A 922,746-nucleotide genomic window follows, 5' to 3' on the forward strand; every position below is an offset into this window, starting at 1 on the left:
TGCGATGCTGCGGACGCATTTTTAAGAACCTGGGATTTTGAGCGGTGGAAGGCAAAATACCGGGATTTAATCGGATGACATGAGCCTTATTTATAGTATTTTAGCTGATATACAGGATCTTTACATCTCCCAGGATCCGCTTTATCTCCGCGCGAAGGAAGCTTTCTGCCTCTGCCCGCGCCTGTGGGTGATAGCAGTAGCGGCCTCTGCCGCGGCCGGTCATGAGCTGGCTGTCATATAAGTCCGGCGCCGCGGGAAATGCCTCGCTGTTGATGGCGCGGTGGATATATGAGTAGGTCATCAGGATGATTTCCAGAAACATCTGTTTTTTCATTTTTTCAGTCAGGCCGTCGCGGAGCTGTTCCAAAAGTTCCGTGTACATTGCCCTCCAGCCATCCACCAGGATGACCGGGGCGATTAAAAGGCCGCAGGGATAGCCGGCCTCGCACATGCTGTTTACGGCTTCTATCCTCTTTTTCAGGCTTGAGGTGCCCAGTTCGATCCGGCTGATCAGCGGCTGGGGATTGACGCTCATTCGGAAGATCACTTTCCCGCGGTGGGGAAGGGTTAGCAGGCTGTCCACCATATGGAATTTTGTGGGGAAGGTCAGAAAACCGCTGCCCTCCTCAGCAAAGCGGGGAATGGTATACAGAAGATTGCCGGTTATGGTATTTTCCAGGACCAGATCGCTGTTGCTGCCGATCTCAAAGGTCAGAGGAGCCTCACTGCCGGAACTTTTTTTAATGATGCGGTCCAGCATCTGTTCCCGGTTGACAAAGAGACGGAGGTATGCGCATTTATTGTAGTTGCAGACCAGATAGCAATACAGGCACATAGCAGTGCAGCCCGATGAGGTGTAGGGGACCAGATAGTCGGATACTTTATGGTTTTCTGTGTACTTATGAGTTTTTCTGATGCCGATGATCAGGTTGCGTTTCATCCTGCCGAATTCGGCATTTTCTTTTTCCTGCATTTCTTTGATAGAATTGTGGCTTTCCACCGGAATCCATGGCAGGTCGGAAAATTTTTCCTTCAGCTGCTTTCCCAGCTCGTAGGAAAGGCTGGCTTCTTCAAAATAAACTGCTTCAAATTTCATGAGTTCCCCTTTCACGTCTCCCCTGGATCAGATGGAGCCCGGGTTTTTGTGATAGTATGTGCATACGGGCGGCGTTTATGTGAAACAGGAGCTTTTTGTAAATTTGACCTCTTCATTCTGCGGATTTTGTGTTATGATATATTGTAAAAGGATGGAATCCATATGTTGCGATGAACTACAGACGAAGGAGGACTTTGCCGTGTTAAAAGACTTATTAAAAAAGAACCGCAGTTACCGGGGGTATGATGAAAGCCGGAGGTTTACGAGGGAAGAACTGGCAGAACTGGTGGAGTATACCCGCCTCTGCCCGTCGTCCGCCAATATGCAGCCGCTCAAGTATTACCTGGCCTGGGAGCAGGATGATGTCAATAAGATCCAGATGATGACCAGGTGGGCGGGGGCGATCACAGACAGGAAGCTGCCTTATGATGGCATGTGCCCCACAGCCTTCATTGTGGTCTGCCAGGATACGCATATCAGCGAGAATATGACAACCTTTTTAAAGGATGTGGGCATTGTGGCGCAGACCATGCTGTTAGCGGCGGCAGAGAAGGGATTTGGTGGATGTATGATCGGAAGCTTTAATAAAGAAGGCGTGAGGGAGTGCCTGGGGCTTGCAGATCATCTGGCGCCCCATCTTGTGGTGGCCCTTGGCGCTCCTGCGGAGGTGGTGGTTTTAGAGGATGCGCCGGAGGGCGGCAGCGTCAAGTATTACCGGGATGAAAAGGATGTCCACCATGTACCCAAGCGGATGCTCTCGGAGCTGATCCTGTAGCAGGCCGGCTTTTAAATGCAGCTTGTGCATGCAGGATCAGGCGCGCAAAATCTGTGTTAAGATTCAGGGACAGCTCTGGATATTTTTCGGAATATCTGATATGCTGTACATATAAAAGGGAGTAGTTGGCATCCGGCAGGATGTTTACGAGGCCGTCAGTACGATTTTACCTGGTACAGGAAGATCCGGTTCGTAACTAAGCAGCGAGACTTTTGTTGTAATGATATATTGCAGCAGAAGCCTCGCTTTTTTGCTGCACATTTACGCAGAATGCGAAGGAGGAACTGAGATGGAAATGTTTTTGCAGGTAGGAATGCTGGCGGTTGGATTCGCCATGCTGGTGAAGGGAGCGGACTGGTTCGTGGACGGTACCGCCGGGATCGCGGACCGGTTTGGGGTGCCGCAGCTTGTGATCGGCCTTACGATCGTAGCCATGGGGACCAGCGCTCCGGAGGCTGCGGTCAGTATCACGGCGGCCCTCAAAGGGAATGCGGAGATCACCATAGGAAATATTGTGGGAAGCAATATATTAAATATCCTGATTATCCTGGGGATCACATCGACGATCGTTTCGGTGGCAGTGGCAAAGTCCACGGTGCGTTATGAGATCCCTTATATGATGCTGATCACGGGGATGCTGTTGTTCTTCGGCTATACGGGAAATGTAGTCAGCTTCTGGGAGGGCGTGATTTTGTGGGCAGCGTTCCTTTTGTATCTGGGTTACTTATTCCTTATGGCCCTGCGGGATAAAACAGAAGTGGTGGAGGCCCAGGAACAGACACCCATATGGAAGATGGCGGCGATCGCCGTGGTTGGACTGGTGCTGGTAGTATGGGGCAGCGACGTGACAGTGGACGCGGCCACCGGAATCGCACAAGCGGCGGGACTCAGCGAGCGTTTTATCGGGCTTACGATCGTGGCGCTGGGTACGTCCCTTCCGGAGCTGTTCACCTCGGTATCCGCCGCCATGAAAGGGAAAGCGGATATCGCGATCGGAAATATCGTGGGAAGCAATATTTTCAACATCCTGTTTGTGGTGGGGACCACGGCCCTGATCACGCCGGTGGTGTTCCAGCCGGGATTTTTGATCGATACGGCGGTAGCGATCGCTGCGGGAGCAATGCTCCTTTTGTGCGTGTGCCGCGGATTTAAACTTACGCGCCCTGCGGGCATTCTGATGCTGGTCTGCTATGGAGGGTACTTTGTTTACCTGCTGAGATAGCAAAAAGGCTTATCTGGCAGTGCGTGGAAAAAGTGGAAAAAGAAGAAACCTCTGTCTTGACGTGAGCCTGTTTGCATCCTATAATATAAAGGTCTGTACCCACGGCACAGCGCCGAAAAACGAAGACTGGGAGTACAGTCAGAAAGCAGGTTGATTCATGAATCAGAAATGGAAAGCAAACATCTGCCGTGCAGTGTTTGCGGTGATGTTTGGACTGGCAGCGGCGGGTACGGCGCTGGCGGACGAAGCGGACACCACAAGATTTGTACAGGGGACTTCCGTAAATGGGCTGGGGATCGGAGGACTGACTGTGGATGAGGCGGCAGGCCGCATCGGAAGCTTTTACTCCAGCGAATACAAACTGACGATAAAAGAGCGGGGCAGGGAAGAATACATAAATGGTCCGGATATCGGATTTACAGTAGGGATTCCCGACGGCTTCCTACAGGAGATACTGAACCAGCAGAATGCCACAGGAAGGGCATCTGGTCCCGATGTAGACAACAGGCACCGGGTGGAGATGGCCAATACTTTCAGTGCCGACGCTTTGACGGCAAAGATCAATGAGCTGAACTGCATAAACGGAACCAGTATCGTGACGACTGCCGATGCCCATGTATCCGCTTATCAGGAAGGACAGCCCTTTACCATTGTCCCGGAGGTCAGGGGCAATAACGTTTACCCGGAGAAGGTGGCGGAAGCAGTTCGTGCCGCAGTAACAGCCGGAGGCACAGAGGTAGATCTGGAGGCGGCAGGCTGTTATTATCAGATCCAGGTGTATAAGGACGATCCCCAGTTAAAAGAACTGTGTGACACCATGAACCGGTGCCGGGATATGAACATCACCTATCTGTTTGGTGAGAACAGCGAGATCCTGGATGCGGCGACGATCTGTTCCTGGATCACCGGGACAAAGGATGGGCAGATCGAGCTGAACCGCGACCAGGTAGCAGCGTATGTGCAGGGCCTGGCGGACAAGTATAACACCGCAGGGACCACGCGCACCTTCCGCACAGCGACCGGAAGGGATGTGAGCGTCAGCGGGCCTTATGGCTGGAAGCTGAACCAGAATGCTGAGATCGATGCGATTATCGGCATGGTCCGCACCGGCGAGAGCCAGTCGAGGGAACCGGAATATACTTCCTCGGCGGTGGACCACACGGCACAGGAGTGGGGAAACACCTATGTGGAGGTGGATCTGACCGGACAGCATGTCTATATGACAAAGGATGGCGCCGTTGTCTGGGATGCGCCCTGTGTGACCGGCAATTCAGCGAAGAATTACGATACGCCGGCAGGCATCTATTCCCTGACCTACAAGGAGCGGGACAGGGTGCTCCGCGGAGCCAAGCAGGCGGACGGGACTTACGAGTATGAAAGCCCGGTATCCTACTGGATGCCGTTTAACGGAGGCATCGGCCTCCATGACGCCAACTGGCGGGGCAGCTTCGGAGGCACCATCTATAAGAACAGCGGAAGCCACGGCTGCGTGAATCTCCCGCCGTCCAAGGTACCGGCCCTCTATGATATGGTATATAAGGGAATCCCGGTTATCTGTTACCACTAAGAATTTCAGATACAATCCTAAGAGAAGAGCTTCTCCCATGAATGCGTCCTGATCCGGATGCTTCTGTGAGAGAAGTTCTTTTTTGTCTTTCTTTCCAGAAAAAGAAATCTTACATCTTTATGAAACCAGAGGAAAAAAATGCGCAGATATGGTATACTATGAACACTTAGCGAGGATTTGCGAGCTTAGTGAGAATGCATGCCTGGACACTTAACGAGAGCGAGCCGCAGGCGATGGACGAGTTTAGTGACCATGGTATACTATGAACACTTAGCGAGGTACAATAGAATGTGATCCGGAGGAAGATTTTAATATATGACAGAACTCAACAAAAAGAAGGAATCGGCGGATGTGACTGAAACCACCAGAAGAAGCCGCAGGCTCCCAGCCGGAAGAAAGCGGACGGCTCTGATCGCAGGCGCAGTGGTACTGGTAGTGCTGGCGGCATCAGGCGGCATCTATGCAGGGCTGGGGCAGAAATACAAAACCGTATTTTTCCCCAATACCCTGATCAATGATATGGATGTTTCCGGGCTTACGGTAGAGCAGGTGAAGGAGCTGATCGCTTCCGGCATAGACGGTTATACGCTGACGCTTTTAGAGCGGGGCGGTTTAAAAGAGCAGATAACCGGTGAAGAGATTGGGCTGCATGCAGAGTTTGACGGGACACTGGAGCGGATCGTGGCAGAGCAGCAGCCGCTTGAGTGGGGGCTGCGTTACAGCGAGGCTGACAGCTACTGGATCGAAGCCATGATGGCTTATGATAAGGACAAGCTGGCGGCGGAAGTGGACAGTCTGGAGTGTTTTACTGAAGACCGGATGGCAGAGCCTCAAGATGCATACATATCAGAATACATAGAAGGAACCGGATACCAGATCGTGCCGGAGGACCAGGGGAGCACGGCAGATGCCCAGAAGGTACTGCAGGCAGTATCAGACGCTATCCTGGGCCTTAAGGAGCAGGTCAATCTGGAGGAGCATGATGTATATGAAAAACCGCAGATCACGTCTGAAAATCCTCAACTGCAGGCGAGGGCGGAGAGCTGGAACCGTTATGTCCATACCACTGTTACCTACAGGTTTGGCAGCCGCAGTGAGGTGCTGGATGGGGATACCATCCACTTGTGGCTGACAGATGACGGGCAGGGCGGGGCGCTTCTTGATGAGGAGAAGATCGCGGAATATGTTGCCGGTCTTGCCAAGACCTATAATACGGCCTATAAGCCTAAGCAGCTGAAAACTTCTTATGGAGATACGGTGACCATCACAGGAGGGAATTATGGGTGGCGCATCAACCAGAGTGCGGAGACTGCGGCGCTTACCCAGATCCTCCGTTCCGGCGAGAGCCAGGAGCGGGAGCCTGTCTATTCCCAGACAGCCGCCAGCCACGACGGGAATGATTATGGAGATACTTATGTGGAGATCAACCTGACGGCCCAGCATTTGTATTATTACAGGAACGGACAGCTGGTCACGGAGTCCGACTTCGTATCGGGCAACGAGTCCAGGGGCTGGAGCACTCCCGCAGGAGCTTATCCCCTGACCTACAAGCAGCGGAATGCTACCCTGAAGGGGGAAGGCTACGCAACCCCGGTTTCCTACTGGATGCCGTTCAATGGAGGCATCGGCATGCATGACGCAGGCTGGCGTGGAAGCTTCGGCGGAAACATATACAAGACGAATGGTTCCCATGGCTGTATCAATCTGCCGCCGTCTGTAGCGAAAACCATCTATGAGAGTATTACATCCGGAATGCCGGTTTTGTGTTACCATCTGGAAGGGACCGCAAAGGGCAGTTCTACGGCAGCGCCGGCAGAGACCACTGCACCAGCGGAGACTACTGCACCGGTAGAGACCACTGCAGCAGAGACTACTGCGCCTCAGACAGAGACTTCGGCACCGGAGGAGACGCTTCCGGCAGAGACGACCCAGGCAGAGACGCAGCCTTCTGTGGAAGGAGGAGGACCAGGTACGGAGACTTCGCCTTCTGTTTCAGAACATGGGCCGTCCACAAGCCCGGTTCCTGATACGCAGACACAGCCTCAGGTACAAGAGACCCCGGGACCGGCAGGGACCACCGCGCCCCACGATATGTCAGACGGGCCGGGAGGGACTGCGGCGGAACAAGATTCCGGCGTAGTCAGTGGGCCGGGGATGTAGATGATGAAACTGACAAGCTTTGCCGGTGAACCCAGCGCTCTCCAAAAGAGCGCATGACATTTCCCTGCCGCTGTGGTAAACTGTTGGTATCTCAACAAAAAGGCGGTGAGGCCATGTCAAAAAAGGGCTATTCCAAGGAAGAACGGGAGCAGGTGAGGCGGGATTTGCTGGAGGTGGGGCTGGAAATGCTGTCCCAGCGGGGACTGAAAGGCACCACCCTCCAGGACATCCTCCAAGCTGTCGGCATCTCCAAGCCGTTCTTTTACGGGAACTATTATACCTCCCTGGCCGAGCTGGTGATCCACATCATCAACTACGAGATCACGCTTTTGCTCCGGGAAGTACAGCAAAGCGCGGAAAACCAGGATATGAGCTTGGAAGAAATGATTCATCATTTTTTGGATATGGTCACACATAGCCGCCAGCACCATTTTTTTGTGATGACCCAAGAGGAGGAAATGTGGGTATATAAGCATTTAAACCCAGAGGAGTTTGAAACTTACCAGCAGGGGCAGGCGCGGTTTTATGAACAGGTGCTGGCTCTCTGGCAGATCCCTCAGGAAAAATGCACCCCTAAGGAGTTGGGCAATCTGATCCTCTCCGTCATCCTGATTTACAACTCGGCGGCCCGGTCTCTCCCGTTCTTTTTCCCGGAGGAATTGGAGCGGACGGCCCAGGCCCAGGCAACCGCCCTTTCCCGGTATCTGGCCTCTTTGGCCGACACAGACAAATAACAGCACGCGGCGCATCGTCCAAACGGTGCGCCGTTTTTCTATGCACGGGGACTTGCTTTTTTTCAAGTGTTCAGGTATAATTCAATTAAATACTATCGAAATTATAAAAGTAATTAAGATACTTGCGGTCACACTGGCCACAAGCGGCAGAGCAGTTAGCGGGTATTAGTGTGAAGTATGTTTGTGTCTTTGATCCAAAGGCATAAAATCATTTTAAAATATTATCATGGGAGGATTTTTAGGATGGGACTGTTTGGAAATCTGTTTAAGGGGCCTCAGGTAGATATGGCAAAAAGTGATGCCAACCGTAAAAAAATGCGTGTTCTGTTCAATCAAGTGGTAGAAAACGGCGACGACTACAAAGTACTTTTTGGCTACACGGAAGATGTTAGCCGTTTCAATTACGGTATCGTCCACGGCAGCAAAACCAAGATCGGCAATCTGATCGTAGGCTGGAACGAGGCCAGCCAGACCATTGTTGTAATTCCGACTGTTCCCGATCTGTCGGGCTGCGGCGATGCCGCTTTCTACCGGAGGAGCGACATTTTGAAGGCGTATCAGAACAAGTTCCCCACAGATGAATTTATTATTTACCCTGACGGGAAGAGCTATATCGGGATCGGTGTATGTGAATGGCTGGAGGACGAGAAACTGTATGTCTATGTTTCCCAAGACGAGGAGGTAAAGGCGTTCACCGATTTCTTCTTGAAGCAGTTCCAGAAAAAATAAGGGGGTGCTTTCATGCCATGGGGACAAATTGGAGCCGTGCTGGCCGCGCTGGTGATCGTATTTGCCGCTGGAAAGCTATCTGGGTTATCTGACGGATGCCGCCATTGACTTGCTCTGGCTATAGTGGCGCTGTTTCTGCCGGGGGCTTCCGTGTCTCCGTCTCTCGGCATTTTGGCGAGAAGGGATATCGCATCCTGCTTTGATTTTTTCTCACTATATGATATTTGCGTGCTGTTTTCTATAAGCATCATTATCCTTTGCTTGAAGCTCGGCATCTAACTGTGCCAGGCGTCTTTCCAGATCAGCCTGTTTGTCTGCGTTTTCATCAGCTTTCTTAAGCTGTTGGATAATTTGCCGTTTTTCTTCTCTCAATTTCTTTATTTCAGCGTCTACCTGATCCGTATTCGTTGTGCATTGGGTTATCTCAGGTTCATTTTCTGAAGGATGATATATCCCGGATTCTGATGCAGACAATTTTTCATCGCTGATCTCGCAGGTGTCAAATCTTGCTTTATTTTGTTTCAATTCCTGAGTGTTACCGGTAGTTGCAGCCGGTCGTTTTGACAGGGAACCTCCGGATACTGATGGATGTGTAACTGGGCTAATGGTCATGTTCTTATCCTCCTCGTGCATTGCAGCGTTTTCCATTTCTATTTTAACCAATTGATAAAATATATCAATGAGGGCTGCATGAGATGTCGCCAAAACTTCGCGAGATGACAAGTAAAACATTCAGGATGAAACAGCCCTCCTGTAGTTGTGTTGTTACAGCGCCGTTATATTTCTCAGCAACAGCTTCTATATTGGATAATCCGGTTCCTTTTTTATACACACTTCCACAAGGACAGCTATTTTCGATCTCAAGCATAAAAAAGTCTCCCTTCTGTTTTCCGGAGATATAGATGAAGCTGTCTGATCCTTCTTGTTGCCGGCAGGCATAAACCGCATTGTCCACAGCATTTGAAAAGAGAACACACAGGTCCAGATCATCCAGATTGCAGGATGATGGTATTTTCACCGTACATTCGACGCGAATTCCATATTGGCCCGCTATGCTTAGTTTACTGCTCAGCAGGGTATCTACTACCGTATTTCCTGTTTTACATGGGTAAGAAAGCTGTTCCGGTATCCTTTCGAGTTTATCTAAATAATCCTTTGCCATTTGTACTTCGCCCTGCTCCAACAATCCGTTTAAGACCAGAAAATGCTGCTTCACATCATGCCGGAAGGATTGGGTTTGCAGATAGCGTAAGTTTGATTCTTCTACATAAACCCGCTGTGATGCAATCTCTTGTTCCAATAATTGACAGCGCATACGATTTGAAAAATCTTCTGATAATTTTTGACAGGCATACAGGATGCTAAATAAACCCAAATATGCGAATAATTGTATCATCAATATCTGCCAGTTATCTGCGATTGGCTTTGTGATTTTTTCACCTTCAATGACAATCGTCATACCATAGACCTGATTAAGGATATATTGTTCTACGATCACGACCAGAGAAACGGGGAGGAAAAAAACTGCCAAATATTGACTGGGCAGGCCGCCGCGCCATAAAAACTTTTTAAGGATGATCTGATAGATAGTTGCTATCATAATGAAAGTAAAAAAAGACTGTACTATGCCCAGCGCCGCCCAGTCGGATTTTGCTTGAATCCAGAGCGGGGCAATTAAAAACGTTATAGATGCGCTTGTACCGCTTGCCAGATATGCGACCAATTTAGTGATCGTAGCCCCTAAGTTTGTTGAATAACATCATTGACACACTGACCATGATCCCTTATATTGTGCCGGGATCGGTCGTAGGTATCTCCATGGTGATGGCGTTCAGTACCGGAAGGATCGTGTTGACCGGAACCGTAGCGATCATGGTGATAGCGATCAGTATACGCCGGATGCCCTATACCATACGAAGCAGCGTTGCGGCGCTCCAGCAGATCCCTATTACGGTGGAAGAGGCGGCGGAAAGCCTGGGCTCTTCCAGAATAAAAACATTTGTGGAGATTACCATCCCTATGATGGCGAATGGTATCATATCAGGAGCTGTCATTAGCTGGATCACCATACTGACAGAGCTGTCATCATCGATCATCCTGTACAGCTCAAAGACTACGACACTGACGCTGTCAACGTACATCTTTGTCTCCAGAGGAACCTACGGTGCGGCTGCGGCTTCCGCATCTATTTTGACATTGTTCACGGTAGCCTCTCTGCTCCTGTTTTTCAAGCTGTCCAAAACGGATGAGCTTACCTTATAGAAATACCCGGAAGGCGCCGTTTTATGGCGCTTTCTGAATGCAGCCCATGCACGTCTGATCATAAAGCAATGACATAAGCGAACAAAAGTTATATAATGGAACAAAGCCCTAAGAAGATGAGGTGTTGGAATGAAGAAAGAAAAAGCTTATGTTGAGAACCGGAGAATGCAGATCGTAGAGATTGTGAAGAAAAACCCCACCGTCAGGGTGGAATATCTGGCCCGGCTGTTCGGGGTGTCGCTTATGACTATCCGGAGAGACTTGCAGGAGATGGAGAACAAAAAGCTTCTGACCAGGACCCATGGAGGCGCTGTATTGGCAGAGCAAACGGAGGACGAGGTGCAGATGTGCCGCAGACGTATCGCCATGTTTGCGGCTTCCCTGGTGGAAGACGGGGATTCCCTGTTTATCAACACCAGCCGCAATGCACTGCAGATGCTGGAATACATTCAGTGTGAGAATGTAACGGTGATCACCAATAACGGAAAAGCCATATACAGTGAGCACTCCCCGGAGGTCAGCGTGATCCTTTCCGGCGGCGAGCTGCGCCATCCAAAGGATGCCATGGTAGGAGATTTTGCACTGCGCAATCTACAGACTATTTATGCGAAGAAAGCATTTGTGGGCTGTTCCGGGATCAGCGCACAGACCGGTATGACAACGGAGATATTCAACGAAGTCAGCATCAATGAACTGATGATCAACCATGCGACACAAGATGTATATCTGTTGGCAGATCACACAAAGATCGGAAGCAACAGCAGTTTTATCAGCTGCCCCATTGAGAAGATCAATTATCTGATCACGGATGAGAAAGCACCTGAAGATGCGCTTGAGATGATACGGGAAAAAGGTGTGCAGGTTTACCAGGTATAATACAGTTTCCATGAAAAGGCAGGATTTTTCACAGAAAGGCGGCCAGGTTGCAATTGACAAAATAAAACATGGGTTGTATGATATAAAAAGCTGTATAATGGACGTATTTGTAAGACAAAGAAGCCTTTAACCTTGACAGGGGCTTCTTTGTCTGTTTATACTGTCCACAGGGGGATGTATCGGAAGCAGTTTTCCGATATGCCCGGGAGCAATATAAACAGGCACTACAGGAGGAAAACAATTATGAAAAAGAACATGAAGAGAGTAATGGCAGCAGGGATCGCGGCACTGATGGCTGTATCCATGACCGCTTGCGGCGGCGGCAGCGCCGAGTCCACCACAGCGGCGCAGAAATCAGAAACAGCGGCAGCCGGCAATGAAGCGGCCGGAAGCGAAGGGGCAGGAGCTACCGAAGCATCTGGAGAGAAAAAGGTTTTGAAGGTTGCTATGGAGTGCGCCTATGCGCCATACAACTGGACACAGCCGGATGATAAGAACGGCGCGGTGCCGATCGCTGACAGCAATGAATTCGCTTACGGCTATGATGTTATGATGGCGAAGAAGATCTGTGAGGAGCTGGGCTACGAGCTCCAGATCGTCCGTCTTGACTGGGATTCCCTGATTCCGGCTCTGCAGAGCGGACAGGCGGACTGCGTGATCGCGGGACAGTCTATCACCTCAGAGCGTCTGCAGGCAGTGGATTTCTCAGAGCCGTATTATTATGCTACCATTGTGACCCTGGTAAAGAAGGGCGGCAAATACGAGAATGCTGCCAGTGTTACGGATCTGGCAGGCGCTACGGCTACCTCCCAGCAGAGCACGATCTGGTATGACAGATGCCTTCCGCAGATCCCGGATGCCAACATCCTGTCTGCTACAGCTAACGCACCGGATATGCTGATGTCCTTAAACGCAGGCAAGTGCGATATTGTGGTGACTGACCAGCCTACCGGAAAGGGCGCTCTGGTTGCTTATCCGGATTTTAAGATGATCGAGTTTGGCGGCGGAGACGCTGATTTCCAGGTGAGCGATGAAGATATCAACATCGGTATCTCCATGAAGAAGGGCAATACAGAATTAAAGACCGCCATCGACAGCGTGCTGTCCAAGATGACAAAGGAAGACTATTCTGCCATGATGGATGAAGCGATCTCGGTTCAGCCGCTGGCAAACTAAAGGGAAAATGTGTAACTGTTCAGTACCCTCACAGTTACGAAAATGTTGAGATAAGAAGGAGAGAAGGATATGCCAACAGACTTTTTCGGCCGTGTCATGGTTGTATTTGAGCGGTATGGAATGTCCATGCTGCAGGGCGCGGGATCCAGCTTAAAGATCGCGATCGTGGGTACGGTTGTGGGCTGCATCATCGGTTTCGCAGTGGGTATCGTGCAGACGATCCCGGTAGAACAGAAGGACAACCCGGTAAAAAAGGGAATCTTATGGGTGGTCAAGCTGGTCTTGAATGCCTATGTGGAATTTTTCCGCGGCACCCCGATGATGGCGCAGGCGATGTTTATCTATTATGGCCTGCTTCCACTGATGAGTTTAAACCTGACCATATGGCAGGCAGCTTACTTTATCCTGTCTATCAATACAGGCGCTTACATGGCTGAGACGGTCCGCGGCGGTATCCTTTCCATTGATCCGGGACAGACGGAGGGGGCCAAGGCCATCGGTATGACCCATGTGCAGACCATGCTGTTTGTGATCCTGCCCCAGGCGCTGCGCAATCTGATGCCGCAGATCGGCAATAACCTGATCATCAATATCAAGGACAGCTGCGTGCTTTCCGTGATCGGTGTTGCAGAGCTGCTTTACAAGACGAAAGCGGCGGCAGGCGCCCTGTATCTGAATTTTGAGACCTATACCATCACCATGATCATGTATTTTATCATGACCTTCGCCTGTTCCCGCCTCCTGCGCTGGGTAGAGAACCGGATGGATGGTTCGGACAATTATGACCTGGCGACGACAGACACGCTGGCCTACACCAGCGGTATGCACCGTTACAAGGAAAAGAAGAAGGAGGAAGACTGATGGCCAATCAACATGTACTGGAAATCCGCCACTTGAGCAAATCCTTCGGAAAGCATGTAGTACTGCGTGACATTGATTTCAATGTGGATACCGGGGATGTGACCTGTATCATCGGGGCTTCCGGTTCCGGCAAATCCACGCTGCTTCGCTGCATCAACATGCTGGAGACCCCGACTACGGGAGAGATCCTTTACCATGAGAATGATATTACGGGAGCGGGAGTGGATGTCCCCGCATACCGGTCCAAGGTAGGGATGGTGTTCCAGAGCTTTAACCTGTTCAACAATATGACAGTCCTGGAAAACTGCATGATCGGGCAGACAAAGGTCCTGAAAAAGTCAAAAGAAGAAGCACATAAAAATGCCATGAAATATTTGGAAAAGGTTGGCATGGCGCCTTATATCAACGCGAAGCCGAAGCAGATATCCGGCGGACAGAAGCAGCGTGTGGCGATCGCCCGCGCCCTGGCTATGGAGCCGGAGGTGCTTCTGTTCGATGAGCCGACCTCGGCCCTGGACCCCCAGATGGTGGGCGAGGTGCTGGCGGTTATGAGGACTTTGGCAAAGGAAGGGATCACGATGATCATTGTGACCCATGAGATGGCCTTTGCCCGCGATGTGTCAAACCATGTGGTGTTCATGGCGGACGGCGTGATCGAGGAGGCGGGGAGACCGGAGGAGATCTTCGGGAATCCTAAGAAGGCTAAGACGCAGGAGTTTTTGAGCCGGTTCCGGCAGGGGTAAGATGGCGCTCGGCGGGGGGAGTTTCCGCATTTTGCGGCGGCGGCAGCCCACCGACTGAGCAGCAGGTTTTTGTTCCGGTTTCGACCATAAGAGTATGTAAATGCCCGGGGTTTTCTTAAAAGCCTGACAGGGGAAGGGGCAACTCGCTTGCGCTCAGACAACCCCTTCCCCTGTCAGAACAGAAAATCCCGGGCATTAACATACTCTAATGGTCTGCAAAGTCACAAAAACCTGCGGCTCAGCCGGTGGGCAGCCGCCGCCGCAAAATGCGGAAACTTACGCGGGCGCGGGGGAGAAAAGCAATAGAGCTTGCAGCAGATGGATTGCTGAGTCGGATGGAAAACTACGCGGGCGGCAGGTAGACGAGTAGGCCGGCTATGCCGCTGATAGTCATGATGGCGATGGGGTTGGTTTTGTGTTTGCGCAGCAGACGGAGCATAATGATGAATATAACCAGGGCGGGCAGGTTTAGATGGGGCGCGGCCTGAAGGGTGCTGGTGCCGAAAAAGGCCAGCAGGAGGATAGTGGCTGCGGCGGAGATGATCAGGCCCAGGGAGGCGGATTTTAGGCCGTTTAGGATCTCGAATATATAGGTGGACTGTCTGTGCTTCTGGAAAAAACAGTACAGGAGCAGGGACAGGATCACACCGCACAGGACACAGCCGAGGGTGGCGGCGATTGCGCCCCCGATCCCGCCGATCTGGAGGCCTACAAAGGTGGATGTGTTGACGGCCAGAGGGCCGGGGGTCATCTGGGATATGGTGATGATGTCTGTAAACATGGTTTCACTGATCCACCCGGCCTGATCTACCACCTGTTCTTTGATCAGCGGGATGATGGCGTAGCCGCCGCCTATGCTGAACAGGCCGATCTTTATAAATGTATATAGCAGGTTCCATATGATCGTCATTTTATTTTCTTCCTTTCCTGGAATACGCGCATTGCGCACAGGGCGCAGCAGGTCAGCAGGATCAGCGCCACATTGATCCCCAGTACAAAGTTAGCGAGAAATGCGGCCGGTATCAGGGCTGATAAAAACAGGGAACGCTCTTTTAGGATCATGGCGCACATGTCGATGATGAGATCCACGATCAGGGCCGCTACGCCGGCCTGCATTCCTTTCAGTATCGCTGATACAACCACATTGGACATGAAGGCGGTATAGAATGCGGACACAAGTCCGAGGATCACAAGCGGGGGAATGACGGCTGCGGTGCAGCTTAAGACTGCCCCTGGCGTGCCTGCCACACGGTAGCCGGACAGGGCCGACAGATTGATGGCAATGGCGCCTGGAGTTGACTGGGCCACGGCTGCCATCCCTGCCAGGTCTTCTTCTGTAAAATACTTTTTTTGTTCCACAAAATAGCGGCGGATCATGGGCACGACCACATAACCACCGCCGAAGGTAAAGGTGCTGATGAACAGGTTGACGGCTAAAAGCCAGGCATAAGGTTTTTTGGTGTTTTTCAAGATGGAAATCCTTTCTTCTCTATCGTTTCTCAAAGTCTTCATTCATTATATCTCTTGATGACCAATCTGTAAAATGATATAATTCTATGTAACTGATTAGTTTTATTCATGTCTGATGGTACGGCTGCGTTTGGACAGAAAGCAGCCTGGTGAGAAGGAGCGTATGTGTATGAATCTGCGATATCTGGAGATTTTAGAAGCGATAGAAGAGACCGGGACGTTTACGGGCGCGGCAAAGAAACTGCATCTGACCCAGTCGGCAGTGTCCCATGCGATTGCAGAGCTTGAGGCACAGACGGGGACAGCGCTGTTTGACCGGCTGCCCCGCGGCGTATGTCTGACTGGCTGCGGCGCAGCGCTTTTGGAGGAATCCCGGGGAATTCTGGCTGCCTGCCGGAGCCTGGACAGACGGATCGGGCATCTGGAAGAACATACGCCGGTGAATATTGTATCCAGTATTACCATAGCGGCATTTCTTCTTCCCAGGATATTGGGCGTTTTAAAAGAACAGATGCCGGAGCTTCCGGTCAATGTCCGCGTGGTGAGCGCGGCCTGTTCTATGGATATCCTGCAGGGCGGTGAGGCGGATATTGCATTCTGGGAAGGTGCAGAACCTCAGGGGGCGTTTCGCACGGTTTTGTTGGGAAGTTATGGGCTATGTGCGGCCTGTGCGCCGTCCTTTCCTGTGGAAAAGAAGACCCTGGCGCCCCGCGAACTGTGTGCATATCCGCTGCTTTTGCGGGAACAGGGCAGCGCTATCCGGGATACCTTTGACGGAATGCTGTCACTGGAGAATCTCAAAGCTTATCCCATCTGGGAAAGCGTGAATTCCATGGCGCTTATCAAGGCGGCGGAGGCAGGGCTTGGTATCACGGTGCTGCCGGATCTGCTCCTGGCGGAGCCCATAACCCAGGGGAGGCTCAGGCCCGTATATCTGGAGGGCGTGGATATGAGAAACAACATGCTGGCAGTACTGCACCAGGATAAATATATCACCCGCCCGCTGCAGACTGTCCTGGATGTTATAAGCAATGTGGCGGAGCCGGATGACAACCTTCCACTATGACACCAGGCTTTTGTCCTGTGATATAATCCGGCACAAAGGAGGCAAAAGCGAATGAAAACTTACAGGACTTCAGAGATCGCAGCGATCACAGGCATCCACCCCAACACCGTAAGGCTCTATGAGGAGCTGAATCTGATTCCGAAGGTGAAGCGAAAGCCCAATGGCTACCGGGTATTTACAGACTATCATGTAGAACAGATCCGGCTCGCACGGCTTGCTTTTCAGATCGAGGTGCTGCAAAATGGACTGCGTAAAAAGATCGTGCAGATGGTCAAGCGGTCTGCTGCAGGGGATTTTGACGGGGCGATCCTGCTGACTGGAGAATATCTGGCGCAGGTCAGGCAGGAGCGGGCCAATGCGGAGGAGGCGATCCGGCTGGCAGAAGAGATCCTGCACGGGGAAGCCGGGGGGAATGAGCATTTCCTGAAGCGGAAAGAGGTTTCGGAGTATCTTGGGATATCCATGGATACGCTGCGGAACTGGGAAATGAATGGCCTTTTGACGGTAAAGCGGAAACAGAATGGCTACCGGGTTTACACAGATGACGATATCAGGCGGTTAAAGATCATCCGTTCTCTGCGCTGTGCAAACTACTCGCTTGAGGCGATTCTGCGTATGCTTTCCCGCCTCTGCGAGGACCCGGACGCGGATATCCGGGAGGCGCTTGATACGCCGAAGCAGGATGAAGACATTATCGCCGTCTGTGACAGGCTGATCACGTCTTTGTCAGGGGCAGAGGAAAATGCCGAAGCATTGCTTGGAAAACTTAATAATATGAAACAGGAATTTTCATGACTGCGTTCATCAACCCTCCATTTTACCACCAGAGTTTATCCTGGTGGTATTCTTTTTTATGCGGCATTCCTGTCAGCCGCACAAATAGGGAGTCCCGGTTACCGGGCTCTGATAAAATGAGGAGGAAATGATATGCAGGATGTAATAAAAGTGGAACAGCTGGAAAAATCCTACGGAAGCTTAAAAGCGGTGGACAGACTCAGCCTGTCGGTGGGGCGGGGTACGGCCTTTGGGCTTTTGGGAGCCAACGGCGCCGGAAAGAGCACCACGATCGAGTGTATGCTGGGGACCAGGAGGGCGGACGGAGGGATCATAAAAGTCCTTGGAATGGATCCGGTAAAAGACCGGAAACGGCTGTTTGAGAAGGTTGGAGTGCAGTTTCAGGAAACCAGTTACCAGGAGACCATCACGGTGGAGGAGCTTTGCCAGGTCACGGCGTCGCTGTACCGGGAGCCTGCGGACTGGTCCGGCCTGCTGGCTGCGTTTGGGCTTTCAGAAAAAAGAAAGGGTGCGGTGAAAGAGTTATCCGGCGGGCAGCGGCAGCGTCTGTTCATCGTGCTGGCGCTGATACCGGACCCGGAGGTGGTGTTTCTGGACGAACTGACCACAGGGCTTGACGCCAGGGCGCGGAGAGAGGTGTGGGGGATATTGCAGAAACTGAAGGAAAAAGGAGTGACCATATTCCTGACGTCTCATTTTATGGATGAAGTGGAAGTGTTGTGTGACTGCATCTGCATTTTGAAAAAGGGAAAAACCGTCTTCTACGGAACGGTTGCAGATGCGGTGAAGGAAAGCCCATATGACAAACTGGAGGACGCGTATCTCTGGTTCACAGAGGAGGAGGACGATCATGAAATCATTTAAGACTATGCTGAAAACTGAACTGAAATTGTCTCTGCGGGGGATGGATATGCTGATCTTTGCAATCTGTCTGCCGGTGGTGGCGCTGGTGATCCTGGGGATCATCTTTGGGAACAAGCCGGCTTTTCCGGGGGCAGATCACACGTTCCTGGAGCAGTCCTTCGGAGCGCTTGCTACGATCTCTATCTGTGCGGGAGGGGTGATGGGACTGCCGTTAGTGGTATCCGATTACCGCCAGAAAGGCATCCTGAAACGTTACCGGGTCACGCCCGTCAGCCCATCTAAGATCTTAGTGGTGCAGGTGACCATATATACCCTGTATGCGGTGGCTTCCCTGGCGCTTTTATACCTGACGGGAACGCTGTTTTTTCATTATCAGTTCCGCGGGAGTGCCGTGGGATTTCTCTGGGGGTATCTTCTGGTGATCGTTTCCATGTTCAGCATCGGCATGATGGTGGGCGGCATTGCGCCCAATACCAAAATAGCGGGAGTGGCTGCGAGCCTTCTGTATTTCCCGATGCTGATCTTTTCCGGAGCGACCCTTCCTTATGAGATCATGCCGGAAGCCTTGCAGCGGGTGGCGGATATCCTGCCTTTGACCCAGGGCATCAAGCTCTTAAAGGCCGCTTCTCTGGGACAGCCGGTGGAAGAAGCCTGGATTCCCGTCCTTGTAATGGCGGTGACGGCAGTGGTATGTACCGGAATCGCGGTTAAGCTTTTTAAATGGGAGTAGGAGAGGCAAAAAAAGTATAAATCGGTATTGACAATTGTCTGCTTTGCCAATATAATCAAATTAGAAACTGTAAACGTTTTCTGTAAGCGTTTTCTGCAAACGCTTACAGAAATACGGATAAGGTCAGGAGGCAGAGTATGAACAGTACGATTGTTGATATAGCCCGGAAAGCGAATGTATCCATTGCAACCGTATCCCGGGTGATGAATGGGACGGGGCAGGTTTCAGAAAAGACAAGGAAAAAGGTGCAGAAGGTCATCGATGAGAACCATTATGTGCCGAACAGTGTGGCGCGCAGCCTGGTGATGAAATCCACCAGGATCTTCGGCGTGATCGTAGCCGATATTTTGAACCCGTTTTATGCGGAGATCATACGGTCCATACAGGATGAGGTTGACAAGGCCGGGTATTCCATCATCACATGCAACTCGGATGAGGATATGGAGAAGGAAAAGCAGTGTATCCAGATGCTGATGGAGAAGCATGTGGATGCCATCATTCTGGCAGGCGGACGCGGCAAGGGGGAATTTTTTAATGCCCATGTGCATGCGGCAGCCAGACAGGTCCCCGTAGTGCTGGTCAATGAACACCTGGATGGGGAGAATATTTATTCCATCGTATGCAACAAGAAAAAAGGCGCGTTTTTAGGGGTTAATTATCTTTTGGAGCTGGGACATGAGAAGATTGCGATGATCACCGGATATGAGGATTACAAGCCCAGCATCGAGAAGCTGAACGGATATAAGAAGGCTTTAAAGGAAGCGGGGATCCCGTTTCGGAAGGAGTATGTCACTTACGGGGATTACCATCCCGACGGCGGGAGCAAAAACGTGAGGGAACTGATGGAGCTTCCCAATCAGCCCACGGCGATCCTGGCAGCCAACGATCTGATGGCCATGGGGGCGGTCCGGACTCTGTGCGATATGGGGTATCGCGTTCCGGAGGATGTGTCGGTGGTGGGGTTTGATGATATTACCATGAATCAGTATTTTATGCCGGCGCTCACCAGTATCCGCCAGGAGATGAGGCTGCAGGGCCAGATGGCGGTGGAACTTTTAAACCAGCTGTTCAGGGAGGAAACGGGGATCAGGAAGAAGCAGGTGGTTGAACCGACGCTGGTGATCAGAAACACATGCGCGGCTCCGAAGAAAGAGAGCTGACAAAAGAACAAACCCGCTGCAGGATAAATACAGTCAGTAAAAAAACCTCCATACAGCCCCGGTCGGACCGGAGGCTGTGCGGAGGCATATAAGTACGCCATACTTATTTTAGCATTTGAGGGATGTGAAGTAAATATGCCAATCTGTATTTTGGCAAATTCACATGGAAAGGAGGACAGTTCACGCCATCAATTGTTTATTTTTTACAAGACTGTTATTTATAGAAAAGAACAGGAGAAGAGAACAATGATGAAAAAGAAATATGCGTGGATGTCTGCAATATTAATTGGAACCATGATGCTTGGCGGCTGCGGCCAGTCCGCCTCTCCCGAGGCAGGGCAGACGCCCGGAGAGAAAAAAGTGATAACGATCTGGTATGAGGGCGGCGACGCCAGGCTGCCGTTTTTTAAAGCGGTGGAGGCGGAAATGCAGAAGGACCACCCTGAGTACTCGATCAATGCGGTCACATTTGACAACAGTACGTTTATGACCAAGGTCCTTCAGGCAACGACGGCTACCGGGGGAGTAGACCTGGTGTTTAACGACGCTTCCCGTATCCTGGAGATCGACCAGCAGACGGATCACGGTTTTATGGATCTTACCGAGGTCCTGGAGGCCAATCCCAACAAGGATCTGGTGACGGACGGCGACAGGCTTCTGTCTTCTGTGGAGGGTGCTCTGACGGTTATGCCGGTGAACCGCACCATAGCGGGACTGGGCGTAAAAACGGATGTGGCTGGAGTTGAGGTGAACGAGGACACCATGCCGGTGGACTGGGACCGGTTTAAGGCTCTTGGAGAGGCGTATCAGAAAGCAGGGATACCGGGATTTACCATGCATCTCGGGGCGGACCCCGGACAGGCCTTCAACTTGTTTATGTGCGGCTCCGGCATGAAGGACGTATTGTTAAACGGCGTTCCGGAGAGCCAGATTGGAAAAAATAAAGAGTATTTCACAGAGATCATATCTATTTATGCGGGGGAACATGCATTTTGGGATAAGGATGCCCCAAGTGAAGATTTTGCGGCCATGTATAACAAGATCCAGAGCGGCAGCGTAGGCATGTTCCGTGTGGGCAACTGGAATGCCGGCAATTGGGACAAGGAAGACAGCGGGGTGGGAGAATACACAGTTACCACATTCCCGAGCATGAATGGAACCGAGGGCGGGCTGGTCTTATTGAACACCAGAGGGTTTGCGATCCCGAAAAATGCGGAGAACGCCGAGGCGGCCAAAACCTATTTAAGCTATGTGCTGGATAAAGAACCTCAGACCAAAAGCTTTGAGACCATGGGATCCTGTATCGACAACAGCGTAGTAGATCAGGGCACGCTCACCAAGAACCAGAAGATCTTTTTCGACGGGGATGTAAAGATGTATCCCATCGATAATTATGTGGCGGAATTTTCGTACTATAATGCGATCAAGGACGCCTATGAGAAGGGCCTGATCAATGCGTTCAATTCCAAATCCGGAGATGAGATCCCGGCAAATGTGGATAAGCTTGATGAGAATATAACGAAGGTAATCGGGGAAAGCAAATAACATGAAATGAGGGAGATTTGTGAGATATCGACTGGGTCTTATTAAAAAATTTTGGCCGCTGTATCTGTTTATCGGGGGTTTCGGAGTCTTGTCGGTGATCTTCGGACTGTATCCGCTGCTGAAGAGCATGGTACTGTCGCTGGTGGATTCCCATACGGTGTTCACCTCACCGAAGTTTGTGGGAATAGACAATTATATCAGGATATTCCGGGATCCCTATTTTTGGAATTCGTTTCGTGTGACGGTGATCTTTACGGTCTGTTCTGTGACGCTCAATCTGGTGAGCGCGCTTCTGCTTGCACAGCTTCTTTCCTATAAGGGGATCAAGCGCGGACTGCTCTTGTTCAAGCTGGCGGTATTTATTCCGTTTATCACGCCGGATGTGGTGGGCGCCGTCGTGTGGAAACAGTTTTTCAACTCCAATGGAGCGTTGAACCAGCTGCTTGGCCTGCTGGGACTTGAGCCGGTGGGATGGCTGACCACCGGGTGGATCGCGGTCTGTGTGCTGATCTTTATCGAGCTGTGGAAGCACGTGGGACTGTATACGATCATTTTCCTGACCAACTATCAGCTGATCGATACGACCATGTATGAGGCCGCAGATATTGATGGGGCAACTTCCTGGCAGAGGTACCGCTATATCACGCTTCCGACTTTAAAGCCTGCGTTTGTGCTCAACTGTGTCTATGCGGTCATTCAGTTTATGAAGACGTACACCGTATCCAGGATCATAACCTTTGGCGGCCCTAATTATGCGACGAATTTTGTTTCTTATTATGCGTACACCAACTATGAGAAAATGGATTTTGGAGCGGCTACGGCGATCGCAACGGTACTGTTTCTGGTGATCATCATACTGACACTGGTGGGAATGAAGTTAGGAGGGGACGAAAATGAGAGATAAGAAGCTGGTTACGGTCCTGGTATATGCGCTGCTGATCGGCATTACCGTTATCATGATCTATCCGTTTGTATGGATGCTGTTCGGCTCCTTCAAATCGAATACGGAGATCATCCAGAATCCCCTGGCGCTTCTGCCGAAAAAATGGTCTCTGGACGGATACCGGGCGATCGCTTCTTTGGGCGGTTATTCCATCTGGCATTATTTTGTAAACAGTGTGATCATTTCGGTAGGGACGACGGTGCTGGTGGTATTGTCCACGGCCCTGGGCGGTTACGCCCTGTACCGGAAACGGGATCTGCCCCTGTTTGGATTTTTTGAGAAGGTATTTTTGATCAGTTTGATGTATCCGGCGGTACTCCTTCTCATACCGCTTTATGTGATCATTGTGGAAAGTAAGGTTTTATATGGGACCGGGAATTTCTGGGGGATCATTTTAGCTTCCGCTACGGGTGCGTGGGGAGCGGCTCTTCCGTTTTTCCTGTTCAAGCAGTTTTTCGCTTCGGTCCCCTATTCCCTGGTAGAAGCGGCTACGATCGACGGAGCTTCAGAAACGGCGATCTTCTTCAAAGTCATGTGCCCGGTGATGAAGCCGGTATTCTCCACTTCAGTGCTGATCTCGTTTTTGACCAGCTGGGGATTGTGGCTGCCGGTGCTGATGCTGTCTAAGGATATGAGTACGTATACGCTGGCCGCCATGCTGGTGAACCTGAATTCGGATCTGGGAGTGGATCTGTCTCAGACTGCCGCATTGTCAACGGTTGTGACGATTCCCGTGGTATTGATCTTTTTGCTGACGCAGAGAAAGGTCATGGAGGGGATCGCGGCTGGTAGTGTAAAAGGTTAACAGGAGAACAAGATGGATACAAAACAGATGATAGAACAAACATTGGAACGGGCGCAGGATTTTCTGCTTCACGCGGCCCAGTTACCGGAGGAACGGTTTGGAGTGAAGCGATGCAGTTCCTTTCATGATACTAAGGCATTCCCGGATATGTGCCTTCCGGCCACCTATAATGCCACCCATGCGCTGATCCTGATGGGGGCTTATGGGAATCTGGCGGCGGACAAGCGGGAGGGGCTGATCGGCTTTTTTAATTCTTACCAGATGGAAAATGGATTTTACCGGATGCCGCAGATGCGGGATGACCAGGTATGGAAGGGCCGGGATCTTTACTACACCTGGCAGTACATAGATTTTCACGTGACGAACTATACATATGGAGCGGTGAAGAGCCTGGGAGGAACCTGCCGGTATCCGCTTGGGTTCCTGAAAAACTATATGGAGCCGGACGTTTTAAAACAGTGGCTGAATGAGCGGAACATGGAGGACCCCTGGCTGGAAGGGAACAACATTGTCAATCTGGGCAGCTTCCTGATCGGAGAGCTGGAAGGGCAGGATGGCGGCAGGCTGAAGGAACTCGGAGATATTTTCCTGGACTGGCATGATGCCCGCCAGGACCCGGAGACCGGATACTGGGGGACCAATCATCCGGCGCATCCGGCGTCGCAGATGGCCGGCATGGCGGGGGCTGCGCACAACTACCATCTCTACTATTATTTTAACAGGGAGATCCACTACGTGGAAAAGATCGTGGATTATTGCCTGGACTTTGCAAAAGGCGGCGTCCGCTCCGCCTGCCTGGATGTGGATGTGATCGACGTGCTGGTAAATATGCTTCCTTATCATTACCGGGAAGAGGAGATCCTGGAATGCCTGGCGGAGTTTGCCGGATGGCTTGTGAGCTTTCAGAATGAGGACGGCGGATTTGCGGATGAGAAGAGCAACGGGGTACGGAGGATGGACGGCTGGGCAGGCGGCTATTTTGAGCCTCAGGGCCTTAGCAACTGTTTTGCAACCTGGTTCCGCTCCGCCACGCTGGCGATGATCCACTGTGCGCTGTTTCCAAAAGAGCAGGACCGCTGGACGTTTCGGAATACCATTGGGATTGGATATTTTAATAAACATTATCTGAGATAGGGGAGTGGGACCATGGGTAAAATGCTGGAGGATTACGATCATTTACTGAATATCGATTATAAAAGGCCATACCTGCTTCCGCTTACCGGGCCGGAGAGCCTGATCCATACGGGCGGGAGAAAAAAGGTAAGGCTGGACGGGGTGTGGAATTTCAGCCTGGATGTGTATGATACATTTCTCAGAAAGAAGTTTTTTGAGGAGAGGTATCACGACGAAGAGGGCAGGGACATCCCTGTGGACTGCGAGTTTGACCAGTGGGAGAAGACGCCGGTACCGTCCTGCTTCAATGTGCAGAAGGAGGCCTACACCTATTATGAGGGAACCGGCGTTTACACCAGAAGGTTCCAGTATCATGGAAATGGGACCGGCAGGACGTTTTTGCGGATCGGGGCTGCGAATTATGAGAGCAGTGTGTGGCTTAACGGGGAGCAGATTGCCAGGCACGAGGGCGGATTTACGCCCTACATGGTGGAGGTGACGGGGAAGCTTAAGGCAGAAAACCGGATCATCATCACGGCGGACAATACAAGAAAGCTGGAGCAGATCCCTTCGGTCAACTATGACTGGTTTAATTACGGCGGTGTGTTCCGGAGCGTGGAACTGGTCGAGACCCCGCTGCGGTATATCAAATCCGTGTTTGTGTATCTGGTTCCGGACGGACAGTATGACAAGATCTGTCTGCAGGCAGAGACGTCCGGCTTTGAGGCCGGGGAACGGCTCAGGCTGGAGATCCCGGAGCTGGGCATTGGACAGGAGTTTATCCTGGACGGGCACGGGAAGGTGAAGGAAGTGGTATGCGCCAAACCCAGGCTGTGGAGCTGTGAGGATCCGTATCTGTATGAGATCGCGGTGAGCGCCGGTGAAGACCGTGTGGAGGACCGGGTCGGTTTTCGACAGGTCAGCACAGAAGGAACACATATTTTGCTCAATGGCAGGCGGATTTTCTTAAAAGGGGTCTGCTGCCACGAGGAGAGTCTGGAACATGGCCGGGCCCTGGACGATGAGGAGCGGCTGCAGATTCTTCACACGGCGAAGGAGTTGGGCTGCAATGTGATGCGGCTGTCCCATTATCCGCACAGTGAGCGGATGGCGCAGCTGGCGGATGAGTTGGGGATCATGCTGTGGGAGGAGATACCGGTATACTGGGCGCTGATGTTTCAGGAAAAGGCGACTTACACGGCGGCGGCGAACCAGCTTGGGGAACTGATCCTGCGGGACCGCAACCGGGCCAGCGTGATCCTGTGGGGGATCGGCAACGAGAATCCGGACACGGATGAGCGTCTGGAATTCATGAGCTCTTTAAACCGCCTGGCAAAGGAGCTTGATCCGAGCCGCCTTACCACGGCAGCCTGTCTGGTGAATATTGATTCCATGAAGGTGCAGGACCGGCTGGCCGCCTGTGTGGACGTGGTGGCGATCAATGAATATTATGGCTGGTACTACAGGGATTACCTGGGGCTAAAAAAGATCCTGGAGCAGTCAAAGCTGGACCGTCCCCTGGTGATCTCGGAGACAGGGGCGGATGCGGTGGCCGGACAGTTCGGAGACGAGGAAGAGCTGTTTACGGAAAATCATCAGAGCAAGATGTACCAGAAGCAGTTTGAACTGTCTGATGGATACGTGGAAGGGATCTTTCCCTGGATCTTGTTTGATTTCCGCTCCCCGGTGCGGCTGAATCCGAAACAGGGAGGGTTTAATAAGAAAGGGCTGGCAGCGGCGGATAAAAAGTATAAGAAAATGGCGTTTGAGACAGTGAAAGAGTATTTTAGCAGAAAGTAGGGTTATAAGGGGCAAAAGCCGGATTCCACGGGTGAGAGGCGCGATGTGGGATCCGGCTTTCTCTATATCGGAAGAATCTCACATATATCCTCATAACCGCTCATGTCTTTGCTATGAAAATTTAAACAGGGCGGAAGTGTGGCTAAGCCAGCTCCCGCCCCGTTATTTACTATCCTAAGATGGTTCTCCGTACTGCTTACCGCTCGACAGAATCATAGGGTACAGCGATGTGTGCAAAGGTGCAGGTGGTGTTCCGGGGTTCATACAGATTGGGATTCCTTTCGTCCCCCGTCCGGCCCAACCTCATAACCGTCAATCTTTGTACTGACCGCCATAGAGCCGTCCGCGCAGAGATAGTACCATTTGCCGCCGATCTGCTTCCAGCCGCCGGACTGCATGATGCCAGCCGTATCGAGGTAATACCACTTGCCGTCCACCTGCTTCCAGCCGGTGACAGGCTTGCCGTTTTCGTAATACAGCCACTGGCCCGCGTCGTTCTGCGTCCAGCCCTGCGCTGTGGCCGGATCGATGACCAGCTCCACATAACGGTGGAGGACTGCGGCCACCTCGGCGCGGGTGGCGTTGCCGGTGGGGTCGAAGCGGTTTCCGTCCTTGCCGCCTATGATACCAGCCATCTGCATGGCCTTTGCCGCGTCCTTCGCCCAGCTTGCGATGCTGGAGTTATCCGCAAAGGTCACGGCCTCACGGGTCTTGGGAACGGTGTAGCCCAGCACCTTTGCGTAGTTTGCCATGATGACCGCCATCTCCTGACGGGTCACGGCGTTGTCCGGGGCGAAGGTGGTTGCCGTGGTGCCGCTGACGATGCCCTTTTCCGCCGCCCAATTCACATAGGGGGCATAGTAGGCCTCTGCTTTTACATCGGTGAACTTGCCGGTTTTATAGCCAGCCGGGTCGATACCGGCCAGCCGCCCCAGCGCCGTGACGAACATTCCACGAGTCATGTCGGTATTGGGGCTGAACTGGTTGTTCCCGGTGCCGGAGAGCAGACCCCGCGCCGCCACGAAGTCGATGTCGTCCTTCGCCCAATGGTCTGCGGTGTCGGTGAACGCAGGGGCATCTGCCTTGTAGCCCACGCCGTAGACCGAAAAATGCCCGGTTCTGGCGATCAAGGCTTTGGTGTTCGGGTCATAGCTGGAATCCGTTAAATAGGTTACGCCGCCGTTATCATCCACATAGACCACACAGAGCTTCCCGGTGTCCTCGCCCTTTTGCGGTGTGTAGGGAATGGCGATAGCCGCCGAGCCGCCGCCGAAATTGCTGACCGGCTTACCGCCGCTTTGCAGCGTGAAGCTGAACACCGGGCGGTTTCCGATGGCGTTCTGTGCCGCCGCCGACAGGGTATTCGCCGCCACCGGCTTTGCGGAAACAGTGATCGCGCCGCCTGCCGTGGCCTGAGCCGCTTTCAGTGCGGGAAGGTCGAGGGTGATACTAACAGCGTCGCCCTTGATCTGTACCTGGATGACGCCCGCTTTGATGAGGGCGTCCACCGATTGTTCGGTCAGGGTCGCTGTCATGTCGCTTGCGCCCTTGCCCGTGGTGGCGTCGATGGTGACGGAGACGCCGTTTTTCTCTGTCCCCGCCTTTTTCGCCGCGTCCTGCGCCGCTTTGATGGCATCGGTGATGGACTTTTCAGGCACGGTGACGGTGGCGCTGCCGTTTGCATCCACAGTAGGCGTCACCTTGGTTTCCGCGTTGGTGGCCGTATCCGGCTTGCCGGGGTCGGTAGGGGTAGCGGTTGTCGTGCCGCGGCTGGAGGACGAACCGCCCCCACCGCCGCCAGAACCGCCGCTGCTGGTATAGGTAGAAACGCTTACGGTGCAGCTGGCAGTATAGCCGCCGTCCGTGGTGGTGACTGTGATGGTAGCTGTTCCGTTGCCCACTGCCGTAACCTTGCCGTTCTGGTCAACGGTTGCCACAGCCGTGTTGCCGCTTGCCCACGTCATTGTCTTGTCGGTGGCGTCTGCCGGAGAAACCGTGGCAGTGAGGGCAGCGGTGTTTGGTGTGGAGTTGCTGTAGAGAGAAAGGCTCGACTTGTTCAGTGTTACTCCGGTGACCGCCGTTGCGCCTGCCGGGATGCTCTCATAGGCAACCGTTGCGTTCACCGCTTGTGCGGGCATGGTGAATTTTGCGGTTTGGCTGGCCTTGCTTGTGCCCTCTGCAAAGGTGACCTCTGGGGAAATGCTCCACTCCTTGAAGCGCTGGCCGTCCGTGGCCGCGTTTGCCGTGATGGTGACGGTTGCGCCCTCGGCATAGCTGCCGCCGCCGGTGCCGTCTGTGACGGTCAGGGCGTAGGTATCGGAGGACGGTGGCGGCGTGAAGGTACCGGTTCCCGTCGGGGTTGCTCCCGTATAGGTGCTGCCCGAATGGTTGGTGATCGTGCCGTTGTTGACGATCGTACCGTCGTTCACAATCACGCCGTTGTTGGTGATTGTCCCGGTATTGTTGACGATAAGGGTGCCGCTTTGGGGAACGGTAAGGGTGCCGCCCGCGTTTACGGTTATGGTGGCTGGCCAGCTATCGGTGCCGCCCACAGTGCCGTGTATGGCAACATTGCCTGTGACGACAATGGTGCCGCTGGAAACAGCCCTTGCGCCGGGATTGGCAATTATCATGCCGCCGGCAAGCGTTATACTGCCGTTATACACGACCATCGCAGCATTGCCGTTTTCGCTGCCGCCGGTGATCGTGCCGCCGTTGATGATGACATCATTGGTAGCTTGAATAGCCGCGTCACTTGTGCTTGTGATCGTACTTCTGGTATTGATGGTGACATTTTCTGCATAAACACCATATAATTGCCCGCTGACAGTACCGCCCGTGACGACGGCGTCGCCGGAGACTGAAATCGCAGCAGCATTAGTAGTGCCTGTATTGATAATCGCGCCGGTGATTTCGATTGTGCTGGTTATGGAACCGCTAGTTCGAACCAACGGGCCATTGTCACAGCTGCCGGTATAGCTTGCCGCCCAAATTACCTTTGCCCCTGCGCCAAGATTTAACGATACCGGTTTCGCGTCTGTAACGGTACCGACTATCGTAACCGTCGCGCCTGCGGGAATGGCGAGGGTACCGGTAGCGGTGTTTGTTATGGCAACGGTATCGCCGTCGGCAATATTAATCAATCCGCCGTCGCCGTTCCATGTGGCGTCGCTTTTTTTGGTGAAGTACGTGCCGTCCCAGATGTAATCCCCTGCTGTGAGCGTTTTGTTGGTGGCGGGGCCGTTCTCCGCCGTCACGGTGACGTCGTCCCGACCGTGATAGACGCTGCCCCGGTCGCTGAATATTTCTGTGCCGCCCAGATTCAGGATTACCCCTTCCACGAGAGTCAGTGTTTCGCTGTCCATGCCAACCACCGAAGCGTCGATGGCGCTCACCCAAAGCGCCCTGCCGCCGCTGGGTGCGGTGGCCTCCATGGTGACGGTCGCGTTATCGATAATCAGCTTTTTGTGACTGCCGATGTTCAGCCCCGTGCCGCCGGTGTTTTTCAGCGTGAGGGTGCTGTCCTTCAGGTTAAATGCCCCTCCCTCCCAGCGTGGGAGCATGTCAATGCCATTGCCGCCCGAGTTGGCGACTGTCACGGTGCAGCCATCCATGGTCAGCTCCTCGATCCTCAGGCCGTTGCCCACCGTGTTGATGATGTTCACAGTGCTTTCCGTGACCGATACTTCGTCCAGCTGTATTCCGCTGATGTTTGTGCCCTCATTCGCCAGGGTCAGGATGCAGCCGCCTGCAATCGTCACATTTTTAACGCTGTCGATTCCGTAGCCCGCCGTGTTTTCCACCATCAGGCTTCCGCCGGTGAGTGTTAGGGTGGCGCTGTTTCTATCGATAAGACCACTAATGCCTGAGCTCGTCTCTCCGCTGTTGCTGATGGTGATGATGCCGCCGTCGCTTTCCAGTATACCAGAGGCGTCGCTGAGGGGGGTGCTCAGAGAAACGCCGATGGAGGATTGCCCGCTGTTGGCGACAACAAGCCTGCTGCCACTGGATAGCTTGAGTGTTCCCAGCACAAAAATTGTGATTTTGGAAGTGTCCGTTGCGCTTATCTCCAGCGTGCCGGTTCCGGTCAGGGTCAGGGTTTTGCCCACGGGAATGGTGAGCGTATTATTTCCGGTGGAGACGGTTTTGCCGTCGGCTATCTCCAGCGTATGATCCGCGCCCACGGTGTAGCTACCGCCCAGCCCCGCGATGTTTTCCGTCACGCTGATGGTAGCGGGGGTGTCGGCTTCCAGTGCCGTTTTGAGCGCCTCGGCGGTGGTGACGGTAGTGCTCGCGCCGCCTGTGAGGGTAACGGCAAGTTCAATTTTCCCTTCCACCGCGTCGATGGTAAGGGTCTGGCCGGTGCCGGTGATGGGGCTGTCGCCGTGTGTACCGCTCCATTCGTAGGTGTAGCTGTCCGCCCCCTCGCCGGTGGCGGTGAACACCACCTTGTCGCCCCTGAAGAAGACTGTGTTCGAAGCGGCAGAAATTTCACCGGACTCACCGCCCGGGCCGGTAACGGTCGCACTCAACGTGGCACTGTTGACCGTACCCGTATAGCTGATGCTGGGGCTGAGGGAATATTGGTCGAACCGCCCGGTGACCGCCCCGCCGTTTACGGTGATGTCCACGCCGGTGTAGCCGCCGCCAGCCATATGCACCTCCCAGATGCCATTGGGGACGCTGGCGGTTCTGGTCGCGCCCGTGTCGGTCATCTGGACAGTCGTAGCCTTATTGTCCTTGAGCTTGAGGGTGAAGATGTTGGAGTAGGACCCCGTCTCCGCCACGTTGTCCATGTAGATATTCAGCGTGACGGCGTAGGTGTCAGAGGCCGCCGGGGCGGCGAGCGGGCTTGCAGTCACCGCACCGTCGCAGTCACCCTCGTGTCCGTCCTCAAGCGTACAGCCATCGGTACGAGTGCAGGACGTGGGGGTCGGGCCGGGCTGTCCGCTGTGGTCCAGGCAATCATCTCTGTCGGCTTCACCGCCATTCACCTTATCATTCGCGCATTCCCCGCACACAAAGGCGCAGGGTGTTCCCGGTGTCCCCTCGGTGTAGCCGCAGTCCCCGTCGTGCTCGTGCTGACAATCCAGTTCTTCTGCAACGCACCCGCTTTCTTCATCGCAGATGTGGGCGCAGTTTACCGGCTCCACCGCGCCGCTGTCGGTGGCGGTGGGAATCTCGTCCCCGTAGCACTCATCCGTATGGGTGTGGGTGCAGTCGGTCGCTTCCCGATAGCACTCGTCCGTGTGCTCATGGGTGCAGGGCGTTCCCGGCGTCCCCTCGGTGTAGCCGCAGTCGGCGGTATGCTCCTTGTGATGCTCACACAGGCCGGACGCGCCGACGGCCGGGCCGCCTTCCAGCGCAAACACCGTATTCATCCCCGTCATGCTGAACAGCATGGCGACGGAGAGAACGATGGATAGCGTTCGTTTCCATTTTCTTTTCATCTCAGAACCCTCCTCGTGATTCGTTTTGTCTTTTTTCTCCCAATCAATCTCCATTGCGTAAGTTCCACATATTGCTACGATAAATGCAGGTATCGTCAGAACTGATCCTGCTCCACCTCCGGTACGACAGTGTATTCCCACGCATCCTTCAGCGGCGTCACCCGCCTGATCTCTGGTATCGGCTGATCCGTTGCTCTGTAAGCCACAAAAAATCCGCACCTTACAGTTTCATTGTAAGGTGCGGAATAAAATTTGTATGTAGACAAAACTCACGCTTTCAAACTTTTTTATAAATTCAGGAGCAAAAGCTGGGTTCTGTTGGACACCTCCGCTTTTTGATATAGACGCGAAAAATTATTGTTCACGGTTGAAATCTTAATGCCAAGCCTTTCAGCTATATCTTTGTTTTCAAGTCCCTGCTTCGCCAGTTCAAGAATCTCCCTTTCCCGCGCCGTAAGTTCGATTTTCTTTTCCTTCAGAAGCGTCAGAGACCTGCTCAGCCGATCTGCAAGCTGACGGATATTCTCCATACCCGCTCGCTCCCTGATCCCGGAGGCAAGGGCGTCTTTGATACCCTCATAATTTTCCGCAAAGGGCAGGTATATCCGATCCGGCAGCGCCATTTCAAGCGCTTCGGTCAAAAGCTGCGCCGCCTCCCCGCGTTTTCCTCCGGCGTCTAATGCCTGGGCCATGTATATCTTCATATAGAGTTGTGGCAGGAGATTGGGGAAGATGGAGGAAATCCCCATCACATAGCCACCCATGCCCAGCAGCTTTTTGTATTCCTTTTTTTCCAGCAGTACCCGCCCATAGATGATGTGGGCGAAAGGCTGGGACATGATGACCAGCCGCCGCTCGTCGATCCTGCCCTCCGCCAGCCACGGTGCGACCGCCTCCGGATTGCCCAGCAGCAGGGAGAGATAGCCGTTTGCCAGATCATAGGTATAGCGGCACAAGTCCTCTGTATTGCGGTAGGAACGGTCGCGCAGGGTGGTAAGGCTGTCCTTCAAAAGCTCCCTGTCCCCATGCAGCAGGGCGAGCCTTGCCAGCGTGAATACCCCGCATTGGGCTATGCTGTTCTGGCGCTTGCTGTCGGCGGTAAAGATGGCCCGGTGGCAGAGGATTTCTGCATCGTCCGTCTCGCCCCGGTGCAGATGAGCCTCTGCGCGCATGATCAGCTCCGCTCCGGTGCCGTGTCCTCTGGACAGCCGGTAGTAATACGGCATACACTCGTCCATCTGCTCCAGTTCTTCATTCAGCTTTCCGCTCTCCCGCCAGTACATATACAGCACCGAGGGGGAGCCGAACGTCCATGTGCTTTTGCTGTTGATGAGTGTGGCCGGGCCGCCCAGCAGCTTAAGCGCCCTGCGGTGGCGCTCGCTCATGGCGTCGATGCGGTTATACTCCAGAAAGGACAGCAGCAGCTCCAGCTCGCCCCGCATGGCGTCCTTTTCTTCCTCCGAAACGGAGCATTCTTCAATGACGCTTTCAATCTCGTCCTTCTGGCGGAGCAGTTCCTCGTTCTGCCCAAGGAAAAAGAGGGTAAAGGCCAGCGGCACCAGCGATTTTGGGTAGCGGACTTTCATCTCATGGGTGGTGTGTTCCATGATATCCAGGATCATCGGCGTGGTGGTCTCGTCGATGGTGTCCGCAATGTCATAGCTGGTGAGCGGCATGGCGTACAGCCGTTCCCATGCCCCCGCGCGGTAATAGAAGCGCAGGGTATTCATCCGGTCGCCCGTTTTTTCGGCCAGGCCGCCGCCCTTTAAGTAGATTTCCCTCTGCCGTTCTTCGGGCAGGTGGGCGAATTTTTCCTCCAGCATTTTTTGGAGCTGGGTGTGCATGGTGTAGCAGGAATGATCCCGGTCATAACGGATAAAGAAACGCTTCTCCCGCAGACGGTTTTCCGTCCCCTCCATCGTTAAGCCGGAGAAAGCCTGTGCCTGGGAAAGTGTGAACGTCGGGAAGATGGACACTTCCAGCAGAAAGTTTTTTTCCTCCTCGGACAGACCACCCCAGAATGTTTTCTGCATGAGGGCCGTCATACCGCCCTGTTCAAATTTCCCCGTTCTGACAAAGGCGTCCATCTGGATATACAGGGCCATGACCCATCCGCCTGTTAAGTGCATGACTTCTTCAAGCTGGACGCCCGTGAGGGGAAGCCCGGCCCCCCGGTAATAGGCGTCCGTATCCTCATGGGAAAAGGCAAACGCCTCCTCCTGTAAAAGATACAGGAGGCCGCTCCGCATCAGGCCGCCCCGATCCTCCTTGGCATAGGGGTGGGTCGCCACAACGATATGCAGCTTTTTCCCGCCGTGGCCGGACAGGTATGTCAAGAATTCGCATGGACGGTACAGCTCCCACAGCTGAAAGTTGTCCAGAAGCAGAAAGGTTTCACGGTCGCAGGAAATACCCTGTATCGTCCGGGCGATCTCCGGCAAGGTATCCTCGTCCGGCATTCCGATGACGGTAAGCTTTTCCGCGCTTTCCTTGTCAAAGGCGGCAATCAGGCCGCAGAAAATCTTCCATGCCTCCGCCGGGGTCTCGGAGTGGAACTCATGCTGGTGAAGCGGATATGCTTCCGGGTTGCGGGTATCGAAAAAATGCTGGAGCGCGGTTGATTTCCCGAAGCCGGAATCCGCCTCCAGAAGCGTCATGGGGAAAGACTTGATATTCTCCAGCCGTTCCATCAGCGCCTTTGGGTAATATCTGATATCCTGTTTCAGTTGTCTGGTTCGTGGCATAATCGCATATTCCTTCCTGTGCCGCAAAGCTACTGCAACATAATTCCTGTTTTGTTGTAGCCTTGCCAGCTTATTGCGTTCCCTGTGTTTTATTATACTACGCTTCCCCCAAATACGACAGTGAATCTTGTGAAAATCCAAGGACGCACTCGCTGCGCGTCAGTTCCCTGCTCTCGTCACAGACCATGGATTTCTGGATTTTCAAGGGTTTCACTTTCCAGAATAGGGGATTTTTATTTGTTTGTGTTTTCTGTGACACGATGTTATAATTCCGTTAAGTGGTAAGTGGAAGTTTATGAATACTAAAAAAGGAAACGAAAAGTCAAGGTTTAGGCATAGCCTGGAAAAGAGGATCTGTTATGGCAGAGATAAAAAGCAATATAACACCGTGGTCTGAAATCCGCATGAAGAATTACCAGTGGCTGGATGAATACTTACAAAAACAGCCATCCACGGAAAAGGAATACCAGCCGGCATGGCAGGCATACAAATACCTGCTTTGTGGCAAGATGTACGCCTACATCGGGGTTGATGACAGAAATGGACGTCCTGTGATCACCTTGAAACTGGAGCCTGATTTCAGTGACATGCTGCGCAGCAAGTACGAAGACATTGTGCCAGGTTACTATATGAACAAGAGGCATTGGAGCACGGTGTATCTTGACGGTAAGGTGCCGCAGGACGTACTTGCAGATATTGTATATGCATCTTACAAATGGGTACGTTCATCATTAAGCAAAAAAGCACAGCAGGGAATACTGGGAGATTAGAATCTGAAGGGAGATAAAGGCAAAATATGATACAGCTAAGAGAAATGGAACTTTCGGATCTGGAGATTTTTAAGAAATGGCTTTATGAGCCGCATGTAGCGAAATGGTATCATGATCCGCAGGATTGGATCAACGAAGTAGAGAATCAGAAAAGCGAGTTTTGCTGGATCCATCATTTTATTGTGGAGCATGAAGGAAAGCCCATGGGCTTTTGCCAATATTACGCCTGCCAGGACAGTGATGAGGAGTGGGAAGGCTATACAGCGTTGGGCGGTTCTTACAGCATCGACTACATGATCGGGGAAGTTGACTGCCTTCGCAGAGGCTTTGGCAAAATGATTGTGTCAGAACTTATAGACAGGATCGCCCGGCAGGCTGACGCCAAACGGATCGTGGTACAGCCGGAGCCGGAGAACAAGGCTTCCTGTGGCCTTTTATTGTCCTGTGGCTTTACGCTCGACAGAGAAAAAGAGATTTATGTAAAATCTTTGCCTGAAGCGGCGGACAGGACCGGAGCGGGCAGCTGCGCGGCGCTCAGGCTTGTGGGATGGAACGTTGTTCTGGATTCTGACCATGCAGACGAGCTGGCTGCATTTTACGAAAAACTGCTTGGCTGGACGCGGTTCCCGGGCGAAGAGTATACCGTCTTAACGAACCTGCACCAGCAGGGGCTTCCAACCTGGATCACCATTCAGCAGGTGGATGATTATGTGCCGCCTGTCTGGCCTGCAACGCCGGAAGAACAGCAGCAGATGGCACATTTGGATTTCCATGTAGAAGATGTGGAGGAAGCTGTGGAGCATGCTCTGTCATGCGGTGCAGCCATTTCTGAAAGTCAGTTTGATGATCGATGGAGGGTAATGATTGACCCTGCGGGACATCCGTTCTGCATCCTGCCACCTATCATGCCCTGGATGTAAACTTATAAATCCGCAAGTATTTTACCCGTAATATATGGAGGAATGATATGAAGATCAAAAAAATCGATCATGATTTTTCTGTGTGTAAAGTGAGTGATTACCTGCAGGTTGACCTCGAAAAAGAGTTCTGTTTTATCGGTAAAACAGACCAGGAAAAATCACTGGTCTGCATAACCGATGATGTGCCAGATCATGTGATCGAATGCGATCATGGATGGAGAGCGTTACGGATCGAAGGGACTTTGGATTTTTCACTTATTGGGATATTATCTAAAATATCGACGCTGCTGGCAGAAAACAGTATCACTATATTTGCTATCTCAACCTATAATACGGATTATATCCTGACAAAAGAAAACGACTTTGATAAAGCGGCTGATGTGCTGTCCGATGCGGGGTATCAAGTTATATAAAAGAACAGATCCCATAGCACCCGGACCAAGAGAAAATCTTGGAGAAAAACATGGACTGTCAACAACTGAAAGAAGGACTGGAGAACTACTACGTCCTGTATCAAAAAGGACTTAAAAAACAGGCCAATCAATACATAGAACACTTAGCCAAAGAGATCCAGGCGTTGGGCCATACAGAAAAAGAAACTGTTTTATACCGTTTTGCGCAGGATCTGTGTGATAAAAACGAATATCAATACTTAGAAAACCGCGGCAATGGCAGCATCCCGTTTGCCCTTTCCCAATGCCTGAAAGAATGGCTCTATCCGCGATGTTTAGAAAATAGAATGCCCGAGCTGCGCTGGTTTTACCAATTATACAGCCATGACAGAACCGGATGTCAATATGCATTTGAATTTCTGGAAAAAGCATATAGGCATCAGCAATGTGATGCCAAAACAGTCAAGCTGTTATTTGCCGCTCACATAGCCACCTTAGCCTGGGGCGCCCATCATTTTCCGGAAGGTTGCATCATCACCCCGGAGACAAGAGAAGCTGCGTTTTTCAATTGCAGGAAAATATCAGTAGAAAGATCCGTTGATAACCGCCTCCAGGCCCAGTTGGATTTCTACACGGTCTTATATTCCTGCTATGACAACTATGTAAATGATGGGAGATCAAAAGACTTTACCCAATATTGTGACGAAGCCAATCTGAAATTTTACGAGTCGAAGGCATACTATTACGAAAAATAACAAAACCATTTTGAAATTTCAGATAGATTTCGGACCGGGCTTCAATCAAAAATGATGGAGATAAAAACGATAATGAATAAATGGATGGATTTGGCGATCCGGGTGCAGAGCATTGCTCAGGCCGGACTCGCTTACGGAGAAAATGACTACGACATTGAACGCTATGAAGAGCTTCGGAATATTGCGGCGGAGATGCTGGCTTGTGAGAGTGAAGTCCCCGTTGAGACAATAAAATCGTTTTTTTGCAATGAAACAGGATATCAGACACCAAAAGTTGATACCAGAGCAGCCATATTTAAAAATGACAAAATTCTGCTTGTCCACGAAAAAAACGGCACATGGTCTTTGCCCGGCGGCTGGTGCGATGTGAATCAGTCTGTAGCCGCCAATGTGATAAAAGAGACCAGAGAAGAAGCCGGATTGAATGTATATGCAGACCGGATCATTGCTGTACAGGATTGGCGCAAACATAACGCCTGCAATTTACCATATGGAGTGGTAAAAATATTTATTCTTTGTAACGTGATCAGCGGAGAGTTTCACAGAAATACCGAAACTACCGAGACCCGGTATTTTAGAAGAAATGAGCTTCCATCTGATCTTGCAAATGAAAAGACCACAGCAGAACAAATCCTTATGTGTTTTGACGCCAATGACGCAAAAGAAGACTGGAAAACGCAATTTGATTAAAACGATAAGGAAGGATGGAGCTGATCATGAGTCCTGTCAGTTACATATCCTACGGTGAGGATGAGAAAAAAATAATAAGAGAAGGGATTGCCTCAATACGTGAAGTCCTTATGGGAAAAGACACCAATAAAAAGAAAAGCCTGCTGTTTGCTTTAGACTGGTTTATGGATCCATATTATAAGCAGGATATTTCAAATCTTCACGATGATCTGATCACTCTTCTTCAGGAAGTTATCATTTCATCAGAAGATGACGAGGTTTCAGAAGACGCATTAAATCTTCTGTCTTCGTATGAATGGCCGCCCTTTGAGATTCTTGAAAAGAACCTGCACAAGGTATCTGAGCGATTAAGGGCAGATGCATTATATGTGATCAACATGGATAAGGAAAATAAGTAATTCCAGACAATTATGTTTTATCCTCCGCGCCCAGTCCCATTCCGCCAATACCCTTGGCAGGGATAAGAAGCTCCCCGGGGTGGCGGAAAAAGATTTCTAAGTGTTCTTCCGTTCGTAGACAGAAAAAGGCTGGAGTCGTGTGGATAGCGGACTGCACGCATTATGTGCTGTCCGATAGCCGCATGGCTCCAGCCTTTCTCTGTCGAAGACAGGAAGACACAGAAACTTTTTCCGCCGCTCCGGGGAGCTTCTTATCCCTCACAACCTCACTCTTCGGAACGCCAGCATTTCCTAAAAAAATTTATTTCTTACAGATCAAACCCAAAATACTTCACCGCATTATTATAGCAGATCCCTTCAACGATGGTCTTTAACGCCTTCTGATCATCCGGATATTCCCCGTTCTCAACCCAGCCGCCGATCAGCTCGCACATGATCCGACGGAAGTACTCATGCCTGGTATAGGAGAGGAAGCTTCTGGAGTCGGTCAGCATACCGATAAAGTTGCCCAGGCAGCCAAGGTTTGCCAGGCTGGTCATCTGGTTGGTCATGCCCACCTTGTGGTCGTTGAACCACCATGCGGAGCCGTGCTGGATCTTGCCGGCGGCAGCGGTATCCTGGAAGCAGCCGATGATGGTTCCGATGGAAGCGTCATCGTTGGGGTTCAAGGAGTACAGGATGGTCCTCGGGATCTCGTTGGTTGCGCTTAAAGCGTTCAGGAAATCAGCCATCTGCGCGGACGGAGCATAGTTGTTGATGCAGTCAAAGCCAGTGTCGGCGCCAAGCTGCTCATACATATACGCGTTGTTGTCGCGCTTGCAGCCATAGTGGAGCTGCATCGCCCAGTTCATACGGTTGTATTCTTTGGCAAGGAACAGCATGAACTCAGTCTTGAAGTTCAGCTCCTCCTCCTTGGTGATATCCTGCCCGTCCAGTCTCTTTGCGATAATGGAGTCAATCTTTTCTTCGGAAGCCGGATAGTACATCACATACTCCAGGCCGTGGTCGGAAACGCTGCAGCCGCACTCTGCAAAGTAAGCCATACGGTTTTTGATGGCTTCTTTGAGGGAAGCAAAATCCTTCACGGTAACACCGCTCACCTCAGAGAGCTTGCCCATATAGGAAGCGAATTCCGGTTTCTCGATGTTGGTGGCCTTGTCCGGTCTCCATGCCGGGAGCACCTGTACGTCAAAGGTGTCGTCAGCAGCGATCTTCTTGTGCCACTCCAGAGTGTCGATCGGATCGTCGGTGGTGCAGATCAGGGTTACGTTGGAAGCCTTGATCAGGCTGCGGACGGTCCATTTGTTCTGAAGCTGCTCGTTGCAGAGGTTCCAGACCTCCTCGGCGGTATCGCCGCACAGATGGCCGGTGTAGCCGAAGTATCTCTGCAGCTCCAAGTGGCTCCAGTGGTACAGCGGGTTGCCGATCAGCTTCTCCAGGGTCTCAGCCCATTTCTGGAATTTCTCACGGTCGGAGGCGTCGCCGGTGATGTATCTCTCGTCCACGCCGTTGGAGCGCATCTGGCGCCACTTGTAATGGTCGCCGCCCAGCCATACCTGGGTGATGTTGTCGAACTTGCGGTCCTCGGCGATCTCCTTCGGGTTGATGTGGCAGTGATAGTCCAGAATCGGCATCTTCTCAGCGTAGTTGTGGAACAGCGCTCTGGCAGATTCGGTGGTCAGCATGAAGTCCTTGTCCATAAACTGTCTCATTGGGTAAATCCTCCTTTAATATAAGAATTAAAATTTGGTTGTTGCTCTTTTTATCAAATCGGCGGCAATGGTTGTCCGGCTGGGGACGTTGCCACCGTTGAAAACGCCCATAAGGGTATTGATCGTGGTGGTGCATAAGGCTTCCACCTTGCTGTCGATGGAGGTCAGCTCCGGATCGGTGCAGACGGCATAGATGGAATTGTTGTAGCCCACAATGCTTAGATTATCCGGAATGCTCCGTCCGGTTATGTGGGCATACTTGACAGTACCCACAGCCAGTGTATCATCGGAAGTCAGTACCGCATCAAAATCCAGCCCCGATTCATGCAGGGCGAGCAGCAGGTCCCTGGCTGCCAGTACGTCCTTCGGGCACTGGCGGATGTATTCCTCCCGCACAGGAAGGCCGTGCCCGCTCAGTGCATCCCGGTATCCCTTCATCTTATTGGTGCCGCTGTAGGACTGGCTGGTAAACAGATACAAGATCCTGCGGCAGCCGGAAGCGATCAGCTGGCTGGTAGCCTGATGGGTTGCCATACGGTCGTCGCAGAGCGTGCAGTAGATGTTCTCCCCCTCAAGATAACCGTTGACCAGCATCACCGGAATCTCGCCGGAGGCTTCTACAATGTAGGAATTGTCCTTTGCCTTCTGTTCAATGAATTTAGAACCGGCCAGGATGATGGCATCCACCTTCTTGGAGCGCAGCAGGTCGAAATACTGACGCTTGGTCTCTAAGGAGTTGCCGGTACAGCAGAGGATAGAGTCGTATCCATTGGACCGCAGACCCTGTTCCAGATAATAAATGGCGTGAGCCAGGTAGGGGTCTGAGGAGTCTGAACACATGATGCCGATGGTCTGGATCGTGCCGAGACCCAATCCTCTCGCAAATACATTTGGAGTATAGCCCAGTTCCTCCATGACGTCAAGTACCCGCGTCCTGGTTTTCTCACTGACGTTGGGATTGCCGTTCAATACCCGGGAAACGGTGGCGATGGAAACCCCCGCCTTTTTTGATACATCATAGATATTGATAAAATCACCCCCCGTTTCTGTAAGTACTTACAATCTAAGGCTATTATACCTGCCGAAACTGGATAATGCAAGCGGATTTATGTAATAATTGCAATATTTCGTATATTTTAACGCAATTGTGCACATAAGAAATGTTTGGCTTATTTTTATTTATAAAGGTTTTTCCTTGACTTCTTCCTCTGGATTTTGTAGAATAATTGTAAGTACTTACATTGCGTTTTATGACAGATCATTTACCATCAACCATACCAATAATAAGGAGAATTGAGACATGCAGGATTTTATCAGGATTCACGAGGATGATAATGTTGCAGTAGCGCTGCGCCCGATCGCGGCTGGAGAGACGCTGACGGTCGGACAGTATCAGGTGACCACGCTGGAGGAGATCCCCCAGGGCCACAAGTTTGCACTGAAGCCGGTCCCGAAGGACACGGAGGTGGTCAAGTACGGGTTCCGCATCGGATATGCGAAGGAAGATATCCCCGCGGGCGGATGGGTGCATGTTCACAATCTGCGCACGGCGCTGGGGGAGGTGCTGGATTACACCTACGAGCCGGTGGCTTCCGGACTGAAGGAATCTGAGCATGCCTATTTTGACGGGTTCCGCCGTGCAGACGGCAAGGTGGGCGTCCGCAATGAGATCTGGATCATCCCGACGGTGGGCTGTGTCAATTCCATTGCACAGGCCCTTGAGAAGAAGGCGCAGAAGTTTGTGAAAGGAACGGTGGAGGATATCATCGCGTTCCCCCATCCTTACGGCTGCTCCCAGATGGGGGACGACCAGGAGAATACCCGGACCGTCCTGGCGGATATGGTGCGCCATCCCAACGCAGGCGGCGTGCTGGTTTTGGGGCTTGGCTGCGAGAACAGCAATATCCCTGTGCTAAAAGAGTACATCGGCGAGTATGACGAGCAGCGGGTGAAGTTTTTACAGTGCCAGGATGTGGAGGACGAGCAGGCGGAGGCGATGAAGCTTTTAGAAGAGCTGGCTGCCTACGCAGGTGCTTTTGAGCGTGAGACGATCGACGCCGGAGAGCTGGTCATCGGGATGAAATGCGGCGGTTCCGACGGACTGTCCGGCATCACAGCGAATCCGACCGTCGGGGCATTTTCCGACCTGCTGATCGGGAAAGGCGGAACCACGATCCTGACGGAGGTTCCGGAGATGTTCGGCGCGGAAACCCTTTTGATGAACCGGTGCGAGACTCCGGAGCTGTTTGAGAAGACCGTGGATCTGATCAATGATTTTAAGAATTATTTTACCAGCCACAACCAGACGATCTATGAGAACCCATCCCCGGGCAATAAAAAGGGCGGGATCTCCACGCTGGAGGACAAGTCCCTGGGCTGCACCCAGAAGTCCGGCAGCGCACAGGTGAAGGGCGTGCTGGCTTACGGCGAGCCGGTGAAGGTAAAGGGCTTGAACCTTTTATCCGCTCCGGGCAATGACCTGGTGGCATCCACGGCGCTGGCGGTATCCGGCGCCCACATTGTCCTGTTTACGACCGGACGCGGGACTCCGTTTGCATCTCCGGTGCCGACGGTCAAGATATCCAGCAACTCGAAACTTGCAGGCCATAAGGATAATTGGATTGACTTTAATGCCGGACGTATGGTAGAAGATAAGAGTAAGGAAGAACTGGCTCAGGAACTGTTTGATTATGTCCTGGCAGTGGCTTCCGGCAAAAAAGTAAAGGCAGAGGAAGCCGGGTTCCACGATATGGCGATCTTCAAACAGGGCGTGACCCTGTAAAGATGACCGGTAAGGACTGCGTGTACCGTGGGACAGAACATACCGGGTTTTGCTGCTGACAGAAAAGAAAGGCGTGACAACATCCATGAAACTGAACAGAACGACGCAGAGAACTGTAGAGATCCTGAAACTGGTATCGAAGAACCCCGAGGGCATCACCCTGGATGACATCTGTGAGAGCCTTAAGCTTCCCAAGACCAGCGCTTACGATATTGTGACCACACTGGTGGAGATGGGGATGGTCAATGTGGACCGGGGACAGCGGCAGCGCTATACCATAGGCCTGACTGCATACCGCATCGGCATCAATTACACCAACAACATGGATTTCATCAGCGTGATCGAGCCGGAGCTGAAGGCGTTTGCCAAGGAAGTGGGGAAAACTGTGTTCTTTGGGGTGCGTTCTGACCATGAAGTGGTGTATATATGCAAGTCAGAGCCGGAAAATCCCATTATAACCACGGCCACGGTGGGGACGAAGAATCCCATGTACTGCACGTCGCTGGGCAAGGCCATCCTTGCCTTCAGCGATGATGAGACCAGGGACCAGGTCATAAGCCGCATCAAGTTCCGCCAGAAAACAGGACGCACGATCCTTGACCGGGAATCTCTTTTAGAAGAATTGGAGAAAGTAAAGGAGAAGGGTTATGCGCTGGACGCCAGGGAAGTGGAGGAACATATGGAATGCGCCGGAGCGCCGGTTTTTGGTTCCGACGGCAGCGTTGTGGGGGCCATCAGCGTGTCCAGCCTGTACAAGCCAACGGAGGATTATGAGCGGTTGGGACGCCTTGTTTCCGAAAAAGCGAAGGAAGTTTCAAAATTATTAGGATTTATCGGAAAAATATAAGGATTACCTGTTGACAAATGGCTCGGTAACTATTAATATTTAATTATAAATCGTATTTGTGAAAAGGAATCGCATATACGAACAAAGTAAAGGAGAAGAGGAATCATGAAAAAAGAACAGGTATTAACAAGAATGAAAGAGGATTGTCTGGTAGCTGTTGTTCGTGCGAAGAATTTAGAGCAGGGCGAGAAGGTTGTTGACGCGATCATCGAGGGCGGCATCAATTTCATCGAGATCACCATGACCATGGACGAGGGCAACCCGATCGAGTTCATCTCCGCTATGGCTAAGAAATATAAAAACAACGACAGAGTCGTGATCGGCGCAGGCACCGTTCTGGATCCGGAGACCGCAAGACAGGTGATCCTGGCAGGCGCAAACTACGTGGTGAGCCCGGGCCTCAATGTAGAGACCATCAAGCTGTGCAACCGCTACAGAGTGCCGATGCTTCCGGGTGTTATGACCCCAACCGAAGCCATTACCGCTATGGAAGCCGGCTGCGACATCATCAAGATCTTCCCGGGCAACATTGTGGGACCGGCAGCGATCAGCTCCTTTAAAGGCCCGCTTCCGCAGGGTGAGTTCATGCCGTCCGGCGGTGTTGACGTGGACAACGTGGACAAGTGGATCAAGGCTGGCGCATATGCAGTGGGCACCGGCAGCAGCTTGACCAAGGGCGCTAAGACCGGCGATTTCGCGGCAGTTACCGCAAAGGCAAAAGAGTTTGTCGAGGCAGTGGCAGCAGCACGCGCAAAATAAAGGAAAACAATAACTCATATAATAAAGGAGAAAAGAACAATGGCAAAAGTAGTAACCATGGGCGAGATCATGCTGAGATTATCTACCCCGAATAATGAGAAATTCATCCAGGCAGACGAGTTTGACGTAAACTACGGCGGCGGCGAGGCCAACGTAGCAGTATCTCTGGCTAACTATGGACATGACGCGCAGTTCGTGACCGCAGTACCGGCCAACCCGATCGGCGAGTGCGCAGTAGCGGCTTTAAGAAAATACAACGTAGGTACCAAATTCATCTCCAGAAGCGGAGAGAGACTGGGCATCTACTACTTAGAGACCGGCTCTGCAATGAGAGCTTCCAACGTGGTTTATGACCGCGCTCATTCCTCTATCTCCACAGCAACCGCTGATGAGTTTGACTTCGACGCGATCTTCTCAGACTGCGACTGGTTCCATTTTACCGGTATCACCCCGGCAGTGAGCGATGCAGCGGCAGAACTGACCGAGGCGGCTTGTAAGGCAGCGAAGGCTCACGGCGTGACCGTTTCCGTGGACTTAAACTTCCGCAAAAAACTGTGGTCTTCTGAGAAGGCACAGAAGGTTATGACCAACTTAATGCAGTATGTGGATGTATGCATCGGCAACGAGGAGGACGCAGAGAAGGTTCTCGGGTTTAAGCCGGGCAACACCGATGTTACCTCCGGCGAGCTGGAGCTGGCTGGTTATGTGGACATCTTCAACCAGATGGCAGACAAGTTCGGCTTTAAGTATATCATCAGCTCCCTGCGTGAGAGCCATTCCGCTTCCAACAACGGATGGTCCGCATGCATTATGGATGGTAAGACCCGTGAGTTCTACCATTCCAGAAAATACTCCATCACCCCGATCGTGGACCGTGTAGGCGGCGGCGACTCCTTCGCAGCTGGTCTGGTATGCGGACTGCTTGACGGCAAGGATATGAAGGCAGCCCTGGAATTTGCAGTGGCAGCTTCTGCTCTGAAGCACACCATCCCTGGCGACTTCAACCTGGTTACCCGTGCAGAGGTTGATAACCTGGCAGGCGGCGACGGTTCAGGCCGTGTTCAGAGATAATCACGTTCAGAGAACGGCTGACAGATAATTGACAGAAGGTAAATGGCTAATTTCCGGTAAACGGAGTTAGCCATTTTATCTATGGGTAACTTTGATAGAATCTTCACAGAACCTCTATTTACAGGAAGGGAAACGATTATGGAAAACAGCAGGAATTTTGATCTGTTAACGCTTGGCCAGGTACTTCTGCGTCTGTCACCGCCAGGCAATGAACGTCTGATGCGCGGCGACACCTTTATGAAGCAGGTGGGCGGTGCGGAGCTGAATGTGGCGGTTGGCGTATCGCTTTTGGGACTTCACACCGGTATCATCTCCAAACTGCCGTCCCATGATATCGGAGCGTTTATGAAAGGGAAGATCCGCTCCTATGGTATCAGCGATGATTATTTTATTTATGACAATTCGCCAAATGCCCGTGTTGGTATTTACTACTACGAGAATGGGGCGTATCCACGGAAACCAAAGGTGATCTACGACCGCGTGGGCAGTTCCTTCTACTCCTTAAGCATTGACGATATCCCGGAGGACGTGTACACTGCAACCCGGTGTTTCCATACCAGCGGGATCACTCTGGCGTTAAGTCCTCAGATCCGGGAGACTGCCGTTGAGATGATCAAACGGTTCAAGGCGGCGGGCACCCTGGTTTCCTTTGACGTGAACTTCCGCGGAAATCTGTGGACCGGACCGGAGGCCAAAGAGTGTATCGAGCAGATCCTTCCCTATGTGGATGTTTTCTTCTGCTCTGAGGATACGGCGCGGCTGACCTTCTTAAAGACCGGTACGGCCCGGGAGATGATGAAAAGCTTTGCGGAGGAGTATCCTCTTTCTATCGTGGCGGCGACCCAGCGCACGGTCCACAGCCCGAAGCGCCATACCTTCGGCTCGGTGATCTATGATGCGAAAAATGACACTTATTATGAAGAAGAGCCTTACCGCGATATCGAGGTGGTGGACCGGATCGGCAGTGGTGACGCGTATATTTCCGGCGCTCTGTATGGACTTCTTGCCTATGATTTTGACTGTAAAAAAGCGGTGCAGTTCGGCAATGCCACCAGCTCCGTGAAGAACACCATACCGGGCGATCTGCCGTCCTCGGATTTAGAGGAGATTGAAAACATCATCAAGGCCCATAACCAGACGGGACCGCAGCTTGAGATGGCAAGATAAGTTAACCGGGAAGCTGCTTAACGGTTATAAGATAAAACAAATCACAGGGGGAAATTTATTATGAAATCCGTTATGGGAAACGTTATCGTAGGCCAGTCCGGCGGACCGACCGCCGTCATCAACTCCAGCCTTGCAGGGGTCTACAAGACTGCCAGGGATCGTGGCGCTAAAAAAGTCTACGGCATGCTTCACGGCGTTCAGGGGCTTTTGGAGGAACGGGTGGTAGATCTGTCCGAGCATATCCGCAGCGATCTGGATATCGACTTATTAAAGCGCACTCCGTCATCCTTTTTAGGCTCCTGCCGGTACAAGCTGCCGGAGATCAAGGACGGCAGAGAGGTGTATGACCGGATCTTTGAGATTTTGGATAAGCTGGAGGTGGAGTATTTCTTCTATATCGGAGGAAATGATTCCATGGATACGATCAAAAAGCTGTCTGATTATGCGATCTTGAATGGAAGCAGTATCCGGTTTATGGGCGTACCCAAGACCATTGACAATGATCTGGCGGTGACCGATCATACGCCGGGCTTCGGCAGTGCTGCCAAGTATATCGCTTCCATCACCAAGGAAGTGATCCGGGACGGCCTGGTGTATGACCAGCAGAACGTTACCCTGATTGAGATCATGGGCCGGAATGCAGGCTGGCTGACCGGGGCGGCGGCTCTGGCTGCGGGCGAGGACTGCGAGGGGCCGGATATGCTGTTTTTGCCGGAGATGACCTTTGACGTGGACAAGTTCATGAAGAAGGTGGCAGATATCCATAAGGTGAAAAAGTCCGTTGTCATTGCCATTTCCGAGGGTGTGAAGGTGGCTGACGGGCGATATGTCTGTGAGCTGACGGACAATATTGATTATGTGGATGCGTTTGGACACAGGCAGCTTACGGGAACGGCAAGGTACCTGGCTGAGAAGATCTCCAAGGAAGTGGGCTGCAAGACCAGGGCGATCGAGTTTAACTCCCTGCAGCGGTGCGCGTCCCACATCGTAGGCCGTGTGGATATCACGGAGGCGTACCAGGTGGGCGGAGCTGCGGTCAAGGCCGCTTTTGAGGGGGAGACCGGTAAGATGATCATCTTAAAACGGGTTTCCGACGATCCGTATCTGTGCGTGACGGATATTTATGACGTACATAAGATCGCCAATGTGGAGAAGAAGGTCCCCAGAGAGTGGATCAATGAAGAGGGGGACTACGTGACTGAGGAATTCTTAAATTATGTGAGGCCGCTGATTCAGGCGGAGCTGACCCCCATGATGGTGGATGGGCTACCGCGGCATCTCAGACTTGAGGATGCTTCTTACCTGGGGCGCGGGTGATATAAGGGGGGACGCAGCCGTTCGGGGATGAAGGTGGTTGAGGATCAGAATGCCCCCGGAGGCCGGAGGAAAAGAGTTTTCTATGTCTTCCTGTTTACGACAGAGAAAGGCCGGAGCCATGTGGCTAGCGGACAGCACGGTAAACCTGTGCAGTCCGCTTTCCACACGACTCCGGCCTTTTTCTGTCTCCAAACGGAAGACATTTAGAAAATCTTTTTCCTCCGGCCTCCGGGGGCTTTCTGATCCGGCAAGGTTTTCGCGGGAACGGCTGCTGGGGGCTGGGACTGCCAGGGAAGGTCAAGGGCAAAGCATTTTCATATTGGAAGCATTATTTGATTTTTATTGGCAGTATCCAGTGTTCCATATACGCACAATCATCTGTGACAGGATAATACATTTCTCCTGCAAAATCAGTAGTGGTTAACTTGTGTTTTTTCATCCAGTGCGTCATAAAGGTCTGCGCTTTATAGACAGCTGAATTTGTTAATTCTTCAAAGTTTTCGGCTTCAAATCCGCAGACAAGATACTCTGCACTTGGGAGTTCAAAGACTGCAAAGCCATCTTCAATAGAGCCATATTCGGCTTCGGCTCCTGCCATATAGGTGCAGTAACCCTCCTGAGCTTCGCCCATATAAAGTGCACCAAATTCATTGCCATCTGCAAGCAAATGTGGAATTTTAGGTTTTACTTTATGAAATTCATCCCATAGTTTTGCGGCAAATGAAACACTTGTATCGGTGCCGCCCATTAACTCTGTAATAGGTATTTCCTTTGCTATTCCGATAAAAGTTCGTGGTGCGGTTAATTGCCTGCGCATGACTTCAAGCACAATACCATCTGTAACTAATGGAACATTCTCATCAACCATTACATAATTTAAAACCAACTCTGGTTTTACAAATTGATTGAGATGGACGCCCGTTATACGGTATTCGTCGGGTGTGATCCCATACGTCTCTTTAAACGCTCTTGTAAAGCTGGCATGACTGGAAAAACCGTAGTCCAATGCGATGTCAAGTATGCGGCTGTTTTTTACTTTCAGGTCATTTACTGCCTGTGCTAACCTGCGAAGTTTTATATATTCGCAGACAGGTCTCTTGACTAAGCGGGAGAAAAGTCTTTGAAAATAAAACGGTGACAAGTTGGCGGTCTCTGCCAGTTTGTCTATTGGTATTTCCTCTGTTAAGTTGTTTTCAATATAGTCAACCGATTTTTGAATCGCTTCCCATGCGTGCATATGTTCATCCTCCTTTGTTTCTTTAAATATATCAGAAAAATTTCACATAGGCTTTTCACACAATGCTTTTTTACAAAATTAGCTGCATATACGCTAAACCATAGCCAGCAGGTTTTCTATCCTGCGCACTGAGAATGCTTCGCCGGATAAGAAAGCCCTCGGGGGACGGCGGAAAAAGTTTTCTATGTCTTCCGTTTGGAGACAGATTGAGGCCGGAGCCGTGTGGAGAGCGGACTGCACAGGTTCATTGTGCTGTCCGAATCGCCACATGGCTCCGGCCTCAATCTGTCGTAAACAGGAAGACATAGAAAACTTTTTCCGCCGTCCCCCGAGGGCTTTCTTATCCCTCCAACATCTCAATCCATCAAACTTACTGCGGCCCCAGATACTGATCCCCGCTGAACCCAAGAATCAGGATAAAGATCGGATTCAAAAAGATCAGGCCCAGTGTAAACCCAACACCGTGACCAAATGCCAGGGACAGCTTATGCATGCCAATGATGTTGACGATGTATCCGGCTAATGCGATAACGCCTCCGATGATGGAAACAGCGCCATCCATGTTGGTCATGAATGTTCCAACGATCGTAGCGGCCAACCCAACCCAGAACATGGTAGTGTTCCAGGTGATCTTGTACTGTGTGTAGCCGTTATAAAACGGGATCAGGGACTTCCAGCCGGCTTCGCCTGCTTTGGTAAAGATCCTCCATAAGGCAATTGCCTGGATTACATACCACCCGAGCACACAGACGAGAACAAGGCCCATGGACGCTAAAAGGATTCCTACTGCTGCTGATTCACTCATAATGTTGTACCTCTTTCCTTAAGTATAAAAATTTTATAAACTTTATAAAAAATACATTTTCATTATAAGGTAAGGAAGGGGGTACGTCAACCCGATTTTGTGATACATTTATACACATTTTCCATTATAATCAGATAAAATTGAAATTTGTCGTTTTTGTAAGAATTCAGAACCAATTTCTTACGTCTTCTTACGGATTCCTGACTTCCCTTGACCCTGGAACCGTTCCATGGTGTAGAGTGATGTCATCGGAGGGAAAACCGATAAACACGCAGATTGCGAAAGGAGATAAAGGACATGAAAAAGCAGACAAAGAGATGGTTGATCCCCTGTGCTGCGGCAGCATTTACGATAGGAGCATCGATGATGTCGTTCGCAGCTACCGGATGGCAGCAGGAGGACGGCGAGTGGCGCTACTATGACAGGAGCGGAAGTCCGGTTGAAAATGAATGGAAGAAATCAGGAAACTCCTGGTTCTGGCTGGATGAGAATGGTTATATGGCCACAAGCCAGTTGATCGAGGATGAGGACAATTACTACTATGTAGATGAAAACGGCATCCAGGTAAAGAATCAGTGGAGAGAGCTGGAGAATGAAGATCCGGGAGAGGATGACATGGATACGGCATGGTATTACTTCGGACCGAATGCAAAGGCATACAAAGCTCCTGATTCCGGCAAGACTACATTTAAGACGATCGTGAAGGCCAACGGGGCCAGCAAAAAGTTTGCATTTGATTCAGAAGGACGGATGCTTTACGGATGGGTCAATGACCAGTCCGAGCGGGTGACCGGAGAGGACGCATGGCAGAACGCAGAGTACTACTTAGGCGGATACGGCGACGGCGAAATGCGTGTGAACCAGTGGGAGAAGCTGGATGTAGAGGATGACGAGCAGGAGGACGATGACTTTGACGGCTGGTACTGGTTCTACTTCAGAAGCAACGGTAAGAAGACCGTGGACGGGACCAAGACCATCAACGGCAAGAAATACCGCTTTGAAGAGCACGGCAACGCAGTGTTCAACTGGTTTGCAACTGCAAGTAACGCCACTGCCACACCTGGCGATATGTTCTACAGCCAGCCTCAGGACAGCTGGTTATCCACTGGCTGGTTCAAGACGGTACCGGGTGAGGATGTAGATCCGGAGGGCTATGCAGATGGTGATGAGCGCTGGTTCTATGCTACCAAGGACGGCGAGATCGTTAAGAGCGAGATCAAGAAGATCAACGGTTACTACTATGGATTTGATGAATACGGCAAGATGCTGGAGGGCCTCTACAAACTGAGCGTCAACGACAGGAATATCACCTCCTACGAGGAGATTGAGACCGAAGACGACCTGCCTGAGGCAGATGAAGGCTGGGATGTATATTACTTCGGCGGCAGTGCAAAGGACGGCGCCATGAAGACCGGCACCGCTACCATCGACATCGACGGCGAGAAGTACACCTACAACTTCCGCAAATCCGGTGATGACCGCGGTAAGGGCTACAACGGGATCAACGACGGCGTTATCTATGAGAAGGGGAAACGGATTGAGGCTGACAAGGATGAGAAGCTGAAAGTAGTGACCCTGGACAGTGATGATGAGGACGAGAGCGGAGACTTCCTGGTAAATACCTCCGGTAAGATCCAGAAGAGCAAGAAGAACGTCAAAGACGGCGACGACCGCTACTACTGCACAGACAGCAAGGGCAGAGTTACCTATCAGGGTACCGAGAAGTGGACCGCTGATATGGATAAAGAATAATCTTAACATCACACAACTTTAAATAGAAATGCATTCTCTCACAATAGAAGGCCGGATGCCAGGTGATCTCACCAGGGCATCCGGCCTTCTGAATATAAAAATGGATTAAAAAACGGGAAGATACAGCTGAAGATAGTAAAACTGCTTTCCTCTCTCCAGCCCCTGCATGGCAAAGGTGCAGTAAAGCTGGTGGGAGATCATCAGTCCCTGGTCTTCTGCCCAGGAGATCATACTGCGGATATTTTCATCTGGCGGAACCCGGGTGGGGGATACGCAGAATGAGGAGACGCACAGGGAAGGCTGAGTGAGCGTTGGGGTGTTGGCCGGAATGTCATAATCCACGTATTCCGCCAGCTCCTGTTTGAGTACCAGCTGTGAGTTCTTATAATCTATGGTAATGGATTCCCCGGTCTGCTGCCAGGCATACTCGTCATAGACATACATCATGTCCAGGCCGGGATAGTTCCGGGCGTACTCAAACCACAGTTCAATCCCGTCCTTGAAACCGGCGTGGGGAACGATGATATAAGCGGCAGGGATGTTGCCCAGCATCACTTCATTTAAATGATTGCGGATATTTTCGCAGTCGTTCTGGGTTAAGTGCAGCCGGGCAATGGTCTGCTGGTGGCGGCGGATCTCCTGCTGTTCCTCCGCCAGCCGGTTCTCCAGCAGTCCGGCCAGATGGTCGATGCCGGTGTCACTGGTCCACAGGGTCGTGATATCGTCCAGCCCCAGATCCATCTTCCTCTGATAGAGGATGCTAAGAAGCCTCGCAATCTCAATATCTGTATAGTAACGGTAGCCGTTGTCCCCCTTTTCTGAGGAGAGGATCCCGCGTTTTTCATAATAGCGCAGCGTGTCCCTGCTGAGTCCCATCAGGTTTGCCACGTCTCCGATCAAATATTTCGTCTTTTCCATAAAATTTCCACCTCCATTACAAGGTATAACAGGATGGAACCTGAAAATCAATGAATGTAATAAAACTGTAATAATGTGTAAGAGTCTTTAAGATTTGTTAAATAATACCGGCTGTGATATAATAAGGTCATGATCGGAAGAGGTGGGAGTATGAAAACGATAGAGAAAAAGGGGCTGATCCGGACGGGAGGCAGCCGGGAATATGAGCCGGGTGATATCCTGATCACAGGCATGGGGATGGAGGAATTCAAACAGACAGAGCACGATCTGCCTCACCGGATCCAGCTGTTGCAGGATATGGAGCGTCTCCAGTACTGCAAGGCGGAGCTTTATCCGGGATGTATCATGGGGACCATGGCGATCCCGGTAAAGGCAGATCTTTCCGGGAAAAAGAAGGAGCTTGGGTACTATATGGACGGGCAGCATTTTTTGCTGGTGGGGGAGGATACTGACCAGATCCTGGATCGGATGGAGGCCCACACCCTCCGGGATGGTGGAACCCCGGTAGACGTGCTGGCTGATTTTTTAAACCTGCTGATCGAGGATGAGGTGCCATTTCTCCAGCATATGGAAGAAAAACTGAGCCAGATTGAGGAAGGGCTGCTGAATCACATTCCGAAGAACTTTTACCAGATCGTCATCCGGTACCGCAGGCAGCTTTTGGTACTTCATACCTATTATGAACAGCTCATTAATATGTCGGATATGATCGAGAATAACCATGGCGGCCTTCTGGATGACCGGGAATGCCAGCGTTTCACCTCCTTCGAGGCCCGTGCGGAGCGTCTGCACAACCACGTGGAGATGCTGCGGGAGTATGTGCTCCAGATCCGGGAGATGTACCAGACCCAGATCGATGTGAGCCAGAACCATGCCATGAACCTCCTTACTGTAGTTACCAGCCTGTTCTTACCTTTGAGTATCCTGGTGGGCTGGTATGGCATGAACTTTATCAATATGCCGGAGCTGCGGTGGGCGTACGGTTATCCGGTCATGATCGGCCTGTCTGTGGGGATATTGATTCTGGAGATCTGTTTTTTCAAGAAGAAAGGGCTTCTGTAGGGATTGGTGAAGAAGGGGCGTGGAGGAGGATTATGGAATATACATTTACAGAAAAACTGTTTCAGGAGAGGCACATGCACCAGGGAGCTGGATGGATACTGCTGAAAAAGTAAAAAATGTGTGGTGTAAATTGCTTTGGACGAATAAAACAAACCTTGCCCGGCTGTTGAGAGATTCTCCCAATTGAGAAAATCTCACCACCGGGCTTTCTTGACATTTATAGTTAGCACGTGCTAACATATAAGTGCATTACAGAAAATGCATGAAAGCTTATGGATGGTCCACCGGCAAAACTGGATCAAATATAAGCCGCCGGAACATAAGCTGGCAGAACATAAGCAGCGATGATTCCGGGGATACTGAAAGTATCCTTTAAGTGTAGAAAATGTGATGGAGACAGGAGGGAACCGTGATGTCGGCGGAAGCGATGCTCTCATTTTTACAGAATTGTACTCCGGAGGCAAGGCTGGGATTTAAAGTAGTGACCCAGTGCGCGCCGGTGTTAAAAGGCGTGAAGATATCGAATCTGATCACTGTAAAGCCGGGCGGTTGGCAGCAGATCCGGATGTTTTTAAGGAAAAGTCGGATCATCTGCATCCCGCTCTACGCAGATCAGGACAGGGAAGTGCTGTTTTTGTACCGGTATGAGCAGCTGGAGGCTCATTTAAAGCGGCCTGAGGTACGCAGGTTTCTGCGGCGGTTCGGATATGGATCTTTTGAGATCGCAGCAGTGTTAAAACAGCTTAAACGGCGGTATCAGCAGTATGCCGGTATGGGGAGAGAGTTTCCTCATGAGCTGGGAGTCCTTTTAGAATATCCGGTCGGAGATGTGGAAGGTTTTATTGCCAACCGGGGAGAGAACAGCCTGGCGGCCCGGTACTGGAAGGTCTATGAGAACCCGCAGGAGGCGGAACGCATCTTCCGCCTGTATGATGAGGCCAGGGAACAGGCGCTTGAGGAGATCATTCAAGGATACCCGTTGTATCAGGTAGCGGTTTCCTGATATAAAGATGTTATAATAATAAGGAGGCAGGAAAGATGAAAGACGTATATGTAGTATATTGGAGCAGTACAGGTAATACAGAGGCGATGGCGAACGCAGTGGGCGAAGGGATCAACGAAGCAGGCGGTAAGGCCCATGTGGTGGAGGTATCCGCCGCGGATGCGTCCGTACTGAAGGATGCGGACTGCTTTGCGCTGGGAGCGTCCGCCGCTGGCGCGGAGGAACTGGATTCGGATATGGATGATTTCGTGACTCAGGTGGAGGCTTTTGCTGCAGGAAAGACCATAGGGCTATTCGGCTCCTATGACTGGGGCGACGGCGAGTGGATGCGCCAGTGGACAGAGCGGATGACGACAGCAGGCGCGTCTGTGGTGAATGGAGAGGGTGTTACTGCGAACCTGGCGCCGGAGGAGGATGCTTTGGAGGCATGCAGGGCGCTGGGGGCGGCTCTGGCAAAATAGCTTTCAGGCAGAAGAAAATCAGGCGTAATGAAGTGCAATGAAAAGAGAAAGCCGATTTCCTGAATTTTGGGAAAGACTTTCTCTTTTTGCATGTTATATGATAATATGAATCAATGAGGCGGACTGAAATGTGAGAAAGAAAGCATGAAACGCAAAGTTTGGGAAAGTACTTATTATATATGGAAATATATGTAGAAAAAAAGAGCGATTGCGTGAAACCTGCGCAAAGTCCGCATAAAGTTACCATAAAGGTTACGCGGTCTTTCCTTTGCCTCCTTTCCTTTGCTGGAGAATTGTGGTATACTGTTTCAATGCGTTTATAGAAAGTGAGATTCACCGCAGAATGAAAAAGATCAAACAGTTTTATGTTTTAATAGCAGCCGTGTTGATCATGCCGGTCCTCTTGACTGCCTGTGCCGCGCCAAATGCCGGCGTAAAGCAGGAGGAGCCTGGCGGGCGGCTGAACGTCGTGACGACCTTGTTTCCCTACTATGATTTTGCGCGTCAGGTCGCAGGTGATGATATTGATCTGACTCTGGTGGTCCCGGCCGGGATGGACAGTCATTCCTTTGAGCCGACCCCGGCGGATATGCGCACTATCCAAAATGCAGACATCCTGATCTGCAACGGCGGAGCCATGGAACACTGGCTGGATGAGGTGCTGGACTCCATTGATACCTCCGGCATGACGGTGGTGACCATGATGGATCACATCAACGCCGTGGAGGAAGAACATGTGGAAGGCATGGAGGACGCCGACCATGACCACGATACGGGGCGTGACCACGATGTGGACCAGGAGGTGGACCCGGGACATGAGACCTACATTGACTACGACGGCCATCAGGTGGAGATCGAGTATGATGAACACATCTGGACGTCCCCGGTCAATGCGATGAAGCTGACGGAGGTTATCCGGGACACCTTAGAACAGGCGGACCCGGACCATGCAGATGGATATGAGTCTAATGCCGCCGCTTATTTAGAGCTTTTATCCCAGATTGACGCCGGGTTCCGGGAGGTTTCCGGCGCCCGTGTCCGCAATATGATCGTGGTGGGGGATAAGTTCCCGTTCCGCTATCTGGCAGACGAGTACCGGCTGGATTACCGGGCGGCTTTTTCCGGATGCAGCACCGATACGGAGCCGAGCGCGAAGACCATCGCCTATCTGATCGACAAAGTACGGGATGAGAAGATCCCTGTGATATATTATCTGGAGCTGAGCAGCCGCCGTGTGGCGGAGATCATCTCGGAGGAGACGGGGGCAGAGCCTCTGCTTCTTCATTCCTGCCATAATGTGACCCGCGCCCAGTTTGAGGCCGGCATCACCTATGTGGAGCTGATGAGGCAGAATATTGAGAATTTGAGAAAAGGACTGGACGAATGAAACCGTTTATAACCTGTGAACACGTAGATTTTGGATATGAGAACCACGACGCGGTCATCGATTTAAACCTGGAATTATATCCGGGGGATTATCTGTGCGTGGTGGGCGAGAACGGCTCCGGCAAGAGCACTCTGATCAAGGGCCTTCTGGGACTTTTAAAGCCCACTGCCGGGACGCTTGTGGTGGCAGAGGAGTTAAAACGCGGAGGCATTGGATATCTGCCCCAGCAGACTGCGGCCCAGAAGGATTTTCCGGCTACCGTGCAGGAAGTGGTGCTGTCCGGCACCTTAAGCCGCCGGGGCAACCGGCCTTTTTACTCGGAGGCGGAAAGGAAGCTGGCCCTCGGCAATATGGAGCGTCTGGGGATCACTGGCCTGAAGAAAAAGTGTTACCGGGAGCTTTCCGGCGGGCAGCAGCAGAGAGTGCTGATCGCACGCGCGCTGTGTGCCACGGAACAGCTGCTGATCTTAGATGAGCCGATCACCGGTCTGGATCCCTCGGCGATCCAGGATTTTTACCATCTGATCCGGAAGCTGAACAGGGAGGATCAGATCACGATCATCATGGTCTCCCATGACATCCGCAACGTCATCACCCAGGCCGGTAAGATTCTGCATATGCAGCAGAGGATCTTGTATAACGGCACGGCAGAGGGATACCGGAACAGTGCAGCGGGAAAAGAATTTCTGGGAGGTGACGAGCCGTGGATATGATCCGGGAAATGTTATCCTACCCGTTTGTGGTGCGCGCGCTGCTGGGCGGCATTATGGTGTCCCTCTGCGCGGCGCTTTTAGGCGTCAGCCTGGTGCTGAAACGTTACTCAATGATCGGAGACGGGCTGTCCCATGTGTCCTTCGGCGCCCTGTCGGTGGCTGTGGCGGTAGGCTGGTCGCCGCTTAAGGTGTCGATCCCCGTGGTGATCCTCGCCGCGTTTTTCCTCCTGAGGATCACGGAGCACGGTAAGGTAAAGAGCGACGCGGCGATCGCCATGATATCTGCCAGCGCCCTGGCTGCCGGTATTATCGTGACCTCTCTGACCACCGGCATGACCACGGATGTGAGCAGCTACATGTTTGGGAGCATCCTTGCCATGAGCAGGGAGGATGTGATCTTAAGCGCCGGCCTGTCACTGGTGGTGCTCTGCCTGTTTGTATTTTGTTACAACAAATTGTTTGCCGTGACCTTTGATGAGAATTTTGCCAAGGCCACCGGCGTGAGGGTGGAGCTTTACAATATATTGATCGCGGTACTGACGGCGGTGACCATCGTTCTGGGGATGCGGATGATGGGGGCCATGCTGATCTCCAGCCTGATCATCTTCCCGGCGTTGACCTCCATGCGGATATTCAAAAGCTTCCGCGGGGTGGTGCTCTGCTCCGGGGTGCTGGCGGTAGTGTGTTTCTGTATCGGAATCATTTTATCCTATGGTTTGTCCACACCGGCGGGAGCCAGCGTGGTTATGGTAAACCTGGCGGCGTTTCTTTTATTCACCGCAGCTGCCGCGCTTTTAAGAGGGCGGGGCAGGAGCCAGGGATTATAACTGTATAACGGAGGAAAGGTAAAAAGGGATATGGGAAATCTATTTGTTAAAAAGCTGTATCAGATGCGCAGTCATCTGACCCAGACCCAGTTCATTGCATACGGATTCATAGGAGTGATCCTTACGGGGACGCTGCTTTTGATGCTTCCGGTTTCCAGTAAGAGCGGCACCGTCAGCCCGTTTCTGAACTGCCTGTTTACGGCAACCAGTGCATCCTGTGTGACGGGGCTGATCGTGTATGATACCTGGACCCACTGGTCGGTATTTGGGCAGCTTGTGATCATCACCCTGATCCAGATCGGCGGACTGGGGTTCATCACCATCGGCGTGTTTCTGTCCATGGTCCTTCGGCGCAAGATCGGTCTGAAGGAACGCGGCCTGATGCAGGAGAGCGTGAATACCCTGCAGATCGGCGGCATGGTCAGGCTGGCAAAAAAGATCATCATCGGAACAGTATTGTTTGAGGGGACCGGGGCGCTGATCCTGGCGCTTCGGTTTATCCCTGAGCATGGCATTATCAAAGGTACTTACTATGGGATATTCCATGCCATATCCGCATTCTGCAACGCGGGCTTCGATCTGATGGGGTGGCAGGGGGAATACAGCTCCCTGGTGAATTTTTATGACGACTGGGTGGTGAATCTGGTCATCATGTCCCTGATCGTCATCGGAGGCATCGGCTTTGTGGTCTGGGATGATGTGAGCCGGAAGGGGCTGAAGGTACACAAATATATGCTGCACACGAAGATCGTTCTTCTGACTACATTCGTTCTGGTATTTGGCAGCGCCTGGCTGTTTTACCGGTTTGAACAGAACAATCTCCTTGTGGGAATGAACACCAGCGGAAAGATCCTGACATCCCTGTTCAGCTCGGTCACGGCCAGGACGGCGGGGTTCAATACGACGGACACTGCGTCCCTGACAGATGCCAGCAAGCTTTTGACGGTGATCCTGATGTTTATCGGAGGAAGCCCCGGTTCTACAGCAGGCGGCGTCAAGACGACTACCATCATTGTCATGTACTTATACCTGTGGTCCACCATCCAGCGTACTTATGGAGCCAATGCTTTTGGCAGACGGCTGGAGGATGACGCTATCAAGCGCGCCAGCACGATCTTTATCATCAACCTGACCCTTGCGCTTGCGGCCTCGGTATATATTATGGCGTCGCAGCAGCTTCCCATGTCGGATGTGTTGTTTGAGACGTTTTCGGCCATCGGCACAGTGGGGATGACCACGGGGATCACCCGGGCGCTTTCTCCCATGTCGCGGCTGACGATCATTTTTCTGATGTATTGCGGACGGGTAGGCAGTTTGTCCTTTGCCCTGTCCTTTACCCAGCATAAGCGGGTGGCTCACGTGCAGCAGCCGGTAGAGCGGATAACGATTGGTTAAGGAGGATATGGATATGAAGTCGATTTTGATTATTGGAATGGGGCGTTTCGGACGCCATCTCTGCATGAATCTGTCCACTCTGGGCAACCAGGTAATGATCGTGGACGAGAAGGAGGAGAATCTGGAAGAGCTGCTTCCCTATGTGGTCAGCGCGAAGATTGGCGACTGTACCAATGAAGCGGTGTTGAGGAGCCTGGGTATCTCCAACTTTGATCTGTGTTTCGTGTGCATCGGCACCAATTTCCAGAGCAGTCTGGAGATCACCAGCCTGGTCAAGGAATTGGGCGGCCGCCATGTGGTCAGCAAGGCTAACCGGGATATCCATGCCAAATTCCTGCTGCGCAACGGCGCCGATGAGGTGATCTACCCGGACCGCGATATCGCTGAAAAGCTGGCGGTGCGTTATAGTGCGAACCATGTATTTGATTATATCGAGCTGACGGATGAATATTCCATTTACGAGATCCCGCCGCTGCCGGGCTGGGTGGATAAGAGTATCAAGGATCTGGATATCCGCAATAAGTACCATATCAGTATCCTGGGGACCAAAGAGAACGGCAAAGCCAAGCTGATGCCCGGCGCTGATTACATGATCCGCCACGACGAGCACCTGATGGTGATCGGCAAGAAGACGGATGTGGATAAGATCTTAAAGGAGCTGCCGTAACGGCGGCTCCTTACAGCCTGCGGTTCTTATATTCCTTTGGGCTTATCCCCGTATACTTTTTAAATATGGCGGAGAAATACGCAGGGTCGTGAAAACCAACCTGTTCAGCTACTTCATAATTTAAGCTTTCTGTGTCGGAGAGCAGTTCTTTTGCTTTTTCGATCCGGGCAAGGTTGATGTATTCAGTCAGCGCCTGCCCGGTTTCTTTTTTGAAGGTGCGGCTGAGATAGGACGGATTGATGGGGATCTCTCCGGCTATCTGGTCTAAGGACAGGCTGGAGGCGAGATTGCTGTCAATATAGGACATGGTCTGTCTCACGATCCTGCTGAAGCCTTCTTCTTTCACCAGAGCATTTCTCAAATGATCCAGGAATTCTGTGATGATTACCTCCAACTCAAAAATATCCGTAGAGCTTTCAATCTTTTGGATGACAAAATCGCTGTTGCCGGTTTTTCCCTTTTTCACAAGCGCACGGAGCCCAATATAATAGATCATGGTGCAGATGTTTTTTACATCTGCTGATTTGGCGAACCTGCTTTTCATGCGGATGAACATGGAATTGACCACGGAGAAAGCGGCTGTAAAGTCGCGGCCTATGATGGCGGTCTCCAGTTCGTTTAAGGAGAGGGCTTCCTCTGCCGTGAGCGCGTCGCCGGATCTTACGGGCAGGTTGCCGCGGTAATATGCGATGGAACCGGTGGAATAGAAATTCTGTGTCAGGGCGTTGATGGATTCTGAGACAGCGGCGGAATACCCGGCTCCCGTACTGTGAAGGGCGCTGATACCGACGGAGACTTCCATACCGTACATGGAGCGTGCCGTCTCCTGGATCTCACGGCATCTGGCGCGGAGTGGGTGGCTGTCCTGGGATGATACGATGCCACAGGGCGGAACATTGCCGGTGTGCGGTCCATTGGCTCCAGGGGGAGTATTGTCGTTTGTTGTTTCCTCTCTGTAAATACTCAGGACCAGGTTGTTATACCGGCAGCAGCCTGCCCATGGATGCGACCCAACAAGCTCTTTCAGCACTGGGATGTCCCCTCCGGGCGGGAGCAGCTGGAAGGCCGCTACGCGGAAGCAGTCCAAACGGATCCCGTATTCCCGGATACGTTCCAAAAGCTCTGCATTGTCCGGATGGTCGGTCAGCTCCTGCAAAAGCTGGTCCTTTAAAAAGGCCAGATCCGACTGTTCCATGTGCCTCTGCTGTCTGGCGGTTATGATCTTTTTCTGGGCATTTTGTACGGCGGCGATGACCTGTTCCTTGGAGATGGGCTTTAACAGGAAATCGCTGACATTGTACTGGATGGCGGTCTGGGCATAGGTAAAGTCGGCGTAGCCCGTCAGGATGATGACCTTGATACCGGGATAGTGTTCGCTTATATATCTGGCCAGATAAAGCCCGTCCGCTTCCGGCATACGGATATCGGTGATCACAATGTCAATGGGATGGTCCTTCAGCTTCTCGATGGCCTCCAGACCGTCGCTGGCGGTGTCGTCGATGGTACAGTTGATGGCCTCCCAGTTGATAAAACGGGAGATCCCTTTGCGTATGGGGGCTTCGTCGTCAACGATCATCAGATGAAATATCATGTTTCCTCCTTTATATCCCGGTTTAGCGGAACATGGAATGAAATGGTAGTGCAGACCAGGGGAACGCTTGTGATGGTGAGGCAGGCGCTGTCCCCGAATAAAAGCCGAAGCCGGCGGTCTAAGTTGCGCAGTCCGATGTGGGTGTGGCTGTCCTCGGCGGACGGCTGGATGGCCTGGATATCAGGGATGGAAGGAAACCCGATCCCGTTGTCTAAAACGTTGATCTCCAGCTGGCTCTCCTGGAGAATCACGTTGACAGCCAGCTTCCCTGCGCCTTTTTTCGGCTCCAGGCCGTGGACAAATGCGTTTTCCACCAGAGGCTGGATACAGAACCGGGGGATCACGTAGCCGTAAAGGTCGGGGCTTACCTGGATCTCCACAGAGATCTTATCCTCGAACCGCATCTTCTGGAGGTAGGTGTAGAGCCGTACATATTGAAGCTCCTCGCCCAGGGTGGTGTAGTTGGACTGCTTTGCCACCACATTGGTCTTTAAAAGCTCACCCAGGGAAATGACCATCTGGTAGATCTCCTCATCGCCTGTCATCTGGGCCTTCCATGCGATGGTATTTAAAGTGTTGAACAGAAAATGCGGGTCCATCTGAGCCTGCAGGGATCGGATCTCCGAATTCTTGAGCAGCAGCTGTTTTTCCATGTTGTCCTTGTAGTAGGTATTTAACTGCTCCAGCATATGGTTGAAGGCTTCGGCCAGGGCGTTGAACTCGGAATACATTTCCACGGGCGGCATGGGGGTTTCCCGGCTGCCCTTTGCGATCATGTTGATATGGCTGATCATGTGGCGGATGGGGGTGGAGATGGCGCCGCTGATGCTTAGGGAGGTCAGTATGGCAGCGCCTGCGCAGGCTAAGAGCACCAGCCAGTATATGCGGAGGGTCTGGTTTAGCTGTTCCACCATCTGGTTTTTGGGGGCGATGACCATGGAGGTGATGTCCGTATTGGCGACCCGGGTGGATGCCGCCAGATAATCCTGGCCTCCCGCAGAGACCTCCTCCGGGAACTGGCTGCTGCCGCCCTGGCCTGCCTGGGCGGACAGTTCCGCTTCATATGGCTCCATAAGCGGCTTTGTGACCATGGACATCTCACTGTTGTACAGGCAGACCGCCCACTGGTCGTCCATGTTGGAATTGAAGTAGCTGCTCCAGGCGTCCTTGTCAACGCCAAACACAATGGCGGCAATCGGTTCACCGGTGTAAGTGCTGTAAATATTCCGTATAAAATAGATGGCGTCCTGTCCCATCCCGGCGCTCCGGATGACCAGGCTGCCGTTGTCATTTGGCACCGACTCTGCAGCCTGCCGCATACTGTCCAGTTCTGCGGCCGTGCCCGTTACCGACACATGATAGTAGTGGTCGGGGGAGAGGAAGATACAGGCGGAATTGATCATGCCTTCATGCCACAGGTAGTTGTTGATCAGCAGGTAGCCCATCTGCTTTTCTACCGCCAGCCGTTTGCGGGCGTCGTGGGTGATCGGCTCCACCTGGTCCCGGATCAGCGTGTTGGACATGAACTGGCTGTTGAGGGAATCGATGAGCCGGATCTGTTCCCCGACTTTTTCGTTGACTCTCCCCAGCTGCTGCATGAGCTGTTCAGTCTGGCTTGAGGTCAGAAGCCGGGCTGTCTTATCATAAAAGAAAATACTGCAGAATATCAGGATGCATGTCACGGTGCCCGTAATGGTCAGGGTAATGTAGGCGCGCAAAGAATGGAGCCTTTTTTTCTTTATGGACGGATTATTCATGGTCGGTCCTCTCGGTCTTTTTAAATATCTTGATCACCTCTCATTATGTCACATTTTGACGGCGGATTCAATTCCTGTGGAATTTTGGACATGAGGTTTATAGAAAAAGTAAAAATATTCATAGAAAAGGCATACGAACTTCCAGCGGTGTTAAATACAGGAAAAATCATATCAAAATATTCCAAAAACAGGTAAAATGACTGTATTCAAAATAAAATAGATCCACTTTATAATAAAATCATCTTGAACGAGGAGGAAGAAACAATGAAAAAAAGAGTATGGAGCGTGCTGATGTGCACCGCTGTGGCGGCGTCTTTGCTGGCTGGCTGCGGAGGCGGCAAGAGTGCGGGAGACGGTGCAAATGGAGCCGCGCCGGCAGCGGGAGAGCAGAAATCTGCGGAAGGCAAGGTGGTACTGAATGTGATCAATTATCATGTGGGTACGGACTATGCAGCGGAATATTATGATTATCTGTTCACCGAATTCCAGAAGACGGAGGAAGGGAAAAATATCGAGTTTAAGTTTGAGGAGATCCCGACCACAGATGCTTATAACCAGAAGATCAAGCTGCTGATCTCCAGCGGGGATCTTCCCGATATCGTTTTTAACGGTGGAAACAATATCACGGAGCTGGCGGTAAAAGCCGGAAAAGTACAGGATCTGACCCCGTTTTTTGACGAAGATCCGGAGTGGAAGGCCCTGTTTGATGAGGAGTCCTTAAAATTCAACTCGGTGGACGGGAAGATATACGGAGTGCCTGTATCCAAGGAGATTTCTTATATCTATTATAACAAGGATCTGTTTGCCCAGGCCGGGCTGACCCCGCCGGAAGTAGCATATGAGACCTGGGATGAGTTCTTTGCGGCCTGTGACACCTTTAAGGAGAAGGGCATAACTCCGCTCGGCATGGATACCGCAGACTTGGGCTGGCTGTCCAACTTATGGTACAGCGGCCTCATCGGAACGAACGGGCAGGCAGGCAACGACTTTATGAATACCATGTATCCGACTGATTACAGCACGCCGGAGGTCTTAAAGGCCACAGAGAGCCTCCAGAAGATGCTGGCCCAGTATACCACGGCAGACGCGGTAGGAGGCAAGTACGATACTATGGCGACTCATTTCTTCAACAGCGAGGTTGCCATGATCCCCAACGGCCCCTGGATGATCCCGGATATCCGCAGCACGGAGAAAGCGCCGGAGGGCTTCTATGACAAGGTTGGCATCATGCTGCTGCCGGAGTACGGCATGGAGATGGTACCTACCCCCGGGGATATGGTAGGAGCGAAGGACCCGGAGAAGATCAAAGCGGCGGTTGCGTTCTTAAAGTTCGAGACCACAAAAGCCAACCAGCTGAAAGGCCTTGAGATGGCAGGGCTTCAGCCGGTATCCACGGATATCGAGATCCCGGCATCCCTCACAGAGGCTGACCCGCTGATGGCGGAGGTGCTGGACATCCAGTCCAAAGCCAAATGGACCTATGGGCAGAACCAGGCATACTGGTATCAGAACGTGATCGATACCTTCTCCACCCAGCTTCCGGAGCTGGCATATGAGAATATCTCCGTGGAGGATTTCTGCAAAAAGCTTTCCGAGGCTGCGCAGAAAAATTAAAACGGACTGCGGTATTGCAACGCGACTCTAAAACATTGACACACTGGTACGGCAGGCGGTATTTTCCGCCTGCCATCTATGTGACCGGAAAGGAGATAAAACGTGAGCACAAGAAATAAAAAACTGTGGATCGCCCTGTTTATTATCCCGTGCATGATCCTGTTCTGCATCGTATATGCGGCTCCGATCGTGACCGTTCTCTATACCTCGCTCTGTGAATACAGCGTTTCTGTGAAACCGAAATTCCAGGGCCTGGGGAATTTTATTGCGATCTTTCAAGACGAGGATTTTATAGAATCCATCAAAAATACGCTCCTGTGGGTGGTGTTACAGAGCACGGTCCATGTGACCATCGGATTTGTTATGGCCCTGATCCTGCGGAGAAAGCCTCACGGCTGGAAGGTGGTGCGCACCGCCTATATGATCCCCAATATCATACCGACGGCGGCTACGGGCGTGATGTTCACCCTGCTGTTAAACCCGTCCTTCGGCGTGATCAAGTCCCTCTGGACAGCTATTGGTATGGATGCGTCCCGGATTCCAAACCTGTTTGGTAATTCCCGGTATGCATTCTGGACTGTGACCATGACCTGGATCCTCTATTCTGGTTTCAACACGATCATCTTTTTGTCGGAGATGGGAGCGGTGGATCCGGCTATCTATGAGGCGGCAAGGGTGGATGGTGCAAAGCCGTGGCAGATGGACCGTTTTATCACGATCCCGCTGATGAAAAATATCTTCGGCACCTGCGTGATCCTGGCGTCTGTCGCCATGGTTTCCCAGTTTGATATCATCTACATGACTACCAAGGGCGGCCCCGGTAACTCGACTTTGAACCTGCCGATCTACCTTTACAAGGCGGCCACTCTGGAAAACAACTTCGGCAAGGCCAACGCGGTCGGCGTGGTCCAGATCGTCCTAGGACTGACCCTGGTGCTGCTGATCCAGAGGCTGTTCCGTGAAAAGAAAGAAAAGAAGGAGGCGTGAGCATGAAAATAGATTCCAAAGCAAAAAAGTGCCTGCTTAGCATTCCCCTGTACCTGTACATGATCTTCTTTGTACTCATCGCCATCGGACCGATGGTATGGGCATTTTTAAGCTCCTTTAAGACATATGCCGAGATCAACTCGTCGGCTGTGTCCCTGCCGTCCACATTCAATTTCAACAACTATAAAGACGCGTTCAAATATGCCCCGATCGCAAAATATTTTATGAACAGTGTGATGATCGTTGGGGTCAGCGTACTGGTGACGGTTTCGGCGGTAGCCATGTGCTCCTATGTGGTATCCCGGTTCAACTTTAAGCTGAAGACCGTGATCATCCTGCTGATCTCCGCCTGCCTGATGCTTCCGGCCCAGGCCATATCCCAGCCGCTCTTTACGATTTTCAAGAATCTGGGTATTTTTGATACCAAGCTGGGACTGGTCATCGTGTACTCCGCCATGGGAATTCCCATGTCCTTCTTTGTCATGACCAGCTACTACGCAACGATCTCCACGGCCCTTGAGGAGTCGGCCTACATAGACGGCGCAACCTTTTTACAGACCTTTTTCGGAATTATCCTGCCCCTTGCCAAGCCGGGGCTGGTGACGGTGGCGCTCCTGCAGTTTATCAATACCTGGAATGAGTTTTATTTCGCACTCATGCTCACCAGCGGCGATACGGCGCGAACCGTTCCGATCGCGCTGAATTATTATATGGGGACGTTTGCCAACAACTATTCGGCGCTGTTTGCGGCGGTGGTCATGACCGTGCTGCCTACGATCGTACTGTTCATCATACTTCAGCGTCAGGTGATGGAGAGCCTGACCGAGGGCGCTGTGAAAGGATAAGCTTATGGACTTGAATAAAAAACCAATCTATCCTGTGGAGCCGTGGAACATCAGGGAGACGGAATTCACCACAGAGTACAACTACAGAAACGAAACAACCTTTGCCCTGTCAAACGGCTATATCGGGACCCGGGGGACCCTCGAGGAGGATTACGGATTTGATGTGGATACGGGGTTGGAGGGCAACTTTATCAATGGGTTTTACGAGAGCGAAAAGATCCGGTACGGGGAAGCTAACTTTGGCTCCCCCGAGTACAGCCAGTCCCTTTTAAACCTGCCGGATTTAAAGAAGATCCGGCTGGAGATCTGCGGGGAAGTCTTTGATATGAGGCAGGGATCCATGGAATCCTATTCCCGGACGCTGGATCTGAAGAATGGGGTACTGGAGAGAAGCCTGTTATGGACCTCTCCGCAGGGACGTCAGGTGAAGCTGTGCATCCGGCGGCTGGTATCCTTCCGGTGCAAGAATCTGATGGAGACCAGCTACGAGGTTATCCCGGTCAATTTTTCCGGAACAGTCCGTTTTACTTCGTATCTTCATGCCGACGTGGAAAACCACACAAGGAAGACCAACCCCATCGTGGATTATGGGCCATTTGGAAGGAAGCTGGAGCCGGTCGGGCTTTCCGCTGCCGGGACGGGCATCTATTACGAGGGGATTACCCAGAACAGCAGGCTGACTATGGCCTGCGGGTGTGAACATGCGGTGCTGTATGATGGGAAGCGGGCTGCGGCAGAAGGGTCTGAGGAAGCGGAAGCCGGTCAGGTTCCGGTGTTGAAGGTAAGTAGCCGTGAGGCTCAGCTCGACGCAGACATTACCCTGCAGCTTGATGCGGAGGCCGGTCATTGTGTGACGCTGGAAAAGTATATGGGCTATACATCCTGCCTTGACATGCCGGAGGGAGAGCTTGCCGCCTGCGTGGAACAGGTATTGGCGGAGGCTGCGGCCCTTGGATTTTCGGGGGAGCGGCAGTGCCAGCGGGAATATATGGATTCCTTCTGGGCGTCCGCGGATGTGCAGGTGGATGGGGATGAACAGCTGCTTCAGGGAATCCGCTTCAACCTGTTCCACATCATGCAGGCTGCGGGACGGGACGGAAGGACCGGCATGGGAGCAAAAGGGCTGACCGGAGAGGGGTATGAGGGGCATTATTTCTGGGATACGGAAATGTATATGCTGCCGGTATTCATCTACACGAAGCCGGAGCTGGCAAGAACGCTTTTGGACTACCGCTACAATACCCTGGATCAGGCGAGGGCCAGGGCGAGGATTCTTGGACATGATACGGGGGCCCTCTATCCGTGGCGGACCATCAACGGCGAGGAAGCGTCCACCTATTATCCGCTGGGCACGGCCCAGTATCATATCAACGGGGATATTGCCTATGCGCTTTGCCTGTATCTGGACGTTACCGGGGATGTGGAATATCTAACGGAGAAAGGTGCGGAGATCCTGATCGAGACGGCGCGGGTGTGGGCGGACGTGGGGAGCTTTGCGGAGTGCCGCGGCGGAAAATACTGCATCTGCTCTGTGACGGGACCAGATGAATACAATGTACTTGTGGACAACAATTTTTACACAAACCTGATGGCGAGAGAGAACTTGAGAGCTGCCATAAAGGCAGTGGATTATATGAAAAACCACGCATGCAGAGCGTATGCTGCACTTGCAGAGCGGATTCATTTTGACTGGAATGAGACGCTGTTATGGGCAAAGATCGTGGATAATATGTATTTTCCTTATGATGAGAAACGGGGAGTCTACCCGCTGGATGACGGTTTCATGATGCGCAAGCCTTGGGATGAGAGCAGGATACCTCCCGAGAAGCGGGCGTGGCTCTATGAGAATTACCATCCGCTGTTCATCATGCGCCACAGGATGTCGAAGCAGGCGGACTCCATGCTGGGAATGTATCTGTACAGCAATCTGTTTACGGAGGAGGAGATCCGGAGAAACTATGATTTCTATCAGGAGGTGACTCTGCATCATTCTTCCCTCTCCACCTGTATCTTTGGGATCGTGGCGAGCCAGATCGGATATCACAGGGAAGCGTACGAGTACTTTTCCCAGTCAGCCAGGATGGATCTGGACGACTACCACAACAATGTCTACGCCGGGATCCACGGCGCCAATATGGCGGGGACCTGGCAGGCGATCGTCAACGGGTTTGCAGGGCTTCGGACCAACGCTTCCAGGCTGAGCTTTGCCCCGCATCTGCCTGAGGAGTGGAACGGGTACACGTTTAAGATCACTTACCGTGGCAGTCTTTTGAAGGTGGACATACGGCGTGGAGCGCATGGAGCTGAAGCGGCTTATACGCTGTTAAAGGGACCGGGACTGGAACTGTTTTCCGGAGGCAAAAAAATCGTTTTGGAGAAGGAAGGAGACTGCTGCTGTGAAAAAATATAAGGCAATCTTTTTTGACTGGGACGGCACAGCCGTGCTGTCCCGGAAGGCGCCCACCGGGCAGGTGGCGGAGCAGATGAAACGTCTGTTGGGACAAGGAGTCTGTCTGGCGGTCATCAGCGGGACCACCATAGAGAATATCGGCGGTGGAAGGCTCCATGAGGCATTTACACCTGGAGAGCGGAAGAATCTGTTTTACGGTCTGGGCCGCGGAGCCTACAATTATCACTTTACAGATGCCGGAGAGCCAGAGATCTTCTGCAATATGGTGCCGGACCGTCCGACCATGGTCAGGGTGCACCGGGCCTGCTATGATATCCATGAGCAGTTGTTTTCGGAGTATGGGTTTGAGACCGACATCATATTCAGCCGCCCCAATTACTGTAAGATAGACTTAATGGTAGGCAATGACCGGGGCGAGCACTTGTTTTTCCAGGATGACGAGCTTGGAAGACTGAAGGAGAGTATGAAAAACCACGGGATCAGGTCAGGGCTGACCGGGCTTCTTGAGCTGGCAGTCCAGGCAGGCAAAAAGCAGAACCTTCAGCTGTCTGCCACCACCGATGCAAAATATCTGGAGGCAGGTTTGACGAGTAAGAGCCATAATGTGGATATCATCCTGGATCATTTAAAAGAGACCCGCGGGATTCTTCCAGAAAACTGTGCTTTTTGGGGGGATGAATATGTGGGAATGGATGAGGGGCTTTTTGGCAGCGACAGCTTTATGATGACAGAAAAATCATGTACAGGAGATTTTTATGACGTGTCGGAAGCTTCCGGGAAACGTCCGGACGGCGTGAACGTGCTGGGCGGCGGTGTCGGGACATTTTTAGAGTTTTTGGAGGAACAGGGGGGAAGTTGGAAGAATAAGTGATAGTAATATTGAGATTGTGGCAGAAGGCCAACACCATAGACACATATGTTTGTTAAAGTACATCAAAAATCAGGAGGAAGTCTATAAAAGAGGATTTCCCCTGATTTTTTCTATATATAGCGAACATTACCTGAACACTATCTATGTATCCCTGCTGATACAGATTTGGTTTTGCTGAGATTTATGTTTTTCACGTTTCCGTAACACATACTTTGGTAAAATGAAAAAATATAAATCAGAAGGGAACTGGAAAATATGAAGGTACTGGGAATAAAACAAAGCTGGAGGCAATGGATAGCCGCCATACTGGTTGTGGTGATATCCGTCATGACCCCGTTTCAGACTGTGGCGGAGCATGGAAACAGCTTCCAGGCGGTTAATGATGTTGAGGAAGATGAAATCTTACTGGTCGATGACAGGGCGTTTGGCAATGTCTGGCAGGGCCATACTCCCTCTGATTCAGAGTTGGATGAGGAGGAGGATTGGGGGCATAGTACACCTTCTGATGCTGAATCAGAGGACGATATGGAACTTAGTACGCCCTCCGATTCCGAACTGGGAGAGGACATAGAACTGGAACGAAGTACACCGTCTGATATCAATCTGATGAGTGCAGATAACTTATATTGCGTCAAGTTTTATGTGGATTCAGAACTATGGGATGTGCAGGATGTTGAACGGGGCGGGCGGGCCCAGGAACCAGATCGTCCTTCAAAGGATGGCTATACTTTTGTAGGATGGAGCGCTGATTATACCAATGTAGCCAGGCATTTATCGGCAAGAGCTCAGTTTGTAAAAGGAACTTATGAGACACATAGAGTAACTTTTATTGATTATGACGGAAGCTGGTTAGCGAATGCACAGTATGTCATTAATGGACAGGATGCCTCTCGTCCAAGCAGCCCCAAACGGGATGGATATACATTTGTGGGCTGGGATAACCAGCGATTCTGTATTAAAAAGGATACTGTTATCACAGCACAATACCAGAAAGGGGACCTGAAAACCTATTTTCTTCAATACAAGGGCCGCTGTCCAGATAAAGACGGATCTTATAATCTTTTGAAAGAGGAATGGGTAGTGGAGGGGCAGGATGGTTCCCCACCGGAGTCGGAAGTGATACCTGGCTATACGTTTTGCCGCTGGCCTGATTCTGAATTCTACACGAATGTTCGGAGAGACTATACAATCCACGGTAAATATTATACTGGAGATGTTGAAACCTATAAAGTGGAGTTTGTCGACTACGACGGCCGCATGTTGTACGCCCCTCAGCAGATAGCCTGCGGACAGGATGCCTCTCGTCCAAGCAGCCCCAAACGGGATGGATATACGTTTGTAGGCTGGGATAACCAGCGATTCTGTATTAAAAAGGATACTGTTATCACAGCACAATACCAGAAAGGAGACCTGAAAACCTATTTTCTTCAATACAAGGGCCGTTGTCCAGATAAAGACGGATATTTTAATCTTTTGAAAGAGGAATGGGTAGTGGAGGGACAGGACGGTTCCCCACCGGAGTCGGAAGTGATACCTGGCTATACTTTTTGCGGCTGGCCTGATTCAGAATACTATACAAATGTCCAGGAGGACTATACAATCCGTGGTGAATATTATGCTGGAGATGTTGAAACCTATAAAGTAGAGTTTGTCGACTACGACGGCCGCATGTTGTACGCCCCTCAGCAGATAGCCCGCGGACAGGACGCCTCTCGTCCAAGCAGCCCCAAACGGGATGGATACACGTTTGTGGGCTGGGATAACCAGCGATTCTGTATTAAAAAGGATACTGTTATCACAGCACAATACCAGAAAGGAGACCTGAAAACCTATTTTCTTCAATACAAGGGCCGTTGTCCAGATAAAGACGGATATTTTAATCTTTTGAAAGAGGAATGGGTAGTGGAGGGACAGGACGGTTCCCCGCCTGAGTCGGAAGTAATACCTGGCTATACGTTTTGCCGCTGGCCTGATTCTGAATACTATACAAATGTCCAGGAGGACTATACAATCCGTGGTGAATATTATGCTGGAGATGTTGAAACCTATAAAGTGGAGTTTGTCGACTACGACGGTCGCATGTTGTACGCCCCTCAGCAGATAGCCCGCGGACAGGACGCCTCTCGTCCAAGCAGCCCCAAACGGGATGGATACACGTTTGTGGGCTGGGATAACCAGCGATTCTGTATTAAAAAGGATACTGTTATCACAGCACAATACCAGAAAGGGGACCTGAAAACCTATTTTCTTCAATACAAAGGCCGCTGTCCAGACAAAGACGGATTTTATAATCTTTTGAAAGAGGAATGGGTAGTTGAGGGACAGGACGGTTCCCCACCGGAGTCGGAGTTAATACCTGGCTATACGTTTTGCCGTTGGCCCGATTCTGAATTCTACACGAATGTTCGGAGAAACTATACAATCTTCGGTAAATATTACACTGGAGATGTAGAAACCTATAAAGTGGAGTTTGTCGACTATGATGGGCGCATGCTGTATGCCCCTCAATATATAACAGAAGGAGCTGAACCGGACGTTCCCAAAAATCCAACAAGGGATGGGTATACATTCACCGGATGGGATAAAACATTCTACCAGATAACAGCCCCAATAAAGATTCGGGCAGTGTATATACCGGGGACACATAATACCCATAAGGTTAAGTTTTATGGTAAAATAACAGGGGTGCAATCATGGGTAGTACTAAAAGAAGCACAGGTTCCAACCGGATATGATGCCTCTGCTCCCATTCCTCCAGTATATGCAGGTTATGTATTTACGGGATGGGACAGCAGCTATACAAATATCCAGTCCAACAAATACATTTATGCAAGTTACCAATCAGAAGATTCCGTAACCGGAACAAACAAGCTTAGGATATATAAAACCCTGCTGTCAAAATTAGACTTATCGGACGAGCTTGAAGATGCCCTAATTCAGTTAGGCGAATATCTGGCAAACGCTGATAATGACGGACCGACCTCCAGGTCACTTGTGGTCAGCGGTGAATTAATTGTACTTATTGCTACGCTTATATACTCATGTGGAGTGTATCTGGCCAGGCCTCTGTTCAAAAGTATAGCGAATTGCATCACTACGTGCTTTGGACATGTTGCTGACGCGGTTGTGGATGCGATAGAGGCTGAACTTGAAGTGCTTATAAACGAGGGGGAATCTGAGGCTATAGCCATTGGCTTGGGAGATATTGCAGGACAATATGGTCTTTTTGAATGTAAAGAAGCGGCTGATGCCATGGCTGAGTACTTGAGAAAACAGAAACAGGAATTTAAATTTATTACGATGAAATATCCAGCCTATTCAAGTGGTTATATTATTTCTTTCACTAGAGAAGCACTTTTTGGCATTAATAGTGAAGAGTCTATAATAAGCAAAAATGGCTATCATTATGGTATTGAATATTACGGAATAGTTTATTGTAATGTTCACCCATTGGGTTTGCCAAGAGCGGTATGGGAGGCTGATTTCTGGGGAGATGGGCAGGCCGAAAGAACAATTACACCACCTTAAATTAAATCTGAAAAAAGGAGTCGGAATATCTTCCGAAATAAGAGATGAAAGAATTAATAGATGTATTATATCTAATAAAAGAAAATCCTGATGAATATATAGGAAAAAGGAGTTTGGAAAGATTATATTGTTTTATTCATGGTTATGTTAAGTGCCAATATATAAAAGATTGTACTACCCCTATATGGCTAGAAAAATTTATGATATATTTGCAAGAAAAATACAGTGAAAAAAGGTGTATTGAAGTTCCATCTATAATACGCCAAATTACTTTATCAGATGAAGAGGCGTTTGATAAATACTATGAACTTTTAGAAGATTTCTTCCAAAATGTTTGAAAGGTGGTGTATGAATGAATTATATGAAAGATGTACTATATGAAATGAGAAACAGACCTATAGTGTACTTGGGTAAAAATGAAATTGAATATTTATATGCATATATAAATGGCTATATGTATCGACTTTTTCAAGAAGAAGATACCATACCAGAATTTTATCCAGGATTTCAGGAATACATCGAAACAAAATACAATGTAACCACCGGGCAGCATTGGAGCAAAATTCTTGATTTCTATTCTGAGAGTGAGGAAGAGGCATTAAAAAAATTTTTTCAGCATTTAGATGAATACACACAGATTGATGAGAATGGAAAAAAGAACAATTAATGTATCCTAGTATTCACCCGGCTTTGCCGGGCGATGTCCCTCGGCGTGGGTGGCGCAAAGCCACCCAGCCTTTAACCCGCACACAATTCGACCTTACCAATTTCAAGACAAGAAGTGAGATTTTCGGCAAATTAAACAAAGCTATTGTAACCCTGTTTTTAAATTGCCCTACAAATCCAGAATACTGCGGCACTGGCATATCTTCAGGTGGCTACCAAAAGCGGCACACTGGGCGATACGGTGCGTCACGTACGGCAATTACATCTGTGATGGTTCTTGCGGTTTTCTCTCTGTGTATGATCAAGTAAAGGAGGATGCTCGTGCATGTTTCACCAGTAAGAAACCGGTAAGGGAAATGCAAGAATCCGTAAGTTGACCATTCATAATCTTTCATAGTAATATTGCGCGGAAGAGGGGGTACGGGGGAAATGAAATACCAGAAAATAATACGTCACGAATCTATAAGAAATATATTTTCCCAGCCCTTTATGCGGCATTATTCCATAAATCTCCCTGCAGTTTCTGCATCACATTCCACAAATATTAAAAACAATCGAAAAATGACTTGAAAGCATCATCAATCAGAGCTAACATACACCACACCCTGAAAGAAATAAGTTCCCTTTGCCTGGCAGCATCACAGGCTCGGCTCTGAGCCGCAAACAGAAATAAGGCAACGTTTTTGGCTTTTTTTGCGTTTGAAATGGTTGTATTTAAAGCGAATATGGAAAAAATTTCAAATAAATTTTAAAAAGTTGTTGACGGCTAACTTTAGTTAGCGTATACTAATTCATGTCAAATACAATCCAGAGGATCTGATAAATTTTGAGAAAAGAGGGTGAACATATGCCGCTTACAATGATGCCGGCCGGAGAGGTGAGCAGGATTCACAGAGTTGGTGGAAACGACGAGACCAGGAGATTCCTTGAAAATCTGGGATTTGTTTCCGGAACGGAGATTACAGTCATATCAGCGATCGGAGGGAACGTGATCGTGAACGTTAAGGACTCCAGGGTCGCGGTCAATGAGGATATGGCGCGGCACATTATGGTTTAGGATATCATTTTATGGATGCCGTATCATATGAGAGATCAGTCATAAGGAAGGGGATATAAGCGATGACGTTAGGTGATGCAGAGGTTGGAAGCACCGTTATGGTAAAGAAGATCACAGGTGACGGCGCGTACAAGCGGCGGATTATGGATATGGGGATCACGAAGGGAAGCGAGCTTTATATCAGGAAGCTGGCGCCGCTTGGCGATCCGGTGGAGATCACCGTGAGGGGGTATGAGCTTTCTTTGAGAAAGAACGACGCTCAGTGTGTGGAAGTGGAGTAAGACCTGATCATATTGTTTGAAAAAATGAACAGAGAAAAGAACGGCTCATGGGAGGAGAAAAGAGATGGCGATAAAGATTGCACTTGCCGGAAACCCGAACTGTGGAAAGACCACAATGTTCAATGCGCTGACCGGGGCAAACCAGTATGTTGGAAACTGGCCGGGGGTTACCGTAGAGAAAAAAGAAGGAAGGTTAAAGTCAAAAGGGAAACATGAGGACGTCATCGTGACGGACCTGCCGGGAATTTACTCCCTTTCTCCGTACACATTGGAGGAAGTGGTAAGCCGTGATTACCTCCTGAAGGAGGATCCGGATGTGATCGTGAACCTGGTGGATGCGACGAATATCGAGAGGAACTTATACTTGACCACCCAGCTGGTTGAGACCGGGATCCCGGTTGTGATCGCTCTGAATATGACGGACCTTCTGGAAAAGAGAGAGATCAGGATCGATACGGAGCGCTTATCCATGCTTATGGGCTGTCCGGTCATCGAGACATCTGCTCTGAAGCAGACAGGTCTTGACCGGCTGATCGACGAGGCTGTGGTTGTTGCAAAGAAGCGCACTGCCGACGTACCGGGGGAGATTTTTTCAAAGGAGATGGAGCGCGCAATCGCTGAAATACAGGATGCGTTGCCGTCAGAGCTTGCAGAGAACCAGAAAAGGTGGTATGCTGTTAAGTTACTGGAGAACGACAGCAAAGTGGTGGAGAGCATACAGCTTTCCGGTGCTGGAAGGACTGCTGTGGAAAAGGTGAGAAAAGCACTGGAGCAGCAGCGCGATGATGATATGGAAAGTATTGTAACCGATGAGCGTTACCGATATATCCAGAAGATCGTCTCCACTTCCGTGAAAAAAGGAAAAAACAAGATGACGGTCTCCGATAAGATCGATCAGGTGGTGACCAACCGGATCCTGGGAATCCCGATCTTTGTGGCCGTGATGTTTGTGGTTTATTACATATCTGTTACTACCATCGGTACTCTTGTGACTGACTGGACCAACGACACCTTTGTGGGGGCGGTCCAGGGAGTTGTGGGTGATTTCCTTGTGAGCGTGGGTACCAGCGATGTGATCCAGAGCCTTGTGGTGGATGGTGTGATCGGCGGTGTTGGAGCGGTGCTGGGCTTTGTGCCTCAGATGGCGATCCTGTTTTTATTCCTCTCCATCCTGGAGGACTGCGGCTACATGGTGCGTATCGCATTTGTTATGGACCGCGTATTCCGCCATTTCGGGCTTTCCGGAAAGAGCTTTATCCCGCTGCTGATCTCTTCCGGCTGCGGTATTCCCGGGATCATGGCGTCCAGGACGATCGAGCAGGACAACGACAGACGCCTTACGATCATGACGGCTACGTTTATCCCCTGCGGCGCGAAGCTGCCGGTCATCGCTCTGATGGGCGGCGTTATGGCGGGTTACGCTACGGGGAGCTATGAGGCAGGCGGTTTGATCGCCCCGGCCATGTATTTTATCGGGATTGCGGCAGTTCTGGTTTCTGCGATCATGCTGAAGAAAACAAAACCGTTTTCCGGCAAACCGGCCCCGTTTGTCATGGAGCTTCCGCAGTACCATCTTCCGTCTGTAAAGACCGTGCTTCTGCATGTGTGGGAGAGGCTGAAAGGGTTTATCATTAAGGCAGGTACGATCCTGTTCCTGGCCTGTGTCGTTATGTGGTTCCTGGGCGGTTTCGGGTTTACTGAGGGCGGCTTCGGTATCGTGGAGGACAGTGCAGATAGTCTGCTGGCATTAGTCGGCGGCGCGATTGCGCCTCTGTTTGCACCCCTGGGATTTGGCGGATGGCAGCCTGTGGCAGCCTCCCTGTCCGGTTTTACGGCAAAAGAAGCGATCGTGTCGACCATGGGCGTGCTTGCCAATGTGGCAGGTGACACCGAGGATGCGGTAACCGTTGCTCAGGCGGTACAGATGTGGTTCCCGACCACTCTGGCGGCATTTTCCTTCCTTCTGTTCAACATGCTGGATTCACCGTGTCTTGCGGCGATCGCTACCATGGCACAGCAGCTTCAGTCCAGAAAATGGTTTTGGTTTGCGATCCTGTTCCAGAACATCTTTGCATACATGGTATGCTTAAGTGTATACCAGATCGGTTCCTTTGTAATGGGAGGTGCATTTGGACTGGGTACTGTTGCGGGGATCGCGGTGGCGCTGGTGATTCTGTTCATGCTGTTCAGGCCAGATCCATATAAGGATCAGAAAACTTCTTACAGGAGTTCTGTTCAGGCAGCGTCTTAGTCTTTCCTGGCAGAGAAAGGTGATAGAATGATAGTAGATATTGTGATTGCAGCCCTGATATTCGGGTACTGTGCATATGTGATCTACCGACAGCGCAAAGACCGTCAGGCGGGCGGATGTACCGGCTGCTGCGGCAGCTGCGGAGGCTGCAGCCATGCCTGTACGCCAACACATGGAGTGCCGGCACATGGCGCAGCTGACGGAAAAAGGAGCTGACGGTCATGGGGAATTCGACAGGTTCCATGTTCTATATGGTGGTGATCCTTAGTGGAGCCTATCTGGCGGGAATGCTGCTTTTTGAAGGATATCGTTTCTTTAAGAAATGGCGGGACAGGAGACGGGACCGCCGGTTTGGCGAAGAGAAAGGCTAGAGGGGTACAGCGTGGCAAATGTGATTGTATTGCTTTTGGTTGTCATGCTTTTAGCGCTTGCGCTGAAAGGCACGATAAAGCATTTTAAGGGAGAAGGCCCCTGCTGCGGCGGAGGGGCCTGCGGCCTGCCTCCCACAGCGGAAAAGAAGCTGGAGCAGCCCGTTATGGAGAAGATGACGATCCATGTATCCGGCATGCACTGCCAGAATTGTGTGAATACCCTTACAAGAGCTATTGACAGGATTGACGGAGCATCCGCCAGAGTCAGTCTGAGCCGGCAACAGGCAGTTGTTTCCTGTGACCGGAAGATCGGCGAGAGTAGCCTGCGCAAAGCAGTGGAGGATGCCGGATATCAGGTGGTTTCCATAGAATCCCAGTAAAAGTTGCAGGAAAAACAACTTGACATTTTCTCTGAGTTAGCGTATGATAACTATGAGAATGATAATCAGTATTACATAACTGATTTTGCTGCCAGATGAAAATGTAAAGAGGAGGTTCGCTTATGTCTGTTGAGGCAAAAAAAGGATTTATTATACAGGAACTGAAAAAGAACGGATGCAGGATCACCAGTCAGAGACAGCTTTTGATCGATATTATTCTTCAGGATGAATGCAGCTGTTGTAAGGAGATCTATTACAGCGCGGCCAAGCTCGATCCGACCATTGGTATGGCAACGGTTTACCGCATGGTGAAGACCCTTGAGGATGCCGGGCTGATAAAGCGGAAAAATATGTACCGCATTGATTGTGAGAGTGCAGCCGCCAGTGCATAGATATGTGAAGTGACAGATTGGTCATAAGGATATTGCAGTAACGAAAACAGGATTTTCAGCGTAAAGCGAAGGTCCTGTTTTTTTGTTGGCACACCGGATTTTCTGCGGTCTTTTAATTCTGGTCTGAAAGGGAATCGCTTCTTGTTTTTGCAGGAATAATAGCATATAATGAAAAATACGGAAGCAGTTTGTATCAATAAATAAAATACAGGGATTGGAAACAGATCAAGATGGATATTACTGCAATTAAGTATTTTTTATGTCTGGCAGAGTGCTTGAATTTTTCGGAGGCGGCAGAGCGGAATTATATCTCTCAGTCCTCATTCTCAAAAACCATCATAAAATTGGAGAAAGAGATCGGCGTAAAGCTGGTGGACCGGAAACATCATCCGATCGCTTTGACCAAGGGCGGGGAGTGCTTTTACCGGCATTTTAAAGCCATGGAGCCTGTGTATAGAGGAGCCATGGACGACCTGATGCGTTATTCGGACAACGAGGAGATCAGTGTGCTCATCTGTCCCAAATCTTACGCTTTTAAAGATGCGCTGAACGATTTTGTCATCAATACGGCAGGTGCCAGCGTTCGTTTTATGGAGACAACGAACTACAGGGAGATCATAGAAACCATGCTTTCAGGCGATTATACGTTCAGCATCAGTTCCCGTCCGCTGATCGTCCCTCCCCAGCTTAAGGTCACGGAATTGTATGACGACTCCCTTTATCTGGCTGTGCCCAGGGATTCTGTATTTGCGGGTAAGAAGATGGTCTCTTTGACAGAGCTGGATGGGGAAGTTCTGGTAGAAAGCAGCTTTTCCAAATGTCTTGTGGAAGAACTGATGGAACAGTTCCCATTCCGTCCCCGTCGGATCATACCGGACGACGGGACGGAAATGCGGCGGGAAGAGATGTTCCACAGGGTTATGGTAGGCGTGGGTGCCAGTATCAATCCGGGCAGAGATATTACCGCCTTTCGGGGAAGTAATATCGTCTGCGTACCGATCAAAGAAATGCTGGAATTCCCGGTGGTCCTGCTTGAGCAGGCAGGAGAACCGGATTCGCTGGTGAAACAGCATTTCCGCAGCTGGATGAGAAAAAATCTGGAGGGGTATGTTTACAGCAAACTGGAATCCCTGGAGACTACTGAAACGTAATGTGGTCAATCTGAATGCGGCCGGAGAGGATCTCAATCTTAATACAGTGCCGCCGGCTGACCGGCAGGGACAGGCTTTCGATTTCCTTAAAACTGCCGCTGCCTGGGATCTGCACCATATAACCGCCATTGCCGTTGCTGATCTGAATGGAAGAAGGTTCTGCTGCGCGCAGAGTCAGATACACTCTGCATTTCTCTCTCACATCAAAAACGGTATAGGAGACGTACTCGCCGGTATTCAATTCCAAAAGCAGGTTTTCCAATGGCCTTTGTACAGGAGCGGGGGAAGGATCGAAGGCCATGGAGCGGCGGGGTGGGAGCTTCCCGTCTTTTAATACCAGCTTGATCCGGTCTTCCGTTCGGTAATCAAATACATTTCCATAATCCCACCCTCCATAGAAAGAGTGGGGGGCGGAATCGTAAGCGGCGGCAGGCACCTGCCTTCCGGGTTTCCGAAGGATGTACGCGTGCTGCTCGGGGGACAGGATGCAGTTTTCAAATTTCATGTTCTCCAGCATTTCGTCAAAGATAGCCTGGCATTCTGTATAAGATGGACGGGGGGCGCCCTCGTTTAAGCAGGCCAGTATGGTGTCCCAGTTTCTGGGGAGCCGGTACTGTACCGGGTCCCGCCGGAGCGATCCATCCGGAAGCGTGGATACCTTCCAGCTCCAGAGGTTAAAACCGATGCCCAGGCAGTCTGCTGCCTCCAGCAGTGCGGCGATGTCCTGATAAGGCCCGCCGCCTTCGCCCATCCAGACCGGAACATTGAGCCGGAGGCCTGGCTCCAGATACCGGAACAGAGAACGGCGTTCCGGAGAAAGACCATAATAATGGATATGGATGCACCAGTTATTGCATGCCGGGTCAAAATTGTGGTCAAATATTTCGGTGTTGGTGGCAGCCTGTGCGCCTTCTAAGGTGAGCATGTGGTTTTTGTCAATAGCGCGGATCCGTTCTATCAGCTGGTCGTAGAAAGTGGACAGCCTGGGCATCAGGTACAGGGAGTCTGATGATGCCAGCGGCTCGTTGAGCAGATCGTAGCCGCCCACGATCCACCGGTCTTTGTAACGTCTTGCGATTTCTTCCCATAAAAGCATTGTGCGTTCCATGCTCTCTTCCTCAAGAAAAAAACGGGGGAAGTATTCCAGGCCGTCATCGCACCGGATACCGGATTGTCCTCCCGGCGCTGTGTGCATATCGAGTATTGCATAGAGCCGGTATTTTTCGCACCAGTCCAGGACCGTTGTCAGCATCTCAAAGCCATCCTCATTCCATTGGATCTCTGATTCCTCCGGAAGGAATACCCTGGCATTTAAGGGGAGACGGATGGAATTATATCCGTATTGTGCCATCGCTTTGATATCGGCTTCTCCCAGATGGTTATGATACCATTTGGGCCAAAATTCACGTGCATATTTACTGCCGCACAGCAGGCGGATGCTGCTTTCTATGGTCCGGGCCCGGTCAAAGCGCTCCGGTACCTGGTGGGGATCTTTACCTGACCAGGGGCGCGGATAGTCCCCGCACAAAAACCCCTCCGGATTGGTCCAGTTTCCGGCTCCCCAGCCCCGCAGCAGGATCTCTTCTCCATTTCCATTACACATCCTGCGCCCGTCGGCGTGCAGAAAACCAGAAACACGTTCATTGGAATATATATCCATAATCATACCTCCATTCTGATTTCTATTAGTTAAAGTATAATATAGGTCTCAGCTGCCGTTCAATTCAAATATAGCGGTGCAGGTGATTCCAAAATGGAATACAAAAATGCGTGATGCCACAGACAGTTACCGAGAAGCTGTTAAGCGGCATTATTTTTTGTATAAGGAAAAACACATTATTCTGTTTTGGAATAATTGACGCATGGAAAGATGAATTGAGATGCGATCGCTTTTTTGGTAGTATAAAAGCACGAAATGAATCCATAAAACGACAAAAAAATGGTGGAATTTACCATTATCTCCATTGCTGGCACAGGGGATTGTCGGAAATGTGCCGAATCACTGAGACGGTTCCTTGAACGGGAGCGTCCGGAAAAAGAGAAGGAGAGGGTACTTTATGAAAAGGAACACATGGAAACGGGCAGTTAGTATGTTTGCAGCGGCAGGGCTTGCAGCCAGCCTGCTTGCCGGGTGCGGGGGCAGCAGTTCCCAGGATCAGCCAGCGGCGGCTGTAAAAGGTACGAAGGATGTTGATCCGGAAGGTACAGCAGCAGTGAAGAACGTGGCGTTTGCAATCTCCTCCGACAACGGAGACCTGTCGCCATTTGGCGGTGACAGCGGCGGGCGTCATCATACCTACCGGATGCTGTATGATTGTCTCTGTGCAAGCTACGGCCTGGGCCAGAGCGTGGAAGATCTTCAGGGGCAGATCGCAAAATCATGGACGGTTGTGGACAGCAGGACAGTGGATGTGGAGCTGTATGATTATGTAAAGGACAGCCAGGGGAACGAGATCAAGGCCAGCGATGTGGTTTACAGCTATGAGCAGGCCATAGCAAGCGGAACGATGGAAAAGTTAAACGGTTATTTAGATGAGGTCAAGGCGACCGGAAACTATACGCTCCGGATCACCCTGACAGGAAGCTCCAAAGGCGCGATGGAGTGGTGTCTTACCACGGTCCCCATTGTCAGCGAGGCCTGGTTCTCGAAAGCCTCGGATGCTGACAAGACCAACAACCCGGCAGTCACAGGTGCGTATATCCTGGCAGAAAATGTATCCGGCGCACATACCACGCTGAAGAAAAATGAAGATTACTGGCAGACAGACGAATCCCTGCGAAGTTATTATGACACGCAGACCTTTGATACCATCACCATCAATGTGCAGAAGGAATCCAGCATGAGAGTGATCGCGCTGGAGAATGGGGAGGTGGACATTTCACAGAATATCCTGTCCTCAGACATCGCCGCATTCATGAACGAGGATGGGACCCCGGTGGACGGATGGAACGTGTACCCGGATGAGAATGGGCGGATGAACGTGATGATGTTCAACAACGATAACAGTGTGTTCGCGGATAATAAGGAACTGCGCCAGGCGGTTTTATATGCCATAGATTTTGAGGGAGTGCGCCTCGGCTACGGCAACGCGGCCTTCAACGGTTCTGTGTGCCATGATTTTTCGCCGGATGTGGCATCTGATTATATCGATTCCTGGAAAGAGGAGGATTACTACGATTACAACGTGGAAAAGGCGAAGGAGCTGCTGGCGGCAGCGGGTCATCCGGACGGAGGCTTCCCGGTTAAGCTGATGTATCAGAACAGTACGACGGCCACCGCAGGACTGACCGTGTTACAGAGCTATCTGGCGGAAGTGGGCATTGACTGTGAACTGATGCCGGTAGATCAGGCGCTGTTCAACAGCTATAAATATGACAATACCAAATGGGATATCATCGTAGATTCCAAAGCTACCTCCGATTATGTTACATCTGTCTGGGAAAATGTGTTTGACACCAGGGCATTCCAGAACGGGAGCGCATGCTTTACCCATGACGACAAGCTGCAGACCTTATTGGAGACTGCTGCCAACACAGAGACCACCAGCGAGGCGGCCCTGCAGGAATTTCATGATTATCTGAAGGACCAGGCCTACGCAGTCGGCATGTTCTGGAATTACTCCTACTATGTGGCGCAGGACGGGATCACAGAAATTCCCCAGGACGGGTTCGGCAATGTGACGGCGTCAACTTTGGGGATCGCAGAAGATTATGTATCGGTGACAGACCGGTGATCTGGAGGATGGAATGGGAAAATATATTTTAAAACGGGTTATGCTGATGATTCCCATACTGCTTGGCGTATCCATATTGATCTTTACCCTGATGTATTTTGTGCCGGGAGACCCGTGCGAGATCATACTGGGGGCGGCTGCAACGGAGAACCAGGTGGAGGAATTAAGGCAGCAGCTGGGGCTGAATGATCCATATATCGTCAGGCTTGGTAATTTTTTAAAAGAATTGATTGTGCACCAGAGCTTTGGAAAGTCCTATATTTTCGGGACGGATGTCGGCGCAGAGCTGATGGCAAGATTTCCCAAAACCCTGACCCTGGCGGCGTTCAGTATCCTGCTGTCCATGCTGGTGGGCATCCCGCTGGGGATCAACGCGGCTATCCATGCCAATAAGACCCAGGATCATATTTCCATGTTTGTTTCGATGGTCGGCGTGTCCATGCCAAACTTCTGGCTGGCGCTGATGCTGGTGCTTTTATTTTCCTTAAAGCTGCACTGGCTGCCGTCCAGTGGCGACAAGGGCTGGGTCTATTATATCCTTCCAGTGCTGGCAAATGCACTGGGAGGGATCGCGGGGATCGCAAGGCTCACCAGGTCCAGCATGCTGGAGGTCATCCGGGCGGACTATGTGACCACGGCGCGGGCGAAGGGCGTTTCTGAGAGGCACGTTATCTGGAGTCATGCGCTGCCCAATGCCCTGATCCCGATCATCACCATCTGCGGCGGCAGATTTGGCGGCCAGCTGGGTGGGACGATGGTGATCGAGACGGTGTTCTCCATCCCTGGCATTGGTTCCTATCTGATCAACAGTATCAATAACCGGGATTACAATGCGGTGCAGGGCAGCGTGCTGTATATCGCCTTTACCTTCGGTGTGGTCATGCTGCTGGTGGATCTGATCTATGCCTACGTGGACCCCAGGATCAAGGCGCAGTATGAGGGACAGAGCAAGAAGAAAATGAAAAAGAGCAAGGGGGTGCAGGCTGGTGCTTAACCGTACAGAAGCAGCAAAAAAGCAGAAGCAGATGCCAAGGACCGGTTCTGCGGCTTACGTTTGGATGAAGATCTGCAAGAATCCGCTTGCCCTGGCAGGCGTGGTCATCCTGATCGCCCTGGTAGCGCTTTCGGTCCTGTCCCCTTTTATCATGCCTTATGACTATGCAAAGGCAGAGATGGCAAACGCTTATATGAAGCCAAATGCCAGCCACTGGTTTGGATGTGATGAACTGGGCAGGGATATCATGGCGCGTATCTTTTATGGCGCCCGGTATACGCTGAGCGTCGGCGTGTTGTCGGTACTGATCTCAGCCACGCTGGGAATCCTGTTGGGAGCTCTTGCCGGATATTTCGGCGGCGTGGTGGACCAGATGGTCATGCGTTTTCTGGATATTATGGCTGCATTCCCCCAGCTTCTGCTCGCAATTGCCATATCAGCAGTTTTGGGGACCGGATTTGACAAGTGTATTTATGCGCTGGGTATTTCAGGTATTCCTCATTTCGCACGGATGATGCGGGCGAATATCCTGACGATCCGCAACCAGGAATTCGTGGAGGCGGCCACCTCCATCACCTGTTCCAAAGCAAGGATCATCATAAAGCATGTGATCCCCAATGCGATCGCTCCGCTGATCGTCGAGATCTCCATGTCGATCGCAAGCGCAGGCTTATCCGCATCCTCCTTGAGCTTTATTGGGCTGGGTGTGACGCCGCCTACTCCGGAATGGGGCGCAATGCTGGCGTCTGCACGGAACTATATCCGCTTATATCCTCATATGATCATGTTTCCGGGGGTATTTATCATGATGAGCGTTTTGAGCTTCAACCTGATCGGGGATGCGATCCGTGACGCCCTGGACCCGAAACTGAAGGATTAGGAGATGGAGGAGGAAAGACAATGATAAAAAAAGAAGTGAATAAAGACGTATTCCTCTCCATCCGTGACCTGGTGGTGGAATATCAGTCAGAGGGAAAAACAGTCCATGCAGTGAACGGAGTATCCTTTGACCTGGAAAAAGGAAAGACCATTGGTCTGGTGGGAGAGACCGGCGCGGGGAAAACCTCCATTGCCAAAGCGATATTAAGGATTCTGCCGGATCACGCCACAAAGCGGGCCGACGGGGTTGTATGGCTTGACGGACGAGATATCATGGAGATCCCGGAAACAGAAATGCAGAAATTGCGCGGACATACTCTGTCCATGATCTTTCAGGATCCCATGACGGCCTTAAATCCTGTAAAAACAGTGGCGGACCAGATTGCTGAAGTGGTAAAGCTCCACACCAGTTTGGGAAAGGCAGAGTCTCTGGAGAAAGCAAAGGAAATGCTTGGAATGGTAGGGATCTCGCCAGACCGGGCAGGGGAGTATCCGCATCAATTTTCGGGAGGCATGAAGCAGCGGGTGGTCATCGCCATGGCGCTGGCATGCAGTCCACAGGTCCTGATCGCGGACGAGCCGACAACGGCTCTTGACGTGACCATCCAGGCCCAGGTGCTGGAGATGATCAATGAGCTGAAGGAAGAATTGCAGACTTCCATGATCATGATCACTCATGACCTGGGTGTGGTGGCGGAAACCTGTGATACGGTTGCGGTGACCTATGCAGGACAGATCATCGAGTACGGTACCCTGGAAGATATCTTTGACCACCCGGCGCATCCCTATACGATAGGGCTGTTCCGCGCGCTGCCCAACATGAACAAGGGAGTGGAACGTCTTTCCCCCATAGAGGGTCTGCCGCCTGATCCTACCGACCTTCCGGCCGGGTGCAGCTTCTCGCCGCGGTGCCCTTATGCATCAGAAGCGTGCCGGAGTGGGGAGATAAAAAATATACAGATCACCGATACACATGAGTGCCGTTGTATCCGCGTGAAAAAAGAGGAGGTATGACATGGCTCCGCTGCTTGAAGTACAACATTTAAAAAAATATTTTCCTACCAGCAAGGGCGTGGTCCATGCGGTTGATGATGTGACATTTCGTCTGGATGCAGGCAGGACCATGGGGGTTGTAGGCGAATCCGGGTGCGGCAAGTCCACGCTTGGACGGACTGTGATCCACCTCCAGGGAAGTACCGACGGGAAGATCATTTTTGACGGCAAGGATGTGACCCGTGTGAAAGGAAAGGACTTAAACGCGCTGCGCAGCGATATGCAGATTGTGTTCCAGGACCCATATTCCTCATTAAATCCCCGTATGTCTGTCCATGATACGATCATAGAGCCGCTGATCCTGTCGAAAAAATACAAGACCACGGCGGAGGTGGAGAAAGAGGCTGACCGCCTTATGGACATGGTGGGCATCGAATCCCGGCTGAGGGGCGCCTATCCCCATGAGATGGACGGAGGACGACGCCAGCGTGTGGGTATTGGAAGGGCTCTGGCCTTAAATCCCAGATTTATAGTCTGTGATGAACCGGTCTCAGCGCTGGATGTATCGATCCAGGCGCAGGTCTTAAATCTGCTCATGGATCTGCAGAGAGACTTGAATCTTACCTATATGTTCATCACCCATGACTTATCAGTGGTGCGCCATATATCCCATGATATCTGTGTCATGTATCTTGGACAGCTTGTGGAGACCTGCAGTACAGAGGAGTTGTTTGAGCATCCCTGCCATCCTTATTCCAGGGCGCTGCTTTCAGCAATCCCGTCCGTGGATATCCATAACCCGCCAAAACGGATCGTTATCAAGGGCGAGCTGGTTTCGCCGATCGATCCCAAACCGGGATGCCGTTTCCTTGCCAGATGTCCCTATGCAGGGGAAGAATGCAGGAAGCCGCAGGAACTGACGGAGATAGGGGCGGGGCATTTTGTGTCGTGCTGCAGGGCAAAAGAGATCAATCAGAGAAAGGTGTAAAAAATATGCAAAAGGAAATGCGACCGATTGAGTCACAGCTGAAGTCCAGAAGGATAAAATTTGAAAAGCCGCAGAATACCATCAGCCGTGCATTCATGAAAGAACTGCGGGAACACAACAAAACCAGAAGGATCTACGACATCAATCCCTATGTGGAGGTGTATCAGTTCCGGGACAATCTGTTCGGCCTGTTTGCCGAAAACTGCGACGGGATGGGAGACGTCTGGATGTACCTGATCATCGGCCCGCAGAGGGCCATGCTGATCGACACCGCTTACGGGCTTGGAGATTTAAAAGGGCTTGTGGGCCAGCTGACGGGAGGAAAGGAACTGATCGTTGTCAATACCCATGACCATTTTGACCATGCATATGGAAACTGCAGGTTTGAAACGGTATACTGCCATGAGCATCTCGTGCCAAACCTTGAAAACCAGCATGCCCATATGTGGGATTATCTGTTCGATGCGTGGGGGAATAACATCTGGCTGGAATTCGACCGCAGCGATCTGCCGATGTTTAAAAAGTATGAGATCATCGGCGTCCCGGACGGGTATACATGGGACTTGGGAGACGGGTATGAGGTGGAACTTGTACTTACGGGAGGCCACGCTGCGGGCCATGCAGCTTATCTGGATAAGCATGACCGTATTCTCTTTGGCGGGGACAATATCTGCTCAGATGTATCGGGCTGCGGCAATGTGGGAAGTCCACGGATAGCCGGGCCCTATGCGGAAGATACGCTTCTGTCCTTCTACCGGGAGCGGGTAAGTGATCTGGTGGACCGTATGGATGAGTATGATTATATTTTCCCACAGCACTTTATGAATAATCTGGAAAACAATCTGATGCCGGAGATCCTGGCGGCCCTGGATGCAGTCTTAAAAGATCCGGAAGCCTATGATTATAAAGAAGAGACCTGGGGGAAAATGAGGGATCAGAAAAATACACGTTACTATAAATATATCAGGGGATTCAGCGTGATCGCATATGGTATTGGCAGCGGGAAGGAGCAGCGATAGAGATGCAGAAAGAGATAATGCAGGGACAGATGTGGCCGATCAGAGGGCAGTCTAAGGCAAAACGCATTGCATGGGGATCGCCTCAGAACCAGATCAGCTGGGCATATATGAAGATGCTGCGCGAGGGAAACAGCACATGCAGGATCTATGGCTGCAACCCTTATGTGGAGGTATATCAGTTCCGCGACAATCTGTACGGCCTGTTCAACCAGAACAATGACGGGGCGGGGGATGTGTGGATGTATGTACTGATCGGGCCGGAAAAAGCCATGGTGATCGACACGGCCTGCGGACTTGGGAAACAGCGGGAGCTGGTGGAGGAGATCACAGGCGGAAAACCCTATATTGTGGTCAATACCCACCTGGGGCCGGATCATTCCTACGGAAATATCCATTATGACCGGGTATACTGTCACGAGTACGAGGTGCAGAACATAAAAGACCGGGTAAAACCGGGCATGTTCGACTATTTGTTTGATGAGGACGGGGCGCCCATCTGGCTGGAGTTTGACCCGGCGGATCTGCCGGAATACAGGGATTATGAGCTGATCGGCGTCCCGGACGGACATATATTTAACCTGGGTGGAGATTATGATGTGGAGCTTGTTTGGACCGCGGGCCATGCTGCCGGACATGCCATGTACCTGGATAAAAAGGGACGGATGCTCTTTGCGGGGGATGACGTGTGCAGCGATGTGATCGGCTGCGGCTCCGGTCCCAGGGAGGGCATGCATTACCAACAGTATACCAATGTCCAGTCTTACCGGGACCGCTTAGAAAAGCTGTGCGGCCGTCTGGATGAGTTTGATTACATATTCCCGGGACATTTTATGGTGAATCTGGATAATACCCTGCTGCCGGATATCCTGGAGACTTTAAATGCAATATTAAAGGATCCGGAGAATTGTGATTACAAGCTGGACTCTGTCAGCGGGATGGGGGGAGATAAGAAGACCAGGTATCACAGGTTTGTAAAAGGATTTGGAACAGTCGCATATTCGTTGAACGGCGTGTACCAGCCGAAGGACTGGAAGGAATGAGGCGGGAGGAGTGGCTTACATGGGACAGGCAGTGGGTAAGACAAAGATTGGGATCAATCTGACAGAAGGGCCGCTTATGAAAAGCCTCCTGCTTTTCGCATTCCCGATTGTGCTGACGAATCTGGTCCAACAGCTTTATTCGATGGTGGATCTGATTGTCATTGGCCAGTTTGTGGGAAGCGTGGGCACGGTGGGGGTGAATACGGGAGGCGAAGTTGCGGATCTTTTAAGCCCTGTGGCGATGGGATTTTCCACAGCGGGGCAGATCTATATCGCTCAGCTTATGGGAGCGGGAGAGGATGGGAAAATCAAGAAGACAGTAGGGACCCTGTTAAGCTTTATGCTGGCAGCGGCATTGGTGCTGGGCGGGGCGGCGATCCTTTTCTGCCGTCCGGTTCTGGGGCTTTTAAACTGCCCGGGGGAAGCACTTGGACAGGCGACAGCCTATATGATCATCACTGCCCTGGGAACCCCGTTTGTGTTCGGCTATAATGCGGTCTGTGGGATTCTGCGAGGAATGGGGGAATCCAGGCGCCCGCTGTATTTTATCCTTGTAGCCGCGACGGTGAATATTGTGCTGGATCTGATCCTGGTTGTAGTCTTTCATCTGGAGGCGGCGGGAACGGCCATTGCCACGACGGCCTCCCAGATGGGTGCTTTTTTTGCGGCCTTTTTCTTCCTTTGGAAGGAGCGGGAACGCTTTGATTTTGAGGCGAGATTGTCTTATTTTAAGATCGATAAGGATATTCTTAGGATACTGGTCCGCCTGGGAATCCCTCAGGTGGTGCGGAGCCTGTTTGTACGCTTCGGCATGCTGTGGGTCAACTCCAGCGCAAACGCCTATGGCCTGGTAGTATCTGCCACCAACAGTGTAGGAAACAAGCTGCAGAAATTCCTGGAGGTATTTGTGCAGGGCATCGATACGGCATCTGCGTCTATGGTTGGCCAGAACCTTGGCGCGAGAAAGACGGACCGGGCGGGAAAGACAACTCTGTGTACCGTGGCGGCAGCCCTTGTATGTGCTGTATTTTCCGGGATGCTGTGCCTGTTTTTTCCTCATCAGATCTTTGGTATATTTACATCGGATGAACAGGTCATCGAGTTGGGGGCTGTGTTCTTAAGAATCTTTATCCTTCACTTCTTTGCCTCTGCCGTCACCGGATCGTTCCAGGCCATGGTCACGGGATGCGGGTTTGTGGAGTTGGGATTTGTCCTGGGAATTTTAGACGGCGTGATCTGTAAGGTGGGGCTGGGTATGCTGTTTATCTATGTTTTTCACATGGGCTATCTGGGATTATGGTGGGGCGTTGCCTGCTCCCGGATCCTGCCGGGCTGTATCTGTATCGCGTATTATGTCAGTGGAAAATGGAGGACCAGAAAGTTGTTGACGGAGTGAACGGAGGAGCGGGGCCTTCCTGATATCTTGGAAAAATGATATCGGGAAGGCTTTGTTCCTGCTTATTTTTCCCCCAGGGTACTAGACGTAAAAAGGAAATTCGTATATGATAATAAGATAAAACAATGCAGGGAGGTTTTATAATGCACGAATCAGGGGAAAACTATCTGGAAACCATATTGATGTTGAAGGAAAAAAAAGGGACGGTGCGTTCCATTGACATAGCCAGGGAACTGAATTTCAGCAAGCCGAGCGTCAGCCGTGCCATGGGGATCCTGCGGGAGGAAGGCTTTATTGTCATGGAGAATTCCGGTGAGATCCAGCTGACAGAAGCGGGGAAAGCGAAGGCGGAATCTGTATACGGGCGCCATCGTCTGCTGACTGCTTTTCTGCGTGAGGTGGCAGGGGTCCCGGCGGAGATGGCAGAGGAGAACGCCTGCCGTATGGAACATATCCTCGACCAGGAGGTTGTGGATGGGATCAAGCGCTTTATGGAGGACCGGGCGTATTGACTTTCGCCGGTGTTTGTGACACAATAGACTATTGCAGACAAGTGTAAAAGAAAAGAAGGTAAGAAGATGACGAAGATTGATATTATTTCCGGTTTTTTGGGCGCCGGGAAGACCACGTTTATTAAAAAACTTCTGGAGGAAGCGATCGCAGGCGAGCAGGTGGTGCTGATCGAGAACGAGTTTGGCGAGATTGGTATTGACGGTGGATTTTTGAAGGATGCGGGCATTGAGATCCGGGAGATGAATTCCGGCTGTATCTGCTGCTCCCTGGTAGGTGATTTTGGCAAGTCTTTAGAGGAAGTCCTGACCAAGTATCAGCCTGAACGGGTGATCATCGAGCCGTCCGGAGTAGGCAAGTTGTCAGATGTGATGAACGCGGTCCGCGATGTGGCGAAGAACCTGGATGTGAAGCTGAACAGCGCCGTGACCATTGTAGATGCAAGCAAATGCAAGATGTACATGAAGAATTTCGGCGAGTTTTTCAATAACCAGGTGGAGAATGCAGGTACGATCGTGCTGAGCCGCACGGATGTGGCTGACGCGAAGAAGGTGCAGGCCGATGTAGAGCTTCTGCGGGAACACAATGCTGCTGCGTCGATCGTCACGACCCCGGTTGACCAGCTGAGCGGTGCCCAGCTTTTGGAGCTGATCGAGAAGCCGGACAGGATGATGGAAGAGTGCTGGCCCAGGTAAAAGAGGAGCATGAGCATCATCACCATCATGACCACGGAGAGGAATGCGGATGCGGGCACCACCACGAGGACGGTGGGGAGTGCGGACATTATCACGGCCCGGAAGAAGGCCATGAGCATCATCACCACGGCCCGGAAGAGGAGCATGAACATCATCATCACCATGGTCCGGAAGAGGAGCATGAGCATCATCATCACGGCCCGGAAGAAAAGCATGAGCATCATCACCACGGTCCGGAAGAAGAGCATGAACATCATCACCATGGTCCGGAAGAGGAGCACGAGCATCATCATCACCACGGTCCGGAAGAAGGCCACGACCATCATCACCACGACCACGGTGAGGAGTGCAGCTGCGGCTGTCATGACCACGATCACCACCACCATCATGCAGACGAGGTGTTCAGCAGTTGGGGGCTGGAGACGATCGTTCCCTGTGACAGGGAAGGACTGAAGGCGGTCTTAGAGGAGCTGGCGTTCGGCGACCAGTACGGCGATGTGCTGCGCGCCAAGGGTATGCTGCCCAGCGAGAATCCGGGTGAGTGGTATTATTTTGACCTGGTACCGGAGGAATATGAGATCCGTACCGGAGCACCGGATTACACCGGAAAAGTATGCGTGATCGGCGCGAACTTAAAAGAAGAAGAGCTGAACCGCGCATTTGGCAGACGCTGACCAGGCGGACAGCGGAAAACAGTTTATGACGTATAGAAAGGTCGGAGAGTGATATGGGACCGATGATTGAAGATGATATAACACCAGTATTTTTGATAAATGGATTTCTGGAAGCCGGGAAGACGGAATTCCTTTCCTTTACTATGGAACAGGAGTATTTCCAGACAGACGGCAAAACCCTGCTGATCGTCTGTGAGGAGGGAGATACGGAATATGACGAGGAGCTTCTAAGGGAAACCAGCACCTCGGTCGTGTATGTGGACAGCCTGGAGGATATCTCTCCGGACAGGCTGACAGAGCTGGAGCTTCTGCACAATCCGGAGCGGGTATTGATCGAGTGGAACGGCATGTGGAATCAGGATGATTTAAAGCTGCCGGCCGACTGGATGATCTATCAGCAGATCACGATCATAGACATGTCTACCTTTGATCTCTATGTAAAGAATATGAAGCCGTTGCTGGCAGCCATGGTACGGAACACGGAGCTGATCATCTGCAACCGCTGCGACGGCATTGAGGACCTGGAGCGGTATAAACGGATGCTGAAATCCATGAACACCAAATGCGATATAGTTTTTGAGGATGAAGATGGGGAGATTGATGAGATCTCTGAGGAAGACCTGCCTTACGACTTAAGCGCCGATGTGGTGAAGATCAGCCCGGAGGCATACGGCATCTGGTATATCGACTGTATGGACAAGCCGGAGCGGTACGTGGGAAAAGTGGTGGAGTTTACAGCGATGGTGCTGAAGTCCCCAAACTTTCCGAAGAATTATTTTGTTCCGGGGCGTATGGCGATGACCTGCTGTGCGGACGATATGACGTTCCTTGGCTATATCTGCAAGGCAAAAGAAGCGCGGAATTTAGAGACGAAGCAGTGGGTAAAGGTGCGCGCAAAGGTGGCGCTGGAATTCTGGCAGGATTACGACGGGGAAGGCCCGGTGCTTTATGCGGAGGAAGTGGTACCAGCGCAGCCTGTTGAGGAAGTGGTGCAGTTCGGATAAGGTATCTTTGGATCCCAAATGCTTTATGAAAAGTTTATAATTAATATATTGACCACCTGGTCTGTTTTGACTATAATAAAAAACAGACCAGGTGGTCAGTTTTTCTTTTTAAAATGGATCGTGGAAAAATGGTTGATCATCTGGGGATTGTGAATATACAGGAGGTTGTTTATATGAAGCGTGAGGAAAAGAATCTGCAGAGCCGGCAGAAGATTATGGAGGCGGCGCTGGAGGAGTTCGGTGCCAGGAGTTATACGGAAGCATCCATGAATACCATATGTAAGGAAGGCGGAGTCTCCAAGGGAATTATATACCATTATTTTAAGGATAAGGATGAGCTGTATCTTGCGTGTCTGCAGGAATGCTTTGATGCTCTGACAGACCATCTGCGTACCGGGCTGGGGGAGGAAGAAGCTGCGGAAGTGATGATACAGCGGTATTTTGACAGCAGGATCATTTTTTTTGACAAGTATCCAGCTTATTTGAGGCTGTTCTGCAGCGCAGTCATCACTCCGCCCGCGCATTTGGCAGAGGAGATCGGGAGGATCAGAAAAGGGTTTGACGATCTGAATCTGCATGTGCTCACATCGATGCTTGAGAAGGTTTCTCTGAGGAAAGATATTACGGCTGCGGAGGTGGTGGAGGAGTTTAAGCTCTATCAGGATTTTGTTAATGCCCAGTATCAGATGCAGACCTTGGACCAGGTGGGGATCGAAGAACATGAAAAGCGCTGCAGCCGTACTTTGAAGATCCTGTTATATGGCGTGGTGGAGAGGGGGCCGTCCCATGAATCCTGAGACCAGGCTTCCCAGAGAATCAGTTTTGGCATTTTTAAAGCCGTCCAAGGCTATCATGCAGCTGGCAGTCCCGGCTACGATCGCCCTGCTTGCGAAGGCTGTTTACAATATTGTCGATACGGCGTATATTGGACTTTTGCACAGTGAAAATGCGCTGGCAGCGGTGGGAGTGACCCTTCCTTTGCTGTTGATCTTTGTCTCTGTGGAGAATATTTTTGCAGCGGGGGCAGCAGTCCTGGCAGGCCGGCAGTTGGGAGCGGGAGAAAAAGACAATGCAGGTGTGACGGTTTCTACGGTGGTCGCAGCATCTGTAGTGGTGGGCGTGCTTTTATGCGTAGGTGGAATCCTGTTTATGGAACCGTTGCTGCGCACCTTTGGCGCATCGGAGGCAGTCATGCCTCTGGCAAAGGATTATGCGTTCTGGATGTTCATCGCGGCTTTGGCCAATCTTCCGGCTCAGAGCTTAAACTGTGCAGCAAGGGCAGAGTCGTCTGTGAAGATATCTTCCATTGCCGTGATTACAGGCGCAGTTTTAAATATTGTATTGGACCCGGTATTTATGTTTGACTGGGGATTAGGCATGGGGGTGGGAGGTGCGTCGCTGGCGACCACGATTTCCCAGGTTGTCACCTTTGGGATACTCCTGTGGTTCTATCTGGGCGGACATTCGATCATCAGGCTGAAGCTGGATTTTATTAAACCGACGGCAAAGCTGTTTCGTGAAATTATCCAGATCGGAGTGCCCACAGCGGTGATCCAGATCTGTCTGGCAGTGGCTACTTCTTTGACCAATGTAGCGGCGGCATCCCTGCCGGACAGTGACCTTATCATTGCAGCGTATGGGGTGGTACAGCGTCTGATACTCATCGGCTGTTATGTGGTCATGGGATTCATGCAGGGATATCAGCCGGTTGCTGCTTATGCCTTTGGCAGCAGAAACAAAGAGCGGTTCCACGAATGTGCACGATTTGCCATGAAGCAGACCCTGCTTTTGTCTGTGGGAGTCGGTGCGGTTTATATCCTTTTGTCAAAACCGCTTATTATGCTGTTTAACCGGAATCCTGCTGTGGTAGCTTACGGGGTGCGGCTTTTGGCATCCCAGGTGATCCTTTACCCCGCGTTTGGTCTTTGCTACATGATGACAATAACGTTCCAGACTATCGGGGCAGCCAGGTTCGGACTGTTTCTGTCCACGGTCAGACAGGGTTTATTTTACATTCCGGTGATCCTTGTGCTGCCGGGGATGATCGGGGTAAATGGTATTTATTTCGCCCAGCCGGTGGCAGACGTACTGACCCTGGCAGTATGCCTGGTCTCTTACCCGGCGCTCACGCGGCTGGCAACACTTAATATGGAAAAGGAAAGGAAAGCATAAAAGAAAAGAAGAGAATAACGAAAAATAACAGGCGGTCTGTGCAGTTTGGCTCAGGCCGCCTGTTTTAAAGCTCTGGATGGTAGCAGATGTTTCGGTGTGAATGGTTACCGGATCGTGGTGCCGGCCCGGCCCTCAACACTTTCCTGGGCATTTGCCATGGATGTGATGATGGCGCTGCGGTCCCTGCCAGCTTTGATAAAGGAGACTGCAGCTTCTACCTTCGGCAGCATGGAGGATGCCTCAAAATGTCCCTGAAGGATGTATTCTTCCGCTTCTTCGACTGTCATGCGGGAGACCGGCTGCTCCTGCGGGGTGTTGTAGTTTAAGGAAACATGATCCACGCTGGTGAGGATCATCAGAACATCAGCGTCCACTTCCTGTGCCAGAAGTCCGCTGACTAAATCCTTCTCGATCACGGCGCTGGCGCCTTTTAAGTCGGAACCCTGTTCCAGGACCGGAATGCCGCCGCCTCCGCAGGAGATGACGATCTGGTCCGCATCCAGCAGGGCGCGGATCGCGTCGATCTCAACGATGGCAACCGGCTTTGGGGCGGATACGATACGCTGGAAGCCTTTGCCGGGAATCTCAGTTACATAGTTGCCCTTTGCTTCCTCGGCGTCCGCCTCCTCGCGGGTCATGAAACGGCCGACTTTTTTAACAGGATTGTAAAAGGTATCGTCATACGGGTCTACGGTGACCTGGGTAAGGACCGTGGAAACCGGCTTGTAAATGCCGCGTTTTAAAAGTTCGGAGCGGATACCGCTCTGTAAGTCATATCCGATATAACCCTGGCTCATGGCGGAGCAGACAGACATGGGGGCGGGCGTATATCCTTCGTCCTCATGGTTCTTGCACAGTTCGTTCATGGCAGTGTGGATCATGCCCACCTGAGGAGCGTTGCTGTGGACTACGGCAACCTGCCAGCCGTTCTGGATAAAATCGGCGATCACCCTGGCGGTGGGGCCGACGGCTGCCTTCTGCTCGGGGAGGTTTGTCCCCAGTGCATTGTGGCCCAGAGCCATGACGATTCTTTTCTTTGCCATATATAATACCTCTCTTTTCGCGAAATATTGTCTAAATTTTATATACATTATAGTGTTTCCACTGGAAAAATGCAACCGGTTTGTGTTATACTGTGAACAGTCTGGGAGAGTGAGGACAGGATAGGGAGGGGATTTTCATGGCAAAGCGCGTAAAACAGGCGCTGCTCTTTTTTTGGCGCATGATATATCCGCTGCTTTTATATCAGGCACTGACGGAGCTGGTTTTTGCCGGATACCATCAGGTGACTGGAACGGTTTCCGAAGACAGGATCCTTCAGCTGACAGCGGCGGGGGCGTTATTAGCCCTGATCCCGCTGGGACACCTGTATTATCAGCTTCGGGCATCCGGACAGGACGGCGCGGCAGAGGACAGCCGGCGGCATTTGCCCGTGACGGGCTGGGTGATCGTGTGGTGTGTGGCTGCCGGCATCTCAGCCAGTCTGTGCTTCAACAACCTCCTTGCGCTGCTTCCTTTGCCGGTGGGGCAGGCGGAGAATGTGATGGATCTGTTAAGCCGTCCATCCTTTGTGATGCAGCTGTTCTGTACGGTCCTGATTCTGCCTTTGACGGAGGAACTGATCTTTCGGGGCCTGGGATACTGGAGGATGCGAAAGGAGCTGCCTTTTTTATGGGCGGCGGTTTTGTCAGCTGTGTATTTCGGGTTGTATCACGGGAACCTTTACCAGGGGATTTATGCGGCCTTCCTGGGGGGATTTCTGGCGCTGTTATTTGAGCGGACAGATCGTCTTTTGGCTGTATGGACCTTCCATGCGGCGGCGAACCTGATATCAGTCACGGCCAATGCCATGGCGTGGGACAGGGGGATATTTGAATATACAGCGGTCAGAGTGGCAATATTTACAGCATCAGGACTGCTGTTAACATTTTCATTTTATAAGCTGAGAGAGGACGGAAGAAAAAGTGAAATTACTATCCATAGCGATACCCTGTTATAATTCGGAAGGGTACATGAGGCATTGTATCGAGTCACTGCTGCCGGGCGGCGACGAGGTGGAGATACTGATCGTGGACGACGGCTCCACAAAGGACAATACGGCGCAGATCGCAGATGAGTATGAAGCCCGTTACCCCGGGATCTGCCGGGCTATTCATCAGGAGAACGGCGGTCACGGCGAGGCGGTGAACGCAGGGCTCCGGGAGGCTTCCGGCATTTATTTTAAGGTGGTTGACAGCGACGACTGGGTCAATGAGGAAGCATATGCAGAGGTGCTCAAGACTCTGCGGGATTTCGTGATGGGCAACCAGACCCTGGATATGCTGATCACTAATTTTGTCTATGAGAAGCAGGGGGCGAAGCATAAGAGGGTCATGCAGTACAAGACAGCCCTGCCCAAACGGCAGCTCTGTACCTGGAAAGACGTTAAGATGTTTATGCTGGGCCAGTATATCCTGATGCATTCCGTGGTTTACCGGACAGAGATGCTGAAGGGCTGCGGGCTGGAGCTGCCGAAGCATACGTTTTACGTGGATAATATTTTTGTTTTCCAGCCGCTTCCTTATGTGAAGACCTTTTACTACCTGGATGTGAATTTTTACCGGTACTTTATCGGCAGGGAGGACCAGTCGGTCAATGAGCAGGTGATGATCGGGAGGATTGACCAGCAGATCCGGGTGACCAAGCTGATGCTGGGGTATTACCATGAGTCGAAGATCACTAATTGGAAGCTGCGCCATTATATGATCCGCTATCTGGAGATCATGATGACCGTATCCTCCATTCTTGCCATCAAATCCGGTACTGAGGAGAATATGGAGAAGAAGCGTGAATTGTGGCAGTATCTGAGAAAACAGGACTGGGCGCTCTTTCTGCGTCTGCGCTGGGGTTTTTTGGGACAGGGCATGAACCTGCCTGGTAAGAGCGGCAGGACTGTATCGATCGCCGGATATAAGATCAGCCAGAAGTTTTTTGGATTTAACTGAGGAAAGATGGAAGAGATCAGTATCAAACGGTTGCAAAGTGGGACAATGAGGACTGGATCAGCAGGAATTACGGATTCGGTCCTTTTTCCTGTCAACAGCATAAGAAAAAGGTACTCAAACAGAAAATGAAAAAACCCTTGATTTTTCAAGGGTTTTTAAGTAGCGGAAGGGAGATTTGAACTCTCTGAGCCGCCCTCAAACACTTAGAAAAGAAAGGTTCTGCACGTCCTCAAATATAGAGGTACTCAAGCAGGTACTCAAATCTATCCAGCACGAAAAAAGCATAGCAGTAAGCGGAAAACCTGTCAAGAATCTGCAAAAGCAGACAACGCTTGTTCTTGACAGGTTTTTGTTGTGGTCGGAAAAATCCCCATTATAGAAAGGGGCTAGATTAGAAGCAGTATTTTCTAATCTAGCCTTGATTACTGTAATAATATCACTACCGCTAAACTAGCAGATAAAAATCGCTTAAACGTGACACTCATTAGTTAAAGTACTCAGCATACGCTCCCATGAGAATTTCACCAACAGATTGAGCTTCCATGTCAGTGGGTGTGTCAATTATCTTAACCTCAAAAGTATCACTCGATGAATATCGAACATCACCCTCTATTGTAGCCATAACATACACTGTCCACTCATTAGATGTTCCGCGATGGATAGTGTTAGCGATACCGTTCTTAGTAAGAATTGTATGCAGAAGCGTTGCGGGCTGTATACCGGAATGAGCGATACCACTTGCGACGTAATCTGTGTTCATCCTCTGGTCATAAGCATATCTTGTACCCACGCCTCCGTACTGTGAGAACGTCCTCGTGTAGTGTTCATCAACGGCCTTCACAGCACTTGTAAAAATAGCAGACTGCGACGAAGTGTCAATTTTAGGCTGTAAAGTTTCTGCAACCTCTGCATACTTCTGCTTAAAATACTCGGGAGTAACAACCTCGAACGACGCTAAGTATTTATCATATCCACCATAGGCTTCCATCAAAGCTTTATTGTCCTCAATGGACCCAGGGTCCGGCAAGTCATCTTCCACAATCATGGCCCCGACCTCTGAAGGCGTTGGTGGCACATAACCACCAGTGTCCCAGTCCGCATTTCCGGCCTGCACCGGAATGGCAACCGTAGTGGCTATGAGTACTGTTGCTAGTGCTGTAATCAACTCTTTTTTCATAAACTTACCACCTTTCTTGAACTTCCCTATCTAAAATTATACCTGATTACCTGTAAATGTCAAAAAAATAATAACATATTTTTATGAATTACGCAAGCGCGTATACGTTGTTGCGTATAAAAATATAATCTTTCTATATTACGATAGTAGAGAGGTATAAATATTCATGAACGCAAAAGACGCAACTGCAAAAAGAATTGATATTCTCTGTAAAGAGCGAGGAATTGCATATAATGATTTAGCCAATATATGTGGCTTAACGCCGTCCACCGTTTATAGTATTTTTAATCCAAAGCGAAGAAACATAAAATTATCTACAATTAAGAAAATTTGTGATGGTTTTGAAATTACACTTGGGGAATTTTTCACGCACCCTGTTTTTGACAAATTAGAGCAGGAAATTCAATAATTATAAAAATTATAAAAAAAATATAAATTCCAAAAAAGTGCTTGCTTTTCTGGAAAAGTTGTGGTAAATTAATGCTAAGTTCAGAAAGTTAGACTTTACTTTTTGAAGTCGATTTGCGGGTGGGGCGTAATCCCCGGACCGTTGTTATTTTACAGGATATTTTTACTACCCTGTGGGAAGATTCGTCAATATTTTGACGTGATTGTAACCGCATTGGGTAGTTTTTTTGCCCTTTGCATAACGCACAGGGCATTTATTATGCCCAAATTTCAAAGGAGGTCATGAAATATGGCAAATTCAATTAAGCTGACTTGGGCGCAAACATTCCCCAAGGGCGCCTACCTTGCCAGTGTGTACCCGCATTACGAATACGTGGGCGGCAAGCGAAGCGAAAATCAAGTAGGGTGGACATATTGTCTCGTGAATCGCGCTGGCTATGACAAAATCAATGTCAAGGTAGTTGAGCACGCGCCAATTTGTACACAGGAGGAGATTGAAAAATCTGATACAGACATTCAAGTCATTGCAGATGGATTCGTCGGTTCTGTGTATAACAGTGACGGCCGGATCGCAATTTCTGGCAAGGCTGAGAAGGTGGTGTTGGTATGAGGAAAATCATCGAGAAACTTATGAATTACATCGAGGCGGAGGACGTCAAGGGCCTCGTAAGGTTCTGTTTGATTCTCTCCCCCTTCGTAGTGGGAGTCCTATGGGCAGTGGGAGCTCTTATAAAATACATCACCTTTCATCAGCAGGCTCTTATCATCGTTGGAGTCGCCGCTTGTATGATTATACCTGCATTGATGGGAAAGAAAACGACACCACCTCCCCCAACGGTTGCGGCAAACGACAACTTGCTATTTTTTGACCGTTTATTGCTAAAGGGATTGTTTACTATTTTCACAAACTATTCCCGCCAGTTTCAGGTGATAGCGCCACTTCGCTTTTCTGATTTGCATGACACTTTGCCATCGGGGATTGACCAAGGGAGAAATATCGCAATTTACCGTTTTAAAGTGGTTGCAGATGGTGAACCGCTCTCCCAGGCAGATTTCCATGAAATTCTGACAGTTCACCTTGAAGAACGCCTTGCAAGCGGAGAACTGGCTCTGGGGAAACCAACCGCAGAATTTGGGGGGAAAATATATCCAAAAGTCTATATTGACGAATGCCTATACGCTGGTGGGGTATGGCACATTACGCTTATAGTCTGTGACAATGAGAAGGTTGCAAATTATATTGACCATAAGGCCCAAACCCTGTTAATGCGAAACAGCCGTATTTCAAACCAGTATGAGGACAATGATTTTTGATGGGGCGTATAAATGTTTGCCTTGATGAAGAAATGTGCGCGGTAGGCTTAGAACGTTGGCTGTCCCTCGATTGCATTTTAAACGAGGGGCAACGCCTTCTAATTATTGGACCCAGTGGAAGTGGCAAAACCGTTTTTGCCACTTCCTTGTTGGGAAAATTGTCACTCTATATGTCGAATCCGACCATCTTTATTATAGACCCAAAAGGAATCGATTTTCGTTTTTGCGAGGGCTGTTCTAATTATTATTCAGTAGATAACGCGCAGGGTGGAATAGAAAATTTCTTTGTCCTTTTTGAAAATAGATTGAGAAACCAGCAACCATGCAAGCAACCAGTGATTCTTTTTATTGATGAATTAAGCAGCTTAATATTATCGCTTCCTAAAAAGGAATCAGAGGCGTTGAAAAATAAAATGGCGAGAATTTTAAATCTTTCACGAGCACTGAATATTTCTGTAATCACAGCACTTCAACGCGCCGACGCGGTACTGTTCGATAACGGAGCAAGGGACAATTATAATATACGGTTTCTCATGGGTAACATAGCCAATAATAAGGATTCGGTGGCGATGGTAGCCAGCGAATACAAGGATTTTATTAAGCCATGTCATACCGGAATCGGCTATATGATTACAGATAATGGAATTAAGAAAATTCGTTCTGTTATGCCAAGGAATACCGAAAAACTGCATAAGGTAATTTGTGAAGCTGTAAACAGGGAACCGCAAGGCGGTGCGGAGCAATAGCCTTGCAGTTCCCGGGAGTGCTCTGCGTGCAGGGCACTCCATTAACTTGATTAACAGGTGATATTATGCCATGATAGAAAAACAGAAAATTGAAGTACCTGAATACATTGATAATCGACGCCCGGTGTCTGTAAAATCAATGGGAAATATCAAGCAGATAACAATATCTGATAGACAAAATATAGGAGCAACTATCAAACCAATATCAGGTAAAGAATACATGATTGTTGCAACTGGTGAGATTAAGGAGATTACACATCATGCTCACGACAGAACGGAGAACGTAAGAAACCTTGAAAAGACCATGCGGAATCTGCGTGATTTAATCAATACGAATGTAACACCCTATAATATCAAACGAGTGCGCTTTCTAACTTTGACATATCGAGATAACATGCAGGACGCACAAAAACTGTATACAGATTACCGCGATTTCAACAAGCGTTTAAAGCGATATATCCAAAAAGAATATGGTTTGTCTTACGAGTATATTGTGTGTGTGGAGGCACAAGGCAGGGGTGCTTTTCATCTGCATGTGATAGCAATTTTCTCTAAACCGCCGCCTTTTATCGAGAATACAGTATTGGCGGATATATGGAGACATGGCTTTGTCAGCATTAAAGCACTGGACAGCAATATAGATAATATAGGCGCGTATTTGACGGCGTACCTCTCCGATTTAGATATTGAAAGCGGTGTTCCGTTGTCTCACGATTTACTACAAGGCGAGATTCGGGAAGTCCAAACAGAGCAGGCGGAAAATAAGCACGTTATAAAGGGGGCACGCTTGAAGCTACTTCCGGTAGGATTGAATATATATCGGTGTAGCCGTGGGATAAAAAAACCGCTTGTGGAAAAGATGAGTTATGGAGACGCATTAGAGGAAATATCGAGTACAGGCTATAAAAAAGTACATGAATCGGCTGTTAAAATCAAAGATTCAGAACGTGATTTTTCCAGCACATACATAAGCCAGATATATAAGAAACATATTAACACGGAATTTCGGTGTAATGGTTCAGATAAAAAAACAGAGAACTCAAAAAAGAAAAAATCAGAAAAGAAAAATATCACTTAAAACAACAACCAAACATTCTAAAATCAAATCAAGAAAAATCCCAAACACAACGATAGAATCTTACACCACCTAATTAAGATAAAGGTGGATTATGAAAGAGGTCACAAATAAAGATTTAGCTATCTTGAAAGAAGCTCTTGCTAATGGTATAATCAACGTCGAGGACGTGCAACAGGTACTTAATATGAAAAAGGAAGAATATTATTTATCGTTGCACAAATATGACATATATGAAGGGAAGGACGGCAAATGGTATACGTATCTGCCGGATAAAACCCAAAAGCAGGGGAGGCGAAAGCTAAAACGCACCACAAAAACCGCTATTCATCGGGCCGTTATAGATTTCTATAAAGAGCAGGAGAAAAGGGAACAGGGGAAGGAATTGACCTTGCGCTTGCTATATCCAGAATGGATAGAGTGGAAAGGCGCTCACACACGCGCTACGACGTCTATACGGCGTTTTAACTGCGACTGGAAGAAGTTTTACCTGCCCTATCCAAAAATCATAGATAAGCCCATTGTAGAGCTTACAGTGAGTGAATTAGATATCTGGGCACACAAACTGATAAAACAGTATGATATGACGAAAACCTGCTATTACACCATGACAATCTTAATACGGCAGATGTTAGATTATGCGGTGGAACAGTTGGAGATCATCACGGTAAATCCATTCCGGCAAATTAAACTGCAAAAGAAAATGTTGCGAAAGCCAGTAAAAAAGAACGATGAATCGCAGGTATTTCTTTTAGACGAGACACCTAAAATTATAGAGGCGGCTCTGGCGGATTTTAACAGCAATCCTTTGAATACCGCTCCTTTGACTGTGGTTCTCGGCTTTCTCACAGGTTTACGCCTTGGTGAGATGGCGGCAATCAAGGAAACGGATATTATGGGGAATATACTTCATGTTCGGCATATGGAGGAAGAAGTTTATGATTATTCCGATTTGGAGCATATCCGGCTGGTGGAACGGGCAGTTATCGACAGCACAAAGACCGAGGCCGGCGTGCGTGAGGTTCCATTGGTTCCGCAGGCCCTCAAGGTTATTGAAGCGGTGAAAGTCTCCAACCAGATGAACGGCTGGCATGACAAAGGATTCCTTTTCCTGAATGCTGGAAAGCGCATGACAACGCGGACGGTCAAATACCGGATATCAAAATACTGCAAGCAGTGCGACATAATGGCAAAGAGTTTCCACAAAGTAAGAAAGACCTATATTTCCGCATTGATTGACAGCGGTATCAATATCAATGAAATTCGCAAGGCGGTAGGGCATACCGATGAGCGTACCACTTACGGAAATTACTGTTATAACCGCGCAGGAAAGCAGGAAACAACGGTGGCGTTTGAAAATGCTCTGGTGAGCGGAAATGGAATAGCAGATTGCAGGATAGCAATTTGAGGTACTCAAAGGTACTCAAACAGAAAATGAAAAAACCCTTGATTTTTCAAGGGCTTTTCAGTAGCGGAAGGGAGATTTGAACTCTCGACACCACGGGTATGAACCGTGTGCTCTAGCCAACTGAGCTATTCCGCCATATTTGGTTTTATATGGGACCTATAGGGCTCGAACCTATGACCCTCTGCTTGTAAGGCAGATGCTCTCCCAGCTGAGCTAAGATCCCATAATCGCCTCTGGAGTGATGTCTCACTCAAGACTGCCTACGTAGTATACCCTTTGTTGTGTCAATTGTCAAGACTTTTTCTACAATTTTTTTCAAATTTTTGAGTTGATTTTTTTGAACCGGATATTTTTCGGGAAAAGAACATATACTAAAGGAAAGCCTTTTTCCGAAAACCTGTCAATTCTAACGGTTTTCTAAAGATTTTCAAAACTGTATTGTACTCCCAGTTTGAGTGTGATATAATCCGGAAAAGTTGAATGATTTTGAAAGGGAGATGTCAAGTGAAGAATCTGTTAAAGAAGTACGGGCATGTCTGGGTGATGGGTTACATCTTGATTTATCTGCCCTGGTTTTTTTATCTGGAACGAACCGTGACCGGCCGGTATGCGGTCATGCATGTGGCGCTGGATGATTATATCCCGTTTAATGAGTATTTTATCATCCCGTATCTGATCTGGTTTTTATATGTAGCAGGAGCTGTGCTGTATTTCTTTTTTACCAGCAGGCAGGATTATTACAGGCTGTGTACCTTTTTGTTTGTGGGCATGACCATCAGCCTGGTGATCTGCACTTTTTTTCCAAATGGAACGGATTTAAGGACAGTGGTAGACCCGAATAAGAACCTGTGCAGTTACCTGGTTTCCCTGATCCATGCTTCGGATACTCCGACCAATGTTTTTCCCAGCATTCATGCGTACAACTCGCTGGGAGTCCATTTTGCCATCACAAACAGCAAAATGCTGAGGGAGAAGAAGTGGGTAAGGAGGACGTCCTTCCTTCTGATGGTTGCCATCTGCCTGTCCACAGTATTTTTAAAACAGCATTCCGCTATCGATGTGCTTGGGGCTTTTATACTGGGATATGTGATGTATCCGTTTGTTTTCGGCATGAGTTATGCGTCCGGCAGGAAGACGGCCGGGCAGAAAGCCGTCAGTTAAATACAGCCGCTGAAGAAAAAGACCGGTTTGTCATTCGGTCTTTTTTTATATAAATTTTCTTAGGTGTTTTACGGATTTTATGGTATACTCTATAATAGTAAACTATGGGAGGTTTCCATGTACTATTTTATCGTGAATCCGAATGCCCGGCACGGGCTTGGAGAAAAGATATGGAAAAAACTGGAACGTCGTATCATACATTCCGGTATAGAATACGAAGTGCAGATGACCAGAGGGCAGGGAGATGCAAGGCGGCTGGCTGCAGAACTGACGGAGAACAGCGAGGGACCTCATACGATCATTGCGGTAGGCGGAGACGGTACGGTCAACGAGATCTTGAACGGTCTGAGCTTTGACGGGCCGGTCACGCTGGGCTATATTCCAACCGGATCCGGCAATGACCTTGCGCGCAGCTTAAGGCTTCCCAAAAGCCCGGCGCGCTGCCTGAAGCGGGTTTTGAGCCCCAGGTATTACCGCTGTCTGGATTATGGGATCCTGTCCTATGAGAAGGAAGCGCCGGTACACCGGAGATTCATTGTCAGCAGCGGGATCGGAATGGATGCAGCGGTGTGCCATGATCTTTTGGACACCGGCAGAAAGCGCAGGCTTTTGTTGTTTGGCGGGCGGCTGCGCTATGTGCTTCTGGGCATCAAGCATCTGGTCCTGACGAAGCCGGTGAAGGGGCATCTGGTCCTGGACGGTGTGAAAAAGGTGGAATTCAACCATATTTATTTTATTTCCAGCCATATCCATCCTTACGAGGGAGGCGGCTTCAAATTCTCCCCGAAGGCGGATTACAATGATGGACAGCTTGAGGTATGTGTGGTGCACAATTCCTCCAAGCGGCATTTGGTCCCGGTCCTGGCTGACGCGCTGACGGGCAGGATGGGACATCACAGAGGCGTTCGTTTTTACCGCTGTAAGGAGATGGCAGTCCATGTAGACAGGCCGCTGCCTGTGCATGTGGATGGGGAGAGCTGTTTTTGTCAGACGGATATCCATCTCAGGTGCGTGGAGAAAAAGCTGCGCATGATAGTATGACAGGACTGCAGATACAGAATGATTATGACATAAAGGAGATTTGAATCTATGCGGATCGGACAGGGATATGATGTCCATAAATTAGTAGAGGGAAGGGATCTGATCCTGGGCGGCGTGACAGTGCCGTATGAGTTGGGGCTGCTCGGCCACTCGGACGCGGATGTGCTGGTACATGCGGTCATGGATGCGCTTTTGGGGGCGGCTGCGCTTGGCGACATTGGACAGCATTTCCCGGATACAGACCCTGAATATAAAGGGATTTCCAGCATTGCTCTGCTTGAGAGGGTGGGAGCGCTTCTGGAGGAGAAGGGCTACGTGATCGAGAATATTGACGCGACAGTCATTGCACAGCGGCCCAAGCTGGCGGCTTACCGTCCCCAGATGGCGGAAAATATCGCGAAGGCGCTGCGCCTGGAGGTGAACCGGGTCAGTGTCAAGGCTACTACAGAAGAGGGGCTTGGCTTTACCGGCTCCGGCGAGGGGATCTCCTCACAGGCAGTCACCCTTTTGACGGATGTGCGGGATTATGCTTTTGACGACCGTATGCAGTCCCAGGGCAGAGACTGCGGGGGATGTCCGGGCTGTTGCAGCAGGACAGACCAGGACGCATAAAATGCATAAGAGAAAAAGCTGAGAAAAGGAGCAGACTGACATGAAGATTTTTAATACATTGACGAGGACAAAAGAAGAATTCAAACCGCTTGAACCGGGAAAGGTGAAGATGTACGTATGCGGACCTACCGTATATAACTTCATCCATATCGGCAATGCAAGGCCGATGATCGTGTTTGACACGGTGCGGAGATATTTTGAATATAAAGGTTACGAGGTGAACTACGTTTCCAATTTCACCGATGTGGATGACAAGATCATCAAAAAGGCGATCGAGGAAGGCGTGGATGCGGATACCATATCCACGCGCTATATCGAGGAGTGCAGGAAGGATATGGCGGCGATGAATGTGAGGCCCGCCACCACCCATCCCCAGGCGACCCAGGAGATCTGCGGTATGCTGGAGATGATCGGGACCCTGATCGAGAAGGGGCATGCCTACGCCGCCAAGGACGGCACGGTATATTTCCGTACCAATTCCTTTAAAGAATATGGGAAGCTGTCCCACAAGAATTTAGATGATCTGCAGTCCGGTTTCCGTGAGATCAAGGTCACCGGGGAAGAGGGCAAGGAGGATCCGTCCGATTTTGTGCTGTGGAAGCCCAAAAAAGACGGGGAGCCTTTCTGGGAGTCGCCGTGGTGCGAAGGGCGTCCGGGCTGGCATATTGAGTGCTCCGTGATGTCCAAAAAGTATCTGGGCGACCAGATCGACATCCATGCAGGCGGCGAGGACTTGATCTTCCCTCACCATGAGAATGAGATCGCACAGTCGGAAGCAGCCAATGGCAGACCGTTTGCCACATACTGGATGCACAACGCATTTTTAAATATCGACAACCGGAAGATGTCAAAATCCCTCGGGAATTTCTTTACAGTCAGGGAGATCAGTGAAAAGTATGACCTCCAGGTGCTGAGGTTCTTTATGCTGAGCGCCCATTACAGAAGCCCGCTGAATTTCAGCGCGGAGCTTATGGAATCTTCCAAGAACGGTCTGGACCGTATCCTTACGGCTGTGGAACGGCTTAAGGAATTAGGCAGCAGGGCGGCAGACGGCGCTATGAGTGAAGGAGAGCAGTCCTGCATGGCTGAGGCGGGAGCGCTGGTGGAGAAGTACGAGGCGGCCATGGATGATGATTTCAACACGGCAGATGCGATCTCGGCAGTCTTTGAGCTGGTGAAGCTGAGCAACAGCACGGCTTCGGAGGAGAGTACCAGGTCCTATGTGGACTATTTAAAGAATACAATTGAGTCCCTTTGCGATGTTCTTGGCATCATTACCGAGCGGAAAAAGGAAGCGCTGGATGACGAAGTTGAGGAGTTGATCGCAGCCAGACAGCAGGCCCGGAAGGAAAAGAATTTCGCTCGCGCGGATGAGATCCGTAACCAGCTTCTGGATATGGGAATCATCCTGGAAGATACCAGGGAAGGTGTGAAATGGAAACGGGCTTAAAGAATACCATGGAGGATGCCTTAAAACAGGCACTGAATCTCCAGGATGTAGATGTGAGCGCCTATTCTCCTCTGGTGCTGGCCTATATCGGCGATGCGGTGTATGAGCTTTTGATCCGCACGAAGGTCATCAACCAGGGAAGCATGCAGGTAAATAAGATGCACAAGAAAAGCTCCAGCCTCGTGAAGGCGGAGACCCAGGCGAATCTGGTCAAGGTCCTGCAGGAGGAGTTTACAGAGGCGGAGATGGCGGTCTACAAGCGGGGGCGGAACGCCAAATCCGTTTCCACGGCAAAGCATGCTACCATGATCGATTACCGGATGGCCACAGGATTTGAAGCCCTGGCAGGCTATCTGTATCTGACGGGCAGCTATGAACGGCTGCTCACGCTGGTGCATGATGGATTAGAGAAGATTGGAGAACTTACATGAGATACGAGGAACTGACGATAGAGGGAAGGAATGCGGTGATGGAGGCATTCCGTTCCGGCAAGCCTGTTGACAAACTGTTTGTACAGGACGGCTGCAAGGACGGCCCGATCCAGAGCATTACCAGGGAAGCCCGCAAACACGATACCATCATAAACTATGTGCCGAAGGAACGTTTGGACCAGATGTCTGAGACCGGGAAGCATCAGGGCGTCATTGCCTATGCTGCGGCCTATGAATATGCGGAGGTGGAGGACATCTTAAAGGCAGCGGAGGAAAAAGGCGAACCGCCGTTTATCTTCCTTTTGGATGGGATCGAAGATCCGCACAACCTGGGGGCGATCATCCGTACCGCGAACCTGGCGGGAGCCCACGGGGTCATTATCCCGAAGCACAGAGCATCCGGACTGACTGCAACGGTGGCGCGGACCTCTGCGGGGGCGCTCAACTATACTCCGGTTGCGAAGGTGACGAATCTCTCTGCAGTCATTGAAGATCTAAAAAAGCGCGGGCTTTGGTTTGTGTGCGCTGATATGGGCGGCGAGCTGATGTACCGCATGAACTTAAAAGGCCCGATCGGCCTGGTGATCGGAAATGAAGGAAGCGGGGTCAGCAAGCTGGTGCGGGAGCGGTGCGATATGATCGCGTCCATTCCTATGAAGGGGGATATTGATTCCCTCAACGCATCCGTAGCGGCCGGCGTACTTGCGTATGAGATCGTCAGACAGAGACTTGGCTGACGAAGGTTATATTTATAGGTGACAGGATGGAGGAATCTCATGAAAAGAAAACAGTGGATCGCATTTCCCTGCGCGGTGGTGATCGCAGCGACGGCACCGGGGATCTGCCTGGCAGGTCCCCACAGAGCTGAGGGGCAGGCGGAAGCGGTGCTGACAGTGATCGAGGACGAGGCTGTACCGCTCTATTCCAAACCTGCGGGGAGTCATGTGAGAACGCCTCAGGCCAGTGGGACTGTAGTTTACGGCAATGGCAGGGCGACTATCGATGCTTCCAATATCAGTGAGGGTTATGTGATGATCAAATATACCGGAAGCCGGAACCGGATCAAGATCCAGATATCCAAGAGCTCTACGGTATATACCTATGACTTAAATGTCAGGGATGCCTATGAGGTATTCCCCTTTACGGAGGGAAATGGGACGTATTCCGTCAAGATATTTGAGAATGTTACAGGCAACCAGTACACCCAGGTGTTTTCAAAGGATATTGCGGTTTCCCTGACAGATCAGTTTGCGCCGTTCCTCACGCCCAATCAGTATGTGAATTTCACGTCGGGCAGCGCGGCGGTACAGACCGGGGCGACCGTAGCGGCATCTGCAACAGACGCCATAGGCGTCGTGACCAATGTCTATGAGTACGTGATAAAGAATATTGCTTATGATACAGCGAAGGCGTCCAGTGTCCAGAGCGGTTATCTTCCGGATGTGGATGCGGTGCTGGCATCGAAAAAGGGTATCTGTTTTGATTATGCGGCCCTGATGACGGCGATGCTCCGTTCCCAGGATGTTCCGACCAAACTGGTGATCGGATACACAGGCAGCCTTTATCATGCCTGGGTAAACGTATATATCGACAATGTGGGATGGGTGGATAATATCATTTATTTTGATGGACAGAACTGGTCCCTGATGGACCCGACCTTTGCAGCATCCGGCGGGCAGGATGAGAGCGTAAAGCAGTACATAGGAAACGGTGCGAACTATCAGGCAAAATACACTTATTAGAATATGATCCGCACATAATAGATACCCCGGCGAAGCCCTGAAGGCAGCGCCGGGGTAATAGGGTTGAAAGAGGAGATAAAAGGTTATGGCAGTAAAAATATATTCCAGCCGGGAGCTGTCGGCGTTCTGCCTGCAGGTTTCCCTGCTTTTAAAGGCTGCAGTGCCGCTGGAAGAAGGCCTGTCCATCATGGCGGAGGATGCCGTGTCGGAGGAGGAACGAAAGCTCCTGCAGACGATGGCGGAGGATGTAGAGCTGGGGGATCCCTTTTACACCGCCATGGAGCGGAGCGGAAGCTTTCCGGCCTATGTGGTGCGGATGGCGAAGCTGGGGCAGCAGAGCGGCACGCTGGACCGTCTGATGGAGTCCCTTTCCGTTTATTACGAAAAAGAATATTTTATGATGAAGAATATCCGCAATGCCATCACCTATCCGGTTATGATGGTGGTGATGCTGCTTGTGGTTCTGTTTGTGCTGTTCACAAAGGTGATGCCGGTGTTTGAGGAAGTGTATGCCCAGCTGGGAGTCCAGATGTCATCTCTTTCCCGGGCAGCGTCCAGGTTTGGCGGAATCTTCAGCGGGGCGGCGCTGGTCGTGTTTGCAGCTCTGGCCCTGATCCTTCTGGCAACAGCCGCGGCAGCCGGTGCGGGGCACAGCTTCAAGTGGGCTGAGAAGGTAAAAGACTGGTTTAAGAGCAACAGTGGGACGGCTCTTGCAGTGGCAGGGCGCAGATTTACGGCAGTGCTGGCTCTGACCCTTCAGAGCGGCATGGAGCTTGAAAAGGGCATGAGTATTGCAGCGGAGCTTGTGGACAATAAAAAAGTGGCGGAACGGATCAATGAATGCGCCGAAAAGCTGCAGGCAGGTTCAGGGTATTATGATGCGATGAAGGAAACGGGACTTTTCAGCAAGTTTCATATCCAGATGATAAAAGTGGGGACCCGCAGCGGACGCCTGGATGAGGTGATGGACAATATCTCCGGGGACTATGAACAGCAGGCCGACGCTTCCATCGACAACATGATTGCCCGTCTGGAACCCACACTGGTGGCAGTGCTGGCTGTGGCGGTGGGACTGATCCTTCTGTCTGTTATGCTGCCCCTTGCAGGCGTACTCGCCAGCGTGGGCTGACGGGAGGAACGCAGATGAGAGTTCATACCAAGAATAGAAAGAACAAAGCAGACTGGCGCTTTATAAGCGGCTGTGCAACTGCGGCTGTGGTATTTGGCCTGGTGGTTGCGGTTTTTTTGAGCGGCGTGTCATCTTTCCTTGAGCGGGCGGAGACGGAAGGGGCGGAAACCCTGAGGAACGCCATTTCCAGGGCAAGCGTCCAGTGTTATGCGATCGAAGGCAGATATCCGCCCAGTGTCGGTTATCTGGAAGAGAATTACGGAATCCAGATCGACCGGGAGCGGTACAATGTATTTTACGACGGTTTTGCTTCCAACATCATGCCGGAGATCACGGTGGTCCCGGTGGAAGGAGGCGAAGACGATGGCAGGTAACAGGAATGCCCCAAACCAGGCTGTCGGAACGCTGTTTACCATGCTGTTGTTCCTGGTGTTTGTGCTGTGTGCGCTTTTTACCGTGCTGACAGGCGGAAAAGTTTATGAAAATATCAGCACCCGGATGGAACAGACCTATACGGGCAGTGTGGCGCTCCAGTATGTAGCCAATAAAGTCCGCCAGGGAGACCTGGCAGGCCAGGTGTCCGTAAAGGAGATGGAGGGTGCCCAGGTCCTTGAACTGATCCAGGAGATAGAGGGTGAGCGTTATCTGACCTGGATCTATTACAGGGATGGGAGTATCCGCGAGCTGTTTACCTATGAGGACAGCGGCCTGACACTGCAGGATGGACTGGAGATCCTTAAGTGCGGGGGACTTTCCTTTTCGAAAGAAGGCCGCCTGATAACCGTGGAAACTTTGGGAGAAGGGGGCGGCCGCCTCACGCTGTCTCTCAGGAGTGCAGGAGGTCAGGATGAATAGAAAGAGTGGTTCCGGCTCCGGGATCTTTCTGATGGAGATGATCGTAGCCGTGTTCTTTTTTATGATATGTGCTTCAACCTGTATTCTGGCGTTTGCGAAGTCCGACCGGATGAGCCGTCTGGCGACGGAGCGGGACCAGGCTGTCAGCGCGGCTCAGACCGTGGCGGAGGTCTGGAAGGCCGAGGGTACAGAAGGGCTTATGGAGCGGATGGATGCATACAGGATCCCGGCAGGGCTCACAACCCGCAGCGGCAGTGTTACGCGGGAGGGTGGATACCGTATCTACTGGGACGAAAACTGGCAGTGCGTGGACGCTTGGCCGACGGATGATGCCCGGACAGAGGACAGCTCCCAGCCGGAGGAGGATACTCAGCCGGAGGATAATGTCTGGCCGGATTACAAATATACGGCAGAACTGCGTGAAAACACAGCGGATGACGGTATGAGGACATTGTGGATCCATGTGCAGGAAGGGGAGTATTTTGCTCCCGCCCTGTTTGAACTGGAAGTATCCCGGTATGGGGATGTGAGGCCGTGACCTCCGCCTGTGGCGGCAGAGGCAAAACAGGAATGAGAGCATCATATTTTGCGGCGTTGGAGGATGATATATGGCGAATTATGAGATCAGGCGGAGAGCCAGCATTGGCAGTGCGTCCCTGATATTGATCTTTATCGTGCTTTGTCTGGCTACGTTTAGCATCCTGTCTCTGGGAAATGCCCGGAGGGAGGACGCCTTATCAGAGCGCAGCGCGGCGGCAGTGAAGGCTTATTATCTGGCTGACAGCCAGGCGGAGGAGTTTGTGGGCATGGTAGACCGGGCGCTGCTCAGCGCAGATACGAAAGCTGCGGCGCAGGCCGCTGTGGGGGCGTACTTTCAGCAGGATACAGGCGCCGTGCTGACGGATATCCCCATGGATGCAGGCCGTGCGCTACGGGTCGAGCTGGCTGTGGACTGGGATGAGCGGACTTACAGGGTGCTGGCGTGGAATGTGTATGAGCGGGAAGCCTATGAGATAGACAGCTCTACGCCGGTCTGGACTGGGAGCGGCTCATAAAGGCAGGACTGTTGGAGACAGAGTTGATAAAGACAGGATTAATACAGGAAACAGATGGAGGAAGAATGAGTATGAAGACGGAAGAACTGCTGCGGGAGGCGGTAGAAAGAGGGGCGGCGGATATCTTTCTGATTCCGGGCATGCCGTTGTCTTACCGGATCGGAGGCAGGATCATCTACCGGTCTGAGGATAAGATCTATCCCAGGGAGTCTGAAAGCATTGTGGAAGAGATCTACCAGCTTGCAGGCAACCGGGATATGACAAAGGTACGTACTCATGGAGACGATGATTTTTCCATGGCGATTGCGGGAGTGTCCCGGTTCCGTGCCAACGTATTCCGTCAGAGAGGTTCTCTGGCGGCGATCATACGTGTGATCACCTTTGATCTCCCGGATTTTGGCGAACTACATATTCCCAGCCCGGTTATGGATGTTGCCCGGATGACAAAAGGGTTTGTATTGGTGACCGGGCCTGCAGGCAGCGGAAAGAGCACCACTCTTGCCTGTATCATAGACGAGATCAACCGAACGAGGAATGTGCATGTGATCACATTAGAGGACCCGATCGAGTATCTGCACCGCCACAACAAGAGCGTGGTGACCCAGAGGGAGATCGGGATTGATACGGACAGCTATGTGTCAGGGCTGCGGGCGGCTCTCAGGCAGGCTCCGGATGTGATCCTGGTGGGGGAGATGCGCGATGACGAGACCATCAAGACGGCGATGACGGCGGCGGAGACAGGCCATCTGGTCATCTCCACGCTGCATACGGTCGGGGCAGCCAATACCATCGACCGTATTATAGACAATTTTCCGCCGGCGCAGCAGCAGCAGATCCGTGCGCAGATATCCATGGTCATGCAGGCGGTGATCTCCCAGCAGCTGATCCCGGCGCTGGACGGCACAGAGGTGCCTGCTTTTGAGATCATGTTTTTTAACAATGCGATCCGCAATCTGGTGCGTGAGGCAAAGATCCATCAGATCGACAATATCATTTCCACCTCCCAGGATGAGGGGATGATCACCATGGATAACAGCCTGATCAGGCTTTACCGGGAAGGGATCATCAGCCGGGATAATGCGGTCATCTACAGCAACAACAGCGAGCTGATGGAAAAGAAGCTGGCAAGGCTTTAAAATTCAGAAACGAAGGAAATATGCTCAGGATGACATAGGAGCCTGTCTTTGCGGATATAATAAGGCAGACAGGAGGTCATTATGAGAACAGAAAAAAGAAAAGTAGTGTTGATTGGAACCGGCATGGTGGGTATGAGCTATGCCTACAGTATGTTAAACCAGAACGTCTGTGATGAGCTGGTACTGATTGATATTGATAAAAAGAGGGCGGAAGGTGAGGCAATGGATCTAAACCATGGCCTTGCCTTTTCCGGCTCTCATATGAAAATCTCCGCGGGGGATTACGGGGACTGCCGGGACGCGGACATTGTGGTCATCTGTGCAGGAGTGGCTCAAAAACCTGGAGAAACCAGGCTGGCGCTTTTAAAGCGAAACAAAGAAGTGTTCCGCTCCATTGTAGGTCCAGTCACGGAATCCGGCTTTAACGGGATATTTCTGGTGGCAACAAATCCGGTGGATGTAATGACCCGGATGACCTATGAGCTGTCAGGCTTTAATGCCAGGCGGGTGCTGGGGACCGGTACGGCTCTTGATACAGCGCGCCTGCGGTACCTGCTTGGCGAACATCTGCATGTGGACCCGCGCAATATCCATGCCTATGTTATGGGAGAGCATGGGGACAGCGAATTTGTCCCCTGGAGCCAGGCGATGATCGCGACCCGGTGTATCCGCGATATTGTGGAGGAAGGGGAAAATCCGGTCCAGATGGATGAGCTGAACCGGATCTCCGAGGAAGTAAAAGGCGCTGCGTACCGTATTATCGAGGCAAAGCACGCCACCTACTACGGCATTGGCATGGCGATGACCAGGATTACCAAAGCGATCCTGGGAGATGAGAACAGTGTGCTGACCGTATCTGCACTGCTGTGCGGGGAATATGGCCAGACCGGCGTCTTTGCAGGGGTGCCCTGCATCATCAACCAGAATGGGGTGCAGCGGGTTCTCCAGCTGAACCTTTCGGAGGAAGAGTTGGATCGATTTGCCGCTTCCTGTGATATCTTAAAAGAGAGCTATCAGGGACTGGAGCAGGATTAGTCCTCTACCGTGAAGGCGACCAGCCCGGTATCAGACCAGGTGTTGCCGATCATATAGGTGGTGTAGTTCTGTCTGGCGTTTATGTCGGCCTGGAAGGATACCAGCGGCTGCTGGATATTGGCCGTGGTGCCGATGGCGCCGACAATGATGATCGGCAGCTCCCGCAGGAAGGCATAGGTATTGGAGTTTGTCACGTAGAACTGGTAGGAACCGGCCATCGCCTGTTTGTATGGGGTGACGGTCTGGAATCCCACATTCCGGAACACGGTTTCGCCGCCGTAGAGCAGCAGGTCAAACCTGGAACCGCTGTAAGCCATGTTGGCGAACCGGTAGCATCCGGAGTTGTAGGGCATATTGCTGCAGCCGGTATCGATGACCCGTACCATATCAAGCCCGCCGGAAGCGGAGTCTGTCAGGACCAGAGTGACTTTCTGCCCCGCCACAAACGGGAAATTCTGCTGCAGAAGGATGGACCGCATCCCGGAAGCGCGGCGGACGGTCACTGTATGGAAACCATCGGAAACCCAGTCATAGTTTGAGATGGTGCCGAACCGGGAATTGATGGCGTATGCAGTGCCATCAATGGAGATGTTCACCGGAAAGGCGTTGGTGGATGCATTTAGGAAACGCACCTGCCCGTAATTCTGCGGAGAGATACCGGGAAACGGCGGGAAATCCGGAAGCCAGCCGGGGCCAGGTATGACAGGGCCGGGACCTACCGGTCCGCCTTCTCCGGGGTTGGGGAGCGGGATGACCGGGACGTTGCTGCCGTCGCCGGGATAAACCGGTCCGCCCTCCCCCGGGTTTGGAAGCGGGACAACCGGGATGTTGCTGCCGTCGCCGGGATTTACCGGCCCTCCCTCGCCTACATCCGGTAGAGGTACTGCTGGCGTATTGCCGCCATTGCCGGAATCTGTTGGACCTCCTTCCCCATATTCCGGGAGGGGCGTGGTCAGCCCGTAATTGTCGTTCGCCCGCATCTCCCCGTTATCCATCTGCGTATTCATGTCGGAGGTGCCATTGTAATGTGTATCGCTTTCAGCCATAAAATGCCTCATTGTTTTTTTACTTTACTGTATGTGATGAGATTTTGCCAGGTGCCAAAAAATGTAAAAATGGGACAGAATTTTTCGGGTTAGCAGTTGACAAAGGTAAAAACCCATGATACTATATCTAAGGTTTCGCAGGCTGAAAACGAAGCTTGGGATAAAGATGCTGCTGTGGCTCAGTCGGTAGAGCGTCGCATTGGTAGTGCGGAGGTCACGGGTCCGATTCCCGTCAGCAGCTTTTGGTTTTATAAGCAGAACTTTATATTTTATAAAGTTTTCTGCTTTTTTTGTATCTGTGTTTAAATGATGGAATTCAGATACAGAATATGGTATACTTACATTTATTCTATACGAGCACATGCCCTGTAGACCGGCATGAGGGAGCGGAGGAGCTTAAACGATGGAAAAAGACAAAGAAGTGTTAGCGGCAGAGACTGCAGAGAAAGAGGTGGTTTCCAAGAATTTTATCGAGCAGGAGATCGACAAGGACCTGGCAGAGGGCGTTTATAACCATGTTCAGACCCGTTTTCCGCCGGAGCCCAACGGATATCTGCATATCGGACATGCCAAGTCCATTCTTTTAAACTATGGACTGGCCCAGAAGTACGGCGGCAAGTTCAACCTGCGTTTCGACGATACCAACCCGACGAAAGAAAAGACGGAATTTGTGGAATCTATCATGGCGGATGTGAAGTGGCTGGGAGCTGATTTCGATGACAGGCTGTTCTTTGCATCCAATTATTTTAAACAGATGTATGACTGCGCAGTTTTTCTGATCAAGAAGGGAAAGGCGTTTGTCTGTGACCTGACAGCGGAGGAGATCCGTGAGTACCGTGGTGATTTTACCACGCCGGGTAAGGAGAGCCCGTACAGGAACAGGAGCGTGGAGGAGAACCTGCGCCTGTTCGAGGAGATGAAGGACGGGAAGTATCAGGACGGGGAGAAGGTCCTGCGTGCGAAGATCGATATGGCTTCCCCCAACATCAATATGAGGGATCCGGTGCTCTACCGCGTGGCCCATATGACTCATCACAATACCGGGGATGCATGGTGCATCTATCCGATGTATGATTTTGCCCATCCGATCGAGGATGCCATAGAGCATATCACCCACTCGATCTGTACGTTGGAGTTTGAGGACCACAGGCCGCTGTATGACTGGGTGGTGAAGGAGTGCGAGTTCGAGAACCCGCCCCGCCAGATCGAGTTTGCAAAGCTTTATCTGACCAATGTGGTCACCGGCAAGCGTTATATCAAAAAGCTGGTGGAGGACGGCATTGTGGACGGCTGGGACGATCCGCGGCTGGTGTCCATCGCTGCGCTGCGCAGACGCGGTTATACGCCGGAAGCCATCCGCATGTTTGTGGAGCTGGTGGGCGTTTCAAAGGCAAACAGTTCTGCTGACTATGCGATGCTCGAGTACTGTATCCGCGAGGATCTAAAGCTGAAAAAACCGCGTATGATGGCGATCCTGGATCCGGTGAAGCTGGTGATCGACAACTATCCGGAGGGGCAGACCGAGATGATGGAGGTGCCCAACAATCTGGAGAATCCGGAGCTGGGTTCCCGCATGGTGCCTTTTGGCAGAGAGCTTTACATTGAGCGTGAGGATTTCATGGAGGAACCGCCGCGCAAATATTTCCGTTTGTTCCCGGGCAATGAGGTACGCTTAATGAGCGCGTATTTTGTGACCTGCACCGGTTTTGAGAAGGATGAAAGCGGCAAAGTGACCGTGGTCCATGCGACCTATGACCCGGCGACCAGAAGCGGATCGGGATTTAGCGAGCGCAAGGTCAAGGGGACGATCCACTGGGTAGCGGCGGAGACTGCAAAGCAGGTGGAATGCCGTCTGTATGAGAATATTGTGGATGAGGAGAAGGGCAAGTTAAACGCTGACGGTTCTCTGAACTTAAATCCCAATTCCCTGACTATTCTGAAGAACTGCTATGTGGAACCGGCGCTTGTGGATGTGGAACCTTATGACAGCTTCCAGTTTGTAAGAAATGGTTATTTCTGCGTGGATTGTAAGGACAGTAAACCTGGGGCGCCGGTATTTAACCGGATCGTTTCTCTTAAGAGTTCCTTCAAGATCCAGAAGTAAGAACTTAACGGCTAAAACGTCAGGGACGGGCAGGAAGACTGCCTGTCCCTGTTTTTTAGGAGGTGCGATATGGAATTGCTGATCCCGCTGGATATCCAGTCGAAAAAACCGCTGTATGAACAGATTTATGCCTATATCCGCAGGGAGATCCGCTGCGGGAGCTTGAGGACAGAGGACAGGCTGCCTTCCACCAGGGTGCTGGCGGACCATTTGAAGGTCAGCCGGAGTACGACCCAGATGGCATACGACCAGCTTCTCGCAGAGGGATATATTGAGTCCCGTCCCTGCCGGGGATATTTTGTAGCCAGGATGGAGGAACTGGTAGAAGCAGGGCCGGAGAAGGAGGCTGCGATGGAGACCAGCGAGCCTGTCCGTCCGGACTGTCTGGTTGACTTTTCCCCCCGGGGTATCGATCTGGAGAGCTTTCCCTACAATACCTGGAGAAAACTGAGCCGGAACACCCTGGTGGATGACAACAGGGAAATGTTCCATTCCGGAAACCATCAGGGAGAGCCTGGATTTCGGGAGGCGATCCGCAGCTACCTGCATTCTGCCCGTGGAGTCAGCTGCAGTGCAGAGCAGATCATAGTAGGAGCGGGAAGTGAGTACCTTCTCATGCTTCTGTCCCAGATATTGGGCCGGGAAAAAAAGATCGCCATGGAAAACCCGACCTATAAGCAGGCGTACCGGGTATTCTGCAGCCTGGGCTATTCGGTGTGCCCGGTGGAGATGGACAACTCCGGGATGGATCCGGAGCTCCTGGAGCGCAGCGGCGCGGATGTGGCGTATGTGATGCCCTCCCATCAGTTTCCCACCGGGGTCGTTATGCCCGTGGGACGCAGGCAGGAGCTGCTCAAATGGGCGGCGGCCGGGGAGGACCGGTATCTGATCGAGGACGATTATGACAGTGAGTTCCGTTACAAAGGAAAACCAATCCCCGCGCTTCAGGGGATGGACCGTACCGGCAGGGTGATCTATCTGGGGACGTTTTCCAAATGCATTGCGCCTGCTATCCGTGTCAGCTATCTGGTGCTGCCCATGGAGCTTTTAAAACGTTACCGGAAGCAGGCAGGGTTCTATGCTTCCACTGTTTCCCGGATCGACCAGAATATTTTGTACCAGTTCCTGTCACTGGGGCATTTTGAAAGGCATTTGAACCGGATGCGCGCCATTTACAGGGCAAAGCATGATATGCTGCTGGCGGCGATCCGTCCGCTTGAGCAGGATTTTGAGATACGGGGGGAATTTGCCGGGATCCATATCCTGCTGACGGCGAAATATGAGATTGCGGAGGAGGAGCTTATCCGTCAGGCAGAATCAGCAGGCGTCAGGGTATATGGGCTCAGTGGATATTATATCCATCAGGAGCATGATCACAGACCTTCCACCGTGGTGCTGGGATATGCCAGTTTGAGCGGAGCGCAGATCACGCGCGGTGCAGAGGCGCTTTTGGCCTGCTGGAGGCGTCACGGCTGAGTGTGAAACGGGCCGTCCCAGCGGGAGTATGCGTCATAATGGAAGCGGTGTGCTTCAGTAAATGAATGATGCAGAGCACGTAAAAAAGACCGGATAGTTTCCGGTCTTTTTTAGAGGGAGATCGTCTGTGCAGCCCCTGACAGCCCTTTCACATGTTGTCATGTCTTTTATCCTTGATCAGGACGGAATATCCTCGGTATCTACAATGATGGTGGTCACTGCGTCGGCAGCTTTATCAGCGGTCTTTTCAGCGGCATCTTTTGCAGTATCGGCAGCTTTTTCGGCAATGTTTTTTGCAGCGCCGGCCGTTTGTTCCATAGCATCCTTTGCGGCGTCGGCAGCTTTATCAACGGCATCCTCCACAAGATCCGAGACGCTTTCTACAATGTCTTCCGCCATATCCTCAAAATCGTCCGAGTCCTCGGTGAAGGAAACCTTTGCGGCAGCAGCAGTATCTGAGACTGCGGTAACAGCCTCCCGGGTACTGTCAGCTACGATCGCAGCAGCATCCTTAACAACGTTTTTGGCAGCTCCAGCCACATCCTTTGCCGCGTTCAGCATGTCCCCGGCAGCGACGAGAAGCTCATCCTTATCAGCATGAAGGGAAACGTAGTTACGGTTCATGGTGCTGTCCGGAACCGGGCCGTCCTCCTCCTCATCTTCAAAATCATGGAAATCCTCATCCAGTTCCTTGTTAAAGGACTGATATTTCTTCAGATAGGATATCCCCGCAACAGCCGCACCAGCGACGGCAGCCAGTGCAACAATCTTTCCCAATCCTTTTTTTGCCATACCTGCACTCCTTTCTGTCGGCGGTTTTCGTACTGCCAACCAATCTTAATGAATATTGTAATACGAATGTGGGAAAAAAGAAAGGGGACAACTGTAAAAAATTTATAAAATTAGCACTCAACTATTGACAGTGCTAACAATGCGTGGTATAAATTGTATTGTGAATCAAAAAGGGATATTTTTTCAGTCCCGTGATTGAAAAAAAGCATTTAGAATAAGGAGGAATCATCCATGAAATTAGTACCATTATTTGACCGCGTTGTATTAAAGCAGCTGGTTGCAGAGGAGACTACAAAATCCGGTATTGTATTACCGGGGCAGGCAAAGGAGAAACCACAGCAGGCTGAAGTCATTGCAGTAGGCCCGGGCGGTGTGGTTGACGGCAAGGAAGTGACCATGCAGGTCAAGGTCGGAGACAAGGTGATCTATTCCAAGTATTCCGGAACCGAAGTGGAAGTGGAAGATGAGAAGCTTGTAGTTGTGAAACAGAACGATATCCTGGCGGTTATCGAGTAAGACGATCAAAGCGGATTTATTTGTGGAAGATTCAATCATTGACTATTTATAATATTTGGAGGAATGAACTATGGCAAAGCAGATCAAACATGGCGTAGACGCCAGAAAAGCCCTGGAGGCAGGTGTTAACCAGCTTGCGGACACAGTCCGTGTGACCCTTGGACCGAAAGGAAGGAACGTTGTACTGGATAAGTCCTTCGGCGCTCCGCTGATCACCAACGACGGCGTGACCATCGCAAAAGAGATCGAGCTGGAGGATGCGTTTGAGAACATGGGCGCACAGCTTGTAAAAGAGGTCGCTACCAAGACCAACGATGTAGCCGGTGACGGTACTACCACCGCTACGGTCCTGGCTCAGGCAATGATCAACGAGGGGATGAAGAACCTGGCGGCAGGAGCTAACCCGATCGTTCTGAGAAAAGGTATGAGAAAAGCGACGGATGCAGCAGTTGAGGCGCTTGCCAAGATGAGCCAGCCGATCGAAGGCAGGGACAGTATTGCAAGAGTAGCAGCCATTTCCGCAGCAGATGATGAGGTTGGCGAGATGGTAGCAGAGGCTATGGAGAAGGTTTCCAACGACGGAGTTATCACCATCGAGGAGTCCAAGACCATGAAGACCGAGCTGGATCTGGTGGAAGGCATGCAGTTTGACCGCGGCTATGTATCTGCTTATATGTGCACCGATATGGATAAGATGGAAGCGAACCTGGACGATCCGTATATCCTGATCACCGACAAGAAGATTTCCAACATCCAGGAGATCCTGCCGGTTCTGGAGAAGATCGTACAGTCCGGAGCGAAGCTTCTGATCATCGCAGAGGATATTGAGGGCGAGGCGCTGACCACCCTGATCGTGAACAAGTTAAGAGGCACCTTCACCGTTGTGGGCGTAAAGGCTCCTGGCTACGGCGACAGAAGAAAAGAGATGCTCAAAGATATCGCGATCCTGACCGGAGGTACCGTGATCTCCGAGGAGCTGGGCCTGGATTTAAAAGAGACCACCATGGATCAGCTTGGACGCGCCAAATCCGTTAAGGTTCAGAAAGAGAACACCATCATCGTGGACGGCTGCGGCGACAAGAAAGAGATCAGCGCGCGCGTTGCACAGATCCGCGCACAGATCGAGGAGACCACTTCCGAGTTTGATAAAGAGAAGCTTCAGGAGCGTCTTGCCAAGCTGGCAGGCGGCGTAGCAGTGATCCGTGTGGGCGCTGCAACTGAGACTGAGATGAAGGAAGCAAAACTGCGTATGGAGGATGCTCTGTCCGCAGCGAGAGCAGCGGTTGAGGAAGGCATCATCGCAGGCGGCGGTTCTGCATATGTGCATGCAACCACCCAGATCAAGCCGGTTGTGGATGCTTTAGAGGGTGACGAGAAGACCGGCGGCAAGATCATCTTAAAAGCGCTGGAGGCTCCGCTGTTCCACATTGTTGCCAATGCGGGACTGGAAGGCTCTGTTATCATCAATAAGGTGAAAGAATCTGCGGTAGGTACCGGTTTTGACGCTTATAAAGAAGAGTATGTGGATATGATCAAGGCAGGCATCCTGGATCCGGCAAAGGTTACCAGAAGCGCTCTGCAGAACGCTACCAGCGTTGCTTCCACCCTGCTGACCACAGAGTCTGTCGTAGCCAACATCAAGGAAGATGTACCGGCTATGCCGGCTGGCGGCGGCATGGGCGGGATGATGTAAAGTTAATCAGAGACAGAGTCCTGAGTATATGATCGGGACGCAGGGGAAAACCGGATGAAACCGGGTTTTGCCCTGCGTCCTGTCGCTGTATAAAATGAAAGGAGTTTTTTAACCCCATGAACGAAAATTATGCTGAGCAGTTGATTAAACGAAGGACTCCGGCTTATGCCTACGCGCTGACCGGCGTGTTGGGAGCAGTGACCGCGGTGACGGTTGTGCTTGCCATGACCACCGGGGTGCTGGCGGTGATCCTGATGTTTTTAGCGGGATTTGTTACATATCTGTCTTACCGGAACACCCATGTGGAGTTTGAGTATCTGTTTGTGGGCGGAGAATTGTCGGTGGACAAGATTTTGGGAAGGTCGAAAAGGAAGAAGGCCTTTGAGTGCAAGATGGAGGAGATCCAGATCGTGGCTCCGGCAGATTCTTATGTGTTGAATGATTATAGGAATGTGAAGAATACCATAGACTTCTCTTCGCATATGGAGCATGCGAAAATGTATGCGATGATCGTGCAGACAAAAGGCGAGCAGACAAAGGTCTTGCTTGAGCCGGGCGAGAAGATGCTGACCTGCATGAGGCAATGTTCCCCACGTAAAGTAGTGGTATAGAAAACCTGGCTTTCGGCATTTTGCGGAGGCGCCCGGCTGGTAATTGAGCGGCACGGCTTTGTGACTTTGCAGACCATTAGAAGGCGTTAGCATCCGGGATTTTCTGTTCTGGCAGGGAAAGGGGTTGTCTGAGCGTAAGCGAGTTGCCCCTTTCCCTGTCAGGCTTTTAAGAAAATCCCGGATGCTTACACCTTCTTATGGTCGAAACCGGAACAAAGCCGTGCCGCTCAATTACCAGCCGGGCGCCTCCGCAAAATGCCGAAAATCCCGCAGATTGTGTTTGACAAGCGGACAGAAATTTGCTACACTATGTAACTAATAACTGCCGCAGGATTTATTCCGGGAGGTAAAACAAAAGAAAGAGAGGAAGAATTTAATGGGTACAATTATTGGCGACGGCATTACATTTGATGACGTACTTCTCGTGCCGGCTTATTCTCAGATTATTCCGAATCAGGTAGATCTGACCACGTATTTGACCAAGAAGATTAAACTGAACATTCCGCTTATGAGTGCAGGCATGGATACGGTTACGGAGCATCGCATGGCGATTGCCATGGCGCGTCAGGGCGGGATCGGTATTATTCATAAAAATATGTCGATCGAGGCACAGGCAGAGGAAGTTGATAAGGTAAAACGTTCTGAGAATGGCGTCATTACGGACCCATTTTTCCTGTCTCCGGAGCATACGCTTAAGGATGCGGACGAGCTTATGGCAAAGTTCCGTATTTCCGGCGTTCCGATCACTGAGGGGCGCAAGCTGGTAGGTATCATTACCAACCGCGATCTGAAGTTTGAGGAAGATTTCAGCAAGAAGATCAAGGAGTGCATGACCTCCAAAAACCTGGTGACAGCCAGGGAGGGCATTACCTTAAAGGAAGCCAAACAGATCCTTGCGAAGGCGAGAGTGGAGAAGCTTCCGATCGTGGACGACGATTTCAACTTAAAGGGACTTATCACCATCAAGGATATTGAGAAGCAGATCAAGTACCCGCTGTCCGCCAAGGACGAGCAGGGGCGGCTTTTGTGCGGCGCGGCAGTGGGCATCACAGCCAATGTGCTGGACCGTGTAGGGGCGCTGGTGGACGCCAAGGTGGACGTGGTGGTCCTGGATTCTGCTCATGGACATTCTGAGAATGTACTGCGCTGTGTGCGGATGATCAAAGAGAAGTATCCGGAGCTTCAGGTGGTTGCAGGCAATGTGGCTACAGGTGAGGCGACGAAAGCTCTGATCGAAGCTGGTGTGGATGCGGTCAAGGTAGGTATCGGGCCTGGTTCTATCTGTACTACCCGTGTCGTTGCAGGGATCGGCGTTCCGCAGATCACCGCAGTGATGGACTGCTATGCAGTGGCGAAGGAGTATGGTATTCCGATCATCGCAGACGGCGGTATCAAGTATTCCGGAGATATCACCAAGGCCATCGCAGCGGGCGGCAATGTCTGCATGATGGGTAGTCTGTTTGCCGGATGCGACGAAAGTCCGGGTACCTTCGAGCTGTATCAGGGAAGAAAATATAAAGTATATCGCGGCATGGGTTCCATCGCGGCTATGGAGAACGGCAGCAAGGACCGTTACTTCCAGTCCGACGCCAAGAAGCTGGTGCCGGAGGGCGTGGAAGGACGCGTTGCATATAAGGGGCTGGTAGAGGACACGGTGTTCCAAATGCTGGGCGGCCTGCGTTCCGGTATGGGTTACTGTGGAGCGGGAGATATCCCGACCCTTCAGGAGACCGGACGTTTTGTGAAGATTTCCGCTGCATCCCTGAAAGAAAGCCATCCGCATGATATCCATATTACAAAAGAGGCTCCAAACTATAGCGTTGATGAATGATTTAGGGTGCTGCCGTGTTTTACACGGCGGCACTTTTGTGTTATACTGAAAACAGCCGGTGTGGTATTTTTGATGAGATAAAACAGGTACGGGAAAAAGGAGACAGGATATGAATTACGGAATGCGCTGCCACGATCTGTGTAAAAAAGCAGATATGGATACTGTGTTTGATACGGTAAAGGAGAATGGGATCCGCCAGATCCAGCTCGCTTTTGGCAAGTCTATTGAAGGTTATGATTTTTCTGCGGGACATTACAGCCCGGGACTGGCTCACATGATCGCGGACAAGCTGAAAGCGCGTGATATCCATGTGGCGATCCTTGGGTGTTATATCAATCCGACGGATCCGGATGAGGACAGAAGAAAAGCGTCCGTGGCAAAGTTCATCGAGCATCTGAAATATGCCAGGATCATTGGCGCCGATATGGTCGGGACGGAGACCGGAAGATACAGCGGAGATTTTAAGGTTGTGCCGGAGACCTACACAGAGGAGTGTTACCAGCTTTTGCTGAAAAGCATGCGGGAGATCGTGGATGCGGCGGAAAAGCTGGGCATGATAGTAGGTGTGGAAGCTGTGCATGACCATACCCTCTACAGCCCGGAGATGATGCGGCGTTTTCTGGATGACATGGATTCTCCGAATGTGGAGGCGATCCTGGACCCGGTGAACCTGATCAGTGCAGAGAATTATCAGGATCAGGATGCGGTCATCGCCCGTGCATTTGAGCTGTATGGTGACCGGATCTCCATGGTGCATATCAAGGACTTCCGCATGGAAGGCGGGGAGCCTCAGTTTGAACATGTTGGGGACGGCCTGTTCCACTATGAGCCGCTTCTCCAATGGATTAAAAAAGAGAAGCCATATATTACCATGCTGCTTGAAAACTCCAACAGGAGCCGATACCACAGTGATATTGCATATCTGCAAAAAATATATGAGGAAGTATAGCGTCAAAGAGATAATTATGGTATACTAAACGGGTATGCTTTAGGATGATGAGGAAGGGCTTATGCTGAACGAAGACAAGATTAAATTAATGACCGGAATCGCCTTATTTGAAAAGAAGGAAGGGAAAGCGATCTTCCCTGCGAACCGTTATTTCAAAAGCGACTATATCAGCAGCCGCATGCTGCGGTCTTTCTTTTCCTATACCCTGTGCTATATTCTGTGCGTGTTAGTCTGGGTGCTTTACAGCATTGAACGGCTTTTGAACGCCATGAATCTAGATGAAGTGATCAAAATGGCAACGGCTGCGGCGATGTTTTATGTGGCGGGGCTGATTGTCTATCTGGTCATAACTTTTTTTGTATACAGAAGACGTTATGAATACGCCAGACGGGGCATGAAGGTCTACGTGGCAAAGCTGAAACGGCTGGAGAAGCGATATGAGTTCCAGAGCCGGACCAAAGAATTGACGAAGGAGGGCAGCCGCTATGATGATGTTTCTCGTACTTAAAGAACGGCTGAGATCATTTTACGGAAAGTATGGGGCATTTACAAACGGCGTCATCAAGTTTGGCTACAGCCTTATGGCGATCCTGATGCTGAACCAGAATATCGGGTTTATGACAAAGCTCAAGAATCCCTTTGTGCCTCTGGTATTGGCACTGGTATGTGCATTTTTGCCATCCGGGGCGATTGCGTTTTTGCTGGCAGCCATAATGCTGATGCACATCTATACAGTTTCGTTTGAGATCGCCTTGATCACTGCGGTATTTCTGATCATTGTGGCGCTTTTGTATTATGGGTTCCAGCCGGGCGACAGCTATTGGCTGGTGCTTACGCCGGTGGCGTTCATTTTAAAGATCCCATTTGCAGTCCCGCTTCTGGCCGGACTTTCCGGGAGCCTTGTGACGGTGATCCCGGTGAGCTGCGGCGTGGTGATCTACTATGTACTGATGTATGTAAAACAGAATGCCGGTGTCCTGACCAACGATGCCAGTGTGGACATCACGCAGAAGTTCGTACTGATCATCAAGGCGCTGGTGTCCAATAAGTTCATGCTTGTGATGATCTGCATGTGTATGGTGGGGATCCTCGTGGTTTATCTGTTAAAGACCCTTTCCATAGACTATGCCTGGATCCTGGCGATCATCCTGGGGACCATTGTACAGCTGGCAGCCGTGTTTGTGGGAGACTACCTGTTTGACGTTTCCATACCGATCGGGGAGCTTGTGGTGGGCGCAGTGATCGCACTGGTATTGGCGGGACTTTATCATTTCTTTGTCTTCGCGGTGGATTACTCCAGGACGGAGTATACCCAGTTTGAGGACGATGATTATGTTTATTATGTGAAGGCGGTGCCGAAGGTTGCGGTATCCAAGCCGGATGTGCGCGTACAGCGGATCAACAATCCAGGAAAAGCGCGCCGTATGAGGGAATAAGACAGAAAGAGAGGAGCATCTATGGCAGGCATCATCCAGGATCTGGGGACGGTTTTTCAGGGAGTACGTTCCTGGCTCTCATTTTTGCCGCGGATTTCAGTTGCCAACTTTATAGAGATAGTCATCATCGCGGTCCTGGTGTATTATGCCCTGCTTTGGATCAAGAGTACGCGGGCGTGGTATCTGCTGAGAGGTATTGCCATGATCCTGCTGTTTGCGATCCTGGCGGCGTTCTTCCATTTTGATACGATCCTGTGGATTCTGGAAAAGACGGGCGCGATCGCGGTGACCGCAGTGGTGATCATCTTCCAGCCGGAGCTTCGGAAGGCGCTTGAGCAGCTGGGAAGCAAGAATTTGATATCAGATCTGCTTTCTTTTGACGACGGTAAGGAGAATCAGGGATTTTCTGAGAGGACGGTCAATGAGATCGTCAAGGCAACATTTGAGATGGCGAAGGTGAAGACCGGCGCGCTGATCGTTATTGAGCGCAATGTCTCTTTGAGGGAGATTGAGCGGACCGGGATCGAGATCAACGGTCTGGTCAGCAGCCAGCTTCTGATCAATATTTTTGAACACAATACGCCGCTTCATGACGGGGCGGTCATTATCCGGGGTAACCGTGTGACGGCGGCAACCTGTTATCTGCCGCTTTCGGACAGTATGATGATCAGCAAGGATCTTGGCACCCGGCACCGGGCGGCTGTGGGCATCAGTGAAGTGACGGACAGCATTACCATTGTCGTTTCGGAGGAGACCGGGCGGGTATCTCTTGTGGAGAACGGAAGTCTCCGCAGGGTCAGCGACGCGGAGAGTCTAAGAACGGCCCTTGCGAGGATGGAGGAGCAGGAAAGCACCGGGAACAACCGGTTCAGGATTTGGAAGGGAAAACGGAAGAATGAAAGAAAAACTGATTAATAATCTGGCTCTGAAGCTTCTTTCTATCTTTTTGGCATTTTTTGTCTGGCTGGTTGTGGTGAATGTTTCCAATCCCGAAGTGCGCCGCAGCAGGGATGTGACGCTGGAGATTGAGAACGAGCAGGTACTGGCAGCCGCAGGCAAGACCTATGAAATCAGCGGCAAAAGTACGGTCACCGTATATTTTGACGCAAGGACAAGGGATGAATATAAGGTCAGCGCTTCAGATTTCCGGGCTTATATCGATCTGGCGGAGCTTTATGATGTGACAGGTTCCGTACAGGTGAAGGTGGAGGTTCTGAACAACAAGCAGCTGATCTCCAATGCGGAGGCGAAGCCGGGAGTTGTCAGGATTGAGACAGAGGATCTTCAGAAGAAGCAGTTTGAGCTGGATGTTGCTGCGATCGGAGAGCCGGAAGAGGGCTATGCTGCGAATGGAATCACTCTTTCACCGTCTTATGTGGAGGTGGAAGGGCCGGTATCCAAGGTTGGCCTGATCAGCTATGCAGGAGTGGAGATTGACTTAAACGGACTGTCAGGGAATGATGAGGGCGTAGTGAAGCCGATTTTCTATGACGCCAACGGCAATGAACTGTCGGTCAGTGACAAGATAAAGGTCAATACATCGGAGATCCAGTACAAGGTTGTGGTCAATAAGGTCAAGACCCTGGCTCTGGATTTTGAGGTGTCAGGGACTGTGATGCCGGGATATCAGTTTACCGGCGTGGAGTGCGCGGTCAGGAATATTTCCGTGAGCGGACTCAAGAGCAGCCTGGCTTCCATCAACAAGATTACGATTCCGTCATCGGAGCTGAACATCAATGGATTGTCGAAAGATAAGGTTGTAGCAGTAGATTTGAGGAAGTATCTGCCGGAAGGCGTGGAGCTTGCCGAGTCTGAGAATCCGCAGGTGGAGATCCGCCTGAAGGTGGAAAAGCTGGTGAACCGTACCATTACTCTTACAGACGGGGAGATCAGGAGAGAAAACGGGTCAGAGGAGCTGCGTTACCGTTTGGCACCGAACCGGGTAGACGTGACCGTTCAGGGGCTTGAAGAAGAACTGGAGAGTCTGCGCGTAACGGATTTAGGAGCAGTAGTCGATCTGGCAGGACTGCAGGAGGGAAGCCATCCGGGCGCCCTGCTGTTTGCAGACAGTGATATGTTCAGAGTAGTCACCTATTCGGATTTCAAGGTTGAGGTGACGCCGGTGGCAGGTGCGGCGGACAGCAGCAGTACGGCTGCGCCGGACAGCACGGAAGCCGGAACGTTAGAAAGCTCTGAAGAAGAAACAACAGAGGCGGAGACTACGGTTCCTGCAGAGGGGACCGGGACAGCCGCCGGGTGATGGAAAGAGGGATAATGTGGTCAGCAAAAAAGTGATAGTAGGGAATGTATCGGGGCTGCACCTGCGGCCCACGGGCCTTCTGTGCAACGAGGCGATAAAATACCAGTCGTCTGTCAAATTCATATCCACAGGACGGTCGGGTCCTGCCACCACCAATGCGAAAAGTGTTTTGAGTGTGCTGGGAGCCTGTGTCAAATGTGGGGATGAGATAGAGTTTATCTGTGAGGGACCGGACGAGGAAGAGGCGCTTGCCGCTGTTATCCGCCTGGTGGAGAGTGGGCTGGGAGAGTAGCAGCCTTTGAAGTTTGTATGAAGCATCAAACGGGGTGCAGTTTGTTTTGCGCGCCGGGAGAGTTTTTCATAAAAAGGGACTGAGCAGGACAGTGTCCAGAGCAGTCACCATAATGAATAAGGAGGACGTGTTATGTTGAAGGGAACCAGTGCTTCTTCCGGTATCGGTATCGGGAAGGTTGCGATTGTAGAGGAAGCGGAATTAGTGATCAAGCGGGAAGCTGTTGCGGATGCGGCGGCGGAGGTGGCGCGCTTTAAAGAGGCGCTTGAACAGACCATGAAGGATACGGAGGCGCTTGCGGCTGATCTTGCAACCAGGGTAGGGGAGAAGGAAGCTGAGATCATGCAGGGACATCTGATGCTCCTTATGGACCCGATGCTGACAGGTGAGATCGAGAATACCATTACCGGTGAAGGAATCTGTAGTGAATATGCGATCGAGCAGGTCTGCTGCATGTATGCGGACATGTTTGCGTCTATGGATGACGAGCTGATGCAGCAGAGAGCCACGGATATGCGTGATATCAAGACACGTATGCAGAAGGTGCTTCTGGGTGTTGCTTCAGTAGATATATCTGCCCTGCCGGCAGGGAGCATCCTGGTGGCGGTGGATCTGACCCCGTCTATGACTGCAGGGATCAATCCGGACAATGTGGCAGGTATCGTGACGGAGCTTGGCGGCAAGACCTCCCACAGTGCGATCCTGGCCCGTGCCCTGGAGATTCCGGCAGTGGTGGCGGTATCTGATTTCTTAAATCAGGTAAAGGATGGCGACACGGTGGTCCTGGACGGTTCTGAGGGCGTGGTTTACGTGAACCCGGACCAGGCGGTTGTGGATGAGTATACAAAAAAGCGTGAGAAGTTCCTGAAGGAGAAAAAGGAGCTGGAGCAGTATATCGGCAAGCCGACCGTGACAAAGGACGGTGTGCACATTGAGCTGGTTGCCAATATCGGCAAGCCGGAGGATGTGGAAAAGGTACTCCAGTATGACGGCGAGGGCGTAGGCCTGTTCCGTACCGAGTTCCTGTTCATGGACCGCACATCCATGCCGACAGAGGACGAGCAGTTTGAGGCATATAAAAAGGTTGCGGAAGCATTGCAGGGTAAACCGGTGATCATCCGTACCCTGGATATTGGCGGAGACAAAGAGATTCCGTACATGGGCCTTAAGAAGGATGAAAACCCATTCCTGGGTTATCGTGCTATCCGGTTCTGCCTGGACAGGAAGGAAGATGTGTACAAGCCCCAGCTTCGTGCACTGCTCCGTGCCAGCGCCTTTGGCAATATCAAGATCATGATCCCGCTCGTCACCTGTATCGATGAGTACCGCGAGGCGAAAGCGCTGATCGAGGAGCTTAAGGCTGAGCTGGATGCAAAGGGCGTTGCATACAATAAAGAGATCCAGGTAGGTATCATGGTGGAGACTGCGGCTGCATCTTTGATCGCGGATATTTTTGCAAAAGAAGTGGACTTCTTCAGTATCGGTACCAACGACTTGACCCAGTATACCATGTCTGTGGACCGTGGCAATGACAAGGTTTCTTATCTGTACTCCACGTTCAACCCGGCAGTGCTCCGCAGCATCAAGCGGATCATCACCTGTGCAAGGGAAGCTGGTATCATGGTGGGCATGTGCGGCGAGGCTGCAAGCGATCCGATGATGATCCCGCTGCTGCTTGCCTTCGGTTTAAACGAGTTCAGTATGAGCGCTTCCGCGATCCTTCAGTCCAGGAAGCTGATCACCGGTTACAGCACTGAGGAGCTTCAGGCTGTGGCTGAGAAGGCTCTGAGTTTTGCTACCACGAAAGAGGTAGAGGATTATATGAGATCATTTGCAGGATAAGGATATCTGGCTGCCGCTACCATTAGCGGCAGCCATTTCCTAAACTATATGTAACTGTTCAGGATCCCCGCAGTTACAACTATATAACAAAAGACAGGATGGGAAGTACATGGTAGTTTATTTGATCTGTTATGCGGCAAGTTATTTTCTGGCAGGAGGAGAGCATTATCTGCTGTCCGGCGCTGCGCTGATATTGGCGGCGCTATGGCTGTATATTTCTGATTACCGGAAATCAAGGAACCTGATACATCTGAGGGCCCTGTTTTCTCTGTTCTGGGTTGGCGGGCAGGGGATTGCCTGCTTGAAGCTGAGCCACCTGCAGGGGGACTGGGAGCTGAAAACCTGGATATGTCTGGCGTTGGCTTATGTGGGATTCTGGGTGGTATTTGAAGTGCTCACCCGGATCTATGGCTCTGGTCATGACAATTACGGCAGATGGAGAAGCTTCTCCGGTAACCCGATCCCTGTCTTTCACATGATCTGTGCAGTCACGGTGGTGTCTGTGGCCTGCTTCATCCTGGAGGCGGTGGCGCTGGGATATGTGCCGCTGTTTATGAGAGGGGTTCCTCATGCATATTCGGAGTTTCATCTGACGGGGGTGCATTATTTTACGGTATCCTGTGTTTTAGTTCCGTCTTTGACTGTGCTGTATTTTCATATGGCGCGGGGACGTGGAAGTGAACGGAAGCTGCTGGCGGCTATCGTTATGACGGTGATCGCTCTGCTGATCCCGATCCTTTGTGTCTCCAGGTTCCAGTTTGTGTTTGCAGTCATGCTGGCGGCATTTACTTATATTTCCCTTCAAAAGACGTTTAACCCATTGTATCTGCTGGGACTTTTTGTGATCCTGATCCCGGTATATCTGATCCTGACCGTGGCGCGGAGCCATGATGTGGAATATTTAAACGGGATTTTCGAGATGAAGAATGCAGAGCTGCCGATCTTTATCAGCCAGCCGTATATCTATATTGCAAATAACTTTGACAATTTCAACTGCATGGTGGAGGTGCTGCCGGAGTACAGTCTTGGTCTTAAAAGCCTGTTCCCGCTGTGGGCGCTGACGGGCCTCAAGTTCTTTTTCCCGCAGCTCATCAATTTCCCGATCTATGTGGACAAGAAAGAGCTGACCACCCTGACGTTGTTTTATGATGCCTATTATGATTTTGGCTGGATCGGTGTACTGCTGTTTTCCTGTGCGCTGGGGCTGGTGGCGTACCTGCTGGTGGTGAAGCTGCGGGAGATGCGCAATCCTCTGGGTTATCTTTTCTATGCGCAGATTGCAGCATATCTGATGCTGTCGTTTTTTACGACCTGGTTTTCCAATACCACCACCTGGTTCTATCTGATCCTGACCGGCCTGATGGCGGTGTATTACAGTATAAATGCCCACCGAAGGTAGCGGGCACAAGAGACTATGACCTGCAAGGAGGACAGAAACATGATATCTGAAAAAATGAGACCGCTGGTAGAGAACAATTCCGTGATCCGCGTGATGTTCGAGGAGGGGAAGCGCCTGGCGGCCATCTACGGCGCGGAAAACGTGTATGATTTCAGCCTGGGCAATCCCAATGTGCCTGCGCCGGCAGAGGTGGAGCAGGCGATCCTGGATACTTTAAGGGATGAAGATTCCACCTTTGTCCATGGATATATGAGCAACTGCGGTTATGAGGATGTGCGGGAGACCATCGCGCAGTCCTTGAACAAGAGATTCGGCACTGCATTTGGCGTTAACAATATCCTTATGACCGTGGGAGCGGCAAGCGGACTGAATGTCATATTGAAGACGATCCTTGATCCGGAGGATGAAGTGATCACCTTTGCCCCTTATTTTGTGGAGTATGGCAATTATGTCCGCAACTATGATGGGACTCTGGTGGTTGTTCCTCCGAATACGGTGGATTTCCAGCCGGATCTGGAGGCGTTTTCCGCCAGGATTACCGAAAGGACCAAAGCGGTCATCATCAATACGCCCAACAATCCCACGGGCGTGGTGTACTCCGATGCCACATTAAAACGCATGGCGGATATCCTGAGGGCGAAGGAGGCGGAATTTAAGACCACGATCCTGCTGATCTCCGATGAACCCTATCGGGAGCTGGCCTATGACGGAGTGGAGGTTCCTTATGTGACAAAATACTATGCTGACACGGTGGTCTGCTACAGCTACAGCAAGTCCCTGTCCCTTCCGGGGGAACGGATCGGTTATCTGGTCATCCCGGACGAACTGAAGGACAGCGCGGACATATTTACCGCAGCGACCATTGCTAACCGAGTGATTGGCTGTGTCAATGCACCTTCCCTGATGCAGCGGGTCATCAAGCGCTGTATTGAAGCGGGGGCAGCGGTGGACTTGGAGGCTTACGACCGGAACCGGAACCTGCTTTACAACAGTTTAAGGGAATATGGGTTTTCCTGTATCAAGCCGGAGGGAGCTTTCTACCTGTTTGTTAAGTCCCCGGTTGCAGATGAAAAAGAGTTCTGCGCGCAGGCGCAGAAGCACAACCTGCTCCTGGTGCCGGGCAGTTCCTTTGCGTGTCCCGGTTATGTACGGATCGCCTACTGCGTGTCCTATGGGCAGATTGAGCGGTCATTGCCTGCATTTAAGGCGTTGGCGAAGGAGTATGAGCTGAGGTAGACTGGCTTGTGGAAGACAGGGCAGGATCACGTGAGACCAGACAGCATGAGATCAGATAAAATGTACAGGAGGGCAGGGACATGAGGGCCTGGGAAGCAAATATAAGGAAAGTAGTACCATATGTGCCGGGGGATCAGCCAAAGGGCGACCGGCTGGTGAAGCTGAATACCAATGAGAATCCATATCCCCCGGCGCCAGGTGTGGAGCGCGCACTCAGGGAGATGGAGTTTGACCGTCTGCGCAAGTATCCGGACCCGGCTGCATCGGATCTGGTGCATATCCTGGCGGAGTATTATGGCGTGGGGAAGGATCAGGTTTTTGTGGGTGTTGGTTCCGATGATGTGATCGCCATGAGCTTTCTGACGTTTTTTAACTCCCCCAGGGCGGTTCTTTTCCCGGATGTGAGCTACTCTTTTTATAAGGTGTGGGCAGATCTCTTCCAGGTGCCCTATGAGACTCCGGCGCTGGATGAGGCGTTCTGCATTTGTCCGGAGGATTATTATAAGGAAAATGGCGGAGTTATTTTTCCAAATCCCAATGCGCCCACAGGTCTTTTAATGCCGCTTTCACAGGTGGAAGATATTATTTCCCACAATCAGGATGTGGTAGTGATCGTGGATGAAGCATATATTGATTTTGGGGGAATGTCCGCTCTGGAGCTTTTAGATCGATATGAGAACCTGCTGGTGGTGCAGACATTCAGCAAATCCCGCTCCATGGCGGGAATGAGGATCGGATTTGCCATCGGGCATCCGGCTCTGATCAAGGCGCTGAATGATGTGAAATATTCCTACAATTCCTATACAATGAACCTGCCGTCGCTGGTTTTAGGCACAGAAGCGGTAAAGGACGATGCATATTTTAAGGAGACCCTGAAGAAAATCATAAATACCAGGGAGTGGTCAAAGGAGAGGCTTAAGGAGCTTGGTTTTACCTTTCCGGACTCCATGTCCAACTTTATTTTTGCATCTCATGAAAGAGTCCCTGCAGAGCAGATTTTTGAGGCGCTGCGGGCGGAGCAGATCTACGTGCGCTATTTTAAACAGCCGAGGCTGGACAACTATTTGAGGATATCCATTGGCACAAGGGAGGAGATGGAAACCTTGTTTGCATTTTTGGAGGATTACCTGGCGAAATATTGAGTGGAGTAACCGGAAACAATCAACAGGCAAAGCAGGTGAGTGGATGGAGAGCGTAAAGAAATATGCGAGGATTATCCTGAATATTGTGATTCCGTTGGCAGAGATCCTGTTGGTCTGCCTGCTGGGGCCGAAGCTTCTTCGATTTTTCATGCCGTTTGTGATCGGGTGGGTGATCGCTATGATCGCCAATCCACTGGTCCGTTTCCTGGAGAGCCGGGTCCGGATCGTGCGGAAGCACAGCTCGGTGATGATCGTGGTTGTGGTTCTTGCGGCGATCATCGGCCTGGGGTATTTTTTGATCTCCCGTCTGTTCTGGCAGGCGTTTGAGCTGGCGAAGGACTTGCCGGAGCTGTATGACCGGGCGGCTGTGGAGATTCAGGCCATATTCCTGCGTTTCGACGATGTTTTCCGGATGCTGCCGGCCAATATACAACAGGCGTGGCAGCAGTTTGCGGGAAATGTGGGCCAGACTATCAGCGTGCTGGTCCAGAAGATCGCTTCCCCCACAGTGGAGGTGGCGGGCAGTGTGGCGAAGGGAATTCCCAATGCGCTGGTCAATGTGGTGGTCACGATCCTTTCGTCCTACTTCTTTATTGCAGAGCGGGATAAGATCATTGAATTCTGGAAACGGTATATTCCACAGAATGGCGGTCGGTATTACCGGAACTTAAAAGGGGATGTAAAACGTCTGATCGGCGGATATTTTCTAGCTCAGTTTAAGATTATGTTCGTTGTGGCAGCGATCCTGATGGCGGGGTTTCTTGTGCTTGGAATCGATTATGCATTCCTGCTGGCAATCCTTGTGGCAATCCTGGATTTTCTGCCGCTGTTTGGGACAGGAACCGTCCTGATCCCATGGGCGGTTGTCAAGCTTTTGTCGGCGGATTATGCGCTGGCGGCTGGCCTGGCGCTCCTGTACGTACTCACCCAGGTGGTGCGGCAGGTGATACAGCCAAAGATCGTTGGAGATTCCATGGGTCTGCCGCCGCTTATGACTTTGGTGTTTTTATATCTGGGCTTTAAGCTGCACGGAATCTCCGGCATGATCCTGGCGGTACCGCTGGGGATCCTGGTTCTGAACCTTTATAAATACGGTGCGTTTGATTCTATGCTTGACAGCATGAAGCTGTTGGTCTCAGATGTGAGGAAATTCCGGCTGGGGGATAACAGCCATCAGCAGAAGGATACACAGGGACCGGATGAGTGACAGGATATGGCGTGACAGGAGAGTTGTATAGACTGATAAAAAAGTACCGCGATGATCTGGGCGTTTGCCCGTTTGATCATCGCGGTTTTTACAGGTATAAAATCTGGGCGCTGTTTAGGGCTTTTGTATTTTATTGCTGGTCCTGCTGCTGGGCATCCTCTTTTTTATCTGCGCTGGTCTGGGCCTTCATAGGCGGAAGCTGCGGTTTTACAGCAGATTTGCCGCGTTTTTTTAAGGCTTTGCGGGAAATCCGGTGCAGCAGGAAGGTGACTGCTGTAACAATCACTGCGAATACCAACAGGACCGGCAGGCTGGATACGAACCATACAAAGAAGTTGACTGCGCTGTTGCCTACGCCTTCCAAATTGCGGCTGAAGCCTTTTTGAATCCTGGTCATGACGGAATCAGGTGCTGTTGGGGTAAATACCTTGACTTCGTTGATGCTTAAATAAACGGAGCTGTAGTCAACCTGATTGTCAAAGGTGCGGAGCTGGGACTCCATGGATTCCAACTGGTAGCGGATCTCAGAGAGGCGGGATTCCAGGGCGATGACTGCGTCCATGGAATCTGCTTTGGCAAGCAGGTCCCAAAGCCGGTCCTGTTCCACAGCCAGGGTCTTTTTGCGGCTCTCGATATCAGAGTACTGAAGCGTTACATCCTGGGTATTTTCAGATTTGTTGGTGATATTGCCCTTCTCATCTACCTGGGATACGAAGGAATCCAGCTTGTTTGAGGGTACTCTGGCAGTCAGCCAGGCATAGCGGCGGCTTCCCTGCGCGTCTGAAATACTGTTGCCGGAAATATCAGACTGTTCGATGTAACCGCCCATGGAGGCAACGGTCTGGGTAAGGGTTGCTAACAGGGAGTCAAATTCTGTGGTTTCCACATCTAAATTTACGGTTCGGATCAGTTTCCTCGAAGAATTAACTGGTTGGATCGCTGTGCCAGATGTAAGTCCTCCATCCCCGGCGCCGGCTTCCGCAGCGGTATCGAATGCAGCCGCTTCTGTTTCACCGTAGACAGCTCCTGAAGCCTGCTGGGCAGACCGGTAGGATTCTGGAGCCTCTCCGGGCATGGCTTCCATGGCCGCTGCGGTGGTCTCAGCCATGGCTCCGTTAGCAACTGATTTGGGGCTTCCTGCCGCGCATGCTGATAGAGCAGCAGCTGTGGCAGCCAGGATCAGACCGGAAGTGAGCAGTGTGCAAATACGTTTTTTCATAAGATTACCTCCCTTAAAATTCAATCTTGTAGGTGAACCGATAGTTCTGGTACAGTGTTTTTATCTGTTGTTATAAACGATACGGATCAGGACGGGGAATTTATGGTAATTTATTAAAATATTTTTCAGGGCAGATTGTATGGAATTTTTGGCATATATGCGAAAATTTTGGAAGGCTCGGAGCCGGGGAATTTTGGTACAGACACTTGTATAGTGAAAGCAAATTAGGTATAATATCCCCTGATACATTAAGAAAAGAACCAGGAGGAGATCTCGTGAACAGAGAGAAGATCATCGTAATTGACTTTGGCGGGCAGTACAACCAGCTTGTGGCGCGCCGGGTACGGGAATGCAGCGTGTATTGTGAAATTTACTCTTATAAGACAGATATTGAAAAGATTAAGGAGATGAATCCCAAGGGTATCATTCTGACCGGAGGCCCCAACAGTTGTTATGAAGAGGGAGCGGCAACTTGTGAGAAGGAACTGTTCGAGCTGGGTATCCCGGTGCTGGGCTTGTGTTATGGCGCGCAGCTGATGATGCATGTGCTGGGTGGACATGTCTGTAAGGCTCCTGTTCGTGAGTATGGTAAAATAGAGGTAACTGTGGACCGCTCCAGCAGCCTGTTTTCCGATGTGTCTGAAAAGACCATCTGCTGGATGAGCCATAACGACTATATTGAAAAGATTGCCCCGGGTTTTGAGATCGTGGCACATACCCCGGACTGCCCGGCAGCGGCGATGCAGTGGGCGGAGAAGAATCTGTATGCCATCCAGTTCCATCCGGAGGTGCTGCACACGGCAGAGGGCACGAAAATGCTGTCCAATTTCGTTTACAAGGTCTGTGGATGCTCCGGCGACTGGAAGATGGATGCATTTGTGGAGAACACGATCCAGGCGATCCGGGAGAAGGTCGGAGACGGCAAGGTGCTCTGTGCATTATCCGGCGGTGTGGATTCTTCCGTTGCGGCTGTTATGATGTCGAAGGCGGTGGGAGACCAGCTGACCTGTGTGTTTGTGGACCATGGCCTGCTGCGTAAGGATGAAGGCGATGAGGTAGAGGAGATCTTTGGACCGGCCGGTTCCTATGATTTGAATTTTATCCGTGTCAATGCTCAGGAGCGTTTTTATGAAAAGCTGAAGGGCGTGGAGGAGCCGGAGCGCAAGCGCAAGATCATCGGAGAAGAGTTCATCCGTGTCTTTGAGGAAGAGGCAAAGAAGATCGGAACGGTGGATTTCCTGGTTCAGGGAACCATCTACCCGGACGTGGTGGAGAGCGGCCTGGGAGGCGAGTCTGCTGTGATCAAGTCTCATCATAACGTAGGCGGCCTGCCGGATTATGTGGATTTCAAGGAGATCATCGAGCCGCTGCGCGACCTGTTCAAGGATGAGGTGCGCAAGGCCGGTCTGGAATTAGGTATCCCGGAGAAGCTGGTATTCCGCCAGCCGTTCCCTGGTCCGGGGCTGGGCGTCCGCATCATCGGTGAAGTGACGGCGGAGAAGGTCAAGATGGTGCAGGAAGCAGATGCCATCTACCGTGAGGAGATCGCCAATGCCGGACTGGACCGGCAGATCGGCCAGTATTTTGCAGCTTTGACCAACATGCGTTCCGTGGGGGTTATGGGCGATGAGAGAACCTATGACTATGCTGTGGCGCTGCGCGCGGTGAACACCATCGACTTTATGACGGCTGAGGCCGCGGAGATCCCGTGGGAAGTGCTTGGGAAGGTGAGCAGCCGGATCGTGAATGAGGTGCAGCATGTGAATCGGGTGCTGTATGATTTTACGGGGAAGCCGCCGGCGACGATTGAGTTTGAATAGCGGACAGAACCTTGGAAATGCTGATAGAATGGGCATTTCCGGGGTTGCTTTATATGGGCAGGTATCATGATACCTGCTTTAGACTGTAGACAAAGTTGGTGTTGGTGCTTTAGTTCCAGCACCACTTTCTGTTTTTATAAGGTTTTTGAGAGTTTTCCTAAATTTTTCAGCAATCACTCAAACATTATCTTCTCATATTTCTTTTCGAATTCATCCACATGTTTTTCATAAGGACTTCGATTTCACGGTTGGCAGACCGGGCATTATAATCAGCTACAAAACGAAACTTCTTTAGTAATTCAGCATCGATTCTTAATGTAAACTTCGATAAATCAGACCGTATATGCCATACCTCCATAGAATCATAATGACTTTATTATAATGTTTAAATGACGGCAAAATATCTATTGACGGCATTATGACGGCGCAACATGATAGAATTATTTTAAAATGATAAAAGAGGCAGGTCATATAAAATGCCTAAACTCGATGATTTGTTAAAAGAGCACGGCTAAATATATCTGACGAAGCAAAAGAAAAATAATCACCCATTCTCCGCACATTTCTCCAAAATTGTGTACAGTCAACCTCAAAGTTGTCATCCTCCTGCTAAAGTGCTATAATCAAACTAATAGACAGAATCTCAATCCCTGGAGGAATCAGCATGGAAAAGACAGATATCATCAAGTACTTCTACGAAACGCTTGTTTCAAAAAACATCCTGGATGAACTGCCCCTATACATTTCTGAGGACTGTGTCCTGAAGATCGGAGAAAACGTGATACCCATAGGTCTTGACGGCATGAAGCAGCATCTGACCGACGTAAAGAAGACTTACCCGGATTATAGTATGAAGATTATCCGTCAATACACTGACGGAGATTATGTGATATCTGAGTTTATTATGGAAGGGACACATGAAGGAGAGTGGATTGGGATAAAACCGACCCACAGGAGATTGACGTTCACAGGAGTAGATATAGATAAGGTGGTGGATGGGAAGATTGTCGAGCACGGTGGTGCAGTGAATACATTTGACACTTTATACGAGCAGAACCTGATCAAACCAGTATAACACAGAAGGGATATCCAATGGAGAAGCGTTCCAAATATAAAGCGGCGGCGATAGCTGGCGCCGTGATGACAGTTTTGCTGCTGGCCCTCCTGTCCGGCTGTGCCAGAGTGAAAACTGTGGAAAACAGACCGGCAGTAGGGATAGAAGAGCCATTATATGAGTGGGGAAAAGTGACTGGCAAAACCATATCCGTCTGGGGTCGGGAGACAGATTTAACCCGGGGATATATGATACGGGCATTCCAGCGCTATGAGGATCTTACTGGGAATACGGTCCGGACAATGGCGATTCCACCGGAGGAGATAGAAGCCCGCGTGGCTGATGCGCTTAAGGATGGCGGCTCCGGTATGGATGTGCTCCTGTATTACGGCGGTACCAATATTGAGGCTTTTGATCCGGATGAGAATTTCTACGATTTTAGTAAAGCAGACTGGGTAGATGATCTGACAAATGTATCGATCAATCAGGCTATTTACCATGGAAAGGTCATTGGACTGCCCCACTGGGAGGCTTCCGTTTCCGGTACCCTGTATAATAAGAAGATTTTTAAAAAGCTTGGAATTACGCCGCCGGAAACGCAGGAGGAATTTCAGCAGGTCTGTCGGATCATGAAGGACAATGGGATCATACCACTGTACCTGCCAGGGGCGGCGCCTACTATGCTGCTTTACCAATTTCCCTTAGATACGGTTATAAAGGGAGAGGGGATTCTTGGAGCGCTCAATCAGGGGGATCTGCATTATGAAGATCTGCCGGAGATGCATACCGTTGTGGAGTGGTATTGCAGTATGGCTGAGAATGGATATCTGGGAGATTATCTGAAAAATGACTGGGAGGGTATGAATGATGCGATGGAGAGTGGAAGGTACGGCATGATGCTGTGCTGGGATACCTGGCTCTATACGGATTTCAGGGGAGATGCATCTGATTTCGGGCTTATGCCTGCATTTGTGGGAGTGCCGGAGGAGGGCACTTTTGAAGGGCCGAATCTTGCACTATTGTTGGTGAACCGCAAAGGGAAACAGGTGGACGCTGCGCTCGATCTGATCTCGTTTATGGCCGATCCATACAACTATAACAAAGCATTTGAGGGGATATATACGGCTCCTGTCTTTAAAAAGCAGATGGCAAGTATTTCAACGCCGCAGTATGTGGAGGCGGCAAGCTGGATCGAGAAAAATTATCATGATTCTACAGCCTGGATGAGCATCAGGGGATTTTCGCAGTCAGATGCGTCCTGCATTCTTGAATGTATGTCCGGGGACGGGTACACGGTGGAGCAATGTCTGAGAGATATGGATGAACTCAGGATGGGGCGGACAGGAATCAGGCAGAACTGAAGAAGGAAACAGTTATATGAAAAAAACACACGGGAGCAAAACACATTTTTCACAAATATTGGCGGTATCGCTTGGTATCATCATTGTTTTTAGTGTGCTTTTTTTCGGATATATCCGCAACTTTGAACAGACACTAAAAGAAGAGAATCGTGTCCGGCTTTCGGAAGTGTCGGTTTACATTGCTAATTATATGGAAAAAATGCTTTCAGAGCAGCAAGTGGAGCTTGAGATTTTAGTATCTGCTGTGTCGGAGATGGAAGATGAGGACGCGCGGGTACAGTATCTTGGAGAAATGTCCGGGCAGCTTGGGTATGAGTATATCGGAATAGCCGGGGAAGATGGGCTGCTCCATTCTACTGCATTTCAGAAACCGGAACTCATGGAGGATCAGGCATTTTATAGGGCGCTGGTCAATGACGAGCCGTATATTTCAGATATTACACGTCAGATATTTTATGACAGGGCGGCAGGCGGTATTGTCATGGGAGTCCCGATCCTGGGAGGGCAGAAACAGATGCTCGTCGCGATGATAAGTACGGAGAAGCTTGGCGAAGACGTGCAGGTGGAGAGTTTTGGCGGAAAGGGCTACACCTACATCATAAATACGAACGGCGATCTGGTCCTGCATGCCAGAGCTATGGAGTACAATAATCTGTTTCAAAGTATGCAGAATGTGAGTTTTACATCAGGTTACAGCCTGGATGCAATGAAAAATGACATCGCAGATCAGAAAGAGGGAATGACGGAATACCGTGATTTCAATGTGGAGAAGTACGCTTATTACCGTCCGATGGGGATAAATGGATGGTATGTGGTCAGCACAGTTCCTGCCGGTGTGATCACGGCCAGAACGGCAGTTTTGTCCCAGAATCTGATCATGCTCTGTATTGCATCCATGATCGTATTTTTGGTTCTTATTGCGGCAGTCTGCGTCATGTTCCTCAGAATGGAGGGCAGAAGGCGGGAGACTCAGGCCAAGTCAGCGTTTCTTGCCAATATGAGCCATGATATGCGGACCCCGATGAATGCCATTATAGGAATGACGTCAATCGCCGGCGCCCATGCAGATGAACCGGATACGGTCCGGGATTGCCTGAAGAAGATCTCATTTTCCAGCAATCATCTTCTCGGTCTGATCAATGATCTGCTGGATATGGCAATGATCGAAAGCGGAAAGATCGAGCTTAAGAATATGGGATTTTCTTTTGCAGATGTTTTTGAAAATGTCATAGCAAATATATATCCGCTGGTCAGAAACAAGAACCAGCATTTCGCTGTCCGCCTCCATCATATGGAGCATGAACAGTTTTTGGGCGATGAACTGAGGCTTACCCAGATCTTTATCAATATCCTTACAAACGCTGTGAAATTCACTCCTGAGGGCGGAGAGATCACGGTGGATGTGGAAGAACTTGAGAAAAGAGATGGGGGCCGGGTATGGTTTCATTTTTCATTTACAGACAATGGGATCGGCATGAAACCGGAATTTTTGGGACGGATCTTCCATGCTTTTGCGCGGGAACAGGACAGTAAAGTCAGCAAGATCGAAGGAAGTGGGCTTGGCATGGCCATAACCAGGCAGATCGTGGATCTGATGGAAGGTCAGATCACTGTTGAGAGTGAGGAGGGGAACGGGACAGTATTCCATGTGATCCTGCCTTTCCAGGCTTGTGAAGAGCGGAATATGGAAGCGCCGTTGCTTTATTCACCAGTCCTTCTGGCAGGGGGAGATGAGAGCCAGGCGGATGAGACGGTAAGGCTGCTGGGGAAATACGGAGTGAAAGCCGACTGGGCGGCCGATATAGAGGAGACCATACAGTATCTCAAAAAAACAGGCCAGGCCAGGTACCAGGCGGTGTTGATCGACCGGGAATTTTTGGGACATGACGGAGCAGAACTCATAAGCCAGGTGAAATACATAAGCGATGCATGTGGAAACGATACAATATTGATCCTGGCAGACTATGACTGGAGCGATATCCGTTTCAGGGCGGTGAGGTCCGGCATAACCGCATTTGTACAAAAACCGTTGTTCGGGTCTTCGCTTAAACGCTGCCTGCAGGCGTCGCGGGATGCGGTCAGCGGGCCAGAATTCACGGAACCGGGAAGCTATGATTTCGGTGGAAAAAAGATCCTGATTGCGGAAGACAATGAGATGAATCTGGAGATCATCCAGAGTATCCTGACAGAGACAGGCGCCTTGGTCAGCAGCACGAAAAACGGCGCAGAATGTGCAGCGGCATTTAGGCATAGCCGGGAGGGGGAATTTGATCTGATCCTGATGGACATCCAGATGCCGGTCATGAACGGCTATGAAGCGGCCCGGCAGATCCGCGCCATGGAACGGCCGGATTCTGATATCCCAATATTTGCTATGAGCGCCAATGCCTACGCAGAAGACAAACAGAAAGCGGCTGCCGCGGGGATGTCAGGTTATCTGACAAAACCCATAGACTTAAAGGTTTGGCTGGAAGAGATCCGCCGCTGTCTGTAGAGAAAAGTCTGAAGGTAAAATTGGAAGTTTTATAATTAGTAGTATAAGAACAGTTGTTCTTGATACTACTTTTTTTAAATTTCAGGGATTCGTAAAAAGTCCATACGTTTGGACATTTTGCACAAAACAAAAGGAGGATGTAAGTAATGAGTGATACGAAAAGAAATGAGTGTCTGGGTGAGTTGAATGCCCCTACACAAGCAATGTTGAACGCTATTCGCAACAATTATGTTGCTTCTGGTGCTCGTCAGAACATGCTCACTGTTTCTGTTAAACTGATGCAATTGGGCTTGTTGGACGAGGCAGGGGCTATTGATACTTTGGCATCATCGTTATTAGCTGAGGCGTGTCTTTACGATCTGTTTGATGATAAAGAGTTTTTCAAGGCATTACTTATGTATGCATTTGATGCTACCGATTTTAACCAGATCGCCCATATTCTTCTTGATGAAGAACATGGCCGGGTTTTGCATGAATCTAAAAATCTCAAGGAAAGCGCGGTGGTCTGACATGGCACTTGATGGTTATATTGATGTTACCGTAGAACAGATATTGGCCTTCTTTGATGCAACAAGCAAGTTTGGCCCATGTCCGTATCAATCCAGAAAAGATTTGGATTGCCTGTTTCTTGATGAAGATTGGTCTGTTGATGAAACTTGCATGGCCTGTGTCCGTGTACGTGGTTTGACCGAAAAGCAATTACAGCTTGCTAAAATACATTTGGGTTAATTTCAGAAAGGAGAATTTTATCATGAAAAATAATACAGCTTACAAGGACGTCACGGAAGAAGTTTTTGGAACAAAGAGTACAGCGGAAGCGTCTTCTGGGTTGTCAGCAGTTTCTGACAAGTCCGCCGCTTCTGCTAAGCGTGTCCCGCCTGTACCCGGAGTCAAGCATGTTTCTGAACTTAGCAATCCGGTAAGTATGCCAGTTCCGGTTGAGACTTCATCTGCCCGTCTTGCAACGAAAGGTGTTGTATCTGCGGAGACTACAGAAAGCTTAAAACAGTTAGATAAATTGTTTCGTAGCCAGACAAAAGATTTTGTTGCTATCGGTTATGAGCTTCTCCAGTTCCGGCAGAACAAGCGGTACAAGGAATTAGGTTTTGCAACTTTTGAAGATTTTATTTCTGGTGAAATGAAGCTTTCCAAATCTGCCGCGTACAACTACATTAATGTGTGTTGTAAGTATTCTGTCCGTGATGAAAATAACAAACCTACGGCGGTACTTGGTAAGGAGTACTCCCGCTATTCCAGCAGTCAGTTGATCGTGATGCTTTCCCTTGATAAGGATAAGGTCATCGCAATCGATCCGGATACCAGTATTAAGGAAATGAAAAAACTGACTGCAAAGGAAAAACCCGCAAGTGCTGGCGGTGCGGATTTTTCCGATACGGAAACAGAAAAAGGCGGTTCTGTTGGAAGTAATAACGCTAAGAAAAAGAATACGCGTGATATGACTGTTCCGGTTAACCGCCTTAGCATGGCATCCGGGTTGCGTTGGGAGGATGTTGTCACAGACAAAACCAAAAACGCCTGTCTTGCTTATCTGACAGATGACCGCCGTGCGGCTGATGGTAAGGAATATAAGATAGAGATCTGTATTACTTACCCGGATACTGGATCAATGTAGTTCCGGAGGAACTGTTGATATATGTAATTTATTAATCATAATACCCTCCCTAGATGGGGAGGGGCGAAAGAAAGAGAGGAAAGAAATATGATCTACATCGAAATGACTGCTGAAGTAATTGGCAAACCGGAGCCGCGCCCATGGGAGAACAATGGTCAGAAGGGCGTTACCCACAAGCTTAACCTTGCCCAGAACGATGGGCGCGACATGTCCACCGTTAAATGTCCCCAGTCCGTTTATGATACCCTTCGACGTGGTGACACGGCTACCCTGCGCTGTTCTTATGCAGAGTATGGCGATAGAGCCGACTTTAAGGTTGTTGACTTGATCACCTACAGTTCTACGGATTCCAAGACTGGGGCCGCAAAGCCTGTGGGCATGAAATAGGTATCTGGCGCCTGTTTCCCTTTCTGGACTGGCGCTTGATATAGTCGGCGGCAGGTGGGTTTTCTCTACCCTCCCGCCGCCGCATCCCTGACAGACTGTTTATAAGGAGGTGTATCTGATATGCCTATATCTGTTATTTTTTTGGTTTTGTGCGCGGCTCTTTTCTTAGATGCCCTGTCTGATGCCTGTCGTTATTATCTCTTTGGAGCATATGGCGAGGATGATTATATTGACGGCTTTTTAGAGGCTTCCATGGTAAGCAAGGAAGCCTTGCGGGGTAGCCGATACCATAGTTCGCGCGCTGTGCAAACTTACCGCCGGGTGCCCTCTGGGCGGCGGTGATTACTTCGGTTTTTCCGGTGTCTGGTGGTTGCCGATACGGTGGCTTTTAGACACCATGAGAAATAACCCCTCCCCGCCTTGATTACCCATAGTGCCAAGTACATGAGTGGCAGATATTCCTCGTGGTGCGGAGGTATGAGGAACTATCAATCTTGAAAATGTCCAAACGTTTGGACGTTTTCGGTAAATCAGAAAGGAGATTTTCATGGCATCTGTTGTGCTTCTTTTAATGATTCTGTTTTCCTTCGTCGTAAGCTGTCTTGCGGTTGTGAAGTGGAAAAAGGAAAAGTAGTTTTTGGTGCCAGATTTATCTGGCAGATTTGGCAGCATTGTTATATCTCCTACTTGTTGTAGGGTGAAAGATATAAAGTCTAGGAAAGGAGAAATTCCGGCTATGACTAAAAACCTCATTGGACGGGTGAGAAATGCAGTAGCTTCTCACATTACCGCTGTGAGAACTGCGGGCGCGGCGACTGCCATGACCGTGGTTCCGGCAATCACCGCCTTTGCGGCAGAAGGAGACATTTCTTCCGGCATTAGTATTAACTTTGATACCGCGCAGATGTTTTCCTTCGCTAATGTCATCATCACGAGTATGATGCCCGTGGTCTACATCACGGCAGGTCTGGGCTTAGGCTTCATGATCATCAACTCGCTGAAAGCGGCATTCCGTTAGGGCGGCGGCACCCGCAGGGTGCGCTTGCCAAGAGTGGTACAGGGCGCAACCCTGTACCACTTATTTTTTTGGAGAAAGGAAAGTTTTATGTATGGGAAGATTATTCTGGGCGTTGGTGTCTCTGCTTCAATCCATGCGCCGCGGTTATTATGCTTTAAAGAAGATATGGAGGACTATGACGGGATAGACAGTGAATTTTACGAGGGAGATATTGACCTTATCAATGACTTATATGGTGACTATGCCACTCCTTCTAATGCCTCTGCTTCTAATGCCACCTTACTGACCGATGTCCAGCCAGATACTTTTGAGTGGGCTGTGATTGACAGATTAAATGTAATTTCAATCTCTGCCATACTGGCAACTTGTTTTTTGTTTTTGATTCTGATTCGTAGGAGGTGACAGGGTGGAAGTACTTGATTATTATTTATGGGTCTTTACGATGCTTCTTGTAGCTGATTCAGCGTTTTTTGGTGTAGGCAAGTTAGTTAAGGTGTTCCGGTTTAGGAAGGAGTAATTTATGGTCTCTGCTTTGGATTATCAGGCTATCTTTGGTCTCGTGCTTGGCCTGTGTGTCATCGTTTGTGCATCTGATGTTTTTAAGTCATTATAAAGTCCAAACGTTTGGACGTTTTAAGGAGGATTTTATGTATATCGTGATTACTGACAGTAAGGTCTACAAGGGAAAGACTTTATCCCTGCTCAATAAAGAGATTGGCGGACTGATGGAGGATGATGAATTTAAGAGTATCGGCGGTGATATGGTCTCTATCCTGACCACTTGCGATCTGGATTTTGTGCAGGATAAGCGTAAGCTTTCCTCTATCATGTTTGGCAATTTCTTTAAAAAGGATTTGTTACCACGCAATCTGATGATTGCAAATCTTATATTTACGTTTATCATCTTGACCCGCATTATGGGTATGGGTTAAAGGAGGTTTTTTATGGAATTCGTATTGATGTGTACGTTTATTGTCTGGCTTTCCTGTGTGCTTGTGTTTGCTTCTTTCGTGTTCCTTCTGTATCTGTTATATAGATGGCTTACATGGTGTCCGATTAAGGAGGTAAAGCATGGCGCTTGAATTTACGTTAATTTGCTGTTCTCTTTTCTGCATGTTTTGTTTGGCTATTAGTACTTTATTTTTAGATTTTTTATATTTTCATCGTAGTTCGTCTACTAACAGTTTAAATGAGGAGGTGAAAGACGATGCCAGAGATTGATTTTGATAAAGTTCTTGGTTCCATGTCTATTCCAACAGCAGATGGCGACCCGATAAAAAGCATCTATGAGATTATCCCCTGCATGGATTCCGTGCAGATGCATCTCAAATTTCAACTTATGTATTTCATTGAGAAATACAATCTTGTGGAGTGGAAAGCCGTGTTTGAGGAAATTGATAACCAGCTTCGTGGGAATAAAAATATTTCATTTATGTCAAGCCAGAATCTTCGTGCTTTGCTTGGTGCTTATACGCAAAATGAACTTTTGCGCGGTATCAAGATTCAGTCTATGAATAATGTGAATGGAGGTGATAAGTAATGCCAGGTACGATACTCGGCATTTTAGGGAAACAGCGTTCCGGTAAAACCCTTCTGGCGTATAAGATTGTCAGATTCTTTTCCAAGGAATTAGACATCCCTGTTTATACAAACATCTTTTCGCCGGATGATGGTTTCTATTGGATAAATTCGATAACAGAGTTTCCTCTGGACCTTGAGCCAAAGATTTTGTTTATCGATGAAGTGTATAATGGCATGGATTCACAAGATTATCGGTTGCTCAAGGATGTATCTATCTTCATCAATACTCTTGGTAAACAGAACTGCCTGTTTGTTTATACAACCATAGATTCCTCTATGGTGTATAACCGTTTGAGGAATCAAACGCAATATGCGGTTATGGTCAATTCTGACGCCGATAATATCTATTATCGGTGGGCGGATATATCAAGGTCTTTCTACCGCGACTTTTCAGTTCCTAAAATACCAGAGCTTTTTAAAGACGTGAATTATGATACGCGCTTTATCCCTCTGGATTTTGATTGGAAAATGGGCGCATGGAAAGATAAACTGGCTTTCTTCTATTTGGAAAATTATAACCTTGATATGCGCAAATATATCATATGATTTCTTTTGTAATTATCGAGGTGCGGCTGTGTGGCTTTTCTTTAGCCGTAGGCAAAGAAAAGCCATAGGCGAATATTACATAGACAGAAAATGTCCACACGTTTGGACGTTTTGGAAAGGAAGGTATTATGAAAAAGCAGTTAACACTCTATGCAAAACAGGCAGTTGCCATGTTTCTTGCAGTTATAACATTTTTAAATATTCCTTTGTATGCTTATGCAGATGTGCATACTTCTTCTGATTCACAATATAATGAGGAACCATTTTATTACGATGAAAATGGTACTAAGATTTATGATTCTGATATTGATTGGTCACAGTATCGGTCAGAGCCGGATTATTCAGATATCCTTTGGACGTTTGAAGAATATCCGGAGACGATGATGACGAATGGGGAGGCAAGCACTTATGTGATTGGCATAGATGATGCCGCTGTAGCTGTTATAGTAGTTGCCTGTGCCGCTTGTGGGTATTATATTGCAAAATCAGATATTCCTGAATTTGTTTCAAAGGGTTTTGAGCCATGGCTTCGGCGTAATAAAGGGGCTGATGTTGCTTCTATGAGTATGTGGCAAGATGTTTTATCTTCGAAACTTGCTACTGAATTTACTAAAATGACATTATTGATTAAGGCTATTAGGGAGTATTTGGATACACTTAAGATAGATTCAGGGGCTATTACTGTACCGATAAACTCAAGTACATGGAATGTGACTTCCCCCCTTCCAGACTGGAATAAAAATTTTGCTGATAGATATTTTCCTATTGAAAATTATTACGTTTCGTCTGATTCTAGTATTAAATATATTACTAGTGCTTTTGCCTTAAGCTCTCTTAATTCTATTGTAGCTGGTTATGTTAATGGCAAAAATAGTGATGGTTCATATTTTGTTGTTCTATTTACAAGTCTAACAAGTAGCTCATATATTAAGTTATCTGAAATTTATAATACTTTGACAGATGGTTATTGGAGATCCCAACAAAGTAACGTTCGTACTGGTCTCACTCCTGATATACCATTAGATTTTATATATTCGTTGACTGTTCCAATTTTTGTTAATGCTGAGGCTTATAATTCGTGGAAAGCGTTTGGCACTACTGGCGGTTTGTTAAATGGCAATGCAGATGATTTTCTAACAATTAATACCGCAAACCAGTGGACAGATTTACAGCAGAATTTTTTTACAAAGTATGCTGTTTCTGATGTATTAAAGCTTCCCGAAACACAAGCGGAGTTTGATGCTCTTATTGATTCTTTATCAAAAGTTCAAACTGGTGCAGATGTTATCACAACATTAAAGCCTGTTTGGGACATTACGGAAAATACAGGAGGCGGCGATATTGTAGTTGTTCCTTCTGTTGCGTATTCTAGTTTGTGTTATATAATATCTGCTATTGCCAGTTATTGCGGAGCTTCATTAACAGATGAACAAAAAAATACTTTTATTTCTAGTTTTTATACCAGTAATATCGATGGTACTTCGGCGTTGGTTGAGGAGCAAGCACAAGAAATCATACGTAATTTTGTTGTTATTAATGGTGGTTCGCAAAAACCAGATGATAATAATGATAACAATAAATATAAGATCTTAAAAAAATTGGCAGTATCGGTTGGCGCTTTTCTTGTTTCTGTTGGTTTAGTATCGGACATTCCTGATTTTGAAAATGAACCTTCTGTATCAAATAATGTTCAGGTAGTGGAAAAGCAAGATAGTGGTGGTTCTACCTCGCCTGATGCGAATATAGATTTATCTGGCATTTTGAATTATTTAAAACAGTTTTTAACGATTTTAAATAATTGGTCAAATCCTTTAGCTTTAATGGATTCGTTGATTTCTAAGTTAGGCTTGTCAAGTTTAATTGATGGCATTAAAACTGCAATTAATAACGTGCCTAAATTAATATCTGGTGAATTGTCATTACCTGAATTATTTGGAAACGTGACGGATGCTATATTTTCTATGCCGCAACAAGTTGCTGATGCTATTGCAAAAGCTCTTGGTTTAGAAAAAGCTCTTGATAATTTAGGATTATCAGAATTATTTGATAATATTATAGAGCTTTTACCGGGTGAACTTGTTGAAGGTTTTGCGTTGCCAGATTTATTTTCTAGTTTAGGTACTATTGTTGGTTCGATTCCGTTGGAAATTTCTAAGATATTTGGTTTAGTAAATGGTTTTTCGTTAAATGATTGGCTAAATAATATTTTGCAAAGTATTCAAAATTTACCTTCTGCTTTTGCTGAAAAATTCCCTTCCTCTGGTGGGTCTGATAATTCAGGAAAGGAAGATGGTGGTGATTCTGGTTTTCGTAAATTTATTAATGCATTGATATTGCTTGCGCTTATACTTGTTGTTTTATTGATTTTCTTTTTGAATTGCTTACGATTTATTGTTTTGCTTTTTCAGATTCCCGCAAGTGCTGAATTATTTAATGAGGATATTTTGGCGGGTATGAATTTTTTAAGAACTACTATGCTGCCAGTTTTTAATGTATCTCTTTATTCATTACTTATGGGAGCAGTTTATTTTGTGGTTTTTATGAGCATAATTGGTGCTATTCGTAAAAAGATAAATCATCTTAGAATCCCTGCAAATTAAGGAGGTTTTTATGGGTATTTTAAATACAATTGTTCCGCCTACAGTTGATGATTTCACTAATGGTAATTTGTTCGATATCGCAAAGAAATTTATTGATTTTATTTTTGCCTTTTTGGGAAATTTATTTTCTGCTTTGGTTCAGTTTTACAATACCATAATTGAAGCAAATAATTATGTCAATTCTTTAATCGAAGGTGCGTCTTCTGGTTCTGTTCAGGGCTTGCCTTTGCTTCAAATAATTGGTGCTTACAGGTATCTTGTTACTGACCCGATTTTCTATTTGACCTATATGTCTATATTGATAGGTTGTCTTTTTACCATTTATCAATTAGTGCTTTTGTTGATTGGTGCTTTTAATTACTTTAAAAAATCCGTTTCTAGTGGTGGAACTTCTGAGGGTTTCATAAATATAATTAGTAAATTTTTTCATTCTTAATGCAGTGCTAGATATATAATTGTGATTAAAATTGCGCCAATAATAAAACATACAATGCATTTTCCACAAAAAATAAATAGTTTAGCAAAGAATCCTAATATTCTTATAAATAGTGGTTCTTTAACTTTGTTTACAATTTTATTTGCTTGATATATTTTTTGATTGTGATCGTATGTTTTGGATGTTTTATAAAGTTCATTCATGATTGCATCCAATTGTTTTTTGTTTGCGATTTGTTTATTGGTTGGTTCGTCTAATCCTTTTAGGCGTTTCCAAATTTTATCACTTTCTTTTTGAGAAGTGTTTTTTTGAGGTTCTTTCCAGTAATCCCTATCATATGCACCCATGATATTATCCCCCTCGTTTGTTATATGGGATAATTATATCAAATTCAAATTTCATTGTCAAAATTATCAATGAAATTGTGGTTTTCTTGTAAGTGATACAGGAAAATCGGGTGTTGTGAATTATATTTTTTTAAAACGTCCAAACGTTTGGACGTTTTAGATAATCAGAAAGGAAAATAAAAATGAATGATAATACTTCTGTTTTTAAATTTTCATCCTGCTTCTTTTTATGTATTTTATTAGTAGTTTTTGCTTTTTGCTTTTTTAGCAATGAAACAGATAAAATTTCTTTGGTTAATAGTTGGATATCTTCGGATTATGAAATCTATATAAATGGAAATCCAGTTATTAATGATTATGATGCTTTAGGGCTTTATACGAATTGCTACATAACTGGTTTTCCTGACAAAAAAAAGATAGTTTGTGAAACCAAATCTAACTCGTCTTTGTTTGCACTTGATGAAGCACTGAGCCAACAATATACAGTTTATATTGATGGCGTAAAATCTGAAGGAGTATTTTATACGGGTGATTTTCTATTTAAAAATTATAAGGTCTCTATCAACAATGAAGCCCGACAGATTTTATGTGTAAAGAAACCGGAAATAGTTAGAAGTCCGGTTTATTTACCAATTCCCATTAGATATTAAGAGGGGTTGAATTATGGATTGTAAATATTTCCGTTGTATGAACTGGTATTGTAAATCTTATAAGCTGTGTCTGGCGGAAGGGGCAAAATGTAATGCGTCTTGCTCCATCTGTCAGATAAATAAAACCTGTCTCTACAATTTTTCTATGGAGACAGGAAGAAAGGAAAAATAACTATGTCAAGATTAGTTTCTCCAATAGAGACTGAATTTCGTTTATATTATGGTTGTTACCCGTATGAGTATTATATGAAGCGGCGTACCCACGGTCATACCCGTGAGGAAGCCGTCGCGAAGATGCAGGCCGCAATCGATAAGATATGGTCTGATATGCGGCATGCGTGTAATAAACAACCCGCGAAAGGGATACCAAGGTGTGACCGCAAAGCGGATCACGCCCTGGTATTCATGGAGCAGGAAAATGATTTAGATTCTGACGACAATTATTTTACATATATTGTCGGAGAATATAATCCATTTTTAGATTTTAATTAAGGAGGATAACAATGACTGATAAGCGGTGTTTAACTTGTAGTTGGTATGACCCTGAATTTGATTGTACATGCCCGTGTTCTGATATGTGGTATTGTTGTCCGCTTAATCCAGAACCGGAGAAGTTAGAGGAATTTATAAGATACTACGAGAATCGTTAATCACGTGTGCTATACTGCGAAGAACCGAAGCCGGAACAATCTTGAAAACTGTTAACGGGTTACAAAATCAATTTAAAGCATGGTTATTGCGTTTGTTACGATTGATATAAGTCATTCTATAAGCGCTCTCAACACTTCTAGTAGTTGGTTTATGTTGAAATCAATCTGCAACATAATATCGCCCCCTTTCATCAGGGAGAATGGATTGAACCGGCTTCTTAGTATTTAGTATAGCACACATATCAAATTCAGCCAAATGGCTATGGGTGTTGCCTACTTGACTATGGCAACACTTAGGGAGCAAGTTTTGCTTCCAAAAAGGTATCTAAAAAGTCCAAACGTTTGGACTTTTTAGAGTATTATCACAAAAACTAGAAAGGGCATCTTTTTTATGTATAATGTAAAAATTTCTGAATATCTGGAGAGTACCGAAGTTGTACTTTATGATATCCCGATTCATGGTCGTGAAAAAGAAAAAGATGGATTTATTATTGAACGTGATGACAGGGAATTGGAAATATATAGCTATCTGGCTTTTGATTCTGTGAGGTCTTTAACCGATGATGAAAAACAGGAAAATGCACTTCGCTCCTATTTTGTTTCTTTTAATCGTACAAAGAACAAAATATATAATTATGCCCGTGCTAATAAGTGGGAATGGTTTTTGACTATAACCTTTAATCCCGCTTATGTCGATTCATATGATTATGACAATGTTTGTGCTTTTATGAAATGGTGGTTAAATAGTATGAATCATATAAATAAATCCGGTAAGCTGACATATCTGATTGTCCCTGAAAAGCATAAATCCGGCAGGTATCATTTGCATGGCGTATTTTCAAACATGGATATGTCAGTCTGGAAGTTTAAGTTTTCCGGGCATTTTACTAAAGGTGGTATCCCGATTTTTAATATTGGTGCATTCCCGTATGGTTTCACTACCGCTACTCAAGTACAGAGTACAACCCGCGTATCCCATTATATATCTAAATATATAACTAAAAGTATGTTTGATTCAATCAAGAATAAAAAGCGGTATTGGGTAACGCGCAATGCTTCCGATGGTATCCATAGCACTTATGTTATGTCCCCTTCGGAAATTGAGATACTTCTCAATAGCTTTGGGGAATGTCAATATGTGAAATCGGTTCAGACACCGTATAATGAAATGAAGTATTATCAATTCTAAAAAAGTCCAAACGTTTGGACTTTTTACGGATTCCTCGGATGTGCCAATTTAAGCCCGTGGCGGGGAAGGGGTATGGCGTTTGAATCAGGGTTTTTCAATAAGAAAAGGGGGTTTTTCCCCTCTTTTCTTATATCATTTTTTCTAAATCGGTTATAAGTTTTTCAGCTTCTTCGATTTTCATTTTATAGTCAGTTATGTTATTTGTATATGCATCGATGTAATACTGTTCTTCATTTGCTCGATATTGTTCGAGACGTTCTTGGTCCTTTTTTGTACTTTCTTGGAGACTTTCTATTTCCGCGTTAAGTGAAAATAGTAAATTTCTTAAAAGTTCCAGTCTCTTGATTTTTCTTTCAATTTTGTTTTCCTTCATAGCGTTATCCCCTTTTCCTGTGATTGACTGTATTTGGTTGTCAATGTGCTTTTGTTACGGCACTATGTATAAAACCTTTATAAGCTGAACGGAAAGGGGCATTTCTAATATTTTAAAAATTTTTGATATATCTCTCTTTTGTATATATCTGTATAAAAAATTTTTCAAATATTTGAAATGTACATTTTACCCCTTGTAGTGAGGTGTTAAAGGTTTATAGTGCCATAGTAACAAAGTGCATTGACAACAAATGCAGTCAGTCACGGGAAAAGGTGATGTAACGTCATAAGGAAAACAGAATTGAAAGAAAAATCAATAGACTGGAAGCCTTGCGAATATGTGAACCAACAAGCGGGGGCATCCAGTGAATGCCCCAAAGCAACCCCAAGGGGTTGCCCCTCGTCCGTCCTCCGGCGGACAACGCATACACGGCAACAGAAAAGACCGGAAAAATCCGGCCTTGTATCATTCAATCAATTTCACCGTACATTTCATTATGTCTTGTTTCAAACTCGATATCTTCTAATTGTGTTTTTAACCTGTGGAGAAACAGCCATGTTCCGTTGATATAGTCGTACTGTCTGTTTATTTCCGCATTGACAGGCCTTTGATAGCATGGCCAACCATTGCCTTGTGAATCGGCACCGCGAAAATGGCATGTTACAATCACGTCCATTTCGTCGAGATAATAGCGGCACAGGTCTCTAAGTGCGGAAGTAACTGCTCGCTGTTCGTCGCTGTTCATTTTTTTGAATTGATTAATTGTCATGGTATTTATCCCCTTTCTGGTTTATGGAATATGACAATCATACATTTACTTGTGGAGTGCAACAAAATTTAAAAGTTTTTTCGCCCTTGTAACGGTACATCTTAAGTGGAAATTAGAAAAAAGTTTTCAATTTTGTTGCATGGAATCAAGGAAAGGTATGATAGGCTTATGGAATAAAACAGACAGGGGTAAATGCTATGCCAATTCAGCAAGTCAGAGAAATGGGCAGTGATGGACAGTGGGCAGTCACTGTCTGCATCAGTGGCCTGTGCCGTTATTAGCTTGATGAAGTGGGCGTGATTGTAGCGTGCCATTTTTGTGGTGACGTGCAAGGCAGTGGTTAGCTATGTTATCGAATGCCTGTCAGTGCAGAAATAAGCGGACGGTGACTATATAGGAGCGTGGCTGTTTCTTTACTGATTAAAACACAATTAGAAAATATTGGAGATAAAACAAGATATAATGAAATTCAGTAAAATTTATAGAATATACAAGCAACGGTAAAGTGGTCAGTTTTTGTCTTGCCTGCCGTCGGAGACTAGCCCGGTTGGAAGTGCGAACGTCGGGGCGCTCGCGGTGCGCGGCAATGAGCGGGGAGCGATAGCAGGGACGGGATAAAAGGGCGCGTTTAGTGGGTTTTTTGTGATAGGGCGGGCCGCGGGTAACGGCAACACGTTAGGGGCGCGGCGTAGCAAAATGCTACGCTGTTTCAAATCTTGCTTTTAAGATTTCCAGTAGGGGGGATAAATGGGGAATTTGATATCGTAAGATATCAAATTTGGGATTTTGAACAATGGATTGTTCACTTAGGATTTTTGTATAAAAATCCCAGTTGGGGGGATTGAGGGGATGACGGCTCACCTTTTGCTTTCAACGCACCCACTAAGAGCCGCCGTGTCAAGGGCAAAACGGCCTGTTTAAACGTCCACACGTTTGGACGTTTTGGGCGAAGCCTTTACCCTTTACACGGCGGCCCTTAGTGGGTACGCTGAAAGTGAAAGGAGTTGATTACATGGGCAAAAGAAAAGACCTGACCGAAAGGGAACGATATAACATTGAATTGCTTTTAAAAGAAAAGAAGTCAATTAGCCAGATAGCAAAGATTTTAAACAGGCACTATCAAACCATTTATCGAGAGGTTAAGCGCGGTACAGTTGAGCTTTTAGGTCCTGAACTAAAACTATACAAGTGTTATTGTGCCGATCGCGGGCAAATGATAGCTGATGAAAATAAACGTGAAAAGGGCCGTGAACTGAAGGTTGCTAATGACCTTGAATTTATCCGCTTTATTGAGCATATGATTTTGGAAAAGCATTATTCTCCTTCAGCGGCCCTTGCTTATATCCGTAATAATGGGCTGAATTTTAAGACGTCCGTTTGTTACACAACCCTCTATAGTTATATAGAGAAGGGGTTGTTGTTGAATGTAACAAATAAAGATTTGCCTGTTAAGAGTAAACGCAAAAAGAAAAATATGCACCGCATTCAAAAAATCAATACAAAGAACCTAAAGGGACGTAGTGTTGAAAAACGCGATGAAAATATCCTTGACCGTGCCGATATAGGCCATTGGGAAATGGATACTGTAGTTGGAAAACAAGGCGGTACTAAGGATTGTTTACTTGTTCTGACGGAACGAAAAACACGGTATGAGTACATAATCAAGATACCGGATAAGACGCAAGTAAGCGTTGTAAAAGCATTGGACGACTTGGAACATATATATGGTTATGATTCTTTCCGTGATTGCTTTAAAACAATCACAATGGATAATGGCGTGGAGTTTCTTGATATGATAGGTATTGAACGGTCTTGTCTGGAAAAAGGTAAACAGCGGACAGAGGTATACTATTGTCATCCTTACTGTAGCTTTGAGCGTGGAAGTAATGAGAATCAAAACAAGTTCGTGCGCCGTTGGATACCAAAGGGTGAAGATATCAGTCAGTTTGATAATGACTACATACAACGTATGCAGGAATGGATAAATGATTATCCTCGAAAGCTGTTTGATTGGAAATCTGCCCGTGAAATGCTGTTTATGGAGACAGCCTGAAAAAATGCAAACGTTTGGACTTTTTCAGCATACGTTGATTCGTATGCTTATTTGGCGTGAAGGAAAAGTTGTTTTATAGGAATCCATAGCAATATCCATTACGGATATTTGTGCAATATGCACAATAATGGCTTATTTAACTATGATTAAAACGCCATTTATTGTGCATATTGCTATTTCGCATTTATTTTACATATTATTCTTGACATTTACCGTCTGAAGGTAAAATAAAGAAAAATATACAATTTGAAGAAAAATTGTGGTATACTATGAACACTTAGCAGCACATCAAAACCAAAGAAAAGGAGAACACAAAAGTGAAACAGGACATGATAGTGATTCTGGACCTTGGCAGCACAGAGAATACCGTACTTGCCAGACAAATCCGTGATTTGGGAGTATATAGCGAGATTCACCCCCACGATATTACAGCCGATGAGTTAAAAGCCCTGGACAATGTAAAGGGGATCATTCTCAACGGAGGAGAGAACCGGGTCGTAGACGGGAAGGAAGTGGAGGTGCTCACAGAGCTGTATGACTGCGGCTATCCAATGATCTCCATCGATTACCCCTTATCCAAGTGTGGGAAGCAGTATGACAGCCTGCCGGATGAGGATGACCTGAAAGCCTTTATCTTTGAGGAGTGCCAGGCTCAGCCCAACTGGAATATGAAGAACTTTATCGAGGACCAGGTGGAGCTGATCCGCAAGCAGGTGGGAGACAGAAAAGTACTTCTGGCTCTGTCCGGCGGTGTGGATTCGTCTGTGGTGGCAGCGCTTTTGATCAAAGCCATTGGACAGCAGCTTGTCTGCGTACATGTGAACCACGGCCTGATGCGCAAGAATGAGTCGGAGAGTGTGGTGGAGGTGTTCAGGAACCAGCTCCATGCCAACCTGATCTATGTGGATGCAACCGAGCGCTTCCTTGGGAAGCTGGAGAATGTTGCCGATCCGGAGCAGAAGCGCAAGATCATCGGCGGCGAGTTCATCCGCGTATTTGAGGAGGAGGCCAGAAAGCTGGAGGGGATTGATTTCCTCGGCCAGGGGACCATATATCCGGACATCATCGAGAGCGGGACCAAGACAGCCAAGATGGTAAAATCCCATCATAACGTGGGCGGACTGCCTGAGGACTTAAAATTTGAGCTGGTTGAGCCGCTCAAGCAGCTGTTCAAGGATGAAGTGCGGGCCTGCGGCGTGGAGCTGGGGCTTCCGGCGTCCATGGTATACCGTCAGCCGTTCCCGGGACCGGGGCTGGGCGTGCGGTGCCTTGGCGCGATCACAAGAGACCGTCTGGAAGCGGTACGTGAGTCTGATGCGATACTCCGCGAGGAGTTTGAGAAGGCAGGGCTTAACAAAAAGGTATGGCAGTACTTTACGGTTGTGCCGGACTTCAAGTCTGTGGGCGTCAGGAACAATGCCAGGAGCTTTGAGTATCTGGTGATCATCCGCGCTATCAACACGATCGACGCCATGAGCGCGACCATCGAACGTGTGGACTGGGATGTACTTCAGGTGATCACAGACAGAATTTTGAAAGAAGTGGCTAACGTAAACCGCGTATGCTTTGATATGTCCCCGAAGCCGCCGGCAACCATTGAATTCGAGTAAGCATGCAGGTGTTTGTACTTATTCTTGGGCTGTCTGTATTTGTGAGCCTCTTTGCAAATGCGGGATTGAAGCTTTTTATTTGGCTGCGGCCTCTTTTAAGCGGCGTTAGTCCGCTTATATACGGCATTGCATATGGTGCAGTAGTTGTGGCGGTATTGGGGTCTTTTATCATCAGCCGCATCCCGGACAATGGGCTTCCACACATCCTGATTGCCGCCGGGCATTACATGCTGGGTTTCCTTGTATATCTGGTCATGCTGGTCAATATTGTGGATCTTTTGTTGTTTCTGGGCCGGATCATCCGTTTGTTTCCAGGATCTCTCCCGTCACAGGTGATGCTTGCGGCGGGAGGAGCGGTAATCCTGGTTGCGGCGGGGGTGTCGGTCTATGGGGCTGTCCACGGGCTTGCCATTCAGACACGAAGTTATGAGGTACAGCTTCGCCAGGCAGAGGGCACGGACGAAGGAGATATCCTCCAGATCGCGCTGATCAGCGACCTGCATCTGGGGTATATTGTTGATGGAAAACACCTTGAGAAAATTGTCACAGCGGTAAATGCAGCATCTCCGGATATTGTCTGTATCGCAGGGGATATTTTCGATGGTGATATTACTTCCCTGGAAGACGACAGCAAAGTTCAGCGTCTGTTTGGAGAATTTCGCGCACCCTACGGCGTTTATGCATGCCTTGGCAATCATGATGCAGGACCCGGTTATGAGCAGATGCAGGAGTTTTTGTCAGGCGCAGGAGTTTCTGTACTGCAGGATGAGGCGGTCGTGATCGACGGCCGGTTTGTGCTGGCAGGGCGCAGGGATTCTTCTCCTATCGGCAGCCAGGGAGACAGGCGGACGGAACTGACCCTGCCGGCACAGGCGGAAAATCTGCCCGTGATCGTGCTGGATCATCAACCGGGAAATATCGGCGAATATGATGCGGGTACGGACTTGATTCTTTGCGGACATACTCACCGCGGACAGATGTTTCCATTCAATCTGGTCACAAGCGCTGCATTCGATGTGGATTATGGGTATTATCAGAGACCGGAGGACGGAGTGCAGGTTGTGGTGACTTCCGGAGCCGGGACATGGGGACCTCCTCAGCGGGTAGCTACGGACAATGAGATCGTGATGATCCGCGCAGCACTTCCAGCAGCAGGCCCGGCAGAAATGAATTGAATATCGTTGGATATCTTATTATCCAGTTATGGAATACACCCTCAGCGGCAAATGAGGGTGTTCTTTTTTTTCTTATTTCAGCAGCTTTTCAAACTTCCAGCAAAAATGAAAATGGCGAAAACAGGCTGATTTTGGCGAAAATAGAGCTTGACAGATAATGCCTGGAAAAATTGGTCGGTTTTTTAGAAAAATTGGTAATACAAAAGGCTCCGCAGGCAGAGTTTATTTCTTGTAAATCCGGTACAATCTTCTTGAAGGAGGGCGACGTAATGTACCGTATCGATAAGCCGACTGCATAGGACCTTATCGGGAGTATAATATAATTGAACTATATGTGCAGGGTGTCGAATAATGTCGAGCAAAAACAGTTGATTTCCATGATTTTCCAAATTAACATTGCAACGAGGGAAAAGCGGGGGCAATTGCTATGTACGAAAGAAAAACAAAGAGTTTCCTGCAATATTTTGGGGTGGGTGATACCTATCTGGGCTTTCATTTCTGCGCATATAGCGTAAAGCTGGCAACGGAACATCCAGAGTGGCTTCGCAGTGTGACAAAGAGCATTTATCCGGAAGTGGCAAAGAAATTCGGGACAAGCTGCGGCTGCGTGGAGCGGAATATCAGAACAGTCGCGGAGGTGATCTGGCAAAAAGGCGGAAGAGAGTATTTTAAAAAGATGACGGGCCGTCCAACACCAGACCGGAGACCGACAAACTCAAAATTCCTGGAGCTGCTGGCAGGTTATGTACTGTCTGAAAATGATATAGACCCGGAAATGGATCATGATTTGCTGAACAACTGTGAGAGCCTGTATGATTGCCGGCAGAAGATCATCCGACTGGATAAAGAAAACAGGGAACTGCAGAGGACTGTAGACAGGATGCAGGATATGATTGGAGAATTGGAAAAGGAATTGAATGAATGCCGGAGACCAGATTCAGAAACGGATGAGTAAAGAGGTGAACAGGCAGGGATATACGCTGGTGGAACTCATAATCGTTCTTGTGATCCTGTCCATAATGGCAGCCATTACGGTCCCGCCTTTGACAGGTTTCATAGAACAGGCTGAGAAGGAGCGTTATGTGTTGGAGGCACAGGGCGTGCGGCGTGGGATCGAGTACTATCTGCTCGATCACTATGGTGAGGAGCTGGATACGATGGCCCTGTTGTTTGATTTTACATCGACCAGACTGGACTCACCGAAGAATCCGCTGGCAGGTTATCTTACTGTGGGTATTACCAAAGGGGCGAAACTGGAAGGGATGACTGTGGATACATCTGCGTGCAGGGTGGCCGGGATTATTTACCGGGTGGCTGGATACCGGATTGAGATTATAGAAGACGACATATCCGTAGACCGGGCAGATTAATCCCCTTTGAGTTTCCCCATTTTGCAGCGGCGTCGGGCGGCGGTCCGGATAAACAGGTTTTTGTTCCGGTTTCAGTCTTAAGAAAATGTAAGCCCTCAGAATTTTCTTAAAAACCTGCCAGTGGAAGGGGCAACTCGCTAACGCTCAGACAACCCCTCCGCTGTCAGAACAGAAAATCCTGATGACTAACATCTTCTAGAGAACTGCAAAGTCACAAAAACCTGTTTATCCGGACCGCCGCCCGCCGCCGCAAAATGCGGAAACTCAAGAAATCTCCGGCTTGCCAAACCACATAAAAATCGGTATAATATTTTGTGAAAACGAAGATTGTAAGCACTGGAAAGAAGGATCAGGATGGGTAAGCAAAACGAAGTATGGCTCCATGCGGAACTGGCATACAGCGACGCCTGCATGGAGTAGTGACTGGTCGCTGAACAGATATGCCGGTTCTGCCGTTAGATGATATGCATACGGAGGGAGCCAGCATGAAATATATAAACGCAAGATCAGTTCTTCCGGACAGTCTGATCAGGGAGCTGCAGGATTACATCCAGGGAGGGTACCTTTATATACCTGCGGACCAGGGACAGCAGAAGCGCTGGGGAGAATTATCCGGGTACCGGAGAGAATTGCAGATAAGAAATAAAAAGATTATAAATGATTACCGGGATGGACTTTCCATGGAGGTTTTAGCAGACAGATATTGTTTATCTGTCTACACCATCCGGAAGATCATTTACCAGAAATAACGGTGGGAGGCCGCCGCGCTGAGGGATCAGAGATACCAGCGCGGCGGTCTCTCTCTGCATATACAGGGAAAAACGATGTCTGATCTTGTAGAAGGATAGCGAAGGAGCCGTGACCAAGAACAGTGCAGAATTGTCTGGTGTATTGAAATGGTGCGGAACAGGGCATAGAATATAGAGGTACAGCAATCGGCTGAATGATAAACAACAAGGGAGAAGAACTATGAACAGGGAAGAAGATCAGATTTATCCCCGCACGGGAGACCGGGAGACGGTTTATCTCAAAAATGTCATTACGGATTCCAGTATAGAAGTAGGGGAATACACCATGTACAATGATTTTATCCATGATCCGGTGATGTTTGAAAAAAATAATGTATTTTACCATTATCCCATCAATCACGACAGGCTGGTGATCGGGAAATTCTGCTCCATCGCATGTGGCGCAAAATTCCTTTTCAACAGCGCCAACCATACCCTGAAATCCCTGTCCACCTATCCATTTCCTCTGTTTTTTGAAGAATGGGGGCTGGACCGGGCGCATGTTACGGATTCCTGGGACAATAAAGGGGACATTGTGATTGGGAATGATGTGTGGATCGGGTATGAAGCGGTGGTGATGGCTGGGGTTACCATCGGTGACGGGGCGGTCATTGGAAGCCGTGCGGTGGTGACGAAAGATGTGCCTCCGTATACGATCGTGGGCGGAGTTCCGGCCAGGCCGATCAGGCGCCGTTTTCCGGAAGAGATGGTCCTGGCCCTGCTTGAGATCAAGTGGTGGGACTGGCCGAAGGAAAAAATTACAGAATATCTCGCAGCGATCCAAACTGGGGATATCGACAGGCTGACGAAGCAGGATTAATTTGTTTAAGATCAGGAGGAAAAGATCATGTGCACAAGATTTATTTATAATGGGAAGGATACCATAAGCGGATTTAACTTTGAAATCGACCTTTCTGTGTGGGAGCATACGGTCATCAAGGATACCGACCGGTTTTATATTGGGATCAAAAGGCCGGATGGTGAGTATCACTCCTTTCATGGAGTTAACAAAAACGGAAATGTGGGGACCCTGCTCTATGTACATGGAAACGCGGCAGGGGAATATTCTGAAAGCGGTCAGTGCTGCACCATTGCAGATCTGACAGAGCAGTTTATAAAAGGTGAGATTTCCCTGGATGACGCCCTGGACATCGTCGAGAGGAAAAAGCTTGTCTATGCGCCGGACGCCACGATGCAGGCCATGTTGTCGGACGCAGGGGGACGTGCGCTGATCATCGAACCGGGAATTGGTTACCGGCTGGAAAAGAACAGGTATTCGCTGATCACCAATTATTCCCTGCTGCAGCCGGAGACAACGAAGCCATTTCTCGTTCCTGGGGATGACCGGTATGAGAGGACAAGAAAACTGCTGGATGGCTTCGGAGTGGATTTTTCAGCCTCTGATGCACTTGGCGTGCTGAGGGAAGTGCATCAGGAGGGCGAGTGGGCAACCAGGGTTACGTTTGTCTATTCGGTGAAGGAAAAGCGGGTGTACTATGTGCTGGATAATGAGTTTGATAAGGTTTTTGAGGCTGGGTTTTAAGTATGGCCCAACGGCGCCTTCTAAAACTGTGGGAGCGGCATTTCACATGGCGAATGAGTTTTTCCGGTTGATCCATGCGGTGGAGGCGTCCATGGCTGTACGGCAGGCATTTGTCTGATCCAGAGAATTGAGCATGACAAAATCATGGATAATACCCTGTACCCTTATGGCGGTGACCTCCACACCTGCACAACGTAGTTTTTCGGCGTATGCCTCTCCTTCACTGCGGAGCACATCTGCCTGGCCGTTTATGATCATGGCCTCGGGGAGGCCTTTGAGGATCTGGGTGTCAGCACGCAGAGGAGAAGCGGTGATCTGGCTGCGTTCTGCCTCGCAGGAGGTGTACTGCTGCCAGAACCACTGCATTCCAGCACGGTACAGGTAATAATCCACAGCGAACTTACAGTAACTGGGGGTGTCAAAGCAGGCGTTTGTCACCGGATAGTACAAAAGCTGTTTTTGAATGTAGGGGCCGCCCCTCATTTTAGCCATAAGAGTCATGGCGATCGTCATATTTCCTCCCACACTGTCCCCGGCCACTGTCAGGGTGCGCCGGTCGATATCTGGGAAGGAGGGAGAGAGGATATCCCACAGCCGGGAAAGTATAGAATAGCATTGTTCGATAGCAGTCGGGTACTTTGCTTCTGGGGAACGGGAATATTCCGGGAAGACTACGAGAGAGTTGGTTCTTGCAGCCAGCTCTCTTACCAGTTTTTCATGAGTGTGGAAGCTTCCGAACACCCATCCGGCGCCATGGATGAAAAAGATCACATTTTGAATGGGAAGCGGACATTGGGGTGAGATAAAATAAACCGGTATGGCTCCCCAGCTGCCGGTATCAATCGTGCAGGCTGCGATATTTGCCGGGTATTTATATACCGGCGCGTCCTGTGCCTGCTCCAGAACTTCCCGTCCCTGGGCGGGAGGAAGCTGGAAGATCAGCGGGGGGACCGCGCTTTGGTCACAGACTGCCTCTGCCGCTTCTTCCAGTGGAACACATCGTTTCATAAAATTTCTCCTTAAACCTGTAAGATCTCTTAACAGGGTAAGCAAGAGAACAGGTCCGATTTCCAGAAACATATGTAAATTACATGGCACGTTTCTGCAGGTTGTCTGTAACATAGTCACGGAAAAATATCTTTCTGTACTGTATGTTAGATACAAGAAAACAGGGAGGTATTTTTTATGTCTGATAAAAGAAAATTGAAAAAGGCATTTGTTTCCCGAACGGAATGTGTGGCATGCGGCTGCTGTGTGAAGGTGTGTCCCAGAGCGGCAATCCATATTGTAAAGGGGATCTTTGCGGACATCGACCAGGAGCTGTGCGTTGGCTGCGGCAAGTGCGTCCGGGAATGCCCGGCATCTGTGATCGAGGTAAGGGAGGAGGCATCATGAAAAAACACTGGTATGACTATCTCTGGATATTTTCCACGGCATATCTGCTGCTGGGTTTTTGGAATATCCTTTTTGCCTGGTTGGGACTGCTGTGCTTTTTCATTCCGCTGATCATGTCCATTGCAGGCGGCGGCAAAGGATACTGCAACCGTTATTGCGGGCGCGGGCAGCTTTTTCACTGCTGGGCGGACGGTTTGGCCTGTCCCGCAGAAAAGACCCGCCCAAATTCCTGCGCAGCAAATGGTTCCGGTACGGATTTTTGGTCTTCTTTTTTATTATGTTTTTCCAGATGCTGTGGAATACCTGGCTGGTCTTTAGCGGGGTGCACAGCCTGCGGCAAGTGGTGACGCTTCTGTGGACCTTCAAGCTGCCATGGCACTGGGCGTACCATGGGACGGCGGTTGCGCCGTGGGTCGTCCAGTTTGGATTTGGATTTTACAGCGTCATGCTGACTTCTACAGTGCTGGGCATGATCACGATGGCGCTTTTTAAACCAAGATCCTGGTGTGTTTACTGTCCCATGGGGACCATGACGCAGCTGATCTGCAAGGTAAGGGATGGCAAAAAGGTGGATTTATGATATACTCTGATAAGCGGTGGAGAAAACGGAAGGTTTTCCTGCTGTAAATCAAACGGAGAGAGGACCGGTCTGTGAGTGCGGCTGGCCTTAAAGGATCATAAATGAAACCACAACATACAGAAACAAATAAATTTTCCCAGTATCCACTTTCAGATGAGATCGTGGAGGCGCTGACCCTGTTAGGATATACAGAGCCAACCCCCATCCAGCAGGAGGCCATCCCCCTGATCCTGGAGGGAAAGGATTTAGCCGCCAAATCCCAGACCGGCACCGGAAAGACGGCAGCGTTTGCCATTCCCGTCTGCGAGAAGATCATCTGGGAGGAAAATCTTCCCCAGGCCCTGGTTTTGGAGCCTACACGGGAGCTGGCGGTGCAGGTGCGGGATGAGATATTTTACATCGGGAGAAAAAAGCGGCTGAAGGTTCCTGCCGTGTTCGGCGGCTTCCCCATCGACAAGCAGATCCAGACCCTGCGGCAAAAGTCCCATGTAGTAGTGGGAACACCGGGGCGTGTGATGGATCTGGTACGCCGGGAAAGCTTGAAGCTCAGCCAGGTGGGGTGCCTTGTCATCGATGAGGCGGATCTGATGTTGGATATGGGATTTTTGGAGGATGTGAAACAGATCATATCACTGCTTCCGCCGGGACGGCAGATCTTACTGTTTTCCGCCACCTTGGAAAAATCCGTAAAGACCCTGATCGAGGAGTATATGACAGATGCGGTGTCCGTCATCCATGAATCTGAGACAGAAACAGCGCCGGAGATCGGGCATGTGGTTTACGAGGTGGAGACAGACGATAAATACAGCGTATTTCTCAAGATACTGATGCAGGAAAATCCGGAGAGCTGCATGATCTTCTGCGGGACAAGGGAGATGGTGAACGTCCTGTATCAAAAGCTGAAGCGGGACCGTATAGCCTGCGGGATGATCCATGGAGAGATGGAACAGCGGGACCGGTTAAGGACCATCGACCAGTTCCGCACGGGCGGCATCCGCTATCTGATCGCCACGGACGTGGCTTCCAGAGGCGTTGATTTTGAGAATATGACCCATGTGATCAACTATGATTTCCCTACAGGCAGGGAGACCTACGTCCACCGTTCAGGCAGGACGGGGCGGAATGGAAGATGCGGGAAAGCGATCAGCCTGGTGTGCCCGTTGGACGAGAATATGAGAAGACAGGTGGAAGCGTACATCGGCATGGAGCTTCCTGTCCAGGAGTGCCCACAGGTAAACGAGACGGATCGCAAACGGTTTTGGGAAAGCCAGAAGAGGACGGTGAAGCCGAAGGCGAGAAAGGGCGCGGCCCTCAACAAGGCCATAACCCGGCTGTCCATCGGAGGCGGCAGAAAGTCCAAGATGCGGTCCGGGGATATTGTGGGAGCTGTCTGCAGTATCGATACCATGAGCCCGGAGGATATCGGGATCATTGATGTCAGGGACAGCCTGACTTATGTGGAGATCTTAAACGGAAAGGGCAGCCTGGTTTTGGAGGCATTGCAGGACAAGCCGATCAAAGGAAAACTCAGGAAGGTGAGAGTGTCCAGATAAACGGTACAATAACAGAATAGAGGTCAGATCAAAAAAAGCGCAGGTTTTTGTCCCTGCGCTTTTATAATCCCATGAACATGCAGATACTTACAGTACCTGGATGCGGAATGCCGTCGTCTGCGGCGGAATGCTTGCCGTCTGGAAGTTTGCGTGGGTGATCCGGACTGTCTGGCCGGGGCGCAGCAGCCTTAAGGGGATCGGAAGCCCGTTCCGGTTCTGGATCAGGGTTGAATTCGTCACGACGTATCGTGTCTGGCTGTTTAAATTGCCCGGAGTACCGGTATAGAGAAGATTGTTGGCTGCATCCACCCTTGCGATCCGTCCTGTGGTCGTATTGGTGCGGGGCGGGAAAGTCTGCGGCGGAACTATTTGAGGCGGAAAGGTCTGAGGCGGGCGGGTTTGGGGCGTACGCCTTACAATGATCATGAATGCATTCGCCTGAGGTGGGATGCTCCTGGTCATGGCGGAGGAGAAGGTTACGTCGATCCACATCCCCTTCCGCAGATCACAAAAACACATCGGCAGGCCGGACTGGTTCAGGATAACGGTATTGTTATTTATATTCAGTTGAAGTTGTTCTATGGAAGTCAATCCATTTGGCATGGAAGAAGAGTAGGAGATTATGATATATCCGGTGTTCCTGGTAGAAAAAGAAACGTCCTCCACCAGCGCATTGTTGATCCGCAGGAAATTGCCCTGCCGGATGATGGAACCTCTGTTGTCGTTAGCCATCTTTTACCTCATGAAAAAGAAAATATGTTTCTATATTATATGACCAGCAAGCCAGATGTTTCGGAAAATGGAGGAAAACACGCGGATCAGGAACCGGAACCTAAAAATAATTTAAATAAACGTTGACTTTATAAACTGTTACTATTATAATAACAGATATAAAAATAAAACAGATTGGGCGGTGAGCGTATGTGTTCAGAGATGAAAGAATTGCAGAAGCAGGAAGCTGCGAAAGCGGCAGCGGCTCAACTGTGTATTATTTGATTCCAGGACAGGAGGAAAAGATAAGATGACATCGAATGCTATAGACGGATATATCGGGACATACTATTCAGAGAAGAGCAGGGGGATCTACCATTTCTCTTTCGATCCGGAGAGCGGCAGGATGACGGAGCCGGAGCTGTTTTACGAAGCGCCCAATGCAAAGTGGGTCTCGGCGGAGGGCAATTGCCTGGCTGTGCCGGTTGAGCGGCAGGGACGTGCGGGAACCTGTTTTCTGGAACTGGTGGACGGTGCGGTGAGCCGGGAGGAGGAGATCCTTAAGGAGCATCAGACGCCGTGTTATATCCTGCAGAAGGACGGTTATGTATATACGGCCAATTACCACGAGGGAAATGTGATGGTGTATCATCTGGGAGCGGGAAAGCCATCCCTGGTGAAACGGATAGAAAACGGAGAGCGGGCGGGCTGTCACCAGATCCTGCTGCATGAGGGGGATCTGATGGTCCCCTGTCTGGAACAGGACCGGATTCGGATCTTTGACAGAAAGCGCGGCTTTGAACCGGCCGGAGAGATCCGGTTTCCGGAGGGCAGCGGCCCCAGACATGGTGTTTTTAACCGGGAGCATACCAGATTCTATGTGGTGAGCGAGTGGAGCAATGAGCTGTTTTTGTTCACCGTGAAAGGGCGCGGGTTTATACTGGACCGGGTCCTGCCCGTTCTGCCTGAGGATGGGAAGGAGAGAAACGCTGACGCGGCGTCGGCAGCCATCAGGCTTGCGGGGAATGAACGGTTTTTGTATATTTCCGTCAGGGGAGCCGACCTTGTGGCGGTGTTTGAAATCAGGGAAGATGCGGCAGCGGGCACCAGGATCAGGCCCATCCAGTATGTATCCTGCGGAGGGGTGCATCCGAGGGATATGATCTTAAGCGCCGATGAACGGTTTTTGCTTGTGGTGAACCGTTATGAGGGCGGGATCGTATGTATGGAGAGAGATATGGAAAGCGGGCTTTTAGGAGCGGTCCGGCACCGCATTCTTTTACCGGAGGGTGTGGCGCTGGCATTTGGAAAGAAGGACAGACAGGAGGCAGTCATATGAGAGAACATAGTGGGAACAGGACAGAGATCGGGGTGATCGGGCTGGCGGTGATGGGCAGAAGCCTTGCCCTCAATATGGCGGATCATGGATTTAAGGTGGGCGGCTACAACCGGAGCAGAGCGGTGACGGATGCAGTGGCGGCGGAGCATCCTCATGAGAATTTTGTGCCGTTTTACGATCTGGAGGAGCTGGTGCGGTCCCAGGACAGGCCGCGGAAATTCCTCATTATGGTCAAGGCGGGGAAGCCTGTAGATATGGTCATCGGGCAGCTGGTCCCGCTTCTTGAGGAGGGGGATGTGATCCTGGACGGCGGGAACTCATTTTTTGAAGATACAAGGAGACGGGAAAAAGCCTTAAAGGAAAAGGGGATCTATTATTTTGGCACGGGGGTTTCCGGCGGGGAGATGGGAGCCAGGTTCGGCCCGTCCATTATGCCGGGCGGGGACAGAGAAGCTTATGGGTACATTGCTCCGATTCTGGAGGCGATCGCGGCGAAGGCCCAGGGAGAGCCGTGCTGTGCCTATATGGGTGCGGACGGCGCGGGACATTATGTGAAAATGGTCCACAACGGGATTGAGTATGCGGATATGCAGCTGATCGCGGAGGCTTACCTGCTTTTAAAATATGCCGGAGGATTTAAAAACCGGGAGCTGGCAGAAGTATTCTCTGAGTGGAATGAAGGGGAGCTGAAAAGCTACCTGATCGGGATCACCGCAGATATTTTCCGGGAGAAGGATGATTTCTCAGACGGGGAGCTGGTGGATTATATCGCGGACAGCGCGGGGCAGAAGGGGACCGGCCGGTGGACCAGCCTGGAATCCTTAAAGCAGGGGGTGAACGTGTCCATGATCACGGCAGCCTGCAACGCCAGGATCATGTCAAACCGTTTAAAAGAGAGGAACGAGGCGAGAACTCTGTTTGAAGCTCCGGAAGTGAAAACTGCGGAGGACAAAAAGGCATTCGGGGAGATGGTGAAAAAAGGGCTTTATACGGCAAAGATCGCGGCCTATGCCCAGGGCTTTGACCTTCTGTCCCACGCATCCGCAGAGTATGGCTGGGAGCTGGATTTTGGCAGGATCGCGGCGATCTTCCGGGCGGGCTGCATTATCCAGGCCCGGTTCCTGGATGATATCACAAGAGCATTCGGAAGAAACAGGGAGCTGCAAAATCTGATGATGGATCCGTTTTTCCGGGACGGGATCAACCGTGGACAGGAGAGCCTGAGAAATATTTTGAGTACGGGTATATTAAGTGGGATTCCCGTGCCGGCCATGAGCCAGGCGGCGGCGTATATTGACGCGTTCCGCGGAATGCCGGTGGGCGCGAACTTGATCCAGGCCCAGAGGGATTGTTTTGGAGCCCATACCTATGAGCGGACGGACCGGGAGGGAACATTCCATCACGAGTGGAGGGTTTAACATGGAAAAAGAACAGGTATTTACAATCTTTGGAGGGACCGGGGATCTGACCTTCAGAAAGCTTTTGCCGGCCCTTTACAATATTGAGGCGGCAGAGGACAAGGAGCTTTGTACCAGGATCGTGATCATCGGAAGGCGGGATTATACCAGCGAGATGTACCGGGATCTGGCTAAAGGATGGGTAGAGAAGTTTGCAAGGCTGCGTTTCCGTGAGGAGATATACAAAAAGCTGGCGGGCAAGATCGTATATTATCACATGGATTTTACAGATGAGGATGCTTATAAGGGGCTTGACGCCTTTTATAAGAGCATGAAAGCGGAAAATCATATTTTTTATTTCGCGGTTGCACCCAGATTTTTTGGCACCATTGTCAATGGGCTTCAGAAGGTAGAAGGAGCCGGGGACGGCAAGGCTGTGATAGAAAAGCCATTCGGGGAAAATCTCCCGGCTGCTGCCGGGCTTAATAAAGCGATGGAGGCGTTTTTCAGACCGGACCATATTTACCGGATCGATCATTATCTTGGAAAAGAGATGGTGCGGAATATTCAGATCATCCGCTTTGCAAACCCCATATTCAGCAATGTATGGGACGCGGACCATGTTGCCTGCATCCAGATCTCAGCGCTGGAGGAGGTGGGGGTGGAGACCAGGGGCGGTTATTATGACCACAGCGGGGCCTTAAAGGATATGGTGCAGAACCACCTGTTCCAGATCCTCTCCATTGTGGCGATGGAACGTCCGGCAAGCCTTGCGGTGGAGGATATGCACAAGGAGCAGATCCGGGTACTGCAGTCCCTCCACGTACCGGAGGATATCGCAAAGGACATGGTGCTGGGCCAATACGAGGGTTACCGCAGTGAGCCGTCTGTGGATCCGGATTCGGCAACGGAGACTTACGCCGCCCTGCGGCTTTTCGTGGACAATGACAGGTGGCGGGGGATGCCCTTCTATGTCCGCACCGGGAAAAAACTCGGAAAGCGTGAGATGGAGGTGGCGGTTGTATTTAAAAGCCCCGCAGAGGGCGTGGAGCCGGATATCTTAAATATCAAGATCCAGCCTACGGAGGGCGTATATCTTCAGTTCAACATCAAGCGGCCGGGGGAGACAGAAGAGATCGTTCAGGCAAAGATGGATTTCTGCCAGAACTGTTCTCTGGCGAACCGGATGAATACGCCGGAGGCTTATGAGCGGCTGCTTAGCTCATGTATGCGGGGGGAGCGCTCCTGGTTCTCCCAGTGGGACCAGGTGGAGACCAGCTGGAAGTTCGTGGATCAGGTGCGGGAAGCGTACCGCGAAAAAGGGCTTCCGGCATACCCTTACAGCCAGGGCAGCAGCGGCCCGGAGGAGGCGGACAGGCTTCTTTCTCAGCACGGACACAGCTGGTTTGAGTAGTACCGCAATCAGAGATGAGGTGGAGCGCCGCGGATGGTGAACCCACATAAAAATGCTGTTAAAATCATACCGTCCGCATTGACAGAAGAGGGAAATGACCCATATAATGGCATCGTAATCGGAGGAATACCAGCCTTTGGAAAGGATGACCGGCATATATGGAAGTGACTGGCAATGATGGCGGCTTAGGCTGTCACAACGGCAGACAGATATTTCAGCATAAACATGCAGCAGAATAGAGGGCATAACCCGCGCCTTAGAGAACGCGGGCTATGTCTTTTTGTATTCTGGTAAAGTTACAGAATATGCGGCAGACTGATGAAAGGTGGCGCTCCGTGAACATCACGGATACAGGGAGGGAAAAATTGAAGATGCAATCGGTTTTCGGCCTGCTGGGCGGGCTGGCATTGTTTTTGTATGGAATGCAGATGATGAGCGTGAATCTGGAGACTGCGGCAGGCAGCCGCATGAAGCAGATCCTGGAGAAGCTGACGGCCAACCGGCTGCTGGGGGTCTGCGTCGGGGCGGGCATCACTGCGGTGATCCAGTCCTCGTCGGCGACAACGGTCATGGTGGTGGGGTTTGTCAATTCCGGGCTTATGACTTTAAAGCAGGCGGTCTGGATCATCATGGGCGCCAATATCGGCACGACGATCACCGGGCAGCTGATCGCTCTGGACATCGGCGCGCTGGCGCCGCTCATCACCTTTGTGGGTGTGGCGCTGGTCTTATTTGTCAAAAGAAAGAATATCCAGTTTGCAGGCGGGATCGTGGCTGGTCTGGGTATCCTCTTTTTAGGGATGGGAATGATGGGGGACGCGTTGGTTCCCATGCAGGATTCAAAAGCCTTTGTACAGCTGATGACCACTTTTTCCAATCCATTTTTAGGGATCCTGGCAGGAGCCGCTTTTACTGCAGTCATCCAGTCCTCGTCGGCTTCGGTGGGAATCCTGCAGGCGCTGATGGTGAGCGGGCTGATCGGGATTGACAGTGCTGTGTTTGTACTGTTCGGACAGAATATAGGGACCTGCATCACAGCTGCACTGGCATCCATCGGGGCGAGCCGGGATGCCAAACGCGCTACGCTGATCCATCTGATGTTTAATATGATCGGTACGGCGGTATTTACCATGATCTGCCTGGTCTGGCCCTTTGCCCACATGGTGGCGGGCCTCACGCCGGACAACCCTGCCGCGCAGCTCGCCAATGTGCACACCCTGTTTAACGTGGCTACCACCTTGATGCTGCTGCCTTTTGGCGCGCAGCTTGCGTGGCTGGCGAGAAAGCTTCTGCCGGATAAGCCGCGTCAGCAGGCGGAGGAGGAGCGCTGGTTCGAGGAGCTTTTGTCCTCCGATCATGTTCTGGGCGTGTCAGTGATCGCGAGAAAGCAGCTGAATGAAGACATTGGCCGTATGGTACGTCTGGCCGCAGAGAATGTAGAGAAGAGCTTTTTGGCGTTTGAGGAGAAAAGCCGGGAGGAGCTGGAGAGAATCTGGGAACGGGAGAATACGATCGATCTTATGAATGCCCGGCTGTCAAGGAAGATCTCGAAAGTTCTCACGGTGGAGCATTCTCCATATGAGGTGGATGCCCTGCACCGCATGTTTACGATCACGGGAAATGTGGAGCGGATCGGGGATCACGCGAAAAATATTGCGGGTTATGCGGAAACGATGATGGAGCAGGGGCTGGAGTTATCTGAGCAGGCGAAAGCGGAGCTTGCGCTGATGCGGATATCCTGCAGCCGGGCCATGGGGCTTCTCTGTGATACGGGATGGATGGGGACTGAAGAATGGTTCGGTGGTAACGGGCAGGAGGAAATCCAGAGCAGGGTGCGGCTTGCGGGGGAACTGGAGCAGTATATAGATGATCAGGCCGAGGAATTCCGCGCCAACCAGATCCGGCGCATGGGTAACGGAAAGTGCCATGTGGAAACTTCCATCCTTTATTCGGAGATCCTGACGGATTTTGAGCGGATCGGGGATCATGTGCTGAATATTGCGCGGGCGGGGAGAGGATGACAAGAATTAAATTGACGATGGGCAGCTGGTTATGTTACTATGAAACAAAATCAGTACTTGTTTTCTAAGGAGGCGTGACATGGCATTTTATTATGAAGAACCATCCAGAACGTTCAGTGAATATCTTTTGATTCCGGGATATTCGTCTACAAAGTGCATTCCTTCGGAGGTAGATCTAAAGACTCCCCTGGTCAGATTCAGGAAAGGGGAGGAACCGGCTCTTTCCATCAATATCCCAATGGTCTCCGCGATCATGCAGTCTGTCTCGGACGACAGGCTGGCAGTGGCGCTTGCCCAGGAGGGCGGTATGTCCTTTATCTACGGGTCCCAGCCGGTTGAGGAGCAGGCGGCCATGGTAAGACGGGTAAAGCGTTACCGTGCCGGGTTTGTGGTAAGCGATTCCAATGTTTCTCCGGAGATGACGCTGTCAGACGTGCTGCGGCTGACGGAAGAGACCGGGCATTCCACCATAGCGGTCACGGAGGACGGAAGTCCCAATGGAAAGCTGCTGGGCATCGTCACCAACAAGGATTACCGTGTCAGCCGCATGACCCCGGACACCAAAGTAAAGGAATTCATGACAAAGCTGGAGCACATGGTCTATGCAGATGAGGATACCACACTGAAAGAGGCCAACGATATCATCTGGGAGCACAAGATCAACTGCCTGCCGCTGGTCAACAAGAATCAGGAGCTTGTCTATCTGGTGTTCCGCAAAGACTATGACACCCACAAACAGAATGAGAACGAGCTGATCGACAGTTCCAAGCGTTACATGGTGGGCGCAGGCATCAATACGAGAGATTATGAGGAGCGCGTCCCGGCTCTTATAGAGGCAGGTGCGGATGCGCTTTGTATTGACAGCTCAGAGGGATTTTCCGAGTGGCAGAAGATCACCATCGACTACATCAGGAAGAATTATGGCGACGCTGTAAAGGTAGGCGCCGGCAATGTGGTGGATGCCGAAGGATTCCGTTTCCTGGCGGAAGCGGGAGCGGATTTTGTCAAGGTCGGGATCGGCGGCGGAGCGATCTGCATCACCCGGGAACAAAAGGGAATCGGCAGAGGCCAGGCGACGGCGCTGATCGAGGTGGCGAAAGCCAGGGATGCCTATTATGAGGAGACCGGCATTTATGTTCCGATCTGCTCTGACGGGGGGATCGTCCACGATTATCATGTCACTCTGGCACTTGCCATGGGAGCTGATTTTGTCATGCTGGGCAGGTATTTCGCCCGGTTCGATGAAAGCCCGACCAAGCGTGTCAATATCAACGGAAGCTACATGAAGGAGTATTGGGGCGAGGGCAGCGCCAGGGCGCGGAACTGGCAGCGGTACGATATGGGCGGAGAGAAGAAGCTTTCCTTCGAGGAGGGCGTGGATTCCCTGGTGCCTTATGCAGGAAGCTTAAAGGACAATGTGAATTTAACCTTGAGCAAGGTGCGCTCCACCATGTGCAACTGCGGCGCGCTGACGATCGCGGAGCTGCAGAAGAAAGCCAAGATCACGCTGGTTTCTTCCACCAGTATTGTGGAAGGCGGAGCACATGATGTGATGCTGCGCAATCCCAAATAAACGATCCTTTCGATTTGGACACAGAGGGTATCTGCAAATGCCTTCTGTGTCCATTTGTTTATAAAGCCAGTACTGTTTCTCCGGTTTTATGGATTTACAGCGTTATTAATTTTTGTTAAATGTACAGATTATGAAGAGGAATATGACAGCAGATGTCAGGTTTTATCTGGTATGATATAACCACAGTCTCAGATGACGGAATCTGCACAAATGAAATATGCAGGAGCAGAAAATATAGGAACAGAAAATGTAGAAGCAGAAAATACAGGAACAATAACGAGGAGGAAGCGCCATGCTGGAACTACCGGAAGTACGAAACATCTCATCCCAGCTTCAGAATTATGTCACAGGAAGAACAGTCGTCCAGGTCCTGCCGCCGACGAAGAAGCATAAGTTCTGCTGGTTCAACGGAGAACCATCGGATTATGACGGAGTTCTGGCCGGGAAAAAGATCATCGGGGCGCAGGGGTTTGGAATATTTGCAGAAATCCTGTTTGAGGAGGGATACAAGCTAAGCTTCAACGACGGCGTGAATGTGCGTCTTTTGCAGGCAGAAAAACTGCCGAAGGACTATCAGCTCCTGGCAGTCTTGGATGACGGCAGTGCGCTTGTATTCTCCGTAGCCATGTATGGCGGTATCATTCTTCACCGGGATAACTATTATAATGAATATTATGAGAGCAGCAGGTATGCGGTGTCTCCGTTTGAGCCGGAGTTTGCCGCTTATTATCACAAGGTTTTAAACGAGAGCAAGCCGGGACTCAGCGCCAAAGCGCTTTTAGCGGCTCAGCAGCGTTTTCCTGGGATCGGCAACGGCGTACTCCAGGACATCCTGTTTGAAGCAAGGATACATCCCAGAAGAAAATTGCAGACACTGACGGCTGAGGATCGTGACAGGCTGCTCACCTGCACGGTCTCTGTCCTGCGCGAGATGACGGAAAAAGGAGGACGGGATACAGAACGTGACCTCTTCGGCAACCCCGGAAGATACCTTACAAAGATGTCAAAACTCACCTGGACCGCCCCCTGCCCCGTCTGCGGCGGTCCCATTACCAAAGAAGCATACATGGGCGGCTCGGTCTATTATTGCCCGGCCTGCCAGCCGTAACGATCGCTATCCGCGTTCTCCCGTCGTCAACAAACTTCCCTGCGCCGAACTGCAACCCAACCTCCCCCTAGGTAAAATCCTTCACAATCTTGATATACTCTGTCGCGTGATAATTCAGATAAGAATTCTTCCGATAAGCGGCAACGAAATCAATCAGGGTGCGGTGGCGTCCGAAGGAGAAGCAGGCGATCTTGTCACTGATATTCATGTGCTTTAAATGGGTGTCGGTGACAAATGCGATCCCGTATCCTTTGGAGGCAAGTTCAGCTCCCGCATGGATATTGCTGGTCACCAGCGTCCGGCGGGGGCTGATATTTAAATCCTGGAAAACCAGGTCTACCACCTGTCTTGAACGCTGTCCCGGCTCCTGGAGAATGAAGATATCATCGCTCAGCCGGGATAAGTCAAACCATGGATAACGGTAGCCTTCCCTCCGGATCCCCTGGTCTGCCAGGGGGTGGCGTGTGGACATGACTAAAAGCATCTCCTCGCGGCTGATGATCTCGCAGTCCACCTCCCGGCTTTTCACAGGCGCATTGAAGAATGCCAGATCTGTTTCTCCTGACAGGATCATGGCCTCTAAGGAGGAGGACGCTGACTCTTTGATATTGATCTGCACGTTTGGATAGAGGCTTTTAAAAATAGGCAGGGTACAGGGAATCAAGTAGGTTCCCCTCATCATGGGGAATGCAATGTTAAGAACGCCGATATCACTTTTGATAATATCCGACATCTCGTTATCCAGCTCTTTCTTGAGCTGAAGGATCTCCCCCGCCTTTTCCACATAGCGCTCTCCGGCATAGGTGAGCAGAAAACGGTTGCCTGACTTTTTAAACAGCTTTTGGCCCAGGCTCTGTTCCAGATTCTGAAGGAATTTGGTCAGCGTGGGCTGTGTGATATATAAAGAGTTGGCGGCCTTTGTGATATTCTGGTATTTGGCAACGGCTATGACATAGGAAAGATCTTTAAAATCCATTGAGTACCTCCATCTGAGAATCATTTTACAGGTATATCTTATCCCACTTTTTCCAAAGATGCAAGAAGTTATGGTTAAAAACTATAATTTATATGAAAAACATGAATTAGACTTATAAACCCTTGCGTGGTATAGTAGATTTATCAAATGAGTGATGTGTCGATTAACCGCGGAAATGAGATATGTCCAATAAAAAGAGGAGCAGAGTATGAGCCATATTGATATTATTTCGATTGTTTTTCTGTTTGTGATAGTGGGTATTGGATTTGTAAAAAAATGTAATATCGGCGTTCTTGCAATTGGTTCCGCCCTTATTCTGGGGAAGCTCGGGGGGCTTAGCGACAACGCTGTCCTGGCAGGATTTGATGCGAAGCTGTTCATCACCCTGGTGGGCGTATCCTTCCTGTTCAGTGTTGCTCAGGTAAACGGTACTTTGGAGCTGGTGGCGCGAAAAGGGATCGGACTTGCGGGAAAACGCACCTGGCTGGTGCCGATCATCATTTTCCTGGTGTCCGGTATCCTGACGATGATCGGGCCGGGCAATATCCCGGTAGGCAACTTAATGACGGTCGTAGCAGTGACCGTGGCGGTCAGCATGGGTGAGAACCCGATCCTGTTCGCTTTGGCTGCAAAGGTGGCTGCAAATGGTTTTACCCTTTCCCCCCTGACACCGCCGGGCGTACTCATGAACACACTGGGAACTGAGGCGGGGTATACGGATTTTGCCATGCCGGTTATGTGGAACTGCATTATCTGGGCGGTGATCCTGATGGTCGGATTCTCCATTTACTATAAGATATGGAAGATCAAACCCGGCAGCGCCAATACCGGCGTGCTGGAAGCAAAGACAAAACTGAGCCGCCCGCAGTGGATCACCGTACTGGGTATCGTGATCATGGTGATCATGGTGGTTGCGCTTGGGTTTAATGTGGGGCTGTCCTCCTTCTTTGTTGCTGCACTGCTTGTGATCGCCGGTGTTACGGATGAAAAGAAAGCGCTGACAAAGGTGCCGTGGGGGACCCTGATCCTGATCTGCGGTGTCGGCACTCTGATGAATATTGTGATCGAGCTGGGCGGTCTGGCGGTGATGTCGGATGCACTTTTGTCCATTATGACGCCAAAGACGGCGGCGCCGATCATTGCGGTGACTTCCTCCATCCTGTCCTTCTTCAGCTCCACCACTGGCGTGGTCATGCCTTCCATGATCCCGACGCTGGGGCCGATCGTAGAGACGCTGGGAACCGGATCTGCGGGATTTGCCCAGCTGGCAAGCGTTGTGATCACTTCTTCCCTGTCGGCTGCATTCAGCCCGGCATCTACAGGAGGCGGACTGATCATGGCTGCATACATGACCGCATCGGATTCCGAAGAGAAGGATAAGGAGCAGAACAAACTGTTTGGCCGTCTGTTCATCATTGCGGTGGTGTGCGTGCTTGCCAATGCAGTACTGTCTGCAATCGGGATCTATGGAATCATTGTTTAAAGAAGAATGGCCGGAAGCCATAGCGAGGAGAGAAAAACATGCTGGATCAGAATAGAAGAAGGATTCCCTGCACCATCATGCGGGGCGGCACCAGTAAAGGTGTGTACATATTGGAAAATTATCTGCCGAAGGAAGAGAAGGAGAGGAATGACCTGCTTTTGAAGATCATGGGAAGCCCCGACCTAAAGCAGATCAACGGGCTGGGAGGCGCGGCCTCTGTGACCAGCAAGGTAGCTGTTGTGGGTGTTTCCAGTCGTCCGGATGCGGATGTGGATTATACCTTTGCCCAGGTTGCAGTGGATAAGCCGGTGGTCAGCTACAAGGGCAACTGTGGGAATATTTCCTCCGGTGTCGGGCCGTTTGCCATCGAGCAGGGACTGGTGAAGATGACGGAGCCGGTCACCCGGGTAAAGGTGTACAACACCAATACCGACAAGATCATTGAGGAAGAAGTGGTCGTGGAGAACGGCGCAGTCAAATATGACGGGGATTTTGCCATTGCCGGAGTGACAGGGACAGCTTCCCCGATTAAATTAAAATTCTTAAACCCGGCGGGCAGTGTGACTGGAAAGCTTCTTCCTACGGGAAATCCCGTAGATGTGCTGGAAGTTCCTGGCCTGGGTCCTGTATCCGTGTCCATAGTGGATGCCGCCAATCCGTTGGTGTTTGTGAAGGCGAAGGATCTGGGGCTTACGGGTAAAGAACTGCCGGCTGAGCTGGATGGAGATGAAGAGAAGCTGGATCTTCTGGAAACTGTCCGTGGACTGGCAGCGGTAAAGCTTGGGCTGATCGACGATTACAGGGAGTCAGCCTTTAAGATGCCGGGAGTTCCCAAGATGACCTTTGTGGCAGAGCCGGAGGATTACATGGCAGCGGGTGAAAAGCAGGTGAAGGGGGAGGACATTGACATTCTGTCGCGTATGATGTCCATGCAGAAGGCCCATCCCACCTACGCCATGACAGGAGCCATGTGTACGGCGGTGGCGGCAGTCATTCCGGGCAGCATCGTGAATCAGGCGGTGAGGCCGGGCGTTGACCCGGAATTCATCCGCATCGGCCATGCCGGCGGCGTACTGGAAGCCGGGGTGGAATACCGTGAGAACGATGGGGCGATTGAGGTGGAATCCGCATTTGGATTCCGGACTGCGAATTTAATACTGGAAGGTTTTGTATATTGCTGAGAAAAGAAAAATCCGGGATTCGTTTCCGGATTTTTCTTGTTTTATGGCTTTAAATAAATCTATCTATAAAGGTTAGGAATATATGGTCCGGCCGAAGTGGCAGGCTTCTTTTAGGTGCTGGGTTTTAGTTATCTGGGGGGAGCCGTTGGTGTCGCCGCAGCCGCCGGCCAGGAGCGTGCCTTTGTTGTGGAAACCGATGTAGTTGATCAGGGTATAGTTATAGTAGGAGAGGGCCTGCTCGAAGGTCCAGAAATAATTATCTGCGGAAGTCATGAGCAGGGCGCAGTCGTGTACGGGGTACTTTTCATAGCGGCCGTAGGGTGGATCCTGGTCTTCTTCTGCCAGGCAGTAGAAGCGCTCGATGAAGGCTTTGAGTCTGGAGGAGATGGTCCAAAAGTACAGGGGGGAGGCAAATGCGATCAAGTCGGCTTCTTTTATTTTGGGTATGAGCTGGTTGAAATCATCTTTTTGTACGCATGGTTTTCCATAGCGGCAGGCGTTGCAGCCTGTGCAGCCGTTTACCTGGAGTTTGTTTAGGTTAATGTGTTCTGTCTGGTGTCCGGCTTCGGTTGCTCCTCTTATGAATTCATTTATCAGTTGGGCGGTATTGCCGTTTGGCCGACCGCCGCCGGAGATGATCAGGATCTTTTTCATGATTGGTTTCCTTTCCTGGGGAGTAGGGTTTTCGTTGAGGTTTTGAGTGCTTTATGTTATTCTAGAACTATAATGATGGAATTACAAGTACGCACTTTTTTGACAAATACTATCTGAAAGGAAAGTGTCAATATGAGTATGGAACAGTTTGAAAAAAGGATCGTATCCCTGACGGATACTCCGTTTGGTTATACGTTGTCGATGATCGGAGGGAAATGGCGGCTGGTGATCCTTTACTGGCTTGTGGAATACGGGACGCTCCGGTTTAATGAACTGCAGCGGAAGATCGGAACGATCACGTATAAAACGCTGAGCGTGCAGCTGAAGGAGATGGAGACGGACGGCCTGATCATCCGCAGGGAATACCCTCAGATTCCTCCGAAGGTGGAATACAGCCTTTCGGAGAAGGGCCGCTCTCTGCTCCCGGTCATGGAGGCTATGTGCCAGTGGGGGATGGAGAACGGGAATAACAAAGAAACGATATAGAGAAACAAGCATATAGAAAAATTGGAATTGATAGAGGCGAGCAGTTTATGAAAATGGAATATAGACAAGCTGATATAGCAGATGCAGAATTGCTGATTGATATTTATAATGCTTCGTTTTATAGCGATTATATCAAATATGGTGAATGTCCTGCGTATGGAAAAACGAAAGAAATGATGGAAAAGTCAATAATAAACTATCCTAATTTTATTATACAATGTGACAGTAAACCGATTGGTTGTATCTCATGCAAAAAGTTGGAAAATCATACATATGAAATTGGATGTTTATGTGTTATTCCGACCTATCAAGGTAAAGGAGTAGGCACGCAGGCAATGGAATACATAAAATCTTTATATAAAGATTGGCATAAGTTCACTCTAATAACACCAGCAGATAAACAAGAAAATGTAAAGTTTTATACAGAAAAATGCGGATTTGATATAGCGTCGTATGAAATGGATGGAAATGTTGAAGTGGCTCGATTTGTTTTAGAACGATAAATTTATATTTTGAAGGGGAGGTACAATGATGCCGCTGGAAAAAAGTTTACGATTATTTTCACAATTATGATAAGCAGACTTATCAGGTTGTGGCTTGTATGGGGAATGAGCCGTCAGAACAGGATATAAAGGATTTTTAGAACCTGATCGCTTTTTATGCACTGTAAGCTATTGGAACTGTCATATTGTATGTGAGGATGATGAGTGAAACATCATATATTTGGTGAGCTGGAATTCAATCCGGACAAAGAAGAATATGAGACGAAGAAAATTTTATGTTTTGGTGGAAAGGAAATGGAAGTTGGGGAGATACAGATCATACTAACAGCTTTCTAAAGTTTGAAACTGCACAGGATGTTCTGGACAATACGGAGCTTTATGGGATACAAATAGAAACACAATCGCCGGATAACCAAGACGACAGATACGTTGTGTTGCTGTTTAACGCCGAGTGGGTAAATGATGATTATAGAATTCTAAGTGTAGCTCTGGTTAACGAAAAAGTAGACGAAGTTACAGATCAAAACTTGACGGATTAAATAGACAATCCTGTTTGCAGCAATTGGTTTTATGCGGAGGCATCATTCGCATATTGCTATTGCATTGTTTATGCTATAATGAGCATTATGCAGTCTTTGAAAGCTCACGGAAATGAGCGAGAAAGGTGGATTTATGTCAGACTGGATTGTGAAAATCGTACCTCAAGACCCATTGTATAAGATTCCAGAGCATCTGCTCAAAAGAAGCAGAGATTTTCTTAAATCGAAATTGGATTGTGAGTCAATTGAGATCCAATGCACCTTGACACCTGTTTTTGTTGATTGCGGCAGTAATCTTGAACGTATCGTCTGTCCTGACTGTCATTCAGAGCTTCTTTTTGACTGGTGGGCTAAAGCCATGGATCAGGCTGGTGAAAATGAATTTGTATCATTAGAAACAGTGTTGCCCTGCTGCGGGAAAACGGTTTCCCTGAATGATTTGGAATATCATTTTCCGTGCGGGTTTGCATGTTGTGTGATAAATATACTTAATCCTGTCTGTGATGTTGAAGATGGCGTCATAGATTCTATTCAAAAGATACTTGGTACCCATGTCCGCATTATAAAGGCACATATATAATTTTCTATAGGGTGAGTTGGGGGCTTATGGAGGTGATGCAGATTGAATCATATAAAGGCAGTAAGCGGATTATCTCCGTATATGGGCAAAAATGAACATTTATCAATTTATATTGATGACAAACGCCTCGATGAAATACTGTCACAAGAAGTTCAAAAGGAGTATTTAGGCTTAATACCGGCGTGGCTGAATTTTTATGACAAAGCGTTTGCTCCGAGTATGAAGGAAAAAGAGTATGTGTGGAAGCAAACGCAGTTATCCGACAGGCCTGTAGTTTTACCGATATTGCTTTGTCCTGATGATTTTGATTTTAGCTGTACGGTTATTGTAGTAGAAGTTGTATACATTGATGATAAGGTTATTTGGCGTAGATTTGGAATGGATATCACACCATATGATGCAGATGAAACTGAATTGCCAAAATATATTGGGAAAAAGGTTGACTGGTTTCATGATCTTGGCCCTTTTGAGTTTTCTAAAGAGGAGTATTTGCAGTGCGTTTCTCAATTCAGGATGTTGGACAGATCACCTTTTCAGAGTGTGGAGTGAACTATGGAATTAAATATAAACCAGCCTGCTTATTTCAAAGAGCATTATGGTATAGATGATGAAGTACATAAATTCTGCCAAAAGGCACAGCTCCACGAGAAGTATATGACAGCGGAAAATGGAAAGAAAGCGCAAAATTCCTTTGCAATAAAAGTGTTGTTTGCATAACAATTAGAATGAATTTTGAGAATTACTACAAAGCAGATAGTTTAGGGAAGATAGAGCAAACAAAAGAAATGGTTTTTACAGCAGTAAATCGGATCAAATCTAAAGTGATGAGGTTTTTATTTTGGGTTTTATGCTGAGAGGAGTTTTATGAAAAAATATACAATATACAAGCATATAGGAACTATATCTCATCCAAATAATGGTTGGATAAAAGAATTAAATTATATTTCATGGGATGACAGAGAACCTGTCTACGACATAAGAACGTGGAACTTAGAACATACCCAATATGGCAAAGGCGTCACAATAACTGCAGGCCAAATGGTAGCTTTAAAAGAATTACTAAATCAAATAAGAGTGTTCTAGCATTTAACTTGCTAACGCTTTTGTTTTTCTTCCCCAGCGGAGCCAGGAAACAGTCGGGGAATGGGGGCAGGGCGGGACGGAGGCGGAGAATGGCATATTGCGGAGGTTCGGAAAAACTTAGTCTGCAAAGCCGCCAAAACTGGGGCCGGAGCCTGACGCTGGGCGTCAGGCGGAGAGGGGACCGAAGATGAGAAGTCCATCAGGAGTTCTCATCGCCTGTCCACAGTGCCCCGGTTTTGGCGGCTTTGCAGACTTAGATTTTCCTACCGACGACAAACAAGCCATTCTCCGCCTCCGTCCCGCCCTGCCCCCATTCCCCGACGTATCCCCTCCGCCCCCCAGTTATGATACCCTCAGACAAAGTGCCGTATTGGGAGCAATGATTACAAGATTCTGTCATATAGAGAAATGTAGGAAACAGATAGGGGTTTTTGAAGAAGAGGATCTCTTTCTGGGAATCCTGCTGTTCCTGGTTTTTGTTGGCATTCTGCTGATCGCCGCAGTCAGCGGGATTGCGTTTGCGGGATATGGGATTATCTGGATGTTTTGTGGTATTATGAACGTTATGTAAAAAAAAATCCGGGGAAGAATCAATTGGTCCTTCCCCGGATTATATGGAACTTAGCTTGGACTCCGTCTTTGAATCAATGTCAGGGCGCGGCAGTCTTTTTCTTCTTTAGATAAAGCACTCCTCCGGCTGCTGCCATGACTATGACCAGCACAATGGTAGAAACTGTATCGGAGGTTTCCTTCATGAATTCCAGCCGGAATTGACGCAGTCCGGCTTCTTCATTCTTTTCGATGCGGATCTCCACGGCCACGGATGTTTCGGTGGAACCAAGCCGTGAAAAGTCAAACAGTCCGCCCATATGGTGCAGATAGACCTGCCCGTTTTCCTGGATCGGCTGCCAGTCGGCGGGGGCCTCTGCCTCGTCAGATATTACGCGGACGGAGACGACCGGATTCTGATCACTCTCCCAGAATACGGCGACGCGGTCGAAGGGGTCTGTCACGATCCGGGTCAAAAACGTGCCGTCCGCTTCCTGTGAAAATGCAGAGCCTGGTATTGTGAGCGAACGGCTTTCGGCGGCAGATGCAGGCAGGGCGGCAGTGAGAGAGAAGGCACAGGCCATCATCAGGGCGCAAGCCAGCGCCAGGGGCCTGGCACAGTCCCGGGTCCTGGCACGGGAACTTCTAATAGCCATAGGCCAGCGCTCCTCCGTCCAGAGCGTAGTCCTGCCCGGTGATATAGCTTCCGTTCGGACCGATCAGCAGTTTCGCCATGGCGCCCAGATCGGCGGTGTCGCCAAGAGCGTGCATGGGCATTCTTGCGAGGATCTTTGCGCCCCGTTCATCATCCATGATATCATCCAGCATTTTGCTCCGGAACCAGCCGGGGGCAATGCTGTTGACGCAGATATTGTCACCGGCCCATTCCACGGCCAGGCCCCGGGTCATACCGCAGACGGCAGCCTTGCTGGTGCTGTAGGGCACCACCTGGGAGAACCCCAGATGAGCGCTCATGCTGGAAATATTGATGATCCTGCCTTTGTGCGGACTTGCTTTTAAGTAAGGATAGCAGATCTGGCACATCCGGAATACGCAGGTCACGTTCACATTGAGTACCCGTTCAAATTCTTCCATCGGAAAATCCTGCGCCAGGCACTTGTAGGTGGCGCCTGCGTTGTTCACAAGGAAATCCAGATGTCCGTCATGACGCTCTGCCAGCTCTTTGCAGAGCTGTTCCATGGAAGAAAAATCACTGATATCCCCTTTAATGTTAATGGTGCCAGGTATGCTTTCTCCAAAGCCTTCTTTTGTTTTGCCGGTCCGGCTGATAATATATACGGTGGCCCCGGCCTCTGCCAGAACATTGGCGATCGCCAGGCCAATTCCGCTGCTTCCGCCGGTGACAATGCCGGCGCGTCCTTCTAATTCCTTCATAAGAGATTCCTCCTCGCTCCCTGCTGCGATGGCGCAGCGTGATGATGGCCTGTTATCAAAGCTCCAGCTTGCGGTGGCTGCGGCAGGCTTTTTCAATCAGTTCCCAGTCTAATTCCACACCGACCCCGGGACCCTCCGGCGCCGTGATCACCCCGTTTTCAATGGGCAGCAGCCCCTTCATGGGAAGCTGGTAATTCTCCTCAGGGACAAAATATTCAAAGTATTCACAATTGCGGATCGCACAGCTTACATGAAGATTCACAATATCCATGTAGTTCATGGTGGTGGTGTGGATCTCGCAGTTCATGCCGAAGCCCTCAGCCATGTGAGCGATCTTTAAGGTGCCGGTAATGCCGTCCTTCCAGCTTACGTCTGCACGGACAATATCGGCGGCGCGCTGGGCGATCACCTGCGCCACACCCCAGTGGGCCCCGCGGGTGGTCTCCGTTGCCGCAATGGGGATATCCAGGGTACGGCAAAGCTCGGTGTATTTATAGAGCTCGAAGTCCCGGAAAGGCTCTTCCAGCCACTTGAAGTTTAGCCGTTCCAACTGGCGTCCGACAGCTACGGCGTCGCCCATGGTATACTCGCCTACCGGGTCGCTCATCAGCACGTAGTCCGGGCCGACAGCATCCCGAAGGGCCTGATGCACTTCCATGTCAAAGCTGACCGGCCCTGCAGGATGAGCCTTGTAGCCCGGGATGCCAAGGGCCTTGTAGTGAAGGGCCTCGTCCACATATTCCTGCACAGTGCCGTGAAAATTGCCGCTGGCGTAGGCTGGAAGGCTGTTGCGGTAAGCGCCTATGTATTTATAGAGCGGGAGCCCTGCTTCCTTTGCACAGATATCCCACAATGCCACATCGACCGGTCCCGGCAGATAGACAGGAAAGAAGGTTAAGTGGCGGTCGATATTCCAAAATTCATGCCAGATGGCTTCCCGGTCATGGGGATCCCGGCCCATAAGGACCGGCGCAATGTTGTCATAAAGATAGTTTTCAGTGACGGCTCCGCTGCGGGCGGCAAGACAGGTGGCGATTCCGTCAATCCCTGCATCAGTGCCAATCCGGATAACCATAACATCCCAGTCCATGGATGCCCCTCCCTGGCGTTTCTTGTCAAAAAGGCAGTGTTCCCTGCTGACCCACCAGGTTTCGAATGATGTGATCTTCATAATCATACTCTCCATTTCTTTTAAAGTGTTACATAGCTCTTGATTTGAATACTATCACAGGAAAATAGAAATGTAAATGCTAAAACGTTTTTTATTATATAATCTACAAAATACACAAAAAGCACGAACGATATTTACAAAAAATAAGATAAAAAGACAAAAGATAAAAATATAGCCATAAAAATACATCTTAACATCAAATTTATGGACAAAAATACAATTAAAGTTTACTCTTAAAACGCAAATAAATTAAAACGTTTCAGAAAGTGTAAAATCAAGACAGGAGGAAGGCGGTATGAAAAGAAAGGTTTTAGTAATTGCGCTGGCGTCGGTGCTGGCAGTTGGGTTGACTGGCTGCGGGGGTGGGAACCAGGCGGCGGGCGGAACTGGAGCGGGGGCCGGCGCTGCAAAAAGCGGAGATGCCAAGGCGGCGGATGGGCCGCAGGCGGGCGGCGCGGCGCCGGAGATCGTATTGAAATACGCGGAACTGAACAGTGACGACAATATCAATACGCGGGTGGGGTACGAGTTTGCAAATTATGTGGACGAAATGTCAAAAGGGCGCATCAGGATCGAGGTTTACCCCTCATCTACCCTGGGAGATGAAAAAACCTGCTTAAACGCGTTGCAGATGGGCGGCGGTACGGTGGATATGTACAGAGGGAACACCAATTCCCTGTCGGACTACGGATTTAGAAAACTCAATATGTTTGGGCTTCCGTTCATCTTTACAGACCGTGAGAGCATGTGGGAGGTCCTGGAGCATGAGGAGCTTGGACAGGCTTTTCTTACAGAAGGCGCAGAGGCAGGTGCGGGTATGGTTGGCGTTTTCTATATGGACGAGGGCGCCAGAAATATGTTTACGACCAAAACGATCGGCGGCCTTGGGGACATCCGGGATATGAAGATCCGTGTTCCTGAGACGGAACTGATGATGGATACCATGAAAGCCCTGGGCGCACAACCGACCCCCATATCCTACAGTGAACTGTACAGCTCTCTGCAGTCAGGCGTAGTGGATGGCGCAGAGAACGGATACCCGGGGTATTCGTCCAATAAGTTTTATGAGGTGGCGCCCTATTATCTGCTGAGCGGACACACATTCAGCCCGGGCATTGTGCTGATGGCGGAGGCGAAATGGAACGCCCTCAGCCCGGAGGATCAGCAGATCCTGCGCGATGCGGGGCAGAAAGCTTCTGAGTGGAATAAGGCTGCGATCGAGGAGGAGGAAGTGGCTATACGCAAGGACTTGGAAGACAAAGGCGTGACCATTGTGGAGCTGACCTCTGAGGATAAGGCTGCGGCCCAGGCAGCTTGCGAACCGGTATGGGCGGATTACACGGATGGGATTGAGGGGCTGCTTCAGAAGATGATCGAGGTTCAGCGCTAAGGAGGAAATGGAATGAAAAAGTTTTATGATGCAGTCTATTGGCTGTTTATGTCGTTCTGCAAAATGGTTTTTATTGCATCGATCTGTATTACTACCTGGGTGGTGTTCTGCCGCTATATACTGCACTCTACTCCGCGGTGGGGGGAGCAGGCGATCCTGATGTGCATGGTATATATGGCCCTGATCAGCGCCTCCCTTGCGGTCAGGACGGATACGCATATCCGGGTCATGCTGATCGATTATCTGCTGCCGAAACGGGCGATCGGTCTTTTGAAGGGGATGAGCCATGTGATGATATTTGGGTTCAGCCTGTTTATGATCATTTACGGCATCCAGTTTACGGCTTTGATGGGCAGGAGCGTGATGTCCGGCCTGGGCTGCAAGCAGAGCTTTCTGTATGCGTCGGTGCCGATCGCCGGTATCTGCATGCTGCTGATGCAGAGTGAAAAATTGTTTTTATTTGTTATGAGGCGGATGGGGAACGTGCCGGAAGCGTATCTGAAAGAAGGGGGAGGTATCAATGATTAGTGAATCTGTGGCGATTGGAATCTTACTGATAACATTTTTCGGGTTTATTGCATTTCGCATGCCGGTGGCCTATGCGATCGGTGTGTCCAGCGTGATCACCATGGCATATTTGCGGCTGCCGCTGATGCAGGTGGTACAGCTGATGGTAAAAGGGGTATTCTCTTTTTCTCTGATGGCAGTTCCGTTCTTCATTATTGCTGGTGAGATTATGGGGAAAGGCGGTATTTCTGATAAACTGATCGAGCTGTCGGATGCGCTGGTGGGGTGGATCCGCGGCGGACTGGCTATGGTCAATATTGTGGCTTCCATGTTCTTTGGCGGTATTTCCGGGTCTTCTGCGGCAGATACGGCTTCGCTGGGGACTATCCTGATCCCGATGATGGTGGATCAGGGCTATGATGATGATTTTTCAACCAATGTTACGATGGCCAGCTCGGTGCAGGGCATCCTGATCCCTCCCAGCCATAACATGGTGATCTACGCCACGGTGGCGGGCACTGTATCGATCGGGCGGCTGTTCCTGGCGGGCTTCGGGCCTGGTATTTTGCTGGGGATCGCACTGATGATCTACAGCTACTATGTATCTGTGAAAAAGAATTATCCGAAAGGTGCGCCGTTCAGCCTGAGGACCCTGGTGAAAGCTGCCGGCAGTGCGGTCTGGGGGATGTTCACGGTGATGATCGTGGTTGTGGGCGTGGTCATCGGTATTTTTACGGCAACGGAGTCAGCCGCGGTAGCGGTGGTGTGGGCGCTGATCGTGTCCATGTTCATATACCGGAAAATGACGCTGAAGGATTTCTGGCAGGTATTGGAGAATGCGCTGAACACCCTCGCGATCGTTTTGATCCTGATCGCAACCTCCTCGGCCTTTGGATGGCTGCTGACTTATCTGAAGGTCCCGGCTATTGTGTCCGGCGCGATCATGGGATTTACCACCAATAAATACCTGATCCTGGTGATGATGAATATCCTGATGCTGATCTTCGGGACCATGATGGATATGAGCTGCATCATTCTGGTGCTGACTCCGATCCTGCTCCCTATAGCGACCAGCATTGGTATTGATCCGGTGCATTTCGGCGTTATCATGATCGTGAACCTGGGGATCGGCCTGATCACCCCGCCGGTCGGATCTACTCTGTTTATTGGCGCTGCGATTTCCAAGATACCGATTGAACGGCTGTCCAGGACTCTTGTCCCGTTTTATCTGGTCATGCTGGTTGTACTGCTCATGGTTACCTATATTCCGGCGTTTGTCATGTTCCTTCCGAACCTGGTCATGCCGGTTTAAAAGGCGGGATCATGGAATTATAAAACGTTTTTTAGTGCAAAATATACAAAAACAGGGGGTGATATAAATAATATAGAAAGATAACGTTAAGATTTTGCAAATGAATATACGGAATAGCCAATTTTGCGTGGTGAATCAAGAACTATATTGACAAAATGACAGCCATGGTATAAGCTAAAACTATCAAATAAATGAAACGTTTTAGTAACGCGGAGGCATGGACTGCGACAGAACGTTTCCTACAAAATCTAACGTTATCAGGAGGAAGTGTTTTATGAAGAAGAAATTACTGGCACTCACAGTTGTATCAGCTCTGGCAGTCAGCCTGGCAGGCTGCGGCGGCGGAAGTACAGCGGCAACTACAGCAGCGGCGAAAGCGCCGGAGGCAACCACAGCGGCAGGTGCGGCAGCAGATACCACAGCAGCAGGCAGCGATGCGGCGGCAGCGCCGGAGATCGTTTTAAAATATGCCGAGTTAAACAGCGATGACAATATCAATACCAGAGTTGGATATGAGTTCGCAAAATATGTAGACGAGATGTCAAATGGACGTATCAAGATCGAGGTATATTCCTCCTCGACCTTAGGAGATGAGAAAACCTGCTTAAACGCTTTGCAGATGGGCGGCGGCACCGTGGATATGTACCGCGGCAACACCAATTCCCTTTCCGATTACGGTTTCCAGAAACTGAATATGTTTGGCCTTCCTTTCATCTTCACCGGACGTGACGGCATGTGGAAGGTTCTGGAGGATGAGGAACTGGGACAGGCATTCCTGACAGAGGGTTCTGAGGTTGGGGCCGGTATGGTCGGCCTGTTCTACACCGACGAGGGCGCCCGCAACATGTTTACCACAAAAGAGATCAAGGGTCTTGGCGATATCAAGAGCATGAAGATCCGCGTGCCGGAGACCCAGCTGATGATGGACACCATGAAGGCCCTGGGCGCTGAGCCGACCCCGATCTCCTACAGCGAGCTGTACAGCTCCCTCCAGTCCGGCGTTGTCGACGGCGCTGAGAACGGATATCCGGGATATGCTTCCAACAAATTCTATGAAGTAGCTCCTTACTACCTGCTGAGCGGCCATACCTTCAGCCCTGGCATTGTCCTGATGGCAGAAGCAAAATGGAACGCACTCAGCCCGGAAGACCAGCAGATCCTTCTGGATGCAGGCCAGAAAGCATCTGACTGGAACAAAGGCGAGATCGATGCAGAGGAAGAAGTACTGCGCAAAGACCTGGAAGACAAGGGCGTTACCATCATCGACATGACTCCGGAAGATACTGCAGCCGCACAGGCAGCATGTGAGCCGGTATGGGCTGATTACAGCAAGGGTATTGAGGATCTGCTGACGAAGATGGTTGAAATCCAGAAATAATAACCACTGATCGGACGAAAGCAGGAGGAAGACCCATGAAGAAGTTTTATAATGCAGTATACTGGCTGTTTATGTCATTTTGCAAACTCGTATTTATTGCATCCATCTGTATCACCAGCTATGTGGTATTCTGCCGGTATATCTTACACTCCACTCCCCGGTGGGGTGAGCAGGCTATCCTTCTCTGCATGGTTTACATGGCTTTGATCAGCGCCTCTTTAGCGGTACGGACGGATACCCATATCCGTGTGATGTTGATCGATTACCTGCTGCCAAAGAGAGCGATCGGCTTTTTGAAGGCCATGAGCCATGTGATGATCTTCGGCTTCAGCCTGTTTATGATCATCTATGGTATCCAGTTTACTATGCTGATGGGCAAGAGCGTCATGTCCGGTCTCGGATGCAAGCAGAGTTTTCTGTATGCATCCGTGCCCATAGCCGGAGTATGCATGCTGCTGATGCAGAGCGAGAAATTTATCCTGTTCTTCTTAAAAATGATGGACAAGGTGCCTGCTGATTATAAAGAGGAAGGAGGGGAAAGCAAATGATTAATGAATCCATAGCGATAGCGATCCTGCTGATCTCATTTTTTGGTTTTATTGCTTTCCGTATGCCGGTAGCTTACGCGATCGGCGTGTCCAGTGTGATCACGATGGCTTATTTACAGCTTCCGCTGATGCAGGTGGTCCAGCTGATGGTAAAAGGCGTATTTTCCTTTTCTCTGATGGCAGTGCCGTTCTTCATCATTGCTGGTGAGATCATGGGAAAAGGCGGTATCTCAGATAAACTGATCGAGTTGTCGGATGCGCTGGTGGGCTGGATCCGAGGCGGTCTGGCGATGGTAAATATCGTGGCGTCCATGTTCTTTGGCGGTATCTCCGGTTCCTCTGCAGCAGATACGGCTTCACTGGGAACGATCCTGATCCCCATGATGGAGGAGCAGGGGTACGACGGGGACTTTGCCACAGATGTTACCATGGCAAGCTCTGTACAGGGCATCCTGATCCCGCCAAGCCATAACATGGTCATCTACGCAACGGTTGCAGGCACCGTGTCTATCGGGCGTCTGTTCCTGGCAGGGTTTGGTCCCGGTATCATCCTGGGCGTGGCCCTGATGATCTACAGCTACTACATATCAGTAAAGAGAAATTACCCGAAGGGCGAACCGTTTTCCATCAGGAACCTGGTGAAGGCCGCGGGCAGTGCGATCTGGGGTATGTTCACGGTGATGATCGTAGTCGTAGGCGTTGTCATCGGTATCTTTACCGCCACCGAATCTGCGGCGATCGCAGTGGTGTGGGCGCTGTTCGTGTCCATGTTTGTATACAAGAAGATGAATTTAAAGGATTTCTGGCAGGTGCTGGAGAATGCGCTGAATACGCTGGCGATCGTGCTCATCCTGATCGCGACCTCCTCAGCCTTTGGATGGCTGCTGACCTACTTAAAGGTGCCGGCGATCATCTCCACCGCGATCCTTGGTTTTACCACCAATAAGTATCTGATCCTGATCATGATGAACATTCTGATGCTGATCTTCGGGACCATGATGGATATGAGCTGCATCATCCTGGTGCTGACTCCGATCCTGCTTCCCATAGCGACCAGCATTGGGATCGACCCGGTACATTTCGGTGTTATCATGATCGTGAACCTGGGGATCGGTCTGATTACCCCGCCGGTTGGATCGACGCTGTTCATCGGCGCGGCGATCTCCAAGATCCCGATCGAAAAGCTGGCCAAGAGCATGCTCCCGTTCTATCTGGTCATGCTGATCGTACTGATCTTTGTAACCTACATTCCGGCGTTTGTCATGTTTCTTCCGAACCTGATCATGCCGGTGTGATAAAAGAATACTGTAAATCTTATGCTGCTGTGGTGCCTTCGGGCGCAGCAGCAGTATTTTTAGAAGGAGAATTTTAAAATGGCTTTGTGGAAAAACGATGAAGAAATGTTCCAGCTTATGAAGGATAAGCTTTATACCCCGGTGGTGGGTGATATTCTGGACCAGATGGGATATCCCCACCAGTTCCTGCCAGCAGAGATCCGCCCGCTTGCAGCGATGGTGCCTACAGCGCCCTTTGTGAACGGGGAAGAACCGGACAACCGGCTGAAGATGGCCGGTTTTGCCTGTACCGTCCTGGAAAATGACGTGTATGGCGAGCCGGAGAAGCCCTTTGGCCTTCTGACCGAGGCACTGGACCAGTTAAGGCCCAATGAGATCTATGTAGCCACCGGCGCTCACAACAGCGCGCTGTGGGGCGAGCTTCTGACCACCACCGCAAAGACCCGGGGAGCATCCGGCGCGGTGCTCGACGGATACACCAGGGATACGCCCCAGGTGCTGGGACTCAACTGGCCGGTGTTTGCCAGAGCCTGCTGGGCGCAGGATTCCAGTATCCGTACCTACGTGTTTGATTTCCGCTGTACCATCGAGATCGGACAGGTGACCATCCATGACGGCGACCTGGTATTCGGGGATGTGGACGGCGTGCTGATCATCCCGAAGGAAGTCTATGTGGAGGTGCTGGAAAAGGCGCTGGAGAAAGCTGCGGGAGAGAAGAAGGTGCGCAAAGCGATCGAGGACGGCATGAGCGCGACCGAGGCGTTTGCAACGTTTGGGATATTGTGACCGCGGGGCTGCGGTAAAGCCGGGCTTGGGCCGCAGCTTGAATGAAGGGAAAATGCAGCAGGAGGAATGACAGTGACGGCATTTCAGATTGATTTGAAAGATAACGTGGCGACGGCCTTAGAACCGCTGCAGCCAGGCAGGATCACACTGCGGGGCGATTCTGCGGAGCAGTTTATGACGGCGGTGACGGAGATCCCGGCAGGCCACAAGATCGCGCTCCGTGAGATTGCGGCTGGTGAAGATATCGTCAAGTACGGCGTCCGGATCGGCCGGGCTACGGAGGACATTAAAAAGGGAAGCTGGGTCCATCTTCACAATATCCGCAGCGTATATGACGAGCGTTCCAGCCATTTGGACGCGGTGACGGGTGCGCCCAAAGACACCCGGTACGAGTAGGAGGGATGGAGCGTATGGAGCCGATAACAGGAATGGAGCAGAATGGAACAGATATGCTTCGCCAGATGCGATGGCAGGGATATGCCAGAAAAAATGGCGGCAAGGGGATCCGCAACCGGGTCCTGGTCATCTACACCGTAAAGTGCAGTGAGCATGTGGCGCGCAGGATCGCAGAGCTGGCGGATCACCCGGATGTGGAGGTGTTGGGCTTCGATGGATGTACGGACAACCAGTATGCGGTAAACTTACTGATCAGCCTGATCCGCCATCCCAATGTGGGGGGCGTGCTGGCTGTGGGGCTTGGCTGTGAGTATGTCCAGCCGGAATGGCTCGCCAGGATCGCCGGAGAGGAAGGAAAGGAAGCGGACTGGATGTTCATCCAGGAGGCGGGCGGAACCAGGGCCGCGGTGGAAAAGGGGCTTTTAAGCGTGAAAGGGATGCTGGAGGCGCTGTCCCATACGCCGCGGGCCGACATGGGGTTTGAGGACCTGATCATCGGCGCAGAGTGCGGCGGGAGTGATTATACCAGCGGTCTTGCCGGGAATGTGGTGGTGGGACGTTTCTATGACAAGCTTGTGGATCTGGGGGGTACCGCCATCTTTGAGGAGATCGTGGAGGCGGTGGGGCTTAAATGTCTGCTGACCAGCCGGGCGGCGGATGAGAAAGCGGAGGCGGAGATCGCCTACACCTACGACAAGGCCCTTGATTACTGCAGGTCGGTCCGTCAGTATTCTGTCAGCCCGGGCAATTTTGCAGGAGGCCTTTCCACCATTGAGGAAAAGAGCATGGGCGCTGTCGTCAAGAGCGGGAGCCGCCCGATCCAGGGCGTCTTAAAGGTTTCGGTACCGGCGGTGAAGCCGGGGCTGTGGCTTTTAGACTCCACGCCGGACCCGTACTGGATGCAGTTTGGTATCACCAATCCCAACGACAATGAGGGCCTGATGGACCTGATCAGCTGCAACGCCCACATTGTGTTTCTGGTGACAGGGCGCGGCAATGTGGTAGGCAGTGCGGTCAGCCCGTGTATCAAGATCACCGGGAACCACCAGACCTTTGTGCGGATGGAGGAGGACATGGATTTTGATGCCAGCCCGGTGCTGGAAGGGGCATGCAGCCAGGATGAACTGGCGGTCCGTCTGGCCCGGATGGTGGCTGGAGTTGCCGGGGGAACGCCCAGCAAGAGCGAGGCTCTGGGACACAGGGAGTATTTTGTCCCGTATAAATATCAGGAAAAGCAGGTGGGCGCAAAGCGTGCCTGTGAGGATATATAAGACAGCATTTTTAGATGACATGGCGGCAGAGAGCGCTGTGTATTTGAGGAGGATGAGAAATATGGCAGCATTTACTGAGCAGCAGATGAAGGAATTTTCCATGGAGAAATATTATTCCCTGGACGGGCAGACTGCGGTGGTGACAGGCGGTTCCACCGGTTTGGGGCTGGCAATCACACGCTGCCTGGTCAGCGCAGGGGCGAAGGTGGCAGTGCTAAGCATGGAGGCGCCGGAGCAGGCGGCGGAGGCCTTAAAGGAGTTTGGGGACCAGGCGGTATATTATCAGTTCAACATCACTGACACGGACAACACCCAGGCTATGGCAGACAGGATCGTGGCGGAGCAGGGACCGGTCAGCATTCTGATCAACAATGCGGGAAACCACTGCAAAAAATTCATCTGGGAGATGAGCGTGGAAGAGTACGTGAGCGTGCTGAATGTCCATCTGGTGGGAGCCTTTGCCCTGACCAAGGCCCTGGTGCCGCAGATGAAGGAGCTGGGACATGGGAGGATCATCTTCCAGGCCAGCATGACAAGCTACATCGGCCAGCCGCAGGTGGCGGGATATTCCACTGCAAAGGCGGGCTATCTGGGCCTGATCCATACCCTGACGGCGGAGCTTGCGGAGTACGGGATCACAGTCAATGCCATTGCACCGGGCTGGATCGATACTCCGATGTTCCACAAGGCAACGGACAATGACGCCCCTCGACTGGCAAAGATCATGGGGCGCATTCCGGCAAAGACCGTGGGCGACCCGATGGATGTGGGGATGTGTGCGGCCTTTTTGTGCAGCGATGCGGCACGCTATATCAGCGGGACCTGCGTGCCGGTGGACGGCGGAGCACTGATCGGATTCTAATGCATTTCGGGAAAACAGTAGGAGGTTATATACATGAATACACGTTTCAGCGAGGAGCTTTGCCTGACCAACCAGACCGGGCGGGAGCTGTACCATAATTATGCAGAGCACATGCCGATCATCGATTACCACTGTCACCTGCAGCCAAAAGAAATCTTTGAGAACAGGCAGTTTGAGGATATCGGGGAAATGTGGCTGTCCGGGGACCATTACAAATGGAGGGCTATGCGCACCTTCGGGATCGAGGAAAAATACATCACAGGGAAGGAGACTTCCTATTATGAGAAATACATGGTTTTTGCGGGCATCCTGCCCCAGTTGGTGGGCAATCCCATCTACATCTGGTGTGCACTGGAGCTAAAGCGTTTTTTCGGGATCGACGAGCCGCTCTGCGCGGACAACGCAGACGAGATCTATCACCGGACAAAGGAGATGATCGCAGAGAAGAACATCACGCCGCGCTGGTGTATGGAGGTCTCCAATGTGGAGCTGGTGAGCACTACAGAGGACCCGGTGGATGATCTCCGTTACCACATTGCCATGGCGAAGGATGAGACCATGAAGACCAGGGTCATCACCGCATTCCGTCCGGATAAGGCGATGTTTGCGGCAAAGCCTGGATTTGGGGACTACATGGATGCCTTGAGCCAGGCGGCAGATATGCCGGTAAGTAGTTTTAAGGAGATGCTCACGGCCCTGGAGAACCGTCTTAAATTCTTTCAGGAGACCACAGGAACCACGGTTTCTGACGACGGGATCCCGGATTTTACTTGGGCAGATGCGTCGGAGGAGGAAGTGGAGGCGATCTTTGCAAAAGCGAAACGCGGAGAAATGCTGACTAAGCTGGAGGACGACAAGTACCGTACCGCTTTCCTGCATGAGATGGGCAAAATGTACTGCCGCAATGGTTATGTGATGCAGCTTCATATCGGCACTTATTTAGATGCCAATACAAAGTATGTAAACCAGGTAGGCCAGAGCACCGGCTTCGACTGTGCGGATGATACCACCAGAGTCCAGAGCGTGGGCGAGCTTTTGAACCGCCTGACCCAGGAAGATATGCTCCCAAAGACAATTTTATATTGTCTGGACGGTACAAATATGGAAAATTATGCTATACTGGCAGCAGGATTCTGCGAAAAAGGGACAAAGGCCAAGGTTCAGCTGGGAGCCCCATGGTGGTTCCACGACCAGATCTACGGCATAGACCGTCAGTTCCGGGCTGCGTCCAACCTTTATCCCATAAGCCTGTCAGTGGGGATGCTGACGGACAGCCGGAGCTTTCTTTCCTATCCGCGGCATGAGCTTTACCGCCGGGTTCTCTGCAATTTCCTTGGGGAACTGGTGGAGCGCGGGGAGTATTTTTCCGGAGAGGCAGAGCTTAAAAAAACAGTCCAGAATATCTGCTACAATAACGTAAAAGAGTATTTTGGATTTTAAAATGGAGGTTTGTTATGGCAAAAAGGGCGACGATCAAGGACATTGCATTGAAAGCAGGCGTTTCACTGGGAACGGTGCATCTGGCACTCAGTGACAAGACGGGGGTCAGTGAAAAGACCCGGGAAAAAATACGTGCGCTGGCAAAGGAACTGGATTATCACCCCAATGCTGTGGCGGCATCATTAAAAAGGAAAACGCTGCGTCTGGCGGTCTGCTTCCCGGAAATGGAAGGGGACAACCGGTTTTATTATCCGCAGCTGTGGAACGGGATCAATGCATGTCAGGAGACTCTGCATGACTTTAATATTTCCATGCAGAAGTTCGAGTATCCGGAGGACTGGAGAGAAAACCGCAGGGAGGGCAGAAAGATCCCTTCCCTGGAGGAAGTGACAGGACTTTTGGATGCCGGCGAGCTGGACGGGCTGGTGGTGCACGGCAACCGGTGCCCGTTTACGCCTGAGCAGCTGAAAGGCTATGTGGAACGGGGGCTTGCCCTTGCGCTGGTGGATACGGATATTCCGGACAGCGGAAGGCTGTGCTGTGTGGCGGCGGATTACGACAGTATCGGGCGGACCATGGCAGAGCTGGTGCTTGGAAGGATCCCATCCTGCGGCAGCATCCTTATGTGTGCAGGGAAAGCGGAATATCCTTCCCATAGCCTGATCGTGGAGGGATTTGAAGCTTATATGCAGGAGAATGGACATGAAAACCTGATCTACATGGAGCATTCCAACCAGGTCAGCGACGAGGCCTACCAGAGTATCCTGGAATATGTGAAACGCCCGGATGTTGCGGCGGCCTGCAGCGTTTCTTCGAGATCCACCCTGATGCTGGGGAAGGCCCTGGAGGAAACAGGGCGCGCCGGGAAGGTGATGGCGGTGGGGAGCGATTTGTTTGACGAGAGCAAGGATTTTCTGCGGCGGGGGACTTTTCAGAACCTGGTACAGAAGAATCCCTTTGCCCAGGCTTATATGGCGACCCGTTTTCTGACGGATTATCTTTTACGGGATGTGCAGCCGGAGGAATTGTTTGTGGTAGGGAGCCAGATCGTGTTCCGGAGTAATCTGAGCCTGTTTGAGAAGAATTCCGTACGGTTTTTGGAATAGAAGGAGGAAAAATTATGGGACAGAAGCGGCAAAACGGGCGTATGCTGGTCGGTGACTGTCTGGGGCGCCAGGAGTTTAATACGCAGCTTCTTTATTTTACCTGCTCCTCACTGGGGGCCAGTGACGAGCGGATTTTTATGATAAGTGATCAGGGCGGCAGCCCCAATGTGGTGGTGCGTGATATGTTCACCGGAACAGAGAAGACGCTGACGAAAAATACAAAGGGAATCTTAAAAAGCTATGTGTATTTTGACGGGACCTTTAACGAAGGGCTGGGAAAAGCCAGTGTCTGCCTGGATTGCGAGCGGGAGGCCATCTATTATATTCAGGATGACGAAATCTGCAAAGTGGACCTGGATGGAACCATCACAATACTTGGCAGGGTGCCGGACGGCAGGATGACAGCGTTTACCCATGTGAGCGCCGATGGAAAACAGCTTTGCGTGCCGATGACGGACGGGAGATGCCTGGATTTTGATCCGGAGACAGAGGGGTGCGGTCTGGATAAGCGCCCTGTATACGATATCGACGGGCGGGTGCAGGAAGAGGATTTGAGCAGCTATCTGTGCGTGTACGATACGGCTGGAGGCGGCCTGCTCTATGAAAAACAGGTCCCCAAATGCTGGATCACCCATGTTCAGTTTAACCCCCGCAACCCGGAACAGATCATGTATAACCACGAGTGGTCCAGCTTTGACTGCGGCATCCGCCGGATCTGGCTCTACGACCACGCCGCGGATACGATCACTCGGATCAGGACCGAGGGAGATGATACCCTGGGGAACCCTGCGGGATATGCGAGAAAAGCGGGCGACTGGGTCTGCCATGAGATGTGGAGCGACGACGGAACCTCCGTCATCTATCACGGCGGATACGAAAACGGCCCCGCCATGGTGGGCAAATATGAGTGCTCCACCGGCAAATATTGGGAGATCGCGCTGCCGGAGGACTATGACGCCTACGGGCATTTCACCATGGACCACAAGGGCAATCTGGTCTGCGACGGGTATTTTAAGTATCCCTGGGAGGTCAAGAAGGTCCGCGAAAACAGCACGGACAACGGCCCGGATCCCCACAAGAAGGATGCAGAATACATCTGTAAGGTGGAGCCGGACTGGGGGAACGGGACGCTGACCTGGATCCCGCTCTGCAAGCATGAGAGCGACTGGCTGGGCCAGGACGCACATCCGCATCCCATCTACAGCCATGCCGGCGACCGGATCTTCTTCAACAGCCGGATGGACAAAAAGGTGAATGTGTACTGCGTGTCCGCCAGGACGCCGCAGACGGTGGAGTAGGGGAGCGAACAGAAGAAGATACTTGAATGAAGCAGTAAAAGAAAGCACCCACTCCAAAAGTGGACGCTCTCGGTCAGGTGCTAAATGTACTTATGGACACCGCCCATCCTGGTTGCAGACAGGATGGGCAATTTTATTTCTTTCTATTTCTCTTATTGAGAAAGGCAAGGAACGCAATTATAAGACCGCCAAAGGATATGAGCAGCTGTCTCAGTGGCCTCGTAGATCAAACTCTGAAAATGGAAACATACCGTCTCCCCAGGTATATATAATATAGCAGTTTCCTTCGGGTGGCATGCCCGCCTGGAAAGCAATCTTACGATGTTCGATAAATACGACCTCAGATCCGGTCTGTTCCTCTATGAAAATATCCCAATCAGATTTCCTGAAATTATTATAATATTCATCCAGTTCGTCTAAAGACAGTTCGCTTTTTATAAGGATAGCCCCAAAATACTGCATGCCATTTCCGTTGCCGACCAGCTTTGCTGCAGCGGATGTAGAATCGAGATATTCTGTATTTTCCGGCAGGGGAAGCGTTTGTAGTGCCCTGGCAATATCAGCGGCTGTGTGGTTGTTTATGAATGGCGAGAACAGATAGAGCAAAATCAGGACCAGTATAGGAATCATAAAAATGATTTCCAATAGGTGTAAAGTCTTTTTTAGTGTTTTCAACAGTTGTCAGTTCCTTTCAATTTCAACAGATCATCAACAGAAATGTCAAATAATTTCGCAAGGGCCAGCAGATTGCCGGTACTGGGGACAGACGCGCCCATTTCCCACTTGGATACAGCCTGTCTGCTGACACCGATTGCTTCTGCTACAAATTCCTGTGTCATACTGCATCTGGTTCGATGTGCCTTCAGAGTTTCTCCTAAAGATTTTTGAGGTGCGGAAGCGTCACCTTTTTCGTTTTTCGACCGGAGGTATTTTAAAAGCGCCCGTATCATAAGGACAATCAGGCAGATATAAAGGAGAAGCAGAGCCAGGTTGATCACTGTGATAATACCATCCCAGACTAACATAATATGATAAATTCCTCTCTTTCCATAATGATGTCTCCACTTTATCAAAAATGAACAGTTGCGGCAACCAGCTATTACGCAACTTCCGGTTGCGCACTGTTTGGCATTCCCCCTATGAATCAAGTCGATTATATCATTCAACAGATGAAATAACAAATCTTTTTGACATCATGGGATTTGAAGCGTAAAATAATGTTGAAAAATTATAAATACAAACAACTGGAGGACATCCTTATGAAAATCACCATTAGAGAATACAGAGAAACCGATCTGCCCGCCATGATCTGCATCTGGAATGAGGTGGTGGAGGAGGGGATCGCCTTTCCGCAGGAGGAATGCCTGGATGAAAAGACCGGCAGGGAATTTTTTGCAGGCCAGAGTTATTGCGGCGTTGCGGAAGATTCCGAAACTGGAAAGATTCACGGGCTGTACATCCTGCATCCCAACAATGTGGGGCGGTGCGGACACATCTGCAATGCCAGTTATGCGGTCAGCTCAGAGAGCCGCGGACGCCATATCGGGGAACTGCTTGTGAAGGATTGTCTGGAGCAGGGAAAGGAGCACGGGTTTGGCGTGCTCCAGTTCAATGCGGTGGTAGAAAGCAATATTCATGCAAGGCATCTGTATGAGAGGCTTGGCTTTGTGCAGCTCGGGACGATTCCGGGCGGGTTTCGCATGAAGGACGGGCATTATGAAGCCATCTGTCCTTACTACCATATACTGCAGCGCGATGAAGGAACGGTCTGCTAACAGTCTGAGGCAGGGCATTCAAACCAGAACAGGTTCCACCCATCCGCAGAATCCACGCCATAGTCCATTCCGTGTGCCTGCAGGATCGTGCTGACAATGGAAAGGCCGATCCCGGTGCCGGAGCGCCGCCCGCTCTGATGCTGGCTGCGCCGATAACGCTCCCAGATCAGTTCCCGGTCTTTTTCCGGGATGGGAGGTCCTGGATTGGCTACCGATACGCGGAAGCCATCGGGTGTTTCCGTGATCCGGACCAGGATCTCCCCGCCCTCGGCAGTATGATTGATGGCGTTGTTTAACAGGTTTCTGACTACCTGACTGATCTTAATGGCGTCAAGGGTCAGCTGGATGTCCGAGGAAGGGCTTAACAGTTCCAGACGGATGCCGTGTTCCGCTGCTTCCTGACGGCAGTGTGCGATCTCTGATTCCAGGATATCATAAAGGTTGTACCAGCTTTTCTTGAGCTGGATGTAACCGGCCTGGAACTGGGAGTAGTCCAGGATATCGCTCACCATCTCGCTCATGCGGTTGGACTCGCTGATGATCAGGTTCAGATTTTCATTGCGTTGTATATCGTCATGCCATGTGATGTCGCGCACCATTTCCGCGTAGCCGGTGATCAGGGAGAGCGGAGAGCGCAGCTCGTGGGAGACATTGGCGATGACCTCCTTGCGCAGCACATCCACCCGCTGAAGCGCCTGGCCCAGCTCTGTTACGGAATGGGACAGCTGCCCAAGCTCGTCATCCCGGTCCAGTTCAGGGGCGATGGAAAAATCATTCCGGGTCAGTTTATCCACCGAATCCTTGATCTCATAGATGGGCCGTGTAAACTGACGGGACAGCACCCCGGCCAGGACCGCAGCGGTGGCGGTGAGCAGGATGCTTAAAAATGTGAGCTGACGCCTGTTTAGGTCCAGCACGGTCCGGGTCATCAGGATATTGCGCATGATCATATAGCACCGTTGTCCGCTGTAGGTGACCGGGAATCCCAGCTCAAAGCCGATAATGCGGTTTCGGTGCCGCTCGATATAGCGGTAGGGCACACCATTTAACAGATTTTGAAATTCCGGTTTTTTCCGCACGGAATCCCAGATAAACTGCTCCTCACGGTTGTCCCTCTGATTCACCAGATGACCGGAGGAGTACATCTGGATCATCTTCCCATCCTCGCCGAGCAGGTACAGTTCCCCATTCATGTGGCTGATATAACCGAGAAGACGGTCATCGTTTCCGATATCCTCCGTGACCAAGTCTTCCATGACCGGGGCCAGCCGGTCCAGCGCTTCTTTCAGGGAGGCGTCTGCGTAGTTCTGTTCAAATAGAAAAATCTGCACAAACCACATAAATCCGATGCCAAACATTACAAGCACCATCATGATCGCCCAGAGCCGGAATACCATCCGGCTTTTTAAGGCGGAAAGCTTACGTTTCATCCATGTATTCAAGTTTATACCCCACTCCCCAGACGGTCTGTATCAGTTTCCGGTATTCTCCCAAATGCTCCCGGAGGGATTTGACATGGGTGTCCACCGTGCGGACATCTCCATAATAGTTGTAACCCCATACGGTCTCCAAAAGCTTTTCCCGGCTCAGCACGATCCGTTCATTCTGCGCCAGCTTTAATAGAAGGTCAAATTCCTTGGGCGGAAGGTTCAGACGTTTTTGGCTCAGGGTGACGGTCCGGGAATCGGGAATGATGCACAGTTCTCCGAATACCAGGGACTCTATGGGGCGGCGTTCCTGTTTCAGACTGCTGCGGCGCAGTACTGCTCCGATCCGTGCCATCAGCTCTTTTGGACTGAACGGTTTTGACACATAATCATCGATCCCGAGGTTAAAGCCTAAAAGCTTGTCGTATTCTTCATTTCTTGCAGTCAGCATGATGACGGGGACGCTGCTTGTTTTCCTGATCTCTGCAAGAGTTTCAAAACCGTCGGGCCCGGGCATCATCACATCCAGGACCACCAGATCAAAGTCGTTCTTCTGCAGGGCGGCGAGCGCGGCGGGACCGTCTCCTGCCTCCTCACACTGATAGCCCTCCAGGTCTGCATAGGTGCGCACCAGTTTTCGCAGATGCAGATCATCATCGGTGATAAGTAAACGCGGCATGCTGGATATCCTCCTTTTTTGCCAGTCAGATTCTATAAAGCCAGTATAGCACGTTTGAAAAAATTCGAAAACAACTCTCACAGAAATCTGCGTAAATCCTCACAAATCTCTCACATTTTTCCAATAAAGTAAGTATCAGTCAAAATATCAGGAAGGGGGCTTTCGAATGGAGTGGTTTACGATGAGAAGAAAACGGCTGCATTCCGCGGGTGGGCAGGAGCATACATGCGGAAGGTGCCGGAACGCGGCTGCGTTTTATGGGCTGGTCTGCATCCTGGCGGTTGCAGCTTCTAAAATGGCTCAAACCCTGATATCGGAATATCCGGCGGCGCTTACCAGGGCGCTTATCTTCCTGATCCCCGGAGGCGCTGCGGTATTTCTGGCTTTGGCCTGTCTGCAGCCCGCGGTGGAAACGTCGGAGTATTTCCGGGTGTTTGAATGTCTGTACCACCCGGGAATCTGGCTGTTAGCTGGAACCTCGTTCCTGGGAAAAGCCGGAACGTGGAACGAAACTGTTGCGGAGTTTCTGCATATGGCGTATATCGCCGGGGGGACCCTGCTTGCAGCAGGCATTATCATACTGATCTTGATCATGAAAGAAAAACATAGTAAAAGGAGCGCATCATGGAAAGGAAAAAGAAGATCATAGCGGGAGCCGCTGTCTGTGCAGTCGTTGCGGCAGGTGCGGCGGTTTTCCTGGGAGGAAGCAAAGGCAGTTTGGAAAGCTTTGGAGGCAGCGGCGGCCCGGGCGGAATGGGCGGCCCGGGCGGCATGCAGACGGCAGTGGCAGCTACCGTGGTAAAGGCCTCGGAGCCTGTAACCGGAGACTTAAATCTGTCAACCAGTTTAACCGGAACGGTTGAGGCTGCAGACGTGGTTTACGTCTATGCAAAGGCTTCCGGCGACGTCACGTCGGTGAATGTGAAGGCGGGGGATGTGGTGGCCCAGGGCCAGGTGCTCTGTGAGATCGATACAGAGCAGGTGGATTCTGCGAAGAATTCCATGGAATCGGCGTCTGTCAATCTGTCGGAGGCAAAGAGCAATTTGAGCAGGATGCAGATCCTTTACAGCGGCGGGGATATCTCGGAACAGGAATATGAGCAGTACACGAACGCGGTTAGATCGGCCCAGCTCCAGTACGAGTCTGCAAAGCTTGCCTATGAGAAGCAGGTGGAATACAGTACGGTCACAGCGCCCATAGCAGGCCGGATCGAGAGCTGTGATGTGGAGGTTTATGACCGTGTGTCCCAGTCCGGGCAGCTCTGTGTGATCGCAGGCGAGGGAGGAAGCCGGATCACGTTCTATGTGACCCAGAGAATGTTAAAGAACTTAAACGAAGGAGATGCTCTGGAGATCATCAAGAACGGCTCGGCTTATGAGGGCCATATCAGTGAGATCAGCAGCATGGTGGACTCCGAGAGCGGCCTGTTCAAGGTAAAGGCAGAGATGGAAAATACAGATGAGATCGCCATCGGCAGCACCGTAAAGATCAATCTGGTGACGGAGCGGGCAGAGAACGCCATGCTGGTCCCGGTGGATGCCATTTATTACAGCAACAGCAACGCCTATGTCTATCTGTACCAGGACGGCGTGGCAAAGATGGCGCAGGTGGAGGTGGGCCTCTATGATTCTGAATCCGCGGAGATCCTTTCAGGGCTTTCCAGGGACGATGTGGTTGTGAGCACCTGGAGCTCCAATCTGTATGAGGGAGCGGTCATCCGACTGCAGGACGGTGAGGGGGCATAAGCGATGGGAATAACCAGATTTGTATTAAAGCGTCCGGTTACGGTCGTTATGGCGCTGCTCTGCCTGATCGTGTTCGGCATTTCCTCGGTATTTAACGCGAAGCTGGAACAGATGCCCGACACGGACCAGCCGATGCTGATCATATCGGCCAGCTATTCCGGCGCCGGTCCGGAGGATATGGATGAACTGGTGACAAAACCCATCGAGGACCAGGTCAGCACTCTGGAAGGAGTGGAGAGCATGACCTCGTCCACCAGCGAGGGACGCACCATGGTCATGCTGGAATATGATTATGATACGGATATCGATGAGGCATATGATGAACTGAGCAAGAGCCTGGACAGTATCCGGGATCTGCCGGACGATGTGGAACCCCGGATCATGCAGATGAACAACAATGCCCAGGCCAGCATCATGCTGTCCATTGCCAATGCATCCCAGGAGAACCTGTACGATTATGTGGACCAGACGATCGTGCCGGAGCTTGAACGGCTCAGCACGGTGGCAGAAGTGGAGATGCGGGGCGGTTCTTCGGAATACATAAGGGTTGAACTGAACTCGGAACTGATGAAGCAGTATCATGTTACCATGAGCGATATCTCATCTGCCATGAGTGCCGCAAACCTGACCTATCCTTCCGGAAGCGCGGTGTCCGGGAATCTGGAGCTGTCTGTTTCCACCATGATGGAAAATGATACTCTGGACGATCTTTTGAGAGTTCCGATCACGACTGGCAAGGGTAAGTTCGTCTATTTGGAGGATATTGCCACTGTCTATACGGCGGAGGAACAACAGGGCGGCGTGTCGCGCTACAACGGGGAAGATACCATCTCCATCTCTATTACAAAGCAGCAGAGCAGTACGGCGATGGATCTTTCCAATCAGGTAAACAAGGCAATCTCCAGCCTGCAGGCCGATGACGCGGATTTGCAGATCCAGGTGGCGAGGGATGAGGCGGACACGATCATGAGCTCCCTTAAGGATGTGGCGGTGACCATGGTCCTTGCGGTTGTCATTTCCATGATCATCATATTTGTCTTCTTTGGGGACTATAAGGCGTCCCTGATCGTCGGAAGCTCGATTCCGACCTCGATCCTTATGAGCCTGATCGTCATGACGCAGGCCGGATTTACACTGAATATCATCACCATGAGCGGGCTGGTCCTGGGCGTCGGGATGATGGTGGATAACTCCATCGTAGTGCTGGAAAGCTGCTTCCGTGCGACCGAGGCGGAACGGGACAAGGGAATCCTGGGCTATGCCAGAGCGGCTTTAGATGGGACCAATGTCGTGATCCAGTCTATTATTGGTTCCACGGTCACCACCTGCGTGGTGTTCATACCGCTGGTATTTTTAAATGGGATGACCGGGCAGATGTTTGGGGCCATGGGCTATACGATCGTATTCTGTATGTGCGCGTCCCTGTTGTCGGCCATCTCGGTGGTCCCTCTGTCTTATATGATGTATAAGCCCCAGGAGCGGGATCAGGCGCCCATGTCCAGGCCGATCGTCCATCTGCAGAACGCGTACCGCAGGATGATGCCAAAGCTTCTGCACCACAAGGTCCTTGTTATGGCAGCTTCCGTGGGGATCATCGCAGCGACCCTCATTCTTGCAAACGGTATGGAGACCGAGCTTATGACGGCGGATGACACCGGTACGATTTCGGTCAGTATCGAGACCAGGCCGGGACTTTTGTCGGACCAGGCGGATGAGATGCTTGAGAAAGCGGAGCAGATCGTGGCGTCCCATGAGGATGTGGAATCCTATATGCTCCGTTATAACAGTGACAGCGGGTCGATCACCGCCTATTTAAAGGATGACCGGAAGATGGGGACGGATGAGATCGTGGAGCAGTGGGAGAAGGAAATGCTGGACATCGACAACTGCACGATTGAGGTGAGCGCTTCCACATCCATGAGCTTTATGGGACGCAGCCGCGGCTATGAGGCCATCATCGAGGGAACGCAGTACAGTGAGGTGCAGGAGGTCAGCAGCCGGATCGTCCAGGAACTGATCGCGCGGGACGATGTGATAAACGTCCATTCCAGTATTGAAAATACGGCTCCGGTGGTGGCGGTTAAGGTGGACCCGGTGTCAGCCTCCACGGAAGGGCTGACGGCAGCCCAGATCGGGACCCAGGTGAAACAGTACCTGGATGGAGAAAAAGTGGCGACGCTGGATATTGACGGGCAGGAGGTCAGTGTGAAGGCTGAGTATCCGGAGGAAGAGTACCGGACCGTGCCGCAGGTCCAGCAGATGATCCTTTCAAAACCGTCCGGCGGCTATGTGGCGCTGGAGGACGTGGCGGAGATCTATTACCGTGACAGCCCATCCTCCATATCCAAGTCAGACAAAGCGTATCAGGTCACGATCACGGCAGATTATGCGGGCGGGAATGTGAAGGAGGCCCTGGACAGCGAGGTGGTGAACCCCAACCTGACAGGGACCATCACCCGCGGCACCAATTCCAGGGACCGGATGATGCAGAGCGAGTTTTCGGGGCTTTACAGCGCCATAGCAGTCGCGCTGTTCCTGGTGTTTGTGGTTCTGTCGTCCCAGTTTGAATCACCGAAGTTTGCTTTTATGGTGATGACCACGATTCCGTTTTCCCTGGTGGGTTCTTTTGGGCTTTTGAAAGTGACAGGCGTTACCATCAGTATGACCTCCGTCCTGGGATTCTTGATCCTGATCGGAACGGTCGTGAACAATGGCATCCTGTATGTGGACACGGTGAACCAGTACCGGGCGGAAATGCCGCTGGAAACGGCATTGATCGAAGCGGGGGCCACCCGTCTGCGCCCGATCCTGATGACCAGCTTGACGACCATCCTTTCCATGATCCCTATGGCCCTGGCATTCGGGGACAGCGGCTCCACCACCCAGGGACTTGCGGTGGTAAATATCGGCGGCCTGACTGCCGGTGTGCTGGTGGCACTGCTTATCCTGCCGGTTTATTATGCACTGATGAACGGCAGGAGGGAGAGGACAGTCTTGGATATTTGACAGGAAAGGAAGTATTAGATGAAAAGATGGGGTATAACAGGCGCGGCATCTGCAGCCATGTTTCTGATCCTGCAGCCCATGCAGGCCTATGCGGGAAGCCCGGAGTTTGCCTACACGGCTGAAAAATGGGCGGCGCTGCGGGATGATAAGCTGGAGTATGACGAGATCGCAGACCTGGTGCATGAATACAACAATACAGTGATCCAGAACCAGATCGCTTATAAAGAGGAGAAGGATGACGACCGGGATGATGTGGCGCAGGATTACTACGACCGTGCCAATGAGATCTATGATAATATCACGTACCCGGATTCTGACGACGCAAACTACGGCAGCCAGATGGCGGCGGCGCTCCAGAATGAACAGCAGGCGGAAGCGCTGATGAAGCAGGGGGATGAGAGCACGGATGACAGCGAGACCAAAAAGCTGGGATACGATAAGACAGAGGCGGCTCTTGTCAAACAGGCCCAGGGACTGATGATCACTTACTGGAATCAGTACTACAGCCTGGACAGCCAGCGGGAGAAGAAGGCGCAGGCGGAGGCATCCTATCAGTCGGAACAGAACAGATTGGCAGCCGGCATGTCCACCCAGGCTAAAGTGCTGAGTGCGAAGGAGGCGGTCTCCACGGCGGAGGCCTCCATCCTGTCGGGTGAGAGCAGCCTGGAAAAGACAAAGGAAAGCCTGTGCCTGATGCTGGGCTGGACTTACGGTTCCGATGTGGAGATCGGAGAACTGCCGGAACCAGATATGGACCGGATCGCTGCGACGGACATCGATGCGGATATCCAGGCGGCAGTGGAGAATAACTACACTTACAGGATCACGAAAAAACAGCTTGCCAATGCAAGAACCTCTACAGTGAAGGAAAAACTTACCCAGACTGAGAAAAACCAGAGGGAAGCCATTTCTACCAATGTAAAGGCGGCATATTCCAGCCTGATCCTGGCCCGCTCCAATTATGAGCAGGCGATAAAGGCGCTTGAACTGGAGCAGACGAACATGGCTTCTGCTGAAAATAAACTGCAGGCCGGCACCATAACCAGGACTTCCTACCAGAATCAGCAGTCCGTCTGCCTGACGGCGGAAGTGACCGTGCGCACCCGGAAGCTGGATCTGCTTCAGGCATTGGTGGATTATGACTGGGCTGTAGGCGGCCTGGCTGCTGTTTCCTGACGGTGGGACGATACTTTTAGGACATTTTGATCCAGCAGGAGGTTTTATGGACAGGAGAAAATTGGCAGGAAAATTGGCAGCGGCGGCGATCTGTGTATCGGCAGCGGCGGCAACAACAACCGGCTGGAATATCCCGGCATTTGCCGGTGAAGAAGCGGCGATCGGTGAAGAAGCTGTGGTGATTGAATATGGGAATCTAAGCCAGCTGGTAATGAATAATCAGGATTTACAATCGGAGACGGAGAACTACAACACGACCATTGAAAATTATCAGAGCCTGTTGAAAAGCCTGGAGGAGGAGCGGGACTATATGAAGTTCCTGGCAGAAAAATACGAGGATGATGCGGATGCAGAGGGTTCCTACAAGTCAAACGCAGCAATCCTTAACAATTCCATCAGCCAGATCAACCGCAGGCTGTCGGCGCAGTACCGGAAGTCCGGGACCATATCGGTGGAAAAAATCGTCGATTCCTACACGATCACGGCTCAGACCCTGATGAATACCTACAACCAGATGGCGCTCAATGTGGATGTGAAGGAAAAGGCGGTCGAGGCGGCCAAAGCCGCTTATGAGGCGGCGGTTAACAGCCAGGCCTCCGGTATGGCGACCGCGTCTGAGGTCCTGGAAGCTTCCGACAGCCTGGCCAGGGAGCGGAATCTGCTGGAAGCTTACCGTCAGCAGGAGACGCAGGCGAGATTTGACCTTTTGTCCACGCTGGGGATAGAGGACAGCGGACAGGTGACAGTCGGGAAGATCCCGGAACCGGATCTGGAAGCGATCGGCGCCATTGATTTTGAGTCGGACAGGGAAACGGCAGTCAATAATAACAAAACGGTGCAGAACGCCCGCCATGCAAACGCCGGTACCTATACGGAACAGGCGCGCAAGGCGGGGACAGAGGCGGAGGCCGAAGGGAATGCCAGAGCCTCTATCCAGGCGGCCTGGCAGGAGATCCAGTCCTCCATGCTTTCCTATGAGGCGGCGCTGGATTCTTTTGAGAGTGCTTCCATGATCTACCAGTCCTTGCTTCGCAGAAACCAGGAGGGGATGCTGACCCGGGCGGAATTTTTAGAGGGGGAGGCAGCGTACCTTCAGGCCGGTGCTGACAAGGAAACAGCGTCCATGAATCTGTATCAGGCATGGGAAACGTACCGGTGGGAGGTGAAGGGCGTCTCGTGACGAGGCTTCCTTTCCGGCCCTTGCGGCAGCTTTATTTCGGGCATCGTCAAATCCGGGATTTTGTGATATACTTATGAAAAACAGGAACTGTTGAACGCCAGAATCCCGGAGAAGCCTTATGTACCAGTATATCAGAAACCTGTGGCTTTCTATCACAATGAAACAGAAATTAGGTTTTTACACAGCTATGGTCATTTTGATCATGGCTCTTTCTGTTGTGTTCAATGTACATGTGATGGATTTTGCCCTGGGCGGCTTTAATGAGATCCTGGATGACAATTCCAGGTGCCATGATTTCCAGGAAGCTATGGAACTGGAGGTCAAGGCATTTGAACGTTATGTCAGGGAGCGCACGGTGGAGAACCGTGAGGAGTATGTGCTGGCCTGCGTCCGTTCGGAGCGATGTATCCGCTCCCTGCCGTTTGATTATGACCGGATCGGGGAGGAACGCTACGCCCGGACGTGGAACGTGAAAAACGGATATGAGAACTACAGCGCGTCACGGGAGGATATCCTGAATATGGATACCCGGAGCGAGGGATTTATCAGCAGGCTTTATAAGGTTTACGGGATGCAGGGATATATCCAGGATTATTCCCGCAGACTGGTGCAGGTGACGTTGAAGGAAGGCAACGAGAACTACCAGAAACGGGTGCCGGTCTTTTATAACATGCCTTACCTGATCCTTCTGTTTTCCGTGGTGATGATGGTCGTGGCGATCTGTCTGACCCGGCTTTTGTCAGGGACCCTGATCCAGCCCATCCTGCGGCTCGCCCACTGTTCCAGGAAGATCGCGCGCAACGATTTCAGCGGCGAGGATCTGACGGTCCCCAATAAAGATGAGATGGGCGAGCTGGTCAGCGCCTTCAACAAGATGAAGCATGCCACTGAGGGGTATATCAATACTCTGAAGAAGAACAACGAGATGGCGGAGCTGTTACATAAGGAGGAGATGGAGCGGGTAGAGATGGAGAAACAGCTGGATACCGCCCGGCTGGATCTTTTAAAAAGCCAGATCAATCCCCATTTTTTGTTTAATACGCTGAATATGATCGGCTGCATGGCCAAGCTGGAGGATGCATCCACTACCGAGAAGATGATCTTCAGTATGGGCAATCTCTTCCGGTACAATCTAAAGACCTCAGAGCAGTTTGTGCCGCTTGAGCAGGAGCTCAAGGTGGTCCAGGACTATGTCTATATCCAGCAGATGCGGTTCGGCGGCCGGATCCGGTATGACAGCAGTATCGAGGTGGACGCCGGAAAGGTGATCATTCCGGCCTTTACGCTTCAGCCGGTGGTGGAAAATGCGGTCATCCATGGACTGTCAAAAAAGGAATCGGGAGGACGCCTGCATCTTCGGATCTGGCAGACGGAGGAGTTTGTCACCATCTCGGTGGCAGATACCGGCCTGGGCATGACGAAAGAGCAGTGCAGGCAGCTGGAGGAGGCGCTTAAGGGCAGGAAGACCTCTCGGGTCGGCATTGGCCTGGGCAATATCTACAAGCGCATCCACATCCTTTATGAACACGGGGATATGCGGATATACAGCCGCGCGGGCTGCGGAACTGTGGTCCAGATGGTGATCCCCCAGGAGGAGCCGCCCGGGGAGGATACAGAAGGAAGCTGAAACTGAGATTAGAGACAGAAGGGTACGGAAAGAATGAGTGAAGACAGAAAATACAGACTGCTGATCGCAGACGATGAGATGATCGAACGGAAGGTACTCTATAAGACATTAAAGGCCCGGCTGGGGGATCAGTGTGAGATCTTCCAGGCGGAGAACGGACGTGAGGCGGTCCGCATCCATCAGGAGGAGAAGATACAGATCGCGATCCTGGACATTGAGATGCCGGGGATCAATGGGATCGGTGCTGCAGAAAAGATACGGGAGACGGACCGGGACTGCTGCATTATCTTTCTGACTGCATTTGATGAGTTTTCTTATGCAAAAAAAGCGATCACGGTCCGGGCTTTGGACTATCTTTTGAAGCCATATGAGGAAAAAGAGCTGATGCTGGTATTAGAAGAAGCCATGCGCCTGACGGAGGAGCGCATGACTTTAGCTGATCCGTCAGCGGGATCTGCCGTTTTGGAAGCGGCTGCGGCGAAATCTGATCCGTCAGCGGAAGCGCTCTATGAGGATGAACACGCCGAGGTGGAAGCGGCGCGGCTCTCCAGGGTGATGAGTATGATATCCGGCTATATCCGGGAGCATTATATGCACGAATTCTCCATGCAGGATGTGGCCCGGATCATGAATTATTCGGAGGCGTATTTCTGCAAGCTGTTCAAACAGTGCTTCGGACAGAATTTCACTTCCTACCTTACGGAGTACAGGGTTAATGAGGCGAAAAAGATGCTGGAACAGCCCACGGTCAACGTAAAAGAAGTGGGAAAGGCGGTGGGGTATGGTGATGCCAATTACTTTGCGAAGGTTTTTAAAAGGATCACAGGCCAGAGCCCCACGGAATACCGGCAGGAGATATTTCAGAAAATGCCTCCGTCATTATAATGCATAAATTAAATGAGAAAAAATTGTCATATTGTGTGAAGTGCATAAAGAAAAAATAGTGAACAGGTTAAAATTGTACTATGATTAACAAAAAATTACCATTTCCATTTGGAAAGCGTTAATTTATAATAAAGATAACGTAAAGATACGTTGAAATGAAATCCAAATATGTATTAGAGGAGGAACAGCAACATGAAAAAAAGATTTGTAAGCGCAGCGCTGTGCGCAGCAATGGTAGCAGGTTCTCTTGCGGGATGTGGTTTAAAGACCCCGGAGACAACCACCGCAGCAGCAACCGAGGCAGCTAAGACCGAGGCAGCAAAAGAGGGTGAGACCACCGCAGAGGCAGCAGCTCCGGCTGAGTCCGCAGAAGCAGAGGTTACCCTGGTTATGGCAGAGGTTAACCCGTTAGACACCATCGTTGGCCAGACTGATACCGCTTTTAAAGAGAAGGTAGAGGAGCTGTCCGGCGGCAAGATCAAGATTGACTTACAGGCAAGCGGCGTGCTTGGTTCTGAGAACGATGTTCTGGATACCATGCTGGGCGGCGGCGGCACCATCGATATGTCCCGTATCTCCGCATTTGCACTGACCAGCTACGGCGGTGAGAAGTCCTCTCTGCTGTCCGTACCGTATACATTTGTAAACCGTCAGCATTTCTGGAACTTCGCTGAGAGCGATCTGGCGTCTGAGTTCCTTATGGAGCCGCACGAGAACGGCGCTGGCGTAAGAGGCCTGTTCTATGGCGAGGAAGGTTTCCGTCACTTCTTTACCGTAAAAGAAGTTAAGAGCCTTGAGGACTTAAAGGGCATGAAGCTTCGTGTGTCCAACGACCCGATCATGAACGGCATGGTAGAAGGTCTTGGCGCAAGCCCGACCGTAGTATCCTTCAACGAGCTGTACTCTGCACTGCAGACCGGCGTTGTTGACGGCGCTGAGCAGCCGATCGCAAACTACAAGTCCAACGCATTCCCAGAGGTTGCCAACAACCTGATCCTGGACGGCCATACCCTTGGCGCAATCCAGGTTATCATCACCGACGAGGCCTGGGACAAACTGACCGAAGAGCAGCAGAACATCCTGATGGAAGCTGGTAAGTACGCTTCTGAGTACAACAAGAAGATCTCTGAGGAAGCTGAGAACAAGGTTCTTGAAGAGCTGAAGGCAGAGGGCTGCAACGTTGTTGAGGTTACCGACATCGCTCCGTGGCAGGAAGCTTGTAAGGACATCATCGAGTCCTCTACTGCCAACAACAAAGAGCTGTATCAGCAGATCCTGGATCTGAAATAAATCTTACTTAAAATGCAGTAACGTTTCACGTTGATAAGTCTTTTGGGAAAGAGGCTAAAGGGCACAGAGGTCACAATTCGCTTCTGTGCCCGGTTTTTTGAAAGGGGATAAAAGTATGCCAGCAATTTTTGAAAAGATTGACAAAATCAAGCCAGCATATGATATGACATATAAATTCGTTATGTTTATCTGTAAAGTGCTTCTGGTTGTCGATATTGCGATCACCTGTATGTCCGTTGCAGGGCGTTACATTCCGTTCATACCGGACCCGGCATGGAGTGAGGAAGTGGTCCTGACCTGTATGTCCTATATGGCGGTGCTTTCTGCCGCGCTTGCGATCCGCAGAGGCGCTCATATCCGTATGACTGCTCTGGATCCGTATTTACCGAAAAATCTTGTGAAAGCTCTGGACATCATTGCAGATTTTGCAGTGCTGATCCTGTCTGTTATTATGATTACCGTGGGCTGGCAGTATGCCTCCGGTATCGGTTCAAAAGGCTCTTATGTCAGTATGCCGAACGTGTCCAGGTTCTGGATGTATTTCCCGGTCCCGCTGGCAGGCGTGGCAATGCTGATCTTTGAACTTGAGGCATTATACAACCATATTAAGGGAATCTTTGTAAAGGAGGGAACAGAGGCATGAGTGGAGAGACATTAGCGATTGTAGTATTACTTGCCAGCTTTTTCATCATGGTTTTCCTGCGGTTCCCGATCGCATATGCGGTGGCACTGTCCTCCGTACTGTGTTTGATGACCCAGGGACTCCCGCTGACCACCATCTGCCAGCAGATGGTAAAAGGTATCAGCTCTTTCAGCCTGATGGCAGTTCCGTTCTTTATTACCATGGGATGCCTGATGGGCTCCGGCGGTATTTCAGAGAAGCTGATCGCCCTGGCGAATGCCTGTGTAGGCTGGATGCGCGGCGGTATGGCGATGGTTAACATCGTTGCTTCTTACTTCTTCGGCGGCATTTCCGGTTCTGCATCTGCAGATACCGCATCCCTCGGCTCCATCCTGATCCCGATGATGGTGGACCAGGGGTATGACGCAGACTTTTCTACGGCTGTAACCATCACCTCCTCCTGTGAGGGTCTGCTGGTTCCGCCGAGCCATAACATGGTTATCTATGCGACAACCGCAGGCGGTATTTCTGTAGGAAGCCTGTTCCTGGCTGGATATGTGCCGGGCGCGCTGCTTGAGCTACCCTTATGATCGGTTCCTACATTATCTCCGTAAAGCGGAATTACCCGAAGGGTGAAAAGTTCAGCATCAAGAATCTGATCAAGCAGCTGAGCGTTTCCTTCTGGGCTTTGGCTGCTGTACTGATCGTAGTATTCGGCGTAGTCGGCGGCATGTTCACGGCTACGGAGTCTGCGGCAGTGGCAGTTATCTACAGCCTGCTTGTAAGCGTATTTATTTACCGGGGACTTGACTGGAAGGGCGTGTGGAGAGTCTTAAGCGACTGCGTGGACACCTTATCCATCGTATTGATCCTGATCGCGACCTCCAGCATCTTCGGATACTGCCTGACACGTCTGCATGTGCCGGATCTGGCAGCCAATGCGATCACTGGACTGACCAACAATCCGATCATCCTGGCACTGCTTCTGAACCTGATCCTTCTGGTTCTGGGCTGCATCATGGATATGGCTCCGATCATCCTGATCGCAACGCCGATCCTGCTTCCGATCGCAACCTCCATCGGGATCGATCCGATCCAGTTTGGTATCATGGTAGTGTTAAACTGCGGTATCGGCCTTCTGACTCCTCCGGTTGGAGCAGTACTGTTTATCGGCTCCGCAGTTGCAAAGGTACCTATGGAGAAGGTTGTAAAAGCAACCCTGCCATTTTACCTGTGCATGATCGTTACGCTGCTGCTGATCACATTTATCCCTGTGATCAGCCTGGGGCTGCCGGCGCTGCTCAGCTAAGGACCCGGATAAGTATGGTCTGGTGACCATCCGTTAAGTATCATAGAATTACCGTCAGGCATTAACTTTCCGGTTAATGCCTGATTGTGCAATAAAGGAGGAGCAATTCCTGTGAAAAAGAGGATAGGGCTTCTGTTTCTGTGCACGGCGGCACTGACGTCACTTACGTTATTGACATCATGCGGAGGCAGAAGGGAAGCGGCAGAGGATACCGGTACGCCGGAATATGTACTGACTTATGCGGAGAACCAGGCGGAGGATTATCCGACCACCAAGGGGGCCTACCGTTTTGCAGAGCTGGTGAAGGAGCGAACGGAAGGGAAGATCATCGTGCAGGTGAATGCGGGCGCAGTCCTGGGGGATGAACAGTCCGTGGTGGAACAGATGCAGTTTGGCGGGATTGATTTTACGCGGGCATCGATCTCTTCCATGGGAGAGTTTTTGCCGAAGATAAATGTACTGCAGATGCCTTATCTCTATACGGGACCGGAACATATGTGGAAGGTGCTGGACGGAGAGATCGGAAATGAGTTCCTTGAGTCCTTTGAGGAGATCGGTCTGATCGGGCTGTCCTGGTATGATGCGGGTGCAAGGAACTTCTATAATTCTGTCAGGCCCATTCAGAAGCTGGAGGACTTAAAAGGCATGAAGATCCGTGTCCAGGAGTCCAAGATGATGGGCAGGATGGTGGAGCTGCTGGGGGCATCTTCGGTGCCCATGACCTATGCAGATGTGTATTCAGCACTGCAGACCGGGCAGATAGACGGGGCGGAGAACAACTGGCCCTCCTATGAGTCCGAGCATCATTATGAGGTGGCAAGATACATGACTGTGGACGAGCATACCCGTGTCCCGGAGGTGCAGATCATAGCTAAGGCAACCTGGGAGAAACTGACGCCGGAATACCAGACGATCATCCGGGAATGTGCCAGAGAATCTGCCGAGTATGAGAGGATGCTATGGAACCAGAGGTCGGAGGCTTCACGGAAAAAGGTGCTTGAGGCCGGCTGCGAGGTGGTGGAATTAAGCCCGGAGGAGAAGCTGCGTTTCCAGGAGGCGGTGACTCCGATCTATAATGAGTTCTGTGGAGACTATGTGGATCTGATCGACCAGATTGTGGCGGCGGGGCGGTAAAATGTGGTAAAATGTTGTGAAAAATCCTTGACAAACTGGTTATAACCAGTTAAGATAGAGACATAGAGGAGCGAGAGATTATGACACATTATGACCGTCTGCCGTTATATTGTAAACTGGCCGATATTATTGAAGAGAAGATTGATTCGGGTGTCTGGAAGAAGGGGATGATGATTCCTTCCGAAAGAGAGCTTTGTAAACAGTATGACATGTCCAGAATTACAGTCCGCAATGCGATTGACGGTCTGGTCCGCCAGGGGAAGCTGGAGAAGGTGCAGGGGAAAGGGACATTTGTACAGGGGAAAAGCATTATCCAGAACCTGGGCAATGTCTACAGTTTTTCCAGGGAGATGGAGAAACAGGGGAAGATATCCTCTACGAAGCTGGTCTGCCGGGAACTGATGGGAGCGAGCTCTAAGGTTGCCCGTGAACTGGGGATTGAAGAGAATGATGAGGTGATCTATATAGAACGTCTCCGTTGTGCAGAACATGTTCCGATTATGCTGGAGAAGAGCTATTTTCCAAAGGAGACCTGCGGCTATGTGTGGGAGATCGACTTAGACCACAAGCATCTTTATAAGACGCTGGAGGAGCAGTACGGGGTTGTGATCAATAAAGCGATCGAGACCTTCAAGGCTTGTGAGCTGAACAGTTATGAGTGCAAGTTACTAAAGTGTCAGCCCAAGCAGTACGGTCTTTTAGTTAAGCGTACTTCCTACAGCAATGACAGAATCATTTGCTATTCATCCATCGTCTCTAAAGGGGATGCATTTGAATTTACCGTGAAACTGGAATCTTAAAAATATGGGATATTAGCAATAATATCCTGTATTTTTACAGATAACTGGTTATGATGATATAACCAGATAAAGAAAGGGGGAAGGGGCATAGGTGGAGGAAATACTGAATGATCGTGTTGTCAGGACAGAAGTGGAGTGTCAAAGTTGGAGAGACTGTGTGAAAGCCTGCGGAGATTTGCTGGTTGCAGAAGGAAAGATAGAACCATCGTTTATCGATTCTATGATTCAGACGGTAGAAGAACTGGGGCCTTACATGATTTTGATTCCAAAGGTCGCATTCTTTCACGGGAGACCTTCGGAAGCTGTGCACAAGGCCTGTCTTTCGCTGATCACGTTAAAAGACAGTGTCAGATTTGAGGAATTTGAAGGCCAGGAGATTTCCTGCGCATTCGGATTCGGAGCGGTAGATGCCGACAGCCATGTGAACATGCTTGTGAAGGTTGCAAAGCTTTTGCAGGATGAGGATTTTGTTAGACTGATCACTCAGCATGGAACCAAAGAAGCAATTATGGAGAAAATAAATCAATATCAGGAGGGGTGTATGGAATGAAGCATGTAGAGTTTTACAACACAGTTATGGAACAATTGCAGCAGCAGTTCCATGAGGAACAAAGCCACATTGAGGAGTCGTCGCTGGCCTGTGCCGAATCGGTTAAAAAAGGTCGCCTGATTCATGTATTTGGATGTGGACATTCTCAGATGTTCGCGATGGAGGTGTTTTACCGGGCAGGCGGACTGGTGCCGGTCAATGCACTTTTGATTCCTCATCTGGCCTTGTTTCCCAAAGCGAAGTTGAGCACTTTGCAGGAGCGTGTAGAAGGATTTTCCGGGGAATACTTAAGGCTTGAGAATGTAAGTCCGGATGATACTATGATCATCGTTTCCGTCTCCGGACGGAATGCGGGAGTTGTGGATATGGCCTTGGAAGCAAAGCAAATCGGAATGAAGGTAATCGCTTTGACCTCAGAGAAATTCTCTGGCAGCGTGACTTCACGGCATTCTTCCGGTAAAAATTTAAAAGATGTGGCGGATATCGTGATAGATATCAAATGCGTAGAGGGAGACGCGTGCTTAAGCCTTCCCCAGATGGAGGCAAAATTTACCGGAACCAGTACGATACTGGGAATGACAGTTATGGACTGTATCATGGCGAGAACCGTGGAGCTCTGTGTGGAAGCGGGGGTGATTCCGCCGGTTTATGTCAGTTCCAATCTTGACAGGGGAGACAAGATCAATGCTGAGTACATAGACCAGTACCGGGAACTGATTGACTGTTTGTAGGGGAGGCAAAAAATGTTGAAGATTATTACGGTATGCGGGTTGGGAGTGGGATCCAGTCTAATCTTAAAAATGACGGTAGATACCGCCATGCAGCAGTTGGGAATGAAGTGTTCTATTGAACATTGGGATATGGGGACAGTCAAAGGCCGCGACTGCGATCTGATTGTGACCACAGAAGGATTCCGAAAGAATTTCGCGGACAGTAACAATGTGGTATTTGTCAACAATATCGTGGATGTCAATGAGACAAAGGCCAGACTTGAGGAGTACTTTAAGACAAAAGAAATGTTATAGTTTTAAACCAAAGGGGGAGTTATAATGCTGGATTTTTTGTTAAATATTATTAAGACACCTGCAATTATTCTGGGAATCGTTGCACTGATCGGCCTGCTGCTTCAGAGAAAGAGTGTGGGACAGGTATTTTCAGGAACGGTTAAGACCGCACTGGGTATGTTGGTGCTGGGGGCAGGCTCCAGTCTGATCGTTACGGAAATCCTTCCGTTTGTCGATCTGTTTTCTGCTGTTTTTCATCTTCAGGGATTTGCAACATCCTCTGAAGCAGTTGTGGGAGCCATGCAGTCGGCTGTACCGGTGATTGCGTCTACCAGTGCGATCATCATGGCGGTGGGATTTCTGGTAAACGTACTGATTGCCCGTTTCAGCCCGCTCAAGTACATATTCCTGACGGGTCATATGATGTGGATCCTGTCTGTAGCCATAGCCGGAAGCCTGTATAGCGCCGGATTCAGCGAGACGATGATCCTGGTGCTCGGGGCCGTGCTCCAGGGAATGCTGATGGTAATATTCCCGGCGATCGGACAGCCAATGGTCCGCAAACTGACTGGAAATGATAATATTGCAATTGCACATCTTACTACATTAGGTACTGTTTCAGCCGCTTATATTGGTGGGCTTCTAGGGGACAAATCCAAGAGTGCGGAAGATATTAAGCTTCCGGAATCGCTGGAATTTTTTAAAGATACATCCATGTCCGTTTCCATTGTTATGGGGCTGTTCTATTTGATCGTGGTCATTATGGCAGGACCGGCTGCTGTTGCGCCCTACGCAGGAGAGACGAATTATATTATATATGGAGTGTTAAAGGCGTTGGGATTTACCGCCGGTATCCTGGTACTGCTTCAGGGCGTCCGGATGTTCCTTGGAGAGTTGGTTCCTGCATTTAAGGGGATCTCAGATAAGCTGGTACCAGGAGCGATTCCTGCACTTGATGTGCCTGCGATCTTTGCATTTGCACCGAACAGTCTGATGATTGGTTTTGTGACGGCTGTAGTTGGCATGATTATTGGTATGGTTGTTTCCTCCGCGGTATTTAAGGTGGTTCCTCTGGTCTCGATCATAGGCGCTTTCTTTACCGGAGGTGTGGCAGGAATCTTTGGTAATGCAAACGGCGGACGAAGAGGAGCAGCGATTGCAGGACTGATCTATGGGTTCCTTTTGATCTTTGGTTCCGCACTGCTGTTCACGATCTTTGATTATGCAGCATATGGCGCTGCTGGAGTTGGTCATGACTGTATCGATGTGATGGTGACGATGGCGTTGCTGAAGATTCCGTATATTGGAATTGCGATAACTGTTGTGGTATTTGGTTTGTTGTGCTGGGGGGAGACAAAGAGAAAGAAATAAAATTATCTTAAAGAACCATAAAATGAACTTGGCAGAATGAGCAAATTATATTACGTTATTATCAACGAAATAAATACAAATAAATACGGTCGGAATGGAGACCTAAAACCCATTTCCAGTGCAGAATAAACTGTGAAAAATTAGGGAACAGGATGGCGCAAGTCATCCTGTTCTTTTACAACAGGAGGTCTATGTCGTACGATTATTCTTTTCATCAGCGTGTACGGGATACGATTATAGAGTGTGCCAGGTCATATAAATGTATCTTTTTTGATTATGAGTATCTGCTTTGTTCTGAGGCGTTCCAAGTCCATGATTATTATATTGTTGATGCCCGAGAGGATAATTATAAGCATTTGACGAGATCATCCATGGTATTCCAGTAGACCTGGTTAAATACCAGTTGTTCATCGGAAGCATGCTGATCCGAACGCTGGAACTGGAATTTTCCGGCAAAACCGGACGAAATATACAAAACGCAAAAATCTTCTTGACTTTTCAGAACCACATGGCTAGAATAATACATAGATTTCAAAATCAGCAATGACAAAAGCAAGGATCGTGTTCAGTAGTGCTTTATTTTCTGCCAGAGAGAAGGGGTCACCGGCTGCAAGCCTCTTTCAGTTCAGATAAACGCATGAAATTCCCACGGGAGCTGCACAGCCGAACAATGAGGTTAGATCAGGTAAGCTGTGACGGGTCATGCACGTTACGCATAATGAAGTGTCCGCCGTATGTGAGAAGCACAGGCGGGAATCTGGGTGGTACCGCGATTGTAGATAGTCGTCCCTTTGTAATGAGAATTGCAAAGGGGCGTTTTTTAATTCATAGTAAATATGGCAAATACATCAATGCTGATGCATCAAAAAGCGTACCAAAGGAACAGAGAAAGGAAGGAAACCATGAAAGAGCAGTTAGAAAAGATTAAAGCAGAAGCACTCAGACAGATTGAGGCTTCCGATGCCCTGGAAAAATTAAACGATATCCGCGTCGCTTACCTGGGCAAAAAGGGTGAGCTGACCAGCGTGCTGAAAAGCATGAAGGATGTTGCGCCTGAGGACCGGCCGAAGGTTGGGCAGATGGTCAATGAGGTCAGGGAACTGATTGAAGCCAGGCTGGAGGAGACCAGGACCGGACTGGCAAAGAAGGCGCGTGAGGAGCAGTTGAAGCGCGAGGTCATCGATGTGACCCTTCCTGCGAAGAAAGCGAATATCGGACACAGCCATCCGAATATGGTGGCGCTGGAGGAAGTGGAACGCATTTTCGTGGGCATGGGCTACGAGGTAGTGGAGGGACCGGAGGTGGAGTATCAGGACTACAACTTCACCAAGCTGAATATTCCGGAGGACCATCCGGCAAGGGATGAACAGGATACGTTCTTCATCAACCCGGAGATCTGCCTGCGCTCCCAGACTTCACCAGTGCAGGCCCGGACTATGGAAAAGGGCAAACTGCCGATCCGCATGATCGCTCCGGGGCGTGTATTCCGCTCCGATGAGGTGGACGCTACCCATTCCCCATCCTTCCATCAGATCGAGGGTCTTGTGATTGATAAGCATATTACATTTGCGGATCTGAAAGGAACACTGGCAGAGTTTGCCAGGGAGCTGTTCGGCGAGGAGACAAAGGTCAAGTTCCGGCCCCACCATTTCCCGTTCACGGAGCCGAGTGCAGAGGTGGATGTGAGCTGCTTCAAGTGCGGCGGCAATGGCTGCCGGTTCTGTAAGGGTTCCGGCTGGATCGAGATCCTGGGCTGCGGCATGGTGCACCCCCACGTGCTGGAGATGTGCGGCATCGATCCGGAGGAGTACACTGGATTTGCGTTTGGTGTAGGCCTGGAGAGGATCGCACTCTTAAAATATGAGATTGATGATATGAGACTGCTGTACGAAAACGACATCCGGTTCTTAAAACAGTTCTAAACCGCAGTCAACGCAGACAAAGATAGAAAATAAAAGGAGAAACGTAACATGAATACAGCGTTATCATGGATTAAAGCATATGTTCCGGATCTGGACGTAACAGCTCAGGAATACACCGATGCGATGACTTTGTCAGGCAGCAAGGTGGAGGGCTATGTCTGTCTGGACAAGAACCTGGAAAAAATCGTAGTAGGACAGATCACAAAAATAGAGCGTCACCCTGATGCAGATAAGCTGATCATCTGCCAGGTGGATATTGGCAAAGAATCCATCCAGATCGTTACCGGGGCGCCAAATGTAAAAGAAGGGGATAAGGTGCCGGTGGTTTTAGACGGCGGAAAGGTGGCTGGAGGCCATGACGGCGGACCACTGCCGGAGGATGGGATCCGCATCAAGTCCGGCAAGCTGCGCGGCGTTGATTCTTACGGTATGATGTGTTCCATCGAGGAGCTTGGTTCCTCCAGAGACATGTACCCGGACGCCCCGGAAAGCGGGATCTACATTCTGCCGGAAGACTCCGAAGTGGGAGCGGATGCCATCGGGGTATTGGGGCTGCATGATGTGGTTTTTGAGTATGAGATCACTTCAAACCGTGTAGACTGCTACAGCGTAGTAGGTCTGGCAAGGGAAGCGGCGGCTACCTTCCGCAAGGAATTCCATGCACCGGTCATCACAGCCACCGGAAATGATGAGAGCATTGACGACTATCTTCAGGTGGAAGTGCAGGATACAAAGCTGTGTCCGCGCTACTGTGCGAGGATGGTAAAAAATATCAAACTGGCCCCGTCGCCGGAGTGGATGCAGAAAAGGCTGGCAGCCAGCGGTATCCGTCCCATCAACAACATTGTAGACATCACCAACTATGTGATGGAGGAGTACGGTCAGCCGATGCACGCATTCGACTATGACCAGATCGCAGGACATAAGATCGTGGTGAAATGTGCGAAAGACGGAGATGAGTTCCAGACTCTGGACGGACAGGTAAGAAAGCTTGACAGCACGGTGCTGATGATCAACGACGGCGAGAAGGAAGTCGGCATTGCCGGGATCATGGGTGGAGAGAACTCCAAGATCACCGATGATGTAAAGACCATGGTCTTTGAGGCGGCATGCTTTAACGGCACCAATATCCGCCTTTCCTCCAAAAAGATCGGGCTGCGCACCGATGCGTCCGGCAAGTTTGAGAAGGGCCTGGATCCCAACAATGCTGAGGAGGCCGTCAACCGCGCCTGCCAGCTGATCGAGGAACTGGGAGCAGGAGAAGTGGTCGGGGGGATCATCGATGTTTATCCGGTGAAGCGCGAGCCGGTCCGCATCAAATTCGATGCTGACAAGATCAATGACCTGCTTGGTACCCAGATTGACGCGGAGAACATGAAGCAGTATTTTGCAAAGATCGATCTGGGATTTGATGAGACGGCCCAGGAGGTGATCGCTCCAACCTTCCGTCAGGATCTGCACTGTATGGCAGATCTGGCAGAGGAGGTTGCCCGGTTCTTTGGCTATGACAATATCCCTACGACCCTGCCGTCCGGCGAGGCCACCACGGGAAAACTCTCTTATAAGCTGCGGATTGAAGAGATGGCCCGGGAAGTAGCGGAGTTCTCCGGCTTCAGCCAGAGCATGACCTACTCCTTTGAGAGCCCGAAGGTGTTTGACAAGCTGCTGCTTCCGGCTGACTGTAAGCTGCGCCAGACTGTGAACATCTTAAACCCGCTGGGCGAAGATTTCAGCATCATGCGGACCAGCCCGCTAAACGGCATGCTAAGCTCTTTGTCCACCAACTATAACCGCAGGAACAAAGACGTGAAGCTTTACGAGCTGGCGAATATTTATCTGCCGAAGGCGCTGCCGCTCACGGAGCTTCCGGATGAGAGGATGCAGCTGACCCTGGGGATGTACGGCGAAGGCGATTTCTTTACCATGAAGGGTGTTGTAGAAGAACTGTTTGACAAGCTGGGTATGGTGAAAAAGGTACATTATAACCCGGACTGCAGCCGTCCTTACCTGCATCCCGGCAGAAAAGCCGATATCGTATACGAAGGTGTGACCCTTGGATATGTGGGAGAGCTGCACCCGGATGTGGCTGACAATTACAAGATCGGCGAGCGTACCTACGTGGCAGTACTGGATATGCCGAATGTGATCCCATTTGCCGATTTCGACCGCAAGTATACCGGGATTGCCAAATATCCGGCGACCAGTCGTGATATCAGTATGGTGGTTCCGAAAGAGATCCTCGTGGGGCAGATCGAAGATATCATCGCCCAGAGAGGCGGCAAGATCCTGGAGAGCTACAAGCTGTTCGATATCTACGAAGGCGCACAGATCCTGGCAGGGCATAAGTCCGTCGCGTATTCCATCACGTTCCGGGCAAAGGATCACACCTTGACCGACGACGAGGTGAATGCAGCGATGAAGAAGATCTTAAACGGACTGGAGGGCATGGGCATCCAGCTCCGCGCATAAATGAAGGACGGCAGATACAGCCGGACAGCAGATAACACCGCATAGAAATTAGAAAAAATGGCTATCCTTACCACAGTAGACAATATTGAGGTAAGGAGGCCATTTTTATGTACAATGATTTTGAAATATCGGGCGTGCATGCCCGGGAGATCCTGGATTCCAGAGGCAATCCAACGCTGGAGGTGGAGGTGCGCCTGGAGGGAGGCGCAGTGGGACGGGCGGCGGTGCCGTCGGGAGCTTCCACTGGTAAATACGAGGCGGTGGAGCTGAGAGACGGAGGTCCCCGTTATCACGGAAAAGGTGTTATGCGCGCAGTGGAGTATGTCAATACAGTGATTGCTGAGGTCCTGCTGTTTGAGGACGCTTTCAACCAGACGACGATCGACCGCATTCTGAAAGAAGCGGACGGTACAGAGAACAAATCCCGTTTGGGAGCCAACGCGGTCCTGGGAACGTCCCTGGCGGTGGCGAGGGCATGTGCCGCCCAGCAGGGGATCCCTCTCTACCGGTATCTGGGCGGCGCCAATGCCAGAACTCTCCCGGTTCCGATGATGAATGTCTTAAACGGAGGCGTCCACGCGGACAATACGGTGGACTTACAGGAGTTTATGATCATGCCGGTGGGGGCAAAGACCTTCTCTGACGGGTTAAAAATGTGTTCAGAGGTGTATCATACCCTGAAAAACCTGCTGAAAGTGGGGGAATACAGCACTGCAGTGGGAGATGAGGGCGGATTTGCCCCAAACCTTAAAAACTCTGAGGAGGTGCTTACCTACTTAACAGATGCAGTGAAGATGAGCGGATATGAACCGGGAAAAGATTTTCAGTTTGCGATCGATGCGGCGGCCAGCGAGCTGTACGATGAGGAGTCCGGGAGATATGTATTTCCGGGAGAGAGTAAGATGAGCGGTATTTCTGTGTCCCGCAGCGCGGAGGAGATGGTGGACTACTTTCGGCGGCTGGTGGAAGGTTTTCCCATCTGTTCGATTGAGGACGGACTGCAGGAAGAGGACTGGGATGGCTGGAAGCTTCTGACAAAAACTCTGGGAGATACCGTGCAGCTTGTGGGGGATGATCTATTTGTTACGAACACGAAGCGTTTGGAAAAGGGAATAAAAGAAGGGGCTGCTAATTCCATATTGGTTAAGGTTAACCAGATTGGAACCCTGACAGAAAGCTTAGAGGCCATCGAGAGGGCGAAAAAGGCCGGATATACAGCGGTGATCTCCCACCGGTCCGGGGAGACGGAGGATACCTTCATCGCCGATCTGGCGGTGGCGGTGAACAGCGGGCAGATCAAGACCGGTGCGCCCTGCCGCTCAGAGCGTGTGGCAAAATATAACCGTCTGCTGCGGATCGAAGAACAGCTTTTCTCGAAAGGCAACTGAGATCCTGCAGCAGTCCTACAGTTTTTGTGGTGTGATTTGTTTCTTCATATAAAGCAACAGGCGGTAAATCTGGTCCCCGGAAGCCATGAACTGGTTGGAAGGCTGTAACTTATCCAGAAATTCCAGGCGGTCGCGCTTCTGGATCTGGTAGCCAAGCTGTTGTATCTTGGAAAGCACCGTCTTCTCCTGGAGATTTTGTCTCAGCGCAGGTTCTACCGGGGAGTGAAACGAGAAAATATCATACAGCCGGTTTACAAAGATACAGCTTGTGCCTGGATGAGTGTAAGGGTCAGCCAAATCCAGTGCAAATGCATTCCGATACCATGCAAGGTCCGTGGATGCTCCAAAATCGATGAGTTGGTCCACCGTATGCCTGCGTATGGGAATGTCCTCATAGCTGCAGCAGAGCAGGACAATATTTTTGTGGCAGGAGCAGCGCCGCAGTGCTTTCTGTAGGAACCGATGGCGGCGGATGTCATAATCCACGGCGAGATATATGGCATTGTCAGGAATCATCTCATAGGTATTGCGCAGGAAGAACCCAAAACCGCTTCCCAGTTCTAAAATAACTTTCAGATCGGGGATATCCTTATAAAGGTACGATTTCATCCATTTTATATTCTGGAGGATGGAGACCATCTGATTCGGGTCTGCTTCCGCAATAAAAGAGTCATAGGAGTCATAGCTGTTGATGACCTTTTCTGTGGAAGTGGCAATGAGAATTCCATCTGCTACCTCCAGTCTATAGGCGCAGTCCGGGCAAATGAATGCCCCGGAGAGAATCATGCCCTGTTCAATGCAGTTGCTCTGCAAGAGAAGCTGGCTCTGACAGTGCGGACATGCCAGAAGAGGGATCAGGTTTAAACTGATCCCTGCCCTGTCTGCGCTTGCAGGCTGCGGATAGGAGAGGGATTCCAGCTTTTGGTCCAGGAAGCTCCTGGCACGGTTTAAATCTTCCATCAGTGCTGTGATCTCCTCTCTCTTTTGCAGAAAAAGCTCCCTGCATTTTTCTGCCCGCTCCTCAGGCGCAAACCGGCTGACATTTTCCGATAAAATAAGAAATTTAATATCCTGGAGAGAAAAGCCTGCGTCTTTTAACTGTATAATATTTGAAAAATCTTCGGAGCACTGCTGGTCAAACTGATAATGGTAGCCGTCTTTGACGGGAACCAGCAGACCTTCATTTACATAGAATCGCACGGTGTCAGTGCTGACGTTGTGCAACCTGGAAAATTCACCGATCTTCATAACACATCTGCATTCCTTTCCTTTATAATCATGGAAGTCTCCTTGCAGTATAGCATAATGCACAAAAAAAGTAAAAAAATATTTTGCATTATGGAAAAAGTGTAGTCCACTCCACATTGATGAAAAAATTGAAATTATAAAAAGGTTTTAGGGAATTGAAGTGAAGTGGGCTTTATCCTGTAAAATGAGTACAAAGAAAAACATTGTAAAAGGAGGTTAAAATGGGGGTAGAAACCAGAATCAAAGAATTATGTGCCATGCAGGAACCGTATGTGAAAGAGCTGCGTCGTTATTTTCATGAGAATCCGGAGACCAGCTTAAAAGAGTACGGCACCCATCAGCGAATTGTTCAGGAATTGGATGCGCTGGGCATTCCCTGGAAACGCGTTGGAGAATGCGGGATCATAGGCGTGCTGGATTCGGGGAAACCAGGCAGGACCCTGGTTCTCAGATCCGACATGGACGCGCTGCCGATTGTGGAGAATCCGGAAAATCTGGCAGGTTCGAGGGTCTGTATCTCAAAGAAAGAGGGCGCGGCACATCTGTGCGGTCATGATGGTCACATGTCAATGACGCTGGGAGCAGCTAAGGTGTTAAACGCTATAAAAGGAGACTGGCGCGGCAGAATTTTGCTGTGCTTTGAACAGGCAGAGGAAAACGGAGGTGGGATTGACGATATGCTAAAGGCCCTGGAGGCCTATGAGCTGGACGGATGTTGGGCAATCCATCTGTATGCAGGACTGGACAGCAAAAAAGTCTCATTGCAGGCGGGGCCGCGGATGTCATCCGTTGCGGGGTACGATATCCGTATCGTCGGCAGGGGCGGGCATGGGAGCCGCCCGGATCTGTGCAGAAACCCGGCAGGATGTATCGTAGATATCATCTCCCTGGTCCCTGGTATGATGAAAGCGAGACTAAATCCGGCTTATCCCGTGGTATTCTCCATAGGGGAGATCCATGTGGGAACCAAGGGCAATATTATAGCTGAGGACGGGTATTTTTCGGGGACTCTGCGTTATTTTGATTATGAAGCGGGAGTTAAGGCCATGGAGATCCTTTGCAGCGTTTCCGAGGAGATTGCCCGTCTGCATGGGTGCAGTGTGGATTATATGCGGAAGATCATCACTGACAATGCCGTGATAAATGATGAGAAGCTGTCTAATATGGCTGAGCTTTGCGTGAGGCGCGATATGGAAGATTTGGAGGTGGTCCGTACAGAACCATGGTATGCGACAGAGTCCTTTGGACGATACCAGCACCGTTGTCCGGGCGTGTTGGCATTGCTGGGGATACGGAACCCGGAAGTAGGTTCGGGGGAGGAACACCATAATCCCAGATTTGATATTGATGAAGCAGTTCTGGTACCTGGGGTTGAGATGACGGTACGGTTTGCGGCAGAATTCCTGCAGTGACATATAAGATACGGAAACGATAGGAGAAGAAAAATATGAAATGGACGTTAGCTACAGCTCTTGCAGTGGTGTTTGTTGTGATGTATATTGCGGAGATTATTACAAAAAAGACGAAGGCCAGGGTTCCGTCCCTGCTGATCGTATCGATCATTTTCCTAATCGGGTACTGGAGCAACCTGTTCCCGAAGGATATCCTGGATATCTCTTATGTCAATCAGATACGCCAGGTGACTTTGCTGTTCATCCTGCTTCATGTAGGTACCATGTTCGACATCAATCAGATAAAACAGGACTGGAAAACCGTTGTGATCACGCTTGCTGCGGTGGGTGGGATCGTGGTGATCGTGGGAGCGTTGGGGATGATGGCCTTCGGGAAAGAGATGACGGTCGCGGCGATCCCACCGCTGACAGGCGGAGGCATGGCTTCGCTCCTGATGAGTGATGCGGCTCTGGCCCGCGGTCTAGACCAGATCGCCATGCTGTCGACACTGGTATTTGTGTTTCAGGGATTTTTTGGCTTCCCTCTGACCAGCTTCTTCTTGCGGAAAGAGTGCAGGAACATGCTGGACGGCTATCACGCAGGAACCTCAGAATGGAAGATTGTGGCGAAAACGGATGTTTCCAGCAGCGGAGCGGGAGCCAAAAGAAGAACCTTAAATGACATGGTGCCGGACAAATATAAAACCTATACATATTATCTTGCGAAACTGAGCGTATTGGCCCTGATCGTTTATTTTATCAATATCCATACAGGCAAATATTTCAGTGATACGATTCTCTATATTACATTCGGTATCCTGGGGGTTGTGTTCGGCTTCCTGGAAAAAGAACCTCTGCGGAAGGCAGAATCCTATGGAATCCTTCAGATCTGTCTCACTGCATCCTTCATGAGGAATTTTGCCGGTTCCACTCCGCAGCAGCTTTTGGAGCTGATTGTTCCAATCGTGGGATTTTTATGCATGGCTGCTTTGGCGATTCTGATTGCTTCCGTTTTAGCTGGAAAAATACTGAAGTATTCCACGACGCTTTCTATCTCAATTGGACTTAACTGTTTTCTGGGATTTCCGTTCAATTATATTATAACGGAGGAGGCGATTGCGGCGTCGGCGGAGACAGAGGAAGAACGCCAGTTTTTAAACAGCATTCTGATGCCAAAGATGATTATTGCCGGAATTGTAGCAGTTTCTATCGTCTCTACGATTGTGGCAGGCGCATTCTTAAATCTGATGTAGCATAGCCAGAGGAGGCAGAGGATATGGATTATAGTTTTGAAAACACCTGTGACAGGAGAGGCACGGGCTGTATAAAATGGGACAGCTGTCCGGACAGCACCTGTGCGGATGTGCTGCCGATGTGGATTGCTGATATGGAGTTTTCGGTGCCGGATTTTGTGCTGAGCGGAATAAAAAAACGCCTGGAACATCCGGTATTCGGCTACTTTGAGCCAGACAGCCGTTTTTATAGAGCAATTGGGAACTGGCACAGGAGCAGATACGGCTCTGACGCAGTACAACCGGAACACATATACTACCAGCATTCTGTCCTGGGTTCCATTGCAACGGCTTTGAAGCTGCTGACGGATGTGGGGGATGAGATCCTGGTGCAGGCCCCCGGATATGCCAAATTTAAGGAGATCATAACTCAGCATGGCAGGAAGGTTGTGATGAATCCGCTTCGTTATGATGGAGAAAAATACCGGATGGATTTTGAGAATATGGAGGCAGCCTTAAAGGAAGGACAGATTAAGGTGGCTATCTTCTGTTCCCCCAATAATCCCACGGGAAGGGTGTGGGAGAGGGAAGAACTCCTGCAGTATATTGAACTGTGCAAAACGTATCATGTAACGATCCTGGCGGATGAGATCTGGGCGGATTTTGCCTACGGCAGAAAGCATATTCCGCTTTATACCGTGGCGGGTGAATGGAGAGACCGGGTCCTGTCATTTTATTCCCCGACAAAAACCTTCAATCTGGCGGGGCTTGTTATCTCCTATGCGGTGATCTTTGACAAGGAACTGGGGAGGCGGTTTCAGGATCATGCGGACGCGACCCATTATAACAACTGCAATGCCCTGTCCGTGGAAGCGCTGATAGCCGCATACGAGGGCGGTGCTGAGTGGGTGGAGCAATTAAATGCTTACATAAAAGGAAATGTGGATTTTGTAGAGCGTTACTTACAAGAATATCTCCCGGAAGTGCGTTCTTCCCATCCGGAGGGAACGTACTTGATCTGGCTGGACTTTAAAGCGCTGGGGTACAATATGGAGGAGCTGGCCGACCGTTTCGTTAACCGGGCGGGAGTTATCTTCAATGACGGCAGAACCTGCATCGGAAACGGAGATTTTTGTATGCGCATGAATGCTGCGGCGCCAAGGGCGATGATCGAGGAGTGTATGGAGCGTATACTGCATGCATTAAAAGCGTGAAGCAAAGACCGTGGATATGATGAAGCCGTGTAGTACCAGAATCCCGATATTCCCTGATGACAGAGCAAGTATTTGCAAAAATTACGCATCCGTACTATAATAAAACGTAGTGCCAAATTTGCAAATGGGGAACGGGAATGGCGGAAAAGAACAGATTTCAGCAGGAACTGGAAAAGACTGCATTAAAACAGATCATTACGGTCATATTGATCGGCTGCCTGTTTTTCTGTGTGGCGATCGTCGGTATTTTTGTGGTGGAAAAAAGGATGCAGCGGGAAGGGCATCTGGATGCGGTGACAGAGGCATTTGACAGGATCTACAGCTCCGTGGAGTCTTTTCTTGAGGATGAAGACAACACGGGGCTTTTCCTGGGTTGTGCTTCGGGAGAGACTGACAAGAGCCGGGTCCAGTATCAGGTGACGGAATTTAATCTGGCTGCGCCGGTGGGGATCAATATGATACTGACAGACGCGGACCAGAATGTGGTATACTCCAGTTTTCCTGGCGAGCTGCTGAACCTGCACCGGCTGGAGTTCAACCGGATCTCCGGAGAGAATGCGAGATCACAGAAGGAAGGGCTGTACCGCACGGTTTATTATATCGCGGGTGAAACCTCCGAGTATGTCATGGTGCGCCCGCTGTATCAGGACGGTGTTTATGCAGGCTGCGCCGCCGCATATTTAAAGCCTGGGGAGTGGGGACGCCATTTTCTCAAATACCAGTACGACACGATCCTGACAGACCGGAACGGGAGCGTGATCTACTGCTCCAACTACAGCTTCCTGCAGGGCTACACCCTCAACAAATATGTCCCGAAAACGGCCGATACCTACCGTTTCGTCAACGAGAGCCGGTACCTTGCCAGCACCAGGTTTTTGGAGAGCCAGGAGGTATACCTTTACTCATTTATCTATTATCCGGGATATACGGGCTATATCATTATCGGCGTACTGGTGATCCTGGGACTTGGCTTTATCTGGACTCTGATGTTTTTCCATCTGCTCCAGATGATGGCGGAGAAGACGGCAGGCTCCGTGGGGATGCTGGTAGAAGAGATCCGTATCATCCGCAAGCAGGACCCGGAGCATGTGATCCATATTGAGACGGACGATGAGATCGAGGAGATCGCCGGGCAGATCAACAAGATGATGGCCAGCATCCATGAGCTGAACCAGAAGAATGTGGATCTTTTACAGGTGAACAGCCGGATGGAGATGCAGAATTTACAGGCGCAGATCAACCCGCATTTTATTTATAATACCCTGGACAATATCCGGTATCTGATCGTACAGGACGCGGCGAAGGCGGATGAGCTGATCGAGCGGTTTACCCATATCCTGCGCTACAGCATCAACAATACCAAACGGAAGATCTGTCTTTTGGAGGACATGGAGTACATAGAGGATTACCTGATGATCCAGAAAACCCGGTTTGGCGAGCGGTTCCAATATGAGATCGAGATAGAAAAGGAATGTTACCAGATCCCCGTCCCCAAACTTCTCTTACAGCCGCTGATCGAGAACAGTTTAAAATACGGGTTCCGCAAAAAGCCACGCATCTTCGTGACCGTCCGGGGATGGCTGGAGCACGGGTATCTGTATCTGCAGGTGGAGGATGACGGCCCGGGACAGCCCAAGGCCATGCTGGAGACTCTTCGCGGCATCCTGGGAAGGGAAGAGATCGACACGACTCATAACGGCCTGCAGAATATCAACCGCAGGATCATCCTGGAATATGGGCAGGAGAGCGGCATCAGCCTGGACAGCCAGGAGGATGAAGGTTTTACAGTGACGCTGAAAATGTGGACAGGGAGAGGGGCGTAAATGTACCGAGTACTTTTGGTGGAAGATGAGGATATTATCCGCAGGGGGATCAGAAATTCCATTCTGTGGGAGGAGCTGGGCTGCCATGTGGTTGGGGAGGCGGCCAACGGAGAGGAAGGGGTTGAGGCCATAAAAGAGCTTCAGCCGGATATCGTGATCACCGATATCACCATGCCGGTGATGGATGGGCTTGCCATGATCGCCGCGACGAAGATCGAATATGATTACGCGGCCATCATCCTGTCCGGCTATTCGGATTTTGAATACGCCAGAGAAGCCATCCGCCACGGCGTGTCCGGTTATGTGTTAAAGCCGCTCAACATGAATGAGATGAAGGAAGCCTTAAAACAGGCCATTCTGGAGCTGGAGAAGATCCATTCCTTAAAGCAGCAAAATGAAAAAGCAGAGCAGATGGGAAGCATCTCGCTGCTGGATCTAAAAAAGACGTATCAGGACCCGGTGGTGGAGCAGGTGCTCACCTATATCGCTGAGAATTACCGGAACAAGATCACGCTCTCAGATCTGGAGCAGGAGGTCCATTATTCCGAGCGGTACATAAACCAGAAGTTCCAGAATGAGGTGGGAACCACCGTCATCGAGTATTTAAACCGCTACCGCATCCAGAAAGCCTTAAGCCTGATCAAAGAAGGAAACACCCCACTCTCCGAAGTGGGCTGGGAATGCGGCATCGGCGAATACAAGTATTTTAATTATGTTTTTAAAAAGTATATTGGCTGCTCATCCAAGGAATACCAAACCAAAATCTTAAGCTAGAATTTAGCATTTGTTTTTTTCTTTTTGGTTTTTTACCCAGCAAAGAGAACACGTTGGCAGGGGAGAGCCCGGATGAGGGGAAGGTTTTGGAACCGTTGGAGCCCATCGGCACTTAAGCGCCGTATTTTGGCGCTTTAGTACCGCTATGCGCTCCATCGAGCGAGAGCGCGTTCCAAAACCTTCCCCTCATCCGGGCTCTCCCCTTCTAATCCATTCCCCTTTGCCTCCATTTGTTCGGTATTTTTTCCGTTTGTTCGGAAATTCGGGTGTCGAAGAAACCAGATAATAATTATAATTGTGTTATCAATAAATACTAGGAGGTATTATTATGAAAAAAAAGGGTTTAGCATTATTACTTGTAACAGCAATGGCAGCAGGCCTGGCAGGCTGTGGCGGCGGTTCATCCACAGCGACTACGGCAGCTCCGGCTGCAGACGCCGCGAAGACAGAAGCGGCTGCTGAGGGTGCGAAAGAGGAGGCAAAAGAGGAAGCGAAGCAGGGCGGCGGCAATCTGGTTGTCTACTCACCAAACTCCGAAGGATTACTGAATGCGACTATCCCGCTGTTTGAGGAGAAGTACGGCGTGGAAGTAGAGCTGATCCAGGCTGGCACCGGCGAGCTGGTAAAGAGGATCCAGTCCGAGAAAAATGATCCTTACGGAGATGTGCTGTTCGGTGGTTCCTGGTCCCTGATGGCAGACAACGAAGACCTCTGGGAGCCGTATGTATCTGTAAACGATGTGAACGTAGTAGATGCATACAAGAATAAATGCGGATTTATCACCAGCAACGTTTTGGACGGCAGCGTCCTGATCGTCAACACAGATTTGATCGGCGATATCAAGGTAGAAGGCTATGAGGACCTCCTGAATCCGGAATTAAAGGGCAAGATCGCTACCGCAGACCCGGCAAACTCCTCCTCCGCATTCGCACATCTGACCAATATGCTTTTAGCTATGGGCGGCTATGAGGATGACGCGGCATGGGAGTATGTGAAGAACCTGTTTGCCAACATTGACGGCAAGATCATCGAGAGTTCCAGCGGCGTATACAAAGGCGTAGCAGACGGCGAGTATATCGTGGGCTTATCCTACGAGGATCCCTGTGCACAGCTGATCAAAGACGGCGCTCCGATCAAGATCGTTTACCCGAAGGAAGGGACCGTTTATCTTCCGGCATCTGCAACCATCATTAAGGGCGCAAAGAATATGGACAATGCAAAGCTGTTCATGGACTTTATCTTAAGCGAAGAAGTACAGAACATCTGGGGCAGCACCCTGACCAACCGTCCGGTTATGAAGGATGCCCAGACCAGCGAATTCATGACACCATTGTCCGAGATCTACGTGATCGAGGAGGATATCCCGTATGTAAGTTCCCATAAGCAGGAGCTGGTTGACAAATATACCGAGATTTTCACCGATTTGCAGAGCAAATAAGATTTTTTAAAAACGGCAGGCTGTGGAGGATAAGATGAGTAAGATTTCAGTAAAACATGTTTTAAAAAAATATGGTGAGACAACGGTTATCCCTGATCTGAGCGTGGAGATTGAGGAGGGTGAGCTTTTCACCCTCCTGGGACCGTCGGGCTGCGGAAAAACCACACTGCTGCGGATGATTGCCGGGTTCAACTCGATTGAGGGCGGGGATATTTATTTTAACGAGACCCGCATCAACGACATGGACCCGAGCAAGAGGAATATCGGCATGGTTTTCCAGAACTATGCGATCTTCCCCAACTTATCCGTGCGCGGCAACGTGGCATTTGGCTTAAAGAACCGAAAGGTAGATAAACAGAAGATCCAGCAGGAGACCGATAAATACTTGAACCTGATGCAGATCATGCAGTATGCGGACCGTATGCCGGAGCAGCTTTCCGGCGGTCAGCAGCAGCGTATCGCACTGGCCCGCGCCCTGGTCATCACACCGGATGTGCTTTTGATGGATGAGCCGCTGTCCAACTTGGACGCCAAGCTCCGTCTTGAGATGCGGACGGTGATCCGCCACACCCAGAAGAGCGTTGGGATCACCACCGTGTATGTAACCCATGACCAGGAAGAGGCCATGGCGATCAGTGACAAGATCGCGGTCATGAAGGACGGCGTCATCCAGCACATCGGAAAGCCCAAGGATATTTATCAGAGGCCGAAGAATGTGTTTGTCGCCACCTTTATCGGAAGGACCAACATTGTGCCGGCCCGGATCGCCGGAGGCCGGCTGGTGTTTTCAGACGGCTACACAGAGGACATTGAGATCCTGAAAAATGCAGAGGACCAGGATGTGCTCTGTTCCATCCGCCCCGAGGAATATGTGATCTGTAAGGATGGAGGAGAGGGCGTCCACGGAACGGTCAAAGAGTCTACCTACCTTGGGCTTAACACCCACTACTACATTGAGACGGCTGACGGGCAGACCGTGGAGATCGTGGAGGAATCTTCTCTGGAGGACGATTTAAAAGAAGGGCAGCAGGTAGTGCTCCGGGTAAAGAAGAATAAGATCAACGTGTTCAACCAGGCGGGAGACATCAATCTGGTAAGGAGCGAGGCCTATGAAAAACAATAACAAATTCCGGCTGGATGTATGGGGAATGATTACCCTCGCGATCATCTTTCTGTATGTGCTTTTTATGATCTATCCCATGGGATATCTGATCCGCCAGTCTGTGCTTGACGCCAAGACCGGTGAGTTCACCATGGCGAATTTTTCAAAGTTCTTTTCAAAGAGCTATTATTTTGACACACTGTTTAACAGCTTTAAAATATCCATAGCGGCGACTGTCCTGTCTCTTGCGATCGGGACTCCCCTTGCCTATATTTTTACAGCGTACAAGATCAAGGGAAAAGGGCTTTTGAGCATCCTGATCGTGGTGGCGTCCATGTCGGCTCCGTTCATCGGAGCGTATTCCTGGATCCTGCTGCTGGGAAGAAGCGGTGTCATCACTACCTTCTTAAAAAATATCGGCATCACGATCCCCGATATCTACGGATTCGGCGGAATCGTGCTGGTCATGACGCTGCAGTTGTTCCCGCTGGTATTTTTATATGCCAGAGGCGCGCTGAAAAACATCGACAATTCCCTGATCGAGGCGTCCGAAAACCTGGGCTGCTCCGGCGTCCGGTGCTTTATCAAGGTAGTCGTGCCGCTCATCATGCCGACCCTTCTGGCAGCGGCTCTGCTGGTATTCATGAGAGCCTTTGCAGATTTCGGTACCCCGATGCTGATCGGTGAGGGCTTCCGTACCTTCCCGGTTGTACTGTATTCAGAATTCATCAATGAGGTGGGAGGAAACGACGGATTTGCAGCCGCGATCGCAGTCATCGCGATTGTCATTACGACTGTGGTATTCCTGGCGCAGAAATATGTTTCCAACCGGAAAGCATTTTCCTTAAACGCCCTTCATCCCATGGAGGAAAAGACCGCAAAGACCGGCTCAGGCATCCTGATGCACCTGTTTTCCTATCTTGTGATCGGGATCGCAGTCCTGCCCCAGTGCTACGTGATCTACACCTCCTTCAAGAATACCCAGGGCAAGATCTTCGTCGACGGTTATTCTTTAGAGAGCTATGTGACCGCCTTTGGGAAACTGGGCAGAAGCATCCAGAACACCATCATCATCCCGATGTTAGCCCTGGTTGTGATCATCCTGCTGGCCGTCCTGATCGCATACCTGGTAGTACGCAGGAGAAATGCATTTACCAATGTAGTGGATATCCTTTCCATGATCCCCTACATCGTACCGGGAACCGTACTTGGTATCGCCCTGCTGATCGGCTTTAACAAGCCGCCGATCCTGATCAGCGGCACCATGCTGATCATGGTGGTCGCCCTGGTGATCCGGCGTCTGCCCTACACGATCCGTTCCTCCGTGGCGATCCTGCAGCAGATCCCGATGAGCATTGAAGAAGCTGCGATCTCCCTTGGTGCATCCAAGATGAAGTCCTTTTTCCGCATCACCGTACCCATGATGACAGCCGGCATCGTATCCGGCGCGATCTTAAGCTGGGTAACGATGATCAGCGAGCTGTCCACAGCGATCATCCTTTACACCGGCAAGACCAAGACCCTGACCGTAGCCATCTACACCGAGGTCATCCGCGGCAACTACGGCACCGCCGCAGCCCTGTCCACGATCATGACCGTACTGACGGTAGCATCACTTTTGTTATTCAATGCAGTGAATGGCGGGAAAGACTTGAGCCTGTAAGTACCTGTATTAGACATTGTTTATACAAATCATGACATCCTCCGTGGTGTATGTGCATGGCTTCAAAGCTGCACGGATGGACAGATGGCGTAACCTGTAACCATGCGCGGGTGATTGTAAAGAGGGGATCATTCCCCTCCGCCATATTTGAGGTGCCTTATGCACCGCTATGCGTTCCACTAAAAAAACCTGCCACTGGCAGGTTTTTTTACACTGAGGAGAGATCGTTCACTGTAAGAATCTATCAGCCTGCGTCCTCTTGCCAATTTCCTCAGCCTAAATCTATAATGCATAAAACGGATTTATCTGATCAGGAATATTTTACTTCATAATTGACATATCTGTTATTCAGAGATATAATTTTAATATAATTCGGCAAAAAAAGAAAAATGCCGAAAAACATTTAAAATATAATTTGGAACAATGGGAATGCTTCCATCGAGGTGATATAAATGGATTATGAATTTAGACTTCCAGAAGATCAGATGATAGTTTCAGTTGATGAACTAAAAGCGGCAGGTTTTTCCCACTATAAAATCAATAAACTGGTTGAAAATGGTACGCTGCTAAAACTGAATAAGAAATATTATGAAAATACAGGCTATCGGGGGGAAGAATCGGATTTTTACTATGTTCCGGCATATGCTTCAAACGGTGTAGTCTGCCTGATGAGCGCAGCGTCTTACTATAATCTGACAACTTACAGGCCGGATTCTATAGATGTGGCTATTCAGAGAAAAGCCAAGATTTCTACGATGCCAGATTGGCCGGCGCTGTCTGTGTATTATTATGCAGATGACCGCTTTGAAATTGGAGTTGAAACGGTAAGGGAAGGCAGGAATCAATTCAAAATATATGATGTTGAAAAAACGGTTGTTGACATCGTTTATTTCCGTGAAAAGGTAGGCATTGAGGAAACAAAAGAAATACTTGTTAATTATCTCAGACGGAAAGATAGAAATCTCAACAGATTGCTGAGATATGCAGAACTTCTTAAGTGTGGAGATGTGATGAAAACATATCTGGAGGTACTTGTATGATAAGCGCAAGATCCGTAAAGGCCAGATTGAAAAATCAAGCTAAAGAAGATGGAAGAACGATGCAGGACGAATTATTGACTTATGGATTGGAGCGAGCAATCTATAGGTTGTCAATTTCAGAATATGCGGAGCGATTTACCTTAAAAGGAGGTATTTTTTTGTATGCATTGTTTGATGGGAATTTTGCGAGAGCAACAATGGATATAGACCTTCTTGCTCATCATATCCCGAATGATGCCAAAGAAATGAAGAAAGCATTCTATCATATTTTTTCCATAGAATGTGATGACGCATTACGATTTGATCTGGACTCGTTAGAAGTAATTAACATTACTGAATTTAAAGAATATCACGGTGTAAATGTTTCGATTATGGGATACTTAGACCGCACGAAAGTGCCGGTATCTATCGATATTGGATTTGGAGACGTGATTTATCCGGAGCGTATGCGAATGAGTTTTCCAGTGTTGCTGGATATGGAGGCTCCAAAAGTATATGTCTATTCAATTTATTCTGTAATTGCAGAAAAGTTTGAAGCCTTTGTATCTCTTGGTCTTGCAAATGGAAGATATAAGGATTTTTATGATATTTTTGTATTGTCAGCAAATTATAATCTGGATGGCAGTGAGTTAAAAAATGCAATTCTAGAAACATTTGCACATAGAAACACAAGTTTTGATGATATCGTTGTTTTTGAATCTGATTTTACAGAGGATCCTGTAAGACAGAGAAGATGGAAGGCGTTCGTCAAGAAAAAGAAAGCAATGATAAAAGTTGGATTTGCAGAAGCAATAGAACAATCTAAAAAGCTTTTGATGCCGATTGTAGAGGCAATAGAACAGAATAGAGAGTTTCATTGTCAGTGGAATAAAGATAGAAAAGATTGGATTTAAGTACATAGAGTCCCCTCGGACCGAAAACTCCAATGCATAAAACCAGCAAATTAAGGCAAAATAATGCTTGTACTTTCATCAATTCTGTGCTAAACTAACTGTGTTTGACTATTAGGAGGTGCATTTTGATGCTGAAGACGATTTTATCCGTGATTTTCGTTCTTATATGTGTGGCTTTGACCGTGATCGTACTGCTTCAGGAAGGAAAATCCGCAGGGCTTGGTTCCATCAGTGGTATGGCAGATACCTATTGGGGCAGGAACAAGGGCCGTTCCATGGAGGGCAACCTGGAGAAGTTTACAACATTTGCAGCGATTGCTTTTATGGTACTGGCAATCTTGATCAACGTACTGTAAGGAAAGATAAGGCACTCTTGGGAACAAGGGTGCTTTTATTTTTGCACAGGAATAAAGGAGTAATATGACAGAGGAATTATTAAAACAGAGAAAAGAAACCATGCAGAAGCTGATCCAGGATCCAACCTATGTCCCCATGAAGCTCAAGGAGCTGGCGATGCTTCTTGGCGTCCCCAGGGAACAGCGGGACGAGTTAAAAGAGGTGATGGACGCCCTGGTTGCAGAGGGAAAGGTGGGGATTTCCAAACGCGGCAAATACGGAAAACCGGAGGCCTTTGCCCTGGTGGGAACTTATACGGGCAATGCCAGAGGCTTTGGCTTCGTGACCATCGAGGGACAGGATCAGGATATCTATATTCCGTCCGACAAAAATGGCGGTGCCATGCACGGAGACCAGGTACAGCTCGTGGTGGAGCCGGCACGCTCAGGACGCAGGCCAGAGGGGACCATCGTGCGGGTGCTGGAGCATGCGAACCGGACGGTTGTAGGGTATTATCAGAAAAATAAAGGCTTTGGTTTTGTGATACCGGACAATCAAAAGATCGCTACTGATATCTTTATCCCCCAGGGCAAGGATATGGGGGCTGTGACCGGACACAAGGTGGTGGTGACCATGATAGAGTACGGCGGTGAGAGAAAGAAGCCGGAGGGCATTATCACGGAGATCATCGGCCATGTGAATGACCCGGGGACAGATATTCTGTCCATTGTGAAGGCATATAATATTCCGGAGGAGTATCCGCCGGAGGTGATGCGCCAGGTGAGCCGGATGCCGGACGGAGTACTGCCGGAGGACATGGCAGGGCGCAAAGATATCCGTGGCTGGCAGACCGTGACCATCGACGGGGAGGACGCCAAGGACTTAGACGACGCGATCACACTCAGCCGTGAGGATTATGGCTATAAGCTGGGGGTCCATATTGCAGATGTGAGCCATTATGTGACGGAGGGCAGCCCTCTTGACGAGGAGGCATTAAAACGGGGGACCAGCGTGTATCTGGTGGACCGTGTGATCCCGATGCTGCCCCACAAGCTGTCCAATGGCATCTGTTCCCTGAATGCGGGAACGGACCGTCTGGCGCTCAGCTGTATCATGGAGATCGATCCGCAGGGGCGGGTGATCGGACATGAGGTGGCGGAGACTGTGATCAATGTGGACCGCCGGATGACCTATACGGCTGTAGATGCGATCGTCACCGGGCGGGATGAGGCGGTCATGAAGGAGTATGAGGGCTTCGTGGAGATGTTTGACCTTATGAAGGAGCTGGCGGATATCCTGCGGGAGAAACGGACCCAGAGAGGCTCCATCGATTTTGATTTCCCGGAGACGAAGATCATCCTGGATGAAAAGGGAAAACCGGTGGAGATAAAGCCTTACGACCGCAATGCGGCGACGAAGATCATCGAGGACTTTATGCTGATGGCCAATGAGACTGTGGCGGAGGATTATTTCTGGCAGGAGCTGCCCTTTGTGTACAGGACTCATGACAATCCGGACCCGGAGAAGATGAAGCGGCTGGGTGTTTTTATCAACAACTTCGGCTACAGCATCCGTACCCAGAATGGGGAGGTGCATCCCAAAGAACTGCAGAAGCTCCTTACAAAGATTGAGGGGACGGAGGAGGAGGCTCTGATCAGCCGCCTGACCCTGAGGTCCATGAAGCAGGCAAAGTATATGCCCATGTGCACCGGGCATTTTGGACTGGCGGCGAAGTATTATACACACTTTACTTCCCCGATCCGGCGTTATCCCGATCTGCAGATTCACAGGATTATCAAAGAAAATCTGCATGGACGCTTGACAGAGAAGCGGATTGCACATTATGATAAGATATTGACAGGTGTGACGGTGCAGTGCTCAGTTACGGAACGGCGGGCGGAGGAGGCGGAGCGGGAGACTGTGAAGCTGAAGAAATGCGAATATATGGCAAAGCGTATCGGGGAAGTGTTCGAGGGTGTCATCTCCGGCGTCACAAACTGGGGCTTTTATGTGGAACTGCCCAATACGGTGGAGGGCCTTGTGCATGTGAGCGAGCTGCACGGCGACTACTATATATTTGATGAGGAGAGGATGGAACTGCGGGGAGAGACCGGCGGGGAGATCTTCAAGCTGGGTCAGAAGATCGCGGTGCAGGTGACAGGAACCGACCGATTGATGAAGACCATCGATTTTCTTCCGGCAAAGGAGGAAAACAGGGAGGAATAAAGGCGTGAAGGATGCGTTTAAACTGATTGCCAACAACAAAAAGGCATATCATGAGTATTTTATCGATGAGAAATTCGAGTGTGGGATAGAGCTGTTCGGAACGGAGGTCAAGTCCATCCGTATGGGACAGTGCAGCATCAAGGAGGCGTTTGTCCGGATCGATAAGGGGGAGGTGTATGTGTACGGCATGCATGTGAACCCTTACGAGAAGGGCAATATCTTCAATAAAGACCCGTTAAGGCCAAGAAAGCTTCTGATGCACCGGAGCGAGATTGCAAAGCTGGAGGGGAAGATCAGGGAAAAAGGCTATACCCTGGTCCCGCTCCAGGTGTATTTTAAAGGCAGTCTCGTCAAGGTGGAGATCGGGCTGGCCCGGGGCAAGAAGCTCTATGACAAGCGGCAGGATCTGGCAAAGAAGGACCAGAAGCGTGAAGTGGAGAGGGAATACAAAGAAAAACTAAGATAAGAGGGGGAACTAAAATGGTATTTGAACCGGATGCAAAGCTGAAGAAAAAGATGGATAAGGACGGAAGCGTACTAAAGTACATGTACGGCGTGGGCGGCGCAGGCAAGGGGCTGATCGCCGGCGGCGGAATGTTTTCAGCGATCGGTGTGCTGCTCGTATTTGCGCTGAAGTCGATCGACATGCATATGGCGCTGATCACCGGGGCCGGGTGCGTGGTACTGGGGCTCCTTATGGTCGTGGGGGGCATGGCGCTCCAGAACCGGAAGATGAACCGCTGGCTGCATACATACTGTAAAACGACCGGATTATCAGAAGAGGAGATCCACAATGCAGATGCAGAATTCAAGCAGCCGGGTACGGTACTGTTTGCGCTTGAAAAGGGGAAAGATAACAACAGTTTGAAAAAGATGGGTTTTATCACTCCGCACTACATAAAGTTTCCAGGGATCACCCCGTCTTTAGCGCGTCTTGAGGATGTGGTTGCGTGCTTTTATACCAAAAAGTTTCTCTGTAAGGACGGAGGGTATGATAAAGTTCTGACTGCGTATTCCAGGGACAAAAAAATGGCATTCATGTTTACGAACCCTAACGAAAAGGCGGCGCAGGAGATTGTGGATACCATTGCAAAATATAATCCGATGATCATTCATCATCATCATTTTCAATATGGGGACAGAGCCTACGATGCGGCAAGGGATATGGATGAGGTGATCAGGCTTCATGACCAGATCCGCGCAGAACGGGGGTCTGCAGGGACAGGACGATGAAATTTACAGAGCTGAAATGTTCCGCATGCGGCGGAACCATGAAAATTGACAAACAGAATCCCAATTATGCGGTCTGTGAATATTGCCGCAGCAGATTTACTGTTGAGTGGGATATGACGCCACTGAACGGAACGATTCCGGGTGACGGAGATGGGATCCCTCATTTAACGCCGCTCAAGGAAAAGATCGACTATGTGCCGATCGAACCAGTAGAACACAAGGGCAATGGATGGGGACCGTATGGCTGGAAAAGGATCACCGCTGTGGTCTCGGTTGCGATTGTGCTCTTAGCCATATACTACGGGCCAAAGATCTATGCAAGATACCAGATGGACCATGCATCGTCAGAGGTTGGAAATGATATAGCAGGAGCTTTGGGGAATGAAGAAGAGGTGCAGCCGGCGGTAGAAGCACATCCCTTAGGCGGCATTCTGGAAGCCTTTGCCAGCCAGGTTTTTGACCGCCCGGCGGGGCAGCTCACGGATGTTGATCTGGCAAAGATCAAGTGGCTGGAGATCCAGACAGGCGCGGATGACAGAAAGTTCGGTTACAGTTTTTCCGATCCATGGGAGGATCCGGAGGCGGCGCTCACCTGGATCAGTTTTCCGAAAGAGGAATTTTATGAGGTGGATCTGTCATGCCTTCCGGCCTTTACCGGCCTTAAGCGGTTAAAGACAAACACCAGTATCCGGGCGGAGAATCTGGAAGGGCTGTCCCTTCAGGGAATCAGCGGTTATTTTGACAGCCTGGAGGCAGTCGCAGCCGTAACAGGGAACCCCGGGGAGCTTCGCCAGCTTACCATGCGGGGGGATAAGCTGTCCCTTCAGGGGGCGGAACAGTTCCCGAAGCTGGAAGAACTTAATATGAACTGCGATCAGATCGATGATCCCAAGATGCTGGTGAATATGAAGTCTCTGAGGACCGTTTCGGTTGATATGTATGACAGCGGTATGGATTTTTCCATATTTGGGATGATGCCATGGCTGGAAAAGCTGACGATCAGCTCCGAAAAGGTGCGTGACCTGAATTTCGTATCCGGGATGGAAGGGCTGAAGGAGTTTCATATTACCTACGGCACATTTTTGACGCTGGATCCCTTGAAAGACCTCACGGGGCTTGAGGCGTTCACTGTAGAGCGGTGCGATGAGCTGAAGGATATGTCGGCGCTCTCCGGTCTGACAGGTTTAAAGCGGCTGAGCATAGACCTGCCCTATCAATGTCCCATACCGGACTTGAGCGGCCTTACGGCGATGGAAGAGCTGTATCTGTCCGGGTTTGACAATACGGGATTTTTGAGGAACATGACGGCACTGAAGACGCTGACCCTGGACGGATGCAGGGTGGACGCGCCGTCTGACTTTGAAGGTCTGGTGAATTTGACGACATTAAACTGTACATCCTTTGCGGCGACGGCGCGGGATTATGGTTTTATCACAAGGCTTCCGGCGCTGGAACAGTTAAATCTGCGCGGGACAGCTACCTATCAGGACATTTCCGGGATCTTCAACCTGCCGACATTAAAGCATTTGGACATCAGCGGAATGCAGTGCGAGATCAATTTTGACCGGATCCAGGAAAACACATCGCTGGAATCACTGGCGATCGATAAGCTCAAGCTTTATAAAAATGTGGATGTCCGCGGAGGCGGCGGTATCTACTCCGTAAACTGGGATGATGTGAGCCTGGTGGATAACCTGTCCTTTTTAGGAAGGTTAAAAGGCCTTCGAAGTCTGAGTATCCGGGAAAATGAGCTGGTGGATGTGAGTTTTGCCGCCTCTTTAGAGGCCTTGGAGGAGATCGACTTCTCTGACAACTATGTCACGGATCTGGCTCCGCTTTCCGCGCTCAAGATGCTCAAGAAAGTCAATTGTGCTGAAAACCCCATATCCAATTATGAGGTTCTAAAAGAATCAGTGCGCATTATACGGGAATAAAAAACTGCTGTCAGGCGATAGGGTGCCTGACAGCAGTTTTTATTCCGCATTCTGTATGGACAGCAGATCTGAGGGGGAATCCAGACGATAGTCCGCATCGATCGTTTTATCCAGGCAGCCCCACAGGGCCAGTGCAAAATCCACGTGGGCGCTTCTGGCGCATTGGGAGTCGTAGATGCTGTCGCCGATATAGAGGATCTCACTGCTGTCGGTTCCGGTCAGCTCCATGTATTTGAGGAGCGGTTCCGGCGAGGGCTTGTGGCAGACTGTGTCACTGGCACAGACTATGGTCTTAAAATAAGGAGTAAGCCCAAGGCGCCCAAAATCGAGGGCAAGCTCATCCTGCGTCTCAGAAGTCACTACGCCAAGCTCACATCCGGACCGGAGCAGTGCGTCAAGGACTTCCGTAATGCCTGCAAATATATGGATGGTGTGGCGGTAGGCGCCCATGTTCTCCTCCCACAGCGCCATGGAAGCTTCAACGTCCGGAAGTTTCAACTCCTTTAGGGTGTCTCTTCCGGGGATTCCCAGGGAAAATGTAAGTCCGTCAGTTTCATATTCAGTTCCCGTGACGGTTTTTAACGTGTCGCGCAGGGATAACAGGACCGCTTCTTCTGTAAAGATCAGAGTTCCGTCTATGTCAAATATAATCTGTTTATACCTCATGGTATCCTCCTGATTTCCTGTAATAAATATGGAACTATTATAACACAGAGACGGCTGTTGGAAAAGAAAAATCGCCGTAAGGATCAAATGGAGGGATCATTTGGAAACCCTCCGCACAGGTTATAACAGAGACAGCAGCCAGAAAAACAGGTTATGCCAGCCATAAGGGAACGGTATAATAAAAATCAAAAACAACCATTGATTTTGCAGGGTAATAAGACTATAATGATTCTCAACACAGATATCTCATTACGGAATGGAGGAAGCAGTATGGAAAAGAAGAATTTGGACTGGAGCAATATCGGATTCAGCTATATGCCGACGGATATGCGGTATGTTGCAAATTATAAAGATGGAAAGTGGGATGAAGGCGGCCTGACTTCAGATTCCAACGTGGTGATCAATGAATGCGCAGGGATTCTGCAGTACTGTCAGGAATGCTTTGAGGGGCTGAAGGCCTATACAACCGAGGACGGCAGTATCGTTACCTTCCGGCCGGACTTAAACGCGGAACGTATGATGGATTCCGCAGCATGGCTGGAGATGCCGCCATTTCCAAAGGAGCGGTTCTTAGAGGCTCTGGACGAGGTGGTGAAGGCCAATACCGCCTGGGTTCCGCCCTTTGGAAGCGGCGCGACCTATTATATCCGCCCATATATGTTTGCATCTGGCCCGGTGATCGGCGTAAAGCCGTCTGACGAATATCAGTTCCGCATGTTTGGAACTCCGGTAGGACCGTATTTTAAAGGAGGCGTGAGACCGCTGACTCTCTGTGTCAGCGATTTTGACCGTGCGGCTCCCCGCGGGTCCGGTCATGTGAAAGCGGGGCTTAACTACGCTATGAGCCTGCATGCGTCTATGACAGCTCATGCGGCAGGATATGATGAGAATGTATTTTTGGATCCGGCGACCAGGACCTGCATTGAGGAGACCGGCGGAGCCAACTTCCTCTTTATCACGAAGGACAACGAGGTGGTGACGCCCAAGTCAGACTCCATCCTGCCATCCATCACCAGACGTTCCCTGGTCTATGTGGCAGAGCATTACCTGGGACTTAAGGTGTCCCAGAGACAGGTGAAGCTCTCAGAGCTTTCAGATTTTGCAGAGTGCGGCCTGTGCGGTACGGCAGCTGTGATATCCCCGGTTGGGAAGATCGTAGATCACGGCAGGGAGATCTGCTTCCCCAGCGGCATGACCGAGATGGGGCCGGTGACCAGGAAGCTCTATGACACTCTCACGGGCATCCAGATGGGCAGGATCGAGGCTCCGGAGGGCTGGATCCGCAAAATGGTATAGGCCCGCAAATATGCATTCCAATTCCTCTCAAGATGGTTTATAATAGAATCAGAAGAGAAAGACGCGTGATTTGTTTCAGTGAGAGGGGGGGATCGCATGAAGTGGAATCCGGTAGTTGCGATTGGCAGACAGTTTGGGAGCGGCGGACATGAGATTGGCGAGCGTGTGGCAAAGGAGCTGGGAATCCCTTGCTATGACCGTGAGCTGGTAGACCAGGCTTCTGAGAAGCTTGGGGTGGACCAGTATGATTTGGAGCAGGTGGACGAGGCGTCTTTGAATGAATTTTTGGCGTCTTATCAGATTCCGGCAGATTCTAATCCTGTCACGGGATATGGTTTGACGCTGAATGACAGTCTATATCTGGCCCAATGCGGGATCATCGAGAGCCTGTCCATGAAGGGTCCCTGTGTGATCGTAGGCCGCACTGCGGAGACAGTCCTGCAGAACAACCCGAAGTGTATCAGTATTTTTATTTCCGCATCGAAGGAAGACCGTATCAGGCGGATCGCTGCCCGCTATGGGCTTTCGGATCGTGAGGCAGCCGATGCAGTGCGCCGTGTGGACAGGAAGCGGAAGTTCTACTATGAGAGCCATACCGACAAGACCTGGGGCAGCCCGGATTCTTATCAGGTGATGCTGAACGTAAGCCTGCTTGGTATGGAGCGTACTGTGGACTGTATCAAGGCTATTTACCGGCAGATCAGCGGGAGCGGGCCGGAAAACTAAGATATGGAGCAACAGCTCAGACGGCGGAGGATATGCCGCCTGAGCTGTTACAATATGGAAATGTTGTAAGAATAACGTAAGCACAGGCATCTTGACATCGCCGCCCGCCGGTGTTACAATAAGGTTCCACCGATGAGTCGCGGTGAACCAGTGAGGGGTTGTACTGGTTTCGACGGGGGTCATGCAGCTGGTGAAGCTATCCGCATGCGGTGCGTTAAACGGCAAAATTAAAATTAAACGCTGAAGACAATTTAGCATACGCAGCCTAATGGCTGCTGTCAGCCTTAGTGCACTCACACATTAAGAATCTGGCATCGACTATGTGAGAAACGACTTACACTAAGCTTTGCGTGTATGGGCGTATCATGAAGCTACTGAAACCGTAAGGGTGTCTGTTCCCGTGCGGCAGAGGGAAAGTTAAATAACCGACTATGATAGTAGAAGAACAGGGAATTGGTTTTCGGACAGGGGTTCGATTCCCCTCAGCTCCACTTAAAAAAAGCCATAAGGATAGATGTTGTTTCTTTCAACACCTATCCTTATGGCTTTTTTGTACTGGATTGTACTGGACTAATATTAAAACGAAGACAAAGCTACGAAAACCCCAGTTTATGCAGCTCATCCATAAATATGTTCATTTTTACGGGCCGCAGAACCAGAGTTACGCTCTGCGGGACCTCCATGCCTGGCTGCAGGCCGGTGAAGCTTTTTCTGCCAACATAACAAAAATACTCGATATCTTCCAGCAATGATTTCGCCATGTTTATCGAGGCGCCGGCCAGACCACTTAAATTGCCGGGCATATTTGTGGTTCGGAATTCAAGTCCCCAGTATAAGATCTGAGCGTATACCGATGTAATGTCATTAGAAGCCCTGACTAGTCCAGCGGCATCGCCTGGTAAACCGGGCAGACCCAGTGCCTTTTGCAGATCACAGGAAAAAATGCGGTTCAGGGAAGCGGTACATTCCGGAAGCTTCTGTAGTTTTTGGTTCATCCACTTTATGTAAGGCAGCAGGTTCCTTTCAGATTCGTTCCCCAAAAACGGTATGGGACTGAATAATTCCGTTTTGAGCCCGTGTGCCTTATGGATACCGGAAGCGATCACGGCAAAAATCAGTTTGTGTTCCCAGGCATAGGGCCTTGCGGAAAGAATGTGCTGGATCTCGCCATCTAAACTGGTGCTGAGTGATATCTCATCATCTATTAGAGAAGAACCGCAATAATCGCAAATGCCATAATGCAAAGACGCTTCATAATGTACGGGGGCGCCGCAGTTTTTACAAATATATGTTTTCAAAATACAGTATCCTTCTTTCTATGATTGGCATATGGCTATTATAGCAGATGATATGGTGATTTTCCATATATTTGGATTGGTAACGGCTGATCATGTATTACCCTGGATTTCCGGCTCGTCAGTAGGACCAGGGGATACGGGCCCTGGCCTCTGCCGGAAGGGCGTATCCCGGTCCTCCGGCTTTTTGGACAGCTGCTCATTTATATACTGCCTTCCGCGCATCAGCCTCATGCGGCAGGCGGGTTCTGAGATTCCCAGGATCTGGCTGACCTCCTTCATTGGTCTCCCCTGGATCAGGTAAAGCAAAAAGATGATCATCCAGTCATTTTTCATTGCTTTCAATATATCCAGGATCTCCTGGCGTTTTTGGCGTTCCAGCACGATATCAAGCGGATTTTTCTCTGGCGGCGTACCCAGGGATTTCCCTTCCACGGCTAGGATGGCGGAATCTACATAGATGACAGGATGGGTGCCTTGTCTTCTGAAATAGTCGGTACAGAGATTGCGTATGATCCGGGCAAGCGACGCCCGTATCTTGTATTCCGGCCATGTGACCGGATAATGGGTATAAAAAGACGTGAAGGTTTCCTGCACCAGGTCATCGATCTCGTCGTATGGAATGGATTTACGGCTGGCGATCAGACGCAGCAAGGGCATGTAGCGGTCGTATATAGCGCGAAATCTCTCTTCTGTATTTTCCATGCTTCTTCCCCCTCGTCTTATTTCTGGTTACATTTTATCACATGCAGTCATATTTTGAGTTGATATGTTGAACCAGCCTTAATGTCAGTTGCCAATGAAAAATTCCTGCAGCTTGCCATTTTGATGAATCCGCGTTAAAATAATACCAGTATATGATTTGGAATGGAGATGCGGTTATGCAGGAGCAGGGGGAGTCAAGAAACGATTTTTCCAAGGGCAGTATTATCATGAATATTTTGAATCTGGCAGTGCCGATGACGCTGGCACAGCTGATCAATGTGCTCTACAATATAGTGGACAGGATCTATATTGGACGCATACCGGGGCATGACACCCTGCCGCTCACGGGCCTGGGCCTGTGCCTGCCTATTATTTCCATGGTGATCGCCTTTGCCAACCTGTTCGGGATGGGCGGCTCTCCGCTGTGCTCCATTGAGCGCGGACGGGGACGCAACGATGAGGCGGAGCGGATCATGGGGAATTCGTTTTGTCTTCTTCTGGTATTTGGCGTGGCGCTTACGGTTCTGGGGCTGATCTTTAAGCGTCCGATGCTGTATCTGTTCGGCGCCAGCGACCAGACCTTTCCCTATGCGGACAGTTATGTGAGCATTTACCTGCTGGGCAGCACCTTTGTGATGATCGGACTTGGGATGAACAGCTTTATCAACTCACAGGGATTTGGGCGTGTGGGGATGATGACGGTCCTTTTGGGGGCTGTCACCAATATCATCCTGGACCCTGTCTTCATCTTTGCGCTGAATATGGGGGTTCAGGGGGCGGCGCTTGCGACAGTGATCTCCCAGGGATTGAGCGCGGCCTGGATCGTATGGTTTTTGACAGGAAAGAAGACGATCCTGAAGCTGAGAGTCTCCTGTATGAGGCTTAAGAAGGAGCGTGTGAAAAATATCGTAGCGCTGGGATTTTCCGGATTTACCATGGCGATCACCAACAGCCTGGTGCAGATCATGTGCAACGCCACGCTCCAACAGTATGGAGGGGATCTTTATGTGGGCGTTATGACCGTGATCAATTCGGTGCGGGAGGTGGTGTCCATGCCGGTTCAGGGTATCACCAACAGCGCCCAGCCGGTCATGGGCTTTAACTATGGAGCAGGAGAGTACCGGCGGGTGAAAAAAGCCATTGCTTTCACATCAGTAAGCGCCATTGTCTATACCACATTTATGTGGATGCTGATCCATGGATTTCCAGAGTTTTTTATCCGTATTTTTAACAAGGATGCGGACCTGGTGGCGGCGGGGGTTCCTGCCATGCAGATTTATTATTTTGGTTTTTTCCTGATGTCTCTGCAGTTCTCAGCCCAGGCGGTGTTTGTGGCGTTGGGTAAGGCCAGGCGCGCGATCTTTTTCTCGATCTTTCGGAAGGTGATCATCGTGATACCGCTGACATGGCTGCTCCCTCAGATCGGAGGGCTTGGCACCAACGGCGTATTTGCTGCGGAGCCGGTTTCCAATCTTGTGGGCGGATTGGCGTGCTTTATCACGATGCTGGTCACTCTGCTTCCGGAGCTTCGTGAGGAACCTGCCGGTATTGACAAAAAACGGCTTGTGCCTTAAGATTCAATAGAGAATGCCCGGCATTGGAAACGCCGGCAAAGAATACGTGGGGACGGGATATGAAAAAGAACAAAAGATACCGGAAAATATGTGCGGCGGCGTTGGCTGGCATTCTGCTGGCAGGCTCCTGTCTGCTGCAGAATGCGGAGGCGGCGCCGCCGTCTTATTTAAAGGCAGCCACCTATGTGTCGGACGCCTGGGTCTCCAATTTCTGGAATACGGAAAGTGACCATATGGAGGAGGAGCTGGCGCAGATTGCGGCAGACGGATTCAACAGCATTATTCTCGTGATTCCGTGGCGGGAATTCCAGCCGACGATGGTTCCCATAGCGTACAATGACTACGCCTTTAAAAAGTTTGATAAGGTGATGCGTGCTGCGGACAATCAGGGGCTTGGTGTGGAGCTGCGGATCGGCTACACCTGGGATTATTACGGGGACGACGCATCTGCCCTCCGGTTCCGTGAGCTTTTGCGGGACGCAGGCGCAAAAGAGGCGTGGATGGATTATGCCAGGAAGCTGTACCAGATCGCATCGGCATATCCCTGTTTTCATGGCGGATTCATTACCTGGGAGGATTTCTGGAACTATGTTGAGGACGCTTCCGGGTTCGGTACCGGCCAGTACAGCCGGGACGAAGCGAAGAAGATCGGATATCAGTCCTATTTAAAAGAGCATTACACTCTGGAGGAGCTGAATGAGAGCTACCGTCCGTCTGAGCCGTTTACCAGCTATTCGGACGTGTATATCCCACGCAGGAGCCAGTATGCGTATAAGTTGTTTTATGAGTTTTATGATGATTTTCTGCTGGGGCTTCTTAAAGATACCCAGAAGGTGTTCCCGAACCTGTCCATGGAGGTCCGTCTGGATGTGGATCCGGTGGACAGTAAGGACGGTTCCGGAGGAAAAGAGGGGGTACCCCATTACCAGACGTTCTCCTGCGGGGATTCTGCGTACACCTCTTTGATGTACAGCGTGTCTATGGGACACGATTTTAACCAGAGCATCTCTGCGGCGGAAGCGATCAAGACGATGAACGAACAGCTTGCTGTGGTCCGGGAACATAACGGGGGCAAGCCGATCTTTATTGACCAGCTGCTTTATATGGACGCGACGGAGAATTTCAGTCACAATGCGCGGCTGCACGAGTCTCACCGCGGTCCGTTTTTGACAGCTCTGCCGGACACGCTCCGGACTTATACCAATGGATACGCCATATGGACGTATCGGAATTATACCAACAATCCGGTCTATAACAGCCAGTTTGCACTGGGAGCCCGCGGCTGGGAGGTGAGCCGGGGGACGACCACAGAGCGAAACGGAAGTACCATGATGAGGCTGCAGGCAGGCGGTAAGATCTCGCAGAAGGTCGGTCACCGCATTTCCGGACGGAATACCCATGAGAACCATGTGCGGTTTACCGTGGACAGCGATGCACCGGCAACTGTGACGGTGACTCTGGGCAGGACCAGCAGGCAGGTGGAAGTGGATGGCGCTCAGCAGTTTGATATCAACTTTGGCGAGGTGAGTTATTACGAGGTCAGCTTCAGCACGGACGGTGAGGTGTACCTCGATAATATCCATGTCTATAATTTTGTCCAGGACGGGCAGCTTTATGATATTGACGGCAATGAACTGAGCTGTCTGCCGTCCATGCGGACGCTGAACGGGTCCATGAACTGATGCTGCCCGGTCCCCCGCCTGCCGCCGCTGCAAATTGCGGAAACTCAGGGTGAATTTTACCTTGACATATTTTTAAGCAGTGCTATAATCAGATTCAGATATGATAATGCGTTGATGAGACCAGTAGCCTGATGGAAGCGCTCAGAGAGAGGTGCATTTGGTGTGAGCACCTTGCGGGGAGATCGGGGGAAGACCAGCTCGGAGCGGTCCTTAATCGGACACGGTGACACCGTTATCGTCAGAATGAAGAGGTTACAGGCAGCTATTTGGATGCAGCCGGTAGCAAGCAGGGTGGAACCGCGACAGACACGACAGAACGTGTATCGTCCCTTACTATGTATCAGTTGATTTGTGATACATGGTAAGGGGCTTTTTTGATTCAACAGTATAAATTCAGAAGGAGAATGAGAGATGAAGATTACCTTAAAAGATGGAAGTGTGAAAGAGTATGCAGCCGCGATGACAGTGATCGATATTGCAGCGGATCTAAGCGAGGGGCTGGCGCGCATGGCATGTGCCGGGGAGGTTGACGGCAATGTGGTGGATCTGCGGACTGTGGTGGACCAGGACTGCGAGGTGAACATCCTGACAACGAGAGATAAGGCGGGGCTGGCGGCCTACCGCCATACCTGCAGCCACGTGCTGGCGGAAGCGGTGAAGAACTTATACCCGGAGGCAAAGCTGGCGATCGGTCCGTCCATTGACACCGGGTTCTACTATGATTTTGATATGCCGTCCTTAAGCCGCGAGGATCTTGATAAGATCGAGGCTGAGATGAAGAAGATCATCAAGAAGGGGGAAAAGATCGAGCGTTTCACTCTGGAGCGGGATGAGGCGATCCGGTATATGGAGGAAAAGGGCGAGCCGTACAAGGTGGAGCTGATCAAAGACCTGCCGGAAGGGGAGACGATCTCCTTCTACAGCCAGGGTGAGTTCACGGATCTGTGTGCAGGCCCCCATCTGATGAGTACAAAACCGATCAAGGCGTTCAAGCTGATCTCTTCCTCAGGCGCGTACTGGAGGGGCAGCGAGAAGAATCAGATGCTGACCCGTGTATACGGTACGGCCTTTGCAAAGAAAGAGGAGCTGGAAGAATATCTGACCTATCTGGAAAATGTAAAAAAGCGTGACCACAATAAGCTGGGACGTGAGCTGGAGCTGTTCACCACAGTGGACGTGATCGGCCAGGGCCTGCCGCTCCTTATGCCAAAGGGAGCAAAGATCATCCAGACCATGCAGCGCTGGATCGAGGACGAGGAAGAAAAACGCGGTTACATGAGGACCAAAACGCCTCTGATGGCCAAATCGGATCTGTACAAGATCTCCGACCACTGGGGCCATTACAAGGAAGGGATGTTCGTGCTGGGAGATGAGGAAAAGAACGAGGAAGTATTTGCACTGCGCCCCATGACCTGTCCGTTCCAGTACTATGTGTACAAGGCGAGCCAGAAATCCTACCGCGACCTGCCCTGCCGTTATGGGGAGACCTCCACTCTGTTCCGGAATGAGGATTCCGGCGAGATGCACGGCCTGACCCGCGTCCGTCAGTTTACCATCTCCGAGGGACATCTGGTGATCCGCCCGGATCAGCTGGAGGAGGAGTTCAAGGGCTGTGTGGATCTGGCAAAATACTGCCTGACCACCCTGGGACTGCAGGATGATATCACCTTCCGCATGTCCAAATGGGACCCGGAGAATCCGGACAAATACTTGGGAACGCCGGAGCTTTGGGATCAGGTTGAAAATATGATGCGCACGATCCTGGACGACATCGGGATCGAGTATACCGAGGAGAAGGGCGAGGCCGCTTTCTATGGCCCGAAGCTGGATATCCAGGCGAAAAATGTGTATGGCAAGGAAGACACCATGATCACGATCCAGATCGATATGTTCCTGGCAGAGCGTTTCGATATGACCTATATCGATAAGGATGGTGAGAAGAAGCGTCCGTACATCCTGCACAGGACTTCCATGGGCTGCTACGAGAGGACCCTGGCATGGCTGATTGAAAAATACGAGGGAGCCTTCCCGACTTGGCTGTGCCCGGAGCAGGTGAGAGTACTTCCGATCTCTGACAAATATCTGGACTATGCAGGGAAAGTGGAGGAGCAGCTCAAGGCGAACGGCATACTCTGCACGGTGGACCGCCGGTCGGAGAAGATCGGCTATAAGATCCGTGAGACCCGTATGGAGAAGATTCCCTACATGCTGGTAGTCGGCCAGAAGGAAGAAGAGGACGGGACGGTGTCCGTCCGCAGCAGGTTCCTCGGGGATGAAGGCGCGAAGCCGCTGGATGAGTTTATCGATACGGTCTGCAAAGAGATCAGGACGAAAGAGATCAGGAAAGTAGAAGTACAGCCGGAGCAGAAATAGAGGAGATCATAGAATGAAGATTACGTTAAAAGATGGCAGTATAAAGGAATACGCTGCGCCAGTGTCAGTACTGGATGTGGCGAAGGATCTAAGCGAAGGTCTTGCGCGCATGGCGTGCGCAGGCGAAGTGAACGGAGAGGCCGTGGACTTGAGAACGGTGCTGGATCAGGACTGTGCGCTCAATATCCTGACAGCCCGGGATGAAAAAGGCCTTGCCGCTCTGCGCCATTCTGCCAGCCATGTGATGGCCCAGGCGATCAAACGTCTGTATCCGGGGGCAAAGCTGGCGATCGGCCCGTCCATTGCAGACGGATTTTATTACGATATGGATTTTGAGACCCCGATCACAGCGGAGGATTTAGAGAAGATCGAAGGGGAGATGAAAAAGATCGTCAAGGAGGCTCTGCCGATCGAGCGGTTTACCCTGCCGAGGGCAGAGGCGATCGCATTTATGAGCGAAAAGGATGAGCTCTATAAAGTAGAGCTCATCGAGGATCTGCCGGAGGGCGAGGAGATCAGCTTCTACAGGCAGGGAGAGTTTACCGACCTTTGCGCCGGCCCCCATCTGATGAATACAAAAGATATAGGAAAGGCATATAAGCTGCTTAGTATCGCAGGTGCATACTGGAGAGGCGATGAGCACAACAAGATGCTGACCCGCATCTATGCTACGGCATTTGCAAAGAAGGAAGAGCTGGAAGCTTATCTGACCATGATGGAGGAGGCGAAGAAGCGCGACCACAGGAAGTTGGGCAGAGAGCTGGGACTTTTCATGATGCATGAGGCTGGACCGGGATTCCCGTTTTTCCTGCCGAAAGGTATGGTGCTCAAAAATACGCTTCTGGATTACTGGCGTGAGATCCACAAAAAGGCAGGCTATGTGGAGATATCCACTCCGGTGATCTTAAACCGCAGTCTGTGGGAGACCTCCGGCCACTGGGATCATTATAAGGATAATATGTATACCACGGTCATCGATGAGCAGGACTACGCCATCAAGCCGATGAACTGCCCGGGCGGCGTTCTGGCTTATGCCTCTGAGCCTCGTTCCTACCGGGATCTGCCGCTGCGCATGGGCGAGCTTGGGCTGGTGCACCGCCACGAGAAATCCGGCCAGCTTCACGGCCTGATGCGTGTGCGCTGCTTTACCCAGGACGATGCCCACATTTTCATGACTCCGGATCAGATCAAGGACGAGATCAAGGGAGTGGCACGGCTGATCGACAGCGTTTACAAGCTGTTTGGATTCGAATACCATGTAGAGCTTTCCACCAGGCCGGAGGACAGCATGGGCAGCGACGAGGACTGGGAGATGGCTACCGACGGCCTGCGCAGTGCGCTGGATGAGCTGGGGCTTGACTATGTGGTCAACGAGGGCGACGGCGCATTCTACGGGCCGAAGATTGATTTCCATCTGGTGGACGCCATTGGAAGGACCTGGCAGTGCGGGACGATCCAGCTGGATTTCCAGCTTCCCCAGCGTTTTGAGCTGGAATATATCGGCGCAGACGGGGAGAAGCACCGCCCGATCATGATCCACCGGGTTGCTTTTGGCTCCATTGAGCGGTTTATCGGTATCCTGATCGAGCATTTTGCAGGCGCATTCCCGACCTGGCTGGCTCCGGTGCAGGTGAAAGTCCTGCCGATCTCCGACAAATACTTAGATTATGCAGGCAAGGTAAAAAAAGAGCTGGATGACGCAGGCATCCGCGCAGAACTGGATACCCGTTCCGAGAAGATCGGCTACAAGATCCGCGAAGCGCAGAAGAGCAAGATCCCTTATATGCTGGTGGTCGGCCAGAAAGAGGAGGAGGACGGCGTTGTGGCGGTCCGCAGCCGCTTTAAAGGCGATGAAGGACAGAAAGCCCTGGATGCATTTGTTTATGAAATAAAAGAAGAGATAGCGAAAAAAGAAATCCGGAAAATGGAAGTGAACCAGGGATAAATTCTTTCAGATAAATGCATACTAACCTTGATATTGGATGATATCAACATTCTACAAATCAAGGAGGTATGCATTTATTATGACCAAATTAGAGTGCAGCGTAACAAACTGTCTCCACAACTCCGATCACTGCTGCTGCAAGCAGGCGATCATCGTGGACGGACATGAAGCTAAGGAAAAATGTGAAACCTGCTGCGGAAGCTTCGATGAAAACCGCGAAGGCTTTTTCAAAAACGTATTTAAGACCCCGGAGAGCCGTCTGGAGATCGATTGTGAGGCAGTAAAATGCATTTACAACGAGAACCGTCACTGTGTAGCAGAGCACATTGGAATCGCAGGAGACGGGGCAAGCAAAGCAGAGCACACGGAGTGCGCGACATTTAAGGCACGGTAGGCATGGCAGTGCCGGGGAATGGTCATGGCTGTTTCCCCGGTTACATAAAAAACGGGGAAATTGCTGATGAAGTAAAAAAAGTCCTTGACATTTCCAAAGGAAGATAGTATAGTAAATAAAGTTGTGAAAACAACAACAGGAAAGTAGGTATCCACCTCACCTCGGCACGAGCAAGTGACCCTGGTTCATAGTTAAGAAACACGGATAAGCGGCGGCGACGTCCTATGTGATACTTGATACTTAGAGGGTGGATAGAATATTCTATCTACTTTTTTTACGCTCCGGCGTAAGGAAAGACCGGCGTTGACGGTTTTTCAAAAGCAGTGAAACAAAACATGCAGAATTCTATTAGGAGGTGCACGACAATTAGCGATTTAATGATTAACGAACAGATTCGTGACAAAGAAGTTCGATTGATTGGTGAGAACGGGGAGCAGCTGGGAATCCTGCCACTCATAGACGCGCTCAAGATGGCGCGGGAGGCAGAGCTTGACTTAGTAAAGATTGCGCCGACGGCAAAGCCACCGGTTTGTAAGATCATCGATTACGGCAAGTATCGTTACGAACTGGCAAGAAAAGAAAAAGAAGCTAAGAAAAAACAGAAGGTAATCGAGGTAAAGGAAGTGCGGTTATCCCCGAACATCGACACCAATGACTTGAACACCAAGATGGGTGCGGCACGGAAGTTCCTTGAAAAGGGCGATAAAGTCAAAGTTACCTTACGTTTCCGTGGTCGTGAGATGGCACATATGTCCAAGTCCAGATATATCCTGGATGATTTTGCCGAGAGCTTAAAGGACATTGCAACCATCGACAAGCCTTCCAAGGTAGAAGGAAGAAGCATGGTTATGTTTTTAACTGCTAAAAAGTAAACGTAAGATTGATTAAGGAGGAAGAACAATATGCCTAAATTAAAAACAAGCAGAGCAGCTGCAAAACGTTTCAAAAAGACCGGTACCGGTAAGCTGGTAAGAAATAAAGCATACAAGTCTCACATCTTAACTAAGAAGTCTACCAAGAGAAAGAGAAATCTTAGAAAAGATATCGTTACGGACGGCACCAACGCTAAAGTAATGAAGAAGATTTTACCATATCTGTAATAGACTGATTCGTGTAAGAAGGAGGAAAAAACCGATGGCAAGAATTAAAGGCGGTATGAACGCGAGAAAGAAACACAACAGAGTGCTGAAGATGGCAAAAGGCTACAGAGGCGCACGTTCCAAACAGTATAGAGTAGCAAAGCAGTCCGTTATGAGAGCGCTGACCAGCTCTTATGCAGGCCGCAAAGAGAGAAAGAGACAGTTCCGTCAGCTGTGGATCGCACGTATCAACGCAGCAGCAAGGATCAACGGCCTGTCCTATTCCAAGTTCATGTACGGCTTAAAGCTGGCTGGTGTTGAGATGAACCGCAAGGTCCTGTCCGACATGGCGATCAACGACGCAGAAGGCTTTGCAAAGCTGGCTGAACTGGCAAAGTCCAAAGTGGCTTAATCATAGTAAAACGCAAAGGAGGTTCCTCAGAGGGACTTCCTTTTTTGATGCGTTTTTATTGCATTAAAGATATGGAAATGCTATAATTGGTTAACAGATTATGTGTTTGCAGGTTATGGGAGAAGGAGACGTAAAATGCGCAAAGCGGTTTGGAAAAGCGTGCGGCACTGGTGGCAGTGGGCACTGATCCTATTGATATCCTTTGCGGTCATGAGCGGCGGTTACTGGCTGTTTTACCGCAGTATCGGACAGGCAGTTTACTCCACGACGCTCTCATTTATGGAACAGATCGCGGATCATGACCACCTGAATATAATCAATCAGATGGACAGCAAGTGGGAGTATCTTAAGACGATCCTTAAACGCATCGAAGCAACAAGAGACAGCCAGATCGAGGATGTGGTCTACAACCTGGGCGTTGAATCCAATATGACGACCTTTGATACGCTTTATCTGATCACTGAGGATGAAGATGTATACAGCAGTTCTTATTTAAAAACCTCCCTTGAGAAGATGCCATGGGCGGAGGACTTCCGGAATGCCGGCAGCAATTTTGTGACCAGGTATGATGAAGTCACACGTGAACGGTGGGGCGAGTTTTTGGTCTATGGAGTACGGCTCCAGGTTCCGGTCCAATGCGAAGAGAAAAAGATAAGTGGTGCAGTTGGCCTTGTGCCAATCTCGGAGATCGCGGACCAGATGCGGATGGAGAGCTTTGACGGGCGCGGATTTGCTGTTGTCATGCAGAAGTCCGGTGATATTATCACGGCCAGTCAGCAGTACCTTACATCGGATAATAATTTTTTGTCCCCCTTAGAAGCTGCACAGTTTAAGAATGGCAGCTCTTTAGAGGCCTGCCGTCAGGCGGTGCAGAGCGGCGAGACGCTGTTTATTGAATACAGTCTGAACGGCGACGCTTATTATGCCTTGTTTCAATCTCTGGATCATCACAGCGGGAATGACTGGTATCTGGTGGTCTGTGTTTCAGCTAAGGTCACGGAAGAACAGGTGAAAACACTGATCACTCGTTCCCTTCCGTTCTTTTTTATGCTTGGAATCTTGCTGCTTACGATTACATATTTTATATACCACAGCATGGACTCCGTGAAGATCGCCCGTGCTTCAGAACAGGCGAAGTCGGCTTTCCTGGCAAATATGAGCCACGAGATCCGGACACCGCTCAACGGTATCGTCGGCCTTCAGTATCTGATGAGGCAGAACCTGGACGACAAAAAGAAACTGGAGGAGTACTTGCAGAAAGCGGAGATATCCGCTTCTTATTTGAAGAACGTGATCACGGATGTTCTGGATATGTCCAAGATTGAGAGCGGACAGCTGGAGATCTACAAAAATGAGACGGATTTAAATACCCTGATCAGTGAAGTGAAGATCCTTTTGGAGAGCCAGACTGTGCAGAAAAATCTTCAGTTTGATATTGAGTGTGAGGAACTGCCGGCTCCCCGCATGTGGGGAGATGCACTGCGGATCAAACAGGTCCTGACTAATCTGCTGGGCAATGCCGTGAAGTTCACGCCCGAGGGAGGGAAGATCACCTTGTCCGTAAGACAGGAGATATCGGGTGATACAGTTAATACGGTATTTCAGGTGAAGGATACCGGATGTGGTATGGACCAGGAGTTCCTGTCGAGGATCTGGCAGCCCTTTGAGCAGGAAAGGCGGGTTGCCTCACAGAACGGAACCGGACTTGGAACAACACTAAGCAAGACCCTGGTTGAAAAGATGGGAGGATCCATTTCCGTAGAAAGCCAGCAGGACAAGGGGACTGTGTTTACCTTCTCGATTCCTTTCAGGCTCACGGAGCTGCCCAAAGAACGTCCTGCACAGGAGATCAGGGAGGACCGGCACCCGCTTAAGGCAAAGCGTATCCTGGTGGCGGAAGATAATGAGATCAACCGGATGATCGTTGTTTCTATTCTGGAGGAGCAGGGCTGCAGACTGACGGAGGCGGAAAACGGACAGGAAGCCCTGGATGTCTTTGCGCAGAGTCCGCCTGACTTTTTTGATCTGATCCTGATGGATATCCAGATGCCGGTGCTTGACGGATACGAGGCTACCCGGCGCATCCGGGCTATGGAAAGGAATGACGCGCGGACTGTTCCGATCATTGCCATGACGGCGAACGCATTTCGTGAAGATATAGAAAAAGCATTGTCAGCCGGTATGGATGATGTGGCGACAAAGCCGCTGGATATTAAGCTGCTGATCGAAAAGATAGAGCAGGTAAGAAGTGGGGAGGGACCGACGTGAAGAAAAAGCGCCTGTTGTGGGCCGTTGTTGCAGCTTTCTTGTGCGTATCGCTGGCCGGCTGCCGGGCGAAGAAAGAGGAGCAGCCGGAGAAGGTGACGCTGATCGTGAAGATGGCTCCCATAGGACTGGGAGATATACCGGGAGTGGGGGAAGCGGAAGTCTATGATCTGATGGCTGCTGCTGCGGAGCGTTTCCAGGCGCAGTATGATAAGTATGAGGTCGAGTTTGTACTCAGCCGGTATGACTATATGGACGAGCAGAAACAGCTGGCCGACAAGCATGGAACACCGGAGGCGGCTGACGTGTTTTTCTCCGGCTCTTATAATGTTCCTCTGTATGTGAAACGGGGATGGATGGTCCCGCTGGATGATATCATTGATGAAAAGCTCCGCAAGGATATCGATATCTCGATCTGGAACCAGAATTCTGTCGACGGCAAGGTCTATACGATGCCATTCCACCAGCTTCAGAATACCTTGATAGTGAACAGGGAGATGATGGAGGCGGCAGGCCTGGAAGATTATATACCCACAGACGATACGGTTGCATGCTGGACTACGGAGGAATTTAATCTGATCTGTGAAAAGCTGACGGAGTCTCTTACGGATGAGAATACCTTTGCATTCATGATGTATGCAGAAAATTATCAGGGCGACAGCCATATTATGACTTTGCTGCGGGCATATGGCGGTACGCTTTATGATGAGTTGGGGGATTTTGCTGTGAACACTCCAGAGGGCATCCGGGCCCTTACATGGATCAAGGAGATGGACCGGAAGGGGGTTACGCCGCGGGGAGCAGAGAATCTGGAACTGTTAGACTGTATCAATCTGTTTTATAACCGGCAGCTTGCGATCTGTGTCGGCAACCTGACCAATATGTGGGATGCGAGAAACCGTGGGATCGACGTATTTCCGGCTAATTTCCCCAGCATGTCCGGAGACGGTTACTGCACTGCATCTTCCAACGGGTTTTGTATTTTTGATAATGGGGACGAAAAAAAGATCCAGGCGGCAAAGGATTTTCTGGCCTATATTTACACGGATGAAGAATTGATGAAGTATGCCCTCGGCACGATACCGGTCAATGATTCAGTCATTAAGCAGTATCAGGATGATATATGGCTGATGAAGGCCTACGGTGAAAATACGTCCCATACTGTGGATAATATCCAGAACAATTTAAACTGGCAGGGAGTCAGAAATGTCTTTTACCTTCAGATACAGGATTTGCTGCTCGGGGAAAAAACACCGCAGGAAGCGGCCGCAGCCATCGACGATACCTGCAATGCAGCTTTGAGGGAGGGACGTGCCGAAGGTGACTGAAGGATCAGGTGGGCAGAGATATTGAATTACCGGAAGGGAAAAGGTTATTATGAAAAGAAACAGAAAGAAAAATAAAGGTGTAAAATGGGAGATATCATTTACACCTATCACACGCTGCGGTGCGGTATTCTGTGCTCTGGTTCTGGTCATTGTTTTTCTGGGAGGTGGTATCCTGTCTGTAAAACGGATGAAAGCAGACGCAGAAGCGTCTCTGGCGGCAAGTCATGCCAGGATATTCCAGAAAGTAGACGGAGCGGTCAATCTGCTGGAGTCCCTGGCCAGCCTTCCGGAATTTTACGATCCAGAGCTTCCGCCCATTGATAAAGTCAAAAAACTGGATCGGATGAGTCCATATTTTGGATATATGATGATCTGCTATGTGGATTCCGATATTGTAGTCTATTCTGACGGCTCGGAGCCGGCCAGCCTGGCCAGCCGGGATTATATGCAGCGGCTGTTTTCTACAGGACAGAGACAGGTGACAGACAGTTTTGCAGCGGGAGCGGACGGCTCCACGCTGAATTATACGGTGGCAGTGCCCCTGGTGGATGAGCAGGGAAGGATCACAGGATGTCTGTTCTGCGCTATCTATTTTGATGAGGTGTCTGAGATCCTGGGACAGTCTGCTGATGCCGGCAGTTCAGAACTGACTCTGATCGGGAGCCGTGGGCAGGTCATGTCCTCCACGGCTGGTCTACCCTATGGGGATTCCGTCATGGATGTGCTGCGTGAAAGAGTGCTGTTTTCCACTACCCCGGACAGGTTGGAGGAAGAGATGCTGGCGGCCCGTTCTGGACACTTCTGGAGTGTGAGGGACGGAAGCCTTTGCTATTCCACTTTTCAGAGAGTAGAAAATACAAACTGGGATATTATATGTACAGTGGATTTCTGGACATTTTTCGGCGAGCTGGTTTCGACGCTTGTCCTGGTGTCGGGGCTGACCGTGCTGCTCTATCTCGGCCTTCTGCATGTTGTGCGCCGCTATATCAGGAGAGAGATGGAAGTGGTGGATATGCTTGTCCATTCGGTGGAGGAACTGGAGAAGAGGATCTATCAGGATGAAAAGCCGGAGAATGTGGATTTTGAGGAGGTTCTGCGCCTTACAAGCAACGGACTGTCCGACAGCCTTACGGGTGTAGTCACCCGTTCGGTGTTCTTAAACCAGGCGTCGTCTCTGTTGAAAAAAGCAGATCCGCAGCAGCTGCAGGCTCTTTGCTTCGTTGATATGGATAATCTGAAACAGATCAACGACAGCTGCGGCCATGCGGGCGGAGATATCGCGCTCAAGAGCATAGGGTATACACTGCGGGAATACGAGAAAAAATATGACGGCGTGGTGGGGCGTTACGGCGGAGATGAATTCGTTATGCTGCTGACCAGCCTGGACGATAAGGAAGAGCTGAAGAATGTTCTGGATGAACTGGTGCTCCGTTTTCAGAACAGTGTACAGTCTGGAGGGCAGAGCATTCCGGTCCGATGCAGTATTGGCGTGTCTGTCTGTCGTCCGGGGGATGAGCTGGAGCAGGCGATCGCCGATGCGGACGAGGCTCTTTACTATGTAAAACAAAATGGAAAAGGATATTACCATATCCACCAGAATTGAGGACCATATGAGCAGATTTATCAGACAGAAGTATAAGTGTTTGATTGCAGCATTGCTGATCGTATCGCTGACGATCGCATTGGGGGTTGGACTGCGCGGTTCTTTTATCAGAAACCGCCATCGGGAAGCAGAGAATATCCTGTTCTATTATAGTCAAAAAATCCTGCTGCAGATGACGGGATCTATGAATGAGGCGGAAGCACTGGCACAGACAGCCTATGTACTGGAATCGGGGCAGTCGGATACGAGCGGCTGGTTTGAGCGTGCGGCAGCCCATCTGCTGGATCGTCCGGAGGTCCGTATGGTCAGCCTGTTTGAAGGGGATGTGATGGCAAACGCCATGCCCAGGGACCGTTTTGGAGATCTGGTGGGGCGGGAGCTGAAGGATTTTTCATACATATATACGATGGCAAAAGTCGTTAAAGATCTGGTGGTGGAAGGCCCGATCGTGCTGGACAGTGCGAAAGGAGACCAGGAGGTATTCCTGTTTTTACAGCCGGTTGTAGAGCAGGGGGCTTATCTCGGCCAGGTGGCAGTAGCACTGGACCGGGACTATGTGCTGGGGCAGCTCAGGCTTGAAGACCTGTATGCGCAGGGGTATGATTACGAACTCTGGAGGGTGGAGCCTCAGAACGGGAATAAGGAGGTTGTTGCTGCTTCCCGCCCGGGCGTGGATTTCTCCGGGGCACAGAAAACGGTTTTTTATTTGCCGACCCAGTGGACTTTAAGTATCCAGCCGGTGAACGGATGGATCAATACAGAGCAGATACTGGGCCTGGTTCTTTTGTGCTCTATGACGGCAGCAGTCCTGCTGATGCTGGCTTATCTTTTGTGCAGGAATATGAGCCAAATACAGAAACTTAAGAAGGCCGAATATACGGACAGGGCTACGGGGCTTTATAACCGAAAGGGGTTTACCGCTGCGCTGGATGGATGGCTTTTGGACGGAAGCAGCCCGGTTACACTGTTTTATTTTTCCCTTGAGGGTTATGCGCAGGCGGCCCGTTTGATCGGACCGCAGGAGGAGGAGGCTTTCCTGCGGAGTATACCATCGCGTCTTGATGAATATATTCACAGCGCTTTTCTTGCCGGCAGTCTGGATGCGGGCAGCTATATTATCGCAATTCAGGAGGAGATGGGGGAGGAGCAGAGGGATCATTTTGCAAAGGGCCTGTCCTTAGAGCTTCTTTTAAAGGTGCGCATCAACGGGGAAAAGAGCTTTTTGATAGCACGCTACCAGTATGCCTGCTGCCGCCCGGAGGATTTTAAGGGGGAAGGCAGCAGGGCGGAGAAGGCGGTTGCCGACCTGATCCATGCCTATTATATCCGCGTGGCTGAGGAATCCCCGATCCGGATGCTTACGGAGAAATGCCGGCAGCTTATGGAGGGGAACAGCGAGGTGGTATTTGACGAGTACACGGATTTAGAGATGATGGAGCTGTCCAAGGCGTTCAGCCGGTACCGCAAACAGGTGGAGCAGCTTGCCTATTCCGATCCGGCCTTTAGCGTGGGGAACCGGCTGAAATTCCTGCGTGACACCAATATGCTGATCTCCTATGACAAAAAAAGGAGATTTAGTTTGTATTGCGTGGATATCTGTTCATTCAGCCAGTACAATGAGCTGTTCAGCACCAGCATCGGAGATGAGATATTGAAAGAGGTTGTTCGCCGGCTGTCGCGTCCATTTGGATCCTATCTCTACCGGATCAATGGCGATGTATTCCTGGGCATATCTCTTTCTGCGGAGAGCGCTCACTTTTTTGCCGAAAGGCTTTTAACCTTGTTTGAGGAGCCTGTTGATATCGGGAATCTGTCTCTGCCCCTCCAGATCAGGATTGCGGCGTGCACTTATCCGGAATACGGAGAGACTCCCGGGGAGCTGCTGGATCATATCCAGTCAGCTCTGAGATTTTCAAAAGAGTCAGATCAAGAGGTCATCATATACAATGGAGATCTGGATGGGATGATCCGGACGGAAGCGGATATCCTGGGCCGGTTAAAGGATTCCATCTGCCAGTCCACGCTGGAAGTATGGTATCAGCCCATCATGCATCTGGAAAGCGGCATGTACCGTGTGGCGGAGGCCCTTGTGCGCCTGCCTGATGGGAACGGCGGATATTTTTCAGCAGGTCAGGTGGTATCCCTGGCCGAGCGCAATGGTATTGTGGAATCCCTGGGGGATTATGTGATCGTCCAGGCATGTGAATTTATGCAGAAACACGCAGACCGTCTGGGGATCACGAGGGTAGGGATCAATATTTCCGTGCAGCAGCTTCTGGTAGGTAACAGCACAGAACATATACTGCGTCTGATCAGGAACTCTGGAGTAGAACCCCGGAGGATCACCCTGGAGATCACGGAGAGTGTCCTGATCCAGTCCATGGACCGGGCGGCAGAAGCTTTGGAAAACTTAAGGAAGGCGGGGATTCATATTGCGCTTGATGATTTCGGCGTGGGTTACAGCAGCCTCAACTATCTCTCCAACCTGCCGGTGGATATCATCAAGATCGACCGTTCCCTGACCCAGCAGATCCTGACCAGCCCCAAGCAATATGCGCTGTTAAAGTCTATTGTGGACATGGCCTCCATCAACGGACTGACTGTTGTGGCGGAAGGGGTGGAGACTCTGGAGGAGCAGAAGGCCATAGCGGCCTCCGGGGTGCAGTTTATCCAGGGATACTATTATGCACGGCCCATGGATGGTGAGGCGTTGAAAAAGTTTCTGGAATAGAACCGTGTCTGGCGGTGGCAGACAGATAACAGTCCGGGCGGAATTCATTTGGATTCCGCCCGATTTTATATTACAATGGATATAGATTATAATTTGATTTAAGGAGGAAGGCAGGATGCTGATCGAGCTGAACCAGGAGATCTTGGAAGGATTATCAAAGACAGAGAGGGAGATCGTAGTATTTATCAATGAAAATGAAAAGCGGCTGGCACAGCTGTCTATCGTGGATATCGCCTTTGATACCTACACGTCCCCGTCCACTGTGTCACGCGCCATCCGGAAATGCGGGATCAACGGCTTCAATGAACTGCGGTACCGTCTGACGGAAAAAGGCGCCGACAAGGACATACAGAATATGGGGGAGATCTTAAACAAATCCCTGATCGAAGCCCAGAGGGTGTTGGAGCAGATATCTCTGGCCTCTGTTCTGGAGTTTATCTCTGTCATCAAAGGGGCAAGCAGGGTTTTCGTGCTGGCGAGAGGGCTGACGGAGTATGTGGCGCAGGAATTCACCCTGAAGCTGCAACTTTTGGATTTTAACGCGGTATTTTTCAGCGATCCCAACATTATGCGGAAGAAGTCAGAGACCATGCGGGCGGATGAGGCGCTTGTCATCTTTTCTCTAAACGGCGGTACGAGGGAGCTGATCGAGTCGGCCCAGAATGCCAACCACAGGAAAGCAAAAGTAGTGACCTGCTGCTGCAATGAGAATTCCGAGCTGATCCAGGTATCCAATGTCAACCTGATCGGATTCAAGCACCGGCATGACGCGATCACCGAATATGAGGTGGCATCCCGCGTGTCCCTCCACATGATGGCGAGGATCATCATCGATTATCTGGTGGAGGAGCAGGGGAAAACCGTTTTCAGAACATGAAAAGATTTTCACGCCGTTCTCTGGTATAGTAAAAACATCAAGAGGAGATAAAATAAAAAGGAGGACGGCACTATGATCTACACGTTGACCACAAACCCTGCCATCGACATGAATATCATGACAGACGGGCTGCGGCCCCAGGTCGTGAACAGGACTTTTGGCACGGTGTACACCCCCAATGGAAAGGGGCTCAATGTCAGCTATGTACTGCAGCATTTTGGCATACCATCTGCGGTGCTTGGCTTTTTCGGAGGATTTTCCGGGGACTACATTGTGAAGGAAACGAAGGCGCGGGGATTTGAGATCCATCCGGTCTGGGTGGAGGAACAGACCCGCATCAATATTTTCCTAAACGACGGGACCTCGGAGTACAAATTCGTGAACGCGGGTTCCTTTGTCAGCCGGGAAAAACAGGAGGAAATGCTGGCAATACTGAAAGGCGCCCGGGATATGGACTACCTGTCCATCAGCGGAAGCCTGCCTCCGGGCATCGAGCCGGAGTATTATGAGGAGATCCTGACCCTCTGCCGGGAAAAGGAGACCAGGGTGATCCTGGATGTAAGCTCAAAGAAACTGAGGGAGCTTTTGGAATACAGGCCGTACCTGATCAAACCAAACGATGAGGAGATAGCGGATATTTTTGGGATCGTCATGAGGGATGAGGCGGATATCCTGGATGCCCTGGAGTTTTTACACGAGAAGGGAGCGGAGAATATCCTGCTGACCCTGGGGGAGCGGGGGGCTTATTTCTCTGATGGGAAGGCGGTTTATTATGTATCGGCATGTCCCGTCCGTCTGCTGAGCTCTGCCTGCGCAGGGGATTCGGCGCTGGCAGCATTTTTGAGCATCTGGCTTGAGAGGCCGGAGGATGTTGAGACGGCTTTAAAGCGCTGCGCCGCAACGGGAGCAAACGTGGCGGAGAGCAACGGGATCGGGGATCTTGAGAAGGTAGAAGCGTACATGGAAAAGGTTTGTGTCAGGAGGGTGAGATAAATGAAAAAATTATTGGCGGTTACAGGATGTCCTACAGGCATCGCCCACACGTTTATGGCGGAGGAAGCATTAAAACAGGCGGCAGCAGAGTTGGGCTGCGGGATGAAGGTTGAGACAAACGGAGCGATCGGCGTGGAGAATGCGCTGACAGAAGAGGATATCCGGCAGGCGGACGCGATCATCGTGGCCTGTGACAAGAACGTGGATATGGACCGTTTTCACGGCAAGCCGGTGATCGAAGTGCCGGTATCGGACGGGATCAACAAGGCGAAGGAACTGATCCAGAGGTGCCTGGACGGAAAGGTCCCTGTGTATCAGAGCAGGAATGCAGGTTACCAAAAAGGATCGTCTGTGGACAGCGGCGTGGTGAAAGAGCACGGTTCCCTGGGCCATACCATATACAAGCACCTGATGAACGGCGTTTCCCACATGCTTCCTCTGGTGGTGGCAGGCGGTGTGCTGGTGGCGATCTCTTTCTTGTGGGGGATCTTTTCGGCAGACCCTGCATCGGATCAGTATAACGTGATCGCTGCCACACTCAAATCCGTAGGCGGATATTCCATGGGACTGATGGTTCCGGTGCTGGCAGCATTTATTGCCCAGTCTATTTCCGGCAGACCGGGTATGCTGGCAGGCCTGGTAGGCGGTATGATCGCATCGGAGACAGGCTCTGGTTTTATCGGCGGTATCCTGGCAGGCTTCCTGGCCGGTTATGTGGTGGAAGGCTTTGTTAAGCTTTTAAAGGGGATGCCGAGACAGCTGGAGGGACTCAAATCCATCTTTGTGGTACCGATCGTGACGGTGGGTATTGTGGGGATCGCCATGGTGCTGATCGGAGGGCCATGTTCAGCGCTTAACCAGGCGATGATGGATTTCCTTGCAGGTCTGCAGAACACCAGTCCTGTCGTTCTTGGGATCGTGGTAGGCTGTATGTCTGCGTTTGATATGGGCGGTCCGGTCAACAAGGCTGCATACGTGACGGGAACCATGCTTCTGGCACAGGGCAACTATTACTTTATGGCAGGCGTGTCTGCCGCATGTATCACCCCTCCGCTTGTCATTGCGCTTGCGGCAACCTTCTGCAAGAACCGTTTTACTCCGGATGACAGGACCGCAGGCCTGGTAAACTATGTACTGGGATGTACCCATATCACAGAAGGCGCGATCCCCTTTGCAGCTAAAAATCCTTTGAAGGTGATCCCGGTCCTGATGGCTGGTTCCTCCATCTCTGCGGTGCTGACTTACATGATGGGGATCACGGTCCCGGCCCCTCACGGCGGTTTTCTGATCCTGGGCCTGGTCAATAATCCTCTGGGATGGGTGGTCTGTATTTTAGCCGGTTCCGCGGTTGGCGCATTTCTTTATGTACTGGTTACTCCAAAAGTGAAGCAGCCGGAGCAGGTAAAGCAGGAGACAGCGAAGCCGGTAGAAAATAATACGTTATTTTTCGAGGATGCTGTGACTCTTGATCTGCACGGCAAGAATAAGGAGGAAGTGATCAGGGAGATGGCAGGGCTGTTAGCAGACGCAGGAGCCCTGCGTGATCCGAAGGCTTACCAGGAGGAGATCTGGAACCGGGAGCATCAGTCGACCACAGGCATCGGTATGGGGATCGCGATTCCCCACGCAAGGACCTCAGCGGTAAAGAAACCTATGGTTGCGGTCGGCGTTTCAAAGAGTGGGTTTGACTATGAGGCGCTGGACGGAGAGCCGGTAAACCTGATCTTTATGATCGCGGCGGGCGATGGTGACGGAGATCTGCACTTAAGGATCCTTTCCGAACTGTCAAAACGACTGATGCATCCGGAATTTGTGGAAGCGGTCAAGAAATGCAGGACCAAAGCAGAGCTTGTGCAGGTGTTAAGACAGGCAGAATAAAGCTGTTTGTAAGTATGCTTATAGAGATTGCCGATGGTCATTATGAAAGGAGAATAAACGTATGCCTTTAGTTACAACTGGTGGGATGTTGAGAAGGGCTCAGGACGGCCATTATGCAGTCTGTGCCTTTAACGTGGAGAACATGGAGATGGTTATGGCAGTCGCTGAGGCGGCGGAGGAACTGAAGGCGCCGGTCATCATGCAGACGACGCCCTCTACCGTGAAATACGCAGGACTGGATTATTTTCTTGCTAATGTTAAGGCGGCTCAGACGCGGGCCAGCGTACCGATTGCGATGCATCAGGATCATGGCTCCAGCTTTGGCCTGGCGATGCAGGCACTCAGGGAGGGCTACACATCGATTATGATAGACGGCTCCCATGAGAGCTTTGAGGAAAATATCGCTGTTACCAAAGCGGTTGTGGATGCCTGTTCTCCATCCGGTATCCCGGTAGAAGCGGAGCTTGGTAAAGTGGGCGGCAAAGAGGATGATCTGGATGGCGGGGAGGGGAATGGATTGACGGACCCTCTGGAAGCGCGTGAATTTGTGGAGCGTACAGGGGTATCCTCGCTTGCGATAGCGATCGGTACCGCTCATGGGATCTACAGGGGGAAACCGAAACTGGATCAGGAGCGGCTTTCCCAGATCCGCGAGGTGGTGGATGTCCCGCTGGTACTGCACGGAGCGTCCGGCGTCCCGGACGAGGCGGTACAGGAGGCCATCCGTCGTGGGATATGTAAGGTAAACTACGCTACGGAGCTGCGGATCGCATACAGCGATGGAGTGAAGGAAGTGCTGAAAACAGATCCCGACACCATCGATCCGAAAAAATATGGAGCGGCAGGGAAAGCCCGTGTGAAGGCTTTTGTCATGGAAAAGATGAAGAACTGCGGATGCGCAGGAAAAGGCTGAACTGGTATATTGATCCAGAAAAATGGCAGCGAGTTTGTTAAGCAGTTTTAGACCTTGTAATATTCCATTTTGTCGAATATAATAAGAATATGCTTGCAATTAGCGATCAGATGATTAGTCCATATATTGGGTGAATGTACAGAGAGGTAACATATGAAGATAAAAAAGGTGTCGGTTGTGGATCAGGTCAGCGAGGCCCTGAAGGAGAAGCTTCTGAATCATACATGGGAGCCGGGGGATAAGCTTCCCTCGGAAGGAGAGCTGGCGGATACATTTGGCGTAAACCGGTTGAGTGTGCGTATGGCGCTGCAAAAGCTCAATACGCTGGGACTTTTGGAGACCAGGGTAGGTGAAGGGACCTATGTCAGGGAGTTTTCCATGGCGCCTTACATGGATGAGATTGCGGACATCTATCTGGATGAAAAGCGCCTGAATGATGTGAGGGAGCTTCGGAATCTGTTGGAGGGCGAAGCCATGAGAATCGCGGCCGCCAGCTCCACCGTGGAAGAACAGGAGGAGTTGAAGCGCCGTCTGAAGGTGTATGAGGAAAAGCGCAGCCGCGTGAAGGAAGACCCGGAGAGCGAGACGGCACTGGATGAGATGGCAGAAGCGGATTTTGAGTTTCACCATCAGGTGATTCGGATGAGCCACAATGATCTATATGTGGATATTTATCTCATGACAAAAAAAGTGATCGTACGGCATATACGGGATCTTCTGAAAAGCAGGGTCAGTAAAGAAATTGAACTGGAGAAGAAGAGCGGCAGACGCGTAGATGAGCATTACGAAGTGATCAATGGAATTTGCAATGGGGACGTGGAAGCCCTGACCAGATCCAGGGAACGGATGCTTCGGATCCGGCCGATTCCTGATTTTGGGGAGTAGGGACAGATTTCTGCCATTAGATTCGGGTAAAGAGAAAATGCATTGTGTAACGGAATGATAAGTTCCTGCACAATGCATTTTTTTGTGCATTTGGCACAATGAAGATTGTTTAAAATGATGAAACTTAAAAAAGTATCACAAAGCGCTTGCATTATATATTGAACTGATGTATTATCTACCTAGCGAACAAGTGAATAAGCAACCAAGAAAAAGAGGAGGATTCTATATGGAGAAGGAAAGCAGCAAAGTTACATATGTTCCCGCCCCGCCCCCGGGCATCCTGAAGCGGCCGGAGTTGTACGCGCTGTCGATCGGCCAGGTCATTGGAGCGGGCGTTATCACTCTTGTAGGCCCTGCCCTGTCCCTGACCGGGTACTCGGCGTGGCTGGCCTATGGAGCAGCCATTATATGGGGGTTTTTGATGATCATGCCCGTGGTGTGGGTCACATCTACCTTAAGGCTTGGGGGCGGTTACTATTCCATGCTTGCGGGGCTTGCCAATGAGAAGGCAGCGGGCATGTATGCGGTGGCGTTTCTTTGGCAGACCATGAGTATTTCCCTGTTCGGCGTTTCACTGGGAGTATATGCCAACTCTCTGTGGCCCCAGCTCAATCCCCGGGTGGTGGGGATCGCGTTCCTGACTTTGTTCTATGTGATCAATCTGGGCGGTGTGGATATTATGGCAAAAGCCCAGAAGGTAATGACGTGGATCTTGATCGCAGTGCTTCTCATGTTTATTGTGGTCGGCGGAACAAAGCTTCAGACGCCGGTGCTCCAGTTTACGGATCCTGATTTTATCCGCCATGGAGGAAAAGGGTTTGTTGCGGCTATTTTTCTGTTTGTGTATTCTACCAACGGATATTCACTGACCATGAACTATGGCAGGGATGCCAACAATGCCAAGCGGGATATACCATGGGCAATTCTCATGTCGGTGCCGACACTGGTCATCCTGTACTGTGGCGTTGCTATCGTGGCAGGCGGCGTCCTTCCGCTGGAGATGGTGGAGAACCAGCCTTTGACTCTGGTGGCAAAGACTGTATTGTCCCCGGCCCTGTTTGTAATTTTCATGGTAGGAGGCCCGATCATGGCCCTGATGACAACCATGAATTCATCCCTTGCTTACAACTGCGTTCCCATTGCCCAGGCATGTACGGACGGCTGGCTCCCTAAATCCCTGGCAAAGAAGAACAAAAGAGGAGCTTACCAGCGTATCCTTACCATTGTATATCTGATCGGCCTGATACCGCTGTTGTTGGATTTCAGTGTGACAACCATAACCAACAACATTATGCTGATCAATTCCTCGCTGTCATTTCTGTATGCCTATGCATATTACCAGCTTCCGAAGCGGTATCCGGAAGCGTGGAAGAAATCCAGGCTCCATATGCCTGACAAATTGTATTATGTGATGGTTACGATCAGTGTCATTGCCTATACCTGTGTATTTATCAATTCCTGCCTGACACTGACGCCGCTCATTACCATTGCAAACATTATTATCATCGGAGCATGCTTTGCATTTGGATTTATCCGCAGCAAGAGCCCTTACGTCCATATTGAATCGTCTGTTTGGGACGATTGATATAGAAACCATTAATATATTATTAAAGGAGGATTTTATTTATGAAGATAACAAGTGTAGACCTGTACCAGGTAACCAGTGGTAAGCCCAGCGTGGCGGGTACATATTGGAAGGCGTCTATTTGCCGGATCAATACCGACGAGGGGATCTCAGGCTTTGGCGAGGCCGGCGTCTGCTATAGCAGCGGAAGTGACGCGGCACTGGGGATGATGAAGGACTTTGCCCAGATGATTATCGGCATGGACCCCATGAAGAATGAGCAGATCTGGAATAAGCTGCACCGTGATACCTTCTGGGGCATGGGCGGCGGAACCATTATTTTCTCCGCTATGAGCGCCATCGACATCGCTCTGTGGGATATCAGGGGCAAGGCGCTCAATGTTCCGGTATACCAGCTTTTAGGCGGCAAGACCAATGACAGGCTTCGTGCTTACGCAAGCCAGATTCAGTTTGACTGGGGTCCTGTCTGCGCTCCCATGGTGAAGCCTGAGGATTACGCCAATGCTGCAAGAAAAGCGATGGCGGAGGGATATACAGCCGTTAAGGTGGATCCGGTTGGGTTTAACATGAAAGGGAACTGGATGGAGTGGAGCAACTATGGGCTTCTGGAATACGATCAGTTAAAGGTTGCAGTAGACCGTGTAGCCGCCATAAGGGAAGCAGGTGGCCCAGGTCTTGATATAATCATTGAGCTGCATTCCCTGACCGATACCAATACTGCGATCCAGCTTGGACGTGAGCTTGAGAAGTACAGATGCTTCTATTACGAAGAACCCACTCAGCCGCTCAACCCGGCCTTGTTCCGGGAGATTGCCAATCATGTAAGGATCCCCATGGCTTCCGGAGAGCGCATCTATTCCAGATGGGGCTATCGTCCATTCTATGAGGATCGCTCCTTAAGCATTATACAGCCGGATCTTTGCAATACCGGCGGCCTGACGGAGGGCAAGAAGATCTGTGATATGGCCCACACCTATGATATCGGCGTGCAGATCCATATCTGCGGCAGCCCCATCTCCACAGCCGCAGCCCTGCAGTTGGAGGCTGTGATCCCGAACTTTGTGATCCATGAGCATCATCAGGCGGCTCTGATTCAGGAAAATATCGATATGTGCAAGTATAACTACCAGCCGGTGAACGGGTATTTTGAAGTTCCGGATAAGCCAGGAATCGGTCAGGAGCTGACAGAGGAGACCATGGAGAAATCATTGTTCTGCACAGTAAAATAAGAGAACGATTCAGGCAATCGGACTATCCCGTGGAACATAATATGATGAGGGGACAATTTCACGGGATAGTCCTATCTGTAGTTGTAATCCAGGACTATTTCATAGTTTAAAAAAATTTTTAAAAAATCTAAAAAAAGTAGTTGCCAGATTTTCAAGATTATGCTATACTATGAAAGTTCGCGGGAGTGCTGGAATTGGCAGACAGGCTAGACTAAGGATCTAGTGGCAGTTATGTCGTGTGGGTTCAAGTCCCATCTCCCGCACGCATTGAGTGCTTAGTGAGGATTACCGAGCTTGGCAGTCAAGCGCACCTGTGAAGCGAGCGCCTTTTGTGTGCGACGCTGAACATGTGTGTATTCCTCGATAGCTCAGTCGGTAGAGCACGCGGCTGTTAACCGCGCTGTCGTAGGTTCAAGTCCTACTCGGGGAGTTTTGCAGAAGTGGCGGAATTGGCAAACGCGCACGGTTCAGGTCCGTGTGGTAGCAATACCTTGTGGGTTCGACTCCCATCTTCTGCATAGCAAGAGTCTGGTGTTTGCCAGGCTCTTATTTTTTTGAATAGTGAAAAAGTAAATTTTTCCAGAAACGGTTGACAAATGAAGACAATTTAAGTATAATATGGCGTGTTGGTCGGGCAGGGAGTCCTGTGAGGCTGATGGTTCGCAGAAGTGGCGGAATTGGCAGACGCGCACGGTTCAGGTCCGTGTGGTAGCAATACCTTGTGGGTTCGACTCCCATCTTCTGCATGATGAAAACGAGGGAGCTGATTCCTCGTTTTTTTTGATTCATAGGAAATTGCGAATTGTGAAAAATTTGGCTGTCTGTTATAATAGAAGACGCAGACAAGATTTTGGACGGAACAGAGAGGAATAGGGATTTGGATATCTTAGATTATTACAAAAAGCTGGTAGAATTTCTGGGACAGGTGCTGGGCGAGCATGCGGAGGTGGTCTTAAGGGACTGCCGCAAGCCCAATCATGACATCATCGCGATCGCCAACGGGCATGTCAGCGGCCGTACTATTGGAGCGCCCATCACAGATTTTACCTTATCGGTCCTGGCGAATGAGGAGTGGAAGGAAAAGGATTATGTGGCTAACTACGTTGGTAAAGCGGCGCCCAACAAAAGACTCCGTGCGTCCACGTATTTTATCCGGGAGGAGGGGGTACTGGTCGGCCAGCTCTGTATCAACATCGACATGACTCCTTATGAGCAGGTGATCGACGGCGTAAGGCTCTTGAGCGGCATGAACCTGATGCGGGGGATTGACAATACGGATCTGGTCTGCGAGGGACCTGTTGAAAACTTTTCCGAGGACGTGATCGGGGATATGATGAGCAGAACGGTCGTTCAGGTGGTTGGCTCCAGCGAGCCGATCGTGAGAGAGCGGCTGACCCAGGAGGACAGGATACAGATCATCAGTGAACTGAACCGGTCCGGGCTGTTTCAGTTAAAAGGGGCTGTGGGAGCTGTGGCGGAGTATCTGTATTGCTCCGAGGCGAGCGTGTACCGGTATCAGGCCAAGCTGCAGAAGAAATCATAAAAGCATAAGGAAAACGATGGCATCTGTGAGGTGAAAACTTCACAGATGTTTTTTTTACCAATAATTTATTATTGCAATAAAAAATTATTATCATAATGATTGACAAATTGTTCAAAATGCAATACAATCACGGTAGGACATTTATAAAATTTTTATAAATATTTGGGAGGTGCAGGATGGATAGGACAGGGATCCAATATCAGACTTATGTTCAGATCTTGAAAGAAGAACTGGTCCCGGCTATGGGGTGTACGGAGCCGATCGCGCTGGCGTACTGTGCGGCAAAAGCCAGGGAGGTGCTCGGGCAGCTGCGGACCGCTGCGTGGTGGAAGCCAGCGGGAACATTGTGAAAAATGTAAAGAGCGTGATCGTGCCGAACACCGGAGGCCTGAAGGGGATTGAAGCCGCGGCAGCCGCAGGAGCGGTGGCGGGAGACGCGGGAAAGGTGCTGGAGGTTATCTCTGCGGTGACGGAGGAAGAAAAGGAGCAGATCCGGGAGTTCCTTCAGACCGTTCAGATCACCGTAGAACCTCTGGAGACGGACGAGATCCTGGATATGATCGTGACCCTGTATCACGGGGAGTCCTGTGCGAAAGTGCGGATCGCCAACTATCACACCAATATCGTCCTGATCGAAAAGGACGGGGAAGTGCTTTACCAGATGGGCGTGGTGGCAGAGGAGAAAGCCCAGATGGCGGACAGAAGCCTTCTGAACGTAGAGGATATTTATGATTTTGCCAGGACGGCGGATCTGGAGGATGTGAGGGAGATCATCGGGCGGCAGATCGCCTACAATACCGCGATCTCCGAAGAAGGCTTAAAGAACGACTGGGGCGCCAATATCGGAAGCGTGCTGAGGAAAGCCTATGGGGATGAGGTGCAGGTGCGTGCGAGAGCGGCTGCGGCGGCAGGCTCCGACGCCCGTATGAGCGGCTGTGAGCTGCCCGTTATCATCAACTCCGGAAGCGGAAACCAGGGTATGACGGCATCCCTGCCGGTGATCGAATACGCGAAGGAGCTGGGCTCCGGCGAGGAGGAGCTTTATCGCGCGCTTCTGCTCTCGAACCTGATCACGATCCATCAGAAGACCGGGATCGGCAGATTGTCTGCTTACTGCGGAGCCGTGAGCGCGGGCTGCGGGGCAGGCTGCGGCATCGCCTATCTCCTGGGCGGGGACTTTAAGGCCATCGCCCACACGCTGGTCAATGGCCTGGCGATCGTTTCCGGCATCATCTGCGACGGTGCGAAGCCGTCCTGCGCAGGCAAGATCGCGGCGGCTGTGGACGCGGGGATCCTGGGTTACCAGATGTACTTAAACGGGCAGCAGTTTAAGGGCGGAGACGGTATCATATCAAAGGGCGTGGAGAATACGATCATCAATATCGGCCGTCTGGGAAAAGATGGAATGAAGGAAACCGATAAGGAGATTATCCGGATCATGACGGATTGCTGACAGAAAGGAACATGAAATGAAAGCACTGGAGTTTTTAGGAGTATCACATTGGGGGAGCCTGGCGGGCGTGGTCGTATTCTTTGCCATGTTGTTTGGGATCAGCCGGCTGCCCAAGAAAAAGTATAGTTTTGCGGTGCGGGTGCTGATGGGAAGCGGTGCGGGGACCGTATACGGCCTGGCTGCGTGGGCGCTTTCGGGAGGCATTGCGGGGCGTGGGCAGACGACGGCCCCGTTTGCGGCGGACCTGGGCCGGTGGTTTAGCCTGATCGGGAACGGGTATGTTTCTCTGTTCCAGTTTTTGATCACCCCGGTTATCGCGGTAGCGGCGGTCCGGCTTGTGATCAATACGCCATCCGCCAGGGAGATCACCCCGCTGATCCGCTGGAAAAAATGGGTCAACACCCTGATGCTGGCAGCCAGCGCCCTGATCGCTGCTGTCCTGGGACTGTATTTTAAGGTTGGGGCAGCCCCAGGGGCGGACGGGCAGATCTTTGCCTGGGATGTAGAAGCGGGGCGGCAGGTGACCGACGCGGTATCCCGCCTGATCCCGTCCGGATTGGGCCTGGATCTTTTGACCGGCAATGTGGCAGGGATCTTTGTATTTGCGATTTTTGTTGGGATTGCAGCCCGGAGGATGTCCGGTAAATATATGGATACCGTCAAACCGTTTTTGGATCTGGTAAATGCGGGATTTTCCGTGGCTACCAGCGTGTGCAAGGCGGTTATCGCCTACAAGCCCATGGGGGCGGCCGCGGTTATGGCTTCCCTTACTGCGGTTTACGGACCGGCTTCCCTCTGGATGCTTTTCAAGCTGCTGCTGGTGCTCTGTCTGGCGGCGTTTGTAATGTTTGTGTTACAGCTGATACTGTGTGCGCTGTCCGGCGTAGGGCCGGCTGCATTTATCCGTGCAGGAAAAGCCGCCATGAAGAAGGCTCTTGTGACCCGTTCCGGGTCTGCCTGTCTTCCGGAGGCACAGCAGGCGCTGGCAGAAGGGCTGGGGCTTCAAAAGGAGATCACCGATGAGGTGAGCGCCTATGCCATTTCCTCCGGTATGCAGGGCTGCGGGGCACTGTTCCCGGCCATGGCCGCTGTATTTGCCGCAGGCATTTGCGGGATCACCATGACACCTGAGCTGGTCTTTTTGCTGGTCGTGGTCATCACGCTCTGCTCCTACGGTATTACGGATGTGCCGGGAACGGCCACCATGGCGGAATTTGCCGCGGTGCTGGGATCAGGCATGGGCGGCGCGGCTGCGGGACTTGGACCGATGATCGCGATCGATCCCATCGGCGACGTGCCCAGAACCCTGATCAATGTGACTGGCTGTATCACAAACGCAATTATAGTAGAAAGAAGGGTGAGAACGTGAAAACAGTTATCATCGGCGGAGTTGCCGCCGGAATGTCGGCAGCATCCAAGCTGAAACGGCTTTTGAAGGACGACGTGGAGATCGTGGTATACGAGAAGGGCGGCGAGGTTTCTTATGGCGCCTGCGGAATCCCATTTTATATCTCCGACCATATCAAGCAGGGAAAGGAGCTGATCGCCAGGACCGCGGAGGAATTCTCCCAGAGCGGGATCCCGGTTAAGACCTATCATGAGGTGACAGCCGTGGATACGGATGAAAAGACCGTCACCGTGAAAAACCTTCACACCGGCGAAGTATTTACCGATACGTATGATAAGCTGGTGATCGGAAGCGGCGCGGGGGTACGCCATTTCCCGCCATTTGACAAGGCCTATGACAATCTCTTTGAGATCCGCGATGTGGCGGATGGGACCAGGGTGAAAAAGGCCCTGTTCGATGAAAGCCAGAAGAATGTGGTGATCGTGGGCGCCGGATTTATCGGGCTGGAAGTGTCGGAGGCATGTAAGCATTACGGGAAGAATGTGACGGTCGTGGAGCTGGCGGACCATATTCTGGCTTCCTTTGACGAGGAGGTCAGCGAGGCGCTCAAGGCGGAGCTGGAGAAAAACGGCGTGACCGTTTTGACAGGCACCGCGGTAAAGAGCCTGGCTGCTGAGAATGGACGCATTACGAGAGCTATAGTGGAGAGCGGCGGCATGACCAGAGAACTGCCTGTAGATATTCTGATCAACAGCGCCGGGATCGCGCCGGCTACCGCATTTATCACCAATGTAAAGAAGGCGAAAAACGGAGCGATCTATGTAAATGAGCGGATGGAGACCAGTGTTGCGGATGTCTATGCAGCCGGGGACTGCAGCATTATGCGGTCCGCCATCACGGGGGAGTATACCTATGCTCCTCTCGGGACCAACGCCAACAAGCAGGGCCGTATCATCGGGGACATCCTGGGAGGAGCTGAGCCAAAGCCGTTCAAGCTGATCGGAAGCTCCGCGCTGCGCCTGTTTGGGATGGATGCCGCCAAGGTCGGACTTTCCGAAAAGGAAGCCAGGGCCAACGGCCTGGATTACAAGGCCCATATGATCACGGGCAACAGCTATGCCTCCTATTATGGAGGGGAGAAGCTGAATATCAAGCTGATCTATGATGCGAAGACCCGCAGGATCCTGGGGGCTGAGACCTATGGACAGGGGATCGTAGTGCCGAGGGCCAACTATTATGCCATTGCCATCTATGCCGGCCTGACGGTGGATGAGATGGGATTTATGGATCTGTGTTACTCACCGCCATTTTCCGGCGTGTGGGATGCAGCGCTGATCGCGTCCAATACTGCCAGATAGGCAGAGGGAAATATACATTAAAGGAGAAAGGGTATGAAAAATACGAATCAGACCAAAAAACGCAACTGGATCCTCCGGTTCCTGGATAAGATCGAGGTTGCAGGCAACAAGCTTCCGACACCGCTGACGATTTTCTTTTATCTGGCAGTGTTTGTAGTCGTGCTCTCCGGGATCGGCAAGGCCATGGGGTGGAGCGCCGTAGGAGAGATGTACAATTCCGGCAAGGGAACTGTGGAGGAGACGACCATAACCGTTGTCAGCCTGTTCAGCGTGAAGGGGTTACAGTACATGCTGACTTCCGCAGTCACCAATTTCACCAATTATGCGCCTCTGGGCTTCACCATCGTGATCATGCTCGGCATCGGCGTGGCGGAAAGCTCCGGTTATTTAAACGGGTTGATCCGCAAGGTAGTGAAGATCACACCTGCACAGCTTGTCACGCCTATGGTAGTATTCATCGGCGTCATGACCAACGTGGCGGAGAATGCGGGCTATGTTGTGTTCATTCCGCTGGCAGCCATGATCTTTAAGGCCTACAAGAAGCATCCGCTGGCTGGTATCGCGGCGGGATTTGCCGGTGTATCCGGCGGCTTCTCTGCAAACCTGCTGATCGGTTCTGCGGACGCCACACTGTCCGGATTTTCCACCGCGGCAGCTCAGACGCTGGATCCTGCATATAATGTTACTCCGCTGTCCAACTGGTTTTTCATGATCGCTTCCACGATTCTGATCACCATAGTAGGCACCATCATTACGGAAAAGATCGTGATTCCGCGTCTTGGGCCGTATAAAGAGAACGGGGACGGGACCCTGGAGGAAGTGTCCAGCCAGATTACTTCCAAAGAAGAATATGCGCTTAAGATCGCCAACTGGGTATTTGTGGGCATTGCACTGTTTTACGTGATCTGCTGTATTCCGCAGAACTCCTTTATGAGAAATCCGGAGACCGGCAGCCTGATCGACGGCTCTACCCTGATGAACGCGATCATTCCGCTGTTTACCCTGCTGTTCTTTATTCCGTCCTTTGTATACGGAAAGCTCTGCGGCACCTTTAAGTCTGATAAGGATGTGGTGGCTTCCTTTAACAAGTCGATCGCGTCGATATCCGGCTTTGTTGCCATGGCGTTTGTGGCGGCGCAGTTTACAAACTATTTTAGCTATACCAATATTGGCCGTATCCTGTCCTTCAAGGGGGCGGATCTGTTGAAGAACCTGAATGTGAACTCTGTGGTCCTGATGATGTGCTTTATCCTGGTGGCTGGATTCGTGAACCTGTTTATGGCTTCCGCTTCCGCTAAATACGCGATCTTTGCGCCGGTATTCGTGCCGATGTTTATGAAGCTTGGCCTTTCTCCGGAGCTGACCCAGGTGGCATACCGGATCGGCGACAGCACCACCAATATCATTGCCCCGGTCATTGCCTGGATCCCGTATATCCTGACCATCATGAAGAAGTACGACAAGGACAGCGGCTGGGGAACCCTGGTGTCCTCCATGCTTCCATATTCCATGGCATTTTTGCTCAGCTGGTCCCTGATGCTGGCGCTGTGGATGGTGCTGAATCTTCCGCTGGGACCGGGAGCACCTGTATTCTATATGCTGGGATAATACCGACGGAGAGGGGGATTTACCATGTTTGAGGAGAGAGTTGCCCGAGTACTTAAAAATATGGAGGAAAAGGGGCTGGAGCAGATGCTGATCAGCGACCCGCCGTCCATCTTTTATCTGACCGGCAGATGGATTTTGCCAAATGAGCGTCTGCTGGCGCTGTATCTAAACCGGAACGGCAGCCACAGGCTGTTTGTCAACAAGCTGTTCACGGTGGACGGGGATATTGGCGTGGAGAAGGTCTGGTTTTCTGATACAGATCCGGGGTGCCAGATCATTGCGGGCTGTACGGACCATGAAAAACCGTTGGGTATCGACAAAAAGATGGCTGCCAGGTTCCTTTTGGAGCTGATGGAGCTTGGAGCCGGAAGTTCCTATAAAAATGCTTCTGAATGTGTAGATAAAGCCCGCAGGATCAAGGATGAGGACGAGAAGGAGAAGATGATCCTGGCTTCCCGGCTGAATGACGAGGCGATGCTTCAGTTCCGCAGCCTGATCCGGGAGGGTGTGACGGAGCTTCAGGTGGCTGCCGGAATGAACGCTATCTACAAGGAGCTTGGCCCGCTGGTAAGCTTTGGAGCCAATGCGGCGGTCGGCCATCACAAGCCGGACAACACCGTGCTAAAAGAAGGGGACTGTGTACTGTTTGACGTGGGATGTAAGAAAAACAGCTATTGCTCCGACATGACCAGGACCTTCTTTTTTAAGAACGTCAGTGAAAGGGCCAGAGAGGTGTACGAGATTGTAAAGAAAGCAAATCTTGCGGCACAGGCGGTCATGAAGCCTGGCATGAGGTTCTGCGAGATCGACAAGGTGGCCCGTGATATTATCACGGAAGCCGGTTACGGCCCGTACTTTACGCACAGGCTGGGACATTGCATCGGGATCGAGGTACACGATGCGGGGGATGTGTCCGCCGTCAATCAGGATGTGGTGGAAGAGGGGATGATCTTTTCCTGTGAGCCGGGGATCTATCTGCCGGGCGAACTGGGTGTGAGGATCGAGGATCTGATGCTGATCACCGCGGACGGCGCAGTCAGCCTGAATAAGGACTCCAAAGAACTGGAGATTATCAACTGAAATAGTATCTGATAAAAGCCGCCTCTGATTTAGGGGGCGGCTCTCATCTTCTTGATGGTACACTGCCTGAACGGTTACTTTGAATTGTATGAAAAATTTATATTTTTCCAGAAACAGTTGACAAATGGGAACAATTTAAGTATAATATTTCATGTTGGCTAGGCAGGAAATCCTGTCAGGCTGATGGTTCGCAGAAGTGGCGGAATTGGCAAACGCGCACGGTTCAGGTCCGTGTGGTAGCAATACCTTGTGGGTTCGACTCCCATCTTCTGCACGAGCAGGGCGAGGAACTTGGTTCCCCGCTCTTTTTGATATGTTGGGCTCCATTCTTTTGACAACCGGTATCTTATAAAATACAGGTAAATTACTGGTAAATCAGAGTGAAATGGTATATAATAGCAGATACGAGTCTTAAAACAGGTATTATATCATATTGGAGGACGTCATGCTGACATTAGAAAACGTGTCTTTTGAGGTACAGGCGGAAAAAGGACAGAAAGAGATCATCAGGAATATGAACCTGACGATAGACGACCACAAGTTTGTGGTGATCACCGGGCCAAACGGCGGCGGCAAATCGACCCTGGCGAAGCTGATCGCAGGCATTGAGAAGCCCACAGCAGGTAAGATTTATTTTGATGGGACAGATATCACAGAGAAAAATATAACGGAACGGGCCAACATGGGTATCAGCTTTGCATTCCAGCAGCCAGTGCGTTTTAAAGGCATCCAGGTGCTGGATCTGATCCGCCTGGCGGCGAAGAAGAGGCTGGCCCCGGTGGATGCATGTAAGTATCTGTCTGAGGTGGGGCTGTGCGCCAAGGATTATATCAACCGGGAGGTGAATGGAAGCCTTTCCGGAGGAGAATTAAAGCGGATCGAGATCGCCACGGTGCTGGCGCGGGAGACGAAGATGTCCGTGTTTGACGAGCCGGAGGCAGGGATCGACCTGTGGAGCTTCCAGAACTTAATCCAGGTGTTTGAGCGCATGAGGCAGAAGACGGATGGTTCGATCCTGATCATTTCCCATCAGGAGCGTATTTTAAATATCGCGGATGAGATCGTGGTGATCGCAGACGGAAGGATCACCAAGCAGGGGCCGAAGGACGAGGTGCTTCCGCAGCTTTTGGGGACCACATCTGCCGTAGATGCCTGTGAGAAGTTTTATCAGGGAGGTGCAGTAAAATGATGGACCAGATCCAGCAGAGAATACTTGAGGAGGTCGCAGATCTCCACACGGTACCGGAGGGAGCTTACAATATCCGCTCCAACGGACAGACCGCAGGAAGAAATACGACTGCGAATATAGACATTACATCCAAGACCGACGGAAGCGGGATCGATATCCGCATCCAGCCGGGCACAGTGCATGAGAGCGTGCACATTCCGGTGGTCTTGAGCGAGAGCGGATTAAAAGAGATGGTTTACAACGACTTTTATATCGGTGCGGATTCTGACGTGGTGATCGTGGCTGGCTGCGGCATCCACAACTGCGGCGACCAGGATTCTGAGCACGACGGCATCCACCGTTTTTATGTGGGTAAGAATGCCAAAGTGAAGTATGTGGAGAAGCATTACGGCGAGGGTGACGGCAATGGAAAGCGCATTTTGAATCCAGGCACCGAGGTGTACATGGAGGAGGGCAGCTCCATGGAGATGGAGATGGTCCAGATCAAAGGCGTGGATTCCACCGTGCGCACCACCACGGCAGAGCTGGCGGCAGGCGCCAAGCTGGTGGTGAGGGAGCGTCTTCTGACCCATGGAAGCCAGGAGGCAGTCAGCGATTATGCCGTGACCTTAAACGGGGATGACGCCAGCGCGGATGTGGTATCCCGCTCCGTAGCCAAGGACCAGTCCTTTCAGAAGTTCGACTCCAGGATCATCGGCAATGCCAGGTGCAACGGTCATACGGAGTGTGACGCCATTATCATGGGTGACGCCCGTATCCTGGCGATCCCTCAGCTGGAGGCCAACAACATCGACGCGGCCCTGATCCACGAAGCCGCCATCGGTAAGATCGCAGGGGAGCAGATCATCAAGCTGATGACCTTAGGCCTGACCGAGGAGGAAGCGGAGAACCAGATCGTCAACGGGTTTTTGAAATAGAAGAAAATACAAGAAAAGATACGCCAGACATTTTACCGGCAACCGGTGGATGCCCGGCGTTTTCCTTTCCGTAAACAAACGTGACCATTTATGCGCGTCTGAACTGTTACAGACTGGAGGAAGCAAAACCTTATAAAATAGCAAAAATAGTGTTAAAAATTCAGAAAATATGATATACTTATATCTAACTATGAGATTTTCCGGGAGGAGGCGGAGCGTATGAACATCAGGGAGACGAGAGAAGCGTGGGAAGCCAGGTATTTAAGCCCCTATGCTGCCATGAGCAGCCGTACGCTGGGACGTGATGTACCAGAGGAACCCTGTGATATCCGCCCGGAGTACCAGCGGGACAGGGACCGTATCCTGCACTGCAAGGCGTTCCGCCGTTTAAAGCACAAGACCCAGGTATTCCTGGCTCCGGAAGGCGACCATTACCGGACACGCTTAACCCATACCCTGGAGGTGTCACAGATTGCCAGGACCATTGCCCGGTCCCTGCGCCTCAATGAGGATTTAACGGAGGCGGTCGCCTTAGGGCATGATCTGGGACATACGCCGTTCGGCCATTCGGGAGAGCGGATCTTAAACGAGCTCTGCCCATCTGGATTTGCCCATTACAAGCAGAGCGTACGGGTGGTGGAGGTGCTTGAGAAGGACGGGAAGGGGTTAAATCTTACAAAGGAAGTGCGGGACGGGATCTTGAACCACCGCACCAGCGGGCATCCATCCACCTTAGAGGGCTGTGTGGTGCGCCTGTCGGACAAGATAGCCTACATAAACCATGATATCGATGACGCGATCCGTGCAAAGATCTTTTCAGAGGGGGAGATACCGGCAAAGTACACGGACGTGCTGGGGCACAGCGTGCGGGAGCGGCTCAATACGATGATCCACGATATCATCTACCAGAGCATGGACCAGCCGGAGATCCTTATGTCCCCGGGGATGGAAGAAGCGATGCAGGGCCTGCGTTCCTGGCTGTTTGAGCACGTATATAAGAACGAGATCCCCAAGGCGGAGGAGGGGCGGGCGCGCAGCTGATCGTGTCCCTGTACCGGTACTATATGGACCATGTGATCGAGCTTCCGCAGGAATATCTGTTTATGATGGTACAAAAGGGTGAGGAGAAGGAGCGGGTGGTCTGCGACTATATCGCAGGCATGAGTGACAGTTACGCCATCGACAAATTTGAGCAGTTGTTTGTGCCGAAGGCGTGGAAGGCATAGAGCAGGATGACAGAAAGGGGAACTTCATGTATTATCCGGAAGAAGTCGTAGAAGAAGTGCGAACAAGAAATGACATCGTGGATGTGATCTCGGGGTATGTGAAGCTGCAGAAAAAGGGCAGCAATTATTTTGGGCTGTGTCCGTTTCACAATGAGAAATCACCGTCCTTTTCCGTGTCCCCGCAGAAGCAGATGTATTACTGCTTCGGCTGCGGGGCGGGAGGCAATGTCATCACCTTTGTGATGGAATATGAGAACTATACTTTCCCGGAGGCGCTGAAGGTGCTGGCGGACCGGGCGGGGGTCAAGCTGCCGGAGGTGGAGTATTCCAAAGAGGAGCGGGCAAAAGCGGATAAACGTTCGACGCTTTTAGAGATCAACAAGCTGGCGGCGAACTATTTTTATTATCAGCTCCATAAACCCCAGGGAAAGACCGGATACGACTATTTTAAGAACCGGGGGCTGACGGATGACACGGTGCGCAGGTTCGGCCTTGGTTTTGCCAATAAGACAAGCAATGACTTATACCAGTATCTGCGGTCCAGGGGCTACGGGGACGATATCCTGAAGGATTCCGGCCTTGTGACCATGGAGGAGCGCGGGACCTACGACAAGTTCTGGAACCGTGTCATGTTCCCGATCCTGGATGTGAACAACCGGGTGATCGGGTTTGGCGGCAGGGTCATGGGGGACGGGACGCCCAAGTACTTAAACTCCCCGGAGACCATGATCTTTGACAAGAGCCGGAACTTATACGGACTCAATTATGCCCGGACCAGCCGGGAGAAATATATGCTGGCCTGTGAAGGCTATATGGATGTGATCGCCATGCACCAGGCGGGCTTCACCAATGCGGTGGCGTCCCTTGGAACCGCCTTTACGACCCAGCATGCGACTCTTTTAAAACGGTACACGGACACCGTCGTGCTGACCTATGACAGCGACGGGGCGGGGGTGAAAGCGGCGCTGCGCGCGATCCCGATCTTAAAAGAGGTGGGGATCTCCACAAAGGTGCTGAACTTAAAGCCTTACAAGGATCCGGACGAGTTTATGAAGAATCTGGGGGCGGATGCATTTAGGGAGCGGATCGCCCAGGCGCAGAACAGTTTTCTGTTTGAGATCGATGTGCTGAAGCGGGAATACCAGCTTGAGGACCCGGAGCAGAAGACGAAGTTTTACAATGCGACGGCCAGAAAGCTTCTGGAATTTACGGAGGCGCTGGAGCGGGACAACTATATCCATGCGGTAGCGCAGGCTCAGTTCATCCCTTATGAGGACTTGAGGCGGCTGGTCAACCGGCTGGGCAACCAGCTTGGCCCGGTACCAGTAAAGCAGCGGTCCGAGGAGCACGGGGAACCGCGGGAAATGAAAAAGAAAAAAGAGAAGGACGACGGTATCCGCCGTTCCCAGAGGCTTCTTTTGACCTGGCTGATCGAACGGCCGGAACTGTTTGAGAAGATTGAAGGGATCGTGGGACCGGACGATTTTAGGGAACCGCTGTATCACAAGGTGGCAGAGATGGTATTTGAAGGCTACCGGCAGGGCAGCGTAAATCCGGCGGGAATCCTGAATCATTTTATCAATGATGACGAACAATACAAAGAGGTGGCGGCTCTATTTAATGCCAACCTAAAAGAGTCTTTGAACAACGAGGAGCAGCAGAAGGCGTTTTCAGAGACCATATACCGGGTGAGAAAAAACAGCCTCGATGAGGCGAGCAGGAATGCGACAGATATTGGGGAGCTGCAGCGGATTATCAGAGAGCAGGCAGCGTTAAAGACGATCCAGATTACTATCGATTAGTGAATGGCACGGGGAAAGGGCGGATAGAGATGGAAGAACGCACTCAGACGTTTGATGAGAAACTGGTATTGCTGCTGGAGGAAGCGAAGAAGAAAAAGAATGTCCTGGAAAACCGGGAGATTCTTGACTTTTTCCGCGGGGAGATCTTAGACCCGGACAAACTGGACCGGATCTATGATTACCTGGACAACAATAACGTGGATGTACTGCGCGTCGGCGAGGACGATGAGATCGATCCGGATCTGTTCATCGAGGAAGAGCTGGACGAGGAGGAAGAGATCGATGTGGAGAAGATCGATCTGTCGGTGCCTGAGGGCGTCGGTGTGGAAGATCCGGTCCGCATGTATTTAAAGGAGATCGGCAAGATCCCGCTTTTGTCTACCGAGGATGAGATCGAGCTGGCAAAGAAGATGGAGCTGGGGGATGGGGAGGCCAAGAAGCGGCTGGCGGAGGCAAATCTCCGTCTGGTGGTCAGCATTGCCAAGCGCTATGTGGGCAGAGGAATGCAGTTCTTAGACCTGATCCAGGAGGGCAACTTGGGTCTTATCAAGGCGGTGGAGAAGTTTGATTACCGCAAGGGCTATAAGTTTTCCACTTACGCAACCTGGTGGATACGGCAGGCAATCACCCGGGCGATCGCTGACCAGGCGCGGACGATCCGTATCCCGGTCCATATGGTGGAGACTATCAACCGGCTGATCCGGACCTCCAGGCAGCTTGTGCAGGAGCTGGGGCGGGAGCCTACCACCGAGGAGATCGCGGCGCGCATGGACATTCCACCGGAACGGGTGCGTGAGATCCGCAAGATCTCCCAGGACCCGGTGTCTCTTGAGACGCCGATCGGCGAGGAGGAGGACAGCCATCTGGGAGATTTCATCCAGGACGACAATGTGGCTGTGCCTGCGGACCAGGCCACCTTTACTCTTCTGCATGAACAGCTGATGGAGACGCTGGAGACGCTGACCGAGAGGGAGCAGAAGGTGTTGAAGCTGCGGTTTGGGCTGGATGACGGCAGGCCGCGGACACTGGAGGAGGTCGGAAAAGAATTCCACGTGACCAGGGAGCGCATCCGGCAGATCGAGGCGAAGGCGCTGCGGAAGCTGCGCCATCCCAGCCGGAGCAGAAAGCTGAAGGATTATCTGGACTAAGGCGCAGGCCATAGCAGAGCAGTTAGATTATAGGGATTAAGGTAAGGAGTTTAGCATACGAATGAAGTTATCGAGACGACTGGAAACGATCGCTGCCATGGTGCCGTCATGCGGCTGCGTGGCAGATGTGGGGACAGACCACGGGTTTGTGCCGATCCGTCTGCTGGAGCTTTTAAAGGCGGAGCGGGCGATCGCCATGGATGTGCGCAGAGGGCCGTTAAAGCGCGCGGAGGAGCATATCAGCCAGTTTGGGCTGGGAGACCGGATTGAGACGCGGCTCTCCGACGGGCTTTTAGGGCTGGAGCCGGGCGAGGCGGACGTGGTTGTCATAGCCGGCATGGGGGGAGAGCTGATGCTGCGTATCCTGCGTGACGGAGAACATGTCCGGGATACGGTCGGCTGTTTTATCTTATCTCCCCAGTCTGAGTTATCCCTGTTCCGACATGGGCTGGAGGAGCTGGGCCTTGCCATTATGGAAGAGACCATGGTTGAGGAGGACGGCAAATATTACACGGTGATGGCTGTGAAGCCGGGGACCATGCACTATGAAGAAGAATACCGCTACCGGTACGGGGACTGTCTGATCCGGCAGGGTTCCGCCGTGCTTTCCGAGTTTTTAGATCGGGAGAAGACGCAGTACCAGGCCATTCTGGCGCAGCTTGCCGGGCAGTCCGGGGAGGGCGCAAAGGCCCGTTATCTGGAGCTTGAGAAAGAATTACATGAGATTGAGGAGGCTTGCCATGCAATGCAGGGAACTGATAGGACGGCTGGATGAGCTGGCACCGCGGGCGTATGCCTGCGAGTGGGACAATCCCGGTTTTCTTGCCGGAAGGGAAGAAAAAGAGATTAAAAAGATCCTGGTGGCGCTGGACGCCACGGACGAGGTGGTGGAACAGGCCATCCGGGAAGGCGCGGATATGCTCCTTACCCATCATCCGTTGATCTTTAAACCGTTAAAACAGGTAAATGACCAGAATTTTATCAGCCGGCGCATCGTAGAATTAATACAGGCGGATATCTGTTATTTTGCGATGCACACGAATTTCGATATCGCGCCGGGCTGTATGGCAGATCTGGCGGCTGAAAAGCTGGGCCTGATACCGGAGGAGCCGCTGGAGGTGACCGGAGAGGCAGACGGCGCAGCCATCGGAGTGGGGAAGATCGGCAGCCTAAAGGAGCCTGTGAGCGTGGAAGCTTTGGGACGGAGGGTGAAGGAGCTGTTCGGTCTTCCATTTGTGACGGTGTACGGCACAGAACAGGTGACCGGCCCGGTCAGCCGCGTGGCAGTCTCTCCCGGCGCGGGCGGCAGCATGATCCGGTATGGGATAGAGAAGAAGGCCCAGGTGCTTGTGACCGGGGATATCGGACATCACGACGGCATTGATGCGGCTGCAAACCATATGGCGGTGATCGATGCGGGGCACTACGGGCTGGAGCATATCTTTATACCGTTTATGGCGGACTATTTAAAACAGATGCTGCCGGGCGGGGTTGAGATTGTGACGGCGCTTCCGGCATTTCCGGCGAAGGTCATCTGCTGATAGGCAGGAAGGTTCAAATTCTGAGAACAGGAGGAATTTATGATTCGTTTGACAGTAGAAGGGGAAGTCAGGGAATACGAGGAGGGGACGCTCTTAAAGGATGTGGCGTCAGAGTTCCAGGAGAAGTTTCCCTATGACATCCTGCTTGCAACGGTGAACGGCAAGCTTCAGGAGCTGCACAAGAAGGTGAAAGAGGGGACGCAGGTGCATTTCCTCACGGCTAAGGACAAACCGGGGATGCAGACCTACAAGCGCAGTGCGATCCTGGTGATGCTGAAAGCGTTTTATGAGGTGATCGGAGCGGAGAATCTGACCAAGGTCTCCGTGGATTTCTCCATTGGGAACGGTCTGTTTGTGGAGCCGGTGGGCGAGTTTACGCTGAACCAGGATCTGGTGGACCGGATCAAGGCGCAGATGAACTCCTACGTGGAAGCCTGCATTCCGATCATGAAGCGCAATGTGAACACGGACGAGGCGGTGGAGCTGTTCCACAAGCACCGGATGTACGACAAGGAGCGGCTGTTCAAATACCGTCGGGTCTCCAGGGTGAACATCTACAGCATCGGCGGCTTTGAGGACTACTATTACGGCTACATGGTGCAGAATACCGGCTATATCAAATACTACGATCTGCTCCTGTATCATGACGGCATGATGCTGATGCTTCCCAAGGAAGCGGATCCGTCCCATGTACCGGAGTTTCAGCCCAGGGAAAAGCTTTATACGGTGCTTAAGGAGGCGGAGAGCTGGGGGCGGACGCTCCAGATCCCCAACGTAGGCGCCCTCAATGACCAGATCAGCCACGGCAGGATGAACGAGCTGATCCTGATCCAGGAAGCCCTGATGGAAAAGAAGATGGGCGATATCGCGGAGATGATCGCATCCATGACCGAGAAAAAGATCGTGATGATCGCCGGTCCGTCGTCCTCCGGGAAGACCACCTTTTCCCACCGGCTGTCCATCCAGCTTAGGGCCAAGGGGCTGGTGCCCCATCCGATCGCGGTGGACAATTACTTTGTGAACCGTGTGGACAGTCCGAGAGACGAGCACGGCAACTACAACTATGAGGTACTGGAATGCCTGGACGTAAAGCTGTTCAATGAAAACATGACGGATCTGCTTGCAGGAAAGACGGTTGAAATGCCCACCTACAATTTTGTCACCGGAGAACGGGAATACCGTGGGGATTTCCTGACCCTGGGTCGTGAAGATATCCTGGTCATCGAAGGCATCCACTGCCTGAATGAAAGGCTGTCCTACAGCCTTCCCAAGGAGAGCAAGTTCAAGATCTATATCAGTGCGCTGACTCAGTTAAACATCGACGAGCACAACCGCATTCCCACCACCGACGGCCGCCTGATCCGCCGTCTGGTCCGCGATTCCAGGACCCGCGGCGCCTCCGCCCAGGACACGATCCGTATGTGGCCGTCCGTGCGCAGAGGCGAGGAGGAAAACATCTTCCCCTACCAGGAAGAAGCCGACGTCATGTTCAACTCTGCACTGGTCTATGAGCTGGCAGTGCTTAAACAGTACGCCGAACCAATCCTCTTTGGCGTCCCCCGTGACAGCGCCGAGTATATAGAGGCCAAACGCCTGCTGAAATTCATGGATTATTTCCTGGGCGTCAGCAGCGAGGACATCCCCAAAAACTCCGTTTTACGTGAGTTCATCGGCGGAAGCTGTTTCAAAGTCTAAAATAATGTCAACGTCAGTACCGTCAAGCCAGCGCCAATACCGCCGCCACTACCATTTTTTTGCAGCGGCAGAGAACACGTTGGCGAGGAAGGGCTGGGCTGGAGGAATGCTTACGGAGGCGTTGAAGCCCATCGGTACTTAGGCGCTGTATTTCAAGCGCCTTACGTACCGTTATGCGCTTCACCGAGCGAGAGCGCCCTCCGTAAGCATTCCTCCAGCCCAGCCCTTCCCTATCCAAAAACGTAAACATTGACACCCCCCAAAAACAATGGTAAAATAAAAAAGCTTGAGTAAGACAGATGGTCGCTGCCGCATGGCCGAAAGGCGGCGGGAGAGGAAAGTCCGGGCTTCACAGGGCAGGGTGCCAGATAACGTCTGGCGGAGGCGACTCCAGGGACAGTGCAACAGAAATATACCGCCGGTCTCAGGCCGGTAAGGGTGGAAGGGCAGTGTAAGAGACTACCGCCCGTCTGGTAACAGGCGGGGCACATGTAAACCCCATCCGAAGCAAAACCGAACAGAAAGCATAAGGCGGCCCGTCTGCTTTCGGGTAGGTTGCTTGAGCCAGGTGGCGACATCTGGCCTAGATAGATGACCATCCAACGACATAACCCGGCTTACCGTCTTGCTCACAACATGATTATGAGGGCTCTCCGCTTTGGCGGAGGGCTGTTTTTCCATATAAAGGCCTGTTGATACAGGCAGGGACAGAGAAGACAGGGACATACATATAGAGATATGCAGGCAGGAAGGATTGAGTGCCCGTGAAAAAATACAGGATATTTCCGCTTGTCCTGGCAGCGGTGATGGCAGTGCCGGCATTGCCGGTGATACCGGGGGCAGGACAGGCATTTGCCATGTCGGCGCCGGGCAGCGGGGGAGCCAACTGGCATTACAGCGACAGGGACCACCATTGGTATTATTATGACGAGGATCAGACTCCGCATACGGGCTGGCTCAAATATGAGGGCGAATGGTACTGGTTTGACCCGTCCGGCTGGATGGCAGATGGCGGGAGCCGGGGCATCGACGGGGTGACGTACCATTTTTATGCAAACGGGCATATGACGTGGAACCAGTATATCGGACTGAAATACTACGATGCGGATGGACAGCCGGATGAATCGCATGACATCCGTGTGATCGGTTCGGAAAATCCCACATCAGAGGATAAGGACCTGATCACGGATTATCTCTACGAGGTGCCCAGGTCCTGGATTGCCCAGTTTGTAAAGGACGGCTGGCAGTTCATGTTTTACAAGAAAAAGAAATATTTTGCGGCGCCCAGTACAGATATGGGGGTCTATTACGTTTATCACAGCGTGGACACCCATTACAAAAAGGCGAAGTTTACGGACGCAGATTCTATCCTGCAGGCGTTCGGCGAGTACGTGGGATATGCCGCGGGCTGCTATCAGGAGGGGGATGTGCGGATGCAGGAACTGTGGAATGATTACAATGCGCTGCACAGCCTGCTGGAGATACCGGATTACTATTCCAATGACAGCCAGTTCTACTTCGGAAAGCTGTTTGCGGCGTATCTGGATGGGGAGACGAAGGAGGATATGCTGCGCAATGCTCCCAGAGCCTGCGAGGTGCTTGAGGAGATCCTGCACATGAAGGACGACGAGGAGACCAGGGCCAGGCTGAAAGCAAAACGGGAAGCGGAGCGGAAGGAGGCTGCGGAGCGGGCGGCCAGGATCGCGGCGGAAGAAGGCTACGGGCCTGGTGTGAAAAGGCCGGAGGAAAGTACAGAAGCGGCAGAATAGATCAAAAGAGTCATAGAAAAGAAGAGCCGGCAGTTATTCCGCCAGCTCCTCCCACTGTTCATAGAGTTCTTCCAGCTTTGTCTGGATGGACTCTTTTTCATTGTTAAGTTCTAAAAGCTTATCCACATCCGTGTAGATCTCCTCCAGGGTTAAAAGCCCGTCAATCTCTGCATCGCGGGTTTCAAGGCGGTGGATCTCGTCCTCTGTTTTCTTTAGATCGTTCTGGCGTTTGCGGATGCGCGCCTGCTCCTCCTTCTGGGCTTTCCAGTCCTGCTTGACTTCAGATACGGCTTCTCCATTGCTGGAGGAAGAAACTCCGGAAGCCATAACAGAGTCGCCGGAATCAGCAGCCGGGGTCACGTAGAGGCTTGTCATCAGTTCTTTTTTCTCTAAGTAATAGTCGTAATTCCCGATATAATTAAGCAGCGTCCGACCAGTCAGCTCCAGGATCCGGGTGGCAGTCTGATTGATGAAATACCGGTCATGGGACACGTACAGAACTGTGCCGGTATAATTCTGCAGCGCATCCTCCAAGATCTCCTTGGAGGTAATATCTAAATGGTTGGTCGGCTCGTCCAGGATCAAGAAGTTCGCCTCCGAGAGCATCAGCTTTGCGAGGGAAACACGTCCCCGCTCCCCGCCGCTTAAATCGGAGATTCGCTTAAACACATCGTCGCCCGTAAATAAAAATGCGGCAAGGATATTGCGCACCTGGGTGTTGGTCAGGTTAGGGTAGGCGTCCTGGACCTCCTCAAACACAGTCTTTTCCATGTGGAGCACATGGTGCTCCTGGTCGTAGTAACCGACATGGACCTTGGAACCGAGGGTGATGGTCCCGGTATCGGCGGGCAGCATCCCGTTGATCAGCTTTAAAATGGTGGTCTTCCCGGTACCATTGTTGCCGATGATGGCAACCCGCTCGCCTCGTTTCACATCCATATCGATGTGGTCAAACAGCTTCTGGCTGCCAAAGGCCTTGCTTAAATCCCGGATGGTCAGCACGTCGTTGCCGCTGGTGATATTGGGCTCCAAAGCGATATGCATCTCATCATTGACTTCCACGGGCTTTTCAAGGACCTCGATCTTGGCAAGCATCTTTTCCCGGCTCTCCGCGCGTTTAATGGACTTTTCCCGGTTGAAGGATTTGAGCTTGGTGATCACTTCCTCCTGATGCCTGATCTCCTGCTGCTGGTTTAAATAGGCTTTCATCTGGGCGGCGCGGACCATGGCTTTTTTCTCGCTGTAGGCGGTGTAGTTGCCCTGGTAGACGGCGCTGCGGCCCTGTTCCAGCTCCACGATCTTTGTGACCACGCGGTTTAAGAAATACCGGTCATGGGCGACGATCACGACAGCCCCGTTGTAGTTTAAGAGATAGGTCTCAAGCCATGCGATGGATTCCATATCCAGATGGTTGGTCGGCTCGTCGAGAAGGATCACATCCGGGCGGGAGAGCAGGAGCCGGCCTAAGGATACGCGGGTCTTCTGGCCTCCCGACAGAGTAGTGACCTTTTTGTCAAATTCGTCCTCGCAAAAGCCCAGACCCTTTAAAACGCCGGTGATCTCACTCTGCCAGGCGTAGCCGTTTTCCAGCTCGAAGGTGTGGTTTAAGCGGCTGTAGGCGGAAAGCATCTGTTCCAGCTCTTCTCCCTGCGCATCCTTCATCTTCAGTTCCAGGCTGCGGATCTGCTGCTCCATCTCGATGATGGGGCGTTTTACTTCCTTAAGCTCCTCGTAGATGCTGCGGGAGCTGTCAAGATCCTGGTGCTGTGCCAGATAACCCAGGGTTTTTCCTTTGGACAGGACCACTTCGCCCTGGTCAGCAGCAAGTTCGCCGACGATGATCTTCAGCAGGGTAGATTTGCCGGCGCCGTTGATACCGACGATGGCGGCCTTTTCCTGGTCTTCTATATGGAAGGACACATCGGACAGGATCTGGTCTGTGCCGAATGCCTTGTTTATGTGATTGCACGATAATATCATAGGATATCACTCCGTTTCCTGCAGTATGTTTAAGTACAACTATTATATCTCAAGCTAGTATAATATAGCCTGCACTTTTTTTCAACATTTCTTTTCCCTTGAGTTTTTGCATTTTGCAGCGGAAACTTAAGCTCCTTTCCTTGTATAAATTTACAAACCTGCCGGAAATGTATGAAAACATATTTGACATAAAATTGACGAAAAGGTATAATAAAAGGAAGTTGATTGAATGAGAGGTGAATATCATGGAAGGTAGAGAGATATCTAAGGCGGTCATAACACGGCTTCCGAGATATTACCGTTATCTGGGGGAATTGCTGGAATCGGGGGTGGAGCGGATCTCGTCCAACGAGCTGAGCGTCAGGATGAGAGTGACGGCATCGCAGATCCGGCAGGATTTAAATAATTTCGGCGGCTTTGGCCAGCAGGGATATGGCTATAATGTCAAATATCTTTATACGGAGATCGGGAAGATACTGGGGATCGACCGGCAGCACAACCTGATCATCATCGGGGCCGGGAACCTGGGCCAGGCTATCGCCAATTATGCCAATTTTGAGAAGCGGGGATTTATCATCAAGGGAATGTTTGATATCAATCCCAGACTGATCGGCCTGGTGGTGCGCGGCATAGAGATCCGTGGTGTGGATGATCTGGAGCAGTTTATAAGGGACAACGATGTGCAGATGGCGGCGCTGACGATCCCCAAGACCAAAGCTCCCGAGATTGCCGACCGTCTGGTTGACGCAGGCATCAAAGCGATCTGGAATTTCGCCCATGTGGACTTAACGGTACCGGACGATGTGGTGGTGGAGAACGTACACCTGTCAGAGAGCCTGATGCGCCTGTCTTACCGCGTGTGCAGCATGCAGGACCGGATCGATGAAGAGAAGGAGCAGACAGAGATGAAACCTGCCAGGCAGGAAAAAGACAGTACAAGATCCTGATATATTGGGCATGCAAAAATATTCATAAAAATTCTCCGTGTGAGTTTGTTCACAAAGGAAAATTTTTATGAATATTTTTATAGGGCGGAAAATATCCCCGCTTCCACTTCAAAGGAGGTTTCGAGATCATGAAATACGCAGTAACCGGCAGCCAGATGAAGCAGATTGACAAGGATACCATAGACCGGATCAAAATCCCGTCCCTGGTTCTGATGGAGCGCGCAGCGCTGGCGGTGGCCGATGCAGCAGAGCGTATCCTTTCCCCGTCCTCTGCCCGCGTTCTGTCTGTCTGCGGAACCGGCAACAACGGCGCTGACGGTATTGCGGCAGCGCGTATTCTTAAATGCAGAGGATACGATGTGACGGTTCTTTTAGCAGGCAGCTTAGAGCATGCCTCACACGAGCACAGGGTCCAGCAGCAGATTGCGGAAAACCTGGATGTTCCGATGGTGGAGTACAGTGATTTTGTCCCGGGAAGCTGTGACGTGATCGTGGACGCTTTGTTCGGGATCGGATTGGGCAGGGAGATCGAGGGTGAATACCGAGAGCTTCTTAAGATGCTTGCTGAAAAACGCAGGTCGGGGGAAGCAAAGGTGGTGGCAGTAGATATCCCATCCGGCATCCATGCAGATACCGGTGCCGTTATGGGCGCTGCACTGCCGGCAGATATTACCGTGACTTTTGGATATTTAAAGACAGGCCTGATGCTGTATCCCGGCAGGAGCTATGCGGGGGCGGCAGAGGTGGCCGATATCGGATTTTCCCAGGTGAGCTTAACCTGCGCAGGCTGGGACGGGATGATACTGGAGCCGTCGGACCGGAGCCGGATTCCGGCGCGCCAGGCAGACGGCAATAAGGGAACGTTCGGAAAGCTGCTTGTCATAGCAGGTTCTGTGGGCATGAGCGGTGCCGCTTATTTAAGCGCGCTTGCCGCCTACCGGGCGGGAGCAGGGCTGGTGAAGATCCTGACGGTCCCGGAGAACCGGGCAGTCCTCCAGGCCCAGCTTCCCGAGGCGATCGTAGAGACCTGCGATCCGGAAGCGATCACACCTTACAGCGATGCAGAAGATGGGGAGAGCTTCCGGACGGTCCTGGAAAGCCAGTGCGACTGGGCGGATGCCATTGTCCTGGGGCCGGGCCTGGGCCAGGAAGCTTATGTGGAATACCTGGTGGAGGCTGTGCTTTCCCACGCCTATGTGCCGATCGTGCTGGATGCGGACGGACTGAATACAGTTGCGGCCCATCCTTATCTGACCCGGTATTTTACGGAAAATATCATTATCACCCCTCACATGGGAGAGATGGCGCGGCTGTGCGCCTGTCCGGTGGAGGAGCTGAAGGCGGACCCGGTGCGGGCGGCAAGGGAGTACAGCGGCAGGTACGGTGTGGTCTGTGTGATGAAGGATGCGGCCACGGTGACCGCCGATAAGGACGGCAATGTGTATTTAAATCCCAGCGGCTGCAGCGCCATGGCGAAGGCTGGTTCCGGGGATGTACTTTCAGGCACGGTCGCCGGGCTGTTGGCGAGAGGGATGGAGTGTGCGGAGGCAGCGGCCTTCGGCGTTTATCTCCACGGGCTTGCAGGAGAAGCCGCAGCAGCAGAATACGGTGAGAACGGCCTGCTTGCACACAATATCGCGGACTGCTTACACTGTTAGGAAGGATACATGAAAAGGGAGAATGACATGAAGACCTATACAAGAGTCTATGCACCCATAGACCTGGATGCAGTCGTTTATAATATGGAGTCCATGAAAAAGAATATCTCACCGGATACGGGGATGATCGGCGTGGTGAAAACGGATGGTTACGGGCATGGGGCCGTGCCTGTAGCGCAGGCTGTTGACCCATATGTAGCGGGATATGCGGTGGCGACCATCGACGAGGCGCTGAACCTGCGCCGCCATGGAGTTGTAAAACCGGTCCTGATCCTGGGTGTGACACACGTAAGCCGATATGAGGAGCTGCTGGAGCATGACATCCGCCCTGCGGTCTTTACCATGGAACAGGCAAAGCCCCTGTCAGATCTGGCGGTGCGGGCTGGAAGAACGGCCAATATCCATCTGGCCCTGGATACCGGTATGAGCCGCATCGGCATGACCCCGGATGAGCAGGGAGCGGACCTGGCAGCAGGGATCGCAGGACTTCCCGGCATCCGGGCGGAGGGATTGTTTACCCACTTTGCCAGGGCGGATGAGACCGACAAAAAAGAGGCACAGGCCCAGCTCTCGCGCTATCTGCATTTTGTGGAGCTTTTAAAGGAGCGGGGAGTGGACATCCCGGTAAAGCACTGCTCCAACAGCGCCGGGATCATCGACCTGCCTTCGGCGAATCTGGATCTGGTGCGGGCGGGCATCTCCATATACGGCCTGTATCCGTCTGATGAGGTGGATAAAAACAGAGTGCCTCTAAAGCCCGCGATGGGGCTAAAGAGTTTTGTGACTTATGTAAAGACTTTAGAGCCGGGGCAGGCAGTGAGCTATGGAGGCACCTTTGTGGCGGAGCGATCCATGCGGGTTGCGACTATTCCTGTGGGCTACGGCGATGGGTATCCCCGGAATCTTTCCGGAAAAGGGCATGTGCTGATCCATGGGAAACGTGCGGCGATCCTGGGCCGCGTCTGCATGGACCAGTTCATGGTGGATGTGACGGACATCCCGGATGTGGATGTGGATACAGAGGTGACTCTGATCGGAACAGATGGGAAAGACCAGATCCGGGTGGAGGAGCTTTCGGATCTATGCGGGCGGTTCCACTATGAACTGGTATGCGATATTGGAAAACGGGTGCCGCGTGTTTATATCCGGCATGGAGAGGTGGTTGGAACAAAGGATTATTTTGACGATCCGTATCCAGGCTTTGGTCTGGACTGACGTTTGGAGCATTTTTCTATTAACAGGACTTCCGTCTGAGGCATAAATTAATCATGGAGAGGTATACGCCGGTCAAAAAGAGGTAATAATACCCTTGAAGAAAATTGACGGAGTGTGAAACTGTGATAATCAGACGAGGAGATATTTATTATGCAGACCTGCGTCCGGTGGTGGGCTCAGAGCAGGGCGGAGTCCGTCCCGTGCTCATCATCCAGAATGACGTTGGCAATAAACACAGCCCCACAGTGATCTGTGCGGCGATTACATCCAAGATGAACAAGGCGAAGCTGCCGACCCATGTGGAACTGGACACGCGAAAATGTGATATGATAAAAGATTCGGTGATCCTTTTGGAACAGCTCAGGACAATTGACAAGCAAAGGCTGAAAGAACGGATCTGCCATATTGACGACGAACTGCAGGAAAAGGTGAATCGAGCATTGATGGTGAGCCTGGAACTGACTACATAGTTCGTTTGAGACTGGTATTTCGTCATTGACGAAATACCAGATATTTAGTAAAATGTCCACGTAGGCAGCAGGCGGCGCGATGAGGCGGCCGTACATTACAGCCCCGTTTTACCCGGCACAGGGCACGGCGGAATGATAAAAGGAGTATGAAAAGCAGATATGGACGATGGCTATTCGGGCCTGGGAATGATCCTGGGTATAGCGGCAGTCGTTTTGATTGTCGTCTATCTCTTCTGGAGATATAAAAAATCCAAAGAGGAAAACGTAACAGAAGAAGATATCATGACGATGGTCAATGAGGGACATGAGCAGGGGGTTTTAGAGTCCAGCGAGGCGGAGATGATCACCAACATTTTTGAGTTTGATGACAAGGAAGCCAGCGATATCATGACCCACCGGAAGAATATTATAGCGCTGGATGGATCTGTAACTTTAAAAGAGGCGGCCCGGTTCGTTTTGAAGGAAGGGAAGAATTCCCGTTTTCCGGTATACGGCAAGGATCTGGACGATATCATTGGCACTGTACATATGCGGGATGTGCTGATCCACGCGGAGAATTCACAGGAGTCCCGGATGGCCCTTGCCAATGTTCCAGGTGTTCTGCGACCGGCACACTTTATCCCGGAGACACGCAATATCAACTCTCTGTTCAAAGAGATGCAGTCCCAGAAGATCCATATGGAGATTGTCATAGATGAGTACGGCCAGACCGCGGGCCTGGTCACCATGGAGGATATCTTAGAAGAGATCGTGGGGAATATCCTGGACGAGTACGATGTGGACGAGGAGTTCATCGTGCATGGGGAGGGAGATGCCCTGATCATGAGCGGAATGACGCCTCTTGAGGACGCCCAGGATGAGCTTAAGATTGAATTTCCTGAGGAGGATCTGGATAACTATGATACCATCAACGGACTTTTGATCTCCAAGCTGGACCGTATCCCGGATGAGGACGAGCAGCCGGAGGTTCGGTATTTGGGTTATCTTTTCTCTGTTATCAAGGTGGAGAACAAGATGATCCATTCTGTCAGAGTGACGAAGCAGCCGGAGGCGGAGCAGAGCGCGGAGGTGGAATCCGGGGAAGGCGTTTTCGAGGGCAGGGACAAGAGAGACCGGGACAAGAAAGACTGAGAGTAAGCTTTATAAACAGGGCTGCATTTGGCCCGGACAGAGGAAACGCCTTTTCCTGACAGATAAAGGCGTTTCTTTTGCGGTAAAACAAAGAACAAGCAGATATATAACATTCAGACAGATAGGATAAAATATGAGACAGATGATACAGGATACAAAAGACATGCTGCGGGATAAGACATTTCTGCAGAAGGCGCTCACGATCGCATTCCCCGTGGCGATGCAGGGGATGTTAAACACCATCGTCAACCTGGTGGATACCATGATGATCGGGACCTTGGGTGAGACGGCGATCGCGGCGGTGGGACTGGCAAACAAGGTATTCTTTGTGTTTTCCCTGCTGGTATTCGGTGTGGTCAGCGGCTCCGGCGTGCTGGCGGCACAGTACTGGGGCAACCGGGATGTGAAGAACATCCGCAAGGTACTGGGGCTTGCACTTATGATCTCCGTTTTTGGGGCGCTTTGTTTTGTTGTTCCGTCAGAGCTGCAGCCGAAAGCGGTAATGAGGATCTTTACTACAAGTGAAGGTGCGATCGCAGTAGGAGCGGCATACCTGGCGGTAGCAGCCCTGTCCTATCCGTTTACGGCGGTCACCAATACCTATGTGGCAATGCTGCGTGCGGTGGGACAGGTGAAGGCGCCTGTGATCATAAGCTGCATGACCATTTTGATCAATATCACCTTCAACTATATCCTGATCTTCGGGCATTTCGGCGCTCCGGCCATGGGAGCCGTGGGTGCGGCGGTAGCGACGCTGTTAGCCAGGGTGGTGGAATGTACGGCGATCATTGGTGTGACTTACTATACCCGTTCTCCGATCGCCTGCCATGTGAGGGATCTGTTTGGCTACAGCCAGGCATTTATCAGACAGTTTGTCTCCACCTGCAGTCCGGTGATCGCCAACGAATTCATGTGGGGGCTTGGGACGACCATGTATTCTCTTGCCTATGGACGGATGGGAGATAACGCGGTAGCGGCTATTACCATAGCAACCACCATCCAGGACATTGTTGTGGTCCTGTTCCAGGGCCTGAGTGCAGCGACAGCTGTCATACTGGGTCACGAGATGGGCGGCGGGCATTTAAAGCGGGCGGAGAAATACGCAAAGAATTTCTTTATTCTCCAGTTTTTAGTAACGCTGGCTGCCATGGCTATCTGCTATGGGATCCGGGGAAATATCATCGGCATGTACCGGATCACCCCGGAAGTAGCCAGGGACGTGAACCTGTGCCTGATGGTATTTATCCTCTATATGCCGGCGAAGATGTTCAACTATGTCAATGTGGTGGGCGTACTCAGAAGCGGCGGTGACACCAGGGTCTGCCTGTTTATCGACACCAGCGGAGTGTGGTTTATCGGGATACCCATGGCGTTTATCGGCGGTCTGTATTTAAAACAGGCTATCTATGTGGTATATGGGATGGTGATGATCGAAGAGATATACAAAGCAATCATCGGCTATATCCGCTACCGCCAGAAGAAATGGCTCAGGAACTTAAACGCAGAACTGCAGGGCTGAGCGACAGCTTTTAATGGCTGACGAGGCGGTCTGGATACGGAGGATCTTACATGAGGGAACCCTAAATGCAGCAGAAATACTTGATATTCTGTAAAAATAATGCTAGAATAGAAAAGATGTTTTTTGAACAAGGACGAAAAGAGAAGGATAAGGAGCTGTGAGTTATGTCAGGACATTCAAAGTTTGCCAATATCAAACACAAAAAAGAGAGAAATGATGCTGCAAAAGGCAAGATTTTTACCGTGATCGGCCGTGAGATCGCTGTGGCTGTAAAAGAGGGCGGTGCGGACCCGGCTAACAACAGCCGTCTGCGTGATGTGATCGCCAAGGCAAAGGCCAACAACATGCCAAATGACACCATTGACCGCGGCATCAAAAAGGCCGCTGGAGATGCCAATGCAGTTAACTACGAGGTACTGACCTACGAGGGTTACGGCCCGAACGGCGTGGCGATCATCGTAGATACCCTGACCGACAACAAGAACCGTACCGCGGCTAATGTGAGAAGCGCATTTACCAAGGGCAACGGCAACGTAGGGGCACAGGGCAGCGTGTCCTTCATGTTTGACAAGAAGGGACAGATCGTTATCGACAAGGAAGAGTGCGATATGGATCCGGATGAGCTGATGATGCTGGCGCTGGATGCCGGGGCTGAGGATTTCGCCGAGGAAGATGACAGCTATGAGGTTATCACTGATCCGGATGATTTCAGCAAGGTGCGCGAAGCGCTTGAGGCGGAGAAGATCCCGATGATGCAGGCGGAAGTGACCATGATCCCGCAGACCTGGGTGGAGCTGACCGACGAGGAGGATATCAAGCGGATGAACAAGCTTCTTGATCTGCTGGATGACGACGATGACGTACAGGCGGTCTATCACAACTGGGATGAATAAGATCTGAGCGTATTATAGCCATAAGAGAACCATGATCACATGATCAAATTGACGAGAGGCTTTGCCCATGATGGGAAAGCCTCTTTTTTTACGGGGTATTTGTGGTCGCGTCCGGCAGCCGCAGATACTCATGAAGCTTTTCACAGACGACAGGATGCGTTGCGGAGATCAGATTCCGATGCTTTCCCCTGGACACCATATTCGCTGTTTTTATGCGGGTGCGGTACTGGGCGGGCGAATAACCAAAGATGTCGCGGAAGCGCTTATTAAATGTCTTCAGATCGGGAAATCCGTTCCCGATTGCTATCTCGGTCAGGGTCTTGTCGGTGACAGCCAATTCCATGACGGCCTCCTGGAAACGGATCCGGATCAGGTACTCATAGAAATTAATTCCGGTGGTGTGTTTAAACAGGGTGGAGATGTAGGTCCGGTTGTATTGAAAATAGGCGGCAAGGTCCTCCAGGGTGATCTTCTCCCGGTAATGCTCCTCCATATAGAGGATCAGCCGGTGTATGATCTCCTGATGCTGTTCCCCCTGATCCTGCCGGATCGGTACCATCTGCGGATCAAACATGCGGCACAGGGTTGATACCAGAAGTTCCAGGCTGGCCTTGGCGGTCAGCGATGCATAGGGACCGCCTGATGCCGCCGCGTCCAGGATCTGTGCGGCATAAAAGCGCAGGAACTGATATTCTGGCTTATTTCTTGTGTCATTGGTGGACAGGCATTGGGGAAAGACAAACCGGTATCCTTTTTTCAGAAACGGTTTAAAGACTGCCTGTGAAAAACGCAGCACCAGGGCGCTTGTATGTTCTTTCTGTGCCAGTGAGGCGTGTCCGGTGCCCGGCCCCGTCAGGACCACGTCATCCTCGCACATGATAAACTTTTCCGTGCCGCGGCAGAATTCCTGCTCCCCGCTCAGAAGGATATCAAGCTCAAACTCCGTCTGGTGCCAGTGATAGCGGTAATTCAATATCTCATGGGCGTAGCACGATAAGTAGATATTGTCCCTGGGCCACTGCAGATCATAATAATCCTGTTCCATATATCCCTCCAAAATAAAAAATCCAAATATTTTCCCTGTTCAAAAAGTTTGAGACGATATTTGCCCATCCTCTTTTGTTCCCATACTATCGCATAAAATATGGTTTGTCAAGCGTTTGAATTTTGGTTAAAACTGATAATTCCAACACACTGTTTTTGTTATAATCGCAAAAATAAAAACTGTTTAAAAGAGAATACATACAGGGATAATGTTTGGATAAAATTGTATCCGGAACTGCGCTTTTTAATGAGATTTAAACGAGAGAGCAGGAATCTCTCTTTTTTTATTGCAAATACTCCCAACGACAGGATGGAAATGTTCTGGTAGTTTATAAAAGAACGGTCGTGCATGGGCCCGCCGGCCGGTAGTAGAAACGCAAAAAAGCAAAAGAAGGAAAGAGGGAGTGGACGTATGAATGAACAATTAATTATCTGTATTGTGATTTTTGCAGTAACCTTACTCAGCTACATTTTAAACAGGATACCCATGTGGGTTACATCCCTGTTGTCGCTGGCAGCCCTGTATGTTACCGGATGCATAGATTCTGCCGGGGCGTTGTCCGGCTTCTCCAACACGAATACGATCTTGATGGGTACCATGTTTGTTGTGGCTGCCGGATTCCGCCGGACTTCCATGGTGGATACCATGTGCAAAGGACTTATGAAGATGACCCGCGGCTCGTTCCGCATGGCTTATCTTGGATATTTGATCCTGGCAGCCATCCTGACGAATTTTATTGCAAGCCCCATGGTCGTTTATGCGATCGTGTCCCCGCTTTTGGCGGCTCTCTGCGATAATACGGGAACCAGCCGGTCCAAAATGATGTTTCCCATGATGGTCGTCTGTGTATCCTGCTGTGGGATACTTCCGCTTCCGACTGCGATCCAGATGGCAGGGCAGTTCAGCGGATTTTTAGAGACTTACGGTTTTGATATGGTGTTCCAGCCGGTGAATTTCCTGATCGGGGCATGGCCGGTCCTGTTTGTATCCATTCTCTGGGCGCTGTTTTTAGGACCGAAATTCTGTCCGGAGGAACCGGTGCTTCCGATCACCACAAAAGCGGACAAGGGACAGACTGGGCAGCAGAAGCTTTCTCCTTTTGCGGATAAGGCAGGAATCCTGATCTTTTTCGTGACGATTTTTGCACTGATCTTTTCGGCCCAGCTTCACCTGGCTACCTGGCTGATCGCTCTGGTGGGAAGCCTGCTGATGGTCTTGGTGGGAACCGTGGACCAGAAAGCGGCTCTCCGGGATATTCCGTGGGATATGCTGATGTTGTTTGCGGGAGCCCTTGCACTTGGAAACGGTCTGACAGCTACGGGAGCAGGTGATGCCATCGGCAACTGGCTTGCAGTCGCAGTGGGTGGAACACATAACAACTATGTGTTAGGCGCGTTGTTCTTCCTTATTCCGTTCTGCATTACACAGTTTATGCTGAACCGTGCGGTGTCGGCTGTATTTGTCCCGATCTGCCTGCTCACATGCCAGGCGCTGGGCGCCAATCCCATTGGACTGATCCTTCTGGTCAATGCGGGAAGCCTGACCGCTTTCCTGACTCCCATGGCAACCCCGGCTGTTGCCATGTGTATGAGCGACGGAGGATATGATCTGAAGACGATTATAAAAAGTGGTTCCCTGATCACGCTGATCCTTCCCGTTGTGTATATTTTTTATACCATGACGGTGTTCCCGGCGTTTTAACAGGTGATGGCAGCGGGAGGAGAACCGACAAAATTTCACAGGGAATATATCATTTCAGGAGGTCACAGATGAAAATAACAGACGTGAAACTTATATTTGCAAAGCATTATCTTTTTGTCCATGTCTGCACCGATGAAGGAATCACCGGTCTGGGCGAGGCGGGAAACTGGGGGTATCTGGATGCCACGGCGGCGGCTGTCAGAAAGTTCATCCCCTATTTGATCGGAAAAGATCCATTTCGCATCGAAGACATCAATCAGAATTTATACCGTTCCGTGTATTTCCGCGGTTCCGTGATCATGAGCGCCATCTCTGCGATCGATATTGCCCTCTGGGATATCAAGGGCAAAAAGCTGGGAGTGCCGGTCTTTGAGCTGTTGGGGGGAAGGGTTCGGGAGAAAGTCCGTGTATATGCCTCGCCCATGAGTAAAGCCACGGATCCTGACACGCTGGTATCCGGGTACCGGGAGCTGAAAAAGCAGGGATTTAACGCTGCAAAGATCTTTGTAAACGGTCCGGTGCGCAGTCAGGATGGACGGGACGAGTTCTTTTCCGGACGGGTGGAGGATGAACTGGAGAAGGTCCGAATCTGCCGGGAGGCCGTGGGCCCGGATTTTGATCTGATCCTGGAGGTTCACCGGGGAATGACTATGCCGGAAGCAGTCGCCTTTGGCCGTGAGGTTGCAAAATACCGTCCGATGGTGTTGGAGGACCCGGTTACCCCGGATAATATTGATACCATGGCGGAGGTGGCTTCCAGGGTCCATGTCCCCATCGCCACAGGGGAACGGTTCATAAACTTAAAGGAGTTTGAGATGCTTCTGTGCCGTCATGCGGCCCAGTATATCCGTCCGGATGTATGTGCCGTGGGCGGGATCACAACCAGCAAAAAGATCTGCGCGGTTGCGGAGGCCCATGACGTGCTTGTCATACCCCACAATCCTTTAGGGCCTGTGTCCACAGCTGCCTGCCTTCAGATCTGTGCTTCGATTCCCAACCTGGGGATCCAGGAGCTTCCGGAATTCTGCTTAAACGGTGCAGAGGATGCAATGGTGAAGCAGCCCCTGCGCTTTGAGAACGGCTGCATGCTGATCCCTGATGCACCAGGTATCGGAGTTGAACTGGCGGAGGATGCCCCAGAGCGCTATCCGGCAAACGAGAGAGGGAGCAATGAAGCAAGAAGGGCTTTTGACGGAGCGGTCAAAGACTGGTGACCGGTTGGAAGGGAGCTTAAAAAAGAAGGGTAAGAGGGTGTTGGTATGAACACAGATATGCTGACTGCAGTCAGTTGTTCATTTCGCTGGATCAACTGCCAGTGCTTTGAGATCAGGCTGCCAGGTGGAAAAACGATCATTACGGATCCCTGTTATGATTATCCGGAAAACCCGGACTCACCTCTTGCGGATCTGTTCCGCTTGAGAGGATTTACTACAAATGACATAGACGCCTGTGATTATATTATCTTAAATCATACACATGGCGACCATATTGCCAATCTCGGAGAATTGATCGGGCGGTACCAACGACGGCATGGACGAGCGGCTGAGAGAGCTTTGCCCCAATATTGCCCTGCGCAACAAGATCACCAACGATCTGGATGTGGAACAGGTTGCCGGAGACTGGTATCAGTTTATGGCCCAAAGCCGCGCGCAGTTTGTGATCCCCATGCATTTTGAGGTGTGGGAAAACCAGGAGCCGGGTTTTGCAAAACAAACCTTCCGGCGTGCAAATGAAAAAGCGGAGCAGTCCGGAGTGCATTGCAGGATCATGTCGCCGGAGCGGACACAGTGGTATCAGGTGTCCATGGGGATCGGTAAGTAGATATCAGAAAAGAAAAAGGATGGCGTGAGTCATCCTTTTTTAACCTTTGCCTGATAGGCCTCCCCCCAGTTCCACATCGCGTCTAAAATGGGTTTCAGGCTATGTCCTGTCTCGGTCAGGGAATATTCGACTCGCGGCGGAACTTCCGCATAGACTTTGCGGTGAACGAGACCCTGCGCTTCCATGTCCCGGAGCTGAGCAGTCAATACTTTTTGCGACACATGGCCAATAGACTTTTTTAATTCGCCAAATCGTTTCGTACCTGGCAGCAGATCCCGCAGGATGAGTATCTTCCATTTATTTTCGATCAACATCAGCGTTGTTTCTACAGGGCAGGCCGGCAATTCTGTTTTCTCCAAATCCTCACATCCCTTCCAATAGTATCTTTTTGATATCTGGGGTATAATTTTATCCTTACCATATATTTATACCCTACAACCTTATTATAAGAGTGGAAAGAGCAAAATACAAGCTCTCTAAAATCATTTTAAAAATAAAGGTAACCGTAATGAACGATGTTGTGAAGCTTTTGGAAGTTAACCCGCCCCAAGAGTACATACTGTAAGCAGATATAGAAGAAAGCCCCGTAAGCGATGCGCTTATGAGGCCTTTTCTGGTTGTAGCCATATGGTTTTGCAGAGACTGATCGTTATCCGTTCATTCTGCTTACTGCATGATCAGGTTGATATTCCGGAAGGTTACATCCGCGCCCCGTGCCACGAACATCCCCACATACACATTGCTGGAATCCAGTGCGGTCAGAGGGAAATCAAAGCCTGCGGAAACCGGCGGGTTGTCGCCGAAGATGCAGGTGTAGCCGTCTGAGGACTTGCGGATCTCCATATGGACGGTCTCGCCGGCGCTGTAGGTCTTGGTGGCAGTGGTGCCGCCGATCAGCTCGCCGTTTTTGCGGGCAAAGCAGTTCCAGGGCTGGTCGGAGGCGGACATCAGAGGACCGGCGGCAACATAGTCGCCTAAGGTGTCGTTGAGTACCGTATCCAGATAGATGTCATCCCGGACCATCAGGCCGAAGGAGTTTAAGTTGGTGTTGTTTAAGCTGTTGATGGTCACATCTGTGGTCAGGGTAAAGTTCCTGTCTGCGGGAACCGCCTGGTAGTACATGGCGATGCCGTCACTTCCCGGAGCGATCTTGCCGACCGGATAATTGCGGATGGCGGAGGAGTTTACACCCACTGCCATCTGGATGGAACCGTCGCTGTTTGGCTGCATCTGGAAATACATGTTGTTCAAATATTCATAGCCGTCTACATCTCCGAATACAGTTCCTTTCCAGTCGCCTGCAGGGGACCAGAAGGAGCTTAAGGAAGTGGGTGCGGTAAATGACCGGCCCGCGTAGTTAGGATTCAGGGAGGTGTCGGAATATACCGGCGGCTGCGGATTGGCGATCACGTAGTTTTTAAGGTCGCAGTTAGTCTGAAGCAGCTCGTCCACAATAAACCAGGCGTTGCAGGCCGCGCCGTAAAGGTTGGTGTGGGTGTTGTCGATGCTGACTTCCCTCTCGGAAGTCCATGCATGGCGGTTCTTCACGCCGTCGGCGCCCAGGCGCTCGTAGACGTCTCGGGTGCGGGCGGTTAAGTCCAGCACTGGAACACTCTTGCCAACACCCAGCTTTTTGATGGCTTTGGCATAATCGCCGCCGGAGAAATTTCCTTCTTCGTTCTTAACATCGGAGGTGATATGGCCGCTTTCACCGGTGTAGTTGTTGCCGCGGTCCCGGCGCACGATCGGAGTGCATAAGATCGGGGTGACGCCCCGTTCTCTTGCTTCCTGAATGTATTTGTCAAAGAGGTAGTTCTGGAAGGACCCGACGATGCTTACGGAACCGTTCGGGTTGGTGTAGCGTCCCAATTCCGCCCGTTCGTCATTGTGACCGAAGCCGATGATCAGGTAATCGCCCTTCTTCATGTTCTGGAGCAGGTGGCTGTACTGTACGGTGTCCAGATAGCTTTTGGAGCTGGTTCCGGATACGGCCAGGTTCTGGATATTGATACCGTTAAAATACTGGCCCAGCTGGGTGCCCCAGCCGTAGCGGGGGGAGTAGTAGGTATCGTCCTGGAAGGCCGCAGCCGTGGAGTCTCCCACGATCCACAGGGTAGGCTGGTTCTGGACGGTCCCGGTGACGCCTGTGGGGCCGCCGCTTAAAGGCGAGGGACTGGAAGGCCCCTGGCCGGACTGGTTTGTTTCAGACGGAGCCATGCCCGCCGTTACGGATGCCAGTGCGGGGACTGCGGAAAATGCGGTGGTCACTGCACAGGCGCAGCCTATCAGAAGTGCTTTGATACGGGTGAGTCTTTTCTTCATGTATGTATTCTCCTAAGCTAGATTTTAATTCCAATATTCCACATTATACATGATTGGGGTTTGATTGCCAAGCGGTTTGGGAGATCGTAAGATTTTTTTAATGAACGGCGGAGGGGAACGTCCGCAAATGGGGGCAGGGGATGAAATCGGGGACCGGAGGCGGATTGTCGTCGGCGGGAAATCCTAACTTTGTGGCAGCGGCGAAACCGGGGCGCCGGGGACAGTCGAACCGAATTCTTGATGAATTCGCTTCTCCGGTCCCCTCTCAGCCTGACGTGGTGCGTCAGGCTGAGTCCCCGGTTTTGCCGCTGCCGCAAGCTAAGGATTTCTTCGCCTCCGCAATATGCCTCCGGTCCCCGATTTCATCCCCTGCCCCCATTTGCGGACTGTGCCCTGGCGGCCGCTGGGAAGGAAGGGCAAAACCTAAGAGCAAAAACTTAAAAGCAGAGTTTGATTGGTTTAATGTTTTAGGCGTTCTAAGTCGGTGTAGAACTCTGGGTAGGAGATGTTGACGCATTCGGCGCCCAGGATCTCGGTTTCGCCGTCGGCGAGGCAGGCGGTGACGGCGAAGGTCATGGCGATGCGGTGGTCCAGTTTGCTGTCGATGACGGCGCCGTGGAGTGGTTTGCCGCCGTGGATGATCATGCCGTCTTCGGTTTCTTCTACGTCGGCGCCCATGGCGTTTAGGTTGCGGACCATGACTTCGATGCGGTTGGATTCTTTGACTTTTAGCTCGGCGGCGTCGCGGATGATCGTGTCGCCTTCTGCGAAACAGGCCATGGCGGCGATCATGGGCAGCTCGTCGATCAAGGTGGGGATGATGGGGCCGCTTATGACTGTGCCGTGGAGGGCGCTGCTGCGGACCAGGAGGTCGGCGGTCGGTTCTCCGTCGGATCTGGGGTTTAGCAGCGTGATGTTGGCGCCCATGTCGCGGCATACGTGAAGGATGCCGTCACGGGTCGGGTTGATGCCTACGCCCTGGATCAGGATCTCGGAGCCTGGGATCAGAAGGCCGGCGGCTATGAAGAAGGCGGCGGAGGAGATGTCGCCTGGGATCATGATCTGCTGGCCGTATAGTTCGGAGGCTGGGCGGATGATGGCTGTGGTGCCTTCGGTGCGGACGTCTGCGCCGAAACGGGAGAGCATCAGCTCTGTGTGGTTTCGGGAGATGTAGGGTTCGGTTACCCTGGTGTCGCCGTCGGCGTAGAGACCGGCCAGGAGAATAGCTGATTTGACCTGGGCGGAGGCTACGGGTGACTGGTAGTGGATGCCGTGGAGGGGGCTTCCTGTTATCTCAAGGGGGGCGCAGCCATTTCCGCGTAAGCTGCGGATCTGGGCGCCCATCTGGGCGAGTGGGTCTATGATCCGTTTCATGGGGCGCTTCTGGATGGAAGCGTCACCGGTCAGGGTTACGGTGAAATCCTGGGCCGCCAGGATGCCGGAGATCAGTCTTGTGGTGGTGCCGCTGTTGCCGCAGTCTAAGGTGGAATGCGGTTTTTTTAAGCCGTGAAGGCCGTTTCCGTGTATCAGGACGGCGGAGCCGTTATTTTCTATCTCGACGCCCATGCTGCGGAAGCAGGATATGGTGGAAAGGCAGTCTGCACCCTGTAAAAAATGATGGATCTCCGTGGTGCCTTTGGCGATGGAGCCAAACATGACGCTCCGGTGGGAGACGGATTTGTCGCCGGGAATGGTGATCTCTCCTCTGAGAGCACTGCATTTGCTGAATTTCATGTGGTTGTCCTCCTGGTCCTACTGGGTCTTTATTAGTTCGTAGTTGTATTTTTTGAGCTGCTCCCATGCCTGGTTCATGGCCTGTTCGTCGTAGAAGGTGATCCTCAGGGCCCCTTCCCCGTGCTCGCGGTTGTGGTTGATGCCGATGTTGCAGATGCTGATTCCCCGTGCGCTTAAGATGCAGGACAGGGTGGAGATGCCGCCCGGCTCGTCCACGATGTCTACAGTGAAGGAGTAATCCGGCGTCACGGAGCCGCGGGTGGCATCGGAGATGGAACTGCGGTAGGCCCGGGAGGTGTCAAACAGGCTGTGGACGGCGGAGCTGTCCCTGTTTTGCAGGTCGTTGTAAATCTGCTGCAGGGAGGATATGTAGGCTTCGAGCATCTGAAGGATATTGTCGGTGTTGGTCATGCAGATCTGCTCCCATACCTCAGGGGAGGAGGAGGCGATCCGCGTGATGTCCTTAAAACCGCCTGCCGCAAGGCGTTTCATCAGGCCCTCCTGGTTGTCGCAGTCTTTTACCAGGTTTACCAGGCTGGATGCGATCAGGTGGGGCAGATGGCTGATGGCTGCCGTGATCCGGTCATGCTCCCGGTAGTCTAAAACGATCGGGATGGAGCCAGTCAGCTTTGCCACGGCTACCATGCGCTCTGTGTCTGCCTCGCAGGTCTTTGCGGTCGGGGTGATGATGTAGTAGGCGTTTTCCAGAAGGTGGTCGGTGGCGTTTTCATAGCCGGTCTTCTCGGAACCGGCCATGGGATGGCCGCCGATAAACACATCCTCCATGCCAAGGTCTGTTACTACCTGATGGATGTTGGTCTTGGTGCTGCCCACGTCTGTAAGGATGGCGCCAGGTTTTAAGTATGGGCGGATAGAGGATAAGTACTGGGCATTGTATTCCACCGGGGTGCATAAAAAAATAATATCACATTCCAGGAGCTCCGCCCCCACGCCGTCCAGGATCACATCCACGATACCGTCCTGGTGTGCCTGCTCAAGCTTGGAGCGGGTGCGCATATAGGCAAGGATCTTCGCGTCCGGGCAGGAGCGCCGGATCCCTTTTGCGATCGAGCCGCCGATCAGCCCGAAACCGATAAAGCCAAAGGTAGAATCTTTCACAGTAAATTCCTCCGTTGTAATCACTATAATAACTGGTATTTTACCCTATGGGGACGGGGGTGTCAATACTTCAATACGTTACACTTCGACGCTTTAAAGTGAATGAATAAAATAATTTGTGCAAATCGTCTGTTTTGCTTGAAATTTTCTAACTTTTTTAGTAAAATGTCATCATAAGACTAATTTTGAAGCACAGGAGGGAATTTTATGAACGTTTATGGAACAAACAAGATCCGTAACGTCGTGTTGCTCGGTCATGGCGGGGCGGGTAAGACGACGGTTGCAGAGGCGCTGGCACTGGTAACCGGAGTCACCAAACGTATGGGCAAGGTCACGGATGGCAATACCATCAGCGATTTTGACAAAGAAGAGATCAAACGTCAGTTTTCCATCTCCACCTCTCTGATTCCGTTAGAGTACGAGGGCGATGACGGTATGATGAAGATTAACATCCTGGATACGCCGGGATATTTCGATTTTGTCGGTGAAGTGGAGGAGGCGGTCAGCGTGGCCGATGCCGCTATCATCGTTGTGAACTGTAAGGCAGGCATTGAGGTAGGCACAGAGAAGGCATGGGAGATGTGCGATAAGCTGAAACTGCCCCGTATCATTTTTGTCACCAATATGGATGACGACCATGCAAGCTACAGGGAGCTGGTGCTGAAGCTGGAGAGAAGATTCGGAAGAAGCGTAGCGCCGTTCCAGCTGCCGATCCGTGAGAATGAAAAGTTTGTCGGGTACGTAAACGTGGTCAAGATGGCCGGCAGACGTTTCACCAATCTGAGTGATTACGAAGAATGTGAGATTCCCGAGTACTCCATGAAGAACTTAGGCATTGCAAGAGACGCGCTGTTAGAGGCGGTGGCTGAGACCAGCGAGGAGTATATGGAGCGCTATTTCTCAGGGGAGGAGTTTACCCAGGAGGAGATCCAGGGCGCGCTTCGGGAACATGTGATAGATGGATCGATCGTCCCGGTGCTGATGGGTTCCGGTATCAACTGCCAGGGCTTCAAGACCCTGTTACAGGTGATCGACCGTTATCTGCCCACCCCGGATAAGTTTGAGTGTATCGGTGTGGACGTATCTACAGGCGAGCGTTTTACCGCCAGGTACAACGACGAGGTGTCCTTATCCGCCAGAGTGTTTAAGACCATTGTGGACCCGTTTATCGGCAAATACTCCATGATGAAGATCTGTACCGGTATCTTAAAGCCGGACAGCACGATCTACAATGTCAACAAGGATGCTGAGGAGAAGGTCGGCAAGGTTTACTTACTCCGCGGCAAGGATGTGATCGAGGTTCCGGAGCTGAGAGCCGGGGATATCGGCGCTGTGGCAAAGCTTAACGTGACCCAGACCGGCGATACCATTGCGCTCAGAAGCGCACCGATCGTTTACCACAAGCCGGAGATCTCCACGCCTTATACCTATATGAGATATAAGACCGTGACCAAGGGAGACGAGGATAAGGTGTCCACCGCGCTTGCGAAGCTGACCGAGGAAGATTTGACCTTAAAGCCGGTCAACGACAAAGAGAACCGTCAGCTTCTTCTGTACGGCATCGGCGACCAGCAGCTTGAGGTTGTGGTCAGCAAGCTTCTGAACCGTTACAAAGTAGAGGTAGAACTGAGCAAGCCGAAGTTTGCATTCCGTGAGACCATCCGCAAGAAAGTGGAGGTTCAGGGTAAGTACAAGAAGCAGTCCGGCGGACACGGGCAGTACGGGGATGTCAAGATGTCCTTTGAGCCGTCCGGCGATCTGGAGAAACCGTACATATTTGAGGAGCGCGTATTCGGCGGGGCAGTTCCGAGAAACTACTTCCCGGCGGTTGAGAAGGGCGTGCAGGAGAGCTGCGTGAAGGGTCCGCTTGCGGCATATCCGGTGGTAGGCGTGAAGGCAACCCTGCTGGATGGTTCCTATCATCCGGTGGATTCCTCTGAGATGGCGTTTAAGACAGCTTCCATGATGGCGTTTAAGAAAGGCTTTATGGATGCCAATCCTGTGCTCTTAGAGCCGATCGCATCCCTGAAGGTGACAGTTCCGGATAAGTTCACCGGTGATATTATGGGCGATTTGAACCGCAGGCGCGGCCGCGTGCTGGGAATGAATTCCAACCATAACGGCAAGCAGGTGATCGAGGCGGATATCCCCATGTCCGAGCTGTACGGATACAATACAGATCTGCGTTCCATGACCGGCGGCATCGGTACGTATGAGTACGAGTTTGCACGTTATGAGCAGGCTCCTGGCGATATCGTGAAGAAGGAAGTGGAAGCGAGAGCGTCCAAGGTAGACAAATTAGATGTTTAATGATATGATGAATTAAGGTTTTACAGTGAGAGAAGCAGGTGTATGCCTGCTTCTTTTTCTAAAGATACGGCAGAAAACGATACAGGATGCAGACATGATTGAGGAGAACGATGAGCGAGAGAAAATATTTTTCCAGGATAGGCTGGGTTTATGCGGTTTATATTCTTGTGACGATTGGGGCGCAATTAGGGATCGGCGCGCTGATAGCACGGTTTCAGGATATCCTTCCTATGTGGATCTATGATGGGAACATGCTGCTTTTATTGTCCCAGGCGGTCATGTACGTCATAGCATTTCCGGTATTTGCGCTGATGATGAGGCGGATCCCGCCATGCCGGATGACCGAGCCGAAGACCATAGAATTTAAGCGGTTCCTGGTCCTTCTGGTTGTCTGTTTCGGTGCTGTCTATATTGGCAATATGGTAGGCACAGGCCTTATGAAGATTGTGGAGATCCTGACGGGGACGAAGAATATCAATCCGGTGGACGACCTCCTGGGCGAGATGAACCTGGCTGCGGTGGGGCTGACTACTGTCATCATTGCACCGGTCATGGAGGAACTGATGTTTCGGAAGTATCTGGTGGACAGGCTGGTCCCCTATGGACAGAAGACCGCCGTGGTCATGTCCGGGCTGGCGTTTGCCCTGTTCCATGGAAACTTTTACCATTTTTTCTACGCAGCGGTCCTGGGTATGATATTTGCGTACATATACAGCAGTACCGGGAAGCTCCGGTATACCATTATCCTGCACATGATCATCAACTTTGTGGGCGGGGTCCTGGTCCTGCTCCTGTCGCGGGGGATCGACAGAGGGATCTCTGCGGCATATACCTTATCGACATTTCTGGGGATCTTCTGCCTGGTGAGTATCATCGCGGCAGTGGTGCTCACCTGTGTTTATTTTAGGCGCCTTTCCTGGTTTAAAGGCTGGGAGGAGACGGAGCGAGGCGTGGTGCTCACAGTCCTTAGCGCGCCGGGGATGTGGGCGTTCATGGCAGCAGGGATATTATTGTTTCTGCTGGGATAACAGGAATCGTCTGCGCTGGTGCTGGTGTTTTAGCTTGAAACAGGGCGCCTGATCCTAAGACGGTAATGAGAGCCGGATTTACAAAAAATATTGGGATAATTCGGCTGTGCATTTTGTAGAAAAGGATATGTAAAAGATTATTTATGGGGAGCCTTACAGCTCCCCGGTCAAAAACATCGTAAAGTTGGCAGTCGCCACAAGCTTTCCATCCTCGTTAGTAATATTCACCTGGTTCACCACGGTCCGCCTTCCTTTGTGGATCGCATTGGCCTCAATATAGATGGTCCCCTCGGAAATCCCCCGCAAAAACTGGATACTGCTGCACTGGGTCACATTGGCAACCCCGTAGGCGTAGGCCGCCATTCCTGCCGCCGTATCACACAGGGCGAAGATCGCGCCTCCGTGCAGATTGCCATAGAGATTTAAAACGCCCTTTGGGATCGTGAATGCAAGCCGGGAATGTCCCGGCGAGATCTCCAGGATCTGTGTTGTCTCAAGTCCGTCCAGGGACTGGACGTGGCGGCGGATGCCTTCCATAATCGATTCATTGATGTTGCTGTTATTGATATTGTCCAAGGTTTTTGTCTCCTTTTTGTCAAAATTATATCATGAATAATCCCGATAAATACAATATCCTGCAAATCCTGCATATTCTACCGAAATATAGTAAAGTCAAAGCATAGCTGCAAAACCCCTGAATTTTAGGCAATATTACGGGATCGCGAATGGAATATCTGTACTATATTACCATAAACGAGCGCATCTTACAATGGATGAGGCCAATTATAGAAAGAACCTATCAATCATGCACAAAACTCATGTGAGCGCCGATTGGATATTTCCGGCGTGGTCATTTATAATAAAACCATCGAGATTGTAAAAAAAATAACAAGAATACAATCCATAAGAAAGAAGGAGGTTCACCAGATGAGCAAATTATCAAAAGAACAGTTCCAGGCATATTTAAAGCAGATCAGGGAGCTGGCAGAAGGGCCGCTTGAGGAGATCCAGAAGGAAGTGGAAGTGACCAACAAATTCCCGCAGGAGTTCTACGACCTGGCGATTCAGAATGATCTATACCGCTGCGCGCTGCCGGAGCAGTACGGCGGTTACGGATTGTCCGAACTTGAGATCTTACAGGTACAGGAGGAGTTCTCCAGAGGACCGGGCGGCATGAGAATGCACCTGCACTACGCAATGGATCTAAACTGGAGAATCCTGGATGACTACGGCAATGAAGAATTGAAGAAAGAGTACATGCCGAAATTCCAGGATAAGAGCGTATTCACCTGCTTCGCCCTGACTGAGGCGACCGGCGGTACCGGCGCAGACTTACACTGCATGGCTCTGCGCGATGGCGACGACTATGTGTTAAACGGTGAGAAGACCCTGATCTCCCACACCGACTGCTGCGAATTTGCATATGTGATCGCAGTGACCAACCCGGATTCCGATAAGGCCGACCGCCTGTCCGCATTCTTCGTACCGATGGATGCACCGGGATTTGAAGTGATCAACATGCCGCACATGATGGGCTGCCGCGGCGCAGGACATGGCGACTTAAAATTCACCAACTGCCGCATTAACAAGAAATACCTGCTGGGACAGGAAGGCCAGGGCCTTGAGATCGCGCTGCATTCCTTATCCGTATCCCGCGCACACATTGCAGCCAGCAACTTGGGGATGGCTCAGAGAATGCTTGAGATGTCCTTAAAATACGCAGCAGACCGCGTGACCTTCGGAAAACCGATCATCACCCGTCAGGCCATCAAGATGAAACTGGCCAATATGCAGATGAATATCCACGGGCTGCGCTGCATGGTATATGACTTTGCCAAAGACTACGAGGTAGATCCGGAGGGCAAGTACATAGAGGAGAAGGCTGCTATGTGCAAGCTGTTCAGTATTGACACCGTGCGCCTTGTCAGTGACGAGATGCTGGAGATCTTCGGCGGAGTAGGTTACTTTGAGGATAACCCATACGGACCGGTAGAGCGCATGTACCGTGACTGCCGCGCAATGTGGCTGGAGGAAGGCGCGCCGACCGTCCAGAGGATCACCATTGCAAGAAACGCGGTGAAATTTGGCGGACAGGTAGAGTACGAGGTATAAGACCAGCCGGCATCCCCCACCCGGTTAAGACAGGCCGCCAGGTTCGATGGGACCTGGCGGCCTGATTCCGGTATCAGAGGCAGCTTCTGCGAAAAGCGCAGTTCCATGTGAGAAATAAAGTGAACGTAATTGATTGGAGGAACATATGAAACCATTGCAGGGAGTCCGCGTGGTGGACTTGACAACCTATCTGGCAGCCCCGACCACAGCCCGCGTGCTGGCCGAGTGGGGCGCCGACTGCATCAAGATTGAATCCGACAAGGGAGACCCGGCGAGGACCCAGGGAGCGGTGTTCAACATGCCCTATGAGGATGATGAGAACCTGGCCTTCGACGTGGCAAACATGAACAAGAAGTTCATCACCCTGAACTTAAAAACGGAAAAAGGAAAAGAGATCGCCTATAAAATGTTAGCTGAGGCGGACGTATTTGTAACCAATACAAGGACCAAATCCTTAGTGAAGCTGGGGCTGGATTACGATACCTTAAAGGAGAAGTTTCCGAAGCTGGTCTTTGCCCAGGTGCTGGGCTACGGGGAGTTCGGGCCGGAGAAGGATACCGCCGGTTTTGACGTGACCTGCTACATGGCAAGGGGCGGCGTGTTCGGCACCACCGTGAACCGGGGCGACGCGCCCATGATCCCCACCAACGGCTTCGGCGATTTCCAGGTTTCCTTAAGCCTGGCCTCCGGCATCTGTGCGGCGCTGTACGCCAGGGAAAAGACAGGGGTGGGCGACAAGATCACCGTTTCCCTGCACCACGCGGCGGTATATGCCTTAAGCACCGGCGTCATTTCCGCCCAGTACGGGAACCAGTACCCCAAGAGCAGGAAGGAGGTCCCCAACCCGTTCAACAATGTGTTCCGCACAAAGGACGGCAAGTGGGTGGTCATCTGCTGCCCGGAATACGACCGGGATTATGAGAAGATCATGACCCTGATCGGAAGGGGGGATCTGGTGGGCAACCCGCGCTACATCCACTGCGCTGAGGTCAACAATAACGGCCTGAACCATGAAGTGACCGATATCCTGGATGAGGCGATCGGAACCTTCACCAGGGACGAACTGCTAAAGCTGTTTAAAGAAAACGACCTGGCCTGTGAGGCGGCCTATGAGCCTGTGGATATGTACACGGATGAACAGGTCTGGGCCAACCATATCATTGCAAAGATCCCGTATCCGTCGGGCGAGCGCTTCATGCCCACCAATCCGGTGAACTTTAAGTCTCTGGGAGTTCCGGAGTACCATATCGGCGGTTCCCAGGGAACCCATACCGTGGAGATCATGGAGCATTTGGGCTACAGTGAGGCGGAGATCGCGGACGCGCTTGCAAGCGGGGCGGCGACCGGGGAAACGAAGCTTAGGAAACTAGAAAAATAAGGGAAGGTGAATCAGAATGGCATTATTATATACCGAGGAACAAAAAGAACTGCTTGCCCTGGTACGTGAGATGGCGGAGAACGAGATCAAGCCTTTTGTCCAGGAAGCGGATGAAAAAGGCGAGTGCCCGCGGGAACTGTTCGACTGGGGCTTTAAGATGGGGCTGCATATGCTGGAGATCCCGGAGCAGTACGGCGGAACGGGCTTAAGCTATGAGACCACGGCCATGATCTTTGAGGAGCTGGCAAAGGTAGATGCGGGATATGCGATCACCTTTGTGACCACCTTCGTTGCCCTGCGGAACGTGATCCTGGCGGGGACGCCGGAGCAGGCGCAGTATTTTGCCGACGTGGTGAAAAAGGGAAGCTTCGCAGGCTTTGCGCTGACAGAGCCGAATGCCGGTTCCGACCCGGCCGGTATCCGCGGAACCGCGGTTTTGGACGGCGACGAGTATGTGCTCAACGCGACCAAGACCTTTATCACCAACGGCGAGCTGGCGGATATCTATGTGGGATTTTTCAAGACCACCCCGGAGGCAGGCCACAGAGGGATCTCCGCATTTATCATTGACCGGAACACGCCGGGCGTATCCGTGGGAGCCCATGAAAACAAGATGGGCCTGCGCCTGTCCAACACCACGGACCTGATCTTTGAAAATGTCCGCGTGCCGAAGGACCGGATGCTGGGACCGGAAGGCTCAGGCTTTAAGCTGGCACTCAACGCCCTCAACTTATCCCGGGCGTTTGTGGCAACCCTGGCGGTGGGCATCATGCAGAGAGCGCTGGACGAATCTGTGAAGTATGCGAAGGAGAGAAAGCAGTTCAACACCCCGATCATCAAATTCCAGATGGTGCAGGCGATGTTAGCGGATATGGCGATCAAGGTGGAGGCTTCCCGCTGCCTGGTGAACAACACCATGAAGCTGATGGATGCCGGGAGCCTGGTACAGAAGGAAGGCTCCATCACCAAGACCTTCGTCACAGACTGCGCCCAGGAAGTAACCTCCAACGCCGTACAGGTTTTCGGCGGATATGGCTACAGCAAGGAATATCCGGTGGAGAAGCTGATGCGGGATGTAAAAGTGTTCCAGATCTTCGAGGGCACCAACCAGATCCAGCGCATGACCATTGCCAATGTGCTGGATAAGGAATATAAGTAAGGAGGAGAAACCATGAAGATAGTTGTATGTGTAAAACAGGTTCCGGATACCACTGAGATCAAGATCGATCCGGTGAAAAATACCCTGATCCGTACCGGAGTCCCCAGCATCTTAAATCCCTTTGACCGGAATGCAGTGGAGACGGCCCTTCAGTTAAAAGACAATTACGGCGGGACTGTGACTGTGATCTCCATGGGGCCGCCCCAGGCGAAAGCGGTGTTAAGAGAAGCTCTTGCCATGGGCGCGGACGACGCGTACCTGATCACGGACCGGGCGTTCGGCGGCTCTGATACCTACGCCACCAGCTATATCTTGTCCAGCGCGATCCGCCACTTGGGCGGCTTTGATGTGGTGCTGGGCGGCAAGCAGGCCATTGACGGGGATACGGGACAGACGGCTCCCAGTATCGCAGAGCATCTGGGACTGACCCGTTTAACCTATATCCTGGATATGGAAGTAAAAGGAGACAGCGTGATCGCAAGGCGGCAGGTGGAGGAAGGCGTCGAGGTCATCGAGGCAAAGATGCCGGTGCTGTGCACGGCCACCAAGGAGAGCAACAAGCCGCGCTACGCGACCATCCGCGGAAAACTGGATTCCCTGAAAGCGGAGATCAAGGAACTGACCCTTGCAGACATGGCAGATATCATCGATACCACCAAGATCGGATTAAAAGGCTCCCCCACCAAGGTGAAGGCAACCTTTACGCCGCAGCGCACCGCAAACGGAGTGAACATTGAGGGCGATGCAAAGACGATGGCGGTGACGCTTCTTGATAAGCTGACCGAATCGAAAATCCTGTAGGAAAGGGGTAGAAGGACATGAGCTTTGAACAGTATAAAGACGTATGGGTATTTGTCGAGTGCTTCGGCGGCGTGCCGAAAAGTGTGGGCCTGGAGCTTTTGGGACAGGGACGCAGGCTGGCGGACGGCTTGAAGCAGAAGCTCTGCGGCGTAGTCATCGGCAAGGATGTGGACGCGGCGGTAGCGGCGGCGCAGGAGGCCGGCGCAGATAAGATCTATGTGGTGCAGGGGGAGGAATATGAGCATTATTCCGCGGACGGATACGGCCATGTATTCCTGGAGCTGTGCAAAAAATACAACCCCAACACGATCCTGGTAGGCGCCACCGTAAACGGACGCGATTTGGGCTCCAAGATCGCGGTGAGCCTTAGGACCGGCCTGACTGCCGACTGTACGGCCTTAAGCGTGGATGAGGAGACTGGCAACGTGGTCTGGGAGCGTCCTGCTTTCGGCGGCAATCTTTACGCCCAGATCCTGTGTGGGGAGACCCGCCCGCAGATGGGCACGGTGCGGCCCGGCGCATTTAAGAAACCGGCTCCCAATCCGGAGAACCGGTCGGAGATCATCCGTGAGGACATCCATACCGACAACATCCGCACCCAGGTGATCGAGTTCATCAAGGCCTGTGAGGACGGCGGTATCCCGCTTGCAGATGCGGACGTGGTGGTTTCCGGCGGGCGCGGCATGAAGAATGCAGAGAATTTTACCATCCTGCAGCAGCTTGCCGATCTGCTTGGCGGTACTGTGGGCTGTTCCAGAGCGGCTGTGGATTCCGGCTGGATGCCGCAGACGAAGCAGGTCGGGCAGACCGGCTCCACCGTATCCCCGAAGCTCTACATCGCCTGCGGGATCTCCGGGGCTGTGCAGCACGTGGCGGGCATGAGCGAGTCCGGAACTATTGTGGCGATCAACAAGGATGCGTCCGCGCCGATCTTTGAGGTGGCAGACTATTGTCTGGTGGGCGATCTGTTTGAGGTGGTGCCTGCACTGATCAAGGAACTGGAAGCCCGCAGACAGGCGTAAGCATATGGACGGTATTAAAGTCAACGAGAGGCTGAAAGAGCAGTACATAGAAAAAGGCTATTGGACCCATGAGACGCTGTTAGACCGGTTTTACCGGACCGTGGAGCGCTTCGGGGACCGGGAATATGTGGTGGACGACCGTGGGAACCGTTATACATACCGGCAGATGGACGAGGCATCATCCGTCCTGGCGTCATACTTAAAAGAGGCGGGAGTGAAGCCGCATGATGTGGTTTCCTTCCAGATCCCCGTCTGGAGCGAGTTTGTGCTGATCGCTGTGGCCTGCATGAAGGCCGGGGCGGTGATGCACCCCATCGGGCTCAGCCACGAGGAGGCGGACCTGGTCTACGGGATGAATAAGACAGGCTCAAAGCTGTATTTCGGCGTCACCTTTTTTAAGAACAAGGATTATGAAACAAGGATCCTCTCTGTGAAAGACCAGATCCCGACCCTGGAACAGGTGGTCCTCCTGGACGGCACAAGACCGGCAAAAAGCGGCTGCATTACCCTGGCTCAGATCATGGAGACCAGGAAGCCGCTGCCCAGGGAACAGTCCGGCGGCATGGACGGGTTTGATGTGGCGCTGGTGCTCTGCACCTCAGGGACGACCGGAGGCAATAAGGGCGTGATGCTGACCCACAACAACATTATCTTCAGCGAGGATATGTTCAACCGGGAGCTGGGGCTTGACGAGAATGACATCATGTTCATGCCGGCGCCCCTCCACCATGCCACCGGCTTCCATCATGGGGTCATTGCCCCGATGCTTATGGGAGCGAAGCTGGTGCTGGAGGAGAAGTTCACCTGCCAGGGAGCCATCGATCTGATGAACCGGGAGAGATGCACCTATTCCATGGGGGCAACGCCGTTTATCTATGATATCCTGCGCCATATGGAAGAGCAGGGAGGCAGCCTGCCGCACTTAAAGTTCTACCTGTGCGGCGGCGCTCCGGTCCCGGGTTATATGGTGAGAAAGGCGGACGCCTACGGAATCCGCCTCTGCGAGGTCTATGGCTCCACGGAAAGCGTCCCCCACGTTTTTGTGAGGCCGGATGAGGCCCTTGATTTAGACGGGCGGACCTCCGGCAGGGCCATGACCGGCGTGGAGGTCCGGGTGGTGGACGAAAGCGGCCAGGATGTGCCGCCCGGAGTGACGGGCGAGGAGATTTCCCGCGGGCCGAATGTGTTTGTGGGATATTTAAAGGATCAGGAGGCCACGGACCGGGCGCTTACGGACGACGGCTGGTTCTACAGCGGCGATCTGTGCGTCAGCGACGGGAAGGGCAACATCCATATCGTCGGACGGAAAAAGGATATGATCGTCCGCGGCGGTGAGAACTTGAATTCCAACGAGATCGACAACGACATCGAAGGCTGTCCCGGCGTGCGGGATCATGCGATCGTAGGGATGCCCGACGAGCGGATGGGAGAGCGCATCTGCGCTTTCGTGGTGACAGAGCCGGGGGTTACGGTGACATTGGAGGATATGACCCGGTATATGATCGAAAAGCATGTGCAGAAACGCTACTGGCCGGAGCGGGTGGAGATGACGGACAAGATCCCCCGGACCGCCAGCGGCAAGGTGAAAAAATATCTGCTTTTAGAAGAATTAAAGCGCAGGGGGTGTGAGTGATGGCAGTGCAGGAATATGGGCCGCGGCGAAGCCGCGCCACCAGAAAGCCGTCCATCCAGTGCCCGGACGTGGTGTTTTACCGGTGTGACCGCTGCGGGATGATCCATGAGCGGATCGGGCGAGCAGAGACAAAGCCGGAGATCCGCTGCTGCGGACAGGTTATGGAGGAGCTTAAACCAGTTCCGGTTTCCGGGGCGGGAGAGGGGATTTCCATCACCTACCAGATCGTGGGAGGCTACAACGACAATGCCGTGCGGGTCTCCTGGAAACTGGATGCCCCGTATGAGCTGGAATGGCTGTATTTAAAAACTTACACCGGCGGATACATGAAGTACTTAATCCCGGGGAAGCGCCCGCCCATGGTATTTGCCCTGGCGGATGAGGACGCGTTTGCCTACTGCGACGAAAGCCCCTGCCTGGAGTGTGTATTCTGGTGTAAACGAGGGTTTGTGATTTACGGTTATGTGAAAGAAAAAGGATTGATCGAGGTCCCGATTGACAAGGCGAATGCCTACTGGCAGTCCGGCGCGAAAAAATAAGAGTGTTATTTTTTACATCGATATGTTAAAAAAATAACAGAATTAGGAGGCTTTATATGAGTAATGGGGAAAATGCCAAGACGATTGGCGCAGGGAAAATTGACTGGAGAACGGTGATCATATTCGTGTCGATCGCGTTCAGCTCCCAGTGCGGAGGAGGGTTCGCGGCAGGCTCCACGCCCTGGTCCTACTTTTTTGCCAACACGGGCTTTTACGGGATGCTGCCGGAGGTGACGCAGCCGTATTTCTGTCTGTTCATGCCCTTTGTGGTGGCGGCGATCAACTGTTTTATGATCTACTTCTTTATGAAATTCGCTATGGATTTCAGGACCTTCGACTACGGCAATTTCCTGGCGAAATACGGAGAGCGTTTCCTGGGCGGGAAGCTGGCGAAGCCCATGCAGATCGTGTATGAGTTCAACTTCAACTGGCTGCTGATCGTGTGCATGGCGTTGGCATACTCCTCCTCCGGCTCCGCACTGGCAGAGCTGACCGGGATGCCGTACCTTTTAACCACCTTTATCGTTGGGATCATCATGTTCGTTCTGTGTATGAAGGGCAGCGACATGGTGCGGAAAAATGCAGTGTTCATGAGCGCGGTTATCTTTGTGGCGCTGATCGTTGTAAACGTGCCGAACCTGTTTTACAATATCGCAAGCGGGCATCTGACCACGGAGATGGCAGTGATGTCTGATAAGATGAATGCCGGGATCGCGGCGGGAGCGGGCAGCTTCATTAAGTACCTTCTGATCGCATTTGCCTGGGCCTACATCTTCTCAGGACAGAACCTGGGCGGCTTCGGCGCTTACGTGAACCACGCGCAGCTTTTTACCAACAAGCGCACCCTGCGCTGGGCCGTTGTTTTATCCGTTGTCTTAAACTGGGCCTTTTTGCAGATGACCGTCGTGAACCTGGCTGCAAACTATTCTGAGGTATATGCAGGCTGGGAGGCAGGCAAGGCGGTGTACACGATCCTGGTGGTGCAAAACGGCGTGGGAAGCGGCGTGATAAAAGGTATCATGCTGACCCTGATCACCGTAGCCATCTTCTTTGCTACGATCTCCACGGCCATCAACTATGCCCAGGGCTTTAACGACCGTGTGCTGAACTGGTATCAGAAGAAAATAAACGAGGCTCCGGAGGTTTCCGCCCAGAAGAGAAACAAGCGCGGCGCGGTCCTGACCCTGGTCTATATCTGCCTGACCTGGGGCGTTTCCCAGGCGGGGCTGACTGCTCTGGTATCCAAGGGACTGACCCTGGTATCCTTTATCAACCTGTTTACGCTGATCATGCCGACGATCGTCAATGTGGTGATCGGATGGCCGGATGCGGATTACTCCAGGCTGAAAAAGCTGAAATAGCGTGAGAGGGGCTTTATGAAGATCAAGGGAAATCGTATTGCCGTATTTATTGCAGGTTATGCCTGCGTGCTGGTCATTGCCATCACCAACGTGTGGAGCGTGTTTGTGAATCCGCTGGTGGAGGCCAATGGCTGGCAGAAAGCGGATGTGCTCAATGCATATGCCTATTACTCTGTGGTGATGGCGGTATTTGGCGTGGTGGCCGCCCGCCTGATCCGCAGGTTCCCCACCAGGGTGGTGCTGTATGCCGGGTCCTTTATGATGGCGGCAGGCATCTTCGGCATCGGCCTGGTGCGCAGCATCCCGGGGCTTTATCTGACCTTCAGCGTGCTGATGGCGGTCGGCGGGGGATGCACTTATAATTTATCAATCACCAACACCTTAAAATGGTTCCCGGACAGAAAGGGGCTGGCCTCCGGGCTTTTGCTCAGTGGGGCGTCCTTAGGCGGCATGATCTTTGCGCCGGTGATGAACAGCCTGTTTGTGCGGTTTGGCGTCCATCAGGCGTGTATGATCATGGGAACACTCTTTGCGGTCCTTTTAGGGCTTACGGTGTGGATGGCCCAGGTGGCGCCGGAGGATTACTGTCCGGAGGGCTGGAACCCGGCTATGGCGCAGACGGCGGCAGCAGGACCGGGACGGGATTACGTCTGGACGGAAATGGTGCGGACGCCGCAGTTTTACCTGATCTTTTTCATGTTTATCTGCGCCAATACGGGCAGTGCGATGATGATCAGCTCCGCGTCGGTGATCGGACAGTCCTATGCGGGCCTAAGCGCCGCCCTTGCTGCAACGGCGGTGGGTTTCATGTCCTGTTGTAATTTCGTGGGAAGGATGTTCTTTGGATGGCTGTCGGACCGGATCGGCAGGTACCGTGCGCTGATGATCTCGATCTCCATCTGTACCTGTGTGATGTTTGTGCTGTTTTTAACCGGCCAGCCGGCGGTATTTATCGGCGGCATGTGCCTGACGGGGATGTGCGGCGGTTCGATCCTGGCGCTGCTCCCGTCCATCTGCTCGGATGCGTTCGGCGTGAAACACTCCACGATGAATTACAGTATTTTGTTCCTGGGATTTGCGGGCAGTTCCTTTTTGGCTCCGCGGATTGCGGCGAAGTTCGCGGGAGGATACCAGATGGCGTTTCTGACTGCGGGCGTGCTGTGTGCGGCAGGGCTGGGGCTTTTGTTTGTGATCAGCGGAAGGCTGAAAAAGCAGTCAGCGTCTGAAGCGCTGGCATAAAATGAAAAGACTGCCGGAGAACCGGATAACAGGAAAGACCTCCCTCCCCGCAGGTTAACGGGGGATGGAGGTCTCCTTTGTTTTTACATATTCCAGGAAGCTTTCGAGGGCTTTGGTCTGGTAATTCTTTTTGCTGTACACCATATACACCAGCCGGGTGTCGGCGCGGATGTTCAGCTTTAGGTAGTCCAGGCTGTCGAACTGCCGAAGGAAGGCTGTGTTCGCTGCAATGCCCACGACCGGGTTGGTGGATACGTAGCCGCCCATGCTGATCTCATCCTCGAACTGGAAGGATGCGGTCAGACCGTGCTCCTTCAACAGGTTGGCGACGATCCCGCCGATGGGGATGGACTGGCGGTAGGTGACCAACTTCTGCTGCGCCAGCTCCGGGAAGCTGACGGCCTGTCCGCTGCGGGAGGCAAGCGGATGCTCATGGTTGATGATAGCGACCAGCTCCTGAGCCAGGATGGGGATGAACTCTAAGTCCGGCTCGCGGTCCACCTTTGAGCAGAACCCAACGTCATAGGCTCCGCTTTTGACCTGTTCAATGATCTGCAGGGTCATGGCGGTATAGATGTTGAAAGTAACCTTGGGATTGCGGGTCTGCTTGTAGCCGTTGGTGGCCTTGGGCAGGAAATCCCCGCAGAGCGTCGGGATGCATCCCACATCGATCACTCCTCCGATGGCCCCCGCCTTCTCGTGGGCCGCCTCAATCCCTTTTTCCAGCTCGCTTAAGGCGGCGCACACGTAGGTGTAGAATTCCTGACCGTGCTTGGTCAGCCGGATGTTCCGTCCCTCCTTTTGGAACAGGGCGATCCCCAGCTCCTTTTCCAGGGAGGAGATGGAGTCGCTCAGGCTGGGCTGGGTGATGTAGAGCTCTTTTGCAGCCTTGGTATAATGCTGGAGCTGCGCCAGCTTGCGGAAATAGTAAAGCTGTGACAGATTCATATAGTGCCCCCATGATTTTCCGTTGTCTCCGCCTGATCTTACGCTTAAAGATCAGGGCGGGGATGTCTGTATACTGCATGTTAAAAAAATAACATAAGGTATCTATCATTATACATGATATTGGATGAAAATTCCAGATATAAATCAATATACCAGACTCATAACAATTCCCTGTGGATAGTCTCCATATTTTTCTCCAAACAAATTGATACCCCCTATGTTATGGGCAGTTTCCTTTATCTGTATGCGGAGTGAGATATACTGCTGCTCATTGAGTTTGAGCTGCTTAAGGCCAAGCTGCTGATTCACAAGCGCACCGTCGATATAGCCGCCATGTTCCCGCACGGAAAATGTCTTTAAAATGCCGTACTGTGTCCGTCCGTTGGGCCAGCATAAAGGGGTGAGATTGCCCCTTCTTGCGCCGTAATCTCCCGGGGAGCAGTAGGTTCCTACCTCATGACCGTTGATGGAGATGGTAATATCAGAGGGCCAGTGCTCTAAATATCCCGGGGCCTCAGAGCAGATTTCCATCTGAAAGGAGATCTCGCTGGGGGACAGGAGCGGATTGCCTATGTTAGGAAAGCGGTATTCAATGTATCCGCTGTGAAACCATAGAAGCTGCGCCCTCCCACGTGCAGGGGAGTAAAAAGTACGGACATCATCGTAACCGTCAATAATACCATTTTCATCAGCCAGGCCGCAGGTGGGCTGGATATCCCACTGATAATAGTTGCCCACAGGCATATCCATAAAGATGCTGTTGCTTGCGGAATCGGCATCTGTATCGGAATTCTGAAGAAAAAAGGATTGCATCGAACAGGTGCATACCCGCATGGAGCCGTGCTTTCCCGGTTGTGTTTCGGTGATTATAAGGCCGGCTTCCTCAAGGTTTTTGATATGCAGTGCGGCGGAGGATATCGGGATATGCAGTGTGTCAGCCAGCTCCTGCACGGACATCACTGCGTTTTTTAAGAGGCCAAGGATCTGCAGGCGGGCAGGAGAAGAAATCGCCTTTCCAATCTGACAGATTCGTTCATGGTGTTCCTGGTTACTTAAGTGGAGGCTGATGTTGCGTTCTCCGATAATCCGGACCGGTTTTTTCTCTTTCTCTGACATCACAGGAGTTCCTTTCTTTTAGAAATGCTGTTAATAGTTGATGTAATTATACCCTATTATTACATAAAAATCAAAATAAAAAAAGAAAATACAGTAAAAAGATAGAAATATTTGTTTGTTATATACAAAAATAATCGTGTTAAACGGTTATATATTGAATGAATGTACAAAATATGATAATATTAATCATGTAATAAATAAGGAACGTGATGTGAATTTCACTACGAAGGAGGATTGTTATGAAAAGAAGATTGATTTGTTTAGCGATGGCATCAGCGATGGTGGTTTCTCTGACTGCATGTGGCTCAAGTGAGGCAAAACCGGCGTCAGAGACAAGTGCGGTACAGACTCAGGCGGAAGCGCAGGGCGGTACCGCTGCTGTTGAGGGAGCCAAAGACAAGGAAGGAAGCACAGCTTCGACTCAGATTTTGGAAGGAAAAACAGTTGGTTTTGCCCAAACGGACAGTATGTCGGCATGGCGGACCACGGAGACGGATTCCATAAAGGAATATGTGGAGGCGGCAGGAGGAACCTTTATTGTTAAGGATGCGGGAGGGGATATTGCAACCCAGGAGACAGATATCCGCGATCTGATAGCGGCAGGGGTTGATTATCTGGTTGTGGCGCCCCTGGAAGATAATGGACTTCAGGGAGCTCTTCAGGAAGCCATGGAAAATGAGATACCGGTAATTCTGGTGGACCGTTCCATTGCAGGGGAGCCGGGAACCCATTATACCACGGCTATTATGTCCGACTTTGTGTGGGAGGGCGAGCAATGCGCGAAGGCTCTGGAAGAAGCGCTGCCTGACGGTGGAAACGTTGTTATTATCAATGGCGGCTATGACTCCTCCACATCAACGGATCGTCAGGATGGTTTCGTCAAGAATTTGGACACATCCAAATATAAGATTGTGGCGGAGCAGGACGGCGAGTGGCTTATGGATAAAGCGCAGTCTGTTATGGAAAATATCATCCAGGCTCAGGGCGGAGAAAACATTGATGCGGTATTCGCAGTGACAGATGATATGATCCAGGGAGCAAAGACGGCGATCGAGGCTGCAGGCCTGGAACCTGGAACGGATATCCTGACGTTAGGGATCGATGGGACAAGAGCTGCATTTGAGGATGTGGAAGCCGGAAAACAGCTGGCGTCAGTAACCTGCTCTCCGTACTTTGGCCCGGTTGTGGTGAATACTCTTTCTAAGATTATTAACGGAGAAGAGGTGCCTCAGCACATAACAAACGAGGATACCCTTTATACAAAAGATAATGTTGTGGTTGAGCTTGGATTTTAAAGCTTCTATGTTTGTCCGGAACCATTCCTGCATGGCAGGGGTGGTTCCTTTTGAAAGGAGATGCTATGTCTGAATTTTTATTAGACATTCAGGGATTGGAAAAATCATTTCCGGGGGTGAAGGCATTAAAAGGGGTTAACCTGCAAATCAAAAGGGGAGAGGTACATGCCTTGATGGGAGAAAACGGTGCGGGGAAATCCACTTTGATCAAGGTACTGACCGGGATTTACCAAAAAGACGCAGGGGAAATCCGGTTTGATGGAGAGTTGATTCATGCGAGGACGCCGATCGAGGCAAATGAAAAAGGAATATCAACCATTTATCAGGAGCTGAATCTTGTGTTGTTCCAGACCGTATATGAGAACCTGTTTTTGGGCAGGGAGATCAGGAACAGGTTCGGAGGCATAGACAGAAAATCCATGATAACAGAGGCAAGGCGGATTATGAGCGAGCTTGGGATCGATGTCGATGTGACCAGACCCCTTCGCAGCTATTCGACGGCAATCCAGCAGATGGTAGCCATTGCACGCGCTGTGAGTATCCAGTCGAAGCTGGTTATCATGGATGAACCTACCTCATCCCTGGATACGAATGAGGTAAAAGTGTTGTTTGGTATCATCCGTCAGCTTAAGGAGAAAGGGATCAGCGTACTGTTTATCAGCCATAAGCTGGATGAGATTTTCGAGATATGCGAGAGGCTTACTGTATTTAAGGATGGTGCTTACGTAGGGGATTATGATGTGAGCGAGCTGGACCAGTTAAAGCTGATATCTCTGATGATTGGAAAAGATACGGTAAAACTGGAGCGTACCAGAAACGGATATGCGTTTGATAAAGCGGCGGTTATCCTGGAAGCAAAAGACATCAGACAGGGGATGCGGCTTAACGGAATCGGAATCACTATCAAAGAGGGGGAAGTGGTGGGCCTGGCGGGACTCCTTGGTTCTGGCAGAACGGAGCTTGCCCGGACGATATTTGGTGCGGAACAGCCGGATAACGGAGAGATATTCTGGTATGGTAAGCCGGCGAAGCTGAGAAGCCCTGCAGACGCGATTAAGATGGGGATGGGCTTCTGCACGGAGGACCGCAAGGTGGAAGGGATTATTCCACATCTGTCCGTAAAGGAGAACATAACGATTGCACTGCTTCCGCGTCTCAATACGTTTGGCTTTGTCAGGGCGGGGGAACAGAACAAAATCGTCGAACATTACATTAAAAGATTGAAGATCAAAACTCCGTCACCAGAACAGTCAATCTGTAATCTGAGCGGAGGAAATCAACAGAAGGTTCTGCTTGCGCGCTGGATGTGCATGAATCCGAAACTGATCATTATGGATGAGCCGACACGCGGCATTGATGTGGGCGCCAAGGTGGAGATCGAGCAGCTTATTCAGGAATTTTCAAAAACAGGTATTTCGGTGCTGATGATTTCTTCAGAGCTTGCGGAGCTGGAACGCAATTGTGACAGGATTATCGTTATGAGGGAAGGCCTGAAACGGGGAGAGCTGATTGGTGATGAAATCAGTCAGGATCAGATCATGGAGACCATTGCAGAGGGAGGAAGAGAGGTGGATGATGACTAGAAACGAGTGGTTTGAGGCAGCTAAAAAATACAGTGCAGTTTCTCTTCTGGCTTTGTTTATACTCTTAAACACCATTGTCACGCCAAATTTTTTCAGGCTTGGCAATTTAAACAATATTATTACACAGATCTGCCCGATTATTCTGTGCGGGATGGGGATGACACTGGTGATTTCTACTGGAGGAATTGATATTTCCGTGGGATCGGTCATGGCTCTTGCAGGTGTAATGACGGCTAAGCTCATGACAGGAACAGGACTTCTTGCTGCTGTGGCAATCGCCCTGTCAGTATCGGCTGCGATCGGCTGCTTAACCGGGATCATGGTTGGCAAACTGCGGCTCCAGGCAATGGTTGTGACTCTGGGGCTTATGCTGGGCTTAAGAGGCGTCGCGCAGGTGCTCTGCGGCGGGAGGGATATCTATTTTAATAAACTTGGAGTTGTGGGAAGCAGCCTTTCTTTGTGGGGAACTTACAAAATCGGCGGTGTGCTTCCGGTACAGATTATCCCGATTGTACTGTCGATCCTGTCAGTTTGGGTGTTGGCGGAAAAAACGGTGATCGGACATCAGATCCAGGCTGTAGGTGACAACATTCGTTCCAGCGCGCTTTCCGGAATCAACACGGCGGGGACGATGATGATAGTCTACGGGATCAGTGCGGGACTTGCGGCCCTTGCAGGTGTATTTCAGGCTGCGAAAGTGTCGGTTGCAGCCGGTAGCTCTCTAGGGCAGCTTGCAGAGCTGGATGCGATTGCGGCAGTGGTGATTGGCGGTACCCCCATGAGCGGAGGAAAGGCCCATGTGATTGGAACGGTAATTGGCGCTTTGATCATGCAGATGATCACGCTGACCTGTGTGATGAACAATATCCCGGACCAATACGCCCAGGTGTTTAAAGCGGTAATTATTGTGTTTGCGGTGTTTATCCAACGTGAACGTCTGAAGTAGGAGGAAGACATATGAAGACATTAAAGAAAATTTATGGGTCCTTTTATTCAAAAAGTACCATCCTCGCATTCCTGCTTCTGGTGTTTGCAGCCGGAATCCTTTTTCGGGACAAGAACTTTTTAACGATGGGAAATATGTTTAATATCCTTTTGAAAGCGTCGAAAAACGGCGGGTATCTGGCGCTTGGAATGACATTTGTGATTCTTTGCGCGGAGATAGACCTTTCTGTAGGTGCGGTTTTTGCTCTCAGCGGCGTAGTGATGGGACTTGTCGGACAGATTAACCCGTGGCTGGGAATTGCGGCGGGGCTGGCAGTGGGTGCGGTGTCCGGGATGCTTGTGGGTTTTATGGTGACGAAAATGCGGATTTCATCCTGGATCGCGTCTCTGGCTATGCTGTTTGCGCTCAGGGGGATGATCCTGATCGTGGCAAAGAAATCCGTTGCAATCACTGGAACCGTGATGACCTTTGGCAACGCGAAGATTTTAAAAGGGGTATTTCCGGGAATGAAAAGCGGGATTTCCATATTGATTCCATTGCTTTTTATCCTTACATTCCTGTGTATGTACCTGTCCAGGTATACGAAGTTCGGCATGGGCATGTACGCGGCAGGCGGAAACGGCGAGGCGGCCAGAATGATGGGGATTGACGTGGACCGGATCAAAATGAAGGCATTTTTATGCAGCGGACTGATTGCGGCCTTCTCGGGAGTGCTTCTGGCGTCCAGTTCAGGGAGCGCAACCTTAAGCGCAGGCAATACATACGAGACCTATGCGATCGCCATGTGTGCAATCGGAGGCGTCAAGCTCACTGGTGGGGAAGGAAAGTTTTCCGGAACCTTCTTTGGTATTTTGATCTATTTTATCATCAATACGATATTTACCTATCTGCCTTCGGGAATATCCGTACACTGGCAGTCTGTTATCATGGGGCTGCTTGTATTGATATCTGTTGGAGTGCAGACTGATGTGATAAAAAATATCCGTCTGAAAAAGGGCAGAAATGAGGGCGTCTTATGAGGCAGTTGTGTTCCCTGTGGGGAAAGACAGTTGAAGCGAGGAGTGTGTTGTCTGAATATCCCCGGCCCCAGCTTGTGCGGGACAGTTATTTCAGCCTGAATGGTGAATGGGAATATGCCATAAGAAAAACGGGACAGGCGGAAACCTATGACGGGACCATTCTGGTGCCGTTTTCACCAGAATCAAGACTGTCAGGAGTGGACCGGATCCTTCAGCCGGATGAATATCTGCATTACAGGAAATGCTTTATTCTTCCGGATGGATTTAAGAAAGATAAGGTTTACCTGCACTTCGGCGCAGTGGATCAGGAATGCAGAGTGTTTTTGAATGGAACGATGCTTGGGGAGCACAAGGGCGGATATCTAGCGTTTTCATTTGAAATAAGTGGTTTTCTTGCAGAGGGAGAGAACATACTGACTGTATCTGTGCGGGATTATACAGAGCATGCTCCTCACGCCCGAGGAAAACAGAGACTAAATCCAACCGGGAAATATGCCTCGCTTTTTTATACCCCCAGCAGCGGGATATGGAAGCCTGTGTGGATGGAAAGCACAGCTGCCTGCCACGTTTCAGAAATCAAATTCACACCATATTTTGATGAACAGTCAATAGGTGTCTTTGCGGATGTGTGCGGCGAGTCAGACAGTGCTCTTGTCAGGATTTCACAGAATGGGGAAGTCATTGGCTCATGGACAATAAAAACAGGTACGGAAAATAAGCTTCTTTTGGAGAAGTTCAGGCCGTGGTCACCAGAAAAACCGGATTTATATGACGTGGAAGTCAGTTATATAGAAGATAAGGTGACCTCTTATTTCGGAATGAGGAAGTTGTCGGTTTCGCAGGACCGGAAAGGAGTAATGCGTTTTTTTCTGAATAATAAGCCATTCTTCTTTAACGGTCTTCTGGATCAGGGATACTGGCCGGAAAGTCTGATGACGGCGCCGGACGACAAGGCGCTGCTTTATGATATCAGAAAACTGAAATCGCTGGGATATAATACCATAAGAAAGCATGTGAAAATCGAGACAGACCGGTTTTATTACCACTGCGACCGACTGGGGATGATGGTATGGCAGGATATGCCGAATGGGGGTGGAACGTACAATATGTTTTTTGTGACGGAGCTGCCAAATACTTTCGATTGGTTTTGCCGGAGGGTGAAGGACAACAGATACCGCCCGTTTGCCCGAACCGACGCTGCCGGCAGAAAACAGTATTATGAAGATCTGGAAGATATGGTAAAGCAGCTGTACAATCATCCTTCCATCGCTGTCTGGGTTCCCTTCAATGAAGGCTGGGGACAGTTTGATGCACGCAAGGCAACGGAAAGAATCCGCAGGCTTGACAGGACCAGGTTGGTCAATGAGGCCTGCGGCTGGTTTGATCAGGGCGGAGGGGATATGTACAGTATTCATAATTACAGAAGGATTTTAAAGGTGAAGCCTGTGAAAGACAGGGTGGTAGCGTTGACGGAGTACGGTGGATATTCCCTTCCGGTTAAGGGGCACATGGAATGCGACAGGGCGTTTGGATACCAAACGTATAAAACGGTTGAGGAGCTGACAGACAATTATAAGCGCCTTTGGGAGCAGGAGATTTTTCCCAATCTTGAACGGGGGTTGTGCAGTGCGATTTATACTCAGGTCAGTGATATTGAGGAAGAGATAAACGGCGTTATGACCTATGACAGGAGAGTGGACAAGTTAGACGGTGAGATTGTCAGGAACTTAAACGAAAAGCTGTACAGGATGTTTCGGAATATGGTTTAACCAGATGGCTTGTGCTAATTCTGCGCAGCAAGGTAAATTTCTTGATGGGACAGCGGGGAAGCGGTATAATACAGATAGTATAGTGAGACGCGCTTTTAGCGGCCAGAAGGAGGATAAAATATGGTATACACCATAACTGGTAAGATTTTGACCATGCACAGGACCATGGAGGTGACGGATGCGAATGAGGCCCTGTTCTACAAAGCCACATCCAAAGCTATAAGCATTACTGACAAATCCCGCATAGAAGATGCAGAAGGGAATCTGGTGGCAGAGTTCCACCGGAAAGTCATGAGTATTCATGCTGTCCATTATATAGAGATGGCAGACGGGACAAAGATGACAATGAAGTCCGAGCTCTTCCATCCATTTCATCAAGTGATTGATGTGGAGGAGAAGAACTGGAAGATCAAAGGCAATTTTGCCAGCCACGAATACCAGATTCTGGATGCCGACGGAGGAGTTCTGGCAGAAGTGCGCCGCCCATGGCTTTCAATCCATGATAAATGTGAGCTGAATGTGGTGGATGAGGGACAGGAGAAGGAGTTGCTTGCGCTTACGATAGTACTTGAGCATATGCTGATTGATGAGCGTGTGGCTGCGGAGAGTACGGCGGCAGCCGGGGCAGGTACGGCGGCAGGAGCAGCGGCAGCAGAAAACTCCGATGGAGGTCAGCAGGCGTAGAGAAACCACAAACTAAGCCCTGTTTGACAATAGCCAGTCAGAACTTTGCCGGAACTTAAGCTTTTAGGCTTGACACCATTTCCCAATTATGCTACATTTAGAATTAATGCAAATGCAGGGAAGGGAAAGAGTACGCGTTCGGAACATGCACAGAGAACTGCCGGCTGGTGCGAGGCAGGGATGGACGATGGCGGAACTGGTCCCGGAGCAGCCTGCCCAACGGAGACAGATGATAAGCCGGATTTTATATCTGGTGATAACCGGCGGTCTCCAAGTAAGACAGGACGGATTCCCACCGTTACAGGGGAAGGCGGGCGCTGCCGCGGTCTGAGAGGACAAAGGCTTAGGCGCTGGCTGTATGAGAGCATGCAGACTGCATGAATCAGAGTGGTACCGCGCAAGGCTGATACAATAAAAGTATACACGCCCTGCGTCTCTGGATAACAACCGGGGGCGCAGGGCTTTTTGTATGGTGATCCATAAACACCTGGCGGTTGCCCGGCAGTGCATAAGCTGTTTTACAGAATCAGGAGGAGAAATCATGGCAAGCTACAATCACAGCGCGATTGAGAAGAAATGGCGCGAAAACTGGGAGAAAGATCCCATCAATGTCAACGACGGCAAGAAGCCGAAATATTACTGTCTGGATATGTTCCCATATCCGTCCGGCAGCGGTCTGCATGTAGGCCACTGGAGAGGTTACGTGATCTCCGATGTATGGAGCCGTTACCAGATGCTGAAGGGCCATTATGTGATCCATCCCATGGGCTGGGATGCATTCGGCCTCCCAGCTGAGAACTATGCGATCAAGATGGGCGTCCACCCAGCCAAATCCACTGCGGAGAACGTAGCCAACATCAAGCGCCAGATCGGCGAGATCGCGGCCATCTACGACTGGGATATGGAAGTGAATACCACAGATCCGGATTTCTATAAGTGGACCCAGTGGATCTTTGTTAAAATGTTTAAAGAGGGCCTGGCATACGAAAAAGAATTCCCCATCAACTGGTGCCCGTCCTGTAAGACCGGCCTTGCCAACGAGGAAGTGGTGAACGGATGCTGCGAGCGCTGCGGCGCTACCGTTACCAAGAAGAACCTGCGTCAGTGGATGCTTAAGATCACCGCCTATGCGGAGCGTCTGTTAAATGACTTAGACAAGCTGGATTGGCCGGAAAAGGTGAAAAAGATGCAGACCGAGTGGATCGGCAAATCCTACGGCGCAGAGGTGGATTTCCCCGTGGAGGGCAGAGACGAGAAGATCACGGTTTATACCACCAGGCCGGATACGCTCTACGGCGCGACCTTTATGGTGCTGGCTCCGGAGCATGCCCTGGCAAAGAGCCTGGCGACCGATGAGACCAGAGAGGCTGTTGAGAAATATATCTTTGATTCTTCCATGCGTTCCAACGTGGACCGCATGCAGGATAAGGAAAAGACCGGCGTATTTACAGGCAGCTATGCCATCAATCCCTTAAATGGCGAAAAGACTCCGATCTGGCTGTCTGATTATGTGCTGGCTGATTACGGCACCGGCGCGATCATGTGCGTACCGGCTCATGATGACCGTGACTTTGAATTTGCAAAGAAGTTCAATATCCCGATCATCCAGGTCATTGCAAAGGATGGCAAAGAGATTGAAAATATGTCCGAAGCCTACACCGAGGCCAGCGGGACCATGATCAATTCCGGCGAGTGGAACGGCATGGAGTCCTCTGTGCTCAAAAAGGAAGCCCCGGCTATGATCGAGGCAAGAGGCCTGGGCAAGAAAACGGTCAACTACAAGCTGCGCGACTGGGTCTTCTCCAGACAGCGTTACTGGGGCGAGCCGATCCCGATCGTACACTGCGAAAAATGCGGCAATGTGGCGGTTCCAGAGGAGGAGCTTCCATTAAGGCTTCCGGAGGTGGAGAGCTATCAGCCCACCGGCACCGGAGAGTCACCGTTAGCGGCGATTGAGGACTGGGTCAACTGCACCTGTCCGCAGTGCGGCGGCCCGGCAAAACGCGAGACCAACACCATGCCCCAGTGGGCAGGTTCTTCCTGGTATTTCCTGCGCTATGTGGACAGCCACAACGACAAGGAACTGGTATCCCGGGAAAAGGCCGACAAATACCTTCCGGTCGATATGTATATCGGCGGCGTAGAGCATGCGGTGCTGCACCTTCTGTACTCCCGTTTCTACACCAAGTTCCTGCATGATATCGGCGTGATCGATTTTGACGAGCCGTTTAAAAAGCTGTTCAACCAGGGTATGATCACAGGAAAGAACGGAATCAAGATGAGTAAATCCAAAGGAAATGTGGTCTCTCCGGACGATCTTGTTCGGGATTACGGCTGCGATGCCTTAAGGATGTACGAACTGTTCGTAGGTCCGCCGGAGCTGGATGCGGAGTGGGATGAGCGCGGGATCGAGGGCGTATCCCGGTTCCTCGGCAGGTTCTGGAATCTGGTTCAGGACAGCAAGGACAAAGACGTGGCGGAGACCAGAGAGATGGTGCGCCTGCGCCACAAACTGGTATTCGACATTGACCAGCGGTTCAGCCAGTTCAACTTGAATACCGTGATCTCCGGATTTATGGAGTACAACAACAAGTTTATCGATCTGGCCAGGAAGACCGGCGGCATCGACAAAGAAACCTTAAAGACCTTTGTGGTCCTGCTGGCTCCGTTTGCCCCGCACATCGGCGAGGAACTGTGGCAGCAGCTTGGCGGCGAGGGCAGCGTGTTCCATGCCCAGTGGCCGGAGTGCGATAAAGAAGCCATGAAGGACGACGAGATCGAGATCGGCGTTCAGGTCAACGGCAAGGCCCGCGGCGTGGTTTCCCTTCCGGTGGATGTATCGAAGGAAGACGCGATCGCAGCAGGCAAAGCGGCTGTAGCGGACAAGATCACAGGAACCATTGTGAAGGAGATCTATGTGCCGGGCAAGATCATCAACATTGTCTGTAAATAAACTGTAAGAAAAAGGGCAGAGAGCTGTTATGGCTATCTGCCCTTGAATGTGTTATACTCCAGATTAGGGAAAAACAGCCATTAGAGGAAGATAAAGGAGTGACGGCAGATGAGAAGACAAAACAGAGGCGGCGGGAGGATTCCGGAAAAGCTGACGTCGGCAGCGAAGGCAGCGTTTGCGGCAATATCCCCGGGAGCAGGGAGAAGTACATGGACAGCCGTGTCCGTGGCGGCAGGGATCACCGCGTTTGCGGCAGTGGCGGTGCCGTCAGGAATTACAGCGTTTGCGGCAGGATCAGCGCCGTCAGGGATCACTGCATTTTCGGCAGGGTCAGCGCCGGCGGAGATTACCGCGTTTGCGGTGGAAACCGGCGGGGCGTCCAGCCGTGTCATAGAGGCGGGGAATCCCGCTGATACAGGAGGACAGTCAGCTATGAAGAATACAACAGCCGGGTCGGCCCAGGCACCGTCCGCCCAGCCGGCCCCCAATGGGCTGGGGATCGTCCTGGAGGATCTGGATGCAGCTGCAAATACCGACCAGCTTGTGGTGGTAGTGGGAAGCGGCATGGACAGTTCCAGGGTGAAGGTCGGCTATTATACGAAGTCTGTAGACGGTGCCTGGTCTGAGCAGTTTATTGCAGACGGGTACTGTGGTCATAACGGGATGTCCACCGACAAGCGTGAAGGCGACCGCCGGACGCCGACGGGGACATATTCCTTTACCCAGGCTTTTGGAAGCCTGAAAGATCCAGGCAGCATACTGCCTTACAAGCAGCTTGACGAATATGACTACTGGGTGGATGATCCGGCCAGCGCCTATTACAATCAGATGGTCAGCACGAAGACCGTAAAGAAGGACTGGAATTCGGCGGAACACTTGATCGGTGTTATGCCCCAGTACCGTTACAGCCTGGCTGTCAGCTACAATACGGCGGACCGGGTGCCGGGGAAGGGCTCTGCAATCTTTCTGCACGGCTATCACACCTGGAAGACGTGGACGGAAGGCTGTATTGCCATTCCAGAAGAAGATATGCGTCTGCTTGTGCAGCAGCTGGACGCGGATGCACAGATCGTTATCATGCCCAAACGGCCGGAAGCCGTTAAGGAATGAGGTTTTATCTTATCAGAAATGTTGCGGCTGTCAGGAGGACCTGGCAGCCAGTTTTTTTGCCAGAAGCCGGAGCGTTTCCAGCTTCTTTTTTTCTGCCGGCGACATGCGCGAGCTGATGACGGAGACCAGTAAGTCGGTCTCAGAGTCGGAAAAGCTTATGTTTTTCTGAGACGTCTCCATCTGCATCGCCATAAATGCGGGCATTAACTGCTCTTTGGGCAGATGGGAGATCCTGTCGGCGAAGTCTGTGAGATACTGTAATTTTTCCGGGCTCATTTCTGCCAGCCTGGGGTCCTGTTTCCAGTCTTTCTGTTCCATAATACCTCCTGAGAATGATGTGGGTTATGTTGAGGTCTGCATTGCCTGCATCATGATCTGCAGGTTTTCAAACATCTCGATCATGTCGCGTTCTTTCGGTCCGGCAAAAGGCTTCATGGCCTGGAGGATTTCCACAGGCGAGGATTTTTGCCCGCCAGCCGGTGAAAGTCCCATGGCGGATACTTCTCCGCCGGAAAACAGATTCCGGGTATGGTTCAGCTCCTGCATTTTAACAAGCATGGAGATAATGCGCTGCTGAGGCGGCTGCATATAGGGTATAGCGGCTTTTATCATTTGAAGCTGTGGGTCGGCGACCAGATAGTCAAAATCAGTCAGCCGGATATCTTTTCCCGTTTCTTCATTCATAGACAACAGGTCCTTCTCTTTTTGAAACAATATATGCTCCATTCAAGGAAAACATACCGGATGCATATATTACTCATACAGGAGAGTGATTAAATCATGAGTACCAGATTAATTATAGAGGGAAATGCAGTTTACGAGATCGATGAGGACTGTGTGGAGTGCCAGAAACAAAAAGGCAGGTTCCAGAGCAGGATGAAAAAACAGGCTGCGGAGAACGGCTCCGGCAGCAAAGCAGATTCGGATGTAAAACATCCGGCAGAGAAATAAATAACAGAAAAATGCCCCCTCCGTGAAAGAGGGGGCAGATTGATTAGCAGAAGAAGCCGCCGCCGTTACCGCCGCCGCAGCAGCAGAGAAGCAGGATGATCCAGATCCAGTCACATCCATTGCCGCATCCACAACCGCTATGTTCGCCGCATCCGCATCCGCCGCCAAAACCGTTGCCGCCGCAGCAGCACAGGATCAGGATCAGCCAGATACAGTTGAACCCGCTTCCTCCCGAATTACAGTTACAGTCACATCCACAACCGCAGTTTGTTGCCGCCAAATCACTCATCTTAGTTCCTCCAAAAATTATTTACACTTAATCATATGTCGGGCTGCATGTCACTGTTTCCGGTTTTTTAGAAAGATTTTAGAAAGTTTTTTGTTGCAGTGGGAAACAGCTTGTGTATAATAGAGGATATGGTTGGAAACATCAATAAAAGCAGTGATAAGAGAACAGGGAGAACAGGAGCAGGTATGGACTTGACGCAGGATACAGTAAAAAAGATACGGGGACTCATCGTGTTCGCGGTGGCGGTGGTTGTGGCTGGAATCAATTACCGGAGCGTGCTGCTGGTGTTTATGAGATTTGTGGGGATGCTGGCGCCGTTCCTCCTTGGGGCAGCTATCGCATTTGTGCTGAACGTTCCGATGCGCTGGATCGAGAACCATATCCGGACCGGAAAATCCGACAGGGTACGGCGGGCGGTGAGCCTGTCACTTGCACTTCTGGCAGTGGCGGGAATCCTGTCTGTTGTGATGGTGTTAGTGGTGCCGGAGGTATTCCGGACCCTTTCAAGCCTTCAGCGCAACGTCCCGGTGTTTTTTGCCGGTCTGCAGGCACAGCTGGAAGCGTTCTTTTCCGACAATCCGGATGTGATTGCCTATATAAACAGTGTTGAGATAGACTGGGAGCAGCTGATGCAGCAGATTGTCGCGTTTTTAAGTGATGGCGCAGGCACGGTGCTGTCCACTACGTTTTCTGCCGCCATGAGCATTGTAAACGGCGTGACCTGCTTTGGCATCGGTCTGATCTTTGCCATCTATATCCTTCTGCAGAAGGAGACGCTGGAACGCCAGATGAGAAAGGTGCTGCGAGCCTTCCTGCCTGGGAGGACGGCTGCGAGGGTCCTGGAGGTGGCGGCGCTTACGGAGCGGACCTTCTCCAACTTTTTGACGGGGCAGTGCGTGGAGGCTGTGATCCTGGGCCTGATGTTTTTTGTGACGCTCACTGTCTTTCGGATGCCCTATGCACTTCTGATCGGGGTTCTGATCGCGTTCACGGCGCTGATCCCTATTTTTGGGGCGTTTATCGGATGCGCGGTGGGAGCGTTTTTGATCCTGATCATGAACCCGGTTCAGGCGCTGGTGTTTATCGGTATTTTCCTGGTGCTCCAGCAGATCGAGGGGAACTTGATCTACCCCCATGTGGTGGGCAATTCCGTGGGCCTTCCGTCCATATGGGTTCTGGTGGCAGTCACCCTTGGAGGAAGCATGATGGGCATCCTGGGCATGCTGATATTCATTCCGCTGGTGTCTGTGATCTACAGCCTGTTCCGGGATGAGGTGAACGCCCGGCTGAAGCGGAGAGGGCAAAAGAGTTAGGGAATCCGCAGGACATCTGCATGGAAAAAGGCACAGCCGCTGAAACTGGCTGTGCCTTTTATGATGACATTATTTATGTATCAGCTATTTAAGCTCCCTGGTACATATACTTGATCAAACGCTCCACATCCTCTTTGTCCTGGGCAACCAGGTCCAGCTCCTTGATATAGCCGTTGGAGAAGATCGTCGCCATGGACAGGTACTGGGACAGCTTGGATTTCAGATTGATACGGTCCCCTTCCGGAGATACCAGCTCAACCGGTCCCCTGCACTCATCAATGATCTTAAAAAAAGCATCTACATCCTGGATATTCTGAATCTTCATATTGATTCCCTCCATATCATTTATCATTCTATTAACGGGTTATTCTTTTAACAAGTACAGTATACCAGTGATTTCCAGTTCAGGCAATCATGAAAACTCATAAAAAGCATCTGGTTTTGAGTGTAAAAAATGTGGAATAAAAATAGGAAATACGCAGTATCTGCGTCCTTTCTGCAAGGGCTTTTGTGAAATGGCACAAAAACAAATGTACATAAAAAAATAAAGTATTTTTTCATAAAATTGTTAGTTCTTTTTTTGAAAAGTATGCTATACTGTCTTAGTGTGCAATCAGGCGAAATTGAACAAAAGAATTTACAGGTGACATTATGAATCAGTATGAGAATCAGAGAGGCTCAGGGACCGGGCGTTCCAGGGCAAAGGGAAGTTCCCACAGCAGGAATACATCTGCCAGGAGCCGTTCAGGCCGTTCAGGCGCATCAGGCGGGGGCAGAAGCAGTTATACAAGGAATTCGTCTTCCTCCGGAAGACGGAGCTCCGGCAACCGCGGAGGCGGTTCCGACTTTGACTATATGAAGCTGGCTGTCGGCGGGGTGATCCTGATCATAGCCATTGTCTGCATTGTGTTCCTGGTAAAAGGAATGACAGGAAAGAGCGGCGAGACGGAGACGGAGACCACCACGGAAGCGGAGACTGAGCTTTTGAAGGAAGTGACCGTGGACGGGATCAATATCACCGGCATGTCCAGAGAAGATGCAAAACAGGCGATCCTGAAGGATTTTGCCTGGGGGATGAAGGTGACCTGGCAGGATCAGAGCTATGATGTGGCAGACTTAATGGCTGGTAAGGTGGATTCTCTTCTGCAGGAGATCTATGCAGGGGAGCCGAAAGAGAGCTATTCCCTGGATACCAGCGGGCTTGAGGATGCTGCGGCTGCCGAAGCGGCAAGCGTGGCGGCCCAGTGGGACAAAAAGGCGAAAAACGGATCGATCTCCAGTTATGATGCGGAGAATGACAAGTTTTTATTTACCGGTGCGGAGAACGGCCAGGCTGTGGACCAGGAGAAGTTAAAGAATGATATCCTGGCGGCCCTTGGCCGGAAAGATTTTGACGCGGTGATCGAGGCTTCCGTCAATGCGGTGGAGCCGGAATTCTCTGAATCTACTGCCCGTGAGAAATACAAGACATTATCCAGCTTCACCACGAATACCACATCCAACAGCAAGCGGAATACCAACGTGAAGCTGTCTGCACAGGCGATCAACGGCATTGTCCTGCAGCCCGGGGAGGAGTTCTCTTTTAATGACCGGGTAGGAGAGCGGACCGAGGCAAAGGGATATAAAGGCGCTGCTGCTTACAACAACGGCGAAGTGGTGGAGGAGATCGGCGGAGGAGTCTGCCAGGTATCCACCACGCTGTACAATGCAGTCGTGAGAGCAGGGCTGAAGACAACGGTGAGACGTTCCCATACCTATGAACCGTCTTATGTAACTCCGGGTATGGATGCCACCGTGAGCTGGGGCGGGCCGGACTATAAGTTTGTGAATAATTCCAGCGCTGCAGTCGGAATCCGGGCCAGCTATTCCAACCAGACGGTCACTATATCAATTTATGGGATCCCCGTGCTGGAGGAGGGCGTTAAGTACGATTTGAAATCTAAGAAACTCAAAGATATGGATCCGCCGGCGCCTGCCTATGAAGAGGATCCGACCCTTGAGCCGGGGATAGAGAAAACCAAGAGCTCTGGCAGCCGGGGCAGCTACTGGGAGACCAGGCTGGTCATCACAAAGAACGGGGAGGTGGTCAGCCAGGAGGTAGACCACAATGTGACATACAAGGGCCATGCGCCGGTTATCTTAAGGAATACATCCGGGACAGTGGCAGCTACGGAACCGTCAGAATCGATTCTGGAATCCGGAGTCATCGATCCGAGCGGAGAGTCTTCGACGCTTGACGGAGATCCGGTTCAGACTGGTCCTGGAGGCGGACCTGGTGTATCTGTGGGTCCGGGAGGAAGCAGCGGCGGACAGTCCGGCCAGAACCAGAACGGCTCTGTGAATGGACCGGGAGGAGGTGCGGTGACCAATCCGGTGCCGTCCACAACCCCGTCGCCGACCACAACACCGACGCCCAGCCAGGCCCCGTCGCCGACTACGGCCCCCAATCAGGCTCCTTCGCCCACTCCGGGGGGAGGCAGCGCGCCCACAGCTGGCACCGACGGGCCTACCATCGCACCGATGCCGGGTGCATAAGGCGATTTATAAGCTTTTGATAAAACCAGACAGGAGATGTTCCGCAGATTGTGGACATCTCCTTTTTCTGTAGATTGTATGCAAAATAATACGTGATTTTGTTGTTTTCTTGTTTGCAAAACGGTGAAAAGTTGCTATAATGGTTAATAGGTCAGTCTCTGTTCAAAGAGGGACTCAAATTTCCGGTATCACCGGAGGGATATTTTCCGGAAGGCCTTTCCGGGACAAGCAATATTCACATTTGTAGGAGGAAAATCAAATGGCAAGAAAAATGAAAACCATGGATGGTAATCAGGCTGCTTCCCACGCGTCATACGCGTTTACCGATGTAGCTGCGATCTATCCGATTACCCCGTCTTCCGTTATGGCTGAGCATACGGACGAGTGGGCAACAGAGGGCAGAAAGAATATTTTCGGCCAGACTGTTCAGGTGACTGAGATGCAGTCTGAGGCTGGTGCGGCAGGTGCCGTACACGGTTCTCTGGCAGCAGGTGCATTGACCACCACCTATACCGCTTCTCAGGGTCTGTTACTGATGATTCCTAATTTATATAAGATTGCAGGTGAGCAGCTTCCGGGCGTATTCAACGTATCAGCCCGTGCGATCGCAAGCCATGCGCTTTCTATTTTCGGAGATCATTCCGACGTATATGCATGCCGTCAGACCGGCTGCGCTATGCTGTGTGAATCCAGCGTTCAGGAAGTTATGGACTTAACCCCGGTTGCTCATATGGCAGCGATCAAGGGCAAGGTTCCGTTCATCAACTTCTTCGACGGTTTCCGCACCTCCCACGAGATCCAGAAGATCGAGGCATGGGACAATGACGATTTAGCTGAGATGGTAGACATGGATGCGATCGATGCATTCCGCAAGAATGCCCTGAACCCGAATCATCCGTGCCAGAGAGGTTCTGCACAGAACCCGGATATCTTCTTCCAGGCAAGAGAGGCATGCAATCCGTACTACGATGCATTACCGGCTGTTGTACAGGAGTACATGGACAAGGTAAACGCCAAGATCGGTACTGATTACAAGCTGTTCAACTACTACGGCGCTGCAGATGCAGAGCACGTTATCGTAGCAATGGGTTCTGTCAATGACACCATTGAAGAGACCATCGACTACATGATCCAGACCACCGGCGCAAAGGTCGGCGTGGTTAAGGTCCGCCTGTACAGGCCATTCTGCGCAGAGGCCCTGATCAATGCGATCCCGGATACGGTTAAGAAGATTTCCGTTCTGGACAGAACCAAAGAGCCTGGTTCCTTAGGCGAGCCGCTGTACTTAGATGTTGTTGCAGCGCTGAAGAACACCAAATTCGATGCAGTTGAGATCTTCTCCGGCCGTTATGGTTTAGGTTCCAAGGATACCACTCCGGCACAGATCGTTGCTGTATTCGAGAACAACGAGAAGAAGAGATTTACCGTTGGTATCGTGGATGATGTAACCCATCTGTCCCTGCCGCTTGGCAAGCCGTTAGTTACCACTCCGGAAGGCACTACCAACTGTAAGTTCTGGGGTCTGGGCGCTGACGGTACCGTTGGTGCAAACAAGAACTCCATCAAGATCATCGGCGACAACACCGACATGTATGCTCAGGCATATTTTGACTATGACTCCAAGAAGTCCGGCGGCGTTACCATGTCTCACCTGCGTTTTGGCCACAAGAAGATCAAGTCTACATACCTGATCAAGCAGGCCAACTTCGTAGCATGCCATAACCCGGCCTATGTGCGCAAGTACAATATGGTTCAGGAGCTGGTTGACGGCGGTACCTTCCTGCTGAACTGCCCGTGGGGCGCTGAGGAGCTGGAGAAGCATCTGCCGGGTCAGATGAAGAAGTTCATCGCTGACCACAACATCAACTTCTACACCATCGATGGTGTTAAGATCGGTATCGAGACCGGTATGGGCCCGACCCGTATCAATACGATCCTGCAGTCCGCATTCTTTAAGCTGACCGGTATTATTCCGGAGGAGAAGGCGATCCAGCTGATGAAAGATGCAGCTCAGAAGACCTACGGCCGTAAGGGTGAGGATGTTGTTAAGAAGAACTGGGCAGCAATCGATGCTGGCGCTCAGGGCGTAGTTAAGGTAGAGGTTCCGGAGTCCTGGAAGGATTGCGGTGATGAAGGCCTTGATTACAAGATGATCACCGATGGCAGAAAGGACGTTGTTGATTTCGTAAACAATATCCAGACCAAGGTAAGCGCTCAGGAAGGCAACAGCCTGCCGGTATCTGCATTTACCGAGTATGTAGACGGTTCCACTCCGTCCGGCTCTTCCGCATATGAGAAGCGCGGTATCGCTGTCAATGTTCCGGTATGGAATCCTGACAACTGTATCCAGTGTAACTTCTGTTCTTATGTGTGTCCGCATGCAGTTATCCGTCCGGCAGCCATGACTGCTGAGGAAGCAGCTAACGCACCGGAAGGCATGAAGATGCTTGATATGACCGGTATGCCGGGTTACAAGTTCGCTATCACCATCTCCGCACTTGACTGTACCGGATGTGGTTCCTGTGCAAACGTATGTCCTGGCAAGAAGGGCGAGAAGGCTCTTACCATGGATACTCTGGAGAAGCATTTGGACGAGCAGGCGATCTTCGACTTTGGCGCTGAGCTTCCGGTCAAGGATGAGGTTATCACCAAGTTCAAAGAGACCACCGTTAAGGGCAGCCAGTTCAAGAAACCGCTGCTTGAGTTCTCCGGCGCATGCGCAGGCTGCGGCGAGACTCCTTATGCAAAACTGATCACCCAGCTGTTCGGTGACAGAATGTACATTGCAAATGCAACCGGATGTTCCTCTATCTGGGGTAACTCCTCACCGTCCACACCTTACACTGTGAACGAAAAGGGTCAGGGCCCGGCTTGGGACAACTCCCTGTTCGAGGACAACGCAGAGTTCGGTTACGGCATGCTGCTGGCACAGAACGCGATCCGCGAAGGCTTAAAGACCAAGGTAGAGGCTGTTATGGCTTCTGATGCATCCTCTGAGGATGTGAAGGCTGCCTGCAAAGAGTGGCTGGATACCTACGGCATCGGCGCTACCAACGGAACTGCTACCGACAAGCTGGTTGCAGCGTTAGAAGGCATCGACTGCCCGACCTGCAAGGAGATCGTTAAGAACAAAGACTTCCTGGGCAAGAAATCCCAGTGGGTATTTGGTGGTGACGGATGGGCTTATGATATCGGTTTCGGCGGCGTTGACCATGTACTGGCAAGCGGCAAGGACATCAATATCATGGTTTATGATACCGAGGTTTATTCCAATACCGGCGGTCAGTCCTCCAAGGCTACCAAGACCGGCGCTGTGGCACAGTTCGCAGCAGGTGGTAAGGACACCAAGAAGAAGGATCTGGCAAGCATTGCAATGAGCTATGGCTATGTATATGTAGCACAGATCTCCATGGGTGCTGACTATGCGCAGACCGTTAAGGCCATCGCAGAGGCAGAGGCTTATCCGGGACCGTCCTTAATCCTGGCTTACGCTCCGTGTATCAACCACGGCATCAAGAAGGGTATGAGCAAAGCTCAGACCGAGGAGAAGCTGGCGGTTGAGACCGGTTACTGGAACAACTTCCGTTACAACCCGGCTGCAGAGAAGAAGTTCACTCTGGACAGCAAGGCTCCGAACATGGAAGGCTATCAGGACTTCTTAAAGGGCGAGGTTCGTTATGCATCCCTGGCTATGAAGAATCCGGAGAGAGCAGCAAACCTGTTCGCTAAGAACGAGGCTGAGGCTAAGGAAAGATACGAGTATCTGACCAAGCTGGTTACTCTGTACGGCAACGACTAATCTGATATAGACTGAATTTAAGCTCCCCTGTGTCGAAAGATACAGGGGAGTTTTTGTCAAAGCACTTCCTTCTAAGAACAGAGGTTTCACAGTTTGATCAACGGATTACAGACATGGCGGAGGAAATATGAAGCACAAAATGGATAAAACCTGCCCGTGGTGCAGGGAAGAGCTGAAGAACCCGAAAAAGTTTTCCGGAACCTGTGAGCATTGCGGACTGCCTTATCACAGCGTGGTCTATCAGCGGTGGGGGAACCGTCAGAACGAGGATACTCCCTACTGGAGCGAGTCTTCCCTGCTTGGATGGAAGATGGTACATGCTGCAGCAGTTTTGGTTGTATTTGTTATTCTTTTCAGGGGGATGGATGTTTACAGCAGAAACAGGGAGTTCCTTTTGAGGGCGGTGCTGTTACTGATGGCTTATGTCAGCGGGCTTGTGTTTACACCAGGCAGCTACCGGGTGAAGGACAGAGAAAAGGCCAGGGATACAGGGCAGGCAGTGAAGAGCCAGGACAGGAACGTATTTTTGAGTGGTTCCTATGCAGCCAATCTGTTTCATGGAATATACCAAATGACTGCCAGGGACCCGGTTACGGGAGCCTGGCAGGAACCCTGTCCGGTCCGGCTCAATACGGAGAAGAACACCAAAATCCCCACACTGGAGGTTACAGAGCATACCTCGAAGGTGCTGCTGCAGGAAGGGGTAGAGTTCTTTTTGGAGGATGACAGCGGGGAGCCGATGGTTACCGGACTGATCTGCGATCTGTTTGAAGAAGTAACGGATACCTTCCTGGTTGTGTTTGACCGTTCCGATGAGGCGGAGCCGTTGGATATCACCCGCCATTATGTGGCATATATGCGCGTGGACGGAGAGGAAGTCCCATTTTATATGGTCCTGGAAGGCCGGGATGTGATAACCAGTGCCTATAACCGCAGAATGACTTATACAGCCAGGCTTTTTTGTCATGACCGGAAAGCCAATACTTTGCCGATTCCAACCTGTTTTTCACTGCAGACTCCGGAAGGGGAAGCGGTGACTACCGGCACTGTGACGGAGTATTTCCGTACCCAGGCATTGATCAAAAAGATTGCAAAAGAGGCGAAAAGACCGGAAAATATGAACTGGTATTAGGCTGGCTGACGCAGTAGAAATCCAGGAAGACAATAGTAAAACCAGAGACAAAACAGAGAAAGACCAGGAGAAAGACCAGTTAATGGGAAAGCCATTGACAGTGGTCTTTCTCTGGTTTATACTTAGTACAAGCTTCGCGGGAGATTCTCTTCCGCAGAGTCTGATGATTTTTCTATGCATCAAAGCGTGTGTTCACGCAAACTTCAAAAACTGGCAGTTCTGAGAGAAGAATGTCTAAGGCAGGTGATGTGGTAAAATGTGTCGATTTTTCGACCGAACTATTGAAAACTAACATTATGATAAGGTATAATGGAGGAAAGGCTATATGAGTGATATCGCATATCAGAATAAGGACATTACGTCCAAGGTGACGGCAGAATCCCTGTTGGGAAACAGTCTGGCGCCGTTTGGACTGCCGGATTTGAAGGTAATAGGGCTGCTGCCTACGAACCTGCCGGCCATTGAGAGCAACGAGCTGCGTCTGGATCATTTGTTTTTGCTGGAGGATGGTTCCACAGCTATCATCGATTATGAGTCAAAGTTTACCAAAGAGAACTTTGTCAAATATTTGAATTATGCAGCGAGGGTGATCAAGCGTTATGCGGACCAGAACCAGCTGGAGGATTTAAAGAGCATTAAGGTACTTGTCATCTACACGGCAGATGTAGAATGGGCCAAAGAGGTTTATGATTTTGGCGATCTGGTCCTGCGGGTTGAGGCCTCGTATCTGGTGAAACAGGATTCGGATGGGATTTATGAAGCTTTGAACCACAAGATCCATGCAGGAGACAGACTTACAGAGGAAGAGCTCGCAAGGCTTATGATCCTGCCCCTGACGGTGAAGGGGAAAGCGGAGAAGCAGGTGTATATTGAAAAGGCGGTAGAGCTGGCAAAGCGGATATCGGACCGGAGCCAGTCGGTTCGTGTGCTGGCCGGGATCCTGACTTTTACGGACAAGGTCATTGATCCGGAGTATGCGAAAAAAGTGAAGGAGGAGTGGCAGATGACTCAGATTGGGAAATTGATATTTGATAATGGTTATAAGGCGGGAGAGGAGCAGGGGATTGAACGAGGTGTAAAAGCGTTAATTCTTGATGGCCTTGAGGAGAATGCTACGGAAGATAAAATCATTTCAAAGCTGATGAAGCTGTTTGATCTTACGGATACTCAGGCGCATGAGTACATGGAAAAGTATAAATAATAAATGAAAGTAAAAAGGAGACCAGAAGTGGAAAATGAAAGAACTATTTTTCACTTCTGGTCTCCTTGTATTTGTAATGAAATCGTTTTGTCTCTTATTTTTCGCCCAGAAGATAAGTAACTACGGCTCCAACAATAAAGATCAGGATACCGCCCAGGATCATGAGCAGGTTCAGCTGATCCAGTTTCCCGAACAGGCCGGTATTGTAAAAGATAGCAAACGGTGAAGAGAGGATCAGGCCGAGGATCGCGCAGTAGGTCTGCACTCCATACTTTTCAAACAGGAAGGTGATCAGTTTGGCTATCAGGAAGATGCCCAGCAGGATGCCGATACCCAGCGGGAACAGGATCAGAAAGCCATTGGTCAGAGCCGGGATATCAAAAACCTTCAGCGCCTCCAAAAAATCTTTGATAGACCCGATAATGCCGTAGTAATAACCGAGGATCATCAGTACCAGGGAACCACTGACGCCAGGAATGACCATGGTTGCAGAGGCGATGATACCAATAAAAAACATTATGACCATAAGCTGCGGCGAGGCGGTCAAAGTCTTTAAAACTTCCTCCTCAGAACCAAACAGCGGAAGGATAATGGCAAAAGCGAACAAAATCACAAAAGCCAGAACACCGGAGATCCCGACGGAGCCGCCGTGTTCTTTCGTCTTACTGAGGAGCTGCCGGATCAATACGGGAAGCCCGCCAAGGATCAGACCGATAAATGCCATACAGGTAAAAAATGTGTGCTCTGAGAGCAGGTATTCGATGGCGTAGGTAAAACCGATCAGGCCGAGGCCGCAGCCCACCAGGATCGGCAGAAGAGTGATGATGCTTTTTTTCCAGTCCTTTAAAAAATTGGAGACAGCGCCGATCAGCTTGTCATAGATGCCCATGGACAGGGCGATCGTACCTCCGCTGACGCCAGGTATGATATTGGCGATGCCGATAAACACACCTTTGATAATATCCGTAATGAATGTCATGAGGAAATTCCTTTCTTGCTTTTTCTCTTTTCTTTTTCTGTCATGATTTTGACCAATATGAATCCAACATGCTACATTATAGAGGCAGGCGCGCGGAAAGTCAAGAAAAGGCCGGGCGCAGGGAGTAAAGAAACTGTGAAACTTTGCGGGAAATCACGTTATTTTTATGTAAAATAGCTATGTTCCTTTCCGGCAAAATATGATAGACTATAGCCGGATTGAGGACGGTTCCGCTAAATGGGCGGAGACAAAAGAGGAGATTTGGATTAATAATGAAAAGACTTTGGAAGCTTTTGGGGCAGCTTGCGGTGATCGCGCTGCTTTTAAATATTGTGATCGAACTGCTTGGCAGAAAGTCAGTTCCGGGACTGGCGAAGTACATATTCGGCAGCCCGCATGTGTTTCTGCTGAATGGGCTGCTGTTGCTTGCGCCGTTTTTGCTGGTGTTTTTTACTAGGAGAAAGGTGTTTTTGGCATCTGTCCTGGCGCTCGTGGGATTGACAATGGGGATTGCCAATGGGGTCCTGCTCATATTCAGGACGACGCCCTTTACAGCAGCGGACTTACGTCTGGTAAAATATGCGGCAAGCCTGCTGACCACGTATCTTTCCTGGTGGCAGATCGTGCTTGGAGCTGTTGCGCTTGTTCTGGCGGTTGTTCTCTGTATGATGATCTGGAGGAAGGCCCCGGCGGATACAGAGAAGGTGAACGTTACCGAGTCTGTGTGTGTGGCAGCGGTTGCTATGGCAGTGATCTGGGGAGGCTTAAATCTGGCGATCATGAGCGGGGCAGTAGCGCTGCATTTTGGCAATATTGGTCAGGCTTTCCAGGACTACGGGTTTGCCTACTGCTTTGCCAATTCTGCTTTCAATACAGGGATCTCCAAGCCGGACACCTATGACAGCCAGGTGGTGGCAGAATTAAAAGCGGAGGATCTGGTGCCGGAGGATGTGTATGCTTTAAAGGATAACCGTACGCCCAATATCATCATGGTGCAGCTGGAGTCTTTTTTTGATCCGATGCTGTGGGAGAACAGCCCTGTGGAAAAAGATCCGATCCCCTTTTTTCGTTTTCTGATGCGGAATTTCCCGTCTGGATATTTGAGCGTGCCGTCTGTGGGAGCGGGAACGGCCAATACGGAATTTGAATGCATTACCGGCATGAACCTGGATTTTTTCGGTCCGGGAGAGTACCCTTATAAGACAGTACTGCAGAAGACGGTCTGTGAGAGTATGGCGTTTGATATGAAAAATCTGGGCTATAAGGCCCATGCCATCCACAACAATGAAGCCACCTTCTATGACAGGCACAAGATATTTGCACAGTTAGGGTTTGACACTTTTACACCGATAGAATACATGTATGAGACCCGGCGCAATCCAACCGGCTGGTGTAAGGATACGGTTCTGGTGGAAGAGATCGAAAAGGCACTTGATTCTTCTCTGGGGCAGGATTTTATCTATACGATCTCAGTCCAGGGACATGGGAAATACCCTTCCTTTGAATATTACTGCCAGCAGATCAATGAGATGGACCAGTTTGTCAGCCGTCTGATCAGTATGCTGAACGGGCGGAAGGAGCCGACGGTGCTGGTGCTTTACGGGGACCATCTGCCGGGCTTTGAATGGACTCCCGAAGAGATGAAGAACCGTTCTCTGTTCCAGACGGAGTATGTGGTCTGGAATAATATGGATCTTCCTAAGGTAAACCGGGATATAGAGGCATATCAGCTGACTTCCCATGTGCTGAACATGCTGGACATTCATGAGGGCACCATGATCCGGTTCCATCAGCGCCATCTGGATAAGAGAGACACTTCTGCCCAGAGCTATCTGGATGCCATGCAGATCCTGGAATATGATATTTTGTATGGGGATCAGGAGGTATATGGCGGAGTATCGCCTTATAAGGCCACAAAACTGGAGTTTGGTACGGCTCCTGTTATTCAGCGGACTACGATACATAATACGGACCAGATCATCATATTTGGGGAGAATTTCAATTCCTACTCTAAGATCTGCGTCAATGGGAAGCCGGTGGACACTCCTTACTATCAGAAAAACCGGCTGATCGCGCCGGGAATCCCCTATAAAGAAGGGGAGGAGATCACAGTTCAGCAGATCGGGCGTGATAAGATCCCGCTTGGAACGGCAAGAAAAGGACCGGGCAGTATTACAGGCATGACAGATGCAAACAGCAGTTGAGAAATAACGGTATTTATGATAGACTGTTTTTATTATGAAATTTGAACTACATGAGGAGGACTTAAGATATGGAGAACAAACAGTCACTTGATACGATCTGCATCCAGGGCGGATGGCAGCCGAAGAACGGAGAGCCGAGGGTGCTTCCTATCTATCAGAGCACCACGTTTAAATATGAGACCAGCGAACAGATGGGACGTCTGTTTGACTTGGAAGAGAATGGTTATTTCTATACCCGTCTCGCGAACCCCACCAATGATGCGGTAGCCTCCAAGATCTGTGCCTTAGAGGGCGGCGCGGCAGCCATGCTCACATCCTCCGGTCAGGCTGCCAATATGTACGCGATCTTAAATATCTGTTCCCAGGGGGATCATGTAGTCAGCGCGGCTACGATCTACGGCGGTACGTCCAATCTGTTTACTGTTACATTGAAGCGGTTTGGCATCGAGTGCACGCTGGTGGACCCGGATGCCCCGGAGGAGGAGCTTGAGAAGGCATTCAAACCCAACACCAGGGCGGTGTTTGGGGAGACGATCGCGAATCCGGCGCTGGTGGTGCTGGATATTGAGAAGTTTGCACGGCTTGCCCACAGGCATGAGGTGCCGCTGATTATAGACAATACCTTTGCGACGCCGATCAACTGCCGTCCCTTTGAGTGGGGAGCGGATATTGTCACCCATTCCACTACCAAGTATATGGACGGCCACGCTATGTGCGTGGGCGGCTGTATTGTGGACAGCGGGAATTTTGACTGGGAGGCCCATGCGGAGAAGTTTCCGGGGCTGACCACTCCGGATGATTCCTACCATGGAGTGATCTATACACAGAAGTTCGGTAAGGGCGCTTATATCACTAAGGCCACGGCACAGCTGATGCGGGATATGGGTTCCATCCAGTCCCCACAGAATGCGTTTCTTTTGAACGTGGGCCTGGAGACCCTGCATTTGAGGGTGCCGCGCCACTGTGAGAACGCGCAGAAGGTAGCTGAATACCTGCAGGCGCGGGAGGATGTGGCATGGGTCAATTATCCGGGGCTTAAAGGGGATAAGTATCATGCACTGGCAGAGAAGTATATGCCGAACGGTACCTGCGGCGTGATCTCCTTCGGGCTGAAGGGCGGCAGGGCGGCAGCAGGCGGTTTTATGGATAAGCTGAAGCTGGCGGCGATCGTGACCCATGTGGCGGATGCGAGGACCTCCGTGCTTCATCCCGCCAGCCATACCCACAGGCAGTTGAATGATGAACAGCTTGTGGAAGCGGGAGTAGACCCGTCCCTGATCCGGCTCAGCGTCGGCATTGAGGATGTGAAGGATATTATTGCGGATATCGAACAGGCGCTTGCATAATATAATCCTGTGATTTGGTGTAAGAGTCCGGTTTGCCGGACTCTTACTGCAGTTTTGGAGGACCGTGGGGTATGGAGAATACAGAAAAAAAGTTTCAGAAAAAGACATGGGGTAAGCTGCTGCGTATCATATTCGGGCGGACTACCTTTGTGATCCTTGCGATCCTGGTGCAGCTGTTTGTGCTGCTTGCGGCCTTCCAATGGCTCAGCAGCCAGACCTTTTATGTGTACGGAGGTTTTACTTTCCTAAGCACGATCGTGGTGATCTATATCATCAACAAGAACCAGAACCCGTCTTATCAGCTTTCCTGGATCATTCCTGTGTTGGTATTCCCAGTCTTCGGCGTCATGTTTTATCTGTTTCTGGAGACACAGCCGGGTACCAGGATGATCGCCCACCGCTTAAAGACTCTGTCTGGGGAGACAAAGCCCTATCTGGAACAGGACAAAGCGGTGATGGAGCGTTTAAACCGGGCCAGCAGGGGGACTACATTGCTGGCTTCTTATATGGGGAATTACGGTGGGTACCCGATCTATGACAAAACATATGCAGAATATTTCCCGTTGGGGGATGATATGTATCCGGTATTCCTGGAAGAACTTCGCAAAGCAGAACGCTACATTTTTATGGAGTATTTTATCCTGGAGCGGGGGGAGATGTGGGATGAGATCCTGGATATATTAAAAGAGAAGGCAGCCAGGGGCGTGGAGGTACGGGTCATGTACGACGGTATGTGCTGCCTGACCCTGCTGCCATACCACTATCCCAAAGAACTGGAGGCGTTCGGTATCCACTGCAAAATGTTTTCGCCGGTGAAGCCTGCCCTGTCATCCTATCAGAACAACCGGGACCACCGAAAGATCACGGTGATCGACGGGCACACGGCATTTACCGGAGGTATCAATCTTGCGGATGAGTACATCAACCGCAGGGAACGGTTCGGTCACTGGAAGGATACGGCGATCATGCTGAAGGGGAATGCGGTCAACAGTTTTCTGATGATGTTTCTCCAGATGTGGAATATCACGGAGCGGAAGCAGGATGACTATTCTCTTTACGGTAAAAGCCCGGAGTATATCTATCCGCCGGAATTAGACATGAGCGGTTATGTGATGCCTTATGGGGACAGCCCTCTGGATAATGAGACCGTAGGACAATATGTGTATATGGACATCCTCAATGAAGCCCGCTATTATGTCCATATCATGACGCCTTATCTGATTCTGGACAGCGATATGATCACTTCCCTGACCTTTGCAGCCAAGCGGGGGATCGAGACCGTGATCATCATGCCCCACATACCGGATAAGATATATGCCTATCTGCTGGCCCGTTCGTACTACGCGGAGCTATTACAGGCCGGTGTGAAGATCTTTGAATATACGCCGGGGTTCGTCCATGCCAAGGTGTTTACCAGCGACGATGAGAAGGCGGTGGTAGGTTCCATCAATCTGGATTACCGCAGCCTGCATCTGCATTTTGAATGTGCGGCATACTTATACCGGAGCCCGGCTGTGCGCCAGGCGGAGCTGGATTTCCAGGAGACCCTGGAAAAATGCCAGGAGATCACGCTGGAGGACTGCAGGCGGTATCCTGTCTATAAAAAGCTGGCGGGCAAGGTGCTTCGGCTGTTTGCGCCGCTTATGTAAGGGGGAATCATGCAGAGCAGAAAAAGTAAGCTGTTTAACCTGTTATTTCTGGTGCTGGTGTTTGCCCTGACCCTGTATTATGTGCTGCATGGGGAGGATTTAAACCTGATCCTGGATACGCTCACCAGCGCAGATCCGTTCTGGCTGCTGTGCGGGGCAGGCTGCGTCCTGTTCTTTATTTATGGAGAATCCTCGATCCTGCATTACCTGTTTCGCACCCTGAAGATCAGTACAGGCAGGACGGCGTGTTTTTTGTATTCCGGAGTGGGATTCTTCTTCAGCTGTATCACGCCCTCCGCCAGCGGCGGGCAGCCTGCGCAGGTATATTATATGCGGAGGGATCAGATCCCGGTGCCGGTAGCGACCGTGGTGCTCCTGGTGGTGACGATCACCTACAAGTCTGTGCTGGTCCTGATCGGGATCTATCTGCTTTTGTTTCAGCAGACTTATATGCAGCATTATCTGGTGGAAGTGATGCCGGTGTTCTATCTGGGGATGATCCTCAATATCATCTGCTGTGCGGTCATGCTGGTCCTGGTATTCCACACTACGCTGGCAGACCGGATCGTAAAGAAATGTCTGGATCTTGCGGACCGGATCGGGAAGGGAAGGTATAAGGAACGCCTGGGACGACTGCGGCACCGGCTTACCTTTACTATGGAACATTATGCATCCGCAGCGGCTTATTTAAAGCAGAATAAGAAAGTTCTGGCAAGAGTGCTGGCTGTCACATTTCTGCAGCGGACGGCTCTGTTTTTGACCACGTATTTTGTTTACCGTGCCTTTGGCCTGTCGGAAAAGACATGGTTTGAGATCGTGATCCTCCAGGCGTCCATCTCAATTGCAGTGGATATGCTTCCGCTGCCGGGCGGGATGGGGATCAGTGAGCATCTGTTCCTCTGCATTTTTGGAGCGGTTTTTTATGGGGATTACTTAATCCCTGGTATGATCTTGAGCCGTGGTCTGGCATACTATATTCAAATGCTTCTTGGGGGCTGTCTGACGGCAGCGGTCCAGATAAGAGGCGGGAAAGTGACTAAGGGGGAATAGCATGATTGGTTTTTATGATTATACAGTAGTTCTGACCTATGTAAGCCTTGTGATTTCCATGATCGGAATGACGCAGGCGATCCATGGAAGGTTCAAGACAGCCATTGTCTGTCTCGCGGTTTCCGGCCTGTGTGATATGTTTGACGGCAAGATCGCCAGGACGAAGAAAAACAGGACGGAGGATGAGCAGGCGTTCGGTGTTCAGATCGATTCCCTGTGTGACATGGTTTGCTTCGGGGCATTTCCGGCATTGATCTGCTACCTGCTGGGAGTACGGGGCTTCCTGGGCCTGTCGGTCATCGGCCTTTATGTGGTGGCGTCCGTTGTAAGGCTGGCATTTTTCAATGTGATGGAGATGAAGGGGGCGCTGGTGACAGAGGACGGTCAGCGGTACTACCGTGGACTGCCTATCACCTCGATCGCGATCGCGCTGCCGATGGTGTTCCTGGTCCAGTTTTTTGTGGGGGCCAGGACCTTTGTCGTCTGCCTGTATCTGCTGCTTTTGATCGTGGGCGCTCTGTTTGTGGTGGATTTCCAGATGCCGAAGCCGACCAACAAGGAACTGGCGGCTCTTGTGGTCATGGTTACAGTGGCGTTGTCCATCATCGTTGTCCACAGCCGGTATGCAGTCCGGGTGGGCAGGGAGGATGCGGGGGCTTCTGAACTGGTGACGGAATCCTGGCTGGACGATGTGCCCGGGCCTGAAAGTATGGGAGGGATCTCATGAAATACAAAGACAGAAGTGGGGGGATTTCCGGGGGAGAGTCCGGTCAGGATTGTCTTTTGGAATTCCTTTATGGAACGAGACCGGGACGGTTTCTGGTGCGTATGCTGATCTGTCCGCAGGTGTCGCGTTTTGGCGGGTGGTTTTTAAATACCCGGATATCCAGGCTGTTGATTGCACCGTTTGTGAGCCGGACCGGTATCCGGATGGAGGAATATGAAGAGCCGTCGATAGACGGATATGATTCTTACAATGATTTTTTTTGCAGGAAGATCCGCGGGGAACGCCGTCCGGCCGCGCAGGAGCCGGAATCTTTTATCAGCCCCTGCGACGGGAAAGCCAGCGTGTATCCCATAGGAAAGGACAGCAGCTTTCTGATCAAAAATACCCGCTACACGGTGGGCTCCCTGCTGCGTTCTGAGCGGCTGGCTGAGCGTTACCGGGGCGGGTATGCTTTTGTATTTCGTCTGACGGTGGATGATTATCACCGGTACTGTTATGTGGAGAGCGGGGTAAAGTCGCGTCAGAGGACGGTCTCCGGCGTGTTCCACACGGTCAATCCTGCGGCGAACGACCGGTATCCCATATATAAAGAGAACACCAGGGAGTACTGCCTGATCAGGACAGCACGCTTCGGCACTGTGGTCCAGATGGAGGTAGGGGCTTTACTGGTGGGCCGGATCTGTAATTACAGCCGTCATGAGCAGGCTGTGAGACGCGGAGAGGAGAAGGGAAGGTTTGAATTCGGCGGCTCCACCGTGGTGGTGCTTGTGGAGCCGGATAAGGTGGTTCCGGACCCGGACCTGCTTAAAAACTCTCAGGAGGGCTGGGAGACAGCGGTGCGGTATGGAGAGCGCGTTGGCACGATGCCGGGCCATTGTGGTCAATAGTGTTTCACGTCGTCACTTTCCCGGATGGCTGCGATGACCGGTCCGGCCTCCTGTGAAGTGAGATACCGGAACGTGCATTCCGGTACTTTGCTGCGAAGGGTGTCCCATTCACCGGATTTGACCAGTGCCCGCACGGTAGATGCGCTGATGGCTCCGTCTGCGTCCGCCTTTCTGGGAATCACCGTACATCCGATCCCGGCGGAGGCAAGCTCTTCCTGCATGACCTGGTTGTAGATTCCGGTGACCTGACTGAACGGCTCTTCCCCCACAAAGCGGTCTGTGATGCCAAGGGCCTGTGCGATCTGCGTGAAGACCTGGATGTCCAGCTTCGCGTGGGAGCGGATGACGGTATCGGAGTCCTTCAGAAAATAGGATGGAAATGTGGCGTTGGAGATCATATATGGCCCGGTCTGGTGGTACACCAGGTTTTTTAAATCGGCAGAGCCTTCTCTTACGAGCTGTTCTCTTACGGAGAGCGGTACCAGGGATACATCCTCGGAGACTACGAACACATGCAGCAGATCCACCTGTGCGGAGGCCTGTTCCAGCAGATAGCGGTGTCCCAGGGTAAACGGATTGGCGTTCATGATGACGGCTCCGATGCGGGCGTTGGCCGGACTGCCGCCGGAAGCTTCAGTCTCTTTTTTTAACTGCTCCAGATAACCGGAAAATCCATTCCTGCGGTTTTCCATAAATACAACCTTTCCGTCTACCCGGGCAATCTCGTGGAATCCCAGATCTCCGAAGAATTTGGCGGTATTGCATTTGGTGTAGAGGAACAGGCTGGTATTGCCGCGGTTGTACTGATATTCCATCAGGTGTGAGATCACCTGGTTTAAAAGGCCTTCGCCCTGATGGTCGGAAGAGACCGCAAGGCAGCGGAGGGTGTTGGAAAAACAGGACCCGGTGGCAGCCAGCTCGTAGTCCTCATCGAACAGACCGATGCTGTAATCCAGGTTCTTATCCCGTTCAATCCCTTCTTTTTCCAGAAGCGCGTCCATCTGGCGCAGAGCGCGTCGGTCGTTTGCTTTTATCTGGCTGATCGTATAGTCTCCCATATCTATTTCCCCCATTCCAGGCAATTTTATAAAAACAGTATAGCCTATTTCGGAGAAAATTGCGAATACAACATTTCTTATATGGGTTATTCGGAAGCAATTATAGCCAAAGGCGCATAGGGAAGGAAATTCTGCGCAAAATAAGAAAAGTTAATGAAGAAAGGGGACCAGTGAAATATGGCGCAGGACAACCAGAACCAGACAGAACAGAAAAAGGACGAGCAGGAGATCGAGGAGAAGGAGAACCAGAAGCTGGAGGATTACGGACAGATGACCCTGGACGGCAACAGGCGCAGGCGGAAGATCCATCTGCTCTCCATTATCGGTGAGGTGGAAGGGCATGAGAACCTGTCCGGCAATGCAAAGGCTACCAAATACGACCATGTACTGCCGCAGCTTGCACAGCTTGAGGATGATGACAGCGTAGAGGGACTGCTGGTGCTCCTCAATACGTCGGGCGGAGATGTGGATGCGGGGCTTGCTATCGCGGAAATGATCGCATCCTTAAGTATGCCCACCGTATCTCTTGTGTTGGGGGGCAGCCATTCCATCGGCGTGCCTCTGGCGGTTTCCACGGATTATTCCTTCATCGTGCCCACGGGAACCATGATGGTCCATCCGGTGCGGATGAGCGGGACCGTCATTGGGGCGGTACAGACCTATGAATATTTCGATATGATACAGGACCGGATCCTGACCTTTATCAGCGGGCATTCCAGGATTGCCTATGACCAGGTGAAACGGCTGATGCTGAATACCGAGATGCTGACCAGGGATCTGGGGACCGTGCTGGTGGGACAGGAGACCGTGAAGGAAGGCCTGATCGACGAGGTGGGCGGGATCCGTGAGGCGCTTAAAAAGCTGTACGACCTGATCGACGGGCGCGCAGAGCAGGGCTGAACTGAAAAAATGAGGGGAAGGTTGCATTTCCCTTCATTTTTTTGTATACTATCCTCAATGGGAAAGAGGAGGCATACATACGTGGCAGCAAGTAGTAAGAAGACATCAAGTTCAGGAAAATCAGGCGGGAGATCTACAGGCAAGCCGGGAAGGCCGAGGAAGAATCCGGCCCCGGTGCAGGAACCGGACAGCTTTATCCGGGCTGAGGTGATGATCATCCTGTCTTTTGCAGCTGCAGTCCTGCTGTTCTTAAGCAATTTTCACCTGTGCGGTGTTGCAGGTGATTTTTTGCGTGGAGTGCAGTTGGGCGTTTTCGGCATGGTGGGATTTATCGCGCCGCTGGTATTATTTGTAGGGACCTGCTTTTATATGTCAAACCGCGGGAATCTGACGGCTGTGCGCAAGATGATCGCATCAGTGGTGGCTTTTATTGTTCTGTGCGGGTTTGCGCAGCTTTTTCGGACAGGAACCGGAAACCGGGAAGGATCTTTTGGAGTATTACCGCCTGTCTGCGGCAAGCGGATGGGGAGGCGGCCTGGTGGGCGGCCTGGTCTGCCATGGACTTAAGACCATGTTTGGTACCGTGGGAGCGTTTTTGGTGCTCCTTGTATGCTTTGTGATCAGCGCAGTGTGTATCACGGAGCGGTCCTTTGTGGGGGCGGTTAAGAAGCACGGCGATGCAGCGTACCAGCACGCGAAAGAGGACATGGACCGCCGCAGGGAGCTACACGCGGAGCGGCAGGAGGAACGCCGCAGGCTGCGTGAGGAACAGCGTGTCCGGGGCGTCAATTTAGATTCCACGGATCTGTCGTCTGAGGCGTACAAAAATGACGGGTACGATGATTATGAAGACTATGAAGATTACGCAGATTATGAGGATTATGCGGATTACGAGGGACCGGACGCGGGAGTGGGAGCAGATCCGGTAACAGGTGCAGGCGGACGGGAGCAGGTGATGACCGGGATGAGCCAGAGGCCGGGGAGTCCGAAGCCCCAGGCGTCTGCCGATGAGTTCACGGGCAATATCTCCCTGCCCCCGGAATATCAGGAGGATGACGATACGGTGCCGTTTGATGCAGACGGTCCGGCGGCTGCTCCTGCATATGCCGCGGTGGAGAGCGGCATTCTGGAGGACGGCCTTCAGGAGAGCGGTCTTCATGAGACGGCACAGAGCCTTGTGGCGCAGGGAATGCGCAGACTGGACCAGGAGGAAGACATCTTCATGGATGAGGCTGTGCCGAAGTCAGCCGGTCCGGTGCCGGAATCGGAGCGGTATCTGCCGGATCCGGTGATATCAGAAGCTTTCTCGGGGGAATCGGCCGGGGAGGGTCTGGCGCAGGCAGAGGACTTCTCCATACCGGAGGAGGCCAAGCGGGTGGTGACGGCGGGCGGCAAGATCATCGAGACCGACACCGAGGCCTTAAAAAAGAAGCTGGAGTCGAAGAAGGCGGAAAAGGCGGCTGCGAAGGAGCCGGATGAGGCCAGTGTGCAGCAGGAGATCAAGGCGAAGGAGGAGGCTCCGAAGAAGGAGTATGTATTCCCTCCGGTCAGCCTTTTAAAACGCGGCAGCCGCATTGCAGGCAGCCATTCAGAGAAGGAATACAAAGCCACGGCCATCAAGCTGCAGCAGACTCTGCGCAATTTCGGGGTGGGCGTGACGGTGACCAATATCAGTTGCGGTCCGTCTGTGACGCGGTATGAGCTTCATCCGGAGCAGGGCGTGAAGGTCAGCAAGATCGTAGGTCTGTCCGACGACATCAAGCTGAGCCTGGCTGCAGAGGATATCCGCATTGAAGCTCCCATACCAGGCAAGTCGGCTGTGGGGATCGAGGTTCCCAACAAGGAGAATAATACCGTATACCTGCGGGATCTTTTGGAGGCGGATAATTTTAAGAGCCACCCGTCCCGTTTGGCTTTTGCGGTAGGTAAGGATATCGGAGGCCAGGTGGTGGTGACGGACATTGCCAAGATGCCCCATTTACTGATCGCAGGCGCGACCGGTTCCGGTAAATCCGTGTGTATCAACACCCTGATCATGAGCATTATTTACAAATCCAAACCGGAGGATGTAAAGCTCATTATGGTGGATCCGAAGGTGGTGGAGCTGAGCGTCTATAACGGCATTCCCCATCTGCTGATCCCGGTGGTGACCGATCCAAAGAAGGCCTCCGGCGCTTTAAACTGGGCTGTGGCGGAGATGACGGACCGTTACAAGAAGTTTGCGGAGTACAACGTCAGGGATCTGAAGGGATACAATGCAAAGATAGAGAACATCAAGGATATTGAGGATGAGAACAAGCCGAAGAAGATGCCCCAGATCGTGATCATTGTGGACGAGCTGGCGGATCTTATGATGGTGGCGCCCGGAGAGGTGGAGGATGCCATCTGCCGTCTGGCGCAGCTTGCCCGTGCGGCAGGCATCCATCTGGTGATCGCCACCCAGAGGCCGTCCGTCAATGTCATCACGGGACTGATCAAGGCCAACGTCCCGTCCCGGATTGCGTTTTCCGTGTCCTCCGGTGTGGATTCCCGGACGATCATCGATATGAACGGAGCAGAGAAGCTGTTGGGCAAGGGGGATATGCTGTTTTATCCTGCGGGTTATCCGAAGCCCCAGCGTGTCCAGGGCGCATTCGTGTCCGACCAGGAGGTCCAGAAGGTGGTGGACTTTTTGACGGAGCAGGGAATGACCTCAGACTATAACCCGGATGTGGAAAGCCAGATGAATGCGGCTCCGGCTGCAGCGGCAGGCGGCGGAAACAGCAGCCGTGACGAGTATTTCGACCAGGCGGGCAGGTTCATTATCGAGAAGGAAAAGGCATCCATCGGCATGCTCCAGCGGATGTTCAAGATCGGCTTCAACCGTGCCGCCCGCATTATGGACCAGCTTGCAGAGGCGGGAGTGGTCGGAGAGGAAGAGGGAACGAAACCCAGGAAGGTTCTCATGACCATGGACGAGTTCGACGAGATGCTGGAGCGCGGTGAGTAGGAATTTACGAGAAACAAGATAAATAAGATAAAGGAGGATGTGGCAGATGAAAACAGATATTGAGATTGCTCAGGAGGCGACCATGCTTCCCATCAGGGAAGTGGCAAAAGCGTATGGGATCGGGGAGGATGATTTAGAGCTGTACGGAAAGTACAAGACCAAGCTGACTGACGAGCTGTGGCAGCAGGTGAAGGATAAGGAAGACGGCAAGCTGGTGCTGGTGACAGCCATCAACCCGACTCCCGCAGGCGAGGGCAAGACCACCACGAGCATCGGGCTGGCGGACGCACTGACCCGTCTGGGCAACAAAACCCTTCTGGCGCTGCGCGAGCCGTCCCTGGGACCGTGCTTCGGGATCAAGGGAGGCGCTGCAGGCGGCGGATATGCCCAGGTGGTGCCCATGGAGGATCTAAACCTGCATTTCACCGGTGATTTCCATGCGATCACATCTGCCAACAACCTTCTGGCTGCACTGCTTGACAACCATATCCAGCAGGGCAATGCGCTGCAGATCGATACCCGCCAGATCCTCTGGAAACGCTGTCTGGATATGAATGACCGTGTGCTGAGGAACGTGGTGGTTGGCCTTGGGGCCAAGGCGGACGGCGTGGTGCGCGAGGATCATTTTGTGATCACCGTTGCGTCGGAGATCATGGCGATCCTCTGCCTGGCAGACGATATGAAAGATTTAAAAGAGCGGCTTGGAAAGATCATTGTCGCATATAATTATGCAGGTGAGCCGGTGACGGCGGCACAGCTCAATGCAGTGGGCGCTATGGCGGCGCTCCTGAAGGACGCTATCAAGCCGAACATGATCCAGACTCTGGAGCACACCGGAGCCCTGGTCCATGGCGGGCCGTTTGCCAACATCGCCCATGGCTGCAACAGCGTGCGCGCCACCAAGACCGCGCTCAAGCTGGCGGATATCGTGGTGACGGAGGCCGGCTTCGGCGCAGACCTGGGGGCGGAGAAGTTCCTGGATATCAAGTGCCGGAAAGCGGGGCTTAGACCGGATGCGGTAGTGCTGGTCGCCACAGTACGCGCCCTCAAGTATAACGGCGGCGTTCCCAAGACAGAGCTTGGAGCCGAGAACCTGGAAGCCCTTGCAAAGGGGATCGTAAACCTGGAGAAGCATATTGAGAACATCCAGAAATTCGGCGTTCCGGTAGTAGTGACCCTAAACTCCTTTGTGAGCGATACGGAAGCGGAATATGAGTTCATCCGTGATTTCTGTGAGAAACGCGGCTGCGAGTTTGCCCTGTCCGAGGTATGGGCCAAAGGCGGCGAGGGCGGCGAGGCTCTGGCGCAGAAGGTAATGGATACGTTAAACCATAAGGAGAGCCATTATCATCCGATCTATCCGGATGAGATGAGCCTCAGGGAGAAGGTACATACGATCGCGACGGAGATCTACGGGGCGGACGGCGTGTCCTATGCTCCGGCGGCGTCCAGGGCGATCGCCCGGATCGAGGAGATGGGATTTGGCAATCTGCCGGTATGTATGGCAAAGACCCAGTATTCCCTGTCGGATGACCAGACGAAGCTTGGCCGTCCGAGCGGCTTTACCATCAACGTGCGCGATGTTTACGTATCTGCGGGCGCAGGCTTTGTGGTGGCGCTGACCGGCGCGATCATGACCATGCCGGGACTGCCGAAAAAACCGGCGGCGGACGGGATTGATGTGAATGATGACGGTGTGATCACCGGATTATTCTGATGAGACAGAAAGGATTAGACAGAGTATGATGATAAAAGACTGGCTGGAAGGGCTTGATTATACCCTGCTTCAGGGGAGTCTGGAGGCGGAGGTCCAGGAAGTGGTCTATGACTCCAGAAAGGCGGCCCCGGGGACCGTGTTTATCTGCATGAAGGGAACCAGGACCGATTCTCATGATTTTATCCCCCAGGTGGTGGAAGCGGGAGTGGAGGTCCTGGTGGTGGAACGCCCTGTAAGCGTACCGGAGCATATAACTGTGATCCGGGTAAGAAACGGGCGCGAGGCCCTTGCGGTGCTGTCTGCGGCGCGGTTTGGAAACCCGTCGCGAAAACTTTTGATGATCGGCGTGACCGGGACCAAGGGAAAGACTACCACGACCCACATGATCAAGGCGATCCTGGAGGCGGCAGGGAAAAAGACCGGGATGATCGGTACAAACGGCGTGTACATTGGCGGTGAGCATTATCCCACCGTCAATACCACGCCGGAATCCTATGAGCTGCACAGGCATTTTGCCAGGATGGCGGAAGCCGGATGCGAGTGCTGTGTGATGGAGGTTTCTTCCCAGGCGTTTAAAATGTATCGTGTGGCGGGGATACTGTTTGACTATGCAGTGTTCACGAACATCTCTCCGGACCATATCGGACCGGATGAGCATAAGGATTTTGAGGAGTATTTAAACTGCAAGAAGCAGATCTTCAGCCAGTGCCGCCACGGGCTGGTCAATATGGACGATGAGCATGTGGATGCGATTGTGAAGGATATACCCTGTGAGTGGACCGGTTTTGGCCTGCACGAGGGGGCGGGGTATCAGGCGGAGGATATCCGCTATGTGTCGGAGCCGGATTTTGTGGGGATCGAGTTTGACATCAGAGGGAACCATCAGATCCCGGTCCGCGTGAATATCCCGGGTAAATTCAATGTCTACAACGCTCTTGCGGCTGCCGCGGTCACCCTATGGCTGGGGGTTCCGGCCGACCGATTGCAGCACGCCCTGGAGCATCTTAGGATCGACGGCAGGATGGAGATCGTCTACACCTCCGCGAAATGCTGCGTGATCGTGGACTATGCCCACAATGCGGTCAGCATGGAGAGCCTGCTTGCCACCCTTCGGGAGTATCATCCGAAACGCCTGGTGTGTGTGTTCGGCTGCGGGGGAAACCGCTCCAAGGACCGCAGATATACCATGGGGGAGATCGGCGGCAGGATGGCAGACCTTTCCATTATCACGGCTGACAATTCCCGCTATGAGCGGGTGGAGGATATCATTGCGGATATCCGGGGCAGCATCGAGAAAACCGGAGGGAAGTTTATCGAGATCCCGGACCGGCGGGAGGCCATAGCCTACAGCATTACCCATGCAGAGCCGGGGGATATGATCGCGGTTATCGGAAAGGGACATGAGGACTACCAGGAGATCGAGGGCGTCCGACATCCGTTTTTGGACCGGGCGGTCGTGGAGGAAGTTGTGGCGGGACTGGACCGGGACAAAGCATAACCGGCAGATTGATTCATGAAACGGCGCAGTCCGAAATAAGATAAAGAAAAGAGATACCAGATATGGAGCAGATGACGGTAAATGACATTGTAAAGGCGACAGGCGGACGCCTGTTATGCGGGGACGGCAGTATGCCCCTGGTACATATCAGTATTGATTCCCGCAATATGAAGGGGCAGGATCTGTTTGTTCCCATCGTAGGAGAAAAGGTGGACGCCCATCGTTTTATAGAACAGGCGTTTTCCGTCGGAGCCGTGGCGACCCTGACCAGCGAACATGATTCCATGGAGGATACCCGTCCATGGGTCCGGGTGGAGGATACGAAAAAAGCCCTTCAGGATATCGGGGCATATTATAGGGCCAGGCTGCAGCTGCCTTTGGTGGGGATCACGGGAAGCGTGGGGAAGACCACCACAAGGGAGATGATCGCCGCGGCGCTTTCCGCCCGCTACCGGGTGTATAAGACGCCGGGCAATTCCAACAGCCAGGTGGGTGTGCCGATCACCTTATCGGAGATCACTTCGGAGGATGAGATCGGCGTGCTGGAGCTGGGGATGAGCATGCCTGGAGAACTGACTGTTATTGCAAAGCTGGCGAAGGTGGACATGGCGGTGATCACCAATGTTGGGGTTACCCATATTGAACAGCTTGGAAGCCAGGAGAATATTTACCGGGAAAAGATGACGATCCAGGACGGCTTGAAGGACGGCGGCGTGCTCTTCTTAAACGGAGACGACCCGATGCTCAAAACAACCTGTGCAAAGGATGGCTGCCGGACTGTGTATTACGGGACCGGGGACAACAGCAGTTACCGGGCTGAGGATATCCGGATCGAGGACGGTTTCCCGGTCTTTACCGCTGTCTGCGGGGAGAAAGAGATACGGATCCCGGTGCGCCTTGGGATCATGGGAAGGCACAATGTGCTCAATGCCATGGTAGCGCTTGCTGTGGCAGATGAAAATGGGATCCCGCTCGATGCTGCGGCAAGAATGCTGGAGGAATTTACCGGATTTCAGAACCGGCAGCAGACTTATGAGCGAGACGGCGTCACGATCATCGACGATACCTACAATGCCAGCCCGGTATCTATGAAGGCGGGGCTGGAGGTGCTGGCGTCCATGAAGCAGGCAGAGCGCCGGATCGCGGTGCTGGCTGACATGAAGGAGCTGGGGCCGGATGCTCCGAAGTTTCATCGGGAGATCGGCGTCTGGATGGCGGAACATCCGGTGGATGTGCTGTTTACGCTGGGGGAGCTTGCCCTGGAGATCGAGTCGGGGCTTCGTGAGAGCGGTGGCCTGTGCGGCGGTATTTATTTTGATCATTTTGAGGCGGAGGACCGGGACGGACTTTATAAGGCCCTTATGGATACCTTGAAACCGGGGGACTGTGTGCTCTTAAAAGGCTCCAACAGCATGAAGCTGGGCGAGGTGGCGGCGCGCCTGATCCATCCGGGCAAAGAAACGTAACTGAGACAAGGAAAAGTGACAGACAGGTGAGTGTATGGCAGAACAGTATGCCAGTATTATTATAGATATTTCCCATGAAAACGTGGACCGTGTGTTCCAGTACCGGATTCCCGAGGAGCTTTTATCGGAGATCCGGATCGGAGTGCAGGTCTGCGTTCCTTTTGGTTCAGGAAACCGCACCAGAAAAGGATATGTGGTGGATATAACGGAAAAACCGGATTATGATGTCTCTAAGATCAAGGAGATCGCAGGGATTGTATCGGGGAGCGTGACGGCAGGGTCCCAGCTGATCGAGCTGGCCTGGTGGATGAAGGAGCAGTACGGCTCCACTATGAACCAGGCTTTAAAAACGGTGCTTCCGGTCAAACAGAAGGTAAAGGCCCGCAACAAACAGGTCGTTACGTCCATGCTGGGTGAGGACGCGGTGTTTGGCGGGCTCGCCGGGGCGGCAGCGGAAACAGCGGAGCAGCAGAGCGCTCCGGGCGTCCTGCTCAACGAAGAACAGCGTGAGATCGCGGACCGTTTTTGTGCAGATTATGATCACGGGGACCGGGTTCCTTATCTGCTCCACGGCATCACCGGAAGCGGCAAGACGGAGGTCTACATGGCGATGATCGACCATGTTCTTGCAGAAGGAAAACAGGTCATCGTCCTGATTCCGGAGATCGCCCTGACCTATCAGACGGTCATGCGGTTTTACCGCCGCTTTGGGAAACGGATCTGCGTGATGCATTCCCGGCTCTCGGCGGGAGAGCGCTGCGACCAGTTTGAGCGGGCGAAGCGGGGAGAGACGGACATCATGATCGGTGCCCGGTCCGCCCTGTTTACACCGTTTTCCAACCTGGGCCTGATCATCATGGACGAGGAGCATGAGGGGGCTTACAAGAGCGAGGTGACGCCCCGGTATCACGCCAGGGAAGTGGCGGAGAAGCTGGCCCAGATGAACCATGCGGCCTTTGTCATGGGGTCTGCCACCCCTTCTCTGGAGGCTTATAACAAGGCGAAGGCAGGGATCTACCGGCTGTTTGCCCTGAGGCAGAGGGCAGGAAGCGGGAGCAGCCTGGCTGCGGTGGAGGTGGTGGATCTGCGGCGGGAGATGCAGGCCGGGAACAAATCCATATTCAGCGGGCGGATGCAGGTACTGATCGCGGACAGGCTTGAAAAGAAGGAGCAGGTCATGCTGTTCATGAACCGCAGGGGCTATTCCAGCTTTGTATCCTGCCGTGCCTGCGGGGAGGCGATGAAATGCCCCCACTGCGACGTGTCTTTGACGCTGCATAACCGCAGCCGGCTGGTGTGCCATTACTGCGGCTATACGATTCCGATGCCGAAGACCTGCCCGGAATGCGGTTCTCCGTATCTGGCGGGTTTTGGGATCGGAACTCAGAAGATCGAGGAGATGGCGGCGCAGATGTTTCCGGAGGCGCGGATCCTGAGGATGGATCTGGATACCACATCGAAAAAGGGCGGCCACGAGGCCATCCTCTCGGCCTTCTCGAAAGGGGAGGCGGATATCCTGATCGGTACCCAGATGATCGTAAAAGGCCATGATTTTCCGGGAGTGACCCTGGTGGGAGTCCTGGCGGCGGATGTGTCTTTGTATGCTCCTGATTACCGCTGCGCGGAGCGGACCTTCCAGCTTCTGGTGCAGGCTGCGGGCCGGGCGGGCCGCGCGGATAAACCGGGCATTGCCGTGATCCAGACTTATATGCCGGAGCATTACAGCATCCAGGCTGCGGCAGCTCAGGACTACGAGGAGTTTTACCGCCAGGAAATGGGATACCGGAAGCTGATGTCCTACCCGCCATCCTGCCATATGCTGAGCATCCAGGTGGCGGGAAAGGACGAGGAGCTGACAGCCCATATGATGGACTTGATCCACGGCTCCATATGCCGCAGATTCGGCGCGCACACGCCTGTGATCGGTCCGGTTCCGGCTCCTGTATACAAAGTTAATGATATTTACAGAAAAATTTTATATATGAAACAGGAAAACTATGATATACTAATAAGAATCCAGAAATATGTCCAGGATCGCTGGGACGAGACGGAAAGCTGTAAAAGACTGACCATACAATATGATTTTTCATAAAGATAAGAGAAAGGAAGCAGGACGAGAAAAGATGGCAATCAGACAGGTTAGAACCATAGGGGACGAGATTTTGACAAAAGAATGCAAGCCGGTAAAGGAGGTTACTCCGCGCATCCGGGAACTGATCGAGGATATGTTTGAGACCATGTATGAGTCCAACGGCGTAGGACTTGCGGCGCCGCAGGTAGGGATCTTAAAGCAGATCGTGGTCATGGACGTGGACGGGGAGAACCAGTATGTGCTGATCAACCCGGAGATCCTTGAGGAGAGCGGCAGCCAGACCGGACCGGAAGGGTGCTTAAGCGTGCCGGGCAAGTCCGGTACCGTGACCCGGCCGAACTATGTGAAGGTCCGCGCCTTTGATGAGAATATGGAAGAGTATGAGCTGGAGGGAGAAGAACTCCTGGCCAGATGTATCTGCCACGAGTGCGCTCATCTCCATGGACAGCTCTATGTGGATCTGGTGGAAGGCGAGCTGACGGATGTGAGCGCCGATTTTGAGGAGGAGTAAACAGGACTATGAGGATTATTTTTATGGGAACGCCGGATTTTTCGGTGCCGACTCTTGAGAGCCTGATCCAGTCCCGCCATCAGGTGATCGGCGTGGTGACCCAGCCGGATAAGCCGAAGGGACGGGGGAAGGAGATATCCATGTCCCCAGTCAAGGAGACGGCGCAAAAGCACCATATCCCGGTCTATCAGCCGGTGCGCGCCAGGGAGAGTTCTTTTGTGGAAGAGATGCGCTCTTTGGAGCCGGATGTGATGGTCGTCATTGCGTTTGGGCAGATATTATCCAGGGAATTTCTTGAGATTCCCAAATACGGATGCATCAACATTCATGCATCCCTGCTGCCGGCATACCGCGGCGCAGCCCCGATCCAGTGGGCAGTGATCAATGGGGACAAGGAGACCGGGCTCACGACCCAGATGATGGATGTGGGGATCGATACCGGTGATATCCTGGAGACGGTTGTGGTCCCCTTAGACGAGAAAGAGACGGGAGGAAGCCTGTTTGACCGTTTGAGCCTGCTGGGAGGGGATCTGATCCTTACCACACTGGACAAGCTGGAGAACGGGACTCTTGTAAGGACCCCGCAGGACCATGAAAAAGCGACTCATGTGAAGAAGATTCCCAAGTCCATGGGAGAGATAGACTGGACCATGGACGCGGTTTCCATAGAACGCCTGATCCGGGGCCTGAATCCCTGGCCCAGCGCATATACACATTGGAATGGGAAGATGTTAAAGATCTGGGAAGCCGATGTGATCCCTGAGAGCGGGGAGGCTGCTGACGGACTGTCACAGGGCGGCGACGCTGCCCGTGCAGCGGAATGCGGCCGGGTTTTAGAGGCGGCAGGCGATTCCCTTAAGATCCAGACCGGGAACGGTATTTTAAAGATCAACTCCCTTCAGCTTGAAGGCAAGAAACGGATGGATACGGCGGCGTTTCTCCGGGGATATCCCGTGGAACCAGGCTGTATGATGGAAAGGAGCGAGTAACGATGTACGGATATATGCCATTTTATTATGATCCGACGATGATCCTGGTGATCATCGGAGCAGTATTGTCTATGTGGGCGTCCTCCCGCGTGAACAGCACCTTCAGGAAATATTCCCAGGTGCGCAGTATGACCGGCATGACCGGAGCGGAGGCTGCCAAAAGGATCCTGAATTCCCAGGGGATCTTTGATGTGACGGTACAGCCGGTCAGAGGCCAGCTCACCGATCACTATGACCCCAGGACCAAGACCGTGAATTTATCGGAGGCGGTGTACGGACAGACCTCTGTGGCGGCGGTCGGTGTTGCGGCACATGAGTGCGGCCATGCGATCCAGGACAATGTGGGCTATACGCCCCTGCGCCTCCGCGCGGCGTTTGTCCCAGTGGCGAACCTGGGAAGCCGGATGGCGATGCCTCTGATCCTGATCGGATTTTTCTTGAGCCTCGGGCCGTTTATTGAGGTTGGGATCTGGATGTTTGTGCTGGCGGTGCTGTTTCAAGTGATCACTCTGCCAGTGGAGTTTAACGCATCCTCCCGAGCGGTAAAGCTGCTGGATCAGGTCGGGATTTTACAGGGACAAGAAGTGGACGGCACGAAAAAGGTGCTGGGGGCTGCGGCGCTCACCTATGTGGCGGCGGTGGCGGCGTCCGTGCTTCAGCTTTTGCGTCTGGTGCTTTTATTTGGAGGACGCAGGAACAATGACTAAACCTACCCAGAGCCGCGAGCTGATCCTGGATATCCTGATGGAGATCCTGGAAAATGGCGGCTACAGCCATATTATCCTGCGGCAGGCACTGGAGAAATACCAGTATCTGGAGAAACAGGACCGGGCCCTTATCACCCGCGTGGTGGAGGGGACGATCGAGTACCGCTTAACGATCGATGCGGTGATCGATGCATGTTCCAAGACCAAAGTGGAGAGGATGAAGCCCATCATTCGCACGATCCTGCGGATGTCTGTCTATCAGATCATCTGGATGGACCGGATTCCGGACAGCGCTGTCTGCAACGAGGCGGTAAAGCTGGCTGAAAAGCGCCGGTTTGTAGGGCTGAAGGGTTTTGTGAACGGCGTACTGCGCACCATCTCCCGTAGAAAAGAAGAGTTTGTATTCCCGGACTGGTCCAGACGGTATTCCATGCCGGACTGGCTGATCGAGCTGTGGAAGAAACAGTATCCGGCAGAGACGGTGGAAGGAATGCTGAAAGCCTTTTTACAGGATATGCCTACTACGGTGCGGTGCAATTTAGACCGGGCGTCGATGGAGGAGATTGAAACCAGTCTTAAGAGCCAGAATGTGGATGTGGCGGCGAGTCCGTTATCTTCCAATGCGCTTTTGATCTCCCACTATGATTATCTGGAGAGCCTGGAGGCGTTTGGGAACGGATGGATCCAGGTGCAGGACGTCAGTTCTTCTTTTGTGGGAGACGTGGCGGACCCCCAGCCGGGAGATATGGTTTTAGACGTATGCGGCGCGCCCGGCGGGAAGAGCCTGCACATTGCGGACCGGTTAAAAGGAACCGGGCTGGTGGTGGTCCGGGATCTGTCGGAGCAGAAGATCCGCATGGTCGAGGACAATATGGAGCGGACCGGTTTTACCAATATGCGGGCGGAGGTGTGGGATGCCCTGGAGTTTGATCCGGAGTGGGAGGGTCGTGCGGACATTGTTATCGCGGATCTGCCCTGTTCCGGTCTTGGGATCATCGGCAAGAAGCCGGATATCAAGTATCAGGTGACGGAGGAGAAGCTTAAGGCCCTGGCGGAGCTTCAAAAGGAGATCCTGTCTGTGGTATCCCGCTATGTGAAACCGGGGGGAAAGCTGATCTACAGTACCTGTACCATTGACCGGCTGGAGAATGAGGACCAGAGGGAGTGGTTTTTATCCCGTTTTCCTTTTGAGAGCAGCCCGATCGACGGGATGCTGGGGGATGCGGTCAGGGAAGATACCATGAAGGACGGCTATGTACAGCTGGTCCCGGGACGTTATCCCTGCGACGGCTTCTTTATTGCTGCGTTTAAAAGAGTGCAGTAGAGAGCGGAGTATCATAGGATTGGACGAAAAAAGATGGAAAAGAAAGATATCAAATCCCTTTACTTAACGGAACTGGAGCAGGAGATCCGGGAGATGGGGGATAAGCCTTTTCGGGCGAAACAGATTTACCAGTGGCTCCATGAGAAGCTGGTGACGGACTTTGAAGAGATGAGCAACCTCTCCAAAGGACTGCGGGAGCAGCTTAAGGAACGGTTTGAGCTCACGGCGCTGTCTGTGGTTGATGTGAAGCAGTCCCAGATCGACGGGACCAGAAAGTATCTGTTCCGGCTTTCGGACGGCAATGTGATCGAGAGTGTGTGGATGCAGTATCATCACGGCAATTCCGTGTGCATTTCCTCTCAGGTGGGCTGCCGGATGGGCTGCCGTTTCTGCGCCTCCACCTTAGACGGGCTGGAGCGGAATTTAACGGCGGCGGAGATGCTGGATCAGATCTACCGGATCCAGACCCTTACGGGGGAACGGGTATCCAATGTGGTCATCATGGGTTCCGGGGAACCGATGGACAATTACGACAACGTGGTCCGGTTTGTGAGGCTGATCTCCGGGGAGCAGGGTTTAAATATCAGCCAGAGGAATATTACGGTCTCTACCTGCGGCCTGGTGCCGGAGATGCGGAAGCTGGCGGAGGAGGATCTGCAGATCACCCTTGCCTTATCCCTCCATGCGCCAAATGATGAGGTGAGGAGATCGCTGATGCCCATAGCAAGGCGTTATGCCCTTTCCGATGTGCTGGATGCATGCCGCTATTACTTTGAGCGGACTGGGCGGCGTATGACCTTTGAGTACAGCCTGGTGAGCGGAGTCAACGATAACTTAAGCGAGGCGAAGGCACTGGCTGCGCTTTTAAAGGATATGCACGGGCATGTGAACCTGATCCCGGTCAATCCGATCAAGGAGCGGGATTATGTCCAGTCCGGACAGAAGGCAATCCAGGAATTTAAGAATTATCTTGAAAAAAATGGAATAAATGTTACCATAAGAAGGGAAATGGGCCGGGATATTAACGGGGCCTGCGGACAGCTCAGAAAGAGTTTCCTGGATGATGAGAGAAAAGGAGGTTGAGGGAAGATGGAAGCCTATGCGCTGACAGATGTGGGATTGAACCGCAGTATGAATCAGGATTATATATTTTCCTCAACGACACCGATTGGGTCACTTGACAACCTGTTTATCGTTGCGGATGGTATGGGAGGCCACAAGGCGGGGGATTTTGCGTCCCGGTTTGTGGTGGAGAAGCTGGTGGAGTTCTTTGGGAACAAATACCCGGAAAAGGACGTACACGGCATATTGAAAGAGGGAATCCGGAGAGTAAACCGGGAGCTTTATGAGAAAGCCAGCGAGGACGGGAATCTTCGCGGGATGGGCAGCACGCTGGTGCTTGCCACGATCAAGGGCAACGTGCTCTATGTTGCCAATATCGGCGACAGCCGTCTTTATCTTCTGAGAGAAGAATTAGAGCAGATTACAAGAGATCATTCTTATGTGGAGGAACTGGTGGCCCTGGGCAAGATGAAGCGGGGCAGCCGGGATTATCTGGAAAAAAAGAATATCATCACCCGTGCAGTCGGCACGTCCGCGGAGGTGGACACCGATTTATTTGCGCTGAAACTGAAAAGCCGGGATTACATACTGATGTGCTCCGACGGTCTCAGCAATATGGTGGATGAATTTGAGATAGAGTACATTATCCGTTCTGAAGAAGGACTGGAGATGAAGGCGAAAGGCCTGGTGGATGCAGCGAACCGGGGCGGCGGCAAGGACAATATTTCGGTTGTCCTGGTGGAGCCGCAGATAAGTGAGGTGAGCTTATGATGCTGAGACCGGGTACATTTTTACAGGACCGATACGAGATCCTGGAGCAGATCGGCTCCGGGGGAATGTCTGTGGTATACAAGGCCAAATGCCATAAGTTAAACAGGCTGGTAGCCATCAAGGTGCTGAAAGAAGAATTCTGCAACGACAGCAATTTTGTCAGCAAGTTCAAGATGGAAGCCCAGGCGGCGGCAGGGCTGTCCCATCCGAACATTGTCAGCGTTTATGATGTTATCGATGAGGGGAAGATCCATTATATCGTGATGGAGCTGATCGAGGGCATCACCCTGAAAAGCTATATAGCAAAGAAGGGGAAGCTGGAGGTCAAGGAGAGCATCGGGATCGCGATCCAGGTGGCGCAGGGCATTGCGGCCGCCCATGAGCAGCACATTATCCACCGGGATATCAAACCCCAGAACATGATCATTTCCCGGGACGGCAAGGTGAAGGTGGCGGATTTTGGGATCGCCCGGGCGGTTTCTGCCCAGACCTTAAGCTCGGCAGCCATGGGGTCCGTCCACTATATCTCGCCGGAACAGGCAAAGGGCGGATTCAGCGATGAGCGGAGCGATATTTATTCCCTTGGCATCACCATGTATGAGATGGTGACCGGGCGGGTGCCATTTGAGGGGGACAATACGGTTACGATCGCTCTGGCGCATCTGGAGGACGCCGTTGTGCCGCCAAGCGTCTACAATCCGGAGATATCAGTGAGCCTGGAGCGGATCATCTTAAAATGTACGGAGAAGAAGCCGGAGCGCCGGTATTCCAGCGCCAACGATGTGATCGCAGATCTCAGGGAAGCGCTCTTGCACCCGGAGGTGGGGTTTGTAAAGGATGCGCAGAGCAGGGCGCTGGGCGGTGAGACCGTACAGATCAGCAGCCAGGAGCTGTCACAGATCAAGGAGCGGAAACGTCCGGTGCCGGAGATTGAGCTGACACGGAATATATCTAAAGATTACCGGGATGAATACAGGGATGAAGCGGCGGCGACCCGCAGACCCTACCGTGAACCTGAAAAAATGGAACTGGAAAAACGAAATACCGGGAAAAATCCCAATAAAAAGAAAAAGGATCCGGACGATGAGGTGAGTCCTCAGTTTGAGCGGATGCTGGCAGGCGCCGGTATCATCGTGGCGATCATCATTGTGGCTGTGATGATCGTGGTATTTTCAAAGCTGGGCGGTCTGTTCCAGTCTGGTTCCGGCCTGCTTCAGAAGGAGAGCACGGAGGCTTCCGTTACGGCAGATGAGACTGCTGAACCGGAGTCAGAGCTTAAGGATACGGAGGTTTATATGCCTGATCTTCGCAATCTGCCGGAGGATATGGCGGAGAGCCAGCTGAAGGAGAAGGAATATAACCTGACCATGAAGCGGACTTACGAATATTTTGACGATGTGGACAAGGGCCGGATTGCCAGCCAGGAGCCGGCGCCGGGAGAAGTGGTGTTAAAAGGTTCCAATGTGAAGGTTGTGGTCAGCAACGGTTCCGACAAGCTGAACCTGACCGAGCTGGGGATCAGCGAGCTGGACGGCAGTACGGCAAAGAAGTTTCTCCAGAGCAAAAACCTGAATGTGGAAGTGATCGAGGAAGAAAACGAGACTATAGAAAAGAACAAAGTAATAAGATATGAACCGGAACGGGTGCCGGAAGGCGGGACAGTGAAGCTGTACATCAGCAGCGGTCCTCACGTGGATCTGGCAGCTGTGCCTTATATCATCGGCAGTACGGAGGAGGATGCGATCGCACTCCTGGTAGAAGCGGGGCTGTCGTCGGGAAGCGCGACCACGGAGCCGAGTGATACGGTTGAAAAGGGGCATGTGATCAGTCAGAGCATTGGTTCCGGAACCCAGATCGAGCTGGGCGGAAAAGTGGATTATGTGGTCAGCAGCGGCCCGGAGATCCACAACCAGCGTTATGTGGCATCTATCAATGAGGTATATGATCTGAGCAATCTGATCGGTCCGGGAGCGGGGACGTCCAGCGTTACCGTGCTGATCCGCCTGCGCCAGGGGCCTGATGAGAATCCGATCTATAAGGTCCTGACCCAGACAACTCCAGTCAAAGGAGACGTGCTTTTGCCGGTCAGCTATACCAGCATTGAGAGCCAGGATGGAACCGATGAGGGAAGGCTGGAGATCGTGGATGTGAATTCCGGCGATATTATCAAGACATATCCGCTGACCTTTTTCCCGATGGATTAACAGGTAGGAAGAGAATGACAGGAAAGATTATTAAAGGAATCGCAGGTTTTTATTATGTTCATGACGGGCGGGAGAGGGTATACGCCTGTAAGGCAAAAGGGATATTCCGGAACCGGGGGATCAAGCCGGCAGTGGGAGATAATGTGGCATTTACTGTGCTTGATGAGGCAGATGGGGAAGGGAATATCGATGAGATACTGCCCCGGAAAAATGTGCTGGTCCGTCCGGCCTCGGCCAATGTGGATCAGGCTCTGGTGGTGTTTGCCATCACCCAGCCGGAACCGAACTTAAATCTCCTGGACCGGTTTCTGATCATGATGATGGCACAGGATATCCCGGTGACCATCTGCTTTAACAAGATTGATTTAAGCGGAGGAGAGAAACAGGAAAAGTATCGTTTGATCTATGAGCGGGCCGGATATCCGGTCATGTTCACCAGTGCATATGAGGATTCGGGGATGGAGCAGATCCGCAGCTTCCTGCGGGGAAAGACCACGATCCTGGCGGGGCCATCCGGGGTAGGGAAATCGTCTCTGACCAATATCCTTCAGCCGGAGGCAGCTATGGAAACCGGAAGCATCAGTGAAAAGATCAAACGTGGAAAACACACCACCCGCCATGCAGAGCTGTTCTGTGTGGAAGAGGACACTTATCTGATGGATACGCCGGGGTTCAGCTCCATGTATTTAGAAGAGATAGAGGCGGGGCAGCTGAAATACTATTTTCCGGAATTCGAGCCGTTTGAGGCGGACTGCAGGTTCCTTGCGGACTGTGTCCATATCGGGGAGCCGGTCTGCGGCGTAAAAGCCGCCCTGGAGCGGGGGGAGATCGACGTCAGCAGGTATGAGAATTACCGGATGCTTTATCAGGAATTAAAGGAACGGAAAAAGTACTGATCGAAGGGAGAACAGGAGATGTATATATTGGCACCGTCAATTCTGGCGGCAGATTTTAAAAAGCTTGGTCAGGAGGTGGAACTGGCGGCCCGCGAGGGCGCGCAGTATATCCATATCGATGTGATGGACGGGATGTATGTGCCGAGTATTTCTCTCGGTATGCCGGTGATCCAGAGTATCCGTCCCTGCACGGACCATTTCTTTGATGTGCATATGATGGTGGAAGAGCCGGCCCGCTATGCGGAGGATATGAAGAAGGCGGGGGCAGATTTACTGTGCGTCCACCAGGAGGCATGCCGTCATCTGGACAGGACCTTAAGTCTTATAAAGAGTCTGGGGATGAAAGCCGGCGTGGCGCTGAACCCTGCGACCCCGGTGGAAACTCTGGACTGTATCCTGGACCAGGTGGACATGGTGCTTCTCATGACTGTGAATCCGGGCTTTGGGGGACAGAAATTCATTCCATATACGTTGGAAAAGATACGCAGGCTGCGCAGTATGCTTGATGAGCGTGGATTGGATACAGATATTGAGGTGGACGGCGGCATCAGTCTTTTAAATGTGAGGGAAGTCATGGATGCGGGAGCTAATGTGATCGTGGCAGGATCGGCGGTGTACGGCGGCGATACGGCAGCTAATATCCGGGCATTTTTAAAGATATTTGAGGAAGCGGAAAAATGAAGACATGCCTGATCGTGACGGGGGGAAAGCTGGATATAGCTTTCGCCCGGTCTTTTTTAGAAAAAGAAAAATTTGACAGGGTGATCGCTGTGGATGCAGGACTGGAGGCGGTGGACGCCCTGGGCCTTGTACCGGACTATGTGGTGGGGGATTTTGATACAGTGTCCGGCCCTGTGGTGGAGCGCTACCGGAAGCTGCCTTTTATTGTGTGGGAGCAGCATAAGCCGGAGAAGAATGAGACAGACACGGAACTGGCGCGGAGCCGGGCGCTGACTTTAGGCTGCGGCAGGATCGTATTCCTGGGAGCCACAGGCGGGCGTTTGGATCACATGCTGGGCAATCTCCACGCTCTGTATGCCTGCATGGAGAGTGGCATCGAGGCGTATCTGATCGATCCGCAGAACCGTATTTCTTTGCTGGATGAGGGAAAAACCTTCTATAAAACTTCCCTGTGGGGGAAATATATATCGTTTTTGCCCTATACAGAGGAGGTGAAGGGAATCACTCTGACAGGTTTTAAGTATCCACTCTGTAAAAAGGATATCCGAAGAGGACAGGAGGTCGGACTGTGTATCAGCAATGAGCTGGCGCGGGAGACTGCCGTTCTGGAATTTGATGAGGGAATCCTGATCTGCGTTGAGTCCTGTGATTGACAAGACTGGACTGGTTAAAAAGTGATAAACTGGATATTTTAAACAAACCACTTCTGAGTTACACTGAATGCAGCTTAAAAAAGAGGAGTGGTAGATTATGGAAAACAGAACTGGGAAGCAAACTTACAGACTGGCGATGGCGGGACTGATGGCTGCGCTTTGCTATGTGGGATATGCATTTCTTCCGGCACTCAGCGCCGATGGGACAAAGATTCATTTTGGAAATGCATTTGTGGTATTAGGCGCTTACCTGCTGGGCGGCCCATATGGAGGCCTTGCGGGAGCCGTTGGCCTGACGGCTGCGGACCTGGTGGGCGGATATGCGTCTTCAGCGCCGCGGACTTTTATCACAAAACTGCTGATCGGCCTGGTCACAGGGCTGGTGGCGCATAAGCTGGGGCATTTGAGCGAGCAGAAGGAGCCAAAGAAGATCCTTCAGTGGACCGTGCTTGGAGCAGTTGCAGGGCTTGGGTTTAACTGCGTGTTTGAACCGGTCTTGAAGTATTTCTGGTATACAGTCCTGATCCCCAATTCAGACAAAGCGGCAAGTGCGATCAAGGCCCTGGTTGCCCTGACCAGCTACACCACTGTGCTGAATGCGGTCACAAACAGCATCGTTGCGGTAGTCCTGTACAGCGCGCTGCGTCCTGCGCTGAAGCGGGCCGGGATGCTTTTTTCAGTAAAATAGAAAAGGGGCTTTCATTTGCCGGATATTTATAGTATAATTGTGCACAGATTCCAGGGAAACTGTGCACTTTTTGTGCGGAAAATTCCTTAAAATACAGGAGGAAGACCATGTTAGATTTAAAGTTTGTCCGTGAGAACCCGGACATCGTGAAGAAAAATATCGAGAATAAATTTCAGTTTGACAAGCTGCCGCTGGTGGATGAAGTGATTGATCTGGATGCGAAGAACCGCGCTGCCAAGGCGGAGGGCGACAATATCCGGGCGCAGCGGAATAAACTGTCCAAGCAGATCGGACAGCTCATGGCCCAGGGCAAGAAAGAGGAAGCAGAGGCGGTCAAGGCCCAGGTTGCAGCCAACGCCAGCCGTCTGGCAGAGCTGGAAGTGTTAGAGGCAGAGCTTAATGACAAGGTCACGAAGATCATGATGACCATCCCCAACATCATCGACCCCAGCGTTCCGATCGGCAAGGACGACAGCGAGAATGTGGAGATCCAGAAGTATGGCGATCCGGTGGTCCCGGATTTTGAGATCCCATACCATACAGATATCATGAAGACCTTTGACGGCATCGATCTTGATGCGGCAGGCAAGGTGGCAGGCAACGGCTTTTATTACCTGATGGGGGATATTGCAAGGCTGCACTCCTCCGTGATCTCCTATGCCCGTGATTTCATGATCGACCGTGGATTCACCTACTGCGTGCCGCCGTTTATGATCCGCAGCAATGTGGTGACCGGCGTAATGTCCTTTGCAGAGATGGACGCCATGATGTACAAGATCGAGGGCGAGGATCTGTACTTGATCGGTACCAGTGAGCATTCCATGATCGGTAAGTTTATTGATACGACGATCCAGGAAGGAGACCTTCCCAAGACACTGACCAGCTACTCTCCGTGCTTCCGCAAGGAGAAGGGCGCCCATGGCATTGAGGAACGCGGCGTTTACCGCATCCATCAGTTTGAAAAGCAGGAGATGATCGTAGTCTGCAAGCCGGAGGATTCCATGCTGTGGTATGATAAGCTGTGGCAGAACACGGTGGATCTGTTCCGGTCCTTAGATATCCCGGTACGCACTCTGGAGTGCTGTTCTGGTGATCTGGCGGACTTGAAGGTGAAGTCTTGTGACGTTGAGGCATGGTCCCCGCGCCAGAAGAAGTATTTTGAGGTGGGTTCCTGTTCTAATCTGGGAGATGCCCAGGCGCGCCGTTTGAAGATCCGCGTGGACGGCGGGGAGAATGGAAGGTATTTTGCCCATACGCTTAACAACACGGTTGTGGCTCCGCCGCGGATGCTGATCGCGTTTTTGGAGAACAATCTTCAGGCGGACGGGACCGTGAGGATCCCGGAGGCGCTGCGTCCGTATATGGGCGGGATGGAAGCGATGGTTCCGCGTAAGTAGGCTGCGGGGGGAAACGTCCGGAAATGGGCGCAGGGAATGCAAAAAAGGTGCGATGGCTGTTTGTCGTCGGCGGGGAATCCTAACCTTCCGCCAGCGCCAATCATGTGGGACCGGTGACAGTCGATGAGAACTCCTGATGGACTTCTCATCTCCGGTCGCCTTTCCGCCTGACGTTGTGCGTCAGGCGGAACCCTCATGATTGGCACTGGCGGAAGCTAAGGATTCCCAGGCCTCCGCAAGACGCCATCGCACTCTTTTTTTGCATTCCCTGCGCCCATTTCCGGACTGTGCCCTGGCGGCCGCTGGGGAGAAGAGCAAGAGCGGTTATTATAGAATGATTTCCATGCCGTCATAGGCAAATGATATATTGTCTAAGGTTTTTTCTAATTGCTGGTAGTAGGCGTAGGATTTGGCCCAGTATTCATCGATGTGTGTGACGATTATGCGGTGTATCCTGTATGTGCGCCTGATTTCTATTATTTCGTCTAAGGTGAACATGTCATCTTTAAATGGAGCTGATTCCAGAGTGGAACCGTCTTTGAGTATGCCATTATCTGACACAAGGCCGATGATTAAAATATCTGCATCGTAGTATAATTCGTTGGGGATGAAGGGTTTTACATCACAGCAGGCGTAGATGACTTTTTTTGTTCCTTCTGTTATGACGTAAAAGGTCATGTTACCGCGATGGGTTTTGTTGTTTACCAGATGCAGTTCGATTGGTCCGATCTGAAAGTGGTTTGTTTTGTTGAGAGTAATGCATTGAAGGATATCTTCATAATAGTGCAGGCCATCACCGTTCCAGGCGTTGATATCGTCTATGACCTCGGGAAGTGCGATGAATGGGATGGGGGTGCCTTTGTCGGTGATGCAGTCGTAGCCTAAAGGCTCTACAATGCGCATGCCTCTTGTGTGGTCAGGGTCTTTATGGGAAATGGAAAGATATTGGATATCGGTGATGCCCTGCCGGTCACATGCTACGGCGATGTCTTCTGGTGTGTCTATGAGCATCTTGATGTCTTCAATATAAAGGCTTGGGCCCAGTCGTTCGTAGCGGCCCCGTTTGATTCGGGCTTCCTCGCAGATGGGACATTTGCAAAATGGGTTGGGGATCAGAAACATTCCGCCGCTCCCGACAATTTTTAACTTCATCTTTTTCACCCCGTAATATTGTATTATTTTACTAACATGGTTCTGATCTGGTTGATCATGCCGATGGGTATCTGATCGTCGTCCAGAGGCATGATACTGTTTAGCATTCTTACGCCCTGGTAAGAGAAAAGCAGCAAATCCACAACGGCATGGATATTGACCGGATGGAATTCGCCGTTTTCAATGCCATACTGGATCAGAGCGGACAGCATAGTTTTAGAATGGTAATATTGCTTCAGCATAGCATTGTTGTCTGATTGCGGTATGCTACTGTAAAACTCGTAGAAAGCAAGTCCTAACGAGCCGCTCCTGTCGAGCATTTCGCACTGGTAGCGGGCTAATAACCCATCCAGGATAAAGGTCGCCGAGAGGCCATGTTCTATCTTTTCGGTAACTTCGTTTTTTATACCTGACATGATTTCATTTATGATATCGGCAAAAATCTGCCGGGTACTTCCATAGTGCATATACAGCCCGCCCCGGCTTAGTCCGGTTGCCTCACAAATATCTTTCATTGTAACGTCTTTAAACCCTTTTTCTACAAATAGTGCAAGCGCTTTTTGCTGTATTGCCGCTTTTGTTAAATCCCCTTTTTTGCCCATAGCATTGTCCTTTGATGTTGATGATTTCCGACATGAGTGTCTGCCTTTTTAATATACGACACTAGTGTCGGAAAGTCAATGAGAAAATGAAGGATCAGGTATCTTTTGTCAACTGTAAATGAAATAATTAGGGGGGAGATATTGCATACGGATCTGCCTGTTTCATTTTACCAGACTGGATGGTCGGTCACAAGTTTTCTGGTAAAATCGGTAGGACATTAGTGGCCTGGCGAAATTTGGGGATCATTAACTGGATGTGGCAGTTTGGAACAAAAAGAGAGCGTTAAATACATACTGGATATTTTTGCAACGGGATAAGCGGAAGGGGGGCATTTGAGGCGTTCATTGAGGATAAAGATAAAAGTTTTTAAACTGCATGAGAGAGGGGATGTTCCGAATCTATGAAGTCCAGTTGAAATGTAAAAAAACACTTTCCTGAGATCTACGGAAGCATAGCGTTTGGAGCTTACATTAAACCTGAAAACTATTTTTCATCGTATATTTTTCGAACAAATGCACTATTAAAAGCCGCAAAGAAAAATGAACTTACAAAAAGAATAAATTTATACCACCGCAGGCAATTAGAGAAAAATAATTATCCTATTCAGGGAATAAAAGATTGTCTTTTTGCGTCGCAAGAAGAATGTGAAAAAGAATGCAACGGAAATTGGTATTACTATTATAAATAATGCAATATGCTGAGGGAGAGTGCAATGCAGTTGCAGATTTCTAAGTGGTAAAAACCGTTTGGGTAAAATAAAATAATGCTCCTGAGAATCCGCAGCTTAAAAATCGTCACTACGGATTTGCAGGAGCGTTTCAGTTATCCAATAATCTCTTCAAGCTCCAGTTTTGGTTCAGCCATCAGGGAATAGTTGGTGTGGTAGATCACAAAGCCGGGGGCGCCGCCTGCGGCTTTTTTCACGTGCTTGCGCTGGATATAATCGATCTCCACCTTTTCATTCCCACGTCCTTTAGAATAATAGGCAGCCAGGGAGCCGGCCTCCTCAAAGGTGCGGTCCGGCAGTTCTTTTCCTTCTGTACGGACCACTACATGGGAACCGGGGATCCCCTTGGCGTGGAACCACCAGTCGTTTCCATTGGCGGTCTTGAAGGTAACCTCCTCGTTCTGGTAATTGTTCTTGCCCACATAGATGTCGAACCCGTCAGAGGAGCGGTAATGGTAGGGGCGGCTGGTGATCTTCGGCTTTTTGCTGCCAAATGCACGTTTTTTGATAAAACCGTACTCCATCAGCTCTTCCTTGATCTGAACCAGGTCTTCCTCCTTCACAGCGATGTCCAGGGCGGCACTGATAGATTCCAGATGGTCAATCTCCTGTTTTGTCTCCAGAGTCAGGTCACTTAAAGCCTCAAAGGTGCGCTTCAGTTTATTGTATCTGCTGAAATATTTCTGGGAATTTTCCTTTGCGTTCAGCTGGGGGTCTAGAGGGATCTTTACCTCTTCATTGGTGTAATAGTTGATACACTGAAGTTCTTTTTCCCCACCGGACAGCTCATAACCATAAGCATTTAAAAGCTCCCCGTAAACCTTGAACCGGTCCCGTTTTTCCGTATCCTTCAATTGTCTGAGCTGAAGATCGTATTTTTTGTAGTTCCGTTCCAGTGCTGTCTGCACGATCCTGCGCAGATCTACGGATTTCTGACGGATACGGGTGATCACGCTCTTTTCCGCGTAATAGGCATCCAAAAGTGCGCTGATGGAATCAAAAGCTTTCGCTTCACAATTTCCGCCTTCATAACAGGTCAGCGGCACAGAGGCGAATTCCACAGGCTCCCCATTCCTGTAGATGATGTTGGGAGAAAAACGTCCCTCCCGCACATCCTCCATCATCAGAGAAAACATACGATACAGATGGGTCAGCTCCGCCTCGGACAGTTCATTTGCCGAATGGTCCCCGTCGATGGATGCCAGATGGCAAAGCTCCGTGCCGATGATCGGGCTGATCCCGGTCAGCTTCTGATACAGCGCCTTTTGCACCGGCGCGGGAGTTCCATGGATCAGTGCGGCAAACTCCTCCTGGGTGATGGTAAGCGGATCCATCTTGTCAGAGGTCTGCGGGATAAAATAGGGGCGCCCCGGAAGCACCTCCCGGACAGAACTGACCTGAGCAGAAATATGCTTAATGCTGTCTAATATTGTCCCATCCTCCTTACAGAAGATGATATTGCTGTGTTTTCCCATAAGCTCCACGATCAGAAGCTTCCTGCAAAGATCGCCCATCTCATCCAAATGCTCAATCTCAAACTGGATGATACGCTCCAGCCCCGGCTGGCTCACCCTGACGATGCGCCCGGTCCCAATATGCTTTCTGAGGAGCATACAGAAGTTGGGCGCGGTCATAGGGCTCTGCTTATTCTTCTCCGTAAAATACACAAGCGGCAGGCTGGCGCTGGCAGAGACAGACAGCCTCAAGGTTTCTTTATTATTTTTCACCGTAAACAGAAGCTCGTCCTTCTCCGGCTGGGCAATCTTATTGATCTTACCGCCCGTTAACTTCTGCCTGATGTCGTGTGTCAGATTTGCAATCACAATTCCGTCAAATGCCATATACTGTACTCCTTATTCTTCCGGACAATCCACGCTGTCCGCATAAAACCGATTATACAGGATAGCCGGACGTTTTACAAGTTTATTCATAGTTCATACAGTTCAATACAGTGTCAATACAGTCCAAGACTATTCAACACCTCCGAGTTTTTTCAGTTTTTCCTGGCTTTTCATATCTTACAAAGCCAAACCCTCACCTTTTTGCACCTGTGCCAGGAAATTTGCTGAGTTTCCGCATTTGGGGGGCGCGGTTGGGCAGAACGGTTTTGGTGACTTTGCAGGCCATTAGAACCTGTTGGCACGCGAAATTTTCTGTTCTGTCAGGGGAAGGGGTTGTTTGAGTGTAACGAGTTGCCCCTTCCCCTGACAGGCTTTTAAGAAAATTCCGCATGCCTACAGGTTCTTATGGCCGAAACCGGAACCAAAACCGTTCTGCCCAACCGCGCCCCCCAAATGCGGAAACGTCCGCCAACAAATTTCCCGCCAACAAATTTCGTTGACTTGTTTTTCCATTTGACTTATAATGATATTTATCTATGGCAAAGGAGCACGACATCAGATGATTAAGAGTATGACCGGATTTGGGCGGTGTGAGATCGTCACGACAGAATACAAGATTTCCGTAGAGATGAAGGCGGTGAACCACCGGTATCTGGACCTGAGTATCAAGATGCCGAAGAAGTTTAATTTTTTTGAAGCTGGCATCCGCAATCTTTTAAAGAATTATATCCAGCGAGGCAAGGTGGACGTTTTCATCAATTATGAGGATTATACAGATGAGCTGCTCTGCCTGAAGTACAACGGAGCCCTGGCGGCAGAGTATATGGATGCGTTTCAGAAGATGCAGGAGCAGTTTGGCATCGACAACGATGTCAAGGTTTCCATGCTGGCCCGTATGCCGGAGGTGCTGACCATGGAGCAGGCGCCGGAGGATGAGGAGCAGACCTGGAAGCAGCTTTCCACAGCAGTGGAGGAAGCGGCGAAGAAGTTTGTGGAATCCAGGATTCTGGAAGGTGAAAAGCTGAAGGAGGATCTGATCGGCAAGCTGGATTATATGAGCGAACTGGTGTCCTTTATTGAAACACGTTCCCCCGCGATCCTTGGCGAGTACCGCCAGAGGCTGGAGGATAAGGTGAAGGAGCTTTTGGAGAATACCACGATTGATGAAGGACGGATTGCCACGGAGGTGACCATCTATGCGGATAAGATCTGTGTGGATGAGGAGATGGTGCGGCTTCGCAGCCATATTGATGCCACGAAGAAAGAATTGGAGGCTGGCGGCAGCGTGGGACGGAAGCTGGATTTCATTGCCCAGGAGATGAACCGGGAGGCCAACACGACCCTTTCCAAGTCTACGGATTTGGAGATTTCTGACAAGGCCATTGCGCTGAAGACTGAGATCGAGAAGGTACGCGAGCAGATTCAGAATATAGAATGATCAGGAGCAGGTACGATTATGAGCCATAAAGGGATATTAGCTGTAGTTTCGGGTTTTTCAGGCGCAGGCAAGGGGACGCTGATGCGGGAGCTTTTAGCCAGGCATTCCCGGCAGTATGCACTGTCCATTTCCGCGACCACCAGAAAGCCGCGGACAGGAGAAGAGCACGGCAGGGAATACTTCTTTATAACAAGGGAAGAATTCGAGAAGATGATCGAGGCGGACGCCCTGATCGAGCACGCCTGTTATGTAGGGAACTATTATGGAACGCCGAAAAGCTATGTGCTGGAACAGATGGAGGCGGGGAAGGATGTTATCCTGGAGATTGAGATCCAGGGCGCTTTAAAAGTAAAAGAAAAATTCCCGGACACCTTGCTTCTGTTTGTGACGCCGCCCAGTGCCGATGTGCTGGAGCAGAGGCTTCGCGGACGTGGTACGGAGACGGATGAGGTCATCCGTGACCGGCTGAAGCGTGCCGTGGAGGAAGCGGAGTACATGGAGGCTTATGATTATATCCTGGTCAATGACGAACTGGACCTCTGTGTGGAGGAGATGCACCGGCTGATCCAGGCCCAGCATCAAAAGACCAGCCAGAACCTGGAATTTATTGCAGAAATGAAAACCGGATTAAGCCGGTTATCATTATAAAACCATACCTGATGCAGTCTGCATCCCAGAAAGGAGATTTATCATGTTACATCCATCATATACGGATTTGATCAATGTAGTAAACAGCGACGTAGAGCCAGGTGAGCAGCCGGTGGTACAGAGCCGTTATTCGATCGTGCTGGCTACCGCGAAGCGCGCCAGACAGATCATCGCAGGCGAGGACCCGATGGTTGCGGCGTCTGCCGGCAAGAAACCGCTGTCTGTAGCCGTGCAGGAGCTTTATGAGGGCAAGGTCAAGATCGTCGGGGACGATATGGAAGACGAAGACGCGGAGGAAACAGCCGCAGCAGAACAGACAGAAGAGAATCAGGAGTAAGAACATCAGAAGGGAGCAGGGCCGTCTCAGCAGGGTTAAGGAGATGGCTTTTTCCATAGATTAGGAGCTTTGAATTTATGAAGATTATGTGCATTTCACTGGGGTGTGACAAGAACCTGGTAGATACTGAGATGATGCTGGGGCTTTTAAACCGGGACGGTCATACGTTTACGGACGATGAGCAGGAGGCGGACATCATTGTGATCAACACCTGCTGCTTTATCAACGATGCCAAGGAGGAGAGCGTCAATACGATCCTGGAGATGGCGGAGCTAAAGAAGAACGGCAGCTGCAAGGCCCTGATCGTTACCGGCTGCATGGCGGAGCGGTACAAGCAGGAGATCATTGACGAGATCCCTGAGGTGGACGGGATTTTGGGCACCTCCACCTATGACGAGATATCCCATGTGCTGAACCGGGTCCTGGGGGGCGAGAGTGTCAGCTGCTTCCATGGCCTGGACGTACTGCCGGAGGTGGATGCGGAGCGCATGATCACCACCGGGGGTTATTACGCATTTTTAAAGATTGCCGAGGGCTGTGATAAGCACTGCACCTACTGTATTATCCCGAGCCTGCGGGGGAATTACCGAAGCGTCCCCATGGAGCGTCTGCTTAAGGAGGCGGAGCAGCTTGCGTCAAAGGGCGTGCGGGAGCTGATCCTGGTGGCGCAGGAGACGACCCTTTACGGAAAGGATATTTACGGCAAAAAGATGCTGCCTGAGCTGCTCCATAAGCTGGCTCAGATCCCCGGCATCTACTGGCTCCGGATCCAGTACTGCTATCCGGAGGAGATCACGGATGAGCTGATCGAGGCGATCCGGACGGAAGAAAAGGTGTGCCATTATCTGGATATCCCGATCCAGCATGCCAGCGACCGCATTTTAAAGAGGATGGGGCGGCGGACCAGCCAGGCTCAGCTTCGGGAGATGATCGGCAGGCTGCGGAGTGAGATCCCGGACATCGCCCTGCGCACCACGATGATCGCCGGATTTCCCGGAGAGACAGAAGAAGACCATGAGGAAGTCATGCGTTTTGTGGACGAGATGGAGTTTGAGCGCCTGGGCGTATTTGCCTACTCTGCGGAGGAAGACACCCCCGCTGCGACTTTTCCGGATCAGGTTCCGCAGGAGATCAAGGAGGAGCGCCGGGATGAGATCATGGAGCTTCAGCAGGAGATCGCCTTTGACAAGTCCGCGTCCATGGTGGGGCGTGTGCTGGATGTGATGATCGAGGGCAAGGTGGCGGATGAAGCCGCATATGTGGGCCGCACCTATATGGATGCGCCCAATGTGGACGGGTACATTTTTGTGAACAGCGGAGAGCTTTTCATGTCCGGTGATTTTGTCCGGGTCAAGGTGACTGGGTCTTCCGATTATGATCTGATTGGGGAGGTGTACGATGAATTTACCGAATAAACTGACTGTGCTTCGTGTGATCATGATTCCGTTTTTTGTGGTAAGCCTGCTTGCTTTTGATGGGAGCAGCCAGCTTCTGCGCAATGTATCGGCAGCCATCTTTATTGTGGCTAGCCTGACGGATATGCTGGATGGGAAGATCGCCAGGAAATACAATCTGGTGACCAACTTTGGCAAATTCATGGATCCGCTGGCGGATAAATTGCTGGTGTGTTCCGCACTGATCTGCCTGGTGGAACTGAAACAGATCCCGGCGTGGATGGTGATCATCATTGTCAGCCGTGAGTTTATCATAAGCGGATTCCGGCTGGTGGCGGCGGAGCAGGGGATCGTCATTGCGGCCAGCTACTGGGGGAAGTTTAAGACGACGTTCCAGATGCTTGCAGTGATCCTGATGATCGTCAATCTGCCGGCGCTCAAACTGCTGACAACGGTCTTTACCTGGGTGGCCCTGATCCTGACAGTCATTTCCCTGGTGGATTATATTGCGAAAAATCATAAGGTACTTACGGAAGGAAGGATGTAAATATGGTAGTTGAGCTGATATCAGTGGGAACGGAACTGCTGCTTGGCAATATTGTCAACACTAACACGCAGTTCCTGGCGGAGAAATGCGCCCTTCTCGGGCTGTCCATGTATCATCAGGTAGTGGTCGGGGATAACAGGGAGCGGCTGGCGGAGGTGATCCGCACAGCGCTCAAGCGTTCCGATGTGATCATCCTGACCGGCGGCCTTGGCCCTACAGAGGATGACCTGACCAAGGAAGTATGCGCTGAGGTCATGGGCTTCCCGCTGGAGGAGGATGCGCACACCAGAGAGCGGCTGGAACAGTATTTTAAGAACAGTATTTACAAAGAAATTCCGGAAAACAACTGGAAACAGGCGATCATTCCGGTGGGTGCCATCGTGCTGGACAATGGCAACGGGACTGCTCCAGGACTGATCCTGGAAAAGTACGGTAAATCCGCTATTTTGCTCCCTGGACCGCCTTCTGAGCTGTATCCTCTGTTTATGAACCAGGTGTTCCCATATCTGCAGAAAATGCAGCCGGAGGTCATCCGTTCCCAGATGATCAAGGTATGTGGCATGGGGGAGAGCCAGGTGGAGGACAAGATCCTGGACCTGATCGATAAGCAGGGCAATCCGACGATCGCAACCTATGCAAAGACCGGCGAGGTCCATATCCGTGTGACAGCCAAAGCCGCTGACGAGGAGGAGGCGAAAAAGCTGGTCAAGCCGGTGGTGAAGGAGATCAAGAGCCGGCTGGGTGATTATGTGTATACGACCCGGGAGGACGAGACCCTGGAGATGGCGGTGGTGAAGCTGCTTCAGAAGTACGAGCTGACTGTGACGACTGCGGAATCCTGTACCGGAGGTCTGCTGGCAGGCCGGATCGTCAATGTTCCGGGGGCGTCCGAGGTGTTCAATGAGGGGTTCATCACTTATTCCAACAAGGCAAAGCGGAAGAACCTGGATGTGAGCAAGAGCACCTTAAAGAAATACGGAGCGGTCAGTGAGCAGACAGCAAAAGAGATGGCTACGGGCGGCGTGTTCGCTACAGATTCCGATGCCTGTGTTGCGGTGACCGGTATCGCGGGGCCGGACGGAGGGACGGAAGAAAAACCGGTGGGGCTGGTCTATATTGCGACCTACATGAAGGACAAGGTCAATGTGGAGAAGTACCAGTTTAAAGGCAACCGGGCAAAGATCCGGGAGCAGGCGGTTGTGAAGGGGCTGGATCTTCTGCGTCGCTCCATTCTGGATAATTACAGGTAAAAGATACAGATAACGACCAATGACAGGAGGCTTGTGTTTATGGCGCAGAGCTGGAGAAAACAGGCATCCGTGGCATATGGGTATTCCCTGACACGGCTGACACTGAATATGTATATGTTTTATGAAGAAATGCCTCTTACGTACGATGAAAAAAGGCGGGATCAGCAGGAGCTGGATGCCGCTTTCATGGATATGGCCTCCAGATTGGAGGAAGAGGATGTATCTCTGGAGGAAGTGGCTGCCCTCCGGAAAAAGATCAATCTGAAAATGGAGACAGTGATCGCTTTTTCCGATTGTTTCCGGATCTACGAATATGCCCTGAACCGGGTAGAACGCCGTTTTACGGACGGGCTTCCAGTTGTTGACATGCCGGAGGACGAGTTTGTCAGCCGTGTCGTGAACTTCCTGACAGAGGTGAAGGACGCGGCAGTGATGAATCAGCGGATCCAGAATGTGATCAGCCAGCTTCCGGTACGTTTTACCAGGCAGAAATACTACGGCATGGTTCATGATGCCCTGTGTACCTTTATTGGCTCGGATCAGGAAAGCCTGGCAAACGCCATGTACCTGCTGCGGACCAGCGGGATGGCAGAGCTTACGGAAGCGCACAGGCAGGCTTATCCGGAGCTGGAAGCGTTGCTCAAAAAGCTTTCGGAGCTGACCTTTAAGGATCTGACGGCAGATGGTTACCGGGATGCCCAGGCGCAGATCGGACTCGCCGGAGAGCAGCTGTTTGCGCTGTCGGATTACTTCCAGATGATGGAGGAAATGGTCAACGATTTATATGTGATCGGCCTGACCAGGGCAGACGCGGTTCGGGATGCATCGGAGGAGGCCCATGCGTATGGGATCATAAGAGATCTGTGTATTCTGTATTCAGAAGGAAAGCGGGAAATACCGGATTCTGTGGAAGAAAAGCTGTTTGCCTTAGAGGGAACCCAGGAAAATTATTACGAGAAATTCCTTCGTATGGATCCGGCGCCGGAGTACCAGACAGGCGAGGATGAGACGGCATACAAGAGCCGGTGCGTGGAGAGGCTTTTATCCACCAGCGCCTTTGCGCCGCTGGATGAAAAAGAGAGCTGGCGGGAGGACGATGTGGTAACGAGGGAAGACGTGGAGGCTGCATTCGATCGTTTTGTCTCTGGCGTAGACCCGGTGCTTGCGGCCTGCCAGAAGCCGGTCGTGCGTTCGATCATGGCAGCTACCCTTTCCAACTTGCCTTTAAGCTTCCGTTCCCTGGATGAGATACAGGAATATATTAAGAACAGCCTGGGCAGCTGTACGGACAGGGCTGAAAAGGAAACCTGCATGGAGCTGCTGCAGATGCTGATGGAGAGCGAGGATTATGCAATGGTATAACCACTTGTACGTGGGGGAGAAGGCGAAGAGGCGGAGGTTTGCGATCATCCAGGGCATCCGGGAGGAAAGACTTCAGCCTGAGGTCTATGTGATTACACCGCCGCAGAATGGGAATAATATTCTTGATATTTATCCTTCGGCCATGCTGCTGTTGCCGCCATACCGGGATGAGGATTATCTGGTGCTTGGGATCGCAGTTACATACTGGGAGGCGCTGGAGGTCGTGCGGCAGATGGTGGATGATATGTACCGGCAGACCGGCAGATTCGGTTTGGCTGAATTTCTTGAGGTCATGGATGCACGGGAAGAGGACTTTTTGGAGTGGACGCCGCGTGATGAGGAAAAATGATCAGTTAGGATTTGACTTATGTTGGCAATCATATTGGGAATATTGAAATTTATCGGGCTGTTGATCCTGGGCATTATCGGGCTGGTGTTGGCGCTTGTTCTGCTGATCCTGCTGGTGCCTGTGCGTTACCGCGCCCACGGCTCCTATTACGGGACGCTAAAAGGCGCGGCGGGAGTGAGCTGGCTTTTACATATCCTGTCCTGTCAGGTGACATATGATAGAGAACTGGATATATGTGTCCGGGTGTTCGGCATCCGGCTGGGCGGCAGAAAGCGCAGCGGGGAAACGGAAAGCGGGGGTCCGGCTGAAAAGCAGGTTGACATCCCGAAAGATGAAGAAGAAAAGGTTGACCTGGAGGCAGGAAAAACGCCTCTGACGGATGAAAACCAGAGAGATGAAGAACCCCGGAGAAACAAAGAGGTTCGAAATGCTGTAGAGACTCAGGGCGCAGAATCAGCTCAAAGCACCAGGACTACCCGGACGGTTAAAAACACCGAAAAGAAACCTAAGTTTTCTTTCCGAAACCCATTTGAAAAAATCCGGGTTACTTTTCGGAGAATCTGTGGTAAACTGAAAACATTAAAAGATAAAAAAGAGCAGGTTCTTGATTTCCTAAGCCAGGAGGAGAATAAAAACACCTTCCGGCTGCTTAAAAAACAGGTCTTTGCGCTGATCCGCCATATTCTTCCGGGGAAGATAAAGGGGTACATCAAATTTGGTTTTGACGACCCTTACACAACCGGACAGGTCTTAACCTGGATCAGTCCATTCTATGGATTTTACGCGAAGAAGCTTCAGCTGGTCCCTGTGTTTGACGAGCGGGTACTGGAAGGAGAACTGGATCTGAGAGGAAGAATCCGTTTGGGTACGCTGATTGCGATCGCCCTTCGGATGCTGTTTGATAAAAATTTTAGAAGATTGCTGAAAAAATGGCGGGAAGCATAAAGGAGGAGCTAACATGGCAGAGAATCAATTTGCAACGACGGTGGAGGCGCTGTTTAAAGGGATGGACCAGTTTGTCACCACAAAAACGGTGGTGGGAGAGGCTGTGAAGGTGGATGATGCCATCATCCTTCCGCTGGTGGATGTGACCTGCGGCATGGCGGCGGGATCCTTTGCTGAGAATGCCAAACACAACGGTGGCGGCGGCATGAGCGCCAAGATGAGCCCCAGCGCGGTCCTGGTGATCCAGAACGGCGTGACCAAGCTGGTAAATGTCAAGCAGCAGGACGCAGTGACCAAGGTCCTGGACATGATCCCGGATTTTGTGAACAAATTTACCGGAGGAAAGAAAGAGGACATTTCTGAGGAGGCCATGCAGGCAGCTGAGGAAGTGGCAGGCACGGTCCAGGCCGTGGAGGAATAGAGCTTCGATAGATTGAATAGAGTACAGGCCACAGGCATAGTTTTCTGGACACCTGCATATGGTGTATTATAACACCATTTTATCGGGAGGTCTTTATGAAGCGTGTCTGTGGCCTGATGCTTTTTTGTTTCGGAATCGGTATGACCCTGCTTTTATTTATCCCGGAAACCCTGGCAACGCTGGTGTTCATCATCTGTTGTCTGACTCTGGGATATCATTTGTTCTGCTGCTGAAACAGGAGCGGCCGGAACCTTTTTATGAAATGAAAGAAGGCTGCCGCGCCGGCGATATCGCCAGGCGTGACAGCCTTTAAATGGTTGCATCCATTATGCTCTTTCTACTAAGCCGGAACGTAAGCAAGAAGTACACACATACATCTTTTTAGCGCCGCCGTTAACCTTAACTTTTACAGATTTAACGTTTGCTTTCCAGATCGCGTTGGATCTTCTATGGGAATGGCTCACATTATTTCCAAAGTGAGCAGCCTTTTCACAGATTGCACATTTAGCCATGATTGCACCTCCTTAACCGCTACTTGTTTCTTAATTTAGAAACACAACATATGTATGATAACAGAAGTTTTGACATTTGGCAAGCAAAATTTGCATTTTTTCCAAGAAATTTTGGGAAAAATTTTGAACAGACAGATTGGTAAATGATGAAAAACAGGCGGGGGATAAACTTGGAATAGACACAATATCTTGTATGTGGTATACTGGATTAGTTAAAAGATGTCAAGAATTTCAGATATAAGAATACAGGTTATCAAAGATAAAATAATAGTACAGCATGAAAATATAAATGGAGGGGTTCTATATGAAGGGACGCATCAATAACAGGCTTGGTGAAATCCAGATCAACTCCGATGTCATTGCGATGTACGCAGGCATGACAGCGGTAGAATGCTTCGGCATTGTCGGTATGGCGGCAGTCAGCATGAAGGACGGGCTGGTGAAGTTATTAAAGCGGGACAGCCTTGTCCGGGGGATCAATGTGGAGGTGGAGGATAACCATCTGACCATCGATTTTCACGTGATCGTGGCCTATGGGGTCAGTATCTGTGCGGTATCGGACAACCTGATGTCCAATGTCAAATACAAAGTAGAAGAATTCACCGGCATGGAGGTTGACAAGATCAATATCTATGTAGAAGGTGTACGAGTGATAGATTAAGGAGGACCTACCGGTGAGTGTAAAGGTAATTGACGCCCATCTGATGCAGAAGGCATTTCTTGCTGGAGCGAAAGGATTAGAAGCGAAAAAAGAGTGGATTAACGAGTTGAATGTATTTCCGGTTCCGGACGGGGATACAGGGACGAACATGACGATGACGATCATGTCAGCGGCCAGAGAGGTGGCGGCGATCGAGGAGCCGACGATGGAGAATCTGGCCCGGGCCATTTCCTCCGGTTCCCTGCGTGGAGCCAGGGGCAATTCCGGTGTGATCCTGTCCCAGCTGTTCCGCGGATTTACCAAGGAGATCAAGAAGGCGGAGACGGTGGACGTGACCACTCTTGCCAATGCTTTCGTTCGCGGCACGGAGACGGCCTATAAAGCGGTCATGAAGCCGAAGGAAGGCACGATTTTGACTGTGGCAAAAGGGATGGCGGAAAAGGCTGTAGAGCTGTCCTCCCAAACAGATGATATCCTGGAGTTTGCCCAGAAGGTCATCGAACATGGCGATTATGTGCTGAGCCAGACTCCCGAGATGCTTCCGGTATTGAAACAGGCCGGTGTGGTGGATTCGGGCGGTCAGGGCCTGATGCAGGTGGTAAAGGGCGCTTTCGACGGCCTGGCCGGGAAGGAAGTAGACTTAACCGTACCTGATTCCGGGGCAGCTGTGTCCGGTGGGAACCGGGGCGGCAGCGCGGCCGGGGCTTCTGATCTCGATACGGCGGATATCCGGTTCGGTTACTGCACGGAGTTTATCATCAATGTGGAGAAGCACTATGATGAGAAGACGGAGCACTCATTCAAGGCATATTTGGAGTCGATCGGTGATTCGATCGTGGTGGTTTCCGATGATGATGTGGTGAAGGTGCATGTCCATACCAACGATCCGGGGCTTGCGATCCAGAAGGCATTGACCTATGGTTCCCTGTCGAGGATGAAGATTGACAATATGCGTGAAGAGCATCAGGAACGCCTGATCCAGAATGCAGAGAAGATCGCCGCAGAGGAAAAGGCAGCCAAAGTCCAGGAGGAGCCTCGGAAAGCATATGGTTTTATTGCAGTGTCCGTAGGCGACGGACTGGGTGAGATCTTCCGGGGTATCGGGGCGGACTATCTGATCGAGGGCGGACAGACCATGAATCCCAGCACCGAGGATATGTTAAACGCCATAGAGAAGGTGAATGCAGACACCGTTTACATTCTGCCCAACAACAAGAACATTATTCTGGCTGCGGAACAGGCGAAATATCTGGTGAAGGATAAACAGATCATCGTAGTCCCATCCAGGACGGTACCACAGGGTATCACAGCCCTGATCAATTTTATCCCGGATTTATCTCCGGAGGAGAATTTAGAGACCATGGTCCGTGAGATGGAGCGCGTGAAGACCGGACAGGTGACTTATGCCGTCCGCAATACGATGATCGACGATATGGAGATCCGGGAAGGCGACATCATGGGACTGGGCGATCAGGGAATGCTGGCTGTGGGACAGAGCATAGAAGGCACCGCGGTAAATACTCTGAAGGCTATGGTAGATGAAGATTCCGAGCTGGTGACGATCTATTACGGAAGCGATGTGAGCCGGGAAGAAGCCGACCGCGTGCTTGCCATGGTGCAGGAAGCCTGCCCGGATGTGGAAATAGAGCTTCAGGAGGGCGGACAGCCGATCTATTATTACCTGATCTCGGTGGAGTAGCGGGGCAGAGGAATGAATCAGGAACCGATTACGAAATTAAAAGGCATAGGAGAAAAGTCCGGAAGCCTGTTTAAAAAGCTGGGCGTGGAAACCGTTGAGGAGCTGCTGCACTATTACCCAAGGGCCTATGACGCCTATGAGGCGCCGGTGCCAGTGGGGCAGGTGAGGGAAGGCAGCGTCGCAGCGGTTTCCGGGCAGCTTTTGAAGACTGCCAGCGTGCGCCGTTTCAAAAATATACAGGTGATCGTCACGACAGTGAAGGATATGACAGGTGGGCTGACGCTCACCTGGTTTAATATGCCCTATTTGCGGACAACCCTGCAGATGGGCAAGATCTTGGTATTCCGCGGCAGAGTCGTAAAAAAGAACAACCGGCTGACCATGGAACAGCCGGAGATCTTTGCGCCGGAAGTATATGAAGCAATCATGCATTCCATGCAGCCCATCTATGGGCAGACCCGCGGTCTGGGCAATAAAGCCATCACCAAAGCAGTAGCTCAGGCTCTGGAACAGCGGCAGATGGAGCGGGAATACCTGCCGTCGTTTTTGCGCAACAAATACGAGCTTGCAGAGTATAATTATGCCATAGAGCATATCCATTTTCCCTCTGACCAGAAGGAACTTCTTTTTGCGAGAAAGCGCCTGGTATTTGATGAATTCTTTTTCTTCCTGCTGGCGGTAAGGCGTCTGAAGGAGAAACGGCAGGACAGGCGCAGTGACTATGTTATGAAGCATGTCCCGGAGTTGGATGACCTTCAGAGAAGCCTTCCTTATGCACTGACCGGAGCGCAGCAGAAGGTGCTTAAGGAGGTCTGTGAGGACCTGGAGGGTGGACTGGTGATGAACCGGCTGGTCCAGGGAGACGTGGGTTCCGGCAAGACGATCGTGGCGGTGCTGGCGCTTTTGCAGGCGGCCTGTAATGGCTTCCAGGGGGCGCTCATGGTGCCTACGGAAGTATTGGCAAGACAGCATTACGAATCGATCCAGGAGCTGTTTGACCAATACCACATTGAGAAACAGGTGGTGCTGGTGACCGGGTCCATGACGGCGAAGGAAAAACGCATCGCCTACGAAAAGATTGCCGCTCATGAGGCGGATATCATTGTGGGGACCCATGCCCTGATCCAGGAAAAGGTACAGTATGACCGCCTGGCCCTGGTCATCACAGACGAGCAGCACCGTTTTGGCGTCGGACAGCGGGAGGCGCTTGGCAATAAAGCCGGTGACAGCGCGGCACGCTCCGGCGATGGGACCAGTTCTGGGACAGGCCCCCATGTACTGGTCATGAGCGCGACGCCGATCCCCCGTACTCTGGCGATCATCCTGTACGGGGATCTGGATATTTCCATCATTGATGAGATGCCGGCCAACCGTCTGCCCATCAAGAACTGTGTGGTGGACACCGGCTACCGGGATAAGGCTTACCAGTTCATCGCAAGAGAGGTGGCCGCAGGCAGGCAGGCGTATGTCATCTGCCCGATGGTTGAGGAGAGCGAGATGATAGAGGCGGAGAATGTGCTGGACTACACAAAACTGCTCCGCCAGAAGCTTCCGGATCCTATCACGGTGGAATACCTGCATGGCAAGATGAAGGGGAAGGAAAAGAACCGGATCATGGAGCGGTTTGCAGCAGGGGAGATCCAGGTGCTGGTATCGACCACGGTGGTGGAGGTGGGTGTGAATGTGCCCAACGCTACGGTGATGATGATAGAGAATGCGGAGCGGTTTGGCCTGGCGCAGCTTCATCAGCTCCGGGGGCGTGTCGGCAGGGGGAAGCATCAGTCCTACTGCATCATGGTCAACTGTTCGGATCAGGACGGCACCCAGGAACGGCTGGATATCCTAAACCGGTCCAACGACGGGTTTTATATTGCATCCGAGGATCTAAAGCTCCGCGGCCCCGGCGATATCTTCGGGCTGCGGCAGAGCGGCGATATGGAGTTTAAGCTTGCAGATATCTTTACGGATGCCAATATTTTAAAAACCGTATCTGAGGAAGTAAATGGGCTGCTGGATGATAACCCGCTTCTGGAAGGCGAGGAATTTACCGAGCTTAGGAAACGGCTGGAGATATATCTGAAGAAGAGTTATGACAAACTGAATCTGTAGGAAGTTAAAATGTGGGGGGATGACTATGGAGAAGAATCAGGAGATGGATGATCGGGCTTTTGAGGCAGCCATGAAAAATGAATCCTTCCGCCAGCTGATGGCGCGGATTGAAAGCTCCAATGCAGGTCAGGAAAAGTATGCGAAGAAACAATACCGTATGTCGCAGATCACGGCCCTGGCCAGCGTGCTCACCCTGGCATTAGTGCTTTACACATGCTCGGTTTTTATTCCCAAGGTAAATGTGACCTATGAGAATATGCAGCTTATCATGGAGGACTTAAAAGGGATCACATCGGGGCTTGCCGAGGCTGACATCGGCCAGCTGATCGAGGATGTGGATAAGCTTGCCGTGGACAGCCAGAAAAATATAGGCGACGCCATGAAGAAGATCAATGACATTGATATTGACGGTTTAAACGCGGCCATCAAGAACCTGTCGGATGTGGTGGAGCCCTTTGCAAACTTTTTCAACCGCTTCCGGTGAGCTACCTGATATGCTGCCATGAAAAATGCTGCCATGAAAATCCGGTGAGTCCTCTAAAAAAAGTGGTTGACAAATCCCGCTAATAGGATTAAGATATGACTTAATAAAATAAACCGTTGAAAAAGAGGAGTAAGCTTATCAAAGAAATCACAGAGAGCCGCAGGTGGTGGGATTGCGGTATGGAAGGATTTGCTGAATGGACTTTCGAGGGCAGTTTTGATACCGCGGCAGTGCTGTGCGGAGGTAGGAACTGACGGAGACCACGACCGTTATCTTGTGGCGTATATGTTTGTATGCGATTTAAGTGGGCTTTTGCCAATTTGAGTGGTACCGCGGATCATGTGAATTCGTCTCAAATACAGGAAACTGTATTTGGGACTTTTTTTGATTTACAGCAAAGATCCCAAGATTCACCAACTGGCAGGGCGTCATAAAAGAGAAAGCAACCACATACGTGTTTATTTTATGAAAACACAGAGAATAAAAGATTTCAGGAGGAAAAGAAAATGAAAAAAAGTGTAAAGATGATGATGGCGGCAGCAGTTGCAGCAATGGCACTTGCAGGATGTGGAGGCAGCAAGGCTCCGGAGGATACGACAGCGACCGCTGCGACAGAAACAGAGACCGCTGCAACAACAGTGGCAGATACCAAAGGGGAGACCAGCGCCGCAGATACAACAGCAGCGGATGTGGCGGAGATCGTGGATGGGAATTTTACCATCGGAATCGGTCAGTTTGCAGAGCATGGATCTCTGGACAACTGCAGGATCGGATTTCTTCAGGGACTTGCAGATGAAGGGATCGTAGAGGGAGAGAACTTGACGGTCTATTATGAGAACGCACAGGCGGACGGCGGTACCGCAAGCCAGATCATGGACAGCTTCCTTTCGAAAAAAACAGATCTGATCTGTGCGATCGCCACTCCCATAGCCCAGAGCGCATACAGCGCCGCTAAAAAGGATAACATTCCGGTTGTCTTTACAGCCGTGACAGATCCGGTCCTGGCTGAGCTGGCCAATGCAGACGGCACACCGGTCGGCGAGATCACGGGAACCAGCGACAAGCTTCCGGTGGAAAAACAGCTTGAGATGATCCGCACCATGCTGCCGGATGCGAAGAAGATCGGTATTATGTACAGCACCAGCGAGATCAACTCCGTATCCGCCATTGAGGAATACAAGGCGGCAGCTCCGAATTATGGTTTTGAGATCGTGGAGAGCGGCGTTTCTTCTACCGCGGATATCCCGCTTGCAGCAGATAACCTGCTTGAGAAGGTGGACTGCATCAACAACTTAACGGACAACACGGTGGTAAGCTCCCTGCAGGTGATCCTGGATAAAGCGAACAAGAAGAACATTCCGGTATTTGGCAGCGAGATCGAGCAGGTGAAGGTTGGTTGTCTTGCAGCGGTTGGCCTTGATTATGTAAGCCTTGGCGAGCAGACCGGAAGAATGGCGGCACAGGTGTTGAAGGGCGAGAAAAAAGCAAGCGAGCTGAACTATGAAGTGATCAAAGAAGCTGCATTTTACGGAAACAACGTGGTTGCGGAGAACCTGGGACTGACCATTCCGGATACCTTAAAGGAGAGCGCCGCAGGCCTCTTTGATGAGATTGTTGCAGAATAAGAAATTGGAGGATTACCATGTCAATCGTACTTGGCGTTATTGAGGAAGGCCTGATCTATGCCATAATGGCTCTGGGCGTATATATTACCTATAAGATCCTGGATTTCCCGGATCTGTCTGTGGACGGCACGTTCCCTATGGGGGCTGCCGTTACAGCCATGCTGATATTAAAGGGCGTCCACCCGGCGGCAACTTTGATTCTGGCATTTCTGGCAGGTGCGGCTACGGGGTGTGTCACTGGTTTCATCCACGTGAAGCTGAAGGTGAGGGATCTGTTGTCCGGCATTATCGTGATGACGGCGCTGTATTCTTTAAACCTCCGGATCGCGGGGAAGGCCAACGTGCCGATCTTCAGCAAGGAGACCATATTTGAAAATGGCTTTTTGGAGCAGGCTGTGCCGGAAGCTCTGACCCCTTATCTGGTAGCGATCATCCTGTTTGTGATCGTGCTGGTGTGCAAGATTTTACTGGATCTGTATTTAAAGACCCGTTCCGGCTATCTTCTGAGGGCGGTGGGTGACAATGATGTGCTGGTGACGTCTCTTGCCAAGGATAAGGGAGCGGTCAAGATCATCGGTCTCGCCATCGCCAATGGATTTGCTGCTCTGGCAGGCAGCGTGTACTGCCAGCAGAAAGGCTTTTTCGAGGTCAGTATGGGGACGGGAACCATTGTGATCGGCCTTGCCAGCGTGATCATCGGGATCAAGCTGGTAAAAGGGCTTGGATTTGTGAAAACCACTACGGCGGTGATCTTGGGTTCCCTTGCTTACAAAGCCTGCGTGGCGGCTGCGATCGCCCTCGGTATGGCCCCGTCGGATCTAAAGCTGATCACGGCTGTATTATTCTTAGTGATCCTGGTGCTCAGCAATCAGAGTGAGAGGAAGGTGAAAGCACATGCTTGAATTAAACCACATCCATAAGTACTACAATGCAGGTACGGTGAATGAAATGTGCCTGTTCGATGATTTTTCCCTTGCCATTGACGATGGGCAGTTTGTGTCTGTGGTGGGAAGCAACGGCTCGGGAAAGACCTCCATGCTGAACATCATCTGTGGGAGCATTCCGCTGGATTCCGGTTCTATCCGGATCGGCGGAAAGGATATCTCTGCGATGCCCGAGTACAAGAGACAGCGCAGGATCGGCCGCGTTTACCAGAATCCGGCCATGGGGACCTGCCCGAGCATGACGATCCTGGAAAATATGGCTCTTGCGGACAATAAAGGGAAGCCCTTTAACCTGCTACCGGGAACGAACCGGCAGCGGATCGATTCCTACAGGGATCAGCTGCGCTCGCTGGGGCTGGGGCTGGAGGATAAGCTGGATGTGAAGGTCGGCGTGCTGTCGGGAGGCCAGAGGCAGGCCATGGCGCTCCTCATGTCCACGATGACGCCGATCGAGTTTTTGATCCTGGATGAGCATACGGCGGCGCTGGACCCGAAGACCGCGGAGATCATTATGGAGCTGACTGACAAGGTGGTGAAGGAAAAGAAGCTTACCACGATCATGGTCACTCACAATCTGAGGTATGCGGTGGAGTATGGGGACCGGCTGATCATGATGCATCAGGGAGATGCGATCATTGATAAGGCTGGGGAGGAAAAAAAGAAAGTCCGGATCGAGGAAATACTGGAGAAGTTTAACGAGATCAGTATTGAGTGTGGGAATTAATTGTTTAATAATTCTTTTATAAACGAAATGCACTTCTTATGGTATACTTACTACATAAGGCTGTCACCTTATGCAGGAGACCGCCTGAAAGGAGTGCATTTTTATGAAATTAAAGACACGTCTTGCTGTTGCATTCCTGGCGTTCAGTATTTTGCCGATCGTGTTTGTGGGTATGATCCTTTCCATGGGAAAGCTGTTTATGATCTACCGGTTCAATGAGTTTGGGCCGGAGGTCAGGACGATGGTAGTCCAGATGCTGGTATCGGGAGTCCTGATGCTGGTGTTTATCTGTGCGTCCCTGACGATCTGGGTATACCGGTCGGTGCTCCGGCCGCTCAGCAAGCTGCAGGAAGCCACCCGGAAGATCCGGGATGGGAATCTGGATTTCACCCTGGAGGTGGAGGAGGATGACGAGATCGGCGAGCTCTGCCAGGATTTTGAGGAGATGCGTATCAGGCTCAAGGAGAACGCGGCGGAAAAAGTACAGTACGATATAGAGAACAAGGAACTGATCAGCAATATTTCCCACGATCTGAAGACGCCCATCACGGCGATCAAGGGATATGTGGAGGGGATCCTCGACGGAGTGGCGTCTTCCCCGGAAAAGCTGGATAAATATATCCGGACGATCTATAATAAAGCCAATGACATGGACCGTCTGATCGATGAGCTGACGTTTTATTCCAAGATTGACACCAACAAGATCCCTTATACGTTTACCAAGATCAATGTGGACGATTATTTCCGCGACTGCGCGGAGGAGGTGGGACTTGACATGGAGTCCCGGAATATTGAGCTGGGGTATTTTAACTACGTCAACGAAGATGTTATGATCATTGCGGATGTGGAGCAGTTAAAGCGGGTCATCAATAATATTGTCAGCAATTCCGTGAAATATCTGGATAAGCCGAGAGGGATCATCAACATCCGCATCAAGGATGTGGGGGATTTTATCCAGGTTGAGATCGAGGACAATGGGCGCGGGATCGCAGCGAAGGACCTGCCCTATATCTTCGACCGGTTTTACCGCACGGATTCATCCCGCAATTCCTCCCAGGGAGGCAGCGGTATCGGGCTGTCTATCGTGAGGAAGATCATCGAGGACCATGGGGGGCGGATCTGGGCCACCAGCAAAGAAGGAATCGGCACGGAGATGCATTTTGTGCTGAGAAAATATCAGGAGGTAATACAGGATGAGCAGGATATTGATCATTGAGGACGAGGTCAGCATCGCGGAGTTGGAAAAGGACTACTTGGAGCTGAGCGGGTTTGAAGTGGAACTGGAGGAAGATGGAGGCAAAGGGCTTGAGCGGGCGCTGACAGAGGATTTTGATCTGCTGATCCTGGATCTGATGCTTCCCGGCATGGATGGGTTTGAGATCTGCAAACGTTTCCGGGAAGTGAAGAATACGCCGATCATCATGATCTCTGCAAAAAAGGACGACATTGATAAGATCCGCGGCCTGGGCCTGGGGGCGGACGACTATATGACCAAACCGTTCAGCCCAAGCGAGATGGTGGCGCGGGTGAAGGCGCATCTGGCGCGTTATGAGCGTCTGATCGGCAGCGGCAGCCCGGAGAATGAGCTGATCGAGATCCGGGGCTTAAAGATCGACAAGACCGCAAGGCGGGTATGGGTCAATGGAGAGGAGCGGAATTTCACCACCAAGGAGTTTGATCTTTTAACCTTCCTGGCGCAGAATCCCAACCACGTATTCACCAAGGAGGAGCTGTTCTCCAAGATCTGGGACATGGAGTCCATCGGTGATATTGCAACGGTGACTGTTCATATCAAGAAGATCCGAGAGAAGGTGGAGTTCAATACGGCAAAGCCGCAGTACATTGAAACCATCTGGGGCGTGGGATATCGTTTCAAGGTCTGACGGATTGTCGGTTTGACGAATGATAAGAAAATGATGAAAAATAAAAATAACACACAATTCTGCCTTCTGTCACTACTGGGCATCCTGTTTGTTGTGGACGGGCATTTAAGCGGCGGGCTGTTCGATCTGAATGGCCTGCTTCCCTATTATTCATTTCATATGCCTCTGTTTGTGTTCATATCCGGTTATTTTTACCAGTCGGGGAGCGAACAGGATATTCCGGGATATATAAAGAAAAAGTTTATGCGGCTGATGGTTCCGTATTTCATTTGGAATCTGTTTTATGGGATCCTGGCGCAGGTCTTCAGACAGTACGGGTTTTCGTTTGGAGAACCGGTCACGCTTGAGACGCTTTTTGTGGAACCGTTCCGGCATGGATATCAGTTTATTTTAAATCATGCGGCGTGGTTTGTACCAACCCTGTTTCTGGTGCAGGTTGCCAATATCTGCCTGATGCGCATCCTTTGCGTGTTTCATGTGGGAAAACGAGCGGAGAAGAACGGACAAAGTATTGGGGCGGATGGGGACATGGAAGGCAGATCCTTTGTTTCCGGAGTAAAATCCGCGCAATGGCTGGTATACATGAGAACAGTGCTGTATTTTCTGATCGGATTGGCTGGTATCTATACCGCTATGGAAGTCAGTACGGCGGGATTTTGGCTGACCTTCGTAAAAGCGGCGTTCCTGCTTCCGTTTTATGGAGCCGGCATACTCTACCGGGAAAGGCTGGAGGCGAGGGACCGGATCGGCAGCGGATGGTATTTTTCTGTGATCTTAAGTATCGCGCTGCTCCTGGCGCTGTCCGGCAGGCGGCTGGTCTATGCGGTCAGCGACTGCAGTGATTTTACCGGATATGTGCTGCCATATCTGACTGGATTTCTGGGGATCGCATTCTGGCTGCGGGTGTGCCGGATCCTGGCGCCGTCTTTTGCGGAGAGCCGGCTGGCTGCATTTGTGGGAAGAAACACCTATGCGGTCATGATGCATCATATGATGGTGCTGTTTGTGATCCGGACAGGGTATGCGTTCTTCGCGAAATATTTTGGGATGTTTCCTGATTTTAGTTTTGTCAGCTATAAAAATGACTTTTACTATACCTATATTCCGGAGGGACTGCCGCAGCTCAGGATCTTGTATCTGATCCTTGCGGTGGCTGTGCCGCTGTGCCTTGAGGCCGGGATATATCGTGGGAAGCGGATCTTGAAAGACAGGATTCGGATCCATAAATGAGCGGGAGGGGCGCCTGTGCAAAAAGGATTTTGGAAGCGGTTGTCCTGCGAAGATAAGTTTGATAGGGAATTTGCCTGCTGGGCCGCCAATCATAAAGGATGGAGAAAGTATAAGCGGGGAAACCGGAGGGCTGCCCGGCGGAAACTGAAAAAGGCTGTCGAGAAAAGCCTGATTGGATTGATGGTTTGTGTAACGGAGCGACTGTAGATGGTATTGGTTCAAGGCAGGGGAGGGAAAAGGATTGAGTAAGAGCAAGACGGATAAACTGAGTGTTTTTATCAGCCTGGTTCTTCGCCATCAGCCGGGAGCGGCAGGGATAAGCCTGGATGAACACGGTTGGGCTGATGTGGATGCATTGATCCGGGGGATCAATGACACGGGACGATACATTGATATGGATATGCTGGAGGAGATCGTCAGAACGGATCAGAAAGGACGTTACAGCTTTAACGAAGACAGGACACTGATCCGCGCCAATCAGGGACATAGTATTCCTGTCGATGTGGAGCTGAGGCAGGCGGAGCCACCTGTAACGCTGTATCATGGGACAGCTGACAGATTTCTTAAATCAATCGAAAATGAAGGCTTAAGATCCATGAACCGACTTTATGTCCATTTATCGAAAGGTTATGATACGGCGGTGGCAGTAGGAACGCGTCATGGAAAGCCGGTTGTCTTAAAGGTGGATGCGGCACAGATGATGCGGGACGGTGCTGTGTTTTATCTGTCGGAAAACGGCGTATGGCTGACGAAACATGTGGAACCCAGGTATCTGACAGTTATGCGCACAGGATCGTGATAGAAAACAGATAACAGCCCAGGCGGCGGGGAAAGTGAAAGTAACAGTTCTCGTTGTCTGAACTGTTGTAAGTGGAATTGCCGGATTCTGTGATTGACACACATAAAATATTGTGATATAATTTAATACCGTGTGTAACGAGAGGATTCAAGGTCTGTCTTGAAACCTCTCGCTTTGCTTTTATGGCAAAGGCTGAGCGAGCGTTGTGCATGTTGTTGATATTTTGCGGCGCAGGAACAATCCTGAAGAAGCACAGAATTTCGACGCATATTGCGGTCCCCGGAATGAGGGACGTGGGAAAGAATGAGGAGTAAGAATGGAAACAATGAAATTTGAAGAATTACAGTTGGATGATCGGATCATGAGAGCAGTGACGGATATGGGGTTTGAGGAAGCTTCCCCGATCCAGGCAAAGGCGATTCCGGTACAGATGGAGGGGCTTGACATTATCGGGCAGGCTCAGACCGGAACAGGAAAGACTGCGGCATTCGGCATCCCGCTGCTGCAAAAGATAGACCCGAAGAACAAGAAGCTGCAGGCGATTGCCCTGTGCCCGACGAGGGAGCTGGCGATCCAGGTGGCGGATGAGATTCGGAACCTGGCAAAATATATGCATGGAGTGAAGATCCTCCCGATCTACGGCGGACAGGATATTGCGAGACAGATCCGGGGACTGAAGGACGGCACTCAGATCATTATCGGTACGCCGGGACGTGTCATGGATCATATGCGCCGGAAGACGGTCAAGTTCGACCAGGTGCACACCGTCATCATGGATGAGGCGGATGAGATGCTGAACATGGGATTCCTGGAGGATATGGAGACGATCTTAAGCCAGCTTCCTGAGGAACGACAGACCATTATGTTCTCTGCGACCATGCCGGATGCGATCCAGAAGATCGCGAAGACCTTCCAGAAGGACCCGCAGGTGGTGCGGGTGGTGAAAAAGGAACTGACGGTCCCGAAAGTGACCCAGTATTACTATGAAGTAAAGCCGAAGACCAAGGTGGAAGTTATGTGCCGCCTGCTTGATATGTATGCTCCGAAACTGTCGGTTGCATTCTGCAATACCAAACGTCAGGTGGATGAGCTGGTGACAGAGCTTCAGGGACGCGGATATTTTGCAGAAGGGTTGCATGGGGATTTAAAGCAGATCCAGCGTGACCGTGTTATGAACAGCTTCAGGAATGGCCGTACAGAGATCCTGGTGGCAACAGATGTGGCGGCCAGAGGCATCGATGTGGATGACGTGGAGGCGGTGTTTAACTATGACATCCCCCAGGATGATGAGTATTATGTACACCGGATCGGACGTACCGGTCGAGCGGGAAGAGAAGGGATCGCCTTCAGCTTTGTTGTGGGCAAGGAAGTCTACAAGCTGCGTGATATCCAGAGATACTGCAAGACCAAGATCCTGCCTCAGGCCATCCCGTCCCTGAACGACATTACGGAGATCAAGGCGGAGAAGATCCTGGACCAGGCGAAGGATGTTTTAAGCGAGATCGATTTAAGCCGTGTGCTCCATATCGTGGAGAAGAAGCTTTTGGAGGAGGATTACACCTCTCTGGAGCTGGCTGCTGCCCTGCTTCGCATGAGTATGGGCGACGAGAACCAGGATATTGCACTGGATAATCGTCCGGCGCGTTCCTTAGATGACCTTGGCTCCTATGGCCGCGACGGCAGGAATACCCGGAATTCAAGGGGTGGACGCGACAGCCGCGACAGCCGGGATTACAGCAAGGGCGGACGCGGTGCACGCGGCAGAGACAGAGACCAGGATATGACCAGGCTGTTTGTCAATATCGGCAAAGACCAGAATGTGAAGCCGGGAGATATCCTTGGCGCGATCGCCGGTGAATCCGGCATATCCGGCCGTATGGTCGGCAGCATCGATATGTATGACAAGTATACCTTTGTAGAGGTTCCGGGCGACATTGCAGACGAAGTGCTGGAGTGTATGCGGAACGTTAAGATCAAAGGCAAGAATGTCCATATGGAGATGGCAAACACGAAATAGGAGATGGTTTTTTTCACGGACCTGCGCTATAATAGTTGCAGGTCCGTTTTCATGTCTGCATATGGAAAATGGAAGCGTAAAATACAAAGACCACAGGAGGCACAGGATGAGTTTTCAATATCAGTTTGGCTTTATCGGCATGGGAAATATGGGATATGCCATATTAAAAGGACTGCTTCACTGTTACAGTCCGCAGGAGGCGGTCTTCTCTGCACGGAACCGGGAGAAGATGGCTGACGTGACAGCCAGGACCGATGTGGCGTCGGCGGCGGATAACGTGCAGTGTGCGGCGAATTCCAAATATCTGGTGCTGGCGGTGAAACCGCAGCAGTTTGACACCGTGATCGGGGAGATCCGGGATGTGATCACAGAGGAACAGATCATCATATCGATCGCTCCTGGAATCACCACCGCGGACCTGCAGAAGCGTTTTGGAAAGAAATGCAGAGTGGTCCGCGCCATGCCCAATACCCCGGCTCTGGTGGGAGAAGGGATGACTGGAGCGTGCTATGATGCGGCGCAGTTTTCCGACGAAGAGCAGGAGACCATCCGCAGCCTGTTTGAGTCCTTTGGAAAGCTGGTGATCGTGGAGGAGAAGCTGATGGACGCTTTGGCCTGTGCCAGCGGCAGCTCTCCTGCTTACGTCTATGTGTTCATCGAGGCTTTGGCCGACAGCGTGGTCAAGTACGGGATTCCCCGTCAGACGGCCTATGAGCTGGTGGCGCAGACAGTTCTTGGAAGCGCAAAGATGGTGCTGGAGACGGGAGAGCATCCGGGACGGCTAAAAGACCAGGTCTGTTCCCCTGGAGGGACCACCATAGCGGGGATCTCTGCGCTGGAGGAGTACGGGCTGCGGGGCGCGGTCATCAAGGCGACCGACGCCTGCTATGAGAAGTGCACAAAGATCAAATAGCAGTTAAGTTAAGATAAGGAGAGGAAACATGATGGAGAACCAGGAAAATAATACAGAAAATGAGACCAATAAGATCCCGCCGGTAGTCCGTGTGGACCGGGAACTCAAATACACAGGAACCATTTTAAAGATCTATGAGGATACGGTGATCGCCAACGGGCATGAGGCCCATTGGGACTTTATCCACCATGATGGGGCTGCGGCTGTGGTTGCCGTGGATGATGACGGAAAGCTTCTTATGGTGCGCCAGTACCGGAATGCCCTGGACCGTGAGACGCTGGAGATCCCGGCGGGCAAACTGGATGCGCCGGGGGAGCCGAAGATAGAATGTGCTTACCGGGAGCTGGAAGAGGAGACCGGGTACCGCTGCGAGCATCTGGAATATTTGATGAGCTTAAATACCACGGTCGCATTCTGTGACGAGGCCATTGATATCTTTGTAGCCAGGGATCTGATCCCGTCTAAGCAGCATCTGGATGAGGATGAGGTGATCAATGTGGAGCGGTGGGAAGTGAAGGACCTGGAGGAACTCATTTATTCCGGGAAGATGACGGATGCCAAGACCGTAGCCGCCGTCATGGCTTACGCGAGAAAATACAACAGATAGACATGAGACATGGAGTTGCCGCGTAAAATAATAAAAAAGCGGTGACCGGCATGAAACATATCAGACGGGAATCTTATCTGCTGTTCTGGCTTGTGGCCGGATGGCTGTTTGCGGCGGTCGGGACCAACCGGCTGTTTGCATCGGGACTTGTGAATTATCAGGTGATGTACGGATATGTGGTGCAGGGCTGGTCGGCTGCCATACAGGGGCAGACCGCAGGTGTGCTGAAGATCCTGCTGGTGCGTCTGGGGGAAACTGCCCTGATCGCAGCAGTGTGCCGCAGCCGCATGCGGGGACCGGGCATTATCCTGATCCTGATCGGAGCAGGGCTGTCCGCCGGGGTTTCCCTAGTGCTGTTTACCTGGTGCCGTGGCGTGATGGGAATCGTCTGTTTTATATTGACAGGTTTTCCGCAGGATTTGTTTTATCTTTCCGCATGGGGGATCCTGATCCTGAAATACGCCATGTCCTATGAAGTGCGCCGGGGGAAGTTCTGGAGCATGGTAGTATCACTTTTGCTGCTTGGAATCTGTGCGGAGATATGGCTGAGCCCATTGTTTTTAAGATTTATTTAAATATTTTTTTTGGTGAATTTACAACATGTTGGGAGTCTTTAAAAGGCGGCTTCCAACATGTTGTACTTTTTATGTTAAGTAGCCAAAAATGCGTAGAAAAGTGGGAAATAAGTGTTTGATTTTATCTAAAAATACAGATATAATGGTATGCACACGATAATTTTTAGGCTGTTTTTGAATGACAAAGGAATTGGGGACGGTAGTATGACAACGGAAATAGAGGCGTTCATCGCGTATCTTGAAAATATTAAAAAATCTTCAAAGAACACTGTGGTGTCCTATCGCAGGGACCTGATGCAGCTTCAGGAATATTTAGAGCAGCAGGGGATCACAGAGGCCGCAAAAGTGACGAAGACCAGCCTGAATTCCTACATACTGTATCTGGAGCGTCAGGGCAAGGCCACCACGACCATATCCCGCGTACTTGCCTCCATCAAGTCCTTTTTTCACTATGAACTGAACGAAGGGAAGATACGGAGGGACCCGGCTGAGCTTTTAAAGACCCCGAAGATCGAAAAGAAGGTCCCGGTCATTCTGACTGTGGACGAGGTGAACCGTTTTCTGCAGCAGCCAGGAGGGGAATCCGCCAAGGAAGTCCGGGACAAGGCCATGCTGGAGCTTCTGTATGCAACCGGGATCCGGGTGTCGGAGCTGATCGGCCTGCAGGTGCAGGACGTGAATCTTTCAGTGGGCTTTATCACCTGCCATGATGGGCAGAAGGAGCGTATGATCCCCTTTGGAAAGACGGCCAACCATTCCCTGCGGACCTATCTGGAACAGGCCAGAGGCAGTCTCTTAAAAGGCTGTGATTCCCCATGGCTGTTCACAAACTGCAATGGAAAGCCCATGTCCAGGCAGGGCTTTTGGAAGATTGTCAAGTATTACGGTGAGAAGGCGGGGATTGAGGCAGACATCACACCTCACACGCTCCGGCATTCATTTGCGGCACATCTGATCAGCGGCGGCGCAGATATCCAGGCGGTACAGACCATGTTGGGACATGCAGACTTAGCGACCACGCAGGTCTACATCGGTTACATGCAGAAGGACCCCTTAAGAAAGGCGTATGCAGGCGCCCATCCCAGAAAATAAAAGAAGAGCTGGTATATCCGATCCGGATGATATCAGCTTTTTTGGTTTTTTCCTTCTTTTCAGACGCAAAGTATGATATACTATGAACACTTGGCGAGTTTTAACGAGCCGGTATACTATTTCGGCAGGCTATAGGCAGGGGTGGATGACATGACAGAAGAAAAACGTGGACGGACGGAGAAAAACAGAAAAAAGAGACTGAACAGGCAGCAGAAGACGCTGATCCTGCTGATCACGGATGTGGTCCTGCTTTTAGCGATCCTGGTTACCGGCGGGATGCTGGCGGCGCGCTGGTACCGGGACAAGAACAGGCCTGACTTGTCGAAGCTGGTGGCTCCGGACTGGTATACCCAGGATTTTCTTCAGAGGAATCCCTATTCAAGGCCCGGCATCAAGCGGAGCGAGATCAATGATATTGTGGTCCACTATGTAGCCAATCCAGGCACCAGCGCAGTGCAGAACCGGAATTATTTCAATAATCTGGCAGAACAGACTGGTGAGAAGCCAGTGTCGGCAAGCAGCCATTATATCATCGGCATAGACGGTGAGATCATCCAGTGCATCCCACTAGATGAGGTGGCATATGCCAATTATCCGCGCAACGACGATACGGTGTCGATCGAGTGCTGTCATCCGGATGATACCGGGGAGTTTACAGAGGCAACAAAAGAATCGCTCGTCAAACTGACGGCCTGGCTGTGCCAGGAACTGAATCTGAAGGACCGCGATGTGATCCGCCATTATGATGTCATTGGGAAAAACTGTCCGAAATATTATGTAGAGCATGAAGATGAGTGGAAGGCTCTGCGAAAGGAGATCCGGAAAGCAGTCAAAAAGTCAGGGGAGCAGGCTGAGCCTGCGGAGACGGCTGCCATGGACCGGAAGAACCAGACGGAAAAATAATAGACGAAACAAAAGGAAAGGAATCCTGATTGCATGGGAAAAGCATTATACATAGCCGAGAAGCCCAGCGTGGCACAGGAATTTGCCAATGTGCTGAAGATCTCGGGACGGCGCGGGGACGGATATATTGAATCCGATACCGCGGTCGTGACCTGGTGCGTGGGACATCTGGTGACCATGAGTTACCCGGAGGCCTACGACCCGAAATACAAGCGGTGGAGCTTACAGACTCTGCCGTTTTTACCGAAGGAATTTAAGTATCAGGTGATCGAAGGCGTGTCGAAGCAGTTTAAGATCGTGAGCGGTCTTTTGAACCGGCCGGATATTGATACGATCTATATCTGCACGGACTCCGGACGGGAAGGAGAATATATCTACCGGCTGGTGGACCAGATGGCAGGCGTGAAGGGAAAGACAAGAAAGAGGGTCTGGATCGACTCCCAGACGGAGGAGGAGATCTTAAGAGGAATCCGGGAGGCGAAGGACTGGGAAGAATACGACAACCTGGCTTCCTCCGCATACCTTAGGGCCAAAGAAGATTATCTGATGGGTATCAACTTTTCCAGGCTTCTGACCTTGAAATACGGGCCGTCCATATCCAGCTTTATGAAGACCGACAGGACGGTCCTCTCCGTGGGCCGGGTGATGACCTGCGTTCTGGGCATGGTGGTGCGCAGGGAACGGGAGATCCGGGACTTTGTGAAGACGCCGTTTTACCGCGTGATCGGGAACTTCGATTCCCAGGGTATGAATTTTGACGGGGAATGGCGGAGCGTAGAAGGCTCCCGTTACTATCAGTCCCCTTATCTGTACAAGGAAAATGGTTTTAAGGAGCGCAAATACGCGGAGGAACTGATCCGGCTCCTGGAAGAACGCCAGCCGGTGACGGCGGTGCTTGTGAAGGTGGAGAAGAAGAAGGAGACCAAGAACCCGCCTCTTTTGTATAACCTGGCTGAGCTGCAGAACGACTGCTCCAGGATGTTCAAGATCAGCCCGGATGAGACCCTCCGGGTCGTGCAGGAGCTGTATGAGAAAAAGCTGGTCACCTATCCGAGAACAGATGCCCGCGTGCTGTCCACCGCGGTGGCGAAAGAGATCCAGAAAAATATAAGCGGCCTGAAAAATTTAGAGCCGGTGCGGGAGTTTGCGGCGGAGGTGATGGAGCTTGGTTCCTACAAAGGGATAGCAAAGACCCGTTATGTCAATGATAAGCAGATAACCGATCACTACGCGATCGTGCCCACAGGACAGGGCTTTGGAGCCATGAGAAGCCTTGGGCCTCTGGCCATGAAGGTTTTTGAGGTGATCGCGAGAAGATTTTTGAGTATTTTCTACCCGCCAGCTATTTACCAGAAGTATGCGCTGGAACTTTCGATAGGACAGGAGCATTTCTTTACAAGCTTCCGGGTGCTGGCTGAGAAGGGGTATTTGAAGGTGGCGGATGTGTCCCAGTTCCGCAAAAAGACTGGTGACAGCGCCGCAAAGGATGCTTCTGCTGAGCAGGGCGGACCGGATAAGGAGCCGGGCGGGCAGGATGAAAAGGACGAATCTGAGGTGAATCAGAAGGATCTGGACAATCCGGAGTTTGTGGCAATGCTGGGCACCTTAAAAAAGGGAATGGAGCTGCCTGTCAACAGCCTGACCATCAAGGAGGGGGAGACATCCCCGCCAAAACGGTATTCTTCCGGGTCCATGATCCTGGCCATGGAGAATGCGGGCCAGCTCATAGAGGACGAGGAGCTGCGTGCGCAGATCAAGGGCAGCGGCATCGGCACCAGTGCGACCCGCGCGGAGATCTTAAAAAAGCTGGTGAATATCAAGTACCTGGCCTTAAACGGCAAGACCCAGATCATCACCCCAACCCTTCTGGGAGAACTGATCTTTGACGTAGTGAATTCGTCGATCCGGCAGCTTCTGAACCCGGAGCTTACAGCCAGCTGGGAGAAAGGGCTGACCTACGTGGCGGAGGGGACGATCACCCCGGACGAATATATGGAAAAGCTGGAACACTTTGTCGCGGGAAGGACCTACGGTGTGCTGAAGCTGAACAATCAGTATCAGCTCAGGGGATTTTTTGAAGCGGCAGGGAAAAATTATAAAAAATAGAGGAGACAACGAAATGAAGAAAGAAAGCATGAAGACCACAGATCTGTTCAGCCTGGAGCATACCATGGCGAAATCACTGTTAGAGAAGTACGAGTACCCGTGGGAGGCGCTTGCGCATATCGAGGAGTTTGTGATGAAGCTGGGAGCGTCCCTGCCTGAAGATGAGTACATGAATCCGGCAAAGGGCATCTGGGTTCACAGAAGCGCCAAGATCGCGCCGACGGCAGGGATCATCGGACCGGTCGTCATCGGACCGAAGGCGGAGATCCGCCACTGCGCTTATATCCGCGGTAAGGTGATCGTCGGCGCTGAGGCCGTGGTCGGCAATTCCTCCGAGCTTAAGAACACGATCCTGTTTGACAATGTGCAGGTACCTCACTACAACTACGTGGGCGATTCTATCCTGGGCTACAAGGCCCATATGGGGGCCGGTTCCATCACCTCCAATGTGAAGTCTGACAAGACGCTTGTGAAGGTCCATGCGGAGGACGGCGATATCGAGACCGGTCTTAAGAAGTTCGGCGCCATGGTCGGCGACAACGTGGAGGTGGGCTGTGGTTCTGTGCTGAATCCTGGAACGGTGATCGGTAAAAATACCAATATCTACCCGCTCTCCAGCGTGCGCACCTGTGTGGATGCGGGTTCGATCTATAAGAATCAGGGCGAGGTGGCCAAGAAGCAGCAGTAGCAGTATAGAAAAAGAAACGGCATACCATATCCAATTTACCAGGATGTGGTATACCGTTTCTTTTTTCTAGATCTAAAACGTATTTTTCAGCGACTGGTATCCCAGCAAATTCGACAGCTTTTCAGAAATTTCCCTCATGTAAGGGATCTGCTGCTCAAAGAATTCATTGGTCAGGCGGAGCGAAGGTCCGGTGACGCTGAAGCCCGCCTGGATCTTTCCGGTATAATCATAGATGGGAAACGCAATGCAGCGGGTCCCGATCTCACACTCCTCATCGTCAAATGCATAACCGTTTTCCCGAACGGTCTGAAGCTGGGCAGCCAAAGCTTCCTTTGTGGTCAGCGTCTTGTCAGTAAAACGTGCAAGCCCCATCTTCTGGATCATCTCATCCAGCTGGGAATCAGAATATTTGGTCAAAAGCAGTTTCCCGATGCCGGTGCAGTGGAGCGGTGCAATGTTGCCGATCCGCTGCATAGCTTTGACGATCTGTCCCGGCGCCTCTATGACATCGATATAGACCACCTGGTGATTGTGATTGATCCCAAGGCAGGTGGTCTCTCCAACAGTCTGGGCAAGCTCGCGCAAAAAGGGACGCGCCGTCTTGGGAAGCTGCTGGTGGTTCTTCACCTGCTGCCCAAGGGCGCAGAGCTTGTAAGTGAGGTAGTACTTTGAAGATACCGGCTCCTGGGCAACGTAGTTCATATTGACCAGTGTGGCAAGAAAACGGGATGCGGTGCTGTTGTTCATGCCCAGAGCCTGGGAAATATCGATCAGACGCAGCGGTTCATCCTGCAACGATAAAAATTCCAGCAGATTTAAGAGCTTTTCTGAGGATTGATTGCTGGAAGTTGGTTCATTTGATTTCATAAACAATCTCCAATCTTTTAATAATTAAAACTATATTATCATAATAGAAAAAGTATTGCAAGAATCAAAAATATATCTTGTAAAATGCTTCCAAATATGGTACTATTATTTCATAAATAAAAATGCTATTTCAATAAATAAAATAGTAAGAAGGGAGAGAGGAACATGAAGATTGTATTGCTGGAATCACTGGGGGTTCGCGATGAGCTCATGGCGGAATATGTGAAACCTTTAACAGAGAAAGGCCATATATTCGAGCAGTACCAGCGGGACATGGACCCGGAGAAGCAGAAAGAGCGTCTGAAAGATGCGGATGTCCTGATGATCGCCAACATGCCGCTGAAACAGGAGGTGCTTGAAGCCTGTGAGCAGCTGCGGTTCATCGATGTTGCATTCACGGGTGTGGACCATATACCGGTAGCCTACGCAAAGGAACATCACATTGCCGTGAGCAATGCCTCCGGTTATTCCAATGATTCTGTTGCGGAGTTGATACTGGGGATGGCCATCTCCCTGCTGAGAAAGGTCCCCACAGTCGATGCCAGCACGCGAAACGGGAAAACCATCGGTACGGATATCGGGCATGAGCTGAAGGGTAAGACGGTCGGCATCATCGGGACCGGAGCCATCGGCAGCAGGGTGGCAGAACTGTTCTTGTGCTTTGGGTGCAGGGTGCTTGGGTATGACGTATATCCGAAAGAGCTCCCGGGGGTTGAAAACGTGGAGTTGGAGGAGCTGTTGAACCAGTCTGATATTGTGACGCTGCATTGTCCGATGATCGAATCCACAAGGGGACTGATCAATGAAACCACCATCTCCATGATGAAGGAGGGAGCGGTCCTGCTCAATGCCTCCAGAGGGCCGGTGGTCGATCTGGCGGCGCTGTCCGCAGCTTTAAAGGCAGGAAAGCTGTCAGGGGCCGGCGTGGATGTATATGAGATCGAGCCGCCACTTCCGCAGGACCATCCGATCCTGTCGGCGCCCAACACGATCCTGACTCCGCATATTGCGTATCTGAGTGCGGAATCTATGGAAAAGAGGGCGAAAATCGTATTTGACAGCCTGAATGCGTGGCTCAGGGGAGAGCAGATCAACAAGATCGTGTAACAGGAAGTGCAGCAAAGAGGAGAAGTATTCCATACGAGGTGAAAAAAATGAAGAGAGCGAATCAGAAAAGATGGACGGCTATGGCAGCAATGGGTATGGCAGCGGCATTGTTACTGACTGGGTGCGGCGGGGGCGCGGCTCAGGATACGAAGGCAGCAGGCAGCACGGCTGTGGACGGAGGGAATGGCGGCGGAGCAGAGCAGGCCGCAGAGCCGGTCACACTGACCATGTGGGCTATGAGCGATGATGAGAAATGCTACAACGCTGTGATCGAGGCGTATCAGAAGGATCATCCCAATGTCAGCGTGGAGCTGGTACTGTACTCGTCACCGGAGATTGACAAGGCGCTGACCACTGCCCTGGCAGGGAGAGATGACATCGATCTGTTCGTCACCAATGGCGGGCAGTATCTTGCGGCGAAGGTCGGTACCGGGATGGCGGAAAATCTGGATTCCTATATTGAAGCATCCGGATTGGATGTATCAATCTATGGGAGCGATTACGAGAGCACACTGTACGACGATGGAAGCGCTTACGGCCTGCCTTACCGGAACTCCGTATCACTTTTGGTCTACAATAAAGATATTTTTGATGAGCGCGGAGTGGAATACCCAACGGCAGATACCACCTGGGAGGAACTGACTGGGATCGCACAGAAGGTTACCTGGGGAGAGGGCGCCGACAAGGTCTACGGCTTTTACAATGCGTCGAGGAACAGTGACTGGATGGGGCCGGCCACGACGAATGGGATAACTTATCTGTCTGACGATCTGTCCCTGATCCAGAAGGCGATGGAGCTGAAACTGGATGCCTGCGAAAAGGGCGTCATGCTGTCAAACTCCGCTTATACGGCAACGGGGATCGGAGTAAGGAATATGTTTACTGCAAGGAAGAGCGCCATGTATGTGGGCGGTGACTGGACCATCGGCCAGCTGAGGGGCGATTATGAATCCGGCACCTTTACAGATACGTGGGATATCGCGCCTATGCCTACTTTGGGTGAAGGCTACGCGAAAAACACATCCATGGGCCAGTATGTATATGCTTCGGTGTGTTCCTATTCCGAGAATAAAGCTGCGGCCTATGATTTCCTGGAATTCTTATGCGGGGAGCCTGGAGGAATGATCTTTGCGGAGATGGGGACCCTTCCTGCCATCCGTACCGAGGCGGCAAAAACAGCGTTCTGCGGCGATGGCACACAGATGCCGGCAAGCATCGGCACATTTTTTGATACAGCCACAGTACAGGGCACGCCCGTCCGCTCCGGTATTTCTGAGCTGGATACCTTCTTAAAAGCAGAAGCTGACCTGGTGTTTAACGGTGAGGAGACCCCGGAAGAAGCGATACAGAAGCTGTATGAAGAGCAGAAAAAGTATAAATAACATGGAGAATCCCTATGAATAGAAAAAACAAGGTGGTTTTACGCAATACAATAAAAGGATATCTGTTTTTACTGCCGAACTTCCTGGGATTTGCATTTTTCACCGCGATTCCTGTAGTAGCCGTGTTTGTGTTGTCCTTTACCGACTGGAATGCGTTTAAAGCTCCTAATTTTGTGGGACTCAATAACTTTCTGACTCTGTTTACGGATGCAAACTTCAAGCAGTCGCTGGTAAACAACTTTACCTACACATTGATTTTTGTGCCGGGAACGCTGATGCTGGCGCTACTGTTTGCACTGGGCTTAAACCAGAAGATCAGATTCAAGGAAGGCTTTAGGGTGATCTACTTTCTGCCCCACATTACCTCCATGGTGGCGGCGGCCATGGTATGGAGGATGATCTTTAATGATACCTATGGCCCCCTGTCCAATTTTCTAAGAACGGTGGGAATCGATCCTCCAGGATGGCTCAGCAACTCAAAATGGGCGCTGATATCGATCACAGTCATGAGTATCTGGAAAAATTACGGCTATTATATCGTGATCCTGTTAGCCGGGCTTGCAGGAATCCCGTATCAGCTGTACGAGGCGGCAGAGCTGGATGGAGCGAACAGGTTTCAGAAGTTTCGGTATATCACATGGCCCATGCTGAGCCCTACGATGTTTTTTGCGCTGATCACCTGCATCATCAGTTCGTTCAAGGTGTTTGACGCGATCAATATCATGACGGAAGGTGGTCCCGGACGTTCCACTTACGTGCTGGTATACACGATTTACACGGAGGCGTTTCAGAATTATAAATTCGGTTATGCATCGTCGGTTGCCCTGGTGCTGTTTTTGATCATACTGATCGTGACACTGATCCAGTGGAGAGGACAGAAGAAGTGGGTGGAATATTAAAGAACAGGAGCGGATTATGGAACATAAAAATCAGAGAAAATTGAAGAAAACCCTGTGGAACACATTGCTGTACTTTGTGCTGATCCTCGGTATGGTGACTTCACTGCTGCCGTTTATCTGGATGCTGTCCGGCTCGCTGAAGACGAATAATGAGCTGTTTGCATGGCCGATCGTATGGATACCTGAAACGCTGCACTGGGATAATTTCACGAAGGTGATCACGCAGATCCCGTTTTTTACATATTTTTTCAATACACTGAAGTTGTCCGTGATCAATACCAGCCTTCAGGTGATCACCTGTTCCCTGGCGGCCTATTCATTTTCCAAGATCACCTATCCAGGCAGGGATAAGCTGTTTTTGGTGTATCTGGGGACCATGATGGTACCGTTTCAGGTAACAATGATACCACAGTATATTATCATGAACCATTTAAAGCTTACCAATACTCACATGGCTTTGATCCTGATCCAGGCATTTTCACCATTCGGGGTGTTTTTGCTGAGGCAGTTTTTTATCAGCATTCCCACGGAGCTGTCTGAGTCGGCGAGGATTGACGGGTGTTCGGAGCTTGGCATTCTGTTCCGGATCATCATTCCGCTGGCAAAAGGTGCGTTGGCGACCCTGATCACCTTCACGTTTACATTTGTCTGGAACGATTATCTGGGACCTATGATCTACCTGCACAAGGATTCCATCAGGACGATCCAGATCGGGCTGCGCGTGTTCCAGACCACAAACGGAGTGGAGTACAACCTGATCCTGGCGGGCACGGTGATGGGACTTCTGCCGCTGCTGATCGTGTACTTTACCTGCCAGAAATATTTTACACAGAGTGTTACAGCCACAGGCTTGAAAGGATAAGAATATGATGTTTTCTACTAAAGGGATGTCGATCATGAAGGACGGGGAGCCCTTTGTGATGAAGGGGTTTAATCTGGGAAACTGGATGATGCTGGAACGGTTTATGTTCGGGTTTCCAGGCGTCGACCAGCTGTTCCGCAGATACTTCAGGCATTATGCCGGAGAAGAAAAATACGACCGTTTTTTTGACTGCTACTATACGACCTATTTTCAGGAACAGGACGCCGCCGCCATGAAAGCGATGGGATGCAATACGATCCGGATCCCGTTTAATTACAGGGTATTTGAGCATGATCTATACCCTTACGTATATGATTCCTCGCCGTTTACCTATATGGACCACGTGGTGGAGGTCTGTGCCAGATATGGGATCTACTCTGTTATTGATTACCATGCCGTTCAGGGGTATGAGAATGCATTTCACTGCTGTGACAACATAACAGGGGTCATGGAGCTGTACCATAATGCGGAGTGCCAGAACCGGTGCGTGAAGCTGTGGGAATATGTGGCAGATCATTTTAAGGACAATCCCAATGTGATCGGATATGACCTGATCAACGAACCGGGGCCGAAGGATGACGAGGTGGAGCAGTTAAAGGCGCTGTACCGTAAGATCATCCGGGCTGTAAGAGCCATCGATAAGGATCATATCCTGTTTCTGGAGGGACCGGCCCTGTCAAACCGGTTTGACGTCATGGACGAGGTGTTTGACGACAATATGGGATATTCGCCTCATTACTATCACTCCGGGCCGAAGTTTGCGGCAATGAAGGATGACCGTCAGTGGCGGGATGCCATAGAACAGGATATTGATACAAGGAGCAGGATGTGCGAGAAGCTGGATATTCCCTGCTGGTTTGGTGAAATGGGAATATCGCTGGGGATCTATGATGAGGTACGTCTGCGTTGTATGGATATAACGCTGGAGCTTTTGAATCAGAGGGGTTATTCGTGGAACCTGTGGACATGGAAGGATTTGTACCGGATGGGACTGTACAGTACTGCCAAGGATTCTCCGTGGCGCAGGCAGACGGACCGGTTTATCCGGCTGAAAGCAAAATACAGGCTTGACGCCAGCAATGTAGAACCGTGGGAGTGCACGGAGGCGTTTTTTGCAGCGTTTGACCAGGATTTTGCAGAATACCGGCAGGTCAGTGATTTCAGTGTTGACGGGAACCGTCTGGACAATCTAAAGCACCGGCTCTGGAACAATGCGGCCAATGCAGTCAGCGAGATCCTGGTGGAGGATTACGCACAGCTGTTTGCGGAGCGGTCCATGGAGGAGCTGGAAGAAATGATAAGCTCGTTTTCCCTGGAAAACTGTGTGAGAAAAGAAAACTGGTATCAGGTATTCCACAAACATATGAGATAGGAGGAGAAGGTTATGGGGACGATGAAAATAGAAGGCGACATGGTTAAGATCGATCGGGAGGAGATCCCGGTAGTATGGCGGGGGGATGTCCTGGTGGCAGGAGGAGGACCTGCCGGGCTGGGCGCTGCCATCGCGGCGCACCGCAAGGGGAACCGGACACTTTTGCTCGAACAGCATGGATTTTTGGGCGGTATGTGCTCCTATGGGGCGGGAATGCCCTTAGGCGGGGCGTATCCGGGTCTGAGGACCATTGGAGGGATTGCGGAAGAGATCCTGACTATGGTGAGGAATGCAGGAAAGGATGCGGCTGACGTCAGGCATATGCCTCTGTTTGGAGACTGGTACTTCCATGATTCCGAATATTTTAAATCCATGATCTCTAAGATGGTTCTGGATGAAAAGCTGGAGGTACGCCTTCACACCTTTGCCGGCGGGGTGATCATGGACGGGGACCGGAGGGTTGCGGGGATCATCGCGGATTCCAAATCAGGCAGACAGGCGTATCTGGCAAAAACGATCATCGATGCCACCGGAGATGCAGATATCTGTGCATGGGCAGGCGCTGCCTTTGAGAAGGGCGATGAGAATGGCGCCATGATGGGCGTTACGATTGTGTTCAACATGGGAGGCGTGGATACGGATGCTTATTCTGAATACTTAAAAACAGATCCGGGGCTTAAGAAAGCGCTGCAAAAAGCGGAGGAGAACGGATATCCGGTCAATAAGGATGACAAGTATACCAGCATCCACCTGGGTATGAGGCCCAATTCCCTGTTCATGAACTCTGTCCGTATCCGGAATATTGACGGGACCAGCGCAGAGGACCTGACGCGTGCCGAGTTGGAAGGCCGCGTGCGCATGATGGAGCAGGTTGGATTTTTCAGGGAATATGTTCCGGGATGTGCAGACTGCTATATTATGAACTCCGGCGCGCAGGTGGGGATCCGTGACACGAGGAGGATCGTGGGAGAGGATTATCTGAGTATGGAAGACTGCCTCAGCTTGAGAAAAAGGCCGGACAGCGTTGTACTCAGGTGTACAGGCCCGTTTGACAACACCACCAGGGGGATGGAGCGGGAATATGTGCTCAACGATATTGATATGGAGCAGTGGTACGATATTCCTTATGGCTGTATTGTTCCGAAGGATTTGGACAACGTGGTGGTAGCGGGGAGAACCTTCTCCTGCCATTATATGGCGCTGACCAGCTCAAGAGGCCAGGCCCTGCTGATGGGATTGGGACAGGCGGCGGGTACTGCGGCGGATTTAGCGATACGGTCGGAAGCTCCGTTTAAGGCAGTGAATGTGAAGGCTTTGCAGGATGTTTTAAGAAAGGACGGCTGTGTTTTAGATTAACAGCTTAGTTTAACGTGAAAGATGCCCGTCTGAGGGGAAATGCTTCAGACGGGCATCTTGCTATATTATTATTTTTATTATTATTTCGTTCCGAAGATCCGGTCTCCCGCGTCTCCGAGACCCGGACAGATATAGGCGTTTTCATTGAGGCAGCGGTCCAAATGCCCCACATAGATCTGGATATCCGGATGGGCTTTGTGCAGACGCTCCAGGCCTTCCGGTGCGGCAATGATCGCCATGAATTTGATGTTCTTTCCGCCGTGCTCCTTGATGAAGTCAACAGCAGAAACGCCGGAACCGCCGGTTGCCAGCATCGGGTCGGTCACCACGATGGTTCTCTGCTCGATCGGGGTAGGCAGCTTGCAGTAGTACTCATGAGGCTCATGGGTCACTTCGTCGCGGTACAGGCCAATATGACCGACCTTTGCGCTCGGTACAAGAGCCAGGATACCATTGACCATTCCCAGTCCAGCACGGAGGATCGGGACGACAGCCAGTTTTTTGCCGGCGATCATGGGAGTCATACAGGTCTCGATCGGTGTTTCGATTTCTACATCCTCCAGGGGAAGATCGCGCAGGGCCTCATATCCCATCAGCATGGCAATCTCCTCTACAAGAGCGCGGAACTCGTTGGTCCCGGTACGTTTGTCACGCAGGATGGATATTTTGTGCTGTATCAGCGGATGGTTAAAAATTGTTACGTTTTCCATAAGTCTAAGTATCCTTTCTCCTAAGTTGATAATATCATAACCCTTTCCGATTTTACCAGATATGACAGCAAATAGCAAGAGTCCTATTTAGTATCCGGCGTATACGCGATGATAGCGTAATCTCCTAATGCATGAGCGACCGGGATGGAGAAATAGATGTCACCCTCATGTTCATAGCTGAAGCAGGACGGGAGATAGCCGTCAAACGGGAAGTCCGCGTTTTTAAAAAGGCCCGTATAGTATTCCAATGTCTGTTCGTTCTTTGCCCTCATCAAATCTGACTTTAAGGCTTCACTGGACTCCGGGAACACACAGTCGCCGGACAGCACATAGCCAGCCAAGGTGTATGGGTCTGCAAAATCCTCCAGTCCGAGATTGGATACTTTTGCCACATCGATCGTATTGCTGTAGAACAGGTTGGTGGGGAAGGCCGCTCCCTCCGGCGCAAGGGTGCCGGTGTAGGTGACGGTTATCCGGCTCCGGTCCGCAGCAAGCACTTTGCATGTGATCTGAAGGGAATCGGTTGCTTCGTCAATACCGCTTGCCTGTATAGAGGAGAGCGCATTTTTTTTCAGAAGCTCGTTGATCCTGACGGCTTTTTCACTGTCATCCATGGTCACAGACGGGTACTGGATGGACACTTTGCCGGAAGCGTAGGTATTTATGGTGGTTTTTAAGCTGGTCACCAGCGAGGCGGCGCCTGAGCCGGATCCGGAAGTCTTACCGCTGTTTGCGTTGGCTGCATTCTCAACGGCAGCATCTAAGGTGATGGCAGCAGTCGTCTCAGCCGCGGTTGTCTCCGCCTTAGAAGTTTCGGGAGCCATGGTCTCGGCTGCGGTGGTGTGGGTGCTTGATAAATCGATCTTTTCATGCTTGTTCTTTTTGCATCCCGTGATCAGGCAGGCGGCGCTGAAGGTGATCAGGCAGAGGTAAACGGCTTTTTTGCGGGCATGGCTCCGGCTGGGGCTGTATTTTATCATAGAGAGTCCTCCTTTGTAAGTACGTGTGAAATAAATAACTGGATTTATTATAGCTTAAAAAGAAGCGGATGAACAGAGGGAAAGTCTTACGGTAGTTTTAAGCTTTTGAGATGACAGGAGCTGGTGGACATGCTACAATACTCTTAGAGGTCCGTGCAGTTCGGTCATGGAGGAGGACAATGAAGACATTATATCTGATTGGCGGTACCATGGGGATAGGAAAAACCACGGTATGCCGGCAATTAAATAAAGAATTACATAACAGCGTTTTCCTGGATGGCGACTGGTGCTGGGATTCCGATCCGTTTCAGGTTACCGAGGATACGAAAGCAATGGTATTGGATAATATCCGTTATCTTCTGAATAATTTTATTCATTGTCCGGCATATGAAAATATCATTTTCTGCTGGGTCATGCATGAGCAGGCGATCATAGATGATATTGTGCAGCAAATCGATACGGAATGCTGCCGGGTAGAGCCAATCTCTCTGATCTGTGATGTGCAAACTCTGATAAAAAGGCTGGAAAAAGACATAGGTGACGGTCTCAGGGATCGAGAGGTCCTTGACAGGAGCGTGAAGCGGATTGCCTGTTATCAGCAGTTGAAAACCAGGAAAATAGATACGTCTGAAAAACAGATCCAGGATATTGTGAGAGAAATCATAGAAAGGCAGGGATGCATATGTTAAAAGTTGCAGCAGCTTTGATACTTGGCTTGATATTCACCGGTTCTTCTGTACAGAAGGAGAGCAGTGCTGAGCGTAAAGGCAGGAACCGGGAATATCTACTTTTCAGGCGCTTCGGCCGTATATGACTTTGACATAAGTTTTGGACTTTCAGACGATATCAAATATTATTTGGACTGATAGATGGTGATGGAATGAATATGGATTTTATAAACCTGACGGAAGACAACCTTGCCGATGAGCATTTATGCTGCATTATCCGCAGCAAAAAGCCTCATCCCGGCGTCGAGGCTAAAAGAAAATGGCTTGCGGACCGGCTGCGGGAAGGGCACGTCTTCCGAAAGCTGAATGAAAAAGCAGTTGTTTTTATGGAGTACGCCCCGCTTGAGACAGCCTGGGTGCCCATAAACGGTGATCATTATATTTACCTGTACTGTTTATGGGTTAATGGCAGCCACAAGGGGAAAGGATATGGGAAAGCGCTGATGGAGTACTGCCTGGAGGATGCCAGGGCAAAGGGAAGATCCGGCATCTGTATGCTTGGGGCGAAGAAACAGAAGGCATGGCTTTCCGACCAGTCATTCGCGAAGAAGTATGGCTTTGAGACTGTAGATACCACAGATAACGGATATGAACTGCTTGCACTTTCCTTCGACGGTACCGTGCCTCAGTTCGCGCCTAATGCCAAAAAACAGATGATAGAGGATGGGGAGCTGACTATTTATTATGACTTTCAGTGTCCTTATATTAGTCAGAATCTTGACGCGGTAAAAAAGTTCTGCGGGGAGAATGGCATACCTGTATCACTGATCCAGGTGGATACCCTGCAAAAAGCCAAAGCGCTTCCCTGTGTTTTTAATAACTTTGCAGTTTTTTACAAAGGGAAATTTCAGACTGTGAATTTGCTGGATGCTTCTCAATTGGCACGAATGATTAAAAATGCGTAGAAAACGACATAAAACGCGTAAAACATGTAACGACTTCTATACTTCCCTTCAAACTCATGCTATAATGATTACAAAATAGCATGACATGGAGGGAACTATGAGAAAAAACAAACTGGCTGTTCTGCTGGCATCAGCCCTGATCTGTACCGCCGTTCCGCAGATCAATCCGATCCCGACAGATACGATTGTTGCAGAGGCACACGGCGGGCGCACGGATTCACGTGGTGGACACAAGGACAACAAGAATAAAAGCGGCCTGGGTTCTTATCACTACCATTGCGGCGGTCATCCGGCACACCTTCATACGGATGGCGTGTGCCCTTATTCATCCGCTTCCAGCAACACCACATCGTCCGCGTCCCAAACGTCATCAGATACCAGCACCTCTGAAACGATAAAGCAGGTGCAGCAGGCGCTTAACGATCTGGGATATGACGCTGGAGAAGCGGATGGGGTTATGGGCCAGAAAACGAAAAGTGCAGTGGAGCAGTTTCAGAAGGATAATGGACTGGTCATCGACGGGATCATTGGGAAACAGGTAAAAGATGCACTTGGCATATCATAACGGCAAGGGTCTCGGGATGAAAAAGATCAGGAGATCCCTATGCAGCCTGCTGCTGGCCGCGCTGGTCACGGTGACAGCTGCGCCTTCTGAACTGATGGCTTCGCCGCCTGACAAGATGGAGGTGCACTTTATTGATGTGGGACAGGGCGACGCAACCCTGATCAAATGCGGCGGCAGGGCAATGCTCATTGATGCCGGAGATGATTCAAAAGGAACTGCAATTCAAAATTATCTTCAAAAGCAGGGCGTTAAGAAATTGGATTATCTGGTTTTGACTCATCCGGATAGCGACCATATCGGCGGCGCTCCAGTGATCATAACCAAGTTTGATATTGATAAAGTCTTTGTGTCAAACTTTGAAAAGGACAACAGGACCTATGAGAAATTGATCCAGGCGCTCGATTATAAAGGACTGAAGTACATCACCCCGGAGGTTGGGGCAGCGTATGCTCTGGGGACTGCCTCCATAAGGATTCTTGGTCCGGGGAAAAGCTATCAGAATCCCAATGATTCCTCTGTGGCTCTTATTGTACAGAACGGCAGCAACAGATTTTTGTTTACCGGGGATGCAGAGGAAGCTGCGGAACAGGATATCCTTATGAACAACGAGGATATAAAAGCAGATGTTTACCAGGTTGGACATCACGGAAGCAAAACGTCTACCAGTGAAGCGTTCTTTGAGGCGGTAAGCCCGGCCTGTGCAGTGATCAGCTGTGCAGAAGGGAATTCTTACGGGCATCCCAGTGCGCAGACTCTGAATACATTCCGTATGAACGGCGTGAAGGTGTACAGGACCGATGAAGAGGGGACGATCATAGCGGTTTCAGACGGGACCAGGATCACATTTGATGTGCCTCCGTCAGAATCGTGGAGACCCGGCGAGCCGTCCGGTTCCTCCGCTGCGCAGAGCGTAAAAAAGGAATTAACTTATGTACTGAATACAAAGACCAAAAAGTTCCACAGGCCATCCTGCGGTTCTTTGCCGACGGCGAACCGTAAAGACTCATCGGAAAGCAGGAGCAGTCTGATATCAAAGGGATATTCGGCATGTAAAGTATGTAAACCGTAAGAAATAAGAGCAGGGTATGAGTGTGGATACCTGCTCTTTTTGTTATGATCCTTTATGAAATGGAAAAGTCCCGGAAACCATGTAATTACAAGGTTTCCAGGACTTTTTGCCCCTGCCAAGGATGCCGGCGGCCGGACTTGAACCGGCACGAGGTTGCCCCCGTCAGATTTTGAGTCTGATGCGTCTGCCATTCCGCCACGCCGGCTTACTTACGCAACAAACGTATTGTAGCATAAGTACCGGAATTTGGCAAGTGATTTTTTCGTATATACAATTTATCCAATTAGAACAATTTAAAACAGCGCCTCAAAACGCTCCATGGCTTCAAGGGTGTTCTCACGGCTGCCGAACGCGGTCAGGCGGAAGTAGTATTTCCCGTTTTCGCCAAAGCCTGCGCCTGGTGTGCCGACCACCTGGATCTCATGCAGCATCCGGTCAAAGAATTCCCAGGAATCCATGCTGTCCGGGCATTCAAACCAGATATACGGGGAATGGACGCCGCCAAAGAAACGGATATTTTTTCGTTCCAGGGCGTTTGCGATGATGCGGGCATTTTCCTGATAATACCGGATGTTTTCCCGGCACTGTGCCATGCCTTCCTCTGTAAATACCGCAGCGGCGCCGTTCTGGACAATGTAGGAGGTGCCGTTGAACTTGGTGGACTGTCTGCGGTTCCACATGGCATGAAGAGACATTTCTTCGCCGTTCGAGGCGGTAAAAACAAGTTCCTCCGGCACAACCGTGTAGCCGCAGCGGGTGCCGGTAAAGCCTGCTGTTTTTGACAGGGAGCCAAATTCGATCGCGCAGCGCTTTGCCCCCTCGATGGCATAAATGCTCCGGGGCAGTTCCGGGTCGGTGATGAAGGCTTCGTAGGCAGAATCAAACAGGATGACCGCCTGGTTTGCCAGGGCATAATCCACCCACTCTTTCAGCTGGTCCTTGTTGTAGACAGCGCCCGTGGGATTGTTGGGGGAGCACAGGTAAATGATATCGGCGTGCAGGTTTTTATCCGGCATGGGCAGAAAGCTGTTTTCTGCATTCCCGGACATGTAGGTGATCTTTTTGCCGCTCATCACATTGGCGTCTACGTAGACCGGGTAAACCGGGTCGGGGATCAGGATCACATTATCCACGTCGAACAGCTCGGAGATATTGCCGGTGTCGCTTTTAGCCCCGTCCGAGATAAAGATGCTGGAAGGCTCTACCTTTACGCCGCTGCGGGCATAATAGGATGCGATGGCGTCCTGGAGGAACGGATAGCCCTGTTCCGGTCCATACCCTTTGAAGGTTTCGGATGAGGCCATGGCGTCCACGCCCTCGTGAAGTCCCTTTAAGGCCAGCGGAGCCAGCGGGAGGGTCACGTCGCCGATGCCGAGGCGGATGATCTTCTTGTCCGGATGGGCCGCGGTGTAGGCGGCAACGCGGTGTGCAATCTCGACAAACAGATAGCTTTCCTTTAAGTTCTGGTAGTTTTCATTTAATTTTGGCATGAGGATTTCCTTTCTGTTGTTATTGCGGACTGGTTGGGGACAGCGCCGCGTTATTTATAATGGACGATTCTAGCAGAGAATAAAAATCAAGTCAACAAAATGAAAAAAAATCCTGATTAAATTGAAAATCATCCAGGATTATTGTATGATTAAGAGTGAATGAACAAAAATAAAGATAATCGGGCAGGATAGAGAAGGAGAGACGGGGTGACAGTATGTTGAGCTGCAGGGAAGCGGAGAAGATGGTAATGCCATTTATTGACGGACAACTGGATGAGCAGGAACTGGAAGCGTTCTTGAACCATATCCACGGCTGTCCGGCCTGCAAAGAGGAGCTGGAGATATATTATACCGTCTCGCTGGGACTGAGGCAGCTGGATTCCGGGACCGGTGTTTATGATATCACCGGGGCGCTGGAGGAGAGCCTGGATACCGCATGGATCAAGGTGCGGGCCGTCCGGCTGCGCAAGGTGGTCTGCTATGCGGTGAATACCCTGTGTGTGACAGGCGTGCTGACCGTGCTGGTGATGCAGCTGCGCATGTGGGCACAGAGCGGCAGATTGTAAGAGACAGAGAGACAGAGAGGAAGACCTGATATGGGAAAACTTGTATTGATAGACGGACACAGCATTTTAAACCGGGCGTTTTACGGCGTTCCGGAACTGACCAATTCTGAGGGACTCCACACGAACGCGGTGTATGGGTTCCTCAATATTATGTTTAAGATCCTGGAGGAGGAGAAGGCGGACCATCTGGCGGTAGCCTTTGACCTAAAGGAGCCGACCTTCCGGCATAAGATGTTTGCGGATTACAAGGGCACCAGAAAACCCATGCCGGAGGAGCTGAGGGAGCAGGTGCCGCTCATGAAGGAAGTGCTGGCGGCCATGGGAATCCCGATCATGACCATGGCGGGATATGAGGCGGATGATATCCTCGGGACCCTGGCGAAGAGAAACCAGGCGGCAGGCGTGGAGGTTTCCGTGGTCTCCGGTGACCGGGATCTGCTGCAGCTTGCAGACACCCATATTAAGATCCGCATACCCAAGACTTCCCGTGGAGGGACAGAGGTGAAGGACTATTATCCGGAGGACGTAAAGCGGGAGTACCAGGTGACGCCGACGGAGTTTATCGATGTGAAAGCTCTGATGGGGGACGCCTCCGACAACATTCCCGGAGTTCCCTCTATCGGAGAGAAGACGGCGACCAGCCTGATCGTCAATTACGGCAGCATTGAAAATGCACACGCGCATTTGGATGAGATCAAGCCTCCGCGGGCGCAGAAGGCGCTTTCAGAGCACTATGACATGGCGGTGATGAGCAAGGAGCTGGCGACGATCTGCCTGGACTGCCCCATTGATTTTTCCTATGAGGATGCTGAGATCGGCAACCTTTATACACCGGAAGCCTATCAGTATATGAAGCGTCTGGAGTTTAAATCCATCCTGGCCAGATTTGACGTGCAGGACGTGGGCGGCACCTCTCTGGAGGAGAATTTCTGGACGGTTGCGGATCTGTCTGGTGTGGAGCAGGTGTTTGAGAAGGCGAAGGCGGCGGAGCGGGTCGGCTTCCAGCTGGTGCTGGAACAGGACAGGATCGGCGGCCTGGCGCTCTGTTTCGGGGAGACGGATATCTATGCCATCCCGGTGGACGGGATGTTTATCACGGGACCGTATCTGTGTGACAAGCTGAAAGCGCTGGTGGGAGCCAGGGAAGCCTCTGTGGCTGTTTTGAGCTTAAAGCCGCAGCTTCCGCATCTGAACCTGGACTATGAAAGCCCGGTACTGGATGCCGGTGTGGCTGGGTACCTCTTGAATCCGTTAAAGGATACCTATGATTATGACGATCTGGCGCGGGACTATCTGGGGATGACCGTACCGTCCAGAGCCGATCTCCTTGGAAAAGCTTCCATCAATGAAGCGCTGTCCCAGGGGGACCAGAGCGCCGTCAACTGCGTCTGTTATATGGGGTATATTGCATGGAAGGCCATGCCTGTGCTGGAAGAAAAATTAAAGGAACAGGGGATGCTTTCCCTGTTTTTGGAGATGGAGATGCCTCTGATCTACAGCCTGTACCATATGGAGGCGGCAGGAGTCCGCGTGGATAAAGAGCAGCTTAAGGAATACGGCGACCACTTGAAGGTGCGGATCGTGAAGCTGGAGCAGGAGATCTACGAGCTGGCCGGGGAGCAGTTCAACATCAATTCCCCGAAGCAGCTGGGAGAGATCCTTTTTGAGCGGATGCAGCTTCCCCATGGCAAGAAGACCAAGACTGGATACTCCACGGCAGCGGATGTGCTGGAAAAGCTGGCGCCCGATTATCCTGTGGTCCGGATGATCCTGGATTATCGTCAGCTCACCAAGCTGAATTCCACCTATGCGGAAGGACTTGCCGTCTATATCCAGGATGACGGCAGGATCCATGGCAGATTCAACCAGACGATCACAGCCACGGGACGCATCAGCAGCACAGAGCCGAACCTTCAGAATATACCGGTGCGCATGGAGCTTGGAAGGGCGATCCGCAAGGTGTTTGTGCCGGAGGAAGGTTATATCTTCGTGGATGCCGACTATTCACAGATTGAGCTGCGTATCCTGGCCCACATGTCGGGAGACGAGCGGCTGATCAGTGCATACCGGGACGCCCAGGATATCCATGCGATCACAGCCTCCGAAGTGTTCCACACGCCCCTTGACGAAGTGACTTCCCTGCAGCGGCGCAATGCCAAGGCGGTCAACTTTGGGATTGTTTATGGGATCAGCGCCTTTGGGCTGAGCGAGGACTTGAGCATCAGCCGGAAAGAGGCGGTGGAGTATATCAACAAATATTTTGACACGTATCCCGGGGTTAAGGTGTTCCTGGATGGCCTGGTGGCCCAGGGGAAGGAACAGGGCTATGTGACCACCATGTTTGGACGGAGGCGGCCGATCCCGGAGCTGAAATCGGCAAACTTTATGCAGCGTTCCTTTGGGGAAAGGGTTGCGATGAATTCTCCGATCCAGGGAACTGCGGCCGATATCATGAAGATTGCGATGATCGCTGTGGACCGGGAGCTGAGGGACCGTCACCTGAAGTCACGGATCGTGCTCCAGGTACATGATGAGCTTCTGGTGGAGACTCACGAAAGCGAAGTTGAGGAGGTTACCGGGATCCTTGTGGATAAGATGAAACACGCGGCGGCCCTGAAGGTATCTCTGGAGGTGGAGGCCCATACCGGAGACAACTGGATGGATGCAAAATAAAAAACAGGAGGATAAGGATATTATGGAAAATTTAGGATACTACAATGGCAGGATCGCACCGATCGAAGAGATGATGGTTCCCATGAATGACCGCGCCAGTTATTTTGGCGACGGGGTATACGAGGCGACCATGGTGAGCAACCATAAGATCTTTGCGCTGGCGGACCATATCGAGCGTTTTTATAACAGCGCGGGTCTGGTACAGATTGAGGTCCCCTATACGAAACAGGAGCTGGCAGATATTTTAAATGACCTGGTGCAGAAGGTGGATTCCCCGGATCAGATGCTCTACTGGCAGGTGACCCGCGGAACGGCGCCCAGAAACCATATTTTTCCAAAGGATGTGAAAGCGAATCTTTGGGTAACGATCAAGCCCATGAAGGTGAAGGATCAGGGGAAGAAGCTGAAACTGACTACGGCGGAGGATACCCGTTTCCTCTGCTGTAACATCAAGACCCTGAACCTGATGCTCAACTGCATGGCGGCAAACCGGGCGGAGGAGCTGGGGTGCGATGAGAGCATCTTCCACAGAGGGGACATCGTTACGGAGTGCGCCCACAGCAATGTGAGTATTTTAAAGGACGGCGTTCTGTATACCCATCCGACAGACCACTATATCCTGCCGGGGATTACCAGGAAGCATATCATCCAGATCTGTAAGGATCACAATATCCCGGTGGATGAGACTCCCTTTACCATGGCCCAGCTGATGGATGCGGATGAGGTGCTGGTCACCAGTTCCACCCAGCTTTGCCGGAGCGCAGGCAGCGTAGACGGCGTACCGGTGGGCGGAAAGGCTCCGGAGCTTGTAAAGCTGATCCAGGAAGCTTATATGGATAAATACATAGACGAGACGAAGTGATAAAAAAGGCCGGCTTTAAGCGGCGTCAGTCTGAGCGGCTGACACCGTTTAAAACGGCCTTTTCGTTGTCTGTTTCCGTTTGTCCGCATGGGAACACCGGGATGAGCTGGTCCAGAGCCAGGGAATCCTGTGTGACCAGGCAGTCGCAGGCGAGGATCGTTACTCCGTGGGAAGCGGCATGGACTAATGCTTCGGCAAATTCCGGATGGGTGGCGCGGTTTGGCTCGAAGGCGTGCACGCCTTTCATGGCGATGACAAACATGGCGTAGGCGTGGAAGCCTTCGGATACGGCGTGCTCCAGCTCTTTTAAATGCTTGATGCCGCGTTCTGTGGGGGCGTCGGGAAAGCGGGCGACGCCGTCCTGTTCCAGCGTGACGCCCTTTACCTCCATGAATGCCGGGATTCCATCCTCCTCGAATGCCAGATCGATGCGGGAGTCTCCAAACCGGACTTCCCTGCGGATCTTTGTGACTGTAGCGCCAGAGAGCCCACCTTGAGTGAGCCATTCCCAGGCAGCCTGATTGGGGGCCTGAGAATCCATGTTGACCAGCTCCAGGCCGTGGGGCATGGCCTTATAGACGCTGATGAGGGAGTATTCCGTCTTTCTCCCGGCGGCAGCGGCGTCCGGATGGTACTTAAGGATGACGGGCGCGCCCGGGATCAGCAGCTCCCGGCAGCGGCCTGTGTTTTTTACATGGCATTTTACACGGGTTCCGTTCAGATCGCAATAGGCGATAAAGCGGTTGGGGCGTTCTAAAAAAACGGCGGGCATCATATGGTCGTATTTCATGAGAAAAAATCTCCGTTCTTGTTCTTAAATGCTGTCTCCTGGAAATCTTGCCAGTTTTCATTGTGTTTGTCAAGGGAAATGTGCTATAGTAGGAGAAATGTTGCAGGTCAGTGCAGGGAGGCGGTTGTTACGGGCGGGAACTGGCTGATCTGCAAGTGGTTTCGGTTAAGGCCGCGGAGGAAGGTGAGGATGGACATTATGAGCAGGGAATATAGAGAAGGCGTGAGCGCAGGGGTACCTGGGGACGCGGGTAGCGAGGGGAAGGTTCATGTCCTGGTGAGTGCGTGCCTGTTGGGGGTACATTGCAGGTACAATGGAAAGGGTGTGCTGGACGACGGTGTGCTGGGACTTATGCAGGATGCAGAGCTGGTTCCGGTCTGCCCGGAGGTGCTTGGCGGGCTGGCGACACCGCGTCAGCCCGCGGAACGGGTGGAAGACCGGGTTGTTACTGTAGATGGCGTCGATGTGACGGCTCAGTACCAAAGGGGGGCAGAAGAGACGCTGCATCTGGCAAGGCTTTATGACTGCCCGTGCGCGGTCCTTAAGGAGAGAAGTCCCTCCTGCGGCTGCGGCGTGGTCTATGATGGGACGCATACGGGGGGCCTGACGGAAGGGGACGGAGTGACTGCGGAGGTTCTTAAGGCGGAAGGTATAAGAGTCTTTGGGGAGAGCAGGACTTCGGAATGCAGGACTTTTCTGGAGATTATAAAGGGAGAAGCGGACAGAATGGAAAACCAGACCAATCCAGAAAAATAAAAGATTTTATAAATGAGGTCTTTCCCGAATTTACCGGATATGTTATAGTATGTCCTAGAGCAAAAGTAAAAGAATACAAAGAGAGGTTTTATAGAATATGAATAATCAATCATCTGAAGAAGTAAAAAACCCGAAACTGGTACAGGCAATGCTGGATTTGAAAAAGCATGATAACCCATATACCCGCGGTGTCCTGGCAGCTGCGCTGATGGATGCAAGGCTGCTGTCGCCGATCCAGAGGCAGACTGTCCTGACCGAGAAGGAAGGACCGTCCGCAAGGATCAAGTTTGAAGACATCCAGAATACGGAAGGGGAGAAGTTTTATCTTGCGTTCACGGATATGGATGAGTATGCCAAGTGGAATGAAGACGGAAAGCACAATCAGGCGCTGATCATGACCATGGAGGATTTCGGCAATATTTTGATCCGCCATATCAATGATCTGAGAGGCTTTGTGATCAATCCATATGGGGAGAATGTCAGCATCACCAAGGATCTTCTTTTGTCCCTGCTGAAACAGAGAGAGGCAAAGCAGAACGCAAACCGGGGCAACTAAGATGACGGTACTGGGAATCACAGGCGGTGTGGGAGCAGGCAAAAGCCGCGTCCTGGAGCTGTTAAAGGAGGATCATCACGCACAGATCATCCAGGCCGACCAGGTGGCGAAGGAACTGGAGGAGCCGGGGCAGCCCGGACTTGCAGCGCTGGTGGAGCGGTTCGGCCAGGGTATCCTCGATGAGGAGGGCAGGCTGGACAGGAATCAGTTTGCGGGGATGATCTTTCGGGATCAGGAGGCGCTTTTAACAGTGAATGGGATCATCCATCCGCTGGTATGGAATGTCATAAAGGAGCGGGTTGCCGAAGCAGACACCGGGTTGGTGGCTGTGGAGGCAGCCCTGTTTGACGAGCGCAGCCGTGATATCTGCCGGTACCTGGTGTTTGTGGATACAAACAGGGAAAACCGTATCAAAAGGCTGATGGAGAACCGTGGGTATTCCAGGGAGAAATGTCTGGACATCATGAGGAACCAGCCGGACAGAGAAGCCTTTCTTAAGCTGGCGGATTATGTCATTGACAATAACGGCAGCCTGGAGGATGTGCGCCGACAGATCAGAGAAATGCTTGAGGAGATTACAGATGAGATTAGTTAGTATAGCCAGCGGGAGCAGCGGAAACTGCATCTACATTGGTTCGGGCAATACCCATATCCTGGTGGACGCGGGCATCAGCAACAAGCGGATCGAGCAGGGGCTGAACGAGATCGGTCTGAAGGGAAGCGACTTGAATGCCGTGGTGGTGACCCATGAGCATTCGGATCATGTAAAAGGGCTGGGGGTGCTGGCTCGGAAGCACCACGTGCCGATCTATGGGACCAGGGAGACCCTGGAGGAGGTGGCGGGCATGAAGTCCCTGGGAGAATATCCAGGGGAGCTGTTAAAGCCCATATGCCCGGACGTGTCCTTTCATGTGGGAGATTTAGAACTGCAGCCTTTTTCCATCGACCATGATGCAGCAAATCCGGTGGCTTACCGGGTGAAGCATGAGAAAAGGTCCGTTGCGGTGGCTACGGACATGGGACATTTCGACCAGTATGTGATCGACCATCTGCAGGGTCTGGATGCGCTTCTTTTAGAATCCAACCATGATGTGAATATGCTGCAGACGGGCCCCTATCCCTACTACTTGAAACGCAGGATACTGGGAGACCATGGGCATCTGTCCAACGAGAATGCCGGGAGGCTGTTGAGCTACATCCTCCATGACAAGCTAAAGCATATCCTGCTGGGGCATCTCAGCAAGGAGAACAATTACGAGGCCCTTGCCTATGAGACCGTAAAGCTGGAGATCGACCAGGGCGACTGCCCGTACCGGTCCGGGGATTTCCCCATAGAAGTGGCGAAGCGGGACGAGATGTCACAGATTATCAACCTCTAAAACGAGACGAAAGAAAGGCGGATTCAACCATGAGCAAAATTATCATTACCGTAGTAGGAAAAGACACAGTAGGCATCATTGCAAAGGTGTGTACATATCTGGCAGAGAAGCATGTGAATATTCTGGATATTTCCCAGACCATCGTTCAGGGGTATTTCAACATGATGATGATCGCGGATATGGAGCATGCGACCGGCAGCTTTGACGAGATCGCAGATGAGCTTGACAAAGCCGGCGAGGAGATCGGCGTGAGCATCAAATGCCAGCGTGAAGAGATCTTTACCAGGATGCACCGGATTTAAAATACAACGGGAAAAGGCGGAAGACAGTTATGTTAAATATGTTTGAAGTGATTGAGACCAACAATATGATCGAGCATGAGAAGCTGGACGTGCGCACCATCACCATGGGGATCAGCTTGTTGGACTGCTGCGATAATGATCTGAAGACTCTGAATGAAAAGATATACAACAAGATCACCACCTATGCAAAGGATCTGGTATCCACCGGAGAAGCGATCGCAAAGGATTTCGGTGTGCCGATCGTAAACAAGAGAATCTCCGTGACCCCGATCGCTTTGGTGGGTGGCTGCGCCTGTAAAAGCCCGGAGGATTTTGTGACGGTCGCAAAGACTCTGGATGAGGCGGCAAAGCAGGTGGGCGTGAACTTTATCGGCGGGTATTCTGCGCTGGTGTCCAAGGGCATGACTCCGGCAGAGGAGAACTTGATCCGTTCCATCCCACAGGCTCTTGCCTGTACGGAGCGGGTGTGCAGCTCCATCAACGTCGGTTCCACCAAGACCGGACTCAATATGGATGCGGTCCGTCTGATGGGGGAGATCGTCCTTGAGACGGCTGAGGCGACGAAGGAGAACGATTCGCTGGGCTGTGCAAAGCTGGTGGTGTTCTGCAACGCTCCAGATGACAATCCATTCATGGCGGGAGCTTTCCACGGCGTGACCGAGGCTGACGCCATCATCAATGTGGGCGTCAGCGGCCCCGGCGTGGTGAAGGTTGCCCTTGAAAAAGCGAGAGGGCAGAATTTTGAGGTTCTATGTGAGACGATCAAACGTACGGCGTTCAAGATCACCCGTGTAGGGCAGCTTGTGGCGCAGGAGGCGTCCAGACGTCTTGGCGTGCCGTTTGGCATTATTGACCTGTCCCTAGCGCCGACTCCGGCGATCGGAGACAGCGTGGCCGAGATCCTGGAAGAGATCGGACTGGAGCGCGTGGGCGCGCCGGGAACCACTGCAGCCCTTGCGATGCTGAACGACCAGGTGAAGAAGGGCGGCGTTATGGCTTCCTCCTATGTGGGCGGCTTAAGCGGCGCGTTCATTCCGGTCAGCGAGGACCAGGGGATGATCGACGCGGTATCCCTGGGAGCTTTGACCCTTGAAAAGCTGGAGGCTATGACCTGCGTCTGCTCTGTGGGCCTTGATATGATCGCGATTCCGGGAGACACGCCGGCTACTACCATTGCCGGGATCATCGCAGATGAGGCGGCGATCGGCATGATCAACCAGAAGACAACAGCGGTCCGTCTGATTCCGGTGATCGGAAAGACCGTGGGCGATACGGTGGAATTCGGCGGCCTTTTAGGGTATGCCCCTGTGATGCCTGTGAACAAGTATTCCTGTGAGAAGTTTGTGACACGCGGCGGACGGATCCCGGCTCCGATCCACAGCTTTAAGAACTGACCGCAGGTGAGGCGATATGGCAAAAGAAACATTGGAATCCATGCTGGATTATTTTATAAATCAATCCTTGGTCCAGCTGATCTTAAGCAATCCAACGGATAAGGAGCGTATCCTGAAGGTGAAGCTCCGTCCGGTCATGCTGAAGGAGACGCTGGTGTATCAGGCGGAGGAGTTTGTGGGGGCCCAGGCCTTCCACAAAAATCTCATGGAGGACGAAACAAAAGCCTATATATCGGAGCGGCTTGCCCGGGATTTTAAGCAGGCTGAGCTTTTGTCTTCTCTGGGCAATGCCACGGTGCTGGTTGGGAAAAAGGGTACCATGACGGTTAAGGCGAAACGGAAGCTGCCGCAGGAGGGACGAGATCCCTCTGAAGGCACAAGGATAACGGCTTCCCTGAGCGGCGCGCTCATGCATAACCGGAAAAAACAGTATGTACTGCCGGAAGGAATCCCGGTGCCGTTTCTTGTGGATCTGGGCGTTATGACGGCGGAGGGCGCGGTCGTCCGGACCCGCTATGACAAATTCAGGCAGATCAACCGTTTCCTGGAATTCATTGAAGATATCCTGCCGAACCTGGATAAGGGGCGTGAGAATACGATCATTGATTTTGGCTGCGGAAAGTCCTATCTGACTTTCGCCATGTACTATTATCTGCATGAACTGAAGGGTTACCCGATCCGGATCATCGGACTGGACCTAAAGCAGGATGTGATCAACCGGTGCAACCGGCTGGCGGTGCAGTACGGCTATGACAGGCTGAGATTCTATCACGGAGATATCGCCACCTATGAAGGTGTGGACCAGGTGGATATGGTAGTGACCCTGCATGCCTGTGATACAGCTACGGATTACGCGCTGGCAAAGGCGGTACGGTGGAATGCAAAAGTCATCCTGTCGGTTCCCTGCTGTCAGCATGAACTGAACCGCCAGATGGGAAATGACCTGATGAAGCCGGTGTTCCAGTATGGCCTGATCAAGGAGCGGATGGCGGCCCTGTATACCGATGCGGTCCGTGCGGAGCTTTTGGAGAATCAGGGATACCGGACCCAGATCCTGGAGTTCATCGACATGGAGCACACGCCGAAGAACATCCTGATCCGCGCCGTGCGGGATGGGAAGAGGAAGAAAAACGAAGCGGAGATAAAAGCGCTTCTGGACTTTTTGTCTGTGAAACCCACGTTAGCAGAGCTGCTATGGGGATCGCAGGAGGAACAAAAGACAGTATAAATATCAAATCCGTCGTGACCCCATCAGGGAAGGATCACGACGGATTTTGTGTATTCATTTTTCATTTGGCGGCCCTTTTGGAAGACCATGGATTGATATAAATGGGAGGCAAACATATCCTCCTTAAGCATGCCGCAGGCTGAGGGGCTTAAAAATCCGGCGGCATCGGCAGTTTTTGTGATGATCGGTATGGTTGCCGATTTTTTGACAGCGGAAAGAAGCATGGAGGAGCTTTTTCTGAATCCGAGGATACGGGCATAAGGGGCATGGGGAGCCCTGACCGGTTCTGCAGTGATCCCAAGGACCAGATGCAGGAGCGCGCGGCTGATGCGGGTGTAGGTATACTGCCGTGTCTTCAGCTGCTCGATCCGACCGGAAAACGTGTCAAAATCCAGTGCCATCCGAACCAGACGGGCGGCCAGCTCCGGGGACATGTCCGCATAGCTGCTCAGATCTGCATTCTGGCGTATCAACTCCAACAGGCGGTACTGTAAGAGCATGGATAGGTCATCCGGGAAGATGGGGGCAGTATGAGCCTGCTCCGCATCCAGAGCCTGGAGTGCAGCCGCAGGGATCTGTCCGTGGAAGATATCGGGGAGGGACGGACCCAGGATATCTCTTCCTGCCGCTTCCCTTATGATGCGCCTCAGCGCCGTGGCAGAAGCGAATTCCCCGGAGCCTGCCGGGAGGCCTGCATCGTTGTAGCCCTTCCCGGACCTGCGGATCGTGAAAGGTTCTATGCGGCTTTTCTGCTGTATCAGGGCCTTTAAGTATTCAATGGCGAGGATATTGTTGGAAGCGGAGAGAATGGACTGGTAGTCACTGTTCTCCAAGAACCGGCACAACGCGGCGCTGCGTGCTGCCGGGTAGGAATATCCCTGTTTTAACTGCTCCTTTAGGACGGACCGGTAGGCCTCTGGCTCCAGACAGAGCACCTCGGCAGCAGCCTTCAACGGGGAAAGCTCTCCCAGCTCACTTCCAAAACACAGCACATCTGTCACGCCAAGGCTGTCCAACAGCTTCACGCCGCAGGCTGCAAAATCCTCAGCGCTGCCGGTTGCGAAGCGCACGGGCAGTTCCAGCACCAGATCCGCACCGCAGTTTAAAGCCATGGCTGTGCGGGTATACTTGTCGTAGACCGCAGGCTCCCCGCGCTGAACGAAATCCCCGCTCATTGCGACCACAATATAGTCTGCCCCTGTCTGCGCGCGCACCTGCTGCATCTGATAGAGATGCCCGCTGTGGAACGGATTGTATTCTGCAATGATCCCGGCAACCTTCATAAAATTGACCTCCAGTCTGAAATGATTTCAGTATACCAGCAAATGGGGAGCGCGTAAAGCATTCCCTGTCTGCGTTTTCCTGTTTTGCGGCAACTGTGGGCAGGGGATCGGACAGCAGGGCTTTGCCCGGATTTTAACTATAAGAAAATCATGGGAAGATGTGCCTTAAAAAATACACGTTTTTCCAAAAATATGGCTTGTATACAAAATTCAGATGTTATATAATAAAGTCAAATGCAAAAATGAAAGGGGTACATGCGCAATGGGATTTATTGACGTAATTAAAGCAAAGGCAAAAGCAGACAAGAAGACGATCATTCTGCCGGAGTCTATGGACAGAAGGACTTTTGTAGCTGCTGCTGAGATTTTAAAGGAAGGGCTGGCGAACTTGATCATCATCGGTACACCGGAGGAAGTTGCCGCTAACAGCGAGGGGCTGGATATTTCCGGAGCCACGATCATCAACCCGTTTACCTATGAAAAGACCCAGGAGTATGTGGATCTGTTTGTAGAGCTGAGGAAGTCCAAAGGCCTTACGCCTGAGGAAGCAAGAGAGACCATGTTAAAGGATTATGCGTACTATGGCTGCCTGATGATCAAGAACGGCGACGCTGACGGTATGGTATCCGGCGCATGCCACTCCACCGCCAACACCTTGAGACCGTGCCTGCAGATCATCAAGACCAAGCCGGGCACCAAGCTGGTTTCCGCCTTCTTCCTGATGGAAGTCCCGGACTGTGAGTTCGGCGAGAACGGTACTTTTGTATTCGCAGACTGCGGCCTGAACCAGAACCCGAGTCCAGAAGAGCTTGCAGCCATCGCAGTCAGCTCCGCAGAGAGCTTCCGCATGCTGGTAGGCAAGGAGCCGAAGGTAGCGATGCTGTCCCATTCTTCCATGGGCAGTGCAAAGCATGACGATGTGACAAAGGTAGTTGAGGCAACCAGGATCGCAAAAGAGATGGCTCCGGAGCTGGCTTTGGACGGCGAGCTGCAGCTTGACGCAGCGATCGTTCCTGAGATCGGCGCATCCAAGGCACCGGACAGCAAGGTTGCAGGACATGCCAACGTACTGGTATTCCCGGACCTGGATGCAGGAAATATCGGCTACAAGCTGGTACAGAGACTGGCAAAGGCAGAGGCATACGGCCCCATGTGCCAGGGTATCGCAAAACCGGTCAACGACTTATCCAGAGGATGCTATGCAGAAGACATTGTAGGTGTTGTTGCCATCACAGCCGTACAGGCACAGATGAATTGATTACTGCCTGAGTGCAGATGATAGAAACAGAACAGGAGACGAAACCATTATGAAGATTTTAGTTATTAACTGCGGAAGCTCATCCCTGAAATATCAGTTGATCGATATGGACAATGAGAATGTTATCGCAAAAGGTTTATGTGAGAGGATCGGGATTGAAGGCTCCAAGCTGACCCATCAGCCGGAGGGCAAGGACAAGGTTGTGATCGAGCGCGCGATGCCGACCCACAAAACTGCCATCGAGATGGTTATGGATGCGCTTCAGGATCCGGACCATGGCGTGATCACAAGCACCGATGAGATCACCGCTGTGGGACACCGCGTACTGCACGCAGGCACCATCTACAGCGATTCCATCGTTGTGAACGAGGATGTGAAGAAAGTCATCCGCGACTGCTTTGACCTGGGACCGCTGCACAACCCGGCAAACTTAATGGGGATCGAGGCGTGCGAGGCTGCAATGCCGGGCAAGAAGAATGTTGCTGTATTTGACACCGCATTCGGTATGGCTATGCCGGAGAAGGCTTATCTGTATGCGATTCCTCACGAGTACTATGAAAAGTACAGCATCCGCAGATACGGCTTCCACGGAACCAGCCATATGTTTGTTTCCAAAGAGGCCATCAAGTTCGGCGGGCTGGACCCGGAGAACGCAAAGGTTATCGTCTGCCACCTGGGCAACGGCGCCAGCGTATCCGCATCCATCGGCGGCAAGTGCGTGGACACCAGCATGGGCTTAACTCCGCTTGAGGGCCTGATCATGGGAACCAGAAGCGGCGATATCGACCCGACCGTAGTGCAGTTTATCTGCAACAAGGAGGGAAAGACCGTCAACGAGGTTCTGGATATCCTCAACAAGAAATCCGGTGTCCTGGGCATGAGCGGCGGCGTTTCCAGCGATTTCCGCGATGTTGAGAATGCGAAGAAGGATGGCAATCATCTGGCGGAGGTTGCTCTGGATGCCTTCATCTACCGTGTTGCCAAGTACATCGGCGCATACACAGCAGCCATGAACGGCGTGGATGCGATCGCATTTACCGCAGGCGTAGGTGAGAATGATAAGGTTGGCAGAAAAGCCATCTGTGAGTACCTGGGCTACCTGGGCGTCAAGATTGATGATGAGGCCAACGATGTGAGAGGCAAGGAGACCGTCATTTCCGCACCGGATTCCAAGGTGAAGGTGATGCTGATCCCGACCAACGAGGAGCTTGCCATCGCGAGAGAGACAAAAGCATTGATCTGATGAAAACAGTCTGACAACCTGGCAGGATTTTGAAAATAGTTGTTGACAAAATAAAACCCCCTATGTATAATATCATAGGTGCGTATTAGGAGATTAATATGCTTATTAACTTAACAGAGCTGTTTTCCAGAGATGGAAAAGAGAAGACTTACACGTGTGATATCGATATGGAGCAGCTTCATACAACAGAGGCCAGCTTTGATATCGTGTCGAGAGAACCGGTGGAGCTTCGCATCCGCAATTTGGGTGAGCGAAAGCCTGCTGCAGGGGAAGGCAAAGCTTACTTTGCAGATTCCCTGTGACAGATGCCTTGATCCTGTGGACTGGCCCTTTGAGCTGGACTTGGAGGACGAGCTGGATCTAAGCAAGACCGAGGAAGAACGTGCAGGGGAGCTCGAAGAACAGCCCTATGTAAGCGGCTATAATCTGGATGTAGACCGGTTGCTCAGTAACGAACTATTGCTGAACCTGCCCATGAAAGTGCTGTGCAGGGAAGACTGTAAAGGTATGTGCAATAGATGTGGTGCGAATTTGAATCACACGAAGTGTTCCTGTGATACAAGCTCGCCTGACCCAAGAATGTCAGTAATCCAGGATTTATTTCAAAAGTTTAAGGAGGTGTAAACCATGTCTATCTGCCCAAAGAATAAATCTTCCAAAGCGAGACGTGACAAACGTAGAGCTAACTGGAAAATGAGCGCTGCGAACTTAGTAAAATGCAGCAAGTGCGGCGCCCTGATGATGCCTCACAGAGTCTGCAAGGCCTGCGGATCTTATAACAAAAAAGAGATCGTAAGCGTTGAGGACTAATTTTTCAGACAATCAGGAAATGTTAAAATGACAGTAGATATATAGCCTTTGAGATTTTCTCAAGGGCTATATTATTGTAAAAGTCGGGTTTACGATTGATGAATGGACCGTCGGTGATTTTCCGGCGGTTTTTCTATGGCCTTTTCCTGTATAAATCATGACTTTACAGCACAGAGAAACCAAGGTATGATAATAAGAGAGAGCATAAGACCAAGATTTACAAAGTCCGCAGGGGCTGCAGTCAGGGGGCTGCATGGGTATGCTGCAAAAGTCATGTTGGGAAATACTGGGAATAGAACCCACCCGGGATAAACAGAATATAAAGCGCGCCTATGCACGTTTAAGCCGGAACTGCCATCCGGAAGACAATCCGGAAGAATTCAGACAGATCCATGAAGCTTATGAGCATGCTATGAACATGGCTGAATTCATTTCCTTGAAGGATGTGTATCTGTCACAAGAGGAAGATAAGACGTCCGGGATTACGGCGGTGCAGGATGATCCTGCCACAGAACTGGAGCAGTTGATACGCAAAGGCCTGGAACGGAATCTGGCCACACGTACAGACCGTTTGATGGAAAAGATCCTGGCCATTCACTTCCAAACTCCAGATACGGTTAACTCCGATCAGCAGGTGTTTGCAGAAGCCATGGATCGGTGGGATGAGTTGTTTTCCTCAGCTCTGTTTGCGGATGGGTGCCGGGATGCAGATTTTCTTAAAGAGCTTTCGGATTGGCTCAGAGAAAACAGGGGACGGTTGAATCGGGCGGAAGCTGTCTGCTTTTACCGTTTTTATGAGTTTTGGACTGTTCCGGATAAAGATACTTATCTGTGGGAAGTTTATGTTCAGATCATGACTGCGGCGCATAAGTATGAAAAGGACATGATTCGTTATGCAGGAATGTCGCTGTATATGAGGAATTATGGACCTGTTTATGTGGAAGCAAAGAAAAAAGAAGCGAAAGAACGGGCAGTATTTGGTCTGCTTATCATATGCCTGGTCATTTTGCTTATTGCCAGCGTGGGAACGACTGGTCTGGCGACCGGCGAGGATAACAGAACGAAGGATATAGAAGTGACCAAAGTATTTAACCATGATCTCGTTGAGCCTCATGGGGACAGTTATGTGGAAGAGTATGCGTTTACCAGGGTGTTTCCGTATGGATATCCAAAAAGCAAAACCGAGCTTTCCTGGGAAAATGATATGCCGCAGTCTTTGCCGGGAGTATGCCGCATCCAACAGAGGCTGGACGACAGTATGCCGGATTCGATTTCATGCATTCAGACAATTTCCGGAAGAGAGCCTGGTGTTTATGAGGTCATAGCCAGGAGGGATGCAAAGAATCAGGATATAACGTCTACATTTTACAAACAGACCTTTCCGGATACGGTTATCATCAGCAGATTTTACGTGGAAAGAGATCTGCGTCGTCCCGGCGGCTTTAAGATTCTTACGGACAGCTATCTGCCGGAGTCATTTTTAAAGATCGCGCAAACACATGGGATTCCCGGAGCCTTCTGGATCGATGAAGACTATGAACAGCACCTTATACTCACCTGTGATTCTGTGGAACGGATACCGGAACTGGCGGCAGGCCTGATGCTTACCTGCAAGGATTTTGTCGCATATCACAAGTTTAACCGTCTCCGTAAGCCACTGCCTCCCATGGATTTAACGATCCTGTATGGACCGTCATTCAGTGATATGATGATCAGTGGCCCGGAAAATGATCCGGTTATTGCGGCGTTGATGCGGGGGACCTATCAGCCTGACCTTCCGGCAGCCCATCGCACTTACAAAGCATATTTGGATACACAAAATAATAAACTGGATTTCCAGCCGGATACGGCGGCCACCTCTTCCGATGCGGATTCTGCCGGTTCCGATTATTGGGTCAGCCATATTGTTTTTGGTTCCACCTGGGATGTTGGGAGACATCTGTATCCGGAGTGCAGTTATCAGGCAGTCCAGCAACATCTGATCAATAGCCTTGAAAGCCTGGACTGGATCGCCTTTCAGAGTTATGAGTAGTTCAGATGTCTTCCAAAGAATTTTCATAAAGCAGGAATTAAATATTGATTTATAAAACATTATTTAGTATATTAGTTAAGGAATGGATATGCCGGTAGACACCGGGAAGGAGAAACAGTATGATTAAGATAGCAGTAGACGCAATGGGCGGCGACAATGCACCTGGAGAGATCATAAAAGGCGCGGTGGACGCCGTATCCCGCAGAAGTGATATACAGGTGCTTCTGGTTGGCCGGGATGATGTTGTGGTGAAAGAGCTGGGGAAGTACAGTTTTCCGGAAAACCAGATCAAAGTGGTTCCAGCTTCTGAGGTTATCGAGACGGACGAGCCGCCGGTCAATGCCATCCGCAAGAAGAAGGATTCTTCGATCGTGGTGGGCATGAACTTAATTAAGAGCGGCGAGGCCGATGCATTTGTTTCTGCAGGAAGCTCCGGTGCGATACTGGTTGGCGGGCAGGTTATTGTCGGCAGGATCAAAGGCGTAGAGCGTCCTCCCTTTGGAGCGCTGATCCCTACGGAGAAGGGAGTTTCCCTTCTGCTGGACAGCGGAGCCAATGTGGATGCAAGACCGTCTCACCTGGTACAGTTTGCACGCATGGGTTCTATTTACATGGAGCATGTAATAGGTATTACCAGACCCAGGGTCGGGATCGTAAATATTGGTGCGGAGGAGGAGAAGGGCAATGCGCTTGTAAAAGAGACATTCCCGCTCTTAAAAGCCTGCAGCGATATGAATTTTACCGGCAGCATCGAGGCGAGGGAGATCCCCCATGGCGGAGCGGATGTGATCGTATGTGAGGCATTTACAGGCAATGTAATTTTGAAGCTGTACGAGGGAACCGGATCTGTGCTGATCGGCATGGTGAAGAAGGGTATGATGGGTACCCTGCGCAGCAAGATCGGAGCACTGCTTGTAAAACCGGCACTGAAGGAGACGCTGAAGGCTTTTGATGCTACGCAGTATGGCGGCGCGCCGCTCCTGGGACTTAAAGGACTGGTGGTGAAAACCCACGGAAGTGCCAAAGCCGTGGAGGTAAGCAACTCGATCATCCAGTGCGTTACCTTCAAGGAGCAGAAGATTAATGAGAAGATTAAGGAAAGCCTGGATGCCGAAGAACAGGCCAGAGAAAATGAAAGTTAGGAGAGGGAACTATGGAATTTGAAAAGTTACAGAGTATCATTGCGGAAGTACTGAATGTGGAGACTGGGGACATCACCATGGAGACTACCTTCGTGGAGGACTTAGGCGCCGATTCCCTGGATATTTTCCAGATCGTTATGGGAATCGAGGAGGAGTTTGACATTGAGATCCCTACCGAGGAAGCGGAGAAGATCGTAACGGTAGGAGATGCAGTGGAGCAGATCAAGAGCGCACTGAATTAATAGCGTGATTAAAGAAGGGAAGGGGCTGTCGCACAAGCTGCGCGCCCCTTTCCCTTCATTATATCATCAGGATCGGATAAGGAGAGATTATGAATCGGGATTTAAAAGAACTGGAAGAAAAGACAGGGTATCAGTTTCAGAACGTAAAGCTGTTAAAACAGGCGATGACCCACAGCTCCTTTGCCAATGAGCACCGGCTGGACAAGTCTGGCTGTAACGAGAGGCTGGAATTTTTGGGGGATGCGGTACTGGAAGTGGTGTCCAGTGATTACCTGTTCCACAAGTATCCGGAGAAACCGGAAGGGGAATTGACCAAGATACGCGCCAGTATTGTCTGTGAACCCACCCTGGCTTATTGTGCATCGGAATTAAGCCTTGGGGAATACCTGCTGCTTGGGAAGGGCGAGGAGGCTACCGGAGGACGCGGACGCAATTCTGTGGTATCGGATGCGATGGAGGCCCTCATTGGGGCAATCTATCTGGATGGTGGTTTTGCTAATGCAAAAGAGTTCATTCACCGCTTTATCCTGAATGATATTGAGCATAAACAGCTCTTTTATGATAGCAAGACTATCCTGCAGGAGATGGTGCAGGCGTCCTCCCAGGAGCATTTGGAGTACGAGGTGCTTAGGGAAGTGGGGCCGGACCACAATAAGACCTTTGAGGTCCGGGCGATGCTGGGGGATCAGGAAATCGGCAGAGGAAGTGGGAGAACCAAGAAGGCGGCGGAGGCAGTTGCCGCTTACCGGGGAATACTGAAACTGAGGGAAAGTGTATGTATTTAAAAAGTATTGAGATCCAGGGCTTCAAATCATTTGCAAACAAGATCCTGTTTGAGTTTCATAATGGGATCACCGGCATCGTGGGACCTAACGGCAGCGGCAAGAGCAATGTTGCGGATGCGGTCCGCTGGGTGCTGGGGGAACAGCGCGTCAAGCAGCTTCGGGGCGGCAGCATGCAGGACGTCATCTTTGCGGGGACCGAGATGAGAAAGCCCCAGGGGTTTGCCAGCGTGGCGATCACCCTGGACAACTCGGACCATCAGCTCGCCATCGATTATGATCAGGTGACGGTCACCCGCCGGCTTTACCGTTCCGGCGAGAGCGAGTACATGATCAACGGCAGCTCGTGCAGGCTGAAGGACATCAATGAGCTGTTTTATGATACCGGTATCGGCAAGGAAGGCTATTCCATCATCGGCCAGGGCCAGATCGACAAGATCTTGAGCGGTAAGCCGGAGGAGCGCAGGGAGCTGTTCGACGAGGCGGCAGGTATTGTCAAGTTCAAGCGCCGGAAGAATATCGCCCAGAAGAAGCTGGAGGACGAGAAGCAGAACCTGGTCCGCGTCAGCGACATCCTGTCGGAGCTGGAAAAGCAGGTCGGGCCGCTTGCGCGTCAGTCTGAGGCGGCGAAGAAATACCTGGGGCTGAAGGAAGAGCTGAAAACCTACGATGTGAACCTGTTTTTGATGGAGACGGAGGGCGTGCGCGCCCAGCTGAAGGATGTGGAGTCAAAGGAGGCGATCGTCTCCGGTGATTTAGAGGACGCCACCGTCCAGTCAGAGCAGCTTAAGGGCGAATATGAGCGTCTGGAGCAGGAGATCGGCAGCCTGGACAGCGAGATCACCGAAAAGCGGGGCAGTCTTACCCAGGCGGAGATGCTGAAGGGCAATTTAGAAGGCCAGATCAATGTCCTAAACGAGCAGATCAATACGGAGAAGATGAATGCGGAGCACATCAATTCCCGCATTCAGTCCATTGAGCAGGATATCAGGGAAAAACGGCAGCAGATAGAAGCCTATCAGACAGATAATGCCGGGATCACCGAGGCAGCTTTGGAGAGCCGGAGACGGCAGGAAGAGGCGGAGGAACGTCTGGTCCGTCAGGATGAGAGCCTGATGCTTTTGGACCAGCGGATCGAGGAGGCCAAGAACAGTATTATAGCCGGACTCAATGAAAAAGCGTCTCTCTCAGCCAGGGAGCAGCGTTATGAGGCCATGCTGGAGCAGGTGCAGGTCCGTCGTTCTGAGGTGTGTCAGAAGCTTTTAAAGTTTAAGAGCGACGAGTCTGTACAGGAAGAGCAGTTAGAGGCAGAGCGCGCGAAGCTGAAGGCTATGGAGGGACGTCTTGCGGACCTGGCGGCGTCCCAGACGGAATGTGAAGCCCAGATGCAGCACTACGAGCAGGAAGTGCGGCGTCTCACCCGCAATTTAAATGAAAAGCAGCAGGAATACCATACGGCATATACCAGGCTGGAATCCCTGCGCAACCTGGCAGAGCGCTATGAGGGTTATGGGAACAGCATCCGGCGTGTGATGGAGGTCCGGGACCGGGTCCACGGGATCCACGGCGTGGTGGCGGATCTGGTTACCACGGACAAAAAATATGAGACAGCTGTAGAGACGGCTCTCGGGGGAAGCATCCAGAATGTGGTGACGGATTCGGAGCAGACCGCCAAGCAGCTGATCGAATTCCTGAAAAAGAATAAATACGGCAGAGTTACTTTTTTACCACTGACCAGTATCGGCCAGGGCGGCGGATTCTCAAAGCCGGAAGCCTTAAAAGAGCCGGGCGTGATCGGCCTTGCCAGTGATCTGGTCCATGTGGCTCCCGAATATCAGGTCCTGGCGAAATACCTGCTGGGCCGGGTGGTGGTGGCGGATACCATTGACCACGCGATCGCGCTTGCCAGGAAATTCAAATACTCCCTGCGCATTGTGACCCTGGAGGGTGAGCTTCTGAGCGCGGGGGGCTCCATGACAGGCGGCGCCTTCAAGAATTCCAGCAATCTCCTGGGAAGAAAGAGGGAGATCGAGGAGCTGGAAGCTGCATGCAAAAAGGCGCTGGATTCTTCTGAGAAGATCCAGGACGAGCTCAACATGGACGAGGGGATTTACCAGGATAAGAAAGAAGAACTGGAGCAGATTAAGAAGGAGAGCCATGAGGCGTCCTTAGAGCAGAACACCCAGCAGATGAATGTCTCCCAGCTGGAAGACAAACGGGATGATATCCGGGAATCCTCCCAGGACCTGGTCCTGGAGAACAGCCAGCTTGAGGCGCAGATCAGGGAGATTGAAGAAAACCGGAGGAATCTTTCCAGGGATACGGAAGCCCTGGTACAGCTCAACGAACAGGCTGGAAGCCAGGTGGAAGATCTGACAGCCCAGATGGAGCGTGACAGAAAGCTGCGTGAGGAGTCAGCCCACGAGCTGGAAGCGATCCGTTTAGAGGCAGCAGGCCTAAAGCAGAAAGTGGATTTCGTGATGGAAAACATCCGCCGTGTAGAGGACGAGATCGCGAAGCTTTCAGAGGAGCTGTCCGGCCTCACAGCCGGGAATACAGATTCCGGGGAGATCGTGGAGGCGAAGCGCCAGGAGATCGCGCATCTTCAGGAGCTGATCACAAACGCCATGGAGCAGAGGGATATCCTGGCGGCCCAGGTGGAGGAGCAGTCCGCGAAAAAGGATTCAAAAACGAAGGAACAGAAGGAGTTTTTCGGAAAGCGGGAGGAGCTTTCCCAGCGCATCACGCGTCTGGACAAGGAACTGTTCCGGCTCCAGAGCCAGAAGGAAAAGCTGGAGGAAAAGCAGGAGAGCCATATCAATTATATGTGGAACGAGTACGAGCTTACCTTTACCACGGCCCAGCCCCTGCGGGATCCGCTTCTCACTTCGTCTTCTGATATCAAAAAAAGGATCGATGAGCTGAAGAACGGCATCCGGTCCCTGGGTAATGTCAACGTCAACGCCATCGAGGATTACAAGGAGATCTCCGGACGTTATGAGTTTATGAAGACCCAGCACGACGACCTGGTGCAGGCGGAGGCGGCTCTGATGCAGATCATTGAGGAGCTGGACAGCGGGATGCGCAGGCAGTTTGAGGAGAAGTTTAGGGAGATCCGCCGGGAATTTGACCGGGTGTTTAAGGAACTGTTCGGAGGCGGGCACGGTACCCTGAATCTTCAGGAGGATGAGGATATCCTGGAGGCGGGCATCCAGATCATCGCCCAGCCGCCGGGTAAGAAGCTGCAGAACATGATGCAGCTTTCGGGTGGTGAAAAGGCGTTGACAGCCATTTCTTTACTGTTTGCGATACAGAACCTAAAACCGTCGCCGTTTTGCCTGCTTGACGAGATCGAGGCGGCCCTTGACGATTCCAATGTAGACCGCTTTGCGGGATATTTACATAAACTGACAAAGAATACCCAGTTTATTGTGATCACACACAGAAGAGGCACGATGCTGGCGGCAGACCGGCTCTACGGTATCACCATGCAGGAGAAGGGTGTTTCCACGCTGGTGTCCGTGAACCTGATCGAAGACCAGCTTGACGAGTAGATTGAAATATTCATGAAGAGGAGGAATGTGTATGGAAGAGAAAGAAAAGAAAAAAGGTTTTTTCAGCCGTCTGGTGGAAGGCCTTAACAAGACGAGGGAAAATATCGTATCCGGCATGGATTCCATTTTCAGTGGCTTTTCAGCCATCGACGAGGACTTTTATGAGGAACTGGAGGAGACCCTGATCATGGGCGATCTGGGAATCCAGACCACCATGTCCATTATCGAGGACTTGAGGAAACGGGTGAAGGAGCAGCATATCAAGGAGCCGTCCGAGTGCAAACAGCTTTTGATCGATTCCATCAAGGACCAGATGAACCTGGGAGACAACGCATACGAGTTTGAAAACCGCCGTTCCGTAGTCCTGGTCATCGGCGTCAATGGCGTGGGCAAAACGACCTCGGTGGGAAAACTGGCGGGGCAGCTCAAGGACGACGGCAAAAAGGTAGTCCTGGCGGCAGCCGATACCTTCCGTGCGGCAGCCATTGAGCAGCTCACAGAGTGGGCCAACCGGGCGGGCGTGGAGATCATCGCCCAGCAGGAGGGTTCCGACCCGGCAGCTGTCATCTATGATGCGGTTGCGGCTGCCAAGTCCCGCAGTGCGGACGTTCTGATCTGTGATACCGCAGGCCGGCTCCACAACAAGAAAAACCTGATGGAGGAGCTTAAGAAGATCAACCGGATCATCGATAAGGAGTACCCGGATGCTTACCGGGAGACTCTTGTAGTGCTGGACGGGACCACGGGACAGAATGCCCTGGCCCAGGCGAAGCAGTTTATGGAGGTGGCTGATATTACCGGCATCATCCTGACAAAGCTGGATGGGACAGCAAAGGGCGGAATCGCAGTGGCAATCCAGTCGGAGCTTGGTATTCCGGTCAAATATGTGGGAGTCGGGGAGAAGATCGACGATTTGCAGAAGTTCAATTCGGATGACTTTGTGAACGCGCTTTTTAAGACATCAGGCGAGTAAACATCCGGAAAACGTGGGGCTGATGCAGGCAGCAGAGTGTTAAACATCAGGCGGAAAGCATAAACAGGGAAAGAGGATAAGGACTATGGAAGAACAGGAATTACAGGAGTTATCATTAGAAAAGTTTGAGATCGCATCGGAAGAGGTGCAGAAGGTCACCCAGGAGACCAAGCTGGTCTACAGTGAGTATTTTTCTGCCATGACGGGCAACCGGGTGTATTTCAAGCCTGAGAACATGCAGTATACCGGAGCCTACAAGGTGCGCGGCGCATATTACAAGATCAGCACACTGAGCCCGGAGGAGCGGGAGCGCGGCCTGATCACGGCGTCTGCGGGAAACCATGCCCAGGGCGTGGCTTATGCGGCGAAGCTGGCGGGGATCAAGGCGACGATCGTTATGCCTACCACGACTCCGCTCATGAAGGTGAACCGCACCAGAAGCTACGGCGCGGATGTGGTCCTTTACGGGGATGTGTTTGACGAGGCCTGCGACTATGCCTACAAGCTGGCGGATGAACACGGCTATACCTTCGTCCATCCGTTTGATGATCTGGATGTGGCGACAGGGCAGGGGACCATCGCCATGGAGATCATCAAGGAGCTTCCGACGGTGGATTATATTCTGGTACCGGTAGGCGGCGGCGGTTTATGCACCGGTGTTTCCACTCTTGCCAAGCTTCTGAATCCGAAGATCAAAGTGATCGGCGTGGAGCCTGCGGGAGCCAACTGTATGCAGGAATCCTTAAAGGCCGGGCATGTGCTGACCCTGCCGGCCGTCAATACCATTGCAGATGGTACTGCGGTAAAACGTCCCGGTGAAAAGCTGTTTCCATATATCCAGCAGAACGTGGATGATGTGATCACTGTGGAGGATACGGAGCTGATCGTGGCATTCCTCGATATGGTGGAGAACCACAAGATGATCGTGGAAAATTCCGGTCTTTTGACTGTGGCTGCTTTAAAACATTTAAATGTCCAGAAGAAAAAGATTGTTTCTATCTTGAGCGGCGGCAATATGGATGTGATCACCATGTCCTCCGTAGTACAGCATGGCCTGATCCAGAGGGACCGTATCTTCACGGTGTCGGTTCTGCTGCCTGACAAGCCGGGTGAGCTTGCCAAGATATCCGCGCTTCTGGCAGATGAGCGGGGCAATGTGATCAAGCTGGAGCACAACCAGTTCATCAGTATCAACCGGAATGCGGCGGTGGAGCTGCGGATCACCCTGGAAGCGGAAGGGACTGAGCACAAAAACAGGATCGTCCAGGCTCTCAATGATGCCGGTTACCGTCCGAAGCTGGTGAAATCCAAAGGCACCTACAGCGACTGACCGGAGGCAGGACGAGTATGAAAATCTACGAAAGCAAGTCGCCTTTGGGGGAAAATATCCACTACTTTATGAAATGGACTGTGATATCAGTCTTTATCGGCGTTGTGGTCGGATTGATCGGCATGGTATTCAGCAAAGGGGTGACTATGTCGACGGCTGTGTGGAACCAGCATCACTGGACCCTGTTTCTGATGCCGCTTGCGGGTATTTTTATCATCTGGATCTACCGGGCCAGCCATGAAGAGACCAACCGGGGAACGGATATGGTACTGGAGTCTATTTCCTCAAATCAGGAGATCACAGTCGCCACTGCGCCGCTAATCTTTGTCTCTACGGTCATAAGCCATTGCGTCAGCGCCTCGGTGGGCCGGGAGGGAGCCGCCCTGCAGTTGGGCGGAAGCCTTGGGAACCTGGTAGGAAAGGTGATCCATCTGGATGAAAAGGATAAAAAGATTGCGGTTATGTGCGGCATGAGCGCCTGTTTTGCAGCGCTTTTTGGTACTCCGCTGGCAGCAGGCGTGTTCTCCATGGAGGTAGTCAGCATTGGCGTCATGTATTATGCAGCCCTGGTCCCGTGCCTGTTTGCCTCCTTTATCGGCGCCGGGATCTCCAGAAGCTTCGGCGTGATGCCGGACTGGTTTGATATTGGGATCGTGCCGGAATTTGGGCTTCAGGGCGCGGGGATCGCGGTGCTCATCGGAGCTTTGTGCGCGGCAGTGGGCGTGTTATTCTGCATTGTACTGCACGAGAGCAGCGCGGTATACCGGAGGTATCTGCCCAATCCCTATTTTCGAGTCCTGGCGGGCAGCGCTGTTTTTATCGTACTTACCCTGATCTTCAAAAGCCGCTACTATAACGGCGGCGGTATGCACCTGATCGAGCGGTGTTTTGAGGGAGAGCCGATCCCGTACTATGCGTTCCTGATGAAGATGCTGTTCACGGCGGTGGCGCTGGGAGCAGGGTTTAAAGGCGGTGAGATCGTCCCGACGTTGTGTGTGGGAGCCACCTTTGGCTATATGGTTGCCTCTGTGCTGGGGCTTCCTGTTGGGCTGTGCACGGCGATCGGTATGACCTGCCTGTTTGTCAGCGTGACCAACTGCCCTGTATCCACTGTGTTCATGGCCTTTGAGCTGTTTGGCTTTGAGGCGATGCCTTATTACTCCATCGCGGTGGCGGTCTGCTTTACTCTGTCGGGGTACTATGGCCTGTACAGCAGCCAGAAATTTGTCTACTCCAAGATCAAGGCGGAGTTCATCAACCGCAAGTCCAATTAGCGGATAGAGGCCGCCCGAAGCCAGTATTGCTAAAAGCAGAAATAACCGGAGGTTTAGAGAATGAGAACATTGATAGAACACGTGACGGTGCTCACGATGGATGCAGAAAAGACCGTGCATCAGGATGGCTATGTGCTGATCGAGGACGGCCTCATTGCAGCGGTGGGAAACGGCCGTTACCTGGCTGACCCGGATGATCGGACGGAAAATGAGGGCAGTCCCGCACCTGTGGATGAGAGGGTGGACGGTGCGGGCGGGATCCTGATGCCGGGGATGGTAAACGTCCACAGCCATATTTCCATGATCCCGTTCCGCTCTATGGGAGACGACTGCCGTGACAGGCTGAGGCGTTTTTTGTTCCCACTGGAGCTTGCAGCCATGAATCCGGAGCTGATATACCGGAGCGCCCGGTATGCGGTCTGCGAACTGCTTTTGGCAGGGGTGACCACGGTTCTCGACATGTATTATTTTGAGGATATGGTGGCCCGCGCCTGCGAGGAGATGGGAATCCGGGCCTGGGTGGGGGAGACCGTCATCAATATGGAGACCTGTGACAGCAAAGAGCCTTACGGCGGTCTTTCTCTGTGTGAGGAGCTGTTGAAAAAGTGGGGCGGACACGACCGGATCCATCCTATGGTGGCTCCCCATGCCACCAATACCAACTCCCCGGAGATGCTGAAGGCGGCATATGACCTTGCGGCCCGATATCATGCAAAATATTCGCTCCATGTCAGCGAAATGGATTATGAAATGGAGCTGTTTAGGGAAAACTATAAGAAGACGCCGATCGCATTCCTGTACGATCTCGGCGTGCTGGGTGAGAACACGATCGCAGCCCACTGTATCCATGCCACAGATGAGGATATCGCACTGTTTGCAGAGACTGGCACAAAGGTGGCTCACTGTATCGGCGCAAATACCAAGGGTGGAAAGGGGATCTGCCCGGTACTTGATATGCGGCGGGCAGGTGTGGATGTGGGCGTGGGGACTGACGGTCCGTCCTCCGGCAACACGCTGGATCTGTTTACCCAGTTCAAGCTGATCGCCTCGTTCCAGAAGACCAGATATCATGACAGGGGCGTATTCCCGGCTGTAGATATTGTGGAGATGGGGACTGTGGGCGGCGCGAGGGCGCTGGGAGCAGAGCATGAGATCGGCTCCATCGAGCCGGGGAAAAAGGCGGATCTGGTGCTTTTAGAGACCAGTTCGGTCAATATGTTCCCTGTTTACAATCCCTATTCCGCTATTGTTTATTCCGCCAATGCTTCCAATGTGGACAGTGTCTGGGTGGACGGTAAAAGGCTGGTAGAGGGTCACAGGCTGACCTGCGTAGATCTTCAGGAGGAACGTGAAAAACTGGAGCGGGTCATGGGCGGATTCCGGCGCCACGCAGAGAATTATGCCGATATGATCTGATGTTTTTTGCGATTACAGTCCGGCTGTCCAAACGTGGATTTTGCGCCGGGCTGTAACTCTTTTCCTGTCGTTTTCTGTAAAAACGCGGTTGACAATTTACCGCATCAATGGTATGGTAATTCTATTAGAAAAAATGATAAGAATTGCAGGATATATAAGAGGGACTGTTTAATGAAGGCTGGATGAGCTTATAAATAAACGGCCCTTTTTTACGGCTTTTCTCTGTATCCCGCACATTTTTTCGACTATGTAAGAAAGGTTGGTAGGACCATTGCTTGAAAAGAAAACAAAGATTTACTGGCTGTTTATTCTGCCCGGATGCCTGTTTCTGGCGGTTTTTATGCTGATCCCCTTATTCTCCCTTATATTTAAGACTTTTTTTGATGAGGGCGGCAGTTTTTCCCTGGCTAATTATTTTTCTTTACTGGAGAGCGTTTATTTCAAGCAGGTGTTCTGGCGCAGCATCCGTTTAAGCCTGATCAGCACAGTTGTGTGCGCTATGCTGGGTTTCCCTACGGCGTACTATATTTCAAAATATGCCAGGAATAAAGGGGTACTGATGGCCCTTGCCGTCTTCCCCATGTTCACCAGCCCGGTGATCCGGTCCTTCAGCTGGATGGTCATTCTCGGCAAAAAGGGATTTGTCAACAACGCTCTGGTACAGCTTGGACTGGTGGCGAAGCCCATCAGCCTGCTTTATAATGAATTTTCCATGGTGGTGGGCTTTATCCAGCTTTTCCTGCCGCTCATGATCCTGTCCCTGATCGGAGTCATGGACAATATTTCGGAAGATTTGAACCTGGCCGCCGGCAGCCTGGGTGCGTCCCGGGCCAGTGTATTCCGGCATGTGATCCTGCCCCTTAGCATTCCCGGATTGGTGACGGGGAGCGTGCTGGTATTCACCGGATGTTTGACGGCATATACGACGCCTCAGCTTTTAGGCGGCACGGACACCCGTGTGCTGGCAACCATGATCTATCAGCAGGCCATGTCCCTCGGTGACTGGACCCAGGCATCTGTGGTGGCGGTGGTGATGATCGTGGTGACCATACTGGTATCCAGCGGCATCAATGCAGTCAGCCGGAAGCTGAACCCAACGATTTAAAACAGTCTGGCACAGGACGATAATCAACGATAGGTGAGATAAAGGAGAACGATATGGCACTGTTGGAATTGCAGAACATCACAGCAGGATATGACAAGAATGTTATCTTAAAGGATTTGAACTTCCAGGTGGAGAAGGGAGAGCTGGTTTCTCTGTTAGGCTCCAGTGGATGCGGTAAGACCACGACTCTGAGGCTGATTGCCGGTTTTTCCACCCCGATGGACGGCAAATTCATCTTTGACGGCAAGGACTACACCCAGGTGCCGCTCAATAAGCGGAATTTCGGATTTGTATTCCAGAGCTACGCGCTGTTTCCTCACATGACTGTATATGACAACGTGGCGTTTGGCTTAAAGATGCGGAAGACGGCGCCGGAGCAGATGAAAAAAGAAGTCATGGAGATGCTTGAGACCGTGGATCTTTTAGGTTTTGAAAACAGGTTCCCGAAGGAAATGTCCGGCGGACAGCGCCAGCGAGTGGCACTTGCCAGGGCGCTCGTGATCAAACCGGATCTGCTGCTTTTGGATGAGCCTCTCAGCAATCTGGATGCGAAGCTGCGCGTCAAGATGCGCGTGGAGATCCGCCGCCTGCAGCAGAAGTTCGGATTTACAGCCATATATGTGACCCACGACCAGGAGGAGTGCTTCGCGATCTCCGACAAGGTCGCGATCATGAACCATGGGGTGATCGAGCAGATGGACAGCCCGTCTGTGATCTACAATCATCCAAAGACCGAGTTTATTGCTCATTTTGTGGGCTTTGAGAATTTCCTGGATTTAAAGAGAGCAGAGGGCGCAGGAGAGTTTTTGGCTCAGGATGGAAGCCGGATCCATGTGACGGATGGAAAGGACGGGGATGCGTTTAAGGCGTGTATCCGCCCGGAGGATATCCAGGTCGTACCGGCTGGAACGGAGGCGGTCAATCCGCTGTCCGGTGAAGTTGTGGTAAGTACATTCCTTGGCAAGCGCAACCAGTATAACGTACGCACCGCCATTGGTGAGTTCGAGGTCAGCACAGACCAGGAGAGTGTTTACAGGATCGGAGACCGGGTTACCCTGTCTCTGACTCCCAATAAAATCATTTTGCTTTAAGGATAAGGAGAAAAGATTATGAAAAAGAAATTGATGAGCGTAATGCTGGTTGCAGCTATGGCTGCTTCCCTGACCGCATGCGGCGGGTCGTCCAAAGAGGAGACCACGGCGAAGGCTGAGTCAGAGACTCAGGCAGCAGCGGCAGGAGAAGGTGAAAGTGCAGCGGCTGGCGCAGATCTGGGGAATTTTGAGGGACAGGAGTTAAAGGTATCCACATTCTCCTTCAACGCAGAGCTGCTTCAGAAGAACGTATATGATCCGTTTATGGAAGCGACCGGCTGCAAGCTGATCGTGGAGGGCGGCAAGAACGCAGAGCGCGTGACCAAGATCAAAGAGACCCCGGCCAACTATGACGTAGTCATCATCGGCGACGCATTCGTTGCGGACTTGATCGATGCGGACCTGTTAGAGAAGATGGATTACAGCACCCTTGGAAACATGGATGCCCTGTATGACAACGCAAAGGCTCCGTTCGGCGCAGAGTACGGCCCGGCCTATACCTTTAACCGCCTGGGCATTGTTTATGACAAGTCCACCTGCCCGATCGAGATCACTTCCTGGGCTGACTTATGGAATCCGGAGCTGGAAGGTTCCATTGCGATCCCGGATATCACAACGACCTCCGGTCCGCTGTTCTATTATGCGACTGCAAAGATGGCAGGTCTGACTCCTGGACAGGATGACGACGCGATCTTCGCAAAGATGGCAGAGTTAAAGCCAAATGTGATGAAGACCTATACCAGCGCCAACGATACGATCACCATGTTAAACCAGGGTGAGATCTCCGTTGCCGTCCTGCTTGACTTCTCCTATACCGCAGCAAAGTCTGCTTCTGAGGATTATGTATGGGTTGACCCGAGCGAGGGCAATTACAGCGGTTACAATACGCTGAACATTATCAAGGGCTGTGAGAACAAAGAACTGGCTATGGCATTCATTGATTTCTATCTTTCCAAGGAAGTCCAGCTTGCAGAAGCAGTGGACGGCGTAGATTCTCCGGTACGCACAGACGTTGAGCTGACCGCAGAGCAGGCAGCGAACTTTACCTACGGGAAAGAGATGATCGACAACCTGCTGCTTCCGGACTGGTCTGTGATCAATGCCAATAAGGCTGGCTGGACCACCCAGTGGAATGAGTTATTCTCCGTGCAGTAATCTGCCAGATAGAAACTGTCGCTAAAAAGGAGTTATTCATGAAAAAGAGTAAATCGCTGTTTCTTGTCACATTGCTGGTATATATCTTCCTGATCGGTCCGCTGCTTGTCATCATGGCGGCCTCCTTCAGCGATACCACCTACTTAAAGTTCCCGGGAGAGGGATTTACGTTCAAGTGGTATGAGCAGATCCTGAAGGTGAAGACCTTTGGAAGCGCAGCAAAATACAGTATCATCATCGCATTTGCCGCAACCTTTGTGGCCCTGCTTTTGGGCCTCCCGGCGGCCTATGCCTTAAACCGCTACCGGTTCAAGGGAAAGGAGTTCATCAAGGGACTTTTCCTGTCCCCGGTGCTGATCCCGGTGATTGTGCTCGGCTTCGTGATGCTCCGTTATGTGGTGAACCGGTTTAAGCTTCCGGCACTGCCCAGCCTGCTGATCGGCCATACGATCCTGTCGATCCCGTATGTGATGCGGGTGGTGACCTCCAGCCTGGCGAACTTTGATTTCTCCATGGAGGAAGCGGCCCGGATATTGGGGGCAGGCAATGGATATACATTTTTCCATATCCTGCTGCCGAACATCAAGTCCGGTATCGTATCGGCGTGTATCATGGCGATCATCAACTCCTTCAATAACGTATCCCTGTCTGCGTTTTTAACCAGTGCGGGGGTGACGGTGCTGCCGATCGAGATGATGGCTTATGTGGAATACCACTTTGATCCGACGATCGCGGCTCTGGCGACGCTCCTGATGGTGATCACCCTGGGAGTGATGCTGGTGATCGAGAAGACATTGGGGCTTAAGAGCGTGGTTTAATACTTTAGATATAAAATGCAAAAGGTCAGTAGATGGATTCATTGGGAATGCATCCGCTGACCTTTATTTTTGCAGTTCTGTTTTGTAGCAGCCGGAATTGCGGCAAGAGATTTTATGGACAACTGATCTTATAAAAAGCTAATACATACAGGACTTCCTGTCCCGATGATGTTCAGTGTAGGAACCAGGCTTCCCGTAACTGGGTCAAACCGGAATTCCACGATGGTATCGCTGTCCTCGTTTGCAACATAGCAGTTTCCATTTGGTGCAAAACAGAAGAACCGCGGAGTTTTGCCAAGGCAGGGAAAAAATCCTGTATTTTTCAGATAGCCGGTCAGTGGATCGATCCGATATACCGCCATCAGATCCGTGTAACGGTTTGAGACCAGCACGTACTGCCCGGACGGGTCTACCATGACTTCGCTGGCGTCGGAATAGCTGGTGATGGTTTCTGGTACGGTGGTAAGCTCCTGCATAGGGCATAAGGCTCCGTCGGCATTGTCAAAACGAAAATAGAGCACTTTGTTGCCCTTTTCCTCACACATATACAGCCAGCGGTTGTTTGGATGAATGGCGGCATGGCGGGGTTCGTCCCAGGTCCGCGCAAGGAACCGGTCTGTCTCGGTGAAAACTCCGGAGTTTTCATCAAACTTCAGCGCTCGCAGCTGCCCGTAGCCATGGATGCGCCCCTGTGCGCAGGCAAACAGATAGGAACCGCTCTGGTCCCACAGGCACTGGTGGACTGTGGAGACGCTCCCTTCCTCTTTGCCTTCAAATGTGAAGGAGGAAATGATCTCTCCCAGGCTCCCGTCCTCTCTGCGGCGGATCGTATACAGAGTACCTCCCTGAAGGGTCGCGACAATGACATGGCGGTTATCCTTTGATACTGTGATATCCACTGGATTTTTACCGCCGATATCAATGGTATTTAAATGCTTCAGCGTACCGTCTTCAAGACGCTCATAGCTGGATACCAGGGTCAGATCCCCGTGTACGCTGTATAAGTACCGATGTTCCCGGTCGAAACACTGGTAGCTGGGGTTTTCCTCTGTAAAAAGGCACTGTTTTTCCTTCCAGCGTCCGTCAGGCAGGATCTCATATACCATCAGGCCCCGTCCCCGCGCATTGCGGGCTTTGGTTGTCCGACATCCCACATAAGCATATTTCATGTTTTCATCCTCCTTGCATGGCCGTCCCGGTTCGTCCGGCCGGTTCTGTCTGTATTATAAACAGATTGTATCAGGAAGTAAAATTTGTTTTTTTGTATGACGCAATAGGCTGTCAGGAAGCGTAGAACTGGTAAGCTCCGGCTATATTTGGACAGTGTGCATAACTGCGGCAGAATATAATTGTAAAAAATCACTATAGCGAGAGGGCGCGCAGGCATTTTGAGGCTATCACGCCATATGGAAATACATATTTTACCGGATAGTTTTTTTCTGATAGGATTAAGCCATGAAAGACATGTCTGTGAAAGAAACGGTAAAGGAGAAGGAATATGAATATGGCAGTGATTTCACTGATCGCACTGGCTGGGGCGATCATCATCGGGTTTCTCATGAAAGTAAATGTAGGGATCATCTCAATTGGGTTTGCATATGTGATCGGACTGGCTTACGGGGTACCGGCCAGCAAGATCATGGGGGGATTTAGCGCATCCATGGCGCTGACCATGATCGGCGTTTTATACCTGTTTGCAATTGTGAACAATAACGGGACACTGGAGGTGCTGGCAAAGAAGATTACCGGTCTGGCCGGAAACCGGAGGGGGCTTTTGTATATCGCCATGTTTATCATCGGAGCCATATTATCGGGAGTCGGTCCTGGCGCGATCCCTACGCTTGCAATCGTTCCGGTATTGGCGATCCCTGTGGCCTTAAAGGCGGGGATCAACCCGATCCTTCTTTCGCTCATCGGACAGATGGGTGCACAGAGCTTCCGCATGAGCCCGATCACGCCGGAAGCGATCGTTGTCTCCGGACTGATGACGGAGCAGGGCCTGGAGGGGAGCACGGTCCCAGCCATGTGGTGCCTGCTGGTGACGGAGCTTGTAATGATAGCGGCATCCTTCATCTTCTTGAAGGGATGGAGGTTCCGTACACCTCTTGTTGAAATTTCCACGGAGGAAAAGCAGAAATTTACCGGAAAGCAGATCCTGTCCCTTCTGGGGCTTGCGGCAATGATCCTGGGTGTGGTGGTATTTGACTGCAATGTAGGCCTGATCAGTTTTGTGATCGGCACAATCCTTGTCATCTTGAAATGTGGTGACGACCGTCAGGCTGTCAAGTCCGTGCCATGGAACACGATCCTGCTGGTGCTTGGCGTAGGTGTCCTGATGAATATCGTGAAGCTTGCAGGCGGTGTGGATCTGCTCGCCGGTTCCATTGCGGCGTTCTGCAGTGAACGGACTGCTTCTCCCCTTATGTGTGCGGCAGCCGGGGCCATGTCTTTCTTTGCCTCGGGGTTGGGCGTTGTGTTCCCGACCATGATCCCTACCGTGGGGCAGATTGCCTCAGGCTTAAATGGAGTGAACCCGGCGGAGCTGATGTCAGCGGTGGTGATCGGCGGGACTGTAACCGGTTTTACTCCAATCTCCACAGCCGGTGCTCTGATCCTGGCAGGCGTTTCCCAGTTTTCCGGTATGGAGGATCAGTATCCGCAGAATAAAATGTTCATGGAACTTTTTGTGGTGGCATTCCTATGTATGTTCATCAGTGTTATGCTGGCATGGCTGGGAGTTTACCGGATGATCTGCGGATAAGAAAGGATGCCGTTGACAGCCATTTTCGAAATCTGTTATACTGTGACCACAGGAAGGACGATGTTGGAGGTGGCTGTTTTGGATTTCAAACAATTACAGTATATGATAAAAGTGGCGGACTGCCAGAATATTACCAGGGCAGCGGAGCAGCTCTATGTGTCGCAGCCGTCCCTGAGCAGTTTTATATCCAAGACGGAGGAGGAGCTGGGGGCGAAGATCTTTAACCGGACCACAACGCCGCTTACCCTTACCCAGGCGGGAGAGCAGTACATAAAGACTGCCAGGATGATTCTGGCCCTTCAGGGGAAGCTGAAACAGGAGATTGATGATTTAAACCACTGCAGAGAGGGTGTGATCCGGATCGGGCTGTCTGATATGCGGGCAACTTCACTGCTGCCTTTTGTACTGCCGGAATTCAAGCGTCTATATCCCAACATCAAGATCCAAACCGTGGAATCCAGCAGCCGGAGTGTGGAGGACAATGTGCGCAGCGGTGCGGCGGACATCGGGATCATACCGCTGTTTCAGGCCAGCCCGGAATTTTCCGTGCGGGTGCTTTATCAGGAAGAACTCTTACTGGTTTCTTCAGATGAGCTGCCGTGCAGCCGGGGCGTGAGCCGCCCCTGGGTGGATCCGGAAGTTCTGGACGGGAAGGATTTTATTTTGATGGGGGAGAAGAGCCGGATCCGAAAGGCGGTGGAGACGGTTTTCCTGGAGCATGGCGTCAAGCCGCGCAGTATCCTGGATTCTTCCAATAATATGACGACTTATCTTGTGGCGACGACGGGTATGGCATTGACGGTTGTGCCGGAGGCGACTGTGCGGATGATGAATCCGATCCGTATCCCCCGGGTCTACAGCATAGGGAAATCCGGTTTCCGGTGGGATATCGGGGCGATCTGGAGGGAGGACATGGTCCTCTCAAGCGCGCATCAGCAGCTGTTTAAGATATTGAAGAATTGCGGGATATAACTGAGATCATGGCATGTAAGATGCCGGGCTTCCTTCCGAGATGCTGTGGAAGGAAAGGCCCGGCATTTGTTGTGGTTTACAGTGTTTACAGTGGGGGAAGCAGCTCCGGCGGAAGGGAAGATCCCTTAACGCCAACTACAGCCGCCGCAACCCGGTTGGCATAGGCGATGGAATCTTTTAAGGGCATGTCCTTTGTCAGACAGGCGATAATGGTCCCGATATGGGAGTCTCCTGCGCCGATGGTATCCACTACATGCTCTGCGGGAGATGAGGGGACCAGATAGCTGTCTCCGGTCTTTTCCAGACAGTAGGTACCCTGGCCTCCCAGGGTGATGATCACGGTGTTGCCGGTGACGGAGTGCAGGCAGTCCGCCGCTTCCTGATAGCTGGCACATCCGCTTAAGTCCAGGGCCTCCTGCTCATTGATATGGAGAATGGGTTTCAACGCCATCATGCGGCGGGTTTTGCTTTTTTCGATCAGGACGCCTCTGGGGCCGGGGGCATAGCAGACCTCCAACTGGGGATGCGCTTCTAAGTATTCGATCAGATTGATGCCGGTGGGTTCTTCGATCTCCAGGCCGCAGATATAGGTGAGCCCGTAGTTGTCGGCATTATAAGGCTCCATCCAGGACTTTTGGAAGGTGTACTCCACTCCATGATAGGACATAAAGGTGCGTTCTCCGCCCGCTTCCACCAGACAGTAGCAGCAGCCGTTCTCTTTTTCCGGGACCCGGACAGCCACCGGAACACCCAGCTGTTTTAACTGCTTTGCCACATAGTCCCCGTAAGTGCCGCCGCCCACCGGGCTGATAAAAGTGTGGCTGGCTCCTAAAAGCCTCATAATATAAGCTACGTTGTAGGCGCAGCCGCCCAGGGCCATGGACTGGGAAGTGGGGCGGATATTCTCCTCTGTCACTGGAAGGTGGTCGATATTGATAATGACATCCACACAGGTGGAGCCAATGATAAGTGCCTGTTTCATAAATTCCTCCGCTTTCGTTTACTTGTACAGACCTATTATACGATGCTGCGGAGAAATCTTCAATTAGAATCTTACAGGATCGGGTTTTCGTTTCCATATTTTACAGTTGGTAAATTTTGTGGTACAATTGGGAGGAAAAAAGGAGGCTGGATGTGGCTGATATTATATTGGAATTGAATCAGATAAAAAAGAGCTTTGGAGAGACGGAGGTGCTGCGGGGCATCAGCCTTTCCATTGAGAAAGGTGAGTTTATCACATTTTTGGGACCGTCCGGTTGTGGGAAGACAACCACATTAAGGATCATAGCGGGTCTGGAAAGCCCGGACGGAGGCCAGGTGCGACTGGGCGGCAGGGATGTGACCGGGACAGAGCCGGATAAACGGAACGTCAATACCGTATTCCAGAATTATGCCCTGTTCCCTCATATGAACGTGGCTGCCAACGTGGGTTATGGCTTAAAGCTTAGAAAGGTCCCGAAGAAGGAGATTGCGGAACGGGTAGGCCAGGTTTTGGAGCTGGTACAGCTGTCCGGCTATGAAAAACGGATGCCGTCAGAGCTTTCCGGAGGCCAGAAACAGCGGGTGGCGATTGCCAGGGCAGTGATCAATAACCCGGAGGTACTTTTGCTGGACGAGCCGCTGGGGGCGCTGGACCTTCAGCTCCGCCGCCAGATGCAGGTAGAGCTGAAGCGGCTTCAGAAACGTCTGGGGATCACCTTTATCTACATTACCCATGACCAGGAGGAGGCGCTCAACATGTCGGACCGGATCGTAGTCATGCGGGACGGACAGTTTGAGCAGATCGGTACGCCGGGAGAAGTGTACGACCATCCCAGGACCAGCTATGTGGCCAGTTTTGTGGGCGCCGCCAATATTATAAAAGGCACGCTCCTTGGCCTGGAGGGCGGGATTGCCAGGATCTCCACGGAGGCAGGCGCGGCCTGTGCAGCTGTGACGGAGGGACAGACCACGTTCTTAAAGCCGGGACAGCCGGTCACCGTTGCCGTCAGGGGTGAGAATATTATTTTGAAGGAACCTGCTGCCGGGGAGGGAAGCTTTTGCGGGCTGAGGCTCACCGTGACAGAAAAAAGCTTTGCGGGCGGTATGCTGCGGATCAGCCTGGACGGAGGCTCGCTGGGAGAGCTGATATCCAGCCGCCAGGGGATCAACAGCTCGGTGCACCCGGGAGATAAGGTGTCAGCAGTCTGGGATGCAGAGCATGCGGTTTTGGTGGATCTGGAGGAACAGGATGTCAGATAATACAACAAAGAAAAAGAAGGACTGCTGGTGGGTCACAGTGGCTCCGCTGTATCTGTTTACCATAGTTTTCGTGGCGCTGCCCATTGTCTATCTGATCGTGCTCAGCTTTATGACACGGGCGCAGACGTGGGGAGTTGTAAATGAGTTTACGTTTGATAATTACAGGAAGATCTTAAACCCGGTCTATCTGAATACGTTTAAGGAGTCGTTCATCCTGGCGGTGCTGACCACCCTGTTTACACTGGTGATCGGATATCCCTTCGGATATTTCATGGCGAGGCTTGAGAAAAAGGCCCGCAGCCTGATGATGCTCCTGGTGGTGATCCCGTTCTGGACCAGCGCCCTGATGCGGATGTATGGCTGGATCATCATTTTCCGCAGCAATGGGATTCTGGATAAGCTGCTGATGAGGCTGAACCTCACAGCTTCCCCGCTGAAGCTTTTGTATTCCTATCCGGCTGTGCTGGTGGGGATGATCTATTCCCTGCTGCCATTTATGATCCTTTCCGTCTATTCCAGCACGGACAAGATGGACTGGTCTTTGGTGGAGGCTTCAAGGGATCTGGGAGCTACCCGGCTCCAGGCATTTCTGACGGTTACCGTGAAGATGACCCTGCCCGGTATCATGTCGGGCGTGGTTCTGGTGTTCATACCGTCCATGGGGCTGTTTTTTATCGCTGATATCCTGGGCGGCGGCAAGGTGATGCTGGTGGGCAACTTGATCCAGAACCAGCTGCAGAGCGGCCGGGACTGGCCCTTTGCGGCGGCGCTTTCGGTCATCCTTATGATCTTTACCTCGGTTATGATCTGGCTGTACCGGAAGGTGACCAGAGTAAAGGAACTGGAGGGACTGCTATGAGAAAAAAGAAGCTTCGTCTCTCCTCCATTTACCAGGCGGCGCTGCTGGTGCTTATGTATCTTCCGATCGTTGTGGTGGTAGTGTACTCCTTTAATGTTTCAAAAAATACGACGGTCTGGGGCGGAGTCACCCTGGACTGGTATGGGAAGATGATGAATAACCGCGGCCTTTTGGAAGCGCTCAGAAACAGTCTGGTGCTGGCAACCTTAAGCAGCCTGCTGGCCGGTGTCATCGGCACGCTGGGGGCTGTGGGTATGGCACGGGTAAGCTTTAAGAGCAAGGGGGCTGTGGAGTACATATCCACACTGCCGATCATGATCCCGGAGATCATTCTGGGTATGGTGTTTATGGCGTTTTTTGCCATGCTGAGCCTGCCTTTCGGGATGCTGACGCTGGTACTGGGACACACTACCTTCTGCGTTCCTTATGTGTTCATGATGGTGAAGTCCAGTCTGGTCGGCATCGACAAATCACTGGGGGAGGCGGCGAAGGATCTTGGCGCTTCCGAGCGCCGGGCTTTCTGGGATATCACCCTGCCGCTTGTGGCTCCGGCTCTGGTATCTGGTATGCTGCTGGCTTTTGCCATGTCTCTGGATGATGTGGTCATCAGTATCTTTGTGACGGGCGCCAGGACCAATACGCTGCCGATCCGGATTTATACCCAGTTGAAATCCGGTGTCACTCCGGAGATCAATGCACTCTGTACCATTATGCTGGTGGTGACGTTTGTGATCGTTTTGCTTTCCAGAGTCATTGGAAACAGAAGAAAAGCCTTTTAAAGAGGGAAGAAAGAGAGGAAAATTATGAAAAAAAATAAAAGACAGCTGGCTGTTTTTATGGCGGCGTTACTGTGTGCCGGAAGTTTGTCTGGCTGCGGCAGTGCGGGGAGCACTTCTGATGCAAAGAAGGATGCCGGTGAACTGAATATATATACCTGGGCGGAATACGTTCCCCAAGACGTGATAGACGGGTTTGAGCAGGAGACCGGGATCAAGGTTAATTATACCAATTTTGAGGCTAATGAGGAGATGCTGGCTAAGCTGGAGACCAGTAAAGGCGGCGACTATGATATCATTATCGCTTCCGACTATATCATCAAGCTGGCAGCGGATGAAGGGCTGGTGAAGGAGATTGACAAGGCAAAGGTCCCCAATTTCCAGAATATTGATCCGGTTTTCCAGAACTTTTTCTACGACCCGGACAATAAGCTGACAGTGCCCTATGGGCCGGGGATCCCGCTGATCGTCTATAATCCTGACATGGTTACAGCACAAATCAGCGGATATGCATCCTTGTGGGACCCGTCTCTTGCAGACAGCGTGGCCCTGATGGACAGTGAGCGCGTCGTGACCGGTATGGCGCTTAAAATCATGGGTGAGTCCTTCAACACGGAGGATCCGGAGACGCTTAAAAAAGCCGGGGACAAGCTGATGGAGTTGGCGCCCAATGTGCGGGTTATGAGTCAAAACCAGACGCAGGATTTCCTGCTGAGCGGTGAGGTGAGCGCAGCGTATCTCTTTACGTCCCAGGTGGTTTTAGCTCTTTCTCAGAATCCGGATTTAAAGGTGGTATATCCGGAGGAAGGTTTGGGGTTCGGTGTGGACGCGGTATTTATCCCGTCCCAGGCTCCCAACAGTGACAATGCCCATGCTTTCTTAAACTATATCCTGGACGGAGAGGTGGGGGCGAAGATCTCCCAGCAGACCTACTATCTGTGCCCCAACAAGGCTTCCTATGAGTTTTTGCCGGAAGAATTCAAACAGAGCCTGATCATCAGCGCGGAGGATATTCCGAATGGCGAGTTTATCCAGGATGTTGGGCCGGAGGCAGCGGCGCTTCACGAGGAGCTTTGGACAAAATTTAAATCAGAACTGGATTAACGTATAAAAAGGAGAGGTCATGTATCAGAAGATAATGGAATATGCGCGGGAACTGGACGAGAAGAGCAGGAGCAGAAGACGGGATTTCCATAAGTACCCGGAAACTGCCTGGTATGAGATGCGGACTACAGCGATCATCGCGAAGATCCTGACGGAGTTGGGATATGAGGTTTTGATGGGCAGAGAGGTCTGCCTGGAAACGGAGCGTTTTGGGGTGCCGTCTGAAGAGGCGCTTGCGGCCCATGCGCAGCTTGCCCTCTCCCAGGGGGCACCGGAGGAATATATGACGGAGGAATTGCGCCAGGGTTTTACTGGTGCGATTGGTATCCTACGGTGCGGGGATGGCCCGGTGGTTGCGCTGAGATTCGATATTGATGCATTGGGGCTTATTGAGGAGGAGACGCCCGAACACCGGCCTTTTGTAGAGGGATTCTCATCCCGGAATCCCGGAATGATGCATGCCTGCGGGCATGACGCCCACGCCGTCATCGGGCTGGGTGTGGCAGAAGTGCTGATGAAGATAAAAGACAGCCTGCACGGGACTGTGAAGCTGATCTTCCAGCCGGGCGAGGAGGGCGCCAAGGGCGCCAGACCGATCGTGGCCCATGGGCATCTGGATGATGTGGACTACTTTGTTGGAACCCATATTGCCCCCACCAAAGGGCCTGACGACGGGGATGTGACCCCCGGGACCTGGGGATCTTTAGCAACCAGCAAATATGATGTGTATTTTTACGGACAGTCGGCTCATGCGGGCGGGTTCCCGGAGAATGGACGCAGCGCCATCGTAGCGGCTGCCAACGCGGTGGTGAACTTAACTGCGATCCCGCGCCACAGCGGTGGGATCTCCCGGGTGAATGTGGGTGTGATCCGCGGCGGCACCGGGCGGAACGTGATCCCGGACCAGTGCATGATGCAGATCGAGGTGCGCGGGGAGACCACGGAGATCAACAGCTATATGGATGAGCAGGCAAAACGGATCTGCCATGCGGCCGCAGATATGGTGGGCTGCCGTTTGGAGATGGTACCGGAAGGGTCTTCGGAATCCCAGCACAGTGATGAGGATTTCCTTGCCCATATCGCCGATGTGGTCCGGGAGCATCTGCCGCATCTGTCTGTCAGCAGCTGTGAGAATGCACAGAACTGGGGCAGCGAGGACATCTCCCTGATGATGAACCGGGTGCAGGCTCATGGAGGGAAGGCGACCTATATGCGGTCCATGACGGATATGGCGTCCGCACAGCATACGACGGCGTTTGATTTTGATGAAAAGGTGCTGGTAGATGGGATTGAAACCTTCTCGGCGATCGTGTATGATCTGATGAAATAAAAGATGAGGGATGCCGGTATGCAGCGGCATCCCTTTTCCACAGGCTGTTTTCGTTTGATTCTGTACAGTGGATTTGAGGCTGGACGCTGGAGGTTTTAAAGGTAGTTTAAAAATAATAGTTGTGCTTTACCATGCATTGTGGTATATTTATCTTACTTTTCGCGGAATTTCAATCCGTGCAATTGTTCAAAGCGGACTCCAGGTCCGTTCCGTGATGCCAGATTGGGCGTCTCATGCAGCGTATCGTCTGCAGTTTACCTGTTATTTCGTACAGATGGGAAGGGGGAGCTGCCTGTTGAATGTGAAATAGTGAAAATGCAAAAATTAATCTTGCAAACAGTAAAACAGATGAATTATACTAGAAGATACCTGAATGGAAAGTGAGGGGGATATTATGAGTAATGAAGAATTGTTGGAAAAGATATCCGTAATGCTGGATGAGAAGTTGGAAGAAAAACTGGAAGAGAAATTAGAGGTAAAATTAGAGAAAAAATTGGAAGAAAAGCTGGATAAGAAACTGGAAGAGAAATTAGAAGCAAAGCTGGAGGTAAAGCTGGAGGAAAAGCTGGACAAGAAGCTGGATGAAAAATTTGATAAGAAGTTTGACGAAAAACTGGACCGCAAGTTTGACGAGAAGCTTTCCCCGATCAAGGCAGACATCCGTCATATCAAGCTGAAACTGGAGAACGAGGTAGAACCTAACATACGCCTTCTGGCAGAGAACTACGTGCCGGCAGCGAAAAGGTATGAGACGGAAGTGGAAAAGCTGGAGACAATGAGGATGGATCTGGAGCTTGTGAAGAAGGTGGTCGCAGACCACAGTGTAAAGCTCCAGAGTCTGGTTGGATGATATGAGAATGAATTATGCTCCTTGCAGTGAGGGTTATAAGGTGATAACCCTGCCGTCAGGGAGCATTTTTATGTTTAACAGTGTCTGTATTTCAGCAGTATCAGGCAGCAAAGGCGGTCAGGCGGCTGGTGATAGTCTGACTGTTTTCTTCTGAGGCATGGAGGATCAGTTCCACTTCTTTGTTGGAAGCTACTGCCATAACGCCCATCAGGGATTTTGCATCCACCACGATATGCCCGTAGCGGATATCGGCATCGAATGCGCAGTCTTTTATCAGGTTTACAAAATTCAGAATCTGTTGTGTTTCACGGAATTTCAATTTCATATGGATCATAGCAGGACATTCCTTTCTTTCAAATATAAAATAATAGGGGGATATGGCAGATGCCCTGATGTGACGTCCTGTTGTCCTCTGCCTGTATGTATCATAGCACAAGAACTGATTTCTTTGCCATGTAAAATTTTTGTAGGATTATGTAAAATCTCCGGATTGGGGAAAACGATACATTTTACAGATTCTAAGTGAGAAATTCCATGTTCCGGACATGGCGGCCGCAGTATAATAAACCTGAATACGAAATAAGGAGAGCTTGCCATGTTATATCCGAAATCAAATGAAGTCCGGGCGGTACTTGACTTATCCGGTATCTGGGATTTTAAGCTGGGGGACAGCAGTGACCCGGGTACCATCTGTGAAAAACCGGAGCATATGGAGCCAATCGCAGTCCCGGCATCCTACAATGACCAGAAGGACGATCCCGGATACCGGAATCATTACGGCTGGGCCTACTATGCAAGAACGCTTACAATTCCTGCCTGTTTCCGTGGTCAAAGGCTGGTGCTTCGCTTCGATGCAGTAACCCATCATGCCAGGGTATATTTAAACGGGACCTTCCTGACAGAGCACAAAGGCGGTTTTCTTCCCTTTGAGATAGAGATTACAGAGTATGTCTCCAGGAAAGGAAGCGCAGAACTTCTGATTGCTGTGGATAATCGGGTAAACCACAGCACTTTGCCGGTGGGCAATGAGGGAAGCACGGCATTTTTTGGATCAGATAATCCCGGGGTGCCTGGTGTGGAGGCGGCAAAGCGCTGGAGGGCGCCTCAGAATATGCCGAATTTCGATTTCTTTAACTATGCTGGCATCAATCGCCCGGTGCGGGTGTACACCACCCCGGCAGAGTATATAAAAGATATTACGATCGTGCCGGATATCGATGGGGCAGACGGGATTGTACATTATGAGGTGCAGACCGGAGCAATTGCGTCCAGAGTGAAGGGGGTATCTCCTGTGGTGACGGTTGAGATCCTTGACGCAGCGGGACGGATCGTGAAAACGGCTGTGGGAAGCAGCGGGACGGTAAAGATCCATGATGCCGAGTTTTGGTATCCCTATCCGGGCACCCCTTATCTCTATACGGCGAGGGTCCGCTATGGGGAGGACTGCTATGAGGAGCAGTTCGGCATACGCACGGTAAAGGTGGAGGGAACCCGGTTCCTGATCAACGGCGAGCCGTTCTACTTCAAAGGCTTTGGGAAGCATGAAGATTCAGCGTTCCACGGGAGGGGACTGGATCTGTGCCTGGATGTGAAGGATGTGAATCTGATCCACTGGCTCCATGCCAATTCCTTCCGGACCAGCCATTATCCTTACGCGGAGGAGCTTTATGCCCTGTGCGACCGGGAGGGGATCGTGGTGATCGATGAGACTCCGGCTGTGGGAATCGGAGCCGGGGAGAACCAGAACCCATATGAGACATTTTCGATCCGTGGACATCATGAGCAGGTCATCCGCGACATGATCGCCCGTGACAAGAACCATCCCTGCGTGGTCATGTGGTCCATGGGCAATGAGCCGGATACCGAACATTTCCCCCAGTCGGCCTATGATTACTGGCATTCCCTGTATGAGCTGACTCACAGTCTGGATCCGGCGGACCGGCCTGTCACCTTTGTCTGCTGTCAGAACAATTATGAGAAGGACATTGTGACGCGGACCATGGATGTGGTGTGCATCAACCGGTATTATGGGTGGTACAATCTGTCCGGAGATCTGGAAGCGGCGTGCTATGGGCTGAATCAGGAGCTGGATTTCTGGCAGCAGCAGGGAAAGCCTGTGATGATCACCGAGTACGGCGCTGACGCCATTGCAGGGTTCCATCAGACTGTCCCGGAAATGTTCAGCGAGGAGTTCCAGATGGAATATTATGCGCGGCAGAACGCGGAATTTGACAAGCGTTCTTTCTTTATCGGGGAGCATGTTTGGAATTTTGCGGATTTTGCTACCGTTCAGGGATGTATGCGGGCTGATGGCAATAAGAAGGGACTGTTCACCAGAGATCGGAGGCCCAAGATGGCCGCTCACTATTTCCGAAAACGTTGGGGCGGGATACCGGATTTTAATTATAAATAGAATAGTAAGGGCAGCTGGAAGGTGAAAGCATTACCGAAAGATTCACCTGCCGGCTGCCTTGTTTTTATGGAAGGATATGAAGCTGGAGCTGATCCTGAAATGAGATCAGTATTCTCCAGAGATCATGCTTCCAGGCTGTCTGGAGACGCTGATCCGTGATGGGGAGGCGCTCTAAGGATACTTCCGCTGCACCCTTAACGCAGACACGACCCAATTGCCCGATAATAAGGCGCTTCGTATCAGGATCCCATACCGGTTCTTCGTATGTGATCAGGGAGAGGACCGGGGTTAAGGGACCGCAGACTGCCCGGTCTGTTATGGTGATTCCTTGTCCATGCTCTATTTGTACCTGCCTTTTGTAGGAATGTACGCGCCTGTCAGGATAGGCGTCTGCAAGCTCCATTTTGATCCAGGCGGTATCCGAATCAAAATGGTATTCTACATCTCTGGCGGCATATAGGGGACCATGGTGCTCCATGGCGCCTATAGAGCCGGTCCCTGCAAAATCTGTTACATATCCATAGGGCAGGGCTTTTGCTTCCTCCATCCCGCATCCGGTAAAGGTGGGAAGGTTGTGGTACTGGGACTGCATGGTCCAGATCTCATAGCGCTGCGGGGAGAATGTTTTTTTCTGATAGGTCTCCACACCGATATCGATGAAAAGAGGTTTCCCGTCCTGATACAGGGTGAAGCTTCCCGTATCATTGTGGTTGTGGCTGTCGTCATTGTCTCCGGCTTTGACTGCCAGGCAGAAGTGATCATCACGAGCTAAAAACAGGCCGACGCTGGGATAATAAAGTCCGGACATCGCCGCCGCATCGGTGGTTGGATGGCCTTCTGACGTGGAATCATCTTTGTTTGTGGGAAGATCCTCAGCTGAGGTCATCCTGTGGCGGTAAGACAGGATCTCATCATGGCAGAACACTGCCAGAAGGCGGTAGTAAAGATTGTGTTCACCGGCCAGGAGCGGATCATCGTCCTCACAGTAGTCGTCAGCAGCCAGTTTCATCAGCTGTGGATTACCGGTCCGTTTACCGAACAAGAACTCCCGCGCGTTGCAGCGCCCGGCGACGGGGGAGCAGTCGGCAAAGTTGATGTAATAGGGGCCGGACACATGCACGTTCTGGATGTAGGCGGCAATGTTGCGTATTTTAGGTTCCTGATACAGCTTAAAAAAATGTCCCTCTGTCATCCCGTTTAGGATCTCCATGCATCCGAACAGGCACAATCCGGCATGGCGGTAATACTGGGCGCCTTCGTCACAGCATCCGTCGTCTCCGTATTCGGCGAGAAAGTAGTCTATGCTCTGACAGGCTTTTAAAAAAATTGCTTTTTTCTGTTCTTGCTTCAGGTCTGAGAGAGCGGCAGCCAGAAGCACATTCTGAGTGCACCAGGCAGTCCAGTTGTTCATGTGGCTTTTTCCGTCACCCATCCACCAGAAATGTTCTGTGAGATAGGGAGTGAAGATCCGGCGGGAGAGAGTGTCGTTTACCATGGTTTTTACCGCAGGGCTGAATGCATCCAGGGCCGGTCCTAAAAGAAAACAGGACATCGCCAGTACTGCGCCGGTTTCCGCCGCAAACAGGTCAATGACCGGACGGGTCACATCCGGAAGCAGAAGCTGGGGCGTGTCGCGGATGTAGGAATTGTGGGCAGGCAGCTGCCAGGCGGATTCCTCACAGATAAGGAAGATTCCATTGAGGATGTCATCCAGGAAATTTCCGCCGTTCTGCACACATTCCCCAAGTACCAGAGTATTCAAACGTGTCCGCCGTTCAAACTGCTTGTCCTCATATCGGGTTCGGTTGCCGGTACGGGAGAAGTCCAGATAGTCGGTGGCGAGCATGACTGGCCAGACTGCCGGGCAGCAGGCCTGTGCATGCTCTACCAGCCGGGATTTAAGCTCTGCATCCAGATTCCCCCATGCAGCTCTGTCATCAATGGGCGCGGCGGGAAGGAAGGGCAGGAACGGTTGGTCGTATTGTTTGGCAAGTTCGGTAAACATAGTCTGTCTCCTTTATTATGAATGATCATCAGGAAGGTCCGGGAGCTCCATGTGGGACTGGATATATTCACGCGGGGAAATCCCCTCCACCTTCTTAAATACTTTGCTGAAATAGAATGCGCTCTCAAAACCGAGCTGATCGGCAACCTCATAGATCTTGAGATCCTGCTCCAAAAGAAGCGTCCTGGCGCGGGCAACTTTTTTCTGGGTGATGTATTCTGTAAATCCGATGTTGCAGGTTTTTTTAAACAGGGCGCTTAAATAGTTGGGGCTTAAGCCGAAGACCGCCGCCACGTCATTTAAAGAAAGGCGTTCTTCTACATGGTTGGAAATGTATTTCTGTACATTGGAGATCACATGGTCCTTGTAGGTCCGGCGCTTGTTTTTCAGCGTATCGCACAGGCCGTCCCGCAGGGTGTTCAGCCATTTGATGACCTCCAGGATATTCTTCATCTTGTAGATGGAGCGGTAGTTGTCCGGGTAGGCGACGAATATTTCTTTCACCGTATCCTCGCCGTCGGGAAGCAGGGACAGAGCCAGATATAAAATATTGCAAGCCGCATCCACAGCCTGAAGGATACGCTGCGGATTGGCGTTAAACAGCTCCGTGATCTCTGTCAGAGTGCTGTAGAGCACATCCGTATCGAACTCCTCAAAGGCCTTTGTCAGAGAACCCTTGAACAGGGAGATATTAAACGCATTCCGGTAGGAATCCTCCGTGATCCGTGAGAATGGGATTACGGGGTTTTCGACATCTGCAAGGTTGAAGGCCTGACGGGCCTCCTGATAGGATGCGCTGATCTTTAACGGGTCGTCCACCGCGCTGCCGGTGCCGATGGAGAGCCATACATTGAAATAGTTATGTACCATGGAGCAGGCATTAAGGAGCGCCTCCCGCACCGCAGCCAGATCTGCTTCCTCCATAGTGCGGAAATGATAGATGACTGCGAAATGGATCCGGTCCAGCGAGATCACATAACAGGGCACGTGCTTGCCCAGGATCTCCTGTATCATCTGCAGGCTGCTGGAATAAAGGTTCGCTTGCTTGGCGGAATCCATATCCCCCGGCATATTGCTGTGGATCTCCCCATGGGAAGCCAGATAGCAGCGGTCCGAAAAATCCAGCTTCAGATCCCGGACCTGGATCTGGAACTGTTCCCGGCTGTCAAATAAATTGTGCAGAAGACGCATAAAGAATTTGTCGTGATAGCTCTGTAAAAGCGGACGCCCTTCTTCGCGGCGATAAGCTTCGCTGGCTTTTAACTGGGCCAGCCGTTCCAGGGCGCGATGGACAGAGGCCTCCAAAGAAGCGGCGTCTAACTCCAGCTTGATCAGATAGTCCACCACCTGATAGGAGAGGGCCTCCCGTACCAGCTGGAATTCCTCATAGCTGGTCAGTACAAGAAACAGCGGGATCGGTCCAAATTCCTCCCGACAGGTTTTGGCAAGCTCCAGGCCGTTCATGATGGGCATTTTAATATCCGTGATCACAAGCTCCGGGGCATATTCCCGGATCATCTTAAGGGCCTGTTCTCCGTTCATGGCAGTGCCGCAGACCTCAATCCCAAGATCAGGCCAGTTCAGCATGGATTTGATGCCGATCTGCACTAGTGGTTCATCGTCTACGATCAATAGTTTCATCATTTTCTTCTCCCCTCACTGTCCGGTAGGGCAGTGTTATTTTCATGGTTGTGTAGGAACCGGGTACGCTTTCTATGGTAATGCCGTAGCTCTCCCCATAATCATATTGGATCCGCCGGTTTACATTGCTGATGCCGATCTGCCGGAAAAAGTCGGCAGAGGATGCGGTGTCATTCCGAAGGACTTTTTCGATGGTCTCATGACTCATGCCGATGCCGTTGTCAGTGACGGTGATGTACAGCTGCCGGCTTCCGTCCGAAGAGATCTGTTCCTCGGCACGGATCACGACCCTGCCGGCACAGCCCTTTGGCTCAATCCCGTGGAACAGGGCATTTTCCACAATGGGCTGAAGGGTGAAGCGGTGGATCAGGCAGTCTAACAGCTTCTCATCCTCAATCTGGTATTCAATGGTGATGCTGCCGCCGTACCGGTACTGCTGGATCAGAAAATAATCCTTCACCAGGTCCAATTCTTCCCGCAATGGGATCCGGGCTGCTGTTCCTTTCGCCACGTTCTTCATCAGGCGGGCAAGGGCGGTGGTCATCTCCACGATCCCGGAAGCGCCCTGGATCGTCGCCATCCACTTGATGGAATTTAAGGTATTGTAGAGAAAGTGCGGATTGATCTGACTTTGCAGGATCTGGTACTCTAAGTCCTTTTTCTGTTTTTCATCCTCCACCTTTTTATCCATCAGGGAAACGACGTTTTCCGCCATCCGGTTGATCCCACGGCCGATGTTGCCAAACTCATCCGGCCACTCGATGGAAGGGTCATTTCTAAAATCCCCCTGGGAGATCTCCTGGATCTTCCCCTGCAGCTTCTGGACGGGTCCGCCTATCATCCGGTTCAGCAGAAGATAGAGCAGCATACCGGTCAGGCCGATAAAGAAAACGATTCCTGCGATGATGAACGTGTAGACCTGACGCTGGGCTGTGTAGGTGTTTTCTGAAAGCACATGGGTGATGGTCCAGCCCAGGCTGCCCAAAGGGCAGGTGACGGCGGTACGCAGAGAGCCGTCAGGGAATCGGACTGTATAAGCCGACGTTTGCTCGTTGAAGGTCTGTCCTTCCAGCAGGGAAACCTTGGAAAGGCCGTTGCCGGATTCTGTGAACTCACCGTTTAAGTACTGATAGGTATGGCTTCCTATGGTAATAAAGAGGGAAGAATCTTCTTCCAGAGGAAAAGCCTTTAAGTAATCGGCGATGAGCCGGTCGGAGACGGTTATGTAGGTCCAGCCGATCATGTCGGTGTTGTACTGGCTGTAGATGGGCCGGACAATGGGCAGAAACAGCGGCTCGTCCGAGATGAGGAGCGGGTCAGGCTTCAGCCCGTCCCACACATAGCCGGGGGCGGAGAGGAGCTCGTGAAAGAAGTCCTGCTCATACAGCATATCCGTTACGGTGGAGGAGCTGGATGCATAGGTGTCCGTGATCTGCAGATAGTTGCGGTGGTTTGCCGGTGATACGATCACACGGGCCATATAATCTGCGGAGTGGGTGTTGTAATATTCCTCTTTCAGCCTTTCATAAGTATTCAGGGCCACTGCGCGCAGTGCATAGTCTTTGGAGGAAATGGAGGGCATCCTGTTCACATCTTTGAAGGATTCCAGGAAATGGCTGATGCTTGTATTGGAGCCGCACCACTGGTTAAAACTCAAGATATTTTCCATATCGGCAGATACATTGTTGGAGACAACCTGGAGGTTGAACTCCGCGGATTGGATCTCCGCTTTCCTTAAAAAGGACTGGAATGTTTTGTAACAGACCATGACCGTGATCGCGGTGATCGCCAGGGTGACGGCGGCTGTGATGGTCATGATCTTAAGCCGGATGCTTTTGGGAAACAGATTCTTAAACATAGGGAAAACCCCCTTTCGTCGTCATAATTATCATAGTATTGCCGGATATTTTTGTCAAATGAATACAATCGGAAAAATTTACTGTATCTAATAAAAAAGTATATCTTTTTTAAGGTTTTCGTTATAATGGAGTGGAACGAACGGAAATAATGAATCTTTTTTAGTGAAAATTCCATTCAACAGGGAGGGGCAGTCCTCTATAATAAAGACATAACAAACGTGTTGCACAAACGCGTTGAAGATTAGGAGGAAGAAGTTATGATGAAGAAACGTTTGGTAAGCCTTGCGCTGGTTGCCGCTATGTCAGGAAGTCTTGTGGCCTGCGGCGGAGGCAGTGCCTCAACTGATACTACGGCGGCGCCGGCAGGTGATACAAAAACTGCGGATGCTGCAACTACAGCGGCGGCAGATACTGCTGCCCCTGCCGCAGACGGACAGACCGTCCTGCGCTGGGCCATGTGGGACAAAGACTTGACGGTTTATTACCAGCCGCTGATCGATGCGTTTGAGGAGGCCAACCCGGATATCAAGATCGAGATGGTAGACCTGGGAAGCTCAGACTACCAGACCGTTCTGGCGACGCAGCTGACCGGTTCCGGCTCCAATTTTGATGTGGTAGCCATCAAGGATGTGCCCGGCTATACCACCCTGGTGAACAAAGGGGTGCTGGAGCCGCTGGATGATTATATTGCAAAGGACGGCGTGGACCTGGCTGCATTTAAGGGGCTGACTGATCAGATCACCGTGGATGGAAAGCTCTACGAGCTGCCATTTCGGAGTGATTTCTGGGTAATGTATTACAATAAGGATTTGTTTGACGCGGCAGGGGTTGCATATCCCACCAATGATATGACCTTTGAGCAGTACGATGAGCTGGCAAGGAAGCTGACTGTGGACGTACCGGGACAGGAAGTATACGGCGCTCATTATCATGTGTGGAGAAGCGCGGTACAGCTGTTCGGTATCCTGGACGGGAAGAACAGCATTGTAGACGGAACCTATGATTTCTTAAAGCCTTACTACGAGATGGTGCTCGCAGAGCAGGAGGACGGCGTCTGTCAGGATTATGCAACACTTAAGACCTCCAACCTGCATTATTCCGGTGCATTCTCCCAGGGCAACGTAGCCATGATGAATATGGGAAGCTGGTTCATCGCAACCCTGATCGAGAAGATAAAGACCGGTGAATATACAGATTGTGCAAACTGGGGCATGGTAAAATACCCGCATGCTGACGGCGTTGAGCCTGGTTCTACACTGGCAACCATCACATCCCTGGGAATCCCGACTACCACGTCCAACAAAGATGCAGCGTGGAAATTCGTGAAGTTCGTGTGCGGCGAGGAGGGCGCTGACGTCCTGGCTTCCACCGGGACGATCCCGGCTCTGATGACCGACGACATTGCAGAGATGATCTCCTCCATCGACGGGTATCCGGCTGACGAAGGCAGCAAAGAGGCGCTGCAGACTGCCAATCTGTATCTGGAGATGCCGGTAAATGAAAAGAGCTCTGAGATTGAGACCGTTTTAAACGAGGCGCACGATAATATCATGACCGGCAATATGACCATTGACGAGGGCATCGCGGACATGAACGAGAAAGTAACTGCGATCCTTGGGCAGTAAACAGAAATACTAAGAAAATCATCATAAGACATGGCATCAAACTGGGGCAGACGAAACAAACTCGTCTGCCTCATTTAAAGAAAGGCAGGTATTATGGGAAAGAATAAGAACGTGGACCCGGCGGAAATAAAGCGCAGGCTCGCGGTGCTGGAGCCGGAGCTGGAGCGGCTCAAACAGGCTGCGGACGCCGAGACGGATCCGAAGAAAAAATTAAAACTGGGCGTAAAGATCGACAAGACGCGGGATAAGATCCGACAGGCCAAGACAGGAGAGCGTTTCAGCCGTCAGGCGAAGCGGGATATGGTGGCTTACACCTTTATTGCGCCGAACTTCCTGGGTTTTGCCGTCTTTACCCTGGGGCCTGTGATCTTTGCATTTATCCTGGCGTTTTTAAAATGGGACGGCAATAACCCCATGCAGTTTGCAGGGCTTGCCAACTTCGCCCAGATGATCGGCAATAAGCGGTTCACCGCCGCCCTGGTCAACACCATCGTCTACTGTATCGCTACCGTGCCCTTTACGCTGGCGGCAGCCCTGGGGCTGGCGGTTCTCTTAAACCAGAAGATCAAAGGACGCAATTTCTTCCGTACCGTCAGCTTTTTCCCCTATGTGGCTTCCCTGGTAGCCGTTGCGGCGGTCTGGAACATGCTGTTCTCCCCGGCCAAGAGCGGCCCGGTGAACATGATCCTCTACAATCTGGGCGTGGCGGCCAAGAGCCTTCCCAAATGGTCTGCGGACAAGGACTGGGTCATGTTTACCGTAGTGCTGTTCTCTGTGTGGAAGAATATGGGATATTATATGGTGATCTACTTAGCAGGTCTTCAGGGCATCAATGGAGAACTCTATGAGGCGGGCAGCCTGGACGGCGCCAACGCGTGGCAGCGGTTCCGCTATATCACCTGGCCCCAGCTTCAGCCCACAACCTTCTTTGTCACCATCATCCTGACCATCAACTGTTTTAAGGTATACGACATTGTGTATATGCTGGCCGGCGGCGGCACCGGGGTCCTGAACGAATCCTCCATGGTGTTGGTGTACCATATTTATGAAGAAGCATTCCGCAACTGGAACTTGGGCTATGCAAGTGCGGTAGCCATGGTATTGTTCCTCATTGTTCTGGCCATCACCCTGGTCCAGTTCCGTGGGGAAAAGAAATATGCAAATTAGGGAGGAACCGAGATGAAGATAAAAAATACAAAAACAAAGACATTCCGGGTCATCCTCTATGTGGTCCTGCTGGCGCTTGCTGCGCTGATGCTGGTACCGTTTGTATGGATGCTGTCGGCTTCCTTTAAGCTGGATAAGGACGTATTTATTTTCCCGATCCAGTGGATCCCGGAAAATCCCCGGTGGCAGAACTATATTGATATCTGGCACAAGATCCCGCTGTCGAAATTCGTGCTGAACACTACGAAGCTGACTCTGATCGTGACCTTTCTTCAGCTTCTCACCAGCAGCTTTGCGGCATATGCCTTTGCCAAGCTGGACTTCAAGGGGAAAAATCCCCTGTTCCTGGCATACATAGCTACCATTGCCGTGCCGTGGCAGGTTTACATGGTTCCGCAGTTCATCATGATGCGTTCCTTTGGACTGGCGGATACCCATCTGGCGATCATCTGCCTTCAGGCATTTTCAGCCTTTGGCGTGTTTATGATGAAGCAGTTTTACGAGGGGATTCCCACAGAATTGTGCGAGGCCGCCCGGATCGACGGCATGACCGAGTACCAGATCTGGTACCGTATCATGCTCCCGTTGTCAAAACCGGCGCTGTCCACCCTGACGATCTTTACGTTTGTAAACACGTGGAATGACTTTTTAGGGCCGCTCATTTACCTTACAACAGAGTCGAAAAAGACGCTTCAGCTGGGACTGCGCATGTTCATAAGCCAGTTCGGTTCCGAGTATGGGCTGATCATGGCGGCTTCCGTGCTGAGCCTGATCCCGGTACTGTTCGTGTTCTTGTCCCTGCAGAAATATTTTGTAGAGGGTGTGGCGGCTTCAGGGGTCAAAGGGTAATGGCGGCTGACACATGCTCCATTGCACAAAATTGACGAAAGGACAGGTAGTAATATGAGTTGGATTGCACTGGAAAGCTTGGAACAAAAGCCGGAGATCACGGTAGAGGAGGTTTTAGAGGCACTGGATATGGCCTCCGCCCAGGTGATCCGGAATCTGCCCCGGTTCACCCATAAGTTTCAAAAGGCCTACAGCGAACAGGGCTTCTATGAGCCGACGGACAATGTGGACTGGACGCCCGGCTTCTGGACCGGGGAGATCTGGCTGGCCTACGAGCACACAGGGGAGGAGAGCCTTAAAAAGGCCGGGGAGATCCAGATGGAGAGCTTCCTGCACCGGATCGATCATAAACTGGATGTGGAAACCCATGATCTGGGCTTTCTGTATTCTCCGTCCTGCGTTGCCGGATACAAACTGACGGGCAGCCAGGTGGGGCGGGAGGCAGCCTTAAAAGCGGCGGCGGAGCTGCTTGGCCGCTTCCACGAAAAAGGAGAATTTTTACAGGCATGGGGGTCTTTAGATGCGCCGGACAATTACCGGCTGATCATCGACTGCCTTTTGAACCTTCCGCTGCTTTACTGGGCTACGGAGGAGACGGGAGAGGATCGGTTTAAAAAAGTAGCAGAAAAACACATTCATACGGCCCTTGCCAATGTCATCCGTCCCGACTTTTCCACCTGGCACACCTTTTTCTTCAACCGGGAGACCGGAGCGCCGGACCATGGGGCAACCTGCCAGGGATACCGGGACGGTTCCGCCTGGGCCAGAGGACAGGCGTGGGGCATTTATGGGACCGCGGTGGGCTATCGTTATACGGAACGGGAATCCTACATTCCGCTTTTTAAAGGCGTGACGGAATATTTCCTGCGCCATCTGCCGGAGGATCTGGTGCCGTTCTGGGATCTGGAGTTTGGGGACGGGGATGACCAGCCGAGAGATTCCTCCTCCGCCTCCATCGCTGCCTGCGGACTGCTGGAAATGGCAAAGTACCTGGAAGAAACGGAAGCTGCGTACTATACCGGGATCGCCAGAAAGCTTGTAAAGGCCCTGGCGGACAACTATGCGGTGAAGGACCCGTCCATCTCCAACGGCCAGGTCCTGCACAGCACCTATTCCAATCATTCGCCCTATAATACCTGCAACCATTATGGGGTGGATGAGTGTAATATCTGGGGAGATTATTTTTATATGGAAGCGCTGACGAGGCTTCATAAAGACTGGAACGTATACTGGTAACAGAATGCAGCGCGAACGGCGAACTGAAATGGCAGCACAGGAAAGGCAGAGAATATAGTATGATGACAAAACAGGAGTTTTTTGCCCGTGGCAACGAGTATTTCTTTTTTGACGATCCGGCGGCAGTGGCGGCGTATTGCCGTGAGTACTGGCCTGAGGACTGCGCTCATATCATCCGGGTAGCGGACGAAGTGTGCAGGAATTATTTTTTATTCGATCTGGAGCATGACCTGGAACGGACCTGGGAACCGGTGGTGTTTGATCCGGAGGGAGAGGTGGACTGGGGATATGTGCCGGGAAACGACCCGGAATTCACCTTTCAGTTTAACCGGCACCGTTTTTTTATCTGTCTGGGGCAGGCTTACTGGCTGACCGGGGATGAGAAGTATGCCAGGCATTTTATCCGCCTTTTAAAGAGCTGGCTGAAAAACGAGAAGCGGACGCCGGAGACGGAAAAGACCACATGGCGGATCCTGGAAGCAGGCATCCGGGGAGAATTCTGGGTGAAAGCCATCCGGTATTTTAAAGACAGTCCCAGTCTGGATGACGCGACGGTGGATGCGTTCTGGCAGTGTCTGGTGGAGCACGCCGAGTTTATTATCCAGATGCACTCCCCTTACCGCTATATGAGCAACTGGGGCGTGCTGGAGAATCACGGCCTGTTTGAGATCGGGATCGCCATGCCGGAGGAGGAGAAACGGGAGCGGTATACCCGGATCGCTCTGGAGCATTTGGAGGCGGAAGCCAGGATGCAGATTCTGGGGGACGGTGTACAGTGGGAGCAGTCGCCCATGTATCACAACGAGGTCCTTCACTGCTATGAGGATGTGCTGATTCTGGCTTCCCGCAATGAGATCGCTGTTCCGGATACGATCCTGGCAGCAGTCCACAAGATGGCGTATGCAGACCTGGCCTGGAAAAAACCGGATCACCACCAGTTTTTGATGGGAGACAGCGATGATATGGATATCCGCGATTATATCAGTGTGGCGGCATATCTGTTCAAAGATCCGATCCTGAAATACGGCGGTTATGAACGGCTGGATTATGAGAGTGTGTGGGATCTGGGAATTGAGAGCGCAGTAGTTTATGAAAAAATGGAGATCCAGGAGCCGGACTTTCTCTCCATGGCATTGTCGGACAGCGGCAACTACTATCTGCGGGAGAGCTGGGCTGAGGACTCGAACCTGTTACATTTCCATTGTGGGACCATGGGCGCGGGGCACGGGCATTCCGACAAGCTCCACGTGGATCTGGTGATCTGCGGGGAGGATGTGCTGACGGATGCTGGCCGCTGTACCTACGTGGTGGGAGAGGGGCGATTTGATTTTAAAGACCCGCCTGCCCACAATACGGTCACGGTGGACGGAAAGTTTTTCACGGTAAATAAAGATTCCTGGGAGTGCTCCAAGCTGTCTCAGCCTGTAAAAGGCCAGTATAAGTTCACGGACCGGTATGAGTTTTTACAGGGCGGACATCTGGGCTATCTGGATATGGAGCGGGGCGTTTTTGCAAACAGAAAGATCATCCACATCAAACCGGATATCTATATCATCATGGATGAAATGCATACCGGGGATGCGCACTCCTATGAACAGTACTGGAATTTCAGCGAACGGGGGACGGTATTTCTGGAGGAGAAAGTACCAGACGGGGAGAGCCGTGAGGGACGTGCCGTGCGGATGGCAGACTTTACCGGGAAAAGAGCGCAGGCGAGGTTTTTCTTTATGACGTCGGGAATTGAGGTGCATATGGATCAGAGCAGGATATCCCGACATTACAATCGCAGTGAAATGCGACAGCGCATCCGGGTCGGGTGCGAAAGCAGCGGTTTCACCTCATTGATGACCGTGATCCAGGGAGGCAGAAAAGGCCATCTGCCGGAATGCCGCGTCAAAAAAATACCAGTGTCCTCGGCTCTTAAGGGCATTACTTACCCGGATTCCATGGCGGAAGCCGTAAACATCCAGGTGGATGATCATGAATACGTTGTGATCATCTGCCACCAGGAAGTGAATTCACCGACAGATTTGGAGGAGGCGGACGGATGTATGGGATATGGGAATGTGATCGTGTTTGACAAAAAGCGGGAGAGGCTGGTTGGGACGGTTTTGCATTATTAGTTTGAAATGCGTGTATCCGGACGAATGAGCCGGACGGTTGGCGGATAACGATAAAATCAGTCACGGAAGGGGAGCAGGGGGATCTGTGGATTCGCTGTTCCTCTTTTACATTAGACGCCTACAATTAATCCCTATTTGGCAGTTCTGAAATCCATGGCTGCCGAAGCAAAACCATATAATACCGGTATCAGCCCGTATTACACGCCTCCGTCAACTTCTTTTAAAACTGGAAGCTGAATAAGCTTATTTTTCTTTAAGTATCGAAGAACCTTTTGAATTATCTCCATTTAACCATTGCCATGTTTCATGGAGTTCTAATTTCCCATTTTCTAAAACAATGGGTATGCTATGGCATTTTCCAGTCCTAAGTTGATTTTTGTTATTTAAGTGATGATAAAGAAAATCTAATGAATTATCATCAGAAACGGTTCCAATAAGATGTCCTTTTATGACATCACCACCAGAATAATCTGCATATAGAATACTTCCGTCTTGATGATATTCAAAAACAGTATGATCGCTTACAATTCACTTTATCCTCTCTAACTTCTGATTTCCCATCGGTCCGCAGTACAGCCTTGATAATTGCAAACTGCTGACATTTACTATGCTCATTCTACCATGAACCCTTTAAAAAAGATAGCCAAAGCGCCATGCAGAACAGTGAAAATAAAGATCAGCATCCCGGATTTATAAGTTGCTTCAAGATCATACAGATGTTAGAATGGAAACAGAAACTGGATTGACTGGAGGAATGGATCATGACAAAAGAGAAATTGACGCTGGAGATCATAGAGCGGTTAAAAAAAGAATACCCTGACGCGGGATGCACACTGGACTATGAGGAGGCATGGAAGCTACTGGTCAGCGTGCGGCTGGCGGCCCAGTGCACCGACGCTCGGGTGAACGTGGTGGTACAGGACCTGTACGCGAAGTTCCCGGATGTGGAAGCGCTGGCAGAGGCTTCCGTGGAGGATATCGAAGCCATTGTGAAGCCCTGTGGCTTGGGTCACAGCAAGGCGCGGGATATCAGCGCCTGTATGAAGCTTCTGCGGGATAAGTTTGACGGAAAGGTGCCGGATGATTTTGATGCGCTTCTTTCTCTGCCGGGGGTTGGGCGAAAGAGTGCCAATCTGATCATGGGCGATGTGTTTGGCAAGCCGGCCATTGTCACGGACACCCACTGTATCCGGCTGGTGAACCGGATGGGCCTGGTGGACGGCATAAAGGAGCCGAAAAAGGTGGAGATGGCCTTGTGGAAGCTGGTTCCGCCGGAGGAGGGTAGTGATTTCTGCCATCGCCTGGTGTACCATGGGCGGGACGTATGTACAGCCAGGACGAAGCCGTTTTGTGATAAGTGCTGCCTTAAGGATATCTGCCCGAAGATAGGCGTGCAATGATTTTGCATTGTATAAAACCACTAAAAATTAAAAATACATTGACATATATTGTGCAATATGTTAGATTAAAAATATACAAATGAAACGCTTCATATGAAGAGGTGAATGATATTAAATATGGCTTCCTATAAAGATTTGGTCAATATGACAGGGCTTTCCCTGGGGACGGTTTCTAATGTGATTCAGGGAAAGAGTAATGTAAAACAGGAGAACAGAGAAAAAGTGCTTAAGGCTATGAAGGAACTGGGGTACAGAGTGGATTACCAGGCTCGTAGTCTGGCTTCATCCCGAACGAATCTCATTGGTCTCATTGTCAGTAATATTGAGAATGTGGCAGAGACAAAGTTCATGATGCCGATGGAGACTTTTGCAGAGAAAAACAATTGCAGGATCATTGCAGCTACATCTCGTAATAACAGCGAGAGAGAGAGACGTAACTGCGAGTCTATGCTCAGCAGTAAAGTTGATGGACTGTTTATTTTTTTTGAATCACTGGCTAATGAAGAATATTTCCGGAATTTGGCCAAAACGGAAAAAACACCAATTATTTTTCTGGCAAGATACTTGGACGGATGTGATCTTCCTTATGTAGGGGTAGATAATTACTATGCAGCAAAATGTATGGTTGATTTTGTATATGATCGGGGACATCGGAGTATTACATACCTGGATATTGCTGAAGAGACCATGCTATCTCCAAACCGAAGCAGGAGGAATGGTGTTGAGGAATGGTGCAGGAAAAAAGGCATGAAGTTTCAGTTGCTGGAGTATTCCACTCAGAATGATGATGTATCGGTCGGTTATGATGCAGCTGAGGGTCTGATACAGAGAGGAGAATTACCCAGACTTGTATTCCCCAGAGACGACAGTTTTGCAGTAGGGTTTTACAATGCCTGTATGAAACATGGTGTACGAGTCCCTGAGGATGTGTCGATTATGGGATTTGGTGCCTTTTATTCCAAGCGGATTACACCCAAACGTATTTCTACATTTGATCGAAAATTTGATAAGGCGATTGAAGCGGCCACAGAGTTATATCTGCAGATACGAGAAGCACGGGACAAAGGAGAGGATGAGAAAAAACTTAATCGGAAAATTTTTATAAAAGGTGAGGTGATAGAAGGAGAGACGGTGGCTTTCATAGGTGGTCAGGGAAAGCAATGACCGTTTAAAAGTATAAAATGATTATATTTTTTGGCTTTTTTTAAGCCAAAAAAATATATACAAAAATGAAACGCTTCATTTATTAACTACGGGAAGGAGAAGGAAATGAGAAGAGCAAAAAAGGTGGTTGCATTGGGTTTGGCCAGTATACTGGCGATGGGGGTATTGACAGGATGCTCGGGAAACAAAGAAGCGGCAGGAACAGGAAAGGCAGATGGAAAGACGGAGGCGGAGCTGGAGAAAGTCACTGTCAGCATACATCCTTCGGGACACGGCCTTCCGGCTTATATTGCTGAAGAAATGGGCTATTATGAGGAGGAAGGACTGGATGTGGAAACTTTGGTTTACATTGGAGCTCCGCCTCAGATGGAGGCCTATGAAGCGGGAGCTTGGGATATTGGAACTACAGGCTTTGGAGGAATTGTGCTGGGGGTAGCCAAAAGTTCCCTGCAGGTTATCGGTGTCACGATTGATGATGGAACTGTGATGGGGCTTTGGGCTAGAGAGGATAGCGATATTGCTAAAGCAGGTTATCACGACGAAACAGGCTGTTATGGAACTGCAGAAGAGTGGAAAGATCTGGAGATACTTTATACGCAGGGCACTATCACAGATATCATGCTCACTTCCACGTTGACACAGTTGGGGTTGGTACCCGATGATGTGGTGAGAACCAATATGGATTCTTCTCCGGCATTTACAGCGTTCCAGGCAGGAAGTGGAGATCTGGTTCAGGCGAACTCTTCATTTTATTTTAATGCGGAAGAAGAAGGCTGGGTTCCGGTGACTACTGGAACAAGCCAGAATATTTACATGCCTTCAGTTATTGTTGCAAGTGATAAGATGATCGCAGAGAGACCTGAGACCGCGGAAAAGTGGGTTCGGGCCTATATGAAGGGAGTGCAGTGGATTAAAGATAATCCGGAGGAAGCGGCTGGAAAATTTGTGGAGTTCTGTGAAGAAAATGGTGTAGCTACAGATGAAGCAAATGCTCTGAAATTTGTGAAAGCCCAGATTGTTGGAATTCCAGGAGTAGAGGAGCAGCTCACATACTTTGCTCCGGCTGAAGACAGCGAAGACAGCGTGCTTCAACAGGCATTGGCCCGTTGCATGGATGTATATGTGGAAATGGGTAATTATACCCAGGAGGATGCAGATGCCCTGATGCTTGACGAGAATTACAATGCATCGTTTATGGAGAAGCTGAAGTGACAGCTATAGACAGATGACCGTAATATGCCGGTTTTATCAGGTCCGGAAAAACTCCTGACAAAGCCGGCATTTATTGTATCCTTGGTTCCTGTATTAGAGAGGAAAATAGAGTATGACAGATAAAACGAAAATAGATGTGGTAGTGGAACGGTTGCGCAGGGAAAAGAAAAAGGAAAAACGCAGGGTTCTGTTTTTAGGAATGTTAAGTATAGTTGTATTTCTGCTTATTTGGCAATCTGTGTGCGTCTTTCATATCGTGGGGGAGAATGCACTGGTTTCTCCCATAAAGGTGGTCCAAGCAATTTTTACAAAGATCGGAGATACCAGGCCGGATGGAAATACGCTGCTCCAAAATATCTGGAGCAGTTTTAAACTGGCTATGATTGGTTTTGGTCTGGCGCTGGTGGTAGGATTGCCGTTAGGTTTGCTTATGGGGTGGTACAGACCTCTGGACAGATTTGTCCGGCCTATATTTGAGATTATTCGTCCTTTGCCGCCTATTGCCTGGATTCCCATTGTAATAGTGATCTTGGGTATTGGAACAGTAGCAAAGTCCTTTATTATATTTTTCACCACTTTTGTTCCTATCGTGATCAATTCCTATACCGGCATTCGGGAGACCAATCAGGTCTATATCAACTTTGCCAGGACCTGTGGCTATTCTGACTGGCGAATCTTTCGGACAGTAGGGATTCCTTCGGCGATGCCACTGACCTTTGCAGGGATGGTCATTGCACTGGGGAATGGATGGGGCACCCTGGTCGCTGCGGAGATGCTGGCTTCCAATAGTGGCCTTGGTTATATGATTTTCATGGGAAGGAGTTACGGGCGCATTGATATAATCATTGCAGGTATGCTGGTCATCGGTCTTCTTGGACTGGCGCTGACAGCAACCCTGGAGGTATTGGAGGGGTATGTACTGAAATGGAGGATGAGCGGTAAATGAAAAAAAGAGAACCAATTACAGGAAGACAGTTGCTTTTAAATATTCTCCCCATTATTTCTGTACTGCTCTTTATCGGGCTATGGATGATGGTTTCAGCGGGAGAGGAGCATATCATTCCCTCACCAGGAGAGGTTTATGAACGAGCTCTGAGATTGTTTGAGAAACCCATTAATCATATTTCTTTGTGGGGGCATATCTGGGCCAGTATGAAACGAGTGCTGATCGGTCTGGTGTTTGCCTGTTTTACAGGAATCCCCATGGGACTTCTGATTGGCTGGAATAAGACGGCCAATGCGCTGCTAAAACCAATTTTTGATCTGATCCGACCAATACCGGCATTAGCCTGGATTCCACTGATGACGTTGTGGTTTGGAATCGGCGAGGGTTCCAAATTTGCCTTGATCTATCTGGGTACTCTGATGCCGGTACTTGTAAATACTTACACAGGAGTTAGTATGATTCCCCAGTTGAATGTTGATGTGGCCCGGGTATTTGGCGCATCCGAATTCCAGGTTGTACAGGCCATCGTTATGCCATCGGCCCTGAGCGCTATCATGGCCGGAATCAAGACGGCCATGGGAACAGGATGGATTGTTGTTCTGGCTGCAGAGATGATTTCTGCAACCAGTGGGCTTGGTTTTATGATTATCCGCGGTTCTAATGTGGCGGATCTGGCTCTGGTAATCTTCGCAATGCTAATCATCGGTATTGTTGGAGCCCTTTTATCCACATTGTTGACTTTTGCAGAAAGGAAGCTGTGTCCATGGAAAGCAGAAATAAAGTAGAAATAAAAGAAATATCCAAGCTGTTTCTAAATGGGGATTCCTTTCAGGTAGCCATTGAGGATGTAAGTCTGGAGGTCAGAGAAAATGAATTTTTGGTCCTGCTTGGTCCGGGAGAATGTGGAAAGTCCGTGCTGCTGAATATTATAGCGGGGCTAATGGATGCCACTTCAGGAGAAGTATATGTCAATGGGAAGCTTTCCAGGGGCATTAACCCGGAGCTTGGCATGGTTTTTCAGGAATTGGGTGTCATGCCCTGGCTAACTGTGAGGGATAATGTGGCTATGCCTGAAAAATTCCGGGGTGTATCCCGGAAACAACGATATGCGCATGCTCAGGAATTTATTGATCTGGTGGGACTGAAGGGATTTGAAACATATTATCCCAATCAGCTTTCAGGTGGTATGAAACAGCGTGTGGGAATTGCCCGGGCGTACGCCAGTGATTGTGATATTCTGCTGATGGATGAGCCATTTGGAAAACTCGATGCCCAGACCCGTTATTCCATGCAGGATGAAATCTTAAAAATCTGGAATAAGAATAGAAAGACAGTTGTTTTTGTCACGAATAATATTGAAGAAGCTGTTTACCTTGGAGACCGGATTGTATTATTTACAGGTGGGCCGATGTCCGTTCGGCATATCTATGACTTGAGTAATCTGCCCAGGCCGCGCAACTATACGGATGTGGAATTCCTGCGGGTACGAAGTGAGATCAATGAGCATATGGATCTGGTGATTAAATAAGGGAGCGCGTTATGGAAAGAAATATAAAAGTAAAGGTAGAAAATCTCTGTAAGAGTTTTGGGGACTTAAAGGTTATTGAAAATTGCAATTTTCATATATATGATGGAGAGTTTGTGTGTGTGGTGGGACCAACGGGATGCGGAAAGACCACATTTTTAAACATGCTTTCCAGCCTTCTGGAACCTACTTCAGGTGTGGTGCTTATTGATGGGGAAAAAGCCAGTCCCCAGAAGCACAATCTCTCTTTCATATTCCAGGAACCATCAGCTTTTCCCTGGCTTACGGTAGAGAAAAATATTGCCTATGGTCTGCGGGCAAAAAACAAAAATGAAGCTTATATCAAGGAGCAGACAGATCACATTATAGAACTGATGGGATTGGAAAAGTATAGGAAATCGTTTCCGGGAGAACTGTCAACCAGCACAGAACAAAAGATTGTTATTGGAAGAGCCTTTGCTATGAATCCGGATCTGCTGCTGATGGATGAGCCTTATGGACAGATGGATGTGAAGACTCGCTTTTATCTGGAAGATGAGGTGATCCGTATCTGGAAAGAGTATAAAAAGACTGTGGTTTTTATCACTCATAACATTGAGGAAGCTGTATATCTGGCTGAACGGGTATTGATCCTTACCAATAAACCGGCCAGGGTCAAGGAAGATGTGTCCATCGATCTGCCGCATCCGAGAAATGTAAATGATCCAGAATTTGTCAGACTGCGTAATTACATTACATCGCAGATTAAATGGTGGTAAGGAAAAAGGAGAGACTATGAAAAAACCGAATCTTTTATATATTATGGTGGATCACCAGATATTTTATAGACATGGCTGGGATTTTGGACCCAGGATTATACGAAAAAACTATGAGGAATTTGCATGCGGAGGCGTAGAATTTACACAGGCGTATTCGGCAAATCCTCTGTGTGGACCCACACGCAGAACGGTTTTGACCGGACTTTACTCTCATCATCATGGGGAAGTTTTAAACGATGTGAATGTTCCTTTCTCGGATCGGACTTATCTGCAGATTTTGAGCGACAACGGGTATCGGAATTATTACTATGGAAAGTGGCATGCAGGTATGGGGACAGCTCATGATCATGGATGTGAGGGATATTGTTATCCTTCTTATGGAAACCCATATCTTACACCGGAGTATAAAGCTTATCTGAATGAAAAGCAATTACCGGAACCCAGGATCCGGATCGAGTGTACAATGGATCCATGGAGACTGGACCTGATACCAGGGAAGGACTACATACAGGATAAAGAGTGGTCGAATGAGCAGGCGTCGGGGATCCTGTTAACGCCAAAGGAGACGCATGAGGCATTTTTTCTGGCGGATATGGTGTGTGCAAAACTGGAAGAGATTAAAAAATCTGATTCGGACGCTCCCTTTTCTCTGCGACTGGATTTTTGGGGACCACATGATCCTTATTTTGTCACCCGGGAATATGCAGACATGTATCCACCTGAGGATATTCCCATGTATCCTACTTTTGATTCTCCTCAACTGGATAAACCATGCTGTTATCGTAAAGAGCATAATCTGGGGATCGCCGATGCAGATCAGAACCTGATTTATCCGAATCCCATTCCATGGAAGGACTGGCAATTGCTTCTGTCTCGGTGTTATGCTCATTCTACGATGATCGATGATGCAGTGGGACTGGTACTTAAGAAACTGAAAGAACTGGGACTTGATGAGAATACTCTGATTATCTGGACGGCAGATCATGGGGATGCTATTGCCTGTCAGGGAGGCAAATTTGACAAAGCAAGCTATATGGTGGAAGAGGTTATGCGGATTCCTATGGCTATGTGTTATTCGGGGGTCATAAAACCGGGGCAGGTGACAGATGCTCTGGTGAGCAACATGGATGTGCCGGTCACCCTGCTGGCAGCAGCTGGTTTGTCCTTTGATTATAGTCCTGACGGTATTGATCTGCTGAAGTTGGAAAAGAGTGGTTTTCATGAAAAAAGAGACTTCTTTGTCAGTGAGACTTACGGCCATCTCCATAGAAATGTGGCTAAGTCTATGGTGACCGGGCGTTATAAATACACGGTAAACAAGGAGGATTTAAATGAGCTGTATGATTTGGTTCTGGATCCTTATGAAACAAAAAATCTGATCTTTTCTGAAAAGCACTTGTCTCTTGTAAAAGAACTGGATGCAAAGCTACATAAATGGGTAAAGGAGCAGGGGGATATTTTTTACGATGGTGACAGTGAATACATTCTTCAGAAGTATTTCAGCAGAGGTACGAGTGCACCTCGGGATTACTGATTGTTACAGAAAATATTGTTGGTAAATTCAGGAGAATGTTCAAAAAAAGAAAGGGAGTACAGCATATGGAAAATAAAATAGATGTAAATGGTGCCATAACAATCAGTAATGGTCTGAAAATTCCGGTGATCGGACTGGGGGTGTTTAAAAGTTCCGGCGGGGAAGAAACGGTTAATGCGGTGAGATGGGCTATAGAAGCGGGGTATCGGAGTATTGACACTGCTATGATCTACCATAATGAGGAAAGTGTAGGTGAAGGAATTAGGCGAAGCGGTGTTCCCAGAAAAGATATTTTTCTCTGTTCCAAGGTATGGAATGCGGATATCAAAGCTCGCCGGACCAGGGAGGCTTTTTCAGAGAGTCTTGAACGCCTGGGAACGGATTACCTGGATTCGTATCTGCTCCACTGGCCAGTAGATGGCTTTAAGGAGGCGTGGGAAGAACTTGAAAAGCTTTACGATGAAGGCAGAATCAAAGTTATTGGTGTCAGTAATTTTAATATCTCGCATTTAGAGGAACTTTACAGATCAGCCCGAATTCAGCCTATGATCAATCAGATTGAGAGTCATCCCTATCTGGTTCAGAAGGAGCTGCTGGACTACTGTCAAAACAGGGGCATAGTTTGTGAGGTTTGGAGTCCTCTGGGTGGTACAGGCGGAAATCTTCTTGAGGATGAAACCATTCTTGGATTGGCAGGAAAGTATGAAAAATCCCCAGCTCAGATCGTTATTCGATGGGACATTCAGCGTCAGGTAGTTGTGATTCCGAAATCGGTACATAAAGAACGAATTGAGCAAAATCTGCAGGTTTTTGATTTTGAACTTGAAGAAGAGGATATGCGGATTATTGACAGCTTAAACCGGGATCTTCGGGTAGGCCCTGATCCACAGGCGATGGCGGAAAAGTGGAGATAGAGAGGGGACCTGAATGAGATATTTGGTTGGAATCGATAATGGTGGAACGTTTTCAAAAGCAGCGGTTTTCGATGAGGATGGAAATCAGGTTTCGGTTGCCAGTGCAGGTACAATAATGATAACCCCTAAGCCAGGCTATATGGAACGTGATATGGAGCAACTGTGGCAGGTTAACGTCAAGGCTGTGCGGGAAGCAATTCAACAAAGTGGAATTGATCCGAAGAATATTGCAGGCGTTTCTTTTTCTGGTCATGGCAAAGGTCTCTACCTGACCGGAAAGGATGGACGTCCAGTTTATAATGGAATTTTGTCTACAGATAGCAGAGCCTGGGAATATATTGACAAATGGTACGCGGATGGCACGAACCAAAAGATATATCCAAAAACCTGTCAGGAGATTCTGGTGATGCAGCCCGTAGCGCTCCTTGCATGGCTTAAGGATCACAAACCAGAAGTGCTTGAGAAAACCCGTTATATTTTTTCTGTAAAAGATTATATCCGGTACAAGCTTACAGATGAGGCTTTTGGAGAGTATACAGATTTTTCCGGTTCAAATCTAGTAAACCTCAGTACAGGTTCCTATGACAGAGAGATTTTAGAGATGCTTGGAATTGAAGAAGCCTATAAAAAACTTCCTCCACTGCGCCATTCTTCAGATATTTGTGGTCATGTGACAAAAAAAGCCAGTAAAGAAACTCTTTTGCCAGAGGGAATTCCTGTGGCAGCAGGCATGTTTGATGTAGATGCCTGCGGCATTGCGTCAGGTCTTGTGAACGAAAATCATATATGTATGATTGCTGGAACCTGGAGCATAAATGAATTTATCTCGAAAAAGCCGATTATAGATGGTTCAGTAGCCTTAAATTCCATGTTTTGTATACCAGGATACTTTCTCATAGAAGAAAGCAGCCCTACTTCTGCTGGTAATATGGAATGGTTCATTCATAATCTTATGGGGTATGAAAAAAAGGAAGCAGAGGAGCAGGGGGATTCTGTCTATGCGCTTACAAATGAGTGGGTGGACTCAATTGCCCCTGAGGACAGCAGCTTGATTTTTCTGCCATTTTTAAATGGTTCCAACGAGGACCCGTTGGCAAAGGGGACTTTTATAGGATTGACCGCTTATCATACTAAAAAGCATATGCTGCGGGCAGTGTACGAAGGGATTGTCTTTTCTCATATGACTCATGTAAAGAAGTTACTTTTAAATCATGAAACGCCCTGCTCTCTTCGTCTGGCTGGAGGGGCTGCCAATTCCAGCGTTTGGGTGCAGATTTTTGCAGATGCGTTTCAGATACCAGTGGAAACCATTTCGGATAAAGAGTTAGGAGCGCAGGGGGCTGCAATTGCAGCAGGTATAGCAGCGGGCATCTATAAAGATTATAGTGATGCTGTCAGGCGGACAGTACAGATTACAAACCGAGTTATGCCAAGGCTGGAATACAGGCAGATCTATGAACAGAAATATGCCGCATATCTTAAAATTGTTCATGCACTGAAACAGGCGGATACCTGGAAAATCTTTAAAAATCAGTGAGATTACAGACTAAAAAAATAAAATTTCAGGGTGTCAAGAAAAAACACTTGACACCTTCTTCGTTTTCCGGTATGATAGCCAGGGTGATGTTATGGAAAGCATTGTAAAACAGAGTCTTTTATATGATTTTTACGGAGAACTGCTGACGGAACATCAGAGGACGATCTATGAAGATGTGGTGTTCAATGACATGTCCCTCGGGGAGATTGCCGAGGAGCAGGGGATCAGCCGCCAGGGCGTGCATGATTTGATCAAGCGGTGTGATAAGATTCTGGGCGGATACGAGGAAAAGCTGCATTTGGTCAGCAAGTTCCAGCAGACCCGTGCCATGGTTGAAGAGATACAGAAGCTGACCAAACGGTTTGGGGAGACGAAAGACGAGGAACTGATACGTCAGATTGAGAAGATTTCCGGTGACATCATGGAATTGGAATAACTACCGGGCAGGAGGATGACTATGGCTTTTGAGAGCTTATCTGATAAATTACAGAATGTATTTAAAAGCCTGCGCGGCAAGGGACGTTTAAGCGAGGCGGATGTGAAGGCGGCGCTTAAGGAAGTTAAGATGGCGCTGTTAGAGGCGGACGTCAGCTTCAAGGTGGTAAAGCAGTTCATAAGCTCCGTTCAGGAGCGCGCCGTAGGGGAGGAAGTGCTTGGTTCCCTGCAGCCTGGACAGATGGTCATCAAGATCGTGCATGAGGAACTGATCCGTTTGATGGGTTCCGATACCACGGAGATCGCCTTAAAGCCGGGCAATGAGATCACCGTCATCATGATGGCAGGTCTCCAGGGCGCGGGTAAGACGACCACCACGGCCAAGATCGCAGGCAAGCTGAAGGCGAAAGGCAGAAAACCAGTGCTGGTTGCCTGTGACGTTTACCGTCCGGCGGCGATCCAGCAGTTGCAGATCAACGGAGACAAACAGGGGGTTCCGGTATTCTCCATGGGAGAGAACCAGAATCCGGTCAATATAGCAAAGGCCGCCATGGAACATGCGGCAAAGAACGGCTACAATGTAGTGATCCTGGATACAGCGGGACGTCTCCATGTGGATGAGACCATGATGGAGGAGTTAGTCAACATCAAGGGAGCTGTCCATGTGGACCAGACGATCCTGGTGGTGGACGCCATGACCGGTCAGGACGCAGTCAACGTAGCATCGAATTTCCAGGAGAAAGTCGGTATCGACGGTGTCATCCTCACAAAGCTTGACGGCGACACCCGGGGCGGCGCAGCGCTTTCCATCCGCGCAGTGACCGGAAAACCGATTTTATATATTGGTATGGGCGAGAAGCTCTCGGATCTTGAGCAGTTTTACCCGGACCGTATGGCCTCCAGGATCCTGGGCATGGGTGATATCCTGACCCTGATCGAGAAGGCCGAGATGGAGATGGACGAGGAAAAGGCCAGGGAGATGAGCCAGAAGCTGCGCAAGGCAGAGTTTGACTACAACGATTTCCTGGACCAGATGCGCCAGATCAAGAAGATGGGCGGTATGAACAGCATCATGAGCATGATGCCGGGCATGGCCCAGATGAAGGGCGGCATTCCGGAGGTGGATGAAAAGTCCATGGACCGGGTGGAGGCGATCATCCTTTCCATGACAAAAGAGGAGCGGGCCAATCCCGGCCTCATAAATCCTTCCAGGAAACAGCGGATCGCAAAGGGAGCCGGTGTGGAGATCAGTGAGGTCAACCGCATCGTCAAACAGTTTGACCAGATGAAGAAGATGATGAAACAGCTTCCGGGTATGATGGGCGGCAAAAAAGGCCGCGGCGGCCTGGGCGGAATGTTCGGCAAGATGAAGATGCCGTTCTGATCTTTGGTAACAATACAGATTTCTGTATTTGTTCATAAATTTGAGAAGCGCATGGATGCAGCAGCTGCGGACAGCGTTTCCTGAAAATTACAGTATACGTTAAGGAGGTGAAATTGACATGGCAGTAAAGATGAGATTAAAAAGAATGGGTGCTAAGAAAAAACCTTTCTATAGAATCGTAGTTGCAGATTCCCGCTCCCCGAGAGACGGCAGATTCATCGAGGAAGTTGGTACTTACGATCCGAACCTGGAGCCGAGCGGCATCAAGTTCGATGAGGAAGCAACAAAGAAGTGGTTAGCAACCGGTGCTCAGCCAACTGATCGCGTAGCGAAGCTTTTGAAGACCGCTGGCATCCAGTAATGTGAGAGGTGATGGCTATGAAAGAATTAGTTGAGGTAATCGCGAGAGCATTAGTTGACAATCCCGATGAAGTGGTTGTCACCGAGACAGAAAAGGATGGCGAAACTTTCGTTGAGCTGAAGGTCGCACCGTCCGATATGGGCAAGGTGATTGGCAAGCAGGGACGCATTGCGAAAGCGATCCGTTCTGTAGTCAAGGCGGCTGCTTCCAAAGAAGAGAAAAAGGTTGTTGTTGATATTCAATAGCCACGATGGGCTGTCGCAGGAATATGAGTTCCGGCGGCAGTCTTTTTTGTTACGAGTATCATGGAAATGTTGCATTGTTCCTGTTAATAAATAGATGAGGTAAAAGATATGGAAAACACATTGCGGGTAGGGGTGATCTCCTCCACGCACGGCGTGAGGGGGGAGGTCAAGGTATTTCCCACCACAGACGATTTAAACCGTTTTAAAAAACTGAAAACAGTCATCCTGGACACCGGACATGAGCAGATGACGCTGAACATTGAGGGCGTTAAGTTTTTCAAGAACATGGCTATCCTGAAGTTCAAGGAGTTTAACGATATAAATGAAGTGGAAAAATACAGGGGAAAGGACCTGCTGATCTTACGCGACCAGGCCGTGAAGCTGGGACCGGATGAGAATTTTATCGTGGATCTGATCGGCCTTAGGGTCGTGACCGACGAGGGGGAGGAGTTCGGTGTCCTGAAGGACGTGCTCCAGACCGGGGCCAACGATGTATATGTGATCGATGGGAAGGACGGGAAAGAGTACCTGTTCCCGGCGATCAAACAGTGTATCCTGAAGGTGGACTTGGAGGCGCAGGAGATCATTGTACACATTATGGACGGGCTTTTAGATCTGTAACAGCAAAGCCTGGGAAACGAAAGCAGACAAACGACATTGTCAGGAGGAGCAGGGATGAATTATCATATTTTGACCTTATTCCCGGATATGGTGCTTGACGGTCTCAATACCAGCATTATCGGGAGGGCTGTGGATAAGGGTCTGCTGTCCATTGAGGCGGTCAATATCCGGGATTACACAAAGGAGAAGCACGGTCACGTAGATGACGCTCCTTATGGCGGCGGCGCAGGCATGGTGATGCAGGCGGCTCCGGTGTGCGATGCCTACGAGGCGCTCTGTGAGAGGCTTGGTAAGCGGCCAAGAGTGCTCTATATGACGCCTCAGGGAAGGGTATTCAACCAGAAGATCGCCGAGGAGCTGGCGAAAGAGGAAGATCTGGTATTCCTCTGCGGACATTATGAAGGGATCGACGAGCGCGCGTTAGAGTTGATCGCGACGGATTATCTGTCTATCGGCGATTATGTGCTGACGGGAGGCGAGCTTCCGGCCATGGTGATGATCGACTGCATCTCCCGCCTGGTGCCGGGGGTTTTGAACAATGATGTGTCTGCGGAGATCGAGTCCTTCCATGACAATCTGCTGGAATATCCTCAGTACACCAGACCGGAGGTCTATGAGGGAATGCAGGTACCGGAGGTTTTGTTGTCCGGACACCACAAGAATATTGAGGAGTGGCGGCGAAGACAGTCCATCAAGCGGACCTTGGAGCGGAGGCCGGATCTGTTGGAGGGAGCCAATCTTTCGAAGAAGGAAGCGGCGTTTTTGGAGGAACTGAAGCGGGGACCAGAAGAAACGTCAGAAGAATGAGGGGATGAGAGATGGAAAAAGAGTTTGAAGGATATCTAAAAAAACTTGCATTTAAAAGCATGAAGTTTTACTATGGCCTTTTAGGATTGATGGCGTTTCTCTTGATTGTGGCTCTCGTCTTTACAGAATCATGGGAAATCAAAGTGGGCATAGGGGCATTCTGCTGTTTTCTGGTTGCATTGATTTTTCTGATGGAACATTCCAGAAGGAAGAAAGGGCGGGAGTCCATCTGGAAATTATATGAAGCGTTAGATGTACAGCAGCGGCAGGGATTCCTCGACCAGTTTCGGAATGCGTCAGAAGAATATTGGAAATCCGGATTTTTCCCATTTCCTGAGATGACGGTTTTTACAAATGGACAAGGCGTTCATGCGCTCCCGTCTTCCAGCGTCCTTTGGATCTATAAGAAAATCGATATTTTTATGCCGGTTTTTCGTTTTTATTCTATTTACATGTATACGATGTCCGGAGAAAAATATATCTGTGAGGTTGGAATGAGCCCGATCTGGTCCGGACGATATCTTGATGATGCGGCGGAAAATGGGATCTGGCGGCTTTGCAGGTATTACCCCGGAATCATAAGGGGCTACAGCAGGGAGCTGTTAAAGCTATGTAAAGGGAATTTGGCAGAGATGCGAGCATTATACGAGGAACGGTCGAAGGTGAAAAATAGGTAAAAATAAGAAATTCCGCTTGCATTTTGCAGATCAGTATGGTAGAATTTATCCGTTGTGACTAGAAAAAGAGATGGTCCTCTGTTGCCTTGAAAGCATTATAGAACATCAAACATATGAAGGAGGTTCACACAAATGAACGAAATTATTAAGAACATCGAAGCAGCTCAGTTAAAGGCTTCCGTACCGGAATTCCACGTTGGCGATACCGTTAAGGTCTACAACAAGATCAAAGAGGGTAACCGCGAGAGAATCCAGGTATTTGAAGGAACCGTGATCAAGAGACAGAACGGCGGCGCAAGAGAGACCTTCACCGTACGTAAGAACTCCAACGGTATCGGCGTAGAGAAGACCTGGCCAGTACATTCCCCGTTCGTTGACAACATCGAAGTTGTCAGAAGAGGTAAAGTAAGACGTGCGAAACTGAACTACTTGAGAGACCGCGTTGGTAAGGCTGCCAAGGTAAAAGAATTAGTAAAATAATTTGCGTAGACCAGGGGACAATGAAAATTGTCCCTTAGTTTTTATCTAAAAAGGATGGGGTGGGACTTTTGGAATTTTATCAGAATGAAGAACCGAACCTGATCCGGCGCATATCCGGATGGGTTGTGGATGTTGTAGTAGCGCTGGCTTTTGCATGGTTCTGCCTGACCTTTTTCGGCACGCAGGTCACCATGAACGGACAGTCCATGCAGCCGCTTATTGATTCCGGGGATGTGGTCTTAATGAACCGCCTGGTCTACGAGTTCGGGAAACCGGACCGGATGGATGTGGTGGTATTTGAGCGGGAGGACAAAAAGACCAATGTCAAGCGGGTCATCGGAGTGCCCGGGGATGTGGTCCAGATCAAGGACAGCCGGCTCTACTTAAACGGAGAACTGCTTGAGCTTGAGGATAAAGACTTGGAAACGGTGGCCCTGGCCGGCCTTGCGGAGAATCCTGTAGAGCTGGGAGAAAAAGAGTATTTCCTCCTGGGGGATAACCGTGACAGCAGTGAGGACAGCCGTTTTGCAAATGTGGGAAATGTAAAAGAGGAACAGATACTGGGTAAGGTATGGCTTCGGATCTCTCCGTTGATCGATTTTGGCCTGATCCGGTCCAGATAGAGTTAGGAGGACTTTTTTTGAATATACAATGGTATCCGGGACATATGACGAAAGCCAAACGTGCCATGAAGGAAGATATCAAGCTGATCGATCTGATCATTGAACTGGTGGATGCGCGCGTGCCGCTGGCCAGCCGGAATCCGGACATTGATGAGCTTGGAAAGGGCAAGGCGCGGCTGATCCTTTTAAACAAGTCAGATCTTGCCAGTGAGAAATATAACGAGGCATGGACTGCATGGTTCAAGGAAAAAGGTTTTTACGTGGTAAAGGTCAATTCCAGGAGCGGCGCGGGCCTAAAGCAGATCAACAGCGTGGTCCAGGAGGCCTGCAAAGAAAAAATCGAGCGGGACAGAAGGCGGGGAATCTTAAACCGTCCGGTCCGGGCCATGGTGGTGGGGATTCCCAATGTGGGCAAATCCACGTTCATCAATTCTTTTGCCGGAAAAGCCTGCGCCAAGACTGGCAACAAACCGGGCGTGACCAAGGGCAACCAGTGGATCCGGCTCAACAAGACGCTGGAGCTTCTGGATACGCCGGGAATCCTGTGGCCCAAATTCGAGGATCAGAGGGTCGGTATCTTGCTGGCTTTCATCGGTTCCATCAATGACGAGATCTTAAACCGGGACGAGCTTGCCACGGAGCTTTTAAAATTCCTTCTGAAACATTATCCGGGGGTATTGGCGGAACGGTATTCAGCCGATCGCGCAGCTGAAGCAGATGCAGCCGGAATGCTCTCCCATATTGCCAAGGTGAGGGGATGCCTGATGAAGGGCGGAGAGCCGGATCTCGGCAAGGCTGCTGCGATAGTGATCGATGATTTCCGGAGCGGCAAGCTGGGGAGGATCACCCTGGAATTTCCTCCGGTGCAGAAGACAGAAGCTAAGGCAGACGAGGCCTGACGGGAGGAAGATACGGGGATGCGGAAGATAAGTGAAGAAAAAATGCTTGCGGAGCGGCAGCGCCTGGAGCAGATGAAAGAATATGAATACACCTATGCCGCCTGCCATGCCATCTGTGGTATCGACGAGGCGGGAAGGGGACCGCTTGCGGGACCTGTGGCGGCGGGCGCTGTGATCCTGCCGGCAGACTGTGAGATCCTTTTTTTAAACGATTCAAAAAAGCTGTCGGAAAAACGCCGTGAGGAGCTGTTCGTGGAGATCCAGGAGAAGGCCGTTGCATGGAGCGTGGGTATCGTCGGACCGGATGTGATCGATGAGATCAATATCCTTCAGGCGACCTATGAGGCGATGCGCAGAGCCATAGCTGGGCTTTCCGTGACGCCAGATCTTCTGCTCAATGATGCGGTGACGATTCCCGGCGTCTCTATAAACCAGGTGCCGATCGTAAAGGGCGATGCCAAGAGCGTTTCCATTGCGGCAGCCAGTATCATGGCGAAGGTGACCAGGGACCATATGATGATGGAGTGTGATGCACTGTTTCCGGAATACGGTTTTGCAAAGCACAAGGGTTATGGCACGGCAGCGCATATAGCGGCAATCAAAGAATTTGGCCCGTGTCCGATCCATCGCCGGAGCTTTATCAAGAATTTTGTGTGATGGCACGGCATACAGCCAGAATGGCCATAGGGCGGTGTATATGGGACTGGAATATCAAAATTGTGAAAACGGCGGAGAGCCGCTGCGAGAGCGGCAGAATCTTCAGGAAGAGCGGCCGCACAAAAACAAGCGAGAGACAGGCAGCCGGTATGAGCAGGAGGCTGCTTTATATTTAAAAAATCAGGGTCTGACGATCCTGGAACAGAATTTCCACAGTCGTGAGGGCGAGATCGATTTAATCGCCAGAGACGGCAGATATCTGGTATTTGTGGAAGTGAAATACCGGAAGAATGCGGTCAAAGGTGATCCGGCGGAGGCGGTTGATTATTACAAACAGCGGCACATCCGCAGGACTGCACAGTATTATCTTTACAGCCACCGGTATGGAGAAGACACTCCATGCCGGTTTGACGTTATCAGCATTTTGGGCAGTGAGATCCGCTGGATCAAAAATGCATTTGAGTGAAATTGAGTGAATATGATTTGGAGGCAGCATATGACAGACTGGTCAAGAAAAACTGACGGACAGGAGATCCGGGTAAATGAGAAGAATGGTGTCTGCTATCTGACGTTTCCGGCGCTGGAGGAGACTGGGATGGTCGATCACAGTTTTTCTACCCGGATCGGCGGCGTCAGCGAAGGTAAATTCTCTACCATGAATTTTGCTTTTACCACAGGGGATGATCCTGCCCATGTGTTGGAGAATTACCAGAGGATGGCAGAGGTTCTGGGCGTGGAAAAAGAGCGTATGGCGCTTTCCTGGCAGACCCATACCACCAATATCCGCAGAGTGACAGAAGAGGATGCAGGAAAGGGCGTGGTGAGGGAGCGGGATTACCGGGACGTGGACGGTTTGATCACGGATGTCCCCGGCATTACCCTTGTGACCTTTTATGCAGACTGCGTGCCGCTGTATCTGCTGGACCCGGTGCACCGGGCCATCGGCCTGTCTCACTCCGGTTGGAGAGGGACGGTAAACCGCATGGGCCGCGTAACCTTAGACGCCATGAGCCAGGCATTTGGCACCAGACCGGAGGATGTGACCGCCTGTATTGGCCCAAGCATCTGCCAGGACTGTTTTGAGGTGGGCGGCGAAGTGACGGAGGAATTTGCAAAGGAATTTGATGAGCGTTATCACGAGGAGCTGTTTTACCGGAAGGAAAATGGGAAGTATCAGCTGGATCTGTGGAGAGCGAACCAGATTGTTTTTGAGGAAGCCGGCGTGAAGAAAGAGAATATCCATACGACGGATATCTGTACCCATTGCAATCCTGAGAGACTGTTTTCACATAGGACCATGGGGAAGGAGAGGGGGAATCTGGCGGCGTTTTTTGTTTTGCGGTAAAAGTGCGGAGGCAAGGGGGCCGTCCGGGAATGGAGGCAGGGAGTGGCGGGAACGGTCCGGGGGCTGTTTGTCGTCGGCGGGAAGGACTAACCTTCCGGCAGGGCCAAAACCGGGGCGCCGGGGATAGTCGAACCGAACTCTTGATGAGTTCGCTTCTCCGATCCCCTCGCAGCCTGACGTTGTGCGTCAGACTGCGTCCCCGGTTTTGACCCCGCCGGAAGCTAAGTCCTTCCAGGCTTCCGCAAGAGGCCCCCGGACTCGTTCCCGCCACTCCCTGCCGCCATTCCCGGACTACGTCTTGGCTGCCGCTGGGGAGAAAAGCGGAAAAGCAAAAGCAAAGTTTGATTTTAGCGTTTTACGACGGGGCGGATGTATTTGAAATATTGGGTTGGGTTGTAGTAGAAGTACATGATTCGGTCGGGGGTTGTGGTGTCGAGGGTGTAGTTGGTGGAGGTGTAGTCGAAGGTTGACATTGCCTGCTCGATCTTTTCTTCTACGCTGCGGTTTTCCTGGTCGTAGTCGAAGGGGCCGTGCTCGAAGACGATGTAGTCGGCTTCGGGGATGTCGATGAGCTGCATTTGTGGGGGGATCTCGCCGTTGTAGTGGGAGGGGAGTCGGACGCCCCAGCATTCGGTGCGGGGATAGCCCCAGGCGCAGAGACGGCCTTCGGGGTCGTTTAGGTATGCCATGATCTGGCCGCTGCCGCAGTTGGGTTCGCTGCCTCCATCGTCGTCTAATTTGCCTTTGATGCTGTCTAACAGGCCGCAGATCGTCTCGTAGTCCTGTCCCGGAATGAGATTCTGCTTTTGCCAGAAATCCCAGTATCCGTTGCTTTCACGGTTTTTGACGTGCAGGAATTTGTGGGCGGGTATGGTTATGAAATAAATGTTGATGCCTTCTGTTGATTTGATCATGCCGATCTCTCCTAGTCCTAAAAAGTAGCGGTCGAACGGGTTTATTTTGGTGCGGAGTATGACAGGCCGGGGATTTTTGCGGTATTCGCCCGGCGTGATCCCGTAGAGTCCTCTGAATGCTCTGGTGAATGCCTCGTGTGAGGAAAAACCGTGATCTAAAGCGATGTCTAAAAGGCTTCTTTGACTGTCGCGGACCTCTTTTAAGGCAAAGGCCAGTCTTCGGTTCCGCAGGTAGTCACGGAAGGATATGCCGGAGATCTCTTTGAACTTCCTGGTTGTGTAATATTCGGAATATCCCAGTTTGTTTGATAGAAAGCCCAGTGTCAGTGCTTCATCGTTGTGGTCTTTTATGCATCTGTCAATCTCGTCTACGATGGTCTGGATCTGTTTGTGCCATTCGTACATGTTTCGTTCACCTCGTTTTATCCCGTTTCGCTCACCCTGGATCTATTATATAGAAACCAGAGAGAAGACGCTTGATTTTGGTTGCGGTCTTTGCATGACTTTTAGAATCTTTGAGAGTTGTTGTACTCTGCCTGGCAGTAAATCGAATGGATGTCATCTATATTGTAATCAGTATACGGAATGAAGTGGATAAAATCAAGTGTGTTAAGCTATGTAAAGAAAGCCCTTTCAATGTTTATGGAAAGGGCGGGAGTTCCGGATTTATATGCAATGCAGTGGACTTGGGTTTTGGGATAGAGTATAATGGTAAAAAGAACCACGGTGCTAGGTTCAATGAAATTGCACTGCGGATTAATGGTAAAATGGAAATTTGAAGGGGAAAATTGCTATGTTTGAGAAAAAGAAAAAAAGATGTATTATCATGTGTTGTATCGGGCTAATATTATTAATGACTGGTTGTGATAAATATTCCAGAAATGGGGGATATTATAGTAATTTGACAGCTACCGGCGGCACAGATGACTACTCACTATCTGGAAAAGCATATGTGACCGATACGCTTTCTTTTTTACATATTACATCATCCGAAAATACAGAGATTAGCCTTAAAGGAGAGTTGAAAAAATATCTGGAAATATAGATATAGTATATGTAGGGGAAAACGGTGAAAGTATAATTACTTCCTCTAAAGATAAAAATGCAAAGATTGATGCAAAATTTCAAGTGGAAAGTGGAGACGGACGTTTAGAGTTTCGAGGGAGTAATGTCAGCTTTAATTTTAACATAACTATTGAAAATATAGAGAAAGTTGAATATATCGGTATAGAAAACAAAAAGGAGGAGGAATTAAAAGATAATGAACCGACTGACACAGATTTGAATTTAGAAACTCAATCTAAGATATTGCAAGAAATTACGGCTACATATACAGATAGTGACAATGATTGTGTTGTACTAGACACAGAAATTAGTGAGGACACTAAGATAAATGTCTCAGTTAAAGCAAGTGTTTCTAATGCAGAGCATGATAAAAATGTATTTTTCAATGGATTTGAATTGGTTTATAATACCGAGGGTGGAAAAAGCTTTGAAGTTATGAAATGTGATGAAAAAGCTTTTGCATTAGGTGGTTATGAATGGGAAGATGATTTCAACATAGAAATGAAATTGCCTAAAGGAATAAATAAATTAATTTTCCGTAGCAAAGATGGAAATAATTATAAAATAAAGCTAGATATTTGCGTCTCTGAAGTCGAGTAGATTAATAGGCTCATATTTTCGGTTCTATTAACTTAGATTTTGCGGAGGAGTTGTATATGTTTGAAAAAATGAGTAAAGCACTTACAAGAGAAGATATAGCGGAAATCGAAACAAATCTGGGATTTGCATTTCCAGAGGATTTTGTAGAACACTACCTGTCCTATAATGGTGGAATACCTACAAAGCCGTTTTTCCATTTTGAAGAGGAAGATATTGAAATAGAGATTCAAGTTTTTCTTCCGTTAAAACATCGTTATTGTGACATTCCCATAGGAACAGCGGAGGAAAAATATTTATTGTTCAAAGAAAAATCCCCATTGATGACCTCTTATTTTCCATTTGCTAATGACTATGGAGCTAATCCGATTTGTGTCAATTTGGAGAAAGGAGGAGTCTATATTGTGTATATGGATTTGGGAGAATTGGAGGATAGATGCTTCCGTTGTATTGCAGAGAGTTTTCGGAACTTTATTGAATCCTTGTCCGAAGAAAGCATAGACGATTAGGGTGCAGTCTACAACTTCCCAGTGAACAAAATCGCTGCGCCACAGCCTTAGTTGTCCATCGCGCAGCGATTTTGTTCACTTGGAAGTTGTCTACTACAATAAAGAATAAGGATATATTTCTATGTTATAGAAATTAGCAGAAAATGAAATGAAAATCTCCTTTCCTCTTTTTGGAAGTTATTACATCAATATAAAGTATCTCTATCCAATCCAGATGTAACCATTGAGTCGATTAGCGCCGTGGTTGGTTGGGGTTTTGATATAGATGCAGATATCACCTTGATAAGGAAAAAGAAAAAGGGTGAGGATGAAAAGTTTTCCACACCATATGCATAGTTAACCAGGAGGGAAGATAGATGGAGGCCAGCACTTTAATTAGAAAGATTCATATGAACTGTCCGCTTTGTGACAAAATACACGAAGTAGAAGAAAGAAAACGTGATACGACAATGACCGTAAAAGGCGAAGAAGTGGCTTATGAAGAGAAATTTTATTTTTGTGCCAATGCGGATGAAGACGAAGCTGAGTTTGAATCCGGATCGATGACGAATAAGAATCTGCTCAATGCTCGAAATGCATATCGTGTGAAGAAAGGTCTGTTGTCTTCTGATGAGATAGTCTCAATCCGGGAAAACTACGGTTTATCCCAGGTGGATTGGGCGAAACTGCTTGGATGGGGAGAAGCAACCATATCCAGATATGAAAGCAAGGCGATTCAGGACGAAGCTTATGATACGATGTTTCGTCTTGTCAAAAGATATTGTCGATTATATGCATGAGGAAAGGGCATATAAGGAAACTGCGGCGGGTGAAATCATACAATTCAGTTTGGCAAAAGGAATACGGCCATTTTAAAGGTTCACTACTGACAACAGCCAGAAGGAGAGTGAACAACTCCCTTTTATCAGAGAGTTAAACAAATCGGAATTTGAAGGAGAATGGAGGGTGAAACGAAAATGAGTGTTGACCTAAATTTTTGGAAATATAAAAAAGATATATACTTGGACAATGCGATTGTGTATCAAAATGCCTGTTGCGATAATGAAGAAGTCGAGGGTTTAGAAGTCCTACCGATAGAGGACATTTTAAAAGAAATATCAACAACTTTTCAAGAGTGGAATTCACTTGACCCATACAATTATGAGAAAAACGGATCGGGATCGTTTCAAATTTCAACAACTCCGCAAACAGTTCGCTTTGACTGCTATTCGATGGAACAAGCGGATATGAAGCGTTTCTCATCTATTATGTCAAAATTTGCGTGTCCATTATATGACCCGCAACAAGGTGTGCGCTTTGATAAAATAGCTGTGTTTTTAATAGATGAAGCAGGCGAATATAAAACACAAGTAGAGCAGGAATTTTCCCGGTTGCTCCCTCGTTTGGAAATTATAACGCAGATAGTAAATTGGAATGAATATGTACAGCTTTCAAAAACGCTTAGTTATATTAAATATAATGCGATTATCCATCGTGCAAAAACCTTGACAAAGGTAACTTCATCTTTACAGTTTGGCAGGGCTTGGGCAAATCGTCCCTGTCAATGTAAAACTGCCCAGTTCGCAGATAAGGATAACGCTCACCAACTTTTGGAAGAATTACTTCAAAAATCGATTGAACGTGTTGTGAATGACTTTCTTGTGGGAACGTATTACGAGTAATTTATACACTCTATTGATTTCAGAGACACTTACAATTTCCAATTTGTAAGGGGGAATACAATATGCTTCAAAAGCAAAAAGAAACGATTTTAGCCTTGCTAAAATCTGATAAGGCTAACAAAAACTATGAACGTAACTACATGTTTTCTTATAAAGATTACTTAGACCCAACAGATAAATTCACAGATTTCTCCTGTGAAAGCCTTGACGGGAAACTAGAGTATATTACCTTAATCGAAAACTTGTTAAACGCAGATGAAACCGCAAAAATTTTTGTGCAAGTCTACGGACTTGACAAGGATAATAGCGATGAGTTTATTTATGCTGATACCTTGATTATTTTTAGCACATTGCCACTTCTTGAGATAAGACGAATTTTTAATGAGCCGAAAGATATTTTTCCAAGTGATATTGGAGAAGAAACCGATTTATTACAAGATTTTGTTGTTGATGATAACGGCAATTTATTTCCAGTTGTAAATCTTTTTAACAGCAGCTATTCTGCTTATTATTGTTGGTGGGACTAACCTTCCAATTTGTTGGGTAGATTTTAAGTGCATCTCGATGATAATAAAGCAATTAATCAACTTCTTGTTGTATTGACACCGGAACAAAAAGAAGTGTTGGCGAAAATGGTTCAAAGGGCAAGAATAGGCGGTATTCACGATACTCTTGCTTATATAGATGAAATGATGGATTGCAATGGACTGATTTTAACTCAGGAAGATGAGGTCTATCCGCATGACCATTTTGAGAGTATGCACTATGACTTCATTTGCAGAAGCGAAGGCGATGAATGGACAGAATAGCTCGCCAACTCCGGATTTGAGGAGGTGATAAAAATAAAACACGACATAAATTTAAAATTGAAAGAGAAATTATCAGTGGCTTTAGAATATGAAATCGGAGAACCCGAAGATGGATATGATTTCAAATATTGGGATTAAGCTTTTTATTTTGTATAAACGAGGTGTGAGATATGGAAGAAACAAGAAGTGATATGTTTGTTAACAAGTGGAATTCATTGTATTATATTGTTCCTTTGTTTGAGCAACCACCTGCCATGCCTTCACTGGAGACATTTCTCAAGGCATTGTCAGCTGAATTTGGAAAAGTCGAACCGCTTGCGGCGTCATCCCAGATGCCCTTACGTCCTTCAGAACTGCTGACCGTAGTGTTGTGGGATCATATGGCTTACTATAAAAAAGATGACAAATGGGCGCCTACAGAACTGATACTATATGGTGCTGATGAGTTTGACCGGGGTTTATGGAATGAGAATATCGTTGCGCAGTTTTGGGACTGTGGAGATGACCGCCGTAAATTTGCTGACCGCTGCAGATATTCTGTTATGGCAAGTAATATGTTGGCAGCTATGCTTCCTGTCAAAGAGCGGTGTGGCATTATGGCAGATTATGCAGATATATTATTAAAACTTTTCCCAGACTGCATTGCGCTTTATTGGCCGCACAGCCAGCGCCTTGTACCGCGTGAAGTATTTTTGACGCCGGGGTGGTCTGATCCTACATTGCACTTTCTGGATGGCGGACTCCATGTACGTTTTTTTAATATTGCTAATAGTGATGAGATGCTGTTTGACACGCTGGGACTGACAACGCTTGGACTGCCTGATCTACAGTGTCATTGCAAGGGAATAGAGCCAAATGAAGTTGTAACTTTTTTACATAATCTGGCGGCATATCTCTATAGTGAGGGCGATATTATCAAGGACGGTAATACGGTTGAGGGTCTTCATGGCGAGAAATGGCTATGTCAGCATGAGGATGCCATGGCAGGCCCTATGCGGGTTGTGTTGGATATTTGCCCCGGTAAATATGCCGGCGGAGGTCGGTGTTAAAAATTACAAAAGTGCAAAAAATGGGCTATCAGCTAACCGCCGATAGCCCACCTTTTATTTATACGATCGTCTGAAAATAGTCATACCCATCCGCCTGATACCGTTTCACCAGCTTCTGGATCTTTGCAGTCGGGGACAGGGCTGCCCCGATGGATACGTCGTGGTTAAAGGAATTGATGATGGCGGCTAAGTATTTGCTCATATCTGCTTCCAGATACCACTCGCGCTCAAACAGGGCCTGGGGGCGGTAGTTTAAGTTGGTGGTGATCACGCTGTCGATATAGCCTTTCTGGTAGAAGTCATCGAACTTGTCAAGGCCGCTGGTAAACAGGCCGAAGGTACAGCAGATGATGACTTTTTTCGCTTTCCGTTCTTTTAACTCGCGGGCGGTGTCTAACATACTCTCGCCGGAGGAGATCATGTCGTCGATGATCAGCACGGTCTTGCCTTCCACGGAGGAACCGAGGAACTCGTGGGCCACGATCGGGTTGCGGCCGTCCACGACTCTGGAATAGTCGCGGCGTTTGTAGAACATGCCCATGTCGACGCCTAAGTTGTTCGCTAAGTATACGGCGCGGTTCATGGCGCCCTCATCCGGGCTGATGATCATCAAGTGGTCCTTGTCTATCTTTAAGTTTCTGTCATGGCGGAACAGTGTTTTTACAAACTGATAAGTCGGCATAAAGCTGTCAAAGCCGTTCAATGGGATCGCATTCTGTACCCGCGGGTCGTGGGCGTCAAAGGTGATAATATTGGAAACGCCCATGGAGACCAGCTCTTCCAAGGCCATGGCACAGTCGAGGGATTCCCGCTTGGTGCGTTTGTGCTGGCGGCTTTCGTATAAGAATGGCATGATCACATTCACCCGGTGGGCGGTAGCGATGGAAGCGCCGATGATGCGTTTTAAATCCTGGAAATGGTCGTCCGGGGACATGTGGTTCGTATATCCGCAGACCGTATAGGGAATGCTGTAGTTGGTAACATCCACCATGGCAAAAAGGTCTGCGCCGCGGACGGATTCTTTGATGATACCCTTTGCCTCACCGGTTCCAAAGCGGGGGCAAGTACACTTTAACAGGTAGGAATCCACATCATAGCCGCGGTAGTTGAGATCCTTCTGGCGGCGGATCAACTCCTCCGTATCGTTTTTACGGAACTCCACAATGTGGTCGTTGACCTTCTGCGCCAGATCCCTGCAGCTTTCCAATGCAGCGATCTTTAAGGGTGCAACCGGTAGTACATCATTAAACACATAATTGTTTGCCATGTCAGAAAACTCCTTCAATTGTGAAATCATTAAAAATCAGTAAAACCCACTTTCATTTATACCATTGTGCAAAGTGGTCAGTCAATAGGCAGTGTCATATTTTGTAAAAAAAAACAAAAGTGGATTCCTTTACAAAGAACGGGAATATTGATATGATAAAGAGAAGTATACGAGAGGAAAAATCTATGAAGAAGAATAAAGGACATGCCATCAAAGCCGTTGATCCAGGTTCTATTGCAGAGGAGCTGGAGCTGGAGCCGGGGGACAGGCTTTTAACGATCAACGGCAACGAAGTGGAAGATATATTTGATTATGAGTACTATGTAGACAGCGAGAGCATGGTCATGCTGGTGGAAAAAGCAGACGGGGAACTGTGGGAGCTGGAGATCGAGAATGATTATGAGGATCTGGGCCTGACCTTTGAAAATGGGCTTATGAGCGATTACAAATCCTGCAGCAACAAGTGCATTTTCTGTTTTATCGACCAGATGCCGCCGGGAATGCGGGATACCCTGTATTTTAAGGATGACGACTCCCGGCTTTCCTTTTTACAGGGCAACTATATCACCCTTACCAATATGAAGGATCATGATATCCGGCGCATCATTGAATTCAAGCTGGCGCCGATCAATATCTCGGTGCACACCACCAACCCGGAGCTCCGGTGCGAGATGCTGCATAACCGGTTTGCGGGAAAGTCTCTGGAGAAGATCGACACCCTCTATGAGGCGGAGATCCCCATGAACGGACAGATCGTTCTCTGCAAAGGGGTCAATGACGGAGCGGAGCTTGACCGGACGATCGGGGACTTAACGAAATATCTCCCTTATATGCAGAGCGTATCTGTAGTGCCGGTGGGACTTTCCAAATTCCGCGACGGGCTGTATCCCTTAGAGCCGTTTGGCCGGGAGGACGCTGCCGCGGCTCTGGAGATCATCGAGGGCTGGCAGAAGAAGATATTTGCGGAGCATGGGACCCACTTCATCCATGCCAGCGATGAGTTCTATATCCTGGCGGGAAGAGAGCTTCCGGAGGAGGAGCGGTACGACGGGTATCCCCAGCTTGAGAACGGGGTGGGGATGCTGAGGCTTCTGGATACGGAGGTGACGGAGGCGCTTGAAGTGCTTTCCCAGGAGCAGGAAAAGGCGTGGGATATGGAACCGGAGGAGCTTTCTCTTGCAACGGGGGAACTGGCTTATCCGTATTTGAAGCAGCAGCTGGAGAAGATCACGGCCCGCTGTCCGCAGAAGAAGATTCATCTGTACGCGATCCGCAACGACTTTTTCGGAGAGATGATCACAGTGGCAGGACTGATCACAGGACAGGACATCATCAGGCAGCTTTCCGGGAGAGAGCTGGGGGAACGGCTTTTGCTCCCCGTCTGCATGTTCCGCAGCGGCGAGGAGGTCTTTTTGGACGATGTGACCAGGGATGAAGTGCAAAAAGCTTTACAAGTCCCGGTGAATATTGTAAAATCAAGCGGGCAGGATCTGGTAAATGCCGTCCTGCGCAGGGATACAGAAGAAGATATCGTATATGAAGGATACGAATTAAAGGAGATATAATATGAGCAAACCGATCGTAGCGATTGTTGGGCGTCCCAACGTGGGAAAGTCCACCCTGTTTAATGTACTGGCGGGGGAGACTATTTCTATCGTAAAGGATACGCCCGGAGTGACCAGGGACAGGATCTATGCGGACTGTACCTGGCTGAATATGAATTTTACCCTGATCGATACCGGCGGTATCGAGCCGGACAGCAAGGATATCATACTGTCCCAGATGCGGGAACAGGCGCAGATCGCTATTGATACGGCGCATGTGATCATCTTTATTGTGGATGTGCGCCAGGGGCTGGTGGATTCTGATTCCAAGGTGGCGGATATGCTGAGAAAGTCCGGCAAGCCTGTGGTCCTGGCTGTCAACAAGGTGGACAGTATCCAGAAGTTCGGCAACGATGTTTATGAGTTTTATAATCTGGGCATTGGAGAGCCGATCCCGGTGTCGGCGGCTTCCCGTCTGGGGATCGGTGATCTGCTGGATGAGGTGACGAAGCATTTTGCTGCGGACCAGATGGAGGAGGCGGAGGATGACCGCCCGCGCGTCGCTATCGTGGGCAAGCCCAACGTGGGCAAGTCCTCCATCATCAACAAGCTGATCGGCGAAAACCGCGTGATCGTTTCGGATATTGCGGGGACCACAAGAGATGCAGTCGACACGGAGGTTGTCTATAACGGCACGGAATATGTGTTCATCGATACGGCGGGCCTTCGCCGCAAGAGCAAGATCAAGGAGGATTTGGAGCGGTACAGCATTATCCGCACGGTTTCTGCCGTGGAGCGTGCCGACGTGGTGATCCTGGTGATCGATGCACAGGAGGGCGTCACGGAGCAGGATGCCAAGATCGCAGGCATTGCACATGACCGAGGCAAGGGCATTATCGTGGCAGTGAACAAATGGGATGCCATTGAGAAGAATGACAAGACCATCTATGAGTATACAAAGAAGATCCAGGATACCCTGTCCTTTATGCAGTATGCGGAGATGATCTTTATCTCGGCGGTGACCGGACAGAGGATGAACAAGCTGTTCGAGATGATCGACATGGTGAGGGAGAACCAAACCCTGCGCGTTGCCACCGGGGTGCTCAACGAGATCATGACGGAGGCCGTGGCGCTGCAGCAGCCTCCCACCGACAAGGGCAAGAGGCTGAAGCTCTACTATATGACCCAGGTTGCGGTGAAGCCGCCGACCTTTGTGATCTTTGTCAATGACAAGGAACTGATGCATTTCTCATATGTCCGGTATTTGGAGAACCGGATTCGGGATTCGTTCGGATTCAAAGGAACTGCTCTGAAGTTCATCGTCCGTGAGCGTTCTGGGAAGGAGGAATAATGGCGCGTCTTTTCTGTCTTGTCATGGGATATGTGTTCGGCCTGTTCCAGACCGGATATTTATACAGTAAATCCCAGCATATGGATATCCGAAACTACGGCAGCGGCAATTCCGGCAGCACCAATGTGCTGAGGGTCATGGGAAAGAAGGCCGGTCTGATCGTGTTCATCGGCGACGCAGGCAAGATGATCCTTGCCTGCCTGCTGACCAGGCTTTTATTCCGCAGCCAGCCGGAGATGCTCTACGTATATCTTCTGTATACCGGCTTTGGCGTGATCCTTGGACACAACTATCCCTTTTTTATGGGCTTTAAAGGCGGAAAGGGGATCGCGGCATCTGCGGGACTTTTGGTATCCTTAGACTGGCGTCTGACCCTGATCTGCCTGGTGGTGTTTGTGACGACAGTTGCAGTGACCAGATATGTTTCCCTTGGTTCCATTTTTGTGATGATCTTATTCATCCTGGGCATGGTTTTCTGGGGGCACAGAGGGGATTACGGCATCGGGACGCAGCATTTGACGGAATTTTATATTGTGGCGGCGCTGATCGGAGGCATGGGGATCTGGCGTCACCACGCCAACATCAAACGGCTTATGAGCGGTACGGAGAATAAGCTTGGAGCGAAGAAGAAGGAGTGACGGATATGGCAAATATCGGTATCATCGGTTCTGGAAGCTGGGGGATCGCGCTGTCAGCGCTGCTACATAATAACGGGCACCAGGTTACGGTATGGTCGGCGTTTGAACGGGAGACAGAGTCCTTAAAGACCACCAGACAGCTAAAGACCCTGCCGGAGCTTACACTGGCAGATGAGACAGGCTTTACCTCAGATTTAAAAACCGCCATGTCGGACAAGGATCTGCTGGTGACAGCGGTTCCGTCCATCTACGTGCGGGAGACGGCAGTGAAGATGAGTTCCTTTTGCAGAGCAGGGCAGATCGTGGTCAACGTGGCAAAGGGAATTGAGGAATCCACGCTTATGACGCTTTCTGATATCCTGAGCGAGGAGCTTCCTCTTGCCAATGTGGCTGTGCTTTCCGGCCCCAGCCATGCGGAGGAGGTCAGCCGCGGGCTGCCGACCACCTGTGTGGTGGGAGCGAAGGACCAGAAGACCGCAGAGTATATCCAGAGCCTGTTCATGAGCCCTGTGTTCCGCGTCTATACAAGCCCTGATATTTTAGGCATTGAGCTGGGCGGGGCGTTAAAGAACGTAGTGGCGCTGGCGGCCGGTATCGCCGACGGACTGGGCTACGGGGACAATACCAAGGCGGCCCTGATCACCCGTGGTATCTATGAGATTGCACGTCTGGGCATCAAGATGGGCGGAAGCTTTGAGACGTTCTGCGGCCTGTCCGGCATTGGGGACCTGATCGTTACCTGTGCCAGCATGCACAGCAGGAACCGCCGGGCCGGAATCCTGATCGGAAAAGGCTACACCATGCAGGCGGCTATGGATGAAGTGCAGATGGTGGTGGAGGGCGTCTATTCTGCGAAGGCGGGATTGAAGCTTGCTCAGAAGTACGAGGTTCCCATGCCGATCGTGAGTGAAGTCAACCAGGTGCTGTTTGAAGGAAAGTCTGCCCGTGACGCGGTGAATGATCTGATGCTGCGTGACAAGACCATGGAGAGCGTTTCTCTTCTATGGGACGGCAGATAGGCTGGAATACTTTGGTAATTTGACAGTTTAGCGTGAAAAAGCACTTGACAATGCATTTTTATGCAACTATAATAAGTTAAGCTTTAAAGGCGGGGCTTTCCGGAATTTGATCCGGGAAGCCTGTTTGTAAAAAAGAGGAGGATTTATTATGAAGAAAGTTGTAAGCTTAGGTTTAGCAGTAGTTATGGCTGCATCCCTGACGGCATGCGGCGGCGGTTCTGCAGATGCGACGAAAGCGCCGGAGACCACTGCGGCAGGCGGCAGCGCGGAGACCACTGCAGCAGCAGGAGATGATGCGGCAGCAGGGAATGCAGAGGGCGGCACCTTAAAGATCGGCGTTACCGGCCCGCTTACCGGGGCGAACGCAGCATATGGCGTAGCAGTACAGAACGGCGCGGCGCTGGCTGCAAAGGAGATCAATGCGGCAGGCGGCATCAATGGTATGACAGTTGAGACCAAGGCTGAGGATGATGAAGCTGATCCGGAGAAAGTCATCAATGCATATAATAACTTAAAAGACTGGGGCATGCAGATGCTGGTAGGCGCTACCACCTCCGGTGCATGTATTTCCGTTGCGGCAGAGAGTGCCAACGATAACCTGTTCCAGATCACCCCGTCCGGCTCTGCTGTAGAGTGCGTAGCCAATGACAATGTATTCCGTGTCTGCTTCGCTGACCCGGACCAGGGTACTGCTTCTGCAAAGTACATCGGTGAGAACAAGCTTGCGACGAAGGCTGCTATTATCTACGACAGCTCCAGCGAGTATTCCTCCGGTATCCGTGAGGCGTTTGTAAAAGAGTCCGCAAACCAGGGCATCGAAGTGGTGTCTGATGAAGCATTTACCGCTGACACCAACACCGATTTCTCCGTACAGCTGGACAAGGCAAAAGATGCAGGCGCAGAGCTTGTGTTCCTGCCGATCTACTATCAGGAGGCTTCTGTTATCTTAAAGCAGGCTTCTGATAAGGAATTTGCTCCGATCTTCTTTGGCTGTGACGGTATGGACGGAATCCTGACTGTAGAGAATTTTGATGCTTCTCTTGCAGAGGGCCTGATGCTCCTGACACCGTTCTCTTCCACAGAGGAAGGCAGCAAGGCATTTACGGAAGCTTACATGGCTGAGTTTGGCATTGAGCCGAACCAGTTTGCAGCAGATTCTTATGATGCGGTCTATGCGATCAAGGCGGCAGCTGAGAAAGCCGGGATCACTGCAGATATGGAAGTGGGCGCTATGTGCGACGCGATGAAGACCGCTATGACCGAGATCTCCATCGACGGCCTGACCGGCGCAGATATGACCTGGAATGCAGCAGGTGAGCCGAACAAAGCTCCGAAGGCTGCCAAGATTGTAAATGGCGTTTACGAGATGCAGTAAACTGTTATAGAGATCCAAATGAGGGTCGTCCGGAAGACGGCCCTCATTTGCATTCCGGTACTTGAACTTCGATTCTCCCTATGATATAATTCGACTTAATGTTTCATTTTCCAATAGAAAAATGTAAAGAGGTGTAGGGTACATGAGCTTTCTGTCTTATTTGATCAACGGAATCAGCCTGGGCAGCATCTATGCGATCATAGCGCTTGGATATACCATGGTTTATGGTATCGCGAGAATGCTGAATTTCGCCCACGGAGATATTATCATGGTGGGAGGGTTTGCGATATTCACCATCGTGAGCACTTTAAGCCTGCCGCCCATATTGGGTGTTTTAGTGGCGGTAGCGGTCTGCACGGTTCTTGGGGTGACCATTGAGCGTGTGGCGTACAAGCCGCTCAGGGGGGCGTCCTCCCTGGCAGTGCTGATCACGGCCATCGGTGTCAGCTATCTGCTTCAGAACATCGCGCTTCTGATCTTCGGTTCCAATGCGCGCCAGTTCACGTCCATCGTGGATGTACCGGGACTTAAGCTGGCTGGAGGGGAGCTGACGATCTCCGGCGTTACCATGGTTACGATCGTGACCTGTATTGTGATTATGGTGGGACTTACTCTGTTCATCAATAAGACGAAGATCGGTCAGGCCATGCTGGCAGTTTCCGAGGATACCGGCGCGGCGACCCTGATGGGGATCGATGTGAACAGGACCATTGCCATAACCTTTGCCATCGGTTCAGCGCTGGCGGCGATTGCTGGCGCGCTGCTCTGCTCCACCTATCCCTCCCTGACTCCTTATACCGGTTCCATGCCGGGTATCAAGGCATTTGTGGCGGCAGTATTCGGCGGTATTGGCTCCATACCGGGTGCTCTGATCGGTGGAGTGCTGCTGGGAGTGATCGAGAATCTTTCCAAGGCATACATATCCTCCCAGCTTTCGGATGCGATCGTATTCTCAGTGCTGATCATCGTGCTTTTAGTGCGTCCGACCGGTATTCTGGGCAAAAAGATTACTGAGAAAGTGTAGGTGTGCGTGATGAAGAAGAATAAGATACTGGTTCAGAACAGTATTACATACGCGCTTGTGATCGGCTGCTGGATCCTGATGCAGATTCTTTCTGCCACCGGGAATATGTCGAGTCTTATGAAGGGGCTTCTAGTTCCGCTGTGTATCTATGTGATACTGGCAGTGTCCTTAAACTTAACCGTAGGCATCCTGGGTGAGTTAAGCCTTGGTCATGCGGGTTTTATGTGCGTAGGCGCATTTGCCGGCGCATTCTTTACCAAAAGTATGGAGAGTGCGATCCCGAGTGTCGGTATCCGTTTTTTCCTGGCGCTCCTGATCGGCGCGCTGGTGGCGGGACTGTTTGGCATCCTGATCGGAATCCCGGTCCTTCGTTTAAAGGGAGACTACCTGGCGATCGTTACCCTGGCTTTTGGCGAGATCATTAAAAACCTGATCAACGTCATGTATATCGGCAAGGATGGGAGTGGTTTCCATTTTTCCATCAAGGACACCATGTCCCTTGGCATGGATGAGACCGGGGTTGTCATCATAAAGGGGGCCCAGGGGATCACCGGTACTCCCAAGGCGGCTACCTTCACCATCGGCATCATCCTGGTGCTGATCACGCTGTTTATTGTGCTGAACCTGATCAACTCCCGCACCGGACGCGCCATCATGTCCATCCGTGACAACCGGATCGCGGCAGAGTCTATCGGGATCAATATTACCAAATACAAGCTGATGGCGTTTGCCATCTCCGCAGCGCTGGCAGGGGTTGCAGGTGTTTTGTATGCTCACAATATATCCAGCCTGGCGGCGACGCCCAAGAGCTTTGGCTATAATATGTCGATCATGATCCTTGTATTCGTGGTCCTGGGCGGACTGGGCAACATCCGCGGATCTATCATCGCTGCCGTCGTGCTGACCATGCTGCCTGAGATGCTGAGGGGCCTGAACAATTACCGCATGCTGATCTATGCCGTTGTGCTGATCGTGATGATGATCTTCAACTCCAGCCCCAAGGCGATCGAGCTGCGTTCCGTCCTGATGGAGAAGCTTCGGAAGAATAAAAAGACTGCTGCGAAGGAGGCTGCGTGATATGGCAATGCTGGAAGTGAAAAATATCGGTATTTCCTTTGGTGGCTTAAAAGCAGTGGATGATTTCAGCATCACCATCGAGAAGGGACAGCTTTATGGTCTCATCGGACCGAACGGGGCAGGCAAGACCACTGTGTTTAACCTGCTTACAGGTGTGTATAAGCCGGATACAGGAAGCATCCTGCTGGACGGCAGGAATATCACCGGCAAAAGGACCATCGACATCAACCAGGCGGGGATCGCGAGGACCTTCCAGAATATCCGTCTGTTTAAGGATTTGAGTGTACTGGACAATGTCAAGTCCGGACTGCACAGCCATTACAAGTATTCCACGATCGAAGGCATCCTCCGTCTGCCCAAATATTACCGGACGGAAAAGGCGATGAATGAGCGCGCCATGGAGCTACTAAAGGTGTTTGACTTAGACGGCGAAGCGGACTACAAGGCATCCAACCTGCCGTACGGCAAGCAGCGGAAGCTGGAGATCGCCAGGGCGCTGGCTACGGAGCCGAAGCTGCTTCTTTTAGACGAGCCGGCGGCGGGCATGAACCCCAACGAGACGGCGGAGCTGATGGATACCATCCGGTTTGTCCGTGACAATTTCGATATGACCATTCTGCTGATCGAGCATGACATGAAGCTGGTTTCCGGCATCTGTGAGGAGCTGACGGTGCTGAATTTCGGACAGGTGCTGGTTCAGGGCGAGACGTCAGAGGTACTGAATGATAAGCGTGTTATCACGGCTTATCTTGGAGAGTAGGAGGAGAGGACTATGGCAATACTGGAAGTAAAGGATCTGGAAGTATACTACGGTGTCATCCAGGCCATCAAGGGAATCTCTTTTCTAGTAAACCAGGGGGAGATCATTGCCCTGATCGGGGCAAACGGCGCGGGAAAGACCACGACGCTCCAGACGATCACCGGTCTGATCCCGTCGAAAGCAGGCAGGATCTTTTATGAGGGCAGTGATATCACGAAGACTCCGGGGCACAAGCTGGTCTCCATGGGCATCGCCCATGTGCCGGAGGGCCGCCGGGTGTTCGCACAGCTGACCGTGCTCCAGAATCTGAAGCTGGGAGCCTATACCAGGAGCGATAAAGAGGAGATCGAGGAGACGCTTAAGATGGTTTACAGCCGTTTCCCGCGTCTGGAGGAGCGAAAGAACCAGCTGGCAGGGACCCTGTCCGGCGGCGAGCAGCAGATGCTTGCCATGGGGCGCGCGCTGATGTCTCATCCCAAACTGATCGTTTTAGATGAGCCTTCCATGGGCTTGTCCCCGATCTATGTAAATGAGATATTCGATATCATCCAGAAGATCAATGACGATGGAGTTACCGTCCTGTTAGTGGAGCAGAACGCCAAGAAGGCGCTCTCCATTGCGGACAGGGCTTATGTTCTTGAGACCGGCTCCATCGTGCTCAGCGGTGATGCGGATAAATTGATGAACGATGACTCGGTGAAGAAAGCATATTTGAGTGAATAGTCAAAAAATGTCAGAAAATTATTCAAATTAGAGGGAAAAGTCCTAGACTTTTTCCTTTTTTTTGTGGTAAACTGTTTGCATAGGCAAATACCATTGCCACAGTACGAATAATAATCACAAGGAGGTTTACAACATGAAGGGTAATGTAATTGTCGGTCAGTCAGGGGGCCCCACGGCAGTAATCAATTCCAGTCTTGCAGGTGTGTACCGCACAGCAATGGACCGCGGGGCGAAAAAAGTTTATGGCATGCTTTTTGGGATTCAGGGGCTGTTAGACGAGCAGTATGTGGATCTGTCTAAGCATATTAGGAGTGATCTGGACGTAGAGATTTTAAAGCGTACTCCCTCGGCATTTCTTGGCACCTGCCGCTACAAGCTCCCGGATATCCATGAAAACCAGGAGATCTACAAAAAGATCTTCCAGATCCTGGAGAAGTTAAACATCGAATGTTTTATCTATATTGGCGGGAATGACTCTATGGATACCATTAAGAAGCTGTCGGATTACGCGATCCTGACGGGACAGAACCAGAAGTTCGTCGGTGTGCCGAAGACCATTGACAACGACCTGGCTCTCACAGACCATACGCCGGGATATGGCAGCGCTGCCAAATATATCGCCACTTCCACCAAAGAGGTGATCCGGGACGGCCTGGGCTTTTCCTACAAGAAAAAGCTGGTCACCATCATTGAGATCATGGGACGGAATGCAGGCTGGCTGACCGGTGCGTCTGCGCTCTCGAAAGGTGAGGACTGTGATGGTCCGGATATGATCTTCCTGCCTGAGCTGGATTTCGATATCGACAAATTCATCAGCCGGGTGAAGAAGCTTTTAGAAAAGAAAGACGTGGTCGTGGTTGCTGTTTCAGAGGGTATCCGTACCAAGGAAGGGAAGTACGTCAGCGAGCTGGGAGCAGGAGTGGATTACGTGGATGCGTTTGGTCACAGGCAGCTCACCGGAACAGCCAATTATCTTGCTAATGTGGTCAATCAGCAGGTTGGATGCAAGGCCCGTGCGGTAGAGTTTTCGACCCTTCAGCGGAGTGCGGCGCATCTCGCTTCCCGTGTGGATGTGAATGAGGCGTTTATGGTGGGCGGCGCAGCGGTCAAGGCGGCGGACGAAGGGGATTCCGGCAAGATGGTAGTGATCGACCGTGTATCCGATGATCCGTATCAGTGCGCTACCGGGATTTACGATGTACATAAGATCGCCAACGGTGAGAAGCTGGTCCCGAGGGACTGGATCACAAAAGATGGGACTTATGTGACAGAGGAATTCATCGATTATGTAAGGCCGCTGATCCAGGGGGATTCCCCGTCTGTCATGGTAGACGGAATCCCGCGTCACTTATACATGTCCTCAAAAAAATAAGGGAGGAGTGATCAATATGCTGTCAAGAGCGATTGATGTTGCAAAAGAAGCATTCTCCGGCAAGAAGGATGACAACGGACACCCGTACGTCGACCACGCCCTGCGCGTGATGGATAAGATGGATACGGAAGAAGAAAAGATCGTAGCGGTGCTCCATGATGTGGTAGAGGAATCGGAGGTTTCTCTCCACGAGCTGCAGGCCATGGGATTTTCCCGCCAGGTGGTGGAGGCTGTGGGCATCCTGACGAAACGCAATGATATGACATATTTTGATTACATTGATGATATCCGCTGCAGCGAACTTGCATCCAAAGTCAAGATCGCGGAGATCGAAGACAATCTGGATATGCCCCGGGTCAGGAAGATGTCGTTCCAGACCTACACCCCGCAGCTGCGGGCAAAAAAGGCGCTTGCAATCCTTAAGAATGAAGATACCGGCAATGATTATAAATAATTCGTCTCCCCTTGGCATATACTGTAACAGTATAGCAAGGGGGTATCTTCATGGATAATTATAATGTATACAAGGATATCAAAGCAAGGACCGGAGGCGAGATCTATCTGGGCGTGGTGGGACCGGTGAGAACCGGGAAGTCCACATTTATCAAACGGTTCATGGAGCAGCTTGTGCTGCCGGAGATGGATGACGAGCACCGGAAGAACCGGACGCGGGATGAATTGCCGCAGAGCGCCGCAGGAAAGACCATCATGACGACGGAACCGAAGTTCATTCCCAAGGAAGCCGCACTGATCCAGCTTGCGGACGGGACTCAGGCGAAGGTACGTCTGATCGACTGTGTAGGGTTTATGGTGGAAGGGGCCAGCGGCCATGAGGAAAATGACAAGGAACGCCTGGTAAAGACCCCCTGGTTTGAGGAGGAGATCCCATTCACCAGAGCGGCAGAGATCGGCACCCGCAAGGTGATCAAGGATCACTCCACCATTGGCATCGTAGTGACCACGGACGGATCGTTCGGGGATCTGAAGCGGGATGCATACATACACGCGGAGGAGACCGCGATCAATGAGTTAAAGGCCATTGGAAAGCCGTTCATCGTGCTGTTGAATTCCGACAGGCCCTTCTCCGAGGAAACCGGTGTTTTGGCTCGTCAGATGCAGGAGCAGTATGGCGTGACTGTGATGCCGGTCAACTGTGAGCAGCTGAAGCCGGAGGACATATACCGGATACTGGAAAAGGTGCTGAAGGAATTTCCGGTCACAGAGGTGGATTTCTTCATCCCCAAATGGCTGGAGATCCTTCCTTCCACCCACTGGTTGAAGGAACAGGTCATCAAAACTGCCAGAGACTTAATGACCCGGGTGCGCCATATGAAAGATGTACCCTCCGACCTAAACGACGGCACGGACCAGGTGATCCGGTCCATGAAGGTAGATCAGATGGATCTGTCCGATGGAAGTGTCTCCGTGCAGGTGGCTCTGGAGGACGGTTATTATTACCAGACCTTAAGCGACTTTGCTGGAATACCCATAGAAGACGAATACCAGCTGATGCAGAAGCTGAAAGATTTGGCATCCATGCAGGGCGAATATGACAAGGTATTAAATGCCATGAACCAGGTAAGGATGAAAGGCTACGGCGTCGTAACCCCGGATCGTTCCGAGATCGTCTTAGATGAGCCGGTCGTGATCAAGCACGGCAATAAATACGGCGTAAAAATGCGTGCAGAGGCCCCGTCCATCAACCTGATCAAAGCCCACATCCAAACCGAGATCGCCCCCATCGTCGGAAGCGAACAACAGGCAGAAGACCTGATCGCCTACATGAAAGAAAACGCAAAAAAAGAAGAAAACGGGATCTGGGAGACAAATATATTTGGAAAATCCATAGAACAGATAGTAGAAGACGGGATTCAGGCAAAAGTGAGCCAAATGACCGAAGACTGCCAGATGAAACTGCAGGATGCATTACAGAAGATCATCAATGACAGCAATGGGGGGCTCATATGCATCATCATCTAGCAGTGCCAAATAAGACGTATAAAGGTATGCGTTGTGCTTGCACATAAGCAGACCTTTATATGGCTTATTTGATAGGGCGAGAGCCCTATCACCGACATGGAGCGAAGCGGAATGGAGGTGCACTGCGTACCCCGCCAGTACACCCCCACAAACTTCTTCGCCGCATGGAGCGCAGCGCAATGCCGGCCCGTCCAGGCATCCTCCCCTCCATTTCGAATCCCCACCCCAAGGAGGCATCAATATATGCGACTAGTATTCAGCGGCGCCGCCCACGAAGTCACGGGCAGCTGCCATTACATTGAACTTGGAACCACAAAACTCCTCGTCGACTGCGGCATGGAGCAGGGCCAGAACCTGTACGAGAACATCGACCCGCCGGCCCCCTGGACCGACATCCAGTTTGTCCTCCTGACCCATTCCCACATCGACCATGTAGGAATGCTGCCCTATATCTACGCCCGCGGTTTCCGCGGCCGCGTGATCGCCACAGCCGCCACCTGCGACCTGTGCACGATCATGCTAAAAGACTCAGCCCACATCCAGGAGATGGAGGCTGAGTGGAAGAACCGCAAAGCGCGCCGTGCAGGCCGCGCAGAAGTCCCTCCGCTCTACGAGATGAATGACGCCTTAGGCGTCCTCGAGCACTTCGAACCTTACGAATACGGAGAAATGGTAACCCTAAACGAATCGGTCACCATCCGTTTCACCGATATCGGACATCTTCTCGGCTCCGCATCCATCGAGATCTGGCTGAAAGAAGACGACATCGAAAAAAAGATCGTCTTTTCCGGGGACATCGGAAACAAAAACAAACCCCTGATCAAAGACCCCGCTTACACCAAAGAAGCAGACTACGCCGTAATGGAGTCTACCTACGGAGACCGTCTGCACGAAAAGCGTGTAGACCACATCACCGAGCTGGTCCGCATTGTCCAGGAAACGCTGGACCGCGGCGGCAATGTGGTGATCCCTGCCTTTGCAGTAGGACGGACCCAGGAACTGTTATTTTACTTCCGCCAGATCAAAGCCCAGCACCTGATCAAGAACCACGACAGCTTTGAAGTCTATGTGGACAGCCCCCTTGCGGTGGAGGCGACCCATGTATTCAAGCAGAACCAGCTGGACTGCTACGACGATGAGACAAAAGAACTGGTAATACAGGGCATCAACCCGATCTCATTTCCGGGACTGAAGCTCTCCGTGACCAGTGACGAGTCCAAGAACATCAACTTCGACACCCGCCCCAAGGTCATCATCTCCGCATCCGGAATGTGCGATGCAGGCCGGATCCGCCACCATTTAAAGCATAACCTGTGGCGCCCGGAATGTACCGTGATCTTTGCCGGTTACCAGGCAGAAGGCACCATTGGCCGCAGCCTGACCGACGGGAATAAGACGGTCAAACTCTTCGGTGAGGCGATCGATGTAGAAGCACACATCGAAACGCTCCACGATATCAGCGGACATGCAGACCGGGATGGCCTGTTGGAATGGGCATCGGCATTTGAGAAAAAGCCGTCGCAGTTTTTTATTGTCCACGGCAGCGACAGCGTATGCGACCGGTTCGCAGAAGCCGTCACCAGCTTAACAGGAGTTCCGGCGAAGGCACCGTTTAGCGGCTCTGAATTCGACCTGGCTGCAGGCGTATGGGTGAAAGAAACAGAAGGAATCCCGATCGCCTCTAAATCCGAGGCCACACGCAAGGCAAACGGCGTATTTGCCCGTCTCCTTGCAGCAGGGGAACGTCTTATGGCGGTCATCAGCCGGAATGAGGGCGGCGCCAACAAAGACCTGGCGAAATTCGCCGATCAGATCAATGCATTATGCGATAAATGGGATAGATAAGGAGAGTCAGATTCATGTCAAAGGTACAGATTTACACGGATGGTTCAGCCAGGGGGAATCCTGACGGACCGGGAGGATATGGGGCGGTGCTCCAGTTTATGGACAGCAAGGGTCAACTGCATGAGAGGGTCCTGTCGGCCGGATATCAGAAGACAACCAACAACCGCATGGAGCTTATGGCGGCGATCGTGGCTTTAGAGGCGCTGAACCGTCCCTGTGAAGTCGAGCTTTATTCCGACTCCAAGTATCTGACGGATGCTTTTAATCAGAAATGGATCGACAACTGGGTTGCAAACAACTGGAAACGCGGAAAAAGCGGTCCGGTAAAAAATATCGATCTGTGGGAACGGCTCCTTGCCGCCAAAGCCCCGCACCGGGTATCCTTTATCTGGGTGAAGGGCCATGCGGGACATCCCCAGAACGAGAGGTGTGATATGCTTGCCACCACCGCCGCAGACGGACAGGATCTGCTGGTGGATGAAGGGGTGGAAAATTAAGTAAATCTTACGATTGTTTACTTCTTTGGTTTTCATATTTTCATTCCTGGAAGTTTATGCTATGGTAGTGATGTGAGAGAGATACCATACAAAACGGGGCAGGATAATATATGAAATTAAAAGGGATATGGATCACCATATGTTTGATCGTGGTAGCAGGTGTCTGTGCTACCAGTTATACAAAGCAGTATACCTCCGAATCTGTGACTATGAGATCGTTGGAGGAAGCTGCCGGCATCCCGGAGACGGCAGCGGCTGGCAGCGGCGATTTGGGTCTGGCATCTGCAGCGTCCCGCACAGCGGCTGTCCGTGGACAGGTGGCAGCAGATGAGGCGGCAGATGACAGTGCGTTGGCAGAGATTGCCCAGGCAGAAGCTGTGGAGATATCGCCAGTTATGCAGGAGCTGTTTGATCTCGACGAACAGATAGAGAGAAGCCATTCGAAAACGGTAGATACCACAGCCAACTCCCTGAAGGCATCCGCAGAAAGCGAGTGGAAGCTGTGGGAGGACAGGATGGAACGTTATCTGGATATTCTTGAGAAGAAGCTTTCTGACGAAGACCGGGAAGCATTGTTCCTTGAGCAGAAGGAATGGATCAAGGACCGGGAAACTGCCGCCGCGTCCGCCTCCAAAAAGCAGAACAGCAGTGCTTTAGTAGAGCTTGAGTACAATCTTTTCATGAAGAAGATCACGAGAGAACGGGTCTACGAGCTGGCTAACCGCTACGAAAAAGAACTGACGGAAGGATAGAGCAGATGCTTCTTCTAAACTACATTGAAGATGTTTTTCAGATTATTGTGCAGTACGGAATCCTGTTCCTGGAATGCGCAGGAGTGGCAGTTCTGCTGCTGACAGCTGCAAAAAGTGTGATAGGATGTATCAAAAAAGATCCCGGAGTCAGGTTGATGCTGGCGCAGGGGATCGCCCTTTCCCTGGAATTTAAGCTTGGCGGCGAGGTGCTCCGTACAGTCATTGTGCGTGAATGGAGTGAACTTGCCATATTGGGGGCGGTGATCGTTCTGAGAGGCGCTTTGACCTTCCTGATCCACTGGGAGATCAAAACAGAGGAATCGCGGATCAATGGATGAAAGAATGGGAGGCGGAAGAAAATTCCGTCTCTTTTTTGTTTCCGGCTTGATAATTGCAGGTTCCTATGATAAGATACAATGATGAAAGAATGTATCTGAACACAAGGAGGAATGATGATGTCAGCTATCGCAGGAAGTTTTTTGCAGTTTGGCGTGAAAGCAGTGATTTTCGCGGCGATTGCCTACGCCGGGATTATCTGCGGCAAGAAGTTCAGAGATAAAAAAGATGCCGAAAAGGCTGCAGGCAGCCAGGAAGGCAGATAATACGGAGGAAGCAGTAAAGTGAACAAGTATGGTGTAAACGAATTGAGAAAGATGTTCCTGGAGTTCTTTGAGAGCAAGGGTCATCTGGCGATGAAAAGTTTTTCCCTGGTACCGCATAATGACAACAGTCTGTTGCTGATCAATTCCGGCATGGCGCCCTTAAAGCCCTATTTTACTGGGCAGGAGATCCCGCCGCGCAACCGCGTGACCACATGCCAGAAATGTATCCGTACCGGAGATATTGAGAATATCGGAAAGACTGCCCGTCACGGCACCTTTTTTGAAATGCTGGGCAACTTCTCATTCGGAGATTATTTTAAGACGGATGCCATCCATTGGTCCTGGGAGTTTTTGACCGAGGTGGTGGGGCTGGATCCGGATCGTCTCTATCCGTCTGTTTATCTGGATGACGATGAGGCTTTTGATATCTGGAACAAGGAGATCGGCATTCCGGCGGAACGGATCTTCCGCTTTGGCAAGGAAGACAACTTCTGGGAGCATGGAGCAGGTCCCTGCGGACCCTGTTCCGAGATCTATTATGACCGCGGTGAAAAGTACGGCTGCGGCAAGCCGGATTGTACTGTAGGCTGCGAGTGCGACCGCTACATTGAGGTGTGGAACAACGTATTCACCCAGTTTGAGAGTGACGGCAAGGGGAATTATACCGAGCTTGCCCATAAGAATATTGATACCGGTATGGGGCTGGAGCGTCTGGCAGTTGTTGTTCAGGACGTGGATTCCCTGTTTACGGTGGATACCAACAAGGCGCTTCTGGATGAGGTGTGCGCCCTGGCCCACACGGAGTACCTTGCTGATGCCAGGACAGATATCTCCCTTCGTATTATTGCAGACCATGTGAAGTCCTGCACCTTTATGATATCCGACGGCATTATGCCGTCCAACGAAGGACGCGGATACGTGCTGCGCCGTCTTCTGCGCCGTGCGGCGAGACACGGGAGACTGCTTGGCATTGAAGGCGGATTCATGCCGGAATTGTCTAAAACGGTGATTGCTCTTTCCAAGGACGGTTATCCGGAGCTGGAAGAGAAGAAAGCGATGATCCTCAAGGTCCTTGCCCAGGAGGAGGAGAAGTTTAACAAAACCATCGATCAGGGTCTTGCAATCCTTACGGATATGGAAGCGGATATGGCTGCCAAAGGGGAGACCGTACTTTCCGGAGAAAATGCATTTAAGCTCTATGATACCTATGGGTTCCCGCTGGATCTGACCATCGAGATCCTGGAGGAGAAGAACATGACGGTGGACGAGGCCGGATTCCAGGCTGCCATGAAGGAGCAGCGTGAAAAAGCACGTGCAGCCCGCAAGACCACCAACTACATGGGGGCCGATGTGACGGTCTACCAGTCTATCCCGGCTGAGATCACGTCCACATTTGTGGGATATGACCGCCTGGCACATGATTCCAGGATCACGGTACTGACCACGGATACAGAGATCGTGGAAGCTCTGACGGATGGACAGGCAGGCACTGTGATCACCTGTGAGACTCCGTTTTATGGTACTATGGGAGGACAGAGCGGCGACCACGGTATGATCGTGGGTGCGGACGGCACCTTCCGGGTGGAGGATACTATTCATTTGCAGGGCGGCAAGATCGGCCATGTAGGGAAGATGGTTTCCGGCATGCTGACCACAGGAGAGAACGTGACCTTGAGCGTAGATGCGGAGAGCCGCCGTTCCACAGAGAAGAACCACAGCGCGACGCATCTGCTGCAGAAGGCGCTTCGCACCGTGCTGGGCGAACACGTTGAGCAGGCCGGTTCTCTGGTCACTCCGGACAGGCTGCGCTTCGACTTTACTCATTTCTCTGCCATGACAGCAGAAGAGATTAAGAAGGTTGAGGAGCTGGTCAATCAAGAGATTCAGGAAGGCCTGGATGTTGTAACACAGGAGATGAGTCTGGATGAAGCGAAGAAAACGGGCGCTATGGCGCTGTTTGGCGAAAAATACGGCGAGAAGGTTCGTGTGGTTAAAATGGGCGACTTCTCTACAGAGCTTTGCGGCGGTACTCACGTTGGCAATACTGGTGCGATCCACGCATTCAAGATCATTTCAGAGGCAGGTATCGCAGCCGGGGTCCGCAGGATCGAGGCGCTGACCGGAGACGGTCTGATGGCCCATTATCAGAAGGTGGAAGAGGAACTGCATGAGGCAGCCAGGACTGCCAAGACAAGCCCTTCTGAGTTAAAGAGCAGGATCGAATCCATGATGGAGGAGCTGAAGAGCCTCCATGCCGAGAATGAAAAGTTAAAGAGTAAACTTGCCAAGGATTCCTTAGGCGACGTTATGAGCCAGGTGAAAGATATAAACGGCGTCAAGGTCCTTGCCACGAAGGTAGCCGACGTGGATATGAACGGGCTGCGCGGTTTAGGCGACCAGCTCAAGGAGAAGCTGGGCGACGGCGTGATCGTGCTGGCATCCGTACAGGGGGATAAAGTGAACCTGATGGCAACAGCTACCGATGCCGCACAGGCAAAGGGCGCTCACGCAGGCAATCTGATCAAGGCGATCGCTTCCCTTGTAGGCGGCGGTGGCGGCGGACGTCCGAACATGGCGCAGGCTGGAGGCAAGAATCCGGCAGGCGTGGACGCGGCGCTTTTAAAAGCTTATGAGGTGGCTGCGGAGCAGATCCACTAAGCTTTATACAGGATAGTTAGGGCGGGCATCATTCAATCATAGAGATCGTATGATTGAGTGGTGCCTGTTTTTGTGCTCTTTTGCAAATATTGACAGATATCATTGAAAAACAAAGAATAGGACATTATACAATATTTATAGTATTTGTCAGTGTTCTATGGTAAGATTAAAAAAAGTGGGAGAGAATGCTGTGATTAAAAAATTATTAGCAATTTTTACTGTTGCTATTGTGGGAAAAGAATTGTATTTTTGCATTCTTGATAAAATACTGCATACGACCTTGTTTTTGGCTATGGTGTTTGTTGTGTGTCTTTGGACGGGATTGAAATATAAGCAGGAACAAGATCCTCTCTATAATCGGATTTCAAAGGGATGTGCTTTTGTGTGGGTGATGTGTGCAATCTTTACGGTTGTCTATGCGCCAAAGTACTTCGAAAGCGCTGAACCGGTCAGCGGTGGTATTGGTTATGTTCTGGTCGAAATATTTGATAAAGATATCGCTTTTATTTCTAATAGCAGAGATGCGCATAATATAAAAGCGTATGACTATTATCTTGTTGATGAAGGTAAAGGAAAAAATGCTCTGTTGAAGTATTTTCATAAAAAAGTTTCGCCGCAGGTGGAGTATGTAGAAAAAGGAGATGCTGTCTTTTACTATATTGCCGGGCAGGCGCATGAAGAAATGGCTGCTGTCTCAGTTTTAGAGAAAGGCGGGTATGATATTTTAAGGGTAGAAGGTACAAAAATGTTTAAACAAAAGAATCTTTTAGGAGGATATTATTGGGGGAAAAACATATATGCACAATAGACCTTGTGTTTTGAGAAAAGAGGGCGTTTATGATAAAAAGCAGATTTCGGTACCTGCTGATTTTATGTGCTGTTATGTGTTGGCTTGCCGCCTGCACTACATCCACCTACAATGAGGAGCACCAAGAGGGAGAGACCTCTGGTACAGCAGGACAAACTATGAAACAGGAGATAGAATCAGAGTCTGGGCAGCAGACAGAGGAGGTCTCGCTTGCAGAAGGCTACCAGTTTGTGCGAGATCTCGGAATCTTCGCTCCCGGCAGTCCGGTCATCTATCAGATGGAGAACTTAAATACTCCGGAGGTGAAAAACGAGTACGGGACGGCACGGCTTTTAAATGCTTTCTATCAGGATGGAAACGTGATGCTGACTGTGCTTTATAAAGATTATTCGGTTTATCAGCTATCCGATGAGGAAGTCCGGGAAATCCGGCAGAAAGAGAAAGAAAACAGGGAAAAACAGGAGCGCGGAGAAGCGATAGCGTCGGACGACAGCTATTTCTGTATGGATGAAGAAAAGCAGATTTACATGAGAAGCGCATTTTTGGAAAACTGGCAAGAACAGAATCCCGATGATACGAGCCCATTTTATGAAGGAAAGATGTTTATCCAGGGAAGTAAGAAGCCTGGATACATATTTAATCGTGCATCTTATACCAGATACTCTTATGATAAATATTCAGATATCGGATATATCCCGATATTAGTTCGTTTCATAAAGGATGGAAAATATCCGGAGACGGATGGTCCGGATGGCGTCCACGAATTGCAGCTGGATGCTTTTGAAGACCCATTTACGTTTGAATTTGGTAAATCCATAGAGCTGGACTCTTTGCAGGAACTGCCGGGAGTGGTGATGAAGGAAGGTGCAAGCCTCTATGCGGAAGCGGAACGGGAGGATAAGGCTTTCGTAGTATCTTTTTATACGTACTCCGATGTTGGTTGTTCCATTGTGCCGCAGAAGTTCAGTGTGTCGGCGGACTGTTCAGATCAGCAGACGGAGCAGCTTAAGCCAGGCCCTGATCTTCTGCAAAGCAGTGTCACTGATAAGGATCTGTTTGTTGGCAATGCAAACGGAAAGCTCATAAAAAGTGCATTTATCATACCGGACGGACAGGATATAGAGGGATTGACCGTGAACTATGAGCAGTTTGCCGTGACGGATCCCTCGGAGATCGGAACCTACACATTCAAAATTCCCCAGGATGAGGAGGAGCTTGAAATCAGCGCAGAATTTCCTGACGGAATCCTGTATCTGACAAAGGTAAGCCGTATGGAAGAAAAAATGAAATGGGGAACGGATGAGGACGGGAAGGATCTGTTAAAACCGCAGATCTATCTGACTGGTCGTGTCGAAGACAAGAGAAGCGATCGGCATGTGAATTTGATTCAGGCGACGGATGCTAAGAGCGAGACAGATGGCAGCGGCAGTCATTTTTACACAGGTAACTATTATCCGGATATCGATCAAAGTGAATCAGCATCCTGGTATGATGGAAAGATACAGGGGTTTGCGATCGGTTATGAGGAAGGCGAGGAAAGCGTGACGGTCCGGTTCCACGATGCGGTGACAAAGTGGAGTACTGATATAAAGGCCCCGGTCAGACTCCGGTAATATGGGCGAAATCATGACGCTCCGGGCAGAAGATTGCAGGATTTTGGAAATTTTATGAAATAAATCCCCTTCTTTTGCAAAAAATAGTTGACGAATGCAGATTTTATGCTATAATCATTTCAGTGCTATAAAATACCCAAACAGTTGTATTATGCACAAGTACACAACTGGAGGGAGGTTAGGTGTGAGCTATGTCAAACGTTATCGTTAAAGAAAACGAGACTCTGGACAGCGCATTACGCAGATTCAAAAGAAACTGCGCTAAGGCGGGTATTCAGCAGGAGATTCGTAAGAGAGAGCATTACGAAAAACCAAGCGTAAGACGCAAGAAAAAGTCTGAAGCTGCAAGAAAACGTAAATTTAACTAAATGTTCCGAAATCCCCAGTCATAAGGCTGGGGATTTTTTCGTAGAATGATAGTAATTACCGGTATATGGGTAGAGACGATTGTTTGATCAGATTAAAATAACGGCGGCGGACAGTCTGAAGCTGCCGAAGGATGTGGTCCTGGGAGAGGTGCTGGTCTCCTTTGTAGGACGTTACAGCGTGACCATTGAAAATTACCGGGGAATCCTGATATATGATGACAAGACCGTTAAGCTCCAGGCGAAGCACTGCAAGCTGCAGATTCACGGGAAACGGCTTCATATCGATTATTATAACCATGACGAGATGAAGATAAGCGGACAGATACAGTCGATGTGTTTTGAAGATTGAGGACGGGAGTGAGTGGGGTGAAACAGGCTGTTATGCGTTATACAGGCGGATATCTCCGGATCCGTCTGGTTGGATTTTCGCCGGAGCGTTTTTTGAACCTGTGCATGGCAAACCAGATCGTGATCTGGGATCTTCGTTATCAGGACAATGGTTACCAGTTTCTGGTCACGGTGAAGGATTACCGCCGTGTGCGTCCGCTGGTGAAGAAGGCACAGGTCCATTTGAGGATTATGGGAAGGTACGGACTTCCTTTTTTTTTACACCAGAATCGAAGGAGGAAGCTGTATGCCGCAGGGGTTGCAGCATTCTTCCTCATACTTTTTATCATGTCAAGGTTCATATGGAATATCACGTTGGACGGGAATTACCATTTTACGGATGACACCCTGCTGCACTATCTGGATTCGCTGGATATCCGGTACGGCACGGTGAAATCCGGGATCGACTGCGACGCGCTGGAGGAATCAATCCGCAGCCAGTACCCTGAGATCATATGGGTATCCGCACGGATCTCAGGAACCCGCCTGATGATCAAGGTCAAGGAAAATGAGGTGATGGGGACGATTCCTGTCAGGGAGGACACGCCGCAGGACCTGGTGGCTGACAAATCCGGCGTCATCACAAGAATGGTTGTCCGCAGAGGAAAAGCACAGGTTGCCGTCGGGGATGCGGTGGAGGCGGGACAGGTTTTGGTCAGCGGGACCATCCCGATCTACAATGATGCGGAAGAACTGGTCAACTGCCAGTATGTGCATGCAGATGCGGATATTTATGCGCAGACCGAGGCAGGATATACAGAAAAGCTGTCCCATTTTGTGACGGAACGCTCTTATAACGGCAAGGTCCGTCATGGCCTGCGGCTGCGTTTTCCCGGCCTCTCCTTTCTCTGGATGCTGCCGTCCGGGAAGGAGACTCTCTGGGAGATGACCGGTCGGTATGAACAGGTGACGGTGTGCGGTGATTTTTATCTGCCCATATGGATCGATCAGATCACGGCGCGCCAGTATGAGAATTATGAGCGGACCCGGACCCAGTCGGAACTGGAAACCATAAAAAATCAAATAAATGACAGTAAAATTCAAAATTTATTGGAAAAAGGGGTACAAATAATTGAAAATGATGTTAAAATATTAGATAAGAGTTCCGGCTGGGAGATCCAGGGCAGTTTCATCCTGGAGGAGAAGGTCGGGACCGGACAGGACATACCACAGAATATGAACGAGGAAGAGGAGCAGACAACAGATCAATGAGTGTAATAGAAACGATTATCGATATACCCGCAGAGCATGAGAAGAATGTATGCGGCCAGTTTGACAGTTACCTAAAAAAGATTGAGCGGACGCTTCATGTGACCATCGTGGCCCGGGACGGAGCGATCAAGCTGATCGGCCCGGAGGCCATGATAAAACGCGCCAGGAGCGTGTTCAACAACCTGGTGGAGCTGTCTAAAAGAGGCAACGCCATCACGGAACAGAATGTGGATTACGCCCTCTCTCTGTCCTTCACGGAGTCAGATCATGAGATCCTGGAGATCGATAAGGATATCATCTGCCGCACCGTGACAGGCAAGCCGGTGAAGCCCAAGACCGTAGGCCAGAAGCAGTATGTGGACACCATACGCAAGAAGATGATCGTCTTCGGAGTCGGTCCTGCCGGTACCGGAAAGACTTATCTTGCCATGGCGATGGCTATCTCCGCTTTCAAAAACGGAGAAGTGAACCGGATCATCCTGACCCGCCCTGCGATCGAGGCGGGGGAGAAGTTGGGTTTCCTGCCGGGGGATCTGCAGAGCAAGATCGACCCGTACCTGCGCCCGCTCTATGACGCCCTGTACCAGATCATGGGTGCGGAGAGCTTTCTGCACAACTCGGAGAAGGGGTTGATTGAGGTTGCGCCGCTGGCTTACATGCGCGGCCGTACCCTGGACAATGCCTATATTATCCTGGATGAAGCGCAGAATACCACGCCCGCCCAGATGAAGATGTTTTTAACCCGTATCGGTTTTGGTTCCAAGGTCATCGTCACCGGCGATAAGACCCAGAAGGACCTTCCGAGTGGAGCCGTATCAGGGCTTGATATGGCGATGAAGGTGCTGCACCGGATCGATGACATTGGTTTCTGCAACTTAACAAGCAGCGACGTGGTCCGTCATCCATTGGTGCAGAAGATCGTACAGGCTTATGACGACTATGAGAAGAAGGATGCGAAAAACGCACAGAAGGACCATCCGAGAAGATTTAAGGAACAGAGGAACCGATCATGACGATTAATATTGAATATGAGACAGAACTGCCGCTTCCGGTCGACCACGAGAAGATCATCCACGATATCATCCCGGCAGCTCTGGACTATGAAGAATGCCCCTACGAGGCGGAGGTCAATGTGATCCTGACGGACAACGAGGCGATCCGGGAGATCAACCGGGATTACCGTCAGATCGATGCGCCTACGGATGTTTTATCCTTTCCGATGGTCGAATTCGAAACGGAATCAGACTTTAGCCATGTGGAGGACGCGGTTGAGGATTTCTTTAATCCGGAGACTGGAGAGCTGATCCTGGGGGATATTATCATCTCCGTGGAGAAAGTCATCGAACAGGCGGAAAAGTACGGACATTCTAAGGAGCGGGAGCTGGCCTTTCTTCTCGCCCACAGTATGCTGCACTTATGCGGTTACGACCATATGGACGAGGAAGAGCGGGAGCTCATGGAACAGAAGCAGAGAGAGATCTTAGAGTCGAAAGGATACAGCCGATGAAAAAAACCAAGGTTCTGGCAAGGTGGATTCTGGCAGGAGGGGTGTGTGCAGCGGTATGGATATGTCCTGGCTGCAGCAGGCCCGTGTCTGCCCCTTTGGAGCGGATTGAAACAACAGTCCCGACAGAGGAGACCGAGACAGAACCGCTTGTGCTTCCCACCGAACCGCCGGAGACGGAGACCGTGGAGGAGTCAGAAGAATATCCGGAGGAGCGGGTGGAGGTTGACGGCATGATCCGCAGCTACTTGACGGGCGAGATGGTTCCCGTGTCACAGGGCAACCGCCGTCCCCTTGCGATCATGATGAGCAATGACAAGCAGGCGCTTCCCCAGTACGGGATCAACCGGGCCGGAGTGGTCTACGAGGCGCCGGTGGAGGCCACCATGAACCGGTACATGGCGATCATGGAGAACTACGATGATCTGGACCGGATCGGGTCTGTGCGGAGCTGCCGGACCTACTATACATACTTTGCCAGGGAGTTTGACGCTATATACGCCCATTTCGGGCAGAGTACCTTTGCAAAGCCTTACCTGAAGAATGTAGACAACATAAACGGGATCGAGGGCACCGGAAGCACCGCTTACTACCGGGCGAAGGATAAGCGCTCCCCGCACAATGCCTACGCAAGCTTTGCCGGGATCCAGAAGGCCATCGGCCAGCTTCACTATTCTCAGGAATATGATCCGGAGTATGAGGGGCATTTCCTTTTTGCCAGGACCGGCAAAGAAGCTGAGCTAAAGGGCGCGGATGCGCGGGAGGCATGGAAGGTGAGGCCGGGGTATAAGTACAATGATCCCTGGTTTGAGTACCATGAGGACGACGGCCTCTATTACCGGTACCAGTATGGGGATGTGCATAAAGGGGACGAAGGTCCCATTGCGGTGAAGAATATCATCATCCAGTACTGCTCCGCAGGATACTATGCGACCACGGACTACCGCAACATCAACGTCCATGAGGATTCCTGGGGGTATTTCATCACCGGGGGCAAAGCGGAGGATATTACCTGGAAAAAGGACGGGGAGTTTGGCGTGACCCATTACTATGACGCCACGGGCGAGGAGATCGTGCTGAATCCGGGAAAAACCTGGATCTGCATTGCCACGACCAATGATATGGGCATGGCGAAAATAGAAGGAAAGAACTGAGCTGGATAAAACAGTAAAAATAAGCAGATACTATACTTACGGAGGTTTTACTATGAAAAAGTATATGATCTGTTTATTTTTATTTTTGGGCATCAGCGCAGTTTGTGTATCTGTGGGATTTTTTGCAAGGCAGCAGTACCAGAAGGCCCAGTCCGAATCTGCAACGGAAACGTCACTGGAGACGGAGACGGCCACGGAAGACCAGATGGTCGTAAACCAGCGGGAGGTCATCCACGAGACCGTGGCGGAGGAATACTATCTGGTGGCGGAGGACGGCGTCCTGCTGGTGTTTTTAAAGGACAAGAAGACCATTTCCCTCTACACCCATGTGCCGCTTATGGATTTCCCTGCCAAAGAGAGGGACAGGCTGCGGGAAGGCATCTGGTTCCCGTCCATGATGGAGGTGTTTAATTACCTGGAATCCTACACCAGCTGATAGCCCCGGTTAAAATTATGGAAAGAAATTTCCCGACAGGGGCGGCAACTGTAAAAATCGCTTGAAAAGAACCGGTAAACTGGATACAATAGAAAGCACGAACAGAAATGAGTACGGATACGGAGGATAAAGTGTGAAAAACCAGATTTTGATCATCGGAGGCGGCGCTTCCGGTCTGATGGCATCCATCGCCGCGGCGCGGGAAGGCGCAGAGGTGACCATATTAGAGCATATGGACCGGGTAGGCAAAAAGATTCTCTCCACCGGCAATGGGCGATGCAATATGACAAACCTGTCTCTCCGTGCCGAGTATTACCGGTGCAGCCAGAAGCAGTTTCCCATGAAGGTGCTGGATCGGTTTTCTGTGTGGGATACGCTGACCTTTTTTGATGAGATCGGGATTGTGACGAAGAACCGGAACGGTTATATTTATCCCAATTCCGAGCAGGCATCCTCGGTGCTGGATACACTGCGGCTGGAAGCGGAGCACGCGGGGGTGCGCACCGTGGTGGACTGCCGGATCAAGCGCATCAAAAAAGATGGGCTGCGGAAGTTCACAGTGGAGACGGAGGGAGGGACCTACCGGGGAAACCGCCTGATCCTTGCCACAGGCTCCAAGGCGGCGCCGGTGACCGGATCGGACGGCAGCGGCTATGACTACGCAAGAGAGTTTGGGCATCACATCATCCGTCCGCTGCCGGCCCTGGTCCAGCTCCGCTGCGAAGGGAAATTTTTCAAGCAGCTTTCCGGCATCCGCTGCGAGGCGGTGGTCAAATTAAAATCAGACGGGAAGATTATTGCCGCCAATGAGGGGGAGCTGCAGCTTACGGATTACGGTATTTCCGGCATCCCCACATTTCAGGTCAGCCGTTTTGCTTCTGTGGCCTTAAGCAGCGGCAGGAAGGTATCGGCTGTGATCGATTTCTTCCCCACGAAAAGCATGAATGAGACCCGCCAGTTTTTAAAGCAGCGGGCAGAGCATATGGCCTACCGGAGCAGCGGGGATTTTCTCACCGGCGTGCTGAACAAAAAACTGGCGCTGGTGCTTTTAAAGCTTTCCGGCATCCGTGCGGAGGAGCCGGTGAGTGAGATCACCCCCGCTTCCATGGAACGGCTGGTGAACCAGATCAAGCAGTTTGAGGCCCAGGTCACAGCCACCAATTCCTTTGAGCAGGCGCAGGTCTGCTGCGGAGGTGTGGATACCCACGAGGTCCGTCCGGAGACGCTGGAGTCCAGGCTGGTGCCGGGACTCTATCTGGTGGGCGAGCTTTTAGATGTGGACGGCATCTGCGGCGGTTATAACCTGCAGTGGGCGTGGTCCACGGGAGCGATCGCAGGAAGATGTGCAGGGAGAGAGTAGAGATGATACGGATAACACAATTAAAGCTGCCGGTGGGACACACCCCGGAAGCGCTTGTGAAAAAAGCGGCGAAAGCCTTAAAGATAACCCCGGAGGCAGTTTTAGAACTGAAGATCCGGAAGCAGTCGCTGGATGCGAGAAAGAAACCAGATCTGTTTTATACTTATACAGTAGACGTTAAGACGGCAGCGGAAGATAAAGTGGTACATAAGGCGAAGAATCCCCAGGCCGTGCTCTGCCGCGAAGAAGGATACCAGTTCCCGGCTCCGGGAGGGAAAAAGCTTACCCATCCGCCGGTGATCATCGGAACCGGCCCGGCAGGACTTTTCTGCGGTTTGATGCTGGCCCGGAATGGATACCGCCCTTTACTCCTGGAACGGGGCGGGGATGTGGATACAAGAAGGAAGAAGGTGGACCGGTTCTGGGAGGCCGGTATCCTGGATGGACGTTCCAACGTCCAGTTCGGGGAAGGCGGAGCCGGGACATTTTCGGACGGAAAGCTCAATACACTGGTAAAAGACCCGCAAAAGCGCAATCAGCTTGTACTGGAGACCTTCTGCGAGTTTGGAGCTGATCCTGCCATTCTGTACCAGAATAAGCCCCATATCGGCACGGATGTACTCGCGGATGTTGTAAAGTCCATGAGGCAGGAGATTGTGAGACTGGGCGGCGAAGTCCGGTTTGACTGTCAGGTGACGGATATCTGTATGGAACATGGGAAGGTCTCGGGAGTTGTCACGGAGGATGGGACCTGCATCCCCGCAGAGGCGGTGGTCCTCGCCATTGGGCACAGCGCCAGGGATACCTTTGAGATGCTTTATAAACGGGGCGTGCCCATGGACTGTAAGGCGTTTGCCGTAGGGCTGCGTATCCAGCATCCCCAGGCGGTGATCAACCGGTCCCAGTACGGGACAGAGGATGCGGGGGAGCTTGGGGCGGCAAGCTACAAGCTTACCAGACAGACAAAGAGCGGCAGGGGCGTTTATTCCTTCTGCATGTGTCCGGGCGGTTATGTGGTGGATGCCTCCTCGGAACCTGGCAGGCTGGCAGTCAACGGCATGAGCTACCACGCCCGGGCGGGGGCAAATGCCAACAGCGCCCTGATCGTCACGGTCACGCCGGAGGATTTCCCGGATCAGACGCCGCTTGGAGGCGTGATGTTCCAGCGCAGGCTGGAGGAGCAGGCGTACAAGGCGGCGGGCGGGAAGATCCCAGTCCAGCTTTACGGGGATTTCAAGGCGGACCGTCTTTCTGTGCAGCCTGGCGATATAGAGCCTCAGATGCGCGGCCAGTGGGCTTTTGCAGATGTGAGGGGAATTATGCCGGAGAACCTCAATCAGCCGCTTATAGAGGCTATAGAGGGCTTTGGCGGCATCATCCGAGGCTTTGGCTGCCATGACGCGGTGCTGGCGGGCATTGAGAGCCGCACTTCGTCTCCGGTGCGGATCTGGCGGGATGAGCATTTTGAGAGCAGTACAGGCGGCCTCTATCCCTGTGGGGAGGGAGCCGGATATGCTGGGGGCATCACGTCAGCCGCCATGGACGGGATCAAGGTGGCGGAGGCGGTGGCGGAGGCCTTTGGCCGGCCGGAATAATCGGGAGGGACCATTGCGGGAGGAATTATGTTAACAGAAGACAGATTAAAACTGAAGGATAAAAAACGGATCGTGATCAAGATCGGCTCGTCTTCCCTGACCCATCCGGGCACGGGAGCGCTGAACCTTTTGAAAGTAGAACGGCTGATCCGCATCATCTGCGATCTAAAGGGGGAAGGCCGGGACGTGGTGTTAGTCTCCTCCGGCGCCATTGCGGCGGGAAGGCAGGCCCTGGGCGGACAGAAGCGTCCGGAGACGATCTCGGAGAAGCAGGCGTTCGCGGCGGTAGGCCAGGCCAGGCTCATGATGGTCTACCAGAAGATTTTTGCAGAGTACAACTGTGTGGCGGCGCAGGTGCTGCTCACCAAGGATACCATGGTCAACGAGGTGTCCCGCTACAACGCCCAGAATACCTTTGACGAGCTTTTGAACCTGGGAGCCGTGCCGGTTGTCAACGAAAATGATACGGTCTCCACCCACGAGATCCAGTTTGGGGATAATGACAGGCTGTCCGCGATCGTGGCTGCTCTGATCGGAGCGGATCTTTTGATCCTGCTGTCCGATATTGACGGGCTGTACTCCGATGACCCGCACCAGAACCCGGATGCAAGGTTTATAAGCATGGTCCAGGAGATCACGCCGGAACTGCTTCATATGGGCAAGGATACCTCCGGCAGCGACGTTGGCACCGGGGGCATGTCGGCGAAGCTGGCGGCTGCCAGGATCGCCACGGACAGCGGTTCCGATATGGTGATCGCTAACGGTGAGGATGTGGAGGTCATCCATGAGATCATGGGAGGCAGGGAGAAGGGTACTTTGTTCCTGGCCCATGCCAATCTGGATTTTGACCTGATGGATTATATCAATTACAAATATTAGGAGGAGCAATAAAATGGACCAGAGCAAGATAGACAGAATCAACACCTTATATCACAAATCCCAGGCGACCGGGCTTACAGAGGAAGAAAAGGAAGAGCAGGCAGCCCTCAGGAAAGAATATATCGAAGCGATCCGCACCAATATGCGGGCCAATCTGAACAATATCTCCATAAAAGAGGAGGACGGCACCATTACCGATCTTGGCAAGAAGCATGGAGGAGTCACTCATTGACCGAGAAAACAGCCATCCGGACGCAGATAAAATGCTTGCGGAAAGAACTGGATGAAACGCAGAAAAGGGACCTGGATCAGGCAGTCCTTGAAAATCTTTTAAGTCTTCCGGAACTGAGGGAAGGGACGAAGCTTCCCGTCTACTGCTATGTCTCCATCGGCAAAGAGGCAGATACCCGTGCTTTGATGGAACGGCTGTGGCAAAGGAATATCCCGGTGGCTGTCCCACGGGTAGAAGGGGATGTGATCCGCTTCTACCGGATCCGTGGAATGGAGGATTTGGAGCCGGGATGTATGAGGATTCCGGAACCGGTGTCAGGATGTCCACTGGCGGACACCAGGGCTTCCGTTGTACTTACTCCCGGTCTGGCATTTACGCCGGAGGGCGCGCGGCTCGGATATGGAGGAGGATTTTACGACCGCTTTTTCGAGACAGAGCCGGAGCATAAGAGGATTGCGCTGGCATACCCGTTTCAGATCCTGCCCAAGCTTCCGGCAGAGGGCTTTGACAGGCAGGTGGACATGATCGTAACAAGTGAACGGATTTATCATTGCAGATAGTATTGCAATTTGTAACAGAGGCGGATGGATACAGAAAACAGGAGGACGGAGTATGGAACTGATGGAGATCGGCAGACGTGCAAAACAGGCGGCGGCAGCGCTTAACAACCTTGGGGTTTCAGAGAAGAACGAGGGGCTCAGACAGGTGGCCCAGGCTCTTTTGGATGGAGAGGTGGATATTCTGACAGCCAATCAGGATGATGTGATCCGCGCCACGAAAAATGGCATGAGCCCCGCCCTGATCGACCGGCTGGAGCTTACGCCGGCCCGGATCCAGGCCATGTCCGACGGGCTTTTGGAGGTGGCGGCCCTGGATGATCCGGTGGGCGAGGTGCTGTCCATGAAACCAAGGCCAAACGGCCTTCTGATTGGAAAAAAACGGGTCCCGCTGGGGGTAGTCGGCATCATCTATGAGGCGCGTCCCAATGTGACTGCGGACGCCTTCGGGCTCTGCTTTAAGACCGGCAATGCGGTTATCCTAAAAGGCGGCAGCGATGCCATTGAGTCCAACAAGGAGATCGTGCGCTGGATCCGGACAGGGCTTGCCCGGGCGGGGCTTTTGGAAGATGCTGTGCAGCTGATCGCCGACACAGACCGGGAGATCACGAGACAGTTTATGCGGATGAACCAGTATGTGGATGTCTTGATCCCCCGCGGCGGCGCAGGACTGATCCGGACCGTGGTGGAAAACAGCACGGTCCCGGTGATCGAGACCGGGACCGGCAATTGCCATATCTATGTGGACCAGTCGGCAGACCCTGACATGGCGCTTGACATCATTGTCAATGCCAAGACACAGCGGATCGGCGTCTGCAATGCATGTGAATCCCTGGTGGTTCACCGCTCGCTGGCAGAATCGTTCCTGCCCTTACTCTGGGAGCGGCTGTCTGAAAAACAGGTGGAGGTCCGCGCCGATGAGGAAGCGTGCGGGATCGTTCCGGGATTTACCCCCGCAGTGGAAGAGGACTGGGGAACGGAATATCTGGATTACATACTCTCGTTAAAGCTGGTGGATAGTCTGGATGAGGCTGTGCGCCACATCAACCGGTACAATACCGGGCATTCGGAGGCGATCATCACACAGGACTACGAGAATGCCCAGAGATTTTTAAATGAAGTGGATGCCGCTGCGGTCTATGTCAATGCGTCCACCCGCTTTACAGACGGAAATGAATTTGGATTTGGCGCGGAGATCGGGATCAGCACCCAGAAGCTCCATGCGAGAGGGCCTATGGGGCTGGAGGCGCTTACCACGACCAAATACATCATATACGGAAACGGTCAGGTGCGTTAAACTTTTGTTGATTTTTCAAATCTTTCTGTTTATAATGTATAAGTTGGCTTTTTGACGCTTATTTAGAAAATTTGGAGAAAACAAATATGGATCAAACGACAGATAACTGCCTGGATATCCGGATCCCTGAAGCAGAACCGGAGCGGCAGATGTATTTTATGGAACAGATGAAACAGCTTGTGCAGCAGAGGGCGGAGGAAAAAGGCCGTCCGCTGACCTGTATGATCAACACCTTTGGCTGTCAGATGAACGCCCGGGATTCCGAGAAGCTTCTGGGCATTTTAGAGCGCATTGGCTTTCAGGAAACGGACAGCGAGGAGGCTGATTTTGTCCTTTACAATACCTGCACGGTCCGTGACAACGCCAATCAGCGGGTTTACGGCAGACTGGGATATCTCAATACCTTAAAGAAAAAGAACCCGGATATGATGATCGCCCTCTGCGGCTGTATGATGCAGGAGCCGTCGGTGATTGAAAAACTCAAGAAGAGCTATTCTTTTGTAGATATCATTTTCGGCACACACAATATTTTTAAGCTGGCGGAGCTGATCTACAACCGGATGACAGGGCAGCGGATGGTGATCGACATCTGGGACAGCGCAAAGGAGATCGTGGAGGATCTGCCGGTAGAGCGGAAGTTCCCGTTCAAGTCCGGCGTCAACATCATGTTTGGCTGCAACAATTTCTGCAGCTACTGTATCGTTCCCTATGTGCGGGGCAGAGAGCGCAGCCGCCGGCCGGAGGATATCCTTTCAGAGATCAAAAAGCTGGTGGCGGACGGCGTTGTGGAGGTGATGCTCCTGGGACAAAATGTGAATTCCTATGGAAAGAATTTAGAGACTCCCATGACCTTTGCAGAGCTTCTCCGTGAAGTGGACAAGATACCGGGACTGGAGCGGATCCGTTTTATGACGTCCCATCCGAAGGATCTGTCGGACGACCTGATCGCGGCCATGCGGGACTGCAAAAAGGTGTGCAATCACCTGCATCTTCCGCTCCAGTCAGGGAGCAGCCGGGTGCTTGAGGTGATGAACCGGCGCTACACGAAGGAAGACTACTTAAGACTGGTGGATAAGATCCGCGCGGCAGTGCCGGATATTTCCCTGACCACGGATATCATTGTGGGATTCCCGGGTGAGACGGATGAAGATTTTGCGGAGACCATGGATGTGGTGCAGAAGGTGCGCTATGACAGCGCGTTCACCTTCATCTATTCCAAGCGTACCGGGACCCCTGCCGCCGCCATGGAGGACCAGGTGCCGGAGGATGTGGTAAAAGCCCGGTTTGACCGGCTTCTGCGCGAAGTCCAGCATATTTCCGCGGAGGTCTGCGGAAAAGATGCAGGCACGGTCCAGAAGATCCTGGTAGAGTGCCTGGACGACCACAAGGAAGGCTATGTGACAGGACGGCTGACCAACAATACCGTAGTCCATTTCCCTGGAGACGAAAGCCTCATAGGAAAGATCGTGGACGTATACCTGGAAGAGTCAAAAGGGTTTTACTACATGGGGCAACAATTCAGGGCGGCGGAACTTGCGAAATAAAAATCCGCGTCAAGCTTGCTTGTAAGCGTATTTTTATTCCGCAAGTTCCATCGGAGGAATCTCCGATGCTTCTTGTATGGCCAGCGGCCATACAAGAAGATGCCGCCCGCCCCCACCGAAGCCCATCCTTTGTGGCTGCCAACAACAAAGACAAATAGAACTGACTTAAGATAAGGAGTAAACTGTGGCTGGATTATCACCAATGATGGTCCAATATATGGAGACCAAAAAACAATATCACGACTGTATCCTGTTCTACCGCCTGGGCGACTTTTACGAAATGTTCTTCGACGATGCGCTGACCGCATCGCGGGAGCTGGAGATCACCCTGACAGGAAAGGAATGCGGGCTGGAGGAACGCGCACCCATGTGTGGCGTTCCTTATCATGCTGTGGATGCATATTTAAGCAGGCTGGTGCAGAAGGGCTATAAGGTAGCCATCGCAGAGCAGATGGAGGACCCGAAGCAGGCCAAGGGACTGGTGAAACGGGAGGTGATCCGGGTGGTCACGCCGGGTACCATCACCAGTGCCCAGGCCCTTGACGAGACCAGGAACAACTACCTGATGGGGATCGTCTATCTGGGCGACCGGATGGGCGTGTCGGTAGCGGATATCACCACCGGGGATTTCCTTGTGACGGAGGTGTCCTCCGAGCGTTCCCTGTATGATGAGATCAATAAATATTCCCCCGCGGAGATCATCTATAATGATGCCTTTTCCATGTCGGGCATCAGCCTGGAGGATTTAAAGGACCGGTATCATTTTGCATGCTCCACGGTGGATTCCCATTATTTCCAGGATGAGAGCTGCAGGAAGGTGCTGAGGGAGCACTTCAAGGTGGGAAGCCTGGAAGGGCTGGGGCTGGCGGACTATGACTGCGGCGTGATCGCGGCTGGGGCCGTGCTCCAGTACCTCTACGAGACCCAGAAAAACACCCTGGACCATCTGACCACCATTGTGCCTTATTCCACCGGCAATTACATGGTATTAGACGCGTCCACCAGAAGGAACTTAGAGCTTCTTGAGACCATGCGGGAAAAACAGAAACGGGGAAGCCTTCTCTGGGTGCTTGACAAGACCCGGACGGCCATGGGCGCAAGGCTTCTGCGCACCTGGATCGAGCAGCCTCTCATTGACCGGGAAGAGATCCTGAAGCGCCAGACTGCCATTGAGGAGCTGAACCTAAACTACATAAGCCGGGAAGAACTGGGAGAGTATCTAAATCCCGTCTATGACCTGGAGCGTCTGATCGGGCGGATCAGCTATAAGTCCGCCAACCCGCGGGATCTGCTGGCATTCTGCAATTCCATTGCCATGGTCCCCCACATCAAGACACTGCTCAAAGAATTTACAAGCCCCAACCTGCGCAGCCTGGAGGAAGCGTTGGACCCGCTGGAGGATTTGGAGAGCCTGATCCGGAGCGCTATCGTGGAGGAGCCGCCCATCGTTGTGCGGGAGGGCGGCATCATAAAGGACGGTTTTCACGAGGAAGCAGACCGTCTGCGCCACGCAAAGACGGAGGGGAAGACCTGGCTGGCGGAGTTAGAGGCGAGGGAGCGGGACAAGACCGGCATCAAGAACCTGAAAGTAAAGTTCAACAAGGTGTTCGGATACTATTTCGAGGTGACCAATTCCTTTAAGGACATGGTTCCCGATTACTTTATCCGCAAACAGACCCTGACCAACGCGGAGCGGTATACCACGGACGAGCTTAAGAACCTGGAGGATGTGATCCTGGGAGCGGAGGACAAGCTGTTCTCCTTAGAATACGAACTGTTCTGCCAGGTCCGTGACGCCATAGCAGCGGAGGTGGTCCGCATCCAGCAGACAGCCCGGGCCATTGCAACGGTGGATGTCTATGTTTCTCTGTCTACGGTAGCCACCAGGAATAACTATGTAAAACCGTCCATCAACGAAAAAGGCACGATCCAGGTGAAGGGCGGCCGTCATCCGGTGGTGGAAAAAATGATGCGGGATGACTTGTTTGTGGCCAATGACACCTACCTGGATAACGGGAAGAACCGGATCTCCATCATCACCGGTCCAAACATGGCGGGGAAATCCACCTACATGCGCCAGACTGCGTTGATCGTTCTGATGGCGCAGATCGGCAGCTTTGTGCCTGCGGACCAGGCAAATATTGGGATCTGCGACCGGATATTCACCCGTGTGGGAGCGTCAGACGACTTAGCCAGCGGACAGAGCACCTTCATGGTAGAGATGACGGAGGTCGCCAATATCCTGAGAAATGCCACCCGCAACAGTCTCCTGATCCTGGATGAGATCGGGCGCGGGACCAGCACCTTTGACGGCTTGAGCATCGCCTGGGCCGTGGTGGAGCATATCAGCAACACGAAGCTTTTGGGAGCCAAGACGCTCTTTGCCACCCATTATCATGAGCTGACCGAGTTAGAAGGGATCATGAGCGGCGTCAACAACTACTGCATCGCGGTGAAGGAGCAGGGGGACGATATCGTGTTCCTGCGCAAGATCATAAAGGGCGGGGCAGACAAGAGCTATGGCATCCAGGTTGCGAAGCTGGCGGGCGTGCCGGATACGGTCATTAACCGGGCAAAAGAGCTGGTGGAAGAGCTGATCGACACAGATCTGACGACCCGCACCCGGGAGATCGCGGAAGGAAATGCAACTGCCGTCAGCCACAAGCCGGTACCGAAGCCGGACGAGGTGGAGCTAAGCCAGCTCACCCTGTTTGATACGGTCCGGGAGGATGACATCATAGAAGAGCTGAAAGGCCTGGAGCTGGGCAATATGACGCCCATCGACGCCTTGAATATCCTGTACCGCATGCAGACGAAGCTTAAGAACCGCTGGGGCGGAGAAGTGTAAGCCCCACATTTCAGACAGCAGGCAGCAGTGTAATGTGCATATGCAAAGGAGATATAAACTATGCCCAATATCCATGTGCTGGACCAAAATACGATCAATAAAATAGCAGCCGGAGAAGTCATCGAGCGCCCGGCGTCCGTGGTGAAGGAGCTTTTGGAGAATGCCATCGACGCCAGGGCCACCGCTGTTACGGTGGAGATCCGGGAGGGCGGTATTTCCTTTATCCGGGTGACGGACAATGGCTGCGGGATTCCGAAAGCAGATATCCCCCTGGCTTTTCTGCGCCATTCCACCAGCAAGATCCAGAGCGTGGAGGATTTATTTACCGTATCTTCCCTGGGGTTCCGCGGCGAGGCGCTTTCCAGTATCGCGGCTGTGGCGCAGGTGGAGGTCATTACCAAGACCAGCGACAGCCTGACCGGATCACGCTATCAGATTGAAGGCGGGGAAGAAAAGAGTTTAGAGGAGATCGGCGCTCCGGAGGGGACCACGTTCATTGCGCGGAACCTTTTTTACAATACCCCGGTGCGCAGGAAGTTTTTGAAAACCCCAATGACGGAGGGCGCCCATGTGGCGGACTTGGTGGAGAAGATCGCCCTTTCCCACCCGGAGATATCCATCCGCTTTATCCAGAACAACCAGAATAAGCTGCACACTTCGGGCAATCATAATCTGAAGGACATTATCTACACGGTATTTGGCAGGGAGATCACATCCAACTTACTTCCGGTTGAACGGAAAAGCGAAGTGATCTCTGTATCCGGGTTTATCGGGAAACCTGTGATCGCCCGGAGCAACCGGAATTTTGAAAATTACTTTATTAACGGACGATATATCAGGAGCGGCATCATCTGCAAAGCTATCGAGGAAGCCTATAAGCCTTTCATGATGCAGCATAAATACCCGTTTACCATGCTGCACTTTTCCATCGAGCCGGAATTTTTGGATGTGAATGTACACCCCACCAAGATGGAACTGCGGTTTCGCGACGGGGAGCTGATCTTTACGATGATCCGGGACGCCATATCAGACGCCCTGATGCACAAAGAGCTGATCCCTGAGGTCGTGCTGGATGAAAAGAAAAAGCGGGAGGAAGAGGCCAGGGAGCTGCGCCGGATCAACCAGGAAAAACGGATTCCCATACCGGAGCCGTTTGAGCAGAAACGGATGAAAAAGCTGGGGCAGGGGGCTGTGGCGGGAACGGATCAGAAACCGTCCGGAAGTGAAACAGCAACTCAGGAAGAAGCATGGAAGGCGTTTGCACAGCCTGCCGGCACTTATGAAGCGGACAGGGCGGCGAAGCCGTCAGACAATCTGGTCCGTGATGCCATGGGGCATTATGGAGATTATGAAAGCCGGCATTCGGAAAGAACAGGGAATCCAATAAGACCGGAAAATCCGATAAAACCTTCTAAAACAATCGATATGGACAGCGAAACGGGAGCCATAGGGGCGACGCAGTTAAACGCCCAGCCTGAGCAGCCCGCCGGTGAACCGGCTGCCCGCCAGGTACAGATGGATCTCTTTGAGGAGAAGCTTTTAGAGCCAAAGGCCCGGAGCCGGCACAAGCTGATCGGCCAGCTCTTTGACACCTACTGGCTGGTAGAATTTAATGAACAGCTCTACATCATCGACCAGCACGCGGCCCATGAGAAGGTCCTGTTTGAAAAGACCATGAGATCCTTAAAGACCAGGCAGTACACCTGCCAGATGGTCAATCCGCCCATTATCCTGACCCTGAGCAGCAACGAAGAGGTCATGCTGAAAAAAAACCTGAACTATTTTACCGATATCGGGTTTGAGATCGAACCGTTTGGCGGAAAAGAATATGCGGTCCGGGGCGTTCCGGACAATCTGTTTTCCATCGCAAAGAAAGAGCTGCTGATGGAAATGCTGGACAGCCTTTCAGAGGATACGCTTGCCGGAAATGCGGAGATGATCTATACAAAGGTCGCCACTATGTCCTGCAAGGCGGCTGTGAAAGGAAACCACAGATTGACCGCTGTAGAGGCGGATGAGCTGATCGACCAGCTTCTGGACTTGGATAATCCGTACGCCTGCCCTCATGGACGGCCGACCATTATCTCCATGAGCAAATATGAGCTGGAAAAGAAATTTAAACGGATTGTGTAAATTGAAGTTATAGATAAAGAGAAGGGGATATCCATGAAGCGACCACTTATCATCCTGACGGGACCGACTGCGGTTGGGAAAACCTCCCTTTCCATCCAACTGGCAAAGGCACTGAATGGGGAGATTATCAGCGCCGATTCCATGCAGGTCTATCAACATATGGATATCGGTTCTGCAAAGGTCACCCAGGCAGAGATGGAGGGAATTCCACATCATCTGATTGATGTGCTGGAACCATGGGAAGAATTTAATGTAACCAGATTCCAGTCTATGGCAAAGGAAGCCATGGAGGGGATTTATGCCAGAGGACATGTGCCCATTGTGACAGGAGGGACCGGCTTTTACATCCAGGCCCTGGCCTACGATATTGATTTTAAAGAAAACGAGGGCAGTGCGGATATCCGGCGGGAGCTGGAGCGGCTGGGAGAGGAGCAGGGCGGCGAATACCTGCACCAGATGCTTGCAAAGATCGACCCGGAGTCCGCCGGGATGATCCATGCCAACAACCGGAAGCGCGTCATACGGGCCATCGAGTATTACCAGATGACCGGGGAACCCATATCCGAACACAACCGCAGAGAGCGGGAAAAGGCGTCTCCGTACCAGCTGTTTTATTACGTGTTGACCTGCGACCGCCAGGCGCTTTACGACCGCATTGAGCAGCGTGTGGACCAGATGCTTAAAGCAGGGCTTGTGGAGGAAGTGAAAAAGCTTAAAGAAATGGGCTGCACCCGCAGCATGGTCTCCATGCAGGGGCTGGGGTACAAAGAGATCCTGGATTATTTGGACGGGACCTGCACTCTTGAGGAGGCTGTGTACGTGCTGAAGCGGGATACCAGGCACTTTGCAAAACGGCAGATCACCTGGTTTAAGCGGGAGCGGGATGTGCGGTGGCTGATCCTGGAAGAGTTCGGCGGCGACAGGGAAAAGATCCTTGCCCATATATTACGTGAATTTGTAGCTGTTATATGAACTTTACAGTGAGGAGAAAGAGAATAGTGGAACTGGAACAGATGTATAGGGAACTGGGCATCAGCACAGAGGTGCTCAAGTTCGGCACAGAGATAGAGCGGCACTTAAAAGAACGGTTTGAGGCGATCGATGCCAACGCAGAGTACAACCAGATGAAGGTAGTGAAGGCCATGCAGGATGCAAGAGTCAGCGACATCCATTTTGCGGCGACCACCGGCTATGGCTACAACGATCTGGGCAGGGATACGCTGGAGGAGGTATACGCTAAGGCATTCCACGGAGAAAGCGCCCTGGTGCGTCCGCAGCTGATCAGCGGGACCCATGCGCTCCATATTGCCCTGTCCGGCAATTTGCGTCCGGGAGATGAGCTTTTATCTCCGGTGGGTAAGCCTTACGATACCTTAGAGGAAGTGATCGGTATCCGGGAATCCGTAGGCTCCTTAAAAGAGTACGGAGTCGTTTACCGTCAGGTGGATCTTCTGGAGGATGGTTCTTTTGACTTTGAGGGGATCCGGCGTGCGCTGAACGAAAAGACAAAGCTGGTGACGATCCAGCGCTCCAAGGGCTACGCCACCCGTCCGACCCTTTCTGTGGAGAAGATCGGGCAGCTGATCGCATTTATCAAGGAGATCCGTCCGGAAGTCATCTGTATGGTGGACAACTGCTACGGGGAATTTGTGGAGCGGATGGAGCCTACGGATGTGGGCGCAGATATGATCGTCGGTTCCCTGATCAAGAACCCCGGCGGCGGCCTGGCTCCGATCGGCGGATACATTGTTGGACGAAAAGACTGTATTGACCGGGCGTCCTACCGGCTCAGCGCCCCGGGACTCGGCAAGGAGGTAGGCGCGAGCCTGGGAATCAACCAGTCCTTCTTCCAGGGGCTGTTTTTATCACCGACGGTGGTAGCCGGAGCCTTGAAAGGCGCTATCTTTGCAGCCAATATTTATGAAAAGCTGGGTTTTGCCGTTGTGCCTGACAGCACCGAATCCCGCCACGATATTATCCAGGCCATCACCTTTGGCACGCCGGAAGGCGTGGTGGCATTCTGCCAGGGGATCCAGGCAGCCGCTCCCGTGGACAGCTTTGTGACGCCGGAGCCATGGGATATGCCGGGATACGATGCGCCGGTCATCATGGCGGCAGGCGCTTTTGTACAGGGCTCCTCCATCGAGCTTTCCGCTGACGGGCCGATCAAACCGCCGTATGCGGTATATTTCCAGGGCGGCTTGACCTGGTACCATGCGAAGCTGGGGATCCTAAAATCCCTGCAGAAGCTTAAGGATGCCGGGCTGGTGACGCTTTAAAACGTGTTTGTTAACACTTTCTAAAGTTTTCCATTTTTTGTATACACAGATTTTGTTTTGTGGTAAACTAATAGCATGGTCATTTCTGAGTTCGTACTGGAGAGTCGCGTGAGGAGGAAATGATGAATCATACTACGATGAAAGAACTGCCTCTCGATGCCCGGCCCTATGAGCGCTGTCTTCGGGAGGGACCTGAGCATCTAAGCGATGCCCAGCTGTTATCGATCATTATCAGAACCGGCTCTAAGGAGGAAAGCTCCCTGGAGCTGGCGTCCAAAATACTGGCCTTAAACTATCCGAGGGAGGGTATTTTAGGGCTTTTGCATCTTTCTCTGCCGCAGCTGATGTCGGTCAAGGGCATCGGCAAGGTGAAGGGGATCCAGCTTTTGTGTATCGGGGAGCTGTCAAGGCGCATCTGGAAGAAAAAGAATCTGGAGCAGCCGCTCAGCTTCCAGAATGCAAAGGATGTGGCGGATTATTATCAGGAGGACATGCGCCACAAGGAACAGGAACAGTTCCGCATGATGATGTTCAACACCAGACAGGTGATGCTGGGGGAGGTTTTATTGACCCAGGGCACGGTGAATGCTTCTTTCGCTTCGCCGCGCGAGATATTCCTGGAAGCGCTCCGGCATCAGGCCGTCAGTCTGATCCTGGTGCACAACCATCCCAGTGGGGACCCGGAGCCAAGCCTGGAGGATATCAGGCTTACAAAAAGGATCCGGGAGGCGGGGGAGCTTTTAGATATCCGCCTTCTGGATCACATTATCATCGGCGACAACTCCTATGTCAGTCTGAAAGAACGGGGATTATGATAGATGGAATCAAAGCGCAGCAAATACATTTTAATCGGTTTATCGGCATTCTGCATTCTCTTGATCGGGGTCACCTCATTTATGGATGGATTCCTGAACCCTCTGCGGAGCGGTATCGGATATTTTCTGATCCCGATCCAGTCCGGAGTCAACCGTGCAGGAACCTCACTCTACAACGGCATCACCAATTACAGTACCTTGAAGAATGCCATGGAGGAACGGCAGATGCTGCAGGACCAGATCGACAGCCTGATCGAGGAGAACAGCCGTCTTCAGGCAGAGCAGTTCGAGCTGGAGCGGCTCCGGTCCCTGTATGAGCTGGATCAGGAGTATATGCAGTATGAGAAGATCGGAGCCAGGGTCATTGCCAAGGATTCCGGCGACTGGTTCCAGGTATTCCGGATCAACAAAGGCTCCGCCGACGGGGTCCGGGTGGATGCCAATGTAATTGCCGGAGGCGGCCTGGTGGGGATCGTCACCGATGTGGGAGCCAATTATGCCACGGTCCGTTCCATTATCGACGATGTGAGCCGGGTGGGCGGCATGGCACAGCAGTCCGGGGATACCTGTATCGTCGCGGGGGATCTGACCCTGTTTGGTGAGGGCCGGCTCCGAATCAACAATATCCTGCAGAATGGGGATATCAAGGACGGGGACAGGATCGTGACCTCCAACGTCAGCTCCAAGTTCCTGCCGGGCATCCTGATCGGTTATGCCACGGATATCACCACGGACCCGACCCGGCTTACCAAGTCCGGTTACCTGGTGCCTGTGGCGAAGTTTGACAGTCTTCAGGAGGTCTTAGTCATCACACAGTTAAAAGAGGATCAGACCCAGGACCCGTCTGGCCTTCAGGGAGAGGATTCATGAAACGGACAATACTAAATGTACTGCTGATGATACTGGCCTTTACGATCCAGAACTGCGTGTTTCCGCTGATCCCGTTTTTGTCGGCATCGCCGAACCTGCTGCTGATCCTGACCTTTTCCTTTGGGTTTATCTACGGGAAGCAGGCAGGGATGTATTATGGCCTGTTTGCCGGGATATTGCTGGATCTGTTTTACAGCGGTCCTTTTGGCTTTTACACCCTGCTGTTCGTCAATATCGGTTATTTTAACGGGATCTGTACCAAATATTACTATGAAGATTATATCACGCTGCCGCTGATCTTGAGCCTTGTGAATGAACTGGTTTACAATGTTTACATTTATGTGCTGAGGTTTTTGATCCGGAACAGGCTGGATGTTTTTTATTACGCCCGGGAGATCGTCATACCCGAGACCATTTTCACCGTAGTGACGACACTGCTGATATACCGGTTCTTCCTGTTCACCAACAGGAGGCTGGAAGAGATGGAAAATAGGAGAGACTAAAAAGAAGTGCTGAAGGATTTACTGGAAATATTACAGGAATTTTTGAAGAAGATACTTGGTTCCAGGATATTTGCCCTGGCAGCTGTTTTTACGGTCATGTTTGCAGTCCTGATCGTCAAGCTGTTCCATCTGCAGATCATCGAGGGCGAGGAATATCTGGAAGAATACGTGCAGATGACGGAAAAAACCGTCACCACGCCGGGGACCCGGGGCAATATCTACGACCGGAACGGAACGCTCCTGGCTTACAATGAGCTGGCCTATACGGTCACGATCCAGGATACGGGCGCATATCCGAGAAGCTCCTCCATGAACGCCATGCTGTTAAAGCTGGTGCGGATCCTGGATAAGCATGGCTACGAAGCCCAGGGAAAGTTTGAAGTCACGTTAAATGAAAACGGGGAGATGGTCTACACATGCAGCTCTGAAGCCGCGAGAAAACGCTTTCTGCGGGATTTTTACGGAAGGAAGTCCGTGGATGAGTTGGACGACGCAAAAGGCAAATATCCCACCAATATCTCAGCCCGGAAGGCCTTTGAGATCCGAAGGGACCGTTACGAGCTGGGAGAGATGAAGGATGAATTCGGCAATCCGGTGATCCTTACAGACTGGGAGGCGCTCCAGATCGTCAATATCCGCTATACCATGTCCCTGGTAGCTTACAAAAAATACGAGACCACCACGATCACCGCCTATGTGGACGAGGAGACTGTGGTGGATATCCTGGAGCATGCGGACGAGCTTCAGGGGGTGGGGATTGAGGAGACGACCATCCGGAAATACAAAGACCCCATCTATTTTGCCTCCATCATCGGCTACACCGGCAAGGTACAGGAAGACCAGCTTGAGGAACTGCAAAAGAGCAATCCGGAATATGAGCTCAACGATATCGTAGGGCGTACCGGCATAGAGGCGTCCATGGAGCTTGAGCTTCAGGGGCACAAGGGCTATAAGAACCTGATCGTCAATAATGTGGGCAGTGTTATGGAAGTGGTCTCTGAGACACAGCCGTCCACTGGCAACGATATCTATCTGACCATAGACCATGACCTTCAGGTAGGTATTTATCATCTGATCGAACAGCAGCTGGCAGGTATCCTCGCCCATGCGCTGGTAAATGAAGATGTGGATGTAACGGACATCACCGACGCTTCCAAGATCAGGATCCCCGTAAAGGATGCCTATTACCAGCTGATCAACAACAATGTGCTCTCTCTAAGCCATATGGCCCAGGAGGATGCCTCTGATATCGAGAAGGAGATCTACAGTACCTACACGGCGTCAAAGGCGCAGATCATAGAACAGCTCCGGTATGAATTGATGAGTGAACATGCCACGGTCATGAAGGATCTGCCCAAGGATATGATGGCGTATATGGTGTATATCTACACCTATCTTTCCGATCCGACGGTGGGTATCATAAAGAAGGACAGCATTGACACCAACAGCCAGGAATACCTGGCCTGGAAAAATGATGAGATCAGTCTGCGGGATTATATCTATGCAGGCATTTCCGACAACTGGATCGATACTACGCAGTTGGATATCCAGAGCAAATATTCCAATGCGGACGATATCTACTCTGAGCTGGTGGAGTATGTTCTGGACCAGCTTGAGGACGACAGCAGGTTTACCAAGCGCATTTACCGGTATCTGGTCAATGACGAGGTGATCACAGGACGTCAGCTCTGCCTGGCGCTTTATGCCCAGGGTGTACTGCCCTATGATGAACAGCAGGTGCAGCTTCTGACTGCCAACGGGGACAATTACGCGTTTACTTTTATGAAGGACAGGATCACCAATATTGACCTTACCCCGGCGCAGCTGGCTCTGGACCCGTGTACCGCAGGTGTGGTGATCACGGATGTGAACACTGGAGAGGTGCGGGCGCTGGTGACGTATCCGAGCTATGACAACAACAGGCTGTCAGGCAGTGCGGATGCGGTGTATTTGAGCCAGCTTCAGGAGGATCTGTCCCTGCCGCTGTACAACAACGCAACTCAGGCCAAGAAAGCTCCCGGCTCCACCTTTAAACCGATCACGGCGATCGCAGGGCTGGAGGAGGGCGTGATCGACCTTTACCAGACCATAGACTGTACGGGAGAGTACAAGGAAGTCGCACCGCCGATCAAGTGTTGGATCTATCCTGGGTATCACGGCCCGCTAAACGTTGTGGGCGGTATCCAGAATTCCTGCAACTATTTCTTCTCGGAGGTGGCCCACCGGCTTTCTACCGATGAAAACGGCGTATATTCCACGGACCGCGGGATTGCGACGATCCGTAAATACGCCACCATGTTCGGTCTGGACCGTCCGTCCGGGATCGAGATATCGGAGACGACGCCGGAGCTGACCACGGAGGACCCGGAGCGTTCCGCCATGGGGCAGGGTACCAACTCCTATTCAAACGTCCAGCTTTCCCGCTATGTGGCGGCGCTGGCGAACCGGGGAACGGTATTTGAACTGAGCCTTCTGGAAAAGATCACCGATGCAGAGGGCAATATCATCAAAGATTACACACCGGAGGTATCCGGTCATATAGAGATAGCAGATTCAACCTGGGATGCAGTGCAGCAGGGAATGCGCGGCGTTATTTCCGATGGTTCCGCCAAACAGATCTTTAAGGATCTGGAAGTGGAGATCGCAGGAAAGACCGGTACTGCGCAGGAGACCAAGACCCGCGGTAACCATGCATTCTTTATCTCTTACGGACCTTATGCCAACCCGGAGATATGTGTAACGGTAAATATCCCCTATGGATATTCATCCTCCAACGCGGCCACGGTCGCCAAGAATATTTACCGCTTCTACTACAGATACACGGATCTTGATTATATCATGAACACCGGCGCGCTGGATGTTTCCAATGTCAAGATCGGGGATTAATCTTTAATATCAGAAAGCGGGGGAGTAAGTTGAAGAGCAAAGTTGTGATCAAAAGCAGCAAATCCGGCATGACTGTCATTTTGGATCCGGAATGTACCTTTGAGGAGCTTCTTGCGGAAGTTTCCATGAAGTTCCGGGAGAGTTCCAGGTTCTGGGGCAATGTACAGATGGCGCTTCTGCTGGAGGGAAGAGAGCTTACTGCCGAGGAAGAATTCCGGATCGTGAATACCATCACTGAAAATTCCGGGATAGAAGTACTGTGCCTGATCGACAATGACTTAAACCGGATCGAGCGGTGTGAGAAAGCGCTCAACCAGAAACTGATGGAACTGTCCTCACGGACCGGACAGTTCTACCGGGGGGATCTTCACCGGGGCGAGTCGCTGGAGTCGGAGGCCAGCATTGTGATCATCGGGGATGTGCGCCATGGCGCCCGTGTCACAGCAAAGGGCAATATCATTGTCCTGGGCGAGCTGCGCGGATCGGTCCATGCCGGTGTCGCGGGAGACCGGGATGCGGTGGTCGCTGCCATGGAGATGGCTCCTTTGCAGATCAAGATCGCGGATATTATGCAGCATTATGGCGATAAAGGCCGGCGATTGGGCAAGGGACCGATGATAGCAAATGTAGAAAATTGTAGTATTTGTACGAAAGCAATAAAAAAATCCGTTTTTAGTATGTTAAATTTCAATTAATACTGGAAAAGTTTTTGATTTTAATGTAAAATGGAGAGGTAGTATTTTTTCAGGAGGCATTCTATGAGTGAAGTCATTGTGATTACTTCTGGAAAAGGCGGGGTCGGCAAGACCACCACAACTGCAAACATCGGGACAGGCCTGGCTTTGCTGGGTTACAGCGTCGTGCTGATCGATACAGATATCGGCCTTCGCAACTTAGATGTCGTGATGGGGTTGGAGAACCGGATCATTTATAATCTGGTTGACGTGGTGGAAGGCAACTGCCGGATGAAGCAGGCCCTGATAAAAGACAAAAGATACCCGAATCTCTATTTACTTCCGTCCGCCCAGACCCGGGACAAGACTTCGGTCAATCCGGGCCAGATGAAAAAACTGGTGGACGATCTACGAGAAGATTTTGATTATATTCTGCTGGATTGTCCTGCCGGTATTGAGCAGGGATTCCAGAACGCCATAGCCGGTGCAGACCGCGCTCTGGTCGTCACAACTCCGGAAGTATCTGCCATCCGGGATGCCGACCGTATCATCGGCCTTTTGGAAGCGGCACAGATGCAGGAGATCGATCTGATCGTCAACCGGATCCGTATGGACATGGTGAGGCGAGGGGATATGATGTCCGTGGAGGATGTGGCTGATATCCTGGCCGTCAGCATTATCGGGGCGGTTCCGGATGATGAGGACATCGTTGTATCCACCAATCAGGGCGAACCCTTGGTGGACACGGAATCCTTCGCCGGACAGGCATATCTCAATATCTGCAAACGGATCGCGGGAGAGGCCATTCCACTGATGGATTTAGACCCGCACCGGGGACTACTGGTCCGCATCTCCGGCTTTTTAAAGAGGGCATAGGGAGGGTGGACGCGATGAGACAGTTGATTTGGTTCCACAAGAGCAATTCCGGTGAGATTGCAAGGAGCCGTCTGAAGCTTTTGCTGGTTTCGGACAAGGCCCGTGTGAATCCCGGGCTCATCGACCTGATAAAAGATGATATGATTGGCGTACTTTCCAGATATGCGGAGATTGATACTGTGCAGCTTGACATCCGTTTTACCAGGATGGAGACTGCCGGGACGAGGGAACCGACACCGGTCCTTTCCGCGACATTTCCGCTCCGCCAGTTTACTGTTAAGAGGAATGAAGAATGTTTTTAGATTACGACTTCAGGAATTACAATTACCGTTTATTCCTTTATGTGTTACTGCTGAATATTTTTGGCGTCCTGATCATTCGGAGCGCTACCAACCAGGACATGGCCGTGGTTGGGAAACAGATCATGGGAGTTGTCGTAGGGTCGGCGATTGTGATCGGCCTGTCCCTGCTCGACTATCATAAGATCATGACAGCAGCTCCGGTTGTATACGGAGCCTGTATCGTGGGATTGATAGCCGTGCTGATCTTTGGTGTGAGCCGCGGCATTGCGACCAGATGGATCGTGCTGCCGGGGATTGGACAGATTCAGCCGTCGGAGTTTGTAAAGATTGGTATGATCGTATTTTTCTCCTGGTTTTTTGCAAAGAACCAGGAGAGGATCAACCAGTTTACAATATTGATGCTTGCAGGGGGCCTGTTCCTGGTCATATTTGCCCTGATTTATCTGCAGCCGAATCTTTCTACAAGCCTGGTGACTGTGGTCATTTTTCTCAGCATGCTGTTTGCAGCCGGACTAAGCTACCGCTGGATCGCTGGTGCGCTGGCGGTCGTTATTCCGTGCGGAGGACTTTTCGTATACCTGCTCAAGTTCAATATGGTGCCGTTTTTAAAAGATTACCAGGCACGGCGGATCCTTGCATTTATTGACAAGGCGAACTATGCAGAGGCTAATTTACAGCAGACCAACTCGATCATGGCGATCGGTTCCGGGATGCTGCACGGAAAAGGCTTAAACAACAACACTCTGGCTTCCGTCAAGAACGGAAACTTTCTTTCCGAGGAACGGACGGACTTTATCTTTGCCGTGATCGGTGAGGAACTGGGGTTCATCGGATGTGTTGCAGTGATCCTGCTCATAGCTCTTGTGGTATATGAGTGCCTGATCATGGCGGCGCGTGCGAAGGATATGTCGGGCAGGCTTTTATGTGTGGGCCTGGCAACCCTGCTTGCTTTCCAGAGCTTTGCCAATATTGCCGTGGCGACCGGGATTGTTCCCAATACCGGGCTGCCGCTTCCATTTATCAGCTATGGGGTCAGTTCCCTGATGAGTATCTGTTTCGGTGTGGGGATTGCGCTCAATGTTGGACTTCAAAGAAAAATCAGTAACTATTAAAGGAGGTTATTAACCATATGAACATCGGTCTGATTGCTCATGATTCAAAAAAGAAACTGATGCAGAACTTCTGCATCGCTTACCGGGGGATTCTCAACAAGCACGAGCTTTTTGCAACAGGGACCACCGGACGCCTCGTAGAGGAAGTAACTAATTTAAACGTACACAAATATCTTGCCGGGCATTTGGGAGGACAGCAGCAGCTGGCGTCCCAGATTGAGCACAATCAGATGGATCTGGTGATTTTCCTGAGGGACCCGCTTTCTCCGAAGTCTCATGAGCCGGATGTGAATGACGTGGTCCGCCTGTGTGATATTTACAATATTCCTTTTGCGACCAATCTTGCCACCGCCGAGCTTTTGATCAAGGCGTTGGACCGCGGTGATCTGGAGTGGCGCGAGATCTATAAACAGGAGAGTTCATTTTGAGAATGACCTGCAGAGTCTGTGTGACGGCTCTTCTGTCGGCGGCGCTTATGTGCGGGTGCGGGCAGGCTGAGGATTCAGAGTATTCCTATGCGCCTGAAAGACTGGATGCCCTGATCGCTTCTGTTCCTGACGACCGGGAACTGGCGCCTGCTTTTGCAGAGGATCTATGTGTGATCACCGGGACGGAAGCTTCTGTGGACGCTGCTGTCAGTGCAGAGGCGGCTGCTACGTTTTCTCTCAGTGACAACCGGGTGATCGTGCAGAAGAATCCGTTTGAGCGTATGAATCCGGCCAGTATTACCAAGGTTATGACGGCATTGCTTGTCATAGAAGACGGTGATCTGGAGGAGGAGGTCACAGTAGGGGAGGAGACAGTGATCACCGAATCGGGAGCTTCCCTGTGCCATATAAAACCCGGAGACAGACTGACGATGGAAGAACTGCTCTATGGTCTGATGCTTCCCTCCGGCAATGATGCCGGCGCAGCCATTGCTGTACACAAGTCGGGCAGCATTGGGGCATTCGCGCAGAGGATGAATCAGAGGGCCTATGAACTTGGGGCTACTGATACCCATTTTGTCAATCCTCATGGATTGACGGATGAGCAGCATTATACGACTGCGTATGATTTATATCTGATATTCAATGAGGCGCTAAAACAGCCGGAGTTCCGAAAGATCATAGGGACTTCTGCTTATACTGCACAGTATACAGATGCTCAGGGGCTTTTAAAGACCCAGGAGTGGAAGAACAGCAACCAGTATCTGACTGGGAAGACTCCCACTCCGGAAGGACTGACTGTGATCGGTGGGAAAACAGGCACCACAAAGGCGGCTGGTTCCTGTCTGATCATCGGAAGCCAGGATACCAGGCAGCATGAATATATCTCCGTGGTACTTAAAGCTGAAAGCAGGCAGACCCTGTATGAGAATATGACAAATATAATTCAGAAAATTGTCAATTAGTGATTGCGCATTTTATCGATTTGTACTATAATTAGTTTAATAATAAAAGACTTTTTATACAAATTAAATAAACCTAAGGAGGAGATTATTATGGTGCAGATTATCGCAGGCAGAAAAGGAAAAGGAAAGACGAAACATCTGTTGGACATGGCGAATACAGCTATCAAAGCAGCGACCGGTTCGATTGTCTATCTGGATAAGAGTTCCAAGCATATGTATGAACTCAGCAACAAGATCCGCCTGATCAATGTGAAAGAATACCCGATTACCACAAGCGAAGGATTTATCGGTTTTGTCTGTGGGATCATCTCACAGGACCATGATATCGAGACGATGTTTTTAGACAGCTTTTTAAAGCTGGCAAGCTTAGAGGGCGAGGACATCAGCGATACCATTGCAACCTTGGAAAAAATCAGTGACAAATACAGCGTGAACTTTGTATTAAGCGTATCCCTGGATGCCGCAGAGATGCCGGAGAACGTTCAGAAGGATGTCGTGATCTCACTGTAATACATAGAAAGATTATCCTGCAGCCGGGGGCTTAAAAGTCGCCGGCTGCATTGCTTTTTGCGGGTTTGGCTTGCACTTTTACCCGGTAGCTTTTATAATGGATAGGAACAGTAATGACCTGTCCGGGAGGATTTGAAGTTGGCTAAGAAAAAGAATTCCAAGATCGTACGGTATCGTCACCCGCTGAATTTAAATGTGGGGATGATTATCTTTGCTATTATATTTGTCTATATGACATTCAGCGTATATACCTATATGAAAAAGGATAAGGTGCAGTTCTACGAGGTTGCAGAGGGCAATATTGTGAACGACCACCAGTATACAGGCATTATCCTGCGCAGTGAGCAGGTGGAGAAAACAGACCGGGCAGGCCACATCAATTATTATGTCCGGGAGGGGAAACGCGCTGCGATCGGTACGCGGATCTATTCCATTGACGAGACTGGAAGCATGGAGGCCTTTTTGGAGGAACACCCGGAAGCCAATGTGACTCTTACCGATGCCAATTTAGCGGAGATCAAGCGGCAGTTATCCTCTTTTTCCATGAATTATGACGATCAGAATTTTAGTGAGATCTATGATCTTCAGTATTCACTGGAGGCGTCGGTGCTGGAGTATGTTAACTTTAATTCACTGGGTAATTTAGATGCTCTGATGCAGGAGACGGGCATTGTCTTTCAACAGGTGAAGGCGCCTGTGTCCGGCGTGGTATCTTATTCCATCGATGGGTTTGAAGGTATGGAAGCTTCCCAGATCACGGAGGAGGCGTTTGAACGTTCCAGTTATTCCAAGGCGATCACAAAGGCTGGCGATCTGATCGAAAAGTCTGCGCCGGTGTACAAGCTGGTGACTTCTGATGACTGGAGCATCGTATTTCCGCTGACAGAGGAACATATCACAGAATACACGGGCCAGAAGACTCTGCATGTGACCTTTTCTTCCAATGAGCTGGAGACGGACGGGGCTTTTTCCATAATCACGGGAGCTGATGGAAAACAGTATGGAAAGCTGGATTTTAACCAGTATATGGTCCAGTTTGTTTCGGACCGGTATGTTACCTTTGAAGTGGAGACCGCCAGGACTGATGGGTTGAAGATCCCGGTAACTGCAGTGACCACTAAGAATTTTTATCTGGTTCCGGTGGAGTATATCGCACAGGGGGGAGACAGCAGCGATACGGGCTTTATGAAGGAGGTCTATTCTGAGGATGGAACTCCGGCAGTCCAGTTTGTGCCAACTACGATCTACTATTCCACGGAGGATTATTACTATATCGATATGGGGGAGAATGCCCCCATTAAGGCCGGGGACTATATTGTAAAGCAGAATTCAAAAGACCGCTACCAGGTTGGCTCCAGCGCATCCTTGCAGGGGGTTTATAACATTAATAAGGGCTATGCAGTATTTAAACAGATAGAGATATTAAAGTCCAATGAAGAGTACTATACCGTGAAAAAGGGCACCAACTATGGTCTTTCTGTGTATGACCATATCGTGTTGAATGCGGATACTGTCTATGAAGGGGAACTGATCTATCAGTAATACGGATACATTAATAAGAAATCGAGGTAAAGAGATATGGAGCATATGATTTCAGATAATCTACAGGAGGTAAAGGCGCGGATCCAGGCAGCCTGTCTGCGCAGCGGCAGGAATGCAGATGAGGTGACATTGATCGCAGTCAGTAAGACAAAGCCGTTAACCTCCTTAATGGAGGCGTATGACGCTGGCGCCCGTGATTTTGGAGAGAATAAGGTTCAGGAGATACTGGAAAAGGCCCCGGCCATGCCGTCGGACGCCCGTTTTCATATGATCGGGCATCTGCAGCGCAATAAAGTAAAACAGGTCCTGCCCCATGCCGTTTTGATCCATTCCGTAGATTCTGTCCGGCTGGCTGAACAGATTGAACAAGATGCGGCAAAAGAAGATCGGTCTGTGGATATACTTCTGGAAGTCAATGTGGCGAAGGAGGAGAGCAAATTTGGATTCTTCCCGGAGGATGTGATGGACGCTATTGACATAATACGGATGTTTCCTCACCTTCATATCACTGGTTTGATGACGATCGCACCTTTTGTAGAGGATTCCGAAGAAAATCGTCCGATTTTTAAAAAATTATATCAATTATCTGTTGACATCAAAAAGAAAAACATTGATAATGTTACTATGAGTGTGCTTTCTATGGGAATGACCGGCGACTATGAAGTTGCCGTGGAGGAAGGCGCAACCATGATAAGAGTCGGTACCGGGATTTTTGGTGCCAGATAAGGATTGGAGAGAGAACAAGTTATGAGCCTTTTAAGTAAGCTGATGGATACCATGCGTTTAACCCCTGAAGAGGATGATGATTACTTTGGTCCTGACGACGATTACGAAATGGACAAGGCTGGAAAGAAAAGTCTATTCCAGGTACGGGACGATGCAGACGACTATGAAGGAGGCGAAGATGACAGTAAACCGCGTTTTTTCTCTCGTTCATCAAAGGTAGTTCCCATGAGAAGAGGGATGGAAGTATCCCTGATCAAACCTACTTCCATTGAAGATGCCAGGGAAATCTGTGATTACCTGCTGGCAGGTAAGGCAGTTGTTCTCAATATGGAGGGAATCCATACAGAAGTCGCACAGCGTATCATCGACTTTACTTCTGGTGCAACCTATTCCATGAACGGCAATTTACAAAAGATATCCAGTTATATTTTTATCGCGACTCCGGAGTCTGTGGAGCTTTCCGGCGATTTCCAGGAACTCCTTGGGAATGGGACCCTCGATGTATCCGGGCTGAACATTCGCCTGTAAGGGGCAGCGATAGAGAGATTACATATCATTACATATCCCTTTTGCGAAGGAAATGGACAGGAAAGGCAGACAATTTTCCGGATGTTCGGAAGGAAGATTGTTTGCTTTCTTTCGTATACAGTGGGATATGCAGTGGAGATGAGAGGAGACAGATATGGCTAATCGAATGACAGTCCATAGGGACGGCAGGGCAATTTATGATATCGTGGCAGAATCTTCCTATGACAGGCTTGGAGAGGAAGCGGCAGCTTTAGGCACTGCAGGAAGGAAGCTGTGCATTGTTACAGACAGTAACGTGGCCCCATTGTATCTGGAACAGGTAAAAAAGGAGCTGGCTTCATGCTGCCGACAGGTAGATTGTTATGAGATCCCGGCTGGGGAGGAGTATAAGAATCTGGATACGGTGAGGGGCATTTATGAGCACCTGATCAAAAGACATTATGACAGAGGGGATATGCTGGTGGCTCTCGGCGGCGGTGTGGTCGGAGATCTGTGCGGCTTTACGGCAGCGACCTACTTAAGGGGGATCCGTTTTATCCAGATTCCCACGACTTTGCTTTCCCAGGTGGATTCCAGTATAGGCGGAAAGACCGGAGTGGATTTTGATTCCTACAAAAATATGGTAGGAGCGTTCCACATGCCTGCTCTGGTCTATACCAGTACATCCAGTCTGCTGACACTTCCGGACGAGCAGTTCGCATCCGGTATGGGTGAGATCATCAAGCACGGGCTGATACGGGACCGGGAGTATTACGCCTGGCTGACGGCTCACGCGGATAAGATCAGAAAAAGAGATTTGAGCGTATGTGAGCAGATGATCCTGGTGAGCAACCAGATCAAGCGGGAAGTGGTGGAGAAGGACCCGACAGAACAGGCTGAGAGAGCTTTGCTGAATTTTGGTCATACGCTGGGCCATGCCATCGAGAAGCTGATGGACTTTCATCTGCTACATGGACAATGCGTGGCTTTGGGCTGCGCCGCGGCGTCCTGGATGTCTGCAAAGAGAGGCAGCCTTACGATGGAGGAGGTTTCCGGCATTTTAAAAACTCTGGAGGTATTTGGTCTTCCGGTCAGTATCGGCGGGCTCGGACTAGAGGCGGACAATATAGTTGCAACCACAAAAAACGATAAAAAGATGGATTCCGGCACAATCAAGTTTATTCTTCTCCACCAGATTGGAGAGGCATATGTGGACCGTTCCGTGACGGATCAGGAGATGATTGAAAGCCTGTGCTGGCTGGCGGGAGGGGAACATGAAGAATAAAGTATTCAATCTGCTGGTGTGGGCGGCAGCATCCCTTGCCCTGGTTCTGGCAGACCAGTATACAAAGCTTTTAGTAGTGACCCGGCTGAAAGGAAGGCCGCCATTTGTCATTGTAGACGGAGTGTTTGAATTTTTATATTCAGAGAACAGAGGAGCCGCTTTTGGCATGCTGCAGGGACGTCAGGGTTTCTTTTTCCTGATCGGGGCAGTTGTGCTGGCTGCTGCCGCTTTCGTGATGTACCGTATGCCGGATTGGGGACAAAAGCGGTATCACTGGCTGAAGATCTGCACCATCATGATCACGGCTGGAGCGGTCGGGAACATGGTGGACCGTGTTTCCAAGGGATACGTGGTGGATTTTTTGTATTTTAAACTGATCAATTTTCCCATCTTTAATGTGGCGGATATCTATGTGACGGTAGCGACGGCTATCCTTCTGGTATTATTATGTTTTTATTACCGCGAGGAGGAGCTGGATATTTTTCATCTGCGCAGGGAGAAGGGGGATTCTCATTGATTCAGGAGTTTGTTGTAGAAGGAGATGCAGGACTTCGTATTGACCGCTATTTGAGCGACCGCCAGGAGGAGCTTTCCCGTTCTTATCTGCAGAAGCTTTTAAAGGACGGAGGTGTATCGGTAAACGGAGCACCAGTAAAAAGCAACTATAAGGTTTCCTGTGGCGACAGGATCCGGCTTCATGTGCCTGATGCGGTGGAGCCGGATATTGAGGCGGAGCCTATGGAGCTTTCCATCCTGTATGAAGATCCGGATATTCTTTTGATCAATAAGCCAAAGGGAATGGTAGTGCATCCGGCTGCCGGTCATTATACTGGCACCCTGGTCAATGGCCTTATGCATCATTGCAGGGGGGAATTGTCCGGTATCAACGGCGTGATGCGGCCGGGGATCGTCCATCGTATTGATATGGACACCACCGGTGTGCTGATCGTCTGCAAGAACGACAGGGCGCACAGCGCCGTTGCGGAACAGCTGAAGGTCCATTCTATTACCAGGAAATACTATGCCGTCGTACATGGTGTGATAAAAGAGGACGAGGGTACGGTCCATGCTCCCATTGGGCGGCATCCAACAGACCGGAAAAAGATGAGCATTAATGAGAAGAATGGGAAGGACGCCGTTACCCATTACCGGGTTTTGCGCCGGTTCCGGCGTTTTACCTATGTGGAATGCCAGCTTGAGACCGGAAGGACTCACCAGATCCGTGTGCATATGGCAAGCACCGGTCATCCACTTTTGGGCGACCAGGTCTATGGTCCCGCCAAATGCCCGTTTCCAGGGCTTGAGGGACAGACTTTACATGCTGGAGTTTTGGGTATTATTCATCCAACAACAGGAGAATATATGGAGTTTCATGCACCTTTACCGGAATATTTTGAAATGCTGCTTAAAAAATTGGAGCTGGACTAATAATAAGGTTATTTTTCTAAAATTTCGCAAAATAGATAGATTTTTGCTTTCTGTTTATATACTTTTCAGAAATTTTGGTGTATAATATGATATAAGAAGACTTACATCGCAGGTTACTGAAAGGAGAAGGATATCTATGAAGGGAAATCTTGTTATTACAATCGGAAGACAGTGCGGCAGCGGCGGAAAAAAGATCGGCGAAATGCTTGCGGAGAGAATGGGAGTGCAGTGTTACGATAAGGAACTCCTTACCCGTGCAGCTAAGGAGAGCGGACTGTGTGAGGAACTGTTTGAGACTCACGACGAGAAGCCCACAAGTAGTTTCCTCTACTCTCTGGTGATGGATACCTATTCACTGGGATATACCACATCTGCATACATGGATATGCCGATCAACCATAAGATCTTCCTGGCTCAGTTTGACACCATCAAGAAGCTGGCGGACGAAGAGTCCTGTGTGATCGTTGGACGATGCGCAGATTATGCGTTGGCGGATTATCCCAATACCGTGTCTGTGTTTATCACCGGACATGACGATGATAAGCTGGCTCGTTTAAAAGAGCTGTATAAAGTGGATGACGCCAAGGCAAAGGATATCATGGTCAAGACCGACAAGAAGCGTGCAAGCTACTACAATTACTATTCCAGCAAGAAGTGGGCTGACGCCAAGAGCTATGACCTGTGTATCAGCAGTACTGTGCTGGGCATGGAAGGATGTGTGGACATCATCCTGGACTTTGCGAAAAAGAAACAGGAGTGGTTGAACAGCCAGAAAAAATAAATGCATGCTGATATTTAAAGATTCATTTAGATAAAAGTGTTATGAAACCCCATCAGGACTGTTTCCGGTCTTGATGGGGTTTTATGATACATTATGATCTTATGTTATGGGCTTATCATCCAATCCTGTCGTTGTGTTCTTCTGCTTCTCACTGCATCATGCGGAACAATCCGATCACTTTGCCAAGAATCTCCACTTGGTTTACGATGATTGGTTCCATATTATCATTCTCCGGCTGAAGCCGGTAGTGTCCCTTTTCTTTGAAAAAACGCTTCACGGTGGCGGAATCCTCCACCAGTGCAACGACGATCTCTCCATTCCGTGCAGTCTTTGTCTGCTCTACGATCACCTGGTCACCGTCGAAAATACCGATATTGATCATACTCTCACCCTTGACGCGCAGCATGAAGGTCTCAGCGTTGGGGAGAATGCTGGCCGGGATCGGGAAGTAATCTTCGATGTTCTCCTGGGCCAGGATCGGCTGGCCTGCGGCAACCGTACCGATCACGGGAACCTGCACCATCTCCCGGCGTGTGAGAGCAAACTCATCGTCCAGGATCTCAATGGCACGCGGTTTGGTAGGGTCGCGGCGGATATAGCCGTTACGCTCCAGTGTCTCTAAGTGGGAGTGGACAGAAGAAGTGGACTTTAAATGGACCGCCTCACAGATCTCCCGGACTGCCGGCGGATATCCTTTCTTTAAAATGCATCCCTTGATATATTCCAGTATTTCCTGTTGTTTTGCGGTAATCTTGCCCTGTGCCATACCGGTTCCTCCTGTTTTATGTATTCGTATACTGCTGTGTTGTATGAGCAGATTCTTTCTAATTAATATAGTAACATATGTTCGATAAAAAAGCAAACTTTTGTTCGATTTTTTTGGAAAATCCATTGACAAACAAATGTTCGGATACTATAATAAGAACATAGAAACAGAACAGATGTTTGCATTCGTCCGACGCTGTGTTTGGGGAACGGATGCCAGTTATAAGGGGGTACTGATGATGAATAGAAGAATTGCACGACGTAGAGTCAGGAATCTGATGATTGTTCTTTTGATGATACTTGCTTTTTGCTCCGGTTTCTTTGGCCATACGCTGTTGAACGCCCATGCCGAAGAAGAATATGTAAAGCCCATGAACCGTTACTACACCAGCATCCAGCTGAAGCAGGGAGACAGTCTCTGGGACATTGCCGCGCAGTATCTGGAAGGAAGCGGCTACACCACGAAGGAGTACGTGGAAGAGCTGAAGCGGATGAATGGTCTCCGTGACGAGCATATCCATTCGGGGGAATACTTGACAGTCGTATACTTTGCAGAGTAGCCGCCTCATGCTTCATGATTCCCCGTGGTGCGATTTAATGGGGGGTTTTACAGGGCTGACCTGTTCCGGTTTATCGATCTCCGGTTTTATAGTCATCCCTGGCCCAGTTGGGTGCATTGACAGGTCCCGCTTTCGCGTTTCCAGTTTTTGCGGCTCCCTGGATCTCAGGTACCTGTGCCTGTTCATTTTTGGGATGATGGAGTGTATGATGATTCTCTGTCCCATGATTGTCCGGGTCGTAAGGACTTGGTCTTCTCATTCCTGCTTTTGCCATGATGATGCCTCCTTATCTGCTACTATCTGCTAATAGTTTCGGTATCCCTGGCAAAAGTATGCAGGAAATTATATCAAGAGAAGGAAGGTTTTTCTCTTATTTATCATGCTGCTGGGAAATGTAAAAAATAATGGATAAAATTAAAATCTAAAATAATGGCTTAAATACAAGGTTTCAAAGGATTTGTCCATTTTTCAAAATTTGAATTTTATCCATGAATGGACAAAATAATTTATGCCGGATAAAATACATAAAATTATCCTAAATTAATAAAGAGCAGGATGAAATAAAATTCACTTTAGCCAGCAAAAGTTGATTAATCTGCAGGGAGTATTTCTACACAGAAATTTAATGGTATCCGTAAATATAATAGGATCCGTTTCTTTCCTCATAGGGGATATGATGCCGATTTAAAATTTCCTAAAATAGTTTGCTCTCGTCAATGATTTCTGGCTTGGTTAGTTTTCCGCGATGCTTTAAATAGCAAGGACGTACTTCAATCCATTCGATATTAAAATAATGCTCTTCAGGCGGAAAATTTTCTCCCATCCAATCGCCTAAATGGTAGACATCCCCTTTAAGGAATTCGTTTGGAAAACAATCCTCTTCTGTTAGATATTTAATATCAAATGGTGGAGGAAAGGGCATTTCTTCTGTTATTGCTGTTATTAGCTCATTCCATTTTGTACTATTCATATAACTACACAAATTGCGGTCTTTTATAATTCGTGATACTTTTTCTCTAAGATTATGTTGCATACTATCACCACTTACGACAAAAATTTGGCAGATACTAATTACATGCAATCAGCAAATAGGCGGTCTATTTTTACTTTATCATGTTGAAGAATCCAATTATTATATTTTTTGTACAAAGGCAGTAATACATGTTTATCAAAGGCAGCAATATCAGCACCTCTATCATCATACAGGTGATAAAGCACAGCGCTTTCGGTATTTAGTAAATACACATTGGAACATAGAAAAGAAAAGCCACCAATATCACCTTTTATGATTTCTAAAAGCAGCTTATCAATTTGATAATTACCTTTTGTCAAATCCCAATATAAATGCTCTTGAAGAAAGCAAGTGTTCTTGTCAATGCGTTTTTCCTGAATGGATTCATTCGGGACAGGCAAGCCCACTTGTGCAAGTGTTTGCAAAGTAATCCTATCTGCTTCTTCGGGATAGTGATCGATTCTAAGAAGGTTGGGACAGCATGGTAAATCGTGAAATAATGCTTTTGCACGACATAAGGCATTTTCAACATAGCTTGGATTCATTCCTTTATTATCTGGCAAGTATACCCTCTCTTTACCTCCATGAGGGAGGCGCTTGCACCAGCCATGATCATCCCATCGACACAAATCATGACGTATAAAGCCATTGCGCTCTACAAATCGTTTTGCCAGCGCCTTTGCGCTCACCAGTTTGTCAGGCTGCTTCTTCTGCGAATTATGATAAAGTGCCATCAGGCCTTCCCTGCCCGACTTGCTACCTCCACTAAAATAAGATGAATTTTATTTAGTAGGCTCGATGCAAATCTCGCTTTGGCTTCCATCAGCATTATCATGAATAAAACCATGATACCAACAATCTATACCGTCTTCTTTTGGCGAAAACCGTAGAACCTCATAATTTTTTTCGGTATTACCGGTTATTTCCGTTGGTAGAAGCGTTTCAATAATGAATTCATGGTAACTTATAACCCCATCAACACGATCAATCCGTTCTACAATCGTGTTATTTTGATTATTCCAAAGTATTTGAGTAAATTGAAGTTTTTCGTTTTTTATATTATCCGTTAAGCTAATAAATATTTGCCTTATTTTTCGCTCTTCATCATCAAAATAATCAATGAGGTGAGTATGCATCGGAATACTACCGACATCCAATATTTCGCCTTCATCCAACATAGAAAAATCAAAATACTCATCTACAGAAATATTTTTAAAATACCATTTTTCTGAACCTAATATCTTATATTTGAATTCGATAATGATGTGCTTACCCCTCACGTTTGCTACCACCTGAATCTCTCCCCTTAAATGCCCATGCTTAAAATCTTGATTTGTAGGTTCAATTTCTATTCTCCAATAAACGGGAAGACAGCTCGACGCCTGCCGTTCTATAAACAGGAACGGCGGCTTCCCTTATTAGAAGTTTTTTAACTCCACATAGAAATTATATGTGATTTTAAATGGATTGGCAACTGTAAGAGGGCGCATTTGCATATGAATTAACGCTTCTGGATATGCTCACAGATCTTTTGGAGAATTCAGGACATATATCGTCATTTAGAGAGTAATACACATGGTTGCCAACCGGGAAAATACCTGCTATAATGCTTGCCTGAGCACCGTTATTCAGATATTCCTTTAATAGTTTTATGAATAACCTATCTTTTTTTAAATGTATGATAACAAATGCTACATCCCGCATTTGTTCCCGCGCATCATTCTCCATATCCCAATCAATGTGATCCCAACCAGATATACCCCGCATATCGCAAAAAATAAAGGAATATTCTGCCCAAGGATATCTTCCGATTTATTTGAGTTCATTCCTAAAAGCATCTGTGAATAAGGACAGAATAGGCCGGTCGAAGTATTGGCAGCCAGCAGCCCGATTACACCGCCCGCCAGTCCCAGGGCAATCGGAGTGGCAAAGTTTTTGACCTCCGCCGCGATGAAAAACTGAAGCGCCGCTATGACAAAGGCCCCCGCCAAACCACGGATAATCCAGGAGAATATTGTAGCAGGGGGAAGCCCCGGCAATCCGATTACCATGCCTGCCGCGAGGAAAAGAGCAGTGAACCATACCTGTGTCAGGGCTGACAGAATACATACCAGGAGAAATTTTGATAAATAAATTGTGCTATATGGCACAGGTGTGGAAAACAGAACGTTGCGGCAGTTGTTAAAGTTTTCATACCGCCATAAAAAGGCGCAGTAAGCGCCGATCAGCGGAGCAAAGAAAAAGGTGGCGTAAAACAGAGTTACCTGGGTCCACAGGGAATACCATTCCGACTTAAGTATTTCGATGTTTGACAGATAATTGCCGCTGCCCAGCAAAATCGGTATTACGGGTATCAAGAGAAATGCAGGCCAGATCAGGGTTCCTTTACATTTCATACGCTCACAGTAAATGGCTTTTCCTAACATATCGGTTTTCTCCTTTCACATGGTTTCCCGGACTGTTTCCAGAAAATGCTTTTGCCCAAAATAATACAGGATGGCTATGGCTGCAAGCAGGACAGCCAGCCATAGAACCGGATATCCCGTCCAGTAATACGTGGAGTAGCGGGCAGCTTCATCATACTCAAGTCCGGTATTACACAGCGCCGCGTAATATCCCCAGGGAATCAGGTAGCGCAGGGGCCAGCGGTTTAAAAACCAGGAAAACAGTCCCGCAAAAGTGCCGCCGATGCTGACGAAAATCGGGGTCAGCTGATTCGTAAACCGAAGGGAAAGGTTCAGTTGGAAAATAAAAATACACAGTGACGTCAGAAACAGAGTGAAAAACAGCGACAGGGTGATCCACGCGAGCCGCCCCTGTCCGTTGGTTCCCCAGGAGGCTGTGATGGAACTGAACAGGACTGCCTGTATCAGACTGAAAGATGCCATACAGAAACCGCCAACCATAACCTTTCCGCGGTAAATGCATTCGGTTTTTTGGATCGTGCAGAGCCATCGATAAGCGCTGCCTGCCTGCTCCATGTCACACATCCGGCTGGCCAGCGCGGCCACGATAACGGGGCAGAGGATGGTATTCATGAGAAGCAGATTTAAGAACAGCATGGCAGCGGCATCATTGGTTTTGGATAAATCCAGGTCCTTCAGGCACCAGGAAACCCAGGCCGCAATGAGCGCAAACGTCAAAAGGAACAGCGCAGGTATATGCCGGTGGCGCAGCTTGCGAAGCTCCAGGCTAAATTCTTTCCCGATTGTCATAATCCCGCCTCCTTTACCATACCGAGGTAAATATCTTCCAGGTTTTGTGTCTGCTCTGTAATCCGGTATAAATCAATTCCACGTTCCCATAGCCGGCGGAGCAGGCGGCGCAGGGAGGCGTCAGGCAGATAGGGAATCTGTATCCCTTCCTTTGGGGAATACAGCAGCGCCTCCGGTCCATGAGGCTCCAGGTTATCTTTTAACAGTGCGGCGGCGCCGGAATCATCGGAGGTGCGCAGAAAAATCCGTCGCACGCTTCTGAATTGGAGAGCGGAGAGCGTGTCCTGAAAAATCAACTGCCCGCCGGAGATGATGGCAATATGGTCTGCCGTCTGTTCCATTTCAGACAGAAGATGGCTGGAAACCATGACGGTCATACCATACTCCTTTGGCAGGCTTTTTACCAGCGCCCGCATTTCATGAATCCCGGCAGGATCCAGGCCGTTGGTGGGTTCGTCTAAGAGAACTAGCTTTGGAGAGCCTAAAAGGGCATTGGCCAGTCCAAGGCGCTGCTTCATGCCCAGAGAGTAATGAGCGGTTTTCTTCTTTTTCTGGCCGTCCAAGCGTACCAGCGATAATACCCGGTCGATTTCCTGAAACGGGAGCCCGCGCAGCATGCAGCTGATCTGCAGGTTTTCATAAGCGGTAAGATTCCCGTAATAGGAGGGATTTTCGATCAGGGAGCCCGCCTGTTTTAAAATGGAAACGCGGGTATGGTCGTTTAATTCCTCTCCATTTATTTTAATAGCGCCGCCGTCACGACCAATCAAACCCAACAGCATTTTCATGGTTGTGCTCTTCCCGGCGCCGTTGGGGCCGAGAAATCCATAAATAGAACCCTCCGGGATGCGAAGATCTAAATGATCGACGGCAGGTTTTCCGTGGTAAGTCTTTGTCAATTGCGATGTTTCAATCATGTAATGCGACATATGGGAATCCTCCTTGCACTGCATATTTCATAGCATGTTTTTGTTTTCTGTATTCAGCATAATATCCCTACCTTATCTGTACCTTTTCCTAACCTTAAATTTCCCTTAAATAATAGAATGGTATCTACCAACTTCACGCAAATCCGATATAATAGAGGCAAAGGAAGGTGTGTGGAATGAAATTAAAAGAAGCAAGAATTCTGGTAGTGGATGACAATGAAGAGCTGTGCCGGCTGGTGCAGAGCATATGTATACAGGAGGGATTTTCCTCTGTGGAGATGGTCTTTACGTGCCGGGAAGCAGAGAAAAGATTTTCTAAAAAGGACGTTGACTTTCTGATTCTCGATGTCAATATGCCGCAGGAGGACGGTTTTTCTTTTTTTCAGCGCATAAAACCGGTTCTGGAAGAACAACGGATTCCGGTTCTGTTCCTTTCTGCCAGGGATCAGGATGAAGACCGGCTGCTGGGGCTTGGATTAGGCGCTGACGATTATATGACAAAGCCGTTTCTGCCAAAAGAACTCATCCTTCGGATTCAGGCTATTTTAAGGCGCACCTACCGTCTGGACGAACAAAACAGCCAATGCTATCGGCTGGGAGACCGCGAGGTGGATTTGTCGGCAGGCACCGTGCGGCTTTTAGACGGTTCTGGCATGGTAATCCAGCTGACGAATAAGGAATACCAGCTATTGAAACTATTTTTGGAAAACCGCGGAAGGATTATGACATTCGATATCCTGTCAGAATCCGTCTGGGGGGAAAACTACTATGATTACGAAAATACTCTGATGGTGCATATTCGCAAGCTTCGCGAAAAGATTGAGGAGAAGCCATCAGAGCCGGAATTTTTGATTACAGTGAAAGGATTAGGGTATCGGATGAACGCATGAAAAGCCTGATGAGAATTTATTTTAAATATATCGCAACGGCCGTCCTGCTGATTATGCTTTTTATTGCGATACAGATCGGGATTCTCGGTGCGGTTACTGTAAAATTGTATGGGAACGGCAGCGAACATGGGAAATATGCAGTCAGACAGATTTATGATATGCTCCACTTCGCAGATGGAGAGATGGCTTCCGGACAGGCGGAGGCTATCACGAGCCTGGAGGAAATGAGTGTTTCTTTTGCCATGGTACTGGACGATGCCGGACAGCCTGTCTGGACCTACCGTCTGCCCGAAAACCTGAACCATGCCTATACGGCCTCGGAAATCGCGTCGTTTGCCCGCTGGTATCTGGATGATTATCCGGTATCTGTCTGGGGCGGGGATAAGGGGCTGCTTGTGATTGGATATCCCCGTGGGAGTATTTGGAATTACCATGTCCGACGGGACACGAAGGATCTTGAGGGGATGATGACATTCTTTTCCTTGAGTTTTGTGTTGACAATCCTGGCTGCCATCGTGGTCCTCCTTGTTTCCGGATACCGTTACTACCGTAAGATGAGAGAGATGACGGACGCCATCGGACAGCTTGCCTCCGGAGGAAGTGTTCATCTGCCGGAAAATGGAACCATGGGGGACATAGGAGCCGCGCTGAACCGCACTTCAGACCGTCTGTCCACACAGCGCCGGCAGCTGGAACAGAGGGATGAAGCACGGACGGAATGGATCAGCAGCGTTTCACACGATATCCGCACGCCGCTGTCGCTGGTTATGGGCTATGCTGACATGATTGAGAACCAATCCGAGCCAGGGTCGGAGGTGCGAAAGAGGGCTGTTCTGATCCGCGGGCAAAGTATCCGCATCCGCAATCTGATTGAAGATTTGAACCTGGTTTCCAAGTTGGAGTACCATATGCAGCCCCTGCGATTAAAGACGGTCTCCCTGGCAGCCATTCTGCGCAGGGCGGCAGCAGATCTGTTAAACACGGTGGAGCAGCCCGAGAATTATCCATTTTCCATCTATATGGAACCGGAATTCGAGGCGTTTTCCATGGAAGGTGACGAACAGCTTTTGCTGCGGGCCTTCCAGAATATCCTGGGAAATTCGGTGCGTCATAATGAAGGTGGATGCAGTCTTACTGTGCGGGCTGTGCAGGAAAATGGCCAGCCTGTGATCCGGTTCCAGGATGATGGATGCGGAATTTTACCGGATATCTGCCTGTATCTTAACGAAGGCCAACTGCCAAAGGAGGATACCCATGTGATGGGGCTGCGTATTGTCCGCCAGATTGTAAACGCCCATGGAGGTGAAATCCATGTGGACATGGATGGACACAGAATCTGCCTACGTTTGTAGCGAAGCTGGTATGGAAGCCAGACTGGAATGCTTCGTATTGACATAACAGTCGCGCTGGCTACTCCTTTCGATCGTGTGCTGAAAGTATCTGGGGCAGATTTCCCGGAACCGGCCAGTCAATTGACGGTTTGATCTGCTTATTGTATACTTTACTTTAACATAAATTGGTTTATAGCTAATGGGGAATACGCGGGCCATTCACGCTTCCCACATAAAATCTTGTGCAGAAAGGATTCAACCATGCTGGTTACAATAAAACAAATAAAAGCAAATACTGAAAAATTATGTTTCAATCTATGACGGTGATCAACAGATTGCACAGATCACAAAGCCCCTTACGGTTGTGGACAACTTGGATATTTATTTCCTCCATATAAAGGATGAGTATGCACCCATGATTCCTCTTTTGTCCTTTTTTGTTGTATATTACGATTATAGAAAATATAATAACAGTGGAGAAATCGTTAAGAACTACATTGAGATTTCTAAGAGTTATACCTATGGAAAAAATAACGATAAATATAATCCAAACTGGATCGCTGAAGCGTTTGGACAGCAGGTATCCGATGAACTGGAGCAGACATTGGGAAAGCTACTGGAATATAACCCTGCTCAAATAAAAAGGATTGTGAAAATAGTCGGTTTGATTTTTTTAGTGATTTTTCTATTGTCAATTATTTTGCTTGCAGTCTTAATCAGTATATTAGGATAAGATGTCTTGCGATGTAATCGTTATTAATTTTCATTGCTGTTAAAATTAAAAACGTATAAACGGGGCCTGTTATTCAGGAGTGAATCAATTGCAGGCAATGAAAACAGGTAGATGCATAGAGGAAATAATTGGAGATGGCGGATTAATATGAGTGAATACGAGAAAGAGAAACTTAAAGATAGTTTGATGAAACAACAAACAGAAAACTTCCAGTTTGGAGGTAAGCTGAATGAAACGATAAATCGGAATTTGCGGAGGGACATGGTTGTGGAACATAATCATTTGATAGAGTTTGAAGAATTAGGCGTATTGTACGGCAGGGATTGTATTTTTGTAGATAATGTTGTTCAAACAGGTTCGACACTTAAACTTAAGGGAAAGATAAATGGCCGTCTTGCAAGTAAAATTCACGACAATATATGGATTCCATACGAGCTTACATTTAAACAAGTAATAAAATATTCTTCTTGTGAATTAGATACATTTGAAGCTAGTAGAAATGAGGCATACGCTATGTGCAAAGCATCATTCTTTATAATTCAAGATAGTGAATACCTGAAAAAAATGCCTATCCGGTATGACTACAAAAAATATGATTATAAGCATTTTATGGTATGCACTTATGACTTTATTTTTAATGTGTTTGCAGTTGACTATAAACTAACGCATGATTTTAAATTCCAAGAATAAGAAATAATTTTATTATATTCATCGTAAATTCCAGTTTATAGAGGTGTAAAAATAGATATTGTTGTTTGCTGAATATATAAAAGAAAAATCAAATTAGATTGGTGATAAAGTGGGAAAACAGATAAATTATTGGATGGACTATGACAATTTTTTAATGGTCGCGCAAAAGGCAGTTGACTTAGGTTGCAAAATCATAAAAGAAGATCTAAAATTAGGCAGGGTTATTGAAAGTGGAGATATCAGCATTATCACTCACTATGGAAAAAGTAATCATACAGAGTATTATTTCCATCTTCCGGAGGCGGGAGCCATCGAGATCCGCTCTGTGGATAGCAAGGAGTGCTTGGACTACGGCTACACTGCAACTGGGAATTCCATCATTGAAGCGGGCTACTCTTTGATTGTAAATGAGCCAACAGGTGTTGCTGGAACGCGATGGAAGAGAGAGATCCGGAGGGCGAGAATTTATTGCATAACTGGGTATTACGATGAAAATGAAGATTATATATCGAGGCCGGATTGTCTGACCAAAGTATATAATTCCCTTGTGAGATATATAAAAAAGATAGCGCCTTATACAGAATTCGTGGATATGTTGGTAAGTATGAGAGACGAAAATTATGGGGAAAATTTTGAATACAGGCATAAGGAATATATAACAAAATCATGTCTGGATCTGGTGAAAAATGAAGGGTATCGATTATGTTGATTATGTCAGTTTCATTTTATGTTTGGCTCAATCATCCGATATAAATGTAGTATAATTACACATAAAGAAAAGCTGCACTATAGGAATCCAGGGGGGGAAAGGTGCTGTCCCAGACCTGCTTCGGGGACGGAATTCAGGATTGCCTGGTTATGGAGGACGGCAGGATTGTTACCAGTTACTTTGACGAGGGAATATTTGGGAATTTTGGGTGGGATCAGCCGCTGGGCGCCAGCGGCCTCGTGGTCTGGGATGAACAGGGGCGTGTTTTGTGGAAAAATACAACTCATGCGATGATTGACTGCTATGCCATGAACATTGACGAACAGAATAATCTGTGGTTTTATTATTATAATGAATTTCTTCTTGTGAAGACAGATTTTACGTCCGAGTGGGTGTACCGGCCCAAACTTTCCGGCAGCAGTTCCCTTTTGATTATGAAGAGCCATACCGGTGTTATTATGGACAGCGGTTACAGGGGACACAGTAAGCTCAAGATGCTCCGGCTTTTGGGAGATCGGCTGGGGAAGATAAGCGAAGTGGAGTTTACATGGGAAGGCCATAGGATTCCGCTGGACCTGTATTGTTTTAGAAGCTCGAAGGCAGTTATAGCGGATGGGAAAGGAAAAATTTATTGTGTGGATGTTATTTAAACGGCATCAACGAAGATTGATGGAAGCGAAGCGCCGAACTGCCCGGAGGACAGCAGAACACGGTTTGCCCGAATTGGCCGCCGGTTAGCCTATCTGTACCAGAGAGAGATTTAACGCAAATATAGGTCTGCCGCCTAAGAAAGTGCATTTCTTTTAAGAAGAGAAGAAGAGGGGAAAATGTTACTTGCCCCCTTCCTTAAAAATTAAATTCATTTTTGGATCAAATTTCTCTAAATTTTAAATTTAGAAGCCCTCTGTATTTTCCCGAAGCTTCACCGCATTTCGCGCGCTCCGCCGCCGCTCGTCCTCCAGCGCTGCGTAATGTTTCTTGGTGGTATTGACATCAGCGTGTCCCAGCACATCTGCTACCAGATAGATATCCCCAGTCTCCCGGTACAGGTTTGTGCCATAGGTGCTGCGGAGTTTGTGGGGGGTGATCTTTTTTAAGGGAGTCACGATCCGGGCATATTTCTTCACCAGGTTCTCCACGCTGCGGACGGTGATCCGTTTTCGCTGGAGAGAGAGGAAGAGTGCGCTTTCATGTCCCGGCACGGTGTCGATACCAAATCTTTCATCCAGGTAGTCCTGCAGGGCATCCTCTACCTCAGTGCCAAAGTAGATGGTCACTTCCTTGCCGCCTTTCCGGTGGATATGGATTCCTCCATTTTTAAAATCCACATCGTTGATATCCAGGCCCACGCATTCTGACACACGGATCCCAGTCCCTAAAAGCAGGGTCAGGAGCGCTAAGTCACGGATGCGGGTACGGTTGTGAAAGGCCTTTTGCTTGTCAGTCAGCTGGTCCCCCTGCTCGACCTCGTCCAAAAGAAGTGCAACCTCATCAATATCCAGGCGGATGATCTCCTTGTCGTGAAGCTTGGGAAGCTGAACCAGAGCAGCTGGGTTGGTGGACAGCTTTTCAATGCGGAAAAAGTAGTTGTAAAAGCTTTTCAGGGAAGAGATCTTGCGCATGATTCCCCGCTCTTTATTGGTGACCTCCTGGTTCTGGTCATTGAAGCGGTACTTTAAGTACTCCATGTATTCTTCCAGATCGGATACGGTCAGCTGGTCTAAGTATTCCAGCCGGATCTCCATGCGGTCCAGCTTGGAAAAGAACGGATTTTCCTTTTTTAGAAAATCAAAGAAGACCGTTAAGTCATAGGCGTAGGCGATCCTGGTCCGTGAAGATGTGCGCGGTTCGATCCCCCGGAAATATTCTACGCAGAATGGAGGCAGTTCTCTGATGATCTGCCGCAGTTTCTTTATATTCTCAATATCCTTTTGCTCGTGGTAAGGCAAATTTGCCATGTCAGTTCCTTCTTTCTGGTCACACCTGCTGGTTGTTTTCTATTTATCTGATGGGTTACCGACGGGTCATCTCTGCAGGAGAGGGCCATCCTTCCAGATCTCCCTCTATGACTGCCCGGAACAGCCTGTCTTTTACACCGGGATTCTCATGCTCCAGGGTGGAGATCAGGTTTTTCACATATTCCCTGCGCGTGTGCCCGTCCATGGGACAGGGATTCTTGCAGACCGGCAGGCTGTATTTGTTCCGGAAGCCTTTTACGTCTGCTTCTGTCACATAGAGCATTGGCCGAATGACCGTAAGACCGGTGCGGTCTAACCGTGTCCGGGGCGAAAATGCATGGAAACGCCCTTCATAGAGCAGGGAGAGCATGGCTGTCTCGATCAGATCGTCCCTGTGGTGCGCGTAGGCGATCTTGTTGCAGCCCAGCTCCAGGGCCTTGCTGTTGAGCGCCCCCTTGCGCATCTTTGCACAGAGAGAACAGGGATTGGACTCCTGCCGGATATCAAAAAGGACCTTACCGATATCCGTGGGGATCACCTCATAGGGGATCTCAAACTGGGTGCAGAGCTCCCGTACCGGTTCTAAATTCATATTGCCGAGTCCTAGATCCACCGTGATCGCTGAGAGCGAGAAGCTTTTGGGGTAAAAATGCTGCAGGTGGTGGAGGCCGTAGAGCAGGGTCAGGCTGTCCTTCCCGCCGGAAATGCCAATGGCAATATGGTCATTTTCGCTGATCATCTCATATTGATCCACAGCCTGGCGCACCAGGCTGAGCAGACGCTGTAATTTCATAGACGCTTTGACGTCCTTTCCTGATTGTACTGTTGTTATGCTGCTCTTACTATTTTACTCATTGAGGTCCCAGATTGTCAAGCATTGCTGATTCTTACAAAGTGTGGTAAGATGGAGCCAGATAGTGAATCCAAGCCAGACATTCGGCAATACAATCTCACGGAGGAAAAATCAATGAAACGCTTTACCTATACGGTATCAGATCCCCAGGGCCTTCATGCGCGCAATGCTATCAGCCTGTGCCGCCTTGCAGGGACCTTTAAGGCCCAGACCCTGATCCATGTGCAGGAGGATGGGAAACAGAGAAAGGCAGACTGTAAAGATATGATCGGGCTCATGGGGCTATGTGTCCGTCAGGATACCACGGTAGAGATCACCATAGAAGGCGAAGATGAGGACATGGCTTTTAACAGCCTGCGGGCTGCAATTTCGACGATTTTGTAGTTATACTTATAGGTTTTCTAGGGGTTTCCTAACAGTTAGGAAACGGATTTACCGCACATTTAAGAGTCTGCCTGTTAAACTGTCCTTATAAAAATAGAAAGAGTACGCAGGAGCGCGTACCTGACAGGAGGGTTTATCATATGGCAAGACTGGGAATTTCAATTTATCCGGAGCATTCCACTGTGGAAGCGGATGTCGCTTATATCAGGAAAGCCGGGGAACTGGGGTTTAAAAGTGTTTTTACCTGTTTGCTCAGTGTAGAGGGTAAGAGCCGCGAAGAGGTGATCGAGGAGTTCCGTATCCGGGCAGATGCGGCGCATGAGGCGGGTATGGAGATCATTCCTGATGTCAGTCCAGCTGTTTTTGAGAAGATGGGGATATCTTATGAGGATCTGTCCGTATTTACCCAGATGCATGTGGACGGGATCCGTCTGGATGAAGGGTTTGACGGGATGAAGGAGAGTATGATGACCTATAACCCGCAGGGGCTGAAGATCGGTCTGAATGCCAGCACCAAGCTGGCGTATGTGGCGAATGTGATGGATCATCATCCGGACAGGAGCAAGCTGGTCACCTGCCACAATTTCTATCCTCAGCGCTATACCGGCCTGAGCCTGGAGCATTTCAACCGCTGCAATGCGGCGATGAAGGCACTGGAGCTTCCGGTCTCTGCGTTTGTCTCCAGCGAAAACCCGGATGCCTATGGCCCATGGCCGGTCAATGAAGGGCTTTGCACCCTTGAGATGCACAGGGACCGTCCTCTGGATTTCCAGGTGCGCCATCTGTTTGCTACCGGTATGATCGATGATGTCCTGATCGCCAACGCATACGCCACCGATGAGGAGCTTGAGGCCTGTGCGAAGGTGAATCCCAGTATACTGACCTTTGGTGTCTGTATGGAAAAGGAATTGACGCCGGTGGAGGAAGCGATTTTTAATTACGAAGAACGGCATGTGGTGCGCGGCGATCTCAGTGAATATATGATCCGGTCCACATGGCCGAGAGTGACTTTTGCAAAAGAGTCCATCCCTGCTGCCAATACCAGGGATTTAAAACGCGGGGATGTGGTCATACTGAATGACGGATATCCCAAGTATAAAGGTGAGCTGCATATCGTTTTAAAGGATATGCCGAATGACGGCAGGAAGAATGTGATCGGGCATCTTCCGGAATATGAGCATATCCTGCTTGACTATACGGAGCCGTGGAAGGTATTTGCGCTTACCAGAGCAGAATAAGAGACACATAAGGGGGAACAGGCCTTGCAGAACAAGAGACAGGAGCAGATTCTTGCCATACTGGCAGAACGGAATGATTATATGACCAGCAGGCAGCTTGCAGAGCTTCTGCAGGTGTCGGACAGGACGATACGCTCAGACGTGGATGCCATAAATCGTAAAGCAGGGGGGGTGCCTTCTATTGAATCTAATATGCGTTTTGGATACCGTCTGAATCCGGAAGCAAGGCCCCTTCCTGCACAGCAGGAAAAGGCAGACGGGGAGATCCCCCAGACGCCGGGAGCAAGATGCATCTATATCATCCAGAAGCTCCTGTTTGAGACGCGGAGCTTGAACCTGACTGTGCTCCAGAGCCAGATCTATGTCAGCGGATATTCCATAGACAATGACTTAAAGCGCATCCGCAGGATGCTGGAGCCATACGCGAACTTAAAACTGGTGCGGAACAAGGAGTGTATCTCCCTGGAAGGGGACGAGGCCAGCAAACGCCGGTTCTACCGGGACCTGCTGGTAGCGGAGGTACAGGAGAATTTCCTGAACCTGGATATCCTTGCCCATATGTACCGCAGCTTTGATCTGATCGAGGTGAAGGATATCTTTGTGGAGGTGTTGGAGGAATATGACTATTCCATCCATGAATCCTTATTTCCCATGCTGATCCTCCATGCGGGAACCAGCATTGAGCGGATGAGCTGCTCCAACTATGTCAATATGGAGGACAAGGAGCAGGGGCTGGACGAGACCATTGAGTATCAGATATCCAAGATTTTTTTCGAGCGGATATCGGACCGGCTGCACATCAAGGTGAAGGACGGGGAGATCGGCATGTTCGCCCTGGTGATCATGGGACGGCGTGCTTCCAATTACACCAGTGATTTCGTCAACTTCCGCGGAAGATGGCTCAATACAAAGAAGCTGGTCACAGAGGCTCTGGAGCAGGTGTATGGCCTGTTTGGCCTGGATTTCCGGCAGGATGACGACCTGATCGCCGGTCTTAAAATGCATATGCACGGCCTGATCGACCGCCTGAAGAACCAGGTGACGCTGGAGGACGTATTTCTGGAGGAGATCAAGCGGAAATATCCTCTGGTCTTTGAGATGGGGATCTATGTGGTGCATCTTTTGGAGGAACAGCTGGATGTGAAGATTTCTGACATGGAGAGCGGTTTTATCGCTCTCCATTTGGGCGCCGCCAGCGAGCGCATGAATTCCGTGAGGAAATACCGTGCCGTGATGATCCTGCCGCACAACCAGTCCTTTTCCGACATGTGCGTGAAAAAGCTTTCCGACATGTTCCGGGAGCGGATGGAGGTTGTGCGGATCTTCCGCTATTTTGAGGAGGACGCGGTAGCCGCACTGGATGCGGATATTATCCTGAGTACCTTTCCCATCGGGCATAAGCTGGATATCCCGACGGTGACGATCAATCTGTTCGTGGATTCAGAGACGGAATCCAATGTGCTCCAGGCGCTGAACCAGCTTGACAAAAAAGGATTCCAGCTTGAATTCGCCTCCCACATCGGACATTTGATCCGGAAAGAGCATTATTATCAGAATCTGGATCTAAAGACGCCGGAAGAGATCATCCATTTCCTGTGCAGCGGTCTTACGGAAGCCGGGATCGTGGAGCCGGAGTTTGAGGAGATCGTACTGCTGCGCGAACAGATGTCCCCCACATCGTTCGTCAATGCATTTGCGATCCCCCACGCATTCGGCGCATTTGCCCGCAGTTCCACCATAGCTGTGGCACAGTTAAAGAATCCGGTGCGCTGGGGCTGCTTTGATGTGCGTATGGTGATGCTGTTCGCCATCAACGGCGGCGACCGGCGGATGATCAAGATCTTCTTTGACTGGGTGTCGGGGATCGTGAACCGACCCCAGGAGCTGGCAGAGCTTACGGTCTCCTGCGGCTATGAGGAGTTCATCGATAAGCTCCTGGGATGAGGATTTCCTAACAGCTAGGAAATCCGGTTACGGTAAAACAATGAATAACCGCCTTATAATAAAGGCACCGAATGAGAGATGCAGCGATCGAAACGGTTGGCTGCATTTTCTCTTATCAAAGTATCGAGAGGAAAAAGGAGGTAGCAAAATGCCAGAGGGTTTAGAAATGGTCTGTTTCCAGATCATCTCCAATGTAGGCGCAGCACGTTCCAGCTACATCGAGGCCATCCAGAAAGCGAAGCAGGGTGACTTTGAGGGAGCCGAGGCCTGTGTGGAAGCAGGACAGAAGCTGTTTTTAGTTGGTCATGAGGCTCACTTTGAGCTGATCCAGCGGGAGGCAAAGGGTGAAAACGTGGGAGGATCCCTGATCCTGGTCCATGCGGAAGACCAGCTCATGAGCGCAGAACAGTTTAAGATCATCGCTGAGGAAATGATCGAGAGCTACAGAAGGATTGTAGCACTGGAAAAAAGATAGGGAGGAAATAAAAATGAAAAAAGTTTATTTATTTTGCAGCGCAGGAATGTCCACCAGTATGCTGGCAAGCAAGATGCAGAAAGTAGCCGATGACCATCAGCTTCCGATCGAGGTTGAGGCGTTCCCGGACGGGAAGATCGGACAGATCATCGACGAGCGTCATCCGGACGTGATCCTGTTAGGGCCTCAGGTGAAATACCGCTTTGATGAGATTTCCAAAAAGTATGGCGGCACCGGGATCCCGATCCAGGTGATCGATCAGACTGACTACGGCATGATGGACGGTGAAAAAGTTTTAAAATCTGCCATTAAGCTGATGAAAGCTGCGAAGCAGTAAAATGCTGGCGCAGTACTGAAAGATATACACCGAAAAAATATGGGGGAAATGAAAGATGTTAAATAAATTAGAGTCCGTTTTAATGCCGCTGGCAGAGAAAATCGGTAAAAACAAATACTTAATCGCCATCCGTGATGGCTTCCTGTTATCCATGCCGCTTTTGATCGTTGGTTCCTTCTTCCTGTTGATCGCCAACTTCCCGATCCCGGGCTGGACGGATTTCTGGGCAAGGTTCTTTGGAGATAACTGGGCGTCCTACTTCTCTAAACCGACGGATGCGACCTTCTCCATTATGGCAATCCTGGCAGTCATCGGTATCGGTTATTCGTTCGCCGAGCAGATGAAGGTTGATAAGCTGTTTGGCGCTGCGATCTCCATGGTATGCTGGTTCCTCATCATGCCCTATGAGATCCTGGTGGACGGCGGCGCAAGCGTGACCGGTATCCCGTTAGGATGGGTTGGTTCTAAGGGAATCTTCGTTGGAATCATCTGTGCATTCCTTGCAGTCCATATTTATGCATGGGTCAATGAGAGAGGCTGGGTCATCAAGATGCCTGACGGCGTACCGCCGACCGTTGAAAAATCCTTCGCGGCTTTGATTCCGGCAGGAATGTCCGTACTGGTATTCTTTATCATCAATATTGTATTTGCAATGACGCCTTACGGCAATGCGTTTAACTTTATCTTCACGATTTTGCAGACTCCGCTGTTAAAGCTTGGAAATACCCTTCCGGCTATGGTGATCGCTTATATTTTCCTTCACTTCTTCTGGTTCTTTGGAGTGAACGGCGGTTCTGTTGTGGGTGCGGTATTTAACCCGATCCTGCAGACACTTTCCGCAGAGAACCTGGCTGCATTCCAGGCGGGCGCTGTGCTGCCGAACATTATTTCCCAGCAGTTCCAGGATCTGTTTGCCACCTTCGGCGGCTGCGGTTCCACCCTGTCCCTGCTGATCGCCATGCTGCTTTTCTGCCGCTCCAAACGTGTCAAGGAGTTAGGTAAGCTGGCGTTTATACCTGGAATCTTCGGTATCAATGAGCCGCTGGTATTCGGTCTTCCGATCGTATTGAACCCGATGATCCTGATCCCGTTCATGTTGGTGCCGACCATCAACATCGTGATCTCCTATGCATGCATGAGCATCGGCCTGGTCCCGCTGTGCAGCGGCGTAGCGATCCCGTGGACCATGCCGGTCATCCTTTCCGGCTTCCTTGCCACTGGCTGGCAGGGTGCAGTGCTCCAGGCATTGCTGCTGGTGCTGGGTGTATTCATCTATATGCCATTCATCAAGATGATGGATAAACAGTATCTTGCAGATGAAGCAAAAGCTGTGGAAAATAAAGACGACGATGATATCTCTCTGGATGATCTGTCCTTCGACGATCTGTAAAGAGAATTGATAAAAGCTGAAACAATAACTGATACAGCCGTGGCTGCGGCCACGGCTGCTTTTCATAGAAACGGAGGTTTTGCTATGAAGATTATTATGATATTTGACCAGATCCAGTCCGGTCTGGGAACCAAGGACGATACGATGGTGCCGCTGACCGGGAAAAAAGACCCGATCGGCCCGGCTGTGATGATGGAGCCATTCTTAAAAGAAGTGGACGGACACGTGATCGCCTGTCTCTGCTGCGGCAACGGTACGTACCTGGCTGATCCGGATGAGGTGAGCCGGAAGCTGTGTGCCATGGTGAAAAAGCTGAACCCGGATGTGGTCCTCTGCGGCCCGGCGTTCAATTTCCTGGACTATGCAGCCATGAGTGCCCGCGTAGCCTGCGATATCAACCAGAACACGGACGCAAAAGCATTTGCAGCCATGTCAGAGGAGAACAAGGAAACCATCGCAGATTACAAGGACAAGGTTGCCATCGTAAAGATGCCAAAAAAGGGCGGCCTGGGGCTGAATGACGCACTGAAGAATATGTGCAGAATGGCAAAGGCGCTTGCAGATGGAACTGGTGTGGAGGATTTAAAAAAGCAGATCTGCTATTGATCAGACGGAACCTGATAAGGACTGCTCATAGAGAATCGCTTTCAATAGGAGGATGAAAATATGTGGGGTATGATAGCAACCTGGAGAATGGCTGTGGAGGGGATCACCAAAGGCTCTGAGCTTTTAAAAGAAGGCGGTGACGCCGGTGACGCCATTGAGACAGCGATCCGTGAGGTAGAGGATTTCCCGTATTATAAGTCGGTCGGTTACGGCGGGCTTCCCAATGAGGAGATGGAAGTGGAGTTGGATGCGGCCTATATGGACGGCAACACGCTGGATATTGGAGCTGTGGCGGCCATTAAGGATTTTGCGAACCCGGTATCCATCGCCCGTTCTTTAAGCCACGAGAAGGTAAACTGTATGCTGGTTGCGGAGGGCGCGGAGAAATTCGCCCACAAGCAGGGGTTTGAGCGGAAAAACATGCTGACTGACCGTGCAAAAGCCCACTACCGGAAACGTGTCAAGGAGATCAAGCAGCAGGAGTTAAAGCCCTATTCCGGTCACGACACGGTGGGCATGGCATGCCTGGACGGGAACGGCAAGATGACCGCAGCTACTTCCACCAGCGGCCTGTTCATGAAAAAGAAGGGACGCGTAGGGGATTCCCCGATCACAGGTTCCGGGTTTTATGCAGATTCCAAGCGCGGTGCGGCAAGCGCTACCGGTCTTGGAGAGGACTTGATGAAGGGCTGTATCTCCTATGAGATCGTCCGCCTGATGGGTGAGGGGATGCATCCGCAGGAGGCCTGTGAGACAGCCGTAAACCGTCTGGACGCCGAGCTCCGGGAGCGCCGCGGCGAGGCAGGGGATCTGTCCCTGATCGCCATGAACATGAAAGGAGAATGGGGCGTAGCCACCAACATTGATGGATTTTCCATTGCGGTTGTAACGGAGACGCTGGAGCCGACTGTTTATCTGGTGAACAGAGAGGCAGACGGACACTGCAGCTTCGAGAAGGCTTCTGACGAATGGATGGAAAACTATATGAAGACGCGCATGGCGCCGATTGAGGAATAAGGTTGGAGAAAGATCATGACGAATGGTTTTGTGGATTTAGAGGATACTATTCTTAAAAAGGTCGATGAGCTTGGTGATTCCATGATCGAAAGCATCCGGGAGCTGGTGCGCATCGGCAGTGTGGAAGAAGAAGCAGAACCGGATATGCCGTTTGGATGTGGAGTGCGTGATGCACTCCACAAGGCGCTTTCCATCAGTGAAAGCCTTGGTTTTTCTACGGTCAATCTGGAGAATCATATCGGCTATGCCCAGTATGGCAGGGGAGAAGACTATGTCTGCGCCATCGGGCATGTGGATGTGGTGCCGGTAGGAGAGGGCTGGGTCCATCCGCCTTTTTCTGCATATATGGAAAATGGCACGATCTACGGCAGGGGAGTATTGGACAATAAAGGGCCGGTGTTAGCGTGTCTTTATGGGCTTGCAGCTTTAAAGGAGCTTGAGCTGCCCATGAAGCATCCGGTCAGGATCATTTTTGGCTGTGACGAGGAATCAGGGTTCGAGGACCTGACGTATTACCTGTCAAAAGAGCGTCCGCCCGTCTACGGTTTTACACCGGACTGCAAATATCCTGTGGTATACAGTGAGCGCGGGCGGGCAAAGCTCAGGATTGATGGAAATGCAGCAGATCTGGAACGGTTCTTTTCTTTTGTGAACACCTATTTTATCAGTGCGAAAAACACCGGGGACCGATTGGGGATTGACTATTCCAACCCCGAATATGGTATAATGGAAATGCGTGGGTATGAGCTTCATGCAGACGGTTGTGAGGAGCCGGCTGCGGATGCCTGTGATGTGTTGCAGGCAGGACAGGCAAAGGCCGGACGTGTCAGTTTCCATGTGACGCTTAGCTATCCTCTGGGCATTACGATCGACGAGATCGTCGCTCGCGTGGAGGCAAAGGCATCGCCGGAGGGGCTTTCTGTGGCGCTTCTTCATAACTATGATCCGGTTGTCTTTGAAAAGGACAGCCCCATGGTCCGTGCACTTCAGGAGAGCTATGAGAAGGTGACAGGAATGGATGGAACGCCGGTTACCACCACAGGCGGGACTTATGCCAAGGCCATGCCGGGGATCGTACCCTTTGGCCCCAGTTTTCCAGGACAGAAAGGCATCGGACACAACCCCAATGAGTGGATGACCGTGGAGGATCTTATTACAAATGCAAAGATCTATGCGCTGGCGCTGTACAAGCTGGCACAGCTGTAGAGAGACGTAAGGGAGGGATTTTTATGCTGGAAGTATGTTGCGGCAGTTATTATGATGCACTGCAGGCTTATGCAGGCGGAGCGAAACGGATTGAACTTAACAGTGCACTTCATCTGGGAGGACTGACGCCGTCCCTCCCTGCCCTGGACCTGGTAAAGCAGGAATGCCCGGGCATGAAGGTCATCTGTATGGTACGCCCGCGAGGCGCAGGCTTTTGTTATTCGGAAGAAGATTTCAAAGTGATGGAAGAGGAGTGCAGGCTTTTGATGGCCCATGGTTCAGACGGTATCGCATTTGGCTGCCTGAACGCGGACGCAACACTCAATATGGAACAGAACCTCAGGCTGATCGCCCTGATCCATGTAAATGGCGGGGAAGCTGTGTTCCACCGGGCGTTTGACTGCAGCAGGGATGCATTTTCCACGATGGAGGCTCTGATCGGCATGGGTGTGGACCGGGTTCTGACCAGCGGCCTGAAACCGACGGCGATCGAGGGCCGTCATCTGATCGGCGAGCTGCAGAGACGGTACGGAAGCCAGATCGAGATCCTTGCGGGAAGCGGGATCAATGCGTCCAACGCGGCGGGGCTTATGGCTGAGACCGGGATCTCCCAGGTACACAGCTCCTGCAAAGCGTGGAAGCGTGATGAGACCACGATCGTGGGAGACGTAAGCTACAGCTACGCGGCTTCTCCGAATGAAGCCTGCTATGATGTGGTTTCATCAGAAAAGGTGCGTGAGATTTTAAACGTACTTGGAGAGTAATCTGGATATTTCGTGATCCAGTCGTCAGGGGGAACAATATGTTTGAAAAATACAGAAAAAATGCTATGGTGAGGCGCATGATCACAATCGTGGCCGTGGTGGCTTCCGCGCTTTTACAGACCTACGTCATTCAGGCGTTCATTCGCCCGGCGGATCTGCTTTCCAGCGGATTTACGGGCGTGGCGATCCTGATCGACCGGATCGCCTCCCTGTATGGCCACAGTTTTTCAACTTCACTGGGAATGCTGGTGCTGAATATCCCGGTTGCGATCCTGTGCAGCAGGAGTATCAGCATGCGTTTCACATTCTATTCCATGATGCAGGTTGTCCTGGCCAGCTTCTTTTTGAAGGTGCTTCATTTTGAGCCGTTATTTAATGACGTGCTTCTGGATGTGATCTTCGGCGGTTTCCTGTATGGGATTGCCATTGCGATCGCGCTGAGAGGCAATGCGTCCACAGGCGGCACGGATTTTATCGCTCTCTATGTGTCCAACAAGACCGGGCGTTCCATCTGGGAATACGTGTTTGCGGGAAATGTGGTGATCCTGTGCATTTTCGGCTATATGTTTGGCTGGCTCCATGCAGGATACTCGATCCTGTTTCAGTTTGTATCTACGAAAGCAATATCCGCGTTTCATCACCGTTATGAGCGTGTGACGCTGCAGATCACGACCACACAGGCGGAGCAGGTCATCAAAGCTTATGTGAAGCAGTACCGCCATGGGATCTCCTGCGTGGACGCAGTGGGCGGCTACAGCCATAAGAAGATGTATCTGCTCCATACGGTGGTCTCTTCCTATGAGGTGAATGATATTGTCCATCTGATGCGGGAAGTCGATGAGCATGTGATCGTAAACATGCTGAAGACGGAGAACTTCTATGGAGGCTTCTATCAGGCGCCCATCGAGTGATCTGTTTCATATTGTGAAGATAAAGGGTATTGGAAGTTCTGTGGAACCGTTTCATGGAATTTCTGATACTTTTTTATTACAGACATTTTTGACGCAAAAATGCAACATATTATTTCGCCCAGTTTCATTGTTTTTCCAGGTTTCTTATTTCTCTTTTCTCCCCATTTTGCTATACTATAACATATGCAGAAATGAGTCGGTTGGAGTGTTTTGTTGAAAAGATACTGATTCATGAAGAAAGCTTAAGGTAAAAGGATCTATGGGAACTGAAAATAAAAAACATGCTGTGTCACTGGGAATCCGCATTGGAATCGTATTTTTTCTGACTATCCTGATTGTGATAACGGCTGCTTATTTTGTATTACTGCGGAATGTTCAAAATCTGTTTACAGAATATACGATCACCATGGTGGAGGCAATGACGGACCAGGGCGTCGATATGATTGAGACTGAATTAAATACAGGCAAAAGTGAGGCTGTATTTTTAGCAAATGCATTCCAACTTCCAGTACTTAAGGGGGATGAAGCCGGATTTCCGAAACCATATATAGAAGGTGGATATCTGCGGATGGTTTATGTGACACAGGAAAAGGCGGTTGCGTCCGATGGAAGCGTGCGGGATCATATCCAGAGCCGTGCAGATATCCAGACTGCTTTTTCAGGAGAGACTGCGGTCTACGGACCCTATTATAATGCAGAGAATGAATTTGTAGTCTGTTACTCAGCTCCGGTCCGCCAGGAGAACGAGATTGTCGGTGTACTATCTGTTGAGAAAAACGGTTACCGTTTTTGTGAGGTGATCCAGAATATCCGGTTTATCAATTCAGGAGAATCTTATATCATTAATGAAGATGGAACCGATATTGCAGTCAGTGATCCCAACCATATGGAGTGGGTCACGTCACAGTATAATGCGCAGAAGCTGCTTGAAGAAAATGGTGATGAAGAAACCGGTCTTATTCTGGAGCTGGAGCGAAAGGGGCTGAATGGTGAGAGCGGCGTGGGGACCTATTCCTGGGAGGATGGATTGGTTTATGTGTTTTACAGGCCGATCCCGTCCGTAAACTGGGTGCTTCTCGCTGGGATGCGCAGGTCAGAGATCGTGGCTATGACTTATACCGCGTTATTGTCTTCTGTTTCAGATGGGCAGGTACTGGGAATCTGTCTTTTTTTCGTCGTCCTGCTCACGATCCTTATTATTTACTGGATCATATCCAGCATGAAGAAAAATGCGGATATCAATGAGGGACTAAGGCGGATCGCCAATTATGATTCTTTGACCGGATTGCTGAACCGAAACAGTTACCATGCTGTTTTTGATACGCTTCTGAAAGAACAAGGACCTGTTTCCTGTGTCTATGTAGATGTTAACGGACTGCATGAACTCAACAACCATCTGGGACACAGCGCGGGGGATGATATGCTCAAAGCTGTAGCCGGCGAACTGCGGCAAAGATTTCCGCTGGAAGACGTCTACCGCATTGGCGGTGATGAATTTGTCGTTTTGTGCCGTGGAAGGAATATGCAAAAGCTGCAGGCAGAGATGGAGCGGGTACGCCAATCCCTTCATGACCAGAATTATGATATTTCTATCGGAATAGCTTGTTGTGAGGAGGCCGATGAGGTGAACGCGATGCTCCAGGAAGCAGAAGCGGCCATGCAGGAGGATAAAAAGTGGTTCTACCAAAATAATGGAAATGAGCGCAGGATGAGGATCCTGGACGAGAGCCTGAAGCAGACGCTGTTGGAAAAACAGGATGCAGATACGTTTCTCGCTGTCCTGGAGCCTGTATTCAGCGGTGTTTATTTTGTAAATCTCAGTGTGGATACCGTTCGCAGCCTCTATATCCCGGATTATTTTGAAAGCTGTCTCCAGGAGATGGGCCGGAGGTTCAGCAAAGCACTCCTTCTTTATGCGGAACGGAATGTTCTGCCTGAATATCTTCCTTTGTTCCACCAGCTTTGCGACTATCTGAAGCTCGAGGGGATCATGAAAGACGGCAATGCAGAATTTGACTATGAAAAGGTCAATGGCGACCGTCTGCACCTGCGTATCTTAAAGTTCAAGGACTATACTCCCGAACGGCGTGAGACCCTGTGGATCTTTTCTAATGCAGGCAGGCTGAATATGGAGATTGAATAGGAGATGGATAGATTCAGATCTGAGCCTTGGAGAGCTGCACGATATATTATAGTGTAATGTTTCAGTATAAATGGAGGTAAGACAATTGTGTTCGCGTTGTAGAAGAAAGGTTATGTTATATTGGGATGCTGGCTGCTGTATTATAGTATAGGGAAACGCGGATAGTGTAATAGGATTATAGAATATGATTGAGATTTTATTTAAATGAAATATTATGGCTACCAGGCAGGGAAAACCTGGTAGCCATGATTGTGAGTAAATATTGATTCAACTTTTCGTTAAACTCAAGTTGTTCCGAATAGTCGCGGCAAGCGAGTGTGGGAGCGTAGCCGTTACTATTTGGAAAACTAGAATTTAACGAAATAGTTAGTCAACATATAAGATAAGTACATTATCTACAATACAGGAACCAAGTACAGCACGCCATTCAAAACGTTTAATACACCTTTCAGGGGAGCCACCACCCAAATATGTAAGTCCATAGATTCTGTCTTGTTTACGGATAGAAACCTGACCACCTGTTAAATTTAAACCTTTCAAAAGCTGTCCTACATACATCATGCCACCCCCAGTCCATTTGCATCATCAAAAGGCGTTTTCTCATCATCGAGGAGCAAGCGGAAGCCATTGGAGAGCATTTCAATCTTGCTATATTCGATACAACCGCCAGTATAATGCTGGACGCCAGAAATGCGACGCAGAAATGCCCGGTAGGATTCATAATTCTCTATCTGCAATTGACTGTATTGTTGACTTAAGGGCAAATTTGAGATAATATAGACCTTGGTAAAGCAAGCATATTTGTTTGCGTACCTACAAGGCAGTTCGAGGGGGTATCCGTCCAAGTAATTAAGCATATCGCCAATACGCAGACTTGAGCGGAACTCCTCGAACACTACCACATCCTGACCTTTGTAATTGTCAAAAGGATGCAAGTAATCAGTTACGCGAAAGACGTTCTCATATCCGTATCGTTCCATAACACCGCGAGTTTTTCCAGAACCAGTATCACCATAGATGTATGTAACGTCAACATTTCGCCATGTGTTCTTATAGGTCTCCTGCCTGACGGTCTGTCTGGCACGGTCAATCTTATCCATGTGAAGGATATAAGAAGCGTCCTGCTCAAGAATCTCAAAATCTGACATACCATCCTTTATCATGCTGTATAAGTCATCCAAGTCATTCCGCTTTCCCTGTCGTTCAACCGGAACATCACCGAACTCCTCAAAAGTGCCATCAATACAAGTTTCATGTTTCCGGGTATCGAGCCAGCGACCCGTCTTCATAACGTAATCCTTGTTTTGCTGTGCAGTTCCTTTTGCCATTTCAAGATGCGCACCATCGAACCTCTTACGGACAGAAGAGAAGCGAACCACACAAGCACTATGAAGATAAATATGAGTGTGGGGCGTTCCCTCCTCACCAATTTCATCAGACATGCACCAATAGACCGCTTGGCGAAACTCTGTGAGAAGCTCCTTTATCCGGTCGTGTGTGAATCCCTTTTCTACCGGGTTGTTTATCGTTATCTGCCACTTTCTAGAAGCAGTATCTTTTTCCATAAGTTTCTCCCCTTTCTTACAACTTGTAACTTGTAACAGATGTAACATTTTCGTGTTACAAGGTTTAAACCCTTTTAAAACCTAAGTTTGTTGGGTTTGTAACAGAAGTTTGGGGTAATACTAGCCCCAAACTTCCGAAAGACCGCGCCTATGGCGCACAGGCGAGAGCCGACACAACATAAGGATTGATACGGCTTACGCCTACCATGACGAACAAATACAGCGACCGTGTCTGGCACTATGGGGTAATCAAGGCTACGCCTTATGGGGTACGGGGCGCACGATCACAGACCAGAGGGCAGGAGAGTACCAGCCACTAAGGACAGGGTAGACAGCACCGCCCGGAGGGCACCCGGTGCTAGGTTTGTGAAAACCTGTTCGCAAATCAAACATACCAAAAAGAGGGCAGTATATAACCGCCCTCCGAGGAAAGAAATACCGGAATCGTCAGCCGACCTGACGAAGACCGTTAATCTTTTTGATGATGTACTGGACACCAACGTTAGATGCCGCAATACCAACCGCGCCACCAGCAAAAGCGGCAAGGATGATACCGAAGATCGTTACAGTCTTGGCAATCCCTTCACCCGCGATCGTGTTGAAGTCCACAACATCAGCACCAGCTTCCGCAGCCCAAGCACTCATGGTCGGAACGGCAAGCATAACGGCGGTGGATGCAGGAACAGCAAGAGCCTTAGCCTTTTCGATAAGTTTACGCATAACAAAATCCTCCTTTTTATGATATGTTTTTGAATATGTTAGAAATGAAATGCAAGGTGAAGATGAATACAATCACTCCAAGGAACAGATAAATTGCAATCATGATATCACGGAGCCGTTCATTTGTAACCGTAAGTTGTGCATACAGTGCGGCTAAATCGATATCAGCCAGCTCCCCGCCCAAGTCATTGATTAAATCAATCTCATCAGGAAGGGCATCGGAACCAGTCGCGAACACTGTAGAGAGCAGTACGAGGTTACAGGATGATAACATCATCAACACCGCCAAATTTATTGTACTGAACGTCAATGTTCATGCCGGGCTTTAAGCTCGCAACGGATGCCACCGGGTAAGAATCAGAGATCCAGAAAGTTTCTACCTGCTGGCCAACCATGCCCTCACGTCCATCATGAATGGTGTGTAAGCTTGTTCCTTTAACCTGTTTCCCATCCCTTTTTACATAGTCCAACTTCTGAATACCTACTAACTTTGCTTTCATTCTTTCTTCCTCTCTTTCTTATAGGGCTTATTCAGTTGTCAAGGTGGCATATCCGGCGTTTCCATCAACGGATATGATTATCACGGAATCCCTCACGAACGTTTCACAACGGCATGAACAACGCCTAATAACTATCGCTTACACCGAGGGTTTCCGATGCACCCACAACAACCGCTACATTATAGTACAGGAGCCTAAATTTCGTCGCCGTTTGTGTCATGCGGAGGCTTTTACTCGACAAGAACCTGTATTACGCTCTTTGAGCGAATCGGAATGGCAGGAATCGAACCCGCGACTTGCATACCCTGTTTTATGGTGTGCACCGCTGTTTTACCACTAAACTACATTCCGTTAAAGGGGAGAGGGCGGTTAAACCCCCTCAACCATTATTATTAATACTCAATTCCAAGTTCGCAACAAACATCATCAAGCGCTTTCCAATTAGAAACAGAACGTCTCGCAATTTCAGAAGAAGAACCAAAAGTCATAATATCACAAGTACTCCGCACCCACGCTTTTTTAGTTGCCGAACGAATAACATGTAAGATTTCCTCATTTGTCATTTTCTTGTTTTCCATTTCAAATTCCCCTTTCCAAACCTTAATAGTGCATGTTATACTTATCTTGAGATACTAGACCCATTCTCACTACTACGGGATTCCGTTCTTGTTGCTATGGGTATCCTTGTATCTGTAAGGTAAATCATATCTTACCTTACGAATCTATTATATCAAAGTTTAGGCCTAAACACCATTGGCATATTACACAAAGTTTAGGCCTAAGTGTTGTGCAAATTGTTTAGGCCTAAACGCGGAGGCGCATATGAACAAAACAGATAGGAACGAGTACGTAAGAGAATACATCAAAGAAGCATACAAAACTGTTAAAGTCTACATCCGAGAAGAAGAATACTCCGCGATAGTAGAGCACATGAAACAACAGGGGTATACAAAGATGAGCGGTTACATCAAAGACCTCATAAACCGGGATATGGGTTACATGTCAGAAAAGCCGGAGGAGTAGCATGGATTTTATCTTTTGGCTAATATACTTCCTACTAAACGCTTGGTTTTCTATAGAAATAAACTTCAAAGACCCATGGGAGCAACTTATCAGTGTATTTGTTGGTTCTGGAATTTGTTATGCAATTGACAAAATCTTATATACAATTGCATACGAAATAACAGGAGATATTACATCCAAATATGACGGATACCATTATAGAAGTGCGGTACACTGGGGAGTAAGAACTCTATTATTCTTGATTGTAATTTTAATAGGTTCCACAGGACTTTACAGGATAATTTTAGAGCACTTAACCCATCTTGTTTACAAAATTGTAGGAAGTCCATTGCATGTGTAAACAAATGAAATACCAAATATCGCAGTTCCGGAAATTGAACAAGGAATACACAATTCATTGTTAAGGCAATGAGAAAATAATTAAATACATAGTGGCGGAGAGACCATGGACGACCGATAAAACAATCACCAATCCAATGAATATAGACAAAAAACATAGGTCCCAAAACAAGAAATAACCACGCCAATATAGACGCAAAAAAGTTTGAAACAGCTAGTTCCATAAAATATACCTCCAGAATCCATTTATCACCACCAGAGACAGTCACTCGCTGTCTCTGGCTTATTCGCCCCTGTTTGGCGATGTGTGCGCGTCGGGCGTCACTCCGCTCCTTGCTCCGCGCCCCCCTCGCCAAACAGAAGCTCAAACGCCTGCATACGCTTGTTCTTCTCCTTGGTTGCGTCCTCGCTCATGCGTTCCACCTGACGGCTTGTATCGTAGAGGGAGTACAGGTTATCGTCCGCAACGTAGGTGTATATCATGTCGCAATCCTTACGCTTACCGCTGAACTTGGAATCATATTTCGCCTTGGTGTAGAACCTGTTTGTGAAGTGACGGTCGAGGCCAAGAGTATTTTCACAAATGACCACATAGTTGCCCACCCTCCTGACAGCCGTAGGGATATCCTCATAGACTTGCGCAGAGCAGAGGAATTCCATGTTGTATTTCCGGTTGAAGGAGAGCAGAGCACGCAGAGGTTGTGGGAAAGTGCGGGCATCCGAGCCAATCCCGATGTGGATCTCGTCAATGGCTATGATGCAGAGGAGTTTTTTCTTCTTTGCGTACCGGGCCGCTTCTATAATGTCGGGCCAATCACGTATCTGGGTATCCTCACGGGCGTAGTAAAAGTTCGTAGCAATATAGATAGCCTCACGCCCCCAATGCTTAATCTCCCGTTCAATATGAGCGACCATAGAGAGGGTCTTTCCCTCTCCGGGCATAGCAACGTACTGATAGACACCCCAGAACTTACGTGCCTTTAACTCAAAAAAGTCAATCAACACCCACCGGGCAAAATCAATCATCTTGGGTAACTTCTCGGGCTTTCTAAGGGCGCGGGCATAAGAGTTAAACCGGGCGGCAATATACCGCTTTGGGTAGTGCTCTTTGTACCATTTCTTACGCTTTCTAATGCTCTTATGGCGGCTGAAGTACAGGGCTTTTTCCTCAAGGAGGGGAAGTGCTACAGGGGCTTTCTTTTTTCTCTTTTTCATACATACCTCCTATGGAATCAAATCAAATATGCGACGGACAATCCAGTTCACAACGAATATAACAATCTTGGCAAGCTTAATGCCAAAAAGGATACTAAGAATCAAAAACGCATCAGGAACGGGGAAAATCCAATTCATCCTAGCCACCAAATCCGCCAAATAAGCAACCGCATCAACCGCTTTTGACAAGGCACCGTCACCTACTGTAATAGCCGGAAAATAGGTATAGATACAACTGGAAAGCCAACTTAAAAGATTCACAATAATATCTGTCATATTTACCCCCTAACCCACATGGAACTTAACATCGAACATGTCAAGCAATGAGAAAGCAAAACCAAGCCACAGAAGACAAACAAGGATAGAGCGAACTAAAGCGCAATAATCGCTGTAGTCCCTTAAATCCATTGCAACGACTTCATCAGTGCCAAAGTATGGAACCAGATCAGGAGGGACGCGGAACGTGATGACTGCCGGAGTATTTTCAAGCGTATAAGAAACATTATCAAAGATCGCGCCAAATTCAGTTAATACCTCAAAACGACTTGCCAAAGCCTCTTTAAGACCGTCAAAAGCGTCGGAAATAGCCGAGGGGTCAAATGTAAAAAAGTCTGCAATCTGACCGGGAATAGCCTTTATCGCGGCAAGAATCTTATCTAGAATGCCCCAGCCCTCGGGATGGTCGGAGGGGTCTGGATCGGGGTCAGGTGCCGGGTCGGGATCAGGCATTGGATCGGGGTCAGGTGCCGGGTCGGGATCGGGCATTGGGTCGGGATCAGGAACCGGATCGGGGTCAGGCTTCGGTGAAGGATTAATGGAGGGCGTAAACAGTGGTTGCGTAACCGTATCGAGATTTACAACAGGTGCAGAAGATAAATCTGCCCCCGCATCAACAGCGGCATCGACAGCAGTCATTACCTGTCCAATTGAAGTAGCTAAGTCGGGAGAGGGGTATATCTTTATCGATCCGTCCTCCTGAAGCGGTAAACTATCAATAGACTTGGCAGGATTCACATAAGCATTACCAACTTTTTTATCAATAAAATCAGCTGACCCATAAGTAACGCCGTCTTTTACAAATTTGATATTTCCAGAAAAAAAGGTATCCATTGAAGGTGACAACGAATATGTAATAGAACTACCATGGGAAGGTTGATACCATCGGTCAAACGTAAGAATCAGTTTTCCATTAATATCGAATTTAAGTGTGCCGTCATCGTTATATGGCGCATAAATATCAAAAGAACGAGATACGGGACTACTGACCCATTGAGACCCATTCCAAGTAAAAGTAATTGATGTATCAAAAGCGGTTATACTTTCACCACGTTTCGAATACCAGCTAGAAAAGCTTGAATTAAGCCGATTAACAGCCGATGGTTGAGGTTCATAAATAGAATGAAGCTCATCGTATTGGTAGCCAAACGGATAGCCGTAGAAGAATTTAGCTTTACTACCATTTGGAAACAAAAAATCTGTAATATCAAGGCAGTTTTCAAGTCCATAGAACGTATACACATCATACGCTTCATAAGCAACAGAAACCGCAGTAGTGGCGGAAGGATCAGAGGCTAACGATACAAAACCTTTTGATTTCAAAAAGTCTAGCCACTCTGTAGAGATATAATCCGAAACATGTACATTAAACTTATTATTATCAGGTTGATAAAACGTGCTATTAGCCTCAAATGCATGGACAATATAGTTAAAATAATCACAAATAGCCTGATTTAGTTCATTCTGTGCACTATGTGGTTCTGGTTCCTCTAAATGCCCACCAGCTTGGTCAAAAGAATCTTTTATTTGATCAATTAAATCCTGAAGCATCTGTTCTAATTCCATGCGTAATTGTTCATCTGTATTAATAGGATCAGATAGATTAATTATATAGTCAAAATACTTATCCATTATTTCGGCAGTATTATCAATAGTTTCAGTATCATCAAAATCAAGAGAAGGCAAATCTGACAAATCATAATCAGGACAAGCAGTACCAACAGCATAACTAAAATTGCTAACAAGATCAGTCATGGCATAATCAATAAGAATATTCCTCATTGAGCCATCATCATAATAGATATCCTTTGCAGAAATAAGACTTTCAGACCAAGCCTCAACAGACCCCATATTTGTACCTCGCCACATAGATCGCCTAAACTCCCAGATAATCCTGTCCCAGTCAGCTTGAGTAAGACCATAAACACCAGCCGCAGTAGCAACAGTAATAAGCGCATATTGTACAAGTTCATAAGCGGCAATACCAGCAGGAATTGCTATGGCAAAAGCATGGGACTTTATTTTGCCGGAAGGAATAGAAAGCACATCAGAAACCGGGGTAAACACAAGCAAAAGAGCAGATAGTACAACACAAAACATACGATATAATTTTCTTTTCAAAACATCACCTCCAAAGAATCAAAAAGGCTACCAGGGGGAAAACCCCTTGGTAGCCCTATAAGACTTATTCAACTTTTCGTTAAACTATTCTTTCGCGAATAGTTGAAAAACGCTCCTGCCATAGACCACATGAACCCATACAAATATAAAATACGATCTCAACCTTCTATCGCGCTCGTTTTCTGACAAACGTAATCACTCAGAGGAATCTGATTTCCGCATCAGTCTGTTATCCTGGCATCAACAGGGACCAGGGGGACTTGCACTTTGCTGAAAAAGTAATCTATTCAGTTGTTTTATAGCGACTAGTTCACATAAAAATATTATGTGAACTAGTCGCTGCGTCTACACATATATACATCCATATCTGTTTCTATACGCCAGGCCCCTGTTCCTCAGTTGTGCTGCCGCCCTGTCCTGGCCCTTCCAAAGAGCCGGTGGTATGTTCTGGAGTTTCAGTTGTTCCAGGAGTCTCGGAAGTTTCGCTACTGCCGCCATTGTCTACTCCCGGCCCTGTCTGATGGGGACCTCCTTCTTCCACCGTCGGCTGTTCAATAATACCTGAAGTCTGCTGTGTCTCTTCTTCGGTTTCCAATGGTTCGACTGTTGGCTCGGTGGATTCCGTTTCCGTGCTGCTTTCCGGTTCTGTCTCGCTCTCTGCAGTCTCGGATTCTGTCTCCGGAGGGGCTGTTTCACTGGGAGGCGCAGGTGCCTGAGTCTGAGGTTGCTGTCCGCTTCCCTGTCCGCCTCCGCTGTTGCCCTCTGTGCCGATGTTCTTGCCGGATTCCAAATCTTTGCCTGGATCTCCCAGGCCGCTGACCTCTGCAATATGAGCGCTGATCTTTTTTACATCAGCAGAAGGCACGTACTGAGCATTGTCATAAAGAAAACTATGGAGCTGCACCACATTGCTCTCTAACGTAGTAGGTATGACACAGGACTTTTTTCCGATCTTCATTTCCTGATGGGAAAATGGGAATCCGGAGGTCTGTCCGATATAATACTTTTTGGCATTCTTAGCCATGCCGATCAGATCGTCTACCCCTACGCTGGTGGAAATCTGCGGATATACCGCTCCCACCAGTGTCTTTAAGGTATTGAAATCTGCATTTTTGGCCTTTTCCATAGCTTGTCCCAGTACCTTGCGCTGGCGTTCGGTACGGTTGAAATCCGTGTCCATCAGCCTGAGCCTTGCATAGGCCACCGCCTGGACTCCGTCTAAATGGTTCATGCCGCCGTGATCAAGCTGTACAGAGCCGACGCCTGTGGAATTGACGGTCTCGGTGATGAAGGAGTTGATATAAGCAAATTCTTTGTCCGTGATCTCGATATCCACCCCGCCAAGCACGTTTATGGCGTCTACAACGGCTTTCCAGTTGAATGTGGCATAATCGTCTATCTGAAGGTCTAAATTGTCACGGAGGGCGTCTGTGGCCTGTTTGTGGCCCCCCTTGAAATAAGCTTCATTGATCTTGTCGTAGTCATCTTTCTGGTCAATCCTTAAGTAACTGTCGCGGAATACTGAGACCAGACGGATCTCACCGGTCTTTTTGTTGATGCTGCAGAGCATTTCCACATCGGACAGTGCGCCTTTTCCTACATTGCCGTCACGGGAATCCACACCATATACGGCGATGGTCCAATAGCTGTCATCGCGGACCCACTGGAATGTAAGGTATCCGGCAAAGATCACAGCAGCCAGAAGGAGCGCCTTTAAAAACCCCTTTTTCTTCTTCCTCTTTTTACCGCTCTGGGCAGAGGCGTTCTGCCGGTTCTTTGCGGTACCTGGCTGGACTTTTTTCTGCCGCAGGGGATTTTCCTTTTTCACAGGACTGGCAGCCATGTTCCTGCCGCCGCGTATGGTTCCGCGTTTCTCCCGAAAGGAAGGCGCAGAAATCTCATCTTCCTCATCGTAACCATCGTAATCGTCGTAATCGTCATAGTAATCCTGTCCGCCGGCTTCGTCTTCATCCAGATCGAACTCCTCAAAATCCATATCGTCGTCATCTGCGTCGTATTCCACATCATCTACGTTGTCGTAGACGCGGAATGCAGGCTTTCCTCTGCGGGGCGCAGGCTGCAGCCCGTTCTTTTTTCTCTGCCGTCTGGCACGCAGGCGGTCAAGCTCATCCTCATAAGGATTATCATCATATCGCATGAACTGTTTTCCTCTCCACAAAATAAACTCAAGAATTAATCTACAAGCTTCCGGTAATATTGCCAGTTGGCGTCACGGACCGCAACTGTGACATTGTTGACGGCCGCGCTGCTCTCATGGATGCATCTTATCTTTCCGTCTGCTGTCCAGCCCAGGAACATGATGACGTGGGCGTCCGCGCCTGTGCGCACAATGATATCGCCTGGCTGCAATTCATTTCTCTGGATCCTGGTTCCGGTGACAGCAAGACCGGAGGTGCTCTCATAGGGCAGGCGCCTTCCGGTCACAGACCAGTAGACCCAGTTGATCCAGCCGGAGCAGTCCAGTCCTTTGTAAACCCTGCCTTTGTAATCCGGCGTAACCAGTACGCCGAAGCTGTTGGATGCATAGTTGGGGGCAGATGGTTTCCCACCCCAGTAATAAGGCACCCTCCCTACAGAATTCAAAGCAAAACGGATAATGTCTGTCCGCGTCTGGGACAGATCTGGGGGAAGCTGTGCCATATACGCCTCGATCTCCGCTTCTGTCAATGGATTGCGTGCGGAAATGGAGGAGACGGTAAGACCATATTTCCCAAACCAGTCCTGGCTGCTCAAAAGACGTGCGGAGGCTTTTGTGTACTGGTTCCAGCCCTGCCAGCCATCTTCCTCAAAATTGGCTTTGTCGCCGCCAATGTTGTCTATTTCAAACAGGTTGTTCTCTTCGTCGAGTCCAATGATCTTCATATGGATGACCAGATCGACGTGTCCCGGACAGTCTGTAAGCGTTTCGGTTGTTTCCATTTCGCCGCCAGCACCAGATGGAGTATCAGAAGCGTCAGCGTCGGCTGGAGTTGCCTCTGATGTGCTGTCAGTTGAGCTGCTTTCTTCCGGAGACAGCGTATTGCCCTCAGCAGAAGCAGATTCTACCGCAGACGTCTCTGTGTTTTCCGGGGCTGCTGCAGGAGTTTCCACTGCGGAGGCGGTCTCTTTTAAGTTTCTCCGCGAAACGATCACTCCGGAGGTGCTCTCCGGCACAGTTTCTTGGGACGCCGCCGCTCGGGACGCTTCCGCCTCTGATTCAGCTTCTGATTCAGCCGCTTCGGATGCTTTCTCTGCTGTGGTCTTTCCAGCCAGGATGACTGAGGCTGAGGCAGATGTGGAAGCCCCGGCGCTGTTGTCACTGTCAGTTTCTATACTGTCAGAAACACTTTCTGAGGACTCTGAGGATTCATAAAGAGGCAGTCCCAGCGCTTCTGCTTTTGCTTCTGCCTCCAGTTCCTCCATCTCTTTGCGCTCCGCATCCTCACTCATGCAGCCGGAGCAGTAATAAACCTCGCTCATGCTGACCGTATAAGAATGGGAAAGCTCCCAGAGATTTTTGGAGTAGGAAAGAAACAGATCGTAATCCTCCACGCCTTTAAAATATGTATACAGGTTGGCCATGGACATGATCTCAAGGACATTGGAATACGGTGTGATGGGATTGCCGTCGCCGTTCTGCGCAGTCATGCGGATATTCTTGAAAGTATTGATGGTCCAGGTACTGGGATCTTTCAGGTCATGGCGGCTGTCCTTGGGATTGTAACGCCCCATAACGGATTTGCCTGACTTCCCGAGCCGTGCAGCCATCTGAGCCGGTGTCACATCGGAAAAATCATAGATCCCGCTGATCCATTCCTCATCGTGAGTCATCAGGATCTTAAATGCCTCTCCTGCCAGGCTTTTTGTCATGTCACTCTGGTCGGCTCCCTCCGGAAAAAAATGGGCCAGGTTCAATTCACCGGGAGTAGGCCTCCACTCCTCTTCTGCCGCGGTAGTTTCCATCACGATCTTTGCCGTGGTCTCGGTCTCCCACTCTGAGTCCGGGAATGCAGGGGCATCTTCGGACGCCAGGGCCGTCTGGATATTGTTTGGGACATAAAAATAGGCGCCTGCTGCCGATCCGGCTCCGAGCACCAGCATAAGGCCTGCTGCAGCCCATTTCTTTCTATAGCGAAGCATGAAACGGACCAACCGTCTCATGGATTCTTCTGTTTGATCCTTATCAAAATTCATTGTATATACACCTTACTCCAGTTTATTCAATATCATATTGTAACATAGAAGAAAAGGGAAAAACAGAGACAAACCTTTAATATTTACTTAAGAAACCGGAATATTTTTCACAATTGACGAATCACAGGCCATGGGCTATAATAGACCCAATCTGTGCGAGGGAGGAACAGAAGTCTATAGCAAAGCTAAGCGCCATGCACCTTTTGGCTGTCCGTGATCAGCCGCACCCTGCGGCTTTGGCCAGAAAGGTTAACGAGGTGGAGAGAGAATCGAATGTTCGGCGGGTGCTCTCCCATGCCCGCTCCGGGCGTGTTATATCCTGATAAATATGCGGGTGACCGCAAAACAAAGACAGGATAACCGGAGTCTTGTTTTTCCAGAATCAAAACTGAAGATATGATGTTCAGGCTGTCTATGAAGATGGCTTCCCTTTTATTTGCTCAAAATATCGAGATTATGAAACCAACAATGGAAAGGAAATAGAGATTATGTGTGGAATTATTGGATATTCAGGGCCGCTGGATGCCCGCAAAGTACTGTTGGAGGGACTGTCAGGACTGGAATACCGTGGGTATGACAGTGCAGGAGTTGCACTCTGCATGGAAGATTCAACCATCTGTCTGGCAAAGAAGGTGGGGAAGGTCAGGTCGCTGAAAGATTACTGCAGTGAATATATCACGGGAGGTTCCCACAGCGGTATTGGTCATACCCGATGGGCCACCCACGGCGGCGTTACCGACGAAAATGCCCATCCGCACCGGGCGGGGAATGTAACTCTGATCCATAACGGTATTATTGAAAACTATCATGCCCTGACGGAGCGGTTTGGGCTTGCGGGGCGGCTGGTCTCCCAGACGGACAGCGAGGTGGCCGCATGGGTTCTGGATGCTATCTATACTGGTGATCCGCTTATGGCAATCCGGGAATTGAAAGGGCTGCTGGAGGGCTCCTACAGCTTCTGTATCCTGTTTGACGACCAGCCCGGCGCAGTCTACGCCATGCGCAGCGTCAGCCCGCTGGTGGCCTCCTATACCCATGCGGGTGCCATGATCGCATCGGACCTGACAGCCCTGATCCCCTACACCAATCAGTACTTCGTGGTACCGGAGAACCATATTGTCAAGCTGACGCCTTACAAGGTCCATGTATATGCGCTGGAGGATGGATTTCCCAAGGTATACCCTGAGATCATGACCGTCAACTGGAATATGGACGCTGCCATGAAGAACGGGTTTCCTCATTTTATGATGAAAGAGATCCACGAACAGCCGGAGGCGATGAAAAACACGATCCTGCCACGCCTGAACAAAGGACTGCCGGATTTTACAGAAGATCAGATCCCCGACCATATTTTTGAAACATGCAGCCGGATCCATATTGTCGCGTGTGGGACGGCTATGCATGCAGGTATGGTGGCAAGGGCTGTGATGGAGCCGATCCTGAGGATTCCGGTCACGGTCTCGATCGCATCCGAGTTCCGCTATGAGGAACCCCTGATCGATGAGAAGACTCTGGTCATCATCATTTCCCAGTCAGGCGAGACCATCGACACCCTGGCGGCCTTAAGACTGTCCAGGCAGTACGGTTCCACGACCCTCGCCGTTGTCAATGTGAAGGGGTCTACCATAGCAAGAGAAAGCGACTATGTGCTCTACACACATGCCGGTCCGGAGATCGCAGTGGCGAGCACCAAAGCATACTCGGTGCAGCTGGCGGCCCTCTACATGATAGGCTGTAAGCTGGCTCTGGTCAGAGGCTGTTATACGCCGCAGCAGGCAGCCGGGTTCCTGACGGACCTGCTGGACGCCATACCTGCCATGGAAATGATGTTGTCGAAGCAGGAACTCATAAAAGAGATCGTGACCCACTTGATCCAGAGTCCGGACGCATTTTTTATCGGACGGGGGTTAGACTACGCATTTTCACTGGAAGGAGCCTTGAAGCTCAAAGAGATATCCTATATCCATGCGGAGGCCTACGCAGCCGGAGAACTGAAGCATGGGACCATAGCACTGATCTCTGACCAGGTCCCGGTGATCGCGATTGCCACCCAGGAGCATGTGTTTGCAAAGACCATATCCAATATCCGTGAAGTGAGGGCCAGAGGCGCCTTTGTGATCCTGCTGACTAAAGAGAGCTCCCTGGTGGATGAAGGGGTGGCGGATATCTGCCTCAGAATCCCAGACGTGAACGATCGTTTTACGGTATTTCCGATCGCGGTAGCGCTGCAGTTTATTGCCTACTACGCTTCCATTGGAAAGAATCTGGATGTGGACCAGCCACGGAATCTGGCAAAATCAGTTACAGTGGAATAAATAATGATATAAAGACAGACAGAAAAGACGGGAACCCCGGATCAGGTTCCCGCCTTTTTCTGCCTGTGAAATGATGAATCCCTTAAATATAACACAGCGATGTTCAGTTTTTAAATTCATCCAGCTCCACAACCCGTCCGTCTCTCCAGATCCGTTCCAGATCATAGAACAGCCGGTCTTCCCTGCAGAACACGTGGACAATGATATCGCCGTAGTCCATCAAGATCCAGTTGGCGCTCTGATAGCCCTCCACCTGTCTGCAGTGGTAACCCGCTTTGCCCAGGACTTCCTCTACATTGTCAGTCATGGCCTGTACCTGGCTGGTATTGGAACCGCTGGCAATCAGGAAATAATCAGCAAGCACGGATACTTCGTGGATGTCGATCACACGGATGTCCTCCCCCTTCTTGTCCTCCAGTGCGCCGATCGCCAGTTTTACCATCTCTTTCGCCTGATCCATATTGTCATTCTCCTTTCTGTAACCCTGCCTGGGTAAGCTTTTCAAAATATACAAAGGTCTGCTGCGTCACAGGATCTACGCTGCCGCCTTTTTTCTTTAGATATTCCAGGGTGCCTGCCAGGATCTCATACATGGCCCGGTCCAGGTCCTGAAAGGCCAGATACCGCATCTGAGGCAGATTGGCCGCTTTGTCCCGCCGCGGTTCAATATAGTCTGCGATATACAGGATCTTGTCCAACATCCCCATACCTGGCTTTCCTGTGGTGTGGCAGCCGATAGCAGAAAGAATCTCCTGATCCTTGATACCGAATTTGTTTTCAGCCATCCATGCGCCGTATTTGGCATGGATCACGGATGGAGCCTTCAACTGCCCTTCCGTCAGCACAATGCCGTGCTTTTCACACCGGGCGATCAGCTCGTTGTCCGTAAAACGTTTGGCACAGTCGTGCATCAGCCCGGCCAGCTCCGCCTTGTCGATATCGTATCCGTAACGCATTGCCAGAGCCACGCAGATAAACGATACGCTCAGAGAATGCTCATAGCGCATAGGGTCCAGTCTGGACTTTAACTGCTTTCGAAATGTAATGATCTGTTCATTCATAATAAGCCTCCGCCTGCTCCCGGTACATGCCGTGTTCTTCGATATACTGTTCTACCGGGCCTGGCACGTATTTGAATATTTTTTTACCGCGTGCTTCCATCTCCCGCAGTTCCCCGGAGGATATATCCACCTCCTCACAGTGAAGCCTGCGGATATCCGCTCCATATCTCGCCCTTAAAGCCGCGATCTGTTCATCAATGGTGCAGCGGGCGTCCTCGTACTCCCTCCCTGCAACCAGAAGTGTGGTCTGCTCCATCACCTCTTCCGGGTGGTACCACTTCTCGATCTCGTATAGGGAATCCGCTCCGATGATGAAAAAGAAACGATGCTGTGGATACGCCTCTGAAAGCAGTCTCAAGGTCTGTGCCGTGTAGGTGTTTCCTGGACGCCTCGCCTCAAAATCCGAGAACCTGAAATATGGATAATCCGCGATCGCCAGACGGACCATCTCACACCGTTCTTTCACATCGGTCACATGGTGGTCTGTCTTATGGGGCGGGTTGCCCGACGGCATGAACCACACCTCAGCCAGATTGTATTCCTGAAAAGCCTGCTTTCCAAGGAGCAGGTGTCCGTTGTGGATGGGATCAAACGTTCCGCCCATGATACCGATATCCGCCATGGCCTCAGACACTCCTTCTTAATCTATGATCAAACTTGTTATTTTGGCAGCACGATCTTCCGCTTTGCCTCGTCCTTTGCAGGCCTGTAAAGGACGATCTTTTTCCCGATGACCTGCACAACCTCTGAATGGGTGCGCTCCGCCAGCACTTCCGCGATAGAACGCCCGTCATCCAGGCAGTTTTTCAGCACGGTGATCTTGATCAGTTCCCGCGCCTCAAGGGCTTCCGCGATCGCAGCGGTGATCTCCGGCGTTACGCTGGACTTGCCGATCTGAAAGATGGGGTCCATGGTCATCGCCAGTCCCTTGAGATAAGATCTCTGTTTACTCGTCATGTTGCTCTCCTCTTATTTGTAATAATCAAACGCCAGCCCGTACATGCGGACCGTATCGCCCTCCTGGATGCCCGCAGCTTCTAACTCCTCCAGGATACCGCTCTCTTTTAAGAAATTCTGGAAGAATACAAAGCCCTTCTCGGACTCTAAATTGGTGTAGCCCAGCATCTTTTCGATGCGCGGCCCTTCCACAACAAATGCGCCGTCCTCGTCACGCTCCACCGTGTAAGGCAGGTTCCGGTCTCCGGCATACTCGATCTGGAACTCTTTTTCAAAGATCACCGGCTCAAGATCCACTGTCTGTAAAAGCTCATGGACTGCGTACAGCAGTTCCTTCACGCCCTTTCCGCTGACTGCGGAGATGGGGAATACCTTAATGCCCTGAGGCTCAAACTCCCTGCGAAGGATCTCTACCGGGTCCTCGTCTCCGGGATATACGGCGTCCATCTTGTTGGCTGCGATCACCATCGGTCGTTCCATGAGAGCCGGATTGTATGCCTCAAGCTCCGCATTGATCGCACGGATATCTGCCACCGGATCGCGTCCTTCAGTCCCGGCTGCGTCCACCACATGCACCAGCACGCGGCACCGTTCGATATGACGCAGGAAATCGTGTCCAAGTCCGACTCCCTGGGAAGCGCCCTCGATCAGTCCCGGAATATCAGCCATGACAAAGCCCGCTCCGCCGTCCAGATCCACAACGCCCAGATGGGGATTCAGCGTAGTGAAATGGTAATTGGCGATCTTGGGCTTTGCGTTGGAGACGCGGGAAAGCAGGGTGGACTTTCCGACATTGGGGAAGCCTACCAGACCTACATCCGCGATCACCTTTAACTCCAACTGCACCCAAAGCTCATGACCCGGCTGGCCCGGCTGTGCGTATTTGGGTGCCTGCATGGTCGGGGTGGCAAAGTTCATATTGCCCAGACCGCCCTTACCTCCCCGTAAGATCACTTCTCTTTTATTGTCACCGGACATATCTGCGATGACCTTGCCGGTCTCGAAGTCCTTGATAACGGTCCCTTCAGGAACCTTGACTACCAGATTCTCCGCGTTGGCGCCGTGACACCGCTTCTTTCCGCCTTGTTCTCCGTCTCGTGCGGCATATTTCCTTACATGCCGAAAGTCTGTCAGGGTATTTAAACCGGGATCCACCTCAAAGATCACATCTCCGCCTTTGCCGCCGTCCCCGCCGTCAGGTCCGCCTGCCGGTACGAACAGCTCCTTGCGGAAGCTCACATGGCCGTCCCCGCCTTTGCCTGATTTAATAAAAATTTTTGCACTGTCTGCAAACATGGATACACCTAGATCCTTTCTGTCAAAAAACGTTCCAATCCGCCCCAGGCGTAAGGCCCGGGCGACCCGCCGCAAACGGCGAGTGAAAAAAGGCTTCATACTAAGTATCAGTATGAAGCCTGTCAGTCAAATTATTCGTTGATTGTTCTCGGGTAAACAGAAACCTGCTTTTTGTCTCTGCCCTTTCTCTCAAATCTCACAACACCGTCTACAGTAGCAAACAGGGTATCATCACCGCCGCGTCCTACGTTCAGACCCGGATGGATCTTGGTGCCGCGCTGTCTGTAAAGAATGTTGCCAGCCAATACGAACTGACCGTCTGCTCTCTTGGCGCCCAGTCTCTTGGACTCGGAATCTCTGCCGTTCTTCGTGGAGCCTACACCCTTTTTATGAGCGAATAACTGAAGGTTCATCTTAAACATCTCTTACACCTCCTTAAATCGAATTTTTATATACGGTTCTCCATATGCCTCCTCGATATCCTGCAAACCAAATACCAGAGAATTCATAAGAAGTGTCGCTTCCTGACTCACATCACCGGTAAAGCGAAAACGGAATAACCCGGACTGCTCGTCCTCCTCCGCGTCAAATGCAGTGTCCGTGAAATGCTCCACGGAATTTGCCATATTGAGCGTCAGGGCGGACACGGCGGAGCATACAAGCTCCTGTCCCTCCTGATGGTCATCAGCATAACCTGCATGACCGAGAAGTTCAATCCCGATATAGTGATGTCCTGAACCGACCAATACGGTTACGTTAATCATGGTAATTAAGCGTTGATCTTGTCGATCTTGATCTGGGTATAGAGCTGTCTGTGACCATTTTTCTTATGGTATCCAGATTTTCTCTTATACTTGTAAACAATCACTTTTTTCGCTTTTGCTTCCTTAACTACGGTTCCGGAAACGGTCGCGCCGGCTACAGTCGGGCATCCGATGGATAACTCACCGTTGTTAACAGCAAGAACCTGGTCAAACGTAACGGTTTCGCCAGCGTCCACACCAAGTTTTTCAACCTTAATGATATCGCCTTCTGCTACTCTGTACTGCTTACCACCTGTTGCAATAATTGCGTACATATGGCACCTCCTATTATCATTACTCGCCAACTGTGGTGTCCGGAAGGGAATCCGGAGCTTTTCAACCTCATTGTGCGGCATACTAAAAAATAATATCATGTGATAAGAAAAAAGTCAAGCAATAAATCATATTTTTTCCATTGTTTTCCTTGTGTAATTTCTGGTATAATGAACGAGGTTTTGAAAGGGGATCGCGATCATGAGATCAAAGAATATGATATTCATCCGCTGCTGCTACGGCTACGCGGTCAGCGGCACAGCAGTTTTGGTAGTTGGGGCCATCCTGCCCTCCATCATGAGGGAGGCTGGTCTGAGTTATACTATGGCCGGCGGTATGCTGTCCATGATGGCAGCCGGCAATATGCTGGCTAGCTTTCTTTTTCCGGTGATGGTACGTTTTATGGGGAAACGCCTTTCCATCACCCTCACCTCGTTCCTGGTACCGGTCAGCTTCTTACTGCTGCCCCGCCTGCCGGGGATCGGTATCTTATACCTGCTGATGCTGGCCTGCGGCCTGGCCCGGGGCTCTATCACCATTATCAACAATATGACGGTCAATGTGATCAGCCACAGCTCCGGAAAAGCGCTCAACCTGCTCCACTGCAGCTTCGCGGCAGGAGCGTTTCTCACACCGTTTCTGACGGCGGTGATGATCCGGGCGGGACTTGGATGGCGCAGCCCTCTGTATCTGATCATGGCACTAAGCGTTTCCTCAGCGCTCTCCTACGCCACGATGGATTATTCCGGTGACGGTGGGGATGAGACCAGGGAAGACGAGGTCAGCACAGATGCGGTAACTGCTGGTGAGGACCGGGCGTTTTTGAAGAATTTTTATTTTTACTGCATCAGCTTTCTGCTGTTTTTCTATGTGGGAACAGAAAATTGCATCAACGGCTGGTTCGTGACTTATCTGCAGAGCACCGGTGTCATGACGGAGGCATATGCAGCATCCATGGTGTCCGTAACCTGGCTGACCATCATGGGCGGCAGGCTGGTCTGCGCATCCTTATCCAGGCGTTTTGAGAAAAGCACTCTGACTGTGATAAACGCAGTGGGGAGCGGGATCTGTTTTACCGTTCTTCTGTCAGCGTCCAGCCTGGTCACGATCACGGCAGCCCTGGCAGGCCTTGGTTTCTTTTTGGCAGGCATCTATCCCACCTGCATCGCGGATGCAGGCCAGTACACCAAAGGCTCTGCACTTGGCATGTCGATCCTGACAGCGATCTCTGCTCTGGGCGGGATCATCGCGCCCCAGCTGATCGGAAGCGCCGCGGACAGGATGGGGATGGCGGCGGCCTTCGGGCTGCTCTGTTTCAACGCAGCCGTTATGGTCCTCCTGGCGCTGGTCAATTTTTCTAAAACCACAGGCGTTTGCGGTCCCGGTAAGGCACGCAGACGCCTGTCTGATATAAGTCTTTTATTATTCCTTCATCCATGTCCTCGGCGAGAACAAAAGCAGCATCGGGAACAGTTCCAGCCGTCCGGCCAGCATATCAAACATCAGCACATATTTGGAAAACGTGCTTAACAGACCGAAATTGCACGCAGGTCCCACCTCATTGAGACCGGGGCCGATATTGTTAAGGGTAGCCGCTACCGCCGTAAAGTTGGTGGTCAGATCCAGGTTGTCCAGGCTGATGAACAGCACGGATACTGTAAAGATCAGCATATAAGCGATCAGGAACGTGTTGATGGACCGGAGCACCGTATGCTCAATGACCTTACCCTCATACTTTAACACCTTTACGCTGCGTGGATGGACCAGGGAGGACAGCTCCTTTTTCACAGTCTTGAACGCGATCGCAATACGGGAAACTTTGATCCCTCCGCCGGTACTGCCGGCACAGGCGCCCACGAACATCAGGCAGACCAGAATGCTCTTTGAAAAGCCGGGCCACACGTCAAAATCCACCGTAGAGTAACCGGTTGTGGTGATGATGGAAGCAACCTGGAACGCACTGTGGTGCAGCGCCTGCAGGATGCTGGGAAAATACCCGCGGATATTCCAGGCGATAAACAGGGTGCTCGCCAGGATGATACCCAAATATACCCGCATCTCCTCGCAGTGCAGGGCGTCCTTCGGCTTTTTGATCAGGAACAGATAGTAAACATTGAAGTTTATGCCGAACAGGATCATAAAGACCGTAAACACCGCCTGCTGGAATGTGGTATAGGAGCCGCAGCTGTCATTTAAGATCCCGAAGCCTCCGGTTCCGGCTGTGCCGAAGCTCATTGCTATGGAATCAAACCACGGCATCCCGCTGAAGAGCAGGATAAAGATCTGCAGCATCGTCATGGAAAAATAAATGAGATAAAGGATCTTTGCCGTTGCCTTCACCTTGGGGACCAGCTTGCCTACGGAAGGCCCGGGGCTCTCCGCACGCATGATATGGATATTGTAGCCTCCTGCCAGAGGCAGCACCGCCAGGATGAATACCAGTACGCCCATGCCGCCGATCCAGTGGGTAAAGCTGCGCCACATCAGCATACACTTGTCAAGTGGCTCCACCGCTGCCAGAATGCTTGCTCCGGTAGTGGTGAATCCAGAGATAACTTCAAACAGCGCGTCCTCAAACACCGGGATCTGACCGCTGAAATAAAATGGCAGCGCGCCGAAAAAGCTGAGGATGATCCAGCTTAAGGCTACGGACACAAATCCCTCTTTTGCATAAAACACAGTACTTTTTGGTTTTTTATGTGCCAGGAGCCATCCCGTGATCCCACAAAAAAGGCCAATGCCCAAGAAATAAAAACCGTTCATTTCCCCGAAGATCACCGCAATGACACAGGGCAAAATCATCAAAACTCCTTCAATTCCGAGCACCCAGCCCAGAAAATACAAAATCATCCCAATATTCATATCTTCTGCATCCTTTTATTTTAAAATGTCCTTCAAATCCTTTAAGCCAGTCTGGGTGGTCACGATGATCACGGTATCTCCCTGTTCAATACAGTCCTTACCACGAGGAGTGATGATCTTTCCTCCACGGTTGATACAGGCGATCAGCAGGTTGTCTTTAAAAGAAAGCTTCTCTAAGGGGATCCCGCGCATAGGTGCGTCTTTGCCCACACGGAATTCCAGCGCTTCGGCCCGGTTTGCCACGATCTTATACAGGGTTTCCACATTGCTGCCCATGGAATTCTGCATGGCCCGCACATACCGGATGATTCCATCTGCTGTGATCAGCTTTGGATAAATAATGCTGCCCAGGTTCATCTGCTGGATCACATCCTCAAAAGCGATGCGGTTGATCTTTGTCACCAGCTTTGCTTTTGACATAGAGGCGGCATACAGGGAAAGCATGATATTCTCCTCATCAAATCCGGTCAGGGAGGCAAATGCTTCCGTCTGGCAGATCCCTTCCTCCAAAAGCAGCTGCTGGTTGGAACCGTCCCCGTGAATGATCATCGCCTTTGGCAGAAGCTCGCTCAACTCATTGCAGCGGTTTAAATCCTGCTCGATGATCTTGATCTTGATACCAGTATCCTCTAACATTTTTGCCAGATAATAGGTGATCTTGCCGCCGCCCACAAACATGGCGGACTTGATGGTGCTGTTTGCGATGCCGATATGCTGGAAAAAGTCCCTCACTTCCGCTGGGGAAGCGATAAAAGATATCTTGTCGCCGCACTGCATCTGGAAATTGCCGTCAGGTATGATCACATCATGCCCCCGCTCTACAGCACAGATCAGCACATTGCAGCGCAGCCGCTGAGGCACCTCGTATACCTGCATCTTATGTAAGACAGAGTTCTCCGGGATGATAAATTTCATCAGCTCCACCCTGCCTTTGGCAAATGTATCAATCTTGATGACCGATGGGAACTTCAATAGCCGTGAGATCTCCGTGGCTGCCGCCAGCTCCGGGTTGATCGCCATGGAGAGGTTCAACTCTTCACGAATATAGCGGATCTCGTTGGCATATTCCGGGTTGCGGATCCGGGCGATCGTATGGCAGTTGCCGGCTTTTTTTGCGATCAGGCAGCACAGCATATTCAGCTCGTCCGAGTTGGTGGTGGCGATCAAAAGGTCAGTCTCCCTGATCCCGGCCTCCATCTGTACCTGATAAATAGCGCCGTTCCCCTCCACACCCATCACATCAATATTGTCTGTGATACTGCGCAGCTTGGAGCCATCCTTGTCAATGACCGTGATGTCATGCCCTTCGTTGTTGAGCTGCTCCGTCAGAGTCAACCCCACTTTTCCGCATCCCACGATGATAATCTTCATTTCGCAATCCCCTTTATTTTTCTTTCTCCGTTTTGTAAAGCTGCTCCCAGAGCGGCCTCTTCTCTTTCTTCCGCGTGATCTCCACGAGATTAAGCCCGGTCATATCTACTACCGTAGTCTTTACCGGGTCCTTTCGCACCAGTTCACGCAGGGTATCCATCAAAAGTGTTTTGTCGGAATCTTCTTTCATATCGATAAAGTCTACCATGATGATACCTGACAGGTTACGAAGCCTCATCTGGCGCCCGATCTCTGCCGCAGCCTCCAGATTGATCATACGGATCGTATCTGCCAGGTTCTTTTTCCCGGAATATTTCCCTGTGTTGACATCGATGACAACCATAGCTTCCGTGTACTCGATCACCAGATAACCGCCGGATTTCAGCCATACGCGCTTCTGGCAGGCCTGGTCCATCACGGATTCCAGAGAATACAGATTTGCCAGGCTTATCATGGGGTCTGTATAGAGCCGCAGCTTTAAGCCGCTCTCCGGCTCGTATAATTTTAAATAGGACTGCAGATTCCGGTATACATCCTGATCATCCGTGACGATCTCCTCCACACTTCCGGCCGGACAGCTCCTGAGGCTTTTTAAATATTCCGGCTCCGCCTCATATAGCAGGCTGTAACAGGTGCGGTATCTGGCTGATTCCACGACCCGCTGGCACTCTTTTATGAGGACAGATACCTCCCGCAGGAGAGGCTCCTCCTGCCTGTAGGCATTGGTCCGCACAATCACACCACAACTGCCGCCGGTCAGGGCTTCCAGCTGTGGCCTCACGCTGTCCTTCCAGCTCCGGTCTCCGATCTTGGAGGAAAACCCGATCAGAGGCTTTCCTGCTGTCAGGACCGCATATTTCCCGGTAAAGTTCAAGTTCCCTGTCAGGACTGGGTCCTTTGTCTTCACCGCTTCCTTGGCAACCTGCACAATGATCTCGTCTCCGCATTTTAAGCTTCCGCTGTGCCCGTCAGCAAACAGGGAGACCGGATTGTCTGTCAGACTGTAATAACCGGTCCACCCATTTCCGAAATCCACAAAAGCAGAGTTTAAGTTCTTGACGATATTTTTTACTTTCCCAATATAGATATTGCCCAGAATGGAGCTTTCCTCTTCCAGCCCCAGCTCCACCGCTTCTTTTCCGGCGAACTGGGCTGTCAGGAGCCGTCCGTTCCATCTGGTGATCACAAATTTATTCAATGTCTTCTCCAAAATCCTCCAGCGAGCAAAGGATCATCTGCCCATCTGTCTCTTTCTCCGCATATACTTCCGTGCGGGTGACCATCAGTGCAAATTCCGGCATAGTCTCCCCGCGGCTCTCCAGGTAGGCCCGTATGACCGCATCCGGCTTTAAGTTGGCGGCGCTGCCTGTAGCGATCTGCATCCGGATCTGATGCTCTTTTGTCTCCGGGCACTCAACAGCTTCCAGGAGATGGATCATGGGACGGATATCCACTTCCTTTTCGCCTTTTTTTGTCTTTTTGAGGATCAGGATAGGTTGTCCCGCCATAAATGACTGAAGGCCGTCCGAAAAATCAGCCCAGTTCTCCGGCTCATACATCTCCCGGAACTTTACGGTGTAGTCTGCAGCAGCTACGATAGACATGGCATTGGCGGCTGTATCCGGCAATAACCTGTAAGACAGAGCTTCCATCCCTTCCACCATCACACTGTTGATCCGTTCAAGCATTGCCCTGGAGGAGTCCGTACTCAGGACTTCGATATCCACGTATTCTCCGCGGCTTTCCAGCCCAACCCCAAGCGGCGCCGCAAAGGACATGACCTGGTGTGGGCTGAAGCCCTCGCTGTAACGGATATCTACATCCGCCCTCCTCATCACCTTCTGGAAATACCGCATAATGTCCAGATGCCCGACAAATTTCATGGCGCCTTCTTTGGCAAATTTAATTCTTATCTTCAAAGCAGACACCTCCTCCGTAAGTACGCGCGCCGCAGCCGGAACATCTCTGACGGCAGTTTGGCGTCACATCAGCATTGAGGGCGTTTTGCCACTCGCGTTTTAAAAATTCCTTAGACACGCCGGCATCGATGAAATCCCAGGGGAATACTTCGTCCAGCCCGCGCTCCCTGGTGGTATAAAAATCAATATCTACACCACAGGTCTCAAAAGCCTGCATCCAGATCTCGTTCCGGAAATGTTCTGACCAGGAATCATAGATCGCACCCTGGTGGTAAGCCTCCTCGATGACAGCCGCCACCTTCCGGTCCCCGCGCGCCAAAACACCCTCCAGCACCGTTAAATCTGCTTCATGGTAGTTGTATTTCAGACTCTTGTAATTGAGCATCTTTTTGAATTTGTCCTTTACAATATAGGCCCGCTCTAAAAATTCATCCTTTGTGCACATCCTTGCCCACTGGAATGGAGTAAACGGCTTCGGCACAAAGAAGGAGGAGCTTGCGACCACCTGCACCCTGCCGTTTCGCTCTTCTTTGGGGATCTCATCATAATAAAGCTCAGCAATCTTCTCAGACAGCTCAGCGATCCCTTCCATATCCTCCACGGTCTCTGTAGGAAGGCCCAGCATAAAGTACAGCTTAACCCGGTTCCATCCCCCGTGGAACGCATCAGATGCGCCCTTTAGGATGACCTCCTCCGTCAGCCCCTTGTTGATCACATCGCGGAGCCTCTGGCTTCCAGCTTCCGGCGCAAAGGTCAGGCTGCTCTTTTTCACATCCTGTACCCGGCTCATCACGTCCAGGGAAAAGGCGTCGATCCGCAGGGACGGCAGGGAGATGTTGACACCCTTGCCGTGGAACTCGTCGATCAGGAACATGACCAGCTCCTTCAAATACGTATAGTCACTGGAGCTTAAGGAGCTTAAGGAAATCTCCTCATGCCCGGTATTCTTTAACATCTTGTATGCGTAGTCCTTTAGATACTCCAGGCTGTGTTCCCTTAGCGGACGATACACATTCCCGGCCTGGCAGAACCGGCAGCCGCGTATGCAGCCGCGCTGGATCTCCAACACCACTCTGTCCTGGGTCACCTTGATATACGGGACGATCGGATTCTCAATATAGGGCGCGTCGTCCATATCCAATACCAGTTCCTTGGCAATCCGTTCCGGAATCCCAGGAAGATTGGGCTTAAAGTCTGCGATCGTACCGTCTTCATGGTACGATACATCGTAAAACATCGGCACATAGATGCCGGGTACCTTCGCAGCCGCCTCTAAAAAGGTGATGCGGCTGCCGCCTGCCCGGCGGATCTCCTTGTACAGATCGAACAGAGCGTCATACTGGGTTTCTCCTTCTCCGATATAGAACAGGTCAAAAAAAGGCGCCAGCGGTTCCGGATTGTAGGCGCAGGGGCCGCCGCCGATCACGATCGGGTCATTTTCCTTGCGGTCCTCCGCATGGAGCGGGATGCCAGAGAGATCCAGCACCTGAAGGATGTTGGTGTAGCACATCTCATACTGGATCGTGAACCCAAGAAAATCAAAGTCCCTGACCGGGTCCTGTGATTCCAACGCAAAAAGAGGGATATGGCGCTCCCTCATCAATGCGTCTAAATCGGTCCACGGGGAAAATACCCGCTCACAGTATACGTCATCCCGCTTATTAAACATCGCATACAGAATCTGCATCCCAAGGTGGGACATGCCGATCTCATACACGTCGGGGAAACACATGGCAAAGCGGATATCCACTTTGTCCGGGTCCTTCACGGCGATATTCATCTCATTGCCGATATAGCGTGCCGGCTGCTGCACGCTGAGAAGTATCTCATCATTTAAAGCTAGTTTTCTCATGATCTTTTCACCATTCTTTTTTTAGTTCCATGTTCCAGTCCAACCGGTATGGACCGTTCTCCATGGTTTTTAAATAATTATAAACGCTTATGCGGTAATGGAACTCAGACTGTGGATCCTCCACATCAGGTCTGCTCCAGTAGGCATAGCCATACATGTAACTCTGCGTAAAATCATCCCATGAGGGGTACATGGCCTGCAGCTTTCGTCCGATCTCCAGGGACTTGTCCATGGCTTCCTCATAGGTATAATAGCCGATCACATAATAATCGCCTAAAAGCATCAGGGCGCGGCTCAAATCCCATGCAGAAACCGCATAATCTCCATAGGTTTTGTAAGCCATGTAAGCTGACATCTGACGTACCGCTTCCGCATCGGAAATGACTTCGGAGGTGCTGTCCCAGGATGCGTTCAAATCCATATCTGTGGCAAACTGCCCCAACTGGTGTTCATCATAATAATTCTTTAAAGCCTGATTGTGACCCTCTGTCTCCAGCCAGGTGATCATATCTTCTGCCGATTTCCGGTCTGTGATGTTCCAGTCGCGCTGCAGAACCTCCTTAAGCACCGCCGCATAGAAGGTATCATCCGGCGTACCGCCTCCGGGCACAAGCAGTTCTCCGCCATTGCGGTAAGTGAGGATGGCATAAGTCGCGGTAAACCACTGTACCGTATCCGGGTAGGCCTGGGCTGATTCCTGCTCATTTGCCTGTTCAGCATAAACCATACCCGCAGGCGTCCTGGACAGACTGCAGGAAAATATGGTACAGAGTAGTAAAAATGCAGCAAATCTCCTTTTTTTCATGATTACCTCCATATGCATTTACCTTAAACTATAGCATAAAGCGCAAAAATACTCCATATGTTTTTTGAATATAAAAATCTTTTACGAATTTCAATAGTAATTACTGTCTGAACAGGAGTCCATCATAACAGCGCAATTCTCGAAATCAGCAACAGCCGCAACATAAACGTTGCGGCTGTTGCTGAAAAAGGGGCATTAATTCTGAGTCGCCTTCCCCGTATTTTGCGTTGAGATGCTGGACGGCGCGCTGGATCAGGGCCTGTTCATTCGCTTTCTCTATATACGCAGTACCGGTTTCTGCCGCTGTTTTTTGCCCGGTATAAGGCCTGGTCGCTTCTCTGGATAAGCAGGTCGATGTCCAGTCCGGTGTCGGCAGTCTGGGCGATCCCCACGCTGGCGGACAGCGCTATAGCCTGCCCCTCCGCCGTAAATTCCTGCTGGATATTTCCGAGGAAACAACCGACTTCCTGCTCCAATTGCTTTATGGGACAGTTGCCGAGTCGGACCACCAGAAATTCATCTCCGCCAAGGCGGGCTACGAAATCCTCACGGAACGAGGACTTTAGCGCCTCTGCTGTCCGGATCAGCACCGCGTCCCCCACTTTATGCCCGTAGGTATCATTGATCGTCTTAAAACAGTCCAGATCGATATACATCAGGCTGACAGTCTTGCCTTCCCGGTTGTTGTGAATGTATTTATAAAAGCATCTGCGGTTGTAAAGGCCCGTAAGGAAATCCGTGTTGGAGCTGTGCAGGATCTGTTTCTCCAGGCTGCGCTCCACCGTCACGTCACGGAAGATGCACAGTTTCCCCACCGCATTGTGGAAAATATCATGGATGGTATTCTCGTGGATCTCCAGCATCCGTCCCGAACCATCGGGGAGAGCGGCTTTTGCCTCCACGTATCCCTCGTTGTTGATCGTGCGTGGCTCCTCGAAGGCTTCCGCCATCCAATTCTCATAGCTTTTATCCAGAATCTGCTCCTTTTCGGTCTGAAAATACTCCTCAAACTTGGCATTGACATTGAGGATCTTTCCGTCCTTGTTCCAGAGGAGTATGCCATAGGGCATGCTCTGAAGAAGGATTTCAATCTCTGTACTTAAGTTCCCCAGGTCTGTCACATCATGTCCGATCCCCACCGTACCCAGGATCGTCACGCCGTCCCTGTCGACAATGGGAGTCTTGTAAGTGCGCAGCTGCCTCATTCCACGGGAACATTTGACTTCCTCTGTAAACTGCAGGGTACGGCGCGCTCTCATAACTGCAGCTTCTGATTCCCTGCAGGACGCCTCCCCATTCTCGGCGTCATCAGGAGAAACGCCCCAGATGTAACAGTGGTCCCGCCCTGTTATATCCTCTCTGGATTTCCCAACTACAGAACAGAATGCCCGGTTGACTTTGACATGGGTGCCGTCTATAGATTTAAACCACATCATATCCGGGAGACTGTCTATGGCAGTATCAAGATAAGTCCTGGTCATATACAGGTCATAATCAAGCTTCCTGCGTTTTAAAATACGTTCCATACAGATCCGTACCCGGTCACGGCTAAGCGGCATATCCCAGAACTCATCCGCAGCCTCCAGATCCGTTGTATCAAAGCGATTGATCAACTCAGACGCTCCACAGTAGATCAGGACTGCTTCTTTTTGGCAGCAGGAACGAAGCTGAGATGGAAGGAACATCGGTCCTAAGTCCCAGATCACCACATGGCTGTCCAAAATCAGCTGAGAATCGGGCGTTGTTTTTTCTGACAAATGATATGAAAAATGTTCCAGCGGATGAATCCCACGAATTACCTCCCCAATTGCAGGATTATTACTGAAAACAGATATTTGAAGACTGCACTGATACATCGTATCTCCCCCTCATTTGGATAAACCTGTTGTACGCGTTCCAAACATGTTTCCGCTTATATTTTGTATATCATTTATTCAGTTGGTCTGCCGGATGATTTCTCATAAAAGCCCTTCACGATCTCAGTCAGCAGACAGGTGATCTTTTCCATGGACTGAACGCTGATGAACTCATGGCGGCCATGGAAATTGTGTCCTCCGGTGCAGAGATTTGGGCACGGCAGTCCCATATAGGAAAGACGCGCACCGTCAGTGCCTCCGCGTATGGGACAGATCTTCGGCTCGATATCCAGCTTTCGCATGGCACTTTCTGCCACATCCAGCAGATATTTATGAGGCTCGATCTTTTCCTTCATATTGTAGTAGGTATCTTTAAGCTCCAGTTCTGCGGTGCCTTCTCCGTATTTAGTGTTGAGGTATCCCACGGCTTGCTCCATCAACGCCTTCTTTTTATGAAATTTATCCATATCATGGTCACGGATAATATAATGCAGCTTTGCCAGTTCCACATCCCCCTCCATATTATTTAAATGGAAGAATCCCTCATACCCATCCGTACAGGCCGGATTTTCAAAGGCAGGAAGCATGGAATGAAGCTCCATCCCCATAAGCAGGGCATTTTTCATTCTACCCCTTGCAGAGCCAGGATGGATACTGACGCCATGGATCATAATTGTCGCCGATGCTGCATTGAAGTTCTCATACTCCAGCTCTCCGATCGCGCCGCCGTCAACCGTAAAGGCCACATCTGCGCCAAAACCCTTCACATCAAAGAATTCCGCGCCTCTGCCAACCTCCTCATCCGGCGTGAAACCGATACAGATTTTTCCATGCGGGATTTCCGGATGATTCAAAAGATATTCTGCCATCGTCATGATCTCTGCGACGCCGGCTTTGTCGTCCGCACCCAAGAGCGTTGTGCCGTCGGTGGTGATTAAGTCCTGTTCGATATAATCCAAAAGCTCCGGATATTCCTGGGGGCTCATGGAATTTTGAGGATCTTTGCCAAGGCAGACCACACCGCCGTTGTAGTGTTCAATAAGCTGCGGGTTTACATCTTTTCCAGAACAAACAGGCGCTGTGTCCATATGAGAGATGAAGCCCAGCGCGGGGACTTTTTTGTCCGTATTGCCTGGAATCTCTGCGTATACATAGCCATAATCATCCATGCGGGCGGAGGTGGCCCCTATGGCCTTCAGCTCCTCCACCAGTATCCGTCCCAACTCCTTTTGTTTTTCCGTGCTCGGAAACGCCTCCTGATCATCCATGGACTGGGTGTCCACCTTTATATAGCGCAAAAATCTGTCTGCCACTTTTGTCATGGTATGTTCTCTCCTTATTTTCATTTAGGTTACAATTGTCATGAACAGCCAATATTCGGAAATATGGAGCTGCTGTTATCATGTTGACATAATGTTTTTATGTCAACATGTAAATGGATTGTCTGGTCTCTGGCTTATCACCGGTTTGCCAGTTCCTCCGTGATCTCCTCCCAGGTGACGCCCTTTTCTGCCATGAGCACCATCACATGATATAGAAAATCAGAAATCTCGTATTTGATCTCCTCCGGATCAGGATTCTTCGCGGCGATGACGATCTCCGTCGCTTCCTCTCCCACCTTTTTTAAGATCTTGTCGATCCCCTTGTCAAACAGATAGTTGGTATAGGAACCTTCCTTTGGATTCTCCTTCCGGTCCAGGATCACAGAGAATACATCCTCAAATACCTTAAGGGGATTTGTCTCACGGTATTCTTTTTCAGCCAGGGGCTGGAAGAAACAGCTCCTTAAGCCGGTATGACAGGCCGCGCCGATCTGGTGAACCTTCGCAAGGACCGTGTCATTGTCACAGTCCAGATACAGGGATTTGACATATTGGTAATGGCTGGAGGTCTCCCCTTTAAGCCACTGACTTTTCCGGCTGCGGCTGTAATAGTGCATCTTTCCGGTGCGCAGGGTATCCTCAAACGCCTGCTCATTCATGTAGGCAAGCATCAGTACCTCCGAAGTCTTGTAATCCTGTACGATCACAGGGACCAGGCCGTCGCCGTTTAGCTTAAACTGTGCCCAGGAAATACTGCTGCGGAGGATATCCATGGGAATCCCCCGGTCTCCAAGCTGCTGTTTTATCTCCATATATCGCCCCTCTGCCGTTTCCGGACAGGATAACACCACACCTGCAGAAAATGCAGGTTCCAGATAAGAGGCCAGAACGGAGACAGAATGGTCTTCACTGATCACAAGGAAGCCGGACTGCGCCTGCTCCGAATCGGAAACGTCGTCCATGACATCACCGCTTTCACCAGTTATTTCTGACAGCAGATGTTCCAGAACACTGCCGCCGGTCCCGCTGATGATTTCAATGGATCCGTCAAGCACTGCCCTGCCGGTCCCGCCAAGGATCACCACGGAGGCTCCCAACTGGCGGAATTCCGGCACGCGGGCAAGCTGCGCGCTGTCAGACACCGTCACGTAGATCTTTTCGCTGCCGAAACGGCCTGCCGCCTCTTTGATGAGATCTACATTCTCCTCACTGCCGCCGTCTAAAAATACAGCTTTCGCTCCGGCGTACAGATATTTTTTCACATCTTCCAGACGTCTTACCCGTCCCCCTGCGATGATCGGGATATCTATGGCGCGCGCGGCCTCCTTGATCAGGCCGATGGTACGCTCATGATCCCCGTCCGTCTCTGAGAGATCATAGATAAGAATCCCGTCCGCACCGTTATTGTTGCAGGTCTGGGCAAAGTCCGGAAACAACCCCAAGTCCTCTTTGTTGTCCAGCCGGACAGCCCTTCCTTCCCGGCATCCGCTGCCTGCGATCAGTCGTTTAAAATCTGACATGAGTGTTCTCTCCTTTTATTCAAACCGTGCCAGTGCTTCCGGCAGGCTGATCCTGTTTTCATAAAGCGCTTTTCCGATGATGGCTCCGCGGATCCCGTTGTCATGAAGGATCTGAAGGTCCTCCATACAGGACATGCCGCCGGAGGCGATCACATCCAGACCGGTTTGGTCTGTCAGCATTTTCGTATAGGCGACGTTTGGCCCGGTCAGGGTACCGTCACGGGAAATATCCGTATAGACGATATGGGCGACACCGTAGTCCTTCATCTGCATACATAAGTCAACGGCTTTCAGGCTGCTGGTCTTCTCCCAGCCTTCCACGGCAACCATGCCGTCCTTTGCGTCCACGCCGACCACGATCCGGTCCGCACCGAATTCCTCCACCAGCTCCCGGACGAATTCAGGCCGTTCCACTGCGCGGGTCCCTATTATGCAGCGGCTGATGCCCAGATCAAGCATATATTTGACTGCCTCCGCGCTGCGGATACCGCCTCCTAACTGAATGGGCACGTCCACGCTCTCCACGATCCCGCGGATAGCTGCCTCATTGACCGAATGGCCCGCAAGGGCGCCGTCTAAATCCACAATGTGCAAAAAGGCAGCGCCCTGGCTGACCCACAGCTTCGCCATGTCCGCAGGGGTGTCGGAATACACCTTAACATTATCAAAAAGTCCCTGAGTCAGGCGGACACACTTGCCGCCCTTCATATCAATCGCCGGATATAACTGCATAAGCTTTCGCTCCTTGTCTCTGATATTCCAATCTTTATGATTCTAATCTATTGCCCGGTCACAGGGTTCCCTTGGTGGACAGCACATCTGTGATCCGCCCGTCGAACCGGGTCGCTTCATCAAGAGCCTTGGCAAACGCCTTGAACGCCCCCTCGATGATATGGTGGTTGTTGAAGCCGCTAAGCTGCTTTAAATGCAGGTTCATCTCTGCTCCATAGGACACCGCATAGAAAAACTCCCGTACCATCTCCGTTTCCAGCTCCCCGACCTTTTCCCGGTCCAGATTTAGATCATAGACCAGATAGGGCCTGCCGCACAGATCCAGGGCACAGAGGATCAGAGACTCGTCCATGGGAAGTATCTTGCTGCCGTAGCGCACAATGCCCTTTTTATCGCCAACGGCCTCTTTGATGGCTTTTCCCAGGACAATGCCGGTATCCTCCACCGTATGGTGGGTGTCCACCTCCAAGTCCCCGGCCACCGTTACCAATAAGTCAAACAGCCCATGGCGGGCAAAACCGTTGAGCATATGGTCGAAGAAACCAATGCCCGTGTGGATATCAGCCTGCCCGGAGCCGTCTAAGTCCAGAGCCAGCTTAATCTTTGTTTCGTTTGTATTCCTTTCAATCTGCGCTGTGCGTGCCATAAGCCCCGCCCTCCTGTCCTGTATCGTTCAAACTTTACTCAAACCTTACCCTGATGGAATTGGCGTGAGCTGTCAGATGCTCCGCCTCTGCAAAGGTCTCAATATCCTCGTGCACCGGTTCCAGCGCCTCTCTCGAGTAGTAAATAATGCTGGATTTCTTGATGTAATCGTCTACACCCAGTGGGGAAAAGAACTTGGCTGTCCCATTGGTCGGCAGCACGTGGTTTGGCCCTGCAAAGTAGTCCCCAAGCGGTTCTGAGCTGTATTCACCCAGGAAGATAGCCCCTGCGTTCTGGATCTTGGTCATGACCTCAAATGGATTGCGGGTCACGATCTCCAGATGCTCGGAGGCGACCTCGTTTGCCACGGCAACCGCGTCCTCCATGTTGTCAGCAACCAGGATATATCCGTAATTTTCAAGGGATTTCTCTAATATCTCTTTTCTGGAAAGCTCCGCAACAAAACCGTCCACTTCCTTAGAAACCTTTTCGGCAAACTCCATACTGGTGGTTACCAGGATCGCGGAAGCCAGCTCATCATGCTCCGCCTGGGAAAGCAGGTCTGCCGCCACATAACGGGGGTTCGCGCTGTCATCTGCCAGCACCAGGATCTCGCTGGGGCCGGCAATGCTGTCAATGCTCACATGGCCGTAAACTGCTTTTTTCGCCAGCGCCACGAAGATATTGCCCGGTCCGACGATCTTTGCGACCCTCGGAATGGACTCTGTGCCGAAAGCCAGGGCTGCAACAGCCTGGGCGCCGCCCACCTTGTAGACCTCGGTGGCTCCTGCCAGATGCGCTGCGATCAGCGTCACCGGATTCACCTTCCCGTCTTTTCCGGGAGGCGTCACCATGACGATCCTCGGAACGCCCGCAACCTCCGCGGGGATAATATTCATCAGGACGGAGGACGGGTACGCGGCCTTGCCTCCCGGGACATAGACGCCGACGCTGGAAAGCGCCGTCACCTTCTGGCCCAGGATCGTGCCGTTGGGCTTAGAGTCAAACCAGCTGTACTGCTTCTGCTTCTCATGGTACTCCCGGATATTCTTCATGGCGCGCTTCATCACCGTGAGAAGGGCCGGCTCCACCTGGGAGAGGGCTTCCTGGATCTCGCCCTCCGTCACGCGGACTGTGGCAGCGTTTAAGTCCGCGCCGTCAAACTTTTTCGTGTATTCAAAAACGGCTTCATCCCTCCGCTCCCGCACATCATTCACAATATCATGCACGGTGTCCTCATAGGCGGTATAGTTGTTCGGGTCCCGTTTTAATAAATCTGCCAGAATATTCTGCTTGCTCTGTTCGTCTAATCTGATGATCCTCATTTATTAGCCTCCTGCTGATTTTGTATCAGGTTTTTTAAATCCTGGATGATCTTCGTGATCCTTGCATTCTCACGTTTTAAGCTGACCTGGTTTACCACCATCCTTGCGGAAAGGGGGCATACCTCCTCCAAAACCGTGAGTCCGTTCTCTCTCAAGGTGGAACCTGTCTCCACGATATCCACGATCACTTCCGAAAGTCCCACGATCGGCGCCAGCTCGATGGAGCCGTTCAGCTTGATGATCTCCACGGTCTGGTGTTTCTTGTTGTAAAAGTAGTCTTTGGCGATCGCCGGGTACTTGGTCGCCACCCGGATCAGCTCGTGATGCTGCAGATAGTCTCTGGCTGATTCCGGACCGCAGACACACATCCGGCACCGTCCCAGGCCCAGATCCAGCACCTCGTACAGCTTCCGCCCCTCCTCCAGGATCGTGTCCTTGCCGACGATCCCGATATCGGCGGCCCCGTACTCCACGTATGTGGGCACATCATTGGCTTTCGCCAGGAAAAACCGGTATCTCAGTTCTTCATTGGTAAAGATCAGTTTACGGGAGTTCTTGTCCTTCATCTCCTCGCAGGTGATCCCCACCTTTTCAAACATCTCCAGGGATTTATTGGCCAGCCGGCCCTTTGCCAGCGCAAATGTCAGATATCTCATGGTCGTCCTCACTTTTATGCTTATTATGGTTATGGCATCACTGGATATAATCCGTGTAGGACAGGGTATCTGCCTGCCCGGTCTGAACATTGTATGCCAAAACCTCATCCCCGCTGTCTGCCAGATAGAGCAGGTTGCGGATATGATGCCGTTTGGCATAGGACAAATACGCCTCGACAGTCTCCGTTGAACGCCTGCGGATCAGCTGTACCGCCATCCCGCTTTTTCTAAAATGGCCTGCCAGATGGATGCCTGCCAGCCTTGCACTGTGATCATAGAGCAGGATCGTATTGACCATCTGGACCGGCGTCTCCAGCTTCTGCCTGGAGAGGGCCAGCATCAGCTGGTCCACCACAATGACAAAGCCCACAGCGGGAGCTTCCTTTCCAAACTGTTCCAGCAGCTTGTCATAGCGGCCTCCGGTAACGATATACTCGCCGGTACCGTAGGTGTACGCTTTAAAAATGATCCCTGTGTAATAGGAATATTTGCTCAGCATACCCAGATCATAGGACACATAATCCCCCAGCCCGTAGCCGTCTAAAATCTCCTGCACCCGTTCCAGCCGTTCTATGGCTTTTAACGCGCGGAGATTGGAGGTCATGGAGCTTGCAAGCCGGATCTGTGCGATATCGCCGAACAATTCCGGCAGCTTTAAGAAAAGCTCCTTCAGCTCCGGGGACATGGGCTGTTCAGTCAAAAGCTCCTCAACGCCGAAATAATTCTTGTTCTCGATCAGTTCCCGCAGACGCTCCCCGGTCTCATCGTCCATGCCGGCTTCCTCCACCAGTCCCCGGAAGAAATCAACCTGCCCCAGTTCCACCTGGAATTCCTTCAGCCCTGAAGCCTTTAAAGAGTCGATCACCAGCGCCACCATCTCTGCATCTGCATCGTTTGTATCATCCCCGATCAGCTCCACGCCGGTCTGGGTGGATTCCTTTAAACGTCCCTGATAGCTGGTATTGTTGATAAAGGTCGGCCCCAGATAACACAGCCGCAGCGGCATGGTCTCATCCATAAAATACTTTGCCACACAGCGGGCGATAGACGGGGTCATATCCGGCCTCAGCACCAGGGTGTTGTTGTCCCGGTCAAAGAACTTGAACATCTCCTTTGTGCTGACGCTGCCCCGCTCCTTTTTGAAGATATCGAAAAATTCAAAGATCGGGGTCTCTATATTCTGATAGCCGTACAAGTGGAAGACCTGCTGGATCTGCTCCTGCACTGCCATCTTCTTTGCGCATTCCTCCGCATAGATATCCCGGACGCCCTCCGGGGTATGCAACAATTGATTATTCATAATGCCTCCTGCTGTCTTCTGCCATGCCTGCATCTGAGATATATCTGACATATCCGCCCAATGCTTTCGCGTGGTAAAGTGCTAATTCAATAACGTGTTTCCCATTATATGGTATGTACCCCTAATTGTCAATCGACAATTTTTAGATTCGGATAGATCCGTTCAATCCGGGAATCCGGGAAATGTTCATCCAGGAAACGTTCCAGTCCGCCGGAATCCAGTTCAGAAGCTTCCGTGGCTGTCGTTTCGCCAGCAGCCGTCATCTGCCGCTGCGTATAACGTCCCAGAGCCAGGGCGGAGATCCCCATATTGAATATCATGAACAGGATCACCAGATTGCAGCCGGCCTTGCCTGCCCGTACCGGGATCCGCTCGATCCACCGGGAAAACAGGGGATAGAAAAGCTTCAGCCATACCACGGCTGCGATCCCCCAGAAAAAACAGTACAGCAGGTTGATCCTTCCGCCCAGATTAAAAGGGATCTCGCTGTAATCCCAGAATACGGTACCGAATACCAGCTCTGTAAACACGCTGCAAAAATATTCATAGGCGCCGCCCAGGACAGTTCCCGCAAGGAAAATATGACGGTCATCGCTGTCCCGATAGCGGTAAAGCACCGCCGTCAGCAGTACGCATCCAAGGCCCCACACAATACTGAAGGGGCCGTAGACCACACTGCTGCGGCTCATCAGCTCTCCCGCCGTCGCATAGCAGAAGATGGTCTCTACAATATCACCCAGAAATGCTCCGATAAAAAACAGGGACGCCAGTTTGTAAAAACTAAGCCATAGCCGAAAATGACCTTTTCCCCGGCCCGTTCCATGGCCTTTTCCTGCTTATATTCCTCTAAAAGGCTCGGCAAAGAGATGTTGGGGTAAGCGCCCATCATACGATGCTGGATCCGTCTTGTAATGGCGTTTCCGAGGGAATCGGATAAACGCTGAAGATCTTCGCCAAGCTGATCCACTCTCCTCAGCTTGTGATGCAGCTCCAACAGTGCTGCTGTGGTCCCAAAAACATCGGCTGTAAGGATCCCGTACAGGCTCCACAGCACGATCTTTCCAACAGATTCCGGGATCAGGGCAACCACGCCAAGAAGTAACGGGTTTAAAAACTTCATCATCAGGACAGCGCTGACACCCCAGAATACAGAGTATTTCAGACACACATATCCGTCAAGCTGGAAACGCTGGTCAGAATAATCCCACCATTTTCTGTGAAAAAGCTTCTCCATGGCCCGTCCGGACCAGTATTCCAAAAAGGATGCCAGGATCATTCCGCCCAAAAACAGGAAGGCTATATGGTCCTTAAGCTCCGGCAGGAAGATCGCAAAGCCCACCGACGCAAAGCCGTATATCATACAGAAAGGGGCATTCACAAATCCTTTATTGACCAGCCGCCGCCGTTTTACGGCAGCCATGCTGACCTCCAGGCACCAGCCTGCAAATGAGTAGATCAAAAACAGCCAGAGCAGTTCATATCCGGTAACTTCCATATCCCAGTCCTCTCTCACGTATTCATTTCCTATTGTACGACGACAACTGTTTTCCGTCAATGGATTTTCCCTCAGGGATAGTTTTACTTATAAGTAACTTTAATATATAAGATAGATTGTATTATCTCTATGATATATGGTACACTGTAAGCGTATGAGCTCTGATACGAGGGCAGGAAAACAAATGAACAGACATTGGAGGAAACACTATGGGAGGATTTTTTGGAGTAACATCTAAAAAAGACTGTGTCATGGATTTATTTTTCGGAACAGATTACCACTCACATCTCGGCACGAGACGCGGAGGTATGGCGGTTTATGGTCCGAGCGGATTTCAGAGGAGCATCCACAACATCGAGAACTCCCCGTTCCGTACCAAATTTGAGCGGGATGTGGAGGAACTGAAGGGTAATTCCGGAATCGGTTCCATCTCGGACAACGAGCCGCAGCCGCTTTTGATCCAGTCCCACTTAGGCAGCTACGCCATCGTAACCGTGGGAAAGATCAATAATGAAGAGCAGCTGGTGCATGACGCTTTTGAAAACGGTCATATCCATTTTATGGAGATGAGCGGCGGACGCATCAATGCGACGGAGCTGACTGCAGCCATCATCAACCAGAAACAGAGCCTGGTGGAGGGGCTTTTATATGCTCAGGAGCGGATTGAAGGTTCCATGACCATCCTGCTTTTAACGCCGGAGGGTATCTACGCTTCCCGCGACCGGTATGGCCGTACCCCTGTGATGGTGGGCAAAAAGGAGGATGCCTGCTGCGTATCCTTCGAGAGTTTTGCTTACGTTAATCTGGGCTACCGCGACTGCTATGAGCTGGGGCCGGGGGAAGTGGTGCTTGTAAAACCGGACTGCGTGGAGTCCTTAAGCAAACCCCGCAGTGAGATGAAGATCTGCTCATTTTTGTGGGTATATTACGGCTATCCCACATCCACCTATGAGGGAGTCAATGTGGAGCAGATGCGCTACAACTGCGGACGCATTCTTGCCAACCGGGATTTGGGGTGCAGTAAGGATGGCTGTGAGGGCTGTCCCGGACATGCCACAATGCCTGACATCGTGGCCGGTGTACCGGATTCCGGGATCGCCCATGCTGTCGGCTATGCCAATGAGTCCGGCATCCCCTTTGCACGTCCGTTCATCAAATACACGCCCACCTGGCCGCGCTCTTTTATGCCCCAGAACCAGAGCCAGCGGAATCTGATCGCAAAGATGAAGCTGATCCCTGTGGACACTCTGATCCGCGACAAGAAGCTGCTGCTGATCGACGACTCTATCGTCCGCGGCACACAGCTTGGAGAAACCACTGAATTTTTGTATGAGAGCGGAGCTAAGGAAGTACATATCCGTCCGGCCTGCCCGCCGCTTATGTTCGCCTGCAAGTATTTGAACTTTTCCCGCTCCACCTCCGCCCTGGACTTGATCACGCGCCGTGTGATCATGGAACGGGAGGGAGAAAATGTTTCTGACGAACTGCTGGCGGATTATGCCGACCCGGACAGCCAGAATTACAAAGAGATGGTCGAGGAGATCCGCAAACGGCTGAACTTCACCTCCCTGCAGTATCACCGCCTGGACGATCTGGTAAAGTCCATCGGGCTGCCGAAGGAAAAGCTTTGTACCTACTGCTGGGACGGAAAAGAGTAATGGATGAATCATCATAGTTGTGATCATAAGAACATCTGATCTGACAGACAGGCCCCAGGAGATACCTTTTTTGTATGGTATCTTCCGGGGCCTGTCTGGTTGTCTGTCTATTCTCTGCGGGGTTTTGCCGTACAGCTTTTTAAAGCCTGTCAGACAGCCCAGCGTTTTAATGTAGGGAACCACTGCTCCATCATGGCTTTTGCCTCTTCCCGGGTTCCCATGGGATGTCCGTTCTCCTCATTGAACTTAAGGTTCAGCTCGATCATATCTGCCATGGACATATGCGGTGCAGTAAATGCACCGTCCTGGTAACAATAACAGCAGTACTCCTCATTCCTGGTGTGATCCTCATTAGTGCCAAAGGTCTCCTCCGCCTCCATGGGCATACCGCAGCTCTGACAGAATTTTTTGTCTTCCATATCTTCTACCTCCTGTTTTTCTATAGAATACCAGATGGTATATGACACCTTCTGTCATGTTTCATAAACTTTTTGGATTTGTTTTACTTCTTCCAAAAGCCGTATCCGGTATTCCTCCGGTTCCAGGATCTGGACCTCGCTGCCGAAGGACAGCAGAAATCCTGTTACCCACCTTCCAGGCGGAAAAACAGTGTGTACCAGAAAGCTGCCGTCCGGCTGGCATGTGATCTCATCCGGAGGGAAGAAATCCCGCACCTGATAGGCAGCCCTTGAAGTGAACTTAAGGCAGAAGGATATCATGTCTTCCGGCCTGAATGCCTTTATCCCTGCAGAATCTCCGGATCTGCCGGGGTACTTCACATCATCCTTTATTCCGCTCCCACCCTCACCTTCCGGATACTCCCGCACAGGAACTGTCTCCTCCAGAACCTGGTATCCGCTGATCCGGTTTAATCGGAACAGGCGCAGCGCATGGCGTGACCTGCACCATGCGGACAGATACCAGCAGCCACCCCTGAAGCAGAGCCGGACCGGTTCCACCATGCGGCGGCTGTGCTCTCCTTCTGAATTATCATATTCGATTTCCATCAGCTTCCGGTTCCAGATAGCCTGCCTGCATACTGCAAACAGTTCTTTTTCCATCTGGCGCCCGCCCCAGCTGTCCAAGTCCACCTCCAGCCAGTCCACCGGCTTGCGCTGAAACAAAGCCGTCAGGCGGGATAACACATGCTGCTCATCCGCCGCCCCTACGGAATGCAGGCTTTGGAGCGCAGACAACAAAAGCTCCTGTTCTTCGTGATCCAGCAGCTGACGCTCCATCTGAAACTGCTCCATCAGTCGGATGCCGCCGCCCTGTCCCTGTTTTGCGTAGACCGGGATGCCCGCTGCAGAAAGGGCATCAATATCCCGGTAAATGGTCCTCTGGGACACCTCCAGTTTTTCGGACAACCATGCGGCAGTCAGCTCCTGGTGTTCTAAAAGCAGATATAGAATTTGAAACAGACGCCCGTTTTTCATGTTGTCCTCCAATACTTAAATATAGTGATCTGCATCATTATAATATATTTTTTGGCATTAATCAAATAGACAATTATTCCGCCCTCTGCTATACTTATGTTAATAAATCATTTTAGACAAGGAAAAATTCATGAACCGTCATACAACAGGGCAATGTCCAATGAAAACCATCTGTGTCCGTGCAGTGCGCCACGGACTTACTCTTGCGATCCCATTTCTTGTTATGGGATCTTTTGCTCTGCTTTTAAACAATTTCCCCAGTGCGGTTTACCAGGATCTTTTGTCCCGTCTTCTGGGCGGCGCGGTGAGTACGCTCTTTTCTACCTTATATGAGATCAGCCTCGGTTCCCTGTCACTGGTACTCTGTATCACCATCAGCCTTTCCTATGGACGGCTGGCAGAAGCGACAGACTTAAATCTGTATCCAATGGCAGCGCTGGCCTCCTATCTGGCATTCTGCGGAGGGATTCAGGATCAGGAGACCTATATATTCAGTGCGGAGTGGGTCTTTACTGCTACCTGTATCACTCTGGCTGCATGCATACTGTTTCGGATACTGACGGTCCAGAGCCGCAGGTTTTACCGGCTGCACACCGCCGGTGCAGAATATCTGTTCAACATTTCTATACAGAGCCTTTTTCCGATCATCTGTATGCTCCTTCTTTTTGCGGCGGTCGGTTATCTTCTCCGGCTTCTGTGGGGGGATGCGAATATCACCAACTTTGGTTCCTATCTCTTTATGAAGCTGTTCTCCGGTATGAGCGGCAATCTGATGGGGATTGTGCTGTATGTACTGATATCCCATGTGCTATGGTTCTTCGGGATCCACGGGACCAACACTCTGGAAGCTGTGTCCCAGCGCCTCTTTGAACATAATGTCGGCATCAACCAGGCCCTGATCCTTGCCGGGAAAGCTCCAACGGAGATTTATTCCAAGACCTTTCTGGATACCTTTGTATTTTTGGGCGGCTGTGGCTGTGCGCTGAGTCTTGTCATCGCTTTATGCCTTTCCGCCAAAAGAAGCAATAACCGGAAGCTTGCATACGTGGCGCTCCCTTCTGTACTGTTTAATATCAGTGAAATTGCAGTGTTTGGTTTTCCGATCATCTTCAATTTTACGATGCTGATACCGTTCGTCCTGACACCGTTCATACTGACGCTGATCAGTGCGGCTGCAGTAAAACTGGGGCTGGTGCCTGTGGTCACCCAGTCGGTGGAATGGACGGTCCCAATCCTGGTCAGCGGTTACAAAGCAACTGGCTCTGTATGCGGCAGCCTCCTGCAATTATTTAACGTGATGGTCGGCGTTTGTATCTATATGCCTTTTGTGAGGCGCAGTGAACAAAGCCAGACAGAGGAATTCCAGCAGGCTGTCCGCCAGATGGAAAAAGATATGGCCGAAGGTGAGAAAAACGGGATGATCCCCGCTTATCTCCACTACAGCTATCCCCGCAATAATTATGCCAGGACACTGGCTATGGACTTAAAGAATGTATTAAAACGGGATCAGCTCCAGCTGTTTTACCAGGCACAGGTGACAGATCAGAATGGACTGCATGGTGCGGAGGCTCTTCTGAGGTGGAAACATCCGGTAGCCGGTTATATCGCCCCGCCAGTCCTGATCCATCTGGCCTATGAGAGCGGTTTCCTGGACGAATTGGGCCTTGCTCTGCTCCACAAAGCCTGCCGTGATGCCCGGATCATGGAAGAAACACTTACAGGCGAGATGCACCTTTCCATAAATATTTCGCCCAAACAGCTTGGCGGTGAACATGCCCTGGAGCGCATGGGTGAGCTGATCCAGTCATACGGACTGACAAAAGTCCGGCCTGTACTGGAGATCACGGAACGGGCGGCTATGGATGTTTCCGATCGGTTGAGTGCAGAATTTGGTCTCCTGCACCGTGAGGGGATTGAGTTTAGCCTGGATGATTTTGGTATGGGACATAATTCTCTGCTGGGTCTTCAAAAGGGATTTTTTGATGAGGTAAAGATAGATGGACAGCTGGTGACCCAGCTGCTCTCCAATGAGCGTTCCCGGGATATCGTCGCCGGGATCATCCAGATGTCAGACCATTTAAACAACCGGATCATTGCAGAATTTGTGGAGACCCGCGAGCAAAGGGATATGCTGGAATCTCTTGGCTGCCATATCTATCAGGGGTATTATTTCAGCAAGCCTGTAGAGCTTGAGGAATTTCTTTTGTATGTGCGGACAATGAAAAAAGATCAGATCTGAATCTATTCCCTGTTTTAGAAATAGGTAAAAGAAAGGCGCTGGAACGTCATGCAAAGAACGTTCCAGCGCCTTTTTGCCCCGGTACAGGGAGACTTAATACGCCGCTTAATCCTCTTCCCTGTCGTTGGTCAGTCTCAGTTTGTCCAGAATATAGAAGGACAGACTTAAAAGCATACCTACGACGCAGGCAAGGACCATGCCGGTCAGCTGGATATTGCCGATCTTGACGGCGATACCGGACAGTCCCGTCACGAAGATCACGGAGGTCAATGCCTGGTTCCTGGACTTGCCGAAATCCACTTTGGAGTCCACCAGGATACGCAGGCCGGAGGTTCCGATCATACCGTACAGCAGGAAGGAGATGCCGCCGATGACCGGCCCGGGGATCGTGCTGATCAGCATGGACAGCTTGCCCACAAAGGAACAGATGATGGATAAAATCGCCGCGCCAGCGATAACACGTACACTGTACACGCCTGTCATAGCCATAACGCCGATATTCTCACCATAGGTGGTTGTCGGGACCGATCCGATACAACCGGAGAGCATGGTGGAAAAGTTATCTGCGAACAGGCTCCGGTGAAGTCCCGGATCTTTTAAGAGATCGCGTCCCACAATCTTGCTGGTTACTACCTGATGCCCAATGTGCTCAGATGCGATCACCAGGATAACCGGAAGGATGATCAGGATCGCCTCTGCGTTGAATTTAGGCGCTGTAAAATTGGGAAGTGCAAACCACGGCGCCGCCGCTACACTCTCAAAGCTCACGATCCCGCACAGAACCGCCGCCGCATATCCTGCAAGCACGGCGATCAGAATCGGGATTACGGATAAAAATTTGCGGAATACGATGGAACCGAACACGGCAACGCCCAGGGTCACCAGAAACACCGTTACATTCTTAGGATTGATGACCTCGTCCAAAAGTCCTGCATTGCTGGCTGCCGATGCGGACAGCTCCAGGCCGATCAGGGCCACTACTGGTCCCATAGCTGCCGGCGGAAGGACGACATCGATCCACTCCGTACCGAACTTATAGATGATCAGCGCAAGTACGCATCCACAGAAACCAACCGCCACAAAGCCGCCCAGCGCGTATTCATACCCCCAGGTACTGATAACAATTCCCGCAGGTGCAAGGAATGCAAAGCTGGAGCCTAAATATGCCGGCGCCTTTCCCTTGGTGATCGCGATGAAAAGCAAGGTTCCCACGCCGTTCATAAACAGAACGATCGCAGGGCTGATGCCGAAGATAAATGGTACCAGCACCGATGCGCCAAACATTGCAAACATATGCTGGATGCTCAGCGGCAGCAGCAGCTGAAACGGCACCTTCTCCTCCACCTGAATAATTCGTTTGTTAGCCATAATGCTCCTCCTGTCTTCTCTAACTGTATTTTTAACTACCATCCTTCCCTATTATTCCACAACTTTCCGGATTCGTCTACTATATTTTTATGAGAGTTTTTTAATGAGAGAAAAGATTTCCCTGTGCAGATAAATCTGTGATATAATGCTCTGTATGAAATGAAAGGATGTGTGGCTTTAGTGAAATTATTGGGAAGAAATGATCCATGCTGGTGCGGCAGCGGCAAGAAGTATAAAAACTGCCATTTTGAGTTTGACAGCAAGTGCAGCCTCTGCCGTCTGAGCGGCCATCCGGTCCCCTCCCACGCGCTCATCAAGACGCCGGAACAGATTATAAAAATCAAAGAGAGCGCTGCCGTCAACATTGCCGTGCTGGATTATGTTGCAGAACATATTGGCCCCGGCACCACCACGGAGGAGATTGACCGGTGGGTCTATGATGAGACCACAAAACGCGGCGCCATACCGGCGCCGCTGAACTTTGAGGGATTCCCCAAAAGTGTTTGTACCTCCGTCAACGAGGAGGTCTGTCACGGGATACCATCCCCGGACGTAGTCTTAAAGGAGGGCGATATCATCAACGTGGATGTTTCGACTAATTTAGACGGCTACTATTCGGATTCCTCCAGGATGTTCTGTATCGGGAATGTTTCCCCGGAAAAGCGGAAACTGGTAGATGTGACGAAGGAAGCTGTGGAGTTGGGACTGGCCCAGGTGAAGCCGTGGGGATTTCTTGGAGATGTGGCTCAGGCGATCAACGACCACGCAAAAAAGAACGGCTACAGCGTCGTCCGGGAGATCGGCGGACATGGCGTCGGCCTGGAGTTCCATGAGGAACCATGGGTCAGTTTTATAGCGAAGAGGGGTACGGAGATGCTGATGGCGCCGGGTATGATGTTCACCATTGAACCGATGATCAACATGGGCCGCGCCGATATCTACGAAGATGATGAGAATGGCTGGACCATCCGCACCGACGATGGCCTGCCCTCCGCCCAGTGGGAGATCCAGGTACTGGTTACGGAGGACGGCCATGAAGTGATCGCGTGGTAATTACCTTAAATTGCTGACGATGCTGCAGTAGACCAGCACCAGTACCAGCGCCGCCAGAACAATAAATAACTGGCGGCGCATTCCATTCCCCGGATTTGCCGCCCGTTCCTCGTCCAGCCAGTATTTCTTCTCTCCTGTTTTCCGGACTGTGCAGTAACTGACCAGTCTGCGGACCATCTGCCGATCTGTCATAGTCACTTTTTCCCCGTCAAAAAGCTCCTCCAGGGTGACCGCCGCATCTTCAGACACCGCCCCTCGTTTCCGAAACAGTTCATAGTAGGCATTAAACGCATCATTCATCATGTTTCCATACCGGTCTTTCATTGACATCCCGATTCCTCCTTTTATGGTCCGGTTATTCAGACAGATTTCTCCGTCTGTTCGTAGCTATACTTTAAAAGATCATATTTTTCATCGTCCACCGCCGTTTTCGGCTCATAAGCGTAAAGAATCTGCCCCAGCTTTTCCATCTGCTCCGTAGCGGGCCGTCCCATGGTCTGCGTTTCCAGATCCTTCTGCATGGTGACAAGATCTTCCCTGCGTTCCGGGACTGGAAGCCCATACAGCTTTGCCAGGATCCCGATCGCCGCGGCGCATTCCGTATCCGCGTTGATCTTCGGCGGGTTTTCAAAGCCCAGCCTTATCTCGATAGACTGCTTTACAATAGAAAATACCATATGTCCCTCCTGTCACTCCCGGCTGTCAAGATCCATCTGAATGGTCTTTAAATAATGTACCAGGATATCTCTCTGGGTATGTATCTGATAGGTTTTATCAATCTCGTCATAGGTAAAACTCTTGCGTCCGCCGTCCTCCATCCGCCTCCAGAATCGGTACAGGTCGCAGAATGGTATGTAGTATATCTCATCCTCTGCTGTAAAATGAAGAATGATGAAGGCAATCCCGCCCTGTTCTTCAAACTCTTTCATAAATCGGACCTGATGTTCATGGACATTCTGGAGGGGAAAGGTCCTGACTGCGCACTCCTTGGCATCGAAACAGATGGGGATTCCCTGTACTGCGCCAATATAATCCACCGTACTTTTCTGGTCAAAATAGGCAAGTGTGATGTGTCTTGACTCCTTCTCGATGTTAATGGGTGTGATCGGAGTCGGGATCTTCTGGATCAGCGCCAGTTTCTTCTCCCGGTAGATCTCATTGCTGTGATTAATCATGTCCTCCAGTGTGGAGCCGCGCAGGCCCCGGCTTTTCCATGTTCCCATGGTGTCTGCCTCCTTACTGTTCCTTATCTTCTTCATCCTGTCCTGGATACCATATGGATGTCTTTGATGCATATCCTGACGTACCTTCTGTAAAATATCCCTGAGCCGCCCTGTTTAAGTTGATCACCTGGCCGGAATGGATGATCCGGTTGTATTCCACCTGCTGTTTTCCTTTTTTGGAAAGTGTCAGGAGCCACAAAAACCCGATATCCACCAGAAAGCACACCACCAGAGTTACCCACCAGACAGCGCCGATAAAATTCAGATAAAATACATAACGAAACGTCGGCCACAGGCTTCTTCCAAACTCGATCAGACGAACAGCCAGCAGCAGCCTTGCCAGCCACTTAGCCTGCATACAGTAACGGTATAAGAAATACCCCACGATCAGATTGAGCGGCGCCAAAATAATGTAGGTGAAGGGTTCCTGTTCCAGCATGATGCTGAGCGCATGGTAAAATCCCCGCGCAAAAAGCACGGCTCCCAACACCACATTCAGCTTAAGCTGCATATCAAGATATCCCGGATGAAGCTCTTCCATCTCCTCCTGCCGCGCTTCACGCTGCTCTTTCGTCCAATATACTCTTCTGTCCGGTCTGTTATTCTGTATCATCTGTATCTCCTTCTGTCACTTAAAATCCCATCTCCGCCAGCCGTTGCACCAGCTGAATATAGAATTCCAGCACTTTAAAATCCCGGTAATCCTCCCGGGTAAGGTCGATCATATCCCCATGGGAAATCCCACGCAGATACCGGTTGGTCACCACTCCCTGGAAATCCGCCCAACGCGCAGAATCCACTGTCACCAGACCGTCATTGGGTGCATCCAGACACTTTAAGATCCAGTAAGGGATGCAGAGCAGCTTACTGGAAAATCCATGTTTCATCAGACTTGCATAGCTCTGGTAATAAATACCCGGCACATCTTTATAAAGCTCGTTAAAGCCCTCTGCATAGTCGCAGGAAAGCTGGCGGCTGGCTACGTAGGCATTGGGCCTTGTATCCCCCAGCATCCCGAAGTAGCGGTCGATCATACCACAGACTCCATGGTAGACGCTTTCCGGAAGCCGCTTCAAAAAATCCACCAGCGCAGAACCGCGGTGAGGCGTATTGATCGTGGTCAGCGACGCAATATATGCATCCATATGTAAGCCGCTGATCAGATACCGGGAGTCTAAACCGCCCTTGGAATGGGCTATGATATTGACCTTCCCGCAGCCGGTCTCCTGCACGATCTCAAGGATCTTCTCCCTCAAGATCAGTCCGTTGTCCTCCACGGTCCCCCAGGCCTCCTGATGTCCGTAGTATACCTTTGCGCCGTTTCTCACAAGCTCTCTGGGAATCCGCCCCCAGTAATTGAAATAGTGGAAATCCCGGAAACCAACGCCGTGAACCAGGAGCAGCGGGTATTTTGTGCGGCAGATCTGATGTTCCACCCTCACATCGTCCAGGCGGATCTTACAGGTGTTGTGGTCAATCTCCTGTCTTGCAAGCCCCCGCACGTACAGGGCCAGTCCTAAGTTTAAAAACGGGATCCACAGCAGACACCAGACAACCAGCCGTTTTGCGATCCTCAGCCGTCTGCATACGATGCAGAGCCAGAACAGCGCTGCAAACATCCCCGCATAGGAAAGGGCAAACAGGATCAGTGAAACGATCACGGACGGTTCTTTTATGTACCCGAAAAAATTCCCAAAGACAGAAAAGCGGATCATCCGGTTCACCGCCCAGATCCCGGAGGCGAATACCAGCCATAAAAACAGGGTCAGAGCGCCTGTGAGAAACCGGAGAAGGCGCAGATGAAGCCTGCTGGCAGTGTCCACCGTCTGTGTCCATCGGTCCTGTTCCATGTTCTGATCCCTCCTTCTTGTCTTCCGGTGCCCGGTTATCTGGTTTGTACCCGGATATCCGGAGAATACTCAAACGGACTTAACGATCGATCCAAATACCCGCTCGAATTCTGATGGAACGGGCGCAGTAAATGTCTTCCCGCTCAGATAAGAAAATGGTTCCGGCAATTCTGGAAAAACCATCTGGTAGGAATGCAGCATCTGCGACCCGACGCGGAACTGTTTTTTCGCTTCTGCATTCACAAGCGGATCTCCATATTTGTAATCCCCGGCGATCGGATGTCCCACAGATGCCAGATGAGCGCGGATCTGATGGGTACGACCGGTGATCAGCGTTACTTTTAACAGTGTATATCCATTCTTTTGGGCAACTGGCTCATATTTTGTACGGATTGGCGCTCCCCCCTCGGTCTCTTTTTTTGAGACAGTCACCTGGTTGGTCTTTTCGTCTTTTACCAGGTATCCGTCTATGGTCTGGGAGACCGCGACACTGCCCTTCACAGCACAGAGATAATATTTGTGCAGGGAGCGGTCTTTGAGGACTGCCGACAGCATCTGAAGACCGGCAAGGGATTTCCCTGCTGCAACAAGCCCGCTGGTATTCCGATCCAGACGGTTGCAGACCGACGGGCGGAAGCTGCGCAAGGCTTCTCTGGTCAGCTGGCCGGAGTCCAGCAGATAATCGATCAGATATTCCACCAGAGACTCATCTGTTTCCTTCGCCTTTTGGGAAAGCATGCCGGAAGGTTTGTTGACCAGCAGAATATGGCTGTCCTCATAGATGATATCCAGCTTCTGCTTTTTCACAGCCTGGACCTTTACCTCTGAGAATTTTTCAAAGGTCTCGTCGGAAAGGAAGAATTTGATCTCATCCCCCTCCGCCACTTTCTCGGAGCCGTCGCATTTCTTTCCATTCAGGGTAATATTCTTTTTCCGCATCATTTTATAAATAAAGCTTTTCCCGGCAAGGTTCAAATATTTGCCCAGCAGCTTGTCCAGCCGCTGCCCTGCCTCATTGTTGTTCACCGTAATCTGTTTCATTCGGATGTACCTTTCTTTTGGTTTCCGTCAGTACGCTCGGCTGCCCCTGCTGTCTGCCCTATGGTTTTTCTACATGGACAGGCTTTTAAGCAGCGCCGCCCCGTATGCCACACTGCCGTCATCCTCGTAGCTGTCCGCCGGTTTTAGATTATCCAGCCTGCGGAGGAAGCTGTGCTCGTCCCGGAGGATCTTCACATTGGGGGACAGTTTGTTTGCCGTAAACAGCGCGTTCAATGCCTTTTCCGCTTTTGCCGTGTCCAGCTTCGGAGCGGTGCAGTATGCGTAGACTCCTCCCGGATGTACGGCTGCCGCATCGATCGGCATGATCTGTTCCTTTGTTGTCACGATCAGATCATACACGATGGTACACTTCTCCTCATAGCCCCGTACTTTCTCATAAAAGCCCTTCGGCGGCGTCCTGTATTTCCAGGATGCGATCAGCGGCGACGCCATATTGGCCATGGGCAGCACCGTCAGGATCGCCATGACCGTCAGGATATTCTTTGCTGCCTGATTGTCTGTCAGATACCGGGCCAGAAGCTGCGCCAGGATCGCCAGGATCAGCACTGCTGTGATGCTCAGACGCATTTTTCTGTTCTTGTCCCGGTATCCGTATTGTCCTTTGTTTATCTTCATGCAATCATACCATCCTTCTTTCTACAGCGAGTCCATGACACGCAGCAGAAACTCATGGGGAAATACTTTGCAGAGCACAGAAAATGCCTTCATAAGCGGACCGTAAACAGAAATGCTTTTTCCCATCATACTGTCCCGCAGCGCCAGGCGCACCACTTTTTTCGGGTCGGCCATGGCAAGCCGCTTGTAAAGAGGGATCGTACCTGTCGTCTCTGCAATATCAAAAAATTCTGTTTTCACCGGACCCGGGCATACGGCTGTCACTGTGATGTCCCTGGCGCGCAGCTCTGTGTTCAGCGCCCGGCTGTAGCTGAGCACAAAGGATTTAGTCGCCGCATAGATGGCAAATCCCGGTTGAGGCAGGAATGACGCCGAGGATGCAAACTGGATGATCCGGCTGTGATCCGGGATATAGGGCAGGACGATATGGGTCACGGCGCAAAGAGCCTCACAGTTTAGGCGAACCATACCGGTCTCATCCCGGAGTCCCAGATTGCCCACCTTGCCGATCTTTCCATAACCGGCGGAATTCACAAGAAGCCTTACTTCCGGTTTCTTCTCCTGCAGCGCTTCATCCAGAGATTTTAAATCCTCCTCATCACACAGATCAAGAGGGAATATGCGCAGCGGTACCGGAAGCTGCCGCTCCAGCTCTCTCAAGCGGTCCTCCCGCCGCGCGACAGCCCAGATCTCTCCAATCCCGCTGAAACGGTCTGCGATCTGTATGATGGCTTCTCTTCCCATGCCGGAGGAAGCTCCGGTTACAATTGCTATCTTCATGTCTGATCCTGCCTTTCTGTTTATACTTCTTACAAAAAATACTGACACTATTTCTTCACTTTCCTATGAACATTGCGGATCGTTTTCTTTTTACCTGCTTTTTCTTTTCTGGCATCTGACTGCTTTTGGTTGCCAGAAGACCGCTCACCCCCGGCTTTTCCACTGCCGGAAGCGCCGCCCCGCGGGCGTATCAGGCACTTCTTGTCAAAACCGATGAGATCCGTCCTTCCCGCCTTCTCAAGGGCCTCCTTCACCAGTTCATAGTTCATTGGATTCCGATACTGGATCAGGGCGCGCTGCATGGCCTTCTCGTGAGGGTTCACCGGGACATACACCGGCTCCATGGTCCTCGGGTCCAGGCCTGTGTAATACATGCATGTGGAGATGGTGGACGGCGTCGGATAAAAGTCCTGCACCTGCTCCGGCATATAGCCCAGATCCCGCAGATACTCCGCCAGCTCTACCGCCTCCTTTAACGAAGAACCGGGATGTGAGGACATCAGGTATGGCACCAGATACTGGTCCTTGTGAAGCCTCTCGTTCATCTCGTTGTATTCCTTCACAAACTGCCGGTACACGGAATTCCTGGGCTTGCCCATCTTAGAGAGCACCGCGTCGGCCACATGCTCCGGCGCGACCTTCAGCTGGCCGCTCACATGATATTCGCACAGCTCCCGCAGAAACATCCGGTTCTTATCTGCCAGCAGATAATCAAACCGGATTCCGGAGCGGATAAATACTTTCCTCACCTTCGGTATGGCCCTCAGCTTCCGAAGCAGCGCGATGTAATCGCTGTGGTCGGCATTCAGATTCTTACATGGTTCAGGAAAAAGGCACTGTTTCCCCGGACATGCCCCCTTTGTCATCTGCTTCTCACAGGCCGGAAAACGGAAATTGGCTGTGGGGCCGCCCACATCGTGGATGTAGCCTTTAAAATCCGCATCTTCTGTCAGAAGCGTCGCCTCCTCCACCAGAGATTCATGGCTCCGCGCCTGGATGATCCGCCCCTGATGGAAGGTCAGGGCACAGAAGCTGCAGGAACCGAAGCACCCCCGGTTGCTGATCAGGCTGAACTTGATCTCCCGGACCGCGGGGACACCGCCCAGGGATTCATAGGCGGGATGATAGCTTCTCATATAAGGCAGGCTGTAAACCTCGTCCATCTCGTCCTGGGTCAGTGGCTTTGAGGGCGGGTTCTGCACAACAAATTCTTTTCCGCCATAAGGCTCCGCCAGCCGCTTCCCGGTAAAGGGATCGGTATTTCCATACTGTCTGTAAAAACTCCTTGCATACTCCCGTTTATCCGCTTTCAGCTGTTCAAAATCCGGGAGCAGTTCATAATCATACACCATATCCAGGCTTCTGGTCTTAAACACAGTGCCGTCAATAAATGTGATGTCTTTTACGTCGATCCCGCTGTCCAGGGCGTCGGCGATCTCCACGATGGAGTGTTCCCCCATGCCGTAGGAGATCAGATCCGCCTGGGAATCCAACAGGATGGACCGTTTCAGCTTGTTGGACCAGTAATCATAGTGGGCAAGCCGCCGGAGGCTCGCCTCGATCCCTCCGATGATAACCGGGGAATCCTTATATACGGACCGGATCAGGTTACAGTAGACGACCGTGGCATAGTCCGGGCGTTTGCCCATAATGCCGCCTGGAGTGTAGGAATCCTGCCGCCTCCGCTTCCTGGATACCGAATAGTGGTTCACCATGGAATCCATATTGCCTGCAGATACCAAAAATCCCAGTCTGGGTCTTCCCAATATCTGCACGCTGGCTGCATCCTTCCAGTCGGGCTGGGAAATGATCCCCACTTTATAGCCGTGCGCCTCCAAAAGCCTGCTGATGATCGCCGTGCCGAAAGAAGGGTGATCCACATAGGCATCCCCTGTCACATAAACGAAATCACAATGTTCCCAGCCGCGTTTTTCCATATCGGCGCGGCAGATTGGTAAATAATCCTGCATTTTGTCCTCCAGAATACCTGTCATGCAAACAACTCATCATAATCATGGATGAAATAATCCGCCAGCCGTTTCTTTTCTTCCCGCATCTGCGCGGAGAATTCATCCTCTACAGCACACACCTTCATGCCTGCCGCGCGTCCCGCCAGGATTCCCGCGGGAACATCCTCGAACACCATGCAGCGTCCGGGCTCCACCTTCAGGGTGTCTGCCACCTTCAGATAAATGTCCGGCGCCGGTTTCCCCGCCGCCACCTCACAGGCCGTGGTGATCACCTGGAAATATGGTTCAATTTCCAGGGAATTCAGCACAACATCTACCATGGCCCGCCCATTGCTGGTGGCTATTCCTGCCCTGATCCCATTCCCCTTCAAATAATCCAGGAACCGGCGGACGCCCTTTTTCAGTGGAACCTCCCTGCGGTATTTCTCGATACTCATATCGATCCACGCCTGTTTGATCTCGTCAAGGGAATCCGGTATCTGAAAGGTCTCCTTAAAATACACAGCCGTCTCAGAAAAGCTCATGCCCTCGATCTCTTTCTGCAGCTTAGGCGGGCAGGTATACCCAAACCGTCCCAGATACTCAATATCGATCTGTTTCCACATCCACATGGAATCCACCAGAGTGCCGTCCAGATCAAAGATCACGGCGTCCTTATGCTGCAATAATCGGACAATCTTGTTCATTTTATTCCTTTGCCTCCAGACTTTTTTCTCCAAGCGCTTCTAGTTCCTCATCGGTGAGATGCCGGTACTGCCCCGGCAAAAGGTTTTCATCCAGCGTCAGAGGCCCCATGGACAGGCGCTTTAGGAATACCACCTTGCAGCCCATCGCCTCAAACATCCGTTTTACCTGATGAAATTTGCCTTCACGGATGGTCAGTAGAACCTCGGAAACACCGTCAGCCGCTGCACTCCACTTTAGCAGCTCAAGCTTCGCAGGCATCACCTGCGTTCCGTCTGTCAGAGTGATGCCTGCGGCCATCTGTTCTGCACAATCCCTCGGAAGTGTACCTTCCACCCTTGCATAGTACTGTTTGTCCACATGCTTTTTGGGCGTCAGCAAACGGTGGGCCAAGTCTCCGTCGTTGGTCAAGAGCAGCAGCCCCTCTGTATCGATATCCAGCCGTCCTACCGGAAACAGGTCGCTGCGGTTGTCTCCCTCCAGAAGATCGATCACCGTTTTATGCAGATTGTCCTCCGTGGCGGAAACCACCCCCTGCGGCTTATTCAGCATAATATATTCAAAGGTCCGGTAAGACACCAAAGCTCCGTCAAAGGTCACCCAGTCTGCATCCGGATCGATCTTCCGCTCTGTTTTCTTCTCTGTCTCGCCATTTACCAGGATCCTTCCTTTTTTAGCCGCTTCTTTTATCTGGCTGCGGCTTCCCTTATTCATCTCCACTAAAAACTTATCCAGTCTGATCATCTTTGCCATCACTGCCACCGCCATCCGGGATAATATTTATTCTTCAGACTGCCGCCGGTGCACTTCGCCCAGCCCATGGGATAACCATCTACGCAGACCAGGCACCAGCCTTTCTTTGTACTGTCCTGCTCTTCCTGCGTTAAAAAGATGGTCTCACCCTTCAGATATCGTATGGTCCGCTCATCTTCTGCGGAAAAAGAAACCGTATTCTCATATTCCCGTTGCTTAAGGACCATCGCCATGGCCTGGGAAGGCTCGAATCTCTGTTTCTTCCACTCGCCCACCAAAAGACCAGTCCTTAAATACCGCAGGTTCCAGCTGCGGTCAAAGATCTCCGGAAGGTAATAGACCATCCCGTTTTTTATCATCATGCGGCTCCGGTCAAGGGGCTGCTTCAGCCCTTTTTCCCAGGTTAGATAATCGCTTTCCTTTTCCAGCGCGCGGATCTCAGAGTCCGCCTTTTTATGGATGGTGACAGGATCACATGATACTTCCTCCTGTTCGCCCGTCTTTTTACGGAGCAGCGCAAGAAAATGCCCCTCGCCCTGGATCTTATGAGGGAACAGACGGATGACCGGCTTTTCGTCCACGCCGGGACAGGCCCCTTCCCAGAGTTTAACGGCTACCAGCTCCATATCCGGTGCTTTTTCCAGAATCCAGTCTATGGTCTCTTCATCCTCCACCTTAGCAAAGGTACAGGTAGAATATAATAGAAGCCCGCCTGGCTTCAGCATCCTGACTGCATGGAACAGGATCTCTCTCTGTATGGTCGCGTAATATTCCGGCCCGTGTTCCAGCCAGCTTTTGATCAGATCCGGATCCTTGCGGAACATCCCCTCCCCGGAGCAGGGCGCGTCTACTAAAATCTTGTCGAAAAACATCCCAAAGGTATCTGCAAGCTTCTCCGGCGTTTCGCTGGTCACACAGATATTGGGGATGCCAAACAGCTCCAGGTTCTTTAAAAGCGCTCTTGCGCGGGAATTGCTGATATCATTGGATACGAGCAGTCCCTCGCCGAACAGCCTTGCACCCAGTTCCGTACTTTTGCCGCCTGGAGCCGCGCACAGATCCAGGACACGGTCCCCCGGCTCCACCGGGAGCACCGCTGCAGGAGCCATCGCGCTTGGCTCCTGGATGTAGTAAAGCCCCGCATAATAATAAGGATGCTTGGCTGCCCGCACATCCTCCGGAATATAATATCCGCCGCCGCACCAGGGGACCGGTTGCAGCTTGAAGGGGGAAATTGTGTCCTCCCATTCGCGCAGTTCCAGCTTGGACCTGTTGATCCGAAGCCCCTGGCAAGGCGCGCATTGATAGCTGGACAGCCAGGATTCATATTCCGGGCCCAGCAGTTGTTTCATGGATTGTAAAAAACGTTCCGGTAAATCTATCTGCATTCCATATTCCTCTATTCACGAATCAAGTGTTCATCAGATTCCGTTCTTTTGACTCTGGTATCAGGATATCAGTATATCACAAATTTCTTTTCAAGGGAATAATACCGCCGCCGAATTCATCATATATTGAAAAAAAGCCCGGAGTTTTCCTTATGTCTGTGCTCCGACGTGTCTTCCCTATCCTGCTTCTGCTGCTTCTGCTGAAATTCCCTGTATGGTCGGTCCAGGGCGCCGCTAATGGGCTGCTTTTATGGTTCAATGTGGTTCTCCCAACCCTGTCTCCTTTTATCATCTGCACCCAGACCATTGTCGCCCTGGATGGGGTAAAGCTGATGATGATCCCGGTATATCCTGTCCTGCACCGGTTATTTGGACTTTCCGTACAGGGTTCTTATGTGATGTTCTGCGGGATGCTGTGCGGCTATCCTTTGGGCGCCCGGCTGTGCGCCGACTTTAAAGAGCGGGGGGCCATAACCAGCAGGGAAGCGGATTATCTGCTTGCTGTCTGCAATCATCCAAGTCCCATGTTCCTGCTGGGATATGTTGCCGGGCAGCTTCCATTCGCAGTCTCTCCGGTGCTTTTATTTACCTGCCTCTATCTGCCGGTCCTGCCGCTTTCCATGATAGCAAGACGGATCTACCACCTGGAAGATCCCGAAAAAGCCGGTATTCTTTCTTGTGCGCAGATACCCGGTGCAGAACTCCAGCCGCCCAATTTGGAGGATATTATTCATTCCACCTGTGAGACCATGGTCCTGATCGGAGGTTATATCATGCTGTTTTCCATTTTGGCGGCATGGGTCCAACATATAAATTTCCTTCCGCCCATGTTACGGCTCCTGCTTATCGGCGCGGCAGAGATCACTACCGGCGTCAACCAGATCTGCGCCGGACTGCCCGCAGCATGGATTCTGCCTGCGGTGATTGCAGCTGTTGCTTTTGGCGGGCTTTCCGGTATCTTTCAGACAAAAAGTGTAACAAAAAATGCCGGACTGTCCATCCGGCATTATGTACTGTGGAAACTGCTGCATGCATGTCTCTCCTGCATGATCCTTACTGTTCTTCAGTGTATTCTTCTTCCCCTGAGGTGACGCTCGCTGCCAGTTCATTGCGGTTGGAAGTCACGATATCGTAGCTGGACTGCATGGAGGAGATAAATGCATCAAAACGTCCCTGCGCACCCTCCATGGAGTGGTTGATGATCGTCTGAAGGCTTCTCAGCATATCGTCGGTATAATTGATGGAACCCTGACGGATGCTGTCCGCATCAGCGACTGCGCTGTCAATGATTGCCTGTGCCTGTTGCTGTGCTTCCTCCACGATCTCATTGGCGCTGGCATAAGCCTTCTGCATGATCTCGTGCTCGTTTACCAGCTCATTGGTCTGAGCAGTGGCATCGGCAAGGATTGCGTCCGCCTGGATACGCGCCTCATTTAAAATAGCGTCCTGATTGCTGATGATCTTCTGATATTTTTTGATCTCGTCCGGAATGCGCAGACGAAGCTCTACTAAAAGCTCTTCCAGCTCTTCTTTGTTCACCAGGATCTTGGTGGTGGACAGGGGCTGGAACTTGCAGCTGTCAATGTACTCCTCAATTTCGCCGATTAACTGTTCGATTCTACTCATGCTATCTCTCCTTACCTCTATGATTGACTGGCAACAGCCATTTGTTCACTCAGTTCATGTTCAGTTTCTGTCTTATCTTTTCTGCTATCTCCGGGTGCAAAAACTCACTGATATCCCCGTTATATCCGGCGATCTCCTTTACGATACTGGAACTTAAATAGGAATACTTTAAGTTGGTCGTCAAAAACACGGTATCGATATCCGGCGCGATGACCCGGTTGGTCTGCGCCATCTGAAGCTCATATTCAAAATCAGTGATAGCCCGGAGGCCTCTCACGATCACATCTGCATGGCATGCATGGACAAAATCCACCAGCAGTCCGTCGAAAGAACGGATCTCCACGTTATCAAGATGTGATGTTACACTCTTTAACATATTAACACGTTCCTCAACAGAAAACAACGGAGTTTTTGAATTATTCTGTAAAACACCGATAATTACATGCCCCATCATATGCGCGGTACGCTCAATAATATCCATATGCCCTAAAGTCACCGGATCGAAACTGCCTGGGTATACTGCTACTGTCATCTTATTCTCCTCGGTAGACAAATACATGTCTGTTCGTCTTGTATTTTTTATTCTTTTCCATGATAAATCCGATGGATTCCAAATAGTCAAAGGATGTCTCTAAAGAAGCCTCCACAATGATGGTGCTCTCCTTATCGATCAGAGAAGAATCCTTAAGAGAAGAAAGCATCTGCTTTTCCAGCTCATGGTTATATGGCGGGTCCATAAAAATAAGATCAAACCGGTACTTTCCCTCCAGCCTGCGCAGGGCGGAAAGCGCATCACAGTGCATGATGACCGCCCGGTCTTCCAGCCGGGTTGCTTTTAAGTTCTCCCGGATGATGGCTACGGCCTTCTCATCCTGCTCCACAAATACGGCCTGCTTCGCCCCGCGGCTAAGCGCTTCGATGCCAATGGCTCCGCTGCCTGCAAAAAGATCCAGGAATATACAGTCCGCAAGCTCATACTGAAGCATATTGAACAGGGTTTCCTTGATCCTGTCCTGGGTTGGGCGGGTATCCATGCCCTCGGGCGTCTTTAAAGGCACCCGTCTGGCGCTTCCGGCTATTACACGCATAAAAAATCTCCTCATTGATTTATCTTGTATCATTATATATTTTATTTTTCTGTAGCACAAGCAGTTTGTGAAGTAATTTCAGTACATTTTTGCGTACAACAAGTCCAGACCGGTATCCATATTCTACTGCACATGAAAAAATCCCGGTCAGCCTAAGCTGCCGGGATTTTCTCTGTCTGGCCTTTATTTATTTGCCGGCCATCTGTCTTTCCTGAGCCTCAATCATTTTCTTAACCATATAACCGCCGACAGAACCATTCTGTGCGGAAGTCAGGTTTCCGTTGTAACCGTTAGATAACGGTACTCCGATTTCGTTTGCTACTTCCATTTTGAAACGATCCAGTGCCTCTTTTGCTTCAGGAACCTCTGCTCTGTTAGAAGATCTGCTTGCCATATGATTGGCCTCCTTTTTTAGTCCGCCTGCCCTGAGGCAGGCTTTATGATTTCTTCCTACCTCACGACCGGTTTGTTTTGTGTTACGATGATAGTATGTGTTCGAAAAAAAATAATACACTAGAAGCTTCTACTTAATTTGTCAGAAATTTGAAAATGTTTTTCGGGCAAAATTACACATACTAATGATGGAGGTGATGTTATGAGTCCGAAGGAATTGAATTATGTAGATGATGCGCTCGGGCATGAGAAATTTTTAAAAACTCAGTGCCAGGAGGCGATTCAGAATCTGCAGGATGCAGAGCTGAAAGCCTGCGTACAGCAGATCGCAGAGAAACACAACCAGATTTTTGACACATTCTATCATTTAACTTAAGGAGGTGGCACAATGGATGACCGTTGTATAATGGAAAACCTGCTGCTGACAACCAAAGGCGTATGCGACCTGTACCTTCACGGTACTATAGAGTCCTCAACCGCCAATGTCCGCCAGGCATTCGACCAGGCGCTTGACAACAGCTTGTGTATGCAGGATGACATTTACAAAAAAATGTCTGCCAAAGGCTGGTACAGCACTCAGAACGCTGACCAGTCCCAGATTCAGAAGGTGCACAACCAGTACGCAGGTATGGCGTAAGATCATCTGTAAAGAGTACAGATGCAGAACCGGGACACAGACAAAATCTGTGTCCCGGTTCTGTTTCTGCTTGTAGGAAAATCCGTTCTATTCTATCCTAAAAAGTAAGGCTGACCGGCACCGGTCCTCCGCTCTCATAGCTCCATCCGCTTAAAGCCACTGGCTTAAACAGGATAAAATCCGAATCCCTGCCTCCAAAATCCATATCCGCGTCAAATGCTCCCGGAAATTTCGCATTGTAAAGCTCTCTGAGGGAGGCATTTTCTTCCTTCATGGTGGGACCTGCGAATGCTGCACGCGCCTGAAGATAAAATCCGCCCGCAGAAAGGCAGCAATTGGGATTTTCTTTAAGCTGCCGGTACTTGCAGGACTGAGGGCTTGTAAAGATCAGGACAGCATCCTCTGTGCAGACGGGGCTTACGGTCCTCATGGTAACCATCCCGCCGGAAGCCGTCGCAAGCACTGCCGTTTCTTCCCCTTTGATACGTTCCAAAAAATCGTTTACGGTTTTCATAACTGTACTCTCCTTTATGCTGTTGGTGTCTGACTATATTAGCACAGAAGTGAACAGCCGTCTTGGAAAAAACCGTCAGCGTCCGGAATCGGGAAGACTGGGAAAACTGTATTCCAATGCTTCGCCAAGCCCCATGCCGTGATACCGGCGAAAAGTATTCAGCAGATGGGCCTGGTCATAGAAGCCCAGCTCAAACACTTCATCCTGAATCTGAAAGTCATGTCTGGTCAGAGCATGACGCCACAGGACCTGATAGCGGACTAAGTCGGCCAGCTTCTTGGGCTGCATCCCCATGTGGCGTTTGAACATCCGCTCTAAGGTGCGGGAACTTACCACACTATGTTCAGCCAGTTCTTTTATAGACAGGCTGCCGTGATGCTTTAAAAGAAAATCCACCGAATTCAAAAGCGGCGCCGGGACCTGTTCCGTATCCAGACGGCACAGGAGATATCGTTCTAACAGCGCTGTTTTTTCCTGGAAAGAGCAGGAGGCAAAATCGTGCTCCTCCAGGTATGTTTCTATCCCGGGGAAATACGCCTCACAGGAGCTTACCGGAATCGCCATGCACCGCGCCTCCTCCCGGATCAAAAATGGCACTGCCCAGAAATACAGACGCACCGCAAAAACCGCGCAGGTCCCTGCAGTCATATCTGATCGGTATGCCTCCTGGTCCAGGCCGCAGAACCGGCATCTGACTGCATGATCCTCCGTCTGGATGATCATATCCACGCAGGTATCCGGAATGATCAGGCGGTCGGTATATAATCCCGCTGCCGAAAGAGAAAATTCTTCAGAGCTTCCCCAGAAGCAGCGGACAAACGGCGCCAGCGCCGGAGACGGAGGCGCCTCTCTGTATGTGCTGTCCTGGGAAAATGGTCTTGCGGTGAGCGGCTGAAACCGGCGGTGAAAATCCATATTCTTCATCGGTAAGTCTCTCCGGGCAGCTCCATCTCATGCTCCATCGGCACAAAACCATACTTTTCATAGAGCGGCCTGCCCATATCCGTGGCCTCTAAGGAGACGGCGTCGATCCCACGTTTCCTGGCTTCCCCCACAAGCAGGTCCAGCACCTGGTATGCGATTCCTCTCCGCCTGTAATCCGGGTGGGTATACATGTTCATGATATAAGCCTTCTCACCTGATGGATTGTGATAAGTAGGCATTACCTTAAAAAAGCTGACACCTCCGGCTCCGACCACTTTTTCCCCGTCAAACACAAGATACGCTGCATGGCTTCCGTCAGCCAGGGAGCGTTGGTAGTACATTCTGGACTGCTGCCTGACAACACTCATATCCACATCCTCCGGCAGCCGGTTCGCCGCCCGCAGTACCTGGACTCTGGTGGCTGTGAGCAGTTCTATATCGTCCAGTGATGCCTGTGTGAATTCCATAAGCTTCTCCCTTTTTATACTGTCGTAAAACGGTATATGGTCGTAGTTTTATATTCCTCTCCCGCTTTCAGCACCGGGGATTTAAACTGCGGCTTATTGACGGCATCCGGGAAATACTGGGTCTCGAAACAGTAACCATAGCGCGGATGGTATTCGGCCCCGTCCTTTCCCGTCACTCCGTCTAAGAAGTTGGCAGTATAGAACTGAACACCCGGAAGATCTGTATACACTTCCATCACGCGGCCGCTGGCCTCGTCCACGGCTTTGGCCGACAGAGCCAGCTCTCCCTCTGCATGGTTCAGCGCCCAGTTATGGTCATAACCGTTCCCCAGGACGAGAGGCTCATAGTCTGCGTTTATATCCTGTCCGATCGTTTTTAAAACTGTAAAATCCATCGGAGTGCCTTTCACGCTCACCAGTTCCCCGGTTGGGATGGATTCTGCATCGGCCATGGTAAAGGTGTCCGCATCGATCCATACCTTCTGGTCCACGGCGCTGCCGGAAGCATGTCCCGCCAGGTTAAAATACGCGTGGTTGGTGAAATTGGCGATGGTATCCTCATCCGCCACCATATGGTAATCCAGGCGCAGGCTGTTGTCCGGCGTCAGGGTGTAGCTGACCGCGATATTGGCATTGCCCGGATAATTCTGGTCGCCGTCGGGGCTGAACAGGGAGAAGGTGATCCTGGTTCCAAGCCCGGTCTCCTCCACTTCTGCATCCCACAGACGGTCGCGGTAATAGTCCGGGCCGCTGTGCAGGTTGTTCTTGCTGCCGGAGTTGATGACCAGGGCATAAGTGACCCCGTTTAAAGTAAATGCTGCGCCGCCGATCCGGTTGGCGTTACGGCCTACGATCTCGCCCAGATGCCCGCCCAAAGTGGTGCATTTCTCTACCGTATCGTAACCCAGCAGCACATCGTCCATCTTCCCGTCTTTATCCGGAACCACCATCGTCAGCCAGATGCCGCCCAGATTGGTAAATGACGCGGATGCGCCGTTTTCATTGGTCAGTATGTATCGGTCTGCCTGCGCTCCATTCGGTAATGTTCCAAAACTTTCTTTTTTCCATGACATAATCCATTTCCCCTTTCCAATTCACACCTCAAAATCATAGATAATACACTGATGATCCGCAGATTGTATTAATGGTTATTTTACCACACTTTTATTCAAAAAGAAAGAAACTCCATCCTAATCTGAATGGAGTTTCTTAGCAATTAAACTTGATCTTATTACTTCGCCTGAATATATCCCTGCGCCGTCAAAAGCTCTGCACACAGCACTGCGCCGCCTGCCGCGCCGCGGACCGTGTTGTGGGACAGGCCCACAAACTTATAATCATAAACCGTATCCTCTCTCAGACGTCCCACAGAGACACCCATGCCGTTTTCAAAATCAACGTCAAGCGTTACCTGCGGACGGTTATCTTCCTCCAGATACTGGATAAACTGTGCCGGGGCGCTGGGCAGCTTAAGCTCCTGCGGAAGGCCCTTGTAGTTTACCATGCGGTCGATCAGTTCTTCTTTGGACGGTTTCTTTCTAAACTTCACGAATACGGCAGCCGTATGTCCGTTGAGCACCGGCACGCGGATACACTGGCAGGTGATCAACGGTTCAGCAGCTTTTACGATCACGCCGTCCTTTATCTCGCCCCAGATCCGGAGCGGTTCCTGCTCGCTCTTTTCTTCCTCACCGCCGATGTAGGGGATGATGTTGCCCTCCATCTCCGGCCAGTCCTTAAAGGTCTTTCCAGCGCCGGATATCGCCTGATAGGTGGTTGCCACCACCTCATAGGGCTCAAATTCCTTCCATGCACTTAAAACCGGCGCGTAACTCTGGATGGAGCAGTTGGGCTTTACAGCGATAAAACCTTTCTGGGTGCCCAGACGCTTCTTCTGGAACTCGATCACTTTAAAATGCTCCGGATTGATCTCCGGTATCACCATCGGCACATCCGGTGTCCAGCGGTGCGCGCTGTTATTGGATACCACCGGGGTCTCGGTCTTTGCATAGGCTTCCTCGATAGCTTTGATCTCGTCCTTGGTCATATCTACGGCGCTGAATACGAAATCCACGCCGGAGGCCACCTTCTCCACCTCGTTCACATTCATGACCACAAGCTTTTTCACGGCTTCCGGCATCGGGGTCGTCATCTTCCAGCGGCCGCCCACGGCCTCCTCATAGGTCTTGCCGGCGGAACGGGGGCTTGCAGCCACGGTCACTACCTCATACCACGGGTGATTCTCCAGAAGGGAGATAAATCTCTGTCCTACCATACCGGTCGCGCCAAGCACGCCTACCTTCAACTTCTTTTCCATAATCGTAAGCTCCTTATTCTCCTCTTAATGCAACCCCGTGTCCGGTGTTATCCGCGCCGCCCGGAATTGAATTCCTGACTATGTTATATCATATTATAAAAAAAATCAATACTTATTCGCGAGAAAAATACATTTGTATTTGTGACGCGCACACATTCTTTTGCAAATATACATCTGTACGCATGTCGCGGATTCCTTTTCCCTTACCACCGGGCAGGAAGCTTGAGGATCCTCTGCGGGCGGTTCTCTCCATCCAGCCAGACAAGCAGCCTGGAGGATTTTGATATGATACGGAATGTAGAGTATCACACAGTCTTCCGTCATAATCCTGCTTACAGCCTTACCTTACTCCCCTTGCCGTCCCGCTTTGCGATCTTTAAGCGGTTTAAATGCACTTCCTTCTTTTTGTAAACGATCTCCGGCTCCATGCTCACAAAGTAGACGTGCTCTAACTCCTCTCCTTTTCCGAGCTTCATGCCGCGCACGCCCCGGGAGTTTTTCTTAAGCTCCGGGATCTCCTCCATGGAAAATCTAAGGAACATGTCTCCTGTGGTCTGGAGCACGATATCACTCTCCGCGCCGACCACACGGATGACCGCCACTTCGTCGCCCTCCTGGAGCTTGGTAGCTGCCACCGTCCTGTTGTTGGTGATAAATTCCTCCGCGGGAACCTGTTTTACCATAGCCATCTTTGTTGCGAATAAGAGAAGCTGTCCGGTCAGTTTGCCGAAGCTGGTCAGGAAGATGATCTCCTCCTTGCTGCCGTCGTACTTGCTCACATTGTCGATCGGCGTTCCCTTGTCTCTGAGCTTGCCAAGCGGGATATCGGTCACCTTCGTCTGATGCAGGCTTCCCGTATTGGTAAAGATACAGAGCTTATCGGTATTCAAACAGGGGATGATATACTTGTACTCCGCCTCAACGGTCTCCTGGTTCCTGTCGTAGGTGGCACGGTCTAAGATCTTGCAGTAACCGAACCGGTCCATGACAAAGACCACCTCCTGCACCTCCATGGGCGCTTCCTCGTACACGGCTTCCCGTCCGTCCTCGATCACGGTCTTTCTGGGAAGGGCAAATTCCTTTTTGATATTCTCCAAATCCTCTTTGATCACCACATTCATGTTTTTGCGGCTCTTTAAGATCTTCTCGTACTGGGCGATCTTTTTTAAGCACTCTTTATATTCCTTTTCAAGGGCCATGATCTCCAGGCCGATCAGCTTATACAGGCGCATTTCCAGGATCGCGGTGGCCTGCCTCTCCGTAAAACGCAGCTGTTTTGCATCTTCCTCAAAGCCGGGATGCTTAAACTGGATATTGCTGATATCGCCGGTGGTCAGACAGGCTTTCGCGTCTTTCAGATTCCGGGAACCGCGCAGGATCGCGATGATCAAGTCGATCACGTCACAGGCCTTGATCAGTCCCTCGCGGATCTCCTTTTTCTCCAGCTCCTTGTCAAGCAGGGCCTGGTACTTGCGGGTCGCGTTCTCATACTGGAACTCCAGATAGTTCTTAAGGATGCCGCGCAGGTTCAGTGTCTCCGGCCTTCCATGGGTGATCGCCAGCATGTTGACGCCGAAGGTGTCCTCCAGCTTGGTTTTCTTATAGAGGATATTTTTGATTTTGTCGATGTCCGCATCTTTTTTCAGTTCCAGCACGATGCGGATGCCGTCCTTGTTGGACTGGTTGGAGATATCCACCACGTCCGTCAGCTTCCGGCTCTCCACCAGATCCGCCACGTCCACCAAAAACTTGTTGATACCGGCACCGATCATGGTATAGGGGATCTCGGTGATGACCAGCTTATCCTTGTCGCTGCGGCGTTTGCCCAGTTCCACCTCCAGTTTGCCGCGCAGCTTGATCTTACCGGAGCCTGTCTCATAGATCTCCGCTAAATCACTTTTGTTGGCGATAATGCCTCCGGTGGGGAAATCCGGTCCCGGCATCAGGTTCATCATCTCTGCGGTGGTCATATCCGGGTTATCAATATAGGCCTGGACCAGATCTACTACTTCCCCCAGATTGTGCGGGGGAATGCTGGTGCTCATGCCTACGGCGATGCCTTCCGCTCCGTTGATCAGCAGGTTGGGGACGCGGACCGGGAGCACCTCCGGCTCCTTCTCCGACTCGTCGTAGTTGGGAACAAAATTGACTGTTTTGTCCAAATCCTTTAAGTAGACTTCCTCCGCAAACTTCTGGAGCCTTGCTTCCGTATACCGCATGGCGGCGGCGCCATCGCCCTCGATGGAACCGAAGTTGCCGTGGCCGTCCACCAAAGCCATACCCTTTTTAAAGTTCTGGGACATGACCACCAGGGTCTCATAGATGGAACTGTCACCGTGGGGGTGGTATTTACCCATGGTATCGCCGACGATACGGGCCGACTTCCTGTGGGGCTTGTCATGGGCCAGCTTCAGCTCTCCCATATCGTAGAGGACGCGGCGCTGGACCGGCTTTAAGCCGTCCCTGGCGTCAGGGATCGCTCTGGCCGTGATGACGCTCATGGAGTAGTTCAAATAACTGCGCTGCATTTCCTCCGAATATTCTGTTGTTAATATCTTCTCAGCCATCTTCCTTCTCCTTATGCATCAATCTCTGCTTCGTCCGCATGTTCGTAGATAAACTGTTTTCTCGGCGGCACGTCGCTGCCCATCAGCATCTCCGTCACCTCGGAAGCCAGGCGGGCGTCCTCGATCTCCACCCGTTTTAACACGCGCCTTTCCGGGTCCAGGGTCGTCTCCCAGAGCTGCTCCGGGTCCATCTCGCCAAGACCCTTGTACCTTTGCAGGCGGAAATCCCCGGTGTGGGTCTTCCGGTAGCGCTCCAGTTCCTTGTCGTCATATAAGTACTGCTCCTGGCCCCTGGAAGGGATCACCTTATAAAGCGGCGGCATGGCGATATAGACATGGCCGTCATTGATCAGGTCCGGCATAAACCTGTATAAAAATGTCAGAAGCAGCGTGTCGATATGGCTTCCGTCCACATCCGCATCCGTCATCAGGATGATCTTATTGTAGCGCAGCTTCGTGATATCAAAATCATTGCCGTAGCCCTCGGAAAAACCGCAGCCAAAGGTGTTGATCATGGTCTTGATCTCCGCGTTGGCCAACACCTTGTCCATGGACGCCTTTTCCACATTGAGGATCTTGCCCCGGATCGGCAGGATCGCCTGGTACATACGGTTCCGTGCCGTCTTCGCAGAACCGCCTGCGGAGTCTCCCTCCACGATGAAGATCTCGCATTTTTCCGCGTCGCGGCTCTCACAGTTGGCCAGCTTGCCATTGCTGTCAAAGGAGAACTTGGACTTGGTCAGCATATTGGTCTTGGCCTTCTCCTCGGCCTTGCGGATCCTGGCAGACTTCTCCGCACAGGCGATTACCGCCTTCAGGGTCTCCAAGTTCCGGTCAAAATAATGCTGCAAAAGGTCTCCGGTTATGGTGAACACGGCCTTGGTCGCGTCGGCGCTGGCCAACTTGGTCTTGGTCTGCCCTTCAAAGATCGGGTCCGGATGCTTGACCGCCACGATCGCCGTCATACCGTTCCTGGTATCCGCGCCGGTGAAATTCGGGTCCTTGTCCTTTAAGATGCCAAGCTCCTTTGCGTAGGAGTTGATCATCTGGGTGAAGCGGGTCTTGAAGCCCACCAGATGGGTGCCTCCCTCCTGGGTAAAGATGTTGTTGCAGAAGCCCAGGATATTCTCCTCAAAGGTATCTACAAACTGGATCGCCACCTCCACCTCGATCTTGTCCATCTCGCTCTTAAAATAGATCGGGTCATGGACCGCGTTCTTGCCGCTGTTTAACTCTTTTACATAAGCAATGATCCCTTCCGGCTCGTGATAGACGATGGTCTCCTCCTCGCCCGCCCGCTTATTGGCATAGTTGATGGTCAGCTTTGGGTTCAAATAGGCCGTCTCGTGCAGACGGCTCTTTAACCAGTCCGCCTTGAACCGGGTCTTCTCAAAGATCTCCCCGTCCGGAAGGAAATTGATCTCCGTTCCGGTCTCCTTAGTCTTCCCCAACACCGGCAAAAGCCCATCCACCAGCTCCACCACCGGGATGCCCCGCTCGTAGGCGTCGTGGTGGATGGCCCCGTTTTTATATACCCTCACGTCCATGCGTGCGGAGAGGGCGTTGACCACGGAGGAACCAACCCCGTGAAGGCCGCCGCTGGTCTTGTAGGCGTCGTTGTCAAACTTGCCTCCTGCGTGCAGGGTGGAGAGCACCACGCGCTCAGCGGACATGCCCTTTTTGTGCATCTCCACCGGGATCCCGCGCCCGCTGTCACGCACCGTGCAGGAACCGTCCTTCTCCAATGTTACCCATATATTGTCACAATACCCCGCCAGGTGCTCGTCCACCGCATTGTCCACAATCTCGTAGATCAAGTGGTTTAAGCCCTTGCTGCCGACTCCTCCGATGTACATACCCGGCCGCTTGCGGACTGCCTCCAGCCCCTCCAGCACGGTAATGCTGTCTGCATTATACTGTGTCTTTGCCATCATACTCCTCCATATCTAGTCTAATCCTATGCTATTATATACAAAGAAAGGGTTAAAAAGCAAGCGTTTATCGAACATCCATCGAACTTACTTTCGATTTTGGGTGGTTTTTTGTGTCTGTGCACAGAAAAAGAGGCGGCCTGCGTCATTTCTGCGCGCTGCCGCCTCATAAAATCGTGCACTCTATTATATTTTTTCCTCTTTATGCCTGCATCAACTGCTTTACAGCACCTTATTAAGGAAACTGATGGTCCTCTCCTCCTTCGGATTGGAAAAGATCTCCTCCGGGGTGCCTTCCTCCACGATATAGCCATCGTCCATGAAGATCACGCGGTCCGCCACCTCTCTGGCAAAACCCATCTCATGGGTCACCACGACCATGGTCATGCCGTCGGCGGCAAGCTGCTTCATAACCTCCAACACTTCCCCGACCATCTCCGGGTCCAGGGCGCTGGTTGGCTCGTCAAACAGCATGATATCCGGGTTCATGGCAAGGGAACGGGCGATCGCCACGCGCTGCTTCTGTCCCCCGGAGAGCTGTCCCGGATAGGCGTCCGCCTTATCCGCCAGACCGACCCTCGCTAAAAGCTCAAGGGCCCTCGCCTTTGCAGACTGCTTATCCATCAGCTTTAACTCAGTCGGCGCCAGGGTGATATTCTCCGTCACCGTCAGATGGGGGAACAGATTAAAATGCTGGAACACCATGCCAATGTTCTCCCGCACCTTGTTGATATTGACATTGGGATCGGAAATGGGATGACCATCTACGACCACCTCTCCCGTCGTGATCTTCTCCAGGCGGTTTAGACAGCGCAGGAATGTGCTTTTTCCGGAACCGGACGGACCGATCAGGCATACTACCTCACCTTCCGCCACCTCCACACTGATACTTTTTAAGACCTCCAGCTTTCCAAAGTTCTTTTTTAAATGCTTCACCGAAATCTTACTGTTTTCCATAAGACACCTTCCTCTCTACTACCAGTGCAACCTTGGAAAGGATCGTACAGATCACCAGGTAAAACGCCGCAACAACCAGCCAGATCGCCATCACCATAGACGCAGAATTGGCTGCGATGATCTTGCCGTTCTGGGTCAGTTCCCGGATCCCGATAATGGAGATCAGAGAGGTGTCCTTTAAAGAAATAATAAACTGGTTGATGATGGAGGGCATCATAGTTCGGAATGCCTGCGGCAGGATAACCTTCTGCATAGCTTTGCTATAGGGAAGTCCCAGGCTGCGCGCCGCTTCCATCTGCCCCTTATCGATCGCCTCGATGCCGCCGCGGATGATCTCCGCCATATAGGCGCCCGCATTCAGGCTCAAAGTTACCGCGCCCGCCGTAAAGTTGCCTCCGATGGCGCTCCAGGAAAATCCGTATGGTCTCAAAACCTGGCTGAGGCCATAAAAAACGATCATGGTTTGAACCATCAGAGGGGTACCGCGGATAATATCAATATAGATATTGGCGATCACTCTCAGCGGTTTTACACCGGACACTTTAAAGAGTCCGAAAACGACACCAAGTACCGTTGCACAGAGCAACGATACTACGGTCAGTTTTAATGTCTCGCCCAATGCAACGGAAAAGGACGGAAAATATTTTATCAGTACGTCGAAAAAAGCCATTTGTTCATCACCTTATTTTTATTTTAAAGCCGTTTTATTTCTTAATGTAGGTATTTAAGATCTCATCATACTTGCCGCTGTCCTTCAAATTCTTAAGACCTGCGTTGAACATCTCCACCAGTTCCGGATTCGCTCCCTTTAAGGTTGCAAAGCCGTAGGAAGAACCACGCTCCATATCAAGAGGAAGCTTCAAAGCGGTGCCTCTGGAGATCTCATAACCCAGTACCGGATAATCGTCAAAGCATGCTACAGAGTTGCCTGCCAGCACATCCTGGTACATACTGGAGGAATCCTCAAACTGGTTGATGGTAAAGCCATACTGGTCGGCGATGGACTCAGCAAAGGTACAGCCCTCGGTACCGATCTTCGCCGCAACGGTCTTGCCGTTTAAGCCCTCATAGCTGGTGATATCAGAATCCGCTGCTACTGCCATACCCACGCCGGAATCATAATACGGCTCGGAGAAATCATACTTTGCTTTTCTCTCGTCGGTGATGGACATGCCGGCGATCACACCGTCATACTCGCCTGCCTCAAGGCCGGTCACTGCTGCTGAGAAGCCCGCCACAACCAGCTCATACTGGAAACCCTGGTCCTCTGAGATCGCCTTTAAGATATCTAAATCCACACCGACCATCTCACCCTTGTCGTTCTCAAACTCAAACGGTGCGAAGGTGGTATCGGTAGCGATCTTATATACTTTGTCGGATGCAGCTGCCGTAGTATCGTCTGCTTTACTCTCTGCTGCTGCATCGCCTGTCTTGCTCTCTGCTGTGGTAGCTGCTGCTGTAGTCTCTGCCGGCTTGCTGCCGCCGCATGCGGTCATAGATGCTGCCATCACTGCTGCCATCGTAAGTGCTAACATTTTCCTCTTCATAATTTCATTCCTCCTCAAGAAATTTTAAAAGAGGACAACGCAAATAATGCGATGTCCCCTTTGACTTATGGCTCGCTCAGCCATGTAAAGGAATATATCACAAAACTTTCACAAAGTCAACTGATTGTTGAATCCACAGCCAAAAAACTGTGGTTCCTATCCTGCTCTATGCAAATTCTGAATAATTAAAAGTTTTTCCACATTTTACTACTTTTCTCGTTCCATATATGGTAGTACAATAGGATTTGGAGAGGGGCGATAAAATGACCGTTTTGTCTAAAGAAGAAAAAATGCTTCAGGAACTGTTCGGCTATTCCGAAGAACAATTGCTGGCAGAAATGGACCTGGCAGAGGATGCATGCCGGAAATGCCAGGAACCTGTTACAAAGGAGCAGACTGAAAAAGGGTTCCAGGATCTGATGCATCGGATCAAAAGCAGAAAACAAAATCCGAAGTGACGGAAAAAGGAAGCAGATCACTGCTCTGCTTCCTCCACAATCTCTTCTAAGACCTGTATCAGATCGTGAATATTCTCCAGCCTTACATCTCGCTCCAGGATTGAATTCTTCAGATCAATTGACAATGTTTCAAATTTATCCTGGATGCCGGGCGCTACATAGGATGCCATGATATCACCTCCATGAGTAGTATTCCCACACAGGCGGAATATAGTACAGGAAACTTACAGCGATCTAAATCTTTTTCGCAAATAAAAAAGAAGCATATCACATGCCTCTTAAAAACCTTACAAAGCTCCCGGCCGGACTCGAACCGGCGACCCACGCATTACGAATGCGTTGCGCTACCAACTGCGCTACGGAAGCGTTTAAAAATGCTTTGGACAGTATCATCCAAAGCATTTTATGACCTCGCCGGGAATCGAACCCGGGTTTACGCCGTGAGAGGGCGTCGTCTTAGCCGCTTGACCACGAGGCCATATTCAAATGGTACCCTTACTTCTGCTGTCAAAAGTAAGTCGAGGCGACAAGATTCGAACTTGCGACCTCTGCGTCCCGAACGCAGCGCTCTACCAAACTGAGCCACGCCTCGATACCTTTGATAGTATAATATGAATTGTGCTAATTGTCAACAAAAACTTTCACAATTTCTTCCTGTTTTTGTCCATCCCTGGTCCGTACCACTATTCTACGGATATAACCTTATAATCCAGATCCTCCACAGTCTTCTTTAATACATCGTTTGACAGTTCGGAATTTAAAGTCACTACTGCGGTTCCAGCCTCATGGCTTACAATCGCTTCCGTTACCTCCGGCAATGCCTCCAACCCTTTCTTTACACTTGCCTCACAGTGTCCGCACATCATTCCCTCGACCTTCATGGTTTTTGTCATCTTTTCTTCCTCCTTATCTTCTCTTTCATTTATTATTTCATTATTTGTTTCCGCTTTCGAAACCTCGGACTCCCGGGAGATGCTGGAAACTGCGATTCCCTTCCGCCTCCTGTCCTTTGAAGCGTCATGCATCTTAAACAGATTCAGCCGCAGTGCGTTGGTCACAACACATACACTGGACAGGCTCATCGCCGCCGCTCCAAACATGGGATTTAACTTCCATCCAAATACAGGATACCACAAACCAGCCGCTAAAGGAATCCCAATCACATTATAAAAGAATGCCCAGAACAGATTTTCATGGATATTTTTCAGCGTCGCACGGCTTAAACGGATAGCTGCAGGGACATCACTCAGCCTGCTCTTCATCAGCACCACGTCCGCTGCGTCGATCGCAATATCGGTGCCAGCGCCGATGGCAATGCCGATATCTGCCCTGGTAAGTGCCGGGGCATCATTGATACCGTCGCCGACCATTGCAACTTTCCCCTGTGCCTTTAAGGTCCGAATGACATTCTCCTTGCCGTCAGGCAGCACGCCGGCAATGACTTCATCCACACCAGCCTGAGCGCCGATCGCTCTCGCGGTACGCTCATTGTCTCCAGTCAGCATCACCACACGGATGCCCATGTTCTGTAACTCCTTCACTGCCTGCGGACTGTCTTCTTTTATGACGTCTGCCACGGCAATGATTCCTGCCAGTACGCCGTCATGGCTGAAGAACAGTGGAGTCTTGCCCTCCTCTGCCAGCGTTTTTGCCTGCTCGCGCATAGCTTCTGGTACCTGTGCCTGTTCTTCTATGAATTTTAAGTTGCCGCCGCATAAGCGCGCATCCCCAAATCTTGCAGAGAGTCCATTCCCCGGCAGGGCCTGAAATTCCGTCACATCATCCGCTGTCAGTTTCAGTTCCTCCGCCCGTTCAAGAACAGCTTTTGCGAGAGGATGCTCGCTTTTTTTCTCCAATGAGAACGCCAGCTGCATCAGTTCTTCCTCAGAGAAGCCATCTGCCGCGAGGACATCCGTCACCTTCGGTTCCCCATTAGTGATGGTGCCGGTCTTATCAAGAGCCACGATCTGCATCTTTCCTGCCTCTTCCAGAGAAACGGCAGTCTTGAACATGATGCCGTTTTTCGCCCCCATTCCGTTGCCCACCATGATGGCAACCGGAGTCGCCAGCCCAAGGGCACATGGACAGCTGATCACCAGCACGGAGATTCCCCTTGCCAGTGCAAAACCAAGGGTCTGGCCTGCAAGGAGCCATCCTGCGATCGTCAGTGCTGAGATCAGGATGACCGCAGGAACAAACACTCCAGAAACTTTATCTGCTACTTTTGCAATGGGAGCTTTGGTAGCGGCAGCATCACTTACCATCTGGATGATCTGGGACAGGGTGGTGTCTTCGCCGACTCTGGTTGCCCTGCAGCGGATAAACCCGGACTGATTCAGCGTAGCCGCCGACACCTTGTCTCCCTCTGCCTTATCCACCGGTATGCTCTCGCCCGTCAGCGCAGCCTCGTTGACAGCGCTGCTTCCTTCTAAAACGATACCATCCACCGGAATGTTTTCACCAGGGCGTACCACATAGATATCTCCCTGCTGTACCTGTTCAATCGATACGGTCGTCTCCGCTCCGTCTTTGATCAGGACTGCAGTCTTGGGAGCAAGCTTCATCAGGCTCTTTAACGCATCGGTAGTACGACCCTTGGAACGGGCTTCCAGCATCTTACCGACTGTGATCAATGTCAGGATCATGGCTGCCGACTCAAAGTAGAACTCATGCATATAGGTCATGACTCCGGCCATATCACCTTTTACCTGTGCATCTGTCATGGCAAACAGTGCATAGGTGCTATAAACAAAAGCTGCAGTTGAGCCAAGGGCAACCAGGGTATCCATATTGGGAGCCCTATGCCAAAGGCTCCTGAAACCGCTGACAAAGAACTTCTGGTTGATGACCATGACAATCCCCGTCAGAATCAGCTGTAAAAGCCCCATAGCTACATGGTTGTTTTCAAAAAATGCCGGGGCCGGCCAGTTCCACATCATGGTTCCCATAGAAAAGTACATGAGCACGATCAAAAAACCAATGGAATAATAAAGCCTCTGTTTCAGCACAGGAGTTTCCCGGTCCTTCAGCATATCCTCGCCGCCTGTCATACTGCCGGTACCCGCAGCTCCTCCTGCGTCTGAGGTCCCGGTCTTACCCGCGCCCTTTTTCATTGCTCCATATCCGGCGGCCTCCACAGCCGCCACGATCGCCTCCGGCTTAGCCGTTCCTTCCACTCCCATGGAATTGGTCAGCAGGCTTACCGAACACGATTCCACTCCAGGCACCTTGGCGACTGCCTTTTCAACACGTGTACTGCATGCCGCACAGCTCATGCCTGTCACTGTATATTGTTCCATCTATGTCTCTCCTGTTCTGTCTGCACAACGCTGCAGACCTTTTTGTATATGCTGTACTGCAGACCTTCTACTTCATCAGCTTTTGCAGGGTTCCCACCAACTCGTCGATGGTGTCTTCTTTTCCATCCCGGATATCCCTGGCTACGCAGGTCCGGATATGGTTTGCCAGGAGTACTCTGTTAAAACTGTTGAGGGCCGCATTCGCCGCCGCAACCTGCACCAGGATCTCTGGACAGTAGGCATCCTTCTCCACCATCCCCCTGATTCCTCGGATCTGGCCCTCGATGCGGTTTAAGCGGTGGATCAGGTCCTTGTATTCTTTGTCCGGACGCTCTTTGATCCTGTGACAGCATGTATGTTCTTCCATGAAATATCCACCTTTCCATATATACCCCCATAGGGTATATTGATTATAAAAAATATATCAGGAAAAGTCAATCCCTTTCCTGATAGTATTTTCTCAATTACGCTTTCTTATTCCTTTTGCATCCTATTCAAAGCATCGCACGATCCGCTTTTTCAGCCGTTTAGGCAGCTCTTTTTTCTCTCCGGTCCCAGAACATACGAAATTTCCGGCACACGTTACTCCTGCGGTCCGGAAAAACTCCCGGGCTGCACGAACCGAGCCTCCGCTCTGACCGCACAGCGCCGAGAATGGAAACGGAGTATTGCAGGCGGTCAAAAACACATATTTTTTGCCTTTTAGTCTCGGTCTTGGAAAGGTCTTTGTTTCCTCCATAGCTGCGCCAAGAAGACGGTCAAACAGGTTTTTCACGATCCCCGGCACATTAGCCCAGTACACCGGCGCTGCAAGCACCACCATATCACACGCCCTGATCTGATCCGTGATCTCCTGAATATCATCCTCGATCACACAGCGCTCCGCACGCATACACGCTCTGCATCCTGTGCAGAATACGATCTTTTTCTCATAAAGATTGATCTGTGCCGTCTCCCATCCCTGTTTCCGTGCTGCATCCAGCGCGCATTCCAGCATAAGTGCGGTGAAACCCTGTCTGCGGGGACTTCCAAGGATTGCAACGAGTTTTCGGTTATGCATGGGTAGCCCCTCCCTTTTTCGGATTTGATATGGCACGGTAAAGCATGGAAAAGCCATACTCCAGAAATTCCTGTCTGGACATTCCCATGCTCATCCCAATATAGGCATCTTTCTTATCTGCCATGCAAATAAAACCCGACAGCATCCCCCAGAATGCAAAAACAGTGGGAAGTGGTTTTAAATCAGCACGCAGATCCCCTGCTTTCACACCCTCCGTAAGAAACTGAACCAGCATTTCATTGATGTGCTCTCCCGTAAGATAGATGGCGCGTTCATCTAAATCCACCTGCGTCCGGGTTTTAGCTGTGTCACCATCATGAAACTCCGGTTCCGCATCAATCTTGATCTCATCAAGCACCATGCCAAAATAATAAGGATACTCATGCTCATAGCGGGTCAATGCATGGCAGACCGATCGGTATCTCTCCTCTGCTGTGCCTTCCGTGCCAAGCCCATCTTCCAGATAATCATGAAGCTTCTGCATACTTTTAAGTACCAGTACGCGGACTATCTCATCCCTGTTTTTAAAATAGACATACAATGTTGCCTTGCTGTACCCGGAAGCCCTGGCAATATCATCCATTGAAACGGCTTCCATCCCCCGTTCCATAAAAAGCGCCTGTGCAGCGTCTGCGATCGCATTACGGTGCACACTTGCCGGCTGTTGTTTTCTGCGTCCCATCTCTCCTCCTGCTGTCTATAATTAAACTAATGGTTTAATTATAGCAGTTTCCTGAATACAAAGTCAAGCAAAGTTTTCGACAAACATAAAAGCTAATAAATTGAAATTATATTAAGATCCCTGTATAGTCGGAACAAGACCCATTCGCCAGTTACTTATAAATTGTTTCATCTGTGATTATATAAGAGTAACGATAATACATGATCCACTTTGATTCCGCTGCCGGCCAGTCCCCGCCGGCAGCGGACAAATCCCAATGATTGGAATTATGATAAATTCATTCTTGTGTTTGGATGCTAGTTCAGATCGATCTGATACTTTTCATACATGGCTGTCCGGTATGCTGCGTCAGAATCCAGCCTTGGTATCTCTCCAGCCAGGCCATCCTCCGTCATCAGGCGGATCAGCAGCATGAGTTTCTCTACTGCTTCCGCACGTCCTTCCATACGCCCCTCCGCACGTTCATCACGCAAGATCTCTTCAAATTGCATATACTCCACCTCCATGCTTCGATCGTGCTTCAGGCCGTCAATCCTGGTCTCAATCCGGCGGATCAATGGATCTTTTTCTGCATCCTCAAGAGACGCAGTATCCACATACTTCAAGAAACGAATCAGATCAGGGCTCACTCCTTCTGCTGTCCGTCCCTTTGTATTTAAGAATACCCGGCTGACACCGTCTTCAAGCCTCTGCGCCGTCTCCCGGCACTGCATATCAAAGCTGTACCGGTATAATCCCTGGCCGAACGGGTCGAATTTGCAGATAAAGATGATAAAGACCTTTGGAAGATCTATAAAAGCATCACCCGGTTCCAGGGATTCCATATCCATCTGTCCCTGGTAATACCTGCTCCGATAGGGTAGATTTCCTTTGTCCGTGGTCTGCATCTCAATATTGAACTTCGTTCCAGCCTCATCATCGGCGTAAACATCCATGCGGACTCCCCGATGGTCCGAGTTGACCAAAAGAGAATGTTCGCTGTGTACTTTTACCTTTTTGATCGGAATCTCCAAAACACGCTCTAAAACACCCTTGCAGATCTCCTCATCCTTCATCGCAGCTGCGAACATGAAGAAATCAGAAAACTTCAGCTCCGTAAACTTCTTTATTGCTGCCATAACCCGCCTTTCCAGTCTGCTGGCAACGGGTCTTTGTTCCTGCACTAATTATATCAAATCTCATACAGTACATGCAAGAATTTTCACCAAATAGTTTTACATTTTCAAAAAGTTCCAAAAAATCAGCCTGCAAAATCAAACAGCGACAACTGATTGCTCTCCGGCAGGTCTCCTAAAAGCTTCATATCTCCCATCAGATCGCACAGGGTCTTACTGACTTTTGCACGGTTTCTAAAATCCTCACGGGATAAGAACGGCCCATCTTCCGCCGCCTCCACCACTCCTTCTGCAGCCTTGTCTCCCATTCCGTCAATACTGCTTAAGGAAGGCATCAGCTTTCCATCGATGATCTGGAACCGGTCCGCCTTTGCGCGGTAAATATCGATCGGCATGAATTCAAATCCGCGGGCATACATCTCCTGCACGATCCTCATATCCCTCAGGGTATCCTGCTCCTTCTTAGACAACGTGTCGATCCGTTTTTTATAATCTGCCAGATGAAACTCCAGTTTCTCTCTGCCCTGACACATCAGCTCATAAGAAAAACCGCTGGCACGGATACTGAAGAAGGCCGCATAGTAGGCAAGGGGATAGAACACCTTGCAGTAGGCCACGCGCCATGCCATCATAACATAGGCGGCTGCATGGGCCTTCGGGAACATGTACTTGATCTTCAAACAGGAATCGATGTACCACTGGGGCACGTCATGAGCCTTCATTTCCGTGATCCATTCCGGTTTTAAGCCCTTGCCCTTTCGGACAGACTCCATGATCGTAAAGGAAAGCCCTTCCTCCAGTCCCATCTGGATCAAATACACCATGATATCATCACGGCAGCAGATAGCCGTCTGGATCGTCGCCTGTCCGCTTAAGATCAGGTCCTTTGCATTGCCCAGCCACACATCGGTACCGTGGGCAAGTCCGGCGATCCGGACTAAGTCGGAAAAATACTTGGGTTTTGCATCAATCAGCATCTGCATTGCGAAATCTGTTCCAAACTCCGGAATCCCCAGCGCGCCAAGCTGGCAGCCCCCTAAGTCATCCGGTGTAACGCCCAGGGCAGAGGTGTTCTGGAAAAGTGACATGACCTCCCTTGAGTCCAGAGGAATATCGGTTACAGGGTCCAGCCCGGTTAAGTCCTGCAGCATGCGGATCATGGTCGGATCATCGTGTCCCAGAATGTCCAGCTTCAGCAGGTTATGGTCGATGGAATGATAGTCAAAATGGGTGGTCACGGTCTTGGTTGTCATATCGTTTGCGGGACGCTGTACCGGCGTAAAGGAGTAGATCTCCTCTCCGATCGGAAGTACCACGATACCGCCCGGATGCTGTCCGGTGGTACGCCGGACCCCTACGCAGCCCTGGACAATCCGGTCTATCTCACAGTTCCGCTTGTGGACGCCGCGTTCTTCATAGTACCGTTTCACAAAACCGAAGGCGGTCTTATCCGCAAGGGTGCCGATGGTACCTGCCCGGAAGGTCTGTCCCTTGCCAAAAATAACCTCCGTGTAGTCATGCGCCTTACTCTGGTACTCACCGGAGAAGTTTAAGTCGATATCCGGCTCCTTATCTCCCTTAAATCCCAGGAAGGTCTCAAACGGGATATCGAAACCCGCTTTGACTAAGGGCTTGCCGCACACAGGACAATTCTTGTCCGGCATATCACAGCCCGCCATACCGGAAAATTGCTTTACTTCTTCCGAATCAAAATCATAATAATGGCAGTGCTGGCAGTAATAGTGAGGGCTTAAGGAATTCACCTCCGTGATCCCCGCCATGGCCGCAACAAAGGAAGATCCTACCGATCCACGGGAGCCTACCAGATATCCGTCCTCGTTGGACTTCCACACCAGCTTCTGCGCAATGATATACATCACGGCAAATCCGTTGGAAATAATGGAATTCAGCTCCCTCTCCAGCCGCTCCACAACAATGTCCGGCAGATTCTCCCCATACATTTCATGGGCCGTGTCATAGCAGATCTTTCTCAGTGTCTCGTCAGAATTCTCAATGACCGGCGGGCATTTATCCGGGCGCACCGGAGCGATCCGCTCGCACATATCAGCGACCATGCGGGTGTTGGTGATGACAACCTCCTCCGCCTTGTCCGGTCCCAGATAATCAAATTCCTTCAGCATTTCCTCCGTGGTCCGCAGATACAGCGGGGCCTGCTCATCCGCATCCGAGAAGCCCTGCCCCGCCATCAGGATCCGCCGGTATACCTCGTCCTCCGGGTTCAGAAAATGCACGTCACAGGTGGCACAGACCGGTTTGCCAAGGGTCTCTCCCATCTTTACGATCCTCCGGTTTATATCCTTTAGATCGTCCCAGCTCTTGACCGTGCTTTTTTCATCCCGCAGCATAAATGCATTGTTGCCCAGAGGCTGGATCTCCAGAAAATCATAAAAGCCGGCGATCTTTAAAAGCTCCGTTTCCGGCAGTCCGCGCAAAAGCGCCTGATATAGCTCTCCCGCCTCGCAGGCAGATCCGATGACCAGGCCCTCCCGGTACTGGTTTAAAACGCTCTTGGGAATCCTCGGCCGCTTTGCAAAATAGTCGATATGGGACCAGGAGACCAGCCGGTACAGGTTGATCCTACCCACCTCATTTTTCGCCAGGATGATGACATGGTGGGTGGGCAGCTTCTTGATCATATCGGCGCTTAAGGCGCTCATGGCGTTTAACTGGTCAAGATTCTCCACGCCGCGGTCTTTTAACATGTTCAAAAACTTTACGAAGATCTCTGCCGTGGCGCCCGCATCATCCACCGCCCGGTGATGGTTCTCCAGAGAAATATTAAGCGCCTTTGCCACTGTATCCAGCTTGAAACGGTTGAGCTGCGGCAGCAGATGCCTCGCCATAGCTACCGTATCCAACACGGTCGGTTCAAAAGAAAGCTCCTGGACCTTAGCCTGGTATGCGATAAAACTCACATCGAAGGAAGCGTTGTGGGCCACCAGGCTGCATCCCTCACAGAATTCTAAAAATTGAGGGAGGATCACATCGATCTTCGGCGACGGGAGCACCATATTGTCGTTGATACCGGTGAGCTGCTCGATCTCAAAGGGGATCGGCACATCGGGATTGACAAAGGTACTGAACTTGTCCGTTATGACGCCGCCCACGACTTTTACCGCGCCAATCTCTATGATCCTGTTTTTCTCCGGGCTGAAGCCGGTTGTCTCAATATCAAATACCACGAAGGGGTCGTCAAAGGTCTGGCCTCTGGAATTCTCCACCAGCTCCTTCATATCGTCTACCAGATACCCCTCCACCCCATAGATGACCTTCAGCTCGTCCCCCTTATCAAGGGCATGGCTGGCATCCGGGAAGGACTGTACGCAGCCGTGGTCCGTCACCGCCAGAGCCGGCATTCCCCACGCCTTGGCCCTCTTTACGATATCCTTCACCTCGGAAACGCCGTCCATATCGCTCATCTTGGTATGGCAGTGCAGTTCTACCCGCTTTACCGGACTGTTGTCCATCCGCTTGCTGGTAAAGTCCTCCGCCCTCTTGATTCCGCGAACCGAACCGATGGTCAGTTCGCCGTCGAATTTGTCGATGGTGGTCATACCGCGCAGACGGATAAAGCTGCCTGCATTGATCGCTTTATTTAAATCGTCTAAAGATTCCTCATTGGCAAATACCTTTACCGTGATGGTATCGGTAAAGTCCGTAATATGGAATATGATGATGGTCTTTCCGCTGCGCAGCTCCCGGCTGTCCTTATCCAGGATCTTGCCCCGGACCGTCACCTCGCCGATCTCTCCCTCGATCTTCTCAAGCTCTATGAAATCATCCTCAAAATCGCGTCCGTAGAGCACATCCGGATTCTCGGATTTTTTCTTGTAGCCGCCGGAGCTCCAGTCGTTCTTTTTAAAGTCCTTCCTGCCGCCACGCAGAGTCCCGGGCTTACCTGCCCCCTGTTTCACGGCTCCGGCTGTATTCGGGCCGGCGTCCGCACCCGATGCCGCCATGCCGGAAGCCGCTCCGCTGCCGGTGCTTCCGCCTTTTGTACCGGCACTGCCGGAGCCATTGTTTTCTGCACCGCCGCCAAAGCCTGAGGCGCCTGCCATTCCAGCTCCATCCTCCTGCATTGAGAGCCCCAGAACCGGGGCCAGGCGCGCCGTCATGCGCTCCACCTCCTGCTGGGCCTGAAGTTCCCTCTGCAGGGATGCTTTCGCTCTGGTAGCCGGTATGTATTCATATTCCACTTCGATGGGAAGACCACAGCGCTCATGGAATACTTTTTCCAGGACCCGCTTCAGCTCTCCTGCCTTCTCCTTATTGACCATGGTATCCTCCACCGTCATATGCAGAAGATCTGCTTTCGGGAAAGTGCATTCCGCTTTGCGGAAGATGGAATACTCCACAATACTGTAATTTTTAAGTTCCAAAAGCAGGCTGTCCCGGTACGCCGCCAAGAGCTTCTCCGGCGTGTACTGGTCAGACAGCCTGTATTTCTCAAAAATCCTGATCTGGATCTGCTTGCCGGGGAACAGCTGGTCCCGGATTCCCTGCTCCAGAGACAGGATATTCTTCTTATGGATCAGACGCGGGCTTACGATGGAAACACGAATAGAGCTTCTGTCCCTGGTCATGGAAACACGTTCCACTTCCACCAGGGATAAAAGCTCCTGCATCTGATCTGTCATATGTAGTCCGGGAAATACCTCCAAAAACCCTTTCATCCGTCCTGCCAATCTCCTTACATGCTCTTTTGCCTGCCGGCAGCACTCAGTCCCGGCGGGACTCGTCTGCCAACCTCACCAGCTCCGCGCGCAGCGCCTGTAAAAGGTCAGCCTCCGGCAGCTTGCGCACTACCTCGCCTTTTTTTATCAGCAGTCCTTCGCCTATGCCTCCGGCAATGCCCAAGTCCGCTTCCCGCGCCTCGCCAGGGCCGTTGACCACACAGCCCATAACAGCCACCTTGATGTTCAACTGATCGAATTCCGTCACCATGGTTTCCACCTGGTTCGCCAGGCCGATCAGGTCAATCTGGGTCCTGCCGCAGGTTGGGCAGGATACCACCTCGATGCCTCCCTTGCGCAGTCCCAGGGTACGCAGGATCAGCTTTGCCGATTTGATCTCTTCTACCGGCTCCCCGGTCAGCGATACGCGGATCGTATCTCCAATACCCTGATTCAAAATGATCCCCAGACCCACGGCCGATTTGATATTGCCGGAGGTCAGGGTCCCCGCTTCTGTGATGCCCACATGCAGCGGATAGCGGGTCTTCCGGCTGATCAGCTCATGGGCTCTGACACACATCATCACGTCGGAGGATTTGATGCTGATGACCAGATTGTCATACCCCATCCGCTCGATCATTGCCACCTTATCGAGGGCGCTCTCCACAATCCCTTCTGCCGTGACGCCGCCGTATTTCTCAATCAGCGGCTTTTCCAGGGAACCGCTGTTGACTCCCACACGGATCGGAATATGGTATTCCTTCGCCTTATCAACTACCGCCTGTACCCGCTCTGCAGAGCCGATATTGCCGGGATTGATCCGGATCTTGTCAGCGCCGCACTCCATGGCTGCGATGGCAAGACGGTAATCGAAATGGATATCCGCCACCAGCGGAATATGGATCCGCCGCTTGATGGCTTTTAATGCCCCGGCAGCCTCCATGGTGGGGACTGCCACACGGATGATATCGCAGCCCGCCTGCTCAAGCTGCAGGATCTGGGCCACAGTAGCCTCCACATCTTCCGTCTTTGTATTGCACATGGACTGGATCAGAATGGGATGATCCCCTCCGATCACCCGGTTTCCTATCTGAACTTCCTTTGTTTTCATGCGTTCCATTGTCATCTATCCTCTTTCTTACATCAGCCGCCGTATATCATTAAACAATACAAGCACCATGAGAGCCATCAAAAGCATCATGCCCGCCATGTGGACCATGCCTTCTTTTTCCGGGTCCATGGGTTTCCCCCGCACCAGCTCTATAAACAAAAATAAAAGCCGGCCGCCGTCTAACGCCGGGATCGGCAGAAGGTTCATGATCCCCAGGCTGGCGCTTAAGAGCAGGATCCAGTTGGAAAGCACAAACACCACCGCCATGGCGCCCGCTTCTCTTCCCTGCTGTACCGTCTCTCCGACCATATTTACGATACCCACAGGCCCGGCCATCGCCTCATCCACTTTGATCTGCCTCCGGATCATCATACCGATACTGTCAAATGTAGACGTGACACAGTATTTTACCTCATAAGCGCTGTAGCGGATCAGTTCGCCGATCCCCTTGGTCTTTTCATATTGCCCTGAAAATTCCACGCCCAGCATATAGGCGTTCCGTTCTTCATTGAACGCCGGAGTCAGGGTCACACTGCGTTTTTCCACCGCGCCGTCTTTCTCCCAGCTTCCGCCCGGAGGCCTCAGGTATTTGAGAGTGACCGTCTCTCCCGGATGGGAAAGCGTATACATCTGCACATCACGATATGCGGTCACCTTCCGGTTGTTGATCTGGGTAAGCTTATCACCAGGCTGCAGTCCTGCTTCCTGCGCAGGGGAGCCTTCGGTCACTCCGGTCAGTACAGGGCTGTCATGGCCTACCTGCGCCACGATCACCATGGCAAACAGAAACGCCAGGATGAAATTGAACACCGGCCCTGCCGCGATCACAGCGATCCTGGCCCAGACCGATTTGTTATTAAAAGCCTTCGGATCGGGATTCTCCGAATCCTCCCCCACCATCATACAGGAACCGCCAAAAGGCAGGATCTTGATGGAATACCGGGTCTCCCCTTTCGTAAAGCTGCAAAGCCTCGGTCCCATGCCAATGGAGAACTCCACCACGCCGATCCCGTTCAGCTTTGCAAGCAGAAAATGTCCAAATTCATGAACAAGCACAATAAATCCAAACAGCAATATTGCCGCCAGAATATTCAGCAATCTACCACCTGCTTTCTATATATTCGTAAGTCTCCTGTTCCGCCGCCAGGATCGCATTCACATCAGGCTGGCTGACAACCTTATGATGCCCCATGGCGCCCTCGATCATGTCAATGATCGTTAAGTAAGAAATCTCCTTATTAAGGAACTTCCCTACCGCATATTCATTGGCCGCATTGTAGACGGTTGGAAGGGAACCTCCCGTCCTGCCCGCCTCATAGGCCAGCTTAAGGCCTTTAAACACCTCCATATCAGGATTCTCAAAGGTAATGCTCCCGAGCTTCGCAAAATCCAGACGCTCGCCCGGCAGGAATCTCCGCTCCGGATAATACAGCGCATACTGGATCGGCAGCTTCATATCCGGCGTGCCAAGCTGTGCGATCACAGCCCCATCTTCAAACTCTACCATGGAATGGATCACGCTCTGGGGCTGGACCACTACCTGAACCTGGTCCATCTCCACGCCAAACAGCCAGCGCGCCTCCATCACCTCCAGGCCCTTGTTTACCATGGTGGAAGAATCGATGGTGATCTTCCGCCCCATACTCCAGTTCGGGTGCTTTAAGGCATCCTCCACCTGTACTCCTGCCAGCTGTTCCCGGCTCCATCCCCGGAAGGGACCGCCGGACGCCGTAAGCAGGATCTTGTGGATGCTTCGTCTGTCCTCTCCGTTCAGGCTCTGGAAAATAGCGCTGTGCTCACTGTCCACCGGCAGGATCTTCACGTGCTTTTCCTCCGCCAGAGGCATAATGATATGCCCTGCCGTCACAAGGGTCTCTTTATTGGCCAGGGCGATGTCTTTGCCTGCCTCCATGGCCGCGATCGTCGGCCGGATCCCGATCATGCCGACAACCGCCGTCACAACGATCTCCGCCTCCGGTTCCGTCGCCACCTCCAAAAGCCCTTCCATCCCGCTTGTCACCCTCACATCCAGGTCCCGGATGGAAGCTTTTAATTCCTGCGCTTTTTTCTCATCCCAGACACAGACCAGGGACGGCCTGAACTTTCGGATCTGCTCCTCCAGAAGCTTAATATTGCTTCCGGCAGCCAGAGCCGTCACACGGATGTCCTGATTATATTCCACAACCTCTAAAGTCTGGGTACCGATAGAACCGGTCGAACCCAGGATCGCAATCTTCTTCATATGTTAAAACTCCTGTCATCCGGAGCTGTCAGCCCCGGTTTTATCTTAGAAAGCTTACGGCAAAAAATATGGCCGGCGCTGTAAACAGCACGCTGTCGAACCGGTCCAGTATCCCTCCATGACCCGGGATCAGATGTCCGTAATCCTTGATATCATGGTTCCGCTTGATCGCCGATGCTGCCAGATCCCCAATCTGGGATATGACCGCAGCAATGGCACAGGCAATGGCACAGGCTGCCTGAGGATTGGTGACCTCGGTCATCCTGGCTCCAAACAATGTAGCGAACAGCAGTCCGATCAGCGCCGCTCCTGCCACTCCGCCCACAGCCCCTTCGATAGACTTCTTCGGGCTTAACACCGGAGCCAGCTTATGCCTGCCAAACAGCATACCAACACAATAAGCACTGGTATCGCAGCCCCAGGAGCTGATGAATATCAGCCATACCAGATACCTGCCGTCTGTCATGGCGCGGACCTGATAGATGTAGGACAGCATCACTGCAACGTAAAATACTCCAAAGAACGCAACCGTTACTTCCTCGGTCTTATACTTGGGAAATGTGAAGACATAAAGGCTCATCAGCACCATCAGCGCCGCGATCGCCATCAGAGTCACATACCCCTGTCCTTCAAACCAGACCAGGCCATAGTAAGATACCGCCGTTAAGTATCCTACCGCCCCCAGCAGGTTTTTCTCAATCTTCATAACCCGGTAAAGCTCAAACAGGCCGATCAGGGAGATCAATGCCGTCACCGTGTAGAGAAGGGCACCTCCATTCCCTACTATTATGATAGCAAGAATCACCAGAATAATACCACTCACTAACCGCTTTGTAAACATTACGGTCCCTCCTTTGCCTATTTGGCGCCCCCGTATCTCCGGTCACGCCGGTTGTATGCCGCGATCGCCTTCTCAAGCTCCGCCTGGTCGAAATCCGGCCACAGACAGTCGGTCACATAGATCTCCGTATAAGCAAGCTGCCACAGCAGATAGTTGGAAAGACGGAGCTCTCCGCTGGTCCGGATGAGAAGATCCGGGTCCGGCATCCCTGCGGTATCCAGATAGGAATCGATCGTGGCCTCCGTAATCTCCTGGGCAGCCACCTTCCCTGCAGCACAATCCGCAGCCAGCTTTTTTACAGCCCGGGTGATCTCATCTCTCCCACCGTAGTTGACCGCGATCACAAAGGTCAGTCCGGTATTATCCCTCGTCTCTGCCTCCAGCCGGTTAATCCCGTCAATGATATCCTGATCGAACCGTGTCCGGTCTCCGATCATTTTCACGCGCACATTGTTAGCTGTGGCTATCTTCAAAAGACGTACCATATAATAGCGGAACAACTGCATCAGCGCCCCCACTTCATCAGAGGACCGCTTCCAGTTCTCTGTGGAAAACCCGTAAACGGTCAGGTATTCTATCCCCATACGTGCTGCGATCTCAACGGTCTTCTCTACTGTCACACAGCCTTCCTTATGGCCCATGGTGCGCGGCAGGCCGCGTTTTTTCGCCCACCGTCCATTGCCGTCCAGTATCAGTGCAACATGTCTCGGGATCACCATTCCCTGCTGGTTTGCTTCCATATTCTTCCTCCCATATCGGACATTTATACGCTTTTCATTGATAAAACTGTGGGACAGGAATCTCCCCCTGTCCCCCCAATGTTCTGATATAAAATTGATTAAACCGTCATGATCTCTTTTGTCTTGGCTTCGATAGCAGCGTCGATCTTCTCGATCATCTTGTCGGTGATCTTCTGGATCTTCTCCTCACCGAGCTTTAAATCGTCCTCAGAAAAATCGCCGCTCTTTTCCATCTTTTTAAATGTCTCGTTGGCATCCCGGCGGATATTGCGGACTGCAACCTTGGTTGCCTCGCCTTTCTTCTTCACATCCTTGGAAAGATCTTTTCTGCGCTCCTCGGTCAGCTCCGGGAACACCAGACGGATCGTGTTGCCGTCATTGGTCGGGTTGATGCCCAGATCAGAGGTAAGGATCGCTTTCTCGATCGCCTTTAACAGGGACTTCTCCCATGGCTGGATCATGATCATGCGCGCTTCCGGCACACTGATATTGCCCACCTGCTGGATCGGGGTCGGAGTACCGTAGTAATCCACTTTCAGCTTGTCCAGCACATGCGGGTTGGCACGCCCTGCGCGGATGGATGCATACTCATCCAGCAGCACATTCAAAGACTTTTCCATCTTCTCTTCGTATAACTTTAACTGTTCCTGCATAATCTCCTCCTGTTAATCGACGGTCACGATCGTGCCGTTTATTTTTCCCTGCATTGCGTTCGCAATGCTGTCTTTCTCATTCAGATCAAAGACGGCCATGGGCATCTTATGCTCCATGCACATGATGGAAGCCGTCAGGTCCACCACCGCAAGCTGTCTGTCGATGACCTCCTGGATGCTGATCGTATCATACTTCTTCGCATCCGGGTTCTTCGCCGGGTCACTGTCATACACTCCGTCTATGGACTTGGCAAGAAGGATACAGTCTGCATCCATCTCTACTGCACGCAGGGTGATACCGGTATCGGTTGAAAAATACGGATGACCGGTGCCGCCTGCAAAAAATACGACCATGCCCCGCTCGAAATATTTATTGGCGCGGTCTTTAGAAAAAAGCTTTGTCATGGAACCGCACTCAAAGGGGGTCAGGATCTGGGTCTGCATTCCCGCATTGCGGAAAATCTCAGATACATAGATACAGTTCATCACAGTGGCAAGCATGCCGATCTGATCCGCCTTGGTCCGGTCAATGGCCTCGCTGGTACGGCCTCTCCAGAAGTTGCCGCCGCCGATAACGATGCCTACCTGGATGCCTGCATCCACAGAGATCTTTACCTGACGCGCCACTTCCTTTACGGTAGCCTCGTCAAACCCGGTCTTTTTCGGACCGGCAAGGGCTTCACCGCTTAATTTTAAAAATACTCGGTTCATGTTCATGGGATTTTATGTCTCCTGTTTCTCGGGGTGTGTGCGGCTAAAATTGGCAGTGCATGCGTGGTCAGTCGTGTCAGACCGCACTGCTCATTGCCTTCATGGATATCTTACCACATCCGTCAGGTTTTGAAAAGAGAAAAAAATGTCGCCGGCGCTGCCGCTTTCACTCTCCTTTAAGCAGACTGCGGCACAGTATCCGGGAACGGTATATTCCCGGAATTCATAGCCTGCGGGAGTTTGCCCTGAACAGACGGAAAAACTGTTAAGGGGAATGCGCATCCCCTCGCCGGTCACCTTGAGATAACTCTCTTTCAATGTCCATATCCTGAAAAACAGTTCATCTTTCTTTCCCCCCGGGGGCTGCCTTTTCAGCTCCTCCAACTCCGCCTCCGCAAAAAAACGCTGTGCGACTCCCATCCTCGCTTCCTGCACGCGCTCCACGTCACAGCCTGCCTCGCGGTCGGAAAATACAGCCATTGCCATCGTGCCGGAATGGGACAGGTTAAAATGGATCTCCGGATGGTCTGCCAGATATGGTTTGCCGTTCCCTCCATATGCCATATGCACACTGCGCTCCCGCAGCCCATACTCCCGCAGCCCATGATCCAGCAAAAGCCCGGCGCCCAGGGCCTGTATCTTGTCTTTTTCAAAACGGCGGGAGTTGATCTTCTCCCTACGCTCCTCAGACAGTCCCTCAGACAGCAGGGCTACGTCCGGAACGGTTCCGCCCGGCAGTTCCATACTGCATAAATATACTTTTGTTGCCATAACGTTTTCCTGTCCATCGCTTTCTTTTTTGTCTATTATTTTCCAGTCTATACGGAAGTACTCCTTTTTAATTTCCCCATCACGGACCAGCCGCCGACAGCCCCCGTCACCATTCCAAGGAGGACCGATGTGACCGCCAACCGTGGGAATACCTCTCCGGCCGGCAGAAACTGAAATGCGCCACCATAAAGCGCCAGACCAGCCGCCACCATATCCTGCCCCCAGCTGTAACAGGCATACAAAAGAAACAGGGGAATGCACATCCCCAGGATCGCCATCACGAAGCTCTCCACCAGAAACGGTACCTTAAGAAATGCCTCCTGAGCTCCCATCAGCCGCATGACGCGGGTCTTTTCTTTCTGAGCCTCAATCCCTACAGAGAGCGCGTTATGGATCAGCAGGATGGAGATCAGCATAAAAAGTACCGTGCTCCCGGCAACGACACGGAACACCACTTTCTTGATCCGGAGAAGGGCAAAGACCGTGTCCGCCGAATGAGTCACCTTCCGCACGCCCTCCAGATCCCGGACATAGGTGACGAAGGATTCCTGCTGTTCAATCCCGTCGATATATACCTGATAATGGTTTGATGCTGCGAGCGGGTTGTCCCCCTCAAAGATTCCGTCCAACACCTCCCCATCCTCAAAATAATCCTGTTTGAAGCTGCTCCAGGCATCCTCCGAGGAGGTGTACGCCGTCTTCAGCACTTCCGGGCGGTTCCGGATCAACCCGCCAACCTCCTCCACACGCTCCGGAGTCACATCCTCCTCAAAGAAGACGGCTACGTAGACGTCCTCCTCCGTCTTTTTTAAGGCGCTGTCCAGATTTACCGCCGCCAGATAACAGATCCCGAAGAGAAAAATACAGGATGACATGGTCAGCACTGTCGCCGCCGTGTAAACACGGTTATGCCACAGATTCTTAAACCCCAGTCTGCACAAATAAAGCCATGTCCTAAATGCCATAAAAGAACCCTCCCCTGCTGCTGTCCTGTTCCAGCTTCCCGTACCGGAGCACGATCTGCCGTTTGTGCATATTCCGCACCAGCTCCTGATTGTGGGATACGGTCAGGACCGTGGTGCCCTCCTGGTTGATCCTTTCAAGCAGCCGCATGATATCTTCCGCATTTCTCTGGTCTAAATTGCCGGTCGGCTCGTCTGCCAGAAGCAGTACCGGCCGGTTTACCATGGCCCTGGCCAGGGCGGCCCGCTGTTTCTCCCCGCCGGAGAACGCTGCGGATAACAGCCTGCTTTCTTATCCAGGCCGACACTGGAAAGCACCTCACGCACCCGCTCCTTTATCTGCCCCGGATCTGCTTCTATCAGCCGCTGGGCAAACGCCACATTGTCATATACGGTGAAGTCCGGAAACAGCTTAAAATCCTGAAATACCATGCCGATGTACCTGCGGTAACGGTAAACCTGCCTCACCTTTAACTGCCCCAGCAAAACGCCGTTGACCACCACAGACCCTTCCGTCGGCTCTGTTTCCTTAAGGATCAGATCCAGCAGGGTGGTCTTTCCGGCTCCGCTGTTGCCCACCAGAAAGACGAACTCTCCTCTGTCGATGCGCAGACTTACATTGTCCAGGGCTTTCTGTCCGTTGCCATATACTTTTGTTACCCGGTCCATCAAAATCATGCTATTATCCACTGTACATTCCCTCTTTCTTTTTCAGCTTGTACACAAATGCCAGCACCTGTGCAACGGTCTGATAGAATTCCTCCGGAATTTCCATATCGACTTCCACCGTCTCGAAAAGCCCCCTTGCCAGCGGGCGGTTCTCCATGATATAGACATCGTTGGCCTCCCCGATCTCCACGATCTTTAAGGCGATCAGATCCGCTCCCTTTGCAAGCACCATCGGCGCCCGGTTCTTCTCCGGATCATATCCCAGCGCGACTGCATAATGGGTAGGGTTTCGGATGATAACATCCGCGTTCGGAACGTTCTGCATCATACGCATGGACGCCATCTGACGCTGCTTTTCACGGATACGTCCCTTGATCTGCGGGTCGCCCTCCGTCTGTTTGTATTCTTCCTTGATCTCCTGCTTGCTCATGCGCAGGTTCTTTTCATATTCCCACCACTGATAGAGAAAATCAAAACCGGCGAGAAAAGCAAACGCCAGCCCTACGGTATTGACCAGCGAGACAACGGTCCCCCCTGCATAGCTCAAAGCCCCCTGCACAGTCCCTTCCATCAGGCGAGGCAGCTCGTAAACCCGCTCCTTCAGAAAAATGTAGATGACCCAGATCAGGATCGTGATCTTTAAGACTGCCTTCAAAAGCTCCACAATAGAACGGATGGAGAACATCCGCTTGAAGCCCTTGAGCGGACTGATCCGCTCCATCTTAAATTTCATGGTTTCCATGGAAAACGCCATCCTGGTCTGGAAAAACGTGATGACCACCGCGGCCAGCACGCCGATAAACAGAATTGGCAGGGCGGCCTGGGCAAACAGCCAGGCCGCCTGAGATGCCATCCTTCCCATATCATCTATGGCAATCGGATCACGCACCGACGCATAGGCGAAAAACAGTTTGATGCATCCATATATTTTTTCATAGGTAAATGGCGCAAGAAACCTTAAAGCATTGAACAGGACCAGAAGGCTGCAGACCCCGACCACATCGTTGCTCTGGAATACGTTTCCCTTTTTCCGCTCGTCCTGCCTCCGTTTCGGTGTGGCTTTCTCTGTCTTTTCATCTGCTGCCATGTCCATCACTCCCTTCGCCGCAGAAAACGATTATGCAAACATCATCAGCACATTCTGGATCTCCCCCATCAGCCTTGCCACATACTCGTCAAAAAATGCTCCGACCGGATAGGCAAACGCGATCATCAACAGGATTCCCAGCAGTATCTTGGACTGGATATTGATGACAAACACATGGATCTGGGGGATCAGCTTCATGAGCACACCCATGGTCGCCTCCAAAATAAATTCCGCCGCCAGAAACGGCAGTGTCAATTTGATCACCATCAAAAAGACCGTTCCAAAGAGATGGATGAGATAAGACAGGATCACCGGACCGATCACCGGCACCGGCGCCGCCCCTACCGGGATCACCTCGTAGGAATATGCAAACAGCCGGATCACAGCCAGATGGCACCCGGTAGCAAAAAAATACAGAAAGAAAAACACATTGATAAACTGTCCAAAGATCGAAGTCTGGATCCCGCTTACCGGGTCCATCACCTTCCCCATGGCAAGTCCGAACGCCGTATCCAGCATATCTCCAGCCACATAGAGCATATAGAAAAAAAGCTGAAATACATAACCGGTCGCAAGGCCCATGACCACTTCCCGGATCAGTGCCTCCGCCATCTGAAAGGTCGTATAACCTTCTATTGCCGCAGCCCCCGTCACAGCCGTGGGCAGAAGCAGGATGCTCAAAGAAAGCGTCAGCCCGATCTTCAACATATTGGGGACGCCTCTTCTGGCAAACACGGGATTGACCAGGATCATTCCCGCCATCCTGGCAAAGACCAGGAGAAATACGCTGAAATATTCCAAAACTGCAAGTTCCATTCTCTCTCCCTATCCCTGCGCCTGTACTAAAGAGACGACATTATGGTAAACAGTTCCTGCACAAACTCATCCATGATCTTGAACATCCAGGTTCCCATCCCCAGCAGCACCAGGGATATCACGATCAGCTTCGGCACAAAAGTCAGCGTCTGCTCGTGGATCTGGGTCGCCGCCTGAAAGATAGCAACCAGAAGCCCCACGATAATACTGATGATCAGCATAGGTCCGGCTATCTGGAATGCGACCAGCATAGCCTCCTTCATGATCTCCATAACCTGCTCCGGTGTCATATCCATCCCTCCTATCGGAAGCCCTGTATCAGGGTCTTTATCACCAGTTCCCATCCGTCCACCAGAACAAACATCATGATCTTAAACGGCAGGGCGATCATCGTGGGCGGCAGCATCACCATACCCATGGACATGAGCGTGCTGGATACCACCAGATCAATGATCAGAAATGGGATATAGATCAAAAATCCCATCGTAAACGCTTTGTTTAACTCACTCAAGATAAAGGACGGTACGATCACAGACAGCCCCAGCGAGGTATAAGCTTCCGGTCCGCCGGACACATCCGGTACCTCTTCTTTTGAAATAGACAGAAACAGATCCAGACTCTTTTTTTCCGTCTGCTTCAGCATAAATTCCTTCACCGGTTCCTGTGCCAGGTCAAAAGCCTCCTCCCGGGTGATCTCTCCCGCACGGTAAGGCTCATAAGCCTGGGTGCCGATCTGGGAAAATACCGGACTCATGATAAACAGCGTCAAAAACAGAGCGAGTCCTGTCAGCACCTGATTGGGCGGCGACTGCTGGGTTCCCAGCGCATTTCTCAAAAATGACAGTACAATGACGATCCTTGTAAAGCTGGTCATCATGATCAAAAGAGAAGGCACTACAGCAAGAAACAGAAATAAAAACATAATATCCAGCATATCCATCGGCCGGCCGCTTCCAGCTGTATCCTCCAGAACGAGGGAAAGGCTGGCGCCATAGGCTACCAGCCCCCGTGCAGCGAAAACCTTTGCCCCCACAAGGGCAGCCACAGCCCAGGGCAGGATCCTGTGCCTGCTTTTCATAATCCGTCACTCCCATTTCTCTTTTGTTTTCCACCCTGAGGCAGATGGCGTTTCATCTGTTCCTTAAAAACAGCAGCAAAATCTGGCGTAACTTCCGTCTGATCTTGCTGCACATAGGTTTCCAGTTCATCCAGCTTTACGATCCCGGAAGGAGATACTCCCATGAGCAGGAACCGCTCCTGAACCTGTACCACCACCAGAAAGCTGTCCCGTCCAACCGGCATCCTGTCCAGGATCTTCATATTTCTGGTCTGCTGCCGTCCCATGGCACCGCTCCCCAGCAGTCTGGTCGTATAATAAGCAAGCGCCAGCACCAGGATCAGTACCACAAGATAAAAAAATATCTTTAAAAATGGCATGTCATTCCCTCTTGTCTATAATCTCAATAATACGGGTTGAAAAACGGTCGTCCGAGACCAGCACATCCCCGCGTCCGATCAGATTTCCATTGACCAGGATATCCGCAGGAGAACCTGCCTGTTTATCGAGAGTCAAAACCTCCCCCGCCTTCAGATCCAGGATATCTCTTACGCTGCATCGTGTACCGCCAATGCGGACTGACACTTCCAGCTGGATCTCTCCCAAGCGTTTCCTGTCCTCCCCGATATGATCCTCCGTATATTCTATAGGCGAATACTTGAATTCCGGAAAATACACTTCCTGTACGGGGACCGCCTTCCCTTTTTTCCGGAATGTTTCAGGCGCTTTCACAGAAGCTGCCTCCATCCCTGCTTCGGGCAGCCCGAACAGCTCCGAAAATTTATCCGAAGTGACCCGGAATACATCCGAAGATAATACACCTTCAATATCTACATGAAGACGGATCAGCAAAGCCTGTCCGCTCCCACCCCAACGGCGGACCAGCTCCTGGATCTGTTCTGTCCCATCCCATACCAAAGCTTCTTTAAAGCATTCCCGTATGCCATGGCCAAAAAGATCCTCAAACTCCGCGTCAGAACTGCCAATACTCTGGGAGACCACCTCTTTAAGTGTGCTTAAGGCAATCTCATCCAGAGGACTTTCCCTGTCAATGGGTACTCCCATGATATAATTAGTGATCTGCAGAGTTTCCTTCCTGCCGAAAACATAGATCTGAGGCAGCTTTAATCCATCCCCCTCCACAGTACCTTCTATGGAAACATTAAAACGTGGGAGGTACTCTGCCAGTCCATCTGCATCCGCCTCTATAATATCCTCTACCGATATCCTGCACTTCCTGCCCAGAAGGCCGCTCAGTGTCTTGCAGACTGAAACCGCCTCCATACCGAGCAGTTCCGTCATTGCTCCTTTATCCAACATCCTTCTCCCCCCGGCTTACAGTACTTTATTGATCTCCACTGCCTTGCGCAGCTTTGTATGTCCCGGTTTTGCCTCAAAACATACCTCATTCTCAACATACACGGCAATCCCGCTGTTTACATTCATATTAAGGGGGATCACATCTCCAGGCTGCATATGGAGGATATCCTGGGCATCCAGAGAGAATTCGTGCATGATCGCCCGAATCTCCACCTCCGAATCCAACAGATGCTTCTCGATGGATTCCCGCTTCTGCAGCCGCTTGGCATCGTCCTGTTTCTTCTGGCTGACGCCAAAGGAATAGCCGAACCTGGAAGTCAGCTCCTCCACATTGGGCGCCGGCATGACCAGCCTGAGATCCGCCGTAAGCTTATCAATGGTGACCTCCAGCTCCGTCTCAATGATCACATCCTCCGGGGCGCTGATCTGAAGCAGATGCGGGTTCGTCTGGATCCCGGTCAGTTCCGTCTCAACATCCAGATACTCGTTCCAGGCATTCCCAACAAATTCCGTGACCTTTCCCAGCAGATACTGGAGGATGGCCTTCTCGATGTCTGTAAAATCCCGGCTCAGCTCATAACGGGTGCCTGCGCCGCCCAAAAGACGTTCCAACATGAAAAAGGCCAGCCTGGTGTCCATTTCCAGAACCAGGGGAGCCTCGCTATAATCCCGATTATCCGGCGTCAGGGTGATCATTCCGAACAGGGAACGGTCCAAAACAGAATTGTTGAACTCCTGATACCTCTTTTCATTGATCCCTTTGACGCTGATCTCACAATAGGACTGTAAAAGACCGGTCAGATAGGGCGCCAGAGCACGCGAAAAACTGTCATACAAGTTTTCCACTGTACTCATGCGTTCTTTTGTGAATTTCTTTGGTGATTTAAAATCATATGTCTTTATCACTGCTGTACCGTACCTTTCTGTCCTGGAGCCATATCCCCCGGCATCTGAACCGGTGCCAGCGGATCCATGGTCTCTACGCTGTCAAGATCCCCTTCTGCCGCCTGAAAGTCACTTCCAAGTATGATCATATCCACACGGCGGTTCTGCTCCCGCCCTTCTTTCGTACTGTTCTCCGCAATCGGATAGTATTTCCCGTATCCGCGGCAGATCAGCTTCTTTGGCTCGATCCCACAGTTCTCTTCCAGGTAGATCGCCACATTGTCTGCCCGCGATGAGGAGAGAATCCTGTCGTTGATCAGGGAATTCGCCGCCTGCGCTGTATGTCCGTTTATATAGATCGCCATAATATCATCCTGCCTCGCGTTCAGCATGACCCCCAGCGCATCCAGCATATCCCGGCTGTTTTCGCGGAGGACCGCGCTGTCCGGGTCAAAGAGCAGATCATTCTTAAACCGGATATAGACTGCGTTGTCGCTGCTTGATATCACAGCGTCTAAATTCTCCGTCTCAAAATAAGTCTGGATATCGCGGGCCAGCTCCACCATCTGTCTGGAGGACGCCGATGACATACCACCGCCGACAGCGGTTGGATCTCCTGCAGGGTCGGTATTCTCCGAAATAGCCGGATACTCTAAGTCCACCGGTATGTCCTCAATGGGAACTGTTGTCTCGATCCCCAGACGCTTCTGCATAGCTGCGGCAACTTCTTCCAGCTTTGACATATTGATATTAGAAATACTGTATAGTAACACAAAGAAAGTCAGAACCAGGGTTATCATATCCGCGTAGGTATTCAACCACTCCTGACTTCCTCCCTCTTCTTCCCGTTTTTTCATGTTATTTCCCGATCTCCAGTGCCTTTAATGCCATACTCTTTACTACATTCAGCGCCGTAATATTGGCTTCATAGGCGCGTGTGGCAGCCATCAGATCCACCATCTCCTCCGCACTGTTGACATTCGGCATCATAACATAACCGTCCGCATCAGCATCCGGATGATCCGGGTCATAGACCGGCACAAAAGGATTCTGGTTTTCAACCACTTCCTCCACAAAAACGCCGCCATTCTCCGCCTTTGTCATGGCTTTGCCCAACTCCTGCTTAAAATCGATGCGGTTCTCGCGGAAAACCACCTGTTTCCTGCGGTACGGGCCGCCCTCTGCCGTCCTGGTCGTATTCTGGTTCGCCAGGTTCTGCAGGATGATATCCGTGCGGAACCGTTCCGCGGTCAGGGCGGAGCCTGTAATATTGAGAGAATCTAAATATCCCATAAGGTGCTCCTTTATTTACCTGTATTATTGATCACATAGCGCAGTGTCGAAAGCTTTCCCGACATCCTGGATGTCATCGCCGCATACTCTGTGTATGCTTTCCAGAGTTCCAATTCTTCCTTCTCAAGCTGGACATTGTTCCCGTCCGGTCTTGCGGAAGGGGTATCGTCCTCCGTCACAACAGCACGTCTGACTGATCCGGCTTTTTCTCCTTCAGCCTGAAGGATCTGACTGAATTCCACCCGCTTTGCCTTAAAGCCCGGCGTCTCTACATTGGCTATATTATGGCTTGTCACCTGCTGCTTCAGCCATGCGGCATCAAGACCGCCCTGCAGTGCGCGAAACGCTGCATCTTCAAATAATGGCATATTCCATTCCCCCTTTTATCTGATCAGCCCGTATGGCCCATCCGCACCTGGCGGTCGGCCTGTGCAAACGCATCCTTCAGTTCTGTGATCATCGGAAGGATCTCCTCTACCGGCTGCGGATCTTTCCTGATATTGGTCTGAAGGATCTGATAAGCGAAATACTCGTAGAGCGCATCCAGCCCCTGGGAAACCTCGTACTTCCGGTCCAGGGTGGAGGACAGATGCCCGATGATCGCCTGTGCCTTTTTAAAATGGGTATTGCTCCCCTCAAAATCCTTCGCTGACAGACAATACAGCCCTTTATTCAGCCGGTTGACCGTCTCCTCAAACAGCAGGTTGACCATATCGCCCTGCGTCATTGTCATAACAGACTGTTCTTTATATCTTGCATATGGGTTTTGCATAGCATTACTCCTTTTTTATGATGAGAACTGCTGCGACAGCCAGGAACTCTGGCTGTTCATGTTGGAAATCGCCTGCTCCATGGCAGTAAACTGCTTCCAGTACCGCTCCCGCTCCTGCGTGTATTTCTTGTTCAGGTTCGACAGAGTCTTGGTGATGCTCTTCATCTCCTGGTACAGCGTGTTGCTGGTCGTGAGAACATCCTTGGTGCCTGCATAGCTGACCATGGTACCCGGGCTGGCGCTGCTGACATTCGCTGTGTCTTTGATCACCTGCTGCAGCTTCACTGCAATCCCCTGCTCCTTGTCCGTAAACAGCTTGCAGATGCTGTCCGCATTGCTCGTGACCGCCTGACGCAGGGTATCCTCGTCAATGATGAGCTTCCCGTTGTCCTTCCAGTTGCTGGAGGTCTCGATACCGATATCGTAAAGGGCGAGCCCCGCCGACTCCACAGTGTTATATAACGTCATCCTCATATCGCTTAAGAAGCTGGAGATATTGGAATCGTTGCGCAGAAGTCCCTGCTTGGACTTCTCCTCCCACAGCTCGATCTCCCGGTCGCTCATCTCTTTCTTCTGGGCGTCCGTAAGCGGCGGATACTTCTTGTATGTACTCTCTTCCTTCAGATAGCCGTTCAGTTCTTCGATCAGTTTGTTGTAATCGTCTACAAAGCCCTTCAAACTATCTACTATTTTATCAGTATCCCGTGATGTAGTCAAGTTAATTGCAGTATCGGATTTCGCAGTCAGTTCTATGGTGATCCCATCAATCTCATAGGTATTGGTGTTGCGAACGATATCTGTTCCGTCTACTGTGATAATGGAGTTCTTGCCTTGTGTGGTAACCGAACTGGTCCCTGCAGGAAAGTCTAAGTTTTCTGTGCCAAACAGGACTCCTGCCAGGCTGCCGGTCAGTTTTTTTCCATTAAGATTGTCAACATTGAAGCGTCCGTCATTGTATTCGACCACAGCATTAACTGTTGTGCTGTCGGCTGTAGTGGTAGCAAACGCTTCTTCCAGACAAGCTTTTAAATCACTTACCTTAGTATCTGCACCGACCGTAAATGTCTTCACTACCTCATTCCCTGCTGTGTCCTTTGACGTATATGATAAACTCCCAGTTATTCCGTAGTCAGCCAGCTTAGCATTGTCATCCAGCAGGTTCGATCCCGTCTCAAAACCAAGTGTGGCAAACGCCCCCATATGATCCGCGACAAATTCAATCTTGTGTTCTGCAGAAGACAGTGTGAGCGCGCTGTTTTCCGGATGATCTGTATCTTCCGTCATCCGAAGCGCGATCGCACCAGTACCGAACTTCTTGTTAAGCTGGGCATTGATGGCAGACACCACGCCCTCACGGGTCTTGTAGGTGGTACTCTCCTTCCGTCCCTCTAAGGTGACCGATACCTCCTGATTGTCCACCATGAAAGTAAACACTGCGTCTTCCCCGGCATAGAGGGACTGCTGGAGCTGGTCTAAACCAGCCAGTGCGTCGTCGGGTGCTGTCGCCGACGCTGTCTTCATATCATGTGACAGCAGAGAAGACTGGACGCCTTTGGCCTGCACGCCGAACATGGTTGTCAGAAGGTTTCCGTAGGTCTGGGACATGGAGATATTGCCTATCTCACCGGTATTTGACGACTGCATGATAAATTTATCAGCCGCCGATGAATAGGAAACAGTCACGCCTGCGCCGCTGTTGTTGATCGCGCTGATAACCTCGCTCAGGGTGGAATCCCCTGTAAGCCCATCGATCTTTACGCCGTTTATCTCAAACTCATACCGTCCGCCCTGAAGCGGTGTTTTAAAGTTCATATCCTTTAGAGCCATACCATAGGCAAGCTTGTTGGAGAACCCGCCCTCGAAACCCAGGTGCTTAATGGTGTCCGGTTCTCCTGCCACAGATTCTATGATCACACGGCGGGAGGACTCTATTGGTGTACCTGCACTGACGGGTTTGCCTGAGGGATCGGTTTCCAGCTTGACCAGCTCCATCTTGTCGCCCGCATCCACATTCATGCCCACAGATGTTCCGAAATTACGGTAAAGTGCCTGGTTGATATTGTCCAACACTTCCTTTTGCTTTGTCGAATCTGTGTCGGCGCCATCCACCCCGGCAAACGAAATGACTTTATTGACTCCATCTAAGGTAATGGAAAATGAGTAAGTTTTAGTTGAATCAGAAAACTGGCTCAGATCTGCATTCTGCCCCACTGCGTCGCCGGTCACTACATCCCCTGATTTCACTGTACATGCAGTTGCAAGCTGTTTCACTGCATCGATGGTCATGCCCTTCACCGCATTGGCCGCTACGGAATTGACCTTCACAGCGGAAGAACTGCTGACGCCGGACATGGTATTGTACAGGCTGTTGCTGAGAAGGTTCGTATTCCCCGAACCGTAATATGAAAAATATTTATCGCTGAAACTGTTGATATTGGTGATCAGTTTGCGGTAAATATCCTGTTTCCACTCTAACTGCTGCTTCGTTCCCATCTGTTTGTCGATCTTGGTCTGGGTGCCGGCAAGCATACTTTCCACAATACTTTCCGTATCCATCCCGGAAGCAAGGCCGGACATATAATTCCTGCCCCCTGCGCTGACTGTATTAATTGAAGATGCCATGTTTGCTCCCCCTATCTTTTCTTATCATAGAGCATTCCCTTGCTGCCCTGGTCCATCTGTTTTAAATAACCGGTAAATTTCGTGTTTGCATTGTTCTGGCGTATTTTCTCTTTAAGGGACACGGCTGCTTTTGCCAGCCGCTCCTGCGCCAGCCCATCCAGCTCCCGGATCCTGCTGATCACGGTATAGAGCGCCTGGCTCTCGTCAAAGAGCAGGCGTTCCTCTTCGCTTAAGCTGCTGTAATCACAGCGGTTTTTCATAATCTCGTGCGCACGTTTCCCCGCGTCTGAACGAAGACGTATGTCTTCCGCTTTGGCGTCGATGGAATTGATCTTCTGGATCAGATCATCCCGGGCAGTGATTGCATCAGCGATCCCTTCTGTATCCTCGGCCTGTGTGGAGACCAGCTTCTGAGTCTCCAACTCGTATAGCAGGAACAGTTCTGTTTTGTCTTTTACAAGCTCCCGCATCGGTTCAATCATGTGTGTCCTCCCGGGTCTCTTCCCCGTCCTCCCCGGTCAGGGGGCGAAGGTTCCTGGATAACTGGAATACTTTCAACAGATCCACCTTATCGGATGCTTCCCGGTTGTTTTCTACGGTCAGATATAACTCCGTTCGGCTGATCTTCATATGCTCCGGAGCGGAGATGCCAAGCCGCACCTTATCGCCCTTTATATCGGCTACAAAGATCTCGATATCGTCACCGATTTTGATCGATTCACCCTTTTTTCTGGACAGAATCAGCATACGTCCTTCCCCTCTCCTTCCGCGAATATGGGCTGACGTATGGGATAATCCTGATCCAGGATCACCTGTACCGCCAGATTCGTTTTGTGGTTTATAATGACCGGGCTTTTTAAGTTTACAGTGGATTTGCGGAAGGTCTCTCCGATCACCATCAGTACCCAGCAGTCCAGATCATCCTCCGGGACCGCCTGGAGCATGATCAGCACATCCTGCATCACAACTGGCGCGTAGTCTTTTTTTACTTCCAGCGGATTCAGCATGATAAAGCAGACATATTTCTGCTCTATGGACTGAAGCCAGCAGATTCCATTGCCCATGTTGGAATCATTGACCAAAACATACTGGGTGTATTCTTCAAATCCAAATATAGGCTGTTTAAATGTGATAATATTTTTTTCTTCAATCTCAAGGAACCCAAAATCTCTGGTCTCTATCTTCAACTTTGCCGCCTCCAACTGTTTTTGTCTCGCTGCCATTCATTTACTCTTCGTATGACGGGTTTGCGCTGGGCGGAACATACATCGGTTCCCCCACATATTCAATCTCCACCTTCGGATACTGCTCAACATTGACATTCAGCTCTCCCGGTATGTAAACGGCTGGCTTCGTCTCTGTCTGAGGGTGGAACTCCACCTGGGCAGGCGTATAATCGATGGCAAGGTCTGCCGGTGTCCAGCTGATATCCGGTCCCACGGCCGGAAGGTAGGTAAATCCTGTGGTCACATTGGACTGGGCAAGCATCTGGTTTTTCATGATATCCGCCACAGTGATCCCGTCCTGGATCTGCATCATCTGATTGCCTATGCGGGAATATTGTGCCGTGGCATCCGATGCTGCCTTCAGCCCTTCCTGGGCTGCATCCCGCATCAGCCCTTTTGCCGTTTTAAACCCCAGGCTGTCCCTCGCACGGGAGGAATCAATATTCACTTTAATATTCTCGGATCTCATGTTCAAATGTCCCGGCGTCTGGATGATCCCGGCCTCCGGGTCCGGTATCTGGCTCTCAAGCCTTGCCCTCTGGGATGTCATGGACAGCTTTATGGGAGTCGTCGTAATCTTTAAAACGTTCATACTACTGGCACCTCCTGAACCGTTATTTCATAAAATCAAAAATAGATGGCGGAATGATACTGGAGCCAAGCTGCAGGGTTACCATCCATGCAGATTCATAGGATTTGTTATTCACTGCTTCTGTCTCCAGATTTACCCCTTCCAGACTCTGCTGGCGCTTCTTTAGATTCACCAGCCCGGTCTCAAGCCGTTCCTGGGTGCGCTCCAAAAGTTTTTCCCGTGTTCCCAGCTCTGACGTGGCGATGGAAGCATTGCTCTGCTTCTCCTTTAGATGGCTGAGGGTATCAAGCGCCCCCTCTTTGTCTCCGGCCTTCAGCTGTTCTTCTATCTTTCCCACGAGACTGTATAAATTGTTGGGCAGCCCGTTGGCATCTTTCCCATACCCCAGGACATCTGCTCCTGATGTTGAAATCTGTATCCCGGACTTCGCATTGGCCTTTCCATCCGCGTAGTTTCCAAATCCCACATCCAGATATACCGGCTTGTTTTCCGTGAACCAGGTATCGGGATCGTTTTTGTCATAGTCATCTACAGGTTTGCCGTTAAAAAGCAGCTCCCCGTCTGTACCCAGGGTAAACGGCGGTTCATCGTTGCCGGACCCGGAAAACAGGTATTTTTCTCCATATTTGGCGTTCATCGTCTGCAGGATCTCATCCTTCAGTCCTCCCAGCTCCTCCGCTATGGCATTTAAGGATGCCTGGTCTGTGGTTCCGCCCGCCCTGGTGGCCTTCTCATAAATGGTGTCCAGGATAGAATGAACGGCAGTGATATTGGAATCCGCTGTCTCCAGCTCTCCCACTGCATTCTCCACAGTCCTGATATGCTCTTCCGACGCAGCGATCTGAGTACGGATCGCAAATGCCTTAGAAGCGGTTGCCGGATCTTCGGACACATGGTTATACTGACGCCGGGACGAAAGCTTTAGATTGGAATTCGAAAGATTGGCAATGTTTTTCTGAAGATTCCGGTTATATGTTGTTGTCATCATTTTTTCTGTTATTCTCATTGCTCCTCCTTAACGGCCCACCAGCCCCATCTGATTGATGATCATATCCAGCTGCTCGTCCATGGTTGTCATCAGCCTGCCGATCGCCTGATATGCTTTATTATAGGTCATCATATTTATGCCTTCTTCGTTCAGCGACACACCGGATACTCCCATCCGGTCCGAGTCAATGCTGTCAGCCATCGCCAATGCAGTTTCAAGCCTGCCGGAATTGGTCTTGGCATTGCTGCCCAACGTGCCTGTATAGAAAGTGACAAATTCACTGAAGGTCCCGCTGAACTCGCCTCCGAAATCAAAATCCTTAACAAGCGCTTTCTTCATGTCTGAAATATCTGTGTTATCGCCGCTCCCGTCCGGATTGTTTTTCCGGATCACATAGGAAGGATCATCTGCCCATTTAGAACTGATGGATATGCTGCCTGCGGTGATCTCACCGCTCACATCCCCCTCCAGAAGAACCTTATATTTGTCCGGAAACGGGCTCTCATCATCATGGACGATGTTGTTGAACGTATTGGCAAAACTCTTTGCAAAATTGTCCAGCTGCCTCTGATAATACGGAATCCCGGGACTGATGGCATTATCGCCGGTCAGGGTCTCCAAAAATCCCGCTATGGCTCCTTTGCCCAGATCGGTGGATTTCCCATCACTGGCCCAGCTTAAGGATGTGCCGTCATTGCCAAGCCGGAGGGTATCGCAGGTATAAGACCCGCCCATAGAGTCCACAACAACCTTGCCGTCCAGCTTCACCTGGATCTTCCCCTCGTCCAAGGATACCACTTCCACCTTCCCGTAACGGGAAAGGTCATCCAGGATTAAGTTCCTCTGGTCCAAAAGATCATTGGGCCCATAGTTGACCCCATCATAATCATCGTTGACAAACACCTCGTGTGCAATGGTACGGTTCAGTTCAGACAGCTGCGCCAGGCTTGTGTTGATCTCATCTACAGCTGACGCCAGGTCGTCCTTGGTCTGGCTTATGACGGTCTTTAGATTGTTATCGTATTCGTTGAGGATCTGTGTGACGCTCTTAAATGCATTCATCACAATGTTGGCATGGGTCTCGCCGTCGGGTGTGGAACTGAAATCCGCCAGAGCCTGGGAAAGCTCCGTAAGCGCATCCATGATTCCGCTCCCATCCACCTCAGGGTCGCTCAAAACAGCCTCCACCTGCTCCATAATGGCTGCTTTCTGGTCGTAATAGCCCACCTCGCTGTACTGTTGGCGGAACTTGCTGTCCAGATAGGGGTTGCGGATCTGGCTGACCCCTCTGGCATCAACGCCCTGCCCTGCCAGGGGAACCGAGCTGTGATTGAACCGGTCCGTACCGTAAACCTGTACGCTGACCGTGTCCAGCCTCTGTCTGGTATATCCTTTGGTCTCAAGGTTGCTTAAGTTGTTTCCGACGATATCCATCGCCTTCTGGTTGACCATCAGGCCTCTCTTGGCTGTCTCCAGCCCCATAAATGTTGGTCTCACTTTTTCACGCTCCTGGTTTTCTGATCTGTTTTCTGGTTCAGGCTTTTTTCTCAAAGTTCAATCCGGCAGGCCTGGCGGCCCGGCCGTATATCCCGGTCGGATTGGCGGCTAAACGTCCGTCCACGCCCATCCGTTCCAACTCGTCCTTCGCCAGCTTTTCCGCTTTTTCATTGTAAAATCGGATATTGCCTATGGCGCCGTCCAGCCGCCTGTAAAGCTCCAGCAGTTCCTTCTGTTCTGCGCCCTCTGCACCCTCTGCGATCTCCTTTAGGGTACTGTTCCCGAAGCCCAGTGACGAAAACAAGGCTCTGCGCCGGTTCTCCAGATTTTCAAGCTGCTTATCCATCGCCTGCTGCATCATAATGGAGGCTTCGATCTTTTCCAGCTTCTTCGTCATCAAAAGCCCCAGCTTCTCGACCTGTGTCTGCTCCATCTTTTCAAAAAATTCCGTATATTCCCGCAGGAACTCCAATAACTGGTCCATTTCGATTCCCCCTCTACAGTCCGCTCATAAGCCGCTTGGCAATCAGATCCGCAGACACTTCATAGGTGCCGTTTGCCACCTGGTTCTTGAGCTGCGCGATCCGTTCCGGGGAAGCCCCCTCGTTCATGGACTTTCCAAGCGCTGAAGCAAAAGAGGATGCCTCGCTCTTTCTTGCGCCTCCACTGCTGATGCAGATGGCGTCACTGCGGTTCTTAAGCTCCCCCGATGCCGGGATGGAAATGCTTTTCTCCGGAAGCTTGCCGCTGTTTACCGCATTCTGGTATATCGAATAATTCCTTGTGATCTTCATATCCATAAACCCGACTTCCTTTCTATGTGAACAATCATTTTTTTCTCTATTATAGTTATCGGACGCAATTCAAAAAAGTTTAGTGTTTTTATAAAAAAAATCACAGGCAGTCCATGCCCGCTTTCGCGGCGTCTGCCTGTGTCCTCCTGCACCTAATGACGAGGTTCTTTTTTTACCAGGAGAATAGCCTGGACCAGTGCGCTGGTCACTTCAGAGCCATAGCTCTCCTCCACCATTTTCCTGCGGTCTTTGTCATCTTTTTCCATGACTACATAACGCGGCTGAAGCCGGTTTAATGCCAACGCGGCGATATCTTTCTTACAACGGTTGCATTTACAGCAGTTAAACCGGACCAGTGTTGCGTCCAGCTTTTCAAATACGATATCCTCCATCAGATTCACAAGGATCATCTCGCGCTTCTCCTGGAAAGGAAGCGGCACTGACGCCCGTCCAATGGCCCTCGCCATCCCTGCCGCCGTAGGCATGGTCATAGCCGAAGCGGACGATATCCCCTGGGAAGCCAGGGCAGGCTCCTCCGGCTCCGGCGCTGTTTTCCGCGCCGCGGTCGGCATGATCTTCTGATACATAAGCTCTTTGTCTATCTCTGTTCTCGTCTTAGCCATCTATCCCAAGCCTCCCCGCCAGCAGTTCCTCCGCCAGCTGCTCGTAATCCAGGACCGCGTTGCAGCGCGGCGCATACTCCAGCAGTGATTTCTGCAGGGACTGGGCCTCCCGGAGCGCTACGCTCTCGCGGATACAGGTGTTTAAAAAGGGCATCCCAAGATCCGCTGCCACCATCTCCACAGTGCCTGTCACTTCCCTGCTGAACCGGGTCCTGGGATTGTGTTTGGTCAGGAAGATCCCCAGATGCTCGATCTCCTGGTTGCAGTAGATCCGCACCCTCCGGATCGTATCGTCCAGCTGCGTGATCCCCTGAAGGCTGAAAATATCCGACAGCATGGGCACCAGAACATAATCCGCCGCTGTAAAGGCATTGACCGTCAGGATACCCAGCGCAGGCGGGGAGTCAATAAAGATGAAGTCGTACTCCGGCTTCAGAGACTCCAATGCCCGCTTCAGGAGGAATTCTCTCTGTGTGCCGGTAAATTCCAGTTCAATGCTGCTGAGGAGGATATTGGAAGGGATCAGATCCACCAGCGTTGTCCTCTGGACCGCAAATCTCGGTTTGATCTCTTCCTTGAGCACCTCGTAAATAGTAGCGCTACCATCTGTCACCGCCCCCATGCTGAAGCTTAAATTCCCCTGCGGGTCCATGTCCACAGCCAGCACACGGTACCCCTTTGCCTTAAAAATAGCAGCCAGGGCATAGACCGATGTGGTCTTCCCTACGCCGCCTTTCTGATTGGACAAAACAATGGTCTTTGCCATATGTAAAACCCCCGACCGATTAATCTTTTTATTAATTTTCTACAAATCTCTGCATAAAATGACACTGGTTTTATTATAGCAAGAAAACCATAAACATACAAATAGATTTTGACGCCAAAACCCTTAAAACCCCACAAAAAATCCGCCCCGTAAAACTGCTGCGGGGCGGAGAAGATTTAAAACAATATTGACCTGTCCTGTACAGACTATAATTACTGCAATTACTGTAACAGCTGTAAAATGGACTGCGGCTGCTGGTTGGCCTGTGCAAGCATAGCCTGTGCAGACTGTACCAGAACGCTGTTCTTGGTGTAGTTCATCATTTCCTTCGCCATATCTACGTCGCGGATACGGGACTCTGCGGAAGTGATGTTCTCAGTGGTAACACCCAGGTTGTTGATGGTGTGCTCTAAACGGTTCTGGATCGCACCAAGTTTGCCGCGGCCGGTGGAAACGGTGTTGATCGCTGTTTTGATCTTAGCCATCGCTGCGGATGCGCCTTCTCTGGTGCTGATATCAACAGAAGATAAACCAAGTGCATTAACATGCATATCACCAATGCTGAGTTCCAGCTGGTTGTAAGCATCGTTGGTGTCACCAATCTGAAGGGTCAGACCACCACCTGCGGAAAGACCTGAACCGTTTGCTAAAGTAGCAGTTGTTGCAGCTGCTAAAGTAGCGCCGGTTTTGGAACCTTCGAAGCTTACAGACATATCCACACCTGCATCGGACAACATTTTATTGACATCAGCTGCAGTGTATGATTTACCCGTTTCAAATCCAAGCGTTACATTTCCATCAGCAGCGACTTCAACACCGGCACTAGTTCCGTCAAAATCCAACGTACGCGTATCGGCTCCTGCCTTGGCTGCCGTAACAGTGATATCACCAGTAACTGCTGATGCCTGTTTTGCCGCTACAGATGTCATCGCTGCAACTACTGTACCTGCTCCATCCGCTCCAAACTTAAAGTCTCTGTCTACTGTCAGGGAAACCTTACCTGCTACTTCAGACGGAGTTCCTGTTGCACTGGCGATCAACTTATCAATATCCTTCTGAGTATAGGTTTTAGCCGCATCACCCTCTAAATTAATCGTCAGAGTTTTATCTCCACCCCAAGAAGCGCTGCTTGCAGTACCTTTTGCCACTGTTTTGATTTCTACTTTATATCCTTCAGGAGCTTCAAACGTAAACTTAGTAGCTGCATCTGTATTACCAGCTGCGCCTCCGGCTGTACTGCTTCCAAATATACCAGCAGTCCCAACACCCATGCTGCCATCCAACAGCTTAATGCCGTTAAAGTCAGTACCATCAGCAATACGGTTGATCTCGTCCTTCAGTGCAGAGATCTCATCCTGCAGAGCCTTACGGTCAACATCATCGGTGTAGGTGCCGTTGGCGGACTTGGTAGCCAGCTCGGTCATACGGTTTAACATGGAATGAACTTCCTGTAAGCCGCCCTCTGCGGTCTGGATCAGGGAGATAGCATCCTGGGAGTTGTCAGTTGCTGCTTCCAGGCCTTTGATCTGTGCTCTCATCTTCTCAGAGATTGCCAGCCCTGCTGCATCGTCGCCTGCACGGTTGATCCTGTAACCAGATGATAACTTCTCCAGTGACTTTGCTACTGCGCTGTTGTTAACGCCCAACTGTCTGTTGGAATTGAGTGCCATAATGTTGTGCTGAATCCTCATAATCATTACCTCCATGTAATTTGATTTCGGGAAATCCTTTTCCCTCTTTGTGATATGTTCCAATGCCGGACGGGCCCTGTCCAGCATCAGTGGAAGCTTCCGAAACATTCCATTTCTTCCGCTCTGATATATTTATCGTACCGGTACGGCTTTTCTTTAGAAAAAAAGTGCACAAAAAACCAAAAAGTTTTTGTGCACTTTATCCATATAAACTTTCCTGGATATAAAATTCCTCCAGGGAAAGACCATGTTCTTTTAAATACTTTGCTGCCTCCACGCCCACATATCGGAAATGCCACGGCTCATAGGAGATCCCGGTGATAGACTCCTTCCCCCGCTCATACCGCAGCGTGAATCCATACTCCCAGGAATGTTCCCGCAGCCAGATCCCCTCCGGGGTATTCTCAAACCCTTCCTCCAGCTTCTGATATCTCCTGGAAAAGAAATCCACCGCAAGTCCCAGGCAATGCTCACCGGAACCAGGTATGGAGATGGACTGCCTTGCCAGCACGTAGGATTCCTCCTTGGTATGTCCGCTTTTTACATAGCTCTTTACTTTCCTGTTAAATAGCATCTCCTGCCGGTCCAGGGTCCTGTATGCCGAACAGATGACAGGGGACAGGCCCGCTTCCTTCATGGCATCCAGCATCTCTATAAGAGGGTCGTAGATCCGCGCATCCACGCTCTGTTCCGTTCCCGGTATCTGTTTCAGCTCTACGGTATAGTCCTCCGGGACAGGATATTCCGCGTTGGTCAAGATCAGGCACCACATGTCTTCTTCCCGAAGGACCAGGCTGTCCTCTCCTGCGGTCTGCGGCGTCTGCATAAGCTCCTGCGCGGGCGCCTCCACTCGGACGGCATCCTGATGGGCTGATTCCAGGCCTTCGGGTCTCTCCGCTCCGGCTTCAGCGATCTGGGCAGCCTGTGCCTGCCGCTCCCGTTCCAGGGTGTGGTGAGCCGAGATATAAAACAACGCCAGGATCAGCACAAACGTATAGATGATCACGCGGCGGTTCCTGACTGCCGGTTTACTGCCGGACTTTTTTTTGCCCATGGCCGTCTGTCGCCTCCTTTTCCTAACGAATCCTGCGGAGCTGGTCGCTCTGACGCTTCAGTATATACCGATAAAGCAGATCCTCCTGCTGGGTTGCCATATCCATGAACTCACAGCCGTATCCGTACTCTCCGTCCGGCCGCTCTACCTGACGCCTTACTTCACAGGAGAACAGCATCGTGTCCCCCATGGCCGGAATGACGATGTTGAACTTGTCATCCACACGGAATTCCTCTTTTGACCGGAACATCAGGCCGCCCAGACTGATATCCACCAGCCGGACCTTCAGTCCATTATAATCCATATCCGGCTCCTCTGCCTCAGCTTCGCCGTCCATCCTCATAAAGTTATAGATGATCCCCTGGTCTCTGGTACTGATCCGGAAATATTCCCGCCGCTCGTCATTGGTCGCCTCGTTTAAGTCCGTGATCCTCGCCAGTTTGGGGGATGACAGATAAACCCGTCCGATCAATACCCGGAATCCCAGCTGGGTGTTGTAAATCTCCACCTTGACCAGCAGATTGTAGGGGACTGTGGGCAGCTCATTGCGCGAACTGCCGATATCGATAAAATTCTTCCCGATCCGGTGCAGTACCCCCATAGAGATCAAATCATTATTTTTTGCTTTCATTACGCAGGATGAACCTACATACCCATCCGGCAAGTACACCATAAGACACTCCCCCTGTCATTCTGTTGTTTTCGTCGTTCTGTCATGTTCCCTCCGGGTCCTTCCCCCGCCCCGATACCAGCTTGCTGCGCAGACGCTCCTGCGTCCGGCCTCCTGTCTGTGACGGAGGAGATGCAGGCCGCTCTATGCCTCTGACCTGTGCGGAAGTCTCGATCAGCCGGCAGTATATGGCAGCCACTACTTCATAAAGCTCCACAGGGATATTGCTCCCAACCTCCAGCATGCATAAAAGAGAGGCTGCGCTGTCATCCTTGAATACAGGGATTCCCTTTTTTTCTGCGATATCGATTATGTGCTCCGCCACGGTACCGTAGCCGGAAGCGATCACTACAGGGGATGCATCCTCCTCTGCATTGTATTTGAGGGCTACCGCCTTGTTCTTTGCCTTCTTATATTTTGACATCCACACCGGTCCTCCTGTAAGGCAGGTTTTTAAATACATCCATCAGGGAGCGGACTCCCTCCATCCGTTGGATCTCTACCCCGGCAGCCCGGTATCCATGCTCCTCGATCATCCGCTCAAACTCCGGCGCCATCTTTTCAAATATGGACCGGCATGATTCCGGGCAGTACAGGGAAAAGCTGAGATTCCTGCCCGCCAGGCGGAATTCCGCCTCCATCTGTCCAAATCCCGGGATATCGAAGGTGATCAGCATATGGACCCGGTCCTGCCCGTCTTCGGCCTGCCTCCCGCCTCCGTCCTCATCCTTTGGATCGATCCACAGCTCTGAAAAAGCTTTCATTCCATAGTAATCCACCGGAATGACAAAATGGAGCAGCGGTGTATAGTTGCAGGGCGAGGACAACAGGCTTGTGATGATCTTCTCGATCTTATCCCCGTTTAAGCTGTTCATCGGGGTCTCCCTGTCCTGCTTGCTGATGATCTGGGCCAGCGTATCCATGATCCTGGAGCGGTTTTCCTGATGCTCCGGCGTCTGGAAGCCTGCCATATACTCCCTGACCAGGCCTCTCAGCTGATCCTTTTCCTCCCTGCTGCCTACATGGACCAGCAGGTTCAGCAGCGCCTCCTGAAGGAAGGTCTCGCTGTCCTGGTACCTGGATAAATTGTACAGGATATTGGGAAGCACCCGCTCCATCTGGGGTGAGTACAGTACGCTTCCCTCCAGCTCTTTTAAAAGCTCCCGGACCTGCACCTTCAGCTGTTCAAAGTTTTCGGGAGCAGTCTGGCTGCGCAGGCTTGCCGCCAGCTGGCGAAACCGCTCCGACAGATTCCGGCTTCCCTCCAGCTGTTCAGATAAGTACTCCAGGCTGTTAGCCACAGAATCCAGCACATCCATCCTTGACAGGCTTCCATTGACCGCCTTTAAAAGATCAGCCGTCTCCTGCCTCAGCTCCGGCTTTTCATTCATCAAATCCCGCAAAAAGTCAAACAGCGGACCCTTAAACAGGGTGGAAGCATATTCCTGGTCTACCAGCTCTTCCACGATATGGTCCGGGTCGATTAAAAGCGCATCAAAAAGCTGGCGGATCTCCTTTGTCATCGTATTGTTATTGACAGGAAGCAGATTGATGATCTCCTCCAGCATATAGATATTTTTCAAATAGTTTACTGTGACTGCCGGGTCCTTCAACAGATTCATCAGGGTAGCCGCGCCGGCTTCCTTCTGGAATACATTGTGCTGGCCCAAAAGCCCGCTCCCTGCGGGGTTCTGCGTGATATGGCGGATCTCCTGCATGTCAAAGGGCACGGATGGGTCTTTCGGGGTCTTATCCGGCTGAATGATGTTCTTGTTGATGACCGGCGAGGTCACGCGTAAGATATCTGCCATTATCGGATTCCTTTCCTGATCTCACCATCCAGATAATAAAAGGAACAGCTTATTTCTTTCTTCACAATATTGAGCTTACAGTCCCCGATGGTGATCACCGTTCCGGGATGGACCTCTCCGGCCGTCAGCCTGGTGCGCCCCACTTCCCGAAGCTGCCTTGCGATCACTGCCGCCTGCTCCTTCAGCTTTTTTTCCTTCAGGGCATTGACCGGCGCTCCCAGCTCCAGCTTCTGAAGACGCTCCTGCTGTTTGGGGGTAATGGTTCCAGCGCGCTTCTTATCAGACAAGTAGCGGATATCCTTTTGATCCTCCTGAAGCTTCCTGGATACTGCGATTAAGTCTTTCCCGATCCGCTCCATTTCTTCCATAAGCTGTGGGGTGATGCCCAGAGTCACAAAGGTTGCCACATGGCTGGTGCTTCCGACCACCCGTACTTTCATCTGGTTGTATACAGAACAGTTCCCGCCGATGAGCGCCCCCCGCTTGCCGATCAGCGTCAGGTCGTTCCCGCAGGAGACCTCCGAGTTGATGATATATTCTGCCTGGATATTTTTCTTCGCATACAGCGTACAGTCCTCCAGGAATTTGGCGGTGATATTTTCCCCCGCCTCCAGCACGCCGGACTTCATGCCGCGCATCCCTTTTTGCAGAAGAATGCTGCCGCCTGCCTTTAAGACCGCGCCTTCCACCATTCCCATGACGGTGATATCCCCTTTGGAGGTCACTTTAAACCCTTCGAACACATCTCCCTTTATGGTAACGCTTCCCATAAAATCAATATTGCCCACGGAATTATCCACGTTTCCGTCAACCACATAGACATTTTCAACCTGGAAACGCCCATTCCGGAAGGTCAGGTTCCCCTCGCACGCGGTCAGCAGTTTATCTTTCTCCGGGGAATAGACGATGTTCCTGCCCTGGGGAATGGGGGGCATGGTGCCCATCTTTCCCCGCACAGGATTGCCGAATACATCCGTTCCGTCCTGAGGCTCTTTGGGCATGGTAAGCTCACAGACCAGCTCGCCCTTTTTTACATTATGGATCAGGTTCATATTTTTAAAATCCACTTCTCCGTTGCCCTTTGAAGCGAATTTCAACTGCTTCTGCCTGGGAAAATAATCCTTGATCTTCCCATTCTCCCCATCGGCAGCAGGGGTGCCGTTTGCTATGACAAACATCTGGCGGTACTGTCTTCCTTTTGTAACGGCTGTGATCTTCTCCCGGTCTATCCCATACCGGATATGGCGGGCTTCCAGAGCATCCAGCACGGCTTCTTCCGTGATATGGCTGCCTCCTCCTGCTGGCTCTGTCAGGATCATGGACACACTCATCTTGTCATCAGCAACTATGATCTCTGCGGATGCATCCCGGTATTCTTCCCTGACAGCTTCCATGGGGGCCTCAGTATGTTCTTCCGTATCAGGACTGTCCTCATCAAGCAGCTCTGCTTCCGCCTGCTGCCTGCGCCGTTCTTCCAGCTCGTTCCAATCCTCCGCAGTCTCCACGCGGTCGTCATGCTCCTGCGCCTTTTGTTCCGGCTCCTGCGCGTTCCGGTTCTCTCTCTCCTTCAGGCCCCCGTTTTCCTCGTCTGATTCCTCAAGGAATTTTGCAAACAGGCCGAAGATCAGGCTCTTGTCCTCCATCCGATGCACCCCCTTTTATGTCCTAAGCCCGTCATTATTTACCTGAGATTGTTGACGATCTCCTCCATCTGGTCTGCCGCAGTCACGATCCGGCTGTTTAGCTGGAACGCCCTCTGGGACTGGAGCAGGTTGACCATCTCCGTGGGAATATAAGTGCTGGAAAGCTCCAGCGTGCGGGTAAGCAGCCTGCTGCTCTCCTGTTCCTCATCCAGATCATCGATGGAGACCCATTCGCCCGAAGTGGCTCCGGTGCGGTAAAGGTTCTTTCCAAAAGGCACCAGGCCGTCCGGATTCTCACAGGTATAAAGCCCGATCTGGTCCTTCAGCTGGCTTAAGTCCAGCTCTCCGGTATCCACCATCCGGCCGTTCTCATCCTCTTTCTGCTTGTATTCCAACTCTATCCTGTCGCCGTCCCGGCTCAGGACATATTTGCCGTCTCTGGTGGTCAGGTAATTCCCATCGTCCGTAGCGGAGATCTGGAAAGAACCGTCTCTGGTAAATGCAGGCTCCTCCTCATCTTCGTTGACTTCAATGGCAAAGTAGGCTTTTCCCAGAATGGCAAAGTCCAGATCCCGCTCGGTCTTTTCAAAATTGCCCTGCTCAAAAACCGTTTCCGCGCCGTTGGTCTTAACACCATGGCCCACCATCTGATCTGCTGCTTTCGTATCCATCTGGGTGTAAAGCAGATCGTCAAAAGAGCTTCTCAATGATTTGTAGCCGGTGGTATTGACATTCGCCATGTTATTGGCCGTCACGTCCAAATCTGCCTGAAAAGATTTCATGGCGGACACCGCCGTATAATAAGATATATTCATTCCTCTGCCTCCTACAGCTTCCCAACTTCGGATGCTGTTTTCTGGTTCATCTGGTCAATGATGGTCAGCGCTTTGCCGCAGGACTGGAACGCCCTCTGCAGCTCCATGGCCCGGGTGGTCTCCGCATTTAGATCCACGCCGGATTCCTCCAGCTTGCCCTGGTACATATCCGGATAAACCTGCTCCAGCTGCACATTGTCATTGATCCCATAGGTTCCGTTTTCATAAAAAGTGAGATTGTTGTAATCATCCGGCTTCATGACCTGGATCTGATCCAGCTCCCCATCCTCCCAGTCGTAGATGATGCCGTTTTCTCCCACGCGGAAACCGCCTTCCTCCACAGTGATCGGACCGCCGTCTCCCATGACCTGGCCGATGCCAGGAAGGATCAAGTTGCCCTCCTCGTCTTTTGTGAAGTGACCGTTCCTGGTCAGGTACACCTGGTCCTCACCCTGGATGACAAAAAATCCCTCTCCGCTGATCGCCAGGTCAAAGGTCTTTCCCGTATCCACAAGCGCTCCCTGCTTATGGCTGGTGATCTCCCCCTCCGCCACAGAGATGGTCGATCCGCCGCCCAGCTGGTCGACCGCCCCGCCCATTTTCCTCACCAGCTCTTCACTGAAGGTGGTCTTTATGAGGCGCTTTGGCCGGTATCCGCTGGTCTTTACATTTGCAATATTGTTGGCGCTCACGTTGAGCGCCCGCTGGTTCATCAGCATTCCTGACGCCGCTGTATAAAATCCTGAAAACATATGTATTACCTATCCTCTCACATATTCTTCCATGTGTACCTTCAGCTTGCTGATCGCTTTTGTGTGGATCTGGCATACCCTGGACTGCCCGATCCCCATGACCTCGGCAATCTCAGAATATTTCAGTTCCTCATAATAATACAGCGCGATGACCAGCCGCTCCTTCTCACCCAGGCTGTCTATGGCGTCCTTGAGTGTCTGCTGAAGCTCCCTGTAGAAAAGATTCTCCTCCGGTTTCCCGCTCCGGTCCGCTGTTTCCAGCTCGCCTTTGGCTACCACTCCGGTCATGTCCTGGAGCACATTCTCAAAAGAAAGAAGGGTCGCCCGGTTCATGTAGCGGATATGGTTTTCCACCTTCTCCACAGGCAGGTTTAAGTAGGCTGCCACCTCCTCCACCTCAGGCTCGCGCATCTTGTCATTGGCAAGCATGGAGAACGCTTCATCCACCTTTTTTTGAAAATTCCGCGCCCGGTGGGGAACCCAGTCCTGGCTGCGGATATGATCGATCATAGAGCCTCTCACCCGCAAAAACGCATAGGTTTCAAACTTTGCCCCATGGGATTCGTCGTAACGCTCCATGGCGTCCATAAGGGCGAGCACGCCCTGGTCGATCAAATCTTCCTCCTGAAGGACGCTGCCCGCCATCCCGCGCAGCTGTACCGCTGCGGACCGGACAAGAGGAAGGAAACGGATCACAAGCCGGTTCCTCAGCTCCTGGCTGCGGCTCTCTTGGTATTCCTTAAGCGCCTGCGCCGTATCTTCCACGCTGATCTGTTCCATCTGCATATCGTGCTACCTCTGGCTTAGGGCAATGCTGCCCAACGCCTGTATCTGTATATTATTATCGATCTCACTGAATGATACCACCGCAACATTCGGATAAAACTGGTCGATCAGTTTCTTAAAATAAATCCTTACCACCGGCGAAGTCAGAACGATCGGGATATTGACCAGGTCCTTGATCTTGTTGATCTCCTCCGTAGCCGCTGAAACAATCCCCTGAATGGAGGACGGCTCTAGGGCAAGATAGGAACCGGTATCCACCTTCTTCACCGATGACATGATCATGGACTCGATCTGGTCATCCAGGCTTAAGACCTTCATCTGCCCCGCCTCTGAGAATCTGCGGGAAATGGTGCGCCTGAGCGCCTGCCGGACGTATTCTGTCAGCATATCGGTGTCTTTGATCTGTGTGCCGTAATCTCCAAGCGTTTCCACGATCGTCTCCATATCACGGATCGGGACCTGTTCTCTCAGCAGGTTGGAAAGGACTTTCTGAAGTTCTCCCACCGAGATAATGGCAGGTATGGTGTCCTCCACGATGCTGGCATTTGTCTTTTTTAAGGTCTCCAGAAGGTTATTGACCTCCTGACGGTTCAAAAGCTCATGTAAATGCTCCTTGACCACCTCGGAAAGATGAGTGATGATCACGGACGTGGGATCGATCAGCGTATAGCCCGCCAGCTCCGCCTGGATCTTCTTATCCTCACTGATCCATTTAGCGGGAATATGGAAGGCGGGGTCCACCGTGTCGATTCCCGGTATGTCATCCGCGTCGCCTCCCGGCGGAAGCGCCAGATAATGATCCATCAGGATATCACCCTTTGCGACCTCCTCCCCCTTCAGCAGAATACTGTACTGGTTGGGGTTGAGCTGCCCGCTGTCCTTGATGCGGACGGCAGGTATCACAAAGCCCATGTCGATCGCCATCTGTTTTCGGAACATGACAACCCTGTCTATGAAATTCCCGCCGCCCTTTTCATCTGCAAGCGGGATCAGGCTGTACCCAAATTCCATCTCGATCTGTTCCACGGTCAAAAGACCGTATACATTCTCTATATTCTTATAGAAAGAAGCTTCACTGGTGACTTCCGCCTCCACAAGCTCCGTTCCCGATTCCTCCACGATACTCTTTTGTTTTCTCAAAAGCACATAACCGCCGCCGATCAATACTGCCGAGATCATCAGGATCTGGGGGATCGGGAAGCCGGGGATCAGGCAGAGACAGGCTGCCGCGCCGCCGGCCGTCATCAGGACTCTGGGCTGTGCCAGGAACTGCTCTGTCAGATCTTCGCTCAGGCTGTTGGTGGACGCTGACCGGGTCACTACCATACCGGTCGCCACGGATATCAAGAGCGCCGGGATCTGGGAAACCAGGCCGTCTCCGATGGTGGAGGTGGTATAGATCTGCATGATGGCAGAGATGCTTCCCTGCCCGTTCATGAGCCCCACCATGATGCCTCCCACAAAGTTGATAAAGGTAATGATGATCGAAATGATCGCATCCCCTTTTACGAACTTGGTAGCACCGTCCATGGAACCGAAGAAGTCCGCTTCCCTCTGGATGTTGGAACGCCGTTCCCTTGCCTGCTGTTCGTCGATCAGCCCGCTGTTTAAGTCGGCGTCGATCGCCATCTGTTTTCCAGGCATGGCGTCCAGCGTAAATCTTGCCGCAACCTCCGCCACTCGCTCGGAACCTTTTGTGATAACGATAAACTGCACCAGCACGATGATCAGGAATATGATAAAACCGATGACCACATTCCCTCGGATCACGAACTGTCCAAAGGTCTGGACCACCTGTCCTGCATAGCCGTTGTCAAACAGGATCTTTCTGGTTGACGAGATATTAAGGCCCAGCCTGAACAGCGTCGTGATCAGAAGGATCGATGGAAACACGGAAAATTCCAGGGTTTCCCTGATATACATCGTCATCACGAGGATCAGCAGAGACAGTGTAATATTAAGTATAAATAAAAAGTCGAGTATAGGCGTCGGCAGCGGTATCAGGATCAGAAAGATGATTCCGATGATCCCCGCCGTCACCAGGATATTAAATCGCTTCAAATTGACTCACCATTCCCGATAATGCTTTTTGTGTTGATGATCTCACTGATACGGACTCCGAAGTTGTCATCTATGACAACCACCTCGCCCCTGGCGATCAGCTGGCCGTTGACAATGATATCCACCGGCTCATCCGCCTCTTTATCCAGCTCGATCACTGTCCCGTTGTTAAAATTCAGCACATCCTTCAGGCGTCGTCTGGTCTTACCGATCTCTACAGAAACCGAAAGGGGCACATCCATGATCAGGCTGAGGTTTTTCTGGATCGCAGGGCTGACAGGAACTCTTTTCTGCATCAGCTCTGAAGAGCGGGACATGTCTTTTTTCAAGGAAGCCACCCCCCCTACTGCGATTTTTGACGCTTCCTGTACTGCGGACAGTCCAGGCTCTGCTTCCTCCTCGGCTTTCCGCTTTGCTTCCGCTTCCTTTTTAGCCTCCAGTTCCTGATGCAGGCTGTCCAGCGCTGTTTCAGAGATACATGCAATAAATTCCGTCTCTACCATATCTTTGATCTGCATATGATACTGAACTGACACGGTCCGGGAATCTGCATCCTCTCCCATAACCTGAGAAAGATACTGCTGTCCGTCTGATAAGACCAGCTGACAGTCAGAGGATTCCATCGTATCGCCGAAATACTCCGCCATAGCGCTTACAGACGAACGGGCCATCTGATTCATCAGCTCTGTGGCTGCGCTCATTGCCACCTCGTCAAACACAAAGTCCGGGTCAGGCAGATCGTCAATTCCCATCAGTTCATTTAAGAAAGCCTGCATGTCACGCTGGCGCAGGATCAGGACAATATTTCCCGCCACATTGGAGGTCAGGCAGCTTTTTACAAAAATCGCCGGCTCCAGAATGCTGTACTCCACTTCCTTTACGGTTATTTCGCGGATCTTCGGGTCCGTGATCTCGATATCTGCCCCCAGGATCGAGGACAGGGACTTTCCTGCCATCGTTCCATATAATTTTGTCAGTTCCTCCAGCATCTGCTGGTCCGTCATGCCCTGTAAATCCAGTTTTTCCTGCTGATCCTTTGCCATCACAATAAGCTCCTTTTAGTTCTTCTATGCATTTTTCTTTCTACCAAAACGTCTTTTCTTTTCAGGCTCCACAGCCCCGTCATCTTCCTTCTGCTCCTTTTTTTTGCTTGAGGCTGGCAGAAGTTTGTACAGCTTTTCTTCGATGAATTTGGGATTTTCTCCCTCCTGGATCGCCAGGACCCCCTCCATCACCAGCTGTTTACAAAGGAATTCCTCGTCGTGACGCGCTTTCAGCTTACTTGCGATCGGAAGGCACACAATGTTTGCAAACAGAGAACCGTATAAAGTCGTGATCAGGGCTACCGCCATACCTTTTGCCAGAGCATCCACATCCGCCATATTACCCAGCATCAGGATCAGTCCCACCAGGGTACCGATCATACCAAAGGCCGGAGCATAGCTTGCCGCCTTCTCATAAAACCTCCGGTCCAAAGCATGACGCTCGTCCAACTGGTCCAGTTCCGTTACCATGACCTGTCTGACCTTTTCAGAGTCGACCGAATCAACTACGAGCAGAAGGCTGTTGTGCAGAAACGGCTCGTCAATCTCATTTAACTTGTCCTCCAGTGACAAAAGCCCCTTCATTCGCGCTTCTGTCGCCAGCTCCACGATCTGGCTGATGGACTGTTCCGGATCAAATTTGTACGGTTTAAAAAGGATCTTTAAATGTTTTCCTATTTTTTTGAAGGCTCCGGCAGGAAAAGAGATCATCATAACCCCAACCGTGCCTCCGATCGTGATCGCAATGCTTGGCACATCCAGAAAGGCTTTCAGATTGGAAAATACCAGCTTCATGGCATCACTGTCAAAAACCATACCAAATATGACAAGGACACTTGCTAAAATAAAACCGAAAATTGACATAAAGTCCATAACTTTTACATCCTTTACTATACTTTTCTTTTTGTACTTCTTAAACCGCTCCGCCTATCTGCCTGATAAATTCTGAAAATGCCATCCGCCGGAATGAGATTACTTTCCCCACAACCTCTTCCTTGGACTCTTTTACGATCAGATGCTTCCCGTTTGTCAGGAGGATGGTGGTGTCCGGATTTTCCATAATCATTTCTATCAGGTCAGAATTCAACACGAAATCCTCACCATTTAACTTATGCAGTATGATCACGCCGCCGTCCTCCTGTTCTTCAAAATGCCGCCGTTACAGGCTTTTATCTCTTTAAGTTTACCAGCTCCTCCAGAATGGAGTCGGAAACCGTGATGATCCTGGAGTTGGCCTGGAAGCCTCTTTGTGTCACGATCATATCAGAAAACTCTGTGGAAATATCCACGTTGGACATCTCCAGGGATGAAGTCTTCAATGCGCCGGTACCGTCTTCCCCTGCTTTGCAGGCTTTGGCTTCGCCGGAGTTGGCTGTCACGGAAAAGTAAGAGCTTCCTACCTGTTCCAGGCCGTAAGGGTTCTCAAATGTTACCAGATCGATCCTTCCGATCTGGATCTTTCCCTGATCCGGATGGGTCGCCTCAATGATACCGTTCGCCAGGATCGCGATGGACGCGCCAGCCAGGGAGATGTTGCCGCCTTCTGTTCCGTTTTCCAGGGTGAAAGTTGTACCTAGCCCCAGATCCTTGGAATCTGTAGCGGCGGTAATGGTCCCGCCTGCTACGGTATCTCCCGATGCAGTAGAGATCGATTCAAACCCCGGGTGGGACATCTCAATATATTGGCCGGCTTCTTCGCCTGCCGCCACAGGGGTCTCCTTCAGCCACACCTTGTTGGCTGATGTGCTGTTCTCATTGACCTCTCCTACAAAGGTCCGCGTAGTTCCGTCCGCGGCCGTCACGGTTGCAGTTATCTTCCACGCGGCCGGGTCTGTGGCCGAAGCTGGTATAAGCGTTGCGTTGTACTCCACAGTTCCCTCTGCCGTGAATTTGGGTTCTACACTCATTCCGGAAGGTTTGATGCCTCCAAAAATACCGTCCTTCTTCTGCTCTGACGTAGCAAAAGTATGGGTCCCCTGCACTACGCCGAAATTAGTTCCCAAAAGCTCTGCGCCAGTCAGCGGAGTTGTAAAGACCTTGTCCGCCGGTGCTGCGGAGATGGTGAAATTACCCGCTGGATGCGGGGTTCCGTTGTTCCCTCTCGTGATCGCGCTGTTCATCTTGCTGGTGAAATCTGCCAAACTATCGAACACTGCATTTTTATTGACCCGCACCGTGATGCTTGAGGTGGAGATATCCGATGAGTTTACCACAATATCAGCTCCATCCGGCAGGTTGCTGTCAAGATAGAATTTGACAGAGACATTGGCGTCGCCTGTGGCATTCTCCGAGGTGACCGTATACTGAATCCCGTTGATGGTCTGGGTCTTGCTGGCCGGGGAGTTGGACTGGGACGGAATGTTTAAATGGATCTTGTCTGAGGAAGGCTCTTTCCCCAGCGGATCCCCGGAAACACCCAGCACCGTATAACCATTGGCATCCACCAGGTTTCCGCTGGCGGAATCTAAAGCCAGGTTCCCCGCTCTGGTGTAAAAGATATTGCCGTCCGGGTCCATGACCTGGAAAAAGCCCTCGCCGGTGATCGCCACATCCATGGGCCTTCCGGTGGACTGCAGGGCGGAACGCCCCATATCGATGTCTATGCCGCCTAACTGGGCGCCGTAACCAACCTGGCTTGCGTTGATACCGCCGCTGTTATTATCGCCGCCCGTTGCGTTCTGCAGGGTCTGGTAAAACACGTCCTGGAAACGCGCGCGGCTTGATTTGAATCCATAGGTGTTTACGTTGGCAATATTATTGCCGATAACATCCAGCTTGGTCTGGTGTGCTTTCATACCAGACACTGCGGAATATAATGATCTTAACATATTTTCTCCTTTTTACCGTCTTACCCGTCCGTCGTTCGGGGTAAGGATAGCCTCCAAAAAGGACCGGCTATATCATAACGGTTCCATCAATATTGGTGAACACGGCGCCTTTTAAGCCGTCTTCATGAACTACAGTGACTACTTTGTTGTTTTTGATATTTACAACAAACGCGGTGGAATCCAACAGGATCAAAGGCTCCTTCAGCCCTTTTTCCTCCGCCAGCTTCACGCCCTCGTTCAGGCGCTCAAGACTCCCTGAGGACACGTCCACGCCACGTTCCATCACACGCGCCATGGCATGTTTTGAGAAACTCACCTGGCTTTCTTCTTTTAGCTTCTGCTCTAAGAGTTCCTGAAAGCAGCCGTCCTTCTTCTCTGCCTTTCCGTCGGTCTTCCGGGGCTGAATGGGAGTTCCCGTACTGATCGGTGTACGAAGCAGTTTATTGTATATCATGGAATCCATCCGTTTTCCTCCTTTCTGCCATATTAGCTGCTAAGCATCGCCTCCATCGCCGCTTCCGCCGGTATCTCCTCCCGGGGGCTTGTCTCCGGGGCCTTCGCCGCCGCTGTTGTCGTTATTCCCAGCCGATGCTGCCTTGACTTCCATGATCTCATCTGTAGTGTAAGGTTCTCCATTTACATAGACCACGTATTTCCCGTCCAGCAGGGAAATCTTGTCGACCATTCCTTCTGTCTTCTTTAATTCGCCTGATACGGTGAACTTGGCAGCCGTTACTGTTTTTCCCACCAATGAAGTCACATAGGTGGTCTTGGCATTGTACGCCATCTCCTCCATCTGCTGCATGGTGGATATCTGAGCCAGTTGGGTCACATATTGGGTATCGTCCACAGGATTCATGAAATCCTGGTTTTTCAGCTGCGCCACCATCAGGGTCAGAAAATCATTCATGGTTACCATCTTGTCAGACGCATCTCCGTAGACTGCATCGATGTTGTTTCCTGTTTTTGAATCTTCCTCAGTCTTTTCAGGGGAACTGTCTCTTGCCTTCGGTCCCGGCTGGGACGAGGTGGTTGTTCCGTTAGACAGATAGTTGGTATATCCTCCATATCCTGTTATATCACCTGGCATATCTCTCCTTTCTCCGGCTGTGAACCCGTCAGATGTAAGCATAAAGCCTGCCGACAGCGCTTTCCGCCATCATCTGTTCTGCCACTGCCAGTATCTGATCTTCTTCCTGTACCGCCGCCCGGCCTCTTCTACCACTGCTCCCGGCCTGGTGCCGGTTCTCCTGCTCCTGCATCTGCTGCCCGTATTCCAGGAAATTCATGGCTGCCTGGCTGTCGTGGTATACTTCGCCAACCTCCGCATGAAGGGGCTCCAGCATTTCCTTCAAGTCTGCCATCTGGCTGGTGATCAGCTTCTGCGTATCACTGTTTGAGACTCCGATATTGACCGTAACCTTGCCGTCGCTGTTTGCGAGCCGGATCACAATATCCCCCAGCCCTTCCGGTTTTAAATGTACGGTCAGCTCCTGTCTGCTCTTTAATGCCTGCTGAAGGCCTGTCTGGATCTGGTCCAGTACCGGAGTGCTTTCCAAAGACTCTCCGGAGCCTGACGGTACTTTGAACCTGCCGTTTAAATTGGATGCGGTAAAACGTCCTATCACATCCACGCCGTTTGCACTGGCATTCCGTCTCAATTCTTCAAGCCCCTGTTCAGGACCTGTTTCCTGTTCCTGGCTGCTGTCTTTGGCCGCTTCTCTCCCGGAGTGCACCATAGACCGCATAAATTCCGACTGTTCTTTCAATAGCCCGGGGTAATCCGAATCCATACCTGCGCCTGACGTTTCTTCCTGCATCGCGGTTCTGGCATCTGCCTTAAGCTCTGTGGGCCTAAATGCAAAACTGCCTGTCCGGCTGACATCTTCCTTACCCTGGAGCATTTCAGATGCCGTTCCATCAGCCTCAAGTCCTGCTGTGGACAGGAGTGCTTCTTCTCCGTTTTCGGCTGCCGGGACGTTCTGATCCTGAAGGACATAAAACAGATCCGTCATGCCAGATTGTCCTGCATCCGGCAGGGAAGCCGCCTGCAATGATCCTAAAGCCGTTTCCTCCTGCAAAATCCCGTCCGCATATCCTGCGGTTTCTTCCGCTTCCGGCGGGAGCATCTCCATCCCGTTTAGCATCAGCATCGCCAGAACCGGATCTGAAGTCTGATCCTTTTCTTTCTGAGGCTTCTCCTGGACTGCCTGCCCGGCTTCCTTCTCCGGCATCGTACTAATCTCCTCTGACGCCCTGTCGGAAATATCCTTCGTCTGCTGTCCACCGGCACTCACTTCTGTTCTTTTCTCTTTGGGAGGCTCCGGTTTCTTTCTGTCAGCCACCGTTTTCTGAAAAACCTCCAGGAAACTGTTTTCTGTCTTTCCGGCGCTCCTGCTTCCGGCGCCCGCTGCTTCTGTGCTCCGAAATCCAGGGGCATCCGTATTCATCACTGCTCTCATCTTTTCTCACCACCTTTCTTTTCTGACATATTTATATGGAATCGCAGTTCCTCACAAAGGCTTCCGCAACATGTTCTGCTATGATCTCCTGCTGCTCCTTTGCTTCGTTCCTGCGGTATTCCTGCAATTGGTTTTCCTTCAGTTTTTCCAGTTTCTTGACTTCCTGGGATGCAGCCAGCACCACCTGGCGCTGCCGCTCGATCTTCCCGGCAATAGCGGACAAATCGTCCTCCAGGGCCTCCAGCTGCTTTCTGCCGCTATCCAGCACCATATAACACGCTTTTAATGCGAACACTGTGGTCCCCGCCGCTTCCTTCTGGTCCATATCGGCACGGGTCCTCGCATTCTCAAGCTTCAGCTCTTCCTTCCGGGCTTCCAGGCGGTCCCGTTCTGCAGTCAGACGTCCCATGATCCCCTGCTCTTTGTCCAGGTTCTGGATCTGATAAGACAGCATACGCTCCAGGGAAAATGAAAATTTTTTCATGGTTCTTCACCCTATTCCGTCAATTTTATCATCTGGATCACCGTTTCATCCAGGGAAAAGCTCTCATCTGTCTTCTGCTGAAGGAACTCGTAGATCCGGTCGATCCGCTTCAGAGCCTCATCCAGTTCCCGGTTGGTCCCTTTTTTGTAGGCTCCGATGGAGACCAGATCGATATTGTTCTCGTATACAGAGAGCAGCTTCCGGATCGCTCCGGCGGCCTCTTTGTGCTCCGGCGCAGCGATCTCACTCATAAGACGGCTGATGCTTGCCAGAACATCTATGGCAGGATACCGGTTCTTCATCGCCACTTTCCGGGACAGCATGATGTGTCCGTCGATGATCCCCCGGACCGTATCGGACACCGGTTCGTTGGCGTCGTCCCCTTCTACTAATACTGTGTATATGCCGGTAATAGAACCGGTCTCAAAATTACCGGAACGCTCCAAAAGCTTGGGAAGCTCCGAATATATGGAGGGCGTATAACCTCTGGCGACAGGAGGCTCGCCTATGCTTAAGCCGATCTCCCTCTGCGCCATGGCGAACCGGGTGAGGGAATCCATCATCAACAGCACATCTTTTCCCTGATCTTTAAAATATTCCGCTATGGTGGTCGCCGTCATGGTGCACTTGGCGCGCATCATCGCCGACTGGCTTGAAGTCGCCACGACCAGGACAGAGCGTTTTAACCCCTCTTCGCCCAAATCTCTGTTTATGAATTCCATGACCTCACGGCTTCGCTCTCCCACAAGCGCGATCACGTTGACGTCCGCTTTTACATTCTTGGCGATCATGCCCATGAGTGTGCTCTTGCCGACGCCGCTTCCCGCAAAGATCCCCATTCTCTGGCCTTTTCCAATGGTCAGAAGGCCGTCTATGGCCTTGACTCCCATCTGGATGGGCGTATCGATCCTGGGGCGGTCCATGGGGTTGGATCTGCCGCCGGTAATCGGATAATAGGTCGTGCCGGTCAGCTCGCCTTTCCCATCCATCGGTATGCCCAGGGCATCAACCGTCCTGCCGATCAGCTGCTCCGAAACAGGTATCATCAGCCGCTCTCCCGTATTGCGGACGGCGCTTCCATAACCGATCCCCTCGATCTCTTCGTAAGGCATCAGCAGGACCCTGTTTTCCCGGAAGCCCACAACCTCCGCACAGACAGGAGGCCCGCCGCCCGGGACATCGATCATACATACATCTCCGATCCTGCAGGATGGCCCCATAGCCTCAACGGTGGTCCCGACGATCTTGTCTATCTTACCCAGATAGGTATAAAGGTCACTTCCCTGCAGCGCCTGCTTAAGCTGTTCCAGTTCCATATCAGTTACCGTCTTATGTCTGCCTGTCCAATGCTGCCAGCTGTGCTTTTAAATTCTCCAGCTGAACGAACACGGAAGCGTCCACAATCCCTTCTTCTGTCTCAATCTGGACATATCCCGGAGGCTGGTCCTCCGTCTTGATCCGCAAAAACCCGTCATTTTTCTCACGGAGTGGTTCCAGTTTTTTCTCCAGGGCCTCCACAAGTTCCAAAGAACGGTCCGAAAGATGGACCACAATATTCCGTTTGTCCCGCTCCGAAAGTACAGCCCGCTCTACCAGCTCTGCAATAGCTGCGTCATCTTCCTTCAGCGCCTTACACAGGATCTTTTCAGCGATCTTTAGAGAAATTCCGGCCAGCTGTTCCTGCAGCTCTCTGGCCTGCTGCCCCATCTGCTCTTCTATATCCTTTACACAGCTTCGGATGTCAGACAGCTGGCTGGCGATCTCTGTGCCGGCCTCAGCAATCCCGGCCTCATAGCCCTCTTTCCTGGCTTCTTCCTTGATGTGCTCCGCCTGCTTCGCCGCAGTGTTGACGATCTTATCGCGCTGGGCGTATGCGTCCTCCAAAATCGCGGCGGCAGACTGTTCCGCCTGGCTCCTGGCTCGTTCCAGGATCCTCCGCTTTGCCTCTGAGATCAGCGCATATCCCCGCTCAGCCTCTTCTTCCCCCGGCGGATGCTTCAGTCCGTCAGGGTCCGGGACCAATGGTACTTCATCGGTCTTCTGGTATACCTTCACCTTCAGGCTCCCGGTCACCGTCTGGTCAGATTTTAATATCCTAGACAATGATTTCATCCTTTCCATCCTTGGAGATCACAATCTCGCCTTCTTCCTCCAGACGCCGGATCACAGCCACGATCCGCTGCTGTGCGTCCTCCACATCACTCATGCGGATATTGTGCAGATATTCGATATCGCTCTGAATGGACTCCCTCATACGGCTTGACATATTAGAGAAGATCGCTCCGGCCACATCCTTATTGGCAACTTTGAGCGCAACGGCAAGATCCCTGGAATCGCATTCCCGCAAAAACCGCTGAATGGAAAGCGGGTCCAGAAAAGCAATGTCTTCAAATACAAACATCAGTTTGCGCACATCCTCCGCCAGCTGCGGGTTCTTCATATTCAATTCGTCGAAGATATCCCGCTCTGTACTCCGGTCTACATGGTTCATGACATCTGCGATATAATTCAGTCCGCCTACCTCCATAGTCTCCTCTGAAGATGAGGCTCCGATCTTCTTTTCCAGCACATCTTCCACGATCTTGATCGCCATCGGGAGCGCCCGGTCCATATTGGCGATCCGCTCCACCACATCCACTCTTGTGTCGTGAGGCAGGTTTGCAATGATCTTGGACGCCTGCTCCGGCGTTGCATAGGACAGGATCAGGGCCAGGGTCTGGGGATGCTCATTCTGGATCGCAGTCATAAGGGTTTTATAATCCACTTTCCGGATAAAATTAAATGCCTTTGTCTTCAGCGCCTTTGAAACCCGGTCCATCAGGTTCTTGGCCTGCTGCTGGCCGAATGCTTTTTCCAGCACCTCTCTGGCGTAGTCTTTTCCGCCCTCTGTAATGACCTTTTCCGTCACACAGCAGCTGTAAAAATCGCTGGCGATATCCTTCAGCTCATCGTCCGACAGCCTCGGGAGCCTGGTAATCTCCACAGAAAGCTGTTCCACCTCATTCTCCGTCAGGTATTTAAATACCTGTGACGCCCGTTCTGTGCCGAGGATCGATATAACGGCTGCTGCTTTCTGAGCCGGTCTTCTTTCTTCCGCTGCCATTTACTTTTTATCCTCCTTCAGCCATGAACTGATCATGGATGCAATAATCTCCGGATTCATATCGGCAAAGGACTTGACCTGGTTGATCGGATTGCCGTCATTCACCTTTGGAACGGTGTTTACTGCTGTCCGGACCGCGTCCGCCTCTGCTCGTGCAGCAAGGCTGTCCTCTTCCTGAGCTTCTTCTTCCTCGAAGCTTCCGAACACCTCTTCATCCTCGATCTGGTGCTTTTTCTTTCTGCGCCCGAAGAGCACCGCCAGAAGCAGCAGGAAAAGAACCGCACCCGCAACTGCACCTGCGATGACCAGTTTCATGTCAATACCTGTTGTCACCGGTCCCTGCACCGGGACGGACGGTACAGGCGTCTCAGCCTTTTTCTCGGTTTCCGTCTGCTGGAAGCTGGAGACTACAATATCCTCCGGCGGAATATTGGCAGCCTTGGATGCCGCATCGATCAACTGCTGTTTCTTCGATTCCGTCAGGTTATCATCGTTTACCGTGATGGCCACGGTTGCCTTCTGAAGCTTCACATTATCCCGTTCAATCTGCTTTTTTATGTATCCGACCAGATAATCCACGTCGCGGTAATACTCCCCGCTGCCCGTGTTGCCGCCGCCTGCGCCCGCTGCGCCGTAGGTGGGGATATCTGTATTGTTCTCTTCTCCAGCGATGCCTCCGGCCCCGGTGCCTCCGCCGCCGTTACTGCTGCCTTCCCGGTACCGGTCCACAACCCCCTGGCCATTTTCCTGAGGTTCATACTGCAGATCTTCCGTGATCATCCTGTCATAGTCGATGACAACGGTTGCAGATACCCGCATCTGGCTTGGTCCATATGCCAGCGCCAGAACATTTTTGATCTTGCTTTCCAGCTTTTCTTCCACCCGGGACTCAAAGTCCAGGCGGTTGAGGCCCGCACCTGCGCCTCCCACATCATCGGAAACCATCTCCACCATGGTCTCTGCGTTTACCACCGTCACATTTTCCGGAAGCAGCCTGGGAACACTGTCTGCGATCAGGTTTTTGATCGCCGCCACCTTCTGCGGCGACAGCTCATAGGACGGCATCATCGTCAGGGACACTGCGCCTGTGCTGTCAGAGGTCTCCGCATCCCATACATAGCTGCTCTCATCAGACACATTCAGGGTGACGATCGCATTCTTGACTCCCGTCATATCCTTCAGAGTCCGCTCGATCCGGTCCTGCAGGTTTAAGAGCAGGTACTGGCGCTTTTCAAACTCCGTCGTGGTAAATCCCATATTATCCGAAAAAATATCAAAAGGAAGTGCCGTTTTCGGATAGCCCAGCTGGGTCATGTCGATCATAATATCGCCAAGCCTGGTCTCCGGAACCGTCACTTCTCCCTCTGAATTTCTTCTCGCCGGCACGCCCCTGCTGCTGAGCACCGCCATGATCTCACTGTTTTCTTCCCTGGAGATTCCAGGGTACAGAGTGACATACTCTCCACTCCTGTCCATATTGAGAAAGACTGCCGCTGCGACTGCCACGATCACTGCAAGTAAGGCTCCGCCCGCTACGGCTTTCTTTTTTTTACTTCCCAAAAGGCGGCTGGCGCCTTCACTGCTGCCAACCGCTGATTTTATCTTATCCCCCACACTCATGCTTCCACCAACACTATCTTCTGATTTTTATGATATTCTTATATCTGCATTCCCATGATCTGGTTGTAGGCACTGACTGCCTTACTTGCCAGCTGGGTCGTAAATTCGATCGCTGCCGCCGACTGCTCCGCCTGGATCAGCGCAGTATGTAAGTTGTCCACCTCGCCGGCAGCCAGCTTTATATCCATCTCCCGGGTCTTCTGGACCGCCTGGTCCGCATCCCGGATAGCGTCTTTTAATATGGACTGAAAGCCAGTCCTGGGAGACGCGCCTGTTCCGGCCCCGGCGCTCTGCATCTCTTTCAGGGAAACGGGGCCTTCCATCCTTGTGATCGGTACAATAAACATATTTTTCTCCACTTTTTCCGTTTTTTGTAACTCACTTAAGACAAGTATAGCTTTAACAGGCAATAACGTCAACTCAATTCTTAAGATTTTTGTCGATTTCCAATATTTACCGTAAACATTTTGTAATTATTAATAGATCCAGATCCCGTCCTGATTCAGGTAATATCCCCCTACGTAGGCATCCCTGACCATCGTACCGTCCTCGGGACTGAAATAATACCAGGTGCCGTTGTCCAGGAGCCATTCTTTATGCATGCTGCCGTCCGGATCCATATAATACCGCTTCCCGTCAACCGTGATCCATCCTGTCTGCATCACGCCGTCTCCGCCCAGATAATACCATTTGCGGTTATCCTGGAGCCATCCGATCTGCATTGCGCCGTTGCTGTCCAGATAGTAATAGTTCCCATCCTTTCTCTGCCATCCGGTCATGATATAGCCGTCATATCCGAACAGGTACCTCTTGCCGTCGATATCCTTCCAGGTGTTGGCAGGATAAGATCCGTCCGGATTCCGGTACCACCAGCCCTCTGCGTTCTTCTGCCAGCCGATCTGGGAAGGATCCAGTTTGTCCGTATTCCGCTCAGACCGGTCGCTTCCGTAGGTCTCGTCGGAATCAACGCTGATCTCCTCGGAGCTGACCCAGTCCCCGCTGACAATATATTTCTCCTCATCCGAATTCTTCGGTATCGCCCTCACCTTAAAATAATAATCCCCAGGCTGGGTCATAAACGGATAAAAATCATATGTGGTCGCATTCACCTTGGGGACTCCCTGGACCTGCTCCCCGTTGCGGTACAGCTTAAGCTCATACGCGCCGGCGTATTCAACCGGGTCCCAGCTGGCCTTGCCAAGAGGATACCCCACCCATTCTGCATTGTCCGTGATGTCCAGTTCGCCGGATACGGGGTTCAGCTTCAGGGTGAGCAGCGACGTCTCATCGTCATTGATCCGCTTTACCTTGCTGTACTCGGCGCCGTCGATCTGGAACTTGCCGGAACCGGTGGTCTTATAAAAATAGTAGCCGCTCACTGCATGGATCTCTACGGTTATCTTGGGGACCTCGCCCAGTTCCAGATAGTCCTTTTTCCCGGAATCCCAGGTATAAGCCCCTATAGTATACTGTCCGCTGTCTGTCGTGATATTGACGCTGGACGCCTCCACATCATAGTCGGCCTGGACATTGGAACGCACCCGTATGGAAACGGATGTGATCGGAGTCCTTGTCTCCTGTTTCTTAACTGCTGCCAGCGCCTGTCCCATAAACAGGGAGCTGCTTAAGCAAAGCGCCAGGAGCCCGGCTGCCATCCTTTTAAACCCTTTCATCTTTTTGTCCTCCTCGTATTCTTATGGTACGTAAACACCGTCTGGATTGATATAGTACTGTCCCACCATGCGGTCTTTCACCATCTGCCCGTTAGAGGGGTCCAGATAATACCAGCTCCCGCCGGAAGAGATCCATCCGGTTGCCATAGTCCCGTCATAGTTCATATAATACCACTGGTCTCCCACGGCCAGCCAGCCGCCGGATATCTTTCCTTTATTCTCATCCAGGTAATACCACTGGCGCTTGTCCTGGAACCAGCCTGTCACCATATCCCCATTGCTGGTAAGGTAAAACTCCTTGCCGTTCCACCTCTGCCAGCCGGTCAGCATATAGCCGTCCAGGCCGAATAAATACCATTTGCCGTCTATCATCTGCCAGCAGTTGGTCGGATGGCTGCCGTCCGCATTCTTGTACCACCAGCCGTTTCCATCCTGCTCCCAGCCGGAAGCCCGGCCCGTCGGATAAGAGTTGTCCGGCTGCCCCGCTGTCTGGGCTGGCTTCCGGTCTCCCGCCGCTGTCGCATCCCTGAGGGTGACTTCCTGTATCCCGGACTCTGTCCACCCGCCTTCCTCCAGATATTCCTCCTGGGAGTTCAGCTTGGGAATGGCCCTTACCTTAAAATAGTAGTCTCCCTTCACAGTCATATATCCGTAAAAATCATAATTGGTCGTGGTGGTCTTTTTTACATGGTGCACCAGGGTGTTGCCCCGGTACAGCTTGACCTCGTAGGCCGGCGCTCCTTCTACCTTGCCCCATTTCGCCTTGCCAAGAGGGCCGTCCTCCCAGTAAGCGTCCTCCACGTCCTCCAATATCCCTTTTACCGGGTCCAGTTTCACGGTGATCACCGCAACGCGGTTGTCGTCCTGATTGCGGCAGGAGGAGTATTCGGCGCCCCTGACCGAGACCTTACTTGCATTCAGTCTGGTAAAATAGTAGCCTTCCTCCGCTTCTATGGTGATCTCGGCACGCGGTACCTCGCCAGCCTTCCAGTTGCTCTTGTCATTTACAAGGCTGCTGGAGACCACGTGATATTTGGAACTGCTTGCGGTGGCAGAGACCGTACCGTGCCCGGCATCCGCCTCCACTGAGGATTCTACCCTCACTGATACGGACTTTATGATCGTATCCGCGCCCCATGCTGAGCCTGCCCACAAAGCGGACAGCGCCAATATGGCTGCCGCTGTTTTTGCCATACTAAAATATTTTTTATTCATTGTTCCTCCCTCATAGACTCTTTCCTGTGTTATTGCCACGGCCTCCGGATCGATACGATCGTCCGGTAAGCCGGATCGTCGTCCACGCGGATCCCCGCTTTGGTCGACCTTGCATGGACGATCTTTCCATCACCGATATACATGGAAACATGCCCCGGATAGCAGATCAGGTCTCCCGGCTCCATATCCTCATAAGCGATCTCTCTGCCGTAATATGCCTGTTCTCCCGAAGTCCTTGGGATATTTACCCCAAAGTGCTTATATACCGACTGGGTAAAGCCGGAACAATCAGCCCCGCCAGTCAGGCTGGTCCCTCCCCATACATAGGGATTCCCCACAAACTGCAGTGCATAATCGGCCACCTGGCGTCCGAACAGGCTGCCTCCCATGCTTTTTACAGGCGCCCTGGCGATCGCCGTCCCGGAGACATCCGGCCCTGCGGTCCCTGCTGCCCTTCTCTGCGCTGCCAGACGCTCCGCCTCCTGTCTCCGTCTCTGCGCGGCCTGTTCCTGCAGGACCCGGATCTGTTCGGTCTTCTCCCTGGCAGTCCTGGCCCACAGCTGGGCTTCCTGCTCCGCCTCTGAGAGCCTGCGGTCAAAATCAGCAGCTTCCGCCCGCTTCCCGGTAACTGCAGACTCAAGCGCTGTCTTGCGCTGCCCGTGTTCCTGCTCCATGGCGAGCAGCTCGGACTGCTTCTCCTCCAGGGTCTCTTTTTGCTGCATGGCTTCTTTTTTTATATCCTCATAATCAAGGATCATGTTTTTGTCATATTCATATAACTGCTGGAAATACTCTGTCCCGTTGATCACATCGCCTATATTTTTCGACCGGAGAAGGATATCGAGATATGTGATCTCCCCCTCCTCGTAGAGAAACTGGATACGCTTTTTCAGCATGGCATACCTGCGGTCCTGGTCTGCTTTCGTCTGCCGGTACACCTTATCCGCATCCCCGATCTGATCCCGGAGACCGCTGATATCTTCCTCCAACAGCTCCATATCCGTAAGGAGCGCGGTCAGTTCCAGATCCAGCGCATCTGCCTCCCGGGCAGAATTCTCTTTTCCCTGTTCCAGCAGCTCCATATCCCGCTCCGCTGCCTCCTGTCTCGCCTCTGCCGCCCGCCGTTCCCGCTCCGCTTCCGGTATGGTAACGGCAAAAAACGGTCCAGGGACGCAGCATCCAAATCCCGCTGACAGGATGACCGACAAGGCCAGTATCCGGACAGGTATCTTTGTGTGCCTCATGCTTGTCTTTTGTTTTCCTCCCGCCAAAATCTTATGGTACAAATTTCATTATTTAATTATATCAGTTCTTATAAAAAACAGCAAGAATTAAAAACTGTAACCACTTTTTGTAACCATTTTTTACAAAGAATGTATAAAATGAATAAAGCCATTGCAAATGATTTTTACATTTGTAATGGCTTTATCCCGCCGCTCTATTTGTTTGCCTAAAACGCCTCCTGCCTTAAGCACCTGTCAAAAAACCGCAGGATCAGGGCTTTCGTCTCCGCCTGGAAAAATTCTTTCGTTCCGTGCCCCGCGCCCTGCAGGATATAAAACTCAGCCCGGTCTTCCATTCCGGCGTCCACAATCCTGTTATAAAAATCCTCGCTTATGGTCCACGGGACCAGCTTGTCGCAGTCTCCGTGAAGGATCAGGATCGGGCTTAATGCCTCCGTCAGGATATAGGGCGGGCAGAACTGCCTGGCCCGCTCCCGCATGGTAGCCGGGTCTCCGCCCAGGACTGCGCCCTCGTGGGTTTCTTCCATGGTCTTCCAGCGGTAATCCGGCTCCGTCCGGATCTTCTCCTCATCAATATCGATCAGCTTCAGAAAATCCACCGGACCGAACAGATCACAGCAGGCCTGTACTCTGGATGAAAAACCGCCCCATTCTCCGCTGTCGTACAGGTCGGAATTGACCGCAGCCAAAGCCGCCAGATGCCCTCCTGCGGATCTTCCGATCACACCGATCCGATCCGGATCGATCTCATACTCGTCCGCGTGGGCGCGCAGGAACCGGATTGCCGTTTTCACATCTATGATCTGATCCGGGAGATGCCCCTCTGCGCTGCTGCGGTAATACATGGACGCCAGTACATATCCGGCTTCCGCCAGGAACTGCATTTCCGCCACCATCAGGTTTTTATCACAGCCCCGGTAGCCGCCGCCCGGAATCCAGAGGAGCGCAGGCTTTGGAGTCCTGTCATCGCTCTCGTCATCTCGCCCTGCAGCCAGTCGCATTTCGCTGTTCCCGTTCTGCAGCATGATGGACATTTTCAGCTCCATCTCATTGCCCTTAAGATCCTTCTGTCTGGAATATGTAATATTATCAATAAAATTAATGCTTTTTCGTTCCCTGCCCGGTTTGATCACTTTTTTCATCTATATCAGCTTCCTTTCCGCATTCTACATCATTTTATAAATCTTTATATCCACGCCGCGCACGCCGTCCACTGTACTTCCGGACAGGCTTCCCACATATACGCCATAATTGAGCCACTCGTATCTCCCCCGCGGCGCATGGAAGGATGGGCGGGTCTGGATCAACGTGTTTTTCTCCTGCTCGGTATACTTATACCCCAGGTTCTCAATGGCTATATAAACGCCGTCATCTGTCTGAAGGAGATATTTCGCAGACACAGTGCGGGAATGTACCGTATCCTCGCTGTCACCTCCGACCCCCAGATTCCAGTCGGCTCCTCCGGGGACCACACGCCCCTTAAGCTTTTCCCCCTCAAAATGGCCGCCCCTGATCTGGATCACCTTTAAATATCCCCAGTCATTGCCTCCCACCACCAGGCGGTCTTCCTCAGGACAATCTGCCCTCAGTTCCATGACCAGCTCTGCATCCAGCTTTACTTTCATATGCCCTTCTTTCCTTTCTGCATTATCAATTCGCTATATCCGTCAGCAATTTTTATGTTTCTATGGAAAAGGAGCCGGAATACGGCTCCTCACTTCTTCCAGGTCCACAATCAGAGTGACGCCTGACGGATCGATCCGATCACAAGCTCCTGGCCTTCTTTCCACTCCTCCGTACAATGTACGATAAATCCATGATAAGAGTCCAGGAAACGCTTTGCAGTCACCTTCACCCCGGCTGCGATCATACGTTTCGCATACTGCTCGTCCTCAAAGCGGAAATTATCGTTTCCGGCGCTGATCACCAGCGCTTCCGGAAGACCGGCAAGCATCTCATCGGATGCCAGGAGCGGACTGCAGTATGGGTCTTTCAGCAGATCCAGGTTGCCGTCCGTATATGCCAGACTGAACATCCGCCCGCGCTCCGCCGGGATCATATTGGTTTCTGCGCCCGGCTTGTCCGCCGGATCTGTCACCAGGTCAAACGCCCCGTAATCCAGGACCTGAAGGCAGAGCTTAAAGTCCTTTGTCTGATTGGCTTTCAGGCAGACAGCCGCCGTCAGGTTCGCGCCTGCGCTGTGTCCGCCCATGGAGACCCGTTTTGCATCGCCGTCCCAGACATCCAGCATGGCAAACACCCATCTGCACACGTCATAGCACTGGTTGAATGCGGTCGGATACGGATATTCGGGAGCCAGGCTGTAATCCACATCGACCACGATCCCCTCGATGGCGTCCGCCACCCTGGCGGAATAAATCTCATCCCGGAGTACATGGGGACGCACAAACCCGCCTCCGTGGACATTGATATGGACCCGGCATCCCGGCGTCCGGTTTTTTGCAGTAAATACATAGCATTTCACCGGGCCTTCGCAGGTGGGGGCTTCTGCTTCTTCCCGCACGGCCAGCTCTAGGTTTCGGCAGTATTCCGGCGTGATATTCTCCTTTGCGACACTTGTGCCCCGCAGGACCGTGACCATATGTTCTTTTTCTTCTCTTGTCAGCATGTTAGGACCCTCATTTATTTTTTGCCCTGCGGCTCTTTAATGCCTTGCCGATCAACGGACCAACGACGCTGTAAAGAGCGATCAACAACAGTACCAGTGAGATGGGACGCGTCACAAAGGACGTCATATCCCCTTTTGCATAGGAACAGCCCATGCGGAAATAGCTCTCGATCTTGCTGCCCAGGATGAATGCCAGCATCAGCGGCGTTCCCGGCATTTTAAAGAACTCCATCATGATCCCGACCGCTCCAAACACCAGCACTAAGTACACGCTGAACATGGAGGTGGAAGCCGAGTACGCCCCCAGGAAGCAGATCATCAGGATCGCACTGTAGAGATAGTGGTAGGGCGCTTTCAAAAGCAGGGGGAACCAGCGTTTCGTAAACAGCTCCGTGATCAGGATCAGGATCGCGGAAACCAGCACCGCTGCGAAGATAAGGTTCGCCAGATCCGGGTTATTCTTGATAAACATCGGGCCTGCCTGCAGTCCGTGGATGGTCATGGCCGACATCAAAAGCACCGTCGTCGCATCTCCCGGAATACCGAGCGCGATCATCGGGATCAGCGCGCCGCCCACACCTGCGTTGTTGGAAACCTCCGTAGCCCAGACGCCGGCGTCGATACCAGTGCCGAACTCCTCCGGATGCTTACTCATGCTCTTGGCCTGCCCATAAGCGATCAGGTTTGCGATCCCGGAGCCCATGCCGGGTAAAAAGCCGATACCAAGTCCGATTCCAAGAGACGCTATGATGGTTTTCATATTGTCGGTGATGTCTTTTAGGGTAAGGCCAAAGCCCTTTAAGGAACCGGCGTCAACCTTTGGCATATCCAGATTGCCCTTGGCATAGCTGGTGGCAACCTGCTGCAGTGCAAAGGTTCCCATAAGCAGACAGATCACATTGATCCCGCCATACAGATTGGTGTTTTTAAATGTGAACCGCAGCTGGTTGGTGACCATATCAGCTCCCACCGTAGAGAGCCACAGGCCAAAAAACGCCGCAAGCAGGCCTTTAAAAATAGAGCCGTTGCTCAAGCCCACTACCATGGTGATCGCCATCAGACAGAGGCTGAAGTACTCCCACGGTCCCAACAGCAGCGCAATGTCGGCTATATAGGTAGAGCACAGCGTCGCGATAATGATCGAGACCATGGTACCGATAAAGGAACCGGTGATCCCTATGGTCAGCGCCCTGGCCGCTTTGCCCTTCTGAGTCATCGGATATCCGTCGTAGCAGGTTCCGATCGATGCCGCCGAACCTGGAATCCCCACCAGCACAGCGGCGATAAAGGAACCGGACACGCCGCCCACATACATGCCTAACAGCATTGCAAAGCTTAAATTCGTATTGAGCGCAAAGGTCATGGGCAGAATCAGGGTAATGCCGAGCCCGCCTGACAATCCGGGAATCGCACCGAGTACACAGCCGACCACGCAGCAGAGGTACATCATGATGAAATTCACCGGCTGGAACAATACGCCCAGTGCAGAAAGATAACTTGCCATGATTGATTTCCTCCTTTATGGCATCCGGATGCCAAGGGATTCCCAGACAACGCCCTTGGGCAGTGGAATATGAAAGCCTCTTGTGAAGCCAAAGTAACAGATGCTGCCAAGCAAAACACTTAGAACGACTGCAAAGATCAGATTGATCTTCTTTTCTGCCCTGAGTGTGAGGATGAATATCATCATCCCCGCCATAGAGGTGATCCAAAAACCGATCCAGTTCATGGCGGCACAGAACATAATGCATTCAGCCATGATCAGAAACATGCGTTTCCACCCAGCCTGGTCCAGGTAAGGCGCCGGACCTTTTTTCGCTTCCTCCGCTTCCTTTCGCCCGTCAAAAACCATGGAGAGTACAGCCATAAGGATCATGCCGAACGCAGAAATATATGGAAACAGCTTGGGCCCCGGTTCGTTGGAAACCAGCCGCTCCGGAATCATGGTCGTCTGCCACAGGACCCACACAGAGAACACAAGGAATACGGCGCCCATAATGTATGTACGGTTCAATTTCTTCATGTAAATCCCTCCTGTCAGCGGACTTTTAACCCCATAGCGGTTACCAGGTCATCCTGGAACTGCCACTCCGCCGCCAGCGCATCGACCGATCCCTGATAGTCAACTGCGTCAATATAGGTTGCCATAGCGTTGTTGCCTTCGATAAAGGATGAAACCTCTGTTGCTTTCATGATCGCCTCGTTGATCGCCCTGCAGACCTCATCCGGGGTGTCCTTCGGCGCCACTACATAATAGTTGGAATCCCATGTGGTATCTACGCCCTGTTCCTGGGTGGTGGCAAACTTGCCGTCTAACTCCATGCCGACCAGCTCGCTCATATTCTCCAGTGTTGCAACCTTCGGCCCCAGGCTGCCCAGAACGGTCAGCTTGCCGTCAGCGTCATAAGACTGTGCATTGGGAATGGAGCAGTTTGCAATATCGATCGCACCGGAGGCCACATTGGTCAGCTTATCCGCCTCAGAGGAGCACTGCACATAATTGACAAGACCTGCATCTCCGGTCAGTCCTTCCACAAGAGAAGTGAACAGCACCTGCGTGGTGCCTCCTAAGGAACAGCCTACCACGACCTCGCCCGGATTTGCTTTGACATACTCGGCAAACTCCATAAAATTCTTGTACGGCGCATCCGGCTTTGCGATGATCGCCTGGGGACCTCCCTGGTTCATGATGCCTACCACCTTTAGATCGTCCTTAATATTGACCTCAGATGACCCGCAGAGATACTGGATGATCGCTCCGCCATGGCAGGTGCCAAGGGTGAGGCCGTCCGGAGCCGCATTCTTCACGTGCTCCATGCCCACTTCACTGGTATCATAGTTGGTGACAATAAAGTTGACGCCTGGACACACCTCTGTAAGAGCCTGGGAGAGATACCGGGTATAAAGGTCTGTTCCGCCGCCTGCCTTTGCCGGAACGTCGATATACACATTGGCTCCTGCCGCCCATGCGCCTCCTTCGGCTGGGGCTACGTCCTGGTTCTGCGCTGCTGTCGCCGCCTTCCCCTCCGTCGTGTCTGCTGCCGCCGAAGCTCCTCCGTCTGAGGAACACCCTGTCAGGCTTGCCGCTGCCAGACATACCGCCATCGCTGATACCAAAATTCTGTTCTTTTTCATTTTCCTTCTCTCCCTTGCTTGATTGTTTGTCATAACAAATAATTATATTTTATTTTATTATTTGCCAGATATAAACTTTTTGACGATTCATTTTCCCTAATTTCCTCGTCCGTGATTTTATTGTAATATACAGAACTCACGTTGACAAACAGGTTTATATTATATATCATATAAGCAAAAGTTATATTTTCGAGGTGCAGAATGAACACAAAACAGCTGTCCTATATCATATCCATCGCAGAACACGGGAACCTTACCGCCGCTGCCGCAGAGCTTTCCGTCTCCCAGCCCGCTCTCAGCAAATATCTGACCGAGCTGGAGGAGGAACTGGGGACTGATCTTTTTCTGCGCCATAAAAAAAGACTCTACCTGACCGCAGCAGGTAAAATCTATGTGGAATCCGCCAGGCGGATCATCTCCGTAAAGGAACAGACCTATCAGATGATAAGCGCCCTGTCCGGCAGTTATCAGAAGACGATCACGGTGGGCATCACGCCTCTGCGGGGCGCTATGGCGATGGCAAGGATCTTTCCCCATTTCCACAAGCGCTACCCTCATATCAATATTGCTCTGAAAGAACAATATCCGGCGGAGCTCCGGCAGTCTGTGCTGAACCGTACGGTCGATCTGGCCCTGCGCACCTGCATCGATCTGGAGGACCCGGAGGTCCAGTTCATCTCCGCCCACGAGGAGGACTTGGTGCTCTTTGTCCCTTCTTTCCACCCACTGGCCTCACTGGCTGCGCCCGATCTGCAAAACCTGACTCCGGTGGAGATCCACCGGTTCCAGGATACCCCTTTTCTTATCGGCAAGAAGGGTTCTACGATCCGGCAGCTTACCGATATTATCTTTCAGGAAAACCAGATGCAGCCCACGATCGTATATGAATCTGATAATAACTTAATCCTCAAGAACATGGCCCAAAACGGCGCCGGGATCACCCTCCTGCCCCGCTTTCATATGGAACCGTGCAGCAGCGTGGTCTACTTTCGCCTAAAGCCCAATTACTCCATGCACATGGCGATCATGGCACCAAAGAACCATGTACTGACAGAGGAAGAACGATACCTGGCCGCACTGAACTTCGCATCGGAATCCAGTCCCAGCTACCGGTTCAATCCCTGTCCGCTGGCAAAGGAGATCATCGATGAATTCCGGATCTCCGGATTGTTATATTAGTTTATGGAATTTTCAGGAAAGGCTTAATGATGGACACGAAAATAATAGAATATGTGATCGCGATCGCAGAAGAAAAAAGCCTCAGCAAAGCGGCAGAAAAGCTGTATATCACTCAGCCTGCCTTAAGCCAGCGGCTGAAAAAACTGGAGGCGGAGCTGGGAACCGCACTGTTTATCCGGGACAACACAGGGCTTACCATCACCGACGCCGGCCGGATCTATATCAATGGCGGCCGCTCTGTCCTACAGATCAAGCAGGAGGCCCTTAAAAAGCTCTCCGGCATGAACCGGCGCAACCGTGACCTGCTGCGGTTCGGCTGCGCTACATCCGTCGCTTTGGAGTGTATCCCCGCATTCCGGGAAAAATATCCGGATATCGAGCTGATCCCCCAGCGCTGCACCACTCCGGCTGCCAAGGACGCCCTGGTCATGGGACAGATGGATATCGCCGTCCTCCTGACCTCCTCCCTCCAGCACAGCACTTTAGAGTACCTGCCCTTATCGAAGAATGAGCTGCTTTTAGCCGTGCCGGAGAACCATCCTGCTCTGGGGGATGGTTCTGCCCTTCAGGACCATTATGACATGCTGCAGAACGATTATTTCATTCTCAGCCCGTCCCCCTCCTATTCCAGGGATTTGGAAGAACAGGCGCTGCGCATCATGGGGATCAAGCCGTCCGTGCTCTGCGAGATCAATGATAACGTCTCACGCCGTTACATGCTGAACCGGAAGCTGGGAAACGGCTTTCTCCCCAGCTATACCGTCCAGGGCAGCGATACCTTCCGCACCTTTTCCATGCAGCCAGGGCTGGAATTTTACGTGGTCGCAGCCTACCCAAAGACCATCACCCTGTCCGAACCCATGAAGTATATGCTGCGTCTGCTTCTCACTATTTTTGATACGCAGGACCTGTAGCCATTCTATTCCAATATCTCCCCGTTGCTCTCGATCACCTTCTGATACCAATAAAATGATTTTTTCTTCCACCTTTTGTATGTGCCGCTTCCGTCATCCTGCTTATCCACATAGATGAAACCATAGCGTTTCCGCATCTCCCCGGTCCCTGCGCTGATCAGATCGATCGGCGCCCATGTGGTGTAGCCCCAAAGCTCCACCCCGTCTTCCTCCACCGCCGCTTTCATGGCACGGATATGGTCCCTCAGATAATCAATCCGGTAATCATCCTCCACATACCCGGAAGCATCCGGGGTATCTATGGCTCCCAGCCCGTTTTCCACAATGAACAGAGGCTTCTGGTACCGGTCGTAAACCTGGTTTAAGGTGATCCTTAATCCCAGCGGATCAATGGGCCATCCCCACTGGCTGAACTTTAAGTATGGATTCTTCGCGGATTTGAAAAGATTGCCCCCGGCCTCCTCCTCTTCCCCTCCCGGAGCCGCAATACAGCGGCTGTTATAATAGGAAAATGAGATGAAATCTACCGGATGGTCCCGCAGGAGCTCTTCATCCCCCAGTTCCATCACCGGCATCACCCCCGCCCTTGTAAGGCGTTTTCTGGCATAGGACGGGTAATATCCTCTGGCCTGGATATCCACAAAAAAGTAATTTTCCTGATCCGTCAAAAGCGCTTCCCACACATCCTCCGGCCTGCAGGAATAGGGATAAGCACAGCCCGCCGCGAACATACACCCCACCTTATTCTCCGGATTGACCTCATGGGCAAGCTTCGTAGCCAGGGCGCTGGCCACCAGCTCATGGTGGGCAGCCTGATACTTGACGGCGTCTTCAGGCTCCCCTTCCTGAAAGCAAAGCCCCGCGCCCATAAACGGCGCATGCAGGATCATATTGATCTCGTTAAAGGTCAGCCAGTACTCCACATATTCCCGGTAGCGGGTAAAGAGCACCTGGCACAGCTTTAAATAGCAGCCAATCATCTCCCTGCTCCTCCACCCTCCAAACCTGTGGATCAAGTGGAGCGGGCAGTCAAAATGGGAGATGGTCACCAGCGGCTTAATCCCATATTTCCTGCACTCGCAGAAAATCTCCTCGTAGAAGCGCAGCCCCTCCTCATTGGGCTCTTCCTCATCTCCGTTGGGGAATATCCTGGTCCAGGCAATGCTTAAGCGGTACACTTTAAACCCCATCTCTCCAAACAGGCGGATATCCTCCCGGAAATGATGGTACATATCAATCGCCTCAGCCGCAGGATAGAAGTGGTCTTCATCCATCGCAAGCATCCGTTTATGTCCCGTGATCACACCGCTCCGGTCCTCTCCCGCCGGGCATACATCCACATTGGCAAGACCTCTTCCACCTTCCGCAATACCGCCCTCACACTGGTTCGCCGCCGTAGCGCCGCCCCATAAAAAGTCTTTTTGAAATCCCATATCCCACCTCTTATTTCAGCACACTGATCAGATGCTCACCGGCATCCACCCGGCCCTTTGAAGTCTCCACCACATCCAGGAAGCTGTCCGTATTGGTGATCAGTACCGGTGTTTCCAGGCAATAACCTTTTCCTGCTATGAACTCCTGGTCAAAAGTCACAAGGAGCTGGCCTTTTTTCACCCGGTCCCCCTGTTTTATCATGGCCTCAAAGCCTTCGCCGCCCAGCTGGACCGTATCCAGTCCGATGTGGATCAGGATCTCGATCCCGTCATCCGTCCTGATACCGATCGCATGGAGGGTCGGGAACAGGGCGGAAACCTCTCCGTCCGCAGGTGCGAACACCTTCCCCTCCTCCGGCAGGATCGCAGCCCCTTTGCCCAGCACACCGGAAGCAAAGGCGTCATCCTTCACGGCCTCCAGCTTTAATACCTTTCCTTTGATAGGGCTTGCAATCTCAACCTGGTTCATGATAGGAGTCTTCTCTACGGTCAGTTTGCGGCTCTGCGCAGGGACGTCTCCCTTCCCGCCGTTGGTATCTTCCCCGTTCTTTCCCGGAGCCATACCAGTATTCCCGGATGCGCCGCTGCCGCCCGCTCCTGCAGCAGCCACAGCGCTGTCCTCCTTATAAAGCAGCATGGTTGCCGCAAATCCGATCACCATGGAGATGGTCACGCCGATCACAGACACGATCAGATTTCCCATGCCGCCGTCCGGTTCGATCATGGCGGGGAATTCAAAGATTCCCATGCCGCCCATCATGAATTTGCGAAAATTAAACGCTCCCAAAAACCCTCCGCCGATCCCTCCGGCAATGCAGCTGATCACAAAAGGCTTTTTCAGCGGAAGCAGGATACCATAGATGGCCGGTTCCGTAACCCCGAAAATCCCTGAGATAAAGTTCGGCAGAGCCATCTCTTTTAACTGTCTGTTTTTCGTCTTGAAGAAGATCGCCAGCACCACGGCTGAGGTGGCAAAGGTACAGGCGAAAAACGGCATCATCACATTGTCGTAGCCGTTTGTCATGATGTTGTTGATGTACACCGGAATAAAGCCCCAGTGCAGCCCAAAAATAACCAGGATCTGCCAGGTCAGCCCTACAATGGCGCCAGCCAGCATCGGGCTGAAATTCCTGACGGTCATAACTGCCTCCGCAATGATGGTGGAGCCGAAGGTTGCCAGCGGCCCGATCAGTAAGAATCCAGCCGGGATCGCCACAAGCAGGGTCAGCATCGGTACGAAAAAGAACTTTACAAGATCCGGTACAAATCTGCGGAAAAACTTATCGCAGATGGAAGCAAAGTACACCACAAAAATGACCGGGATCACGGTGCCCGTATAGTCCATGGCGATCATCGGGATTCCAAAAAAGGTCGTGTACACCTGCGACTCAAACATCGAGCCGGAAAACAGGGTATAAAGAGCATTCCCTCCCGCTGACAGCGCGCTGCCCTGCACGGTCGGGTAACACATGATGGCTCCCACAACCAGGCCGACCATGGGCTTTAAATTGAACTTTTTAGCAGCCGTGTAGCCCAGGAACAGCGGAAGGAAATTAAACAGCCCGTCACCGATGGCGTTTAAGACCAGGTATCCGCCGCAGGCGGACGTGTACAGGCCCATCGCCACAAACAGGGCATTCAGTCCCTTGACCATACCGCAGGCAGCCATGATTCCGAGTATAGGCTGAAAGATACCGGAGATCACGTCGATGGCCCGGTTAAACAGGCTTCCGGATGGCGCATCCGCCTGATCCGCCTGACTTACCTCCCCTTCCTCCAGACCCAGAAGCGGCATCACATCCGCATAGACGTCCGGCACATGGTTTCCGATCACCACCTGGTACTGTCCGCCGCTTTTCATGACCGTTACAACGCCGTCCATGTTCTTGATCACATCATCGTTTGCCTTGCTCTCATTCTTCAGCTTGAAGCGGAGCCTGGTGATACAGTGCGTCAGACTGATGACATTTTCCCTGCCTCCCACATTCCTGACAATCTCCTTTGCCAGATTCTCATACTTACCCATTTGTCTACCTCCATATAATATTGATTTATTTTCTGAAGGTTTGGCCAACTCAATGTCACCATCCGAACATACATGATTGCTTTTCTGCCTTTTGTTCAGGCCTGTTCCCCGCTGCTGCCTGCCGCTCCGGCCTTCCTGCCGGATTTTCCCAGGACCCGCTCAATATGGATTGTCAGATAAAGCTGTTCATCCTTTGAGAGAGGATATTCGTATTTCTGCGCAATAAATTTTGTGATCTTCTCGACGCCCCGGTATGCTTCCGGATATTTCCTGCGTATGACATCCCACAGATCGTCGTTGTCCTCTCCATCAAATATGTTGCGTTCAACCAGACGCTTTGCAAAAAACTTTAAGTGCGTGATAAATCGGTAATAGTAAACGTCGTCCTCATCAAAATCCACATGGAAAAAGTACTTGACGATGTTGACGATCTCCTGCATGATCCTTGTGATCTCATACATATTATGCATCGTATCCTGGTCCATCTGGGCATTTGCCAGGTGAAGGGCGATAAATCCCGCCTCATCCTCCGGAAGCCGTACCCTGCACCTTAGTTCGATCAAGTCCAGCGCCCAGAGCCCGATCTGGAACTCCTCCCGGTAAAACCTGCGGATATCCCACAAGAGCACGTTCTTCACCGTGATCCCATCCAGGTAACGGATGATGGAGGTATGTACATGGTCGATCAGGGAAATATAGACCATGTCGTTTAACTTCTTCCCCAGGCGGCTCCTGGCCTGGGAAATGATCTCTTCTCCCAGGGCAATGTGTTCCATCGGAATATCCTGTACAAGGATCTGGAACTTGCTGTTCATCTCCGCACCGGAAAGAGAAAAGGTTTTGTCAACCTCCTCGGGCAGGATCTCCTCGCCCGACTTCTTTTTAAAGCAGATTCCTCGCCCCATCACGATCTGCTCTTTGCCGTTCTCATCCAGGATCACAGCAACATTGTTATTCAGAATCTTTGAAATCTTCATAACCTTCCCCCATGATATAAAAAAACCCATATGCACAAATAAATCCAAGAGCCGTGTGCTCTTAAAAATATTTCTACATACAGGTTTAGCTTGCTTGCACAATCACTATCCTTATGTCTAAAGGCATCATAGCACATCAACCATCAGAAGTCAATTGGCTTTCGGCCTCGGGAATGTTTTCTCCGTTTTAGATAATTTTGCAGTGATTTTTTTAGTAAAAATGCGCAAAGGACCTGGTCACAAGCCAAGCTGCGCCAAGATCAGGTCCTTTTTCAAACAATCCCATTGGTTATACAGAGGCAATCGTAAAACTGTTTTTCCCTTTCTGTTTGGTCTGATATAAAGCCTCGTCCGCCTTCTGATACAGCGCTGCGAAGCTGGTACCATTATGCGGGTACAGCGATATGCCAATGCTGGCGGTAAGATGGCAGCGCATTTCTCCGAAGGTCACCTCCGTATCCAGCGCCCGGGAAAGCTCTTTCGCTTTCTCCCGCACATAATCCCTGCCCGGCGCTGGTATAAAGACGACAAATTCATCGCCTCCGATACGGCCGATAATATCCTTCTCTCCAAAATGACTTTTAATGGTATCTGTAAAATGGCAGATGCAGTCGTCTCCAAACGCATGACCAAACCGGTCGTTTACCTGCTTAAAGCAGTCAATGTCAAAAATCATAAACGCATGCATCTCTTCCGGACATTCTAAAAGTGCTTTGTCGATTAACCGTTCCGTCATCTTTTTGGTCAGAAACCCGGTCATCTCATCGGTTGTCGCCTGAAGCTCCCGTTCCTTCTCCTCATCGATCTTCTTGCGGTAGGCAAACATATGGATGGAATTATCCTCCTCGGAAAAGAACATATAAGCATCAATCCGCATCCAGTGGTATGGCTCGCCTTCCAGGGAGATCATAAAATCATAAGAAAGATGATTGTTTCCAGATTCGTATTCCCTGATCGCGTTCTCCGGAGTAAACACCGACACATATCCTTCCCGGAATTCCTCTTTGATCTGCTTTTGTGCAATAGCCTGAAGCCCCCGATCAAAGGGCAGCCCGGCTGCGCCCAAATTGGCAAAATACTCCTCAGTCTTCTTTCCTACATAGGTGTTTTTTGACAGATTAAACTCGTAAATACTATCGTAAAGCTGCTCTGTAGCCTGCTTAAAGATCGTCTGCCGCTCCTCCGTCAGTTTCATTATCTGTTTATCAAAATTGCGGATCACATTCGTGATGACCACAACAACCGTTAAGATGACCGCAGCCAGGACCAGGATGGTGCGGTAAAGCTGTCTCTGCATCTCTTCAACCAGTCGTCCCGTATCCTGTTCCACCACCAGATCCCAGGAAAGCTCCGGGATATAACGGCTTACCACATAGCTTTTTTCTCCATCCGTAGCGTCCCTGTCTGACCACAGTTCCAGATTCCGTTCTGCATTGTCCCAGGCAAGCACCTGACTGCGAATCGCTTCCTGTCCATGCGCCGTAAACCAGTCCGTCTTTTCATAGCCCGTATAGCTGGTAGATATCTCTATGATCCCGTCCTTGTTGATAAGGCTTGCATTGATATTGTACTTGTCCTCGTAGCCCCCAAGCAGCTCCTTCATATAATCCATGCGGATCCCCACGCCGACCACTCCCAGTGCCGATCCGTCCGGCGCTGTGATCCTGCAGTTTACAAACACAGTAATCTTATTGTCCGCCCCCAGGACTTCATCGTTGTCCACATTCAGGGAATATTCCAGACCATTGTCTATCAGCTCGTAGTACCAGTCATTTTCCGGATTCTCCCGTTCCAGTACCCTGTCCAGTCCGTTAAAGTTGTAATAGCGTCCGGACACGGTTGACACCAGGAATACAGAATCAAAACCGTACTTCTTCTGATAGTTTTCCAAATAGGTCCTGGTCGTCTGTATATACGCATCATCCTCCAGGTGCTCGGGTTCACTCAGCAGATGCTCCACCAACAGGCTGTCATGGGCCATGGTCAGAGATATATTTACCGGCCTGGTAAACATCGTCGTCAGTTGATAATATATCCCCTCCGTGGTCAGTGAGGATATCTGTTCGATATTGACCAGTGACGCCTGGTAATTGGCCTGATAGCTGAGCACAGCCGTAAGCACAAATCCAATAATCAGGATCACACTGATAAGCAGGTTTGTTTTAAAAAGTTTATTTTCTCTCATTTGATTTTCCTCGGTTTCCAGAAAAACAGTATTCCATTTTTATTATATCACATATAGATAATGCCGTGTCTGCTAATATAACGCAGACTGTGGAACCCCTAAATTACGGATTCTCTTTTATTTGCTCCCTGGAAGGCCTATTTTCAAATTTTTTGCTCCTGCAGGTAAACAAAAAAGGCCCCAAGATACTTTGAATTGTATCTTGGAACCTCTTTTTTATGAATAACTATCCTTTTTTACCTCTTTTTTATGCCCATCTTTACGGACAATAGGGCGATTTTGGTACGGACGTCAACACTAAAATTACATTCCCATCTGCTTTGCAACTTCAGCAGCGAAATCCTCACTCTTCTTCTCGATACCCTCACCGGTCTCGAAACGCAGGAACTTCTTCACCTTGATATTGGCGCCGTTCTCTTTTGCAACCTGGGCAACGTACTGGCCTACGGACTGCTTGCCATCCTCAGCTTTTACATATACCTGGTCTAAGAGGCAGATCTCTTTCAGCTCTTTGTTGATACGGCCTTTTACCATGCCGCTGATGATATTGTCGTTGGCATCCGGCTTCTCATTCTTAGCTGCAACAGTCAGGATCTCGGTCTCTTTTGCGATATAGTCAGCGTCAACCTCGTCTCTGCTGGTGAACTGCGGCTTCAAAGCTCGAGCCTGCATTGCCACGTTCTTTGCCATCTCTTTGATCGCATCGTTCACAACATCAGTCTCAACGTCGATCAGAACGCCGATCTTGCCGCCGCCATGGATATAGGAAGCTACAAAACCATTCTCCTCAGTGATCTGCTCAAATCTGCGGATGTTCATGTTCTCACCAATGATGGAGATCTGAGAGGACAGAGCCTCTTTTACGGTCAGGGACGGATCCTTTTCCCACTTCTCAGCGAAGAATGCATCCATATCTGCTGCGGTTGTCTTAAGAGCCTGGGCTGCAACATCTGCTGCGTAGGTCTGGAACTTCTCGTTCTTTGCAACGAAATCAGTCTCAGCGTTTACTTCTACAACAACTGCCTTTTTATGATCATCGGTCAAAGCGGTAACTACAATACCTTCTGCTGCGATACGGCCAGCCTTCTTAGCTGCGCCTGCAAGGCCTTTCTCTCTCAGGAAATCAACTGCCTTGTCCATATCACCGTCGGTAGCTGCAAGAGCCTTCTTGCAATCCATCATGCCTGCTCCGGTTATTTCTCTTAACTCTTTTACCATTGCTGCGGTTACTGCCATTTTTGTTTCCTCCATTTGTTTTATTCGTTTGATTGTGCTGAATATAAAAGTGCTTCAACCTGCGGCTGCAGGTCGAAGCACCTGTTTACTCTGATTAAGCCTCTACAGCTTCCTCTGCCGCTTCAAAAGCCTCAGTGAAATCTGCTTCTGCCTCACCCTGGTTTGCCTCGATTACTGCATCTGCCATCTTAGCCACGATTAATTTAACGGCTCTGATTGCATCGTCGTTACCCGGGATTACATAATCCAGTTCTTCCGGATCACAGTTAGTATCTGCGATACCGATCAGCGGAATACCCAGAGTATGAGCTTCCTGTACACAGATCCTCTCCTTCTTCGGGTCTACGATGAAGATTGCGTCCGGCAGTCTCTTCATCTCTTTGATACCGCCCAAGTTTCTCTCCAGCTTATCCCATTCTTTCTTCAGCTCGATAACTTCCTTCTTCGGCAGTACATCGAAGGTACCGTCCTCAGACATGGTCTCGATCGCTTTCAGTCTTGCGATACGGCTCTGGATGGTCTTGAAGTTGGTCAGCATGCCGCCCAGCCATCTCTCGTTTACATAGTACATACCGCAGCGCTCTGCCTCGGTCTTGATCGCATCCTGCGCCTGCTTCTTGGTACCAACGAAAAGGATGGTGCCGCCGTTAGCTGCGATGTCGGATACTGCGTTGTACGCATTATCTACCATGCCTACAGACTTCTGTAAGTCAATGATGTAGATACCGTTTCTCTCGGTGTAGATGTACGGAGCCATCTTCGGGTTCCATCTTCTTGTCTGATGTCCGAAATGAACACCTGCTTCCAAAAGCTGTTTCATTGAAATAACGCTCATGTTATTTACCTCCATTTGGTTTTTCTTCCGCCTGCCTCTTTTGCTTCTTCAGGGACCTGCTTGCAGGCACCTCCGTCAGAATCAGCAGACGTGTTTTTTGTCAGCCTTATTATACTACCATATCTACCATGGTTTGACAAGGGTTTTTTTATAAAATGGCGGAAACCTGCGGATTCTGGATGAACAGATATCCAGAATCCGCCTGAAAGTCCCGTAAAATAATACGGGAGCCGCGCATCTGCATGGCTCCCGTCTATATATTCTGTCCGTTTTATATGCCCTTATTCCAAATTGCGTCTGCATGCTTGAACATATCTGTATACTAAGGTTACTTCGTCGCCTTAATATTCTTCAGTTCCTCAAACACCACATCGTTTAAGACCTTGATATAAGTCCCTTTCATGCCTGAGGACCGGGATTCGATCACACCCGCGCTCTCGAACTTGCGCAGTGCATTGACGATCACGGATCTGGTGATCCCCACCCGGTCTGCAATCTTGCTGGCTACCAGGATTCCCTCGTTGCCGTCCAGCTCCTCAAAAATATGGGTGATGGCTTCCAGCTCTGAGAAGGACAGGGTGCTGATCGCTGACTTTACGATCTGTACCTTTCTGGTCTCCTCCGCGTTCTCCTCGTTGACGGAACGCATCATCTCAAGCCCTACTACAGTTGTCCCGTATTCGCTCAGGATGATATCATCAATATCGTACTGTGCGTCGCTCTTGTAGATGAACAGGGTACCCAGGCGCTCTCCTGCAATATCGATCGGAGTGATGATAGCCTGATACTTCTTTACGTTCTCTTCTGCAAAACCGAGCGTAGCCAGGTTCACGTTCTCCTTGGTGGAGAGGATGCTCAAAAGCCGTTCATTGAGCATGCGGTCCACATAACCGCCCACCTGATCCTCGATCAGCTCCTCGATCTCATCCACGCCCGGACATAAGCCTACGCCCAGCACCTTTCCCTTCTTACTGATGACCAGAATATTGGAAAAGAGGATCTCGCTCAATACTTTACAGATATCATTGAAGACTACTTTGTGCGAATTGTTATTATGCAATAATTTGTTGATTTTTCTCGTTTTATCAAGAAGCTGTACACTCATTTCAAAAAACCTCCTCGATTATTTGATATTCAACGCCGAAATTTATCATGCTTATTAAATTTTAGCACGATTACCCAATAATAACAATAGTTTTTCGAAATTTTTTGACTTTTTTAATTATTCTACTATTTTGATTTTAAATTCATACTATAACCGCACTGCTCGTCAGCACATAACAGTTTATTGCCTTTTTCGACCATATAGCTTCCGCACTTGGGGCATTTCTCCGTGGACGGTTTCTGCCAGGACATGAAATCGCATTCCGGGTTATCCTCGCAGCCGTAATAGCGTCTGCCTTTTTTTGTCTTTTTGATGACCACATCCTTGCCGCATTTGGGGCAGGGAACGCCGATCTTTTCCAGGTACGGCTTAGTATTCTTGCACTCGGGAAAGCCCGGACATGCCAGGAACTTGCCGTGAGGTCCATACTTGATCACCATGTTACGGCCGCACACATCACAGATCACGTCCGTCACCTCATCCGCGATCTTCACGGACTCCAGCGTCTTTTCCGCGGTCTTGACCGCCTCGTCTAAATCCGGGTAGAAGTTCTCCACGATGGTCTTCCATTTGACGGTTCCGTCCGCTACCTTATCTAACAGAAGCTCCATATTGGCTGTAAAGCTCATGTCCACAATACTCGGAAAGCACTGCTTCATGATCCCGTTGACAGCTTCTCCCAGCTCGGTGACGTAAAGGTTCTTGTTCTCCTTGGTCACATAGCGCCTTGCCAGGATCGTAGTGATCGTAGGTGCATAGGTACTGGGGCGTCCGATCCCCTGCTCCTCCAGCGCTTTTACCAGGGATGCCTCCGTGTAATGTGCCGGCGGCTGGGTGAAATGCTGGCTGGGGTTCAATTCAGACAGCTTCAGCACGTCGCCTGTTTCCAGTTTCCCAATCAGGTTGTTGTTCTCCTCCTTGTCATCCTCCTGGACATAGACAGACATGAAACCGTCAAATACAAGCTTGGAGGCCGCCAGTGTAAAGATATATTCCCCGGCCCCAACCTTCACCGATGTGGTCTCATAGAGGGCGGGCTGCATCCTGCTTGCTGCAAACCGCTTCCAGATCAGCTGATATAAACGGAACAGATCCCGCTGCAGGGAATCCTTGACCTTTGTGGGGGTCAGGGTAATATCCGTGGGGCGGATCGCCTCGTGTGCATCCTGGATCTTGGCCGTGCTCTTTTTGGACTGCTCGGACTTCAGCACATAGTTCTCACCATAGGCCGAACCGATATACTGGCGCGCTGCCAGATCTGCTTCTTCCGCAATACGGGTGGAATCCGTACGCAGATAAGTGATCAGGCCGATGGTCCCGTGTCCCTTGACATCCACGCCCTCATAAAGCTGCTGGGCAAGGCGCATGGTCTTCTGGGTGGAAAAGTTTAAGACCTTGGACGCCTCCTGCTGCAACGTACTGGTGGTAAACGGGATCGGCGGCTTCTTGCTGCGCTCGCCCGTCTTCACCTCGCTGACGGTAAATTCCTGCCCTTCCAGCTCTTTTAGGATCACGTCCAGCTCTTCTTTTTTATGAATGGCGATCTTTTCGTTCCTGCTGCCGTAGAATTTCGCTTTCAAAGGCTTTTTGCTGCCCTTCTGGAGCAGTGAGGCCTCCAGGTTCCAGTATTCCTCCGGGATAAATGCGCTGATCTCATCTTCGCGGTCACAGATCATACGCAGCGCCACGGACTGTACCCGGCCTGCACTTAAGCCCCGTTTCACCTTTCCCCACAGCAGGGGGCTGATACTGTAACCCACCATGCGGTCCAGGATCCTTCTGGTCTGCTGGGCGTCCACCAGACTCATATCAATCTCCCGCGGACTTTTAAGAGAAGTCTTCACCGCGTTCTTGGTAATCTCATTGAAGCTGATGCGGTAAACCTTTTTATCTTTCGACTCATCCAGCTTGAGGGCCTTCATTAAATGCCAGGAGATCGCCTCTCCCTCCCGGTCCGGGTCCGTTGCCAGATAGATCTTGTCTGCTTTTTTCACTTCCTTGCGAAGCTTCGCCAGGATATCCCCCTTGCCGCGGATGGTGATGTACTTCGGCTCATAATCATGCTCCACATCGATCCCCAGGCTGCTTTTGGGCAGATCACGGACATGTCCGTTGGATGCATCCACCTCATAGCTGGAGCCGAGGAATTTGCGGATGGTTTTTACTTTTGCAGGTGACTCCACGATAACTAAACTGTTCGCCATAACTACTCCTATATGTCAAAGTTTTTTTCCGTAATAGTGATTTGCCGACCGGAACACATATCCCCCCAGCTCCAGTTCCAGCAAGATCCCCATACATTCGCTGACCCCAATGCCGGTTTCGGAAATTATTTCCTCTAAATGTTTCGGTTTGAAATCCAAGCAACTATACACCATTTTTTCTTTATTTGCAAGTCCATTTATATTTTTTTCATGAACATATAACTCTTTTTTGCACTTTATACCTATATAATCCAGAATATCGTTGGGCGAAATTGCCATATGCGCCCCCTGTTCGATCAGGCGGTTGCATCCCCTGCTCAGATGATCTGTGATGCGTCCCGGGACTGCAAATACCTCACGCCCCTGTTCCAGGGCAAGCTCCGCAGTGATGAGGGAACCGCTTTTTTCTTTGGCCTCCACCACCAGCACCGCATCAGACAATCCGCTGATGATCCGGTTCCGCATGGGAAAATACATCGGCCTGGGATTCGTATCCAAAGGGAATTCTGAGAGCACGCCGCCTCGCACGATCATTGCCTCATAAAGGCCGTAATTGGCAGAAGGGTAACAGATGTTCACCCCGCAGCCTAAAACGCCGCAGGTGCCGCCTCCTGCCTTCAGAGCGCCTCTATGGGCCGCCCCGTCAATGCCCAGCGCCAGGCCGCTGATGATCTGGACTCCTTCCGACGCCAGAGCGCGTGCAAATTCACAGGCAAGCTGTTCTCCATAGGCGGAACACCCTCTTGCCCCCACCACTGCTACCGATGGCCTGGAGCCTTCCGGAAGATTCCCACGCACATAAATACCCATTGGATAATCATAGATCTCCTTCAGCTTTAGCGGATAATCTTCATCTAAAGGCGTCAGGAAGCGGATGCCTTTTTCCGGAAGCTTCGTAAGGCTCTCCATGCAAAACGGAAACTGTGACTTCCAGCCCAGAATTTCCTCAATCTGCCTTTGGTTTAAAATATCACATGACTTTAACCGGCTTTCTTCTATATTAAAGAATACTGATTCAAAGGAGCCGAAATATGCTCCCAGCTTTCTTATAGAAACTGCTCCCAACGACGGAATCTGGCACAGCCAGTACAAATATTCCCTCTCACCCATATTCTATGCTTCCTTTCCCCAATATTTCTCTTCCAGAGAACGGTAACTGACCGCTTCGCTCAAATGTTCCCGTCTGATCCTGTCCTCGCCCGCCAGATCCGCAATCGTTCTTGCCACCTTGAGGATCTTATGGCACCCTCTGGCACTCATCCGCATCCGCGTAAACACTTCCTGAAAAAACGCTTCGTCCTCCGGCTTCAGCTGGCAGTATTTACGGATCTCCCGATTCTTCATCCGACTGTTAAAATAGCTCCCTTCATTCTGGCTTCCTTCCTCCTGAAACCGCGCCTGCTGGATCAGCCGCGCCTGTTCTATACGCCCGCGAATGACAGCGGAGGATTCATTTTCTCCGTCCTGCCGGATATCCTGGTAGGAGATCGGAGCCGCCTCCACACAGATATCAATCCGGTCCAGCAGCGGGCGCGATATCTTTCCCAGATACCGCCGTACCTGCATATCCGTGCAGGAGCACCGGCTCCTGTCCGGGTAAAAACCGCAGGGGCAGGGATTGGTAGCCGCTGCCAGCATAAACTGCGCAGGAAAATCGAAACTGCCCCTGGCCCTTGATACTGTGATCTTCTGCTCTTCCAATGGCTGGCGCAGGGTTTCCAGCGTCCTTTTCTGAAACTCCGACAATTCATCCAGGAACAAAACCCCCGTGGAGGCCAAGGATATCTCCCCAGGCCTGGGTACCCGCCCTCCACCGGTCAGCGCCTGAATACTGATGGTGTGGTGCGGCGACCGGAACGGGCGTGATGTCAAAAGCGCCCTGCCCTCCGGAAGCATACCGCAGATACTGTATACCTTGGATACCTCAAGCTGTTCCTCCCTGGAAAGCTCCGGCATGATCGTGGGTATCCTTTGCGCGATCATACTCTTTCCGCTTCCCGGGGGTCCAATGTACAGGATGTTGTGACGGCCAGCTACAGCCACCTCTGTGGCCCTGCGGATCAGCTTCTGCCCATTTACCTCACTGAAATCCACCATATATTCCGTGTTCTTTTCCTCCTGTCCATAGAGACGTTCCCGCTGTATGTGTCTTTCATTGTTCAAAAGTCCCACAAGCTCCTTAAGGCTACAAAGCCTCACAATCTCAACCTCCTCCACAGCCAGTCCTTCCCTTACATTCTCCTCCGGCAGGAAACATCTTACAATACCGGCTTCCTCCATGGCCATCACCATGGAGAGAACACCTCGTACCGGTTTCACACTGCCATCCAGACCCAGCTCGCCTAAAAATGCCGAGCCACGCAGAGCCTCCGGCGGAACAATCCCGTGGGCTACCAGCACTGCCACTGCCACAGACAGGTCGCAGGCCGTCCCTTCTTTTCTGACATTGGCCGGCGATAAGTTCACCGTCACCTTTTTTGCCGGAAGCCGGAAACCCGAATTCTTTATGGCAGTCCTGACCCGTTCCTCCGCCTCACGCACCTCTGAAGAAAGGTATCCCACCATATGAAAACCTGGCAGTCCGTCGCTGACGTCCGCCTCTACCTGCACCACGTACCCCTCGATACCCTGCAGTCCTCCACTATAAACTTTCCCAAACACCGCTAACACTCCTTTCTGGAGCACCATAAATCGCTCCCTTTCCACCTATGCTTTCCTGTGCTGCCTGATCATCTTCTCTGTCTTGGACTCCTGTACGAATGTACGTAAGATGCTTCCTGAACCTTAAAGAGAAAAGATAATGATACTATAACGTTTATTGATGAAACTGGCAAGAGGATTTTCAAAAAATCTTCTTGCCATATATCCCCTAATTCCTTGAACACTTTTCTGCATCGATCGCCAATGTCACCATAAGTGCATAAATCGCATCCTGCTCTCTGGCAATATCAATGGTATAGGTGTCTGTCATATGGAACAGCTCCTTGCCGATCACCGCGACAACCGCTCCGGATGCATCCAGGATCGTGTAATCCCACTCAAAGAAATTGCCGTCTATGCGCCACCCGTTGAAATCGATCACATAGGATGGCTTGAAAAATGTCAGCCTTTTCTCAATGCATCCAACCTGGCGTTCTCCCATATACAGTGCAAACCTCGGCAGAAATGTCAGGACCTCCTCTTTCACGGTTGCAATATGTACGCCATGGCTGTCCAGGATATGAAGCCTGTGGCCCCAGCTCAGCTTACCCTCCACTGTGAATACGGTATTGCCGTATTCATCATAGATATCGTAGCTGTCAAGCCAGGAAAAAATACGCTGTTTAAAAAGTAGTTTCATCCATACCTCCTGTCGGCTGTCTGTAAAGCCTGCTGTAGATCATTGGGATCATTACATCTATCATATCACAGAAACCATATCATAAAGCTAAAGATTTTCTTACCATTTACCGCATCTCTGTCATATATTTCCGGAACCGCAGCGGCAGCATATTCCTCTGGCAGCGCGGATTCTCCCTCTCCTTGATCGCGATCGTCCTGTGAAACGTCTTCCACAGCTCCTCAAATACCGCTTCATCAGTCTCCTGCTCCAGACGCTCCTGCCACACGGCAGAGTCCGTCTTCACCATGACCCATCCGCCCCCTGCCTGATGTACCGCAGCTTTTTCCGGTTGCAGTCATAGAGTATCCAGTTCTCCTGCGGCATACGGTCTGCAAAGTGTGCGGCAAGCAGGACTGTCAAGTCGTTCTTCGGACCTATCCTGCTGAGGAGAATCCCCTCCTTCATCTGGGAAAACCGTGTAAATCCCAGCATATGGTCCAACTCTCCCCGGATATGGCGGTTCATGGAAAACACTTCATAAACTGCCGGAAGCTGCAGCATATCAACGACTCCCGGCCCCAGGGCAAAGGCATAGATCAGGAACCGGTATATCCTGTCACAGCGATATCGGTCCTGGGAAAGGGCCGCCTTGTAAACCACTTCATAAATATCCTCATTCAGCTTGCTGCAGATGCTCTCTACAACCTTCGCAGCCTTCTGGGGATCCCGCTCCACATCCCGGTATTCGCAGAACAGCTCCCGGTCACATCCGGATGGCTCCAGCCTCACATTGGCATGTCCGAGGCGGCTCATCCACGCATCATAGATCCCGCACCAGATATCATCCACTTCCTCCCCGCACACGAATACGGTCATACCTCCATACCTCCCTTTAATGCCCTTACAATGTCCCGGTCAGTACCGACAACGTATCGTCCGCCGTGACCGGAGCTGTCACCCGGTAATCATCAAACAGGCTCAGCTGGCGGAAACTGTCATGATTCTCGATCTCCCAGTTCTTTTTATGCTCTGCGCCCACAAGCTGGCTGGTAATATAGTTCTCGTCAAGCCGGAGCGGATACATGGTCCTCCCCGAACAGGTGATAAAATACATGGCGCGCTTTAGCACCACCCCCAGCTTCTTTAAGTCTGTAAAACCTAAAACTGCACTGCGCCGGGCCGCCACGATCCGGCGTGCCGACTTGACTCCCAGCCCCGGTACCCGAAGCAGGGTTGCATAATCAGCCCTGTTGATCTCCACCGGGAACTGCTCCAGGTGACGCAGCGCCCAATCACACTTGGGGTCTAAAAGTATATTGAAGTTCGGACGGCTCTCCGACAAAAGCTCCTCTGCCTGAAATCCGTAAAACCGCAGGCAGCCAGTCCGCCTGATACAGCCTGTGTTCCCGCAAAAGCGGCGGTCCTCCGGGAATCGCCGGAAGCAGGCTGTCATCATTCACACGCACAAAAGCTGAATAGAATACGCGTTTTAAATCGTAGTTCTGGTACAGAGCCTCAGCCACACGGATCATCTGATAATCACTCTCCGGTGTAGCTCCCACGATTATCTGGGTACTCTGCCCTGCCGGCACAAAATTCCGCGCTCCCGCCCCTCCCCGGGGTGACCACACATTCCGGCCCGGATGAGCAAGGGAATTGGCCATACCGATCTCCCTGGTACGACCTGATGCTCTGGTCTCTAAATATCTGCCGTTCTGAGCTGCGATTCCGCGCTGCACCTGGCGCATGGGAGAAAGGATCTTCTCCCGTGTCTTTCCTGGAGCCAGAGTGCGCAGGCCCTCTGCAGTAGGCAGTTCAAGATTCACACTCATCCGGTCAGCCAGGAAGCCGACCCGCTCCACCAGCTCGGGATCAGCTCCAGGAATGGCTTTCACGTGGATGTATCCGTTAAAATGACATTCATTCCGAAGGCGGTAAAGGGTCTGGTAGATCAGATTCATCGTATAGTCCGGAGAATGCAGGATACCGGAGCTTAAAAAAAGGCCCTCGATATAATTCCTGCGATAGAACTCCATGGTCAGTGTGCATACCTCATCCGGCGTAAACGCAGTCCGTACTACATCATTAGACCTGCGGTTGATGCAGTACTTACAATCGTAAATACACTGGTTTGTAAACAGGATCTTCAGCAGGGATATGCATCTTCCGTCAGCAGAAAAGCTGTGACAGATACCGCTCAAATGAGCGTTCCCCAACCCCTTTTTATCTCCGCTGCGCTTGACTCCGCTGCTGGTGCATGCCACATCATACTTGGCTGCATCAGACAGTATCCTGAGCTTCTCCTGTATCTCCATCGCTTCCTGTATCAACATGCCAGTTTCCTCCGAATCAGTCCTAATGCAAAACCACATCACGTTTGCAGAACATGTGTTCTTTTTATATAATACCACATCATTGAGGATTGTGCAACAAAAAAATCGAACATACATTCGTTTTTCTAGGGAGGGAGTTCAGTGAAACAAAGACATTAACGAATTCAGTGAATTAAAAACCCCGGCCACATGGACCGGGGATAGATAGATCGTAACAACTTCTGGTAAACACTTAAAATTACTTCAGGAACGCTCCGAACAGCACGCTCGCAAGGATCAGCACGATACCGCCGCCCAGACGGGAGGACAACTGTGCGTATGCGATCAGGCCCATACGGTTGGAAGCGCCAAGTACTGCCAGGTCGCCGGAACCGCCGCGGTTTGCCATACACAGACCAGCGGTGATTGCGGAATCGATCGGATAGAAGCCTACCAGGTAACCAACCAGCGCGGAGCCGATGATAGCGCCCACTACGATAGCCAGAGCGATCACAACGTTAGCCGGGGTGATAGCCTTAGCCAGCTCGATGATGTTGGTGTCAACGCCTACGCCAACCATGATGATCAGGATCAGGTTTGCGGTGAAGAAGGACTGCAGTTTCTTTGCTGCTGCGCGGATGTTATCCGGCACGATGCCCAGTGCTGCTACCAGCGCTACAAAGATGATCATGTATGCAAACTGATGGATCGCGGTACCAAAGATGGTCGGCAGGATTGCCTTTGCAAAAAGTCTGCCCAGTGCGTAGAAACCGATTGCCAGGAAGAATGCTGCGCCCAGGTCCTTCATGCTTACGCTTACTTTCTTGTCCTCGGTTGCAAAATCACCGCCCTCACGGATCAGTTCACTGCCGTTACCGGTCCAGGAAGTCTTCTTCTCACCGATCTTTCTTAAGATCGCTGCAGTCAGGATCGCGAAAATGTTTGCGATGGTCAGGATGGTGATAGCAAAGGAATAGTAGTTCGCTGCCTTGTCACCGGTAACCGTCTCGTAAATCTGGCTTAACGGAACTGCGCCTGCGCCGTTACCGCCGCCCATAACCGGACAAACGTATTTCAGAAGAATGTCAACCGGGCTTACGCCGAAGATGAAGCCTGCAGCGATACCCAGGACACCTGCACCAAGCAGACCGCCGAAGATAGCCGGAATGTAGCCTGCGAAGGAACGGATCAGAAGCTTTCTGTCCAGGGCCAGGATAGAACCGGTGATCAGGAAAATGATGAAGAAGGAAAGGAAATCCGCATCATCCATGATCATGATCATGCCGTCCGCATATTTCTGCGGAATCAGGCCATAGGTGAATAAAAACGCTGATACCAGGAAGGTCAGTACCAGACCGCCGCCGATATAGCTGTTCCAGAACGGGATACGTTCGCCGATCTCGTTGCAGATCAGACCGATGGATAACATCAGTACAAAACTTCCTGCCAGATCCGTGGAAAGAGATCCGGTCATAGCGCCTGCAATCGCGATCAGTGCGATTGCGCCGGCAAGCCACCAGGGCATGCCAAATGTCTTCAAGCTAAATCCTTTTTGTTCTGCCATAATTTGATACCTCCATATGTAAGTTATTAGGTTGGGGGTATCTTCCCCCTTTTCTTGTATATTAACCCGGCGATTCCCGGCGCCGGGCAAATATCGTATCAGTTAGTTATTAAACTCGTAATCCTTAATCTCGCGTACCACATCCAGCACGGTGCCGTCGCGGCTCTCAATAATACCGACCACCCGGTCGCCAAACTGTACCGGATCCGGCTCTCCCACGATGGAATATGCCTTGTCGCGCAGTTCCTCAATGGTGCAGAACGGAAGCTTCACATCCTTCATGCACTCGATCAGATCCTGGCGCTTCGGGTTGATGGCGATACCATAATCGGTGATTACCACATCCACGGTCTCACCCGGGGTGGTCACGGTCGTTACGTTAGTGCAGATCGCAGGAATCCTGCCCTGTAACAGCGGCGCAATGACGATCGTGCACTTTGCGCCTGCCGCCGTATCCGGATGTCCGCCCTGTGCGCCGGTGATCATGCCGTCGGAGCCTACCACCACGTTGCAGTTGAAGTTCACATCCACTTCCAGGGAAGCCAGGATCACGAAGTCCAGCTTGTTTACGTAAGCGCCCTTATTGAACGGGTCAGCATATTCGGAAGCAGAGATCTCATAGTGGTTCGGGTTGTTCTTGATGGACTCGATCGCGCCCATATCAAAATCCTGGGTATCTACGATCTTACCTATCAGGCCCTTCGCCAGCAGATCACACATCGGAGTGGTGATGCCGCCCAGTCCCAGCCCCATCTTGATGCCTCTCTCTTCCATGATCTTTCCCAGGGAAATGGTGGACGCGATGGACGCGCCGCCAACACCAGTCTGATAGGAAAAGCCGTCTTTAAAATATGGGGTATTGATCACAAACTGGGTGCAGTAATCCGCCATCATGATCTTGCGGACATCGGTGGTCGGCTTTGCAGCTCCGGTTGCGATCTTAGCCGGGTTGCCGATCTCGTCTACTACGCAGACATAATCCACATTGGTCATGGAAATGCTTGCCGGGATGTTCGGGAACGGAACGAGGCAGTCGGTGATCGCCACGACCTTATCTGCATACTGCGCGTCTACCATCGCGTAGGACAATACGCCGCAGTCGCTCTTGCCGCCGTTGGCCCGCAGGTTGCCGTACTCATCGCAGGTCGGCGCGCCGATAAATGCGATGTCGATATGCACCTCTCCGGACTCTACCGCGCGCACACGCCCGCCGTGGGAACGCATGATCGCCAAGTCTCTCAGCTTGCCGGTGGAGATCGCCTCACCGATCTTGCCGCGCACACCGGAGGACTGGATGCCCACGATGGTGCCGTCCTCAATGTACGGTACGATCGGGTCGTTGGCCTTTCCCAAGGAGCTGGCGCAGATGGTAATGTCCTTCACGCCCATCTTGTGGATCTCTTCCATAACCATGTTCACCACATAGTCGCCCTCGCGGAAATGATGATGGAAAGAAATGGTCATGCCGTCCCTGATCTCACATTTCACAAGAGCCTCGTGGATGTTCTCCACCATTTTGCTCCGGTTCGGGTCCATCATGGCATGTGCCTTTGGAGCCGCCTTGGTATACTCATAATTGTCATAGGCATAAGCGCCTTTAAACGCTTCCTTGCCGGTTGCCTTTAATACCTCTTCCGGGATTTCTCTACCTACTGCATTAATCATTTTACAGATCCCCCTCATATACGCCTGATGCTTTTGCCAAAGCGATCGTTCTCCGTGCTCCGTCGTAGAATGCGATGTCGATCATCTTGCCGTCTACGGTAAATACGCCGATGCCCTGCGCCTTCTTCTCATCGATCTCCTTAACCACTTTCTCAGCGAAAATGATCTCCTTCTGGGATGGGGTGAAGATCTTGTGGACAATATCGATCTGACGCGGGTTCACCAGGGATTTCCCGTCGAAGCCCATCATCTTGATCATCTTCACTTCTTCTTCAAACACATCCATGGCATCCAGATTGGTGAATACGGTATCCCAGCACTGCACGCCTGCAGCTCTTGCGGCGATGATCATCTGCTGTCTTGCGCCCTGCAGCTCCACGCCGGTTCCGGTGATCACGGTCTGAAGGTCTTTGGTGTAGTCGCCACCGCTTAAGGCAATGCCGATCAGACGCTCGGAGGACTGGCAGACCTCAAGAGCATTCAAAACGCCTTTACAGGATTCCAGAGCCGCCATTAAAAGGGTGGAGCCTTCCGGTCTGCCAAACTCTCTCTCTGCAGCCAGCACATGCTCCTCTACGGTATGTACATCCTGTGCACACTCGGTCTTGGCGATACGGATCGTGTCAGCCCCGCCTGCCACGCAGACACGGATGTCTTCTTTCCAGTGGGGCGTATCTAACGCGTTGATGCGGACAACCCGCTCTACGCCGCGGTAATCAATCTCCTGCAGTGCATGGAACAGGGAATATCTTGCAGCGTCTTTCTGGTTTTCTGCAACCGCATCCTCTAAATCCAGCATAATGGAATCCGGTCTGTAGATATATGGATCCTTGATCAGGCCCGGCTTCTGGCAGTTAAGGAACATCATGGAACGTCTCAGTCTTTTTTTGTTTGGATGGCTCATTTGATCACACCTCCCCACGGCAGATTTTCTGTAATATCATTGGAACGGTAAACCGCACACTCGACACGCGCTTTCAACGTGCAGTCCAGCGCGCCCTTATCTACCACGGTTACTCTGGCGTCCTTCACATCCAGGCGGTTTAAGGTCTCAAGGACAGTCGCCCTGATCTGCTTACCGAACTGATGGATGACGCTGCTCTCGATGGAAAGCTCAATCGTACCATTACCCGGCTCAACGGTAATCTGGGCATCGCTTGATTCCAGGGTACCTGCCATAGCAGCTTTCTTAACTTCCATTTTCTTCCTCCTCCATACTCCTTACAAATGTGTTGTATTTCTGACAGGTCTTTTGTGTCCCCGTCATTTTTACTAAATTCAGTGTATCACTTCAAATACAATTGTTCAAATACTTATATTATTATGATAATTATAATTTTTTTCCTATGGTTATTTTGATATGGTATAACTTATACTCTATATATTTCATAAGTATTTTCAACAACAGCACTTCCTGGTCAGCCAAATGAATATGGTTTGATCTTCCGGACCACATCCAGGATCGTACCGTCCCTGCTCTCAATGATTCCGACTACCTGGTCGTCAAACTGGATCTCCTCCGGGGTCCCAACGATAGAATAGGCAATATCACGCAGCTCCTCGATGGTCATGACCGGCAGATCTGAATCCTTATAGGCATCGATCAGATCCTGGCGGCGCGGATTGATGGCGATGCCATAGTCGGTCACGACAATATCCACAGCCTCGCCCGGCGTCACTACGGTCACCACCTTATCGCAAACAGTGGGGATCCTGCCTCTTACCAGCGGCGCCACAATGATCGAACAATTGGACCCTGCGGACGTATCCGGGTGGCCGCCCGGCGCTCCCCGCACGATACCGTCCGAGCCGGTCACCACGTTCACATTATAATCGACATCCACCTCCAACGCCCCGAGGATGACAAAATCCAGCTGGTTCACAAACGCCCCCTTGTTCATGGGGTTGGCATATTCCGACGTGGAGATCTCATAGTGATTTGGATTCTTCTTGATGGATTCAATGGCCCCGAGATCAAAATCCTGGGCATCCACAATATTCCTCACCAGACCTGCCTCCAAAAGGTCACAGATGGGTTTGGTGATCCCCCCGATGGCAAAGCCCATATGGATCCCTTTCTCCTCCATGATCGGACGCAGCATGGAGTTTACCGCCAGGGACGCCCCGCCCGCACCGGTCTGAAAAGAAAAACCGTCCTTGAAGTAGGGGGATCTGGCGATGATCCTGGTGCAGTAATCCGCCATTTTCAGCTCCCGCACATCTTTTGTCATACGCACCACATTGCTGACGATCTTCGCTGGATTCCCGATCTCCTCCACCACGCACACATAGTCCACGTCCACCATGGAAATGCTGGGCGGGAAATTGGGCGCAGGCACCAGGCAGTCCGTGATCACCACCACCTGGTCGGCATACTTTGCATCCACCATAGAATAGGACAGGACCCCGCAGTCGCTCTTTCCGCCGACACCTCTGGCGTTCCCATACTCATCTGAGGTTGGCGCACCGATAAATGCGATGTCAATATGTACATCCCCCTCCTCAATGGCCCGCACCCGGCCTCCATGGGAACGGATGATGGCCGGTGTCTTGAGCTTTCCGTAAGAGATCGCCTCACCGATCTTTCCGCGGACACCGGAGGACTGGATGCCGGTCACCACGCCCTGTTCGATCAGGGCCGCCACCGGATCATGGGCCGCGCCAAGAGAACTGGCGCAGATAGTGATATCCTTTACTCCCAAAGCAGCCACTTCCTCCATCACCATGTTCACGATATAATCCCCGTCCCGGAAATGGTGATGGAAGGACAGGACCATTCCGTCCCGCACGCCGCATTTTAAAAGCGCCTCCCGGACAGAACCGACCATTTTGCTCCGTTTCGGGTCCACATATCCCTTCACTTCAGGCGCCGCCTTTCTGTAATTTTCTCCATCCCGGACATAAGCCCCCTCATATCCTCTTTTTCCGTAACACTCCAAAATCTCGTCCGGAATATCCCGTCCAACCGCATTTTTCATACGCAACTGCCTCCTTTTTCTTTCTCCAGATTGTGCAAGTATAACAGCCTGCGCTGTACACCTTCCGCTAATCTCGTTGAATTTTCACTAATATTATGGTATCATAGCGTTAGTTGGCTGACCAATATAATTATGCCTATGCTGTTTATAACAAGGTTCCTATGATCGGAGGTGTTCTATTGAATATCAAACATGCACAATACATGCTCACAGTCCTGCAGGAGGGAAGCATCACCGCCGCAGCCAAGAAACTGTACATATCCCAGCCCTCCTTAAGCCAGATGATCAAGCTGGTGGAGAACAATCTGGGAACGCCTATTTTTAACCGCTCCACAGATCCCATCACCCTGACCTATGCCGGGGAAAAATACATTGAAGCCGCACGCCAGATCCTGACCATCAACAACAATCTCCAAAAGGAGATTGACGAGATCAACCATGAGGACCACGGCACGATCAAGCTGGGGATACCGGTACAGCGCGCCATGCAGGTACTGCCCTATATCCTGCCGAAGTTCAAGGACAAATACCCCTTTGTGGATATCCAGGTCCAGGAACACGGTTCTGCTACCACGGAAGCATTGGTACTGGAAGGCGGAGTGGATTTTGCCTGCCTGACCACCTATCCCAAGCACGAGGAGTTAGAGTACATACTGGTGGAGAACGAAGAGCTGGTGCTTCTGACCAGCCAGAATTCAGATATTGCCAGACGGATCCCTTCCGGGACCCCCATCGACATTACAGAAGCAAGAAACGAGACCTTCGTCAACATCAAGCCTGGACACAGCGTCCGCACCACCCAGGACCGCCTGTTCGTCCAGAAGGATATCCAGCCAAAGGTGCTGATGGAGACCATGAGCATCGAGGTTGGCAAGCGAGTAGCCATCGCCTGTGACGCGGTGATGATCTGCCCGCAGAACTACATTGAGATGTCGCCGGAACTGATGCCCCAATGCGTTTCCTATCCCATCCTGGGCATTGAAAATAACCGGAATTTCTATATCTGCCACCGGAAGGACCGGTATCTGACCAAATATATGAAGGATTTTATCAAGATGCTGACAGACGAAGAGAAGCCGTTTATACAGCATTGAGAGCAAAAAGAAGCCCCCTGCAAACTGTTTCCATACATGGTTTGCAGGGGGCAATTACTTTATTATTGTTTTAATCCAAAAAGCTTCGTATGGTCTTCGGCGTCCGATAATTCCAGGTCGAGATCTTGATTCCGCTCTTCCTGCTTGCCGCATGGACGATCTGACCGTTGCCAATATACATCGCCACATGGTTGACCACGCCGCCGGAATTGGTATAGAAGATCAAATCTCCCGGCCGCATCTCACTGGACTTGATCGCGCGTCCCGCCTTGGCCTGCTCTCTGGATGTACGCGGCAGGCTGACACCCGCAGCATTCCTCAGAACATACTGTACGAAGCCGGAACAGTCAGCTCCGGTGTTGGGGTTCGTGCCGCCCCAGACATAGCGGTTGCCCACAAACTGCAGGGCATAGTTGACCACCTTGTTGCGCAGGGACGCCTGCTGGTTCGCTTTCTCCTCAAGCGGAGAGAACTTGATGGCCTCCGTCAGCGCATAACGCACCTCCACATTGTTGTCGCGAGTGGAAATATAGGCCTTGTCAGCAGCTTCCTCCTCGCCGCTGTCGCCGGTATCCAGTTCGATCTGTACCCAGCCGTCTAACTGGGATACAACTGCATAACGGTCTTCCTTGGAGATCTGGGTCCAGATCTTGGAGTCGGTGGAAGGCTCTGAGCGGACATTCAGCTTGTCTGTATTGACAACTGCCATCAGAGTCGCCGCCTCCAGCGCCAGGTCCCGCGCCTCCTGCCCCACCGCCACATACTGCGGGTCAGCAGTGATATAACCGGTGATATTGCCGGACTTGATCTTGTACCAGCCGTCTAAGGTCTCCAGGATCTCCCCAGCTGCCCGGCTCGGGAACTTGCCGATGATATTCGCCTGGTCCTCAGTGCTCGGCTCCTTGCGGACGTTCAAATAATCGCTGACCTTGGAGATGACCAGATTGTCATACTGGTTCAGAGCCATGGTGCGCAGGTCCAGCTTCCGCGCCTCGTTGAGCGCCAGCTGCACCGTCGCGTATTCAGCGGAAATATAGCCTTCCTCGATCTGGATCCAGCCGTCCGTCTCCGCTATGACAGGATAACGCTCATGGATCAGGGCCTGTCCCGCCACATTCGCCGGATCCAGCTCCGGAGCCGTGCGGATATTCAGCTTATCCGTATTGACGACCGCCATCTTCCCTACATATTCCAGAGCCTTCTGGCGCGCCTCCTCACCAGTCAGGACATACTGGTTGTTGATATAGCCTTCAATACCGCCGGATGTGATATGATCCCACGTGCCGTCCGTATCCACGATCTCACAAACACTGTTTTCCTGGAGCTTACCGATGATCTTCCCATCCGGACCCGGGGATTCACGGACATTCAAATACCCCGACACCTGTACCAGCCCAAGATTCTGATAGGAATCCACAACTGCCTGCTTCTCAGCGGCTTCCTGCCTTGCAGCCTCCTCCTCAGGGGAAAGGGTCGTCTCCTCCGGGATGGCCTGTCCGCCTTCCTCACCGGCAGAGGCAGCCTGTGCGCCAGCCTCCGCCGGTCCGCCATTCTTCACTCCGGGCATCTTGCCGATATTTTTTCCAAGTGCAACCACCACAACCAGGAGTACGGCAACTACCGCACCCAGAATAATATAGTTCCTGTAAGGCGTTTTTTTACGCTTTCGTCTCGCCTTGTCCAGTATCTGAATATAATCCTTTTCTTCTGCCATCATAAATCTCCTTAAATAGACTGTTTTTCAGTATACCATAAAACACATCCGTTTTCGAGACAATGACGTAAAAAAAATATTAAATTTCTATTACGAAACTGTTTCGCATCACCCGATCAGAAGTCCCAGAACCGCCGCGATCAGAATCGTCTTTGGGATCGACAGATTTTTCCTGATCAAAAGATATCCGCATATCACCGCAATGAGCACCATATTCCAGGATACCTGAAGCCCTCCTGTGGGAAGAAATGTGGTGATCCCAAGCGTGACCGCAGCCGCCACCAGCATCCCAAGGCTTGCCGGCCGTACTCCCCGCATGGCGCTCTCCAGTGTCTTATTGCCTTTCATGCGCAGGATAAAATGCGCCGCAACCATGGACAGAGTCAGGGAAGGCATCATAACACCCAGGCTTGCCGAGAGCGCTCCCGCAATCCCAGCCGTCCTCAGACCAACAAATGTGGCGCAGTTGATCCCCAGGGAGCCCGGCGTCATCTCTGCAACCGCCACAATATCCATGACCTCTGCCGATGTCATCCAGCCAAACCGGAGCACCTCGTCATTGATGACCGGGATCATCGTCATTCCGCCAAAGCCTGCAGAACCCAATCTTCATAAATGACAAAAATAAATTAAGATAGATCATCCGGTATCTCTCCTCTCCATATTAACAGTCCGGCTACCAGTGCAGTAACGATCACCAGCGCCTTATTGACATTCGTCAATGCGCAGACCAGGAAGGACGCTGCCAGAATCCACCATGCAGAGCGTCCTTTCATGGCTGTCTTTTTCAGTTTCAGAGAGGAGCTTATGATGATCGGGATCACCACGCTGCGCACACCATTTAATATCCTTGCCACAAACAGATTGCTCCTGAGCGTGGAATAGAAATACGTTACAACTGCGATCGCAAGCAGTGCCGGCATGGAGAGGCCCACCGCAGCCGTGACCGCGCCTGCCACGCCGCCCATGGCATAACCGCAGAACACGGACATATTGATGATCATAATGCCCGGAAATGATTTTGCCAGAGACATATAATCCACAAGCTGTTCCTCGGTCATCCAGCCGCGCTGGTCTACAAACTCATTCTGGATCTGGGCAATGATGCTCCAGCCTCCGCCAAATGTAAACAACCCAATTTTAAACATTGTTTTGAATATGGTAAGCAGCCTTTTCAGTTTTTCCATCCCGACCTCCCTCTTTTGCCAATTATCCTCTTATCCCTACCCCAAAAACAGGCACCACACCGGTACCGTTGCCATGGAGAGCAGGGTCGTTAAAACCACGCATTTGGTTGCGAACACTTCATCTTTGCCATATTTCGCCGCCATGACCGCCGTAACGCTGGCTGCCGGCATCCCGGACAGCACAACGGAAACACCCGTTACCAGAGAATCCACCTGCCCTATCCTGCACCCTAAAAGCACCAGGAATGGGATCAGAAACAGCCGGACAAAGGAATAATAGATGGTCGCCCGTTCCGGCAGGGTCTTAAGAGGCACCTCCGCCAGGATCGTTCCCACCAGCATCATCGCCAGAAAGGTATTGGCGTTCGCCACATTTTTGACTGTAAGGCTCAAAAAACCTGGCAGCGGGATCTGGAAGACCATGATCAGGAAACCCAAAAACACCGAAAGGATACATGGATGGGTCAGGACCTTTTTCACCAGCGTCCTGGTATCCGGCGCCTCCGTAAAATAGGTCAGTCCCACAGACCACATGAACACCCGCTGGGGGATCACATAGATCGACGCATACAAAAGTCCCAGGCCGCCGAAGATCCCCTCTGCAATGGGATTGCCCAGAATACCTGCATTGGAACAGATGGTCGCATACTGAAGGACCTTTTTCCTGTCGTCCTGGAATCCCGGATAGAGGACCATCCCAAGCAGATATGCGCCGATCTGGATCAGAACCGCCACCACGCCAATGACCAGACAGCTCCTTAGTATCTGGCTGTTAAACTCCATCTGAAAGGATTTTAAAATACTTGCCGGCAACGTTACATTGATGACTAAGTCCGTTAGAAGAGACTTCCCATGATCGTCAACGATACCGGCCCGTTTCAGTATCAGTCCCAGTATCATCACTGAAAACAACATTCCCTGCATTTCAAACAATCCTGTAAAGTCCATGGCTCTCTCGTCCTTTTCCATCTGGTATCCCTATTTTTCTCATTTAATCATAGTATGATTTTACCGTTCCGTCAAATATGGAAATTTGATGGCTGCTATAACTTTCTTCCTATCCTGAAGTGATTTCACCAAAAATTCACGGTTCTGAACAAAAATTAATAAAAAATCAATAGTATTTTTCTGTCCGATGTAGTAAACTCAACTGTGTCGTAACATCAAAGAATTTCATCAGAGGAGATTTGTAATTATGAAAAAGACATTATTAGTTACCGCAATCCTGGCGCTGGCAATCGGTGCCACAGCCTGTTCCAAGAAGGCTGATACAGCCACTACCGCTGCTCCGACCACGGAAGCGACTACAGAGGCCACCACAGAAGCAACTACGGAGGAGACCACCGAGGAAGAGATCGAGGAAGATTACATGAGCGGTGTGATCACCGCCATCGACGGCGATATCCTTACCGTCAAGAACGACGAGGACCAGACAGAGAAGAAGTACGACATCTCCAAGGCCGAGATCACTCAGGAATTCCCATTCTCCGAGGGCGACTGGCTGGAGATCAGCTTCCAGGCTGAGACCACCGCTGATCCGGTTCCCGCCTTTACCGTGGAGGTTCTGGATTCCATTATCGGCCAGAACACCGATCCGTCCGTAGAAGGCAAGATCGCAGACGCTACTACGAACACCATCACCCTTGAGGTGGACGGCGAGCAGTACAGCATGATGCGCTCCAACGCTTATGTGGTTGCAAAGGACGGCATCACTGTAGACAAGAACGCGACCGTTACTTACCTTGGAGATCTGGACGATGAGCCGATGGCACTCAAGATCGTTATGGAAGATTCCTACAAGACCCCGGAAGCTGAGATCAATGCATTTATCGGCACAGTAGCCCAGATTGGTGAAGAGGGCGAGAACATCGTTCTGGAGTCCGATAACGGCGATTACTTCACTTTTGTATCCGACGATATTGATTTCACCGAGTATGAGGAAGGCCAGACCCTTCAGATCCAGTACGAGGGTTCCGTAGGCGCAAAGGAGATCAACGCTTTAAAGATCACCAAAAAGTAATAAAGCTGACTTATCAAAAGAGACCAAAGGGCTATACGCTCTAAGGTCTCTTTTATTTACTATCAGATTATTTGTACTGCTTCAGACAGGTCAACGCAAAACCGACTGGCTGAGTATATAAAACTCCTCCTGGCTCGGCTGATGCTTTTTCTCCATTTTTTCCAGCCCTTCATCAAAACGCTGCGCTTCTGCTTCATCGATCTGCATCACCGGACTGTCGCGGTAGAACCATTTTCTTCCGTCTAATGCACCTTCCCTCAGCGCTTTCACCATCATAGCCGCCGGAAAACTGCCGTCTTCCATACAAACATTATATTTCTTACAGCTCACAAACCCCCGGCTCACATAATTCCCCGGATTGCCGAATATGACGACCACATCATAACCAAGCTCTGCCGCCTTTTGGAAGGAGTGCTCGATCAACTGTTTTCCATATCCCTTCCGCTGATATCCCGGCAGAACAGACAGGGGGCCAAACGTTAAGATCTCCCGCTCCTCTCCCTGCCCGTCAGTCAGCCAGGCTTTGGTGTACATAATATTCCCTATGACCTGACCGTCCTCCTCGATCACAAAATCCAGCTCCGGCAGAAAATCCTCATGGGACCGCATCACATGCACCAGATAGTGCTCGGCGCAACCCGGGATATAGAGATTGTAAAACGCCTTTCTCGTGATCTCCTCCACCAGTTTATAATCTTTCTCCTGTTCATTCCTGATACGGATCATTCATATCCTCCTGATTCTTGTTTCTTCCCCACGTATATATCTCCATCATAACTGGATCACAACTGATAAATTATAACCTTCTGATCGGAAAAAACATATAATTATCCCCTGTCTGCGGGCAAACAAAATCATGAACTGCCCCCGCCAAAGAAATATGATGATCTTCCAGGTATTTTATTGTATCCGAAAAGGTTTCTTCATAATCACATTTTACATAGATATACTCATAACCGGGAATGGTCCACTTCACCCAGCCATCGGGGGCTTCTGCATCATCGCAGCACTCTACCCCCGCAAGATAAAGGCCCTTCTTAAAGCCCTCCCAGGGCATAAACGAGCGGGAAAGATCAGACATAGCTCCCCAGATTCCGACGATATTTCCAGTCTCATCCCTCTTAGCCATATGCTGAACTTCTCCAAAATGAGAATTCGCATCATCCCACAACGTTTGAATAAAGCCCTCTCCATCTAATGTTGAGCCTTCTTTACCGATTACCACAAAGGAACTTTTTTCACATTTTTCCACTTTCATATCATTCCACCTAAGGCTTTCTACCGGATCACACCCACAACTCTTACATTCCCGCCACCAGACTTTTCACATCGAATCTTCCCACTTATCTCTCCCTCCCATCTCTAACCTCCAGTTTTCCGGTATATCCACCCGGTAATTCTCATCGATCAAAATACGATCACAATCATATTTCTCACACATCTCATAAAAATACAGATTATCCCGAAGCACAGAATCCATCGTACACCCCGAGTCATCCAGACGTTCCTCAATGACATTCGCGTATTTCATTATCCTGTCAAAATGATCCCTGATATACGCTTCCGTCATAACCAGGCAGACATACCGTATCTCGCTCAAATATGTATCATCAAAATCCCGCTTCCAGTCAAACGGAATATAACAGCCCTCAACAATAAGATTCTGATGATTCTCAATTGCAGTCCTTATGATCTCCCTGACAATCGGCCACAGATAACCCACCAATTCCCCGTCATCAACTGGCGTCAAAGCAGTATTCCCGCTCCTGATCAGCCCCATCTTTAACAGATCCATCGACAAATACGGATACCCATACCGTTCCAACATTCTCTGTGCCAAAACCGTTTTCCCCGTATGCGAAGCCCCCGCAATCAAAACAACCATCCCATCCTCCTCACACAACCGCTCTCCCCATCTTAACCACTCCCATCAATTGACACAGTCCCAGTGGAAGCCGGTACACAGTCCGGGAAGGGGCGCAGGGGGTGGAGAACCGGGGCTGGACGTCCTCCCGCCACTCACTGTCTCAATAAATAATAGAATTTAAATATCAAATCTCATACCCGATCATCCGGATATAACTCTTGATCATCTCCACAACCTGCTCAAACTCCAGCTTGCTGGCATTGATCGGCAGATCATAGTTGTTCACGTCCTCCCACTCCTTACCGGTAAAGTATTTGTGATACTCCCGGCGCTGCTTCGTGATCTTATTGAGCTTATCGAGGGCCTCCTTGGTGTCCAGGATCCCGTCCACCTCCATGGTCCTGCGGATACAGGTGGGAATGTCTGCATAGACAAAGATCTTCACCAGATCCTTCTTCCCGGAAGCCTCCAGCACATAATCCGCGCACCGGCCCACGATCACGCAGGATTCGTTCTCTGCCAACTCCCGGATGACCTCGGACTGGAACCGGAAGAGATTGTCAGGTGAAGTCACATCGCCTTCCGTCTTCGGATGCTCAAGAAGCGAATGGGGACGAAGCCCGCCCACGATCTTTCTCAGAAGATTGTTCCCCGCCTTCTCATCGGCCAGACGGAAATACTGCTCTCCAACCGCGCTTCTCTCAGCCGTCATGCTCAGTATCTCATCATCGTAAAACGGAATCCCCAACTCCTCCGCCAGCTTCTTTCCCACAATACGTCCGCCGCTTCCGTACTGCCGTTCAATCGTAATGACCAGTTTGCTCTTATCCATGAGAAATCCCCCTTTATCTGTTTGCAGCACCGTCACGGGCACTGCTTTCTTTATTGATTGTCACTTACAGTATAGCACAAAACAGGCGGGCTGCAAAACATTTTCGCGGTCCGCCTGTAATGGTAAAACTTTAATTCTATCATCTTACCTTCTCCTTTAAAAACACCCTTTGGAAAACTGAACGTTATCTCAAAGCCATAACATATACCTGACATGGATTCCATTCGTCCCATAATGTAGGAAATACCTCAAATTCTTTAAAGCCAAGAGAACGATAAAACTTATTGGTATTATCATATTCTTTATATTTACCCATTTGAACTGTTTTTACTTGAAAAAATGAATATCCCGTTTCAAGTGCTGATTTTTTTGCCTCATAAAATAAGTCTCGGCCAATCCCTTTCCGATGAAATTGGGGCAAGACACCCATGGCATATAATTCAACAGTATCAACACCCGTTTCTTTCAAATACAAAAAACCTATCGGCTTATCATTATCATAAGCACAGAAGAATGTTTTGTCACTACTTTCCATAATATATTTTTCTCTCGCTTCAAGAATTCCGAACCAATCAGGAAGCGCCTCCAAAATAAGGCGTGTTATCCTTTGTTTTTCCATCGTATCTGTAATCCGTTGTATATTCATCCCGTTCTTCCTATAACTTTGTTTTATCTATATATTACTTCCGTATTCAGTAAATTCCAAAAGAGGACTATCGGCTTTCACATCGACAGTCCTCTGATATTCTCTTGTTTCCGCTAAACAATATTAATTATCCAGTACTATTTCGCCAGGATCATCCGGTCATTGGCGAACTCCTCGCCGCTGGCCTCCTCAAACTTGTGGAGCAGGTCCTCCACCGTCAGGTTCTTCTTTTCCTCTCCCGCCACGTCATAGATGACATTGCCCTCATTCATCATGATCAGACGGTTGCCCATCTGGATCGCATCCTTCATGTTGTGGGTGATCATCAGTGTGGTAAGGTTCTGCTCTTCCACGATCTCAGCCGTTAGATCCAGCACCTTCTTGGCCGTCTTCGGGTCCAGCGCCGCCGTGTGCTCGTCTAAAAGCAAAAGCTTCGGACGCTGTAAGGTAGCCATAAGCAAGGTCAATGCCTGCCGCTGCCCCCGGAAAGAAGACCAACCTTGGAGGTCAGACGTTCCTCCAGTCCCAGGCTCAAACGCTTCAGCCAGTCGCTGTAGAGCGCCCGCTCGCTGCTTTTGATACCCGGCTTCAAGGTGCGGTGGCTGCCGCGGCGAAGGGCCAGCGCCAGATTCTCCTCGATCCCCATGGTGGCTGCGGTCCCGTTCATCGGGTCCTGGAATACACGTCCTAAAAATGCCGCCCGCTTGTACTCTGGCAGGCGTGTCACATCCTTGCCGTCGATCAGGATATGTCCCTCATCCACCGGCCATACTCCTGCGATGGCGTTGAGCAGAGTGGATTTGCCGGCGCCGTTGCCGCCGATGACCGTCACGAAATCCCCGTCATTCAGTGTCAGGCTTAAGCCCTTTAATGCTTTCTTTTCATTGACAGTCCCCTGGTTGAAGGTCTTGGCAATATTCTGAACTTCCAACATCTTACATTACCCCCTTTTCCCAGCTTTTGAAAAATACCGCTCCTTCCACGTCGGGATCGCGAGGAATACCGCAACCACAGCCGCGGAAAGCAGCTTTAGAAGATCCGTATCGATGCCCAGCCAGATCACGATCTGAAGCACCAGATAATAGATAATGGAACCAAGGGCAACTCCCAGCAGGCGGAATCCGAAATTGTGGAAGATCCTGCCGAAGATCGCTTCGCCGATGATCACAGCCGCCAGGCCGATGACGATCGCACCGCGGCCCATGTTGATATCCGCAAATCCCTGGTACTGCGACAACAGCGCTCCAGAAAGCGCCACCAGGCCGTTGGAGATCATAAGCCCCAGCACCCGGTTGAAATCTGTATTGATGCCCTGGGCGCGCGCCATCTTGTCATTGCACCCGGTAGCACGCAGGGAACATCCCAGCTCCGTGCCGAAAAACCAGTACAGAAACAATATGAGCAGCACAATACCAATGGCAACCACAAAGATTGTATTTTTATAGAAAGGCACGCCGCGGATAAACCGCAGGGAGACCAGCAGGTCAAACTTGTCCACGTTGATCGCCTGGTTCGCCTTTCCCATTGTTTTCAGATTGATCGAATACAGCCCAAGCTGCGTCAGGATACCAGCAAGGATCGCCGGGATTCCCATAAAGGTATGTAAAACGCCTGTCACCAGACCAGCCGCCATACCTGCGATCAGAGCGCCCGCCATGGCAACCCACACGCTGTGTCCCGTCAGCATCAGCATGATGCAAACTGCACCGCCGGTTCCCAGAGAACCATCCACAGTCAGATCTGCAATGTCCAGGATCCGGAAGGTTAAGTAAACCCCGATCGCCATGATCCCCCAGATCAGCCCCTGCGCCACTGCCCCCGGCAGGGCATTCAACAAACTCATCATATCATTTTCTCCTTCAAACCAGTTTCTGCTGATGTTGCCAGCTATTCTGCAAAAAGACAGCGGAGGATGGAGCGTTCCACAGTGCTCCATCCTGCTGCTGTTCTTCTTATTCTACACTACTTATTCAGATTGTTCAACGTTTATTTCTGCTTATTCCTCGATCGCCACATAGCCGTCCGGAACCGTAACGCCCAGAGCGTCGCAGAGGGTCTTGTTGTACTTCTTGGTGAACTGCGGTGCATACTCGATCGGCATCTCGGAGATATTGGACTCGCCGGTCAGGATCTTCACAGCCATCTTGCCGGTAGCAACGCCTAAGTCATAGTAGCTGATGGACAGGGTCGCAACGCCGCAGCCCTTGCAGATGCCCTCCTCACCCGCGATGACCGGAACGCCTGCCGGCTGGCAGATGTTGTTGATGATCTCGGTGTTGGCTGCCGCCGTGTTGTCGGTCGGTACATAGATCACATCGTTCTCAGAAGACGCCTTGGTCACGATGGTGGATAAATCGTTGGAATCAGAAAATGCATAGTACTCACAGGTATAACCCAGAGCCTCTAAAGCTGCCTTCACGGTATCTACCTGATACTGGGAATTGGCCTCTGCGGAACAGTAGAGCAGTCCGACTTTTTTGGCATCCGGGAACAGCTCTTTAAGCATGGCTGCCTGTTCGTCAAGAGGAGCGAGGTCCGCCGTACCGGAAATATTGCCGCCCACGGTGCCGCTGAAATCATCGATGCCCAGAGCCACGCCGTACTCCGTGACGGAGGTTCCCAGGATCGGGATATCCTTTGTGCCTGCCTGCGCCGCCTGTAAGGATGCGGTGGCATTGGCCATAATTAAGTCTACATTGTTGGATACAAAGCTGTTGATGATGGTGGAGCAGGTGTTGGAGTCGCCCTGTGCGTTCTGCTCATCAAATGTCACTGCATCGCCCAGCGCCTCTTTTACCGTATCCTTGAAGCCCTGAGTCGCCGCGTCCAGCGCATCATGCTGTACCAGCTGGCAGATGCCCACGGTATAGGTCTTGCCGTCAGCCGCTGCGGAACCCGCCTCTGCAGCACCGCCGGCTGCCTCAGACCCTGCGGCTGTGGTAGCTGCCTCTGTGGCCGCTGCCGTAGTCTCCTTTGCACTGCCGCCGCAGGCTGTCATGGAAAGCACCATCGCGCCGCTCAGCACGAGTGACATGATCTTCATTGATTTTTTCATAATATTCTCCCTCTTTCTGACAATTTATTTCATGGAAAACCATGAACTTTTCCTATCATACTACAAAAATTCCCCGCCGTCAATTTTATTGCGTTAATTTTGTGGGAATTTAAAGCAATAAAGTAATAAGGGCGGCTTTATATAAGTCATAACCTATTAAGTATTTGCTATTTTAGGAATATCGCACTATAATAAATCTCGTAAAGCACTTACCTGTATTCTAAATTCACAATAAAACTTCACATGTTACCGGGTGGGATACCTAAATCCGATTTACTGCCAACTGATCGTGATAATCAACCTTTCCCACTCATAAGATGATAGAAGTTTTATTGGAATTTAGAGGAGCGGAGGGACTGCCATGAATGATGTTAGCCTGTTAGAAATGATGAACGCCAGAGAAATGCGCTGCCACTTACAGCAGCAGCTTCTTCACTTATATAGAGAACCACTGATCTGCCTCACCTTAAATATCCCCGGTCCCATCAAGGTACTGCCCGGGATTCCCGCAGCTTTTGAAAACGCCTGCGGACAGATCGAGGCGCTTTTAAAGGAACGGCTGGTTTTAGTCAACCATCTGGAGACCATAAAAGAAAAAACCGGATATGAAGCATTTTACAGTGTTGACGCTTCCCCGGAATTTGTCAAGGAACTGATGATATCCTTAGAGGATCAGGACCGTCTGGGACGCCTTTTGGATATCGACGTCCTGCGTGTGGACGGGTCAAAGGTCTCACGGGAGGAGCTGGGGTATCCGGCCCGCCGCTGCCTGCTCTGCGACGAGCCTGCACATGCCTGCAGCCGCAGCCGCAGACACAGCATTGAAGAGCTGGTCCAGGAGATCAGCCGTATCCTGAACGAATACGCACCGGAGAGCTGACCGGCCCGCCGAGATAACCGAGAGGAAGTGATCCTTTGAACACCGATTCAGCCTGCTCCCATTTTTTAGAGCTCTGCGAATATGCCCTGATGGCGGAGGTCTCCGCCACCCCGAAGCCGGGACTTGTGGACTTACACGACAGCGGCGCTCATAAGGATATGTGTTTTGACACCTTCCGCACCAGCTCCGCCGCCATTGCCCCGCATATCGCGCAGATGTTCCGCCTCGGCGCTGAGTGGCCCGACAAAAGCGGCGCCGGGCTTTTTGCCGCCATCCGCCCCATAGGGATCACGGCTGAAAAAGCAATGTTTGAAGCCACCGGCGGAGTCAATACCCATAAGGGAATGATATTTTCCATGGGACTAATCGGTGCGGCAGCCGGCCTCTTCTACCAGATCCATGAGAACTTCTGCCCGGAGGATATCTTAAGCCTCGCGGGAGCGCTCTGTGCCGATACCCTTGAACAGGATTTTGAGCGGATCGACCCGTCTTCTCCCCGGACCCACGGGGAAGTCCTCTATGTGCGCTACGGCATAAAGGGAATCCGCGGGGAGGCCCAGAAGGGCTTTCCCTCTATCCGGGATATCTCCCTCCCGGCCATCCGATTTCGTAAGAAGACCTGTACAGACGACAATCAGGTTTATCTTAATACATTACTTGCTCTGATGTCCCAGGTGGACGATACCAACGTGCTGATCCGAACCAACCACGCCCTCTTAAACTATGAGAAGGCGGAGGCGTCCCGTATTCTCTCACTGGGCGGAGCGTCCACCCAGGCCGGCCTGGATGCGCTGCGCCAGCTCAATGAGGACTTTATCCGGCTGAACATCAGTCCGGGCGGATGTGCGGACCTGCTTGCGGTCACGATCCTGTTGTGGCAATTGGAGCAGCTTCAGGGAGGGTATCATGAAACAGAAGTTCGAGGAACGCGCGGGTAAGGCACAGCTTTTTGTATTTCACATGGCACAGCTTTTTGAGATCATCATCGCGCTGGTGGTCATTGTGGCGCTGGTCATCACGCTTTTCAAGATTCCAAACCACTTACGGCAGCTGGTCTATGAGGAAGGGTTTACCTTGTTTTTGAAAAACATATTCAGTATCGTGATCGGAATCGAGCTTTTAAAAATGCTCTGCCGCCACGACCTGGATTCGGTGGTGGAGGTGCTTCTCTTTGCCGTGGCAAGGGAAATGGTCATCTACCATATGCCGATCTATCAGACGCTGATTGGCGTGGTTGCCATTGCGGTATTATTTATGATCCGTAAATTCCTGTTCGTGTCCGCACTGGACAAGTAACCCGCCATGTTCCCATATCCGAAAAAAGAAACCGGAGGCTCCTTCCCCTACAGGCCTCCGGTTCTTTGTGTCATAACAGTTCTTTGTAAAGCCTCAGCACATTTCCACTGAATACAGCCTCGATCTCTCCGTCGGTGAATCCTTCCGACGCCATCGCATCTGCCAGCATCTGCATCCCCGAACAATCCTTAAGCTCCACCTTGCTTCCGATCCCGTCAAAATCCGTCCCAAGACCGATGCAGCCGATCCCGCCGATCTGCTTCATATGCTTCATGTGGGCCACCATATCACGGCAGTAGCTGTGGTCCGGCTCCACTCCATTTTCCTCATTTTGCAGGAAGGAGGCGCAGAAATTGATCCCCGTCACGCCGCCGCGCTCCGCCAGCGCCCGGATCATCTCATCCGTTAAGTTCCGGGGATGGCCCGCCAGGGCTCGGGCGTTGGAATGGCTTGCAACAAACGGTTTCTTCGTGTACTTGAACACGTCCCAGATCCCTGCGTCGTTTAAATGGGACACGTCGATGATCATACCGATGCGCTCCATCTCCCGGACAAACTCAATGCCCTTCTCCGTCAGGCCGTTTTCCGTATCCGGCACGCATTTGGGCGGGCGCTCCGCCCCCTCTTTGTCCACGTATTCCATCTTGTTGGGGAACGCCAGCTCATTCTGAAAGTTCCAGGTCAGGGTCATCATCCTGGCGCCCAGCCGGTAAAAATCGCGGAGATAAGCGATCTCACCCTGGCAGACGCCGCCTTCCTCCAATGTCAGCATAGCAGACATCCGGCCGGCCTTTCGATTCTCCTCTATATCCTCCCAGCATTTTACAATACCGATCAAGTCCTGGTGGGCTTCCATCTCCGTATAGAAAGTATCCACCAGCTTCATGGTGTACTCAAACGGCTTCGGCTCCCTCCCCAGATGGGTGAAAAGGGCGAAATTCTGAAGCAGGTAATCTCCCTTTGCCATCCGTTTCAAATCAATATGTAAGCTGTTCTCCAGGATCGAGGCATTTCCCCCGTCCCGGTGATCGTAATACAGTTCCGCAATGGTGTCGCAATGCATATCTACTACCTTCATGTTTTAAACTCCTGTTCTCCTTGTAGGTATCATATAATATGCTGATTTTACCACTATATGAGGAATTAATCAATTAGAGGGGGCCTGAGTTGGCGAATTTTGGGGCGGCGGTGGGGAGCGGGTATTTGTTCCGGTTTCGGACATAAGAATCTGTAAGCATGCGGGATTTTCTTAAAAGCCTGTCAGGCGGAGGGGCAACTCCCCGCCCCCACCGCCGCCGCAAAATTCGCCAACTCAGGCTTCTCGACAGGCTACGATTCCTCCAGCTTTACTAAAGTCCGCACGGTGTATTTGTCGTAACCGGCTACGGTCAACTCATCTGTTATAAATTCTTCGTACCATTTGCCACAGGTGCGAAGGCCATGGTTCGCTGCAAAACCGGTTATGAGTTGGTAGGGCTTTTCCATGGATGCTTCGTAGCCTCGATAATATACTTCGATATAGTTTCCTTCCGGGTACCGCTCTGGTTTGAGCGCCGGAATCCGCTTGTCAACCTGGGTATAGATCTGCCTGTATCGGTCGTATATCCCTTTCTCCAGATCCTCCTGGTAGCAGACAGAACCGACGGAGCTGATGTTCACATGGCCCTGTTCCCACATGCGCACATGGCGGATGATCTCCTCCGCCATCTTCCGGTCGCTGTTATCTGTCACATCGGAGGCCAGAAGCCATCCTTCCGGTCTTGGAATCACCTTCGGGCTGTCTAAAATGGCTGACTGCGCCTGCACTACATTGATCCGCTCACGGCTGATAAATTTCTTCATGTGCTTCAGCCGCTCGATCTCCCGGTCGATCTGCGCCTCCTTGTCCTCCATCATGGACAGAAAGCGCTCCGGCGAACGGTTCTGCATATATTCCTTAATCTCCCCCAACGGCATCCCCAGCTTCTGCAGCATCCGGATCACCGTAAAGGTATCAATCTGCCAGACATAATAATAACGATATCCGTTTTCCTCCGTGACCGCCGGAGAAAAAAGACCGATCTCATCATAGTGGAACAATGTATGCTTCTTCACTCCCAGAATATTTGCAAACTCTCCCGTAGTAAAATAAAGCTCCGAATGTTTTTCCATCATTGACTCCTTGTTTTTTCTTCTCTATCCTTTTGGCGCACGCGAAGTTCCGCGTTTTAGCACGGCGGCTGTCCCCGGACCGCCGCCGTGCTAAAATGCGGAACCCCCTCCCTCGCCAAAAAAAGCTTGACTATCGGGTTACCCTATCCTTTATGATAATACTTGCGCTTAAAAAAAGCAAGAAAGAGGTGTAAAACATGAATCAATCTTTATCGAAAAATTTTACCTTTGGTTCTCTGCTCCTGTTTGCGCTGCCAACCACGATCATGATGATCATCATGTCTTTATATACGATTGTAGACGGGATCTTTATCTCCCGCTTTGTCAGCACCAACGCGCTGTCATCCTTAAATATCGTATATCCGCTGATCAATGTGGCCATGGGCATCGGTATCATGCTGTCCACCGGAAGCAATGCGATCGTGGCGCGCAAGATGGGGCAGGGAGACCAGGATGGGGCCAGAAAAACCTTTACCGCTATCGTCGTGCTGAACCTGATGTTAGGTGCGGCTGTGGGGCTGTCAGGGGCTCTTTTTGCCGTCCCGCTCTCCCGGATCATGGGAGCCAGCGACTTGCTCCTGGCGGACTGCGTCTCCTACCTGCGCTGGCAGATGGCCTTTGTTCCTGCACTGATGCTCCAGGTCCTGTTCCAGATGTTCTTTGTCACGGAGGGCCGCCCCGGCATCGGCCTGTTTTTGACCCTGCTCTCCGGAATATGCAACGTGGTGCTGGACTATGTGCTGATCGTACCGCTGCAGCTTGGTATTGCCGGAGCTGCCATGGCAACCGTCGCCGGCTACATGGTCACAGCCGTCGTGGGACTGATCTATTTTGCGGTATCCAGACGTTCCCTGTGGCTGGTTCCGTTTCGTTTCCATGCAAAGGAAATACTGGAAACCTGTGTAAACGGCTCCTCTGAGATGGTGTCAAACCTGGCCTCCGGCATCATTACCTTTTTGTTCAATCTGCTGATGATGTACTATGCCGGAGAGGACGGAGTTGCCGCCATCACGATCATCCAGTATTCCCAGTTCCTGCTCAATGCGCTGTATATGGGATTTTCCCAGGGGATCTCTCCGGTCATCGGCTTCAATTACGGCAGCCAGAACCACAGGCAGCTGAAACAGGTATTCCGCACGGCCCTGATCTTTATCGCGGCAACCTCCGTAGCCGTGTTCGTATTCGCGGAGCTGGCTGGGGCTGTCATCGTCGGGATCTTTGCCCAGACGGGAACCGCGGTATATGAGATGGCCCGCCATGGCTTTACCATCTTTGCCGTGAGCTTTTTATTCTCGGGGCTGAACCTGTTTTCGTCTGCGCTCTTTACGGCGCTGTCCAACGGACGGATCTCTGCCATTATTTCTTTCATACGGACCTTTGTACTGATCGTGGCGTCCCTGGCGGTACTGCCTCTGATCCTTGGCCTGGATGGAATCTGGCTGGCGATCCCCATCGCCGAAGCAGGCGCTACGGTGATGTGCATCGGATACCTTAAGAAAAACCGTAACGTTTATCATTACGCTTAAAATGCCATCAAAAAAGAGGTCTCCCGGCGCTTTCTTGTTACTCGCTGCGCAGTGCGTCGATGGGATTTAGCTTCGCCGCCCGGCTTGCCGGCATATAGCCAAACAGCAGACCAATGCCTACAGAAACGCTGAAGGAGATGACCACCGCCGACGGAGTTGGCGCAGCGTCTAACCCTGCCACCGCCCCCACCGCGGAGGTCGCGACGCTCCCCAGAAAGATACCCATGACGCCGCCCAGGGAACTGGTCACCGCAGCTTCGATCACAAACTGCTGCATGATCACGCTCCGCCTGGCTCCCAGGGCTTTCCGGATCCCGATCTCCCGGGTGCGCTCCGTCACGGATACCAGCATGATATTCATGACGCCCACGCCCGCCACCAGCAGTGAGATCCCGGCGATGCCGCCCAGCCCGGCCGACACCATGGCGATCATGTCATTTAAGGAATCCAGCATCTCGCTCATGGCTGTCACTGTATACAGATCATCGTTCTTGAACTTTTCATAGAGGAAGGTCTCGATCAGGGATTTGTATTCCGCAGCATTGGTCAGATCGGTGATCGTGAACGTATAATTGTTGATATTGGCATTCCTCGCCATCTTTACAGCACAGCTGTATGGCATCCAGACGAAATCATCGCTGCCGCCGTCGTCCATAACGTCCTCCTGCTGTTCCACGATCCCCACGACCTTAAATGCATATCCGTTGATCTTGATAGTCTCTCCCCAGGCTTTCTCCGCGCTGCCGTACAGCTCATCTGCCACGTAAGCGCCGATGACGCACACCTTCTGCCTTGCCATAATATCTGCGTACTGGATGCTCCGCCCGTACTCCAGGTCCCAGTCCTTGATTCCGATATAATCCTCGCTGACCCCTGTGATGGAGGTCGCGCTCATAGAGTCATTTCCGTATTTTACAGTTCCGCTTACATTCACCGACGGCGACATGTGGGCAAACTCCGATGTGTGCTCTTCATAAAAAGCGTACATCTCATCTGCCGTGACAGAACGGGAAGGCAGGTTGACCATATTGACCGAGATCTGATTGGTGCCCATGCTGGCAAAGCTCTCTGTCATATAGGACATATAGGCATTGACCAGACTGACCAGGATGATCACCGAGGCGACGCCGATGATGATGCCCAGCATAGTCAGAAAGGACCGCATCTTGTTGCTCCATATACTTTTGACCGCCAGCTTAAATGATTGCAGCATATTCTCTCACATCCCCGCTAAAATTGATCTTGCCATCGTGAATCCGCACCACCCGCTTTGCCTCCATGGCAATGGAGCTGTCATGGGTGATCATCACAATCGTGTTGCCCTCCTCATTAAGCTCCTTTAAGAAATCCAACACATCCCGGCTGGTCTTTGAATCCAGCGCGCCTGTCGGCTCGTCTGCCAGGATCAGGGACGGACTCCCTGCCAGTGCACGGGCAATGGACACCCTCTGCTGTTGTCCGCCGGACAGCTGGGACGGATGATTCTTCCATTTATCTGCAAGCCCTACCCGCTCTAAGGACTGCATGGCGCGCTCCCGCCGTTCCTCCTTGGGAATCTTCGCATACAGCAGGGGCAGCTCCACATTTTCCAGAAGGTTGGACTTGGGGAGCAGGTTATACTGCTGGAAGATAAATCCGATCATCCGGTTTCGGATCTCCGCCAGCTGGTCGTCGCTCATCTGGTCCACATCCTCACCGCCAAGCAGGTATGTACCGGAGGTAGGGACATCCAGCGCTCCAATGATGTTCATCAGCGTAGATTTTCCGCTGCCCGACTTTCCGACAATCGCGGTAAATTCTCCCCGGTCAATGGTCAGAGTGATACCGTCATTGGCACGGACTTCTTCAGAACCCATCTGGTATATTTTATAAATGTCAGTCAACTCAATAAGTGGCTTTGCCATAACTTTCCTCTCCTTCTGCCTCCGCCCTTGTACAGATTCTTGTTCTTAAGGCATACCGCCGCCCTGGCTACCTCTGCCGCCCTGGCCGCCGCCGGGAGCTCCACCGCCCTGACTGCCGGGTGCGCCGCCACCCTGGCTTCCGGGTGCGCCCATCACGCCCATCTGGAACATGGAAGCATTATTTTTAGAGGACTCAGACACATAGATCACATCCCCCTCCGACAGCCCGCTCAATATCTGGACGTAGCTGTCACTGGTCAGCCCGGTCTCTACCTCCACGGCCTTAAAGCCTGCCGGAACACCGCCCTGGGCCTCCGTCGCCGTATCATCCTTCACGTACACCCGGTTCCCCCTCATCAGGGAATCCACCGGGATCATCAGAGTATCCTCTGCTTCATCCAGAATGATAACCCCGTCCACATTCATACCCGGAAGCAGGTCCCCCACTTCATCCAGGGTAACAGTCACCGGGTAATTGGTGACTCCGTTAGACTGGGAGCTCTCCAGGCTGATATTGGTGACCGTGCCGGTAAATGTTTTTCCCTCGACCGCATCTGCGGTCACCTTCACCTTCTGCCCGACCTTCACCTTCCGAACGTCCAGCTCGTCTACAGACATTTGGAAGGTCACCTCTGACAGGTCATAGATGACCGCCATGGTGGCTGCGGTACTTCCGGAGCTTTTGCTGATATTATCCCCCGCTTTTACGCTCTTGGTGATAACCTGCCCGGAGATCGGCGCTGTGATGGTGTAATTGTCGTAGCTGTCCTGAGTAGAATCCACCTTGCTCTGTGCCGATTCCACCTTTTCCTGTGCAGAGTCCACAGCATCCTTGAAGCTGCGCAGGATATCCTCCACATCCTTACTTTTGATCCGGAATATGGGCGTGCCGACTGTCACATAATCCCCCTCATGTACCAGAAGCGCCTCCACCTCCACGCCGCTGCCGCCTGACAGCTCCGCCTGCATTGTGGTATTGGTGATCGGCTCAAAGCTGCCCTCCAGGGCGCTCAAAAATCCTCCAATATTGACCACGCCCGTATGACTTGTGGTCAACCCTCCGGGATTGGCCACCTCCAGGGTCACATACCGCACCATCCGTCCTCCGTCCAGCACCTCATCCATATTGCTGACCGCAGTCACTACGCCTGCAAGCTGCTCCTCCGTATCTGCCAGGGTAATGACCCCCTGGTTCCCAACCCCGATGAGCGCCGCCTCGCCGGACAGAAACGGCGCTTTCACCTTCATGATCTGGTCGTTGTATATATCTGCCAGACTGGTATTGGAGCTGACCTTGTCACCCACATCGATGTTTAACTTCTGTATAAAGCCGGTCCGGGTGGATTTATAAGTATTCCCGCTGTAATCACTCTGAGCTTCCTGGTAATCCTCCAGGGCCTGCTGGTAGCTGTTATTGGCCCGCTGCAGGGAGTTGTTTGCTGAGGTGACTTCTGATTCCATGGAGGAAACATCGATCTGGTAGAGCACCTGATCCTTTACAACCTGATCCCCCTCCTCAAAATCCGCCGATACCACCTCTCCCTCCACCAGGGACGTGATGCTGTAGGTATCCTTTGGGGAAATAGTGCCCGAAGAGGTCAGCTCCGAAGTCAAGGTCCCCCTCGTCACCACAGATGTATTTTTTGCCTCCGCTTCAGCGCCGGCCTGCTTTGCTTTTCTGGAATAATTCTGCCAGAACAGGGCGCCCCCGATCACTGCGATCAACAACACACCTGTCAAAAAGATCCATTTCCCGCTTTTACCGTTCTTCCTGCGCTTTGCCGGTGTTTTTGCGTCCTGATTCTTGTTCTGCTTCCACATGGTTTCGCTCTCCTGTTAATCTTCCACATAGTCAATCACGGTGTAGGTCACATCTCCCTCGGCGTTCGTAGTCTTTTCGCAGATCAGGGTCACCGTATCCCCCACGCGCAGAGAACCGTAGACAGAAAATGCAAACTGCATCTCTGAATTGCCCAGCTTGAACTCCTGGTCCTCATCACCGTCCAAATATACCGATGTGGGCGTCATCACGTCCGTTGAATTATAGTAAATGCTGGTGACCTCCCCCCGCACGGCACAGCGCCCGTTCTGCACGCCATCCCCGTCGTCGTCCGCCACATACGCCCACACGGTCTTCGCCGACTGGTTGTAGTAGATCACCACGTAGCTGCCAGACAGCACACTCTTTAAGGAATCATACGAAGATGCTTCCCCGTCAATAAAAATACTCGCCTCCTGCACATTGAACGGAATATAGTTGCCCAGCTGATGGCCCTTGGGAATCAGCTTCGGTCCCTTCAGGCTGGAATCCGCCAGCCCGATGGGATTGATCTCCCCGTCAGAATTGACCTCACATCCAAGCACGGTGGCATATACCTTCCCTCCGGATTTCATCTCCGTCTTGAGAAGATTATAAAACAGGTTTACGCAGTCGGTTTTTGTGAGAACCTCCGCTGGCTGCCGGTCCAGGTCCTCATTCAGATCCAGAGAGTAGAACAGGGACATCCGCGCACCGGATACATCCCCGGTAAAATCCTCATCTGTATACCCCAGCAGCGCCAGTACGCCGCGTACGGCCTCCTTCAGTGTGACAGGCTGGTCCGGCCGAAACTGTCCGCCCAGATAGCCGACCATCCATTTCTGCTCTGCAGCGATCCGGATGCTCGCCGCATTTTCGTTCTCCGCCGGCACATCTGCATATACCGATACCTGGCTTGCGGACGGCAGGTAATCCCGATACGTCGATGCGCCAACCAGCATTTTGGCAAATTCTCCCCGCGTCACCTGCCGGTCCATGTCCGTGCTGGTATTAGCCATGATACCGGAAATGCCGATCACCCGCTTCCGGTAATCCAGGTTGCTGGTGTTGGCCCTGGCCGTTACCGGCGCTGCCGCCACAGACACCACTGCCATAGCTGCAGTCACGAATGCCATAGCTGCCGCAGTCTCTCTCTGATTCATACATCAAACTCCTTTCGGAACTTCTGTTTTTATTGTTTTTTATACTTTAACAGAATTTTGTGTTAAATTTGTGAGGATTTTCCAGTGACAGAGCGAAAAATTGTGAGGATTTTGTGAGAATTAAAATGATCATAAGAAGATGAGTTCCTGAAAAAACAAAAGAAGCATCCTGTAAGATCAAATAGAAATGACTTTACAAAATGCTTCCTGAGTATATATCGCAGATACTGCAGCCTGGCAAGCCCTTTTACAGGGTCCTGGCGCGCTCCGCAATGCTTCTTTTAAAGTTGACCACTTCATGCTGATAATCCGTATTCATGAACTCCGAGGTGATCATGAAATCGGCTGTCGCCTTGTTGATCGCCATAGGGATATCATAAACCTGAGCGATACGCATCAGCGCCTTGACATCCGGATCGTGAGGCTGCGCCGTCAGCGGATCGGAGAAGAACACCACAAAATCAATGACTCCCTCCACGATCTTGGCGCCGATCTGCTGGTCGCCGCCCAGCGGGCCGCTGTTGTACCCCTTGACCGTGAGCCCGGCCTGATCCGTGATCATCCTGGCTGTCGTCCCGGTACCGTAGAGGTTGTGATGCTTTAAGACCGCATAGTGCTCCTTGCACCATTCGATCAGTTTTGGCTTCTCGTTGTCATGGGCGATCAGCGCAATATCCTTCCTGGGGCCTATGGTAAATGTAATGTATTCGTCTGACATAATCTCATCTCCTTTTTAACGGGATAACCTTCCCCGCTTTCTGTAACATACCACGCCTGGAAGTATCTTACAAGTAAAATTTCTGTAAACTGGCCATATCAGACTAGATTTTCGCCATCCTCTCGATCAGCTCCCAGATCTCGTCACGGCCCTGTTTGGTCTCGGCGGAAAACGGGATCACGATACCGTCCTTTTCCACGCCCAATCCCTCCCGCACCATCTTCACATGCTTGCTGACCTGGCTGCGCTTTAACTTATCCAGCTTGGTCGCCACGATCACCGGATGGTAACCGTTTGACACGATCCAGTCATACATCAGCTTGTCGTTGGATGACGGCTCGTGGCGGATGTCGATCAACAGAAACACGCATTTTAGCATGGCGGAATTTTTTAAATACCGCTCGATCATCTTGCCCCACTTGGCCTTCACCTCCACAGATACCTTGGCATAACCATATCCGGGCAGATCTACATAATAAAACGCATCGTTGATATTATAAAAATTGATCGTCTGGGTCTTGCCCGGCTGTGAGGAGGTCCTGGCAAGGGACTTCCGGTTCATCAGCGCATTGATCAGGGAGGACTTGCCCACGTTTGACTTGCCTGCAAAGGCAAATTCCGGGCAGGTGTTCTCCGGCAGCGTGCTGGTAATGCCGCAGACCGTCTCCAGTTCCACTTTTTTGATAACCATATTCAGTTCCTCTCCCGCCGGGCTCTATACCAGCGCTTCCTTAAGCACCTCTTCCATATTTTTCACGAAAATAATAGTAAGGCCGCCGGTGATCTCCTTTGACAGCTCCGCAATATCGGATCGGTTCTTATCCGGCACCAGCACCGTCTTCATGTGTGCCATCTTTGCCGCCAGGATCTTCTCCTTTAAGCCGCCAATAGGCAGGACACGCCCGTGCAGAGTGATCTCCCCTGTCATGGCCAGCTTGGCATTCACCTTGCGGTCCACCACTGCTGACAGCATGGCGGTCGCCATGGTAATGCCTGCGGACGGACCGTCCTTGGGCACCGCGCCCTCAGGAATGTGGATATGGATGTCATGATGCTCGAAATAATCATCAGCAACCTGATACTGAGGGCATACGGACCGGACATAAGTCAGGGCAGTCTGGGCAGATTCCTTCATCACATCGCCCATCTGTCCGGTCAGCTTAAGCTCGCCTTTTCCAGGCATCACATTGACCTCGATCTGCAGGGTATCGCCCCCCACGCTGGTCCAGGCCAGGCCGCGGACGATCCCGACCTCATCCTCCTCATTGGCGTCCTCAAAGGTGACCTTCTCTTTGCCTAAGTATTTCTCCAGGCTGTTCTCCGTCACCCTGATGACTTTCTTTTTATTCTCCAAAAACTCCCGCGCTGCCTTACGGCAGATATCCCCGATGCGGCGTTCCAGATTGCGGACGCCGGCTTCCCGGGTGTAATTATGGATGATCTTCTTTAAAGCGCCGTCCGAAAACGTCACCTGCTCCTCCGTCAGCCCGTTGCGCTCCAGCTGTTTTCCCAGCAGATAGTTGCGGGCAATGTGGAACTTCTCGTTCTCCGTATAGCTGCCCACCTCGATGACCTCCATACGGTCCAGGAGAGGTCCTGGTATGGTCTGGGTCGTATTGGCTGTAGCGATGAACAGTACGTTCGACAGGTTGATGGGCACCTCCACGTAGTGGTCGCGGAACTTGACGTTCTGCTCCCCGTCCAGCACCTCTAAGAGCGCAGAGGAGGTGTCTCCCTTATAATCGCTGCTGACCTTGTCGATCTCATCAAGCAGAAGCAGCGGGTTTGAAACCCCTGCCTGTCTGAGTCCGTCCACCAGACGTCCCGGCATGGCTCCCACATAGGTTTTCCGGTGACCACGGATCTCAGCCTCGTCCCGGACGCCGCCCAGGCTGATGCGGACGTATTTTTTATTCAATGCCCGTGCCACAGAACGGGCGATGGAGGTCTTGCCGGTCCCTGGAGGGCCCACCAGACAGATGATCGGGCTGCTGCCTTTTTTCGTAAGGATACGGACAGCCAGATATTCCAGCACCCGTTCCTTGACCTTCTCAAGGCCATAATGGTCTTCTTCCAGGATCTCCTCCGCATGTTTTAGATCATTGTTGTCCTTAGAGACCTTATTCCAGGGCAGCTCTAAAAGGGTCTCTATGTATGTGCGCAGCACATTGCCCTCCTGGCTTCCGCCCGGCAGTCCTTTAAACCGGTCGATCTCTTTTTTCAGCTTGTCCTTGACTTCCTTATCCGCCTTCAGGCTCTTTAGCTGCTTTTCATATTCGTCTGCATCGGACACCGGGTCCTCTCCCAGCTCCTCGCGGATGATCTTCATCTGTTCCCGCAGGATGTATTCCTTCTGGTTCTGGTCGATGCTCTCCTTGACCTTGTCCTGGAACTCCTTTCGGATGCGGGAGATCTCGATCTCATTGACCAGATTGGACACCAGCACCTCATAGCGCTCTGACGCGCTTCCAGCGTCTAAATACTCCTGGCGCACGGTATAGTCCCAGGGAAGCTCGCTTGCAAGCTGGAGCATCAAGGTTTCCAGGTCATTGCCCATCAGGATGTTGGGCAGCACCTCCTTGGCAAACTTGGGATGCTGGCGGCCGTACTCCTCCGCCTTATCCTTCAGGACCCGCGTCATCGCCTCTCCTGTCACATAATCCACATCCGGTTCCCGGACTCCTGTCTCAAGGACCTCTCCGATCAGGGCAGGCTCCTCCGAATCCAGGGCCAGCAGCTCCGCGCGGCCCATACCTTCCACCATGACACGCACAATCCCGCCCGGCATCTTTACAAGCTGCTTGATATGGGCAACCGTGCCCACATGGTAAAGCTGGTCCAGATCCGGATTCTGGTCATCCGGGTTCAGCTGTGTGACCAGACAGATCTTCTGATCGCTGACCATGGCTTTCTCCACAGCCGCCACCGACTTGGCGCGGCTGATATCAAAACTCACCGTCATATGCGGGAGGACCGTCAGTCCCCTCAGCGCTATGACCGGCATTGTCATAATTGTATCTTCCATCCATATCCTCCTAAAATTTCCTATGTGTAAAAACGCGAAATGGGAGCTTCCGCCCCCATCTCATCCGTCAAATCGTCAGGCGATCTCGCCTGGTTTCTCTTTTTTCAGTCTCTGGGAGAGTGTTTTGCGCGGCACAGCCGTATCACGATATACCAGCTCCGCCTCCCCTGTCTTATCCACCACTTCTTTTGTAATGGTACAGATGCCTACGTTGCTGTCGGATGGGATCTCATACATCAGATCCATCATGACAGATTCCAGAATGGAACGCAGGCCCCTGGCGCCGGTCTTCCTCTCCACGGCGAGCCTTGCAACTTCCTCAAGCGCTTCCTCCGTAAACTCCAGCTTCACATCATCCAGCTCAAACAGCTTCTGGTACTGCTTTAACAGGGCATTCTTCGGCTCCGACAGAATCTTCACCAGAGCTTTCTCATCCAGAAGATCCAGGGATACGGTCACCGGCACACGCCCGATGAATTCCGGGATCAGTCCAAACTTCACCAGATCCTGCGGCTCCGCCTTGCGCAGAAGCTCGTCGATATCCGTCTTGTTCTTATCCACCACCTCGGCGTTGAACCCGATGGAACCGGCGCTCAAGCGGCTCTCAATGATCTTCTCCAGCCCGTCAAAGGCGCCTCCGCAGATAAACAGGATGTTGGTGGTATCAATCTGTAAAAGTTCCTGGTGAGGATGCTTCCTGCCGCCCTGAGGCGGAACGCTTGCCACCGTGCCCTCCAGGATCTTAAGGAGCGCCTGCTGTACTCCCTCGCCCGATACATCACGGGTGATGGATACATTCTCGGATTTCTTGGTGATCTTGTCTATCTCGTCAATATATATGATTCCATACTCCGCTTTACTGATATCGTAATCTGCCGACTGGATCAGCTTCAGCAGGATATTCTCCACATCCTCGCCCACATATCCGGCCTCCGTCAGGGCCGTGGCGTCTGCGATGGCAAACGGCACGTTCAGCACCTTCGCAAGGGTCTGGGCCAGGTAGGTCTTGCCGGAACCGGTGGGTCCCAGCAGCAGGATATTGCTCTTTTGTACGTCCACATCCAGGTTCTTCCCGGAGGTGATACGTTTATAGTGATTATATACGGCTACAGACAGGACTTTCTTGGCTGCATCCTGTCCAATGACATAATCGTCCAGGAACGCCTTGATCTCCTTTGGTTTGAGCAGGTTAATGCTGTCCAGATCCGGTCCGCTCTCCTCGTGCTCGTCAAATTCTTCCTCCAGAATCTCCGCACAAAGATCAATACATTCATCACAAATGTAAACATTGTTGGACCCGGCGATCAGCTTTTTCACCTGATCCTGGCTCTTTCCGCAGAATGAGCATCTGACTCTGTCATCTATTCTGTTCGGCATGTCGGTATCCCTCTATCCTTTCTTTTTGCTGCTGCAAAGACGGACGGCCTAGTGATGGGTCAGGATCTTATCGATCAGGCCATACTTCACCGCTTCCTCCGCAGTCATGTAGTTATCACGCTCCGTATCACGGCAGATAACCTCGTACGGCTGTCCGGTATTGGCAGCCAGAATCTCGTTTAATTTCTTCTTCGTCTGTAAGATCTTCTCTGCAACGATCTGGATCTCCGTCGCCTGGCCCTGTGCCCCGCCGGAAGGCTGATGGATCATCACCTCAGCGTTGGGAAGCGCAAAACGTTTGCCCTTGGCGCCTCCTGCCAGTAAGAATGCGCCCATGCTGGCGGCCATCCCGATACACACGGTAGACACATCACTCTTGATGTAGTTCATGGTATCATAGATCGCCATGCCTGCGGTCACAGAACCGCCCGGGCTGTTAATATATAAATTAATATCCTTGCCCGGGTCCTCGGACTCCAGGAACAGAAGCTGCGCTACCACCAGGCTGGCGGATACATCAGTCACTTCTTCTCCAAGGAAAATAATTCTCTCTTTTAATAATCGGGAAAAAATATCGTAGGAACGTTCACCTCTGCTGGTTGACTCAATAACATAGGGTATTAATGCCATCGTCGAATCCTCCTGTCATCTTGTTGACATTCAGCAAAAGGTACGGAGCCCGCGCCTTCTGCCGACATGAATATAAGTGCGGATTCCCGGCTGAACCGGAAATCCACACCCTGTTATACTTTCCAATTATAACCATAATTATTCAGGACGGCTATCTTTTTGTATGGCCGCCGTCCTGAACAGTTATTGTAAATTAAACTAATTTTGCTTCTGCAACAAGGAAGTCAACTGCTTCCTGAACCGCTAAGTCTTCCTTCATCTGCTTTAAGCCTTCCTCTCCTACGATCTCCCTGATCTTCTCAGGCTCCATCTTATAGGATTCGGACATCTTCCTGATCTCAGCCTCTACAGCCTCCTCAGAAGCCTCCAGGCCCTCTGCCGCCACAACTGCTTCCAGTACCAGACGGGTGCGGATCCTTCTCTCAGCCTGCGGACGCATCTGCTCCTGCATCTGCTCCATGGTGCTGCCGGTAAACTGCATATACTGCTCCAGGCTGATGCCCTGGCTCTGCATTCTGTGGGCATAATCCTCGATCATGTTGCGGACCTGCAGATCGATCATCGGCTCCGGGATATCCATAGATGCATTGTCAACTACCTTCTGAACGACGTTGTTCTCGTTCTCGGTGGTAGCCTGCTGCTGCTTGGTCTCTGCAAGCTTTGCTTTGACGTCAGCCTTATACTCATCCAGAGTCTCAAACTCGGAAACCTCACCAGCGAACTCATCGTTCAGCTCCGGAAGCTCTTTTACCTTGATCTCTTTTACTTTTACCTTGAACACTGCGGGCTTGCCAGCCAGCTCTTCTGCGTGATACTCAGCCGGGAAGGTCACATTCACTTCCACGTCTTCGCCGAGGTTCTTGCCGATCAGCTGATCCTCAAAGGTATCAATAAAGGAATGAGAACCGATGGTCAGCGGATAATCCGTGGCCTTGCCTCCATCAAACGGCACGCCGTCCACAAATCCCTCGAAATCGATCACAGTTTGGTCGCCGTCTGCAACCGGACGGTCCTCGATGCTCACCAGTCTGGAGTTCTGCTCCTGGACCTTCTTAAGCTCTGCATCTACATCTGCATCGGTCACTTCCGGTTTCGCCTTCTCTACCTCGATGCCCTTGTACTCGCCTAAGGTCACCTCCGGTTTCACTGCTACGGTAGCGGTGTAGATAAATGCTTTGCCCTTCTCTACCTGATCCACTCCGATCTCCGGTCTGGAAACGATATCCAGTCCGCTCTCCTCCATCGCCTGCGCATAGGTGGAATCGATCGCTTCATTGATCGCATCCTCGTAAAGCACACCGACGCCATACATCTTCTCAACCATCGCCTGAGGCGCTTTGCCCTTGCGGAAGCCCGGGATGTTGAATCTGCTTTTATTCTTGTTATAGGAAGTTTTAAGAGCTGCTTCAAACTGCTCTGCCGGTACTTCTACGGTTAATTTCGCCATGTTCTTTTCTAGCTTTTCTACTTGTAAACTCATTTTATGGGTTCCTCCTTAAATCTATGTATGGTCGTCACGGCAGGGCGCCACACTTCAATGTACCATTATATCATAGTGTTTCAGTAATTACCAGTCCTATTTTTTTGATAATTCCCGCATTTTTTCAACCACATAGGGGTTCAGCGGCCGGATCTCCACCTCCGGACGAGCCAGATAGTATCCCTGGAACAGATCCACATGCATTTCCATCAGGGTTTCCAACTCCTCCAAGTTCTCCACGCCCTCCGCTACTACCAGGATATTCCTGGCATGGCTGTATTCGATCAGGTTCTCCGCTATGGCCCGGCGGTTTGCATCCTGATCGATATTCCGGATCAGCTCCATATCCAGCTTCACGATATCCGGATGCAGGTGCAGCATGGTGCTTTCCGTACTGTATCCTGCTCCGAAATCATCCAGCGCGATCAGGCCGCCCCATCTGTGTATGGTAGAGATTTTGATGTTCATGGCCTTTTCATTGACCTGTTCCGTCTCAGTCATCTCCAGGACCACCCTGTGCATCAGTTCCGGATAGGAAACCTCCAGCCTTTCGATCTGCCAGTCCGTCAGCACCGTGCTGGCAATGGAATTGATGAAGAAACGGCATTTTTCATCAAAAAGCTCCTTTCGGTCCTGCACCCACTGCATGGCATAAAACCAGGTCAATTCCTCAAACTGCGGCAGCTTCGCCTGGGCTTTTGCCAGATTTAAAACCTCCTGTATGTTCTTAAAGCTCTTAAGCCTCGGACGCATCAACGCTTCGTATCCATAGATACTGCCGTCCCGGGACACGATCGGCTGCAGCGCAAATTTGACATTGCTGTTTTCCAGAAGGCGGTTCAGCTCCTCTTTTCCTGAAAGCAGGTATGAATTCTCGTGATAGGTCTGAATGTCAAACTCCTGCACGATCCCCTTGATACTGTGCTTTGCCATGTACATGGCAAAGTCCGCATACCGTACCAGAGTGTCCAGCTCCCGCGCCTGATCCGGGTACCAGACCATGCCTGCAGATGCCCTCAGCGGGATCCGGTCTCCACCCGGGACCTCCAGTGTCACGGTCTTAAGCTGCTCCATAAATGCCCTTACACGGCTCCGCAGCGTTTTCTCGCTGCCGTTATAAAGCAGCGCCATGAATTCATCTCCCGCATGGCGCTCTACCACAGCGCCATCTGTCTCCAATGTTCTCAGATAATCTGCAAACAGCTGTATATACCGGTCCCCTGTCTCATGCCCGTAGGTATCGTTGACATATTTTAGATTGTCCAGATCCCACATGACCAGAGCTGCGATCCCCATCTTCTGTTTGTGCAGGATGATCTCCACCAGCTCCCGGAACGCCCGCCGGTTGTAAATACCGGTCAGGAGGTCATAATTGCGCTCCTGCTCCAGCTTGTGGCGGGTCTCCATATCAGCTGTCACATCAGAGAGGACTCCCGTCACATTGCCGTGGGGGGATCTGACCAGTTTCATGCGCACATACCGGTGCCGCCCGTCCTTCTCCAGGTAATAGATCTTCCCATCTTCATCCTCGTCCGCTTCCACAAGGAGCTGCATCATACTCTGAAATTCGCCGGATCCCAGGTAGGCGTATGGCTCTTCCGTCCTGTCCACCCATAAAAGCCGGAACAGAGAGCGGCTGCAGAAGTACCGTTCCGTATCTTTTAAATATTCAAACACACCGATGGAGACTCCGGATGCTTCCAGTATCCGGGATATCCGGGAGGCAGATTCCGCCACATCTGCACTGAGGCTTTCAATGGCATCGATCAGCTCATCTACCTCGCTGATCTTCGTCTTCTTCAGCCGTATTTTCTGTCCGATCTCCGCCGAACGCAGCTCCCCGATCAGCTTCTGGATCGGACCTGCCACCAGGTTGCCTGCCAGCATGGTCGCAAGGATCCCGAGAAGCAGGCTGACGATCATGGACAGCATCAGGGTATTGCGGATCTGATTGTAGAAGTTCATCAGAGTAGATTCCTGCTGGACCTGCACAAGCAGCCATTCCTCCTGCTCAAACGGTGCATTGCGGTTATAGATCCCCATAGGGACCATGGCTGCATACCACAGATCTCCATTCCGGTCCGTCACCACGCCGATCTGCTCCTGCTCTGCAAGCTCATAACTAAGCGCATTCTTTTTGCCAAAATACCGGTCATAGACTGCACCGCTGGTCACAACCGGCTCCAATATCCGGGTACCTCTTTCCCTTTTGGCAAGGATCAGCGCCCTGTCCACAGATCCGGCCAGACTGTCTACATCCATGATCTTCCTCACATGGTTATCCAGCATATCCCCGCCGATCACCCCGACCGTGGTGCCGTCGTCGAGGACCAGCGGGATCGAATAGCTGATCCCTGCCGCCTCCTGGCGTCCCTGCGGGGACTGGCTGCCCAGATATCCATAGTTGCTGACGTCATGGACATCGATCTTCATATCTGCGGTACAGTTATATGGTTTGAAATAATAGCTGTCTGACGGGTCCGACTCATCCAGGGTAAAGCCCAGCTTCCAGTGGCTCTCCAGTGCGATCCCATAGCCTTTAGAGATGGAGGGCAGTCCTCTTACCAGCAGAAGATCCGAATTGTCCGCCGCATAGCTGCTGGAATCCAAATCGCTGATATAGACTCCGGCCTTCTCCTCTGGCGAGCCATTGTCAGAGGCGGGACCATCCAAGATCAGATATACACCGTTGCCGTAACTGCGATGAAGCAGATCGATCATCTGCGGCATCACATCATATACGATGGCACGGTTCAGCGCCGGATCCGTTTTGATATCGGATACGCCCTTCCCTTCCTTTATGAGGACCTGCTGGATTGCATCCCGGACGGCCACTGAGCTGTAGATATCATTCATCCAGTGCTGAACAACCTCCCGCTCCAGGTTCAGTTCACTGTTTTCCGTATTCTGACGAAAAATATCAATGGCGTTGGTGCGCAGGCTGACAGACACGTCGCCGCGCAGTATAAACACCGACAATACAGCGGTCTGGATCAGCAGGATGGCTGCAAACGGGATCAACAGCCTGAATTTTAAAGATTTCGTTTTTGTTTTCATAAGCCATTAATTGATGGAGTTCAGTTTTTGATAAGTGTCTTCATACCATTCTTCAAAGTGTTCCTCTGTTGAAAACTGGCTGACAGCCTCCGCTTCCTCCATACCAGATGCCACCAGGGCCTTGACGGCCTCCCTGTCGCTTTTTGCAAGATCTGCCATAGTCGTATTTAAAACTGCCCGCGCACCATTGCCGTTCTTAAATGGCTTGGTCGTATACATCTGATACTCCTGCGCTTCCTGAATCCCAACAAGCAGCGTTTCCTTCAGGACATCAGAGATATCCATCTCTCTTTCCGCGATCATCTTTTCCAAAAACGCCTCATCATTGGCTTTCTTTTTCACTGGCAGGTAACCGGCGCCTGCCGAAAAATCCAGGTTTTCCTCTTCTGAGGTAAACCATTTTAAAAATGTCACCGCCGCGCGCTCCACAGGCTCCTCCGACTTAAACAGGACCATACCCGCCCCCTGCTGTACGGCACATGGCTCAGTCCCCTCAAAATTCGGCAGGGGCAGAACTTTACAGGTGATATCATACGTAGTACCATCCTCATAAGTCACAGCCTCCGGCGTATAAGGCGAACCACTGGTTGAACCCACATAGGCGATCAGGCTGCCCGTCTTTAAATCATCACTCCGGAACTTTCCTTCTGCCAGATAATGCCCCTGAATAAAAGGAACATAATAATTGTCCCACAGCCTGCGCATGGTGTCCTTATCAAAATCCAGTACCGGCCTTCCATCCTCGATCCGGTAGATCTCGTGTCCCAGCTGCCTGCTTCCGATCAACATATAATTGGCAAAGGCATCCCGGCCGAAAAATGCCTTGCCATCCCCCGGCTCCTCGCTCTGGCTGTCAGTCCACTGATAATAGCTCTCTGCCACCGCTGCAATCCCTTCCCAGGTGGAAAGGTCCTCAAAATCCGCACCGGTCGCCTCCGCAAAGGGCTCCCATGCCGTCAGATTAAGTGTCAGGACCTCTGTGGATTTTGCTGTTGGGAATATCTTTAAGGTGTCTTTTGCCTCAAATCTCCCCTCATCAATGTAGCCATCCACATATTCATCGATCTCCTCCTGCGTCAGATAAGGCTTCATGTCTGCAAGCAGTCCCATCTCGTTCAGCTCAAATGCCGTGTCTGCATAAGAAGAACAGATGACCGGGAGCGCTTCTGCCCCCACCTTGTTGTCCACACTGTCCTTCACATTCTGGACAAGCTCATCGATGGCGCCCTTGCTGACCGCCTCCACGATGATGTTCTCCTCCTGTCCCACAGTATCGTTAAACTGCTGTACCAGTCCGTCAAACTTCTCCTTCTGCGCGCCGTTATAATAATTCCATACAGTCACCATCACAGGAGCCTCCTGCTTTTTAGAGGCCATCCCGCAGCCGCTAAGCAGGACCGTCATCCCTCCTGCTACAAGTAAAATTCCCCTTCCAAACTTTTTCATCTATATCCTCCCGCAAATTGAACAATTTCCAAATTCTGCATATTTAGCTTATATCATACCACATTTCAGAAAAAAAAACTTTATATTTTTACGCATTTCCGGTATATTCTTTAATAACGAATAAGTTTAAAACTGAAAAGAGGAATAGAAATGGAAATTGAACGCAAATATCTGGTACAGTCGCCTCCCGCAGACTATGAAACCTGGCCATTCCACCAGATTGAACAGGCCTATCTCAATACAGAACCGGTCATCCGGATCCGCAGGGAGGACGAGTCCTTCTACATGACCTACAAATCAAAAGGGCTTTTAGCCCGGGAGGAATACAACCTTCCGCTCACAAAAGCAGCTTACGACCACCTTCTCCCAAAAGCAGACGGCATCATCCTGACCAAAAAGCGCTACTTAAAACCCATAGACGGCACAGAACTGACCATTGAGCTGGATATTTTCTCCGGAGCATATGAGGGCCTTATGCTGGCAGAAGTAGAATTCCCCTCCTTAGAGGCGGCAGAAAACTTCACACCCCCGGACTGGTTCGGCGAGGATGTGACCCTGTCCGGAAAGTACCAGAACAGCCGCCTCAGCCTCGGCTCCCTCTCCCCGGAATCCGGCAGCTGAAACCAGCTCTGCCCCCAGGAAAACCATACACAAAACGGACAGAAAACAGTCCGGCGCAAGCCGGCGTTTTCTGTCCGTTTCTTCTCTCATATCCTTCATTTACCGCCTCAGTTCAGACGACATACACCATCAGCGGTTCAGCAGCCCAAGCACCACCACAACCACCAGCAAAGCCAGCAGCCCTCCGATGATGATATCCATCTGCTTCAAAGTCAGCGGAATATGGTCATACATCCGTTCCTTAGGAGGCAGGCTGGCCCGGTACTCCTTAAGCCTCTGATTCTCCTCCCGAAGCCGCTTATTCTCCAGCTCCAGCTCCGAAAGCCCCTCATCCAAAGTCTTTCTCTCATCTGCCATAAAACTACGCTCCTCACCTCACTACCGAGAAAACCTTCCCGCAATTTGGCCCGTGAAACCGTCGAACGGGCGGGCACTGGAAGAACCTGTCCGCCTGTGCCCGCCTGCCACTTTACCTCACGGCCAAATTGCCGCGCCAAAATTTTACTTTTTAGCAATATACTTCCGGATATCCAGCGCGATCGCCACGATGATAACGATACCCTGTACAATATACTGGTAGTTGGTCTGAATCCCAAGGAACTGCATGGAAGATTTCAGCAGCTCAAATACCAGAACACCGATGACTACGCCTGAGATACGTCCGATACCGCCGTTTACAGATACACCGCCGATGGTACATGCGGCGATCGCCTCCAGCTCGTAGCCCTGGCCCATGTTAACGCTGGCGCCGCCGGCCTTTGCTCCTAACAGGAAACCTGCGATCGCATAGAGAGCTGCTGCGGTAACGTAGATGATGATCTTTGTCTTCTTTACATTTACGCCGGATACCTCAGCCGCTGCCTCATTTCCGCCGATTGCGTACATGTATTTGCCGTGACGGGTATAGTTATAAACAAACCACATGATCAGGCCGATCACGATCGCAATGATAAACATGTAAGGAAGCTGTCCGAACAGCTTACCGGTCGCGATCACTGTATAAGCCTTGCGGTAGCCGCCCAGAGGGGTTGCATTGGTGTAAACCAGGCAGATACCGTATACCATAAGCTGCATGCCCAGGGTGCCGATGAATGCCGGTACGTTTAAGTAAGCGATAACAATACCGTTGATCAAACCGAATATACAGCAGATCAGGATACAGAACAGCAGTACGCCGACCACCGGCATATCGCCCAGGTTCGGGAAGAACTTGCCGCTGTAATCAGATGCCTGCAGCAGAGTACCGGCGATACAGGAAGCAAGGCCCACCATACGTCCTGCTGACAGGTCCGTACCTTTTGTGATCAGACATCCGCTGACACCGAATGCGATGATAACACGGGCAGCCGTATTTACGGAAATATTGGACAGGTTGTTAAAGGAAAAGAAATTATCCTTTGTAATACCGGTAACCAGGACCAGTAAAAGCAGTACTATGATGATGCCGTTGTCCAGCAAAATCTTCTTGATATCTACGCTCTTTTTCATCTTCGTATCCTCCTTAATTAAACTGGGTAGCCAGGCTCATGATATTCTCCTGGGTAGCCTCTTCACCGGACACCTCTCCGGTCAGTTTGCCGTCACACATCACCAGGATCCGGTGTGACATACCGATCAGCTCAGGCATCTCTGAGGAGATCATGATGATCGCCTTGCCCTGTTTTGCCAGATTAATCATGATCTGATAAATCTCGTACTTGGCTCCCACGTCGATACCACGGGTCGGTTCATCCATGATCAGTACATCGGGATTGTTCGCCAGCCATCTGGCGATGATCACCTTCTGCTGGTTACCACCTGACAGCGACTGGATCAGCGTCTTGCTGCTCGGTGTCTTAATGCTTAGCTTGGCTACATTTTCTTTCACCAGCTCCTCAATGTCACCGGTGTTCAGCTTGACGCCAAAACTCAGATAATTGTTCAAGGAAGAGATCGATACGTTGTCCGCGATAGACAGGCAGCCTAAAATACCGGTGCCGCGTCGGTCCTCCGTGATCATCCCAATACCATCTTTGATGGCATCCCGCGGCCTTGTCACATGGACCGGCTTCCCATGCACGATCACTTCGCCGCTCTTAATATGGCGCATTCCGAAGATTGCTTCCATCAGTTCTGTTCTCTGTGCTCCCACCAGTCCGCCGAAACCAAGGATCTCGCCTTTTTTCAGGGTGAAATTGATATGCTGGAAGGAACGGTCGTGGATACTGCAGAGGTCCTTCACCTCTAAAACCACCTCGTCAGTCGCGGTATCCTCCTTCGGGGGATATACGTTGGTCAGCTCACGTCCAACCATCTGGCGTACGATCTCGTCATCACTGATGTCCTTGATCTCCCACGTGCCAACATAGGTACCATCACGCATGATGGTGATATCATCGGCGATCTCCCGGATCTCCGCCATCTTATGGGAGATGTAGATCATGGAAACGCCTCTGGATCTAAGATCCCGGACGATACGGAACAACGCCTCAACCTCATTGTCTGTGAGGGAGGAGGTCGGCTCGTCCAGAATCACTACTTTCGCACTCATGGATACTGCCTTTGCGATCTCCACCGACTGCATCTGTGCGATCGAGAGAGTCCCGAGCTTTTTCTTCGGGTCGTAAGGCATCTTAACATTGTCCAGCCATTTGGCTGCTTCTTCATTCATGGTCTTGTGGTCGATGATCTTCACCGGCCCAATATGCTTCATCGGATAACGGCCCAGGTACATATTCTCTGCAATGGTCCTCTCCGGTATCGGCTGTAATTCCTGGTGTACCATCGCCAGGCCTTTATGTAATGCATCGTCCGGGTTTACGATCGTCATCTTTTCCCCGTCCAGATAAATCTCTCCTTCATCCATCTTGTAAATACCAAACAGGCACTTCATCAATGTGGATTTTCCGGCTCCGTTCTCCCCCATCAGTGCGTGGACCGTGCCGGGGCGGACTTTCAAGTTGATTCCATCCAGGGCTTTTACACCCGGGAAGCTTTTGGAGACCCCTCTCATTTCCAACCTGTACTCTGCCATCCCATTCTCTCCTTTCTGTCTGCCGGACATTGAAGGCGTCCGGTATAGCCCCTTCTTTGAAAATCGGGTGTGTCTTCCCGGACACACCCGACAACTTACAACTTCAAACGCGGAATCCGCATTTATTTAACTTTCTCAAGAATCTCTGCTGCATTAGCGCTGGTAACCTTTACATAGTCAACCATGTTGACCGGATCAACCTTCTCGCCGCTTAAGAACTTCACAGCTACGTCTGCTGCGGTCTGAGCCTGGCTGAAGTGATCGTTGAATACGGTACCGGTCATCTTGCCGTCAACTACGTTCTGAACAGCCTCGGTCAGAGCGTCAACGCCTACTAAGTAGATGTCCTCGTTTACTTTTCTGCCTGCTGCATCGATAGCCTGCAGTGCGCCAAGTGCCATTGCATCGTTGTTACAGAAAACAACCTCGATCTTGTCGCCGAACTGGGTTAAAGCATCCTGTACGATCTGCTGGCCTTTAGCCTGATCCCAGTCGCCTCTCTGCAGTAACAGCTCTTCTACTTCCAGACCTGCATCGGTCAGAGCCTTAACAGAGAATTCAGTTCTGTACTGAGCGTCTACGTTCTCCGGATCGCCCTGTACCATGATGTAGCTTACTTTGCCGTCGCCGTTGATGTCGCCCTTGTTGGAGGTCTCAACGATCTCTTCGCCCTGGAAGGTACCGGACTGTCTTGCATCTGCGCCTACATAAGTAGCGTTGATGCTCTCAGAAGCCCATCTCTCTTCTTCAGCTACGTCCGGCTCACGGTTGATGTAAACAACCGGGATCCCAGCGTCTTTACACATATCGGTAACCTGCGGTGCGGAGGAAGCCTGTACCAGGTTCAGGATCATTACGTCAACGCCGGAAGCGATGAAGTTCTGGATCTGGTTGGTCTGCTCAGCCTGATCGCCCTTACCATCCTGGATGGTGATATTCTCTTTCTTGAAGCCAAGGTCCTCTACTAAGTATCTCTCTAACTCGGTGCGGTACAGAGTCATGAAGTTATCATCGAACTTGTAAATGCTGATGCCAACCTTCTTGTCTGCCATATCTGCGCCGGCTGCCTCAGCTACTGCTGCTGCAGTGGTCTCTGCCTCTTTTGCTGCCTCGGTTGCTGCTTCTGTAGCAGCGGTTGTAGCTGCCTCAGTTGCTGCTGCGGTGGTCTCTGCCGGTTTGCTGCCGCCGCATGCGGTCATGGACAGAATCATGCAGGATGCAAGTGCCATAGCGGTTACTTTTCTTGTTAATCTCATGTTGTGAATCCTCCCTTTTCTATGAGCTTGTATTTTTGTCGGTTTTTGTTCACTTTGCCTTACCGACAAGTACATTATACAGGCGGATTATGCATTTTACCATAAGATTTTCTTTTATCATTTATGAAATTTTTTCGATTTTGTCAATTATTGACTATTTTTTTACAACAGTGTGCTGGCTGCACCAATAATATTTCCCATTTTGGAGCGGGATATCAGTCTCCACCGGCTGCTTTCTGGCTTTCGCCGCAGCAATATCCAGGATAGCAGCCGCATACCGCTCCTTGTCAGAGGAGACGGTGCCTAAAAGCTTGCCGGACCGGATGGCTTCCATGCCCGGGGTCGTGGCATCGATGCCGATCACATTGATCTTCTGAACGCCCGTTCGGTCCAGGGCATCGATAGCGCCCAGGGCCATGTCATCATTGTTGCTGACCACCAGCTCGATCCTGCCGGGATACTGTTCCAGCCACTGCTCCATCAGCGCGGATGCCTGGCTTCGCTCCCAGTTGGCGATGCCTCCGGTGATCTTCTCGATGGGCACCCCGCCGTCTTTTAAGGTCTGGATGGACCATTCCGTGCGGATCAGGGAATCCTGGTGGCTGCTCTCCCCCTCCAGGAGTACATAGCTGACCATACCGTCCCCGTTGAGATCGATGGCATCGGGGTTCTCCCGGTACAGATCTACGATAATGCCTCCCTGTAAAATGGCAGTCTCCCTGGCGTCCACCCCTACATAATAGAGCTGGTCCCACCGGTCCATATCCTCCTCTACCGGCTGCCGGTTAAAAAACACCACCGGGACCCCGGCAGTCATGGCCTTGTCGATCATCACTGAGGCGTCGGTCCTGTCCACCGGATTGATGCACAGCACATCGCAGCCCAGGGAAATAAACCGCTCCACCTGGTTGTTCTGGGTGTTCTGGCTTCCCTTGGCATCCTGGATATCCAGCGTTACCTTGATGCCGGTCTCCTGCTCATACTCCTTCGCCCTGGCCTCCAGCTCCCCGCGGATATTGTTGATAAACGTGTCATCCCCACGGTACAGGCTCATACCGATGCGGATGGAGGTTTTCTCTGCCGGCTCCTCCTTCCTGACACAGCCGGCAGCCGGAAGGATAACTCCTGTCAAAAGCACAAAGCAGGCAAAAACAACTGCCATACGCTTTTTTTTATTGTTTTGTCCCTTCTTTCCTTTCATCTCACGGTTCCTCCTGTCATTCAATGGGGTAGAGCATCTTCTCATACTGTTCTTTCCTCAAATCGGCCTTCTCAATATAATAGCTGTCCAGCACGGTCTGTTCCTCCCAGATCTGGTTCGTGACAGCCTCCACAGCCCGCTTTACGCTTAGATATCCGGCGCTGAAATCATCTGTCACACAGATGCCGGAGATCACTCCCCTGTCCAGATAGTTCAGGATCGGAATTGTAGTTCCTCGTCCATACAGGCCCAGCACATAACTGCTGTACACCGTACTGTCCGCCAAAATAGCGGCGGTCTCTGCAAGGCTTCCCTGGTCTAAGGCGACCACCACCACGGTCCGGCTTCCCGGATAGACCAGCTCCTCCACTGCTTTCCGGAAGGTTCCTTCTCCCTGTCGCTGAAACAGCGTCGTCTGAAACCCGGCTTCTGAAAGAGTGGTCTGCACGCCATCCCCGAACCGTCTTGTGACAGTATTCTCCCTGGCTCCGGCAAACAGGTAGACCGGGACTTCAGAGGCGTATTTATTTATGACCTGCTGCGCCAGCTTCTGTCCCATCTCATAATAGTCCGTAGTCACCACCGCGGATATCTTGTCCAGGGGCAGCTCCGAGTTCACCAGCACCAGCGGGACCGTCACCCTTTTTTCCACAAGCACATCTTCGACGGCCGTTTCCTCCACCGGAGCCACTATGAGGGCTCTGGCGCCGTCCTGCTGCTCCCTTGCCATCATCTCAAGCTGCTGGTCCTGGTTATTCTCCTCATAGAGTGTGATGAAACTCACATCCGCATTCAGCTCAATGGCCGCCCGGTCCATGCCTTTCCGGAAGTTCACGTAGTGGTCGTCACTGGTGTCGTCTATGACAACAGACAGGGGATACACCTCTGTTTTCCGCTCCTTGATGATCAGGTCTGTGGAGGAAAGCAGAAATAAAAGCACCAGCACCGCGCCGTAAAATACCCACCATAGCTTCTCTTTTCTGGTAATCATGCTTTCTCCCTCTCCAATATCTCCTGATAGGACACCGCAGGAAGATGAATCCGTATGGTCGTCCCCTCATCCGGTTCCGATTCAATCGTCAGTCCATAATGTTCCCCAAAATAGAGCCGGATCCGCTCGTTTACATTCTTGACCCCGATACCGGAGCCGCGCCTTGAGGATACATGGGCGTTCTCAGTCAGCAGGCTGTCCACCTGCTCCTTTGTCATGCCCAGCCCGTTATCCCGGACTGTGAACCACAGGTCCCCGTTTTCCAGGTAGGCGTGGACCTCGATCTCCCCGTCCCCGTCCATGAACTCCATGCCATGGTAGATGGCATTCTCCACCAGAGGCTGGAGCATCAGCTTTAAGCTGGCAAGGTTCATGGTGTCCGGTTCGGAATCGATCTTGTAGGAGAATTTATTTTTAAACCGCATCTGCTGGATCATTAAGTAATTGCGCACATGCTCAAGCTCATCCCGGACCGGAATGATGCTCTTGCCCTTGCTTAAGCTGATGCGGAAGAACCGGGCCAGCGCCGTGACCACCTTCACCGCCTCGTTTTTCTGCTCGTTTTCGATCATCCAGACGATGATATCCAGGGTATTGTAGAGGAAGTGCGGATTGATCTGGGACTGGAGCGTGTCAAACTCACTCTTTCTCTTGGACTCATGCTCCGCCACAATGTCCTCCATCAGCACCTGGATCCGCCTTGCCATGTCGCCGATGGAACGGCCCAGATGCCGGATCTCATAGGAGCCGCCCATATAGACCTCCGTATCCAACTCGCCGGCCTCCAGCGCATTGACCGATTTCTCCAGCTCCTGGATCGGAGTTGTGATCCTGGAGGAGATATAAGCATTGATCACCACCAAAATGAACAGGAAAAAGGCGATGATGAACACCATAAAAAGCTTGGTCTTTAAATTGTTTAGGGAAAATCCTTTTTCCGGCGTCACGCCTATGATCTTCCAACCTGTATAGCCCACGCTTTTCACGGTGATATCCCGTTTTTCCCCCTGGTAGACCTCCCGGTAATTGCCGTCCCGGTAGGATGCTGCCACATCGATATTCTCTTCCACCTGGCCTGCGTCGATCAGCTGCATCTGCGGATGGTAGATCAAATCTCCGCCGCTGCTGATCATATACAGATAACCGCCGTTTCCCAGGTTTATATTGTCCAAAAGCTGCTGCAGGCTACCGTAGCTGATATCCAGGAGCAGCACACCCTGGTCCGTGGAGGTGCCCTGGGTGATCTCCACTGCCCGCGACAGGGTGATGACCCACCGGTACTGGTTTTCATTGGTGTCGAATATGTACTGGACATGAGGCGTGGAAAAATGCAGGTTATCCGTTCGTTTTAGGGTATTATTAAACCATTCCTCCCCGGTCACGTCAAAACCGGTCTTTAAGCGCGCCGCCGGGACTGCCTCCAACAGCTCCCCCTCCTTCGACAGCAGGGCGATATTGGAAATATAGTCTTTATTGTTGTCATAGAGCAGCGTAAACTCATTGGTCACCGGCTCCGCCGACAGATCGGCATTTTTCACTACGCCGTAGTACAGGGAGTCAGACAGCTTCATGATGGTCCTCAAATAAGAATCCACCGACCGGTTCACCTGGCTGATCATCGCCTGGTTTTCCTCCTGGATCGTGGCTGTAAGCTGGCTGGACAGCCTTCCGTACAGGGAAACGCCGATCAGCATGATCGCCACCAGAGCGCTGACCGTAAAATAAATATAGATCGTATAGCGGATGCTCATGTTCTGAAAAAATCCGTTTTTTTTCGGCTTCGCCATAGGTTCCTCCCCCTGCGCTCCTTTATGCTACTGCGCCCCCCGGAACTTGGTCGGGGATACGCCAAACCGTTTCTTAAAAACATAACTGAAATAATTCTGTTCCTGGTATCCCACCTTCTGGGCGATAATATAGGTCTTGTCATCCGTCTCATTGAGCAGTTCTACCGCCTTGTCAAGCCGGACCTCAGTAAGATAGGCGATATAGGTCTGTCCTGTCTCTTTTTTGAATACGGTGGAAAAATATGCAGGGCTCATGTGGAGCTGGCGGCAGAGCATCTCCACGGACAGGTCCGGGTTCTGGTAATTGTCCTGGATGTACTGTTTTGCCTCCAGGATCACCTTCCTGGTGGTATTGTCCCGCTCCCGGTCCATGCTCTCATTCATCCGGTACGCCACCTGCAGGATCCAGTCCTCAAACTCTTCCCTGCGCTGGATCGCTGACAGGATATCGGTGTACTGCTCCTGGACCCTGAACATGTCGCCGGGATTGAAATCATACTGCTGCATGAGCTGGGTAATGCAGTTGACAATGGAGAGCATATAGAGCTGGTGCTGGCGCACATGGACCTTGGCATCCCCCATCCGGACCACCAGCCGCTGGATCACCTCCCGGATCTGGTCCTTCGGTCCAAACTTGATGGCATTCACCAGCTCTGCCTCGTCCTTGCCGTCCAGCTGGAGCTTCCCGCGGCTGACCGGCTCCACGTCGTTGATATAGATCGTATTCCCCGGACCCACGATGGCGCGGTACCCAAGGGCGTCCTCCGCCGACTGGTAGGAGGTGCCGATCTGCTCTAAGCTGGTACAGCTGTGTCCCACGCCGACCGTGATGGTCACCTCCAGGATCCGCTTGCTCTCCTTGCAGATATCCCCCAGCTGGTCGATCAGGCCCGTCTGGGTATTGCTGTCGTCCACGGCGGCGATCAGCGCGATGCCCGCTGCGGAGTTAAATATGATAAAACGGCAGTAATCCTTTAAATTGTCCTCCACCAGCTTTTTCACGGAGATGGGGATCAGCTCCCGGTGCTTGGAGAGCACCCGCCCCTCGGTCTGCTCCTCCTGCTCCACATGGATCAGGGCGGCGATCCATTTCCTGGCGTCCAGGATATCCACGCCGTACTCCTTCAGCTTTTCATCAATCTGCGCCCCATGTACGGTACCGCGCACCATATCATTTAAGAACAGCTCCCGCAGTATGGGCAGGCTGTTCTGATAGCTGACCCGTAAAAGATCCACATTCCGGCGCTGCTTGATCTCTTCATCCAGGTTTTCCCGGACACGGTTCAAGATCTCGGAAAGCTCCTCCACATTGACCGGCTTCAGGATATATTCAGTCACATTCAGCTTGATCGCCTGCTGGGCATACTCAAAATCATCGAATCCCGAGAAGATCAGCACCTTGACAGAGGGATACTTTTGACGGATCTTCGCCGTCAGGGTCAGGCCGTCCATGTAGGGCATCCGGATGTCCGTCATCACCACATCCGGCTCCAGCTGCTCGATCTTTTCCAGGGCATCCTCCCCGTTCTCCGCATCGCCGACCACTTCAAACCCCAGCCGCTGCCAGTCAATCTTCCGGATTATGCCCTTGCGCACTTCCTCCTCGTCGTCTGCCAATATTATTCGGTATAAGCTCATTGCCGCCCCTCTCCTTTGTCCAGTATCTGTCCAAGCTGTTCCAGTAAATACAGATTCTCCTCCTGCCTGCCGACGCAGACACGGTAATACCCGGCTGTAAGGCCTGTAAAGTTTTTGCAGTCCCGGATCAGGATTCCCCTTAGCCTGCACTGCTCGTAAAGAGAATCCGCCTCTCCTTTTATTTCCCACGGCGCCTTAAAAAGCAGGTAATTGGCATTTGAGGGATATACTTTAAACCCCAGCCCTTCAAGGCCGGATGTAAGCGCCTCCCTCTGCTGCCGCAAAAGCTCCCGCGTGCGTTCCAGATATTCCCCACAGGCCTGCGGCTCCAGCGCAGCAACGCCCGCTACCTGGGCCGGAAGCGACACGCTCCAGGGCTGACGGTTTTTGTAGAGCTGCTCCCACAGCCCCGCCTCCCGGCAGATCCCATAGCCCAGACGCAGCCCCGCCATAGCAAAAGTCTTGGTAAAGGCCCGCAGGACCGCCATCTGCGGATACTCCGCCGTCAGCGGGACCGCCGAGCTCTGCTCCGGGTTTTCTAAAAACTCGCAAAAACATTCATCCACAACCAGAAACGCCCGGTTCTGATGACAGGCTTTTGCCAGCTTTCGGATCTCCCCTGCGGTCACGGCAACTCCCGTCGGATTGTTGGGATTACAGAAAAACACCATATCCGTGTCCTCCGTCACCTTCTCCGCCATGTTTTCCATATCAGGGACAAATCCCCCCTGTTCCTCCAGGTGGTAATATTCCACCTGACAGCCCACGCTGCGCAGCGCCCGCTCGTATTCAAAAAAGGCAGGGGCAGGAACCAGCGCTTTCTTCGGCCTTTTTACCTGGACCAGCAGACAGATCAGCTCTGCCGCCCCGTTGCCGCAGAAGATCCGGGATGGTTCCGTCTTGTGGAGCCTGGCAAGCCGTCCGGTCAGTTCCCTGCATTCCGGGTCCGGATAGCGTCCCCAGTCCTCTACAGAATCCCGAAGCCGCCTGACCACCTGCTCCGGCATCCCAAGGGGATTTAGATTGATTGAAAAATCGTGGGAGATCACATTCCCATAAATATCCCCGCCATGTGCGTGACGCTCCATAGTGTTCCTCCTCCTGCTAAAAGTGCCAGTACCAATGCTGTATACATGATGCGGTTCACCCTGACGATATCCTCCGGCTCCACCGGGCGGGTGTCGTCCCCGATGAACGGCTTTTTGTGGAGTATACCGAAATACCAGGCGTCCCCTGCCAGCTGTACCCCCAGCGCCCCGGCGCAGGCAGATTCACACTGGGCGGAATTGGGGCTTTTATGGCACCTGCGGTCCCGCCTCCAGATACGCCATGCACCTGCCCCGTCAAACCCCGGAAGCACCCACGCCGCCAGGATAAAAAAACATGCCGTCAGACGCGCCGGGATCCAGTTGACCACATCGTCCAGACGCGCCGCCGCTCTGCCAAAGTACAGATAGCGCTCATTTCGATAACCCACCATGGAATCCATGGTATTGACCGCCTTATAGAAAAAACCGCCTGCAGGCCCCAGCAGGAGCATAAAGCAGAGCGGAGCGATCACCCCGTCCGACGCATTCTCCGCCACGGTCTCCACCGCCGCCTTTGTGATCCCCCCGGCTGTCAGCTGATCCGTATCCCTGCCCACGATCATGGAGACCGCACGGCGCGCCCCCGGGATATCTCCGGCCCGCAGGGCGTCATACACCTTCATGCTCTCGGTTTTTAAGGATCTTCCTGCCAGGATCTGTCCACACATGATCCCCATAAGGAGGAACCTTACATAGGGATGGATCCGCCCTGCCGCTGCAAGGATCAGGCCGGAAGCTGCCACGGAGGCTCCTGCCACACAGCACACCAGCAGGGTTCCCGCAGCCAGCAGGCCCTTTTTTGTCTCAGGGAATATGCGCCGCAGAGGAGGCTCCAGCTTCTGGACCAGCCACCCCATGGCCTTCACGGGATGCCACCAGCCCTGCGGGTCTCCTATGATGCAGTCCAGCAAAAATCCAACGTACACCGCCGCTGCATATTCCATCATTCCAAGTTCTGTCATCTGTCCTGTCTGTCTCCATTTTCTGTCATAATCACTGCGGCGTATCTATTTGATCCGCATTGGGATCCCGCACATCATGCGGTACACCTCATCCGCCTCCCCGGCGATCCGCTGCCCTGCACGGCCCACCGCCTCCCGGTAGTCCCGCTCTGACCGCTCCACCGGCACGATCCCGCAGCCCACTTCATCCATGGTGATGATCTGCGTGCCGCTGCAGATCACCTCATCCGTAAAAGCATCCGGGTCCAGCCCCGCCTCCATCACCTGCCTCAAAAAGCCGTGGAAATTCACCAGGCAGGCCTTCCCGGAAACCTGGCTCCAGCAGTCCGTTCTTCCGTCCGCCATACTGTCCTCCGGACGACAGTCATCCAGGCTGCGCTCAGATGGTCCGGCGCCTTTACACTGCTCCAGAAGGCCGCGTGCATATTCTGCCTTGCCCTGACAGCTGCCGCCAACAATCAGAATCATAAGTACTCTCCTGTCTTTATCAAAATATCAGAGGATCCAGGATGTCCACACCGCCAGCACTGCCAGCATGGACAGCTCCGCGATCTGCAGAAAATATCCAGCCAGATCACCGGTCATGCCGCCGAACTCCCGCACCGCCATCCGGTAATACCAAAAGAGCGTACCAGCCCCTGTGACCACCAGAGCGGCTGCCATGCAAAAACCGCCGGCATCCCAGATAAACCCGGCTGCCAAAAGCGCCCAGACGGCCATGGAAACCTGAACAGCCCTCACCTGCGCCCCGGAAGCAAACGTGCTGGCAAGCCCGTCTTTCTTCGCTTTGGGGAACGACACCACAGACCAGCCGCTGAATGCCCTGGTCATCACATAGACTCCCGCCACGGCCGGGAAGGCCCGTTCCTTTAAAGTGCTGAAAACCGCCGCATAGATGAGCAGATAGACGCCGCCCCCGATCACGGCAAACGCCCCCGTATGGGGGTCCTTTAATATCTCCAGCTTCCGCTGCCTGTCCTGGCAGGAGCTTCTGGCATCCACCGTATCAAGAAATCCATCCATATGGATCCCTCCTGTCACCAGGAGCGGCAGAGCCGTCCCGATGCAGGCAGCAGCCGTCTCCCCCAGCCCCAGCCGTCCCGAAAGCCCGTGAAAGACCGCGACCAGCGCTCCGATCACCACACCCACCAGCGGAAAAAAGCAGAGCGCATACTTCATCCCCGCCTCGCTCCATTCCATGGCGGGCATCGGGATACGGGAATACATGGACAGAGCGATGACAAGGCTCTGGATCATTCCCCCGCCCCGTCCCTTATCTGGATTACTCAAATTCCACCTCCAGGGTATAGCCTTCCTCGTCGTCCTCATGCTCTTTTAACAGCGCCTGGTATAACGCCTTTAAACTGTTCCCGGCATTCTTTCGTGCATCCTCAAGGATCCCGCTGCCCACAGCTTTTTCCTCCATCAGCACATGCTGCTCCGTCAAAAACCGTGTCACATCCTCCGTGGCAAGCCCGTTGAAAATGCTGTTCTTCTCATCAAATACCGTGACAGATTCCATATCCACCTCATGGGACAGGATCCTGGCCTCTGGAATGACCACCCTGATGACCCGGTCCTCCAGCGTCACACGGATATCCTTGAGCTCCACACCAGCCTTAACGGTCCCGTCATAGGAAATGATGAACATCTTTTTGGTAAACGGAATATTCTTTCCGCCGACCTGAAGGGTGTTCTCATACCTGCCCATGTTGGTATAGTAGTATTTCGCCGTGGCAAGCTCGCCGATCTCCTGGATCTGCTGCTGAAGGATATCCTGGGTAATGGCTTCCTTTTCCTGGACCAGTCCGCCCCTTGTCCCCTTCCAGACAGCCCCCATGCCAAATGCAGCTGCCACCACGATCACCGCAGCAGCGATCGTCCAGATTCTCTTTTTTAGTTCTTTCATACACAATCCCCTTTATCTCTGGTATTTGACCGGCAGCGGTATCCCGCAGACCACCTCAGTCACCCGGTCCGCCATGGAGGCAAGATTTTGGTTCACCTGCCCCAACAGCCCGATATAGCGCATGGTCTCCGGCTCGTATGCCTGTCCATCTGAAAATACTTCATTTGTTACTATGATAATGTCTCCAGCCTGTTTTTGCAAGTGCCGGATTCCATTCTCAATTCTGGCACAGATTTCACAATCGGTCCCTCCCGTCTCAAACTGCTCATTTGCCACCAGGTTTGACATGCATTCTAAAAGGACTGTACGCTCTTTTGCCCCCCCAAGTGCCAGATGTTCCAGGCCGGTGCAGCACTCCACCGTCGTAAACTGTTTGTCCTTCCTCATTTCCCTGTGCCGTTCTATCCGGCGGCGTCCTTCCTCTCCCCAGGGCCTCATGGTCGCCACATAATAGCGGCGTCCCCTGCATTCCATCGCAAGCCTCTCCGCATAGGCTGATTTGCCGCTGGCGCTTCCTCCCGTGACCAGATGCATCATAGGACAGATCCCTCCAAAAAGCCCAGGATCCATTGCGGCGAGGAGAGATAGTAAAGATGGGGAAAACCCGCCACCATATGCTCAGTCACATACATGCAGTCCCAACCACGGCCGCTTCCGGGCTTCTGCGCCCGCATAGAGGTACCCGGCGCCGTGCTGTCCCAGTAATGAAACTCATGTCCGCGGATACTCCCCCCGGGTCCGTTCAGCGTGATATAGCCAAACCTGGACAGTCTGCTGGTCCGGTAGCCGTTTCCTCTGATCACGCCAGCCATGGGATAGATGCCTCCATCACTGCCCTCCAGGCTGTCATGCAGGTAGAGAAACCCTCCGCACTCTGCAAGGAGCTTGACCCCGCCATCAGCCGCCCGGCGTATTTCCTCCAGCATGGAACGGTTTTCCGACAGCTGCTTTGCATAGATCTCCGGATACCCGCCTCCCAGCAGGACCGCAGCCGTCTGCTCCGGCAGGTGCGCATCTGAAAGCGGGGAAAAGGGCACCAGCTCCCAGCCGGAAGCTTCCAGAAAATCCAGGTTTTCCTGATAATAAAAGCAGAATGCCTCGTCCCTGGCAATGGCCATACGTCGTTTTTTACGGGGTCCTGCGGCTTTCTCCTCCTTTTCCGGTACGACAACCGGCGAAGCTGCCTCCGCCAGCCTGCATATACCGTCCACATCCAGGCACTGCTCCAGCCGGTCCGCCAGCAGTTCCACCCGGGCAGCAAACCGCTCCTGCTCCTCCGGTATAGAAAGCCCCAGGTGGCGGCTTTCAAACTCTGCCTCCGCGCACTTAGGCACCGCGCCCAGGCAGACAACGCCCTGTTCCTCCAGAAACGGCTTAAGCCGCTCCATCATCAGGGGAGAAGTGCGGTTTAAGATGACGCCGGCGATCCGGCTGTCCCTTTTATACTCCCGGAAGCCTTTTAGCTCCGCCGCCAGGGACAAACTGCTCTTTTTACCGTCCACCACCAGGATCACGGGAGTATCTGTGATCCCGGCGATCTCATATGTACTTGCCTGCACCGTATTGCCGGCAACTCCGTCATAATATCCCATGACGCCCTCGATCACTGCCATATCCTTCATCCCGGCCCTGTTTACAAACAACCTGCGCACCTCTGTCCTGTCCAGGAAAAAGCTGTCCAGGTTCCCTCCCGTTATCCCCAGCACATGGCGGTGGAACATGGGATCAATGTAATCAGGTCCGCATTTGAAAGCGGCGCATGACAGTCCACGCCGTTTTAAAAGCGCAAGCAGTCCGGTGGTGATCATGGTCTTTCCGCTGCCGCTTGCTGCCGCCGCTATGAGGATACGCGGTATGTGCGCTTCATCCGGCAGGTTCCTGGCAGATAAAACGCTTCTGCCTGGCATGGAGGCTTCCGCGGACACCTGAGTACCGGTAACATCTATATGCTTACCAGATACCGGCAGCCCCGCCGTTATGATATATACCGGGTTCTGTCCCTGCATCATATGATAGCCTCCCCGCACCTGGGCGCGGGATACCTGCACGCAGGTGATATCCGGCTCCATCCCGCGGCGTTTAAAGTATTCCGTGGCACGGCACAGGCTTTCCAGAGCAATCACATTGAGTACTACCTGCACCGCGGGATTCCTCTGAAATACCGTATCCAGGATCGCTTCCAGGCTGCCGCCGCTCCCTCCCACGAACACCTTATCCGGCGCCGGATACCCGTCAAGGATCTCCGGCGCTTTCCCCGATGCCACCGTCAGGTTTGAAATGCCGAACTTCTCCCTGTTGGCGCTGATCAGGCGGCACCCTTCTTCCTTCTGTTCAAACGCGTATACATGTCCCTCCGGAGCCAGCAGCGCCGCTTCCACAGAAACAGAACCTGTTCCGGCGCCGATATCATAGACGACGCTGTCTTTCCCAAGCTCCAGCTTCGAGAGGGACACCGCCCGCACCTCACTCTTTGTCATGGGGATATCTCCCCGGATAAAACATTCGTCTCTCATGGTTCCCCTCCGGTTCCTGCTTTTGTCCTCTTATGTTCTCTCGATCACGACAGCCGCCAGCTCATCTGCCTCCGCCCGGCAGAATGCTTCTGCCCTGCCGGTCATGATCCTTTCATCTGGATATCCCATACGGACACCGGCTGTCACCGACGCGTCCCCATATCCGGCCTCTGAAAGCCTGCGGCAGACACTTCCCAGGTTTTCAGCGCCCCCCAGCAGCAGAAACAGACGCGGATGGCTGCGCAACAGCTCCACCACATCACAGTTTCTTCCATGAGCGCTGGCAAGATACATCCCCTCCCAGGATACCTGCATTCTGGCACAGAGGCTGCTGACCGACGAGATCCCCGGATATACCTTTACCTGCCAGCCGCAGTCCTCCAGGGGGCTTTCCCCACAGCGCGTCCGCAGCGCTTTTACAAGAGAAGAGCTCCCACTGTAAAACCCTGTGTCCCCTGAATATATGACTCCAATATTTCTGTATCCGGGATGGTCGTCCAGCCAGTCCAGGATCTTGTCTGCCAGATAGCGCGGCTCCTTTTTAGCCCCCGGACACCAGCGCCGTACATCCTCCAGCATACGGGGCGCTCCCAGAACGGCGTCACATGCCTGAAGAGCTTCCGCCGCCTCCAGGGTGAGCTGTCTTCCGCCTCCCATCCCCATGCCGATCAGAGAGAGCTGTCTCGCCGCTTTTGTGGGAGCTCCGCCTGAAACCGCCTGCCTCTCCTCCGCCATGGAGACGGGTTCCCTCCGAAGAAGTTCTTTCGCTTCCTCCAGAGAGACGCCCTCCTCCTTCACCGGACGCCCGATCACGATCACCCGGCAGCCGCACTTCCTTGCCGCCATTATTTTTTCCAAAAAACCCCCGCGGTCTCCGGACTCCTTGGTCACCAACCACCGCGCCCCGATCTGGCGCAGGATAGCCCGGTTCAGCTCCTCAGAGAACGGGCCCTGCATGGCGATCAGATGAGAGCCTCCGATCCCAAGCGCTCCGCACTTATCCAGGACTGTGCTGCTTGGGAGTACTCTGGCATATATCCTGCCTTTCAGATACTTCTTCTTTGCAAAAACCTCCAGCTCCTTGCTCCCGGTAGTCAAAAGCACCGGTTCCCTGTCCCGCTCCAACAAGGCTGCTGCTGCCTCTGTGGACGGGACAAAAAAGACATCTCCATACACTGCCCCTGTCACGTCACAGCGGGAGATCTCCGCTCTCACAACCCTCCAGTAAGGAATCCCCAGCTTTTTGCACAGGGCGGCGGCCTGGCCGGTCACCACGCCTGCATAGGGATGGGTTGCATCCAGCACGATCTCCGGCTGTTCCCTGCGCATAAGGGCCTCCATGCCGTCCTCATCCAGCGCGCCGCGGCGCACCTGCACACAGGGATCCTCCCCGATCAGGCTTTCCCCATATTCCGATACCACGCTGACCAACACAGGGACCTGGTGTTCCGACGCAAATTCCGCCAGCTCCCTCCCCTCTGAGGTCCCTCCCAAGATCAATGCCCTGACTGCACTCATAGCTCTGTCCTTTCTATCTCCATACGGGCCTCTGCAACTGCTATTGTCACACTGCCGCAGATCTCCTTGTGTACCAGAAGGCGGCTCCCCGGCCCGGCGCCCAGAAGGGCCGCCCGCTCACAGACATTCCCGGTCCCCGTCACTTTCCTGACAAAAGCTGATTCCGCTATTTCTCCCTGTACCTGTTCCAGTTCTTCTGCGGTATAGGTCACAAACGGCACCTGCATGGATGCGGCTGTCTGAAGCAGGCCGCCCTCATTTTTCTTGATCGTAATACTCGCCAGCCGCGCTACTGCTCTCAGATCCAGACCATGCTTTATAAACGTCTCCTTTACCGCATCAAACACCTGGTCTGCATCCGTGTTCCTTCTGCACCCGATCCCCACCGTGAGCGCTTCCGGGATCAAACGGAGAATTCCCGCATCTTCCGGCAAAAAACGGGCGATGGCGCTGTCCGGCTCCGGAAACCGGCGGCAGGTGACCCACACATTCATCCGGCACTGCTTTCCCCGTGCATAATCCTCCGGCTCCGGTTCTGCCAGATGATAATCACTGTAAAAACCAACCGGTTCTCCATTTACCAGGGCAGAAGCTGTCTGCTTCGCCAGCTCCCGGTCGGAGAGCTTCAAGCGCCGCTCTGCCGCCCACACATCCACCGCTGTCCGGCCCTGCACATCAGATGCAGTGGTGATGATCGGAACTGCGCCAAGAATATCGGCAGCCATCCGCGCTAAACGGTTGGCTCCTCCCACATGCCCGGAAAGGAGCGAGACCGCGTAGCTTCCCTGCTCGTCGACCACCACCACAGCCGGATCTGTCATCTTGTCCTTCAGATACGGCGCTATGGCGCGCACGGCAATTCCCGCCGCGCCTATATAAAAAAGCCCGTCCACACGATCAAACATCCGTCCGGTCCACTGTCCCACCGGTTCTTCTAATGCAAAGATATCAGGAATCCCCTGAAATCCATCCGTAAAATTTTTATGTATATATCCTTCACAGGATATGCCCTGTTCCCGGAACTGTTCTGCCAGTTTCCCGCATATCCGGGCTCCTGCCCTTGTAAAACTGATCACTGCCAGTCTCAATTTGCGTCCTCCCTGTGTTGTTTTTGCTGCTTCTGCCGCTTCCACTGTGTAAGCAGCTCATCCGCCTGTGATGTCTTACCAAGTATACCGTATGCGGAAGAAAATGTCACCACTTGGGCTTTTAGTTGTCCTCCAGACCATTCCTCCAGCTGGGCTTTTACCCGTGCCGCCAAAAGATTCAGCGTCTGTTCTGCAGATCCCGCTTCCCGCAGGAGGGAAACCGCCTCCTCCGTGGTATTGCACTGAAGGACCGCCTGGCGCAGGGCTGCATTTTCCGGAGCTGCAGTTTGCAAAAGCTCCGCCATCTGCTCCATCCGGCCGTCCCCATAACGGGAATGGGTATTCCGGACTCCCGCTGAGACTTTCACCAGTTTGCCAATATGTCCCACAAACAGCACCTGCCGGATCTGCTCTTTCACAAGCATCGCTACGGCATCACCCACGAAATTGCTGCAGAGCACCGCTTCTCCCAGAGGCACTCCCATATTCTCCCGCAGGAAATTCTCACCGTAATTCCCCGGAGCCAACAGCAGGATCTTCTCGCCGGCTGTCCCCTTCATATGGATATCCAGCCGTATGGTCTCTAAAAGCGCCTCCTCGCTCATGGGCTTTACGATTCCGGTAGTTCCCAGAACTGAGATCCCGCCCTCGATACCCAGACGGGGATTGAACGTCTTTTCCGCCAGACGTTGCCCCTCCGGTATGGCAACCTGCACTTCAAGACAGCCTTCATATGCCGCCTGCTGACAGGTCTGCCACACTGCGGCTGCGATCATACTCCTTGGAACAGGGTTGATGGCATAGTGTCCAGGAGGGCAGGACAGCCCTGGTTTGGTGGCGATACCGATTCCGGTTCCCCCATTTATGTATAGATCGGGATAATCCTCCAGCCAGTACCCTCTGCCGCTGTCTTTCAGTTCTGTGAGCCGGGGGCGGCTTATGGGGGATACCCTGGCGCATATCCAGGATCTGTCGGTCACGTCCGGATCGTCTCCTGCGTCTTTCTGGACCTGAAAAAAGCCTTCGTATCCCGGGTCCGTGCATGGTTTTGGATACCAGATTCCTTCTTCTCCCTCCGGCAGCTTCAGATTAACTGAATCGGGTTCTTTTCCTGTTAGCAGAAAAATGGCTGCGGCCTTCGCCGCAGCCGACGCGCACGTACCGGTTGTATAACCGCTTCTCAGGCTTTTCTGATGTATTGGGTTCATATGGTTCCTTTCATTGATCCGATAGCTGCTGTAATAATGGTCCCTGGTTATATACGGACGGCTCTCTTCCTGGATGACCTGGGGGTCATCCAGGAAGCATCGGAGGTTCCTCCGATGGGGATAACTCAATAAAAACCTGCTTACAAGCGAGCTTGACGCAGATTTTTATTGAGTTATCCCCGCCGGCCTGAACAGTTACGTTCCATTATAAAAAATTTTCCTTATTTTGACAAGGGGGTTGCTTCTAAGGCTTCTTTTTGCATTTCTCGCTTTCTTTTGGTGATCAGGCCGCCGATCCGGCCGCTTTCTTTGGATGTCAGGCATCTCCAGCCTTCTTTTATCACCCGGTCTCCCAGTCCCAGCTCCTCTGCGATCTCAAACTTTAACTGCTCCTCCGGTGTCATATGATTCACATCAAACGGTTCTTTCGATTTCTTGCTCTTTGACATAAACAGGGCACACTCCTTTCTGATTTCTTTAGGAGTATGCCCTGTATTTTCCAGTTTATTCGATTTTTAGGTCTCTGAACCTGCCTTCATCTCTTTGGAAAGCACCTTCTGGGTCTCATTGAACGCATCTGCGCGCATTTTCTCCAGCTCCGTCGCCTTCTGATATTCCTTTGGCTGGTTGAGCACCACCTGCGGGAACGGGATGTTGATATCATACTTGTCAAATAAAAGCTTCATCTCGCGGTTTAGATCCCTGCCAAGCTGCGCCCGGTCTGACTCGGCACATTGAGCCATGATACGGATATTGACACTGTTGTCCCCAAGGGAAACCACGCCCTTGTAGAACGGGCCATCTTTGATGGACGGCAGCCGCTTCTTTATGGACGGCAGCTCCTTTGCCAGGATATTCTCCACACGCTCCAGGGACTCGCCGTACTCAATGCCAACGTCGCAGAAGGTATAGGAATTCTTCCTGGTCATGTTGATGACACCGCTGACGTTGCTGTTGCTGATGATCTTCACATTCTGTCCCGGATCCATGATCTTGGTAGTCCGCACTCCGATCTCCTGCACGGTACCGCGCCAGTCGCCTACCGTGACGATATCGCCCACACGGAACTCCCCTTCAAAGATGATGAACAGCCCGGCCAGGATATCTGATACAAGCTCCTTGGCCCCAAGGCCGATGACCAGGGACAGGATGCCTGCGGAAGCCAGCAGCGTCTTTGTATCCACGCCAAACAGCGCAAAACAGTAATACATCATCGCGATCACAGAAATATACTTTGCAAAGCTGCGGATCATCCTGCACACAGTCTCTCCCCGGGCGCCGAAGGTCCTGGAGAGCATCTTTAATATCTCCCGGAACAGCATGACAAACACGCTGACCACACAGATGATCATAATGCAGCCAGTGACTGCAAAGACATTGACGCCCCGCTCCCATCCGCCGTTGATAACATAGAGGAAGATGGAATCCGCACCGAAAAATCGGTCTTTAAACAGCACCGAAACACAGATGACCAGGGCCAGGACAGACATCAGTCCCTTCAGGATCGATGCGATCTGCTGTTCCGGGGTCTTCTCATCCCACTTGACAGAATTGTTAGCCCAGCGGCTTGCAGCCGTGTCAGTCTTGCCCACACGCCCGTCCGGCAGCATTACATCGATCATCGGGCTGTCTGTCGCTGCGGCCTGTTCCTGTGCACCCTTATCCTTTACTCTGCGGCTTGTGGTGAGCAGCACGAAGATGACCAGCAGAAAGACCAGGCTTGCGCCTGTGCTTGCCAGGGCCACCGGAAGGCGCAGGCTGTTGATCCTGTCCTCCGGAGTTACCACATAGATATAGTCTGTCTCAGTCTCCAGGCTGGAGCCGTAATATTTCCTGTTCTCTATGGTGATATAATCACAGTAACCGTCCCGGAACTGGTTTTCCGTCATTCCATATGTAAGAGCATTCTTCCCGATCATCCGCTCCTGGGGAAACCAGGAAAAGTCTTTTGTTTCTTTGTCTACGGCAAACGCAAACCCGCCTGCACTGGCTTTCACACTACCCAGGACTGAGGACAGCTTCGTGGCAGAAAGCGCCTCCTCCAGTTTTTCCGGATAGAGGGAAATCTGTGCAAACCCATCGGGATTTCCCTGGCTGTCATACATGAGCGCTCCGATGTACTGGTGATACTGACCGGATATCTCATCGGGCATGGACTCCTGGACCACCGATTCGACGCCCTGTAAAAGCTTGCCGAATGCATAGGACTGATCCTCCGGGTTGCTGCTTATCTCAAAATTGACATAGGTGGAATCAGACACCAGTTCTCTGCCCTGACTATCAAACAGCATGATGAATTCCACATCCAATACCTGGCTTAAACCAGCCAGCTCTTCCCGGTTCTGAAGCTGGGGATTGCCGCTCAGGATATATGCGGCAATCTGGCACTTGTTTAAGTATCGCCGGTTGTACTGGGCAGTGAGTGTCTCCACATCCTCCTGGTTCTTTAAAAAGGTGGCCTGAACATCCTCTACCTGCCGGCTGTTGCTGATAGAACGCATGGACAGGGAAAACAGTGTCTGCATATAAAATGAGACGACCAAAACAAAGATCAGCCCTACCGCACAAAGCGTGCCGAGCTTCCTGCCCAGCGGCTTATTGTACACAATACTTCCAAATGCAGTTTGGGCAGCTTCCCCGTCCTCCTTCTCCTTCTTCTGGTCCTGGAGGATCAAAAAACCATAAGAGACCACGATCGTGAGCACCACAAAGAAGATGAACAGCACGATCCCTACAGTGATATTCCCGGAGGATACAAGCTCCGCCTCCGGCACCGCACAGATCACATATGCATTATGCGCATCCAGTTTCTTGACGCCGCAGTACAGGCGTTCGCCGTTCATGGTCATCCAGCCGTAAAAACCATCTTCCAGGTTCTCCACTTCCAGACCGGCATCGATGGAATCCTGGCCCAGCTTTGTCCCGTCAGGATGATACAGTACAGTATAGTCCTGGCTGGATACGGCAAAGGTGTAGCCGTTAAGTCCGACCTTCACATTGCCGAGCATGCTTTCCCAGGAATTGATACCTGCCTGGATCTGATGAAGCTCCGCCGGATCCTGCGCGATCACCGCCAGCCTGTCGGCATTGATTCTGGCAGCGTAATAACGGCGTGTGATACCATCCCTGACGACTTCAAATGCCTCAGACGGTTTGTCCGTCTCAAACACGGTCCTGAGTTGATTATACCGCGTGCGCGTAAAATCCACAGAAACAGAACCGGATGCTGCGATCTGGTTGCCTTCCCGGTCCAGCAGAATGATATCATCCACATTCATCCTGGAAGCCAGATCCTTTAAGTAATAACTGCTCTCGGCAAAACGGCTGTCCTTGTTTGCCATGTAAGCGACCGTTTCCGCCTTGGACTGGTACACCTCGTCATAGCTGATCCGGTTCTGCTCCGCCGTAGCATATGCCTTTTCTACCAGCGGCTCAATCTGCATGATGTTCTCTTTTGTATTCTCCCGCTGGCTGCTTATGGAAAGCCTCGTCTGCATTACAGTCAGAAACGCGCCCAGAAGGATAATACAGACCACGCTGACCGTCAGCAGAAGCTTCTTTTTTCTGCGAAGTTCTTTTGTCATCTCTCTCATCCCCCTAATCCCATTTGTCAATCAGCCCGGCGATGGTGCCGTCATCCAGCATCTTCTGGATGGCATCTGCCACTGGCTTGCTGAGTGAAGAACCCTTTACTGTTGCCACACCGTAATTCTCCGTTCCGGCCACATCCTCCAGGATCATCCTGTCGTCCTTCATATGTGCCCTCGCAACGCCGCCGTCCATACAGACTGCGTCCACGGTGCCGTCCTCCAGCGCTTCTGACAATGCTTCATAGGTATCCCGGTATTCAAGAGAGGAACCCTTTGTATCTTCCGCCGTGATAAGCCCCAGTTCCATGAGCTTTCCCGACAGCTTCGGCGCCGTGTTGGCGCCCTCCAGCACACCGGTCGTTTTCCCGACCAGGTCGTCAATGTGCTCGATCAGAGAAGATCTCTCCACCATGATACTGGTGTAATCCGTAAAGTACGCCGGAGAGAAATCAAAATTCTTCAGCCGTGATTCTTCTATAGAATATGTGGCGATCAGGCAGTCCACTTCCCCGTTGAGCAGCATATCCTTCCGGGTATCCGGAGTGACCGTCACAAACTCCACGCCCGCATAACCAAGGTCATCCGCAAGCTTCTTTGCCAGGTCGATCTCCAGGCCGTAGTACCGTCCTGTCGCAGGATTTAGATACCCCAGTCCCACGATGTCATCCCTCACGCCGACCTTCAGCATACCGCTTTTTGACGAAGTACTGCACCCTGAAAGGACTGCTGCAAATACCAACAGCAGAATAATTACATTTTTCAGCTTTTTCATCTTTTGCCCTCCCATAATTTATCTATATGATTATACCATGGGCGGGAGCGCGGTTAAAGCGTCAAAAATACGTACTTCTGCGCATAATCAGGCTGCACTTCTTACATGTATGGATCCTGCGGGATAATGATCGCCGCCAGGAGATAGACGAAAATCCCAGGGCCGGAACATGCCAGCACTGCCCAGATCAGCCGGACCAGTGTAGCGTCAATGTTCAAATATTCTCCAATGCCGCCGCATACGCCGCAGAGCATCCTGTCTTTACTGGAACGATATAATTTTTTATTCAAATCCATAACTTACCTCTTTTCCTGATGTGAATGGTCTTTGGGTTCCAAATGTCAATTCTCTGTCTCTGTAAATCTGATATAAAGCTCTCCTGCATCGCACTCCAGCTCCGCGCTTTTTCCTGCATGGTTGTCGATGTATTTCTCCCGTCTGAGCCCGGTGTATCGTTCCTCCTGGTCATCTGCAAGAACAATGGTTCCCACATTGGAGGTCAGTTCATAATCAAACTGCTGTTTTTTGCCTTCCAGCCCAAGGTACATGCTCCCGGCCTTACACTCTGCATCAAGTTCCCCGACATTTCCGCTGTTAATAGTCAGAGATCCTGCCATGAGTTCCAATCCCAACTTATCCGTCCGGATCTCATCGATCGCCACACTGGTCGCTGCAGACCTCGATCTCCACCTCGCGGAATTGGTATGCCCGCGGAATATAGATCACCAGGGTTTCCATCCTGCTGCTCTTATAGTCATCAGTACGGCCTTTAAACGGGCCAAGGATATTCTGAAACTCGTGATGGCGTTCAATCTCCAGTTCATCCTCCTCCTGCCGGATATCATAAGAATAGGTCAGCACACTGTCAACCGCATATCCTTCCACGCGGACCGCCGTATCCTGCGGATCTTCCCGGTCCTCTGTCACAACGAAAAGTTCCCCCGGTCCCGCTTCGATCTTTAATTTCCTTACGTGTTCATAGGAGATACTGTCCATCATCGTATCATCCCCCGGGACCATACCGTCGTCCTCAAAACCCTGTATGATCTCTACTGACTGCTTTCTGTGGGGAGTACCATAATTCACAACGCCCTGTACATAGTTCCCAAACTCCTCCATCCCTCCCATCATGGCCCCGGCTGTTATCACGCCAATCCCTGCCAGACAAAAAATAATCCCAAAAACAACAGTCCACTTTATCACCTTATTCATGCCTGTTTCCTCCTTCCACCGTGCAGAAACCTGCTGATCACATTCACAGTGCCGCGGATACAATATGGAAGGAACCTGCCATAAACCAGTACGGAAAGCGCCACTCCGATCAGCCCCAGGCCCAGGGACAGAACGCCAAGCCCAAGCATCAAGACACCCGCCGCAGGATGGGCAAACAGCATTCCCACGCCTATTACCAGCAGGGCAACCGCTCCTACACATGCACCAACCGTGAGCAGTCCTACAAAAATAACGACCACAACTGCGATACCTAAAAGCCCGCCGGCCAGTCCCAGGACGCCGCCGCCGATCCCCAAAAGAATTGGCGCCGCCACTGCCAGCACGATCAAAAGCGCGCCCACCTTAAAGAGCCGTTTCAGCCAGTCATCCTGTCCCCCCGGTCTGCGCTGCCTCGCCGCGTTGCCGCTGCTTCCGGACGCACCGCCCGTTCCGGCCTCATGGACCTCTGGAAGCTCCTGATGCTTTACCACCTGAAAATTTGGGTCCTTAAAACGTTCGTCCTGATATCCGGACTCTGTAAACGCCCCGCCGTCCTCCAGGTTCCCGATCAGATCGCTGCGGATGATCGCCGCCACGCGCTCCGGACTTCCAAACTCCCGCATAACCTGTTCCTCATTCTCATCGCCTGCTTCCTCCAGATAATCCCGGTAATATGCGAGGGCTTCCTCCTTGTCTTCCTCCGGAATGTCCTGAAGCAGATATTCCAGTTCCTTCATAAATTCTGCTCTGTTCATACTGTAGCCTCCTCAAGTATTGTGGATATCTTCTGAGCATAGCTGCTCCATTCCCCCCGGTAGAGATTCAGCTGAAGTCTGCCGCTCTCCGTGATCCGATAATATCTCCGGTTCCTGCCGTCGATCGCCATATCATAAGTCTCCAGGCAATCTTCCTTCTGCAGCCGCCGGAGCACCGGATACAGGGTTGACTCCGAGATGTCGATCACATCCCGCACATCCTGGGTAATCTTATACCCATAGGTTCCCTGCTGTTCCCTGGATACTACTGCCAGTACAATGGCGTCCAGAAGCGCAGCGCCTGTGTTAAAAATCATATCCAGCCCGCCTTTCTGCTTGTGCTTGCTCCACATTCCCCATCCTTGATTTTGCCAATTTGGGGGCTGTGTTATTCATCGAACTATATTATACATCATATAACATATCTTACAATCAATACTATACAACGTATAATATTATTTGTCAATATAATATTGTATTTATTTATTTTTTCTTTCATCTCTAAAACCCATAGGATATGCCCCATAAAACAAAAAAAGAGAAGCAAGCCAGTCATGCCGGCTTCGCCTCTCTTTTTACTGTATCTGTTTTTAATAATTACTCTGCGTCTGCTGCTGCCATTGCCTCGATATCCACATCAGCCACATCCTGATCCTCTGTGTGATGCTCTGCCGGTGCCTGCAGTGCTTTGATGCTCAGGCTGATCTTACGGTCTTCCCCGTTGAAATCAACAACCTTTGCCTCGATCTCCTGTCCAATGCTCAATGCATCAGCCGGTTTATCTACATGCTCTCTGGAAATCTGGGAAACATGGAGTAATGCGTCTACGCCTGGCTCCAGCTCTACAAATGCGCCGAAATCAGTCATACGCGCCACACGGCCGTACACAATATTGCCAACCGCATACTTCTCAGCTGCGCTTACCCACGGATTCTCCTCCGGGAACTTCAGGCTCAGGGCGATCTTCTCACCGCTGATATCCTTGATCAGCGCTCTCACATTGTCTCCGGTCTTAAATACCTTCTTCGGGTTCTCTACACGGCCCCAGGACATCTCGGAGATGTGAAGCAGACCGTCTGCTCCGCCCAGATCGATAAATGCGCCGAAGTCAGTCACGTTCTTCACAACACCCTCGACTGTGTCGCCAATATGGATGCGCTCGAACAGCTCTTTCTGCATCTCAGCCTTCTTCGCGATCATCAGCTGCTTTCTGTCACCGATCACTCTTCTTCTCTTAGGATTGAACTCGGTGATCACAAAATCAATATCCTGACCGGCGTATTTAGTCAGGTCTTTCTCATAGCTGTCGGATACAAGGCTTGCCGGGATGAAGACTCTGGCCTCGTCCACTACCACGCTTAAGCCTCCGTCCAGAACCTGCGCTACCTTGGCGGTCAGCACTTCATGGTTCTCAAATGCTTCTTCCAGTCTCTTGTTGCCCTTGTCGGCTGCCAGTCTCTTATAGGACAGAGCTACCTGGCCTTCGCCGTCGTTTACTTTCACAACCTTGGCTTCCATCTCGTCTCCGACAGATACCATGGTCCTTAAATCTACATTCGATTCGTTGGTGTACTCACTTCTCGGAATGATACCATCTGATTTGTATCCTATATTCAAGACGATTTCATCATCTTTCACATCAATGACCTTACCAGTGACGATCTCTCCCGTACGTATTGTTTTTAATGATGCTTCCAACATTTGTTCAAAACTTAATTCTGACATTAGTATGAACCTCCTCAATAATTTGATTCGGGGTGGACGCCCCTGCTGTAATACCTACGCTGCGCACAGAATTCACACATTCAGGATTGAAATCGCCTAGTGACTGGATAAAGTAAGTGTTCTTACATTCCTTTTGGCATATCTCGTAGAGTTTCTGTGTGTTGGAACTATTCCTGCCTCCTATGACAATCATAGCTTCCACTTCAGAAGCAATACGCCTAGCTTCCACTTGTCTTTCCTGTGTTGCATTGCAAATCGTATTTAAAACAAGTATATCATAACCCTTTTTCTCAAATTTTTCAACTAAATCTTGAAATTTATTGTAATTAAATGTCGTCTGGGACACGATACACAGCTTTTCGTCCTGTGAAACCGGCAGATTTTCTATCTGAGAGGCGTTTTCCACCACCAGAGTCCGCTCGTCTCCCCAGCCACGGATGCCCTCTACCTCCGGGTGGGAAGGGTTCCCGATGATGATGACCCGGCGTCCCTCTGCCTGCTGCTGTTGCACGATCCGGTGGATCTTTTTTACAAAGGGGCAGGTTGCGTCTACCATGGTGATCCCATGCTGCTCCAGCAGATCGTAAACTGCCTTTCCAACGCCGTGGGACCGGATGATGACGATCCCCTCCGTCAGGGCCTCAAGCTCCTCCACGGAATTTAAGACCCGCACGCCCTTCTTCTCTAAATCCTCCACCACCTGCTCGTTGTGAATGATAGGACCGAAGGTATATACCGGCTGATCTGCGGAAGCGATCTGCTCGTAAACCTGTTCCACCGCACGTTTTACGCCGAAACAGAAACCCGCGGTCTTTGCTACGGTCACCTTCATCCGACATCCCCTTTCCAGGAGAGGCCTTTCGAGCAGGCTGCGTCGATGATCGCCTGCACCACCTGCGCAATATCCATCTCGGAGCTGTCCACATAAACCGCATCCTCCGCCGCCTTAAGGGGCGCGACCGGACGGTTCATATCCCGCTCATCCCGTTCTATAATATCCTGCTCAATTTCCTGCAAATTACACATTACACCTTTTTCCACCAGTTCCTTGTAACGGCGCATGGCCCTTACGCGGGAGCTGGCTGTCAAAAATATCTTGACGTCGGCATCCGGCAGGATACAGGTTCCGATATCCCGTCCATCCATGATCACATCATGCTCTGCCGCCAGATTCCGCTGAAGGTCCAAAAGATGAGACCGGACTGCCGGGTAGACGCTGGCAGCAGACGCCATATTGCCTGCCTCCTCCGTGCGGATCAGCCCGGAAACGTCCTCACCGTTTAACAGAACCTGCTGCACGCCGTCCTGATACCGGATCGTGATGTCGGCCTTCTGTGCGGCCTCGCTGACCGCCTGTTCATCTTCCGGCGCAATGCCCTGCCGCAGCAGGCAGAGTGCGATGGCGCGGTACATGGCGCCCGTGTCCACGTAGATAAATCCCAGTTTTTTTGCAACCATTTTTGCTATTGTGCTTTTTCCCGCCCCTGCAGGGCCGTCAATCGCTATGTTAAATGCTTTTCTTTCCATGCTTTTTGTTACTGCTCCTTTATTATGTCTCGTTTACATTGGAACGGAAATCCCCGCCAGATACCCGGTGGACCAGGCGATCTGGAGATTGAACCCTCCCGTCACCGCATCCAGGTCCAGCACCTCTCCCGCAAAATAAAGCCCTTCCACCAGCTTTGACTCCATCGTGGAGGGATTTATCTCCTTCACGGAAACGCCGCCCTGTGTGATGATCGCCTCTTTGTAATCCCGGAAGCCTGTCAGCGTCAAACGGAAATCTTTGATCTGGCTGACGATCCGGCGGCGTTCCTCCCGCGTGATCTCATTGACCTTCTTTTCCTGGGAGATACCGCTGCGCTCCACGACTGCCGGCATCAATTTGGAGGGCAGCAGATGGACCAGCGCATTTTTGTACTGTTTATTCTTCATCTCCTCAAAATCCCTCAGGATACGGGCATCCAGCTGCTCTTCGGAAAGAGCCGGCTTTAGATCTATGGACAGCTCCAGCGGCCCTTTCTTAAGCTGGGACGCCACAAAGCTGCTGGCCGATAAAAGGACCGGACCGCTGACCCCGTAATGGGTAAACAGCATCTCTCCAAATTCCTCATACAGCGTCTTGCTGCCTTTTAAGATCCTGGCATTTATATTGCGCAGGGACAGGCCCTGAAGCTCCTTCACCACGGGTTCCTTCACCTCGAAAGGCACCAGCGCGGGGGACAGTTCCGTAACCCGGTGTCCCAACTCCTTTGCAAACCGGTATCCGTCCCCGGTAGAACCGGTGGTCGGATAGGATAATCCGCCGGTAGTCACGATCACCGCGTCTGCCAGCACGGTCCGTCCGCCCTTTTTCAGGCGGATCCCAGTCACATGCCCATCCTGTGTCATGATCCCGGAAACTTCTTCATGAAGACTGATCTCCACACCCAGATCCCGGAGACGGGCGCTCAATGCGCGGATCACATCAGACGACTTGTCGGAAACCGGAAACACACGGTTGCCCCGCTCTGTCTTTACCTGGCAGCCATTCTGCTCCATAAAGTCCATCACATCAAAGTTCGTAAAACCATAAAAGCTGCTGTAAAGAAACTTGGGGTTGTGCACCACATTGCCGAAGAGCTCCTCCGTATCACAGGCATTGGTCAGATTACATCTGCCTTTGCCGGTGATAAATATCTTCTTTCCAAGCTTTTCGTTCTTCTCATAGATATGGACCTGGTGTCCCGCGCCTGCGGCGGCGATCCCTGCCATCATTCCGGCAGCGCCTCCTCCGATGACTGCAACCCGGCTCATGGCCTGCCCTGCACGAGATGGATGGCAAATCCGCCGATCTCCTGCTCCATATAGGCGAAGAAACAGGTTCCGTCCTCACGGAATTTCCTGGTATCTTCTACAAACCTAACGCCCTTTTCTTCAAAGTATCTCATGGCCGCTTCACAGTCATTGACCGCAAATCCAATATGGCCGTGCGTTCCCCTGCCGTTCTCCTTCATGATCTCCACCAGCTCCCCGGAAAAATAGGATTTCGGGGTTTCCCGGGTGGTCAGGGTGAGCAGGGATAAAAACTCCTCCGCCCACCGTCCGGCTTCCTCTGCGCATGAGGCATTGATCCCCACATGCGCAACGCTCATGTCAAAAAGCTCCACTGCTGTCTTATCCATTGCCTTATCTCTCCTTGATATCCTGTCTCTTTTTAATCCTGTTTATCTTTCTGTTTTTCTTCTTCCTTCACCTGACGGATCCTGGCCTCCAACGCCTCCACCACCGTGCGCAGGACCTTTACCCTGGCATAGTATTTGCAGTTGCCCTCCACCACGATCCAGGGCGCATAGGTTGTGGATGTGCGCACCAGCATCTCGTTGACCGCCTGCTCATACTGATCCCATTTCTCCCGGTTTCTCCAGTCCTCATCGGTGATCTTCCACTGTTTTTCCGGGTTGTCCATGCGTTCCTTGAAGCGGCGCTCCTGTTCGTCCTTGTCGATCTGCAGCCAGAATTTCAGCACCACCGCCCCGGCATTGGCCATATGGGCTTCCATCTCGTTGATCTCCTGGTATGCGCGCTTCCACTCTTCATCACTGCAGAAGCCCTCGATCCGTTCCACCATCACCCTGCCGTACCAGGTGCGGTCAAATATCGCAATGTGGCCTGCCTTCGGCACATGATTCCAGAAACGCCACATATAATGGTGCTTCTTCTCAATGTCATTGGGCGCAGCAGTGGGACACACCTGATACCCCCGCGGGTCCAGATGACTGGTCAGACGTTTGATGGCGCCGCCTTTTCCTCCTGCATCCCAACCCTCGAAGCCCAGCACCACCGGGATTCTCCTGCGGTAGATCTCACTGTGCAGCATTTCCAGCTTTTTCTGAAGGTCGTCTATCTGCTCCTTGTATTCTTCACGGGTCAGGTTCTTCGTCAGATCCACACCGGAAAGAACGCCGTTCTGATACCGGCTGTCAGCTTCCCCTGCCGCCGTCTTCTCTGCAGCCTGTGCGCCGGACGCAGCCTTCGCTGCGATCCTGGCGGCCTTCTCTGTCAGCGCCGTCTCCAGGGCCTCTGTCACGGTCTTCAATATCTTCATGGCGGCGTAATTCTTGTCTGTCGCCTCAATGATATCCCAGGATGCATACTCTGTATCAGTCTTTTCCAGCATTTCCTCGTTGAGCAGCAGATAACGGTCGTACTCCTTATTCCGCTTCCAGTCGTCCTCCGTCACTCTCCAGGAGGTCTCTTTTTCTTCCGTCAGCTTTTTAAAGCGCTTTTTCTGTTCTGCTTTGGAGATGTAGAGGAACAGTTTGATGATCACCGTCCCATCGTCCGCAAGCTGCTTCTCAAAGGAACGGATATCCTGGAATATCTCCGGGATTTCCCTTTTTTTCACCAGACCGTCAAACCGGTCCGTCAGCACCTTCCTGTACCAGCTCCTGTCAAATATGGCAATCCTGCCCTTTTCCGGCGTCAGCGTCCAGAATCTCCACAAAAATGGACGCATGGCCTCTTCCTCTGTCTCCCGGTTGCTGGCATATACGTCAAACCCGCGCGGGTCCAATGCCTGGATCAGCCGGTTGATCTGTGTTCCTTTTCCGGCAGCCCCCATTCCCTCAAAGAGAATGACCACCGGTATCCCGGCTTCTTTGAGTCTCCTCTGAAGCTGCCCCAGCTTTGTTCCGTACTCCTTCTGTGCCTGCCTGTAAACTTCCTTTTCCACGGTCCTTGATAAATCGATCTTCTCCAGCATACGTTACCTCCTATGATTGTGGCTGGGATTCCGGCTGCGGCCCGGTCTCCGTCAGACGTTCCTCCTCTGGCTCCGGCGGCAGGTTATCCTCTGGCTCCTCTGCGCCGGACTGTAACTGCAGGTTGCCGCGCACCCAGCTGCGGTACGTCTTCAGTTCTTCAAAACTATAGAAAAAGCCAACCCTTGCGCTCCAGCTCCCATCCATATCCTGCGGCCTGTGCGCCAACACGAACATCTGGAATGCGTCCGGGAAATCCGGTAAAGCGAGCTTATCCTCCGCTGAAACTCCGGGTCCGGCGCCCGGACGGACCTCCGGTTCTGCTGTCTGTTCCGGCCCCCCTGTCTGCTCCGGGGCCTCCGGCTGGCCTTCAAACCGGGTCTCAAACAGTCCTATATAGCCATTTTCCATAGACGCCTCCAGATACTGCCCGTAAAGTCCGGCAAGCACCCGGATCGTGTCTGTCTCATTGCGCCAGTCTCCATCTGCGTCCAGTGCATCCTCCAGGTCTATCCCCAGTTCCCACAGGGCATGTTCCCCGCCGGGCGCTGCCGCCTGCTCTTCTCCTGCTTCTGCCGCCACCGGTTCCATGGGTTCCAGATAGCTCTTCGTGCTGCCTGCCCCGTCTGTATACAGGGTAACCGCGCCGATCCTTCCCCATGCTTCCTGCGGAAAAACATCACGAAAAAGTTTCATGACCTTTTCTGTCCTGTCGTCCTCCGTATTCTGCCAGAGTATGGTACCATCCGGAGTCCTCTGTTCCAGGATCATCTTATCAGTGGAGTATTCCCTGATTTCCAGATCATAACCGTCTGTACCGGGTATCAGGGCAAAAAATCTTCGGTTTACAAGATCGGTCCAGTCATACTCCGTGCCGCTCGGTCCTTTATTCTCCCCAACAGGCTCCCCATACATATCCGTCAGGCGTTCCCTCATATCCTCAAAGTCCACACCTGCGCCGTCTGCCTCCAGCGATACCATATCCAGCTTTCCATCCGTGTAGTAATAATCTGTCAGGATGACCTGATCCACATCAAACCATTTCATCCGGTACTGATACTTTTCTATCGGCCTGCCGGACGCATCTGTATTGGTCGCAGCCAGCACCCCATGAATACCGACAACCGCTTCCATCTGTCCCCGGCTGCCCCCAAAATACATGGGCGTATCCTTCTTCTGTACAAATGCATAGTCCCACAGATCATTATAAAAATGTGCTTTCGCCATCATAGACGGGGTGTCCGGACTCATAACCCGGGACACCATCTGGCTCACAACGTCCACCACATGAGATACCCGCTCAATATCTACAGTCTCAGCCGTATCAAGGGGGGTTCCGTTTTCAAAAGCCTCTCTCTTCTGGCTGATGGACACCGCCGGGATCTGCCCCGCCACATAAGCGCCAACAGCCCCCTCCGGCCGCTCTTCATACTCCCATGACTCCCCCAGCACATCCCGGGATGCTTCGCCCAGCATATCTCCCAGCATGGTCTCCCTGCCGTCCAGAGTTCCCAGCACGATCTGTTCATCGGATATGTACCCCAGAGCGTTTAAGTCAACAGCCCCGATCATCCGCTCCCGCTCCCTCTTTGAGAGGGATTCCATATAATGGCGTGCACCGATCTGGTCGGCTTCATGCCCGGAGAAACTGATACACCGGATCTCTGTGTCAGTAGGCAGACGCGACAAAAGCCGTGCCGTTTCAAGCATCGTCACCACGCCGGAGGCACTTCCATTGGCCCCCGGACTTCCTTCTGCCGTATCATGATGAACGCTGACAATCAGGATATCTGCATCTGGTGAAGCTGCCCTGCGGACGGCGATCACATTGGTCCCGGTAACCACCGCCTCCCCGGTCTCATACCGGAACCGCTGCCGCTCCACATCATATCCGTAATCCTGCATGAGCTGCTGCATATACCGGGCCGCATCACTTTCCCCCCTGCTTCCGCTTGGTCTGGGCGTTGCAGTCAGGATATCAAGCTCCTCCTGAATATAAAAAGGATTCACCTCCTCCAATACCAGGATCTCCTCCGGCGTCTCATAAGCCTGCCCTGCACTTTCCTGCGGCAGTATCCGGGTGGATGGGCCGGCGCAGCCGGACAGCAGTACACCGGACAACACACCGGCCGCAAGACGGACTGCCAGTGCGGTTCCATATGAATCTTTCATCTGTGACTCCTTTCGGACAGATATTAATTTTTCTCTTTTGTCTCCACAAAGTGTTCATCATATTATATCACAGATTTTCATAATTAGAAAGAGGCAACCACCGGCGGCGGTTTCTTCCGACCACCCCGGCGCTGCCTCCTTCGACTTATGATAACCAGAAAAAGTTTCTCTGGTCCTGGATCCTGTTTTAAAGCTCCGCCATAATGAAAATATCATAGATTGCCTTGATCGCTGCCTCAAAATCCGCGTTTTTCACGCCAATAATGATATTCAGCTCACTGGAGCCCTGATCGATCATCTTCACATTGATCCTTGCATGGGCCAGGGCGGAGAATATCCTTCCGGCAGTACCGCGGGTAGCTTTCATGCCGCGTCCCACGACTGCTACCAGTGCCAGATCAGACTCCAGGTCTACGCTGTCCGGCTCCACAGCGCGGTGGATCCCGGCGATCACCGACTGCTCATACTCCTCAAACTCATCCTGGTGCACCATGATGGTCATGGTATCAATCCCGGACGGCATATGCTCAAAGGAGATCCCGTATTTCTCAAATACCTGCAGGACCTTCCTGCCGAACCCGACCTCCGCGTTCATCATGGCCTTTTCAATATTGATGGCGCAAAAGCCTTTTTTGCCTGCTATCCCGGTGATCGTATAGCGGGGCTTGCGGCAGGTGCTCTCTACGATCAAAGTCCCCTTATCCTCCGGCTTGTTGGTATTCCTGATATTGATCGGGATACCCTCCCTGCGTACCGGGAAAATAGCGTCCTCATGCAGCACACTGGCTCCCATATAAGCCAGTTCCCGCAGCTCCTTATATGTAATCGTCTCGATCACTTCCGGGTCCGGCACTACGCGCGGGTCCGCTACCAGGAAACCGGAAACGTCCGTCCAGTTTTCGTATAAGTCGGCGTGGATAGCCCTGGCTACGATCGAACCGGTCACATCGGAACCTCCTCTGGAAAATGTCTTGATGGTCCCGTCATGTTTCGACCCGTAAAAGCCTGGGATAACTGCCCGTTCCACATTCTCCAGACGCTCCGAAAGCTCTTTATTGGTGGTATCCGCCTCAAAAACACCGTTCTCATCAAAGAATATGACCTCTGCGGCATCAATGAATTCAAAGCCCAGATAATCAGCCATCACGATACCGTTTAAGTACTCTCCGCGTGAAGCTGCGTAATCGCGTCCGATTCCGTTTACAAAATTCTCCTCGATCCGCTCAAATTCATGATCCAGGTTCAGATTCAGATCCAAGCCGTTTATGATCTCCTGATAGCGGTCTTTGATCTTGTTTAAGATCTTCTTATAGCTGCCGCCGGTGGATGCAGCGTCGTAACATGCATAGAGCATGTCGGTCACTTTTTCATCCTTACTGCTGCGCTTGCCAGGTGCCGAAGGAATCACAAAACGTCTTGTCTTGTCGGCACGGATGATCTCGCCCACCTTCTTGAACTGACGGGCGCTGGCAAGGGAACTGCCGCCGAATTTCACTACTTTTTTCATAATTGGGTTATCTCCTCGTATGGTTTCTTTTATTTTGCAAACCGTTTACGGAAAATAATACTTTAATTATCGGCTCCTGTCAAGACAGTTTCCTTCTTAAATCCCCTCAAATGCGCGCATTTTATCAATCATTTCGTCAATTCATAACTGCCGCCGAGCAGGCTGCATATCTCCTCTTTTCCCACAGGCCCGTCCAGTAAAATAGAGATCCAATGCTCTTTATTCATATGATAAGCAGGACAAAATCCATCCTGTGCCTGCAAGAATGCGACCAGCTCCGGATCCGCCTTGACATTTAAAACATCTACTTCGTCTTCCGTCCCAAGTCCTACCCTGGCGCCGGAAACCCGCATCACGATGGCAAACCATTTCTGCGGCGCTTTCCCGTTCTTCCCCGGCCTGTGGCGCAGCACCGCCGCCTCCGGCGAGCTTTTGAACAGGTAGACAGGCTCAATATGATAGGTCCGTTTTACATAATCAAATACATCTTTTCGGTCCATGCCGCGCTCTCCTTCTAAAGTCCTCTGCGTCCCCCATGCAAAAACTCCTCCACGGCCCGGTTAAATTCCACCGGGTTTTTGCCCGCGATAAAATGATCCCCCGGCAGGATAACCAGTTTTGCTCCCGGTATGCTCTCATGGATCAGCCTGGTATGGGACTCCTTGATCATATCCTGACTCCCGGCGATCACCAGGGTCCTGACTTTCAGTTTCTTAAGATCCCCAGGCCGGATCTGCGGCTCTTTGACCATAAGCCCTAAAAGCTCTTTATTCCTCCTGGCCTTTTTGCTGCACACCGCCGCTGCGGACGCCATATAATAGCCGATGACAATAGGAATCTGCACAGACAGCTTTACCCCCGCAGGATACAGATTAGCGCCGTTTAAGATCAGGCTGTGAACCCGCCCCGGATGCTTTATGGCAAATGTCAGAGCGATATTGCCCCCGTCAGAGAAACCCAACAGATCTGCTCTATCAATCCCATGCATATCCATAAATCCCAGAAGATCCTCTGCAAACTGCCCGATGGTAAAAGGCGCGCTTCCCCGGGGAGACTTCCCGTGCCCCCGGGTGTCCACCGCGATCACCCTGATGGATCTGGAAAAATATTCTGTCTGGTGTACAAAATAGCTGCCATCCTCCCCATTGCCATGTAAAAGGATAAGGGGCATACCGGTTCCCCGTTCTTCATAATGAAGGGTGATATCCATATTGTCCTCCTCCGCCTATGCTGCAAGTATCTGCGCCCTCCTGCCAGCTCCGTTTACTGTGCAGCGCTACCGCATACATCCATGTACAAACTTAAGCGGCACATCCATTCGTTTTGCGGTCTCCTCCACAGTCATGCCGCTTTCCAAAAACCGCCGGCAGACCACCTTTATGTTTTCTCCGATTTCGATCACATGCTGATCCGGGTCATAGATCCTGACGGCCCGCTGTCCCCAACTGTGTTCCTGTACGGGGTGCACATAGCGGATCCCGTCTATTTTTGACAACTTTTCTATAAATCCGTCAAACTCATCCTCTTCAAAATAGACTTCCGCGTCATTCCCGCCAAAGCGGATCATGTCCCCATCGGTCATTCCTAAAAACTTCATCCAACTGTCTTTAGTCTGAAGACACATGCCGCCCGTAAGCGTCACATTCGCCCCAAAATCCATAATGACCCGGAGTCCCAGCACCTCCTTGTAAAATTTCACGGAGCGTTCCATATCCTCCACAACAATCAGCGGGTTCTTCATTTTCATAATCTTATCTTCCTTCATCAATTTTTTCTTCAATAAAAGGAGCATACATCATAATGGCCTGATTTGCCAGCAAAAGCTCTTCGCAAAGCATTTCTCCGCCCTGCCATATCTCACGGTACAGTTCATTGCTGCGGCTGTAACCTCCCCAAAATTCCCGTTGCATAAGGTGGTTTTTTTCTATGATCCTGTAGCTTTGACGTATCGGTGCGGAACTTCTCAGCTCCCCCTTTAAGTACTCCTCATCCATCCATATAAGAAACTGGAAATCCATATCCGTATCATTGCGCAGCATCAGGTCAATATGCGGATAAGAGCACGTGGCCCCGCTCCCGAAAGGCTGCTTTCGATTGGCATCAGGAAACACATCATACCCATGACGGTGTCTTTCCACCACGGTCAGAGGGGAATGAAGCGCCATCCAGAATATTAAGTTGGACAGCTGACACAATCCGCCCCCGACTCCCGCAGATATCTGCCCGCTTTGCAGCACCATTCCATCCAGATATCCCTTCCGTCTGGTTGGCTTGCCGATCAGACGCCAGTAGCTGAACACCTCTCCCGGATGGATGATCACCTGGTCAATCTTTTTGGATGCCAGCTTTAAATTCGTCACTTTATTATACTGATATACCATATTAAGGCCGTCCAACTGCCGCAAAAGAGGGGTTTCGTGACTGAAACAGCAATATGTAAGCGGCTCTCCCCGCTCCCCCGCAAACCGTTTTCTCATGGTGATCCATATGGCTTTACGAAGGCATCCATAATACAACCCTCCAAATTTCCTGCGCAGCCGGCCCCGGCGTACCGGTTCGGGGATTCTGGCGCCGGCCGCGGACTTTACTTTTTTCATTGGCAATGTCCTTTCTGATTTCAGGTCTTTTGCCAGACATACCTGTATTCCCTGGCGGTCTCCCCTGTGCGCTCATAGAGCCGTTCCTGCTCCCGCTCAAACTCCATCCCCAGGTTCTCCATAACACGCACAGAAGCCGCATTGCGGACATCGCAGCAGGCAAACACGCTGGAAATCCCCAGTTCGTTTTCCGCAAACTTTAGCAGCGCCTGCGCCGCCTCCGTCACATAACCAAAGCCACGGTACCTTTTATTCAGGATCCACCCGATCTCCGCGGAAGCTTCCGTTTCCATCCAGAGCGTAACCGCTCCGATGAGCCGGCCTTTCAGGATCATTGCAAATTCATAATACTGAGGCTTTTCTTTCCGAACCTCCAGCCGCGCCGCTTCTATAAACCTGGCGGTCTCCTCCATGGATTCATGTGGAAAAAAGATCATATACCGGATATCCTGATCGCCGGCATACTCCCATACAGCTTCTAAATCCTCCGTCTCAAATGGGCGAAGGTGCAGCCGGTCGGTACGCAGTACCACACTCATGCTTCTTTTACCGCGCGCACAAGCAGCATCATCGGCCTGCGCAGCTCATCCTTCATACCGGGAATCTCAAGCATATCGCCGGAAGGCATAGCCTCCTCCACTGCCTCCAGCCGAAACCCCGTGTTCAATATTCCTGTCAGGATCTGCGCCAGGGTGTGATGCTGTTTGGTCACATTCTGTCCCAGGAAATGGGTCGTCCGCTCTCCTGGATAAAAGTATCCATCTACCGGCCAGTAGAGCGGAGCGCCGTCCTCATCATAGATCCAGTCCTGGTCCACACCGGCGGTAAAAATGGGATGTTCTATATTTAACAGGAACACACCTCCCGGTCTTAAGGTCTGGTGCACCTTTCTGAACACAGCCTCAATATCCTCCACATAGTGCAGGACCAGATTGGAGATCGCACAGTCAAATGCACGCTCCGGATACTCGTATTCCTCCAGGCCGCACACCCGGTATGTGATCCTTTCATCCGCATTCCGCGTATTGGCCTCAGCGATCATCTTTTCACTTAGATCGATCCCCAACACCTGCTCTGCCCCCTGCTCCGCCGCGTACTGGCAGTGCCATCCGTATCCGCAGCCCAGATCCAGGACCTGCATCCCCTTCAGATCCGGGAACATATCCTTAAACTGATGCCACTCACCCGCCCCTGACAGTCCCTGGCGGCTCCGCGACATCTGCGCATACTGTACGAAAAATTCTTCATTGTCATATTGATTGTTCATGTTAACTCTCCTCCCGATATACAGAGTGGGCCAGTTTTATGATCAATGCGCCTTTCGGCGCATCCCGTTGCAGGCAGCTGCAAAAAACAGGGATCAATTCATCCGACTGGTTCAACTTGTATTTCATGTCGATCTCTTCCTCATCACGTATCAGAAAAATAACAAAATCATTCAGTTTTGATAAATCTGATAAAAATCTAAACAGTTCATTATAAACAATATCTGTGCACTTATTATTTACCTGGCGTTCCATTTCCCATAAACCGTTCCCAGTCAGCCAAAAAGCCCGATACTGATCCATATCGACATCATCTTTTATAAAGCTGCCATAATACATTTGAAAGTAACTTTTATCATGGAACTCATCAAACACCAGACAATCGTGATACACATATCTGGGAGGGTCATAAGAAAACAATTCCCCGCCCCATTCTGCCAGCTTTTCCGGTATATTTGCTTTTTCCAGGTTCTCCGGTTTCAGAGCGATAATAAGTTCAAACATGATATGGTCTCCAATTATATATGAAAATGTCGTTGGATCTTTTTAATCTTACCATATTTCTCCGGAAACTTCTTGTCAAATATGGTCCATATCTATAAAATTTTGCAGTTTTATCTTCCTTTGCAGCTTTCGATATATTATAATTATATTGTTCATGAAATTTCCACGAATGTGGGAATGGAGGAACGTGGACTGCTCACTATCGCAGAAAAGTGCAAAAGCTACATAGCAACACGGAAACATCCTGAAAAAGACCCATCAGAAAGCTTGCCGGCACCTGATGGGTCTGGTGACGATTGCATAAGCAATCTTTAACCATACCGGAGGCAGCAGCAAAACTGCTGCCTCTTTTTCATATTCAGTTTATCATCAATATCCGGAAAAGTCAATTCATGAACGATGTAAGTTCCCGCTGATTACGGATCACGATTGTCTTATCTCCATAAGTCTCCAGTACTTGCCGATATTTGCGCGTCTGCTTTTTCGTCCGTCCTTTATACAGGATCCACCAGATAAATTCCAGGTCCATTTTCTCCATGCATCCCTCCCCGATGGTGGTACGGGTCTTGCCCCTGTATTTAAAAAAGCGCTTCATCGCACGGTAAAGACAGATAAATCGGTTGAAATTCAAAAAGATGATCTGGTCCGCCTCCTCCATGCGCCTTTCAAACAGACTTCTTGCGTAATTGCCCTCAATCACCCAGGATGTGTTAGAATCCATAAAATCTCTTACAATGGGCACTTCCTCCTCAGGCCTTCTCTCCTTCCAGCCAGGAAGCCAGTGCACGCAGTCCAGATGCAGGACCTTCGCCCCGGATCTTTTTCCGATATACTGGGCAAGCGTGGATTTCCCGCTGCCGCTGTAGCCGATGATCGCAGTTTTCATAGCAAGTCTCCCTATGAGATCCCCTCAATTGAGCTCCATAAAAGTTCATTATCTTTAAAAACAATTGCCAGACGGCCGCAGTTCTTAAGCCACGCAAGATAAGAGCGCACCGTACTTCCCACCAGAACGTACTGCTCAAAATTCATCTGCAGACCATAGATACTAAAAAGCGCCTGCAATATCTTTTCAAAGGTTTTCGGCTCCCGGCACAGGCTTATGATCTGCTCTGCAATCTCATGAACCTTATCTATATTAAACTGAGCCAGATCAGAGATATCCTCCACTGCCTCCGCATGTGCAGGTACAAACATGGCTGCTTTCATGCCCTTTACCGTTTCAAGAGTATTCAAATATCCTTCCACATCATAAAGAAATGTAATCTGGTATTTCTCCAACGTCTCCCGGCTGGACAGGCAGTCCGCCAGATAGACCACATCATCCCTGCTGCGGAACCCGACCATATCAAAGAAATGTCCCGGCAGCCCAAACATCGATATCCCTTCACAAAGCTTGTCCGGTGTCAATTCCTCCGCGTCGCTCTCCTGGGCCATCAAAAACTTATGCCGCAGATCCTTTGGCGGAAAGCCTCCGTAAAGAAATGCCGGCTCCAGCACCGGGTAACGGGTAAATGCACATTCCATACCAGGCGCAAAGATCCTGCATCCTGTCTGCTGCATCAGATACCGGTTCCCGCCAATGTGGTCGGCGTTGGAATGGGTATTGTATATGGCTCTCAGACGCCATCCATTCTCATCCAGAATCTTCCGCACCTTACGGCCCGCATCCTTGTCATTGCCACTGTCGATCAGACACACATCCGTATCGTTCATCTTTACAAGTCCGATTTTAGCCGGGCTCTGAATGTAGTAGCTGCTTTCTCCTACCTGGTGCAATTCATACATGGCGTCACTTCCCCCTTGTAAATTTGTCTTTGTAAATAAATTAATATTTTTTCAGAATTTGTCTTCCTTTGCGCTTCTCAATATATTATAATTAAACTGTTCACGAAATTTCCACGAAAACGGGAATGGAGGAACGGAAAACATCAGTGTTTCGGCAGGCAGCTTCCAATCTCTGGCTTACACACCTTTGGAAGGTCCATAAATATATGGCTTTTCCACAGGTGTGTAAACACCAAAGAAGGGAGTATGGTCTATGGGTATTTTAGACATCATTTCCAGACTCGTAGGTATTGTCACCGGACTGCTAACCATAGCAGAAAAGTGCAATCACTACATACGGTCCAGAAAATGCTCTGAAAAAGACCCATCAGCAAGCTTACCGGCACCTGATGGGTCTGGTGACAACTCAACGAAGTAGTTGTCTTACCAACCAGAGGCAGCAGCTACACCGCTGCCTCTTTTTCATATTCATTTTAACATTGTTTTATGTTAATGTCAATTATTTAGTGAACGCCCAATGCATACAGGCTTCTCACCGTCTTAGGATAATCCTGAAGTACGATCAGCTCCATCAACTGGGCCTTTAACTGTTCTTTGACCTTCGCATATTTCTCATTATATGCAAGGTTTTTCACCTCATCCTTATCCACATTTAAATCAAATAACTGCTCATTTCCATTTTGCGGGTACCAGGTATACCGGTATCCGGCTGTTACAATGGTCCGCGCCCAGTCACGAATGTCCATGGACCACACAGGATTATAGCTCTCAACATACGCCGCGGACCTCGGCCAGTCTTCCGGGCTTTCTGCAGCCTTAAGAAGAGAATATCCGCCTACTGCGGGTATCTCCTTTGCATCCACCTCCAGATATCTGCCCAGTTTGGGGACAAGCGGCATTCTGGTCTGTCCCATTTCCAAAATCGTTGGACAGATATCTTCTAACTGAATCATACAATCCAGCGTCATATCTTTTCCTATCCCGGGACCGGCGATCACCAGCGGTACGCGGATACACGCATCATAATGCCGTTCTTCCTTTCCAAAAAAGCCATGGTCTCCCAGCAGATCCCCATGATCTGCCGTAAGAATGATATACGAATCCTTCAGGCGTCCTGATTCTTCCAGTTTGTCAAGCAGCATCCCCACCTGTTCGTCCATGTATATGAGGTCAGCAAAATAATGGAGCCTGAACCGCTCCGGATTATTGGTCAGTACCTTCCGGTTTCCAAAACATATCGGAGCCACTTCCTCCATCCATGTAGGAGGAAGCTCCCTGGGGATCCATTCCTTCTTTACCCTGTCCAAATATTCCTCCGGCACTCCGTATGGACCATGAGGCTGCACATAGCTGATCTGCGCAAAGATCGGAGACTTATTTTCCTGGTCGATGAATTCCAGCGCATGCCGGGTGATCCATTCCGTCTGAGAAAGTTCTTTGGGAAACGGGAGGATATACGCCTCATGGGTTGGATCTGTCAGCTCCTGGCTGCTCCACGGAAACTTCTTTCTGGCCTTCTCAATACGCTCATATAGATTCTCCTTATTGGGGCCATATTCCCGAAACTCAGGAATCTGGGGCGCCCATATGGTGGCAAGCGCCTCATCCGCATACTCCGGGTGTTCCTCCAGGATCCAGTCCAGCCACTCACCGCCCCGTCCATCCTCTGTAGTATGGACCACGTCAAATCCATATTGATGACAGTCTGTCCGGAATCCGGCATAATGCGGGTAAGCATGGAGTTTTCCGAAAAGTCCGGTCCGATACCCTGCACGCTGAAGCTGCCGCATAAAAGTAGGAAGCTCCGGGTCCAGATAATACCCATTCTCCAAAACTCCATGCCCGCGGGTGGAAAGCCCGGTCGCAATCGTTGCTCTGGCAGGGCTGCACACGGGATTGCTGGTATAGGTATTCGGGAATCTGGTCCCCATTTTTAAAAGCCGTTTAAAACCTGGCAGTTCACATGCGCCGCCCAACGCGGCTTCCATCCATTTTGCCGACAGCGTATCAAACATAATCAAAAAAATATCTTTTGGTTCCGACATCCTCCATCTCCTTAACTTATATAGACGCCGCCATATTTAATATTTTTTCAACCATCTCCAAAGTATATAACCCGTCCTCACCGGTACATTCCGGCTCGGTATCATTGCACATACAGTCGATCACCGCTCTGTGCTGCTTGTAGCCAAAGGGCACCGTCTTAAGCGGCGGATACACCATACTGCCTTCTTCCGCCAAGCTGGGGCTTGTGACAGCCAGAGAGCCGTACCCTGTCCTGAGATAGATACTTCCATTAGAGCCATGTATTTCCATAGTATAGCGGTTGCAATGGTATTTCTGTGTCCAGCTGATGTGATGGCTCACAATAGCCCCGCTCTTTAACCGGTACTGTGTCATGGCCCAGTCCTCGTTGTCCGGATAAACCGTCTCCCCAAGAATATTGCGCTCATGGATCTTCTGTCCCTTTGACGCATAGAGGACCTCCTCAATATCGCCTAAGAGATAACGGGTCAGATCGATCCCATGCACCCCCACGTCAATGATCGCCCCTCCCGGGCCGCACTGTTTTTCCTCATACTGCCAGGTGGAATAATCGCTTCCCGGCAGTGAATTCCTGATGTGGCACAGATAGATCTCCCCCAGTCCGCCTGAGGCGATATAGTCTTTTGCCCACTTAGTCTCCTCAAAATACCGGTGCATAAAGCTGACAAAAAGCTTGACGCCGTTGGCCCTGGCCGCTATGATCATCTGCCTGCACTCGTCCGCTGTCCGGGCAAACGGCTTCTGGACAAATATGGCCTTCTTTTCCTTTGCGGCTTCTACAGCGATCTCACAGTGGCTGTCATTTGGCGTAAGGATAAATACCAGATTAACATCCTTCCTTGCGACCGCCTTGTGATAATCCGTCTCAACCGCCGCCTCATGGCCCGCCGCACGCTCCGCCCGTTCTTTTATGATATCGCAGCAGACCGTGATCCTCGCTTCCGGGATCAACCGCAGCGCATCCATATGATAGCTGCTTATTTCACCACATCCGATGATCGCAACCCCAATCCTTTTTTCTTTCATCCATGATTCCTTTCCCCCGGCCTTATTTTGGCCGAATAGTCTGTTTTTGCATTTACGATTGCCTCGCGTGGCGCTTCTATCAATCCGTCCATTAATGGATCCGCCGTTGCCTCCATCCACTGCATAAGCTTTGATGACAATTCGTTCCGGATACCTGCGTATGCGGGATCATCTGCCAGATTTTGTTTTTCTCCCGGATCTGCGCACAGGTCATAAAGCTCCGTCTCCTGGTGGGGATTGTCATAATATCCCTGCTCCATAAGCAGCGTTTTAGCCGGGGAATCGTCGATATTCGCAAGCGCCACCGAAAGATCCGCATCGAATCTTCGGATAAGCTTATATTGCCTGGTGCGGACCGACCTCACCGGTTCATAAGACGCATGATAGGTGATTTCCGAATAAACCTCCGTCCTGATTTCTGATGCCCGCCGCTCCAGAACCGGTAAAAAGGAAGTTCCCTGAAGCCAGTCCGGTTTTTCTATGCCGCACAGTTCGCAGAGCGTGGGGAAAATGTCCACCTGAGATATCAATGCATCACAAACCGTTCCTCTGGATGGATTTCCAGGATAATCAAGGATCAATCCCACGGATGTTCCGAGATCATACAAGGTACATTTCATACCCGGCAGGGCCAGGCCGTGGTCCGTCGTATAGATCACGACGGTCTGCTCTGAAAGCCCGCTGTCAGAAAGAGCCTGAAGCACATTGCCTATGGCCCTGTCGGCAATTCTGACCGAGGTCATATAACCTGCCGTATCCTGTCTTATAACATCCGTATCCGGCAGTCCCGGCATCTTCATAACATATCCCGCGTCAATGTCACCGTCCGGTTCAGGATACTCCCTGTGGGTACTGAACAGGCCAAAGGACAGAAAAAACGGCCTGTCATGACCAGATCTTAAATATTCACTCACGCAAGCAGAATTGTCCATATCAAATGTCCTGGCGTCAAATTCCAGACATCCCATATCAAACTCCTGTGTGTCCAGGATGCGGGAATACCCGATGGAAGCCGCCTCTGCCGCTTCATGCTGGATGCCGCATAAAACCGTCTCATAGCCCTGGCTTTTAAAATAAGACGCCATATGACAGGAATAATCCGGCATTTCAAACCCTCTGTGGGCAAGGCCAAACATCCCGCAGCTATGGGGATACTGACCAGTCAGCAGGGCGGCCCGGCTGGGCGAGCAGGTCGGCGCGGCGCTGAATGCCGAGCGGAACAGGGTTCCTTTCTTTGCAAAATCCATAAGCGCCGGAGTGTCCACCTGATATCCGTAGGGCTGTATAAAACAGCCCGTGTCATGGGTATGGATATAAAGGATATTCATACTATTCCACCTCAACCAAATGCTGTTTCTCTGCCGCCTCGTATACTGCCTTTGCCACCCGGATGCAGGCAAGGCCATCGTTTCCATCCGGATTCGCCGGAAGCCCATCCCGGATCATCTTGACAAAATCCTCATGCTGGGTATAACCAAAGGGGACATAGGGAAGTTCCTTAGAAACCCAGTTTGCCTGCTCTCCGGGACGCACCTTCGCCACAGTCAGCATTCCCATGGTCCCTCTCAAAAAGAGCGAGCCTTCATCCCCGAAGATCTCCATGGAAAACCGGTCGGTCGTGGACCAGTGGTGCCAGCTTATGAGCTGATTGACTAAAACCCCGTTTTTCGTCCGGTAGACAACGGTTGCGTGATCCTCGTTATCCGGCTGTACCGCTTCTCCGTTGCTCATCACCGTATCTCGGAAACGTCCCGTATCCGCATACAGTACCTCCCCGATCTCCCCGATCAGATACCGCACCAGATCGATCCCATGCACCCCGATATCCATCACGGCGCCGCCGCCCACATTTTCTTTTTTATAGAACCATTTGCTGACTGTGGAAGTGGCTCCGGGGGCATTTAATACGCGCACCATATTGATATTTCCAATATACCCGGTCCGGATCATCTCCTTCGCCTCCTCGATCCCCGCCAGATAACGGTGCATAAAACTCACAAAGAGCTGGACGCCGTTTTCCCTGCACGCATCGATCATCCGCTGGCATTCCTCCACATCCCTGGCCATGGGCTTGGTGATGAAAACATGTTTTTTATAAGAAGCCGCAAGCTCTGTCATCTCACAGTGATTGTAGTTGGGCGTCAGGATCACTACGCCCTGGACCTCCTCCAGCCCGAGAAGTTCCCTGGCATCCGTAAAGATATGTTCCTCCGGTACTCCGAAAAATCCAGCCGCCTGTCTGGCTCTATCAGGGATCAGGTCGCAGACTGCCACAACACGGCAGCCCATCACCGATTTCAGAGCCGGCATATGATATTGTTTCGCGATGGCGCCGCAGCCGATCACCGCCAGTTTTACGATATTATCCATTATTCCACCTCCTGAAAGCAGATTGTTCTTCCTTCTCTCGCCGACCGGTACGCCCCCAGTATAAGCTCCAGCGCATCCCTTCCATTATAGAGCGTAGACGGGAACGGATCGCCTGATATAAGGCAGTCCGCAAAGCACGAGGCTACCTTTTCATGGATCTGCATGAAATTGATCGGGATCCTCGGATTCTGCCAGCCTTTCATCCCGGACTTCCTGCTGTACACCTGCAATGGGAAATTGTTTTCCCCGTTGACCGCTGTCGAGGCACAGTCGTTGGCCTGCTGCATGATCGTCCCTTCCGTGCCGAAGATCTCCGTCGTAACCGAAGCCGCCTCAAACAGCCAGGATGAATGCAGGGACCCGACAATCCCATCCGCAAATTCAACGATCGCGATCCCATTGTCATCCACCGGGACATTTCTTCCGTGCTCCGCAATCCTGGCGGTGACGCTTACGGGTTTTCCAAACATCCAGATCAAAAAGTCGGCCGCATGGATCCCCTCATCCAGAAATGCTCCGCCCCCGGCCTCCTGTAAATGCGTAAACCAGCGGTACTTCTCCGGCAGCTCCCCGGTCGCGGCCCACCCGATCCCATGGCGCTTCCGGAAGGTGGTCACGGTTCCGATCTCATGTTCCTCCAGCATCTTTTTGATCCGTGTGTTGACCGGATCGAGCCGCATGGGAAATGCCTGCATAAAACGCACTCCGGCCTGCTCCACCGCCTGTATCATCCTGTCACAGTCTTCCAGGGTCACAGCCGTCGGTTTCTCGCAAAGGATGTCTTTGCCTGCCGCCGCTGCCGCGACCGTATACTCTGCATGTCTGCTGTTCTCAGAACAGATCCCGACTGCATCGATTGCCGGATCGCCCAAAAGCTCCTCCAGCGTCTCATACCGGCGCACCCCGAACTGCTCCGCCCATTTCGCAGCCCGCTCCGGATCCGCGTCCCACACGCCGGCAAGCTCCGCCTCCGTATGCATGTGCCATGCCCGCGCCCAGTGGTCTGCATGGGGATGCGCTACCCCGATCATCGCTATATGTATCATCTGATTTCTCCTTTCCTTCTGCCCCTTCTCCTACTGATCCAACAGAAGCCGGACCAGCTCACAGGCCTTCTTTAAGTGTTCCGAAACCTTTTCCCAGTCCTTCCAGCCCTCTGTCCCATGGACTGAGATGTTATACCAGCCCTGATATCCCATTTCCTTAAAGTTCCTTATCTGTTTTTCAAAATCCCGCCGGCCTCCGCCGGGTAACTGTTCCTCCCCCGCGCCAAACGCCCGGTCGCTGTACGGGAAGCGGAAATCCTTTTTCACATCCCACAGATACAGCATATAGACCCGTTCTGAAGACACCAGTCTATAAATATCCTCCGCTTCATATCCCCTGGCGCTGCAGTGGGACGGAGCAAGGATATAGGACAGTCCATCGCCTTCTATCTCCTGGTCTGTTCTGTATATCTGGAACAGATACTCATTGTGCGTATAGCAGTGGGGTACCTCGATCCCTACACGCAGGCCCATCTCCCGGGCCAGTTCTATCTGACTCCTCAGATCCTCCATGTATTCCTCAAAGCTCCCTCTTTCCCTTCCAAATGGGACCGCGCCGGGATTTAGATTGGTCATATTATCAGCCCAGTCAACGGATTGGGCCGGTTCCCATATCACCACCGGGATTCCGAGCCTGGACGCAAACTCCATCCTCTTTTTCCGTTCCTTATCATCCATCAAAAACAAAGACATGGAGACCGCCGTCATTTCGTATTTTAAAAGCAGTTCCCTTATCTCCTCCACACTGTCCCTGTCCGGATTTGCATGATCGCAGATCGCCGGGCAGGACCAGATATCCACATGATGGATATCCAGCTTTGCCATCTCACGCAGAGCCGTTTCAAAGGAATGGGACGCATATAAATTTGAACCACAACAAAGTTTCATCATTCTCACCACCATTTAATCATATCAGTCACATCGCTTCGTATTTTAATAAATTCCGGCGAGGAAATGTCCCTGGGCCTTGGCATATGGATCTCCACAACTTCCTTTACCGCCGCCGGCTTCTGTGACAGGATCAGGATCCTGTCCGCCAGATATACCGCTTCCTCAATATTGTGGGTTATGAACAGGACCGTGCTTCCCAGCTCTTTCCACAACCGTATCACTTCATCCTCCAGATAAAATCTGGTCTTGATATCCATCTGGCTGTAAGGCTCATCCATCAAAAGCAGATCCGGCTCCATGGCAAAGGCTCTCCCTATGACCACCTTCTGCTCCGCACTGGATGCCAGTTCATGTGGGAATTTGTCCAGCTCCGGCTCTAACCCCATCAATTTGGCGATCTCTCCCACCTTTTTTTCAATATGGTCTTTTGATTTCTTCTTTAAGCTCATGGCGAATCCCAGGTTGTCCCGCACCGTCAGCCAGGGATACGCAGTCGGCTCCTGAAACACAAAGGCCAGATTATGTTTTTTCGGGTTGGCCTCCACCCCATCGATCAGGATCTCCCCTGAAGTAGGGCTTGTAAGGCAGGTCAGCAGATTTAGGAATGTGGTCTTGCCGCATCCGGTAGGCCCTACCACGCAGATAAATTCCCCTTCCCTGACATCAAAGCTGCAATTTTTAAGCACCTCAAGGTCCCCATAATTCTTGCACAGGTTCCGGACCTCAACCTTGTTTCTTCTGTTGTCTGTCATATTGTCTCCCACAGGCTCACTCACCTCCCAGATCCAGATCCATCATATCAGCTACCTCCTGGCGGATCTTCAAGAACTCTTCACTCATATTATCCCGGGGCCGCCCCACTCCATTTAGATCAAACACATGCTTGACCGAGGCCGGCTTTTTGCTGAACAGGATGATACGGTCCGCCAGATACACCGCTTCCTCGATGTTATTGGTCACGAAAATGACGGTCCGTTTTTCTTTCGACCAGATCTTAAGGATCTCGTCCTCCATGGCATATCTGGTCTGGGCATCCAGCGCCCCGAACGGTTCATCCATCAAAAGCACCTCCGGCGCATTGGCATATGCCCTTGCGATCCCCACACGCTGTTTCATTCCTCCCGACAGTTGATGGGGAAAGGAGGATTCAAATCCGGCCAGCCCTACCAGCTCGATATAGCGTCTGGCAGTCTCCCTTCGCTGCGCCTTTGGAACGCCTGCGTATTTCAGCCCAAATTCCACATTGCCCTCTACGGTCAGCCAGGGCAGCAGGCAGACCCGCTGGAATACCATAGCGATCTTCGTCGTGATATCCGTTTTTTTCTTTCCATCGAGGAGCACCTCCCCCACAGTCGGTTCCATAAGCCCGGATACCATGGACAGGATCACGCTCTTGCCGCATTGTCCGGGGCCAAGAAGAACCACGAATTCATTTTCTCTTACATCGATGGATACGTCATCTACCACCAGTGATTCTGTTTTTTCGGTGACAAATATTTTTGTCAGATTCCGTACACTCAGTTTAAATCTGTCCTCCACGGGCTAAGCTTCCTTTCTATAATCGTAAATACTGCCGACATCAGCGCTCCGATCACCCCGATAAAGATCATGGCAACCAGGACCAGCTCAATATCATTGCTGTCTGAGCCTCTTGTCACAAGAAATCCGAGACCCGACTTGGCGGAGATCATCTCTGCTGCGAGAACCACGCCCCATCCGGTGGTCAAGGCGGTTTTTAATCCGGCCATGATGGAGGGAAGCGCCGACGGAAACACAATATCCGTCAGAAGGCGGACTCCGTTTACCCCAAACATCCTTCCCACCGCGATATTATCCCGGCTCGCCAGTTCTACGCCTGCATAGGTATTGACCACGATCGCCATAAATGTGCCGATAAATACCAGTATGATCTTGGACGACTCATAAATCCCGCACCAGATAGAGATGAGCGGAACCCACGCCAGCGGAGGAATGGGGCGGATGATCTCAAAGACTGGCTGGAATACCGCCCGAAACCGCCTGTTCCATCCGATGGCTGTTCCAAACGGGATTCCCAGGACGGTCGCAATACTGAGTCCCATAAAAACGCGTTTTAAACTTGCCCATATATGTCCTGCCATGGACGTCTGCGCGATCGGATTTTCAAGCAGACCTAAAAATTTTTTCCACACCTGAACCGGTGTCGGCAGAAACTGGTTGTTCGTTCCGGAATAAAGGATCCATGCCAATATCAGGATCGCCACAGAAGCTAACGGCAATATATCCATCCACCGGACCTTGATACCTGATCTGTTTTTCTCTTTCATGATTTATTTCCTCCACCGCAGTACCATATTTTCTATCCGGCTTAATATAGCAAACAGAATCAGTCCGATCACTCCGATCACAACCATCCCCGCCATGATAATATCAATCCGCAGAAACTGGCGTCCTGTAAGGATCATATACCCCAGCCCGGAGTTGGAAGCCAGCATCTCCGCCGCTACGAGGGTGGACCAGGACAGCCCCAGTCCCACCTTCCAGCCGGTAAACACCATCGGCATTGCAGAAGGGACACCCACCCGCATAAAGATCACCCAGTTTTTCGCGCCGCAGGTCTTAGCCACATTGATCATTGCCTGGTTTGTCATCTTAATGCCCGCATAAGAATTTAAAACGGTCGCCACAAACGCGGATAAAAACACGATAAACACCTTCGGCGTCAGGCCGATCCCGAGCAGTACGATCATCAGCGGGATCCAGCTCACCGCAGGAATAGGCCGGATCAGATTAAAAACAGGCCGCACAAATTTGTCCACCGGTTTATACCACCCCATTGCAAGCCCCAGGGGCGTACCGATCAGCACCGCATATCCAAAACCCAGAAACGATATTTTCAGGCTTGAGAGTATATGTACAGGAAGGGTCGCCCCATCCGGGGATTTTGATGAAAATTTACGGATGATCACCTTGATGACCTCTGAAGGCGCCGCAACATACTTCGTCCTCACCCATCCAAACCGTACAGCACACTCCCAGACTGCCAGTACGGCAGCAATACTTACAAGAGACAACAGGAAATAGCCGAATTTCTGCTTTTGCAGTCCTCTGCGCTCTCTGTCCACAGACTCCTGCATCAGTTCCTGACTCACCGCCATAGTCTTCCTCCCATCATGTTATATAGACAAACCACCGATCATTCCGCCGGAATTGCCACAATATACTCCTCAGGCATGAGATCCAGCTCTTTGATCCGCTTTAAATCTTCCTCTGTATAGGAACCCTGTTTGATCAGGAAATCCATAATATCCTCAAAGCATTTCATGAGCCTGCGCTCTCCATTTGCATCCTTTACCATATAGGCTCTGGATTCTTCTACCGTATGGTACGGGATTCCCTGTATCACTGCACGGCACTCATCCATCGTCGCCGTCACACCGTTATTGTAAAGATGGTCGTAGTAATACTGTACCGTCTCGTCCTCATGCTCCGTCATCCACCGCGCAGCTTTATAATAGATATCAAGCACGGTTTCCACCAGCTCAGGATCTTCACAGGCCGCTGCCGTCGCATAGAGTATGGAAGGTGCATCGCCGCCCACCTTATTGCATGTGGCTGCCTTCACAAATCCATCGTTTTCCGCATCCACAGATAAAGCCAGCCATGATATCAGGGCGTCTCCCTCTCCAGCCTTAAATGCTGTATTGGCAGAGTTCACTTCCATATTGACCACATTGACATCCTCAAGAGTAAGCCCCACTGCCTCCAGCGCACACCCCAATGCATAGTGTCCTGTCGTGTTGACCGGCCCAAGCACCGATATCCCTTTCCACGTATCCGCAGTCCCGTAAAGGGTAGGATATTCTGGTACATTTCCCTGACCCGCCATCGCGATCGGGCTGTCCTCCCGGACAAAAAGGTCAACCATAAGATCGTCTGACATGCATGTGCCGATGACGCGCAGATCCATATTCAGCATGCCTACATAGGCTGGCAGTACGCCTCCCGTGCCAAACATCCAGGCATCGGAAGCCGCAGCTTCCATCTGTGCTCCGCCTGATGTATATACGAGAAACTCAGCGTCAATCCCCGCATCCTGGAACATCCCCTCTTCCTTGGCCACATAAAATGGCAGGCTATTCGTGGATGTCTGTAGTCCAAAGGTGACTTTTCTGAGCGCTTCCCCTCCGGCGTTTTGCCCGTTCTGGCTGGCTGCCTCTGTTTCTGCCTTAGCGCCCGGAGCCGCCTGTTTCTCACCCCCTGAGCCACATGCAGCGGTTACTGTTCCAACTGCCAGCGCCATTAACAACACTATTGTTTTTTTAATTCGCTTCATAATCTTCTCCTTTTCAAACTGTGCCTCACTTTTGTTACGTATACGTTTACGTAACATGCATTTTATAGCTTACTGCATACTGAAAGCATCCTGCAAAGGAAACTTCCACACGATAGTCTGATATATTGAACCGTGGGTTTCCCTTCTGTTCGGTATTATTACCAGATGACAAGCTCCCTCCTTTCCATGATTTTATATAAAATACAATTACGTAAACGTTTTACTGGTTGAAATGTTATCATATAGTACCATATTTGTCAATATGTTTTCTATTTTTTTGTTTGTTTTAGTTTTTTTGCACCTGATTCTTCTTAATAAGCTTTGTGAGGATTGACTTTTTTATGTTTTATCAGTATAATTTAGGATACACTCAACAGATTCTGAGCTTATTACAATCTAAACGAACATGAATTTCTGCTGTTTTTGTGTGTGATCCCTTCGTAATCGTTTACGTAATACAGCTGGATAATTACTTTTACTCAAAAGATCAAGGAGCGCCATGTCAAATATAACCATGAAAGAAGTCGCCGTCAGAGCCGGAGTATCCCTGGCCACGGTATCCCATGTGATCAATGGGACAAGATATGTTTCCAAAGAAACTACAGAGCGCGTCATGAGCGCGATCAAGGATTTATCCTATGTTCCCAATGTGGCAGCCAGGAGCTTTAAGATGGGAAAGCGGTACATGATCGGTTTCATCATCCCCAATATAGCAAATAACTTTTACTCTACGATCATTGAAGAGATCGAGACCGTCATCAGCAAAAGGGGCTACTCTCTCCTGCTGTCAAACACAAAGGAGTCACCTGAGAGGGAGCTTAACGCCATCCATACCTTAAGCTCCGGAATGGTGGACGGCCTGATCCTGGCTTCCACCCACCAGAACTACCACGAGATCAAACCGGCTATCCCGGATCATTTCCCGGTCATCTGTGTAGACCGTGTTCTTGAGGACAATGAAGCAGACGTCGTTGGTATCTCCAGTCAGGATGCGCTTTATGACGCCGCCAAAACCTTATTGGAATGCGGACACAAAAAGCTTGGATTTATCGCATTCAGCAATATCCGCAGCCCCAACATGGAACGGTTGGAGAATTTCAAAAAAGCGATCGATAAACTGGGATTTCCTATGGAAAACGTACATATTGAGTACGCTCTGACCGGCACCAACCATGTGTTCCAGCTTGCCGACCATCTCTATCAGAATGGCGTGACCGGCATCCTGGCAGCCAATAACCTGATCACCCTTGACCTGATCCGCTGGTCTATGGACCGGCATCTGGCCCTTAAAACGGATGTGGATATCATTGGCTATTATGCGGATGAGCTTTTTCCTGAAATGCTGAATATAAGCTCCATACACATGCCCACCAGCAACATGGGCGAGCTTGCCGGTGAGCTGATGCTGCACCGCCTGCAGCACCCAAATGCCCCGATCGTCAATCATGTGCTCCATTCCAATTTTATCCTGCGCTAAGCGAATCTCAGCACGCGCTGTGTCAAAGATTGTTCTCTTAAAACAGACTCTGCTGAAAAACGGATTTTGCTGATGCATCATAAAAGCCTCCGCCACATGGTATTTCCCATGCAGCGAAGGCTTTTTTAGTGATTCATAGATAATTATCTGAAGTACTTTACACCTGACTCAAAGATCTTCATATCCTGCTCCCCATAGATATTCATGGCTACCGCGTCGCCGCGCCGCTCGGAATGGGCCATCTTGCCGTAGATCCGTCCGTCCGGGCTGGTGATGCCTTCGATCGCCATATAGGAACCGTTGGGGTTCCAGTACTCATCCATAGTGGGAACACCCTTGGCATCCACATACTGGGTTGCCACCTGACCGTTCTCAAACAGCTTCTTAAGCCATGCGTCGTTTGCCACGAAGCGCCCTTCGCCGTGGGAAACCGGGGTGGTGTATACCTCTCCCACCGCTGTGCCCTGCAGCCACGGGGACTTGTTGGAGACCACTTTTAAGTTCACATATTTAGAGATGTGGCGTCCGATGGTGTTCATCGCCAGGGTCGGTGCATCCGCATCCTGTTCCGCGATCCTGCCCTCCGGGAGCAGTCCCAGCTTGATCAATGCCTGGAATCCGTTACAGATGCCCAGCATCAGGCCATCCCTGTCGCTTAAGAGCTTTTCAATCTCTTCTTTGATCACCGCATTGCGGAATACCGTGGCAAAGAACTTGGCGCTTCCCTCCGGCTCGTCACCTGCCGAGAATCCTCCCGGGAACATGACGATCTGGGCCTGGGAGATATCCTTCTTGTAGCACTCTGCGGACTGTCTGATATCCTCCGCCGTTAAGTTCTTAAATACACGGGTAATGACCTTTGCGCCTGCCCGCTCAAAGGCTCTGGCGCTGTCGTACTCGCAGTTGGTTCCCGGGAATACCGGGATGAACACGGTCGGCTGGGCCAGCTTGTGGCTGCACACATAGATGCTGTCGGCTCTGTATACCTGATCCACAACCTCCGTCTGCTTTACTCCGGACTCGGTGGGGAACACATCCTCCAGCGTCCCGGTCCATGCCTGGATCGCCTCATCCATGGAAATAGCCGCCGGGCCATACTCAAATGCTTCTCTGTCTGTCACCTCACCGATCACCGTGTAGGAGATCGCCAGCTCCCCGACCTTGCCATCCGGAACCTCGCATACAATGTTGCCCCAGCCTGCTGCAAAGAAATCTCTCGGGTCTACGTTGTGCTCGATCTTGACACCCAGCCTGTTGCCGAACGCCATCTTGCTGACCGCCTCCGCCAGGCCGTGTCCTTCCACCGCATAGGCAGAGATAATACGGCCTGCTTTGATATCCTCGTGAAGCTTCGCGTATCCGTCCATGATCTGGCTGTAATCCGGCAGGTCATAGGAATCCTTTTCAATCTTAAATACCACCAGCTTGCTTCCGGCTTTCTTAAGCTCCGGCGTGATGATGGTCCTGCTGCTCGCCACGTCCACCGCAAAGGAGACAAGGGTCGGCGGAACATTGATCTCCCCGTGCTGCTCGTCATTGAAAGTGCCGGACATGCTGTCCTTGCCGCCGATGGACGGCAGTCCAAAGCCAAGCTGCGCATGGTACGCGCCAAGGAGGGCCGCAAACGGAGCGCCCCAGCGGGCAGCATCGTCGGTCATACGTTTAAAATACTCCTGGAAGGTGAAACGGATCTTGCTGAAATCACCGCCGCCTGCCACGATCTTCGCCACGGAAGAAAGCACCGCATAGATGGAACCGTGGTACGGGCTCCAGCTTGACAGATAGGGATCAAAGCCATAGCTCATCATGGTCACGGTGTCGGTCTTGCCTTCCAGCACCGGCAGCTTCGCAACCATGGACTGGGTTTCCGTCATCTGGTACTTACCGCCGTAAGGCATGAGTACGGAACCTGCTCCGATGGAGCCGTCAAACATCTCCACCAGGCCCTTCTGGGAGCATACATTTAGATCTGCAAGGACTTTCAGCCAGGCTTCTCTTACATCGCCGACCTCGCGCCGCTCAAAGGGATTGCCCTCCTTCACCGGGGTCTCAAGGACTACCTTCGCCTCCTGATGGGCGCCGTTGGTATCCAGGAATGCACGGCTCACATCCACGATGGTCTTTCCTCTCCAGTTCATCACCAGACGCGGCTCTTTGGTCACCACCGCAACCGGGATCGCCTCCAGATTCTCTTCCCCGGCATATGCCAGGAACTTGTCCACATCGGATGGATCAAGGACCACCGCCATACGCTCCTGGGACTCGGAAATAGCGATCTCCGTGCCGTCCAAGCCTGCGTATTTTTTCGGCACCTTGTCAAGATCGATCTGCAAGCCGTCTGCCAGCTCGCCGATAGCTACGGACACGCCGCCAGCTCCGAAGTCGTTGCATTTTTTAATAATGCTGCTGACCTCCGGACGGCGGAACAGTCTCTGGATCTTTCTCTCGGTCGGCGCATTGCCCTTCTGGACCTCCGCGCCGCAGACCTCGATGGAGGCTTCTGTATGTACTTTGGAAGAGCCGGTCGCGCCGCCGATGCCGTCGCGTCCTGTGCGCCCGCCCAGCAGAACAATGATATCGCCCGGATCCGAGGTCAGGCGCTTCACATATTTTCTCGGAGCAGCGCCCATGACAGCGCCGATCTCCATGCGTTTTGCCACATAGTCGGGATGATAGATCTCTTTTACATATCCGGTGGCAAGGCCGATCTGGTTGCCGTAGGAGCTGTAGCCGTTTGCTGCGCCGTTTACCAGCTTTCTCTGGGGCAGCTTGCCCTTTAAGGTCTCGGAAAGTGGACGGGTCGGATCTGCCGCGCCGGTCACGCGCATGGCCTGGTATACATAGGTACGGCCGGAAAGCGGGTCGCGGATCGCACCGCCCAGGCAGGTCGCCGCGCCGCCGAAGGGCTCGATCTCCGTCGGATGGTTGTGGGTCTCATTTTTAAAGTTGACCAGCCACTCCTCCGTCACGCCGTCGATCTCAACAGGCACAACGATACTGCAGGCATTGATCTCGTCGGAAACCTCCAGATCCTCAAGCTTTCCTTCTGCGCGCAGTTTCTTCATGGCAAGAAGGGCTAAATCCATCAGGCAGACGAACTTATCGTCACGGCCTTTGTAGATCACTTCCCGGTCGGCCAGATACTGGTTGTAGGTGGCCTCGATCGGGGCCTTGTAGTCCCCGTCGGTGATCGTCACGTCCTTAAGCTCCGTGGAGAAGGTGGTGTGGCGGCAGTGATCGGACCAGTAGGTGTCCAGCACGCGGATCTCCGTCACGGTCGGGTCACGGTGCTCCTCGTCTGTATAGTAGCTCTGGATATGCTGAAAATCCTTGAAGGTCATAGCCAGGTTCAGAGAGTCGTAAAGCTCCTTTAACCTGGTCTCGTCGTATTCTGTAAATCCGTCAAAGGACGCCACATCTGCCGGGGTATCGAATACAGTCACCAGGGTAGCGGGCTTTTCACCGGAAGCCTCTCTGGAGTCCACCGGGTTGATACAGAAGCTCTTGACCGCTGCCTTCTGATCCTCTGTCAATGCGCCGGACAGCACATAGGTGGTGGCTGTGCGGATGACTGGCTCTTCTTCCTCATTCAAGAGCTTCACACACTGTTCTGCGGAATCCGCCCTCTGGTCAAACTGTCCGGGAAGGTACTCAACGGCAAATACCGTGTCGCCCTCCTCCTTCGGGAAATCCTCCTCATACACAAAATCTACCGGCGGCTCGGAAAAGATGGTCCCCAGCGCCCGGCGGTAAGTCTCATCAGACAGATTTTCGATATCATAACGGATCAGCACCCGCACATTGGTTACGGTATCAATGCTTAAATAGCTGCTGATCTCCTCTCTAAGTTCTCCGGCCTTAACGGCAAATTCAGGTTTCTTCTCTACATATACTCGTCTTACGCTCATGTGATTCCTCCTGTTGTGGCGGCTTGGTATCCGCGGTCTTTGCAGCACAGCCTGTCCTTTCGAGGTACGTGCAGAATGCTGCATATTTCTTACTCACATCATAGCATATCTTTTCTTATAAATAAAATTAATATATTTAATCTCATTTATTAGTAACACTTATTTACAGCATCTATTCTTCCGCATCCGGGCTGACGCTCATGGCGTCCAGCGTCAGTTTCATGATCGCTTTGATCTCTTCCACCGTCATCTTCATCTTTTCCGCCAGTTCTTCCACAGTGGCTTCCCGGCCCAACTCCTCCGCCATCCTCTGGGAAACCGTCTGCAGCACGTTCACCCGGGCAAGCATCTCCTCCTCGACCTGGGCTTCCGTCTTCTGTTCCTCCAGTGCTGCTTTTAGACAGGCTTCGGCCTGTTCTTTGAAAAATGAATTAAAATCACCATTTTCATATTGATCGATCGCTGTAAGGAGGGCTATATTAGCCTCCTGGATCAGATCGCCCATGGGCAGCCCCTGGTCCGCATATGGTTTTACAAATTCTATGACGGAAGCCAGTTTTCCTTCCATCAGACGGTTCCTGGCCGATTCATCCCCCAGGCGCACCCGGGAGAGAAGCTCCTCTTCCTCCTCACGGGTGCAGGGAGTGATTGCTGCAACCTCTTCCAGGTACATCTGGTATATATCATCATGCATGATGCTCTCTCCTATCTTTTCATGTTTTATACTTAATACTTAGTCCTCCGGATACACCATCCTGGAATCGTCGATCTGATCCAGCACTTCCCGGTAATACTTATCTGCCACAAACCGCGCCATCGGCAGGTTCATGTCCAGATAATTGCCGCAGTCCCGCGCGCTGGCGCCCGGCACCTCGCCTTCGTAGCTGCGGATGAAATCAAACATATTGCGCATAAGCGGCACGATGTCCTGCGGGTCGTAATCTCCTGCTAACAATAGATAAAAACCGGTCCGGCATCCCATAGGGCCAAAGTACAGGACTTTATCCCGGATGCCTTCCTGGTTGCGCAAAAAAGTGGCTCCCAGGTGCTCGATGGTGTGTATCTCTGCTGTGTTGATCACTGGCTCGGCATTGGGTTGTGTCATGCGGATGTCGAAGGTGGTGATCACTGTATCTCCTGCTGTATCTTTTCGGGAAACATAAAGTCCCGGAAGCAGTTTTAAATGATCGATCGTAAAGCTGGTTATCTTTTCCATGATGTTCCTCCTGTTTTGGGTTGGGTTCTTGCTACGTTTATCTTATCATCCCCACCCCGTGAAGTAAATTGTTTCTTTAAATATTATCTGTGCCGGGCATCCGGCCTGATGGATTTAAGTGTCCAGTCCATCTCTATATCATCCAGCATCTGTCTGCGTTCGGGCGTCATTCGATAGTTGGGATTTCCACGGGCTGCCTGACGCTGTGAGGAAAGCCACATTCCAAGTTTTGTGCCGTCGCCGCAAACAAAATTACTCGGTATGTTCAAATGTCCATTCGCCAAATAGAACGCTTTGGCAAGGAGATATTTGTTCATCCATTTCGCCTCGAAAGGATTCCATACCATCCCAATCCCATCCAGACGCTTTTTCTGTTCTGCCGTGAGCTTCCTGCCTCTGTCTTTTCCGCACGTTCTTCTGCGCTGATGTGAAATCCAACTGCCCAGATATTCTCCTTTTGGCGATATATAGGCTGGTGACACCCACAGATTGCCATACTCACGGTAATAGTTTTCCGCGACTTCAAACATAGCCTCCCATTTATCGCCTCTAACATCCCACTGGGCGCCCATTTTCTCAAGCGCTGCCAACTGGTAGCGAGCCCTTCGGTTATCAAGCGGATTCCACACGATCCCAAGCTGCTCCAGCATGTAGATCCTGTGGGAAGTTTGCTGGGATGCACGGTATTTTTCCCTCTGTTTTGAAAGCCACATGCCAAGATTTTCCCCCGCATTCGTTTTATAATCATGCGGGATCATAAGATCACCGTATTCTTCCCTGTAAGCTTTAGCCAGCTCGTACATGTCCTGCCAGCGTTTTTCAAAAGGCGCCCATAACATACCGGCCTTCTCCAGTTTTTGGATCTGCATCTGAGTCAGTTCATTGTTTCGGTAAGCCTCCCTTTGTGTGTTGATCCACCCCGCAATGTTGACGCCGGATCTGGTCTTTGCAGATGCCGGGACAAAAAGGTCCCCTGATTCACCACAATGCTCGCACACCTCCTGAAAGATCCTGTCCCACTTTCTGGATGTGAAATCCCTGTAAGTTTCTAAAATAGCCGGCCTTTCTTTTCATCCTGTTCTGTACTGTCACAATGCCACTTACAACCGTCATATTCGACCGCTGCTTTTATAGACGGTATATAAATGTCCAGCTCCACGCCAAACTCCTGCCAGCGATCCAGCTTTCCAGCCTCTGGAAAATGGGTTCTGAGATAAAAAGCAGCGCCTTTTCCTGAAAGGATGTACTTCCCATGATCGTTGCCCCGTCCCAGATCATCTCAATATCATTGAGCAGTTTTACATGCTCCGGCGTTATGACGGTTCTTCCGCCTCCGGTTTTCCCTGCAAGATAATTTTTATATCCTTTCCGCTGTCTTGATATCCATATGCCCAGATTGGCTCCATCCTCCGTCACATAATTACAGGGGATATTGAGTTTTTGATGGATCTGATAATAGGCCTTTGCATACTGGTACATGATCTTCCAGTTCTCATTTACCGGATCCCATAACATACCGATCTGTTCAAGACGTCTGACTTGCTCCTCTGACAGGCTTCCCCGCACTTGCTTTTTTGCGCCTCTCTGTGTCCTGATCCAGGTCCTTAGCTTTCCCGCAGGCAGATTTAAATGTCCATGGGTTTTATAAAAATCCTCCGCCTCTCGATACCATTCTTCCCACAGGGATTCCGAATCAACGGAAGCATCCCATACCATGCCAATCTCCTCCAGCCTTCTGACCCGTTCCAGATCAAAAAGCGGATTCTGTCCTGTCATATAATTTTTTCGCTGCGTGCTGATCCACTGGGCTAACCCCTGCTCATTTGGACGACTGGAATTCCTTGGAATCCTCAAATGCCCATTTTGGAGATAATACGCCTTTGCCTGCTGGTAGCGTTCCTCCCATACGCACTCCCGCACATCCCATATCATACCGATCTGCTCCAGCCTGTCTGCCTGATCAGGCAAAAGGCCGCCCCTGTGGTATTTCTGCCGCTGCATCCCCAGCCAATTTGCCAGGCATTCCGGCATTTCCAATCCCCGCTGTAAATACAGGCAGAGATACCCGTATTTCAGATAATATGTTTTTGCCTGCTGATAACGTTCTTCCCAGTTATTCTCCGCAATATTCCATACCATACCCAGCCCTTCCAGTTTGTTCACACGTTCCGCAGGCAGAACGCCTTTTTTATGGTATGCTTTCTGATTGACCAGCCAACTCCCCAGTTTTACTCCGTTTTCAGTGACATAACCAGCCACAGGAAATACACCGTTTTGTGAAACATAACCTTTTAGCAGATCAAATTTCACATCCCACATATCCCTGCGGAGGATTTCGGGTTCCCAGATCATACCAATCTGTTCCAGCAGCTTTTTCTTCTCCTCCTTGAGCCTCCCCTTTTTATGATCCATCCGCAGCCTGTTCACCCATATTCCAAGCTTTATTCCATCCGGTGTTATATAGGACTGAGGCACGCGCACGGTACTATAGCTGCCGGCATATGTCAGCAGCGCTTTATACTTGCGCTGCCATTCGGATTCCTTCGCATCCCACACCATCCCGATCGCATTCAGCCGGTCGATCCTGTCCTGTGTAAAACAGGGATTGACGCGTTTTTTATAATCTGTCCGCTGGGTCCCAATCCAGGCCCCCAATCGTTTTCCATCCCTTACATAATCGCCAGGAATGAGCAGATCTCCATGCTCTTTAAAATATTCTTTTGCCAGCTGATAGCATACATTCCAGATTCTATCAGGCTCAGACCGCTTCGGTTTTACCAACCTGCCCCTCCTCTCTGCAAAACAAAAAGCTGTATTCCAGTCCTTTGTCTAAGACTAAAATACAGCTTCCTCTGTTCATGGAGATAGTGGGATTCGAACCCATGACCTCTTGAATGCCATTCAAGCGCTCTCCCAGCTGAGCTATACCCCCATATGTCCGCAGCGCAGTTCATCCACGCTCCCCTTTTCCGGTTCACGCTATCTAAAACCTACACTGCTTATTACCAACATGGACATTATAGCATAAAAAGTCGTTTCTGTGAACTCCTAATTTTGCATTTTCTTTGTTTTTTTGCAACTTTCCCGCAAATATCGTTAACTGTTCAAATATTCATGAATGATTCTACATCTACTCATGCAGTCTCCGAATAATCTTGAAGATCACCGTCCCCTCCATGACCGTCGGCGCACTGTGGGCAAAAAACACGATCCCATCCGTAGGAGAAAGGACGCGGCTGATAACTTCCCCCTCCAGAGGGTCTATGATCGAAGCCAGCACATCCCCGCGGCGCACCTCCTGCCCCGGCTCGGCATGCCTGCGGTATATGCCCGGCAGGTCGTTTTTTACGGTAGTCAGGTCATCCTCCCGGATCACGCTGGCAAGATAGCCGCTGTGGCTGGTGTAGCGCAGGATCCCCATGCGGGTCAGGAAACGCAGCACGGATGCCACCGCCATCCGCGCGGATGGCTCGTCAATATGGCTGGTGGCGCTGGTATAAAGGGAAAATGCGCTGGTATTCCAGATCTGCCAGTTGTAATTGAGCGTGGTCGTGTCGATGGGCTTCGGCTTGCGGATGACCACATAAGGAAGACCGAACAGATTTGCCAGGCTGGGGCTCTGGAAACCGGTCTCCATCATCCTCACATGTGGAACGAAATCACCCTGGAGATAAAAGCTGGGGAACTGGATCCCATAGCTGTACCCCTGGATAGCATCAAAAAGTCCTGCAGCGATCCGCTGGGTGGTCTCACCTGCGTCATAACCAGGAAACATCCGGTTGATATCCGTATTGTCCGTGGCCCAGAACCGTTTGCCTATATTCATGGAGCTGTGGTTTACGGACGGGATCACCAGGATCTCATTGTCATGGACGATCGCGCCTTTCTCCTCTAAATCCTTGAGCGCCTTCACAAGCTGAGAGCAGATATACAGCTGCTGCACCTCATTGCCCCGGATCGATCCCACGATACAGGCGGACTTGTCCCCCTTCCCAAAATGAAACCCATAGATATCCAGATCATCCCGGTAGCTGTTCCTCAGCGAAAATAGTTTTTCCTTTCTCATGTAAAATCACCTCCCAGCACCCGGGCGATCAGGGAGCCGCAGGACACCACCGGGTATTCCCGCAGCGTAAAGAGCATGCCATGGACCGGCGCCACCACATCCTCCTCCACCGTACCATCAAGGGGATTTAAGATCCTGCCGATCCTCTGCCCCTTCTCCACATTCCTCCAGTGCTCCACGGTCGGAATAAAGATCCCCGGCGCGTTGGCATTGACAAAGCCCACTTCGCCGTCCTCCGATACGATCGGTTCCTTCGGCTCAATCGTCTCCCCCTCCCAGATGCCCATATCCTTCATCACGCAAAATATCCCGTCCGTCAGCTGATGGCAGAAATGCTCCGTGATCCGCATCCCTACCCCCATCTCAACAACCACAGTCGGCACGCCGATGGTATTCAAGCTGTGGGCCAGTGTGGACTCCAGAACCGTAGCCGCCGCATGGACCCACACAAAATCCAGGTTCAGCCTTGTGGCAAACGGAAGCAGGTTCTCTGCTGTATTCACATTGATCCTGGCCTGGGGGATCTCACGCAGGAAAATATTGCTGGCATGGATATCAATGCAAAGGTCCGCCCCGGCAATATCCTGAACGATCTTAGCCGCCACATGCTCCGCCACGCTCCCCTCCTCGCTGCCGGGAAATATCCGGTTCATGTCCAGGTCAAACATGGGGATCCCCCTGGAAATGGAGTCCACTCCCAGAGGATTTAATGCCGGGTAGATTTCCACAATGCCTTTCAAGCATCCCTTATGCTCCCGGATGATCCGGTTCATCTCGTAGCACACGTACTGCCCCTCCAGCTCATCGCCGTGGGTCCCCGTCACGATACAGATCCGTTTCTCCTTCCCGGTCGGATGTTCCGGTACAAGCACATGCTTTCTGACCCGCAGCTTTTCATCCACCGCCAGGCCCACCTCCGCCACCGTCTCTACAGTATCCTTATCTCTCAAAATACTTCTTCCACCTTTACATATATTTGCTGTGTCTGGGAAGCAGGCCCCAGAAACCAGCCTTTATCCACCGTACCGTCCGCAAAATCACGGCCATGGGTCAATTTGATATAATTTTCATCCACCAGGCAGTTATGGGTCGGGTCAGCGCCGATCCACTCCGTTCCTGTCCATAGCTCCGTCCAGGCATGGGTGGCTCCCTCTCCCAGGAGCATCCCCGCCACATATCTGGCGGGAACACCTGCCAGACGACACAGACTGATAAAAATATGGGCGTAATCCTGGCAGACTCCCTGCCCGCCTGCAAACGCCTCCGCTGCCGTTGTTTTTACACTTGTCACTCCCGGCACATAAGCAAACCGCCCGAACAGACGGTCCATCAGAAACAGGATTCCCTCCCTGCCGGAAACCGGTCTGCCAAAGGCATCCGCCGTCTCCCTGAAAAAACTGCGGAGCCTGTCATCCGGGACCGTATACTCAGACGGATAGCGATACATGGGATGAAACCCGGAAATCCTGCCTTCCCGGATCTCCACCACCCCCTCTGCTTCTACCCACAGGCTGTCGTGAGGCGCTTCTATGACCCCCGCATATCCCCGGTTTCCAAACCCGTCCCTCTCCTCGTTTAAGGACGCCCTGGGACGGACGTTGCAGAAATATCCGGATGCATGCTGCCGCTCCGTCTCCATAGGCCTCAGCCGGAACAGGAAATGATGGTCCGTTACTTCCCGGTCAAATCTAAGGTCCATCTCATATCGGAAATGCAGTTTCTTCAATCTTCATCACTCCAGTTTAAAAAATATGCCACAGGGCGTTGATGGCGTCATAATACCGCTCCTGCCAGTCCTCACCCAGATTGATCACCTCGGTCAGTTTATCTACCTCTGACAGATTATACCCAATCCGGATTTTATGCAAGCGGTTTAGGAATTTATTGTACTCTTTTTCAATGGCACGGTAGGGATATCCCAGCCGCATATAAAGATCCATCCGCTCCAGGTACTTTCCGCACTTGATGATATTGCGGCACTCCTCATCCTCCACATTGTCATCCAGACAGCCCCAGAATGCGAACAGATAATCCAGGACCGGCTGCAGGTCATAGACCAGCGCCTGAGAATCCGCTGCCTGCTCGATGCAGTCCAGGGACATCTGAAGGTAGGACAGCGTGGTGCTGCTCAGTTCGTCCCGCAGTACCACCCCATTATCAAAAGCCCGCAGCATATTGCTGTAAACGGAATTAGGATCCGACGGGGAAAACAGATAGGTCCGGACAAAATCCTCCTTGTCCGCATACACCATCGGAATCGCCAGCTTATCACAGAACGCGCGGTAAGCGTTCTCGTCCATATCCAGCATTTTATCGAAATAAGTAAAAAATGTATTGAGTGTTGTAAATACACGTTCCGTATAACGCCCCAGCCAAAAGAGATGGTCCGATTTTTCTATCGAGATAATACCCATGTGTCTTTAAATCCTCCTCCCTGAGATGAATTGACCACAAAAGAATCCGGATTGCGCGAGAACCGGGTCAGGCCGCTCGCCCACACCTTCGTCGTATCCCCGGTCAGTACAAAGGCCCGCAGGTCCGCTTTCCGCGGCACGCTGCCATCCCCATCCACAATATCCAGATCGATAAAATCGATCACTTCCTGGGCAATGAAACGGCGCGGTTCCTTTGCTATGGCCCGCTTTAAATCCTCCAGCCCCGCCTTCGATAAATCCCTGCCGAAGATCACGCCGTATCCGCCGGCCTCCGATACATCCTTCACTACCAGCCTTTCCAGATGCTCCAGGATAAACTTCCTGTCTTTCTCATAAAAAGCCAGGTAAGTGGGGGCATTGCTCAATACCGCCTCCTCGCCCAGATAATATTTCACCATATGCGGTACAAAGTAATAAATGCCCTTGTCGTCCGCCACGCCGTTGCCCGGCGCATTGACCAGCGCCACGTTCCCGCTCCGGTACACATCCATGATGCCCGGTACGCCGATCAGGGACTCCGGAACAAAGCACATGGGATCCAGATATTCATCAGAGATCCTGCGATAGACGGTGCCAACACGGAGCTGTCTGCCGTGATACTGGCGGTAATACAATCTGTTGTCCTCCACATAAAGATCCTGAGGCATAGCCAGGATCGCCCCCGACCGCTCCGCCAGATAAGAATGCTCAAAGAACGCCGCATTGTACCGCCCCGGCGTCAGTACCACATTGATCCCGCCTGTATTGACCGCATCCATAACCTCCTTGAGCATGGACGCATAATTCCGGTTGTCCAGAATGTGGTTGCTCATAAAGGTCCTGGGCGAAGCCTGCCTGGTCAGCTCCCTTGCGATCATCGGATAGGAAGCCCCCGACGGAATCCTTAAGTTATCCTCCAGGATATACCAGTTCTGGTCCTTCCCCTGTACCAGGTCGATGCCTGAGATATGGCTGTAGATGTTCTTCGGCGGAGCCACACCTTCGCACTGGGGCAGATACCCCCTGGATGAGAAAATGAAATCCTCCGGGATCACACCATCCCGCACGATCTTCTTCTCCCCATAGATATCAGCCAGAAAACAGTTCAGCGCATCCACGCGCTGTATCAGCCCCCGCTCCAAAAATGCAAATTCCTCTGCCGAAATCACCCTCGGCAGAGGGTCAAACGGAAACAATTGCTCATGGAACTCGTGGTTCTTGTAAATCCCGAACTTTACCCCGTACCTTGCCATCAGACGGTTAATTCCTTCCATATGCTCTACCAGCTCTCTCATCAGCACCCCACCCTCTCTTTTCTTAACTACCAAAGACCAGATTAAATTTGGATACAAAAAAGGGCGCCCCAAATACACTTGAGCGCCTTTACTTTAAAAAATAATATACACCAAATTCCACCATTTGTCAATTTTTTCTCTTTACAAGCCTATCATGATTATGATACGATAAACAAAGATTTATAAGGAGGGCTAATAATGGATATCAATTATGAATTATACAAAGTTTTCTATCACGTAGCGAACACACTGAGCTTTTCCGAGGCATCCAAACAGCTGTTCATCTCCCAGTCTGCGGTCAGCCAGTCCATCAAGGTCCTGGAAAAGAAACTGAACCAGCCATTGTTCATCCGCAGCACCAAGCGGGTCCAGCTAACGCCGGAAGGTGAGATCCTCCTAAAGCACATCGAGCCTGCCATGAACTTAATCAAGCAGGGTGAAAACCAGCTCTTAGAAGCCAACACCTTAAACGGCGGACAACTGCGCATCGGAGCCAGCGACACCATCTGCCGCTACTATCTGATCCCATTTTTAAAGGAATTCCATAAAAAGTACCCAAATGTACACATCAAGGTAACGAACCAGACCTCCATCGCCTGTGCCAGGCTGTTGGATTCCGGACAGGTGGATTTCTCCATCACCAACTATCCCAACTCTGGTCTGTCCAACACCCAGAACGTGCGGATCATCCATGAATTCTATGATGTATTTGTAGCCAACGAAGAATATGCAGCCTTAAAAGACCGGGTAGTCAGCCTGAAAGAGCTTCAGACCTGTCCGATCCTGATGCTGGACCGCAAGAGCACCACCAGCGAGTTCCTCCACAGCATGTTCCAGCGCCATCAGCTGGACCTGGTCCCGGAGATCGAGCTTTCCAGCAACGACCTGCTGATCGACTTGGCCCGCATCGGCTTAGGGATTGCTTTTGTACCCAACTACTGCATCCCGGCATCAGAAAAAGACCTTTTCATCGTAAACCTGGAAGAACAGCTCCCCGCACGCCAGATGGTGGTGGCATACAACGAGAATCTGCCGTTGTCTCAGGCTGCGAAGCAATTTATGGATATGCTTTGAGGGGGACGCAGCCGATGGTGGGGAGTTGAGGGAGAGAATGCGGGGGCGGGAGGGGCAGGTGTCCGTTTCGGGCATAAGGGGCTCTAACGCAAACCGAGGGGGAAATCAGGGCAACGCTCCAGCTACGGAGAACTCCTGATGAGTTCTCCTCCGCGTCGCGCTCCGCCTGGGTCCTGTAAACCCAGGCTCCGACCCTGATTTCCCCCTCGGTTTGCGTAAGTGCCCCTAATACCCTGCAAAAAACACCTGCCCCTCCCGCCCCCGCATTCTCTCCCGGCAAAGTCTACAATATCGGCTGCTGTGCCCTGGCTCGCCTGGGTAAAAAACCAAACTTTATTTTTATGCTTTTACCCTGCTTTTTTCTATCCGGAGGCCAGAAGTTATTATAAAGGTATAAAGGTGGACTGCACTTTGTAGTGGCAGCCAGAGCACAGGCCGTGAAGGGGCGACGGGGGTTGGTCTGCGGGATGGGATTGCATCTTGCGGAGGTTTGGAACCGCTTAGGTCCTGGCGGCAGAGAAAGGGTGGACGCAGTCTGACGCACAACGTCAGACTGCGAGGGGACCGGAGAAGCGGATTCATCAAGAATCCGGTTCGACTGTCCCCGGTGCCGCGCTTTCACTGCCGTCAGGGCCTTAGCGGTTCCCACCGACGGCAAACAGCAATCCCATCCCGCAGACCAACCCCCGTCGCCCCTTCACGGCCGTCCCCCCTCGCTGTCCCCCTCCCAAAACCGCCTCAACCACCCACCAACACTCCTCCGGTTAACCTCTCCATATTCCGCCCACTCCCGCGGGAACATCCCCTGCACTTCCGGGCGCAGGAAACGGTCGTCCAGGAGCAGGATCACTCCCCGGTCGTTTACGGTACGGATGACCCGGCCTGCGGCCTGCATTACCTTGTTCATCCCCGGATACTGGTAAGCATAATCGTAACCATTATCGCCTTTCTCCTCAAAATATGCCTTTAAGATCTCCTGCTCTGTGCAGACCATGGGAAGGCCGGTGCCAACGATGACCGCCCCCTCTAAGCGCTCTGCTTTTAGGTCAATTCCTTCAGAGAAGATGCCGCCCAGGACACACAGGCCTACAAAGGACTGGTCTCGCTCCGCCTCAAAATCCGCCAGAAATTCCTCCCGCTCTGCCTCAGACATATGGCTGCCCTGCATTTTCCAGGTAAAGCTCCCGTCAAAATCCTCGTCCAGCTGCCGTTTGACCGCTTCCATGTACTGGTAGGAGGGAAAGAACACCAGATAGTTTCCGCGGTGGCTTTCTGCCAGGGCTCGGATATAATCCACGATCTTTGCAAACTCAGCACGGTTCCTGCGGGTGTAACGGCTGCTCACATCGGAGCCGATCAGCAGAAGCCGGTTCTCTCTGGCGAAGGGGGATTCGGCGTAAACCGCATAATCCTCCTCATTGCCGCTGAGCAGCTTTTTATAGTAGAGAATGGGAAGCAGTGTAGCCGAAAAAAATACGCTTCCCCGCCCCTTTGCAAGACAGTCGGCAAGGCACTTGGACGGGTCTATGCAGAACAGGCGCAGGCGGAAGGCCCCATCCTGTCCCAGTTCTGTGTAAATGCGGTAATGATCGTCCAGACCTTCATACATGTTCAGGAAATGCCGCACATCAAAATAAAAGTCCAGAACAACATCCCGGTCCGTAAACTCCTTTTCTTCCTCCATAAAGCTCTCAAGCTCTGCAAACGCGGCCATAAGGTTTGCCGCAAGAAGATTCACATCCTCAAGCACCTGGTATCCTTCACAGCTACGCTTCAGCTCCAGCAGGTTCTTGTTGCATTTATCCAGACTCCGCTCCACCTTGGAAGCATCGCCCCTGCGCCACCCTCCTGCGTGTCCTTTTAGAATGCGCCGGACGGTCAGCACATCCTCTTTTACCAGCACTGCGCTGAACATTTCCCTGGCGCGGTTCACAAGATTGTGGGCCTCGTCGATCAGGAATAAGTAATCTCCCGTGACGCCTTCAGCGAAATAGCGCTTCAGCTTCGCGTTGGGATCAAAAACATAATTGTAATCGCAGACAATCCCATCCACCCAGTTGCTGATATCCAGGCAGAACTCAAACGGACACACGTCGAACTGCCGGGCGTACAAAAGAACTGTCTCCCTGGTGATCCCGGACTCCTGATGGATGATCTCATACACGGCGTCATTTACCCGGTCATAATGTCCTTTTGCATAAGGACAGGCGTCCGGGTTGCACTCGGTCTTCTCCAGGGGGCACAGTTTTTCTTTGGCTGTGATGGTCACAGTGCTGAAATACAGACCATGCTCCCGCAGGAGGTCAAAGCACTCCTCTGCCACGCTGCGGGTGATCGTCTTGGCTGTCAGATAAAAAAGCTTCTCCCCCAGTCCTTCTCCGATGGCTTTCAGCGCCGGAAAAACCGTGGAAAGGGTCTTGCCGATGCCGGTTGGCGCCTGGATAAATAAGTTCCTGCCGCGGCTGATGGAGCGGTAGACCGATACCGCCAGCTCTTTCTGGCCCTCCCGGTACGCATAGGGAAACTCCAGATCATGCAGGGACTCATCCCGTCTGAGCTGATGAAGGTACAGATATTCCGCCCACTTCACATACTCGTGGATGAGTCCCTCAAACCATTCGGTAAGTTCCTCAAATGTTTTCTCCTGTTTAAACCTGCGGATCTCCTCTGTCTCAATATTGCAGTATGTGATCTGGATCCCGATCCGCTCCGTGCCATGATCGTAACAGTAGATATAGCCATAACACAGCGCCTGGGCCAGATGGACCCCCATAGGTTCTTCTAAAAGAGCCAGGTCCAGGTACATGCCCTTGATCTCATCGACCGTCACCTCCGTGGGCGTCTCTATGATCCCGTCGGCCCGACCTTCGATGACAATCTGGTACCGGTCCTCCTCCACAACATGCTTCATGGGCACCTCAGCGCGGTAATCCGCCCCCATCCTGCGCTGGATCTTCCGGTGGATCCTGCTTCCCGCCTGCATGGCGTCCTTCTCTGCACCGGAGGTGCGCCGGTTGTCAATATCCCCGCCGCGCATCACAAACTCCACAAGGTTCCGCACAGATATCTTTATTTTCTTTTTGTCCTCTGATACTTCCGTCGTCTTCATAATCTCTATTGTAATACAGCAGAAAACGGCGGGCAAGCACTTTTCTTGTGCCGCCCGCCGTTTCCTGCCGTTTGTAAAGTTATAATCCCTGGTTTTATGTCGATAGTCTCTGTCCTGTATTCTGTCTGATGTTACGCGATCTTAGCCTCTGTCGGAGCTACTGTCTCCAAAAATTCTTCAAATACTTCGTTCTCACCGTACATCCTCACGGTCAGCACGCGGGTCAGGTCCAGGCTCAATACGCCCAGGATGGACTTTGCGTCGATGACAACACGGTTGTAATATACATCAACATCAAAATCACATCTCATTGCCGCTGTAACGAATTCTTTTGCTTCCTCAAGCGTCATCAGTTTGATTTTCTTTTCTTTCATACTAAAACAACTCCTTTAAAATAAAACGCCAACTACCGTGTTGACATAGATATATCATGTTTTAGGTATAAAGTCAAATTTTGTTTCATAACGAAACAGTGAATTTTTATGGTTGTTTTTCACGTATTTTCCATAGGCGTATTTCCAATTTTTGCATTATTTTAACATACTGGTAGGATTTCCCTTTTTCGACATAAGGAAAATGCCGGGGTTTTTGATTTTACCAGGCTGAAAAACCACCAATTTAAAACAAATTTTAAATGGATTCAGGGGGCTGGATACAAAAAACTGAATATCCTTCTGAAAATTAAAAAAGTTCTTAAAACATAGTGTTTTAAGAACCATGACTCAAATCAAGCAGGGGAAGAGGGGCTCGAACCCCCATCTACGGTTTTGGAGACCGCTGCTCTACCATTGAACTATTCCCCTTTACGTTAAGGCTTTTTCTCAACGCGCTTGATTATAATATCATATCCTTGTACTTCTGTCAACAAATTTTTTAAATTTTCCGCACAACTGTTGCAATTTTTACTGTCTGCTAGTTCGCGCTGTCAATGATCTGCTTCGCCATGCTTTCCATCTCTTCCTGACCAGGCGCATTTTCATCATTGGATATCAAGAGATATCTGGTCCCATCATCATCCCACTGCATGAAGTGGAACGTATCATACTCGATCTCGTCCGTTCCAAAGGAAAGATAAAGCTCTCCCGCCTCCACAGCCTTTTTTACATCCTCCGAAGGCTCATAGGAGGGCGGTGCGAACATATATTGATCTTCTTTATAGAGCAGCGTCCTTCCCTCATACTCCGTGCTTGTAACTTTCCCCTCAAATGGTTCGTCCGCCGCCCGCACCTTATGAGCCGTAATGGTCAGGTCATGACCGCCGTTTTCATAAAACAGCATAACTTCAGGAAAGGACTCCACCACATTGCCTGCGTCATCCCGCGCTTCTGTATCCGTTTTATATCCCACGCGGAACCGGTAACCATTGTCGAACTCTTCAACCACCTTCATGGCAAATCCGGTGTCTGCCTCTACGGCTGAAAGTTCGGCAAAGTTCTTATAACTGGGCTGATCCACTCTGGTGCCGGTATAGTATCCCGTTATCTTCCCAGCGGCCAATGCGGCTATTGTTCCAAATATACACATGGCTGCGGCCACTAAAACCACCTTTTTCTTAAATCCAAGCCTCATAGCTGTCTCCTCCTTATATGCGTCTGACTGTTTCTCCGACTGCGCTTTTATGTTCTTAAGCATCTCCTGCTTACGGTTTTGCGGCATGGAAACCGGCATACTTTTTTCTTCCAGAGTTTCCTTCAGCAAAGCTTCAAATTTCCGTCTGTCCATATTCCATCTGCTCCTCTCTGATCCCATTTCCCAGAATCTTCCGCGCTGTGTACAGTCTGGACTTTACGGTCCCTTCCATACATCCCAGCACACGGCTGATCTCCCTGGTAGACATCTGATTAAAGTAATAAAGGATGATCACTGTCCTCTGCTTCTGGTTCAGCTTACGGATGCGGTCGTACAACTCTTCCTTCTGCTCATTTTCAAGCACTTTGTTAAGAGGAAGATCGTCTGTGGCCGGTTCCGCCCTGTCATAGATTTTTTCCACAGGCTCCCCCCGCCGCTTCCGCCTGCCATACCGCCATGCGGTCCTGGTCATGATCTGATAGATCCACGTGGTAAATCCGGCCGGGTCCCGCAGGCTTTTGCAGTTACAGTAACATTTTACAAAGGTCTCCTGGACTATGTCTTCGCTGTCTGCATGATTGCCGGTTATCAGATACGCTGTGCGCAGCAGCCTGCTCTGATACAGCTCGAAAATCCGGTCAAACGCCTCTGTATCGCCTTCCTGCATAAGGCGGACCAGTTTTTCCTGCTCATCCATGTCAAAACCTCCTTTAGTCTTATTTGGTGCACCTGCTTATAAGAGCCATCTAACAGGAAAATGGTTCATTTTCCAGAAAAATATTGATCCACAAGATGTAATTTCCTATGAATCAATAAAGCCGTCTTCCTATTATGGAAAACGGCTCTATGCCATCATGTTCTATATCAGATTGATCGCTTCCCGGACATTGTTCACTCCGTAAAGCCGGATCTTGTCGGTATGTTTCATCTTCTCCAAGGAGACCTTCGGCAGGATACAGGCCTCAAAGCCAAGCTTAATGGCTTCATTGACCCGCTGCTCCGCCTGGGATACGGCGCGGACCTCTCCGGAAAGCCCCACCTCCCCGAAGATAATCGTCCTGGGATTCACCGGCTTATCCTTCATGCTGGACACCAGCGCAAGGATGATCGCAAGATCCAGGGCTGGTTCATTCATCTTGACACCGCCTGCGATGTTCACATACGCGTCGTAACGGGACATCTCATAGTGGCAGCGCTTCTCCAGCACCGCCATCAGCAGATTCACCCGGTTGTAGTCGGTTCCCGCCGCAGTCCGCCGGGGCATTCCGAAATTGGTCTGGGTAACCAGGGCCTGCACCTCCAAAAGGATCGGGCGGGTGCCCTCAATGGAACATGCCACTACCGCTCCGGACGCCTCCTCCGGCCTGCCGCTGAGCAGATATTCGGACGGATTCTCAACCTCCACCAGTCCCTGTTCCTGCATCTCAAAAACGCCGATCTCATTGGTGGAACCAAAACGGTTCTTGACCCCGCGAAGGATCCGGTAAGACGCATTGCGCTCCCCTTCAAAATACAGGACCGTGTCAACCATATGCTCCAGCACGCGGGGACCTGCCACCACGCCTTCCTTCGTCACATGTCCAACAATGAATATGGCGATCCCCATGCCCTTTGCGATCTGCATCAGGATATTGGTGGATTCCCGCACCTGGCTGACGCTTCCCGGAGCTGACGACACATCCTCGCGGAACATGGTCTGGATGGAATCGATGATAACAATCTCCGGTTTTACGGAGCGGATGGATTCTTCAATATCATCTAAATTGGTCTCGCACAGGAATAAAAGCTCTCCTGTGATCTTCCCGATCCGGTTCGCCCGCAGCTTGATCTGTTTTAGAGATTCCTCACCGGATATATAGAGCACCTTCCGGCCGGATGCCGCCAGATTCCGGCAGACCTGCAAAAGCAGGGTAGACTTGCCGATGCCCGGATCGCCTCCAACCAAAACCAGGGAGCCGGCAACTATGCCGCTCCCCAGTACCCGGTCCAGTTCCTGGTATCCGGTAGATACCCGGTCCTGTTCATCAATTGATACTTCCTCCAGCTTTACCGGCTTCGTCACCTGGCGGATCCCGCTGCCGGCACGGCCGGACGGTTCTCTCTTCGCCACAGGCTCCTCCACCATGGTGTTCCATTCCTTACATGCCGGACACTGTCCCACCCATTTGCTGGATTCATAACCGCACTCCTTACAAAAGAAGGCGGTTGCTTTCGCTTTTGCCATATGTTATGTATTCCTGTCTCTGTGTTCTATCTTCTTACTACCTTCACGTGGCTGGCTACGCCTTCGTTCAGCTCGACACTTGCCACCAGCTTGCCGCTCATGTTCGTCTTCATACCGCCTACGGCTGCTCCGTCCACATAAACCTCATATTCTGTGTCATCCTCCAACTGGATCGTGATCTGTGCATCCTTATCGCCTTCTACGGTGAATTCTACGCCGTCGTTATTCACGGAAAAGTGCTCCACGGAGGTACCCGGCACGGACTCGTATACGAAGGAGCCGTTGCGCTCCAGCTTGGTGATCTCATAAAATGTCTTGATCTTATATAAATCTCCTGCGTGCTCAAAATCCTGCAGTTTGGACTTGGTGTCTAACTTGTAATTCCCAAAGCTGATAGTTCCGTCTGCTTCAGAACGGATCAATGTCTCAATAACTGGCATTTGTTTGCCCTCCTGGTATTTTATGATTTGGGTTGTATCGCGGCTCCCTGCGGCCCGCAGTGCAGCTCCGTTCCGGGCTTCGCCCTATGAAAAATCCCGCGGACAGACTGGCTCTTGTGCAAACACAACGCCAATCTGTCCGCGCGCTTTTCCGCACTGCTTATGGCTTATAAATATTATACACCCCTCACCTGATTTTAGCTAGTTCTTTATCACCTCACGTGACAAAAATTTCAGAGCCTCGCCTTCCCGCACTACCTCAACTTCTTCTCCCGCGTGTACCGTACCGTCCAAAATAGCTTCCGCCAGCTTGTCTTCCAACTGGTTCTGGATGGCCCGGCGCAGGGGTCTTGCCCCGTATTTCTCGTCGTATCCCTTCTCTACCAGATATGCTTTTGCCTCCTCTGTAACATGGAGTGATAAGTCCATCTGGCGCAGGGTGCGCTTACAGATGCCGGTGAGCATGATATTTACGATCTCTTTCATATTCTCCTGGTTTAACTGGTGGAATACGATGATCTCATCAATCCTGTTTAGGAACTCCGGCTTGAACAGGCGTTTTACTTCTTCCATAACGCGGTCCTTCATGAATTTGTACCGCTCTTTTGCGTCGTCACTGGATGCAAATCCCAGACGCTTCGGGGAGATGATATTTTCCGCTCCGGCGTTGGAGGTCATGATCAGGACTGTGTTTTTAAAATCAATCTTCCGGCCCTGGGCATCGGTAATATGCCCGTCGTCCAAAACCTGCAGCAGGATATTGAATACATCCGGATGCGCTTTTTCGATCTCGTCAAACAGGATGACCGAATAGGGATTCCTGCGGACCTTCTCACTGAGCTGGCCGCCCTCCTCATATCCCACATATCCTGGCGGAGAACCGATCATCTTGGAAACGCTGTGCTTCTCCATATACTCCGACATATCTACACGGATCAAAGCATTCTCCGTTCCGAACATCGCCTCGGCAAGAGCTTTGCACAGTTCGGTCTTGCCCACGCCCGTGGGCCCCAAGAAGAGGAAGGAGCCAATGGGCCGTTTCGGGTCCTTTAGTCCTACCCTGCCGCGCCGGATCGCACGTGAGACAGCGCTGACCGCCTCCTCCTGCCCAACCACACGTTCATGAAGAATGGACTCCAGCTTCTTTAACCGCTCAGACTCCTCCTCTTCCAGCTTCCTTACCGGTATCTTAGTCCAGCCGGAAACCACATCGGCGATCTCACCCTCGCCTACCACCAGCTTCCGGGAAGTCTTCTCTTTCTGCCATTTGGCACGGATCTTCTCAATCTTCTCCCGTTTTTTCTCCTGTTTTCTCTTGATATCCCCGGCCTTTTCATATGCCTCTGCCTTGATCGCCGCTTCTTTCTGCTTCTCCAAGGCCTCGATATCTTTTTCCAGCTCCTTGATCTCAGCCGGTTCCACATAGGTGGTAAGGCGCGCCTTGGAGGACGCCTCATCGATTAAGTCAATGGCCTTATCCGGAAGGAACCGGTCGTTGATGTATCTGGCGGACAGCCGCACAGCCGCTGTCAGAGCCTCGTCCGTAATGGTCACCTTATGATGCTCTTCATATTTGGGCCGAAGTCCTTTTAAGATATTGATGGAATGCTCCTCACCCGGTTCCTCAACTGTAACCGGCTGGAATCTGCGCTCCAGCGCCGCATCCTTCTCGATATATTTCCGGTACTCCTCGATGGTAGTCGCTCCGATCAGCTGGATCTCCCCTCGTGCCAGGGACGGCTTTAAGATATTGGACGCGTCAATGGCGCCCTCTGCGCCGCCTGCCCCTATGATCGTATGGATCTCATCGATGAACAGCAGGACTTCCCCGTCCTCCTTCACCTCAGATAATACCTTTTTGATCCGCTCCTCGAATTCTCCGCGGTATTTGGAACCTGCCACCATACCGGACAGATCCAGGGTAAGGACCCGCTTTTCCGCAATGATCTCCGGCACATCCCCGTCCGCGATCATCTGAGCCAGTCCTTCCACCACAGCCGTTCTTCCTACTCCCGGTTCTCCGATCAGGCACGGGTTATTCTTGGTCCGGCGGCTCAAGATCTGGATGACCCGCTGGATCTCCTGCTCTCTTCCGATAACCGGGTCCAGCTTGCCTTCCCGCGCCATGGCGGTCAGATCCCGGCTATAGCTGTTTAAGGTCGGCGTCGCCGCTCTTCCCCTACCGGTTTTTCCAGTCTGCAGTTCTTCCCTGTTGGCCGGTGCGTCCTCCCCCATGGCTGAGAGCAGCTCAATGTATAACTTCTGGATACTGACCCCCATCGTATTGAGGAGCCGCGCTGCCACACAGTCGCTGTCCCGGATCATGGCGATCAAAAGATGCTCTGTCCCAATGAGAGGCGCCTTGAACCGCACAGCTTCCCGGTAGCTGTTCTCCAGCACACGGGTGGCGCTGGGCGTATAGGCGCTCCGCTCCGCCATACCTACGGACTGGTTCGGAGAGATCAACTGGCTGACCAAGTCCATCACCTTATCCGCCTTCACGCCGCAGGCATCCATCACCTTCGCCGCTACGCCATCCCCCTCACGCAAAAGTCCGATCAGCAGATGCTCCGTGCCCACATAGCTGTGGCCCAGCTCCTCCGCCGAATCCACGGCGAGCCCGATCGCGGTCCTCGCCTGTTCAGTAAATCGATCTATCATCAATCAGTCCTCCTTGTTGTCTAATCGTAACTGTATCATATCTCTACAGTGACTCCTAATCAATATCCGGCAGCTCCGCCCGCAGATAAGATGCGCGCGCCATATCCAGCTCCTCCTTGCCGAGGGGCCTGTCGGAAAGCTTCTGTAAGTTGGCCGGCTGGATCCCCAGCATCAGCCGGTACACCTGGCACGGTTCCTCTGTCTGGAAAATACCGTCGTCAAGTCCCCTCATAAGCTGTGACAGGAACGTCATGGCATCCTTAAAAGACAGCCTTCTGGCGTATTTTAACACACCATAGGATTTATATGCTTCATCGGCGCATTCCAGACTATGTTTTTCCATCGCCATCCTGCGGACCTGCATCTCCTGGTTGGAAAGCTGAACGGCAACCCGTGTCACCAGATCCAGAATCTCTTTTTCACTGACTCCCAGAGTCTTCTGGTTGGACACCTCATAGAGGGCGCCGTAATTCTCACTGCCTTCCCCGTACACGCCCTTGACGATGGCGCCAAATCGCCCCATCTCCGTCACCAGGCCGCCGAACTTCTTTCCCATGGAAAGGCTGGGCAGATGAAGGATCACTGACGCACGAAGCCCGGTTCCCACATTGGTCGGAAAGGAGGTGAGATAACCGTACTTCTCATCAAAAGCATAGGTAAACCGTTCGTTGATATAGTCATCCATCCGGTCTGCCTGCTTCCACAGCTCCTCCAGATGCAGACCCGTGGACAGAGCCTGGAGGCGGATGTGATCCGTGCCGTTTAACACGATCCCTACATCCTCCTCGCCGGAGAGCACCAGCCCTGTGGGCGCCTTCCGGGATGCTATGGTGGAGTTGAACACGCGGCGTTCCCTAAGCGCCTTCCGTTCCAGCTCCCCCAGCTCCTCCAGGTACGTGTATTCGTAATGTTTCCCATCCAGAGAGCCCAGATCGCGGAGCCCGTACTCCATGCGGTGTATCAGCTCCATCCCCTCCTTCGGGGTGAGCCTGGATGGAAATGCATACTGGTCCCAGTTGCGGACCAGGCGTACCCGGCTGCTGACAATACCGGGCCGCTCCCTGTCAACCTGCTCAAACCATTTTAACATTCTCCGATTTCCTCTCTCAATTCTTTGATCATATCGCGGTAACGGGCCGCAGCCTCATATTCCTCCCGCTTCAGCGCCTCGTGGAGCCGTGCATCCAGGATCCGGATCTGCTCTGCTGTATCCGCCCCCTGACTGCCAGAACCGGTATCAGGAGACCCGCCGGGCGCTCCATGACCGGACGCTGTGCTGCCGGGTACTGCGCTCTCCTGCGCTGTGCCTCCGTCCGATTTCCCACGCTCCATGGCGGTCTGTCTCCCTGATGATTCATCCGGATTAAACTTAGGACGCTTGCCCTTGTGGGTATCGCTTCCCTGGAGCTGTTTGATATTGTCGCTGATCAACAGGTCAAAGACTCCGTAGCAGTCCGGGCATCCGAACCTGCTGTTCTTCACAAACTCCTCATAACTTGTCTTACAGGTGGGACACACCACCTGATGGGTATTCTCTTTTTCGTGGACATCTCCAACGCCCAAAAGCCCTGACAGCAGCTTTCCTAACGGGAAATCGCTGTCAAATATAGCCGAATACGGACCGAAATCCAGCTCCCTTGCACACTGGGCACAGAAATTATGTTCTTTTTTCACGCCGTTAACAATCTCGGTGTACTGGATGTTGGCCTCCCTGATCTTACAACGCTCACATAACATGGCAATCCTCCATCTGTTTTCCTCTCATCCTGCAAATCCGGGTTCGTCTGCATTTTTGATTAGTCTCTGCACTTTCTGGTATAATAATCATATATTTCATCCACCAGATTATGCACCTCACTGCGGCTCACATTTTTACAGATACTGTGGGCCAGCAGCACGGCCAGCTCTCCCTTAAGCTTCTCGATCGCTTCCATCTTATCTACATCCAGGGCGATCACAGCGCCGCGGCGGCGGTCCAGCTTGATGAACCCCTCCTGCTTCAATACAGAATATGCTTTATTTACCGTATGCATGTTGATCCCGATATTGTCCGCAAGCTGCCGGACCGACGGCAGGGAATCCCCTTCATGGATCCGTTCCGTCGCGATCCCGATGATGATCTGGTTCCGGAGCTGGATATATATGGCTTCCTCGCTCTCAAAATCAATTTTCAGTATCATATATTCCACCATCTTTCATCTTTACTGTTATATAGTCAGTATAACAGTATTATATCAAAAACAGCGGCGAAGTCAAGTCGCCGCTGTCTTAAGATTTGCTAATACTTTTTCACTGAGCAGCACAAATGCCTGCCTGGTCCGTCCGGCGGATGCGTTGGCGCAGATCACGCCGGGATGGGAAAGCAGCTCCCCGGTCGGGTCTCCCAGAGCTCCCGCCGTATCGCAGACAAAGTAGTTGCCGCCCTGATCCAGCCAGTTTTTCAGTGCCGGGATCTCATGGGAGGGCCCGATGGAAGTGTTGAACAGGATCTTTCCATTGCCCAGAGCCTCAAACTCCTCCTGTCCCAGCAGGATCACATTCTTGTTCAGGCAGGTGAAGACCACGTCATTGTATTCCAAAAGCTCCTTCAAAGGCCGGTAGGCAAACCCGTCTGCCTCCCGCTCAGGCTTGCGGGTACGGCTGTAATAGGAAACCTCCGCGCCCATGAACTTCAGGGCATCCGCGATCATGCCGCCGGACACGCCAAGCCCGGCGATCCCCACCTTAAGGCCGGTGATCTCCTCCGGCAGCTCCTTCCACATGGGACGGTCATAGCCGTGGAGGAGACGTACCAGCTCGCACAGGACAAACTCTACCACGCCCCGGTCTCCGTAATCGCGGATCCCAAGGACCCGGATCCCCTTTTCGCGGGCAAATGCAATATCCACGTTGGCGCTCTCCTCCGAGTACAGGCTGCAGCACATGCCAATATAACGGACCTTGTCACAATGCTCCAGCACATACCGGTCGATCCGCGAGGTATAGCTCAAAAGCACTGCGTCCGCCTCACCGATCCTGCGGATGATCTCCTCATCGTCACCGGGTACATCCGGGTACATCACAACCTCTTTCGCATAATCATATAACCGCTTCTCTGCCTCGTCCACAAGGCTTACCGGCTCAATAGCCACCAATTTTTCAAACATGATCCTTCCCCTCCTGATTTGTGATCTGTTTCTATTTCAAACAACTGCCCTTCCTAAAATACGATCGGCGACACGATATTGCGCAGGACCGCCACCATGCTCCAGCCAGCGATCTCACTGGTGCTGGAATAGATGTCCACAACCGCCTTCACCCCTGGGATCTCTGCTGTGATCTTGTGGTCGTCTCCAATAAATTCAGGCACGCTGTAGATATCTACGCCTGTTTTTTCCGGCCCGGTGGTGGCAAGGGATGCTGCCACCGCCACATTCACCTTGGTGGGCAAAAGCCCGATGGCTTCCCTGGCATTACCGTGGAATACGTGGGTTTCCGACTCATCTTCCATCAAATGTTCCTCAAAAAGCGGCGTGTTCTTCAGGGATTTAGGGCCTTTGTGGGTCTCGATCCCGGAAACCGTGATCCCCTCAGCCCTGGCTCCGCCTGCCGCTGCCTGCCCCATCAGGGACACTGTTCGGAGGACATCAAAGCCGCCCACCGCGCCGGAGGCAATATAGACCCTGGTGCCGTGCTGAGCCGCAGTCTGCCTGATCCGCTCGTAAAATTCCGTGTCTGCAAATGCTCCGATAGACAGCACGACGAGACTGCTGCCGGAGGCCAGGATCTTCTCAGCAGAATCCTTTATCATCTGCACCGATGCCGCTTCTGTTATGTACTCCGGTTTCTGGGCCAGCAGCTCTTCTAAGCTTTTACAGGCCGGACAGCCCGCTTCCGCCGCCAGTTCTTTCGTGGTCTGCGGATTCCTTCCCATCACGCCTACGATCTCATATTCATCCAGAAATCCGTCCTTCCACGCCTTTACCACGACGCCGGACAGATATCCGCTTCCCAGGATTCCCAGTCTTTTCTTTCCCATGATCTATTTCCTCACTTTTTCTTTTCTATGTGGAAAAAGCCAGGCCCCGGCAGTTACCGTCCTGGCTTTTTATCCCCTACAGCTTATTTATCATCATCCAGGTCGAAGACTTCAAAATCGTCGTCATCCTCGTCATAATCCGCCGCTTCCGGCATCTCCACAGCCGTCGCCGCAGCCGCTTCCATCGCCAGCTTTGCCTCAAGGCTCTGTTCTACGGCATCTGCCGGTACTGACCGGACCGGGATATGCTCCAGCTCCCCAGCCTCCTCTGGCAGATACTCCTCAGAATCGTACTCTTCTTCCTCGTACTCTTCCTCCTCGCCCATCATATAGCGCTCTTCTTTGCTGAGCTTTTTGCTGCCTGCTCCGCGGGAAGATCTGGAAGGCTTCTTCTCCGGCTCCATTTTATCCCGGTAAGCGTCTCTGCCGCCCTGGTTCCGCCTGGAAGCCATGGTCAGAGTGATGATCAGGATGATCAGCAGGACTACTGCAAATGCCATCGCCGCGATAGCGATCCATTTCACCATGGTATAGTCGTCAATCAGGTCATTGTATTTCTGTGCTACATCTGTAAGATTCGGATCCACCGCTTCTGCACCGTCCTGGAAATATCTCTGGATGGTCTTATCCGCCATGTCATATCGGTAGAAGCCCTGGTTTCCGCTCTCACTCACGCCGTAAAGCACGCAGTAATCCGGCTGTCCGTCCGTCTGCGGGATCCAGCCCTGTACCTTGGTATCGCCGATGGTGATCGTGCTCTCCTTTAAGTTTGCAGGAGCCGCCACACCCTCTGGCAATGCGGTAATGCCAAGCTTGAACGGGGTCTTCGCCGCCTCTAACTGTGCCAATACCTCCAGATCCGCGCCTGCGGCCGCTGGCGCCGTCTCACCGGCTCCGGCATTCTCACCGCCCTCAACCTTGCTGACTGTGATCGTGTAATTCTTCACCGTAGTGCCGTCCTCTGCAGTAACACGGCAGACAACCGTATTGTCACCAGGCTGAAGCTCTGTACCACCCTCCACAGCCACCGTAGCCTTATCACTGTTCGGCAGGGCTCCAATGGCAAGCTTTTCTGTCTCCAGACCTACGGTAACCGCATAATTCTCCACTGCCGGATCGAATGCCGGCGTCAGTACGCCCGGTGAAACCTCCAGGGATTTCAGCAGGGCGTCATTGGAATAGCTGGCAGGAGCTGTGATGGTGATGGCAGAACTGCCCTGTTTATCCAGGGTAAGCATCTGGCCGTCCTCATCATAACCCTCCCATGAGGTGACGGTGATCTGGGTAGATCCCGCCTGCAGGGCTTTGAATTTCAGGGTGGAAGCGATCTCGGTCTTTCCCTCCATGCCGCTGGTCACACGCAGCGCTCCGGAGCCGCCGTTTACGTTCTCCGAGCCGCCTGTATATTCCAGCATATTGGCATCATATGCCAGCATTACATTGGTATTCCCCAAAACATCCCCGCTGGTGGATGTAAACTTCATGGTGACGCTCACCTCGCCGCCCACCTCGGCGGACGGATCTGAAAATGCGATCTTTGCATTCGCCGCAAAACTCTGGAACGGCACAGCCACAGCCATCAATATGACTACAGCCAGTCTCAGACAAACCTGTTTAAATTTCCTGTTCATATATTCTCCTGTCTCTCTCATTGCTGTTTTATATTTTGGCCATCCATCAGCCGCCCGGGCTGACAAACGTCACGTTATTGCCGCCGGGCGCCGTATTGGTCCCCGGACTGCCGCCCGCACCGGGCGTCGCGCTGGTTCCGGGGTTGGCTCCGGCTCCAGGGTTATTGGAGGGGTTGCTGATCCCCGGGCCGCCGTTTGAGATTCCCGGACCGCTTGCATTCGCACCAGGCACGTCGATGGTCACATTCGTTCCGCCGGATGAAGGTGTCCCGCCTGTGGAAACGCCTCCGCCCAATGCCGCATTATATGTAGGGCCGTTGTTCTGGCGCACCACATGGATCGTATAGGTCCGCTCCGTTCCATTCTCTGCACGCACCACTACAGATATCTCATTGCTGCCGCTCTGCAGCTGGATATTGCCCGTACCTCTTACGGATGCCTTAGAATCGATCGCCGAAGCGCCAATAGTCACATTCGTAACAGAATGGTCCACAATCAGGTCATAGGACGTGGTATCCTTGTTAAATGTAGGCGTAAGTGTAAAGCCCTCTGCACCCAGGCCGTTCAGTTTATTATTCGGGCTGCCGTCCACAGTCGGTTTGGTGCACGGAGACGCCGGCATATTCGTATAGACCGGAATCTTAAAATTCAGCGCCGTATTCTTCTGCTGCGCTGTAAATCCTTCCGCCAAAATGGATCCCTCTGCCGCAGCCCCGTCTACATTGGTCATATATTGATGCTTGTACATATTGCTGCCCTGGACATTGTATTTCTTCAAATACAGCGTGTCCTGGCCCGCCTTCACATAGTTGGTCCCATAGAACTCAGCCCCTCCGGAAATAGAGCCCTCCGGCGTAGTCCATGGCCTGCCGTAGCTGCCTGCCTGGGACGCATACCACAGTCCGCGCTGTACGGCTCCCATGCCGTCAGAGGCATAAGCGCCCACATTAAAATAGTTGTAATATCCCGTATATCCTGCGTAATTGCCGGAAATGGAGTTGCCGCGCCCGTCGCTTCCCTGCTCCTGGATGATCATCGCCGCGATCACATAGGGGCTGACGCCGGAGGTCTGGGCCGCGTTCATGATCGCGTCCGCATAGCTAATGCCAGAAGCCGTCCCGGATACCGGAGCGCCTGGTGTACCGCCCGGAGTACCGGAAGGCGTACCGCCCGGAGTCTGGCTGGTACTTGAGCTCTGGCCGCCTGGTCCTGCCGTGATGACCGTACTGGTCCCTACCAATGCAGTCTCATGCCTGCTGATCGATGCCTGGGGGCCCACCAGCCTCACATCTCCGCCTGCACTGCCCTGGCTGCTGCCTTGTCCCGCATCCTGGCCTGCGCCCTGGCTGTTATCCTGACCGCCCTGGCTTCCTCCCGGACCTACGACCACAGCTCCCTGGCCTCCCGGCGCCGAGCTGGTTCCACCGCCTGACATTCCGGGCCCGACTACATTGCTGGTCCCACTGCCGGGATTAGAACCGCTGCTGCCGCCTGCCGCTCCTGAGGCACTGCCGTTTGAGAGCACACTGCCGCTCATAAAGGTCCCTGCAAGCATGGACTCAAGTCCCTCCTTCGTATGGATAGAGGGATTATACGTCTGGTCCATAAACTGAAAGACCGACACTTCATCCAGAAAATTCCTCGGGTCCATGTAGTAGCACAGGATATCCTCCGAGGCCCCCACCCAGGTGCTGCCGTCAAATCCGGTCCAGGTCCCTGTATCCCAGTTATATGCACCGTCTGCTGTTGATTTATAAGAAGAAATACTGTTTTTATGTACCAGGTTCCGCCCTACTACGCCTTCGTTCTGGATCACTGTATTCCAGTCCAGGCCAGTATGCATGGCTGTAAATGTCCAGCTTGGATACTGGGCATGGATCTGCCTCAGACCATCCTTATAGGACTCCGGGAACCCCTGGGCTGAAAGCTGCGCTTCAAAGTTCGCATCATGGGAATAAGCCACCGGAAACTTCACATATGTATTTAAGACATAACCGGTGGACGCTCCACCCCCTGTACCAGTAAAACGGATCTGGTACCAAAGCTTGCCATCAGAACCCGTGGTCTCACCGATCACAGTAACAGCTGCTCCTTTTGATAATTTAGTCACCTGAGAATATGTGGTACCTGCACCACTTCTGACATTCAGACTGGACGCATTGATAGTCGCTGCTCTCTCTGTATAGGCGTATGCCTGATACTTGAGGGCCAGTGCCCCCGCCGGGGCGTGTATACTCAGAACCAGTCCCAGCATTGCTGCCAGGCCTTTTCTCCATGCTCGTTTTTTCATCTAGCTTCTCCTTGGAAGTTGGAACCCGAAAAATAACAGGATTCATCCATTTTTTACATGCTTCTTATTATAATGACAAAACAAAGGATAGTCAACCAAATCAAAACAAACTTCACATAATCGCCATAATTTGTAAGAAACTTTTAATCATAATCTAACCGGCACAATGCCGGAGCAAATAGAAAAGGAGCAAAAAAGGCCTGCATTTATTTGGTTCTGGTAGTTACAAACTCTTCTGTTTTATGCTATAATTAAACATATTGTAATATTTTTCCAGTAAACAATTCTGTCAAGGGAGGAACAAGGATGGAATACAGAGCAGAACACGTGTCAAACGGTGTTTTCAACTGCCTTTATGATGAATATTTCACCTTATTGAAGTCACAGAACAACCTCTACGAATTTCTCGGCTACACGCCAGAGGAGATGGAACAGCGGTTCCACAACCATCTGATCGAATGCATCCCTCCCGATGACAGACTGCCTATCCAAACAGAGATTGCCGCACAATTGAAGAAACATGACGTATTCATGTTTGAAAACCGGCTGACCACCAGTACCGGAGATATCCGCTGGATCTGGATCAGTGCCGAGCTCAGAAGGGATGAATTGCAGCGTCAGTATTTTCACTGCATCTTCCACGATATCTCTGACAGCAAAAAAAGCCAGGAAGCCCTCGCGCTCAGCGAGCAGCGCTATGAGATCGTACTGTCACAGCTGCAGGACATCATTTTTGAGCTGGACTGCCAGACTCTTGACATTTACTACTCACCCAACTTTGAAAAAAAGTTTGGCTATGCTATCCCTGTTAAAGGATTTCCGGATTCTATGTTCAACACCGACATTATTTTTGAAGAGGACAAGGGTCCTCTACGCCAAAAATTCCAGGGACTTTTAAAGGGTAACCGGCAGATGCAGCATGAGTACCGCATCAAGCATCGTGACGGTCACTATCTCTGGGTGGATGTACATGCCACCACCATGTATGATCAAAAAGGGAAGCTCTTAAAGATCCTGGGTATTATCTCCGATATCAACGAACGCAAGATAGAGATTCTGGAAACGCGCAAAATAGCAGGGATAGATCCTCTGACCGGTCTGCTAAACCGGAGAGAATGTATCCGCCGAATCGACCAGTACATGGAAAACAGCGACGAGCTTGCCGCCTTTCTTCTGATCGATATTGATAATTTCAAAAAGCTGAATGATACCATGGGCCATCTTTATGGTGACGCCATCCTGAAGGATATCGCACAGGAACTGCTCTCTATGTTCAGAAAGGATGATATCATTGCCCGGATCGGCGGAGATGAATTTGTAGTCTTCCTTCCCCGGATCAGCAAAAAGGCCCACGTACTTCCACGGCTGGATAGTATCCGCGATCTGTTTTCCGACACGGGCACATCCCCGGAAGCTCCTTCCATTAGCTGCAGTATTGGTGTCTGCTTTTATCCGGAGCATGGCGAGGACTTCACGACGCTGTTTGCCAAAGCCGATGACTCTATGTATTATACGAAGAAACACGGCAAAAACAGTTATTCCTTCTACGGGAGCGACGGCCATCTCATACATGGGCATTCTGCCAATATCCGCCCTCTTTTGGCGATGCAGAAAAGCTTCCATGAGGATATTGTAGAATATCTCTTCCAGATATTTCTGAAAGAACCGGACAGCCGGAGCACGATGTCAGAGCTCCTGGGCTTTATCGGGCACAGCTTCTGTGCCGACCGCATCTACATCTGCCGCAAAACGCCAGATGGATATTTTGAAGATCTGTATAACTGGAACAGTGTTGGAACGACTCCCATGGAAGATACTCTGGACGAGCTCAGCACGCTGGACTGGGACCTTTCACCGGAGCTTCCCATCGTCACGTTCCAGAACATTGAGACGATCCCCGCCCCAAAGACCCGCGCATGGCTTGAAAAACGCAATGTGAAGGCAGCGTTTATCTGCTGGCTGGGAGATAAAGAAGGTCCGCTGCATCTCATTGGTTTTGAGAACTGTCATGAGATCCACCCTGAAGTAGAGGATATGCGGTACTCTCTTTTCATGGTAAGCGAGCTTCTGAATCTGTTTTTGATCAAGAAACTGCTTTAACAATATAAAACGCGCTCCACTCAGCGCAGCAAAATACCGCCCGGCATGGAATCTTCCATCGCCGGGCGGTATCTGTTCTTGAACATTAAGCTGTTCTATCCTGTCTGCAATTGCTCATTATACCGGATATGCCTTGCTCTTTGTATCTGCAACGGTTGCATCTACTTTAGTCTGCTGGGCTTCTCTGTATTTGAAGAACTCCTCAGCAACCTTCGGGAACAGAGCGTAGGATAACACATCCTCATCCTGCTGTTTCCAACGTGCGCACTCCTTCTCGAACTGCGGCAGCTGCGGCGGGATCAGATCTGCAGGCCTGCAGGTGATCGGGGTCTCGTCGCCGATGATCTTCTTCTGTACCTCCGGATTGAACGGTTTTACAGTCTGGCCAAACTCTCCAAGCATGATCTTCTTGGACTCCTTCGGGACCATCTTGTAACGCTCACCGGAAATAACGTTCATAACAGCCTGGGTACCTACGATCTGAGAAGACGGGGTAACAAGCGGCGGCTCACCGAAGTCTTTTCTTACTCTCGGGATCTCCTCTAAAACTGCCTGATACTTATCTTCCTTACCTGCCTCTTTCAGCTGGTTAACCAGGTTGGACAGCATGCCGCCCGGAACCTGATAGCGCAGGGTCTTGATATTGACACCCAGCACCTTCGGGTTCAAGAGGCCGCTCTTTAATACTTCCTCACGCATCGGTGCGAAGTAGTCGGCGATCTCTGCCAGGATATCCTGGCTGTATCCCGTGTCATACGGAGTGCCGCGGAAGGTCTCAACCATAACCTCGGTTGCCGGCTGGCTGGTGCCAAGGGCAAACGGGGACATAGCGGTGTCGATGATATCGCAGCCCGCTTCCACTGCCTTTAAGTACGTCATGGAGGCTACACCGGAGGTGTAATGGGTATGCAGGTCGATCGGCAGCTGGGTGGACTCTTTCAGGGCGGTAACCAGCTCCTGAGCCGCATACGGGGTCAGCAGCCCTGCCATATCCTTGATACAGATGGAATCTGCACCCATGTTCTCGATCCTCTTTGCAATATCCTTCCAGTAATCCAGGGTGTATGCATCGCCCAAGGTGTAGCACAGAGCGATCTGCGCATGTCCCTTTTCTTTATTACATGCTTTTACAGCGGTCTGCAGGTTGCGCAGGTCATTTAAGCAGTCGAAAATACGGATGATATCGATACCGTTTGCAATGGACTTCTGAACGAAATACTCCACCACGTCATCTGCGTAATGATTGTAGCCCAGGATATTCTGTCCGCGGAACAGCATCTGTAACTTGGTGTTCTTGAATCCGGCTCTTAACTTTCTCAGTCTCTCCCACGGATCCTCTTTCAGGAAACGCAGGGAAGCATCGAAGGTAGCGCCGCCCCAGCACTCTACTGCATAGTATCCTACCTGGTCCATCTTGTCCACGATAGGCAGCATCTGCTCGGTGCTCATTCTGGTTGCGATTAAAGACTGATGTGCGTCACGCAGGACGGTTTCCACAATCTTAACCGGCTTTTTCTGTATCTCAGCCATTTTATTTACCTCCTAGAATATTCTATCTTTATTCCCACCTTATTGCTGCGATCAGCCCACGCCGAAAATAGCCATGAACGTACCGGCTGCTACCGCCGTACCGATAACACCTGCCACGTTCGGTCCCATGGCGTGCATCAGCAGGAAGTTGGTCGGATCTGCCTCAGCACCCACCTTCTGGGATACACGAGCAGCCATAGGTACTGCGGATACACCGGCAGAACCGATCAGCGGGTTCACCTTGCCTCCGGTGACCTTGCACATGATCTTGCCAAAGATGACGCCTGCCGCGGTACCAAATGCAAATGCGATCAGGCCCAGAGCCACGATCTGCAGAGTCGTCACTTTCAGGAATGCCTCAGCGCTGGTAGTTGCGCCAACAGAGGTACCCAGAAGGATAACAACAATGTACATCAGCGCATTGCTTGCAGTCTCGGAAAGCTGCTTTACAACGCCGCTCTCACGGAATAAGTTGCCCAGCATCAGCATGCCCACAAGCGGAGCCGTGGACGGCAGGATCAGACATACAACCGTAGTAACGATGATCGGGAACAGGATCTTCTCCAGCTTGGAAACCGGGCGAAGCTGTTCCATCTTGATCTGGCGCTCTTTCTCCGTGGTCAGAAGCTTCATGATCGGCGGCTGGATGATCGGCACCAGCGCCATGTAGGAATAGGCCGCCACGGCGATCGGTCCCATGAACTCGGTCTGTCCAAGCTTTCCAGCCAGGAAGATGGAGGTCGGACCGTCAGCGCCGCCGATGATGGAGATCGCTGCTGCCGCCTTGTCATTAAAGCCCATAAAGATGGCCATGAAATACGCTGCATAAATGCCGAACTGAGCTGCTGCACCCAGCAGAAAGCTCTTGGGGTTTGCAATCAGCGGACCGAAATCCGTCATTGCTCCGACACCCATAAAAATCAGGGAAGGAAGAATACTCCACTCATCTAAAAGATAGAAATAATGAAGCAGTCCGCCAACTCCGTTTGAAGTATCTTCAGGAGACGCCATAATATCCGGATAGATATTAACAAGCAGCATACCGAAAGCGATCGGAACCAGTAAAAGCGGCTCGAAGCCCTTGCGGATCGCAAGGTACAGGAAAACAAAAGCCACAAGGATCATAATAAGGTTGCCGAACGTCAGGTTAAAAAACGCCGTCTGATGAAGAAGATTATCCAATGTTGTTGCTATATAATCCATTTTAATCCCTCCATGTGGAACTTGCCGTTAATGCAAGCTATTAGTTTAATGTAGCAAGAGTTGCGCCGGCTTCTACGGAATCGCCAACTGCTGCATTAATGCTTGCAACGGTTCCATCCTGGGGAGCTACGATATCATTTTCCATCTTCATGGCCTCAAGCACCATGATCACATCGCCCTTCTTCACGGCCTGTCCTGCGCTTGCCTTAACAGCCAGGATCTTGCCCGGCATCGGAGCAGTCACAACCACGGAGCCTGCTGCGCCTGCCGGGGCAGCTGCCTTTGGAGCTGCAGCCGGTGCTGCCTTCGGTGCCGCCTTCGGTGCTGCTGCTACTGCGCCGGTGGAAGCGCCTTCTTCTACGGTTACTTCATAAACATTGCCATTGACTGTAATTGTATAATTCTTCATGATATGAATCCTCCTATTTGCTTATGCTCTTTTCCATTTGGCGCCGGGTGCACGTTTGATGGAGCGCACTACCAGGCCGTCCGTTGATGAGTTGGTCGCCGCTGCGATCGCCGCCGTAATGACAGCCACCAGCTCCAGGTCATCGACCAGTTCCTCTGCCTGTGCCTCAGCCACCGGTACTGCCGCGGCCGCCGGTGCTGCAGGCGCTGCTGCGGTCTCTTTCGCCTTCATCTTCTTTTCAAAGTCGTTGATGAACTTGAAACAGCTGATCAGCAGGCTGATGAAAATCAATACCAGGAATACCGTGCCCATACCCATCAGGGTATTCATGGCCGCCTTCTCCATCTTCTCTCCGGTGGTGTACTCCGGTGAAAATGCGATCGAGGTCGGCATGTAGTTCTGCTGACGGTCATCCCATGCATAATATACCTTGAATTCAACATTGCGGTTCTCAAACTGTGCCAGGGCCGTTCCGATAAAGGTCTCATCCTCACCAGCCTCTACCGTGGATGAAATAATACCGCTGTATGCTCCGGTATCATGCATTACATTGATCCAGGATGTCACGCCGCTGGCCAGTCCGGCTTCCTTCTGCTTCAGAAGGCCTTCTTCGGACTGTTCTGCCTCCGCCTTGTCCATGCTGGTAATCGTCTCTAAAAGGCCCTCGGTCCCGTCGGAGAAATATGCCTCCATCTGAGGATTCAGGGTCTCCTCCTCATCCACAGCCGTGCTGGCGGAACAAGCAGACAATGAAAAGAGGCAGGCTACCATACATAACACTAACATTACTCGTTTCATATACTGTTTCATATACCTGTCACCTCATTCTAAACCGTTCCATGTTTTCTGTCCGGACGATCCTCTCTCTTGGTAAATAACATCTCAAAAGCTGCGATGACACGTTTTCTGGTGTCACATGCCTCGATGATGTCATCTACATATCCTCTCTTTGCGGCTGCAACTGCGCTGGACTGTAATTCACGGTAAGCGGCTGCCTTTTCATTGATCAGAGCCAGGCTGTCATCTGCCTTTGCGATCTCATCCGCATACATGATCTTGGCGGCGGCGGTCGCGTCCATCATACCGATGGCTGCGTTCGGCCATGCATATACCATATCTGCCCCGATGGACTTGGAGTTCATAGTCAGATAAGCGGTGCCGTATGCTTCGCCCACGATCACAGTTACCTTCGGAACACTTGCATTGGCAAATGCATAGGTCAGGCGACCTGCGCTCTTCGCGATCCTGCGCTCAGTGCACTTGCTTGCCTTATAGCCTTTTACATTCACCAGGGTTAAAAGCGGGATGTTGAACGCGTCACAGAAGGACACGAACCCGGCAGCCTTTTCACAGCCCTTGTAGGACAGCACTGCCTCGTACTCCGACTCCTTCACGCCGTTCTCACCATATACTGCGGTGCGGTTGGCAACACAGCCGACGGTTGTCCCGTTAAGACGGATAAATCCAGTCACCATGGACGGGTCATATGCCTTCTTCACTTCCATAAAGAAGCCATCATCGGAAATCTGCGCCAGGGCAATGTCTGTTGCGCCCGCACAGTTCTCAAGATCTGCGCAGATGCGGTTTAAATCATCGCTGCACTCACTGTAGGACATGTCGTCCTCATTGTTTGCCGGAAGGATGGAAACCAGGGTACGGATCTGGGAAAGCACCTCGTCCTCGCTGCCGGTGAAATCCACCAGTCCTGTCTCCTCGCTTTGGAACGCAGCGCTTGCCGTATCGCATTTCTCAACACGGTTGCCGTCGATCGCATTTGGAGCATTTACAAATAATTTCGCGTTCTTCTTTTCCATGAAAATGAAATCTGACATGGCGGAAGATACTGCCATACCGCCGCCGCAGCTTCCAAAGATCGCGGAGATCTGCGGAACTACGCCGGAGGCCATCGTCTGGCTTAAGTACATGCCGCCAAACCCGTTTAATGCATCGGTTGCCTCCTGAAGCCTTAAGCCTGCGCAGTCGATCAGTCCGATCACCGGCGCGCCCATCTTCACAGCCATGGAATAGATGCCCTCAATCTTCTTCGCGTGCATCTCGCCTAAGGAACCGCCCAGTACGGAAGCGTCCTGGCTGTACACGTACACAAGGCTTCCGTCAATGGTACCGTAACCGGTGATCACGCCATCTGCCGGAGTTTCCTTGTCAGTCATGTTGAAATCAGTGCTTCTCGCTGTAATGTAAGCGCCGACTTCAACAAAACTGCTCTCATCAAGTAATGCATTGATTCTGTTACTTGCTGATGTTTGTGCTGAATTACTCATTTTGCAATCCTCCATTTTGAAATATTTTCACGATATGCCATAGGATTCACGGAACATTGTTAATAAATCCACAGCATATCGCTTAGTAAATCCAATTTCTGCCGATTATAATTGTATAATGGAGAAGGACAAAATTCAAGTTATTTTTTTAACTTTTTTATTTTTTTGACAAAATATAATTAAGTTAATGGCTGCAATTCATCTGGTTATTCACACATAAGAAAAAGATCAGCGAATTGTCTGACACAATAAGGCAGATTCCACCGTTCCACAGACGCGTCTGCATAAAGGGGATAGATCTGGACTGTCTCTCCATTCAGGGTACAGACCACATGCCCTACCAGCTCTCCTGCCTTTACCGGCGCCTCCAGCATATCCGGCGCCTCCACCCTCTGTTCCACATCCTCATCTTCTGCCAAAAGCAGACGCAGATGCTTCTCATCTTCCCCAAGGCCAGTCGTCAACGGGACCCTGGTGTCTGTGATCCCCTCTTTCACGGGCAGTTGGGGAAGTTCTGGCTCCTCATACACATCGCGGTATGCATAGTGTTCCTTTCCATATCCGAACAGGGCTTTGGCATCTGCCCATTTATAAGTCTTGTGCGGAGGCCAGCCGCTGCCTAACAGGGCGATCACAAAGGTCCGCTCCCCGTCTTCAAGCGCCGCCACATAGGAATATCCTGCCCCTCCGGTGAAACCGGTCTTTCCGGTCAACGCTCCCTCCATCATATTTAGAAAAGCATTGTGATTGGCGCAGTAATAGGAATATTTTCCGGCTTTATCTGTGAAACTGTAGCTGGCGGTCCTGGTGATCTCAAGAAACTCCTCCCGTTTAGGAGACTCCTCAATGCAGTAGCGCAGGATCAACGCCAGATCTGCCGCTGTAGTCCCATGTGTGTACTCAGTTCCATCCGGAGCTGTATAGACGGCGTCCAGGCCATTGGGCGTCACAAAGCAGGTGTCCTTACAGCCGATGTCCCGGGCTTTCTGGTTCATCATGGCCGCAAATCCCTCCACACTCCCTCCGATATGCTCCGCAATGATGACTGCCGAATCATTGTGTGACTCCAGCATCAGGGAATAGAGAAGATCTTTTAAATAAAATTCGCTGCCCTTTGATGCTCCCAGATGGACTTTGGGCTGCCCTGCTGCATTGGAAGAGACCGTGCAGATGTCCTCCATGGAACCGTTTTCCAGAGCCAGGATGCAGGTCATGATCTTCGTGGTGCTCGCCATGGGGCGTGCAGTCCGCTCATCCTTTCCGTATAATATCCTTCCGCTGTCCGCATCCATGAGGACAGCGCTTAAGGCGTGAAGATTCATTTCGCCGGCTTCCTTTGCATCTGCGGCATCTGCGGCGGCAGGACGCGCAGCGACAGGGAATACCGCCGGATCCTCCCGGTTCCAGCCCGGCTCCATTCCAGCCGCGCCCCACACGGCAAATCCCAAAGTGATGCCTGCCATCAGGCCATACGCCTGGAATCGTTTTATCATAGTTTTGCAGCCTCGTCAGGAAAATAATATTACTAGATTCCTATTCTGGATTTTTAAGAAATATTCTGATATACTCACGTTAGAAATGAAAGGAGGCCGGCCATGTCCCGTCCACGCCTGATATTCCACATTGATGTAAACTCCGCGTTCTTGAGCTGGGAGTCCGTCTACCGCTTAAAACAGGACCCGTCCGCCCTGGATCTGCGCACCATCCCATCCGCAGTCGGTGGTGACGCCAGTTCCCGGCACGGCATTGTCCTTGCCAAGTCCACTCCTGCAAAGAAATACGGGATCACCACCGCCGAGCCTCTCATATCCGCCCTGCGCAAATGCCCGGAGCTGGTCATCGTCCCATCGCGTTTTGACCTCTACCTGGACTACTCCCGGAAGCTGATCAGCCTGCTCATGGACTACACCCCGGATATTGAGCAGTTCAGCATTGACGAAGCGTTCCTGGATATGACAGAAACCATCCACCTGTTCGGTTCCCCCGTCCAGGTCGCAGATCAGATCCGCAGCCGGGTCTATCAGGAGCTGGGTTTTACCGTCAACGTGGGGATCGCTCCCAACAAGCTGTTGGCAAAGATGGCATCCGACTTTGAAAAGCCGGATAAGACTCATACCCTCTATATGGAAGAGATCCCTAAAAAAATGTGGCCGCTTCCACTCCGCAGCCTGTTCTTCGTCGGAGGAGCCGCCGCTTCCAAGATGGAGCGGATCGGCCTGCACACCATAGGAGATGTGGCTGCCTGCGATCCCCACATTTTAAAGATCCATTTGGGTGACAAATACAGCGTCCTGATCCACCAGTATGCCAACGGCATCGACGACGACCCGGTGGCAGAAAAAGAACCGGTCAACAAAGGCTACGGCAACAGTATCACCCTCCCCCGCGACGTATCTGATTATGAAACTGCCTGCCAGGTGCTCCTGGCTCTCAGCGAGACGGTGGGCGCACGTCTGAGAGAAAAGCAGGTGAGGAGCAACTGTATCTGCGTTGAGTTAAAGGACTGGCAGTTTAGCAGCCAGTCCCACCAGACCACTCTGGAGGTCCCGACTGACTCCACCACAGTCCTCTACCAGACCGCATGCCGGCTGCTCAGGGAATTCTGGGATCTGACCCCGGTCCGTCTGATCGGGCTTCGGGCTACCCGGATCTCCGAGGACCATTTTGAGCAGATGAGCCTCTTTGAGACTCCTCAGTCCCGGAAAATGAAGGAGCTGGAAAAAGCCGTTGACACCATACGCGGCAAATACGGCATCGACAGCATCAAGCGCGCCAGCTTTTTAAAAGAAGACACGGTTGTAGACCACGCTGTAAGCAAAAATAAACATTTAAAACAGAAGGAATGACATATGACGCCAGTTTTTCACTATTCCGCGCCGGAAGCAGGGATGACCGTAGAGGATCTGCTCCTGGCAAACGGCTATTCCCGCCGCCTGATCATCGATCTGAAGAAATCTCCTTCCGGCCTCACCATAGACAAAACCCATGTCTATGTGACCCGCCGGATGGAGGCTGGAGAGGTCCTGACCGTACAGCTTCCCAGGGAAACTGTTTCCCACAGGATCGTTCCCACGCAGATGCCCCTTGACATCCTGTATGAGGACCGGGACATCCTTGTGGTCAACAAGGCGGCAAATGTCCCCATACATCCCTCCCAGGGCCATTTTTCAAACTCTCTCGCAAACGGCATGGCCTGGTATTTTGCACAAAAGGGCGACCACTTCACCTACCGGGTCATCAACCGCCTCGACCGCGATACCACCGGGCTTTTAATCCTTGCAAAACACGGCCTGAGCGCCTGTATCCTCTCCGATATGGTAAAAACGCGCCAGATCCGCCGCACCTATCTTGCGGCAGTTTCCGGGGATATCCGCCAGTACGGAGCCTGCGGCGTCATCGATGCCCCCATCGCACGGGTGGATGGCTCCACCATCGAGAGACAGGTTGATTTTATCCATGGAGAGCCTGCCGTTACCCACTACCGCTTCCTCTCCTATCACCCTGGCCTGGACGCCTCGCTGTTGGAACTGCAGTTGGAGACCGGACGCACCCATCAGATCCGGGTCCATATGAAACACACAGGATACCCGCTGTTTGGGGATTTCCTTTATCATCCTGACTACCGTTATATCGGGCGGCAGAGTCTTCACTCCTGGAAGCTTGCCTTTTCTCATCCCATAACAAAAGAACCGCTGTCCTTTACGGCAGCGGTCCCCGAGGATATGCAGATATTTATATGCGCAGGCCTTTAGGGTAATGATTCTTCAATACGCCGGAAACGGCCTTTGCCCAGCCGGTCGAATAGCCGTCCACACACACCAGAGTCCAGCCATTGCCTGCACTGTCGTCAGAAATGGTATTGCCGGAAAGATATGCCAGGATCTCGGCGCCGTCCCCGGATAAGTCCACGGACCGCTTCACCTGCTCCGGACGCAGCGCCAGAGCCAGGGCATGGGAAGGTTCCAGGCGTTTCTTCTTCAGCGTCCCCAGATGCAGGCCCGGGCGCAGCACACGGAGGCCGGAGAAATCCGGCATCCCGTCGGGAAGGCGGTACACCTGCTCCCCGAACAGGATCAGATTCTCCAGGAGGCTTTCTGCTGCAGCCGGATCTGCTGACATTTCAGCAATGAATTCCTGCACAACCTTTTTTCCCTCTTTGTCATTCCAGAAGCCGGAGGCCGTCCCCTTCCTGCTCTTCAAGCGCTTCCCTGCCCCCTCTTCTGCCCGTTTCTCAAGCAGCGCCAGATAATGCCCCTCACCCTCCGCTTTGTGCGGCCAGATCCTGTAAGTGTCAGAAAGCTCGGGACAGCTTCGCGTGCTCCATTCCGGATGACCGGAGGACAGTCCACACAGGAGCCAGTTCTCTTTCGCCTTCACAATGGAAAATTCCGGGTGGCGTTCCAGAAACCATGCGATCCCGTCCTCGTCCTCCTCCGGCGAAAACGTACAGGTGGAGTACACCAGTCTGCCGCCCGGCTTTAGCATCTCTGCCGCGTTGTCCAGGATCTCCTGCTGGCGGGCTCTACAGATCTCCACATTCTGTCCGCTCCACTCCTGCCTGGCCTGCTCATCTTTTCGGAACATCCCTTCTCCGGAGCAGGGCGCATCCACCACGATCCCGTCAAAAAATCCCTGGAAATAAGGGAGTAACCTGCCCGAATCTTCGTTTGTCACCACAGCGTTTTGGATCCCCATCCGTTCCACATTCTGGGACAGGATCTTTGCCCTGGCCGGGTGGATCTCATTGCTGATGAGGAGCCCCTCCCCGCACAGCCGCTCCGCAATGTGGGTCGTCTTTCCTCCCGGTGCCGCGCACAGATCCAGGATGCGTTCTCCCGGCTGGGGATCTAAGAGAGAGACCACAGCCATGGCGCTCGGCTCCTGGATATAGTACACCCCGGCTTCATGGTAGGGATGGCGCCCCGGCCTTGCGGCCCCGTCATAGTAAAATCCCTCACGGCACCATGGCACCGGCCTCAAGGAAAACCGCTGCCGGCAGTGTGCCGCCATCTGCTGCAGGTCTCCCTTCAGCGTATTAAAACGAAGCCCCTGGACACGCTCCATCCCGTAGCTGTCCGCAAACGCCCCGTATTCTTCTCCCAAAAGCCCACGCATCTTTTCCTCAAATGCTTCCGGCAGTCTGACCGTTTCTCCTTCTCTCATAGCTGTTATCACTCCATCTCAATATTCTGATATGATCTCCTCCGCTCTGCGCAGCGCAGCATCAATGTTCTCGCAGAAATTATCCTCACCGATCCGTTTTGCAATGCCCGCTTTCTCCATCACTTCGCGGGGATGGCTGTTCACATGGGATAACAGAAGCGTGATATGACGGTTCTCACACCGGTTCAGGAAATCCTCCATGTGCTGCAGAGCTGTGATATCAATGCTGGGGACGCCACGCATCCTCAGGATCATCACCTTTGTGCGCGGTCCCGCCGTGATGTTCATCATCTCATCCACCGTCGCAAAGAAGACAGGACCTTCTATCTCATAAACTACCGTATGGTTCGGGACCCTGCGCAGCCTTAAGCTTCCCGGATCGTCCTCCGCCCCATATTCCCACTCCCGGACCTTCGTCACATCCGACATCCGCCGCATAAAGAGGATGGCAGACATCATGACCCCCATCTCCACTGCAAACAGAAGGTCCACCAGCACGCCGGAAACAAATGTGACCATCAGCACCGCAAAATCCGATCTGGGCGCATGCTTTGCCATGAACACAAATTCCCGCCAGTTGCTCATATTATAAGCGACCATAATGAGCACTGCCGACAGGGCCGGTATGGGGATATATCCGGCAAGCGGCATCATAAACAGGAGCACCAGCAGCACAGTCACGCTGTGGACCAGTCCCGCCACCGGGGTCCTGCCGCCGTTTTTTACACTGCCGGAAGCACGCGCCACCGCACCTGCCACCGGCACAGCTCCAAAAAATCCGCAGAAGATATTGGCAATCCCCTGGGCGATCAGCTCCTGGTTCGAGTCATGACGCTCCCCCAAAAGCCCATCCGTCACCACGCAGGCCAGAAGGGAGACGATCGCAATCAGGATCGCCAGCGTCACCGCCGACGGGATCAGGGCCTCGATCATGCTCCAGGTCACTTCAGGTACGGCAAATTCCGGGAAATGGGATGGAAGCGTCCCATACACGCTCCGGATGGTTGCCACATCCAGTTTCAGAATCATGACAGCAGGCGTCGTCACCAGAATGGCAGCCAGGGAAGCCGGCACCCGCGAGGTGATCTTCGGCAGCAGAACCAGGATCGCCAGCGCCGCCGCTCCTACGGCAAGGGACGGCAGGCTTATGGTGTGCATCACTCCGGCATAAGCGATAAACTTGTCCATCACCTTTACCGGGATATCCCCCATCTCCAGCCCGAAAAAGCCTTTGAGCTGGCCGGAGAATATCCCCATGGCTATGCCTGCCGTAAACCCCAACGTAATGGTGCGCGGAATGTACTTTAAAAGCGCCCCAAACCGCAAAACCCCCATAAGGATCAGAAAAATACCCGCCATGATGCTGGCAACAGCAAGTCCCGTCAGGCCAAACTCCTCCACGATCGTGAACACGGTCATGACGGTCGCCGCTGTAGCCCCTCCGATATTGACTTTACTGCCGCCTAACAGGGACACAAAAAAACCGCCTATGACCGCAGAATACAGCCCACGCTCCGGGCTCATGCCTGAGGCGATCGCCAGCGCCACCGAAAGCGGAAATGCGATCACCGCCACCAGTATCCCTGCTGTCACATCCTTTTTAAACTGCCCTGCCCCATACCCCTTCATACAGGTCAGGATCTTCGGTTCCATCTTCTGCATTTTCATGATCCTCTTCCCCTTTGTACCGTCATTCTTCCTTCTATGTCCAATTATATCGGCCCCATGCGGCGCTTTCAAGTTTTTTCCCGGATACAATGGAGGAATATTGGGGACAAAATAAAAAGCCACATGCCCGTCATACGACAGACACATGACTCTTTTTGCGAATCACGATCAGTTGATCTCTCAATGATCACAATACGATCTTATAATCGTCAGAACCTTCTCCGTTTACTACATAGTAAGCAACGTTCTCTTCCGGTTTCACGTAAATTTCGATGGTTTTGATCTCGACACCCTTGTTGGCTGCCTGAAACGCCTTGGTGGCTGCTGCCAGCACTTCCCTGGCTGCGATCTGCTTCCCGGCATACTCGATCACAACTGCTGCCGCCGGTTCTGCTTTCTTTACCGGCGCCTTCTTAGCCGCCGGAGCTTTTTTTACGGTTTCTTTCTTCGGAGCTGCCTCTTTTTTCACAGCCGGTTTCTTCTCAGTGGTCTTCGCAGCTGCCTTCGGTGCTGCTTTCTTTACAGTCTCTTTCGCCGGTGCTTTTGCCTCCGTCTTTGGCGCCTCTGCCTTCGGGGCTGCCACTTTTGCAGGTTCTGCCTTCGGTGCTGCCGCTTTTGTTTCCACAGCTTTTACGGCATCCTTTTTTTCTACTGCCATACTTTTTTCCTCCTCGTTTGAATCCGGAAGTATTGCTCCCTTATTCCCGTCGTCGGTCCGACCACGTTGAGGGAATTATAAATCTGTTTCTTTATTTTGTCAACATAATACCCCGAATTCGGGCAAAAATCGGTTAAAAACGTCATTTCTTTGAGCTACAGCACCAGGATCAGCGTCAGGGTGATCGTAATGATACTGAGCACGATAGAGAGGGAGTTGACCGCACTGGAAAGCTCTACATCCCCGCCGATCCTGCCGGTAAATGCCGTCGCCACGGAGGATATGGGGCCGAACGCCACGATCGTCATGGCCTGGCGCACGGGAAGCGGGAAGGGAAGCAGGAAAAATGCCCCCAGCGCAAACACCACCGCCACGCCGTAACGGATCACCATCAACCGGATGATCCTGTTTAATTTTTCCTTCTCCATATGGATCTCAAAACCGATCCCGATCATCAGCAGCGCAAGGAACGCGTTGGCGCCGCCCACTGTAGATGCAAAAGAGATCACTACCGACGGCAGCGGGATCTTGCACACGGCCAGGATTGTCATAATGACATACGCGTCAAAAGGCAGGGAGGACAGCAGGCTTCTCACCACGCTGGACGGAGACGCCTTCTCACCGGTCCCCTTTGCAAGGGACGCCAGAGTATAGGTCACTCCGGTACACATCACCGCATTTCCCGCATCAAACAGGCTGGTCGCGGCAAAGCCTACCGGCCCTAAAAAGCTCTGCACGAACGGCAGCGTAAAGTTGCCGATATTGTAGCCGGACAGATTGATCATGTCAAAGGCGGTACGGTCTCCGTCGGAACGGATATTGGTCAGGAAGCCGATCCCCACCATGACCAGATTGGCCAGTATCCCGATCACACATAGAAACAGCAGGGAGTTGTCCATGGTAAGACTGCTGAAATTCGATATGATGGCACAGGGAAGCGTAATACGGATCACGATCCTGGAGATCAGGTAAAAATCCTTCGCCGCAAAAAAGCCCTTTTTCTTTAGCGCATACCCCATTACGATAATAAATATAAATGCGATTGCTTTTGTAAGCACCGTCAGAATCCCGGACATACAGTCTCCTCCATCTTTCTATATCCTAAAATCACTATAAAAACAGCTCCGCCACATACACCGCCAGACATGCGCCGATGGATACGCGGAACAGATTGCCGTCCACCCAGGCAAGCGCCACCGCAGCCGCAAAACCGGCCAGCCCCGAACGGATATCCGAGGTGGCCCCCAGGATCGCAGGAAATGTCATCACAGACAGGCTCACATAGGGCACATAGAACAGGAATGAGCGTATAAACGGGCTTTTTATCTCCTTACGGAGCAGGGTCAGGGGCAATGCCCGGACCGCATAGATCGTCAAAAACATTACAAGCAGACTGACATAAATATTCGGCTGCATCTTAAATCTCCTCCCCTTCTGGTTTTACCGGGAACAGCACGGCGGCGGTCCCTGCAAGCAGGATCGTCAATATGATCATCTGGAACCCGGACGATATGTTGGACAGGGCCGGGATCAGAGAAAACGCAGAGCTTGCCGCCATGGACAGGGCCACCACTCCGGCAATGACCCGGCTTTTTTTCGACGGCGGTATTACCACAGCCAGGAACATACCGTAGAGCGCCACGTTCATTGCGCTCATCACGTTGGCCGGAAGGATCATGCCGATCACAGAGCCAAGAAAAGTCCCCAGCACCCAGCCCGGCGCCGCAACCGTCACAGCTCCATACATATACGCTGGATGGAGCCTGCCCTCCACCGACATGGCGATGCCGAAGATCTCATCCGTCACCTCATATGCCATCAGGAACCTGTGATAGAACGGCTTGTCTCTTTGCACCTTCTGGGACAGGGCGCTGGACATCAAAAGATAACGCAGGTTCACCACCAGCTCCGTCACCGCCAGCTCCATATAACCCGCTCCGGCCGCGATCATGCCGATCCCTGCGAACTGCCCCGCCGACGCCAGCATCGTCGCCGACATGACGGATGCCTGAAACGCCGTAAGCCCCGCTTTTTTCGATGCGATCCCCAGAGTGAACGCCACAGCGAAATATCCCAGCCCGATCGGCGTGCCGTCCCTCATCCCTTTCAAAAACCAGCGCCTTCCCTCGCCGCCCTTAACTGTCCCTGCCTCCATGATCCAATACTCCCACTTATTTCCTGTCAGATTTCAAACTTATATAATATTACCCTCAACCTCTTCACAAGTCAACGTAAACTTTTTATTTTGGGCTGTCCGGAAAATCGTTATAGGAAAAGATGACATTTTTAAAGAAATGTATTATAATTTTACAATATTGGAGGGAAAATAAATGACCAGTAAAGAACTGTTATATGTAAAAACCGTGGCGGAGGAAAAGAATATCTCGAAGGCCGCGAAAAAGCTCTTTATCGCCCAGCCGTCATTGAGCCAGTCCATCCAGCGCATCGAGGAGTCCGTGGGAACCCCGCTGTTTGTCCGCACAACAAACGGGCTGACCCTGACCTTTGCCGGTGAACGGTACTGCCATATGGCCTCCCAGGTTCTCAAGATGTATGAGGATTTCGAGCTGGAGATCAGCGATATCAACAATTTAAAGACCGGGCGCATCCAGTTTGGCATCACCAATCATTTAGGCACCCTGACCCTTGCCCGTGTGCTCCCGAGATTTAGGGAGATCTGCTCTCATGTGGAGCTGCATATCACAGAGGAGACGTCATCTAAACTGGAACAGATGCTCCTGGCCGGGGAACTGGACTTTGCTATCATGCACGCCCCGCCGGCCAGCCGTACCCAGCCCAGAATCCGGTATGATGTGATGACGACGGACCCATTTGTCATCGCGATCTCCCCAAACCATGAGCTGAAGGCGCAGGCCGTGGAACAGGAAGGGTACCCCTATCCGGTCCTGGATGTGAAGCTTTTAAAAAATGAACGGTTCCTGATGCTGCGCCAGGAACAGCGTATCCGCCAGATCACGGACCAGGTGCTTCTGAGAGCCGGGATCCATCAGCCGGATATCGCACTGACCATACGCAATTTTGAGACGGCCCAGCTTCTTGCCGCTCAGGGGATGGGCGTGACCCTGGTCCCGCTGCAGTATTCCCAGATCGCATCCCATGAATACCGTCCTGCCCTGTTCTCCATCGATACCAAATATGGAGCCTGCTGGGATATGTGCATCGCTTCCCTGACGGACGGCTTTCTCTCAAAAGCCGACCAGTTATTTATCCGCATGATAAAGGAGGTTTACGATTACCATGAAACATAAACAGACACTGCTTACGGGCGCTCCCGGGCGTTCCCTGTTTTTCTTTGCACTTCCGATGATCATCGGAAACCTGTTCCAGCAGTTTTATAATATGGCGGACTCTGTCATCGTCGGCAGGTTCGTGGGAGAGAATGCCCTCGCCGCAGTGGGCGCATCCTACTCTTTTACCAATGTGTTCATCATGATCGCCATAGGCGGAGGTATCGGAGCTTCCGTCCTGACCAGCCAGTATCTGGGCGCCGGCAAATACCGGCAGATGAAAACCTCCATCTATACGTTCCTGCTCTCTTTTCTGGTCTTAAGCGCATGCCTGGCCTGCCTGGGATTTCTATACAATCCCACCATCCTGACGGTGCTCAAGACCCCGGACAATATCTATGCAGACGCTATACTCTATCTGCAGATCTATTTCTGCGGGCTGCCTTTCATGTTCATGTATAACGTGCTTGCTGCCAATTTTAACGCCCTTGGAAAATCCGGTATCCCTTTAGCGCTCCTGATCTTCTCCTCCGTGCTGAACATCTTCCTGGATCTGTGGATGGTACTGGGACTGGGGCTTGGCGTGGCAGGCGTAGCGATCGCAACGGTAATCGCCCAGGGTATTTCTTCCCTGCTCTCGTTCCTGATCCTGATGTTTTTCCTGCGTACCTATCCTGTCGATGAAAAACCTGCTGTATTTGACTTTAAAATGGTAAAGGACGGAACCCGCATCGCGGTCCCGTCCATCATTCAGCAGTCTATCGTCAGCGTCGGAATGCTCCTCACCCAGTCGGCAGTCAACCAGTTCGGCTCCTCTGCCCTGGCTGGATACTCAGCCGGCATGCGTTTGGAATCCATCGGCATTGTGCCGATGATCGCCACCGGAAATGCAGTCTCCACATTCACCGCCCAAAACCTGGGAGCAGGCCAGACCGACCGTGTGAAGAAAGGCTACCGGATCTCCTATGGCATCATCCTGTCCTTCGGCGTGCTCCTGTGCCTGGTCTGCCAGTTTTTCTATACGCCGATCTTGTCAGCGTTTATAGATATCGAAGCCTCTCCCGTCGCTTACGCCACCGGGGCCGGATATCTCAGGTTTGTAGGCTTCTTTTTTAGCTTTTTAGGTTTTAAAGCGTGTACCGACGGGGTGCTGCGCGGCGCAGGGGATGTAAAGGTTTATATGATCGCCAACTTAGTCAACCTTTCTATCCGTGTGGCGGTAGCCCAGCTCTGTTCTCCCATCTGGGGAATCCAGTTCGTATGGTACGCCGTGCCCCTTGGATGGTTTGTCAACTATCTGATCTCCTATCTCTGGTACCGGACCGGCAACTGGCAGCGTAAAAACCTGCTCCATACCACATAGCTCTTATTTCTTTGATTTCTTGGACTGATACATCTTTCCGTCGGCTCTTGCCATCACGGTCTCGGCGGAAAGCTTCTGTTCCGGTTCCACATAGATCACCCCATAGCTGACAGACATGGGATAGATCTCCTTCCCCGCTCTGAGGCGCTCATTTAACAGCAGCATCTTCTCCTCGGCGGAAGACTCGCTGCAGTCGGGAAGGATCACGGAAAATTCATCTCCTCCGATCCTTCCTATGATATCGCTAAACCGCACGATCTTCTGAAGCTCTGCAATGACCGACCGGATATAGTTGTCCCCCGCATGATGACCAAGCGTGTCGTTCACTGCTTTTAAATGATCCAGATCCAGCATACAAAAAGCAAAACCCTGCTTCTGTCTCAGCAGTTCTTCCAGCCTGGCCATGGTATAACGCCGGTTATAGACCCCGGTCAGCTCGTCCTGGAAAGCCATGGTCTCTATCTGCTCCTGGTACGCCTTTTCATTGGTCACATCTGTAATATGATGGGCATAAGCAAGATTCTCATTCCACTGGACCAGGAAGGAACGGATCCTCAGCGTCTTGCCGCCCACAGGACACTGAAACTCCCAGACGCCCTGTCCTCTGGCTTCCCGTCTCAGCTGGTCAAGAAGCTCACAGGGAAGGCCGCACGCCGTCCTTTTAGTCTGCTCATCATAAAAGCTCTCCCCTGCCGCTTCATTTTCATAGATAATCTTGCCGCTGTCCTTTTCCATGACCACGATCCAGTCTTTCATACCGTCCATAACCGATTTCATCAGCTGGACAGATTCGGCAAGGGCGACAGACTGCTCTTTGAGTTTTGCTTCCCGCTCAGCAAGCTGGCTGACCATACGGTTGAAGGAATCCGAGAACTCGCCCATAAAACTCACATGCTGGCTGTAATCCCCATTTGCCACCTGGTTGGCCTGCCATGCCAGATGCTTTAAACTGGCGTGCAGCTCTTTTAAGGCTCCGGCCATAAGATTGTGCCTGCCCGGCACCTCTGTCTCCAGATTCCCCTCAGCTACACTTTTTAAAAATGCATTCACCTCTGTCATGCAGCCTGAAAGATACAAAACAGCCTCCTCCAGTCCTGCAAATTCCTCATCATCCGTTTTCAGCCCGTCCGGTATGGGTTTATTCAGGAGGATATTCCTGATCTGTTCTAAAATGATACCAATGTTTTCATTCATCGCATTTCTCTTTTTGTTTTTTTACTTTTGCCTCAAACCGGCATACTCTGGAGCCGGTCGCCCAGCAGTCGATCTCCGTGACCACATAGTCTTTGTGGGTATAAACCTTCAAAATACCAGCCAGATACCCTTCATCGTAATTGCAGACTGTCTCCCCCATAATGGGAAGCCCGGAGCAGTCCAGGTCCTCCGCAACGGTCAGGACCGCATCTCCTGTATCGGGGTCGAACCGCTCCACACGCAGGATACCGATGCGCGTCTCCTCCAGAACCGTCTGAAGATGCGCCATGAACGGATACAGCGGAAGTGACAGATCCAGCATATGGGAAGCGAACTCCTTCCCCGCCAGCTCTCCCGCGCTGCGGAATATATGAGCAGCCTCTTCTTTTCCAAAACGTGCAGTCAGTTCATCCTTTAATGTATACTGAAAAAGCCGGTACACAAGCACCGGCATGCCCTCTCCCAGATTGCTCCTGCCCTCTGGAATGTTGCCGATCAAATCCCATGTAAATCTGTTCTCATTTTTTTCACTCAATAATTCAAACATCTTTGACTCCCCCTTTCTTAATATCGCGGGTGACGATTTGTATATTTTTAGTATAACATAAGAAATTGAGAATGATAACCAGTTTCTTTCTTAAATATGCTCTGTCGCCGTCCTGGTGAAGATCCCACAAAATGACAACTGGTTGTAAATCCCCCCATATCGTGATAGAATATAACAATGTTTCACAGACTAACAGAAACCGGGGTTATTCCGTATGATTTATGAAATTTTTTCTCTCTATGCAGACCGCTGGCCCTTTTTCCAGGAACTGATATTTCAGCATATCCGGATCGCTGCGACGGCTATCCTGATCTCCGGCACGATCGGCC

At 51.1% G+C, this 922,746-nt stretch carries 867 protein-coding genes, 15 tRNA genes, 2 other RNA genes, 9 pseudogenes and 2 other annotated features (2 of these 895 running past the window's edge); of the genes and pseudogenes, 529 read left to right on the forward strand and 364 right to left on the reverse strand.

Going from position 1 to position 922,746, the window contains the following annotated elements; translation table 11 throughout:
• Nucleotides 1-78, forward strand: the final stretch of a protein-coding gene (locus AB1I67_RS11985; protein ID WP_367030109.1) for a patatin-like phospholipase family protein. The gene continues 888 nt to the left of window position 1, outside the view; the window shows 78 of its 966 coding nt (coding positions 889-966); the start codon falls outside the window, past its left edge; its stop codon occupies nt 76-78.
• A 22-nt stretch (nt 79-100) separates the two neighbouring features.
• On the opposite strand, the gene AB1I67_RS11990 is transcribed toward AB1I67_RS11985, so the two are convergent.
• The gene (locus tag AB1I67_RS11990; RefSeq protein WP_367030110.1) at nt 101-1,096 is read right to left on the reverse strand and encodes a spore photoproduct lyase family protein; all 996 of its coding nucleotides are present in this window, start codon (nt 1,094-1,096) and stop codon (nt 101-103) included.
• 199 nt (nt 1,097-1,295) lie between these two features.
• On the opposite strand from AB1I67_RS11990, the gene AB1I67_RS11995 reads away from it, so the two are divergent.
• The 6 genes from AB1I67_RS11995 to AB1I67_RS12020 all read left to right on the forward strand — a co-directional run bounded on the left by AB1I67_RS11995 (nt 1,296) and on the right by AB1I67_RS12020 (nt 8,283).
• Complete coding sequence (locus tag AB1I67_RS11995) at nt 1,296-1,871, forward strand: nitroreductase family protein (protein WP_367030111.1); 576 nt, start codon at nt 1,296-1,298, stop codon at nt 1,869-1,871.
• A 289-nt stretch (nt 1,872-2,160) separates the two neighbouring features.
• On the forward strand, nt 2,161-3,093 hold the full coding sequence (locus AB1I67_RS12000; protein ID WP_367030112.1) for a calcium/sodium antiporter: 933 nt from the start codon (nt 2,161-2,163) through the stop codon (nt 3,091-3,093).
• A gap of 157 nt (nt 3,094-3,250) precedes the next feature.
• Nucleotides 3,251-4,660, forward strand: a complete 1,410-nt coding sequence (locus AB1I67_RS12005; RefSeq protein ID WP_367030113.1) for a L,D-transpeptidase family protein — start codon at nt 3,251-3,253, stop codon at nt 4,658-4,660.
• A gap of 315 nt (nt 4,661-4,975) precedes the next feature.
• Nucleotides 4,976-6,820 carry a L,D-transpeptidase family protein gene (locus tag AB1I67_RS12010; RefSeq protein ID WP_367030114.1) on the forward strand — a complete coding sequence of 615 codons (1,845 nt, stop codon included), beginning with the start codon at nt 4,976-4,978 and terminating at the stop codon, nt 6,818-6,820.
• A gap of 113 nt (nt 6,821-6,933) precedes the next feature.
• Nucleotides 6,934-7,554: a helix-turn-helix domain-containing protein gene (locus AB1I67_RS12015; protein ID WP_367030115.1), complete on the forward strand. Its 621-nt coding sequence runs from the start codon at nt 6,934-6,936 to the stop codon at nt 7,552-7,554.
• Nucleotides 7,555-7,797: 243 nt separating this feature from the next.
• Nucleotides 7,798-8,283 carry a hypothetical protein gene (locus AB1I67_RS12020; protein ID WP_367030116.1) on the forward strand — a complete coding sequence of 162 codons (486 nt, stop codon included), beginning with the start codon at nt 7,798-7,800 and terminating at the stop codon, nt 8,281-8,283.
• A 213-nt stretch (nt 8,284-8,496) separates the two neighbouring features.
• Here the strand turns inward: AB1I67_RS12020 and AB1I67_RS12025 are convergent, their stop codons facing one another.
• A complete protein-coding gene (locus AB1I67_RS12025; protein ID WP_367030117.1) occupies nt 8,497-8,895 on the reverse strand; it encodes a hypothetical protein in 399 nt (132 codons plus the stop codon).
• A 64-nt stretch (nt 8,896-8,959) separates the two neighbouring features.
• The gene (locus tag AB1I67_RS12030; RefSeq protein ID WP_367030118.1) at nt 8,960-10,006 is read right to left on the reverse strand and encodes a GHKL domain-containing protein; all 1,047 of its coding nucleotides are present in this window, start codon (nt 10,004-10,006) and stop codon (nt 8,960-8,962) included.
• A 23-nt stretch (nt 10,007-10,029) separates the two neighbouring features.
• Here AB1I67_RS12030 and AB1I67_RS12035 point away from each other — a divergent pair, with 23 nt between their 5' ends.
• The 5 genes from AB1I67_RS12035 to AB1I67_RS12055 all read left to right on the forward strand — a co-directional run bounded on the left by AB1I67_RS12035 (nt 10,030) and on the right by AB1I67_RS12055 (nt 14,201).
• Nucleotides 10,030-10,545, forward strand: coding sequence for an ABC transporter permease subunit (locus AB1I67_RS12035; RefSeq protein WP_367030119.1), 516 nt, complete (start codon nt 10,030-10,032; stop codon nt 10,543-10,545).
• 129 nt (nt 10,546-10,674) lie between these two features.
• Complete coding sequence (locus tag AB1I67_RS12040) at nt 10,675-11,421, forward strand: DeoR/GlpR family DNA-binding transcription regulator (RefSeq protein ID WP_367030120.1); 747 nt, start codon at nt 10,675-10,677, stop codon at nt 11,419-11,421.
• A 243-nt stretch (nt 11,422-11,664) separates the two neighbouring features.
• Nucleotides 11,665-12,597, forward strand: a complete 933-nt coding sequence (locus tag AB1I67_RS12045) for a transporter substrate-binding domain-containing protein (RefSeq protein WP_367030121.1) — start codon at nt 11,665-11,667, stop codon at nt 12,595-12,597.
• A 69-nt stretch (nt 12,598-12,666) separates the two neighbouring features.
• The gene (locus AB1I67_RS12050) at nt 12,667-13,458 is read left to right on the forward strand and encodes an amino acid ABC transporter permease (protein WP_367030122.1); all 792 of its coding nucleotides are present in this window, start codon (nt 12,667-12,669) and stop codon (nt 13,456-13,458) included.
• Nucleotides 13,458-14,201: an amino acid ABC transporter ATP-binding protein gene (locus tag AB1I67_RS12055; RefSeq protein WP_367030123.1), complete on the forward strand. Its 744-nt coding sequence runs from the start codon at nt 13,458-13,460 to the stop codon at nt 14,199-14,201. Before AB1I67_RS12050 ends, AB1I67_RS12055 begins: the two co-directional genes overlap by 1 nt.
• A gap of 343 nt (nt 14,202-14,544) precedes the next feature.
• On the opposite strand, the gene AB1I67_RS12060 is transcribed toward AB1I67_RS12055, so the two are convergent.
• Both AB1I67_RS12060 and AB1I67_RS12065 read right to left on the reverse strand, forming a co-directional pair.
• Nucleotides 14,545-15,111, reverse strand: a complete 567-nt coding sequence (locus AB1I67_RS12060; RefSeq protein WP_367030124.1) for a chromate transporter — start codon at nt 15,109-15,111, stop codon at nt 14,545-14,547.
• Complete coding sequence (locus tag AB1I67_RS12065; RefSeq protein WP_367030125.1) at nt 15,108-15,713, reverse strand: chromate transporter; 606 nt, start codon at nt 15,711-15,713, stop codon at nt 15,108-15,110. The genes AB1I67_RS12060 and AB1I67_RS12065 overlap by 4 nt, the downstream gene beginning before the upstream one ends.
• Before the next feature lie 127 nt (nt 15,714-15,840).
• On the opposite strand from AB1I67_RS12065, the gene AB1I67_RS12070 reads away from it, so the two are divergent.
• The 10 genes from AB1I67_RS12070 (at nt 15,841) to AB1I67_RS12115 (ending at nt 26,492) form a co-directional block, all read left to right on the forward strand.
• Nucleotides 15,841-16,737, forward strand: a complete 897-nt coding sequence (locus AB1I67_RS12070; RefSeq protein ID WP_367030126.1) for a LysR family transcriptional regulator — start codon at nt 15,841-15,843, stop codon at nt 16,735-16,737.
• A 51-nt stretch (nt 16,738-16,788) separates the two neighbouring features.
• The gene (locus AB1I67_RS12075; protein ID WP_367030127.1) at nt 16,789-17,532 is read left to right on the forward strand and encodes a MerR family transcriptional regulator; all 744 of its coding nucleotides are present in this window, start codon (nt 16,789-16,791) and stop codon (nt 17,530-17,532) included.
• A 132-nt stretch (nt 17,533-17,664) separates the two neighbouring features.
• Nucleotides 17,665-18,396 (forward strand): ABC transporter ATP-binding protein, encoded by a 732-nt coding sequence (locus tag AB1I67_RS12080; RefSeq protein WP_367030128.1) that lies wholly within the window; start codon nt 17,665-17,667, stop codon nt 18,394-18,396.
• The gene (locus AB1I67_RS12085) at nt 18,383-19,126 is read left to right on the forward strand and encodes an ABC transporter permease (RefSeq protein WP_367030129.1); all 744 of its coding nucleotides are present in this window, start codon (nt 18,383-18,385) and stop codon (nt 19,124-19,126) included. Before AB1I67_RS12080 ends, AB1I67_RS12085 begins: the two co-directional genes overlap by 14 nt.
• A gap of 137 nt (nt 19,127-19,263) precedes the next feature.
• A complete protein-coding gene (locus AB1I67_RS12090; RefSeq protein WP_367030130.1) occupies nt 19,264-20,286 on the forward strand; it encodes a LacI family DNA-binding transcriptional regulator in 1,023 nt (340 codons plus the stop codon).
• A 246-nt stretch (nt 20,287-20,532) separates the two neighbouring features.
• Nucleotides 20,533-21,831, forward strand: a complete 1,299-nt coding sequence (locus AB1I67_RS12095) for an extracellular solute-binding protein (RefSeq protein WP_367030131.1) — start codon at nt 20,533-20,535, stop codon at nt 21,829-21,831.
• 19 nt (nt 21,832-21,850) lie between these two features.
• Nucleotides 21,851-22,735, forward strand: a complete 885-nt coding sequence (locus AB1I67_RS12100) for a sugar ABC transporter permease (protein WP_367030132.1) — start codon at nt 21,851-21,853, stop codon at nt 22,733-22,735.
• The gene (locus AB1I67_RS12105) at nt 22,725-23,579 is read left to right on the forward strand and encodes a carbohydrate ABC transporter permease (RefSeq protein WP_367030133.1); all 855 of its coding nucleotides are present in this window, start codon (nt 22,725-22,727) and stop codon (nt 23,577-23,579) included. The genes AB1I67_RS12100 and AB1I67_RS12105 overlap by 11 nt, the downstream gene beginning before the upstream one ends.
• Nucleotides 23,580-23,591: 12 nt before the next feature.
• Nucleotides 23,592-24,713, forward strand: coding sequence for a hypothetical protein (locus AB1I67_RS12110; RefSeq protein WP_367030134.1), 1,122 nt, complete (start codon nt 23,592-23,594; stop codon nt 24,711-24,713).
• A 12-nt stretch (nt 24,714-24,725) separates the two neighbouring features.
• Nucleotides 24,726-26,492, forward strand: a complete 1,767-nt coding sequence (locus AB1I67_RS12115; RefSeq protein WP_367030135.1) for a glycoside hydrolase family 2 TIM barrel-domain containing protein — start codon at nt 24,726-24,728, stop codon at nt 26,490-26,492.
• 260 nt (nt 26,493-26,752) lie between these two features.
• Here AB1I67_RS12115 and AB1I67_RS12120 read toward each other — a convergent pair whose 3' ends face one another.
• Both AB1I67_RS12120 and AB1I67_RS12125 read right to left on the reverse strand, forming a co-directional pair.
• Nucleotides 26,753-31,942 (reverse strand): S-layer homology domain-containing protein, encoded by a 5,190-nt coding sequence (locus AB1I67_RS12120; RefSeq protein ID WP_367030136.1) that lies wholly within the window; start codon nt 31,940-31,942, stop codon nt 26,753-26,755.
• Nucleotides 31,943-32,229: 287 nt separating this feature from the next.
• On the reverse strand, nt 32,230-34,686 hold the full coding sequence (locus AB1I67_RS12125) for a LuxR C-terminal-related transcriptional regulator (protein ID WP_367030137.1): 2,457 nt from the start codon (nt 34,684-34,686) through the stop codon (nt 32,230-32,232).
• A gap of 359 nt (nt 34,687-35,045) precedes the next feature.
• On the opposite strand from AB1I67_RS12125, the gene AB1I67_RS12130 reads away from it, so the two are divergent.
• The 7 genes and pseudogenes from AB1I67_RS12130 to AB1I67_RS12160 all read left to right on the forward strand — a co-directional run bounded on the left by AB1I67_RS12130 (nt 35,046) and on the right by AB1I67_RS12160 (nt 38,611).
• Nucleotides 35,046-35,456, forward strand: a complete 411-nt coding sequence (locus AB1I67_RS12130) for an MmcQ/YjbR family DNA-binding protein (RefSeq protein WP_367030138.1) — start codon at nt 35,046-35,048, stop codon at nt 35,454-35,456.
• 44 nt (nt 35,457-35,500) lie between these two features.
• A pseudogene (locus AB1I67_RS12135) lies at nt 35,501-35,914 on the forward strand (GNAT family N-acetyltransferase); the annotation flags it as partial.
• An 84-nt stretch (nt 35,915-35,998) separates the two neighbouring features.
• Nucleotides 35,999-36,376 (forward strand): VOC family protein, encoded by a 378-nt coding sequence (locus AB1I67_RS12140; protein WP_367032610.1) that lies wholly within the window; start codon nt 35,999-36,001, stop codon nt 36,374-36,376.
• Between the two features lie 47 nt (nt 36,377-36,423).
• A complete protein-coding gene (locus AB1I67_RS12145) occupies nt 36,424-36,789 on the forward strand; it encodes an ACT domain-containing protein (protein WP_367030139.1) in 366 nt (121 codons plus the stop codon).
• Nucleotides 36,790-36,839: 50 nt separating this feature from the next.
• Nucleotides 36,840-37,523, forward strand: coding sequence for a hypothetical protein (locus tag AB1I67_RS12150; protein WP_367030140.1), 684 nt, complete (start codon nt 36,840-36,842; stop codon nt 37,521-37,523).
• 51 nt (nt 37,524-37,574) lie between these two features.
• On the forward strand, nt 37,575-38,213 hold the full coding sequence (locus tag AB1I67_RS12155) for an NUDIX hydrolase (protein WP_367030141.1): 639 nt from the start codon (nt 37,575-37,577) through the stop codon (nt 38,211-38,213).
• Nucleotides 38,214-38,227: 14 nt separating this feature from the next.
• On the forward strand, nt 38,228-38,611 hold the full coding sequence (locus AB1I67_RS12160; RefSeq protein WP_367030142.1) for a hypothetical protein: 384 nt from the start codon (nt 38,228-38,230) through the stop codon (nt 38,609-38,611).
• A 308-nt stretch (nt 38,612-38,919) separates the two neighbouring features.
• Here the strand turns inward: AB1I67_RS12160 and uxaC (AB1I67_RS12165) are convergent, their stop codons facing one another.
• Complete coding sequence (uxaC, locus tag AB1I67_RS12165; RefSeq protein WP_367030143.1) at nt 38,920-40,323, reverse strand: glucuronate isomerase; 1,404 nt, start codon at nt 40,321-40,323, stop codon at nt 38,920-38,922.
• A gap of 27 nt (nt 40,324-40,350) precedes the next feature.
• Nucleotides 40,351-41,352, reverse strand: a complete 1,002-nt coding sequence (locus AB1I67_RS12170; protein WP_367032612.1) for a LacI family DNA-binding transcriptional regulator — start codon at nt 41,350-41,352, stop codon at nt 40,351-40,353.
• 271 nt (nt 41,353-41,623) lie between these two features.
• Between AB1I67_RS12170 and AB1I67_RS12175 the strand changes: the two genes are divergently transcribed.
• From AB1I67_RS12175 to AB1I67_RS12200, 6 genes are all read left to right on the forward strand, one after another.
• Nucleotides 41,624-43,105 (forward strand): altronate dehydratase family protein, encoded by a 1,482-nt coding sequence (locus tag AB1I67_RS12175; protein WP_367030144.1) that lies wholly within the window; start codon nt 41,624-41,626, stop codon nt 43,103-43,105.
• 85 nt (nt 43,106-43,190) lie between these two features.
• The gene (locus tag AB1I67_RS12180; RefSeq protein ID WP_367030145.1) at nt 43,191-43,952 is read left to right on the forward strand and encodes an IclR family transcriptional regulator; all 762 of its coding nucleotides are present in this window, start codon (nt 43,191-43,193) and stop codon (nt 43,950-43,952) included.
• 105 nt (nt 43,953-44,057) lie between these two features.
• Nucleotides 44,058-44,711, forward strand: a complete 654-nt coding sequence (locus AB1I67_RS12185) for a bifunctional 2-keto-4-hydroxyglutarate aldolase/2-keto-3-deoxy-6-phosphogluconate aldolase (protein ID WP_367030146.1) — start codon at nt 44,058-44,060, stop codon at nt 44,709-44,711.
• Between the two features lie 39 nt (nt 44,712-44,750).
• The gene (locus AB1I67_RS12190; protein ID WP_367030147.1) at nt 44,751-45,782 is read left to right on the forward strand and encodes a sugar kinase; all 1,032 of its coding nucleotides are present in this window, start codon (nt 44,751-44,753) and stop codon (nt 45,780-45,782) included.
• A gap of 138 nt (nt 45,783-45,920) precedes the next feature.
• Complete coding sequence (locus AB1I67_RS12195) at nt 45,921-46,949, forward strand: sugar kinase (RefSeq protein WP_367030148.1); 1,029 nt, start codon at nt 45,921-45,923, stop codon at nt 46,947-46,949.
• 72 nt (nt 46,950-47,021) lie between these two features.
• Entirely contained in the window at nt 47,022-48,266 is a 1,245-nt protein-coding gene (locus AB1I67_RS12200) for a 6-phosphofructokinase (RefSeq protein WP_367032613.1), read from the forward strand.
• Nucleotides 48,267-48,594: 328 nt separating this feature from the next.
• On the opposite strand, the gene AB1I67_RS12205 is transcribed toward AB1I67_RS12200, so the two are convergent.
• The gene (locus AB1I67_RS12205) at nt 48,595-49,503 is read right to left on the reverse strand and encodes a helix-turn-helix domain-containing protein (RefSeq protein WP_367030149.1); all 909 of its coding nucleotides are present in this window, start codon (nt 49,501-49,503) and stop codon (nt 48,595-48,597) included.
• 370 nt (nt 49,504-49,873) lie between these two features.
• Entirely contained in the window at nt 49,874-50,308 is a 435-nt protein-coding gene (locus AB1I67_RS12210) for a DUF5684 domain-containing protein (RefSeq protein WP_367030150.1), read from the reverse strand.
• 297 nt (nt 50,309-50,605) lie between these two features.
• On the opposite strand from AB1I67_RS12210, the gene AB1I67_RS12215 reads away from it, so the two are divergent.
• Nucleotides 50,606-52,060 carry a cell wall-binding protein gene (locus AB1I67_RS12215; protein ID WP_367030151.1) on the forward strand — a complete coding sequence of 485 codons (1,455 nt, stop codon included), beginning with the start codon at nt 50,606-50,608 and terminating at the stop codon, nt 52,058-52,060.
• A 105-nt stretch (nt 52,061-52,165) separates the two neighbouring features.
• Here the strand turns inward: AB1I67_RS12215 and AB1I67_RS12220 are convergent, their stop codons facing one another.
• Nucleotides 52,166-52,978, reverse strand: a complete 813-nt coding sequence (locus tag AB1I67_RS12220) for a MerR family transcriptional regulator (protein ID WP_367030152.1) — start codon at nt 52,976-52,978, stop codon at nt 52,166-52,168.
• A gap of 150 nt (nt 52,979-53,128) precedes the next feature.
• Between AB1I67_RS12220 and AB1I67_RS12225 the strand changes: the two genes are divergently transcribed.
• The 8 genes from AB1I67_RS12225 (at nt 53,129) to AB1I67_RS12260 (ending at nt 60,493) form a co-directional block, all read left to right on the forward strand.
• Nucleotides 53,129-54,040, forward strand: a complete 912-nt coding sequence (locus tag AB1I67_RS12225; protein WP_367030153.1) for a CorA family divalent cation transporter — start codon at nt 53,129-53,131, stop codon at nt 54,038-54,040.
• Nucleotides 54,041-54,452: 412 nt separating this feature from the next.
• Nucleotides 54,453-55,043: a DUF3793 family protein gene (locus tag AB1I67_RS12230; protein WP_367030154.1), complete on the forward strand. Its 591-nt coding sequence runs from the start codon at nt 54,453-54,455 to the stop codon at nt 55,041-55,043.
• 35 nt (nt 55,044-55,078) lie between these two features.
• Nucleotides 55,079-55,504 (forward strand): flavodoxin, encoded by a 426-nt coding sequence (locus tag AB1I67_RS12235; protein ID WP_367030155.1) that lies wholly within the window; start codon nt 55,079-55,081, stop codon nt 55,502-55,504.
• Nucleotides 55,505-55,847: 343 nt separating this feature from the next.
• Entirely contained in the window at nt 55,848-56,891 is a 1,044-nt protein-coding gene (locus AB1I67_RS12240) for a metal ABC transporter substrate-binding protein (RefSeq protein WP_367030156.1), read from the forward strand.
• Complete coding sequence (locus AB1I67_RS12245) at nt 56,888-57,604, forward strand: ATP-binding cassette domain-containing protein (RefSeq protein WP_367030157.1); 717 nt, start codon at nt 56,888-56,890, stop codon at nt 57,602-57,604. Before AB1I67_RS12240 ends, AB1I67_RS12245 begins: the two co-directional genes overlap by 4 nt.
• On the forward strand, nt 57,595-58,431 hold the full coding sequence (locus AB1I67_RS12250; RefSeq protein WP_367030158.1) for a metal ABC transporter permease: 837 nt from the start codon (nt 57,595-57,597) through the stop codon (nt 58,429-58,431). Before AB1I67_RS12245 ends, AB1I67_RS12250 begins: the two co-directional genes overlap by 10 nt.
• A 30-nt stretch (nt 58,432-58,461) precedes the next feature.
• Nucleotides 58,462-59,826 (forward strand): potassium transporter TrkG, encoded by a 1,365-nt coding sequence (locus tag AB1I67_RS12255; RefSeq protein WP_367030159.1) that lies wholly within the window; start codon nt 58,462-58,464, stop codon nt 59,824-59,826.
• A 13-nt stretch (nt 59,827-59,839) separates the two neighbouring features.
• Nucleotides 59,840-60,493, forward strand: coding sequence for a TrkA family potassium uptake protein (locus tag AB1I67_RS12260; RefSeq protein ID WP_367030160.1), 654 nt, complete (start codon nt 59,840-59,842; stop codon nt 60,491-60,493).
• Between the two features lie 10 nt (nt 60,494-60,503).
• Here AB1I67_RS12260 and AB1I67_RS12265 read toward each other — a convergent pair whose 3' ends face one another.
• Nucleotides 60,504-62,084 (reverse strand): response regulator transcription factor, encoded by a 1,581-nt coding sequence (locus AB1I67_RS12265; protein ID WP_367030161.1) that lies wholly within the window; start codon nt 62,082-62,084, stop codon nt 60,504-60,506.
• Nucleotides 62,081-63,841 (reverse strand): histidine kinase, encoded by a 1,761-nt coding sequence (locus AB1I67_RS12270; RefSeq protein ID WP_367030162.1) that lies wholly within the window; start codon nt 63,839-63,841, stop codon nt 62,081-62,083. The genes AB1I67_RS12265 and AB1I67_RS12270 overlap by 4 nt, the downstream gene beginning before the upstream one ends.
• Nucleotides 63,842-64,105: 264 nt before the next feature.
• Between AB1I67_RS12270 and AB1I67_RS12275 the strand changes: the two genes are divergently transcribed.
• The 16 genes from AB1I67_RS12275 (at nt 64,106) to AB1I67_RS12350 (ending at nt 80,645) form a co-directional block, all read left to right on the forward strand.
• Complete coding sequence (locus AB1I67_RS12275; RefSeq protein WP_367030163.1) at nt 64,106-65,455, forward strand: extracellular solute-binding protein; 1,350 nt, start codon at nt 64,106-64,108, stop codon at nt 65,453-65,455.
• A gap of 102 nt (nt 65,456-65,557) precedes the next feature.
• Nucleotides 65,558-66,442, forward strand: a complete 885-nt coding sequence (locus AB1I67_RS12280) for a sugar ABC transporter permease (RefSeq protein WP_367030164.1) — start codon at nt 65,558-65,560, stop codon at nt 66,440-66,442.
• A 2-nt stretch (nt 66,443-66,444) separates the two neighbouring features.
• Nucleotides 66,445-67,287, forward strand: a complete 843-nt coding sequence (locus AB1I67_RS12285) for a carbohydrate ABC transporter permease (RefSeq protein WP_367030165.1) — start codon at nt 66,445-66,447, stop codon at nt 67,285-67,287.
• 4 nt (nt 67,288-67,291) lie between these two features.
• A complete protein-coding gene (locus AB1I67_RS12290) occupies nt 67,292-69,697 on the forward strand; it encodes a glycosyl hydrolase family 65 protein (protein ID WP_367030166.1) in 2,406 nt (801 codons plus the stop codon).
• Nucleotides 69,684-70,568 (forward strand): HAD family hydrolase, encoded by an 885-nt coding sequence (locus AB1I67_RS12295; protein WP_367030167.1) that lies wholly within the window; start codon nt 69,684-69,686, stop codon nt 70,566-70,568. The genes AB1I67_RS12290 and AB1I67_RS12295 overlap by 14 nt, the downstream gene beginning before the upstream one ends.
• Nucleotides 70,569-70,823: 255 nt before the next feature.
• The gene (locus AB1I67_RS12300) at nt 70,824-74,096 is read left to right on the forward strand and encodes an InlB B-repeat-containing protein (RefSeq protein ID WP_367030168.1); all 3,273 of its coding nucleotides are present in this window, start codon (nt 70,824-70,826) and stop codon (nt 74,094-74,096) included.
• A gap of 44 nt (nt 74,097-74,140) precedes the next feature.
• Nucleotides 74,141-74,434 (forward strand): hypothetical protein, encoded by a 294-nt coding sequence (locus tag AB1I67_RS12305; protein ID WP_367030169.1) that lies wholly within the window; start codon nt 74,141-74,143, stop codon nt 74,432-74,434.
• A 14-nt stretch (nt 74,435-74,448) separates the two neighbouring features.
• Nucleotides 74,449-74,763, forward strand: a complete 315-nt coding sequence (locus AB1I67_RS12310) for a hypothetical protein (protein ID WP_367030170.1) — start codon at nt 74,449-74,451, stop codon at nt 74,761-74,763.
• Between the two features lie 846 nt (nt 74,764-75,609).
• Nucleotides 75,610-75,819 (forward strand): FeoA family protein, encoded by a 210-nt coding sequence (locus tag AB1I67_RS12315; RefSeq protein WP_367030171.1) that lies wholly within the window; start codon nt 75,610-75,612, stop codon nt 75,817-75,819.
• 62 nt (nt 75,820-75,881) lie between these two features.
• The gene (locus AB1I67_RS12320; protein WP_367030172.1) at nt 75,882-76,100 is read left to right on the forward strand and encodes a ferrous iron transport protein A; all 219 of its coding nucleotides are present in this window, start codon (nt 75,882-75,884) and stop codon (nt 76,098-76,100) included.
• A 64-nt stretch (nt 76,101-76,164) separates the two neighbouring features.
• Nucleotides 76,165-78,351: a ferrous iron transport protein B gene (gene feoB, locus AB1I67_RS12325; protein ID WP_367030173.1), complete on the forward strand. Its 2,187-nt coding sequence runs from the start codon at nt 76,165-76,167 to the stop codon at nt 78,349-78,351.
• Nucleotides 78,352-78,378: 27 nt separating this feature from the next.
• Nucleotides 78,379-78,567, forward strand: coding sequence for a FeoB-associated Cys-rich membrane protein (locus tag AB1I67_RS12330; RefSeq protein WP_367030174.1), 189 nt, complete (start codon nt 78,379-78,381; stop codon nt 78,565-78,567).
• Between the two features lie 5 nt (nt 78,568-78,572).
• Nucleotides 78,573-78,722, forward strand: coding sequence for a hypothetical protein (locus tag AB1I67_RS12335; protein WP_367030175.1), 150 nt, complete (start codon nt 78,573-78,575; stop codon nt 78,720-78,722).
• A gap of 11 nt (nt 78,723-78,733) precedes the next feature.
• On the forward strand, nt 78,734-79,102 hold the full coding sequence (locus tag AB1I67_RS12340; protein ID WP_367030176.1) for a heavy-metal-associated domain-containing protein: 369 nt from the start codon (nt 78,734-78,736) through the stop codon (nt 79,100-79,102).
• 122 nt (nt 79,103-79,224) lie between these two features.
• Nucleotides 79,225-79,494 (forward strand): transcriptional repressor, encoded by a 270-nt coding sequence (locus tag AB1I67_RS12345; RefSeq protein WP_367030177.1) that lies wholly within the window; start codon nt 79,225-79,227, stop codon nt 79,492-79,494.
• A gap of 230 nt (nt 79,495-79,724) precedes the next feature.
• On the forward strand, nt 79,725-80,645 hold the full coding sequence (locus AB1I67_RS12350) for a LysR family transcriptional regulator (protein WP_367030178.1): 921 nt from the start codon (nt 79,725-79,727) through the stop codon (nt 80,643-80,645).
• On the opposite strand, the gene AB1I67_RS12355 is transcribed toward AB1I67_RS12350, so the two are convergent.
• Complete coding sequence (locus AB1I67_RS12355) at nt 80,632-82,305, reverse strand: cellulase family glycosylhydrolase (RefSeq protein WP_367030179.1); 1,674 nt, start codon at nt 82,303-82,305, stop codon at nt 80,632-80,634. The two genes, AB1I67_RS12350 and AB1I67_RS12355, sit on opposite strands and share 14 nt — an antisense overlap.
• Before the next feature lie 397 nt (nt 82,306-82,702).
• Between AB1I67_RS12355 and AB1I67_RS12360 the strand changes: the two genes are divergently transcribed.
• The 13 genes and pseudogenes from AB1I67_RS12360 to AB1I67_RS12420 all read left to right on the forward strand — a co-directional run bounded on the left by AB1I67_RS12360 (nt 82,703) and on the right by AB1I67_RS12420 (nt 96,743).
• Complete coding sequence (locus AB1I67_RS12360; RefSeq protein WP_367030180.1) at nt 82,703-84,379, forward strand: ABC transporter substrate-binding protein; 1,677 nt, start codon at nt 82,703-82,705, stop codon at nt 84,377-84,379.
• Nucleotides 84,380-84,392: 13 nt separating this feature from the next.
• Nucleotides 84,393-85,373, forward strand: coding sequence for an ABC transporter permease (locus AB1I67_RS12365; protein ID WP_367030181.1), 981 nt, complete (start codon nt 84,393-84,395; stop codon nt 85,371-85,373).
• Nucleotides 85,366-86,253, forward strand: coding sequence for an ABC transporter permease (locus AB1I67_RS12370; protein WP_367030182.1), 888 nt, complete (start codon nt 85,366-85,368; stop codon nt 86,251-86,253). Before AB1I67_RS12365 ends, AB1I67_RS12370 begins: the two co-directional genes overlap by 8 nt.
• A 20-nt stretch (nt 86,254-86,273) precedes the next feature.
• Entirely contained in the window at nt 86,274-87,266 is a 993-nt protein-coding gene (locus tag AB1I67_RS12375; RefSeq protein ID WP_367030183.1) for an ABC transporter ATP-binding protein, read from the forward strand.
• 1 nt (nt 87,267) lies between these two features.
• A complete protein-coding gene (locus AB1I67_RS12380; protein WP_367030184.1) occupies nt 87,268-88,233 on the forward strand; it encodes an oligopeptide/dipeptide ABC transporter ATP-binding protein in 966 nt (321 codons plus the stop codon).
• Between the two features lie 5 nt (nt 88,234-88,238).
• Nucleotides 88,239-89,252 carry an MBL fold metallo-hydrolase gene (locus AB1I67_RS12385; RefSeq protein WP_367030185.1) on the forward strand — a complete coding sequence of 338 codons (1,014 nt, stop codon included), beginning with the start codon at nt 88,239-88,241 and terminating at the stop codon, nt 89,250-89,252.
• 2 nt (nt 89,253-89,254) lie between these two features.
• Entirely contained in the window at nt 89,255-90,292 is a 1,038-nt protein-coding gene (locus AB1I67_RS12390; RefSeq protein WP_367030186.1) for an MBL fold metallo-hydrolase, read from the forward strand.
• Between the two features lie 19 nt (nt 90,293-90,311).
• The gene (locus AB1I67_RS12395) at nt 90,312-91,688 is read left to right on the forward strand and encodes an MATE family efflux transporter (RefSeq protein WP_367030187.1); all 1,377 of its coding nucleotides are present in this window, start codon (nt 90,312-90,314) and stop codon (nt 91,686-91,688) included.
• A 143-nt stretch (nt 91,689-91,831) separates the two neighbouring features.
• Nucleotides 91,832-92,200 carry a metal-dependent transcriptional regulator gene (locus AB1I67_RS12400; protein WP_367030188.1) on the forward strand — a complete coding sequence of 123 codons (369 nt, stop codon included), beginning with the start codon at nt 91,832-91,834 and terminating at the stop codon, nt 92,198-92,200.
• 66 nt (nt 92,201-92,266) lie between these two features.
• Nucleotides 92,267-93,567: pseudogene (locus tag AB1I67_RS12405) on the forward strand (CobW family GTP-binding protein).
• A 53-nt stretch (nt 93,568-93,620) separates the two neighbouring features.
• Nucleotides 93,621-94,571 (forward strand): GTP-binding protein, encoded by a 951-nt coding sequence (locus AB1I67_RS12410; RefSeq protein ID WP_367030189.1) that lies wholly within the window; start codon nt 93,621-93,623, stop codon nt 94,569-94,571.
• 173 nt (nt 94,572-94,744) lie between these two features.
• Entirely contained in the window at nt 94,745-95,368 is a 624-nt protein-coding gene (locus AB1I67_RS12415; RefSeq protein ID WP_367030190.1) for a TetR/AcrR family transcriptional regulator, read from the forward strand.
• Nucleotides 95,358-96,743 (forward strand): MATE family efflux transporter, encoded by a 1,386-nt coding sequence (locus AB1I67_RS12420; RefSeq protein ID WP_367030191.1) that lies wholly within the window; start codon nt 95,358-95,360, stop codon nt 96,741-96,743. Before AB1I67_RS12415 ends, AB1I67_RS12420 begins: the two co-directional genes overlap by 11 nt.
• 104 nt (nt 96,744-96,847) lie before the next feature.
• Here AB1I67_RS12420 and arcC read toward each other — a convergent pair whose 3' ends face one another.
• Nucleotides 96,848-97,786, reverse strand: a complete 939-nt coding sequence (arcC, locus tag AB1I67_RS12425) for a carbamate kinase (RefSeq protein WP_367030192.1) — start codon at nt 97,784-97,786, stop codon at nt 96,848-96,850.
• 137 nt (nt 97,787-97,923) lie between these two features.
• Between arcC and AB1I67_RS12430 the strand changes: the two genes are divergently transcribed.
• Both AB1I67_RS12430 and AB1I67_RS12435 read left to right on the forward strand, forming a co-directional pair.
• Nucleotides 97,924-98,742 carry a CPBP family intramembrane glutamic endopeptidase gene (locus tag AB1I67_RS12430; protein ID WP_367030193.1) on the forward strand — a complete coding sequence of 273 codons (819 nt, stop codon included), beginning with the start codon at nt 97,924-97,926 and terminating at the stop codon, nt 98,740-98,742.
• 13 nt (nt 98,743-98,755) lie between these two features.
• A complete protein-coding gene (locus AB1I67_RS12435; RefSeq protein WP_367030194.1) occupies nt 98,756-99,727 on the forward strand; it encodes a glycosyltransferase family 2 protein in 972 nt (323 codons plus the stop codon).
• Nucleotides 99,728-100,211: 484 nt separating this feature from the next.
• Here AB1I67_RS12435 and AB1I67_RS12440 read toward each other — a convergent pair whose 3' ends face one another.
• Nucleotides 100,212-100,904 (reverse strand): hypothetical protein, encoded by a 693-nt coding sequence (locus tag AB1I67_RS12440; protein WP_279003231.1) that lies wholly within the window; start codon nt 100,902-100,904, stop codon nt 100,212-100,214.
• 166 nt (nt 100,905-101,070) lie between these two features.
• Between AB1I67_RS12440 and AB1I67_RS12445 the strand changes: the two genes are divergently transcribed.
• From AB1I67_RS12445 to AB1I67_RS12470, 6 genes are all read left to right on the forward strand, one after another.
• Entirely contained in the window at nt 101,071-101,313 is a 243-nt protein-coding gene (locus tag AB1I67_RS12445) for a helix-turn-helix transcriptional regulator (RefSeq protein WP_279003232.1), read from the forward strand.
• Nucleotides 101,314-101,601: 288 nt separating this feature from the next.
• Nucleotides 101,602-101,922 carry a hypothetical protein gene (locus tag AB1I67_RS12450; RefSeq protein WP_279003233.1) on the forward strand — a complete coding sequence of 107 codons (321 nt, stop codon included), beginning with the start codon at nt 101,602-101,604 and terminating at the stop codon, nt 101,920-101,922.
• A complete protein-coding gene (locus tag AB1I67_RS12455; RefSeq protein ID WP_279003234.1) occupies nt 101,919-102,626 on the forward strand; it encodes a hypothetical protein in 708 nt (235 codons plus the stop codon). Before AB1I67_RS12450 ends, AB1I67_RS12455 begins: the two co-directional genes overlap by 4 nt.
• Nucleotides 102,626-103,372 (forward strand): type IV secretory system conjugative DNA transfer family protein, encoded by a 747-nt coding sequence (locus AB1I67_RS12460; protein WP_279003237.1) that lies wholly within the window; start codon nt 102,626-102,628, stop codon nt 103,370-103,372. The genes AB1I67_RS12455 and AB1I67_RS12460 overlap by 1 nt, the downstream gene beginning before the upstream one ends.
• Before the next feature lie 70 nt (nt 103,373-103,442).
• Entirely contained in the window at nt 103,443-104,450 is a 1,008-nt protein-coding gene (locus AB1I67_RS12465) for a hypothetical protein (RefSeq protein ID WP_279003235.1), read from the forward strand.
• Between the two features lie 91 nt (nt 104,451-104,541).
• A complete protein-coding gene (locus AB1I67_RS12470) occupies nt 104,542-105,855 on the forward strand; it encodes a tyrosine-type recombinase/integrase (protein ID WP_367030195.1) in 1,314 nt (437 codons plus the stop codon).
• A gap of 61 nt (nt 105,856-105,916) precedes the next feature.
• Here the strand turns inward: AB1I67_RS12470 and AB1I67_RS12475 are convergent.
• A tRNA-Met gene (locus AB1I67_RS12475) sits at nt 105,917-105,990 on the reverse strand.
• A gap of 15 nt (nt 105,991-106,005) precedes the next feature.
• Nucleotides 106,006-106,078 (reverse strand) — tRNA-Val (locus AB1I67_RS12480).
• 281 nt (nt 106,079-106,359) lie between these two features.
• Here AB1I67_RS12480 and AB1I67_RS12485 point away from each other — a divergent pair.
• The 14 genes from AB1I67_RS12485 (at nt 106,360) to AB1I67_RS12550 (ending at nt 117,502) form a co-directional block, all read left to right on the forward strand.
• On the forward strand, nt 106,360-107,016 hold the full coding sequence (locus tag AB1I67_RS12485; RefSeq protein ID WP_367030196.1) for a phosphatase PAP2 family protein: 657 nt from the start codon (nt 106,360-106,362) through the stop codon (nt 107,014-107,016).
• Between the two features lie 117 nt (nt 107,017-107,133).
• The gene (locus tag AB1I67_RS12490) at nt 107,134-108,057 is read left to right on the forward strand and encodes a diacylglycerol kinase family protein (RefSeq protein ID WP_367030197.1); all 924 of its coding nucleotides are present in this window, start codon (nt 107,134-107,136) and stop codon (nt 108,055-108,057) included.
• A 48-nt stretch (nt 108,058-108,105) separates the two neighbouring features.
• Nucleotides 108,106-108,669 carry a 2-C-methyl-D-erythritol 2,4-cyclodiphosphate synthase gene (ispF, locus tag AB1I67_RS12495; protein ID WP_367030198.1) on the forward strand — a complete coding sequence of 188 codons (564 nt, stop codon included), beginning with the start codon at nt 108,106-108,108 and terminating at the stop codon, nt 108,667-108,669.
• A gap of 40 nt (nt 108,670-108,709) precedes the next feature.
• The gene (gene cysS / locus AB1I67_RS12500) at nt 108,710-110,119 is read left to right on the forward strand and encodes a cysteine--tRNA ligase (RefSeq protein WP_367030199.1); all 1,410 of its coding nucleotides are present in this window, start codon (nt 108,710-108,712) and stop codon (nt 110,117-110,119) included.
• Complete coding sequence (locus tag AB1I67_RS12505; RefSeq protein WP_367030200.1) at nt 110,104-110,550, forward strand: ribonuclease III domain-containing protein; 447 nt, start codon at nt 110,104-110,106, stop codon at nt 110,548-110,550. Before cysS ends, AB1I67_RS12505 begins: the two co-directional genes overlap by 16 nt.
• Nucleotides 110,547-111,287 (forward strand): 23S rRNA (guanosine(2251)-2'-O)-methyltransferase RlmB, encoded by a 741-nt coding sequence (rlmB, locus tag AB1I67_RS12510; protein WP_367030201.1) that lies wholly within the window; start codon nt 110,547-110,549, stop codon nt 111,285-111,287. The genes AB1I67_RS12505 and rlmB overlap by 4 nt, the downstream gene beginning before the upstream one ends.
• A 39-nt stretch (nt 111,288-111,326) precedes the next feature.
• Nucleotides 111,327-112,292 carry a transglutaminase-like domain-containing protein gene (locus AB1I67_RS12515; RefSeq protein WP_367030202.1) on the forward strand — a complete coding sequence of 322 codons (966 nt, stop codon included), beginning with the start codon at nt 111,327-111,329 and terminating at the stop codon, nt 112,290-112,292.
• An 85-nt stretch (nt 112,293-112,377) separates the two neighbouring features.
• Complete coding sequence (locus tag AB1I67_RS12520; protein WP_367030203.1) at nt 112,378-113,421, forward strand: type II secretion system F family protein; 1,044 nt, start codon at nt 112,378-112,380, stop codon at nt 113,419-113,421.
• Nucleotides 113,422-113,435: 14 nt separating this feature from the next.
• Nucleotides 113,436-113,795 carry a hypothetical protein gene (locus AB1I67_RS12525; RefSeq protein ID WP_367030204.1) on the forward strand — a complete coding sequence of 120 codons (360 nt, stop codon included), beginning with the start codon at nt 113,436-113,438 and terminating at the stop codon, nt 113,793-113,795.
• Entirely contained in the window at nt 113,785-114,276 is a 492-nt protein-coding gene (locus AB1I67_RS12530) for a DUF4860 domain-containing protein (protein ID WP_367030205.1), read from the forward strand. Before AB1I67_RS12525 ends, AB1I67_RS12530 begins: the two co-directional genes overlap by 11 nt.
• The gene (locus AB1I67_RS12535; RefSeq protein WP_367030206.1) at nt 114,269-114,814 is read left to right on the forward strand and encodes a hypothetical protein; all 546 of its coding nucleotides are present in this window, start codon (nt 114,269-114,271) and stop codon (nt 114,812-114,814) included. The genes AB1I67_RS12530 and AB1I67_RS12535 overlap by 8 nt, the downstream gene beginning before the upstream one ends.
• Before the next feature lie 70 nt (nt 114,815-114,884).
• Entirely contained in the window at nt 114,885-115,331 is a 447-nt protein-coding gene (locus tag AB1I67_RS12540) for a hypothetical protein (protein WP_367030207.1), read from the forward strand.
• Between the two features lie 71 nt (nt 115,332-115,402).
• On the forward strand, nt 115,403-116,467 hold the full coding sequence (locus tag AB1I67_RS12545) for a PilT/PilU family type 4a pilus ATPase (protein WP_367032614.1): 1,065 nt from the start codon (nt 115,403-115,405) through the stop codon (nt 116,465-116,467).
• Nucleotides 116,468-116,548: 81 nt separating this feature from the next.
• On the forward strand, nt 116,549-117,502 hold the full coding sequence (locus AB1I67_RS12550; RefSeq protein ID WP_367030208.1) for an L-lactate dehydrogenase: 954 nt from the start codon (nt 116,549-116,551) through the stop codon (nt 117,500-117,502).
• On the opposite strand, the gene AB1I67_RS12555 is transcribed toward AB1I67_RS12550, so the two are convergent.
• Nucleotides 117,499-118,548, reverse strand: a complete 1,050-nt coding sequence (locus AB1I67_RS12555) for a DUF4397 domain-containing protein (RefSeq protein ID WP_367030209.1) — start codon at nt 118,546-118,548, stop codon at nt 117,499-117,501. The genes AB1I67_RS12550 and AB1I67_RS12555 overlap by 4 nt on opposite strands.
• 168 nt (nt 118,549-118,716) lie before the next feature.
• Between AB1I67_RS12555 and AB1I67_RS12560 the strand changes: the two genes are divergently transcribed.
• The 3 genes from AB1I67_RS12560 (at nt 118,717) to AB1I67_RS12570 (ending at nt 122,128) form a co-directional block, all read left to right on the forward strand.
• Nucleotides 118,717-118,789 (forward strand) — tRNA-Thr (locus tag AB1I67_RS12560).
• A 162-nt stretch (nt 118,790-118,951) separates the two neighbouring features.
• Nucleotides 118,952-120,652, forward strand: coding sequence for a glutamine--tRNA ligase/YqeY domain fusion protein (locus AB1I67_RS12565; protein WP_367030210.1), 1,701 nt, complete (start codon nt 118,952-118,954; stop codon nt 120,650-120,652).
• A 69-nt stretch (nt 120,653-120,721) separates the two neighbouring features.
• The gene (locus AB1I67_RS12570) at nt 120,722-122,128 is read left to right on the forward strand and encodes a PLP-dependent aminotransferase family protein (RefSeq protein WP_367030211.1); all 1,407 of its coding nucleotides are present in this window, start codon (nt 120,722-120,724) and stop codon (nt 122,126-122,128) included.
• Between the two features lie 177 nt (nt 122,129-122,305).
• Here the strand turns inward: AB1I67_RS12570 and AB1I67_RS12575 are convergent, their stop codons facing one another.
• Entirely contained in the window at nt 122,306-122,920 is a 615-nt protein-coding gene (locus tag AB1I67_RS12575) for a hypothetical protein (protein WP_367030212.1), read from the reverse strand.
• Between the two features lie 231 nt (nt 122,921-123,151).
• On the opposite strand from AB1I67_RS12575, the gene AB1I67_RS12580 reads away from it, so the two are divergent.
• From AB1I67_RS12580 to ytvI, 15 genes are all read left to right on the forward strand, one after another.
• Nucleotides 123,152-123,436 (forward strand): co-chaperone GroES, encoded by a 285-nt coding sequence (locus AB1I67_RS12580; protein WP_367030213.1) that lies wholly within the window; start codon nt 123,152-123,154, stop codon nt 123,434-123,436.
• A gap of 70 nt (nt 123,437-123,506) precedes the next feature.
• A complete protein-coding gene (groL, locus tag AB1I67_RS12585; RefSeq protein ID WP_367030214.1) occupies nt 123,507-125,129 on the forward strand; it encodes a chaperonin GroEL in 1,623 nt (540 codons plus the stop codon).
• A gap of 116 nt (nt 125,130-125,245) precedes the next feature.
• On the forward strand, nt 125,246-125,740 hold the full coding sequence (locus tag AB1I67_RS12590; protein WP_367030215.1) for a DUF6106 family protein: 495 nt from the start codon (nt 125,246-125,248) through the stop codon (nt 125,738-125,740).
• A 376-nt stretch (nt 125,741-126,116) separates the two neighbouring features.
• Nucleotides 126,117-127,571, forward strand: coding sequence for an IMP dehydrogenase (gene guaB, locus AB1I67_RS12595; RefSeq protein WP_367030216.1), 1,455 nt, complete (start codon nt 126,117-126,119; stop codon nt 127,569-127,571).
• Nucleotides 127,572-127,680: 109 nt separating this feature from the next.
• Nucleotides 127,681-128,520, forward strand: a complete 840-nt coding sequence (locus AB1I67_RS12600) for a sugar phosphate isomerase/epimerase family protein (RefSeq protein WP_367030217.1) — start codon at nt 127,681-127,683, stop codon at nt 128,518-128,520.
• Between the two features lie 61 nt (nt 128,521-128,581).
• Entirely contained in the window at nt 128,582-129,028 is a 447-nt protein-coding gene (locus AB1I67_RS12605) for a hypothetical protein (protein ID WP_367030218.1), read from the forward strand.
• Nucleotides 129,006-129,956 carry an ABC transporter permease gene (locus tag AB1I67_RS12610; protein ID WP_367030219.1) on the forward strand — a complete coding sequence of 317 codons (951 nt, stop codon included), beginning with the start codon at nt 129,006-129,008 and terminating at the stop codon, nt 129,954-129,956. The genes AB1I67_RS12605 and AB1I67_RS12610 overlap by 23 nt, the downstream gene beginning before the upstream one ends.
• A gap of 21 nt (nt 129,957-129,977) precedes the next feature.
• Nucleotides 129,978-130,871 (forward strand): diadenylate cyclase CdaA, encoded by an 894-nt coding sequence (gene cdaA, locus AB1I67_RS12615; RefSeq protein WP_367030220.1) that lies wholly within the window; start codon nt 129,978-129,980, stop codon nt 130,869-130,871.
• Nucleotides 130,852-132,216: a CdaR family protein gene (locus AB1I67_RS12620; protein WP_367030221.1), complete on the forward strand. Its 1,365-nt coding sequence runs from the start codon at nt 130,852-130,854 to the stop codon at nt 132,214-132,216. The genes cdaA and AB1I67_RS12620 overlap by 20 nt, the downstream gene beginning before the upstream one ends.
• 16 nt (nt 132,217-132,232) lie before the next feature.
• Nucleotides 132,233-132,508 carry an HPr family phosphocarrier protein gene (locus AB1I67_RS12625; protein WP_367030222.1) on the forward strand — a complete coding sequence of 92 codons (276 nt, stop codon included), beginning with the start codon at nt 132,233-132,235 and terminating at the stop codon, nt 132,506-132,508.
• A 132-nt stretch (nt 132,509-132,640) separates the two neighbouring features.
• Nucleotides 132,641-134,350 (forward strand): phosphoenolpyruvate--protein phosphotransferase, encoded by a 1,710-nt coding sequence (ptsP, locus tag AB1I67_RS12630; protein WP_367030223.1) that lies wholly within the window; start codon nt 132,641-132,643, stop codon nt 134,348-134,350.
• A gap of 109 nt (nt 134,351-134,459) precedes the next feature.
• Nucleotides 134,460-135,749, forward strand: coding sequence for an O-antigen polymerase (locus AB1I67_RS12635; RefSeq protein WP_367030224.1), 1,290 nt, complete (start codon nt 134,460-134,462; stop codon nt 135,747-135,749).
• Between the two features lie 39 nt (nt 135,750-135,788).
• On the forward strand, nt 135,789-136,985 hold the full coding sequence (locus AB1I67_RS12640) for a pyridoxal phosphate-dependent aminotransferase (RefSeq protein ID WP_367030225.1): 1,197 nt from the start codon (nt 135,789-135,791) through the stop codon (nt 136,983-136,985).
• Nucleotides 136,986-137,065: 80 nt separating this feature from the next.
• A complete protein-coding gene (gene hisC / locus AB1I67_RS12645; RefSeq protein WP_367030226.1) occupies nt 137,066-138,127 on the forward strand; it encodes a histidinol-phosphate transaminase in 1,062 nt (353 codons plus the stop codon).
• Nucleotides 138,128-138,170: 43 nt separating this feature from the next.
• The gene (gene ytvI, locus AB1I67_RS12650) at nt 138,171-139,334 is read left to right on the forward strand and encodes a sporulation integral membrane protein YtvI (RefSeq protein WP_367030227.1); all 1,164 of its coding nucleotides are present in this window, start codon (nt 138,171-138,173) and stop codon (nt 139,332-139,334) included.
• A gap of 130 nt (nt 139,335-139,464) precedes the next feature.
• Here ytvI and AB1I67_RS12655 read toward each other — a convergent pair whose 3' ends face one another.
• Nucleotides 139,465-140,553, reverse strand: a complete 1,089-nt coding sequence (locus tag AB1I67_RS12655; protein ID WP_367030228.1) for a DUF4349 domain-containing protein — start codon at nt 140,551-140,553, stop codon at nt 139,465-139,467.
• A gap of 275 nt (nt 140,554-140,828) precedes the next feature.
• On the opposite strand from AB1I67_RS12655, the gene guaA (AB1I67_RS12660) reads away from it, so the two are divergent.
• Nucleotides 140,829-142,373, forward strand: a complete 1,545-nt coding sequence (guaA, locus tag AB1I67_RS12660; RefSeq protein ID WP_367030229.1) for a glutamine-hydrolyzing GMP synthase — start codon at nt 140,829-140,831, stop codon at nt 142,371-142,373.
• Nucleotides 142,374-142,557: 184 nt separating this feature from the next.
• Here the strand turns inward: guaA (AB1I67_RS12660) and AB1I67_RS12665 are convergent, their stop codons facing one another.
• Nucleotides 142,558-142,731 (reverse strand): Arc family DNA-binding protein, encoded by a 174-nt coding sequence (locus AB1I67_RS12665; RefSeq protein WP_367030230.1) that lies wholly within the window; start codon nt 142,729-142,731, stop codon nt 142,558-142,560.
• Between the two features lie 306 nt (nt 142,732-143,037).
• Here AB1I67_RS12665 and AB1I67_RS12670 point away from each other — a divergent pair, with 306 nt between their 5' ends.
• From AB1I67_RS12670 to AB1I67_RS12700, 7 genes are all read left to right on the forward strand, one after another.
• Nucleotides 143,038-143,448 (forward strand): ester cyclase, encoded by a 411-nt coding sequence (locus tag AB1I67_RS12670; RefSeq protein WP_367030231.1) that lies wholly within the window; start codon nt 143,038-143,040, stop codon nt 143,446-143,448.
• A 17-nt stretch (nt 143,449-143,465) separates the two neighbouring features.
• Complete coding sequence (locus AB1I67_RS12675; protein ID WP_367030232.1) at nt 143,466-144,788, forward strand: extracellular solute-binding protein; 1,323 nt, start codon at nt 143,466-143,468, stop codon at nt 144,786-144,788.
• A 16-nt stretch (nt 144,789-144,804) separates the two neighbouring features.
• Nucleotides 144,805-147,282 carry a response regulator gene (locus AB1I67_RS12680; RefSeq protein WP_367030233.1) on the forward strand — a complete coding sequence of 826 codons (2,478 nt, stop codon included), beginning with the start codon at nt 144,805-144,807 and terminating at the stop codon, nt 147,280-147,282.
• A gap of 146 nt (nt 147,283-147,428) precedes the next feature.
• Nucleotides 147,429-147,791 carry a hypothetical protein gene (locus tag AB1I67_RS12685; RefSeq protein ID WP_367030234.1) on the forward strand — a complete coding sequence of 121 codons (363 nt, stop codon included), beginning with the start codon at nt 147,429-147,431 and terminating at the stop codon, nt 147,789-147,791.
• Between the two features lies 1 nt (nt 147,792).
• On the forward strand, nt 147,793-148,011 hold the full coding sequence (locus AB1I67_RS12690) for a hypothetical protein (protein WP_367030235.1): 219 nt from the start codon (nt 147,793-147,795) through the stop codon (nt 148,009-148,011).
• Nucleotides 148,012-148,033: 22 nt separating this feature from the next.
• Nucleotides 148,034-148,915, forward strand: coding sequence for a hypothetical protein (locus AB1I67_RS12695; RefSeq protein WP_367030236.1), 882 nt, complete (start codon nt 148,034-148,036; stop codon nt 148,913-148,915).
• Nucleotides 148,916-149,002: 87 nt separating this feature from the next.
• Nucleotides 149,003-149,302, forward strand: coding sequence for a hypothetical protein (locus tag AB1I67_RS12700; RefSeq protein WP_367030237.1), 300 nt, complete (start codon nt 149,003-149,005; stop codon nt 149,300-149,302).
• 342 nt (nt 149,303-149,644) lie between these two features.
• Here the strand turns inward: AB1I67_RS12700 and AB1I67_RS12705 are convergent, their stop codons facing one another.
• Nucleotides 149,645-149,974, reverse strand: coding sequence for a hypothetical protein (locus tag AB1I67_RS12705; RefSeq protein ID WP_367030238.1), 330 nt, complete (start codon nt 149,972-149,974; stop codon nt 149,645-149,647).
• Between the two features lie 64 nt (nt 149,975-150,038).
• Here AB1I67_RS12705 and AB1I67_RS12710 point away from each other — a divergent pair, with 64 nt between their 5' ends.
• The 8 genes from AB1I67_RS12710 to AB1I67_RS12745 all read left to right on the forward strand — a co-directional run bounded on the left by AB1I67_RS12710 (nt 150,039) and on the right by AB1I67_RS12745 (nt 155,483).
• Nucleotides 150,039-150,320, forward strand: coding sequence for a hypothetical protein (locus AB1I67_RS12710; RefSeq protein WP_367030239.1), 282 nt, complete (start codon nt 150,039-150,041; stop codon nt 150,318-150,320).
• Between the two features lie 87 nt (nt 150,321-150,407).
• Nucleotides 150,408-150,722, forward strand: coding sequence for a hypothetical protein (locus AB1I67_RS12715; RefSeq protein ID WP_367030240.1), 315 nt, complete (start codon nt 150,408-150,410; stop codon nt 150,720-150,722).
• Between the two features lie 245 nt (nt 150,723-150,967).
• Nucleotides 150,968-151,252: a hypothetical protein gene (locus AB1I67_RS12720; RefSeq protein ID WP_367030241.1), complete on the forward strand. Its 285-nt coding sequence runs from the start codon at nt 150,968-150,970 to the stop codon at nt 151,250-151,252.
• A 12-nt stretch (nt 151,253-151,264) separates the two neighbouring features.
• A complete protein-coding gene (locus AB1I67_RS12725) occupies nt 151,265-151,402 on the forward strand; it encodes a hypothetical protein (RefSeq protein WP_367030242.1) in 138 nt (45 codons plus the stop codon).
• A gap of 125 nt (nt 151,403-151,527) precedes the next feature.
• Entirely contained in the window at nt 151,528-151,860 is a 333-nt protein-coding gene (locus AB1I67_RS12730) for a hypothetical protein (RefSeq protein ID WP_367030243.1), read from the forward strand.
• Nucleotides 151,860-152,447 carry an ATP-binding protein gene (locus AB1I67_RS12735; RefSeq protein WP_367030244.1) on the forward strand — a complete coding sequence of 196 codons (588 nt, stop codon included), beginning with the start codon at nt 151,860-151,862 and terminating at the stop codon, nt 152,445-152,447. The genes AB1I67_RS12730 and AB1I67_RS12735 overlap by 1 nt, the downstream gene beginning before the upstream one ends.
• Nucleotides 152,448-152,575: 128 nt before the next feature.
• Nucleotides 152,576-155,047 carry a hypothetical protein gene (locus AB1I67_RS12740; protein ID WP_367030245.1) on the forward strand — a complete coding sequence of 824 codons (2,472 nt, stop codon included), beginning with the start codon at nt 152,576-152,578 and terminating at the stop codon, nt 155,045-155,047.
• A 10-nt stretch (nt 155,048-155,057) separates the two neighbouring features.
• Nucleotides 155,058-155,483 (forward strand): hypothetical protein, encoded by a 426-nt coding sequence (locus AB1I67_RS12745; protein ID WP_367030246.1) that lies wholly within the window; start codon nt 155,058-155,060, stop codon nt 155,481-155,483.
• On the opposite strand, the gene AB1I67_RS12750 is transcribed toward AB1I67_RS12745, so the two are convergent.
• Entirely contained in the window at nt 155,480-155,830 is a 351-nt protein-coding gene (locus tag AB1I67_RS12750; RefSeq protein ID WP_367030247.1) for a hypothetical protein, read from the reverse strand. The genes AB1I67_RS12745 and AB1I67_RS12750 overlap by 4 nt on opposite strands.
• 182 nt (nt 155,831-156,012) lie before the next feature.
• Between AB1I67_RS12750 and AB1I67_RS12755 the strand changes: the two genes are divergently transcribed.
• The 3 genes from AB1I67_RS12755 (at nt 156,013) to AB1I67_RS12765 (ending at nt 158,319) form a co-directional block, all read left to right on the forward strand.
• On the forward strand, nt 156,013-156,480 hold the full coding sequence (locus AB1I67_RS12755) for a hypothetical protein (RefSeq protein ID WP_367030248.1): 468 nt from the start codon (nt 156,013-156,015) through the stop codon (nt 156,478-156,480).
• Nucleotides 156,481-156,654: 174 nt separating this feature from the next.
• Nucleotides 156,655-156,972: a hypothetical protein gene (locus tag AB1I67_RS12760; protein WP_367030249.1), complete on the forward strand. Its 318-nt coding sequence runs from the start codon at nt 156,655-156,657 to the stop codon at nt 156,970-156,972.
• 549 nt (nt 156,973-157,521) lie between these two features.
• The gene (locus AB1I67_RS12765; RefSeq protein WP_367030250.1) at nt 157,522-158,319 is read left to right on the forward strand and encodes a hypothetical protein; all 798 of its coding nucleotides are present in this window, start codon (nt 157,522-157,524) and stop codon (nt 158,317-158,319) included.
• 127 nt (nt 158,320-158,446) lie between these two features.
• Here the strand turns inward: AB1I67_RS12765 and AB1I67_RS12770 are convergent, their stop codons facing one another.
• On the reverse strand, nt 158,447-158,692 hold the full coding sequence (locus AB1I67_RS12770; RefSeq protein ID WP_367030251.1) for a hypothetical protein: 246 nt from the start codon (nt 158,690-158,692) through the stop codon (nt 158,447-158,449).
• Nucleotides 158,693-159,161: 469 nt separating this feature from the next.
• Nucleotides 159,162-159,461, reverse strand: a complete 300-nt coding sequence (locus tag AB1I67_RS12775; RefSeq protein ID WP_367030252.1) for a hypothetical protein — start codon at nt 159,459-159,461, stop codon at nt 159,162-159,164.
• 1,012 nt (nt 159,462-160,473) lie between these two features.
• On the opposite strand from AB1I67_RS12775, the gene AB1I67_RS12780 reads away from it, so the two are divergent.
• The 8 genes from AB1I67_RS12780 (at nt 160,474) to AB1I67_RS12815 (ending at nt 168,000) form a co-directional block, all read left to right on the forward strand.
• Nucleotides 160,474-161,514 carry an IS30 family transposase gene (locus AB1I67_RS12780; protein ID WP_367030253.1) on the forward strand — a complete coding sequence of 347 codons (1,041 nt, stop codon included), beginning with the start codon at nt 160,474-160,476 and terminating at the stop codon, nt 161,512-161,514.
• Nucleotides 161,515-161,843: 329 nt separating this feature from the next.
• Nucleotides 161,844-163,124, forward strand: a complete 1,281-nt coding sequence (gene guaA, locus AB1I67_RS12785; RefSeq protein WP_367032615.1) for a glutamine-hydrolyzing GMP synthase — start codon at nt 161,844-161,846, stop codon at nt 163,122-163,124.
• Nucleotides 163,125-163,126: 2 nt separating this feature from the next.
• Nucleotides 163,127-164,299, forward strand: a complete 1,173-nt coding sequence (locus AB1I67_RS12790; RefSeq protein ID WP_367030254.1) for a metallophosphoesterase — start codon at nt 163,127-163,129, stop codon at nt 164,297-164,299.
• 427 nt (nt 164,300-164,726) lie between these two features.
• Nucleotides 164,727-165,254 carry a sporulation initiation factor Spo0A C-terminal domain-containing protein gene (locus AB1I67_RS12795; protein ID WP_367030255.1) on the forward strand — a complete coding sequence of 176 codons (528 nt, stop codon included), beginning with the start codon at nt 164,727-164,729 and terminating at the stop codon, nt 165,252-165,254.
• Nucleotides 165,217-165,669, forward strand: coding sequence for a prepilin-type N-terminal cleavage/methylation domain-containing protein (locus AB1I67_RS12800; protein ID WP_367030256.1), 453 nt, complete (start codon nt 165,217-165,219; stop codon nt 165,667-165,669). Before AB1I67_RS12795 ends, AB1I67_RS12800 begins: the two co-directional genes overlap by 38 nt.
• A 485-nt stretch (nt 165,670-166,154) precedes the next feature.
• Nucleotides 166,155-166,418 (forward strand): CD3324 family protein, encoded by a 264-nt coding sequence (locus AB1I67_RS12805; protein ID WP_367030257.1) that lies wholly within the window; start codon nt 166,155-166,157, stop codon nt 166,416-166,418.
• A gap of 220 nt (nt 166,419-166,638) precedes the next feature.
• Nucleotides 166,639-167,277 carry a CatB-related O-acetyltransferase gene (locus AB1I67_RS12810; protein WP_367030258.1) on the forward strand — a complete coding sequence of 213 codons (639 nt, stop codon included), beginning with the start codon at nt 166,639-166,641 and terminating at the stop codon, nt 167,275-167,277.
• Between the two features lie 27 nt (nt 167,278-167,304).
• Complete coding sequence (locus AB1I67_RS12815) at nt 167,305-168,000, forward strand: conjugal transfer protein (RefSeq protein ID WP_367030259.1); 696 nt, start codon at nt 167,305-167,307, stop codon at nt 167,998-168,000.
• 42 nt (nt 168,001-168,042) lie between these two features.
• Here the strand turns inward: AB1I67_RS12815 and AB1I67_RS12820 are convergent, their stop codons facing one another.
• Nucleotides 168,043-169,008: an alpha/beta hydrolase gene (locus AB1I67_RS12820; RefSeq protein WP_367030260.1), complete on the reverse strand. Its 966-nt coding sequence runs from the start codon at nt 169,006-169,008 to the stop codon at nt 168,043-168,045.
• Nucleotides 169,009-169,185: 177 nt separating this feature from the next.
• Here AB1I67_RS12820 and AB1I67_RS12825 point away from each other — a divergent pair, with 177 nt between their 5' ends.
• The 3 genes and pseudogenes from AB1I67_RS12825 to AB1I67_RS12835 all read left to right on the forward strand — a co-directional run bounded on the left by AB1I67_RS12825 (nt 169,186) and on the right by AB1I67_RS12835 (nt 171,528).
• Nucleotides 169,186-169,395, forward strand: a complete 210-nt coding sequence (locus AB1I67_RS12825; protein ID WP_367030261.1) for a 4Fe-4S binding protein — start codon at nt 169,186-169,188, stop codon at nt 169,393-169,395.
• Nucleotides 169,392-169,975 (forward strand): annotated as a pseudogene (locus AB1I67_RS12830) (4Fe-4S binding protein). Before AB1I67_RS12825 ends, AB1I67_RS12830 begins: the two are co-directional and overlap by 4 nt.
• Nucleotides 169,976-170,076: 101 nt before the next feature.
• Nucleotides 170,077-171,528 (forward strand): DEAD/DEAH box helicase, encoded by a 1,452-nt coding sequence (locus tag AB1I67_RS12835; RefSeq protein WP_367030262.1) that lies wholly within the window; start codon nt 170,077-170,079, stop codon nt 171,526-171,528.
• 87 nt (nt 171,529-171,615) lie between these two features.
• Here AB1I67_RS12835 and AB1I67_RS12840 read toward each other — a convergent pair whose 3' ends face one another.
• The gene (locus tag AB1I67_RS12840; protein ID WP_367030263.1) at nt 171,616-172,260 is read right to left on the reverse strand and encodes a hypothetical protein; all 645 of its coding nucleotides are present in this window, start codon (nt 172,258-172,260) and stop codon (nt 171,616-171,618) included.
• A gap of 289 nt (nt 172,261-172,549) precedes the next feature.
• Here AB1I67_RS12840 and AB1I67_RS12845 point away from each other — a divergent pair, with 289 nt between their 5' ends.
• From AB1I67_RS12845 to AB1I67_RS12870, 6 genes are all read left to right on the forward strand, one after another.
• Nucleotides 172,550-173,578, forward strand: coding sequence for a beta-propeller fold lactonase family protein (locus AB1I67_RS12845; RefSeq protein WP_367030264.1), 1,029 nt, complete (start codon nt 172,550-172,552; stop codon nt 173,576-173,578).
• Nucleotides 173,575-174,996 (forward strand): NADP-dependent phosphogluconate dehydrogenase, encoded by a 1,422-nt coding sequence (gene gndA, locus AB1I67_RS12850; RefSeq protein ID WP_367030265.1) that lies wholly within the window; start codon nt 173,575-173,577, stop codon nt 174,994-174,996. Before AB1I67_RS12845 ends, gndA begins: the two co-directional genes overlap by 4 nt.
• Before the next feature lies 1 nt (nt 174,997).
• A complete protein-coding gene (zwf, locus tag AB1I67_RS12855; RefSeq protein ID WP_367030266.1) occupies nt 174,998-176,389 on the forward strand; it encodes a glucose-6-phosphate dehydrogenase in 1,392 nt (463 codons plus the stop codon).
• Nucleotides 176,390-176,760: 371 nt separating this feature from the next.
• On the forward strand, nt 176,761-178,410 hold the full coding sequence (locus tag AB1I67_RS12860; RefSeq protein ID WP_367032616.1) for a Na/Pi cotransporter family protein: 1,650 nt from the start codon (nt 176,761-176,763) through the stop codon (nt 178,408-178,410).
• Between the two features lie 79 nt (nt 178,411-178,489).
• Nucleotides 178,490-179,983: an IMP dehydrogenase gene (locus tag AB1I67_RS12865; RefSeq protein WP_367030267.1), complete on the forward strand. Its 1,494-nt coding sequence runs from the start codon at nt 178,490-178,492 to the stop codon at nt 179,981-179,983.
• Between the two features lie 292 nt (nt 179,984-180,275).
• Nucleotides 180,276-181,091, forward strand: a complete 816-nt coding sequence (locus AB1I67_RS12870) for a zinc finger domain-containing protein (protein ID WP_367030268.1) — start codon at nt 180,276-180,278, stop codon at nt 181,089-181,091.
• 67 nt (nt 181,092-181,158) lie between these two features.
• Here AB1I67_RS12870 and AB1I67_RS12875 read toward each other — a convergent pair whose 3' ends face one another.
• On the reverse strand, nt 181,159-182,067 hold the full coding sequence (locus AB1I67_RS12875; RefSeq protein ID WP_367030269.1) for a LysR family transcriptional regulator: 909 nt from the start codon (nt 182,065-182,067) through the stop codon (nt 181,159-181,161).
• A 208-nt stretch (nt 182,068-182,275) separates the two neighbouring features.
• On the opposite strand from AB1I67_RS12875, the gene AB1I67_RS12880 reads away from it, so the two are divergent.
• Both AB1I67_RS12880 and AB1I67_RS12885 read left to right on the forward strand, forming a co-directional pair.
• Nucleotides 182,276-183,550 carry an SLC13 family permease gene (locus AB1I67_RS12880; RefSeq protein ID WP_367030270.1) on the forward strand — a complete coding sequence of 425 codons (1,275 nt, stop codon included), beginning with the start codon at nt 182,276-182,278 and terminating at the stop codon, nt 183,548-183,550.
• 38 nt (nt 183,551-183,588) lie between these two features.
• Entirely contained in the window at nt 183,589-184,731 is a 1,143-nt protein-coding gene (locus AB1I67_RS12885; protein ID WP_367030271.1) for a PrpF domain-containing protein, read from the forward strand.
• 72 nt (nt 184,732-184,803) lie between these two features.
• Here AB1I67_RS12885 and AB1I67_RS12890 read toward each other — a convergent pair whose 3' ends face one another.
• On the reverse strand, nt 184,804-185,385 hold the full coding sequence (locus tag AB1I67_RS12890) for a flavodoxin family protein (RefSeq protein WP_367030272.1): 582 nt from the start codon (nt 185,383-185,385) through the stop codon (nt 184,804-184,806).
• 132 nt (nt 185,386-185,517) lie between these two features.
• Here AB1I67_RS12890 and AB1I67_RS12895 point away from each other — a divergent pair, with 132 nt between their 5' ends.
• The 8 genes from AB1I67_RS12895 (at nt 185,518) to AB1I67_RS12930 (ending at nt 189,147) form a co-directional block, all read left to right on the forward strand.
• On the forward strand, nt 185,518-185,871 hold the full coding sequence (locus AB1I67_RS12895; protein ID WP_367030273.1) for a helix-turn-helix domain-containing protein: 354 nt from the start codon (nt 185,518-185,520) through the stop codon (nt 185,869-185,871).
• Nucleotides 185,872-185,918: 47 nt separating this feature from the next.
• On the forward strand, nt 185,919-186,374 hold the full coding sequence (locus AB1I67_RS12900; RefSeq protein WP_367030274.1) for a GNAT family N-acetyltransferase: 456 nt from the start codon (nt 185,919-185,921) through the stop codon (nt 186,372-186,374).
• Between the two features lie 275 nt (nt 186,375-186,649).
• Nucleotides 186,650-186,913 carry a hypothetical protein gene (locus tag AB1I67_RS12905; RefSeq protein ID WP_367030275.1) on the forward strand — a complete coding sequence of 88 codons (264 nt, stop codon included), beginning with the start codon at nt 186,650-186,652 and terminating at the stop codon, nt 186,911-186,913.
• A gap of 133 nt (nt 186,914-187,046) precedes the next feature.
• Complete coding sequence (locus AB1I67_RS12910) at nt 187,047-187,493, forward strand: hypothetical protein (RefSeq protein WP_367030276.1); 447 nt, start codon at nt 187,047-187,049, stop codon at nt 187,491-187,493.
• Nucleotides 187,494-187,535: 42 nt separating this feature from the next.
• Nucleotides 187,536-188,042, forward strand: coding sequence for a hypothetical protein (locus AB1I67_RS12915; RefSeq protein WP_367030277.1), 507 nt, complete (start codon nt 187,536-187,538; stop codon nt 188,040-188,042).
• Between the two features lie 3 nt (nt 188,043-188,045).
• Nucleotides 188,046-188,210 carry a hypothetical protein gene (locus AB1I67_RS12920; RefSeq protein WP_367030278.1) on the forward strand — a complete coding sequence of 55 codons (165 nt, stop codon included), beginning with the start codon at nt 188,046-188,048 and terminating at the stop codon, nt 188,208-188,210.
• Between the two features lie 147 nt (nt 188,211-188,357).
• Nucleotides 188,358-188,576, forward strand: a complete 219-nt coding sequence (locus AB1I67_RS12925; RefSeq protein ID WP_367030279.1) for a PC4/YdbC family ssDNA-binding protein — start codon at nt 188,358-188,360, stop codon at nt 188,574-188,576.
• A 187-nt stretch (nt 188,577-188,763) separates the two neighbouring features.
• Nucleotides 188,764-189,147, forward strand: a complete 384-nt coding sequence (locus AB1I67_RS12930; RefSeq protein WP_367030280.1) for a hypothetical protein — start codon at nt 188,764-188,766, stop codon at nt 189,145-189,147.
• A gap of 79 nt (nt 189,148-189,226) precedes the next feature.
• Here AB1I67_RS12930 and AB1I67_RS12935 read toward each other — a convergent pair whose 3' ends face one another.
• From AB1I67_RS12935 to AB1I67_RS12945, 3 genes are read right to left on the reverse strand one after another with little or no spacing between them, the layout of a single operon-like run.
• Nucleotides 189,227-189,781 (reverse strand): hypothetical protein, encoded by a 555-nt coding sequence (locus AB1I67_RS12935; RefSeq protein ID WP_367030281.1) that lies wholly within the window; start codon nt 189,779-189,781, stop codon nt 189,227-189,229.
• Nucleotides 189,771-190,520 (reverse strand): SDR family oxidoreductase, encoded by a 750-nt coding sequence (locus tag AB1I67_RS12940; protein WP_367030282.1) that lies wholly within the window; start codon nt 190,518-190,520, stop codon nt 189,771-189,773. The genes AB1I67_RS12935 and AB1I67_RS12940 overlap by 11 nt, the downstream gene beginning before the upstream one ends.
• A gap of 55 nt (nt 190,521-190,575) precedes the next feature.
• Nucleotides 190,576-191,691, reverse strand: coding sequence for an enolase C-terminal domain-like protein (locus AB1I67_RS12945; protein WP_367030283.1), 1,116 nt, complete (start codon nt 191,689-191,691; stop codon nt 190,576-190,578).
• A gap of 295 nt (nt 191,692-191,986) precedes the next feature.
• On the opposite strand from AB1I67_RS12945, the gene AB1I67_RS12950 reads away from it, so the two are divergent.
• From AB1I67_RS12950 to AB1I67_RS13010, 13 genes are all read left to right on the forward strand, one after another.
• Nucleotides 191,987-193,081 carry a TRAP transporter substrate-binding protein gene (locus AB1I67_RS12950; RefSeq protein WP_367030284.1) on the forward strand — a complete coding sequence of 365 codons (1,095 nt, stop codon included), beginning with the start codon at nt 191,987-191,989 and terminating at the stop codon, nt 193,079-193,081.
• Nucleotides 193,082-193,093: 12 nt separating this feature from the next.
• A complete protein-coding gene (locus AB1I67_RS12955) occupies nt 193,094-193,609 on the forward strand; it encodes a TRAP transporter small permease (protein ID WP_367030285.1) in 516 nt (171 codons plus the stop codon).
• Nucleotides 193,602-194,900: a TRAP transporter large permease gene (locus AB1I67_RS12960; RefSeq protein WP_367030286.1), complete on the forward strand. Its 1,299-nt coding sequence runs from the start codon at nt 193,602-193,604 to the stop codon at nt 194,898-194,900. The genes AB1I67_RS12955 and AB1I67_RS12960 overlap by 8 nt, the downstream gene beginning before the upstream one ends.
• A gap of 274 nt (nt 194,901-195,174) precedes the next feature.
• Nucleotides 195,175-196,278, forward strand: a complete 1,104-nt coding sequence (locus tag AB1I67_RS12965; RefSeq protein ID WP_367030287.1) for a TRAP transporter substrate-binding protein — start codon at nt 195,175-195,177, stop codon at nt 196,276-196,278.
• A gap of 35 nt (nt 196,279-196,313) precedes the next feature.
• Entirely contained in the window at nt 196,314-196,826 is a 513-nt protein-coding gene (locus AB1I67_RS12970; RefSeq protein ID WP_367030288.1) for a TRAP transporter small permease, read from the forward strand.
• Nucleotides 196,823-198,121: a TRAP transporter large permease gene (locus tag AB1I67_RS12975; protein ID WP_367030289.1), complete on the forward strand. Its 1,299-nt coding sequence runs from the start codon at nt 196,823-196,825 to the stop codon at nt 198,119-198,121. The genes AB1I67_RS12970 and AB1I67_RS12975 overlap by 4 nt, the downstream gene beginning before the upstream one ends.
• A 78-nt stretch (nt 198,122-198,199) precedes the next feature.
• Complete coding sequence (locus tag AB1I67_RS12980; protein ID WP_367030290.1) at nt 198,200-198,907, forward strand: RraA family protein; 708 nt, start codon at nt 198,200-198,202, stop codon at nt 198,905-198,907.
• Between the two features lie 66 nt (nt 198,908-198,973).
• Nucleotides 198,974-199,303 carry a UxaA family hydrolase gene (locus AB1I67_RS12985; protein ID WP_367030291.1) on the forward strand — a complete coding sequence of 110 codons (330 nt, stop codon included), beginning with the start codon at nt 198,974-198,976 and terminating at the stop codon, nt 199,301-199,303.
• Between the two features lie 14 nt (nt 199,304-199,317).
• Complete coding sequence (locus AB1I67_RS12990; protein WP_367030292.1) at nt 199,318-200,574, forward strand: UxaA family hydrolase; 1,257 nt, start codon at nt 199,318-199,320, stop codon at nt 200,572-200,574.
• A gap of 61 nt (nt 200,575-200,635) precedes the next feature.
• Nucleotides 200,636-201,436, forward strand: coding sequence for an SDR family NAD(P)-dependent oxidoreductase (locus AB1I67_RS12995; protein ID WP_367030293.1), 801 nt, complete (start codon nt 200,636-200,638; stop codon nt 201,434-201,436).
• Nucleotides 201,437-201,469: 33 nt separating this feature from the next.
• The gene (uxaC, locus tag AB1I67_RS13000) at nt 201,470-202,876 is read left to right on the forward strand and encodes a glucuronate isomerase (RefSeq protein ID WP_367030294.1); all 1,407 of its coding nucleotides are present in this window, start codon (nt 201,470-201,472) and stop codon (nt 202,874-202,876) included.
• 14 nt (nt 202,877-202,890) lie between these two features.
• Entirely contained in the window at nt 202,891-203,982 is a 1,092-nt protein-coding gene (locus AB1I67_RS13005; protein ID WP_367030295.1) for a LacI family DNA-binding transcriptional regulator, read from the forward strand.
• Nucleotides 203,983-203,996: 14 nt separating this feature from the next.
• On the forward strand, nt 203,997-205,280 hold the full coding sequence (locus tag AB1I67_RS13010) for a hypothetical protein (protein ID WP_367030296.1): 1,284 nt from the start codon (nt 203,997-203,999) through the stop codon (nt 205,278-205,280).
• Between the two features lie 133 nt (nt 205,281-205,413).
• Here the strand turns inward: AB1I67_RS13010 and AB1I67_RS13015 are convergent, their stop codons facing one another.
• The 3 genes from AB1I67_RS13015 to AB1I67_RS13025 are packed head-to-tail and all read right to left on the reverse strand — an operon-like array spanning nt 205,414 to nt 206,305.
• Entirely contained in the window at nt 205,414-205,494 is an 81-nt protein-coding gene (locus AB1I67_RS13015) for a putative holin-like toxin (protein ID WP_367032617.1), read from the reverse strand.
• Nucleotides 205,491-205,910 carry a hypothetical protein gene (locus AB1I67_RS13020; protein WP_367030297.1) on the reverse strand — a complete coding sequence of 140 codons (420 nt, stop codon included), beginning with the start codon at nt 205,908-205,910 and terminating at the stop codon, nt 205,491-205,493. The genes AB1I67_RS13015 and AB1I67_RS13020 overlap by 4 nt, the downstream gene beginning before the upstream one ends.
• 41 nt (nt 205,911-205,951) lie before the next feature.
• Complete coding sequence (locus AB1I67_RS13025) at nt 205,952-206,305, reverse strand: helix-turn-helix transcriptional regulator (RefSeq protein ID WP_367030298.1); 354 nt, start codon at nt 206,303-206,305, stop codon at nt 205,952-205,954.
• A gap of 234 nt (nt 206,306-206,539) precedes the next feature.
• Between AB1I67_RS13025 and AB1I67_RS13030 the strand changes: the two genes are divergently transcribed.
• Nucleotides 206,540-207,055: an N-acetyltransferase gene (locus tag AB1I67_RS13030; RefSeq protein ID WP_367030299.1), complete on the forward strand. Its 516-nt coding sequence runs from the start codon at nt 206,540-206,542 to the stop codon at nt 207,053-207,055.
• Here AB1I67_RS13030 and AB1I67_RS13035 read toward each other — a convergent pair.
• Both AB1I67_RS13035 and AB1I67_RS13040 read right to left on the reverse strand, forming a co-directional pair.
• Nucleotides 207,052-208,497 (reverse strand): HAMP domain-containing sensor histidine kinase, encoded by a 1,446-nt coding sequence (locus tag AB1I67_RS13035; RefSeq protein WP_367030300.1) that lies wholly within the window; start codon nt 208,495-208,497, stop codon nt 207,052-207,054. The genes AB1I67_RS13030 and AB1I67_RS13035 overlap by 4 nt on opposite strands.
• Nucleotides 208,475-209,161, reverse strand: coding sequence for a response regulator transcription factor (locus AB1I67_RS13040; RefSeq protein ID WP_367030301.1), 687 nt, complete (start codon nt 209,159-209,161; stop codon nt 208,475-208,477). The genes AB1I67_RS13035 and AB1I67_RS13040 overlap by 23 nt, the downstream gene beginning before the upstream one ends.
• A gap of 166 nt (nt 209,162-209,327) precedes the next feature.
• Here AB1I67_RS13040 and AB1I67_RS13045 point away from each other — a divergent pair, with 166 nt between their 5' ends.
• From AB1I67_RS13045 to eno, 20 genes are all read left to right on the forward strand, one after another.
• Nucleotides 209,328-209,810, forward strand: a complete 483-nt coding sequence (locus AB1I67_RS13045; protein ID WP_367030302.1) for a hypothetical protein — start codon at nt 209,328-209,330, stop codon at nt 209,808-209,810.
• The gene (locus AB1I67_RS13050; protein ID WP_367030303.1) at nt 209,786-210,907 is read left to right on the forward strand and encodes an efflux RND transporter periplasmic adaptor subunit; all 1,122 of its coding nucleotides are present in this window, start codon (nt 209,786-209,788) and stop codon (nt 210,905-210,907) included. The genes AB1I67_RS13045 and AB1I67_RS13050 overlap by 25 nt, the downstream gene beginning before the upstream one ends.
• 3 nt (nt 210,908-210,910) lie before the next feature.
• A complete protein-coding gene (locus tag AB1I67_RS13055) occupies nt 210,911-213,913 on the forward strand; it encodes an efflux RND transporter permease subunit (RefSeq protein WP_367030304.1) in 3,003 nt (1,000 codons plus the stop codon).
• A gap of 18 nt (nt 213,914-213,931) precedes the next feature.
• Complete coding sequence (locus AB1I67_RS13060) at nt 213,932-215,089, forward strand: TolC family protein (RefSeq protein ID WP_367030305.1); 1,158 nt, start codon at nt 213,932-213,934, stop codon at nt 215,087-215,089.
• 46 nt (nt 215,090-215,135) lie between these two features.
• Entirely contained in the window at nt 215,136-216,269 is a 1,134-nt protein-coding gene (locus tag AB1I67_RS13065; RefSeq protein WP_367030306.1) for a TolC family protein, read from the forward strand.
• A gap of 118 nt (nt 216,270-216,387) precedes the next feature.
• Nucleotides 216,388-217,896, forward strand: coding sequence for a sensor histidine kinase (locus tag AB1I67_RS13070; protein ID WP_367030307.1), 1,509 nt, complete (start codon nt 216,388-216,390; stop codon nt 217,894-217,896).
• Nucleotides 217,897-217,929: 33 nt separating this feature from the next.
• A complete protein-coding gene (locus AB1I67_RS13075; RefSeq protein WP_367030308.1) occupies nt 217,930-218,781 on the forward strand; it encodes a response regulator in 852 nt (283 codons plus the stop codon).
• Between the two features lie 192 nt (nt 218,782-218,973).
• Nucleotides 218,974-220,071, forward strand: coding sequence for a TRAP transporter substrate-binding protein (locus AB1I67_RS13080; protein WP_367030309.1), 1,098 nt, complete (start codon nt 218,974-218,976; stop codon nt 220,069-220,071).
• Between the two features lie 115 nt (nt 220,072-220,186).
• Nucleotides 220,187-220,714 (forward strand): TRAP transporter small permease, encoded by a 528-nt coding sequence (locus tag AB1I67_RS13085; protein ID WP_367030310.1) that lies wholly within the window; start codon nt 220,187-220,189, stop codon nt 220,712-220,714.
• The gene (locus AB1I67_RS13090; protein ID WP_367030311.1) at nt 220,711-221,283 is read left to right on the forward strand and encodes a TRAP transporter large permease subunit; all 573 of its coding nucleotides are present in this window, start codon (nt 220,711-220,713) and stop codon (nt 221,281-221,283) included. The genes AB1I67_RS13085 and AB1I67_RS13090 overlap by 4 nt, the downstream gene beginning before the upstream one ends.
• Nucleotides 221,280-222,002 (forward strand): TRAP transporter large permease, encoded by a 723-nt coding sequence (locus tag AB1I67_RS13095; protein ID WP_367030312.1) that lies wholly within the window; start codon nt 221,280-221,282, stop codon nt 222,000-222,002. The genes AB1I67_RS13090 and AB1I67_RS13095 overlap by 4 nt, the downstream gene beginning before the upstream one ends.
• Nucleotides 222,003-222,113: 111 nt before the next feature.
• On the forward strand, nt 222,114-223,136 hold the full coding sequence (locus AB1I67_RS13100; RefSeq protein ID WP_367030313.1) for a TRAP transporter substrate-binding protein: 1,023 nt from the start codon (nt 222,114-222,116) through the stop codon (nt 223,134-223,136).
• An 80-nt stretch (nt 223,137-223,216) separates the two neighbouring features.
• Nucleotides 223,217-223,936: a GntR family transcriptional regulator gene (locus AB1I67_RS13105; protein WP_367030314.1), complete on the forward strand. Its 720-nt coding sequence runs from the start codon at nt 223,217-223,219 to the stop codon at nt 223,934-223,936.
• A gap of 91 nt (nt 223,937-224,027) precedes the next feature.
• Nucleotides 224,028-224,486, forward strand: coding sequence for a PTS sugar transporter subunit IIA (locus tag AB1I67_RS13110; RefSeq protein ID WP_367030315.1), 459 nt, complete (start codon nt 224,028-224,030; stop codon nt 224,484-224,486).
• Nucleotides 224,483-225,217 carry an SIS domain-containing protein gene (locus tag AB1I67_RS13115; protein WP_367030316.1) on the forward strand — a complete coding sequence of 245 codons (735 nt, stop codon included), beginning with the start codon at nt 224,483-224,485 and terminating at the stop codon, nt 225,215-225,217. Before AB1I67_RS13110 ends, AB1I67_RS13115 begins: the two co-directional genes overlap by 4 nt.
• A gap of 12 nt (nt 225,218-225,229) precedes the next feature.
• Nucleotides 225,230-225,511: a PTS sugar transporter subunit IIB gene (locus AB1I67_RS13120; protein WP_367030317.1), complete on the forward strand. Its 282-nt coding sequence runs from the start codon at nt 225,230-225,232 to the stop codon at nt 225,509-225,511.
• A 24-nt stretch (nt 225,512-225,535) separates the two neighbouring features.
• Complete coding sequence (locus AB1I67_RS13125; RefSeq protein WP_367030318.1) at nt 225,536-226,861, forward strand: PTS ascorbate transporter subunit IIC; 1,326 nt, start codon at nt 225,536-225,538, stop codon at nt 226,859-226,861.
• Nucleotides 226,862-227,407: 546 nt separating this feature from the next.
• Nucleotides 227,408-227,655, forward strand: a binding site (T-box leader).
• 108 nt (nt 227,656-227,763) lie between these two features.
• Complete coding sequence (pheS, locus tag AB1I67_RS13130) at nt 227,764-228,783, forward strand: phenylalanine--tRNA ligase subunit alpha (RefSeq protein WP_367030319.1); 1,020 nt, start codon at nt 227,764-227,766, stop codon at nt 228,781-228,783.
• A 48-nt stretch (nt 228,784-228,831) separates the two neighbouring features.
• On the forward strand, nt 228,832-231,252 hold the full coding sequence (gene pheT / locus AB1I67_RS13135) for a phenylalanine--tRNA ligase subunit beta (protein WP_367030320.1): 2,421 nt from the start codon (nt 228,832-228,834) through the stop codon (nt 231,250-231,252).
• Between the two features lie 107 nt (nt 231,253-231,359).
• Nucleotides 231,360-232,640, forward strand: coding sequence for a phosphopyruvate hydratase (eno, locus tag AB1I67_RS13140; protein WP_367030321.1), 1,281 nt, complete (start codon nt 231,360-231,362; stop codon nt 232,638-232,640).
• 15 nt (nt 232,641-232,655) lie between these two features.
• On the opposite strand, the gene AB1I67_RS13145 is transcribed toward eno, so the two are convergent.
• The gene (locus AB1I67_RS13145) at nt 232,656-233,888 is read right to left on the reverse strand and encodes a MerR family transcriptional regulator (protein ID WP_367030322.1); all 1,233 of its coding nucleotides are present in this window, start codon (nt 233,886-233,888) and stop codon (nt 232,656-232,658) included.
• Nucleotides 233,889-234,109: 221 nt separating this feature from the next.
• On the opposite strand from AB1I67_RS13145, the gene AB1I67_RS13150 reads away from it, so the two are divergent.
• The 15 genes from AB1I67_RS13150 (at nt 234,110) to AB1I67_RS13220 (ending at nt 252,187) form a co-directional block, all read left to right on the forward strand.
• Nucleotides 234,110-235,300, forward strand: coding sequence for an amidohydrolase (locus tag AB1I67_RS13150; protein ID WP_367030323.1), 1,191 nt, complete (start codon nt 234,110-234,112; stop codon nt 235,298-235,300).
• A 35-nt stretch (nt 235,301-235,335) separates the two neighbouring features.
• Nucleotides 235,336-236,532, forward strand: coding sequence for a hypothetical protein (locus AB1I67_RS13155; RefSeq protein ID WP_367030324.1), 1,197 nt, complete (start codon nt 235,336-235,338; stop codon nt 236,530-236,532).
• A 23-nt stretch (nt 236,533-236,555) separates the two neighbouring features.
• On the forward strand, nt 236,556-237,725 hold the full coding sequence (locus AB1I67_RS13160; protein WP_367030325.1) for a MalY/PatB family protein: 1,170 nt from the start codon (nt 236,556-236,558) through the stop codon (nt 237,723-237,725).
• Between the two features lie 137 nt (nt 237,726-237,862).
• Nucleotides 237,863-239,548 (forward strand): histidine kinase, encoded by a 1,686-nt coding sequence (locus tag AB1I67_RS13165; protein WP_367030326.1) that lies wholly within the window; start codon nt 237,863-237,865, stop codon nt 239,546-239,548.
• The gene (locus tag AB1I67_RS13170) at nt 239,549-240,322 is read left to right on the forward strand and encodes a response regulator (RefSeq protein ID WP_367030327.1); all 774 of its coding nucleotides are present in this window, start codon (nt 239,549-239,551) and stop codon (nt 240,320-240,322) included.
• A gap of 328 nt (nt 240,323-240,650) precedes the next feature.
• A complete protein-coding gene (locus AB1I67_RS13175) occupies nt 240,651-241,760 on the forward strand; it encodes an ABC transporter substrate-binding protein (protein WP_367030328.1) in 1,110 nt (369 codons plus the stop codon).
• A 34-nt stretch (nt 241,761-241,794) separates the two neighbouring features.
• Nucleotides 241,795-242,883 (forward strand): ABC transporter ATP-binding protein, encoded by a 1,089-nt coding sequence (locus tag AB1I67_RS13180; RefSeq protein ID WP_367030329.1) that lies wholly within the window; start codon nt 241,795-241,797, stop codon nt 242,881-242,883.
• Complete coding sequence (locus AB1I67_RS13185) at nt 242,870-244,525, forward strand: iron ABC transporter permease (protein ID WP_367030330.1); 1,656 nt, start codon at nt 242,870-242,872, stop codon at nt 244,523-244,525. The genes AB1I67_RS13180 and AB1I67_RS13185 overlap by 14 nt, the downstream gene beginning before the upstream one ends.
• A gap of 452 nt (nt 244,526-244,977) precedes the next feature.
• On the forward strand, nt 244,978-245,565 hold the full coding sequence (locus tag AB1I67_RS13190; protein ID WP_367030331.1) for a hypothetical protein: 588 nt from the start codon (nt 244,978-244,980) through the stop codon (nt 245,563-245,565).
• The gene (locus tag AB1I67_RS13195; protein ID WP_367030332.1) at nt 245,562-246,458 is read left to right on the forward strand and encodes a nucleotidyl transferase AbiEii/AbiGii toxin family protein; all 897 of its coding nucleotides are present in this window, start codon (nt 245,562-245,564) and stop codon (nt 246,456-246,458) included. Before AB1I67_RS13190 ends, AB1I67_RS13195 begins: the two co-directional genes overlap by 4 nt.
• 128 nt (nt 246,459-246,586) lie before the next feature.
• A complete protein-coding gene (gene secG / locus AB1I67_RS13200; RefSeq protein ID WP_367030333.1) occupies nt 246,587-246,814 on the forward strand; it encodes a preprotein translocase subunit SecG in 228 nt (75 codons plus the stop codon).
• A gap of 64 nt (nt 246,815-246,878) precedes the next feature.
• Nucleotides 246,879-249,020, forward strand: coding sequence for a ribonuclease R (gene rnr / locus AB1I67_RS13205; RefSeq protein ID WP_367030334.1), 2,142 nt, complete (start codon nt 246,879-246,881; stop codon nt 249,018-249,020).
• Between the two features lie 4 nt (nt 249,021-249,024).
• Entirely contained in the window at nt 249,025-249,486 is a 462-nt protein-coding gene (gene smpB / locus AB1I67_RS13210; protein ID WP_367030335.1) for an SsrA-binding protein SmpB, read from the forward strand.
• Between the two features lie 14 nt (nt 249,487-249,500).
• Entirely contained in the window at nt 249,501-250,253 is a 753-nt protein-coding gene (locus AB1I67_RS13215; RefSeq protein ID WP_367030336.1) for a hypothetical protein, read from the forward strand.
• Nucleotides 250,250-252,187: a leucine-rich repeat domain-containing protein gene (locus AB1I67_RS13220; protein ID WP_367030337.1), complete on the forward strand. Its 1,938-nt coding sequence runs from the start codon at nt 250,250-250,252 to the stop codon at nt 252,185-252,187. Before AB1I67_RS13215 ends, AB1I67_RS13220 begins: the two co-directional genes overlap by 4 nt.
• A 39-nt stretch (nt 252,188-252,226) precedes the next feature.
• Here AB1I67_RS13220 and AB1I67_RS13225 read toward each other — a convergent pair whose 3' ends face one another.
• Nucleotides 252,227-252,853, reverse strand: coding sequence for an HAD family hydrolase (locus tag AB1I67_RS13225; RefSeq protein ID WP_367030338.1), 627 nt, complete (start codon nt 252,851-252,853; stop codon nt 252,227-252,229).
• A gap of 270 nt (nt 252,854-253,123) precedes the next feature.
• Here AB1I67_RS13225 and AB1I67_RS13230 point away from each other — a divergent pair, with 270 nt between their 5' ends.
• The 3 genes from AB1I67_RS13230 (at nt 253,124) to ssrA (ending at nt 255,369) form a co-directional block, all read left to right on the forward strand.
• Nucleotides 253,124-254,149 (forward strand): branched-chain amino acid aminotransferase, encoded by a 1,026-nt coding sequence (locus AB1I67_RS13230; RefSeq protein ID WP_367030339.1) that lies wholly within the window; start codon nt 253,124-253,126, stop codon nt 254,147-254,149.
• Between the two features lie 96 nt (nt 254,150-254,245).
• Nucleotides 254,246-254,875, forward strand: a complete 630-nt coding sequence (locus AB1I67_RS13235) for a cytidylate kinase-like family protein (RefSeq protein WP_367030340.1) — start codon at nt 254,246-254,248, stop codon at nt 254,873-254,875.
• Nucleotides 254,876-255,029: 154 nt separating this feature from the next.
• Nucleotides 255,030-255,369, forward strand: a transfer-messenger RNA (tmRNA) gene (gene ssrA, locus AB1I67_RS13240).
• A 99-nt stretch (nt 255,370-255,468) separates the two neighbouring features.
• On the opposite strand, the gene AB1I67_RS13245 is transcribed toward ssrA, so the two are convergent.
• Nucleotides 255,469-256,173, reverse strand: a complete 705-nt coding sequence (locus AB1I67_RS13245) for a hypothetical protein (RefSeq protein WP_367030341.1) — start codon at nt 256,171-256,173, stop codon at nt 255,469-255,471.
• Between the two features lie 90 nt (nt 256,174-256,263).
• Nucleotides 256,264-256,875, reverse strand: a complete 612-nt coding sequence (locus AB1I67_RS13250; protein WP_367030342.1) for an RNA polymerase sigma factor — start codon at nt 256,873-256,875, stop codon at nt 256,264-256,266.
• A 176-nt stretch (nt 256,876-257,051) separates the two neighbouring features.
• On the opposite strand from AB1I67_RS13250, the gene AB1I67_RS13255 reads away from it, so the two are divergent.
• The 40 genes and pseudogenes from AB1I67_RS13255 (at nt 257,052) to AB1I67_RS13450 (ending at nt 302,298) form a co-directional block, all read left to right on the forward strand.
• Nucleotides 257,052-258,449 carry an MATE family efflux transporter gene (locus tag AB1I67_RS13255; RefSeq protein WP_367030343.1) on the forward strand — a complete coding sequence of 466 codons (1,398 nt, stop codon included), beginning with the start codon at nt 257,052-257,054 and terminating at the stop codon, nt 258,447-258,449.
• 59 nt (nt 258,450-258,508) lie between these two features.
• Nucleotides 258,509-260,131, forward strand: a complete 1,623-nt coding sequence (locus AB1I67_RS13260; protein ID WP_367030344.1) for a hypothetical protein — start codon at nt 258,509-258,511, stop codon at nt 260,129-260,131.
• A gap of 411 nt (nt 260,132-260,542) precedes the next feature.
• On the forward strand, nt 260,543-262,504 hold the full coding sequence (thrS, locus tag AB1I67_RS13265) for a threonine--tRNA ligase (protein WP_367030345.1): 1,962 nt from the start codon (nt 260,543-260,545) through the stop codon (nt 262,502-262,504).
• A 13-nt stretch (nt 262,505-262,517) separates the two neighbouring features.
• Complete coding sequence (gene thrS, locus AB1I67_RS13270; RefSeq protein WP_367030346.1) at nt 262,518-264,449, forward strand: threonine--tRNA ligase; 1,932 nt, start codon at nt 262,518-262,520, stop codon at nt 264,447-264,449.
• 79 nt (nt 264,450-264,528) lie between these two features.
• The gene (locus tag AB1I67_RS13275; RefSeq protein ID WP_367030347.1) at nt 264,529-264,843 is read left to right on the forward strand and encodes a DUF1540 domain-containing protein; all 315 of its coding nucleotides are present in this window, start codon (nt 264,529-264,531) and stop codon (nt 264,841-264,843) included.
• 377 nt (nt 264,844-265,220) lie between these two features.
• Complete coding sequence (gene infC, locus AB1I67_RS13280) at nt 265,221-265,715, forward strand: translation initiation factor IF-3 (protein WP_367030348.1); 495 nt, start codon at nt 265,221-265,223, stop codon at nt 265,713-265,715.
• A 30-nt stretch (nt 265,716-265,745) separates the two neighbouring features.
• Nucleotides 265,746-265,943: a 50S ribosomal protein L35 gene (rpmI, locus tag AB1I67_RS13285; protein ID WP_367030349.1), complete on the forward strand. Its 198-nt coding sequence runs from the start codon at nt 265,746-265,748 to the stop codon at nt 265,941-265,943.
• Between the two features lie 34 nt (nt 265,944-265,977).
• On the forward strand, nt 265,978-266,334 hold the full coding sequence (gene rplT / locus AB1I67_RS13290; RefSeq protein ID WP_367030350.1) for a 50S ribosomal protein L20: 357 nt from the start codon (nt 265,978-265,980) through the stop codon (nt 266,332-266,334).
• Nucleotides 266,335-266,469: 135 nt separating this feature from the next.
• Nucleotides 266,470-268,602: an ATP-binding protein gene (locus AB1I67_RS13295; protein WP_367030351.1), complete on the forward strand. Its 2,133-nt coding sequence runs from the start codon at nt 266,470-266,472 to the stop codon at nt 268,600-268,602.
• Nucleotides 268,599-269,927, forward strand: a complete 1,329-nt coding sequence (locus AB1I67_RS13300; protein ID WP_367030352.1) for an extracellular solute-binding protein — start codon at nt 268,599-268,601, stop codon at nt 269,925-269,927. The genes AB1I67_RS13295 and AB1I67_RS13300 overlap by 4 nt, the downstream gene beginning before the upstream one ends.
• A gap of 49 nt (nt 269,928-269,976) precedes the next feature.
• On the forward strand, nt 269,977-271,530 hold the full coding sequence (locus AB1I67_RS13305; RefSeq protein ID WP_367030353.1) for a sensor domain-containing diguanylate cyclase: 1,554 nt from the start codon (nt 269,977-269,979) through the stop codon (nt 271,528-271,530).
• 7 nt (nt 271,531-271,537) lie between these two features.
• Entirely contained in the window at nt 271,538-274,261 is a 2,724-nt protein-coding gene (locus AB1I67_RS13310; protein WP_367030354.1) for a bifunctional diguanylate cyclase/phosphodiesterase, read from the forward strand.
• Nucleotides 274,262-274,376: 115 nt separating this feature from the next.
• Nucleotides 274,377-275,138: a MurR/RpiR family transcriptional regulator gene (locus AB1I67_RS13315; protein WP_367030355.1), complete on the forward strand. Its 762-nt coding sequence runs from the start codon at nt 274,377-274,379 to the stop codon at nt 275,136-275,138.
• A 72-nt stretch (nt 275,139-275,210) separates the two neighbouring features.
• Nucleotides 275,211-276,131, forward strand: coding sequence for a 1-phosphofructokinase family hexose kinase (locus AB1I67_RS13320; RefSeq protein WP_367030356.1), 921 nt, complete (start codon nt 275,211-275,213; stop codon nt 276,129-276,131).
• Nucleotides 276,132-278,009 (forward strand): fructose-specific PTS transporter subunit EIIC, encoded by a 1,878-nt coding sequence (locus tag AB1I67_RS13325; protein WP_367030357.1) that lies wholly within the window; start codon nt 276,132-276,134, stop codon nt 278,007-278,009.
• A 61-nt stretch (nt 278,010-278,070) separates the two neighbouring features.
• A complete protein-coding gene (gene gatY / locus AB1I67_RS13330) occupies nt 278,071-278,922 on the forward strand; it encodes a tagatose-bisphosphate aldolase subunit GatY (protein WP_367030358.1) in 852 nt (283 codons plus the stop codon).
• Between the two features lie 153 nt (nt 278,923-279,075).
• Nucleotides 279,076-279,807, forward strand: coding sequence for a GntR family transcriptional regulator (locus AB1I67_RS13335; RefSeq protein ID WP_367030359.1), 732 nt, complete (start codon nt 279,076-279,078; stop codon nt 279,805-279,807).
• Nucleotides 279,808-280,033: 226 nt separating this feature from the next.
• On the forward strand, nt 280,034-281,392 hold the full coding sequence (locus AB1I67_RS13340) for an APC family permease (RefSeq protein WP_367030360.1): 1,359 nt from the start codon (nt 280,034-280,036) through the stop codon (nt 281,390-281,392).
• Nucleotides 281,393-281,433: 41 nt separating this feature from the next.
• Nucleotides 281,434-282,621, forward strand: coding sequence for a mandelate racemase/muconate lactonizing enzyme family protein (locus AB1I67_RS13345; RefSeq protein ID WP_367030361.1), 1,188 nt, complete (start codon nt 281,434-281,436; stop codon nt 282,619-282,621).
• Nucleotides 282,622-282,800: 179 nt separating this feature from the next.
• Nucleotides 282,801-282,884 (forward strand) — tRNA-Leu (locus AB1I67_RS13350).
• Nucleotides 282,885-282,978: 94 nt separating this feature from the next.
• Nucleotides 282,979-283,051: transfer RNA gene (locus AB1I67_RS13355), tRNA-Asn, on the forward strand.
• Nucleotides 283,052-283,055: 4 nt separating this feature from the next.
• Nucleotides 283,056-283,139 (forward strand) — tRNA-Leu (locus AB1I67_RS13360).
• 144 nt (nt 283,140-283,283) lie between these two features.
• Nucleotides 283,284-283,367, forward strand: a tRNA-Leu gene (locus tag AB1I67_RS13365).
• Nucleotides 283,368-283,498: 131 nt separating this feature from the next.
• Entirely contained in the window at nt 283,499-284,164 is a 666-nt protein-coding gene (locus AB1I67_RS13370; RefSeq protein WP_367030362.1) for a PAS domain-containing protein, read from the forward strand.
• A 176-nt stretch (nt 284,165-284,340) separates the two neighbouring features.
• Nucleotides 284,341-285,617, forward strand: a pseudogene (locus AB1I67_RS13375) (L-serine ammonia-lyase, iron-sulfur-dependent, subunit alpha).
• Nucleotides 285,618-285,633: 16 nt separating this feature from the next.
• Complete coding sequence (locus AB1I67_RS13380) at nt 285,634-286,986, forward strand: cation:dicarboxylase symporter family transporter (protein ID WP_367030363.1); 1,353 nt, start codon at nt 285,634-285,636, stop codon at nt 286,984-286,986.
• Nucleotides 286,983-288,323 carry a CoA-disulfide reductase gene (locus tag AB1I67_RS13385; RefSeq protein WP_367030364.1) on the forward strand — a complete coding sequence of 447 codons (1,341 nt, stop codon included), beginning with the start codon at nt 286,983-286,985 and terminating at the stop codon, nt 288,321-288,323. Before AB1I67_RS13380 ends, AB1I67_RS13385 begins: the two co-directional genes overlap by 4 nt.
• Before the next feature lie 33 nt (nt 288,324-288,356).
• Nucleotides 288,357-289,931, forward strand: coding sequence for an AbgT family transporter (locus AB1I67_RS13390; protein WP_367030365.1), 1,575 nt, complete (start codon nt 288,357-288,359; stop codon nt 289,929-289,931).
• A gap of 24 nt (nt 289,932-289,955) precedes the next feature.
• Nucleotides 289,956-291,011, forward strand: coding sequence for a Xaa-Pro peptidase family protein (locus AB1I67_RS13395; protein WP_367030366.1), 1,056 nt, complete (start codon nt 289,956-289,958; stop codon nt 291,009-291,011).
• Nucleotides 291,012-291,201: 190 nt separating this feature from the next.
• Nucleotides 291,202-291,285: transfer RNA gene (locus AB1I67_RS13400), tRNA-Leu, on the forward strand.
• A gap of 171 nt (nt 291,286-291,456) precedes the next feature.
• Complete coding sequence (locus AB1I67_RS13405) at nt 291,457-292,200, forward strand: ATP-binding cassette domain-containing protein (protein ID WP_367030367.1); 744 nt, start codon at nt 291,457-291,459, stop codon at nt 292,198-292,200.
• The gene (locus AB1I67_RS13410) at nt 292,200-293,117 is read left to right on the forward strand and encodes a SufD family Fe-S cluster assembly protein (protein ID WP_367032619.1); all 918 of its coding nucleotides are present in this window, start codon (nt 292,200-292,202) and stop codon (nt 293,115-293,117) included. The genes AB1I67_RS13405 and AB1I67_RS13410 overlap by 1 nt, the downstream gene beginning before the upstream one ends.
• Before the next feature lie 219 nt (nt 293,118-293,336).
• Nucleotides 293,337-294,343 (forward strand): annotated as a pseudogene (locus AB1I67_RS13415) (deoxyguanosinetriphosphate triphosphohydrolase).
• Nucleotides 294,344-294,369: 26 nt separating this feature from the next.
• Entirely contained in the window at nt 294,370-296,145 is a 1,776-nt protein-coding gene (gene dnaG / locus AB1I67_RS13420) for a DNA primase (RefSeq protein ID WP_367030368.1), read from the forward strand.
• 29 nt (nt 296,146-296,174) lie between these two features.
• Nucleotides 296,175-297,293: an RNA polymerase sigma factor RpoD gene (gene rpoD / locus AB1I67_RS13425; RefSeq protein WP_367030369.1), complete on the forward strand. Its 1,119-nt coding sequence runs from the start codon at nt 296,175-296,177 to the stop codon at nt 297,291-297,293.
• 61 nt (nt 297,294-297,354) lie between these two features.
• A complete protein-coding gene (locus AB1I67_RS13430; protein WP_367030370.1) occupies nt 297,355-298,068 on the forward strand; it encodes a class I SAM-dependent methyltransferase in 714 nt (237 codons plus the stop codon).
• Entirely contained in the window at nt 298,034-298,834 is an 801-nt protein-coding gene (locus AB1I67_RS13435) for a Nif3-like dinuclear metal center hexameric protein (protein WP_367030371.1), read from the forward strand. Before AB1I67_RS13430 ends, AB1I67_RS13435 begins: the two co-directional genes overlap by 35 nt.
• A gap of 39 nt (nt 298,835-298,873) precedes the next feature.
• On the forward strand, nt 298,874-300,529 hold the full coding sequence (locus AB1I67_RS13440) for a nucleoside kinase (protein WP_367030372.1): 1,656 nt from the start codon (nt 298,874-298,876) through the stop codon (nt 300,527-300,529).
• 287 nt (nt 300,530-300,816) lie between these two features.
• Nucleotides 300,817-301,165: RNase P RNA component class A (gene rnpB / locus AB1I67_RS13445), an RNA gene on the forward strand.
• A 128-nt stretch (nt 301,166-301,293) separates the two neighbouring features.
• Nucleotides 301,294-302,298, forward strand: coding sequence for a hypothetical protein (locus tag AB1I67_RS13450; protein WP_367030373.1), 1,005 nt, complete (start codon nt 301,294-301,296; stop codon nt 302,296-302,298).
• A 33-nt stretch (nt 302,299-302,331) separates the two neighbouring features.
• Here AB1I67_RS13450 and abc-f read toward each other — a convergent pair whose 3' ends face one another.
• Nucleotides 302,332-304,278 carry a ribosomal protection-like ABC-F family protein gene (abc-f, locus tag AB1I67_RS13455; protein WP_367030374.1) on the reverse strand — a complete coding sequence of 649 codons (1,947 nt, stop codon included), beginning with the start codon at nt 304,276-304,278 and terminating at the stop codon, nt 302,332-302,334.
• A 245-nt stretch (nt 304,279-304,523) separates the two neighbouring features.
• Here abc-f and AB1I67_RS13460 point away from each other — a divergent pair, with 245 nt between their 5' ends.
• The 7 genes from AB1I67_RS13460 to AB1I67_RS13490 all read left to right on the forward strand — a co-directional run bounded on the left by AB1I67_RS13460 (nt 304,524) and on the right by AB1I67_RS13490 (nt 312,111).
• Nucleotides 304,524-305,225, forward strand: coding sequence for a redox-sensing transcriptional repressor Rex (locus AB1I67_RS13460; RefSeq protein ID WP_367030375.1), 702 nt, complete (start codon nt 304,524-304,526; stop codon nt 305,223-305,225).
• A 128-nt stretch (nt 305,226-305,353) separates the two neighbouring features.
• Nucleotides 305,354-306,883, forward strand: a complete 1,530-nt coding sequence (locus AB1I67_RS13465) for an NAD(P)H-hydrate dehydratase (protein WP_367030376.1) — start codon at nt 305,354-305,356, stop codon at nt 306,881-306,883.
• Between the two features lie 9 nt (nt 306,884-306,892).
• Nucleotides 306,893-308,098, forward strand: coding sequence for an alanine racemase (gene alr / locus AB1I67_RS13470; protein ID WP_367030377.1), 1,206 nt, complete (start codon nt 306,893-306,895; stop codon nt 308,096-308,098).
• 122 nt (nt 308,099-308,220) lie between these two features.
• Nucleotides 308,221-308,568 (forward strand): type II toxin-antitoxin system PemK/MazF family toxin, encoded by a 348-nt coding sequence (locus AB1I67_RS13475; RefSeq protein ID WP_367030378.1) that lies wholly within the window; start codon nt 308,221-308,223, stop codon nt 308,566-308,568.
• A 159-nt stretch (nt 308,569-308,727) separates the two neighbouring features.
• On the forward strand, nt 308,728-309,699 hold the full coding sequence (locus tag AB1I67_RS13480; RefSeq protein ID WP_367030379.1) for a hemolysin family protein: 972 nt from the start codon (nt 308,728-308,730) through the stop codon (nt 309,697-309,699).
• Nucleotides 309,700-309,832: 133 nt separating this feature from the next.
• Nucleotides 309,833-311,218, forward strand: a complete 1,386-nt coding sequence (locus AB1I67_RS13485; RefSeq protein ID WP_367030380.1) for an MATE family efflux transporter — start codon at nt 309,833-309,835, stop codon at nt 311,216-311,218.
• A gap of 164 nt (nt 311,219-311,382) precedes the next feature.
• Nucleotides 311,383-312,111 (forward strand): YebC/PmpR family DNA-binding transcriptional regulator, encoded by a 729-nt coding sequence (locus AB1I67_RS13490; protein ID WP_367030381.1) that lies wholly within the window; start codon nt 311,383-311,385, stop codon nt 312,109-312,111.
• Between the two features lie 88 nt (nt 312,112-312,199).
• On the opposite strand, the gene AB1I67_RS13495 is transcribed toward AB1I67_RS13490, so the two are convergent.
• Nucleotides 312,200-313,156, reverse strand: coding sequence for an AraC family transcriptional regulator (locus AB1I67_RS13495; protein ID WP_367030382.1), 957 nt, complete (start codon nt 313,154-313,156; stop codon nt 312,200-312,202).
• Between the two features lie 411 nt (nt 313,157-313,567).
• On the opposite strand from AB1I67_RS13495, the gene AB1I67_RS13500 reads away from it, so the two are divergent.
• The 3 genes from AB1I67_RS13500 to AB1I67_RS13510 all read left to right on the forward strand — a co-directional run bounded on the left by AB1I67_RS13500 (nt 313,568) and on the right by AB1I67_RS13510 (nt 316,678).
• Nucleotides 313,568-314,857, forward strand: coding sequence for an SLC13 family permease (locus tag AB1I67_RS13500; protein WP_367030383.1), 1,290 nt, complete (start codon nt 313,568-313,570; stop codon nt 314,855-314,857).
• Between the two features lie 68 nt (nt 314,858-314,925).
• A complete protein-coding gene (locus AB1I67_RS13505) occupies nt 314,926-316,071 on the forward strand; it encodes a mandelate racemase/muconate lactonizing enzyme family protein (RefSeq protein ID WP_367030384.1) in 1,146 nt (381 codons plus the stop codon).
• A gap of 316 nt (nt 316,072-316,387) precedes the next feature.
• On the forward strand, nt 316,388-316,678 hold the full coding sequence (locus AB1I67_RS13510) for a hypothetical protein (RefSeq protein ID WP_367030385.1): 291 nt from the start codon (nt 316,388-316,390) through the stop codon (nt 316,676-316,678).
• Nucleotides 316,679-316,707: 29 nt separating this feature from the next.
• On the opposite strand, the gene AB1I67_RS13515 is transcribed toward AB1I67_RS13510, so the two are convergent.
• From AB1I67_RS13515 to AB1I67_RS13530, 4 genes are all read right to left on the reverse strand, one after another.
• The gene (locus AB1I67_RS13515; RefSeq protein ID WP_367032620.1) at nt 316,708-316,992 is read right to left on the reverse strand and encodes a helix-turn-helix domain-containing protein; all 285 of its coding nucleotides are present in this window, start codon (nt 316,990-316,992) and stop codon (nt 316,708-316,710) included.
• A gap of 352 nt (nt 316,993-317,344) precedes the next feature.
• Nucleotides 317,345-319,000, reverse strand: a complete 1,656-nt coding sequence (locus AB1I67_RS13520; protein ID WP_367030386.1) for a GDSL-type esterase/lipase family protein — start codon at nt 318,998-319,000, stop codon at nt 317,345-317,347.
• A 459-nt stretch (nt 319,001-319,459) separates the two neighbouring features.
• Nucleotides 319,460-320,734 (reverse strand): 3-phosphoshikimate 1-carboxyvinyltransferase, encoded by a 1,275-nt coding sequence (gene aroA, locus AB1I67_RS13525; RefSeq protein WP_367030387.1) that lies wholly within the window; start codon nt 320,732-320,734, stop codon nt 319,460-319,462.
• An 18-nt stretch (nt 320,735-320,752) separates the two neighbouring features.
• Nucleotides 320,753-321,853, reverse strand: a complete 1,101-nt coding sequence (locus tag AB1I67_RS13530) for a prephenate dehydrogenase (RefSeq protein ID WP_367030388.1) — start codon at nt 321,851-321,853, stop codon at nt 320,753-320,755.
• Between the two features lie 207 nt (nt 321,854-322,060).
• Between AB1I67_RS13530 and AB1I67_RS13535 the strand changes: the two genes are divergently transcribed.
• Both AB1I67_RS13535 and AB1I67_RS13540 read left to right on the forward strand, forming a co-directional pair.
• Nucleotides 322,061-324,163: an elongation factor G gene (locus AB1I67_RS13535; RefSeq protein WP_367030389.1), complete on the forward strand. Its 2,103-nt coding sequence runs from the start codon at nt 322,061-322,063 to the stop codon at nt 324,161-324,163.
• Between the two features lie 110 nt (nt 324,164-324,273).
• On the forward strand, nt 324,274-325,191 hold the full coding sequence (locus AB1I67_RS13540; RefSeq protein ID WP_367030390.1) for a CPBP family intramembrane glutamic endopeptidase: 918 nt from the start codon (nt 324,274-324,276) through the stop codon (nt 325,189-325,191).
• A gap of 153 nt (nt 325,192-325,344) precedes the next feature.
• On the opposite strand, the gene AB1I67_RS13545 is transcribed toward AB1I67_RS13540, so the two are convergent.
• A complete protein-coding gene (locus AB1I67_RS13545) occupies nt 325,345-325,767 on the reverse strand; it encodes a PaaI family thioesterase (RefSeq protein WP_367030391.1) in 423 nt (140 codons plus the stop codon).
• A gap of 351 nt (nt 325,768-326,118) precedes the next feature.
• Here AB1I67_RS13545 and AB1I67_RS13550 point away from each other — a divergent pair, with 351 nt between their 5' ends.
• From AB1I67_RS13550 to AB1I67_RS13590, 9 genes are all read left to right on the forward strand, one after another.
• Entirely contained in the window at nt 326,119-327,303 is a 1,185-nt protein-coding gene (locus tag AB1I67_RS13550; protein WP_367030392.1) for an acyl-CoA dehydrogenase family protein, read from the forward strand.
• A gap of 145 nt (nt 327,304-327,448) precedes the next feature.
• Nucleotides 327,449-328,681 (forward strand): CoA transferase, encoded by a 1,233-nt coding sequence (locus AB1I67_RS13555; RefSeq protein ID WP_367030393.1) that lies wholly within the window; start codon nt 327,449-327,451, stop codon nt 328,679-328,681.
• Nucleotides 328,682-328,697: 16 nt separating this feature from the next.
• Complete coding sequence (locus AB1I67_RS13560) at nt 328,698-329,840, forward strand: acyl-CoA dehydrogenase family protein (protein ID WP_367030394.1); 1,143 nt, start codon at nt 328,698-328,700, stop codon at nt 329,838-329,840.
• Nucleotides 329,841-329,852: 12 nt separating this feature from the next.
• A complete protein-coding gene (locus tag AB1I67_RS13565) occupies nt 329,853-330,641 on the forward strand; it encodes an electron transfer flavoprotein subunit beta/FixA family protein (protein ID WP_367030395.1) in 789 nt (262 codons plus the stop codon).
• A gap of 17 nt (nt 330,642-330,658) precedes the next feature.
• Nucleotides 330,659-331,663: an electron transfer flavoprotein subunit alpha/FixB family protein gene (locus tag AB1I67_RS13570; RefSeq protein ID WP_367030396.1), complete on the forward strand. Its 1,005-nt coding sequence runs from the start codon at nt 330,659-330,661 to the stop codon at nt 331,661-331,663.
• Nucleotides 331,664-331,667: 4 nt separating this feature from the next.
• Nucleotides 331,668-333,296, forward strand: a complete 1,629-nt coding sequence (gene fadK, locus AB1I67_RS13575) for a medium-chain fatty-acid--CoA ligase (RefSeq protein ID WP_367030397.1) — start codon at nt 331,668-331,670, stop codon at nt 333,294-333,296.
• On the forward strand, nt 333,296-333,835 hold the full coding sequence (locus tag AB1I67_RS13580; protein WP_367030398.1) for a hypothetical protein: 540 nt from the start codon (nt 333,296-333,298) through the stop codon (nt 333,833-333,835). The genes fadK and AB1I67_RS13580 overlap by 1 nt, the downstream gene beginning before the upstream one ends.
• A 56-nt stretch (nt 333,836-333,891) precedes the next feature.
• On the forward strand, nt 333,892-335,196 hold the full coding sequence (locus AB1I67_RS13585; protein ID WP_367030399.1) for a hypothetical protein: 1,305 nt from the start codon (nt 333,892-333,894) through the stop codon (nt 335,194-335,196).
• 15 nt (nt 335,197-335,211) lie between these two features.
• The gene (locus AB1I67_RS13590; RefSeq protein WP_367030400.1) at nt 335,212-336,435 is read left to right on the forward strand and encodes an OFA family MFS transporter; all 1,224 of its coding nucleotides are present in this window, start codon (nt 335,212-335,214) and stop codon (nt 336,433-336,435) included.
• Nucleotides 336,436-336,489: 54 nt separating this feature from the next.
• On the opposite strand, the gene AB1I67_RS13595 is transcribed toward AB1I67_RS13590, so the two are convergent.
• Nucleotides 336,490-337,383: a LysR family transcriptional regulator gene (locus AB1I67_RS13595; protein WP_367030401.1), complete on the reverse strand. Its 894-nt coding sequence runs from the start codon at nt 337,381-337,383 to the stop codon at nt 336,490-336,492.
• 144 nt (nt 337,384-337,527) lie between these two features.
• Nucleotides 337,528-338,499, reverse strand: coding sequence for a helix-turn-helix domain-containing protein (locus tag AB1I67_RS13600; RefSeq protein ID WP_367030402.1), 972 nt, complete (start codon nt 338,497-338,499; stop codon nt 337,528-337,530).
• Between the two features lie 239 nt (nt 338,500-338,738).
• On the opposite strand from AB1I67_RS13600, the gene AB1I67_RS13605 reads away from it, so the two are divergent.
• From AB1I67_RS13605 to AB1I67_RS13645, 9 genes are all read left to right on the forward strand, one after another.
• Entirely contained in the window at nt 338,739-339,794 is a 1,056-nt protein-coding gene (locus AB1I67_RS13605; RefSeq protein ID WP_367030403.1) for an ABC transporter substrate-binding protein, read from the forward strand.
• A gap of 65 nt (nt 339,795-339,859) precedes the next feature.
• Entirely contained in the window at nt 339,860-341,377 is a 1,518-nt protein-coding gene (locus AB1I67_RS13610; RefSeq protein ID WP_367030404.1) for a sugar ABC transporter ATP-binding protein, read from the forward strand.
• Complete coding sequence (locus AB1I67_RS13615) at nt 341,367-342,323, forward strand: ABC transporter permease (RefSeq protein ID WP_367030405.1); 957 nt, start codon at nt 341,367-341,369, stop codon at nt 342,321-342,323. Before AB1I67_RS13610 ends, AB1I67_RS13615 begins: the two co-directional genes overlap by 11 nt.
• Before the next feature lie 11 nt (nt 342,324-342,334).
• Complete coding sequence (locus AB1I67_RS13620) at nt 342,335-343,342, forward strand: ABC transporter permease (RefSeq protein WP_367030406.1); 1,008 nt, start codon at nt 342,335-342,337, stop codon at nt 343,340-343,342.
• Nucleotides 343,339-345,111: a sugar-binding domain-containing protein gene (locus AB1I67_RS13625; protein WP_367030407.1), complete on the forward strand. Its 1,773-nt coding sequence runs from the start codon at nt 343,339-343,341 to the stop codon at nt 345,109-345,111. The genes AB1I67_RS13620 and AB1I67_RS13625 overlap by 4 nt, the downstream gene beginning before the upstream one ends.
• A gap of 120 nt (nt 345,112-345,231) precedes the next feature.
• On the forward strand, nt 345,232-345,795 hold the full coding sequence (locus AB1I67_RS13630) for an LURP-one-related family protein (RefSeq protein WP_367030408.1): 564 nt from the start codon (nt 345,232-345,234) through the stop codon (nt 345,793-345,795).
• A gap of 145 nt (nt 345,796-345,940) precedes the next feature.
• Nucleotides 345,941-346,126 (forward strand): hypothetical protein, encoded by a 186-nt coding sequence (locus AB1I67_RS13635; RefSeq protein ID WP_367030409.1) that lies wholly within the window; start codon nt 345,941-345,943, stop codon nt 346,124-346,126.
• 210 nt (nt 346,127-346,336) lie between these two features.
• A complete protein-coding gene (gene leuS, locus AB1I67_RS13640) occupies nt 346,337-348,748 on the forward strand; it encodes a leucine--tRNA ligase (RefSeq protein WP_367030410.1) in 2,412 nt (803 codons plus the stop codon).
• A 108-nt stretch (nt 348,749-348,856) separates the two neighbouring features.
• On the forward strand, nt 348,857-349,858 hold the full coding sequence (locus AB1I67_RS13645) for a L,D-transpeptidase family protein (RefSeq protein WP_367030411.1): 1,002 nt from the start codon (nt 348,857-348,859) through the stop codon (nt 349,856-349,858).
• Nucleotides 349,859-349,888: 30 nt separating this feature from the next.
• On the opposite strand, the gene AB1I67_RS13650 is transcribed toward AB1I67_RS13645, so the two are convergent.
• A complete protein-coding gene (locus AB1I67_RS13650; protein WP_367030412.1) occupies nt 349,889-350,176 on the reverse strand; it encodes a hypothetical protein in 288 nt (95 codons plus the stop codon).
• Between the two features lie 24 nt (nt 350,177-350,200).
• On the reverse strand, nt 350,201-350,542 hold the full coding sequence (locus AB1I67_RS13655; protein ID WP_367030413.1) for a hypothetical protein: 342 nt from the start codon (nt 350,540-350,542) through the stop codon (nt 350,201-350,203).
• A gap of 96 nt (nt 350,543-350,638) precedes the next feature.
• Between AB1I67_RS13655 and AB1I67_RS13660 the strand changes: the two genes are divergently transcribed.
• Nucleotides 350,639-350,809: a hypothetical protein gene (locus tag AB1I67_RS13660; protein ID WP_367030414.1), complete on the forward strand. Its 171-nt coding sequence runs from the start codon at nt 350,639-350,641 to the stop codon at nt 350,807-350,809.
• Nucleotides 350,810-350,852: 43 nt separating this feature from the next.
• On the opposite strand, the gene AB1I67_RS13665 is transcribed toward AB1I67_RS13660, so the two are convergent.
• On the reverse strand, nt 350,853-351,098 hold the full coding sequence (locus AB1I67_RS13665; protein ID WP_367030415.1) for a hypothetical protein: 246 nt from the start codon (nt 351,096-351,098) through the stop codon (nt 350,853-350,855).
• Nucleotides 351,099-351,283: 185 nt separating this feature from the next.
• On the opposite strand from AB1I67_RS13665, the gene AB1I67_RS13670 reads away from it, so the two are divergent.
• Nucleotides 351,284-352,411, forward strand: coding sequence for an AI-2E family transporter (locus AB1I67_RS13670; RefSeq protein WP_367030416.1), 1,128 nt, complete (start codon nt 351,284-351,286; stop codon nt 352,409-352,411).
• Nucleotides 352,412-352,499: 88 nt separating this feature from the next.
• Here AB1I67_RS13670 and AB1I67_RS13675 read toward each other — a convergent pair whose 3' ends face one another.
• Entirely contained in the window at nt 352,500-352,736 is a 237-nt protein-coding gene (locus AB1I67_RS13675) for a polya polymerase (protein ID WP_367030417.1), read from the reverse strand.
• A 326-nt stretch (nt 352,737-353,062) separates the two neighbouring features.
• Here AB1I67_RS13675 and AB1I67_RS13680 point away from each other — a divergent pair, with 326 nt between their 5' ends.
• From AB1I67_RS13680 to AB1I67_RS13695, 4 genes are all read left to right on the forward strand, one after another.
• Nucleotides 353,063-354,946 (forward strand): VanW family protein, encoded by a 1,884-nt coding sequence (locus AB1I67_RS13680; protein WP_367030418.1) that lies wholly within the window; start codon nt 353,063-353,065, stop codon nt 354,944-354,946.
• A gap of 259 nt (nt 354,947-355,205) precedes the next feature.
• Nucleotides 355,206-358,745, forward strand: a complete 3,540-nt coding sequence (gene nifJ, locus AB1I67_RS13685; protein WP_367030419.1) for a pyruvate:ferredoxin (flavodoxin) oxidoreductase — start codon at nt 355,206-355,208, stop codon at nt 358,743-358,745.
• A 127-nt stretch (nt 358,746-358,872) separates the two neighbouring features.
• Complete coding sequence (locus AB1I67_RS13690) at nt 358,873-359,877, forward strand: hypothetical protein (protein ID WP_367030420.1); 1,005 nt, start codon at nt 358,873-358,875, stop codon at nt 359,875-359,877.
• A gap of 325 nt (nt 359,878-360,202) precedes the next feature.
• Nucleotides 360,203-361,078 (forward strand): hypothetical protein, encoded by an 876-nt coding sequence (locus tag AB1I67_RS13695; protein WP_367030421.1) that lies wholly within the window; start codon nt 360,203-360,205, stop codon nt 361,076-361,078.
• Nucleotides 361,079-361,172: 94 nt separating this feature from the next.
• Here AB1I67_RS13695 and AB1I67_RS13700 read toward each other — a convergent pair whose 3' ends face one another.
• Nucleotides 361,173-362,057 carry a DUF368 domain-containing protein gene (locus AB1I67_RS13700; protein ID WP_367030422.1) on the reverse strand — a complete coding sequence of 295 codons (885 nt, stop codon included), beginning with the start codon at nt 362,055-362,057 and terminating at the stop codon, nt 361,173-361,175.
• A 272-nt stretch (nt 362,058-362,329) separates the two neighbouring features.
• Here AB1I67_RS13700 and AB1I67_RS13705 point away from each other — a divergent pair, with 272 nt between their 5' ends.
• From AB1I67_RS13705 to AB1I67_RS13730, 6 genes are all read left to right on the forward strand, one after another.
• On the forward strand, nt 362,330-364,261 hold the full coding sequence (locus AB1I67_RS13705) for an LTA synthase family protein (RefSeq protein ID WP_367030423.1): 1,932 nt from the start codon (nt 362,330-362,332) through the stop codon (nt 364,259-364,261).
• Nucleotides 364,262-364,329: 68 nt separating this feature from the next.
• The gene (locus tag AB1I67_RS13710) at nt 364,330-365,607 is read left to right on the forward strand and encodes a PLP-dependent transferase (RefSeq protein WP_367030424.1); all 1,278 of its coding nucleotides are present in this window, start codon (nt 364,330-364,332) and stop codon (nt 365,605-365,607) included.
• 71 nt (nt 365,608-365,678) lie between these two features.
• On the forward strand, nt 365,679-367,256 hold the full coding sequence (cls, locus tag AB1I67_RS13715; RefSeq protein WP_367030425.1) for a cardiolipin synthase: 1,578 nt from the start codon (nt 365,679-365,681) through the stop codon (nt 367,254-367,256).
• A gap of 9 nt (nt 367,257-367,265) precedes the next feature.
• Nucleotides 367,266-368,306: a lysylphosphatidylglycerol synthase transmembrane domain-containing protein gene (locus tag AB1I67_RS13720; protein WP_367030426.1), complete on the forward strand. Its 1,041-nt coding sequence runs from the start codon at nt 367,266-367,268 to the stop codon at nt 368,304-368,306.
• Nucleotide 368,307: 1 nt separating this feature from the next.
• A complete protein-coding gene (locus AB1I67_RS13725) occupies nt 368,308-369,033 on the forward strand; it encodes a CDP-alcohol phosphatidyltransferase family protein (protein ID WP_367030427.1) in 726 nt (241 codons plus the stop codon).
• Nucleotides 369,030-369,920: a phosphatidylserine decarboxylase gene (locus tag AB1I67_RS13730; RefSeq protein ID WP_367030428.1), complete on the forward strand. Its 891-nt coding sequence runs from the start codon at nt 369,030-369,032 to the stop codon at nt 369,918-369,920. The genes AB1I67_RS13725 and AB1I67_RS13730 overlap by 4 nt, the downstream gene beginning before the upstream one ends.
• On the opposite strand, the gene citC is transcribed toward AB1I67_RS13730, so the two are convergent.
• Nucleotides 369,914-370,978, reverse strand: coding sequence for a [citrate (pro-3S)-lyase] ligase (citC, locus tag AB1I67_RS13735; RefSeq protein WP_367030429.1), 1,065 nt, complete (start codon nt 370,976-370,978; stop codon nt 369,914-369,916). The two genes, AB1I67_RS13730 and citC, sit on opposite strands and share 7 nt — an antisense overlap.
• Before the next feature lie 177 nt (nt 370,979-371,155).
• Here citC and AB1I67_RS13740 point away from each other — a divergent pair, with 177 nt between their 5' ends.
• From AB1I67_RS13740 to serS, 19 genes are all read left to right on the forward strand, one after another.
• Nucleotides 371,156-371,878: an ATP-dependent Clp protease proteolytic subunit gene (locus AB1I67_RS13740; protein WP_367030430.1), complete on the forward strand. Its 723-nt coding sequence runs from the start codon at nt 371,156-371,158 to the stop codon at nt 371,876-371,878.
• An 81-nt stretch (nt 371,879-371,959) separates the two neighbouring features.
• Nucleotides 371,960-372,445, forward strand: coding sequence for a hypothetical protein (locus AB1I67_RS13745; protein WP_367030431.1), 486 nt, complete (start codon nt 371,960-371,962; stop codon nt 372,443-372,445).
• Nucleotides 372,369-374,867: a DNA translocase FtsK gene (locus tag AB1I67_RS13750; RefSeq protein ID WP_367030432.1), complete on the forward strand. Its 2,499-nt coding sequence runs from the start codon at nt 372,369-372,371 to the stop codon at nt 374,865-374,867. The genes AB1I67_RS13745 and AB1I67_RS13750 overlap by 77 nt, the downstream gene beginning before the upstream one ends.
• Nucleotides 374,868-374,913: 46 nt before the next feature.
• Nucleotides 374,914-376,584: a formate--tetrahydrofolate ligase gene (locus AB1I67_RS13755; protein WP_367030433.1), complete on the forward strand. Its 1,671-nt coding sequence runs from the start codon at nt 374,914-374,916 to the stop codon at nt 376,582-376,584.
• A 25-nt stretch (nt 376,585-376,609) separates the two neighbouring features.
• Nucleotides 376,610-378,082, forward strand: coding sequence for a UDP-N-acetylmuramoyl-L-alanyl-D-glutamate--2,6-diaminopimelate ligase (locus AB1I67_RS13760; RefSeq protein WP_367030434.1), 1,473 nt, complete (start codon nt 376,610-376,612; stop codon nt 378,080-378,082).
• 62 nt (nt 378,083-378,144) lie between these two features.
• Nucleotides 378,145-379,548: a UDP-N-acetylmuramoyl-tripeptide--D-alanyl-D-alanine ligase gene (gene murF, locus AB1I67_RS13765; protein ID WP_367030435.1), complete on the forward strand. Its 1,404-nt coding sequence runs from the start codon at nt 378,145-378,147 to the stop codon at nt 379,546-379,548.
• 34 nt (nt 379,549-379,582) lie between these two features.
• Complete coding sequence (priA, locus tag AB1I67_RS13770; protein ID WP_367030436.1) at nt 379,583-381,640, forward strand: primosomal protein N'; 2,058 nt, start codon at nt 379,583-379,585, stop codon at nt 381,638-381,640.
• A gap of 31 nt (nt 381,641-381,671) precedes the next feature.
• Nucleotides 381,672-382,151 carry a peptide deformylase gene (gene def / locus AB1I67_RS13775; protein WP_367030437.1) on the forward strand — a complete coding sequence of 160 codons (480 nt, stop codon included), beginning with the start codon at nt 381,672-381,674 and terminating at the stop codon, nt 382,149-382,151.
• An 8-nt stretch (nt 382,152-382,159) separates the two neighbouring features.
• Complete coding sequence (fmt, locus tag AB1I67_RS13780) at nt 382,160-383,140, forward strand: methionyl-tRNA formyltransferase (RefSeq protein ID WP_367030438.1); 981 nt, start codon at nt 382,160-382,162, stop codon at nt 383,138-383,140.
• 2 nt (nt 383,141-383,142) lie between these two features.
• Complete coding sequence (locus AB1I67_RS13785) at nt 383,143-383,847, forward strand: zinc metallopeptidase (protein ID WP_367030439.1); 705 nt, start codon at nt 383,143-383,145, stop codon at nt 383,845-383,847.
• Entirely contained in the window at nt 383,840-385,171 is a 1,332-nt protein-coding gene (gene rsmB / locus AB1I67_RS13790; RefSeq protein ID WP_367030440.1) for a 16S rRNA (cytosine(967)-C(5))-methyltransferase RsmB, read from the forward strand. Before AB1I67_RS13785 ends, rsmB begins: the two co-directional genes overlap by 8 nt.
• A gap of 33 nt (nt 385,172-385,204) precedes the next feature.
• Nucleotides 385,205-386,254, forward strand: a complete 1,050-nt coding sequence (gene rlmN, locus AB1I67_RS13795; protein WP_367030441.1) for a 23S rRNA (adenine(2503)-C(2))-methyltransferase RlmN — start codon at nt 385,205-385,207, stop codon at nt 386,252-386,254.
• A 6-nt stretch (nt 386,255-386,260) separates the two neighbouring features.
• Nucleotides 386,261-387,004: a Stp1/IreP family PP2C-type Ser/Thr phosphatase gene (locus tag AB1I67_RS13800; protein WP_367030442.1), complete on the forward strand. Its 744-nt coding sequence runs from the start codon at nt 386,261-386,263 to the stop codon at nt 387,002-387,004.
• A complete protein-coding gene (gene pknB / locus AB1I67_RS13805) occupies nt 387,001-389,208 on the forward strand; it encodes a Stk1 family PASTA domain-containing Ser/Thr kinase (protein ID WP_367030443.1) in 2,208 nt (735 codons plus the stop codon). The genes AB1I67_RS13800 and pknB overlap by 4 nt, the downstream gene beginning before the upstream one ends.
• A gap of 14 nt (nt 389,209-389,222) precedes the next feature.
• Complete coding sequence (gene rsgA / locus AB1I67_RS13810) at nt 389,223-390,104, forward strand: ribosome small subunit-dependent GTPase A (protein WP_367030444.1); 882 nt, start codon at nt 389,223-389,225, stop codon at nt 390,102-390,104.
• Between the two features lie 18 nt (nt 390,105-390,122).
• Nucleotides 390,123-390,785, forward strand: coding sequence for a ribulose-phosphate 3-epimerase (gene rpe / locus AB1I67_RS13815; protein WP_367030445.1), 663 nt, complete (start codon nt 390,123-390,125; stop codon nt 390,783-390,785).
• A complete protein-coding gene (locus AB1I67_RS13820; protein ID WP_367030446.1) occupies nt 390,782-391,438 on the forward strand; it encodes a thiamine diphosphokinase in 657 nt (218 codons plus the stop codon). Before rpe ends, AB1I67_RS13820 begins: the two co-directional genes overlap by 4 nt.
• A 97-nt stretch (nt 391,439-391,535) precedes the next feature.
• Complete coding sequence (locus tag AB1I67_RS13825) at nt 391,536-392,126, forward strand: ECF transporter S component (protein ID WP_367030447.1); 591 nt, start codon at nt 391,536-391,538, stop codon at nt 392,124-392,126.
• 107 nt (nt 392,127-392,233) lie between these two features.
• Nucleotides 392,234-393,523 carry a serine--tRNA ligase gene (gene serS / locus AB1I67_RS13830; RefSeq protein ID WP_367030448.1) on the forward strand — a complete coding sequence of 430 codons (1,290 nt, stop codon included), beginning with the start codon at nt 392,234-392,236 and terminating at the stop codon, nt 393,521-393,523.
• Nucleotides 393,524-393,850: 327 nt separating this feature from the next.
• Here serS and AB1I67_RS13835 read toward each other — a convergent pair whose 3' ends face one another.
• From AB1I67_RS13835 to AB1I67_RS13845, 3 genes are all read right to left on the reverse strand, one after another.
• Nucleotides 393,851-394,675: an MBL fold metallo-hydrolase gene (locus tag AB1I67_RS13835; RefSeq protein ID WP_367030449.1), complete on the reverse strand. Its 825-nt coding sequence runs from the start codon at nt 394,673-394,675 to the stop codon at nt 393,851-393,853.
• A 23-nt stretch (nt 394,676-394,698) separates the two neighbouring features.
• Nucleotides 394,699-395,277 (reverse strand): TetR/AcrR family transcriptional regulator, encoded by a 579-nt coding sequence (locus AB1I67_RS13840; protein WP_367030450.1) that lies wholly within the window; start codon nt 395,275-395,277, stop codon nt 394,699-394,701.
• Between the two features lie 823 nt (nt 395,278-396,100).
• A complete protein-coding gene (locus tag AB1I67_RS13845) occupies nt 396,101-397,846 on the reverse strand; it encodes an NFACT RNA binding domain-containing protein (RefSeq protein WP_367030451.1) in 1,746 nt (581 codons plus the stop codon).
• Nucleotides 397,847-398,405: 559 nt separating this feature from the next.
• On the opposite strand from AB1I67_RS13845, the gene AB1I67_RS13850 reads away from it, so the two are divergent.
• From AB1I67_RS13850 to AB1I67_RS13900, 11 genes are all read left to right on the forward strand, one after another.
• Entirely contained in the window at nt 398,406-399,284 is an 879-nt protein-coding gene (locus AB1I67_RS13850; protein ID WP_367030452.1) for a YicC/YloC family endoribonuclease, read from the forward strand.
• 18 nt (nt 399,285-399,302) lie between these two features.
• On the forward strand, nt 399,303-399,932 hold the full coding sequence (gmk, locus tag AB1I67_RS13855; RefSeq protein ID WP_367030453.1) for a guanylate kinase: 630 nt from the start codon (nt 399,303-399,305) through the stop codon (nt 399,930-399,932).
• Between the two features lie 43 nt (nt 399,933-399,975).
• Nucleotides 399,976-400,269, forward strand: a complete 294-nt coding sequence (gene rpoZ / locus AB1I67_RS13860; RefSeq protein ID WP_367030454.1) for a DNA-directed RNA polymerase subunit omega — start codon at nt 399,976-399,978, stop codon at nt 400,267-400,269.
• Nucleotides 400,270-400,346: 77 nt separating this feature from the next.
• The gene (gene rimO, locus AB1I67_RS13865; protein ID WP_367030455.1) at nt 400,347-401,684 is read left to right on the forward strand and encodes a 30S ribosomal protein S12 methylthiotransferase RimO; all 1,338 of its coding nucleotides are present in this window, start codon (nt 400,347-400,349) and stop codon (nt 401,682-401,684) included.
• Nucleotides 401,668-402,210 (forward strand): CDP-diacylglycerol--glycerol-3-phosphate 3-phosphatidyltransferase, encoded by a 543-nt coding sequence (gene pgsA, locus AB1I67_RS13870; RefSeq protein WP_367030456.1) that lies wholly within the window; start codon nt 401,668-401,670, stop codon nt 402,208-402,210. Before rimO ends, pgsA begins: the two co-directional genes overlap by 17 nt.
• 2 nt (nt 402,211-402,212) lie before the next feature.
• Nucleotides 402,213-403,460 carry a competence/damage-inducible protein A gene (locus tag AB1I67_RS13875; RefSeq protein WP_367030457.1) on the forward strand — a complete coding sequence of 416 codons (1,248 nt, stop codon included), beginning with the start codon at nt 402,213-402,215 and terminating at the stop codon, nt 403,458-403,460.
• A 39-nt stretch (nt 403,461-403,499) separates the two neighbouring features.
• A complete protein-coding gene (locus AB1I67_RS13880; protein ID WP_367030458.1) occupies nt 403,500-404,822 on the forward strand; it encodes a hypothetical protein in 1,323 nt (440 codons plus the stop codon).
• Nucleotides 404,809-405,171, forward strand: coding sequence for a hypothetical protein (locus AB1I67_RS13885; RefSeq protein WP_367030459.1), 363 nt, complete (start codon nt 404,809-404,811; stop codon nt 405,169-405,171). Before AB1I67_RS13880 ends, AB1I67_RS13885 begins: the two co-directional genes overlap by 14 nt.
• An 18-nt stretch (nt 405,172-405,189) precedes the next feature.
• Nucleotides 405,190-406,116, forward strand: coding sequence for a DUF2953 domain-containing protein (locus AB1I67_RS13890; protein ID WP_367030460.1), 927 nt, complete (start codon nt 405,190-405,192; stop codon nt 406,114-406,116).
• A 13-nt stretch (nt 406,117-406,129) separates the two neighbouring features.
• Nucleotides 406,130-406,537 carry a GerW family sporulation protein gene (locus tag AB1I67_RS13895; RefSeq protein ID WP_367030461.1) on the forward strand — a complete coding sequence of 136 codons (408 nt, stop codon included), beginning with the start codon at nt 406,130-406,132 and terminating at the stop codon, nt 406,535-406,537.
• Between the two features lie 95 nt (nt 406,538-406,632).
• Nucleotides 406,633-406,770 (forward strand): hypothetical protein, encoded by a 138-nt coding sequence (locus tag AB1I67_RS13900; RefSeq protein WP_367030462.1) that lies wholly within the window; start codon nt 406,633-406,635, stop codon nt 406,768-406,770.
• Between the two features lie 93 nt (nt 406,771-406,863).
• Here the strand turns inward: AB1I67_RS13900 and rpmB are convergent, their stop codons facing one another.
• Nucleotides 406,864-407,049: a 50S ribosomal protein L28 gene (gene rpmB, locus AB1I67_RS13905; RefSeq protein WP_118533668.1), complete on the reverse strand. Its 186-nt coding sequence runs from the start codon at nt 407,047-407,049 to the stop codon at nt 406,864-406,866.
• A 304-nt stretch (nt 407,050-407,353) separates the two neighbouring features.
• Here rpmB and AB1I67_RS13910 point away from each other — a divergent pair, with 304 nt between their 5' ends.
• From AB1I67_RS13910 to AB1I67_RS14000, 19 genes are all read left to right on the forward strand, one after another.
• A complete protein-coding gene (locus tag AB1I67_RS13910) occupies nt 407,354-407,710 on the forward strand; it encodes an Asp23/Gls24 family envelope stress response protein (RefSeq protein ID WP_367030463.1) in 357 nt (118 codons plus the stop codon).
• A 13-nt stretch (nt 407,711-407,723) separates the two neighbouring features.
• Nucleotides 407,724-409,409, forward strand: coding sequence for a DAK2 domain-containing protein (locus AB1I67_RS13915; RefSeq protein ID WP_367030464.1), 1,686 nt, complete (start codon nt 407,724-407,726; stop codon nt 409,407-409,409).
• 12 nt (nt 409,410-409,421) lie between these two features.
• Nucleotides 409,422-411,518, forward strand: a complete 2,097-nt coding sequence (gene recG, locus AB1I67_RS13920) for an ATP-dependent DNA helicase RecG (protein WP_367030465.1) — start codon at nt 409,422-409,424, stop codon at nt 411,516-411,518.
• Nucleotides 411,519-411,543: 25 nt separating this feature from the next.
• A complete protein-coding gene (locus tag AB1I67_RS13925; protein ID WP_367030466.1) occupies nt 411,544-412,002 on the forward strand; it encodes a hypothetical protein in 459 nt (152 codons plus the stop codon).
• 107 nt (nt 412,003-412,109) lie between these two features.
• Nucleotides 412,110-412,360: a binding site (T-box leader), on the forward strand.
• 148 nt (nt 412,361-412,508) lie between these two features.
• On the forward strand, nt 412,509-413,627 hold the full coding sequence (locus tag AB1I67_RS13930; RefSeq protein WP_367030467.1) for an ABC transporter substrate-binding protein: 1,119 nt from the start codon (nt 412,509-412,511) through the stop codon (nt 413,625-413,627).
• Nucleotides 413,628-413,644: 17 nt separating this feature from the next.
• The gene (locus AB1I67_RS13935) at nt 413,645-414,529 is read left to right on the forward strand and encodes an ABC transporter permease (protein ID WP_367030468.1); all 885 of its coding nucleotides are present in this window, start codon (nt 413,645-413,647) and stop codon (nt 414,527-414,529) included.
• Complete coding sequence (locus AB1I67_RS13940; protein WP_367030469.1) at nt 414,522-415,295, forward strand: ATP-binding cassette domain-containing protein; 774 nt, start codon at nt 414,522-414,524, stop codon at nt 415,293-415,295. Before AB1I67_RS13935 ends, AB1I67_RS13940 begins: the two co-directional genes overlap by 8 nt.
• A 103-nt stretch (nt 415,296-415,398) precedes the next feature.
• The gene (locus AB1I67_RS13945; protein WP_367030470.1) at nt 415,399-416,511 is read left to right on the forward strand and encodes a HAMP domain-containing sensor histidine kinase; all 1,113 of its coding nucleotides are present in this window, start codon (nt 415,399-415,401) and stop codon (nt 416,509-416,511) included.
• Entirely contained in the window at nt 416,489-417,178 is a 690-nt protein-coding gene (locus AB1I67_RS13950) for a response regulator transcription factor (protein WP_367030471.1), read from the forward strand. The genes AB1I67_RS13945 and AB1I67_RS13950 overlap by 23 nt, the downstream gene beginning before the upstream one ends.
• 30 nt (nt 417,179-417,208) lie before the next feature.
• Nucleotides 417,209-418,408, forward strand: coding sequence for an acyltransferase family protein (locus tag AB1I67_RS13955; protein WP_367030472.1), 1,200 nt, complete (start codon nt 417,209-417,211; stop codon nt 418,406-418,408).
• 241 nt (nt 418,409-418,649) lie between these two features.
• Nucleotides 418,650-419,207 carry an RNA 2'-phosphotransferase gene (locus tag AB1I67_RS13960; protein WP_367030473.1) on the forward strand — a complete coding sequence of 186 codons (558 nt, stop codon included), beginning with the start codon at nt 418,650-418,652 and terminating at the stop codon, nt 419,205-419,207.
• A gap of 316 nt (nt 419,208-419,523) precedes the next feature.
• Entirely contained in the window at nt 419,524-421,224 is a 1,701-nt protein-coding gene (locus AB1I67_RS13965; protein ID WP_367030474.1) for a DEAD/DEAH box helicase, read from the forward strand.
• 106 nt (nt 421,225-421,330) lie between these two features.
• Nucleotides 421,331-422,137 carry a pyrroline-5-carboxylate reductase gene (gene proC / locus AB1I67_RS13970; RefSeq protein WP_367030475.1) on the forward strand — a complete coding sequence of 269 codons (807 nt, stop codon included), beginning with the start codon at nt 421,331-421,333 and terminating at the stop codon, nt 422,135-422,137.
• Nucleotides 422,138-422,165: 28 nt separating this feature from the next.
• Nucleotides 422,166-422,744 (forward strand): NUDIX hydrolase, encoded by a 579-nt coding sequence (locus AB1I67_RS13975; RefSeq protein WP_367030476.1) that lies wholly within the window; start codon nt 422,166-422,168, stop codon nt 422,742-422,744.
• A gap of 50 nt (nt 422,745-422,794) precedes the next feature.
• Nucleotides 422,795-423,319, forward strand: coding sequence for a hypothetical protein (locus AB1I67_RS13980; protein ID WP_367030477.1), 525 nt, complete (start codon nt 422,795-422,797; stop codon nt 423,317-423,319).
• Between the two features lie 204 nt (nt 423,320-423,523).
• Entirely contained in the window at nt 423,524-424,411 is an 888-nt protein-coding gene (xerD, locus tag AB1I67_RS13985) for a site-specific tyrosine recombinase XerD (protein WP_367030478.1), read from the forward strand.
• A gap of 150 nt (nt 424,412-424,561) precedes the next feature.
• Entirely contained in the window at nt 424,562-425,314 is a 753-nt protein-coding gene (locus AB1I67_RS13990) for a peptidoglycan recognition family protein (protein WP_367030479.1), read from the forward strand.
• Nucleotides 425,315-425,347: 33 nt separating this feature from the next.
• Entirely contained in the window at nt 425,348-427,420 is a 2,073-nt protein-coding gene (locus tag AB1I67_RS13995; RefSeq protein WP_367030480.1) for a DNA topoisomerase, read from the forward strand.
• Between the two features lie 13 nt (nt 427,421-427,433).
• Nucleotides 427,434-428,108: a UDP-N-acetylglucosamine pyrophosphorylase gene (locus AB1I67_RS14000; protein ID WP_367030481.1), complete on the forward strand. Its 675-nt coding sequence runs from the start codon at nt 427,434-427,436 to the stop codon at nt 428,106-428,108.
• Between the two features lie 72 nt (nt 428,109-428,180).
• Here the strand turns inward: AB1I67_RS14000 and AB1I67_RS14005 are convergent, their stop codons facing one another.
• A complete protein-coding gene (locus AB1I67_RS14005; protein ID WP_367030482.1) occupies nt 428,181-428,975 on the reverse strand; it encodes an IclR family transcriptional regulator in 795 nt (264 codons plus the stop codon).
• Nucleotides 428,976-429,140: 165 nt separating this feature from the next.
• Between AB1I67_RS14005 and AB1I67_RS14010 the strand changes: the two genes are divergently transcribed.
• From AB1I67_RS14010 to AB1I67_RS14035, 6 genes are read left to right on the forward strand one after another with little or no spacing between them, the layout of a single operon-like run.
• Complete coding sequence (locus AB1I67_RS14010; RefSeq protein ID WP_367030483.1) at nt 429,141-430,082, forward strand: NAD(P)-dependent oxidoreductase; 942 nt, start codon at nt 429,141-429,143, stop codon at nt 430,080-430,082.
• 47 nt (nt 430,083-430,129) lie between these two features.
• Entirely contained in the window at nt 430,130-431,464 is a 1,335-nt protein-coding gene (locus tag AB1I67_RS14015; protein ID WP_367030484.1) for an extracellular solute-binding protein, read from the forward strand.
• A 14-nt stretch (nt 431,465-431,478) separates the two neighbouring features.
• Nucleotides 431,479-432,363: a sugar ABC transporter permease gene (locus tag AB1I67_RS14020; protein ID WP_367030485.1), complete on the forward strand. Its 885-nt coding sequence runs from the start codon at nt 431,479-431,481 to the stop codon at nt 432,361-432,363.
• A 16-nt stretch (nt 432,364-432,379) separates the two neighbouring features.
• Nucleotides 432,380-433,225, forward strand: a complete 846-nt coding sequence (locus tag AB1I67_RS14025) for a carbohydrate ABC transporter permease (RefSeq protein ID WP_367030486.1) — start codon at nt 432,380-432,382, stop codon at nt 433,223-433,225.
• 4 nt (nt 433,226-433,229) lie between these two features.
• A complete protein-coding gene (locus tag AB1I67_RS14030) occupies nt 433,230-434,597 on the forward strand; it encodes a glycoside hydrolase family 5 protein (RefSeq protein WP_367030487.1) in 1,368 nt (455 codons plus the stop codon).
• A 12-nt stretch (nt 434,598-434,609) separates the two neighbouring features.
• Nucleotides 434,610-435,953 (forward strand): FAD-dependent oxidoreductase, encoded by a 1,344-nt coding sequence (locus AB1I67_RS14035; RefSeq protein WP_367030488.1) that lies wholly within the window; start codon nt 434,610-434,612, stop codon nt 435,951-435,953.
• Nucleotides 435,954-436,033: 80 nt separating this feature from the next.
• Here the strand turns inward: AB1I67_RS14035 and upp are convergent, their stop codons facing one another.
• Nucleotides 436,034-436,663 carry a uracil phosphoribosyltransferase gene (upp, locus tag AB1I67_RS14040; RefSeq protein ID WP_367030489.1) on the reverse strand — a complete coding sequence of 210 codons (630 nt, stop codon included), beginning with the start codon at nt 436,661-436,663 and terminating at the stop codon, nt 436,034-436,036.
• Between the two features lie 83 nt (nt 436,664-436,746).
• A complete protein-coding gene (locus AB1I67_RS14045; protein ID WP_367030490.1) occupies nt 436,747-437,643 on the reverse strand; it encodes a hypothetical protein in 897 nt (298 codons plus the stop codon).
• 179 nt (nt 437,644-437,822) lie between these two features.
• Between AB1I67_RS14045 and AB1I67_RS14050 the strand changes: the two genes are divergently transcribed.
• From AB1I67_RS14050 to AB1I67_RS14065, 4 genes are all read left to right on the forward strand, one after another.
• Nucleotides 437,823-438,332, forward strand: a complete 510-nt coding sequence (locus tag AB1I67_RS14050; protein WP_367030491.1) for an AAA family ATPase — start codon at nt 437,823-437,825, stop codon at nt 438,330-438,332.
• Nucleotides 438,333-438,523: 191 nt separating this feature from the next.
• The gene (locus AB1I67_RS14055) at nt 438,524-439,276 is read left to right on the forward strand and encodes a GNAT family N-acetyltransferase (RefSeq protein WP_367030492.1); all 753 of its coding nucleotides are present in this window, start codon (nt 438,524-438,526) and stop codon (nt 439,274-439,276) included.
• 97 nt (nt 439,277-439,373) lie between these two features.
• Nucleotides 439,374-439,841 (forward strand): peptidoglycan-binding domain-containing protein, encoded by a 468-nt coding sequence (locus tag AB1I67_RS14060; protein WP_367030493.1) that lies wholly within the window; start codon nt 439,374-439,376, stop codon nt 439,839-439,841.
• Nucleotides 439,842-439,857: 16 nt separating this feature from the next.
• A complete protein-coding gene (locus AB1I67_RS14065; RefSeq protein ID WP_367030494.1) occupies nt 439,858-440,910 on the forward strand; it encodes a ComEC/Rec2 family competence protein in 1,053 nt (350 codons plus the stop codon).
• A 122-nt stretch (nt 440,911-441,032) separates the two neighbouring features.
• Here the strand turns inward: AB1I67_RS14065 and AB1I67_RS14070 are convergent.
• Nucleotides 441,033-441,115 (reverse strand) — tRNA-Leu (locus tag AB1I67_RS14070).
• Nucleotides 441,116-441,203: 88 nt separating this feature from the next.
• The gene (locus AB1I67_RS14075; RefSeq protein ID WP_367030495.1) at nt 441,204-442,400 is read right to left on the reverse strand and encodes an LL-diaminopimelate aminotransferase; all 1,197 of its coding nucleotides are present in this window, start codon (nt 442,398-442,400) and stop codon (nt 441,204-441,206) included.
• Between the two features lie 215 nt (nt 442,401-442,615).
• Between AB1I67_RS14075 and AB1I67_RS14080 the strand changes: the two genes are divergently transcribed.
• From AB1I67_RS14080 to AB1I67_RS14090, 3 genes are read left to right on the forward strand one after another with little or no spacing between them, the layout of a single operon-like run.
• Nucleotides 442,616-442,966: a zf-HC2 domain-containing protein gene (locus AB1I67_RS14080; RefSeq protein WP_367030496.1), complete on the forward strand. Its 351-nt coding sequence runs from the start codon at nt 442,616-442,618 to the stop codon at nt 442,964-442,966.
• A 30-nt stretch (nt 442,967-442,996) separates the two neighbouring features.
• Complete coding sequence (gene polA / locus AB1I67_RS14085; RefSeq protein ID WP_367030497.1) at nt 442,997-445,639, forward strand: DNA polymerase I; 2,643 nt, start codon at nt 442,997-442,999, stop codon at nt 445,637-445,639.
• Between the two features lie 22 nt (nt 445,640-445,661).
• Nucleotides 445,662-446,501: a D-amino acid aminotransferase gene (locus tag AB1I67_RS14090; protein WP_367030498.1), complete on the forward strand. Its 840-nt coding sequence runs from the start codon at nt 445,662-445,664 to the stop codon at nt 446,499-446,501.
• 25 nt (nt 446,502-446,526) lie between these two features.
• Here AB1I67_RS14090 and sfsA read toward each other — a convergent pair whose 3' ends face one another.
• Nucleotides 446,527-447,291, reverse strand: a complete 765-nt coding sequence (gene sfsA, locus AB1I67_RS14095; protein WP_367030499.1) for a DNA/RNA nuclease SfsA — start codon at nt 447,289-447,291, stop codon at nt 446,527-446,529.
• Nucleotides 447,292-447,489: 198 nt separating this feature from the next.
• On the opposite strand from sfsA, the gene AB1I67_RS14100 reads away from it, so the two are divergent.
• The 7 genes from AB1I67_RS14100 to AB1I67_RS14130 all read left to right on the forward strand — a co-directional run bounded on the left by AB1I67_RS14100 (nt 447,490) and on the right by AB1I67_RS14130 (nt 452,906).
• Nucleotides 447,490-448,047, forward strand: coding sequence for a DUF523 domain-containing protein (locus tag AB1I67_RS14100; RefSeq protein ID WP_367030500.1), 558 nt, complete (start codon nt 447,490-447,492; stop codon nt 448,045-448,047).
• A 97-nt stretch (nt 448,048-448,144) separates the two neighbouring features.
• Complete coding sequence (locus AB1I67_RS14105; protein WP_367030501.1) at nt 448,145-448,603, forward strand: SseB family protein; 459 nt, start codon at nt 448,145-448,147, stop codon at nt 448,601-448,603.
• A gap of 1 nt (nt 448,604) precedes the next feature.
• Nucleotides 448,605-449,198 carry a dephospho-CoA kinase gene (gene coaE / locus AB1I67_RS14110; protein ID WP_367030502.1) on the forward strand — a complete coding sequence of 198 codons (594 nt, stop codon included), beginning with the start codon at nt 448,605-448,607 and terminating at the stop codon, nt 449,196-449,198.
• Nucleotides 449,185-449,982, forward strand: coding sequence for an MBL fold metallo-hydrolase (locus tag AB1I67_RS14115; RefSeq protein ID WP_367030503.1), 798 nt, complete (start codon nt 449,185-449,187; stop codon nt 449,980-449,982). The genes coaE and AB1I67_RS14115 overlap by 14 nt, the downstream gene beginning before the upstream one ends.
• 29 nt (nt 449,983-450,011) lie before the next feature.
• The gene (locus AB1I67_RS14120; RefSeq protein ID WP_367030504.1) at nt 450,012-450,284 is read left to right on the forward strand and encodes an ACT domain-containing protein; all 273 of its coding nucleotides are present in this window, start codon (nt 450,012-450,014) and stop codon (nt 450,282-450,284) included.
• Between the two features lie 29 nt (nt 450,285-450,313).
• Nucleotides 450,314-451,678: a PFL family protein gene (locus AB1I67_RS14125; protein WP_367030505.1), complete on the forward strand. Its 1,365-nt coding sequence runs from the start codon at nt 450,314-450,316 to the stop codon at nt 451,676-451,678.
• A 16-nt stretch (nt 451,679-451,694) separates the two neighbouring features.
• Nucleotides 451,695-452,906, forward strand: coding sequence for an SAM-dependent methyltransferase (locus AB1I67_RS14130; RefSeq protein WP_367030506.1), 1,212 nt, complete (start codon nt 451,695-451,697; stop codon nt 452,904-452,906).
• Between the two features lie 23 nt (nt 452,907-452,929).
• Here the strand turns inward: AB1I67_RS14130 and AB1I67_RS14135 are convergent, their stop codons facing one another.
• Nucleotides 452,930-454,189 carry a nucleotidyltransferase gene (locus AB1I67_RS14135; protein ID WP_367030507.1) on the reverse strand — a complete coding sequence of 420 codons (1,260 nt, stop codon included), beginning with the start codon at nt 454,187-454,189 and terminating at the stop codon, nt 452,930-452,932.
• Nucleotides 454,190-454,451: 262 nt separating this feature from the next.
• Between AB1I67_RS14135 and pta the strand changes: the two genes are divergently transcribed.
• The 18 genes from pta (at nt 454,452) to AB1I67_RS14225 (ending at nt 474,414) form a co-directional block, all read left to right on the forward strand.
• Nucleotides 454,452-455,447 carry a phosphate acetyltransferase gene (gene pta, locus AB1I67_RS14140; RefSeq protein WP_367030508.1) on the forward strand — a complete coding sequence of 332 codons (996 nt, stop codon included), beginning with the start codon at nt 454,452-454,454 and terminating at the stop codon, nt 455,445-455,447.
• A gap of 49 nt (nt 455,448-455,496) precedes the next feature.
• Complete coding sequence (locus AB1I67_RS14145) at nt 455,497-456,690, forward strand: acetate kinase (protein WP_367030509.1); 1,194 nt, start codon at nt 455,497-455,499, stop codon at nt 456,688-456,690.
• A gap of 98 nt (nt 456,691-456,788) precedes the next feature.
• Nucleotides 456,789-456,992 (forward strand): hypothetical protein, encoded by a 204-nt coding sequence (locus AB1I67_RS14150; protein ID WP_367030510.1) that lies wholly within the window; start codon nt 456,789-456,791, stop codon nt 456,990-456,992.
• Nucleotides 456,993-457,008: 16 nt separating this feature from the next.
• On the forward strand, nt 457,009-457,314 hold the full coding sequence (locus tag AB1I67_RS14155) for a DUF177 domain-containing protein (protein ID WP_367032621.1): 306 nt from the start codon (nt 457,009-457,011) through the stop codon (nt 457,312-457,314).
• A 3-nt stretch (nt 457,315-457,317) separates the two neighbouring features.
• On the forward strand, nt 457,318-457,500 hold the full coding sequence (gene rpmF, locus AB1I67_RS14160; RefSeq protein ID WP_367030511.1) for a 50S ribosomal protein L32: 183 nt from the start codon (nt 457,318-457,320) through the stop codon (nt 457,498-457,500).
• A 259-nt stretch (nt 457,501-457,759) separates the two neighbouring features.
• A complete protein-coding gene (locus tag AB1I67_RS14165; protein ID WP_367030512.1) occupies nt 457,760-459,532 on the forward strand; it encodes a DnaJ domain-containing protein in 1,773 nt (590 codons plus the stop codon).
• A gap of 119 nt (nt 459,533-459,651) precedes the next feature.
• On the forward strand, nt 459,652-460,674 hold the full coding sequence (plsX, locus tag AB1I67_RS14170) for a phosphate acyltransferase PlsX (RefSeq protein WP_367030513.1): 1,023 nt from the start codon (nt 459,652-459,654) through the stop codon (nt 460,672-460,674).
• An 11-nt stretch (nt 460,675-460,685) separates the two neighbouring features.
• Nucleotides 460,686-460,916 carry an acyl carrier protein gene (gene acpP, locus AB1I67_RS14175; RefSeq protein ID WP_367030514.1) on the forward strand — a complete coding sequence of 77 codons (231 nt, stop codon included), beginning with the start codon at nt 460,686-460,688 and terminating at the stop codon, nt 460,914-460,916.
• Between the two features lie 89 nt (nt 460,917-461,005).
• Nucleotides 461,006-461,701 carry a ribonuclease III gene (rnc, locus tag AB1I67_RS14180; RefSeq protein WP_367030515.1) on the forward strand — a complete coding sequence of 232 codons (696 nt, stop codon included), beginning with the start codon at nt 461,006-461,008 and terminating at the stop codon, nt 461,699-461,701.
• Complete coding sequence (gene smc / locus AB1I67_RS14185) at nt 461,692-465,252, forward strand: chromosome segregation protein SMC (protein ID WP_367030516.1); 3,561 nt, start codon at nt 461,692-461,694, stop codon at nt 465,250-465,252. Before rnc ends, smc begins: the two co-directional genes overlap by 10 nt.
• 31 nt (nt 465,253-465,283) lie before the next feature.
• Nucleotides 465,284-466,225, forward strand: coding sequence for a signal recognition particle-docking protein FtsY (gene ftsY / locus AB1I67_RS14190; protein ID WP_367030517.1), 942 nt, complete (start codon nt 465,284-465,286; stop codon nt 466,223-466,225).
• An 85-nt stretch (nt 466,226-466,310) separates the two neighbouring features.
• Nucleotides 466,311-467,555 (forward strand): threonine ammonia-lyase, encoded by a 1,245-nt coding sequence (ilvA, locus tag AB1I67_RS14195; RefSeq protein WP_367030518.1) that lies wholly within the window; start codon nt 466,311-466,313, stop codon nt 467,553-467,555.
• Nucleotides 467,556-467,572: 17 nt separating this feature from the next.
• Nucleotides 467,573-468,829 (forward strand): chloride channel protein, encoded by a 1,257-nt coding sequence (locus AB1I67_RS14200; protein ID WP_367030519.1) that lies wholly within the window; start codon nt 467,573-467,575, stop codon nt 468,827-468,829.
• Nucleotides 468,830-468,889: 60 nt separating this feature from the next.
• Complete coding sequence (locus AB1I67_RS14205) at nt 468,890-470,245, forward strand: amidohydrolase (RefSeq protein ID WP_367030520.1); 1,356 nt, start codon at nt 468,890-468,892, stop codon at nt 470,243-470,245.
• A gap of 271 nt (nt 470,246-470,516) precedes the next feature.
• Nucleotides 470,517-471,350, forward strand: a complete 834-nt coding sequence (locus AB1I67_RS14210) for an ABC transporter permease (RefSeq protein ID WP_367030521.1) — start codon at nt 470,517-470,519, stop codon at nt 471,348-471,350.
• A gap of 53 nt (nt 471,351-471,403) precedes the next feature.
• Nucleotides 471,404-472,441, forward strand: a complete 1,038-nt coding sequence (locus tag AB1I67_RS14215; protein ID WP_367030522.1) for an ABC transporter ATP-binding protein — start codon at nt 471,404-471,406, stop codon at nt 472,439-472,441.
• Nucleotides 472,442-472,459: 18 nt separating this feature from the next.
• Nucleotides 472,460-473,596 (forward strand): ABC transporter substrate-binding protein, encoded by a 1,137-nt coding sequence (locus tag AB1I67_RS14220; protein WP_367030523.1) that lies wholly within the window; start codon nt 472,460-472,462, stop codon nt 473,594-473,596.
• Nucleotides 473,597-473,634: 38 nt separating this feature from the next.
• Nucleotides 473,635-474,414 carry an ABC transporter permease gene (locus AB1I67_RS14225; RefSeq protein WP_367030524.1) on the forward strand — a complete coding sequence of 260 codons (780 nt, stop codon included), beginning with the start codon at nt 473,635-473,637 and terminating at the stop codon, nt 474,412-474,414.
• A gap of 128 nt (nt 474,415-474,542) precedes the next feature.
• Here AB1I67_RS14225 and AB1I67_RS14230 read toward each other — a convergent pair whose 3' ends face one another.
• The gene (locus tag AB1I67_RS14230) at nt 474,543-475,583 is read right to left on the reverse strand and encodes a beta-propeller fold lactonase family protein (RefSeq protein ID WP_367030525.1); all 1,041 of its coding nucleotides are present in this window, start codon (nt 475,581-475,583) and stop codon (nt 474,543-474,545) included.
• Nucleotides 475,584-475,912: 329 nt separating this feature from the next.
• On the opposite strand from AB1I67_RS14230, the gene AB1I67_RS14235 reads away from it, so the two are divergent.
• Both AB1I67_RS14235 and AB1I67_RS14240 read left to right on the forward strand, forming a co-directional pair.
• Nucleotides 475,913-477,175 (forward strand): SLC13 family permease, encoded by a 1,263-nt coding sequence (locus AB1I67_RS14235; protein ID WP_367030526.1) that lies wholly within the window; start codon nt 475,913-475,915, stop codon nt 477,173-477,175.
• Between the two features lie 78 nt (nt 477,176-477,253).
• Nucleotides 477,254-478,147: a LysR family transcriptional regulator gene (locus AB1I67_RS14240; RefSeq protein WP_367030527.1), complete on the forward strand. Its 894-nt coding sequence runs from the start codon at nt 477,254-477,256 to the stop codon at nt 478,145-478,147.
• Between the two features lie 85 nt (nt 478,148-478,232).
• On the opposite strand, the gene AB1I67_RS14245 is transcribed toward AB1I67_RS14240, so the two are convergent.
• Nucleotides 478,233-479,129, reverse strand: coding sequence for a PfkB family carbohydrate kinase (locus AB1I67_RS14245; protein ID WP_367030528.1), 897 nt, complete (start codon nt 479,127-479,129; stop codon nt 478,233-478,235).
• A gap of 152 nt (nt 479,130-479,281) precedes the next feature.
• Here AB1I67_RS14245 and AB1I67_RS14250 point away from each other — a divergent pair, with 152 nt between their 5' ends.
• The 6 genes from AB1I67_RS14250 to AB1I67_RS14275 all read left to right on the forward strand — a co-directional run bounded on the left by AB1I67_RS14250 (nt 479,282) and on the right by AB1I67_RS14275 (nt 485,307).
• The gene (locus AB1I67_RS14250; protein WP_367030529.1) at nt 479,282-480,388 is read left to right on the forward strand and encodes an ABC transporter ATP-binding protein; all 1,107 of its coding nucleotides are present in this window, start codon (nt 479,282-479,284) and stop codon (nt 480,386-480,388) included.
• Entirely contained in the window at nt 480,378-481,247 is an 870-nt protein-coding gene (locus AB1I67_RS14255) for an ABC transporter permease (RefSeq protein ID WP_367030530.1), read from the forward strand. The genes AB1I67_RS14250 and AB1I67_RS14255 overlap by 11 nt, the downstream gene beginning before the upstream one ends.
• The gene (locus AB1I67_RS14260) at nt 481,244-482,026 is read left to right on the forward strand and encodes an ABC transporter permease (protein ID WP_367030531.1); all 783 of its coding nucleotides are present in this window, start codon (nt 481,244-481,246) and stop codon (nt 482,024-482,026) included. The genes AB1I67_RS14255 and AB1I67_RS14260 overlap by 4 nt, the downstream gene beginning before the upstream one ends.
• A 24-nt stretch (nt 482,027-482,050) precedes the next feature.
• Nucleotides 482,051-483,127, forward strand: coding sequence for a spermidine/putrescine ABC transporter substrate-binding protein (locus AB1I67_RS14265; RefSeq protein WP_367030532.1), 1,077 nt, complete (start codon nt 482,051-482,053; stop codon nt 483,125-483,127).
• A gap of 19 nt (nt 483,128-483,146) precedes the next feature.
• Complete coding sequence (locus AB1I67_RS14270; protein WP_367030533.1) at nt 483,147-484,457, forward strand: amidohydrolase; 1,311 nt, start codon at nt 483,147-483,149, stop codon at nt 484,455-484,457.
• 394 nt (nt 484,458-484,851) lie between these two features.
• The gene (locus tag AB1I67_RS14275; RefSeq protein WP_367030534.1) at nt 484,852-485,307 is read left to right on the forward strand and encodes a hypothetical protein; all 456 of its coding nucleotides are present in this window, start codon (nt 484,852-484,854) and stop codon (nt 485,305-485,307) included.
• Between the two features lie 100 nt (nt 485,308-485,407).
• Here the strand turns inward: AB1I67_RS14275 and AB1I67_RS14280 are convergent, their stop codons facing one another.
• Nucleotides 485,408-485,641, reverse strand: coding sequence for an HPr family phosphocarrier protein (locus AB1I67_RS14280; RefSeq protein WP_367030535.1), 234 nt, complete (start codon nt 485,639-485,641; stop codon nt 485,408-485,410).
• A gap of 261 nt (nt 485,642-485,902) precedes the next feature.
• Between AB1I67_RS14280 and uidA the strand changes: the two genes are divergently transcribed.
• The gene (gene uidA / locus AB1I67_RS14285) at nt 485,903-487,720 is read left to right on the forward strand and encodes a beta-glucuronidase (RefSeq protein WP_367030536.1); all 1,818 of its coding nucleotides are present in this window, start codon (nt 485,903-485,905) and stop codon (nt 487,718-487,720) included.
• A gap of 64 nt (nt 487,721-487,784) precedes the next feature.
• Here the strand turns inward: uidA and AB1I67_RS14290 are convergent, their stop codons facing one another.
• From AB1I67_RS14290 to AB1I67_RS14300, 3 genes are read right to left on the reverse strand one after another with little or no spacing between them, the layout of a single operon-like run.
• A complete protein-coding gene (locus AB1I67_RS14290) occupies nt 487,785-489,725 on the reverse strand; it encodes a heparinase II/III family protein (protein ID WP_367030537.1) in 1,941 nt (646 codons plus the stop codon).
• Between the two features lie 15 nt (nt 489,726-489,740).
• Nucleotides 489,741-491,369 carry an AraC family transcriptional regulator gene (locus AB1I67_RS14295; RefSeq protein ID WP_367030538.1) on the reverse strand — a complete coding sequence of 543 codons (1,629 nt, stop codon included), beginning with the start codon at nt 491,367-491,369 and terminating at the stop codon, nt 489,741-489,743.
• Nucleotides 491,341-493,224 (reverse strand): sensor histidine kinase, encoded by a 1,884-nt coding sequence (locus tag AB1I67_RS14300; protein ID WP_367030539.1) that lies wholly within the window; start codon nt 493,222-493,224, stop codon nt 491,341-491,343. The genes AB1I67_RS14295 and AB1I67_RS14300 overlap by 29 nt, the downstream gene beginning before the upstream one ends.
• 258 nt (nt 493,225-493,482) lie before the next feature.
• On the opposite strand from AB1I67_RS14300, the gene AB1I67_RS14305 reads away from it, so the two are divergent.
• The 28 genes from AB1I67_RS14305 (at nt 493,483) to pgeF (ending at nt 519,749) form a co-directional block, all read left to right on the forward strand.
• The gene (locus AB1I67_RS14305) at nt 493,483-494,850 is read left to right on the forward strand and encodes a sugar ABC transporter substrate-binding protein (protein ID WP_367030540.1); all 1,368 of its coding nucleotides are present in this window, start codon (nt 493,483-493,485) and stop codon (nt 494,848-494,850) included.
• 93 nt (nt 494,851-494,943) lie between these two features.
• The gene (locus AB1I67_RS14310) at nt 494,944-496,017 is read left to right on the forward strand and encodes a sugar ABC transporter permease (protein WP_367030541.1); all 1,074 of its coding nucleotides are present in this window, start codon (nt 494,944-494,946) and stop codon (nt 496,015-496,017) included.
• A 12-nt stretch (nt 496,018-496,029) separates the two neighbouring features.
• Nucleotides 496,030-496,866, forward strand: a complete 837-nt coding sequence (locus tag AB1I67_RS14315) for a carbohydrate ABC transporter permease (protein WP_367030542.1) — start codon at nt 496,030-496,032, stop codon at nt 496,864-496,866.
• 54 nt (nt 496,867-496,920) lie between these two features.
• The gene (locus AB1I67_RS14320; protein WP_367030543.1) at nt 496,921-498,102 is read left to right on the forward strand and encodes a glycoside hydrolase family 88 protein; all 1,182 of its coding nucleotides are present in this window, start codon (nt 496,921-496,923) and stop codon (nt 498,100-498,102) included.
• A 59-nt stretch (nt 498,103-498,161) separates the two neighbouring features.
• On the forward strand, nt 498,162-500,225 hold the full coding sequence (locus AB1I67_RS14325) for a heparinase II/III family protein (RefSeq protein WP_367030544.1): 2,064 nt from the start codon (nt 498,162-498,164) through the stop codon (nt 500,223-500,225).
• A 761-nt stretch (nt 500,226-500,986) separates the two neighbouring features.
• On the forward strand, nt 500,987-501,625 hold the full coding sequence (gene nth / locus AB1I67_RS14330; protein ID WP_367030545.1) for an endonuclease III: 639 nt from the start codon (nt 500,987-500,989) through the stop codon (nt 501,623-501,625).
• 105 nt (nt 501,626-501,730) lie between these two features.
• Nucleotides 501,731-502,789 carry a LacI family DNA-binding transcriptional regulator gene (locus AB1I67_RS14335; protein WP_367030546.1) on the forward strand — a complete coding sequence of 353 codons (1,059 nt, stop codon included), beginning with the start codon at nt 501,731-501,733 and terminating at the stop codon, nt 502,787-502,789.
• Nucleotides 502,790-502,894: 105 nt separating this feature from the next.
• Nucleotides 502,895-504,001, forward strand: coding sequence for an ABC transporter substrate-binding protein (locus tag AB1I67_RS14340; protein ID WP_367030547.1), 1,107 nt, complete (start codon nt 502,895-502,897; stop codon nt 503,999-504,001).
• Between the two features lie 112 nt (nt 504,002-504,113).
• Nucleotides 504,114-504,947 carry an ABC transporter permease gene (locus AB1I67_RS14345; RefSeq protein ID WP_367030548.1) on the forward strand — a complete coding sequence of 278 codons (834 nt, stop codon included), beginning with the start codon at nt 504,114-504,116 and terminating at the stop codon, nt 504,945-504,947.
• Complete coding sequence (locus tag AB1I67_RS14350; RefSeq protein WP_367030549.1) at nt 504,944-505,732, forward strand: ABC transporter permease; 789 nt, start codon at nt 504,944-504,946, stop codon at nt 505,730-505,732. Before AB1I67_RS14345 ends, AB1I67_RS14350 begins: the two co-directional genes overlap by 4 nt.
• Complete coding sequence (locus AB1I67_RS14355; RefSeq protein WP_367030550.1) at nt 505,711-506,475, forward strand: ABC transporter ATP-binding protein; 765 nt, start codon at nt 505,711-505,713, stop codon at nt 506,473-506,475. Before AB1I67_RS14350 ends, AB1I67_RS14355 begins: the two co-directional genes overlap by 22 nt.
• 11 nt (nt 506,476-506,486) lie before the next feature.
• Complete coding sequence (locus AB1I67_RS14360) at nt 506,487-507,230, forward strand: ABC transporter ATP-binding protein (RefSeq protein ID WP_367030551.1); 744 nt, start codon at nt 506,487-506,489, stop codon at nt 507,228-507,230.
• Between the two features lie 16 nt (nt 507,231-507,246).
• The gene (locus AB1I67_RS14365; RefSeq protein WP_367030552.1) at nt 507,247-508,764 is read left to right on the forward strand and encodes a sulfatase-like hydrolase/transferase; all 1,518 of its coding nucleotides are present in this window, start codon (nt 507,247-507,249) and stop codon (nt 508,762-508,764) included.
• A 65-nt stretch (nt 508,765-508,829) separates the two neighbouring features.
• Entirely contained in the window at nt 508,830-509,678 is an 849-nt protein-coding gene (locus AB1I67_RS14370) for an aldo/keto reductase (protein WP_367030553.1), read from the forward strand.
• 13 nt (nt 509,679-509,691) lie between these two features.
• Nucleotides 509,692-511,215: an FGGY-family carbohydrate kinase gene (locus tag AB1I67_RS14375; RefSeq protein WP_367030554.1), complete on the forward strand. Its 1,524-nt coding sequence runs from the start codon at nt 509,692-509,694 to the stop codon at nt 511,213-511,215.
• 91 nt (nt 511,216-511,306) lie between these two features.
• Nucleotides 511,307-511,651, forward strand: coding sequence for a YlxM family DNA-binding protein (gene ylxM, locus AB1I67_RS14380; RefSeq protein WP_367030555.1), 345 nt, complete (start codon nt 511,307-511,309; stop codon nt 511,649-511,651).
• Between the two features lie 21 nt (nt 511,652-511,672).
• The gene (ffh, locus tag AB1I67_RS14385) at nt 511,673-513,034 is read left to right on the forward strand and encodes a signal recognition particle protein (RefSeq protein WP_367030556.1); all 1,362 of its coding nucleotides are present in this window, start codon (nt 511,673-511,675) and stop codon (nt 513,032-513,034) included.
• Between the two features lie 118 nt (nt 513,035-513,152).
• Nucleotides 513,153-513,395 (forward strand): 30S ribosomal protein S16, encoded by a 243-nt coding sequence (gene rpsP / locus AB1I67_RS14390; RefSeq protein WP_367030557.1) that lies wholly within the window; start codon nt 513,153-513,155, stop codon nt 513,393-513,395.
• Nucleotides 513,396-513,412: 17 nt separating this feature from the next.
• On the forward strand, nt 513,413-513,640 hold the full coding sequence (locus AB1I67_RS14395) for a KH domain-containing protein (RefSeq protein WP_367030558.1): 228 nt from the start codon (nt 513,413-513,415) through the stop codon (nt 513,638-513,640).
• 108 nt (nt 513,641-513,748) lie between these two features.
• Nucleotides 513,749-514,261 (forward strand): ribosome maturation factor RimM, encoded by a 513-nt coding sequence (gene rimM, locus AB1I67_RS14400; RefSeq protein ID WP_367030559.1) that lies wholly within the window; start codon nt 513,749-513,751, stop codon nt 514,259-514,261.
• A 54-nt stretch (nt 514,262-514,315) separates the two neighbouring features.
• Nucleotides 514,316-515,068: a tRNA (guanosine(37)-N1)-methyltransferase TrmD gene (trmD, locus tag AB1I67_RS14405; protein ID WP_367030560.1), complete on the forward strand. Its 753-nt coding sequence runs from the start codon at nt 514,316-514,318 to the stop codon at nt 515,066-515,068.
• Between the two features lie 11 nt (nt 515,069-515,079).
• On the forward strand, nt 515,080-515,745 hold the full coding sequence (locus AB1I67_RS14410) for a hypothetical protein (protein ID WP_367030561.1): 666 nt from the start codon (nt 515,080-515,082) through the stop codon (nt 515,743-515,745).
• Nucleotides 515,746-515,877: 132 nt separating this feature from the next.
• Nucleotides 515,878-516,225 (forward strand): 50S ribosomal protein L19, encoded by a 348-nt coding sequence (rplS, locus tag AB1I67_RS14415; RefSeq protein ID WP_367030562.1) that lies wholly within the window; start codon nt 515,878-515,880, stop codon nt 516,223-516,225.
• A gap of 68 nt (nt 516,226-516,293) precedes the next feature.
• Nucleotides 516,294-516,848, forward strand: coding sequence for a signal peptidase I (gene lepB, locus AB1I67_RS14420; protein ID WP_367030563.1), 555 nt, complete (start codon nt 516,294-516,296; stop codon nt 516,846-516,848).
• A gap of 17 nt (nt 516,849-516,865) precedes the next feature.
• The gene (gene ylqF / locus AB1I67_RS14425; protein WP_367030564.1) at nt 516,866-517,747 is read left to right on the forward strand and encodes a ribosome biogenesis GTPase YlqF; all 882 of its coding nucleotides are present in this window, start codon (nt 516,866-516,868) and stop codon (nt 517,745-517,747) included.
• An 18-nt stretch (nt 517,748-517,765) separates the two neighbouring features.
• Nucleotides 517,766-518,404, forward strand: coding sequence for a ribonuclease HII (locus AB1I67_RS14430; RefSeq protein ID WP_367030565.1), 639 nt, complete (start codon nt 517,766-517,768; stop codon nt 518,402-518,404).
• Nucleotides 518,405-518,444: 40 nt separating this feature from the next.
• Nucleotides 518,445-518,870, forward strand: a complete 426-nt coding sequence (locus AB1I67_RS14435; protein WP_367030566.1) for a YraN family protein — start codon at nt 518,445-518,447, stop codon at nt 518,868-518,870.
• Nucleotides 518,871-518,900: 30 nt separating this feature from the next.
• Nucleotides 518,901-519,749: a peptidoglycan editing factor PgeF gene (gene pgeF / locus AB1I67_RS14440; RefSeq protein ID WP_367030567.1), complete on the forward strand. Its 849-nt coding sequence runs from the start codon at nt 518,901-518,903 to the stop codon at nt 519,747-519,749.
• A gap of 347 nt (nt 519,750-520,096) precedes the next feature.
• Here pgeF and AB1I67_RS14445 read toward each other — a convergent pair whose 3' ends face one another.
• A complete protein-coding gene (locus AB1I67_RS14445; protein ID WP_367030568.1) occupies nt 520,097-521,068 on the reverse strand; it encodes a helix-turn-helix transcriptional regulator in 972 nt (323 codons plus the stop codon).
• A gap of 388 nt (nt 521,069-521,456) precedes the next feature.
• Between AB1I67_RS14445 and AB1I67_RS14450 the strand changes: the two genes are divergently transcribed.
• From AB1I67_RS14450 to AB1I67_RS14485, 8 genes are all read left to right on the forward strand, one after another.
• Nucleotides 521,457-521,708 carry a hypothetical protein gene (locus AB1I67_RS14450; RefSeq protein ID WP_367030569.1) on the forward strand — a complete coding sequence of 84 codons (252 nt, stop codon included), beginning with the start codon at nt 521,457-521,459 and terminating at the stop codon, nt 521,706-521,708.
• An 83-nt stretch (nt 521,709-521,791) separates the two neighbouring features.
• Nucleotides 521,792-522,328, forward strand: coding sequence for a hypothetical protein (locus AB1I67_RS14455; protein WP_367030570.1), 537 nt, complete (start codon nt 521,792-521,794; stop codon nt 522,326-522,328).
• A 56-nt stretch (nt 522,329-522,384) separates the two neighbouring features.
• Nucleotides 522,385-522,834 (forward strand): SMI1/KNR4 family protein, encoded by a 450-nt coding sequence (locus AB1I67_RS14460; protein ID WP_367030571.1) that lies wholly within the window; start codon nt 522,385-522,387, stop codon nt 522,832-522,834.
• Nucleotides 522,835-523,190: 356 nt separating this feature from the next.
• Entirely contained in the window at nt 523,191-523,613 is a 423-nt protein-coding gene (locus AB1I67_RS14465; protein WP_367030572.1) for a type II TA system antitoxin MqsA family protein, read from the forward strand.
• 177 nt (nt 523,614-523,790) lie between these two features.
• Nucleotides 523,791-524,495, forward strand: coding sequence for a hypothetical protein (locus tag AB1I67_RS14470; RefSeq protein WP_367030573.1), 705 nt, complete (start codon nt 523,791-523,793; stop codon nt 524,493-524,495).
• Nucleotides 524,496-524,557: 62 nt separating this feature from the next.
• Entirely contained in the window at nt 524,558-525,022 is a 465-nt protein-coding gene (locus AB1I67_RS14475) for a hypothetical protein (RefSeq protein ID WP_367030574.1), read from the forward strand.
• Nucleotides 525,023-525,049: 27 nt separating this feature from the next.
• A complete protein-coding gene (locus tag AB1I67_RS14480) occupies nt 525,050-525,304 on the forward strand; it encodes a DUF6547 family protein (RefSeq protein ID WP_367030575.1) in 255 nt (84 codons plus the stop codon).
• Nucleotides 525,305-525,474: 170 nt separating this feature from the next.
• Nucleotides 525,475-526,353, forward strand: coding sequence for a DUF4261 domain-containing protein (locus AB1I67_RS14485; protein WP_367030576.1), 879 nt, complete (start codon nt 525,475-525,477; stop codon nt 526,351-526,353).
• Between the two features lie 58 nt (nt 526,354-526,411).
• On the opposite strand, the gene AB1I67_RS14490 is transcribed toward AB1I67_RS14485, so the two are convergent.
• Complete coding sequence (locus AB1I67_RS14490; protein WP_367030577.1) at nt 526,412-527,620, reverse strand: ribose-phosphate pyrophosphokinase; 1,209 nt, start codon at nt 527,618-527,620, stop codon at nt 526,412-526,414.
• A gap of 185 nt (nt 527,621-527,805) precedes the next feature.
• Between AB1I67_RS14490 and AB1I67_RS14495 the strand changes: the two genes are divergently transcribed.
• From AB1I67_RS14495 to AB1I67_RS14770, 56 genes are all read left to right on the forward strand, one after another.
• Complete coding sequence (locus AB1I67_RS14495; protein WP_367030578.1) at nt 527,806-529,185, forward strand: DUF512 domain-containing protein; 1,380 nt, start codon at nt 527,806-527,808, stop codon at nt 529,183-529,185.
• Nucleotide 529,186: 1 nt separating this feature from the next.
• Complete coding sequence (gene der, locus AB1I67_RS14500; protein ID WP_367030579.1) at nt 529,187-530,515, forward strand: ribosome biogenesis GTPase Der; 1,329 nt, start codon at nt 529,187-529,189, stop codon at nt 530,513-530,515.
• A complete protein-coding gene (gene plsY / locus AB1I67_RS14505; protein ID WP_367030580.1) occupies nt 530,515-531,153 on the forward strand; it encodes a glycerol-3-phosphate 1-O-acyltransferase PlsY in 639 nt (212 codons plus the stop codon). Before der ends, plsY begins: the two co-directional genes overlap by 1 nt.
• Nucleotides 531,154-531,158: 5 nt before the next feature.
• Nucleotides 531,159-532,172 (forward strand): NAD(P)H-dependent glycerol-3-phosphate dehydrogenase, encoded by a 1,014-nt coding sequence (locus tag AB1I67_RS14510; protein ID WP_367030581.1) that lies wholly within the window; start codon nt 531,159-531,161, stop codon nt 532,170-532,172.
• A 148-nt stretch (nt 532,173-532,320) separates the two neighbouring features.
• Nucleotides 532,321-533,547: an ABC transporter substrate-binding protein gene (locus AB1I67_RS14515; protein WP_367030582.1), complete on the forward strand. Its 1,227-nt coding sequence runs from the start codon at nt 532,321-532,323 to the stop codon at nt 533,545-533,547.
• 142 nt (nt 533,548-533,689) lie between these two features.
• On the forward strand, nt 533,690-534,571 hold the full coding sequence (locus AB1I67_RS14520) for a branched-chain amino acid ABC transporter permease (protein WP_367030583.1): 882 nt from the start codon (nt 533,690-533,692) through the stop codon (nt 534,569-534,571).
• Nucleotides 534,572-534,580: 9 nt separating this feature from the next.
• Entirely contained in the window at nt 534,581-535,648 is a 1,068-nt protein-coding gene (locus tag AB1I67_RS14525; RefSeq protein ID WP_367030584.1) for a branched-chain amino acid ABC transporter permease, read from the forward strand.
• Between the two features lies 1 nt (nt 535,649).
• A complete protein-coding gene (locus AB1I67_RS14530) occupies nt 535,650-536,408 on the forward strand; it encodes an ABC transporter ATP-binding protein (protein WP_367030585.1) in 759 nt (252 codons plus the stop codon).
• Nucleotides 536,409-536,420: 12 nt separating this feature from the next.
• Entirely contained in the window at nt 536,421-537,131 is a 711-nt protein-coding gene (locus AB1I67_RS14535) for an ABC transporter ATP-binding protein (RefSeq protein ID WP_367030586.1), read from the forward strand.
• 133 nt (nt 537,132-537,264) lie between these two features.
• Nucleotides 537,265-538,503: a 6-phosphofructokinase gene (locus tag AB1I67_RS14540; RefSeq protein ID WP_367030587.1), complete on the forward strand. Its 1,239-nt coding sequence runs from the start codon at nt 537,265-537,267 to the stop codon at nt 538,501-538,503.
• 16 nt (nt 538,504-538,519) lie between these two features.
• The gene (locus tag AB1I67_RS14545; RefSeq protein ID WP_367030588.1) at nt 538,520-538,957 is read left to right on the forward strand and encodes a GTP pyrophosphokinase; all 438 of its coding nucleotides are present in this window, start codon (nt 538,520-538,522) and stop codon (nt 538,955-538,957) included.
• 50 nt (nt 538,958-539,007) lie between these two features.
• Nucleotides 539,008-540,483: a stage IV sporulation protein A gene (gene spoIVA / locus AB1I67_RS14550; protein WP_367030589.1), complete on the forward strand. Its 1,476-nt coding sequence runs from the start codon at nt 539,008-539,010 to the stop codon at nt 540,481-540,483.
• A 243-nt stretch (nt 540,484-540,726) separates the two neighbouring features.
• Nucleotides 540,727-542,328, forward strand: a complete 1,602-nt coding sequence (locus tag AB1I67_RS14555; protein WP_367030590.1) for an MBL fold metallo-hydrolase — start codon at nt 540,727-540,729, stop codon at nt 542,326-542,328.
• A gap of 14 nt (nt 542,329-542,342) precedes the next feature.
• Complete coding sequence (gene rnhA / locus AB1I67_RS14560; RefSeq protein WP_367030591.1) at nt 542,343-542,825, forward strand: ribonuclease HI; 483 nt, start codon at nt 542,343-542,345, stop codon at nt 542,823-542,825.
• Nucleotides 542,826-542,935: 110 nt separating this feature from the next.
• The gene (locus tag AB1I67_RS14565; protein WP_367030592.1) at nt 542,936-543,577 is read left to right on the forward strand and encodes a lysozyme inhibitor LprI family protein; all 642 of its coding nucleotides are present in this window, start codon (nt 542,936-542,938) and stop codon (nt 543,575-543,577) included.
• Nucleotides 543,578-543,582: 5 nt separating this feature from the next.
• Nucleotides 543,583-543,915: a DUF1622 domain-containing protein gene (locus AB1I67_RS14570; protein WP_367030593.1), complete on the forward strand. Its 333-nt coding sequence runs from the start codon at nt 543,583-543,585 to the stop codon at nt 543,913-543,915.
• 117 nt (nt 543,916-544,032) lie between these two features.
• On the forward strand, nt 544,033-544,179 hold the full coding sequence (locus AB1I67_RS14575) for a hypothetical protein (protein WP_367030594.1): 147 nt from the start codon (nt 544,033-544,035) through the stop codon (nt 544,177-544,179).
• 51 nt (nt 544,180-544,230) lie between these two features.
• The gene (alaS, locus tag AB1I67_RS14580) at nt 544,231-546,837 is read left to right on the forward strand and encodes an alanine--tRNA ligase (protein WP_367032622.1); all 2,607 of its coding nucleotides are present in this window, start codon (nt 544,231-544,233) and stop codon (nt 546,835-546,837) included.
• A 190-nt stretch (nt 546,838-547,027) separates the two neighbouring features.
• Nucleotides 547,028-547,645, forward strand: a complete 618-nt coding sequence (locus AB1I67_RS14585; protein WP_367030595.1) for a hypothetical protein — start codon at nt 547,028-547,030, stop codon at nt 547,643-547,645.
• A gap of 158 nt (nt 547,646-547,803) precedes the next feature.
• A complete protein-coding gene (locus AB1I67_RS14590) occupies nt 547,804-549,258 on the forward strand; it encodes a hypothetical protein (protein ID WP_367030596.1) in 1,455 nt (484 codons plus the stop codon).
• 191 nt (nt 549,259-549,449) lie between these two features.
• Nucleotides 549,450-549,626, forward strand: coding sequence for a 30S ribosomal protein S21 (gene rpsU / locus AB1I67_RS14595; RefSeq protein WP_006864570.1), 177 nt, complete (start codon nt 549,450-549,452; stop codon nt 549,624-549,626).
• A 79-nt stretch (nt 549,627-549,705) separates the two neighbouring features.
• Nucleotides 549,706-549,975 carry a YabP/YqfC family sporulation protein gene (locus AB1I67_RS14600; protein ID WP_367030597.1) on the forward strand — a complete coding sequence of 90 codons (270 nt, stop codon included), beginning with the start codon at nt 549,706-549,708 and terminating at the stop codon, nt 549,973-549,975.
• Nucleotides 549,976-549,992: 17 nt separating this feature from the next.
• Entirely contained in the window at nt 549,993-551,225 is a 1,233-nt protein-coding gene (locus AB1I67_RS14605) for a sporulation protein YqfD (RefSeq protein ID WP_367030598.1), read from the forward strand.
• Entirely contained in the window at nt 551,222-552,238 is a 1,017-nt protein-coding gene (locus tag AB1I67_RS14610; protein ID WP_367030599.1) for a PhoH family protein, read from the forward strand. The genes AB1I67_RS14605 and AB1I67_RS14610 overlap by 4 nt, the downstream gene beginning before the upstream one ends.
• The gene (gene ybeY, locus AB1I67_RS14615) at nt 552,235-552,732 is read left to right on the forward strand and encodes an rRNA maturation RNase YbeY (RefSeq protein WP_367030600.1); all 498 of its coding nucleotides are present in this window, start codon (nt 552,235-552,237) and stop codon (nt 552,730-552,732) included. Before AB1I67_RS14610 ends, ybeY begins: the two co-directional genes overlap by 4 nt.
• Nucleotides 552,729-553,883, forward strand: coding sequence for a DUF3048 domain-containing protein (locus AB1I67_RS14620; protein ID WP_367030601.1), 1,155 nt, complete (start codon nt 552,729-552,731; stop codon nt 553,881-553,883). The genes ybeY and AB1I67_RS14620 overlap by 4 nt, the downstream gene beginning before the upstream one ends.
• Nucleotides 553,884-553,935: 52 nt before the next feature.
• Nucleotides 553,936-554,319: a hypothetical protein gene (locus AB1I67_RS14625; RefSeq protein ID WP_367030602.1), complete on the forward strand. Its 384-nt coding sequence runs from the start codon at nt 553,936-553,938 to the stop codon at nt 554,317-554,319.
• Nucleotides 554,320-554,452: 133 nt separating this feature from the next.
• The gene (locus AB1I67_RS14630) at nt 554,453-555,679 is read left to right on the forward strand and encodes an NAD(P)/FAD-dependent oxidoreductase (RefSeq protein ID WP_367030603.1); all 1,227 of its coding nucleotides are present in this window, start codon (nt 554,453-554,455) and stop codon (nt 555,677-555,679) included.
• Nucleotides 555,680-555,681: 2 nt separating this feature from the next.
• Nucleotides 555,682-557,274: an FAD-dependent oxidoreductase gene (locus AB1I67_RS14635; RefSeq protein WP_367030604.1), complete on the forward strand. Its 1,593-nt coding sequence runs from the start codon at nt 555,682-555,684 to the stop codon at nt 557,272-557,274.
• Between the two features lie 27 nt (nt 557,275-557,301).
• Complete coding sequence (gene proB, locus AB1I67_RS14640; RefSeq protein ID WP_367030605.1) at nt 557,302-558,153, forward strand: glutamate 5-kinase; 852 nt, start codon at nt 557,302-557,304, stop codon at nt 558,151-558,153.
• A gap of 13 nt (nt 558,154-558,166) precedes the next feature.
• Nucleotides 558,167-558,385 (forward strand): DUF896 domain-containing protein, encoded by a 219-nt coding sequence (locus tag AB1I67_RS14645; protein WP_367030606.1) that lies wholly within the window; start codon nt 558,167-558,169, stop codon nt 558,383-558,385.
• Nucleotides 558,382-558,945 carry a 5-formyltetrahydrofolate cyclo-ligase gene (locus AB1I67_RS14650; protein WP_367030607.1) on the forward strand — a complete coding sequence of 188 codons (564 nt, stop codon included), beginning with the start codon at nt 558,382-558,384 and terminating at the stop codon, nt 558,943-558,945. Before AB1I67_RS14645 ends, AB1I67_RS14650 begins: the two co-directional genes overlap by 4 nt.
• Nucleotides 558,946-558,997: 52 nt before the next feature.
• Nucleotides 558,998-560,239: a glutamate-5-semialdehyde dehydrogenase gene (locus AB1I67_RS14655; RefSeq protein WP_367030608.1), complete on the forward strand. Its 1,242-nt coding sequence runs from the start codon at nt 558,998-559,000 to the stop codon at nt 560,237-560,239.
• 86 nt (nt 560,240-560,325) lie between these two features.
• Nucleotides 560,326-561,783: a tRNA (N6-isopentenyl adenosine(37)-C2)-methylthiotransferase MiaB gene (miaB, locus tag AB1I67_RS14660; protein WP_367030609.1), complete on the forward strand. Its 1,458-nt coding sequence runs from the start codon at nt 560,326-560,328 to the stop codon at nt 561,781-561,783.
• 202 nt (nt 561,784-561,985) lie between these two features.
• Complete coding sequence (mutS, locus tag AB1I67_RS14665; RefSeq protein WP_367032623.1) at nt 561,986-564,631, forward strand: DNA mismatch repair protein MutS; 2,646 nt, start codon at nt 561,986-561,988, stop codon at nt 564,629-564,631.
• Nucleotides 564,632-564,691: 60 nt separating this feature from the next.
• Nucleotides 564,692-566,764 (forward strand): DNA mismatch repair endonuclease MutL, encoded by a 2,073-nt coding sequence (gene mutL, locus AB1I67_RS14670; protein WP_367030610.1) that lies wholly within the window; start codon nt 564,692-564,694, stop codon nt 566,762-566,764.
• 33 nt (nt 566,765-566,797) lie between these two features.
• Complete coding sequence (miaA, locus tag AB1I67_RS14675) at nt 566,798-567,736, forward strand: tRNA (adenosine(37)-N6)-dimethylallyltransferase MiaA (RefSeq protein WP_367030611.1); 939 nt, start codon at nt 566,798-566,800, stop codon at nt 567,734-567,736.
• Nucleotides 567,733-569,043 (forward strand): methionine gamma-lyase family protein, encoded by a 1,311-nt coding sequence (locus tag AB1I67_RS14680; RefSeq protein WP_367030612.1) that lies wholly within the window; start codon nt 567,733-567,735, stop codon nt 569,041-569,043. The genes miaA and AB1I67_RS14680 overlap by 4 nt, the downstream gene beginning before the upstream one ends.
• A gap of 119 nt (nt 569,044-569,162) precedes the next feature.
• Nucleotides 569,163-569,858 (forward strand): DNA repair protein RadC, encoded by a 696-nt coding sequence (radC, locus tag AB1I67_RS14685; protein WP_367030613.1) that lies wholly within the window; start codon nt 569,163-569,165, stop codon nt 569,856-569,858.
• A 3-nt stretch (nt 569,859-569,861) separates the two neighbouring features.
• Nucleotides 569,862-570,728 carry a rod shape-determining protein MreC gene (gene mreC, locus AB1I67_RS14690; RefSeq protein ID WP_367030614.1) on the forward strand — a complete coding sequence of 289 codons (867 nt, stop codon included), beginning with the start codon at nt 569,862-569,864 and terminating at the stop codon, nt 570,726-570,728.
• The gene (gene mreD, locus AB1I67_RS14695; protein ID WP_367030615.1) at nt 570,725-571,231 is read left to right on the forward strand and encodes a rod shape-determining protein MreD; all 507 of its coding nucleotides are present in this window, start codon (nt 570,725-570,727) and stop codon (nt 571,229-571,231) included. The genes mreC and mreD overlap by 4 nt, the downstream gene beginning before the upstream one ends.
• Nucleotides 571,232-571,237: 6 nt before the next feature.
• On the forward strand, nt 571,238-574,117 hold the full coding sequence (locus AB1I67_RS14700) for a penicillin-binding transpeptidase domain-containing protein (protein WP_367030616.1): 2,880 nt from the start codon (nt 571,238-571,240) through the stop codon (nt 574,115-574,117).
• A gap of 29 nt (nt 574,118-574,146) precedes the next feature.
• Complete coding sequence (locus AB1I67_RS14705) at nt 574,147-574,812, forward strand: septum site-determining protein MinC (RefSeq protein ID WP_367030617.1); 666 nt, start codon at nt 574,147-574,149, stop codon at nt 574,810-574,812.
• Nucleotides 574,813-574,875: 63 nt separating this feature from the next.
• On the forward strand, nt 574,876-575,667 hold the full coding sequence (gene minD / locus AB1I67_RS14710) for a septum site-determining protein MinD (RefSeq protein WP_367030618.1): 792 nt from the start codon (nt 574,876-574,878) through the stop codon (nt 575,665-575,667).
• Between the two features lie 14 nt (nt 575,668-575,681).
• Nucleotides 575,682-575,969, forward strand: coding sequence for a cell division topological specificity factor MinE (locus AB1I67_RS14715; protein ID WP_367030619.1), 288 nt, complete (start codon nt 575,682-575,684; stop codon nt 575,967-575,969).
• Nucleotides 575,960-577,081 carry an FtsW/RodA/SpoVE family cell cycle protein gene (locus tag AB1I67_RS14720; protein WP_367030620.1) on the forward strand — a complete coding sequence of 374 codons (1,122 nt, stop codon included), beginning with the start codon at nt 575,960-575,962 and terminating at the stop codon, nt 577,079-577,081. Before AB1I67_RS14715 ends, AB1I67_RS14720 begins: the two co-directional genes overlap by 10 nt.
• 17 nt (nt 577,082-577,098) lie before the next feature.
• Nucleotides 577,099-577,509: a methylglyoxal synthase gene (locus tag AB1I67_RS14725; protein ID WP_367030621.1), complete on the forward strand. Its 411-nt coding sequence runs from the start codon at nt 577,099-577,101 to the stop codon at nt 577,507-577,509.
• Between the two features lie 2 nt (nt 577,510-577,511).
• The gene (locus AB1I67_RS14730) at nt 577,512-578,474 is read left to right on the forward strand and encodes a serine hydrolase (RefSeq protein WP_367032625.1); all 963 of its coding nucleotides are present in this window, start codon (nt 577,512-577,514) and stop codon (nt 578,472-578,474) included.
• A gap of 90 nt (nt 578,475-578,564) precedes the next feature.
• On the forward strand, nt 578,565-578,984 hold the full coding sequence (locus AB1I67_RS14735) for a twitching motility protein PilT (protein WP_367030622.1): 420 nt from the start codon (nt 578,565-578,567) through the stop codon (nt 578,982-578,984).
• Nucleotides 578,985-579,122: 138 nt separating this feature from the next.
• Entirely contained in the window at nt 579,123-580,526 is a 1,404-nt protein-coding gene (locus tag AB1I67_RS14740) for an HlyD family efflux transporter periplasmic adaptor subunit (protein ID WP_367030623.1), read from the forward strand.
• 45 nt (nt 580,527-580,571) lie between these two features.
• The gene (locus tag AB1I67_RS14745; protein ID WP_367030624.1) at nt 580,572-581,252 is read left to right on the forward strand and encodes a YggS family pyridoxal phosphate-dependent enzyme; all 681 of its coding nucleotides are present in this window, start codon (nt 580,572-580,574) and stop codon (nt 581,250-581,252) included.
• A gap of 21 nt (nt 581,253-581,273) precedes the next feature.
• Entirely contained in the window at nt 581,274-581,780 is a 507-nt protein-coding gene (locus AB1I67_RS14750; RefSeq protein ID WP_367030625.1) for a cell division protein SepF, read from the forward strand.
• A 154-nt stretch (nt 581,781-581,934) separates the two neighbouring features.
• The gene (aroB, locus tag AB1I67_RS14755; protein WP_367030626.1) at nt 581,935-583,044 is read left to right on the forward strand and encodes a 3-dehydroquinate synthase; all 1,110 of its coding nucleotides are present in this window, start codon (nt 581,935-581,937) and stop codon (nt 583,042-583,044) included.
• Nucleotides 583,034-583,561 (forward strand): signal peptidase II, encoded by a 528-nt coding sequence (lspA, locus tag AB1I67_RS14760; RefSeq protein ID WP_367030627.1) that lies wholly within the window; start codon nt 583,034-583,036, stop codon nt 583,559-583,561. Before aroB ends, lspA begins: the two co-directional genes overlap by 11 nt.
• Nucleotides 583,558-584,472, forward strand: a complete 915-nt coding sequence (locus AB1I67_RS14765; protein WP_367030628.1) for an RluA family pseudouridine synthase — start codon at nt 583,558-583,560, stop codon at nt 584,470-584,472. The genes lspA and AB1I67_RS14765 overlap by 4 nt, the downstream gene beginning before the upstream one ends.
• A gap of 136 nt (nt 584,473-584,608) precedes the next feature.
• Nucleotides 584,609-585,253 (forward strand): cytidylate kinase-like family protein, encoded by a 645-nt coding sequence (locus AB1I67_RS14770; protein ID WP_367030629.1) that lies wholly within the window; start codon nt 584,609-584,611, stop codon nt 585,251-585,253.
• Nucleotides 585,254-585,401: 148 nt separating this feature from the next.
• On the opposite strand, the gene lexA is transcribed toward AB1I67_RS14770, so the two are convergent.
• Nucleotides 585,402-586,019, reverse strand: coding sequence for a transcriptional repressor LexA (gene lexA, locus AB1I67_RS14775; protein WP_367030630.1), 618 nt, complete (start codon nt 586,017-586,019; stop codon nt 585,402-585,404).
• 235 nt (nt 586,020-586,254) lie between these two features.
• Here lexA and AB1I67_RS14780 point away from each other — a divergent pair, with 235 nt between their 5' ends.
• On the forward strand, nt 586,255-586,578 hold the full coding sequence (locus AB1I67_RS14780) for a LysM peptidoglycan-binding domain-containing protein (RefSeq protein ID WP_367030631.1): 324 nt from the start codon (nt 586,255-586,257) through the stop codon (nt 586,576-586,578).
• A 70-nt stretch (nt 586,579-586,648) separates the two neighbouring features.
• On the opposite strand, the gene AB1I67_RS14785 is transcribed toward AB1I67_RS14780, so the two are convergent.
• The 7 genes from AB1I67_RS14785 to AB1I67_RS14815 all read right to left on the reverse strand — a co-directional run bounded on the left by AB1I67_RS14785 (nt 586,649) and on the right by AB1I67_RS14815 (nt 591,734).
• Entirely contained in the window at nt 586,649-586,852 is a 204-nt protein-coding gene (locus tag AB1I67_RS14785; protein WP_367030632.1) for a hypothetical protein, read from the reverse strand.
• Nucleotides 586,853-587,272: 420 nt separating this feature from the next.
• A complete protein-coding gene (locus AB1I67_RS14790) occupies nt 587,273-587,611 on the reverse strand; it encodes a DUF6678 family protein (RefSeq protein WP_367030633.1) in 339 nt (112 codons plus the stop codon).
• A gap of 38 nt (nt 587,612-587,649) precedes the next feature.
• Entirely contained in the window at nt 587,650-588,324 is a 675-nt protein-coding gene (locus AB1I67_RS14795) for a DUF3885 domain-containing protein (RefSeq protein WP_367030634.1), read from the reverse strand.
• A gap of 48 nt (nt 588,325-588,372) precedes the next feature.
• Nucleotides 588,373-588,882: a hypothetical protein gene (locus AB1I67_RS14800; RefSeq protein WP_367030635.1), complete on the reverse strand. Its 510-nt coding sequence runs from the start codon at nt 588,880-588,882 to the stop codon at nt 588,373-588,375.
• A 399-nt stretch (nt 588,883-589,281) separates the two neighbouring features.
• On the reverse strand, nt 589,282-590,016 hold the full coding sequence (locus AB1I67_RS14805) for an ABC transporter permease (RefSeq protein ID WP_367030636.1): 735 nt from the start codon (nt 590,014-590,016) through the stop codon (nt 589,282-589,284).
• Between the two features lie 15 nt (nt 590,017-590,031).
• Nucleotides 590,032-590,805 (reverse strand): ABC transporter permease, encoded by a 774-nt coding sequence (locus AB1I67_RS14810; protein WP_367030637.1) that lies wholly within the window; start codon nt 590,803-590,805, stop codon nt 590,032-590,034.
• Entirely contained in the window at nt 590,802-591,734 is a 933-nt protein-coding gene (locus AB1I67_RS14815; RefSeq protein ID WP_367030638.1) for an ABC transporter ATP-binding protein, read from the reverse strand. The genes AB1I67_RS14810 and AB1I67_RS14815 overlap by 4 nt, the downstream gene beginning before the upstream one ends.
• Before the next feature lie 176 nt (nt 591,735-591,910).
• Between AB1I67_RS14815 and AB1I67_RS14820 the strand changes: the two genes are divergently transcribed.
• The 6 genes from AB1I67_RS14820 to AB1I67_RS14845 all read left to right on the forward strand — a co-directional run bounded on the left by AB1I67_RS14820 (nt 591,911) and on the right by AB1I67_RS14845 (nt 596,737).
• Entirely contained in the window at nt 591,911-592,624 is a 714-nt protein-coding gene (locus AB1I67_RS14820) for a response regulator transcription factor (RefSeq protein ID WP_367030639.1), read from the forward strand.
• Nucleotides 592,625-592,632: 8 nt separating this feature from the next.
• The gene (locus AB1I67_RS14825) at nt 592,633-593,976 is read left to right on the forward strand and encodes a HAMP domain-containing sensor histidine kinase (RefSeq protein ID WP_367030640.1); all 1,344 of its coding nucleotides are present in this window, start codon (nt 592,633-592,635) and stop codon (nt 593,974-593,976) included.
• Between the two features lie 394 nt (nt 593,977-594,370).
• Nucleotides 594,371-594,688 carry a hypothetical protein gene (locus tag AB1I67_RS14830; RefSeq protein WP_367030641.1) on the forward strand — a complete coding sequence of 106 codons (318 nt, stop codon included), beginning with the start codon at nt 594,371-594,373 and terminating at the stop codon, nt 594,686-594,688.
• 147 nt (nt 594,689-594,835) lie between these two features.
• Complete coding sequence (locus tag AB1I67_RS14835; protein WP_367030642.1) at nt 594,836-595,378, forward strand: hypothetical protein; 543 nt, start codon at nt 594,836-594,838, stop codon at nt 595,376-595,378.
• A gap of 109 nt (nt 595,379-595,487) precedes the next feature.
• A complete protein-coding gene (locus tag AB1I67_RS14840) occupies nt 595,488-596,087 on the forward strand; it encodes a hypothetical protein (RefSeq protein ID WP_367030643.1) in 600 nt (199 codons plus the stop codon).
• Nucleotides 596,088-596,188: 101 nt separating this feature from the next.
• A complete protein-coding gene (locus tag AB1I67_RS14845) occupies nt 596,189-596,737 on the forward strand; it encodes a hypothetical protein (RefSeq protein ID WP_367030644.1) in 549 nt (182 codons plus the stop codon).
• Between the two features lie 243 nt (nt 596,738-596,980).
• Here AB1I67_RS14845 and AB1I67_RS14850 read toward each other — a convergent pair whose 3' ends face one another.
• On the reverse strand, nt 596,981-598,045 hold the full coding sequence (locus AB1I67_RS14850; protein WP_367030645.1) for a tyrosine-type recombinase/integrase: 1,065 nt from the start codon (nt 598,043-598,045) through the stop codon (nt 596,981-596,983).
• 55 nt (nt 598,046-598,100) lie between these two features.
• Nucleotides 598,101-598,838, reverse strand: a complete 738-nt coding sequence (locus tag AB1I67_RS14855; protein WP_367030646.1) for a tRNA 2-thiocytidine biosynthesis TtcA family protein — start codon at nt 598,836-598,838, stop codon at nt 598,101-598,103.
• Nucleotides 598,839-599,012: 174 nt separating this feature from the next.
• On the opposite strand from AB1I67_RS14855, the gene AB1I67_RS14860 reads away from it, so the two are divergent.
• The 12 genes from AB1I67_RS14860 (at nt 599,013) to AB1I67_RS14915 (ending at nt 611,313) form a co-directional block, all read left to right on the forward strand.
• Nucleotides 599,013-599,282 carry an HPr family phosphocarrier protein gene (locus AB1I67_RS14860; protein WP_367030647.1) on the forward strand — a complete coding sequence of 90 codons (270 nt, stop codon included), beginning with the start codon at nt 599,013-599,015 and terminating at the stop codon, nt 599,280-599,282.
• Nucleotides 599,283-599,422: 140 nt separating this feature from the next.
• On the forward strand, nt 599,423-600,520 hold the full coding sequence (locus AB1I67_RS14865) for a MupG family TIM beta-alpha barrel fold protein (RefSeq protein WP_367030648.1): 1,098 nt from the start codon (nt 599,423-599,425) through the stop codon (nt 600,518-600,520).
• Nucleotides 600,521-600,544: 24 nt separating this feature from the next.
• Nucleotides 600,545-602,464 carry a PRD domain-containing protein gene (locus AB1I67_RS14870; protein WP_367030649.1) on the forward strand — a complete coding sequence of 640 codons (1,920 nt, stop codon included), beginning with the start codon at nt 600,545-600,547 and terminating at the stop codon, nt 602,462-602,464.
• A gap of 148 nt (nt 602,465-602,612) precedes the next feature.
• The gene (locus AB1I67_RS14875) at nt 602,613-602,939 is read left to right on the forward strand and encodes a PTS lactose/cellobiose transporter subunit IIA (protein ID WP_367030650.1); all 327 of its coding nucleotides are present in this window, start codon (nt 602,613-602,615) and stop codon (nt 602,937-602,939) included.
• Between the two features lie 13 nt (nt 602,940-602,952).
• A complete protein-coding gene (locus AB1I67_RS14880) occupies nt 602,953-603,276 on the forward strand; it encodes a PTS sugar transporter subunit IIB (RefSeq protein ID WP_367030651.1) in 324 nt (107 codons plus the stop codon).
• Between the two features lie 55 nt (nt 603,277-603,331).
• Nucleotides 603,332-604,666, forward strand: a complete 1,335-nt coding sequence (gene celB, locus AB1I67_RS14885) for a PTS cellobiose transporter subunit IIC (RefSeq protein WP_367030652.1) — start codon at nt 603,332-603,334, stop codon at nt 604,664-604,666.
• Between the two features lie 84 nt (nt 604,667-604,750).
• The gene (locus tag AB1I67_RS14890; RefSeq protein WP_367030653.1) at nt 604,751-605,272 is read left to right on the forward strand and encodes a GrdB-related putative oxidoreductase; all 522 of its coding nucleotides are present in this window, start codon (nt 604,751-604,753) and stop codon (nt 605,270-605,272) included.
• Between the two features lie 60 nt (nt 605,273-605,332).
• Complete coding sequence (locus tag AB1I67_RS14895) at nt 605,333-606,289, forward strand: N(4)-(beta-N-acetylglucosaminyl)-L-asparaginase (protein WP_367030654.1); 957 nt, start codon at nt 605,333-605,335, stop codon at nt 606,287-606,289.
• A gap of 15 nt (nt 606,290-606,304) precedes the next feature.
• Nucleotides 606,305-607,495 carry a Sapep family Mn(2+)-dependent dipeptidase gene (locus AB1I67_RS14900; RefSeq protein WP_367030655.1) on the forward strand — a complete coding sequence of 397 codons (1,191 nt, stop codon included), beginning with the start codon at nt 606,305-606,307 and terminating at the stop codon, nt 607,493-607,495.
• 23 nt (nt 607,496-607,518) lie between these two features.
• Nucleotides 607,519-608,259 carry a copper homeostasis protein CutC gene (locus AB1I67_RS14905; protein ID WP_367030656.1) on the forward strand — a complete coding sequence of 247 codons (741 nt, stop codon included), beginning with the start codon at nt 607,519-607,521 and terminating at the stop codon, nt 608,257-608,259.
• Nucleotides 608,260-608,297: 38 nt separating this feature from the next.
• Nucleotides 608,298-609,170, forward strand: coding sequence for a YitT family protein (locus AB1I67_RS14910; protein ID WP_367030657.1), 873 nt, complete (start codon nt 608,298-608,300; stop codon nt 609,168-609,170).
• A gap of 259 nt (nt 609,171-609,429) precedes the next feature.
• Nucleotides 609,430-611,313, forward strand: a complete 1,884-nt coding sequence (locus AB1I67_RS14915) for a diguanylate cyclase (RefSeq protein WP_367030658.1) — start codon at nt 609,430-609,432, stop codon at nt 611,311-611,313.
• Nucleotides 611,314-611,679: 366 nt separating this feature from the next.
• Here AB1I67_RS14915 and AB1I67_RS14920 read toward each other — a convergent pair whose 3' ends face one another.
• The 6 genes from AB1I67_RS14920 to AB1I67_RS14945 form a co-directional block, all read right to left on the reverse strand.
• Nucleotides 611,680-611,874, reverse strand: a complete 195-nt coding sequence (locus AB1I67_RS14920) for a hypothetical protein (protein ID WP_367030659.1) — start codon at nt 611,872-611,874, stop codon at nt 611,680-611,682.
• Complete coding sequence (locus AB1I67_RS14925) at nt 611,871-612,878, reverse strand: hypothetical protein (RefSeq protein ID WP_367030660.1); 1,008 nt, start codon at nt 612,876-612,878, stop codon at nt 611,871-611,873. The genes AB1I67_RS14920 and AB1I67_RS14925 overlap by 4 nt, the downstream gene beginning before the upstream one ends.
• A gap of 447 nt (nt 612,879-613,325) precedes the next feature.
• Complete coding sequence (locus AB1I67_RS14930) at nt 613,326-613,598, reverse strand: hypothetical protein (RefSeq protein WP_367030661.1); 273 nt, start codon at nt 613,596-613,598, stop codon at nt 613,326-613,328.
• Nucleotides 613,599-613,855: 257 nt separating this feature from the next.
• Entirely contained in the window at nt 613,856-614,098 is a 243-nt protein-coding gene (locus AB1I67_RS14935) for a hypothetical protein (protein WP_367030662.1), read from the reverse strand.
• Nucleotides 614,099-614,366: 268 nt separating this feature from the next.
• Nucleotides 614,367-614,449, reverse strand: a tRNA-Phe gene (locus AB1I67_RS14940).
• A gap of 41 nt (nt 614,450-614,490) precedes the next feature.
• Nucleotides 614,491-614,676, reverse strand: a complete 186-nt coding sequence (locus AB1I67_RS14945; RefSeq protein WP_367030663.1) for a hypothetical protein — start codon at nt 614,674-614,676, stop codon at nt 614,491-614,493.
• Between the two features lie 244 nt (nt 614,677-614,920).
• Between AB1I67_RS14945 and AB1I67_RS14950 the strand changes: the two genes are divergently transcribed.
• Nucleotides 614,921-615,121 (forward strand): hypothetical protein, encoded by a 201-nt coding sequence (locus AB1I67_RS14950; RefSeq protein WP_367030664.1) that lies wholly within the window; start codon nt 614,921-614,923, stop codon nt 615,119-615,121.
• Nucleotide 615,122: 1 nt separating this feature from the next.
• Nucleotides 615,123-615,461, forward strand: coding sequence for a hypothetical protein (locus tag AB1I67_RS14955; RefSeq protein WP_367030665.1), 339 nt, complete (start codon nt 615,123-615,125; stop codon nt 615,459-615,461).
• Nucleotides 615,462-615,781: 320 nt separating this feature from the next.
• Here AB1I67_RS14955 and AB1I67_RS14960 read toward each other — a convergent pair whose 3' ends face one another.
• The 5 genes from AB1I67_RS14960 to AB1I67_RS14980 all read right to left on the reverse strand — a co-directional run bounded on the left by AB1I67_RS14960 (nt 615,782) and on the right by AB1I67_RS14980 (nt 623,266).
• Nucleotides 615,782-616,675, reverse strand: coding sequence for a hypothetical protein (locus AB1I67_RS14960; RefSeq protein WP_367030666.1), 894 nt, complete (start codon nt 616,673-616,675; stop codon nt 615,782-615,784).
• A 9-nt stretch (nt 616,676-616,684) separates the two neighbouring features.
• Nucleotides 616,685-616,951 (reverse strand): hypothetical protein, encoded by a 267-nt coding sequence (locus AB1I67_RS14965; protein WP_367030667.1) that lies wholly within the window; start codon nt 616,949-616,951, stop codon nt 616,685-616,687.
• Between the two features lie 9 nt (nt 616,952-616,960).
• Nucleotides 616,961-619,072, reverse strand: coding sequence for a hypothetical protein (locus AB1I67_RS14970; RefSeq protein WP_367030668.1), 2,112 nt, complete (start codon nt 619,070-619,072; stop codon nt 616,961-616,963).
• Nucleotides 619,073-619,445: 373 nt separating this feature from the next.
• Nucleotides 619,446-621,230: an LCP family protein gene (locus AB1I67_RS14975; protein ID WP_367030669.1), complete on the reverse strand. Its 1,785-nt coding sequence runs from the start codon at nt 621,228-621,230 to the stop codon at nt 619,446-619,448.
• Between the two features lie 35 nt (nt 621,231-621,265).
• Complete coding sequence (locus tag AB1I67_RS14980) at nt 621,266-623,266, reverse strand: NlpC/P60 family protein (protein ID WP_367030670.1); 2,001 nt, start codon at nt 623,264-623,266, stop codon at nt 621,266-621,268.
• A 488-nt stretch (nt 623,267-623,754) separates the two neighbouring features.
• Here AB1I67_RS14980 and glmS point away from each other — a divergent pair, with 488 nt between their 5' ends.
• Nucleotides 623,755-625,581: a glutamine--fructose-6-phosphate transaminase (isomerizing) gene (gene glmS, locus AB1I67_RS14985; protein WP_367030671.1), complete on the forward strand. Its 1,827-nt coding sequence runs from the start codon at nt 623,755-623,757 to the stop codon at nt 625,579-625,581.
• A 103-nt stretch (nt 625,582-625,684) separates the two neighbouring features.
• Here the strand turns inward: glmS and rsfS are convergent, their stop codons facing one another.
• The 8 genes from rsfS to rplU form a co-directional block, all read right to left on the reverse strand.
• Entirely contained in the window at nt 625,685-626,041 is a 357-nt protein-coding gene (rsfS, locus tag AB1I67_RS14990; RefSeq protein ID WP_367030672.1) for a ribosome silencing factor, read from the reverse strand.
• A 4-nt stretch (nt 626,042-626,045) separates the two neighbouring features.
• Nucleotides 626,046-626,642, reverse strand: coding sequence for a bis(5'-nucleosyl)-tetraphosphatase (symmetrical) YqeK (gene yqeK / locus AB1I67_RS14995; protein WP_367030673.1), 597 nt, complete (start codon nt 626,640-626,642; stop codon nt 626,046-626,048).
• A complete protein-coding gene (nadD, locus tag AB1I67_RS15000; protein WP_367030674.1) occupies nt 626,635-627,264 on the reverse strand; it encodes a nicotinate-nucleotide adenylyltransferase in 630 nt (209 codons plus the stop codon). The genes yqeK and nadD overlap by 8 nt, the downstream gene beginning before the upstream one ends.
• A 38-nt stretch (nt 627,265-627,302) precedes the next feature.
• On the reverse strand, nt 627,303-627,599 hold the full coding sequence (yhbY, locus tag AB1I67_RS15005; protein WP_367030675.1) for a ribosome assembly RNA-binding protein YhbY: 297 nt from the start codon (nt 627,597-627,599) through the stop codon (nt 627,303-627,305).
• 12 nt (nt 627,600-627,611) lie between these two features.
• On the reverse strand, nt 627,612-628,895 hold the full coding sequence (gene obgE / locus AB1I67_RS15010) for a GTPase ObgE (protein ID WP_367030676.1): 1,284 nt from the start codon (nt 628,893-628,895) through the stop codon (nt 627,612-627,614).
• Between the two features lie 131 nt (nt 628,896-629,026).
• The gene (rpmA, locus tag AB1I67_RS15015; protein ID WP_118534195.1) at nt 629,027-629,317 is read right to left on the reverse strand and encodes a 50S ribosomal protein L27; all 291 of its coding nucleotides are present in this window, start codon (nt 629,315-629,317) and stop codon (nt 629,027-629,029) included.
• A gap of 3 nt (nt 629,318-629,320) precedes the next feature.
• On the reverse strand, nt 629,321-629,659 hold the full coding sequence (locus AB1I67_RS15020; RefSeq protein WP_367030677.1) for a ribosomal-processing cysteine protease Prp: 339 nt from the start codon (nt 629,657-629,659) through the stop codon (nt 629,321-629,323).
• A 5-nt stretch (nt 629,660-629,664) separates the two neighbouring features.
• Entirely contained in the window at nt 629,665-629,973 is a 309-nt protein-coding gene (gene rplU / locus AB1I67_RS15025; RefSeq protein WP_367030678.1) for a 50S ribosomal protein L21, read from the reverse strand.
• A 199-nt stretch (nt 629,974-630,172) separates the two neighbouring features.
• Between rplU and AB1I67_RS15030 the strand changes: the two genes are divergently transcribed.
• Nucleotides 630,173-631,501, forward strand: coding sequence for an MFS transporter (locus tag AB1I67_RS15030; protein WP_367030679.1), 1,329 nt, complete (start codon nt 630,173-630,175; stop codon nt 631,499-631,501).
• Here the strand turns inward: AB1I67_RS15030 and AB1I67_RS15035 are convergent.
• The 16 genes from AB1I67_RS15035 to AB1I67_RS15110 all read right to left on the reverse strand — a co-directional run bounded on the left by AB1I67_RS15035 (nt 631,394) and on the right by AB1I67_RS15110 (nt 649,649).
• The gene (locus tag AB1I67_RS15035; protein WP_367030680.1) at nt 631,394-632,833 is read right to left on the reverse strand and encodes a TrkH family potassium uptake protein; all 1,440 of its coding nucleotides are present in this window, start codon (nt 632,831-632,833) and stop codon (nt 631,394-631,396) included. The two genes, AB1I67_RS15030 and AB1I67_RS15035, sit on opposite strands and share 108 nt — an antisense overlap.
• A gap of 15 nt (nt 632,834-632,848) precedes the next feature.
• The gene (gene trkA, locus AB1I67_RS15040) at nt 632,849-634,204 is read right to left on the reverse strand and encodes a Trk system potassium transporter TrkA (protein ID WP_367030681.1); all 1,356 of its coding nucleotides are present in this window, start codon (nt 634,202-634,204) and stop codon (nt 632,849-632,851) included.
• Nucleotides 634,205-634,217: 13 nt separating this feature from the next.
• Nucleotides 634,218-635,414 (reverse strand): ribonuclease E/G, encoded by a 1,197-nt coding sequence (locus AB1I67_RS15045; RefSeq protein ID WP_367030682.1) that lies wholly within the window; start codon nt 635,412-635,414, stop codon nt 634,218-634,220.
• Nucleotides 635,395-636,123: a TIGR03936 family radical SAM-associated protein gene (locus AB1I67_RS15050; RefSeq protein ID WP_367030683.1), complete on the reverse strand. Its 729-nt coding sequence runs from the start codon at nt 636,121-636,123 to the stop codon at nt 635,395-635,397. The genes AB1I67_RS15045 and AB1I67_RS15050 overlap by 20 nt, the downstream gene beginning before the upstream one ends.
• Complete coding sequence (locus AB1I67_RS15055; protein WP_367030684.1) at nt 636,107-637,975, reverse strand: TIGR03960 family B12-binding radical SAM protein; 1,869 nt, start codon at nt 637,973-637,975, stop codon at nt 636,107-636,109. Before AB1I67_RS15055 ends, AB1I67_RS15050 begins: the two co-directional genes overlap by 17 nt.
• Before the next feature lie 7 nt (nt 637,976-637,982).
• A complete protein-coding gene (locus tag AB1I67_RS15060) occupies nt 637,983-638,780 on the reverse strand; it encodes a DUF1266 domain-containing protein (protein ID WP_367030685.1) in 798 nt (265 codons plus the stop codon).
• A 263-nt stretch (nt 638,781-639,043) separates the two neighbouring features.
• Nucleotides 639,044-640,537 (reverse strand): diguanylate cyclase, encoded by a 1,494-nt coding sequence (locus AB1I67_RS15065; protein WP_367030686.1) that lies wholly within the window; start codon nt 640,535-640,537, stop codon nt 639,044-639,046.
• 173 nt (nt 640,538-640,710) lie between these two features.
• Nucleotides 640,711-641,958 (reverse strand): peptidase T, encoded by a 1,248-nt coding sequence (gene pepT / locus AB1I67_RS15070; RefSeq protein WP_367030687.1) that lies wholly within the window; start codon nt 641,956-641,958, stop codon nt 640,711-640,713.
• A 137-nt stretch (nt 641,959-642,095) separates the two neighbouring features.
• Nucleotides 642,096-643,478 (reverse strand): bifunctional phosphoribosyl-AMP cyclohydrolase/phosphoribosyl-ATP diphosphatase HisIE, encoded by a 1,383-nt coding sequence (gene hisIE, locus AB1I67_RS15075; RefSeq protein ID WP_367030688.1) that lies wholly within the window; start codon nt 643,476-643,478, stop codon nt 642,096-642,098.
• Nucleotides 643,479-643,493: 15 nt separating this feature from the next.
• A complete protein-coding gene (hisA, locus tag AB1I67_RS15080; RefSeq protein WP_367030689.1) occupies nt 643,494-644,210 on the reverse strand; it encodes a 1-(5-phosphoribosyl)-5-[(5-phosphoribosylamino)methylideneamino]imidazole-4-carboxamide isomerase in 717 nt (238 codons plus the stop codon).
• A 58-nt stretch (nt 644,211-644,268) separates the two neighbouring features.
• Nucleotides 644,269-644,856 (reverse strand): imidazoleglycerol-phosphate dehydratase HisB, encoded by a 588-nt coding sequence (gene hisB, locus AB1I67_RS15085; protein WP_367030690.1) that lies wholly within the window; start codon nt 644,854-644,856, stop codon nt 644,269-644,271.
• Nucleotides 644,857-644,890: 34 nt separating this feature from the next.
• The gene (gene hisD, locus AB1I67_RS15090) at nt 644,891-646,180 is read right to left on the reverse strand and encodes a histidinol dehydrogenase (protein ID WP_367030691.1); all 1,290 of its coding nucleotides are present in this window, start codon (nt 646,178-646,180) and stop codon (nt 644,891-644,893) included.
• Complete coding sequence (gene hisG, locus AB1I67_RS15095; RefSeq protein WP_367030692.1) at nt 646,177-646,836, reverse strand: ATP phosphoribosyltransferase; 660 nt, start codon at nt 646,834-646,836, stop codon at nt 646,177-646,179. The genes hisD and hisG overlap by 4 nt, the downstream gene beginning before the upstream one ends.
• A 37-nt stretch (nt 646,837-646,873) precedes the next feature.
• On the reverse strand, nt 646,874-648,136 hold the full coding sequence (gene hisZ / locus AB1I67_RS15100) for an ATP phosphoribosyltransferase regulatory subunit (RefSeq protein WP_367030693.1): 1,263 nt from the start codon (nt 648,134-648,136) through the stop codon (nt 646,874-646,876).
• A 128-nt stretch (nt 648,137-648,264) separates the two neighbouring features.
• Nucleotides 648,265-648,906 (reverse strand): putative ABC transporter permease, encoded by a 642-nt coding sequence (locus AB1I67_RS15105; RefSeq protein WP_367032626.1) that lies wholly within the window; start codon nt 648,904-648,906, stop codon nt 648,265-648,267.
• Complete coding sequence (locus AB1I67_RS15110; RefSeq protein ID WP_367030694.1) at nt 648,861-649,649, reverse strand: putative ABC transporter permease; 789 nt, start codon at nt 649,647-649,649, stop codon at nt 648,861-648,863. The genes AB1I67_RS15105 and AB1I67_RS15110 overlap by 46 nt, the downstream gene beginning before the upstream one ends.
• A gap of 191 nt (nt 649,650-649,840) precedes the next feature.
• Between AB1I67_RS15110 and AB1I67_RS15115 the strand changes: the two genes are divergently transcribed.
• The gene (locus AB1I67_RS15115; RefSeq protein WP_367030695.1) at nt 649,841-651,289 is read left to right on the forward strand and encodes an amidophosphoribosyltransferase; all 1,449 of its coding nucleotides are present in this window, start codon (nt 649,841-649,843) and stop codon (nt 651,287-651,289) included.
• Nucleotides 651,290-651,438: 149 nt separating this feature from the next.
• On the opposite strand, the gene AB1I67_RS15120 is transcribed toward AB1I67_RS15115, so the two are convergent.
• Together AB1I67_RS15120 and AB1I67_RS15125 are read right to left on the reverse strand one after the other, a co-directional pair.
• Complete coding sequence (locus AB1I67_RS15120; protein WP_367030696.1) at nt 651,439-651,708, reverse strand: zinc ribbon domain-containing protein; 270 nt, start codon at nt 651,706-651,708, stop codon at nt 651,439-651,441.
• Between the two features lie 54 nt (nt 651,709-651,762).
• Nucleotides 651,763-652,725, reverse strand: a complete 963-nt coding sequence (locus AB1I67_RS15125; RefSeq protein WP_367030697.1) for a YafY family protein — start codon at nt 652,723-652,725, stop codon at nt 651,763-651,765.
• Nucleotides 652,726-652,885: 160 nt separating this feature from the next.
• Between AB1I67_RS15125 and AB1I67_RS15130 the strand changes: the two genes are divergently transcribed.
• The gene (locus AB1I67_RS15130; RefSeq protein ID WP_367030698.1) at nt 652,886-654,964 is read left to right on the forward strand and encodes an EAL domain-containing protein; all 2,079 of its coding nucleotides are present in this window, start codon (nt 652,886-652,888) and stop codon (nt 654,962-654,964) included.
• Between the two features lie 105 nt (nt 654,965-655,069).
• Here AB1I67_RS15130 and uraA read toward each other — a convergent pair whose 3' ends face one another.
• Entirely contained in the window at nt 655,070-656,332 is a 1,263-nt protein-coding gene (gene uraA / locus AB1I67_RS15135) for a uracil permease (RefSeq protein ID WP_367030699.1), read from the reverse strand.
• A gap of 180 nt (nt 656,333-656,512) precedes the next feature.
• Between uraA and AB1I67_RS15140 the strand changes: the two genes are divergently transcribed.
• Nucleotides 656,513-657,385 carry a methionyl aminopeptidase gene (locus tag AB1I67_RS15140; protein WP_367030700.1) on the forward strand — a complete coding sequence of 291 codons (873 nt, stop codon included), beginning with the start codon at nt 656,513-656,515 and terminating at the stop codon, nt 657,383-657,385.
• On the opposite strand, the gene AB1I67_RS15145 is transcribed toward AB1I67_RS15140, so the two are convergent.
• The 12 genes from AB1I67_RS15145 to AB1I67_RS15200 all read right to left on the reverse strand — a co-directional run bounded on the left by AB1I67_RS15145 (nt 657,386) and on the right by AB1I67_RS15200 (nt 667,710).
• Nucleotides 657,386-657,715: a hypothetical protein gene (locus tag AB1I67_RS15145; RefSeq protein ID WP_367030701.1), complete on the reverse strand. Its 330-nt coding sequence runs from the start codon at nt 657,713-657,715 to the stop codon at nt 657,386-657,388. It lies immediately after the preceding gene.
• Nucleotides 657,716-657,744: 29 nt separating this feature from the next.
• On the reverse strand, nt 657,745-658,062 hold the full coding sequence (locus AB1I67_RS15150) for a DUF3837 family protein (RefSeq protein WP_367030702.1): 318 nt from the start codon (nt 658,060-658,062) through the stop codon (nt 657,745-657,747).
• A 12-nt stretch (nt 658,063-658,074) separates the two neighbouring features.
• Nucleotides 658,075-658,608, reverse strand: a complete 534-nt coding sequence (locus tag AB1I67_RS15155; RefSeq protein WP_367030703.1) for a Holliday junction resolvase RecU — start codon at nt 658,606-658,608, stop codon at nt 658,075-658,077.
• Between the two features lie 13 nt (nt 658,609-658,621).
• Nucleotides 658,622-659,221 carry a hypothetical protein gene (locus AB1I67_RS15160; protein ID WP_367030704.1) on the reverse strand — a complete coding sequence of 200 codons (600 nt, stop codon included), beginning with the start codon at nt 659,219-659,221 and terminating at the stop codon, nt 658,622-658,624.
• Nucleotides 659,222-659,240: 19 nt separating this feature from the next.
• Nucleotides 659,241-660,458, reverse strand: coding sequence for a triacylglycerol lipase (locus tag AB1I67_RS15165; RefSeq protein WP_367030705.1), 1,218 nt, complete (start codon nt 660,456-660,458; stop codon nt 659,241-659,243).
• A gap of 69 nt (nt 660,459-660,527) precedes the next feature.
• Nucleotides 660,528-661,499, reverse strand: a complete 972-nt coding sequence (locus AB1I67_RS15170) for an RluA family pseudouridine synthase (RefSeq protein ID WP_367030706.1) — start codon at nt 661,497-661,499, stop codon at nt 660,528-660,530.
• A 69-nt stretch (nt 661,500-661,568) separates the two neighbouring features.
• Nucleotides 661,569-662,135, reverse strand: a complete 567-nt coding sequence (locus AB1I67_RS15175) for an O-linked GlcNAc transferase-like protein (protein ID WP_367030707.1) — start codon at nt 662,133-662,135, stop codon at nt 661,569-661,571.
• Between the two features lie 21 nt (nt 662,136-662,156).
• Nucleotides 662,157-662,915 carry an SDR family NAD(P)-dependent oxidoreductase gene (locus AB1I67_RS15180; RefSeq protein WP_367030708.1) on the reverse strand — a complete coding sequence of 253 codons (759 nt, stop codon included), beginning with the start codon at nt 662,913-662,915 and terminating at the stop codon, nt 662,157-662,159.
• A 47-nt stretch (nt 662,916-662,962) separates the two neighbouring features.
• Complete coding sequence (locus AB1I67_RS15185; protein ID WP_367030709.1) at nt 662,963-664,885, reverse strand: YgiQ family radical SAM protein; 1,923 nt, start codon at nt 664,883-664,885, stop codon at nt 662,963-662,965.
• Nucleotides 664,886-664,905: 20 nt separating this feature from the next.
• Nucleotides 664,906-665,571: an HAD family phosphatase gene (locus AB1I67_RS15190; protein WP_367030710.1), complete on the reverse strand. Its 666-nt coding sequence runs from the start codon at nt 665,569-665,571 to the stop codon at nt 664,906-664,908.
• A 1-nt stretch (nt 665,572) separates the two neighbouring features.
• On the reverse strand, nt 665,573-666,313 hold the full coding sequence (locus AB1I67_RS15195) for a pseudouridine synthase (RefSeq protein WP_367032627.1): 741 nt from the start codon (nt 666,311-666,313) through the stop codon (nt 665,573-665,575).
• Nucleotides 666,314-666,321: 8 nt separating this feature from the next.
• Nucleotides 666,322-667,710, reverse strand: coding sequence for an RsmB/NOP family class I SAM-dependent RNA methyltransferase (locus tag AB1I67_RS15200; protein WP_367030711.1), 1,389 nt, complete (start codon nt 667,708-667,710; stop codon nt 666,322-666,324).
• Nucleotides 667,711-667,862: 152 nt separating this feature from the next.
• On the opposite strand from AB1I67_RS15200, the gene AB1I67_RS15205 reads away from it, so the two are divergent.
• Complete coding sequence (locus AB1I67_RS15205) at nt 667,863-668,801, forward strand: nucleoside recognition protein (RefSeq protein ID WP_367030712.1); 939 nt, start codon at nt 667,863-667,865, stop codon at nt 668,799-668,801.
• Here AB1I67_RS15205 and AB1I67_RS15210 read toward each other — a convergent pair.
• The 4 genes from AB1I67_RS15210 to AB1I67_RS15225 all read right to left on the reverse strand — a co-directional run bounded on the left by AB1I67_RS15210 (nt 668,764) and on the right by AB1I67_RS15225 (nt 670,818).
• Entirely contained in the window at nt 668,764-669,336 is a 573-nt protein-coding gene (locus tag AB1I67_RS15210) for a vacuolar family H+-ATPase subunit H (RefSeq protein ID WP_367030713.1), read from the reverse strand. The genes AB1I67_RS15205 and AB1I67_RS15210 overlap by 38 nt on opposite strands.
• 49 nt (nt 669,337-669,385) lie before the next feature.
• Complete coding sequence (coaD, locus tag AB1I67_RS15215; RefSeq protein WP_367030714.1) at nt 669,386-669,868, reverse strand: pantetheine-phosphate adenylyltransferase; 483 nt, start codon at nt 669,866-669,868, stop codon at nt 669,386-669,388.
• 1 nt (nt 669,869) lies between these two features.
• Nucleotides 669,870-670,424: a 16S rRNA (guanine(966)-N(2))-methyltransferase RsmD gene (gene rsmD, locus AB1I67_RS15220; protein ID WP_367030715.1), complete on the reverse strand. Its 555-nt coding sequence runs from the start codon at nt 670,422-670,424 to the stop codon at nt 669,870-669,872.
• A gap of 187 nt (nt 670,425-670,611) precedes the next feature.
• A complete protein-coding gene (locus tag AB1I67_RS15225; RefSeq protein WP_367030716.1) occupies nt 670,612-670,818 on the reverse strand; it encodes an alpha/beta-type small acid-soluble spore protein in 207 nt (68 codons plus the stop codon).
• A 201-nt stretch (nt 670,819-671,019) separates the two neighbouring features.
• Between AB1I67_RS15225 and AB1I67_RS15230 the strand changes: the two genes are divergently transcribed.
• Nucleotides 671,020-671,193 carry a hypothetical protein gene (locus AB1I67_RS15230; protein ID WP_367030717.1) on the forward strand — a complete coding sequence of 58 codons (174 nt, stop codon included), beginning with the start codon at nt 671,020-671,022 and terminating at the stop codon, nt 671,191-671,193.
• A gap of 12 nt (nt 671,194-671,205) precedes the next feature.
• The gene (locus tag AB1I67_RS15235) at nt 671,206-671,454 is read left to right on the forward strand and encodes a spore coat protein (RefSeq protein ID WP_367030718.1); all 249 of its coding nucleotides are present in this window, start codon (nt 671,206-671,208) and stop codon (nt 671,452-671,454) included.
• A 97-nt stretch (nt 671,455-671,551) separates the two neighbouring features.
• Here the strand turns inward: AB1I67_RS15235 and AB1I67_RS15240 are convergent, their stop codons facing one another.
• The 10 genes from AB1I67_RS15240 to AB1I67_RS15285 form a co-directional block, all read right to left on the reverse strand.
• Entirely contained in the window at nt 671,552-671,968 is a 417-nt protein-coding gene (locus tag AB1I67_RS15240; RefSeq protein WP_367030720.1) for a pyridoxamine 5'-phosphate oxidase family protein, read from the reverse strand.
• Between the two features lie 75 nt (nt 671,969-672,043).
• Nucleotides 672,044-672,892 (reverse strand): helix-turn-helix domain-containing protein, encoded by an 849-nt coding sequence (locus tag AB1I67_RS15245; protein ID WP_367030722.1) that lies wholly within the window; start codon nt 672,890-672,892, stop codon nt 672,044-672,046.
• Nucleotides 672,889-673,359, reverse strand: a complete 471-nt coding sequence (locus AB1I67_RS15250) for a GNAT family N-acetyltransferase (protein ID WP_367030723.1) — start codon at nt 673,357-673,359, stop codon at nt 672,889-672,891. The genes AB1I67_RS15245 and AB1I67_RS15250 overlap by 4 nt, the downstream gene beginning before the upstream one ends.
• 14 nt (nt 673,360-673,373) lie before the next feature.
• Nucleotides 673,374-674,432 (reverse strand): aldose epimerase family protein, encoded by a 1,059-nt coding sequence (locus tag AB1I67_RS15255; protein WP_367030724.1) that lies wholly within the window; start codon nt 674,430-674,432, stop codon nt 673,374-673,376.
• Between the two features lie 158 nt (nt 674,433-674,590).
• On the reverse strand, nt 674,591-675,676 hold the full coding sequence (gene asd, locus AB1I67_RS15260) for an aspartate-semialdehyde dehydrogenase (RefSeq protein ID WP_367030725.1): 1,086 nt from the start codon (nt 675,674-675,676) through the stop codon (nt 674,591-674,593).
• A gap of 332 nt (nt 675,677-676,008) precedes the next feature.
• Nucleotides 676,009-678,243: a DNA topoisomerase (ATP-hydrolyzing) gene (locus tag AB1I67_RS15265; protein WP_367030726.1), complete on the reverse strand. Its 2,235-nt coding sequence runs from the start codon at nt 678,241-678,243 to the stop codon at nt 676,009-676,011.
• A gap of 11 nt (nt 678,244-678,254) precedes the next feature.
• On the reverse strand, nt 678,255-680,174 hold the full coding sequence (locus AB1I67_RS15270) for a DNA gyrase subunit B (RefSeq protein ID WP_367032628.1): 1,920 nt from the start codon (nt 680,172-680,174) through the stop codon (nt 678,255-678,257).
• Nucleotides 680,175-680,396: 222 nt separating this feature from the next.
• Nucleotides 680,397-681,131, reverse strand: coding sequence for an amino acid ABC transporter ATP-binding protein (locus AB1I67_RS15275; protein ID WP_367030727.1), 735 nt, complete (start codon nt 681,129-681,131; stop codon nt 680,397-680,399).
• Complete coding sequence (locus AB1I67_RS15280; RefSeq protein ID WP_367030729.1) at nt 681,118-681,801, reverse strand: amino acid ABC transporter permease; 684 nt, start codon at nt 681,799-681,801, stop codon at nt 681,118-681,120. The genes AB1I67_RS15275 and AB1I67_RS15280 overlap by 14 nt, the downstream gene beginning before the upstream one ends.
• Nucleotides 681,802-681,835: 34 nt before the next feature.
• The gene (locus AB1I67_RS15285; protein WP_367030730.1) at nt 681,836-682,678 is read right to left on the reverse strand and encodes a transporter substrate-binding domain-containing protein; all 843 of its coding nucleotides are present in this window, start codon (nt 682,676-682,678) and stop codon (nt 681,836-681,838) included.
• Nucleotides 682,679-682,941: 263 nt separating this feature from the next.
• Here AB1I67_RS15285 and AB1I67_RS15290 point away from each other — a divergent pair, with 263 nt between their 5' ends.
• Nucleotides 682,942-683,136 (forward strand): hypothetical protein, encoded by a 195-nt coding sequence (locus AB1I67_RS15290; RefSeq protein WP_367030732.1) that lies wholly within the window; start codon nt 682,942-682,944, stop codon nt 683,134-683,136.
• 17 nt (nt 683,137-683,153) lie between these two features.
• On the opposite strand, the gene AB1I67_RS15295 is transcribed toward AB1I67_RS15290, so the two are convergent.
• The 74 genes and pseudogenes from AB1I67_RS15295 to AB1I67_RS15660 all read right to left on the reverse strand — a co-directional run bounded on the left by AB1I67_RS15295 (nt 683,154) and on the right by AB1I67_RS15660 (nt 751,743).
• Nucleotides 683,154-683,306, reverse strand: coding sequence for a molecular chaperone GroEL (locus AB1I67_RS15295; protein WP_367030734.1), 153 nt, complete (start codon nt 683,304-683,306; stop codon nt 683,154-683,156).
• Between the two features lie 123 nt (nt 683,307-683,429).
• A tRNA-Thr gene (locus tag AB1I67_RS15300) sits at nt 683,430-683,502 on the reverse strand.
• A gap of 40 nt (nt 683,503-683,542) precedes the next feature.
• A tRNA-Glu gene (locus AB1I67_RS15305) sits at nt 683,543-683,614 on the reverse strand.
• A 40-nt stretch (nt 683,615-683,654) separates the two neighbouring features.
• A tRNA-Pro gene (locus AB1I67_RS15310) sits at nt 683,655-683,728 on the reverse strand.
• A gap of 91 nt (nt 683,729-683,819) precedes the next feature.
• Complete coding sequence (locus AB1I67_RS15315; RefSeq protein WP_367030735.1) at nt 683,820-686,435, reverse strand: heavy metal translocating P-type ATPase; 2,616 nt, start codon at nt 686,433-686,435, stop codon at nt 683,820-683,822.
• 67 nt (nt 686,436-686,502) lie between these two features.
• On the reverse strand, nt 686,503-686,802 hold the full coding sequence (locus tag AB1I67_RS15320) for a metal-sensing transcriptional repressor (RefSeq protein WP_367030736.1): 300 nt from the start codon (nt 686,800-686,802) through the stop codon (nt 686,503-686,505).
• A 123-nt stretch (nt 686,803-686,925) separates the two neighbouring features.
• A complete protein-coding gene (locus AB1I67_RS15325) occupies nt 686,926-687,495 on the reverse strand; it encodes a flavodoxin family protein (RefSeq protein WP_367030737.1) in 570 nt (189 codons plus the stop codon).
• Nucleotides 687,488-688,177 (reverse strand): TetR/AcrR family transcriptional regulator, encoded by a 690-nt coding sequence (locus AB1I67_RS15330; protein ID WP_367030739.1) that lies wholly within the window; start codon nt 688,175-688,177, stop codon nt 687,488-687,490. Before AB1I67_RS15330 ends, AB1I67_RS15325 begins: the two co-directional genes overlap by 8 nt.
• A gap of 296 nt (nt 688,178-688,473) precedes the next feature.
• Nucleotides 688,474-689,295, reverse strand: a complete 822-nt coding sequence (locus tag AB1I67_RS15335; RefSeq protein WP_367030741.1) for an Rpn family recombination-promoting nuclease/putative transposase — start codon at nt 689,293-689,295, stop codon at nt 688,474-688,476.
• 122 nt (nt 689,296-689,417) lie between these two features.
• Nucleotides 689,418-693,986, reverse strand: coding sequence for a PolC-type DNA polymerase III (locus AB1I67_RS15340; RefSeq protein ID WP_367030742.1), 4,569 nt, complete (start codon nt 693,984-693,986; stop codon nt 689,418-689,420).
• A 46-nt stretch (nt 693,987-694,032) separates the two neighbouring features.
• Complete coding sequence (gene ispG / locus AB1I67_RS15345; protein WP_367030743.1) at nt 694,033-695,106, reverse strand: flavodoxin-dependent (E)-4-hydroxy-3-methylbut-2-enyl-diphosphate synthase; 1,074 nt, start codon at nt 695,104-695,106, stop codon at nt 694,033-694,035.
• An 18-nt stretch (nt 695,107-695,124) separates the two neighbouring features.
• Complete coding sequence (rseP, locus tag AB1I67_RS15350) at nt 695,125-696,195, reverse strand: RIP metalloprotease RseP (RefSeq protein WP_367030744.1); 1,071 nt, start codon at nt 696,193-696,195, stop codon at nt 695,125-695,127.
• A gap of 1 nt (nt 696,196) precedes the next feature.
• The gene (locus tag AB1I67_RS15355; RefSeq protein WP_367030745.1) at nt 696,197-697,339 is read right to left on the reverse strand and encodes a 1-deoxy-D-xylulose-5-phosphate reductoisomerase; all 1,143 of its coding nucleotides are present in this window, start codon (nt 697,337-697,339) and stop codon (nt 696,197-696,199) included.
• A gap of 40 nt (nt 697,340-697,379) precedes the next feature.
• Complete coding sequence (locus AB1I67_RS15360) at nt 697,380-698,180, reverse strand: phosphatidate cytidylyltransferase (protein ID WP_367030746.1); 801 nt, start codon at nt 698,178-698,180, stop codon at nt 697,380-697,382.
• Nucleotides 698,181-698,197: 17 nt separating this feature from the next.
• On the reverse strand, nt 698,198-698,920 hold the full coding sequence (locus AB1I67_RS15365; protein WP_367030748.1) for an isoprenyl transferase: 723 nt from the start codon (nt 698,918-698,920) through the stop codon (nt 698,198-698,200).
• Between the two features lie 98 nt (nt 698,921-699,018).
• Nucleotides 699,019-699,573 carry a ribosome recycling factor gene (gene frr / locus AB1I67_RS15370; RefSeq protein WP_367030749.1) on the reverse strand — a complete coding sequence of 185 codons (555 nt, stop codon included), beginning with the start codon at nt 699,571-699,573 and terminating at the stop codon, nt 699,019-699,021.
• Nucleotides 699,574-699,585: 12 nt separating this feature from the next.
• A complete protein-coding gene (gene pyrH, locus AB1I67_RS15375) occupies nt 699,586-700,290 on the reverse strand; it encodes a UMP kinase (RefSeq protein WP_367030751.1) in 705 nt (234 codons plus the stop codon).
• Between the two features lie 93 nt (nt 700,291-700,383).
• Nucleotides 700,384-701,055 (reverse strand): 4'-phosphopantetheinyl transferase superfamily protein, encoded by a 672-nt coding sequence (locus AB1I67_RS15380; RefSeq protein ID WP_367030752.1) that lies wholly within the window; start codon nt 701,053-701,055, stop codon nt 700,384-700,386.
• 47 nt (nt 701,056-701,102) lie between these two features.
• Nucleotides 701,103-702,020 (reverse strand): permease-like cell division protein FtsX, encoded by a 918-nt coding sequence (locus AB1I67_RS15385; RefSeq protein WP_367030754.1) that lies wholly within the window; start codon nt 702,018-702,020, stop codon nt 701,103-701,105.
• Nucleotides 702,010-702,695: pseudogene (locus tag AB1I67_RS15390) on the reverse strand (ATP-binding cassette domain-containing protein). The gene AB1I67_RS15385 and the pseudogene AB1I67_RS15390 overlap by 11 nt, the downstream one beginning before the upstream one ends.
• Nucleotides 702,696-702,699: 4 nt before the next feature.
• Nucleotides 702,700-703,773, reverse strand: coding sequence for a flagellar biosynthesis protein FlhB (flhB, locus tag AB1I67_RS15395; protein ID WP_367030755.1), 1,074 nt, complete (start codon nt 703,771-703,773; stop codon nt 702,700-702,702).
• A 30-nt stretch (nt 703,774-703,803) separates the two neighbouring features.
• On the reverse strand, nt 703,804-704,589 hold the full coding sequence (locus AB1I67_RS15400) for a flagellar biosynthetic protein FliR (RefSeq protein WP_367030756.1): 786 nt from the start codon (nt 704,587-704,589) through the stop codon (nt 703,804-703,806).
• A gap of 26 nt (nt 704,590-704,615) precedes the next feature.
• The gene (gene fliQ, locus AB1I67_RS15405) at nt 704,616-704,879 is read right to left on the reverse strand and encodes a flagellar biosynthesis protein FliQ (protein ID WP_367030757.1); all 264 of its coding nucleotides are present in this window, start codon (nt 704,877-704,879) and stop codon (nt 704,616-704,618) included.
• 11 nt (nt 704,880-704,890) lie between these two features.
• Nucleotides 704,891-705,667, reverse strand: coding sequence for a flagellar type III secretion system pore protein FliP (gene fliP, locus AB1I67_RS15410; protein ID WP_367030758.1), 777 nt, complete (start codon nt 705,665-705,667; stop codon nt 704,891-704,893).
• Nucleotides 705,664-706,026 carry a flagellar biosynthetic protein FliO gene (fliO, locus tag AB1I67_RS15415; RefSeq protein ID WP_367030760.1) on the reverse strand — a complete coding sequence of 121 codons (363 nt, stop codon included), beginning with the start codon at nt 706,024-706,026 and terminating at the stop codon, nt 705,664-705,666. Before fliO ends, fliP begins: the two co-directional genes overlap by 4 nt.
• Before the next feature lies 1 nt (nt 706,027).
• Nucleotides 706,028-706,966 carry a FliM/FliN family flagellar motor switch protein gene (locus AB1I67_RS15420; RefSeq protein WP_367030761.1) on the reverse strand — a complete coding sequence of 313 codons (939 nt, stop codon included), beginning with the start codon at nt 706,964-706,966 and terminating at the stop codon, nt 706,028-706,030.
• 15 nt (nt 706,967-706,981) lie between these two features.
• Entirely contained in the window at nt 706,982-707,872 is an 891-nt protein-coding gene (locus AB1I67_RS15425) for a FliM/FliN family flagellar motor switch protein (RefSeq protein WP_367030762.1), read from the reverse strand.
• Entirely contained in the window at nt 707,869-708,708 is an 840-nt protein-coding gene (locus tag AB1I67_RS15430; RefSeq protein ID WP_367030763.1) for a flagellar motor protein MotB, read from the reverse strand. Before AB1I67_RS15430 ends, AB1I67_RS15425 begins: the two co-directional genes overlap by 4 nt.
• Nucleotide 708,709: 1 nt before the next feature.
• A complete protein-coding gene (gene flgC, locus AB1I67_RS15435) occupies nt 708,710-709,144 on the reverse strand; it encodes a flagellar basal body rod protein FlgC (protein WP_367030764.1) in 435 nt (144 codons plus the stop codon).
• An 11-nt stretch (nt 709,145-709,155) separates the two neighbouring features.
• Nucleotides 709,156-709,512 carry a flagellar basal body rod protein FlgB gene (gene flgB, locus AB1I67_RS15440; RefSeq protein ID WP_367030765.1) on the reverse strand — a complete coding sequence of 119 codons (357 nt, stop codon included), beginning with the start codon at nt 709,510-709,512 and terminating at the stop codon, nt 709,156-709,158.
• Between the two features lie 23 nt (nt 709,513-709,535).
• On the reverse strand, nt 709,536-709,916 hold the full coding sequence (fliS, locus tag AB1I67_RS15445) for a flagellar export chaperone FliS (protein ID WP_367030766.1): 381 nt from the start codon (nt 709,914-709,916) through the stop codon (nt 709,536-709,538).
• Between the two features lie 15 nt (nt 709,917-709,931).
• Nucleotides 709,932-712,538, reverse strand: a complete 2,607-nt coding sequence (gene fliD, locus AB1I67_RS15450) for a flagellar filament capping protein FliD (protein WP_367030767.1) — start codon at nt 712,536-712,538, stop codon at nt 709,932-709,934.
• An 11-nt stretch (nt 712,539-712,549) separates the two neighbouring features.
• Nucleotides 712,550-713,020 carry a hypothetical protein gene (locus AB1I67_RS15455; protein ID WP_367030768.1) on the reverse strand — a complete coding sequence of 157 codons (471 nt, stop codon included), beginning with the start codon at nt 713,018-713,020 and terminating at the stop codon, nt 712,550-712,552.
• Nucleotides 713,013-713,285: a carbon storage regulator CsrA gene (gene csrA / locus AB1I67_RS15460; protein WP_367030769.1), complete on the reverse strand. Its 273-nt coding sequence runs from the start codon at nt 713,283-713,285 to the stop codon at nt 713,013-713,015. Before csrA ends, AB1I67_RS15455 begins: the two co-directional genes overlap by 8 nt.
• Nucleotides 713,279-713,761: a flagellar assembly protein FliW gene (locus tag AB1I67_RS15465; protein WP_367030770.1), complete on the reverse strand. Its 483-nt coding sequence runs from the start codon at nt 713,759-713,761 to the stop codon at nt 713,279-713,281. The genes csrA and AB1I67_RS15465 overlap by 7 nt, the downstream gene beginning before the upstream one ends.
• 4 nt (nt 713,762-713,765) lie before the next feature.
• Nucleotides 713,766-714,356 carry a DUF6470 family protein gene (locus AB1I67_RS15470; RefSeq protein WP_367030771.1) on the reverse strand — a complete coding sequence of 197 codons (591 nt, stop codon included), beginning with the start codon at nt 714,354-714,356 and terminating at the stop codon, nt 713,766-713,768.
• 22 nt (nt 714,357-714,378) lie between these two features.
• A complete protein-coding gene (locus AB1I67_RS15475; RefSeq protein ID WP_367030772.1) occupies nt 714,379-715,362 on the reverse strand; it encodes a hypothetical protein in 984 nt (327 codons plus the stop codon).
• Nucleotides 715,363-715,371: 9 nt separating this feature from the next.
• Nucleotides 715,372-716,841 (reverse strand): flagellar hook-associated protein FlgK, encoded by a 1,470-nt coding sequence (gene flgK / locus AB1I67_RS15480; RefSeq protein ID WP_367030773.1) that lies wholly within the window; start codon nt 716,839-716,841, stop codon nt 715,372-715,374.
• Between the two features lie 37 nt (nt 716,842-716,878).
• A complete protein-coding gene (gene flgN / locus AB1I67_RS15485; protein ID WP_367030774.1) occupies nt 716,879-717,325 on the reverse strand; it encodes a flagellar export chaperone FlgN in 447 nt (148 codons plus the stop codon).
• A 13-nt stretch (nt 717,326-717,338) separates the two neighbouring features.
• Entirely contained in the window at nt 717,339-717,641 is a 303-nt protein-coding gene (locus AB1I67_RS15490; RefSeq protein WP_367030775.1) for a flagellar biosynthesis anti-sigma factor FlgM, read from the reverse strand.
• A gap of 146 nt (nt 717,642-717,787) precedes the next feature.
• Nucleotides 717,788-718,258, reverse strand: a complete 471-nt coding sequence (locus AB1I67_RS15495) for a late competence development ComFB family protein (RefSeq protein ID WP_367030776.1) — start codon at nt 718,256-718,258, stop codon at nt 717,788-717,790.
• Nucleotides 718,251-719,024: a ParA family protein gene (locus AB1I67_RS15500; RefSeq protein ID WP_367030778.1), complete on the reverse strand. Its 774-nt coding sequence runs from the start codon at nt 719,022-719,024 to the stop codon at nt 718,251-718,253. Before AB1I67_RS15500 ends, AB1I67_RS15495 begins: the two co-directional genes overlap by 8 nt.
• Nucleotides 719,025-719,245: 221 nt before the next feature.
• Nucleotides 719,246-720,715: a flagellin gene (locus AB1I67_RS15505; protein ID WP_367030779.1), complete on the reverse strand. Its 1,470-nt coding sequence runs from the start codon at nt 720,713-720,715 to the stop codon at nt 719,246-719,248.
• Between the two features lie 199 nt (nt 720,716-720,914).
• Nucleotides 720,915-721,769: a M15 family metallopeptidase gene (locus AB1I67_RS15510; protein WP_367030780.1), complete on the reverse strand. Its 855-nt coding sequence runs from the start codon at nt 721,767-721,769 to the stop codon at nt 720,915-720,917.
• A gap of 22 nt (nt 721,770-721,791) precedes the next feature.
• Nucleotides 721,792-722,442 (reverse strand): PilZ domain-containing protein, encoded by a 651-nt coding sequence (locus tag AB1I67_RS15515; protein ID WP_367030781.1) that lies wholly within the window; start codon nt 722,440-722,442, stop codon nt 721,792-721,794.
• Nucleotides 722,443-722,482: 40 nt separating this feature from the next.
• On the reverse strand, nt 722,483-722,863 hold the full coding sequence (locus AB1I67_RS15520) for an EscU/YscU/HrcU family type III secretion system export apparatus switch protein (RefSeq protein WP_367030782.1): 381 nt from the start codon (nt 722,861-722,863) through the stop codon (nt 722,483-722,485).
• On the reverse strand, nt 722,850-724,250 hold the full coding sequence (locus AB1I67_RS15525; protein ID WP_367030783.1) for an antitoxin: 1,401 nt from the start codon (nt 724,248-724,250) through the stop codon (nt 722,850-722,852). The genes AB1I67_RS15520 and AB1I67_RS15525 overlap by 14 nt, the downstream gene beginning before the upstream one ends.
• Nucleotides 724,250-725,893 carry a FapA family protein gene (locus AB1I67_RS15530; protein WP_367030784.1) on the reverse strand — a complete coding sequence of 548 codons (1,644 nt, stop codon included), beginning with the start codon at nt 725,891-725,893 and terminating at the stop codon, nt 724,250-724,252. Before AB1I67_RS15530 ends, AB1I67_RS15525 begins: the two co-directional genes overlap by 1 nt.
• 38 nt (nt 725,894-725,931) lie before the next feature.
• On the reverse strand, nt 725,932-726,708 hold the full coding sequence (locus tag AB1I67_RS15535) for a flagellar hook-basal body protein (RefSeq protein ID WP_367030785.1): 777 nt from the start codon (nt 726,706-726,708) through the stop codon (nt 725,932-725,934).
• 11 nt (nt 726,709-726,719) lie between these two features.
• Nucleotides 726,720-727,460 carry a flagellar hook-basal body protein gene (locus AB1I67_RS15540; protein WP_367030786.1) on the reverse strand — a complete coding sequence of 247 codons (741 nt, stop codon included), beginning with the start codon at nt 727,458-727,460 and terminating at the stop codon, nt 726,720-726,722.
• A 9-nt stretch (nt 727,461-727,469) separates the two neighbouring features.
• The gene (locus AB1I67_RS15545; RefSeq protein WP_367030787.1) at nt 727,470-728,246 is read right to left on the reverse strand and encodes a FliA/WhiG family RNA polymerase sigma factor; all 777 of its coding nucleotides are present in this window, start codon (nt 728,244-728,246) and stop codon (nt 727,470-727,472) included.
• Between the two features lie 6 nt (nt 728,247-728,252).
• Complete coding sequence (gene flhA, locus AB1I67_RS15550) at nt 728,253-730,307, reverse strand: flagellar biosynthesis protein FlhA (protein ID WP_367030788.1); 2,055 nt, start codon at nt 730,305-730,307, stop codon at nt 728,253-728,255.
• Nucleotides 730,304-731,350 carry a flagellar motor switch protein FliN gene (gene fliN / locus AB1I67_RS15555; protein WP_367030789.1) on the reverse strand — a complete coding sequence of 349 codons (1,047 nt, stop codon included), beginning with the start codon at nt 731,348-731,350 and terminating at the stop codon, nt 730,304-730,306. Before fliN ends, flhA begins: the two co-directional genes overlap by 4 nt.
• A 24-nt stretch (nt 731,351-731,374) precedes the next feature.
• Nucleotides 731,375-732,223 (reverse strand): motility protein A, encoded by an 849-nt coding sequence (locus AB1I67_RS15560; protein ID WP_367030790.1) that lies wholly within the window; start codon nt 732,221-732,223, stop codon nt 731,375-731,377.
• A 40-nt stretch (nt 732,224-732,263) separates the two neighbouring features.
• Entirely contained in the window at nt 732,264-732,476 is a 213-nt protein-coding gene (locus AB1I67_RS15565) for a flagellar FlbD family protein (RefSeq protein ID WP_367030791.1), read from the reverse strand.
• 43 nt (nt 732,477-732,519) lie between these two features.
• Entirely contained in the window at nt 732,520-734,178 is a 1,659-nt protein-coding gene (locus AB1I67_RS15570; RefSeq protein WP_367030792.1) for a flagellar hook-basal body complex protein, read from the reverse strand.
• A 67-nt stretch (nt 734,179-734,245) separates the two neighbouring features.
• Nucleotides 734,246-734,641, reverse strand: a complete 396-nt coding sequence (locus AB1I67_RS15575) for a TIGR02530 family flagellar biosynthesis protein (protein WP_367030793.1) — start codon at nt 734,639-734,641, stop codon at nt 734,246-734,248.
• A 30-nt stretch (nt 734,642-734,671) separates the two neighbouring features.
• The gene (locus tag AB1I67_RS15580) at nt 734,672-735,268 is read right to left on the reverse strand and encodes a flagellar hook capping FlgD N-terminal domain-containing protein (protein ID WP_367030794.1); all 597 of its coding nucleotides are present in this window, start codon (nt 735,266-735,268) and stop codon (nt 734,672-734,674) included.
• 28 nt (nt 735,269-735,296) lie between these two features.
• On the reverse strand, nt 735,297-736,640 hold the full coding sequence (locus AB1I67_RS15585) for a flagellar hook-length control protein FliK (protein ID WP_367030795.1): 1,344 nt from the start codon (nt 736,638-736,640) through the stop codon (nt 735,297-735,299).
• 31 nt (nt 736,641-736,671) lie between these two features.
• Nucleotides 736,672-737,124 (reverse strand): flagellar FliJ family protein, encoded by a 453-nt coding sequence (locus AB1I67_RS15590; RefSeq protein ID WP_367030796.1) that lies wholly within the window; start codon nt 737,122-737,124, stop codon nt 736,672-736,674.
• An 11-nt stretch (nt 737,125-737,135) separates the two neighbouring features.
• On the reverse strand, nt 737,136-738,440 hold the full coding sequence (locus AB1I67_RS15595) for a FliI/YscN family ATPase (RefSeq protein WP_367030798.1): 1,305 nt from the start codon (nt 738,438-738,440) through the stop codon (nt 737,136-737,138).
• A 13-nt stretch (nt 738,441-738,453) separates the two neighbouring features.
• Nucleotides 738,454-739,236, reverse strand: a complete 783-nt coding sequence (locus AB1I67_RS15600) for a FliH/SctL family protein (RefSeq protein ID WP_367030799.1) — start codon at nt 739,234-739,236, stop codon at nt 738,454-738,456.
• Nucleotides 739,220-740,227 carry a flagellar motor switch protein FliG gene (fliG, locus tag AB1I67_RS15605; RefSeq protein ID WP_367030800.1) on the reverse strand — a complete coding sequence of 336 codons (1,008 nt, stop codon included), beginning with the start codon at nt 740,225-740,227 and terminating at the stop codon, nt 739,220-739,222. The genes AB1I67_RS15600 and fliG overlap by 17 nt, the downstream gene beginning before the upstream one ends.
• Nucleotides 740,228-741,847: a flagellar basal-body MS-ring/collar protein FliF gene (gene fliF / locus AB1I67_RS15610; RefSeq protein WP_367030801.1), complete on the reverse strand. Its 1,620-nt coding sequence runs from the start codon at nt 741,845-741,847 to the stop codon at nt 740,228-740,230.
• A 38-nt stretch (nt 741,848-741,885) separates the two neighbouring features.
• Complete coding sequence (locus AB1I67_RS15615) at nt 741,886-742,194, reverse strand: flagellar hook-basal body complex protein FliE (RefSeq protein WP_367030802.1); 309 nt, start codon at nt 742,192-742,194, stop codon at nt 741,886-741,888.
• A 129-nt stretch (nt 742,195-742,323) separates the two neighbouring features.
• Nucleotides 742,324-743,520 (reverse strand): N-acetylmuramoyl-L-alanine amidase family protein, encoded by a 1,197-nt coding sequence (locus tag AB1I67_RS15620; protein WP_367030804.1) that lies wholly within the window; start codon nt 743,518-743,520, stop codon nt 742,324-742,326.
• 21 nt (nt 743,521-743,541) lie between these two features.
• The gene (locus AB1I67_RS15625; RefSeq protein ID WP_367030805.1) at nt 743,542-744,735 is read right to left on the reverse strand and encodes an N-acetylmuramoyl-L-alanine amidase family protein; all 1,194 of its coding nucleotides are present in this window, start codon (nt 744,733-744,735) and stop codon (nt 743,542-743,544) included.
• Nucleotides 744,736-744,764: 29 nt separating this feature from the next.
• Nucleotides 744,765-745,979 (reverse strand): NlpC/P60 family protein, encoded by a 1,215-nt coding sequence (locus tag AB1I67_RS15630; RefSeq protein WP_367030806.1) that lies wholly within the window; start codon nt 745,977-745,979, stop codon nt 744,765-744,767.
• A gap of 206 nt (nt 745,980-746,185) precedes the next feature.
• Nucleotides 746,186-747,121: an alpha/beta hydrolase gene (locus AB1I67_RS15635; protein WP_367030807.1), complete on the reverse strand. Its 936-nt coding sequence runs from the start codon at nt 747,119-747,121 to the stop codon at nt 746,186-746,188.
• A gap of 24 nt (nt 747,122-747,145) precedes the next feature.
• Complete coding sequence (locus AB1I67_RS15640; protein ID WP_367030809.1) at nt 747,146-747,604, reverse strand: DUF3237 domain-containing protein; 459 nt, start codon at nt 747,602-747,604, stop codon at nt 747,146-747,148.
• A gap of 110 nt (nt 747,605-747,714) precedes the next feature.
• Nucleotides 747,715-748,608, reverse strand: coding sequence for an alpha/beta hydrolase (locus tag AB1I67_RS15645; RefSeq protein WP_367030810.1), 894 nt, complete (start codon nt 748,606-748,608; stop codon nt 747,715-747,717).
• Nucleotides 748,609-748,618: 10 nt separating this feature from the next.
• On the reverse strand, nt 748,619-750,112 hold the full coding sequence (locus AB1I67_RS15650; protein WP_367030812.1) for a tripartite tricarboxylate transporter permease: 1,494 nt from the start codon (nt 750,110-750,112) through the stop codon (nt 748,619-748,621).
• A 15-nt stretch (nt 750,113-750,127) separates the two neighbouring features.
• Nucleotides 750,128-750,631 carry a tripartite tricarboxylate transporter TctB family protein gene (locus tag AB1I67_RS15655; protein WP_367030813.1) on the reverse strand — a complete coding sequence of 168 codons (504 nt, stop codon included), beginning with the start codon at nt 750,629-750,631 and terminating at the stop codon, nt 750,128-750,130.
• Nucleotides 750,632-750,645: 14 nt separating this feature from the next.
• Nucleotides 750,646-751,743, reverse strand: coding sequence for a tripartite tricarboxylate transporter substrate-binding protein (locus AB1I67_RS15660; RefSeq protein WP_367030814.1), 1,098 nt, complete (start codon nt 751,741-751,743; stop codon nt 750,646-750,648).
• Nucleotides 751,744-751,944: 201 nt separating this feature from the next.
• Between AB1I67_RS15660 and AB1I67_RS15665 the strand changes: the two genes are divergently transcribed.
• Entirely contained in the window at nt 751,945-752,922 is a 978-nt protein-coding gene (locus tag AB1I67_RS15665) for a LysR family transcriptional regulator (protein ID WP_367030815.1), read from the forward strand.
• Between the two features lie 26 nt (nt 752,923-752,948).
• Nucleotides 752,949-753,836 carry a LysR family transcriptional regulator gene (locus tag AB1I67_RS15670; RefSeq protein ID WP_367030817.1) on the forward strand — a complete coding sequence of 296 codons (888 nt, stop codon included), beginning with the start codon at nt 752,949-752,951 and terminating at the stop codon, nt 753,834-753,836.
• Between the two features lie 5 nt (nt 753,837-753,841).
• Here AB1I67_RS15670 and AB1I67_RS15675 read toward each other — a convergent pair whose 3' ends face one another.
• The 19 genes and pseudogenes from AB1I67_RS15675 to citF (AB1I67_RS15765) form a co-directional block, all read right to left on the reverse strand.
• Nucleotides 753,842-755,269 carry a 6-phospho-beta-glucosidase gene (locus AB1I67_RS15675; protein WP_367030818.1) on the reverse strand — a complete coding sequence of 476 codons (1,428 nt, stop codon included), beginning with the start codon at nt 755,267-755,269 and terminating at the stop codon, nt 753,842-753,844.
• A 10-nt stretch (nt 755,270-755,279) separates the two neighbouring features.
• Nucleotides 755,280-757,295, reverse strand: a complete 2,016-nt coding sequence (locus tag AB1I67_RS15680) for a beta-glucoside-specific PTS transporter subunit IIABC (protein ID WP_367030819.1) — start codon at nt 757,293-757,295, stop codon at nt 755,280-755,282.
• Nucleotides 757,296-757,390: 95 nt separating this feature from the next.
• Entirely contained in the window at nt 757,391-758,272 is an 882-nt protein-coding gene (gene licT, locus AB1I67_RS15685; RefSeq protein WP_367030820.1) for a BglG family transcription antiterminator LicT, read from the reverse strand.
• 289 nt (nt 758,273-758,561) lie between these two features.
• Nucleotides 758,562-760,457 (reverse strand): sensor domain-containing diguanylate cyclase, encoded by a 1,896-nt coding sequence (locus tag AB1I67_RS15690; RefSeq protein WP_367030821.1) that lies wholly within the window; start codon nt 760,455-760,457, stop codon nt 758,562-758,564.
• 303 nt (nt 760,458-760,760) lie between these two features.
• Nucleotides 760,761-761,693, reverse strand: a complete 933-nt coding sequence (tsf, locus tag AB1I67_RS15695) for a translation elongation factor Ts (protein ID WP_367030822.1) — start codon at nt 761,691-761,693, stop codon at nt 760,761-760,763.
• Nucleotides 761,694-761,787: 94 nt separating this feature from the next.
• Entirely contained in the window at nt 761,788-762,528 is a 741-nt protein-coding gene (rpsB, locus tag AB1I67_RS15700; RefSeq protein ID WP_367030823.1) for a 30S ribosomal protein S2, read from the reverse strand.
• A 328-nt stretch (nt 762,529-762,856) separates the two neighbouring features.
• Complete coding sequence (gene codY, locus AB1I67_RS15705; protein ID WP_367030825.1) at nt 762,857-763,633, reverse strand: GTP-sensing pleiotropic transcriptional regulator CodY; 777 nt, start codon at nt 763,631-763,633, stop codon at nt 762,857-762,859.
• Nucleotides 763,634-763,758: 125 nt separating this feature from the next.
• Nucleotides 763,759-765,837: a type I DNA topoisomerase gene (gene topA, locus AB1I67_RS15710; protein ID WP_367030826.1), complete on the reverse strand. Its 2,079-nt coding sequence runs from the start codon at nt 765,835-765,837 to the stop codon at nt 763,759-763,761.
• A gap of 15 nt (nt 765,838-765,852) precedes the next feature.
• Nucleotides 765,853-766,947: a DNA-processing protein DprA gene (dprA, locus tag AB1I67_RS15715; protein WP_367030827.1), complete on the reverse strand. Its 1,095-nt coding sequence runs from the start codon at nt 766,945-766,947 to the stop codon at nt 765,853-765,855.
• A gap of 3 nt (nt 766,948-766,950) precedes the next feature.
• On the reverse strand, nt 766,951-768,543 hold the full coding sequence (locus AB1I67_RS15720; protein ID WP_367030829.1) for a YifB family Mg chelatase-like AAA ATPase: 1,593 nt from the start codon (nt 768,541-768,543) through the stop codon (nt 766,951-766,953).
• Between the two features lie 163 nt (nt 768,544-768,706).
• On the reverse strand, nt 768,707-769,177 hold the full coding sequence (locus tag AB1I67_RS15725) for an LURP-one-related family protein (RefSeq protein WP_367030830.1): 471 nt from the start codon (nt 769,175-769,177) through the stop codon (nt 768,707-768,709).
• 106 nt (nt 769,178-769,283) lie between these two features.
• On the reverse strand, nt 769,284-769,466 hold the full coding sequence (locus tag AB1I67_RS15730; protein WP_367030831.1) for a DUF4130 domain-containing protein: 183 nt from the start codon (nt 769,464-769,466) through the stop codon (nt 769,284-769,286).
• Nucleotides 769,460-770,035, reverse strand: a complete 576-nt coding sequence (locus AB1I67_RS15735; protein ID WP_367030833.1) for a TIGR03915 family putative DNA repair protein — start codon at nt 770,033-770,035, stop codon at nt 769,460-769,462. The genes AB1I67_RS15730 and AB1I67_RS15735 overlap by 7 nt, the downstream gene beginning before the upstream one ends.
• A gap of 25 nt (nt 770,036-770,060) precedes the next feature.
• Nucleotides 770,061-771,474, reverse strand: a pseudogene (locus AB1I67_RS15740) (putative DNA modification/repair radical SAM protein).
• 256 nt (nt 771,475-771,730) lie between these two features.
• The gene (locus AB1I67_RS15745; protein WP_367030834.1) at nt 771,731-773,035 is read right to left on the reverse strand and encodes a 2-hydroxycarboxylate transporter family protein; all 1,305 of its coding nucleotides are present in this window, start codon (nt 773,033-773,035) and stop codon (nt 771,731-771,733) included.
• Nucleotides 773,036-773,137: 102 nt separating this feature from the next.
• Nucleotides 773,138-774,700 (reverse strand): citrate lyase subunit alpha, encoded by a 1,563-nt coding sequence (gene citF, locus AB1I67_RS15750; RefSeq protein ID WP_367030836.1) that lies wholly within the window; start codon nt 774,698-774,700, stop codon nt 773,138-773,140.
• Between the two features lies 1 nt (nt 774,701).
• Nucleotides 774,702-775,604 carry an aldolase/citrate lyase family protein gene (locus tag AB1I67_RS15755; RefSeq protein WP_367030837.1) on the reverse strand — a complete coding sequence of 301 codons (903 nt, stop codon included), beginning with the start codon at nt 775,602-775,604 and terminating at the stop codon, nt 774,702-774,704.
• Nucleotides 775,601-775,900: a citrate lyase acyl carrier protein gene (citD, locus tag AB1I67_RS15760; RefSeq protein WP_367030838.1), complete on the reverse strand. Its 300-nt coding sequence runs from the start codon at nt 775,898-775,900 to the stop codon at nt 775,601-775,603. Before citD ends, AB1I67_RS15755 begins: the two co-directional genes overlap by 4 nt.
• Before the next feature lie 218 nt (nt 775,901-776,118).
• Nucleotides 776,119-777,678 carry a citrate lyase subunit alpha gene (citF, locus tag AB1I67_RS15765; protein ID WP_367030839.1) on the reverse strand — a complete coding sequence of 520 codons (1,560 nt, stop codon included), beginning with the start codon at nt 777,676-777,678 and terminating at the stop codon, nt 776,119-776,121.
• Nucleotides 777,679-777,857: 179 nt separating this feature from the next.
• Here citF (AB1I67_RS15765) and AB1I67_RS15770 point away from each other — a divergent pair, with 179 nt between their 5' ends.
• Entirely contained in the window at nt 777,858-778,772 is a 915-nt protein-coding gene (locus tag AB1I67_RS15770; RefSeq protein ID WP_367030840.1) for a LysR family transcriptional regulator, read from the forward strand.
• 70 nt (nt 778,773-778,842) lie between these two features.
• Here AB1I67_RS15770 and AB1I67_RS15775 read toward each other — a convergent pair whose 3' ends face one another.
• The 4 genes from AB1I67_RS15775 to AB1I67_RS15790 all read right to left on the reverse strand — a co-directional run bounded on the left by AB1I67_RS15775 (nt 778,843) and on the right by AB1I67_RS15790 (nt 782,621).
• Nucleotides 778,843-780,489, reverse strand: a complete 1,647-nt coding sequence (locus AB1I67_RS15775; protein ID WP_367030841.1) for an SH3 domain-containing protein — start codon at nt 780,487-780,489, stop codon at nt 778,843-778,845.
• Nucleotides 780,490-780,594: 105 nt separating this feature from the next.
• Nucleotides 780,595-781,068, reverse strand: coding sequence for a chromate transporter (locus AB1I67_RS15780; protein WP_367030842.1), 474 nt, complete (start codon nt 781,066-781,068; stop codon nt 780,595-780,597).
• Between the two features lie 47 nt (nt 781,069-781,115).
• Nucleotides 781,116-781,673, reverse strand: coding sequence for a chromate transporter (locus AB1I67_RS15785; RefSeq protein WP_367030844.1), 558 nt, complete (start codon nt 781,671-781,673; stop codon nt 781,116-781,118).
• A gap of 36 nt (nt 781,674-781,709) precedes the next feature.
• Entirely contained in the window at nt 781,710-782,621 is a 912-nt protein-coding gene (locus AB1I67_RS15790) for an AEC family transporter (RefSeq protein WP_367030846.1), read from the reverse strand.
• Nucleotides 782,622-782,868: 247 nt separating this feature from the next.
• On the opposite strand from AB1I67_RS15790, the gene AB1I67_RS15795 reads away from it, so the two are divergent.
• The gene (locus AB1I67_RS15795) at nt 782,869-783,693 is read left to right on the forward strand and encodes a hypothetical protein (RefSeq protein WP_367030847.1); all 825 of its coding nucleotides are present in this window, start codon (nt 782,869-782,871) and stop codon (nt 783,691-783,693) included.
• A gap of 90 nt (nt 783,694-783,783) precedes the next feature.
• Here the strand turns inward: AB1I67_RS15795 and AB1I67_RS15800 are convergent, their stop codons facing one another.
• The 8 genes and pseudogenes from AB1I67_RS15800 to AB1I67_RS15835 all read right to left on the reverse strand — a co-directional run bounded on the left by AB1I67_RS15800 (nt 783,784) and on the right by AB1I67_RS15835 (nt 790,093).
• A complete protein-coding gene (locus AB1I67_RS15800; RefSeq protein ID WP_367030848.1) occupies nt 783,784-784,419 on the reverse strand; it encodes an N-acetyltransferase in 636 nt (211 codons plus the stop codon).
• Between the two features lie 70 nt (nt 784,420-784,489).
• On the reverse strand, nt 784,490-784,951 hold the full coding sequence (locus AB1I67_RS15805; protein WP_367030849.1) for a GyrI-like domain-containing protein: 462 nt from the start codon (nt 784,949-784,951) through the stop codon (nt 784,490-784,492).
• 66 nt (nt 784,952-785,017) lie between these two features.
• Entirely contained in the window at nt 785,018-785,578 is a 561-nt protein-coding gene (locus AB1I67_RS15810) for an adenylate kinase (RefSeq protein ID WP_367030850.1), read from the reverse strand.
• Between the two features lie 166 nt (nt 785,579-785,744).
• Nucleotides 785,745-786,392: a cytidylate kinase-like family protein gene (locus AB1I67_RS15815; protein WP_367030852.1), complete on the reverse strand. Its 648-nt coding sequence runs from the start codon at nt 786,390-786,392 to the stop codon at nt 785,745-785,747.
• A gap of 184 nt (nt 786,393-786,576) precedes the next feature.
• The gene (locus AB1I67_RS15820; protein ID WP_367030853.1) at nt 786,577-787,038 is read right to left on the reverse strand and encodes a GNAT family N-acetyltransferase; all 462 of its coding nucleotides are present in this window, start codon (nt 787,036-787,038) and stop codon (nt 786,577-786,579) included.
• A 137-nt stretch (nt 787,039-787,175) separates the two neighbouring features.
• Nucleotides 787,176-787,972 (reverse strand): annotated as a pseudogene (locus AB1I67_RS15825) (ABC transporter ATP-binding protein).
• 6 nt (nt 787,973-787,978) lie between these two features.
• Entirely contained in the window at nt 787,979-788,884 is a 906-nt protein-coding gene (locus AB1I67_RS15830) for an ABC transporter permease (protein WP_367030854.1), read from the reverse strand.
• Nucleotides 788,885-789,034: 150 nt separating this feature from the next.
• On the reverse strand, nt 789,035-790,093 hold the full coding sequence (locus AB1I67_RS15835; RefSeq protein WP_367030855.1) for an ABC transporter substrate-binding protein: 1,059 nt from the start codon (nt 790,091-790,093) through the stop codon (nt 789,035-789,037).
• Nucleotides 790,094-790,454: 361 nt separating this feature from the next.
• On the opposite strand from AB1I67_RS15835, the gene citX reads away from it, so the two are divergent.
• The 4 genes and pseudogenes from citX to AB1I67_RS15855 all read left to right on the forward strand — a co-directional run.
• Nucleotides 790,455-790,973, forward strand: a complete 519-nt coding sequence (gene citX, locus AB1I67_RS15840; RefSeq protein ID WP_367030856.1) for a citrate lyase holo-[acyl-carrier protein] synthase — start codon at nt 790,455-790,457, stop codon at nt 790,971-790,973.
• 35 nt (nt 790,974-791,008) lie between these two features.
• Entirely contained in the window at nt 791,009-791,911 is a 903-nt protein-coding gene (citG, locus tag AB1I67_RS15845; RefSeq protein WP_367030857.1) for a triphosphoribosyl-dephospho-CoA synthase CitG, read from the forward strand.
• Nucleotides 791,880-792,269, forward strand: coding sequence for a hypothetical protein (locus AB1I67_RS15850; protein ID WP_367030858.1), 390 nt, complete (start codon nt 791,880-791,882; stop codon nt 792,267-792,269). Before citG ends, AB1I67_RS15850 begins: the two co-directional genes overlap by 32 nt.
• A pseudogene (locus tag AB1I67_RS15855) lies at nt 792,259-792,345 on the forward strand (hypothetical protein); the annotation flags it as partial. The gene AB1I67_RS15850 and the pseudogene AB1I67_RS15855, both read left to right, overlap by 11 nt.
• On the opposite strand, the gene AB1I67_RS15860 reads toward AB1I67_RS15855, so the two are convergent.
• Both AB1I67_RS15860 and AB1I67_RS15865 read right to left on the reverse strand, forming a co-directional pair.
• Nucleotides 792,340-793,347, reverse strand: coding sequence for a dipeptidase (locus tag AB1I67_RS15860; RefSeq protein ID WP_367030859.1), 1,008 nt, complete (start codon nt 793,345-793,347; stop codon nt 792,340-792,342). The pseudogene AB1I67_RS15855 and the gene AB1I67_RS15860 sit on opposite strands and share 6 nt — an antisense overlap.
• 251 nt (nt 793,348-793,598) lie before the next feature.
• Nucleotides 793,599-794,423, reverse strand: coding sequence for a MerR family transcriptional regulator (locus tag AB1I67_RS15865; RefSeq protein WP_367030860.1), 825 nt, complete (start codon nt 794,421-794,423; stop codon nt 793,599-793,601).
• A 194-nt stretch (nt 794,424-794,617) separates the two neighbouring features.
• Here AB1I67_RS15865 and AB1I67_RS15870 point away from each other — a divergent pair, with 194 nt between their 5' ends.
• Nucleotides 794,618-795,946 carry an MATE family efflux transporter gene (locus tag AB1I67_RS15870; protein ID WP_367030861.1) on the forward strand — a complete coding sequence of 443 codons (1,329 nt, stop codon included), beginning with the start codon at nt 794,618-794,620 and terminating at the stop codon, nt 795,944-795,946.
• Nucleotides 795,947-795,983: 37 nt separating this feature from the next.
• Here AB1I67_RS15870 and AB1I67_RS15875 read toward each other — a convergent pair whose 3' ends face one another.
• The 12 genes from AB1I67_RS15875 to AB1I67_RS15930 form a co-directional block, all read right to left on the reverse strand.
• On the reverse strand, nt 795,984-797,159 hold the full coding sequence (locus AB1I67_RS15875; RefSeq protein ID WP_367030862.1) for an ABC transporter permease: 1,176 nt from the start codon (nt 797,157-797,159) through the stop codon (nt 795,984-795,986).
• Nucleotides 797,143-797,850 carry an ABC transporter ATP-binding protein gene (locus tag AB1I67_RS15880; protein ID WP_367030863.1) on the reverse strand — a complete coding sequence of 236 codons (708 nt, stop codon included), beginning with the start codon at nt 797,848-797,850 and terminating at the stop codon, nt 797,143-797,145. Before AB1I67_RS15880 ends, AB1I67_RS15875 begins: the two co-directional genes overlap by 17 nt.
• A 45-nt stretch (nt 797,851-797,895) precedes the next feature.
• A complete protein-coding gene (locus AB1I67_RS15885; protein WP_367030864.1) occupies nt 797,896-799,671 on the reverse strand; it encodes an HlyD family efflux transporter periplasmic adaptor subunit in 1,776 nt (591 codons plus the stop codon).
• 15 nt (nt 799,672-799,686) lie between these two features.
• Complete coding sequence (locus AB1I67_RS15890) at nt 799,687-800,811, reverse strand: S-layer homology domain-containing protein (protein WP_367030865.1); 1,125 nt, start codon at nt 800,809-800,811, stop codon at nt 799,687-799,689.
• A 247-nt stretch (nt 800,812-801,058) separates the two neighbouring features.
• Nucleotides 801,059-801,529: a methylglyoxal synthase gene (locus AB1I67_RS15895; RefSeq protein ID WP_367030867.1), complete on the reverse strand. Its 471-nt coding sequence runs from the start codon at nt 801,527-801,529 to the stop codon at nt 801,059-801,061.
• Nucleotides 801,530-801,632: 103 nt separating this feature from the next.
• Nucleotides 801,633-802,220, reverse strand: coding sequence for a ribosome biogenesis GTP-binding protein YihA/YsxC (gene yihA, locus AB1I67_RS15900; RefSeq protein ID WP_367030868.1), 588 nt, complete (start codon nt 802,218-802,220; stop codon nt 801,633-801,635).
• A 24-nt stretch (nt 802,221-802,244) separates the two neighbouring features.
• On the reverse strand, nt 802,245-804,554 hold the full coding sequence (lon, locus tag AB1I67_RS15905) for an endopeptidase La (RefSeq protein ID WP_367030869.1): 2,310 nt from the start codon (nt 804,552-804,554) through the stop codon (nt 802,245-802,247).
• Nucleotides 804,555-804,629: 75 nt separating this feature from the next.
• A complete protein-coding gene (gene clpX, locus AB1I67_RS15910) occupies nt 804,630-805,931 on the reverse strand; it encodes an ATP-dependent Clp protease ATP-binding subunit ClpX (protein ID WP_367030870.1) in 1,302 nt (433 codons plus the stop codon).
• A 48-nt stretch (nt 805,932-805,979) separates the two neighbouring features.
• Nucleotides 805,980-806,561 (reverse strand): ATP-dependent Clp endopeptidase proteolytic subunit ClpP, encoded by a 582-nt coding sequence (clpP, locus tag AB1I67_RS15915; RefSeq protein WP_367030871.1) that lies wholly within the window; start codon nt 806,559-806,561, stop codon nt 805,980-805,982.
• 193 nt (nt 806,562-806,754) lie between these two features.
• Nucleotides 806,755-808,041, reverse strand: coding sequence for a trigger factor (gene tig / locus AB1I67_RS15920; protein WP_367030872.1), 1,287 nt, complete (start codon nt 808,039-808,041; stop codon nt 806,755-806,757).
• 96 nt (nt 808,042-808,137) lie between these two features.
• Nucleotides 808,138-811,098 carry an EAL domain-containing protein gene (locus AB1I67_RS15925; protein WP_367030873.1) on the reverse strand — a complete coding sequence of 987 codons (2,961 nt, stop codon included), beginning with the start codon at nt 811,096-811,098 and terminating at the stop codon, nt 808,138-808,140.
• A gap of 6 nt (nt 811,099-811,104) precedes the next feature.
• Nucleotides 811,105-812,544, reverse strand: coding sequence for an extracellular solute-binding protein (locus AB1I67_RS15930; RefSeq protein ID WP_367030874.1), 1,440 nt, complete (start codon nt 812,542-812,544; stop codon nt 811,105-811,107).
• 150 nt (nt 812,545-812,694) lie between these two features.
• Here AB1I67_RS15930 and AB1I67_RS15935 point away from each other — a divergent pair, with 150 nt between their 5' ends.
• The gene (locus AB1I67_RS15935; protein WP_367030875.1) at nt 812,695-813,165 is read left to right on the forward strand and encodes a CYTH domain-containing protein; all 471 of its coding nucleotides are present in this window, start codon (nt 812,695-812,697) and stop codon (nt 813,163-813,165) included.
• A gap of 129 nt (nt 813,166-813,294) precedes the next feature.
• On the opposite strand, the gene AB1I67_RS15940 is transcribed toward AB1I67_RS15935, so the two are convergent.
• From AB1I67_RS15940 to AB1I67_RS16205, 54 genes are all read right to left on the reverse strand, one after another.
• Nucleotides 813,295-813,522, reverse strand: a complete 228-nt coding sequence (locus AB1I67_RS15940) for a hypothetical protein (RefSeq protein WP_367030877.1) — start codon at nt 813,520-813,522, stop codon at nt 813,295-813,297.
• A 144-nt stretch (nt 813,523-813,666) separates the two neighbouring features.
• Complete coding sequence (locus AB1I67_RS15945) at nt 813,667-814,653, reverse strand: beta-methylgalactoside transporter (protein ID WP_367030878.1); 987 nt, start codon at nt 814,651-814,653, stop codon at nt 813,667-813,669.
• Between the two features lie 13 nt (nt 814,654-814,666).
• Nucleotides 814,667-816,178 carry a sugar ABC transporter ATP-binding protein gene (locus AB1I67_RS15950; RefSeq protein ID WP_367030879.1) on the reverse strand — a complete coding sequence of 504 codons (1,512 nt, stop codon included), beginning with the start codon at nt 816,176-816,178 and terminating at the stop codon, nt 814,667-814,669.
• 122 nt (nt 816,179-816,300) lie between these two features.
• Entirely contained in the window at nt 816,301-817,434 is a 1,134-nt protein-coding gene (locus AB1I67_RS15955) for a galactose ABC transporter substrate-binding protein (RefSeq protein ID WP_367030880.1), read from the reverse strand.
• Between the two features lie 154 nt (nt 817,435-817,588).
• Nucleotides 817,589-818,635, reverse strand: coding sequence for a galactose ABC transporter substrate-binding protein (locus AB1I67_RS15960; RefSeq protein WP_367030882.1), 1,047 nt, complete (start codon nt 818,633-818,635; stop codon nt 817,589-817,591).
• 16 nt (nt 818,636-818,651) lie between these two features.
• A complete protein-coding gene (locus tag AB1I67_RS15965; RefSeq protein WP_367030883.1) occupies nt 818,652-819,626 on the reverse strand; it encodes a substrate-binding domain-containing protein in 975 nt (324 codons plus the stop codon).
• Complete coding sequence (locus tag AB1I67_RS15970) at nt 819,623-821,413, reverse strand: sensor histidine kinase (RefSeq protein WP_367030884.1); 1,791 nt, start codon at nt 821,411-821,413, stop codon at nt 819,623-819,625. Before AB1I67_RS15970 ends, AB1I67_RS15965 begins: the two co-directional genes overlap by 4 nt.
• A 27-nt stretch (nt 821,414-821,440) precedes the next feature.
• Nucleotides 821,441-823,051 (reverse strand): response regulator, encoded by a 1,611-nt coding sequence (locus AB1I67_RS15975; RefSeq protein ID WP_367030886.1) that lies wholly within the window; start codon nt 823,049-823,051, stop codon nt 821,441-821,443.
• Nucleotides 823,048-824,139 carry a histidinol-phosphate transaminase gene (locus AB1I67_RS15980; protein WP_367030887.1) on the reverse strand — a complete coding sequence of 364 codons (1,092 nt, stop codon included), beginning with the start codon at nt 824,137-824,139 and terminating at the stop codon, nt 823,048-823,050. The genes AB1I67_RS15975 and AB1I67_RS15980 overlap by 4 nt, the downstream gene beginning before the upstream one ends.
• Nucleotides 824,097-825,101 (reverse strand): adenosylcobinamide-phosphate synthase CbiB, encoded by a 1,005-nt coding sequence (gene cbiB / locus AB1I67_RS15985; RefSeq protein ID WP_367030888.1) that lies wholly within the window; start codon nt 825,099-825,101, stop codon nt 824,097-824,099. Before cbiB ends, AB1I67_RS15980 begins: the two co-directional genes overlap by 43 nt.
• A 45-nt stretch (nt 825,102-825,146) precedes the next feature.
• Entirely contained in the window at nt 825,147-825,569 is a 423-nt protein-coding gene (locus tag AB1I67_RS15990) for a bifunctional adenosylcobinamide kinase/adenosylcobinamide-phosphate guanylyltransferase (RefSeq protein ID WP_367030890.1), read from the reverse strand.
• A 27-nt stretch (nt 825,570-825,596) separates the two neighbouring features.
• On the reverse strand, nt 825,597-826,391 hold the full coding sequence (locus AB1I67_RS15995) for an adenosylcobinamide-GDP ribazoletransferase (RefSeq protein ID WP_367030891.1): 795 nt from the start codon (nt 826,389-826,391) through the stop codon (nt 825,597-825,599).
• The gene (locus tag AB1I67_RS16000; RefSeq protein WP_367030892.1) at nt 826,384-827,010 is read right to left on the reverse strand and encodes a DUF4230 domain-containing protein; all 627 of its coding nucleotides are present in this window, start codon (nt 827,008-827,010) and stop codon (nt 826,384-826,386) included. The genes AB1I67_RS15995 and AB1I67_RS16000 overlap by 8 nt, the downstream gene beginning before the upstream one ends.
• 12 nt (nt 827,011-827,022) lie before the next feature.
• On the reverse strand, nt 827,023-827,547 hold the full coding sequence (locus AB1I67_RS16005; protein ID WP_367030893.1) for a bifunctional adenosylcobinamide kinase/adenosylcobinamide-phosphate guanylyltransferase: 525 nt from the start codon (nt 827,545-827,547) through the stop codon (nt 827,023-827,025).
• Entirely contained in the window at nt 827,544-829,523 is a 1,980-nt protein-coding gene (locus AB1I67_RS16010; protein ID WP_367030894.1) for a cobyrinate a,c-diamide synthase, read from the reverse strand. Before AB1I67_RS16010 ends, AB1I67_RS16005 begins: the two co-directional genes overlap by 4 nt.
• 30 nt (nt 829,524-829,553) lie before the next feature.
• Nucleotides 829,554-831,041, reverse strand: coding sequence for a precorrin-6A reductase (cobK, locus tag AB1I67_RS16015; protein WP_367030896.1), 1,488 nt, complete (start codon nt 831,039-831,041; stop codon nt 829,554-829,556).
• On the reverse strand, nt 831,038-832,129 hold the full coding sequence (locus tag AB1I67_RS16020; protein ID WP_367030897.1) for a cobalt-precorrin 5A hydrolase: 1,092 nt from the start codon (nt 832,127-832,129) through the stop codon (nt 831,038-831,040). The genes cobK and AB1I67_RS16020 overlap by 4 nt, the downstream gene beginning before the upstream one ends.
• Nucleotides 832,126-833,466, reverse strand: coding sequence for a cobalt-precorrin-5B (C(1))-methyltransferase CbiD (cbiD, locus tag AB1I67_RS16025; protein ID WP_367030898.1), 1,341 nt, complete (start codon nt 833,464-833,466; stop codon nt 832,126-832,128). Before cbiD ends, AB1I67_RS16020 begins: the two co-directional genes overlap by 4 nt.
• Nucleotides 833,467-833,558: 92 nt before the next feature.
• A complete protein-coding gene (locus tag AB1I67_RS16030) occupies nt 833,559-833,786 on the reverse strand; it encodes a small, acid-soluble spore protein, alpha/beta type (protein WP_367030900.1) in 228 nt (75 codons plus the stop codon).
• Nucleotides 833,787-833,852: 66 nt separating this feature from the next.
• Nucleotides 833,853-836,921 (reverse strand): mechanosensitive ion channel domain-containing protein, encoded by a 3,069-nt coding sequence (locus AB1I67_RS16035; RefSeq protein WP_367030901.1) that lies wholly within the window; start codon nt 836,919-836,921, stop codon nt 833,853-833,855.
• Nucleotides 836,922-836,934: 13 nt separating this feature from the next.
• Nucleotides 836,935-837,699 (reverse strand): transporter substrate-binding domain-containing protein, encoded by a 765-nt coding sequence (locus tag AB1I67_RS16040; protein ID WP_367030902.1) that lies wholly within the window; start codon nt 837,697-837,699, stop codon nt 836,935-836,937.
• Nucleotides 837,700-837,800: 101 nt separating this feature from the next.
• Nucleotides 837,801-837,989: a PspC domain-containing protein gene (locus tag AB1I67_RS16045; RefSeq protein WP_367032629.1), complete on the reverse strand. Its 189-nt coding sequence runs from the start codon at nt 837,987-837,989 to the stop codon at nt 837,801-837,803.
• A gap of 51 nt (nt 837,990-838,040) precedes the next feature.
• Nucleotides 838,041-838,361 (reverse strand): hypothetical protein, encoded by a 321-nt coding sequence (locus AB1I67_RS16050; protein WP_367030903.1) that lies wholly within the window; start codon nt 838,359-838,361, stop codon nt 838,041-838,043.
• Nucleotides 838,348-838,911 carry a hypothetical protein gene (locus tag AB1I67_RS16055; protein WP_367030904.1) on the reverse strand — a complete coding sequence of 188 codons (564 nt, stop codon included), beginning with the start codon at nt 838,909-838,911 and terminating at the stop codon, nt 838,348-838,350. Before AB1I67_RS16055 ends, AB1I67_RS16050 begins: the two co-directional genes overlap by 14 nt.
• Complete coding sequence (locus AB1I67_RS16060) at nt 838,908-839,666, reverse strand: DUF1700 domain-containing protein (RefSeq protein WP_367030905.1); 759 nt, start codon at nt 839,664-839,666, stop codon at nt 838,908-838,910. Before AB1I67_RS16060 ends, AB1I67_RS16055 begins: the two co-directional genes overlap by 4 nt.
• Nucleotides 839,663-839,983, reverse strand: a complete 321-nt coding sequence (locus tag AB1I67_RS16065; RefSeq protein ID WP_367030906.1) for a PadR family transcriptional regulator — start codon at nt 839,981-839,983, stop codon at nt 839,663-839,665. The genes AB1I67_RS16060 and AB1I67_RS16065 overlap by 4 nt, the downstream gene beginning before the upstream one ends.
• Nucleotides 839,984-840,263: 280 nt before the next feature.
• Entirely contained in the window at nt 840,264-841,391 is a 1,128-nt protein-coding gene (gene rpsA / locus AB1I67_RS16070) for a 30S ribosomal protein S1 (protein WP_367030907.1), read from the reverse strand.
• Nucleotides 841,372-842,223 (reverse strand): 4-hydroxy-3-methylbut-2-enyl diphosphate reductase, encoded by an 852-nt coding sequence (gene ispH, locus AB1I67_RS16075; RefSeq protein ID WP_367030908.1) that lies wholly within the window; start codon nt 842,221-842,223, stop codon nt 841,372-841,374. Before ispH ends, rpsA begins: the two co-directional genes overlap by 20 nt.
• Nucleotides 842,220-842,918 carry a (d)CMP kinase gene (gene cmk, locus AB1I67_RS16080; protein ID WP_367030909.1) on the reverse strand — a complete coding sequence of 233 codons (699 nt, stop codon included), beginning with the start codon at nt 842,916-842,918 and terminating at the stop codon, nt 842,220-842,222. Before cmk ends, ispH begins: the two co-directional genes overlap by 4 nt.
• A gap of 33 nt (nt 842,919-842,951) precedes the next feature.
• A complete protein-coding gene (locus AB1I67_RS16085; protein ID WP_367030910.1) occupies nt 842,952-844,187 on the reverse strand; it encodes an NAD(P)/FAD-dependent oxidoreductase in 1,236 nt (411 codons plus the stop codon).
• Nucleotides 844,184-844,555, reverse strand: a complete 372-nt coding sequence (locus tag AB1I67_RS16090) for a VOC family protein (protein ID WP_367030911.1) — start codon at nt 844,553-844,555, stop codon at nt 844,184-844,186. Before AB1I67_RS16090 ends, AB1I67_RS16085 begins: the two co-directional genes overlap by 4 nt.
• Nucleotides 844,556-844,587: 32 nt before the next feature.
• Entirely contained in the window at nt 844,588-846,135 is a 1,548-nt protein-coding gene (pap, locus tag AB1I67_RS16095; protein ID WP_367030912.1) for a polyphosphate:AMP phosphotransferase, read from the reverse strand.
• 10 nt (nt 846,136-846,145) lie between these two features.
• Nucleotides 846,146-848,305 (reverse strand): M28 family peptidase, encoded by a 2,160-nt coding sequence (locus tag AB1I67_RS16100; RefSeq protein ID WP_367030913.1) that lies wholly within the window; start codon nt 848,303-848,305, stop codon nt 846,146-846,148.
• 187 nt (nt 848,306-848,492) lie between these two features.
• Nucleotides 848,493-849,812 carry an aspartate kinase gene (locus AB1I67_RS16105; RefSeq protein WP_367030914.1) on the reverse strand — a complete coding sequence of 440 codons (1,320 nt, stop codon included), beginning with the start codon at nt 849,810-849,812 and terminating at the stop codon, nt 848,493-848,495.
• A 128-nt stretch (nt 849,813-849,940) separates the two neighbouring features.
• On the reverse strand, nt 849,941-850,312 hold the full coding sequence (locus tag AB1I67_RS16110) for an MmcQ/YjbR family DNA-binding protein (protein ID WP_367030916.1): 372 nt from the start codon (nt 850,310-850,312) through the stop codon (nt 849,941-849,943).
• 14 nt (nt 850,313-850,326) lie between these two features.
• Nucleotides 850,327-851,022: an alpha/beta hydrolase gene (locus AB1I67_RS16115; protein ID WP_367030917.1), complete on the reverse strand. Its 696-nt coding sequence runs from the start codon at nt 851,020-851,022 to the stop codon at nt 850,327-850,329.
• 66 nt (nt 851,023-851,088) lie between these two features.
• Complete coding sequence (locus tag AB1I67_RS16120; protein ID WP_367030918.1) at nt 851,089-851,559, reverse strand: VOC family protein; 471 nt, start codon at nt 851,557-851,559, stop codon at nt 851,089-851,091.
• 4 nt (nt 851,560-851,563) lie between these two features.
• Nucleotides 851,564-852,409 (reverse strand): VanW family protein, encoded by an 846-nt coding sequence (locus AB1I67_RS16125; protein WP_367030919.1) that lies wholly within the window; start codon nt 852,407-852,409, stop codon nt 851,564-851,566.
• 20 nt (nt 852,410-852,429) lie between these two features.
• Nucleotides 852,430-852,948, reverse strand: a complete 519-nt coding sequence (locus AB1I67_RS16130; RefSeq protein WP_367030920.1) for a GNAT family N-acetyltransferase — start codon at nt 852,946-852,948, stop codon at nt 852,430-852,432.
• On the reverse strand, nt 852,945-853,676 hold the full coding sequence (locus AB1I67_RS16135) for a class I SAM-dependent methyltransferase (protein WP_367030921.1): 732 nt from the start codon (nt 853,674-853,676) through the stop codon (nt 852,945-852,947). Before AB1I67_RS16135 ends, AB1I67_RS16130 begins: the two co-directional genes overlap by 4 nt.
• A gap of 1 nt (nt 853,677) precedes the next feature.
• On the reverse strand, nt 853,678-854,178 hold the full coding sequence (locus AB1I67_RS16140; protein WP_367030922.1) for a hypothetical protein: 501 nt from the start codon (nt 854,176-854,178) through the stop codon (nt 853,678-853,680).
• Between the two features lie 385 nt (nt 854,179-854,563).
• On the reverse strand, nt 854,564-855,064 hold the full coding sequence (locus tag AB1I67_RS16145) for a DNA topology modulation protein (protein ID WP_367030923.1): 501 nt from the start codon (nt 855,062-855,064) through the stop codon (nt 854,564-854,566).
• A gap of 11 nt (nt 855,065-855,075) precedes the next feature.
• Complete coding sequence (locus tag AB1I67_RS16150) at nt 855,076-855,966, reverse strand: MBL fold metallo-hydrolase (protein WP_367030925.1); 891 nt, start codon at nt 855,964-855,966, stop codon at nt 855,076-855,078.
• Nucleotides 855,967-856,469: 503 nt separating this feature from the next.
• Nucleotides 856,470-858,011: a sulfatase-like hydrolase/transferase gene (locus tag AB1I67_RS16155; protein ID WP_367030926.1), complete on the reverse strand. Its 1,542-nt coding sequence runs from the start codon at nt 858,009-858,011 to the stop codon at nt 856,470-856,472.
• Between the two features lie 16 nt (nt 858,012-858,027).
• The gene (locus tag AB1I67_RS16160; RefSeq protein ID WP_367030927.1) at nt 858,028-859,038 is read right to left on the reverse strand and encodes a Gfo/Idh/MocA family oxidoreductase; all 1,011 of its coding nucleotides are present in this window, start codon (nt 859,036-859,038) and stop codon (nt 858,028-858,030) included.
• The gene (locus AB1I67_RS16165; RefSeq protein ID WP_367030929.1) at nt 859,035-860,366 is read right to left on the reverse strand and encodes a sulfatase; all 1,332 of its coding nucleotides are present in this window, start codon (nt 860,364-860,366) and stop codon (nt 859,035-859,037) included. Before AB1I67_RS16165 ends, AB1I67_RS16160 begins: the two co-directional genes overlap by 4 nt.
• 1 nt (nt 860,367) lies before the next feature.
• Nucleotides 860,368-861,408: a Gfo/Idh/MocA family oxidoreductase gene (locus tag AB1I67_RS16170; RefSeq protein ID WP_367030930.1), complete on the reverse strand. Its 1,041-nt coding sequence runs from the start codon at nt 861,406-861,408 to the stop codon at nt 860,368-860,370.
• Nucleotides 861,408-862,454: a Gfo/Idh/MocA family oxidoreductase gene (locus AB1I67_RS16175; RefSeq protein ID WP_367030931.1), complete on the reverse strand. Its 1,047-nt coding sequence runs from the start codon at nt 862,452-862,454 to the stop codon at nt 861,408-861,410. Before AB1I67_RS16175 ends, AB1I67_RS16170 begins: the two co-directional genes overlap by 1 nt.
• A 30-nt stretch (nt 862,455-862,484) precedes the next feature.
• Nucleotides 862,485-863,345: a TIM barrel protein gene (locus AB1I67_RS16180; RefSeq protein ID WP_367030932.1), complete on the reverse strand. Its 861-nt coding sequence runs from the start codon at nt 863,343-863,345 to the stop codon at nt 862,485-862,487.
• A gap of 2 nt (nt 863,346-863,347) precedes the next feature.
• Nucleotides 863,348-864,097, reverse strand: coding sequence for an ABC transporter ATP-binding protein (locus AB1I67_RS16185; protein ID WP_367030934.1), 750 nt, complete (start codon nt 864,095-864,097; stop codon nt 863,348-863,350).
• 16 nt (nt 864,098-864,113) lie between these two features.
• A complete protein-coding gene (locus tag AB1I67_RS16190) occupies nt 864,114-864,884 on the reverse strand; it encodes an ABC transporter ATP-binding protein (protein ID WP_367030935.1) in 771 nt (256 codons plus the stop codon).
• On the reverse strand, nt 864,863-865,651 hold the full coding sequence (locus tag AB1I67_RS16195) for an ABC transporter permease (protein ID WP_367030936.1): 789 nt from the start codon (nt 865,649-865,651) through the stop codon (nt 864,863-864,865). Before AB1I67_RS16195 ends, AB1I67_RS16190 begins: the two co-directional genes overlap by 22 nt.
• A gap of 3 nt (nt 865,652-865,654) precedes the next feature.
• Nucleotides 865,655-866,482 carry an ABC transporter permease gene (locus tag AB1I67_RS16200; RefSeq protein ID WP_367030937.1) on the reverse strand — a complete coding sequence of 276 codons (828 nt, stop codon included), beginning with the start codon at nt 866,480-866,482 and terminating at the stop codon, nt 865,655-865,657.
• Nucleotides 866,483-866,520: 38 nt separating this feature from the next.
• The gene (locus AB1I67_RS16205) at nt 866,521-867,660 is read right to left on the reverse strand and encodes an ABC transporter substrate-binding protein (RefSeq protein ID WP_367030938.1); all 1,140 of its coding nucleotides are present in this window, start codon (nt 867,658-867,660) and stop codon (nt 866,521-866,523) included.
• A gap of 499 nt (nt 867,661-868,159) precedes the next feature.
• Between AB1I67_RS16205 and AB1I67_RS16210 the strand changes: the two genes are divergently transcribed.
• A complete protein-coding gene (locus AB1I67_RS16210) occupies nt 868,160-869,137 on the forward strand; it encodes a LacI family DNA-binding transcriptional regulator (RefSeq protein WP_367030939.1) in 978 nt (325 codons plus the stop codon).
• A 143-nt stretch (nt 869,138-869,280) separates the two neighbouring features.
• Here the strand turns inward: AB1I67_RS16210 and AB1I67_RS16215 are convergent, their stop codons facing one another.
• From AB1I67_RS16215 to AB1I67_RS16265, 11 genes are all read right to left on the reverse strand, one after another.
• The gene (locus AB1I67_RS16215) at nt 869,281-873,045 is read right to left on the reverse strand and encodes a phosphoribosylformylglycinamidine synthase (RefSeq protein ID WP_367030940.1); all 3,765 of its coding nucleotides are present in this window, start codon (nt 873,043-873,045) and stop codon (nt 869,281-869,283) included.
• A gap of 172 nt (nt 873,046-873,217) precedes the next feature.
• Entirely contained in the window at nt 873,218-873,739 is a 522-nt protein-coding gene (locus tag AB1I67_RS16220; protein WP_367030941.1) for a sigma-70 domain-containing protein, read from the reverse strand.
• Between the two features lie 39 nt (nt 873,740-873,778).
• Nucleotides 873,779-874,261: an S-ribosylhomocysteine lyase gene (locus AB1I67_RS16225; RefSeq protein ID WP_367030942.1), complete on the reverse strand. Its 483-nt coding sequence runs from the start codon at nt 874,259-874,261 to the stop codon at nt 873,779-873,781.
• Between the two features lie 83 nt (nt 874,262-874,344).
• Nucleotides 874,345-875,316: a helicase associated domain-containing protein gene (locus tag AB1I67_RS16230; RefSeq protein WP_367032630.1), complete on the reverse strand. Its 972-nt coding sequence runs from the start codon at nt 875,314-875,316 to the stop codon at nt 874,345-874,347.
• Nucleotides 875,317-875,389: 73 nt separating this feature from the next.
• Nucleotides 875,390-877,042, reverse strand: coding sequence for a helicase associated domain-containing protein (locus AB1I67_RS16235; RefSeq protein WP_367030943.1), 1,653 nt, complete (start codon nt 877,040-877,042; stop codon nt 875,390-875,392).
• Nucleotides 877,043-877,120: 78 nt separating this feature from the next.
• A tRNA-Ala gene (locus AB1I67_RS16240) sits at nt 877,121-877,193 on the reverse strand.
• Between the two features lie 198 nt (nt 877,194-877,391).
• Nucleotides 877,392-878,327 (reverse strand): M14 family metallopeptidase, encoded by a 936-nt coding sequence (locus AB1I67_RS16245; protein WP_367030944.1) that lies wholly within the window; start codon nt 878,325-878,327, stop codon nt 877,392-877,394.
• Nucleotides 878,324-879,277 carry a M14 family metallopeptidase gene (locus AB1I67_RS16250; RefSeq protein ID WP_367030945.1) on the reverse strand — a complete coding sequence of 318 codons (954 nt, stop codon included), beginning with the start codon at nt 879,275-879,277 and terminating at the stop codon, nt 878,324-878,326. Before AB1I67_RS16250 ends, AB1I67_RS16245 begins: the two co-directional genes overlap by 4 nt.
• A complete protein-coding gene (locus AB1I67_RS16255; protein ID WP_367030947.1) occupies nt 879,274-880,053 on the reverse strand; it encodes a transglutaminase family protein in 780 nt (259 codons plus the stop codon). Before AB1I67_RS16255 ends, AB1I67_RS16250 begins: the two co-directional genes overlap by 4 nt.
• Before the next feature lie 16 nt (nt 880,054-880,069).
• Entirely contained in the window at nt 880,070-880,741 is a 672-nt protein-coding gene (locus AB1I67_RS16260) for an alpha-E domain-containing protein (protein ID WP_367030948.1), read from the reverse strand.
• Entirely contained in the window at nt 880,723-882,036 is a 1,314-nt protein-coding gene (locus AB1I67_RS16265) for a circularly permuted type 2 ATP-grasp protein (RefSeq protein WP_367030950.1), read from the reverse strand. Before AB1I67_RS16265 ends, AB1I67_RS16260 begins: the two co-directional genes overlap by 19 nt.
• Nucleotides 882,037-882,234: 198 nt before the next feature.
• Here AB1I67_RS16265 and AB1I67_RS16270 point away from each other — a divergent pair, with 198 nt between their 5' ends.
• Nucleotides 882,235-883,110: a LysR family transcriptional regulator gene (locus tag AB1I67_RS16270; protein WP_367030951.1), complete on the forward strand. Its 876-nt coding sequence runs from the start codon at nt 882,235-882,237 to the stop codon at nt 883,108-883,110.
• 697 nt (nt 883,111-883,807) lie between these two features.
• On the opposite strand, the gene AB1I67_RS16275 is transcribed toward AB1I67_RS16270, so the two are convergent.
• The 15 genes from AB1I67_RS16275 to AB1I67_RS16345 form a co-directional block, all read right to left on the reverse strand.
• The gene (locus tag AB1I67_RS16275) at nt 883,808-886,219 is read right to left on the reverse strand and encodes an ATP-dependent DNA helicase (RefSeq protein WP_367030952.1); all 2,412 of its coding nucleotides are present in this window, start codon (nt 886,217-886,219) and stop codon (nt 883,808-883,810) included.
• Between the two features lie 131 nt (nt 886,220-886,350).
• A complete protein-coding gene (locus AB1I67_RS16280; RefSeq protein WP_367030953.1) occupies nt 886,351-886,593 on the reverse strand; it encodes an HPr family phosphocarrier protein in 243 nt (80 codons plus the stop codon).
• Between the two features lie 358 nt (nt 886,594-886,951).
• A tRNA-Trp gene (locus AB1I67_RS16285) sits at nt 886,952-887,022 on the reverse strand.
• Between the two features lie 109 nt (nt 887,023-887,131).
• Nucleotides 887,132-887,941 (reverse strand): hypothetical protein, encoded by an 810-nt coding sequence (locus tag AB1I67_RS16290; RefSeq protein ID WP_367030954.1) that lies wholly within the window; start codon nt 887,939-887,941, stop codon nt 887,132-887,134.
• A complete protein-coding gene (locus tag AB1I67_RS16295; RefSeq protein WP_367030956.1) occupies nt 887,922-888,485 on the reverse strand; it encodes a sigma-70 family RNA polymerase sigma factor in 564 nt (187 codons plus the stop codon). The genes AB1I67_RS16290 and AB1I67_RS16295 overlap by 20 nt, the downstream gene beginning before the upstream one ends.
• A 162-nt stretch (nt 888,486-888,647) precedes the next feature.
• Complete coding sequence (radA, locus tag AB1I67_RS16300) at nt 888,648-890,012, reverse strand: DNA repair protein RadA (protein ID WP_367030957.1); 1,365 nt, start codon at nt 890,010-890,012, stop codon at nt 888,648-888,650.
• Between the two features lie 26 nt (nt 890,013-890,038).
• Nucleotides 890,039-890,452, reverse strand: coding sequence for an endosialidase (locus AB1I67_RS16305; protein WP_367030958.1), 414 nt, complete (start codon nt 890,450-890,452; stop codon nt 890,039-890,041).
• A 201-nt stretch (nt 890,453-890,653) separates the two neighbouring features.
• On the reverse strand, nt 890,654-893,113 hold the full coding sequence (locus tag AB1I67_RS16310) for an ATP-dependent Clp protease ATP-binding subunit (RefSeq protein WP_367030959.1): 2,460 nt from the start codon (nt 893,111-893,113) through the stop codon (nt 890,654-890,656).
• 55 nt (nt 893,114-893,168) lie between these two features.
• Nucleotides 893,169-894,203 (reverse strand): ATP--guanido phosphotransferase, encoded by a 1,035-nt coding sequence (locus tag AB1I67_RS16315; protein WP_367030960.1) that lies wholly within the window; start codon nt 894,201-894,203, stop codon nt 893,169-893,171.
• Complete coding sequence (locus tag AB1I67_RS16320; protein WP_367030961.1) at nt 894,197-894,850, reverse strand: UvrB/UvrC motif-containing protein; 654 nt, start codon at nt 894,848-894,850, stop codon at nt 894,197-894,199. Before AB1I67_RS16320 ends, AB1I67_RS16315 begins: the two co-directional genes overlap by 7 nt.
• Nucleotides 894,851-894,909: 59 nt before the next feature.
• Nucleotides 894,910-895,293, reverse strand: a complete 384-nt coding sequence (locus AB1I67_RS16325; protein ID WP_367030962.1) for a GntR family transcriptional regulator — start codon at nt 895,291-895,293, stop codon at nt 894,910-894,912.
• Nucleotides 895,294-895,365: 72 nt separating this feature from the next.
• Entirely contained in the window at nt 895,366-896,259 is an 894-nt protein-coding gene (locus AB1I67_RS16330) for a D-isomer specific 2-hydroxyacid dehydrogenase family protein (protein ID WP_367030963.1), read from the reverse strand.
• 53 nt (nt 896,260-896,312) lie between these two features.
• Entirely contained in the window at nt 896,313-897,131 is an 819-nt protein-coding gene (locus tag AB1I67_RS16335; RefSeq protein ID WP_367030964.1) for an aspartate dehydrogenase domain-containing protein, read from the reverse strand.
• Between the two features lie 83 nt (nt 897,132-897,214).
• Entirely contained in the window at nt 897,215-898,762 is a 1,548-nt protein-coding gene (locus AB1I67_RS16340; protein ID WP_367030965.1) for a cadherin-like beta sandwich domain-containing protein, read from the reverse strand.
• A 46-nt stretch (nt 898,763-898,808) separates the two neighbouring features.
• On the reverse strand, nt 898,809-901,052 hold the full coding sequence (locus tag AB1I67_RS16345; RefSeq protein ID WP_367030966.1) for an SH3 domain-containing protein: 2,244 nt from the start codon (nt 901,050-901,052) through the stop codon (nt 898,809-898,811).
• Between the two features lie 306 nt (nt 901,053-901,358).
• Between AB1I67_RS16345 and AB1I67_RS16350 the strand changes: the two genes are divergently transcribed.
• Nucleotides 901,359-903,152 (forward strand): diguanylate cyclase, encoded by a 1,794-nt coding sequence (locus AB1I67_RS16350; protein ID WP_367030968.1) that lies wholly within the window; start codon nt 901,359-901,361, stop codon nt 903,150-903,152.
• 117 nt (nt 903,153-903,269) lie between these two features.
• On the opposite strand, the gene AB1I67_RS16355 is transcribed toward AB1I67_RS16350, so the two are convergent.
• From AB1I67_RS16355 to AB1I67_RS16380, 6 genes are all read right to left on the reverse strand, one after another.
• Complete coding sequence (locus AB1I67_RS16355) at nt 903,270-904,682, reverse strand: oxaloacetate decarboxylase subunit alpha (RefSeq protein ID WP_367030969.1); 1,413 nt, start codon at nt 904,680-904,682, stop codon at nt 903,270-903,272.
• 51 nt (nt 904,683-904,733) lie between these two features.
• A complete protein-coding gene (locus tag AB1I67_RS16360; RefSeq protein WP_367030970.1) occupies nt 904,734-905,885 on the reverse strand; it encodes a sodium ion-translocating decarboxylase subunit beta in 1,152 nt (383 codons plus the stop codon).
• A 40-nt stretch (nt 905,886-905,925) separates the two neighbouring features.
• Nucleotides 905,926-906,294: a biotin/lipoyl-containing protein gene (locus tag AB1I67_RS16365; protein ID WP_367030971.1), complete on the reverse strand. Its 369-nt coding sequence runs from the start codon at nt 906,292-906,294 to the stop codon at nt 905,926-905,928.
• Nucleotides 906,295-906,315: 21 nt separating this feature from the next.
• Nucleotides 906,316-907,104, reverse strand: coding sequence for an OadG family protein (locus tag AB1I67_RS16370; protein ID WP_367030972.1), 789 nt, complete (start codon nt 907,102-907,104; stop codon nt 906,316-906,318).
• Nucleotides 907,105-907,121: 17 nt separating this feature from the next.
• Nucleotides 907,122-908,576, reverse strand: coding sequence for a carboxyl transferase domain-containing protein (locus AB1I67_RS16375; RefSeq protein WP_367030973.1), 1,455 nt, complete (start codon nt 908,574-908,576; stop codon nt 907,122-907,124).
• A gap of 206 nt (nt 908,577-908,782) precedes the next feature.
• Complete coding sequence (locus AB1I67_RS16380) at nt 908,783-910,069, reverse strand: D-alanyl-D-alanine carboxypeptidase family protein (protein WP_367030974.1); 1,287 nt, start codon at nt 910,067-910,069, stop codon at nt 908,783-908,785.
• Nucleotides 910,070-910,171: 102 nt separating this feature from the next.
• Between AB1I67_RS16380 and AB1I67_RS16385 the strand changes: the two genes are divergently transcribed.
• Both AB1I67_RS16385 and AB1I67_RS16390 read left to right on the forward strand, forming a co-directional pair.
• Entirely contained in the window at nt 910,172-911,422 is a 1,251-nt protein-coding gene (locus tag AB1I67_RS16385) for a DNA polymerase IV (protein WP_367030975.1), read from the forward strand.
• Nucleotides 911,423-911,425: 3 nt separating this feature from the next.
• Nucleotides 911,426-912,328 (forward strand): RluA family pseudouridine synthase, encoded by a 903-nt coding sequence (locus AB1I67_RS16390; protein WP_367030976.1) that lies wholly within the window; start codon nt 911,426-911,428, stop codon nt 912,326-912,328.
• On the opposite strand, the gene AB1I67_RS16395 is transcribed toward AB1I67_RS16390, so the two are convergent.
• The 6 genes from AB1I67_RS16395 to AB1I67_RS16420 form a co-directional block, all read right to left on the reverse strand.
• Nucleotides 912,309-913,739 (reverse strand): RsmF rRNA methyltransferase first C-terminal domain-containing protein, encoded by a 1,431-nt coding sequence (locus tag AB1I67_RS16395; protein ID WP_367030977.1) that lies wholly within the window; start codon nt 913,737-913,739, stop codon nt 912,309-912,311. The genes AB1I67_RS16390 and AB1I67_RS16395 overlap by 20 nt on opposite strands.
• 18 nt (nt 913,740-913,757) lie before the next feature.
• The gene (locus tag AB1I67_RS16400) at nt 913,758-915,407 is read right to left on the reverse strand and encodes a SulP family inorganic anion transporter (RefSeq protein WP_367030979.1); all 1,650 of its coding nucleotides are present in this window, start codon (nt 915,405-915,407) and stop codon (nt 913,758-913,760) included.
• A 187-nt stretch (nt 915,408-915,594) separates the two neighbouring features.
• Entirely contained in the window at nt 915,595-916,065 is a 471-nt protein-coding gene (locus tag AB1I67_RS16405) for a DUF6465 family protein (protein ID WP_367030980.1), read from the reverse strand.
• 155 nt (nt 916,066-916,220) lie between these two features.
• Nucleotides 916,221-917,141: an AEC family transporter gene (locus AB1I67_RS16410; protein ID WP_367030981.1), complete on the reverse strand. Its 921-nt coding sequence runs from the start codon at nt 917,139-917,141 to the stop codon at nt 916,221-916,223.
• Nucleotides 917,142-917,175: 34 nt separating this feature from the next.
• Nucleotides 917,176-917,481 (reverse strand): AzlD domain-containing protein, encoded by a 306-nt coding sequence (locus tag AB1I67_RS16415; protein ID WP_367030982.1) that lies wholly within the window; start codon nt 917,479-917,481, stop codon nt 917,176-917,178.
• A 1-nt stretch (nt 917,482) separates the two neighbouring features.
• Nucleotides 917,483-918,220, reverse strand: a complete 738-nt coding sequence (locus AB1I67_RS16420; RefSeq protein WP_367030984.1) for an AzlC family ABC transporter permease — start codon at nt 918,218-918,220, stop codon at nt 917,483-917,485.
• A gap of 175 nt (nt 918,221-918,395) precedes the next feature.
• Here AB1I67_RS16420 and AB1I67_RS16425 point away from each other — a divergent pair, with 175 nt between their 5' ends.
• A complete protein-coding gene (locus AB1I67_RS16425) occupies nt 918,396-919,334 on the forward strand; it encodes a LysR family transcriptional regulator (RefSeq protein ID WP_367030985.1) in 939 nt (312 codons plus the stop codon).
• On the forward strand, nt 919,324-920,676 hold the full coding sequence (locus tag AB1I67_RS16430; protein ID WP_367030986.1) for an MATE family efflux transporter: 1,353 nt from the start codon (nt 919,324-919,326) through the stop codon (nt 920,674-920,676). The genes AB1I67_RS16425 and AB1I67_RS16430 overlap by 11 nt, the downstream gene beginning before the upstream one ends.
• Nucleotides 920,677-920,679: 3 nt before the next feature.
• On the opposite strand, the gene AB1I67_RS16435 is transcribed toward AB1I67_RS16430, so the two are convergent.
• Both AB1I67_RS16435 and AB1I67_RS16440 read right to left on the reverse strand, forming a co-directional pair.
• Nucleotides 920,680-921,870 (reverse strand): diguanylate cyclase, encoded by a 1,191-nt coding sequence (locus AB1I67_RS16435; RefSeq protein ID WP_367030987.1) that lies wholly within the window; start codon nt 921,868-921,870, stop codon nt 920,680-920,682.
• Complete coding sequence (locus AB1I67_RS16440; protein WP_367030989.1) at nt 921,863-922,417, reverse strand: 4-vinyl reductase; 555 nt, start codon at nt 922,415-922,417, stop codon at nt 921,863-921,865. The genes AB1I67_RS16435 and AB1I67_RS16440 overlap by 8 nt, the downstream gene beginning before the upstream one ends.
• A gap of 214 nt (nt 922,418-922,631) precedes the next feature.
• Between AB1I67_RS16440 and AB1I67_RS16445 the strand changes: the two genes are divergently transcribed.
• Nucleotides 922,632-922,746, forward strand: the start of a protein-coding gene (locus AB1I67_RS16445) for an ABC transporter permease (protein ID WP_367030991.1). It continues 530 nt past the right edge of the window; 115 of the gene's 645 nt are visible here — the first part of the coding sequence; it begins with the start codon at nt 922,632-922,634; the stop codon falls past the right edge of the window.

Origin of the sequence: Clostridium sp. AN503, assembly GCF_040719375.1 — a bacterium.
In the GTDB taxonomy this organism is placed as follows: Bacteria; Bacillota; Clostridia; order Lachnospirales; family Lachnospiraceae; genus Brotaphodocola.

Bases quoted from the DNA above. Each gene is read 5' to 3' on its own strand.
- AB1I67_RS11990 (WP_367030110.1), bottom strand. From the start codon at position 1,096: ATGAAATTTGAAGCAGTTTATTTTGAAGAAGCCAGCCTTTCCTACGAG.
- AB1I67_RS12000 (WP_367030112.1), top strand. From the start codon at position 2,161: ATGGAAATGTTTTTGCAGGTAGGAATGCTGGCGGTTGGATTCGCCATG.
- AB1I67_RS12005 (WP_367030113.1), top strand. From the start codon at position 3,251: ATGAATCAGAAATGGAAAGCAAACATCTGCCGTGCAGTGTTTGCGGTG.
- AB1I67_RS12010 (WP_367030114.1), top strand. From the start codon at position 4,976: ATGACAGAACTCAACAAAAAGAAGGAATCGGCGGATGTGACTGAAACC.
- AB1I67_RS12015 (WP_367030115.1), top strand. From the start codon at position 6,934: ATGTCAAAAAAGGGCTATTCCAAGGAAGAACGGGAGCAGGTGAGGCGG.
- AB1I67_RS12020 (WP_367030116.1), top strand. From the start codon at position 7,798: ATGGGACTGTTTGGAAATCTGTTTAAGGGGCCTCAGGTAGATATGGCA.
- AB1I67_RS12025 (WP_367030117.1), bottom strand. From the start codon at position 8,895: ATGACCATTAGCCCAGTTACACATCCATCAGTATCCGGAGGTTCCCTG.
- AB1I67_RS12040 (WP_367030120.1), top strand. From the start codon at position 10,675: ATGAAGAAAGAAAAAGCTTATGTTGAGAACCGGAGAATGCAGATCGTA.
- AB1I67_RS12045 (WP_367030121.1), top strand. From the start codon at position 11,665: ATGAAAAAGAACATGAAGAGAGTAATGGCAGCAGGGATCGCGGCACTG.
- AB1I67_RS12050 (WP_367030122.1), top strand. From the start codon at position 12,667: ATGCCAACAGACTTTTTCGGCCGTGTCATGGTTGTATTTGAGCGGTAT.
- AB1I67_RS12055 (WP_367030123.1), top strand. From the start codon at position 13,458: ATGGCCAATCAACATGTACTGGAAATCCGCCACTTGAGCAAATCCTTC.
- AB1I67_RS12060 (WP_367030124.1), bottom strand. From the start codon at position 15,111: ATGACGATCATATGGAACCTGCTATATACATTTATAAAGATCGGCCTG.
- AB1I67_RS12065 (WP_367030125.1), bottom strand. From the start codon at position 15,713: ATGAAGACTTTGAGAAACGATAGAGAAGAAAGGATTTCCATCTTGAAA.
- AB1I67_RS12070 (WP_367030126.1), top strand. From the start codon at position 15,841: ATGAATCTGCGATATCTGGAGATTTTAGAAGCGATAGAAGAGACCGGG.
- AB1I67_RS12075 (WP_367030127.1), top strand. From the start codon at position 16,789: ATGAAAACTTACAGGACTTCAGAGATCGCAGCGATCACAGGCATCCAC.
- AB1I67_RS12080 (WP_367030128.1), top strand. From the start codon at position 17,665: ATGCAGGATGTAATAAAAGTGGAACAGCTGGAAAAATCCTACGGAAGC.
- AB1I67_RS12085 (WP_367030129.1), top strand. From the start codon at position 18,383: ATGAAATCATTTAAGACTATGCTGAAAACTGAACTGAAATTGTCTCTG.
- AB1I67_RS12090 (WP_367030130.1), top strand. From the start codon at position 19,264: ATGAACAGTACGATTGTTGATATAGCCCGGAAAGCGAATGTATCCATT.
- AB1I67_RS12095 (WP_367030131.1), top strand. From the start codon at position 20,533: ATGATGAAAAAGAAATATGCGTGGATGTCTGCAATATTAATTGGAACC.
- AB1I67_RS12105 (WP_367030133.1), top strand. From the start codon at position 22,725: ATGAGAGATAAGAAGCTGGTTACGGTCCTGGTATATGCGCTGCTGATC.
- AB1I67_RS12110 (WP_367030134.1), top strand. From the start codon at position 23,592: ATGGATACAAAACAGATGATAGAACAAACATTGGAACGGGCGCAGGAT.
- AB1I67_RS12115 (WP_367030135.1), top strand. From the start codon at position 24,726: ATGGGTAAAATGCTGGAGGATTACGATCATTTACTGAATATCGATTAT.
- AB1I67_RS12120 (WP_367030136.1), bottom strand. From the start codon at position 31,942: ATGAAAAGAAAATGGAAACGAACGCTATCCATCGTTCTCTCCGTCGCC.
- AB1I67_RS12125 (WP_367030137.1), bottom strand. From the start codon at position 34,686: ATGCCACGAACCAGACAACTGAAACAGGATATCAGATATTACCCAAAG.
- AB1I67_RS12130 (WP_367030138.1), top strand. From the start codon at position 35,046: ATGGCAGAGATAAAAAGCAATATAACACCGTGGTCTGAAATCCGCATG.
- AB1I67_RS12145 (WP_367030139.1), top strand. From the start codon at position 36,424: ATGAAGATCAAAAAAATCGATCATGATTTTTCTGTGTGTAAAGTGAGT.
- AB1I67_RS12150 (WP_367030140.1), top strand. From the start codon at position 36,840: ATGGACTGTCAACAACTGAAAGAAGGACTGGAGAACTACTACGTCCTG.
- AB1I67_RS12155 (WP_367030141.1), top strand. From the start codon at position 37,575: ATGATGGAGATAAAAACGATAATGAATAAATGGATGGATTTGGCGATC.
- AB1I67_RS12160 (WP_367030142.1), top strand. From the start codon at position 38,228: ATGGAGCTGATCATGAGTCCTGTCAGTTACATATCCTACGGTGAGGAT.
- uxaC (WP_367030143.1), bottom strand. From the start codon at position 40,323: ATGAGACAGTTTATGGACAAGGACTTCATGCTGACCACCGAATCTGCC.
- AB1I67_RS12175 (WP_367030144.1), top strand. From the start codon at position 41,624: ATGCAGGATTTTATCAGGATTCACGAGGATGATAATGTTGCAGTAGCG.
- AB1I67_RS12180 (WP_367030145.1), top strand. From the start codon at position 43,191: ATGAAACTGAACAGAACGACGCAGAGAACTGTAGAGATCCTGAAACTG.
- AB1I67_RS12185 (WP_367030146.1), top strand. From the start codon at position 44,058: ATGAAAAAAGAACAGGTATTAACAAGAATGAAAGAGGATTGTCTGGTA.
- AB1I67_RS12190 (WP_367030147.1), top strand. From the start codon at position 44,751: ATGGCAAAAGTAGTAACCATGGGCGAGATCATGCTGAGATTATCTACC.
- AB1I67_RS12195 (WP_367030148.1), top strand. From the start codon at position 45,921: ATGGAAAACAGCAGGAATTTTGATCTGTTAACGCTTGGCCAGGTACTT.
- AB1I67_RS12200 (WP_367032613.1), top strand. From the start codon at position 47,022: ATGGGAAACGTTATCGTAGGCCAGTCCGGCGGACCGACCGCCGTCATC.
- AB1I67_RS12205 (WP_367030149.1), bottom strand. From the start codon at position 49,503: ATGCACGCATGGGAAGCGATTCAAAAATCGGTTGACTATATTGAAAAC.
- AB1I67_RS12210 (WP_367030150.1), bottom strand. From the start codon at position 50,308: ATGAGTGAATCAGCAGCAGTAGGAATCCTTTTAGCGTCCATGGGCCTT.
- AB1I67_RS12215 (WP_367030151.1), top strand. From the start codon at position 50,606: ATGAAAAAGCAGACAAAGAGATGGTTGATCCCCTGTGCTGCGGCAGCA.
- AB1I67_RS12220 (WP_367030152.1), bottom strand. From the start codon at position 52,978: ATGGAAAAGACGAAATATTTGATCGGAGACGTGGCAAACCTGATGGGA.
- AB1I67_RS12225 (WP_367030153.1), top strand. From the start codon at position 53,129: ATGAAAACGATAGAGAAAAAGGGGCTGATCCGGACGGGAGGCAGCCGG.
- AB1I67_RS12230 (WP_367030154.1), top strand. From the start codon at position 54,453: ATGTCGGCGGAAGCGATGCTCTCATTTTTACAGAATTGTACTCCGGAG.
- AB1I67_RS12235 (WP_367030155.1), top strand. From the start codon at position 55,079: ATGAAAGACGTATATGTAGTATATTGGAGCAGTACAGGTAATACAGAG.
- AB1I67_RS12240 (WP_367030156.1), top strand. From the start codon at position 55,848: ATGAAAAAGATCAAACAGTTTTATGTTTTAATAGCAGCCGTGTTGATC.
- AB1I67_RS12245 (WP_367030157.1), top strand. From the start codon at position 56,888: ATGAAACCGTTTATAACCTGTGAACACGTAGATTTTGGATATGAGAAC.
- AB1I67_RS12255 (WP_367030159.1), top strand. From the start codon at position 58,462: ATGGGAAATCTATTTGTTAAAAAGCTGTATCAGATGCGCAGTCATCTG.
- AB1I67_RS12260 (WP_367030160.1), top strand. From the start codon at position 59,840: ATGAAGTCGATTTTGATTATTGGAATGGGGCGTTTCGGACGCCATCTC.
- AB1I67_RS12265 (WP_367030161.1), bottom strand. From the start codon at position 62,084: ATGATATTTCATCTGATGATCGTTGACGACGAAGCCCCCATACGCAAA.
- AB1I67_RS12270 (WP_367030162.1), bottom strand. From the start codon at position 63,841: ATGAATAATCCGTCCATAAAGAAAAAAAGGCTCCATTCTTTGCGCGCC.
- AB1I67_RS12275 (WP_367030163.1), top strand. From the start codon at position 64,106: ATGAAAAAAAGAGTATGGAGCGTGCTGATGTGCACCGCTGTGGCGGCG.
- AB1I67_RS12285 (WP_367030165.1), top strand. From the start codon at position 66,445: ATGAAAATAGATTCCAAAGCAAAAAAGTGCCTGCTTAGCATTCCCCTG.
- AB1I67_RS12290 (WP_367030166.1), top strand. From the start codon at position 67,292: ATGGACTTGAATAAAAAACCAATCTATCCTGTGGAGCCGTGGAACATC.
- AB1I67_RS12300 (WP_367030168.1), top strand. From the start codon at position 70,824: ATGAAGGTACTGGGAATAAAACAAAGCTGGAGGCAATGGATAGCCGCC.
- AB1I67_RS12305 (WP_367030169.1), top strand. From the start codon at position 74,141: ATGAAAGAATTAATAGATGTATTATATCTAATAAAAGAAAATCCTGAT.
- AB1I67_RS12310 (WP_367030170.1), top strand. From the start codon at position 74,449: ATGAATTATATGAAAGATGTACTATATGAAATGAGAAACAGACCTATA.
- AB1I67_RS12315 (WP_367030171.1), top strand. From the start codon at position 75,610: ATGCCGCTTACAATGATGCCGGCCGGAGAGGTGAGCAGGATTCACAGA.
- AB1I67_RS12320 (WP_367030172.1), top strand. From the start codon at position 75,882: ATGACGTTAGGTGATGCAGAGGTTGGAAGCACCGTTATGGTAAAGAAG.
- feoB (WP_367030173.1), top strand. From the start codon at position 76,165: ATGGCGATAAAGATTGCACTTGCCGGAAACCCGAACTGTGGAAAGACC.
- AB1I67_RS12330 (WP_367030174.1), top strand. From the start codon at position 78,379: ATGATAGTAGATATTGTGATTGCAGCCCTGATATTCGGGTACTGTGCA.
- AB1I67_RS12335 (WP_367030175.1), top strand. From the start codon at position 78,573: ATGGGGAATTCGACAGGTTCCATGTTCTATATGGTGGTGATCCTTAGT.
- AB1I67_RS12345 (WP_367030177.1), top strand. From the start codon at position 79,225: ATGTCTGTTGAGGCAAAAAAAGGATTTATTATACAGGAACTGAAAAAG.
- AB1I67_RS12350 (WP_367030178.1), top strand. From the start codon at position 79,725: ATGGATATTACTGCAATTAAGTATTTTTTATGTCTGGCAGAGTGCTTG.
- AB1I67_RS12355 (WP_367030179.1), bottom strand. From the start codon at position 82,305: ATGGATATATATTCCAATGAACGTGTTTCTGGTTTTCTGCACGCCGAC.
- AB1I67_RS12360 (WP_367030180.1), top strand. From the start codon at position 82,703: ATGAAAAGGAACACATGGAAACGGGCAGTTAGTATGTTTGCAGCGGCA.
- AB1I67_RS12365 (WP_367030181.1), top strand. From the start codon at position 84,393: ATGGGAAAATATATTTTAAAACGGGTTATGCTGATGATTCCCATACTG.
- AB1I67_RS12375 (WP_367030183.1), top strand. From the start codon at position 86,274: ATGATAAAAAAAGAAGTGAATAAAGACGTATTCCTCTCCATCCGTGAC.
- AB1I67_RS12380 (WP_367030184.1), top strand. From the start codon at position 87,268: ATGGCTCCGCTGCTTGAAGTACAACATTTAAAAAAATATTTTCCTACC.
- AB1I67_RS12385 (WP_367030185.1), top strand. From the start codon at position 88,239: ATGCAAAAGGAAATGCGACCGATTGAGTCACAGCTGAAGTCCAGAAGG.
- AB1I67_RS12390 (WP_367030186.1), top strand. From the start codon at position 89,255: ATGCAGAAAGAGATAATGCAGGGACAGATGTGGCCGATCAGAGGGCAG.
- AB1I67_RS12395 (WP_367030187.1), top strand. From the start codon at position 90,312: ATGGGACAGGCAGTGGGTAAGACAAAGATTGGGATCAATCTGACAGAA.
- AB1I67_RS12400 (WP_367030188.1), top strand. From the start codon at position 91,832: ATGCACGAATCAGGGGAAAACTATCTGGAAACCATATTGATGTTGAAG.
- AB1I67_RS12410 (WP_367030189.1), top strand. From the start codon at position 93,621: ATGGGACCGATGATTGAAGATGATATAACACCAGTATTTTTGATAAAT.
- AB1I67_RS12415 (WP_367030190.1), top strand. From the start codon at position 94,745: ATGAAGCGTGAGGAAAAGAATCTGCAGAGCCGGCAGAAGATTATGGAG.
- AB1I67_RS12420 (WP_367030191.1), top strand. From the start codon at position 95,358: ATGAATCCTGAGACCAGGCTTCCCAGAGAATCAGTTTTGGCATTTTTA.
- arcC (WP_367030192.1), bottom strand. From the start codon at position 97,786: ATGGCAAAGAAAAGAATCGTCATGGCTCTGGGCCACAATGCACTGGGG.
- AB1I67_RS12430 (WP_367030193.1), top strand. From the start codon at position 97,924: ATGGCAAAGCGCGTAAAACAGGCGCTGCTCTTTTTTTGGCGCATGATA.
- AB1I67_RS12435 (WP_367030194.1), top strand. From the start codon at position 98,756: ATGAGGCATTGTATCGAGTCACTGCTGCCGGGCGGCGACGAGGTGGAG.
- AB1I67_RS12440 (WP_279003231.1), bottom strand. From the start codon at position 100,904: ATGAAAAAAGAGTTGATTACAGCACTAGCAACAGTACTCATAGCCACT.
- AB1I67_RS12445 (WP_279003232.1), top strand. From the start codon at position 101,071: ATGAACGCAAAAGACGCAACTGCAAAAAGAATTGATATTCTCTGTAAA.
- AB1I67_RS12450 (WP_279003233.1), top strand. From the start codon at position 101,602: ATGGCAAATTCAATTAAGCTGACTTGGGCGCAAACATTCCCCAAGGGC.
- AB1I67_RS12455 (WP_279003234.1), top strand. From the start codon at position 101,919: ATGAGGAAAATCATCGAGAAACTTATGAATTACATCGAGGCGGAGGAC.
- AB1I67_RS12460 (WP_279003237.1), top strand. From the start codon at position 102,626: ATGGGGCGTATAAATGTTTGCCTTGATGAAGAAATGTGCGCGGTAGGC.
- AB1I67_RS12465 (WP_279003235.1), top strand. From the start codon at position 103,443: ATGATAGAAAAACAGAAAATTGAAGTACCTGAATACATTGATAATCGA.
- AB1I67_RS12470 (WP_367030195.1), top strand. From the start codon at position 104,542: ATGAAAGAGGTCACAAATAAAGATTTAGCTATCTTGAAAGAAGCTCTT.
- AB1I67_RS12490 (WP_367030197.1), top strand. From the start codon at position 107,134: ATGTACTATTTTATCGTGAATCCGAATGCCCGGCACGGGCTTGGAGAA.
- ispF (WP_367030198.1), top strand. From the start codon at position 108,106: ATGCGGATCGGACAGGGATATGATGTCCATAAATTAGTAGAGGGAAGG.
- cysS (WP_367030199.1), top strand. From the start codon at position 108,710: ATGAAGATTTTTAATACATTGACGAGGACAAAAGAAGAATTCAAACCG.
- AB1I67_RS12505 (WP_367030200.1), top strand. From the start codon at position 110,104: ATGGAAACGGGCTTAAAGAATACCATGGAGGATGCCTTAAAACAGGCA.
- rlmB (WP_367030201.1), top strand. From the start codon at position 110,547: ATGAGATACGAGGAACTGACGATAGAGGGAAGGAATGCGGTGATGGAG.
- AB1I67_RS12515 (WP_367030202.1), top strand. From the start codon at position 111,327: ATGAAAAGAAAACAGTGGATCGCATTTCCCTGCGCGGTGGTGATCGCA.
- AB1I67_RS12520 (WP_367030203.1), top strand. From the start codon at position 112,378: ATGGCAGTAAAAATATATTCCAGCCGGGAGCTGTCGGCGTTCTGCCTG.
- AB1I67_RS12525 (WP_367030204.1), top strand. From the start codon at position 113,436: ATGAGAGTTCATACCAAGAATAGAAAGAACAAAGCAGACTGGCGCTTT.
- AB1I67_RS12530 (WP_367030205.1), top strand. From the start codon at position 113,785: ATGGCAGGTAACAGGAATGCCCCAAACCAGGCTGTCGGAACGCTGTTT.
- AB1I67_RS12535 (WP_367030206.1), top strand. From the start codon at position 114,269: ATGAATAGAAAGAGTGGTTCCGGCTCCGGGATCTTTCTGATGGAGATG.
- AB1I67_RS12540 (WP_367030207.1), top strand. From the start codon at position 114,885: ATGGCGAATTATGAGATCAGGCGGAGAGCCAGCATTGGCAGTGCGTCC.
- AB1I67_RS12545 (WP_367032614.1), top strand. From the start codon at position 115,403: ATGAAGACGGAAGAACTGCTGCGGGAGGCGGTAGAAAGAGGGGCGGCG.
- AB1I67_RS12550 (WP_367030208.1), top strand. From the start codon at position 116,549: ATGAGAACAGAAAAAAGAAAAGTAGTGTTGATTGGAACCGGCATGGTG.
- AB1I67_RS12555 (WP_367030209.1), bottom strand. From the start codon at position 118,548: ATGGCTGAAAGCGATACACATTACAATGGCACCTCCGACATGAATACG.
- AB1I67_RS12565 (WP_367030210.1), top strand. From the start codon at position 118,952: ATGGAAAAAGACAAAGAAGTGTTAGCGGCAGAGACTGCAGAGAAAGAG.
- AB1I67_RS12570 (WP_367030211.1), top strand. From the start codon at position 120,722: ATGGAATTGCTGATCCCGCTGGATATCCAGTCGAAAAAACCGCTGTAT.
- AB1I67_RS12575 (WP_367030212.1), bottom strand. From the start codon at position 122,920: ATGGCAAAAAAAGGATTGGGAAAGATTGTTGCACTGGCTGCCGTCGCT.
- AB1I67_RS12580 (WP_367030213.1), top strand. From the start codon at position 123,152: ATGAAATTAGTACCATTATTTGACCGCGTTGTATTAAAGCAGCTGGTT.
- groL (WP_367030214.1), top strand. From the start codon at position 123,507: ATGGCAAAGCAGATCAAACATGGCGTAGACGCCAGAAAAGCCCTGGAG.
- AB1I67_RS12590 (WP_367030215.1), top strand. From the start codon at position 125,246: ATGAACGAAAATTATGCTGAGCAGTTGATTAAACGAAGGACTCCGGCT.
- guaB (WP_367030216.1), top strand. From the start codon at position 126,117: ATGGGTACAATTATTGGCGACGGCATTACATTTGATGACGTACTTCTC.
- AB1I67_RS12600 (WP_367030217.1), top strand. From the start codon at position 127,681: ATGAATTACGGAATGCGCTGCCACGATCTGTGTAAAAAAGCAGATATG.
- AB1I67_RS12605 (WP_367030218.1), top strand. From the start codon at position 128,582: ATGCTGAACGAAGACAAGATTAAATTAATGACCGGAATCGCCTTATTT.
- AB1I67_RS12610 (WP_367030219.1), top strand. From the start codon at position 129,006: ATGATGATGTTTCTCGTACTTAAAGAACGGCTGAGATCATTTTACGGA.
- cdaA (WP_367030220.1), top strand. From the start codon at position 129,978: ATGGCAGGCATCATCCAGGATCTGGGGACGGTTTTTCAGGGAGTACGT.
- AB1I67_RS12620 (WP_367030221.1), top strand. From the start codon at position 130,852: ATGAAAGAAAAACTGATTAATAATCTGGCTCTGAAGCTTCTTTCTATC.
- ptsP (WP_367030223.1), top strand. From the start codon at position 132,641: ATGTTGAAGGGAACCAGTGCTTCTTCCGGTATCGGTATCGGGAAGGTT.
- AB1I67_RS12635 (WP_367030224.1), top strand. From the start codon at position 134,460: ATGGTAGTTTATTTGATCTGTTATGCGGCAAGTTATTTTCTGGCAGGA.
- AB1I67_RS12640 (WP_367030225.1), top strand. From the start codon at position 135,789: ATGATATCTGAAAAAATGAGACCGCTGGTAGAGAACAATTCCGTGATC.
- hisC (WP_367030226.1), top strand. From the start codon at position 137,066: ATGAGGGCCTGGGAAGCAAATATAAGGAAAGTAGTACCATATGTGCCG.
- ytvI (WP_367030227.1), top strand. From the start codon at position 138,171: ATGGAGAGCGTAAAGAAATATGCGAGGATTATCCTGAATATTGTGATT.
- AB1I67_RS12655 (WP_367030228.1), bottom strand. From the start codon at position 140,553: ATGAAAAAACGTATTTGCACACTGCTCACTTCCGGTCTGATCCTGGCT.
- AB1I67_RS12665 (WP_367030230.1), bottom strand. From the start codon at position 142,731: ATGGAGGTATGGCATATACGGTCTGATTTATCGAAGTTTACATTAAGA.
- AB1I67_RS12670 (WP_367030231.1), top strand. From the start codon at position 143,038: ATGGAAAAGACAGATATCATCAAGTACTTCTACGAAACGCTTGTTTCA.
- AB1I67_RS12675 (WP_367030232.1), top strand. From the start codon at position 143,466: ATGGAGAAGCGTTCCAAATATAAAGCGGCGGCGATAGCTGGCGCCGTG.
- AB1I67_RS12680 (WP_367030233.1), top strand. From the start codon at position 144,805: ATGAAAAAAACACACGGGAGCAAAACACATTTTTCACAAATATTGGCG.
- AB1I67_RS12685 (WP_367030234.1), top strand. From the start codon at position 147,429: ATGAGTGATACGAAAAGAAATGAGTGTCTGGGTGAGTTGAATGCCCCT.
- AB1I67_RS12690 (WP_367030235.1), top strand. From the start codon at position 147,793: ATGGCACTTGATGGTTATATTGATGTTACCGTAGAACAGATATTGGCC.
- AB1I67_RS12695 (WP_367030236.1), top strand. From the start codon at position 148,034: ATGAAAAATAATACAGCTTACAAGGACGTCACGGAAGAAGTTTTTGGA.
- AB1I67_RS12700 (WP_367030237.1), top strand. From the start codon at position 149,003: ATGATCTACATCGAAATGACTGCTGAAGTAATTGGCAAACCGGAGCCG.
- AB1I67_RS12705 (WP_367030238.1), bottom strand. From the start codon at position 149,974: ATGCTGCCAAATCTGCCAGATAAATCTGGCACCAAAAACTACTTTTCC.
- AB1I67_RS12710 (WP_367030239.1), top strand. From the start codon at position 150,039: ATGACTAAAAACCTCATTGGACGGGTGAGAAATGCAGTAGCTTCTCAC.
- AB1I67_RS12715 (WP_367030240.1), top strand. From the start codon at position 150,408: ATGTATGGGAAGATTATTCTGGGCGTTGGTGTCTCTGCTTCAATCCAT.
- AB1I67_RS12720 (WP_367030241.1), top strand. From the start codon at position 150,968: ATGTATATCGTGATTACTGACAGTAAGGTCTACAAGGGAAAGACTTTA.
- AB1I67_RS12725 (WP_367030242.1), top strand. From the start codon at position 151,265: ATGGAATTCGTATTGATGTGTACGTTTATTGTCTGGCTTTCCTGTGTG.
- AB1I67_RS12730 (WP_367030243.1), top strand. From the start codon at position 151,528: ATGCCAGAGATTGATTTTGATAAAGTTCTTGGTTCCATGTCTATTCCA.
- AB1I67_RS12735 (WP_367030244.1), top strand. From the start codon at position 151,860: ATGCCAGGTACGATACTCGGCATTTTAGGGAAACAGCGTTCCGGTAAA.
- AB1I67_RS12740 (WP_367030245.1), top strand. From the start codon at position 152,576: ATGAAAAAGCAGTTAACACTCTATGCAAAACAGGCAGTTGCCATGTTT.
- AB1I67_RS12745 (WP_367030246.1), top strand. From the start codon at position 155,058: ATGGGTATTTTAAATACAATTGTTCCGCCTACAGTTGATGATTTCACT.
- AB1I67_RS12750 (WP_367030247.1), bottom strand. From the start codon at position 155,830: ATGGGTGCATATGATAGGGATTACTGGAAAGAACCTCAAAAAAACACT.
- AB1I67_RS12755 (WP_367030248.1), top strand. From the start codon at position 156,013: ATGAATGATAATACTTCTGTTTTTAAATTTTCATCCTGCTTCTTTTTA.
- AB1I67_RS12760 (WP_367030249.1), top strand. From the start codon at position 156,655: ATGTCAAGATTAGTTTCTCCAATAGAGACTGAATTTCGTTTATATTAT.
- AB1I67_RS12765 (WP_367030250.1), top strand. From the start codon at position 157,522: ATGTATAATGTAAAAATTTCTGAATATCTGGAGAGTACCGAAGTTGTA.
- AB1I67_RS12770 (WP_367030251.1), bottom strand. From the start codon at position 158,692: ATGAAGGAAAACAAAATTGAAAGAAAAATCAAGAGACTGGAACTTTTA.
- AB1I67_RS12775 (WP_367030252.1), bottom strand. From the start codon at position 159,461: ATGACAATTAATCAATTCAAAAAAATGAACAGCGACGAACAGCGAGCA.
- AB1I67_RS12780 (WP_367030253.1), top strand. From the start codon at position 160,474: ATGGGCAAAAGAAAAGACCTGACCGAAAGGGAACGATATAACATTGAA.
- guaA (WP_367032615.1), top strand. From the start codon at position 161,844: ATGATAGTGATTCTGGACCTTGGCAGCACAGAGAATACCGTACTTGCC.
- AB1I67_RS12790 (WP_367030254.1), top strand. From the start codon at position 163,127: ATGCAGGTGTTTGTACTTATTCTTGGGCTGTCTGTATTTGTGAGCCTC.
- AB1I67_RS12795 (WP_367030255.1), top strand. From the start codon at position 164,727: ATGTACGAAAGAAAAACAAAGAGTTTCCTGCAATATTTTGGGGTGGGT.
- AB1I67_RS12800 (WP_367030256.1), top strand. From the start codon at position 165,217: ATGAATGCCGGAGACCAGATTCAGAAACGGATGAGTAAAGAGGTGAAC.
- AB1I67_RS12805 (WP_367030257.1), top strand. From the start codon at position 166,155: ATGAAATATATAAACGCAAGATCAGTTCTTCCGGACAGTCTGATCAGG.
- AB1I67_RS12810 (WP_367030258.1), top strand. From the start codon at position 166,639: ATGAACAGGGAAGAAGATCAGATTTATCCCCGCACGGGAGACCGGGAG.
- AB1I67_RS12815 (WP_367030259.1), top strand. From the start codon at position 167,305: ATGTGCACAAGATTTATTTATAATGGGAAGGATACCATAAGCGGATTT.
- AB1I67_RS12820 (WP_367030260.1), bottom strand. From the start codon at position 169,008: ATGAAACGATGTGTTCCACTGGAAGAAGCGGCAGAGGCAGTCTGTGAC.
- AB1I67_RS12825 (WP_367030261.1), top strand. From the start codon at position 169,186: ATGTCTGATAAAAGAAAATTGAAAAAGGCATTTGTTTCCCGAACGGAA.
- AB1I67_RS12835 (WP_367030262.1), top strand. From the start codon at position 170,077: ATGAAACCACAACATACAGAAACAAATAAATTTTCCCAGTATCCACTT.
- AB1I67_RS12840 (WP_367030263.1), bottom strand. From the start codon at position 172,260: ATGGCTAACGACAACAGAGGTTCCATCATCCGGCAGGGCAATTTCCTG.
- AB1I67_RS12845 (WP_367030264.1), top strand. From the start codon at position 172,550: ATGACATCGAATGCTATAGACGGATATATCGGGACATACTATTCAGAG.
- gndA (WP_367030265.1), top strand. From the start codon at position 173,575: ATGAGAGAACATAGTGGGAACAGGACAGAGATCGGGGTGATCGGGCTG.
- zwf (WP_367030266.1), top strand. From the start codon at position 174,998: ATGGAAAAAGAACAGGTATTTACAATCTTTGGAGGGACCGGGGATCTG.
- AB1I67_RS12860 (WP_367032616.1), top strand. From the start codon at position 176,761: ATGCAATCGGTTTTCGGCCTGCTGGGCGGGCTGGCATTGTTTTTGTAT.
- AB1I67_RS12865 (WP_367030267.1), top strand. From the start codon at position 178,490: ATGGCATTTTATTATGAAGAACCATCCAGAACGTTCAGTGAATATCTT.
- AB1I67_RS12870 (WP_367030268.1), top strand. From the start codon at position 180,276: ATGCTGGAACTACCGGAAGTACGAAACATCTCATCCCAGCTTCAGAAT.
- AB1I67_RS12875 (WP_367030269.1), bottom strand. From the start codon at position 182,067: ATGGATTTTAAAGATCTTTCCTATGTCATAGCCGTTGCCAAATACCAG.
- AB1I67_RS12880 (WP_367030270.1), top strand. From the start codon at position 182,276: ATGAGCCATATTGATATTATTTCGATTGTTTTTCTGTTTGTGATAGTG.
- AB1I67_RS12885 (WP_367030271.1), top strand. From the start codon at position 183,589: ATGCTGGATCAGAATAGAAGAAGGATTCCCTGCACCATCATGCGGGGC.
- AB1I67_RS12890 (WP_367030272.1), bottom strand. From the start codon at position 185,385: ATGAAAAAGATCCTGATCATCTCCGGCGGCGGTCGGCCAAACGGCAAT.
- AB1I67_RS12895 (WP_367030273.1), top strand. From the start codon at position 185,518: ATGAGTATGGAACAGTTTGAAAAAAGGATCGTATCCCTGACGGATACT.
- AB1I67_RS12900 (WP_367030274.1), top strand. From the start codon at position 185,919: ATGAAAATGGAATATAGACAAGCTGATATAGCAGATGCAGAATTGCTG.
- AB1I67_RS12905 (WP_367030275.1), top strand. From the start codon at position 186,650: ATGTTTTGGTGGAAAGGAAATGGAAGTTGGGGAGATACAGATCATACT.
- AB1I67_RS12910 (WP_367030276.1), top strand. From the start codon at position 187,047: ATGTCAGACTGGATTGTGAAAATCGTACCTCAAGACCCATTGTATAAG.
- AB1I67_RS12920 (WP_367030278.1), top strand. From the start codon at position 188,046: ATGGAATTAAATATAAACCAGCCTGCTTATTTCAAAGAGCATTATGGT.
- AB1I67_RS12925 (WP_367030279.1), top strand. From the start codon at position 188,358: ATGAAAAAATATACAATATACAAGCATATAGGAACTATATCTCATCCA.
- AB1I67_RS12930 (WP_367030280.1), top strand. From the start codon at position 188,764: ATGAGAAGTCCATCAGGAGTTCTCATCGCCTGTCCACAGTGCCCCGGT.
- AB1I67_RS12935 (WP_367030281.1), bottom strand. From the start codon at position 189,781: ATGGCTATTAGAAGTTCCCGTGCCAGGACCCGGGACTGTGCCAGGCCC.
- AB1I67_RS12940 (WP_367030282.1), bottom strand. From the start codon at position 190,520: ATGAAGGAATTAGAAGGACGCGCCGGCATTGTCACCGGCGGAAGCAGC.
- AB1I67_RS12945 (WP_367030283.1), bottom strand. From the start codon at position 191,691: ATGAAGATCACATCATTCGAAACCTGGTGGGTCAGCAGGGAACACTGC.
- AB1I67_RS12950 (WP_367030284.1), top strand. From the start codon at position 191,987: ATGAAAAGAAAGGTTTTAGTAATTGCGCTGGCGTCGGTGCTGGCAGTT.
- AB1I67_RS12955 (WP_367030285.1), top strand. From the start codon at position 193,094: ATGAAAAAGTTTTATGATGCAGTCTATTGGCTGTTTATGTCGTTCTGC.
- AB1I67_RS12960 (WP_367030286.1), top strand. From the start codon at position 193,602: ATGATTAGTGAATCTGTGGCGATTGGAATCTTACTGATAACATTTTTC.
- AB1I67_RS12965 (WP_367030287.1), top strand. From the start codon at position 195,175: ATGAAGAAGAAATTACTGGCACTCACAGTTGTATCAGCTCTGGCAGTC.
- AB1I67_RS12970 (WP_367030288.1), top strand. From the start codon at position 196,314: ATGAAGAAGTTTTATAATGCAGTATACTGGCTGTTTATGTCATTTTGC.
- AB1I67_RS12975 (WP_367030289.1), top strand. From the start codon at position 196,823: ATGATTAATGAATCCATAGCGATAGCGATCCTGCTGATCTCATTTTTT.
- AB1I67_RS12980 (WP_367030290.1), top strand. From the start codon at position 198,200: ATGGCTTTGTGGAAAAACGATGAAGAAATGTTCCAGCTTATGAAGGAT.
- AB1I67_RS12985 (WP_367030291.1), top strand. From the start codon at position 198,974: ATGACAGTGACGGCATTTCAGATTGATTTGAAAGATAACGTGGCGACG.
- AB1I67_RS12990 (WP_367030292.1), top strand. From the start codon at position 199,318: ATGGAGCCGATAACAGGAATGGAGCAGAATGGAACAGATATGCTTCGC.
- AB1I67_RS12995 (WP_367030293.1), top strand. From the start codon at position 200,636: ATGGCAGCATTTACTGAGCAGCAGATGAAGGAATTTTCCATGGAGAAA.
- uxaC (WP_367030294.1), top strand. From the start codon at position 201,470: ATGAATACACGTTTCAGCGAGGAGCTTTGCCTGACCAACCAGACCGGG.
- AB1I67_RS13005 (WP_367030295.1), top strand. From the start codon at position 202,891: ATGGCAAAAAGGGCGACGATCAAGGACATTGCATTGAAAGCAGGCGTT.
- AB1I67_RS13010 (WP_367030296.1), top strand. From the start codon at position 203,997: ATGGGACAGAAGCGGCAAAACGGGCGTATGCTGGTCGGTGACTGTCTG.
- AB1I67_RS13020 (WP_367030297.1), bottom strand. From the start codon at position 205,910: ATGATTCCTATACTGGTCCTGATTTTGCTCTATCTGTTCTCGCCATTC.
- AB1I67_RS13025 (WP_367030298.1), bottom strand. From the start codon at position 206,305: ATGTTAGTCTGGGATGGTATTATCACAGTGATCAACCTGGCTCTGCTT.
- AB1I67_RS13030 (WP_367030299.1), top strand. From the start codon at position 206,540: ATGAAAATCACCATTAGAGAATACAGAGAAACCGATCTGCCCGCCATG.
- AB1I67_RS13040 (WP_367030301.1), bottom strand. From the start codon at position 209,161: ATGCCGCGTTTACTTATCACCGATGATGATCTGCATCTGCGAAAACTG.
- AB1I67_RS13045 (WP_367030302.1), top strand. From the start codon at position 209,328: ATGGAGTGGTTTACGATGAGAAGAAAACGGCTGCATTCCGCGGGTGGG.
- AB1I67_RS13050 (WP_367030303.1), top strand. From the start codon at position 209,786: ATGGAAAGGAAAAAGAAGATCATAGCGGGAGCCGCTGTCTGTGCAGTC.
- AB1I67_RS13055 (WP_367030304.1), top strand. From the start codon at position 210,911: ATGGGAATAACCAGATTTGTATTAAAGCGTCCGGTTACGGTCGTTATG.
- AB1I67_RS13060 (WP_367030305.1), top strand. From the start codon at position 213,932: ATGAAAAGATGGGGTATAACAGGCGCGGCATCTGCAGCCATGTTTCTG.
- AB1I67_RS13065 (WP_367030306.1), top strand. From the start codon at position 215,136: ATGGACAGGAGAAAATTGGCAGGAAAATTGGCAGCGGCGGCGATCTGT.
- AB1I67_RS13070 (WP_367030307.1), top strand. From the start codon at position 216,388: ATGTACCAGTATATCAGAAACCTGTGGCTTTCTATCACAATGAAACAG.
- AB1I67_RS13075 (WP_367030308.1), top strand. From the start codon at position 217,930: ATGAGTGAAGACAGAAAATACAGACTGCTGATCGCAGACGATGAGATG.
- AB1I67_RS13080 (WP_367030309.1), top strand. From the start codon at position 218,974: ATGAAAAAAAGATTTGTAAGCGCAGCGCTGTGCGCAGCAATGGTAGCA.
- AB1I67_RS13085 (WP_367030310.1), top strand. From the start codon at position 220,187: ATGCCAGCAATTTTTGAAAAGATTGACAAAATCAAGCCAGCATATGAT.
- AB1I67_RS13090 (WP_367030311.1), top strand. From the start codon at position 220,711: ATGAGTGGAGAGACATTAGCGATTGTAGTATTACTTGCCAGCTTTTTC.
- AB1I67_RS13095 (WP_367030312.1), top strand. From the start codon at position 221,280: ATGATCGGTTCCTACATTATCTCCGTAAAGCGGAATTACCCGAAGGGT.
- AB1I67_RS13105 (WP_367030314.1), top strand. From the start codon at position 223,217: ATGACACATTATGACCGTCTGCCGTTATATTGTAAACTGGCCGATATT.
- AB1I67_RS13115 (WP_367030316.1), top strand. From the start codon at position 224,483: ATGAAGCATGTAGAGTTTTACAACACAGTTATGGAACAATTGCAGCAG.
- AB1I67_RS13120 (WP_367030317.1), top strand. From the start codon at position 225,230: ATGTTGAAGATTATTACGGTATGCGGGTTGGGAGTGGGATCCAGTCTA.
- AB1I67_RS13125 (WP_367030318.1), top strand. From the start codon at position 225,536: ATGCTGGATTTTTTGTTAAATATTATTAAGACACCTGCAATTATTCTG.
- pheS (WP_367030319.1), top strand. From the start codon at position 227,764: ATGAAAGAGCAGTTAGAAAAGATTAAAGCAGAAGCACTCAGACAGATT.
- pheT (WP_367030320.1), top strand. From the start codon at position 228,832: ATGAATACAGCGTTATCATGGATTAAAGCATATGTTCCGGATCTGGAC.
- eno (WP_367030321.1), top strand. From the start codon at position 231,360: ATGTACAATGATTTTGAAATATCGGGCGTGCATGCCCGGGAGATCCTG.
- AB1I67_RS13145 (WP_367030322.1), bottom strand. From the start codon at position 233,888: ATGAAGATCGGTGAATTTTCCAGGTTGCACAACGTCAGCACTGACACC.
- AB1I67_RS13150 (WP_367030323.1), top strand. From the start codon at position 234,110: ATGGGGGTAGAAACCAGAATCAAAGAATTATGTGCCATGCAGGAACCG.
- AB1I67_RS13155 (WP_367030324.1), top strand. From the start codon at position 235,336: ATGAAATGGACGTTAGCTACAGCTCTTGCAGTGGTGTTTGTTGTGATG.
- AB1I67_RS13160 (WP_367030325.1), top strand. From the start codon at position 236,556: ATGGATTATAGTTTTGAAAACACCTGTGACAGGAGAGGCACGGGCTGT.
- AB1I67_RS13165 (WP_367030326.1), top strand. From the start codon at position 237,863: ATGGCGGAAAAGAACAGATTTCAGCAGGAACTGGAAAAGACTGCATTA.
- AB1I67_RS13170 (WP_367030327.1), top strand. From the start codon at position 239,549: ATGTACCGAGTACTTTTGGTGGAAGATGAGGATATTATCCGCAGGGGG.
- AB1I67_RS13175 (WP_367030328.1), top strand. From the start codon at position 240,651: ATGAAAAAAAAGGGTTTAGCATTATTACTTGTAACAGCAATGGCAGCA.
- AB1I67_RS13180 (WP_367030329.1), top strand. From the start codon at position 241,795: ATGAGTAAGATTTCAGTAAAACATGTTTTAAAAAAATATGGTGAGACA.
- AB1I67_RS13185 (WP_367030330.1), top strand. From the start codon at position 242,870: ATGAAAAACAATAACAAATTCCGGCTGGATGTATGGGGAATGATTACC.
- AB1I67_RS13190 (WP_367030331.1), top strand. From the start codon at position 244,978: ATGGATTATGAATTTAGACTTCCAGAAGATCAGATGATAGTTTCAGTT.
- AB1I67_RS13195 (WP_367030332.1), top strand. From the start codon at position 245,562: ATGATAAGCGCAAGATCCGTAAAGGCCAGATTGAAAAATCAAGCTAAA.
- secG (WP_367030333.1), top strand. From the start codon at position 246,587: ATGCTGAAGACGATTTTATCCGTGATTTTCGTTCTTATATGTGTGGCT.
- rnr (WP_367030334.1), top strand. From the start codon at position 246,879: ATGACAGAGGAATTATTAAAACAGAGAAAAGAAACCATGCAGAAGCTG.
- AB1I67_RS13215 (WP_367030336.1), top strand. From the start codon at position 249,501: ATGGTATTTGAACCGGATGCAAAGCTGAAGAAAAAGATGGATAAGGAC.
- AB1I67_RS13220 (WP_367030337.1), top strand. From the start codon at position 250,250: ATGAAATTTACAGAGCTGAAATGTTCCGCATGCGGCGGAACCATGAAA.
- AB1I67_RS13225 (WP_367030338.1), bottom strand. From the start codon at position 252,853: ATGAGGTATAAACAGATTATATTTGACATAGACGGAACTCTGATCTTT.
- AB1I67_RS13230 (WP_367030339.1), top strand. From the start codon at position 253,124: ATGGAAAAGAAGAATTTGGACTGGAGCAATATCGGATTCAGCTATATG.
- AB1I67_RS13235 (WP_367030340.1), top strand. From the start codon at position 254,246: ATGAAGTGGAATCCGGTAGTTGCGATTGGCAGACAGTTTGGGAGCGGC.
- AB1I67_RS13250 (WP_367030342.1), bottom strand. From the start codon at position 256,875: ATGGAAAATACAGAAGAGAGATTTCGCGCTATATACGACCGCTACATG.
- AB1I67_RS13255 (WP_367030343.1), top strand. From the start codon at position 257,052: ATGCAGGAGCAGGGGGAGTCAAGAAACGATTTTTCCAAGGGCAGTATT.
- AB1I67_RS13260 (WP_367030344.1), top strand. From the start codon at position 258,509: ATGAAAAAGAACAAAAGATACCGGAAAATATGTGCGGCGGCGTTGGCT.
- thrS (WP_367030345.1), top strand. From the start codon at position 260,543: ATGAAGATTACCTTAAAAGATGGAAGTGTGAAAGAGTATGCAGCCGCG.
- thrS (WP_367030346.1), top strand. From the start codon at position 262,518: ATGAAGATTACGTTAAAAGATGGCAGTATAAAGGAATACGCTGCGCCA.
- AB1I67_RS13275 (WP_367030347.1), top strand. From the start codon at position 264,529: ATGACCAAATTAGAGTGCAGCGTAACAAACTGTCTCCACAACTCCGAT.
- infC (WP_367030348.1), top strand. From the start codon at position 265,221: ATGATTAACGAACAGATTCGTGACAAAGAAGTTCGATTGATTGGTGAG.
- rpmI (WP_367030349.1), top strand. From the start codon at position 265,746: ATGCCTAAATTAAAAACAAGCAGAGCAGCTGCAAAACGTTTCAAAAAG.
- rplT (WP_367030350.1), top strand. From the start codon at position 265,978: ATGGCAAGAATTAAAGGCGGTATGAACGCGAGAAAGAAACACAACAGA.
- AB1I67_RS13295 (WP_367030351.1), top strand. From the start codon at position 266,470: ATGCGCAAAGCGGTTTGGAAAAGCGTGCGGCACTGGTGGCAGTGGGCA.
- AB1I67_RS13305 (WP_367030353.1), top strand. From the start codon at position 269,977: ATGAAAAGAAACAGAAAGAAAAATAAAGGTGTAAAATGGGAGATATCA.
- AB1I67_RS13310 (WP_367030354.1), top strand. From the start codon at position 271,538: ATGAGCAGATTTATCAGACAGAAGTATAAGTGTTTGATTGCAGCATTG.
- AB1I67_RS13315 (WP_367030355.1), top strand. From the start codon at position 274,377: ATGCTGATCGAGCTGAACCAGGAGATCTTGGAAGGATTATCAAAGACA.
- AB1I67_RS13320 (WP_367030356.1), top strand. From the start codon at position 275,211: ATGATCTACACGTTGACCACAAACCCTGCCATCGACATGAATATCATG.
- AB1I67_RS13325 (WP_367030357.1), top strand. From the start codon at position 276,132: ATGAAAAAATTATTGGCGGTTACAGGATGTCCTACAGGCATCGCCCAC.
- gatY (WP_367030358.1), top strand. From the start codon at position 278,071: ATGCCTTTAGTTACAACTGGTGGGATGTTGAGAAGGGCTCAGGACGGC.
- AB1I67_RS13335 (WP_367030359.1), top strand. From the start codon at position 279,076: ATGAAGATAAAAAAGGTGTCGGTTGTGGATCAGGTCAGCGAGGCCCTG.
- AB1I67_RS13340 (WP_367030360.1), top strand. From the start codon at position 280,034: ATGGAGAAGGAAAGCAGCAAAGTTACATATGTTCCCGCCCCGCCCCCG.
- AB1I67_RS13345 (WP_367030361.1), top strand. From the start codon at position 281,434: ATGAAGATAACAAGTGTAGACCTGTACCAGGTAACCAGTGGTAAGCCC.
- AB1I67_RS13380 (WP_367030363.1), top strand. From the start codon at position 285,634: ATGAAAGCACTGGAGTTTTTAGGAGTATCACATTGGGGGAGCCTGGCG.
- AB1I67_RS13390 (WP_367030365.1), top strand. From the start codon at position 288,357: ATGAAAAATACGAATCAGACCAAAAAACGCAACTGGATCCTCCGGTTC.
- AB1I67_RS13395 (WP_367030366.1), top strand. From the start codon at position 289,956: ATGTTTGAGGAGAGAGTTGCCCGAGTACTTAAAAATATGGAGGAAAAG.
- AB1I67_RS13405 (WP_367030367.1), top strand. From the start codon at position 291,457: ATGCTGACATTAGAAAACGTGTCTTTTGAGGTACAGGCGGAAAAAGGA.
- AB1I67_RS13410 (WP_367032619.1), top strand. From the start codon at position 292,200: ATGGACCAGATCCAGCAGAGAATACTTGAGGAGGTCGCAGATCTCCAC.
- dnaG (WP_367030368.1), top strand. From the start codon at position 294,370: ATGTATTATCCGGAAGAAGTCGTAGAAGAAGTGCGAACAAGAAATGAC.
- rpoD (WP_367030369.1), top strand. From the start codon at position 296,175: ATGGAAGAACGCACTCAGACGTTTGATGAGAAACTGGTATTGCTGCTG.
- AB1I67_RS13430 (WP_367030370.1), top strand. From the start codon at position 297,355: ATGAAGTTATCGAGACGACTGGAAACGATCGCTGCCATGGTGCCGTCA.
- AB1I67_RS13435 (WP_367030371.1), top strand. From the start codon at position 298,034: ATGCAATGCAGGGAACTGATAGGACGGCTGGATGAGCTGGCACCGCGG.
- AB1I67_RS13440 (WP_367030372.1), top strand. From the start codon at position 298,874: ATGATTCGTTTGACAGTAGAAGGGGAAGTCAGGGAATACGAGGAGGGG.
- abc-f (WP_367030374.1), bottom strand. From the start codon at position 304,278: ATGATATTATCGTGCAATCACATAAACAAGGCATTCGGCACAGACCAG.
- AB1I67_RS13460 (WP_367030375.1), top strand. From the start codon at position 304,524: ATGGAAGGTAGAGAGATATCTAAGGCGGTCATAACACGGCTTCCGAGA.
- AB1I67_RS13465 (WP_367030376.1), top strand. From the start codon at position 305,354: ATGAAATACGCAGTAACCGGCAGCCAGATGAAGCAGATTGACAAGGAT.
- alr (WP_367030377.1), top strand. From the start codon at position 306,893: ATGAAAAGGGAGAATGACATGAAGACCTATACAAGAGTCTATGCACCC.
- AB1I67_RS13480 (WP_367030379.1), top strand. From the start codon at position 308,728: ATGGACGATGGCTATTCGGGCCTGGGAATGATCCTGGGTATAGCGGCA.
- AB1I67_RS13485 (WP_367030380.1), top strand. From the start codon at position 309,833: ATGAGACAGATGATACAGGATACAAAAGACATGCTGCGGGATAAGACA.
- AB1I67_RS13490 (WP_367030381.1), top strand. From the start codon at position 311,383: ATGTCAGGACATTCAAAGTTTGCCAATATCAAACACAAAAAAGAGAGA.
- AB1I67_RS13495 (WP_367030382.1), bottom strand. From the start codon at position 313,156: ATGGAACAGGATTATTATGATCTGCAGTGGCCCAGGGACAATATCTAC.
- AB1I67_RS13500 (WP_367030383.1), top strand. From the start codon at position 313,568: ATGAATGAACAATTAATTATCTGTATTGTGATTTTTGCAGTAACCTTA.
- AB1I67_RS13505 (WP_367030384.1), top strand. From the start codon at position 314,926: ATGAAAATAACAGACGTGAAACTTATATTTGCAAAGCATTATCTTTTT.
- AB1I67_RS13510 (WP_367030385.1), top strand. From the start codon at position 316,388: ATGGACGAGCGGCTGAGAGAGCTTTGCCCCAATATTGCCCTGCGCAAC.
- AB1I67_RS13515 (WP_367032620.1), bottom strand. From the start codon at position 316,992: ATGTTGATCGAAAATAAATGGAAGATACTCATCCTGCGGGATCTGCTG.
- AB1I67_RS13520 (WP_367030386.1), bottom strand. From the start codon at position 319,000: ATGAAGAAAAGACTCACCCGTATCAAAGCACTTCTGATAGGCTGCGCC.
- aroA (WP_367030387.1), bottom strand. From the start codon at position 320,734: ATGAAATTCAGCAAATGCAGTGCTCTCAGAGGAGAGATCACCATTCCC.
- AB1I67_RS13535 (WP_367030389.1), top strand. From the start codon at position 322,061: ATGAACGTTTATGGAACAAACAAGATCCGTAACGTCGTGTTGCTCGGT.
- AB1I67_RS13540 (WP_367030390.1), top strand. From the start codon at position 324,274: ATGAGCGAGAGAAAATATTTTTCCAGGATAGGCTGGGTTTATGCGGTT.
- AB1I67_RS13550 (WP_367030392.1), top strand. From the start codon at position 326,119: ATGAGCAAATTATCAAAAGAACAGTTCCAGGCATATTTAAAGCAGATC.
- AB1I67_RS13555 (WP_367030393.1), top strand. From the start codon at position 327,449: ATGAAACCATTGCAGGGAGTCCGCGTGGTGGACTTGACAACCTATCTG.
- AB1I67_RS13560 (WP_367030394.1), top strand. From the start codon at position 328,698: ATGGCATTATTATATACCGAGGAACAAAAAGAACTGCTTGCCCTGGTA.
- AB1I67_RS13565 (WP_367030395.1), top strand. From the start codon at position 329,853: ATGAAGATAGTTGTATGTGTAAAACAGGTTCCGGATACCACTGAGATC.
- AB1I67_RS13570 (WP_367030396.1), top strand. From the start codon at position 330,659: ATGAGCTTTGAACAGTATAAAGACGTATGGGTATTTGTCGAGTGCTTC.
- fadK (WP_367030397.1), top strand. From the start codon at position 331,668: ATGGACGGTATTAAAGTCAACGAGAGGCTGAAAGAGCAGTACATAGAA.
- AB1I67_RS13580 (WP_367030398.1), top strand. From the start codon at position 333,296: ATGGCAGTGCAGGAATATGGGCCGCGGCGAAGCCGCGCCACCAGAAAG.
- AB1I67_RS13585 (WP_367030399.1), top strand. From the start codon at position 333,892: ATGAGTAATGGGGAAAATGCCAAGACGATTGGCGCAGGGAAAATTGAC.
- AB1I67_RS13590 (WP_367030400.1), top strand. From the start codon at position 335,212: ATGAAGATCAAGGGAAATCGTATTGCCGTATTTATTGCAGGTTATGCC.
- AB1I67_RS13595 (WP_367030401.1), bottom strand. From the start codon at position 337,383: ATGAATCTGTCACAGCTTTACTATTTCCGCAAGCTGGCGCAGCTCCAG.
- AB1I67_RS13600 (WP_367030402.1), bottom strand. From the start codon at position 338,499: ATGTCAGAGAAAGAGAAAAAACCGGTCCGGATTATCGGAGAACGCAAC.
- AB1I67_RS13605 (WP_367030403.1), top strand. From the start codon at position 338,739: ATGAAAAGAAGATTGATTTGTTTAGCGATGGCATCAGCGATGGTGGTT.
- AB1I67_RS13610 (WP_367030404.1), top strand. From the start codon at position 339,860: ATGTCTGAATTTTTATTAGACATTCAGGGATTGGAAAAATCATTTCCG.
- AB1I67_RS13615 (WP_367030405.1), top strand. From the start codon at position 341,367: ATGATGACTAGAAACGAGTGGTTTGAGGCAGCTAAAAAATACAGTGCA.
- AB1I67_RS13620 (WP_367030406.1), top strand. From the start codon at position 342,335: ATGAAGACATTAAAGAAAATTTATGGGTCCTTTTATTCAAAAAGTACC.
- AB1I67_RS13625 (WP_367030407.1), top strand. From the start codon at position 343,339: ATGAGGCAGTTGTGTTCCCTGTGGGGAAAGACAGTTGAAGCGAGGAGT.
- AB1I67_RS13630 (WP_367030408.1), top strand. From the start codon at position 345,232: ATGGTATACACCATAACTGGTAAGATTTTGACCATGCACAGGACCATG.
- AB1I67_RS13635 (WP_367030409.1), top strand. From the start codon at position 345,941: ATGCACAGAGAACTGCCGGCTGGTGCGAGGCAGGGATGGACGATGGCG.
- leuS (WP_367030410.1), top strand. From the start codon at position 346,337: ATGGCAAGCTACAATCACAGCGCGATTGAGAAGAAATGGCGCGAAAAC.
- AB1I67_RS13645 (WP_367030411.1), top strand. From the start codon at position 348,857: ATGAGAAGACAAAACAGAGGCGGCGGGAGGATTCCGGAAAAGCTGACG.
- AB1I67_RS13650 (WP_367030412.1), bottom strand. From the start codon at position 350,176: ATGGAACAGAAAGACTGGAAACAGGACCCCAGGCTGGCAGAAATGAGC.
- AB1I67_RS13655 (WP_367030413.1), bottom strand. From the start codon at position 350,542: ATGAATGAAGAAACGGGAAAAGATATCCGGCTGACTGATTTTGACTAT.
- AB1I67_RS13660 (WP_367030414.1), top strand. From the start codon at position 350,639: ATGAGTACCAGATTAATTATAGAGGGAAATGCAGTTTACGAGATCGAT.
- AB1I67_RS13665 (WP_367030415.1), bottom strand. From the start codon at position 351,098: ATGAGTGATTTGGCGGCAACAAACTGCGGTTGTGGATGTGACTGTAAC.
- AB1I67_RS13670 (WP_367030416.1), top strand. From the start codon at position 351,284: ATGGACTTGACGCAGGATACAGTAAAAAAGATACGGGGACTCATCGTG.
- AB1I67_RS13675 (WP_367030417.1), bottom strand. From the start codon at position 352,736: ATGAAGATTCAGAATATCCAGGATGTAGATGCTTTTTTTAAGATCATT.
- AB1I67_RS13680 (WP_367030418.1), top strand. From the start codon at position 353,063: ATGAATCAGTATGAGAATCAGAGAGGCTCAGGGACCGGGCGTTCCAGG.
- nifJ (WP_367030419.1), top strand. From the start codon at position 355,206: ATGGCAAGAAAAATGAAAACCATGGATGGTAATCAGGCTGCTTCCCAC.
- AB1I67_RS13690 (WP_367030420.1), top strand. From the start codon at position 358,873: ATGAAGCACAAAATGGATAAAACCTGCCCGTGGTGCAGGGAAGAGCTG.
- AB1I67_RS13695 (WP_367030421.1), top strand. From the start codon at position 360,203: ATGAGTGATATCGCATATCAGAATAAGGACATTACGTCCAAGGTGACG.
- AB1I67_RS13700 (WP_367030422.1), bottom strand. From the start codon at position 362,057: ATGACATTCATTACGGATATTATCAAAGGTGTGTTTATCGGCATCGCC.
- AB1I67_RS13705 (WP_367030423.1), top strand. From the start codon at position 362,330: ATGAAAAGACTTTGGAAGCTTTTGGGGCAGCTTGCGGTGATCGCGCTG.
- AB1I67_RS13710 (WP_367030424.1), top strand. From the start codon at position 364,330: ATGGAGAACAAACAGTCACTTGATACGATCTGCATCCAGGGCGGATGG.
- cls (WP_367030425.1), top strand. From the start codon at position 365,679: ATGGAGAATACAGAAAAAAAGTTTCAGAAAAAGACATGGGGTAAGCTG.
- AB1I67_RS13720 (WP_367030426.1), top strand. From the start codon at position 367,266: ATGCAGAGCAGAAAAAGTAAGCTGTTTAACCTGTTATTTCTGGTGCTG.
- AB1I67_RS13725 (WP_367030427.1), top strand. From the start codon at position 368,308: ATGATTGGTTTTTATGATTATACAGTAGTTCTGACCTATGTAAGCCTT.
- AB1I67_RS13730 (WP_367030428.1), top strand. From the start codon at position 369,030: ATGAAATACAAAGACAGAAGTGGGGGGATTTCCGGGGGAGAGTCCGGT.
- citC (WP_367030429.1), bottom strand. From the start codon at position 370,978: ATGGGAGACTATACGATCAGCCAGATAAAAGCAAACGACCGACGCGCT.
- AB1I67_RS13740 (WP_367030430.1), top strand. From the start codon at position 371,156: ATGGCGCAGGACAACCAGAACCAGACAGAACAGAAAAAGGACGAGCAG.
- AB1I67_RS13755 (WP_367030433.1), top strand. From the start codon at position 374,914: ATGAAAACAGATATTGAGATTGCTCAGGAGGCGACCATGCTTCCCATC.
- AB1I67_RS13760 (WP_367030434.1), top strand. From the start codon at position 376,610: ATGATGATAAAAGACTGGCTGGAAGGGCTTGATTATACCCTGCTTCAG.
- murF (WP_367030435.1), top strand. From the start codon at position 378,145: ATGGAGCAGATGACGGTAAATGACATTGTAAAGGCGACAGGCGGACGC.
- priA (WP_367030436.1), top strand. From the start codon at position 379,583: ATGGCAGAACAGTATGCCAGTATTATTATAGATATTTCCCATGAAAAC.
- def (WP_367030437.1), top strand. From the start codon at position 381,672: ATGGCAATCAGACAGGTTAGAACCATAGGGGACGAGATTTTGACAAAA.
- fmt (WP_367030438.1), top strand. From the start codon at position 382,160: ATGAGGATTATTTTTATGGGAACGCCGGATTTTTCGGTGCCGACTCTT.
- AB1I67_RS13785 (WP_367030439.1), top strand. From the start codon at position 383,143: ATGTACGGATATATGCCATTTTATTATGATCCGACGATGATCCTGGTG.
- rsmB (WP_367030440.1), top strand. From the start codon at position 383,840: ATGACTAAACCTACCCAGAGCCGCGAGCTGATCCTGGATATCCTGATG.
- rlmN (WP_367030441.1), top strand. From the start codon at position 385,205: ATGGAAAAGAAAGATATCAAATCCCTTTACTTAACGGAACTGGAGCAG.
- AB1I67_RS13800 (WP_367030442.1), top strand. From the start codon at position 386,261: ATGGAAGCCTATGCGCTGACAGATGTGGGATTGAACCGCAGTATGAAT.
- pknB (WP_367030443.1), top strand. From the start codon at position 387,001: ATGATGCTGAGACCGGGTACATTTTTACAGGACCGATACGAGATCCTG.
- rsgA (WP_367030444.1), top strand. From the start codon at position 389,223: ATGACAGGAAAGATTATTAAAGGAATCGCAGGTTTTTATTATGTTCAT.
- rpe (WP_367030445.1), top strand. From the start codon at position 390,123: ATGTATATATTGGCACCGTCAATTCTGGCGGCAGATTTTAAAAAGCTT.
- AB1I67_RS13820 (WP_367030446.1), top strand. From the start codon at position 390,782: ATGAAGACATGCCTGATCGTGACGGGGGGAAAGCTGGATATAGCTTTC.
- AB1I67_RS13825 (WP_367030447.1), top strand. From the start codon at position 391,536: ATGGAAAACAGAACTGGGAAGCAAACTTACAGACTGGCGATGGCGGGA.
- serS (WP_367030448.1), top strand. From the start codon at position 392,234: ATGTTAGATTTAAAGTTTGTCCGTGAGAACCCGGACATCGTGAAGAAA.
- AB1I67_RS13835 (WP_367030449.1), bottom strand. From the start codon at position 394,675: ATGAAGTTAAAAATTGTCGGGAGCGGCGGAATGTTTCTGATCCCCAAC.
- AB1I67_RS13840 (WP_367030450.1), bottom strand. From the start codon at position 395,277: ATGGGCAAAAAAGGGGATTTAACAAAAGCGGCAATACAGCAAAAAGCG.
- AB1I67_RS13845 (WP_367030451.1), bottom strand. From the start codon at position 397,846: ATGGCATTTGACGGAATTGTGATTGCAAATCTGACACACGACATCAGG.
- AB1I67_RS13850 (WP_367030452.1), top strand. From the start codon at position 398,406: ATGATTAAGAGTATGACCGGATTTGGGCGGTGTGAGATCGTCACGACA.
- gmk (WP_367030453.1), top strand. From the start codon at position 399,303: ATGAGCCATAAAGGGATATTAGCTGTAGTTTCGGGTTTTTCAGGCGCA.
- rpoZ (WP_367030454.1), top strand. From the start codon at position 399,976: ATGTTACATCCATCATATACGGATTTGATCAATGTAGTAAACAGCGAC.
- rimO (WP_367030455.1), top strand. From the start codon at position 400,347: ATGAAGATTATGTGCATTTCACTGGGGTGTGACAAGAACCTGGTAGAT.
- pgsA (WP_367030456.1), top strand. From the start codon at position 401,668: ATGAATTTACCGAATAAACTGACTGTGCTTCGTGTGATCATGATTCCG.
- AB1I67_RS13875 (WP_367030457.1), top strand. From the start codon at position 402,213: ATGGTAGTTGAGCTGATATCAGTGGGAACGGAACTGCTGCTTGGCAAT.
- AB1I67_RS13880 (WP_367030458.1), top strand. From the start codon at position 403,500: ATGGCGCAGAGCTGGAGAAAACAGGCATCCGTGGCATATGGGTATTCC.
- AB1I67_RS13885 (WP_367030459.1), top strand. From the start codon at position 404,809: ATGCAATGGTATAACCACTTGTACGTGGGGGAGAAGGCGAAGAGGCGG.
- AB1I67_RS13890 (WP_367030460.1), top strand. From the start codon at position 405,190: ATGTTGGCAATCATATTGGGAATATTGAAATTTATCGGGCTGTTGATC.
- AB1I67_RS13895 (WP_367030461.1), top strand. From the start codon at position 406,130: ATGGCAGAGAATCAATTTGCAACGACGGTGGAGGCGCTGTTTAAAGGG.
- AB1I67_RS13900 (WP_367030462.1), top strand. From the start codon at position 406,633: ATGAAGCGTGTCTGTGGCCTGATGCTTTTTTGTTTCGGAATCGGTATG.
- rpmB (WP_118533668.1), bottom strand. From the start codon at position 407,049: ATGGCTAAATGTGCAATCTGTGAAAAGGCTGCTCACTTTGGAAATAAT.
- AB1I67_RS13910 (WP_367030463.1), top strand. From the start codon at position 407,354: ATGAAGGGACGCATCAATAACAGGCTTGGTGAAATCCAGATCAACTCC.
- recG (WP_367030465.1), top strand. From the start codon at position 409,422: ATGAATCAGGAACCGATTACGAAATTAAAAGGCATAGGAGAAAAGTCC.
- AB1I67_RS13925 (WP_367030466.1), top strand. From the start codon at position 411,544: ATGGAGAAGAATCAGGAGATGGATGATCGGGCTTTTGAGGCAGCCATG.
- AB1I67_RS13930 (WP_367030467.1), top strand. From the start codon at position 412,509: ATGAAAAAAAGTGTAAAGATGATGATGGCGGCAGCAGTTGCAGCAATG.
- AB1I67_RS13935 (WP_367030468.1), top strand. From the start codon at position 413,645: ATGTCAATCGTACTTGGCGTTATTGAGGAAGGCCTGATCTATGCCATA.
- AB1I67_RS13940 (WP_367030469.1), top strand. From the start codon at position 414,522: ATGCTTGAATTAAACCACATCCATAAGTACTACAATGCAGGTACGGTG.
- AB1I67_RS13945 (WP_367030470.1), top strand. From the start codon at position 415,399: ATGAAATTAAAGACACGTCTTGCTGTTGCATTCCTGGCGTTCAGTATT.
- AB1I67_RS13950 (WP_367030471.1), top strand. From the start codon at position 416,489: ATGAGCAGGATATTGATCATTGAGGACGAGGTCAGCATCGCGGAGTTG.
- AB1I67_RS13955 (WP_367030472.1), top strand. From the start codon at position 417,209: ATGATGAAAAATAAAAATAACACACAATTCTGCCTTCTGTCACTACTG.
- AB1I67_RS13965 (WP_367030474.1), top strand. From the start codon at position 419,524: ATGGAAACAATGAAATTTGAAGAATTACAGTTGGATGATCGGATCATG.
- proC (WP_367030475.1), top strand. From the start codon at position 421,331: ATGAGTTTTCAATATCAGTTTGGCTTTATCGGCATGGGAAATATGGGA.
- AB1I67_RS13975 (WP_367030476.1), top strand. From the start codon at position 422,166: ATGATGGAGAACCAGGAAAATAATACAGAAAATGAGACCAATAAGATC.
- AB1I67_RS13980 (WP_367030477.1), top strand. From the start codon at position 422,795: ATGAAACATATCAGACGGGAATCTTATCTGCTGTTCTGGCTTGTGGCC.
- xerD (WP_367030478.1), top strand. From the start codon at position 423,524: ATGACAACGGAAATAGAGGCGTTCATCGCGTATCTTGAAAATATTAAA.
- AB1I67_RS13990 (WP_367030479.1), top strand. From the start codon at position 424,562: ATGACAGAAGAAAAACGTGGACGGACGGAGAAAAACAGAAAAAAGAGA.
- AB1I67_RS13995 (WP_367030480.1), top strand. From the start codon at position 425,348: ATGGGAAAAGCATTATACATAGCCGAGAAGCCCAGCGTGGCACAGGAA.
- AB1I67_RS14000 (WP_367030481.1), top strand. From the start codon at position 427,434: ATGAAGAAAGAAAGCATGAAGACCACAGATCTGTTCAGCCTGGAGCAT.
- AB1I67_RS14005 (WP_367030482.1), bottom strand. From the start codon at position 428,975: ATGAAATCAAATGAACCAACTTCCAGCAATCAATCCTCAGAAAAGCTC.
- AB1I67_RS14010 (WP_367030483.1), top strand. From the start codon at position 429,141: ATGAAGATTGTATTGCTGGAATCACTGGGGGTTCGCGATGAGCTCATG.
- AB1I67_RS14015 (WP_367030484.1), top strand. From the start codon at position 430,130: ATGAAGAGAGCGAATCAGAAAAGATGGACGGCTATGGCAGCAATGGGT.
- AB1I67_RS14020 (WP_367030485.1), top strand. From the start codon at position 431,479: ATGAATAGAAAAAACAAGGTGGTTTTACGCAATACAATAAAAGGATAT.
- AB1I67_RS14025 (WP_367030486.1), top strand. From the start codon at position 432,380: ATGGAACATAAAAATCAGAGAAAATTGAAGAAAACCCTGTGGAACACA.
- AB1I67_RS14030 (WP_367030487.1), top strand. From the start codon at position 433,230: ATGATGTTTTCTACTAAAGGGATGTCGATCATGAAGGACGGGGAGCCC.
- AB1I67_RS14035 (WP_367030488.1), top strand. From the start codon at position 434,610: ATGGGGACGATGAAAATAGAAGGCGACATGGTTAAGATCGATCGGGAG.
- upp (WP_367030489.1), bottom strand. From the start codon at position 436,663: ATGGAAAACGTAACAATTTTTAACCATCCGCTGATACAGCACAAAATA.
- AB1I67_RS14045 (WP_367030490.1), bottom strand. From the start codon at position 437,643: ATGATAAAATACAGCCCCAGCCGGAGCCATGCCCGCAAAAAAGCCGTT.
- AB1I67_RS14050 (WP_367030491.1), top strand. From the start codon at position 437,823: ATGAAGACATTATATCTGATTGGCGGTACCATGGGGATAGGAAAAACC.
- AB1I67_RS14055 (WP_367030492.1), top strand. From the start codon at position 438,524: ATGAATATGGATTTTATAAACCTGACGGAAGACAACCTTGCCGATGAG.
- AB1I67_RS14060 (WP_367030493.1), top strand. From the start codon at position 439,374: ATGAGAAAAAACAAACTGGCTGTTCTGCTGGCATCAGCCCTGATCTGT.
- AB1I67_RS14065 (WP_367030494.1), top strand. From the start codon at position 439,858: ATGAAAAAGATCAGGAGATCCCTATGCAGCCTGCTGCTGGCCGCGCTG.
- AB1I67_RS14075 (WP_367030495.1), bottom strand. From the start codon at position 442,400: ATGCCAAAATTAAATGAAAACTACCAGAACTTAAAGGAAAGCTATCTG.
- AB1I67_RS14080 (WP_367030496.1), top strand. From the start codon at position 442,616: ATGTTGAGCTGCAGGGAAGCGGAGAAGATGGTAATGCCATTTATTGAC.
- polA (WP_367030497.1), top strand. From the start codon at position 442,997: ATGGGAAAACTTGTATTGATAGACGGACACAGCATTTTAAACCGGGCG.
- AB1I67_RS14090 (WP_367030498.1), top strand. From the start codon at position 445,662: ATGGAAAATTTAGGATACTACAATGGCAGGATCGCACCGATCGAAGAG.
- sfsA (WP_367030499.1), bottom strand. From the start codon at position 447,291: ATGAAATACGACCATATGATGCCCGCCGTTTTTTTAGAACGCCCCAAC.
- AB1I67_RS14100 (WP_367030500.1), top strand. From the start codon at position 447,490: ATGAGCAGGGAATATAGAGAAGGCGTGAGCGCAGGGGTACCTGGGGAC.
- AB1I67_RS14105 (WP_367030501.1), top strand. From the start codon at position 448,145: ATGAATAATCAATCATCTGAAGAAGTAAAAAACCCGAAACTGGTACAG.
- coaE (WP_367030502.1), top strand. From the start codon at position 448,605: ATGACGGTACTGGGAATCACAGGCGGTGTGGGAGCAGGCAAAAGCCGC.
- AB1I67_RS14115 (WP_367030503.1), top strand. From the start codon at position 449,185: ATGAGATTAGTTAGTATAGCCAGCGGGAGCAGCGGAAACTGCATCTAC.
- AB1I67_RS14120 (WP_367030504.1), top strand. From the start codon at position 450,012: ATGAGCAAAATTATCATTACCGTAGTAGGAAAAGACACAGTAGGCATC.
- AB1I67_RS14125 (WP_367030505.1), top strand. From the start codon at position 450,314: ATGTTAAATATGTTTGAAGTGATTGAGACCAACAATATGATCGAGCAT.
- AB1I67_RS14130 (WP_367030506.1), top strand. From the start codon at position 451,695: ATGGCAAAAGAAACATTGGAATCCATGCTGGATTATTTTATAAATCAA.
- AB1I67_RS14135 (WP_367030507.1), bottom strand. From the start codon at position 454,189: ATGAAGGTTGCCGGGATCATTGCAGAATACAATCCGTTCCACAGCGGG.
- pta (WP_367030508.1), top strand. From the start codon at position 454,452: ATGGGATTTATTGACGTAATTAAAGCAAAGGCAAAAGCAGACAAGAAG.
- AB1I67_RS14145 (WP_367030509.1), top strand. From the start codon at position 455,497: ATGAAGATTTTAGTTATTAACTGCGGAAGCTCATCCCTGAAATATCAG.
- AB1I67_RS14150 (WP_367030510.1), top strand. From the start codon at position 456,789: ATGCTTATTAACTTAACAGAGCTGTTTTCCAGAGATGGAAAAGAGAAG.
- rpmF (WP_367030511.1), top strand. From the start codon at position 457,318: ATGTCTATCTGCCCAAAGAATAAATCTTCCAAAGCGAGACGTGACAAA.
- AB1I67_RS14165 (WP_367030512.1), top strand. From the start codon at position 457,760: ATGCTGCAAAAGTCATGTTGGGAAATACTGGGAATAGAACCCACCCGG.
- plsX (WP_367030513.1), top strand. From the start codon at position 459,652: ATGATTAAGATAGCAGTAGACGCAATGGGCGGCGACAATGCACCTGGA.
- acpP (WP_367030514.1), top strand. From the start codon at position 460,686: ATGGAATTTGAAAAGTTACAGAGTATCATTGCGGAAGTACTGAATGTG.
- rnc (WP_367030515.1), top strand. From the start codon at position 461,006: ATGAATCGGGATTTAAAAGAACTGGAAGAAAAGACAGGGTATCAGTTT.
- smc (WP_367030516.1), top strand. From the start codon at position 461,692: ATGTATTTAAAAAGTATTGAGATCCAGGGCTTCAAATCATTTGCAAAC.
- ftsY (WP_367030517.1), top strand. From the start codon at position 465,284: ATGGAAGAGAAAGAAAAGAAAAAAGGTTTTTTCAGCCGTCTGGTGGAA.
- ilvA (WP_367030518.1), top strand. From the start codon at position 466,311: ATGGAAGAACAGGAATTACAGGAGTTATCATTAGAAAAGTTTGAGATC.
- AB1I67_RS14200 (WP_367030519.1), top strand. From the start codon at position 467,573: ATGAAAATCTACGAAAGCAAGTCGCCTTTGGGGGAAAATATCCACTAC.
- AB1I67_RS14205 (WP_367030520.1), top strand. From the start codon at position 468,890: ATGAGAACATTGATAGAACACGTGACGGTGCTCACGATGGATGCAGAA.
- AB1I67_RS14215 (WP_367030522.1), top strand. From the start codon at position 471,404: ATGGCACTGTTGGAATTGCAGAACATCACAGCAGGATATGACAAGAAT.
- AB1I67_RS14220 (WP_367030523.1), top strand. From the start codon at position 472,460: ATGAAAAAGAAATTGATGAGCGTAATGCTGGTTGCAGCTATGGCTGCT.
- AB1I67_RS14225 (WP_367030524.1), top strand. From the start codon at position 473,635: ATGAAAAAGAGTAAATCGCTGTTTCTTGTCACATTGCTGGTATATATC.
- AB1I67_RS14230 (WP_367030525.1), bottom strand. From the start codon at position 475,583: ATGAAATATGCTTATGTGGGATGTCGGACAACCAAAGCCCGCAATGCG.
- AB1I67_RS14235 (WP_367030526.1), top strand. From the start codon at position 475,913: ATGAATATGGCAGTGATTTCACTGATCGCACTGGCTGGGGCGATCATC.
- AB1I67_RS14245 (WP_367030528.1), bottom strand. From the start codon at position 479,129: ATGAAACAGGCACTTATCATTGGCTCCACCTGTGTGGATGTCATTATC.
- AB1I67_RS14255 (WP_367030530.1), top strand. From the start codon at position 480,378: ATGTCAGATAATACAACAAAGAAAAAGAAGGACTGCTGGTGGGTCACA.
- AB1I67_RS14260 (WP_367030531.1), top strand. From the start codon at position 481,244: ATGAGAAAAAAGAAGCTTCGTCTCTCCTCCATTTACCAGGCGGCGCTG.
- AB1I67_RS14265 (WP_367030532.1), top strand. From the start codon at position 482,051: ATGAAAAAAAATAAAAGACAGCTGGCTGTTTTTATGGCGGCGTTACTG.
- AB1I67_RS14270 (WP_367030533.1), top strand. From the start codon at position 483,147: ATGTATCAGAAGATAATGGAATATGCGCGGGAACTGGACGAGAAGAGC.
- AB1I67_RS14275 (WP_367030534.1), top strand. From the start codon at position 484,852: ATGAGTAATGAAGAATTGTTGGAAAAGATATCCGTAATGCTGGATGAG.
- AB1I67_RS14280 (WP_367030535.1), bottom strand. From the start codon at position 485,641: ATGATCCATATGAAATTGAAATTCCGTGAAACACAACAGATTCTGAAT.
- uidA (WP_367030536.1), top strand. From the start codon at position 485,903: ATGTTATATCCGAAATCAAATGAAGTCCGGGCGGTACTTGACTTATCC.
- AB1I67_RS14290 (WP_367030537.1), bottom strand. From the start codon at position 489,725: ATGTTTACCGAACTTGCCAAACAATACGACCAACCGTTCCTGCCCTTC.
- AB1I67_RS14295 (WP_367030538.1), bottom strand. From the start codon at position 491,369: ATGATGAAACTATTGATCGTAGACGATGAACCACTAGTGCAGATCGGC.
- AB1I67_RS14300 (WP_367030539.1), bottom strand. From the start codon at position 493,224: ATGTTTAAGAATCTGTTTCCCAAAAGCATCCGGCTTAAGATCATGACC.
- AB1I67_RS14305 (WP_367030540.1), top strand. From the start codon at position 493,483: ATGATGAAGAAACGTTTGGTAAGCCTTGCGCTGGTTGCCGCTATGTCA.
- AB1I67_RS14310 (WP_367030541.1), top strand. From the start codon at position 494,944: ATGGGAAAGAATAAGAACGTGGACCCGGCGGAAATAAAGCGCAGGCTC.
- AB1I67_RS14315 (WP_367030542.1), top strand. From the start codon at position 496,030: ATGAAGATAAAAAATACAAAAACAAAGACATTCCGGGTCATCCTCTAT.
- AB1I67_RS14320 (WP_367030543.1), top strand. From the start codon at position 496,921: ATGAGTTGGATTGCACTGGAAAGCTTGGAACAAAAGCCGGAGATCACG.
- AB1I67_RS14325 (WP_367030544.1), top strand. From the start codon at position 498,162: ATGATGACAAAACAGGAGTTTTTTGCCCGTGGCAACGAGTATTTCTTT.
- nth (WP_367030545.1), top strand. From the start codon at position 500,987: ATGACAAAAGAGAAATTGACGCTGGAGATCATAGAGCGGTTAAAAAAA.
- AB1I67_RS14335 (WP_367030546.1), top strand. From the start codon at position 501,731: ATGATATTAAATATGGCTTCCTATAAAGATTTGGTCAATATGACAGGG.
- AB1I67_RS14340 (WP_367030547.1), top strand. From the start codon at position 502,895: ATGAGAAGAGCAAAAAAGGTGGTTGCATTGGGTTTGGCCAGTATACTG.
- AB1I67_RS14345 (WP_367030548.1), top strand. From the start codon at position 504,114: ATGACAGATAAAACGAAAATAGATGTGGTAGTGGAACGGTTGCGCAGG.
- AB1I67_RS14350 (WP_367030549.1), top strand. From the start codon at position 504,944: ATGAAAAAAAGAGAACCAATTACAGGAAGACAGTTGCTTTTAAATATT.
- AB1I67_RS14355 (WP_367030550.1), top strand. From the start codon at position 505,711: ATGGAAAGCAGAAATAAAGTAGAAATAAAAGAAATATCCAAGCTGTTT.
- AB1I67_RS14360 (WP_367030551.1), top strand. From the start codon at position 506,487: ATGGAAAGAAATATAAAAGTAAAGGTAGAAAATCTCTGTAAGAGTTTT.
- AB1I67_RS14365 (WP_367030552.1), top strand. From the start codon at position 507,247: ATGAAAAAACCGAATCTTTTATATATTATGGTGGATCACCAGATATTT.
- AB1I67_RS14370 (WP_367030553.1), top strand. From the start codon at position 508,830: ATGGAAAATAAAATAGATGTAAATGGTGCCATAACAATCAGTAATGGT.
- AB1I67_RS14375 (WP_367030554.1), top strand. From the start codon at position 509,692: ATGAGATATTTGGTTGGAATCGATAATGGTGGAACGTTTTCAAAAGCA.
- ylxM (WP_367030555.1), top strand. From the start codon at position 511,307: ATGGAAAGCATTGTAAAACAGAGTCTTTTATATGATTTTTACGGAGAA.
- ffh (WP_367030556.1), top strand. From the start codon at position 511,673: ATGGCTTTTGAGAGCTTATCTGATAAATTACAGAATGTATTTAAAAGC.
- rpsP (WP_367030557.1), top strand. From the start codon at position 513,153: ATGGCAGTAAAGATGAGATTAAAAAGAATGGGTGCTAAGAAAAAACCT.
- AB1I67_RS14395 (WP_367030558.1), top strand. From the start codon at position 513,413: ATGAAAGAATTAGTTGAGGTAATCGCGAGAGCATTAGTTGACAATCCC.
- rimM (WP_367030559.1), top strand. From the start codon at position 513,749: ATGGAAAACACATTGCGGGTAGGGGTGATCTCCTCCACGCACGGCGTG.
- trmD (WP_367030560.1), top strand. From the start codon at position 514,316: ATGAATTATCATATTTTGACCTTATTCCCGGATATGGTGCTTGACGGT.
- AB1I67_RS14410 (WP_367030561.1), top strand. From the start codon at position 515,080: ATGGAAAAAGAGTTTGAAGGATATCTAAAAAAACTTGCATTTAAAAGC.
- rplS (WP_367030562.1), top strand. From the start codon at position 515,878: ATGAACGAAATTATTAAGAACATCGAAGCAGCTCAGTTAAAGGCTTCC.
- AB1I67_RS14430 (WP_367030565.1), top strand. From the start codon at position 517,766: ATGCGGAAGATAAGTGAAGAAAAAATGCTTGCGGAGCGGCAGCGCCTG.
- AB1I67_RS14435 (WP_367030566.1), top strand. From the start codon at position 518,445: ATGGGACTGGAATATCAAAATTGTGAAAACGGCGGAGAGCCGCTGCGA.
- pgeF (WP_367030567.1), top strand. From the start codon at position 518,901: ATGACAGACTGGTCAAGAAAAACTGACGGACAGGAGATCCGGGTAAAT.
- AB1I67_RS14445 (WP_367030568.1), bottom strand. From the start codon at position 521,068: ATGTACGAATGGCACAAACAGATCCAGACCATCGTAGACGAGATTGAC.
- AB1I67_RS14450 (WP_367030569.1), top strand. From the start codon at position 521,457: ATGTTTGAGAAAAAGAAAAAAAGATGTATTATCATGTGTTGTATCGGG.
- AB1I67_RS14460 (WP_367030571.1), top strand. From the start codon at position 522,385: ATGTTTGAAAAAATGAGTAAAGCACTTACAAGAGAAGATATAGCGGAA.
- AB1I67_RS14465 (WP_367030572.1), top strand. From the start codon at position 523,191: ATGGAGGCCAGCACTTTAATTAGAAAGATTCATATGAACTGTCCGCTT.
- AB1I67_RS14470 (WP_367030573.1), top strand. From the start codon at position 523,791: ATGAGTGTTGACCTAAATTTTTGGAAATATAAAAAAGATATATACTTG.
- AB1I67_RS14475 (WP_367030574.1), top strand. From the start codon at position 524,558: ATGCTTCAAAAGCAAAAAGAAACGATTTTAGCCTTGCTAAAATCTGAT.
- AB1I67_RS14485 (WP_367030576.1), top strand. From the start codon at position 525,475: ATGGAAGAAACAAGAAGTGATATGTTTGTTAACAAGTGGAATTCATTG.
- AB1I67_RS14490 (WP_367030577.1), bottom strand. From the start codon at position 527,620: ATGGCAAACAATTATGTGTTTAATGATGTACTACCGGTTGCACCCTTA.
- AB1I67_RS14495 (WP_367030578.1), top strand. From the start codon at position 527,806: ATGAAGAAGAATAAAGGACATGCCATCAAAGCCGTTGATCCAGGTTCT.
- der (WP_367030579.1), top strand. From the start codon at position 529,187: ATGAGCAAACCGATCGTAGCGATTGTTGGGCGTCCCAACGTGGGAAAG.
- plsY (WP_367030580.1), top strand. From the start codon at position 530,515: ATGGCGCGTCTTTTCTGTCTTGTCATGGGATATGTGTTCGGCCTGTTC.
- AB1I67_RS14510 (WP_367030581.1), top strand. From the start codon at position 531,159: ATGGCAAATATCGGTATCATCGGTTCTGGAAGCTGGGGGATCGCGCTG.
- AB1I67_RS14515 (WP_367030582.1), top strand. From the start codon at position 532,321: ATGAAGAAAGTTGTAAGCTTAGGTTTAGCAGTAGTTATGGCTGCATCC.
- AB1I67_RS14520 (WP_367030583.1), top strand. From the start codon at position 533,690: ATGAGCTTTCTGTCTTATTTGATCAACGGAATCAGCCTGGGCAGCATC.
- AB1I67_RS14525 (WP_367030584.1), top strand. From the start codon at position 534,581: ATGAAGAAGAATAAGATACTGGTTCAGAACAGTATTACATACGCGCTT.
- AB1I67_RS14530 (WP_367030585.1), top strand. From the start codon at position 535,650: ATGGCAATGCTGGAAGTGAAAAATATCGGTATTTCCTTTGGTGGCTTA.
- AB1I67_RS14535 (WP_367030586.1), top strand. From the start codon at position 536,421: ATGGCAATACTGGAAGTAAAGGATCTGGAAGTATACTACGGTGTCATC.
- AB1I67_RS14540 (WP_367030587.1), top strand. From the start codon at position 537,265: ATGAAGGGTAATGTAATTGTCGGTCAGTCAGGGGGCCCCACGGCAGTA.
- AB1I67_RS14545 (WP_367030588.1), top strand. From the start codon at position 538,520: ATGCTGTCAAGAGCGATTGATGTTGCAAAAGAAGCATTCTCCGGCAAG.
- spoIVA (WP_367030589.1), top strand. From the start codon at position 539,008: ATGGATAATTATAATGTATACAAGGATATCAAAGCAAGGACCGGAGGC.
- AB1I67_RS14555 (WP_367030590.1), top strand. From the start codon at position 540,727: ATGCGACTAGTATTCAGCGGCGCCGCCCACGAAGTCACGGGCAGCTGC.
- rnhA (WP_367030591.1), top strand. From the start codon at position 542,343: ATGTCAAAGGTACAGATTTACACGGATGGTTCAGCCAGGGGGAATCCT.
- AB1I67_RS14565 (WP_367030592.1), top strand. From the start codon at position 542,936: ATGAAATTAAAAGGGATATGGATCACCATATGTTTGATCGTGGTAGCA.
- AB1I67_RS14570 (WP_367030593.1), top strand. From the start codon at position 543,583: ATGCTTCTTCTAAACTACATTGAAGATGTTTTTCAGATTATTGTGCAG.
- AB1I67_RS14575 (WP_367030594.1), top strand. From the start codon at position 544,033: ATGTCAGCTATCGCAGGAAGTTTTTTGCAGTTTGGCGTGAAAGCAGTG.
- alaS (WP_367032622.1), top strand. From the start codon at position 544,231: ATGTTCCTGGAGTTCTTTGAGAGCAAGGGTCATCTGGCGATGAAAAGT.
- AB1I67_RS14590 (WP_367030596.1), top strand. From the start codon at position 547,804: ATGAAACAGGAGATAGAATCAGAGTCTGGGCAGCAGACAGAGGAGGTC.
- rpsU (WP_006864570.1), top strand. From the start codon at position 549,450: ATGTCAAACGTTATCGTTAAAGAAAACGAGACTCTGGACAGCGCATTA.
- AB1I67_RS14610 (WP_367030599.1), top strand. From the start codon at position 551,222: ATGAGTGTAATAGAAACGATTATCGATATACCCGCAGAGCATGAGAAG.
- ybeY (WP_367030600.1), top strand. From the start codon at position 552,235: ATGACGATTAATATTGAATATGAGACAGAACTGCCGCTTCCGGTCGAC.
- AB1I67_RS14620 (WP_367030601.1), top strand. From the start codon at position 552,729: ATGAAAAAAACCAAGGTTCTGGCAAGGTGGATTCTGGCAGGAGGGGTG.
- AB1I67_RS14625 (WP_367030602.1), top strand. From the start codon at position 553,936: ATGAAAAAGTATATGATCTGTTTATTTTTATTTTTGGGCATCAGCGCA.
- AB1I67_RS14635 (WP_367030604.1), top strand. From the start codon at position 555,682: ATGATACGGATAACACAATTAAAGCTGCCGGTGGGACACACCCCGGAA.
- proB (WP_367030605.1), top strand. From the start codon at position 557,302: ATGTTAACAGAAGACAGATTAAAACTGAAGGATAAAAAACGGATCGTG.
- AB1I67_RS14645 (WP_367030606.1), top strand. From the start codon at position 558,167: ATGGACCAGAGCAAGATAGACAGAATCAACACCTTATATCACAAATCC.
- AB1I67_RS14655 (WP_367030608.1), top strand. From the start codon at position 558,998: ATGGAACTGATGGAGATCGGCAGACGTGCAAAACAGGCGGCGGCAGCG.
- miaB (WP_367030609.1), top strand. From the start codon at position 560,326: ATGGATCAAACGACAGATAACTGCCTGGATATCCGGATCCCTGAAGCA.
- mutS (WP_367032623.1), top strand. From the start codon at position 561,986: ATGATGGTCCAATATATGGAGACCAAAAAACAATATCACGACTGTATC.
- mutL (WP_367030610.1), top strand. From the start codon at position 564,692: ATGCCCAATATCCATGTGCTGGACCAAAATACGATCAATAAAATAGCA.
- miaA (WP_367030611.1), top strand. From the start codon at position 566,798: ATGAAGCGACCACTTATCATCCTGACGGGACCGACTGCGGTTGGGAAA.
- AB1I67_RS14680 (WP_367030612.1), top strand. From the start codon at position 567,733: ATGAACTTTACAGTGAGGAGAAAGAGAATAGTGGAACTGGAACAGATG.
- radC (WP_367030613.1), top strand. From the start codon at position 569,163: ATGATGAATCATACTACGATGAAAGAACTGCCTCTCGATGCCCGGCCC.
- mreC (WP_367030614.1), top strand. From the start codon at position 569,862: ATGGAATCAAAGCGCAGCAAATACATTTTAATCGGTTTATCGGCATTC.
- mreD (WP_367030615.1), top strand. From the start codon at position 570,725: ATGAAACGGACAATACTAAATGTACTGCTGATGATACTGGCCTTTACG.
- minD (WP_367030618.1), top strand. From the start codon at position 574,876: ATGAGTGAAGTCATTGTGATTACTTCTGGAAAAGGCGGGGTCGGCAAG.
- AB1I67_RS14715 (WP_367030619.1), top strand. From the start codon at position 575,682: ATGAGACAGTTGATTTGGTTCCACAAGAGCAATTCCGGTGAGATTGCA.
- AB1I67_RS14720 (WP_367030620.1), top strand. From the start codon at position 575,960: ATGTTTTTAGATTACGACTTCAGGAATTACAATTACCGTTTATTCCTT.
- AB1I67_RS14725 (WP_367030621.1), top strand. From the start codon at position 577,099: ATGAACATCGGTCTGATTGCTCATGATTCAAAAAAGAAACTGATGCAG.
- AB1I67_RS14730 (WP_367032625.1), top strand. From the start codon at position 577,512: ATGACCTGCAGAGTCTGTGTGACGGCTCTTCTGTCGGCGGCGCTTATG.
- AB1I67_RS14735 (WP_367030622.1), top strand. From the start codon at position 578,565: ATGGTGCAGATTATCGCAGGCAGAAAAGGAAAAGGAAAGACGAAACAT.
- AB1I67_RS14745 (WP_367030624.1), top strand. From the start codon at position 580,572: ATGATTTCAGATAATCTACAGGAGGTAAAGGCGCGGATCCAGGCAGCC.
- AB1I67_RS14750 (WP_367030625.1), top strand. From the start codon at position 581,274: ATGAGCCTTTTAAGTAAGCTGATGGATACCATGCGTTTAACCCCTGAA.
- aroB (WP_367030626.1), top strand. From the start codon at position 581,935: ATGGCTAATCGAATGACAGTCCATAGGGACGGCAGGGCAATTTATGAT.
- lspA (WP_367030627.1), top strand. From the start codon at position 583,034: ATGAAGAATAAAGTATTCAATCTGCTGGTGTGGGCGGCAGCATCCCTT.
- AB1I67_RS14770 (WP_367030629.1), top strand. From the start codon at position 584,609: ATGAAGGGAAATCTTGTTATTACAATCGGAAGACAGTGCGGCAGCGGC.
- lexA (WP_367030630.1), bottom strand. From the start codon at position 586,019: ATGGCACAGGGCAAGATTACCGCAAAACAACAGGAAATACTGGAATAT.
- AB1I67_RS14780 (WP_367030631.1), top strand. From the start codon at position 586,255: ATGATGAATAGAAGAATTGCACGACGTAGAGTCAGGAATCTGATGATT.
- AB1I67_RS14785 (WP_367030632.1), bottom strand. From the start codon at position 586,852: ATGGCAAAAGCAGGAATGAGAAGACCAAGTCCTTACGACCCGGACAAT.
- AB1I67_RS14790 (WP_367030633.1), bottom strand. From the start codon at position 587,611: ATGCAACATAATCTTAGAGAAAAAGTATCACGAATTATAAAAGACCGC.
- AB1I67_RS14795 (WP_367030634.1), bottom strand. From the start codon at position 588,324: ATGGCACTTTATCATAATTCGCAGAAGAAGCAGCCTGACAAACTGGTG.
- AB1I67_RS14805 (WP_367030636.1), bottom strand. From the start codon at position 590,016: ATGTTAGGAAAAGCCATTTACTGTGAGCGTATGAAATGTAAAGGAACC.
- AB1I67_RS14810 (WP_367030637.1), bottom strand. From the start codon at position 590,805: ATGACAATCGGGAAAGAATTTAGCCTGGAGCTTCGCAAGCTGCGCCAC.
- AB1I67_RS14815 (WP_367030638.1), bottom strand. From the start codon at position 591,734: ATGTCGCATTACATGATTGAAACATCGCAATTGACAAAGACTTACCAC.
- AB1I67_RS14820 (WP_367030639.1), top strand. From the start codon at position 591,911: ATGAAATTAAAAGAAGCAAGAATTCTGGTAGTGGATGACAATGAAGAG.
- AB1I67_RS14825 (WP_367030640.1), top strand. From the start codon at position 592,633: ATGAGAATTTATTTTAAATATATCGCAACGGCCGTCCTGCTGATTATG.
- AB1I67_RS14830 (WP_367030641.1), top strand. From the start codon at position 594,371: ATGATTCCTCTTTTGTCCTTTTTTGTTGTATATTACGATTATAGAAAA.
- AB1I67_RS14835 (WP_367030642.1), top strand. From the start codon at position 594,836: ATGAGTGAATACGAGAAAGAGAAACTTAAAGATAGTTTGATGAAACAA.
- AB1I67_RS14850 (WP_367030645.1), bottom strand. From the start codon at position 598,045: ATGGCAAATTTGCCTTACCACGAGCAAAAGGATATTGAGAATATAAAG.
- AB1I67_RS14855 (WP_367030646.1), bottom strand. From the start codon at position 598,838: ATGAAATTACAGCGTCTGCTCAGCCTGGTGCGCCAGGCTGTGGATCAA.
- AB1I67_RS14860 (WP_367030647.1), top strand. From the start codon at position 599,013: ATGAAACGCTTTACCTATACGGTATCAGATCCCCAGGGCCTTCATGCG.
- AB1I67_RS14865 (WP_367030648.1), top strand. From the start codon at position 599,423: ATGGCAAGACTGGGAATTTCAATTTATCCGGAGCATTCCACTGTGGAA.
- AB1I67_RS14875 (WP_367030650.1), top strand. From the start codon at position 602,613: ATGCCAGAGGGTTTAGAAATGGTCTGTTTCCAGATCATCTCCAATGTA.
- AB1I67_RS14880 (WP_367030651.1), top strand. From the start codon at position 602,953: ATGAAAAAAGTTTATTTATTTTGCAGCGCAGGAATGTCCACCAGTATG.
- celB (WP_367030652.1), top strand. From the start codon at position 603,332: ATGTTAAATAAATTAGAGTCCGTTTTAATGCCGCTGGCAGAGAAAATC.
- AB1I67_RS14890 (WP_367030653.1), top strand. From the start codon at position 604,751: ATGAAGATTATTATGATATTTGACCAGATCCAGTCCGGTCTGGGAACC.
- AB1I67_RS14895 (WP_367030654.1), top strand. From the start codon at position 605,333: ATGTGGGGTATGATAGCAACCTGGAGAATGGCTGTGGAGGGGATCACC.
- AB1I67_RS14900 (WP_367030655.1), top strand. From the start codon at position 606,305: ATGACGAATGGTTTTGTGGATTTAGAGGATACTATTCTTAAAAAGGTC.
- AB1I67_RS14905 (WP_367030656.1), top strand. From the start codon at position 607,519: ATGCTGGAAGTATGTTGCGGCAGTTATTATGATGCACTGCAGGCTTAT.
- AB1I67_RS14910 (WP_367030657.1), top strand. From the start codon at position 608,298: ATGTTTGAAAAATACAGAAAAAATGCTATGGTGAGGCGCATGATCACA.
- AB1I67_RS14915 (WP_367030658.1), top strand. From the start codon at position 609,430: ATGGGAACTGAAAATAAAAAACATGCTGTGTCACTGGGAATCCGCATT.
- AB1I67_RS14920 (WP_367030659.1), bottom strand. From the start codon at position 611,874: ATGATGTATGTAGGACAGCTTTTGAAAGGTTTAAATTTAACAGGTGGT.
- AB1I67_RS14925 (WP_367030660.1), bottom strand. From the start codon at position 612,878: ATGGAAAAAGATACTGCTTCTAGAAAGTGGCAGATAACGATAAACAAC.
- AB1I67_RS14930 (WP_367030661.1), bottom strand. From the start codon at position 613,598: ATGCGTAAACTTATCGAAAAGGCTAAGGCTCTTGCTGTTCCTGCATCC.
- AB1I67_RS14935 (WP_367030662.1), bottom strand. From the start codon at position 614,098: ATGAAAGCAAAGTTAGTAGGTATTCAGAAGTTGGACTATGTAAAAAGG.
- AB1I67_RS14945 (WP_367030663.1), bottom strand. From the start codon at position 614,676: ATGGAAAACAAGAAAATGACAAATGAGGAAATCTTACATGTTATTCGT.
- AB1I67_RS14950 (WP_367030664.1), top strand. From the start codon at position 614,921: ATGAACAAAACAGATAGGAACGAGTACGTAAGAGAATACATCAAAGAA.
- AB1I67_RS14955 (WP_367030665.1), top strand. From the start codon at position 615,123: ATGGATTTTATCTTTTGGCTAATATACTTCCTACTAAACGCTTGGTTT.
- AB1I67_RS14960 (WP_367030666.1), bottom strand. From the start codon at position 616,675: ATGAAAAAGAGAAAAAAGAAAGCCCCTGTAGCACTTCCCCTCCTTGAG.
- AB1I67_RS14965 (WP_367030667.1), bottom strand. From the start codon at position 616,951: ATGACAGATATTATTGTGAATCTTTTAAGTTGGCTTTCCAGTTGTATC.
- AB1I67_RS14975 (WP_367030669.1), bottom strand. From the start codon at position 621,230: ATGCGATATGATGATAATCCTTATGAGGATGAGCTTGACCGCCTGCGT.
- AB1I67_RS14980 (WP_367030670.1), bottom strand. From the start codon at position 623,266: ATGAATTTTGATAAGGATCAAACAGAAGAATCCATGAGACGGTTGGTC.
- glmS (WP_367030671.1), top strand. From the start codon at position 623,755: ATGTGTGGAATTATTGGATATTCAGGGCCGCTGGATGCCCGCAAAGTA.
- rsfS (WP_367030672.1), bottom strand. From the start codon at position 626,041: ATGGATCAGGCGAAAGAGATGGTAAAACTGGCGATCGGCGCACTGGAG.
- yqeK (WP_367030673.1), bottom strand. From the start codon at position 626,642: ATGAATGAACAGATCATTACATTTCGAAAGCAGTTAAAGTCCAGACTG.
- nadD (WP_367030674.1), bottom strand. From the start codon at position 627,264: ATGGCGGATATCGGTATCATGGGCGGAACGTTTGATCCCATCCACAAC.
- yhbY (WP_367030675.1), bottom strand. From the start codon at position 627,599: ATGACGAGTAAACAGAGATCTTATCTCAAGGGACTGGCGATGACCATG.
- obgE (WP_367030676.1), bottom strand. From the start codon at position 628,895: ATGTTTGCAGACAGTGCAAAAATTTTTATTAAATCAGGCAAAGGCGGG.
- rpmA (WP_118534195.1), bottom strand. From the start codon at position 629,317: ATGTTTAAGATGAACCTTCAGTTATTCGCTCATAAAAAGGGTGTAGGC.
- AB1I67_RS15020 (WP_367030677.1), bottom strand. From the start codon at position 629,659: ATGATTAACGTAACCGTATTGGTCGGTTCAGGACATCACTATATCGGG.
- rplU (WP_367030678.1), bottom strand. From the start codon at position 629,973: ATGTACGCAATTATTGCAACAGGTGGTAAGCAGTACAGAGTAGCAGAA.
- AB1I67_RS15030 (WP_367030679.1), top strand. From the start codon at position 630,173: ATGAGATCAAAGAATATGATATTCATCCGCTGCTGCTACGGCTACGCG.
- AB1I67_RS15035 (WP_367030680.1), bottom strand. From the start codon at position 632,833: ATGAATATTGGGATGATTTTGTATTTTCTGGGCTGGGTGCTCGGAATT.
- trkA (WP_367030681.1), bottom strand. From the start codon at position 634,204: ATGAAGATTATCATCGTGGGATGCGGAAAAGTGGGGTTGACTCTGACG.
- AB1I67_RS15055 (WP_367030684.1), bottom strand. From the start codon at position 637,975: ATGAGAAAACTAGCTTTAAATGATGAGATACTTCTCAGCGTGCAGCAG.
- AB1I67_RS15060 (WP_367030685.1), bottom strand. From the start codon at position 638,780: ATGAAAAAAAGGAGATTTGCTGCATTTTTACTACTCTGTACCATATTT.
- pepT (WP_367030687.1), bottom strand. From the start codon at position 641,958: ATGACAAAAGTGGCAGACAGATTTTTGCGCTATATAAAGGTGGACACC.
- hisIE (WP_367030688.1), bottom strand. From the start codon at position 643,478: ATGTCAGATTTTAAACGACTGATCGCAGGCAGCGGATGCCGGGAAGGA.
- hisA (WP_367030689.1), bottom strand. From the start codon at position 644,210: ATGCAGTTATATCCGGCGATTGATATGAAGGGCGGCAAGTGTGTCCGC.
- hisB (WP_367030690.1), bottom strand. From the start codon at position 644,856: ATGGCACGCACAGCGCAGATTGAAAGGAATACAAACGAAACAAAGATT.
- hisD (WP_367030691.1), bottom strand. From the start codon at position 646,180: ATGAGGATCATCAGATTAGACGAACAGAGCAAGCAGAATATTCTGGCA.
- hisG (WP_367030692.1), bottom strand. From the start codon at position 646,836: ATGAGATATCTGACATTTGCGCTGGCAAAGGGCCGGCTGGCCAATAAA.
- hisZ (WP_367030693.1), bottom strand. From the start codon at position 648,136: ATGAATAATCAATTGTTGCATACCCCGGAGGGCGTCCGGGATATCTAT.
- AB1I67_RS15115 (WP_367030695.1), top strand. From the start codon at position 649,841: ATGGGAGGATTTTTTGGAGTAACATCTAAAAAAGACTGTGTCATGGAT.
- AB1I67_RS15120 (WP_367030696.1), bottom strand. From the start codon at position 651,708: ATGGAAGACAAAAAATTCTGTCAGAGCTGCGGTATGCCCATGGAGGCG.
- AB1I67_RS15125 (WP_367030697.1), bottom strand. From the start codon at position 652,725: ATGAAAAACGGGCGTCTGTTTCAAATTCTATATCTGCTTTTAGAACAC.
- AB1I67_RS15130 (WP_367030698.1), top strand. From the start codon at position 652,886: ATGAAAACCATCTGTGTCCGTGCAGTGCGCCACGGACTTACTCTTGCG.
- uraA (WP_367030699.1), bottom strand. From the start codon at position 656,332: ATGGCTAACAAACGAATTATTCAGGTGGAGGAGAAGGTGCCGTTTCAG.
- AB1I67_RS15145 (WP_367030701.1), bottom strand. From the start codon at position 657,715: ATGTCAATGAAAGACCGGTATGGAAACATGATGAATGATGCGTTTAAT.
- AB1I67_RS15150 (WP_367030702.1), bottom strand. From the start codon at position 658,062: ATGGTATTTTCTATTGTAAAGCAGTCTATCGAGATAAGGCTGGGCTTT.
- AB1I67_RS15155 (WP_367030703.1), bottom strand. From the start codon at position 658,608: ATGGGAACATGGAAAAGCCGGGGCCTGCGCGGCTCCACACTGGAGGAC.
- AB1I67_RS15160 (WP_367030704.1), bottom strand. From the start codon at position 659,221: ATGATACAGAATAACAGACCGGACAGAAGAGTATATTGGACGAAAGAG.
- AB1I67_RS15165 (WP_367030705.1), bottom strand. From the start codon at position 660,458: ATGGAACAGGACCGATGGACACAGACGGTGGACACTGCCAGCAGGCTT.
- AB1I67_RS15170 (WP_367030706.1), bottom strand. From the start codon at position 661,499: ATGAAACAGATTACGGTGAACAACAATGAGGCAGGGCAGCGGCTGGAC.
- AB1I67_RS15175 (WP_367030707.1), bottom strand. From the start codon at position 662,135: ATGAAGATAAACAAAGGACAATACGGATACCGGGACAAGAACAGAAAA.
- AB1I67_RS15180 (WP_367030708.1), bottom strand. From the start codon at position 662,915: ATGAAGATAGCAATTGTAACCGGAGCTTCCTCCGGCATGGGAAGAGAA.
- AB1I67_RS15185 (WP_367030709.1), bottom strand. From the start codon at position 664,885: ATGCAGGATTATTTACCAATCTGCCGCGCCGATATGGAAAAACGCGGC.
- AB1I67_RS15190 (WP_367030710.1), bottom strand. From the start codon at position 665,571: ATGAACAAGATTGTCCGATTATTGCAGCATAAGGACGCCGTGATCTTT.
- AB1I67_RS15195 (WP_367032627.1), bottom strand. From the start codon at position 666,313: ATGATCAGACTGGATAAGTTTTTAGTGGAGATGAATAAGGGAAGCCGC.
- AB1I67_RS15200 (WP_367030711.1), bottom strand. From the start codon at position 667,710: ATGCAGATAGATTTACCGGAACGTTTTTTACAATCCATGAAACAACTG.
- AB1I67_RS15205 (WP_367030712.1), top strand. From the start codon at position 667,863: ATGTCTGTGCTCCGACGTGTCTTCCCTATCCTGCTTCTGCTGCTTCTG.
- AB1I67_RS15210 (WP_367030713.1), bottom strand. From the start codon at position 669,336: ATGAGTAGAATCGAACAGTTAATCGGCGAAATTGAGGAGTACATTGAC.
- coaD (WP_367030714.1), bottom strand. From the start codon at position 669,868: ATGACAGTAGCAGTATACCCAGGCAGTTTCGATCCGGTGACTTTAGGG.
- rsmD (WP_367030715.1), bottom strand. From the start codon at position 670,424: ATGCGTGTAATAGCCGGAAGCGCCAGACGGGTGCCTTTAAAGACGCCC.
- AB1I67_RS15225 (WP_367030716.1), bottom strand. From the start codon at position 670,818: ATGGCAAGCAGATCTTCTAACAGAGCAGAGGTTCCTGAAGCAAAAGAG.
- AB1I67_RS15230 (WP_367030717.1), top strand. From the start codon at position 671,020: ATGAGTCCGAAGGAATTGAATTATGTAGATGATGCGCTCGGGCATGAG.
- AB1I67_RS15235 (WP_367030718.1), top strand. From the start codon at position 671,206: ATGGATGACCGTTGTATAATGGAAAACCTGCTGCTGACAACCAAAGGC.
- AB1I67_RS15240 (WP_367030720.1), bottom strand. From the start codon at position 671,968: ATGAAAACCGTAAACGATTTTTTGGAACGTATCAAAGGGGAAGAAACG.
- AB1I67_RS15245 (WP_367030722.1), bottom strand. From the start codon at position 672,892: ATGAAGAATATGGATTTTCACCGCCGGTTTCAGCCGCTCACCGCAAGA.
- AB1I67_RS15250 (WP_367030723.1), bottom strand. From the start codon at position 673,359: ATGGAATTCACACAGGCATCACTGGACGATATAGAACTGCTCACAGCC.
- AB1I67_RS15255 (WP_367030724.1), bottom strand. From the start codon at position 674,432: ATGTCATGGAAAAAAGAAAGTTTTGGAACATTACCGAATGGAGCGCAG.
- asd (WP_367030725.1), bottom strand. From the start codon at position 675,676: ATGGAAAAGAAGTTGAAGGTAGGCGTGCTTGGCGCGACCGGTATGGTA.
- AB1I67_RS15265 (WP_367030726.1), bottom strand. From the start codon at position 678,243: ATGGCTGAGAAGATATTAACAACAGAATATTCGGAGGAAATGCAGCGC.
- AB1I67_RS15270 (WP_367032628.1), bottom strand. From the start codon at position 680,174: ATGGCAAAGACACAGTATAATGCAGACAGCATTACCGTGCTGGAGGGG.
- AB1I67_RS15275 (WP_367030727.1), bottom strand. From the start codon at position 681,131: ATGGAAAACAGTAAGATTTCGGTGAAGCATTTAAAAAAGAACTTTGGA.
- AB1I67_RS15280 (WP_367030729.1), bottom strand. From the start codon at position 681,801: ATGGCTTTTTTCGACGTACTGATAAAATATTTTCCGTCCTTTTCCGTT.
- AB1I67_RS15285 (WP_367030730.1), bottom strand. From the start codon at position 682,678: ATGAAGAGGAAAATGTTAGCACTTACGATGGCAGCAGTGATGGCAGCA.
- AB1I67_RS15290 (WP_367030732.1), top strand. From the start codon at position 682,942: ATGACCGTTTTGTCTAAAGAAGAAAAAATGCTTCAGGAACTGTTCGGC.
- AB1I67_RS15295 (WP_367030734.1), bottom strand. From the start codon at position 683,306: ATGGCATCCTATGTAGCGCCCGGCATCCAGGATAAATTTGAAACATTG.
- AB1I67_RS15315 (WP_367030735.1), bottom strand. From the start codon at position 686,435: ATGGAACAATATACAGTGACAGGCATGAGCTGTGCGGCATGCAGTACA.
- AB1I67_RS15320 (WP_367030736.1), bottom strand. From the start codon at position 686,802: ATGGAAGAACATACATGCTGTCACAGGATCAAAGAGCGTCCGGACAAA.
- AB1I67_RS15325 (WP_367030737.1), bottom strand. From the start codon at position 687,495: ATGCATAACCGAAAACTCGTTGCAATCCTTGGAAGTCCCCGCAGACAG.
- AB1I67_RS15330 (WP_367030739.1), bottom strand. From the start codon at position 688,177: ATGGGACGCAGAAAACAACAGCCGGCAAGTGTGCACCGTAATGCGATC.
- AB1I67_RS15335 (WP_367030741.1), bottom strand. From the start codon at position 689,295: ATGGCAGCAATAAAGAAGTTTACGGAGCTGAAGTTTTCTGATTTCTTC.
- AB1I67_RS15340 (WP_367030742.1), bottom strand. From the start codon at position 693,986: ATGAAAGGGTTTTTGGAGGTATTTCCCGGACTACATATGACAGATCAG.
- ispG (WP_367030743.1), bottom strand. From the start codon at position 695,106: ATGGAACGCATGAAAACAAAGGAAGTTCAGATAGGAAACCGGGTGATC.
- AB1I67_RS15355 (WP_367030745.1), bottom strand. From the start codon at position 697,339: ATGAAGAAGATTGCGATCCTGGGTTCGACCGGTTCTATCGGTACCCAG.
- AB1I67_RS15360 (WP_367030746.1), bottom strand. From the start codon at position 698,180: ATGTTTACAAAGCGGTTAGTGAGTGGTATTATTCTGGTGATTCTTGCT.
- AB1I67_RS15365 (WP_367030748.1), bottom strand. From the start codon at position 698,920: ATGGAAGCAAACCAGCAGGGAATGGTGATCCCGAGACATGTTGCACTG.
- frr (WP_367030749.1), bottom strand. From the start codon at position 699,573: ATGCAGGAACAGTTAAAGTTATACGAAGAGAAGATGGAAAAGTCTTTG.
- pyrH (WP_367030751.1), bottom strand. From the start codon at position 700,290: ATGAACATGAACCGAGTATTTTTAAAATTAAGCGGTGAAGCCCTTGCC.
- AB1I67_RS15380 (WP_367030752.1), bottom strand. From the start codon at position 701,055: ATGGCAACAAAAGTATATTTATGCAGTATGGAACTGCCGGGCGGAACC.
- AB1I67_RS15385 (WP_367030754.1), bottom strand. From the start codon at position 702,020: ATGGCATTTAGGACATGGCTTTATTTGTGCAGACTGGGGTTTAAGAAT.
- flhB (WP_367030755.1), bottom strand. From the start codon at position 703,773: ATGGCAGCAGATGAAAAGACAGAGAAAGCCACACCGAAACGGAGGCAG.
- AB1I67_RS15400 (WP_367030756.1), bottom strand. From the start codon at position 704,589: ATGGAACTTGCAGTTTTGGAATATTTCAGCGTATTTCTCCTGGTCTTT.
- fliQ (WP_367030757.1), bottom strand. From the start codon at position 704,879: ATGACACCGGAGCAGGTTATGGAGATCATGAAGGAGGCTATGCTGGTC.
- fliP (WP_367030758.1), bottom strand. From the start codon at position 705,667: ATGAAAAGCAGGCACAGGATCCTGCCCTGGGCTGTGGCTGCCCTTGTG.
- fliO (WP_367030760.1), bottom strand. From the start codon at position 706,026: ATGCCATTTTTAAAGATATTTTTTTATCTTGTGGTACTGATCCTGGTG.
- AB1I67_RS15420 (WP_367030761.1), bottom strand. From the start codon at position 706,966: ATGTTGGATAAAGGAGCAATGACGGAACTGCTCGGTATGGAGGCGGTT.
- AB1I67_RS15430 (WP_367030763.1), bottom strand. From the start codon at position 708,708: ATGAAAAAACGGGAAGAAGAGGGAGGAAGTCAGGAGTGGTTGAATACC.
- flgC (WP_367030764.1), bottom strand. From the start codon at position 709,144: ATGGGATATTTAGATTCTCTCAATATTACAGGCTCCGCCCTGACCGCG.
- flgB (WP_367030765.1), bottom strand. From the start codon at position 709,512: ATGCCATTATTTGAAGATGCAGCGTTTCGCGCACTGCAGGGCGGTCTT.
- fliS (WP_367030766.1), bottom strand. From the start codon at position 709,916: ATGCAAAACCCATATGCAAGATATAAAGAACAGTCTGTTATGACAATG.
- fliD (WP_367030767.1), bottom strand. From the start codon at position 712,538: ATGGCATCTTCAATTAATACAGTCAGCGCAGGGGGCAGGAATTATATG.
- AB1I67_RS15455 (WP_367030768.1), bottom strand. From the start codon at position 713,020: ATGATTGAACCGATGCGGGAGCTTGTAAAAGACAAAACAGAACTGTTC.
- csrA (WP_367030769.1), bottom strand. From the start codon at position 713,285: ATGCTGATTCTGTCCAGAAAAAAGGGTGAATCGATCAAAATCGGTGAC.
- AB1I67_RS15465 (WP_367030770.1), bottom strand. From the start codon at position 713,761: ATGGCAGCGAGACAAAAACAGTTGGAGGCGGCAAAGTTGAAGATAGAG.
- AB1I67_RS15470 (WP_367030771.1), bottom strand. From the start codon at position 714,356: ATGAACGTTTTAAAGATTACGACGACTCCCATAAAGCTGTCCATGACA.
- AB1I67_RS15475 (WP_367030772.1), bottom strand. From the start codon at position 715,362: ATGAGAATAACAGAAAAAATGATGACAACAACATATAACCGGAATCTT.
- flgN (WP_367030774.1), bottom strand. From the start codon at position 717,325: ATGGACCAGTTATTGGAGTTCCTGCGGGAATATACGGAATTTTTTGAA.
- AB1I67_RS15490 (WP_367030775.1), bottom strand. From the start codon at position 717,641: ATGGATATGAAGATCACAAGGAATTATTCGATATACCAGAATGCGGTA.
- AB1I67_RS15495 (WP_367030776.1), bottom strand. From the start codon at position 718,258: ATGGCTAAGACGAGAACAGAGATAGACAAAGAGCTTATGTATCAGAAG.
- AB1I67_RS15500 (WP_367030778.1), bottom strand. From the start codon at position 719,024: ATGGCAAAGACCATTGTTTTGTCCAATCAGAAAGGCGGCGTAGGGAAG.
- AB1I67_RS15505 (WP_367030779.1), bottom strand. From the start codon at position 720,715: ATGAGGATTCAGCACAACATTATGGCACTCAATTCCAACAGACAGTTG.
- AB1I67_RS15510 (WP_367030780.1), bottom strand. From the start codon at position 721,769: ATGGGCAAAAAAAAGTCCGGCAGTAAACCGGCAGTCAGGAACCGCCGC.
- AB1I67_RS15515 (WP_367030781.1), bottom strand. From the start codon at position 722,442: ATGGTGTACTTGCCGGATGGGTATGTAGGTTCATCCTGCGTAATGAAA.
- AB1I67_RS15520 (WP_367030782.1), bottom strand. From the start codon at position 722,863: ATGTCAAAATATAAGAAGGCAAAGAACAAGGCGGTAGCCCTCAAATAC.
- AB1I67_RS15525 (WP_367030783.1), bottom strand. From the start codon at position 724,250: ATGGCAGATATCTTACGCGTGACCTCGCCGGTCATCAACAAGAACATC.
- AB1I67_RS15530 (WP_367030784.1), bottom strand. From the start codon at position 725,893: ATGGAGGACAAGAGCCTGATCTTCGGCCTGTTTGCAAAATTCCTTGAG.
- AB1I67_RS15535 (WP_367030785.1), bottom strand. From the start codon at position 726,708: ATGAATATATCTTATTATACGGCGGTGTCCGCCATGAAATCTTTTCAG.
- AB1I67_RS15540 (WP_367030786.1), bottom strand. From the start codon at position 727,460: ATGTTTTCAGGATTTTATACAGCGGCGTCAGGAATGCTGATGAACCAG.
- AB1I67_RS15545 (WP_367030787.1), bottom strand. From the start codon at position 728,246: ATGCAGATGGAACAGATCAGCGTGGAAGATACGGCGCAGGCGCTTAAG.
- fliN (WP_367030789.1), bottom strand. From the start codon at position 731,350: ATGGCAAAGGATCAGCAGGAAAAACTGGATTTACAGGGCATGACGGAC.
- AB1I67_RS15560 (WP_367030790.1), bottom strand. From the start codon at position 732,223: ATGGACTTTATGTCAATTTTCGGTTTTATTTTAGCAAGTGTCCTTGTC.
- AB1I67_RS15570 (WP_367030792.1), bottom strand. From the start codon at position 734,178: ATGTTAAGATCATTATATTCCGCAGTGTCTGGTATGAAAGCACACCAG.
- AB1I67_RS15575 (WP_367030793.1), bottom strand. From the start codon at position 734,641: ATGGATTCCATGATATACAATAAACTGCTTCGTACACCGATCAGTACG.
- AB1I67_RS15580 (WP_367030794.1), bottom strand. From the start codon at position 735,268: ATGCCAGGTGATATAACAGGATATGGAGGATATACCAACTATCTGTCT.
- AB1I67_RS15585 (WP_367030795.1), bottom strand. From the start codon at position 736,640: ATGAGAGCAGTGATGAATACGGATGCCCCTGGATTTCGGAGCACAGAA.
- AB1I67_RS15590 (WP_367030796.1), bottom strand. From the start codon at position 737,124: ATGAAAAAATTTTCATTTTCCCTGGAGCGTATGCTGTCTTATCAGATC.
- AB1I67_RS15595 (WP_367030798.1), bottom strand. From the start codon at position 738,440: ATGGAACTGGAACAGCTTAAGCAGGCGCTGCAGGGAAGTGACCTTTAT.
- AB1I67_RS15600 (WP_367030799.1), bottom strand. From the start codon at position 739,236: ATGAAATCATTGTCTAGGATATTAAAATCTGACCAGACGGTGACCGGG.
- fliG (WP_367030800.1), bottom strand. From the start codon at position 740,227: ATGGCAGCGGAAGAAAGAAGACCGGCTCAGAAAGCAGCAGCCGTTATA.
- fliF (WP_367030801.1), bottom strand. From the start codon at position 741,847: ATGAGTGTGGGGGATAAGATAAAATCAGCGGTTGGCAGCAGTGAAGGC.
- AB1I67_RS15615 (WP_367030802.1), bottom strand. From the start codon at position 742,194: ATGTTTATTGTACCGATCACAAGGATGGAAGGCCCCGTTTCCCTGAAA.
- AB1I67_RS15620 (WP_367030804.1), bottom strand. From the start codon at position 743,520: ATGAAAGGGTTTAAAAGGATGGCAGCCGGGCTCCTGGCGCTTTGCTTA.
- AB1I67_RS15625 (WP_367030805.1), bottom strand. From the start codon at position 744,735: ATGAATAAAAAATATTTTAGTATGGCAAAAACAGCGGCAGCCATATTG.
- AB1I67_RS15630 (WP_367030806.1), bottom strand. From the start codon at position 745,979: ATGAGGCACACAAAGATACCTGTCCGGATACTGGCCTTGTCGGTCATC.
- AB1I67_RS15635 (WP_367030807.1), bottom strand. From the start codon at position 747,121: ATGAAAAAAGTGATCAAACCGGGCAGGGAACGAAAAAGCATTAATTTT.
- AB1I67_RS15640 (WP_367030809.1), bottom strand. From the start codon at position 747,604: ATGAAAGTAAAGCTGGATGCAGAGCTGGTCATGGAACTGAGGGCAGAT.
- AB1I67_RS15645 (WP_367030810.1), bottom strand. From the start codon at position 748,608: ATGCTGACAAGAGAAGAAAAAGAACATATGGTCACGGTCCTGCGGGGC.
- AB1I67_RS15650 (WP_367030812.1), bottom strand. From the start codon at position 750,112: ATGGCAAGTTATCTTTCTGCACTGGGCGTATTGTTCCAGCCGGTGAAT.
- AB1I67_RS15655 (WP_367030813.1), bottom strand. From the start codon at position 750,631: ATGAAGAAATTGAACCGTACATACATTATGGGCGCCGTATTCCTTGTG.
- AB1I67_RS15660 (WP_367030814.1), bottom strand. From the start codon at position 751,743: ATGAAAAAGAACAGAATTTTGGTATCAGCGATGGCGGTATGTCTGGCA.
- AB1I67_RS15665 (WP_367030815.1), top strand. From the start codon at position 751,945: ATGAACACAAAACAGCTGTCCTATATCATATCCATCGCAGAACACGGG.
- AB1I67_RS15670 (WP_367030817.1), top strand. From the start codon at position 752,949: ATGATGGACACGAAAATAATAGAATATGTGATCGCGATCGCAGAAGAA.
- AB1I67_RS15675 (WP_367030818.1), bottom strand. From the start codon at position 755,269: ATGGGATTTCAAAAAGACTTTTTATGGGGCGGCGCTACGGCGGCGAAC.
- AB1I67_RS15680 (WP_367030819.1), bottom strand. From the start codon at position 757,295: ATGGGTAAGTATGAGAATCTGGCAAAGGAGATTGTCAGGAATGTGGGA.
- licT (WP_367030820.1), bottom strand. From the start codon at position 758,272: ATGAAGATTTCAAAGATTCTGAATAACAATGTTGCTGTGATCCTGGAT.
- AB1I67_RS15690 (WP_367030821.1), bottom strand. From the start codon at position 760,457: ATGAGAGAAAATAAACTTTTTAAAACAAACCTGCTTATCAGTGTGATC.
- tsf (WP_367030822.1), bottom strand. From the start codon at position 761,693: ATGGCAGTAACCGCAGCAATGGTAAAAGAGTTAAGAGAAATAACCGGA.
- rpsB (WP_367030823.1), bottom strand. From the start codon at position 762,528: ATGAGCGTTATTTCAATGAAACAGCTTTTGGAAGCAGGTGTTCATTTC.
- codY (WP_367030825.1), bottom strand. From the start codon at position 763,633: ATGAGTGTACAGCTTCTTGATAAAACGAGAAAAATCAACAAATTATTG.
- topA (WP_367030826.1), bottom strand. From the start codon at position 765,837: ATGGCGAACAGTTTAGTTATCGTGGAGTCACCTGCAAAAGTAAAAACC.
- dprA (WP_367030827.1), bottom strand. From the start codon at position 766,947: ATGGGTGAGAGGGAATATTTGTACTGGCTGTGCCAGATTCCGTCGTTG.
- AB1I67_RS15725 (WP_367030830.1), bottom strand. From the start codon at position 769,177: ATGAAACTACTTTTTAAACAGCGTATTTTTTCCTGGCTTGACAGCTAC.
- AB1I67_RS15730 (WP_367030831.1), bottom strand. From the start codon at position 769,466: ATGGTGAAGACGGACTCTGCCGTGTGGCAGGAGCGTCTGGAGCAGGAG.
- AB1I67_RS15735 (WP_367030833.1), bottom strand. From the start codon at position 770,035: ATGACCGTATTCGTGTGCGGGGAGGAAGTGGATGATATCTGGTGCGGG.
- AB1I67_RS15745 (WP_367030834.1), bottom strand. From the start codon at position 773,035: ATGGCAGAACAAAAAGGATTTAGCTTGAAGACATTTGGCATGCCCTGG.
- citF (WP_367030836.1), bottom strand. From the start codon at position 774,700: ATGATTAATGCAGTAGGTAGAGAAATCCCGGAAGAGGTATTAAAGGCA.
- AB1I67_RS15755 (WP_367030837.1), bottom strand. From the start codon at position 775,604: ATGAGCCATCCAAACAAAAAAAGACTGAGACGTTCCATGATGTTCCTT.
- citD (WP_367030838.1), bottom strand. From the start codon at position 775,900: ATGGAAGTTAAGAAAGCTGCTATGGCAGGTACCCTGGAATCAAGCGAT.
- citF (WP_367030839.1), bottom strand. From the start codon at position 777,678: ATGAAAAATGCGGTTGGACGGGATATTCCGGACGAGATTTTGGAGTGT.
- AB1I67_RS15775 (WP_367030841.1), bottom strand. From the start codon at position 780,489: ATGATGGCAGAAGAAAAGGATTATATTCAGATACTGGACAAGGCGAGA.
- AB1I67_RS15780 (WP_367030842.1), bottom strand. From the start codon at position 781,068: ATGACGATGATCCCGGTCATCAATGACGAGGTGCTCCGGTTTGGCTGG.
- AB1I67_RS15785 (WP_367030844.1), bottom strand. From the start codon at position 781,673: ATGGAAAAACTGAAAAGGCTGCTTACCATATTCAAAACAATGTTTAAA.
- AB1I67_RS15790 (WP_367030846.1), bottom strand. From the start codon at position 782,621: ATGGACTTTACAGGATTGTTTGAAATGCAGGGAATGTTGTTTTCAGTG.
- AB1I67_RS15795 (WP_367030847.1), top strand. From the start codon at position 782,869: ATGAAAAAGACATTATTAGTTACCGCAATCCTGGCGCTGGCAATCGGT.
- AB1I67_RS15800 (WP_367030848.1), bottom strand. From the start codon at position 784,419: ATGATCCGTATCAGGAATGAACAGGAGAAAGATTATAAACTGGTGGAG.
- AB1I67_RS15805 (WP_367030849.1), bottom strand. From the start codon at position 784,951: ATGAAAGTGGAAAAATGTGAAAAAAGTTCCTTTGTGGTAATCGGTAAA.
- AB1I67_RS15810 (WP_367030850.1), bottom strand. From the start codon at position 785,578: ATGGTTGTTTTGATTGCGGGGGCTTCGCATACGGGGAAAACGGTTTTG.
- AB1I67_RS15815 (WP_367030852.1), bottom strand. From the start codon at position 786,392: ATGGATAAGAGCAAACTGGTCATTACGATTGAACGGCAGTACGGAAGC.
- AB1I67_RS15820 (WP_367030853.1), bottom strand. From the start codon at position 787,038: ATGAATATACAACGGATTACAGATACGATGGAAAAACAAAGGATAACA.
- AB1I67_RS15830 (WP_367030854.1), bottom strand. From the start codon at position 788,884: ATGATGAGTTTGTTGAATGCCCTGCCGGGGGCAGTGGCGCAGGGGCTG.
- AB1I67_RS15835 (WP_367030855.1), bottom strand. From the start codon at position 790,093: ATGAAAAAATCAATGAAGATCATGTCACTCGTGCTGAGCGGCGCGATG.
- citX (WP_367030856.1), top strand. From the start codon at position 790,455: ATGAATGATGTTAGCCTGTTAGAAATGATGAACGCCAGAGAAATGCGC.
- AB1I67_RS15850 (WP_367030858.1), top strand. From the start codon at position 791,880: ATGAAACAGAAGTTCGAGGAACGCGCGGGTAAGGCACAGCTTTTTGTA.
- AB1I67_RS15860 (WP_367030859.1), bottom strand. From the start codon at position 793,347: ATGAAGGTAGTAGATATGCATTGCGACACCATTGCGGAACTGTATTAC.
- AB1I67_RS15865 (WP_367030860.1), bottom strand. From the start codon at position 794,423: ATGATGGAAAAACATTCGGAGCTTTATTTTACTACGGGAGAGTTTGCA.
- AB1I67_RS15870 (WP_367030861.1), top strand. From the start codon at position 794,618: ATGAATCAATCTTTATCGAAAAATTTTACCTTTGGTTCTCTGCTCCTG.
- AB1I67_RS15875 (WP_367030862.1), bottom strand. From the start codon at position 797,159: ATGCTGCAATCATTTAAGCTGGCGGTCAAAAGTATATGGAGCAACAAG.
- AB1I67_RS15880 (WP_367030863.1), bottom strand. From the start codon at position 797,850: ATGGCAAAGCCACTTATTGAGTTGACTGACATTTATAAAATATACCAG.
- AB1I67_RS15885 (WP_367030864.1), bottom strand. From the start codon at position 799,671: ATGTGGAAGCAGAACAAGAATCAGGACGCAAAAACACCGGCAAAGCGC.
- AB1I67_RS15890 (WP_367030865.1), bottom strand. From the start codon at position 800,811: ATGAATCAGAGAGAGACTGCGGCAGCTATGGCATTCGTGACTGCAGCT.
- AB1I67_RS15895 (WP_367030867.1), bottom strand. From the start codon at position 801,529: ATGTCAGACGAATACATTACATTTACCATAGGCCCCAGGAAGGATATT.
- yihA (WP_367030868.1), bottom strand. From the start codon at position 802,220: ATGGTTATCAAAAAAGTGGAACTGGAGACGGTCTGCGGCATTACCAGC.
- lon (WP_367030869.1), bottom strand. From the start codon at position 804,554: ATGGAAGATACAATTATGACAATGCCGGTCATAGCGCTGAGGGGACTG.
- clpX (WP_367030870.1), bottom strand. From the start codon at position 805,931: ATGCCGAACAGAATAGATGACAGAGTCAGATGCTCATTCTGCGGAAAG.
- clpP (WP_367030871.1), bottom strand. From the start codon at position 806,561: ATGGCATTAATACCCTATGTTATTGAGTCAACCAGCAGAGGTGAACGT.
- tig (WP_367030872.1), bottom strand. From the start codon at position 808,041: ATGAGTTTACAAGTAGAAAAGCTAGAAAAGAACATGGCGAAATTAACC.
- AB1I67_RS15925 (WP_367030873.1), bottom strand. From the start codon at position 811,098: ATGAAAACAAAAACGAAATCTTTAAAATTCAGGCTGTTGATCCCGTTT.
- AB1I67_RS15930 (WP_367030874.1), bottom strand. From the start codon at position 812,544: ATGAAAAAGTTTGGAAGGGGAATTTTACTTGTAGCAGGAGGGATGACG.
- AB1I67_RS15935 (WP_367030875.1), top strand. From the start codon at position 812,695: ATGGAAATTGAACGCAAATATCTGGTACAGTCGCCTCCCGCAGACTAT.
- AB1I67_RS15940 (WP_367030877.1), bottom strand. From the start codon at position 813,522: ATGGCAGATGAGAGAAAGACTTTGGATGAGGGGCTTTCGGAGCTGGAG.
- AB1I67_RS15945 (WP_367030878.1), bottom strand. From the start codon at position 814,653: ATGAAAAAGAGCGTAGATATCAAGAAGATTTTGCTGGACAACGGCATC.
- AB1I67_RS15950 (WP_367030879.1), bottom strand. From the start codon at position 816,178: ATGGCAGAGTACAGGTTGGAAATGAGAGGGGTCTCCAAAAGCTTCCCG.
- AB1I67_RS15955 (WP_367030880.1), bottom strand. From the start codon at position 817,434: ATGAGATTAACAAGAAAAGTAACCGCTATGGCACTTGCATCCTGCATG.
- AB1I67_RS15960 (WP_367030882.1), bottom strand. From the start codon at position 818,635: ATGAAAGGAAAGAAGGGACAAAACAATAAAAAAAAGCGTATGGCAGTT.
- AB1I67_RS15965 (WP_367030883.1), bottom strand. From the start codon at position 819,626: ATGATTACCAGAAAAGAGAAGCTATGGTGGGTATTTTACGGCGCGGTG.
- AB1I67_RS15970 (WP_367030884.1), bottom strand. From the start codon at position 821,413: ATGGCGAAGCCGAAAAAAAACGGATTTTTTCAGAACATGAGCATCCGC.
- AB1I67_RS15975 (WP_367030886.1), bottom strand. From the start codon at position 823,051: ATGAGCTTATACCGAATAATATTGGCAGACGACGAGGAGGAAGTGCGC.
- AB1I67_RS15980 (WP_367030887.1), bottom strand. From the start codon at position 824,139: ATGGAGCGTCACGCACATGGCGGGGATATTTATGGGAATGTGATCTCC.
- cbiB (WP_367030888.1), bottom strand. From the start codon at position 825,101: ATGACAGAACTTGGAATGATGGAATATGCAGCGGCGGTGTACGTTGGA.
- AB1I67_RS15990 (WP_367030890.1), bottom strand. From the start codon at position 825,569: ATGATTCTGATTGTTGGCGGCAGCTGTCAGGGCAAGGCAGAATATGCA.
- AB1I67_RS16000 (WP_367030892.1), bottom strand. From the start codon at position 827,010: ATGAAAGAACTAAAAAAGAGAATCTGGACGATCGCTGCTGCGGTGATC.
- AB1I67_RS16005 (WP_367030893.1), bottom strand. From the start codon at position 827,547: ATGATGCATCTGGTCACGGGAGGAAGCGCCAGCGGCAAATCAGCCTAT.
- AB1I67_RS16010 (WP_367030894.1), bottom strand. From the start codon at position 829,523: ATGAGAGACGAATGTTTTATCCGGGGAGATATCCCCATGACAAAGAGT.
- cobK (WP_367030896.1), bottom strand. From the start codon at position 831,041: ATGAGTGCAGTCAGGGCATTGATCTTGGGAGGGACCTCAGAGGGGAGG.
- AB1I67_RS16030 (WP_367030900.1), bottom strand. From the start codon at position 833,786: ATGTCAAAGAGCAAGAAATCGAAAGAACCGTTTGATGTGAATCATATG.
- AB1I67_RS16035 (WP_367030901.1), bottom strand. From the start codon at position 836,921: ATGACAAAAGAACTTCGCAGAAAAAAGAAGCTTCTGCTGACGGTCAGC.
- AB1I67_RS16040 (WP_367030902.1), bottom strand. From the start codon at position 837,699: ATGAAAAAGCTGAAAAATGTAATTATTCTGCTGTTGGTATTTGCAGCA.
- AB1I67_RS16055 (WP_367030904.1), bottom strand. From the start codon at position 838,911: ATGAATAAGGTGATAAAGTGGACTGTTGTTTTTGGGATTATTTTTTGT.
- AB1I67_RS16060 (WP_367030905.1), bottom strand. From the start codon at position 839,666: ATGAACAGAGCAGAATTTATGAAGGAACTGGAATATCTGCTTCAGGAC.
- AB1I67_RS16065 (WP_367030906.1), bottom strand. From the start codon at position 839,983: ATGATTTTTAACACAGGCGCTGCGCTTCTGGACGCCATTGTACTGGCA.
- rpsA (WP_367030907.1), bottom strand. From the start codon at position 841,391: ATGTCAGAATTAAGTTTTGAACAAATGTTGGAAGCATCATTAAAAACA.
- ispH (WP_367030908.1), bottom strand. From the start codon at position 842,223: ATGAAGGTGACCGTAGCAAAGACCGCGGGTTTCTGTTTCGGCGTAAAA.
- cmk (WP_367030909.1), bottom strand. From the start codon at position 842,918: ATGGAAAGAAAAGCATTTAACATAGCGATTGACGGCCCTGCAGGGGCG.
- AB1I67_RS16085 (WP_367030910.1), bottom strand. From the start codon at position 844,187: ATGAGCCGGGTTGCAGTCATCGGAGGAGGCGCTGCCGGAATGATGGCA.
- AB1I67_RS16090 (WP_367030911.1), bottom strand. From the start codon at position 844,555: ATGGATAAGACAGCAGTGGAGCTTTTTGACATGAGCGTTGCGCATGTG.
- pap (WP_367030912.1), bottom strand. From the start codon at position 846,135: ATGCTGGAGAAGATCGATTTATCAAGGACCGTGGAAAAGGAAGTTTAC.
- AB1I67_RS16100 (WP_367030913.1), bottom strand. From the start codon at position 848,305: ATGAAAGATTCATATGGAACCGCACTGGCAGTCCGTCTTGCGGCCGGT.
- AB1I67_RS16105 (WP_367030914.1), bottom strand. From the start codon at position 849,812: ATGAAAAAAGTAGTGAAATTCGGCGGCAGTTCCCTTGCCAGCGCCCGT.
- AB1I67_RS16110 (WP_367030916.1), bottom strand. From the start codon at position 850,312: ATGGACCGAAAAGATGTATTTGATTATGTAAAACGGACCTATCATATT.
- AB1I67_RS16115 (WP_367030917.1), bottom strand. From the start codon at position 851,022: ATGGATATCACCCTTCATTATGAAGAACGGGGAACCGGTATGCCCCTT.
- AB1I67_RS16120 (WP_367030918.1), bottom strand. From the start codon at position 851,559: ATGAAAATGAAGAACCCGCTGATTGTTGTGGAGGATATGGAACGCTCC.
- AB1I67_RS16125 (WP_367030919.1), bottom strand. From the start codon at position 852,409: ATGAAAAAAGTAAAGTCCGCGGCCGGCGCCAGAATCCCCGAACCGGTA.
- AB1I67_RS16130 (WP_367030920.1), bottom strand. From the start codon at position 852,948: ATGAGTGTGGTACTGCGTACCGACCGGCTGCACCTTCGCCCATTTGAG.
- AB1I67_RS16135 (WP_367030921.1), bottom strand. From the start codon at position 853,676: ATGAACAATCAATATGACAATGAAGAATTTTTCGTACAGTATGCGCAG.
- AB1I67_RS16140 (WP_367030922.1), bottom strand. From the start codon at position 854,178: ATGTTTGAACTTATTATCGCTCTGAAACCGGAGAACCTGGAAAAAGCA.
- AB1I67_RS16145 (WP_367030923.1), bottom strand. From the start codon at position 855,064: ATGAAAACTGCGATCATCGGCTACAGCGGCAGCGGGAAATCCACGCTT.
- AB1I67_RS16150 (WP_367030925.1), bottom strand. From the start codon at position 855,966: ATGTATGAATTGCACCAGGTAGGAGAAAGCAGCTACTACATTCAGAGC.
- AB1I67_RS16155 (WP_367030926.1), bottom strand. From the start codon at position 858,011: ATGTCGGAACCAAAAGATATTTTTTTGATTATGTTTGATACGCTGTCG.
- AB1I67_RS16160 (WP_367030927.1), bottom strand. From the start codon at position 859,038: ATGAAAGAAAAAAGGATTGGGGTTGCGATCATCGGATGTGGTGAAATA.
- AB1I67_RS16165 (WP_367030929.1), bottom strand. From the start codon at position 860,366: ATGAATATCCTTTATATCCATACCCATGACACGGGCTGTTTTATACAG.
- AB1I67_RS16170 (WP_367030930.1), bottom strand. From the start codon at position 861,408: ATGGATAATATCGTAAAACTGGCGGTGATCGGCTGCGGCGCCATCGCG.
- AB1I67_RS16175 (WP_367030931.1), bottom strand. From the start codon at position 862,454: ATGATACATATAGCGATGATCGGGGTAGCGCATCCCCATGCAGACCAC.
- AB1I67_RS16180 (WP_367030932.1), bottom strand. From the start codon at position 863,345: ATGATGAAACTTTGTTGTGGTTCAAATTTATATGCGTCCCATTCCTTT.
- AB1I67_RS16185 (WP_367030934.1), bottom strand. From the start codon at position 864,097: ATGACAGACAACAGAAGAAACAAGGTTGAGGTCCGGAACCTGTGCAAG.
- AB1I67_RS16195 (WP_367030936.1), bottom strand. From the start codon at position 865,651: ATGAAAGAGAAAAACAGATCAGGTATCAAGGTCCGGTGGATGGATATA.
- AB1I67_RS16200 (WP_367030937.1), bottom strand. From the start codon at position 866,482: ATGGCGGTGAGTCAGGAACTGATGCAGGAGTCTGTGGACAGAGAGCGC.
- AB1I67_RS16205 (WP_367030938.1), bottom strand. From the start codon at position 867,660: ATGAAGCGAATTAAAAAAACAATAGTGTTGTTAATGGCGCTGGCAGTT.
- AB1I67_RS16210 (WP_367030939.1), top strand. From the start codon at position 868,160: ATGTCAAATATAACCATGAAAGAAGTCGCCGTCAGAGCCGGAGTATCC.
- AB1I67_RS16215 (WP_367030940.1), bottom strand. From the start codon at position 873,045: ATGAGCGTAAGACGAGTATATGTAGAGAAGAAACCTGAATTTGCCGTT.
- AB1I67_RS16220 (WP_367030941.1), bottom strand. From the start codon at position 873,739: ATGCATGATGATATATACCAGATGTACCTGGAAGAGGTTGCAGCAATC.
- AB1I67_RS16225 (WP_367030942.1), bottom strand. From the start codon at position 874,261: ATGGAAAAGATAACCAGCTTTACGATCGATCATTTAAAACTGCTTCCG.
- AB1I67_RS16245 (WP_367030944.1), bottom strand. From the start codon at position 878,327: ATGAGAAAGGAAAAACTATTTTCGCTGAGGAACAGCTACCGGGATGAT.
- AB1I67_RS16260 (WP_367030948.1), bottom strand. From the start codon at position 880,741: ATGGGTATTATCTCGATAGAAAAATCGGACCATCTCTTTTGGCTGGGG.
- AB1I67_RS16265 (WP_367030950.1), bottom strand. From the start codon at position 882,036: ATGAGAGAGCTGGTAGAGCATATGGAAGGAATTAACCGTCTGATGGCA.
- AB1I67_RS16270 (WP_367030951.1), top strand. From the start codon at position 882,235: ATGGATATCAATTATGAATTATACAAAGTTTTCTATCACGTAGCGAAC.
- AB1I67_RS16275 (WP_367030952.1), bottom strand. From the start codon at position 886,219: ATGAAGACGACGGAAGTATCAGAGGACAAAAAGAAAATAAAGATATCT.
- AB1I67_RS16280 (WP_367030953.1), bottom strand. From the start codon at position 886,593: ATGAAAGAAAAGAAAATCAAACTGATGACGCTTGAGGAAGCAAAAGAA.
- AB1I67_RS16290 (WP_367030954.1), bottom strand. From the start codon at position 887,941: ATGGACAGACGGAAATTTGAAGCTTTGCTGAAGGAAACTCTGGAAGAA.
- AB1I67_RS16295 (WP_367030956.1), bottom strand. From the start codon at position 888,485: ATGGATGAGCAGGAAAAACTGGTCCGCCTTATGCAGGAAGGCGATACA.
- radA (WP_367030957.1), bottom strand. From the start codon at position 890,012: ATGGCAAAAGCGAAAGCAACCGCCTTCTTTTGTAAGGAGTGCGGTTAT.
- AB1I67_RS16305 (WP_367030958.1), bottom strand. From the start codon at position 890,452: ATGCCAGTTATTGAGACATTGATCCGTTCTGAAGCAGACGGAACTATC.
- AB1I67_RS16310 (WP_367030959.1), bottom strand. From the start codon at position 893,113: ATGATAGATCGATTTACTGAACAGGCGAGGACCGCGATCGGGCTCGCC.
- AB1I67_RS16315 (WP_367030960.1), bottom strand. From the start codon at position 894,203: ATGTTAAAATGGTTTGAGCAGGTTGACAGGGAGCGGCCCGGTATTGTC.
- AB1I67_RS16320 (WP_367030961.1), bottom strand. From the start codon at position 894,850: ATGTTATGTGAGCGTTGTAAGATCAGGGAGGCCAACATCCAGTACACC.
- AB1I67_RS16325 (WP_367030962.1), bottom strand. From the start codon at position 895,293: ATGATACTGAAAATTGATTTTGAGAGCGAGGAAGCCATATATATCCAG.
- AB1I67_RS16330 (WP_367030963.1), bottom strand. From the start codon at position 896,259: ATGTTTGAAAAATTGGTGGCTATTGAGCCGGTAAGCCTTGTGGACGAG.
- AB1I67_RS16335 (WP_367030964.1), bottom strand. From the start codon at position 897,131: ATGGGAAAGAAAAGACTGGGAATCCTGGGAAGCGGATATCTGTCCGGC.
- AB1I67_RS16340 (WP_367030965.1), bottom strand. From the start codon at position 898,762: ATGAACAGGAAATTTAAACAGGTTTGTCTGAGACTGGCTGTAGTCATA.
- AB1I67_RS16345 (WP_367030966.1), bottom strand. From the start codon at position 901,052: ATGAAAAAACGAGCATGGAGAAAAGGCCTGGCAGCAATGCTGGGACTG.
- AB1I67_RS16350 (WP_367030968.1), top strand. From the start codon at position 901,359: ATGGAATACAGAGCAGAACACGTGTCAAACGGTGTTTTCAACTGCCTT.
- AB1I67_RS16355 (WP_367030969.1), bottom strand. From the start codon at position 904,682: ATGGCTGAGATACAGAAAAAGCCGGTTAAGATTGTGGAAACCGTCCTG.
- AB1I67_RS16360 (WP_367030970.1), bottom strand. From the start codon at position 905,885: ATGGATTATATAGCAACAACATTGGATAATCTTCTTCATCAGACGGCG.
- AB1I67_RS16365 (WP_367030971.1), bottom strand. From the start codon at position 906,294: ATGAAGAATTATACAATTACAGTCAATGGCAATGTTTATGAAGTAACC.
- AB1I67_RS16370 (WP_367030972.1), bottom strand. From the start codon at position 907,104: ATGAAACAGTATATGAAACGAGTAATGTTAGTGTTATGTATGGTAGCC.
- AB1I67_RS16375 (WP_367030973.1), bottom strand. From the start codon at position 908,576: ATGAGTAATTCAGCACAAACATCAGCAAGTAACAGAATCAATGCATTA.
- AB1I67_RS16380 (WP_367030974.1), bottom strand. From the start codon at position 910,069: ATGATAAAACGATTCCAGGCGTATGGCCTGATGGCAGGCATCACTTTG.
- AB1I67_RS16385 (WP_367030975.1), top strand. From the start codon at position 910,172: ATGTCCCGTCCACGCCTGATATTCCACATTGATGTAAACTCCGCGTTC.
- AB1I67_RS16390 (WP_367030976.1), top strand. From the start codon at position 911,426: ATGACGCCAGTTTTTCACTATTCCGCGCCGGAAGCAGGGATGACCGTA.
- AB1I67_RS16395 (WP_367030977.1), bottom strand. From the start codon at position 913,739: ATGAGAGAAGGAGAAACGGTCAGACTGCCGGAAGCATTTGAGGAAAAG.
- AB1I67_RS16400 (WP_367030979.1), bottom strand. From the start codon at position 915,407: ATGAAAATGCAGAAGATGGAACCGAAGATCCTGACCTGTATGAAGGGG.
- AB1I67_RS16405 (WP_367030980.1), bottom strand. From the start codon at position 916,065: ATGGCAGTAGAAAAAAAGGATGCCGTAAAAGCTGTGGAAACAAAAGCG.
- AB1I67_RS16410 (WP_367030981.1), bottom strand. From the start codon at position 917,141: ATGTCCGGGATTCTGACGGTGCTTACAAAAGCAATCGCATTTATATTT.
- AB1I67_RS16415 (WP_367030982.1), bottom strand. From the start codon at position 917,481: ATGCAGCCGAATATTTATGTCAGTCTGCTTGTAATGTTTTTGACGATC.
- AB1I67_RS16420 (WP_367030984.1), bottom strand. From the start codon at position 918,220: ATGGAGGCAGGGACAGTTAAGGGCGGCGAGGGAAGGCGCTGGTTTTTG.
- AB1I67_RS16425 (WP_367030985.1), top strand. From the start codon at position 918,396: ATGACCAGTAAAGAACTGTTATATGTAAAAACCGTGGCGGAGGAAAAG.
- AB1I67_RS16430 (WP_367030986.1), top strand. From the start codon at position 919,324: ATGAAACATAAACAGACACTGCTTACGGGCGCTCCCGGGCGTTCCCTG.
- AB1I67_RS16435 (WP_367030987.1), bottom strand. From the start codon at position 921,870: ATGAATGAAAACATTGGTATCATTTTAGAACAGATCAGGAATATCCTC.
- AB1I67_RS16440 (WP_367030989.1), bottom strand. From the start codon at position 922,417: ATGTTTGAATTATTGAGTGAAAAAAATGAGAACAGATTTACATGGGAT.